Origin of the sequence: Paenibacillus sp. FSL R5-0345 (genome assembly GCF_000758585.1) — a bacterium.
Taxonomy (GTDB): Bacteria; Bacillota; Bacilli; order Paenibacillales; family Paenibacillaceae; genus Paenibacillus_AQ.
The window spans coordinates 1,322,570-2,245,315 of sequence record NZ_CP009281.1; the positions used below are offsets into that span (position 1 = coordinate 1,322,570).

Below are 922,746 nucleotides of genomic sequence, written 5' to 3' on the forward strand. Positions count from 1 at the left end.
TCATCCAGAGGTTATTGCAAAATCACATACCCTACAGGACAGCAAACAATCGCGTACATGTCTGATAACGGTGTAAATGAGATATTCGATACAGGTGTTAATGACGTTGAAACGTCCGGTACACGCCAATACAGCACTCGTAACCTCATGGATAATAAGATCGACTTCAATAAGTACCGTTTCACAGATGCAGAAAAGGCTGCTGCAGTTGCTTCTTTCGACTCCATAAACGGACGCTTACTAGTCGCTATAGACCGCGATACAACACACTACATGTTCGTGTATGAGACGCAAAATCAAGAGTGGTACATTTGGCGACTGCCGTGGTCTACGAAGTCTCTTACAGAGTTTGAAGGTAATGTGTACATGGGGAATACGACAGGGCTACTTCATACGTTCAACGAGGATCTAACCAGCGATTGGGATAACGTGGGTAAATCATCAGGTACAACGGTGAAAATGTACATTGCAACGGGGCTGTTGAGTGCAGAGTTCACCGGAGAAAGCTCATATTTCCACTATCTACAGGTGGAATCAGCTATGTGGACAGTTAAATCATCGCTTGATATCGTGCTTGTGTATGGTGCAGGAGCCTTAGCATTGGACAAGGCTATCTTCAACGAGATCGGTGTATATGATGTGTCAGCTTACGACGAAGCACAGTATGCCAACCTTAGATATACAGACAATGTGAACCAAACTAAACGCAAAAAGATTCACAAAAAAGCCAAATATGCACAGATAATATTTTCGAATGATCGAGATGAACCGATGACAATCCTCAGATACCGAATCGAGGGAACAGCATCGGGTATAGGGGGTTAATGAATGCCGAATGTACCTATGACAAACGTAAATGCGTACTATTCCAATACTTCTCCAGGTAACACCATACTATCAAATGTCATTGATGCAGCTATTCAAGACATTGTACAGGCAATTAACGATAACTGGGCGATATATGAATCGTTCGTTACTAATGTGACCTTGCCAATACCGGATCAATCTATTGTAGAAAGACATATTCGTAACTTAGCGATCACTAATCCTAAGCTGGCACCATCAGCAGTGACAAATGATAAGATTGCTGACAGTACAATTACGGCTGCTAAACTTGCTGATTTGTTAATTACAACTGCTAAATTAGCAGATTTGAGTGTTACCAATGGTAAGTTGGTAGCTTCAGCAGTAACAGGAGATAAGATAGCTAATTCGACGATCACGACTGATAAGTTACAGGACCTTTTGATTACGACTGCTAAACTTGCGGAACAATCGGTTACTGAGCCAAAACTTGGAACTAGTTCGGTAAGTTCCAGAGCTTTAGCACCACAATCGGTGCAAGCCAGACACATAGATCAATCGATTTTAAATCCAATTACTGATGCTGGTATACAGGTTAAGTTTGGGTTGATTGATGAACAGTTGGCGGATATAGAGTCACGACTTGCCATAGATATCCGGGCTTTTGACTTTGGAATTTTGCCTGGAGAGATTGTGGACGAAGAAAAGCTTGCAGCATTTTTTATGCATTGTAACGAGAACAACGGAAGAGCAGTGTTTGATTCGGGGACGTACTACTACACCGGGTGGAATTACCAGGTTCCTAAGTATGGGATACTGGGGCAGGGGAGAAGACAGACAGTGTTCAGTTTACCGGAACATGATGCTTCCGGGTTTGCGTTCACTTATGGAGAGTTTAACAATTGGTTCGGAGTACTAGGAGATGTAGAAGGAATTTACTTTTCATCCCCCGATAATTCGAGCGGAAATATCATGAAAATAACAACTCCCTCAAGAAATTTTAAGATATCAAGCTGCGGTTTTCGAGTAGGTAAAGGTGACGGGATTAGTTTGGAACAGACATACTATATGCACTTGTCTGATTGCGTGTTTGAGGGTCCATACAACGGAAACTTACCTACAAGTCTGAGCGACATGCTGGTTGGCACTGGCATACGATCTTTAGGGACTGCGGCTACGGCATTTAACAATGGAATCACTATAACTAAGTGTGATTTTAGATATTTAAGTCAAGTGTGGCGTTCAGCGTCCGACGGGTTTCATGGATCGAACGCAATGTTGATGGTAGGTTGCTTTTTTGAACAGATCGGCGATTGCGTATTTCACACACAGGGATTTAGATTTCATTTTGACTCTTGCTATGCAGAGGCACTTGATCGAAATCGGAATGTCACCGGTCGTCCAAATCAAAGTAACAATGTTTTCTGGTTTGGTGGAGGAGGGCCAAGTATCTTCACGAACTGTTTGATTGATTTATCTGGAGCTCGTAGCAATTCTTATATGCTAGAACACTACGTTGGTATTCTCACATTCAATGGGGGATCAGTAGGTAAACCAGAAAATTACGTAACCGTATCACCGATTACCTACAGTTCAAGAGGAACGGTAGTGGACAACGGGTGCGTTGGTTTAGGGCAGAATTTGCCGTATTGGGAACATCGCTACCAACAAAATATTAATAAGTATCCCTACTTTGCTGGAGAAGAACTTTACGCGAACATGGTTAGCGAAGCAAAGTATGCGAAAAACACTCTTCATCATCAGTCTTTGCCATTGGGGTCTGCTTTTGGATTTCAACCTGTACAACCAATTGTATCGGTTGAGGGCCTGAGTGACACCAGCACACACCTAGTCGAGATCGACGCCACGATCTATAGGTACATCGTTTCAAACGGGACGTTCGCCTGGAAGAACATAATTATTCGTTTCTTGATAGATCCTACAATGCCAGCAACAATAGTTCCAACAATCCAAGAAGTGAGCAGTGGAGGAAATCAAGGTGCAGGATTTAGTGATGCGAATTTTCTGACTAAGATCGAGGCCTTCCGGAGAACAGCGGCAAGGTCAGATATGAACAGCCCGTACTACTGGCATTACCAAGTAGCAATTATGAATGAGAACAACGGTGTAGAGAAGGTTTTGGGAAATAAGGTGAAAACAAATATCATATGGCTAGCCAAAGGAGCGCGAGACACCAAGCACCCTACTTATGGTATTTATCCTCAGTCCCACGTCTCTGGAGACTCTAAGCCATCATAGGACCATATTGTTCACTAACGTCCGATAAAGGTTTATTCCCTCCTCGCGTCGAATTATGGATTCGGGAGGGATAATATGACAATTATTTCAGGTAATCAGTTTGGGGAGTTTTCAATCCCGTTGGCATTTGGTAATCGATATTTCATTCTCGAACCAAGCGCAGCGGGATTACAGGTGAGCGTGTTTTTGGACCAAGGCGGTGCAATTCCAGTTTTCGAAATTCTGAAAAACGAGCCTATAGGAAATCCAAGTTCACATGTTATCAATTCTCTTCCAGGGATATTGGTAACGAACGACAATGCCAAAAAGCAAATTTATCATCTTCAAGTTGGGCATGAAGTAGTAGTGAAATTCAGACTGGAGAACGAGACTGACTTCATTGTCCATTTCTCGAAGGACAAGATTCAAGCAGGGGGAGTTACGTTGGGGAACAATTCGTTTCAGGGTGTCGTTGGGGTTGTGGTACATCCGAACGGTGCTGTTGGAATTGGAGGAGCGCTGCCGAAAAGCCTCCTACATTTGTTTGGCTAGATGTTAAAAACAGATATACTAGGGGATCTCCAATGGCGGTCTCTTTTTATATACAAATTTATCTAAAAAGGATGATGAAAAATGCAAAAAGTAATATTGGCAGAAGGGCAAGAATATGAGGTTGTCACTGCAACCAGTAAAATCATTGTTCGGGCGGATGGTAGTGTAGAGATAACGAGTAAAGAATAATAATAGTCAAGGACCATACTGCGCACTACCGCAAGCCCTCATTTGAGGGCTATTTGCATTTGAAAGGAGGCTTCACATGTCCACACTCGAAAAGCTACAAGCCGCCGCTAAAGCCAAACTATCCGCAGGACAGTCACTAGCGGCAACACCAGTAAGCAACGCGCCTACAGCCGCGGTAAAGACATCTCCACAGCCAACTTCAACAGCTACAGTGGCTACTAAAGCACCATCAGCGGTAGCACCAACTGTTAAAGCGCCAGTCGCAACCGCCGCCACGTCTCCACAGATACAACAGGAGATCCAACGTAAATCCGCAGCAGGTATAGCACTAACCAATCCAACAGCCGCGTCTTCATCAGCGTATAAGGCAGCTCAACCAGCGGCGGCACAAAGTCCAGCAGTGGCAGTGAAGACAGCTGTACAACCTACCTCAGCACCAACAACAGCTGCAGCAATGTCAAACACAAACTATATCGCTAACGGTGGATCAGCACTAAATGAGATCCTTTACAACAAAGGGATATACAATACCAGTAATAAAAACTATGTGGCTAACACGGTGAAACCATTGTATGACCAACTCGATCAGAAAACAGCGGCAATGGTGAAAGGCATGAACTACGATCAGTTAAGAGATTATATCAACGGGCTTGGAAGTCAAAATACAGCAACTACACAGAATGAAGGAATGGCGTTAAAAGTTGCTGAAGATCCTTACGCACTTGCACTAAAAGAGTATGAACAACAACTTGCAATGCTGGAGGCAGGAGCTCAGTCAACAGAAAAGGATATAAACCGCAGATACGATTATGCCAATAACGTTACACAAGATAATCGACAACTTGAAACAGCGTCATTTTATCGTAACAACGCACCTACGGCGTGGGACGGTTCTACGGGATATCAAGCAGCTATGACAGATCGAAACCGAAACATAGATGATCATTACACTCAAGAATCACTTAACGACAATGTAGCAGCAGCTTATTCCAATGTTAACGCATTCCGAAACAACGCCAATAACTTTATCTCAACAAAAGCGAATGAGCTTCAAACGCAAGCGCAACAACTTGCTATGCAAGAGGCTGGATTAACCGGTTCGTACAAAGGACAGCAAACCATGCAAGGCGCATCATCAGCGGCAAATACAGCTGGTCAACTAATTTCCAACCAAGGGCAACAGATTGCGAATCAAATCGCGCAGATTAACCTTGATAACTACCCAGCACAGGTGAAATTACAGCTGCAACAATTACAGCAACAGGTTAATTCTGGTGCTATAAGCAATCAAACAGCTCAGTATCAGTTGCAACAGTTGACGGATCCAAACAGCGCAACGAATCAAGCACAGGCGCTTGATCTTCAAATGAAGCAAATTGATGCAAGTAACTACTCTCAACAGCAAAAGTTACAGCTGGAACAGCTTAGAAAAACAGTTGCTGAGATCGGTAAAGTTCCATATCAATCCGATACGGATGCACGTTTAGACCAGTTGAAGGTACTGACAGCAGAGGCAGAGTTGCAGAAGCTGCAGGAAACAGCTGCTAAGCCGGCTAGTAAGACGTATGAGGATTACCAGTCGAACATCGAGAAACTTGCGGTGAGAGACAGTAAGAGTGGTGCATTGAAGAACCCTGAAGTGGTTGAGGAATACATTCTTAACGCTCCTTTATCGGAATATGAAATGTACCGCGCATACAGAGCCAACGGGTTGAAATGGGGCGGCGAGGTACCATCGCCGGGGGAGTGATTAGCCCTACGGCAACAGCTAGTGGGGCTAAATTAAATAGTAGTCTTGGCGGCGCTCTTAAGAATACCGGAGATATATTCTCTTCTATTGGATCGAAGTATGGCATAGATCCTGCACTATTGGCAGCAATTGCTGTACATGAGACAGGAAACGGAACGAGCAATGCTGTTAAAACGAAGAATAATGTTGGTGGAATGATGGGTAAGAACGGGTTAATGACATTCTCCAGCATTCAGGAAGGCATTGAAAAGATGGCATCTAACCTTAAGCGGAACTACATCGACAAAGGGTTGACTACCATCGAGGCTATTCAAAGGAAATACGCACCAAGTGGAGCTGCTAACGATCCTAACGGTCTTAATGATTACTGGGTAAACGGTGTTACAACGTACTACAAAAAGTTCTCAAAGTAGGGAGGTTTACAAATGGCAACAGAATCTTTTATAGAAAAACGTAAACGCGAACTACGCGAGAAGAATGGGGGGAGCACTGAGAGTGCTTCCTCTTTTGTTGAACGCCGCAAAAAGGAACTAAGCGGAGAGATAAAAACTCCTGAAGCGCAAATGTCCAGTAAGGTACTCCAGGACACTTTATCCAGCGTGTTGAAGCCTAACATTGCTGTCAGCCCTACAACTACCGCCGCAACCGTTCAACAGAAGCCACAAACTACGCAAAAGACCGTTGACTTCAAAACTGATCAAGCTGCACATAAAGCGAAACAAGCACAGGTAGTGTCACCACTACAAGGTAAACTCCCAGCAGCTGATTTGCTAACTGGAAAGCTGAATAACAGCGTACAGGAAACGTTAAAGGATAAAGTACCAGTTGCAACACTCATTAATCAAACAGGCGGTGGCCCTGCTAATGCCTCGCAGATTCCGGGTATATCGCAGTATGAGACTACGAGGAAAGAAATAGCAAACGAAAACGCGCCGGCAGCAGTTAAAGCTTACGCCAATGTTATGAACTATGCTACGCAAGGTAATCCGATTGGTCAGGCGATTACACGATCATTCCAAGGTAATTCAGGCGCGACAAGTCGTGACACTACAGGGAATAAGACAGTCGATAAGATCACGGATGTTATCAATGATGTTGTGACGCCGTTTATCACACCAACAGGTGCTCCAGTAGGTCAGGGTATCATTGGTAGCACATATGATGCAACAGGTAAGGCGTTGAGCGGTAAAGCTGGGCAAACCCTGTTAAAAGGTGCTGAGAAGATTATACCCGGATCACAGAACACTGTTCGAGTTGCTGCAACTGAAGGAATAGCAGGAGGCATGCAGGGCGTTGGGTTCGGATTGCAACAAGGACAGGATAGCGGTAATGAAATCAAACGTAATGCTCTATATGGAGCCGCGGCAGGCGGTGTGCTTGGTGGTGTTGGCGCTGCATTGGGCGAGGTTGGTTCTGCATTACTTCAACGTTTTTCAAAATCATTTCCTGAAACATCATCAAATATCGAAGTGTTACCTCCACAGAAACAAAATATTCTATCTTTACCAGAAGGAAGAGGCACGGTAAGACAAACACAAGCCGCACAACGTGCTAATTTAAATGCTAATACAGATCCAATAATTAACCCAACAGAATGGATGCCTGATCCATTAGGTCTTCCAGAGGCAAATATAGGAGCACCTACAACAGCACGAAGATCAACTGGTGATAGTCTAAATTCAATCCTTGAAAAAATGAAGCCAATCGTCAATGAACGGATGACCCCGCCATACGAAAATCCAAATGAACTAGCGAAGTGGATTCAGACACAGTTTAAACAAGCAGGTGATGAAATTTCATTGAATGAAGTTCGTAATCTAGGATATGAAGATATGCGTCAAGTGGCCGAGGAAATACGCAAACGGATTACGGTAGAAGCAACCGCACGTCAAGTAGCTAAGGAGCTAGGATATGATTACGATAAACTTCTTAGTCCGAAAAAGGTTGACCCTAATTTAGTATCAAAAGCAAAACAGACTCAGAATGTCCGTGAAACCTACGGTTTAAGAAACAAAGTGAAATCAACACAGGATAGATACCAAACATTTGTCGGGCAAGCAGCACAACCTGAAACGGTTATCGCTAAGCCCGGAGCAAAGCCAAGAGCAAGTCAGGGTAATGCACAGGCCACAGAACTCACGCGTGAGCAGCGAATCCAAGCGAAGGTAAACGCTGGAGAGTTCCTACCACAAGAAGATATCGACTACTTGCTGAGTGGTCAATATGACAAGTCAAAGGCTTTTCCAGATGAAACTCCAACTAAATCTACGTACGTTAAGCCAAAACCAAAAGCAGAGATTATAACAAAGGTAGAAGCGAAGCCAAAAACGGCATCAAAAATAAAGACGGATATCAAACCGAAGAAAGAAATAAAGACTATCTTAGTGAATAACGAAGTATCCGCAACAACTGAATTTATGGGAGTTAAAACAGTACCTAAGCAAGCAGTGGTGGGTGAACGCGGATTCGCTGAAACTCTTAATCGTTCGGATAAGACACCTGATGGCTTTACGGAAAAGTTGGATACTAAGTATGAGCCAACAACTAACCGTGGAGACTTGGCAAAGGCTGAAGATCGAATTAAAGATCGTGAAGGTGCGACTAGGTTTGTTTTGGAAGATAAAAAAGGCGGTATAACCTCCGAACAGTCCATAACAGCACAACGGTTGATCGACACGCATCTAAAGGAAGGTAACGTTAAAGCGGCTGAGGAAGTGGCTGATGCATTACTGAAAGAATCCACACGCAGCGCTCAGTTTCTTCAATCACTGTCCGCATACAACAAGCTTTCTCCTGAAGGTGTGTATATGGTTGCGAAGCGTATGGCTAACAAGGTAAATGAAACCTCTTCTAAGCTGGCTAGGAAGGCTGAGGTAACGCCACAAATGGCAGATGACATTGTTGGGTTGGCTACGCTTAATCAGAAAATGACAGGCGTAAAGGACCTATCTAATGACGTGGTGGATATTATCAAACGCGCTAAAGGCGGGGAAATGTTATCCGACGTAGAGACTTCTATGCTCACAAAGTTTGTGGATGAATCCAAACAGTTCATCAAGGAGACATCCAAGAAGCCTATTTTAGATCAGCCGAAGCTTCCAAAGGACAAAAAAGTAAGAGACAACGTATCTAAATTCCTTGATAAGCAAGAAGAAGCAGCAAAAGCGCGTTTAAGAGCCAAAGGGATGCGTGTTAGCTCAACGCCTATTGATATATGGGCTGATTATGCGGTGATCGGCGCCGCAAAAATGGGCAGAGGAATTGTTAAGTTTGCAGATTGGTCAGAGCAGATGGTTAAGGATCTTGGAGAAGATATCCGGCCATACCTAAATAATCTATATGAGAAGTCTACAGAAGCATTTAACTTATCTTCCAAAAAGGTTTCTGCAAAATCTGTTAGCGCTGCTGAAAAGTTGACTCAAAAAGTTATTAAAACCAAAGAACTGTCCGAACAAGAAGCAGATTCATTACTGAGATTAGTTACCCAAGTGGATAATCTATCCGGAGAAGCTAAACGCGTTGCTTCACAGGACTTACAAGTGATCCTACAGAGTTTGGATAACCCTTCTATAGGTAAGAAGATAAGTAGTATACAAACACAGGCACAGCTTTTGAACCCTAAAACTCAGGTCAGAAACGTTTTAGGTAATGAGCTATTCTACCGGTTGGAGAGAATCAGCAAATACGTCTCCACACCGATAGATATTGCACGTTCTAAGCTTACCGGATCGAAACGGGAAGTAACCTTTAGAACACATAATCAAGGCAAGTATTGGGAGAACTTCATCAATGGTGGTAACGCAGGCTGGCGCGGAGTAAATATCAACGGAATAGAGACGCAGTACGACCTTGCAAGCCCTGCATTCAAGAGTAAGTACAATCCACTACGCTACACAGAAAAAGCATTAGGAGCCGCATTGAGAAGCTTTGACAATGCTGCTTATTCCAGAGCTATGAACAAGACTTTGGGGGAACTCGGAACACTTGATGCAATCAATAATGGCGTAAAACCTTCGAAAGAGTATGTGCAAGACTTCATTCGTAACGCTGATGAAAACATAATGAAGATCGCTCAGGATTATGGTAAATACGTCACTTTCCAAGACAATAACTTGATATCTCAAGGATTCACTAAATTTAAGCGTGGATTAAACATCGGAAAAGACTTCGGTTTTGGAGATCTAGTATTAAAATATCCTAAAACTCCTGGCGCGCTATTAATGAGAGCACTTGAATATAGTCCTGCTGGTTTCCTTCGTAGCGCTAAAGTTTTATCAGACCCATTGCTTCGTAATGGTATTGAAAAGAATCCGCGCTTGGTTGTGGAGTCACTATCTAGAGCAATCATCGGGACTGGCGGACTTAGTATGTTAGGTTACTACCTGATGGACAAAGACATTTTAACCGGAGTAGCTAACACTGACAAAGATATTCGATCTCTTCAATCTGCGTCTGGAAAAGGTTCCTATCAAGTAAATCTTTCCGCGCTCTATCGCTTCGTAAAGTCAGGATTCAATGACAAAGAAGCGAAGATTAAAGAAAATGACCTAATGTATAACTACGACTGGATGCAACCTGTATCTGTAGCTATTTCCTTAGGTGCTAACGTTAAAGGTAACGAGGGGAAAGATAGTAGTAAAATAGCAACAGGTTTTGCGGGATCACTTTACAACAGTGTTTCAGGGGCGATTAATACGCTCAGTGAACAATCGTTGTTGAAAGGTGTTGAACAAGCGCTATCTGGTTATGCAGGCGGAACAACTACTGATAAGATTGTAAGCATCATATCGGACGTTCCAGCATCATTTATTCCGACACTTTCTAATCAAATCAAACAAACCGCAGATAACACAAAACGTGAAACAATGGGCACGGATATTGTGGAGCAAACAAAGAACAAAGTGAAAGCGAAAATTCCAGGTATCGCTGGAGATTTGCCAAAGAAATACGACACGTTAGGTGGAGAACAAACGCACTATCAAGATAACAATTTGTTCAACGTATACGCTAATCCGGGCTTTGCAACCCGTTACAAATTATCTCCAGAAGCAAGAAAAGTAGTTGAACTAATTAACGCGACTGGCGATGAATCACTTGCACCAAGAGTACCAAGCAAAACAGTGAACGGATATAAATTAACCGGAAAAGAATACTCTAGGTTCTCACAACTCCAAGGCGAAGAAACGAAAGCACTTATTGCTGAACTAGATGGAACTATGACCATTCAAGATCAGGCTTACGAGATGGAAAGAATTCTGACGGAAGCTAGAAATAACGCAAAAGAAAAACTTCTTGAAGAATATCCGAGATTGGAGAAAGCCGATGATTGAATATGATGAAAGCGAACTAAGACAATCAGCAGTATCGGACGAGCTATTATATCTGATACTGCTTTTTCATGGACCAGAAGTTAAGGATCTCTTCTTATACGGAGGTGAGGTTATTGTGGAGTGCGCTAGAGACGCTGTATGAAATTGCTTACTATCTATTAAAGAACATGGAGTCTCTCAAGTGGGAGGCTCTTTTGTTTTACCTATTTTACCTATTTGGGAAACGGTCAGGAATGAAGATGTTCAAAAGATTCCTGACTGGACACTTCCCATACTTGGCAGACGAAAATGAGGACTGGCGTAAATGGGCGACAAACCAAATCGAATTTTTAGGTGGGCGAAAATGGCAACCGACGAAGCAGTATGGTGCTATGAAACGATTAAAGCGAGTGGATCAGAAGAACTTAACTATATCGTCGACATCGTTACAGGAGGACACAGACCTGGGGAGGCAATTAAAGATGAAGAAAAAGGTAGTAATTAACGCAGGTCATGGTGGTAAAGATGGTGGCGCTATTGGATATTCAAAGAAGCTTGAAAAGGATTTCAACCTATCCGTAGCACTTAAAGTAGAAGAAAAACTTATTAATAATCCTGAAATCGAGGTTAATCTAACTCGCCGTACAGACATATTCGTGGAACTTCTCGACATTTCCAAACATGCCAACGACTTTGGCGCAGATTGTTTCGTATCTATTCACGCTAATAGTGGTGCATTGTCCATGACTAGCGGTACAGAGACACTTTACACTAATCCGATAAGCAAATCTTTTGCAGAGCTTATGCACCCGTTAATCCTTGCGGTAACCGGTGGTAAGGATCGCAAAGTAAAGTACCAAAACCTTTCGGTATGTCGGAATACTAAAATGCCAGCTATCTTATTGGAACCGGAATTTATCAGCAATCCCAAAGCTGAAGCAATGTTATTCGATCCTTCGTTCCAAGATAAGTTCGCTGACGCTATCGCGCGTGGAATCTGCTTATTCTTAGGTGTCGAATACTCAACTACAGCACCAACGAATCCTGTGGTCCCACCAATTACAACTCCTTCAGGTACGTATCCAGTTGAAATATTAATAGGTGAAGTCAAAATACCAGGACTAATCATAGACAGTCGCGCATGGGTCCCAGCTAAAGAGTTGTTCAGTAGAATTAGATCAACGTGGTCATTCGTAGGTAAATCCATTCAGATCAACGGCGTTCCAGTAGAGACGAAAATAATTAACAACATAGGCTACATAAAGACAATTGACGTTCAAAACGTTGGGCTTGGTAAAGTATTCCTTGATCCTGACGCTGTTAATACCAAACGAGTCTATATCTATCCTACGGAGGTGGCACAATGAACGACGTATGGGAAGCCGTGCAGCCGCAAGTAACTACGGTTATTATCTCAATTGTTGGGATACTAGCGACTGTCGTTCTTGGAATGCTGGCTTTGTTACAGACCAGAGTTAAACTGTGGCTGGACTCTAAAACGTCCGTGGCACAGAGAGAGATGATTCACAAGATAGCAGCTGAAGCTTATGCATACGCAGAAAAAGAGTACAAGAATCAAAACAGCGCAAGTAACCTTAAACTAAACGCTGCTTTCTCTTATACGTCAGACAGGCTCGGCAAGGCGGGTATCAAGGTAACACCGGAGGAAATCAAGGGAGCCATTGAAAAAGCAGTACAAGACTATAAGATAAAGCAGGTGAGTTAATGAAGAAAATATTTATTATCATCATTTCCACGTTGCTATTCTCTTCTCCGGTTTATGCCTACAATTACAATGAACCGCATAATGAAGTGTTACAAGCTCAACTCGAAACGGCTCGTAGTAAGACCTTGCACGTGGTAGCACTAACTGAAAAGATATTCCAAGGAACCACAATAGTGTTTGGAACTGGAGCACTGTTGGATGGAGGATATATCCTTACAAACGAACACGTCATTGCAGGAAGTACCAGCATTGTAGTGAACACATATGACAAACAAAGATATGATGCTGAGTTGATCGCATCGGATTACATTAAAGATTTAGCATTACTAAAAATAAATACTGACACTAAGGGATTTGTCCTCGCGGATGAATCCCTTTTGTATGTCGGAATGCCTATTATGAGCATCGGAAACCCACAAGGATTAGCTATGTGGTCTTACAGTGAAGGAACGTTACTTAATCTAATCCAGCGTTGCAAATGGGTAACAGGTGAATCGTACAATCTAATGGGTGATAATCAGGTATTAGGTGGCAATAGCGGAGGGCCATTATTAAACAGCAAAGGTGAACTTATTGGAATTGTCCGTGGAACTGCTCCAGATCGGTCATTTTCTATTACACTGAAGGATATCAAAGAATTCATGACTAAGAGCCTTCCTTAACTGGGAGGCTCATTTTTCTATGCTGTGGATAACTTATGAATACCACAATAACTAAGATAGGAGCTTGTCCTCAGGACATAGTAACAGCGCGCACGATATGGTCAGTCGACTGGAGACGATGGTGCTAAGTGCTGCGGATCTGCCGGTAACGGTTGTACGTCAGCAGATCGCATCGGCGATTGATATTTTCGTACATTTGTCCAGGCTCCGTGATCGCACTAGGCGAGTGATGGAGATTAGTGAGGTTGGGGGCCTAAAAGATGGAGAAGTGGTCTTGAACCCTCTATATGAATTTCAAGAGTCCGGTGAGCGAGAGGGACGGGTACAAGGGGGGCTAGTTTCTAGTGGAAACCCGCTTATACATACAGCAAAGCTTAGAATGGCTGGTGTAACCTCCTACCCGTTATCACAGTATGGATTCTGAATTCTAAAAGGGGGAAGAGGCAGTGCTTAAGATTAAGTTTGCTGCTGAAAAGTCTAAGGAAGCTGATTCCGGAGGCCATTCATTATTGCCGGATTATACGGTTTACGAGTTGACTTTGGTACAGAAAATTCTGGCAATCGCAGTAGGCAGTTTGCTGCTGTTTGTAGTGGGATATCTTTTTTATCATCATTGGATACTGTCTTTACTACTTATGCCAGGTGGGGTGTATGCACCTCGTATACTGCGTAATTATTTGCTGAAAAGACGCCGGAGTATGCTTAATTTACAGTTTAAACAGACGTTATTTTCATTGTCTTCCTCGCTCTCAGCAGGGCGCTCGGTCGAGAATGCTTTCCGGGAAGCAGTGCAGGATTTACGTATGCTCGACCCGGAGGGAGGCGGCGATATGATCTCGGAGCTAAATATTATCTGTACGCGCATGGAATACGGTCAGCCAGTGGAAGAAGCACTACGGGATTTCAGTGAAAGAGCTGGAATGGAAGATATCGAGCGATTTGCTGACGTGTTCTCTGTATGTAAACGTACTGGTGGTGATCTTGTAGAAGTAGTACGGCGTACATCCACGATTATCGGAGAGAAGCTAGATATTCAGCAGGATATTGCTGTAAGCATTGCACAGAAGAAGTTCGAGGCTAAAGCACTGCTGATATCCCCACTGATCATGGTGATCTTTATGAGTTTAACTGCAGGAGACTATATGGAGCCTATGTATACGGGAGCGGGTATAGCCATATCGACACTAGCGCTTATTGCGTTGTTCTTATGTTATCTCTGGACTACTAAAATAATGGACATTCCGCTGTGAAGGGGATGAAATCATGCGATGGCTATGTGCAGTATTCACTATATTTTTACTTGTTGTCTGGGCTCTGTTACGAATTAAATGCGGAAAAAGATATGCCGGGTTAAGGAGGCTTCCCATGGACGGTTTACGACTTCGGAAGCTGGGTGAACCGCTGCTGCTGCTCATTGAGAAGAGTGGCACCGCCAGCCGTTTTCCATCGTTGATGTTCAGGATTCAACGTTCCCTGCAGCGAAGTTATGGGATGCGTTACAGTGCAGAACGGACCTTGCTGTTCATGGGTGAGATGCTTAGCTACAGTTGGTTGTTGCTTGTGGGTGGAAGCTTGATCACAGGGTTTAGCGGCGATCAGACAGGTCTGATTCTAGGCTTTTTCTTGGCGGTAGCTCTACCGGCTGTTATGGTCAGTGATTTACATAAAAAGGTGAGGGTGCGGGAGCAAAATATTATGCTCGAGCTACCAGAGCTTCTGAACAGTATTGTATTGCTGGTAGGAGCAGGTGAGACTGTGCAGCGGGCGATTATCCGCTGTGTAGAGAGCCACCGAGGTGATGTTAATCATCCACTGTATAAGGAGCTTAGGATTATGACCAGTGAATGGGAAGGAGGGTATTCTTTTCAGCAGGCATTCGAGAATTTTAGCAAGAGATGCGCAGTGCAGGAGGTATCCTTGTTCACGACGACGGTTCTTCTGAATTACCGCAGGGGTGGAGCGGATTTTGTGTTATCGCTACGCGACCTATCGCGAATGCTGTGGGATAAACGGAAAGCTATCAGTCGAACGCGAGGGGAGCAGGCTTCCTCTAAGCTAGTCTTTCCGATGGTAGTTATCTTTTTAATAGTAATTGTACTGGTGGGAACACCAGCATTCATGATGTTAAAAATGTAGGAGGATGAAACGAATGATGACGACAATGGTGAGTACTGCAAAGAGCTTTTGGAAGGACGAGGAAGGTCTGGGGACGCTGGAGATGATTCTGATCATTGCTGTGTTGATTGCGGTTGTTTTGGTATTTCGTGAGGAGATTGTAAAAGTAGTTAAAGATCTGATTAGCACTGCGGGTGAAAAGAGCCAGGACGTATTCGAGTGAGCAAGCTTAAGGAAGATCGAGGCAGCTTTACTATTGAAGCCTCACTTCTGCTGCCATTGGTCATGTGTATTACGATGCTTCTATTGTTCTTCTGCTTGTATAGCTATCAGAAATCCATGCTGATACAAGTGGCCTCAGGAGCCACAGAGCGTGCGGCTTACAATTGGGGTAACAGTCATAAAGAGGTTTCTGGATCCTACGCTATTGGTGAATATGACTCCCTCTATTGGAGGATTGGTGACGACGCGTTGCTATCTTCATTATTCGGCGGAGAAGCTGGAAGTGGCGGTGTAACCATAGAGTTACCTGGTGAAGTGTCAGATGAAAGTGATTTGCCCGTACTTAAACTCAGGCATTCCTCCACTATGGTTCCGTATAATATGCCGGGAAATATGAACTATGTATACAGCCTTACCGGACGGAAAGTAAGTGCTGAGTTAAATCGCCTACTAAACCTACCCGTACTTGATGAGATTCTTTCTGATGAGGCAAAACCAAATGTGAAAGCTCAATCTATCATCGCTGAACCTGTTGAGTTTATTCGTACAGTCGACTTGATGCGATACTTCGGGGCAAAGTTCAAGGGAGGCTCAGAGGGGAGTGGTGGATCTGGAGTCCATATGGAGAAGAAGGATGCATCTACAATGATGACCAAGCTTCAGGATAAGTGATATTTCTTTGCCCGTGGATCTAATATTCATTGAAAGCAGGGATAAGGAGGGAGGTTTTGATGAGGAGTATTTTTACTAGTTGCCTCGCTAGCGGAAAGAATCGAAAGAGAAAGATGCAGGGGCAGCACGAGGGAAAAACAGAAGGCTCGGTCTCGATTTTCCTAATCATGGTATTGGCTTTCGTCTTTTTATTTACAGCAGTGCTGATTGATTATGCGCGCATTGCTGCATTCAATGTTCAAGAGGAACGTCTAGCGAGGGCTAGCGTCCGCTCTGTAATGTCATCCTACGATGTTGAGCTGCGAGAGAAGTATGGTTTGTTCGCATTCGGAGAGAGTGACGGGGATATTCTGCTCTCTAAAGTACTCAATGATAATCTGCATAAAAGTGGTCGGAGTGATGCTTTCAATCTAATCCCCTTTGCGCTGGAATCCTCATCCTTGGAATGGAGCCGACCATTGGGTAGCTATGAAGTTGCTCGTCGACAAATACTGGAAGAAATGAAATATAAGGCCCCGATAGATTTCGCGTTAGAGCTGGCAGGTAAATTTAAACCAATGTCAGGAGTAATGGAAGAGGCTTCACGCGCTACTACTTTGCTCAGTAAGCTGCAGCCGTTATATGACGAGCGAGAAGAGGCTTTGGATCTTATGTTAGGGCGGAGAAGCCAGGCTGCGGAGAGTGGAAGAAGGCTACTTCAATGGATTATGAATCCGCCGGGAGAGTCCATTTCAGCCAGTTCGCTCGGAAGTATGCAATCGGCCGCGGATATTTCAGCACAGTATAGCGACTACCTTGGGAAGTACTACGATGATCTTTATCGTGATAGTAAAAAGCCTGCAAAGTACACTTATCAATTGTCACTCTATCAGAGTCGAACTACTGAGATGTTATCGCGGCTTCCTGCCTTATTAACAGCTTTTCGTGAAGATCATGAAAGATCAATGGAGGGAGCGAAAGAAGCGTTAAAGAAGGCGCAGCAATTGAATGACGAGATGAGAAATGTATTGGAACAGTCGCGAATGGAGGGTGGGGATCTATCAAATGATCCTGCTAATAATTGGGATATTCCGGCGAGCTCAGGAGAGATAAGCTCAGACCCGCTTAAAAAGCTGCGTGAACAGGAAGATGCACTGATTCTCACCTCAACTGATTTAAGTCAGATGGAGAATAATATATCCACGCAGCAAAGTGCTTTCGAGACCATTGAACCAATCGTAACAGGAATGTCAGGTGTGCTGTATGAAGCTTTGAGTGACAATGGGGACTCCTACCGAATGATATCTTCTGTTCTTGAAGCTACACGTGTGGTGAAAAACTATGTACAGTATTACGGCGAGAAGGGGAATGTTATCGCTAATGATGTGGCTTTAATTGAACAGCACCGTAGCTCAGATAAAGAGCGTAAACAATTGGAGAGAGAAGCTAAATCGAAGCTGGGTGAAGCGAAAGCGTTGCTCGATAAGATTCGAATGATGGGTAACGGAGTGACAGATTCTCTGAAAGACTATCAAACACTTCGCCAATATTATGAAGAGAATATTGCTTTTAATGAGGAAATAGTATCGGATCCACTGGTTAAATCAGAAGTTAGCTCAAACATTTATGCTGCTGGGAGTTCGGCGATGGAGGATATGGACGGGATCTATGCAGCGATGGGTGGCATTATGGCAGGAGCTAGAGATAAACTTTTCCAAACGGAGTATTCTGCCCTCTATTTTCAGCATTTTGACGTTTCCAAGTTAGCTACATTGGCACAAGGTTCTGTAGAGGATACAGATAAGCTTAAAGAACAGCTTAATCCTCAAGCACAAGAGCTGGAATACATTCTATATGGATTTTATAATCCTGCAGGCAATGTAGCCGCGGCTTATGCTGAAATATTCGCTATGCGGTTGTCTATTCGAACGATGGAAGGTTTTATTGAGAAGGCAAGCTTAGGAAATCCATTGGCTGTTCTCGCTGCGGCGCTGTTGTATGGAATCCAGCAAGCTATTCAAGATATGTTACTACTTTGTGAGAAAGATTCCATTCCTCTATCCAAATACTTACCAGCCCAGCTGACTTATCGCGATCATTTGCGTCTGTTTATGATGATGCATGGAGGCGGGAATGTTCAGTTATCTCGGATGCTGGCTCTAATTCGTCTCAACACAGGAATAAATACAGAGGAAAGAAGCACTTATGTATCCTCGAATATTAAGCTCAAAATGCGGTTATGGTTTCTGCCAGGTGTAGTGAAGCTTTTGGATTATAGCGCTGGGTATTCAGGAAAAGTTCAAGGAAGAACATATATGAGAGAAGTAAAGATTGATTTTTCATATTAGCAGGAGGTTGGCAAGGATATGAGGGACGAGTACCGGATTAGGGGGAGGACTAAGGAAGAAGGTAGCATGGTAGTAGAGGCGGCGATGGTACTTCCGTTTTTCTTACTGTTTGTTCTGTTCCTAATTTCTATCGTACAGATGACTTTGTATTCGACAGCCTTACAAAGTACAGCATCCGATACTGTGAAATCTATTTCAACGCATATGTACCCTGCGGCTTTGGCGGTGCAGAAATGGGGGGCAACAAGCGAAGCGGACGCTGATGCAGTGAAGGGGGGCACGGATCTATCCGCTGGCAATCCAGCTGAATCGAATTGGACAATACCTCGCTTGTCTCTTACAGATTGGGGCAGCAGTTACGCAATGGCATTACCCAAGCCGCTGAATGAGTGGGTCATGTCGGCTTTAGAGAAGGGTGAGGGACCGCTGCAGAAGCTACAGGCGGAGACCTCTGAGAGTGTACTGGACCTGGCGATTAAACCCTTATTGAAGCCGTATCTGTCATCAGACTTACTGGATTATGATCGAATTCATGTATCTAACATTATCGTGCCTGAATTAAAGAGGAGTACTCGACCTTACTTTGGATTGGTGGTTAGCTATGAGCTGCCAATGAAAGTACCCTTTCTAAACCAAAGCATTGTACTAGAGGCAAGTGCTGTTGAACGTCTTTGGATCGGAGATACAGGTGAAGGTATAAATAAGGGCGATGACGGCACTAGTAAACCAGAGGATTTCATTGCGATTTTGGAAAAACCGAATCCAGCTGTAGCTAATAAGCAAGGCAAAGTTCGTGCCAAAATTCCGCCAAATGCTTCCGCTAGCTTATCCGTCTTTTATAAAAGCGGAGGAAGCACTGCCAAGTATTTAGGCTGGAAACAAGCGGACGCGGATGGATATATCGAGTGGGAGTGGAAAATTGGTGTGAATACTACTCCGGGTACTTGGCCATTTGTAATACAGCTTGATGACGGAAGATCTATTGAGGTTATGTTCACAGTAGTGAAATGAATGAAGAGGAAAGGAAAGGAGTGTAATCCATGGCGGAGTGGGCGTTTTGGGGGTGTTTTCCGTTTCTGGCAGCTGCATTTATTACAGATATTAAGTCGATGAGAATACCGAACTGGATTACAGTGTCAGGTTTGCTTGCCGGTCTGCTTGCTCAAGTGCTGATGAACGGCTGGGATGGACTCCTGAAGGCTGGTGTGGGTGCTGTAGCAGGATTTTCAGTGCTTCTGATCATGCATTTGATAGGGGCGGTTGGCGCGGGGGATGTTAAGCTTTTTGCCGGGATCGGCGCTTGGACAGGAATGCTGTTTACATTGCAGGTCGTGGTGTACTCCGTATTATTTGGAGCTTTAATAGGCTGGATAATTGTCTTAATGAGACGGGAAACAGGGAGGCGTACGCGTAAGATCATTAACACAATTTCAGGATTTATATTATTGAAAAGTTCATTCCTATTTAAAAATAAAGATAGTGAGCTGTTGAGATTTCCTTTCATGCTGGCTGTAGTCCCTGGTACCATATGCGCTTATCTTTATTTTTAAAATAGGAGGTGGTGATGCTTGTTGTACGGATTAACCCGTGACTTTATACAGCAGGACGGTATATATATGATGCTTGGAGAACCAGAAGGAATGCCGGTGAGTAAGCTTAATATGGTTCAGGCTCGTATGCTGATGAACACCGACATTCCTCATCATTTAAGGTTATTACTTAGGGAAATCGATTTGAAGGTTACTATGGAATACGCTGTTCTGCGTAAAAAAATGCTCAGTCATTTGCTCAAAAGTGAGAAGCTAAGCATGACCTCATTTTTTGGTTTACTACTGCAAATTGCACAAGGGATGGAGGATGGCAGGTTATATATGCTGCGAGCGGAACAATATGCTTTGCATGGAGATTATATTTTTATTGAAGGCTCGTTGCATAGTGGTAAGGTATACCTAACCTATATTCCTATTCAGGGAAATGAGCCTAGTTCTAGGCTGGGAGAATCGCTCAAGTCGCTGATCATGGTGCTAATGGCTTCTATTACAGAGCTTACTGGCAGTGGTGTTCAAAGAGTATTGCATTACTGTGGGGAAGAAGAATTTACACCAGCAGGCCTCAAGGGTCTTCTCTCAGAGCTTTTGACAGAGGGGGATTCTAGAAGTAGAGAAATCAGCAATAACGAAATAATGGCATCTATTCCTCCAAAGATGACAGAAGCAAGTCTGATAGAACCAGAAAGACGAATGCAAGAGAGAGTAAGGGAACTGTTTGTGAATGAGGTAACTGCTCCTCAGAAAAAAATAAGTGAGCGGAATGAGGAAAAGATTCTGAATACGCAACAGAACGCCGCTCCTTGGTTGAATAGCTATTCCAGTTCCAGTCTTAGGTTGAAAGAAGAGGAGAAGTCGCTTCGATCTCTAGAGGATGATAATTTGATAAATTCACAAACCTCAAGCTCAAGAACTTATTTAATTCTAGGGTGCCTATTAGGAGATGCTTTATTATGGAAATTCCTATATCTAAATAGTCCAAAGCCGTTGTGGCTAGCCGTTTGTGGGATTGCAACGATCGCATTGTTTGTATTGAGTTGGATGGTATGGAGCGGAAGGATAAGGTTTGGAAGTAATGAACAAAAGGATCATACGAATGAGGACCCTGAAGATACAAACTGGAGTTCGAGTCGAAGAGAATTGGAGTGGAATTTCGGTAGAAATCCTGTGACAACTACGCGTCCCGCAGCAAAGATTCCAAAGGTAGATCAGTATACATCGGATCCTCTATCAAGCGTTCCAACTGCACGAGCTGAATCCAGGATAGAGGAACATAGTTTTGTAACACCACCAGAGCCAATAGCTCCAACTGCTTTATTATCACGAGAGGAGACACCTGAGCAGGGCAAACGAAATCACAAGCCAGCTCGAAATGTTCCTTATCTCAAAAGAAATGATGAGGATGAGGCAGAGGCGGAGACCATTGTGTTAAACCGAACTAGCTTTATTATCGGCCGCTCGGCAGAAGTAGCTCAGTACGTGGAGAGATCCGAAGGAGCTTCAAGAGTGCATGCTGAAATATCTAGGAGCCCAGGCGGATACGTGCTAAAGGATCTCGACTCCAGAAATGGAACACTCTTTCAAGGCGAAGCCATGATCCCTTATAAAGAGTACCCGCTGTCAGAGGGGACCGTATTTAAGATTGTAAAAGGAAGTTACACATTCCACATGGATGAAGCTTAGGATTACAAGTGAATGATGATTCTGCTATTTTTGGCTTTTCAGATCTTCTAAAGCAGCTTGAAGAGTGGGGAATGTAAAGCTAAAACCCTGTTCTAATGCCGCCGCTGGAAGGACGCGTTGCCCTTTGAGCAAGATCTCGGACAATTCACCAACTGCTGTTTTTAATAAGAAGGCAGGTAGTGGAAACCAATGTGGCCGTTTATACACTTTCCCGATCGTTCTCCCAAACTCTTCGTTTGTAACTGGATGTGGAGCAGTCGCATTAACGGGTCCGGAAATGGCGGGATTCTGAATACAATAATCGATCAGACGAACGATATCTGTCAGGTGAATCCAGGGGACCCACTGGCTTCCTGTGCCAATGTTACCGCCAAAGCCCAGTAAGTAGGGTAGCTTCATTTTTGGGAAGGCACCACTTTCATTGCCAAGTACAACACCGGTACGTAACTTGATTAGACGGATATCTTGGTATGCTTTATCAGAAGCTTCTTCCCAGGTATGAACCACTTCAGAGGGGAAGTCCATAACATGGGCTGGTGATGATTCACTAAAGGTATCTTGTAAAGAAGTTCCGTAAATAGCTACAGCGGACGCCTGAATGACTACAGACGGTTTGTGCTTCAAACTGTCGAGTAGCTTAGCAGCAGCGGAAACGGTTGCAAGACGAGATTGCATAATTGCTTTTTTGCCGCTTGGGCTCCAACGCTGGCTAAGAGAAGCTCCAGCAAGATTAGCCAAGGCATCTGCATTCTCTAGGGGGGCATGATCAGCTTTAAGGGTGTCCCATGTGTGGTAACTCAGTTTAGGATGATATGGCGCAGCTTTAGGTAGATTGCGACCGACGATGGCGACTTCATTTCCTGCTTGCAGCCAGTATTTTGTTAGTTCACTGCCAATAAAACCGGTGCCGCCACATATTACATATTTCATAAGGTTGGCCTCCGTTCTGAACACGACATTCGATAAACAATCACTTAAATAAATGCTGGTAAGCAGAGTAATCGATTTTGTTCTTTTCGAGAAAATTGACGAGGAAACGATTGTCACGCCGCGGTGTGGCGACTATGTAACCTTTAATGCAGTGATCACGAGTAACCTCTTTCGCATTGCTTTCCACTGCGATTTTTCCGATCTCAGCAGCAATAGAATGTTTGGCGATATCGCGAAACGGACTAGGCACAGGTTGAACAAGCTGGTCTAAAAAAGCTTTGGATTCATCACTCCAGAGTGATCGGCTGCGTTCTACCCAGTAATTTTGCCAGTCCAGCTTAGATTTTCCATCGGCTTTCGGCAATACCTTTAGGAATTTTCGGAACATAAAAAAACCGCCGATACACATGGAACCCAGCAGCATAAATGTCCAGAAAGCGATAGAGTTCATGAACCAATTGCTCGGTGTTGCGGATAATAAACCAAGTCCTGATTGGATAGACATGCATACACCACCTTTTGGCAATGAGTATTCTCACATAATTTAATCTCATATTAAAGTATAGCTTATTTCCAAAGTTTTGCGAAGCAGAACCCAGCATATTGACCTTATCTAGATTTATTTTTCTGATCACGGTAGAATAGGGGGTAATTCGTGAAGGAAAGAGGGAAGAAGTATGCTGAAAATAGGTTCACATGTGTCTTGCTCGGACAAGGGTCTTTTGACCGCAGCAAATGAAGCAAATGAGTATGGTTCCAGCTCATTTATGATATATACAGGAGCGCCGCAGAACACGCGCCGCAAGCCGATTGATGCCATGTATCCCGTTGAAGGGAAGCAAGCAATGAAAGAAAATGGTGTGGAGGAGATTGTCGTCCACGCACCTTACATTATTAATCTCGCTTCCTATAAAGAGAATACGTATCAGTTGGCCGTTGATTTCTTACAAGAAGAAATTCGCCGTACGCATGCGCTTGAGGTCAAGCATATCGTATTACATCCAGGTGCTTTCACTGATAAGGACGCTGAATATGGTATCCAGCGGATTGCAGACGGCCTTAATGAGGTTCTTGGGGGAACCAATGAAACGGAAGTTCATATCGCCCTAGAAACTATGGCTGGCAAGGGAACAGAGATCGGACGCAGCTTTGAGGAGATTGCTTCGATCATTGCTAAGGTTGAACATAACGAGCGTTTGTCCGTATGTCTTGATACTTGTCACATTCATGATGCTGGCTATGACATCGTTAATGATTTGGATGGCGTTCTTAACCAGTTTGATGAGATTATCGGCTTGAATCGTCTTGGGGTCATCCACATCAATGACAGCAAAAATCCATGTGGAGCAGGTAAAGACCGTCATACTCCAATTGGATCGGGTTGGATCGGTTTTGATACGATTAACAAAATTGTCCATCATGAGAAATTGGCAGGGCTGTCTTTCATTTTGGAAACACCATGGGTGGGTAAGGATGCTAAGAAACAGCGTCCGATGTATGAGGTAGAGATCGCTTTGCTCCGTGGTAACGTAGCTGAACGATTTGGACCGGAGTTTATAGAAGATGTTGAAACACTCCGCGAGTTTTTTGCTAAGAAGGAGATCGATTCCCGTCAGTATGTGCTTAATGTCTGGGAGTTGCTGAAGAACGATGCCAAGGCTAAAAAAGCTGATCCGCGTGAACCGCTGGAGCGTCTATATGACGAAGTCATCGCTGCCGAGCTGTTCCCTGCGCTGAGCGAGGAAGCAATTAATCATCGCTTGATTGCATGGTTAGCAGGCAAGTAAGTGCTCGTTCATGCATAAGCTAGACTTCAGATTGCACATGTAGATGAGAGGATGGGATGGGATCATGGAATTACACGTAAAAAGAAACAATTCGTCAGGTGCCGAATCATATTCCAACCGGGCGCGTATGCTCATTTCCTGTCCTGATGGACCGGGAATCGTGGCGGCAGTATCACACTTTCTGTATCAGCATGGTGCGAATATTGTGCAATCGGATCAGTACACAATGGATCCAGATGGCGGAATGTTCTTTATGAGAGTTGAGTTTGACCTTCCTGAATTAGGAGATCGTCTGGAAGAGATACGATCTTTGTTCGGCGGAGTGGCTGAACGTTTCAAGATGAACTGGAAAATATTCAATGTTCGTCATAAGAAAAGATTAGCCATATTTGTCTCTAAAGAAGACCATTGTCTTGTGGAACTTCTCTGGCAGTGGCAAGCTGGCGATCTAGAAGCCGACATCGCTCTCGTTGTTAGTAACCATTTGGATATGAAATCGTATGTCGAGTCCTTCGGCATACCTTTCCACCATATTCCAGTTACAGCGGATACTAAGGCTGAGGCGGAAAAACGTCAGCTTGAAGTCATCGGAGACGACATTGATGTTATAATCCTGGCTCGTTACATGCAGATTATCTCACCGTCGTTTATTGAGCACTATCGTCACCAGATTATTAATATTCATCACTCCTTCCTGCCAGCCTTTATTGGTGGTAATCCTTACGCCCAAGCGTATCAACGCGGGGTGAAGATTATCGGAGCAACTGCTCACTATGTTACAGAAGAGCTTGATGGTGGCCCGATTATTGAACAGGATGTACAGCGGGTTAGCCACAGTGATGATGTCATCGAGCTGAAGCGGATTGGACGCACCATTGAACGGGTTGTTCTGGCTCGTGCAGTGAAGTGGCATATCGAAGACCGGATCCTCGTCCATCAAAATAAGACTGTAGTGTTTAAATAGAAAGGTTATTTTCTGGTGAAAGCCTATGGTGTGAACCTGAGCGCTTTTTACCGGAACCCTATAATCTAATAGTTCTCTAAATCTCTACAGGTAAAAAAGCATTTTACCAGCAGCTTGGCTATTTACGCCAAGTTGCTTTTTGTCGTTCTCAAAATCGTGTTTTTAAGGAGGTGGAAGGTTTGGCTTTACAGCGTGGGCAACTGCTAAAACGCAACTATTTCTTCGCAAGCCTCATTTTGATTACTGGAGTCGGCGGACTGCTGGGGTATGATCTTTATTTCAAGCCCTACGTGCTCTCCCGAACCGTGGTCAAAATAAAGGTGGAAGGCGGGGAGTTTCTTCCCAAAAACTATGAGCTGAAAGCAAGTGATGTGTATCTGGACTCTGTTCAGACCAAAGATATACCTTCCGGCGTAATAACTGAAATCGAACAGGTAGAGCACAAGATTACGAACGTAAATCTGACTAACGGAAGTATTTTGACAGCGTCGCTAGTGGATGTTAGTGATTTAGAGCCGCTGGAGGATGAAGGGATTTTTCCTATACCAAAGGAGGCTATCTATGCCATTAATGGTTCTTTGCGAAGCCGGGATAAGGTAGATATTTATCTAGTTGAAGGTGACAAAGAGAAGCAGAGTGAATCGGTTAGTCCGAATGTCAACAAGGACGGGGAAGAGCCGATTGGGCAAATTCCACTTAGTGAACCCGTCAAGGAGGTGTTTTTATCTGGAGTCACCGTGAACTATGTGCGAACTGAAGATAATAACGATGTGCTAGATTCAGAAAAGGGCAACAACAATAATCGATTCACTTCGACTGGCAAGGTGGCCACACCGGAACTGAAGCTGAAGAAAAGCGATGGACAACGGCTAGGACATTTTTTGGAGCAGGGGAAAAAGCTGTGGATCGTACGGGTCGAGTAGGAGGGAAGAGTCTTGAAAATTTTTAGTCTAGGCATAGATCAGTTAACGATTAATGATATCAAAAATGCGGGATTTATAGTAATCACACAAAGTGTACTTCCTGATCCATCTCATGTAGAGAACCATATGCTAATGGTTACTAGTGACCAGATTAAAGCTCAGTCACTTAGCGAACTGCGCCGGAATTATCCAAGTTCAACGATCCTATATGTATATTTGCAAAAGGGAATAAGTGGTTACCAAGCTGTACATATGCTCTGTGAAAGCTTAGGTATCTATTTCATCCCTCCTCGTTCTACCTCGTCAGTGGTGATAGAGAAAATTCGTTTTATTTTAGACGAGGATGGGGAGGAGCGGGGCAATCTGGTTGGATTTTTTGGCTCAGGTCCGGGAATTGGTTGTACAAGTGTAGCCAAACTATTCGCAAGGCGGATTGCTGCGTCAGGTCTCCGTGTTATTGTCCTTGGGCTTGATTTATATGATCCCGGACATGATCGTAAAGCGACCATCAGTCTTGATAGGCTTCGGTCAAGGCTTACAGGGAAAATGATACATGATGAGGATTTTGAACAATTCATTAAGCAAGATGGTTATATGTATCTTCCAGGCAATTACGATTACTTGAGCGCACAAGACTATCAGGAGGATGAGATTGAATATTTTTTGGCTAGGGCTGGAGCGAATGCGGATGTGGTTATTGCTGACTTTGGCTCAATTCCGGAAAGCGCTGCATGGTATGTTGGAATGCACAAATCGGCACTACGCATGATCGTCACTCATCCGAAGCATGAATACAGACTTGAACCTCTACTAGAGCTTGCGGGGCATATGGATCTACGTCCACATGATTTTCAACTGATTATTAACCGCAGCAATGTAGAAGAAATATCTTCACCTAAAAATCTTGCGCTTCGCTTTGGGACTGAAATCTTACTGGAGCTACCGTATTACCAGCCCTTGCAGGAGAGCTTGCCGTTAGGGAAAAAGGAACTGCAGTATGTAGATGATAAGGTACATTCTCTGCTAGTGTCGATGGGGCTAGCACCAGAAGCTAAAAAGAAAGGTATATTCCTATGAACGGAAATCAAACGAAGCGTCCGTTGTTCTCTCTGAAACAAAGCATTCTGCGCTTGAGTAAACCGGGTAAGGAAGACTTTTATACATTTTTGCAAAAAATGAAAAATGATATGAACCAAGGGCTGGAGCGTGAGGATGATGCCTACTTCGAGCTAAATGCGAAGGCACTAATTGGCGATCCGCAGGCAGTTAGCTTTTTTATGAATGGGATAGAAAAGTATTTACGGAAGACTCCATTTACGGGCAAGGTTCCAGAAGCATACCGGACGGTGGCAGAAGCGCTCTATCATGAGTGGAAGGGCTTTGGACCGGCATATCGTTGGTTTACTGATCGTGCATACAGTGAGTCAACGGGGCTCCAGATGATTGGAAAGCAAATTTTTTATAATCATAAAGGTGAGTTTGTAGCTTATCCGTACGAGATGCCTTCTCTAGATCGGGTGGAGCAGTTAAAGCGTTCTTTATTAAAAAGTGATCCCAACAAAAAGCTGAACAAGGACAACCCTTCGGTGGAGTTCAAAATGGATGATCCGCTCTGGCCCGGTCGATTTATCCGACTTGCCATTTGGGTATCCCCGAGAGTATGGGATGGATTCACCACCATATCACTGCGGCGGCAGGTTGTAGAGTTCCTGAGTCTAGAAGATCAAGCAGGTACGGAATGTATTCCAGCGGAAGCGGTTGAAATGATTCGGGCGTTATCATCCACTTTTCGCAATACCATAATTGCGGGTGCTGTTGGATCAGGAAAAACAACCTTTGCAAATACGATCGTCGGCGAGCAACTGCTTGGATCCTCGTCTTGTATGGGTGTGGTGATGATAGAGAAGCATCCGGAGTCGATTTTACCTTATCAGATTAAAGGGCATCGAATTATTCCGATACAAGCTGCAAACGAGGAATTAATGGAGGTGGGGGTAGAGTCACTGCGGCATGACCCAAACATTTTGTATATGACAGAAATGCGGTATAACGAATGGGAATTTTACCTGTGGAGTGGGGAGAAGGGATATGACGGTATCACCGGAACCTTCCACACCGTGGATTCGGAGGACATTCCTTATCAAGGCGCTTTTGCCGTGTCGACAAGAATTGGCGGGAGTCTTAAGGGACATTTAATCTCTGCACTGAAATCATGCGAGCTAGTTTTTATTTTGGAGAGTGTTCCAAATGGGAAGAAGCGGCTGACGCGAATATCGGAAGTCTTTTATGAAGAGGAAAAGAACTCTGTATTTGCGAATGATCTGATGCGCTGGGAGCCTCAGAATATGAGTTGGTCTTATAATGACAAGCTGACGAAGAGCTTGATTCTGAAGATGTCTAAGAAAAATGAGCAGGCGACACAGTTGCTTCAGAAAGAGCTAGGACGACTTGCAACCGCAAAGTCAATGGATCAGCCAATTAAGGAAAGCTTGAAATCTAAGATCATTCTTAACGAGTAAGGGGGTGAAACTGTGGATCTATTATTGTATATTTTTCGTTTTATCCTCCATTTATTGATTGTGTGGGGAATGTGGCTGCTCATTAAACCACTAATTGAACGGCATTTATGGCAGGTGAGTCAGAAAGTAGATTTTCGGATCAAATATAAGATGAGTATTTTTGGTAAAAGGGTTAGCTCAGTAAAAAAAAGGCTGTGGCTTTACCGTCATCTAGATAATTCTCTGTATTTTGTACATCAAAACTATGAGCCGGGTGTAAGTGTTATGCGTTTTGTCGGGCGTACAGTAATAGTATTTATTGCGGTTTTTCTATCAGGACTACTGACGATCAGTGAGCTTCCTGGGCGACTTAGTTTTAACAATCCGTTTTTGGATGGAATCACCTTTAATGAAGGACAGTCGATCCAAGAGGCTTGGAGATTTCCGTTTTTTATGGCTGTGATTTCTGCGATGATTCCTTATTTTCGTATGAGATACATCTACGCACAGAGGAAGGTGCACGGAAGCTACGATCTACTTGATGTAGTCAAGATCTCTACCAAATTCACTCATTTGTCGGTAGATTCCATTCTTGATCGGACAGCTGATTTTCTTACGGATAAGAATGTGCTGAAAGGTCCATTGAAGCTGCTAGGGGCTGCATTTTCTAATTACAGTAATGAGAAGGAGCTTGCCCAGGAAGCCGGAAGGTTTTCCGGTGCGATTGGCACTACTTTCGCTTTGGAGTTTATATCGGATCTGCTCTATGCCGAGAAGGAAGGAAGCCGTTATTTAAAAAGCTCGCTGATGCTATTAAACCGTTCTATGGAGCAACAGAGGGATACGATTTTGACTGTAAAAGCGGGCAGTAGAGATGCGATCAGCCTTGGCTTATACGGGAATCTATTGGTGCTAGTATCTACGGTTGGAACCTTTATGTATATGCTGAAGCCTGATGTCTATTTCCAATTGCAGTTTGAGACTACAGTAGGGCTTTCCTTTTTAATGGTGATCATTTCCGGTCTTTTTATTTCTTTTGTGATCAGTACTATTCTCGCCAGACCTAAACTGGACTACCACTAAGGTGATGAGCTATGGACAGATTGTTACTATTAGTTACTGTAATCGGGATTGTATATGTCGCATTACTTGTCTTTGTAAGCAGCAGTAGTAAACAGGAGAGATATCTTGTTCGATTAGGACTACGGTGGAATAAGCTTGGGGAACGGGTGCAGGGGGATAGACTTCAGCAATTATTGAATGACTCTGGTCTATCGATTTCAGCTCGTAAAATTACGCTTTTCCGTTATTCAGCAGCGCTGATTTATTTAATAACTCAAGTCATCAGCGATTTTATACGCTCCGACACCTTTTCGATCTATGATCCTCTAATTGCTCTACTTATTCTCGTAATCAGCAGTCCGATGCGCTATCTTCCGTTTGGCTGGGTACTTGCATGGCTTCATCAAAAGACGGTTATTAAAAAAGACGGTGAGCTCATCTCTTTCATTCGTCTATACGAGAATAATCGGCTACGCAAGCGTGGATATGCACAATTTGGCACTTTTTGCGGGAGTACGGCTGGACATTTTCAATATATACGTCAGGACTTGTACGAGTTGTCAGAACGAGCAGTAGATGAGGGTGTGGAGGGGGCGATTGAATGGTTTTGTGCCAAGTTTCCGGATGACCATAGTTTTATTAATGACATTCGTTCCATTCTGCTGGCTACTGAGGGGATGGACGACGACACAGAAGCTGCTAATTATTTACGTGAGCAAGGGAAGATCATCTCCAAAATCTCCAGTGATCAGTATTTAAAAAAATGGTCTTTTATCGGTGATTTATCGACGATTATTAACGTTATCCCATCGATTGCTACTTTTTTGATGATCGTCGCGATGGCGATGCAGTACATTTTGCTGATCAAAGGGAATTTTAATGGGGTCGGCATGTTCCAGTGAAAAATTGTATATTCAATATTATTTAAAAAATATAAAATAAAAGGGAGATTTTAACAATTAAAAAAGATGCTATTTCTACTGGTTTGTTTATCGCTATCGGATTTTTGTGCGTGGCCATCGTAATCGCGATTTTAGTTCCTTTGGTGCAAGATGTAATTAATGATACGGATGATAATAGACCGGATATCCCGGGTGTAACCTTAATTCAGCCGTTGGATTCCAGCCAAACTGCAGTTGCTTGGGTCTTAACCCACACTTCGGTTTAACTCAATTATGAAAAAAGACTCGATCTCCATAGCAATGTTTCTAGCCATTGGTTTTGTCATCGCAGGGATGTTCATTACGGTAGCCACGCATATCATTGGCAGCAGTCAGGACGATATTATCACACATACTAAGCAAGTAGAGCAATATTAGGAGGAGGCGTTTCTATTGAAGGAGACCGTCCTCCGGGCATTATTCATGTGGCTTGTCCTGTTTATTATCCTGCAGCCCATTTTCACCTATATTGATTATCTGCTAGATTTGCAGGTCAAAGCTAATACGTCCTACATCACACAAAAAGCAGCAACGGAGGGGATGGTCACAGCATCTATGCGGAATGAAGTGATTTCAAATCTTAAGGCGATTGGGTTCTCGGAGGGTTCCATAGAAATCACAAGCAGCACGGACACTGTTCAGGAACGAAAAAAACGACTAGATGTTTTTGTAACGGCACCGCGAATAAATCTGTTTCCGTATAACTTTTCCACGGTTTCGCAGCCTACCCGATATTATGGGCATGGGTCAATTATGAGTGAATATCTCGATTGATTAAGGGATGAGCCTAATTTATGGATTACATTATTAAGCTGGCATTTGTCCTACTGATCTTTATCTACTCCTGGTTCTTTCAGATTCAGAATCAGGAGTGGGACATGCTGCGCAGCATGCTAAAAGATGCAAACAATATCGCTGTTCACGATGCCGCGCAGGAGTTAGATGAGATTGAACTCACGCAAGGCCGTCTAATTATCGATCCCACGCTTGCATACGATACTTTTCAGCATGCCTTACAGGCGAATCTTGGACTTGATAACGGTCTTTCTCCCAAAATGGGCAGCCGTTTTAAGAATCAAGTAAAGATCGTGAAGTTCGATATTGTTGATGATGCTGCTGGAGTGACTTTTCCGCTTTTATACGAGGATAGTGAATATGGCATTACCAAATACATAGAGGGTCCCTCGGTTATTGCCGTCATTGAGACGGAACATCCGCTGCTGATCTCCAGAGCCAAAACACAAGAGCCAATCAGAGTACCAGCAGTTCAGGAGTATAAGTTCAATAAGTAGGGAAAATCCAATTGAGACTAGGGAGAGATTTGGGGATGAAGAAGAAAATTGTAGAGGCGACTATGGCAGCAACAATGTTATTGGGTGCAGTATTGGGGCAGGGAGTGGTTGCAAATGCGGAAGCGGTTACACCAGTAGCTACTGCTAAGCCAACAGCGGCGGTAAAACCTACAGCAAGCGTGAAACCAACAGCAACGCCGATGCCTATTATGAGGGATAATCTGAGTAAATTTGGTCTGAAGAAAGAAGTGGAGCTGCCTGTGACGGTAACGGTGGGTGGGTTGAGTTATACGTTAGAGAAGATAATGATCTATGATATTAATTCCAAAGATGCACAGGGGTTAATTAAGAAATACGACTACCAAGGTACAGGAAAATATTTTATTTGGACAAAGATTACGGTTGAGAATAAGAGTAGGGACATGATTCGGCAGAATGTAACGGACTTAAGCGAAAAGTGGAGATTACTTTTTGGTGATGAACCGACGGCTCCTACAATGCCTAAAGCCAGTTATTACAAACCAAATAGTAATGAAGCTGTATGGGATTGGAGTCTAGCACCTGGGCAAAAGTTAAGTACGTATCAAGCTTATCTTTATAGTGGGAATTTCAACTGGTTCTACATTAAAGCAAAATATAAAGGTGCTTCTGAGTCGAAATACATCGTTAATCGTCCAGTAGAGTAGGTAAATACAATGAAAAATATCTATTCTTTTGCTCTTTGCTTGTTCTTAATTTTCCCTTTCTTTATTTATCCTGCAGAGGCAGCCGACACGAAATCTATAACGTTGAGCGTACCAATTACAACGGGCTTGACGGGATCGATCAATAGCGCGAAGACATTTTATTTAGACCTTCCTAGTGGGGTATCAAGCGCCTCGATCAAGACAGGTACGCTTAAATATAACGGCAATAACAGTACTATCGGTGCAATTACACTTGAAAATGGTAAGGTGAAAGTTACTTTGAAGGGGAATGAAAAGTCTGAAACATTTTCGGTAGAAGGATACGATGGAGATTATAAAGAACAATTCATCACCCAACCTGGTAATTCCATCTGGCGTTATGCGGATGGTAGAAGGTGGCAGATCAATAACTACAAACCTGAACTGGGAAAGAACGATAGTTATAACGTCAACGCTGCAGATTCGCTCATGCCATCAGGTGAACCGCCCAAAAGGGACGTAGTTACAAAATCAGATATTTCTAATAGGGGATTAGTATGGTTTGGTAAGGGAGGAACAGAAATAATATCTGCTAGTAGTGTCATTCAGTCTAGTATCAGAGTTGAAAGATCAAATCTTATTGGAGCGACTGGTACAAGCGAAATCAAGGATGGCAATAAGTTTATTATTACCTATACAGTGCCTTCGGCGAATGTCCGGCCAGAACAAGTTTCAGATGGTTTTGATAAGGGACAATGGGTAGAAGGACGCTTGTATTTTGTATTGCTTCCTTATTATTTCACAGCCAGTGCCAAAGTAACTTCTTACAGCTACGCTGGCACTGTGAACTTCGACTACACTCTCCCTACAGAACCAACTCTTACCGGTACGGTAACTCTAAACAAACCTAATCCCAATCCTACGAAATTGGGAGATAAAGATGAACCTGTTCAAATTTCACTAATGGGGCAGCTGCAAGGATACAATGATGCTTCAAACATTGATGAGTGGGTGTTCTATGCTAAAGAGAAAGATAGGAATAATACACTCAAAACGAAAAAGGAGTCTGCAAAGACATTTAACGTGAGTACTTTATTTGATTTTGAGATTAAAAAATCGAGTGTTACGGGCGAACATTTTACTCAGGAATATGCTTTAACCGTTCTCGTCCGCTTTAAAAAGCCGATCGTTACAAAGAATGGAACCATCACCTCTCTGGAACAACCTCTACAGATTTCGGCAGGTGTTTATAAAAACAATCCCACAGTTACGTTTCCTCCACCACCAACGAATCCAACAACTCCGGAAGGAAAGCCACCTATAGCAAGAATTTCAGCGCCGAGATATGTCAAAGCAGGAGATGATACGTTAATTAGCGGTGCAGCATCCTATGATCCAGATGGATATATTAATATCTACGTGTGGGAAAATTCGGGTGCGCAAGGAGAGATCGGTAATGCTTCAAAAGGTTATGTGTGGTACACACCTGAACAAGTTGGTCAAACATTCCCTATCGCGCTCACAGTTGTAGACAATGAAAATCAAACGGGGAGTACGAGTAGAGAAATTACCGTCACTGAGCCGAAACCATCAGCAGGGTTAGCCATAGAAGGAACACTTAAACAAAATCGTAAAACGACATTATTCAATAGAAGCCAGAGTCCAACACGGTTTCCCTTAGTATCGAGTAAAACGCGAGTTACGATTACTGCTGTTTCTGGTGGGACGAATGCAGATATAAAGTACAGTGGCACACTATCTGATTTTGAAAACAAAGACGTCTTATTTAAGAAACCCGGTAAATATAAAGCTACGATTTATGTAGAAAACACACTTGGTTACTCAGATAGTAGTGAGATTACTTTTGATATCGTTCCAGATGAAGTACCGTATAATTACTTTACTCTACCAGGAGTAGTCTATCGAAGTCCCGACTTTGGGAACAAAGCGGTTGTTTCATTAGATGATATTTCATATTCTTCTGACAAAGATGTAATCGGCCGCAGATTATGGGAGTATCGTTATGATTCTAATAATGATGGCAGCTTTGAAGGAGAAAAATGGGTGATTTTTAGTAATGAAAATGCGGATCGTTTGAATTTAGAGCTGAGTGAGGTAGGGAAATATGAAGTCCGACTTACTGTCTTTGAAGAATTTGGTCAACCAACCATTGATGAGTTTGTGACAGAAGCTGATCGGAAATCTACAAATTCAGATGGCCAAAAGCTAAGCTCAAGAGTAGTAGAAGTGAAAAATCGAGCGCCAGAAGTGGATTGGTCCTGGTAGAAAGGTGCTTAAATGAAAAAAATAAAAGAAATGTTCTCTCTAGTCCTTATAATCACTTTATTATTCGGATTAATGCCTAGTCAGAGCATATATATTCAAACCGTAGAAGCTGCGACTGGTGATCCGAATATCGTCAATTATAAGGATGTTAACATTCCTGCTTACTCCGAGTACCATGATGCAGGATGGAACTACGGAGATTCAAATATAACTATAAATAATCAAAAGCTTACTAACATTAAATACAATAAAACAACCAAACAATTAACATTTGATATTAGTCCAGATGCATTATTTACTTCAAAAGCAACTATCGCTCGTCATAAAGAAAGTGGTTCGTCGAGTATAGTCCAAGGTACAACTATGTGTGTTGGCGCAATAAGTGAGGGGGCAATGTCTCAAAATCTTCCGACTTACGCGTATGGTTGTCCAGCTGGAGAATATGGTCAATATGTCATGTTTAAACCACTTGAAAAACTGTTTTTCAAAGGATACGATACCGAACCAAATGTCGTTGATACTAAAATTAATTTAGCAACAGATACACCTTATTCAAATTGGATTGGTTCAAATGTTTTTGATGGTATACCCAAAGGGATATCTATAGAATACTCGCTACGGATAGGCTATCAACATAACTCGGGCGGTTTGTCACCAGAAAATGGTTATGCTTTAATATCTTTTGGTCATACCATTCGATTTGTATACCCCTTAATACCGAACAGTCCACCTACCATTTCGTTAAATACACCTAATAATCAAGTCCTGCAGAACGAGCCTGGACGCAATACACTTAACATCGAGGGATATGTCCACGATCCAGATAATGATGATCTTATCGTAAGTGCGGAGATACCCAATGTATTTTATAGGAAGACGGTAGTATCTCAAACGAAAGGATATCAGTATTTCTCTATTCCTGTAGATGCTATAGGTGACTCTATTCCTCCAGGGGATTATACGATGACTGTAAAAGTAGCTGATCCTGCGAATTTGTCGGAATCTGTGAATATGACTTTTAAAGTTACCAATAGACTTAAGCGAAACGCTTTTGTCCTCGTGAATAGTCCTATCGAGAATAGCGGTACCACCTATGAAGACTATGAGGGAGATGCTAAATACGCTGATCGAGTGAGATATGATCATGATCCCAATTACTTTGATAACTCAATGGGTATTTTAGGGGATTCGGGATTATGGAGGACAAGCCTTTACACTTCATTTCCATATACCGGACAATATGTCGTGAGTTATCAAGCTAAGGATATACCGAAAAGGGATGCTCTCTTTGCTGAATATCAGATGTGGAGTAGAGATGCCGCATCTACGATGAGTTTTAAAGTTCACCGTAAGCCAATAGCGCTTTTTTCAGCAAGACTTATCAATGGAAATGTTCAATTAATAGACTTTTCCTATGATTTAGACCATATTACAAGTTCGGATAAAGGGATTATGCAGTGGCAATGGCAATATAAAAAGTCCTTTGATGAGATGTGGATCGACGGGCAGCCACCTGGGGGAGTTTTTGAGAAAGACAGTTACGACATTCGTTTAAGAGTCCGTGATGTGGATGGAGATAATGGAATCGGTGTATGGAGTGATTGGTGTCAACGTATTGTGGGGAATGCGTCTGTTAATCTACCACCCGTTGCATTATTTACCGTTGATCCGAATATCGTTTCTTATCGTAAATCTACGACCATTATTGATAAGTCTTTCGATCCAGATAATGATCCATTAGATGTATATTACTGGACTGTAATCAAAGACGGATGGAATAAAGTATGGGAACATTGGGGTGGAGCAACAACACCGCCGAATATCGCATCATTCGGTGAAGGGAATTATCAACTCAATCTACAAGTACATGATAATCGTGGCTTGTGGTCAGATTGGTACACTCAAAATGTAAAGGTAGTCAATCATCCACCGGCTGCAGCATTTACAATGCCTAACGAAATATACCGCGATACGATTATCACAATGGATAACTTAACACCAGATCCCGATGAAGATGGAGATGTTCTATCTTATGCCTGGAATACAAAATTTAATGACTCTCCCAACTACTGGGCAGGAAACAACCGTTATCAATCAATGACCATTCGTGATCTTATTAATCGTAACGGTATATCACATAAAAAAGCCATTTCTGACGGTTGGGAAATGCAGCTCACAGCTTCTGATGGAAGGTTAAGCTCTTATGCGACGCGCACATTTATGGTTAAGAATCATGTTCCTGTTGCTAAGATTAACGGACCTTCATCCGTAAATCAGTATGATACAAAACAATTTACGTCAGGCGATACCGATGAAGATACATCAGATCAAGGCTCATTAGAATACTACTGGAAAGTAACGAACAGTACGGGTGAAGTGAAATCGTATCTTACTCGCGATATTACGCTTACCTTCTCAGATCCGGGGATATATACGCTAGAACATTGGGCAATCGATCAGATAGGAGATAAGTCGAATATCGCTGGATTGCAAGTCCAAGTGAAAGAGAATTTGGCACCTTCTATGACTTTAACTAGTCCTCTAGGTACAGCAACAAACCCATCTGTGATAGACTCGGACCAAGGCGATCCATTAATCAAGTGGACTTACGCGGATCCGGAAAATGATTCACAGGAGAAATACAGGTTAGAGTTCTTTGCGAAGGATGGTCTATTAGTCTCCACTATAGAAAATCCGGATCCTTCAGGATTGCTCAGACAATATCAAATCCCAAATAATACATTTGAACGGTTTGAATACTTTACAGTGCAAGGTCGAGCATACTCCAAATTTTCATGGTCAGATGTATCAAATGAAAAAACATTCATCATCGATAATGCTCCTAAGCCGGGATTCACGCTAATCACAGATACGGGAAGAGATGCTACAAAGGAACCGATCTACCGTACAGATGTTTTGAATATTAAAAGTACGGCTACGGACAAGGATGAGCCTAAAGGAGATAGCATTAGCCTTAAGTATTATCTGAAAACATCAAATGGTTCAGAAGCTCTCGCAAGTGTAAAAAATGACTTTACCAAGCAATTTAGCAGCAATGGTACCTTTACGTTTAGACAACGTGTAACAGATTCTCTAGGGCTATATCGAGATCTTTCCCAGAATGTTACCATAGTCAACCGTATACCTACAGTTTCGATAACGTACCCAACCAGTATGGACTCGTCAAATCCCACAATCGCAAGTACACTCACACCAATCATTAAATGGGATTATCAAGATGAGGATGGAGATCTGCAGCAACGCTGTAAGGTGCGGATTATTAACTTGGCCACCGGTGCAATCAAGGTCCAATCCGGTGAACAAGTATCAAGCGCTAAGCAATGGCAGATTCCAGCTGGTTCACTAATCGAGAACGAGAAGTATGCCGTCGAGGTTGAAGTTTTTGACGGATTCAGCTGGAGCAATGTTTCTGCACGTAAATACTTTATGGTGAATCTATTAAGTATAAAAGGTGTAGTGAAGCACACCGAAGAGTGGAACAACAACCGTAAAGGTTATAACTTGAAAAAGAGCGGAAATGAGGAGAGTCCAAGAGGCTACAACGTATTTTGGGCAGGAGAGCGTTTTATTCTGCAAGGTACAGCAACAGGTCTCCCGGATACTGTGCAAGTGACCATGAACGGAGAGTTCACTACGCAGCTCAGCCCAACTAACGATGATAAAATCTTCTGGACAGGTGAATTGTACGATAGTTCATTTGAAAAGCTACCAGATGGTCCGGTTACTTTTACCTTTACGGCTCAGAATGTGTACAACACCAAAACGGATACCGTTACAGTTGTTATATCATCGGATTGGTCGGAGTATTTCCAGAGTCATCGGATTAAGTAGAGTAGGACCCTATATCATCTATCCCATCTCTTTTTTTTGCTGACTTCTTGGTATCATGTTAATGTTGAAGCAATGTATTAAACATTGATAGGGGTAGGTAAATGATTCGAGAATTAATACCAGCGGAAATGAAATCAATCTTGAGTTCGATTAATAGAGAACAGCATTTTTTATACTATTCATACCTTACAGCTCGTAAGCATAATTCGGTACACTATGGACAGTTTACAGACCAGGGGGAGCTGCTCGGCGTACTGGCCTTTTTAAGGGGGCTCCCGTTCCATGCTTTTTCCGTATTCCCTGTGGAGAAGTCATTTTGTCTCCGGTCCGTGCTTTCATTTATGAAAGACCAACTGAATTTACCTGACAATGCTGTCGGTAGTGTAATCGTTAATGAAGAAGTTATGGCTCTACTTGCTTCACAGCTTGAGCTTGTTAAGTCTCCCAAGAAATTGCTTCTAATGAAGCATATCCATCAAGAAGCGTTACCACCGGTGGATACAAGTGTTGTACATTTGGGCCCCTCTAATTTTGAGCTTATTGAGTCTAAAATGGCCGATTTAGATACAATGGCTTTTTCAAAAGAAGAACTACAGTATCCGTTCTATGGTGTGATGGAACAACGTGAGCTGATTGCGGTAGGGGGATACCATATTTATAGCGAGGATTACGTTGAATTGGGCAACATCGGAACGGATGTAAGATGGAGAAGGCAAGGCTACGGAAAAAAGATATGCACAGAGCTCACCCGATCGGGAAGAAGGGTTACCTCCAATGTGTATTTAAATGTCCTTGAAGAGAATATCGGTGCAATTACACTATATCAATCGTTGGGCTATGCCCTCATGTGCAAACAGTACATGGTTGAGTTTGTTATTTGAGGGTTAATTAAAAAGGACGAAGTGGAATTACGTTCCACTTCGTCCTTTTTCACAAGCCTAAAACCTTTTATACGACCCCTTCAGTCCGGTCTTCATTCATCCGCATCATTCGTGCGGCGACCGAAGTAGTATGTAATGGTAAAGAGGATGGGCGCGCAGATGCTCTCTGAGCTCTACGTAAATAATAGGATAGCTTGCCAGTAAAAATCTTATGTGCACAGAGTGAAAGAGCGAAATCTTCCGGTGTAACGAAGCAGGAAGGCTTATTCACAGGCTGAACTGCAGTTTCTTCAAATAAAGAGGCAACGAAATGGGAACAAAAATAAGCATTTTCTCTATCGATTTTAATATTCAGAAGCACACCGATTAATCCTAAAAGATGGTATTTATAACGTTCTTGATTTTGCATCATCCCTTGGACATGATTGTACATCGTATCGTATTCCTCAGCGCTAACACGCAACTGATAAATAGAACAATTCGCACTGCTATAGAAAGGGTCAATAAAGTTCTCCTGAATTAGACCTGCCACGAATGGATTGTGCATTTTTTTTCTTCCGAAGCTGTATACCTCCCGCAGTTCACAGTCAAAGGCGATCGAAGCATGATTCAGATCGGCTTTTGTAAACCACTTTATAAAACCACTAAAGGCCGTACCTGTACCGGTAAGCACGATAAAGATGTCCTTATTCGAACTCATGTTCAAAGTTCCTTTCCACTAGGAAATGTTGGATAATGCATGAAAATTATGCTTAACTAACTCCATCTTACTGCATATTTGAGCATTGTAAAACAATCTTTAGTCGTAATTAAAAACTAGACCATAGACTAGTGCAATTTTGGCTTGTCTCATAGTTCTTGTGTGTATATAAATACGTCGATATTGCAAAACATAAGCTGTTGAAATAAAGAGTTTTTAAAAACAATTGGAATTGCTTCCACACTAATGATACAATAAGAGTCAAAATGACATTCTTGAGATTTCAGAGGAGGAACTATTAAATGAGTGAACAAGAACAAGCGATTCAAAAGGAAGAAAACTCAACTGTAGATAACCTGTCCATTACAACGATTCGTACTTTGGCGATTGACGCCATTGAAAAAGCAAACTCCGGTCACCCAGGTATGCCAATGGGTTCTGCACCAATGGGTTACCAATTGTTCGCAAAAACAATGAAACACAACCCTGATCATCCGACATGGGTAAACCGTGACCGTTTTGTATTGTCCGCAGGACATGGTTCTATGCTTCTTTACAGCTTGTTGCACCTTAGTGGTTATGATCTTCCTATGGAAGAATTGAAAAATTTCCGTCAATGGGGCAGCTTGACTCCGGGTCACCCAGAAGTAGGTCACACCGCTGGTGTTGATGCTACTACAGGTCCACTTGGACAAGGTATTGGTATGGCTGTTGGTATGGCTATGGCTGAAGCGCAATTGAGCGCTACCTACAACAAAGATGAACATAAAGTGATTGACCACTATACTTACGCTATTTGTGGTGACGGTGACCTAATGGAAGGGATCTCTTCTGAGTCCGCTTCACTCGCTGGTCATTTGAAGCTGGGCAAATTGGTTGTATTGTATGATTCAAATGATATTTCCCTTGATGGTAAATTGAACCTTTCCTTCTCCGAGAACGTAGCTCAACGTTTTGATGCTTACGGTTGGCAAGTACTGCGCGTTGAAGACGGAAATGATCTTCCTGCGATTGCCAAAGCGATTGCTGAAGCACAAGCTGAGACTAGCAAACCGACTTTGATCGAAGTGAAAACTGTAATTGGTTATGGTAGCCCTAACAAACAAGGTAAAGGCGGCCATGGCGGTACTCACGGTTCCCCGCTTGGAGCAGAAGAAGCTAAGCTGACTAAAGATTTCTACAAGTGGGTATACGAAGAAGATTTCTATGTACCTGATGAAGTTCGTGCTCATTTTGCAGAAGTGAAGAAAAACGGAATCGCAGCTAACAAAGCATGGGACGAAAAATTTGCAGCTTACAAAAAAGCATATCCAGAGCTTGCTGCACAATTCGAAACCGTAATCAACGGCGATCTTCCAGAAGGCTGGGATGCTAACCTTCCAACTTACACTACTGAAGATAAAGCCGTATCGACTCGTGTCGCTTCCGGTAGTGCACTTAACGGTCTGACTGCTGGCGTTCCTCAGCTTGTGGGCGGTTCCGCTGACTTGGAAAGCTCCACTATGACGCATTTGAATGGTTTAACATCGTTCACTTCAGAATCTTATGATGGCCGCAATATTTATTTCGGCGTACGTGAGTTTGGTATGGCAGCTGCGATGAACGGTATTGCACTGCACACGGGTCTTAAAGTATTCGGAGGAACATTCTTCGTATTCACAGACTACCTGCGTCCAGCTATTCGCTTGGCTTCGATCATGAAATTGCCAGTAACCTATGTACTGACACATGACAGTATTGCAGTCGGTGAAGATGGTCCTACGCATGAACCAATCGAACAATTGGCTTCCCTGCGTATCATCCCAGGTCTGACAGTTATTCGTCCGGCTGATGCTAACGAAACTTCTGCAGCATGGGCTTATGCTATGGAAAACAAAGAGAATCCGGTTGCTTTGGTTCTGACTCGTCAAAACTTGCCGATTCTTGCAGGAACCGTTGATGGCGTTCGTGAAAACATCAAACGTGGTGGTTATGTTGTCTCTGATTCCAAGAATGGCACTCCACAAGCACAACTGATCGCAACTGGTTCTGAAGTACAACTGGCTGTTAAAGCACAAGCTGCTTTGGCTGAAGAAGGTATTGATGTTCGTGTAATCAGCTTACCAAGCTGGGATCTGTTCGAAAAACAAGATAAGGAATACCGTGATTCCGTAATTCTTCCAGGAGTTAAGGCTCGTCTTGCTATCGAAATGGCACAAACCTTCGGCTGGGAACGTTACACTGGTGACCAAGGCGATATCCTCGGCATCACTACTTTCGGAGCTTCCGCACCTGGCGACAGAGTAATGAAAGAATACGGCTTTACTGTTGAGAATGTAGTTAGCCGTGTGAAAGCACTTCTGTAATTAACTGAATAATCATTAGGGGGAGAACAAGTAATGAGTCAGTTTAACAACGCAACGATTGAAAAAGCAGCCAATGTATATTATGGCGGACAAGTAACCAGCCGTACGGTAATTTTACAGGATGGAACTAAGGTGACACTTGGCATCATGTTGCCTGGTGTATATGAATTTGGTACGGATGGTCCTGAAATTATGGAGATTCTGTCCGGTGATCTTAAAGTGCTGCTACCCGGCAGCGAAGTATGGCAGGAGATTAAGGGAGCGGAGACGTTCAATGTTCCTGGAAACTCAAAATTTGCGTTGGAAGTATTCGGTGTAACTGATTATTGCTGTTCTTACCCAGTATTGTAATTCAAAGTATAGAAATGAAGAAGTATCCCGGTTGCCTCGGCAGCCGGGATACTTCTTTTTGTGTACCCAGGATAGAGCAAAAAATCAAAAGAAAATATGCAATTATTTAAAAAAGATTAATATAATTAATTTATTGACTAAAATATGACATTCTCATATACTTCCAATATCAATTTAGTAGACTGATATTTTTATCAGTAGACAGATATAGGAGATGACAACATGAGAAAGACAGATTTTCGCAAGGGAATACATAAGATTACACTATTGTTGCTCAGTTGTGTGCTGCTGGTAACTGTATTCGTAACAGCAGCGCCGGTTCAGGCAGCAACGAATATAGTGAATCCCAATCAAGTCTATTCTTATAACTTAATGAAAAGGGATATTGAGAGGTTAGTGCAGGAATACCCTGATCTGGTAATGTCCGAATCTTTAGGGCAGTCTCCTTATGGACGGGATTTGTGGGCGGTGAAGTTAGGCAGAGGAGAATCAGTGCTATTTCTTAACGGTTCGCATCATGCTAGAGAGTGGATGACAACTAGTTTATTGATGAAAATGCTCGATACGTATGCCCAGGCTTATAAAACTAATGGGAAAATAGGAGGCTATAACGTACGCAGTTTGCTTGATCAAGTCAGCATTTGGATCGTTCCGATGGTTAATCCGGATGGCGTTACTTTATCCCAACAGGGCACTGAAGGGCTTCCAGCCAATGTGGCCAAAACGCTGTTAAAATATAATGGGAACAGCACAAACTTTACTCGCTGGAAAGCAAATATGCAGGGAATTGACCTTAACCGTCAATATCCGGCTAACTGGAACACCATAAAGAATACGGCTTCAACTCCTTGGTATCAGAATTATAAAGGGAAGAAGCCAGCTGAAACCTCTGAAGTGCAGATGATGATGGAATTGACGGAAAGAATTGATCCGGAAGTAACAATTTCATATCACAGCTCTGGTGAAATCATATTTTGGAATTTTAATTCTCTCAGCAGCAATCTTAACCGCGACAAAACAATAGCTCGGACGCTTGGTAATCTGACAGGCTATTCTCTGGTAGCTCCGGAGAAGAATCCTTCCGGGGGTGGTTATAAAGATTGGTTCATTCAGAAGTATGGCCGTCCCGGGTTCACAATTGAAATTGCAAGTTATGTGGGGGAGACCAATGTTCCCTTAAAACAGTTTGATAAGATCTGGTCAGAGAATAAAGAGGTTGGGCTTTACTCTGCGCTACAATCCTATTCCTTATGGCTGAATAAGCAGAAGCCTCAATATCCTCAGCGATCCATGAGTTTGCTGTCGGGAACGGAACTTTATACTAAAATTGGAGCTTCAACAGGAGGTATCAATCTGCAGCCGCAAATGCTTCAAGTGATTGCGAAGAAGGGCGATTGGTATCAGGTTCAAGCAGCGGAAGGACTGGGATGGATTCATCCTTCTCCGGGAAAGCTTGTTATCGTCGAGGAAATATTTGCGAATGCTGAATTCCAGCAAAGTATACCTGCTTATAAGTACCCAGATACTTACGCTCCTAAAGTGGTCTCTCTCAATCCGCAGTCCGTCCAGGTCAAGGGAAGATGGGGCACCTGGTTATTAGCCACTACCCCGAGCGGGAGCTGGTGGATTGATGGACGTGAGGCAAAGCTCGTTTGGCCGATAGAAGAGACTGTGCAGGAACCGGCAATTGACACCGGAATAACCGGCGAAGAACAACCTGATTTTATAACTACTCCATAGTAGTACATACATATTTGCAGTAACAGTAAAGGGGTCTCCAGCCAAGTTCATTCTTGGCTGGAGACCCCTTCTAGAAATATAAGGATAAAATATAAGTTTCACACTATACTTTATCCTTATATTTCTCGCATAAACGCTTACCGTCCTGATAAGGACGTCGAAGCCGTTCATGCTTGATAATCCTTTTTTTCGATATGAATCTTGTATCTATTACTGGTTTGCTTTACCGCCGATTTTCTGCCCGATCCATTCTTCATAGGATTTGACCACTGCGGACAGATCCTCATCAGCGAAGCCGTGGTTGAATCCTGCCTGAAACATGCTCTTAGCTACACCGAGCATAGGGGTAGGCACGCCAGTGGAGTCGCTTAGCGAGGAAGCCAGCTTAAGATCTTTCAGCATAAGACCAAGAGAGAACTGATTGCTGAAATCATTATCGATAATTTTCTGACCCTTTAGCTCGGCTTGCTTGCTGCCCGCAGAGCCATTCTTAACAAGCTCCAGGAATTTATCGGCAGGCACACCGGATTTGACAGCGATGGAGAAGCCTTCAGCTAGAGCGACATTGTGAATGCCAACCATTGCATTATGTGCCAGCTTCGCTGCAGCGCCGCTACCGTTGTCGCCCATATGCAGGAGTAGCCGGCCCATAGTATCGAAGATATCGCGATGCTGTTCTATAACTTCAGCACTGCCGCCAACCATGAACACCAAGGTTCCGTCAATAGCTGCCGGTTTGCTACCAGTTACTGGTGCGTCTAGAAAATGTCCGCCGCGAGCTTCTACAGCAGTGGCGATTTCGTGAACTAGTCCCGGAGAAATGGTACTGGAATCAATAATCAAGCCGCCTGGCTTAAGTGCATCGAGAATACCATCCTGACCATAAAACACTTCACGAACCGAATCATCATTACTGATCATGGTAATAATAACATCCTTACCTTCAGCGGCAGCACGTGGTGTAAGAGCAGTCTGAGCACCTTCTGCTTCAAGAGGTTTAGATTTAGCTGCCGTACGGTTGTACACCGTCACCTGAAAGCCGCCGCGAAGCAAGTTGGAAGCCATTGGCGCTCCCATTGTTCCAAGTCCGATAAAACCGATTTGTTTCATTTGTATAGCCACCTTCCGTTTTCTTCATTCTATCACGGCACTTAGGCTAGCACCACAGCTCGGCCATGCCTATTGACGCGGGAAACGCTTCCATGAAACTTTCGAAAACTTGGTTCTAAAGCCCGGGATGTGCCCTAAGACCTTGCCAGTCAAGGCAAATTAAAGTATCCTAATTATAAAGTTGTAACAAGCGGTTTCAAATTTAAAGAGATAAACAGGAGGTTTCCATTACCGATGTCTAAGAAGATTAATTTTGACTACACCAAAGCCCTTTCTTTCTTCAACCAACAAGAAATTGACAACCTTGCCGCTCCAGTTAAGTTAGCACACGAACAGTTGCATAATAAGACTGGTGTAGGTTCCGACTATCTTGGATGGATTGATCTTCCATCAGCTTATGATAAGGAAGAATTCGCACGCATTCAGCAAGCTGCCAAGAAGATCCAGAGCGATTCCGAAGTACTGATTGTAATTGGTATTGGTGGTTCTTATCTGGGAGCACGCGCAGCGATTGAAGCGCTCTCGCATTCTTTTTACAATAACCTTTCTAAAGATAAGCGCAAAACTCCAGAAGTTTATTTCGCGGGTAACAACATCAGTTCTACATACATCACGCATTTGCTTGATCTAGTAGAAGGCAAAGACTTCTCCGTGAACGTAATCTCCAAATCCGGAACTACAACTGAGCCAGCTATTGCTTTCCGCATTTTCCGCGCAGCTCTGGAGAAGAAATATGGCAAGGAAGAAGCTCGCAAACGTATTTACGCTACTACAGACAAGGAAAAAGGTGCCCTTAAGAAATTGGCTACTGAAGAAGGTTATGAATCCTTCATCATTCCAGACGATGTAGGCGGACGTTACTCCGTATTGACACCTGTAGGCTTGCTTCCAATCGCTGTAGCAGGTATTAACATTGAAGAGATGATGCAAGGTGCTGCTGCCGCTGCGGATGAGTTCAATAATCCGGATGTAGCTACTAACCAAGCTTATCAATATGCTGCAGTTCGTAATGCTCTGTATCGTAAAGGTAAGACAACTGAAATTCTCGTTAACTATGAGCCTTCCCTACACTTTGTATCCGAGTGGTGGAAACAATTGTTTGGCGAGAGCGAAGGTAAGGATTTCAAAGGTATTTATCCTTCTTCCGTTGATTTCTCTACGGATCTACACTCCATGGGTCAATTTATCCAAGAAGGTAACCGTAATATCTTTGAAACGGTGATCCAAGTTGATCAAGTGGCTCATCATGTGACCATTGAGAACGATCCAGATGATCTGGATGGCTTGAACTTCTTAACAGGAAAGACTATGGATTTCGTAAATAAGAAGGCTTTCCAAGGTACAATGCTTGCGCATACAGATGGTCAAGTACCTAACCTTATCGTTACTATTCCTGATCAAACACCATACACATTTGGTTATTTGGTTTACTTCTTTGAAAAAGCTTGCGGCATCAGCGGTTACCTGCTCGGTGTTAATCCATTCGACCAACCAGGCGTGGAAGCATATAAGAAGAATATGTTCGCGCTGCTTGGCAAACCGGGTTACGAAAAAGAAAAGGCAGAGCTGGAAGCAAGACTTACAGAATAGTATTGCAGCAGTATTTTAGAGACCATTCATACTAGTGTAAGTCACCAGGAGCAGTCCATAGGTAATCCAATACCGGGGACTGCTCCTGACATTATATGAAGACATCATATGTATATAAGGACTGGAATAATTATGTTAGAACAATATCGGACGGTGCGCTCTTCCGCCTCCAAGGAAGTCGTAATCCGCAAATCTCGCTTCATTGGTCATGTTATGCCGGTTGAGAATGAAGAAGAAGCAATGTTGTTTATCGAAGACATTAAGAAGAAACATCGGGACGCAACGCATAACTGTTCTGCTTATGTGATTGGGGAGAGAGACGAAATCCAGAGGCAATCGGACGACGGGGAGCCGAGTGGAACAGCAGGCAAACCGATTTTGGAAGTAATTCGCAACCAGGGAGTTAAAAATGTCGCAATTGTTGTTACCCGTTATTTCGGAGGCATTATGCTGGGTGCCGGAGGGCTGATTAGAGCTTATACGGATGGAGCAGTGCTTGCGCTTGAAGCAGGAGAAGTGATCACCCGTGTGCTAAGACGAGAGGTATTCGTAGAAATTGAGTACACTTGGCTAGGCAAGGTTGAGAACGAACTTCGGGGAAGAGGTATTCAAACCGGCGAGACTTTGTTCACCGATAAAGTAACGTTGTTATGTTTACCGCGAAATGATGAGGGAGACGCATTTATGGCATGGATAACAGATCTAACCCAAGGGCAAGCCTTGGTAACGGAAGGGCGGCGGATTTACTACAGCGAAGGGGATTAGGTATATGGCAAGGAGAGCAGTGGAGCAGGAGTTGTCGAGGGAAAGAATATTAGAGGCCGCTAGGCATCTGTTTATTACCAAAGGGTATCGAGCGATTTCAATGCGAAGCATCGGTCAGCATTTGGGGTACAGCCACGGCTCTCTCTATTATCATTTCAAAGAGAAGGCGGAGTTGTTCTACGCCATTGTTGTCGAAGATTTTAATCATGTGGCTGCTTTACTGAGCCAAGTAATGAATAAGCCACCTGAAGAAGGCATGACTCGAGTAGAGCAGCTGATTATGGAGTTTATACGGTTTGGAATAGATCATCCTTATCAATATGAGATAATGTTCATGATTCGTGATGAAGAGCTACTGGCTTATTGTAGGGCAGAGCAGGGACGATGTTTTGATTTATTCTCAAGTATTGTACGCCGTCATATGAAGGAAGAGGGATATGTGTCCGAGGATTGGCAGAACGTGCCGCTAACCTTGTTCTTATCCGCTCACGGATTTATTTCTTATTATATCCAAGATAAAGTATCATTTGAGGATGTAAAAGAGGCAGCATCAGCTCATATCAAGGTTTTATGTCGCAGCCTTTAACATGCTGTTTTTTTTATAAGTTTATACTTTAAAGCTGTGCATTGGTATAACACTGCTTCTCTGCTTGGTCAAAGTAATATTTAATTCTAGTTATATTTTAATGGCCGCTCCGGGGCATAACGGAGCGGCCATTTGTATATTGTTTATCCCTCAATAATTTTTAAGAAACATTGTCTTCGTCTTGGTCCATCGAACTCACAAAAATAAATACCCTGCCAACGTCCGAGTAATACTTCACCATCATAGATAATTATACTTTGGGAAGGTCCTGTGGTAATAGATTTAAGGTGTGAAGCAGTATTGCCTTCAGCATGCCGATACTTCGGATGCTCCCAAGGGTAGACTTCATCCAAACGCATCAGAACATCATGCCTCACGTCAGGATCTGCATTCTCATTGATTGCAATTCCTGCGGTGGTATGTGGACAATAAACTACGATCACACCGCTTTGCACTCCGCTTTTTTTCACAAAAGAAATGACTTCACGAGTAATATCCCGTAATTCATCCCGTTTCGTTGTAGTAATCTCCAGTGTATGCAGCATAATCATTCCCCTTCCTGTGATGTGCCACTTTTTCCTATACTTTATTATATATATTTTACCCCAAATTCACTTGAAAGTAATTGACGGCAGCGAGAAGGATTTGGTAAAGTAGTAATATTATAAAACCAAGTATATAAATAGGAATAATTAATGAAGTTGTTGGTTAGTATACCGACCGGTTAGCCGGAGGTGGGAGGGCAAAATCATTGAATTCGCTGCTTAGACACAAAGGTTGGACTTGGGGTTTCCGAACGACAATTTTGCTCTATTTTGTAGTATTGATCGTGCTGCCTATACTTGGGGTCTATTACAACTCTTTTTCACTGGGTTTCGGTAATTTTGTGGAAAGCATAAGCGACCCGATTGCCTGGAAGTCGGTGCTGTTAACCTTAAAGCTGGCGATCATCGCTACTTTAATTAATGTCTTTTTAGGAACAATGATTGCTTGGGTTCTTATTCGTTATCATTTCATGGGTAAAGCATTGCTTAACAGTCTTGTGGATTTGCCATTTGCGCTGCCGACAGCAGTTGGTGGTTTGATGATTTTGCTCTTGCTCGGGCCTGGTAGTCTTATCGGCAAGGCTGCAGAAGCGCTTGGTTTTGAAATTGTTTTTCATCAGCCGGCAATTGTAATTGCTATGGTCTTCGTAACCTTTCCTTTCGTGATTCGAGCGGTTCAGCCCTTACTGGAGGAACTTGATCCTTCCGAGGAGGAAGCGGCTTATACAATGGGTGCCAAGGGAACTAGAGTCTTCTGGCATGTTATTCTCCCCTCTATGGCTCCTGGGATGATCAGCGGTGGAATGCTTGCCTTCTCGCGGGCACTTGCTGAATTCGGTGCTGTAGTCCTCGTAGCAGGCAATATTCCAGGTCGTACTCTCGTATCTTCTGTTTTTATTTTTGGTGAAGTTGAAAGTGATAATCCGGTTTCCGCAGCAGCGGTTTCTGTCATTCTCTTGACCTTATCTTTTCTCATTCTTTGGCTCATTAATATGCTGCAGATGAGGGGGAGACGCTCATGAGAAAATTGTGGATCGGACTCACTTACTTGGTGTTTTTCTTGCTAATAGCTGCACCCCTAGGAAAAATGGCTATAGGTGCTTTTAGTGAAGGATTCGGTGGTTTCTGGAATGCTCTGACTAGGCCTGAAGCGCTGCATGCGCTTATGATGACTGGGCTTGTTGTGATAGTAGTAACGTTATTAAATACTTTGTTCGGAATTATGATGGCTCTGTATCTTGTTCGGGCGAACTGGATAAATAGACGTCTAAAGGGCTTGCTTAACAGTATTGTTGATTTACCTTATGCTGTGTCCCCAGTTATTGGCGGGCTGATGATTGTCCTGTTGCTGGGTCCAGATAGTGCATTGGGTGCGATTTTTGAAGGGATTGGGCTGAAGATCGTCTATGCGATTCCCGGAATGATCATTGCCACCTTGTTCGTAACCTTTCCTTTAATGGTGCGTGAGGTGATGCCGGTGCTACAGGAGATTGGATCACAGCAGGAGGAGGCTGCTTCTACATTGGGCGCTCGTGGCTGGACTATTTTCTGGAAGGTGACTTGGCCTTCGATTCGTTGGGCGGTTGTGTATGGGGTCATCCTTACGGTGGCGCGTTCACTAGGAGAGTTCGGCGCGGTGCTCGTGGTCTCGGGTAACATTATGAACAAAACCCAGACGGCAACGACGCTAGTCTATCAGGATGTTGAGAATTTTAATGTAACGGCTGCTGGAGGAATAGCGCTAGTTCTGGCTGCATTTTCCGCAGGTCTACTGTTGTTGATGGAATGGACCAAGAGAAGAAAGGAAGTGCAGTAATATGCATGTTGAAGTGCGGGGATTAAATAAGCATTTTGGAGATTTTCATGCGGTCAAGGACGTCAATTTCACCATTACAAAAGGTCATCTGATCGGACTGCTTGGCCCGAGTGGTGGCGGTAAAACCTCAATTCTGCGTATGCTTGCCGGGCTGGAAACACCGGATAATGGCGAGATTATTTTTCATGGTCAGACAGTTAACAATCTTCCTCCTCAGGAGCGCGGGATCGGCTTCGTCTTTCAGAACTATGCATTATTTAAGCACATGACTGTTTTTGATAATATTGCGTTTGGATTAAAAGTTAAAAAAGCCAGCAAAACTGCGATTCGTGACCGTGTTATGGAACTGGTGGAGCTTACGGGGTTAAAAGGCTTCGAGAAGCGTTATCCGCATCAGCTATCTGGTGGACAACGTCAGCGTGTGGCTTTTGCTCGTGCGCTCGCACCTGAGCCACAGCTACTGCTCTTAGATGAGCCGTTCGCAGCTATCGATGCGAAGATCCGTCAGGAGCTGCGTGCTTGGCTACGTGAGCTGATTGAGCGTGTAGGTATCACCTCGATCTTTGTAACGCATGACCAAGACGAAGCGATAGAAGTAGCAGATGAGATTATGATCATCAACCAAGGACAGTTGGAACAAAAGGGTACACCTTGGGATATTTATAAGGAGCCTAAAACACCATTTGTGGCAACTTTTATCGGGGAGTCGACACTGATTGAAGATGCTTCTGAGGTGAAGGGCTTTAAAGGCGCTGGAGACGGTAAACCTACCAAAGCACTTATTCGTCCTGAGTATATTGAAGTGGGTAACCTGCATGAGTTCAAGATGGCTTCAGCTACGGAAAAAGGGGTCGTAAAGCATTTGCATTTCCGTGGAAGTGAATGGCTTGTTGAGGTTGAAGTTAATGGTCATAAACTGGTCACTTACCGTTCCTTGGAGAAAGAAACATTACAGCCGGGGCAGGACATCTCAGTCCTAGTGCATCGGGCTTACCTGTTTAATGATGAGCGAAGCTGGATCCAGGAGAACAATCTGAAAGAAGATCCGATGCCGATATTTATTTAATATAAAAATAAATAAAATGATTTTCAATTTTTTTGAAAGTAGCGAATGTGATGAGCTAGGTTTAGAGGAACTGAAGTATTGGTATAGAGTAATGGAGTGGAAGTCCAAACATTCCGCGTAATTACGGCAAATACCGAACGTTGGTTACTTGAATTTTAAGTTCAGCTAAAGAGCTACTTTCAAGGAAATATTAAAATCATTATCTCGAAGGATGTGGGCCGCAATGAATTTCATAAGGAGCAGACAACTGCACGGATGTTTTGCTGCCCTAATGCTGGCCATACTCACGCTGGCGGCAGTCGGTTGCGGGAATGAGAAGGCGGTTACGACGATGGCAGATCCCTCTAAACCAGGGGATGTCACGTTGGTCGTTGGCGCATACAGTGTGGCTAAGGATGCGATGAAGGATATTTTACCGTTATTTGCAGCACAGTGGAAAGCGGATACTGGTCAGGAGATTAGTTTTCAGCAGTCTTATGAAGCTTCCGGAACACAGGCACGTGCAATTGTGGGTGGATTCGAAGCGGATGTTACACTGCTAGCCATGGAAGGTGATGTCGAGAAGCTGGTTAAGGCTGGACTCGTAGCGCCAACGTGGAAAGAGCAGGGTGAACAAGGCATGGTGACGCGTTCGGTAGTCGCACTTGGTACCCGTGAGGGAAACCCCAAAGGAATTCACGATTTTGCGGACTTAGCCAAGCCAGGGGTTAAAGTGTTATACCCAAATCCCAAAACATCCGGTGGTGCGCAGTGGGATATCAACGCGATCTATGGGGCTGGTCTGAAGCTGTCAGAGGAGCAAGAGGGGGTTAAGGATCCGGCAGCAGCCAAAGCTTTTTTGGAAAGTGTACATGCCAATGTGGAATCTCTGGATAAGAGCGGACGTGCGTCCATGGCTGCCTTCGAGTATGGAGTGGGTGATGTCATTGTCACCTATGAGAATGAACTGCTGGCCCGGATTGCTCAGGGAGTTAAATATGAAGTCATTATTCCTAAAAATACAATTCTGATTGAGAACCCGGCGGCTGTCGTTGAGAAGTATGCGGATGAGCATGGGACTCGCGCGGCGGCAGAAGCATTAGTTGATTTCTTGATAACCCCACAGGCACAAGAAATCTTCGCAAAATATGGTTTTCGCCCCGTAGATACACAGGTCTATGCAGAGAACAAAAGCCGTTACCCCGATCCAGCGGGCCTCTTTGATATTAATTATTTAGGCGGCTGGGATGAGGTGCGAAGCACGCTTTATTCCAAGCGGGGAATTTGGTATCAGGTACTTGCAGGAATATAGGTAGAGGTGTAAAAATAGAGTCATCCTAGCAGGGCTACTGCTTAAGGGATGACTTTTTTGACGAAAGTATATATTTGGGGCCCCCGCAAAGTACCTGGGTACGCATCGAAGCAAAGCTTCACTTTGTGGGGATATTTTGGTGAGCATCTTTAAGATAGACATATAATAATTTAAGACTACCTTGATGGGAACTGAAGGAGAGATGGGCTATGGATACGTTGGTGTTTTTGGGTACTGGGGATGCCATGGGTGTTCCTCGGGTATATTGCAGCTGCGAGACCTGCACAGAAGCAAGGGAACAGGGAAGCAATATAAGGCTGCGTTCCTCTGTACTTATAGATAATGGCAGTGACTTTCTAGTGATTGATTGCGGGCCAGACTGGCGACGTCAGATGGAGGCGCAGGGAGTACGGAATATGCGAAGGCTGCTGGTGACTCACGCTCATTTTGATCATATTGGCGGGCTGCCGGAATGGGCCGATGCTTGTCGATGGACGGGCATTAAGGGTGAACTTTATACTCCGGCAGAAGTCATTCCCATTATCGAGCGGCAATACCCTTGGCTGCGAAATCACATCGAGATGATTCCCTGTGACGAAGGTATAGAGCTGGACGGCTGGAAGATAGATACCTGGAAAGTAAACCATGGGAAGAATGGATACTCGTACGCTTTTCGGCTAGAGAAGGAGGACTACACATGGGTGTATTGTCCTGATTCCATATCTCTTGGGGCTGAGGAGACACGCCTGATGCATGGGGCCGACCTGCTGGTCCTTGGTACAAGCTTCTATTACGAAGCGGCAGAGCTATCCACTCGTTCTGTGTACGATATGACGGAGGCGGCGGAGCTGCTGCAAATCGTTAAGCCTACAAAGGCAGTATATACTCATATGTCGCATGATGTGGATATGAGACAGTCATATATTTTGCCGGAGAATGTTACACTGGCACAGACAGGTACGAGAATTCCACTACACAAAAAGCCCTTCTCTTCACATTAGAAGAGAAGGGCTTACAGGACAAAGATAGAGCCAATAAACAGGTTAAACGGTTAATTTATCTGATTCATGTACAGGTTGACGTCCGCTTACCGCAAGCATGATTAAGGCAATAGTGATGAGAACAAAACAGAGTACGAATGAATACCGGTAACCTACAAGAGTGGCTAATCCCCCGCCAACAAGACTGCCAATCAATCTGCCGATCGTGGATGAATTAGAGTACAGTGTAGATGCATACCCAGGCATGCTTGGAAGCAGATCCTGGATGTAGCTAATGCCAATCGCTGAAATAACAGCAACGAAAACGGCGAGCAGAACTTGGGCTGCAAGCATCTGCCACATCGCGCCAGAGAGAATGACAACGAGATAATAAGCGCCGCCTAGAATCGCCCCACACATCATCAAGGATCGATTACTGTACTTTGCACTGAGTAGACCTAGCATTATCATAAATGGAATTTCCAGCGCAGCACATATACTGCTGACTAGACCGACATCGCTTGTCGTTCCCCCTAGATTGTTTGTAATAAAGAGGGCTGTATTAATGCTACTCGTCCAGTGCGCTACATACATGAGTATCAGAATCAGAAAAGGCAGCAGAATATTACGGTTCTGAACGAGCCGGAAGCTTTTTACTTTTACTTCAGCCTTGTTGCTGCTCAGCTCTGTATTTGATTTGAGAAATAAGAAAACGAGTAAGGCAACAAGCAGGAAAACTCCGATTGTACCCGAGAAAATCCCCTTAAACCCAACAGCAGCGATTAGCAGGGTGCCGATTAAAGGGCCTGTAATAAAGCCGAGAGAGAAAGCAGAGCGCAAGGTAGAATTCGCAAACGCTGTATCCGTAAAATCACTCTTATTCACTGCTTCTCTAGCAATGGCGAACAGTTGAGGCATCCCTGGTGCACCGAGAGCGGTGAACACAATCATGTAGATGAACAAGATCGTAAAATCCTGAATGAGCAGGTACCCGCCAAAAGCCAGAGCATTACAGAGCGTGGCAACAAGGTAAATATGCTTTCGATTCAAGCCGAGATCAGAGCGTCTCCCGATAAGCGTACTAATCCATATGCCGGCAACTAATGTGGTAGCTAGAAAAATACCAAACATCCCGACAGATACGCCAAGCTGTTCCGTGAAATAAATGGACAAGAAGGGTGTGCTGAGTGAAATCCCCATTCCCTGTAGTAGCATACACAAAAAGAGTAAGGCATAAGAGGGAATTGAAAATAGTGCAGTAAGTCTTTTGATCATGTTGTGAAGTTACTCCTCTATTGTTGTTAAGATAGTCAAACTGGTTATAGTATACATGAAAAAGACAACAACAATATATATGCGATTTAACTAGAAACCTCAATGATTTGGTTTAAGCTGTGACTTTTCTATGATACAAGGGGGACATCATTCGGGCAAATTCAGCCGTTTGCTGTCCCTTTTGTGATATCAGTTGCATTCAGTATTCAGAAGCATGTTTATACTTTATAATCAGAAAGTATTACCGTCTTATATTTACAGATATAGAATAATTATCAACAATGGAAAGGGGAGTACCAAATGGCTAATCCTATGGATCCGATTCTGATTGAATTTCCTGAGAGCTTTGAGACCGAGCGTCTGCTCATTCGTGCCCCTTTGTGGGGGGATGGCGTTAGTATGAATGTGGCTATAGGTGAAAGTTTAGAGGAATTGAAACCTTGGATGCCTTTTGCTCAAACGAGTCCGACTTTGGATGAATCGGAGAGATTCACACGTGAGGCTAGGTTGGATTTTTTAAAACGTAATCAGCTGCATATGCGCGTTTTCAATAAGACTACGGGTAGTTTTATCGGTTGCAGTGGCCTGCATCGTATAAACTGGGAACTGCGAAATTTTGAAATTGGTTATTGGATTCGAAGCTCCTGTGCGGGCAAAGGTTATATGACCGAAGCGGTGAATGGAATCACCGATTTTGCTATCAGGGAATTAGAAGCTAATCGCATCGAGATTCGGTGTAGTGCACGAAATATCAAAAGTGCTGCAGTTGCTGAGCGTGCAGGGTATACACTGGAGGGTATTTTACGGAGAGAGCGACTTGGGCTAGATGGGGAAATACATGACAGCAAGCTATTTTCGAAGGTTAGAGGTGTGGAATTTTAGGGGGAGAGGGCTGATTTTTTGAAGCAAAAGGGTGTTTTTTCAAGATTAAGTACATACATGTTAAGGCATAAGCTCTTATATACGGTTTTATTATTTACGACTTTATTTGGGATTGTTCTGGATCTAACGATTGCTTGGCTGCTCTCAGTGATTACAGATGCTGCGGTTAGACTCGATGTGAAAGCTTTTAAAGGGCTGGTTATATTCGGTTTAATTTACTTATTAGTGAGTGCAATTAACGGTTTCATCGATCGGTATCTCAAAAATAAAATCTCTGCCAAGATCAGAAATGAGCTGCGGCTGGATATGATGCGGCATACCTTAGCACTTCCTCAGTCTTATTTTGACCGTAATCATTCCGGGGATTTATTGTCCCGCTTTACTAATGATAATCAATCTGTGGGTAATGCTACCGGCGAGGTAATGATTGATCTGATCCGTAACCCTTTGCTTGCTCTCGCGGCTTTTGGTTATTTGCTCTATATTAACTGGCTACTGGCACTGATCTGTTTTGCAATGGGACCCTTGATGTTCCTTACGGGAAAAATCTTCGGTTCAGCGATGCGTGAGAACAGTGTTAGGATTCAGAATCATATGAGCAAGATTACTTCCTTTTTGCATGACATTCTAGGTAGTAGTATGGTGTTTAAATCTTTTTCCATCGAGCGCAGACTAATGAAGCAGTATCAGGAACATAGTGAAAATATTACTTCCGAAGAATTGAAGCGGGGAAGAATTGAGGGAGCTACCGGCTCATTCTCGTCGTTTTTAGGAAACTTCACGTTTCTTCTTGCGCTGGTCGTGGCTGGTTATTTTGTGGCCAAAGGATCCCTTGAGGTCGGTGCGATGATTGCTTTCATACAGCTCATGAATTATCTAGTCATGCCGTTCTCGGCATTACCAGGACTGATCAATTCGATGCAGCAATCACTTGGGGCGGCGGGACGAATCTTTGAAGTGTTGGATAGCCCTGTAGAAGTGAAGGCTCTACCTGAAGCAGTGACGAAGCAGCCTGAATTTGAGTGTATGGTCATGTCCTCGGTATCCTTCTCTTATCCGGGAGCAGAGAAACACAGCTTGAACAAGATCAGCTTAGAGCTTCACAAAGGGGCTCAAATGGCGATTGTGGGACCGAGTGGTGGAGGGAAATCTACGCTTTTTAAAGTATTGCTTGGGTTGTATGAACCTGATCAGGGTGAAGTACTTATAAATAATGAGAAGATAAGTGAAATGAGTCTTGCTAAGCTTAGGAGTCACTTTGCTTATGTGCCGCAAGAGTCCGGGCTGTATACGGGAAGTATCCGTGATAATATTCGGAATGGAAATCCGGATGCAGGTGAGCAAGAAATTCTGGAAGCTTTGCGACAAGCAAACGCTTATGATTTTGTGATGGAGTTGCCGGAGGGCCTTGATACAGATATCGGTGAGGAAGGTTCACGCCTGTCCGGTGGACAACGTCAGCGGCTATCGATTGCAAGAGCGATTCTTAGGAACTCTCCAATTTTGCTACTAGATGAAGCTACTGCAGCGCTTGATAATGAATCTGAGAAGCTGGTGCAGCAGGCGATTCGTAAACTAATGGGAGACAAAACCACACTTGTTATCGCCCATCGTCTATCTACGATTCAGAATGCCGATATCATTCTAGTGATGGAGAATGGTGAAATTGTAGAGAGCGGTACCCACGAAGAATTGCTTACGGCGGAAGGAAGATATCATGGCTTGTACTATTCACAGCTGGAAGAGGAAGAAGCTGGCGAGAGCGGGCATGAGGTAATGGAGTTTGCATCTACAGGAGTTCCAAGCTTACTGAAATAACAAAAGGGTGCTGCAACGTCATATATCATGACGTTACAGCACCCTTTTGTTAAGGAAGTGAGTTTATATAGATTGAACTTTAACTCTATATAAGTTGAACTTTAAAACATTCTAAAAAGGGTAAAGTGACGGAGGGGAAGTTTGGAACTGTAGGAGCGATAGCGACCGCCTGAAAGCTTTCCAAAGGAAAGCTCGCATCGGAAGCATAAGCTGTCACCGGATTTCAACCGTGAAACACGGTATATAATCAAAGAAATCTGGTGACAACAGCGGCCGGAAGTCCAAAAATTCCCCGCAGTCACGCACTTACCTTAATAGAAAAATCTTAAGTTTAACGTATATAAAACTATTAAGTTCAGGCGATTTAGTTCACTTTATTGAGAATGAATTTATCAATCGCGTATTTTACGCCATCTTCATTGTTGCTTAAGGTCACGAAATCAGCAATTTCCTTTAGCGCAGGAATAGCGTTAGCCATAGCAACGCCAAGACCGGCAGCTTCCAGCATCTCATGATCGTTCCAAGAGTCACCCATAGCCATAGTCTCGGAGAGATCACAACCAAAATGATTGGCTAGGAATTCAAGCGCAATTCCCTTGGTTCCTTCATGATGCATGATTTCTAGGAATTGTGGTTTGGATTTGGTAATATGCACGGAATCGCCGAGCAATTCACGTAGAATTGGAGCCAGCTCATCCAAGAATGCAGGATCATCAATAATCAGCATTTTTGGTGTTTTTTGCGGGACAAGCTTCTCCCAATCTGGTTCAATATAATATGGTGTTTTGTTCAGGTCCGTATAGTCTTTGATCTTCTGGTTGTCTTCACGTGCATACAGCTTGTCGTCAATGTAAGTTTGCAAATGCAGATTATGCTCCACGCAGTAAGTGAACAGCTTGTGTACCGCATCTTGTGGCACGTAACGCTCATATAGTACCTTTTCATCGAGCAAGTTCTTAACGAGAGCACCTTGGTAAGTGATGATTGGCACGTTAAGTCCAGTTTGACGGGCAATGGCTTGTGCAGAAGCATAAGCTCGGCCTGTAGCAAGGGTTACAACAACGCCAGCGGCTACAGCCTCTTCAAGCGCAGTCTGTGTAGCGGGTGTTACTTCCTTGTCATCGTTAATTAGAGTGTCATCAATATCAATCGCGATCAATTTGTACATTTGTCTCTCTCCTTATCTCTTTCTAAATAAATGTAATTTGGAAAAATAATTCTTCTTATGTTGATTCTGACCCGGTTCCGGACTCAGCTCTGCCATAAGCATAGCTCCCAGAATACAACCACAACCGAGCAGAGCGGACATACCAAGCGTTTCTCCGCCAAAGGCTAAGCCTGTCAGCACAGCGAATACAGGTTCTGTGGCATAAATAATGGCTACCCTTGAAGGCGTAGTGTATTTCTGGCAGGCGGTTTGAATCCAGAAAGCAAAAGCGCTGGTAGGACCGATAGAGATTAAAAGTGCCCAGAGAACGTCCGGGTCCTTGATAAGCTCTGCGCTGTGTGCCAGCGGTGCAGCTCCTTCAAAGATAAGCGAAGCGACAATGCTTAGCAGTCCAACGAAGGCGAGCTGCAGGGTTGCCAGCGGCAACGCCGGATAATGAGGTGCATAAACGCCAGTATATGCGACTTGCAGCGCAAAAGCTATGGCGCATAGCAGGATAAGAGCATCACCTTTATTCAGGGACAGAGATGAGCCTGTGAAGGTCAGCAGGTAAAGACCTACTGCGGCAAGCGCCGCGCTGAACCAAGTGTAACGTGAAATGGCATGCTTTAGTAGCGCCAGAGAGAGAAACGGAACCAATACGACCGATAGACCGGTAATAAACCCGGTATTGGAGGTGGTCGTATATAGAAGTCCCATGGTCTGGAAGCCATAGCCCATAAACAAAAAAAGGCCTAGCAGCAGAGAATCGCGTACCATGCGGAAGCTTAACTGCTTCCACTCCTTGCGGTAAAAAATAAAAGTGATTAGAGCCAGCAACAGGGCAGCACCTGTAAAGCGGATGCTGTTAAACGCGAGTGGAGGGAGCACTTTGACAGCATTTTGAACAATCAGAAAGGTGCATCCCCACATCATCGCCACAAGTAGCAGGCTGAAATCGGCCATACGGGAACGCTTCACTTCTAAGGTCATCCTCTCTTCGGCAAATGCCGTCCTTGTAAGAACGACAAGGTCAAGTTGTCCAAATTGTATCGTATATTCATGGGGAGGACAAGATAGGAATCGCTCAAAGGCTTATATTTAAAGGGATTTAAGGGATTAGGCTAGACAAAAAAACAGGGTCTTGATATACTTCGATAACCGCACATTTGTTCTTGTTTTTCGCATCTTAGAAAGGAGCGGTTTCACCATGATGGGCAGATCCCATTTAATAATCAGCACTGGGGTTACCCTATCTGTAATGAGTTTGATGTCACACGAGATTACGATTCCAGTTATTGCGGTCGCAGCGTTAAGCTCTTTGCTGCCTGATATCGATGAACCGAATTCGCTGCTCGTGCGCAAGGCGATTCCAGAGTTTCTATTGAGAGCGCTGCAAATTGCTTTGATAGGCGCGGCAATTTATCTCTATTTTGCCGGAATCGTGGAACGCCCTTGGAATATTGTGCTGGCATTGCTTGTAGGTAGTGTATCATTCCTTCCAAGCCGAAAGCTGCGCCATTTGGTCATGATTTTAATCGCCATAGCACTCTTTGCCTTCGGGGAAGCCTATGATCCATGGAACTACATTGCAGCATGCGTGCTCGTCGTTTCGTCGATTGTCCCACACCGTGGCCTGACACATACCTTGTATGGTGTTGCGGGCTGGAGCGCCTTATTGTATTTCGCCTCAGCCGGTATAAATGACGGTGGCAGTCTATGGATAGCTGGCGGTATGTCGTATGCACTTCATCTACTGGCAGACTCCCTTACTCAAAGAGGAATTACACCATTGCCGCCAATCCCCTTTAAGCTGCGTCTCAAGCTAATGAGTACAGGCACGAAAAAAGGTGGAGCCGTAGAGAACATCTGCATCATGCTGACTCTAGCGTTCGTTGTCTATGTATTTATACTTTCTCCTTGAACTAAAATGAATATGAAAGAGGGGCTTGTCTATTCTTTACGCAAATTGCGCAGAGGATAAGCAGGCCCCTTTATTTTTGTATTATAACTATTCCTCTAAGAAAACCAGTCCGATAAAGTCCTCCGGTTCAATACGTCCGAAATAATGCTTCAGATCTAGATGAGCTAATGCTTCTCTAACTTCAGCCTCGTCATAACGTTTGCCACGAAGGGCATTTTCAACATCGACTACGTCACCAACCCCAAAGAAGTCACCGTAGATTTTGATGTCCTTAATGAGGGAATCTTCAATATCCATACGAATATCAATAATTCCAGCAGGGAATTTGCGTGTGTGTTTGACGTTACTTTTTGGCGACAGACCGTAGTTCCAATCCCAGTTCTGATAGTGCTCTTTGGAAATTTCGTGGATTTTGACCCAGTCTGCTTCTTGAAGTTTGTACTGAGGAACCTCGGATGGCTCCATGCCAAAGATCGAACGCAGCAAGCCGGAGCGGAACTCTTCAATGGTCATATCTGTACCCAGCAGTTCCTTGATGTTCGCTACGCGACTGCGTACGGATTTGGTGCTTTTGGATTTGAATTTCTCTGGATTTACTTTCAGTGAGGCTTGTACATTATCCAAATTGAGATCGAACATCAATGTGCCATGGCTGAACATGCGTCCACGTGTGGAGAATTGAGCGTTTCCGGAAATTTTTTGTTCGCCGACTTGAAGGTCATTCCGGCCACTAAGCTCAGCGTTTACACCCATACTTTGCAAGTAGTCGATCACCGGCTGGGTGAATTTCAGAAAGTTATGGAAGGATTGGCCGTCGTCCTTGGTAATGAAGCTGAAGTTAAGATTTCCGAGATCGTGATAGACAGCTCCACCGCCGGACAAACGCCGCACAACCTTAATATCATTCTCTTTAACATATTCCTGATTGATTTCTTCAATCGTATTTTGATGTTTACCGATGATGATAGATGGGCTGTTAATATAAAAAAGCAGGTAACTCTCGTCCATCGGCAAGTGTTTCAGCGCATATTCCTCAATCGCCAAATTGATGGAAGCGTCAGTAATCCCTGTGTTATCAATAAAAATCATAGTGAATTCCTCCGTTGCAGCAAAATTGATTACAGTTCTCATTTTAAACCAAAAGCGGTTTTTTAACAAAAGAGATAGCTTCGTAGTTCTGAAAGAGGGTTTGAGTAGATGGGCTATTCAGACGATTCCTCCGGGGAAGCATTGACGTATTTCCGGCAAAGAGGCAATAATGGTGGCAAAGACATACATATTGAGCAGGAGATAGTTGATAGAGGGAGTGTAAATATGCTTGAAAAATACGGCCATGGTGGTGATTTGCTAACGGCTTCGGAACTATATGAGGAAGCTGGCGGCACATTTCTAGATTTTAGTGCCAACATCAATCCTCTCGGGCCTCCACCGGCGGTCTTGGAGCTGCTTAAAACAGCATTGTCTACGGTGGTTGCTTACCCGGACCCTGGACACCGACGCTTCAAAAGCCTGCTAGCAGAGGATCTCGGCATAGATAGTAGCTGGTTGACCGTAGGTAACGGAGCAGCAGAATCTATGGCATTGTTGCTCCTTGCGATCGTCCCGAAAAGGGTGGGCATCGTAGAACCTTGTTTCTCTGAGTATAGACAGCTTTCTGTGCAATTCGGTGCAGAAGTATTATCTGTTCAGGGGACAAGGGAACAGCAGTTTCGAGCTGGAGTGGACGAGATTGCCGGGCTGCTGGAGAAGGTTGAGCTGCTGTTCCTTGGACAGCCGAACAATCCTAATGGCGTTCAGTATGCGGTGGATGAACTACGCTGGCTAGCGCAGAAGGCAGAGAGCTGCGGAGCTTATTTAGCTGTGGATGAAGCTTTTATTGATTTTATTCCAGAGGCTGAACGGAATACGCTGCTGCCGGAGCTGGAGCAGTTTCCGCATACGATACTGGTACGGTCGATGACGAAATTTTACGCGATTCCTGGACTGCGTCTTGGGTTTGCAATTTCGCATCCAGAGCTTGCAAAGGCGATGACCGCAAAGCAGGTCACTTGGAGCGTGAACGGCTTGGCGCTGCTAGCCGGTGAAGCTTGCCTTGAGTGTGGGCACGAGTATGAACGTCGCACGCGCGAGCTGATAAAGGCGGAGCGTGAGCTGCTGCGGCAAGGCCTTATGCAGCTGGGCTGCGATGTGCCGCCAGGAGAAGCCAACTTTCTGCTCTGTGGTCTGCCTTCGTCATGGAGCGCGGCGGAGATGCAGACCCGTCTTGGGCGCACCGGTATACTGGTGCGCAGCTGCGCTATGTACCCAGGTCTAGGAGAAAGGCATATCAGGGTTGCCGTTAAGGGACATGAGGATAATGTCCGACTGCTGAATCAGATGGGGAAGATTCTGGCGGGGAAGTGACTGGTGCAGCGCAGGGTGCTGATGGGGTACCATTTACATGATTGGTGCAGTGGAGATGGTTGGGAGTCAGCTGCCTGAGTGATTCATGTTGCGCAGAAGGCTGAGAGTAAACTGCTAAGTGGTCTATATAGCGCAAAAGAATAGGGTTTGAGGCCGGATTGGATGCTTCAGCTCGCATGCCCAAGGTTGTGACAGATTTTGATTAGGTGTTTTTTGATGGATACCCTCGAAGGTGAATTCTGTTGTATTTTGTACAACAGAATACGCCTAGGATGAGTAGAAATTCGATTCTATAGCACTCTGTACAATAGAATTTTGAAAATTGGCGCGAAACAGACCCTTACGTGACATTCTATTGCACGAAATACAACAGAATGGATTTTGCCAGTGTATCTAGCTAAATCTGTTGTACAAAGTGCAATAAATGGGTTGAGGGACAGGTGCTAAGGTGGATATAGAATATTTGCTGAATTAGAGGAATAGGCGATTTATGAGTGAGAGGGCTGGGAAGAGAAAGAGCGGCCGTGGAGCTGGTTAAAGAAACGGATGAGCGTTGAAAGGAGCTGGATCGGGAAATGGTGCAAGTGAAGATTCCATTTAACCTCGCTGGAGGCGTAAAGGAGTACCACTCGGCCATCTGGCCGGGGCTTGCTTTACAGTGGAAGGGAAACCATCTGCTACTAGAGCTGCCTGCTGAAGCAGATGGTTTATCGAGTGCGTTCTATGGTGGAGGAATGAATCGACTAGAGAGGGCTGTCAATTTATATGTTGACCGCAATTATGAATGTAGTGATCCAGTTCAGGATATGGAGAATAAGCTGCGCAATTGGGGTTATTCATTATCTGGCTGTGCGGGTCTGATGACGGCTGTACCGCTTGAGCATACAGCGGTAGCTGAAGAAGACACTGGCTCCGCGGGGATTTTTGTTTGCGTTACTGCTGCCGCAGGAAATGCTGCGCGCGCTGGTGTGGAACGCAATGTGCTGGCTGTTTATCGACCGGGTACGATTAACATAATGCTAGGTATTGATGGCCGCCTGACACCGGCGGCCATGGTCAATGCTGTGCAGACAGCTGTCGAAGCCAAAGCTGCTGCTCTGGCTGATCTCGGGATTACCGATCCCGAGAATGGCTTGATCGCAACCGGAACAACTACGGATGCGATCGTACTGGCTGTGAGCCAAAGCGGGCGATACAATGCAGAGCATGTCTACGCCGGAACAGCTACCGATCTGGGGGGCGCTATCGGCCGCCTTGTGTATAGCGCTGTGACAGGAAGTTTGCTGTCGGTGCAGGCAAGGAAGGACAGCTAATGAGAATGAATCGCTGGAATCGCTGGAGATGTTGGAAATTGTTCAGAGGTGATCGCCTGTGACAATCGCATTGGTACTGCTTGCGGCTTATGTGATTGACCGGATTGTAGGTGACCCGCGCAGCTTGCCCCATCCCGTAATTGGAATGGGCAAAGCGATCACGGCTCTGGAGCGGGTGATCCGCCTTCTATGGTCCCGTCCGCAAAGCCTGCGAAGAGCGGGGGTATTACTTCCGCTGTGTGTGGCGGGCGGCGCTTGGGCACTGACTGCCATTCTTCTATGGCTGTTGTCGTTTATCTCACCTTGGCTCGTCTGGATAGCCGAGGCATGGCTGATTTCAACCACGATTGCCTCCAAGGGGCTAAAGGATGCAGGGATGGCGGTGTACGTGGAACTCCGTAAAGGTGATATTCCTGCAGCTCGCAAGGCTCTGGGGATGATCGTGGGACGTGATACGACCACACTAGATCCCCCGGAAATTGTGCGCGGCACGGTGGAGACTGTAGCAGAGAATATCGTCGATGCGATTATTTCTCCATTGTTCTACGCGCTCATCGGTGGCGCGCCGCTTGCTATGGCTTATCGGGCAGTCAACACGCTCGATTCCATGGTGGGATATAAGAATGATAAATACCGTGATCTCGGCTGGGCATCCGCTCGGTTAGATGATGTCGCCAACTTTATTCCAGCGCGGATAACGGCACTGCTCTTGGCTCTGTGTGCATGGGTGCTTCATCTGGATTGGCGGAGATGCCTGCAGATGGTGAAGCGGGATGCACGACTCCATCCAAGCCCGAATAGCGGCTATCCAGAATCTGCTGTTGCAGGCGCCCTCGGTATCCGGCTCGGTGGCGAGAACGTGTACCATGGTGTGGCTTCTTTCCGGGCATACATGGGTGACCCGGTACGATCTATGGAGCCGGATGATATTATTCAGACCTCGCGGATGATGATGCTCTGTTCTTCAATATTTGTTGCTGTCTGCGCAGCTATAGCGTGGATCTGGATCGGGGGCTGATGCTAGACATGGCGTTTCCTCTTATAGAGCTAGAACTAGTACTCGTTCGCCACGGGCAAACTCAGTGGAATGCTGAACATCGTTACTTAGGACATACGGATCTCCCACTGCTTTCAAGTGCAGTGGAGCAGCTATCTCAGCTAAAACAGCCGCTTGGTTGGTTGACCGAACAGGGGCTTGAAGCATCAAATGGCTTTTGGCGTGTATATTGCAGCGATTTGCTTAGATGTCGGGAAACACTAGCTTACATATCACCTTTACTAGAGAAGGTAGCTATCTACGATCAGCGGTTGCGTGAAATGAATTTTGGAGCTTTCGAAGGTTGTACTTATGAGGAATTGAAGGATAATTCACTGTATAGAAGCTGGATTGATAATCCTTCCACGGTTACACCACCAGATGGAGAAACATGGGCGCAGTTTGACGAACGGGTGCGCAGCTTTCTATTAGATTTGGGTCGAGCGGCTGAGGATTCATTTGTGCAGGCATCAATTAAAGAAAACAAGGATAAGGTAGTAACAAACAGGGTATTGGTAGTCACACATGGTGGTGTTATCCGGAATTTCCTTGCACAGGTAGTTCCGGGAGTCACATTCTACAGCGCTGTTGCACCTTCTCCTGGAACAGCAATGGTACTCAGATTATTCTGGCAGAACGGGAAATGGTCGGCAGATCTTTCGGGAGATTTATGAGAAAATCAAATAAAAAAGGGTTCTACATATTAGACATATCTAATATGTAGAACCCTTTATGTTTAACTATCGTTCGAACGTCAGCGGAATAACGTGGTTAATTGTTGGGCAACCATTCCTCACAGGTATCTGCACGTAATTGTAATTCATTATACAGCATGCTCGCATGGTAACCGTCGCACACGGCATGGTGGAATTGCCCCGATATTGGTAATAGTATTTTTTTGTCTTGATGAAAATATTTTCCTATAGTAAAGATGGGAAGTAGGAAAGTTCCCTCGTTATACACGTTCAGGTTAAAGCTCGTGAAGCTGACCCACGGAATACTAGAAATAGGGAAGGTGTTCGGTGGTTCGTTTGCTTTAGCGATAAATTGTTTTACACTTCCGTACATTTTCATATCATCCAGATAACGGTTATAGAAATCATTAAACTTTTCACCGTACGAAGTCCAGATGCTTGAGAAAGTCTTATCATCATCATGGAAAATTGTAAAACTAGGTGACAAGCTATCCCAATAACCTAATCTACCTTGAGAATCAAAGCATGTGCGGAATTCACTATGACGGTTCACCACCGTAGTTATCATGTGGATTAGTGCTGGGTATAGTTTAATTCCCTTATGCTTAAGCTCTGACAGTAGAAGGGTGATGTCAATATTTACGGTCATGCTATAGGTACATCTGACATTGTTTAAATAATGCTCAAAATAGGGTTTTCTGCTCCAGTTATCCATGACAATCGGGTTAAAAATCATTTATTATGACCTCCTAAAATTAATTCATTTTTCATTTTAGGAGGTCAACTGGACTGATTTCACCATATCCTTATCACAATCCCTTGAGAAAGTATTTTGTAACGAGTAGTATACCATCATCATAGCCGTAATTAATAATAAATCTAATGAAAAATGATACAGTACACTGAGATAGTAGAACATTAGTTAAAGTGGAAGGGAGATCCTTTATAATGCTGTATGAAAAGAGGGTCATCGAAAATTTACTCCAGCAAAAGCGTACGAGCGCGATTCCCATCGTTGTGATGATGTGCGGTGTGGCAGGGTCGGGTAAAACGACCTTTGCTCAAAAGTTGGAGAAAGAAGGATTCGTTCGTCTCTCGATTGATGAGGACATCTGGGCCACTTACGGTCGTTTTGGAGTCGATTATCCAGAGCAGAATTATGATACCTATTTAAAAGAATCAGAATTAAAGCTGCGTGGGGAGCTAGTAAATCTGATTCAGGCTAAACAGCATGTGGTTGTCGATTTCAGCTTTTGGCAACGGAATAGACGGAACGATTATAAGCAATTAATTGAAGAGCATGGCGGTGTCTGGGAGCTGATTTACTTAAAGGTTCAGCCGGATGAATTGCGGCGGCGACTGCTCATCCGGAGTGAACGTTTTGACGCCAATGCGGCGTTTACGATCACAGAGGACACGCTAACTCGGTTTCTAAGTGGTTTTGAAACCCCTGCTGGTGAAGGAGAAGCAGTAATCGAAGCGGAGGTCATCCTTCCTTAACCATTTCCCAAGCGTAGAATGAAAATTATCAAATTTGTCAGCTTATTCGCTCATAGAACCACAGCCAGATTAAAATCCTATGGCTGTGGTTCTTTTTTTACGCGCTTGATTATGCCATGATAGCTATGGAGGCGACCCGAGAGATGTTTAAGGACTTTAAGCTTATAGCCGGACGGCCGGTGTATATACAAATTAAAGACTATATGAAGCACTTAATTATAAAAGGCGGTCTACAAGGCAACCAAAAGCTGCCCTCCACAAGAGAGCTCAGCACACTGCTTAAGGTTAGCCGCAACTCTGTAATCTCTGCGTATGCAGAGCTTGAGGATGATGGGTTTGCCTATACAGTTCAGGGGCAAGGAAGTTATGTGGCGCCTTCACCTCCCGGCAGTGAAACGATTGTCTCTTGGACGATGGACTGGAAGTCACGTCTTAACGATCATGCGCGACTCGCAGAGGAAATGGACATCATGAAGCGCGGTTTACGAGCGGAGAAGGGTACGATCTCCTTTACGAGCATCGCACCCGATGAAAGCCTTTTTGATCTGGATAATGTGAAGCGCTCCTTTATGGATCGTATGTCGGTGGAAGGTAACGTCTTACTGAATTATGGATATGCCAAAGGGTATAAGCCTTTAATAGACTATTTGAAGCAATATATGGAGCACAAGGGCGCCCAAATGAAGGGCAAGGATATATTGATCACCAATGGCTTTACAGAGGGATTCGATATTGTATTGTCGGCACTTAGCAAGAAGAATAGATCGGTCATTTGTGAGAATCCGACGCATCATACGGCGATCAAAAATCTGAAGCTGAACGGCTTTGAGATCACCGGAATTCCTATGGAGCGTGATGGGATTGATCTGGTAGAGCTGGAGAAGGCATTGCAGCAGCAAGCTTTTGACTGTGCCTACTTCGTCCCTTCTTATCATAATCCGACCGGTATTGTAATGTCCCCCGAGAAAAGACAGGGGCTAATGAAGCTGATGAATCGGTATCAAATACCGGTGATCGAGGATGGTTTTAACGAGGAATTACGATATTCGGGCTCACATGTGGCTCCACTAATCGCAGCAGCAGGTAGCGGCAACAGCGTGATCTATCTAGGTAGCTTCTCAAAAGTATTATTTCCGGGACTACGCGTAGGCTGGGTGCTGGCAGATCAGGAGTTAATCTATTCTCTCGAAAGCGTCAAGCGCGCACGTACTATTCATACCTCGACGCTGGATCAATCCATTTTGTATCAATACTTATTGGGCGGACATTTAGAGAAGTATTTGAAAAAAGCCAGAGCAGAATACAAACGGAAATATGAACTAACCCTGCAATGCTGTAAGGAGTTTATTCCGTATAAGTCGTTATCAGGGGACGGAGGATTGCATCTTTTTGTAACCTTCGCGGAGGGCTTTAATACTAGGACGCTGCTGGCAGCCTGTCATGAGCAAGGGGTTATTTTTACAGCAGGAGATATATTCTTCACAGACGGTAAGGGTCAAAATACAATACGGATCGGTTTCTCCAGAGTGACGGATGAGGATATCCGCAAGGGGATCGAGATTATTGGTAGAACAGCACGACAACTAATGGGATAAAGAGGTGCTTGAGATGAAGATGAAAGTAGGCGTAATTATGGGCGGGGTGTCCTCAGAGTTTGAGGTATCCATGAATAGCGGGAGAGAGATTTTGAAGAATCTGGATCCAAATAAATATGAAGTTACTCCAATAGTGATCACCAAACGTGAAGAGCTGATTGAGCAGGCAAAAGGAATCGATATCGCGCTGCTTGCGCTCCACGGGGCTTACGGTGAGGACGGTACGGTTCAGGGGACGCTGGAGACAATGGGGATTCCTTATACAGGCAGTGGGGTTTTGTCTAGCAGCATTTGCATGGATAAAGATCTTTCTAAAAAGCTTATGCGCTGCTCAGGCGTCAATACGGCAGATTGGCTGTGCTGGGATAGTATGAAGGATTATTCTCAAGAAGCGGTAGATCGGATCGGATATCCTGTTATGGTGAAGCCGTGTTCAGGCGGTTCGAGTATTGGAATGGAAAAGGTCAGCAGTAGCGAAGAATTATTGAGCGCAGTACAGAAGGCTTTTGCCTGTGATCAATCGATTCTGATCGAGAGCTACATTCAAGGCCAGGAAATCACCTGCTCCATTCTAAATGGAGAGATGTTGCCCGTTTTAGGGATCACCTCCGCACATGCGGAGTGGTTCGATTACAGTGCTAAGTATGAAGATGGCGGGGCAGACGAACGGGTCATCGAACTACCGGCCGAGGTGTATGAGCGAGTGCGTGATGCAGCCTTAACTTGCTATAAAGCATTAAAATGCAGTGTGTATGCACGAGTGGATATGCTCATCAAGGATGGTATTCCGTATGTGCTGGAGGTGAACACGTTACCGGGCATGACGAAGGCCAGTCTTTTACCAAAAAGCGCGCAAGCGGCAGGCTACTCCTTCAGCGGACTGCTGGACGCAATTATTTCTCTTTCCCTGGCGGAAAAGAGTCCAAAAGAAGAGGTGTACAGCCATGCATAATGAATGGGTTGCTCCACGTGTGCGAGAGATTGCTCCCTCGGGAATTCGGGCTTTTTTTGACCTAAGTACGGGAAATCAGGATATTATATCGCTTGGTGTAGGCGAACCGGATTTTGTAACACCGGAGCATGTAAGAGCTGCCTGCATTCGTGCTTTAAATGATGGGGAAACGAGGTATACACCAAATTCCGGCTTATTGGAGCTTAGAGAAGAGATCGCCTCTTATCTGCACACAAGCTTCAATCTCCGTTATGAGCCAACTAATGAGATTATGGTTACGGTGGGAAGTAGTGAAGCTGTAGATTTGGCTCTGCGGGCCTTTATCACACCCGGGGATGAGATTATCGTCCCTTCTCCAAGCTACATCGCGTATTCGCCGATTACCCATTTGAACGGGGGGGTTACGGTAGAGGTTGAATCTTCAGCCGAGCAGGGCTTTAAGCTTACTGCTGAAGCGTTGCAGAGGGTAATTACCCCGCGTTCCAAGATTCTTATGGTAAATTTTCCGAGTAATCCTACAGGAACAGTAATGTCTTACGAAGACTGGTTGCCGATTGCTCAGATTGTAAAAGAGAATAACCTACTTGTCATTTCAGATGAGATTTATGCCGAGCTTACCTATGACAGTCAACATGTCAGCATTGCCTCTCTTCCAGGGATGATGGAACGAACCATTGTCATTAGCGGCTTCTCCAAAGCTTTTGCGATGACTGGCTGGCGAGTAGGTTATGCCTGTGGTGATCAGGAATTAATCGCTGCGATGCTTAAAATCCATCAGTACACAGCAATGTGTGCACCGGTACTAGGTCAAATCGCTGCCATAGAATCACTGCGTAATGGTATGGAACATAAGGACCACATGAAACGATGCTTCGATGAGCGAAGAAAGCTGCTGGTTAGTGGATTTCGATCCATTGGATTACCTTGCCATGAGCCGGAGGGTGCATTTTATGCCTTTCCTTCCATCGCTAATACCGGATTGAGATCAGAGGATTTCGCTTTGCAGCTGCTCAAGGAGGTTGGTGTTGCTGCGGTTCCGGGGCATGTGTTTGGAGCCGGTGGAGAGGGGTATATTCGCTGCTCTTATGCAGCATCTCTACAAAAATTGACAGAAGCTTTGGAGAGAATTGAAGGATTTATGAAAGTGAAGTTGTAATTCTAGCGGTCCCCATCTATCATAGATGGGGGCTTTTCTGTGTAGATAAGATAGAATAGGTGATACGGATATCTTTAATTGGAGGTTAAAATATGATTTCAACGATTCAAGAAGTAATTAAACGAATCACACCAGCTGATGAACAGTCTTTCCTAAAGGCGGAGCACCGCCTGAATATTCTAACTAAACCGCCGGGCAGTTTGGGACAATTGGAGACTCTGGCTGTTAAGCTCGCTGGAATTTCGGGTACGGAGCAGCCTAGCTTCACCAAACGGACGGTTGTTGTGATGGCTGCCGATCACGGTGTATGCTGCGAGGGAGTTAGCGCCTTTCCGCAGGAAGTCACAATGCAAATGGCCTATAATTTTCTTAGCGGAGGAGCGGCTGTGAATGTACTGGCACGCCAAGCCGGGGCAGAGGTAAAGTTCGTAGATATCGGTGTTAACGGCGATCTTAGTCATGAGGATCTGATTGATCGTAAGGTACGCCGGGGAACGGATAATATGGCTGCGGGACCTGCGATGAGTCGTGAGGAAGCGATGAGTGCTGTGCTTGTAGGCATAAAAATCGCACAAGAAGCGATTGATAACGGGACGGAGATTTTTATTACGGGTGAAATGGGCATAGGAAATACAACGGCTAGTGCAGCTATTCTGTGTGCTCTAAAAGGAATAGCGCCTGAAGTAGCCGTCGGAAGAGGAACGGGAATTGATGATGAACGTTTACTACATAAAATTGCAGTTGTGGAACGTGCTCTAAAGGTGAATCAGCCGAATCCGGCAGATCCGCTGGATGTTTTGTCCAAAGTAGGGGGACTGGAAATCGCCGGTTTGACCGGTCTGATTCTTGGCGCAGCCGCTGCTAGGATCCCTGTGATTCTGGACGGTTTTATTTCGGGTGCGGCAGCTCTCGTCGCGAAGGCCCTTGCGCCAGAATCCATTGCCTATATGATAGGTTCCCATGTATCAGGTGAGCAGGGACATAAGCTGATGCTGGAGCAGCTTGGGCTTGAACCGTTGTTTAACCTTGGCCTTCGTTTGGGTGAAGGAACTGGAGGCGTATTGTCTCTTCATTTAATAGAGGCGATATGCCGTATTTTGAGCGAGATGGCCACCTTTGAAAGTGCAGGCATCTCTGGAGCTGGGAAACAATGAGTATTCTTGTAACGGGTGGCGCACGTAGCGGGAAGAGTGGTTTCGCAGAAAAACTGATGTCGTCACTGACAGATCAGGCCTCCTATGTAGCAACCGGACAAGCGTTTGATGATGAAATGAAGGAACGGATTGCACTGCATCAGCATCAGCGCTCGCAAAGCGGGTATGCTTGGGAGACGTTAGAGGAGCCCTATGATTTGCCAGATCTTCTTAAGCGTTTATCTGGTGAGAAGGCGGTCCTTGTAGATTGTCTAACGTTGTGGTTATCGAATGTACTGCTTGCCATGGAAGGATTTACGGATAGACAAGAACTGATTGAGAGCGAGATTACAAGACTTGAAGACAGTGTACGTACATTTAAAGGAAATCTCATTTTGGTCACTAATGAAGTAGGGGACGGTATTGTTCCAGAGTATGCGCTTGGTCGATTGTACCGTGATTTGGCAGGACGCATGAACGCGTTACTCGCTAGGCAATGTGAGCAGGTCTTTCTAGTGACTGCTGGCATTCCAATTGAACTTAAGAGCAGGGAGTATCGCTTATGAGGGAGCGCAGGGATGCTGCCGCGGCTGCCTTTCAGTTTTTGTCTCGGTTTCCTGTAAAGAGTGATCCCGGATTTTCTCCTGAGCTGCTGCGCCGAAGTGTGCTGTTCTATCCCGTGGTGGGTGCAGCTATAGGACTGTGCGTAGCTGCTGGAGCAGCTTTGACGGGCTGGATGTTACCGGCTTGGCCAGCCGCTGTTATTACCCTCATTTTATGGGTAGGACTTACTGGCGGCTTGCATCTCGATGGTTGGATGGACAGTGCGGATGGTCTGCTTAGCTACCGACCGAGGGAACGAATACTGGAGATTATGAAGGACAGCCGTGTGGGGGCGATGGGTGTGCTCGCCTGCGTGCTGCTCTTGCTGTTAAAAGCCTCTTTAGTGGCAGCATTAATCGAAGGCTACGCCTATTACGAGCTGCCACTGCTCTTGCTGCCAGCGATCTGGAGCCGCTGGTACATGGTGCGGGCAATGGTGCATTATCCCATTGCCCGCGGGAACGAGGGGCTGGCCGCGAGCTTCGCCGGCCTTGCTCCCTCGCAGGAGCGGCGCGCGCTGGCGATAGCCGCGCTGCTCTCGCTAGCCGCAGCCGCTGCGCCCCTGGCGCTCGGCGCGGGCTTAGGCGCGTGGCCGCTGCATCTGGCGGCAGCGTTACTGCTGCCGGCTGCAGCCTGGGCAAGCGGCACTGTGGCTGCGCGGCGGATCAGCAGCCGGCTCGGCGGGCTCACCGGCGATGTGTACGGCGCGCTGAATGAGCTGCTAGAGGTTGTGCTGCTACTAGTATTAGTGCTGCTCCAGCACAACTTTATGTAAGTGGCTCCAGCAGGTGATGCTGTAGTAGTCAGCTTGCTCAATCTATTTTCATCATCTTCTGCTGATTCATTTAGATTTTTATGAGTTCGATAAGAAAGAGGGATGACATGGTTGCTGCCATTCTGCTATTTGTAATTGCCGGCCTTGCTGAGATTGGAGGCGGATACTTGGTATGGTTATGGCTGAGAGAATCACGACCTCTCTGGTACGGTTTGGTAGGTTCTTTGATTCTGATTGGCTATGGCATTATCCCTACATTGCAGAAGTTTCCGTCCTTCGGAAGAGTGTATGCAGCTTACGGTGGGGTATTTATCGTACTAGCTGTGTTATGGGGCTGGCTTGTAGACAAGAAAACACCCGATGTATATGACTGGGTCGGTGCTGTTATTTGTGTGATCGGCGTATCGGTCATTCTTTGGGCGCCGAGACATTAGTATTATTAAGATCTCCTATGCGGTGAATGGTGACTCGTTAGGCGAGCAAGGTTAGTTAGTGGGTTGAAGACTTTGAGGTTTACTCTGCTCTACAGACTGAGTATAGTGCTAAAACAAAACAGCCCGTTCAACACTTTCGTGTGAACGGGCTGTTTTTATTTGAGCCTGAGCTTTAGATCTTAAATTGTTGTACAGCTTCCTGAAGCTTCTTAGCCTGCTCATAGAGATGTTGGACGGTTACTGCATGTCCTTCAAGCTCTATACGCTGGCGCTCTGAGTTCTCGGATAATGTATCCGCACTTTCTTGGGATCTTGAAGTAATTTGTGCGGTTTCCTCGACGGAAGCACTGACTTCTTCCGTACTTGCTGAGATTTGCTGCGTAGCCGCAGATACGGATTGAATATTCTGATTGATGCTCTGGATCAGAATCAGGAGGTGATTGAAGGCATCGCCCGCTTCTGTCACCTTGCCTACCCCAGAGGCTACCTCAGAATTCACCTGGTTCATCTCAGTAACGGAGCGATTCATATCTTCCTGAAGTCCGAGTAGGAAATCACGGATCTGCTCATTCGCATTACGGGATTGTTCGGAAAGCTTGCGTACTTCTCCGGCAACAACGGCAAAGCCGCGACCATGTTCGCCTGCACGCGCTGCTTCGATCGAAGCATTGAGTGACAGCATTTGGATTTGCTTCGTAATTTCAGTAATACTATGAACGACTTCTCCGATCATTACTGAACGTTCGTTCATAATTTGTAATTGCTCCAGTGACTGCAAAGAAGCACGTTCAACCTGGCGCATTTGCAGAACAGCACTTTGAGCAATCTCATTACCACCACTCGCCTCAGCGGAAGCTTCACTGATCTGCTCTGTGACTTCGGTAGCTGCTGAAGCAATATGCTGAATGCCGAAATTGATTTCTTCCATAGCTTTTGAATTATCTAGAGCACTGCTCGCGATGGTCGTACTACCTTTGCCGATTTCTACTACGGAAGAGCTAGAGTGGTCCGCCATTTCATTTAAGACGTCTACACGCTCTCTTAAGGAATTGGAATCGGTGACTACTGTGTTTGAGGTAACGAGTACATGTCCAATCATTTCTTTTAGGCGTAGGGTCATCGCTTGGAAGCTTCTGGATAGCTGAGCGACCTCATCAGTGCCATTAACCGTTAATTCCTCTGTGAAATCTCCCTCTGCGAGACGGGCGCTGTAAGCTGCAAGCTTAGAGATGGGACGAGTTATCCGCATGCTCATAAACCAGGCACCGGTTGAACCTATGATTAGCGTTAGCAGAGTGATCCCGGCACTGGTCCACAGAATGCTGTTTGTTTTTTCTTGAATAAAGCTTACATCACTGCTGATTCCGATAACCATCGTACTTCCGGGAATTCCGATATAAGCTGACTTATGTACACCATGGGCGTCTCTGTATGTATCGCTTAGTCCGCTCTTTCCTTTAAGAGCTTGCTGCATTGCAGAAGATACCTTAACAATTTCATCCCGCTTTAATTTTCCATCATGATCTACGGTCAGAACCTCGGCTTCCTTGCCTTTAAGATTGACTAGAAAAATAGTCTCAACCCCATGCTGCTTCTTCTTATCCTGAAAATAGAATTCAAGATTGGTGGCTGCTTGTTCGTTCTTCTTTAGTGCTTGCTGAGCATGCATGGTGTTTATATTCTTATATACGTCCTGAGCAGCTGCAGTTAGAATTTGATTGATTTGTGGCATGACATAGCTGTTGAAAATACTGGTGGATATAAAGTAGAAGCTGGTACTTAACAAAAGAGACGTGAGTAATAGAACTACAAACAATAAACGCGTGAATCGGCGACTGATCGACTGCTTGAAACGAAACATATTGTTCTCCCCTTTTTATGGACAGCGAAGCTCCATTTCTTATTGGAATACATCCTATCTCCCTACCGAGTGCTAGTGTCTGGCAACCTGCAATATATTCCATAGTTATGTAATATATCAACTAAATGGATCGGGAATGAAGTGTTTGATACTATTCTATAGAATTAACCTCTGGATGAATAGTGAAAATTTTAGTTTATAGAGCATATTTTTCTGAAAAAGATGAATTATTACTGACACTTTTATTTTTATTTAATAAAAATGGGTATAAATACCCAATTCATTATTTGTTTATTTTTATGGATTGTTTGATGACAGTGTGATAGAGTATTAATGTTTTGTTCCAAACATAAGGTAAGCCGCGGTTCGTAACCATCCCGCGTAAACAAAACTAGGAGGAATTTAAGTAATATGTTCAATTTGTTGTGGGGAGTTTTATTTGTTATTGTCAATTTTGCCTTTTTTCTACTCTGTTACCGCCTGTTCGGCAAAAATGGAATGTATGCCTGGGTAGGTATCGCTACTGTAATTGCTAACATTCAGGTAGCTAAGACGATTGCTATGCCATTTGATATTGTGATGACACTCGGAAATACGATGTATGTCACTTTGTATATGACCAGCGATTTGCTTAATGAGAAGTATGGAAGAGCGGAAGCACGCAAAGCAGTTTGGTTTGGTTTCTTCACTTTGCTTATGACGACAGTCATTATGCAGATGGTACTAGTATTTAAGCCGCAAGAGACCGATATCGCTCAGTCTTCTTTAGAGACGATCTTTGGGCTGATGCCTCGACTAGCTCTGGGTAGTCTTACTGCTTACTTCATTAGTCAGTTCCTAGATGTTCGGTTATACGCCTGGATTCGCAAATATTACAGCACCTCAAGTCAGCTGTGGATTCGTTCCAACGGCAGCACGATGGTCAGTTCTTTTGTGGATACACTAATCTTCTGCACCATTGCATTTGCTGGGTTGTATAACTGGAGTGTATGGCTTGAAATTTTGCTTACAACGTATCTAGCGAAATTCTTACTAACCGCAGTAAGCACACCTATCTTATATATCGCCCGAACTTTTACTTTTGCTGAAGATGGAATACCTTCATCTGTTCAAAAGAAGGAATAAACAACACTACAGCCAGCGCGTACCGATTATAATCGATGCGCGCTGTTTGATTTTTCCGGTCATTAGAAGGCTTAATCGTTACATGAAAAATGTGTACATAAAATTAATATAAAGCTAAAATAAGCTATCGTAGCAATTCTAATAGTGTGCCTTGCAATTCGGAGGTTGAAGCTGCCGTTATTGCTCTTCAATTTAAGTGCTATCAGTCCGATCGAAGAGAGTGTACATATTCGGTAGTCATAGAAATTACGAACAGGTGTGATTAAGGATGAATCTAGTAGTGCCTATACTGCGCCATGCAGCACAGCAGCCCGACAGCATTGCCTTAACCCAGGCCCAAGCGACGCATACCTATGCAACATTAGTACAAGCGATGCAGAGAATTGCGAATGGTCTACAGCAAAAGGGCTTGAAGCATGACAAAATTGCTATTTTATCTACGAATCGTATTGAATTTGTTGAAGTTTTCTTAGGGGCTATTTATGCGGGCTGTGTTCCGATTCCTTTAGATCCCAAGTGGAGCGCAAATGAGCTGCAGATGATTATAGAGCAGTGCCAGCCGTCGATGATTTTTGCTGAGCCGGAAGCTGCAAAGCATCTGGTATTTATGAACGAAGCCATCCCAACGCTGACTTTTTCAAATGAACGAACAGGTTCCTATGATCAGTGGCTGGATGCGCTGAAACCAGAGGCTGAGTTGGATGAGACGAACGAGTTATTATTTATCGGTTTTACTTCAGGCACAACTGGGCTACCCAAAGGATATATGCGTACCCATTTATCGTGGTTAAAGAGCTTTGAGGTATCGAGTGCTGCCTTTGAATTGGACTCTATGAAGGATGTTTTAGCACCGGGTCCGTTTGTGCATTCGCTGTCCTTGTTCGCTGTAATGCAGAGTCTGTATGGTGGAGCAAACTTTCATATTATGCAAAAATTTAGCGCCACACAGGTGTTAGAGCTGTGCAAGCAGATTCCGGGTGTGGTGTTGTTTGTTGTACCGACAATGCTTGAATCCATGATGCAGCAGGCTGTTCCTGGGCAGACGCAGATTGATGCGATTATTAGCTCAGGTGCAAAGTGGTCGGAGTTGTCCAAAAAAAAGAGTATAGAAGTGTTCGCTGGAACGCGTCTCTATGAATCCTATGGTTCCTCAGAAGCGAGTTATATTAGTTATTTGGATGTTCTGGAAGAGCATAATCCGAACTCTGTAGGCAAGCCCTATCCCGGAGTGCAAATTTCCATTCGTGATGAAGAGTTCCGTGAAGTCCCTACGGGGGAGATTGGGCAGTTATATGTGCGAAGTGATATGATATTTCTAGGCTACCATCAATTGCCGAAGGAGACCGCAGCAGCTTTTCGAGAGGGATGGCTTGTGTTGGAGGATTATGTTTATCAGGATGAAGCTGGTTATTTATATCTGGCGGGTCGCTTGAAAAATAGAATCATCTCGGGTGGGCTGAACGTTTATCCAGAGGAAATAGAGCGAGTACTGGAGCATCTTCCGGAAATACAAGAAGTAATGGTGCTTGGCGTCCCTGACGATTATTGGGGAGAACAGCTGGCAGTCCTCGTGAAATGGAATGGTGCAAAGCATTTATCTATAGACGAAATAAAGAATTATTGTCGCCAGTATTTAGCAAGTTACAAAGCGCCGAAGAAGCTGCTGACAGTTGATGAGTTTATCTATATAAGCAGTGGCAAAATTGCCCGGCAAGCGATGAAAGACTATGTGAAAAGAGCGATGGTATGATAGAAGCAGTGATTGTCATGGCAAAACGCACACCGATTGGCAGGATGGGCGGCTTATTAAGTACATTGGAGCCGGAAGCATTACTGGCGCCGCTTATTCAGCATATTGTGGCAGAGACAAACCTGCCTGTAGATATAATCGATGATGTCATTATTGGAAATGTGGTCGGTCCGGGTGGGAATATTGCCCGGGTAGCAGCGCTCGAAGCGGGATTGCCTGTTTCGGTTCCGGGTGTCACTGTGGATCGGCAGTGCGGTTCTGGGCTAGAGGCGATTAATATTGCAGCTAGGCTTATTCAAAGCGGTGCTGGTGAGATTTATTTCGCAGGCGGCGTTGAAAGCACGAGCCGTGCTCCCTGGAAGATGGCTAAGCCACAGACCTTGATGGGTATTCCACAGCTATATACCCGTGCTCATTTTACACCTAGCGCTTACGGTGATCCGGATATGGGGATTGCTGCGGAAAATGTAGCGCGGAAGTACGGGATTTCGCGCGAAGAGCAGGATCAATATGCCTTAAAAAGCCATCAGAAGGCCGTTCATGCTCAGCAAAGTGGCCAGTTTCAGCAGGAGATTGTACCTCTTCTGGTTGAGGGAGAGTGGGTGCATACCGACGAATGTCCTAGGGTCAATACGAGCTTGGATAAGCTGCGAAAGCTACCGCCAATTTTTGAAGAAAAGGGTACTGTCACTGCTGGAAATGCTTGTCCTATTAATGATGGTGCGGCGCTCTTATTAATGATGTCCCGTGAGAAATGTCGGCAACTCAAGCTTAAGCCTATCCTGCGTGTAGTGGATGCGCAAGCGGCAGGTGTAGATCCGAACTACTTAGGTATGGGGCCAGTTCCAGCTGTACACAAGGTGTTACATCGTCAACAGCTGACCATAACCGATTTAGATATTGTAGAGTTTAATGAAGCCTTTGCTTCGCAAGTTCTAGCCTCACTGAACGAGCTTCAGATTCCACAGGAAAAGGTCAATCTTGGAGGAGGCGCATTAGCTATCGGTCATCCATACGGGGCGTCCGGAGCCATTTTAATGACGAGGTTATTTGCTGAAATGCAGCGTACTCCTTATAAAAGGGGACTTGCCACTTTGGGCATCGGCGGTGGGATGGGGCTGGCAACGCTTGTGGAGGCGGTAGAATGAACTGCATTCATCATCAGATTCATGTGTCAGCTGAGTGGATTTCGGACTATGCGCAGAGTATTGAGGCACCCGTGCAGACGACTAACGGTCATCTGATTGCTCCTTCTACGATGCCTATTATTTTTTGGCAGGCCTTCGATATTCCTTGGCTTAATAAGGGAGAACCTTTGCTTCACGGCACTCAGAAATTTTCATATCAAGCTCCGATTACAGCGGGAATGATGTTAGATTGTGAATTAGCATTAACGAGCAAGGTGCAAAAGGAAGGCCGGCAGGGCAAGCTGACCTTTTACAACCATACACTGGTTTGTAAATGTGAAGGTGAGCTTATAGTTACTGCAGAAACGGTGTTAATTCGGGTAGGTGATAATCATGATGAAAAAATTCATAACTGCTGAAGCCATCCGGCAATATGCAGCTGCTTCCCAAGATCTGGCCGCTATTCATCTAGATGAAGATGCTGCAGCTGAAGTTGGATTTAAGCGGCCCATTGCACATGGAATGTATCTTATGGGATTAGCTCAATCCTTATATCTCGCTGAGCATCGGGCACAGTGGATCACTCGGTATGAGCTGAAATTTCATCAACCTATAGAAGTAGATAATGTCGTTATTTTTGATTTTGTGGAGGATGACTGCGCTGTGAAAGTGATCCTTACAACAGAAGCTGGCGATGTTATTGCTTCAGGAGCTTTTTCAGTGAAAGAGGTGTAATCATGAACAAAGTAGCCTTAATTACTGGAGCGACAAGAGGGATCGGGCGCAGTATCGCCGTGCAGCTCGGCAAGTCCGGTTATAAAGTGGCTGTAAATGGCACAAAACAAGTCTTAATCGATGAGGTTGTGCGCGAGATTCGTCAGGCAGGCGGTGAAGCATCGGGATACTCTGCGAATGTAGCAGATCCAGTTACGGTCTCTGTAATGGTTGATGAGGTTATTGCTAAATACGGCCATATTGAGGTGTTGATAGCGAACGCTGGCAATTTGCAGGATCAGAAGTGTCTACGGATGACAGATGAAGAATGGAAGGCCGTGCTGGATGTACATTTAAATGGCACCTATTACAGCATTCAACGCGTACTACCGCATATGCGTCAGACAGGCGGCGATATTCTGTTGATGACCTCCACCGCTGGGTTAACAGGCTCCGTGGGTCAGGTAAATTATAGTGCAGCCAAGGCTGGAATTCTCGGAATGATGTGGACACTCGCAGCGGAGTTGAAGCGTGACAAGATTAGGGTAAATGCGATTTCACCAGCCGCTTTAACAGATATGACCAGACCTGTCATTGATCATTTGAAAGAGAAACATGCCAGTCGTAATGAACCGTTCCCGGAGTTTTGGCGAATAGGCGCTCCAGAGGATATTGCTACCTTCGTAAATGCAGTATTGAGCGAGACCGATGCGGATTTAACCGGTGAAATCTTTGCTGTGAATGGATCAAAGGTGACGAAATGGGAGAAGCCTGCGCCTGCCTTTTCCGAGAACAGCATTGAGGCATTTTTCGCTGCTTGGCACCGTCAAAAGGGGAGTGAATAAATGCTTACCTTCGATCAAGTTCATTTTTATTATAAAAAGGGTCAGCCCGTCTTAGAGGATATCAGCTTTACAATAGAAGCGGGGGAATTTGTGGCGATTGTTGGCGCTAATGGCTCTGGCAAATCAACCATTGCCAAGCTAATGGACGGTTTGCTGCTGCCGCGAAAAGGGGCGATACAATTTAAGGGCCTAGACACCTCAAAGCCAGCTGATCTTACAGAAATTCATCAGCAAATCGGCTTTGTTTTTCAGAATCCAGAGGATCAATTTATCACCACAACCGTTATGGATGAGGTGCTTTTTGGTTTGGAGAATATTCGTGTGCCAAGGGAGGAAATGCGCAGCCGATTGGAGGATGCCTTGCAGGCTGTTCATATGGAGGATTATCTGGATGCTATGCCACATCAGCTTTCTGGAGGTCAAAAGCAGCGTGTTGCTATTGCCGCTATACTGGCGATGCGCCCGCAAGTCATTATTTTTGACGAGGCCACCTCTATGCTTGATCCTCAGGGAAGACAGCAGGTGCTTTCCATCATGCAAGAGCTGCATCGACAAGGTCTGACCATTATTCAGATCACTCACCATATGGAGGAAGTGCTTTCAGCAGAGCGATTATTACTCCTGCATCAAGGGCGGCTTGAGTTTGACGGCGATCCACTGGCTTTTTTTGAAACGATGCCTGTTGCGGACTATCAATTACAACTGCCCTTTGCAGTGCGTGTACAAGCATTACTCCATTCAGCAGCGCCGCCAACACCCGATTGGAAGGGGAGAGTCCGATCACAATGGTCTACCAATTAAATCATTTAAGTGTGAACTATGCTGATCATGTGGCTTTGCACGATGTAAACTGTACCCTTTCTGCGGGCAAATGGATTTCGATTATCGGTCCAACGGGCGCAGGAAAGTCTACCTTTGTCAAAGTGCTGAAGGGTTTGATTCCCACCGTAAAAGGCGACTATTGGATTGATCAGCAGCCTGCTCCCAGAGATGCCAAAGGACAATTAAAGGTCGTCCCTGAGCTGGGCTTCGTCTTTCAATATCCGGAGCATCAGCTATTCGAAACCACGGTGTATAAGGAGCTTGCTTTTGCTCTAAATCTGCAGGGGGCTTCAAGTCAGCAAATTACAGAGGCGATTGAAAGGATTTTGCCGCAAGTAGGTCTGTCAGAGGAGATTCTCCTTTTAAATCCATTCCAATTAAGCGGTGGAGAAAAGCGCCGTGTGGCTATTGCCTCTGTGCTGATGACGAATCCGAAGCTGCTAATTTTGGATGAACCAACAGCGGGGCTCGATCCAGCCAGCCAAGTATCTTTGTTGAAGCTGCTGAAATCATGGCAACAACAAGACCAGCGCACGCTTCTCTTCGTTTCACACCAGATGGATGATGTTGCCGAGTACTCGGATGAGGTGATGGTTTTTCACAAAGGTCAGCTAAAAGGGCATTATAACCCCAGAACATTATTTCTGGAAAAGGAAGAATTATTAATAGAATTAGGTTTGTCCATGCCTGAACCCGTACAGCTATTGAAGCTAGTAGAGGAACTATCCGGTCAAAAAATAGAGGTTTCTAGCTGTAAAGAGCAGGATATCTTCGATGCTGTTCTGCCGATTTGGCACTCGAGGGGGCATGAACATGGCTGATTCCGTATTAGTGGGTCAATATGTGGAGACGCATTCGATTTTCCATCGTTTAGATCCTCGTACAAAGCTTATTGGTATCGTGATTCTCATGCTGAGCTTTCTAACGCTTGGAACAGGTCTTAGCTATGTTATTGCAACCTTTTTTGTGTTCGGAATTTTACTTTTTTCAAAGGTTCCTTTTCATTTTTTCTGGCGAGGGCTGCGCCCGCTATTATTTATTTTGCTGTTTACCTTTGTGTATAACGCCGTGTTTACCAAAGGAACGATCCTCTGGTCATGGTCATTTATTGAGGTGACTGAAGAAGGACTGCGAATGGGATTACGTTTTGTATGGCGTATAATATTGCTCATCTTATTAGCCTCAATATTAACATTAACTACTAAACCGCTAGATTTAGCGTATGGTCTTGAAAAGCTGTTAGCTCCTCTGTCCAAATTGGGGGTACCTGTAGAACAACTCTCATTAATGATAGTGATTGCGATTCGGTTTATTCCTACCATCAAGGAGGAGCTGGATCGTATTCTTCTCGCACAAAAGGCAAGAGGTTATGATCTTACAGCATTATCGCCGCCTAGACGGATATTTGCTTACATCCCGATCATTATTCCTTTGCTCTTCACGACGATTCAACGTGCTGAACAGCTGAGTTATGCGATTGATGCGCGTGCTTATGGAAATGGTAAAGGGAGAACTTCTTATAGGGTATTGCAATTGCAGCAAATGGATTATCTAGCGGTGGGAGTTGCCTTGTTGTTCGCTATGATTCTGCTTGGGTTAAAGATAGGAAAGGTGTAGATGAAAATGAAATGGAACACCCGTATTACGGAGTTATTGCACATAGAGTACCCTATTATTCAAGGTGGACTTGCTTATTTAGGTTATGCAGACCTCGCGGCTGCAGTTTCGAATGCTGGTGGATTGGGTCAGGTCACAGCGATGAGTCTTCCGAGTGCAGAGGCTTTACGTTCAGAAATAGAACGGGTACGTACTTTGACGGACAAGCCATTTGGTGTTAATTTTGCCATCGGTATGCATGGTATTGGTTATGAAGATCGGGTGCAGATCGCCATCGACGAGAAGGTTCCCGTCGTGAGCCTCACCGGAGGAAACCCAGCCCCCATGCTGGAAATGTTTCGGTCTACGAATATTAAAACGCTGGTGCTCGTCTCCTCACGTAGACAAGCCCAAAAAGCTGAACAATTAGGCGCTTCTGCGGTTATTGTTGTTGGCCAAGAGGGAGGAGGACACTTGGGACGTGATGATGTTGGGACTATGGTGCTCGTGCCCCAAGTAGTGGATGCGGTTGAAATTCCTGTGATTGCTTCAGGCGGGATCGGGGATGGCCGCGGATGGATGGCTGCCCATGCACTGGGGGCTGAGGGAATTGAAATGGGGACACGTTTCGTTGCTACAGAGGAATGTGTTCATGCGGCTGCTTCTTATAAAAAAGCCTTAGTAGAAAGTTCTGAGTCAGATACAGTCGTAATCAAACGATCTATCGGAGCACCTGCGCGAGTATTACGCAATGAATACAGCGACATAATTCTTGAAGTCGAGCGTGTAACACCGACGTATGAGGCCTTAAAAGAATACATCAGCGGCGCAGCCAACAAGCGCTGGGTTTATGATGACATCAAAGAAGAGGGCATCGGCTGGGCTGGTCAAGTAACAGGAATGATCCATGATATCCCTACAGTCTCAGAGCTAGTCGGCAGGATGGTTAAAGAGGCAGAGTCGATTCGTGGGATGTGGGGAATGCAGGTGTGAGGAGCCAGCAGAGCAGTTGCCAGAAGATGAATTAGTGAACTGAAGGATAAGGTATTAGATTGGCGAGGCGTTATGCAAAAGAAGATAATAGTTGGTTGAATCTATCACGCTCCTCCAAAAAAGGGCAATGGCTGCTGTATTGGAATGGAACTAATTGCGAATTTTTAATCAGCTTATTTGTTTCCTGAGCTTGGGTAAACGGAACGACTTTATCATGAATTCCATGAATAATTAATGTGGGTACATCGATCTGTCCAAGATCGTTGTAAACATTCTCGTCTCTTAGCGTGACCATAATGGCGGAAGTCGACCAATTCGCAGCTTGTAAACCCATTAGAAAGAACCATTCGGATTTCGGTTCAGAAATGTACTGAAAGAAAAAAAGCTCCGTTTGGTTTTGCAGCATTTTTGGACGGTCATTGTTTGTATCTTCGATAATTTTATTCGTAAATTCTTTTGGAACGCTTGATGGAGACGCAGCGTCGATTAGGACGAGTTTAGATACCCCGTACCCTTTATAACGAGCCATATAACGAATTGAGATCGCGCCTCCGGTAGAGTGTCCTGCCAGTGTTATGTTTTTTAGCTGTAACGCCTCGATGACCATACGAAGATCATCTGCTAATCTATCGAAACCGTAACCATCGAATGGTTTATCCGAATTGCCGTATCCTCTCCAGTCCATTCCGATACAACGATATCCGAGCTTAGGAAGGAAATTGAACTGATATTCGAACTGGTTATGGTTTAGCGGCCAGCCATGAATAAAAAGTATCGTTTTATTTCCCTTCGGATTGATGTCCTCTATAAATACTTTTACGCCCGGTTCCACAGTAACGAAGTATCCCAAGAGTATCACCTCATTTTTAAAATGTACTTTCCCGTTAAGATATTCGCCCTAGGCAAGGTTAATGCCTAATTTCGGCGTCAAATTGGGGTTAGATAGTACGTAGAGATTTCTGCGGAATAGCAGTTCCTTTGGCAGTTGTTGTTTGAGTTATTGACAGAATTTTGCAAATATCTTATATTGAGCTTAATTAATAATTACCAAATACGATGAAGAGGACAAGTAGATACGGAAATGCCGTTCAGGGAACTGCCGGTTGGTGCGAGGCAGCGGGTATCCGAATCGAAAAATCACCTCAGAGCTGGCCCCCGAATTATAGTAGATGGGCCCGGGATTCTACCGTTACAAAGAAGCATCGTTGTTGGACGATGGCTAAGTGGGCGTTTATTATAAACGTCAATCAGGGTGGTAACGCGGAGCAGCTCCGTCCCAAATGGGATGGGGTTTTTTTGCGTCTTCATAAATTAATTATTAAATTGGAGGGTTATCGAATGAGTAAATTGATGGTTACAGAACGTTTGACATTACGGCAAGTTAAAATTGATCATGCTGAAGCTTTGGGTAAGGAGTGGTGCAGTTCAACAGGCAGGGTTAAAGCGCAGGAGTGCTTTTGATAAATTAGCAAACCGTAAGAAAGAACGATTAGTTTCGAAAAATCCGGAAAAACGTTGAGCAGGTGAAAGGGGGATATTGTAATGCAATTCAAGTTGTATACGGATGTGCATGAGTTTTACATTGATACCTATGATGTGCTGATGCGTCATGAAGCGCAAAATTTGATTCCTCTTGGCAATATCATAATTGGGCATGAAGGAAAAGACAAAACAGACTGGCGTGACCCTGTAAATTGGCTTATGGCAACGATTTCGGATGCTAAGGGTACACAACTTACCGCCATAATGACACCGCCACACAATATTACGCTTTATGCAACGGACAACAAAATTAACCCAGAAGCTATAAACTGTCTGATAGATGGGTTGAAAGATCGTGAAATTCCAGGTGTAACAACCGAAAAAACCTTGGCAGAGTATTTTGCCAAAGAATATACCTTGCGCAAGGGATTAACTTTTGAAACAACCATGAGCCAACGTATATATGAACTTACGGCAGTAAATCCAGACATTCAAAAGGCTGGTATCGTTCGATTGCTGGATGAAAAGGATATTCACTTTTTCCCATACTGGGCTGAAGCATTTTATGCAGCGGCGAGTTATGGCAAAACAGAAATGTCCATCCCGCAAGATGCAGACCCTTACCTCTACCGAATAGCATCGAAAAAACTCTATATTTTAGAGGACAACGGGATACCCGTTTCTATGGCAGGATATACAAGGGTAATGCAGACGGCTATTGGCGTGGCATTTGTATATACCCCTCCATATGAGCGCAGTAAGGGTTATGCTACTTCAATTGTGGCGCAAATAAGCCAACTTGCATTGGATAAAGGATTTACTAAGTGCGTCTTATATACGGATTTAGCAAATCCCACATCTAATAGCATCTATCAAAAGATTGGCTATATGCCAATTTGTGATTCTCTCCAGTTAAAATTTGAATAGTAGAATGATGCGGACAGGCAAAGTCAACTAATGGAGATAACCAATATGCGGAAATGGCAGATGAAATGTTGAAAGGGATTATGGATTTGAAAGGGTCTGAATAAGTCGAGTATGGTGCGGGAAAAAGAGAAAGCCCATCACAGTAAGTTGAAAGTGATTCTTTTCCAACTTATTAGGGATGGGCTATCTTTGATTCTAATATTTTTCGGATACTCTTGGTATCAATATTGGGCTCATATGAACTACGGCTATATTTTCTTTTCTACAAATGAAGAATAGTCAGTTCCTTAGGGAAGCTTGTTAAGGTCTCCGCACCTTCAGCTGTAATAATCAGATCATCTTCGATACGCACACCTGCTAGTCCGGGTACATAAATCCCTGGCTCAACGGTGAACACGTTGCCGATTTCGATAATGTCATCGTTCTGTCCATGGAGTGATGGATATTCATGTACATCCATACCCAGTCCGTGTCCGACACGGTGCAAGAAATATTCTCCGAATCCGGCTTCTTCAATCACGTCACGTGCAGCTTTGTCGACAGAACCGAAAGGAGCTCCAGGATTGGAAGCAGCGATCCCAGCTTCGTTAGCAGCGAGCACGGTGTTGTAGATCGTGACAAGCTTGTCATCCACGGATTCAATAGCAAAGGTACGTGTAATATCGGAAGCATAACCATCAGCGTATACCCCGATATCAAACATCAGGAAGTCACCTGGCTGAATGACCCGGTTGCCTGGAACACCGTGAGGCAGGGCGGTTTTCGGACCAGAAAGCACCATGGTGTCAAAGGAAGGGCCAGAAGCGCCAACCTTTTTCATTAGATATTCTAGCTCAGCTACTAGATCGTTTTCTGTAACACCTGATTTTACATGGGTAAGCACGCGGCGCAAAGCTTCCTCAACTAGCTCAGCGGCATGCTTCATGCGCTTAACTTCATCCGGGGTCTTTTTGGAACGCATGCTGCGCAGCAATGGACCAATATCACTAAATCGTTCCGCTGGAACGGCAGCGGTTAAATGTTCAAAACGGGCTACTGAGAAATGTTCCTTCTCTATGCCAAGAGTACCTATCTTACTGCTGCCGAAACAATCCTTAAGCAGGATATAGGGATTATCAGTGTCACTGTGGGTTAGGAGTTTGGTGACTGAAGAAGCGGCTTGAGCTGCTTCCGCATCTAGTGCGGGTAGAATCAGCATAGGCTCCTCTCCACGTATCAACAGCAGACCCAGGAAGCGTTCATGCGGATCGCTGGCGAATCCGGTTAAGTAGTAGACATGTTTGGGATCTGTTACGAGGAGGGCATCAAGTCCTTCACTCGCCATTTGCTGCTCTAGGCTTGTCAGAGCGTTATTCATAGTTGGTATTCCCCTTTCAACTTCACGATTAGAACCGCAATATTCTTATTATAGATCAAAAATAGACTAGACGCACATGATGAACTACACCTATCGTTGGCTAATCACGACATCCCTATTCTAGAACTTAACCTTAAGCAGTAACGCATATTTGTTCATCTATACCATTAATCGTGAGATGTAGCTTTTCTTGAGACTACTAGTTGGTGTAACATAATCTTTAAATATACTTCTCGTAAGGTTAGGTGGAAGCTTATTGGGGTACGGTTGTTGAGAGAGGAGTGATTCTTGGGATGAAGGGTAAAATTGTACTTGTAACTGGAGCAAATTCCGGAATGGGGCTAGCGACGACAGTTGAACTGGCTCGCAAGGGAGCCAAAGTAATAATGGTATGCCGCAATCGCCAGCGAGGAGAAGAAGCGCTTGCTGCCGCTAAACAAAAGAGCCACTCCGAGGATATCGAGCTGATGTTGTGTGATCTGGCCTCGCTGGAGAGCATTCGTAGTTTTGCGGAGGAATTCACCCGGAAATATCCGATTCTAGATATACTCATCAATAACGCTGGGGTAGTCACGATTAAGCGTCAGCTTACGAAGGACGGCTTTGAGATGGATCTTGGTGTAAACCATTTGGGGCATTATCTGCTTACGAATCTGTTACTGGAGCCTTTAAAGGTGGCAGAGCAAGGCCGTATCGTTGTCGTTGCTTCCGGTGCTTACAAAATAGGTGCACTTCACTATGAAGATCCAACCCTCGCACGCCGTTTCAATCCCGCCAAAGCCTACGCTCGGTCCAAGCTAGCTAATATTTTGTTCACAAGGGAGCTGGCTTTGCGTCTTCATGGTACAAAGGTGACTGTGAATTGCGTACATCCAGGAGCAGTAGGCACGAATATCGGTGTGAACCGAGAGACGGGCTTCGGCAAGTCGATCCTTAAGCTGCTGTCATACTTCTTCTTAACACCCGAGCAAGGAGCCGATACAGCGATTTATTTGGCAACGGCACTTGAGCTTCGAGAAGTAACAGGACAATATTATTATCGACGAAAGATTAAGCAGCTGTCTCCCAGAGCGCAGAATAGACAAGAGGCGCAGCGGCTGTGGCTATGGAGCCAGGAGCAGGTCGGCCTAAGTAATTAACACATTTGGGGGAATCAAGGGATGAAATGGGAGAATAGCAGGATTGAAGATGCAACACCTGCAGACTTAGCAGCTATTGTGGAGATTTACAACTCAACGATTGCTGGACGGATGGTCACTGCGGATCTGGAACCAATTACTGTTGCAGACAGAGAAAAATGGTTCCTTGAACATAACAGCCATCATCGCCCTTTGTGGGTACTTAAGCAGGGGGATGAAATTGCGGCATGGTTCAGCTTTCAATCGTTCTACGGTCGTCCAGCGTATAATGCAACAGCAGAAATTAGTGTATACGTGAGTGAAAAGTTCCGTGGTGATGGAGCTGGTAGAATTCTTTTGAAAGAGGCCATTGATAAAGCACCTAGTCTCGGCATTAAGAATCTAGTTGGTTTTGTGTTCGGACATAATGATCCAAGCCTTGGTTTGCTAGAAAAATTCGGTTTTAAGCAGTGGGGATTACTACCCGGTGTAGCTGAACTGGATGGTATAGAACGTGATTTGGTGATCATAGGACTTAAAATCTAATAGCCATAATTGAAACGCTTACATTTCAAGTGTTGAGCCTACGTTATTTGTGTCACAATCAATCCATATTTTTGACCAACGCTGCAAATCTCGGATGACTGTTTCTAGGGCAAGTCCTTTATCCGTTAAGGAATATTGGATTCGCACAGGTGTCTCAGGGAATACTTCTCGAAGAACGATTCCTTCCAGTTCCAGCTCTTTAAGCCGTTCGGAGAGTAACCTTCCGCTGATGGGCAAAGCTGCTTCAATCACATTGAAACGTTGTGGTCCTTGGAGGAGCTGGTAGATGATCAAACCTGTCCAACGCCTGCCGATAATATCCATACTTTTTTGTAGTTGGGGACATAAATCAGTGGACTTCATATGGCTCACCTCTTAGTGAACATTATAAACGAAAAGACCAATAATTTAAACGAATTCCAAATTAATTCATTACTAGAAGGGATGATTGACAGTGGCTAAAAAAAAGAAAATGCCTACCACTCCGCGTCCTGCTGCGACCGATGCACCAGCTACGCTAAAAGACCTGCTGAGCAGTGATGTTCTAGGAAAGCTGAAGGCGCAATCTGATGCGTTGAAAGCGGAAGAGAATGACCGCAAGGAAGCTGCTCGTAAAGCGGTTGAAGATCAGCGAAAAGCTGAGCAAAAGCGGCTTGAGAATGATTTTGCACATCTGTTGGAGAACAGTAGTCAGGATTGGCACAAGTATAAATAACTGCTATAGCTAGCGGAAATAGATCATGTGATAAAGAGATGCCTATTAGGGTGTCTCTTTTTTAATGTGATTTATAAAATTCAATTGTTTTAAATTTTACTATACGAAAGGGTTGACCCTCAAAGTGGGCTTAGGTATAATCGAACATAGTGCAAATGAAAATCATTATCAATACCGATAATATCATCTATTTCTCAAACTATTTAACTATTAAACAGATAAGGAACAACTCATGAAACTAAAATATTTGTCCCTACTTCTAATAGTATTCTCATTTATATCTTTGTTTATAGGCGTAAAAGATATTTCACCTTTGGATCTTTTTTCGCTTACGGAATCTCAGATGCAGACTCTGCTAGTCAGCCGGATTCCACGCTTAGCTGCACTGATTATAGCTGGTGTAAGCATGAGTATTGCCGGATTAATTATGCAGCAATTATCACGAAATAAATTCGTTTCTCCCACTACAGCGGGCACGATGGATTCCGCGAAATTCGGTATTCTCGTGTCCCTGATGCTGTTCACAGGGGCGACGCCGATGCAGAAGCTGCTCGTTGCTTTTGTTTTTGCCCTATTGGGAACATTTATATTTATGAGAATCTTGGATCGGATCAAGTTCAAGGATAGTATTTTCATCCCGCTGGTCGGACTCATGTTCGGGAACATTGTAGGCTCGATTACTACATTTTTTGCTTACAAAAATGATTTGGTTCAGAATATCTCGTCTTGGATGCTTGGCGATTTCTCAACGATTATTAAGGGTCAATACGAATTAATCTATATCAGTATTCCGCTTGTTATTCTCGCGTATGTTTTCGCCAATAAGTTCACCGTTGCCGGTATGGGGGAGGATTTCTCCGTTAATCTCGGTATGAACTACAAAGCGGTTGTGAACGTAGGATTGGTGATTGTAGCGTTAATCTCTTCAGTAGTTATTTTAACCGTAGGTACAATTCCTTTCCTAGGTCTTGTTGTACCTAACATAGTAACGCTATACATAGGCGATAACTTGAAAAAAAATCTGGCGCATACTGCCATTCTCGGCGCGGTGTTCCTCCTGTTCTGTGATATTCTGGGCAGGCTCATTATATATCCATACGAAATATCAATCAGTCTCACGGTAGGCGTCATCGGAAGTGGTCTGTTTATCTACTTGCTGATGAGAAGAAAGGCGAATTAGTGATGAAGACGAAACTAACTATATTATCCTTAAGCGCTGTTGCTCTCATCGTCTTGTTTATGACCTATCATGTTATGGGCAATTGGGATTATGTTCTACCCAGTCGAGGGAGAAAGCTGGCGGCCATTTTAATTACCGGAGCGGTGATAGCTGTCTCTACCGTAGTTTTTCAGAGCATTACGAACAATCGGATTTTGACACCTAGTATTCTGGGGCTAGACTCTTTGTACATGTTGATCCAGACGTTCGGTGTATACGCCCTAGGCTCATCAAATATGACGTTTATGAATAAAAATGTGAATTTCTTGTTCTCAGCTTGCATCATGGTTCTGTTCTCAGGTGTGCTGTATAAGCTAATGTTCCGAAGAGAGGGTCAAAACATATACTTCCTGCTGCTCGTAGGACTTATTATGGGGACGATGTTCCAGAGTGCATCTTCTTTTATGGAAGTGCTCATTGATCCGAATGAATTCCTGATTCTGCAAGGAAAAATGTTCGCCAGCTTCAACAACGTCAGCAGTGATCTACTGATATTGTCTACAGTTGTTCTAGCGTTAACTACGCTGTATTTCATGCGATTTGTGAAGTATTTAGATGTTATTTCTTTAGGGAAAGATGAAGCCATTAACTTAGGAATCAATTATGACTATGTAGTCAAAAGGCTGTTAGTAATTGTATCCATCTACGTTTCAATATCAACGGCTTTAGTGGGGCCGATCACTTTCTTGGGTTTACTAGTAGCCAATGTGGGGCATCAGTTGTTCCGTACGTATAAGCATTCCTATCTGATTCCCGGCACGATTTTGCTAAGCATTATTGCTCTTGTCGGGGGACAGTTTCTAGTTGAACGTGTGTTTGGATTCACTACTACGGTTAGTGTAATCATTAATTTTGCAGGTGGCGTCTACTTTGTCTATCTGCTGTTAAAGGAGAATAAGTCGTGGTAGAAGTTAAGCATGTAAGCAAGCGTTATGGCGGAGTAACCGTTGTTGATGATGTGTCTTTAACCATTAAAAAGGGTGCAATCACCTCGTTTATCGGCCCTAACGGAGCTGGTAAAAGCACGTTGCTCTCCATGATCAGTAGACTTATCTCTAAAGACGCAGGAGAAGTACTGATTGAAGGGAAGGAAATTGGCAGCTGTAAGAGTAATGAACTTGCTCGTAAAATATCGGTGCTAAAGCAGTCCAATCATATCAGCGTACGCCTCACCGTGAAGGAACTTGTTTCTTTCGGAAGGTTCCCTTATTCACAAGGGAAGCTCACACCTGAGGATCGAGCGTTCGTTGACGAAGCGATTGCTTACATGGACCTTCAAGAGATGCAGGATAAATATATTGATCAGCTTAGTGGTGGACAACGTCAGAGAGCGTATATTGCGATGGTTATGGCTCAGGACACTGAGTATATTTTGCTCGATGAACCACTCAACAATCTGGATATGAAGCATTCTGTACAAATTATGAAGGTGTTACGCCGATTGGTAGAAGAGAAGGGCAAGACGATTGTGCTCGTCATTCATGATATTAATTTCGCTTCTTGTTACTCTGACTACATTGTAGCGCTCAAGAATGGGCGGGTAGCTTCATCGGGTACGGTGGATGAAATTATTGATACTGTAGTGCTTAGGGATGTATATGACATGGATATCCCTATAGAAACAATAGGTGGTCGTAAAATTGGTGTCTATTTTTAAACAAGACGCCGTTTATATTCGGAAATTATTATGACGTAACGCTAGAAGTGATAGGCGCCAGCTTCTTGACGAATACGCGAATAATTCAAATAGCTTGACTATAAATTATAGGGGTGAATATTTTGAAGAAGAACGTATCTTTACTAATCATGACAGTGTTTCTTGCCGTAATCTTGGCGGCCTGTGGCTCCAATAATGCAGCAACTTCAGATAATAATACAGCAGCGGCAGGCAATACAGAGGCTACTACTGCACCGAATACAGAATCCAAAGAGCTTACTATTAAGCATGAACTTGGAGAAATTACGATTAAGAGTAACCCGCAGAAAGTCGTTGTATTTGACTTCGGTACACTCGATACTTTGGATAAACTGGGCGTAGAGGTGACTGGAGTGCCTCAAAGCAATGTACCCTCTTATCTCTCTAAATATAGCGATGCCAAATATGAGAATGTCGGTGGTTTGAAAGAGCCTGACTTCGAAAAAATAAATAGTCTTTCTCCTGATCTGATCATCATTTCCGGCAGACAGCAAGATTCTTATGATGAATTCAGCAAAATTGCACCTACATTGTACGTTGCTGTAGATAATGCGAATTACATGGAATCCTTCACGAAAAATGTGAAGACGCTGGGCCAAATTTTTGGCAAGGAAGCTGAAGTAGAAGCTGAGCTTGCGACTATTACTGACTCCGTTAAAGCTCTGAATGAGAAAGCTAAAGCCGATGGTAAAAAATCTCTTATTATTCTTGCCAATGAAGGAAAAATCAGTGCTTATGGTTCAGGTTCACGTTTTGGTATTATCCATGATGTATTCGGATTTGCTCAAGCGGATGATAAAATCGAAGTATCCACTCATGGTCAAAGCGTATCGTACGAATATGTAGCCGACAAGAATCCGGATTATCTGTTCGTAGTAGATAGAGATGCAGCTGTGAAGAGTGATGGCAGCAAATCCGGTTCAGCGAAGGATGCAGTTGAGAACGATCTCGTGAAGAACACAAATGCTTTTAAAAACGGTAAAATCATTTACCTTGATCCTAACTACTGGTACTTGTCCGGTGGCGGTTTAATCTCTGTTAGTGAAATGCTCAAAGAAGTTGAGGTTGTTCTGTAAGCAGAGTAACCTGGAGAATTGAACGATCAATAAATATTCCGATGATTATTAAAAAGCCTGTTGGCAGGAGTGGTCAAGCCCCCATTTTATAGACACTGAAAAAAGACCCTAGGCAATAAGCTGTTTCCGGTACTCTACCGGAGGCAGCTTATTTAACCTTCGTTGTGGCCGATGTTGGTTATAAAATCGAATGTAATCTTCAATTTTCCTTTGTGCCTCATCCATATTTCGGATATCATAAGGATAGAGTCCTTCCGTTTTGAGATGCGAGAAGAAGCTCTCCATAGAGGCGTTGTCATAACAATTGCCTCGGCGAGACATGCTGATTCGGGCCCCAACCTTTGGCAGCATGTCGTGGTATGCATGAGACGTGTATTGGAATCCCTGATCGCTGTGAACGATCAGTCCAGTCACGTCTTTTTGCTGACTCCACGCCTGCTCAAAGGTCCGGAGAACCAGTTCGTTGTCGTTCCTAGCGCTCATTTGATAAGCGATAATTTCGTTATTGAATAAATCTTTAATCGCAGAAAGATAGAGCCACTTTTCGCCTACACGATATTGCGTAATGTCTGTCACCCATTTTTGGTTGGGAGCATCCGCTTTGAAATCCCGTTTCAAAATATTTTTCGCCACACGGTCTCCTTCAGAAGTAGCATAATTACAACGATGTTTTCGGCGGATCCTCGAACGAATGCCTAAATCCTGCATAATTCTGAGTACCTTCTTATGATTCATCCAAACCCCGTGGTCTTGTAGCAAGAACAATTGAATTTGGCGATAACCGTAGACTCCTTCATACCTTTCATAGACCTTCTGAATGAGCGCCTTTGCTTCCTGATCCCGATCTGTTCCTTTGCGCTTCAGGAAAGCGTAGTATCCACTTCTAGAGACCCTAAAGAGTTTACACAGGTTGCTAACGGCATACTCTTTTGCAGCGTTCTCAATGACTCTATATTTGTGCGTTTCACCTCCTGCATCCAGATTTCCAAACACTTTTTTAGCATTTCATTTTCCCGTTTGAGCTTTTGAACATACCTATCTTGATCGATATATTCAATACGACGCCCCCGTTGATCTAGTAGCCCAAATTCCCCTAGCTCTCGGTATTTCTTCATCCATCTCTTTACCCGTCCTTGATCTTGTATCTCAAAATGCTCCGTAATTTTCCGATAAGTCCATCTTTCCTCCACATGTAAACGAATGGCCTCTTTTTTAATCTCATCTGAGTAATTTTTAAACTTCTGTCCTTTAATCGCCATAAAAATGCACCCCCTAGAATTTCATCGGATAAACCAGGGGTTTTTTCCAATGTCTATTCTAAGGGGTGCACTTCAGGAGTAAACCTCCTTGTCAGCAGGCTTTTTTTGCTTTTTTCCATAGAATTACTGGTATATTCATACTAGTTGTTGAATTTAACTGTAACTTTTTATGTTGGCATACGTGGTTAGGTTAAGGGGGGAGTGCATGAAGCGAAATTCACTGGATGAAATATATCAGATGTATGTGATGGATATTTACCGCTATTTGCGCTCCCTTTGCGGTGATCATCACGCGGCCGAAGATTTAATGCAGGAGACCTTTTACCGTGCTTATTTATATTTGGAGGATTGTAAGGACGAGAAGATTAAGCCATGGTTGTTCCGTGTCGCGTACAACGCCTTCGTAGATTATAAGCGGAAGGAAGGACGTAGTACTGTTCAGAGTGAGGAGTTTTTTAAACAGCTCGCCCATCCAGATACCACGGAAAGTACGCTGCTTCGGCAGGAACGTTGGGAAGAGATGAGGATTGCGATAGGTGAGCTACCGGACAATCAGAGGCATGCACTGCTACTACATGATTTTCATGGTCTTAGTTATCTGGAAGCATCGGACATTATGAACGTGGGCCTGTCCCAATATAAGATATTGATCTTTCGAGCCAGACAGAAGCTGCGTGAAGCGGAACGGAGGAGGAATGAGCATGAGTGAGGAATTCAAGGAGAAATTAAAAAGGTATGGGGAAGGTACTCTTCCTGACGAGGATAGAGATGAAGTGGAGCGGGAGTTAGAGAAGATGGAAGCTTATCAGGCTTATCTGGATGAACTGATGGGTGAAGAAGAGCGGGCTTCAAGTGAGGTTAAGAACATAAAATTCGGCAAGGGTAAAAGAAACAGACCTGGCAAGGAAAAAAAGATCATCCGTTGGGGTAAATGGAGAGCTCGGATATCGAATACTTTAACGGTAATTTCTGCGTTTTTAATTTTCTTGATTATCAGCAGTGTCATCACTGCGATATTTTATAGCACTGGAGAAAGAGGAGAGACTTATAGTGATGTTGTTTCTTCCGCTATTGCTGTCTCACAGCCGAATACGATTGTACATTTGAGTAGTGGTACCGGTCCATTTTTTAGCATGAATCTGACAAGTAAGATAGAGAAACAAGTGGGAGATGAACAAATTACTGTCGGGGATTATTCAATGAAGCTCCTATTTGGGTGGGCTAGGCTCTACAACTATTCATGGACGGATGATAGTAGAAGTGTAGGTTATTATTTTGTGTATCCACAGGAGAATCAATCTGCGACAAACAGTATGGATAACAGCAATGAGTGGGAGAGATTGGAGAAGCTGCCGGAAGGAACAGTAGCGGAAGCGTACTTATCTTTTGATCAATTTTTTACGACAGATGAGCTGTTGAAGAAGTTTGAGCCTAAGAATCTTCAGCCTTTGTGGTTTGCAGCAGATACAGGTCCACGGACACGACAGCCAGTCGTAAATGATCCATTAGGTTTTCCGTATATGCCTATTTGGCATGATGATGATATGAAAGTGATCCAGGAATCAAAGGAGAAGCGAGGATGGTTCGGAGGGGTGACTAGCCGTTCGAGTGTTTCACCATCTGTTGAGTCATATGGTGATGGTGAACTGCGTAATGCAAACTTCCTCAAGACGCTGCACTTGATGCAAGAGCATAAATCAATCGCGGACAGGGTAATTCCGTTTATTGATTTGGATGATTCCATTAGTTATTTGGAGAAGAACGGAGTTAGGCTATATGGAGCTGTAGTAACCGGTCCGGTGAAAGAATTGCTTAAGCTGAAGGAAGAAACATGGGTCAGCGATTTGCATGTGGGGGAAGTAAGACTATGGAATTGGCAGGATCGAGAGTCCTAATGGTGCTGGAACTAAATTTAATTGATGAACATATCAAACGAGCCCCTGCATAGGTTGCAGGGGCTCGTCCAATTATTGATTTAATTAATGGTCTACCCCATGGCTCATAGGGGCAATGCCGCCGCTTGGAATCTTGGCTGTAGCGGTGAAGTCTCCGTCGGCGCTAACTATCGCACCATTAACACTTAGCAAAGCAACCAGAATCAAGGCTAGCATAGATACTTTTTTCTTCATTTTAAAATCCTCCCTAGACTAGTATTTGTTCCATCAACCCAAGGTACTTGTCCAACTGCTCTGGGGTTGTCTGATTCCGGAGTTTCTCAAAGAGAGCCGCTGACTTGCGGAACCCCGTATCATCTTTAAACTTAACGGATGATGCCATAGCATATGAAAGTATATTTATAGCGTCATATATGTTCCCATTTAAGGAATAATATTTTGCCTTCAAGTAAATGAAATCTAAGTAATAACGAATATTCCTTTTTGTTTCGTAGTATTCCTCCATCGACTCGATCTGCTCTTTGAACTCGATCAGCACCTCATCGACGTTGTACTCATGCTTGATCGCGGACTCCAGAATATGTGTCATACCTGGAAGGAGCTCTTCGTAGTTATGCCGCAGGAAAACCAGATAATCCGGTAGAACTTCTGTGTTCCCCTCGTTCAGATCAATCACATATCGGTTAGCTCGGGCAATTTCACTATAATATTCAACCTCTGCCCAGCCGCCTGCGTCCATATCATTAATCCATCCCAATTCCTCATACTTCGAGATGCACTCTCTAGCCTCTTCATACCGGCCCATCTTCTCAAGCGCAATCCCTTTCAAACACATAGAAAATCCGAAGTAATAGACGATGCTGCGTTTTAACCCGAAGTCGCTCTCCTTCTGCCCGTCGGTGCTCTCCCGCTGATTTATGCTGTAGAAGTGATTAATCTCGCTGTATAGTTTATCGGCGATTTGGAGGATACCGTCCCAGTTTTCAAGGGTAAATGATGCCTTAAGCATCTGAACCAGTGAATCAGCATTGATCCCGTTAAGATCCAACTCCAAAATGATCCATCCTTCCGTCAAAAGTGACAAACTGTTTCCGTAATATTCAACAATAAACAAATTATGGGTTTGTTTACAAGATCATTGTTCCTCATTTCGTCATTGGAAGTATATGAACTATATCACAAATTGTGGGAAGTTGATGTTAGGAATTAATGATTGTAAAAGAGAGGCAGTCAGACAATTTTCAAATCGGGAATAGAACTTTCTTCTTGTTCACTTACTCCAGCAAGGGAGCGGAAGAAGTCACAGAACTTGCTTCTCGCTTAAGCAAATCGTACAATTATTTGAATATTAGATTTATGGATATGTGAGATAACAAAAGTTGAGTATGATAGATTAGGAGATGAGATTAATGAAAGTAGGAGTCGTATCTGATACACATATGTCAAGAATGGCTAAGTCTCTGCCAAAGGCGCTGATTGCAGAGTTTCAAAATGTGGATTTAATTCTACATCTCGGTGATTGGGTGAGTATGGGGATCTATGATTTACTGACGAAATTAGCACCGGTAGAGGGTATTGCCGGAAATAATGATGGCGATGAGATCATTGAACGTTTCGGAGAACGCAAGATCATTACTCTTGAGGGAATCCGAATCGGAATGGTTCATGGACATACACCGCATTCTCGCAAAGGAACGGATGGAAATGCCCTGCTTGCTTTTGCGAATGATGAGGTGGATTGTATTCTCTTTGGTCATTCACATCAGCCCTTGCTAAGAGAGGAGAATGGTATCCTGCTATTTAATCCAGGTTCTCCTACAGATAAGCGGCGTGAGAAATTGTATTCTTTCGGAATTTTAGATATCGAAGCGGGTAAAGTTAGTGCCCGGCATGTGTTCTACGATTCAAAGGAATAAGGCTCAATTGTCCAAATCATTCGGCGTTCTCTCCATGGTGAACGGCTCGGTAACCATTTACAATGAGGTTAAAACGGGCGAAGCCGGAAAGTGAGCGCTGAGGATGAATAACTATCGTATACAACGAGTGGTTCTGGATGATTTAGAACGGCTCATCCCATTATTTGATGAGTATCGAGTATTTTATGGAGCAGCCTCAGATCGGGAAGGTGCACGCGCCTTCTTAGCTGACAGGATAAAGCTGAATGAATCTGTGATCCTTATGGTGGTTGAGGGGGAAGGCGATGAGAAACGCGCGCGGGGCTTCACACAGCTCTATCCTTCTTTTTCATCGGTTACGATGGAGCGCCTCTGGATACTGAATGATTTGTTCGTTACTGAGGGACTGCGAGGGCATGGCCTAGGTTCCAAACTGCTGGACAGTGCTAGAGACCATGCCCTCTCTACGAATACGAAGGGCTTGTCCTTGACAACGATGACAGAGAATGTGGGTGCGCAGCGGTTGTATGAAGCGCATGGATACCTTCGAGATGATGAATTTTATACCTATAACCTTTTTTTCTGAAGATAGCTAGAGAGAAAGATGAGTAAGGGGCGTTAAAGTGGAAACAAGTCATAAGTTGGCAATCTTTTTTGATCTTGATGATACGTTATATGATCATCTGGTTCCTTTTAAAGAAGCAGTGCGTGAAGTGCTCCGCCCAGATGAGAATTGTCTGGACTTTGCGGAATTATTTTATAAAGTGAGACATCATAGCGATGTATTATGGCCGATGTATTTGCGCGGTGAGATTCCGCTTGAAGAGACAAGAGTGCGGCGGTTGGAGCTTGCTTTTGCAGAGTATGGGTTACAGATTGATCGTGACCAAGCCTCGGCGGTACAAGCGGCATATATTGGACGACAATACACTATTCAAATGATTGATGGCGTGCGTGAGCACCTTGAACGGTTCATTGCGGACGGGCATAAGGTAGGCATTATTACGAATGGACCGAAGGATCATCAGATGAATAAGATTGTGGGATTAGGGTTAGATCAGATTATTCCCGAGGATATGATCTTTATCTCTGATGCTGTAGGTCTTGCTAAACCGGATCCGGAAATATTCGTACACGTAAACCAAAAGACAGGCACTTTGGCGGAGAACTCGCTTTATATAGGGGATACTTGGGCTAATGATGTAGTTGGAGCGCTTGCGGCTGGATGGAAGGTTTGTTGGTACAATCCGAGAGGCAGACAACCGGCTACGGATCATAAACCTAGTTATATTTTTACTAACTATAAGGAATTTGGCGAGCTTCCTCTTGTGTAAGAGGAGTTACAAAACATAAGCCATGCGAGAGAAATTGGCGCATGGCTTTCATTATTTTATGTATTAATAATTTTGAAAACTAATTTCTTGGTAGTTGGATGCCTTGCCAGCTGTGTACATCGCATTGACCCTGTTCATTATTACCCACAGCAACCACCGTGCCGTCCGATTTAAGCCCGATGGTATGAGCATTACCCGTATGAGCATTACCCGCCGCAACCGCCATAATATCGCGCCAGCCGCTATGGAAGGTAGGGGTCTCACAAGGTTCATGAATTTCGCTCCTTTGTTGATGTAGATGTTTCCGAGGTTTAACTGTATTAAACCATAGTTCTTTCTTGTTCGTATGTTTAACTGAGAGAGAGGCGTCCTTCTCGCTGCTCCTAGTCAGATCTATAAAAAAAGCCTGCTCCCTAGAAAGCCGGCTTCGGCTTTATGGGGCAAGCTTTTTTCATTTAGTCTGCGAAGCTGTACGTTGGATCCGTCAGATTCATTCTTTCTTTAATACCTGCGGTGGCATAGATTTTGTTGTCGTCGGTAATAAAGAAAGCTTCCACATCTTCAGGTAAAGATTCAAGATATTTCATACCCTCTTCAATTCCCATCAAGAATACCCCCGTTGATAAGGCATCTGCGTCTGTTGCATTCGGGCTCATAATGGTAAGGCTTTTGAGACCGTTCTGAGAAGGATATCCTGTACGTGGATCAAGGATATGATGGTAACGAACATTGTCCTGCATAAAATACCGTTCGTAAACACCAGAAGCATCGATGACCTCATCTGAGATTTTAATGGTTCCTAGCTGTGTGCCGCGGCTTTGATCCGGATCCTGCAATCCGATATTCCATTCCGTTCCGTTTGGCTTCTTACCGAGAGCAATAATACTGCTGCCTCCGAGGTTAATCATAGCGCTATTCAGACCTTGCTCTTTCAAATAATCAGCGATACGGTCAGCAGCATAACCTTTACCAATGCCGCCCAGATCTAGCACCATATTTTCCTTCATCAGCTTTACAGTTTTCGCAGCTTCATCAATTTCAACGTCCTTGTAATTGGTTAGGCTCTTCGCTTTATCAATTTCAGCTTGGGGAGGGACTTTATCTCCACCGCTACCGATATTCCAAAGATCGATTAACGGACCGATTGTAGGATCAAATAGCCCGTCCATTTCCTTTGCGTATTGTATGGATTGTTTAATTACATCCAGGGTCTCGTCAGAAACAACAACCGCTTCTTTTCCTGCTGCCTGATTGATTGCGTAAGTCTCTCCACCTTCTTTGGTGCGGCTAAGCTCCATATCCATTCGCTCCAGCATCTGCTGGATATCATCCATATTTTTCTGTTCTACTGTAGCACCGAACACTTTGATATTCACAACAGTGTCATAAATATAAAAAGTTTGTGAGAGAGACTTTTCCTCTCCTTTTCCGGATGTTGTTGCGCTACCCGTAGTTCCCGCTGTTTTATCGTCTTTATCCTTAGTAATTAGCCAAGCACCGACAGCTATGACGACGATGACAATTACAACGAGGATCAGCGTCGTTTTTTTGTTCTTGAACATATTCCACCATCCATAAAGTTAGTTTCTAAACCACATCATTACTTATAATACCCTAGATATCAGGTTGATGGAAATTAATTTCATGACAGATTAAGGGATAAATCGGTCACCATAGCAAAAAAAGCCCCGTATCCTGATTCGGAGCAACGCAGAAGATTTAGAATAAAACAATGCTAATTAATCAAGCATATATTCACTGTATTTATTCTTACGAGGATTTAATACGAAGAGGATGCCCTTGGCATATCCGCTAACGGCTTTGAAATTCCGCTTTAAGGTTGCTTTAGCCGTCAGACATGACAGTGTCCAGATCAAGGCAGCATAATTCATAAACGGAGCTTTACGCAAGTTGAGCAGATAGTAGTGATTAACGGCTGTAGCTTGTGCTACAATACCCGCCTTATCGCGAGAGCCTGGCGACTCATGATGGATGATTTTCATGGCGGGGTTAATCACAAGCTTGCCATAGCGGCTGGCCAAATGAGACAAATAAATATCTTCGGCTATGGAATAGCTTGTCATCCATGGATAGGGTTTAATATCAAGCAGTGCCGAGCGCTTGAAGGACATATTGCAGCCGTGAAAAAAATCCGTTTCAAATACATGCTTCTTCTCTCCCCAAAGGAATTGCGAGCCTGCAAACATACTTGCCGATAATCTGCCCGGTGATCCGGACATTTGTCCGGTTAGCATACCGAATATCCTGCTTGGCATGCTACTATGTATGCCTTTGGCTACACCACCGACACCAACAATGGAATCATCGGCAGCATAAGTATCTAGCAGTCGTCGAATATATAAGGGGTCATCTAATTCTGCATCGTCATCTAAGTGGAGTACAATTTCTGCATGAATAAGTCCTAGCGCTTCGTAACGGGAAAGCCAGAGGCCAGGCTTAGTTTTACGATGATAATGCAGTTCAGCCTGCGGTAATTCAGTTAGTTTTTCACGATAATAGGCTAATCTGTCCTCAGGGATCTCACCGTCGTCCACAATCCATAGCTCGATGGAGATATCCTCAAGATTTGTCTGCTTGCCAATGGACTCTATACACACCGTAAGATCATTAATTCGGTTACGGGTAGGAATCACTATAGATAGATCATACATATCTTAAATCCCCCTTCAGGACTTCTTTCGTCCGCTACTCTGAATGCAGTCTTCCGGCGAAATGGTTACTTTCATTCTATCGGTCCTGAAGAAGAGCGTATATACCACTTTTGTATACTTTTAGTTGGGGTTCAGGTCTAATAAGAGTTCTTTAATAAAAGTTAAGTTTGTATTTTTCGGTTTTTAACTATATAATAGTAAGCGACGAATATTTAGTTATCAATCTAATTAAGCAGCTACAAATGAATAATATTAGGGGGTTTTTTCATGAGAATAGATATTTGGTCCGATTATGCGTGTCCATTTTGTTATATTGGTAAAAGACGTTTGGAGAATGCGCTGAGTCAATTTCCGAACCGTGATCAAGTAGAGGTGGTATTCCGTAGCTTTCAACTAGATCCACACGCAAAAGTGAATGAGACAAAGAGTATTCATGAGATGCTTGCTTCCAAATACGGTATGACGATTGAAAAAGCAAAAGCAATGAACGCACAGCTAGCTGAGCAAGCGCAAGATGTAGGATTGAATTTTCAATTCGATACGATGAAGCATACGAATACTTTCGATAGTCACCGCCTGAGTCACTTTGCAAGCTCAAAAGGAAAAGGTGCAGAAATGTCCGAACGTCTGCTACGCGCCTACTTTACGGATTCATTAAATCTTGGTGATCGTAGTGTACTTGCTACACTTGCTGCTGAGGTAGGGCTGGATCAGGCAGAAGTAACGGCAATGTTGGAGACAGATGCATACACAGCTGAAGTGAACGGCGATATCGAAGAAGGAAGCCGTCTTAATATTACCGGTGTACCATTCTTCGTGTTCAACAATAAATATGCGTTATCTGGTGCACAGCCAGGGCCTGTGTTTACAGAGGTGTTGGATACCGTGTGGGCGGAGGAGCAAGCAGGACCAACGCTGCAGGTGGTTGGCAATGGAAAATCCGAAGTATCCACGGATGATGGCTGCGCTGACGGATCTTGCAATATATAAAGTTTGTATAGTGTAGAGAAGAAGAGATGGAGAAGTTTCCATTTCTTCTTTTTTTAATTCCGAAACTCTGCTCTTGTTAATTCATAATCAATAGAAGATTGCCATTCTCCAAGTTGATTTCTCCACGAATTCAAATGAAGGGCAACTTTACGAAAGCCAATGTTCTCATATACATGCTGAGCTCTTGAATTCTTGGCGTTGGTATCGAGAACGATTGTGCGATATCCCATATCTTCAAATAAAAAGTTAATCAACATGGTTAAAAATACAGTTCCAAAGCCTTTATCCTGTTCGTTAGAATCACAGATTTTGATGCCAATTTCTGCAGTGCCGTCGGCAATGGTTCTATAGTTCATTTCTCCTGATGGGACACCTTCGATGTCCAGTATCAAGCGACGATTAAGTTCGGTGTCGGTCAAAAGCTTCTCCAATATATCCTGCTCTGTGCAGCCGATGCCATTTGGAAAACCGGCATGTGCCATAATCTTTCCATCGTTCCACCAACTGCATAACCGGGGGACATCATTTGCTGTTGCATTACGAATGACTAAATTTCCATTTTCGATGTACATATTCCCTCATCCATTCTATTGAAATTCATGTTGAGCTTAACATACACACGATTTCGCCTGGAATGGAGAGTTCTTATTAAATCATGTTTTACACACTACAAAGACAAGCGCCCCTGAATCTATCCAGAAGCGCTTGTTTCTTTATGATGTGTTTATCTAAAAGAAGTGATAAAGCTTGTGAACAAGGTGCGGACATCGTACTGATGTTGATTGATAGGCTCGATAGGCCGGTTAATGCCGAGCAATGTGTATACTGCAGTTCTTGCTGCTCGGATAGAGTATTCTTCCGTGAATACAACATCATCTGGAATTTCGCAATATTGGCCAACGAAGGCAAGGTTAGTGGAGCCTTCAGGCACTACTTTAGGTCGGTCGCTATTTAATCTAGGCATGAATTGTGAAGTGATATAAGGCATCATACATGGAATACAATTAGCAGTTGCCATGATCTCGTCCTTATGTTCTTCGAAATGAAGATGACCGATTAATTCTTCCATAATTTCTTCACCGGTACATTCGCTCATTTTCTTCTTCACGAAGTCTCCTACGTTGTCAGGGTACAAACCGTAACCCCAGAATACTTTTACGTGCTCTGGTTGATTGCGGAAATGCGGTTGGAAAGCTAAGACAACGGACATTAACCAGCTCGAATCTTTAAAGGTAACCAATGCGCCAGTACCTGCACGATTACGAGTGAATTTCTCCATAAGATCGAAGAATTTGGAATCTTGGAAGGTCACGGTAAAGGACTCCCATTTCGAACCATCGATATGATCATCGAAGGATGATGGATTGCCGAGACCTGGTTTTTTGGCAGCGATGTTCTCCCATAACTTCCATGAGCTACCCTTTCCATTGAGACGTGGGGCAGAGGTCATGGATCCAAGGCTTGATCCTTCAGTCATGGAGCCGTTCGTGACGATTACGATATCTTCTTCGCTTATGTTAATAACGTCTGGGACACCTTGGCGCAGGACGTTCATTTGGGTTACGGTAATGCCATCTCCATCTTTGAACTGCAGGTCAGTTACTGTACATTTCAGTGTAAAGTCAACGCCGAAGCCTTCGAGATATTTGTGCATAGGTAAGATGATAGAATCGTACTGGTTATATGGAGTGCGGGTTACGCCTTCCAGGGTTTGAATTCTTGGGAACTCATGAACGAAGCGAATCATATATCGTTTAAGCTCTACAGCGCTATGCCAAGGCTGGAATGCGAAAGTAGTAGCCCACATATACCAGAAGTTCGTGGTGAAAAAGTGTGGACCAAACCAGTCGTTAATCCGAGCTTTTCCCATTTTTTCTTCCGGTGTAATAATCAATTTACCCATCGCAAGCCGGTCAGCCATATCGAAGCCCATGGACAATACATCTTCCACCTCACCGTTGCGGTTAACGAGTCTAGCGTTAGCATGTGTTGGATTGGCGGTATCGAATTCTATAATCTCTTCTCTAACGGATTTCTCAGGATGGTCGAGGGAGGGAATCGACATGAGTAAATCCCATGTATTCTCATAGGTCTCATCGTTAAGCATCCGGCCACCGCGAATGACATAACCGTGCTCAGCGTCACCTGCGCCGTCGTTACTGCCACCGAGAATCTTCATCTCTTCAATAATGTGAATGTTCTGTCCCGGAAAGTCACAGTCTCTGACCAGGTAAGCCGCGCCCGCTAAGGATGCAATTCCGCCACCGACAAAATAAACCTGTTTATTACCGTACTCTTTTTTCACAATGGTCGCCTCCAAGTTGTTGTTGAAATAATCACACTCTTAATGTAAACCAACTCCAATTTTGAAGGTATAATCAAACCTTTTAGAGTGTATGGATTTTGGTCATTATGGTTCATGTGTCTAGTTTTTAGACAAAAAAACCGTTGAACCCAAAGGTTACAACGGCTTGTTCTCATATTTGTGCAAAGCTTTTAGAAAATTTCCCTCAATGAGTACACTTAGCTTCTCGATAATGTGATCCGGATGCTCTTTCATCCCGTCTCTCATCCATTGAATGACGAGACCTGTGAAGGCCAGTGTATAGAAATTAGCAATGAAATGTTTATCTTCATGGCTAACCTCCATCCCGGCGGACAGTTCGTTTATGACACCCATAATAAGATCATTTGTCACTTCGTATAGATAGGCATCCAGATGATTTCTGCCCAGTGAGTTCAAGGTGTTGCAGCAAAAGGTTTTATTTCGTTCGATATAGCAGAAGATTCTATAGAAGCCGTCCGTCCATGTACTATAGCTACGATACTGGGCGATGCTTTCTACAGCTTCGGTCTTATAGATCCAGCCCAGTAAATCAAATATATCTTGAAAATGATAATAGAAGGTTTGTCGATTAAGTCCGCAATGGTCCACGAGCTGTTTGACTGTGATTTTATTGAGCGACGTATGTTCCATTAGTTCTTTTAAGGAATGGGACAATGCATTTTTGGTGAGAAAAGAATTGGACAACGATCTATCAACTCCTCCATTCAAGCTTTCGGCCAATGCTTAACCAGCAGACGAATACTCTCTGCCAACAAACCGAGTGCAAATCCTCCACAGGTAAAAAAGAAAAAAGCTAGGAATCCCGCGAGATCCTCCCAACCGGACATCTCTCTATAGGTGTAGCTTAGCATAATCACCGAACCGATAATAATTCCTGTTGTAGTGATTAACCAGAGCAGACGAGCTCCAAACCATCCTAAGACGTTAACGATACCAGATACGATAATGGAAAAAAGTGCGAAGCGCAGTAAGAGTGTGATATCCAATGAATGGGCCATCATAACGAATCTGTGCAGAATGAAAAGCAGCCACAGAAAAACACCATAAACGGCCATCCAGAGAAACCAACGGTTACTTTTGGCAGCAGGTAGGAATTTCATTTCTTGCTCACCTCTTTTTCCAAAGTACGAACGGTGTGCAGCAGGAATTATACGGAGAAAGATTCCAATTCTTCTACACTTTGCAGAAGATGATTTAGCAGGTTCGGAATGTCCTCCATCTGCTCCTCAGTGATTTGTCTTTTGAATTGCAGCTCAATGCAGTTATTGTAGGTTTCGCCTTCTTGCCCATAAATGAAGCTTAAAGACTGTACGGGCTGAAATTCAGGTCCCCATATCGCTTTAAGAATACTCTCAATCGCTTGACATTCAGCAGGGATATCTTCGATTTCCATATAAAAACGTAATGAAAGATTGCAGCCGGGATCTGTGTTAGGCACCTCCAATATTTCATCACTGAGATCTTTCACAGAAGAAGTGAGGAAGACTTCGGCGGTTACACTCCTGCCGGCAGTTAATTGGAAGGAAAGGCTGAATTCTCTGGACATCAATGCCATATTCAGAAGGTCGGAACGATCCGTAACTACCAGAATTCCGTCCAGATTATCGTAATCGTAGATTTGGTTCTCAAAAGCAATTTTAATATTATCGAAGACAGTAGGATGGAACAATAATGGCACCTTCTTTTGTTTATTAATATTGTAACATGATCTAAATAGAAGTGAAAAAGATGCCCAAGGACCATATGGACCGGGCATCTTTCCAGTGTTACTCCATGACCTTGAACATGCCCGTCATACCGGGAGCATGATTCTGAAAGCCATATTTTTCATAAAAGGTATCCTTGCCATGTGATGCGAACAGACCGACGAACGCGCCAGAATAACAATGAGACCGAATATAGTGTAGTAGCTGCTCAATAATGGCATTACCAATGCCTTGGCCCTGAAATTCGGGAAGCACGGCTACGTCCTGAATATAGAAATACATATGACCATCGCCGACGATCCGCCCCATACCGATAACCTTGTCTTCCTGTACAAAGACCATGCCATACACCGAATGAGCCAGAGAGGCTGCAGTCATTTCCGTATTCACGTTCCCCCAACCGACAGCTTCCCATAAGGAGGCATGCTCCTCAGTCGTGGGTAAACGTTCAATACATTCATAATGATGTGCTGTTGTCATAGCTAATCACCCATTCTTTGTTAAGTTATTGTAGCGATTGTAGTGTAGTAAGCTCCACTGTAATCAGCCCCCTTAGGATGAATGGGTATTCACTGTGATCTTGTCAGTTCGTAGGTGCAGGTGCGGTATATTTCAGGAATGTCTTCGGAATTGGGCTTTCGAAGGTCATTAACTCTCCTGTTGTAGGATGAATAAAAGAAAGTACACGAGCATGCAGACCGAGACGACCTACCGTTTTGGTCTCTGCACCATACTTCTTGTCTCCTGCAATCGGATGGCCTATATCTGCCATATGAACACGAATCTGATTTTTGCGCCCAGTTTCAAGTTTTACCTCAAGCAACGAGAAGTGGCGGTTCGCCTGAATGAGCTTATAATGTGTAATCGCATGTAGACCATCGCCTTCATGAGGACTGGAGTACATTTTCAGGGTAGAGGTTTCTTTTAGCCAAGAGCTCACTGTACCTTCAGGTCTTTTAACGGCGCCTTCGACTAGAGCTACGTAAGAACGTTCTTTCACGGTATCCTTCCACGTAGTTTGCAGTGCCTGCTGGATCCGTTCGCTTTTGGCAAACATCATTACCCCAGATGTATCGCGGTCCAAGCGGTGTACGACAAAAATTCGGTTCTTAGGATTGCTGACGCGAACATGCTCCATAAGCTGGCGGTAAGCGGTCAATTCATTTTCTTCCGCAGTGGCAATCGATAGCAGTCCGGCATCCTTCTGAATAATGATTAGATCATCATCTTCATGGACGATGGTGAGTCCGATCATTTCTGCTACTTGTACAGGCTTCTCTTGATCAATCGTCACAGTTTGCCTCGGATGCAATTGAAAATTATGCTGTGTGACTACCTTGCCATTCACTGCTACTTGTCCACGCGAGAGGATAGATTTAATAGCATTTCGTCCCCGGCCTGTGATGTGGCTGAGTAAGAAGGCTAGCAGCTCCGAAGGTTCATTTACTGTAAAAGACTTGGGTGCCGCGGGTGCTTTAGCTTTATGATTAAGCTTGCCAGTTGGCTTGCTGTGGGAACGAGTACCTCTTTTGGCTGTTTCTTTAGGATTTCTTCTTGTGTTCATGACTGCATTCTCCGTCCTTTAATATTGTACTCCTCAATATACCATGGGCTGTTAAGAAATACTATGTGAAGGGCAGTGGTACTCATAGAAATATTAGTTGGACTACAACAACAAGAAGAAACAAGATGATTTGTACCCAGCCTAATAGATGAGAAATCTTCTTTTCTCGGGGCATAGCACTTACGGCATAAATCTTAGTATCCACAGTAAGCAGCAGGATGCCAGAGATCAGAAGTGCTGCAGCTATGTAGGTTAGCTGATGATAGATCATATTTAAATACCACCTATTCTTCTTTAAGTCCAACTCTGTTTATATTTGAATTGACTTTTATATCTACAGTGAGATGGGAATACTGTTCTTCCCAATCCTTTTTGTTATGGACGTTAGCTTTCCAATAGGAAGGCATATAAGCGCGTACGTATTCTCCCATACCAAAGATATCCGAATGGGCTTGTTGAGTCTCTTTAATTAGCTGATCTAATATTTGTATAACGCCTTTCTGGAAGTTGACTTCAAGTTCTTTCAGAGCTTGGCTTGAAGAAATATTGGCTTCACTGCTTATGTGTTCATCCAGAGCGGCATCTAGAAAAATATTATAAGTTATATGGGGTTTCCCATTTTTGATTTGAGCCTTAATTCTTGTGAAACGGTCGTTAGTTTTGAGGATCACCGGACCAAACTTATCTGAATTGAATAGCACGGAATAACCTCCGGGATTAATACCCTTCATAGACATATATGCTCCGATTTCAATAGGGGTCGTTGATCCCACCATCACACCACCACTAAAGTAAGCTAGACCTTTAATCAACATATTCTCTTTTTGATGTAAAGAAACGTAAGGTAAATAACCGCTTTCGCCCCATTTGGATTCAGCAGACCAGAATACCCCCATATAGTTAGCAGGGAACTTGCCAGAGGTTACTGCTTTCTCCATGGTGGACAGGATATACAGGGTCGGTACTCGTTGAAGTGGAGGATTTATATTCATGAATTCGGATGCCGCTCCTTCCGACACCAGCAGCCAAGTACGCCGGCGTACCTCGGGATTGCGACGTAAATAGTCATTTAAATCATGCAGATTGCTCCTCGCAATATCTTCACTAATGATAATGACCCGAAGATGGATGAGATAACGTGGATCTGAGATTTGCTGTTGCAAATTATTCATGGCGTCATCCAGAGAGTATCCGTATACTTGTATAACCCATACCGGATTTTGATTTCCTCCTCCGCTACCCTCACCCCCGCTACTTGGTCCTAACGGGACTCTTCCTGGAACCGCAATTTGAGCGGTCACGCGAATCTTATTCAGGTTAATGTTCGCGCTACTAAGATGTGTCGTTTTATCATCTTCGGTTTCGCTATTTGCCGGAACGGAGTCTATGGACAATCCGAGCACAAGGGCACGATCTTCTATTTCGAGCTGGTCCCAGCAACCCGCGAGAAATCCTGATGCTATGGAGAGTACTACTAAGAGAAAGATACGTTTGTAAATTCCATTATTCATGAGCAGGCTCTCCTTTATGACGAATAAGAGCCATTAACCATAACAATAGAGGGTAGAAGGTCAATAAAATCAGACCGATAACCCCAGTAATAGAGGCGATCGTGTGGACTTGATAAATATCTCTGGGTATAAGTGAAAAACTGAAGATTAATGGAAGTGAAAAACTGGATAATAAGCGGTGATCTTTTATCCGCATAACCTGCTGAACTGAATATGTCGCTACGTAGTAATTCGTGAAAATTGTAGTGAATATTGACACTACCCAGACTATTATAAATAGAGCATCAAATCGTTCTAATAACCCCCCGCCAATAGAAATGGAACGGGCAGTCTCTAGAGTGGGATAGGTGAGCAGTTTGGTTTCTTGAGCTCCGAACATCCCAACAGTGATGATAATGATCATTACATAAACAAAGCCAATAATAAGAAGTGCAGCAGCACCTGCTTTAAGTACCTGATGGGGATTTTTCATTATGGGAACCATTAGCGTTAGAACAAAAGTTCCCTGATACAAGGCAGCAGAAGTAAGCATTCCCTTTGAAAAGCTTGAAAAGGTTAGGTGATTACCTGTGATGGGCAATAAGTTTAAGGCATCTACGCTTTTTAACGAAACTAAAACAATGCCGATAACGGATACTAAGATGAAAGGTAAATAAAAAACATGAACATATGTAAATTTAATAGTATTTCTGCGTATGGATAAGGCAGCCAGGATGAGCATCAATAGAATTACCGCTTCGATAGGTGTTTTTTTAAACACAACTGTGATGCATACCTCCCCGAATTGACGCATGGTAATCCCGGCAGAGAATGCAAAAAACAATGAAATAAGAACTGAGAACATATCTGCGAGTCCTGTGCCGAGTAGCCGGCGGCTGAATATGAACAAAGTTTCGTTCGGGAATTTGCGGCAGACAGCGGCCGTGAACCAACAGCCGAGAAAAGCTAATGGAATTCCAGAAGCTGACACCAAAGGTGCGCCGCTTCCACCAGTTTCAGACATATTACGAGGAATGCTTAATATGCCTATCCCAATAATCGTACTAACGATTACTATCACTACTTGGATTGTTGTTATCGGGCGGTTGTTGTTCATCAGGTTCACCTGTCTCCTTAAAAATCTGATCTAAATACGTTGTTGGCAAATCATGAGCGAGTCGAGTAGGGTCTGGACTGTTCAAAAAGCTCGGGCGTCGTCTCATCCACCATAAGGGGACACGAATCAGACTGTCCTTCAGATCTCTCCATTTAGTAGGCACATATGGTGTCATGTAAGGAACCCCAAAGGATTCCAGAAATAATAAGTGATTCACAATTACTATGGTGCCTAACATGACGCCGTACAGACCAAAGCAGCCCGCCAGAATAATTAATGGGAATCTTAGCATTCTGGATGAGATCGCCGCATTGTACGAAGGGGTGGCAAAAGACCCTATAGTTGTTATGGCGACAATAACCACGGTTGTCGGACTCGCCAGACCTGCTGATACGGCTGCCTGTCCGATAACAAGGACACCTACGATAGAGAGGGCACCTCCAATCATTTGTGGTAAACGAATGGTCGCCTCACGAAGTACTTCCATGAAGACCTCCATGATCAGTACTTCTAAAACTGCTGGAAAAGGAACCCCGGCTCTCCCCCCTGAGATCGCAACAGCAAACTCCGTTGGCAAGAGCTCTGGGTTAAAGGAAATTACAGATACATACAGAGCAGGGAAGAAAAGTGAGAATATCAAGGCAATCAGCCGGATTATTCGAATAAGGCTACCGACAATAAAACGTTCCGTATAATCATCCATCGTCTGGAAGAATTGACTGAATAGGGCTGGAGCGATTAGAGAGAAGGGAGAGCCGTCTACCAGAATGACGACTCTTCCCTCTAATAATGCTGCTGCAGATCTATCTGGTCGTTCCGTTGGTTGAACTTGTGGAAAGGGGGATAACGGATTATCCTCTATGAATTGCTCGATGTACCCTGAATCTAGGATGCTGTCTGTGTTGATCATAGATAATCTCTTCATCACTTTTTTAACTAATGCGGGATCTACTATCCCTTCTATGTAGCACACAGCAACCTGGGAACGGGTACGTGCACCAAGCGGGGCGGTCGTAACTCGAAAATCTGGAGTTTGCAGCCGATAACGAAGCAGGGATAGATTGGCTTCCAAATTCTCAATAAATCCTTCTCGCGAACCGCGTATAATCTGCTCCGTCTGCGGCTGTTCAATACTGCGATGTTCAATTTTACGCAGATTAAAATAAAGTGCCTGGTCCATGCCTTCTACAAGCAGAACTACGCTACCTTCTAATAGAAAGGCAGGCAAGGCGTTTAAGTCCGGTGTTCGGTTCCCTTGAGTCACTTGAACGGTTGTATTCCAGATGAAATCGGGCAGATCCTTGCGTTGCTCTGGAATTGCCGAGAGTTCGGAGGGAGCACTCATTAACGGCTTCAGGACATGCTCATGAACTTGCTCCTGATCCACTAAAGACGAAAATAACAGGATCGCTGCGTGATACATGCCATACATTCGAAAGTTACGCACAATGAGATCAGCATCTTCACCAAAGACATTACGTATGGCATTAATGTTTTTATCTAGGTCAGAAGCCAGAGGATTCTGCGAACGCTCATTAGGGGAAGTGGGTTCTTCGTGTGCTTTTTTATGTGTAAAAGAACTAAGATTTTGTTTCCAATTTTGCACGGTTGTTCCTCTTTCCTATAGAATGGCGATTCTTTAAGCTTGGCTCAAAAGAAGAGCTTTTATGTAAATTTTCCAAAACATGAAGTGGCAGGATGATTTCACGAGTGTTGCTCAATACACCATTGACCGCTAAACTAAAGATAGAAACGCTTAAGGGGTTATGAGAGATATGAAGATGCAAGCACCTACTATTGAACAGGCGCAGGCTGAGCTGCAGAAATATTACGGTTATCCAGATTTTCGGGATGGTCAGAAGAAGATTGTTCAGAACTTGCTGGAAGGTCGCGACACGCTGGGGATCCTCCCTACTGGAGGCGGAAAATCGATCTGTTATCAAGTTCCTGCATTGCTGCTGCCCGGACTGACATTGGTGATATCGCCATTGATCTCGCTGATGAAAGATCAGGTGGATGCTTTGACCACGGCAGGTATTCCGGCAGCCTTTATTAATAGCACGTTAAGCGGAAAAGAAGTAAATGAGCGGATTCGTGCTGCCCGTCGCGGCGATTTGAAGCTGCTTTATGTCGCGCCCGAAAGGTTAGAGCTGGACTGGTTCCGACTGGAGATGGCTGAGCTGGCGATTTCCTGTGTGGCTGTAGATGAGGCACACTGTGTATCACAGTGGGGACATGATTTCCGCACAAGTTATTTGTCGGTATCGCCATTTGTGGACGAGTTGCCAGAACGACCTATCTTGGCTGCATTTACAGCGACGGCGACGCCAGAGGTTATGGAGGACATGGTTCGGCTGCTTCGTCTGCGCGAGCCAGGTATTTTCATGACTGGACTCGGAAGAGATAATCTAGCCATGTCTGTGCTACGTGGAGAGAATAAGCGGGAATTCGTCATGGACTACACAGCGACGCATTCCCACCAACCGGGCATTGTATATGCGGCTACACGCAAAGAAGTAGATGATCTATATCAAAGGCTGCAGGCTTCAGGAATAGCAGCAGGCCGCTATCACGCAGGGATGAATGATCAGGAGCGGGCAGATAGTCAGGAAGGCTTCCTCTATGATGATATCCGGGTTATGGTGGCCACGAATGCCTTTGGGATGGGGATTGATAAATCCAATGTCCGTTACGTAATTCATTACAATATGCCGAAAAATATGGAAGCTTATGTTCAAGAGGCTGGTCGTGCTGGCCGTGACGGTGAACCTAGTGAGTGTATCCTGCTCTTTAGTGCGCAGGATATTATGACACAAAAGTTCCTAATTGAGCAGAATCCGCAGGATACGGACCGCAAAGCTAACGAATATCGCAAACTTCAGCAAATGATTGATTATTGCTATACTACCCGTTGTTTGCGGAGTGCTCAGCTGGATTATTTTGGTGAGGCACATGGAGACAAGCCATGCGGGATTTGCAGCTCATGTACAGATGAACGAGAGCTTGTAGATATGACTGTAGATGCACAGAAGATATTCTCTTGCATCCACCGTATGCGAGAGCGTTATGGAGTAGCGTTGGTGGCTTCTGTGCTTAAAGGTTCTCGCAATCAGAAGGTGATGCAGTATGGTTTTGATAAGCTGCCGACCCATGGTGCGATGTCGAGCCGGACGGAGAAGGAGATCTCGGAGAGTATCAATGTACTTATCTCTGAAGGATATCTGGCATTGTCTGAAGGACAATATCCGGTAGTACGGCTCCAGCCTTTGGCTGCTGAGGTACTGCGAGGACAGCGTGAAGTGATGCAGCGAGTAGCGCGGCCATCACGAGCAGGTGCGGCATCCGGTACGCGAGTTCGTAGTCGCGGACATGATTTGTCACCTTCGGCGGTCAATGAGACCGTCTTCGAGCAACTTCGTCTGATTCGGCGGGAACTGGCAGGCCGAGAGCATGTGCCATCTTATATTATTTTCAATGATGCAACGCTGCGTGAGATGAGTGTGGTTTGCCCGCAGACCGAAGCGGAAATGCTGAGGGTAAAGGGTGTCGGGGAAGTGAAATACCGGAAGTATGGTAAGGCATTCCTAGAGTTTTTTCAAAATGAAATGTAGAAAAGGTCGTGTAGCATTGAAAATCGTTCTGACCACGCTAAACGCAAAATATATCCATACCTCACTGGCGATCCGTTTGCTTAAAGCTTACAGTGAGCATGAATTTAAAGATATTCATTTGGTGGAGTACACCATTAAAGATCCCGTAATGAATATCGTGTCCGACTTGTTTCAGAAACAGCCAGATGTGATTGGCTTCTCCTGTTATATCTGGAATATCGAAGAGACGCTTAAGCTGATCGGAATTCTTAAGCAAGTGATGCCTGAGGTTACGATTGTTCTGGGAGGGCCGGAAGTCTCTTATGAGCCGCTGCATTGGATGAAGAGAGAAGCTGGCATTGATTTCATCGTCAATGGAGATGGAGAAGAGACGTTCCATCATCTGCTGCAGGAGCTGAGAGACGACCGGAAATTTCATTTTGTGTACGGAGCTGCTTATCGTAAGGGAGAGGAGATCATTGTAAATCCACCTCGTCCCAAAAGCGATCTAAATACGCTGCCTACACCGCATCGTTTTCCAGAGGATATTCCAGATCTGAGCAAACGTATTGTTTATTTTGAGACGAGCCGTGGGTGCCCGTTTAACTGTCAATTTTGTTTATCCAGTATTGAGGTAGGCGTACGTTACTATGATATTGAACGAGTGAAGTCTGATCTCCTCTACTTAATTGAGAATGGTGCCAAAATCATTAAGTTCTTGGACCGCACCTTCAATATCAATCGTAACTATGCGATGGAAATGTTTCAATTCCTGATCGACAATCATCAAGGCTGTGTATTCCAGTTTGAAATTACAGCAGATATCATGCGGCCAGAAGTTCTGGATTTCCTGTCCAAGAATGCGCCTCCGGGCATCTTCAGATTTGAGATTGGTGTACAGTCTACGAATGATGAGACGAACGAGCTCGTTAAACGTCGCCAGAATTTCAAGAAGCTGTCCCGTACCGTGATGAAGATTAAGGAAAGTCGCAATATCGATCAGCATCTGGATTTGATCGCGGGGCTTCCAATGGAGGATTACACCACCTTCCGCAAAACCTTTAATGATGTATTCGTTATGGAGCCAGAAGAGCTGCAGCTTGGATTCCTCAAAATGCTTCGGGGGACAGGCCTGCGCGCCCAAGCGGCAAAATATGAGTATACGTATATGGAACATGCCCCTTACGAAATTCTTAGCAGTCATATGATGTCCTTCTCGGATATTATCCGGTTGAAGCGGCTTGAGGATGTGCTGGAGAAATACTGGAACAGCCATCGGATGGACCATACGGCCAAATACTTGATCCGTCACGTGTTTGATTCCCCATTCGATTTCTTCCAGGAGTTCGGTGACTATTGGGAGGAGAGAGGCTGGCAAAAGATTGGGCATCAACTGGAAGATCTCTTTATCCGTTTGCAGTCCTTCTTGATAGATCGTGGGACTCCGTCTATGGATATTATTATTGGGCTAATGAAGCTTGATTATTTCCTAGGACACAAGTATAAGCCTCGCAAAATCTGGTGGGATTTCGTGCTGGATAAGTCGGATTGGTCGAGTTACTTGAGGGATATCGCTGCTAATCCGGGTCAAATCTCTGCGCAGTTGGCAGAAGCCGGACTCAGTGAAAGAGAGCTGCAAAAATATACGGTGCTTGAAGTGCTACCGTTCTCGCTTGAAGCGGTGCTGGAATCCATCAGCGGTCTAAGGGCAGATGGGGGTTCAGAGGAAGAGGAAGCGGACAATGTTGTCGACGGGGTTGTACCTTCTTCAGAGTCGCTAATACAAGGAGGCACAGAGAGTGGTTTAGAAGAGTCTGTCCAAACCACAAGCTCGGCTGTAGCCGTAGCTGAACCTTCTTCCGTTCGAGAAGGTCGCACGCTCCTGATCGTGATGTACCAGCAGAACGAGAGCCAACGTGCTCAGTACTATACGCTGCCATTGTAATAAGGCGGTTCAGTTTGATGGATAGACCGTTCCTTTGGGGCGGTCTATTTTTGCGTCATTCGCAATCGTCATCTGAGTCCGAAAGCAGTGGGGGAAAGTAAGGTAGTAAGGGGTAAAGTAAGCTGCACACAACCCAAAACGAAAAGCAGCGATCCCCCAATAACGGGAGGACCGCTGCTCTACATAAAATCCACTAGCCTCAAAACTTCGGCTTTTTCTTAACTTGTAGCCGTAACCTCAGAAGGGAGATGCTGGTCTAGCCAGTTAATTACATCAGCTGTAACTTGATCCCGGTTTACCTCATTTAGCATCTCGTGTCTGCCACCTGGATATAGTCGATACTCAACGTCTGCCACTCCTCGTTTCTTATACAACTCAGCTAGACGGGGAATACCTTGGCCGGTCATCCCTACAGGATCTTTATCTCCACCAAATATATAAATGGGCTTGCTTGTACATAATGTGCTAAGTGATTCTTCGGAATGAATCTCCCTTAGGAGGTGGAAGAAGTCACGGAAAAAACGTGTCGTACAAATGGCTCCGCAGAATGGATCGGAAATGTACTTATCAACTTCTGCAGCATCGCTGCTCAGCCAGTCATAAGCTGTTCTTACGGGAGAAAAGGCACGGTTGTAACTGCCGAATACTAAGCTATTCATCAATACACTGCGGTGATGTTCTCCCTTTAGCTTAAGCTGTGCACTAGCCAGAGATTCGCCAAGGCGCAGCATACTGCGGGGACCATTTGTACCGCTTAGGATAAACCCTGTATAGATTTCGTTACCTTCTTCACACATCAGCTTTTGGGCCAGAAAGGAGCCCATGCTATGAGAGAAAAGAAAGATGGGCTTTCCTTCATGTTTGGAAAGTGCTTTGGCGGCTACCTGAAGCAGGTTGCGCCGCATCCAATAGAATCCGTCCTCTCCGACATCGCCGAGGAGATTGACTTGACCAGCGGTTTTACCATGTCCCCGGTGGTCATTTACATATACTGCATAACCTATTCCGGTTAATGCTTCCGCAAACCGAGCGTAACGGACAGCCGTTTCGCACATTCCGTGAGAAATTTGCACGATACCCTTAACTGGAACATCGGATTCAGGTAACCATTCATAGACATGGATATTTACACCTATGGGATCCGTTAGGGTAAAACTGTTTTCCTTCATGGTCCATTCCTCCTAAAGGTTCTCGACTTATGGTAAATAAGAACGAAGCACAGTAGAATGACCTTCGATAGCGTAACGGCCGAGGTTGGAAGGAATCAGATAGCATTCTCCTGCAGCATAAGGCTGAGAGCCGCCATCCCAAGTAAGATGTCCACTGCCTTCACAGATCACTAGAATAGTGAAGCTGTCTTCTGTAGTGGTGAGGTCCCATGAACCATTTACGATTCCCTTTTCTACGATAAAATATGGTGAAGCAGCAAGCTGCAACCACTCTCCAGGGACTGCGTTATCTGTCTTCATTGAAGTAGCCCCGGCGCCTTCATAGGCTGTCACATTAAGTGAATCTTCAATATGCAGCTCGCGTGGCTTTCCGTCCAGGCCTGGACGGTCATAGTCATAAATGCGGTATGTAGTGTCGGAATTTTGCTGAATCTCTGCTACAACGACACCAGCGCATAGCGCATGAACGGTTCCGGCTGGAATATAGAAGGAGTCTCCTGCGGAGACAGATACTTCTTGAAGGCTATCCATAACGGTTCCTTTCTCCAGTGCTTCGCGCAATGTTTCACGGTCAACACCATCTTTAAGACCATAAATGATCTTGGCACCTGGCTTAGCGTCTAACACGTACCACATCTCTGTTTTGCCCAGTTCACCTTGAGGTAATCCCTCATAATCATCTGTAGGGTGGACTTGAACGGAAAGATTGTCGTTGCAATCCAGCAATTTGATTAGTAGAGGGAATCTACCGCCCGCCTCTGAAATCCCTTTGCTTCCGAACCATTCATGGCCGAACTGCTCACGAATTTGATCCAAGCCTTGGCCGGCTAACGCTCCATTTACTACCGAAGACGTACCATTCGCGTGATCGGCGATCATCCAGCCTTCACCAATATGTCCCTCAGGCAGATCTAGTCCGAATTTCTCTAGCGCACGGCCTCCCCAGACACGTTCTTTAAACTCAGGTTGAAATTTCAAAGGATATGGTTGTGTCATTATTACATCTTCCTTCCAAATATAAGATGGTTAATTACTTACAGATTAAGAGGGGATTCCTTTTTTCTTCTCGAGCGCAATTACATAAGGTGAATCCTTGCGCTGCAGCTGGCGGTAAACGATGCTCTGCGCTACAAGTGGGGAGACTGCCGTTGCCCATGATTCAACAGAGGCGGCTTCGAGATCTCCACCTGCATGGCCGGGATAAAGAACTGCCGTAATGATTCCCCCTGGACGCAGTAACTGGAGTGAAGCCTCCAAGGCTGCAATAGAACTGTCAGGCTGAGTAATGATATTCTTGTCGGCATCGCCCGCAGGCAAGTAGCCAAGATTAAACATCACAGCCCCAACGGTGCCATGCCAGATTGCAGGAACGGCTTCGGCCATTTCGGCGTGGCTGCGTTCCAGCAAGGTGACGTCAGCGAGCGAAGGCGCATCCTCCCTTGCAAGCCGCAGTCGATCTTCAGCCAACCTCAATGCTGCAGCTTGGATGTCGAAACCATAGACTTCCCCGCGAATGCCGGTTGTTTTGGCCAGAAAAAGCGTATCTGCACCTGTCCCCACAGTAGCATCGATAGCTCGGTCACCTAAGGTCAGTCGCTCAGAGATTAATTTATGGGCAAAGCTTAGAACGGACATAAAGCCCATCAGCTCTTCCTCCAATACTTACCCTGCCAAGTATCGCGGGCAACAAGTTCAGCGTCAATGGCATTTAGCACTTCCCATTTCTTGAGACTCCACATCGGTCCGACTAAGAGATCTCGAGGCGCGTCGCCAGTTAGACGGTGCACAATCATCTCAGGAGGCAGAATTTCGAGTGAATCGGCAATTAGCTTCACATACTCGTCCTGTTCCATGAATCGAAGCAATCCGGCTTCGTATTGCTTCACCATTGGTGTTTTACGCATGAGATGCAGAAGGTGAATCTTAATTCCTTGCACATCCATGCGAGCCACAGCAGATACCGTTTCAAGCATCATTTCATGCGTCTCTTGTGGAAGACCGTGAATGATATGGGTGCAGACACGAATGCCGTGACGCCGCAGCTTCTCAACAGCATCTACATAACACTGGCTATCGTGAGCCCGATTAATTAGCTCTGAAGTAGAGTCGTGTATAGTCTGAAGACCCATCTCTACCCACAGATACGTGCGTTCGTTTAGCTCTGCTAAATATTCGACAACATCATCTGGCAAACAGTCAGGCCGTGTAGCAATAGATAGTCCTACGACACCTGGCTGCTGCAAAATCACTTCGAAATATTCTCTAAGCTCTTCGACCGGAGCGTACGTATTGGTATAGGCCTGAAAGTATCCGATGTATTTAGCGTTTGGCCATTTTAGATGCTGTTTGTCACGGATATTATTAAATTGGGTGACGAGATCATCTCGGCGACTTCCCGCAAAATCACCAGAACCTCTGGCACTGCAAAAAGTACAACCACCTTTAGCGATGGAGCCATCACGGTTGGGACAGGTAAAGCCTGCATCGAGCATAACTTTGAACACCTTGGTATTCATTTGCTCACGCATTTCATAATTCCAAGTATGGAAACGTTTATCCCCCCACAGGAGCGGAGGAGTAGTGTATTGAAGATTAGACACAAAGAGCTCCTTTCTGAAAATATAATCATGGATAAGAATCCTGATTCTTATATTTTTCTGAGACGGATGGCATCTTTATAAAAGAGAACACACAGCCGTTTCTTTATAATCCAATACATTGTATCAAAAAACAGAGCTCGGCGTAACATTCACTCCCGGGACTGGCATTAAAAATAGGCTGCAAGTAAGGCGCTTTCAACTTGAAAATGCTTACATAGTATGTTATATTCAGAGTGTGAAAAGCTGCTGTGGCATAAAGAAATTCAACCAGGAGTTCATAATTTCGTGTCGTCCGATCCATAATAATAACCGTGAGGTGATAGCAATGAATTCTCAAACGGTATATGCTGAGGGTAAAGATTCGATTGAAGTCCACTTAACGCCAGATGAAGCCCTTGCACTAACAGGCGTGGAATTTAACGGAAACCCTAAGATCAAGACAGATGCACAGCGTAAAATTCGTAGTGCATTCGAAAAAAAGACATTTGCCACAAGCTCAAACACAAAGTAGATCCTAATCTACCGGACAAGAATGAGCCTTAAATCCAAATATACACAACGAAGGAATTCCTCTGGATAGCTCATTTAAGAGCTGAACCAGAGAATTCCTTTTTCTTTTTTACCCCAATCCCTTTACTTTTCGGGACAATTTCGGCACAATATTGCAAGTGACAGTTATCGTATAAGAGATAATCGGAGGAATACCTATGCGTTTACGCGGAAGAAAAGGAATACGTGAAAGTTTGGAAGAACAGACCGATCTAGTCATTCTTGACCCTCGTAGTTATAAAGGTGAGTGGTCCAAGCTGTTCGGAAATGATCATCCGATCCATGTGGAGTTCGGAATGGGCAAGGGGCAGTTTATCAGCCAAATGAGCTTCAAATATCCCGATATTAATTTTATCGGCGTTGATATGTATGATGAACTGATCCGTCGTGCTGGAGATAAGGCTAGAGCAGTTTGGGAGCCAGCAGGTCATGAGACGCCACCTAATCTGAAATTGGCGCTTGCCAATATTGATTACGCAGAGGAAGTATTTGCTCCTGGAGAGCTGGAACGAATTTATCTTAACTTCAGTGATCCGTGGCCTAAGAGTAAGCATGCTCGACGTCGTTTGACACATCCGCGTTTTCTTGACAAATATCGCGGCCTGCTAAGCGACCTAGGTGAAATTCATCTGAAAACAGATTCCCGAAGCCTATTTGAATTTTCATTGAATGCATTTGCAGACTTTGGTTTACAGATGAAAAATATTTCTTTGGACCTACATGCAGACGGCATCATAAATGAGGATCATATTATGACGGAATACGAGACGAAATTTGTGGGACGTGGCGTGAATATCCATCGTTGTGAGGCAATTGTAGGCGCAGAAGCACTCAAACAGTATCAGGCTACTCGATTAGATAAATATCGGCTGTAGTTAACAATAAAGCGGCAAGTCTCCAGAGATATGGAGGCTTGCCGCTTTATTTGCTATTCCAGTAATTCGATAATGCTTTGAGCGCTTTGTAAGGGGTGGTATCGAGCGATTTCCTCTAGATGGAGCTTCCGCTTATTCTGCACGTCTTCATAGTTGTTTAAGAGGCGTTCCATCCACATTACGACTACGTCTAAAGATTCTATCGGCTCTCCGAAGCCTGATGCAGTAAAATAGCGGCAATTCTCCTCCTCCTGCCCGGGCAGAGGGTGATAGAAAAGCATCGGAATTCCTTTAGCGAGTCCTTCACTGCAGGTCATTCCACCCGGCTTTGTGACTAGCAGATCGGATACCTCCATAAGTTTATCGATCTCACGCGTAAAGCCGATTAGAGAAATATTGGGATGATTATAACGAGGATCTTCTTTCATTTCACGCAGCAGCTTATCGTTATTTCCGAGACAAAAGACAATCTGAATCTTGTCCCGCCAGTCTGCAAGACAGGCATTTACTACCTGATCATTCATGATCCCCCAGCCGCCGCCCATGACTAGTACTGTGGGGATATCCTTTAGATTGAATTGCTCTCGTATCTCCTGCTTTCCAGGATGCTCCCAAAAGTTAGGATGTACGGGTATCCCGGTGACCCGAATTTTTGCAGCAGGAATGTTCCGCATGCGCAATTTGGACCTAACCTCAGGTGTTGAAACCAGATAACGGTCTACCTCTGGACTGATCCAGCTGGCATGTGCGTCATAATCCGTTATAACAGTTACGAGCGGTACCTGTAAGGTAGGATCCACTCTCTTTAGCCGAGATACTACAGCACCCGGAATAAAGTGTGTACAGACAATAACGTCAGGCTTCAGCTGCATAACAACATTTTTGGTATGCGTATAAAATATACGATGCAGGGCAAGTGTGGTAAGACGATTAAATGATTTCTGATGGCGGTAGACGTAGCCCATCAGCTTTGGTTGAGTCGTTACCGTCTTGCGATAAGCGGACAGAATAATAGGTGCCATTTTGGGATTTAGAAAATTCCCTAGTTCCAGCACCTTTGTTTGTAAATTAGGTGACAGTTGGCGCAGACTGCTCGACAGTGCATAAGCAGCTTGAGTATGTCCCGCGCCAAAGCCTTCTGAGAGTATTAAGATTCTTTTTTTTTGCAATTTTGATTCACCTATTCTCAAAGGTTTTCCCGGTTTAACCTATATACTTCAGATCCATAAGGCTATGGTACCTGCTGCGACACTGGTTCCGATCACTAAGCCTGCAAATACATCTGATGGATAATGTAATCCCAGATAAATGCGTGAAAACCCGACAATACAGGCCAGGGGCAGCAGAATAACGGTTAAGGCAGGAAATGCTACCATATATGGGACCGTTGAAGCAAAGATAGCTGTAGTATGACCAGACGGAAAAGAATGATCCTTTAATGGATTACGAAATGTGTTCGTATCCGGTAACGCCAGATAAGGCCGCATGCGTGGATACAGTTTTTTGGCGACAGCAACGGGCAAATGGCTAACTGCTAGAGCTGTCATTGCTTGCAGGCTGGCAGTTCTCCATGCCTGAGGAGCAAATGCCCAGATCAGTATGTTGATAACAATTGTGCTTGTAGCTCCACCCAAATGAGTGAGATAGAAGAGCCAAAAGTTCAGAAAGCGATTATGCATTCGTCCGTTGATCCACTTAAAAAGGCGCTGCTCCCAGAGATGTAGCTTCATGAATAAATGTCTCATATCTTGTCCCTCCGCCAGTTGGCTACCGATAACAGGTGCTTATGAGCAGTCCGTTCTTTAGCATAGATCTGTCTTAATCATACTTTTTAAAGGTAGTCCATTTCAAGGAAAAGCTCAGTTTTGCTAGAAATTTGCTAGTTTTGACTTAGAGCCGCTAACGCCGTACAATGATTCAAGCGGACTAAACATGTTTAAAAGGGTAAGAGATAAATAAGGATCCTAAATCATGGATTCCATACAATTCTTTTAAACAACATATATAAAAATTGTGAAGTCTGCCGAGAATAAGAATACTCTTGGTCTATTGTAAAGGGATGCAACAAAAGGGTCAGAAGGAACGTTAAGCAATCTAGAGAGAAAAAAAGAACACCGAGAGTGAAAAAAGGGGGCATCAAAAGGTCATGACAGACGCACTGTTTGTTACGCTCCAAGTGATCTTGGCAGCAATCGCAGTTTATCAGTTTACCTTTTCGTTATTTGGTCTACACAGGAAAAAGACAAAAACAAAGTATAAGCCAGAAAAAACATTTGCAGTACTAGTTGCTGCACATAACGAGGAAGAAGTCGTCGGCGCGTTAATGGAGAACCTGAAGCAGCTTAACTATCCTTCAGAACTGTTTGACGTATTTGTAATTTGTGACAATTGTACAGATGGTACAGCTCGCATCGTTAGAGAGCACGGAATGAACGCTTGCGTCCGCACTAACCCGAATCTGCGTGGTAAAGGTTATGCAATTGAATGGATGCTCAAGGAGCTTTGGGGCATGCAGCGTCAATATGATGCAGTCGTAATGTTTGATGCCGATAATCTGGCACATACAGAGTTCCTAATGGAGATGAACAATGATCTTTGTTCAGGAGCACGTGTTATTCAAGGTTATATTGATACTAAGAATCCAGAAGATTCATGGATCACTGCAGCGTATGGTGTGTCGTATTGGTATATTAACCGTTTGTGGCAACTTTCACGCCATAATTTGAATATGGCGAACTTCCTTGGCGGAACAGGAATGTGTTTCGAGACCACTCTTCTTAAAGAGATGGGCTGGGGAGCTACAAGCTTGGTTGAAGATCTGGAGTTCACGATGCGCAGTGCATCTCATGGTGTATATCCAAAGTTCAATTATGACGCAAAGGTTTTTGATGAGAAGCCTCTAACTTTCAAGGCTTCATCAAGACAGCGTCTGCGCTGGATGCAGGGACACTTTACTGTAGCACGTCGTTATTTTTTTCCATTACTTTGGCAAAGTATTAAAGAACGCAGCTTAACAAAGTTTGACCTCGCGCTTTACGGAGCGAATGTATATATTGTTTTGCTTACCTTTTTAATGACGGCGGTAATGTGGGTGGATATGGCCCTCTTTAACGGACCAAACATCGCTAATATTTACGGCAGCTTGCCAGTCTGGCTCGGCTTCCTTGCTATCGGCTTGAATCTGGTGACCTTTGGGGTTGCGATGGCTTTGGAGAAGGTTAAATTTAAGAAGGTGTACGCTTATCTGTTGTTCTTCCCAATTTACCTGATCTCTTGGTATCCTATTACGTTCTATGCGTTCTTCACGCAGAACAACAAGCAATGGAGCCATACCAAGCATACGCGTGTCGTAAGACTTGAAGAAGTGCAAAGCAAACAGGTTTAACATATTTAAAGATGTTGTATAAAAAGATTTGACACTCCGTTTGGAGTGGTGTATAGTATTCAAGTACGCAAATCATAGGGATTGCAAGAAGAAGCACCTGCTTCTCACCTGACTGGCATTTTCGCCGGCTGGTTTTGATCTCAATGCTTTATGAATGTTAATGTTCATGAACGTTGATCAAACACGGGGTGTCGGGTGTTACCGGCATCCCTTTTTTATGGAGTAGGATAGTATAGTTGCTAAAAAGATCCGGAGGTGGAGAGTTATCAGTAAGGAACATATGATCAATGATGAAATTCGGGCCAAAGAAGTTCGGTTGGTTGGTGCGGAAGGTGAACAAATCGGAATTAAACCGATCCGCGAAGCGTTGCAAATGGCGATCGATCTTAATCTAGATTTAGTCAATGTAGCACCGCAGGCTAAGCCGCCGGTATGCCGCATCATGGATTACGGCAAGTTCCGTTATGAAACGCAGAAGAAAGAGAAGGAAGCGCGTAAGAACCAGAAGATCGTTGATATCAAGGAAGTCTGGTTCCGTGCTAACATTGAGGAACATGATTATCAAACCAAGTTCCGCAATGTGATCAAGTTCTTGGGTGAAGGCGATAAAGTGAAGTGCTCCGTACGTTTCCGCGGACGTGAGATTACACATGCGAATATCGGCCAGAAAATCCTCGAGAGAGTTAAGAACGAAGTGGCTGATATATCTGTTGTTGAGCGCCAGCCTAAGCTGGAAGGTCGCAGCATGATTATGATTTTGGCTCCTAAAGCCCAATAAATCTGGAGTCACTTGCTTACCTGCAATTTGGCGCCGCATAATATTCAAGGAGGAAACACCATGCCTAAGATGAAAACACATAGCAGCCTGAAAGGTCGCTTCAAAATTACCGGAACTGGTAAAGTAACACGTTACAAAGCTCACAAAAACCACTTGCTGTCCCACAAATCTAAACGCGCTAAGCGCGTTCTGAACGGTAATCCAGTAATGGCCCCTGGGGATGTAAGACGTTTGAAACAAGGATTGGCTAACTTGAAATAGTTTATCACACATTTTTGGGAGGTTTATTAATATGGCAAGAGTTAAGGGCGGATTTGTAGTTCGTCGTAGACATAAAAAAGTGTTGAAATTGGCAAAAGGTTATTTCGGTTCTAAACACCGCATTTTTAAAACAGCTAAAGAACAAGTAATGAAATCGATGGTTTACGCTTACCGCGACCGTCGTCAAACTAAACGTAACTTCCGCAGACTGTGGATCGTTCGTATTAATGCAGCAGCTCGTTTGAATGGTCTTTCTTACAGCAAGCTTGTATACGGCCTGAAATTGGCTGGTGTAGAAGTTAACCGTAAGATGTTGGCTGATCTGGCTGTAAATGATCTTAACGCATTCAACTCATTGGCTGGTATTGCCAAAGAGAAAATCAACGCGTAAGTGTTGTGATATAATCGAAAAGCACCGTCTGCGTGTTGCCCATGCAGCGGTGCTTTTTTGTGCGGTATACAGTGTATAGAATGAAAGCTTGTTTAAGGAATGAGGAAAAAACTCTGCTTGATGCAGAGTTATTCCCAGTACTTCACAGTATTGAGTTCGGCAGCGAGTTTTTTGCTGATGGTTCTTCTCACTTTGCGCAGCTCAGAACGTTCATTAGCGGATTCATTGATCAGTTTCTCTTCATCGGTTTCCGGGATAATAGCAGGAACCGGAGTGGGAGTGCCATCCTCGCCGACTGCAACAAAGGTAAGAAATGAAGTGGCGGCTACGGCGCGCTCACCCGTATATAGATTTTCTGAAATGATCTTTACAAATACCTCTATGCTTGTGCGTCCTGTCCAAGAAACGAAGGATTCGAAGCATACAGAGTCTGTAGGTCGGATAGGTCTCAAAAAGTCAACGGAGTCTGTAGAGGCTGTGACGACGTTAGCGCGGCAATGGCGCATAGCTGAAATGGAGGCTACTTCATCAATGCCACTCATAAGCTTGCCGCCAAACAATGTTTTGTGATTGTTGACATCATTAGGGAAAACGCGTCCTGTTTTGAAAACGCGTGATTCACGGCAATACTTAAAAGCCGGCATCGTTTGTGGATTTTTTTCATCGGTCATATCTGATAACTTCCTTTCAGTGCAAATACTAAGCAATCATGATAATAGAAAACGCATAAGTGTGCAATAATATTTGTAATGTGTTGGAATACTATACAGAAGAAATTAAGGTTTTCTAACATCACCCAAACATGATGATTACATGCCGTGTCATGGAAAGCGGTTACTTGCGAAAAAGTACAAATTATTATTGACCTGAGGTCATTTATGGACTGGATTTTAGATTTTATTGCAGTTATAATTTGATCTATGGAATGTCCAAGCAGAACACAGAAGACATCCAATATTTTAAGGGGGATCACATTCAATGAAAAAAGTTTTCAAACTATCTCTTGTAATGTTGCTGGCATTTACAGTAGTATTGGCGGGTTGCGGAAACAACAACGCTAAGAATGCTGCAAATGGCGAGACTAACGCAGGAACAAATGGTGGAACAAACGCTGGAAAAGATTTCAAATTTGGTATGGTTACTGACATCGGTGGTGTTAACGATAAGTCGTTTAACCAATCCGCATGGGAAGCATTACAGGCTCTTGAAAAAGAAACTGGCACTTCCGTTAAATATTTGCAAAGTAAATCCAATGCTGACTATGAGCCAAACCTTAACCAATTCGTTAAAGATGGCTACAACTTGACTTGGGGTATCGGTTTTGATCTTGGCGACGCAATTAAAAAGGTTGCTGGTGAGAACCCAAATGCTAACTTGGCAATTATCGATAGCGTTGTAGATGCTCCTAACGTTGCATCCGTTACTTTCTCTGAGAACGAAGGTTCTTTCTTGGTTGGTGTGGTTGCTGGTTTGACTACAAAAACTAACAAAGTAGCTTTCATTGGTGGTATGGAAAGCCCAGTAATCAAACGTTTTGAAGTAGGATTTAAAGCTGGTGTAGCGGCAGTTAACCCTGAAGCTAAAGTTACAATTACTTATGCAGGTGCATATGACAAACCGGATACTGGTAAATCCCTTGCAGCTACATTGTACAACGATGGTAATGACATCATCTTCCCTGCTGCTGGTGCAACAGGAAATGGCGTATTTAACGAAGCTAAATCCCGTAACAAAGCCGGCGGTGCTAAAGTATGGGTTATCGGTGTAGACAAAGACCAATCCATTGAATTTGGTACAGACGTAACTTTGACTTCCATGATCAAACGCGTTGACGAAGCTGTGAAGAAGGTTTCCAAAGAAGTAATCGACGGTACTTTCAAAGGCGGTACTACAACTGTTCTTGGTTTGAAAGACAATGGTGTAGGTATCTCTGATACATCTAAAGTTAACGTTTCTGAAGAGATCTTGGCTAAAGTTGAAGATTTCAAAAAACAAATCATTGATGGAACCATTACAGTTCCTGCAGAGTAATATCTCCCTTTAATTTATCGGATATCAATAAGCAACAAGGAATAAGGCCGGTTATGCGCTGGCCTTATTCCTTGTTAAAGCACTGGTTATAATAAGTTAGACACAGTTATACCGCCTTGAAAAGGGCGGTACATCCGTGTCTACATGGTAGTTATATATTTCTGTGATGAGGGTGATTCCATGAGTGCTGCGGCTCCAGTCGTAGAGTTGAAGCAAATCACAAAACGATTTCCCGGTATTGTTGCTAACGATTCCATTAGCTTGACATTAAAGAAGGGTGAAATCCTTGCATTGCTAGGTGAGAATGGTGCAGGCAAATCTACTCTAATGAATATCGTATTTGGATTGTACCAACCGGATGAAGGTAGTATTGAAATCGACGGGAAACCGGTTATTATTGATAATCCCAATAAAGCGATTGAGCTTGGTATTGGTATGGTGCATCAGCATTTCAAGCTTGTGGAACCTTTTACGGTGACTGAGAATATCGTTCTTGGGATGGAGCCGAAGAAAGGTCTTAAAATTGACTATAAATCCGCTGCGGAACAGGTTCGGAAGCTATCGGAGCAATATGGCCTGCAAGTGAATCCAAATGCCGTTATTCATGACATTTCTGTAGGTATGCAGCAAAGGGTAGAAATTATGAAGACCCTGTACCGCGGAGCGGATATTCTCATATTTGATGAGCCGACTGCAGTACTTACGCCTCAAGAAATTACGGAATTGATGGCGATTATGAAGCGGCTTGTTGCAGAGGGAAAATCTATTATCCTGATTACGCATAAGCTTAAAGAAATTATGCAAATATCTGATCGGGTCACCATTATTAGACGCGGAAAAGTAATCGATACCGTAAATACCGCAGAGACTAATCCGAATGAACTAGCTGAGAAGATGGTTGGACGTGGCGTAACCTTCAAGGTAGATAAGAAGGCTCCTGAGGTTGGCAAAACTGTACTCGAGCTGAAGGATGTGAACAGCAAGAGTAAAGATGGTGTCTCAGTGCTGGACGGCCTTAGCTTTGATGTGAAAGCCGGAGAAATTCTCGGAATAGCTGGTGTAGATGGCAATGGACAGAGTGAACTGATTCAGGCTATTACAGGTCTGCGTAAAATTGATTCTGGTTCTATTCAGGTGTCTGGGAACGAGATAGCTAATTTATCCCCGCGTAAGATTACGGAGATGAATGTGTCTCATATTCCAGAGGACCGTCATAAGCATGGTTTGGTGCTTGATTTCTCAGTAAGTGAGAACATGGTTTTGGAAACTTACTATAAGAGTCCATATAACAAAAATGGCTTTATGCAAAATGATGTCATTGATAAATATGCTGAAGGTCTTGTGGAGCAATTTGATGTGCGTACACCTTCAATTCAGACCAAAGCACGTTCTCTATCCGGCGGAAATCAACAGAAAGCGATTATTGCTCGGGAAATAGATAAAGATCCGACATTACTTATTGCAGCACAACCAACACGCGGTCTAGATGTTGGGGCTATCGAGTTTGTTCAAAAGCAGCTTATCGCACAGCGTGACCAAGGAAAAGCTGTATTGCTCATTTCGTTTGAATTGGACGAGATTATGAATGTATCAGACAGAATTGCTGTTATCTATGAAGGCAAAATTGTCGGTGAAGTGTTCCCGCAGGATACGAATGACCAGGAACTGGGTCTTATGATGGCAGGCAGCTTGAAGCGGGGAGGTAAGGCAGTTGAATAAGTTCAAAAAAATCTTCACAACTGACAGCTATATCGTTCCTCTTGTCGCCATCGTACTTGGTTTTCTTGTGGGAGCAATAGTTATGCTTATGGGTGGTTATGATCCGATAACTGCTTACTCCGCACTGTTCTCACGTGTATTTGGTAACTTGTACAACTTTGGTGAAGCCGTGCGCGAAATGACGCCATTAATGCTCACTGGTTTAGCCGTAGCCTTTGCATTCCGTTCAGGGATGTTTAATATCGGGGCAGACGGACAAGTGATGATTGGTATGACAGCTGCAACCGTGGTGGGCATTAAATTTGCAGCCTTGCCAGGATTCATATTGGTTCCGCTTGCTGTTATTATAGCAGGGTTATGTGGAGGTCTGTGGGCTGGTATCGCTGGCTACTTGAAGGCCAAACGTGGGATTAATGAAGTTATTACCACGATCATGTTAAACTGGGTTGCTCTGTACTTGTCGAATTATATTGTAAGAGCATTTCTGTTACTCCCGGGACAGAATCGTTCCGAGGATATTCCAGCTTCACTTTCTATGACGTTCTTGAATTCGTTATTTGACAATGCACGTCTGCACTGGGGAACAGCTATTGCCCTTGCCGCAGCAGTATTCTTCTATGTCTACTTATGGAAGACTAAGCAAGGATATGAAATGCGTGCTGTTGGTTACAATCCTCATGCTGCCGAGTACGCAGGTATGAATGTTGGCCGTAACGTTGTAAAAGCAATGTTCATAAGTGGAGTATTTGCAGGGTTGGCCGGAGCAGGGGAGGTACTGGGTGTATTCCATTATCAATCTGTGTTCGCGGCATCACCAGGATATGGTTTTGATGGTATCGCAGTGGCTCTACTTGGTTTAACACATCCACTTGGTGTTGTTCTTGCTGCGATTCTCTATGGTACGTTGACTTATGGTTCTGCAGGAATGAGTTTTGCTGCAGATGTTCCTCCAGAGCTTATTCGTATCGTTATAGGTTCAATCATATTCTTTATTGCGGCACAAGGGATTGTGCGCTGGGTGCTTAAGCCCTTTTACTTCAAGCGCAAGAAAGAGAAGGTGTTATAGATGGATCTGCAGACGTTAGGTCAACTGCTTAATACAACGCTTGTTTTTTCCACAGCGCTTATTTTTGCCTCACTTGGCGGCATCTTCTCTGAACGCTCCGGTGTCGTAAATATTGGACTTGAAGGTTTGATGATGTTTGGTGCTTTTGCCGCAGCAGTGGGCGGTTATTATGCTCAAGATGCTGGGATGGGTGAATGGGCTCCTTGGATTGGCGTACTATGTGCTATGGCCGTCGGGGTAATTGGTTCACTAATTCATGCAGTTGCAGCTATTACCTTTAAATCGGATCAGACGATCAGTGGTACGGTTATTAACTTTTTAGCCGCAGGCAGTACGCTCTACATGGTAAAGCTGCTGTTTGATGGATCTGCTGAAACTCCACTAATCGATGGGTTTAACAAGGTTTCAATTCCTGGACTCTCCAAAATCCCAGTGATCGGTGAAGGGATATTTAATTCCTATCCGACCACTTATCTGGCCATTGTGCTGGTTATTGTTATTTATTTCGTTTTGTTTAAAACGCCATTTGGACTGCGTTTACGCGCAGTAGGTGAACATCCTAGTGCTGCAGACACCTTAGGGGTCAAGGTGAAGCGGATGAGATATATCGGCGTAATGCTGAGTGGATTGCTGGCTGGTATCGGTGGTGCTACAATCACTCTAACTACAACCGGAACCTTTGGACATAATACGATTTCAGGTCAAGGTTTTATCGCTATTGCAGCGATGATCTTTGGTAAGTGGAATCCGCTTGGTGCCTTTGGCGCTGCTGTATTCTTCGGATTCTCTCAAGCGATCCGTAACTACGTACAATTGTTTGAATGGTCAAAGGACATTCCACAAGAGTTTATCTTTATGATTCCTTACGTATTAACGATCATTGTATTGGTGGGTGCTGTAGGTCGTTCCGCTGCTCCTAAGGCATTAGGTCAGCCTTACGATCCTGGTAAACGCTAGATCTTTTCGATTTTTTGCTTATATCATTATCAAGCCGTATTTCCGGACTTTTCCGGAGATACGGCTTTTTTTGTTAGGATCGATATGGATAAACATTAAGAGGTAAGGGCAAGTGTACAGGCGAAGGTACTTTTGTGCGAATAAACTGTTTTGAAGATGGCGGGAATCAGAGGCATGCAAAACTTTTTGGAGGGGATATTATGACTAAGCCAGTTACGAAAAAGCAGGTTATGAGGCTCATAGGTAAACAGATCATCGCTGTGAAAAAAGATGGCACACAGGTTACAGGAAAGTTGCTTCGTGTATCAGGAAATCGTCTTATTTTGCAACGTGTAAGTGGTAAAAAAGTACAAACTAAAGCAATCATTCCATTAGTGTTGTTTGATTTGCTCGCCATTGGTACTGCCCCTTATGCTTATGGTGGAGGTTATGGCGGTGGCTATGGAGGAGGCTATGGTGGAGCTACACCTTATGGTGGCGGTTACGGATATGGAACTCCTTATGGAGGTTATGGGTACGGAGGCACACCATATTCACCTTTTGGATTCTTTTGAGTTCCGATAAGTGCTGCTTTGGCTAGGAGAATCGTTTCTCAAGCTCGTAACAAAAACTTAGCGATTGATAACGGGCTACGCTGTAGCCCAATTTTCGATAAAAGGCTAGCGCTGCTGCATTCCCTAGATCGACAGATACCTTAGAACGATGACAACCGCGAGAAAGTGCAAATCTTTCTGCCCGATCCATAAGCATATTTCCCAAGTGTTTTCGCCGAGCATCTGGTGCAATGGCTAGCATATCGATGTAGAGTAAATCACCATGCAGCAAGAAATGGACAAACCCGTTTGGATCGCTTTCATAGTCGGGACAGGTGACAAGTGTGATTCCGTGTCCTAGACGACGGGGTAAATCCTTTTTGATTTTAGTGATTTCAGTTTGCGGCAGATGAGATAATGGAACGAGCTGTCGCTCGATTAAATCAAAAATAACAACGTCATCCTGCTTCGGTCGACGATAACGAATCATAGAGCGTCCCCTTTCCACGCATTGTCGTACATCATATGTTGGGAGAGGGGCAGGCGTTCCGAGAGGGTAGAAGCAGGAGTTGTGACGATTTTAAAAATAAGGGTATTGACTATCCGTGATAGGAATCATATAATGTGTCTAAACATTTTAACGAACATACATGTATCGGCAATGATGAGGACGAAGTTTTAAGGGCTCTTTTGCTCAGAGAGTGTGAGGATTTGCTGCAACCTCCACCGAAATCCCTTATATACGAGCTCACCTCGGAGCTGTTTCCCTGAAAGGTCCACTGGCTAGAGTGGTGGAATTATTAGGGGGAATCGTTTAGTCCGCGTTACGGACTTCAGGTTACAGAGATTAGGGCCCTTGCCTACATCGATGGATTTTTGTATACCTGATAAGGCGTTGCATCGCGAGATGTAATGCAAACATGGGTGGTACCACGGAAGATCAACCTTTCGTCCCTCACGCGCTAATACTGTGCGTGGGAGGCGGAAGGTTTTTTTGTTTTATAAATAACTATTTGCTGATGTATAGAGGACGGTCCGTCATTTGCATAATGAATGTTAAATATCGGAGGAGGAATACTGATGAGCGCGCAAATACCGGAATTACGGTCTACAGAGCAGCTAAAAGAAAAATGGATGGAGCCGGAAGTTATTACCGGTTCGGAAATACTACTCCGCAGCCTTGTATTGGAGGGTGTAGACACAGTATTCGGATATCCAGGTGGAGCTGTATTGTACATTTATGATGCATTGTACGGTTTTACGGATTTCAATCACGTGTTAACACGTCATGAGCAAGGAGCGATTCATGCAGCTGACGGTTACGCTAGAGCAAGTGGCAAACCAGGGGTGTGTATCGCAACCTCGGGTCCTGGCGCAACAAACCTTGTAACAGGTATTGCTACAGCATATATGGACTCCACTCCATTGGTCGTAATCACAGGTAACGTTTTCTCAAGCCTGATCGGTACAGATGCTTTCCAGGAAGCAGACATTACTGGAATCACGATGCCAATCACTAAACACAGCTACTTTGTAAGAGATGTTGAGGATCTCCCTCGCGTAATACATGAAGCTTTCCATGTGGCGAATACCGGTCGTAAAGGTCCAGTATTGATCGATATACCGAAAGATGTGTCGGCAGCAAAGACGTTGTTCACACCAGTGAAGACCGTAAATCTTCGTGGCTACAACCCTTGTACAGTTCCAAACAAACTGCAGCTTGATAAACTGGTTCGTGCGATTGAGGTTGCTGAACGTCCGATTATCATTGCAGGTGGTGGAGTTATCTATTCCGGAGCACATGAGGCTATGTTCGAATTCGTGAAACGGACAGAGATTCCAATAACTACAACCTTGCTGGGACTTGGAGCCTTCCCAAGTGCTGAAGAGCTTTGGATGGGAATGCCAGGTATGCATGGCACATATACCGCAAACAATGCGATTCAGCAATGCGATCTGCTCATTAATATCGGTGCCCGCTTCGATGACCGTGTTACGGGTAGGCTGGACGGCTTCGCGCCAAAAGCCAAGATCGTGCATATCGATATCGATCCTGCAGAAATCGGAAAAAATGTATCGCCTGATATTCCGATCGTTGGAGATGTAAAAACTGTACTGGAAATGCTGATTCCTGAGGTTGGCCGTGCATCTAAGGCTGATGCTTGGAGAACGCATATCGCGCAGTCGAAGCTTGATCAGCCACTTCGGTATAAAGATTCGGAGACAGAGCTTAAACCACAATGGGTTATTGAAATGATTAATGACACCACTAATGGTGAAGCGATTGTTACTACGGACGTTGGCCAGCATCAAATGTGGGCAGCACAATATTACAAGTTCAATCATCCGCGTTCATGGATTACTTCAGGTGGTCTTGGAACGATGGGCTTCGGATTCCCATCAGCTATCGGTGCGCAAATGGCACATCCTGAACGGTTGGTAGTATCGATTAACGGGGATGGCGGTATGCAAATGTGTTCCCAAGAGCTGGCGATTTGTGCGATTAACAATATACCTGTCAAAATCGTTGTTATTAATAATCAAGTGCTTGGAATGGTTCGCCAATGGCAGAATCTTATCTATGACAAACGTTATAGCTATACAGACCTTGCAGGTAGTCCGGATTTCGTTAAGCTGGCTGAGGCCTATGGTGTAAAAGGTCTACGGGCGACGAATAAGGAAGAAGCACGTGATGCATGGCAGAAAGCTCTGGAAACACCGGGTCCAGTATTGGTAGAATTCGTTGTTCCAAAAGACGAGAATGTCTACCCGATGGTAACTCAAGGTTCAACCATCGATCATATGCTGATGGGGGATGAATAACAGTGACAAGACATACGATTTCAGTACTCGTAAATGACCAGCCAGGTGTGCTTCAGCGGGTGTCAGGCTTGTTCGGTCGCCGTGGATTTAATATTGAGAGTATTACAGTCGGCCAGTCCGAAGAGGTTGGATTATCCCGGATGGTTATCGTTACTCTTGGCGACCAGCATACCCTTGAACAAATCGAGAAGCAGCTCTATAAGCTAATTGATGTTATCAAAGTTGTTGATCTTGGAGCTAAGCCTATGGTTGCACGCGAGCTGGCTCTGATTAAAGTGAATGCTGATCCAAGTGAGCGTCCGGAAATTTTGGGTGTAGTTGAGACTTTCCGTGCTTCAGTTGTCGATATCGGCAGCACCACTATACTGGTGCAGGTAGTTGGGGAGACACAGAAGATTGACGCGATGATCGAGCTATTGAAGCCTTATGGAATCAGAGAGCTGTCTCGCACAGGTGTTACGGCTATGGTACGTGGCAACTCTTAAATAGTTTATTTTGCGACTTTAACGGATTACTGCTTGATTGCATTAATCTGATATGATATGAATGACATTCCCGCTAAAGAGCGGGAGCTTGAGGAGCAGCTTGATCTAATCGACGAATCCAGTTCTCTTGAAGCACCCGCTCTTTATGATGGGTCTCAAATTAAAGGAGGATATTGACAATGGCAGTTACAACGTACTATGAACAGGATGCAGAACTTAGTGTATTAAAAGGAAAGACAATTGCGGTAATCGGGTACGGTAGCCAAGGACATGCCCAAGCACAAAACCTACGTGACAGTGGTCTTCAAGTTGTCATCGGTCTTCGTGAAGGTAAATCTTTTGAAACTGCGAAAAATGACGGTTTTGAAGTATTGCCAGTAGCTGAAGCAGTATCCCGTGCAGATGTTGTGCAAATCTTAATGCCAGATGAAACTCAAGCATCCGTATATAAAAATGAAGTGGAACCAAACCTCAAAAAAGGCGCAGCTTTGATGTTCTCCCACGGCTTTAACGTACACTTTGGACAAATCGTTGCTCCTAAAGATGCGGACGTGCTACTCGTAGCACCAAAATCTCCAGGTCACATGGTTCGTCGTACTTATGTTGAAGGCTTCGGCGTTCCTGGCTTGATTGCTATCGAACAAGATGCAACAGGTAAAGCGAAAGAAATCGGTCTTGCTTATGCAAAAGGTATTGGTTGTACACGTGCAGGAGTTATCGAAACTTCTTTCCGCGAAGAAACCGAAACCGACTTGTTCGGCGAACAAGCAGTACTTTGTGGTGGTGTATCCGCACTGATCAAAGCTGGATTCGAAACTTTGACAGAAGCAGGCTATGCTCCTGAAATGGCTTACTTCGAATGTCTGCACGAATTGAAACTGATCGTTGACATGGTATACGAAGGCGGATTGTCCAGCATGCGCGATTCCATCAGTAACACTGCGGAATATGGTGACTATGTAACTGGACCACGCATTGTAACTGAAGATACTAAAAAAGCAATGAAAGCTGTTCTGACAGATATTCAAGAAGGTAAATTCGCTCGTGACTTTATCCTTGAGAACCAATCCGGACGTGCTTTCCTTACCGCTACTCGCCGCAACGAAGCTGCTCACCCAGTAGAAGTTGTAGGTAGCCAATTGCGTGAAATGATGCACTGGATTAAGAAATAATCATATTCATACTTATGATTAAATAGTGTTACCTTCAAATGCGGCCGTGACTTTGCGAGCCGCATTTGAGAGTTTCAGCACAATCTTTGGGAGGTGCTTAGCATGCGGAAAATTTATGTGTTCGATACGACACTGCGAGATGGAGAGCAGTCACCAGGTGTGAACCTCAACACGCGTGAGAAAGTGGAGATCGCTTACCAGTTAGAGAAGCTGGGAATTGATCGCATGGAAGCGGGTTTTCCTGCAGCTTCTCCAGGTGATCTAGCTTCTGTTAATGCGGTGGCAAGAGCTGTGAAGAACGTCACGGTAATCGGCCTTTCTCGTTCTAGAGAGACAGATATTGATGCTGTAAAAGAAGCACTACAGGGAGCGCAGGACCCTTGTATTCATATTTTTCTAGCTACATCTCCTATTCACCGGCAGCATAAGCTGCGGATGGATAAGGCTCAGGTGTTGGAAACTGCACAGTCTGCTATCCGATACGCTAAGAAATATTTCCCTAAGCTCGAGTTTTCATTAGAAGACGCGGGCCGTACGGAGTATGATTTCATGGCTGAAATGGTCGGCATGGCTATCCGGGAAGGGGCTAATGTTGTTAATATCCCGGATACTGTAGGTTACTTGAATCCTTCGGAGTACGGAGCTATCTTTAAATATCTAAAAGAGAATGTGCCTGATATTGAACGCGTACAGCTTAGTGCTCATTGTCATAACGATCTTGGCATGGCTACAGCAAATACGCTGGCTGCGATTCAGAATGGTGCAGATCAGATCGAAGGAACGATCAACGGTATCGGTGAACGTGCCGGGAACACAGCGATTGAAGAAGTGGCATTGGCGCTGGAGACACGCGCTGAATTCTTTGGCGCTAAAACTTCGTTAACGTTGTCCGAGATTTCTCGCACAAGTCGCTTGGTCAGCAAGTTGACAGGTATGGTAGTCCCAGGGAATAAGGCGATTGTAGGAGCTAATGCATTTGCTCATGAATCGGGTATTCACCAGGACGGAATGCTGAAAGAGAAAACCACTTATGAGATCATGACACCGGAGACCATTGGACTTAAAGAGAGCAAACTGGTACTTGGTAAGCACTCTGGACGCCATGCTTTCCGCGATAAGCTAAGTGATCTAGGGTATGATTTATCTGAAGAAGAGCTTAATACAGCTTTTTCAAGGTTTAAAGACTTGGCGGATAAGAAAAAAGAAGTGTCGGATGAAGATATTTTGGCATTAATTGAAGAGAAACTAATTGATACGCCAGAAGTATTCAGACTTCAGACGATTTACGTTACTTACGGTAATAAAGCTGTTCCAACTGCTAAGGTGATTATCGATGGTCCGGAAGCGGAGCCTATTGTAGCAGAGGCAGAAGGCAATGGTTCTGTAGATGCCATCTACAATGCTATTGATAAAGCCACGGGTGAGGAAGTTACCCTTGGGGACTATTCCATTAAATCCGTTTCCCGTGGTAAAGATGCACAGGGCGAGGTTCATGTAGTACTGTCGCAGGGTGAAGTTGCTGCACAGGGCCGTGGACTTAGTACTGATATTCTGGAAGCGAGTGCCCGTGCTTATATTGATGCGCTTAACAAGCTTCTAGAGAAGCGTAAAACTTACACCAAACGTGACCACGCAAGTATATAAGTGAAATTATATTGTGCAGAAATTTACTAATACTTAGAGGAAGCCCTGACAGTGAACTCACTGTCAGGGCTTTTTTGTTATTCAAAAAATTTGCTAATTGAGCCAATTCTGGCGAAATTTCAGATCTGTTCAGAAATTGTTCATGTCGGCAAATTACAATCGAAGGGAGATTATTGAAGTATTTGGAGAACAAACAACTTAGAAATAGTCGAGTAAGTACTTTTATAGGAAGAAGGAGGACTTTCGTTTTATGTGGAAAAAGAAAATTGGTTTATGGATGGTAGTAATACTTCTTAGTACGCAGTTTTTCAATGCTTTTGGCTTCGATTCTCAGGTCAAAGCAAAGGCGATTGAGAACAGTGCTAATATCATTACAAGTGTGACGATGTCTGTATATGAGAATGGGGTACAGGTCACAGATTCTGTTTACAAGCTGAGCTCCACCGTGAAGTTGAACTATAACTGGGCGGTTCCAGATGGAAGTGATTATGTTGCAGGTGATACTTTTACATTTGAACTACCAGAAGGGTTTGTGCTCGAGAAAGACTTTTTGAATAAAAAGATTATGATTGAAGGGCAAGAACTGGGGCATTACGACATTATAAAAGGGAGTCCTAACAAAGTTACCTTAACATTCACCGGTGAAGTCGGAGAATATTTCGATGTCAAAGGTGCAATTGAAGTGGAGACTCGTTTTGACACAACAAAGTTTACGGATACTATACCCTATACGATTAAGTTTCCGATAAATGGTGGTGCAGAGCAGGAGTTTACAGTCCAATTTAAACCTGAGGTTAGTTCTACTATTGACAAAGATGGAGTTGCGGTAGGCACTAATCAAGGAAATTATAATGCCAAACAGATTAAATGGACTGTTGATGTGAACAAAGTTATGGATAGTGTATATGGAGCTGCTGTAACTGATGTAATCCCTACGGGTTTAGCTTTAACTGATATAAGTGATATCAAGGTCAGTAAGCTTAATGTAGCGTTAAACGGTACTGTATCTCCGGGTGCTCCTTTAAACAATAGTCAATATTCTGCAACTCTAGTGGGGAACACCCTAGAGGTAAAGTTTATTACCCCTGATATTAATACACCTATTACGGAAGCATACCGTATTGAATACGTTACGGATGTTATTGATGATACTAAAACCACTTTTGTAAACACGGCAACTTTCAAGGGGAATAATACAGGACCTTTTTCAGATAATGCAAGTGTATCTCTTAATCATGGAGCATTATTGAAGAAATCTTTTCTCAGTTATAATTCCGTGACACAGGACACTTATTGGGCGATTGAGTACAATTATGGTGAAAAATCGATCTCTAAAGCAGATGCCAAATTGTTCGATTATTATACGGACTCTCAACAGTTTGTACCTAGCTCTCTGAAGGTATATAAATTAGATTTCACTAAGTCTAAAGATAATCCTGATAAAGTTTTAGTAACTGACTACACAGTATCTGAGAATACTTTAGCTCCGAAAGCAGGGCTGAAAAATTTCGAATTATCATTTAATAATAATATTTCGAATGCTTACAAGATCGAGTATCAGACCCGGGCGAAAGATCGCATCGAAGAAGCAACAAAGGTTTCAAATACTGTTACTACTATAGTTAATGGTGTTACTAATGACAAGCCTGCGAGCGGGACACTTAATCAAGATATTATCTCCAAGAAGGTTGGACAGGCTAATTACGCTGATAAAACTATAAGCTGGACAATAAAAATTAATAGTGATAAAAAAGTAATGAATAATGTAGTGATTACGGATACCTTCCCTAACAGAGGTTTGAAATTTACTGATGTTGGGTTTGTTATCAAAGATGATAGCGGTAAACTAGTGGACTCTTCTATGTATACTCTTGGTGATTCAAAACCTACAGAAGGTTTTACCGTGAAATTCAACTCATCAATAGATAAGACTTATACAATTACTTACAAAACGTATTTCAATAATGATTGGTTGAAGAATAGTAATGGGACTGTATATGATTGGGTTAAGAACGAAGTGAAATTTTTGAATAGAGCTTCTGTTGTATGGAATGACCCGTCCAAACCTACAGAAACGAAAACCATCACGGTTGAGGATACATTCTATCCTGATTCAAAAGCAAAGAATAATGGCTACAAAAACGGTTCCTATGACGCTCAAACCAAAGAGATTTCTTGGGAAATAGGGATTAACTACAATAGCAAAGAGCTTGATAAAGCTGTGCTTGTTGATACGTTAGAAGATAAACAGCAGTTGATAGAGGGATCTATAAAGGTTTATGAACTTTCGATAGAAAGCAGTGGTAACCCTAAAGTAGGAAAAGAAGTCACTGTTACTGCCAGCTCTAATCCCAAACTATATTCTGTAGATTACAATAAAACGACTAAATTGTTGAAAATAAGCTTTAATGAAAAAATTGCTAAGCCTTATTTGATTAAATTCAGCACCAGCTTAAAGGATCAAGTGGTCGAGAATGGAACGATTTACAATACAGCTAAGCTGTCTGACAATGGTGTGCCTGTATCAAAAGATTTGAAAAGTGAAGTTAGCATTCCAAACGGTGGTAAAAATGATCAATATGTTACCAAGTCAGGAGTACAGGACCCTAAAAATGAGACAAAACTAAATTGGACTTTAAAGATCAACTATAACCAATCTCTTGTAGAAGATGCACAAATCATTGATAATCCGGACGCTAATCAAATGTTCTTGCCGGAGTCATTCCGGTTGCTGCCGACAACAATTTTAAAGGATGGCACAGTCAATGAATCTGGTCCAGCACTCATTCAAGGAGCGGACAAGGATTATATGCTTGAATTTACAAAGGATGACAAGACAGGTGCAGAGCAATTTAAATTGAAGTTCAATAAAACGATTGAGAAACCTTTTATTTTGAAGTATGACTCTATAATTTTAGAGGCGAAAAATGGTGGGAAAATTAGTAACTCTGTTAAATTTAGTGGTAATGGATCCCAAACGGAAACCCAATCCAAAGAATCAAGTGTAACTGTAGTATTTTCGGATTCTAGTGGAATTGGACAAGGGACTAGAAAAGAATTAGCTGTCAAGAAAGTAGATGCAGCAGATAATAGTAAAGTTCTTGAAGGAGCTATCTTCAATTTATATCGCGTGTCTGGATCGGAAGAGGTTTTATTTAGCACATCTATTCAGACAGATAAAGACGGTAAAACAGTATTTAAAGATCTCCGGCCTGGTAAATACTTCTTGCAAGAAAAAACGGCACCTATTGGATATATCAAGGATGCAAATAAATATGAGGTGAAATTTAGTTCAACAACAGTTACAGATATGACTGTAACGAATCAAAAGATAGTGACGCCAACAACAGCACCAACAACAGCGCCAACAACAGCACCAACAATAGCGCCAACAACAGCACCAACAACAGCACCAACACCAGCACCAACAACAGCGCCAACAACAGCACCAACAACAGCACCAACAACAGCGCCAACAACAGCGCCAACAACAGCACCAACACCAGCACCAACAACAGCGCCAACAACAGCACCAACAACAACACCGACGGCAACGCCGACAGCAACACCGACGGAAACACCTGTGTCGACAGTAACACCTACGTCAACGCCAGACAATCCAATTTTCCCTGTGTCGACTCCGACGTCAATACCGGGAGTAATCGTTACTGCTACTCCATCCCCAACACCAGTGGTGGTAACGCCAACTGTGACACCAACAGTAACAGCAACACCGGTTATCACGGCGGTGCCAACTAGCACTCCTGTTGTTCCGAAAGTGACGCCACCTGTAGAGAAACTGACTACAGATGAGGAAGTTCCTCTTGAAGGTGAAATCCCACTTGGGGGCGTGCCGAGTGTCGGTGAAAAGCCAGATCATGGTAAGGTGACAATTACTAAAGATGGCAAGTGGATTTATACACCAGATCCAGGCTTCATTGGCAAAGACAAGTTCACGATCATTGTGACAGATGAGAATGGAAATGAAGAAGAGATTGAGATCGAGATTGATGTCGAGGAAGTACCGACAGGTACTGTGAAAGAACCAGGGGATAACAGCAATAAACCAACAGAGCTTCCGAAAACGGGAGAAGACAGTGCACTTCCTATTTACTTAGTAGGTGGAGGTCTAGTTCTTGTGGGATTTGTGTTAGCTCGAAGATTTAAACGAAGTAATTAATATATCGTAATGATAAGGGTGCTGTCCCGGCACTCAACACCCATAGGATAAAAGTCAACGGAGCAAGGCTCCTCCTGTTATTGGAGGAGCCTTGCTTTTTTTTGGTCTATGGCTACTCGTTTCATAACCTTCTTCACTTACTACCCAACTCCCAACGAAGTGAACCTTGACGAAAATGGGATTTTCACTCATTATTCGTAATGTAGCGCCAGCGACACTATTTAGCATATATCTTTTTTTTACTAATTAGTAAGCGCTATCATAAAATGCGCTGGGAGATGATACCATGGAATTTATGTATTTAGGAACTGGAGCAAGCGAGGGTTATCCAGCTTTATTTTGTCAATGTGAACGTTGCTCTATGGCGATGGAGCTTGGTGGCAAGAATATTCGCGCTCGTACAGGAGCGCTTATTAACTCTGATTTGCTGCTGGATTTCTCACCTGATATGTATATGAATAAGCTTCGTTACAAATTGGATTTGGGGAAAGTTAATCATTTGATTGTTACGCATTCGCATACTGATCATTTTGCAGCAGCAGAGCTCATGATGAGGCATGAACATTGGTATTGTCAGCTGCAGGAGAGTGGAAAAAAACTGCATATTTACGGAAATGAAACGGTAGAAGAAACGATGAAATCAGCTCTTCGCTATGATTATGGAACCGATACGATTGAAGATCCTTTTTACGAGTTTCATATCATACAGCCTTTCATGCCCTTCACTCTTGGAGAAGTGACAGTAACCGCATTGCCAGCCCATCACAAGCCGGATGAACATAGCTTTATCTATCTACTTGAGCAGAATAACACAAGATTCTTATACGGCAATGATAGTGGTATATTCAGTGATGAAACCTTCAATTATCTACGTGATAAGCACCTGGACGTTGTTAGTCTGGATTGTAATTATGGGCTAGAGGATAGATATGATTATCATATGGGGATCTCCGGTTGTCGGATAGTAAGAGAACGTTTGCTTGACCAAAATAGTTGTGATACTAGTACATCATTTATTCTGACTCATTTCTCTCACTACAGCGCAGAGTTGCATGATACTTTAGTTAAGAATACAGCAGAGGAGAATTTCATCATTTCCTATGATGGGATGAAAGTCTTCTTAGCATGACGTGATGATAGTCTATCTATAATTAAAAGAATAGTCATTACCCGTAAAATCCTCCCTTGAGGAAAGGACTACTTTACGGGTCTTTTTTATAGCTTTAAGGGCTCAAAATGAGTAGATACGGAGGTAGAGAATGAAGCTGCTGGCTACGGGAAAAGTAAAATGGTTCGTCTATCAGAAAGTTGTCATCGTATTTATCGTCTTTTTGATTCCGCTCATATCGATGAATATTTGGGTGAATTATAAGGGGATGTCATTCACCAAAAATACGATTTTGGACTCATCTCTGGCTGGGGCGTCATTCTATTCCAAGCAACTGGATAAAGAGATATATTTCATCCGCAATCAACAATTACAATTTCAAGAAGATAAAAACATACAGAAGCTTAGTTTCCGAGGCAAAAGTTTAGAAAAGTATGAAGAGGTAGAATTAATCGGTAATGCTGAAGATCTATTGAATCGGATCATTGCCTCAAGCGAATATGTGGTTAACGCCGGGGTATATATTAAGTCTCTGGGAAAAACGATCTCTGGTAAGACCGGGATCACGTCTATTCCTAATATGGAGTACGAAAAAATTTCCTCGTTACTTAACGTTAAGCAGAAGCCTTCATTCTATCGGAGCGGTGATGCGATTTTCCTTATAGAAACAGGAGATAATGCGGAGCTTTGGTCGTATATTGAAATCTCAAAAGGTAAGCTATTGGAGGCACTAAATCAAATCGCAACCTTATATCAAGAATCGGAGGTATTTCTGGGAAGTAATGAGCTGGGCAATATTCTATCTACTACAGACGATCAGTTAGTATCTACTGAGGTCCTTAGGCTCATCACCAAACAGGATCAGTTTAATTCCGATATCCCAGAAATAAACAAGGTGAACGGTAAAAGTTACTTTATTGCCCATAACTTTATCAGTTCTTTGAATCTATCCTTGATTATGTACGTGAATCAGAATGAAATCACAAGGCCCTTAAGCCAATTTAATACACTACTATATGCCTCTTTCGTCATCGCTATTGTGGTAATGATACTTTATTCTTATTCGGTAAATCTAATGATTCATAGGCCCTTATCGAAATTGGTTAAGACATTCCGTATGGTAGAAACGGATAATCTTGATTTAGTCATCGAGTCAAAGACCAAAGATGAGTTTTACTATATATTTAATAGTTTTAATCGCATGGCTTCTAGACTTAAGCGTTCTATTGAGGAAAATTATGAACAGAAGATTGCCCTGCAGCATTCGCAGTTGAAGCAATTGCAGTCACAGATTAACCCGCATTTTCTCTATAACAGCTTCTTTAATATTTACATGATGTGTAAAGTAGGAGATTCCGATAGTGCGGCTGAGCTCTCACAAAAGCTAGGGAGCTACTACCAATACATCACAAGAAGTGGAGCGGACGAGGTGGCATTCTTTAAGGAGTATCAGCATGCGCTTGATTATTGTGAAATTCAGTGTATTCGCTTCTCGAATCGTATTTCTTTCGAATATGAAGAAATACCCGTTTTGGCGAATGCGATTTTAGTACCGAGGCTGATTATTCAGCCGATTGTTGAGAATGTGTTCGAGCATGCTTTCGAAGACGACTCCCGACAAGGGGTTGTCTATATTGGTGCCGAATGCGAAGAGGGAAAAGTAATTATCACGATTGAAGATAACGGCAATCTTTTAAAAGATGAGGAAATAGAGTACTTGCAGAAGAAACTTGCGATGGGTCTGAAACAAGTTGAGAAGACGGGATTAATCAACGTTAATAATAGACTCCAATTGAAGTACGGACCAGATAGTGGCTTATTTGTCTCACGCAGCAAATACGGAGGATTGAGAGTAGAACTGATAGTTAAATATGAGAGTAAGGAAGTGTGATTATGTATAGATTACTAATCGTAGATGACGAGCCTGTGATTGTGAATGGATTAGTCCAACTGTTTCAGGATAACTCAGAATTTGAACTGGATATACGAAAAGCTTTCTCCTCAAGCGAAGCTCTTGAAATTGCTAAGAAAACGAAATTGGATATTTTGGTTAGCGATATTCGTATGCCTCAGAAGAATGGTCTCCAGCTCGTGGACGAAATCGTCTATTATTGGCCGTTATGCCGAGTGATTTTCCTTACAGGATACAGTGAATTTGATTATGTATACGAAGCGATTCGTAAGAATGTGGACAATTACATTCTGAAAACGGAAGGAATTGAACCTATTTTCCAAGCTGTGAAGGCAGCAATCGACAAGCTAGACGAGGAGAACCGTCGTAGACTTCAATTGGAGAAGGCACAAATGCACTATCAAATCGCTAGTTCCTTCCTAAAGAAAGAGCTGATGGAGCGGGTGCTTAGCGGGGAGTCTATTACTTCTATACTCAATAATGTACGTTACAAGGATGTAGAGTTCGGCATTGCATTAGATCGTCCTTCGTTCTTTCTTGTTGGTATCTTGGATCGACTAGATGATCCTAAATTTAAAATGCCTCCGTCTGTTCAGCGTATTTTCCATGATCACCTGCCTGCATCTATTGCATGTGAAGAAGTGATTTATGATGATCGTGTATTCATATGGCTGCTTCAACCAGATGAAGGATTGCTGAATCGCTTTCGTAGTGGCTATCCAGATCAAGGGGTGAATTGGCCTGGAATCGTTGCTTATATGAGAGGGATATTAGAGCCTGTACAGAATGAGTGTGATGAGCTGCTAAGTGTCTGCGTTTCATTCGGAATATCGGGGGATTTACTTAACCATTGGGAATCAATCCATCTTCAAGTTGAAGCAGTGCGCTCTATGATTCTTAAGAGAGCTTTATTAGGTCAGCACATGCTTATCTTAGACCTTGAGAAACTAAGTCAACTTGAGGATACGATGCACAAAGCTGGAGGAATCGAGCAGGAAGATTTCAAGACGCTAATCATCGAACAAATTCACCAATTTGTGCAGGAGAACCTATCTGGAGATCTATCGCTTACCTCAATTGCTGCAGAGGTGCATCTTAATCCGTCCTATTTATCTCGTTATTATAAACAGACGACAGGTCAAAATTTATTAGAGTATATCCAGTCGACGAAGCTGCATGTTGCTCTGCAACTGATGAAGAATACAACTCTGAAATTAAATGAAATCGCCATCCGGGTCGGTTTTGAATCACCATCCTACTTTACAACATTCTTCAAACGCAAAATGGGTTTATCTCCACAGGATTATCGAAATTCAAAATAAGTAAATAAAGTGAAAGTGATGTAAAAAAAGTGAAATTGAAAGCGGTTTCCTCTGTGACTAAAATAATAACTAGGAACACTGATTAACAACAAGAATTGCAGCAAACAAAGGGGGGAAGCGTTCAGATGAAAAAAATGAGACCATGGAAAATGATTTTGTCAGTAACGATGATTCTTTCATTATTGTCAGCATGTGGAAGTCAAGGGAATGGAAATGCGAATGCACCATCTACGCCTAAGGAAGAGACTACGAATAGTGCGACAGACAGCGCCACAGCACCTGATCCACTAGGGAAATACCCGGAAACGGTCACTGTTACAGAAATACTAGGATATAATCCACCAGAAGATCCAAGAACTCCAAGCGGAATAACACCGGAACAAAATGCCTACCTGAAAGATCTCAAAGAGATGATGAATATTGAAGTGAAATACAAATGGACCGTTCCCTCTGCCCAGTTTGAGCAGAAGTTCTCGCTTGCCATGGCATCGGGGGATCTACCCGATGTGATAGAAGTTGATCAGAAGAACTATGAGAAACTTAAAAAGCAAGATATGCTTGCTGATCTGACAGATGCCTATGCACAATATGCGTCACCAGCTCTTAAGGCTTATATGGACTCAGATGGTGGATTCGCGATGAAAACGTTCAGTACGGATGGTAAGCAATTAGGTATTCCTGCATTTGAAGATCCCTTTTTATCCACGCAGCTACTATGGATTCGTCAAGATTGGCTTAATAATCTAGGTTTACAGGCACCGAAGACGATCGATGAGCTTGAGAAAGTTGCACAAGCATTCACACATAATGATCCAGATCAGAATGGTAAGAATGACACCTATGGTATCGCCATGCAAAAGAATCTCTTCTTTTGGGGATTTGATGTCAGAGGTTTCTTTAATGGATTCGGTGCTTATCCTTCCGTTGGTGATAAACAATCGGCTTGGATTAAAGGCGGCGATGACAAATTGTTACCGGGATTGATTCAGCCTGAAGTGAAGACTGCACTTGGTAAGCTACAAGCATGGTATAAAGATGGAATTATTGATAAAGAGTTTGCACTAAAGGATGAGAATAAGGCTGTAGAGGATCTGACTGCAGGTAAAGTGGGTATTTCCTACGGAGAGTGGTGGTATCCGAACTGGCCGCTTAACTCCAGCGTAGACAAAGATCCAAAGGCGGATTGGATTGCAATTCAACTTCCAGGGATTGATGGTCCAGCTAAATCACTCGTTCCAAAAATCCGCAGCAACAAAATTTTCGTTGTGAACAAAAAGATGAAGAACCCAGAAGCAGCGATTAAGATGCTCAATTTCTACATTGAAGTTGGTAATAAGAAATACAAGGATAAGAACAAAGCAGCGGATGGCTATGTATACAACTGGTTTAACCCACGGATTGCCAACCCTGTTGATATTGATACGATTTACAGGGAAGTAAACAAAGCGCTCGATGCTAATCAGACTGAAATTACAATAGACGATGCAAATTATAAGACCGTTGCGGATACTTTCAAAGCGACTAAGGACTTCCTGGCAGGCGACACATCTAACGCTACCAAAGGTGTAAACTGGGGTCAATATTATAGCCGGGCTGCAAAAGACGGCGGCTGGGGCTTAACACGACAAATTAAAGAAAATCAACAATTTGTATACAACGAGTTTTACGGTCTTCCTACACCAACAGTAGTGGAAAAGGGCGGTCAGCTGGATAAGTTGATGCAAGAGTCCTTTACCAAGATTATCATGGGCGGTTCTCTTGATGATTTCGATAAATTCGTGGATAGCTGGAAGGCACTTGGCGGTAATGAAATTATCGATGAGGTCAATGAATGGTATAGCACGGAAGCTACGAAATAAATCATAGGGACAAGAAAGCGGGTGAGGTGAGTCGGGTGAGCCGACTCACCTCCCGTTTTAAAATGAGTAAGTTGGTGAGGAGGGCATCTATGAAATCACTGAAGAAAGAATATCCGCTACATATCATGTTAATACCGGGTGTGATTGTTACACTGATTTATGCCTACGGACCGATGGCCGGCCTGGTTATGGCGTTTCAACAGTTTGAGCCGTTATCCGGTTTTTTTAAATCCGATTTTGTGGGATTAGATAACTTCCGTTATGTATTTAATTTACCGGATTTCAAGCAAGTACTTTGGAATACGCTAGTCATAGCTATCATCAAAATGGTATTGTCTCTGCTTGTCCCGCTCATTCTAGCTCTATTATTAAATGAGCTTACTAAGAAATGGTTCGCAGGTTTTATTCAATCCGCCATTTTCCTCCCGTTCTTCCTTTCATGGACCGTCCTTGGGGGTGTCATTATTGAATTATTCTCTCTGAATGGGCCTATTAATGGCTTAATTTCCGCTATGGGCTTAGAACCTATCATGTTCATGCTTGATAATGGTTGGTTCAGGGGGATTATCATTGGCTCGGATGTCTGGAAAGGCATGGGCTACAATATGATCATCATGCTTGCTGCCATCACAGGAATTAATGCGACGCTGTATGAAGCGGCAGAGGTAGATGGTGCAGGGAAATGGAAGCAAATGCTTAATATTACGCTTCCAGGTATAGCACCGATTATTATTTTACTTAGTGTATTAGGTCTCGGTGGTATTCTTAACGCAGGTTTTGAGCAGATATTGATTATGTATAACCCGACTGTATATGCAGGCGCAGATATAATAGATACATTTGTCTATCGATTGGGGATGTTCAGCCAACAATTTGGACCTGCGGCAGCAGTGGGTCTCTTTAAATCGATAATATCTTTATTTATGGTATCAACAACTTACTATGCAGCTTACAAATTTAACAATTACCGCATATTCTAGGAGGTGGAGATGGTGCTACATAAACAATCATTCAGCAGAAAGTTATTTATCGTGTTCAATACGCTGTTGTTAACTTTCATTACCATACTCGGCATTATCCCATTTGTACACTTACTCTCCATCTCACTAAGCTCGAATACAGCTGCGATGGCTGGAGAAGTGAAGCTTTGGCCCGTCGGTTTTTCCTGGGATGCTTATGTATATTTAGGAGAAAAGGTAGAGTTCTTTCGTTCCTTGGGAGTCTCCGTAAAACGAGTAGTGCTCGGTTCAGTAGTTAACTTGTTTCTAGTATTTATTACTGCTTTTCCGCTTTCCAAATCGAATGATCAGTTTAAATTTAGAACCGTATATGTATGGATATTCGCGATTACGATGTTTTTTGGAGGCGGCTTAATTCCGACGTATATCGTAGTGAAGAATACAGGCTTAATCGATTCCATTTGGGCACTTATCTTACCAGGTGCATTGAATGTATGGAATATGGTTCTGATGCTTAACTTCTTCAGATCTATTCCAAGAGAATTGGATGAAGCGGCTACGATTGATGGTGCCGGACATTGGAGAGTACTTTGGCAAATTTATTTACCGATATCCCTTCCATCCATCGCAACGATTGGGTTATTCACCATAGTTGGGCATTGGAACGCTTGGTTTGACGGTATCCTTTACCTGAATTCACCTGAGCATTATCCGCTACAGACCTATCTTTCTACCTTGATTATGTCTATCAATGCCCAGATGTCCTCGATGTCCATTGAGCAGCTCAAGGTGATGGAGAACCTGAGTGAGAAGACGATCCGAACGGCGCAAATATTCATGGGCGCATTGCCAATTATGGTAGTGTATCCATTCTTACAAAGGTATTTCGTAAAAGGAATGACGGTTGGTAGTGTTAAAGAATAAAGAAAATAGAGTACAGACATAGCATAAAGTCTCATATGAAGGAGCAGATTGCGATGAAGAAAGTTACTGTTGCTTTAATTGGAGCGGGCCTGCGAGGAATTAATTATTCAGAATATGCGATTCAGCACCCCAATGAGCTTCAAGTTGTAGCTGTTGCAGAGCCGAATGCGAAGCGGAGAAATAAATTTAAGGCAAGACATAAGCTGGCTGATGACGTGTGCTTTACCCATTGGGATGATTTTTTTGCCTCCCCGAAAGTAGCAGATGCGGTATTTATCTGTACCCAAGACAATCAGCATTATGTGCCAACAATGAAAGCACTGGAGGCAGGGTATCATGTACTATTAGAAAAACCGATGTCCCCTGATGCCAAGGAATGTGTACTTATGGGGGAAATGGCCTCTAAAGTGAATCGTGTCTTCTCGATATGTCATGTATTGAGATATACCAATTTCTTCTCTACGATCAAGGAACTGCTGGAAAGTGGTGCGATCGGACAATTGATGTCCATTCAACATAATGAGAACGTGGGTTACTGGCATCAAGCTCATAGCTTCGTAAGAGGGAATTGGCGCAAAAAGGATGAGTCCAGTCCGATGATTCTCGCTAAGTCCTGTCATGATCTGGACATTCTTTCCTGGTTGACAGATTCAGAATGTGTTCGAGTGTCTTCCTTTGGCTCACTGTCCCATTTCAAATCTAGTGAAGCACCGGAAGGAGCCCCGTTACGTTGCACAGATGGATGCCCAGCAGCAGATAAATGTCTCTATTATGCTCCTAATCAATATTTGACGGAGGATACGGATTGGCCTACATCGGCAATTAGCGATGATCCAAGCTATGAAGCCCGCCTGAATGCTCTTCAGGAAGGACCTTATGGACGATGTGTCTATCATTGTGATAATGATGTCGTCGACCATCAAGTGGTAAATCTAGAATTTGCTAATTCCGTAACTATAGCTTTTACAATGAGTGCGTTTACCAAAGATGTAAGTCGTACCCTCAAGCTGATGGGTACCACGGGGGAAATTCGCGGTGCGATGGAGAAGAATGAAATTGAAGTGATCCATTTTGGCAGCGGTAAGGTAGAGAGAATCTCGTTCGAGAATGCAGGTGGTCATGTTGGTCATGGCGGCGGCGATATGGGGTTAATCAAAGATTTTGTTAAGCTGGTTCGAGCGGAAGGGAAGATTCAAGGTCTTACATCAGCAAATCATTCCGTTCAAAGTCACCTTATGGCTTTTGCAGCAGAGCAATCTCGCATCGAGGGTAACAGTATTGTTCTGAAAGAATTTGCACAAAGTGTCTGTAATGATGAAGAGGTGAAGCAACGATGAATACCCCGCAGCCATTTCAGACGATGTTATTAAGTTCGTTGGTTAAGGTATTTGCTGATGAAGTGCCGAATCATGAATCCTATCACAGTGCAACCGCACTTGTCGGAGAAACATTTTCGTTCCAAGTCGCTTATACCTCAGATACACTTCTAAAGAATATTGCAGTAGAGATAAAGTCATCTCTTCCAGATCTAATATGTATAAGATCCGTTGGACTTGTTCCCTCAGAAATGCCTTGTTTCAAAAATCATGATGACGATGTGCTAAGAACTACGCCGGGATTATATCCAGATCCATTGTATACGCTGGATCAACAATCTATTTCATCGATCCCGGGACAATGGCGATCTTTATGGGTGACGATAACCTTGGATGAAACAATGAGTACGGGGCTTCGCTCTATTCAGGTCCTCTTCCAATCATCTGAAGGGCAGATGTTAGGTGAATCGGATGTATTCGAGTTAACCGTTATCCCTGCAACACTACCGCCGCAACAGTTAATTCATACGGAATGGTTCCATGTGGATTGTCTTGCTACAAAGTATGGTGTCGAAGTATTTAGTGAAGCGCATTGGGCCCTTATAGAACGTTATGCAGATACGATGGCTAAGCATGGCATGAACATGATCTTAACTCCGTTGTTTACACCGCCTTTGGATACAGCCATTGGTGGAGTACGTCCAACCGTTCAATTGATTTCCGTGACTAAAGCGGGAGATCGTTATGAATTCGGATTTGATCTGCTTACTCGTTGGGTATCGATGTGCCGCCGACTTGGCTTCAAATACTTTGAGTTCTCTCATTTATTTACTCAATGGGGTGCAAAATGTGCACCAAAAATAATGGTAACCATTCAAGGTGAAGATCAGCAACTATTCGGCTGGGATACGGACGCATCCTCGGCGGAATACCGTAGTTTCTTGGATCAATTTTTACCTTGCTTAGATCAATATTTGAAAGAGCAGGGAATAGACCAGCAAAGCTGGTTCCATATTTCAGATGAACCAGGAGAGGAACATTTGGAATCGTACCGAGCTGCAAGTGAGATCATTTATAAACATTTATCAAGTTATCCGATCATGGACGCTTTGTCCGAATTGGAGTTGTATGAACAGGGCCTGGTGAAAAGGCCGATTCCTGCGAATACGCATATTGAACCGTTCTTAGAACATCAGGTTCCAGACCTTTGGACGTACTATTGCTGCGCTCAAGGTGAACAAGTATCCAACCGGTTTTTCAACATGCCGTCTGCTAGAAATCGTATAATCGGGTTTCAATTGTATAAATTCGGATTACAGGGCTTCTTGCATTGGGGTTATAACTTCTGGTACTCGCAATATTCATTGAATCAGCAGCTGGACCCTTATCGTACGACTGACGCTGAGCATGCATTTCCCTCAGGAGATGCCTACTTGGTCTATCCAGGAGAAGAAGGCCCGATTGAATCCATTCGACTGGAAGTTCTATATGAAGGGTTGCAGGATTTGCGCGCACTAGAATTACTTGAGCAGAAAATTGGCAAGAAAGCAACGATAGCCATTATGGAAGAGGGTCTGAGTACATCGTTGACCTTCTCTGTATACCCGAGGGATCAGGGAACATGGCTCTTAGAGGCAAGAGAGCGGATCAATCAAGCGATAGCAAGTTATTCTACTTAAGTGATCATACCATTACGAGGTGTTGAGAATATGGCAACTTTTCATTATTCAGGATCTTCCTTTTATTATAACGATCAGGCGATACGGCTTATCTCAGGGGCCATCCATTATTTTCGGACTCTGCCGGAACATTGGGAAGACCGTCTTATCAAATTAAAAGCTTGCGGCTTCAATACGGTTGAAACCTATGTGGCATGGAATTTACACGAGCCGAAGAAAGGCCAACATAATTTTGAAGGTATGGCAGATGTAGTCCGGTTTATTGAATTGGCAGGAGATTTGGGTCTGCATGTCATCGTTCGTCCCGCACCTTATATTTGTGCAGAATGGGAATTTGGTGGACTGCCATCTTGGTTGCTAGCTGATTCGGATATGCGTCTTCGATGCTACCATAAGCCATTTCTAGATCATGTAGATGCGTATTATGATGTATTGCTCCCCAAATTACAACCACTGTTATGTACAAATGGTGGCCCGATCATTGCTATGCAGATTGAGAATGAGTACGGAAGTTACGGCAATGACAAGCGCTATTTGACTCATTTAAAAGACAGCATGATTTCCCGTGGGATAGATGTACTACTATTCACTTCCGATGGACCTGAAGACGCGATGTTACAGGGAGGTATGGTCCCAGGTGTGCTAGAGACGGTGAACTTTGGATCACGTCCAGTAGAAGCATTCAACAAGCTCCGTGAATACCAACCAGAGGCTCCAATCATGTGTATGGAATACTGGAACGGTTGGTTTGATCATTGGCGTGAGGAGCATCATACGCGTCCGGCTGAGGATGTAGCGAAGGTATTGGATGAGATACTTAGTTTAGGCGCATCCGTTAATTTCTATATGTTCCATGGCGGAACTAACTTTGGGTTCTACAACGGAGCGAATGGACATACGTTTGACAGCTATGAACCAACAATTACTAGTTATGACTATGATTCCTTACTGAGTGAATCCGGTGAGCCGACAGCTAAATATTATGCAGTTCGTGAAGTGATCTCCAAATATGTAGATCTCGGACCCATTGAGTTGCCAGCTCCTGTCGCTAAGAGAGCATATGGGAGAGTAGAGATGAAGGAGCAGACTTCACTTACCGCAAACTTGAATCGTATTTCTGCACCTATTCACTCTGCATACCCTGAACCGATGGAGAAATTGGGTCAGGATTATGGCTTTATTCATTATAGTACGTTCCTTACAGGACCTCGTCCCAAAGATGAGTTCTTCATCCAGGATTTACATGATCGTGCATTAGTCTTTCTGAATGGAGAGCTCACTGCAACCTTAGATCGTGTAGAGCCAGAGGTGAAATTAGAGTTCAAGGTTCCGGCCGAAGGGCTCCATGTTAGTATACTTGTGGAGAATTTAGGACGTGTCAACTATGGTCCTTTTATGAGAGATTGTAAAGGGATTACCGAAGGGGTACGTTATGGACGGCAGTTTCTGTCGGAATGGACGACTTATACGTTGCCATTAACGGATTTATCTGGTCTGCAGTTTGAAGGTTTATTCAGGCAAATGGAACCTAGCTTCTTCCGCAGCACCTTGGTTGTGGATGAACCTTGTGATACGTTCTTGAGCATGGAAGGATGGACTAAGGGCGTCGTGTTCATTAATGGGTTCAACCTTGGACGCTATTGGAATATCGGACCACAGAAAACAATGTATGTGCCAGGTCCTCTATTGAAACAAGGCGACAATGAGATTGTCATCTTTGAATTGCACAGCACTTCAGATACCGCTGTTACCTTCGTAGATCAACCGGTATTAGGATAATAGGGCATATAATATATCGTAATAACAAAGACACCCAGATAGTATCGGGTGTCTTTGTTATGTTCAGAAAGTATATTCTTGTTTATTGAACTCTGAGGTTATGGAGCTCCCATTGTTCGTACCACTCTTCAACACTGGCTGGGAGTCCGATACTGAGTTCACTTATTAATAGATCTTTGAGAATTTTGTATTGTTCTTCCACAGCGGAACGTTCCCCGATACTATCGTAGACCTTCATTAATCCTAAATGTCCTTGTTCAAAATAGGGCTGAAGCTGTACTACCTTTTGATACACAGTGACAGCTTCGGGAACTCTGTTGTTGTCGATATAGAACTGGGCCATTCCCATAGCATGGTGTAGCCAAATGGTGCGCAGACGTTGTTGTTCACCCTCCGCCCACAAATAATCGTAATCTCCAAAATAATCCCCTGAATAAAGCTCAAATAAGCTTTGATGTTCTGCACAATTGTCCTCTCCGATGGATTCGAGTGCAAGAATGTTGTGCTCCCACTGGGCTGCATCGATTAGAAGCGGCCCGGTCTCAAGCGTATACCCTTCCCCGCCACTGACGTTGCTGATATGCAGATCTACCTCACTCTGCTTTAAACATTGTCGTACTTGATAAATGGTTGTGTAGAGATGGGTAGAAGCCTTTTTAAGGTTGAAATCTGGCCATAGTAGGTCAATCAGGGTATCTTTACTGACAAATCGATTGCGATTATGAAGCAAGAAAGCAAACAATTCTTGTGCCTTAGAAGTTCTCCAACGGAGATTGTTTAAAGGTTGTCCTCCTCGTTCAAAACGCAGCGATTGAAAACAACGAATCGTTAGTTCATGTGCTACCTCTGTGCTTTTTGGTGCAAACCTCAATCTGTCCTCCAAGCGTTGTACTGTTTTGAATAAACGGTCATGTCGCACGGGCTTCAAAATATAATCAATCGCATTTAACTCAAAGGCTTCCACTGCATATTGGTTATACGCGGTCACGAAAACGATATTAGCGTTTGGACAGACCTCTTGCAGAATTGCGGCAGCTTGAAGTCCGCTCACTTCAGGCATTTCAATATCAATAAAAATAACGTCAGGCTCCAATGCTGGAGTTTCTTGTATGGCTTGGACAGGATCTGTATAGGATGCGACGATTTGAACAGCTTCCATTTCTTTTAACATGAATTCTAACTTTACGAGGGCAAGCCGTTCATCGTCCACCAACACTGCTTGAATCATTGTTATTTCACCACTCAACATAGTATTTTTAGCAAAAAACAATAAACTCTTACTTCTATTTCGGTTCATTCAAGTCTGTCTGTGAATAGGAATTTTTGCGAATCATATTTCTTTTTTCAAAAGGGATTATGAAACTTACTGAAGTTCCTTGCCCTTCCTTGCTTTTAATTTGCAAACCCGTCGCGTAGACACGTAACAACCGCTTATGTGTATTAAGAAATCCAATCCCTCTTGTTACATTAGACTGACTGCTCAGCAGTTGCTGAAGTTGCTCGGAAGTCATACCTTTACCATTATCAGCGATTGTAATCTCGATGTCATCAGCTAGTTCTTTGATGGATATTGAAAGCGTACCTCCTTTGGAGCGGCTTAATATACCATGCCTAACGGCATTTTCAACGAGTGGCTGAATGGTCAAGGGAGGTAACTGAAAATGTAGATTTTCTGTTAACTCCCAGTTGATGGTCATCCTGTCCTCAAAACGCTCTTTCTCTATGTACAGATAGGCACGGACAAGCTCAAGCTCGTGTTCAATCGGTATCATCGGCTCAGCGTTCAAGAAGTTAAAGCTTAAGCGTAAATAAGAGCTAAAGGCATCAATAAGGTGACCCATACGTTGTGTATCAAAAGATGCCAAAGCAGATATAGAATTTAATGTGTTGAATAAGAAATGTGGTTGTATTTGCGCTTGAAGATACGCTGCTTCCAGACGAAGCCGTTCATTTACGGACTGTTTTAAGTCTGTTAAGGAACGTACCCGTCCTCTTAGCTCCATAGCGTTCATGGGTTTCATTACATAGTCGTTCGCGCCCGAAACAAATCCGGTGTAGATATCTTCCGGCTGGCTACGTGCGGTCAGAAGTAGAATAGGAAGCTCAGCTATAGTAAAACGTTCACGAATTCTCTGTGTTAATTCATAGCCGGACATCTGGGGCATCATTACATCTGTAATGATTAAATCCCATTGATCAGTATCCAGTTTTATTAAAGCATCAATTCCACTGGTTACCGTAACCATTTCATAGTCTTTGATGGATAGTACGCTAGTAAGGATTTTCAGATTAACCGGGTCATCGTCGACAGCCAAAATCTTAGGTCTTCTTCCATCCGTTGAAGTAGCAGATGTAGTGTTAAATTCGGATAGCCTAATATGAGATAGTTTGTCCGTGTATTCAGTCACTGTTGAGAATTCTAAATTGAATTTTTGAATGTTTGAATCGGATAGAGGCATAGTAAAAGTAAAAGTAGAGCCTTTGCCAAGTGAAGATTTTACGCTAATCTTTCCACCGTGAAGTTCAACTAACTGTTTACAAATACTTAAGCCCAATCCAATTCCACCACTTATTGCTGTCAGGCTTGAATCACCCTGTTCATAGGGTTGGAAGGCTCTAAGCTGTGTTTCCTCGTTCATTCCAATGCCAGTATCCGTAATATGGATGCGCGCCACACCTTTATGAATATCCGCATGGACCCTAACTGAGCCTACACTCGTATATTTCACAGCATTTTGAAGCAGATTGAACAAAATCTGAATGAGTCTTTTCTCATCTGCCACAATAGAAGGAAACGAGTCGGGAATCTCCGAGATTAGTGTAATGTGCTTACCTTCCGTTAGGAACTTGAGCATATCGAGTACGCCAACAGCTACGGATTGAATGGGAACATTTCTTAACTGTAATTGAATGTTGCTTTCACGAAGCTGTGATTGATCTAGAAGATCGTTTATCAGTAAAGACATACGTCTTCCGACGGTAATTAGCAGTTCTAGATTACTTGCGTTCTCAAGCATTAAGGATTCTCTTTCACTGTCTAAGACGGTCTCAGCAATATTAATGATGCTATGTAGGGGGTTTTTCAGCTCGTGAGAGGTATTAGCTAGGAAATCATCCTTTTGCGTAACGGTTCTTTGCAGGCTTTTTGCCAGGTTTTCAGTCTGCTTAGCATTCCACAAATAGCGCTTAAACCCAAAAGTCGCAAAGCATAAAAAGGCAATAATCAGGTCAAAAGGATAATAGGTAACGTCAACCAGATCGAAATTTTTAAACAATCCCCAATGAGTGCTGTTAATTATGGCTAGGATAGATAGCAATAGAAAGATAGAGCCATCGTTGTTTTTAAGCGCAGATTTCAGAAAGAGAACTACAACTTCTAATGATAGAACGATTATATTGATGATAAAAATAGGTGTAAATAATTCGTAATAGCGGACAACGGGACCGAGCATTATGAAAAGGATATGTACCAAGGATAAGCTGGTCAGGATCCGAACACTTTTGATTTTTAAATTCTGGAACATTAGATGCTTGCTTGTCAGTAAGATGAATAAAAAAGCCATAATATTAGATATAATTAATAGTTTTAAGCTCCATTGGTAGTTTAAGGGAAGCATATGCAGCAAAAGCTTGTCATCATCAATGAGTACTGTAGTTATAGCGGAAATTACCAACAGAAAAAAATAGATCAACATCTTTTGCCGCGGACCAATGGTATATAATATTGCTGCATAGACTGCATGAAGTAGAAGTACTACACATAATAACAGTTGAAGGCCTATGGAAACGATCCGCTGATGTGCTAAGGTTTTTTCGTTACCAAATAAAATGGGTTTAAAAATACCGCCTGTATGAGATAAAGAGTAGTTGGCTACATGAATCACAATTTCAATTTCAGTCTTATCCGTTGTAAAAGATACGGAGTAAGGTAATACACGAGCAACATAGTCTTCTTTATTGGCAGATGGAGAACCTGAATTTCCTAGTAGTTCACCATTGATATATATTTCCGAAGAAGTCCGAACCCCGGATATGAGTATGCCATAAGACTTCTTTTCGTTTTTATCTACAAGAATCCGTAACCGATAGGAGCCGTAGCCAAAAGCAGACTTTTCGCTATTATGAATGGCATCGTTCCACTGATCCGGGACTTGTATATATTTTTTAGGGGGAGCTTTGTTTAGAGTTTCTTTATTGAAAGTGGGAAGCAGCGTATTAGGATAGAACTCCCATTGGCCTTTTAAGGTAAGGAGCTTGTCTTGATTTAAGACTTTATTCCGTAAATCGAGAACTCCTTTGACTAATTGTGGTTGTATGGCATGAGGCGATGCCCAAACCCATAGGAAGCGAAATCCAGTAAGTATAGTAAGAAATAGCACGATAATTAGAAAGAGTTTTCTTTTAGTCATAGTAATTAAACATTATTCGACAAAAAACAATATATTCCTTTCCCAAAAATATTTCAAAAATTAAAAAAAAGTTGCAGGGGATTAGAATTGGCAGGCGTCTAACGTTATGTAGGTGAAGGAGGGGAGAAAGCTGGAAGAGGCGGAATGGATTTCTGCTGTGCTGAACGGTGAGCATCAGGCCTTTGGGCATTTGGTGACACGTTATCAAGGCATGGTATACAGAGTGTGCGTCAAGATTACTGGAGAAGCTGAATCGGCCAAAGATATGGCCCAAGAGGTTTTTATAAAAGCATACAAAGCGCTCCCCTCCTTCAGAGGACAGTCTACCTTCTCGACATGGCTTTATCGGATAGCTTATCGAACCTGTCTGGACTGGAAACGGGCCAATGATAGGGAGTGGAGGCATCGGAGTGCAGCTGATTACACTGAGAATGATTGGGTAACGTCTCAAACACCAGAGCAAGAGGTGCTAGAGCAGGAACAATCAGCTGAGCTGGGTGAGAATGTGAACAGCCTTGCGGAACCGTACCGGTCGGTCGTACAGCTGTACTATTTTCAGCGAAATTCTTATCAAGAGATAGCGGAGCAAAAAGGTGTTTCCGTTAAGACTATCGAATCGCAGCTTTATCGTGCCAGACAGATGATGCGTAGACAAAGGGAGGAATTGCGATGAATTGTGCAATAGTGAAGGAATGGATGCCACATTACATTGACGGCCTACTGTCTCCAGATATGGAGCTGAGTATCCGGTTGCACATACAATCCTGTCCTGATTGCGCGCAGTGGCTGGAGGAAGCTAAGGAAATGTCCGCTCTTTGGTCAGAAATGGAAACGGACAGTGAATATCAGCATGAACAGATGGACTTTCCAGATCTCGCAGCAGGTGTTATGGCCCATATCGAGCAGCTCGAAACAGGACGCAGAGAGCGAGCGGTTAAAGCGACAAGCGTAAGACGTCGTTATGCTCCTAGAACATCTTGGATGCATTATGCGGTGGCTGCCTGCTTGAGCTTCTTATTGTTACAGTTTGGCGTTTTTGAGAATTTGGCTTATGGGATTACTGAAATTAATGGTCATGTGTCGAATTCGGTGACCCAATGGTTCGGTGGCTTTAGAAAATAGTCATTAAATAATAGATGGATTCAGGTAAACTGAAAAGTTATGCTATCCAAATTTTAGGAGGATGTATTATGATTAAGAAGAGACGTTGGCTCACTTTTATGCTAGCTATGATTCCTGGTGTAGGTCATTTGTACTTAGGTTTCAAAAAGCAGGGGCTGCAGTTTATGATCGGGGCTTCCTTATGTATTATGTTTATTCCGTCTGAGCCCATGATCTTCCCTTTTGCGCTAGCTGCACTATGGTTTTATCAATTGTTCGATGCCCTGCAGAAAGCGGCTTGGATGAAAGTAACTGCTGCCGAACACGAGCGTATGATGTTCCATCCTGACAGCTTCGGAGAACCTTGGACGATGGGGATATCCTCTATGCCCGGTTACCCACATGAAGATGTGAATCCGGCTTGGGTTGGTGTTGGATGTGTTGTTGCTGGGTTCCTTATGCTGGTGATCTCAGCATTTCCGACGCTTTGGAGAATGTTAATTGAGATTAACATTGGTACGATCTTGCTATCACTGGGTCTGATTGCGTACGGTCTGAAGATGCTAAGAAACAATACGAGAGCGTAAGAAACGGGGATTTGACTATGGGGAGATGGAAAATCGGGAGTTTTACTGCAGCTATAGGCTGCATTGCACTTGGTGTCATTATTGTGATGGCTCAGTATAATATGATCAGCTATGAAGTACTTGGTTATTTATGGCCAGCACTCTTGATCCTGTTCGGACTCGAGATGTTGCTAAGATTGTTTATCAAATCCGATGCCAAAAGTCGTGTGAGCGGTTGGGCAATCCTATTGATCATCCTGTTGGTTGGAGCAAGCAGTGCACAGAGCGTAATGGCCGGCGGCTCACTTAGCAGTTTAATCGGGAATACACATTTAACTCCACTAAGCGGCAATGTCGAAGTGAAAGACAATATTACGACGCTGAAAATCGTACTTCCAAGTGGAAAAGTAAAGGTCGAGGGAATAGATGGAAGCTCATTGGATTATGAGGGAAGCTTACTCCTACCTGGAAAATCACAAAGTGAAGCCGAAAGTGCGTTGGAAAAGAAATGGAAATTAAAAACTGAGGGAGATACACTGATTATGGAGCTCGATACAGATCATAATTGGTTCTCTAATATTCAGTTTGGATTTAATACTAAAAGTCCTTATTTAAATGTAAGTGTACCTAGCAGCCTTGCCGTTGAGGTAGATACTAGTGACGGGTCAATAGAAGCCTGGGATTTAAAGTCTGGCTTAGTGGTTGACACTAGTAATGGGGTTATAAATATTCATGATGTTGCTGGCGGAGTTGAGGCACACACCAGCAATGGATCACTGACTGTTCAGAACATCCAAGGTGGAGCGCAGCTCAAAAGCTCTAATGGTGCGATTATATTGGATAATATAGATGGAGCGTTGACCGCAAAGAGCAGCAACGGCAAGATCACTATTAATTCAGCAGTGACTGGAAAATGGAAATGTTCGTCTAGTAACGGAAAGATTACGGTGGGATTGCCAACTGTGTCCGATGCGAAGATTACAGCGGATACTAGCAATGGCTCACTGAAGGGGAATGTCCCTTGGGATCTAGACGGGGACAGCTTTGGCACTGCCATTCTTGGTAAAGGAACTTATACTGTGGACCTAAGTACGAGTAATGGAAGTGTAACCGTGGATACAGCTGAATAAGTACGAACAAGAAAGGGAGTTAAGGCTTCAGCGATTGGTTCTGCTGAAGCCTTAGCTCCCTTTTTCAAATTATAAGAAACCTACCAAGCGTAAGCTTTAGGAGCTTCTCCGCCCGGTCCTGGGAAGATCTCATCTAAACGTTTAAGGACAGATTCATCTAGCACAATCTCAAGACTGCGCAGTGCACTCTCGAATTGCTCTAGTGTGCGTGGTCCAATAATTGGTGCGGTTACAGCAGGATTGGCTAATAACCATGCTAGTGCTACATTATCTTGTGGTTCCCCAAGCTCCATACATAAGCTTGCAAAAGCCTCAAGCTGATCTTTGTATTGCTCTACGCGCTCAGCATTTCCTCCACTGCGGCTGCCTTCTATTTTCTTAAGTGCATTGCGTCCAAGAAGACCTCCATCCAGTGGGCTCCAAGGAATAACGCCTAATCCATGATGGAGAGAGGAGGGTAATACTTCAAGTTCAGGAAGGCGACAGGTGAGGCTGTATTTATGCTGCTCAGAAATCAAACCTAAAAAGCCACGTGCCTTCGCTTCTTGTTGGGCCACAGCGATATCCCATCCCGCAAAGTTACTGGAGCCGACATAACCAATCTTTCCTTGGTTTACAGCAAGCTCGAAAGCCCCCCACAGCTCGTCCCAAGAGACACTACGGTCAACATGATGCATCTGGTATAATTCAATATGATCGGTCTGGAGACGCTGCAGAGACCCCTCTAGATGGCGGCGTATAATATAAGATGATAGTCCACCCTCATCATTAGGGCCATCGAGCTTATCGCTCATTGCACCGTATACCTTGGTAGCTAACACGACCTTTTCACGTCGCCCACCACCTTGCTTAAACCAACGACCAATAATCGTTTCTGTTAAACCGGAATTCTCACCCCAACCATAAATGTTAGCGGTATCAAAAAAATTAACACCTGCGTCGAGTGCAGCGTCCATAATACGGAAGGCTTCTTGTTCATCTGTTTGTGGGCCGAAGTTCATTGTTCCGAGACATAGCCGACTGACCTTCATACCGGATTTACCAAGCTTAGCATATTGCACTTCGCATTCACTCCTTAGGTAGATGATTTCAACTTAATTGTAAACATCTTCAGAAATAAGAGCAAATAAGAGCAAATAAGAGCAAATATGAAGCGGCAATTTGGATAAGTTGTCTTATCTCATTGGATTATAGGCTATGCCTATCAACTCAATAGAATCTATATCTTTGTCCTTTACGACTGGGTATGATACAACAATATAAAGAAGAACTATGTCTGTTAGAGCAGACCACTTGAGGAGTGACTGAGATGAGTGAGGTTAAAAAAATCGCCGTAATCGCAGGGGACGGTATTGGACCTGAAGTAGTAGCTGAAGCAGAAAAAGTATTGAAAGCAACGGAAGAAGTATTTGGTTATGCTTTTGAAACGGAGCACGCTCTTTTTGGAGGCATTGCAATAGACGAAAGAGGCACACCGCTGCCGGAAGATACACTGGAAATCTGTCGCAGTGCTGACGCCGTATTACTGGGAGCTGTAGGCGGACCGAAGTGGGATAACAATTCTAAGGAGCTTCGTCCTGAAACCGGATTGCTTGGCATTCGCAAAGCGCTTGGATTGTTCTCAAACTTACGTCCAGCAGTCGTATTTGATTGCCTAAAGGACGCTTCGACATTGAAGCCAGAAGTGCTGGAAGGTACCGATCTTATGGTCGTTCGTGAGCTGACTGGTGGGATTTATTTCGGAGATAAACTGCGTCGTCAAGGTGAACATGGTGAAGAAGCAGTGGATACCTGTGTATATAACGTAATGGAAGTGGAACGAATTGTGCGTCAGGCTTTTGAGATTGCTGGCAAGCGTCGCAATAAGCTGGCAAGTGTTGATAAAGCGAATGTACTTGAAACTTCACGGTTATGGCGTGAGGTCGTAAATAAGATTGCTCCAGAATATCCTGAGGTAGAGGTTGAGCATGTACTCGTTGATAACTGTGCAATGCAGCTGCTGCGTCGTCCAGCTAGCTTTGATGTAATCGTTACCGAGAACATGTTTGGTGACATTCTGAGCGACGAGGCTGCGATGTTGACAGGCTCTATCGGTATGCTTGCTTCCGCTTCGATGGGCGATGGTAACTACGGTCTCTACGAGCCCGTTCACGGCTCCGCACCTGATATTGCCGGACAAGGACTTGCGAACCCGATTGCAACAATCTTGTCCTTAGCACTAATGTACCGTTTAACCTTTGGTTATGAGGATGCGGCTGCTGCGATAGAGGCTGCAGTAGCTGAAGTATTGGATGCAGGACACCGTACAAGTGATATCGCCGTAGATAAGAGCAAAGCGATCAGTACATCTGAAATGGGCGACCTGATTGTTGCAGCTATCCGCAAAGCATAATAATTTCTAATTTCTAATTACGATTATAGGGGAATTTGTCTAAGATTGACTTTGATTTTGTACGATGATACCATTTGATATGTAGACAAGATGTAAATTATTCCAGCATATCACGACAAGAAATGGTTGGTTTCTTACATAATCAAAGGAGGATTTTGGCAATGGCTGAGCGTTTAGTAGGTAGACCAGCTCCAGATTTTACTATGCAAACCGTATCAGGTGATGGTAAGGATTTTGGTAAAGTAAGTCTGTCCGACTATCGTGGCAAATGGCTGGTATTCTTCTTTTATCCTCTGGACTTCACTTTTGTATGTCCGACTGAAATCACAGCTCTCAGTGAAGCAGCTGCGCAGTTCGAAGCGCTTGATACAGAAATTCTCGGCGCAAGTGTAGATTCGATCCACAGCCACAAAGCATGGATCAATACACCTAAGGATTCGAATGGTCTTGGCCGTTTGAATTTCCCGCTTGCTGCTGATATTACTAAACAAGTTGCTAAAGACTACGGCATTCTGATTGAAGAAGAAGGTATTGCATTGCGTGGATTGTTCATCATTGATCCTGAAGGTGAATTGAAATATCAGGTTGTTAATCACAATGATGTAGGTCGCAGCGTAGAAGAAACACTTCGTGTCCTGCAAGCCCTGCAATCTGGTGGCTTATGCCCTATGAACTGGAAACCAGGTGACAGAAACCTTTAAATGTTGTTCTGCTATTATCTGATCTTTGATATTCTGATTTCGACCTCCTTGCAGAAGTTTTTCTGTATGGAGGTTTTTTGCACCAAAAAAGACTTAAATAAAAAATGGATTTGAAAATAGGCGTGAAAAGTTATATTATGTCCTCGAGTGGAGGAATCTCCATTGGGGTAATGTAATACAATAATAAAAACTCAGATGGGTTAGTTATTCTAAGGAGGGTGAACAAATATGAGCTTTTGCTGTGGAGCGAGTATGGTAGGAACAAAGGGAACCCTTAAACATTATCGCACGCAAGTCCATAATGTTCCCCTGCTTTTTTGTCCGGTATGTCATCGTGTAGAGGTTCACTATAAGGTCGAAAACGAGTATGAGATCTTGGCGGAATACGCACATGGAGACGGTGTTACTGATGTGGATTTTCAGGACTATGTCATGGAAGACGAAACTGCAATATTCGAGAATGTCATTAACATCGAGAGTGAAGAGCCTCTAGCTATTGTGCGGAGTCAGATCGATATGGCGCTTGACCTGCTTGCTGTAGCCAAACAGATTGAGGATACGAAGTGGGAACGGGAATTGAAGAAAAGATTAGCTGTGATGAGTCAAAGACGCCTTCGTCTGCAACAGAAAGCGTAAGATTGTTTACAATTTGGGTCTGACCCATTTCTTTATCAAGGCCTTCGCAACTGCGAGGGCTTTTAGCTTTTTCTAAATTTTTCTTAAAAGTGTTTAAATCAATTGAACGAATTAATAGTAATAAATATAATTAGATGTGATTTTTTATATGTCTTTGGAATCATTTTATGAATTTTTTTATCATTCGACAGTTTCTCTGATTGCGTTGTCTACTTCACTTGGATATGATTGGAATATAATTGAACCGGTTGGAAAAAGTGCAACGATTACCGAATGTTCTGGCGGCTTCGTCATATACTCAAATACATAGTAATTTGATGTCGCTTTAGCGTCTTCGTCAAATGCAGTAAAAGGGGGAACTTCGTATCGTGATTAGCCAATATCAAGAAAGTCTTCTATTACCGGGAAGAACCTATCAATCAGGACCTGTGGATACTACATACGAGGATGTACTAGAGAATATTGACAGCGGAATCATGCTTTTTGATGAAGAGGGAGTTATAAGTTTTGTAAATAAGCAAATGTACGGGATGCTTGAATTAACCCGTCACTCCCTTGTTGGCTGTACAATATCACACCTGTTATCTAACGTTCGACTGAGCCGCTTTAAGAAAAAGCAAGTACTGCAAAGCTATAGAGAGATGGTATACAAAGGAAAATCAAATTATGAGTTTTTAGACGAGTATGGCCGGTACTGGAAGGTTACACTATGCTGTGGAGAACAAATGAAGGGTTGTTATTTGTTTACAGTTAAAGAAATCTCCGATTATAAGTTGATTGAGCAAACGGCTTACCAGAACGATAGTTTGGCTATGCTAGGTAAATTATCTGCATCTATTGCCCATGAAATCCGGAATCCCTTAACCGCAATTCGTGGATTTATTCAATTGCTTCACCCGCATCTACAGCAGCTTGGGAAGCAGGAATACGGCAAGATAATCTTGGCAGAGATCGATCGTGCCAATGATATCATTCATGAATTCCTTACTTCCTCCAAGCCGTCAGTTCCTCAAGTGGGAATGATTCCTGTGTCAGCTTTACTCAAGGAAGTAGTGCTGCTTACAGAGAGCGAAGCCCTGATGAAAGGTTGCCAGATCAATCTACATCCTTTTCAGGAGGGAGATATGATGATTTCTGGAGATGTAAAACAAATGAAACAGGTAGTCCTCAACCTGATTAGAAACGCTATGGAGGCCGTTGCGGATAGAGCAGATGGTCTAATGGGTATAATAGAGGTTGGAGCCCACAGAGAGGGTTCTGAGGTCCGTATGTTCATTTCTGATAACGGTAAGGGCATGGATATCCGTACACTGGACAGGTTATTCAATCCATTTTTTACGACAAAAGAGAATGGGACAGGGCTAGGGCTTTCCGTGAGTGACCGAATCATCAAAAATCATGGCGGATGTATTTCTGTCAGTAGTAGAGTTAACGAAGGTACTCATTTTGTAATCTCATTGCCATTAATCCATTAGTACATTCGAATAGAATATATAGTGTTTAAGAGGCTGATCCCTGCGGATAATACAGATGCAGAGATCGGCCTTGCTTATGTTACAATGGGGGTTGGTTTTGGGAGACAAATGGAGGTAGACACAATGAATATAGAATTTAATAGTGGCAGTGCCATTAATGAAATACAGGGTGATGCCCTTATTCTTATCATCTCTGAGTCGGAAGCCCAACATGGCGGCCTCTCAGAGAGGTGGAATGACAGAATTCGATTATTAGGAAAGTCAGGTCTCTTTAGTGGGAAGCTGAATCAGACTTATGTACTGCCATTAGATTATCCATCTGGTTGTCCTGTAGCTATTTTAGTTGGAAAAGGGGACCAATTACTTAGTACTGAAGACCTACGTCAAATGGCGGTTCAGATAGCACGTGCAGCACTTCGATTGAAGGCAATACAGCTAGTGTTTCAGTTGCCTGAAGGTGTTCAGGAGCTAACAGAAGATAAGGATATCGTATCTATTGCCTATGCGTTGTCTGAGGGGTTGTCACTTGGTTCCTATCGTCGTCCCACCTATAAGCAGGAGCAATCTCAATATACAGGTCCAAACTCGGTTATTTTTACTATCGAGAAGAAGCCAGCGGATACTTTCGAGCGTGACTGGAATCTGGGCATGCAGAGAGGGCTGGCTTTTGGTGAGGCTACGAATCTGGCACGGAACTTGACGAATATGCCCGGCAATCTGCTGACTCCATCTGACCTTGCTGTGGCCGCTATAGAAGTTGCTGAACGTTATGGATTTCCTTCCGAAGTGCTGGATGAACGGGAAATTGAGCAAAAAGGAATGGGCGGATTGCTCGCAGTCGGAAAAGGAAGTGTAAACCCTCCGCGAATGATCGTCATCCGTTACCAGGGAACGGGGCATTGGGATAATGTAGTGGGGCTGGTCGGTAAAGGGATTACTTTTGATACGGGGGGAATTTCCTTAAAAAGAGCTCCAGGCATGGAAGAGTTAATCAGTGATATGGGAGGCGCAGCGGCTGTGCTTGGAGTCATGGAGGCATTAGGCCGATTACGTCCACGAATTAATGTCGTAATGGTCATTCCATCCGCTGAGAATATGCCATCTGCTAATGCCTTTAAACCCGGGGATATCATTACATCAATGAGCGGAAGAACCATAGAAGTATTGAATACCGATGCAGAAGGGAGACTTGTACTTGGGGATGCGCTGACCTATGCCCGGGAATGGGGAGCGAAACGAGTTATTGATGTCGCTACGCTGACAGGTGCAGTGTTGTCGACATTAGGAGATATAGCTACAGGTGCTGTTACTAACAACGAGGAATTTATGGAGCAGTTTCTGACAGCAGCTAATGTTTCGGGTGAGAAAATATGGCAGCTTCCGGCTTACCCGGAATTCCGTGAAATGCTAAAGAGTGAAGTTGCCGATATCCGTAACACCGCAGGAAGATTCGGGGGAGCCACTACCGCTGGGTTATTTGTAGGTGAGTTTGCGGAAGGTCTGCCGTGGATACACCTAGATATTGCTGGAACTGCATTTCTTTCTAAAGAACGTGGAGTTAATCCTAGAGGCGGTACAGGAGTCATGGTTCGCACATTGGTTCAGTGGTTGCTCGGCGAAAGCGAATGATTAGCTCTTCATAATCAACAAATAGAAACCTCGCCTTAGGGAGATGGTCTGTATGACCGACCATTCCCTAAGGCGAGGTTTCTTTGCTTTTGTAATAATGCTGAAGATTAAATATTGCCACTGGATTTTTTAGCCTTCGATTGAGAAGTAAAGGATTGAATACTGTTCATAATTTTATCGCGAGTTCCCTTATTCTTCAGTAAATAGGCTACGCCCAATGCGGCTGTTGTGAAAAATGTTTTTTTTGTGTTCATAGTGATTACCTCCTTGGTATAGTCTGTAATTGCTTATAACAAACATACCCGAAAGCTTTGAAAGCTAAACTATGAACCCTTACATATAACTGTTAGTGCAAGCCTAATTCTTCTTGTTAACAGGTGTTGAGCAGCAGGAGAGGGGAGAATCTAAAGACGCTGCTGAACAGCTCTTGCCCTTATCACAGCCAGCGCAAGCGCCTTGCTTGCCCTTTTGCACATGTCGATAGATGATCCAGCCTGAATAACCGAAGATCAGAGTGACGATTAGAACATTTATCATTACGGTGCCCCCACTTTCATTAAGAGAATCAACAAATTACAAGTTCTATGACCAGCCTAATAATCGCCCGCCTTGGAAAATAACAAAAGATACGATATACGCCAGGGCAAGAGAATAGCCAATGGAGAAGAAAGTCCATTTCCAAGAGGCTGTTTCCTTTTTGATAACCCCTACAGTGGCCAGACAAGGAATATATAGCAGGATAAAGGCCATAAAGCTGACTGCACTCAGCGGTGTAAAGACTTGTGAAATTTGATTCTCTAATCCAGCGGTATCCGGTGCGTGATAGATGATATTCATCGTAGACACAACAACCTCTTTCGCTAAAAATCCTGGAACCAAGGTAGAGCCAGCCTGCCACGTTCCGAAACCAAGCGGTTCCAGTAGTGGTGCAATCATGCCTCCGAATTTAGCCAGGAAGCTATGATCCATTTCTACATCAAATCCGCCGGGACCCGCATATGACATAGACCAAATAATCGCTGAGCCAGCTAGAATAATCGTTCCCGCTTTACGAAGGAACCCTTTGCCCTTCTCCCAAGTGCTGCGCGATAAGGTCTTAATCTGCGGCATACGGTAAGGAGGGAGTTCGATGATAAAGACAGAGGATTCATTTTTGAATAAGTATTTAGAGAATACCTTACAAAGAATTAGGGCAAATACAATACCCATAACATACATAGAGAGAACGGCAAACGCTTGTTGCTCAGGGAAGAATACAACTGCAAATAATGCATAAACAGGTAATCTTGCTGAACAAGACATCAGCGGCATTAATAGGGTTGTCAGCATGCGGTCCTTGGGCTGTTCGATGCTTCGAGCCGCCATTATGGCCGGTACATTGCAACCAAAACCAATGATGAATGGAATGAATGCTTTTCCGTTGAGTCCCATTCGTTCCATGGTACTGTCCATCAACAAGCAGACCCTTGCCATGTATCCGGAGTCCTCCAGAAAGGAAATGATCAGGAAGAGAATGAAGATCTGCGGAATAAAGACCAGTACACCGCCTACACCGCCGATGATACCATCCACGATCAAAGCATGTGTGAAGCCGGAAGCTCCTATGGTTTGAAGCAGTGAATTCGTTCCATCACTAATAGGGCCGGATATCAGACCATCTAAGATATCCGATAGGGGTCCGCCAACCCAGTCAAATGTAGTCTTAAAGAGAACATACATAAAGAAAATGAATAAGGGCAGTCCCAAAAAGCGATGAGTCAATACCGAATCTAATCGTTCAGTTAAGTTATGGGGCTTCTGAGCTGTCGTATCAAGGACTTCGACACAAATATTGCGAATATACTCCATACGGTTCGAGCGAATCCATTGCGGGAGTGTCAGGGCTAGTTTTTTGATTTGCAGCTCACTCTGACAAGACTCACAGATATTTAGCAGTCCCGTAACATCTATACGCGACTTCAGAAACTGAAGGATAACCGGATTCTGCTCCATTAGCTGTAGAGCGACCCAACGATGATTGGGCAGATCTTTTATAGAACGTAATTCCTTTTCTATAGAAGATATCGCTCGCTCGACGACCTCACCATAATTCAGCTTGAACTTTACAGCAGGAATAGCTGACGACTCTTCTAGGATGCTGAGCATCTGTACGCTGCCTTTACCGGTTCTTGCTATAAGTGGGAGGATGGTGACACCCAATCTTGATTGTAAAATGGTTTGATTGATACGAATACCACGCGCATTAGCGACATCAATCATATTAAGACCGAGTACAGTAGGCTTGCCATACTCAAGTAGTTGAAGGGTGAGCAGCAGATTACGTTCCAGCTGGGAGGCATCCACGATATTAATTAATGCTTCTGGGGATTCTTCTATTAGATATTGGGCTGCGACCCCTTCATCGCGGGAGAGTGGGTGAAGAGAATAGATGCCGGGTAAATCTATAAGCCTGCCTGCCCCGTTCTTCAGATTTCCGATCTTTTTCTCAACCGTAACCCCTGACCAGTTACCTACATATTCGTATGAAGTCGTTAATGTATTGAAGAGAGAGGTCTTACCTGTATTGGGATTGCCCACAAGAGCTATAGAACTCAAGATACGTTCACCTCAATCAGAGAAGCTTCTTTGCGGCGTATGGCGAACAGCTGGCCGTTACATTCTAGCGTAATCGGCCCCCAAAAAGGTCCCTTTCCTTTAAGACGGATGTTGACACCCTCTGACACTCCGAGATCCGCAAGACGACGGCGTAGAACGGGGTTCATTCCTTCTATTTTATGAATACAGCCGGCAGAACCAGGTTGTAGTTGTAGCAAGGTACAGCAGGTAGAAGTAGCTATTGTAATCCCTCCAAAAGAGACTGATAATCAATCTCAACTGTTTAGTTGTAATGTAGCATTTTTAAGTGTTTGTATACTGTGATATTTGTCGCAGACATAATGTGATAATAACATCTATGAGTTAAAGGTGAAATAACCTTTACAATTTATTCTTCATTAAAGTATGATTGAACGATATAAATTGCATAGTAAAGCTATGCTAGCGGTTATAATGATTGCAATAGCGGCTACGATGATTGCAGGAATTGAAGGGAGATAATTATGAAGACTAATCAATGTAAAATTGTTGACTGCACCATTCGCGATGGGGGGCTCGTTAACAACTGGGATTTCAGCGTGGAATTTGTGCAAAATTTGTATGCCGGCTTGAATGAGGCTGGTGTTGACTATATGGAAATCGGTTATAAAAACTCCCCTAAACTGCTCAAAGGAGCAGAAGGTGCTGGACCATGGCGTTTTCTGAACGATGACTTCTTACGTAAAGTTATCCCGCAAAAGGGACATACGAAGCTTTCCGCTTTGGTTGATATCGGTCGTGTGGATGAGAATGATATTTTACCTCGCAGCGAAAGTATGCTGGATCTGATTCGGGTAGCTTGTTATAGCAAAGATGTGGAGAAAGCCTTACAACTGGTACAAACCTTCCATGATCTAGGCTATGAGACAACGATCAATATTATGGCTTTGTCGAATGTAATGGAGAATGAATTATTAGAAGCTTTCGAAATGATTCGTGAGAGTGTAGTTGATGTGGTATACATTGTGGATTCATACGGTAGTCTAGATCATAATGATATCAACTATTTGGTTGAGAAGTTTAAAACTCATCTGCCTAACAAACGCCTGGGCGTACATACCCACAATAATCTTCAACTGGCGTTCTCTAATACGTTGATTGCTGCTGAGAAAGGTGTAGAGCTGCTGGACGCTTCCTGTTATGGAATGGGACGTGCTGCGGGGAACTGTCCTACAGAGCTGCTAGTGACTCATTTGAAGAATACACGCTACACATTGCGCCCTGTAATTGATATCATTGAACGCCTGATGATTCCTTTACGTGAAAAAGAAGAGTGGGGTTATATCATTCCTTACATGATCACTGGAACGCTTGATGAGCATCCACGTTCGGCTATGGCGCTTCGCGCATCGGCGGATAAGGATAAAGCGGTTGATTTCTATGATAAGCTTACGACACCAGAAGTTAACTTCGGAGATAAATAAACCTGTTGTTCAGAAGCACTGAACCCTTTCATAGGGGGAAGTGCTTTTTTTATTGAATAAAAATTCTATAAGTTCCTCTAATTAAATTGTTCTTATAATTTTTCTTTAAGATGCGGACCGTCCCTATAAGGAAGTTGGAGGCATTAATGCTTGCCTGCTAGAAGAAAATGGTTTATATTTATGCAAGATTTATGAATAATCGCTATGAAAATACTACCTCACAAAAGAAATGTAACTTTAAAGACCGATCTAGCCGATATTTATACATAGGACAAGACTATACATAGTTGCTTATTAATAGACATCATTTTCAGACGCGAGGGACTTATGAGACAAGAAGAGAAAAAGACAATTCAAGCGGCTATTATAGGAGCCTTACTGTTCCTACTCATTCAAATTTTCCATACATCGCTAAACCGATTGGACAATTGGGATATTATTTCTGCACTCTACCTCATTGTCGGCTGTTGTACTGTTGCTTTTGGGTTTGCGATATTTGCACAGGGCTGGTTGTTCTTCTCTAGCAGATTATCTAAAGGAAGATTATATGTCGCTGCTCTTTTTGGCGGAATATGTATTATTGATTTCTTGCATACACTCGGTTTTGTAGCATTTCCATTGATATCATCATTTATTACCCCTGAGGAGTCAAGGTGGCTACTTACCTTTTCACGGCTATCCAGCGGGCTAGGCATATTGTTCATTTTTAGTAGAGAAGATAAACCTGTGACCGTCACAGAAAAAAGAAATGTATTCAGAATCGCCTTCATGTTGATTGTGCTCTTTATCGCATTATTTATATTTATCCACTCGGCAGTGCCGGAGTTGTTTACTAAGCCTTGGATGAGTACGATTAAACAATTCGTTGATCTGGGGGTACTGTTTGTTTACTTGGCGAGTGTCGCTGTCATTGTATTTCCTGGCAATAATGAAAAGTCAGCCTCGATGCTTGTTATTATTCGGGCACTGATTTTTTTCTCTCTAGGCCAGGCGTTTTTTATGACTCCCATAAGTGGAGGGAATATTGATGATCTCTTTGGGATGTTATGTAACGGAGTTGCATATTACCAGTTGCTTACCGGTGTGTATCGACTGACGATTGAAGAGCCATTTTACGAGAAGCAGTTGGCTGAAGAACGGATCAATTACTTGGCTTATCATGATGATTTAACAGGACTTCCAAATAGACGTCGGCTGACACAGCGTGTTGAAGAAATGATTGATGCTGGAGAGCCAGACACTAGTGATCAATTCTCAGCTTTGGCCATTATGAATATTAATCATTTTAAGAATATAAATGACTCTCTAGGTCATTATGCCGGAGATCTATTATTAAAATTGGTGTCTGAGCGGCTTGGTAATGAGGCTAGACCCAGTGAAGAGCTGTATAGTATGGGGGCAGATGAGTTTGCTTTTCTGATGACAGATAGAGCAAGTCTTGGAGAATGTTTGGAAAGGGCTGCAGAGTTGCTTAGATTATTTGAAGCCCCCGTTAATATAGACTCTGGTGAGTATCATATCTCGCTCAGTTTAGGGATGAGTATATATCCTGGTGACGGGGAAACGGCTGAACATCTAATTCAAAATGCGGATACTGCGGTTCATAATGCGAAGGAACAGGGAGTAGAGATTCGTCGTTATATCCCAGCCATGCAGATGAAGGCAAAGGAACGATTGAAGCTTGAAAATGATCTTCGAAGAGCGCTTGAACGTGATGAGTTCTATCTCGTATATCAGCCAAAGGTGCAGTTGGAGACGGAAGAGATTGTAGGAATGGAAGCATTATTGCGTTGGAATCATCCAAAGCGTGGTATTGTCTCACCAAATGAGTTTATTCCATTGGCTGAGGATAGTGGGCTGATTGTTCCGATTGGGGAATGGGTACTTAAGACGGCTTGTCTTCAAAATAAACAGTGGCAGTTAGCTGGTTATCAACCGATATGCGTCTCGATCAACTTATCTATGCGTCAATTTCTTCAACCGAACCTTGCAGGCAAGATTCATTCCATTTTGACCGATATTGGATTAGATCCATGTTATGTCGATCTTGAAATTACAGAGAGTATGACTTTGGACAAAGAAACGGCTTTTGATCAGCTGAAGCGTTTGAAAGATCTTGGTGTATTTATTAGCATCGATGATTTTGGAACAGGCTATAGCTCATTGCATTATTTGAAGAATATGCCGATTGACAGGCTGAAGATAGACAGATCGTTTGTCTCCGAGGTTATGGAGGATAGTAATAATGCGGCTATAGTCTCTACGATTACTTCTATGGCGCATCATTTGAAGCTTAAGGTTACAGCAGAAGGGGTGGAGAACAAGGAGCAATTGCAGTTTTTGCGCGAGCAGCATTGCCATGAAGCTCAAGGCTTTTTGTTCAGTAAACCTATTCACGCTGCTGAATTTGAGACATCTTTTTTGAAAAAGGCTCCCCTCGGTGCTTCCTTGTAAAATATAAGAAAGTATAAGTTTCACACCATACTCTATGTCTTATATTTCGCACAAAAAAATGTTGATTTTTATTTATGGGGGTGATACAATATCTCTTGTACTCACTTTCCAATGCGGGTGTAGTTCAATGGTAGAACTTCAGCCTTCCAAGCTGATAGCGTGGGTTCGATTCCCATCACCCGCTCCATAATTTAAACTTCCAAATCCTTGCGATGCAAGGATTTTTTTATGTTTTGGCAGTTGGTTTTATTATGAATTGCGCTTAGATTATCAAAAAGCCAGGCTCCTCAACGAAGAGAAGCCTGGCTTTTTATATACACCTTTTCACTTAAACAGTTTTCAAGAACTCAACAATGGTGAGCAGTCCCTTATCAAAGTTCTCAAGGTTGAAATGCTCATCCGGTGCATGCAGGTTCTCATCATCAAGACCAAAGCCCATCAGGACCACGGGTGCTTCAAGTACACGGGCGAAGCTTTCCATGATCGGAATGGAGCCACCGTCTTTGGTGAAGAGGGCGCGGGTTCCGTATACTTTGCCGTAAGCGTCTGCTGCTGTTTGCAGAATAGGGTTCGATGGATCGATGTTAAAGGCACGAGCCTTCTCCATTTGCTTCACATGCACTTTCGCTCCGGTTTGAATATTAGCCTTCAGATGCGCCTCAACGGCATCAAGAATATGCTGTGGGTCCTGATCGCCAACGAGACGGCAGGTAATCTTCGCATGTGCTTCTTTTGGAATAACCGTCTTGCTACCTTCGCCTTGGAAACCGCCATAGACGCCGTTAAGCTCAAGTGTAGGGCGAGCACCAATACGTTCTACAAAGGAGTAACCTTCTTCGCCGTATAATGCATCGAGTCCAAGTCCTTCGCGGATTTTCTCTTCATTCACGCCTTGCTTCACAAATTCTTCACGTAGCATAGGTGAAAGTTCAGGTACACCATCATAGAAGCCTTTTACAGAAACACGACCTTTGTCGTCATGAAGAGAGCTGAGCAAGGACACGAGAGCATGTAGTGCATTCGGAACACCGCCGCCGTAAGATCCGGAGTGAAGGTCTGTAAGAGCTGTAGTCACGCTCACTTCAAGTGATCCTAGGCCGCGCAGTCCGGTGCAAATTGCAGGACGACCGCGTTCGAGCAGGGATGTATCGGAGACCAGCACCGCATCCGCAGCCAGCTTTTCTTTATTAGTTTCCAGGAATGGAGGCAGATTTACGCTGCCGATTTCTTCTTCACCTTCGATACAGAGCTTGATGTTAACAGGAAGAGTACCTTCCTGTTTCAGGATCGCTTCAATTGCTTTGAGGTGAATGAATACTTGTCCTTTGTCATCCGTTGCTCCGCGTGCATATAGCTTGCCCTCACGGATTTCTGGTTCAAACGGAGGTGTAGTCCACAGGTTTAGCGGATCTACTGGCTGCACATCGTAGTGGCCGTATACAAGAATGGTTGGCTTACCCGGAGCATGAAGATAGTCAGCATATATGACGGGATGTCCCGCTGTCGGATGAAGTTCAATGTTCTCAAGTCCGGCTTTCTTTAGTGTGTCTGTCAGCCAATGGGCTGCAGCTAGTACATCGTCCTTATGCTCAGACAAGGCAGAAATACTTGGAATCTTGAGCCATTGTTTTAGTTCTTCGAGATGTTCATCCCGGTGTGTTGAAAAATACGTTTCATATGACATAGTGTGTATGTACCTCCTTAAGTTTTGCTGCGCAAAACCGGCTATGAGCTTAATCGCCATGCGTGACCGTCTTGTTTAGCATTCTATAGGAATCATTATACTGGAGAACTCACTATGGATCAAAAGCGATTAGAAAGACGTCTTATCTGATCCTCGTGACCGGAGCTTTTTTTCGTAATTAATAGTTCCTTTCCGGTTGTTGATTACTAACAGTAACCATGATAAGCTGATTAAACTTAAGGACAAGAAGGCACTATTACATGCTTGAGTTCCTATGGAGGTAACCACTTTGGAACATTCAATGGACGAACCCATTCGGCTAATGCCGACGCTAGAGGATTGCTCCATCACCCGCCAAATTCTCGACAGGGTTGGGGACAAATGGAGTGTGCTCATCATTGTTAATTTGGGTGCAGAAGCATTGCGGTTTAAAGAACTGCAGCGGCGTTCTGGTGGGATATCACAACGGATGCTGACCCAAACCCTGCGTCATTTAGAACGAGATGGTATAGTTTGGCGTAAAGCTACGCCTACGGTACCTTTGACTGTTGAATATGGTCTGACAAGTTTAGGAGAGTCCTTGCTGGATCCTTTAACTTCCCTAGTGGAATGGGTCAATAGAAACAACGCTGAAATCGCCAAAGCGCGTATAGGGTATGACTGTCAGCACGAAATGTTGGATTAGCAAGCTAGGAGTACAATTTACTGGGATAGAGGATGGATTATTTTGCAAAAGAAAAGTGGAAAGAACACATTTATATATACGTATACCTGTTCAGAGGATGAGTTATCTCTATGTAAGATGGAGCTTCGTTGTCTTTTTGGAGAGGAAGTGCCTTCTTCAATCTTTAAGAGTGAGGTAGAGGTGGATGTCAGCCGTAGTCCCTTCATTAAAGAACGAATTGATGTTATGTACGAGGGAGATAGCTTGCCTGAGATTTATGATCAGTCGGAGCAGGTGGAGCTTGGCGGCAAGACATTTAAGGTTATTTTTGTGAAGACCAATGATCTGTCCCCTGCAGACAAAATAGAATATGATGAGCGAAGAGTGATCGAACGGGAAATTGGGCTGCGTATTGAAGGGGAAGCGGATGTAAACCACCCTCAGTTGGTATACGGTATTGTTACGCTGGGCGGTCGCTGGTACTTTGGATCTTATCATAAGAACAAGGCCACCTGGTTCCGCCAAATGAAAAAACCGCGCAGCTACTCTATCGCGCTTAGCACACGTGTAGCCCGAGCTGCGGTCAATATAGCCGTTCCGAATCCAGAGGGTGTACGTGCGATCGATCCTTGCTGCGGCATCGGAACAGTAATGGTAGAAGCCCTCTCGATGGGAATCAATATGGTCGGACGTGACATTAACCCTCAGATCGCGATCGGTGCCAGAACGAATATTGCCCATTTTGGATTTACAAGTGAGGTCACGCTTGGAGATATTGCTGACATCACAGAACATTACAACGTAGCTATTGTAGATATGCCTTATAATCTATATTCTAGTATTACACCTGAGGAACAGTTTGCGATTCTAGTGAATGCGCGCCGGATTGCAGATCGGGTAGTTATCGTTGCGATTGAACCGATGGATGAGATGATCACGGAGGCTGGATTTACGATTATAGACCGCTGTGAAGCTAAAAAAGGTTTGTTCTCCCGTCATTTAATGCTTTGCCAGTAATCCTAATCAAGTTATTTAAAGGGGTGCAGCAATGGAGCAGAAATGGTTAACCTGGGCTAAAGAAATACAGGCCATCGCACAGACTGGACTAACTTACGCTAAAGATGTCTATGATATAGAACGGTATCAAGCTTTGCGGGAGCTAAGTGTAGATATCCTCGCTAATTATACGTTCGAAAGCAAGGAGAGAATAAGACTCTCCTTTGCTAGTGAGGGTGGCTATTCTACGCCGAAAGTGGATATCCGCGGTGTTGTTTTTCAGGATGACAGAATCCTGCTTGTCCGCGAGAAATTGGATGGAAAGTGGGCGCTTCCCGGGGGCTGGGGAGACATCGGTCTGTCGCCGAGTGAAGTCGTTGTTAAGGAAATTCAAGAAGAATCAGGATTTGAGACAGAAGCAATTCGCTTGCTGGCTGTTTTAGATAAGAAATTTCATAACCATCCTCCGGAGCCGTATCACGTGTATAAGTTTTTTATTTTGTGCAGAATTGTAGGCGGCGAGGCGCTACAAGGGGTGGAGACGAGTGAAGTATCCTTTTTTGCTGAAGATGAACTGCCTGAGCTCTCATTAGAGAGGAATACAAGTGAGCAGATTGGAACGATGTTTGAATATTTACGAAATCCAGAAAAAGTAGTAATATTGGACTAAGAATTTGCATATTATGTATGACTTCCGTAAAGTGATGTTTTTAATGATGTAAATGATGGGTAATAACTATTATGTAAGCACTTACAATGTTGGCATTCTAAGCTTTTAGGTCGAGCGGTCTACATTTTTTCCTCTACTGTGACGATAAGAATTTTAGGAGGGGATCGCATGGAACAAGAAGAGTTGAGCATTCCATTGAAACAGGAAAATGTGGTGCGTCCTGCAGAGGGCAATATTGCCACTGGGCTGGTTTGGGGTATCTTAATCAGCATTCCGTTATGGATCTCTGTGATTGGCTGGATTCTGGGGTTTTGGCGCTGAGCCGTATTTTAATAATTATCTAACTCTATTAGTTGTATAGTATACATCAAAGGCGGTCTCTTCGTAACTGAAGAGGCCGCCTTTTTAGTTTCCTGAGTTTCTCAAGATTTCGAATATACCAGTCTAAAGTTCTCGCAAACTACCTTCATCTTTGGATCAAAAGGCTTCTTCAAGAACGCTAAGGATTCTCTGGAGAAGAACTTCTCATGCTCATGGCGCCACGACTCTAACGTTCTGTCATCCTCGCCTTCGCTATAGGCAAAGTCAGCGCCTACCTCATCAAAAGGTGTAATTTGCACATCTGTCGTAACGATCACTGCTTGCGGATTACCACGACCGTCCAGCAGGATACTATGTCGGCCGATTTCTGGTAAGGTCTCGTCACAGACTGCATAAATTTCATAGTTCGAAGCGGTTCCTGTCTTAATCCTGCGGATCACCAGATCTAGCAGTTCATCGGCCATTTGAGGACTGTCGCCAAAGGCCCAAGCCTCGTAGTTATCCGCTGCTTGTGGATGAAGCTGGGTGTATTCTTCCCAAAAAAGCTTAATCTTCGTTTCGTTGCTCATATCCGTATCTCCTCATTTAATAATCGTTAGTGTCCCGCAGTTTCCATCCAGCCCGCATAGAGCTCATCTAGTTGCTCTTGCACTGCATCGCGTTCTTTCTGTAGCTCGGCGAGCTCTGCCGCATTGCTACTGATCAGTGGGTCTAGCATTTTGGCATCGATTTCCCCAAGCTGATCCTCAACTTCGGCAATGGCCTTTTCCCAATCAAAGTGGATACTCTTCTTTCGGGAACTGGACGAGTTAGCCGTGGTGACATTAACATTCACGGAACGGTTAGATTGAGGCTTACCGGAGCGTGCAGTGGTTCCATCTGAAGAGAAAGGTTTAGGGTGATCAGGAATAGAGACTGGTGCTGCTAACGCCTGTTCAGCTTGCTTCTCCTTGTAATACTCATAGTTGCCGTTAAAAACTCCAAATCGTCCACTTTCAATGGACCAGAGCTTATGGAACAGACGATTAATGAAATAGCGGTCATGTGAAACGGCCAGCACTGTACCTGGGAATTCCTCTAATGCTTCCTCTAGCGCTTCCCGGGAGTCAATATCTAGATGGTTCGTTGGTTCATCCAGAATTAGCAGGTTTGGTTTACGATGCATCAACACAGCGAAACGCAGGCGGGTCCATTCCCCTCCAGATAGATTCGTGATGTCTTTGAATACATCGGCACCATAGAATAGGAAACGTGCGAGCTGCCCGCGCGCTTCACCTTCTTCTAGTCCAGCCTCTTCACGGAAGTAGCGGAGTACGGATTGTTTGTTATTGTCAGGGACAGCCTCTTGCGCGAGATAGCCAACAACGGTTCTTGAACCAAGCGTGCAGCTTCCGGTGTCTGGCGTCTCCTGACCTAATATAATTCTTAAAAGCGTACTTTTCCCTGCCCCGTTACCACCGATAAGTGCCGTAGTCTCTCCGTAGCGAAGAACTTCGTTTGCGTCTGTAAACAGGCTTCGCTCTCCATATGCCTTACCGATATCCTCTAGTATGACGACTTGATTCCCTGAGCGATCATTTTGCTGTAGCTGCAAATCCATCGATTTGCGCTCTAGAATAGGACGTTTAACCTTTACCATACGATCCAGTGCTTTTTGCATTGAAGCTGCTCGCCGGTAAAAGGCAGGGTTTGGGGGAGTTCCCCGATTCCCAAATTCGATGAGGCGTTTGATGCTCTCCTGCATTTGCTTTATTTTTTTCTGTTGTTCTTGATAATCAGCAAATTGTTGAAGTAGACGTGTTTCCTTCTCTATTTGATAGCCGCTGTAGTTGGTATGGAAGGTAAAAGCCTCGCCATCCTCAATCTCAATCACTTTTTTGACTACAGCGTCGAGGAAGTAACGATCATGGGAAATGGCTAGCACTGTACCGTCATAGCTCTGTAAGTACTGCTCTAACCACTCAATGGCGTTCATGTCTAGATGATTGGTTGGCTCATCGAGTAGAAGTACATCAGGTCTACGCAGCAGCAGTTCTGCGAGTCCGACTTTAGTTTTCTCGCCGCCAGAAAGAGAGGAGAAGAGTCGGTTATATTGCCCAGTTCCGATTCCTAGACCAATGGCAACTCGCTGAATGGTGGATTCAATTTCGTAGCCTCCTGCGGTCTCAAATTTATCCTGAAGGCTACCATATTCTTTCAGCAGCCGATTCCATAGCGTTTCGTCCGTTCCGGTATTGAAGGTGGACATTTCAAGCTCCAGCTCTCGCAGGCGTTGTTGCCATTGCAAAGGTTCAGCAAAGCTACGCTGTAGAACTTCATATACGGTTTCTTTTTCGTTAATCTCTTGAATTTGAGCCAGCATTCCTACTACACTACCTTTGCGAATTGAGATTTGCCCTTGATCGGGGCGCTCTTCGCCATTCAGTAAGTGGAAAAGTGTAGTTTTACCGCAGCCATTGCGGCCGATTAGACCGATTTTTTCTCCTTGGCGGATATCGAAGGTGATGCTATTTAGTACGAGCTGCGCACCGTGGTATTTTTGAACATTTTGGCATTGAATAATCATATATATTCTCCTTTAAGAATGCCCTTTGCACCGCCAGAACCCTAAATCGAAACTGGAATTCTGTAAAAAACCATAAAAAAAGACCGTAGGGAAAATTCCCCACGGCCTTATCATTCTCCGGTTAACTGATCCGTCCGGGTGATGGCAGGAAAGGCATTTCACAATTGTGTAGTGTTATTAAATTCATGGAAATGGACAGACTTCTCCCGTTATCGCCATTTACATGAGCAATGCCAGCTATCGCTTTAGGTAGCCGACTCATAACACTGTTGGTCCAATTGTGATCCATTCCTTCCACACCCCTTTCTTAACAAATTTAATGACAGTGTAAACAATAATCGGAAATTTAGCAAGTAAAAAGATGGCAGAGAGGGGGCTTACACTGCATAGAATATAAATCGTGGAATAATATGGTTCTATGTGGGGGAGATAATCCACTGAAATTTAACAGATGAAAAGGGGGAGCTAAATGGCGCTTTTTGACGGATTGATGGGGAATGCATCGCAAGTGAATCTGGCAGAAGTACAGCGGGAATACGCACAAATTCTTGCCCCTCAAGAGAAAATTGAACGAGCCTACAAGCTGATTAGAGATATGTTTATTTTTACGGACAAACGATTGATTCTAGTGGATAAACAGGGACTGACGGGCAAAAAGACGGATTATCATTCCATTCCTTACAAAAGCATCTCGCATTATTCCGTGGAGACGGCAGGACACTTTGATCTGGATGCGGAGTTATGTATCTATATATCCAGCAGCGCTGTGCCGCTCAAGAAGACCTTTAACAAATCCGTAAATATTTATGAGGTACAGGCGGTGTTGTCCCAGTATATTTTGAAATAGATTCGTTAGACAGTGTAGCGCAGTACCAGACCACCATAGGCAAAAGCGGCTAAGATGACTAACGCAGGATGCAGCTTAAGCCGCTTTATGGCAAAGAATGCGATTACGGCAATGAGCAGTGTTTGCCAGATTCCGATAGAGTCTGCAGGACCTTTCGCCATTGTCCAAGTGAGCACAGCCATCATAACAGCAATGACCGGTTGAACAAGCAATGTCATCCCTTTCACTACGGGGGATTGCTTGTATTTTTGCATGACCTCTAACAGGATAATAAGCGCTGCTGCGGAGGGGAGTACGGTCGCTAATAATGCCAGAATTAGCCCAATCCAGCCGTAGACATCATAGCCGACAAAAGCTGCGATTTTGGTAGCAATTGGGCCAGGTAAGGCGTTGCCTAGTGCAAGCATGTTGGAGAATTGTTCATCGGTTAGCCAGGCGTAATGGGGAACGATTTCTTGATACATCAGCGGAATAGAGGAAGGACCGCCGCCATATCCAAGCAGATTAGCCATGAAAAATCCGTATATGAGCTCTAACCAGTCCATCAGCTTGATCCTCCTTGTTGTTTCTTCGCAATGATCCGGTAATGAAATGCTCCGTAACCAAGGAAAAACACAATTACGATAGCTGGATGTATTTTAAATATTTGTAACAGGAGTAATGCGAGTAGGGTGAAGGCTATGCTGAGAAATTTCCCTAGTCCTTTATAGGCTTTTTGAGCAAACTCATATGCCATTATTCCTAACATGACCGCAATGACAGGGGATACCCCCGCGATCATTCCAGCGACTACCTTCGAGCCACTTAAATAATTTACAGCAGACAACAGAAAGATCATGGCCATGCAGCTAGGTAAAATATGTGCCAGTACCGAAAGAATAGCCCCTTTAACTCCTCGAAGTTTATACCCGAGATAGGCCGCCATTTTGGTGGCAATAGGTCCGGGTAGTGCGTTGGCAATCGCCAATGTCTCTCCGAATTCATCATCACTTAGCCAAGTGTAGCGAGTTACCGCATCATGCCGGATCAATGGAATCACGGAAGGTCCTCCTCCATAGCCAACAATTCCAGTTCTGAACATGGCGATAGCTAATTGTACATAGTCGTTATGGATGAATATCACATGAGACCTCCCCTTGTTTTTAGAGCTCATTTTATACAATTCATATGTGTGAAGCTACGAGGTTGACTAGCGATTAACTAATCTTTGTGCATGGGACACAAAAAGAGGATGGTTATTTTGCGGTTTGGCGTAATCGATTGACAAGGGTTTTTTATGTAATGTTAAATGACATTAATTAAGCGAGAAGTTTATAGGGAGATGGGGAACATGGCGGAGAAACCCGTAATAGGCACAAAAACGATGGTCGTCAGCCCCCATTATTTAGCTTCGGCTGCGGGTGCGCGCGTGTTGGAAAAAGGGGGGAATGCCTATGATGCGGCAGTGGCGATTAGTGCGACGTTGGCCGTAGTCTACCCACATATGACAGGGCTTGGCGGGGATTCGTTCTGGTTGACCTATAACAAGCAGGAGGCTTGTGTTCGGGCTTATAACGGAAGTGGACGGTCGGGTTACGGAGTTCGCAGAAGTTGCTTTACTGGCGAGAATGCCATTCCTAGGCGAGGGATTCGTAGTGCCATCACCGTGCCGGGGATGGTGGATAGCTGGGATGCTATGCTGAGTAAGTATGGCCGTTTAACGCTAGCGGAGGTGCTGGAGCCAGCCATCGGCTATGCTCAGGGCGGGTTTCCGATGTCGCCGGGTCAGCGGAATAATACTCTGCTTGCTGGAGCGGCATTGTCGGCAGAGGCATCTGCGATTTACATGCCGGGCGGAGGGGTTGTATCTGCTGGGTCGAGATTTCAGCAGACACAACTGGCTGTAACACTGCGGACGCTGGCTGCGGATGGACGGGATGCTTTTTATAAGGGAAAGATCGCTGAAGATATATGTGATTATATGCTGGCAGCTGGGGGTTATCTCACACGGGATGACTTTGCGGATCATCAGGGGGATTGGGTCGAGCCGATTCATACGGAATATCACGGGCATACGGTGTATCAAGTGCCGCCAAATTCACAAGGATTTACGGGATTGATGAGTCTTAATTTATTGGAGTATTTTAATTTCGGAGAAATCGAGCATGGCTCTTATGAATATTATCACCTGCTTGTTGAGGCGCTTAAGCTGAGTTTTCGCGATCGGGATAGAGTGCTTACAGATCCTGATTTCAGTGCTATTCCTTTGGTGCGGCTGCTGGATAAGAACTATGCAGGGCAACTGGCCTCTACGATCTCGATGCAAAAAGCGGCACAGCTGACAAGTCAGCCCATCGGGAGTGATACTGCATATGCTGCGGTTGTGGACGAGGAGGGGAATGCGGTCTCTTTTATACAAAGTCTGTATTTTGAGTTTGGCTCCGGTGTGGTAGCTGGGAATACCGGGATTCTGCTGCAGAATCGGGGTTCATTTTTCTCGCTTGATCCGAGTCATATCAATACACTTGAGCCGCATAAGCGCAGCTTCCACACCCTGATGCCAGCCATGGCCTGCCGAGAGGGCAAACCAGCGATTTTGTATGGTACACAAGGGGGCGAAGGTCAGCCTCAGACTCAAACGCTGCTCCTTACAAGAATGCTGCATTATGGAATGAATCCTCAGACGGCTATAAGTGAACCGCGTTTTGTGTGGGGGAGAACGTGGGGGGAGCTTACGCAGGAGCTGAAGGTGGAGGGACGGGTAGCAGATGACGTGCTGGCAGGTCTGGCCGGAGCCGGTCATATAGTCCGGAAACTGGACGCATATGACGGGATCGTGGGTCATGCCCACGCGATTTCGATAGATGACAATGGATATTGTAGTGGAGGGACGGACCCGCGCTGCGATGGCGCGGCGATTGGTTGGTAGGGTGGGATGAGAGTAGCTAGAGTTCGGGATGGAGGTAGGACATAGGCTGGAGAGTGAAAGGGATGGGAGAAAGCTTTGTGCGTTTGGATGTAGGTTCTCAGAGGGGGGAGTTAAAGGTATTTTTCTAAAGACTTGAACTGAAGATTTGAATTAAAGATTCAATTTAAAGATCCGTACTAAGCCTTCGACCTACGCCCTAGAGCCAAGTCTTAAGCTAGACGTTAAGCCAAACCTTACTTATCTCGTACGCCTAATTTCGTCCTCCTGTTATTTCGGAGAAAGGGTTTACTGAAAAGTTTCTTGGATAAGTAGCATAAGAGATCTTAATTTAGCGTCACGAAAAGTTTTTAGACTAAATGATTAAGATTTTAGAAGTGTTGATTAGAGAGGTATGAATGAGAGTTTAGGAGAGGTGACTAAGATCAGAGATGGGATGTTTAAGATTTTATAAGGAATGGTGACGGGAGGAGGATGGAGCTATGGTTCTGGATAATCGGTATGGTGCGTTTATAGATCCCGAACTAACAGTCGGGAATTTAGGAAACGGGATATTGGACGGACTTACCTTTGCGGTGAAGGATGTATATGCGGTGGCTGGACATTGTTCTAGCGCAGGCAACCCAGATTGGCTGCGGAGCCACAATCCGCCTTCAGAACATGCGGCAGTAGTGCGTCAGCTGCTTCAATCGGGATCGACGCTTCAAGGAGCAACTCATACGGATGAGCTAATGTACAGTCTGGGTGGTGAGAACCATCATTATGGAACGCCGATAAATCCAAGTGCTGCAGGTTGTATCCCAGGTGGTTCTTCCAGTGGGTCGGCAGTAGCGGTAGCCTCTGGCAGTGTTGATTTTGCACTTGGAACAGACACAGGTGGTTCTATTCGCGTCCCGTCTGCTTATTGCGGCGTATATGGCTTTCGACCGACGCATGGTGCTGTGGATATAGAAGGTGTGATTCCATTGTCGCCGCAATTTGATACGGTAGGTTGGATGGCTAACCGTATCGATGTACTCCAGAAGGTTGGGGAGGTTTTACTTGGTACTGGGAGCATGGTTGAAGAAGAAACGATAAGCATGGAGGAACAGGAAAATCTAGAGAAGAGTATAGACATGAGCTTAGAAACTAGGATAGAGAAAAATTTAGAGAGTATAGAGAATGGTGCGGAAAAAAAGGTGAAGAAGGGATTAGAAAGTAATTCACAGAAGGCTAAAGTGGAAAGTTTACAAGAAAAAATGAAAACTTTATTTGTTGCTACGGACTGTTGGGAGTTGGTCGCTCCAAAGGATGTGGATATTCTAACAGATGGACTGAACCACTTACGAAACGGTGCTTATCATACCCTCGATACTATAATAGCTCCCGAAGGTTTGAAGATCTGGATGGATATTTTTCGAGAGCTGCAAGGTAGTGAAATATGGGCAACGCATAGCGCCTGGATTGAGAAGGTAAAACCAGTCTTTGGGCCTGATATTGCAGCGCGGTTCTCTTGGGCTGCCAGTTTAGCGGGCAAGGACCATAGTATCGCTCAGAATAAGCGTAAGGAAATTTCTGCCCAATTACGCGATCTGATGGGAGAAGATAATTGTCTTGTGATTCCGACAGTACCTGGTCCAGCGCCACTGCGTGGAGGGGATTTGAGTCAATTGGAGGAGAATCGTAGTGGGGCGATGATGTTGAGCTGTATAGCTGGACTGGCAGGCCTGCCACAAGTGACATTACCCATGCGCTCAACAAATGGGGTGCCGTTGGGATTGTCCGTTATCGCAGGACATGGTCAGGATCTTCGGTTACTCTCATGGGTGAAGGAGATGTGGCGGCGGTCTTGAGATAATGGTTCTTAATGGTTCTTGATGGTTTTGAGATGATAGGTGAAATTGGTTTTGAAAACAAAAGATCTCAACGTGACGAAGTGGGTTCAATAACGGTGCGTTAGAGTAAAAAGAAAAATACAGCGCCCAAATGTTGGCATAAGACTAGCGGTTTAGTAAATACCTCCATGTGATGAAAAAGAACGGTATAAATTTCGTAGAATGCAGGAAATTGACTCATGTAGATAAACTGAACGGCCAAAATGCCTCAGGACTTCGGAATTCCGGCGATATCAGCGGAAAGAGGTGTAAAAATCCACCAGAATGCAGGAGTTCCGGCGCTATAGCCTGAAAGAGGTGTATAAATGCACCAGAATGCAGGAATTCTGGCGATATAGCCTGAAAGAGGTGTATAAATGCACCAGAATTCAGGAAATCCGGAGATATAGCCTGAAAGAGGTGTAAAAATACACCAGAATGCAGAAAATCCGGCGATATCACCGGAAAGAGGTGTATAAATGTACCAGAATGCAGGAATTCTGGCGATATAGCCTGAAAGAGGTGTATAAATGCACCAGAATTCAGGAAATCCGGAGATATAGCCTGAAAGAGGTGTATAAATGTACCAGAATGCAGGAATTCTGGCGATATAGTCTGAAAGAGGTGTATAAATGCCCCAGAATGCAGGAAGTCCGGAGATATAGCCCGAAATGAAAGCCATTAATGCCCTGAACCATAGAGATCAGCCGAAACACGCTCATATTTTATTCTGAAAACAAACAAAGCACCTTCCTTAAAGAAGGTGCCTCGTGCTCCATGCCCTCGTGCTCCATGCCCCGTACTCCATGCCTATGCCCCGTGCGAAATCTATTCTACGAATGCTTCGACTTCTATTTCTACTAGCAGTAGTGGATCAATGAGTGCCTTTACCTCAACCATGGTTGCTACAGGCTGAATGTCTTTGAAGAATTCGCCGTGTGCTTTGCCGACCTCTTCCCAGCGGGAAATGTCTGTCACGAACATTCTTGTTCTTATCACATGCGACAAATCAGCATCTAGCTGGTTTAGCGCTTTTTCGATGGTGTGTAGAATGAATTTCGTCTGGGCATAAGGATCTCCTACACCGACTACTCCCCCGTCTTGCATGGCGGTTGTTCCTGCGACTTCGATACGATTGCCGATTCGAATGGCGCGAGAATAACCAACGACCGACTCCCAGGGTGAACCTGTAAACACTTGCGTTTTACTCAAAAGATCTCCTCCGAATCCATCATGTATTTAGTCCGATCTAATTATACTACCTGCACAAGTGATGTGAACTAAAGACGAATAATTAATCATAGACGCAACCATATGTTAAGTTTATTTACATAATAAACATATAAATTTAATTTTTCTCTATTCAAGCAGGTTCATTTTAATTATAATGTTACATAAAATAACATTAAAAGATCAGGAATGGTTTGATTGATCCTAAAAAGGAGGGATGGCATGCATCTTACGGTTGAAGAAGCGTTGTCCATTTATCCTTTGTCCGAGGCGAAGCTTATTGCGGGGGCCAAGGGGAAGCATCGAATTGTGAAGTCGATAAATGTGATGGATGCACCCGATATTTCGGACTGGATCAAAGAAGGTGAAATGCTGCTAACGACAGCCTATTTAATTAAGGACAATCTGGAGGATGCCTCTGCTTTGCTGCAAACATTGAATCGCAGGGGATCTTCGGCTTTGGGTATTAAGTTGGGGCGATTTTGGGATGAGGTACCGGTGCAATTGATTGCTGAAGCGGAGAGTCTTAACTTCCCTTTAATCCAGTTACCGTTTCAGTTCACTTTTTCGGATCAGATGAATGGTCTGTTCCGCGCCGAGCTTAGCCGCAGTACTCATGTTCTGCAGAGCATTATGGAGAAGCAGAAAAAGCTGATGCAATTCGCTTTGCGATCCGTCCGTAGCCGTCAGTTGTTTGATTCAGTGTCTGAAGTGATTGGCCATTCACTTGTGGTGGTTAGCGCACGTGGGGATGTGATCTACAACAACTCAGAATATCAGCCCTCACAGCTTCTCGAAGGGTGGCCATGGCAGAAACGGAATCATCGCTTCCGTGTAGAAGATCAGACGGGTTATCGTACTCCACTAATTCAAGGAGAAAAGTGCTCCGGATATCTATTGTATTGTTCCATCGATCCTTTATTGCTTCCTGTGGAAGAGAGTTTATTTGTTCAGGGTGCTGAACTTATTTCATATCATATTCATTCAGGCTACGAGGATTATTTTGAACAGTCGGAACACAGGGAGTTTAGTAGATTACTTAGGCGTTGCTTGAGTGGGCATTTAACCTACACGGATCTAGCCCAGGCTGCGCTCAGCTTGGAAATTGAACTGCTTCTGTCGCCGTTTCGGCTGATATTAACCGATACTGCTGCAACCGGTGAGGAACGCCAGAGTGAGCTGCTTAAATTAAAAGAAGAGTACAACGAGCACCCTGTGCTGAGGGAATTAAAGGGAATTCATGTGATCGTTGATCAAGGATTATTGTCCATCTATCCGGGAGATCGTCAGAGTCCTGAACAATTTCAGGAGTTAGTCCAAGCTTGTTTTGACAACCTGAAGTTTGATAAGGGGTACTATCCTCGAGCTGCGATTAGTAGTTGTAAAACGAAGGCGGATGGGCTGAGGGAAGCTTTTGCAGAGGTAAAGGAATGCATGGGAATGCTTCAGCACGGGGGCGTACATGGAAGTGTTGTGCATTATCGGCAGCTTGAGCTTACCCTGCTTCTCGGGCAAATCCCGACAGAAGTTATGGAGAAATATTGCAACGGAACCCTTAGAGGACTGCTCAGCCGCGAGCCGGAGTATGTCAGAGAAATGCTGCGGACGCTGGAGGTTTATCTAGAGAACGACGGTCATGTCAATGAGACGGCTAAAAAGCTGTTTATTCACCGGAACACAGCCACCTACCGGATCGAGAAGCTTAGTGAGCTACTGGATGTCGATTTTAAAAAAATAAATGATCTAATGAGGCTTAAGCTAGTGTTCATGTTTCGGAGGATGCTTGGGCGGGACTAAGGTATGGGTTGAAATGCAAACACGGAGGAGGGAGCCTCGTGAATACACATGACATCGCAATGCATATTCAAACCCATAAAGCGCCTGCGGTGCTGGCAACGCTGATAGAAGTGGAGGGGCATTCGTATCGTAAACCCGGGGCAGTGATGCTGTTTTTTGAAGGCGGCACGATTGGAAGTATAAGTCCAGGGTGTCTGGAAAGCGATCTGCAGCTACGTACCTCTGAGATTTGGGAGCGAGGGCTGCCGGAGATTGTGGAATACAATATGTTGTCTCCAGATGATCTGTCATGGGGTGAGACTGTCGGCTGCGGTGGCAAAATCAAAGTGGTGCTTGAACCTGTGCAAGGAGAGTTGCAAGATCTGTTGGTGCTGGCGAGTGACAGGCTTTATGCCGGAGAGAGGCTGGTCTTGTTCCGTGAAGCAGTTGGGAGAGGTTTTGACTATAAGTTAGAGCTGGATACTGATATTTCACTATCGCAGAACAAGAAACATCCGAAATTATCCCCCTTGGCAAAAGAAAGCATGGCGACAGGTCGCTTTATGGCCGCTCAAGCTGAATTGACAGCATTTCATACATGCTTTGTGCCCAAACCGCGACTTGTAATTTTTGGTGGGGGACGTGATGTCGTTCCAATTGCTGAGCTTGCTAACAAAGTCGGCTTTCGGGTTGTGATAGCAGATTGGCGTGAAGGGAGTCTGCAAAATGAGTTTCCTCACGCTGAACGGATTATTTGTTCCCCAACGGAGGTTGTTCAACGCTTAGGTGTAGCTCAGGAGGATTATGTGCTGATTTGTAGTCACCAAATTGGGAGGGATAAACAGTTCCTGGAGAGTGTGATTCCGCAAGCTCCGCTATACATTGGAGTTATTGGTTCAAAGGCGCGGATCGCTCTTTTGCTGGAAGGGCTTGAGGTCCCTGCTTTTTTATATGCACCTGTAGGGTTGCCTATCGGTGGAGAAGGTCCCGAGGAGATTGCGGTCAGTATTATTGCAGAAATCATTCAAATTAGAAGGGCGGGCTTACGAGAGCTGCCTAAAGGAGCGGATAGATTTGAAAGTAGCGGGAATATATTTGGCAGCAGGGCAGAGCAGGCGGATGGGCGTGTCCAAGGTTTCACTGAAATTGTCACAGGAGGTCTCACTCGGGAGCGTCGCGCTTAGTGAATTGGATCGCTGTAATCTTGAGCCGCTTATCGTGGTAGTACGTGCGGATGACAACTTGGAATGGCTGCCACCAGCGATTGAGCCGCAAGGAACTAGACGTACCGAAACTTGTTTAACCGCACACTTAGGATTGTCTTTTTCTCTTCGATGCGGACTTAATGCTGTGCTGCCTTTGCAGCCGGATGCAGTAGTTGTGGCTCTAGCAGATCAGCCTTTTATTACTACGGCATTAGTGAATCGTCTAATACAAACGTTTGAACAATCTCCGGAGATGGATTATGTAGCTAGTGTCAGTGATGGGTCGGCTATGCCCCCTGCTTTGTTCTCAAAAGCGCTGTTTCCAGCGCTACAGGGATTGGATGGCGATCGTGGAGCGGCGGCGATTTTGCGATCACCTGATTATAAGGGGATTGTTCTGGAGTCTGACTCCGCCCACTATTTCATGGATGCTGATACTGAAGAGGATTTTGGTGAGATTCAGGAGCGATGGATACTGAGGAACGGAAAATAGAAAGTAATCGAAAAATTGATCGTAAAAGTGTTCCTTTCCCACATCGAGTCATATAATATGACATATAAAATCCTTATCCATAAACCTATTAGTGCATTACACACAAAAAAAGTGCTGATTCTTATCATCAAACACAAACGTATGTTATATAAATTTACGCAAGAGCCACCTCTAAGTATAGTAGAAGTACATTAATGGTTACAGCCATGATGAGAGATGATTTGGAGGAGGAGAATTATGAAAAAAAGGGGTCAGTTCATAACATCTTGTCTTGCATTAATGGTTCTGATGACAGTGGTTTTGGTGGGGTGTGGGAGCAATAATAATACTTCTTCAAATGCAAAAGCGACAGAGGCAGGAGCGACAACAACGGCGGCAACAGAGGCAACTGCAACTACAGAGCCGGCTGTTAAGAAACCGACGGTTGCTTTTGTGTATATCGGACCTCCAGGGGATGGCGGATACACCTACCAACATGATCAAGGACGGCAGTATATGGAGAAGGAGCTTGGAATTAAAGCCGACTTTGTAGAAAATGTCCCAGAAAGTGCCGATGCTGAACGAATCATCACAGAGCTTGCACAATCACACGACATCGTGTTTACAACGAGCTTCGGATATATGGATTTTACATTGAATGTAGCGGGCAAATTTCCTAATGTGAAGTTTCTGCATGCTTCTGGTTACAAAACCGCAGAGAACATGGGGACTTACTTCGGAAAGAATTATCAAGCCAGTTATTTGAGCGGTATTGCGGCAGGGAAAATGACCAAAAACAATCAGCTAGGTTATGTCGGTGCTTTTCCGATCAGCGAAGTGATTTATAACTTGAATGCTTTTACCCTTGGCGCACAAAGCGTCAATCCTGATGTGAAGGTGAACGTGGTTTGGACGAATACATGGTATGACCCCACGACCGAACGTCAAGCGGCAATCAGCTTGCTGGATAAAGGGGCAGATGTGCTTTTGGCCTATCAGGATTCACCTGCGACACTACAGGCTGCTGCTGAACGTGGAGCTTTTGCCGGGGGGAATGATTCGGATATGAGTAAATACGCTCCGGATAATTATTTAACGAATCCAGTATGGAATTGGGGTCCTTATTACGTAAAAGCAGTGCAAGCCGTGATGGACGGAACGTGGAAAAGCGAGCAATATTCCGGCGATATGGCTGACGGCATGGTTGAGCTGGCTCCTTTCGGGAACAAAATACCTGATGATGTGAAAAAGCTTGTCGAGGACGCTAAATCCAAGATCATCACTGGTGAGCTTGAGGTTTTCACAGGCCCGATCTCAGATAACCAAGGGAATGTGAAGGTTCAAGATGGCCAAAAGCTGACCTTGGAGGAAGTGCTGGGTATGAATTGGCTTGTAAAAGGTGTGGAAGGAACTATCCCGCAATAATTTGTAACCATACTAAAAAAATGTGCACGAACTATGGGTGGGGCGGATTCCATGAAGTGGGAACTTTCCCACCCGTACTACAACTTGAAGGAAGGAGGGGCACAGGCCATGCGGGAAACTTCAGTTGAAATGCGGGGAATTGTGAAGAAATTCGGCTCGGTAACCGCCAGTGATCAAGTCGACTTTTCGGCAAATGCGGGGGAGATTCATGCACTGCTTGGAGAGAATGGGGCAGGAAAAAGTACAGTGATGAGCATGCTGTCAGGGGTGTACAGAGCAGATGAAGGAGAAATCCTCATTCATGGAAAAGCTGCTCACATCCGTTCTCCTAAAGATGCAGCCCAGCTTGGTGTAGGTATGGTGTTTCAGAGCTTTAGGCTGGTGCAAAGTCTCACTGCTGCGGAAAATATCGTGCTTGGCGAAAAGTCGTCTTTCTGGCGTGGGCGTAAGTGGATGAAGAACAAACGCAAAGAAATAGAGGCATTAGCAGAACGGTTTGGATTGAATTTCCCGGTGGATCGTCCGATTTGGCAGCTGTCCGTTGGTGAACAGCAGCGTGTTGAAATCGTTAAGACGCTGTATCGAGGGGCTGACATTATTATTCTGGATGAGCCGACCTCTGTGCTAACCCCGGGGGAGGTGGAGCAGTTATTTGAAACGCTGCGGGTCATGAAGCAGGCTGGAAAGACGGTCATCATGACGACTCATAAAATGAAAGAGGTTATGGCTTCCTCCGATCGGATTTCCGTCATGCGCAAAGGAAAAATGATCGCTACGCTGACCACGGCGGATACGGATGAAATGGAGCTGGCTCGCCTAATGGTGGGTAAAGAAGTAACCATCACCCGGCAAGAACGGGAGGCCACTGAGGGAGACTCACTGTTAGAAGTGAAGGGCTTGGACGTATATGCCGATCATGGACGAAAAGCGTTAGATCTTTTCTCGCTGAATGTATGCAAAGGAGAGATTGTTGGCGTAGCTGGGGTAGCTGGCAATGGGCAAAAGGAACTGGCCGAAGTGTTAACAGGTCTCAGGGGCTGGAAAAGTGGTGAGATTACTTTTGATGGAAACACGGTGAAATCTGCTTCGGTAAGAGGGGCAATTGATTTGGGAATCTCTCATGTCCCGGAGAACCGGATGAAGAGCGGTTTAGCCGGTCGTCTCGGATCGGTAGATAATCTTTTATTCAAATCATATCGCTCAGTGGAGCACTCTAAATATGGTTTCCTGAAGTCTGCGAAGAACCGTTCGTGGTCAGAGGAGCTGGTCCAGCGCTTTAATGTCAAAACACCTGAGCTGGATACGCCAGTACAGCAATTGTCAGGCGGTAATCAGCAGAAGCTGCTGTTTGCACGTGAGATCAGCCATCGGCCGAAGCTGATGGTCGCCGTTCATCCGACACAAGGGCTGGATGTAGGCGCCACCGCTGGTGTTCACGACCTTCTTATGGAGCTGCGCGGTTCAGGTAGTGGCGTGCTGTTAATTTCGGAGGATTTAGATGAATTACTTCAATTGTCCGACCGGATTCTAGTGATCTACAACGGCTCAATTATTGGTGAGAGTACGCATGAGGAAGCGAATCGAGAAAGCATCGGACTGCTAATGGCTGGTATTCATAACAGAGAGGAGAGCGCCGTATGAGCCTGGAGAATGGAAGAAATACCGCAGCAGTTGTTCTTGAACCTATCCCAGCCTACTCCGGAAAACGATTCTCTCTGCGTTTGGAATACGATGCCAGCCGCATCCGTTCGCCTTGGTGGACCCCTATTGTATCTATAATTCTAGCGTTATTGCTGTGTGCCCTATTTATCGCAGCAAATGGTATGAATCCGGTAATGGTCTATGAAAAAATGTTCCGTGGCGCATTTGGCACAGCGTATGGGCTCACTGAAACGATGGTTAAAGCGATCCCGCTACTCCTATGTGGGCTTGGGATTGCTGTGGCTTACCGCATTTCTGTATGGAATATTGGAGCAGAAGGCCAGTTAACCGTTGGTGCTATGGCGGCTACCGCAGTCACGATTTATTTTCCTAATTTATCTTCATTCTGGTCTCTATCCTTAATGCTGCTGTTCGGCATTGCGGCAGGAGCGCTTTGGGGGCTACTGACTGCTATCCCCCGGACGCATTTTGGCGTGAATGAGCTGATTACTTCATTGATGCTGAATTATGTTGCTTTATTGGCACTCGATTATGTAGTATTCGGACCTTGGAAAGATCCTAAAGGGTTTAATTTCCCCGGATCGCCAATGTTTACTTCGGCTCAGTCCCTGCCTGTTCTCGGAAGTACGAGATTGCATATCGGATTGTTATTTGGACTTATCGCTGTTGTGATTTATTACTTGATGATTCGTTTCACCAAGTGGGGGTATGAGCTTCGTCTGATTGGGGCCAATCCTGTGGCTGCCAGATACGCCGGCATTCATATCAAGCGGCATATTATTATCGTCATGCTGATCAGTGGAGGGCTCGCTGGTATAGCGGGGATGGCTGAGGTCTCCGGTGTTACTCACAAGCTGATGCAAGGCATCTCTCCCGGTTATGGCTACACCGCCATTATTGTGGCTTGGTTAGCCAAATTAAACCCACTCGGCCTAATCGTTACTTCCGTTCTGTTCGGTGGCTTAATTGTCGGTGGATACAGTGTTCAGACCATTGGGCTACCCTCCTCAATTTCGGAAATGCTGCAAGGCTCTATCCTGTTTTTTCTGATTGCTGGCGATATGATTTATCGTTTCCGTATCCGCCATAGCAGGGTTCAGCTGAAAGGGGGGAGATAATCCATGGATTTTACTACACAGCTCCTAATTGCCGCAATATCCGCAGGGACCCCGCTGCTATTAGCTACTCTTGGAGGCATTTTAAACGAACGAGCCGGCATTATACAGCTTGGAGCTGAAGGGCTGATGCTGATGGGAGCAGTCACTACTTGTATCGTGTATATTCGCTCAGGAAACCTGCTGTTAGCTCTACTGGCCACTGTAACTATAACGGCTGTGCTTGGTTTACTTCATTCTTTTCTCTGCGTGACCTTAAGGGCAAACCAAACGATGTCCGGTCTTGCCATGACTCTGTTCGGCAGTGGACTGAGCGCTTATCTGGGCAAACCGATCAGTGGCATTCCTTTGCCGGGAACATCCCCTAAGCTGCATTTGGTGTGGCTGGAGAATGTTCCGGTCATCGGGAAAATATTCGGTAATATGGACTACCTGACCTGGTTCAGTCTGCTGCTAGTGCTCGCTCTGCATCTGCTAATTCACCGCACTTCTTGGGGGCTGCATTTGCGGGCAGTCGGAGACAGTCCGGCTACCGCTGACGTGATGGGGATTCGGGTACAGCTTATCCGGTATAGCTATGTGATCATCGGCGCTGCCCTCATCGGTCTGGCAGGAGCAGATATGGTTTTGGCTTACGCTCCAACCTGGAATGAAGGTCTAACTGCAGGTCGAGGATGGATTGCGGTGGGTCTTGTGATTTTCGCCAGATGGAATCCGCTGCGTGCCTTGTTCTGTGCATACTTTTTCGGGGCATTGGATTCGCTTGGCTTCCGCATTCAACTGCTGGGCAGTGCGGTTCCGCCTTATTTTCTCAAAATGATACCGTACCTTGTGACTATCCTAGTCCTGATGTACCTAGGGTATCGCAATCGCAATAAACCATCCGGCACACCGGAATCACTCGGAGTTCCTTATATTCGGGAACAAAGGTTTTAAGGCAAAGCGTAGGCGTAGAGAGACAGTAATCATGTGCTTAAAAGGAGGCGGAGTGTATGGGGGTTTTACGGGAAGAGGATGGAAGGCTATCTGATGTAATTCAGCCCCGCAGCCTGCACGAAGCTTGGGAGAGGAAAATGGAGCTCGGGGACAGTGCCCAATATGTCGCGGGAGGGACACTGCTGAGAACAGGGTGGGAAAGTGGAACAGCTCTTATACCTAAACAGCTGATTGATCTTCGGCAAATTTCAGGTCTTGCTGATATTACTCAAACTGAATTCTACTTGTCTCTGGGTGCTCTTGTTCCGCTCTCTCAGTGCCGCAGCAATGAGCATTTGCAGGCAGTGGCTCCAGCGCTGCAAGAAGCCGCACGTTGTATAGCTGCTCCGTCGGTGCGTAATCTAGCCACGCTTGGTGGCAATATCGCTTCTGGCTTCGGTGATATTCTACCCGCATTACTGGTATATGACGCTGAGTTGATCTCCTTTGACGGTAAATTTATGACGTCATTACCGTTGACAGAATGGCTAAACAATCACTGGAGTGGGATGAAACCTGCGGCAGATCTAGTGGCTGAGATTCGCATATCACCTGCTCGCCGAGAGAATCCATTAACAGATAGACTTGAAATTTTCCGTAAGGTTGGCCGAAGGGAGGCTTTCACCCCTTCACTTGTAACGGTAGCGATATCCGCATGGATCGATACTGAACACCGTTTTCGTGAGGTTCGTATCGCAGCAGGCGGGGGGACGGGGCGTCCGCAGCGGTTAAGTAGAGCTGAAGCTATGCTTGAAGATGAGGTGTATACAGACTCGCTGCTACCTGCTCTATATGAAGTGGTTGAGAACAGCTTCGAGACGTATGGTGATCCTTTTGCCACAGAGCTCTACAAGAAAAAAACAGCTGGAAACCTGCTTGTAGCTGAGCTTTGGAAGGTTATGAATAGGCGGAGCTAAGAGGTGAGACCCCCATGAAAGGAGCGAGGGAAAATGCTGCTGAATAAGGAATCCAGCGGAAGCCGCTGGCGTACACGGCCCGACGGAGAGGGCAAGGTATCCGGCAAGCTGCAGTATTTGACCGACATGAGAGCGGAAGAAATGTTAATCGGCCGCGTGCTCCGCAGTCAACAGGCACATGCCCGTATTTTGTCTGTGCGAATTGAGAAGGCCAGGGAGGTTCCGGGTGTACACGCTGTTATTACTCACGAGGATGTGCCCGGACTTAATGGATTTGGTATAGCTTTGCCGCATCAACCGGTGTTTTGCAGTGAACGTGTGCGTTACACCGGCGATGCGATTGCGGCAGTAGCGGCTGAGACGGATGAAATTGCGGAGTATGCCCTATCCCTTATTGAAGTGGATTATGAGCTTCTACCCTTGCTGGAGAATCCGGAAGAGGCGATGAAGTCGGACGCAGTCCTGCTGCATGCTGAGGGAAATGTACTTCATCATACGGAATACCGTAAGGGGGAACCGGAAGCTGAATTTAAGGATTGCTGCCACATAGTGGAGGAGACGTATTATACGCCTCGCCAAATGCACACCTATATGGAGACTGAAGGCGGATTGTTTATCCCCGAAGATAACGGACGGCTTACCGTGTATTCAGCTACACAACATGGGTTGATGGATCGGATGCAGCTATCCAGAATTCTGGCTATTCCTCAAGAAGATATCCGCGTCATCTCGAGTCCTATCGGCGGGTCCTTTGGAGGAAAAGACGAGCTGAATGTACAGCCATACGGAGCACTGCTTGCAATGCTAACACTCCGCCCGGTGCGACTTCATAATTCGAGAGCTGAATCGGTACGTGCAGGACTAAAACGCCATCCCATGAAAATTACCATGAAAACTGGCTGTGACCACGAAGGCATCATCAGGGCACATCAGGTCAGAATTATTTCGGATACGGGAGCTTACGCAACGCTTGGTGCGGAGGTGCTTAACTTCGCAACAGAACATGTAATGGGCCCTTATATCATCGATCATGTGGATGTGGAAGGCTTCGCTGTATACACCAATAACGGTGTGTCCGGTGAATTCCGAGGGTTTGGCGGCAATCAGGCGATTTTCGCTTTGGAAGGACAAATCGATCGTTTGGCAGAGCGATTACAGATTGATCCGTGGGAAATGCGCCGCCGCAATCTGCGTAAATACGGTGATCTCGGTCCATTAGGTCAGGAGATTGCCCAGACCGATGGAGCCTATCAGGTGTGGGAAGCGCTGGCTGATTCGCCTCTCATGACTGAGGGAGCGTATACAGACAAAGACTCAGGCTTCGTGGAACCATGGATCGTCACCGGAACGGGTGCTGCGATAGCTATGCATGGTGCAGGACTTGGCTATGGCATCCCCGATCCGGCGGGTGGTCGGTTGTCTCTGACTCTAGAGGGCAAGATTGAGGCGGTTTTTGGTTACGAGGAGTTTGGCCAGGGTTTAATTGCAACCATGGAACAAATGCTGATTGAACAGTTTGGCTTGGCAGCAGAGGACATAAGCATCGTCATTGGCGATACGGATGTTGTACCTGATAGCGGATCTAGTACGGCTTCACGATCAACTAGCATGATGTGGATGGCTCTCAAACGGCTACGTCCAGACTTTGCCTCTCGAGTATTGCAGGCAGCTGCGACAATAAAGCCAGAGCTGGAAGACTATGAAATGAAGCTCGGCCCTGGCGGCATTTGGAAAGAAGACGGTGGTCTGCTTCTGACATACAAGGATCTGGCAGAGAGGATTTCAGAACCCATTGTCTGTAATACGAAGTTCACTTATCCAACCACGCCTTTTAAAAGAGTAGGGGCGCATTTCCTGTACACCTATTCCGCCATTGCGGTCCGGGTGGAAGTTAATCTGCTTACAGGACGTGTTCGTGTACTGGACCAATATCATACGGTAGCGGCGGGGCCGGTGGCGAATCCACAAGGGTACCTCGGGCAGATCGAAGGTGGCAGCAGTATGGCGGTGGGCTTCACCTTGTCAGAGGATGCTGTAATGTCAGGCGGCAGCTATGTCACCAAAAATTTAGACACCTATTTGGTGCCGACCATTGCCGATATGAATGGCAGCATTCAAGTGCAGCCGATAGAGGATTTGCCGGATCATGATACGTACGGTCCTCGCGGTATCGGAGAGGTGGGTTCTGTCAATTTAGCTCCGGCTGTCGCATCAGCCATATTCCAGGCTGTAGGGAAACGGGTAACCAAGCTGCCCATTGATCCCGAATGGTTGCAGTCTACACCGTTTATTCCACAAAAGGCGGTGAATATCCATGCGGAACGCTAATCCGAATTCGAATCTAAATGAAGAGAATCTTGATCCAGCATCATTTGAAGAAGCTTTTACAGAAGAGAGGTTCACCTTCAGATGTCACCTTAATGGTAAAGCGATATCCACCGAGATTCCCCCTTCTCGCCGGCTTTTAGATGTTATTCGTGAAGATTTGGCGCTGACTGGAACGAAGCGCTCTTGTGAGATTGGCCGCTGCGGAGCCTGTATGGTGCTGGTGGATGGACGCCCTGTGAATTCATGTCTGGTGATGGCCTATCAATGCTCAGGTGCCGAAATTACAACGATTGAGGGTCTTAGTGAAGCGGGACTACATCCCGTTCAGCGTGCTTTTTTAGAAGAAGGCGGGTTCCAATGCGGTTATTGCACACCTGGGATGGTCATCTCGGTGGTTGCCCTGCTGGATGAGAACCCGCATCCTACTCAGATCGAAGTGGAAGAAGCTTTATCGGGTAACATTTGCCGCTGTACAGGATATGGAGGCATTTTGCGAGCGGTTAACAAAGCTATTGGGGGATGAGTGGATGGTCATTTCTGAATGCAAGTTTACACTGGATGAAGTAAATGCCATGAGCATAACGGAGTTTGTGAAGCATCTGGGAGGGGTTTTTGAACACTCGCCGTGGGTGGCAGTGGAAGCTTATAAGCAGATCCCGTTCCATTCAATAGAGCATCTCCATAGCACAATGATGCAAACCGTACTGAATGCTGATCGTAGCCGAATGGAGGGGCTATTAAAAGCTCACCCAGATCTGGCGACTAGGCTTCAAGTTACACCTTTGTCGGCATCGGAGCAACAGGGGGCTGGACTAGATCGGCTAACAATGGAAGAGTTCAATCTACTAAGCGATCTTAATAGAAAGTATACGGATAAATTTCAGTTCCCTTTTATTCTAGCCGTTCGTGGCAAAAACAAAGATGACATCATCAGTGCCATTGGAGCACGGGTAGAGCGTTCACCTCAGGAGGAATGGGTTCAAGCTTTTTCTGAGATTGGCCTTATTACAAAATTCCGCTTAAGTGATTTAATCATTCATTCATCATAATCGGGGAGGATGTCAGCCATGCTGGAACCAATTAACGGACGTACAATGTTTTATGGAAAAAGCGATGTTCTAACTTATCGTACCTATGCCAAACCGCTGGCCGTTACCCCTGTTCCCGAATCTTCCTTCACGGGCTGCGATAACATTATATTCGCGCATAATATTACATTTGCCGTTACGGGCGAAGCCTTTCTCCCTTCTTTTTCAGAAGGGGATAATTCTATGGTCGTTGCCACCGATTCCATGAAAAATTTCATCCTGCGCAATACCGCCGACTACACGGGCAGCACAACGGAAGGGTTGCTGCAGCTTCTCAGCAGCCGGTTTATGGATAGATACAGTCATGTCACTGCAGTTTCTGTGTCCGCAGATCGGTTGCCTTTTGAACAGGTAATGGTCCCCGGAGGCGAAGGGCTTAAGCAGAGTCAATTGGTGCTGCGGCACTCCAATAATGAATCCTATTCGGCTTCGCTGACAGTAAAACGTGGAGACAATGGGTCTGAGGTTGTCGCTCATGAATGCCGTTTGAAGGACTTACAGCTTATAAAAGTGAGCGGAAGCTCGTTTTATGGATTTGTCCGTGATGAGTATACAACTTTACCGGAGAGCTTTGACCGTCCGCTTTATATTTTTCTGAATATTAACTGGACCTATAATGATGTCGAGCATGCTTTGGATGGAGATCAAGGCCAATATGTAGCTGCGGAGCACATTCGTGACATCGCCCATAGTGCTTTTCATGAACTGAACAGTCCTTCGATCCAATCGTTGATTTATCAAATTGGTCTGCGTGTATTGTCCCGTTTTCCACAGCTGGCTACAGTCTCATTTGAGTCCAATAACCGGACTTGGGAAACGATTGTTGAACCTGAAGAAAGCAAAGGTGGAGTGTTCACCGAACCTCGTCCACCTTATGGTTTCCAGGGGTTTTCTGTCAGTCGTGCAGATTTGGCTGGAGAAACAGCGTAATGAGCGGGCGTCTTACCACCCATGTGCTGGATCTGTCGCGGGGGATTCCCGCTGCAGGCCTGACACTTCAGCTCTGGAAGCTAACGGAGGGGATGAGCAAGCTTCTGTGTGAAGGGATTACGAACAGTGACGGGAGGCTAAATGCTCCGCTGCTGGAAGGGAACGGGATGGAGGCAGGCTGCTATGAGCTGTTGTTTATGGTCGGCGATTACTATCGTAGTGCTGATGTGGAGAAGCCGGCAGTTGGTATAGGGAGTCCGGTAAGCTCGATGCCTTTTTTTCTAGAACAGATCCCTATTCGTTTTCACATTGGAAGCTCTACAGACCATTACCATATACCTTTGTTAGTTGCTCCTGGTGGATACAGTACGTATCGAGGAAGTTAGGGAAGGTTTGATGACCGGAGGAGGTAGCAGCTCATGAAGGAGCCCTATGAACTTGTGATTAAGAATGGGAATGTAGTCCTGCCTGATCAGGTGCTTAAGCTGGATATTGCTGTATCAGAAGGAAGGATCGTCGCATTGGGCGAGAGGCTTTCTACTGCTCCGCTGACCCAAGTTATTGATGCCGAAGGGCACTATGTTCTTCCAGGGATGATCGATATGCATGTGCACTTTAATGAGCCGGGGTTGGGACATTGGGAAGGCTTTCGCAGCGGTTCTGCGGCATTGGCAGCTGGCGGCTGCACAACCTATGCCGATATGCCGCTAAACGGCAATCCGCCTACGGTGAACGAGGCTGCACTCCATCATAAGGTGAAGGCTGCGGCTGGTAATTCCGCGGTTGATTATGTGCTGTGGGGAGGGCTCGTTCCTGGGAATCTGGATGATTTGGAAGCCTTGGCAGCTGCTGGTGTCACTGGATTTAAAGCCTTTCTCTCCAATCCCGGAGGGGAAGGCGAAGGAAGATTCCGCGAAGTGGATGAGGATACGCTTTATCAAGGGATGCAGCGAATTGCTGCTTTAGGCGGGATTCTCGCCCTTCATGCCGAAAGTGAGGCTATCACGGCAGTGTTGACTGCAGATGCAGTGCGAAACGGCAGAAGCAGTGCGCGTGATTTTGCGGCTTGCCGTCCTGCTGAGGCGGAGCTGGAGGCAGTGTCTAGGGCGTTGTTATATAGTGAACGGACGGGATGTCGGTTGCATTTTGTCCATATCAGTACTGCTGCCGCTATTGAGAAGATCCATGAGGCTAAGCTTCGAGGGCTGGACGTATCGGCTGAGACCTGTCCCCATTATCTGGTCCTTACAGAAACAGATATGGAGACTCTCGGACCTGTCGCCAAGTGTGCACCTCCGCTGCGAAGTGGGCTGGAGCAGGAGAAGTTATGGGAGATGCTGGCCCAAGGCAAAATCGATCTGATCGCTTCAGACCATTCTCCGTGTCCTACGGAGTTGAAGGTGCAAGCGGAGTTGTCTTTTTTTGAGGCTTGGGGCGGAATCTCAGGAGCGCAAAGCAGTCTTGAGCTTATGTTCCATGAAGGTGTGAATGTCCGGGGCTTGCCGGTTACATTAATCTCTCGCTTGCTTGCAGGGCAACCCGCAAAACGCTTTGGATTGGAGCATCTTAAAGGCACTATAGCGCTAGGACTGGATGCCGATTTCGTACTGCTGAATCCAAACACAACCTATACACTGGCTGCTGAAGATTTGTTCTATCGCCACAAGCACAGCCCATATATCGGAAGAACGCTATCCTGTAAGGTAGCTGCTACGATATGCCGTGGGCAGGTAGTCTATACTTCTGAAGAAGGAGTGATTGCCGAGGAAGGTGGACAGTGGCTGCGGATAAGGAAGGAGCAGTATAGTCTATGAACGATTCCAGAGTTCAAGCATCTACCCAGAAACTGCTGGAGCTGCTGGAGGAGCTGGGGGCATATACCGCGTCTGGGCCGGGAGTTACTAGATTACTATATACGAAGGAATGGAGACAGGCGCAGATTTTTTTGCAGCAAAAAATGGTTGGTTTCGGCTTAAAGGTTACTACAGATAAGGTTGGGAATGTATATGGTCGCCTGTGTGGACGCAGTCCAGAGGAAAAGGTTATTTTAACCGGATCACATATCGATACCGTGGTCAATGGCGGAAAATATGACGGAGCCTATGGGATCGCCGCTGCTATGGTTGCGCTGCAAGTTTTGCAGATGAACTATGGTCAGCCGAAGCGGACGCTTGAGGTTGTATCATTTTGTGAAGAAGAGGGTAGCCGATTTCCACTTGCTTATTGGGGTTCGGGTCATGTCACGGAAAGGTATGACGGAAGTGAAGCCGCAACCTGTAAGGATGCTGATGGAATATCATTACAGGCAGCAATGGAGGAATTTAGCTTTTTGCAAGGTGTAACGGAAGGGAATGGAGCCAGAAATGATATTGGGGCGTTTGTGGAGCTGCATATCGAGCAGGGAATTATTCTGGAGAAAACAGACACGCAGATAGGCGTAGTTCAGGGTATTGTTGGACAGAGACGTTACATGGTCAAGGTTAGTGGTGTGGCTAATCATGCCGGTACAACGCCGATGTTGATGCGGCAGGATGCACTGGCTAGTGCGGTAGAGATGCTGTATGTACTAGAAGGTGCTGCTAAATTGGCTGGTGAACCTCTTGTAGCAACATCAGGCAAGCTTGAGGTGCATCCAAATACACCAAATGTGATTCCGGGTGAGGTTTTATTTACACTAGATATCCGTCACATTGAAGAGGACGATTTGGAGTGTTTCTGTGCGAAGCTTTTTTCGCGATATTATGAAATCACCGCAGAACGTGGAGTAACCTTAGAAGTTACACCTGTGCTTCATACACTCCCTGCACCTATGGATACGAAGCTCTCTACAGCACTGGAAAATATCTGTCGGCAGCAGGGTAAAACCTACCGTACGATGGTAAGTGGAGCGGGTCATGATGCTCAGCTGTTTGCACCGCGTTGCCCCACTGCGATGATCTTTGTGCCAAGTCGATCCGGTATCAGCCATTCACCGGAAGAGTACACCTCCCCCAAGCAGCTTGCTGCTGGTCTTGAGCTGCTGACTGCGATGTTATATGAGTTAGCTTATTAGAGAGTTCATGGAACTTTTAAATATAAGGAAGTATATGTTTTACTCTATACTTTATCCTTATATTTCTCGCTGAAACGGAGCCCGTCCCTTAAAGGGCGGCATAGCCGGTTATACTTGAAGGGAGAGATCATCATGAAGCGTTACGAAGATTTGTCGCCTTCCCTGCGCTGCATTATGACTCCGGGTCCGGTGGAGGTTGATCCGCGTGTGCTGCGGGCGATGTCTTTTCCGGTACTGGGGCAGTTTGATCCAGAGTTCACCCATATGATGAATGAAACGATGGAGATGCTGCGGGAGCTGTTCGCTACCCGGAATGCTTGGGCTTACCCCATAGACGGGACCTCGCGCGCTGGTATTGAGGCGGTGATGGTCAGCTTGATCCTACCGGGAGAACGTGTGCTGATTCCGATCTTTGGCCGTTTTGGACATCTGCTTCATGAGATTGCCGAACGTTGTGGTGCTGAGGTATTCGTTCTGGAAAAACCATGGGGAAGCGTGTTTGAACCGGAGGAAGTAATAGCGGCTATGGAGACTTTTAAGCCAAATGTGGTGGCGATGGTGCATGGTGAGACTTCTACAGGACGGGTGCAGCCACTCGCGGAGATTGGCAGAGCCTGCCGCCGAATGGATGCTCTTTTCATAGTTGACGCAGTTGCAACTCTTGGGGGCATTCCTGTCGAAACGGATGCTTGGATGCTGGATGTGGTCGTAGGAGGTACACAGAAATGCCTGTCCGTCCCTTCCGGAATGGCACCGATAACGTATAATGATCGCGCTGAAGCTAAGCTCATGACCCGGAAGCGAGTGGAGCGTGGGATTAGAACCAGCGATGCCCAGCTTGGTGAGTTGTCTTTTGTCCGCAGCAATTATTTCGATCTAGGCATGCTTCAGGATTATTGGAGCCCGCAACGTCTCAATCATCATACAGAGATGACCTCTATGCTCTATGCACTGCGGGAAGGCCTGCGGATTGCGCTTGAGGAGGGACTGGAGGCCAGATTCGCCAGACATCTGCTCCATGAAAAAGCACTTGTAGCTGGATTAACAGCAATGGGGCTTGCGCTTTACGGTGATCCTTCCTGCAAACTTAGCGTTGTTACCTGTGTGCTGATCCCTGAGGGCATAGACGGGGAATCCGTACGCACGCTGCTGCTGGATCGGTTCGGCATTGAAATTGCCAGTTCCTTTGGAGCTCTGAAAGGAAAGATCTGGCGCATCGGCACGATGGGCTTTAGCTGCCGTACGAATAATGTGCTGCGTTTGCTTGGCGCTTTGGAAGCAGCTTTGCTACGACACGGATTTGGAGTTGCTTACGGGCTTGGTGTTCAAGCGGCACTTGACGTATATGAGGAAAACGTAAGATAATCGTTGGAATAGATGCTGGCGGGTGAGTTCATACCAGGGGGCATGTCCAGCATGTTGGACAATCTTTGGAATAAGAAAACGGCTATCATCTGCAGGGATGACGGAGCCGTTTTTTCGTACAATATCAGATATGCCAACCATGATATTAACACAGCCGGTGGTTAAGCAATCCTCTATGATTATGAATCTATTCACTACATCAAGAAAGCACTTGGATACTGACGGGGGAGAGATGAAGATGACAACTTTTACAAGAAAGCCTTTAGCAGATTGTGTACCTGAGCTTGTGGCTACGGCAAGAGGAGACAAACCGGCAACACTAGTAATTACAGGTGGAAAGCTGGTTAATGTATGCTCTGGTGAAATTTTAGACGGAATGTCTGTTGGTGTGCAAGGTGGACGCATCGCTTATGTTGGGAAAGATGTGACACATATGATTGGTGAAGGAACACAGGTTATTGAGGCGAACGGCAAGTATATAGCTCCGGGACTACTTGATGGCCATTGTCATATTGAGAGCACACAGCTGACCGTTACTGAATTCTCCCGTGCGGTTCTGCCGCTGGGCACAACAGGTGGTTTCTTTGATGCCCATGAAATTGCTAACGTATTCGGGCTGAAGGGGATTCAATTGATGCTCGAAGAGATGCGGGGGACGCCGTTAGCTGCTTATATGCAGGTGGCTTCTTGTGTGCCTGCGGCAGGTGCGGAATTCGAAACAACGGGAGCCTCTATAGGGCCGGAAGAAGTGGCAGAAGCTTTCACTTGGGGACCTGATGTGATTGCTCTAGGAGAAGTAATGAATTTCCCTGGCGTTGTTTACGGCGATGAAAAAATGCTTGGAGAAATTCAAGCTACGCTGCGAGCAGGTAGATTTGTAGACGGTCATTTCACATGGCCTTCCAGCGACTGGAGACTGCCAGTGTATGCGGCGGCGGGTGTGACTGGAGATCATGAATGTGTTACTGCAGATGATGTGATTGAGCGCGTTCGATTGGGGATGTATGCCAAAATGCGCCGTGGTTCAGCATGGCATGATGTGGCTAAGACAATTACGGCTCATACAGAACACGGAATTGATACACGCCGGATGATGCTGGTAACGGATGACCGCAGTTCAGAGTCTTTGCGAGATGAAGGTCATATGAATTTCGTTTTGCGTGATGCCATTGCTCAAGGTGTTAAGCCTATAACGGGTATCCAAATGGCTACTATTAATACTGCTGAACGCTTCGGTTTAGCGCGGGATATTGGTTCTATTACTCCGGGTTCTTTTGCAGATATCATTCTGCTGGACGGGAATTTGGCGGATATTAATGTAGTGCTGACGATTGCCGCAGGTGTAGTCGTTGCGGAGAACGGGGTAATGACAGCAGAGCTTGCTAAATTTACTTATCCGGAGGAAGTGTTGGCATCGGTCCATTTGCCACAGCGTCCTACTTCAGAAGACTTCATCATAACAGCTCCAATTCAAACAGGTGAACTTACTACAAGAGTTATTAAAGTAAGAGAAAATCACGTAGAGACCATTGAGCTTATGGTTCCGATACCTGTAGTGGCAGGTCAATTGAATGTAAATGCCGTAGAAGGTTTGTGCAAAATCGCTGTGCTCGAACGTCATAAAGGTACAGGGAATAAATCAGTGGCCGTTGTAGAAGGCATCGGATTTAAAGAGCCTGCTGCCATTGCGATGACAGTTGCGCATGATAGTCATAATGTACTTGTCATCGGCAATGATGATGAGCTAATGGCTAAAGCTGCCAATGCGGTGGCGGATGCTCAGGGTGGTGTCTGTATGATCACATCCAGTGGAGAAACATTATTTCCGTTGGCTATTGCAGGTCTAATGTCCACGGAACCGTTCGAAATAGCTGCCGCAAAATCAGCTGCGATCAGCAAAGCGCTATATGATGCAGGTTGTACTTTGAATTATGCGTTTATGACCTTATCGCTGCTTGCATTGGCGGTTATCCCGACGCTACGCATCACAGATAAGGGTCTCGTTCGGATCTCGCCTGAAGGCATACAGTTAGTGCCGCTTTTTGTTTAACTAAAGTGAACTGAATAATACTTAAGCAAAAGACTGTTTTGAGGTCGTTTATGACCATTCAGAACAGTTTTTTTGTTGGGTAAATAAGAAACTGCAAGGTTTTTAAAATATATATATTAAACAGATGAATTAAGATTGAAACATTTTTCTAGGGAATTAATGAAAAAATATTAATAAAGCGTAGTCAGCAGACGATAATAATGTTAAATTAGATAAAAATTAAAGCGAATGAATAGCGTTAATTTTACATTATTGGCATATAACGAAATTATAGATATCATCAGGTTTCAGGTAACCCAACTAAGAGGGACGAGGTGCATGAGAGATGATCAGATTAGAAACGCAAGATATTTTGAATATTAGCATGAAGCAAATGGCTGCTATTTTTAAAATGAAGCCGCTTGAGCTGAGATTTGTCACTGATTTTCAGGGTGAGAAATATCTCTTAACCAATGATAAGCTACACCTCAGCAACCAGCAGTATTGGGCAAAGGTTATGGAATGTGTCTTTGATGATCATGTTAGACCTGTGTTAATGTGTGAGGTGTTGTATTTCCTTCGTAACGAATTTCTGGATAGTGATATCAAGATATGCTTCTCATATGATTACGCAGAGAATGGGAATGGAGAAGCTACGGCGACGGCTGAAGTATCGTTTAATGATTCAGCTGATTTACAGCCGAGTGAGATTGCCGAGCTGATTGATTTTGCGTTGACCTTACAGGACAAGCAGTGGTTCCATGAACTTACTACTAAATATAAGCAACTTACAGCATAAGTATCCATGTTCTTAAATCTTATAAACTGACATAGTAAACCGTCTTATCTGCAGCAAAATATTTGCGGATAAGACGGTTTTTTGCATTACCAGCCCATGGCGTTTCGTTCAACATGCTGAGCCAGAAAATGAAGCCAGTCCTCATGATTATTCAAGCAGGGGACCGCAGTGAAGTCTTCAGCATGTCCTCCTCCAGCCTCATATTGTTCACGCCCTTCTATTGCTAGCTCATGCAGCGTTTCCAGACAATCGGTAACAAGGCCTGGAGAGAAAATCAAAGGTTTATGAATTCCGCGTTCCGCTAGCTTTCCCAAAACATCTGCTGTAGAGGGACCTACCCACTCTTCACGTCCGAAGCGCGATTGAAAAGTAACCTGCCAACGCCCGGGCTCCCAATTCATAGCAGATGCGAGAAGGCGTGCTGTTTCCATACATTGCTCTGGATAGGGATCACCTGTATCTGCATACCGTTTGGGGATCCCGTGGAAGGTCAGTACGAAATAATCAGGCTCCGAGCCCAGAAGTTCCATTTGATGCAATAAATGTGACTTCATGGCTGAAATATAGCCAGGTTCATTATAATAAGCATCCATAAATCTGAGAGCTGGAATAAGGCGCTTCGTTACCGGCCCAGTGGAGCTTTGGCGTCCTAGTGCAGCGAAGCTCGCCTGATCGAATACGGATGCCGTCGTAGTGGACGAATATTGAGGGAATAAAGGCACAATGATGATGCGTGTGACTCCGGTAGCTTCCAATTTATTCATTGCTTGTTCCATGCTTGGTTCGCTATACGCTAGGCCAAGCTCAACTTGATACCGTGGGCCTAGAAGCGCTTGCAAACCAGATTGCTGAGCTAATGAGTGGGAGAGCAGGGGTGATCCTTCTGTAGTCCATATTAGTCTGTACAGCTCAGCCGACCGGCGTGGACGTGTGCGCAGAATAACACCTCTCAGCAGAGGCTGCCAGAGCAGAGGTGAATAATCTATGATTCGGCGATCGGATAAAAAACGTTTCAGATAAGGGCGTACCGCCTTTGCAGTAGGTGCTGTAGGCGTGCCGATTTGGGCGAGTATAACTCCAATAGGCGGTTGTTTGTTCAAAGCTTTGAACTCCTTTCCCATGGTAGAGATCGTTCTAAAATAGCACATCTAATCTTGGATTCACAATAATCGAAATCACTTTATTTACATAGGGAAGAAGAAGTGGGATGTATTTGTTTGGAAAAAATAATCGAAAATCACATTTATGAGCAAATAGTGATGTTTCTTATAGGGTATGTGATTTTAGATACAGAGGAATGACGGAAAAGTTTGGTAGTATCAAACCAGAAATTGATTGAAAAAGCGTCTTCATTCTTTTCTAACATTATATGTGAATTATTTCACCTTTTTATGCGGCTTTTTGTTAAAAGGAAGAAATGAATAGATTTTAGACATTATTTTTTGGAAAGTGATGGATAGCGCAAAGGCATGAGAGGGGGGATGAATTCTTATGAAGAGAGAAGTAATGCTTCATAAGAAGAGAAGGGGCGCCGTAAAAGGTAAGTTTAGTTAAGAAAAGCTATATATCACTGGGGATTTGGTAAAGGAGAATTTTATTGAAAAAACTAATTTCTTTAACGGTTAGCGCGGCAATATTGTTAGCGCCATTTGCTTACACACTTAATGTGCCTGCTTTAAACTTGAAGGTGGATGCAGTATCAGCAGCTTCTGAAGAAGCGGAAGCACCAGCAGCCAAACCAACGGCAAAACCAGCAGCAACAGCAAAACCAGTAGCAACACCAAAAGCAACGGCAAAACCAGTAGCAACACCAAAAGCAACACCAAAAGCAACAGCAACACCAAAGGCAACTGCGGCTCCGGCAGCAACACCAAAAGCAACAGCTAAACCAGCTACAACGCCAAAAGCAACCGCTGCACCAGCAGCAACCACAGTACCTGCTGCTACAGTAGCACCTGCTGCGACTGCTAAGCCTGAGCCAACAACATTGCCGGTTACAGTTAAAGAAAATGTATATCAAGATGGAGTTTACGTAGCGTATGGCGATGCATACTCCAAAGGTACTGAAGGCGCTAAGATCGAAATTAAAGATGGAAAAATCACTAGCATTGATCTCCTGAGAACCAGCCCTAAGCTGATCGATAGAGATGCTCGTAACAACTATAGCGCTTTATGGCAAGCTTATGGATTGATGACGAATAAATTGTTAGGAAAAACAAGAGATGGAGCAGCAGCAGTAGACGCTGTTTCGGGAGCTACCCGCTCTAGTAATGGATGGAAATTGTCTGTAGACAGAGCGTTTGAAAGAGCTCTAACAGTGAAAGATACAGATGCAATTTACTTTGATGGTGTTCATATGGGCATAGATCCTACAGGTAAATATGCAGTATTTGCAACCTACGAATCCAATAAGCTCACAGCTGTTAAAGTGTACCCGCTGAACAGTGCCGGTGATTTCGTGGATGAGAAGGCCTACACAGCTGAGCAATCTGCAGCAGTTGCAGCTATAACGCCAGCGTTGCTGGCTAAAGGAACAGCTGCGCAGCCTGTCGCAGGACTAGAAGCCGACTTTAAAGCTGCGACTAATGCTTTCTGGGATGCTGAGCAGAATGCTAAGATTGACAATACTTCTGCTTATGTAGACGGTTTCTATTCTTCTTATGGAACTGCAAGAAGTGTTGGTGTTGAAAGAGCTGACATCGTGATCCGCAATGGTAAGCTAGTGGATGTGAAGCTGTTCAGACTTGGGAACAACCTAATTGACAGAGGTGCAACGGCTTATGCTGACGTTGTAAAAGCTAATGCTCCTATGACAGCTAAGCTGCTCGGAAACGGATCTTACTTCGCTAATTATGATGAGAAGGTTGATGGAATTTCCGGAGCTACAGAAAGCAGTCACGGTTGGAACCAGGCTGTAGAAAGAGCTTTTGAAAAAGCGCTGAAAGTTCCTGGTGAAGCTAATTATTTTGACGGCAAATTTGCAGGTGTAGATAACCAGTCTAAAGTGTTATTGCTTGTAGATGTTGCTTCAGATGCAGTCACAAACATTAAACTAAGCTTGTTTGGAACTGACGGCAAGCTGATTGCTGATGACAAATTAAGTGCAGAACAAAAATCGCTGGTAGGTACACTTACTTCAGGATTACTTGCTAAAGGTGTACAAATGTCCGATATCACAGGTCAAGAAGAGTTATCCGCAGCTGCTAAAGCTGCACTGACGGATGCTTTGACCAACGCATCCAAAGTTCAAGGTACTTATAAAGACGGAACCTTCACTGCATTTGGAGATGCCTATGATAAAGGAACAAACAGAGCAGACGTTACACTGCGTAACGGTAAGATCGTAAACGTTGCCTTATATCGTGTAGGAATGAATCTTGTAGATAGAGGTAAAGCAGCTTACCCAGAAGTGGTAAAAGCAATTCCGCAATTGACTACTAGCATCCTTGCAGCAGGTACTAGAGAAGCTGTTCAAGATGTGGATGCAGTTTCCGGTGCAACTAGCAGTAGTGTAGCTCTTAAGACTGCGGTGGATAGAGCATACGGGAAAGCTGAGATTGTTGAAGCTAATAAAGCGGCTTACTTCGATGGAATCTTCATTGGTGTAAGTGCTGATAAGCTTGTAAATGTTATGACGTATGTTGAACATGGCGTTCCTGTTAAAATGCTCGTTTACTATCTAGATAAAAACGGAAGCACCAGAGCAGTTAACCAGTTGACTGACGCTGAGCTGGCTGTGAAGAGCGAGATTGAGTCGACTTCAACAGGCTATAGCTTACACAAGTATGGATATCGCGCAGCAGCCTTCGGAAATAATGATGCCGAGAAAGAAGTATCTGCTAAAGTGGTAGAAGCTATTAAATCAGCGCTTGAATCCGCTGGTAAATAAGCAATTTTCAATCAATAGTTAATCTATAAAGGGGGTTATTCTAGAGCCATATTATGGCCTGTGGAGTAACCTCCTTTATCTACCTGTACATAAAAATGAAAATAGATCGTATAGTGATTTAAAGGGATTTTGGACGTGAGTGTCTAAAGTTTAATATAGAGAGCAGGTACAAAGCCTGTTATTAATAGGAGGCTTCAACATGACACAAATTAAACAGCTCGCTCCACAGGATGAATTTGTTGGCTTTTATCTCTTAAGAGAGCTAGCGATCAAACAAACGAACGGTACCCCTCCAAAGGATTATTTTGACCTAGTCTTGGGGGATTCCAGTGGACAATTGTCCGCGAAATATTGGGATGTCAGCACAACCGATAAAGAAACTTTTTTTCCTATGGCACTGGTGAAGGTTCGTGGGATTGCGCACACTTATCGTGAAAAATTGCAAATCAAAGTAACCAAAATCAGATTGGTGAACGATGAGGATGGCGTTGCGCTAACGGATTTTATTCGCTCCGCTCCTATTCGTCCAGTAGACCTTATTCATACGATTAAAGGGGTTATGGCAAGCATCACAGATCCGGAGATTGCCTCAATTGTCTCCTTTTGTGTAAGCAAAGTGGAAGAGAAATTGATGCATTATCCGGCTGCCAAGACGCATCACCATGCTTATTTTGCCGGACTTGCTTATCATATGGTTCGTATGCTCGAGATCGGGGATTTTCTGTGCAAGCAGCGTCCGTTCTTGAATCCAGATTTAATGAAGGCTGGAATTATTCTGCATGATATCGCGAAGCCGGAGGAGATGATCTCTCAGCTCGGAATTGTCTCGGAATATAGCGTACAGGGTAAGCTGATTGGTCATATCTCGATGGCATCTAATTGGATTACGGAGGCAGCTATCCGCTTAGATATTGATTTGAATTCGGAGAAGGTTCTGGCGTTACAGCATCTCGTATTGTCACACCATAATTTGGGAGAATGGGGCAGTCCTGTTCAGCCGCAGACGGCTGAAGCGGTCGCTCTGCATCATATCGACGCGATGGATGCGAAGCTGCAAATGGTGGAGGATGCTCTGGATACCACACCAGAAACCGAAGAATGGACGCCATTCATTAGAGGACTGGAGAATAAAGCAGTCTATCGGATGAAGATCTAGTGTGTTGTGTTGATCTTGGTTGGTGATCAGGATGAACCGATGGGATGTTCACTGATCGCTGATAGTTCTTCCCTGTAAATCCAAACACCCAACCGGCAGTGAGTCGGTTGGGTGTTTTTTTGCTGAATAACGAAACATTTTATTACAAATAGAAGTTGTTCGTTCTTTGTTTGTTCACAGGTCTCTTAGCCGGTTTACTCTTTCGAGCAGAAAAAGGAGTGTACCCACCAGCAAACATAGTTCCGCTATTATATCCTTGGCTGCTGGAGAGCGAAAGCGGATCACGGTGTGATTCTTGCTCCATAAGTCTTAACAGTACCGAGGCTGCAGCGCGCGCGTCATCGAGAGCGTCATGGTGCTTCAGCTGAATGCCGAAATGCTCGGAGACTACATTAAGCTTATGAGAGGGGAGCTCGGGCAGCATTTTTTTGCCTAATAAATATGTACATAAGTATTGAAAGCTAGGATAGCTTAAGGACATTCCATCGAGGCAATATCGCAGTACACTCATATCAAAAGCGGCATTATGTGCCACGACGATTTGCCCGTGCAACAAAGGTTCAACGGTAGGCCACAGTTCATCGAAGGTGGGTTGACCGATTACCATGGAGGGGGTGATGCCATGTATTGAAATGTTCATGCCGTCAAACCGCTGCTTGGGATCGATCAGCCAAGAATGTTCTGTTGTTATCTTTCCATCTTTTACTTCCACGAGTCCTAAAGCACAGGCGCTGGATCGACTGGAATTCGCCGTTTCAAAGTCAATTGCTATAAAGTCCATTCGTAAAGCTCCTTATCTATCATATATACATTCATATTAAAGTAGTAAAATGATAAATACAATCTAGTACAAGTACAAGAGAAAAGCCATGATATTCTACATAATAGAATTGTCATGGCTTTTAGGGCTGTGGTTATTAATTATAGTTAAACGCTATACTTCTCCCCCAGCAGCGATGTAAGCATCAAGTACCCGTTTGAGTGCTGCTTTTTGGCTTGCACTGATGGTTCTATCCTCTTTCCGTTGATCTCCTTCAAGACGCATAATGGTTTTCTCGGATTCAATGAGCTGAGTCAACATCTTGATTTGTGATTTGTTGAGTGTTTCATCATGATATTCCCAAACCCCCGGACTATTAATATCCGTGCTCATATCTCTTTCTGCTCCCATAAATCCAGGATTTATTTCAAATTTTTGACCATCTATATTAAAGATGTAATTCTTAATGAATATCCAGCTATCACCGGTGTATTGTATTTTTAACCGTAGCCCAGAAGTTATTTGTCCATCCTTGATTCCAAAATAAGCGTAAATGCCATTTTCATTGATGTACTTTGGCGCTTCTTTATCTTGATACCATGTAATGCCTTCAACTTCATCTACAGTTTTCACCATTTGTGCAAGAGCCGCATCTTGCTTGGCTTTGATAGCAGCAGCTTCTTTTTCTTTTTTCTCTGCATCAGCTTTAGCATCTGCATCTGCTTTTTTCTTTGCCTCCGCCTCTGCAGCAGCCTTTGCTTCTGCGTCAGCCTTAACCTGTTCAGCATCATTTTGGACTTCAGCACTTACAGTAGTTGAATTATCATTGCTGTTTGTCGAAGTTTTTCTAGACGTATCTGCTGTTTGAAGAGTTTTATCTGAGTCGGAATTTCCTCCAACCACTGTAAATACAATCATTAAAATGAACGATAGCAGGGATAAAAGAAATTTAATCTTTGCAGGTTTTTTACGTATTGCCGAGACAATCCCAATGATTCCAAGTGTAATAAAAGCGAGAAAACAAATTACGACTAAAAATGCCATTTTACAATTCCCCCTAAGATAAAAAAGTATTTTTGTGTAAAAAATCCACATGTTATGAATATTGGATAACTATTCTACGCATAGTTTAATATAAAGATGCAGTTTTATCACCATAATTTTCTTGTTTATAACAATATATTGAATTGACTTGATAGTCTCGTTATCTTGCTATCCTATTCAAGAATCCGTACACTGCAAAATAGATGTTGTATATTATTATTAAGCTCAGATACGGGAGGTAATATTTTGAGCGCTGTAACTACTAAATTTTTTGAATATGGGCAAGTTGAAATGGATTACCTAAGAAGTGTCGACCCAGTGCTAGGTGCGGCGATAGCGCGGATGGGGAAAGTGGAGCGTGTGATTATTCCGGATCTTTTCACTGCGCTTATTTATGCCATAGTGGGTCAGCTAATATCAGTCAAAGCCGTTCGGACCATCTGGACAAGAATGCAGTCTCAATTCGGAGAAATAACTCCGCAGCAGCTATCTATACACACAGCGGATGAGATACAGGGTTGCGGCATGACGATGAAAAAGGCATTATGCATTCATGATATTTCTAATCTGGTCGCGCAGGGTGATTTTAAGCTGGAGGAGTTATATGGATTTTCCGATCAAGAGGTTATTCAAAAACTCATGAAGCTAAAAGGCATTGGCAAGTGGACAGCAGAGATGATGTTAATTAATTGTATGGAGCGTCCAGATGTAGTTAGTTGGGGAGATATCGCTATCCGTCGTGGCATGATGAAGCTGTATGGGCTTGATACGCTTACCAAAGAGCAATTTGAACAATACCGTCTTCGGTACTCACCACTCGGTTCAGTAGCCTCCATATATTTGTGGGAGATTTCATTTCAATAATTAAAAAGCAGGGAGTACTTTCATGGACAAAACAATAAAGGAACAGCTCGTGGAGTTAGCTGACGCGGACTACCAGAAGTTTTCTGCGGCTTTACTTCCCACAATCGATAATGTGATAGGGGTCAGGCTACCGGAGCTGCGTAAGCTCGCCAAAACCATTGCAAAGGGAGACTGGAGAGCTTATTTGGAGCAAGCCGAGTCTGATTATTTTGAAGAAATAATGCTGCAAGGGATGGTGCTTGGTTATGTGAAGACAGATCTTGAAGAGATTCTGCATTATATGGCGGACTTTATTCCTAAAATCGATAACTGGTCGGTATGCGATAGCTTTTGCACTGGCCTGAAGTTTACGAGAAAGAATAAAGAGCAGATGTGGGACTTTATAGTGCCTTATCTTTCATCTGAAAAAGAATATGAGATTCGATTTGCAGTAGTAATGATGTTAAATTTTTTTATCGAAGAGGCATACATCCGACGGATTCTACAACTTCTCGATAAGGTCAGACATGAAGGATATTATGTAAAAATGGCGGTTTCTTGGGCGCTTTCAATGTGTTATGTAAAGTTGCCTGCGGCTACGATAGATTATTTGAGAACCAACAACTTAGATGATTTCACCTATAACAAGGCTTTGCAGAAAATCACAGAGTCTTATCGTGTAGATCCGGAAACGAAAAAAATGATACGAGGGATGAAGAGGAATAGAAAAAACAAGCCCCTTATGTAGCTCAGTAGCTGAGAAATAAGGGGCTTGTTAGTATATTTATTTTTTGTCAGTATTCATTTTCCGGTTGCGAATACGTTCAATTTCATCATCTACGGCACTACGAAGGTTGGGATCAATGGATGAAGCTACGCCTGCGCCTGAGTTGGATTTATACTTGGAGTTTTCCGCCAGAGCTTCCCATTCGAAAATTTTCTCTTCCATTCGTTCGAAGCCGCGTGAAGCGGTACCCACATTTGGTCCTTTTACACTGTTGCTATGAGGAGCCGAGCTTAGTGTTTCTGTAGCTTGCTGAGCGCGAGCGATAAGCTCGGTTCTTTTCGCTTTAAGATGTTCGCGTTCTTCTTTAGCTCTAGCGATATTGATCTCCAGCTCTGCCAGGGATTGCTGAGTTTGTGCCTGACTATTGATACTTTCATCTAGTTGTTCTGTATACCGCAGCTTGGCGATGAGTGCAAGACGTGCTCTTTCTTCATTTCCTTGCTCAAGCGCTTGAACGGCTTCAGCTTCGCTTTGCTCTATCAACTGAGTATATTCTTGCTTACGGCGTTCCAATACACTCGCTGTAACCTTTAAATCACGCTCATTGCGTTCTGCAGTAGCTATTTCGTTCTCAAGATCGCGCAGATACTGTCCTGTTAGCAGCACCGGATTTTCTAATTTATTAAGACCTTCGTGTAGGGCAGCTTTGGTAAGGGTGGAAATTCTTTTGAATAGACTCATGTTTTATCTCTCCTTAGTATGTTTGATTGTGAATGAATGACGGTCTGTTAGTAGAAATCAGGTCCATCTGAAAAGCTGCCAAAAGGTTCTTTAGGGACGATGATGCTGGCGATGATGTAAAAGATAAGGACTGTACCAAAGCTGAAAAGTGCTGCAGCAACGGTCACGAGACGGAGTACTGTGGCATCAATGCCTGACCAAAGAGCAAGTCCTCCACACAAACCACTAATTTTTTGATCACTTCTGGATCGATATAATTTTTTCATTTATTATTGTCATCCTCTCTTATGGGGGTGATTGTTATTGAATCTTGCTACCCGCTTGCTTATGTACTCATTGTAAAGTCTTTTCGAATGTGGCAAAACAGCCTGAAGACGGTTTTTGTTACCAGACCTGAGTCGAGGTTCGTTCCCGCAGGAAGGCGGGGGAAATAAGTTCATAATTGTGGATGAACTACAAATTGTGGTTGAAGTTAAGTACAATAAAGAAAGGAATACTTGTGAAGGTGTCGAAATATGCTTATATTATGACTACTACGGAATTGGGGGCTGAATATGAGCTTTTTTAACAAGGTAAAGGCAGGCGTAAGCGAGGCTGGGAATAAAGCAAAGACAGTGGTGGAGATCAATCGATTGAAATTACAGAACAACAGCAAGCAGAATGACATTGACCAGCAGTATCAGGTAATGGGTAAACTGTTGTTTGAAGCTGTAACCCAAGGTGCAGGACCACTGCCGAGTGAGCAGATCGAGAAGAATATTTCCCGTATCCTTGAACTGAAATCAGAGATTGAGGTTAATCTTGCGCAAATTGCTGGTTTGTCCGATGTGAAGCAATGTAAAGCATGCGGTGGCAATGTGGCAATTGAGGCGCGTTTTTGCCCGAGCTGTGGATCAACTTTTGAAGTAGCTCAAGAGCCAATTCGGGATGTAACACCATCGTCGATTACTTTGGATAAGAAGGAATAACATTACTGCGTGTAAGAAATTCATGAACAAAAGGACAGCCCAATAGCTGTCCTTTTTTTATTTTAGGGAGAGAGGTTATTTAAGCCTTGGCAGCATGACGTTTCTTGAAATGATACACAATAAGCAACATAAGCGGTAGAACAAATGCACAGGTGAAATCCCAATCTACCCAGTAGGTGGGGATTTCCTTTACATAGAAAATGATGTCTTTAGCAATCAGTTGTGACATTCCAAATAACAAAAATCCAGTGGGTATGATCAGAGGACGGTGACTTTTGAGTTTAAATAATTGGGCTGTACCTAAAGTTAAAGCATAGTAATAAATGGCAGTTTTGAAGTATGTGCTGATAATCCATGTTGTAGCCATAAGCGCCTCGATACGTTGCAGAGAATTTGCAATATTAATTTTTTGAGCAAGAATGTATGCGGCATAAAATTGATGTTCAGAAGCGTAAACACCAAGAACGGTAAGTGAAAAAAATAAGATGAGGTTAAGTCCCAGAGCTCCGATGATCAGGGCTATGAAAATATCCCGGCTTGTTTTGCTATTCTTCTGAGCATAAGGATATATCATAAGAAACACGCACAATTCGCCAAAAGGATAAAAAACACCATACATCAAAGTATGGAGCATATCCGGCACTGGTGTGTTCATGATTGGGTATAAACGCTCCATTCTGACATTGGGCGTCAGCAGAAGCAGAAGACCGATCAAAAAAACTGCAAATAAAGGGAAAAAAGCTGAGCTGCCCGCCCCAATGTTTCCAGACCAAGTCTTACGCCATATACCAGTAGGAAAATAGCCATGAAACGGATAACACCACCGGGTGTTTTCTCGTAAATCTGTGTACACATGAAATCTTCAATTTCTCTTATGTAAGTGGAAGCGGCAATCAGGAAGAACACTAGATAGAACAAGGCTACAGCAGTTCCAACCCACTTTCCTAAAATTTGTAGGCTAAGCTCGATAATATTCTTGTTGGGTTCAATATCTGCTAAGTAAATCAACAGTTTTATGCTCGCAAGACCCAAGGGAATACTAATCAAAGCAGCGATCCATGCATCTTGTTTCGCTCCTGCTACCATTAATGCCGGATACACAAGCGCCATATCCCCAATAAATGTGAATAGCCCGAGTATAATCATTTGATTGGTACTAATTCTATCTTTCTCCAAACTCATATACCCCCTCAAATTTATTGGACTAGTTTTAGTATGGTTGTAGATACCAGAATTATGCCAACCCGATTTTTATTCCGGAGGAATAATTATCATAATTAACATCAAACTATACTCATCTATCTATAGAGAAGTGGAGGCTGCATCATGAAGAGTTCGGAGACTGGCAGACTATCAAACCGATTGAAAACCAATATTGATCAGTTGTACGGATTGCTGGGCGAAAGTTCTGATGTAGTGATAAAAGAGTTACAGATAGAAGAAAATACTCATATTTCTTTGGTTTACATAGATGGTCTTGTGGATACTCAGGTTCTGCATAATTCAATTTTGTATTCTTTGCAGGAACATATTCCTTATGAACAGCTAGGGAAGCTTGAGCCCGAGCAGAAAATTGAGATCATTAAGAAACAAATATTAATAGCTGGTGATCTAACCGTCATCGTTGATTTCAGCCAATTTGTACACGAATTATTGTCCGGTAGTATAATGCTGCTGCTCGATGGGACATCCACCACTCTCCGGATCGGTTTACCTGGCTGGGAAGATCGTAATGTAGGGGAGCCTAGCTCACAAACGGTTGTTCGGGGACCCATGGAAGGATTCACTGAGAATTTGCGGACGAATACGGCACTGATTCGGCGGAAAATCAAAGATAGCCATTTATGGCTGGAAACCGTCCAGATCGGAAGGGTGACTCAAACCAGCGTATCTATTATGTATCTAAGCAACATCGCGAATAAGGATTTGGTGCAAGAAGTAAAACGCCGTCTGAATAAAATTGATACGGATAGTATCCTCGAGAGTGGATATATTGAAGAGTTTATTCAAGAGACGGCAGTGACACCTTTTCCTACCGTATACAACAGTGATCGTCCGGATACAATTGCAGCGGGTATCTTGGAAGGAAAAGTGGCTATTCTTGTCGATGGAACTCCTTTTGTGCTGCTGGTTCCCACATTTTTTGTAGCGTTTTTCCAGTCTGCCGAGGATTATTACCAAAGGGCTGATATTGGAACTTTGCTGAGATTAGTTCGTTTTATTTCATTTTTTATTACTTTGCTAGCTCCCTCATTATATGTTGCAATTACTACGTATCATCAGGAGATGATACCGACCAATCTTGTAATTAGTTTAGCTGCCCAGCGGGAGAGTGTTCCTTTTCCTGCTTTTGTCGAGGCGCTGATCATGGAAATGACATATGAGATTTTGCGGGAGGCTGGGGTTCGGATACCCAAAAACATTGGACAGGCGATATCCATTGTCGGAACGTTGGTGATTGGGCAAGCCGCAGTTGCAGCGGGTTTTATTTCTTCTGCAATGGTCATTATTGTATCGCTCACAGCGATTTCTAGTTTTGTTATTCCGGAGACAGGAATGTCTATAGCTGCCCGGATGATCCGTTTTGTGCTAATAGGTTTGGCCGGATTTATCGGATTATATGGGATTCTATTCGGTATTTTTATCATCGTGTTGCATTTATCGAGCTTGCGTTCTTTCGGAATGCCTTATATGAGTCCGCTTGGGCCTTATAATTCCAAAGACTTAAAGGATTCTATCTTTCGCTTTCCGTGGCCTTTACTAAAGACAAGACCCGTCGAAAACAAGACGCAGAACCTATTTCGTCAAAGTAGAACCAGTGATGAGGAATCAAAAAAATGAATAAAAAATTAGTTAGAGGCGTTCTCCAATTGATGATAGCTCTCCAATTTACGTTGGTGCTAAGTGGTTGTTGGGAAAGGAAGGAGCTGAATGAAGTAGCCTTTGTACTGGGGATAGGGATTGACAAGGCTGAAAAGGGTTATACAGTTTCGATGCAGGTCGTTATTCCGTCTGCGATTTCCTCACAATCGACTGGAGGAGGGGGAGGCACTGGAGTCCCTGTGGTTGTTTATAAATTCACGGTACCTACGTTTTATGATGCACAGCGTATGTTGAATCTGGATAGTTCCAGGACAAGTTATCTTGGTCATATCCGGGTGTTGGTTATTGGGGAGGAGCTTGCCCGCTCTGGAGTGGGCGAGATACTGGATGTATTTAAAAGAAGTCGGGAACCACGTATGGATTTCTACGTTTTGGTTGCCAGAGGTACTACTGCCAGTGATGTCTTGAATGTCCTTACACCTATGGATAAATTACCAGCGAACAAATTATTTAGTTCCCTAGATAATTCTTATAAAGATTCAGCAAAAACAGTCGCCGTCACACTAGATGATTTTATTGAAAATTTATTGTCTCAAGGTGAAAATCCTGTACTGACCGGAGTGGAAGTGATGGGAAATCCAAAAGATGGGGAAGAAAAAAGCAATGTAGAGCGAACGATGCCAAAGGCGAGATTGGAATACCATACTGTGGCTGTGTTCAGAAAAGACAAACTGATCGGTTGGCTAAACGAGGGTGAAACGATCGGTTACAATTATATCAACGATAAGGTAACCGCACATTCTGGCCCGATAGCAGGAGAAGACGGAAAGCCCATTGTTATCGAAGCGATCCAAGCTTCAACCAAGCGCAAAGTGAAAATTATTGATGGGGAGCCGCATATTTACCTTAATGTTAAGGCGCTTTGCAATATTGAAGAAGTGCATAGTACAGAGAATTTGGAATCGGAAAGCACCATAAGACGTTTGGAAAAGGAAACAGAGGAACGGATTGTAGAGCGGATGCAATACACTGTGGAGCAAGTAAATAATCGCTTCAACGTTGATATTATGGGATTTGGACAATCGATCTATCATGACAGCCCTAAAGCATGGGCCAAGCTACAGCACAAGAAGGGCGGAGATTACCTTAAATCCTTGCCCATCCATTATAGTGCCTCAGTAGTTATTAACCGCGTTGGTCTAACCGATAATTCTTTTCTTGAACAAATCAAGGAGTGAGAGAAATGGTATTACTGTTTTTTTTGGTGATTGCTATAGGTTGTATGGCACTTGATTTACCTAAGTTAATTCGAAAGCGCCGAGTACGTGATCTTAGCATATACTTTATAGTTTGGATTTTGGGTCTTGGCGCGACCTTCTGTTCGTTGTTGAAATTGAACATCCCCAGTCCGTTGTTTCTAATTATTTTTATCTATAAGCCAATAAATAATTTATTTGGAATATGGTTTCATTAACAACGACGGATTTACAAATTATCAAACCCCTTAGAATAAGCATTGGATAAAACTTCTGGTTTATCTGATGAATTCTAAGGGGTGTATTTTTTATGACGATTAAAAATAAATTCTCAATTGTTGTAAAAGTAGATTAAAATATTGATTGCTATATACAATTAAATACAATAAAGTTGTCATATAGAGGATAATTTTGTCGATTTTTCTGCAAAAATGTTCCAATTCATATTGAATCAGGCGATATTAGGGTCTATGAGGTTCGAATCCTCCTCCTGAAAAAGACATAAGAAAGTGGTGCACTTATGAGTATCAACAGATTTGAGAGCAAAGTAGTTATTATTACAGGTGCAGGTACCGGAATCGGAAAAGCTACAGCCTTAAGAGTAGCAAGAGAGGGCGGTACTGTAGTAGTTGCCAATCGATCAGATGCCGGCGCTAACACAGTTGAGGAAATTAAGGCTCTAGGTGGGGAAGCGATGTTTGTTCGGTCAGATGTTTCTCTCGAAGCAGACTGCAAAAATATCGTAGATCAAACATTAGCAGCTTATGGAAAAATTGATTGCCTATATAATAACTCAGCAATTACAGGAGACAATACGGATGTTATAGACTATGATCCGTTGTTGTTTCAAAAAGTGATTCAGACAAATCTCACTAGCCAATTCTACATGTTGCATTATACATTACCTCATATGAAATCTGGAGCTTCCGTTCTAAACTGCTCCTCTTTGCATGGTATTTTTATCGGGATGGCCAACGATGCAGCTTATTCAGCAAGTAAACATGCTATTGTGGGGATGACTAAATCGGTTGCCAAAGAAGTGGGTCACCGTAACATTAGAGTAAATGCTCTTTGCCCAGGACCTATCCCTACACCAACCATGAACAGATATGAAAAGCTGTTGTCTGATGATGTAGAGATGCTTCAATCTCTTATCGCATCTGGAACGGCTCTGGGTAGATACGGTACGCCTGAGGAAGTAGCTGCGTTTGCATGCTTCCTACTAAGTGATGAGGCTTCGTTTATTACAGGTACAGCACATGTGATTGACGGGGGCTATTCCGCAACAAAGTAATTCCGGATTGTTTACTTATATAACAACTAAAATATAGTATTAGAGGCTTTGCGGCGTATTCTGATTCCAAAAACCTGAAGGATGACTGGATTGGAATCGGAAGTCGCACGCAGAGCCTTTTTTAGTTGTCTAAAAAAACAGATTCTTCGTATGTTGGCAAATTGAATGGTTGCAAGAGACAGCAGATACACAAAAATGAATGAATTAAGGAAAATATGACCATGAATATGTTGGAATTTGTAGAAAATTGTATTTTAATATAAATAAAAAAAGAAATTTGTCGATAATAATATAGGTAATATGTATTAGTTAATATTCTAGAAAGGGTGTTGTTATAAAAACAATACAGGAAGTAGATGTCGTCGCCCTGAAAAAGCATGGGGCGGGTATTTTTTGTCTGTGAAGTTACATACATTTCATCTCTATTATTAAAAAAATAACGTTAAAACTTGGAGGAAAAATAATTATGCCATACACAATTAAGTACAACCAAAATGAGAACCATATCGATGTAGTATCTATCGATTTTTCAGCTGAAGATGTTCAAGGATACCTGAAAGATTTTGAAAATATCATGAAGCTTGTTAAACCTAAATTTACAGGAACAACTGATGTAACTGATTCTAAAAGTGTACTTACTCCTGAGGTTGCAGCTATGCTAGCCCCTACAGGTGCGATGGCGAGTGAAGCTGGTCAAGCAGGATGGGCCTATGTAACTAAAAACCCAATTTGGAAGATGCAATTGAAACGTATTTTTGGTAGAGATTTTGCAGATGCTTACGATACCTACGAAGAAGCTAGAACATACCTGAAAAGCTTGCAATAATCTAATATTACAGTTAGCAAAAAGTGCGGAGAATTTTCTCCGCACTTTTTTGCTTTATCTATATTTAAAATTGAAAATCTTCATCCTTTAGCGGCTCTACGTTAAGCGCCCGGACATATCCGTTGCCTTTTTTCGAGAAGAAGTCATGCTGCTTAGTGTGGGTACTGATACCATTCTGAACTATCGGGTTGATCTCTTCCTCGTCGAATAGCGGATCATGGCCCAGATTCATCATAGCTTTATTGGCATTGTATCTAAGGAAGGTCTTAACCTCTTCCACTAGTCCGATGGGAGCATAGATCTGCTCGGTATAACGTTCTTCATTCTCATGCAGCAGTCTAAGGAGGTCAACGAGCTGCTGGTGAAGCTCGCGTTGCTCGTCCTCTGGAAGCCCGTCAAAGATCTCCTGCGCCAGTACACCGACATATACCCCATGGATGCTCTCATCCCGAAGAATAAGGTCGATAATCTCACCGCTGCAAGTCATTTTGCCCTGGCCGGCCAGATAAAGCGGGTAGAAGAAGCCGCTATAGAACAAGTAGCTCTCGAGCAGCACGGAGGCTGCCATAGCAAGGTATAGGTCTTTGGGTGAGTCTATTTTTTTGTAATATTGCGATATCGTCTCCGCTTTGAACTGCAGGTATGGGTTCTCTTCTACCCAGCTGAATACACTGTCAATCTCCTCCGTGGAGGACAAAGTGGTGAAAATGCTGCTGTACGATTTGGCGTGGATCTGTTCCATCATGCCCATAAAGCCAAGCACAGCCTTGCGCTGAAGGCCTTCGACATGCTCCATAATCTGCGGCATACCTACTCCGCCTTGAATCGTATCCAGCAGTGTCAGGCCGCCGAGCACTTTCATATAGGAGTCCTTTTCTTGCTCACTAAGCGTGAGCCAGGACATTTTATCATCGGATAATGGAATTTCATCGTCCGTCCAGAATTGCATAATGTTCTGATTCCAGAACATCAATGAGAAATCGTCGTCGGGACGGTTCCAGTTTACGGCTTGGATAGCGGTCATAATATGGCAATCTCCTTTTCTGCGGCTATAGCCTTCCAGTTAGATCGAGCAGGTGAGGCATTCCTCGACGGACAGCTTTTTGGTCCGGGTGTAATACAGCGACTTCAGGCCTTTATGCGCCGCATACAGATAGGAGCGGGCCAGTTCTCTGGTTGATACATCGCTGTTCACATGCAGAACAGTCGAGATGCCCTGGTCGATATGGGGCTGAATTTCCGCGATCAGATCGATCACCTTGAACTGATCCATTTGGTAAGCCGATTTATAGAAAAATACATTATCTGGACGCAGGTACGGCATCGGATAGTAAGTCGTTGAATTGGCATATGTCCGTGTTTCAATCTGCTCTACAATAGGCATAACGCTTGAAGTGGCATTTTGAATATAGGAAATGCTGGCTGTTGGCGCAATCGCCAATCGGTAAGCATGGTACAGGCCATTTGCTTTTACTGCATCCCGCAGTTGTTCCCAGTCCGAAGGGGATGGGATGAAAATATCTCCGAACAGCTCTTGTACTCTTGGCGTTACAGGGCGGTAATCTGTTGTCAGATAACGCTCAAAATAAACTCCTGTAGCATAATCAGAGGCCTCAAATCCATGGAAAGAGTGGCCGCTTGCGGCAGCGATCTCCATGCTTTTCTCCAGGGAATGGTAGTTCATGGTCATGAAAAAGGTCCGGGCAAAATCGCGAGCCTGTTCGCTCTCATAAGCAATCTTGTTCTTGGTCAGATAGCCGTGAAGATTCATCACGCCAAGTCCGACCGAGTGCATCTCTTTATTGGCCTTGGCTACGCCTGGGGCATTGGAGATGCTGGTCATATCGCTGACAGCGGTCAGGGCGATCATACCTTCATGTACCGATTCACGGATTTTGCCATGCTCCATCACGTTGACAATGTTCAAAGAAGCCAGATTGCAGCTTACATCACGGCGGATGGTATCCTCCTGCCCGTAATCATTAATCTCTGAAGTCTCCTGCAGCTGGAAGATTTCCGTGCAGAGGTTGGACATTTTGATCTGTCCGACATTTTTCAGGGCATGGGCCGCATTGGCATTGCTCTTGTTCATAATATATGGATAGCCAGATTCCAGCTGGATCATGGCGATTTTGGTCAGCATATCCCGCGCGCTCATGGCTTTTCTCTTTTTGACACGAGGATCGGCTAAAAGCTTATCGTACATATCATCCAAATCCATGTCATCAAGATGCGTGCCGTAGGCCTTGTACACACTGTAAGGGGCAAATACATGCAGCGGTTCATTGTCCTTCGCCAGTTTATAGAAGCGATTTGGAATAATCAGGCCGATGGACAGGGTTTTGAGCCTTGTTTTTTCGTCGGCGTTGATCTTCTTGCTGTCGAGAAATTCAAGAACATCCCAGCCAAAAATGTTGTAGTAGGCGGCTCCAGAGCCTTTACGTTGACCCATCTGGTCAGCATAGGAGAAGCCGTCTTCCATCAGCTTGAGCACAGGTATAATGCCCTTAGCCGCATCTTCGACACCCTTGATGGTCTCTCCGCGGGAACGGAGCTTGGACAGGTTGACAGCCACGCCACCGCCGATCTTCGATAGCTGCATGCAGGTATTGAGCACATAGTTGATCGAATTAAGCGAGTCGTCCATTTCGATCAGGAAGCAGGAGACAAGCTCACCGCGCCGGCTCTTGCCGGCATTCAAGAAGGTAGGCGTCGCTGGCTGCAGGCGCTGCTCCATCATCGAACGGGCAAGCATGCCGGCAGTAGCGGCGTTCCCGCGTCCTAGGTGAAGGGCAACTGCCGCCACACGGTCCGGATAATGCTCCAGATATTGCTTGCGGTCATTGCTTTTTACAGCGTAATCCGTATAGAACTTCGAAGCTGCCATATAGGATGGAAAGCTGAAGTTGTAAGAATGGGTAATTTGGTAGACTTCTTCAATCTCAGCCAAGCTGTACTGTTCGTAAAAATTTTCGTAGAAATCCTGTTCAATCATATAATCAACCTTGGCTTTTGTATTCTCAAAAACCAAGCTCCGCCGTTCTACATCCCGCATAAATTCGGCTACTGCCTCAAGGTCTTTATCCAATTGAAAGAAACCAGTTTCGTCTCTCTTCATCAACATGTTGTTTAGTTCAATATGCCGCAACTCGGCTCACCTCCTGTTTAATTCGTTCTACATCGCCAAATGTGCCCGATAGCTCAAATTTACCGATAACCGGTACGTTGTACCGATCTGCAATCAAGTCTGCGCTATGTGCGAACAGCTCGCCCCAGTTCTTGTTGCCGCTGGCGGCGATGCCTTTCAAATTGGAATAATTGTTCTTCAAAAAAATAGACACCTTCTCTGGAATCTGTCCAAAGCCGGTGGTATATGTAATAAGCACGTAGGGCTCATCAATGGTCATATGCTCTTCAATCTGCACAGCTGGCAGCTTAAGCTTACCAATGAAGCGTTTGACGTTTCCCGTTTTCGAATCATATGCGACTAGCATGGAGTCTCTCCTCCTGTATATATTAAAACTACTTTAAATACTGTAAAGATTGAATAGATAAGCTAAAAATACTGAAAAATCATATTAATACTATATTTAGTGTGCGTTGTTTATTTTAATCACTATATGTTGAAAAGTCAACATGAAAAGTACAACATTAATAGCTGTTAGTTGGTCTGCAAAACGCTCTATTAATCTATTAAAATCCCGACAATACACCATTTATCAGCGGGATCAGATGCTTCATTGTCGAAGCAAATGAATCAAAAATATAGGAGTTGTACAATTTCCCCCGTACATGCACTTCTAGGCATCTACCCACATACAATAAGATGACCATGAACCCGTAAGGCTAACAGATCGGTTTCATTGTACAAGTGCGGGAGGTGTCGCCAAGTTGCCTGGATTCTTAAGTACGATCGCGTTGCTAATCAAAGAACTGACGTTGCTGGTATCCTACGTAAGGAACAACGCATTTCCACAGCCGCTCTCGGAGCAGGAGGAAAGCAAATACTTAGGCATGATGGCTGAAGGGGATGCTAAAGCCCGAAATTTGCTTATCGAGCACAATTTGAGACTTGTCGCCCATATAGTAAAGAAATTTGATAACACTGGGGAAGACATGGAGGATCTGATCTCCATCGGCACGATCGGCCTGATTAAAGCCATCGAGAGCTACCGTCCGAACAAAGGCACAAAGCTGGCCACTTTTGCTGCCCGTTGTATTGAAAACGAAATTCTGATGCACCTAAGATCCTTGAAGAAGACTCGTAAAGATGTATCTCTGCACGACCCAATTGGGACTGACAAAGAAGGTAATGAAATTACACTTATCGATATCCTTGGCTCTGAAGCTGATGATGTCATTAAAGAGGTCGATCTTAAGATTGAGAAGAGCAAGATTTATAGAAATCTCGATATATTGGATGACAGGGAAAAAGAAGTTGTCGTTGGTCGGTTTGGATTGGATACAGGTGGAGAAGAGCGGACGCAGAGGGAAATTGCCAAGGAGCTTGGGATTTCGCGGAGTTATGTTTCAAGGATAGAGAAAAGGGCACTGATGAAGCTTTATCATGAGTTTTATAAGGCGAAGCGCTAGGATTTTAGATAATAACTAAAGATTCACTATAGATTTTATTAAAAGCGACTTGCCAACAAGGGAGTTGCTTTTTTGTTCTGTTATGTGGTTCTAGATGAATAAAAACAAGTGGTTTTGGAATAACAGACGGACTTCAATTGAAGGCTTAGATGAAGAATATCGGGAACTTGGAGAGTTTGGACTTGTGACCAGCGAGGACTAAGAGAAAATATGTCGACAAAACAGGTAGAGCGAGCGGTGAAGTAGAAGAAAGAAGTGCTAAAAAGTGCTCGAAGATCTGGATGCAAGACATGAGACAGAATGGTATGAAAAGATTGAGAGATCAGAAATGAAGAACCTTGATGATAAGAGACTGATAAAGAAGGTCTACGAGCAATACAATAGGGTCAGTAAATATCTTATCTAGGTCCTTAATTTTCAAAAGTGTTGAATTGAAAGTTATAACTAAATATTAATTGACTTAGTTCAACTCCTTATAGTTAGTATGTTACAATCTGGAAAGGTATCGTTTCCAGTCTGTCATAATACACTAAATCTATTGCAGAGATATAAGTTACTTTTACATACATAGTATATTTCTCAGTGATAGAGCTTTTATACCAATCTACTAAGGGAATTGAAAACACTGATATCTCTTGACTACGATTCTATAGAAAACAAGGTGTTCCTGAGATGACTTTGAAGAAAAGGATTTTTTTCATTTATTTAATAAGTTCGTTGATTCCGTTTGTTTTTATCAGCTTGATCTCATATTATACGATCAATTCGATTCTAACCAATAAACTTGAAACAGGTATCCAAAGTAATCTTAAGCAAGTGACCTTATCCTTGGATAACTCGCTCAGTAGCCTTAATCACATCTCGCAACAGTTTGCTTACGAAGGCACCATCCTGAAAGAACTGGATGAGCTAATGCGGACGGAGGAACCGTTTCGTCGGATGAAATTGCAGCATCAGTTCAAAAGTAAATTGAATTTGATCACCTTCACTAATCCGGAGATCGGCCTTGCTATGTACTATTTTGATAAAGATCAAACCTATCATTTCACCAATTTCCCAGTAAAGTATAGTTTTTCTCCCAACAAACTGCCTCTTTTTGCCCAATCTTATGGCATTACTTACTACGGGCCGCACGAAAGTTTTAACCGGCTTGATAATGAATACGTATTGTCTGTACTTAGAAAAGTGAATTTTCCCGGACGGGATGATGTGTATGTCTATATTGAATCAGGATTTCAATTATTGAAAAACATGCTTGATAATGAGGAGGCACAAAACAACTCTTCACGCTTGATTCTTCTGGATGCGGAGGGGAGGATCATATACAGTGAAGTTCCACGTCTGTTCAAGAGTGGAACATTTTTCCCTGAATCTGACAAAGGAAAAAATTCCGGCCACAGCAACGATTATTACTGGTTCCAACAAAAGAGTAAGCAAGGTTGGAGCGCAATTTCAGTTTTTGCGGAAGCGGATTTCAACCGGGAAAAGAACAGGTGGTTCCTTCAAATTTCTCTATTCTCTTTAGTGTTCCTTAGCGTGGCATTAATCATGGCCTGGGTCTTGTGGAAAATGGTCTACAGGCCGCTTAATTTGTTCCATAACGAAATCAAGATGATGACGCACGCCGAGCATCAAGTGACTCTTAAGTCAACGAAGATCCCGGAATTCGACAGTTTACTGCGACAATTTCAAAATATGAAGAAAAACATTTGGGAATTGTTCGGCGAAGTTAAGGAAAAAGAAAAGCAACGCGTTGATCTGGAAGTGGAAAAGCTGCTCTACCAAATCAACCCCCATTTTTTGATGAATACCTTAGATACCGCACACTGGCTGGCGGTTATGAACGGTCAGCATGAAATTGACCGCCTCATCCAGGCTTTGAATAAATTATTATATTATAATCTGGGGAAATTAGGCCGTCCTTCTACCATCGAGGAAGAGATTAATGCTATTAAGCAGTATTTGACGCTGCAGCAAATTCGATATGATTTTCAATTCGATGTCCGTATCCAGGTGGACGAAGTCTTGCTAAAAAAAGAGGTACCCCGGTTTATCCTTCAACCGCTCGTTGAGAATTCTCTGTACCATGGGCTTGACGATGAAGGATACATCCTGGTTATTGTCAGGCTGAACCAAGGTATAGAGATTGCCGTACATGACAATGGAGTGGGAATGTCCGATGAACATATTCAAAAACTGTTGACCAACAAGACATCAGAGCAACAGAAGTCAGGGATGGGAATCGGAATGAATTACGTTAAACGGACGATTGAATCCCGTTATGGTCAGCTGGCCAAGCTGGAGATTAAAAGCGAACCAGGCAAAGGAACTAGTATTTTCCTAACGCTACCGCTAGAAGAGGAGAGAGTATAAACATGATTAAGGTACTTGTTGTGGATGATGACAAATTGGTCCGTAAAGGACTAATTTCAATGATGCCATGGCAGCAATTTGATATGAAGGTTGTTGGTGAGGCGAGCAATGGGGAAAAGGCCCTCCAGTTTTTAGAGTCTCATTCTGTTGATTTAGTATTGACTGACTTAGGCATGCCAGTCATGTCGGGCATTGAGTTAATGCGGGTTTTACGCAAACGTTATTCAGAACTTCACGTTGTCGTTCTTACGGTGCATCAGGATTTTGAATATGTGCAAGAGGCGCTTCGGCTTGGGGCTATAGATTATATTTCCAAGGTCGATCTAGATTTAGAGAAGGAGCAGCTTGAAGACATGCTCGGAAGAATTGCCGACAGAATACAAGGGCAAGCACGTCAAGGAATAGTCCACCAAGATGGGGCATTGGAGCAAGGATATTCCGTCGTGGTTCTTGATCACAAGGATTTAAAAGACTGGGCCGAGGAATTGAAATATATCCCTGATATCAAGGTGGTTGAAGTGGATCGAAACAACTGGTTAGTGCTTGCTTTAAATGGAAATGAGCGCGATCTATTTGATGAACTATCAAAACGTATCCGTTTGTTGCAGAACGTTGTGCTAATTCAATTGTCGGATCTGCAACAATTCACATTGACTCAAGTTCAGCGATGGGTTAGAAGCTTTACGGAAAGAGAGTTATTCTATGAATATAATCCCGACAACACGATTCTGTCGGTGTGCATTAATAAGAATTATGACGATCTGTATGAACAGAATCGGGGAGTAGGAGATCAACTGGAAGAACCGAAGGAACTGTTGTTGTCTGGGGAGTGGCTTTACGATGATGTATTGTTCCAGCGGCTTTTAATACAATTAAAGATGCTTCGTATACCGCAAACGCGACTGATCGGTTTATTATATTCTTTTGTTAACGAATGGAACAGAGCTTTTGCCGGAACGGTGTTTGGAAAGATCAAGCTTGATGAGACACTTCATTCCTGGTTTCAGATTGAGCGATGGCTGGAGGATACCCGCACAATGATTCGGTACACAGCGCTTCAAACTAATTACTCCCCGGAGATTGTCAACTGTGTGCTGAAAGCGGAGAAAAAGGTGCGGATGAGATTGGATCAACCGTTGACCTCTGCCGAGGTGGCGAAAGAAATGAATATGAGCCGGAGTTATTTTAGTCAGTGCTTTAAAGATATCATTGGACGTACTTTCAAGGATTACGTTCGTGAATTACGGATGGAAAAGGCGAAGCAGTATCTGGTGCATACGAACAATACGATTCAATGGATTGCCGAGCATACTGGATATACGGATGAAAAATATTTCAGCCGCACCTTTCGCGATTTAACCGGACTACTTCCGAGTGAATATCGGGTTCGTAAACGTATTCCCCAATAAATCGTTGTGTTTAAGGAGGACCGCATGCTGAAAAGAAGTTTAATGATTCTGTTACTCATATCGCTAATATTATCTGTATCCGCTTGCAGTCAGAACAAAACCGATATCATCAAGGAAAGGGGGGAGGATCCAGCGTTCGAGAAATACGAAGTACCGACTACGCTGAATATCGTAATGGGAGTTGATCCCAACTACAAGTCATATACAGGGGAAACCCCCGCTAATAATCCGTGGATTAAGACAATTAAAGCCAAGTTGAATGTGGATATCCATATCGACTGGTTTGCTACACATGAGAATATGGATCAAAGAATTGACTTGGCGATTTCCAGTAATGTGCTTCCTGATGCAATGGTGGTTTCTCCCTATCAATTTAATCAAATGGTTGAGGCGGATGAACTGGAGGATCTGACAAAAGCTTATGAGGAGTACGCCTCACCGATCATGAAACGCATTATTGAAGGCACTAACGCGGGACTAAAGGAAGACGTTATGATAAACGGAAAAATGCTTGCTTTACCTTCAGCTAATCCTGAAGATTTTAGCATGATGTGGATACGGAAAGATTGGCTGGACAGATTGGGATTGGCACCTCCATCCACAATGAAAGAATTGGAGAGTGTAGCGAAGGCGTTTGTTGAACAAGATCCTGATGGCAATGGGCAAAAGGACACAATCGGCATTGCCGCTGGAACTTCCCTTTATGACGAATACAATGCAGGGCCAGGAAGTTTTAACCTGAATCCAATATTCTCTGCCTATGATTCATACCCGGGTTTTTGGCTGAAAGGTAAGAACGGAATGCCAGTTTACGGATCGATTCAGCCGGAAACCCGAACTGCGCTGGCCGCACTTCGTGAGCTGTATGCCAAGGGGCTGATTGATCGTGAAATGGGAATCCGTGAGACGGAGGCGGAGGTCGTGATCGAGGGTAAGGCAGGCATATTCTTCGCTCCTTCCTTCGGGGGAGATTGGCCAATCCCGGAAGCGCTGAAGAATAATCCGCGGGCGAACTGGCAGGCTTACGCCTTGCCACTTGATACCGCAGGCAAATTTAATGTGAAGATATTCCGGCCGACGCAATCTTATATTGTTGTGCGCAAGGGCTATGAACATCCTGAGGCTATTATCAAAATTGCGAACTTGACATTGAGAGACAGGGAGAAATATGGGGATGTTTTTCAACCTTTACAGAATATGCTCGTACCACGGGATGAAATTGCCTTTTCGGTAAGAACTATTCAAGACGTGATGGCCGGAAGGCAGGAGGCGGGCAATTTTCAGGGGAAGGAAGAGTATCCGATGCTGGCAAGTGATCTGGAAACTATTTATAATGTCAAACGGCCTCCTTACGATAACACCGATATTCAATATTGGAATCTACGGGACGGTAATTTCAGACGTGCCTATTCCTTGCTGGTCGGAGGAAAGAACCTGTATGATCCGAATTTGAACAAGGTTTACAGCATCTACAATGAAGGCGGGAATTCTTTCGCGAAACAATGGAAGTATCTTGCGGATGAGGAGATGGATGTGTTTACACAAATCATTATGGGGGTGGTTCCGCTGGAAACGTTCGATCAGTGGGTCCAAAATTGGAAGCTCCAGGGAGGCGAGCAGATTACCGATGGGATAGCAAAGGCAATATCCCCTTAAGAGGATCTGAAGGTAGACATACGTCGCTCATCAGGAGGGGGAATGTCGTCTGGCACTAATCATTTATCCACCTTATCTCGGGACGGATTCCTATCTTAGGAATCCGTCCTTTCCTTGTATCCTTAATATATAGGAATCGAATTGAATTGAAAGCGATTGCAAAGCTGTTTTGCGGCTGCAGCAGTATTCCTTTATTAATATGAGAGGTGTTTAAATGGATGAAATTGCATCTGGCGAAAGTGAAACACTCCCGAATTTTGCTGGCCTGCTTCATGACGCTCGCAGTATCTGGATGCAGGCCGATCAGTGAAATTTCCGCTGTGCAAGTGGTAAGTCAAGGAGGGGTGAAGGCTTTAACAACAGATAAGGCCAACTATAAACCCGGTGAATCTGTGAGCTTCTCCCTCCAGTTGAGTTCGCCGGCGCCTAAGGCGGAGCTGATCATCCAGTACCGGCATTTAGGTGAGAAGATTGGCAGTCAAAAGGTGAAAACGGATGAAGGTCAGGCCTCCTGGAGCTGGACTCCACCCAAGGAAGACTATAAAGGATACATGGTGGAAGTTTTTGTGTCCCGAGATAACAAGATTACAGATCAGATGAATATTGCGGTTGACGTTTCCTCGGATTGGAGCAAATTTCCGCGTTATGGTTACTTGTCTGATTTCCCGAGTATGGGTCAGGGACAAGTGGAGAAAGTCATTGAACGCTTGAACAGATTCCATATTAATGGAATCCAATTCTACGATTGGCAATACAAGCATCATGACCCGATCAAAACCTTTGACGGCAAACCTGCGAAAGAATGGGAGGATATCGCGAGCAGGAAGATTTCCTTCAATACAGTGAAAAGCTATATCAATCTGGCCCACAGCCGAAATATGAAGGCCATGAATTATAATCTCATTTTTGGCGCTTATGAGGATGCGGCCAAAGACGGGGTCAGTAAGGAATGGGGGTTGTTTAAAGACCGCGACCTAACTGATCAGGATAAGCATCCACTTCCGGGCTGGATCAGTGATATTATGCTGTATGACCCGAGCAATCCTGAATGGCAGAGCTATCTGATTGCGAAAGAAAAGGGAGTGCTTGAGCACTTGCCGTTCGACGGATGGCATGTTGATCAATTGGGAGACCGGGGAACGCTCTATAATTCGGAGGGGCAGATCGTCAAGCTTCCGCAAGCTTACGTTTCATTTCTAAAAGCAGCTAAAAAAGAGCTGGACGTCGATTATATCATGAATGCGGTTGATCAGTACGGACAAGGATTACTGGCGGCATTGGCACCTGTTGATTTTCTCTATACAGAGGTCTGGTCCTATCCTGAATATGGGGATCTGAAAGAGGTTATTGACAGCAATAACCGCGCCGGCAGAAATAAATTAAATACGGTCCTAGCTGCTTATATGAACTATGAGCATTCCAAATCCGGACAGGGAATGTTCAATACACCGGGCGTGCTGCTGACGGATGCAGTGATATTTGCATCGGGCGGGTCTCATCTGGAGCTTGGGGAAAATATGCTGTCAAATGAATATTTCCCCAACAAAAATTTGTCTGTGCCGCCTGAGCTTGAAGCACAGCTGATTCGTTACTACGACTTCCTCACAGCTTACCAAAACATTTTACGGGACGGCCTGAAGAATTTGGAGCTTAAGGTCTCCGGGTCGGCAGACGTTGAAATTAAACCGCAACCTGAACAAGGGAGAATTTGGTCGTTCACAAAGCACAAGGCTGATACTGATATTATTCATTTCATCAATTTCATCGGTGCGACAACGATGGAGTGGAAGGACAATCAGGCGGAGCAAGCTGAACCGCCCGAGCTTGAAAAGGTAGACGTTGTCTTCCCTGCGAAACGGAAGGTAAGCAAAGTCATGTTTGCTTCCCCTGATTACTATCAGGGCTCCCCAATCATACTGAAATTTGAGCAGAAGGATGGAAACGTATTCCTGCAACTGCCGAAACTAAAATACTGGGATCTAATCACCGTCGAATACGAATGATGGAGCTTAAGCTTCAACGAAATCAATATGCAAATTATGGAGGGTCTTATGAAAAAGAGAATAACTGTTGTTTCTTCAATCATGTTAGTTTTCTCACTTCTGCTATCCGCTTGCTCCGGTAACGCTAACACGAACTCGGCAAATGTAAACAACTCGGAAGTCTATGGTGGAAATAATCAGAATACAGAAGGCCAGGAAGCCGAAACGAACTGGACAGACGAGGATGGAAACGGCGTAGCTGACTGGCAGGAAAAGCAAATTGAACTGGATTATGCCATGCGCTTCTACGGTGAAAATGATGATACGAACCCGATGTTCTTGAACATCCGCAAATTCATGGAGAAGTATCCGAACATCACGGTTGTCCGTGATTCCCAGTTCGCCATTGAGCAGTCAGATACGGATGAACTCGAAATTCTGACGGCGAGAGCGATGGAGGGAACGCTGCCCGATATTTTCTATTCGCCGCTGGCCGCCGAATCCTATGACCGTGAGCTTACGCTAGATTTAACATCCTATCTTGACAAAGACCCGGAGTCCAAATGGATTTCTGAAAATGCGAAAAGTTTTATGACCACGTATGACGGGAAGGGGATTTATGGGATTCCGTTCCAGTCTGTGTCCGAATTCCCTGCAGTAAACCTGAATCTGCTGAAGGAAAATAATATCGCTATACCGCCTTACAACTGGACCTATGCAGATTATGAACATCTGCGTTCGGAGGTCGCCAAACTTACTCCAAATAATCCGGTGTTCCCGGGAGGCATCGGTTTTATCGACCATGGCCCACACTATTTTGACGGTATTCCAAACGGCTGGAAAGGATTTAACTCCGAAACCAAGAGATTTGATTTCGCGAACAGCAAGAAATACGGTATGTGGCTAGACCAGTTCGCAAAGGAAGATAAACAAGGTTTATGGTTCTGGGATTTGCCGGAAGATGTCCGGAAGAAGAAGGTTGGCGAATCTACCAACCCTTGGGCAGACGGTTTGGAAGCGGTCGGAAACTTCTGGCTGTATTCACTGAGTACGGATGTGAATGAAATGATCAAAACCCGGAAAATGGATATCGATATTTACCCGATGCCGACTGCACCTGAGGGGGGCATCACGGATCTGCATGGATATTATGACACATTAAGCTTGTCCAGCGCACTGGATGAAGATCCGGTCAAAGCTGAAGCAGCCTATCAATTGCTTAAATGGCTGACCTACGGTGAAGAGGGGTTGAAATCCCGCTGGGCATTGATCGACGAGTATATGGGTCTTCCCGAAGATGCGCCAATACGGGCGGAGGATCAGCTGATGGACTTCATTCAGGGCTGGCCGGTTACGACCAATCCTGAAGTCTTGAAGAACCACCCCCTGGTTAAGGGCTTCCCGGAAGATAGTGAATTGGCCATCTTTAACTTCCAGGCATTCCAGAATGTCGACTTCCAGCAAATGCTGTCCAATCCGGTGCCTTACCCGAGACAGCTTCCGGGCGTCGTTAAAGCTTATGATACCTTGAACCCGTGGGAAATCAGAAATCAGATCAGAGACAAAGGCAAAAAGTACAGTGATGTCGCAGCGGAATGGGATTCAATGATGAACAAAACGCTTGATGATTACCTGGGCGAGTATAACGCTAAATAAAACAAACACTGCAATACCCATAACTACCGGTTAGGCGGAATCCGATCGGTAGTTATGGTCACTTTAGTAAAACTTGACGATGTAAGGTTGTGATCAAGTGCAAACCAAGGGAAAAATCGGGTATGTAATAGCCGGTTTTGGATTCATTGCAGTGGCTGCCGGAGTACTTGCCGTCAGCTTAACGGATAACGATGCCCGAACCGTGTTGTCGCAAGCCGAATCTCAACGGAGCATAGCGGCTGTCGAGGCCTATATGACCAACAAAAGCGGTGACAGTAACTACTACAATGTTCTCAAACAGTGGACCAAAGACCAGGTTGCTACTCCGATACTGCCTGAGAGCATTCCAATGAAGCTTGTCAAGGGCGGGCAAATCTATAGTTCTTCGCGAAGTGAAGGCTATGGCGGCGATGTCCTTTACGCTGCACCAAAGGATGTTCTGACTTATGAAGTAGAGGTCCAGGACGAGGGTCTGTATGAAATTTGGCTCGACGACTATATTTTAGAGCAGTCTACTTTAAACCCTGAGCTCCAGGTAGAGATCAACGGCAAGAAGCAGTATAACGAAATGAATGAGCTGAAGCTCGCAATAGATTGGAAAACACAGAATACGGAGCACAAGGTTGACCGTTACGGGGACGAACTGACTCCCAAGTCGGTGGTCTCTGCGTCCTGGCGGAATGAAGGACTTTCTGATCCTAACTTCTTTTATACGGAGCCCATGAAATTCCATTTGAACAAAGGCAAAAATCTCATTTCGTTCACGCTGAAGGAGGGATATGTGCTGATCGGGAAGGCGTGGTTGAACAATACGGCCAGTCCCGAGCTTTCTTATAAAGAATATGCGGCGGCACATGGGGCAGAGAAGCCGGTTTCAGAACCTGTTGTGACGATTGAAGCCGAAGATATCGCCGTGAAAAGCAGACAAAGCATTCGGGCCAAATATGTCCGTAATTCGAGCATTACTCCCTATTCATACAAACACCGGCTGTTGAATGTGCTGGATGGTTATTCGTTCGGAGAAAGCGGTGACAAGGTCTCTTATCCGCTTGAGGTTAAGGAAAGCGGCTTCTATCATCTGACCTTCAAGTATTCCCAAGATACCAATAACGGGATGCCGACACACCGGCGTATTGAAATTGACGGAGAAGTTCCCTTCAGTGAACTGAAGTCTTATTCATTTGACTATTCCAGCGGCTGGACGAATGCAACTCTTCAGGATGAACAAGGTGTTCCTTATGAAATATATCTGGAAAAAGGGAAACATATCCTGTCGCTGTCCATTGATAATACTCGGATAAGAGATATTTATCATGAACTGCTCAAAACGGCTGAGATGATTGATTCCACAAGCCAAAGCGTTAACCGCTTGACAGGAGGGCTTATCGATAAAGAGAGGAAATGGAATATACAAAAATATATTCCTGAAATCTCAACCTATCTGGAAGGAATTTCTGCAAAGCTTGAGGAGCAGAAGCTCGCCCTGATCGAAGAGACAGGTAATAGGGATTTACCTGCGCTGTCACAGCTTGAAGTAGCCAAGCAATTGGTGGAGGAATTTATTGGGGATTCGAATGAGCTGCCCCATTACATGGGCAAATTTATGGGCGACCAATCCTCCGCTTACGGACGGATTAAATCGGTCCTGCCTATGCTGGTGTATAATCCGATGCATCTGGACAAGATCTATGTTGGTAACAGCGAGGAATTGCCCAAGGCAGATTCCGGCTTGCTTACAAGCTCTGTCGAGAATATTAAAGCTTTCTTCTATTCCTTTGGCAATCCCCGGTATGCAAAGGCCGGAGAGATAGATGATGACACGGTTGAGATTTGGGTCAATCAGTCCAGATTGTATGTAGAAATTATGCAGCGGATGATCGATGAGGAGTTTACGCCTGCTACTGGAATCAAGATCAATCTGTCCATATTGCCGGACGAAAACAAGATCGTGCTCTCCAATGCGGCTAACAGCACCCCTGATGCAGCGATGGGTGTCAGCTTTGGCAAACCCTTTGAATTGGCCATTCGGGGAATTATTGAGGATTTAAGGGGTTACGACGGTTTTTACAAATTGGCTGAAGAGTTCCATCCTGGAGCGTTTATTCCTTTTATTTACGATGAAGGTGTTTATGCATTTCCGGAAACTCAGGATGTCAAGCTGTTATTCTACCGGAAGGATATCCTAAAATTTCTGGGTGAAGAGCCTCCGCAGACCTGGGAGGATGTAGCGGGCCTTGTCCCAATGCTGCAGAAATATGATATGAACTTCTATACTCCGCTGGGATCAAATAATTCCTTTAAGGGATTCGATACCACGACGCCATTTCTATACCAGTTTGGCGGGCAATTGTACGATGAAACCGGAAGTAAGACCGCCATCAACAAAGAAGGCGCCTACAAGGGTTTTGAATTCATGACAGACCTATTCACGGTCTATAACGTACCGATTACAACCTCAGAATTCTTCCAAAACTTCAGAAACGGGAAGGCACCAGTAGGAATTGGCGATGCTAATACCTACATTCAATTGAAGTATGCTGCACCGGATCTTGCAGGACAATGGGGAGTTCTTCCGATTCCGGGTGTCAGAAATGATGCGGGTGTAATTGAACGCTGGGATCCTACGTACGGCTCCTCCAGCATCATTTTTAAGAACAGTGACAAGAAAAAGTCGGCTTGGGAGTTTATCAGGTGGTGGGAAAGCGCAAATGTGCAAAGTGAGTTCTCTTACAATATCAAATCGACCCTGGGAGAGAAGTTCCTCTATATGACTGCGAATTTGAAGGGCTTTGCCGACAGTGCATGGCCTTCCGATTCGAAGGACGCGATCATGCAGCAGTGGGAATGGATTCAAGCGACCGGGAAGGTCCCGGGCGATTACGTGGTGGAACGTGAGATCAGCAATGCATGGAATGCGGTCGTCTTTAGTAAGCAAAATCCGCGAACGGCTCTGGATAATGCGGTCAAAACCATCAACCGGGAGCTTGAAAGGAAGCTGAAGGAATTTGGGTACATTGCTGACGGGAAATTGGTCAAACCCTATAAGGTTCCGACCATTGATAATGTAGAGAATTGGGTGAGAGAAAATGGAAAGTAGCACCCCGATTAACCGGAAATTGAAGCCTGGCCTGAGCGGAAAAACCGAAAGCCGCTTTAAACGCGTAGCAGATTCTCCTTATCTGTTCATCATGCCTTATGCCATATTGTTTTTGCTGTTGATTGTACTTCCGGTAGTCATTGCCGCGGCGATGTCATTTACGTACTTTAATACAGTTGAATTCCCTAGATTTGTCGGGTTCCGGAATTACATCGACTTGTTTACAGGTGATACGGTGTTTCTCCAGAATGCGGTGCCGAATACGCTGCTGTACGGCATTATCGTAGGGCCCTTCGGATACATGCTGGCTTTTATGCTGGCATGGATGCTGTCCCAGGTGACTCACAGAATGAGAACCCTGTATACCGTTATTATCTATTCTCCTTCCATAACAGGCCCTGTCATGATGGCAGTTGTATGGAAAGTGCTGTTCAGCGGAGATCAGGCCGGCTATCTAAACTACTGGCTGCTGAAGCTGAACATCGTCCAGGAGCCGGTGCAATGGTTGCAGTCTCCGGAGCTGCTGATGCCGATCATGATATTTATCGCGCTTTGGGGAAGCATGGGTGTAGGCTTTCTGGCGATGCTGGCTGGTCTGCTCAATATTGACAGGACAATGTACGAGGCTGCTTATATTGATGGCATCCGCAACCGTTGGCAGGAGATATTCTACATTACGATTCCGTCCATGAAGCCGCAAATGCTGTTCGGTGCAGTGATGGCTATTATTGGCACATTTAATGCAGCGGGGATGGCCGCTACACTTAGCGGAGGGACACCGCCCCCCCAATACGTTGGATGGCTGATCGTTGACCATGCCAACGATTTCGGTTTTGTCCGTTATGAGATGGGCTATGCCTCTGCGGTTACTGTAGCTTTGTTATGCATTGTTATTTTATTCAACAAGGTCAGCTACAAGCTGTTCGGAGAATAAATAAATAGTGTTTATCCTTTCGTTAGTGTGGTGAGAAGAATGGTCAAGTTCAATCCCGATAAACTGCATAAAGACCAGCTGGGCTTTCATATATTTTTGCTTGTGTTGTCCATATTTATGGTCCTTCCGATTGTGTTTATCATTAATAATTCATTCAAACCGTTTACGGAGTTGTTTGCGTATCCGCCTAGGTTTTTCGTAAGCCAGCCGACTTTTGAGAATTTCCGTCTACTGCTTCATTTTTCGGCGGAATCAGGACTTCCGTTATCCAGATACGTATTTAACAGTGTCCTCACGACAACGATTGTTATTCTGTCGACGTTAGCGATTAGTTCCATGGCGGCCTTCGGACTGTCGAAGCTGCATTTCAAAGGCAAGGAAACCTTTAACAAGATTAACACGCTGGCTCTGATGTTTGTGCCGGTCGCTGTAGCGATTCCGCGTTTTCTCATTATTGAGAAAATGGGTGTATTCAATACCTACTTCGCGCACATTATCCCGATGCTGGCGATGCCAATCGGTATTTTCTTGCTCAAGCAATTTATGGATCAGGTTCCGGATGATCTGATTGAAGCCTCCAAAATGGATGGAGGAGGAAACTGGCGAGTATATTGGAGCGTGATGCTGCCGATGGTGAAGCCGGCCCTCGTGACTGTCGCGATATTGACCTTCCAGGCCAGCTGGGGCAATGCTGAGAGCTCTGCCAATTTCATGAACGATGAATCTCTGCGCACACTGCCCTTCTACTTGAACACCTTGGTGGCGCAATCGGGGAACATCGTTGCTGGGGCGGGATTGTCGGCCGTAGCCGGACTAGTCATGTTCCTGCCGAATCTGATACTGTTTATAATTTTACAAAATAAGGTCATGGATTCCATGGCTCATACGGGGATTAAGTGATATGGGAAAGTGGACAATGCAAAGAACGCTGAAATTGGTGACGGTTGCGCTGATCATGGTGTTTCTCAGTACGTCACAGGCTTATGCGGCCTCGGATGCTCCCTACTTCACTTACACCAGTGACAGTGAAGGTTATACGATCCGGACGCAGGACGCCTATACGCCAGTCACGCAGATTGGAGAAATCAACGGGCAAAGACTGGATACGCCCGAGCATGTGTTTGTGGATGAGCAAGACTACGTATATATTACGGACAGCGCATTGAACAAGGTATTTGTTTTGGACGGGAAATTACGCTTCTACAAGGAACTCACAAGTGATAAGTTCTCCGCGGTCCAAAGCACATTTGTAACGAAGGATTCCATCTATGTGGTGGATGCCGGGGCAGGACAGATTTATATCTTTGACAAATCCTCTTTCGCATTCAAAAAGGAAATCAGCAAGCCGGATTCGCCGATTTTTACTGAAGGCTACGATTTTAGCCCGACCCATATCGCGGTTGATTTAAGAGGCAATATTTACGTAAGAAGCGCTGGCTCGGTCAACGGTCTGATCATGTTGAACAGGGATGGAGAATTTATCACTTTCTTTGGAGGGAATCCGTTAAAGGTTCCTTTTCTTGATCAATTGCGGTCCAGTCTTCTGACCAAGACTCAAAAAGACAAACTGGAGAAGGTTCTTCCTGACGTTCCCAGCAATTTAGCGATTGACAAGAAGGGCTTTATTTACACTGTTACATCTTCTGTGGAATCTAACCCGATCAAGAAGTTCAATGTCTCGGGAACGAATTATTATCCAGATGGTATCATCGGGACCTATTCCATGGAAAGTGTATGGGTTGGAGGTCATAACACTGTCTATTCCGTGAGCTCGGATGGCTGGATCTTTGAATATGATGCCAATGGCAATCTGCTCTTTATGTTCGGAGGGAAGGATTTCAACTCCAGCCGCCTCGGGCTTCTGAATCGGCCTGTAAGCATTGCCTCCAATTCGACGGATGAAGTGATCGTAGTCGATCAAGGGATGAAATTGCTCCAAATCTACCGTTCGTCCGAATTCTCAAGTGCGGTACATCAAGCAATGGACGCCTATCAGAACGGGGAGTACGCCAAGAGCCAGAAGCTTTGGGAATATACGTTGAAATACAATTCAACTTTTGACAAGGCGCGAATTGGTCTGGGTGAGGCTTACCTTCGGGATGGAGAGGCTGGTGAGGCCTATGAAGAATTCAAGGATGCCCAGTACAAGGCAGGCGTATCGGAAGCATTCTGGGAAATCCGCCAGTCCTGGCTGCAGAACCATCTGGATGTTATTTTCGCACTGTTACTTAGTTTATTGATTATTGGATATGCCCATAAATTTACGAACCGGAAATATCAATATTGGACCAAGATTAAGGATCGGCTGAAGGTTATCTACAAGGTCAAAGTCATTAGCGATCTGATGTTCATCTTCACCTTTCTGAGGCATCCGCTGGATGGATTCTACCAAATTAAATATCAGAACAGAGTATCCAGAAAATCGGCCACTCTGATCTACATGCTGATATTCGCCGTATTCATTCTGCATCATGATCACACCAGCGGTCTGTTTGTTGAAAAACAAGGGTACTTTCTTCATCAGTTATGGATCATTTTCGGGCTTGCGGTGTTATGGATGGTTTCCAATTATCTCATTTGCTCCATCAGCGATGGGGAAGGTAGATTCAGGGATGTCTATAATGCCACGGCATATGCGCTGAGTCCAATTCTGGTTGTTTTGCCTCCGCTTGTTTTGTTCAGCAACGGCTTGACGCTGGAACAATCGGTCTTCTATCACTTGCCGATTCAGGCCATGATGCTATGGATTGCCTTTCTGATGTTTTTTATGATCAAGGACATTCACAGCTATGAGGTTGGAGAGACGGTTAACGTCGTGTTCAAGAGTACGTTTACGATGCTTATCATCGGATTGTTCCTGTTTGTATTGTACTCGCTGGGCAGTCAATTACTTGATTTCGGGTATGACGTGATTACGGAGGCGAGCAAAAAATGGTAAAGAGATGGTTGAAATACGGAATAGTTCTTCTGATTGCAGCGGCACTCGGTATAAATTATTTAATTGGCGACAGCCAGAAGGTCGAATACGGCATAGCCGCTGCCCAGAATGATTATAAAGATATTATTGTGAACAATGCACAGCAGACTTGCTTCAATAGCGGCGCTGCCGCCGGCAGTGCCGCTCCAATTCCGGCTGCCTTCAGGATGGTGGCCGGCAACGAGAAGCTGGAGCTTTATCTGGAGGAAGAAACGGCAGCCATAGCGGTTAAGGACAAGTGCAACGGCAGCACGTGGTTCTCTTATGATGTCAGTGTGAATACGAAAGGTAACAAGTACAGCAATGAGGTTGCAGCCTATATTAAATCCGGGATTTCCATTGTCACGTATAACAAATTCACCTCCGGCCGAAGAACTATATTGGGAGATAATGCGAAGCTGACTTACCAGTACAGGGACGAGGGCTTTACAGCAACGATAGATTTCACCAAGGCTAAGATCAAGTTTGACCTTGTTGTTGCACTGCAAGAGGGAGATTTAATTATTCATGTCCCGCGCAGAAGTATCGAGGAATATAACCCCAAGCTTGGCAAGCCGGGAAACAACGACATCCGGCTAAGCGAGATTATTCCATATCCGTTTTTTGGCAGTGCTACTCATAAAGAGAACGGTTATATCGTCTTGCCTGATGGGGCCGGGGCTATTGTGAAGCTGAGAGAAATTCCGAAGTATGCGACTGGCTATTCGGCACCTGTCTATGGTCCGGATCCGGGATATGAAGATACTCCGGAGTTCACACCCAGGCGTACCGTTGTGAAGCCGCTTGAACGGATAACGCTGCCGATTTATGGCATTATTCATGAGGAAGGCCGCTCCGGCTTGCTTGTGATTGCCGAGGGCGGTGAGGGGTATGCGAATTATAATTATGTATCTCGTGATTTGCAGACGAATTTCTATCAGTCCTATTTTACTTATACCTATCGTACACAGTATGCGCAGGTGCAGAGTCGGACAAATCAGGAACAATCTGTTCTCAGCTTTCAGGAGGAGCCGAATCGGTTTGAGCTGGTGCAGCGCTATGTTTTTCTGGAGGGCGACCAATCGAACTATGTCGGGGTAGCCAAGGGCTTCCGCAGCTTCCTGATCCAGCAAGACGGGCTGCTGAAACAAGATAAGGGGAGGACACACGACCAGGTTCCGATGAAAATTGATTTCGTCAATAATGAATTGGCGATGGGAACACTGGGCGTGGAGAACGTGCCGGCAACAACCTATATACAGGCGCAGGAGCTCGTAAGGAAATTGAAGGAGAAGGGTTACTCAGAGCTGAGTGTTTCATTCAAGATGTTCGTCAAGGATGAGTGGGCTTATCGTTTCACCATGATGAATCAGCTTGGCGGAAGCAAGGCGTTTAAAGAAGCCGTGGATTATTTCTCCGTGAATGATATCAAGTTCAGCCATTATGTGGACTACGCGAGATCCTGGTACGAGAAGACGAAATATACGGCGAGCAAGTTAAACCGCAAGGATATGAGCGTGCTGAATGAAAACAAGGCACAGTATAATTATCTGAATAATCCTAAGTACTATTCCTTCCTCGCTGAACGGGATCTGGAGGCATTCAAGAAATATAAGATCGGCGAACTGGCCCTGGACGGATTCGGGAATAGTCCATTTACTCACTATGATCATGGAACAGTCGGTTATGCGAATGAGGGAATGGCGTACACTGAGAAGACTCTGAAGTATTTGAATGATAATGGAATTAAAACAGGCCTGTATATGCCTGATGCTTATCTGTTCAAATATGCCAGTGATTATTACGACACGTCGATCGTATCCTCCAATCTGATTTTCATTGATGCTACAGTTCCATTGGTGCCGTTAGTCCTGAGCGGTTATATGGATATGTATTCGCCTTACATGAACTTCTCATCCAATGATGCGGAGGCCATTCTTAAGCTGATTGAATTCGGGGTATTCCCTTCGTTTGTACTGACAGGTGAATCGACGTATGAGATCAAACGGACAGGTTCAAGTGATGTCTATGTCTCGCAGCTGAAGACTCTGGAGGACCGTATTGACAATTATTATTCGGTTGTTAGTGAAGCTCTAAATAATGTAATGGGTAGTGAAATGATCAACCATACGATCATTGACGACGGTGTTGTCCTTGTAGAGTACGACAACGGCCGCAAAATAGTGATTAATTACAAGGATACAGAGTATCGCTATCAAGACGTTAGAATTAAATCAAAAGGGTTCGTGATTCTATGAAATTGAGCATAAAAACCAAGCAAGGTTTAATGGGCGTTCTCTTTATAAGTCCCTGGATTCTCGGTTTTCTAGCCTTTGTCGCTTATCCGCTGTACAGAACGATCTATATGAGCTTCTACAAGGTATCCTTCGGATCGAAGTCCGGGTGGAGATACAATTGGGTGGGTATAGAGAACTACAAACGAATCCTGTTAGAGGAGCCAGACTTTGTCGTTGAAGCACAAAATTATTTTATCGGCACATTAGTGTATGTCCCGGTTATTATTGCTCTGTCCATTATTGTGTCGATGCTGCTTAACCAGAAAATAAGGGGAAAGGCAATCTACCGGTTGATGTTCTTCCTGCCAATTATTATTTTGAATGGGAAACTGATTGAGAATATGAGCATATATGGAGGCATGTCCATCACTGCCAATCACTTCATCCTTGAGACGCTGGGGACGATTATTCCATCTAAGGGAGCTTTGCTGCTGATTGTGAATCTGTTTGAGCTGATTCTGCAGTTGATGTGGTATAGTGCAGTGCCAATCCTGATTTTCCTCGCGGCGCTGCAAAAAATCAGCAAGGATATGTACGAAGCGGCATCCATCGACGGGGCATCGCCGTGGACTTCTTTCTGGAAGATTACCTTGCCCACCATTTATCCACTGGTAAGCATATGCGTAATTTATCTGGTGGTTTTCCTGGCAAATTTTGATTTGAATCCGATCAATACCATCATTATGGAGTCCAAATTCGACGGGTCCAGACGTGAAGGCTATGCTTCCGCGCTATCCCTGCTGTATTCCTTAATCCAAATCGCACTCATACTTATCCTATATTTTGCGACCCGCAGCAGAAATTCCAAAGAGGGGGTGGCCAAATGACTCAACAACCGGTCCAAATCAAGCCGTATAAGCAATTGAAGCAGCAAATCGGAAGACGCACGCCTCCGCTCAAAAAGTTTCTGTTCGGTATGCAGATCAGCGACGGATTCGTATATAAGGCGGCAACCTATACGATTCTGACCATCTTCGGATTTATATTCCTGTATCCGCTGCTTTATATGTTATCGGCCAGCTTCATGTCAAACGTGGACTTGGTCGACAGCACGGTGAAATGGCTGCCGAGCAGTATGTATACGTTCAACTATGAAATGACCTGGAAGGCATTGCAGCTGCCCGGCTCATTCCTGACAACGACTATGGTGGCGGGTGCTTCGACAATAAGTGTAATCATTTCTTCCGCTCTAGTGGGCTACGGACTAGCGCGTTTCCAGTTCAAAGGGAAAAATATCGTGTTGCTGCTGCTGTTGTTCACCTATATCGTCCCGAAGACTTTGTTTTTTATTCCGCGGTTTCAGATTTTTATGGAGCTCGGTCTGAAGGGGAATCTGGGTGCGCTTATTATACCGGCATTGACCGGACAGGGAGAGCAGGCGGCTTTGTTTATTTTGATCTTCTTCCAGTTCTTCAAAATGATTCCGAAGGCGTTGGAAGAGGCGGCATTTATCGATGGGGCAGGTGCATTTAGAACGTTCTGGAGAATCGCTATCCCTATGGCGGGGCCGGCCTTTATTATCGTAGGCGTCTATGCCTTCTCGCTCTATTGGAATGAGACCTTTCTGACTTCATTCTATCTGGACGGCAAAATTCGGACGGTTCCGATGCTGCTCGGAGATCTACAGAACACTTACGGCGCTGCGGTCAAAGCCAGTCAAAGCGGAGACTTCAACCAAAATCCGAATTTGAACTTTACGGAGGCGAAGGCCTTTGCGGGAACGTTATTATCCATTATTCCGCTCGTTACCTTATATCTGATTGTTCAAAGATGGTTTGTGGAGAGCATTGACAAGACAGGGATTACCGGGGAGTGACAACAGAAGGAAGAAGGAACAAATCTGTCGGGGTCACAATAGTGGCCCTTTCTTTTTGTTGTGGAACAAACAAACGGAAAGGACGAATTATGAAAAATAAGAAAAATTCGCTCGGTGTAAGGCTTATTCAACTGTTTGCTGCTATAACGATTCCGCTTCTTTCCGTTCTTTTTGCAGGGGGATACTATGCCAAGGAAAATGTATTGGCTCAGGTATCCAGATCCTATCAGAATTTGGTCAACTCCAATCTGAAAATGATGGAGAGAAGTCTCGAGGATATAACTATTAATCTGGTAGATATTGTTGATCATGACGAGAATTTCCTTCAATTCAACCGTCCAGGGCTGAAAGATTCCGATTATTATTTTGCCCGTATGGGAATTATGCAAAGAAATCAAGCCTATCAGGCCTATTATCATAGCGTGGATATGTTCTATCTGTACTCCGGCGTCAATGATATGTTGACATTATCCAATGTATTAGGGAACACGGAGGAATATATGGATGAAATCAGAGCCTGGATCACGGGCAAGGTTCACAATGAAGATAAAATGGAACCACTCCGGTACAAATGGACAATAGTTAATATAGCTGGGGATTACTATATAAACCGGACAGTCGGTAATAACCTGAGCAATCCCAGTTATATCGGCGCGCTCATCCGAATCGATTCTATGCGTTCACCGCTGGGCAATCTGAACCTGCAATCAGGCGGTGATGTGCTTATTGTGGATAATGAAGGAAATATCTTAACCAGTTCTTCGAAATCGATGGGCTACGACTTCAAGCTGCCACACGATAAGATGAATCAGAATTCTTCATTTTCTTATATGCATGATGGCCGGAAATGGTTAGTTGTGTCTAGCCAGTCATCCACCCTGGGGATCAATCTATCTGTGGTAATCCCCGATTCCGAGCTACTCCAGGGCTTGAATACATTCCAAATGATTATTAATGTACTGCCCTTCTTTATTTTGATCATTTTACTGGTTTACTTATATTATTTTCGCCGTATAGTCATTCGTCCGATTCTGAATTTGTTGGGCGGCATTCACCGCATCAGAAAAGGGTCTATGGAAGCCCAGCTTCCTTCTTCTAACTTGTTAGAGTTTCAAGCGCTGAATCAGGCCTTTAATACCATGGTTGTAGAAATACAAAATCTGAAAATTGACGTGTATGAGGAACGGCTAAATGCTCAAAAAGCGGAAATGAAGCATTTGCAAATGCAAATTAATCCTCACTTTTTTCTAAATACGCTCAATATCATTTTCCAACTCGCCGATCTGAAACGCTTTGAATTAGTAAAAAAGACAGTACGGCATCTGGTGCAGTATTTCCGATTCATGCTTCAGGTAAAGGATAACAGCATTACTTTGGAACAGGAGCTTGATCATCTCCGCAATTATCTTGAAATTCAAAAGATGCGATACCAGCAGTCTTTTGATTTTCAAATCACAATAGATGAAGACATTATCCTCGCTTCTATACCGTCCTTGATTGTACAGCCCTTTGTAGAAAATGCCATGCTTCATGGCATAAGTTTGAAAGCAGAAACATTCTATCTGGAAATTTGTGCAGTCAAGTCAGAAGAGAACACCGATACAATGATTATTGAAATCTCGGATAACGGAAGAGGTAGTACTCAACAAAAACTACAAGAGCTGAATTCACCTGATTATAGGCCAGAAACTGATGACGGCCACATTGGTATCTGGAATGTGAAACAAAGATTGGCTATGCGCTATCAGGGCAAAGCCAACATTCACTTCAGTGAAAATGAGCCGTCCGGATTCCGTGTGCGGCTTAGCCTGCCCATTGAATATATGGAAGGAGAATGATGAGAGATGCGTTTATTGATTGTAGATGATGAACAGTTCGCTGTGGAGGGGCTTCTCTACTGCTGCGAATGGAAAGCGTATGGGATTGAAGAGGTCTTGACGGCGAATAGAGCCGACAAGGCCAGGGAGATTATGAATGAACACAGAATAGAATTGCTGATTTGCGATATTGAAATGCCGGATGAAGATGGGCTTTCACTGGTTGGCTGGGTGAGGGAATATTCTCCCTGGACGGAATCGATATTTCTGACCTGTCATTCCGAATTTTCCTACGCCAAGAAAGCCGTTAACCTCGGGAGTTTTGATTATTTGCTGAAGCCTGTTGACACAGATGAGCTGTTGTCTGTCGTATCAGGTATGATAGCAGCCAACCGTGAGAAGGAAGAGTATGCGTCCTACAATCAAATGTATCATAAGTATCTAAATTTATGGCAAAAAGAAAAGCCGAAGCGTGTGGAACGTTTCTGGCAGGATTTGTTGTCCCGCAGTATCCTGTCTTTTGGGGATTTTGTTGACCGGGAGCTGGCGGAGGCTGGCGTGGGGTTAAATTCTGACGATCTGGTGCTTCCTATTCTGATCAGTATTGAGGAGTGGTCTAAACCGCTCAGTCCGCGGGATCAGGAAATCATGGAATATGCCGTGAAGAAAGCGGCGGAGGAATTTTTTACAGAAGAGCATCAAGGGGAGGCCGTCACAGACAAAAACGGGGTTTTGTTCATTCTGCTGTATGCCAAAGGCGCGATGGGAGAACAGGCGACTAGGAAGCTCAGAATTCAGCAGCTCACGGACATAGGTAAACGTTTTATCAAAGCTTGCCGGGAGCTGTTCTACAGCATCGTAACCTGCTATGTCGGCTCATTCAAACCCCTTCAAGAGCTGCCGGGAATGTGCGAAAGCTTAAAAATCATGGAGCGTGACAATATTTCTCGCACACAATCGGTGCTTTTATACATGCCACAGGACCAGATGTTATTATCACCTAATTCGGATGATATCCTGCTCAATGATTTGATCTCTTATATGCTGAATGGCAAGCGTGAGTCCGCTGTGCAGTTTATTCATAATCTGACAGAGAAACTGGAAGCCAATCCTTGCTTTCAGGGAAGAAATCTAGACGCCTTGCATCAGGATACCTTGCAGATTATATATCACTTCTTGCAGGTAAGAGGAATCAATGCGGGAAGCATAGTCCTGTTTACAGACTGGACAACCGCCCGCATACGGGGACTGCTTCAGTACAGGCATTGGGCAGAAGGGATTGTATCGGCGGTCATGGAGGCGGAATTCGAGCGGCAGGAAAAGGGCGGTGTAATTGAGCGGTCCATTCGCTACATCCAGCAGAATATAGAGGAAGAGATCTCCAGGGTCAGCGTCGCTGATTATGTGGGATTGAACCCGGCGTATCTCTCCAGACTGTTCAAAAAAGAGACCGGCCAGAACCTCATTGATTTCCTGATCTCAGTGAAGATGAACCGCACCCGCGAGCTTTTGGATACCACGGATATGTCGGTAAGCGCGATAGCGCAGCAGGTAGGATACAGTAATTTTTCACATTTCACCAAAATGTTCCGCAAGCAGTTCGACGTCAATCCTCAGGAATATCGCAAAGTCACAAAACGATTAGACTGAGGTTATAAAAACGGCAGAGCAGTTGTTGGCATCTCCTTATAATAAAGCCATAACCCAATAAGAAGGTGTGGAACTATGGCTTCGGAAAAAGCAACACTGACACAATCTGGCATCTCGCAGCGCAACTCAAAATGGAAAACCATATGGAAGTACAGAGCCTTGATCGTTCTGGCACTGCCAGGTGTGCTGTTGATGCTGATCAATAACTATCTGCCCATGTTCGGTATTTTCTTGGCTTTCAAGGACTTGAATTATACGGCAGGGATATGGGGAAGCAAATGGATCGGACTGGACAACTTTAAGTTTCTGTTTGCTTCAAACGATGCTTGGCTGATCATTAGGAATACATTGCTGTACAACATTAGCTTTTTGCTTATCAATACGATATTGGCAGTGATGCTGGCCCTTCTCCTCAACGAGGTCAAGAATAAATTTGCCTCCAAATTCTTTCAGAGCACAGTGATCCTGCCTAACTTTATTTCCATGGTCATTGTCGGCTACATCGTTTATGGATTTTTAAATCCGGAACTGGGGTTCATCAATAAATTTATTCTGGAGCCCTTCGGGATAGATCCTAGAAACTGGTATGCGGAAGCGCAGCATTGGCCTTATATTTTGACCATTGTCAACACCTGGAAGGGTGTGGGCTACTCGGCCGTAGTTTACCTCGCAGCCATTGTCGGGATAGACTCTGAATATTATGAAGCAGCCGTCATTGATGGAGCCAGCCGCTGGAAGCAAATGACGAAAATTACGATTCCGCTGATTGCTCCGATCATTATCATCATGACATTGCTGGCGATTGGCCGGATTTTCAACGCCGATTTCGGTCTGTTCTATCAGGCAACTATGGCATCCGGGATGATCAAAGAGACAACTGATGTTATCGATACCTATGTATACAGGGCGTTAATGGTTACCGGCGATACGGGACTCGCCTCCTCGGCAGGGCTGCTGCAGTCTGTTGTTGGTTTTACACTTGTCATTACCGTCAACCTGATTGTCCGTAAATTCAGCAAAGAAAATGCTTTGTTCTAAAAGGAGAAAACCATGGAAAAAAAACGAACTAATCCCTTTATCATTATTTTCCTGTCTTTGTTCAGCCTTGCCTGCTTGATCCCGTTTTGGCTTGTGTTCATGATCTCGGTTGCTGATGAAGACTGGGTAACTGTTAATGGATACAGCTTCTGGCCCGGCAAATTCAGTCTTGTCGCTTATCAGTATTTGTTTGAAGATGCCGAAAAAATATTGCGGGCTTATGGCGTTTCTGCCTCGGTAACGTTGATTGGTGTTGTCATCAGTTTGTTTGTGACTTCGGCAATGGCCTATGCGCTGTCGCGGAAAGAGTTTCCGCTCAGGGGGGCGCTGAGCTTCTACATCCTGATTACGATGTTGTTCTCGGGAGGCTTGCTGCCCTGGTATCTTATCTACACCCGGTTCTTGCATGTTCAGGATACGTTGATGGCCCTTATTATTCCGGGTTTGATCGGCGGCTTTAACGTTATCATCATGCGGACATTCTTCACGAACAGTATACCGCCTTCACTGATTGATTCTTCCCAGATAGATGGTGCAGGTGAATTCCGGACATACTTCAGCATTATTCTGCCGCTGTCCTTGCCTGTAATGGCTACAATTGGACTATTCACCACCGTATCCTACTGGAACGACTGGTTTACAAGCCTGGTCTTCATCCAGAATGAGAAACTGTTCTCTCTGCAATATCTATTGACCAAAACCTTAATGAACGCTTCGTTCCTGCAGACGATTGCGAATAAGGCTTATAGTTCCACCGCACAGGTCACAACACCGCTGGAATCCATTCGGATGGCGATGGCGATGATTGCAATCGGACCGTTGGTGCTGGTATTCCCTTTCCTGCAGAAGTATTTCGTAAAAGGTCTTACCGTAGGCGCTGTGAAAGGCTGATCCCAGCATAATGCTGGATTAGTATATGCAAGTAAAGGATTTAAAGAAAAACAGAAGTATTCCAGGGAGGTCTACTATTTATGAAGTGGTTGAAAAAGAGTTCTGTTGTACTGACATCGTTGGTGCTGACTTCAGTTGTGGCAACCGGCTGTGGCGGAAATAATGCTGCTAATTCTCCGGCGGGCACAGCTCAGCCGGAGGGGACGGCCAGCTCCGAATTGAAGCCTTACGAAGTCGTAATGGTATTCCCCGATGCGCCTCAGAATGACAATCAGCTGGTACAGGATGCAATGAATGATTATCTGAAAAAAACATATCCGGAAATGAACATGACGGTCAAACTGAATCCCATCGACTGGGGCGCATGGAGCGATAAAACAAACCTGATGATGGCCTCCGGAGATAAAATGGATCTGCTGTTTACAGCGGATTGGCTCGGATTCCAGCAACAGGTGACAAAGGGCGGCTTGCTGCCGCTTGATGATTTGCTCGCCAAATACGGCCCGGATATCGAAGCTGTTGAGAAGGATTATCATGATCCGGCTAAACGCGGCGGCAAGCTGTACGGTATCCATACCCACCAAGAGCTGGGCGGCACACAAGGAGTTTATTTGAACAAAGAGTTGGTGGACAAATACAACTTTGATCTCAGTGTTTTGAAGTCCGGAAAGGTCGAAGATCTGGAACCGATGCTGCAGACAATCAAGGAGAACGAACCGGGGATTACGCCTTTGGTAGCGCCAAGCTTTCCGCTTGAAGCTTACTATTCATCTACGAATCTAGATTCCATTGCAAGCATTGCGGTTATTAACACCGTGGGAACAGCAAAAGATGACTATACTGTAATCAACTCGTTCACTACTCCACGTTATATGGAGCTTGCCAAGCTGACCAACAAATGGTACAAGGCGGGGTATATTAACAAGGACGCACTGACACCAGGTCTGGATGCCTGGAAAAAAATTCAAGCAGGTAAAGGATTTGCATTTGTTACTGACATGGATATTATCGCTGATATGGAGATTGGCAAAGCTGCCGTTTCACCGAATGGTTCGATTAAAGCGGGCCGCGAGATGCTGCAGATTCCGCTCAATATTGACCGTCTGCAGACCGGAAAAATGACGGCAACCATGTATGCGATTTCAAAAAGCTCTGAAGATCCGGAACGCGCCATGATGCTGCTTAATCTTTTCTATAAGGACAAGGAGCTTCTGACCCTTTTCAACTTCGGTATTGAAGGAACACATTATGTGCTTAAAGACGGACAAATTGCGCTGCCGGAAGGCAAAACTACAGAAAATGTCGGCTACTACCATGATATTATGTGGCAAGTGGGCAATCAAATGCTTAACTATACACGTGTAGGCGAAGACCCGAATAAATACCAGAACTATGAGAAATTCAACGAACAGATTACCGCAAACCCTTCGCGGATTTTTGGATTTATCTTTGATCCGGAGCCGGTCAAAAATGAACTAATCTCGATCGACAACGCAAATAAAACCTTTGTTGACGGGTTGAAGTCCGGCCAACTCGATCCGGAAGAAGCTCTTCCTAAGATGCTGGAAAAACAAAAAGCAGCGGGATCAGACAAAGTAATTGCGGAAGCGCAAAAGCAGTTGGATGCTTGGCTGGCTGAAAACGGCAAGAAATAAGCAGAGTGTGATCAATAATTTCATTTGTTAAACGGATCTGACGGACAAAAGGGGCATAATGCGTTAGTTATGCCCCTTTTGATTGTAATGGATCATACAGCGAAGAGGAGTGGAGTATTCATATGGAATATTCGATGCTGACTTATATAGATATGTATCCCGATCAAGCCCAGTACAAATCCGGCCAAGCAGGCAGTATTATAGTCGAGCTGGAGACCCAAGAGGATAGGGATCTGGAACTGGTTGTTGAGTTCTACAAATTAGAAAAGCAGGTTGCTGAAGAAACATTTGAGATCAGCCTGGAAAAAGGATTGAGACAAATTGCGCGCATTCCCCTGTTCACTGAAGATACCGAGTGGGCTGGTTACGGGGTCAAGGCTACAGTTTTTTACGATAAATTTGCAGTGTCAACAGCTTATACTTCGTACGATATTGCCGATCATTGGAGTCGGGCGCCTCGGTATGGATTCTTAAGCGATTTTCGCAAGGAAGAATCCGAAGAATTACGTGACGTCGAAAGTATGAACAAATTCCATTTGAATGTTATACAGTTCTATGATTGGATGTACCGACATGATGATCTTGTACCGCATCAAGATGAATTTCTCGATCCGATGGGTCGAATGATGTCCTATAAAGTTGTTCGTGAAAAATTGGCAGCCTTGCACGATAAAGGGATGGCGGCCTTGGCCTATGGGGCTGTATACGCGAGCCTTAAGGACTTTTTACAAGCACGGCCGGAATGGGGGCTTTATAATCGCCAAGGTGAGCCGTTTCAATTAATAGACTTATTTTATATTATGGACATTACACCAGGGTCCCCTTGGACTGATCATATTGTTGAACAATTCCGTCAAGCAGTAAAGGTAGGATTTGATGGAATTCATATGGATCAATACGGTTTTCCAAAGAAAGGGATACGTAGGGTCGAAGGAAGGGAAGAATTGGTTGATCTGGCGGAATGTTATCCGGCGCTTATTGATCGAACCAGCGCGGCAGTGAAGGAAATAAAAGCAGAGGCTGGGGTCATATTCAATAATGTGGGTAATTACCCCATTAGCAAAACGGCATCTTCAGATCAGGAAGCACTTTATATTGAAGTATGGCCGCCAATAGTCCGATTGCGTGAGCTTAAAGGACTTATCGATAATGCAAGATCATTGGATAAAGACAAGCCGATTATCCTCTCCGCTTATCTTCCCTCTTTTTACCCGAAAGCTGGACATGACAAGGAATGGGCTGAGAACGGGGCGCTACTAACGATGGCATCTATATTTGCTAGTGGTGGATATCATCTCTTATTAGGTGAGGATAATGGAATGCTGACGATGCCTTACTATCCCGATTATGCAGTGATGCGGCCTGAATTTGTCGTTGAGGTGAGACGCTACTATGATTTCATAGTGCGGTTTGGTACTTTGATACACAATACGCAATTGGAAGATGTGTCTTACACCTATACAGCAGGGGTTAATACCGAAATCACCTTCGAAGGCAGAGTGCCATTTGCACCGAATGGAGATATTGGCTCCGTATGGACCATCATTAAACGGATGCAAGGTTATCACATCTTACAGCTAATTAACCTTGTTGGCCTTGAGGATGATTATTGGGAGCATGGCAAGAAAAAGCGTCCTGAAACTCAAGATGGAGTTGTCTGCACATTGCTGATTGAACAGCCGATTGAGTGCATCTTCACAGCCAGCCCTGATGATCATAACCAAGAAGTATGTTTTTTGGATTATGAAATTGTACCTCATGGACAAGGGCTAGCTGCCAGATTTACTCTACCGTCTCTGGAGGTTTGGTCCATGGTTGTAGTGAAATTAAGCGAATAGGAGTGCGTGATATGAATAATACAAGATGGTGGCAGACAGCTGTTATATATCAGATTTATCCTAGAAGTTTTCAAGACACGAACGGGGATGGAATCGGCGATCTCAGGGGAATTATCAACAGACTTGACTATCTCAAGCAACTCGGCATAACTGCAATATGGCTTAGTCCTGTATACAAATCACCCAATGACGATAACGGCTATGATATCAGCGACTACCAGGATATTATGACCGAATTCGGAACCATGGAGGATATGGATGATTTAATCGAAAGAGCCAAGCTACATAACATTCGAATTATTATGGATTTGGTTGTTAATCACACCTCCGATGAGCATCCCTGGTTCGTTGAAGCAAGTAAGGGAAAGGACAATCCCTATAGAGATTATTATATCTGGCGGGATCCTGTAGATGGCGGCGTTCCCAATTCCCTGCGTTCGACATTTAGCGGATCAGCTTGGGAATTCGACGAAGCGAGCGGTCAATATTATTTGCACTTGTTCAGCCGCAGACAGCCTGATTTGAACTGGGAGAACAGTAAAGTCCGGCAAGAGGTATGGGACATGATGAATTTCTGGCTGGATAAAGGCGTTGGCGGATTCCGCATGGATGTGATTGATCTGGTCGGGAAAATACCGGATCAGGAAATTACAGGAAATGGTCCGAAGCTTCATGAATATCTACAAGAAATGAACCGGGAGACATTCGGAAAGCATGATGTTCTGACTGTAGGAGAGACTTGGGGAGCGACTCCAGAAGTGGCGAAGCTATACTCCAATCCGGACCGTAACGAGCTGTCGATGGTATTCCAATTTGAACATATTGGTCTGGATCAGCAGGATTGGGGAGAAAAGTGGGATCTAAAGCCCTTGGCTGTAAGCGAATTAAAACGGGTACTGGCGAAATGGCAAACTGAATTGGGAAACGAGGGCTGGAACAGTCTGTTCTGGAACAATCATGATTTGCCGAGAATTGTGTCCCGTTGGGGAGACGACAATCAATATCGAGTAGAGAGCGCAAAGATGTTCGCGATTCTTCTACATTTGATGAAGGGTACACCTTACATTTATCAAGGTGAAGAGCTCGGGATGACCAATTATCCGATTCAGAATATCAGCGAAGCGCAAGATATTGAGACCATTAATATGTACCATGAACGGATTGCCCAAGGGTACAGCAAAGAAGATATTATTAATTCCATTAATGTGAAGGGAAGAGATAATGGTCGAACCCCGATTCAGTGGGATTGTAGTCCTAACGGAGGATTTACAACAGGAGTGCCATGGTTACATGTGAATCCAAATTATACGGAAATTAATATGGAAGCAAATCTGAAGAATCCAGATTCAGTTTTTCACTGCTACCGTAAATTGATTGAACTAAGGAAGAATAACCCAATCGTTGTATGGGGTGACTTTGAACTAGTGGCGGGCGTGCCGGATCAAGTATTTATGTATCTCCGCAGGTATGAAGAACAGACCTGGTTAATAGCAGCCAATTTTAGTGGAGAAATAACGAAGCTGGAATTACCAGAGCTGGGGCCGGTCAAAGAAATGATTATTTGCAATTATTCTAGAGATAACGTGGAATTTAAGCAACTACAATTACAGCCTTATGAGGCATTTGCTGTCAAACTCGCGTAGGTTAACTTGCCCGGTTTAGGTTTTTGGTATTGCTGCCTTCATAATTAAATTCTTCTATATATAGAAGAATTTCGTTAATAGCATGAAACAGAGGTGGAAGATTTTTTTGAGAAAGGATAGGGTGGTGAAATTGGCAAAGCTGAAAATTGGTGTAATTGGTTTAGGTGGAATAGCAGACATGCATATTTCCGGTCTGTTGGCGAATGAAGAGGCGATCCTATGGGCGATTTGTGATTGCAATGAAGAGGTACTAGCGAGAAGGGGAGAACAATTTAATATCCCGGAAGCACGAAGATATTTGAATTACAAAGAAATGTTATCGGACCCAGAACTTGAAGCAGTGACGATCGCTACGCCGAATTATAACCATTTTGAAATAGCCTGTGAGGCAATCAAGCATCGTAAGCCGTTTGCCCTAGAGAAGCCGGTGACTCTCGATGTACAGGAAGCTGCCGCGTTGCGTGATCTGCTGGCTGAGGCTCATCTACCGCATATGATTTGTTTCAGTTATCGGTACAAATCGGCAGTAAGATATGCGAAATGGTTAATCAATCAGGGCAAAATAGGAGAGATCAAGCATGTCTACGGTCAGTATTTACAAGGCTGGGGGCTTAACGAGCGGCTTCCGCTAGTCTGGAGATTCAGAAAGAAGCTGTCCGGTTCAGGCGCGCTTGGAGATTTAGGTTCGCATTTGCTCGACCTTCAACGTTTTCTTGTGGGCAATGTAGAACGGGTGATGGCAGATGCCGATACGATTATCAAGGATCGCACCCTACTTGAAGGCGATGGCATGGGCGAGGTGGATGTTGATGATTTCTGTCATGTGCTGGCTCGGCTTGAAGGGGGAGCCTCGTCCACGATGGCCATTTCGAGATTCGCATTCGGGCGGGGAAACTTTCAGCAAGTGGAAATTTTCGGCGATCGGGGAGCGATTCTTTATAACCTGGAAGAAGAGGATGTACTATATGTTAAGTCTTCTGAGGATGGCGGCGAGGTCTTCATAAAAGTAGATATTCCTGAAGAATTTCATGTGGATCAAATGACATCTTTTATTAATCTGGTTAATGGACAGGGCGACGGATGCGACGCCAATATGGAAGACGGATATATAAACCAACATGCCATTGATTCAATTATTGTCTCATTAACTGAACAACGGTGGATTTCAATATAACGGGGAGGGCATATCATGTCTAAAATCAAAATTACAGTATGGAACGAGTACCGCCATGAAAGACACAACGAAGAAGTTAAAGCTATATATCCAGATGGTATTCATATGGCACTTGCCAACTATTTGAACACACAAGAAGATATGGAAGCAAAAACAGCGGTTCTGGATGATCCCGAACACGGATTAACTGATGAGGTGCTAGAACAAACAGATGTATTGTTATGGTGGGGGCATTTAGCCCATGATGAGGTTAGTGACGAAATTGTGGAAAAGGTACGTCAAAAGGTGCTAAATGGCATGGGATTAATCGTTCTCCACTCTGGACATAACTCCAAAATATTCCAATCTTTAATGGGTACCAATACTGGTGCTCTGAAATGGCGTGATGAAGGTGAGAAGGAGCGAATCTGGGTCATTGAGCCGGGACACCCGATTGCCAAGGGCCTTGGAGAGTATATTGAAATTAACAAGGAAGAAATGTATGGTGAACGTTTTGAGATTCCGGCGCCGGATGAGCTTATTTTTATTTCCTGGTTCGAAGGCGGAGAGGTGTTCCGTAGCGGATGCTGCTACAAGCGAGGACAAGGCAATATCTTTTACTTCAGACCAGGGCATGAGACTTTCCCGGTATACCACCAGCCTGAGGTACTTCAAGTCATTAGTAACAGCATTCGTTGGGCGGCAAAAGATGAACTTCCTAAAGTTTCTTACGGACGTGTAGCCCCGTTGGAACTTATTCCTTAAAGCGTGAACAATGGTCACCATATCATGATTATTTTGTGTCAAGACTTTGCTCTCCCTTGATAAGGAGGGCGAGTCGTTTGTTATTGAGATTAAGGGCTCAGACTATGCAAACGTTTATTTTATAGTTAAATGCATTCGCAAGAAGGAGGAAAGTGTCATTACTCCAACAATTAAAGAAGTGGCTAAGGCAGCCAATGTTTCAGTATGTACAGTATCAAGGGTTATTCATAATCTAGAAGGTTACTCTCATAATACTAAGCTCAATGTACTTCAGGCTGTGGAAGAACTGGGTTATTATCCTAACGGAGTAGCTAGAGGACTCATTAATAAACAAACAAGAACTTTAGGAGTGCTTTTCCCCAGCGTAGCAAGTGATTTTTTTTGTGGTATTCTTCATGGGATTGAAAAGGCTGCCTATGATAAGGATTATATGGTCATTGTTTGCAATACTGGTGAGGATGGCAAAAGAACAAAAAACTGTCTGGAGATGCTCCAGGAAAAACAAGTGGACGGAGTAATATTTACAAGCGAAGTTTTGAAGGATGAATATTATCTTCAATTACGACAGAAGAAAACTCCCTTAGTGCTCGTCAATGCATATTCTTCAAAGTACACCATCCCTTTTGTAAAAGTAGATGATAAACTTGCTGCCTATCAAGCTACTTCCTATTTAATCAATAAAGGGCACTATAATATTGCTATGATTGCTGGAACGCCATCTGATATGATAGCGGGAATTCCTCGTGTGGAAGGTTACCGGCAAGCGCTCGAGGAACAAGGATTTATATTTAACGAGGCCAGAATAGCTTACGGAGATTTTCATATGGAAAGTGGCCGTGTGGCTATGGAAAAACTATTGAGTGAAGCCCCGCCGTTTACTGCAGTATTTGCAGCTAGTGATGAAATGGCAATTGGAGCCATGGGAAAGGCCTTTGAGAAAGGGTTGAAAATACCAGAGGATCTTTCTATGATTGGCTACGATGATTTGATGTTATCAAAAATTATATCTCCTCCTTTAACGACAGTACATCAATCGTTGGATCAAATGGGGCGATTGGCGGTGGAAAAGTTATTATCTCTGATAGAAAAACCTCTGGAATTACCAAACAGCACTCTCATGAATCATTATATTGTTGAGCGGGAAACAGTGCGTACAATAATTTGATTTTTATATTATTTATTGGGTAAACGTTTACATTCATTTCAGAGACATTCAGACGATGTGACATAAAGTTGTTTTCTAAATATAAATCTCGTCAAAATATAGTTTTTTATACTACGGTTGATCTAATTGCTGACGGAAAGACTCTTGCTTCATAAACAATATAGAAGTAGGACTGGGCAATGTGTCCTATTCTAAATAAATCACAAGATGGAGGAAATATAATGGTGAACAAGAAGAAGCCTTACATTGCATTACTCACACTTATCCTTTCGGCGCAGTTAGCACTCCCTCTGTCTGCGGGACCGCTGGGACCATCAACGGTGCATGCAGACAATGAGAGTGGGAGCACATTAAGCAATCAGTCAATTTTGAAAGCGATTACATACCTTGGGGTCAGTAAAGCTCGTTATTCCCCAGGTGAAGAGGCCGAACTTATCCTCAAATTGAAGGATGACGAACAGTGGCAGGGAAAGCTGAACGTTGAGATCTACAACCTGAATACGCTGATCGCCAAAGGGAGTAAACCGATTACCGTCTTGAAAGGACAAGGTGACTTGTCGGTTAAATGGAAGACCCCTGATGATGATTTTACCGGTTATCTGGTAAAAGCGTGGGTAAGCGGAGCAGCTGATCATGATTATGTTACGGCGGCTATAGATGTTTCAAGTGACTGGAAGAGATACCCGAGATACGGGTACACAAGTGAATTCAGCAGTGAGACTGCAGCGCAGAGTGATGCCAAACTAAAACAGTTGTCACAAGATTATTATCTTAATGGTTATCAATTTTATGACTGGATGTGGAGACACGATGTGTCCGTTTACTCCAAAACTGATGCAGATGGTAAACCGCTAAAGGACAGTGAAGGAAATTTTGTCGATGAGGAGATCAACGCTGATACTCATTATCTGGATCTGTTAAACCGGGAATTGTATCCGCTTACGATTAAACAGCAGGTAGAGGCTGCCCAGAAATACGGCTCAGCGGCAATGGCTTATGAGATGAACTATGCGGCTCGGGAAAATTATGAAGACTATGGCGTTAGTCCGGAGTGGGGGCTTTATGGCAGTGAAAATATTGATAAAACCAATCCGCAGCAGAGCCAAAACGGTTATCACTTCGATTTCAACGGTAAAGAAACAGCCCTCTATCTTCAGGATCCTGGGAATGTAGAGTGGCAGAATTATATTACCAAACAGTTTGACCGTGCTGTAAATGTCTTTGGATTTGACGGCATCCATCTGGACCAATGGGGAGCCAATGATAATAGTCATCTCTATGATTACAATGGAAATAAACGCTATTATTCCCTGGATTATGACAAGCTGATAAACTCGGTTAAAAAATCACTGGTAGAAAATAATCCGGCAAAAAGTGATGTCACATTCAACATGGTGGGAGGGAATTTAGATTACAGTGCTGTGCCAGATCCGGATACAAAGACGGACTTTGATTACAGCGAAATATGGCATGACCGTAATCAGTACAGTGATCTTCAGAAGGTAGTGGAGGATACACGGGCGAAAAACGGCGGCAAGGCAATGGTAATTGCGGGTTATATGAATATGAAAGAGGCTACAGGTGTGAAAACACGTGGAACGGAAGCCGAGGATGTTCCTGCTGCTGTAAATTATCAATCCCGGATCTCCAAAGTTCAGGACAGCTGGGTGGGGAATTTCGGTCGCAAGGATACGGATGCGGTTACATTTACGGTTAATGCGCCTGCCACCGGTATGTATAAGCTTCTTCTCCATTATGGACAGGGTAACGGCTCAGGTTACCCTGAAGGAAAGCTTACTGTTAACAATGAAATTGCGGCTGCTGCAATTCCATTCAGTGCTAACACCGGTTGGGGGAATCCTTCGGCGACAGCCGAAGTGACGGCAACGCTGAAGGAAGGTAACAATACGGTTAAGCTTACACTGAATACGAACAGTTTGTGGCTTAATCTGCATAGTCTCGAGGTGCAAGGACAAGACATTAAGCAATCTTACGATGCAGTGGATGCAAAACTCGATACCGTAAAGGTGGACCAGTACAGCCATGTTTACTATTTTGATACCAAAAATGATTATGTGACATTCCATGTACAGGTTCCTACTGAGGGTAACTACCCGCTCGGATTTAGTTACGCTTCCGATTGGCAGGAAGTCAGCCGTACACTCATGGTCAACAATGTATCCCAAGGCGAAGTTTCTTTCCTTGGACAGGGAGACTGGACAAAGTTTGCCCGCAAGGAGAATATGGCAAGCGTCTATCTGAATGCAGGCGACAACACGATTACACTGAAGGCTCCCAAAGATGACTTGGGTATTAAGTTACGCTATATGGCCCTTAATGGACAGCGATATGAAGCAGCTGAAGCTGAACTGCCGCAGACCAACAGCGTTACTTTCACGGAGAGCAAAACTGACAATTTCGGCCAAAGCGGCCAGACGGTAACATACTCGGTGTATGCCGAACAGCAGCTGAACACGTTGACGGTTATGTACCATGGAGGCAACAGTCCGGTTATGTCGGTGCTTGTTGATGGAGAGCCTGCTCCGGATGCCCAGAATATAACTTTTGCTAAGACGCCGGGAGAATGGGATGGTCCTATGCAAGCAAAAGAGTTGTTCGTAAACATTCCGCCCGGGAAGCACAAGATTACACTGAAGATGGAATCCTCCGGACAGTATATTAATGTTGGCGGGATTGTCGCCGGTGATTATGAATACAGTACAGGCGACGCAGAAATGAAGAATGGTGTAGTTGCGGTTGTCGGTTATGTCTCGGAGTTCAACAATGAGAATGACCGGATAGTATTCAATGTAAATGCGGTTGAAGCTGGACTGTATACACTCGGTTGGGTCTATCAGAATAATGGAGCAGCAACAGTCAGCCGCAGCGTGTATTCAGGCGATCCTGCAGGAACTTTGGCATCTTTTGCACCAACGTCAGGCAGCCAATGGGGGGAAACAGTCCAAACCGGAATTTCCCTGGTTCAAGGGTGGAATCAGATTGTGATTCAAATGACGGAAGGGACAGACAGTGGTATCAAAGTGGACAAACTGAAAGTAACCGGTGATGGGCCGGAAGCAATAACCAGAATGTACGAAGCGGAATCCACTCAGGAGAAAAATGATTCGGCCTTCTCCCTTTATAAGGATACGGTACTCAACTTCAGCGAGGTAGGGCAGCAGGTTACTTATCCGGTATCCATTCCTCAATCGGGAGAACAAAGCCTGATCTTTACGTACTCCAATGCCGGAGAGTATACAAACCGTTCCCTTTATATTGATGGCGTACGGGCGAAGGACAGCAATGGCAATGATCTTGATGTTGCATTTAACGGCACAGGCAGTCTGGACGATTATTCCGAAGAGGCCTATGTGATTGTACCGTATATGGAAGAAGGCAACCACAAGATCACGCTGAAAATGGAAGAGGATGACACTCCAGGCATGATCCAGCTCCGAGGTGTGACTACAGGCTATTTCAACGAGCCGTCCGTTCGGTTAATGGACGCTGCGCTCTCAGTTATGGGGGCAACTCATATTGAACTCGGGACGGCCGATCATATCGCTGAAGGGCCCAATATGCTTGCCAACGAGTATTATCCGAACCGCAGTAAAAAGATGAATCAGAGCACCAAGACAATAATGAAGGATTATTACAAATTCTTTGCCGCATATGAAAATCTCTTGTATGACAGCCAGGCAGTCAATGATAGAGAGATTGCTGTCAAAGATGCCGCCGGACAGCAGGTCGAGCTGAGCCGAGACGGTTCAGAAAATACGCTATGGTACACCGTTCGATCTGACAATAAGAACGAGCGTTATCAATCCTATGATGTAGTCCATCTGGTGAACCTGCTGAACAATGACTCTAACTGGAGAAACTCAGCCAATGAGCCGGATGTGCAGCACAATTTGCAAGTGACTTATCCGGTTCGACTGTCTGCTCAAGATGCTTCTGGACTCAAGGTTTTTGCGGCAACCCCTGATCAAAACGGGGGAACGATGCAGGAATTGGATTACACTTGGGATGGAGATCAGATTGTGTTGAATGTTCCAAGCGTCGAATACTGGACGATGCTTGTGGTGGATTATCAACCGCGGCAGTCAGAGGTTCAGAAGCTGTTCCCAGATACAGGGAACGAACCTTCACCATCTCCAGAACCTTCACCAACGCCAACAAATCCGGCAAAGCCAGGAACTTCTGCAGATGTAGCGCCGGTAGCGACTGCGGTGCAGATGGGTGAAACACGGATGATCACCGAGCAGGAGCTGAAATCCGCTCAAGGAGAAACTGTTAATATTGTGTTGAATGAGCAGGTCAAATCCATACTACTACCGCTAAATGCTGGAGAATTAATTGGCTCACGCAATTTGGTCATCCAAACAGATGGACTCTCAATGATTTGGAAGGCAGACAAGCTGAAGGAGATTGCCGCGGCAGATTCTAGCGGTAAGGGGGCTTATGTTGAGCTGAGAATAGGCAATGCGGGGGCTCCGTCTAACGGTGTTTTGAGCCCTTCTCAAGAGTATACTCTGAAAAGCAAGGTGTACACACTCGTGTTAGGAATCAAAGATAAAAACGGAAAAAGCTTAGCGACGCCGGGATTAAGTCTGCAAGCAACTGTGAAACTAGAGGTAACGAATGCTAAGCTTAAGGGGAAGTTGTTGGGGCTCTACATCAAAGAACAAGGAGATGGGCTATACCGTTACGCAGGGGGAGTATTTGATTCTTCTGCCGGCACCCTGCAGGCCCAACTGAACAATCAAGGTGAGTTCGCTGTTTATGAGAGGTTGAAGACATTCTCCGATGTGCCTAGTACCCATTGGGCTTACGAAGCAATATCTTCACTGGTGGCCAAACACGTCGTTACTGGCAGGACAGCGAATCATTATTCTCCATCCGTAAGCATTACACGGGCGGAAGTTACAGTTATGCTGGTGCGTGCGCTGGGTCTTCAGACTAGCGGAGACAAGGCTGTATTTGCAGACGTGCCTGACTCCTCGTGGTACGCGGCGGAGTTATCAGCCGCTTACAGCAACGGACTAATTCATGGTCGGACAGCGGAGAAATTCTCACCTGATGCACCTGTCACACGCCAGGAATTGGCGGTCTTGCTTTTACGGGCGTATCAATATGCCGGAGGACAGGCTGCAGGCAATATTACTGCTGAGTATTCTGATGCTTCAGATATTGCTGAATGGGCTCGGCTGGCGGTACGTCTCGCAACTTCATCTGGATTGTTTGTAGGAAATACAGACGGTCAGTTTTCTCCTCTGAACCCAAGCACCCGTGCAGAGATTGCACAAGCAATTGATCGGATACTGAATCTGATAAACCGATAGATTCTATTAATTTAAAGAAGCGGCAGAAATTGTTACCGCTTCTTTTTTACTAGCTGTTCTGTTTAAAGATTCATTTACTTGTGGTCGCTTTTTACTAGCCCTCAGGTCATACGGACAAGGTATGGAGTATCATAGTGCTGCTGACAATTCAGGTCTAGGAGGCCGCTTTGAGGAAAAGATGCTTGAATTGCAGGCACCTTTTCAGAAGATTAGGAATCGTTTACTCGCCGCGACGATAGATTTGGATTTATTTTTCGGAAAGCGAAGAATGTTGCCTAAAACTACTGGTAGGAGCTTCGGAGGGAAATTAGGGTGGTGAATACTGTTTTGTACGATCGAACACTCGAGTTACCTAATAAACTTGACATCATATCATGTCCATAACCTCAAAAAATTCGACAACACCGGAGAAGACATGGAGGATTTAATCTCCATCGGCACCATTGGCCTGATTAAAGCCATCGAGAGCTACCGCCCGAACAAAGGCACAAAGCTGGCCACTTTTGCTGCCCGTTGTATTGAAAACGAAATTCTGATGCACCTAAGATCCTTGAAGAAGACTCGTAAAGATGTATCTCTGCACGATCCAATTGGGACAGACAAGGAAGGTAATGAAATTACTCTCATCGATATCCTTGGCTCAGAAGCGGATGATGTCATTAAAGAAGTAGATCTGAAGATTGAGAAGAGCAAGATTTATCGCAATCTCGATATTTTGGATGATCGGGAAAAAGAGGTTGTCGTGGGGCGGTTTGGGCTGGATACAGGTGGAGAAGAGAGGACGCAGCGGGAGATTGCCAAGGAACTCGGGATATCGCGGAGTTATGTGTCTCGGATAGAGAAAAGGGCGTTGATGAAGTTGTATCATGAGTTTTATAAGGCGAAGCGGTGAGGGAATAGGAACTGTATCTCCAGCGTGTAGTCCAGAAATATCTACTAAATCGTCCTGCAAGCTTATACTTGCGAGGCGATTTTTTTTTACATAATTGGAACGTGAATTCTAGTATAACGTACGGTATATTAAGGTGAAAGTTGATGGAAACTCGATAGCGGATTGCTTATTAAAAGCTGAAATCAATGTATTTATAGGGGGGGATTCTTTTGTCAAATTATTTTAAATTCGTTGCTATCTTCGGTTTAATTTTTGTACTGGTTTCCTGTTCAGACAACAGTGTCAACAGCGTCAACAGTATTAATGATACGCTGCCGCAAGCGAATGAAATAGTCCACAAGGATGCCTTTGAAGAAAAGCTTGATCAGTATATGTCCAAGAACTATTCGGGATCTGTGCTTCTCGTCAAAGATAACAAGGTTATAATTTCCAAGGGATACAATATGGCGGACTATAATAATAACCTGCCTAATGGACGAGATACTATCCATCAAATCGGTTCGCTTACTAAAGCATTTACCGCTGCAGCTATCTTACAGCTTCAAGAGGCCGGTAAGCTGAGTGTCGACGACCCCGTAAATACATATATTAAGGATTACCCTAATGATAGAGTCACACTTTACCACTTGTTGACCCACACATCCGGGATCCCCAATTATACCAATTCTCCAGATTTTCTAAAATCAATAAACATTAAAATTAGCGTTGACGATTTAATTGCCAAATTCAAAGACAAGTCACTAGAGTTTGAACCGGGCAGCCGATTTTCTTACAGTAACTCCGGGTATGTGCTGCTAGGTGCTGTGATTGAGCAAGTTAGCGGACAGTCGTATGGCGACTATCTGAATGAGCATATTTTTACACCTCTCGATATGAAAAGATCAGGTTATTTAACAAAAGACAACAACCATACAGATATTGCTGTTGGGTATTCACTTATTAATCCCGACATCTCTGAGATAGCCCGGCCTATCGATATGACCGTCCCTTATTCAGCTGGCGGTATATATTCCACCGTACAAGATCTTTATAAATGGCTTCTAGGGCTCGAGAACGGGACAATCATTAGTGATGCATCATGGGAAGCGATGCGCAAACCGAATCTGGATGAATACGCATTGGGATGGGGGATACCCGATCCAATGGGGATGGTGTACGCACATAATGGGGCAATCAATGGTTTCTCTTCTGAGATTTGGAGAGATATGTCTCAGGGGACAGCGGTGATTCTGCTCAGCAATGCAGAGGGAATCAACCTTGGGGATATGAGAGATGTGCTGTTACGCATGCTTGATTCGGAGGAATAGGCCTTACAGTTTGATGATATAACGAGGAATAAGCAATTATTTTTGACATCATATCGTGTCCACAACCTCAAAAAATTCGATAACTCCGGAGGTTATATACAAATATTTACATTAGTGCTTATTTTCAGCAACTTGCCAATATGCAAGTTGCTTGTTTGGGTAAGGCAAGTAGATTGATATACAAGAAATATATGATTTCCAGATCCAACAAACTGTCGAAGCCTACTTTGAAAGCTAAGATGTGAAACCAGAGTGCTATATGGGATGCAATAATTGTTCTTCAGTACTTTTGTAGAAAAACCCCGAATAGGGTCCACTTTTTTTAAGTGTCAACTATTCGGGGTTCAGTTCACTTATGAGGGATAAAGATTAATTCTACATCATCCAGATTCGATAAAGAATCATTGCTGCTTCAGCGCGAGTCAATGAATCGGCTGGCGCAATTTTATCGTTCTTGCCATTGATGATTCCTCTTCCTACAAGGAAAGCTGCACTGTCCTTGGCGTAAGTGGAAATGCTTGCTGCATCGGAATAAGAAGCCAGATTTCCGCTTCCGGCAGATGGCTTACCAGCTGCTTTCAGGGCTCTTGCTGTAAGAACCATCATATCTTCACGGGTAATGCTGCTGCCCGGTTTGAATGTATTGTCCTCAAATCCTGATGCAATTCCGAGCTCCCGTGCAACTGCTACAGCTTGCGCATAGTAAGCTGTAGGCTGTACATCACTGAAGGTAGCCGCATTCGTGCCGGAACCTTTCAATTCAAGCGCTCTAACAAGCAGGGTGATAAAGTCCGCTCTCGTGATAGAAGCCGCAGGCGCGAAGGTATCTTCAGAGATTCCCATGATTACGCCACGTGCAGCCATGGCTTCAATCGCTTGTTTTGCCCACTGTATATTTTGCGTGTCGGTAAAGGAATGAGTTACGTAGGCTACAGCATAGGTGCTGAAATGAGTTGTCTTGAATACAACCGAACCGCTCTTCGTATCATAGCGTCCGCTTGGCACAGCTGTTGCCTGTCCTTGGCTGTCAATGTATAGGATCACGATTTGATCTGCATTGACAAGCTCCTGTGCCGTAGCTGTATATGGAATGGATACTGTTACAGTGGCTGCTGGGTTATTCCAAGCAATAACAGTGTCGCCAGCTTTTACACTAAGATCGATAATCGGACGGCTACCCACTTTTCCGCGAACTCCTGTATTCAAGCTATCCCCCGAGACTTTCTTAATCTGAATGGATACTTGATCCGCTTGCCCTGTCATATTAGACAGCATGTTCGACGGAATAAGAAGTTCAGCATTGTCTGTCTTAAGGATAAACTCAACATTGCTGTTGCTTTGCAGGCTTGAAACAGGCAATTGTACAACATAGGATTGCACATTTGCTTGCTTCGGTATCTCGATGGTAACCTGTTTCTTGCCATTCGCACCTGGAGAAGCCTGATCTATCGCTTTATTTAGGCTGGCACTTGAAACTGTTGCGGTGGCTGTTCCGTTCTCGACTTTTACAGCAGGCAGAATGGACACCACACCGTTGTTATTGTGGACCGTATCGGTGGATGGAGTACCGGATCCATTGCTGTTTCCCCCATTGCCATTGTCTTGAGAAGGTTTGCCAGTCAGCGTTAATTCTCCGAATACAGAAGGATCTTGGTATCCTTGACCGGATGGATCGTTCCATGCGTTCGCACTGATTCTGTTGCCGTCCTTAGCATCATTGATCTGCGCATCGAAGCCAATTTTGGCGTTGTTCGCAGGTTTAACCTTTTTGAAAGGAATCTTCATTTCAACCGTGTAGTTGGTACCGGAAACAGAGACTTTTGATTCGAAGCCTGCAGCAATTTCCTCAGGATTAAAAGAAGCCGCGTTCTCGAAATTCACTCTGTATTGCCCATCATCGTCTTGGAAAGCAGAAGTCTTGCCATTGTTCTCATCGACGAACACTTCCACGGAATCCTGCTCCCAAGCATTCGGGTTGGATTTGTCCAGCTTATCGTCTTTGACTTGGACCAACACATATAGATTGTTGTCATCCCAGAGTGTTTTTGCTGTTCCTGTAGCACCTGACCAGGCCATTTGCTTGGTCTCCAGTTTCATTTCAGGAGCGTTGCTCCATACGCTGTCTACGGATCCGTCGATTGCAGGTGTTCCATAATAAGCGCTGGATTTCTTGTATTCAAGCTCTTCAGGCGGATTTTCCGCTATGAACTTTTCAGGGTCAGTGACCGCGTAGAATGCCTCTTTTGCTTGGAAATTCTTGTCGAACAAGGTTGGATTCTGCTCGGCTCTCCAGCTGGTGCTGTCATTTAATCCCCAGAAGGTGACACGCGGAATATGCTTGCTGTTCTTCTTGTAGAGATCCATTAGTTGGGCATACAGATAGGCCTGCTGTTTCGCTTCTTTGGTAGTGATTGTAGAATTGGTGCCTGCCATGATATCCAATTCAGTAACAACAACTTCTACGCCCAAAGAAATGAAACGCTCGAGGGACGATTTGACATTTTCCAATCTGGTGCCCAAATTGTAGTGGGCCTGCATGCCAATTCCGTCAATGAGTTGTTCGCCGGGATGAGCTGCAGCGTACTTCTCATTGAGTTCTTTCACCATGCTGTAGATGGCTGTAGATTTATTTTGGTTGTCATCGTTGTAATCGTTATAGTAAAGCTTGATATCCCAGCCGTTTTCGTCAATGACTTCCTTTGCCGCAAGGAAGGATTCCTCGATGAAGTCAGGGCCAATGGCCTGTAACCAGCCGGAATTGCGGAGAGCATTTTTCCAGTCTGTCGGGTTAGCCGGGTTGTCATTCATGGCTTCGTTGACAACGTCCCAGGATTTCACTTTGTTACCGAAGTGCTTCACTACGGTCTGGATATGTGTTCTGAGATTCTTCAGAGCTTCTTCGCGGCTTAATGGTTTACCATCAGCAGCGGTATGCAGCCATGAAGGTGACTGTGCATGCCAGACGAGTACGTGACCGGCAATTTCCAGATTGGCATCCTGTACCTTTTTAACCAGAGCATCTTCTGCGGTGAAATCAAAGTTTCTGTTGGCATCATAGGCATAATCCGGCTTCATATCATTCTCAAACGTGACGATATTGTGGTGCTTCGTCAGAAGCTTGAGTCTGGTCTCGTCAAAGGTAGCCGGGTTAACGATGTTACCGATCAAGAATTCATCCTTATAAATGTCCTTGAGGTTAGGGAGATTTTCTTGAATTGGAGGTGCCGCAGCTACCGGGCCCAAATATCTCAGAACAAAGTCATCTAAGTAGAAGGTACGATTGCCGCCGTCGTCGTTTGCTGTCTCAATGTAAGCATTGAGTACCGTTGGAGTAGTGGTGAGCGTATATTTGCCTTTGAGCTCTACCCATTCTGAATCTGTAACGGTTGCATTTTGTGAAACGTTCGCAAAACCGCTGTCAGCATACTGAACACTAATACGAAGCGTTGTAGGCGCCTCACCAGGTGCCATTTTCACCCAAGCTGACAGTTCATACTCGTGATTCTTTGCCATTTTTCCGGCAGCATTAACTAAGGCTGCATCATATTGTGCAGTAGTAGTAACACTCAAGCTTTGTTTTCCGTTAGGCGTATGGTTAGCTTCTTGGGAAAGCTTCACCGTTTCTTTGCCATTCCGTGGCCCAAAGCCATCCAAGCCATTCTCAAAGTCTGCAGAGATACCTGTCTTATCTACAACCTCCGGTGGGGTTTGGCCAGGGGTCACATCGGTGATGATGACTTCATCAATGTAAATGTCTGAGGTCAAAGTATTGCCGGATGGTTCAACAAAGATAATGACTTCCTTGGTTTGAGATGGAATTTCAAAGCCTTTCGTTTCAAATAACGTCCAATCTGAAGCGCTTACTTTTTTGTTGCCGATGATCCAAGGATATTTGTTACTTGCTACCTCGGAATCAATCTTGGATCCCAGATGGAAATCGCCTTCACCTGATCCAAGTCTAACCTTAAGAGAAATGTCGTACTTACGGTCCGATTTCATAATGTCAGTAAGTACGAGAGCAGGAATTGCTTTTTCATCTGCCCGTTCGAAGAATTTTAGCGATTTCGTGCCATGTGAAGCTAGCTCGTCAACGACCGCTGTTTTACCATTGGATCCCCAACCCAGCTTACTCCAGCCTCCGGTATTTCCGTCTTCAAAACTCTGGTTAAGGACTACAGTAGGCTGAACAGGTGCTTGTGCCTGGGTGACGGTGATTTCTCCGATATAGAAGGGAACCTCCTGACCAGCATCATCAGACTTGATCCGCAGCACTGTATTCTCAACACTGGTAACGGAAAGAGCGGTGGCTAGTGTAACGCCTTGTCCCGCTTTGAAATCAGAGGAATAGATTTGAGTGTATCCCTCTTTATTATTAACGTCCGTTGATCCCTTATTGCTTACAATTTCCAAGACGGCTTTGCCGGCTACCGGCGGGTTAGCATTATCGTCAACATATACGGAAGCGGTTACAGTATACTCTTGGCCAACTACCAAGCCCATATCCGCGAAGGCGATATCTACGCCGTCCCAGCTTTTGGAGCGGGTGTTTACAGATAAAGCTGCTCCATCGGTATTTCCATCAAACGTCTTGCCATTGACAATTGCCAGTGTTGGATTACCAGATTGGGTTAATTTGGTGTCTTTTACCGATTGTACATCCTTAAAAGTTTCTTGATATACAGTTTTCGAATTAGCAACTGCCAGATCTGCTGCGTTGACTACCGGAGCCATCAAGCCGACTGGAAGAAGTAAGACCACTGCGAGTAACCCGGAAACAACCTGCCTAAACGATTTCTTCATTAATGCATCCCCTTCAGCGATTTTTTGGAATAACGTGAAGCGCTTACATAAATATTTGGAACTCACCTCCTAATAGCCCAGATTATAGCATTGGACTTTAAGGACTTAATACTCTCAAATTAAAGAAGAATCCTTGTTTTTTTTAGTTATTTACAAAAGAAAGAAAAATACATATCTATCTCGCCAAGACGCCGCGTTTATGATATTGAAGTCGCACCCATGTCCGCAACCTTAAGAAATTCGATAATACTGGGGAGGGAAGACATGGAGGATCTAATCTCCATCGGAACAATTGGCCTGATCAAAGCCATTGAGAGTTATCGTCCAAACAAAGGCACAAAGCTGACCACTTTTGCCGCCCGTTGTATCGAAAATGAAATCCTGATGTACCTAAAATCACTGAAAAAGACCCGGAAGGACGTATCGCTTCACGATCCGTTTGGACAGACAATTGTTTATTGTGAATAAGGATGCTAACAATCTGGTTACTGAAGCTTAAATGACTATTCAGTTACTCGGAGCTTGACGTATCCCAATCCGGCAGATTCCCGGGACTTCTCTGATCGCCATATTTACAGCAAGTCGGGCCGTCTGTATGTTGTACTAGGTGACTGGTCTCCGACGTTGTTGGTTTTTGATGAAGTAACTTTCTTGCCAAGTAGCGGCAATAAGGAGATTAATGGGATCGGGGAGATGGTATTCACCAGTGATAACAGTAAATTCTTTTACTGGAGTCAATATGGCTGGGATGCCGGATTTGCCGGTTCAGATGTCTACGCCTACTCCATTCATGGGGAAGGCAGTTTTGTCAAAGAGGACCAGTCCATTTTGGGATACCCGAATATGGATAGAGACCCGCTGGATACGCCGATTTTGTTAGTGGAAAGTCAGGGAATGATTATAGCGAAGAATAAAGCTTTTAATATGGGTAATCTGCAGGAAGTGATAGGGACGTTCCCGGAACTGATTTATGCAGTGGATGTAGTGAATCATACGGCATTGGGAAAAAAAGGTATCTATGATCTTAAATCATTCCAGAAGGTCCAAACTATTAATTTAGCCGGTGCGACCAACATATTCTATGATGATAAGGGAAACCTTTATTATTTCATTAATAACTTTTTGTTTATCAATGAACCTCATCATTTTTATTAAGTTTTTAGAATAAGGGCAAAAGACCGTCTTTGTCACAAAAGGCGGTCTTTTGTCTTTTCTAGATAGATCACTCAAGACAACTCGTAAAGCTTTAATTGAATTTCTGTTAATTAGAAGTTTTTAGTAAGTTGAACACAATTGCTGCAAACTCTGCTCTAGTAATATCTTTTTCAGGCTTAAATGTACTGTCTGCGTATCCTGTAATAATATTATTGGATGCGAGTGCATCAATGGAATCATAATACCATGCAGCTTTTTTAACATCTTTGAATGACGTGCTTCCAGTACCTGTTAGCTTAAAGGCACGAGTGATTAGTGCCGCTAATTCACCACGGCTAATCTTTTCATTTGGACGGAAGCTTCCGTCACTATATCCGTTCATCAAGCCGGATCCGGCAGCTGCACCAATAAACTTATTGGCCCAATGCGTTGAAGGTACATCTGAAAAGTTACTTACTTGTCCTTCAAGTCCCATGTATGTTGCAATTACCTTAATAGCTTCGGCACGAGTCAAGCCTGAATTTGGACGGAATGTTCCATCGGAATAACCCGTCAATAATCCCTTAGCAATTAGTGCGTCAATGCTTGCTTTTGCCCAATGATTCATTGTATCTACAAAACTAACAACTTTCGGCTTATCTGCTGGTGTTATTGTTTCTGCAGGTGCCGTTGTTTCTGTAGGCGTTGTTACTGCTGGAGGTATACCTCCTCCAGTATTTGGATTGGTTGGTCCATTATCTGTGTTTGGATCAGGATTAGTAGAGTTTGAAACGTATTGAAGTGCTGGAGCGAATGTTGTAAGTAGTCTAGCTTGACTTTGTTGCTCAAGAGCGTAGCCCATGCCTAAAACTTTTGCATCGTCCCATGCTCTACCAACTAGTTGCATAGAGATAGAATATCCGCTGTCATTCGTTCCTACAGGAACAACTACCGTAGGGAGACCTACATTTGAGGTTAATACGCCCGTGTTACGGTCAGAACTTAATTGAGAAGCTGATGCGTCATTGTTATATACGTCACTAATAAAACCTGCATAAACAACAGCATCAACACCATTCGTGTCCATCCAGTTTTTAATAACTTCCTTATAGTCGGTTCTATACTTAATGTAATCTTGTACAGCTTGTTCAGTCATACGAGTTGGAGTACTATATCCTCTTTGATTATAGATAAGCACCTTATCTGAAGCTAGTACACTTGCTCCATCAATGTAAGGGAAGTCCTTATGAAGCTCAATATAACGTGCCCAACCTTCAGTAGATCCATTAATACCTGAAGGACGACTAGGGCCTGATGGTACAGCTGACATTTCAACCATTGTCGCCCCCGCTGCTTGAAGCTCTGAGAACTTATCCATCACTGCCACTCCAGTATCATCATCAGCATAAGCAGATACAAAGGATGCAGGAATATATCCGATTTTCTTTCCTTTCAATGCATTAGCATCCAGAGATTCCTTCCAATCCACTGGACGCTTATGATCTGCATCAGCAGTGACTGTGAAAATATCTTGTGGGTCCGTACCCGTTGTAGTATTCAATATAATGGCTAGGTCAGTTACTGTTTTAGCAATGGGTCCTGCATAATCTTGTCCCCAAGTGAGTGGAAGTACTCCTGTAGTACTTGCCATACCGTCTGTACCCCGGAAGCTTTTTAAGCTAGCGCCTGTAGTTGGTGCATAGAGAGATACCCCTGTTTGCGATCCCATTGCTGCTGCTGCAAAATCAGCTGCAACAGATACAGCAGACCCGCCGCTTGAGCCAAAAGATGTTTTTGATGGATAGAGTGCATTCCATGTTTGCTGCCAGCCGCTCTCACTAAAGCTTCCGCTGTTAGCAAACTCAGAAGTATTTACTTTACCAATAATTACAGCTCCAGCTTCCCGCAGCTTTTTCACTTGGAATGCATCGGAATCAGGCTGCCAGCCTTCAAGAGCTTTACTGCCACCTGTAGTAGGCATATCCTTTGTGTCATAAATATCTTTTATCGCAATTGGAATACCTAATAAATCACCTTTTACACCTTGTGCACGGGCATCGTCAGCAGCTTTTGCTTGGTTAAGCGCAGTTTCAGATACATGCAGGAATGCATGGAATCCCAATTGTCCCTCATCGAATACCTTAATTCTATCTAAATAGGCTTGAGTAATTTGTACAGAAGTAGTTTTACCATTAATCATATCCTTCTGCATTTCTGCAATTGATTTATTCTTAACATCATACGGCGATGAAGTTATTAATTCTTTGGCTGCAGGAGCATTAGGAATATCCAGATGATCTCCAGTATCAAGTCCCTCTATAGCAGATATATCCCAGTTGCTAATTGAACGAATTTGTGCGTTTGTTAATCCTGATACATCCAGCAGACTATTAAGTCCATCTAGCATAGCAACCAGATTCTTCAACCCTTCTTCACCAGCTTCTCCAACTTGTACATAGTTTACTAGGGACTTCGATTCGCCCGGCCCAATATTTAGTGAATTAATGAACCCATAGAAATTCGCTTCATTACCATACTCAGCTAAGGGTACTGTGAATGGATCCTGTTGCTGATTCCCTAGACCTGTTAATCCATTATCAAACGGTTTTGGAGATCCCACTGCAACGCCTAGCGGCTTATTGTTTCTGGCACTGCTATCTACAACAATCCATGAATCATCTGTAGTTACCTTTAAATCGCCTGAGTAGGTTGCCTTAACTACTGAAGCATTTGTTGTTGTACCATATCCTAAAGAACCACCGAATGATACATCAACTTTTATAGCGGCATCATTTTTATTAGTGAATGTATCAAAGAATCTCGTTCGATTATGAATAGTATCCACATACACCTCACGTGTTACAGTTACATTTCCTAGATTTACAGATTGCGCCGAAGTAAACTTATTAACGCCATCGTATTTCAAGTCAAACCCACGCATCATTTGACCATTCATCAGTGGAGCTGAAGGCGAGGACACTTTAACAAAGATATTGCCGAAACCTTGTACTTGTGTAGCACCAACTGTACGTAAACTTCCTGTGTCTAAGCTAGGAGCAAAAACATCGTGAATCTCCCATACTGTGCCACTTTCTGAAGTAACTCGAGTTAAAGCGTCAGCTGTTTGGAACGGAATTACACTCGTAGCAATAACAGATAACACAATTGAAGTAGCTATAAATTGCTTTTTACTCCAATTTTTTTTTGCTGGTGAATATTCAGATCGGGTGGAACCAGAATGGTCTCTTTTAGTTTCACGTAGACGTTTGAACTTATTCATGTGCGTAATCTCCTTTTCCTTTATGTATGTTATTATTTAATGTTAGGTAATATAACACTACTAATTATATCAGTCAATAAATATTATTAATTTAATATATTTTGAGATTAAAAAAAGAAAAAAAGACTCTTTTTATTGTTTTTGTGTAATATTGATGTTAATTATTATATTAAATATATAACGTTAAATGATATGTTTTTGGAGGTGTTCATAGGACATAGAGCTTCATCATCCACTACATCATTAAAAAGCATGAATTTCACTAGATTTCTATGTGAATTTGACGAAATCAAATGATCAGTATTTATTTGGCAAGCCTACCGAACTCAAGAGCTGACAGATCTAGAGATGGATCCATCTACTCACAACCAACAAAACTTACGGAAGAACAGAGTCATTGGTTATCTGCGATGCAGGAGCAGCACGCCATCCTGCCCAAAATGAAATGCACTCCCGGTATAGAAAAAGAACAGCTAAAATTAACGGAGAATATAATTTTTTCATTTCATGAAAGTGGAAGATTTCTATGTAGGAACATGGCATAAAGTAGAATCACTGATGATTTCAGATGCAATAGTCCGCAAGATCAATAATAGGCATTTTGAAAAGAGTAAAGTATTTGCTGGGAAAGAAGCCATAAGAATAGCCAGGTAGTGTATCCGAAATAAGTGGGATGAAGAGCGTGCGCAGAGGGAGATTGCTAAGGAGTTGGGTATCTCACGGATAGAGAAGAGGGCGCTGATGAAGCTTTATCATTAGTTTTATAAGGCGAAGCGGTGAGATTTAGAGGATGATTTTGATATTAATAGAGATTCAGAATAGAGTGTTTTAAAAGCGACTTGCCAACAAGGGAGTTGCTTTTTTTGTTAAGTCAGTAAGTGGCACGATAGAGTGCTGGTAAAAAGGGACAAGACCGCAAGTACAGATTATTAGCTGTATAAGGGCACTGAGACGTGATGCAGATGGTTAATAAGTGTGGAACAACAGTAAATGAGTATAGCTATGATGAATGGGGGAACAACACTAGCCAGACGGAGGGGATAGAAGAGCCTGCTGGCTGCAATGCGCGAGGTAAAGAATGGAATCGGTCAAGCCGGCAGGGTGCTAATCGACTTGCGGGTACCAGAGCGCTAAACGGGCAAGGATACAAGCAAGTACACCAAGGCTGGTCATATCCCCGGTGCGATCCATTATTATTGGGAGGAGGGCTCTCCTAGCGGACCAAGAAATCATCGTTTATTGTGGTGCAGGTGTCACTGCTTGCCTCAATATATTGGCGCTAAAGGAAGCTGGTTTCAAGAACGTAAAGCAAGCTTTGGTTGGAATGGTGCGTAAACCGGCTCCTGCGAGTTAATTTTTACTACAGAATAATGATGTACCTCGACGGGGACTTTTGCCGAATTACAGCAAAAGCCCCTTCCGCCGTTTTGGCAGAAGGGGTCAGTTTAAAAAAATGCTGTCGCACCTGCGGGTTGAATTCCAGTTCAATGCTTCGCATGTCCTTCGCGATACTGAAATGAATTTGCTTGATGACGCTCTGGAAAAGAGCCTTTTGCGTCTCCGGGGAGAAGAGAGCAGCAGCGAGTGGGATTGGCCCAGCAACCGCTGCACCAGTTTCGACGGAATCGGGTCGGAAGTACATTCTATGAGCCTTTGCTCTAGATTGGTTTTACGCGCCTTGACAGAGTTTGAACTGCACACCCGACGTCCTCCGTAAGGCTTTAATGCGATGTATCGACCTTCTACCGTTGCATTTGTCCACCGACTTTGATGGTGATTTACGATGCCTATTGAATTCACTCCAAAGAACACCCTACAACCCATACCACCCATACAGTCTAAAGAATTACTTTCCCTAGCTTACACAAACTTCTTGACGCTACCTCACTTCAACGCTCCAATTTAAAGGATGTACTTTGATCTCGTAGTCAACATTAATTTTCATATTTTCCCAATATTTCAACCATTGCTCTTCCGTTATTTGTTTAGAAAACGGCTTAAGCGAATGGGTTCCGACCTCTAAGGGATCTACTTTCCACCGTTGCATTCTTTTTAATAAATCTGACGTCTGTTCCTCAAGGTAGACCTCAACCTCATGAATTAAATGTTCCAATTGTTCCTGACTTTGAATATTCATTTCTCCCTGGTATTCTTCTATTCTTGCGTTCAATCTTACATGTAAAGACAAGGATGAATAATCCCGCGATAGTTTCACGCCAACATTGGATCGAATACGTCCTAAACTGATAGATAACTTTGGAATGGCCAAGACTTTTAGGAAATGATCGTTATCCAGAAGTTGGAAAATATTATCGTCCACGTCCTGAATGACCATTACTTCTTTATCGTTTTGGAAGATGGCTGTTCCTACGTAATTGAAATTGTTCTTATCCGAATGAAAAACCGGCAGGATGGGATCCTTAAAAGGGGAATATACCTTCTTCATAAATGTATGAATATTGACGATGCTCATTTCACCTTGATTATGCTCCTCGTAATGCTTTAACATCCGATAAAGAAAATAATCTTGGTTTTCTTGCTTCGTCAATTGATTTTTTATGTATTCATCAAAATCGCCTCTGATAATCAACAAATAGACACGCATTGAAATATCGGGATCAACCAGTATCGTATTGATCAGCTTTTCAATACCTCCTTTTTTTGCCAGCTCTTCATTAATTAATAACATTCGCAGCTGCCCCTGTTTCAATTCCCGATAATAAATTAAATTAAACTTCTGGTCTCCCTGCTTTAACAGGTTGACTTCCTTGGAGAGAAGACGTTTTTTTTCTTGGATGAGCGGTGGTACTAAAGTGCTGATTTTTAACTTTCCTTCCGTCCCCTTGTCAACCGACCAGAAAACTACCGGAGCAATCTCTTCGATCTTATTGTTCTCGACATATGGAGAAGAACAGCCGGCCATCCACATAAGGCTTACAATCGCCAATAAACCATAGTGCTTATATGGTACCATGCCTACATACGCTCCTTTCGTTTAACTGCAGTGAAAAGGATCGTAGGAATAAGTAAATAAATGCATGAGCTGATCCAGATTTGAATGTTCAGTAACATATTTTGACCCGGAACCGTTTGCCATAACCATTGATCCATTAAGATGATGCTTATCAAAATGACGAGCCAGCTCGACCAAAATCCAATCCGAGTCGTGCGTTCTTTCATTTTTCTCATAAAGATTCTTCCGGCTCCATAAAAACATAACAGAAGAATTGATATGTCAAACACATAATTAAACATATGGAAAGAGATAAGGATGTAATCGATTCGTTCTAAACCGCTCGTTTGAATGTAGCTTCCCATATATCCTATCGGAAAATCGATCTTGCGTAAGTAATACGAACCGTAAAATAATACCGAAGCAACGAACAATAATAAATATTCCATGATCGATAGCATGTTTCCAATGACCAGATATTTCGATATTTTTTTATTGGAGCTTAACCATGGAACCATAAAAACCAAATATACCGGACCGGAAAATGCCGACCAAATAAACAACAAACCTTGCCATGATTGTCCTGACCATTCGGTGGGTATGAGAGGATACAAATCGTGGTAATTTGCATCCGGTTGAAAGAAAAAAGGAATAAACATGACTGAGATCCAAGCCCCGCAAAGAAAGGCGATGACGACAAAACGCAATGTATTCTCCATTCCATGTGAAGCCACATATAAGCTGATCAAAAGAATGATTAAGATCAGCCATCTTTTATCCATAGATGGAAAAATAAAATTATGAAGCATTTCAACGTATCCCAGTGTGATGATTGAAATTTTTAATAATATTAGCAAAAATCCAAGTATTGCGAAAACTTGAACCGTCCTTTTCCCGAAAAGCTGTAAAAATCCTTGATAGCCTTTCGCTGCATAACTGGAAGTAAACCATTTGGACATCATCATCAAATTAAGGTGGGACAGTAGCCCCATTGCGACAATTCCCCAAACCATATACGGATGAACTAAATAAACCGGCATGATTAAAATAAAATAATGCATTTGCATGCGATTGACTAAGAGAAGGAAATAGATACCGCCAAGGGTGGAAGTTCGATTATATAAGGATAAACTCTTCACTTCTTCATCTCCTGTCGCCATTTCCGTAGTGGTTTTAGATAGTTCGGACGCGTTTTCATCCAAATTAAAGGTCCGCGGATAAAGAGGTCATTCCAATCCTTTCCATAAAATGGAGCGATCGGTGCTAAATAAGGTTGACCTAATGACGTTAACGCATGGAGATGTGCAAGAATCCCGATTAGCCCGATCACGATTCCCGGCAACCCAAGAAACGATGCAAGGATAAGAAGAAGAATTTGTAACAGCACCATGGATTTTGTCACTTGATAATTGGGAACTAAAAAGAAAGCAATAGCGGATATACCCATCAACACTATCAATACTTTACTTGCAAAGCCTGCTTCTACAGCAGCTTGTCCTATGACGATACCACCGATAACCCCTAACGTTTGACTGGTTTTGGTCGGCATTCGCAAACTTGCTTCTTTGATGATTTCCAGCGTTACGATCATGAAAAGTCCTTCCGTAAACGGAGTAAAGGGCAATTTGCTTCTCGATTCCAATAATACGAAAAGAATCGGCAGCGGAATCATTTGGTAATGAAATGTCGTTAACGCAACATAAAAAGGAATCATCGTCAAAGAAACAATAAAACTTCCGTACCGGATTAAACGTAAAAAACTGGCTACCGGCCAAGGAAGGAAGTAGTCTTCCGGCGATTGGATTAGATGGAAAAAAGTAATGGGAGCAATTAAGGCGAACGGTGAATTGGAAACCAATAGCGTCAGCTTTCCCTCACCTAAGGCGTAGGCACAGGCATCCGGCCGATCCGTTTGTAGAAATTGCGGAAAGACCGTATGGTTATGATCTTCAATAAAAGCTGCAAGCTGAGAGGAGTCTAAAAATTGATCGAAATCCACACTTTCAATTTTCTTTCTTGCAAGGGAAACAAATTCTGGATTAGTTAATCCGTCTATGTACAGTAACACAACTTTTGTTTTACTCAGTGAACCGATAGTAAAGCTTTCCGTTTTTAATGTCGTTATAGGCAAACGTCTGCGCAACATTGTAATGTTTTTATCGATTTGTTCACTGAAGCTGTCTTTCGCTCCATATATAACCGTTTCCGTTTGAGAAGGTTCAACTGCCCGACCAAGAGGGTTTTCTAGTTGGACGCCTAACCACTGATCGTTGACTGAATCGTTTAGAAGAATAAATCCTTGCATTATTTTTTGCTCAGCATCTTCGAACGATAGAACTTCCGAAACTTTGGCATTGGTTATGCATGAAGAAAGCGAATTGCAAGCAGAACGATGAAGTGGTTGAATAATCGTCTCGTTTAAACGCTCTGGATCGATTAACGTTTTTATGTATAAAAGATGAACTGAGGCACTGGTACCTATTTTGTGCTCAATAATTTCGGCATCATCCATATGGTTTAATTTCTGTTTTAGTTCATCAAGCCATGTGGACATTTGATGAATTTTCATTTGGGGGTCGTATTGTTCCATTATAGTCTTCTTCTCCATCCTTAAAGTAATCAAAATATGTCGTATTATCTTGCTCAGCAATCGAAAAATTATACAACCGGCATGAACGAAAAACGCGACATGTTCATGAAAGCTGCGAGTACGTTTAAAGAGGTTCAATAATCCAACCATTTCTGCAGACTGAAGAAGACCCTGACACCACAGACGTGGAGTTCAGGGTCATTTTTATGCATCACTTGATTTTTGCTGTTAGAGTGATAAGGGGAACTTTATAATAAGTAGGGAGAAAACTTTTGGGTTTTACCACTTTTCGTTCTGTCGTCTATGCCACTGTTATGTCTACAGGTAATAGATGAACCTTGTGCAGATTAATTCCCATTCTGTGTATTCTTTTTGTTTATAATCAAAATTGCACTTGCGAATGTACCAATTAATAAGAAGATACCAATCAATAATGTTACATTTTGCATACCAGAATTAGGATATATTGCTACTTTATTTCATTATACTTATGGACATCTTCCGTACCACTATCCAAGGCGGTCTTGTAGTAGAAGCATTTATGTTCTATGACTTCCATCGTTTTTTTCAATTCTTCCATCTGTGCTTCTACGGAAGATTTCCGCTCCAGGAACATGTCATATCTTTGCTGTAAGGTGGAATCCCCCTCAGAGCACCACTCAATGAAATGTTTTATTTCTTTAATTGGCATCCCGGATGACTTCAGGCATTCAATTACTTTTAAAGCGTCCATATCGGATTGTTTAAATATACGTTTACCGCCGGAGGTTCTATCTATAGCAGGGAAAAGACCTTCCTTGTCATAGTAACGCAGGGTATGTGGTGTCATGTTAAAGGACTCTGCAACTTCACTTATAGAGTATGTCTTCATCATCTATCTCCAATCTCAAATATATTTTGTGCTTGACTTAGAGTTAACTTTAAGTAATAACATATGTTTTGTAAAGCTGACGTTATAGGTTTTAATATTATCTAGAAGAGAGGTTTCACTATGATAAAAGTTAATGCTCGCGCAACATTCAGTCAGGAAGGGCCATTCAAGCTAACCACAATCGAACGCCGAGATCTGCAGCCGCACGATGTTCTTATTGAGATTAAATACGCTGGCATCTGCCACTCGGACATTCATACTGCCCGCGGGGAGTGGGGACCGGTCAACTATCCACTCGTTCCGGGACATGAGATCGCCGGAATTGTCAGCCAGATTGGTTCTGAAGTCACAAAGTACTCAGTGGGCGATCGGGTAGGGGTAGGTTGTATGGTTGACTCTTGTGGAGAGTGCAGTAATTGCCATAAAGGTGAGGAACAATATTGCCTGAGTGGAAATACGGGCACCTATGGAGCTATCGACCGGTATGGGCAATATACGCAAGGCGGCTATTCCACCCATATCGTCGTAACCGAAGATTTTGTGGTTCGAATCCCTGACAGTATTCCGCTTGACGCCGCTGCACCGCTTTTGTGTGCAGGGATCACCACCTATTCACCTCTGCGTCATTGGGGAGCCGCTCCCGGCAAAAAAGTAGCTGTAGTGGGTCTTGGCGGACTTGGACATATGGCTGTGAAGATTGCTCATGCCATGGGAGCTGAGGTTACTGTTTTATCACAGTCACTAAAGAAGAAGGAAGATGGATTGCAATTAGGTGCAGACCATTATTATGCCACTAGCGATCCGGAGACATTTAAACAGCTTTCCGGTTCGTTCGATCTAATCGTAAATACTGTAAGCGCGCAGATTAATATCGACGCCTATCTTTCGCTCTTGGCGCTGGATGGTACATTAGTCAATGTCGGCGCGCCTGCTGACCCCTTGGCAGTTAACGTATTCTCGCTGATCGGCCACCGCCGCTCGTTTGCCGGATCGATGATTGGAGGAATCCGTGAAACGCAGGAAATGCTTAATTTCTGCGCTGAACATAATATTGCATCTGAAATCGAAGTCATTTCTGCTGACCGGATTGATGAAGCCTGGGAGCGTGTGCTTGCTTCAGATGTCCGTTACCGGTTTGTCATCGACATTAGCACAATGGGGACCGAATAAGAGACGACCTCTTTGTTTACATCACAACATGCATTGGCTTGATTAATGCCATAAAGAGCTATCGTCCCAATAAAGGGAGTAGACTGGTCTTATGAAGTCTACCCAAAATAAAGAACCCAAGCGATGGAATCTCAATCGCTTGGGTTCTTTGCTTCATTTTCATAGGTTGTCTTTTCATCTCGAAATTATGAATTCATCAACTGATATTAGGTGTAGATTCTCTTATGATGAGTTTGGTATAAATATGAGAAACCTGATAGGGTTGCTTCGGATCATTAATTCGGGAGAGCAGCATTTCGGCCGCTTTGACACCCATCTCATTACTATAAATATGAACTGTAGTGAGATGGGGTTCTACAATGCTTGATTCAGGACCGTTATCAAAACCACTAATGACGATGTCGTTAGGAACGGAGAGTATATTTTTAAGTGACTTCATAAAGGAAACCGCAATATAATCGTTAGCGCACACGAAAGCAGAAGGCAGCTCATTGATTTGACTTAGTCTAGTATCTGCCCACTCCGGACTTGAGAAAAATAGTCGATCGTCATCGAGAATGCATTGCGAGAGATCAAGCTGAATCCCGGATTCTATCATTGCGCGATTAAAGCCCACCCATCTTTCATTAAAACTCCTACAGTGATTATAATCCCCGATGAACCCCAGTGATGTGTAACCGCCATCAATTAACTTTTTTGTGAGTTGATAGGTACTATGTTCGTTCTCCATGAGAAGGACATCTGCTTGGAATTCAGGATAACAGACATGTGCAGAGCAGTCGATGAAAATAGTTGGAATACCTAGACTTGTAATTAGCTTAGTATATTCCGAATTGAATAGCTCAATGCAAATAATTCCGTCTACATTGGAGACATCAAAATTATTTGGTAGAGACAGGGACTCCTGATCAACGTCTCTTATAATGTGCATAGATAAATTATATCCTTCTGCACTGATTCTTTTTTCCATGCCACTGATCAGTTTCGATCCAAAATGGGAAGTGTTCGGTAAGTTTTCTGTTAATAAAGCAATGTTTCCAGAGTTTCTTGATAGAGTACTCTCAGTGTCCATAAAAGCAAACTGTTTATATTTTAACTCTATCGCTTTCTTTATTACTTTGTTTCTGGTTTCATCGGGTATACCGTTCGTTCCATTTAAAGCTTTGGAAGCTGTATTTCTGGAGATTCCTAAAGCGTCTGCGATGTCTTGTATAGTTACTTTTTTCCTGGCCATCTATGTAATTCACCTCTATATTCTTGTTCTTGATATCCGCCACAAATCGTGTACTATTTTCCATTATTCCAACTCTCTTTAATGTATATTAGTTTTCCTAAAATAGCAACATAATTTTTACAAATGCACAATTTAGTTTACATTTTATTTGATATAAAGTGTGCAAAAAGATAGTGTTATTTTCATTATATTGAGAATTTGGTGAGATTAAAGGATGTAATCCTATTTAAATTGGCTGTATTTGTAATTATGTAAAATAATTAACGCCATTTATGAACAAAATAATTTGTCATATGCACATAAATATTTTTACAAAATGTATTGACGAACGATTAAGTGTTTGGTAAATTGTAAAAGCAGCAGGACATAATTGAGATTGAAAGCCCTTACTGCATCAAGATGTAAACATTGATAAGAACGGAGGTAAAGGCATTGCATAACCCAATAGAAGCCGAACACGGAATAACGGTGACGCGACATAAGAGTTCCTTAATGGATTATCTAAAGAAGCACTACTTTCTTTATATTTTGCTCGCACCAGCTGTTATTCTGACCCTAATTTTTAAATACGGTCCTATGTATGGTGCGATTATCGCCTTTAAAGATTTCAGCCCAATCAAAGGTATTATGGGGAGTGAATGGGTAGGTTTGTACAACTTCGAGAAATTCCTTTCTTCCCCCAATTTCGAAGTGATCTTTATGAATACGCTTAAATTAAGTTTCTTCGGATTAATTCTGAGTTTTCCAATTCCGATTCTTCTTGCCTTGATGTTGAATCAAATTCGCCGTGCAGGCGTCAAAAAGAACATTCAATTGTTCTTGTATGCACCTAACTTTATTTCTGTTGTCGTTGTGGTCGGGATGTTGTTTATCTTCTTGTCCCCAACGGGACCGATTAACCAGTTTTTTACCTGGCTTACCGGTGAACCAATTATGTTTATGTCTCGTCCTGAGTACTTCCGTTCGATCTACATTTTATCCGATATTTGGACCGGAGCCGGTTGGGCATCCATTATTTATGTAGCAGCGCTTGCTAATGTCGATCCTGAGTTACATAATGCAGCCAATCTCGACGGCGCTAATCTTCTACAAAGAATACGCCATATCGATCTGCCAACCATTCGTCCAATTATGGCTATCGTATTTATCCTTGCAGCTGGTGGGATTATGTCAATTGGCTTCGAGAAAGCCTACCTCATGCAAACGGCGATGAACTTGCCAACCTCAGAAATCATTCCGACTTACGTTTATAAAATTGGTTTGCAGTCGGGCGATTATGCCTATTCAGCCGCAGTAGGATTGTTTAACTCTATCATCAACATCGTCTTGCTCCTCACAGTTAACTTCACCGTGAAGAAACTGAATGAGGGTGACGGTCTTTACTAAGAAAGGAGCAACAAGCTATGCCTATTAAACATTCCGGATTAGATCGCTTTATCGTCGTGCTGAACGCGATCTTCCTGACACTGGCTGTACTTATCATCGTACTTCCTTTGATTTATGTAGTGATTGCTTCTTTTATGGATCCATCTGTGCTGCTCAGTAAAGGATTATCATTCAATCTTTCGGACTGGTCATTAGAAGGGTATAAGAAAATTCTTTCTAATCCGGCCATGATCCGAGGTTTTGGAAACTCTGTTTTATACTCTGTTTCATTTGCTATGATTACCGTTCTCGTCTCAATCTGTGCCGGTTACGCACTGTCCGATGACAGGCTCAAAGGAAAAGGGTTTTTCATGACCTTGTTTATTATCACCATGTTCTTTGGGGGTGGACTCATACCTACATATCTACTCGTTAAGAACCTTGGTCTGCTTGATACAGTATGGGCGGTGATCATTCCAGGGGCGGTCAATGTTTGGAACATCATTCTCTCTAGAACTTTCTTCAAAGGAGTTCCGAATGAAATGAAGGAAGCCGCTAATGTAGACGGAGCTTCGGAGATGCGGATTTTCTTCAGTGTCGTATTACCGCTCTCCAAACCGATTGTTTTTGTGCTCGCTCTTTATGCCTTTGTTGGCCAGTGGAATTCCTACTTTGACGCTATGATCTATTTAGATAATCCGAATCTTCATCCACTGCAGCTCGTGTTGCGTTCCATCTTGATCCAGAATCAGGTAGATCCGGGCATGATCAGCGACCAACTCGCCATGGCGGAAATGAAGCGATTGTCTGAAATCATCAAGTATGCTGCCATTGTTGTTTCCAGTTTGCCACTCATTGTTATGTATCCGTTCTTCCAGAAGTACTTTGAAAAAGGTGTTATGGTCGGTTCCCTTAAGTAGGAAACAGGCTGCACATAGATAAAGATTAATTCATTCATATCTAATTTGGAGGTCATACCCTATGAAAAGAATTAAGAAATCAAGAGTTTCGACGAAAGCAGCTTCTGTAACTGTACTTGCTTCACTTATGTTCCTTAGTGCATGCGGTGGAGGAGGAGGGGGAAGTGCAGCTAGTAAAGAACAGGACGCCAGCGGTAAAGTAACTTTGAACTTTATTACGCAAAGCTCTCCACTTGCCCCAACTGATCCAAATGAAAAACTGATTAATAAACGTCTTGAAGAAAAGACGAATGTTCATATTAATTGGAAGAATTTTACTAAAGACGTATTTGTTGAAAAAAGAAACTTGGCTGTGGCAAGTGGTGATCTTCCTGATGCTATTTTTAATGCGGACTACAGTGACTATGAGCTGCTCAAGCTTGCTAAAGATGGTGCCATCGTCCCGCTGAATGATCTCATCGAGAATAATATGCCAAACTTCAAAAAGGTGCTGGAAGAAGCAACGGAATATAAGTCTATGATTACGGCACCAGATGGTAATATTTATGCGTTTCCATGGATTGAAGAGCTGGGTAGCGGTAAAGAAAGAATCCAGGCGGTAGATAGTATGCCTTGGATCAATGTGGAATGGCTTAAGAAGCTTGGCCTTGATATGCCTAAAACAACAGAAGAATTAAAGGAAGTATTAATTGCATTCAAGACAAAAGACCCAAATGGCAACGGTAAGGCTGACGAAATTCCATTGTCCTTTATTAACAAGCCGGGAGCAGAAGATCTGGCATTCCTATTTGCTTCGTTTGGATTGGGTGAGAACCCTGACCATGCGGTTGTGAGCAATGATGGGAAAGTGATATTTACGGCGGCACAAGAAGATTACAAGGAAGCAGTTTCTTTTATTAACGAGCTGTATAAAGAAGGACTCATTGATATTGAAGCCTACACGCAAGACTGGAGTACTTACCTTGCAAAAGGAAAGGATCAGAAATACGGACTTTACTTCTCATGGGATAAGGCAAACATCACCGGAGATAATGACAGCTACGAAGTTATGCCTCCACTTGCTGGACCTGATGGAGAAGTTAACGTAACAAGAACGAACGCGCTTGGTTTGGGAAGAGGGAAGATGGTTGTCACAAGCGCCAATAAGAACTTGGAAACGACAGCGAAGTGGGTTGATCAACTCTTCGATCCGATTCAATCTGTACAGAACAACTGGGGGACGTATGGAGATGATAAGCAGCAGAATATTTTCGAATTTGATAAAGAAAAAGGAATGCTGAAACATTTGCCATTGGAGGGTGCAGCTCCTGTAGAACTACGTGAGAAAACAAGTGTGGGTGGTCCCTTAGCTATCCTTGATTCCTATTATGGAAAATACACAACCATGCCGGATGATGCCAAAAGCAGAATGGACATTATCAAGAATATCATGGCGCCAAATATGAAAGCAGAAAACGTAATGCCAAGTGTATTCCACTCTATTCAAGAGCTTGATCGCCTTACGACAATTGAAACGGATCTTTTTGCCTACGTGCTTAGAATGCGCACGGAATGGTACCAAAACGGTAAAGTCGAAGCGCAATGGGATGAATACCTGAAAGAATTGGATCGTCTGGGCTTGCAAGAATGGCTTCAAATTAAACAAGGCGGATATGATAGAGCAACCCAATAACAAATGATTAATATTGTGGGGTGAAGGCCGTGTTCCATGCAGTTACACTGCTATACACGACCTTCATCTATATAAAGAGAGATGATCTTAGAGCTAAGATCTTATTACGGGAGTAAAGGAGAAAACAATAATGTCTACGATTGCGAAACAAAATTACCGAGGTGTGTATCATTTTTCCCCAAAGGAAAAGTGGATGAACGATCCAAACGGAATGGTTTATTTTGAGGGTGAATATCATTTGTTCTTTCAGCACCATCCGGGTGGAATGACCATGGGAGCTATGCACTGGGGCCATGCGGTTAGCAAGGATCTTGTTACATGGGAGGAACTGCCTATCGCTCTCGCTCCAGATGAATTAGGGATGATTTTTTCCGGCAGTGCTGTAGTTGATTGGAATAATACGACTGGATTTTTTGAAGGTAAACCAGGTTTAGTAGCGATTTTTACGCATCATTTGGATATGCCTGAAGGCAAGCCAGCCATTCAGCGTCAAAGCTTGGCCTACAGTAAAGATAAAGGAAGAACCTGGACGAAATATGAAGGAAACCCGGTACTTGAACATGATACATTCATTGATTTCCGTGACCCCAAAGTATTTTGGAATCAAGATACGAATCAATGGGTGATGATTGTAGCTTGTGGTCAAACGGTGTGTTTATATCATTCTCCTGATCTAATTAACTGGACATATGCCAGCGAATTTGGTAACGGAATCGGTTCTCATGACGGGGTATGGGAATGCCCAGACTTGTTCCCACTTGCTATTGATGGCGATCATTCGAACACGAAATGGGTGATGCTTGTGAGCATCGGTGCGGATCCTGCTTTTGTGGAAGGGTCAAGAACTCAGTATTTCACAGGGGATTTTGATGGAGAAGTGTTCACGCCAGATGAAGATTCGATAAAAGTTCGCTGGATTGATTATGGAAGAGATAATTATGCAGGTGTAAGCTGGTCTGATATACCGGCTGAAGATGGAAGACGACTATTTATCGGCTGGATGAGCAACTGGATGTATGCTAACAAGACGCCGGCAGAAGAATTCCGCGGCGCGATGACGATTGCAAGGGAGCTTCAACTCGAATTAAGACAAGGGGAGATCTTTCTTGTGCAGAAGCCGGTACAAGAGTTGGAATCTGCTCGTGTACAAGTCCTTTCTGTGAAAGAGGCAACGGTGCAAGAAATCAATACTCTTCTTAAGGAGATTCACTTGGAATCTTATGAGATTATAGCTGAGTTCACTCGAGGTAAATCTGTAGGCTTCAAAGTAAGAGTAGGTGCGGATAGTCAAACAATAATCGGTATTAACGGTGAGACAGAGGAGCTTTATGTAGATCGGATGGCTTCAGGTCAGCATGATTTCCACGAACATTTCGTAGGACATCATTCAGCCAAGCTCGAAGCGCTTGATGAGTCAAATGATCTCCGTATTTATGTGGATCGCTCTTCAGTTGAGGCGTTCAGTAATGGTGGTCAGGCAGTGATTACGGATCTTATATTCCCTGGACTAGAATCTAAAGGTATAGCTGTGTTTGCAGATAATGAGAATGACTTGCTGATTTCCCTGGATATCTATGAGCTTACTCCCTCTGCTGAGCAAGACAAGAATTAGTCATCGAGAGGAGTCGTGTATATGCGTATAGGAGCGATTGAAGCTGGCGGGACGAAGTTTATATGTGGCATTGGGAATGAAAATGGGGAAATTGAAGATCAGATTAGTTTCCCAACAGAACATCCTGAGGTGACGTTGCCCAAAGTTATTCAATATTTTCAAGGTAAGCAAGTAGAAGCTATCGGAATTGGATCGTTCGGTCCGATCGATATACGCCCAGACAGCCCAACGTATGGTTACGTTACTACAACACCAAAGCCAGGGTGGGGAAATTACGATATGCTGGGCACTTTGAAAAGAAACTTTTCGGTTCCTTTTGGATGGGACACGGATGTCAATGCAGCGGCATTTGGTGAAGCCAAATGGGGCGCTGCCCAAGGGTTATCCAGCTGTTTGTACTATACAGTTGGCACGGGTGTTGGTGTGGGAGTGTATTCAGAAGGTAAACTCATTCATGGTCTTGTGCATCCTGAAGGGGGTCATGTTCTTACGAGACGCCATCCTGACGATGTATTCCCAGGGGGATGTCCCTATCATGGGGACTGCCTAGAAGGGATGGCGGCAGGTCCTGCTATTGAAGCAAGGTGGGGGAAGAAGGGCCATGAACTTCCTATGGATCATCTTGCATGGGAAATGGAAGCATTTTATATTGCACAGTCGATTACGGGTGCTATATTGCTTAACTCTCCTCAGAAAATCATTCTGGGTGGTGGTGTTATGCAGCAGTCACAATTGTTTCCACTGATCCGTCAGGCTGTGCTTCAGAACCTGAACGGCTATGTCAGCTCAAGTACTATTTTGGAACACATAGATGAGTATATCGTTCCACCAGGGTTAGGCCAACAGGCGGGATTATGCGGTGCTCTGGCTCTTGGACTCACAGCACTGGAAAGTCAGATTTCTGCTCAATTGTAAAAGAATATATAGAGGAGGTCAGTGCAGTAATGAATTGGCCTCCTTCTTGTTTTTCAATATTAATGATAGAAAATGAGGGCAAAGAAGATGAAAAATAAAGGAAAATTCGCAATATGCTTTCTTATGGCAATAGGACTTGTAATGACTTCAGCAGGCATTTATGTAGCAAATCCAGGGACTGGATGGGCTGCGCTCGCTGAACAGGAGGTAAGCAAACGAGCTAAGGAGGGACTTTCTATTTTTGAAAGCGTAACCAATGCAAAAACGAATTTGACAGGTTGGCAAATAAAAGGAAAAGGTAACTTGGTGGATACTCCTGAAGGAATCTTACTGACTTCCGATCCAAAAGAAAATGTAATGGCAATCTCCGAAACGGTGTCAGAGGATTTTATCTATGAAGCTGACGTCATGATCATGGATATGAAAGCTGACGCGACCTTATTGTTCCGTTCTAATGAAGATGGCTGGGGTTCCTACATGCTCCAAATCGTACCGAATGCAGGTATGATTCGTTTACAAGACGCAAGTGGTAGTGAAGGGAAATTAAAAGTGGAGCGAAAAGTTACAGTCAAGGCAGGCGAAATCTATCATCTCAAGGTGAAAGCAGAGGGTTCATCGCTGAAAATATATTGGGACAATGCATATAAACCTGTGATTGAGGTTCAGGATAACGCGTATCGTACAGGTAGGCTAGGACTCAATGTATGGGATGGTTCTGTTTTGTTCCAAAACATAATCGTAAGTGATCTGAAAGGAAATCTTGGTGCTGTGGTTACAAATCAAGGACAATGGCAGCCTAATATCAGCGGCAAAAAAGGAATGGTAGCAAACCAGAGTAAGTCACTGCAAATATATAACAAACAAGCTGCTGATTTTGTATATGAAGGTAATATATCTCTTCGTCCTGATTCTGTTGCAGCGCTCGCCTTTCGTTCATCGGCTGATGGATCAAAGGGATATGAAGCTGTCCTTACGAAGGAAGGAAATCAGGTCCGTGTAAGCTTGACGAAAGCTAACGGAACAACCATTGCAAGTTCACAGCATACCTATCCAAGTCAGACGGGAGCAAAACATCATGTAGAGATAAAGGCAAATGGAAACAGAATTCAGGTCTTCCTAGACGGATACACCCCGGCTGCAATCTATCTAACAGATAAAACCTACACCGATGGATATGCAGGAATCGTCGTTAAACAAGGAACGGCTTACTTCCAGGATACCTATGTGACGGATGCTAGCAGTTATTATAATGAAAAATATCGTCCTCAATATCACTATACGCCAATTCATGGTTCTGCAAGTGATCCGAATGGACTGGTCTACTTCGAAGGAGAATATCATCTATTCCATCAGGACGGAGGCACATGGGCACATTCTGTCAGTAAAGATATGCTGAACTGGAAGCGGCTTCCGATTGCGCTGCCGTGGAATGATCATGGACATGTCTGGTCTGGATCGGCTGTGGCAGATTTGACGAATGCATCAGGCTTGTTCGGGGATTCAGGAGGTAAGGGGCTAATTGCCTACTACACTTCCTATAATCCCGATGGCCCGAATGGGAATCAGCGTATCGGTCTTGCATACAGCAAGGACCAAGGTCGTACTTGGGAATATTCCAAGGCGCGTCCAATGGTTATCGAGAATCCAGGCGATAATGGAGGGGAGCCCGGAGGTTGGGATTTCCGTGATCCGAAAGTGATTCGTGATAACGACAATAACAGGTGGGTCATGGTTGTATCCGGTGGAGATCATATTCGTTTCTTTACTTCAACGAATCTACTTGATTGGACCCTGACAGATAGTTGGGGATACGGGGATTATGTTCGCGGCGGTGTATGGGAATGTCCAGATTTGCTTCAACTTTCGGTAGACGGAACATCACAGAAGAAATGGGTTCTGATGATTAGTACAGGAGCGAATTCAAAAACAGGCGGATCAGATGCTGAATATTTTGTGGGTCATTTAACAGCGGAAGGTAAATTCGTTAATGATAATCCGGCAGGGAAAGTATTGCGAACTGATTTTGGAAAAGAATTCTACGCATCAATGTCTTTTTCTAACATGCCGGATCATCGCAGCGTAATGATGGCATGGATGACAAACTGGGATTATCCGTTTGCTTTCCCAACAACCAATTGGAAAGGGGTACTGTCAATCCCAAGAGAAGTCTCATTAGTAACGACTAAAGATGGGATTCAGCTGGCTCAAAGCCCAATCAAGGAGCTCCAATCGCTGCGTAGTCAGCTATATTATACTGCTAACAAAGAGGTAAGTCCTTCTTCTCAGAATCTACTGAAAGGTGTTACTTCTGGTGCATACGAGATTGAAGCTGAAGTGGAAATTCCTGCAGGTAGTCAGGTAAGTGAATTTGGCTTTAACGTTCGCGTAGGGGGAAGTCAGAAAACGGTTGTTGGATATAGTCCTAGTGAGAGTCAGATTTTCGTGGATCGGTCTGCATCTGGTTTGACGGATTTTTCGAGTCTATTTAGTACAAGACATGAAGCACCAATGCAAATGGAGAACAAGCGTGTTAAGCTGCGTATCCTTGTAGACGAATCTTCTGTTGAGGTTTTTGGTAACAACGGTAAAGTCGTTTTCTCTGATGTCATTTTTCCGGATCCAGCCAGCAGAGCTTTGAGCTTTTACACCAAAGGAGGCAACGTAAAAGTCGTATCTTTGACAGTTAATCAGTTAGGTTCTGTATGGAATCAGGAGTCCGGCTCAGCTACCAAGATAATGATGGATACAAGTGATCGTGAACTGAGCAAGGGGGAAAGCGACACACTTTTGGCAATGGTAGAGCATGGCACAGGTAATGGGGCACAGCCGCTTAAATGGAATTCCAGTAACAAGGATGTGGTTGAACTAAACGTGGTAGATAACTCACAGGCAACCATTCTAGGCAAAAAAGAAGGCGAGTCTATCATTACTGTTTCTACTCCAAATGGGAAGACATCAGCCAGCGTATTAGTTAAGGTATCTGGCGGTGAATTCCATACGAACTTAAGTGGGTGGATTAAAGATCTATCAGCAGCCTCCTGGGTCATTAGTGAAAATGGAATTCGTGGAAATTACTTTAGTGACGCGAATTATATCGCAGAGAAGCAGGTAGGGAACTTTACTTATGAAGCAGAGATGATGTTAGGAAAATCCGGGGGAGCAGGCTCTGTGTTGTTCCGTGCTAGCGAAGATGGACGCAGCGGATACTACTTAAATCTAGATCCGAATACGAAGTCCATTCGACTGTTTTATAAAATTGACGGCCGTTTTGAAGAGCGTCAAGTTCTGGCGAAAGTTCCGACGTTCATTCAGCCGGGTCGAACCTATAAAGTGAAAATCGAAGCAAATGGCCCACATATTGTGGTATATACGGACGGACAGAAAGTGATCGACCTGCAGGATGGCACATTTGCAGAAGGACGCTTTGGACTACATGTATTTGGCGGATCGGTTTCATATCAAAACGTTAACGTGAGCGGAGAAGCACCTGCCAATCTGACCACATCCAGTCTAGTAAATGCAGAACTACAGAAATCTCTCTATACAGCAAATCTTGTAAATGGTGAAGCTGTTGCTCTGAAGGATGCGAATGATTCTACGGATCAGAAGTGGGTATTCGTGCCGACGGGGGACGATTTAGGATCCTATTCCATTCGTACAACGGCCGGTCAGGCCCTTGATCTGGACACAGGGCAAAATAAAATTCAGTTGTACCATTATCTCGGATATAACAATCAGCGTTGGATTCTTCAAAAGAATGATGATGGTACCATAAGTATTATTTCTGCTCATCATAAAAAAGCGCTGGAAGTATCAGCGGATGGAACGAGACTGTCTCTAAGTGAGCTAGATCCTACCCTTGATCGACAAAAATGGGTAATTACGAATTAACATGAGTATGATAGAAGTAATGGAAGAGCTGTTAAGATTGGCGGCTCTTCTTTTTTATAGCCGAAGCAGCCCAGACAGATGTGAGTTCATGCAGCAGAAAGCCGATCTATTCCAGAGCCAAGAGGTTGTCTCCAGTATGAAACGTATAGATTTCAACCTAGAGAATCAGTGTGGTAAAAATTAACTACCTCAATGCTATTTCATACACGGGTATGATAGTATATTGGTGAATACAGAAGGAAGGAGTAAGCTCTAGCTGTTGAATTGTCGTTGTTGTGTGGAAAATAGATCTATAATATGAAAATAGGATGGACCATATGAAGTGGAATATTAATAAAGTAGATACAAAACGATTGATCATTATGGTTATGGGCAATGTATTTCTGGGCATGGGAATCAGTATTTTTAAGCTGTCAGGTATGGGAAACGATCCCTTCAGTGGGATGGTGATGGCACTTGCAGAGTCCAGCGGTATCGTATATGCAAATTTTCTAATCTTACTGAACCTGGTATTGTTTGTAATACAATTTATCACAGGACGAAAGCTTATCGGAGCCGGTACTTTCGTAAATGCAATTTTTCTGGGCTACATAGCTACATTCTTTCATAGTACCTGGCTACATCTGTTGGGCGAACCTCAGCTGTTTTGGCAGAGGGTAATCACTGTGGCCATTGGTGTAGTGGTATGTAGTTTTGGGGTATCCATGTATCAGAAATCGGATGTGGGAGTAGCTCCCTTTGACAGCTTGTCCCTGATAATGAAAACTAAATTACCGAAAATCTCATATTTTTGGCATCGGATGTTTACAGATGCTCTTTGTGCTTTGATTTGTTTCCTGTCAGGAGGCGTTATAGGTTTGGGAACTCTAGTCTCCATGTTAGGCCTAGGGCCCATCATTCATTTTTTTGATGTGCATTTTACGGAAAAGCTTCTGGCGAAAAAGGGTCCAAAAGCGAATAACGATTCAGTTTCGCTGACTTAATATAATGAAGTGTGGCAGGGTAACATCAGGATAGATGTATTTCATAAATTATAAGTGGAGACAGCACCTTCGCTTGGTGCTAGGCGGAGCAAGGGAATAAGCAGGGAATACTCTTACTGCAGGTTTTCTGCAAACGCATTCATGTCCCTAATCCTAGTAATGCTAACGTACTCGGAGAATCCGAAACCGGCTCTTACAAAATGAATCCTTTTTAGAATCGTTTTGTTATAGGTGGTGATGAGGAGTTATCGTTTTATGTGCAATCATCTGGGTAGGCGTGTATTTCAATCTAGCCGCATCGAAGGAATCGATGGATGTGAAGCCTATCCGTTCTATGGATGATCTGTTTGAATAATGAAAGAACAATGCTAAAAGCACTTGATCTATGATCAAATGCTTTTTTTTTTTGATAGCACATAGATTCTACTCTTAATTCTTAAATAGATGTCGACTCTTCCAGAAACATCATGCCATAAATTTGTTGTCCCATGTCTTGTTATCCAAAAAGGGAGCCGCCTGAGCGGTTCCCTTTTCTTAATGGGCGGAATGGTTTGGGGTGTCTTACATTTTTATAGAATATATATTTAAAATTTGAATTAAAATGATGATTAAGTGAGCCATAATGATTTACTGTGTTTTTGAAGCAGGAAAATATACATATGTATTGAATACAAAACAACAAAGAGGGAGGATGAAAATGTCATACAGTGAAAAGGATTTACGTTCGTCATTAACCCTAGCTGTTCCAATCATTTTAGACAGGCATTATCATTCTATAACTATGAAAAATATCGAATCCGCCTGGTTTGTAGAGACACAAAAGGAAATGTTAGATTCGACATTTAGTATGATATTAATGAGTATGGTAGAAGCACTGTTCTTGGATTCCTTTGATTATGGCCAGTACCTAAACCTACTAGAAAAAGAGGGGTTTGAGCAAGGCGTTTATACTGCAGAAATATTCGGTGATCATTTTGATATCCTACTTGAAATGAGCAAGGATTTAAACTTAACCGCTCAGGGTATTATGTTTAAAATCATTGAAGAAATGGAAGATGATTCTACGATTCGATTGGTTTTTTATAATCGTTTAATGGAATGTAACTGGATCCGGTTTACTGGCTTTGCACAGGGTTATCTGTCTAATAAAAATCAACAGATCGACAACTTACATGAACAAAAAATTGCTCTGATGGGACAAATGGCAGCAGGGATGGCACATGAAATACGGAATCCGCTTGCTTCAATTAAAGGTTTTGCTCAGCTTGTTAATAACAGGCTATATGAACCGGAGATCAAGACGGATGAATTGCGTGCGTATCTGGATATAACCATCAATGAGATTGATGCTCTGAATGGATTAGTAACGGACTTCCTAGTACTGGCTCGAAAAGGTGATAGTGCGAAGAATAACGTCGTGGTATTTAATATTATGGAGGTTATACATAGAGTTAATAACATCGTAAATCAACTCATACTTAGTGATGATATCATTCTTTCAGTGGATTATTCTCTTGAAAAAGTTCTAACGTATGGAAACGCCTCCCAACTTGAGCAGGTAATCCTGAATATTTTAAAAAATAGTATAGATTCATTCACAGCGTTTAGAGGCAGAATAGACATTACAGTTACGACCGATTCTGAGACTAACGAAATTATTCTTATTTTTAAAGACAATGGAGAAGGAATTCCACAGGATAAATTAAACCGAATATTTGACCCTTTCTTTACAACCAAGCAAAAAGGGACAGGAATTGGATTATCGATCTGCAAGCAATTAATAGAAATGTACGGGGGGCAAATTAAGGTGGATTCAGAGGTTCAGGTAGGTACCAGCGTGATGGTTATTTTGCCTTGGGTAAATGATTATCACATTTGAGATTACGAACAGAAACAAGCCTGGCACAGAAGCCCGTCAGGCTTATTCCTTATATTTATCGCTAATTCCAAAGCATACGCGTCCCTTGGAAAACGGTACAGGCGGTTCTACTTGTCACTAAGTTGTATCCCTTTTTCCTTTACAAACTTCTCTAGCACCCCAAAGTCCTCGGTAACTTTTTTAAATGGCAAAGATCCCAGTACCTTTTCCTGGTAATCCTTTTTGGCGGCAGTGGACAGACGGGAATCAAGTATGCTGAGTACTCCGAGGTCAGTTTCACTACGGATCAGACGCCCGGTTCCTTGTCTTAAGCGAAGCAGCATGTCCGGTACAAAAACATCTTTTAAGGGATTCTCTGCTAAAGATGCCTTATGTTCATAGACAGGATCGGAAGGAACCGGGAAGGGCAGTCGGAAAATAATTAACTGCGACAAATCGGAACCTTCGATATTCACGCCTTCCCAGAATACACCGGTACTTAGAAGGACGCCCTTACTTCCCCGGAATTCAGCGATCACCCCGTCCTGGGACGATCCTTCTCTTTGGACATGCACCGCCCATGCAAGCTTCTCGGAGCTTAACTTATTATGAATGTACTTCATATCCTCTTTAGCTGAAAAAAGGACCAATGTTCGCCCCTCCGTTAAATTACAGAGTCTTAGCATTTCCTTGTATGCCGCTTCAAGATAACTTTCCCGGTTCTGATGGTTATAGTATGGGATGTCCTTGGCAATATACATCATGGTGTGGTTGTCATAGTCAAAAGGTGAAGCCTGACGCTCCATATAATCTCCTTTGTAACCGAGGGATTGCGTCAGATATGCATATTGCTCCTCTAGTGTTTCGCCGGTCTGGCACATCGTTGCTGATGTTAAGATAACAGATGTCTTCCCGTTAAATAAGGTATATCTCAGAAACTTACTTATACCTTTAGGACAGATACTAATGGTAGCTTCCCGCTGGGTATTACTTGCCCAGATCAGGTAGTTATCCTCCACTCCGGCGAGGACGTCAAAGAGATCTATAAGTCCGTTTATGGCTTCAAAAATATTGTCGATCTCCCGCTCATGCTTGGAAGTTAAGACGGAAACGCTGAGATTAACCTCTTTTAGAACCTGCGCCGCTCGTCTTAAGGAAATTCCGGTTATCTCCGACACTTTTATGCGGTCATTGTCTTGCTTGGCTGTTTGCAGCAAATCCAACTCAACTTGTTTGAAAATATGACCAACACATCTTTTTAAAAATTTGAATTGTGACATTAGATCCGTATCTGCGGATTGCTTGAAGAGAATTTGTAAGGCGTCATCCAGCATGCGGCCGGTTCCCCGGAGTGTAAACTCAAGCGTTCTTGCATCTCTAACCTTTGCTTCCAGATTATGAGCTTCATCAATTACGATCAGAGCTGGCCGTTCAGTGATTAAACCCTTTGTTCCCTCTTTTTTCTTGATCAAATCACGGATGAGCAGGTCCTGGTTGACGATAATAAAATCCATGTCGCTGGCGTTAGCGTTAATCTTCGCTCTCATCTCATAGAACGAACATGTACTTTTATAATGGCAACGTTCAAATTTGCAATCATTCACACAAACGTTAGACCATACTGCATCCGTAACCCCGCCTTTAATATCTGCTCTCTCATCAATTTCGTAATTCAAAATACGCTGGGCAAGTGTAGATAGAGGGGAGCTTGAATCATCAGTCTTGAACAATTCTGCTGCTCTGTACCGGCAAGCATATTGCCCCATGCCTTTTCCGACTACGGAGCGAACCGAAGTAAATCCGAGCCGGCTTCCGATGAATCTCAGATCCTTATGTATCTGTTCTGAAAGCTGTATGGAGGATGTTGCAATAATGATCGGTTGCCTTGAGATTTGGTTAATAAGCAAGCTGGGAATGAGGTATGCAAAGGACTTACCGATGCCGACTCCAGCTTCAATCATCGCGTTTCGACCATGAATATAGGCATCAGCGATATCTAGAGACATATCCTGCTGGCCGATTCGCTCTTTAAGTCCAATCCTGGGAAATCTATCATACATTCGAAAGATGGCATTGACTAAAGAGGGCTCGATATCCTTTTTTAGCTCCTGCTTCTGTAATTTATAGAATTCACTTAACCAGCTAATGACGACCGCCCCTTTTCAAATCAATGATCTTCCTAATTATAGTTTTTTTGGTTTTTTGGTGAGGTTGTAATTATCGTAGATGAAGCGCTAACAGTCAAGTGTCAGAATATAAAATGATGCATGTATCCTTTGCTACGTAGGCAAGAGCCTGTTGAATATTCTATTCATAATAAATAGCATCATAAGGAAACTCTAGCTTCTTCATCCGATATTCCTTTGGTGTCATCGACATGTATTCCCGAAAGACTTTACCAAAATAACTTGGACTTTCAAAGCCGCAGCGTTGCCCAACCTCCTGCACAGGTAAATCTGTAGTCCGTAGCAATGCTATGGCAGCCTCCATCCGGCGATCTCTAAGATAAGCGAGAGGAGAGGTCTGCTCCGATTTTTGAAACAACCTGCATAAGTGATATTTGTTTACTCCGCAATAGTCGGAAAGCATATCCAAGGTTACAGGTAATGCATAATTCTCTTTCAGATAGGTTTTAGCCCGCTGAATCAGCGTGATGGAATTTGCGCTTATCTCCTTACGCATTTCCCCGCTCGTTTTTACTAATGTAAGCATCCAGTTATACACTTCGGCAGATAACAAAAACTTATCTGTTACTTTCTCTTCCGAAATTCTTCTCAACAGTTCCCATAAACCTTGTATTAGAGGGGAGTTAGAATCTCTTTGAAGGATGTGGCCTTCTTGTTCTATTACTAAATCCCAGATTCGATTAGTTTCTGCTCCGCGAATATTAAGCCATAGAATCTCCCAAGGCTCTGCCTGTTCTACATAGTAATATCGGTGCTTGCTTGGAATTTTGACTAGAAATCCCGAACCTTTGGGCAAAGGAATTGAGTGCTGTTCTAATTCAATATATCCCTGACCACTGAGTGTGTATTGAAAAATGACATGGCCGGAATCGGGGCGTGTATCACCTGAAAAACTGTAATCGGGGCTCCTGATCTTCTGCCATCCTATAGAATCTAGTGTCAAGATCGATGTATCGTCATTTCGAAATGCATAAGATAAAGGCTCAATCATTAGCGTTTCCTTCCTTATTAAAAAAGTCAATTTTGTTATATTGTAGCGCACAACATTTAGATTGTCTTGCGAATCCTTGAACGGTAAGATCAGGTTAGATAAAGGAGTGAATACATATGTCAAATCATAATCTCATACTCAATTTGCTTTTGGATGAGCACTGGTGGGGCGGACGGGTGGCAGACGGGACAAATATGCCATACGGTACGGCACTATTTAGTGCAGATCTGACTACCAGTCATAAAGCCAATCAAGCTTCTCCACTATTGATCTCTAACAAGGGAAGGTTCATTTGGAGTGAAGAGCCGTTTGCATTTCGATTTGAACAAGGAAGTCTTTTGGTGGAAGGGAAAGGAGAATTCATTACGGGGGAGGGTCATGGAGCCTTGAAAGAAGTATTCCAATATGTCTCCCGTACCTTCTTCCCGCCTGTACCTAGCATCCCGGAGAAATTGCTATTTACGGCTCCGCAGTACAATCTTTGGATTGAACTCCTCTACGAGCCTACACAGGACAAAGTATTACAATATGCCAAGGAGGTTATAAACCATGGTATGCCTCCGGGTGTGATCATGATCGATGATAACTGGCATGAGCCGTATGGTACCTGGACTTTTCATTCCGGTCGCTTTCCTGATCCAAAGGGGATGGTGGAGGAGCTTCATGCTATGGGCTTTAAAGTAATGCTATGGGTATGTCCCTTTATTAGTCCTGATTCTCTTACTTTCCGTGAACTTGAATTTACGGGCTACCTGTTGAAGGATCGCGAGGGGCAGAATGCCATTCGAAAATGGTGGAACGGGAACAGTGCGGTGCTCGACTGCACCAACCCCCAAGCCGTCATCTGGATACAAGATCAGTTGGATAATCTTCAGCACGAGTATGGAATTGATGGCTTCAAGCTGGATGCCGGTGATGTAGAGTTTTATGAATCGGATGATTGTTGTTATGTGCCGACAAGCCGCAGCGGTCAAAGTGAAGCATGGGCCAGGGTCGGATTAAAATACGAACTGAATGAATACCGCGCCTGCTGGAAGCTCGCAGGTCAGCCGCTTGTACAGAGGTTGAAGGATAAGATTCATGACTGGCAGGGGAACGGACTGGACACGTTAATTCCGGACGGCTTAGCGCAAGGGCTGCTAGGCTATGCCTATACTTGTCCTGATATGATCGGTGGAGGTGAATTCCTGAGCTTTACTTCGGCTGAATTAGATCAGGAGTTAGTGGTACGCTCAGCCCAATGCTCGGCATTATTCCCGATGATGCAGTTTTCTGCTGCGCCTTGGCGTATTTTGGATGAAGATCATTTACGATACTGCGTTGAGGCCGCACAACTTCATTCTCAGTTTGGTCAGGAGATTCTAGAGCTGGCCAGACAATCCTCCTTAACGGGTGAACCTATCGTACGCCATATGGCTTATGAATTCCCTGAAGCAAGCTTTGAGACTATACAGGATCAATTTATGCTCGGAAGCTTCATACTCGTCGCCCCTGTTATTACAAAAGGAATGAGAACGCGCGTTGTGGCGTTCCCGGCAGGCACTTGGGATGGTGATGACGGCAGCATTGTGGAAGGTCCTTCGACCAAGCAAATTGATGTGCCTCTCAGCAGACTGCCTTACTATAGAAAGCGTTAATATCGTTCCTTCAAAAGCCGCATTATTTGCGGCTTTTTTAATATATAGGCAACCTTTATTAAATGTTGTTATAATTTATTCGATTCAAAAATAAGTACTCAACTTACAGCAGTGGGGGCTAAAGAAGTGAAATTCTCCTTGCGCCAGCAGATGATCATTTCCTTTTCGGTTGTTTTTAGTGTTCTGATCGTCGTCTTTGGCAGTTTGATTCTAAGATACAACTTATCCAGTTATCAGAAGCAAAGCTATGATTCTATGAATAAAGTGGTCAAGGCAAATATTTTATTAATTGATAATTATTTAACACAGATTATTTCCGTGTCCAAAATTGTAGCCAGTGATCCGGATATTATTAAGGCTGTTACTTATCGCAACAGCATCGATGAAATAGATTACTCGGTTGAGCTCTATAATCAACGTAATGTCGACTCCAAAATCAAACAGCTCGATGTTCTTGGCACGATTACGAATGCCTTGGTGATTGGCGATGATTATGAATATTTGTATTACTATGGCAGCTCTCCGGTCAGGGGATATCGCTTCGACCAACAGGAATGGTTCGTCAAATCCGCATTAAATGTTGACAAACCCATTCATTTTACCAACTTTCATTCATCCGACTATCTGCTGGATCATGCAAACCATCAAACCGTATCGGTGATTATGCCAATCATTAACGGTAATCAATACAGTGCAACCCATACCTTTTTAATGACAGACTTTAATCATAATCCGATTATCTCTGATAAGAGCGGCGAAGATAATGTGGAAATCGCTATTTATGATGGGACTACACCTATTCAATTTGCTAACAACAGCAATCTTTCCACGCTTCAAAAGAATGAAGTTGCCAAGCATCTAGAAAAGAATGAAAAATCATTTATTATTTCTAAATCCGGCAGTGATTCCGTATCATACCTCATTATCAATGAGCCATCTCTTGTTTCGGGTTGGTCCATTCTTGGGATCATGCCGCTTACGGAAATGGAGGAAATGAAATCGAATACTTCCAAAGTGGTTATAACGATTATCGTAACCGCTTGCATAGGCGTCATTATTTTGTCTGTGATGATTTCGCGATCCATCCTAAACCCTATGCAGAGCTTGTTGCAACGATTTAATCAAATTGCATCGGGGCGCAGAGATATCACCTTTAAATATTCCAAGAGCAAAGAAGTGAATTTGATTGCTGAAACGGCTGACTATATGCTCAAAAGTATCAACCATTTAACGGATGAGATTGTAGAAGAGCAAACAAGATTAGCAGGTGAGCAGCTTAAAGCGCTTCAGCATCAGATCAATCCTCATTTCTTGAATAACGTGCTTCAGTCGATAAAAGCAATGGCAGTAACGGGCGATAATCATTCCATCTCTCGTGCAACGACGCTGCTCGGTAAAATCTTGTCGTATTCGGTTTATAACCCTTATGAAATGGTAGGGCTAAAACAGGAGTTTGAATACACCGAAAATTATATCGCCCTGCAAAATATACGCTTTAACGATCTGATTATTTTTGATGCACATTGTGATGAACAGCTGGAACATTTCTTGGTGCCAAAACTGATGATTCAGCCTCTGGTTGAAAATGCCATCGAGCATGGTTTTGAGAACCGGAAGGAAGGCTCCATTTTCGTATCGGCAGAAGATGATGGAGATGAAATTTATATATCCGTTACAAATAACGGCAATTCTATTGAGATTGCGGACATGGAGCGTATTAATGAGATGCTTTCCAGTCGGGATACCTATACACAAAGCAAAAGTATCGGACTATTAAATCTAAATCAAAGGCTGAAAAGCTGTTTTGGATCACAAGCAGAAGTGAAAATGTTATCGAAGGGCGGCATAAATACAACCATTGTTATTACGATACCCAAAGCAGGAAGAGGATGAATATGCTGACAGCAATTATTGTAGATGATGAGAATTTGTCCGTTAAAATGATGGAAAGTATTTTGGATTGGCATGGGCTTGGCATTAGCATCAGTGGAACAGCAGAGAACGGTATTGAAGCTTTGGAACTTTTTTACCGTGTGAATCCCAATATCATCATTACAGATATAAGAATGCCAGGATTGAATGGACTCGATTTTATTAAAAAAGCGAAGCTTATGAATCCTGAAGCTGAATTTATTTTAATCAGTGCTTTTGCTGATTTTGATTATGTTAAAAAAGCGATGGAACTCGGTTGTTGCAATTATATTTTAAAGCCGGTAGATGAATATGAGCTGGAGCAGACACTGAAAAAAATCGTTGCCAAAATAGAGGATAAAAAAGCAGCTGAAAAAGATGCGCTGAAAAAGCAAATGGAGCATCATAAATTGGCGATTTACCATTATATGAATTCGGGTGCTAATCCGCTAGCCGCAGGAAAAAGTGCTGGAAAGCTGGAGGTCAATTTCGAAAGTTACTGCTTATTTAACTTTATCCTTAAGGATCAATCTATTAATGATTATATTGAAGGCGGCATGCAATTGGACGCACAAATGCCTTTTATTATGGAACGGATGTCCTCGGTGATTAAAGAGTTTGGGCAATGTATGCTGTTCCCTTATAGCGACTATTCCTGGACAGCCATTCTCAGTGGGAACTGCTCGCAGGAGGATCTGCAGAAGTGCGCTTTGAAAATGATCACTTTATTTAAAAATGAAATTCACAGAGACATTAATGTCTGCTTTAGTCCGCAAGGAACCCGGTTTGATGAATTGCCACAGCTATATCGACACCTTACTTCTCTTATCCGTTACAGTGCCTACGTCAGGGATGAGCCAATCCTGGGTTACGGCTACAATATAATAGAAGAATATATACAGCAAACGGATTTTTTGGTCTATATTAAGCAGCTGACCGATGCCTTAAACAATAACGAATCGGAGGACGCGGCATGTATCGTTGAAGAAGTACTGATGTTATCATGCAAATCCAATCCGGAATATCTGCACTTGTTTATTGATTTCTACTATACGGTTTTCTGTGCGATACGAGAAAAATTAGTCGAAGAAAACAATCTATCTGAAGAGCATCATGAAATCCTCAACTTGAGTTATAAGGATATATCCGATATGTCCACTGCGAACGAAATAAGCTGCTTTTTGAATCGGATCATTCAGCTTCTCCAGGGAAATCATCTTCAACCAGCGAGATCTCAATACGGTCAATTGGTTGAAACAGCTATCCGCTATTTGAGTGAAAACTACAACCGCAATTTGTCTTTGGAAGAAATATGTACTGAACTGGCAGTTAGTAAAAACTACTTTAGTTATTTATTTAAACAAAAAACAGGGAAAAATTTATGGGCTTATTTGACGGATATTCGGGTTAGTAAATCCAAGGAACTATTGCGAACGACAGCGTATAAGAGCTACGAAATCGCGTATATGGTCGGGTATGATAACCCAAGCTATTTTTCTAAATTATTCAAGAAATCCACCGGTCAGACACCGAATGAATATCGTGCGGCAATTAAGTCATAAAGAGTCTGTCTGTTGAAATCTATAAAACATTGATAAAAGGCTTACCCTCCGGTAGTGCAGATGGGGGTAGGCTTTTGTGATTTAGGATGCCGATCTTAATAAATTACATAATTTATTTCTTTAATCGTAATATATTTGCAATCGTTTACAAGCAGGGGAGAAATTCGCTCAACTAAAAATCAAACTCCTTAATTTATTGCCATAAGTACGGAATACGCTTTCTTTTATGCGAAGAGAGAACGTTTTATCATAATCATGTAAACACTTTCAATCAAATTAAAGGGGGAAACACAATAATGAACAAGAAATGGATGCCTCTGCTGCTGGCTTTTGCAATGCCGATGGCTATGGTGGCAGGCTGCAGCAAAAGCAATCAAACAGAAAATGCGACTGCATCCTCAGACCAGGGAACTAAAACAGAGGGGCAAGTTTCGATCCGGATTATGGGCTACAACTCGGAAGCATCAAGAGCAACCTATTTGAAGATGCTGCAAGAAAAGCTTCCCAATATCAAAGTAGAATTTCAATTTGTCGCGCTCGATAATTTTAATAATGTTTTAAACACTCAACTGCAAGCAGGTGAAGGCCCAGATATTATTGAATTGGGCGGAGAAGCCCGATTGCTTGCCAAAGCAGGTTATTTGATGGATTTGACGAGCGAAAGCTTTGTGTCCAAATATGCAGATGCGGGTCTGACTCCTTATTCTGTTGAAGGTAAAGTTTATGCGACCCCGTTACAAAGCTGGTACGAAGGGATTTTCTACAATAAGAAAATATTTAACGATAACGGGATTCAAATTCCAAAAAACTTCGACCAGTTCATTGAAATTCAGAAGGATCTAGCGGCTAAGGGAATTAAGCCTCAAACTATGGGAGCTCAATCTTGGGAGCCAATGATGAAGCAAAGCATTGGTCTTGTAAATAATGATTATTATTCAAATCCGAGTAATAAGGGCTTCGACGAGAAATTTAATAAAGGGGAAGCGAGCCTTGCGGAGACATGGGAACCTTATGTAGAAAACTGGTCGCGTATGATCAAAGAAGGCATTCTTAAGCCGGATATGCTGGGACTGAGCTATGATCAGGCACTGGATGAGTTCGCTACAGGTAAAGCGGCTATGTGGGAAAGTGGTCCGTGGGCAGTGAGCACCATTCTGGAAAAAAGCCCGGATTTTGAACTTGGCATGTTCCCGATCCCTGGCTCTAATGAAGGTCCAGGCTGGTTAGTGGGTGGACCTGGATCAGCTTTTGCCATTAACGCGAACACGAAGCATAAAGCCGAAGCGCTTCAGATTCTGGAACTTACTGCAACACCAGAGGCGCAGCAAGCATTAATCAAAGATAATGCTGGGAGCTCTTTCCTTAAGGGAGTAGATGTGGATCTCGGAGAGATTTATGCGGACGCTAAAGAGGCTTTTAAGGCAGGAAACGTATACGCTCCTTGGACAGCGGCATGGGATTCAGGAAATCCGATTGTAGAAGCTTACGGGAAATCGCTACAAGAAGTACTTGCTGGGACCAAAACTGTGAAGCAAGCGCTTGAAGATGCGGATCAAGTGAATCAGACGATGCGTGATTCGTTGAAATAACAAGAGAAAGCTACAGGGGATAAAGCCGGCTGCTATATAGCTCACCGGCCTTTTCTCTAGGGTAGACATAGAAAGGAGAGACACCGCTTGAATATCAAACATAGAGATCGGGTTTTTCTTATGATGATCCTTCCTGCCTTTATTGGTTTTACAATACTTTTTATTGTTCCGACACTCATGAGCTTTGGGTATAGTGTAACGAATTGGTCGGTGTATAAGCCCAATTTCAGCTTTATTGGCCTAGATAATTATGTGAAATTATTTCATGATACCAAAAATATGACAGCGATCAAAAACTCTGTAAATTATGCGTTAGTGATCACGATCATCCAGAATACCCTGGCGATTCTATTCGCAACGCTGCTTAATAAAACAGGATTTGTCACCAATCTCGTCAAATCTATTTTCTTTTTTCCGGCAGTGTTAAGTGTATTGGTCGTAGGGTTTTTGTTCCAATACATAATGACCTCGGCAGATTACGGATTGTTAAACAATATTATTCAGTTTTTTGGAGGTCATCCTGTCAATTGGCTAGGAAACGGTAAAATTGCACTTTATTCTGTACTGTCGACTCAGGTATGGCAATGGACAGGTTGGAGTATGGTTATTTATATCGCCAATTTGAAAAGCATTGATTCTTCCCTTTATGAAGCGGCCAATATCGACGGCGCCAGCAAGCTTCAAACCTTTAGAACAATTACGCTTCCTCTGCTGTATCCTGCTGCCTCATTTAATATTTTGATGAGTCTGATCGGAGGAGTGAAGGTATTTGATGTTGTATTTGCTATGACTAAAGGGGGACCCGGTTCTGCTACGGAGACCATCATGACAACATTGATTCGGGAAGGGTTCAGTTCAGGACGAACTGCGTACGCTTCGGCATTTGCTGTTGTATTCTTTGTCATTGTATTTACCCTATCCAAACTGGTTACCTTCTTCTTGAATAAATGGGAGGAGAGAATTTCATGAAAATCAAGAATAGAAAATTACGATCTTCGTTTACTAATATAATGTATCTGTTGGCTGGAGCGGTTGTATTTCTTCCGATTTATTATTTGCTGATCACTACGTTTAAGACACCGGCAGAAGCCACAGCAAGCCCGTTTGGGCTTCCCAAGTCACTGAATTTTAGCAATTATAGTAAGGCATACAGCGCTATGGATTATCCGAGAGCAGTATCAAACAATCTGTTAATTACCGTGTGTTCTGTCATTATTATTATTTTAATCTCTTCTATGGCCGCTTATGTAATCGCTAGAAGTGACCGGAAAATTTTTAAATGGATGTTTTCGATATTTATGGTCGGGTTGATTATTCCTTTTCAAATTGCGATTATCCCTCTGTATAAAATCATTTCGGGAATGAATCTCATGAATACTTTTCCCGGCATCATACTAATTGATGTTTTCTGCATCAACTTGCCATTATCCATCTTTTTGTTCAGGGGTTTTATTTATACCGTACCGATAGAACTGGAGGAAGCAGCGGCTATTGATGGATATGGAACTTTCCGTACGTTCTGGAGCATTATATTTCCATTACTAAAACCCATCGTTTCTACTGTGGCAATTTTAGATGCCTTGGCAATCTGGAATGACTTTCTGACGCCGCTTCTGTTCCTCCAAGATCCGAACAAAGCGGTACTGCTGCAAGAGGTATATAAAAACGTCGGTCCGTTTTCTACGGATTGGACCTCCTTTTTCCCAATGCTAGTGTTGGCCACTCTGCCTTTGGTTATCTTCTTCCTGATTATGCAGAAGAGCATCATCGACGGTGTTGTCGCTGGTGCGGTGAAAGGATAAGTTATAAACAACAGAAGAACAGCGATCCTCCATCCTTGGAGAATCGCTGTTCTGTCTTTTCGGTCAATTGTGATTAAGAAGCTGATTTAGGAGTAAACGCTCTACGAATAACCTTCGTCAATTCCATTAGGATGACGGCGCCGAGTGCCAGACCACTTGCAATCAGCCAATCGGACATTCCGAACGAAGCTGGAATCGAGAAGATTTCTCTAACCCCAGGTAGAACCGCAATGCCATAAAAGGCAAAGCAGACCAGAACAGCTCCGATGACGTATTTGTTGCTGAAAAAGCCAGCTTCAATAGCGGTTTGACTGTTCGAGCGGGCGGCAAAGGTCTGAAGCGTACGAGACAGAATCAGGGTTGTGAACGCCATAGCCACGCCCATATCAGGGGAATGCTGGAGTCCGATATACAAGGATACAATTACGGCTATACCAATCAGTAGACCACGGGTAATAATAGCCTGCATCATTCCTCCAGCAAATATACCTTCCTTGAGTTCTCTTGGATTTCTATTCATCACATTAGGTTCAGGTTTCTCCATACCAAGCGCAATGGCTGGGAGAGAATCATTCGCCAGGTTGATAAATAGAAGCTGAATCGCCGTGAAGGGATTAATCCAGTCGAAAATCAGGGCAAAGAGTATGGCGATAATCGCACCCAGGTTACCTGAAAATAAATAGGCGATCGCTTTTTTGATATTGTCGAATACCGTTCTGCCCACAGATACAGCATTAACAATCGATACAAAATTATCATCGGTCAAAATCATGGCAGCCGCATCTTTAGCAACGTCGGTTCCACTGCCCATAGCAACACCGATATCTGCTTGCTTCAAGGCAGGTGCGTCATTTACGCCATCACCGGTCATGGCTGTAATTTTGCCTTTTCGCTGCCACGCACGGACAATTCTGATCTTGTTCTCCGGGGAGACTCGGGCGTATACACCAATCTGCTCAAGCTTATTATCCAGTTCTTCGTCAGACATGGCATCGAGCTCTTGACCGGTTACGGCAATTTCTTTTTCGGTCATCAGGCCGATATCGCGTCCAATCGCTTGTGCGGTTGTCTTATGATCACCAGTAATCATGATGGTCCGAATTCCAGCCTTCTTAGATTCTTCGATCGCACCATAGACAGCTTCCCGAGGGGGATCAATCATAGCTGTCAAACCTACGAGTACCAGGTTTTGCTCATCCTCCAGTCCGACTTCAGTGACCGTATTGGGTACAGTTTTGTAAGCATAGGCAAGTACACGTAGTGCTCTGCTGGAGAATTCCTCATTGGCTTCAATGAAACGATCAAGAACTTCCGGAGTCATCGGCACTTCTTGTCCACTTAGTAGTACATGCGTACAAAGACTAAAGAGTACATCCGGTCCGCCTTTGGTGATCATTGCTTTTTGTCCGTTAAAAGTGTGTAAGGTCGTCATCAGCTTGCGATCCGAGTCAAAAGGAAGTTCGGCTTCGCGAGGGAAATTGTCGCGTATTTCCTTGTAATCTTTGTTCATGCTGTTACTGAAGGCAATAAGTGCCACCTCAGTTGGATCGCCTAGTTCTTTACCATCCTCATTAATGTTAGAGTCGTTACAAAGCACGGCAATGTGTAGGAGGCGCCGGGCTTCCTCAGACCATTCTTCGGGCTCACGATTGAATTGATCACGGTCACCTTCCGGTAAAAAGTAATCTACAACCGTCATTTTATTCTGGGTCAGGGTGCCGGTTTTGTCCGTACAGATGACACTGGTTGACCCAAGTGCCTCGACGGCTGGAAGCTTACGGATAATCGCATGTTGCTTAGCCATCTTGTTCGTACCTACAGATAAGACAATCGTTACAATGGAGGATAGAGCTTCTGGAATAGCGGCGACCGCTACAGCGACTGCAAACATTAGGGCATTCAGAATGGCTTCCGTGGTATCCACTGTATCATTCGACAGCCAAACACGTCCGGCTTGGATGGCAAAGATCAAAACGGACAGCACGATAATCGCTACACCCAACTGCTTGCTAAAGGTTTCGAGCTTACGCTGTAGTGGCGTCTGCTTGGCTTCGGCGCTCTCAATGAGTTCAGCGATTTTGCCGATTTCGGTTGTCAGTGCAGTTCCTGTTACTACAAGAGTTCCACGGCCATATACAACCAAAGAACCGCTAAACGCCATATTACGGCGGTCCCCGAGTGGAGATTCTTTCGCGATGGTATCCGTATGCTTCTCTACAGCTTCGGATTCTCCGGTCAGCATGCCTTCATTGATCTTCAAGCTTCCCGATTCTATGATACGGCCGTCGGCAGGTACAAAATCTCCAGCCTCCAGTAATACGATATCACCGCGAACAAGCTCTCTGGCAGGGACGGTTTTTAAGGCTCCATCCCGCAACACTTTGGCCTCGGGTGCTGACATCTGCTGCAGGGCATCAAGTGAACTCTCCGCTTTACGTGTTTGGATGACACTTATAACTGCATTGAGAATCAACACGAGGAAAATGATAAGCGACTCCATAACTTGGCCCATAACAATCTGGACAATGGCCGCAATAAGCAGTACGACCACCATAGGGTCCTTGAAATTTTCAAGAAAAAGCTTCCAGAGGGGATCTTTTTTCTTTCCTTTTAATTCATTGTAACCATCACGTTCCAGTCGTTTGTCGACTTCTGCCGACTTAAGCCCGTTAGTTGTACTCTGCACTTCCTGTAAACTGTCTGTTACATTCTTGCGGTAATACTCCACTAATGATAGCTCCTCTCCGCTGTGCTGTGTCTTTGTTTAGGTCTCATAAGCTTCGATTTACTGCATAAGTGCACATAACTGCGTGTTCTACACAAGTATGGTATATCAGTTCGTCAAATCAGTAGACTTCAGGACCTATCTTCAAACTTACGATTTAACTTGGCGCAAGTTTCAAAATATGGAGCTTAGTATGCGCATATCTAAAAAAAGATCATTCGTAATCGTCTATATTGTGAAATCTTTTTAATGAATAGTATTGGATTACCTATGAAGAAGTCTTATTACATGGGAAGACATAAGGAATTCCTGGATCCTGCGTGTGTTTTCCTATGATTATGGGGTAACGCCTTTAGTATCAGTATAGTAGTGGATAGAATCGGAAGGTAAAATAATGTGAGTATATATGTAAGCGTTCACAGAATGGAGGCGATTAATACCAAGAAAAGATGTTTCTGCAATGAGTGTACAAATGGGTACAACATTATCCGACATTGCGAATTAGATTGGTGGACCTGCACCTGATACGACAGCACTTTATTCGTGATTTGTTTAAGATAATTATTGGCCTCAGCTAATTCTGCGGAAGCTTCCGCCTTTGTCATAGTCTTCCATACACCTTCGGCATGGTTAACCGTATGAACCATCCGTATGATTCGCCTCGTTGGTTACGGTCAGCGTTTCAGAGTAGGTCCAATGGCAGGTGCAAAAATAATAGCTAACCCTACCATTCCCATGGCAGCCCCTCTTTTTGCAGGAGGGAACAGAGTCAAGATGACATTCGTGAGCAGTGGCATGATAATTACGGCCCCGGCAGCCTGAATCATACGGCCGGTCAGCAGAATAGGGAAGTTTGTTGCGATTGCCGAGACGATCGTTCCGGCCAGAAATATAAACATAGAAGCTTGAAAAAGTTCTCGCGTCGTAAACCGTTGCATCAAATAAGCGGTAATTGGGATTAGAACCCCGTTCACCAGCATATAGCCTGTTGTTAGCCACTGAGCGGTTGCAGCCGAAATATTGAAATCATGCATAAATTCGGGAACGGCTACGCTCATTACCGTATGATTCAGTGTCGCAAGAAAGGCGCCCAATATCATGATGAATAAGATGGGTCCCTTTTTTACGGAACTGCTTGTTACTTCTGTCTTTGTACTCACTCCACTCCATCCTTTCAAATCGTCGATCATGGACTAAATTTACAGTGTGTTGTATAGTTTACAATGCATGAATTAGATTATAAATGAAATTTTCATGTAATCAAGCAACGATTTGCGATAAAATGTAAAATAGTTTACATTCAATTTAAATTTGTAGTGTTTTCTCATTAAAAAACAACAATTTTTTGTAAAATGTAGTTTACGATAAGTTAGTTAAAGATTGGAGAGAGTAAGATGAATAACACAACGCAACGTACAGATCCCCGGGTACTTCGTACACGTCAATTGCTTAGAGATGCTGTGATTTAATTGCTGGAGGAAATGGATATTGAGAAAATATCAGTAAACCGTATTGCAGAGCGGGCTAAAATCAATCGTGTTACTTTTTATCTGCATTATCGGGACCTCCCGGATATGTTGGAAAAGATGGCGGATGAGATGGTGGAGGACATTCTGCAAGTGGTGAACAACGATAACGACCATCACGAATCGGTTGAGGAAGAGAATTTAAGGATATTAGAGAGTCTGCTTGAGCATATTGCGGAAAATGCAAAATTCCACAAAGTTATACTCACATCGAAACGGAACCGATTTTTACAGATCGCCTGTTCAACTTGATGGCGGAGATCATTTCTGCTCACCAGGAGAAAAAGGAGGGCGCCGCTGATCATTCCAAGATGCCCATACAGAAGGACATTGCCGTTTGGTACGGTTCAGCCGCCCTAATTGGCACGGTTATTTCTTGGCTTCGAGATGACATGCCTTATACGCCGGTATATCTAGCCAGACAAATCAGTATACTGCGCGCTAACTAGCCAAATGAATATGCTCAAAAGAAAAAGCCGCGCAACGTTGCGCGGCTTTTGATGTGTACAGAGCGGGTAAATCACTGCACACTGAGATTATCCCAGTTGACTTGGAATTCCTTCAGCATGCCTTCTTTGGTCAGCTTGCCACCGAGATAGCCTTGAATGCTGCTGGATAATTCCTGCGGCATCCCGTTCGGCAGGCGGGTCCAGTTCCAGGTCAGCGCTTGATCATTATCGGTATAGGCCAGCACCTCAGCACCTAGTGCTCCAAGATCTTCTTCGGTTCCGTTAATGTTGTCGAGCGCAGGGATGAACTGGAATTCCTTGGTGATATATTTTTTCCCCGTCTCGGAGGTGACGAGCCAATTCAGGAAGACCTTGGCCTCTTCTTTGACGGGGGAGTTCTTATTGATCACCCAATTGCTTGGTACGCCTACATACAGCTTGTCGTTATCTTCGGGTGTGTCATCAATGGGCATCGGCAGGATGCCCAGATTAAGATTGGAATCAATGCCGTCGATCTGTCCTTGTGTCCAGTTGCCCTGCTGCATCATTGCGGCTTCGCCGCTCGCTACCATAGTGACTTGGGTATTATAGTCGGTCGAGAGCGGGTTCTTGTTGCCATATTCAACAGTAAGGTCGAGTAGATCGATCCACTTGGAGAAAATAGGATCTCCGGCAAAGGTCTTGGAGCCGTCTGTAAGTCCGGCGATAAACGCTTCGGGATCTGGTTGCTGAGCGAAAGCTACGTTCACATTATGATTGCCGAGCACGAACCATTCCTGGTACCCATTGGCAAAAGGTGTGATCCCTGCCGACTTTAACTTCTCGGAGGCTTCACGTAGTGCGGTTAGGGTCAATGGCTTCTCTGTGATGCCGGCCTTCTTAAACAGATCCTTATTATAGATGAAGCCGTAGCCTTCCAGATTCATCGGCATGCCATAGAGCTTTCCATCTATGGTCATTTGTTCTGCTGCAAGCGGCTTTACATCCTTAGCCCAAGCTTCACCGCTCAGATCCTCTAGATATTCCAGCCACATATCTCTTTCATTGTTGCCGCCGATGGTGAAGATATCCGGTTCATCTCCGGAAGAGAATTTGGCGCGTAGGGAAGCACCGTAATCGGTACCGCCACCCACGCTCTGAATCTCCAGTTTAATATCTGGGTGTTCCTTCTCGAATTCAGTCTTAAGCGAAGCCAGCGCTTCGGATATTTCAACCTTGAACTGGTAGATATGCACGGTTTTGACTCCATTTGCATTGTCGCTGCTGCGTCCGCAGCCGGCTGTCAGGGTAGCCAGCAGCAGGGAGCATGCGAGGAGAATTCCACGTTGTATTCTCATATTCATTCATTCATCCTCTCTGGCTGAAAGTAACTTGTAGTCGTTAGCCCTTTACGGAGCCTTGGGCAATGCCTTCAATAATATATTTTTGCATGACTAGGAAAAAGATGACCACGGGCGTAATCCCGAGCACGAGTCCCGGAAGTGCCAAATCCCACTGCTTCGTATATTGTCCGAAAAAGCTATAAGTGGCGATGGGAATGGTGCGAAGCCCCGGGTCCTGCAGAATAAGCGAAGGCATCAGGTAATCGTTCCAGATCCACAGGGTATTCAGAATGATGACGGTGATAATAATCGGCTGCATGAGCGGAAGTACAATTCGGAAAAAAGTGCCGTAAGGACTGCTGCCATCCACCCTTGAAGCCTCTTCAATATCAAGAGGTACCGATTTGACGAAGCCATGGAACAGAAAGACAGTCATCGGGGCGCCAAATCCAAGATAGGCTAAGATCAAACCAGCGGTTGAATCCATAACCCCGATTCCGCTGACGACCTGCACCAGCGGAATCATGATCGACTGAAACGGGATAACCATAGCGGCTACTAATGCAATATAAAGCATGCGGTTGTACAAGCTGTTATTGCGGACCATTTTATAGGCACACATAGAGCAGAGGAACGCTAGCAGAATATTACTAACCACCGTGATGATAAAAGAGTTCAGGAAGGCACGAGGGAAATTGGTAGCTTTCCAAGCTTCGGCGTAGTTGCTCCACTGGAACGCGGTAGGCAGCGCAGCAGAATCTGAAAGAATCTCACTATAGCTTTTTACTGAGTTCGCTAGCAAAAAGTAAAATGGCACCAGGAATAGAAGACCTAGCAGGATCACAATCACTTCGACGAGAAGCAGAGGCACGTTGAATTTTTTGGCAGTAGTCTCCATTACAGCTCCACCTCTCTTTTCTTGGTTGCTCTAACCTGCAGCAGGGAGATCACAGCTACGATGACGAAGAAAATCATTGCTTTGGCCGAGCCCATACCGAACCTGCTGATCGTGTAGGCCTCATTATAAATATTCAACGCTACAGATTCGGTAGCTTTGAAGGGGCCGCCCTTGGTCAGCGACAGGTTAAGGTCGAATAGCTTAAACGACCAGGAGATCGACAGGAACAGGCAGACGGTTACAGCTGGCATAACGAGCGGGATGGTGACATGGCGTAAAGCCTGAAAACGTCCAGCGCCATCCACCTTCGAGGCTTCAATCAGGCTTTTGGGAACGTTGTTGATTGCGGAGATGTAGATGACCATCAGGTACCCTGCATTTTGCCAGACAAATACGATCACAATCGCCCAGAAGGCCGTCCCTCCGGTGCCCAGCCATGGAAGATTGAAGAAGGACCAACCGGTAGCTTGTCCGATAGAAGAGAATCCTCTAACAAAAATAAACTGCCAAATGAACCCGAGCAAAAGTCCGCCGATGACATGAGGGACAAAAAATACCGTTCTTAGAACATTGCGCGTAAACAGCTTGCGGGTCAGCACATAAGCGAGTGCAAAGCCGAGCAGATTGGTCAGTACTAAACCAAAGAAAGTGAACTTCGCTGTGAACCAGAAAGAATTAAGAAAGGAAGGATCTTTAGTGAAGATATGTAGATAATTCCGGAGCCCGGTCCACTCCACATGACGCGAGATTCCGTTCCAGCTGGTAAATGAATAATAGAGTCCCAGAAAGAAAGGAATCAGCACAATAATAAAGAAAAACAGGGAAGTTGGCCCGACAAAAACAAACTGTTGTATCAGGCGTGATCTTTTTCTATGGTCCATCGTTCCTCACCCCTTTTTGTTAATGTAAACTTTTCATTCTATAACCGGATTGGTGATTAACCGAAACAAGCAGGCTAGAAATCCGCTCTGCTTCAGAATGATTTCTTCTCAGGCTTGACAGCCCTTTCAAAGAATCAGTATGGTGGACTTGTCAGACAAATAGGAGGTTGAACAGATGTCAGGATTGCTTAGCAATTTTGTTACGCAGATTGGAATCTTGGTGAATGATGTTGAGAAGGTAAGTACGGCATATGCGGAGTTTTTTGGACTGAAGAAGCCGGAAATTATCGTTACTGATACAGAAGATATTGCGCAGACCCGTCATAAGGGCTTGGCGACGCAGGCACGGGCAAAGCTGGCTTTTTTTGATATGGGGTCCTTGCAGTTGGAACTGATTGAGCCGGATCATGAGCCGAGCACATGGCGTGATTACTTGAATGAGCATGGGGAAGGGCCTCATCATATAGCTTTTGTGGTTGAAGGGATGAAGGAGAAGATTATGCTGCTCGAAGGCAAAGGCTTCCCGCTCCAGCAAAAGGGTGAGTATATCGGAGGGCGTTATGCTTATATGGATACGTTCAAGGAGTTAAAGGTAATCGTAGAGCTGCTAGAGAACGACAAGGATAAAGGAGAGGACTCATTATGAATATTATAATTACCGGCGCCGGACGTGGATTGGGGTATGAACTGACGGCTGAGGCATTAAAGCGTGGTCATGGAGTGATTGCTGGGGTTCGCCGTCCTGATCAGGATCAAACAGCGTTATCCCAGCTTACTGAAACCTACGGAGATAAGCTAACTGTCGCAGCGTTGGATGTGACGGATGAAGCGGGAATCGCAGCACTGGCTGCTAGTCTACAAAAACAAGGGCGGACGCTGGGTGCCATTATTAATAATGCGGCGGTGCTCAGTGCCCGGGATACATCGATTGAAACGTTGGATTTCCAAGATATGCTTACAACAATGGATATTAATCTGTATGGACCAATGCGAGTGGTTAAGCATTTCCTGCCGCTACTCACGGAATCTGAATGCTCGATCATCAATGTATCGTCGGAAGCAGGCAGCATGACTAATGCATATCCAAACGACTATCCATATGGCATTTCCAAAACAGCGCTCAATATGTTCTCTCAGCAGCTGCATGTTTATGTAAAAGAACGCGGAATTCAAGTGCTTAGCGTGCATCCCGGGTGGATGCATACAGATATGGGCGGGGCAGAGGCCCCGACAAATCCAAATCAAAGTGCCGAAGGGATCCTTGACCTGATCGAGAAGCGGACTACACCTGAAGGTCATTTCATGTTTGTGGATTATACGGGTAAGGATATGAAGATTTGAGTACATCAGTTGAAATTAAAATTTATTCTATTAAGGTAAGTACGTGACTGCGGTGAATGTTTGGACTTCCGGCCGCTGTTGTCACCAGATTTCTTGATTAGATACCGCTCTTCGCGGTGGAAATCCGGTGACAAAGGCGGTCGCTAGCGCTCCTACAGTTCCAAACTTCCCCTCCTTCACTTTTCCTTTTTAGAATGTTTTTAAGTTCAACTTATATAAATAGCAGTTGTAAGTAAAGAGAACCTCGGTAATGCCGAGGTTTTTTTGTCTAAACAAATGCTTATTTCTTAAGCAATAAATAAGCGAAATAAGGTACGCCGATTAGCGACACCATGATCCCTGCCGGGATACCGTCAGGATCGACGAGATTGCGGCCAACAGTATCTGCGATCAGAAGCAACCAGCCGCCAAGCAATACAGCGACGGGAATAAACATCTGATTGCGCGGGCCCACAAGCGATTTTGCAATATGCGGAGCCATCAGCCCGATAAAGGCGATCCCGCCTGTGACGGATACTGCTGAGGCGGAAGCTGCAACAGCCGTGAGAATCAGGACGATACGTTCACGTTCCAGATTCAGGCCGACACCAATGGCGGATACTTCACTAAGACTGAGCAGGTTGAGTCGCTGTGATTTGTACAGGGTAAAGGGAACTAGCAAGATCAACCAAGGCAGTAAAGCCCAGATGAACGGCCAATCTGTACCCCATATATTCCCTGCAATCCATTTTGCAATAAAATCTACCTTGGCACGATCCGCGGACGAAATGATCACGATCATAACGCCAGACAACGCTAGGGAGAACCCTACCCCAACTAGCACCAGCCGAACAGGATCAAGTCCCTTAGTTCGACTATATGAAAATAGATAGATTAACGCGGCCGTAAGTAATGCCCCTATAAAAGCAACCAGCGGCAAAGCAAAAATAAATGATCCGGCGCTGACCGGAAAAAATAGAAAGAACACAGCGACAGCTACACCTGCACCGGAATTGATACCAATAATACCGGGGTCGGCTAGATCGTTTCGTGTAACGCTTTGCAGAATGGAACCGGATAACGCCAAGGCCATACCTGCCAGCAGTGTAATCAGAATTCGCGGCAATCTTACAGAGAATAATACAAAATCCTCTTTAAAGGTTCCGTGCCCGAATAGAACCGGAAGCAGCCTGTCAAAAGATAGGGAAGAGTATCCGATTCCCATGCTGACGATTGCTGTTAGCAGAATCAATCCGGTGCATACACATAGGATAATCCGTTGTTTTCGTACGGGTGCAGAGGAAATCATGAGAGTGTTTTACCTCCTTTCCGAACAACAATCAAGAAGAAAGGCAGCCCAAGCATAGCTACGACGGCGACCACTGGCGTCTCATAAGGTGCATGAATTGTCCGTCCAATTGTATCCGCGAGAAGCATGAACGATGCACCCGTAAAGATCGAAATCGGCAAAATATACCGGTAATCGGTACCGACAATCTTACGGACAATATGCGGAATCATCAGCCCTACAAAAGCCATATCGCCAATCAGAGCGACCGATGCTCCGGTCAGCAGAATAATAAGAGTAAATAGAGTCCCTTTAACCAAAGCAAGGTTTTGTCCTAATCCGATGGCTACCTCGTCACTTAAGCTAAGAATTGTTAACTGGTTTGAAAATATTAATGCCACCACGATGCCGATGAGAATAACGGGTGCGATAGCCTGAAGCTGGCCCCAGGTTGTGCCGATCAATCCACCCGCTGTCCACATGGATACATCCTTGGATATTTTGAAGGCAATGCTCACGCCACTTGCGATAGCATACAGGAAGGCAGATACGGCAGCACCAGCAAGCACGATTCGAATCGGAGAGAAGCCGCCTTGACGCGCGGAGCCGAGAATAAGCACTAACAAGGCTCCTAGAGCAGCGCCGAAGAAACAAGCGATCATGGTACCAAAATAATTCAGTCCCGGCAGAAATACAAACGTAAGAGCCAGCGCCATATTAGCTCCCGAGGTCAGACCGAGCAGGCCGGGGTCGGCTAACGGATTACGTGTAACCCCCTGCATGATAGCACCGGATACGGCAAAGGCGGCACCGATTAGCATGGCGGCCAGTTCGCGAGGCAGCCGGATTTCACGCAGAATAAGAACATTGTCTGCTTTTGAATTTGAGGTGATGGCAAGCCATAGGTCATTGAAAGTGGTTTCTTTAGCCCCGAATAGCATAGCAATCACGAGGCATATCACCATTACCAGCACGCTACCAAGCAGCTTATATAAAAATGGAATGGAAGTTTGCTTCGTAGTCATGATCTTTATTTTCCAAGAAATTGTTGTTCAAAAAATTCCAACTGGTACTCTAGGCTGAGTGGATCGTTAAAGTAGAATGCTTTTGCATCAGCCTCGAAAACACGATTGTTTTTGACGGCAGGGATGCTCTTGTAGATTTCTGTATTCTGGAAGGAATTATCCTCATCCGCGTTCTTGCTGAAAATCACGTAATCACCCAGATAATCCTTCAGCACTTCCGTCGAAACTGCGAAGAATCCATCCGTTTTGGTGCTTTCTTTTACTGATTCTGGCATACCGAGTTTGAAGTCCCCATAAAGAAGCTCAGTTCCGCGGCCAAAGTTATATCCGTAAACATATAATTGCTTATTGAAGGTCTCAATAACAGAGACAGTTGCATTATCGCCGATCTTCGCTCTGATTTCTTCACCAGCTTTTTAGTGCGGGCACTAAAGTCATCGACCCAAGCTTGAGCTTCTTTTTCTTTGTTCACCAATTTGCCGACTTCCAGCTGTTGGGTTAAATAATCTACATTATTATAAGTATAAGTAACGGTTGGTGCGATTTGCTTGAATTTATCGATATTCTTAATATCGGAGAGCCCGATGATCAGATCCGGTTGCAGTTCAATGATTTTCTCCAGACTTTCATCGCTAACCGCATCAACGTCTTTCAGCTGTTCTTCAAAGCGTGGGTTGGTTTTGGACATTTCATCTACGCCTACAACAGGCACACCCAGCGCCATAACATTACCTGTTAAAAAACGGGTGAGTACAACGACACGCTGAGGATGTGTTGGAACCTCAACAGGCCCGTCTTCGGATTGATAAGTAAAAGTTGCACTTTCTGACTCTGCAGCAGGAGCAGAAGATGGGCTTTTTGTAGGACTAGCCTCATTTTTCGCCTGGTTTCCCCCACAAGCACTGAGTGCAAGCCCCATAATAAGTACAAACGGAATAAATATCTTTCTCATTAAATAAGTCTCCCCTTTTTTGTATGACAGTGTTTCTTGGAACAATTCCAGAAGTGTAAATCAATCTTCAGCTATACCTAAGAGTGATTATGAGAATCATTCGCATTTGTAATCATTATAGGGATCACTTATGTGCCTAGCCATGCCTTTTTGTTGGAAAAAAGGCTTGGACTATTATTTGCCTCCGAATAAAGCTACAGCACGTCCCAGTTGTAAACGAATCGAAGCCGGATTATAAGGTACCCAGTCATCTAGATCAAGCAGCTGTACTTTCTTCTGCTGCACTGCGGGAAGCTGGCTCCAATAAGGGGATTGGAAGATCGCTTCAGTATGTGCTGTAGAGCCTTTGGCATCAGGAAATACAATGACTAAAATTCGGTTTCCTGCATAATCTGCAAGATCAGAAACCTCGATTGAAATCGAATGGAACCGATCTCCCAGCCTTTTTATCTCATTGTCAATCAAGGTTGGAGCTCTAAGCCCAAGGGATTGGTACATCACATAACCAACATTCCGTGCTCCGTAAACGAGTAGTTCCTCAGGCTTGATCACGAGAATGGTGACAATAGCTTTAGCGACAGTGCTGTGCTGCACTACTTCGCGGGCTTCTAGCTCTTCTTGTTCAAAATCGTTCAGCCACTGCTCCGCCCGTTCACTCCGCTGAATGGCTCGGCCGATTAATCGCAGCTGATCTTTCCATCCGATTTCGTTCCAAGAGATTTCCATAATCGGTGCTACAGCTCGCAGCTGCCCGGCCTTCAATCCGTATTCCTCCAGATGTTCTTTCGCCGCAATAATCAGTTCGACGTTGGCCTCAAGTAACAGCGACCTGATCTGTTCAGCAGAGCTGTTTGTATTGATAAATTTCATCGACTGCGGTGGTTCCTGATCCGAAAGATTCAAATATTCACTGCTTTCAGAGATGGTAACCGCAGGTTCTAAGCCAAGTAACAGTAGATGACTGGCATAAGGGGTAAGCATTACGGCAACTCGCTGGAACGAGCTTCGGCTGTAACCTGATGGAGATGCACCTGTCTGCAGCTTAAAGCGACGACTGAGATAAAATTCATCCTTGTAGCCTACCTTCAGCGCAATTTCCCTAAGTGTGCCTGAACCGTTAAGCAAAAGCTCCTTGGCACTATGAACCCGTAGCCGTGACAGATATTCGCTTTGGCTGAAGCCTGTCACCTGCTTGAACAGCGTTGAATAATGCGAGCTGCTTACACCCGCAATGGCGGCCAAGTACTCACGTGTTATTTTTTCGCTAAAGTGATTCTCCAGGTAAGAAATGCTCCGTTCCATCGAAGGTTGCTCATTGACTGTATATCTGGCTTCCTGCTGTTCTAATAATTGCAGAATAATTTGATGAAAGAGCATTTGATTCTGTATATGGCGTGTTTCTCGATCTGGCAGTCGGTGGAGATACAACTCCCTGATACTCGATACAATCGCAGGCTCATAGGGAAACAACAGCATATTTGAACCCGAAGCAATCTCGCTTTTTCGGATCATTGCACCGCCAGGTATGGCCTGTGTCTGCTCCTGAATCCAGATGGTGAGCTTATACACATGAAGCGGCTGCTGAAGATTTGTAATTAAAGCGGCATGAGTATTAGCGGGGAGTAGAATTACGCTTCCTTCTGTAAGCTCATAAGTTAGATTATTGACCTCAAGGCTCCCTTTACCAGCGGCAACGGCCAGCAGCACGGTTAGATTCTCATGGATCTGAGCTCTTGGTAGATTTGAGGTCCCATACATCGATTGAATGCTGCCAGCGCTATATAAAGGAAAATGAGATTCGGCCCATTCCGGGATAACGTTATTCAAAATAAGGCCTCCGTTAGTTGAATATATTTTCAAACTATAAATCTATGGATTGAACAGTATTATTGACTTCTGTGGAACCAATTATAACATCTTCCCTTTTTAAAAGATTTGTCTGTCCAAGAGAAAGCATATTGGATCGAATATACATACTACCAGGTATTCTTTATCCATTTTAAAGAGGTGATTAAGATGAAAAAGCAGTTAGCCTCAGCCAAGAAGCGCAAGCTTTTCTCCAGACCTAAACCCAAATCTAATCTGAATCCTAAAGCAACAGCCCAGACCATTAACTTCGCGGTTATTGGGGACAGCCATGTCGGATATGGGAATAGCGCTAGCATTTTTAAGAATCTTTTGCCAAAGGCAGTAAGCAGCGGGAATAAGAGATTTGTTATTTTTGGAGGAGATAACACGCAAGCGGGAGCGAATCATGGAAATAATGCAAATGCTTACTACAAGGATTTTAAAGATACGGTAACAAGCACGCTGGGGAGCATCCCTTATAAAGCATCTATAGGGAATTGGGAGGCTAGTACACAGTCCTTGTTCACGCAATATTTAGGTGCAGTGGAAGGGCAAATGAATTTTCCGGGGACACAGGGTATGGTGAAGTACGTGTGGCTTAATTGTGCTATGGGGCAGTTCACTCCGGGCAGTATTAATATATTGAAAAATTTAGATGATCAGCATTTTTATATTATTGATTTTCATTGGCCTTTAAAGGTGAGCGGGATCACGGTTGATCCAAGCCATGTATTAAGCGCGGCGGAAACTGCTAAGTTTTTTGGGGCTATTCCTGCGAAGGTGAGAGATAAGATACTTGCCATTTTTACGCATCATGGGCACAAGTTTTACCGGAAGCTTACCAATATTTATCCTGGCTATACGAAAACTAAATTCTTCGTGTGCGGATGTTCTGGTGATTATAAATGTACGCCAAATGGGAATCGAGGCTATTATAATGCCACATTGACCATCAATGGATCGGTATTAAACGTCGACGCATTTAAAGTAGCAGTCACTTAGTGAAGAAAAAGAACGTTGTTGGAGCTGATTTTCGGGAAAAATCCGAGATCAGCTTTTTTTATTAATAATCGGCTAACAGGAAAATAGCAAGTAAGCAGGATTATTTAATATATTTGTATAATAGTTTATATATGTATTAAATAAAATTATTTAGGAGGGCTACCTATGAAAGGACTATCATTTAATGGGCTAGAACAGGCGGGGATGTCGGCTTACGGCGTGGAGCGCATACGTACAGCAGCTGCACAAATGGTTGAAGACAACATCACACCGGCACAAGTGATACTTGCTGCGAGAAAGGGGGGACTACTAGTCCATCAAGCGAACGGTAAATTCGGTCCAGAGCCAGGCGCAGCGGAATTAACTGTGGATGCTATATATCCACTATGCTCCATAACAAAGCTGTTTACGGCAACCGCTATTATGATGTTAATGGAACAAGGGAAAGTAGGTCTAAACAGACCTGTTTCCGATTACATCCCCGAATTTACAGGTGAAGGCAAAACTAAGGTATGCGTACATCACTTGTTAACACATACCTCTGGTCTGGAGGGTGAGGTCATTTGGCAGAATGGGCAAGCGAAACAGGAGCAAGGGGAGTACCCTCCGCACGAACCTAATCAAGACCCAGATCAACATAAGTACTTGTATGGCGGTTATGATGCACCGCTTAGTAATGAGCCTGGTACAGTCATGTCTTACTGTGGGTATGGTTATGAGCTGTTGGGTGAAATCATCCGGCGAGTGAGTGGACAAGCTTATGATGTATTCGTAAATGAAAACATCTTTATACCGCTTGGCATGGAAAATACATATTATCGTGTGCCGATGGAAGTACGGGACCAAGTAGTTAGACGTGCACCAGAAGCAGCGTGCGCGGAATGGGTAGACAGTGAGTACAATCTGAATTCTGTCTCTGCGGGGGGCGGCGCTTATTCAACGGCGATGGATTTGGCTGTCTTTGGTCAGATGTTTCTTAACGGTGGGATTTATAACGGAATACGATTCCTTAGTCCGGTAACAGTGAGAGAAATGACCCGTAATCAAATTCCAGGCGTATCCTCACAATATAGAGACGAGATTTTTCCTGAAGCCTATTGGGGTTACGGATGGGCGATTAACGGCACGAAGCGTGACGGTGGAGATTTGTTCTCTCCAGAAGCTTATTCACACTGGGGTGCGGCAGGTCCATTCCTCTGTGTGGATCCGGTTTATCAGACAGTTACAGTACATTTATCCGTAGAGCTAGATCACCAGAAGCCATTTAAAAATATGTATGTGGATTACTTCAATAATACTGTTCTGGCAGCCATCACTGATCTTTAATTATCCTTTTAGATTTTTAGTCGTGTCTCCTATGCCTATAGCGTACTTTCCCAGTTTTTTCTGAATTGTTTAGGGGTGGTTCCGGTATACTTCTTAAACACTTTGGTAAAATAGCTCTGGTCATTGAAATGTAGCCTCGTAGCGATATCCGATAAGCTAATGCCCGGTAATTCGATTAATCGTTTGGCTTCTACAATCCGCTCGAATTGAATAAAATCACTGACCGTGAATCCTGTTTCCTTCTTAAATAATTGGGAGAGATAGCTCCTGTTTAATCCTGCGACTTCAGCTAGCTTATCTAAAGAGAGTTCCTCATATAGGTGGTTGAAAATATAGTTTTGACAGAGGGCCACGGTGCGCGAGAATTTCGCCATTCGGCTCTCTTTGACATGGTCAGCGAAATCGCAAAGAGCATTAAGAATAGCATGATCTACGGCAGGAATATCCTTTAGTTCTTCGATATGCTGGATGTGAAAGTCACTTAGGGTATAAGAAATCTCCCAATACAGTCCTCCATCAATAGCGGCACGTGTAGCAAGCGTAATGCAGGAGATCGCCAGATTCTTTTTGTTGCGTAAATGGCTCTTCTTGGAGAGTACTCCGTAATTCTCTTCAGAGAAGGTTGCCTGGACACGAAGCAGCTCAGCCTTATTCCCATTTTTGATATGGTGAAATAATGCTTTTTCCAGCATGGGTTCGTGGTGCAGCCATGTATTCTCACGTCGGTAGGAAACGTCTAAGTCTAAACTGTCTGAGAGAGGCTGTTTATGTTCAAAAGTTCGAGTGTTCAATAACAGTTCGCTAAGGGATAGCGTCTTTCCAGTGACGAGCGAGTATAGCAGCATAGCGGTATGGTTGAGTCTCATTCTATTAAGCACAGCTAAACTGCGGTAGTATTTCATCCATTGCTCGTGCAGTCTGAGTGGAACCTCATGGTCACGCATCAGACTTGTCATATTATTCTCTGAAAGTTGAGTATACAGTGTAGGACCGATCACAATACTTCCCCCGTTACTGCTGCCAGAGGGCAGATGGAGAAGGATGTAATTCTCTAGGAAACTAGTAGTGCGAATGATCGGTATGGAGGCATTGGAGTGATCCAGAATAGAATTGTTCTCTCTTTTAGTAGAATCTGCAATTTCCGAAAGGAATTCATTAATGTCATAAACCCATGGGGCGCCTTCCGTTGAGGAAGGCAGCGCTAGCTCAATTCTCCGATTGGCGTCTAGCAGAAACACAGGAATATGCAGCGATTCATACAACACTTTACAGATATATTGCGCTCCTTCATGATCATCTAAATGATTCAATATTTTCAGCCTCCTCGCCCAACCAGAATACCAAAAATACAATAATAATGCCATAAATCTAATATGAAGTCGATTAAAATGGGGATAGATACATTCAGAGGAGGTATTTTTATGAAAACCAACATTCAAGAACTCATATCAAAAATGACCCTTGAGGAGAAAGCAGGACTCTGCTCAGGGCTTGATTTCTGGCATACGAAGGGCATTGAACGACTCGGAATCCCCTCTTTAATGGTAACGGACGGACCCCATGGTTTACGCAAGCAAAAAGAGAGCGCCGATCATCTCGGACTCCATAATAGTGTACCTGCGACTTGTTTTCCCTCAGCAGCAGGGATGGCTTCTTCTTGGGATCGGGATTTAATCGGGCGTGTGGGTAAAGCACTCGGGAAAGAGTGTCAAGCAGAGAACGTTGCTGTTCTGCTTGGACCGGGAACAAATATTAAGCGCTCTCCATTGAACGGCCGTAACTTTGAATATTTTTCGGAAGACCCATACCTTTCTTCGGAGATGGGCGGGAATCATATCAAAGGTGTGCAAAGTGAAGGAGTAGGAACCTCACTCAAGCATTTTGCCGCTAATAATCAGGAGCACCGGAGAATGTCTGTTGATGCCGTTGTTGATGAGCGGACGCTGCGGGAGATTTATCTGGCTAGCTTTGAAGGCGCAGTTAAGAATGGTCAGCCATGGAGCGTGATGTGCTCTTACAATCGAGTGAACGGTGAGTATGCTTCCGAGAGTGAATTTCTTCTGACTAAGATTCTTAGAGAAGAATGGGGCTACGAGGGATTCGTCGTCTCCGACTGGGGTGCGGTCAATGAACGGGTGAAGGCGCTGCAAGCAGGGCTGGAGCTGGAAATGCCTTCAACCGGAGGAATTGGTGATGCTAAGATTGTCGCAGCAGTACAAAGCGGCGAGCTGGCTGAAGAAACGTTGGATCTTGCAGTGGAACGGTTACTTGCCTTTGTTTTTAAGGCGGTGGAGAACCGTAAAGATAATGCATCATTTAATGCGGAAGAACATCACCAACTGGCTCGTGAAGTGGCACGGGAGAGCATGGTGCTCCTTAGAAATGAGGATCATATTTTACCGATAGCTAAACAAGGAACGATTGCGGTCATAGGTGAGTTTGCTAGAAATCCACGATATCAGGGCGGGGGCAGCTCACATGTGAATCCGACGAAATTAGATGACGCTTTTGAAGAGATGAAGGCTCTCGCAGGTTCTGCCGAACTGCTGTATGTACAAGGTTATGAACTGAATCATGACGGAATTAATGAAGCCTTGCTGCAAGAGGCGCGGGATACAGCGGCAAAAGGGGATATAGCCGTATTGTTCCTTGGACTTCCGGATAACTATGAATCAGAGGGGTATGATCGCAGTCACTTGTCACTTCCAGAGAGCCATAAAGCACTGATCGATGCAGTGGCTGAGGTGCAAACCAATATCGTTGTCGTGCTCAGCAATGGTTCACCCATAGAAATGTCTTGGATCCATAAAACGAAGGGGATTCTTGAAGGTTATCTAGGTGGGCAGGCTTTTGGCGGTGCAGTTGCAGATCTATTGTTTGGAGAGGTTAGTCCAAGCGGTAAACTGGCAGAGACCTTCCCGATGAAGCTGAGCGACAATCCATCCTTTCTTAATTTCCCGGGTGAAGGGGATACAGTGGAGTATAAAGAAGGTTTGTTTGTAGGCTATCGTTATTATGATAAAAAAGAGCTTGAACCGCTGTTTCCTTTCGGCTTTGGCCTAAGCTACACAGAATTTCAATACAGTAATTTAACAATTTCCAAGAGCAGTATAAAAGATAACGAGTCCGTAAAAGTTACGGCTACCGTCAAAAATACAGGTACTCATGCTGGAAAAGAAATCGTTCAGCTCTATGTTAGTGATGTGGAGAGCAGCGTAATCCGCCCAATTAAGGAGCTAAAGGGCTTTCAGAAGCTAGCGCTTCAGCCTGGGGAAGAGCAAGAGGTTGCTTTTGAACTGGATAAACGTTCCTTTGCTTATTACAACGTTAACATTGGGGATTGGCATGTGGAAAGTGGCATTTTTGACATTGCTATCGGTTCCTCTTCAAGGGATATTCGTCTGACTGCTTCTATTGAAGTGGAATCGACAGTTCCGCTTGCGTTACGATATCATCGCAACAGTACCGTTGGTGATTTGCTAGTCAATCCACGGACGGCAGATAAAGTGAAGAAATTCAGCAGTGTTTTTGGGTTAGGCGATGCGATGGGCGATAATCCAGAAATGTTCATGGCGATGATGAAATATATGCCGCTGCGGGCACTGATTGGATTCGGCCAAGGGAAATACACGGAAGAAGATTTAGCCAAGGATCTGCAAGAATTTAATGCTTTGGCTGCGGAGTAGGAGATAGAAAAGGCCAAGTCTGATCTTTAATAAAAATCTAATATAAGTAAGCCAGTAGTCCATATTAGTCATATTTGATATGCACCACTGGCTTACTTTTTTTTATTTCTTGTTCAGTTGCCGATATCAGTAAACTTGATGATTGTGGCATGATTTCTTAGGTGTGCCTCAACGCTTCCTTGAAGGAAATCCGTATTCTTTAGCTTGCCACGCTACTAGTAGCGCAAGAATTAATAGAATAAACAATGCCAACGGGAAGGAGCGGACACCAACTGTTTCAATAAGAATCCCACCCATCACGCCGCCACCGCCGATAGCTAGGTTCCATGCCATTACTAACATCGACTGGGCCATATCTGCACTTTCGCCAGCTGCTTCAGCAACTGCTGTTTGTAGCAAAGTAGCCGCTCCTCCGAACGTCAACCCCCATACAGCAACCACTAAATAGATCATTATTTGGCTGCTACTAATGCCCAGCACAATGGATGACAAGGCGAAAGCCACGAGGCTGATTAGAACCAATGGACGTAGTTTACGGTCGATCAAAATACCGATGATCCAGATGCCAACAAGTGCAGTTATGCCAAAAATAAGCAGTATCAAGTCAACGCGTTGGGTAAGCCCTGCCTGAGTAAGATAGGGTGCAATGTAGGTATACAGGATGTTATGTGCTAGCACCCATGCCAGAACGACAAACAGTACCGGCCGTACTCCCGGAATAACAAAAACCTTGTAGAGAGGGAGCCGCTTATCAGGAGCCTCCCCTGGATAGTCCGGTAGCTTCCAAACTACCCAGGCGACAAGCATCAGAGCCAGAAGCGACATGATCCCGAAGATGGAGCGCCAGCCCACAAGGGTGCCAAGAAGTGTTCCGGCAGGGACACCGAGTGCTAGAGCGAGAGGCGTGCCCACCATCGCCACCGCCATAGCTCGGCCCTTGCGTGATTCCGGGACCATACGCCGGGCATAACCTGCAATCATGCCCCATAAGACTCCAGCGGATACGCCTGCGAAGAACCGAGCTCCCAGCGTAAGTAAATAATTTGAAGAAAGAGTGGTGACGGTGTTGAATACGAGAAAACCAAGGATGCACATTAGCAGAAGGGGACGCCGCCGCCATCCGCGTGTCACGGTGGTTATAGGAATCGCGGCTAACAGCGAACCAAGGGCGTACAAAGTGACAAGTTGACCTGCAAGGGCCTCGGAGACGCCAAGCCCGTCCCCAATTTGGAGCAATAGCCCGGCTGGGATGGTTTCGGTAAGAATACAGATAAACCCCGTCATAGCAAGGGCAAGTAATCCAGCCCATGGGAAACGTTCAGTTGTCATATATAGCTTCACACAGGTCAACTGTAAACTGACCTGACATGCCTTCCAGTGCGGTATTGGTGAACGCGACAACACTGAGCCGCTGCTTGGGATCGACGAACCACGAATGACCATAGGTACCGCCCATTCGCCATGTCCCTGGGGATTCTGGAGTGTCTGCGGCTGCAGGGTCCTTGAGTACCGTAATGCCTAGGCCAAAGCCTCGGCCTGGCCAAAAGGCCATTGGCAGATCACCGATCTGGTTGGATGTCATATCCTGAACCAAAGATTCCGGCAGCAGAGGGGCTCCGCCTTTGCGTAATGTTTCTAGTAGTTGCAAAAAGTCTCCGGCGCTGCCGACCATACCAGCTCCCCCTGAAGGATAGGCAGTGTCGTCCAGTGCTCGGCCAGGTGCAAGCAAGAATCCTGCTGTACCCTCGACGAAGGAAATGCTGTCCGAATCAAGCAAAGGCCGTGGCTCTGGACTATCATTGGTATAGGAAGTGGCCAACCGTTCTAAATCGACTGCAATAAATCCGGTATCATTCATACCCAACGGTTTTGTAATGAGCGCATGTATGGCCTCGCTGAGTGGTGTCTCTGTGACCTTTGCAATTACTGCTCCAAGCACATCTGTTGCGATGGAATATCTCCACTCGGTACCTGGCGTATAGAGGAGGGGGACAGAGGCTAGCCGACGTAGGTTCTCTTCCAACGTAATACCGGGCTGATCCATGCCATCTGATACTCCCGCTTGTTGGTAGGAGCCATTCTCTTCTTGAAAGAAACGGTAAGACAGACCTGCGGTGTGTGTCATCAAATGACGGATCGTCATTGTGGCCACCTCACCGTTCTGCAAACGTGGCTGGAATTCTGGAAGCCAACGATCAACACGATCGTCCAACCGCAGGCGACCTTGCGCCACTAATACTAGAGCAGCAGTTGAAACGATAGGTTTAGTAACCGAAGCGAGCCGAAATAAGGCGTCTTCTTGCATAAGCAGGTTCTTTTCGCGGTCGGCAAGACCGGCAGCGCAGCTATAAACCAGTTCTCCATCTATCGCCACTTTAACAACAGCACCAACTAACCGCTTGTCGGCAAGTGTACGATCAATTACCTCACCGACACGACGGGGTAATCCCTCTGAATTAATTTTATGTGAATCCAATATCTCCAACAGTCTTCATCCCTTCCGAATAGTTAAAGTCATAAATGCTTTACTATTGTAGGGTTATTATATAAAATAAGGTACCTTGATTACATAAGGTAACTAAGTTAAATTACCTTTATAACGATTAATTACAAGTTAGTTTATAGGATTGACCTTAAATTTAAAGGAGGAGATTTCGATGGATCATATTGATAAGCAAATTCTTCTTCACCTTCAGAGTCAAGCGAGAATTTCTATGACAGAGCTGGGAAAATGTGTTGGTTTATCACAACCTGCAGTTACGGAAAGAGTTAGGCGCATGGAGGAAAAAGGCATCATCAGCGAGTATCGCACCATAATTTCCCCTGAAAAGATTGGCAAGCATGCTGCTGCCTACATGTTATTTCATTCAAGGGATTGTAATGCATTTCTTGATTTCTGCCGTTCGTCTCCCGATGTCGTTGAATGTTACCGTATAAGTGGGGAACACAACTACTTATTGAAAGTAGTAACCGACTCTACCCGAGCGCTTGAGGAGTTCGGAAATCAATGTGATAAATACGGTACCTACACCATTCTAATCGTGATGTCATCGCCAATCGATCATAAATTTCTTATACCATCGCTTGAAGAAGCGGGCATCAACTTGCTGAATAAGAATTGAACATTACTCTTCCAGCCCATAGCACCGCAAAAAGACTCTCCTATGTAAAAAAGAGGACGTTGGTCGTAATAACGGTTTAGATAATCCACTATCTCAAATATTTTTTATTGAAGACACAAACTTCTTCAGTAGGTACTTTAGATCAATATGAAGTGGAGTAAGATGGAGTAATCCCTAACGTTCGTAATCAATGATGTATTTAGAAAAAAGGCTGCCCTTAGAGGCGGCTTTTTTGGTTTTAAAGGATTGAGTTAATGAATCTAAATTATCCATTCATTCTCTTCTATATGACTTATATTACATTAAATACCATAATGTCATATGACAAAAGTGATGACAACGTACACTATTTTTATGCTCTTTTTTTATATATATTGTTGGAATGACTTGTACAAGATGCTAGTAGTGGTATGAAAAAAGATAAGATAATCGATAATTTTCTTGATGTACGGGTGAGTTTTAAATAGCAACTTTAGTTGTCTTGATTGAACCACGGATAGAATGGTAGGTTTAGGTGAATTGTCGAATGCTGGAGGAGATATGGGGCTTTAAGGAATTAATCGTATTTGGAAGCGATCTACAACTAAATAATAATGGATGGTACAAAGCGAATGAATATTAGCATTATATTGTTGGCTCAGCACTTTAACGTAACCGTACAATGTCTGGATCGAATTAAGCAATATACGTCTATGTCCTATGAACTTATTGTTGTCTCGGATAATGAATCTGCCGAAGTATCGAATTTCCTTGCTTATGAATACGGTGTTCATGTCATTCATAGCAGGAGTAAAGGGGTTGCAGCTTCATTTAATCTGGGCGCGCGGTCCGCTTCGGGTGATCGTCTTGTATTTATCCGCGATCAGATCATGGTAAATGAGGGGTGGCTTGAGCAGTTGTCGGGCTGTCTGGACCATCATCCGAATGCTGCGATCGTGGGTCCGAGGATGAATGACGTTAGCGGTGGCCAAAGGATTCCGATTGTTTATCAGAACATGGAGCAACTCTATCAGTCGGCGTCAATGCTTGCCATTGGGAAATCGATGTCTTGGACCCGGGTTCCTAGGCTTGTCAGTTTGCTAATGATGATACCGCGTCACTATTTTGAGCAGATGGGGTCCTTCGATGAGAGGTTTGAGGTTGAATCCTATGAGGACGATGATCTGTGTTATCGCGCATTATCTATGAATCTGGATATTTACATAGCGGAAGGATGCGTAGTCTTCCGGAAGGAACCTCCTTCAGTCAATCCCAATGATCCCGATTGGTACAATAACAGATTAATCTTGAATCGTGCTATGGCCATAAGTAAATGGGGATTCGATTTAACTTCGTCATTGCATTGCAGTACGCGAAAGGTCACGGTCAGCTTATGCATGATCGTGAAGAATGAAGAGCAAACCTTAGGACGTTGTTTATCCAGCGTGCGGGAGCTAGTCGATGAGATCATTATTGTGGATACGGGTTCGAGTGATGGAACCAAAGAGCTCGCGGCTTCTTATGGAGCTCGGGTTTATGATTTCGAATGGGTGAACGATTTCTCCAAAGCAAGAAATTATGCCTTCAGTCTCGCCACTCAAGAGTATCTGCTGTGGTTGGATGCGGATGATTATCTGCAGTCAGAGGATGCAGAGGCTCTAGAGTCCATTGTATCCGAATTGCCATGGGACATCGATGCCGTATCGATGCATTATTATCTCGATCGAGATAAGGACGGAAGCGTAACTTCGAGTTTAAGGCGGAATCGTCTGGTTAGACGAAGTTGTGGTTTTCGTTGGATTGGAATCGTTCATGAGTACCTGGAGGTCGAAGGCAAAGTACTCTATGCCGAGTTAGGCATAACGCATGATAGAAAGCATACGCAGTCTTCGCGTAATCTGCTTATCTATGAGGGGATGATAGAAGCGCAGGCGAGCTTCACTCCGCGGGATTTATTTTATTATGCTAACGAGCTGTATGATCACGGCCAATGGCAGCGAGCGATAGAGCAATATGATACCTTCATTGCAATGCCGGATGGCTGGATGGAGGACAAGCTGCTAGCGAGTCGGCGTGCCGCCGATGCATTGGCGCAATTAAGCCGCTTTCAAGAAGCTAAGCTTAAAGTACTTCAAGCCTTTGCATTGTCACCTCCCCGAGCAGAAGCTTGTTGCCAATTAGGGTCTTATGAGCTAGTTGAACAACGGTTCGAGAATGCTGTTTTTTGGTACAAGCTAGCCACAGAAGTTCCTAAGCCGACTGAGCCTAACGCTAGAATAGACAATTCGGTATGGACGTGGCTGCCACATCTGCAATTATGCGTTTGTTATGATCGATTAGGTCAACACGAAGAAGCTAACTATCACAATGAATTAGCTAGGGGTTATGTACCGAAGCATCCGAGCGTCATAGCAAATCGCGATTATTTAAAGCAATACGTAACTTTATATACTTGAGGGGGATATTGTTAATGGCAAGACTAAAGAGAGCGAAGGCAAGTGGCAAGAAGAATGGGAATCAATTAGCCTACAAGAGCTCAATGGCATTTATTTTAATGAGTCAGTTAATTGCACCATTGAGCCCTGCCTTTAGTGGTATTCTACCCCGGGCAAGCGCAGCGGCTTACAGCGATGTCAATACTTCTTCATGGGCGTACCAGTATATTACCAAAGCGTCCGCATTAGGGGTAATTGAAGGAGATGGTTCAGGCAACTTCAACCCGAACCGTCCAATCACGAATCAGGAAGCGGTAGTTATGGTGCTTAGGTTCATGGGATATGAGCAACCAAAAGAAAATGGAACGAGCCTGCCCTTCACTGTGGATTCATGGGCTACTGTATGGATACAGCAAGCCATTGATATCGGCCTAGTAATCCCAAGTGAGGAAGAGAGACCAAACACCGTCATCTGGGGAAAAGAGCAAGCGAGTCGCGAGTGGATAACACGTCTAGTTATTCGTGCGGCAGGCAAGGAATCTGAGGCGATAGAGTTTAAGGATAGTAGCATCGGTTTTTCGGATGCGTCAGATGCATCGGACTGGGCAACAGGCTACATTAAAGCTGCAGTAAACCGTAATGTCATTTCGGGTTTCCCTAATAATACTTTTAAACCTAAGCAGACGGCTACTCGTGCTGAGTTTGCTGCTATTTTATCTAAGACGGAAATATTTGCGAGCACGGTATCCGATCGAATTATCCATGGTTCTGTCGTCTCGATGTCGAAGAATTCTATCGAATTGTTAAGCAGCAGCGGCCAGACGTCGAAGTTCGAAATCAATACGCATTCAGTTCTGTTCGGAGACAATGGCAAGGGTGTGTTGCCTACAGGGGCATTGGTGACGCTCATCCATAATGGAGGAGTGGCTTCCTTCGTTGAAGTATTAGGAATGGTGGCAGTAGGCCAGACAGGTTCAAAAGGTGATAAGGGAGACACGGGCGCAACTGGCGCAGCAGGTCAAAACGGGTCCTCTGGCTCCAGTGGACCGCAAGGCGCTACGGGAGCAACTGGAGCAGTTGGAGCAACAGGCGCAACTGGAGCTGTAGGAGCAACCGGAGCGACCGGACCACAGGGAGTGCAAGGCATTCAAGGAGTAACCGGGGCGACTGGAGCTAACGGTGTAGCTGGGGCAGTCGGTGCGACTGGAGCAACCGGACCGCAGGGAGTCCAAGGCATTCAAGGAGTAACCGGAGCAACCGGGGCGACTGGAGCTAACGGTGTAACTGGAGCAGTTGGAGCGACTGGAGCAACCGGAGCAACCGGAGCGATCGGACCACAGGGAGTCCAAGGTATTCAAGGAGTAACCGGAGCAACCGGGGCGGCTGGAGCTAACGGTGTAACTGGAGCAGTTGGAGCGACTGGACCGACTGGAGCAATCGGAGCAACTGGACCACAGGGAGTCCAAGGTATTCAAGGAGCAACCGGAGCAACCGGAGCAACCGGGGCGACTGGAGCTAACGGTGTAACTGGAGCAGTCGGCGCGACTGGAGCAATCGGAGCAACTGGACCACAGGGAGTCCAAGGTATTCAAGGAGCAACCGGAGCACAGGGAGTGCAAGGCATTCAAGGAGTAACCGGAGCAACCGGGGCGGCTGGAGCTAACGGTGTAACTGGAGCAGTTGGAGCGACTGGACCGACTGGACCGACTGGAGCAATCGGAGCGACCGGACCACAGGGAGTCCAAGGCATTCAAGGAGTAACCGGAGCAACCGGGGCAGCTGGCGCATCAGGTGCATCAACAATAATTCCATTCTCTTCCGGAGCACCAATTACCGTAACGACAATCCCGGGGGGATTAACCGGCACAGGGGCAATGCTCGGATTTGGCAATTCGTACTCAGGAGCTAGCATAATAGGTAATACAATAGATTTGACTGGAAATTATGGTTCGAATCTTAACCTGGCGTTTGTCGTTCCGCGTAATGGTACGATTACTTCGATTTATGCTTTCTTCAGTACAACTACAGCAATGTCTTTAGTAGGCACAACCGTAAACATTCAAGCACAAATGTATAAAGCGGGTAGTAACAGCAATAGTTTTACTCCTATTAGTGGTGCAGCAGTATCCTTGGCGCCTAGTTTTACAGGAATAATATCTATCGGATCTATTAGTACCGGATCAGCAACAGGATTAAATGCTGCTGTTCAGGCTGGTGATCGCTTAATGCTAGTATTCACTTCTACAGCTGCCGGTCTAAGCTTGATAAATTCAGTAACAGGTTATGCGAGCGCTGGAATTGAAATTAAGTAATTCAAGATTTGGGGCTGGACCATCCATTTTATTTGATAGGAAGTGATTAAATTTGGCAAGAAAGCTAGTTTCGATAAAAAGATTGAGCTTACTGTTGGTGTTAGTTCTTATATTTCCATTCGTCATTCAATTTCCGTCTGCGGGGTATGCAAAAGGGCGTGCTTTTGAACAAGTAAAGCTGCTGGCTGCACCGGCGAATCTGGCAGTTAGCGGTACAACCTCCACAAGCATCGGCCTTACCTGGGATGCCGTAGTGGGAAGCTCTGACTCCGATGTGAGTTATAAGGTAAGCCTAGCGGAGCAGACCAATTCTAGCGTGACCGATGTGGTCTACACCTTTAATTCAGGTGGGTTAACGGAGTATACGGTGAAGGGATTAGCTTCTGACCGGAGCTATACATTCACGGTCCAAGCGGTAAAATTATCTGGACCTGTGTCAAAAATAAGTCTCCCTTTAATCGCAAGTACGCTTCCAGCAGAAGCACAATCTCCGACAACGAAGGAAGAGGAACTCCCACTGGCCGATCAAGAACCGCCGAGTAGCCCTAAGTTAAGTCTTATCGGTCGCACATCGGATAGTATTAGCATGGCATGGAGTTCATCCGATGATAATGTGGGAGTTGCGGAATATGTTCTATATCAGGACTCTAATCTGTTGGCAGAAGTAACGGTCAACACAACAGTCTACTCGGCCGTCAACTTGAAGGCTGGACAAGAGTACACCTTTTTAGTACAAGCTATAGACGAAGCGGGGAATAAATCAGCATTCAGTAACGAGTTGAAGGTTAGTACACTTGATGATGTAAGTGTGGTTGGTCCGGTTATGAGCATGGGCAACGGGAATTCCTTCCATACATTGACTATCCAGCCGGATGGTACCGTATGGGCTTGGGGCAATAATAGGAAAGGTCAGCTCGGTGATAGTACGACCATTACTCGTAATAAGCCTGTGCGAATTGTTGGTTTGCCGGAGATAAGTGCCGCATCCGTTGGACAAGACCATTCCATCGCACTTGCGACGGACGGAACGGTTTGGACATGGGGAGGCAATAATGTGGGCCAGCTGGGTAATGGTGCGGTGGAGTCCCAGCTTATGCCGCAGCAAGTGCCTGGATTGGCGCATGTCGTAGCGGTTCAAGCGGGTGAGCAGCATTCGTTAGCGTTATTGTCCGATGGAACGGTGTGGGCGTGGGGACTTAATGCTTATGGGCAGCTTGGAAATGGTACCAACGAGGATAGCACATTACCGGTGCAGGTTGTAGGTTTGGAGCCAATCGCATCAATCTCGGCCGGAGCCTTTCATAATCTAGCGGTTAGCCGCGAGGGTCAGGTTTATGGATGGGGGTTCAATGCGTATGGTCAACTCGGCGATGACACAAAGATTGACCGCTCGACTCCCGTGCAAGTTGCTGAATTAAACGGGGTTGCGTCCGTATCTGCCGGTTTCTACCACAGCATGGCAGTGAAAAAGGACGGAACCGTATGGAGCTGGGGAACGAACGCCAAGGGGATTTTGGGTGATGGGACAACCGAAGATCATTATACTCCCGTTCAAGCGGTGGATCTTGGCTCAGTGATCAGCGTATCCGCTGGCGCCTTGCACAGCATAGCGCTGAAGAGGGACGGAACCGTATGGCTATGGGGAGCGAACAACGAGGGTCAACTCGGTGGTGGAGCTGAGTCAGAGCGTTCTATCGCGTCAATGCTCAATATTGGCAGTCGTATCGTTACTATTAGTGCAGGTTATATGAGCGGCGGAGCGGTTAGCGAAGAGGGAGCCTTGCTGACTTGGGGTTACAATGGACTAGCCCAGCTTGGTGACGGCACTTATACTAATGTCATTGATCCGGTTACAATTTCACTTGTAGAAGAAACTAATTGAATTTGAAGAGTAGGGAATTCCATGCCTAAGTGGCAGGGAATTCCCTATTTTTGTATGTCGAAAGAGAAAACTCTCTGCTTTGTTATTTGAAAGCAAATGTCTTTGTGGCTAAAAAAAGAGACTCTTCTATATAAATAGAGGAGTCTCTTTAATGATAACAATTTAGATAAATAGATTATGATTAGATTGATCGGCTTGACCGAGGTAATACCCTACACCGCCGATTTTTACGCCGTCGATCAGTTCTTCACGGGTGATGCCCATAAGGTCCATAGACATTTGGCAGGCAACGATCTCGACACCTTGGTCGACAGCCATCTGAATCAACTCTTCCAAAGAAGAGACATTGTTGTTCTTCATTACAGAACGAATCATTTTGGAGCCCATGCCCATCATGTTCATATTGGAAAGGGTTAGCTTCCGGCTGCCGCGTGGCATCATCGCTCCGAACATTTTTCCGATGAAATTTTTGTTCACAGGTACTTTCTCATCCTTGCGGATAATGTTTAAGCCCCAGAAGGTAAAGAACATCGTTACTTTTTTGCCGCTGGAGGCTGCTCCATTAGCAATGATGAAGGAAGCAATCGCTTTATCCAAATCCCCGCTGAACACAACCATCGTACTTGCGTTACTAGTTTGGACGGGGTGTGCTCCTGCTAGTGCGGATTCTTCGCTCAATCCTTTGCACAGATAAGCTTCGATCATGCCCGTAGGCAGCTTCGTTAATTGTAAAAGCGTGTGCTTAGACATACGAGCCCATGCCTTAATATCTTCATAGAATCCCGGATCGGAAGCCGTTACCTTCAAGATTTGTCCGTCCAAGAGCGGGTCCATGCTCATCTTGACTTGAATCAGCGGCCCGGGACAGCATAGTCCGCAAGCATCTAGCACGGAATCAGGTGTTAGATCTAATTCTTGTTTGACTGGTGCGGATACGGGAATCCCATTTTCATTTCTCGTGGCCGTCGCCATCGCTGACCCAGACGCCGTGGCTGACCCAGATCCCGCTGCTGCAATCTCTTTGCTGGCTGCTGAAATCGTAGCGGTTGGCGCTGAGATATCTTTTTTCGTAGGAGTAAATTTGCTCAGTTGGTACGTCTTATAGCCGCCGGTCAGATTCTTCACACGGAAACCTTTTTGCTGCAAAATCCGGGAAGCCGTATAGCCTCTAAGTCCAACTTGGCAATACACCCAAATTTCTTTACTAGAGTCAAGCTCACTTAGACGACCACGCAAATCATCTACAGGGATATTAATGGAGCCTTCAATATGGCCGTTGGCATGTTCGATTTCCGAACGCACGTCAACTAAAATGGTGTTGTTCTTGTCGCGTCCTTCTAAATCCTTTGGAACGAATACCGTGGTCATGCCTTGCAAAATATTTTCAGCGGCAAAGCCAGCCATGTTCACCGGATCTTTAGCGGAAGAATAAGGAGGGGCGTAAGAAAGCTCCAATTCCGATAAATCAGTGACCGTACCTCTGAACCGAATAACTGTGGCGATATCGTCGATACGTTTATCTACTCCGCTGTAACCGACAGCTTGTGCTCCTAGCACCGTACCTTTTGGATCAAAAATCAGCTTCATAGATATCGGAGTTGCCCCCGGATAATAAGTTGCATGAGAGCTTGGATGTACGTAAATCACGTGATAAGGTAAGCCCAAACGCTGTAGTGTTTTTTCGTTATTGCCGGTAGAAGCACCTGTGATTCCAAATACTTTGATAATGGAAGTTCCTTGGGAACCTTTATAAGTAGTGTTTAGACCGCTAACGTTGTCTGCTGCAATCCGACCTTGTTTATTGGCAGGGCCTGCTAATGGAATGGCGGTTTTAGTTCCGTTCACGAAATCCACCACTTCGATCGCGTCACCGACAGCGTAAACCTGATCCAAATTTGTCTCCATACGCTCGTTGACCAAGATATGCCCGCGTGGACCGAACTCTAAGCCACTATCCTTCAGGAAAGAGGTATCCGGCGAAACGCCGATAGCCAGCAGAACCATATCACTTTGCAGCACCGTGCCACTTGCCAATTGAACTTCTATTTGTTCACCAACATCTGCAAACCCTTGAACCATATCCGAAAAAATAAGATTAACGCCATGCTCATCAAGCTCTTTTGCCAAAATAGAAGACATTTCAGGATCGAACGGAGCTAAGATTTGCGGACCCGCCTCGATCAAGGATACTTCCAGTCCAGCTTCTCTAAGGTTCTCAGCCATCTCAACACCGATAAATCCACCACCAATCACAACGGCTGAACGAGTGCCTTCGGCTGCGACTTTGGTTTTGATTTTGTCAGTGTCGGGAATGTTGCGCAGCATGTGAATTTTGGAACTCTCGATACCAGGTAGATTCGGACGAATTGGCTTAGCACCGGGTGATAAAATAAGCGCATCATAGCTCTCTTCATAGGAGCCTTTTTCTTTACTTTCTACTCGCACTTTCTTGTTCACAGGGTCGATAGACACCACTTCGCTTTGAATCCGAACATCGATGTTAAACCGTTTATGCATCGCCTCCGGTGTCTGCACCAGCAGCTTGGAACGGTCCTGAATGGAACCTCCGATATAATAAGGTAGTCCGCAATTGGCAAAAGAAATGTACGGATCACGCTCAAACATTACAATATGAGCCTCTTCATCTAATCTCCGAAGCCTGGCGGCGGCTGATGCGCCTCCTGCAACTCCTCCGACAATCAGTACTTTTTTACTCATGATGATTTAGTCCTCCCCTAAAAATAGCTGAATTAGATGTTTGATCTTCTCGTCTTTAACAGAATAGTTAATTTCCAGTCCATTACGTTCGGTTTCGACAATGCCTAGGGATCTAAGCTTCTGTAAATGCTGTGATACCGTAGATTGTGGAAGGTCAAGACAGTCTTGCATGAAGCTAACGTTGCAGCTGCCTTTTTCAAGCAGTCCTTTAATGATGCATAAGCGAACGGGATGAGCGATAGCCTTTAAGGTTTCGGCGGTTTGGTTATAGGCTTTAAAATTTTTGTCCATGGTTATGAACTCCTCGCTTTACAATATCCTTATATCGTAATATTATGATATAGTGATATAAAAATCAAGTTATTTTTACAAAAGAGAAGGAGAGATGCTCGATGGCTTTTAAAATTCCAAAGGAAATTACTCCTCAGCAAGTGGCGGAACGTCTGAAGAATGGAGAAGCTCCTACGCTGCTGGATGTACGCGAACCCGCCGAATGGGTGGAGGGACATGTGATCGGTGCTAAGCATATTCCGCTTGGACAGCTGTTAATGCGTATAGATGAACTAGATCCTAATGCAGAGACAATTGTGATGTGCTTAAGTGGTGGTCGAAGTGGACTGGCGTGTGAGCTGCTGAGCGAAAAGGGATACAATGTTGTGAACATGACGGGTGGATTAGGTGCTTGGACGGATGATTTTTTGGTGCGGGGGTAATAGCCATGACGGTTCGGATCATACTATTTGTTCTATTAGTAATAAGTCTTGTGCGGGTCCTACGTTACGCTTGGCCTGTCCGTTCACTCTCATTTGTGGAAGCACGCGACGTTCGCGAATTAGCAGATCAATCATTGGACATGAAAATGCTCGATGTGAGGGATGCCGTAGATTATGAGAAGAACAATATCCGTGGTTCGATAAATATATCGCTTGGGCGGCTAGCTTATGTATGGCAGCATTGTCTATCCCCGGGCGATTCGGTCCTAATTCTTGCAGATAGTTATTATAAAAGAAACAAAGCTGCGAGAATTCTTTATAAGCAGGGCTTTCGAAAGTTATATGCGGTAAACGGTGATTTTTTAGGGAACAAAAGAACGCTCTCCGACATTTCTGTGAAAGGTTGTTGTGAAGGATAATGGATTTAAGCTCATGGATGTCCCGTCTCGGATTTGGTAAAAGCGCAAGTGTTAGAACATTGAAGCCGGCAGAATTCCGCAATGAAATGGATAGATCTAAAACAAAGCTCGTGATCGATGTACGCGAACCGGATGAATACAAGAGTGGATTTATTCAGGGGGCGAAAAACATCCCATTATCCCAGCTGGAGCAGCGACTAGGGGAAATCCCGAAAGATCGGGATGTGCTACTCTACTGCCGCAGTGGTATGCGAAGCAAAAGTGCAGCACGGATTCTAAGTAAGCACGGATATACTCGACTTGCACATTTGCAGGGCGGGGTAAGTAGCTGGGATGGGAAGTTGGGTCGGAGGTAGGCTTAGTGGATTTCATTTTATATTGAGGATAGGCTCACTGAGGTTGCTTTAACGTTGATAGTAGAGTGTTATTGACAGTATCAGAAAGCGAATACTATACTTTTGATTAATAGGACGAAGCACGTCCCGTACCGATATTGGGTGCGGGATTTTTTTATGTCGAGGAGGAGGGTGACGTATGGGATTTGCGGAGGAACATCGTAAGTGGGTAGAGGAGCATATAAGTCGAAGGACGGGAGAAAGGCGGGGGAGATTGAAGCGGGGACATGGCCATGGTGAGCGGATGTTTTTGGAGAAGGTATGGTGGGCTATGATGGGTCATCTTAATGACCTCCATCCTGAATATGAAGTGTTGGATTGGCGCAGCAGGCTCTACTTTGTTGATTTTGTGTGGAAACCTGGGCAGGTGAAATTTGCGTTTGAAGTAAAAGGCTACGGCCCGCATGTGCAAAATACAGACAGGACGCGCTATCGGCAGGAGCTAAATCGAGAGACTTATCTGCAAATCGCGGGTTATCGGGTGGTGGCGATTCCTTATGATGACCTGGAAGTAAGTCCTGAACTTACGATTACTTTGCTTCGGCCGTTGCTGATGCCGTACCTCGCATTGAGGCTGGAAGAGAAGGAGGAGTTCAGCCGACTGGAGCGTGATATTTTGCGGATTGCTGTGCGTTCGAATGGTTGTATTCGACCGGTTGATTTGGTGAAGGTGCTTGGGATTGATAAGCGTACGGCTATAAAAGGTTTGAGTCTTCTCTGTAATAAAGGAAAGTTTAGTCCTATAGTTTTGGAGAAGAGTGGTAGAGTTTGCCGATATGAATATAAGCATTCCTTTAAGGATGATCAACTATGGTAAGCTTTCATAAAGAGGTACAAAAATCCCCTAGATATCGGCTGAAAGGCGTGAAATGGGCGAAAGAGGTACAAAAAGCATTCTGGGATATTACACGAGAGCAATATTGCATCGGAAATGGAGAATACGCGAAGAGGATATCATTCCTTCCCGTAATTTGTATAACAACACCAAAGTGTGTATTTTTGGACGAATGCAACGCAGGCGAAGCCTCCGTACATCCGGTAAAAAATGCGCTAGGATCGCTTTTAATGACATGACCTTAGATATAGGATGGAGTGTGCAATATGGAATGTTTGGGATGTCGGATTGCTAATGGAATTGAGCCTAACGTAAAAGTAGTATATGAAAATGAATTTATTACTTGTGTACTAGATATCGCTCCGTTTAACGAAGGGCATACTCTGATCCTTCCTAAAAAGCATTACTGGGATCTCGAAGAAATCGATTCAGAGACTGCGTATGCGATAATGGATGGGTCGAAGAAGTTATCAGTCGTTCTGAAAACATTGTTCAAACCGGATGGTATAAGCATATGCCAAAATGGCGGAAAGTTTAATGATTTGACCCATTACCATATGCACCTTATCCCTAGATACGAAGGCGATGGATTCGCTTGGAGTGAACCACTACACCCACACGGTGCTGAGAAGTTATTAAGTCACACGCAAGCAAAGATTCTTAACTTATTAAAAAAGCAATAAACATAAAAAGGCATTCCTGAAGCGATATCAGGATGCCCCTTTCTTTAAACAGAGCGCACTAATCACATCCGCCACCGCCGCCAGAATCTCCTCCACCGAAATCTCCCCCGCTACTGTGCCCGCTATCCCCACTCCAACTATGCCCGCTGTCATGTCCGGAATGATGATGGGAGTCGCCACCGTGATGGTGATGATGTTGGTGGTGATTAGAGTGATTAGAGTGATTCGGGTTATTTGGATCTAATAGATCTGGATGGCTGGCTGCCATAAAAGACATACTGGCCGCATCATCACGTCTATTCCTCTCAAATTTGTTGCTGTTCGAGCTGCTTGAACCATTGCGAACTACGGCCTGTATGATAATAAATACAACAACTCCAATAAACAGGATTCCAAACACCACTATTGATCGCCCTCCCAGTTGTTCATTATAAGCTGTACTTTTTAAAATTGTACCATAATATCGAATAGATGGATTTAAGGGAATGGAATCAGCGATTAGCTGTTTTGATCAGAAACTCAAGATTTCGATAAAAAATACTGCCAAACTTCCAGTGAAGGTACGGCTCAGGAATTTCTATATCATTCACGTCCATCAGAGCATTCTCCACAACCATTTGTTTACTAATGCTAATTAGATCATTTATATATTGTCTGATTTGTTGGATATAAGGGCTAGAAGCAGCAGGTCCATGTCCAGGGACTAACAGGTCTACATTTAAACTCTCGATAAAAGTAAGTGCCTCCAACCATGATATAGGGTCACCATCTACTAGGAGTGGATGATTATGAACGGCGACAATATCTCCAACAAAAGCGATGGAATCCGAAGGTGAATATAGAATTGTATCACAATCAGTATGTGCTGCACCCACCGATAAGAGTTCAACAGTTCTCGCTGATCCGTGTAGGGTTATTTTTCGATCATAGGTCAGCTGGGGCAGCGTCACTTTAAGTGTTAGAATGGACTCTTTGATTTCTAATAGATAGGAAAGCTCAGAGGACAGTTCTTTTTGTTTCGAAGTATGATGTTCGTGATCAATAGAAGCGTTTAGTTTAAGAATGTCTTCTTCTAGGTTAGGGAGAAGGTTCCTCATACGATTGAGCCATTCAGGTTGAGTCTTCATCATGAGCTCTCTTGTAGTACTAGAAGATACTATTAGTTCCTCCGAAAAGTGTTGGTTTCCTCTAACATGGTCTCCATGCCAATGACTGTTGATAATGTATTTTATGGGTTGATTAAAAAAATATAAAGCAGCCTCTCTAAGATCTTTACCTGCTTGTGGAGTATTGAACGTGTCGAAAATCAATGTGTGGTCGCCCATATCTATTAATCCTGCATTGCTCATGGCTCCGCCTTGCTCCTTGGCTTCAAGGACGTAAATTCCTTCGGCTAGCGGTACACAGTTAAAATGTCTGGAGTGAAACATGATCAACCTCTTTTCATAGGGAATCAAGCATCAATACTTTTGCTATTTTACAATTTTATGGAATGGATCGCTGTGAGATTGTTCTTTTTTTATTTAGAAAAGGTTGATTTTATCACCCCGATTTGCTACCATACGATGTAACTTAATAGTTATTGTTTTCTAGGGTTCCGCAGCTGGTGCACAGCTGGTCTGGTCCGAGGGAAAACGCACGAACAACATCGTTCGTGTCTACACGGAGGGATAAAAGCCCGGGAGGTATCGTTATAAATGACGATGACCTTCCGGGCTTATTTGTTTGTTTCGTGGGCAATTATAAAGTTAGTGAATTGAAGGAGGGCTTGGAATGAAGAACAATTCAGAGTGGTTAAAGGTAGTTGGTGCAGCTGTTTTCGAGGTCATGTGGGTCATCGGCTTGAAGCATGCCTCCACGATGTGGGAGTGGCTGATAACTGTGGTAGCTATAATAATAAGCTTCTATGTGATGATTTCAGCGAGTACCAAATTGCCGGTCGGCACGGTTTATTCCGTGTTTGTTGGTCTAGGAACTGCAGGTACAGTAGTTGCGGACATGGTTTTATTCGGAGAACCGTTCAAGTTGATGAAGCTGGTTCTAGTGGTTATTTTGCTGGCAGGCGTTATAGGATTGAAAATGGTGACCAAAGAAGCCGAAGTAAAGGGGGAGTCTTAAATGGCATGGGTATTTCTGGTTGTTGCTGGTTTATTTGAAATGTTTGGAGTAGCTATGATTAATAGGTTGAATAAACACCGGAATTTCCTGTCGTTCGCGCTGCTCTTTCTTGGTTTCGGAGCAAGCTTTCTGTTTCTGTCTTTAGCTATGAAGAGTCTGCCGATGGGAACAGCTTATGCGGTATGGACAGGAATCGGTGCATCCGGCGGAGCGATTCTGGGGATGATATTGTATGGAGAGGCCAAAGACTGGCGCCGGATCGTCTGTATTATTATGATTCTGGGGGCCGCTGTGGGACTAAAACTGATAGCTTAGTTTGGGATTCATTCGTAATTTTTCTCTACAAAAGAGAGATTAGTTAAAATTTAGACACGATTCAGATGTTTAGAAAGGTTCTTATAGGTCGTATAAAGTAAGTATACAATACTTCAATAAGGGGATTTTTAATATGACTAAGGATTCAATCGAACATTTGGCTGAAATCGCAAGAATGAACCAATCTAACCGCATGCTGCTTCCAGATGGAACGTCACTTTCCAGAATCGGGCAGGGAACTTGGAATATGGGCGATGACGCTTCCCGCAGGGAGGAAGAGATCGCTGCCCTGCGATTAGGCGTGGAACTAGGCATGAATTTAATAGATACGGCTGAGATGTATGGGGACGGGCGCTCGGAGCTTTTAGTGGGTGAGGCTATCAAGGGTATTCGGGATCAAGTTTTCTTGGTGTCAAAAGTCTATCCACATAATGCCGGGAATGAGCGCCTTATCCGCAGCTGTGAAGAAAGTCTGAAACGTTTGAATACGGATCATCTGGATCTTTATCTGCTGCATTGGCGGGGAGATATTCCACTAGAAGAGACTGTTGTAGGTATGGAGAAACTAGTCTCTCAAGGAAAAATAGCAAGATGGGGTGTATCCAATTTCGATGTCGACGATATGAAAGAACTGCTTGGTATTGCTGGAGGAACTCATTGTGCTACCAATCAGATTCTATATCATTTAGGGTCCAGAGGAATTGAAACTGAATTGCTGCCATGGCAACGAAGCCACAAGATCCCGGTAATGGCTTACTCACCGCTTGCTCAAGCAGGTTCACTCCGAAAAGGAGTGATCGAGAGTGAAGTCGTTCAGGAAATCGCCAGTGCGCATAATGCAACTCCGCTTCAGATTATGCTAGCTTGGACAATGCGTGAAGAGGATATTATTTCTATTCCAAAAGCTTCTTCTCGTGAACATGTCATTGAGAATGCTGCCGCAGGCTTGATTACCCTAAGTAAGGATGAAATTTGGAAGCTGGATGAAGCTTTCCCAATACCGTCTTGGAAAGTGCCGCTGGATATGATTTAAATAAGCGCTATTCACATAAAAGAAGCCCTCATTCACTGCGAAAGTGTTTGAGGGCTTCTTCTTTCATTTCTTATGCGATTAGCTGTTTTCAATAATTGTCTGTAACGTAGTCCGGTCAAGACCTTCTACCAGCTTGATCAGAAGCTCTTTAGCAGCATCGTAGTCATCGCTGTGAATCACTGATGAAGCGGTGTGTATGTAGCGTGAGCATATTCCGATTACAGCAGAAGGAACGCCGATTCCACTAACATGAACTTGCCCCGCATCTGTTCCACCTTGAGAAACAAAGTACTGATATTTGATCCGGTGGGTATCCGCTGTATCTTGTACATATTCAATCAGACCGCGATGTGTAACCATCGTAGGATCAAAGATGCGCAGGAGAGCTCCTTTACCCAGGTGGCCAAATGCTTGGCTGTCTCCTGTCATATCTGCAGCAGCGCTCGCGTCCAGACCGAAGAAGATGTCCGGTGACAGGAGATTAGCCGCAGTACGCGCGCCCCGCAAGCCTACTTCCTCTTGTACAGTTGCACCAGCAAAAACGGTATTCGGCAGCTTTTTACCGTGCAATGCTTTAACTAGTTCAATGGCGAGACCTACGCCGTAACGGTTGTCCCAAGCTTTCGCCAAGATTTTTTTGGGATTAGCAAGAGGGGTAAACGGACAAATAGGCAGAACTTGTTGGCCTGGTCTAACGCCAAAGCTTTCTGCTTCCTCACGGCTGTCTGCACCGATATCGATATACATTTTGCTAATCTCACCAGTCTTGCCGCGTTCTTCGTTGCTTAGCAAATGGATAGGCGTGCTGCCAACAACACCGGTCAGCGTTCCTTTAGGTGTAATGATATGTAGGCGCTGGGATGCAACAGCAGAGGCAAGCCAGCCGCCAAGGGGTTGAAAACGAATCATCCCGGTGTTAGTAATTCCAGTTACCATGAAACCTACCTCGTCAAAGTGCCCGGCGACCATAATCTTTGGTCCGTTCTCTTCGCCGCGCAGTACGCCGAACAAACTTCCGAGACGATCCTGTACGAACTCATCAGTATAAGGAGTCATAGCATCCTTGACGTAAGCGCGGAGTTCGCGCTCAAATCCTGGGGCTGAGGGAAATTCGGTAAGTGTTTTAAACATGTCCAATGTTTCTTGATTCATATGAATTCACTCCAATTCTTATATTTCTACGAGAAACGGATGTTATCCATAATGGATGGCATCGTTATTTCTTCCTTCAACCTAGTATGAACATTCTGAGCTCACTTGTCCATGATTAGAGACATTGAACACCGGGCACGAGCTCCACGAATACTATGCATTAGAGGCTTTGGTGGCAGGAGCCTTAGAAAGGATGCGAAGACGAATGAGGGTAGCGGGCAGCGTACCCAAAAGAAGGGTGCAGGGAGGATTCTCTAGTAAAAGCCTAAAAGTAAGCGGAATGCGCAGAAGATACTGGCGCCACAATCCAAGGGAAAGAGAAGCAGTACTTATTTTTGTGCTCTTCTTATTGCTGATTGTTGTGTTACTGTATTTTTCCTGAACTGGAGGGACATAACGAAGCGGAGGATGGCAAACAATAAGGAAAACTTCTAAGCGAAGAACAACTTGAGGGGCTTTAAAGTGAGTACAATGATGCTTGTCAGCCCCCTTCGCCTAACTTTCAGGAGGTGCCTCAATGCCGGCGAAAACTAAGAAATCGGGTGTCAAGCTGAAGCTTGACACCCTGACTCCACAAGATTACGAGAAATTGTCCAAGCCCTTTGTTCCTGCTAGGCCCGTATTTAAGAACTGCATACGAGCGTTTATTGCTGGCGGCATAATCTGTGTTATTGGACAAGGTATTCAGGAGGCTTTTATGGCCATATTCGATATGACCTCCAAGGAAGCCGCCAGTCCGACAGTAGCGGTGATGATACTGCTCTCTGTAATCCTGACCAGCTTTGGTGTGTACGACAAGATGGCTCAGTGGGCTGGTGCTGGAACTGCAGTTCCAGTTACGGGGTTCGCAAACAGTATGTGCTCTGCAGCTTTAGAACACCGCGCTGAGGGCCTTGTGCTTGGTGTAGGCGGCAATATGTTTAAGCTAGCGGGTTCAGTCATCGTATTTGGAGCTGTCGCTGCTTTCATCATTGGGATCGTGTATCTCATCTTGGGCACAGGTGGAGGTGCACATACATGAAACAGCTTGGTAGTCAAACTTGGGAGTTCACGAACCGTCCCGTTATTTTAGGTTCTTCCGCAGTAGTTGGCCCAGAGGAGGGAGAAGGTCCTTTAGCTTCAGATTTTGATTTTATATTTGATACGCTGGAAATGGACGAGAAGACATGGGAGAAGGCCGAGCGCGCTTTGTTCGAGAAGGCTTCCCATCTGGCTCTGATTAATGCGAATATCGATAAACAAAAGCTGGAGTTTTTTGTTGGCGGCGATTTGATGAACCAGATTATCAGCAGCTCTTTCGCGGCGAGAAAATTAGGTGTGCCTTATCTCGGAGTCTTTGGTGCTTGCTCTACTTCTATGGAGAGCCTTGCTATTGCCTCAATGATCGTTGATTCTGGAGGCAGTAAGTATGTGCTCGCGGGAACATCCAGCCATAACTGTACAGTGGAGAAGCAGTTTCGTTATCCAACGGAATATGGCTCGCAGAAACCCCCGACAGCACAATATACAGTTACAGGTTCGGGCTGTGCTGTAGTAGGTCAAAATGACGGCTCTGGTAACCATCCAGTCGTGGTTTCAGCCACACTTGGACGTATTATGGATCTTGGTTTGACAGATCCTTTTAATATGGGTACGGCTATGGCACCCGCGGCGGCGGATACCATTACTGCGCACTTTCGGGATACAGGCCTATCGCCCGGGCACTATGATTTAATTGTTACCGGAGACCTGGCATCTGTAGGCTTACCTATAGCCAAAACCCTGTTAGCTAAAGAGGGAATTCCTATGGAGCAAACTACTTTTGATGATTGCGGTCTGCTCATTTACGACCTTGAGAAACAGAAATATGTGATCGCTGGAGGAAGTGGCTGCGGGTGCTCAGCGGTTGTAACCTATGGCCATATTCTTAAACGTTTAAAAAAGGGTCAACTTAAACGGGTGCTAATAGTCGCAACGGGTGCACTTTTATCCCCTCTGTCTTATCAGCAAGGAGAGAGTATTCCGTGTGTGGCTCATGCTGTTGCGATAGAAAGTGGAGGTGAAGCATAATGATGATCTACTTATGGGCTTTTCTGATTGGAGGAGCCATTTGCGTTATAGGGCAGCTGATGTTCGATGTATTGAAGCTGACACCTGCACATACCATGAGTACATTAGTAGTTGCCGGGGCGATTGCGGATGCTTTTGGAATATACGATCCGCTAGTGAAGTTCGCAGGTGCTGGTGCAACTATTCCAATCACAAGCTTTGGGAATTCCTTGGTCCACGGTGCATTAACAGAGCTGGAACGAGATGGCTGGATTGGCGTAGTTACGGGGATTTTTGATATTACAAGTGCGGGTATTTCGTCAGCTATTGTGTTCTCCTTTTTGGCTGCTTTAGTAGTACGTCCTAAAGGTTAGCCAAGTATGATTCTATTTGAAACGGTTGTCGTCTGAAAAGACGGCAACCGTTTTTTGTTTAAAACTTGTAGGATGTTTCATCTTATGGTTTTTTTTGTATACTGACTTCGTGATCTTCAACAATGTACTTTGGGTCCCCTAATCATGTAAAATATAAATAATACTGCTTATTCTGGCTAGGAGGATCATATATGCCCGTACGTCAAGAATCGATGCACATCATGAATGCTGTACGCACTAATCTGGAATCCTGCATACTTGGAAAATCATTTGAAATACAATTACTGTTAACTGCACTGCTTGCTGGTGGTCATGTATTGATCGAGGATGTACCGGGAACAGGAAAAACTCAGCTAATACGAGCACTTTCAAGATCAATGTCCGGTGAATACCGCCGGATTCAATGTAATCCGGATATACTTCCAAGTGATATTACAGGTGTTTCTGTATATCATCCTAGGGATGAGATGTTTCATTTCCGGCCAGGTCCGGTGATGACGAATATTCTGCTAGCCGATGAAATTAACCGTGCTACAACGAAAACACAATCCGCACTTCTCGAAGTGATGGAGGAACGAAACGTAACTGTGGATGGCGAGACGTATCCACTTCCGCATCCTTTTATGTTGTGCGCTACCCAGAATCCGATAGATTTTGAGGGAACTTACACGCTTCCTGAAGCTCAATTGGATCGATTTATGCTAAGAATTAGCCTTGGATATCCTGATGCAGCGACTGAGAAAAATCTATTGTTGAGTCATCAGGAAGGCCAACCAGTGGACAGGCTTTCGCCAGTAACAAGCATGGAACAAATCGCAGGGATTCAGGAAGAGATTCGCGACATCTTCATGAGCGATCCTGTACTGAATTACTTGTTAGATATTGTACGGCAGACAAGAGAGCATCCACTAGTAATGCTAGGTGCAAGTCCACGTGCATCACTATCCTTTATGATGGCTTGTAAAGCTTATGCCTTTTTGCAGGGAAGAGACTATGTTCTGCCTGATGACGTGAAGATCCTTACTCCATTTGCCTTGGGTCATCGGATATTGCTGCGTCCAGAGTCGCGTCTTGATAATATTAGCGTAGAATCTTTGCTTCAAAAGCTTCTGCAGAGCATTCATGTGCCAGTTACGATGAGGCAATGATATGAGACGTTATTTGTCGTCGGTAGCAGCCATCATTCAGCCATCTAAGCTCGCAAGCATCCTTGTAATTTGGAGCATTACACTCTTATATGTACTTTTTCAGGGCGGGAAAACGGCATTTATGTTGTTTATCATGGTCTCTGTACTTATTGCATATTTGATTGCTGGAGGTTTAGGAGGCGTTCGGCGAGCTAAGGGCACTCGCAGTCTTTTTTCTGAACAGGACAAAGGGGATTTGCTCTCTGCAGGAGGGCATCTTCGTGTAAAACTTAAGGTTACAATACCCGGCATTTTGCCCTTGCCTTACGTAGTTGTAAGAGAGGTGCTTAAACGGCATAATGGAGAATCGTGGGTGTTTGAAGAGAGTGTGGTCCCAAGCCTCAGAGGCATTGGGGAATTGAAGTTTCAGACACCAGCCCTAGAGCGTGGTACCTACACGTTCGCTAATACGGATATTATCAGCCAAGATATATTTGGGCTAGTCGAGCATAAAGGGACATTTTTATCTGAAGGACAGTTTCAGGTGTTGCCTCGTGCGATCTACGTTCCGCGCTGGCAGTTATATGAGAGGAAGTCCCGGCTATCTGGGCCGCAGACCTCCGTTGTTCAATCTCGGCGTGAAACCACACAAATTAATGGCGTCCGTGACTATGTATACGGTGATCGCTTGACGCGAATTCACTGGAATGCCACTGCTAAGACCGGTTCTTGGAAATCCAAAGAGTTTGAACATGAGTCGATTCCCAAAACCATTCTAGTTCTTGACGGAAGCGCATCAGCTTATATGAATACGAATCAATTCGAATTAGCAGTTTCTGTGACGGCATCACTACTCGGATTTGGAATTCGAGAGAGAATTGGAATTGGCCTATGTTGTTTGGATAAAACCACGAAGGTATTTGCACCCGTTGAAGGTGCTGCTGAACGACAGAAGATGATTCAGTATTTAATCGATCTTAACGCGGAAGGGCGGGGTCCGCTTATCTCCCGATTGGAAAAAGGATACCGTATGTTTCCTAAGGGTTCTTACTTCGTGTTGATCAGCCCGCAGCGTGGACAGCCTGTACTTGATGCACTGCGTTGGGCTGACAGCAGAGGGATGACAGCTTCTCACATTCATGTGCGAAATTCGGCAGAGATGAACAAAGGTAACGATTGGATTGATGTCCTTAGATCACGTGGAATAAACGGTTATGGTATTAGCTCACTTCAAGAGCTTCCCTTAGTGTTAGGAGGGGAGGGCTGATATGAGAACCTGGTGGAATCAGATAAAATTCTCCTGGCACCGTTCCATTGGCCTAATTTGGCTATTGATTATTGCACAGCAGTGGATTTCTTATACGGAACCCATCTGGTTAAATCAAACCACTGCTTCTGTATGGGCTGCTTTAATAACAATTACAGTCATTGAAATTCTTATCCCTGTTAAAGTTAAGTTTAGACTGTTTATGGAAGCAGTAGCTATTATCTATATCGTTTATCGAACCATTACTAATTATGGAATTTATGTTCCTGACCCATGGGCATTAACCCTTGCAGATAGGCTCCAGGATATTAGTGTTCATATGGTGCCGTATATCTGGTTTGCTCTTGGTGCATCTGCTTTGCTGTTGCTTTCGTCTTGGTGGGTATCCTCGAAGAAGCGTATCTTATGGTTTATTGGAATGAACATTGTAGCGCTGGCGGCTCTTGATTCCTTTACGTCTATTGTATTGTGGCAAGAAGTGGCTTGGACGGTATTTGCGGGTATGGGATGGCTTGTCAGCCAGCACCTGAGAAGTTTTCAGCTACATTATCCGCGTGGATGGGTACATTTGATGGAATATCCCTCGAAAATAGTCATGAATATCGCAATCGTCTTCTCTCTGGTTATCCTAATCGGTGTGAATATGCCGGATGTAAGGCCTACTTTGACGGATCCATATACAGCATGGCAAGAATGGAATGGAAATGGAAAGTCTTCTGGTAAGAGCACAACTGGAACATCGAAATCCAATACGGGCTCAAGCTCCTCTATTAATAATACTTCGTCTGGCTACAGTCTGAATGATGATAATCTGGGCGGGGGCTTTAACTTCGATTATACTCCGGTGATGACAGTGGTTTCGGACTTGCGGATTTATATGCGTGGAGAGACACGCAGGATCTACTCCGGAAGCGGATGGACGGATAAGGATCGATTGAAGCGGGGACCTGTAGAAGAAGTGGAGACAGGTAAACTCTTGGAGCAAAATGTTGCCCCTAAGGTCACTACCCGAACATTGAAACAAACGGTTAGAGTGCTTAACAATAATGAATTTCCTGTGTTGTTCGGTGCGTATTCAGTTACTTCGGTGGATTCGTTAAATGATGAGGAAGCTGGAAAAGGTCTTTTTTGGAGAGATCGTGATAGCGAGCTTTTATGGGATATTAATGGGAAGAACCGCGATTATCCTTCGAGCTTTGAGGTGACTTCTGAAGTTCCTGTCATTCCTGTTCAGGAATTGACAGCGAAGACCTATGAGGAGCTATACAAAGGTAATGATCTGGAGGAAAGCTTCCTTCAGCTACCTGACGATTTCCCTCAAAGGGTTAAGGAACTGGCCGAGGAAATTACAGCACAAGCAACAACACCGTATGAAAAAACAGCGCTTTTGCAACAATACTTACAACAAACCTTTCCATATACCAACAAGCCGGATATATCACGCGTTTCAAGTAAGGATTTTGTGGATGGATTTTTGTTTGAGCTGAAGGAAGGCTACTGTGATTATTATTCTACGGCACTGGTTACTATGGCACGGTCCCTTAACATTCCTGCAAGATGGGTTAAGGGGTATGCACCTGGCGAACAGCCAGAAATGCCTATGAATCCGGCGCAGCAGCAGGCGGGTGCAGCGAACAATAACTATACGATTACCAATGCAGATGCCCATTCTTGGGCAGAGGTCTATTTTGGTGAGTATGGTTGGATTCCGGTTGAAGCTACTCCGGGATTTAATGTGCCTCTTCTGACTCAGAATGAGCAAATACCTGAAACAGATCCGGAAGATCAAGAAGATGCAGCAGAACCTACACCAGCACCTGTAACTAATGCACAAGGAGATCAAGGCTTACATGTAGGTTTATGGGTAGTTTTGGCTGCAGTGGTTGTACTGCTTTCCTGGACAATTTTTAAAACTTGGCATATGCGCTTTAAGCTTCGCTTCTTCATTCAACAGATGCGGATGGGTCGTCCATTAACACCTGATCAGAAAGTTGTGGCGGAAACTGAGCGCTGGGTAAGGTATTTGCATCGTAAGGGAATGATGAAAGAAGAACATGAAACATTGCGTGAAGCCGTAGTCCGCTGGAGTCAGGAACGACCCGCTGTGGCCAATCATCTTTCTTCACTGTTAACGATGTTTGAACAAGCGAAGTATAGCCCTGATGTTATTGAAGACAAAGACTGGCAGAGCGTGTATACTGAAGCTTTGCGGCTGCGGAGAACGATTAGATCCAAGAAATAGCGCGATTGCAGTAAATCATTGATATAGATTTATTTGCGTAGCGCATGGAGTATGTTATAGTTTTTTGTATGAAATCGAGGTGAACGTATTGTTTGAAATGTTAGTTCCCAAACTCCGGGTGAAGACGGTATTCGATATTTCTCTAGAAGAGCTGTATCGACAGGGATACCGTGGAATCATTACGGATCTGGATAACACACTGGTCGGTGCCAAAGCGCCTGTGGCTACTCCGGAGCTGTTGTTATGGTTTGAGAAGGTGAAGGAAGTGGGCTTTAAGCTCATCATCGTATCCAATAACAACATGGATCGGGTGTCACGCTTTGCTACACCGCTTAATATTGAATTTGTGCATCAGGCTCGTAAACCGAGTAATGCTCCTTTTCTCAAAGCGATGAAGCAGATGGAGTTGCGACCGGAGCAAACGATTGTGGTGGGAGACCAAATGCTTACAGATGTATACGGCGGCAATCGGCTTGGTCTGTATACCGTATTGGTGCTGCCAATCTCCGTTAAGGATGAAGGGTTCGGCACAAGATTTAATCGCCGGGTAGAGCGAGTTGCTCTGACACGGCTTCGTAAAAAAGGATTGTGGCACGAGGAGGATAAATAGTAATGAACGAACAAAGTGAAACACAGCGTCCTGAGAAGTGCAGCGGTTGTGGGATTAAGCTTCAGACGGAGCATAAGGATCAATCAGGATACCTTCCGGAAGTCGCACTAGATCGGGACCCTGTGATTTGCCAACGTTGTTTCCGGATTAAGAATTATAACGAGGCTTCATCTGTTTCTGTGAACCAGGATGAATTTCTTCGCTTGCTGAGTGGGGTAGGGGAGAAGAATGCACTTGTTATTCATATTGTTGACATTTTCGATTTTGAAGGCAGCTTGATTTCCGGCCTTCAGCGATTTGTCGGTAATAACCCAGTTATTCTTGCAGTCAATAAATGTGATCTGCTACCTAAGGTTACGAATTGGAATAAACTGCGTAACTGGATGCAGCAACGCTGTAAAGAAGAAGGATTGCGGACAGCTGAAATCGTACTTTGTAGTGCGAAACGTAACCAAGGCTTCGACCGTTTGCTGGAAGCTGTAACAGAACTGCGTGGTCAACGTGATGTTTATGTAGTGGGTGCTACGAATGTAGGGAAATCCACGCTTATCAACCGTTTGATTTCGGACTATAGTGATTTGGAGCAGGAGTTAACCACCTCGCGTTACCCTGGCACAACACTCGATACGGTTAAAATCCCACTGGATGATGGCCACTATATTATAGATACGCCAGGGATTGTGTATCCATGGCGTTATAGTGAACTAGTTGAACGTCAGGATTTGGATGCAGTTATGCCTGCCAATCCGTTGAAGCCTGCTGTCTATCAGTTGAATGAAGGACAGACGCTATTCTTTGGCGGACTGGGACGTTTTGATTTCGTGCAAGGTCAGCATCAATCGTTCACTTGCTTTATTAGCGGTACTTTAAAAATCCATCGTACGAAGCTGGAACGTGCAGATTCTCTTTATGCGGACCATCGAGGTGAAATGTTGTCCCCTCCAGGAAGTGATCGGATGGACAAGCTGCCACCATGGCAACGGCATGAGTTCCGAATTAATAAAGGCAGTCGGAGCGATCTCTATATTTCAGGTTTGGGATGGATTAAGGTCAACGGGACAGAAGGCGCAGTCGTGGCTATCCACGTTCCGCGTGGCGTGAAGGTGCTTACCCGCCCTTCGATGATCTAACGGGGAGGCTATTACAGTGTCTTTGATAACTGCAACCGAGGACTACAATACCGGGAATATCCTGCTGGGTGTAATGGGAGATCCTATTATACAATCAAAATCTCCTATTATGCATGAAGCAGCACTGAAAGCACTGGGAATTCCGGGTGCTTACGTGCCGCTTCATATCCTTCCGGAGAATCTGGAGAATGCGGTGCAGGCAATTCGCACGCTTGGGTTCCGTGGGGTAAATGTGACGATTCCGCATAAGGTTGCGGTGATGGCTCATATGGATCTATTAGATGAAAGTGCGGTAGCCGTTGGTGCAGTCAATACGATTGTTAATAATAACGGGATACTCACTGGATATAATACGGATGGAATCGGTTATGTACGTTCGCTTAAAGCGGAAGCCATTTCTGATTTGTCAGATACGAAGATTATGGTAATTGGAGCCGGTGGAGCAGCAAGAGGAATTGTTGCTGCGCTGCTTCAGGAGAAGCCTTCTTCTATCCTTATCGCTAATCGGAGTGCTGATAAGGCACGGGACTTGGCTGCAGATTGCCAAGGCAAAGGGAATGTCATCGGGATTAGCATGGACGAAGTGGCGGAAATGCTGGATGGTGTTGATGTACTGATCAATACTACCTCCGTAGGAATGTATCCTCATATGGATGAGACACCGATAGACCTTGGATTGCTTCGTGCAGGTATGGTCGTAAGTGATCTGATTTATAATCCGTTGCATACTCGGCTATTGTTAGAAGGACTTGAACGGGGCTGTACGATTCATGGAGGCCTCGGGATGTTTGTCTATCAGGGAGCTTATGCATTGGAGTATTGGACAGGGCAACCAGCTCCTACGGAAATCATGCGACAGACTATACTCCATTGTCTGGGTGGAAAAGAGTAAGAAATGGATTCATCAATTTAGGGTAATAATATATGTTAATTAAGGAGTTATTCATTTATGTTAACTGGTAAACAAACACGGTATCTTCGTTCATTGGCTCATCATCTCGATCCTATTTTTCAAGTGGGTAAGGGTGGAGTAAACGATCACCTCGTACGTCACATTGAAGAAGCTATTGAGAAGCGTGAGCTAATGAAGATTAGTATACTGAGCAATAATATTGAGAATCCCAAGGAAATCGGCGCGCTACTTGCCGAACAATCGGGTTCTGAGCTTGTACAAGTGATCGGCAAGACCATTGTACTGTACAAGGAATCACGTGATAACAAAACCATTGAGCTGCCACGCTAATACCTGAAAGCATACTACCGAGGAGGTCGTCCTCTTGAAAGTTGGAATTATGGGAGGTACCTTTGATCCTCTTCATATCGGTCATATGATGGCAGCGGAAGCAGCTAGAGAAACTTATGGACTTCAAGAAGTATGGTTTATGCCTTCTCATATTCCGCCTCATAAACATGAGGCAGGAGTATCTGGAGCTGATCGGCTGGCAATGGTGCAGGAAGCGATAAAGAATCATGAAGCTTTTCGCACATTAGACTGGGAAGTTGTCAGAGGTGGCGTTTCCTACACGTACGAGACCATAAGACGGCTGCAAGAGGCGTATCCGCATTTCGATCTTTATTTCATCATTGGAGCGGATATGGTCCAGTATTTACCGAAATGGAACGAGATTGAAGAGCTTGTGCAGCGGCTTACATTTATCGGCGTAGGTCGTCCGGGAACACCTCTTGATCTAGAAGCATTGCCAACATATATCGCAGAAAAAGTGCTGTTAGCAGATATGCCTCTGGTTGATATTTCGTCAACGATGTTAAGAGAACGGGCTGCAGCGGGCAAATCCATTCGTTATATGGTACCTGAGGCAGTGTTCGATTTTGTTCAAAGGAGTGGATTGTATGGCATACAGTCGCGAAGCTCTAATTGAGGCGGTTTCAACACAAATGCCTGCTAAACGCTGGAAGCATACACTGGGCGTCATGGAGTCATCCATTCAACTAGCGGAGCAATATGGCGCTGATCCTGAGCGTGCGGAGACAGCGGCAATTCTGCATGATGTGGCCAAGTATTGGCCTGTGGAGAGAATGAAGGAGATTATCGAGCAGAATCATCTGAACTTGAATCTTCTGAATCATGACAAGCAGTTGTGGCATTCGGAAGTAGGTGCCTTTGTAGCAGAGCATGATTATGGGATCACAGATCCAGATATTCTGAATGCGATCCGTTTTCACACCTCAGGTCGTGAAGACATGAGTTTACTTGAGAAAATTGTCTGTCTCGCCGACTATATCGAGCCTGGCCGCGATTTTCCAGGGGTTGATAAGATACGTAAGCTGGCAAAAGTAAGTTTGGAAGAAGGACTAGTTGCGGGATTTGATTCTACGATTAGTTTGTTACTGGAAAAACGCCGAGTAATCTTTCCGTTAACGGTACTGGCACGTAATGATTTAGTTAGAATATTGGAGGATAAAATATGAGTGTACAACCAAGCAAGCTGTTAGAACTGGCCCTTAAGGCTGTGGAAGATAAAAAAGCAATGAACGTAGTGGCATTAGATCTGCGTACTGTTTCACCGATTAGTGATTACTTCATCGTGTGTCATGGTAATTCGGATATCCAAGTACAGTCCATTGCTACCGAAGTCCGCAAAGTGGTCCATGAAGCAGGCGGCGTAATCAAGGGGATTGAAGGAATGGATTCAGCACGCTGGGTGCTGATGGATCTTGGTGATGTTATCGTTCATATTTTCCACCGCGATGAACGTGAATATTACAATATCGAGCGTCTGTGGTCGGATGCGAAGGTAGTGGAGACTGTATGAGCCTGATTGCAGGAACTACAGTTACACTTAATGTAGTAAGAGAGGTTTCCCCATACGGATTTTTCCTGAATGCAGGAGATCAGGATGTTATGCTGCATTATACAGAGCTTACCGAGAAGGTTAAGACAGGCGATAAAGTTGAAGTCTTTATCTTCTTTGATACCGAGGATCGTCTTGCGGCAACGATGAAGAAACCGTTTCTAACGTTGGGTGAGATGGCTTTATTGGAAGTAGCTGATATTCATCCGCGTCTAGGTTGCTTCTTGGAAATGGGCCTTGGACGGCAGCTTCTGCTGCCCATTCGTGAGCTTCCAGAGCTTCCAGAGCTGCGCCCTCAGATCGGTGACTATGTGTATGCGATTATGGAGCATGATAAACAGGGGCGTCTTCGTGCTAAATTAGCCGGAGAGCAGGAACTAGCTCCGCTAGCACTTCCTGCACCTGAATCCTGGATGGGACAGACTGTAACAGCCCGGGTGTACAAACCGCTGCAGATGGGGACTTTTGTTCTTGTAGATGCTGGGGTTTTAGGCTTTGGTATTATCGGAATGGTCCATTCCTCTGAACGGAGTCGTCTACTGCGTCTTGGAGAACAGTTCGAAGCACGTGTCTCCCATATTCGCGAAGATGGTCGTGTTAACCTTTCTATGGGTCTCCGTAAAGAGGTAGGCATGGATGTAGACTCTGCCAAGATTTTGGAGTTCTTACATGCCCGTCCGGGTGGAGCGATGCCTTATTCGGATGCAACACCACCCGACATTATCAAGCAGCGTTTCGGAATTAGCAAATCAGCGTTTAAGCGTGCGCTTGGAAAGCTGATGAAGGAAGGCCATATTACCCAAAAAGAGAATTGGACGTATCTTGCTCCTAAGGAGAAGGAAGGTTCAACCGAGGGAAATAAAGAAACCTCTGAATAACAGAATCATATTAAATGATGTAATAGAAAGCGGTGTACTAGTGTCTTCCTATGGGAAATTTGCTTATGTATACGATGAGCTCATGGCAGATATGCCGTATCCTGACTGGATCTCCTTTGCTGAAACCGCATGGAGCAAATACGGTAAGCCTGTAACCGTGGCTGAGCTTGGCTGCGGCACAGGGAGTATCACCATTCCTTTGGCAGGATCAGGGTATCATATGACCGGAATCGATCTATCTTCAGATATGCTCTCAGTGGCACAGCGCAAAATGGAGGAGCATCCCCATGGACGGCGCTTTTTGCGCGAAGGTAGTGTTCGATGGATTAGACAAAACATGAAGGAATGGGAGCTTCCAGAGCCTGTGGATTCTGTGATTTCTTTCTGTGACTGTCTGAATTATGTGCTGGAAGAAGACGATATCAGAGCTGTCTTTGCTAGTACCTTTGCAGGACTGAAGCAAGGCGGCACCTTTCTGTTCGATGTTCATCATCCAAACACACTAATCCGTTATGAAGAAGAGCAGCCCTTTGTTCTGGACGAACCGTCGGTGTCTTATATTTGGACTTGTGAAATGGATGTTCCACGCCGTGAGATAGAACATCATCTGTCCATTTTCGCGCGGGAAGAGGGACGGAGTGATGTATATCGCCGTTTCGAAGAAACACATATTCAGCGTGCCTACGATCCTCAGTGGATGAAGGATGAGCTGCTTAAGGCTGGATTTAGTGAAGTGAAGACTTACGCCGATTTCGAGTGGATCGAGGCGGATGATGATGCGGAACGATTATTTTATATTGCTATAAAATGAATATTCAGAAATACTAAGAAGGGCTGTCCCAAAAGCTATGAAAATAGCTGATGGGACAGCCCTTCTTTTTATGGGTTCGGTGTGGTTCGTCCGTATGCTCCATTGAATGTTCTCGCCAATATGTGAACATCAAAAAAACCGGGCAGTGTTTATGCCACCCGGCATCTTCCAATCCTTACCGATGCTCAAACAGATCAATGGCACCCAATACGACATGAGCCAGACCAAATCCAAGTACGCCTGTTGCTGCCATCTTATACTTGCTTCCAAGAAAAGCGGCGCTAGAAGCGGTTACGACGGTTCCAAGAACAGCGGGAATTAGACCTTCACGCATTCGAAACACTCCTTCTCGGTGGTTTGGGAGACAAGGTTATTATGGATCAAACTCAAAAAAATATACAAAGCTTAAAAAGACCTTAGACCAGTTATTACTGGTTCTAAGGTCTTTTTGTTTAGCAGTAATTTTACTCTGATAAGGTAACGGCAGTACGAGAAGCGCCAATTTCTACTTCATGTACATCATATAGGACACGCGCGAGTAAGTCCTGGCTGTAGTTGCCGAAGTGTTTACCGTAAATGGTGAGCCCGCGTTTGTTTACAGGCTTGTCCGTTACAGCTATCCGGAAAGTAAGCTCGCTCTTATAATCCAACTGAATGTCATCCAGAGTTACGTCAGAAATTCGGCAGCCGTCAATGAAGCTACCTTCATTATTAATACGGATCAGCTTGAGCATACCGTATTGATTTAAATGTGGCGGCCACCAGTCTGGATTAAACGTTCCTCGGGTGTCTCCGAAATCTCCCGGACTAGTCCAGTATCCGATTTCTATTCCATTTAAGTAGAAATAAAGGTCGGAGGGATAGTTATCGTTAGATCCAGGGGCTTCAGAGCCGATCTCCATCGAGAATTGGATTTCGCGGAACGTTTGATTAGCTTTAAGATAGTTCGGAATTCTATATTCGAGAAAGCCCTCTGCCATCCAAATGATCTCGGATTCAATCCGCTGAGGATCTGCGAAATAACGGGGCTCGTCGAAGTCACCGATAATACTGTCTTTAGTAGCGAGTCCGCAGGTCGGAACGGCCTGATAGTTGCTGTAATGTCCTACTTGGATTTCTACTTCATAGAGATTATCAACATCCTTGCTGCGAAGATCAACAATAAGCTTATCTTTATTCAAATAGCAGACCTTCTGAATACCATGTTTGCCTACGGATGTGTTTATTTCGATGAGACCGCTTTCTTCTAACTTTTTAATATGCATCGTAATTGCGCCATTGCTAAGGTTCAGTTTTTTGGCTATTTCATTCAGGTTTAGTGCTTGATTGGTAGCTAAAAGTTCGAGGATGAGGATTCTGATTTCAGAGCTTAGCGCTTTGAAAATTTCAAGACCACTCATTAAATCTTTAATATAGATCATTTTATCAATACCTTCTTCCAAATGGATCATAAATGAATACTGTTTTATGAAATTATAAACTAATATAGCATATAAATAAAGCATCCTTCCTTATTTTGTAGAAAAACAAAAAATACGGGTGTTTTATTTCCTGTTTTTGCATTTAATGCAGTTAAATTTAAATAATTGTAAACTAAATTCACGATTTAGGTTGATTTTTAACGGAAATTTCGTCACTTTTGTTATTAATTTTATAATAATATAAAAAGGTTTAATTAAATATATTTACAAGTCTTTTTGTCTATGCTATTTTTAAACTGAAATTGAATGCTTATTAATCCTTAAGAAGGCAAAATGGCCGATGCTGAATTTATGGTTTGTGATTAGAGATAAGAGTAGGAGCTAGGAGTGAGACTTAGAAAAGGACGTGGAAATCATTATGTTAGCTGCAACGCCACCGATGGGCTGGAATAGTTGGGATTGTTACGGAGCTAGTGTTAATGAAGAAGAGGTAAGAGGCAACGCCGAATATATGGCCACTCATTTGAAGGATTTTGGCTGGGAATATGTAGTTGTGGATATTCAGTGGTATGAGCCTGGAGCGAACTCCTCACAATATCGCAATTTTGTACCGCTGGTCATGGATGAGTATTCCAGACTTCAACCGGCAGAGAATCGTTTTCCTTCCGCAAAGGGTGGCAAAGGTTTTGCTCCACTGGCTGAATTTGTACATGGTCTAGGGTTGAAATTTGGCATACATATTATGCGCGGAATCCCACGTCAGGCTGTTCATTCGGCCAGTGCCATACTAGGATCTAAGCAAACTGCACGTGATATCGCTCATCCCAATTCTATTTGTCCGTGGAATACAGATATGTATGGAGTAGATGCTTCTAAAGAAGGCAGTCAGGCTTACTATGATTCTCTGTTCCAGCTGTATGCAAGTTGGGGTGTAGATTATGTGAAAGTGGATGATATTGCTGCTTCACGTATTTATGGGTATCACAAAGACGAAGTTGCTATGATCCGTAAGGCTATCGACCACAGCGGTCGCGAGATGGTGCTTAGTCTTTCCCCTGGACCTGCTCCAGTAGAAGAGGCTGAACACTTAGCTGAACATGCTAACCTGTGGAGAATGACCGACGATTATTGGGATCATTGGCATTTGCTGCGTGGAATGTTCGAGCGGTGTGAGAAGTGGGCTCCCTACGTTCAGCCAGGCCATTGGCCGGATTGTGATATGCTGCCGCTAGGTCATCTTGGGATTCGTTCCGTTGATGGCGGGGGAGACCGGTTTACACGGTTTACTCCTGAGGAACAGGTTACCATGATGACGCTCTGGACGATTTTCCGTTCCCCTTTAATGTTTGGGGGAGAGCTTAGAGACAATGATGAGTGGACATTATCTTTGTTAACCAATAAGGAAGTACTTCATCTGCATCGTTTTGGTAAGGGTGGCAGACAGATGGATCTGAATGAGAAGTATGCGATCTGGACTTCTGAGGATGAACAAGGAAACCATTATGTAGCATTGTTTAATCTCAGTGATGAAGAATCAACGCTTCAGGTACCGTTCCAACAGCTTAATGTTTCAATTCCAAGAACGATCCGTGATCTGTGGCAAAGCCGCGACCTGGAGGTTATTAATGAAGGGATTACGCAGGTTCTTCCACCGCATGGATCAGTATTGCTAAAGCTTATCTAGAGGAGAGAGAGTATGGATACGAGTAGAGAGTACAACAACCCATTGGTGGAGCAACGTGCTGATCCATGGGTATATAAACATACGGATGGTTATTACTACTTCACCGCTTCTGTTCCAGAATATGACCGGATCGAAGTTAGAAGATCGACAACGATCGAAGGATTGACTACAGCAGAACCAGTTGTAGTATGGCGCAAGTATGAGACGGGTCCGCTTAGTGCTAACATTTGGGCGCCGGAAATTCATTACATTGACGGAAAGTGGTACATTTACTTTGCCGCAGCCCGAACGACGGAGACGACAGATGGTTTGTTCGATCACCGGATGTTTGCGCTCGAGAATGCATCTGCAAATCCTTTAGAAGGAACATGGGAAGAAAAAGGCCAAGTGAAGACCGCTTGGGAATCGTTCGCGCTGGACGCAACTACGTTTCAGCATAAAGGAAAACTGTACTATGTATGGGCTCAGAAGGACCTGAATATTGAGGGGAATTCTAATCTGTATATTTCTGAAATGAGCAATCCGTGGACACTAACAGGTCCTCAGACTATGATTGCGACTCCTGAGCATGACTGGGAAATTATTGGGTACAAAGTAAACGAAGGGGCAGCAGTATTGAAACGCAACGGACGTATCTTTATCAGTTTCTCGGCGAGTGCTACCGACTTTAACTACTGTATGGGATTATTGGTAGCGGATGAAGACAGCGAGCTTCTTGATGCAGCTTCATGGACTAAACTACCGAATCCTGTCTTCCAAACGAATGAAGAAAATGGACAATTCGGTCCAGGCCATAATAGCTTTACGGTTAATGAAAATGGGGAAGATGTGCTCATTTACCACTGCCGCAATTATAAAGAAATTACTGGCGATCCTCTATATGATCCAAACCGTCATACTCGTGCACAAGTTTTCCATTGGAATGAAGATGGCACACCGAATTTTGGAGTTCCTGTTAAGGATGCCGCAAATAAATAATTCGTTATTAAAAAGAGGGTTACCTATAAGCCACGTAAATGGCCGCTAGGTAAACCCTCTTTTTATGAGATGCTGTTTAAGGTATATATTGTTGTACGATGGAAGTGATTACGCCGTCCTGAATCGTAAGGTGATAAGGGAACTGGCTTAAATCTAAGATATCCGTGTTATTAAATTGATCGATAAATTGCTGTAAGGTAATGGCTTCGTTCCATTGAATGTCTAGGTCGTCAATATTGCCAGTGTGATCATAGATCTGCATGGTGACTGTTGCGTTATCCGCTATCGGATAGGTTGTCAGTGTATCAACATCATTAACAACATAGTAGCCGTCTGGAGCTCCGCCAATTTCTGCTGCACCTTCTGGGTCTCTTTCAGCAAAGACTCGGTCAGCATCAGCACCCTGATACCAGTTTATTTCATCGGCTGTAATGGAAAGCTTGCCATTTTCGGATTGAATAGTATGGATATATACCGTCTGTTGCTGAGTCTTGTCACTATCTTGCGCATCCACTCGTGTTCCAACGGTACTAGCAGTAGTAATTAGGGAAAGAAACAATAGAACAACAACCGGTAACACATACGCTGACTTTTTCTTAAACATTAGAAATCTCCCCCTTGAGATATGTAAAAAGGTTGTATATATCTTATTACCCGCTACGTTTTTTCCTAAACGGGCTATCTACTTCTATTACGTTTGAGGAGCAGGTTTTGTTGCATTTTTTTAAAAATATTTCTGAAAAGTAATTGCGGTCATGAATCCACTAAAATGATAGTAAATGTTTGTCTCCTCGGGCATATTAAAATGTCAAAACATACAGATGAGGGGGAGCAACGAATGGGTGGAATATTGCGGATTTATAGGAACGACTGGCGCAACGTATTTAAGGTTCCTGTGGCCGTGTTCCTGATCGCTGCTTTGGTAGTATTACCTTCTGTATATGATTGGTTTAATGTTGCAGCAGTATGGGATCCCTACAGTAACACCTCTGGCATTAAAATTGCTGTAACCAGTCTGGATGAAGGAACCACTGTGAAGGATAAGAGCTTCAATATCGGCAATGATGTGATGGACAGTCTTCGGAATAATAAAAACTTAGGCTGGACCTTCGTAGATGCAGAAGCTGCGCATAACGGCGTGAAACGTGGAGACTATTATGCCAGTATTGTTATCCCTGCTGATTTCTCAAAGCGAATGACGGGAATCCTTGAAGGCAGGATCGTGAAACCAGAAATCGAATACACCGTCAATGAGAAGATAAATGCGATTGCTCCAAAAATCACGGATAAAGGCGCCTCTTCAATCACTACGCAAATCAGTGAGAATTTTACGGAAACGATTAGCGAAACGGTATTTACTGCTTTAAAGGAAATTGATGCAAAGTTCCAATCGGAACTGCCTATTATACGCAAGGTAGAAAAAGCTTTGTTTAAACTAGAGGCAAGTCTTCCTGAGATTGAAACGGCAGGCCAAAGTGTATTGAAGATTGAGGAGAATTGGCCACAAATTCATGCATCAGCAGAGCGTATCTCTAAATTGGAGAACAAACTGCCTGAGGTAGAGAAGGCGGGCTTGGCTTTAGAAAAAATAGCTGAACATTGGCCGCAAATTGCCGATGCTGCAGATCATTTAGATGCACTGCAGGATAAGCTGCCCAAAATTGAACAAGCCGCACAGCTAATCGTTCAACTCGATAATCATTTTGGCGAAGTTGAACAAATCATGGATAAGGCGGCTGAAGGTCTTGCTGGAGCTAACAAGATTGTTAATACTGCCCTAACTGCGTTACCTAAGGCCGACAAGATTACAGCCGCTGGAAATGATTTTGTTCTGGAGCTTCAGCAATTTTTAGAGAAGAGTAATGCTGCATTTGAAGCAGTACCTGCCGCCCTCAAACAAAATATATACCTCCTGCAAAAAACAGAGAATACAGTAGTTCAACTTGTTGAACAGTTGCAGGGAAAGGATATAGACCCGCAAGCGGTGAGCGAGCAACTTGAGTTAGTATCCGCTCACTTAGCATCGGGAAGTGGCGTAATTGATCATACGCTTTCTTTGTTATCGGCACTGAATACATTCTCCCCAGGAACAGTGTCTAATGCGGAGATCAGCATTTTAAAGGATGTAAACAATGTCTTGAGCAGACAGACTACATTGGTAAATTCCTTGGCAACGGATCTTCAAAAGGATGGTCAGCCTGATCCGAGTATTGTTGAGCAATTGGGCCTTAAATCTGATGAAGGGAACGCAGCCGTTGCTAAGCTTATTTCCAGATATGAAACGGCAACTCTTCCTGCTATAAAAAATACATTAGAGCAATTAACTACGGCTGCTGAGACTACAGCTACAGCACTGGAGCAGGTTCCAGATCGTCTATCTGCGCTGGGTACCCTACTTGAAGAAACCGTGTCGGCGATTGAATTCGGACAATCGAGCTTGGCTAGTCTACAGCAGGACTTACCAGCGATTGGTGAAGCGGTACATACAGCAGCCAGTGGTGTCGCAGATAAGACACAGAACTTTGGTGCTTTTATTCGCGATACACTTCCACTTATTCAGGGCAGCTTGCCTGCCGCAGGGGAAAAGATACAACAAGCCGCAAATTTCGTCCGTCAGGATCTGCCGACTGTAGAGGAACGCGTGCATCAGATTTCTGATCTGATTCGTACAGGCCTCCCCCGTGCGGATAAGGGGGTGGCGGTCGCAGCGGACTTGGTGCGAAATGATCTTCCAATCCTGGAAGATTCGATTCGTAAAGCAGCAGCTACCATCCGTCAGATCAAAGATGAAGTGGATCTGGGAGAAATTGCTGAGCTGCTTGGAGGGGATATTAAGAGCAAGAGTGATTTTTTGGCCAATCCGGTAGTGTTAAAAGAGAATAAGTTATATCCTATTCCGAACTATGGGTCGGCTATGACTCCTTTTTATGTTGTACTTTCTTTATGGGTGGGCGGTACACTTCTTATCTCACTTCTTCGTACGGGGGTGGATACGGAGGGGATTGTGTACAAGCGATATCAATTGTATTTTGGACGACTGCTGACGTTTCTTACGGTTGGGATTCTTCAAGCGCTGGTGGCTGTACTTGGCAATATTTTTATTCTGAAATGTTATGTGGTGGATAAGGTGTGGTTTGTCCTTTTTGCAGTATTGATTAGTATCGTATTCGTGACGATTGTATTTACGCTGGTCTCCGTATTCGGCAATGTAGGGAAGGGGATAGCGATCGTATTTATGGTACTACAATTCTCAAGCTCTGGCGGTACGTTTCCAATCAGTACAACAGGGCATTTCTTTCAGATGTTGAATCCGTTTATGCCTTTTACTTATGCGATTAGTCTAATGCGGGAAGCGGTAGGGGGGATTCTGCCGGAAGTGGCGATTCGCGATTGTCTTTATTTGATCTTATTCGGTGTAATAGCACTCTTACTGGCGCTAACACTCAAGAAACCGCTGGAGCGTTATATCGATAAGGCAGCTGAACAAGCCGAAAAATCCAAATTGATCTCTTAAGAAAAAAAGAGGTTGTACCTAAGCCAATTGCTATGACTTTTGGTACAACCCCTTTTGGATTATCTTGCTGGAGCGAAGTCGGCTACTGGCTTTAGAATCTCTTCAATTCTCTCCAAAGTATCTAGGGATAAAACGGCATCAACCGCTTTGGCGTTCTCTTCCACCTGCGCTGGCTTACTGGCTCCAATAATTGCAGAACTTACACCAGGTTGCCGCAGGGTCCAAGCTAACGCTAGTTGCGACAGCTTCAAATCAAGGCTGTTGGCTAGTTCATCCAGTTGTCCGACAACAGTCAGTACATCATCGCGGAAGTAGCTGCGAATGACCCCGTTTACCGAATCATCTGCTGCACGGGTTCCTTCTGGAGGCTGTTGACCAGGTTTGTATTTGCCGGTCAGAATTCCTTGAGCGAGTGGAGAAAAGACTACTTGACCAAGGCCCTCGCGCTGAGATACCTCAAGCACCTCATTTTCAATGTACCGCTCAAACATGTTGTAGATGGGCTGATTAGAAATAAGTGGACGCAGATTTAGTCTGCGTGAAATACCAGCGGCATCAGAAATCTGGGCTGCGCTCCATTCGCTTACTGCAGAATACAGAATTTTTCCTTGTGCAGTTAAGTCGTCAAGCGCGCGCAAGGTTTCCTCTACAGGCGTCTCTCTATCGAAGCGATGACAAAAATAAACATCAATATAGTCGGTTCCTAAGCGGCGAAGGCTAGCTTCACACTGCTCCATAATGTGCTTGCGAGATAAACCGCGATTATTTACATCGTCTCCCATGGGGAAGAACACCTTGGTACTAAGCACATAAGATGATCTTTCATAAGCGCGAAGAGCAGCACCCATTGCTTTTTCACCTTCACCTCGGTTATAGGCATTAGCTGTATCAAAGAAATTGATACCGCATTCAAAAGCTGTGCTGATGCAGGCGTCTGCAGCCTTTTGCTCTGCTGCTGTTCCATATGTAAGCCAGCTACCTAAGCCGATTTCACTGATTTTTAGTCCTGAATTGCCAAGTCTTCTGTATTTCATATTTCTCTTCCCTCCTTGAGTTGTATATGTTAACTTTACTTGTATCTTATGGAACATTCAACTTGAATGTTTCATGTAAAAGAAGATTTCAAGGAGATGAATCATAGTAATGACTAGTCCAACTTCTAAAGCAAAAAAAGTGATTTTATTTCAGGGTGATTCTATCACTGACGGGAACCGTGGTCGTGATGAAGATCCCAATCATATTCTGGGACATAGCTATGCATATATCATTGGTGGCAAGTTAGGTAATGAACAGGCTGAGCAGAATCTAGTATTCTATAACCGTGGGATAAGTGGGGATCGAATCTCCGATTTGTATGCACGCTGGAATGAGGATGCGATTTACCTTCAGCCGAATATCATTAGTATTTTGATTGGTGTTAATGATCTTTGGAGAACAATGAAAGGGGAACCAAGCGGTGTAACGGACCGTTTTGAACGTGCGTACCGTCACGTGCTTGAAGAAACTGGGGAAGTACTTCCGCAAACGAAGCTAGTCTTGTGTGAGCCTTTTATTCTAAATACCGGAGCTCCGGCAGAACAATGGGAAGAATGGGAAGCTAAAATTACGCATTACCAGAGCGTTGTTAAGCAGCTTGCAGAAGAATTTAATGCGGTGTTTGTTCCTTTACAGGAAGCATTCGATGCAGCTGCTCGTAGAACAGATGCAGCCTACTGGCTGTGGGACGGCGTTCACCCGACAGCGGCCGGGCATGATCTGATTGCCGGGGAGTGGCTGAAGATCGTAGGGAAAAGCGGTCTTTTAAACGACTAGTGGAATAAAGGTTTCCCCTTATCTTAATTTATGCACCTACTGATTACTCAGCGGGTGCATAGATAAGAGAGATATGATAGTTATTCAGAAACTCGATCCATTCCTCAGAAGGCTTCTCGTCTGTAACGATATAATCCACTCTATCGAAACTAAATAATTTAATGAACGCAGTCCTGTCGAACTTAGAGTGATCTGCGAGCAGAATTACTTTATTCGCCTGCTGTTGCATAAGAATCTTCAATTCACTTTCTTCTTCATTCGAATCGCTGAGCCCACCAGTCATAGACAACGCTTTACAGCTGAATATAGCTACGTCCACATTATATTTTTGAATAGTCTGCGAGGCGGTATGTCCAACGAAGGAGCTAGTCTCGGGGCCTAGTATTCCACCGGTGGAAATTAGCTTTTGCCCGGAGTGTTGAAATTCAGATAATACAACCAGTGAGTTCGTAATAATCGTAAGATTGTTTTTCTCCTCTATAATTCTCCGTAAGGCCTCAAAAACGGTTGAACTCGTATCCGTCACCAAGCTGTCCCCATCATTAATTAATTGGAGAACATGATCAGCTATCGTACGTTTAGCCTCTATATTTACCTGATGTCTACTAACATAGGGAGGGTCCTCATTCGTGTGGGCATTGAGGATCGCCCCGCCATAATTCTTCTTGGCAAGTCCTTCCTTGTCCAGTTTATCCAGATCCCGCCGAATGGTCTCTTCCGAGACATTGAATTTTTGCGCCAGCTGAGCAACATGGACTTTCTTTTGTCTATACAGCTCATTAATGATTAAATCTCGCCGTTCAAATGCTTTCATCCGTTCACTCACCTCTATCATCATCTACTTTCTAGTTTACTACATTGTTGTATAAATCAAAGAAATAACCTCATATTCACATAATACCACAGTATAATAATATTAATACCACATAAAACCACATAATTTATCTATAAATATGTTGTTTTATGTTGACTAAAGCGTTTCCATATTTTATGATGAAGGAGAAATAGGTCCATTACCGATGATACTATGATGATCTTGAGGAGGAACAGCAGTGATAGAAAACTATCCGAAAATTGGCATCCGCCCGACCATTGATGGCAGAAGAAGAGGTGTCCGCGAATCGCTAGAAGCTCAAACCATGGGTATGGCACAGCGGGTAGCTAAGTTTATTGAAGAGAACTTATTTTATCCGGATGGCCGCCCCGTGGAATGCATCATTGCCGATTCTACGATTGGTGGTGTTAAAGAAGCTGCTGCTGCGGCTCAGAAATTTGCCGGGGCTAATGTTGGCGTATCGATTACCGTGACTCCTTGCTGGTGTTATGGTTCTGAAACGATGGATATGGACGCCTCGATCCCGCATGCGGTTTGGGGCTTTAACGGAACGGAACGCCCTGGCGCGGTCTATCTAGCTGCTGTTCTCTCTGCTTATGCACAAAAAGGAATTCCGGCGTTTGGTATCTATGGTGAGGATGTTCAGGAGTCTAGCAGTGAGGAGATTCCAGCGGATGTGCAGACTAAATTGCTGCAGTTCGCCAAAGCTGGGTTGGCTGTCGCTCAAATGAGAGGGAAATCCTATTTATCAATGGGTTCTGTTTCGATGGGGATTGCTGGATCGATTGTGAATGAACAGTTCTTCCAAGAGTATCTGGGAATGCGTAATGAATATATAGATATGTCAGAATATGTGCGACGTTTTGAAGAGGAAATTTATGATAAAGAGGAATATAAGCGAGCACTCGCGTGGACCAAAGAAAACTGCCAAGTTGGTGCCGATAATAATCCACAGCATCTGCAAATAAGTGATGATGAGAAAGAGAAGCAGTGGGAGACTTGTGTCAAAATGACATTGATCGCCCGAGATCTGATGATCGGAAATCCTGTTCTCGCTGAGCTGGGCTTTGAGGAAGAGGCTAACGGCCATAATGCGATTGTGGGTGGGTTCCAAGGGCAGCGCCAATGGACAGATCATTTTCCTAACGGGGATTTCATGGAGACAATTCTGAATTCCTCCTTTGACTGGAATGGCAAACGTTCACCTTATATCGTAGCGACAGAGAATGATAGCCTGAACGGAGTAACGATGCTATTCAATTATTTGCTTACGAATACTGCACAAATATTTGCGGATGTTCGAACCTTTTGGAGTCCAGATGCAGTTAAGCGTGTAACGGGTCACCAATTAGAAGGTGAGGCAGCACACGGAATACTGCATTTGATCAACTCTGGTTCGGCTGCTCTTGATGGGACGGGTGAGCAGACGATCGACGGTAAACCTGCGATTAAACCTTTTTGGGAAATTTCGGAGGATGAGGTGGAAGCTTGTTTGAGCCATACCCAATTCCGCCCGGCTTCTCAAGAATATTTCCGTGGGGGCGGCTTCTCTACAGATTATTTAACTAAAGGCGGGATGCCGGTGACCATGGCTCGTCTGAACTTGGTTAAAGGGCTTGGACCTGTTCTTCAGCTTGTAGAAGGTCACACAGTTGAGCTGCCTGAAGATGTTCACCATACCTTGGATCAAAGAACAGACCCGACATGGCCAACGACCTGGTTTGCGCCTAAGTTAACCAATAGTGGTTCTTTCCAATCGGTGTATGATGTCATGAATAATTGGGGCGCAAATCATGGGGCGATCAGCTATGGGCATATTGGAGCGGATTTGATTACACTGGCGTCTATTCTGCGTATTCCAGTCAGTATGCATAACGTTGAGGAATCACGTATTTTTAGACCTCGGGTGTGGTCGCTATTTGGTACCGAAGATCTGGAGGGAGCAGATTATAGAGCATGTCAGAACTTTGGACCCCTCTACTAAAATCTTCCCCTGAAGCAGGTGTGATGAACAATGGTTGATATAATTAAGCTTCTAGCCATAGATCTCGGCGCCAGTTCCGGAAGAGTTATGCTGGGGATATATGATGGAGATAGACTGCAAATGGAAGAAATTCATCGGTTTGAGAATACGCCGGTACAGATCAATGGGCACTTATATTGGGATACTCTGAGGCTTTTCCACGAAATGAAGCAAGGCGTGCAAAAAGCCTTTAGGCAACACGGAGAATTGACGTCTTTAAGTGTGGATACATGGGGAGTTGACTACGGTTTTATCGACAAAAGAGGAATGATGCTCTATTCCCCACATCATTACAGGGATCGGAGGATGGAGGCTCACCGTCTCCAATTGGAAGCGCTACTCTCACCGGCAGAGCAATTCCGTATGACCGGTCTTCAGCCAAGCGTGATTAATACAGTCTATCAGCTGTTCTCTGATTTTCAGGATAATGATTCTCTTATGGAGACCGCGGATACGATTTTGATGATGCCGGATCTATTTCATTATCTGTTTTCTGGTATTAAAGCAGCAGAGAGTACCATCTGGAGCACAAGCGGCTTAGTGGGTGCTGTCTCTGGAGAACCCTCCTCTGAATTATTGAGCAGGCTTGGAATTCCGAGTAGTCTAGTTCCACATCAAGTCCAAGCGGGAACGGTTATTGGATCTATCCTACCGGTTATTCAAGAGGAGCTTAGTGTAGGACCTATAAAAGTGATCGCCGGCGCTTCACATGACACGGCTTCAGCCGTGGCTTCGATTCCTTATACTCGTAAGGATGAAGCAGCATTTTTAAGCTGTGGTACGTGGTCGTTGGTGGGTATGGAGACGCCTGAACCGGTCATTTCAGAGAGAAGCTATGAATATGGTTTCACAAATGAACGTTGCTTCGGTAATTCTAACCGTTTGCTAAAAAACACAACGGGACTATGGATTTTGCAGGAGCTCCAAAGGAATTGGGCGAAAGCAGGAGAGAATCTTAGTCAAAGTGAAATGGTTGAACTAGCCAAAACGATTAATAGGGCGCCAGCGATCATTGATCCGAATGACCCGCTCTTCAGTACACCAGGTGTGATGATACAGCGGATTAAGGAATATTGTGAGCGGACGGGGCAACAGCCCCCTAATACGAAAGCTGAAATTATACGCGTTATCCTTGAGAGCCTTGCGCAATCATACTGTAGAACGATTGAAGAAATGGAAGAGATCACCGGCAAGACAATCACTATCATTCATATGGTTGGCGGTGGGATTCAAAATGAGCTATTATGCCAGCTCACCGCTGATGCTACGGGTAGAGAAGTCGTTGCGGGACCTGTGGAGGCCAGTGGAATTGGCAATATCATTGTCCAACTGGCTGCGCTGGGAAAATTGGATGTTTCCGAGGGGAAAGAGTTCGTGGCACAATCCTTTACCTTTAAGACATACCAGCCTTCTGTGGGAAAGAACTCTAAAAAATAGGATACGAGGAGAGTACTTATGGATACTTTGGAACAAAAATTACGTTTGCAGATTTGTGATATCGGCAGAAATCTGTTTAATAAAGATTTCATCGCCGCCAATGATGGAAATATTTCAGCACGGTTATCAGAGAATGAAATTCTTACTACTCCCAGAGCGGTGAGCAAAGGATATTTAGAGCCTCATATGATTGTAAAAGTAAATCTGCAAGGTGAAGTGCTTGAAGCGGCAGAAGGGTACAGACCTTCAACAGAAACTAAAATGCATTTGAGAATTTATAATGAGCTACCTGAGATGAATGGTGTGGTTCATGCACATCCCCCGTATGCCACTGCTTTTGCCATTAAAGGTGAGGCACTCGATAAAATGATGATGCCGGAATCGGTTATCATGATCGGGGATATCCCATTAGCGGAATATGGTACCCCTTCGACAGAAGAAATTCCAGACTCACTGATGCCTTACCTTGGCAAAAAAACAGCAGTCCTGCTTGAAAATCACGGCGCACTTACTTGGGGAACAGATGTTATGGAAGCCTATTTGAACATGGAGAGACTCGAATATACGGCTAAAATTACATTCATTACCCGTATGATTGGCGGGGAGAGAGAACTGCCGCAGCATCGGATTGATGAGCTGGTTGCGTTGAGATCTTTTTATGGGAAGTAATGAGGTGCTTGGATGTTAAAAAAAATTCCTAAGCTGCTATCTCCGGAACTGGTGCGTGTAATGATGGAAATGGGTCATGGAGATGAGCTTGTCCTCGCGGATGCGAATTATCCAGGGCACTCCTTGCACTCAAAAGTATTAAGATATGATGGCATTGGGATACCTGCTTTACTGGACGCAATATTGGAGCTGATGCCACTTGATCATTATGTGGAACATCAGTTGGCGTTTATGGCTGTGGTTGAGGGAGATCCTACGGTGCCGGTGATCTGGTCGACATACGAATCGATTATCGTCAAACATGACGCTGAAGCGACGATTAAATATGAGGAGCGGTTTGATTTTTATAATCGTTCAAAGGAAAGCTACGCTATTGTTGTAACAGGTGAAGAAGCACTTTATGGAAATATTATTATAAAAAAAGGTGTAATTAAGGCCTGATAATCAGCGGTTCTGCTTGCGGTATTGCAGGGGTGAGCACTTGGCGATGTGCTTAAACACCCGCCCGAAGTGGGCGATGCTGTCAAAGCCTGTATTCTCAGCAATGGTAGTGACTTTAGTGTTAGTGCTCTGCAAGAGTCGTTGGGCTTCCTTGATCCGAATGTAGTTTAGATATTCAACAATGGTAAATCCAGTGGTTTGCTTGAATAAACGGCAAAGATAGGTGCTGCTGATGAAAAAGGTTTCGGATAGCTGCTCTAATGTAAGCTTTTCAGCATAATGTGCCTGTAAATAATCGATCATTTCGTAGACTTTAAGCTGCTTCTCACTGCTCTCAGGAGCGATGGGCTCGCGGCTTATTTCTTGTGCTCTGTTCATTTCAATGAATAACTGGATAAGCAGTGTCTGAAGATAAGGGATCTGCTGTGATCGATGTTCCTCTTGTTCTTTTAGCATAGCGAAGAGGATATATTCGATGGCTCCTTGTTCATGGACTCCGGGTCGCAGAAGCAAGCTTTGGGTAGATAAAAAAGGAAAGCTCAGATCATAGTTGGCCAACGTTTTTTGCAGAAAGCTCTCCTCAAAGTTAATCAATATTCGCTCATGCCGTGCTGAACCCTTAGAAGTGGTGCGGTGGAGTTCATTCTTGTTAATAAATATCAGATCACCTTTGCGCAAGGTATAAATTAGATTGTTAATATAATAGCTGCGCTCACCTGCGAGTAAATAATAAATTTCATATGTATCGTGATAATGGTCGGAATCCATGCTGAAGGGTCCGGCTCTTTTGATTTGTTCAATGATAAATGGAGGCTCTAGCTCCTGTTCCATTGTAGATTTGCTCCTTTCAGATAATGAAGCTAATATATGCAAAGTTTCCGTCATATTTGCTAATAATCGCTTAGATTTCGATGTATTTTATACTATAAACTATAGAAAGAAACGTCATCTAAATCAATAGCGATGGAGTGATTCTTGTGTCGAAGAAGAAATATGTATTCGTAGGTACCGGCGGCCGAGCGGAATTCTTTTATGGAGAGATTACTACAAATTATCGTGAAACTTCGGAAATCGTAGGCTTTTGCGATGTGAATGGGGTAAGAATGGCTTATGCGAACCGATTACTGGAAGGGAAGTATCAGTATCATGCGGTTCCTACTTATAAAGCTCATGAGTTCGATCGTATGATTGAAGAGACTAAGCCGGATGTGGTTATCGTTACGAGTATTGACCGCACACATCATCGTTACATTATCCGGGCGATGGAGCTTGGCTGTGATGTTATCTCAGAGAAACCGATGACGGTGGATGAAGAAAAATGCCGGGAGATTCTTGAGGCGATTGATCGAACAGGGAAAAAGCTGCGCGTTACATTCAATTACCGCTATGCCCCGCATAACACCAAAATCCGTGAATTGATCATGGATGGAGCCATTGGCGAAGTACTTTCTGTTAACTTTGAATGGCTGCTAAATACACTGCATGGAGCGGATTACTTCCGCAGATGGCATCGGGATAAGCATAATAGTGGAGGTCTATTGGTCCATAAATCAACACATCATTTCGATTTGATGAATTTCTGGTTGGGCTCACGTCCGGACACGGTCTATGCCATGGGGGATTTAAGGTTTTATGGCAGAGAAAACGCAGAGAAGCGCGGCGTGACCGAGTTTTATCAGCGTGCTCATGGTAGTGCAGCAGCCGAAAATGATCCCTTTGCCCTTCATCTTAAAGATAATGAACAGCTGAAGCAGATGTATTTGGATGCCGAGCATGAAGATGGGTACCTGCGTGATCAAAGCGTATTCGGTGATAATATCAGCATTGAGGATACGATGGCAGTCATGGTCAAATACAAAAACAAGACGATTATGAACTATTCACTTAATGCTTATTTGCCTTGGGAAGGCTTCACTGTAGTATTTAATGGAACAAAGGGACGGATGGAAGTGAAAGTAGTTGAACAGTCTTATGTAAATGCCGGAGGGAACAAAGAGGATGAAGGGGCCCTAAAGGACAAGCAGATCACTGTATTCCCACATTTTGCGCCTCCCTATGAAGTGGAGATTGAAGAAGGTGTTGGGGGACATGGCGGCGGAGATCCGGTCATGCTGCGGGATATTTTTGAACGACCTGTGGAGGATCGGTTTAATCGAGCAGCTTCCCATGTGGATGGGGCGTTGTCTATTATGACCGGGATTGCGGCTAATCGTTCGATAGCTACCGGACTTCCAGTGAAGGTGGATCAGTTAATCAAATGGTAGAAGGAAAAAGCTCAAAACCAAAATTAGTAGTAGCCTGTTTGTGAACAAACCGCTGCGGAGTGGAGGGTTCTTACGATCGCTGTTAAAGCCCAATTTCTGGATAGTAGAAAGATTAGCAGTTGAAATTGGTCTTTAAAGGCGAACACTGGCGTTTCTCCAGAATCCCTCCACCCCTCCGCTCTGTCTTCACGTCAATTTACTACTATTTTAGATTGAGCTAAAAAAGTAAAGATAAAAGGCTGCCTCCAAAGTCATTGTGATGACTAAGAGACAGCCTTATTTATTTTGTTATTAGCAATTATTGTTTGACGACGTTAAAGCCGTCTTTTTGTAATTGGGTTACGATGCCGTCATCACCCAGCATGTGTAGTGCGCCAACAACGACAAGGTAAGTCGCTTTTTTATTACTGTTCAAATACTCTTTAACGTGCTTCGCCATGTTAGCATTTCGATCCGAAACGAGACCTTTGTAGTATTCTGGCTCCTTAGCGACCGATTGTGTCATAGCTACGAGCGACTGCTCATCTCCCTGCATCCACATTTGGGATAATGCATCCAACGAAGCTGTTGCTGCAGCATTGTCTGTTTGTTTGAGGCTATCGAGTGTATCGAGGAGAAGCTTTTCTTGTAATCCATCTGAGAATTGATCAAACATGTTCAGCTGCAATTGCATATTTTCCAATTCAATGACCGGTTTATTCAATTTGGCTGCTTTCTGTGTGAAATATAGGTCGATTCCCGTATCAGGTGTATAATCTGTTGTTTGCATTTGCAGGCTTGAAATGCCTTGAGTAACGACCCATGGCTTATAGGAATCGAATGCATCTCCAGCAAGACCATTCGCTTTCAGAAGCGCAACAACTTTGTTATAGGTATCAGCAGATACGTGATCCTTGAGCTTGGATCCATCTGTATAGGAGCCTTTCTCCGTAAGGAACTTTTGAATCTCTGTTTGATCAACCTTGGTTAAGTCAACTTCGACCCCAAGATATTGAGAAGCCTCAAAGGCAGCTTCAATTTCCGGGCGCAGCGGGTACATTTTGTCGTTAGCCACATGGATAGAACCAAGCAGATAAACGGTGTTACCGTTGTGCTCCACCTTCCATAAGAAACCGGTGCTGCCTGCAGCCTGATTATTGGCTACAAAGGTGATGGTGCGCTGCGCCGGACTCCATTCTACCTTATAGCCGATCGTTTCTCCTATAAAGCGGACAGGTACATAGGTGACATTATTGATGGTTTTAGGAGCCACCTCTAGTTTTTTCTTCTCCCCGTTCACCGTTGCTGTGGTGCTGCCGATAGTCAGTGAGAGGGCCAGTCCATTTTTGGTCCCCGTTACGGTTTTCGTCTTTTTATTCCAATTCAAATTTACATTAAGCTTCTCTAGAAGTGGACGCATAGGAACCAAGGTAGTTCCTTTTTCTACAACAGGGTTAGCATTGCCTAACTTCACTTCGGTTCCGTCAATCCATACGCCGACAGGTTTTTCAGCCGCATGGGCAGTGGTAAAGACAGACATAACAATGAAAATGGATAAAAATAATGCACCTAGCTTTTTCATTAGTAGGACACTCCGTTTCTAAGATAATGTAAGCTGTAATTCACTCACTTCATGATTTTAACGTATTTTTCCATAAATAGTTATATATTTTGTTACTTCGTTCAAAAGTCAAAATAATGCACATCAAAGCAAAAATCACCCCTATTAGATCCTGTTCACTCTCCTTATCATGAGACGTAAGAACGAAGAGTCTGAAGGGAGCAAGAAACTTATGTGGAGCAGTGCGATTGAAGATGCGATAGAGAAGGTACGTAAGAACATAGATCGGTTCGGGGGCAGTTTCCCTCATGTCAGCAAGAATGGAGCTTACCAGCTCAATAACAACGACGACTGGACTAACGGATTCTGGAGTGGCATGTTGTGGTTGTGCTATGAATATACGCAGGATGACAGCTTCCGTATTGCGGCATCTCATACCGTAGAGGATTTCCGGCGCCGTTTCGCGGCAAAGACGGTGCTTGATCATCACGATATCGGATTCTTGTATTCGTTATCCTCCAAAGCCCAGTGGATGATAGAAAAAGACGAATCCGCACGTCAGTTGACATTGCAAGCGGCAGACTTACTACTGAAGCGCTGGCGCACAGACGGTGGATATATTCAGGCTTGGGGACCTATCGGAGATGCCCAAGAAGGCGGGCGCATCATTATTGATTGCCTGTTGAATCTACCTCTTCTGTACTGGGCGGAACAACAGACCGGGGATTCCATATACCGGCAAGTGGCGATCATGCAGGCGGATAAGACGAAACGTTATCTGGTGCGGGGAGATGACAGCTCCTACCATACGTTTTTCTTCGATCAGAAGACCGGAGAGCCGATTGGGGGCGCTACGCACCAAGGCTATACTAACGGATCGACTTGGACGCGCGGTCAGGCTTGGGGCGTCTACGGTTTTGCATTATCTTACCGTTATACTAAGGATCCATTGTATTTGGAAACGTCCAAGCGGATGGCCCGTTATTTCCTGGAGCATTTGCCACAGGATCATGTCGCTTATTGGGACTTCAATGCACCGGTATCCGCGGATACTTATCGGGATAGTTCGGCATCTGCAATTGTTGCGGCCGGACTTCAGGAGCTGCTAGAGCTAATGGATGAGGAAGATCCCGAACGAGCTTATTTTCAGCAGGGATTAATACAGTCGATGACTTCACTTGTGCAGAACTATTCCACGATCGGTGAAGACGCGGAGGGGCTGCTGAAGCATGGTTCTTACCATGTGCGCGGCGATCTTTCTCCGGATGATTTCATGATCTGGGGGGATTATTTTTATCTCGAAGCGTTGCTGCGGCTGCAAAAAGGCAGCAGGGGGTACTGGTATGAACGCTGATAACCAACAAACCTCTCCGTATGCCGTCTTTACGCTACTCGACCTTGCGTTACCTGCTCTAGCTCCGGTGAAGGATGCGCTCGACCAAGCGCGGCAGGACGATGCGCTGACTGCGTTGCATCGGTACTTGACCAGCCGGAGTACGCCGGGCTGGAGAACAGATAACCGGAAGCAGCAGCTTATCGACTATATACAGCACTATTGCACAGATGATCTGGAACTTGTAATAAAGACGGCGGACGAAGTCGTCGAGCAGACATTTCTCTTCCGCTTTCCCTGGGACATGGAACGAAGCCGCATTCCGGTTACCTTTGAGGAAAAAATTGACTGGCGTTATGTTCCAGACCAAGATGTAGAATGGGCTTATATGCTGAATCGCCACCGCTACTGGGTGGCATTAGGACAAGCGTATGCGATAACTGGTAATGAAAAATATGCGAGGGCATTTTGCTGTCAGCTTGAAGATTGGCTGGACCGTAATCCTGTTCCAGACATGCCTACGAATGATACGCTGACTTGGCGTACCATTGAAGCGGGCCTTCGCTGTGCTAACTGGATCAAAGCGTTATCCTATATACAGGAAAGTTCGCTGCTCACACCGACGCTTCTGGCAAAAGTGATGATATCTCTGCATGAACACGGTGAATATTTAGCTTCATCGTTTACGGGCTGGAAGAATATCAGCAACTGGGGGGTTCTGGAGACTTGTGGCTTGTTCCAAACCGCGCTCTACTTCCCTGAGTTCACAAGGGCCAGAAACTGGCAACGTCTCGGTGAGGAGAGATTGGGGGAGACAGCTCGAATCCAGATCATGGCGGACGGTATCCACTGGGAGCAATCCCCCACTTATCACCATGAAGTTCTGGTATGTTTTCTCGACTGCATCCGCTTGGCCCGTATGAACGGACTGGAGCTTGAGGATGAATTTTTGCAAAAGGTACGTCAAATGGCCGTAGCTTCATTATATTGGGCCAAGCCGAATCATCGGCAGCCGATGCTCGGCGATAGCGATGATAGCGATGTCCGTTCGATTTTGACTTATGCGGGTTGGTTGTTCCAGGATTCTGTGCTCCGCTTTGGCGGATACGATCAAATGGATTATGATAATGCCTGGTTGTTCGGGTTGACTGGCGTTGAGGGCTACGCGCGGCTGTTGGCAGAAGAACCGTCTTACTTGTCACATTCTTTTGTACATTCCGGTCATTATGTGATGCGGACGGGTTGGGACGAGCAGGCTTTGTACTTATATTTCCACTGCGGACCACTTGGGGGTGGACATGGGCACGCGGATCTGCTACATTTCGATCTGTATGCTTATGGGCGGGATATGCTTACCGATCTTGGCAGATACAACTATAGTGATCATACACCACTCAGAAAAGCGCTAAAAGAAAGCGCTGCCCATAATACGACCACTGTTGACGGAATTGGATTTACCGAAATCACGGATACATGGTCCTTCTCCCAAATTGCGAAGCCGACAGGCACCCAATGGATTAGCAAGCCGGAATTTGATTATGTAGAAGGCAGCCATGACGGTTATCGTCATTTGAATGATCCGGTATACCCGCTTAGGAGGATTATATTCATCAAGCCTTATTACTGGCTTCTGGTCGACAGCTTCAGCTGCCGGCAGGAGCATACGTTTTCCCAGCATTTACATTTTGCGCCCGGAGCGGTTCAGATGGAAGACGAAACATTTATTTGCCGTACTAAAAATGAGCGGGAAGCCAATCTTTGCATCATTCCTGTTAATGTTGAAGGACTTCAGGGCAAGGTTGATGACGGGGTAATCTCCCGCGAATACAATCTGCTGGAACCCAATCAGCATGCTGTGTACTCCCGAACGGGGAAAGGGAAGGTTTCGATCATGCAAGTGCTGTATCCGCAGCCTCCCGGCGAGCAGTTTTGTCCTCTGGTTGAACAGGTGACGATTTACCGTCATACGGGTGAAGCAGTGGATGCTGCACAGGCCGAGGCCTGCCGCATCAGCTTCCCTGAAAAGAGTGAGGAGCATATTATCGTGATCAGCCATGAGGTTCCATCCAGTCACTTGGATTCCTATGTAGTAGAAGGTATACAAATATTTGGTGAAGTGGTCCTTATTGTTTTCGCAAACGGTCAAAAGAAAGTCACGGTAATCAGATAATGCATGTATACTGGATAACGGGCTGATAGAATACAAGAAAAGAGCATGAGAGAGGCGCGGAGAAAACATGTTCAAATTCACTTACTATAGACGTATCCAGGCATCATTTCTTTTGCTGATTTTTATCCCGCTGATTGCAGTATCGATCATCTCCTTTGTGCTAATTCGGGATACGATGGTAGAAAAGCTACAGCTCAGCAACGATAACTTCCTGAACGTTATGATTGACGAACTAAACAAGACCATTGATGATGTGACATTTGCATCGCATTTTATTGTAAACGATACCAATTTTCGCGCCAATCTGAAGGTCTTTGCAGATACCGAGCGGCTGAACACCTATCAGGATTACGTACATTTTACGCAAATTCAGGATGTATTTTCGCTCATCAACTCTAAGCCGCTAAATAATAACATTCGCATGTATTTGGTTAACCGGAAGCACTTTGTGATCTCCTCTGGGACTGAGAATTTATCCGTGATTAATGCCAACATGGACAAACTGATGGGCCGTGTCAATATTCACGAACCGGAGACCTTGCAATGGCTAGGGATGGCTGACAGCGGTTCAGGCAAAAGCAGCAGCTACTATATTGCCAGAGTAATCTATGACAGCCGGGAGAAACGCCAGGTATCCGTGCTTCTCATCTCCATTCCCGAGGCCTATTTCAACAAGCTGCTTGGACCGGTTGAATTTGGAAAGGTTGCGTTGTTTGATTCCGGAGGCGGCCTGATTGCTGGGAACACAGAACTAGCTCCAGAAGGTAAGGAAGCGAGAGGAAGCGTACGAACGGCCAGAGCCATCGACAAATCTAATTGGCAGCTGGTCTATGAAGCTTCGGAAAAAGAATGGTCGGGCCAGATTTCGCGAACTTTTTATAGTGGTATTGGCTTGGTGCTTCTTTTGTTCATTGTCTTTTCGGCCACCTCTATGTTGATTGCCAAAAGATTGCATAGTCCGATCATGAAGCTGCAGCGCGTTGTTCGCCAGTTCGGGATGGGGAATCTTGATGTCAGGCTGGAGGTCAAGGGCAAGGATGAAATCGCTGAGCTTGGGCAGACGTTGAATACTATGCTGGACCAACTGCAAGGATTGATTCACGACATCGAGCTGGAGCAGGAACAGAAGCGAGTGATGGAGCTGGAAGCGCTGTTTATGCAGATTCGTCCCCACTTTTTGATCAACACCCTGAATTCAATCAAATGTAGCCTTATTTTGGCTAAAGATAAGCTCCACAGCGGAATCATTGATTCGCTAATGAGTCTGCTCCGGGCGTATCTAAAGGTCAATGAACCGGCTACCTTGCGGGAAGAATGTAAACTGCTCGGCCATTATATTGACATCATGAAGATCCGCAACGAAATCCCTCTTGAACTGGAGGTCGATCTGGAAGCGGATACAGAGAAGCTCATCGTCCCTAAGCTGATTCTGCAGCCACTCGTAGAGAATGCCATCGTTCACGGTCTAGTTGACCACCCGGCACCGCGTATTGTCGTTCGTTCACGAACGATCCCTGATGGGATTCTGATTGAAGTTGAAGATAATGGCTGCGGTGCGGGGGCAGAAGTTTTGGCGGGATTGAACCGCAGGTTAATGTACAAGGGCGATGAACAGGATGGAACTTATCAAAGGGTCGGTTTAATTAACGTGGTTCAAAGGCTGAGGCTGACCTATGGTCAGGATACCCGCTTGTCGCTGCATAATTTGCCGCAGGGTGGGGTGTCCGTTTCTCTGTATTTGCCGCAAGGCAATCATCAGGTTAATCTGTCGGAGAGAGAGGGATATTGATGTATAAAGTGATGCTCATAGATGATGATGTTCCTATGCTCAAGGTGCTTCAGCAGATGATTGACTGGGAAGCACATAGCTTGCAGATTGTCGGCAGCACCTATTCCAGTGCCAAGGCGTTATTAATGTTCGAGGAAGTACAGCCCGACATCGTGATCACGGATATTGGCTTGCCGCAAAAGAACGGGATTGAGCTGGCTGATTACTTTACCCGGATGAAGCCAGAGGTCAGAATTATTTTCCTGACCTGTCATGAGGATTTCCATTACGCTCAGCAAGCGGTAAAGCTGAAGGTGGATGACTATTTAATCAAGGACCAGCTAACGGATGAACAACTGGAGAAAAGCCTTGCCAAGTCCGTACGCTTGCTTAAATCGAAGATCGGGTTAATCAAACATGGGGAGACGGGTTACAACAGCCAGTTATTCCGGCAGAATCTGCTGCAAAGGGTGATTGGCGGCGCCCCGCCCGAAACCACGCTAGCATATGCGGCGCAAATCGGCATATCCTGGACGTACCCGTGGTTCATGCTGGGCACGGTCAGCATTCACTTTTCCAGTTTCGAGAAGCGGTACAAGCAGAGCGAGTATCCACTTATTTTATATGCCATCTACAATATAGCCCTAGAGCTGTCTGAAGCGTGTGAGGGGATTACGCCTTTTTTGGAACAGAAGAATATTGTAATTCTGTATAATTACCGTGTGAATCTGGCGCAGAATGCCAGTCTTTATTTTCATGATTATTTACAGCGATTGTGTTCCGAGTGCTCCCATCTCCTTAAGATTCAACCGGGCATCATCGCAGTCACTGAGAAAATAGAGCTGCAGGCGATTGGACAGATTCATCGGCAAATTGTCCAGGACAAGTGCGAGTTCTATGCGAGTGCGGAATACACAGTTCTGGATACTCTGCAAATCGCTACCCCTCGCTTCCAGCCTGCTCCTCAAGGATTTCTGGATAGTTATATCCCGCAGATGGAACGGGCCGTGATTAAAAATGATCTTGAAGCCATCCGTGGCACTCTTCAGGAAATCGCTAAGACTGCAAAAGTAATGGCTATCCATCCGGGCGATTTCGTCCGGGATTTATCCTTTATGCTCCGTGGTATCGAGCTGATGTTCACTAGCCTAACGTTCGATGAGGATCTGTTCGTCTATCTCGTGCAAACCCGCACACTGGAGGATACGATGGAACTGGTGGAAAGAAAGCTGGTGCAGATTACAGGCAGCAAGCAGCAGGTGGCAGGAGCTCCCCCGCAGGAGCCGAAGCTGCAGCTTATTCAGCAATTTATCGATCAGCATCTTGGCGATAATATCACTTCAATCGATATGGCACGTTATCTCTTTCTGGACCCGAGCTATTTCTCGCGTTATTTCAAGCGCATGACAGGTCTGACCTTTACGGACTATGTACATCAGCACAAGATGAAGGTTGCGACCAAAATGCTGAAAATATCCAGCCAGAACCTGGAATCGCTAGCCGTCGGTCTGGGATATTCGGACAGAACCTATTTTTCAAAAGTGTTTAAAAAATATGTGGGAACAACGCCGAGCGAGTATAAATCCAAACACTCGGTACGCTGAGAGCGTAATTTTTAACCTGCCGATTAGATCCCGCCCATCTAGGGCGGGTTTTTTTTGTTGAATTATAAGGATAATGTATAAGTTTCACGCTATACATTATCCTTATAATTCTTGCATAAATGCTTAGCGTCCTTAAAAGGACGCCGAAGGCACTTTAGCTTGCCTACGGACAAAGGTCAAAATCTTGCACATCTCGGGTCATAATCACTCCTTCATGCGGAAGGCGGATATATTACTATAATGACAAATCAAATTGTCGAGGTGATACAACGTGGAGGCTGCAAAACAACCTGTGCCAAAAATTCTGCAGGAGAAGCGGAAGTTCTGGACTCCGCAGCGGAAAGAGGCTTTGACCGGGTGGCTGTTTCTAGCTCCGGAAATTGTCGGAATGCTTTTTCTTAATGTATTTGCACTTGGATTCTCACTTTATTTAAGCTTCTCGAAATGGGATCTATTGTCGGGGGTTCAAGGGATCGAGTTTATCGGATTGGATAACTATATCAAAATGTTCCATGATCCGAGCATCATTCAAGCTTTGAAGAACAATGCCATTTATATGATTATGACCGTGCCGATACCGATTGCGATTGCTTTGGTGCTGGCGGCATTGATTCAAAACAGTGTATTTCTCAAAAATTATTTCAAAGTGGCCTTTTTTATCCCTTATATTTCTTCAATTATTGCGATTGCTGCTGTATGGAGCGCATTGTTCCATCCGTCCCTAGGACCGATCAATCAGTTCTTGATGGAGCTTGGAATTTCCAGTCCTCCGAAATGGCTGGTGGATCCAAAGACCTCGCTGTTATCGATTGCTATTATCAGTTCCTGGGCGAGTCTGGGCTATACCATTATTATCTATATGGCCGGTTTGACGAATATTTCAGATGAAATCTACGAAGCCGCCGAAATAGACGGAGCCAGCGCACTGAAAAAATTCTTTGCCATCACGGTTCCGATGTTGCGTCCAACCACGTTCTTCTTGCTTATCACTATGCTGATTGGCTCGTTTAAGGTGTTCGACATCATCGCCTTTTTGACCGAAGGTGGCCCGAATAATTCTTCTACCGTGCTTGTGTTCAGGATCTATGAGGAAGGGTTCAAATATTACAACATGGGTTACGCTTCTGCAATTTCCTGGCTGCTATTCGCCGTCATAGGCTTGATCACCGCAGCTACTTGGAAAATGAGAAATGAAGAATAAAGGGGGGAGATTAACATGCAATTGATTAGAAAAAATATGTCCAGAGTGATCACTACCGGTATCATGGGGGCTTTGTCCATTGTATTTCTTATTCCGCTAATCTGGATGATTTCCGCAGCCTTTAAATATGAGAAAGATGTAATGCGCTTCCCGATCCAATGGATTCCCGAGAAAATCAATGTAGCGTATAATTTCAAGATGGTTTGGATGGGACGAGTACCTTTTTCTCATTTTTATTTAAATTCCTTTAAAGTTGCGATTATAACAACCTTAATTACACTTATCATTTCATCTATGTCGGCGTACGCCTTGACCAAAATCAAGTTCAAAGGACGGAATATGGTGTTTCTGGCACTGCTGTCGTTCATGATTATTCCTGATCAGGCCACACTGATTCCGCGTTTTCTGCTGATTCGCTGGTTCGGCCTCTACGATACCCATGCGGCAATCATATTAATGAGTATGTTCTCCATCTACTTCACGTTCCTGCTGCGGCAATTTATGATAGGTGTCAGCGACGAATATATTGAAGCGGCACGAATTGACGGTGCAGGCCATTTGCGGATATTCTGGTCTATCATTATTCCGCTTTGTAAACCGGTGCTCGCTACGGTGGCAATCATCAAATTTATCTGGACCTGGAATGATTACCAGAATCCGTTGATCTTCTTACTAAATAAGAATTTGTACACTATCCCACTCGGTATGACACTGTTCCGGGACGATTATTCGAACAACTATGCGATTATGATGACGGCGGCTGTTTCGGCGATCATACCGCTCGTCATTGTGTTCATTGCCTTGCAGAAGCAAGTCATTAATGGAATCTCGCTTGGCGGAGTTAAGGGCTGACCTGCGGATGTGTGATAGATAGTAAAAGTCAAAAATGTGATCCTACAACAGCAAAATTGTGCACTTGGCCAGTAAAGCGGATGCCTATAATAAGAAATGAACAAGGCACTATACTTAAAATTCAGTGCGGGGGGAAGTAAAAATGAAAACAAAGAGCAAAAAGAGATTATCCGTTGTATTAGGCTCCATGCTGGCGGTTTCCTTAACGCTAAGCGCTTGTGGTAATTCCGGCAATACGGCGGAGAATGGCAGTGCTGACGCAAGTGCAAATGCAGGAAATGTTAAGGCGGACAAGCAGGTCGCCATCAAGTATTACAACTGGGACAATGAAGCTCAATCGGTAGGCACCGATGCCATGCTGCAGGAATTTATGGATCAGAACCCGGACATCAAGGTAGAGCATGTGACACTCGTTCCAGGGGATTCCGTAGAAATGTTGAAAAAACTCGACTTCCTGATTTCTTCCGGTGAAGCGATTGACGTTGTTCAGGTGCCTAGTCTTGGCGGCGTGCTTGAACGGGCAACCCGTGGAGCACTTGCCCCGCTGAATGAATTCTATGACAAGGATAACCTCGTTCCCGAGGATGAATATTATGTGAACGCTAAGGTCGATAGCAAATATTATGGGATGCAATACACGAAGAGCAGCAACTATGTGATGCTAAACAAGGACGCGCTGGATGAAGTTGGGTTGCCTGTTCCTACTTTTGGCTGGACATGGGATGACTACCGCGACTATGCTAAAAAACTGACCAAAGGTGAAGGCGTGGACAAACGTTACGGCACATACTTCCACACTTGGGAGCTGTACATGAACGCTCCGGCCCAAACGATGATGAAAGATCCGTTCGTGTATGATGACGGAACAACCATTTTCGCGGATCCAACCTACAAATATTTCTTCCAGCTGCGCAAAGATATGGAGTCTGCTGATAAATCCGCGAAATCCTATGCGGACGCTTTAGCTGCTAAGCTCAATTACCGCACGGAATTCTTCAATGAAGAAGCCGCTATGATCCTGGCTGGTAACTGGACGATTGCTGATCCGGGTAACACCGAGCAGTATCCGCATAAATTCAAGACAGCCTTTGCCCCAGTGCCGGTGCCTCCGGCAGGATCGGAACCGAAAGAATACGAAGGCAAATACTTCACAAGCGGCAACATGCTGGCGATGGGGGCAACTTCGAAGAACAAAGAAGCTTCCTTTAAACTGATGAGATTTATGTCAACGGCTGTTAGTGATAACAGACTGGAATTCTCCGGCTATAAAAAAGCTGACAATGAGGCTCTACTGACTAAATTGGTTGCTGGAAAAGAAGATATGTATGATATGGATTCACTCAAATATACACTCTTCGATAGCGAAATTCAGTTCCTCGACGGTGCACAGGTGATGACTACAGCAACTTCCGAGTTGACCAAAATTATCGATGACGGCTTCAGTAGATTTATGCTCGGCAATGAATCGATTGATAAAGTTCAGCAATGGATGGTTGATGAAGCAACGAAAATTATCAACGAAAAAGGCGTCATCAAATAAATAGGCAATAAGCGAGGTATCCCAAGTTGTGGACGGGGCTTTGGAAGGTCATCAACCGGCTTTCCAAAGCCCTTTTTTACAAGGGAGCCTACACAAACACACGGGAGAGTTCAGAAATGATGGAAAGCATATCTTCACAGAACAAGCCGGAAGAGCTGGCAGCGCTGCCTTCCAGAGAGCAGATGGCCTGGCAAGACCTGGAGCTGGGGATGTTCTGCCATTTTGGCATCAATACGTTTTGCGATCAGGAATGGGGAGAGGGCAGTGATTCACCTGCGGTTTTCAATCCGCTTCAACTAGATGCCCGCCAATGGGTTAGTACAGCTAAAGAAGCCGGTTTCCGTTATTTTATACTGACAGCTAAGCATCATGACGGATTCTGCCTGTGGCCGACTGCGACAAGCACCTATTCTGTGGCTTCCAGTCCGTGGAAAGAAGGACGCGGCGATGTCGTCAAAGAGTGCTCAGAAGCTTGCCGGGACCTTGGGGTCGGCTTTGGCATTTATTTGTCTCCATGGGACAGACATGAGCCGTGTTATGCGGATCCGCAAGCGTACGATGATTTCTATGCCCTGCAATTGCAGGAATTGCTTACGGGATATGGTCCGCTTACGGAGATTTGGTTTGACGGTGCAGGATCTGAAGGCCGGAATTATGATTGGCGGCGGATTATGGATCTGATTAAGCTCCATCAGCCAGGGGCTATGGTGTTTAATATGGGAGCGCCAACCATTCGCTGGGTTGGCAATGAGGATGGCCTTGCTCCTTATCCATGCTGGAACACTGCAAATTCCGCACGGGGGAGCATGTTCAGTGAAGCATCGCTAAATTGGCTTCCCGGAACGCCAAGCTGGGTGCCTGCGGAATGTGATGTGCCCATCCGTAAAGACCGCTGGTTCTGGCATCCTGAGGAAGAGCATTTGCTGCTGTCCCTAGAACAGCTAATGGACATTTATTATCGTTCGGTCGGACATGGGGCGACTTTGCTGCTCAATGTAGCCCCTGATAACCGCGGGCTGTTTCCGGAGGCCGATGTGCAGCGTCTGCTGGAATTCGGTAAGGAGATCCAGCGTAGATTCGGCGAGGCTCTGGCGGTAACAGCTGGCACTGGAGATCTTATTGAGCTGGAGCTGCCAACGGCTGCTGTGATTGACCACGCCGAGATTATGGAGGACATCGCTTACGGCGAGCGGGTGGGAGGATATGTGCTGGAAGCTTACAGCAGCGGGGAGTGGTTGGAGCTGAAGCGCGGCAGTGCGATTGGCCATAAGAAAATCGACGCTTTCCCTCCAGTATGTGCAGAGAAATTACGACTACGGGTGACAGAAGCTTCCGCAAATCCCGAGATCAGACGGATTGCCGTTTACCACTGTGGAGAAACGTTAGAATAAATGAATGTTAAAAAAGGAGGTTGTCGATTATGAGCCTGCTCACCTGGAACAACGGACAATATTTGCTGGACGGACAGCCTTACCGGATTGTATCGGGAGCGATTCATTACTTTCGGGTTGTGCCTGAATACTGGAAAGACCGGCTGCTGAAATTGAAAGCCTGCGGATTTAATACCGTAGAGACCTACATCGCCTGGAATATGCATGAACCTAAGGAAGGGGAGTTCGTATTTGATGGCATGGCCGATGTTGTCTCTTTTATCGAACTGGCTGGAGAGGTTGGGCTTCATGTGATTGTCAGACCGAGTCCATTCATTTGTGCGGAATGGGAGTTCGGAGGCCTGCCGGGCTGGCTGCTGGCTTACGGGGAAATTCTGCTTCGCTGCTGTGACCCTCTTTATTTAAGTAAAGTGGATCGGTATTACGATGAGCTAATTCCTCGGCTGGTTCCGCTGCTCTCCACATATGGTGGGCCGATTCTGGCCGTCCAGGTAGAGAATGAATATGGAAGTTATGGAAATGACAGTAACTACTTGAGATATATGCGTAATGGATTGGTCAGCAGAGGGGTAGATGTACTGCTCTTTACTTCTGACGGGCCAACGGATGAGATGTTGCTCGGCGGAACGTTGGAGGATGTGCATGCAACAGTCAATTTTGGTTCTAGTACAGAGGAGTCTTTCCGCAAATATAGGGAGTACCGCTCTGATGAACCTCTGATGGTGATGGAATATTGGAACGGCTGGTTCGATCACTGGATGGAGGATCATCATGTACGTGATGCCGAAGATGTAGCTGGCGTTCTGGATGATATCCTAACGCATGGCTCCTCACTAAATATGTACATGTTCCATGGCGGAACCAATTTTGGCTTCTATAATGGGGCGAATCATATCGTCGGCTACGAGCCGACGACTACAAGCTATGACTATGATGCTCCACTCACGGAATGGGGAGATACGACGGCAAAATTTGAAGCTGTCCGGTCGGTACTTGGCAAGCATGGATTTGCCCCGACTTGTTCACTCCCTGAGCCGATTCCGAAGATCTCCTATGGAAAAGTTGCCTTGACGGAAAGGGCGGAACTGTTCACAGCTTCCAATCTGGATAAGTTATCCGAACCGGTGAACAGTGTATATGTTCAGCCGATGGAGAAGCTCGGACAATCCTATGGCTTTATAGTGTACAGTACTTTTGTAAAGGGACCGCGGTCCAGGCAGAAGCTTCACATCGAAGGTGTGCGGGATCGGGCGCAGGTCTTCCTAGATGGGCAGCTGCTTGGGGTAATTGAACGCTGGAATCCGCAGCCACTGGAAATTTCTATTCCTGCAGGGGGAGCGAAGCTGGATATTCTCGTCGAGAATATGGGTCGGATCAACTATGGACCGCTCATTCGTGATCCGAAAGGAATTCTGGACGGGGTTCGAATCGATAATCAACTGCAATATAACTGGACGATCCGTACACTTCCGTTAGAACCGGGAACGCTGGCTTCACTTGAGTACAAGGAGCAGACGGTGGAGAAGCAAGAAGCTGCGGCACTTTCGGGTTTGCCCGGATTCTACCGGGGCTGCTTTGATGTGGAGGAAATTGGCGATACTTTTCTACGGTTCGATGGATGGAATAAAGGGGTTGCCTGGATCAACGGCTTTAATCTGGGCCGCTACTGGAACGCAGGACCACAAAGGGCCCTATATATTCCCGGTCCATTGCTGCGCAAAGGGCGTAATGAACTTGTTCTTTTGGAGCTGCACGGCTGTGCGGAGACTTGCGAAATTGAACTTGTGAATCTTCCGGATCTGGGAAAAACTTCAGCTGTCGACGATGCCGTGCTGAATTTTGTACAGGAAGATATATTGTAGATATTTTTAGCTTTAACCTATTCTAAGATTGGGGTGAACAAATGCGAAAACCAAGTCTGTTTTTAGTATTAGTTCTCATTGTTGATCTTTTTTCTTCCTGTGCGGGAGTTTTTTATCACTCGGACAGCAGGGCATCTGCGGCTGCATCAAATCTTATGCTTAACGGAAGTTTTGAGAATTCAACGACAACCCTGGACTCCACCTGGACAGGGGTTACAGACTCTGCTCCGGTGGGCTGGAGCTTATGGGTACCTACTGGTAGCGGAAAAGGAACGAATAAAACTGCAAATATCAAGATAGACGTTGGCACTGCGCATGAAGGAACCCGGTCCATGCTATTCGATGCCTTTGCGACAAGCAGGATTTCCATCAATCAGGGGGTAACTTCGGTTATCCCCGGTAAATCCTACAGACTTAAAGTCTGGCTGAAGACGGACAATGTCACTGGGCAGGGAGCTTACTTTAGAACACAATATTACAATACTGCCAAAGTGGGAGATGGGCCTTCCTCTCCTAAAATAACAGGCACACAGGACTGGAGTTTGCAGCAAGTACTTCTAACTATGCCGGCTAACGCGACGAAGCTTGTCATCGAGCCTTTTTTGGAGACTGGAAAAGGTGTCCGCTAAACATCTGATTCAAGGCGTTGGGCTTCGGAAATTCGATCCGAATCGGTCAGTGACCCGTGCGGAATTTACAGCCATGCTAACCTGTTTGCTGGGTCTTGAAGTAAAATCATCTACAGTATTTACGGATGTATCTGCGGATCAGTGGTATGCGGAGGAAGTGGCGCAGGCTGTAGAGGCGGGGATCGTCCATGGGGTGAGCGAGACTCGCTTCGCTCCAGAAGCTCTTATTTCCCGCCAAGAGATGGCGGTCATGGTGATGCGGGCCTACGAATATGTCAACGGGGAAAAGGTGGAATCAAAGCCTGTAATCCAATTCGGTGATTTGAGTACGGCTGCCTCATGGGCCCGTGAATCAATCATTACCGCCCAAGTCCTTGGACTCATCCAGGGCCGGAGTGACCGGAACTTCGATCCGGGAGGCTCAGCAACCCGAGCTGAAGGTGCAATGGTTCTGCATAATCTGCTTGAAATCAAGAATGAAAAGTAAGAGTTCGAAGCCAGGGCTTTGGGACGGTTCAGTAGAACCATTCCAGAGCCCTTTTGACGGTTATAGAAATCTCCGAAAGCCTACCGGTATGAATCTTTCTGTACAATGATTACTTCAATTGTAGTGATGTTTCATTTCTACTGCGTCTGTAAATAATGGGAAAGGAGAGGTAGGGGGTTGAGTGATGCAAGCACATCTGGATATTGTACTTCGTACAGTAGTAGCGATGATCATGCTGTTATTGATAGCTAAAATATTGGGTAAACAAACGATTTCTAATTTGACGTTTCATGATTTCGTAACAGGTATTATATTGGGATCGCTTGCGGCGAACTTGGCTTTTAATAAAGATCTACAATCATCATATATGATCGTGGCGCTTGTTGTTATTACAGCTACATCTTTTCTGCTATCAGTCATCGCTATAAAGAGTCGTAGAATGCGAAGCTGGATATCGGGTTCACCCACGGTACTTATCGAAAATGGGAAAATTCTTGAAAAAAATATGAAAAAGGTAAGGTATTCACTGGATTCCTTGGCACAGGCGCTGAGGGAAAAAGAAATTTTTAATTTAGAGGTAGTAGAGTACGCCGTATTAGAAGATAACGGAATGGTATCCGTCTTAAAGAAACAAGAGTATCAATATGTTACCCGAAAAGATTTGAAGCTTTCTTCGGTCTCTCAGAGCTTTCCCGTAGAGTTAATTATGGATGGCGTCCTCATTGAAGAAAATCTTGAGAATAATGGTCTGACCAAAGAATGGCTGGAGAATGAGTTAAGACGGAAGGGGAAACGGATCTCCGACGTATTTTACGGGGTAAGAGGTACGCAACAGCAGCTTGTATTTGATTATTATGAAGACAAGATAAACAAGCCTATTGATAAAGAATAGTGAATATTGATATTGGAGATTGACGGATCGCGGAGGACCGCTCTATAATGTTTGTATAATTATTAATTAGTTAATGAAAATATAAATGTTGAAGGGCGGTACTTATTTATGGCAGAGCGCGCAATACTTAACACAGACATTCGCAAAGGCACAATAAACAAAAATATTTATGGACATTTCTCTGAGCATCTAGGACGTTGTATTTATGAAGGTATTTGGGTTGGAGAAGATTCACCGATTCCTAACACTAATGGTATTCGTAATGATGTTGTGAAAGCGCTTAAAGAAATTCAGATTCCAGTGCTTCGCTGGCCGGGTGGATGTTTCGCGGATGAATATCATTGGAAAGATGGTATTGGTGATCGCGAAGCCCGTAAGCGGATGATCAATACGCATTGGGGCGGCACGGTTGAGAACAACCATTTTGGTACGCATGAATTCATGGAATTATGTGAGATGCTGGAATGTGAACCTTATATCAATGGTAATGTGGGAAGTGGTACGGTTCAAGAGATGTCCGAATGGGTGGAGTACTTAACCTTTGGCGGTGTTTCACCAATGTCTGAGCTTCGCCAGCAGAATGGACATCAAGAGCCTTGGAGTGTGACTTATTTTGGCGTTGGTAATGAGAACTGGGGCTGCGGCGGGAATATGCGTCCAGAATATTATGCAGATCTTTATCGCCAATATCAGACGTATGTACGTAATTACGGGGACAATCGTATTCACCGGATCGCTTGTGGTCCTAACGTGGATGATTATCACTGGATGGAAGTTTTAATGCGTGAAGCTACACGCTTTATGGACTCGATTACCCTTCATTATTATACGATTCCTGGTCCAGCATGGGAGAATAAAGGGGTAGCAACAGGCTTTGAAACTAGTGAATGGTTTAGCACCTTAGAAAAGGCACTTCGCATGGATGAGCTGATTACTAAGCATGGCGTTATTATGGATAAATATGACCCGGATAAACGAGTAGGCCTTATCGTTGACGAATGGGGAACTTGGTATGATGTTGAGCCGGGTACGAACCCAGGATTTCTATATCAGCAGAATTCGATTCGGGATGCCCTAGTAGCTGGTGTGACACTGAATATCTTCCATAAACACAGTGATCGGGTACGGATGGCAAATATTGCTCAGACCATTAACGTGCTTCAAGCGGTGATTTTAACCGAAGGAGAAAAAATGCTGCTAACGCCTACCTATCATGTATTCAATATGTTTAAAGTCCATCAGGATGCTGAGTTGTTGGATTTAGCAATCGATAGTGGAACTTACAGCTTTGAGGGCCGCGAGATTCCTGAAGTGTCTGCCTCAGCTTCTGTAACAGACGCTGGAATCATTCATGTCAGTCTTTGCAACTTGAATCACGCTGCCTCAGCTACTGTACCCCTAGAGCTACGAGGTCTTTCCGGGCAGAAGGTTGAAGTGACCGGCACTACGCTCGTTGGTGACAAGATAGATGCTCATAATACATTTAGTCAGCCAGATGCAGTCGTACCGGAGGCTTTTACAGCCTTTACACTTGAAGGTGATCTTCTTAATGTAGAGCTGGCTCCAATGTCAGTAACTGTGCTGGAGATTAAGCCAAAGGCATAAGGTGGTGTTATCATGTCAACAACATCTGCATGCAAGGGGTGTCGAGACGATTATAAGGTTACCGAAGCACAGATCGAGCGTATTTTGTCATCAAGCATGTTTAAGACAGAGCTTTGTGTTCCGGATGAAGTTTATGCTGAACGAGTTGCTCTTTGCAGGACTTGTCCTAAGCTGCATGAGGGCGTGACTTGCGTCGCTTGTGGCTGCATTATTCCCGTTGTAGCTAAGCTTAGGGAACGCAGCTGTCCACTGCCCGGTGGCGGATTATGGGGATCCTTCATTTAACATGATATAAGGTAAAATAATAGCCGCATTCGACTCTCCAAGGAGAGATGAATGCGGCTTTATTCGTGAAATATAAGAAATTCACGCTATCGTTAATGTCTTATATTATTCAAGAAACAGTTATCCTCTTTAAGAGACGATAACCGTTTCTTCTTAGGCATCTGTATAGAACAGCTCAACGATTAAATCGTCATTATAGTTGCCAAAGCCTTTGCCAAAAAGGGTAATGCCGCCAATATGCTCGGCATCCTCATCGACAGAAAGCTTGAAGGTCCACTGCTTGTTACGGATGTTCACTTGATCCAGTGTAACGTCAGAGAGTTTCAGACCATCCATAAATGTACCTTTAGGTGTTACGCGCAGTTGTTTAAGTAGGCCGTATTGGTTCGTGAGTGCTGGCCACCAAGCCGGTGTGTATTTGCCGCGTCTGTCTCCGTAATCACCGGGACTTGTCCAGAATCCGAGCTTCACTCCGTTCAGTGTGAAAGTGATATCGGAGGGCCAATTATTATTAATGGAGGGCGCTTCGGAAGCAATCTCCATCGTAATAATTAGTTCCTCTGGCTGTTGACTGGAGAGGAGAAAGTTAGGAATTTTATATTCGATATATCCTTTGCCGAACCAAAGAATACCAGCATTCATACGCTCGAGATCCCAGAAATAACGGGGGTCATCAAAGCTGCCAATCACTTGCTCCGTAGTTGCTAGACCGCAGGTAGGCTCAATCAGGAAGTCGGAATAATGTCCAACAGGAATTTCCTTGCGGTAGCTTTTGCGCTCATTGATTTGTCTGCCCGGAAAGGTGATTTCGGTACTTTCAGCAGCTAGTGTACAGATCTTTTGCAGACCACTTCGTCCAGGTGCCATATGTGTCTGGATTAGTCCTGCAGCTTCCAGCTTGCGGACATGCATAGTCATAATGGCGCTGCTCAAATTTACCGCTGCGGCCAATTCCTTGACATTCATAGGATTCTCGGCAAGCAAACGCAACAGATGTAGACGCACTGAGCTGGCTAAAGCTTCGTAGACGGGAAGAGATTCTTCCGACAGGTCAAGTTTCATAGATGGCCTCCTATTTTAAATTTATGGTTACGCGCTGATGATTAAGAAATTAAGTAGTTTATTAATAACAAAGGTCAAATTATCGTTTTTTTCAAGACGTATAGTTAATGATTATATTATTTAAATACTTGTTTTACAATACGAAAGGGAGAAAATTTCTGAAGGCTCTTTCATAATTGATAGCGTGATTCGAGAAAAAAGAACGGAGCCTGAGGCTCCGCTCTCTTTTCAGATGATGATTCTCTTAATTTACATTCGAGTTATACTCTGTCAGTATTTCGTCTGATTTGAGTGCTCTGCTGTAAATCTTCAGTTCATCAATCATTCCCTTATAGGGTACATCCCAATAGTTTACGCCAAGAGCGAATACACCATTCTTATTTCTAAATACATTAGGAAAATCCTCGCCGGAAAATTTCTCAACTCCGTTGATATAAACCTTAACTGTACCGTTTTTGACTGTAAACGCTACATGTGTCCATTGTTTTTCTGGGATAGTCATACCTGTAAGAGCATCGTACCAAGCCTGACCTGACCACAACAGTGTTATACCATCACTGTTCTGTGGTACAAAACTGATCCAGCTATTTATCGAAGCAGCACCGAAGAAGGTTGTTGTTGCTTTTGTGAGCTGCTCAGGGTTGAGCCACATAGATACTGTGTAAGTATCACTGTCAATTAATCCATCAGGCAACCGGATACCCGAAACACCGTCAAATAGCGCTGCTTGATTAGAGATACCGTTACCGTAAGTGATGTTACCTACAGTGGGAGCTTCGATTTTAATTCCCGTAACCTGCCCAGTACCAACCAATTGGAGGGAGTCATCAAGGTTTCCATCAAAAGCAAAATAGGCTACTCTACCATCCGTAACTTTTACCTTATAATCAGCAGTAACACCACTTCCATCAGTCGCGGTGGCCGTAATCACTGCTTCGCCACCGACCGTAAGCGCTGTTACCGTTCCGCTTAAAGCATCAACTGAAACTACGTTGGAGTCACTAGAACTCCAGGTTAGTTTCTTATTTCCGGCATGGGTAGGCAGTACTTTTACTTGAGGTGTAAAGCTATTTCCTAATTCCAGTGCTTTTTCAGGCTCCGTTATGGTTATCGTACTTATTTTAACATTACTGTCGGGCTGACCGTGTACTAGCAAGTCTACAGCTTCTGCGGAAAGTGCACTTTCGTAGATCCGCAGGCTATCGATCAAACCTTTGTATGGGATATCCCAATAGTTTACACCTAGGGAGAACACTGCATCCTCGCTATCAAAAACATCCGTAAATCCTTTTCCTGTGTACTTCAATTCTCCGTTAACATACAGTTTCACAGCTCCAGCATCGTAAGTGAAAGCTATGTGGGACCATTGGTTAACTGGAATTTGCATGCCTGCTTCTGCATCATGGAAGGTTTGGCTACCAAACCACATCCGAGTTGTAGCTCCGCCGTTTCCATAAGGCAAGAGGCTGATCCAATTGGTATCTGTTGTAGCACCAAAGAAAGCAGTGGTGAATTGCGTCAATTCTTGTGGGTTAAGCCACATGCCTATTGTATAGGTGTTGCCTTTAATCAAACCGTTCGGTAGACGAACACCGGAGTTACCGTCGAATTTGGCTGCAAGGCCTTCTTCACCCGTATCGTAGGTGATGTTACCACCCGTATTGTTAATCCGATTGCCGGTAATTGTACCCTTATCAGTACGATCTCCGTTCTCTGAAAGATCTCCTTCAAAATCATACGCGGCCACCAAACCGTCTTCCAGCATATTGCCGGTCAGTTCCATTACAACGATAGTAAAGGTCTTCGTTGCAGTAGATTCACCCAGTGTAATCGTAGCAGTAAGCTCAACCGTTGCATTTCCGAGTCCTTTTTCTGGACGAGTAACTGAACCATCGTTTTCTACTACGTCTGTATTGGAAGATGACCATGTAATAACTGTTCCTCTTACGGCCTCAGTTGGGAGTGTAAGATCCTTGTATACTTTACTTGTGTTGCCCAAGCTTAAACTATCTTTAATATTGGATACAATTTGTTCAGTGCTGAGCAGTTCAATTTGGCTGCCCCAGACAGTAACGCCCTTGTTGGACATTGCTGTGAAAGTCATAACATTGCTTTGGCGGGAGGAATCCCATTGCTTCACAAATACACCTTTGTAGAGATTTTGTACGGCAGCTCCGTTTTCAGTTTCATTGAGCAGTAGGTCAGCGTAATACTCTCCTTTTAGCTCCCAAGTACCTGTTACAGATCCTGTAATGGTGCCATCACTGCGCAGTTCGATATCTGTTGTAGATTTGATTTTAGCGGAAGTGTCTTTCCCGTGATTCACAAACTGATAGGCTCCAACAACATCTTCCTGCTTAACAGCTGTGATAGTTTCACCTGTGTAACGGTGAGCGGAAGTGACTGGCCAGCCGTCTTCATTCGTGAACATTTGATGCACACGAAGCTCATGTGTTTCACCGCGCTGCGGGAAACGAGTATGGAAGAAGTTAAAGATTTTACCGGTCTCTTCGTCGTAATTCACTGAATTATGACCTGATGCTACATAACCGTAGGTTTGGAAGTCAGGGTCGCTATTCAAATTTGTGAACATGAAGTTTCCGAGGACTTTGTTGCCGACCGCTGAATGGTCATTGCTCGTTGTGAGCACTGCACTTTGTCCGGCAGCATCCACATAAGGGCCGTCCGGATTCGTTGATCGGAACTGACGCATGTTGTAACCACCGTCGGATGCCAGTCCTCCATAAGTCACATACAAATAGTAATAACCGGTATTCTTATCATAAGCGATATAAGGTCCTTCACCTGATTTGGTCATCCCGCCGGAAATATGGGTTCCGAAATAGCGGTCAATTAAACGTCCATCAGCAGTTTTGCTATCTTTGCCTGGATATTTAGGCTCGCCGGTAGCTGGATCGATTTCCAGAATAAATATGCCGCCTGACCATGATCCATAAGTCATCCATAGCTTGCCATCTTTATCGTAGAACAAGGTAGGGTCAATCGCGTTTGTATATGTTTTATTCTTATAAGAGCCGCCTGCATCAAACCAATCGGGGTTGAAACCTTCTAATGTTCCGTTATCAATAAGCTTCTGAATATTAGTGTTTGTCCATTTTTTATTGATTTTGCTGTTAGTATCGTAATCCTCGTCCTTGGTGAAACCGGAATAGATTACGGTATTCCCATAGGTGTAAGGACCCTCGATATTTTGCGAAGTGGCAAAGCCAATCGCTGAGCGGATGTAAGTGGAAGAAGCACTGTAATACATCATATAAGCGCCAGTTGTTCCGTCTGCATTCTTATAATCCTCATTATAGAAAACGTCCGGAGCCCATATGGAGAACCCGTCTTTACTGTCAGAATCGTTTTCTCCAGCCCATTTAAAGGATTCTGCCAGATTCGCGGAAAGATCACCAAAGAGTACGTTGCCCGGTGTTGTATAGCCGTTTGTGAAATGAGTCCAGTTCATCAAATCGTTTGATTTGGCTGCATCGATGTGAGACCCGAACACATAATACGTACCTTTGTCTACGACTACGGAGGGATCATGTACTGAAACATTGGTGAGTGTTGGTGCCGTAGCTCCCGGAGTAGGTGTTGCTGTCGGAGATGGTGTAGTAACTGCGCCGCCGTCCGATCCGCCAGAACCTGATCCACCTGTACCTATGGTTGCCGTAGCTGTCGGAGTAGGCGTTTCAAATTTGATTAGGTGGCTGAATCTACTGTCAAAGCCAACTTTCCCGGTACCTTGGATAGTAATCATATCGTTTATGCCAAGGATGAGATTCTTGATTTCTGTACTTGCCTCTACACGCAGCTTAGCTAATTGCTTCAGTGTAACTTCAGCAATACTGCCTGCAGCTAGATGTAATGTAGGCACTCCCAACGCTTGTACCTCGGCGGAATCAAAGTTCCCTCTTAACGTGATGATTGAATCGTTCGGGAGCGTATTCTCGATAATAACCCGGCCGAAGCCTGCGCCCGTTAAAGTACTATCTTCCTCAAGCGTTACACCGGAATGTACACGTACACTCGGTATGACACTCGATCCTTTAGTAACGATGCGGAGTTTGCCGTTACGCTTATCTACGACCATGTCGGCAACATTAGAATTGTTGAATACAATACTATTCTCTCCGCCGCCGAACACGTATACTTTTCCTTTTACAGTGATGTTATTCAGCGTAATGTCGCCTTCTGCAATACCTTCGGTAAGGTACAGGTTTCCGGAGATAGTGGAGTTGTTCAATTCAACACCCGGGCTACTGATAACCATATTCTGAGTGGTAATCCCTGTATAGCTCCCGCTCTTTGAAGTGATTTCCCCGGCTAACTTTTCAATCATACGAAGAGCTTCTGCTCTTGTTACTGCCTTTGCGCCTTTAAAACTGCCGTCACTATAACCATTCAAATAACCTTCACCAAATAAAGATAATACAGCTTCTTGGCTCCAAGAAGGTAAATCTTCAACATCTTTCGGAGCAGAGGTATTCGCGGAAGCATTAAGCTGGAATAGTCTGTGCAGCATTACTGCGGCTTCTTGACGACTTACTACCTGTTGGGGTCGGAAGGAACCGTCGTCATATCCTGATACATATCCTGCAGCTACTGCTTTCTGGATATCCTTGTAATGTGAGCCCGCTTCCAACACATCCGTGAAGCTGATTTCGGATTTTTCCTGCAAATTAAAGACCCGGTTAATTAATGTGACCCATTCCGCACGGGTGATCTCCTGGTTCGGTTTGTATATTCCTTTGCCATAGCCTGAAATTAAACCCTTATCTACCCAGGATTGAAAATCCTTCTGTGCCCAGTGACCCATATAATCGACAGTCTGTTGTTGCGTGGATTGTACGGTGGCTTTTGAATCGCTTGCAGAAGCCGCTGAAATAAGTGGTGCAGGTACTAGCAGAGTGAGTGCAAGAAGTGAAGCGGTTAGTTTACGAGTTGTTTTCCTCAAATTCATGATCCTCCGATTCTAGTGATTAGAAATTGCGGTGGTGCAGAAAAAATGTGAAACGCTTACAATACAACTACTAAAAAAACGTTTCTCACAAATAGAAATGGATTTGTTTTAAGTTTATACAAACCATAGTGTGGAAAACGTTTCATATTGATCTCATTTTAAGCATGATATTAGCATATAGTCAAATAGAAATTTACGTAAAGATAAATCTTTTTATATTTTTATTAACGAAAGGTTGTCGAATATAGAGAGTAGATGTAGTACTTTAGAGGAGCGTTGGAGTTTTACAAATTGTGAATAAGAGGGGAAGGTGAATAAGAAATTGATAGGTGATAGGCTTGGTGAATATTGCATTGTAGGTAGGGGGGAGCTAATGAAGAATAATACAAATTAGTTGTTCGCCCCCATGAAAGAACCAACCTTGTTACGTGTATGCACTAGGAGATTTTAAAGATAATACAATTTGAACATGATGTCTTGATCATGATTTCCGAATTTTTTCCCGAAAATGGTTGCGCCTCCGACATGCTTGGCATCTTCCTTCACTTCGATCCGGAAGGTCCATCGGTCACAAGTTGTATCTAAATCCTCGATTGAAACGGAAGACAATGGGTCACCGTCAATGTAGGTTCCATTGTGATTGGTAATTCTGATCGTTTTTAGTAATCCATATTGGTTAATATTGTGCGGCCACCAATCTGGTGTGAATTTTCCTCTAGCATCCGCAAAATCCCCAGGGCTCGTCCAAGTTCCTAATTCCAAGCCATTCAAGGAAAAGGTGATGTCTGAAGGCCATACATCATTAGCAAACGGAAATTCGGAAGATAGCTCCAAGCTAATTTCAAATTGCTGCAAGGTTTCCTCTTTTTTTAGAAAGTTGGCAATATTGTATTGAACATAGCCTTGAGTAAACCATAGGATCTCAGCGTCAACTCTTTTGGAATCCATGAAATACTTAGGTTCGTCAACTCTGCCGATAAACTCTTTTTCTGTAGCAAGTCCGCATGTAGGTTTCAGATCATAATCCGTATAATGACCAATCGGCACGGATGTCTCGTAGGAGGCAAAGGAGTGGAAGATCTTCTTTGGGAAGTTAATCTCAATATGATCCACTCTTAGAATCGAGATTTTTTGCATCCCTGATTTACCAGGAACCTTTTCGGTTTTTATGAGTCCTGCGTCTTCTAGTTTTTTGATGTGTTTTGTTACGATAGGACTGCTTATTTTAAGTTCTTCTGCCAAATCTTTGATGTTCATCTTATTTTTGGAGAGCAACTGAATGATTTTTATGCGTACTTCACTTGCCAAGGCTTCGTAAACAACGAGAGAGGACTTGTCTATTTCCAATTGCATTTCATCCACTTCTTTCAAAGTTATTTCATATACTGTAAAGTTTATTAATCTATATATAAAGTAACACGAAAGATAACCGAAGTAAATAAAGTATCGCTTACATCTCGTAGTAATGAACTAAAAGGTTAATTAAGTTTTAAAAAAATCTATTAAGTTTATTTAAAAGTTATTGACTACGCTTTCAAGACGAATGTATACTAAGCTTAAGTTAATCGTTTCCAAAGAAAGTTAACGCAAATGATTATCTTAACAATACAGCTGCAGGGGGAGAGAGTATTGAAAAAGAAATTCGGTATATTATTGGCAACAGTTCTAACGTTAACGACAGTGTTGGCAGGATGTGGTGGTAAAGATGATAGTAAGACGATTACATTCTGGACACCGCTGACTGGTGATGATGGTGCTTATATGGATCAAATTGTTAAAGACTACAATGCTACAAACCCAGAAATTAAAGTAAAACACGTGATCACGGCTGATATGTACACAAAAATTTCTACTGTTTTAGCTTCCAACAAAGGTGTTCCTGATTTGGCGATTATCCACGCTGACCGTGTTCCTGGGTTTGTTAAGCAAGGTGTCTTAGAAGCCATGCAAGATACCGTATTGCCAGCACAACCTGAACTAAAAGCTGAAAATTACTTACCTCAAGCTTGGAACACTGGTAACATCGACGGAACGCAATACACAGTACCTCTTGATATCCACAGTAATGTAATGTACTACAATAAAGATTTGCTCAAGAAATATAATGCGGAGTCATTCTTAGATGATAATGTTGTTACGATTGATGAGATGCTCTCCTTACAAGGTAAATTGGATGAAGGCGACTATGTAGTTAACGATGCTTTGCTGGGCTGGGTTATCTTAGCTCAAATCCAAGATTTGGGCGGAGACATCCAAGTTGATGGTAAGCCGGCTGTTAACACCCCTGTATTTAAACAAGCCTTTGAAAATGTTAAGAAAATCGCTGATGCGGGTCTGATGACTCCATTTGGTGAAGACGGTTACTTGATGTTCCAATCCCAAAACGTACTATTCTCTACAGACGGAACTTGGAGCTCTACAGCACATGCTGGGGTTGAAGGCTTGAACTTTGGTGTAACAAATGTTTATTCTCCAACACCTGATAAGTTCACGAATAGATCTTCTTCTCACTTGTTCGCTATGCTGAAGAACGACAAGAGAACGGACGAAAAAGAAGCGGGTATTGCTAACTTCTTGGAATATGTTCGTACAAACTCGATGGAATGGGCAAAAGCTGGACAAAACGTAGCAAGTAACGTAGTTAACCAAAGCCCAGAGTACCAAAATTATATGCAATCTTTCTTTACTTCTAATGAAAAAGAAATTGAATCCCTTTACATTTACACATATGAATACTACCCATACATTGCGGAAGCAGTAGATACTTATTGTGCAGATATTGTTCGCGGCAACGTTGATCTTGATGAAACCCTAGCAACTATGCAGAAATTTGTAGAAGATAAGATCGCAGAAAGCAGCAGTGCAGCCAAATAAAGTGAAATAGAATAGATTGTACGAAGTAATGTGCCATATCGTTGGTGCATTACTTTGTGCAAAAGGAGAAATGAAATCCTATGAAAAAGAAAATAAATTGGGCACCTGCCTTCTTTGTAGGTCCGCATGTCATTTTGTTTGCTGTCTTCATTTTATTGCCAACGATTTATGGGATTTATGCTTCATTTACAAAGTGGAATTTAATGAGTGATCCGGTTTGGGTAGGTTTTGATAACTATAAGGCCATTCTTTTTGATGGCAAATCAACGTTTCATACGCAATTTTTCAGAGGTCTGAAAAATACGTTGATCTTTGTGGGTCTCTCTGTTCCATTATTAATTGTGATCCCATTAATGGTGGCTGTTGCACTGGAACATAAAAAAGTTAAAATGAAGAGCTTAATTCAATCTATTCTCTATATTCCAGGCTTGATTTCGATTTCTGCGGCAGCACTGATCTGGCTCTTGATCTTTAATAAACAACTGGGGATCACAGGAAATCTGTTCGGATCACAAGTTGCGTGGCCTGCAAACCAGCCTTATGCGTGGATTATCATCATTGTAATCACATTATGGGGTGGTATTGGAGGCAACATGATTATTTATCGTGCTTCCTTAAGTGGCGTTGCGCAAGAATTATATGAATCAGCCGAGCTCGATGGTGCGGGTTCAATTAAAAGATTCACTAGTATCACCTTGCCATCTATTCGTTTTCCATTAATCTATACCTTTGTTATGACAACCGCCGGAGCCTTTAATGTATTCGGCCAACCGTTAATGATGACCGATGGCGGGCCTCGACAAAGTACACACGTACTCATGATGTATATTCGTCAATTAGCTTTCGGTAACGGTGAGTCCATCGCAGGGATGGCATCCGCTATGGCAGTGTTATTGGGATTAGTGATCTTGGTCATTTCAGCACTTCAATATTATGTAATGAACCGAAATGCAACCTAGGGATCTCTGAGACTAATTGATTAACAAGGAAATGGAAAAGGTAGGTGTACTAAAATGTCAAATCAGGCGGTAAACGGACTGGAAAATCATCCAGTTATAAATAGAACAAGAAAAGAAAAAGGGTCCTCCAATATCAGTATTTCGAAATATGTATCCTACACATTTTTAATTATTCTCTGTGTAATTTGGATCATTCCTGTGATCTTCGGAATTTCTACGTCATTTAGATCACAAACGGAAGTGGTTTCCTCGGGTTTTAGACTATTTCCTGAAACATGGGTCTTTGAGAACTATGTCACGATTCTGAATAATACTTCTACAGCCCCGATTCTACGTTGGTTAGGCAATTCATTGTTTATCGCGACATCGCACACCATTCTGGTAGTTATTGTGATCTCGATTACCGGCTTTGGATATACCCGTATTAACTTTAAAGGAAGAGACACGTTGTTCTTCACTTTGCTAGGGATTTCCTTCTTCCCCGGTGTGGTTAACTTGATTCCTTCTTATAAAATTATCGATTCCTTTGGTTGGGTGAATACTTCCTGGGCAATGATCATTCCTGGTCTTGCGGGTATGGGGAATATCTTCTTGGTCAGACAGTTTATGAACGGTATCCCGAAAGAGCTGGATGAGTCTGCAAAAGTGGATGGTGCCAGTGATTTTAGAATTTTTGCACAAATTATATTGCCGTTGGTTAAGCCGATTCTGATTGTTTGCGGTTTGTTCTCCTTTACGGGATCTTGGAATGACTTCCTCTGGCCGGTTATCGTGTACACAGATGTAGATAAAATGCCGGTTACAGCTGGTTTGCTCTTACTTCAAGATATCTACGGAAACTATCGTATGATCGGGCAATTAATGGGCTCGGCGATCTTGGCGATTATTCCAACCTTGCTGCTATTTATATTTGCTCAAAAATACTTCGTTCAATCTATTAATTTGAATTCAGGTATTAAAGGGTAGATCGAATGAACAAAAACTTAAATACACCTTGCCTTCTTATGAGGAAGGGTGTGTTTTGGTGACCCGTAAAATAAAAATATAGAGAGATATAGGAGTTGTCATCATGAGAGAATTTAATGCAAAAAATCCGCTGATTGAGCAAAGAGCAGATCCTTGGATTTATAAACATACAGACGGATATTACTATTTCATAGCCTCTGTTCCAGAGTACGATAGAATCGAGCTTCGTCGTTCCGAATCCATTCAGGGATTAGCGGAGGCTGAGGGAAAGACGATTTGGGTTAAGCATGAAGCAGGTTTAATGAGTGCCAATATCTGGGCTCCAGAGATTCATTATATTGATGAAAAGTGGTACGTATATTACGCAGCAGCACATACGTCTGACACAAAAGACGGCTTGTTTGATCATCGCATGTTTGCCATAGAAAATTCATCCGCAAATCCTTTGGAGGGTGAATGGGTGGAGAAGGGTCAAATTAAAACGAAATGGGAATCCTTTGCCTTGGATGCAACCACTTTTGAGCACAAAGGCGTTAGATACTACGTTTGGGCACAAAAGGATCCTGATATCCCTGGTAATTCTAATATGTATATCTCTGAAATGGAGAATCCTTGGACATTAAAAGGAGAACAAGTGTGCATCACCACACCTGAATATGAATGGGAAAAAATCGGATTTTTGGTGAATGAGGGTGCGGCAGTTCTTAAGCGGAATGGACGTATTTTCATGACTTTCTCGGCAAGTGCAACAGATCATAACTACTGTATGGGGTTGTTAACTGCTGATGAGAACAGTGATTTAATGGATCCGAAATCTTGGGTCAAAACACCAGAACCTGTGTTTACGACTTCTGAAGAAAATGGTCAATATGGTCCGGGACATAATAGCTTTACAGTCTCAGAAGATGGCACACAGGATATCCTGGTGTTCCATGCCAGAAGCTATAAGGAAATTGTGGGAGACCCATTATATGATCCTAATCGTCACGCACGTGTGCAAGTGATCCAGTGGAATGAAGATGGAACGCCAAATTTTGGTGTCCCTAGACCGGATACGAAGTTAAATTTATAGCATAAGCCAATACATTCGCATATTTTAACATAATGCTTCTTTAGTGTGAGGAGCTTATAATATTCTTCTATTAATAAAGGGACGCTTCAGTAGCAATATGCTATTGGAGCGTCCCCTTTTCTTATAATGGAAGATCACGTCGTCTGAATTGCTCGATCCCTAAGGCAAAAGCGAGCACACCGATCAACAGTAACCAACTGGAAACCTGAATGACCTCCACGTTGCCTTGAACGATTTTGCCAGGCTGATAGAAGGAGAATAGGGTCAGGTAACGTAACCCTTCCAGCTTATCACTTATTTTACCCAGCAAGTCTAGAGTGAAGAATCCGAAGGTGATGGCGCCGGAAATTCCAAGTGCTTTTTTCTCATCATTACATATTGAGGAGACAAGAAATGCAAGGCCCCCCACGGCAAAAAATAATAAAAAAGCCACGCTGTTCAGCTGAGCAAATCGGCCGCTGTTAAATTCATATTCACTGCCGAGGAACCATGCTTTACCTAATAATCCGGCGAGTGTGGTTACACCCATAATCAGGAGCAAAGCTGTCGTGAGTACAAGCGCCTGTGTGGTCGCTACTTTTCTCCGTGTTGTTGGGGCTATAAGCAGATAAGCCATAGAACCGCGATCCACAAGCCGAGCCATGAGCTGCGTCGACATTTGTACACATACAATAGATAGAATCAGTACCAGAATAAGTCCGTAATATTCTCCAGAGATAAAAGCCTCAGCACTGGTAAATCCGCTGTTTAATCCAAAAGCTTTTCCCACACCTTCCGGCATAGCTTTTATGAGGTCATCAATGGCTTGTGTGCTTCCGGCGATCCCCGGATATAGCCAGATCATAAACAGAATATAGAAGGCAGAACCGAAGGCGTAATTCATAATTCCTTTCAGGTTCACTCTCATCATTTCTTTATAGAGCGGAAGATTCATTGCACGGCCCCCTCACGGTCATAATAGTCCATGAAAATGTCCTCTAGATTCTGCGTAAATACATCTATACTGCGGATATTGTATTTTCCGGTCTCCTGAATGAATCGATCGTAATTGCCCTGAACGGCAATGCGGACCATGTTCCCTTCACGAGCTTCCACTTGCAGGCCGGAGGCGGCAAATTGTTCTGCATCTTCGCGATTCGCGAACACAACCTCAAACAGCTTCCGCTGCATCGATTGCAGTTCATGGATATTTTTCACAGTGATGATACGTCCGTCTTTAATGATTGCAGCGCGGTCACAGGTACGCTCTATTTCTTGAAAGCTGTGAGAGGACATTAGAAAGGTGGTTCCGGCTGCTTTTTCCTCTAATACGAGATCTATAAATACCTTTTGCATAAGCGGGTCGAGTCCCGAGGTAGGTTCATCCAGAATAATAACTTCAGGATTGTGCATGAAAGCTGCGACAATACCGACTTTTTGCTTCATTCCCTTTGACATTTTGCGGATCGGAGTTGCGGCATCAAATTGCAGTCGTTCAATCAGGTGGTCACGTTTGGTAGTGTTCTTCATCCCTTGCATGCCAGACATGAACTTAAGGAAGGAAATACCCGTCATCCCGTCAAAAAAGTTGATTTCACCAGGCAGATAGCCGATATGCTTCTGGACCGTGCCCTGTGCTTTCCATACATCAAGTCCATGAATGCTCGCATAACCTTGATCAGGCATCATGAATCCCATGATATGTCTTATGGTTGTAGATTTACCCGCGCCATTTGGCCCCAGAAACCCAAACACCTCGCCTTTATTTACGGTAAACGTAACATCTTCGATTCCCTTGCCATTCGAAAATCGCTTAGTTAAGCCTTCAACTACAAGCATACTGCCACCTCCATTGCAAAATAATGAACTATTATTAATTAGATATTTCATATGTTATATTATTCCTAGTGAATAGTGAAGTCAATGGAATTATGAAATAATTGATAATGAATATTTCATTAAATTTAAATAAGCGCACTATATAATGAAGTTAAGGGTGGATAGCATGAATGGATTTGAGATAAGAGCCGCTCAAATAAAACTCAAAATTATGAAGACTACTATGGAGATGCTCAAGTGCTGTGAGCCCAAACGTCTCCGGATCGCAGACATTGCGAAAGAAGCAGGCGTCTCACAGGTGACGATTTATAATTATTTTGGCAGCAAGGAAGCACTGCTTGGTGAGACCTTTAAAGATTTTATAGAGAAGGCCATTCGTGAATTTGAAGATTACATTCATGGAGAGCATTCTCTAAAAGAGATTATTGAATACATTATGACGATGGAGAGAGAAACCTACAGTTCGTTGTCTCCTACGACTGTGAAGGAGCTTATGATTGAGGACCAGGAAATGTTTCATTATATTGAAGAACGTTACACGAATGACGTTTTACCATTGATGGTCAAGATGGTGGAGGATGGCAAAGCACGAGGAGAAATTTCAAATAAAGTATCCACTAAAGGGATACTTTCATTTATAGGAATGTATATGCGAAGTTCGGGAGAAATGCTAGATGAAGCCAGCAAACAAGAAGATATAGACGGCTTCCTGGAGGAAGCCATCCATCTCTTTTTCTATGGCATTTGCGGGCGGGAGCAGGAGTAGCGTAAGGTTTGCAACCTGTTTAATCTAATTCATCATGGGAAAAGCGGATTCCCTGTCATCCCTACCCAAAGCTCGGATTGTTCAAGATGGGCTGCAAGCTGAAGCAGTAAATCTTCCCGCCCTTTAGCAGCCATTACCTGTACCCCCATCGGCAGACCCGCTTGCGACATATGGACGGGAACGCTCATGGCGGGTTGGCCCGTCAAATTGGCAAGCTGGGTGAACGGTGTATAGGTTAGGCTTGGTTTAAACATAGCGTAAATCATTCGCTCTTGTTCCTCTTTCGGCAACTCATGTACATGCAGCAGTTTTTCGATTTCAGCAGAACTATGCGTTAACTCGCCAATCTTAGGAGCTGAATCCGCATTTGTTGGTGTGATATACAGATCGTAGCGGTTAAGCAGACCTGCCATTTGAGCGGCTGCAATATCCCATTCATCCAGACTATGCACAAATTCTGCCGCAGAGACTTTTCTTCCGGCTTCCCCAAGGACCCAAGTAACGATATCAACTTCACTGGAAGTAATGGAACGTCCCATCATTTTTTCCAGCGATACGAACATCGCTGCCACTTCCCCAGTATTCATCGTATAGTAATTCTCCATTAGCCTTACACCATTTACCGGGCTCAGCTTTTCTTCAACTTCATACCCCTCAGCTTCGAGCCATTTTACAGTCTTGAGCACAGCAATTACTGCTTCATTCGTTACAGGAGTGCCCACTGGGGATGCTGTTGTGAACGCTATGCGCAGTTTTCGCTGTGTTGGTTTGAAAAGATCGTCCAGATAGACGCCCGGATATAGCGGTGTTTGAAAAGCAGCCTCTGGCTGCACGACCTGCAGCAGATCCAGCATAGCAGCGCTATCACGTACGGACCGTGTCAACGCGAAGTCGATAGAAGCACCTTGCCATTGACGGCCTACACCTGGTCCTACTGGAGTGCGTCCACGGGTTGGCTTCAGCCCGAACAAGCCGGTGAACGAGGCAGGGATACGGATCGAGCCGCCGCCATCACTAGCTCCAGCTGCCGGAACAATACCAGAGGCTACCGCCGCTGCTGCACCGCCGCTAGAACCACCAGGGGAATATTCGAGATTCCACGGATTACGTGCCGGGCCGTGAAGGACGTTCTCGGTGATGTTTTTGAGGCCGAATTCCGGTGTATTCGTATGTCCAAGCGGAATAAAACCGCCGTTTCTGATTCGTGCTACGTAGTTCGAGTCGCGTCTAGCAATATTGTCTTTCATCAGTAAGGCACCTGAAGTAAGAGGTTCTCCAGCGATGGCTTGAGAGATGTCCTTCAGCAGAAAAGGAACGCCAGCAAACGGGCGAGAGTCATCGTGTACAGGCATTTCGTCAGCTTCCTTAAGAGCAGCTTCTCTACGGGTGCGTACGACCGCATTAAGGACTGGATTGACTTCATCGAGTCGATCGAAGGCGGCTTCAACCAGCTCCCTAGGGGAGACTTCACGTGCTTTGATAAGCGCTGCGAGTCCTAGGGCATCATATGTAGAATAAGAAAAGGACATAATAGGTACCTTCTTTCGAATAGGAATAAATAGCCTGTCTCTATTGTATTATACATCCCGCTAGTAATGATTTGAAAATGGATACCTGATATCTATCAATTCTTTTTTATACCCGATTAGGCTATACTAAATATTAAATGGATCTTATGGGGTGTACTGATGAACGAAGATAAATATCAGAATGTTGATGGACTAATGGAAGCTTTCCAGCAATTTGCCAGGATGAATTGGCGTAAAACTACGGTCTGGGGATTGAAGCCAAGTGAAGTTCGGATGTTGGTCTCTTTAAAGCTGGGGAATGAACGGGAAGGAAAGAGGGGCCAGACGGTTTCGGATATTAGCAAATTTCTAAAGGTTACTTCTCCTACGGTTACACAGATGGTCAATAGCCTGATTGCACAAGGATATGTAGTGCGTACTGCCGATACACAGGATCGCCGAATCAGTGAGATCACGCTTACGGAAAAAGGAGAGCATTTGGCCGAAATGGCTGTAACGAAATCCCGAAACACCTTTAAAGGTATGATTGATTATATGGGCAAAGAAAAGACAGATTCGTTAATGGGGCTGTTAAACGAGGTCTACGATTATTTTGAAGAATTGAATGATAATCAACCCACTGAATCCTAATCCTTCACATAAAAAAGAGATGTCGCACAGCCTAAGCTGTTAACGGACATCTCTAATGTATATTTATTTGTGATTAATGTGCAGCAGGTACAGACTTTTCAAGTTTTTTGCTTTCGCTTTTTCCCTCTGCAGTTACCTCAACTTTTTTCTCGCCACTTCGTAACGGAATCTCTTTAAGGAACAGGACAAGCAGTGCTGCAATTACTAACAGTGCAGTGCCGCTTAAGAATACAACCGTCAGGGAATCACTTAGTGCGTTCCGCAGCATCTCAATCAATTGATTAAAGAGCGGCTGGATTTGCTCTGGCAGTGTTGCGTGCAGTTCCTTCAGCTTAGGTTGATCCAGCAGCATTTGCGGGTTCATAAATGCGGATAGCTGTTTAGCGGATTCAGGATCAAGTTTGGTTAAATCCGGACCCTTGCCAGAGGACACTGCTGCCTCTAATTTTTTCGTTAATGTGGAGTTCATGATGGTACCCATGATAGCAATACCAATGGTTCCGCCTAAATTACGGAATAAAGTATTTGTAGCAGTAGCAACACCGAGCATGGAAGGAGCTACAGCATTTTGTACGGTTAAGGTAAACACAGGCATCGACAGCCCTAAACCAATACCGAAAATAATCATGCTGACTACGGCCATAGCGATATTGCTCATGAAGGCCATTATGATCATAGCCGCAACCATAAACGGCATTCCCATCAGAGCATAACGCTTGTATTTACCTGATTTGGAGATCCATCTTCCTACAAGTGTACTAAGTACAATCATTGCAAGTGACATCGGCATATTAATAAATCCGGAGTTGGTTGGGGAGACACCTTCTACACCTTGGACAAAGAACGGTAGATAGATCATTGCGCCCATCATACCAGCATTCATTAGGAAGCCTACAATCATAGAGATGGTTACAATGGAGTTTTTAAATAAGGATAATGGCAACACTGGGCTTTTAGCTTTTCGTTCAATCAGAATCAAAATGATAACTCCCAGAATTGACGCTCCGAACAGGCCGAGAATTTCTGGAGAACCCCAGTCATATTTTGTCCCCGCCCATGAAAAGCCGAGCAAGAGTGCAACAATGGTAAGGGAAAGGAATATAGAGCCTAAGTAGTCAATGGATTCTGAGGTGGAGCGTGCAGTTTTAGGGAACATTCTCCAAATCATAAAGAAAGCCACGATACCGAAAGGCAGGAAGATCCAGAAGATCCATTTCCAAGCCATGTGATCCACCATGAAGCCGCCAAGGGTAGGACCAATTACGCTGGAGAATCCAAAAATGGCCATCATAATTCCGGTCCACTTGGCTCTCTCTCTAGGAGCGAACAAATCACCTACAGCGGTTACGGTAGCCGACATTAGAATCCCGCCGCCAAGACCTTGAATCCCGCGATAAGTGATCATTTGGAAAATATTTGTCGACAATCCGGACATGAAAGCGCCTATAATAAAAATAACGATCCCCGCTAAGAGGAATGGCTTTCTTCCATAGATATCGGATAACTTACCGACAAGTACGGTGGCGATTGTTGAGGTGAGCATATAGATGGTGATTACCCAAGTATAATGTTCAATGCCTCCCAACATCGCAATAATTCGGGGCATTGCAGTACCCACAATGGTCTGGTTGATTGCTGCGAAAAACATGGCCGCCATTAATGCAATCATAATTGTAACTTTTTTCTTTTGCGTAAGGTGCTCCAGAGCAGTTCCTCTCCTTTAACTTCTATATATTGTAGTTTGGGAATTCATGTCTTAATAATTAGGTAGCCAAACTATCATTTATGTATAATACACAAATTCATCATTTAGCACAACTGTTTAATTATTTAATTTTAATCTAATGAGAATGTGATTTGGACTTGATTTTTTGGAAATAGGTAGGTAATCTAATTAGATTGAGTTAAATTGGAGGTGCCCTATGGATACTCAAAATAGTCAAGAGCAAAAGCTAATCATAGCCTTTGAGAACATTAAACGTTTGACCGCTCGTCCCTCTTTTAAGGAAAGTGTTTCGTATAGAGAATTTGTGATGATGTATGTCATTAACAATTTGATGAAACGAAAGAAGCCTTCAGACGGTGAAGAGCAACGGGGAGTAATGATTTCCAGATTAAGCGACCTGCTCCAAATCAGCAGACCTACTGCGACGCAAATGGTAAACAGCTTGGAGGAAAAAGGGTACGTGGTGCGAACAACGTCCGATACTGATCGGCGAGTTGTATATATTGCTCTAACGAATGAAGGAGAACAGATTTATGATTCGCAGATGGCTACTTATTCCGGTATTCTAAGCGAAGTTATGGAAAAGGTAGGCAAGAAAGAGATCGACCAGTTGATTTTTCTGTGTGATCGTTTTCAAGAAGCGGTGCATGAAGTCAGAAGCCGTCAGCTTTTTAATTCATCCGATGAAGATCCGCTCGTTTTGGATTCTGTATAGTGAACATAACCAAAAGATATTTCGGAGCCTTTAGCCGGAACGTCTTTTTTTAATTATAAGAAAGTATAAGTTTCACGATATACTTTATCCTTATAATTCTCGCATATACGCTCACCGTCCTTTAAAGGACGCCGAAGGCGTTTTAGCTTGAAGCATCCAGAGTAAGGAGGAATTACAATCAGAATATTAGCGATTAGTGACATTCACGGAAGCTATTCCGAATTCAACGCATTGTTAAAAAAGGTAAACTATCGTCCATCCGAGGACAAGCTCATCCTGATGGGGGATTATGTGGATAGAGGTCTCAATAGTAAAGGGATTGTGGATCAGGTCATGGCTCTGAAGCGGGAGTGTGGCGCTATTGTTCTAAAAGGCAATCATGATAAAATGGCCTATGATGCGCTCACCGGCGAAGATGATAAACTGGATACGCATTGGCTTAGCAACGGCGGTTTGTATACATTGATGAGCTACTGTGAGGCAGATTCGAACTTTTTTAAAGCGGATTTTGGCTGGGACGATTATATGTTGCTGAAAGAAGAACTTAGACAGAAATACAAACATCATTTAGATTTTCTAAGTTCATTGCCGCTATATCACGAGACCGAAGAGCATATTTTTGTGCATGCAGGCATTAACCCCTTAATAGAAGATTGGAAGCAGCAAGAGCCGTATGATTTTATCTGGATCAGAGAACCATTTTATACGAATCCGGTAGTTAGCACTAATAAAACGGTTATTTTTGGACATACCTCGACGATGGATCTACATGATTCGGAAGAAATCTGGTTTAGCCCGCCGGGCGATAAGATCGGTGTGGACGGTGGATGCGCATATGGTCAACGTCTGAACTGTTTGGAGATTTCTGGAGGGGAATATATCACACATTTTGTTCGGAATGGGGAGAAGCCTTGAGCTGTCTCTCTTTTTTAATATAGATCTTCTTACATAAGTCATGAAATGAACTTAAAGAAATATAGAATAGCACTGTATTAAACCTCAACTATGTATAAAATAAAGAGAGTAGGGGGTGTAATAGATGAATGCGAACAACAAATATCATATCCTCATGCAAGGGACGATCAGCAACAATGTGAGCGAAACCTGTAAGGCGTTTGGCATATCTCGGACGATCTATTATCAGTGGTGTAAAGCTTACCAACAACAGGGCATGGATGGACTGGCTGAGAAGGAACGAAAACCGGTAATGCCTAATAAAGTGGATAAGCGAACAGAGAGACTGATCTTAAAATACGTTGCCAAATTTCCTGAAGATGGACCCAAGCGAATCTTTTATGAACTGCAGGATGAGGGTGTGAACATAGGGGAGTCAGGTATTTACAATGTGCTGCGTCGTAATGGACTTAGTACGAGGATAGAACGTGAGGCTTATGCCAAAGAAGTCAAAGCAAAGAAGAGGGAAGGTGCACAAGCAGTTAACACCAAAGGGTGTAAAGAGAAACCGAAATCTCTCGACTATAAGATGAAAAATCCTGAAAATGCTCACCCCGGGTATATGTGCCAACAAAGTATTAGCTATATGGGCGTATTCCCAAGGGTAGGAAAGGTGTATCAATATGTGGTCTACGATGCCTATTCCAGATTAGGCTTAGTTAAGCTTTATAATAGGAAGTCTGCCATTCATTTTATCGATTTTATGGATCTGAAGGTTATCCCATTGATGAAGACCTTAGAATTCCAAATCGACAATTTGGTAACGAACAAAAGTCGTGAATTTACTACAAACTGGGATAGAGGGAAACATAAATACAGCGATTTTTTACATAAGAACAACATAAATCAAGTAGCTATAACTGCAGATCAGACAGAAGTATTTCAGCCATTACATCAATTCGTGGCGGTGTTAACGAAAGAATTTTACCAGCAGGCTTGGTTGGATGCTTCGATAGATTCCTTTGAGATTTTAGAAAAGCGCTTACATGAATACTTGAGGATCTATAACTTCAGCAGGGTGATCACAGACGGACCTAATCAAGGTAAAATACCATCAGATGTCGCACTTGAGTATACAGGCCAGCGTGAGACCTTGCCATTATGGTTATTTACAAGGAGATAACGGATGATGACTAAGATGAAGCATGAAGACAGGATAGGGATCATCGGTGCAGGGATTTCCGGGATTACTGCTGCTTACCAATTAGCGAAAAAAGGATATACCCATATTACTCTCCTTGAGAAGTCAGACCGAGTAGGCGGAAAGTGTCACTCTATAGAATACAAAGGGAAAACTTATGAAATGGGGACGCTAATCGGCTTGCCAACTTATAAACATACGATAGAACTTATGAAAGAGTTTGATCTTATGGATAAAGGACCGCTATTGGAACGGGGATTTTTTGATAATAACGGGCGGAAGACTTCTCAGATTCCTATGGACCAAATTCAGGCATTTACTCAAGAATTCAAAAGGTTGCCCGATATTTTGAAGCGTTATAAGTCACTGCAAGAACCTGGTTTTCTGAACTTACCCTCAGATTTATGCCAGCCATTCTCAGAGTGGTGTGCAGAGAACGATCTAACTGTTATTGGGCAGGTGTATATGCATTACTTCAATACTTTTGGTTTTGGAAGTATTCAAGATGTGCCGGCGGCTTATGTGTTGAAATTTCTTACTTATGATAATTTACTATCTTTTATTGAAATCACTCACATGATAACCTGGCCTAAGGGAGTCACAGAACTCATTAGAAGAATGGCCGACCAAGTAGAAGATCTGCGTCTGACTTGTGAAGTGCTACATATGGAGCAAGAGGTGAACGGTCAAGTTCGGGTGGAAACAAGCCAGGATATCTTTTATTTCGATAAGGTGATTTATACAGCTTCCTTAGAGCATCTGAGCGATAGGGTTCACTTATCTTCGGAAGACAGAGCATTATTCGAGCGCATTATCTATGAACGATTTCGGGTATATGCTTACAGAGTGAAGGGGCTACCGGAGCTATCAGGATATATCCCCCGCAATATGAACCCTGAACGTAAAGGACATATGATGGCGTGGTATTACAGGTGGGCAGATATGGGAACAACAGATTTAGTTACGGTTTATGTAGCGGAGAATGATGAAATGACAGATCTAGAAATGCGGGAAAAGGTAGAAAATAAACTTCGCGAGCTTGGCGGCGAGAATATCCGTCTGTATATGATGAAGCGCTGGAAGCAGTTCCCCCATGTGGATTCTAATGCGATCCGGGAAGGGTTTTATGAACGGCTTGATCAGATGCAGGGAAGAGATGAAATCTATTATGCTGGAGAGATCATGAACTTTCCTACACTGGAGAACTGTATTGTTTATTCGAAATACCTGGTTGAACGATTTTTTTAAATTGTTTTAGCAGTAGCCTTGTCCACAAAGAAATTTGTCGACAAGGTTTTTTTACATTGCAGAAAAAATATATTTGGGGCACCCCGCAAAGTATCTGGAGTAAGCATCAAAGCAAAACTCCGCTTTGCGGGGATATTTTACTTTCAAGTTAGGTTTACAGTGTGTAGTTCTATAGACATAGTTTCCAATTGAATTCCCTGCTTAGGATAGGTCCTCTGATAAATTCCAGTACTATTGATGTGTAAACTTAACTCGAAATGAGACTATGAAAACCTTGATAAATCAACGTTTTGAGTGGTTTGATCGTTCGAAGGAGGATGGGATATATTGGACTCAAGACATAGCTTATATACAAAATATGAAGGAGGAATTCATTATGTTTTTATTCGAATCGATTCCCTGGTACTCTGCTCTTATGTGGTTAGTAGTACTTGCAGGATTAATGATTTTCAACGAGATAGCTCGAAAGAGCAAGTGGTTCTCAATCATTCTATTTATAGCTGTACCAATTGTGCTTACCATAGCGGTTTGGCCGAATACGGCGGGTGAAGGCTCTAGTACTGGAACTTGGTTTCACTGGGTTAAGGTATATTCTGCTTTGGCAGGATGTTTAGGGTTCATGGCGATCCGCTATGTTAAAGGTTGGGACAAAAATAAATATATCTTAATGTTCCCGGCGATTATTCTTGCAGTTAACATCCTTGAAGCTGTTATCCGTGATTTCCAAGTGTACAGTTTGCAGGGTATGGTGGATGGCGTAATGATGGTAGGTGGTCCTTGGAACATAATGAACGGGATCGCAGGTATTCTGAACATTATTACGATTTCGGGTTGGATGGGTATTGTTATCAGTAAAGACAAGAGTAAGGATATGTTGTGGCCTGACCAGCTTTGGTTCTGGATTATCGCCTATGATATTTGGAACTTTGCTTATGTATATAACGCAGTTTCTGACCATGCCTTCTATGCAGGTGCAGCATTGTTGATCTCTTGTACCATTCCAGCTTTCTTCTTCAAAAAAGGAGCATGGCTGCAGCATCGCGCTCAAACCTTGGCGATTTGGATGATGTTTACGATGTCTTTCCCGGCGTTTGTTGGTGAGTCGAAGTTCGCTGTTCAATCCTCACATAGCGAAACCGCGCTTTGGGTAGTGAGCGCATTATCCTTGGCTGCTAACATTGCAGTATTTGTCTATCACTTCTATAAAATTATTAAACATAAACGGAATCCGCTTAAAGTGGAAGTGTATACAGATTTAGCGGCTTATAAGGCGATTGCGGAGAGTGTAAAATAATATAAGGCTTAATAGCTTTTTTAAGAATCCGCGCCTAGCGCGGGTTTTTTTATGGAATAGAAATTATAAAATTGCGAGATCGCGGAGAAATGTGAAACGAATTTATGGGATGGGCCTATATTCAACTAGTGGCCATGGTGAGCACTGTTTTTAATTAACCTCACGCCTCTTTGAGATGTATAACGGGCCGAGCGGACCTTATAGCCTTCGAAATGCATGTTTTAGTCGAGCATACGGACAAATGTATGCGGAAAACCAAATACAATGTGCTGAAGGTAATGTAAACGAGCCGAATGTATGCGAAAAACCAAATACAATGTGCCGACGGTAACGTAAGCGAGCCGAATGTATGCGAAAAACCGAATACAATGTGCCGACGGTAACGTAAGCGAGCCGAATGTATGCGAAAAACCGAATACAATGTGCCGACGGTAACGTAAGCGAGCCGAATGTATGCGAAAAACCAGATACAATATGCCGCCAGTAACGTAAACGAGCCAAATGTATGCGAAAAACTGAATACATTGTGCTGATGGTAATGTAAACGAGCCGAATGTATGCGAAAAACCAAATACAATGTGCTGCCAGTAACGTAAACGAGCCCAATGTATGCGAAAAATCGAATACAATGTGCTGATGGTAACGTAAACAAGCCTAATGTATGCGAAAAACTGAATACAATGTGCCGACGATAACGTAAACGAGCCAAGTGTATGCGAAAAATGGAATTACGGATGTACTCAGCTTGTAACTCTACCTCCAAGGAAGCCGTCAGGCGTTTTTCTTGCGTAAATGCAAAGATCGATCATAATCATCAAGCATAACGCAATCCGCTTAAAGACTTTTGCCAATACTTTTGAACGAATGATTCTATGGTTTGATGGTCTGAAGCTGCATAATTCTGATGAAGTTTATGTACTCCAAAGATGAAGTTTATGTTCTCCAAAGATGAAGATTATGTTCTTCAAATATGTGAAGGACAGTTGTTGTTTTTTGACTCCTGATTAAAGACTTAAAAGTGTATCTATAGTAAACTGAATGTAAAGTGCCCACGGTATAATGGGTATAATTTGTTGAAGAGCTCTTCGGATGAAGAGTTTTTTCCATTTTACAGAAAAGAATGTGATATGTTATGCAGCAGCTTCGGGCTAGTCTTCAGAAGAAAAGATTACTAGAGAAATATCTTTCTGGGGAGGGGATGGATTATCGGCAAATTATAGCTTTATTTATTCCAATTCTGATAGACCAGGCCTTCATTATTGGACTGAATCTGGTAAATACCGCAATGATCAGCTCGTCCGGAATGGCGGCGGTCAGTGCAGTGAATATGGTGGATTCGCTGAATATTTTTCTGATCAATGTGTTCGTGGCGGTTGCAACCGGGGGAACAGTGGTAGTCGCGCAGTATAAAGGGAGCGGAAACGACCGGATGGTGTCCCAGGCTACGGCGGCTTCGGTCGCCTCGGTGTCGCTGATCGCTTTGGGAATTGGTCTGTTGCTAATGGGATTACATACTCCAATATTGAACCTGTTGTTCGGAACCGCCTCACCCGAAGTGCTGGACAATGCCCGCATCTACATGATCGGCAGCAGCATCTCGTATCTGGGTATCGCGGTGGTTCAGGCGGTTTGCGGAGCTCTGCGAGGAGTGGGCAAGACACGAGCTTCTTTGATGCTGTCGCTCATCATGAACCTGCTGTATGTTATCCTGAACGTGGTCTTCATTAACCTGTTGCACATGGGTGTGCTGGGGATGACGCTTGCGATTAATATCGCGCGGTATGCAGGTATGGTTTGTGCCCTGGTGTATCTGTTCAAGGTGGATACGACCCTGCGGGTGCGTTTTCGTGACCTATTCCGAATCCCTCTGACCATGCTGAGGAGAATCATGTTCATCGGCGTGCCGTTCGCGGCGGAGCAGATGTTCTTCAATGGAGGTAAACTGCTCACTCAGGTGTTTATTGTCAGCCTAGGCACTTATGCCATTGCGACCAATGCCATTGCCGGCTCTCTGGCTCTGGTGTTTCAAATTCCAGCCAGCGCGCTGTCGCTAACTATTGTAACGGTGGTCGGCCAATGTATCGGGCGGGGGAATGTCTCTGAAGCCAGAAAGTTCATCAAGTCCTTTCTCTGGATAGGGTCCGGCTCTTTGGCGTTGATCGCCTTGATTCTGATGCCGCTATTCCACCCGCTGGTATCGATCTTTTCCCCACCTCCCGAGATCATTGACGATCTGTTTGTGGTGCTGCTGGTGAATTCCATTGCCCAAGTTCCACTGTGGGCCGTCAGCTTTATTTTGCCGTCCGCGCTGCGGGCAGCGGGAGATTCCCGCTTCACCTCAATTACCTCGATGCTGACGATGTGGCTGTTTCGGGTGATTTTTGGATACATCCTTGGGATCGTACTAGGTTACGGTGTCATGGGTGTCTGGTTGGCAATGAACTGCGAGTGGGCCGTTCGCGGGGGCATTTTTCTGTGGCGCTTCAAAGGCAAAAAGTGGTTTGCACACAAGCTGATTTAGAATTGTTGATAGGATACACTACCTACGCCTGCTGACGGAAACGTAGCTCTTTTATATTAAAAACGTAAAAATAAAGCACAGGGCAGCGATTCTCATATTTACTTGAGAGTCGCTGCCCTACGTTTTGTTATCGTCTGCTTCCGAAGTATGTGGGGAGGGATTTGCTAGTGAAGACTCAAATCCATCGATTTCTCCGCTCGGAATTTCTTTCTTCTGAAGCAAATTAAAAGACAAGCCAGTAACAATACACAGATTAAAGTTGCTGTATAAGTGAAACTGCTATCCCAAAACATAATCTGAACATTCATTAAGGAATGGACGCCAATCACGAAAAATAGATTCTTAGTTAGGACATAGAGTAATGAGAATATGATCCCTAGGATTACTAGAACGATAAAATCATAAACAAAATCAATTCCGACTAATCCTGAATAGATCCGATTTGGGATATGTATAGCGGCAAAGATCGATTGTGAGATAAGCATTGCATAAACAATGCGTGAAGTATTGGTTTTGACTTTTTTGACTTTATTTAATAAAAGATAAATTTGAACTAGCAGAAAGCCCCGAAACAAAACTTCTTCCAGTAAAGCATTTCCGAAAATCTGACCCAGAAATCCACCGAAGACGACGTTCGAATTCGTAAAGATATCATTATTGAATGTTAAACTTGAGTGAGTCAGTAATGTCATACCTAAATCAACAATGTTTATAGCAAGCCAAAATAGTAAAGTACCGATAAGTCCTGCTAATAATTTATTTTTTCTTAACCCAATATCACTAGGTGATAATTTAGCTATTATACATAAGAAAATAACCACTTCTAACACAAGGCCGAACAGATTTGCAGCTAACGTTTCGTTGATCCATCCGTTTGTGCTTTTGGCAATAACACTTAAAGTTCCATTTGCAAAAAGGACAAGGTTAACCGTTAGTGTGAAGAGAATATGAATAAAAATGAGACTGACGATATAGCGTATTGATGTAGGCTTAACTTTAACAATCGATAGCTCCTCAGTTACTTTATTGCGCAGCATGATTTGTAATCCTCCTTAGGTTTTACCCGAGCATTGCGTATTCTAGAACATCATATATAATACATAATTTCCCAAATGATATCTGAGATTTACTATATTCTTTAAGTGTTCGAGTTCACCATTACAAAAATCATATATTCTCACTTTAGCCTTAGCTACCCCCCGGATTGACAGATGCAGGGGCACTGGCTATACTTGAAATGTTAAAATGTAAATCGGATAAAACGTTGATGAAAATGAAGTACACCGGAGGATGGCTTGATCAGAGAACAGGTTCCTTTACGAAAGCGTTTCGTAATGGCTGTGAGAACCTTGAAGACAGGCCGGTGGAAAGCTAATTTCGGAGTGTGGGATCACAAATCTCACCGGGGGCACCCGTTATCAGCCGCGTCAAGGCGATCGTCTGCAATTTTCCCGTGAATCGGGTTAAGGCGATAACCAGGGTGGTACCGCGATATTAATCGTCCCTGAATTATTCAGGGGCGTTTTTTTGTTTTTATTTTTTAGAAAATTTGTGTAATCTGGCGCATACGCCGAATTAATGATGAGACGGGAGCTGTAAATAATGAAAGCAAGTGAAATTCGTTCCAAATGGCTTAAGTTTTTTGAAAGTAAAGGTCACAAGATTGAACCTAGTGCATCCCTCGTACCGCATAACGATCCATCGCTGCTGTGGATTAACGCAGGTATGGCACCGCTGAAAGCTTACTTTGATGGACGTGAGATTCCTGAGAATCCGCGCCTGACGAACTCACAGAAATGTATTCGTACCAATGATATCGAGAATGTAGGGAAGACACGTCGTCACCATACGTTCTTCGAAATGTTGGGTAACTTCTCTATCGGCGATTATTTCAAAGAAGAAGCTATTACATGGGCTTGGGAATTCTTAACTGGCAAGGAGTGGATCGGCTTCGATCCTGAACGCATCTCCGTAACTGTGTATGCTGAGGATGAAGAAGCATTCAAGCTATGGAATGAAAAAGTGGGCTTGCCAGCAGAACGCATCATTAAGCTGGGAGATGAAAACTTCTGGGATATCGGCGAAGGCCCTTGTGGTCCTTGTTCGGAAATCTTTTATGACCGCGGCGAAGCTTACGGCAGCGACATGAGCGATCCAGAAATGTATCCAGGCGGAGAAAACGAACGCTGGCTTGAAGTATGGAACCTAGTGTTCTCACAGTTCAACCATAACAAGGATGGCAGCTATACGCCGCTTCCGAACAAGAACATTGATACCGGTGCTGGATTAGAGCGTTTTGCTTCCATTTTGCAAGATGTAGATTCCAACTTCGATACCGATTTGTTCCAACCCATTATTCAAAAAACTGCTGAGCTTGCCGGTGTAACTTATAAAGATAATGTTGAGCAGGATATCGCGCTTAAAGTTATCGCTGACCATGTGCGTACGGTTACTTTTGCCGTAGGTGACGGAGTACTTCCTTCTAATGAAGGTCGTGGTTATATTATCCGTCGATTGCTACGCCGTGCCGTTCGTTACGGAAAAACCTTGGGTCTGGATCGTCCATTCCTGCATGAATTAACGGAAACTGTTGGCGAGATTATGGGTGTGTATTATCCATCCGTTGTCGAGAATCGTGAATATATCGCAAAGATTATCCGTACAGAAGAAGAACGTTTCCATGAGACATTGTCTGACGGATTGGCTATTTTGGGGGAGATCAGCACTAAAGCAAAAGCGGATGGCCTCAGCACCATTGCTGGAGCCGATGCATTCAAGCTTTATGACACTTACGGGTTCCCATTTGACTTGACTGAAGATTTCGCAGCAGAGCAAGGATTAACTGTAGACCGTGAAGGTTTCGATGCCGCTATGCAAGAACAGCGTGACCGTGCAAGAGCAGCACGTCATGACGGTGGCAGCATGAAGATTCAGGGTGGCGCATTGGCGGATCTGACGGTTAAAAGTGAATTTGTTGGATATAATGACTCGGTAACAGAGTCGAAGATTATGGCTATTGTTGTGGGTGACGAATTGGTGGACACTGCTGGCGAAGGCGCAGAGTGCCAAGTGATTCTTGAGGCAACACCGTTCTACGCTGAAAGTGGTGGACAGGTGAGTGACACGGGTGTGCTTACTGGCGGTTCGGTTACAGCTAAGGTAAAAGGATTGTTCAAAGCTCCACACGGTCAACATGTACATTTGGTAACTGTGGAAGCTGGAGAATTGAAAGTAGGCGAATCGGTTCGCGCTGAAGTAGATCGTGCACAGCGTGAAGATATCGTGAAGAACCATACAGCTACCCATCTACTGCATAAAGCGCTCAAAGAGGTTCTCGGCGGCCATGTTAACCAAGCAGGATCGTTAGTGGAAGGCGCACGTTTACGGTTTGACTTCTCCCATTTCGGAGCGATTACACCGGAAGAACTAAGCGACATCGAGCATCGCGTGAACGCACAAATCTGGCGTGGTCTTGATGTAGTCATTGAGAACAAGCCGATTGATGAAGCTAAGGCTATGGGTGCTATGGCACTATTTGGTGAAAAGTATGGTAATATCGTCCGTGTCGTTCAAGTCGGCGATTACAGCCTTGAGCTTTGTGGCGGATGCCATGTATCCAACACATCTCAAATTGGAATTTTCAAGCTGCTTAGCGAAAGTGGTATTGGTTCTGGAGTGCGCCGTATCGAAGCAGTGACTGGACGTTACGCTTATCAGTTCACTGAGAGTCAACTGGATCTGCTCAAGCAATCTGCAGGTCTACTGAAGTCTTCTTTGAATGATGTTCCAAAACGGATTGAAGCATTGCATAACCAAGTCCGTGAGCTTTCGCGTGAGAATGAATCCTTGCAATCTAAGCTGAGCGCAACATTTGCTGCTGAACTAACGAGCAGTGTGAAGACGGTTGGCACAGGTACGCAGCTTCTTGCTGTTGCCGTTCAAGCAGGAAATATGGATGCATTGCGTTCCACTGCAGATGAATTGAAATCCAAGCTTCCGGATGCTGTTCTTGTTCTGGGTGCTGCCATGGACGATAAGGTGAACTTTGTTGTAGCTGTACCACAGGATCTGGTGAAAAAGGGCTTCCACGCTGGTAAGATCGTTAAAGAAGTTGCAGCAGTATGCGGCGGCGGCGGCGGCGGACGTCCAGATATGGCACAAGCTGGCGGTAAAGACGCTTCCAAGCTTAGTGAGGCACTGGCTAAAGCTGAAGAATTAATAGCTTCCCTAGCATAAATTAAAATTACGAAACTATTTCTTAATTTAAACGTATTACGAAAAAACATAGCGGTACTGAGAGGTTGACATCAGTACCGCTACTCTTTATTAACAGGTGGTTAGATTTTCATGGAAAGTTGTGCTTGACAATAGCTTAAAAGCCAAAAATATCATTATTTTTGTAGAGGAAATACCAAAAAAAGCGTTATTCCACGCGTAGGATTTCCTCGTTGGGCTATGAATATGTTATGATAAAGGAAGCAAGTGAGCTGCACAGTAGCAACTTTGCGAAGCCGCCCTGATAGGGTGATTTTGCAGAAGGAAGGTGTCACAAATGGACTCCATGGACAAAACGGTCAAATTCAATGTGAAGGGCGACGAAAAGGAAGCTTCTCCCCAGGAAATATTGCTCGCTGTATACGATGCACTGGTGGAGAAAGAGTATCATCCGATCAATCAGATCGTAGGGTATCTACTTTCCGGAGACCCAGCTTACATTCCGCGTCATAACAATGCGAGAAGTTTGGTCCGGAGAAAAGAACGTGATGAGCTGATTGAAGAGCTGGTTAGATTCTACCTCGTCAATCACAAGGTGGATAATCCCAGATGAAGAAGAAGTTAGGACTGGATTACGGCGACCGTAGAATCGGTGTAGCCACAAGCGATGTTTTTGGATGGACGGCACAAGCTCTTGAAACGATTGAGCGCCGCGGTACTGGTAATGAGTTCGAACGTATTCGTGAACTTGTTACGGAGCACGAAATTGGAGAGATTGTAGTTGGTCTACCGAAGAATATGAACGGCTCAGTAGGACCCCGGGGCGAAATCTGCATAGAGTTCGCTGACAAGCTGCGGGAGCAATTTGCAATGCCCGTACACCTTTGGGATGAGCGTCTGACGACGGTATCCGCAGAGCGGGTGCTGATTGAAGGGGACGTCAGCCGGAAGAAACGCAAAGGGATTGTGGACAAAATGGCTGCAGCCCTGATTTTGCAAAATTTTTTGGATGCTAACAGTAAAAGGTGAGGGGTGCGAGGAAATGACAAACGAACAGATTGGCCAAGAGGAAGAACCGGAAATTATCTATATTCCCGATGAGGAAGGTAATGAAGAGGAATTCGAGGTCATTATGAAGTTTGAGGTTGATGGCTCGGACGCTAAGTACATGATGGTGGTTCCGCTTGATTCCGAGGACGAGGAAACCGATGAGGTTTATGCGTTCCGTTATGTGGAAGAAGGCGACGATCTTCAATTGTTCATGATCGATAATGACGAGGAGTGGGCGATTGTCGAAGAGACTTTCAACACACTGGTTGACGAGTTGGACGGAGGATCTGAGAATGACTGAACGATCCGCTGATCAAGCGGTATGGACTTCTCGACTTAAAGAAGCCTACGGAGAAACAGTAGAACTGGAAGATGAGCAGGGCAAGTCTTCCATTTACGATATTATTGCCGAATTTGAAGTCGGTGGTCGCGGCTATGCTGTGCTGCAAGGCGCTGGTAAAGACGTGGATTATGAAATCCTGCGTATCGTTGTCTCTCCTAACGGACTTCCGGAATTAGAGAACATCGTTGACGATGAAGAATGGGAAGATATCTCAGAACTATATGATGAGATGACTTTCCCAGTGGATGACGCAGAGTAAGTCTTAAACATGTACGTTACATTTATGACGAGTACGGAAGAGGGCGGAGAATTCCGCGCTCTTTTTGCTTGGTATATGTGATGTTCTTTTTGGAGAATTCAACTTATTAATTCCTGAGATTCAGGTACGATCATCAATCCCTCTTACTTATAGGGAATTCTCCTCATAAGTAAGAGGGATTGGTTGGTGTTTTGATATTATAAGGAATTACTCCCTATAATTTCAAGGAATAACCGGGATCATGCCTTGAGCTGATGAAATATAGGGAGTAATTCCCTGTAACTCTTACAGTGACTTCCTTATGTAGAGCATTTCTTGAGATATGTATTGAATTTTAAGTAATACACTTTTATACTTTATAGTCGGAAAGTGAGGAACCTGACTTGAAATCCGCAATCCGTACTGTGCTTATCGTTATTCTTTTGCTGGTAGCAGCAGGAGGCGGAGGCGCTTGGTACATTTGGAACGGGATGCAGCCGGTAAAGCCTGCAGGACCTGCCGTAACATTTACGATAGAGAAGGGCATGGGCAGTGCGGAAATAGCCGACCTGCTCGAACAAAATGGCATTATTCGCAACAGTCTTTTTTTTAAGGGATATTTGAAATGGACCAAAGAAGGTTCTAGCTTCAAGGCTGGTACTTATGTTGCTAGTCCAGGCGATACCTATGACGAGCTCATCGAGAGGTTAAATGCTGGTGATGTTGTTAAGGAAGAGACCATAACCTTTACAATTCCCGAAGGATATACTGCTGAGCAGATTGCTAAGAAGCTTGCTGAAGCGTGGAATCAGGAGGCTGCTATTTTTCTCGAAATAATGGATACCGGTGCGGGCTTAAAGGGAGTTGATCTTCTAGGTATCCCACAGGATAAGAATCTTCGCCATCGTCTTGAAGGATACTTGTTCCCAGAAACGTATGAACTAGCTAAGGACAGTACACCGCAGGAAGTTGTAGAAGCGTTATTGGATCAGTTCCAGAAGAAACTGGATACGATCCCGAACTGGAAGCAGAAGCTTGAAGCACGTGGAATGACGCTGCATGAACTGTTGACGGTGGCCTCGTTAGTTGAGCGTGAAGTCGTGGTAGATAGTGAACGACCGCTAGTCGCTGGCGTGATTTATAACCGCTTAAAGAAGGAGCAAAAGCTGGAGATTGATGCTACGGTTCAATATTTGCTCGACAAACAGAAGGAAAGACTGTTATATAAAGATTTGGAAGTTGACAGTCCTTATAATACGTATAGAAATATTGGGCTTCCTCCGGGACCTATTAGTAATCCAGGGCTGGCTTCCATTCAGGCGGCACTTGAACCTGAGGCATCTGAATACTACTTCTATGTGACTAAGAAAGATGGTACACAAGGCCATTTGTTTGCTAAGACCTACAAGGAACATTTAGCCAATATCGAAAAAAGTAAGCAAGAATCGAAATAAAATATTAAAATGAAGAGTGGTGCGGTTGAAACAACTGTACAAGTAGGAGGTACAACATGACTAACAAACCGGAATTGTTGGCGACAGCAGCATCCTTAGAGGAAGCTGCTGCTTTGCTGGATGCCGGAGCCGACGCGTTGCTCATCGGGGATGACCGTTTCGGCATGCGTCTTGCCGGACATTTTTCTCTGGAGGATTCAGCTGCTGTCGTAGAAATGGCACATGCGCGTGGCTGCAAGGTATATGCTGGACTAGGTGGGCTCATGTCCAACCTTCTTCTCGAAGAGCTTCCTGCCTATGTGAAGGCTATAGGTGAACTTGGTGTTGATGGTGTTGAATTTGGTGATCCTGCTGTGTTGACTACAGTGAAAAAGGAAGCGCCGGGGATGAATCTGCATTGGAATGCAGAAATGACCTCTACCAATTACGCAACCGCGAATTATTGGGGGCGTAAAGGGGCTAGTCGCGTTGTTCTTGCCCGTGAGCTGAATATGGATGAAATGACGGAAATGGTTCCGCTTTTAGAGGTAGAAGCACAGGTTCAGGTTCACGGCATGACCAATATATATCATTCCAAGCGTAAGCTTGTAGAAAGCTATATGTCACATCAAGGACGTCCAATTGAAGGGGGCAGTCTTGGCAAGGAACGTGGTCTATTCTTGATTGAGGCAGAACGAGATGACCAAAAGTTCCCGATCTATGAAGACGTGAACGGTACACATATTATGAGTTCGGATGATATTTGTATTTTGGAGGATCTTCATATCCTTATGGCTGCAGGCGTACAGAGTTTTAAGATTGAAGGATTGTTGAAATCAACAGCTTATAATGTGGCGGTTGTTAAGACATATCGTAAAGCTATTGATCTCTATGCAGCTGACCCAGAAGGATATTCTTTTCAAGAGGATTGGATGGAAGCAATCAGAACGTTGCAGGATCCAGAACGGGAGCTAAGCTTCGGATTTTTCTATAAAGAGCAAGTATATTAAGTTTAATTTAAGACAGTTTTTATTTCCCTGCAAAGACTTAAATGCTTGTAATCAAGTGTAGACATCACTTTGCGGGGCGATGGAGGGGAGAACAGGAATGGGAACCATGACAAAGCCGCAATTCAAGGGCAAACGTTACCGTCTGGACAAACCGGAGCTCCTAGCTCCGGCCGGTAATTTGGAAAAATTAAAATTCGCAGTACATTATGGTGCGGATGCTGTTTATATCGGAGGGCAGAAATACGGTTTGCGTTCAGGGGCAGACAATTTCAGCTTTGAGGAAATGCGTGAAGGTGTTGAATTCGCGAAGAAGTATGGCGCTAAGGTATTTGTTGCAACGAACATTTATGCTCACAATGAAGATGTCGCAGGGATTGAAGAATATCTGCGTAACCTATATGAAGTCGGTATTGCTGCCATTATCGTAGCTGACCCAGTCATTGTAGATACAGCGCGCCGTTTAGTACCTGGATTAGAGGTGCATTTGAGTACTCAACAATCTACACTGAACTGGCAAGCCGTATCCTTCTGGAAAGAAGAAGGTCTACCACGTGTAGTACTCGGGCGTGAGACAAGCCTGGAAGAGATCGCCGAGATTAAGAAGCATGTCGATATTGAAATTGAGAGCTTTATCCATGGTGCGATGTGCTCCTCATACTCAGGTCGCTGCGTATTATCCAATCACTTTACAGACCGTGACTCCAATCGCGGAGGCTGCTGCCAGTCTTGCCGCTGGAAATATGATCTGTTCGAGGATGCGCGTCCTGAAGGCACTTGGGTGTCTGAAGAAGATCAAGCTGAAGTGCAATCTCCGGCACCTTTACTTCCGGGTGTAACTCAGATTCCACTGCATCAGCAAGGGGATAATCCCTTTTCCATGGGATCTAAGGATTTGTGCATGTTGGAAAGTATCCCTGAACTCATTGAAGTCGGTATCGACAGCTTCAAGATCGAAGGACGGATGAAGTCGATTCACTATGTAGCTACTGTCGTTAATGCTTATCGTAAAGCCATTGATGCTTACATGGCTGATCCGGAAGGGTACGAGTTGAAGCAAGAGTGGCTGGACGAGCTGAACAAAGCGGCGAATCGCCCGCTTAACACAGGGTTCTTCTATGATACTCCGGATCATGAAGATCATATCTATGAGCCGGAAGAAAAAGCAGCTCCTTATGATTTTGCCGGACTTGTGCTAGAATACGATGCTGAGAGTGGAATGGCACTAATTCAGCAACGCAATCACTTCAAGCCTGGTCAGGAAGTTGAATTCTTCGGACCGAATGATACGTTCTTTAAGCAGACTGTAGCGGAAATATGGGATGAAGCAGGCAACCCGCTTGATGTAGCCCGTCATCCTCTGCAACGTGTTCGCATGAAGGTAGATCAACCAGTAGCATACTTTGATATGATGCGTAAGAGAAAATCTTAATAGGATACAGGGATGTTCTTTGTTAGAAGAGCATCCCTGTTTTTCTTTTGACAAAGCTAACAATAAGTTATATATATTAGTAACTAACAAATAAATCCAAGAAGGAGGGCAGAACGAACGAAGTTTTTTTGCCTCAAAATACATAGGTTAAAAGTTATAAAAAAAGTGTATTAAAGCTAAGAAAAAAGACCTAATATACCGATATATAATATAGTTAGCGCTTTCATATGTCCTCTAATATTAGCGGGTAGATGATCATGATGGGGATCCTGATCAAGATAGTATTAGTGAAAAGCATAAAGAGAGAAGGTTAGAGATGAAGAAAAATAATAAGAAATCCGTAAATGTACAGAGCAATGAAGCAAGCACAGGTAAGACATCAAAGCTAGATGCTAAGAATATGGTGTTGGGTTGGGGAAGCCAAATCAAGAGAGTGAATCCTATCAAATCCGTCGGAGTGAAGTTATTTCTAATCTTCCTTTGCTCCACTGTAATCGTAGTGATGTCACTTGGACTAATATCATATTCAAAGGCAAAAACAACGATAAAGAATAACGTATCCGAAGCTTATCGTCAGACTATTATTCAGACTGCTGAGAAGCTGGATATTACCTTGAAACAGTATGAGAACCTGGCATTGCAGCTTTATTTTGATGCACAAACGCAAACGGATCTTAGGGCTTTGGTGAATGCCAAAACGTCTTATGAAAAGTTTGAAGCTACAAGCTCCATTAGTAAGAAATTATCCAGTCAGACTACAACAGATTCTAATATTATCAGTGTCTCTTTGATTCCAGAGTCACCTGATCAAGATATTGTTACAAGTGGTAGTGGTGGCATTAATCTTGATGGATTAAGAGAGCAAGAATGGTATAAGACGGTTCTAGCCAGCACCAAAGAATATAATCCATATTATTCAGACGGTGACAAAGGCGGTGCCAAAAATATTTGGTTCTCCACTTCCGTTCAAGGAAATGAAGAAAAGGATATCGCTATGGTGAGATCTCTTAAAAATCTGGGATCAAATGATAGTTACATAATCATGATTGTAATGAAAAATGCACTGTTGGAAGAAGCTTTCGCAAGCGTGAAGCTTGGAGACGGCTCCCGTATTCAATTGGTGACTCCTGATGGAACAGTGGTGGCTTCTACCGATCAGAAGGATGAAGGAAAGCCGTCGGAGTTTACTTTTATCAAAGAGAGCAAGAAGAATAACACTAGTCTAGATGTCAAAGATTCTAACGGCAAACCAATTCTGGCGGTGTTTAATCCGATGATGCGTGCGGATTGGAAGCTCACCGGTGTAGTTCCTACAGACGAGCTTGTGAAGGAAGCACGTCCGATTCTGTTGACAACTTTTATTGCAGCTGCGGGTGCGGCTCTGCTGGCGATATTCATCGGAATTTGGATGGTTCGTATGATTGCTCGCCCACTGGCACGTTTGAAGAATCTTATGGTTCAAGGTGCAGGTGGAGACTTAAGTGTACGCACAGAATATGTGTCTAAGGATGAAATTGGTCAACTGTCAGCATCCTTTAACTTGATGATGGAGCGTATTACTGAGCTTGTATCGCAAACGACAGAAACCGCTCGAGATGTGCTGGAGACCGCTGGGGAGCTTGGAGAAGCATCGCGCAAGACAGCTATCTCAGCGAAGGAGATCGCAGCCGCGACGGAAGAAATCGCCGGAGGAGCAGGCAGTCTGGCACTTGAAGCCGAACGTGGGAATGAGCTTACAGATGTGATAGCTACACAAATGCAGACTGTGATCAGTGCCAACTCTGAGATGGACGAGGCTGCTCGTGGGGTAGGAGAAGCCAGTGCGCAAGGTGCTAAACAATTAACGGATTTATTGGATCAGACTAGCCGTACTGGGGAAAAGACAAGTGCGCTTGTAGAGCGTGTTAATCATTTGAAAGAAACGGTGTTTTCAGTAATTAAGGTGCTGGACGTGATGAAGAGTATCACACAGCAGACGAATATTTTGTCATTAAATGCGACGATAGAAGCTGCACGTGCAGGTGAAGCTGGTAAGGGCTTTATGGTGGTAGCAGGTGAAGTGCGACAGCTTGCCGACCAATCAAAGCAGTCTATCGCCCTAGTAGCCGGAATTACCGACAAGATCATAATGGAAATGAACGAAACGGAAGCTGTATTATCTGAAGTGGCCCCTCTCTTTAAAGAGCAAATAAGCTCAGTGAAGAGTACGAGTGATATCTTTGTATCCGTAAAGGGACAGATGGATGAGTTCATTACTAGTCTGGAATCGGTGACAACAGCGATCAGCAGCTTAAATCATTCACAGGTTGTGTTGTCAGAAGCGATGGGTAACGTCAGTGCTGTAGCTGAGCAATCTTCAGCGACTTCTGAAGAAGTGGCTTCACTCAGTAACGAACAGCAAAGTGTTAGTGATCAACTCGTTTCACTATCAGGCAAGCTGGAAAGTGCTTCAGGACAGTTGAAGGACAAGCTGTCATTATTCACTATAAAGTAATAGGATCCCTTATTAATCATTATATGGTCTTCCTAACAAAACCGCTTCTTCGCTATGAGGAAGCGGTTTTGTTATTGTATAAAGAAGAACTTCCCCGTATAATAATTTTGTTAGGTAATTAATAATAACAAGTTAGTAAAAAGGTTTAAGGAGAAGGACCCTATGAAAGGTAAACGCATCTTTGGCTGGTGGTCCGCTATCGGGGACATGAGCATGGAACGCAAGCTGCTCCTCGTCTTTTTAATCATTATTACGCTTCCGCTAACCTTCATTAGTGTGTTTACTTATAAGAGTTATTCAGCGTCTATTCAGGGCAACACTATTGCTTATTCTGAGAAGCTAATCGATCAAATGATGGATGGAGTAGATGATTATATCGAAGATATGAAGCGAATTTCATCTATGCCAGCCTATGTGAACGATATTAAACAAAATTTAATTCGTTCAAACCGGTACTATGAGCAGAAAGAGATCATGGGTGGGAAAGGAGGCAGTGCCTCATTGTCGCCTGGAGATTTTGATCTGTTGCTATCCATTCAGCGGGGAATAGAAGGTAATATTTCATTTATTAACAATATTAAGCGAGGCGCGAACACGGTTTATATTTTTGATGCTCATGGGAATGGCTATTATTCTGCCAAGGATGGTGGAGTGCGGCTTGACCTTGATCAAAGCTATACGTACTGGAGTCAGCAGACGAAGGATTCCAGCGGAGAAGCACTCTTGTTTGGCACCCAATCGTTTACGAGTAATTTGCAGAGTACTCGATATGCTTTTACTGTTGTTCGCAAAATCGTGGATGGATTGCTAAATCCGATTGGGCTGATCGCGGTAGAAGCGAATATTAGCAATCTGGAGAATCGAGTTAAAGAGTTGGATAAAGTAACACATGGCCAATCTCTGATTGTTGATGGAAATGGGATGGTCGTGTACGACAGCAATAAAAAGCTTCTTGCCACAGATGTATCTGATTCAGAGCGATTCAAAAGGGTCGATGGGATATCCGGAAGTTTCTATGATACAGTCAACGGAAAAGAATTTCTCAATATCTATTCAAGCTCTAACAAGAGCAATTGGAAGGCCATTATCTCCATTCCTGTGGATGTGCTGATGCGGGATGTGAAGGTGACTCGTAATGCAACACTCGCTGCTACATTAAGTATCATTGTGTTGGCGCTAATCATCTCCATTATTCTTTCCTTTGCGCTCACTAAATCGCTATCCCAAATGATTCATCTGATGAAAAAGGTTCAGGGCGGCGATCTGGATGTGATGTTTAGGGTTAGGCGGCGTGACGAGATTGGTCTGCTCGGACATCAGTTCAATCGAATGTTGGCTCGGATCAGGCAGTTAATTCAAGATATCTACCGAATCGAAGAACAGAAGAAGGAAGCGGAACTTCACGCTCTGCAGAGTCAAATTAATCCTCATTTTATTTATAATACGCTGGAGTCGATCCGGATGACCGCTGAGCTTAATGATGATATTGAAGCTGCGGATATGATCTCTATTTTAGGTAAACTGCTACGGTATAGTACAAGTGATTTGAGCGGTAAAACGACAATGCAGCAAGAGCTTGGATATGTACGCAATTATGTTGAGCTGCTGAACTGTCGCTACCCTAATCGTTTCGTACTCGACGTCGACGTGCCGAAGGAGCTAGATAATTACTCTATTATCAAGCTGGTCTTCCAGCCGATCATAGAGAATGCAGCCTATCATGGCTTAGATGATAACAAACCGCAAATGCATCTAAGCATTCGTTGCGAGATTACTGAGCAAATGCTGCTGTTTCATATTAAGGACGATGGCTGTGGAATGGATAAGCTCACTTTGGAGAGATTGAACGATGGGCTTCAGAAAGAAAGTCCTCCTAAGAAAAGCATCAATGGGGGGATTGGTATGAAAAATATACAGCAACGAGTGCGCCTTCATTATGGAGCGGCATATGGAATTGAGGTATACAGTGTGCTTGGACAAGGGACGGATGTTATTTTGTCGCTACCGCTGCTGGAACCGGAAATGATTTGATTACCTGACTGAAATCAGAGGGGGCTGTCCGTTGAAGGGGATGAGATTACACTGGTCTATGCGTACCGTACTGCTTCTTCTCTTTTTGATATCAATAAGTGGCTGTGAGGACAACACCAAGCAGACGGAATCACCAGCACCTCCAGTTGGAAACGAAGTGAAGTCTGACTTATCCGGCACTATAGTCATGATGACCAATCGAATAGATTTGATTGAGAACGGAACTTTTCAAGGATACGCAGATCAATTCAAGCTAAAATACCCCGGGGCGAATGTCGAATTTGAAGGTCTGTCCAACTATGCAACGGATATTCTGGTACGGCTGTCCACTAAGGATGCGGGTGATGTACTGCTGCTTCCGGTAAATCTCCCTGCAAAGGAGCTGGATTATTTTTTCGAGCCGCTGGATGAGGAAACAACTGCTGGTGAACGGTTCCCTTCTTTTTCTACTTATGAGGGCAAAAGATATGGGGTATCGACGGGAACTACCACGGTTGGGATCGTCTATAATAAGAGAGCTTTCGAAAAAGCAGGGATCACTTCTGTACCACGGACACTAGATGAATTCTATGAGGCTTGTGCTAAGTTGAAACAGGCTGGAGTTATCCCGCTATATATGAATTATGGGGCGGTTTGGCCACTGCGTGAATGGGGGAATACTCTAGTTAACTATATGGCAGGCGACCCTGAATATCTTAATAAAATGGTAAATGAAGATAGCCCGTGGCAGCTTGATAATGAATGGGGGAAATCGATTTCTATTGCCAGAACCCTAATATCTAAAGGTTATGTTGAAGATGAACTATTCTCGAACAATTGGGAAATATCGAAGACTAAGCTCGCCAAGGGTCAAGCAGGGATGTATTTAGTTGGAAATTGGACAATTAGACAAGTCCTTGATGTTGGAGCTTCGCCAGAAGATATTGGATTCTTCCCATTTCCATATGATAATAGTGACTCTCATTATGCGCCGATCAATTCAGACTGGTTCATGGGGGTAAGTAAATATAGCAAGAATAAAGAGCTTGCAATGGCTTGGCTGAACTTTTTTGTGAAGGAGACTTCCTATAAAGATGATTGGGGATTTCTCCCTGCTGACGGCAGCTTAAACCCTTTTATGCCGCAGTATCAAGAGTTTTTATCTTACAAACCGAAGCTGCTTGATCCCACAGTTCAGAGTGATGCATTCATTGATATCGCAAATCGTGCCAAGCTATCCTTTTGGTCCGGTGATTATATTCAGGAGTTACTTGCTGCACCTGATTTACAGAAGGCTTTTGATGAACTGAATGCCAAATGGAAGGAAGCGCGAGCGGAAACACAGGTGGCTTCACAGCCTTAAATATATAAGTACATAAATTTCAAGTAAATCTGGAGGGTTTAATATGGCTAAAAAGGTCACCATGCAAAAAATAGCCGATCATCTCGGTGTATCTAAATTTGTTGTCTCTAAGTCACTATCGGGTAAAGCTGGCGTTAATGAGATGACCAGAGAACGAGTTATTCAAGCGGCTTCGCAGTTAGGCTATTTTACGCAAAAGAACGCTTTTGTCCAAGGTATTAAACGAACGCCTCCGGTGGCGGGAAGTGATCGGAATAAGCAATCTGTGCTTGTATTAATGCCGAATATCCGCTCACAGACTCAGGATTCCTTGTATTGGGGAAAGATTGTGGACGGTATTGCTCTTGCTCTGGATCAAGAAGGACTAGGAATGGTGATCATCTCTGAGAACCGTGCAGATAATTTTGTTAATATCTTGAACCCAAGCGGAATTCTTGGTTTGGTAGGTGTGGGTGAAATCTCCACTTCTTTACTGCTTGAGGTACATCGCATCGGTCTGCCGATGGTGTTGATTGACCATGAAGATCCATTAATTCCAAGTGATACTGTATTCGCGAACAATGTGGATTCGATGGCTCGGCTGACTAATCATTTGATGGGGACAGGCCATACCCAAATGCATTTTATCGGGAATATTGGATTCTCACGCAGCTTCCGTGACCGGTGGATTGGCTTTCGGAGTGCGCTGGAGGAGAGTGGGATAAGACTGCCTTTGGAAGACGACTCAAATCTCTTTTTGGAAGGGGTGGAGGAAGATGTATTCCAAGAGGATTTTAAAAATTGGGTGATGAAGCGGAAAAAAGCGAAGACACTCCCAACCGCCTTGGTCTGCGCCAATGACAAAACAGCACTCTCGGTCAGTGATATCCTGAAGGCAGAAGGTGTTAATATTCCAGGGGATATCTCGGTTACGGGCTTTGATAATATTGAGGATGCCTCAAGAGGTGTTCCGCCGCTAACTACTGTACATGTCCCTAAAGAGGCGATGGGCCGGGCGGCAGTGGAGAAGCTGCTAAGCCGGATTGGGCATCCCTCTGCGCCACTGGAGAAGATCCTGATCGCAGCAGACATAGTGCATCGTGATTCTGTGGATAAACCGCGCGACTAGAAATTAGTTTTACAAATATATAATGGTGAAGGTAGTTTAGGGGGAAATGCTATGACTGAAGCAAATACAATGCCAAAGATAGATGGCGAGCATATTATTCTGCGTGCTGTAGAAGCGACCGATCTGGAGGCTTATTATAACTTTTTACTTGATGAGGAGATGGGACGTCTAACGGGGTCACAAGGAGAAATCTCTCGCAAGCAAACTGCGGACTGGATTCGAAAAATTAGTGTTCCAGCTGAGGATCGTGTGGATCTTATGATTATCGTCAAGGAAACGGATGAGCTTATCGGAGAAGTGGTGCTGAATGAAATAGATCCGGATAACCGCAGCGCAAACATTCGAATTGGGATTCGTAGCCATGAACATAGAGGGAAAGGTTACGGTACTGAGGCTATGACTCAAATGCTGCAATATGGCTTTGAAAGCTTGAAGCTGCATCGCATCCATCTTGGTGTGTATCCATTTAATCCAAGAGCCATTCATGTCTATGAGAAGCTCGGTTTCAAACGCGATGGTGTGGAGCGGGATGCTCTTTATGTTGATGGAGAATTTCATAACTTGATTTTGATGTCTATGCTGGAGGATGAATACCGGGCTTTGTATGAGACAAAGTGAGATCGAAGGTGATCGGGAATGACGAGAGAGGCTAGGCTAGAGGTCTATTTACGCGAGCTAGAAGAAAAATTATTAAAGCCAGAAATTCGTTCTTCTCCTGAAGAAATATCAAAGCTGCTCGCCGACGATTTTTTTGAAATTGGTAGTTCGGGTGGAACGTGGTATAAAAGTGATGGTATTCCTGAAGAAGGACTAGGAATTGTTCGAATGACACTGAGTCATTTTGAGCTACATCTGGAGAATGGAAGATGTATTTCCATCAAGGTACACCTGCCCGTGTCTAGTAAGAAGAAAAAAAGCGTTCTCAGTAGAAACTTTAACTGAGGACGCTTTTTTTTCTGTATAAGTTTAAAAGCCAAACCCTACAGTGCCAAATTACGATCAATGAGAGCGATACGTTGCTGTACACAAGCATATGAGCGAAGCGGATCCTCAGGAGTGTTCAGCACGTAATCTAACATTTGGTCAACGGTAGTTGTAGCTACATGGATGCGAGTATCGGAGGAAGCGTAGTAAATGTAGATCTCACCGTTATCACGTGCAATCACACCATTACAGAACACGACGTTAGAGACATCCCCGACACGTTCTTCACCGTCTGGTGCGATGAAATGACCGCCTGGTGAATGCGTGACTTTGTTTGGCTCCTCCAAATCAGATAAAAAGGCATAGAGCACGTATCTAAGCCCAGCAGCGGTATTGCGTACACCATGAGCAATATGCAGCCAGCCTTTTGCAGTTTTGATAGGTGCAGGACCTTGACCATTCTTTACTTCCTTGATGGTATGGTAGTGGCGTTCATCCATGATAGTCTCGCTCGTAATCTCGGCATCCTCAATGGTATCCGAGAGTCCCCAGCCAATACCGCCACCGGAGCCTGCATCAATAAAGCCATCCTGTGGGCGAGTGTAGAAGGCATATTTTCCATCTACGAATTCAGGGTGAAGCACCACATTACGCTGCTGAGCAGAACTCGTCTTAAGATCAGCCAGACGTTCCCAGGTCTTCAAATCCTTTGTGCGAACAATACCACATTGTGCTACTGCGCTGGAAAGATCGCCGTGTGGGGCGTTTGGATCTTTGCGTTCTGTACAAAAGAGACCGTAGATCCAGCCATCTTCATGGCTTACGAGGCGCATGTCGTAGACGTTGATATCCGGAACTTCTGTCTCAGGCAGCACGACTGGGTGATCCCAGAAGCGGAAGCCATCCACCCCATTGTCACTTTCAGCTACAGCAAAAAAAGATTTGCGATCATTACCTTCAACGCGGGCTACGAGATAGAACTTGCCGTTCAGTTCAATCGCACCAGGGTTGAATACACCGTTTACACCGATTCTTTCCGCGAAGAAAGGGTTGGTGTCTGGGTTGAAGTCGTAACGCCAGATTAGGGGAGCATGCTCAGCGGTAAGCAGTGGATAAGCATAGCGGTCATAAATACCGTTTCCATAAGGAAGCTTTTCATTTTTACGGGTGATCAGTGTTTCATAACGATCTGTTAATTGTTGTTTGCGTTCTTGAAATAATGACATTATACAGTCTCCTTTATAGTTGATTTCAGTCGTGCGATCATTTCGAAGCAGGCTCTGCTGTTATGATAAGGACATTTCCAGGCACTAACCTTTGGAGCATGAGCTAAAGGCTGGTAATTCTCATCTACACTCCAGTACCATTCGCCTAACTGGTGATCTACCATATATTTATCAATAAAAGTCCAGGAGGCTTGGGCAGCCTCGTTAAATTTGCTGTCACCGGTCAGCTGATAAGCATTATAGAATCCTACAACCGCCTCGGCTTGCGGCCACCAATCTTTCTCTTTGCTCAGTAATCCGTTCGTGTCTGCTTCATTCCATATTCCGCCGTCGTTATCTATGCCTTCCGCAAGAACGGCCTCTGCCATGGAGATGGCTACTGTATGTACACGATGCAGTAGTTCTTCATGTCCAAGCGTTTCTGCTGCTTCCACAAGTAACCAGCTACCTTCGATATCATGTCCGTAGGAGATAATATCTGATTTCACAGTCCATGCTTCATCTAAGAAAAGATGGAAATGCTTGCCTTCCTTATCAATGATATGATCCAGCATTGTTTCGATTAGCTCAGCCAGCTTGCTCTCTAGTTCCTTAGACTTCCATACTCGAAAAAGTCCGGTATAAGCCTCTAACACATGCAGATGCGTATTCATAGATTTTTTCTCATTCATATCCTTACTGCTAAGACTTAGGTTATCCGTGATTTGCCATTCCCGGGATAAAGCTTCAACATAACCTTTATATATAGAATCATAGCCGTATTTCTCTACAAGCTGGAACAATTGAATCGCTTCATCCAATACCTCAGATCGTTCGGTTGCATGGTAGAACTCAGCCAATGCGTAGATAGCAAAAGCTTGGCCGTAGATCTGTTTTTTCTCCTGAGCAGGTTTGCCTTCAGCATCGACCATCCAGTATAAACCGCCATACTCTTTATCGATGAAGTGATCCATCAGATAGGCATAGGCACGTTCTGCCATAGCCAGATATTCTGTCTTGCCGTAAATCCGGTAAGCGCTCGCAAAGGACCATAGAATACGGGCATTAAGCACAAGGCTTTTCTCCGCGTCAGGACTAGTGTTCAGCTGATTGTCAATCTCGCCAACAAATCCCCCATTAATTTTGTCCTTCGTTTGTTTCATCCAAAAACTGAGGATATTACCCTGCAGCTCATCTTCAAGCTGGGTAATCCATAATTCTGGTGAATTAATCATTGGTTATTAGTCACTCCTCACATTACTTATTGATTTTTGAGGTGAAATATTCGTTGATAATCCCTGCGGCTTGCTTGCCATACATACAATAATCATCATTCTGAGCAGCTTCATGAATGGGATAAAGATGAGTAGGCCAGTCCCAGAGCATAAAGCCCTGAACCCAATCTCTGCGCTCACAGCCTTGAAACATTGCCCGATAGAACTTGCTTTGTTCCTCTTGGCTCGGTTCACCCTTTAAGGTCCAGTCATTAGGAATAGCGGCGCTTCCGCTCCGGCTTGGGCAACCGGCTTCCATGAAAAAGAAAGGCTTATTCTGTGATCGCACTACATTCTCAATCCGGTCGAGCTGAGCTTCCCAATCGTTAGCTGGATAATACCCACTTGAAGAAATCACATCGAGCGCATCCCACCAGGTTACGTTGTCCTCCTGATACTTGTCGCAATTGTAAGTAAGAATTCCTGAGTAAACCTTCCGAACCTCAGCAATAAGTGTGCGCCATTCAGTTTCCCGCCTATCCGTTTGTACAAGCTCACAGCCGATACATAACATCTCACAGCCTGTTTCCTCAGCGATGGAGGCATAGTGCAGAATGAATTTGGTATATGAGCTGAACCACTCAGACCATTTAGGCTCGCAAGGAACATCCTTATCGAAAAAGTTAATGTGAGCACGCCAAGTTCCGTCAGCACAATTAACAATCGGCTTCAGGCATACCTTTAACTGTAATGATTTCGCTTTACTGATGGCCGATTTCACTTCTTCATCACTAACGGTTGGAGTTTCCCAATAGGGAATTTCCGTTGAATGAGCGGTAGCTTGAAGCGCACTAAGAGCAATAGCTGTCCAGTTCGCTCCAGTAACTGAAGACATGAGTTCCATCGAACGTTCCGCTTCTTCTGTTTTCCATGAACCACGAGTACCCGAGAAACCCCAGGTTACACCTGCAATGTATTCGTTGTTAAATCGCATTGGAAATCCCCACCTTACATTGAAAATAGAAAAGAGAAAAATTAGCAAATCTTAATTTTGTTATATAGTTATTATTAATTTGTTAGTTTATAATAACAACTTAATTTAGTTATATACTTTTTCGAAGATGATTTCAAGGACAATTTATAGTTGCGGCTGGGAAATTTGAATAACTTTCGTTATAGTAAATACAAGACTATAAATGAGCGCAATCCTACATTGACGTAATAGATGGGGAGAATACTATTCGTGATGATAGCGCAATCATAATAACTGGCCGATACAACTGGAGGGAAGTACTCAAATGATAAATATTATGATTGCGGACGACGAGGAAGTCATTCGCAGAGGGCTTGAAAAAATCACATCCAGGATGGAATTAGACGTACATGTAATTGGATCCTACGGAAACGGGTTGGAAGCTTGGGAGCATATTGAAAAGTTATCCCGAGAGGATATGGATCTGCTTATTACAGATATAAAAATGCCTAGAATGGATGGTTTTAAGCTAATTGAACAGGTTAGAGGACAGATGGAGGATATGCCTATTGCCGTTCTTAGTGGATTCAGTGAATTTGAATATGCCCGCCGAGCAATCCGTCATGGGGTGATGGATTATTTACTAAAACCGATTGATAAGACTCAGCTATATGAACTCCTCAAGAGAGTAGAGGGTGCGAAGAAAAAGAACGTCAAAGACCAGGAGGAGATGTTCTCTCAAGCGGCAGACGGTGGAGAGCATTACGTAGTTGAACAGACTAAGAGCATACTGGAGAGGGAGTATGATCAGAACTTCGAACTCGAGCGCTTGGCGGAGACCGTCGGTATGAATGCGAGCTACCTCAGCCGTTTGTTCAAAATAAAGACGGGCCTAACTATAACCGATTATCTAATTCGGATTCGTATTACTAAGGCGAAAGAATTGCTGATGGAGCATCCTGACCTGAAAAATTATGAAATTGCCGATAAAGTAGGTTATAGTGATCCTGTTTATTTTAATAAATTGTTCAAGAAAATGTGTGGTATGACACCAAAGGATTATAAAAGCGGCTGTAAAATATCGAAAATGGAACGAGAGTTTTAGACTTATATAGGAAGCTATTATTTAAGAGGGCGATAAGCTCTCTTTTTTTGTGGTTATTTTCGATAAATTATATAACAGAATATAAATAACAAAAACAAAAATAACAAATACAAGACCAGAAAAAGCAATTCAAACCATCGTTTTGCGTTAAAAATAGATTTATAATGAGTTTGTAAGCGATATCATCACTTGTTTTCATGAGTAATTCAATAATTGTGGAATTGATAAATACTCATTTCAACTATTTGTGATGATAAAAGTTATTATTTTGTTATCTACTAAAAATTAGATTTGAAACGAAGAGAGGGGTCGTAAAAGCATGAAAAAAGGCAAAACAATAGTGAGCTTAATGGCACTGACACTTGTTGCGGGATTGTTTAGCGGTTGTTCCTCAAACAACAACTCCAACAATGAGGGTGCAAAGAACACAGGGAATAAGGGGACATCCACAGAGGCTTCTTCAGCTCCAGCTGAGGATACGGCAGCCAAAGATATTAAAGGGGATATTACAGTAATTACTCAAAGAACGGATATTGTTGATACCGTATTCAAAGAGTATGCGGCTAAGTTCAATGAAAAATATCCTGATGTAAAAGTAAACTTTGAGGCGCTTGCAACTTACGAAGATCAAATTAAAATCCGGATGAGTACTAGTGACTACGGCGATGTTCTTTTGTTACCTACAAGTATAGCAATTAAAGATATTCCCGATTTCTTTGAACCACTGGGTAAACTCGAAGATATGAGCAAGCAGTATACAGGTGTGGAAGAGCGTGCAGTAGACGGCGTTGCCTACGGAATTCCAATGACAATCAACTTTAATGGTGTGATTTACAATAAACAGGTCTTCAAAGACGCTGGGATTACAGAGGTTCCAAGAACCCCTGAACAATTCTTGACGGCTCTTCAATCGATTAAAGATAAGACAAAAGCAGTGCCTTTGTACACAAACTACGCAGCGGGCTGGACATTAACGCAATGGGAAGCGGATCTGGCTACGGTTGCCGGCAATCGTGACTATGTCAATATCGGTCAAGTTGCTAGCGACGATAACTATGTTCCAGGTCAACCTCACTATGAGCTGTACAAAATTCTATATGATGCAGCACAAAAAGGTTTGATTGAAGAAGACCCAACGACTTCAGATTGGGAATCTTCCAAAGCAGATCTAGCAAACGGAAAAATCGGTACTATGGTTCTTGGATCTTGGGCGATTGGTCAAATTAAAGGCCTTGCTGCTAACCCAGATGACGTTGGCTTTATGCCATTCCCTACGAATGCAGAAAAAGTGCTTGTACCACTTGCAGGTGACTACAATCTGGGTGTTAGCATTCACAGTAAAAACAAAGAAGCGGCTAGAGCTTGGGTGGATTGGTTCATTAACGAATCTGGCTACCCTACCACCGAAGGTGGTGGTATGAGTCCGGCTATCGGTGCTGAGCTTCCCGAAATTTTGAAACAATATGAAGGCACTGAAGTAACATTTGACACACTTGCAGCTGCTAAAGCTGGTGAAGAAGGCTGGTCCGATGAAATCGACAAGCAAGCTGAAATTGGTGCTTGGCAGCCAGACTTCAAGAAACGCATTATTGAAGCAGCGATCGGTAACAGAAAAGAATCCTATGACGATATCATGAAGGATCTTAACGATAAGTGGAAAGCTGCCCGCGCAAAAGTCACAGCACAGTAAAAACTATAAGTATTCTAAATGCTATAGGCTGTAGTGAATGTCGGAGGGGATATGCTAATGGGCATTTCCCCCTTCACATTTAATTAAGTCTTTACTAAATGAGGAAGCTTTCTTCTGGAGGTGTATCGGGTGTTCAAGTTTTCAAATTTGAGTTATAGAAATCAACGGATCGCGATAATATTCTTGTTCTCCTTAGTACCGATCGTATTACTGCTCACCTTTGCTTATTATCCAGTTATAAATATGTTTCGGTATAGCTTCACAAGCTGGAATGGACTAAGCAAAAATATGGAGTATATCGGGTTTGAGAACTACAAGACCATTTTTACGAATCCCGAATATTTTTCTGTTTTTAAAGTCAGTTTGTATTATTTCTTTACCACCTTTATTCAGATGGGGCTTGCCTTATATTTCGCAACGATTCTAAGCTTTAGTGTTCGTATGAAAAATCTGTTCAAAGGGATTTTGTTCTTTCCAACCTTGCTAAACGGTGTGGCGATCGGATTTATCTTCCTTTTCTTTTTCAAACCGGAAGGAACTCTGGATACGATTCTAAGCTTGATCGGACTTAGCGGTTTACAGCAAAAATGGCTTCTCAATCCGAATTTGATAAACTTCTCGCTTGCCGGCGCATCACTTTGGAGATATATGGGGATGAACTTCCTGATCTTCCTAGGCGCTATTTCATCGATCGGTAAGGATGTTTATGAGGCCGCTGATATTGACGGTGCAAATAGGTGGCATCAATTTATTCATATTATTATGCCAAGTATCAAACGAATTCTGCAACTGAATCTAATCCTCGCTATTAGTGGTGCGATTGGTGTATTTGAAATTCCGTATGTCATGACAGGCGGCTCTAACGGAAGTAGCACATTTGTTATTCAGACGGTAGATGTGGCTTTCAAATACAGCAAAGTTGGATTAGCGTCAGCGATGGCCGTAGTATTGCTTGGAATTGTATTATTAGTTACTATTCTGCAGCGCGTTCTGATCAAGGAGGAGAAATAAACTATGCATTCAGCAAAATATACCACTGCTAGTATATTCAAATATCTCACCTTGATTTTGGGAGCACTTGCAGCGTTGATACCTATCGTTGTCGTATTTTTCGCTTCGTTAAAAACAGGAACAGAGTATTCTTCAACCGGGCCGCTAACTATGCCTGAAAATTGGTTGAACTTCTCCAACTACACAAAGGCTTTTGTAGACGGGAAAATGCTTCTAGGCTTTAAGAACACAGTCATTATCGTTGTGATTTCTATTGCGGGTGCAACGTTAACGGGTTCGATGATGGCTTACATTTTATCTCGTTTCAAATTTAAAGGCAGTAAAGTCCTCATCAGTATGTTTCTGATTGCTACCCTGATTCCGGGTGTTACTACGCAAGTGGCGACTTTCCAAATCATCAATCACTTGGGCTTGTTTAATACCAGATGGGCACCTATCGTAATGTACCTCGGTACGGATATTATCGCTGTATATATTTTTATGCAGTTCCTGGATTCGATCTCCGAATCACTGGATGAATCCGCGATGCTGGACGGAGCTTCTTATTGGACGATTTATTGGAGAATTATTTTGCCATTGCTGAAGCCGGCGATTGTGACAGTAATTATTGTGAAGGGCGTAAATATTTATAACGATTTTTACACGCCTTTCCTATATATGCCGAAAACAGATCTCCAAACGATCTCGACAGCACTCTTTAAGTTTAAAGGTCCATATGGATCACAGTGGGAAGTCATATGTGCGGCGATTATGATCGCAATTATTCCGACATTGGTTGTGTTTACCGCGTTGCAAAAGTATATCTACAATGGATTTTCGCAAGGTTCAGTAAAGTGAGTTAGTAGATTTAATAACTTTATTAGATAAAATAGCAACTCGATAGGTTGCATACATTTGGAGGGAATACTAATGAGTGAAGTGAAATTGGTAGGAGCTAGTGCAATTAACATCCCTAATATGCCTTGGCAGGATAAGCCTGCTGGCTACGAGAATCCGATTTGGAGACATAATGATAACCCGGTTATCAAGAGAAATCCTGCAAAAGGTGTGGCGCGTATTTTTAATAGTGCGGTTGCTGCGTATGAAGGTAGCTTTATCGGAGTATTTCGTGTAGAAGATAACACAACTCGCCCACATCTGCGTATGGGACATAGTGTTGACGGTCTGGATTGGAAGATTGATGATGAGCCGATCCAATTTATAGATGAAGAAGGTAAACCTTATCAGCCGCGTTATGCTTACGATCCACGTCTGGTTAAGGTCGAAGATACATTTTATATTATCTGGTGTACTGATTTCTACGGTGCAGCAATCGGTGTAGCTAAAACACAAGATTTCAAAACATTTATCAGCTTGGAAAACCCATTCCTACCCTTCAACCGGAACGGCGTATTGTTTCCAAGAAAAATCAACAATAACTTCGTGATGTTGTCCCGTCCAAGTGACAGTGGTCATACACCATTCGGTGATGTATTCCTTAGTGAGAGTCCTGACTTTGTATATTGGGGTAAACACCGCCATGTGATGAGTAAAGGTGGTCAAGGCTGGTGGCAAAGTGTCAAGATTGGCGGCGGACCTGCACCGATTGAAACTACAGAAGGCTGGTTGATGTTCTACCATGGCGTTACTGGAACCTGCAACGGTCTTGTATATAGCATGGGCGCGGTTATTTTGGATATTAATGAGCCTTCGAAGGTGAAATATCGCTCAAAGAACTTCGTATTAACACCGGAAGAATGGTACGAGGAAAGAGGTTTTGTTAATAACGTTCTTTTCCCATGTGCTACTCTGCATGATGCAGAAACCGGTCATATCGCTATCTATTATGGCGCTGCTGATACTTATGTAGGCGTTGCTTATACAACGGTTGATGAAATCGTCAACTATGTGATCGACACCCATGAAGAGGTTGGGGACGATGCGGGTTTAGGCAAAATCTAATAGGGTGAGCAATCTTTTTGGGAACAACTTTTTGTTAGAGTGAAATTGGGTAGATGCTTGGCGCTGTGTTTTGATGCTGGGTTCTGCACGTTACGCGCTCTATGTTCATTGATTTGGGCTTTTCATTGCATTCTTTGCAATAGAAACTTTCGATTTTGTCTGAAAAATAGAATCTATTGCACTCTCTGCAATGGATTTCCGCAAAAATAGATTTTATGCTCGTTTTCGCTCAAGTGATTGCACAGAGTGCAATAGAACACCGATTGACGCTCATATGGAGTGATTCTATTGCACAAAGTACACTTAAACTAACCTGTTTGGTGATGTTTAGTGTAAATAGCTGCATATTGTACACTTATCTCAGGCGATTTGCCTCGTAATCCCTGCTGTGAGCAAATTTAGTTGTATAGATTGCAATTAAATGAACAACACATATATTTTGCTGTAAATAGTTGCAGAAAGTGCAATTATCGAGCTCTTGTTATTAGTAAAACGAACGGAAAATCCGATTCAGAGGGTTTTCCGTTTCCATTATTTTTAAGAGGGAAAACCTAAAGGAGGATCTTAATATGGGAAGCGACATGACATTGTCACAATTGAAAAATTATAACGGAAGCAGCCCAAAGCCGGATGATTTCAATTCATTTTGGGAGCGGGCTTTGCGTGATCTAGACGCCCAGTCACTAGAGTATGAACTAGAGCCTGCGGAGTTTGTCAGCGAGCTGGCAGAATGTTTTCATCTCTATTTTACCGGCGTTGGCGGAGCAAGAATCCATTGTAAATATGTAAGACCGAAGAAAAGAGGGTCAGAAAAAGGTTCCGGTGTAGTGATGTTCCACGGATATTCCTGTGACAGTGGCGATTGGATGGAGAAGGTGACTTATGCGGCCCATGGGATTAGTGTCCTTGCGATGGATTGCCGGGGACAGGGCGGACTTTCCGAGGATAATCTAACTGTAAAAGGCACAACCATTCGTGGACATATTATTCGCGGCATTGACGATCCTAATCCGCACAACCTTTACTATCGTAATGTGTTTCTGGATACAGCGCAGACTGCTCGAATATTGATGTCTATGGAAGAAGTTGATCCAGCACGAGTAGGTGCTTTTGGTTTATCTCAAGGCGGAGCGCTTACTGTAGCTTGTGCAGCATTAGAGCCGCGTGTGAGCATGGCCGTTCCTGTGTATCCGTTTCTTTCAGATTATAGACGGGCTTGGGAGCTTGATATTACTACTTCAGCTTATGAGGAAATTAACTATTATTTCCGCTTTTTTGACCCCCATCATTTACGTGAAGACGAGATTTTTAATAGACTGGCTTACATCGATATTCAGAATCTCGCGGAGCGAATTCAAGCCAAAATGTTGTGGGTTACAGGGTTATCCGATGTGATTTGTCCACCTTCAACGCAGTTTGCCACATACAACAAAGTACTAGCGCCCAAAGAGCTTATGGTTTATTATGAGTACGGACATGAGTATTTGCCATATCTTTCCGATCGGGTGTTACAAATGTTCATGACCTTGTAAACGATAAGCCAGTAGGCATAACAGACGACAACGGTGGTGAATGATTAGATGAAAGTACAAGTGAAAAAAGAAAAAGGACGGTTCCAGCTGCATCCATCCAAATCCATTGGGGTGCGGCTTTTTCTCATCTTCTTTGTTTCGACGATGGTGCTCGTGCTCTCGCTTGGCTACACTTCCTATTCCGTAGCAGAGCATACGATCGAGACTAATGCGCTGTCAGCCAATCAACAGACAGTCGTTCAAACCGCTGAGAAGTTTGATGTGGAATTGTTACGTTATGAGGATGGTCTAGGAAGAATCTTGTACAACAATGAAATTCAAAATGCACTCAAACAAGGGAATAATCCCACTACAAGTAATGAGGAACGTAAGGTACTGTCTAATCAGGTTAGTGCGGAGCTAAATGATTGGCTCACTGCTTCAAACGGTGTGGAAGCCGTATACCTTATTCCGATGAATGAAGGTTTTCCAATTTCTTCGGCGGGTACAAAAGATAATGCTTTTATTGAGAGTTTCAAAGAATCCTCATGGTTTAAGCAGCTAGTGGAGAAGCCGCAGAGTGTATGGATTCCACGTGAGTTACAGGGCCAGGAAGGAAATACGTCAGGTGTTTTCCATTTGGCTAAATCGATTGCCGGTGATTCTAAAAGCTCGGGATACATAGTCATTAGTGATATCAGAATTAGCGAATTAGAAAATCAGCTTCGTAAAGTAGATCTTGGAGCAGGCTCCTACATGCAATTGCTGACGAATAAGGATGAATTGATTGCCTCTTCTCAGCAAGTGGGGACGGATACATATTTGAATCTGGGAGGAACGCTTCTGGGGGGGCTGCAGAATACAGCAGGGTCATTGCCAACAAAGGATGAGAAGGGGAAATCCATATTAGCTGTCTATGGAACACTAGAAACCTCGGGATGGCGATTACTTGGTGTTGTACCCGCTGAGAACTTGACGAAAGACGCGCTGCGTATTCTCAAGACTACCTATCTTATCGTAGCTGTAGCGGCAGTTATCGCGATTCTGATTGGGTACTGGATGGTAAGAATGGTATCTCGTCCGTTGACCAGACTTAAGAATCTGATGTCTGAGGGAGCCGAAGGGAATCTAGGAGTGCGTACGAATATCACCTCACGTGATGAAATCGGTCAGTTATCCAGCTCTTTTAACATGATGATGGAACGGATAACAGAGCTGGTTATTCATACGAATGAAACAGCTCAGAAGGTACTGGAAACCGCCGATGAGCTTAGCGGTGTATCACGTAAGACAGCTGATGCAGCCATGGATATTGCCGCGGCCACGGAAGAAATTGCGGGTGGTGCTGGAAGTCTAGCCTTGGAAGCTGATCGTGGCAATGAGTTGACGGGGCAAATTTCGGTACAGATGGATTTAGTCAATTCAGCTACTCACGAGATGGATCATACTGCACACAGCATCGGCGAACTCAGTGAGGAAGGTTTCAACAGATTGAAAGAATTACTTAATGAGACGAATAGGACGGGCCTGAAGACGAATCAGCTTGTGATGAAGGTTAACGAGCTGACAGAAACGGCATCTTCCGTTATGAAGGTTCTTAATGTGATGCAAAATATTACTCAGCAGACGAATGTCTTGTCTCTGAATGCCACCATTGAAGCAGCAAGAGCAGGCGAGGCTGGACGCGGATTCATGGTGGTAGCTGATGAAATACGCCAGCTTGCTGATCAATCGAAAGAGTCTATTGCTGTTGTGGCAGAAATAACAGATACCGTAATGAGAGATATGAACGAGACAGTTGTGGTTCTATCAGAAGTTGCACCGCTTTTTAATCAGCAAATGACCTCCGTGCAGAGCACTAGCGATATCTTCGTATCTGTACAGGATCAGATGCAGCATTTTATCGCACGTCTGAATGCTGTAACTGTGTCGATGGACAGCCTGAGCCAATCGCAAAAGGTTCTATCCGATTCGATGAGCAACGTAAGCTCAATAGCTGAGGAATCATCAGCTGCATCTCAAGAGGTTGCCTCACTCAGTGGAGAGCAACAAAGTGTAAGTGATCATTTGGTAGAGCTTTCTTTGAAGCTGGAGGATGCATCCTTGCAGTTAAAGGAGAAATTATCGAAGTTCAGCGTGTAGAGTAGTCTTAACAGAATACTAAATTAAAGAACCGCTTATTCCTTTAGGAGAAGCGGTTCTTTGTTTTGAGCGGCATGAAGCCAGTATAAAATAATCCAGATGCATCTGAAGATAGTCTAGATAAGCCCGAGAAACGACCCTACGAACCTACTGATCTGAAGGCAAACATTACGTTACATTGCAGATAGTACAATAGAAAACGCCATTTCCGCTCATAAAATAACATCTACTGCACTCTGTGCAATCAAACTACTGGAAATATGCTATTAAAGGGCATTTTTCATTTATTGGTTGTACAAAATACAAACGAATTACAATTCAGCACGATTTTTAAAATTCTGCTGCACAAAATACAACGACTCTACCAGAAAATAAACATTACACATCAATTACTTATGTGTAACGGACTCAGATGCAGCTATTTGTGCATTTTGCTGCTTATGGGGTGAGTTGCGGACTCGAGAGTCCGAACGCTTTACTGGTGAGGTGATAAATGAAACAGAAGGACAAACGCTTACCGTCCCTACAAGGACGACGTAGGCGTTTTTGTTTGGAAAAAAATTTTTGCTACTGATGTTGTGAAGGCAAATTTATGGCGATTCTAATGGATGTAGGTGGGACATAATAGTGTGGAGTCTGATCAGGAGGGAAGACATTGCGTAATAACAAACACCGGCGTGTATTCAGCGGTCTTCTTATTTTATCTGCGGCTGTAGCCGTGTTGATCCTTAGGCTGGCGTGGGTTCAACTAATTATGAAGGAACAGACGGTTCCTGGAACAAAATATACACTTGCGAAGATGGCGGAAATTCAAAGTGAACGGGAGACGGTACTGGACAGTGGTCGGGGACGTCTGTATGACCGCAAGAATGAACCCCTTGCCGGGGAAACTATTTGGACGGCGGCGTTTTTTCCACAGGAGGAGATGGCTAAGAAACCTGTGACGAAGGTTGTTTACGAAGAAGCGAAACCCATGCACCGACTGGCGGAGATTCTGGGTGTCAGCTATGAACAACTGCTGAATAAGCGTTCTTCGCTTAAAGAACCTTTACTTTGGCCATCTTCAGTGGGAAAAGAACCCCTCGCGTTGTCCCAGGCACAGGCAGAAGAAGTGAGTGCACTGGGGATTGACGGAGTAGGCGTGCTTCCTTTCGCACGCAGATATGATGGGAATTCTTCAGGTCGGCAATGGCTAGGCTATTTATCGGAAGCCACCATGCATGCTGGAGCTAAAGCCTCTCCTACGGGTCTTAGAGTTCCTATGACGGGAACGGACGGTTTAGAGAAGACATTAGAGCCTTTGCTTCAAGGGGTAGGACACACGGAAGCATATGTTCAAGTGGATGCGCGTGGGAATCGCCTTCCAGGCAGCCCCATCCAAGTTAAAGCACCGGGCAATCCTTATTTCCCTTTGTCTTTATATACAACGATTGATAAGAAGCTTCAGGAGGGGATTGAGGCGCTAGCGCTTAAATCCGGAATGAAGGAAGGAGCCATAGTGGTGTTAGACACCGGCACGGGAGATATTGAAGCCATGGTATCTTTACCCTTCTATAACCCAGAGAAGATATCTCCTCAAGGGGGGGAGTGGAATAACCGGGCGCTCCAGGCCGCCGTTCCTGGATCGATCTTCAAAATCGTTACAGCCGCCGCAGCGTTAGAAGCGGGTGTAACCTCCGCTGACGAGCTTTTTTATTGTTCAGGGCAATATGAGAAATATGGATTGTCTTGCCTGACAGGAAAGGGACACGGCCCCCTTACGCTGGCGCAAGGATTTGCCGTGTCCTGTAATACTGTATTTGCTGCTCTGGCAGAGCGATTGAGCGGTGTTCAGCTTCAATCAACAGCATTTGCGCTAGGACTTGGAAGAGATATTAGCTGGCAAGCCGAAAAGACGCTTGGGTTCCCACTTCTAAAACCACTAGCCGGCGAGCAAAAGGGGACCATCTTCACTACCTTACTTCCAGATGACAAGGGAGCCAGGGTACAGACTGCAATTGGACAGCGAGATGTGCAAGTCACACCTTTACAAGCAGCAAATCTAATCGTAACGCTACTGCATGGTGGGGAAGTAAGAGCGCCAAGAATCCTGCAGCGAGTCACATTTGCAAATGGACAGAAGCTGGAGGAGCTTCCGGGTCATCTGTCCCCATCCTCCGCAGGTAGGATCTCTAAGGCTACAGCCCGCCAGTTACTGTCCATGATGCGCAAAGTAGTGACGGAAGGCACCGGAACTCGTCTACAAAGCACACACTGGCCCCTTGCAGGTAAATCAGGGACGGCACAGACCCAAGTTAAGGGTATAGCACGCAACAATCAATGGTTTATCGGCTACGGTCCAGTGGATCACCCAAGATATGCTGTATCAGTTGCTGTAGAGAATGTCGCTCCGGACAGTCCGCATCTTGCCATTAAGCTGTTCGGTCAGATATTTGATTTGTTATCGGATTCGTCAGAAGCTTGAGTCTCCGGAGGAGCAGGAGTAGCCTTGCCCTTAGATGAAGGGCCGTTTGCGGCAAAGGGCGAAACGATAAACTCCTCTTGAGGCAAATAGATCCAGCTCTGAAGATATCCTTGTTGGATAAGCTCTTTGATTAGAATAAGCAGAATTGGCGACAGGATCAGACCGGCCATACCGAAAGCAGATGTGGACAGAATGACGAAGGACAGCATTAGAAAAGCTGACGAAACGCCAATCGAATTCCCGGTAATCTTAGGCTCAAGCAGTTGTCTTACAATCAGTACAATTGCGAGGAGTATGATTAGACCGATTGCTAAAGAGGTATTGCCAACAATGAACAGATAGATAATCCAAGGGACTAAAATCGTTGTTACACCTAGGAGCGGCAAGACATCAAATACAGCACAGATAAGCGCCATAGTGATTTCGTTACCGGTTCTTAGTATGAATAAGCCAACCAGTACGATAACAAAGGTAATGCTGATCAGAATAAGCTGAGCTTTTAAATAAGAGCCGATGGCTTTAAATACATTACCCTGCAAAAAGGCATAAGCGGTTTTAAATGTTTTTGGCATTTTGTCATGGGCGATTTTGCGCCAGTCTTTAATTTCCATACTAAGAAAAAATGCTAAAATAATGGCAATCCCAAAATTGGCCATGAAAGAGGAAAAGGATCCAAGAACACCGACCATGTATTTTAGAAAAGCAACAAGCCATCCAGTAAGGACATTCGTGGCATCTTTAAAGTATCCATTCACTTTGTCGGTAATATCAGGCGGCAGGCTATCGATTTTTTGCTGAAGGTAGGTTGTGAATTCCGCGAAATGTTGTTGTACCACATATGTATACTTAGGAAGATTATCTTGAAAGTGAAGCGCTTGGATCGTGACCAATAGCCCAGCACCAAATAACGTACCTAGAAGAACGATTAGAAACAGAAGCACTGAGATTGCCGAAGCGAATGGTTTGGCTAGCCCCCGTCGGTTCAAGAAACGGGCAAGTGGTTCAATAAGCAAAAATACAAAAAAAGATAGGAATACAGGTGCAGCTAACTGATACAATTTACTGAAGGCAAACATAACCAGATAGACCGTGAGGACAATTAATCCAATGTCGAAGAACGTGCGCCAATATTTTTTGTATAACGGCAGCATAGATATAAACAACTCCCTCTTTAAATTGTTGATAGGTCAGGTTGAATACATTGTACATGATTTTACTTAAAAAACGTCTATTTCTTTGATACATGTGTTAAAATAGGGGGTAACGTATTTTTTGTCTAATTTCACTTGGCCGTATCACAGGTTCTGCTTGCAGACGTAAGGCGAGCCAAAGTCAACTCTGGAAAAGCGAGGAATTCATATGCAGACTTTGCTGCTCTGGTTATTTTATATCTCATCTTTTTATGCTTTTATCCCGGGTATGATTAGCCGCATTTTTGGTTACCGTGTCTTTCGTAAAGGAACTGGGCTGAATGAGTTCGCGTTGACCTTTGACGATGGACCTGACCCTCGATTTACACCGTTACTCCTGGATTTATTGAAGAAGTATGATGCAAAAGCAACCTTTTTTGTAGTAGGATCTAACGCTGAACGTTATCCGGAGCTTATTAGGCGGATACATGCAGAGGGACATCTTATTGGAATTCATAATTATGTTCACAAGACGAACTGGCTCATGCGGCCCGCAACCGTTCGTCGGCAGATTCAGCGCACGAATGATATTATCTACAACATAATAGGCGAGCGTAGTACGTATTACCGTCCACCTTGGGGGATTGTCAATTTGTTCGATATTTCTAAGCGTCGCCAAGTTGAAATTGTTCTTTGGTCGGTAATGTTTGGCGATTGGCGTGAGAAGCTTGGTGCGCAGCGGCTCACCGAAAAAATGCTTGCCCGATTGAATCCCGGTGAAGTAATGCTGCTGCATGATAGCGGTACAACGCTGGGTGCCGATCCGGATGCACCCGAGAATATGCTTGTAGCCCTTGAACTGACGCTGCAGGAGGCCCAAAGAAGAGGACTGCGTAGCATTCGAGTGGATGACATGATCAAGATGGCGGAGAAATCACCGATTCGGCGTTTATCCTTTGGTAAACGAGTACTGGTAGGACTCTGGTTGGCTTGGGAGCAAGTATTTCAAGTATTGTTCCAGCTTAAGACGATTAACCCGGCGGATCCATTCATGCATTATCGAATGCGTAAATATCAGGGAGAGCCTGTTGAACTCGGTGATGGAACCCAGCTGAGAAAAGGCGATAAAATCATTGAGCTGCATATTGATAACAAGCAATTATTCGAATTAGGTATTCATTCCCGTTCTTCTGCTCAACTTGCGATTCGAATGATCCGCAGAATGGAGAAAGGGTTGCCAATGCTGGCGGAAGTCATTGCCAAGGATGTGGATCTTGCGCAAGCCAAAGCACTTTATGGGGTTAGTATGATAAACCGTGGGCCAGAGAAATTTGGCTTTAGTGTACATGATTTGCCGGATGGTTTATTCGCACGCTCCACCAAGTTTTACTTAAAGATCCTGTTAAGTGTGATTCATCCAGATGGTGGTGCTAGGCTCAAGGAGCGGAGTGAGGTCCTTGTACCGAAGCTAATCTTGATGCCTGTCTCAGAATTGCTCAAGAAGATGAATCAGCAACTGCCTCATGATGAAAGGTCAGTAAGAAAACGTAAACCACAGCAAGAGGAAGCCTTGTCGCTTAACGATTCACTTTCAGAAGTGGAATTACCAGGAGCAACAGTAACGAATTGATTCTTGATATTATTAGTCTTATATAATGAACGGCAATGTAGATGCCTCACAAACCAGAAATGGATTGTGGGGCATCTTTTCTTATGTCCAATAAAAAAGAGCAGTCCGACCATAGATTATCTAAGGTGAACTGCTCTTGTATGCTAGGAACAATTAGAACTAGGCGAATTAAATCTTCAGTACTGCACCGTTACTTGCGTTGGTAACCATTTTGGAATAGCGAGCCAGGTAACCAGTCTTAACTTTAGGCTCAAACTCTTTCCAGCCCGTACGGCGAACCGCCAATACTTCTTCGTCAACCAGCAGTTCAATCTTACGATTGTTGAGGTCGAGTTCAATGATGTCGCCATCCTCAACAAAAGCGATCGGGCCGCCTTCAGCAGCTTCTGGAGAAATATGACCGATACTGATTCCGCGGGAAGCCCCCGAGAAACGTCCGTCTGTAATCAGACCAACCTTAGCACCCAGACCCATGCCCACGATTTGTGAAGTAGGAGCTAGCATTTCCGGCATTCCCGGTCCACCCTTTGGACCTTCATAACGGATAACGACTACATGGCCTTCTTTAACCTTACCGTTAGCGATACCTTCGAGTGCGGATTCTTGGGAATCAAAGCAGATCGCAGGACCTTTGTGATATCCACCAACAGAAGCATCTACTGCACCTACTTTAATGATGGAACCTTCAGGAGCCAGGTTGCCGTATAGGACGGCGAGACCGCCTCTTTCGGAGTAAGGGTTATCGATCTTATGAATAACCGAAGTATCTTGGATCTCATGTCCGATTACGTTTTCGGCTAATGTTTTGCCGGTAACCGTCATGCAGTCTCCGTACAGAGCACCTGGTTTCTTCAGCAGTTCATTCAAGACGGCACTAACGCCGCCTGCGCGGTCCACATCTTCGATGAAAATATCGGATGCTGGAGCCAGCTTCGCCAAATAAGGAACACGGTTAGCCACTTCGTTAATACGTTCAAGCGGATAATCGATACCAGCTTCTTGAGCTAGCGCAAGGGTGTGCAGCACCGTATTGGTGGATCCGCCCATTGCCATATCCAGTGCAAAAGCGTTATCTAGGGATTCCTTAGTTACGATATCTCTTGGTTTAAGATCTAATTTAATCAATTCCATCAATTGAGTAGCAGATCTGCGTACAAATTCTCTACGCTCATCAGCTACAGCTAGGATGGTACCATTACCTGGCAATGCAAGTCCAAGTGCTTCTGCCAAGCAGTTCATGGAGTTGGCTGTGAACATTCCTGAACAAGATCCGCAGGTAGGACAACCGAATTGTTCTAATTCAAGCAGCTCAGCATCGTTGATTTTGCCGACTTGGTGAGCACCTACGCCCTCAAATACGGAGGTAAGGGAGAGTTTTTTACCTTTACTGTCTACGCCGGCTTTCATTGGTCCGCCGCTTACGAACATGGTTGGGATGTTGACACGCAGTGCGCCCATCATCATACCCGGTGTGATTTTATCGCAGTTAGGGATGCAGACCATGCCATCGAACCAATGCGCGGAAACTACAGTTTCCAAGGCGTCAGCGATGATCTCACGGCTTGGCAGTGAATAACGCATGCCGATATGTCCCATTGCGATACCGTCATCTACGCCGATCGTATTGAATTCGAAAGGAACGCCGCCAGCTTCACGAATCGCTTCCTTAACGATCTTACCGAACTCTTGCAGATGCACATGACCTGGAACAATATCAATATAGGAATTGCAGACCGCAATAAACGGCTTTCCGAAATCTTCTTCTTTTACTCCGGCTGCACGCAGGAGACTACGGTGTGGAGCACGGTCAAAGCCTTTTTTAATCATGTCTGAACGCATTTTCTTAGCTGCCATATTGACATTTCCCCCCTAAATAAATTGCAATGAAATATAGTGTCGCATTAACGCAATGAACTCCAAAGACCTGCGTATATACGGTTTATAGAATGAACGGGGACGAGCTTCCTAGAGAAGAAGGGCGAAGCCGATTCTATAAATAATGCCGCTGTTTTGGTATAAACGTTTCCCGCCTATAATGAACGGAGAAGTCATTGTTATTAGTGAGTCTATCACAAAGAGCACGTTTTTTCTACCGGACAATGTGAAGTTTCTCATGAGGAGACCGGCCTTAAATCGTATAAAAAAACCTATCCGCTAGGGGATAGGCCACTTATAATGAGCGCCTTAAGGCAACACGCTGCAGGGTGATCATCCAACCAACGGGAGGCTCAACAATAGGATGCATCAGTCGTTTTACACTTGGTTGGGCTAAGAGAATGGTTAGTAAGATTGCGGAGAACACTAATAAGACGGCGCCTATAGAATGGTTGATATAGGAGTACAGGCCAGAAACGGCGGCAAAACGAATGATAAATCCGTGAAGTAGAAAAACATACAATGTACGGGAACCCCAGTCAGTCATCCGGCTGAGCAAGTAAGGAATCCACCCCATAAATGCTAGTGCAGCAGTGATTTGCAGACCGTAAACAGCTAACCGATAAACTCCTGCGTACCATTCATGAAGTCCAAGCTGCATGTAAGTCATACTTCCGTAAAGCCAGCCTATCGGGAACTCTGAGCCCCCAGATGCAAACAGAAGGAATAGAAGGATGGAGACTGCGGCAGCAGTGACTTTAATCTTTTTTTGAAAAAAGCGTAAAAAGGTCTGGAACGGAAAATGATAACCTAATACGAAAAATGGCAGGTATACGAAAGTACGGCTAATGCTGAACCATATGCCATCAAGCTGTAGGTATCCAATGGCAATTCCAGCAACGATAGCAAAAATGAATTGCATGGCAGGCGTCCATTTACGCATCCCGATCATTAGCAAACGCCAGAAGGCATGACTTGCCAGGAACCATAAGAGCAAATAGGGGGCGAAAAAAGAATGATGGATACCCTGTACGTGATATATGGCGGCGTCTAGCACAGAGTAGAGGCTTTGAAAAATAATGTACTGCAGTCCGATTTGCATGATTATGCGACGGCCTTGCGTCCCTGTAAGGTGTTTATTGGCAAAAAAGCCTGTAACGAGCACGAAGAGGGGCATATGGAAGCTGAAGATCCACAAATATAAGCTATGCAAGCTGCTCATTGAGCCTATCAGTGGTTCTATGGCGTTTCCAACGATTACAGTGACAATGAGAACAAAACGTAAATTTAGAAAAAAGGTCTTTCCAGGTGTGTCTAGCGAGTTATCCCCTACCATGACTTCCCCCCAAAGATGCTTGATGCTTTAATTTTAAAATACAAAATTTTCTTCGATTGAATTGTGAATTAACTCACTAGTGAAAGCGTTATCATGAGTACCAAATGTGGCGATGTGTTGAAGGTTGTTAGAATAGTGGGTTTCCACTATAATTTTCTTATACACAGTAACATCCGGGAGTGGAGCATATTGAAGAGAAGAATAAATAAGCGTCGTATTGGTTTAACTGTACTAATTATTCTTGTTATAGCCGGATTGCTGTTATGGAAATATTTAACTCCGTATGCACCAGCCGAACAAGCAGAAACTGCCCTGATTTCCAGTGGTGGAGTTACCGTCGAGCAGAATGACAACTGGATCTCGTTCGAACCTTCCATTACTAAAGGTGCCTCGATCATATTTTACCCTGGAGCTCTGGTGAAACCAGAAGCTTATTCCCCGCTTGCGAAGGGCATTGCTGCTGCGGGACATCCTTTCTACATCGCCAAAATGCCGTTTAATTTAGCAGTAACAAAGGGCGATGCCGCAGAAGAGATTATTCGTGTACATCCGAAGCAATCTTTTGTTCTAGGTGGACATTCCCTTGGGGGCGTCATGGCGTCACGTTATGCAGTTGAGCATGCGGACCAGCTGGAAGGTGTATTTTTTCTAGCCTCTTATCCGGATGAAAAAGGTAGTCTACGAGAGACCACTTTGTCAGTATTGTCGCTGGTAGGGACTGAGGATCAAGTGATTGACAGAGACAGCTACAGTAAAGGGCGCTCTTATCTGCCGGATAATACGGTCTATAGTTCAATCGTCGGTGGTAATCACGCTCAGTTTGGAAGCTATGGACCTCAAAAGGGAGACGGGAATGCAACCATTTCTGAAGAAGAGCAGCAAAAAGAAACAGTGAGAGCTATGCTGGATTGGCTAGGGAATCTTAGGTAGTCTCCGGTTCGGTCTTTCCAACAAAGGGAGTGAGGATTATGCCATTATTACACATTAACGATGACTGCATTCCCTGTTCAGGAATATTGTTCGACAAAGATGGTACGCTATTGGATTTGTTAGCCACATGGGGGAATTGGGCCGAGCTTGTTCTTCGTGGAATAGAAAACCAGCTTACGGTTATGGGAACTGATTTTATTGTGGATCGAAGTAAAGTGCTTGGTACTCAGCATGATGCTGCAGGTAAGTTGATTGGTTATGATCCTGCAGGGCCGCTCACCATGGCTACAGAGGAAGAAAGTTATGGAGTGCTTGCCTGGCAGCTATATGCTGCGGGCGTGCCTTGGAATGAAGCGTTGACCCGTGTAAAGAGCATAGCGAAGGACGCAATGTATGAATTGCGCAGACGCCGCACGGCACAGCCGCTAGAAGGTCTTCATTCTTTTCTGGAACACTGCGCGGCTGCATCGCTGAAGCTAGGTGTGGTTACCTCAGATGGTGCAAAGACCACTCAGGAGCATCTGGATTGGCTTGGTATTGCGCATTATTTCGATTCGGTAGTTACAAGAGACAGAGTATTAAACGGAAAACCCGCACCTGAAATGGCTGAATTAGCCTGCCGGGAGCTGGGGCTGTCTCCTGAAGTGACGATTATTATTGGTGACAGTAATGCAGATATGCAATTGGGTAAGGGTGCAGGCTTGCGGTTCGCTGTTGGAATCGCCAACATGGGTGATGGAAATCACTTGATCGACGCAGATGTGATTATTTCTAGCTATAATGAGCTAAGGATCACCTACTGATCAGCATACTAATGGAAAGGATGTGCTACAACATATGGATCAATTGCAGACACTTGCTTCTTGGATTAAAGACTGTGACAATATCGTTTTTTTCGGAGGGGCAGGTACATCAACAGAGAGTGGAATCCCGGATTTCCGCTCGGCAGCGGGATTATACCAGACTCAGCACAATTCACCTTATCCGCCTGAAGTGATGCTGAGCCGAACTTTTTTTATGTCCTCACCGGACATTTTTTTTGATTTTTACCGTAGTAAAATGATTCATCCCGACGCTCGTCCGAATGGTGCTCATCAGCTGCTTGCAGAATTGGAACGTCAGGGCAAGCTTAAGGCTGTTATTACGCAAAATATTGATGGTTTGCACCAGCTGGCAGGCAGCCAAAAGGTACTTGAGCTGCATGGTTCCATTCATCGTAACCATTGCATGGACTGCTCACGTTATTACGGGTTGGAGCAGCTCCTAAGTTCCAATGAGATCGTCCCTCGCTGTCCTGAATGTGGTGGCATTATTAAGCCGGATGTTGTGTTATATGAAGAAGAATTAGATCACTCGGTGCTGGTGAATTCCGTTGAAGCGATAGCAGCTGCAGATATGCTTATGATTGGTGGCACCTCTCTTACGGTCCAGCCTGCGGCTAGTCTGGTTACTTATTTCAGGGGGAAACGTACGGTGCTGCTGAATGGCGACCCGACCCCCTATGATGATCGAGCTGATCTTCTGATTACAGATCGGATTGGGAAGGTACTCGGCAGTGTAAAGGATCTAATTGGTTAGAGAAGGAATAGTAATAGAGAAACAGCCCGGTTCCTTAAGCTAAGGAACCGGGCTGTTGTTGTAGAAGTGAATTTTTAAAAGTGAAAAGCCTCTTAAAGATCTGGCTTCTTTACATGTCTGGTCGTTGTGAGGCGGTAGGCAGTGGGTGACTGGGCGCAAAAGCGTTTAAATTGACGCGAGAAGTATAGGGCGTCAGTGAGTCCAACGGAAGCGGCAACCTGTTCGACAGACAGTTCTGGTCGCTCACGGAGCAGTTGTCTAGACTTCTCAATACGCAGCTTCAGCAAGTATGTTACCGGAGACAAACCGGTTTCTTGCTTGAACACACGGGAGAGATAGGCCCGGTTATAGCCAAGGGTATCACACATTTGTTCAATAGATACTGGATGAGCGTATTGGGAGGCCATGTAGTGGATCATTTGCTTCACAGTACGCTTAACCTGCGATTCAGCTCCGGGAAGACGGGAGAAAGAAGAGAGCAAATCTGCAGCTTCACCTACAATGAGATAAAGATATCCCAGAGAAGTTAGGTGGGCACTTTCTTTGTTTGCTTTGAAGGCTTGCATGATACTGGAAAGGGCACCTGGGATGACGCTGTCACCCGTTGTAGTCAACACAGGTTTTTGAGGTGTAAAGCCAGTCTGCAGCACAAGGTCGTCAGCCTCGCTCCCAGTAAAGGCTGCCCAGCGATAGCACCAGGGCTGTTCTTTATCCGAAACATAACTGACCAGCTGCCCTGGATGAATAAGGAAGCAGTCACCTTGTCCTAGTGTATATTGATGATGTTCAGTACGGAAAATACCTGAGCCTGACTCTATAAAGTGAAGTAAATAATAATCGTAAATCTTAGGGCCAGCTTGATGCATAGGAATCGTCTGACTTTGACCGGCAAACAATACATGGAGATTTTGTTTATCGTAATACACGGGATTGGATCCTACGGAATAAGTATGCTCCATATGGGACAGCCTTTCTTGTGTTATTGTCATTTTATGGCTTATAGTTTAGGGTGTATCATTTCTCTGTGTAATTATTATATTATGGGAAGTCACATTTATCCATACATTACACACATGATTGCATTATCAGAGGATCACTGATTACATTATAATGAATACATAAAGAACGCTTTACTAATTCCCACTGGCTGAAGCAGCGAAAGGATGGAGTGGCATTAATGAGCACACAGGAACTTAATAAGAAATTCATCGAAAAATACGGGGTAAGCGAGCAAGAGGCTCAAGTATTTTATGCACCAGGACGTGTCAATCTCATTGGAGAGCACTTGGATTACAACGGTGGATACGTGCTACCCGCAGCTTTGGAATTCGGTACAACTTTGATTGTTCGCCCACGCAGTGACAGCAAAGTGAATTTTGCATCTACTAATTTTCCTTATGAAGCATCTATTGATTATAGTGAAATTGGCAAGGCCAAAACGGGAGAATGGATCGACTATCCGGTTGGAGTAATGGTTGAATTGGAGAAGAAAAACACTCCAGTATCTAAAGGTTACGATCTGCTGTTCCATGGTGATATTCCGAATGGCGCAGGCTTGTCCTCATCGGCTTCTCTTGAAGTCGTGACTGCTTATGCTTTCCTGACGCTTGAAGGCGGCGACACGGATACCGTTGAGATTGCACTCTTGTCTCAGCGTGCTGAGAACCAGTACGTAGGTGTAAACTCCGGAATTATGGATCAGTTCGCAGTTGCTAATGGCAAACGAGATCATGCAATCCTGTTAATGTGCGATACGCTTGAATATAATCTGGTACCTTTCATCACAGGTGCTTACAAACTGGTTATCGGCAACACGAACAAACGCAGAGGACTTGTAGATTCCAAGTATAATGAGCGTCGTCAGCAGTGTGATGAGGCCTTGTCTATTTTGCAAAAAGAAGTGCCTTCACTAGCTTATCTGGCACAGCTCAACCGTGAACAATTCGAAGCACATCAAGATAAAATCACGGATGAAGTTGTTAGACGCCGCGCTCGCCATGTTGTGGAAGAGAATCAACGTGTACTAGATTCTGTTGAAGTATTAAAGAACAATGACCTGAAGCAGTTTGGTCAGTTCATGAATGACTCACATGCTTCCTTGCGCGACTTGTATGAAGTTAGCTGTGAAGAGCTAGATATTATGGTTGAAGAAGCACAGCGTATTCCGGGTACACTCGGTTCCCGTATGACTGGCGCAGGTTTCGGTGGTTGTACTGTATCCTTGGTACATGAAGATGATGTAGAACGTTTTATTCGTGAAGTAGGCGAGGCGTATACCACAAGATCTGGTTTGGTTGGTGAGTTCTACGTTTGCGGCATCGGTAATGGTGTCCAAGAATTGAAGGGAGTGTAATCAAATGGCGATTTTAGTAACAGGTGGAGCAGGTTATATCGGATCTCATACTGTAGCGGAGCTGTTGGATCGCGGCGAAGAAGTGGTAGTCATCGACAACTTGCTGACAGGGCATCGTGAGGCGCTATTGGGTGGCAAGCTGTACGAAGGCGATCTGCGTGATAAGGAGCTGCTGAGTAAGCTGTTTGCTGAGAACGAGATTGAGGCAGTCATTCATTTCGCGGCGAGCTCTTTGGTTGGTGAGAGCATGAAGGACCCCGTTAAGTATTATGACAACAACGTATACGGCACACAATGTCTTTTGGAAGCTATGCAAAAAGCTGGCGTGAACAAAATCGTATTCTCGTCCACAGCGGCAACCTATGGCGAACCGGAAAAAGTGCCGATTGAAGAAACTGACCGTACCGAGCCAGCTAACGTATACGGCGAAACGAAGCTGACCATGGAACGCATGATGGCTTGGTTTGATAAAGTACTGGGTATCAAATATGTAGCGCTTCGTTACTTTAATGCTGCAGGTGCACATGCTAGTGGCAAAATCGGTGAAGACCACCGTCCGGAAAGTCATTTGGTTCCGCTGGTATTGCAAACCGCTTTGAAGCAACGGGAGAGCATCGCCGTGTTCGGAGACGACTACCCTACAGAAGACGGTACTTGCGTGCGCGATTACATTCATGTGAGTGATCTGGCTGATGCCCATGTTCGTGCAGTAACCTATCTTCGCAGCGGAAGCAACAGTAATATTTTCAACTTGGGGAATGGACTTGGCTTCTCGGTGAAACAGGTTATTGAAACAGCGAAGAAGGTTACAGGACTGGAAATCCCTGTAGTTATTCAAGAACGACGTGCTGGAGATCCGGCAGTGCTGGTAGCCTCCTCCGACAAAGCGCGCTCTATCCTTGGATGGAACCCTCAGCATGCTGACTTGGAAAATATCATTCAAAGCGCCTGGAACTGGCATTCTGCCAATCCGCAAGGATACGGAGAATAAGGGATTTAGCTCGAATTGAGCTTACGATCCTACTTAAGGAGAATTAAAAATGCACAACGAGAATAAGGTTACGCCTGCTGGCCAGAAAGCATTATATGCGATTGAGCAACTTGTTCTGTTCGCACTCCGCGAGCAGCTCATTGCACCATCCGATGAAGATTTTAGCCGTAATGTGCTGCTAGATCAGTTCGGATTTAGTGAGCCGTTCGTTGGCGAGGTCGATCAAAGTCCACTTACAGGTCCACAGGTTCCACTGGATGCACTGATTGATTATGGTTTTGAAATCGGGTTGATTCCAGAGAATAGCGACACTTACCGTGACTTGCTGGATGCTAAGATTATGGGGCTCCTAATGGCCCGTCCATCAGACGTAAATGCGGAGTTCAATCGTTTAGCTGCTGAAAAAGGCATCTCCGCGGCTACAGATCGCTTTTATAAATTAAGCATAGATTCCAACTATATCCGGATGGACCGGATTTCCAAGAACGTCTACTGGCTGCAAGATTCGCCTTATGGTGACATCGAGATGACAATCAATTTGTCCAAGCCTGAGAAAAGTCCGAAGGAAATTGCTATGGCCCGACTGCTCCCGCCGCCGGTCTATCCAAAATGTCTGCTGTGCCGTGAGAATGTTGGGTATGCTGGACGGGTTAACCATCCGCCGCGCCAGAACCTGCGTGTCATTCCGCTTCAGCTGAATAATGAGAAATGGCTCTTTCAATACTCGCCTTATGTTTACTACAACGAGCACTGTATTGTATTCCATCATGATCATGTACCAATGAAACTTACCAAGGATACCTTGAAGCGTCTGCTCAGCTTCGTGGAATCTTTCCCGCACTATTTTATTGGCTCGAATGCAGACTTGCCGATTGTTGGTGGATCGATTCTGACGCATGACCACTTTCAGGGTGGACGTCACACCTTCCCTATTCAGAAAGCACCTAAGGAAGATACGTTCACGCATGCTTCTTATCCGGGTGTCAGCATTAATATAGTAAAATGGCCTATGTCCGTATTACGTTTGAATGGTGGCGATCCAGCGGTATTGCTGGAGTGTGGCAATGCACTTTATGAAGCTTGGAAGACGTATAGTGATCCTGAAGCAGAAGTGTTGGCGTTCACCGAAGTTGATGGTGAAGTGCAGCCTCATAATACCGTTACTCCTATCGTTCGTCGGGCAGAAGATGGCGGCTTCGAGATGGATCTCGTGCTGCGTAACAACCGGACTAACGAGCAATATCCTGAGGGGATTTTCCATCCCCATCGGGAGATGCACCACATCAAGAAAGAAAATATCGGCTTGATTGAGGTTATGGGACTCGCAATTCTGCCAGGTCGTCTGAAGGAAGAGCTCGATTCTATTGCGAGCATTCTTGCAGGAGATCAAGCACGATTAGAAGCGGTGAAGAACGATCCTAGTCATCCACTTGCGCAGCATGCTACTTGGGTTCAGGAGCTAGTAGAGCGTTTCGGAACGGCATTACAGCATGAAGAAGCCGTCAAGATTGTGCAGAACGAAGTCGGCATCAAGTTTACACATATTCTTGAACACGCGGGTGTCTATAAACGGACTCCGGAAGGGCAAGCTGCTTTCCGTCGTTTCGTGAAGAGCTTCGGCGCGATATAAAGTTTGGAAAGGGGATGTCCTTAAGCCTGTAGGCTTAAGGACATCCCTTTTTTGATGGTATTGAAGCTGCTCCATTTGAATGCGGCTATTCAGAGGTTTATAATACGAGTGAGCAAAACATTCTGAAATAACTAATGGAGGTTTACACATATGCGTAATTTTGATTTTTATAATCCTACCAAGCTGATTTTTGGACAGGGTACACTGGAAGCGTTGAAGACTGAGGTTCCTAAGTACGGCAAGAATGTATTGTTGATGTACGGTGGCGGTAGTATCAAACGTAGCGGTCTGTACGATAAGGTAATAGCTGAGCTGAGTGCAATTGATGCTGTTGTAACTGAACTCTCAGGCGTAGAGCCGAATCCACGCCTTTCCACCGTACATAAAGGTGTAGAGCTGTGTCACGAGCATAAGATCGACCTCATCCTCGCTGTAGGCGGCGGTAGCGTGTTGGACTGCGCTAAAGCAGTTGCTGTTGGGGCGAAATATGATGGTGACATGTGGGACTTTGTTGAACGTAAGGCAGCTGCTCAAGACGCTCTCCCACTCGGTACAGTGCTGACGATGGCAGCTACAGGATCAGAAATGAATAGCGGCTCTGTAATCACCAACGAAGTGACCAAGGAAAAAATGGGCTGGGGCAGTATTCATGCATTTCCAGCATTTTCGATTCTTGACCCAGAGAACACCTTCACTCTGCCACGTGATCAGACGGTCTACGGCATGGTAGATATCATGTCTCATGTTCTGGAGCACTATTTCCATACTGATGGCAACACACCGGTACAAGACGGCTTCTGTGAGACTTTGCTACGTACGGTGATCGAAACCGCACCGAAGCTAATTGAAGATTTGAATAATTACGAACTGCGTGAGACGATCATGTACTGCGGTACTATGGCGCTTAATGGTATGGTTAGCATGGGGTTTGCTGGAGATTGGGCGACTCACAACATCGAGCACGCAGTTTCAGCCGTATATGACATTCCACATGGTGGAGGATTGGCCATTCTGTTCCCACAATGGATGAAGTATAACCTGGATACGAATCCTGCTCGTTTCCGCAAGCTTGCTGTAAATGTGTTTGGTGTTGATCCAGCTGGCAAGACGGATAAGGAAATTGGGCTGGAGGGTATTGAAGCTCTGCGTAGCTTCTGGGATTCCATTGGTGCGCCGAAGACACTCGCTGATTACGATATTGATGACAGCGAGATCGGCAGTATGGCTGACAAAGCTGTTCGTTTCGGACCGTTTGGTAACTTCCGTAAGCTTGATCGTGAAGATGTAGTAGAAATTTATAAAATGGCTCTGTAAGTAATTTCTTCAACGAAAGAGATTATCTGTCTTTATTCTAGAAGACGTAATTGAAAATCAAGGAAGCGATTCTCCTGTAATGGATGAATCGCTTCTTTGCGTTTAGGGGTCTAATGTGACTAGCTTCTCATACTATACTTTATCTGGACCTCGTCCGTTAAATATCATGTGAGTTTCCAGCAAAAAGGACTGCTTCCGCAGCCATTTAATCGTCTTTTGGAACGTCTTCCTATGTAATAAAAAAGTGCATATGTGAGCAAGCTTATCCTCAGAATGGAACTTTTTTGGGATAATATCCAAAGTTTGTGAAACCAAGGACCTACTTTGTACGTTTAATGTAATATGACAGTCCTGATTGAAGACAGGAGGAAGTAAGTATGGAAACGCTGTATTTAGGCTGCTTGGCGCTAGGCGTCATATTTGCCATAGTCAGCGTCCTGGTGGGCGATGTGATCGGAGATGCCTTACATGGGGTCTTTGATTTCGTATCTGTTGATTTTCTGAATCCCACCGTGCTGGCAGGAGGAATTACCGTGTTCGGCGGAGCGGGCCTTCTTCTTTCCCGGTACAGTGCTCTGGAAACTGGGGCGATCATTGCTTTGTCTTTGTTAACCGCCGCTTTTTTGGGAGTACTAATGTATCTAGGGGTTGTTAAGCCTATGGAAAAAAGTGAGATGTCCAATGGGTTCTCTATGAGTGATCTGCCTGGCAAGATCGGGGAAATCACAGTTCCTGTTCCCGCCACGGGTTATGGTGAGATTATGGTAAAGTTTGGAGCCGGCAATAGCCTGCATACGGCAGCAAGCTTTGATCATGAGTTGCTTCCGGCAGGGATTAAAGTTGTTGTAGTGGAAGTTAGAGAAGGCGTTGCGTTGGTATCAGAATTCGAGAAGAGAAGAGGAGTGGATCTTTAATGTTCGGTATTCCTGAGTATTTGTTAATTCCTGCTGTTGTCGTCGCTGTTCTGTTTGTGCTAGGGATCGCATTCTGGGCACGTTACAAAACGGTAGGACCAGATGAAGGGATGATCGTAACCGGTTCGTTTTTAGGGAGCAATCATATTTCTGACGATGGGTCTGGACGTAAAATAAAGATTGTGCGCGGAGGCGGGGCGTTTATCCTCCCAGTCTTTCAAAAGGCTGAATTTATGTCACTTCTTTCTCATAAACTCGATGTGACGACCCCAGAAGTATACACCGAGCAAGGTGTACCGGTAATTGCTGACGGGGTTGCGATTATCAAGGTGGGCAGTTCCACTGAAGACGTGGCAACAGCCGCTGAGCAGTTCATGGGGAAACCGATTGAGGCGCTGAAGAGTGAAGCTCAAGAGGTACTTGAGGGGCATTTACGTGCAATACTCGGCTCCATGACTGTCGAGGAAGTATACCGTAACCGTGATCGTTTTGCGCAAGAGGTTCAAGGTGTGGCGGCACGCGATCTTAAGAAAATGGGTCTGCAAATTGTCTCCTTCACCATCAAAGATGTGCGAGACAAACATGGATACTTAGAAGCGTTAGGTAAGCCGCGGATTGCTGCGGTGAAGCGGGACGCAGAGATCGCTGAAGCAGAAGCTGTGCGTGATGCGAGAATTCAAAAGGCGAACGCTGAGGAGCAAGGGCAAAAAGCAGAGCTGCTGCGGGATACGAATATCGCTGAAGCCTCCAAGGATAACCAGCTTAAGGTGGCAGCGTTTAAGCGGGATCAGGATACTGCGAAGGCGGAAGCTGACCAGGCTTACCATATTCAAGAGGCACGTGCGAAGCAGACCGTTGTCGAAGAGCAGATGAAGGTTGAGCTGGTGCGTAAGGAACGTGAAATCGATCTGCAAGCGAAAGAAATTCAAGTTCGTGAGAAGCAGTACGACGCAGAAGTGAAGAAAAAAGCGGAAGCGGATCGTTACGCAGTAGAGCAAGCGGCAGAAGCTGATAAGGCGAAGAGAATGCGTGAAGCGGATGCGTTGCAATACAGTATTGAGACGCAGGCTAAAGCAACAGCGGAGCAAAAGCGCCTTGAAGGTCAAGCGATGGCGGATGCAGAGCTGGCAAAAGGTACTGCGGATGCCGAAGTTATCCGCTTGCGCGGTCTAGCGGAAGCAGAAGCAAAAGAGAAGCTGGCAGAAGCCTTCCAGAAATTCGGCGAAGCAGCCGTGCTCGATATTATCGTCAAAATGCTGCCAGATTTGGCTGGACAAATTGCGAAGCCGCTGGCATCCATTGATAAGCTTACTGTTGTAGATACCGGTAATGGTGAAGGTGCGGCACGTGTCAGTAACTATGTAACTCAGTTGATGTCTACGGCTCCTGAGATGCTGAAGAGCGTCTCTGGGATTGACGTAGAGGCCCTGATCAAAGGGCTGACGACAAGATCCTCAGGGGCAGCTGGAAGCAAGGCAGTTCCAGTCGCACCCGCGGCCTCTCTGCAACCTCCAGCAGCCTCGGAGGGAGCGAGCAAAGCTTCAACTTCTGTGGCGGAGCAACCTGAAGGCTAGTGTAAGCAATAATTATAGAATAATTTAACTTAAGGTAAGCTCGGTGATTGCTGCCGGGCTTACTCTATGTTTTTAGGTCTTTTAGTTATTGAATGGGAGAGGTGCGAGAACGTGCAGTTGATTTTAGATGATATTCAAAAGAGCTTTGATGGTAAACAGGTCATTAAAGGTGCTGATTTTACCTTTGAAAGAGGGAAGATATACGGGCTGCTCGGACGAAATGGAGCAGGCAAAACCACACTTTTCAATTGTCTGAGCGGTGAGGTTCAAATGGATAGCGGCGCTGCCTTTATCGGTGAGAAGGATAATGCCCGTCCGCTTCGTGACGAGGACATCGGATATGTATTTTCTCTCCCCATCTTACCTGAGTTTCTAACAGGTTATGAGTTCGTAAAGTTTTATATGGACATTAACCGTGAGAAGATCGATCCGAATAAAAGCATTGAAGATTATTTTTCCATTATTAAGTTTGAGGAAGAAGATCGCCACCGGCTGATTAAGGGCTATTCCCACGGAATGAAGAATAAAATTCAAATGCTCTGCTTTATCATTACTCGACCGCCTTTGATTTTACTAGATGAGCCTTTAACTTCTTTTGACGTTGTTGTCGCTCTTGAGATCAAGAAGTTGCTGCGCGAGATGAAGCAGGATCACATCATTATTTTTTCTATGCATATTTTGCAATTGGCCGCCGATTTATGTGACGAGTTGGTTATTCTAAATCATGGAACCCTTCAAGAAATTCCGCGTGAGACCCTACAAAGTCCAGAATTTGAGGAACAGATTATAGCTTTACTTCAGGATGGCAACAATGATTAGGACACTTCGCAGCATCCAGAGGATTCGAGGCTCGTCCGGAGCCAATCGGCTGATTTACTATTTTAGAAAGCTACCTGTTCTTGGTAAACTTTTAAAAGATGATATCTACTCCAATGTTGCCCTAAAAGAAGTCTTTGCTGGGATTGTAGCTGTACTGAAGGTACTGTGGGGATTTTTAAATAAGTTCGCTTATTTGGGAATTGTGATATATTTGCCAATCATTCTCACACACAAAGAAATGCCGCTCGCCGAACAGTATGCATTGTTCCTACATATTTTTATCATTCTAAGCTTTATAGTGGCTGGAGTTTCGAATGTATTTATATTAGAGCCCAAACGGGATAAATATATATGTGTGAAGCTAATGAGGATTCCGGCTAAACAGTATATGCATGCTACGCTATTACTTAAAGGCCTAACATTCTTTATTTATTTTGTGCCAGCTTTAACCGTTTTTGCGGGGATTTTTGGCGCACCGCTGTGGCATGGCATATGGCTTACAGTACTGTTAACGGCCTGGAGAATAGTCACCGAGGCTCTAAACCTTTGGTTTTTTGATAAAAAGGGAATTGTGTTAGTTAAAAAGATGAGTTGGGTATGGTCGGTGATTGGACTAGGTGGTTTACTTGCCTATGTGCCCCTTTATCTTGGAAATGCTTTTGTAAATGATACGGCAGGATTTAGTGTCCCATTGAGTCTTGTGATTGTTGTACTTGGAGGAATTGCAGCTGTGTATATTGGGAAATATCCTAACTATCGCAGTGCTGTAGATGTTGTCACCAAGATAGATGATCCACTGCTGGATATGAATCGGATGATGAGAGAGGCGAGGGTGGCGGAAGTCCAGACCAAGGAGAAGGACTTTTCGTCGGAAGAGCTTAAGGGTAAAGCTTTTCAAGGAAAAACAGGTTACGCCTATCTGAATGCTATTTTTTTCTCCAGGCATAAACGCTTGTTAATTCAACCCATCCAGAGACGTTTAACCATCATTGGTGTGCTCTTTTTAGTGGCTGTCCTAATGATGCTCATTTCGCCAGAGACTTCGTCTAAGTTTACGACCTATCTGCTAAGCGGACTTCCTTTTTTTGTATTTATAATGAACTATACCTCTATAGGTGAGCGTGTATGCAAAGCGATGTTTTACAATTGTGATCTAAGCTTATTAAGGTATGGTTTTTATCGTGAACAATCAGCAATTCTGGACAATTTCAAAATACGTCTTATTAAGTTGAGTGGACTTAATCTTATTCCTGCTTTCGCTATATGTTCTGCATGTACGCTGCTGTTTCTGCTCTCTGGTGCAGATTGGGGTTTGATGGATGCGGTGATCTTTTGGGTAACGATTCTTTGTCTTTCCTTGTTCTTCTCGGTGCACCACTTGTTCATGTATTATATTTTTCAACCGTACAGCACAGAGCTAAATATGAAGAATCCGTTCTTTGTTATCGTCAACAGCATTGTCATGGGACTAAGTGTGGCTTGTATCGGATTTCCAAAAGCATCGTCAATTTTTACACTAGTTGTTCTGACGGGAACGATAGCTTATATGGTTATTGCCGTGACATTGGTATACAAGTTCTCCAGCCGAACCTTTCGGGTAAAATAGAACGCAGAGTGTCCTTCTAATATCGGAATGTTGATGATATGATGGTAACAAGAGTTTTTTTAATCGTACCGTTTCATGTTGCGTTTGCTGCTTGGAAGTCAGGTGTTTAGAAATAAAAGAGGTGGCAAATATGAGTAGCATAACTGTAGCAAAGGTGTTAAATAACAACGTTATCATTGCGGACCATCCCCAATATTCCGAGGTTGTTGTGATTGGCAAAGGGATAGGGTTTAATCGAAAATTGCATGATCAGATTAATCTATCCTCTGTGGAGAAGATGTTTATTCTCCGTAGCCAGGAAGAGCAGGAACAATATAAACAGCTTCTTCCCCAAGTGGATGAGAAGTTGATTGAGATTGTACATGAAATTTTGTTATATATTATGAATTGCAGTAGTCAACCGCTTAATGAACATGTTCATATTGCACTCACCGATCATATCTCATTTGCTATACGGCGTTATGAACAAAATATCCCTATTCATAACCCATTTCTGTATGAGACTAAGGAAATTTATCCTGAAGAGTACAAGATGGCAGAGTATGCGATTGAGCGAATTAATGAAGGTATGGGTGTGGAATTACCCGTAGATGAGGTGGGCTTTGTGGCACTTCATATCGTTAGCGCGTTGAGTAATAGACAAATTTCTGAGGTTAGACAACATTCGCTTTTGATTGCGGATTTGATTGGAATCGTAGAGAATAACCTCGAATATCGAATTCCTCGTGATTCACTTGATTATTCGCGATTGGTGACTCATTTACGATTTGTTCTTGAAAGACTGCGCCGTGGAGAATCGGTAAGGGAGACTTCTACGCTGGATGGTCTAATGAAACGGGAATATCCCGAAATGTATACCTTGGCTTGGCAATTAACTAAGGTTATCGAGAACCGAGTGCGAATTCCTGTGTATCCAGCAGAGGTCAGCTATTTGACAGTTCACCTGCAACGTCTTGCTCAGAAGAAAGAGGATGAAATGGATATGGAGACGAAAGGTAAAGCTTGATAAGCATAAACGTCTTTGGCCTCCTCATAAGGCCGGAAAGCGTTTAAGCGAGAAAAATATGGATAATGTATAGTGTGAAATTTATACTTTCTAATATTAAAAAAAAGCTTGTCACTTCAAAAAAACGGTGCTACAATATCCGTGTCCTAATTAAAACAGAATACCAAGCGTGTAACTGATTCGATCAGGCATGAGTGATTTACAGTATTTTGGTTGCTAGTCCCCATCTTGGGGTAATCTAACCTTAGCGTTAGATAACAACCTTTATACTGTGTTGCTCATGCCTTTTTTGGCATCTGTTTTTACTGAAAATGTGAATAATGAAAGGAAGTGACCATGATGTTCAAAAAGCTTTTCGGCGTTTTACAAAGAGTCGGTAAAGCGCTAATGCTCCCGGTAGCCATACTGCCAGCAGCCGGTCTGCTCCTTGGAATAGGAAACATGCTGGTAAACCCCGATTTTCTACAATACGTTCCGGCTCTTGAGAACGATGTAGTTCAGGCAATAGCGAACGTATTGATGAACTCAGGGCAAATTGTATTTGATAATTTATCCTTACTATTTGCCGTGGGTGTTGCCATCGGTTTATCCGGTGGTGAGGGTGTTGCTGGTCTAGCCGCTATTATCGGTTTCCTCGTAATGAATGTTACGATGGGTACTGTAATTGGCGTCAATGATTATGTCCTGAGCCAAGGTGATTTTTCCTATGCTAGCGTCTTAGGAATTCCAACACTGCAAACGGGGGTATTTGGAGGTATACTCGTCGGTATATTGGCATCGTCCATGTACAAACGATTCTTCAAAATCGAACTTCCATCCTACCTGGGTTTCTTCGCAGGTAAACGTTTCGTTCCGATCATGACTGCGGTAACGTCTTTGCTTCTTGGTCTGGCATTGACCTTAGTTTGGCCGCCAATTCAACACGGTCTGAACTATGTATCCCAAAGTATGATTGATACGAATAAAACGCTCGCTGCGTTTATCTTCGGTACGATCGAACGCTCGCTCATTCCTTTTGGTCTGCATCACATCTTCTATTCTCCGTTCTGGTATGAATTTGGTACCTACGTTGATAAAGCAGGAGAATTGGTACGTGGTGACCAACGGATCTTCATGCAGCAGCTTCGTGATGGCGTAGAATTCACAGCAGGAACATTTACAACAGGTAAGTATCCATTCATGATGTTTGGTCTTCCAGCAGCTGCTCTGGCTATCTATCATGAAGCTAAACCTCATAACAAAAAACTTGTCGGTGGCTTGATGCTTTCCGCAGCATTAACTTCATTCCTGACAGGGATTACTGAGCCGCTTGAATTCTCGTTCTTGTTCGTGGCTCCACTGTTGTTCGCAGTACATGCTGTTTTTGCTGGTTTGTCCTTTATGACCATGCATATCCTTAATGTCAAGATTGGTATGACTTTCTCGGGTGGCTTTATCGATTACGTGCTATTTGGTATAATCCCGAACCGCACGGCTTGGTGGCTCGTAATTCCAGTAGGTCTTGCTCTTGCCGTAATTTACTACTTCGGATTCCGCTTTGTTATTCGGAAGTTCAACTTGATGACTCCGGGTCGTGAAGAGGATACGGGTGAAGTCGAAGATACAAACACAGAAGCAGTTTCTAAAACGGGTGATGATTTACCACGAAACATCTTGTCTGCGTTGGGTGGTAAAGAGAATATCGCTCATCTGGATGCTTGTATTACCCGCCTTCGTGTGGAGGTTAAAGATAAATCAGGCGTGGATAAGACTCGTCTGAAGAAGTTAGGTGCATCAGGTGTACTCGAGGTGGGTAATAACATTCAAGCGATCTTCGGTACACGTTCCGATACCATAAAATCGCAGATTCAAGATGTAATTAGCGGGAAGACACCTGCAGCAACACCAGCAGCGGCTAAGCCAGAGCCTGAGGAAGAACAGCAGGCAGGTGAAGCAGGTGAAGCGATTATCAAAGAAGATATCGTCTCTCCGGTAAATGGTGAACTGGTGGATATCACTGAGGTTCCAGATGCGGTATTCTCCCAAAAAATGACGGGTGATGGTTTTGCTTTCCTATCTGATGATGGAAAGATTGCTTCGCCAGTCTACGGTAAAGTGTTTAATGTGTTCCCGAGCAAGCATGCTATCGGCATTATGTCCGATGGAGGCAAGGAAGTGCTCGTTCATATAGGGGTTAATACAGTTAAGCTTAAAGGTCAAGGCTTTACAGTTCTAGTTGAAGAGGGCGACCTTGTAGCTGCTGGACAGCCGATCATGGAAGTGGATTTAGAATATGTAAAAGCACATGCGCCATCTGTAATGTCTCCTGTTATTTTCTCTAATTTGCCAGAGGGATCTTCCGTAACCTTGAAGAAGCCAGGCAAGGTGTCAATTGGTGATAAAGATATTATTACCATTCAGTAAAAGTGCAAGGGCTGACGCTTCCTTTAAATCTTAAAGGGAGCGAAGCTTTCACTATAAATTAAAATATTCTATTAAAAGAAAGCGAGTTGGATAATATTATGCAAACAACATTCAGAATTATTGATGAAGATGGAATTCACGCACGTCCGGCAACTGCCTTGGTAAATACAGCAACGAAATTCAAAGGTACAGAAGCTTATGCAGAAGCAAAAGGTAAAAAAGTTACATTGAAATCTATCCTTGGCGTATTGTCATTGGGTCTGGAAGCTGGAGACACTTTGTCTCTGATTACTGAAGGCAGCGAAGAAGCTGAAGCTCTGAGCGCACTTTCTGATGTAATGATCAAAGAAGGGCTAGGGGAAATCCATGAATAAAATTTCAGGAATCGCGGCTTCAGCAGGGATTGCAGTAGCCCGTGCTTTTATCCTGAAACATCCGGATTATACAATTACGAAGACTAGTGTCAGTGATCCTGAGGCAGAAGTCGCCAAGTTGAATGACGCACTTGCTAAATCGAGTGCTGAACTGCAAACCATTAAAGAGCGTACTTTAGCGGAATTAGGAGAGAAAAAAGCGGAGATCTTTGCATCCCATCTGCTGATTCTTGAGGATCCTGAGCTAATTAATCCTGTAATTGATAAAATTCGTCAGGAATCGGTTAACGCGGACTATGCACTAAACGAAGTAGCTACACAATTCATTGAAATGTTCGAGAACATGAAGAGTGCTTACTTACAGGAACGTGCTGCTGACATGCGTGATGTGACCAAACGCCTGCTGAACCACTTGCTGGGTATTCATTATGTTAGTCCTGCAGAAATCAGTGAAGAGGTAATTGTTATCGCTGAGGATTTGACGCCTTCTGACACAGCACAGCTAAATCGCAAGTATGTTAAAGGCTTCACAACAAACATTGGTGGACGTACGTCCCACTCAGCAATTATGGCACGTTCTTTAGAAATTCCAGCGGTGGTTGGAACTAAGAATGTCATGACTGAAGTGAATTCTGGGGATCTAGTGATTGTCGATGGTCTGAACGGAGACGTTCTAATTAATCCTAGTGAAGCAGAAGTGGCTGAATATGTTCGCAAGCAGGAAGCTTACGACTTGCAAATTGCAGAGTGGAAGAAACTTCGTGATAAACCAACGATTTCTGCAGACGGTAAGCACGTGGAGCTGGCGGCTAATATCGGTACACCAAACGATGTCAATGGTGTACTTGAGAATGGTGGCGAAGGTGTAGGCTTGTATCGTACTGAGTTCCTATACATGGGCCGTGATAAGCTGCCTTCCGAGGAAATCCAATACAACGCCTACCGTACTGTGCTTGAGAATATGAAAGGCAAACCGGTAGTTGTACGTACACTGGATATCGGTGGTGATAAAGAGCTTCCGTATCTGGATCTTCCAAAGGAAATGAACCCTTTCTTAGGATTCCGTGCGATTCGTCTTTGTCTGGATCGTCAAGATATTTTCCGTACGCAGCTGCGTGCTTTACTAAGAGCGAGTGTTCATGGGGATCTTCGCATTATGTTCCCTATGATCGCAACACTTGGTGAATTCCGTGCAGCCCGCGATCTTCTACTTGAAGAGAAAGCAAAGCTTCGTGAAGAAGGCAAGGAAGTATCTGACAACATTCAGCTCGGCATAATGGTTGAGATTCCTTCTACTGCTGTATTGGCAGACCAGTTTGCGAAGGAAGTTGATTTCTTCAGTATTGGTACGAATGATCTTATTCAATATACAATGGCTGCTGACCGTATGAATGAACGGGTGTCTTACCTGTATCAGCCATACAATCCTGCCATCCTGCGTTTGGTCAAGAATGTAATTGATGCAGCGCATGCAGAAGGTAAGTGGACAGGAATGTGCGGTGAAATGGCTGGGGACGCAACAGCGATTCCACTTCTACTAGGTCTTGGCCTTGATGAATTCAGTATGAGTGCAACGTCAATTCTGCCAGCACGTAGTCAAATTTCTAAATTGTCGGCTGCCGACATGAAGGAACTGGCTGCAAAAGCACTGCAACTTGGCACTGCTGAAGAAGTAGCTGCACTTGTTCAAAGCATCACTAATTAATTATTTCCATATGCATTACTCCGTTTAAGCGTTTTATAGCGCTCCAACTACTATTACCGACTTCCAATGTTTTGGAGGTCGGTTTTTTTGTGTTTAATTGCTATTTTTTTGGTATCAGCACACAAGGATTCGTGGTTTGATCTTAGTTCATGCGCTTACATTGGCTTCTGTTCATACATGAGCGTTATACTCAATTAAGAATAACTAAATTCGCTAATTATTTGCTTTATTGCACAGATGTCTATGCCGATAGTAATAGTGATGAGTATAAAGTCGGTAAGGAACCCAAACCTGTAAATATGTCTTACATATAATAGTATGGATCCATAGAAAGTTCATACTCCTTATTCGACTTGCAGAGCTGTGCAAGTATTATTATGATCACAATTGGAAATATTTGGACTTATAAGCATCCCTCAAGTTAGGTAGGGAGCCATAGGATGGTGTTAACTCATGAGTAAAAATGTTATAAATACAGAATTAATGTTAGAAGTCTATGAAGGCAGAGACCTGGGTTTAACGTACTCGGTGGAGTACAGTCTATTTAAAGTCTGGGCACCTACTGCTTTTGCTGTGTCTCTTGTGTTATACGAAACGGATGGAAATCAACTTAACATTGAATTTGATCTGAGCTCTACAGATAGTGGGCGGATTATATATATGCAGCGCCAGAACGGCGGAGTCTGGCAGACTAAGTTATCAGGTGATCTAAAAGGGAAATATTATATGTACCGTGCTGTATATGCTGATGGGAATGTGACGGAAGCAGTAGATCCTTATGCAACAGCCGTATCGGCAAATGGTTTAAGAACAGCAATCGTTGATTTACGGGAGACCAATCCTGAGCATTGGGAGCAGGACGTTGCTCCTCCGCTGCAACATCCTGCTGATGCGGTTATTTACGAGCTGCATGTGCGTGACTTCTCCTCACATGAGAGCTCTGGGATGTACTATAAGGGTAAATTCAAATCATTTACCGAATTTGGATTAAAGGATTTGGAAGGAAATGCAATAGGTATTGATCATCTGGTTGAATTGGGTATCACCCATGTACATCTGATGCCTGTGTTCGATTTCCAGACAGTGGATGAGTTAAGTGTAGTGAAGCGCGGTACGTCCATTGAACAGACTGACTACAATTGGGGTTATGATCCTCAGCATTATAACGTACCGGAAGGATCATATAGCACAGATCCTACCGATCCAGAGCTACGAATTCGCGAATTCAAAGAAATGGTTCAGGCTTTGCATAGCCGTGGAATTTCGGTGATTATGGATGTAGTTTACAATCATACGTACGCTGTGGAGAAGGGGCCCTTCGAGCCGCTTGTGCCAGATTATTTCTATCGCCGTGATTACTTGGGACGTTTATCTAATGGCTCGGGAGTTGGTAACGAGCTAGCGACAGAGCGCCCGATGGTACGCAAATATATTAAGGATTCGTTGTTTTACTGGGCTTCTGAGTATCATATTGATGGCTTCAGATTTGATCTTATGGGTCTGATGGATAGTGTGACCATGCGTGAAATAACGGAAGAGCTTCGACTTGAGGTGAATCCTAATTTGCTGTTATATGGAGAACCTTGGACAGGAGGAGATTCTCCGCTGGCAACAAAGACGCTCAAAGGTGTGCAGCGGGGGAAAGGATATGCCGTCTTCAACGATAACTTTCGTTCGGCAATCAAAGGAGATAGCGATGGATGGGGACGGGGCTTTATTACAGGAGAATACGGTAAAGAAGGGGCTATTGCATCAGGAATTAAAGGAGCTATCCACGAATTTACGGACTCCCCTGTGGAATCTGTGAACTATGTAACCGCCCATGACAATTTGAATTTGTGGGATAAAGTGCTTACCGTTCAAGGGGGATTTCAGGATGCCGTTTCACGGGCTAATCCTTACTCTAATGTAGATCTTGATAATATTCTTAGCAATGAAACCGTACGCCGTTCCCTGCTTGCTAACGGAATCATCCTGACATCACAAGGTATTCCATTTCTGCACGCTGGTGATGAGCTGTTGCGTAGTAAATTTGGAGATCATAATAGTTACCGCAGTGGTGATACGATTAACGCGATTCGCTGGAATATGAAAAGTGTGTTTAAGCCTGTATTTCAATATTATAAAGGCTTGATCGAACTGCGGCGTACACATCCGGCATTTCGTCTACATGGGCGGCAGGAAATTGAGCGTTCACTGGAATTTATGCGCTGTGATAATGGTATAGTGTCGTACCTGCTCAGTAATCATGCAGGAGGCGACCTCTGGAACAATATAGCAGTCATTTTTAATGCCAATAACGATCGAATAAGGCTGTCTCTTCCTGAAGCTACTAACGGCTGGAATGTGGTAGTAGATCATACCCAAGCGGGGACAGAAGCATTCCGAAAGATTGCAGGTAGCGAGGTAGAAATTGAGGGCTTATCGATGATGGTGCTCTATGATGAATGTGGTGAGCCTGCACCGCGGTCCAAAATCATCGAAGTACACTATGAACGACCAGATGGAGATTATAAGGGCTGGAATCTTTGGGTTTGGGATACAGGAATTCAGGATGGACAATGCGATTTTCGGTATATGGAGGACGGACGTGCAGTTGCACGAATTGAGGTATTGCCTGATACCAATTCTATCGGGTATATATTACGGCTTAATGACTGGGAAGAAAAAGATGGAGATGGCGACCGATTCATTGATTGTTCTGAGAATGGAGACCTTATCAAGGTCATGGTTATAGATCGTGAACAAGAGAATGATGGGATTTCAGATGATCATCTGCAGTTAACCAGTTAAAAGAAGAAAAGAGCTGCTCCGGGGTTAGTGTTACTCCGAAGCAGCTTTTTTTGTTGTTCTTATGGTTTTCCGATGGTCTGGTTAGATAAACCTACATCCAAAAGCTCGTAGTAGAGATTAGCTTCATTTCCTCCACGTTCTTTGGAAAGGTACATCGCTAGATCGGCGGCGCGCAGAAGTTCATTTATACTGCTTCCGTGTTCAGGAAATAGAGCTACACCAATACTAGCAGAGGTATGGAAGCTTGATCCATTATCAATAGACCAAGATTTGTTGAACAGCTTAAGCAAACGTTGTAGCATTTCATCTAACATTTCTGGAGAGGTAAATCGGTGCAGTACCACCGCAAATTCATCACCGCCAATCCGAAATGCCTGACCCACACCTTTGACGGTCTGCAGAAGCTCTCGAGAGAGCAGTTGGAGAAATTCGTCTCCAGCCAGATGTCCTAAGGTATCGTTTAGCTGCTTGAATCTGTCACAATCCAACAGTGCGAGTGCAATATTCTTTCTCCGTTCTTCCGGTTGGTTGATGAGATTCTCCATGTACATTTTAAAATGAGCCCGGTTGGGAATCGCGGTTAAATGATCATAGAAGGCTAGCTTATGTAATCGTTCTTCATATTGCTTCCGTTGTGTAATTTCACGGGAGACTAACATAAATTGTGCTGGGAAAGAATTACTTCCTCGAACAGGTGACACCTTCGTTTCCAACCATACCCATTGTCCTTCAGATCCACGCATTCGTAGCTCTGAGATACGGGGGGTTCCCTGAACGACACTCTTTAGTTTAGCCCAGGCGATCTCCGGTTCACGAATGTAGTTGGATAGTGGAGCACCCTTTTTAGGGACATAGCCGAGAATACTTGAGTGAGAAGGGGAGCTATACAGAATTAACCCGTTAGGATCGGTCAATATAATGAAATCAGACATCGTTTCGCCGATTAGCTGATAGAGTGTTTGTTCCTCCAGCATTTCATTCTTGAGCCAAATGATTTTGCGGCCCAGATAAATAATAACCAGAAGCAGTATGAAAAAGACGAGTGAATATAGCGCAAAGAGCGCGCTCTTTTTATCTTGGAACCCATTTGTTACTTGCAAGGCATAGGTGTTTATCAGGTCTTCTGATTGATCTAGATGACTTCTAACTTCATTTAACTGTACGTTCAGATTAACAGCATGATATGAAGCAGGATCCCATCCGATCTGCATCCGTTCAGCTATCAATTTACTCCCTGTACTCTTCCATAGGAGTAGGGATGTTTCGAAGGTATGGAGCTCTTTCTCTAATTCAGTGAGTATATTGGCCTGCTTCAAATCACTGTAGGGTTTGTTGATTGATTTAATGTCTGAACTTGCTAGACTTACCCGTTCCTCTGCTTGCTGATTATTGTCCTTAAATTCCTGAATAAACTGATCACGTTCAGCTTCAGTGAGGTTCGAGCTCATTGCGGAGTGGAGAGCGATTGCGGCCTGATACAGATCACGATCAGCGCTCAGGATGAGCTCAGAGTTCTCAAATACATCGTCATATAAAGAATCTGACATTCTGTTAATGGTCTGATTTAGATAGAGTAAAGAAGCCACACTAATCCCAACCAACAGAATGGAGATCGCAGCGAAAATAAAGATTAGCTTGCGTGTTACTTTGATATTGAAAAATCCGGCCACGGTCATCTTCTCCCTGCATAAGATGATTTAAAAAAATCTTATTGCTTCTAACGTATAACCTGCGTAACTATTATCTGTGGCAGGTGTATTTTTATTTTTAGGCAAAGATGTTGAGAGTAATTAATTGAAAAAGAGGTGTTCTAACATAGTGGGAAATGAGGCATGGGAAAGATAAATTGTGTGTGGATCGCAGTTTGTCGTACAACAAGTATATAGGACGTCCTACTTATAGAGCAATCGCTTCCTCAAATAAATATCAATAATAAAAATTTAAATGATTAGGGGATGGGCCTATTGCCTTATCTATATTCAAATCCATAAATCCTATTACCCAACTGCTCCGTAAATGATACCCGGCTTTGCTTCGATGCCTACTCAGGTCCTTTGCAGATGCCCAAAAAATATACGTTCTGTTAGTTAAAAAAGCTGCCACAATCATATTATGACTGGGGCAGCTGACTTTGAAGTAACTATTCGTTACGTAGTGCATGAATGGGACGAAGTCGAGCGGCTTTGTTCGCAGGCATCATTCCGAAAATCACGCCGATAAGCAAGGAGAAAACAAAGGATATCATTACCATATCCCATGCAATGGATACAGTAAGTGAAGTGTATTTTCCTAGTAACCAACTGCCTCCTTGCCCCACAGAAACGAGGATGACAACGGATGATACATCAATAATAATATCCAGCATCGTTAAAAAAGCTCTTACTTTACTGCTGTAAATACTTTTTAGAGCCAATTTCACCTCGCATTCCTCCGATCTTATACGAGGTTACCATTCTGAATTCGAATGATCCCCTTCGCTTGCTGTGCAATTTCTCTGCGTTCTCGATGTGAGAGACCACGGTAAATTAGCGGAAGCTCCACATTCTTGACAGCAGGGCAATGGAGAATACTAAGGGTTAATCGAAAAGAGAACATAGGATCTGCAGAAGTCTTGAGACACGACTAAACAACCGATTATTTGGCGGTTGTTTTTTTGCTTGTGCCAGTGAAGAGAATCGGTTCTGAAAAACGAAAAAAACCTCACTTTTCAAAAAAGATATTACATCGTGATTCTCACATAGCCAAGTTATAATGAACTCGAATTTGACTAAAGTAAAGCAATAATAATCAGAGGGGAGTGCAAGCGGATAAATGAGCTAAGATGGTTTGTTACAGAATATTAGAAAGCGCTTCATTTCTTGTATATATCTAATCAAAGGAGAATCGGCATAATGGGAAGAAAACTAATATCGTTATTAACAACTATTGCACTACTGCTGAATTTGGTACCGGCCGGATTCATTTATGCAGAGGAAGTCCCCAAAGAAACGGGAGCTGCCAGTAACCCTATTATTTGGGCCGATGTGCCGGATCCAGATGTCATTCGTGTGGGTGATGCCTATTACATGACCAGCACGACCATGCACATGAACCCTGGTGTTCCGATTATGAAATCTTATGATCTTGTGCATTGGAATATTGTTAATTATGTATATGATATTCTGGATGAGGGTGACAATCAAAGATTGAGTAACACAAATAACGAGTATGGAAAAGGCTCTTGGGCTAGCAGTATCAGGTATCATAATGGCAAATATTACGTTGTCTTTTCTTCGAACTCCACTGGAAGGACGTATATTTACCAAACAACCGATATTGAAAAAGGGCCCTGGACACACTCTTCCATCCCTTTCTATCATGATATGTCCCTTCTTTTCGATGACGACGGGCGAGTTTATCTTGTCTATGGAGGTGGCGATATCCGCATTGTCGAGCTCACTTCGGATGCCACTGCTGTGAAGGAGGGCGGAATGAACAAAGTCATCATAAAGGATTCGAGTCTTGTGGCAGGACCGAATGTCGGCCTTCTTGCTGAAGGTTCCCATATCCAGAAAATCAACGGGAAATATTATATCTCTCTGATTACCTGGCCGAATGGAGGGATGCGGACACAGCTGGTTTTTCGCTCCGACCAAATTGACGGCCCGTATGAAGGAAAAGTCGTACTGAAGGATGCTGGAATTGCTCAAGGCGGACTGATTGATACAGTTTCCGGAGATTGGTATGCCTTTCTGTTTGGAGACCGCGGTTCAGTCGGACGTATTCCTTATTTGGTTCCTGTGACATGGAAGGACGGGTGGCCGGTATTTGGTGTCAACGGCAAAGTTCCGGCCGAACTCTCAATTCCGGCGCTTGAAACAGAATCAAATATCGTATCCTCAGATGAGTTGAGTTCTATCAACGTCCGGACCGGATAGGTTCCTCGCACAACCTGCCAGACAGCACTTCAAGTTTATCTTCAGCCGTATCAGCAGTGAATATTTCTGCTGCAGCTGCAGGATCGGGGAAGGAGCTTCTGGTTAACGGCGGAATCGAAAGCAGTAACGAAGCTTGGACCGCTGTTGGTTCGGCCTCCGTGTCAGTTACAACAGATGTCTATAGCAGCGGAACATCCGCTTTGAAGACAACTGGACGTAAAGCAACCGGGGATGGACCAAAGCAGGTCATTACCGGTAAGGTCAATACCGGCGTTACTTATTCCTTCTCGGCCAGGGTCAGGTATGATACTGGACCCGATCAGAAGCAGTTTAACTTCAATATTCAGAACGGCCCGAGCTGGCAGGGGATAAAGGTGCTTGGTTCGGCTACTGTCAAAAAGGGGGAATGGGGAACAGTCACAGGCACCTATACACTCCCTGCGGACGCAGATTTATCCCATACTTTTATTTTCATTGAGACACCATGGTCCGGGACCCCTGATCCTGTTGCAGATCTGATGGACTTTTATGTTGATGATATTTCCTTTGCAGACACCTCAGTCTCAGAGCTTATCCTTAACAGTGATTTTGAAAGCGGTATCGAACCTTGGGCCGCTGTTGGTTCGGCCTCCGTGTCAGTTACCACAGATGTCTATAGCAGCGGATCATCCTCTCTGAAGGCGACAGGACGTAAAGCGACCGGGGACGGACCCAAGCAGATCATTACCGGAAAGGTCAATACCAGCGTTACTTATTCCTTCTCGGCCAGGGTCAGGTATGATACGGGACCCGATCAGAAGCAGTTTAACTTCAATATTCAGAACGGCCCGAGCTGGCAGGGGATAAAGGTGCTTGGTTCGGCTACTGTCAAAAAGGGGGAATGGGGAACGGTCAAAGGCACCTATACACTCCCTGCGGACGCAGATTTATCCCATACTTTTATTTTTATAGAGACACCATGGTCCGGAACCCCTGATCCTGTTGCAGATCTGATGGACTTTTATGTTGATGATATTTCCTTTTCGGCTTCAGCCGCTCCAATTCCTGATATTCAGAAACCGGGAGAGAGTGAATATAACGGCTCCAATCTGGCGCTGGCGTGGCAGTGGAACCATAACCCGGATAACAATAACTGGTCACTGACTCAACGTCCGGGCTACTTACGGCTTACAACCGGAAGAAAAAGCACCGGAATTCTGGATGCACGGAATACACTGACACAAAGAACTTTTGGACCGGAAAGTTCAGGCTATATTGCGATTGATACGGATCATATGAAGGACGGGGATGTAGCAGGTCTTGCAGCGTTCCAGAAAAACTATGGTTACGTCGCTGTAAAAAATTCGGGCACTTCTAAATCTATCGTAATGGTCAACGGCAGCGGCGAACAGCCAAAAGAAATGGCAAGTGTTCCACTGACTCAAAATAAAGTTTATCTGAAGATTGATATGGATTTCAAGGAAAGGGCAGACAGGGCATACTTCTATTACAGTCTTGACGGAGTAAGTTGGACAGCAATCGGAGAACGCCTGCAAATGTCTTATACCCTGCCTCATTTTATGGGTTACCGTTATGCTTTATTTAATTACGCTACCAAAATGACAGGAGGTTACACCGATTTTGATTATTTCAGAGTACACGATAAAATGACTGGTACTGGGCAATCCGCTCTTGCTCTTAGAGCAAAACTAGGAGATGCCCCAGAGGTTATAGGTGCTCCGAACATAGAATTTGAAATTCCGGTAAAGCTGGAAGCATTGCCGGATGGAGCGTACAGCAGTATTTCAGCTTCCTTCTATATTCCTGATTCCTTGTCGGTAACTGGCGTGTCATTTGCCACAGACAATATTAGTGGTACGCCATCCTATGCGTATTCCGGTCAAAGGCTGGAGCTGAAGGTATCAGGCAGCAAAGTGGGGTTCAGAAATGTTTCCTCTGATTTGTTTGCCACCATTAAACTTAAAGTTAAAGAGTTTATTCCGGAGGACCGGACGGATACCATCCGAACGGATTACATCAAAACCGGAGGCAATAATGTGGTTTACAACGTGAGCGAAGCAACAGCTGACATTAAAATAAAAGCCCTTAGCACTAATGCGCTTGCCAAGGTGCCCGGGTATGCGAATCCGCTGGTTAGTCATAAGTTCGGAGCTGATCCATATGCTCTCGTTTATAACGGTAGAGTGTATATATATATGACAAGCGATGCTTTTGAATATGACGCTAACGGAAACGTTAAAGATAATAGCTACTCCAAAATCAACACCATCAGTGTTATATCATCGAACGATATGGTCAACTGGACAGATCACGGCGAGATTCCGGTAGCGGGCCAGAATGGCGCCGCCAAATGGGCCAACAACTCTTGGGCTCCAGCTGTTGCCCATAAGGTGATCTCTGGAAAGGATAAATTTTTCCTGTACTTTGCCAATAACGCTTCCAGTATTGGTGTTCTTACTGCTGATAGTCCGATCGGGCCTTGGACCGATCCGCTGGGCAAATCTTTTATTAACAGCAGTGTCCCTGGAACGAACGGAGTGGTGTGGATGTTTGACCCGGCGGTGCTGGTGGATGATGATGGAACGGGTTATCTGTACTTTGGCGGGGGGATTCCCGGTGGTAGTAATCCAACAGAAGAGCAGGTTGCCCATCCAAAGAGTGGCAGAGTCATCCAATTGGGTGCGGACATGATCAGCACTGTGGGTTCTGCGACACTTATAGATGCCCCGTACCTTTTCGAGGATTCCGGCATTCACAAATATAACGGCAGGTACTATTACTCTTATTGCTCCAATTTCGCGGGCACTCATCCGGAAGGCTCACCGCCGAAGGGGGAGATAGCATACATGGTCAGTGATCATCCGATGGGGCCATTTACTTACGTGGGATCGATACTGCAAAATCCAAGCGTATTTTTCAGTGTAGGCGGAAACAACCATCATGCCATATTCGAATTTAAGGATCAGTGGTATGTAACCTATCATGCACAAACTCTTGGAAAAGCTATGAATAATACAAAAGGATATCGCTCCACACACCTTAATAAAGTGGATTTTTATGACAACGGGTTTATCAAACCAATTAAAGGAGATATGGAAGGCGTAGAACAGACAGCTAATCTTAACCCTTATCAGCGAAACGAGGCAGAAACGATCGCATGGCAAGCGGGAATTGTGACGGAGAAATCCTTACAGCCTGGAAGTATGGTGGATAGCATCAATTTGAATATAACGGATGCGGATAATGGAGATTGGTTTGCCGTTGCAAGTGCAGATTTCGGTATGAATGGGGCGAGCGTATTTGAAGCCAGCGTTGCATCGGCTACCGGAGGCACCATTGAAATTCGGCAGGACAGTCCAATCGGTACAGTAATCGGAACGCTGGAAGTGACGCCAACCGGAGGCGAGAATCAATGGAAAGTACTGAAGACTACCGTCGCGCCAATTACCGGAGTTCACAACATCTTCTTCACATTTACGGCAGAAGGCCAGGATTCTCTTAGCATGGATTACTGGCAGTTTACGCAGAACGTTATCGAACCGGAAGTCATTCCGCTGGAATCAGTCTCGATAACCGGCGGAGCTGCAACTGTCGAGTTGAACAGTTCGTTAACGTTTGGTTCTAAGTTAAGCCCGTTGAATGCGTCGGAGCCGGAATACCACTGGGAAGCATTTGGAAGTATTAAAATTACGGGTGACAGCGATAAAGACACGGTGAAAATACAGGGCACTGCGGCCGGGGAGGGCACCCTGATCTTAACGGTTACCGCTGGCGGAAAAGCGATGACTACTCATAGCACGGTTACAGTAAAGACTGAAGACGCTGGAAGCACCCCGCCTCCGGTAACCGGTCCAACGGCTGCTCCATCACCAGTTCCATCACCAGTTCCATCTGGATCTCCAACGGTTGTTTCTTCATTGACCCCATCAGCGGCACCGACAACATTACCTGGCGGTAAAGATGCTGAAATCAGGGTTGGTGGTAGTAGAGTAGATTTGGGTACGGCAGAAACGACGACTCAGCAAGGCCGTATAGTAACGACTATTATACTTGACCAGCAGAAGCTGAAAGCCTGGCTCACCTCAGCTGGTGAAGCTGAGGTAATCTCGATTACGGTTATGTCAAATCCGGACAGTGCAGTTGCTCAACTGAACACAGATATGCTGAAGGAGCTTCAGGATAAAAAGATCGTAATCGAATTGCGGACCAGCCAGGGAGATTATAAGGTTCCTGTCTCCAAAATCAAAATGAACACGTTGGGATCACAAGGAACTTTGGTTGATATGCAAAATATGAAGTTACAAATTGAAATCAGCGTACCGGAAACGATGATGACAAGGGCAGCTGAGAAATCGGCAGCAGCAAAAGGCTTTACACTGAGCTCAGCTTTACTCGATTTTAAGGTTTCCATTGTAAGCGGATCTATCGTTAAGGAAGTCCCTTCATTTAATGGATATGTGGAGCGTGTGATCAACCTTGCTGAGGGAATAACCGCTAACCAAATTACCACCGGTATCGTTATTGAAGCGAATGGTGAGGTTCGTCAGGTACCAACCCAAGTAGTTACAGAGAATGGAAGAGTATACGCGAAAATCCGCAGCCTAACCAATAGCACCTATGCAGTGGTCTCAAATTCGGTGAAATTTGCAGATGTGAATACGCACTGGGCGAAGGAGAGCGTAGATGACCTCGGTTCCCGAATGATTCTGGTCGGAACCGGAAGCGGTTTGTTTAATCCGGATGCAGAAATCACCCGGGCTGAATTCTCCACACTGCTGGTACGGGTACTTGGACTTCAACCGGATGGAGGAGAGCTGATGTTCAAAGACATTATGGCGTCGGATTGGTACGCCGATAATGTGAAGACCGCGCAAGCATTCGGTCTTATCACAGGTTATGCGGACGGCTCCTTCCGTCCTGACGAGAAGATTACGCGGGAACAAGCCATGGTCATTGCAGCCAGAGCGATGGAACTCACCGGACTGAAGAATAACCTGACAGGACGGACAGCGGAAGAGATGCTGGAAGGGTACGAAGATGCAGTTAGCGTCTCCGACTGGGCACAATCCGGAGTTGCAGATAGCCTGAGGGCGGGTATAGTCTCCGGAAGAAGTACTTCCGCCCTGGTGCCCAAAGGAAATATTACCCGCGCAGAAGCGGCCAAATTGACCCAAGAGCTGATGAAAAAGTCAGGATTATATTAGAATAAAGCAACATTTGCACAACAAATGGCATTCCCCGGAAGGGAATGCCATTTGTTTTGGTGTGAACCGGTTAGTTGCGTATTTCTGTAATTTCCGTATTAATAAACTCTGGCAATGTCTCATCCTGAGCCAGTTTACGTAAGTTATTGATGATCGCTTGGCCCCAATTTTGCTCATTTTGCGAGATGATGCGGGTAATTTGGCCATTCTCAATGGATTGGTTGACATAGGGGGTAAGACCCAGCGCGACATTATAGCGATTTAGTCCTTTAGCCTTCCAGACCAGCACAGAGCTGGAACTCGACACGAAATCCAAATTGATCAGCGCACTGAAATGCGGGTGATCCGTTATCATTTGTTCCAACTGCAGAATGGCGTTTGGTTCGCTGCCGTCGTTATGACGAACTTCTAGCATGTCTATCTCTGTATGCTGCGCCACATAATCCTGAAGTCCCTGTAGCCGTTGGGTCAACCCAAGCATATGAGGCATCCCGGATTGGACCAGAATCATACCCTTGCCGCCAAGCAGTGTGTCTACGGTCTGACCGATCACAATACCGGTCTTATAGTTATCAGCTCCGATAAACGCATTCCGCTGACTGGACGGGGAGTCGGACTCAAAGCATATAACCGGGATCCCGCTGGATACAGCTTTGTTGATGACATCTATCAGTGCCTCAGAGTCAACAGGATCGATGGCTATGCCGTCAACCTCCTGCTTGATCATCATCTCCATGATCCGAATCTGCTGCTCCAGGTTTGCCTCATCCGGAGCTTGAACTATAACTTTGATGTCATGGTCGGCGGCTGCAGCTTCGGCATTCTCCGTTACCATTTCGTACGTATCGTTTACCATAGGATAGATTATGCCGAAGGTTAGCCGGGGTCCGCCGCTTGCAGCGGTTGTAGGTACCTCGTCAATCGGTTCTCGGACATTCACCCCGCTCTTGGTCCCTATACACCCACTGAAAATAAAGGTGAACCCCAATAGCAGCGCCAGTGTCTTAAACGTTTGGTAGCGGACTGTCACATCCGTTTCCCTCCTTTGGCGCTGGTTTCTGCCAGTTTACTCGGATGTCCTTGTTTGCGGTACTCCATTGGTGTCATTCCGGTAACTTTCTTGAACAGGTTAGAGAAGTAATGCTGATCGTTGTAGCCTACCTGAAAAGCGATCTCAAAGGTTTTGTACCGGGTTGTTTTAAGCATTTCTTTCGCCTTGCCAATCCTAGTGGCAGTTAAGTACTCTGTCATTGTCTGCCCGGTTTCCTGGCTGAAAACTTTGCTGAGATGGCTGGAGCTGACTCCGATCTGTTTTGAAGTTTCATGAAGGGAGAGCTGGTCATTGTGATAATTTTCCCGGATGTAAAGTTTGACTTTCTCGATCAACTCTCCATATTTTCCAGAACCTTCAGACCGCCATTTCCAGAGCCGGTCGAATACTTCAAGGAAATAATCCTGACATTCTTCACCCCTGGAAATATTCTGGATTTTCTTCTGCAGCTCTTGCATCGTTTCTGTAGGATTACTGTCAGAACGGAAGGTTAGCTTTGCTGTCTGGACTAACTCTAAAGTGATGTCATTGATCAGGTAGTAGGCATACATGGAATTCCAGTTTATCTGATTAAGTCCGGAAGCAAACTGACGGATAAAGCCAGGGGCCTCCTGAGGAGTGCCCAGCTTTAAAAAATCAATTAGACGATTGCGGTCTAGCAGCACACTGTCAGGAGAATGATCGATCGAAGCCTCTATCATTGCCTCTTTGTTCTGTCTAGACAGCTTCTTGAACATTCTGTCGTCCTCAGCCTCCTGGAAGGAAAGATGTATCCCCTGAAGACGTTCATGGATATCTCCACAGCTTATAGACAGTTGCAAGTCTGCATGGAATTTTTTATGCTTCAATACTTGAATCAGAGTATCCATTCTGCCGGAAATTTGATCCGGCTGGCCGCCCTTCAGAATAACCACTGTTTCGTTACGGCTCCGCCTGAAAAAGCAGAGTTCAGGATACTCGATCAGTGTGTTTACAAGCAACTGCTCAGCAGCCTGAACCTGAGACTGGTCCATATCCGATTCATTAAGGGAAGATGGAATAAAGGACAGGATAACGGCTGCGTAATAAGGAGCCATAAGCATCAGGTCCAGTTGAGCTGCCGCCTCGATGGCGGCTCCAGTGCCGATTAGGCCTCCGCATAGATCAGCATACAGCTTGTCAGGGGTGTACGTATTTTTTTGTTTTAACCGATGCTCTTCGTCAATTCTGGCGCTGACAGCATGCAGCATATGAATAAGTTCCGCAGCGCTGACCGGTTTCAGGCAATAATCCTCAACGCCAAGCCGGAGCGCAGTCTGGGCATACTGAAAATCATCATGGCCGCTTAAAATGATAATTTTGATGTCGGGAAATCTTTGCCTGACCACGGATGTCAATTCAAGTCCGTTCATAAAAGGCATTTTAATATCAGTAATCAGAATGTCGGGTACTTGTTCTTCAATAAGCGGCAGTGCCAGCTCACCGTCGGGAGCGTCACCGGAATAGAAGAATCCTTCCTTCTTCCAATCTATAGAATCCCGGATACTCTCACGGATTAGAATTTCATCATCGACGAGCATGACCTTCTTCATGTCAAGTTCCCCCTGTTCTTAGGTATCCGCACAGAGATTGTCGTACCTGTACCTGCGATACTTTCCAGCAGGACTCCATATTCACTACCGAAATAAAGCCGTAAGCGCTGATGCACATTCTGCAGTCCAAAACCACCTTCGGTAGGCTCCTCCTCCTCAGACTGGAGAGGGTGCTCCAGCTGTTGCTTCAGCAATGCTAGACGCTCTGTGGATATGCCTATACCGTTGTCCTTAACGGTAAGAATCACCGCCGAATCTTCCATATAACCGCCAATGATAATCAAGCCTTTACCTCTTTTATTTTTAATACCGTGGTACAAAGCGTTTTCTATCAGGGGTTGGAGAGTCATATTTAGAATCGGATACTCCAGAATTTCAGGATCGACTTCAACTCGATATTCAAGGATATCCCGGTAACGCATCTGCTGAATTACCAGATAGCTCTGGGCATGAGCCAGCTCAGTGTGGATCATCACCCAGTCCCGTCCTTTGTTTAAACTAATCCGAAATAAGTCGGATAGCGCTTTCACGAGTTGGATAACGGCGTCGCTTTTGCCCGCTTCCGCCATCCAGATGATGGAATCAAGGGTGTTGTATAAGAAGTGGGGATTGATTTGGGCTTGCAGCGTACGCAGTTCCGCTTTCTGCAGTTGCTGCTGTTTACGTATACTTTGCTCCAAAAGCTCTTTTATTTTCTCCACCATGATGTTAAAGCTTTGTCCCAGATCGGCGATTTCATCCGTTCCGACCGGCTTGACTTTGGCCTCGAGATAACCGCTTGCGGTAAGCCTCATTTTGTGCTGAAGGAGCTGAATAGGGCGGGTAAGCCTTTTGGTCAACAGATAATGCAGAGTGATAGCAAATACAATGCTGAGTACCACGCTCACTATGATCAGCTGCCTGATGCTATTAGCTTCGGCAACAATTTCCTGCAAGGGAGCGATACCGATAATTGTCCAACCCGTGTAAAGAGAAGCGGTATGTACGATGAACCGGGGCATCTTGTCAGTCCTAAGCACAAATCCGTCAGGCTGATCGGAAAAAGGAAGTTTTGTCTTTCGAATGATATTCCAGTCAGCGTTGTCTATAGGAGGAACGTAGATTGGATTGCTATGCTGATCAAGAATATAAAAAAAACCTGTCTTACCTATCTTGACCTGGTCGCAGAACGTTTTGATAAACGAATCATCCAGATCCACGGTAATAAATCCGATGACCTCATGTGTAATTTGCTGTCTGACCGCTGCCATAATCGAAATGACTCCCTGATCTTCATAGGTAAAACCGTCAATTCGTTCATTGCTCGTAATCAGTGCCGGCGGAATTCTCAGCACAGAATCAGGATTCTGCGCGAGTGTCTGAAAATGCTGATCCCGCAGCGGATTCATATTGGACTGGAAAATCCCTCTGCGCTCGCTGATCCCTTTCCCATAACGGTTAATCAAGCTGATGTTGAGAACATTCTCATATTTGTAGGTGTCGCGGTATAGAGCAAAGGTCTGAAGAATGTCTTTGGCTTCCTCGTAAGTCTCCGATTGTGAGAAGAGGAAGTGAATAACCTTGGGGTTATTACTTAACTCTAGAAGCCTCTCGGTATCTTTAAACATATTATCGATATTTGTTCCAAGCATATCAGCCTGGAGCATGCTGGAGGCCTTACTGTGACTGGAAACTGAATTGTAGGATTTCTGATAAGAGATCACTCCCACAGTCATTAGCGGTATGGTGGTGAGTACAATAAACAAGGCCAGCAACTTTGCCCTCAGGCTGGACGAGATCCAGCGCTTGATCCTCATCAGTAGGTTCCTCTCATACGGAGTATGGTTCATGCAACTTATAGTTTATACCAACTATGACCTATTCGGAAGCAAAAAAGAAAGCGCAACCAATATTCACACTTTTTAATTAAAAAATTACACCAAAAGAGACCTGTTCTTAATAAAAACCAAAAAATATAAACAAATGCTAAAGACTGTCCGTATCAGGTTGATTTGTAAGCGATTTATAATCAGGCCAACACCAGGTAATGGTGATTGATAAGGGGGAGGACAACAGTTTATGAAGAGACTCGGAAAAATGGGTGCTGTGTTAGCGTTAAGCTTGTCCATGATGATCGTTGGAGCTTGCGGTAGTAACAGCGGCGGCGGAGATGCTGGAAATAACGGGAATACTGCCGGAGAGAATGCAGGGAGTTCCGGAGCGAAACCGTCTAAGAGTATCACGCTCGGCTTCTCACAAGTAGGAGCAGAAAGCGGCTGGCGCAGTGCGAACACCAAATCGATACAGGATTCGGCCAAAGATGCCGGTTATACGCTGAAGTTTTCGGATGCACAGCAAAAACAGGAGAACCAAATCAAGGCACTTCGCTCATTTATTCAGCAAAAGGTGGATGTTATCGCCTTCTCGCCGGTCGTGGAATCCGGATGGGACACTGTACTTAAAGAAGCCAAGGATGCAGGAATTCCGGTGGTTCTGACTGACCGTGCCGTCGACTCGAAGGACACTTCGCTATATGTGACATTCCTAGGTTCTGACTTTGTAGAAGAAGGACGGAAGGCTGGTCAATGGTTATCTGACCAATATAAGGATGCCGCAGAAGACATAAATATCGTTGAACTGCAGGGAACCACAGGCTCTGCTCCGGCTAATGACCGTATGCAGGGATTCAAGGAAGTGATCTCCAGCAATCCTAAGCTTAAGATTGTTGCTTCCCAGACAGGAGACTTTACACGGGCCAAGGGGAAAGAAGTTATGCAGGCGTTTCTGAAAGCCCATAAGGATATTGATGTTCTTTATGCGCATAACGATGATATGGCGCTGGGTGCAATCCAAGCGATTGAAGCTGCCGGACTGAAACCTGGAGAAGATATTAAAATCATTTCGGTCGATGCAGTTAAAGACGGAATGCAGGCTGCCAGCGATGGAAAAATCAACTTTATCGTCGAGTGTAACCCCTTGCTTGGACCTCAATTAATGAAAGTGGTTAAGGATGTTGTCGATGGAAAAACGGTTGAAGCCCGTATTGTGACCGAAGAAACGACATTTACTTCCGAGCAGGCCAAGGAAGCTCTGCCAAGCCGTCAATATTAATCCTGACCTATTTAACACCGCCGCTCCGTAGCTGGTGACCAGGTTCACGGAGTGGCTTCATTAAACCAAGGAGTGGATGATGATATGAGCATGGCAAGGCCCATACTGCAAATGATCAATATTCATAAACGGTTTCCGGGAGTCAAAGCACTTAGCGGTGTAAGTCTACGCCTTTTTCCCGGAGAAGTACATGCGCTTATGGGTGAAAACGGCGCAGGAAAATCAACGTTGATCAAAGTACTGACCGGCGTATATTCCATTGATGACGGAACTGTAGAAATGGAAGGCATTCCTATAACGGTGCACAATCCACTGGAATCACAGGCGGCCGGCATTAGCACAGTGTATCAGGAAGTCAATCTTTGCCCCAATCTGACAGTGGCAGAGAATATATTTATCGGGAGAGAGCCCCGAAAACTGGGCCGCATCATTTGGAAAGAAATGAACCGAAAGGCGGAAGTGCTGCTAAAGGACCGTTTGAATCTAGATATAGACGTGGCTCAACCTCTGCACATGTATTCCGTTGCTGTACAGCAGTTAATCGCTATTGCCAGGGCACTAAATATTTCCGCAAAGGTTCTGATTCTGGACGAACCCACCTCCAGTCTGGACAAAAATGAGGTCGAACAATTATTCCGTGTAGTGAGGAAGCTGAAAAGTGACGGGCTTGCGATTCTATTCGTTACTCATTTTTTGGATCAGATGTATGAAATCTCCGACCGGGTAACCATCCTGCGAAATGGGGAATTTGCCGGGGAGCATATGGCAAAAGATCTGACTAGGCTGGATCTTGTTCTGAAGATGATCGGCAAGGAACTGAATTTGCTGGAGGAACTTCCTGTTCTTTCAGGAACCAATAAGGATAAAGCGGGAGAGGAGCTACTCAAAGCTGAAGGACTGGGTCGGAAGGGAGCCATCGAACCGTTTGATCTGTCTATCTCTAAGGGAGAAGTTGTTGGCCTTGCCGGTCTTTTGGGTTCGGGCCGGACCGAAGCTGCACGGTTATTGTTCGGAGCCGATAAGCCCGATACCGGTAAGCTAACGTTTGCTATTGGAGGGGAAAACGTACGTTCGCCGCGTGAGGCTATTCATCGGAGGATTGCCTTCTGTTCAGAAAATAGAAAGACTGAAGGCATCATTGGAGATCTTACGATCCGGGAAAATATAATTCTTGCCCTGCAGGCCAAACTGGGCTGGTTCAAGACCATTTCCCGAAAGCGTCAGGACGAAGTTGCAGAGGAATATATCCGTATGCTTAATATCAACCCGCCCAATCCCGATCACCTGATCAAGAATTTAAGCGGTGGTAATCAACAAAAGGTGCTACTCGCCAGATGGCTGTTAACTGAGCCGGATTTATTTATTCTGGACGAACCGACCCGCGGGATAGATATTGGCGCAAAAGCGGAGATTCAGAAGCTGGTACTGTCACTTTCACGCCAAGGAATGTCCTTTGTGTTTATTTCTTCCGAACTGGAAGAAGTGATTCGCGTCAGCGACAAAATCGTTGTCCTACGGGACCGGCATAAAGTAACGGAAATTTCAGACAAGGATATGAGCCAGCATACAATCATGCAGGCAATAGCAGGGAGCTGAGATCATATGAAAACCATTTATAAACATCATTTATTCTGGCCGTTGTGCGTACTGGCTGCATTGATGCTATTTAATCTTTTTTATTCTCCTGATTTCTTCTCGATTACGCTGCAAGACGGGCATTTATACGGCAGTCTGATCGATATTCTCAACTTTGGCGCCCCTTTGGTACTCGTGGCGATCGGAATGACTCTGGTTGTGGCTACGAGCGGGATTGATTTGTCCGTCGGATCAATCGTGGCTATATCGGGAGCTATTGCCTGTCTTTCCATTAGCAAAGGCTCGGATCAGAATATGCTGTCCTTGATTCTGATATCGGTACTAATGGCAGTGGTGCTATCTCTCCTTCTGGGGGTATGGAATGGGCTGCTGGTGTCAGTCGCTGGCATTCAGCCGATTATTGCCACCTTAATTCTTATGGTGGCCGGGCGCGGAATAGCCCAACTCATTACTGGCGGACAGATTATCACAGTGACGAGCGATAAATACACTTATATCGGCTCCGGTTCATTGGCGACTTTGCCGTTCTCCATCTTTGTAGTAGCCGCCGTTCTTGTTACAGCCGTACTGCTCACAAGAAAGACAGCACTGGGGCTGTTTATTGAATCGGTTGGCTGTAACCCGATGGCAAGTCTGATGTCGGGTATTCGTGCCAAATGGGTGATGATGTCCGTATATATATTCTGCGGATTGTGTGCCGGTATAGCCGGATTGCTGTTGAGTTCAAATGTATCCAGCGCAGATGGAAATAACGCAGGGCTGTGGTATGAACTAGATGCCATCCTGGCAGTCGTTATCGGCGGAACATCACTAAACGGCGGACGCTTCTATTTACTTGGAACTGTTGTCGGAGCCCTGATCATCCAAACGCTGACCACCACAATCTATATGATCGGTGTTCCGCCGGAAATCACGCTGGTAGTCAAAGCGTTTGTAGTGCTGGCGGTCTGCTTGATCCAGTCATCTGCCTTCCGGGCAGCACTTGCCTTGCGGTGGAAAAAGCGGCATTATCCAGGAGAAAAGGAGATTGCACGCCATGTTTCTTAAACGCAAGTATATTCCGATTATTGTAACGATTGCACTGTTTCTGGCCATGTTTGCTGCAGGTTCTTTCCGATATACCGGTTTTTTCTCTCTGCAGGTACTGATGAACCTTTTCGTGGATAATGCCTTTCTGCTGATTACCGCCATCGGCATGTCCTTTGTCATTCTGTCCGGAGGTATTGATTTGTCCGTCGGCTCAATCATCGCTCTTACAACAATGGTGTCAGCGAGCCTGATTCAGCAGCAAGGATGGTCTCCAGCAGTCGTTATTCCGCTAGTACTTCTTATGGGAGCCGTTTTTGGATCGGGAATGGGAGCCATTATCCACTATTTTAAAATTCAGCCTTTTATCGTGACTTTAGCGGGAATGTTTTTGGCTCGTGGATTGTGCTATGTAATCAGCATTGATACGATAACGATAGATAACGCTTTCTATACGAATGTAGCGCAGACCAAGATCACGCTCCCGGGTGGCAGCTTTATTTCAATTAGTGCTATTGTTGCGTTGATTGTCACAGCCGCCGCTATCTTCATCGCGCATTATACGCGATTTGGCCGCAATGTGTACGCTCTTGGGGGAAACGAACAATCGGCGTTGCTGATGGGGCTTCCGGTTGCGCGAACCAAAGTGCTGGTATATGCGTTTAGCGGATTCTGTTCAGCTTTGGCTGGCGTCGTGTTCACATTCTACATGCTATCGGGATACGGGCTTCATGCAGTTGGTTTTGAGCTTGACACGATTGCTGCGGTTGTCATAGGTGGAACGTTACTAACTGGAGGCGTCGGTTATGTCCTTGGTACCTTCTTCGGTGTGCTAATTCAGGGCGTAATCCAAACCTTAATCAGTTTCGATGGTACACTCAGCTCCTGGTGGACCAAAATTGTTATCGGTCTGCTGCTCTTCACCTTTATCCTGTTTCAGAGAATTCTTAGTGCAAGACGTTCTATCCTAAGGCAGTAGCAGTTGCTCTTACTATAGAATTGTTGCTACAATTACCATCGGGCTCCGTTTTCTTGGGTTCCCGATAGTATTCGTTTATAAATGCAACCGTTACCAAAATGGGGGAGAGTTCAGTGAAAGCAGGGAAATGGATAGTCTGCTTAGTGTTTGTGTTCCTGACTGGCTGCTTCGGAGCAGGGGTCAGGAGTGCCGAACCTTCGCTCAGGCCTACGGAAATCCCCTTGAAGATCAATAATCCTCCGCAGGCAGATCTGCCTGCAGCCAAAACTATATTACTCGGATTCTCCCAGTTGGGCTCGGAGAGTACATGGAGAGCTGCAAATACGAATTCCATTAAGGAGGCAGCTCGGGAAGCGGGCATTTCACTAATTATGAAGAATGCTGAGCAATCTCAGCAAAAGCAGGTGGAAGCCATCCGTTCATTTATGAAGAGCAATGTAGATATCATTGCAATTGCCCCTGTTGTGCAGACCGGATGGGATGATATTTTAGAAGAAGTAAAGCAGGCAGGCATACCCGTCATCATTCTTGACCGTTCTATTAATGTGCAAGACCACTCACTTTATGTGACCTGCATAGGCTCTGACTTCTTTGAAGAAGGGGTGAAGGCCGCTAAATATATGCTGGACAAAATGCGGCATCATACCGGACAAATCAAAATTGCCGAACTTCAGGGTACTATCGGATCCACCCCTTCAATTGACCGCGGACGCGGGTTTCGGGAGACGATAAAGGGGCGAAATACCTTTGAAATTACACTTACCCGCCCTGCGGATTTTACTAAGGCAGGAGGGAGTAAGATCATGCAGGAATACCTGAGCCTGCCTCAAGATGAGTGGCCGCAGGTGCTGTTCTCCCATAATGATGACATGGCCGTTGGTGCAGTTGAAGCCATTGAGGAGGCCGGACTGAAGCCGGGTACTGATATTATAATAATTTCAGTTGACGGGACACGCCGTGCCTTTGAACAGATGATTGCCGGGAACATTAATGCTGTCGTTGAATGCAATCCGCTCTTGGGTCCTTTACTAATGCAAGCTACCCAAGAGATTATGTCGGGCCGGACCCTCCCCAAACGTATGGTTCCAGCAGAAGATATTTACCCTCAGGAACTGGCCGCAATGGAAGTAGATAACCGGACATATTAACCAGATGATAAAAAGCTTTCGCTTTGAGGTATTCCTTCCGGGGGTGCAGCTGGAGTCAGAACAATCCTTACGAGGATATAGAGGCCGTATTGAACATACGGCTTTGTATAAACAGAACAACTTGTCATTAGCAACAACACTCTAGATTTTATAAAACGGGATAGTTCAAATGATAAACCCTCAGAGACGCAATAAAGGCGTCCTGAGGGTTTTTGCGTAAATTTAAGGTTTCTGTAAGGTTGGGTTTAACACGGTGTAAGGTGCGGTCTTTACTATTGGATTTATATTCAGGAAGTACAGGATAGTGACCTGACCGCACAAGCAAATCAAAAGTGAGCCGAGCCGAGAAATAAATGCTTCATACGGTGAATCCGGATCTAGTCAATTAAACATATTATGAGGGAGAGACTCTATGTATCGAACAACCATCCAATCAGTATCCCAAAAAGTGCTGGCTTATTCGCTGGCTTTTACACTCGCGGCCTTCCCCGTTGTCACCACCACACAGGCCTTGGCCGCACCGGCGGCTTCATCCGCTACGTCTGCCCTGGATGCAGAGGCTCATGCTCCAGTCCAATACCGGATTGATGCCCGGCTTGACGAGAATAACATGCGCATCCATGGAAGCGAAGCCGTCACTTACAGGAACACTTCAAATGATACGCTGCGAGAGATCGTGTTCCATACGTTTGCCGACGCCAACCGGTCCAAAGCGACCCAAACATCAATGTTTGAGCGAAACAACGAGGAGATACGCAAGGAAAATCCGCAGAAGAAGCCGGAAGACTTTCTGGGCGGCATCGACATTCGGAGCGCGGCGGCCGATGGGCAATCCTTGGTTTTATCAAACAGCAATCAGGCATTAACCGTCGAACTGAAGCAGGAGCTAAAGCCTGGCGAAGCGGTGACGGTCGAAGTCGGCTTTGAGGTAAAAATCCCTTACGGCATGCAGCGCCTGTCCTACTACAAAGACATCATTAACGGTGCCCATTGGTTTCCGGTTATGTCCGTCTATGACGAGAACAAACATGAGTGGGATAAAACGCAGTACAGTAAAGCCTTCGAATCGGATTATTACGATTCATCAGATTTCGAAGTGCATTTTAATGTCCCGGAAGCCTATCAAATGCTGATGCCGGGGAACCTAACAACGCAGGTCGACCCGAAGGAGTCCGGCCGTAAAATCATAACCGCCGTAGCTGATAACACCCGGGAGCTCGTCTTTTTTGCCAGCCCGAATTATAAGGTTGAGAGCGTTAAGCGGGATGGCCTCACGGTTGAATATTATTACTCTGACAACATGCCTGACAAGAAAAAACTCGTCGACGGATACATCGACACCGCTTTTAAAGCTATTCAGTTTTTTAGCGAAAAATATGGGAAGTATCCTTACCCTGAGTTCCGCATCGCAGAGTCGTACGTAGAGGGTGTGGCAGTCGAGTTTGCCCGGGTTATTCAAATGGGGCAGATTAGGGCGAACAGCGATCCAGCGCATGATGACGTGTTCGTGCATGAAATCGCCCACCAATGGTTCCATGCCTTGATCGGCAACAACTCGGAGACAGAGTCGTTTCTGGATGAAGGGTTTGCCGACTTCTCGAGGGTGTATTTCGCTGAAATGCAGGGTGATGATATGAACGGGTTCAAGTCGATCCAAATCGATGATGTGTCTTGGATAGACAAGCCGATCGTCTCAACCAATACAGAGGTGGGAGACATGGAAAGTCCGACTTTTTACAATAAAGGACGCCAGGCCATCTACCAGTTGTATCGCATGGAGGGAGAGGACAAATTCGATTTCTTTATGCAGGAATATTTCAAGCGGTATAAGTATAAAAACGCCACGATCCAAGGGCTTATGCAGACGATCCAGGATACGCTCGGTGATGAGGCACGAAAAGAAATGGACAAGATACTGTATGATTCGGATTTTGTCCTGAAACCCGAATATCAATTGTCCGAGGCGGAAGTAGCCGCGTATTGGCATGAGCAGTTCAAAAACACATACCATTCGTCCCTGGCCCAAGTTACGGATCTTCCGTCGGAAACGATGAGCCGCATTGTGGATAAGGCGCTGCAAGGCGAACCGCTGACAATCGTGCTAAGTGATCAGGCAGGTACCATAGCGAAAAAGCAGCAGCAGACGATTTTAGCGCAGCTTGAAGGCACACTTGGGATTATGGGCATTCCATATGAGGTGATTTCTGATCGACAAACACTCAAGATAAAACTGAATAGGGAGCTCGGAACCAGCAACATTATCGCCATCGGCAGTGTCAAAACGAACGGATTCATACAGGCACTTAAACCCGGAATCATACAAAAATTGAAAGCCATCGGCTTCGACTGGAAAAGTAAGATGAACCAAAAAGCTTCTTCGGGCGCATACGTTATTAAGCATCCATATAATCAAGATCGCCTGCTGCTACATTTTTTCTGGAACGGCGACGCCTTAAGTAGCAATGCAGTCGAATTGTTTGCGAAGCAGATGCTGTATGCGGTCAGTTATAGTAGCGACTTTTATCAATATTACGTCTTGGACAAAGCAGGCAACATCGCAACAGGCACAAAGATCGCTAATCCGATGACGAAATTTTTTGCCGAAGAATAAGAATAAGGAAGTCTCTGTCCAATACGCTCGTTTCAATATATGGATATAGTAATGGCAGGGCGGGGAAGATGATTACTGAAGAGCGGCAGGTTTAAAGTTGCTGCTCTTTTTCCGAAACGAGGGGCATCTAAAGGACGTGTTTTACAATGTCAAGCTGACCGAGGAGCTGCGGGCAAGCGAATGGAAACGGAAAAGTCTGGACCGGATGAAAAAAGAGTGGATCGTGAACATTTCGCATGATATCAAAAATTTGATTTCCTCCCAATATGATAAGTTCTTAGTCTGCGAAGGAGCTCCTGAGAGGATGAGATATGCCTTCTTAATAATGGAAATTATCAAGCTCCGCTGAACGTTAGCTGAAAAAAAGTCCCCAAAACGGCTCTGAACCTTAAAGCCAGCTTAACGCCAGATAAAAATTGCCCTAATTATGCTTGAACTTGTCAAAACGACAGATTTTGCATATAATAAATAGACATATCTCTTACATTAAAGAGATACCTGACAATTAGATTGAATTGTGAAATGCATTGATGGAGAAGAGTACACAGTGCCTGACTTACAGGGAGGAGACGCCGGTGATTGAGAGCGTTTCTAGGAAACAGAGCTGTCGAAGTTCACTCCGGAGCAGTTCCTTGAATTCCTTAAGATTGCCTTGTAAGGAAGCGTAGGGGAAACCGGTCACAGACCGTTATTTCTGTATAAAGTGAGATAGGTATCTGTCCAGCCAAAAGAGGGAATGAAGCTCTTAAGGGGAACAGATCAGCTTGTCTAACAAGGGTGGTACCACGGTCTTTTCGTCCCTTACCGGGAGGAAAGGCCTTTTTTTGTTGAATTATAAGAAAGTATAAGCTTCACGCTATACCTTTTCCTTATAATTCTCGCAATAACGCATACCGTCCTTAAAGGACGCCGAAGGCGTTTTAGCTTGAACTAGACAATGATTGAAGGGGGCTGTACACGGCCATGAAAGAGAAGTTGGAAGCATTGAAGGTAGAAGCACTGGCTAAGTTGCAGGAGGTTATGGATCCACAGGTTCTGAATGACCTAAGAGTGAAGTATCTCGGTAAAAAAGGTGAGCTTACAGAAGTTCTACGTGGTATGGGAGGACTTAGTGCTGAGGAGCGTCCGGTTATCGGGCAAGTAGCGAATCAGGTGCGTAGTGCGATTGAGGAGATTATTGGAGCGAAGCAAGAGGCATTTCAACAACAGGAGACACAACAGCGTCTGCAGGCTGAAAAAGTCGACGTAACCCTGCCTGGCCGCCGCATGCAGCAAGGGGGCATTCACCCGCTTAGCAGAGTGGTTCAGGAAATTGAGGATATTTTCATTGGTATGGGCTACCGTGTGGCTGAAGGTCCTGAAGTGGAGACCGATTATTATAACTTCGAAGCCTTAAATCTGCCTAAGAACCACCCGGCTCGTGATATGCAGGATTCCTTCTATTTGACGGATGATCTGCTCATGCGTACTCAAACGTCTCCTGTACAGATTCGTACAATGCAGGCTATGAATGGTGAAGTTCCGGTTAAAATCATCTGCCCGGGTAAAGTATTCCGCCGTGATGATGACGATGCAACGCACTCCTTCCAGTTCCATCAAATCGAAGGTTTGGTTATCGGAAGCAACATTCGGATGAGTGACCTGAAAGGTACATTGCAGCAATTCGTGCAGGAGATGTTCGGCCCGAATACAGGCATTCGTCTTCGTCCGAGCTTCTTCCCGTTCACCGAGCCTAGCGTTGAAGTGGACGTAAGCTGCTTCAAATGTGGCGGCGATGGTTGCAGACTGTGCAAGCAAAGCGGATGGTTAGAAATTCTTGGCGCGGGTATGGTGCATCCAAATGTTCTGGAAATGGGTGGCTATGATCCTGCTAAGTATAGCGGCTTCGCATTCGGTATGGGTGTTGAGCGGATTGCTATGCTTAAATACGGCATCGATGACATTCGTCATTTCTATAACAACGATATGAGTTTTGTAAAGCAGTTCAAGGGCGTTTAGATTTTTGGTGGGCGAGCTGGCTGACGGGTTAGGAGGATGGATTTTGGAGCATTTGATTTCATGTTGTAAAAACCCTATTAAGCTAGGATCGGAAAGGAATTTTGGAACTGTAGGAGCGATAGCGACCGCCTGAAAGCTTTCCGTAGGAAAGCTAGCATCGTAAGCATAAGCTTTGTCCCCGGATTTCCACCGCGAAGAGCGGTTTAGATCAAGAAATCTGGGGACAACAGCGGCCGGAAGTCCAAAGATTCCTTGCAGGGACCGCTCTTAATAGTGTTTTGCAGTTGAAATTGAGAGCTCTTAATCAAGCCTCCGACTGGAAGCAGATCGAACGGCAAGTAGATAAATACATCTGAAACATAAAGGAAGTGAGCGGACATGAAAGTATCAACCGGTTGGTTGGCTGATTATACATCGATTGAAGGAGTAACCGCCGAAAAGCTAGCGGAGAAGATTACCGCTGCCGGCATTGAAATTGACGGAGTAGAGCGCCGCAATAAAGGGATTTCGGGCATCGTAACCGGCTATGTGAAATCGAAGGAAAAGCATCCTGATGCTGATAAGCTGAACATATGTATCGTGGATGCAGGTCAAGGTGAAGATCTGCAAATCGTCTGCGGCGCAAAAAATGTGGCTGAAGGACAAACCGTTCCTGTAGCTCTTGTAGGCGCTAAGCTGCCAGGGCTGGATATCAAAAAAGCAAAGCTGCGCGGAGTATTATCGCAAGGGATGATCTGCTCAGCTAAAGAATTAGGACTGAACGATAAATTGCTTCCTAAAGAGCAACAAGAAGGAATTCTTGTGCTTCCAGAGGGAACAGAGATCGGTCAAGATATTTCAAAGTTGCTGGGTTTAGATGATGAGATTCTGGAATTCGATCTGACTCCGAACCGTTCAGATTGTCTAAGCATGATTGGTGCTGCTTATGAAGTGAGCGCGATTCTTGGACGCGAGATCAAATTGCCTAATCCAGCAGGCGAAATCATTGAGATCAGCGGAGCAGCTGCTAAATCTATTTCCGTTAAGATTGAGAATGAAGAACTTTGCAGTCACTACGCTGTTCGTTATATCTCGGGTGTTAAACCTGCAGCATCACCGCTGTGGATTCAGAATCGTCTGATGGCGGCAGGGATTCGTCCAATTAACAACATCGTAGACATCACTAACTATGTGATGCTCGAATACGGACAGCCGCTGCATGCTTTTGATGCAGATAAAATCGAAGGCGGAGAACTCGGCGTTCGTCTTGCTCATGAAGGTGAAGTCCTGACTACACTTGATGGCCAAGAACGGAAGCTTGAGCCACATATGCTCGTTATCGCTGATGGAGCTAAAGCAGTAGCTCTGGCTGGAGTAATGGGAGGACAGGATACAGAAGTTACTGCTGAAACGGTAAATCTCGTTCTGGAATCCGCTAAGTTTGATGGAGGAACTGTTCGTAAAACCTCGCGTCAACTGGGGCTTCGCTCGGAAGCATCCCTTCGTTTCGAGAAAGAAGTGGACCCAAATGCAGTTATTCCTGCATTGAACCGCGCAGCAGTACTTATTGCACGTTATGCTGGCGGATCTGTGCATGAAGGAATTGTTCAAGCAGGAACAGTCGCAACTGAAGAGAAGGTACTGACTTTGTCCTTGGAGAAGCTGAACCGTTATCTCGGAACAGATCTGTCCTTGCTAGAAGTGAAGACATTGTTTGGACGTCTTCATTTCAAGTGTGGTGATACTGCACAAGGGCTGATCGAAGTTCAGGTGCCGACTAGACGTGGCGATATCAACTATGATGTTGACCTTATCGAAGAAATTGCTCGTCTGTACGGGTACGACAATATTCCAACGACTCTGATTGAAGGAGTTACAACGCCAGGTGCATTAACGCATAAGCAATCACTCCGCCGTGAACTGCGTCGCCTGTTGTCGCATGGCGGTTATCAGGAAGTGATGGGCTACTCCTTCATCCAGCCGGCACAAAGCAAAATGTTCCCTGAGTTATCAGAAGGCTCACAAGCGGTTAAATTGGCTATGCCAATGAGTGAAGAACGCAGTGTACTGCGTACTAGCCTTCTGCCACAACTTTTGGATATTGCTAGCTACAATACCAACCGTCGTCAAAGCGATCTAGCGTTGTTTGAAATCGGCAATGTCTTCTTCACGGATGAAGAACAGTTGACTCGCCAGCCGCGTGAGTTGCCAGTGCTGGGTTTGTTGCTTAGCGGTAGCCTAACCGTGAAGCAATGGAACGTTTCAGCACAGCCTGTCGATTTCTTTGATTTGAAGGGTGCGCTAGAATCGGTGTTTGCTTATTTGGGTCTTACAGACAGAATCATCTACGAGGGAGACAGTCCAGAAGGATATCATCCTGGACGTTCCGCGTCTGTGTACCTGCTCGGAGACGAGGGTCGTGTGAAGATCGGAACGATGGGTCAGCTCCATCCGGAACTGCAAAGAGAGCTTGATCTAGTGGATACCTATGTCGCTGAGATTTTATTGCAGCCGCTGTATGATAACACGCACAGCCGTCTGCAATATAATGAGCTTCCACGTTTCCCGGGAATGGAACGGGATATTGCTGTGGTTGTTGATTCAACTGTACCAGCGGGCGATCTGCTAGCTTCCATCCGTGCAAACGGAGGGACTTTGCTACAATCCGTTCAGGTATTCGACGTGTACACTGGCGGCAAATTAGAGAGTGGGAAGAAGAGCATTGCGATCTCACTTCTGTATCGTCACGGTGAACATACATTGACAGATGAAGAGGTTGGAGAAGTACACGATAAGCTATTATCGTCCCTTCAACAAACTTTTGGTGCAGAATTAAGAAAATAGCAGGAATTGTGTAAAGCCGCAGCGAATCCATTTAGAAACTGAGATTCGCTGCGGCTTTTTCTGGGTAGAGTGAAATGCGGAGGATGTCAGCGAGAATCTATTGAATTACAAGGGATTTTGCCAAATGCTTAAGAAAAAAGCTACAATAGAAACAGTAAGACTAGCTTAGAATCCGCACACATACAAAGGAGGGCACAACTGTGGCTATGGACCGGACTCGTGTCGCCGTGGAGATATACGGAACTTCCTATAAACTCGTCGGAAGCAGCACTGAATATATGAAACAAGTGGCCCGTTATGTTGACGAACATATGCGCACGATTTCTAAATCACACACCAGACTGGATACGCCGCGTATTGCGGTGCTTGCAGCAGTACATATGGCGGAGCAGGCTATTCAGGTTCAGGATTTTAAAAATGAACTCAACATGATGACAGGTGAACGCAGTGAACTGCGATTGGAAGTATCTCGCCTGCTGGAGGTTCAGCGGGAGCGACAAGAAGAATATGAACGCCTTGAAGCGGCGGCTAAGGAAGAAGCAGAGCGACTGATTGCTGCGATTGAAGAAGAACGCAAGCGTCATCTGGAGATCCAGGAGAACGAGCGCAAGGTACATGCGGACCAGCTTCAGGAGGCAAACCAAGCGGCTGAAGCTGCGCGAGAGAAGCTGGAAGAGGAGCTGCTTGCGCGTGAGCAGGAGCTTCAAGCACTGCGGGCAAGCTATGAGGCAGAACAGGCTGCTATTCGTGAGAATCATCGAGAGGAGCTAGCGATTGCAGAAGCCATCCGTCTGCAGCAATTGGAAGAGCAGAAGACGGCGCATCTGCTAGAGCTGGAGAACATCCGTGAGACGCTGATTAAGGAGAAGACAGATACTTTGTCTGCCCTGGAGCTTGAGTTAACCGAGACCAGGTCAACATTAGAGAAACAGCTTGAGGAAACCAAATCGACATTAGGTAAGGAACTCGAGGATACAACAACGAAGCTAGGCAAGGAACTGGCTGAAGAGCGGGAAGCTTTACAACGGGAGCTTGCTAAGAATAAGGAGCTTCGACAATCGCAAGGCACTCAGGAACACAGACATAAGCAAAGCATTCAAGAGCTTGAGAAACAGCTGGCTGAGCTCCGTGGTGGAACAGGACAACTTCAGTCTAGACTCCGTGCGGCTGAAGCCAGTCTTAAGAGTGAACGAGATGCTCGTCAAACGCTGCTCGGACAATATGAAGCGGTGGTTAAACGCGAAGAGCAGCTCAGTGAGGAACTGCGTACGGCTACTGAGTTAGGTGTGCTGTTGAATGAAGAGCTGGAAGAATTGCGTCAGCGTTATCAGCAGTCACAGAATGAAGCATCAGAGCTGCGGAAGTCATTACAAGAAACGAGTGATAATCTGCACCGTGTTCAGGAAGAACTCGCTGGATCTATGGCGGAGGCAGCGAATTGGCAAGAGCTTTCGGATAAACGGATGGATGATATTGGCGAACTGGAAATGAATCTGCTGGAGTCCGAGGAGAAATCACTGACACTTCAGAAGGAGATTGAGGTTCTTCGGGGTCAAGCGGATGGATTAGTACAACAATTAGATCATCAAGTTCAACTTCGTACAGATGCAGAAGAGGAAACTGCAGCACTCCGTGAACAAGGTGGACAGGTTCAGAAGGAACTGTCTGCGCTTCGTGAACGCTATGAGGAACTAATCTCTCAATATGACGAAGTACTGCAAGATGGCGAACGTCTGCAGGAAAGATATCAGCTGCTGCAGGAAGAAGGCGAAGAGACAGCACGACGTTTGGAAGAGTTGTCTGAAGCTAGCCGTGAAGCCGCTGCTACTGTTGCTGAGCAGCAGGGAGTGCTTAAGGAGGCCGAGGCGTACGGAGCTTCCTGGAAGCACAAGTACGAGGAGTTATTCGAGCGGCAGCAGCAGTGGAGTGATTTAGAAGCGAAGCTGCGCGAAGAGATAGATATTTGGCAGCAGGAGGCCGGTGAGGCTGAGGCGAAGCAGGAATCTATTGAACGTGAACGCAGTGAGGTGCTTCAGCAGCTTGGTGAAGTCGGCGAGAACTATGAGTTGGCTCAAGGACAACTGCGTCTGCTACAGGTCCAGTTTGAGATGCATCAGAATGAGCTACAGAAGATGACGGATGAGCATCGTAATCTTCAAGAGGAATATGCCAAGCTTCAGAATGAATATAATGAATGGATTCAACTGATCGAACAGGATAGTTGAATGTCGGATGCAAGAAAAGAGGGCTGTACCTGAGGTGTAGAGAGATCTATTTCAGGTTAGCCCTCTTTGTCTAAAATATAAGTTAGTATAAGCCTCACACTATCCTTTCTTATATTTCTCGCTTAAATGGTTAGTATTCTTATAGAGACGCCGAAGGCGTTTATGCTAGTGGCCACAGCGTAAATAAATAGCCGACCGTAGGGAAATTCCCTAGCGATCGGCTATTTTATTGAGTCATCTATTCTACGATGATTTTTGCATTCATACCGCTATGTCCGGAACCGCACATAATCGAACAGGTCATTTCGAATGTGCCGGCTTCTTCCGGAACAATTACCTTTGAGGATTTTTTGCTATTAAGCTGGAGTTCAAATTCAGGGATAAGGATGCCATGATTGCCGCTATCGTTTTTAAAAATAATTTTGACGGGTACACCTTTTTTTAAATGATATTCTTCCTGATCAAAGCTGTAATTTGTAGCCGTAATTATGAGTTCTGTTTCTGCTTCGATTTCTGGCTTAGATTCATTACCGCTATTACTTGCTGTATTATTGTTACTGTTGCTGCAGGCAGTGAGAGCTATTACAAACACAATGGAAAGCAGAATTGCAACTCTCTTCATAATCCTTATCCCCTCCCAGGAAGTACAATCTCAGAAATAATGTGACAATTATGTAAACATCATAACTTAAAATTTCTGTCATCACTTTGATGAATTGTGAATAATCCGTGAACGCAGGGATCGCTCAAACTTTGTCGAAAATTGCAAAAAATTGATGTGAATCTAATTTAGATTTATTATAATGAAAAAAGAATATATTAACGATTAAGTAGGGGATACAGATTATTAATAATAACGATGTGCTAAAAACAGAGATTTGGCACCGTAGAATTTTAAAAGGCTTCTGGATAATAGTCATTCTAATGATGGTTTCAGAGATCCTTTTTATGATAAATGTTGACCTTCCCCACACACAAACGCAATCACATTTGTTTCTAGCTTGCAATTTATTAATTGTGATCTTTATGATTGCAGCTGAGCTGTGGCTGCGGTATAGCAGACTTTCTCCTAAGCTCGGAGTGGTCAGTTGTGGATTTCTAGTATCCTATCTTATGTATTTTGTATTAGAGCCTTATGTTGATGGTGCGCAGATGACGTTAATGATGCCTATTATGGTTGCTCTAATTTACTTTGATAGTAAGCTTCTGTACATTATGGGGATATTCAGCGTAGTGTTTTATGCAGGGAATTATTTTGGATTAGAACGGATATTTCTGAATAAACCGTTGCTTGAATTCTTAATGGTAGAGTGTGTATTTATTATTTTCGTAGGGATGGCTCATGCGGTAATAATCCGAGCTCGGGAAGCGCGTGATAATCTAGAGAGATTAACGAAGGAAGGCCAAGATCTCATGGTGGAGAGGGCTGTTTCTGATAAGCTGCTCAAGACAGATGCGCTCACTGGGCTGTACAACCATAAAACATTTCATGAATACCTGGATACATTATTAGAGCAGTGTGAGAGCAACAACCTCAAATTACAGCTGGCTCTTTTCGATATCGATAATTTCAAGCAGGTTAATGATACATATGGGCACTGGGTAGGGGATCTTGTACTTAAGGCGGTTGCGGAAAAGGTTGGCGGCATGATCGAACTTAATGATTTTGCAGCCAGATACGGCGGTGAAGAGTTTGCAGTGATTTTTACGGACAAAAGTTATTCTGAGGCCTATAAAGCTATAGAGGAACTACGGATCAACATTGCTCGAATAGAGCATTTGCACGCTGGCAATAAGCCGATCACCGTAAGCATTGGAATATGTGAATATCAGCTAGGGGACGGGAAGGAGATTCTGTTCCGCAAAACGGATAATGCGCTATATGCAGCGAAGAAACGTGGCAAGAATACAGTCGTTAATGCTTTTGACAATGATGGAGCTGAAATTGCGACTTATGGATAAAAAAGACACAGAACCCTTATTGCCGGAAAAGAACCGGGAATAGGGGTTCTGTGTTGTGGATAGCTTTCGTTACTTTGCCGCTTCGAACGGGGTGGATACCGGTAAAAACAAGTCGACAATACCGATGACCAGTGCTGCCAGGATTGCTCCTAGAATGGATACGCTAACTCCACTCACTACGAATTGGGCGACCCAGATGACTAATGCACTGACGATAAAACCGACGATACCGCGGCCGAAGGGTGTTGCTTTCTTGCCGAAGATTCCTTCGACAACCCAGCCGAGTAACGCGATCACCAGTGCAAGGATAAGAGCGCTCCAAAAGCCTCCAATAGTGAACTGTGGAACAATCCAACCGACAACCATCAGAACAAGCGCTGCTACAACAAAACGACCCACATGACTTAAGAAATTCAATGTACTAACCTCCTTTGGCCCAAGCTAAGGATATGTGCAGTTCTTATTGTGACCTTAATACTTGTTTTTATGCTTAATCCTATACCAAATAGCGAAATTGACTTGAATTCTGTATAATGGAAACATCTATGAAGGGAGCTGTGACTGTAATTGGACGACAAAATTTTGCATACGCTTGAATATCGCAAGATTTTAAATAAATTAATGCAATATACGCAAACCTCAATGGGGCGATTGACTGCGGAGCAGCTAAGACCCTCCGGTGATTTTGAAGGCGTGAAAAAGCTACTTCAAGCCACGGATGAAGCGGCTAATGTAGATCGCCTGAAGGGTATTCCTTCATTTGGCGGGATAAGCGATATTCGAGCTGCACTAAAACGTGCCTCTATAGGCGGAATGCTGGGAACAACTGAACTGCTGGCAGTGGGAACTACCATTGGCGGAGCAAGAAGAGTCAAACGCTTCCTGGCAGCTATGCATGAGGAAGAGAAGATTGAATTCCTATTTTCACTCAGCGATGTTTTGTCAGAGCAAAAACATGTAGAAGATGCCATTCGTTTATGCATAGACGAGAACGCAGATGTTCTTGACACGGCTAGCTCTGAATTGGCTACGATTCGACGTGAATTACGCGGCGGAGAGACTCGAATTCGTGAGAAGCTGGATTCCATGATTCGTTCTTCTTCCGTATCTAAAATGCTGCAGGATCAGCTGGTAACGATTCGTGGGGATCGGTTTGTTATTCCTGTAAAAGCGGAGTATCGTGCGCATTTCGGTGGTATCGTACATGATCAGTCTGGATCAGGTGCGACTTTATTTATCGAACCTGAGTCTATTGTGGCGATGAATAACAAACTGCGTGAAACACGGCTGCGTGAAGAGCGGGAGATTGAGATCATTTTGCATAGGTTGACAGCGCTAGTAGCTGATATAGCCGAAGAAATGACTTATGATATCGATATTTTAGGTGAGCTTGATTTCATCTTCTCTAAGGCACGTCTTGCACGAGATATGAAGGCTACGCAGCCTCGCATGAATGATCGCGGGTATTTGAAGCTGCGCAAAGGACGACATCCGCTGATTCCTGCGGAGCATGTGGTTCCTCTGGATGTAGAGCTCGGCAACCAATATAGCTCGATAATTGTAACTGGGCCTAATACAGGTGGTAAAACCGTTACACTCAAGACCATTGGACTGTTGAGTCTTATGTCGATGTCTGGTTTGTTCATTCCAGCAGAGGAAGGCAGTCAAATGTGTGTCTTTGATGCCATTTATGCAGATATTGGCGATGAACAGAGCATTGAGCAAAGTCTGAGTACGTTCTCCAGCCATATGACGAATATTATATCCATTCTGCGCCGAATGACTCCGAAGAGTCTTATTCTGCTTGATGAAGTGGGTGCAGGAACGGATCCGGCAGAAGGCTCCGCGCTGGCAATTGCCATTCTGGAGCATATTCACCGGACTGAATGCCGTATGGTCGCTACTACGCATTATAGCGAACTGAAGGCATATGCTTATGAGCGTAAAGGGGTCATCAATGCCAGCATGGAATTTGATGTCCAAAGTCTTAGTCCTACCTATCGTTTGCTGATCGGTGTTCCTGGACGAAGCAACGCTTTTGCAATTGCAGAGCGATTAGGTCTGCCAGGCGCGATTCTGGAGCATGCACGTGGTGAAGTGAAGGAAGAAGACCTTCGTGTGGAGCATATGATTGCTTCTCTTGAAGAGAATCGACTTGGTGCAGAGCAGGAACATGAGAGAGCAGAGAGTATCCGCCGTGAAGTGGAAGAACTGCGCAGCAGACACCAGCAAGAGCTTGAAAAGCTGGAAAGCCAGCGGGACAAACGACTGGAGAAAGCGGAGAAAGATGCGAGTGCGATTTTGGAGAAAGCGCGTAAGGAAGCTGAAGAAATCATCAGCGATTTGCGCCGCTTAGCTATGGAAGAAGGCGCTTCAGTCAAAGAACATAAGCTGATTGAAGCACGGAGACGTCTAGATGAAGCGGAACCTTCACCGCGTAAGAAAGCCGCTACTCGGAAGCCAGCTAAGGCTCCGCGGACGATTGGGCCTGGTGATGAAGTGAAAGTAGATAGCTTAAATCAAAAAGGTTTTGTAGTGGAATTAAGCGGCACTAAAGAGGCTTTAGTACAGTTTGGGATCATGAAGATGAAGGTGAGCCTGGATGATCTTGAACTGCTCTCATCTAAGGCCGCCTCTGCACCGGTGCCTCTTCGGCAGGCGACAACCGTTAAACGTTCCCGTGACGAGAATATTCGTAGAGAACTGGATTTACGGGGGACGAACCTAGAGGAAGCAATCATGGAGACGGATCGTTTTATTGATGAAGCTTTCTTAGGCAACTTGGGCCAGATTTCAATTATTCATGGTAAGGGTACAGGTGTGCTCCGCACAGGGATTCAAGAATATTTGCGTAAGCACAGACATGTTAAGAGCTATAGGCTTGGAAATTATAATGAAGGCGGCGCAGGCGTAACCGTAGCTGAGCTGCAATAGCGGGATTGCCCGGCAGAAAGAAGGGAAGAGTGTGCAAGGAGATATTGATCTTTTGCTGGGTCATCCGCTAGGTGCCTTGCTTGGCTACTTTGCAGTGGCAATTCTAGGGCTCGTTGTATTTTTGTCTATTTTTGAAATGGTAACGAAATATAATTGCTGGGAAGAAATTCGCAAGGGAAACTTGGCAGTAGCCATGGCTACTGGCGGCAAAATCTTCGGAATTTGCAACGTGCTGCGCTTCAGTATTGAATCAGGTGTCTCGATTTATGAGACGATGAAGTGGTCGGTTGTTGGTTTTTTACTGCTGCTGCTTGCCTATTTTTTATTTGAATTTCTAACCCCGGTATTCTCTATTGATGAGGAGATCGCTGCGGATAACCGTGCTGTTGGGCTAATAGCAATGCTGATCTCGGTTTCGTTGTCTTATGTGATCGGTGCAGCTATATTTTAAATAAAATAGGCGGTTTTGCACCTCCCTACAAAGGATTCCAGATGGATCTGGACAAGCTTTGAAATGAGCAGCTCCACTTTGTGGGGGATTAGGAGGATATCATGAAGATTCTTACCCGAGTTCTGTTTGTGTCAGCCATTGCTTTTATAGCAGCCGGTATTATTTATTTAATGATGAACTAAATTTAAACGTGAAGTAAGAAGGAGATTATAAAGATGGAAACAACTGTGTGCCCTTGGTGTCATACTGAAATCGTATGGGACGAGGAATTCGGACCAGAGGAAAATTGTCCTCACTGTAACAATGAACTTAACGGATATCGTACTGTTACAGTAGGGATAGACGGCATCGAAGATGAGGAAGAGGAAGTTGTAGAAGAACCTAAACAAGAGGTTATTAATGATGAGGATCTTTGGGGCGACGTCGACAAAGACAGTGTAGTGCCTATCTACAACACGCTCAATCAATTCGGTGACGATTATGATTTGAATAAGTATGAAGAGCGTGTATCGGGTATCTTAGCGATTCAGGAAGAAGCACCCGAATGTACACAATGCCATGAATTAACTATCCTTGCTGGAAAGCAGCTTGTTAACAACTTCGAGCCTTCTGCACCGGCTACACTGGGTGGACCTGTATTAACATCTCCATTCTCGCTTAATGTCTATGTGTGCCCATCATGTTTCCATGTACAGCATAGTCTGGCGCAGGAAGACCGTATTCAGCTCGTACGTAATCTGAGTACCGATAAAGCATAAGTATCATCATAAAAAGCTTAGTCCTCTTATTGACTATAAGGGGACTAAGCTTTTTTTAATTCCATTTCTGTGTATTAACGTTCGTATTCTGAGAAGGAGAAGGTTTAACTGATCGTGTCAACGAGAATAGATCTAGCTCCGGCCGGTGTTTACCCGCAATCGTATCTGTTAATAACTCCGCAGCAATCATGCTGTACACCGTCCCATTGCCTCCATAACCCTCGATGAAATAGCAATGAGGGAACTTGGGATGTGGGCCGATATAAGGGAGCCCATCACGCGTGGAGCCGAATACAGCTCCCCAGGAGTATTCAATCTCGATGCCTTTGATTTCAGGAAACAGAGCTTCCAGCTCTTCCAGTAACCGTTGACTCTGAGAGATTACTCTGACATCACGACGCTCGGGATCCGTCAATGGCTCATCTTTGCCTCCTGCAATAATACGTCCCTCCGGTGTTGTCCGAAAATACAAATACGGTCGGGCGGTTTCCCAAAGAAGGCTGCGCTCATGCCATTTCGGAAATTCCTTCAGAGGCTTTGTCATCACAGCATACGTATTGATCAGCTCAGCGCCCCGGTCTTTTTTAAACTCCTGCGTTTCATAGCCCATTGCAAAGATAACCTTTTTCGCAATGATGCGTCCATGCTCTGTGTGGCAAATTACGCCATCTTCAGTAAATTCATAGCGTTTAGCCTCGGTTTGCTCATAAACATGTACACCATTCATTGCTGCCTTGGCGATCAGGCTGTGAACCGTCCGGAAAGGATTCGCCTCTGCATCACCGCGTGAATAAAGCGCAGCGGGTTTTGAAAAAGAATACACAGAAGCTATTTTTTCCTCTTCCCAGAAATCAGAATCGAATCCGTGAGCAACGAGATTCTCATATTCTTCTCGCAGAGCGGGTACATCCTCATGTGTACTGGCATATAAAAGGCTGCTGCGAGGAATGATTTGGGGATCGATATCGAGTTTGGCCGGCAGATCCAGAATATTTCTAACCCCTGCTTGGCATAGCTGATAAAAGAGCAAGCCGTTCTTTTCTCCAAAGGTGTTCATACATGAGGTTAACGATTTGTCGTTAGATATTTGCAGCAGACCAGTATTGGCATGTGAACTTCCGCTGCCAACTCGTTTTTTTTCGATCAGAACAGCCTCCGCTCCGCTTAACGACAAGCGATAGGATGCCATTGCTCCGCCCATTCCAGCGCCTACAACCAGGCAATCACAGCGTATGGTATCCTCTAGCGCGGGATAAGTTGGAGGGTCTTGTAAAGTGTTTCTCCAAGGGGGGGTGCCGCTATTTAGTCTCATGAAATTGATCGCTCCTTCATTCGTTCCATAATTAAGTATGGGCGGCATATTACCGTCTCATTCGCAGCATGTTCTTATTTTTGTCATATCTCTCTAATGCTCTCGGGCAAATAAATGGTGTGTGTTGGCGGTATACTAAAGCCTGTTTGGATCAACTACAAGGAGGGACTACAACACATGCAATCAAATCAAATGCAGGCATTAAGCGGAAAAGAACTGGAATATATTGCCGACTCCATTTCCAACGAGGATTTGCTCCTCAAGCAATGCGCGGCCACAGCTGCGACAACACAGAATGAGCAGGTTCGTCGAATTTGTATGGAGCACATGCAAAACCATACACAACACATGACTACACTTACTCAGTTAATCCAGCAACATCAGCAATATGCGCCTACAAGCCCACAATAAATGCATTATTAAATCTTAAGGAGGTTATTTTATGAACGCACAAAATTCAGCAGCATTTATGCCAGATGAGGATTTGATGAACACCATTTTGTGTGACTTGAAGCGGACGGTCCGTGAATATGCGACCGCCGCTACAGAATCAGCATGTCCAGCGGTTCGTCGGGTATTTAACGACATGACCATGAACACGCTTCGACTTCAGGGCGAGCTTTATACGCAGATGTCCCAACTGAATATGTATCCTGCACCTGCAAAAGCATTGCGCCAAGATGTAGACAAACAGCTCCAAACTGCACAGCAATTGCAGCAAAAAGCCGGACAATTTGTTCAGCAAAAAACCGGACAAGCTGGATCCTTTGCTCACAATGCGAACGCGCATCTTCATTCGAATGGGCAACATCAACCGTCTCATTTAATGTAACCAAGTTGGTTATCGGATGAAGCATCCTGTCTCATCGTTTTAAGAATGACGCCTGTTTATACCGGAGTGATCCAGTATAAACAGGCGTTTTTTGTATATAAATCCATTTAGCTGAGTAAACACAGTCTTCTATGCGGACATCATATGGGGTTATTTTGTTTGCAGAGATGCTCAATTCATGTCATATTAGTATTAAACTCTTTTCGCGGGGCGACGCATGAATAGCGCAACGTCATTTGCGAACTATCCGGAGGGAAGGCATGAAGGAAATGAACGAACTAAAGAGGAAAGTGCTGGAACTGCTTAAAGAGGACGCGAGAAGATCTACTGCACTCTTAGCTACGCTGCTTGGTGAGGAAGAAGAAGACGTGAAGACGGCGATTGGGCAATTAGAGAAAGACCATGTAATTGTTAAGTATGCCGCCGTTGTAAACTGGGATAAAGTGGATGATGAGAAGGTTACTGCGCTGATCGAGGTGCAGATTACACCCGAACGAGGCCGCGGATTCGAAGGTATTGCGGAGAGAATCTACCTGTATCCACAAGTGAAATCCGTTTACCTCATGTCAGGTGCTTACGATCTTCTAGTAGAAGTGGAAGGAAGAAACTTACGGGAAGTGGCCAACTTTGTTTCTGAGAAGCTGTCTCCAATCGATTCAGTACTCTCCACAAAAACGAACTTTACCCTTAAAAAATACAAACAGGATGGGATCATCTTCGAGGAGCATGAGGAAGACAACCGTCTGATGATCTCTCCATAAAGGAAGTAATCATATGATCACGAATAAAACACAGCTAACTGAAGAAGACAGCAAATCAATGAATTCTTATTTGGCCCCGCTAGTACAGCAGATTCAGCCTTCGGGTATTCGCAAGTTTTTTGATCTGGCAGCAGGCAGCAAGGATATCATATCACTTGGAGTCGGGGAGCCTGATTTTAAGACCCCTTGGCATGTCAGAGAAGCTTGTGTCTATTCGCTGGAAAGAGGGTTTACAGGTTATACATCCAATGCAGGTATGCCTGAACTGCGGGAGGGCATTGCGAATTATTTACACACCCGTTTTGCAGTGGAATATGATCCTGCGAATCAAATTATAGCAACGGTCGGCGGAAGTGAGGCCATTGATCTGGCTTTGCGCGCTTTGATCACGCCAGGTGATGAAATTCTTATACCAGAGCCTTGCTATATTTCCTATTCCCCGATAACGGCTATTGGCGGGGGAATTCCTGTAGGCATTGAAACGACTGGAGAGAATAACTTTAAGCTTACTGCGGAGAGTTTGGAAGCGAAGATTACTTCACGCTCTAAAGTTCTGATTCTGTGCTACCCGAGTAACCCAACGGGAAGTGTTATGACCCTAGAGGATTGGGAGCCGATCGCCAAGGTTGTTGAGAAGCATGATCTTATTGTAATTTCAGACGAGATTTATGCAGAATTGACTTATGGAATTAATCATGTCAGCTTTGCTTCATTGCCAGGTATGATGGACCGTACGATTCTGGTCAGCGGCTTCTCCAAGGCTTTTGCTATGACTGGATGGAGAATGGGTTATGCTTGTGGTCACCCTGATTTAATCTCCGCTATGCTTAAGATTCACCAGTATACTGTGATGTGTGCTCCTTCTATGGGTCAGGTAGCAGCACTTGAGGCACTGACGAATGGGATGGAAGAAAAAGACCGAATGGTTGATTCGTATAACCAACGGCGGAGGCTGATTGTTAAAGGTCTGCGTGATGCCGGACTGGAGTGCCATGAACCGCAGGGTGCATTTTATGCTTTTCCAAGCGTGCGCAAAACGGGACTGACTTCTGATCAATTTGCACAGCGTCTGTTGCTTGAATATAAGGTAGCAGCTGTACCTGGAAGTGTCTTTGGATTAGGTGGTGAAGGATACCTACGCTGCTCATATGCCACGTCAGTATCTCAACTGAATGAAGCGATAGAACGCATTGGTGCTTTTGTCACACAATTGGAACGAGAGAGAATGGAATAGAGAAAATTGGACTATAGCCTATCTCATAATCCTATGGTATTATTTTACTTTGAGAGTAATTAGCCCCTATAATAGAACTAACAAGGATGTATTTTACTCTGGAATTAAGCGTTGCTTTGAAGTTAATTTTTATACTTTGATGATATTTTGTGGCACGCGTTTAATAATACTTTTAGGCTTATGCTTCTAAAGCGAGTTTTGTACAAAGCTCTTACGAGAAGCAACGCTGTACAAACTTTTAGGAGGGATGATTGTGCTTAATGCCGATTATTACTTACCTTCCTATGGAGGGCAATGTTTTTCTGGAAGTGGGAAACTGTCCCCCAAGGGTGATGCATCTGCTCGCATACTCTCTCTGGAAGATGAAATTAGAATACTCCGTTCCAAGATGGAGCAACTTTTTTTGCAGGAAAAATCATTCACTTCAGATAATGTGATTGAAATTAGCAGTTTACTGGATCTCAAGATAAATGAATACATGAAGGGGCGTCCAGTTGGAAAATAACGTCGCAACATGCTGATGAAGAGGACCTTAGGGTCCTCTTTTTGTTGTTCCTTTTAAGCTCACACATCGCAATATTGCAGACGGAATTGGAGAGAATATGTTTTAAAGTAGATTCCTACGGCGGGTAAACGGGGTAATTCCCACTATAGTTCCTAGCTGAGAGGTATGAAGGAGGCTTTTTGTTATGATTGATTTGGATTTGTTGATTGTGAATGCAAATGTGTTGACCTTAGATGGGGAAAATAAGAATGCTGGATCTGTAGGTGTTACGAACGGAAGAATTACGGGGATTTGGTTAGAACAGAGGCCATCCTCAAGTGAAGTGAATATTACTGAAAGAACCCAGTGTATTGATCTACAGGGCGCGACCTTGCTTCCTGGATTTATAGATACTCATAATCACATGATCAGCGCTATTATGCTCAGACAATATCTGGATTGTAAAAGTCCGCCTAATCGTGATATTTCCGATATTCAGTTCCGTATCAAGCAAAAAGCTTTAAGTGTAGAGAAAGGAAACTGGATTGTGGGTTTTGGATATGACGATACTGCCTTATCAGAGATGAGACATCCTACCAAAAAAGAACTTGATGAAGCGGCGCCAGATCATCCAGTGATCATTTATCATATTTCCGGTCATTTGGGAGTTGCTAACTCTCTAGCTCTGGAACTGGCAGGTGTTGATGAGCAAGCCCTTGATCCCGAAGGTGGAAGCTTTGGTAGGGACGAGGAGGGTCATCTTAATGGAGTTCTCTACGAAGGGACGGCGCAAGCGGTTGGTGCTTATGCTCCAGAGCCTAGTGAGCAGGAGCTTCTTTCGTTAATAAGTGAAGAGTCGTTGTCTTATTTATCGCAGGGGATTACAACGAATACAGATGCGAAGATTGGAGTGACCAATGAGATAGATGATTTGGAATTGTGTTTCAAGGCCATTGAACAAGAGCGACTACCTATGCATATGAAATTGATGATCGCGAGTGATAGGCTTCGAGAAGGCAGCCAAATGGGTTCAATGACTGCGAATGAAGTGGATGCGTATATTCGCAAACGATCAGGTGGCCGTGCTTCATTAGATAGTGCTAAAATGTTCCAGGATGGTTCTATTCAAGGATTAACCGGAGCGCTTCGTGAGCCGTATTTCAATGATCCGGATGTGTCAGGTAATCTCATCCATGCTCAGGAAGAATTAGACGCTGAAGTGAAAGACTTGCATGATAGAGGCTTTCGTATTGCGATTCATGGGAATGGAGACCGCGCAATAGGTTCGATTTTGGATGCCTTTGAGCAGGCAATTCTAGAAAATCCGCGTCCCGATCATCGTCACCGGATTGAGCATGCCCAGACAGCAACTACTGAAGATCTGATCCGAATGCATGACTTAGGTGTCGCAGCCTCTTTTTTTATCAATCATGTGTATTACTGGGGTGACCGTCATGAAAAGATTTTTCTAGGACCGGAGCGGGGGCGAAGAGTCAATCCCTTGGCAGAAGCGGCAAAACATAACGTGTTATTTACGCTTCATTCAGATGATCCAGTAACCCCTATCTCCCCTTTGTTCTCAGTATGGGTTGCCGTAAATCGGTTAACTAGCGATGGCAAAATCCTCGGTCCGGAGCAGCGAATCGATGTAGTCACGGCTCTGCGGTCAATGACATCTTACGGGGCACAACTGATTTTTGAAGAAGATGAGGTAGGAACGATTGAGCTTGGCAAGCGAGCTGATTTTGCTATAGTAGCAGAAGATCCAACATCTGTTGATCCGCTTCACATTAAAGATATTTCTATTCTAGGTACGTTGATTGACGGGCGGATTGTCTATAATAATGGCCTTACGCTCTTTAAAAACAATTTGGTATAGATGTCGATTACTAACTATATTCTTCATTTGCCAATTTTATATAAGAAAGCTTAAACTAGCATTATGTGATTTGAAGAATGGATAGGAGGAACAAGCCTTGGTGATTTATACACGTACAGGTGATGCGGGTCAAACTTCAGTGATCGGCGGCCGGGTTGGTAAGGACGATGTCCGAGTTGAAGCCTACGGAACCATCGATGAACTGAATTGCTTTGTAGGGCAGGCGCGGAGCCTGATGGAGGACGATCAGTTTGACGATGTACGCGAGCAGCTGCTGGAAATCCAGCATGAACTATTCGATTGTGGAACCGATCTGGCTTTTATTAAGCTGGGTGAGGGTGGTCAATATATGGTAACAAGCGAGATGGCAAAACGGCTGGAGGGCTGGATTGATGATCTTCAAGCAGAGAATCCGCCGCTAGAAAAATTCATCCTCCCTGGGGGCAGTCCGCTAGCTTCGGTTCTACATGTGTGCCGCACGGTTTGCCGCCGGGCGGAGCGTCGGGCAGTTACACTTGGACGAAATGCGGACATTAACCCGGAAGCGGTTATTTATTTGAACCGGTTATCGGATTATTTCTTTGCGCTGGCTAGAACGGCTAATACACGGGCAGGAATTACTGATGTAGAATATATTCGCAGTAAAAAGGTGTTCCGGGACTAATATGACAAGCTATTATTCACCTATTACTTACATCATACCGCCTGAAGAGGATGACTGGCTGTTGAAGACGATCCTGCATAAACGGATGGATGTCTCACGCAAATTGTTGTCGCGCCTTAAGCAAACAGAACAAGGGATTACATTAAACGGAGAGCGTGTTTATATCAGCGTACGTGTTAAAGCAGGCGATATTGTACAGATTCGCATGGAAACAGAGACTTCGGATGATATTTTACCGCAACCGATTCCCTTTGAAATTCTATTTGAAGATGAGCATCTGCTTGTTGTAAACAAAGCTGCAGGTATTATTGTACATCCCACGCATGGACATTACACCGATACACTGGCTAACGGAGTAGTTCATTATTGGGCGCAAAAAAATGAACGGTTCCGCTTTCGACCTGTCCATCGTCTGGACCAGGAAACCTCCGGTGTGTTAGTCATCGCCAAGAATCCATATAGTCATCAGCATATTTCCGAGCAGATGATTGCCGGCACTGTGGACAAACGTTATGCTGCTTTTGTTCATGGCGTCCCTACCAAGCCTTTCGGTGATATTGACGGACCTATTGATCGTGATCCTGAGGAGCCGCATCGGCGTATCGTGACACCGGATGGATATCCTTCTCTGACTCGTTACGAAGTTAAGGCTGTATATACACAAGGATCAAAAGTTGAACTGAAGCTGGAGAGTGGTCGTACGCATCAGATTCGGGTCCATATGACCTCGATCGGCTGTCCTTTGATTGGTGACAGCATGTATCGTCATGAGCTGTATAATCTACCGGATTTGACTTCAACTCAAAGCGAACAGTTGGAGTCCGTTGCAGCACTAGATGCATCTATCCCTCGTCAAGCACTGCATGCGGTACGTCTAACGTTCAAGCACCCAGTGCTATTGCAGGAAATGATCTTTGAAGCTCCTTTGCCGCCTGATATGGCGGCCTTGGAGGAAATACTGGAGCAAGGACCGATAGCGAATTTGAGGTAAGATTAATACTCAGGCTATGAAGTAATGAAGGGGAAGTCCGAACATTCCCCGTAGTTACGAATTATTAGCCGACAATTAAAGGAGAACAACATGAGCAAACTAAAAGTATATCAATATCCTAAATGCAGCACCTGCCGCAGCGCGGTGAAATGGCTACAAGCTCAAGGTCATGAGCTGGAGCTTCAGCATATCGCAGAACAGCCACCTACAGTTGAAGAATTACGTGAATTGCTGGCCAATAGCGGTCTTGAACTGAAAAAGTTTTTTAATACAAGCGGTGAAGTCTATAAAGCATTAGGTCTTAAGGACAAAATGGCACAGCTTAGTGAGCAGGAGAAGCTAGAGCTGCTTGCTAGCCATGGTATGCTGAATAAACGTCCGATTGTCACCGATGGAGTTAAAGTTACAGTAGGATTTAAAGAAGATCAATATGCTGAAGCTTGGACCAATACCTCCAAGGCATAATCCCGTAAAGGGATGTCCCCATTCTCGACCGTATGCTCCCTATGGAATAATTGTCTTTAATTAAACAACAAAAGACCATGATTCTCATTTTGAGAGCCATGGTCTTTTATGTTATTTTAAGAGATATGAATAAGCTCCCATATGTGTAACTTTATGATCCCTTATCAGATCAGGCTTTTTCTGATAGAATACTCTTTGTGCAATAGCTTGGACAAATGCGTAATATGAATAGAACGATTAAAGGAGAGGTTTATACATGAGAGCAGAAACAAAGGGCCGTGTAATGCTTGTAGATGGAATGGCTCTGCTGTTCCGGGCCTTTTATGCGACCTCTTATGGAGGATATATTCGCAAGACAAAAGCTGGATTACCGACGAATGCAGTGTATGGTTTTTTACAGTATTTTTTCGATGCGGTAAGTACATTTGAGCCTTCTCATGTCGTATGCTGCTGGGATATGGGCAAAGGAACGTTCCGCACCGAGAAATACGATGGGTACAAATCGAATCGGATTGAAGCGCCGTTAGAGCTGATTCCGCAGTTTGATCTCGTAAAAGATGTAGTAGCTGAGCTAGGCGTTCCGAATATTGGTCTTGCAGGCTATGAGGCGGATGATTGCATTGGTACACTGGCTTCTTGTTACAGTGAAAATTCTGAGGTATATATTTTGACGGGTGACCATGATATGCTTCAGCTCATTGATGAGAACGTTAAGGTCGTAATTATGAAAAAGGGCCGCTCTAACTATAAAGTGTATGATCTTGCAGAGCTGCTGGAGGAAAAGGGTCTTACTCCTAGACAGGTGATTGACCTGAAGGGCTTCATGGGAGATACCAGTGACAACTATCCTGGAGTAAAAGGGATTGGTGAGAAGACTGCACTGAAGCTGCTGACCGAATACGGCACAGTTGAAGGTGTAATTGAGAATCTGCATCTGCTTCCTAAGGGTGTGCGTACCAAAATTGAAGCAGATTTGGATATGCTGCATTTATCGAGAGAGCTAGCTGAAATCCGTTGCGATGTACCGGTGGTCTGCGAGTTGACGGAAGCCTTGTGGCAGCTTCAACGGGAAACAGCCGCGCGCAAATTTCAGGAGCTAGAGTTCGGCAGCTTGATGCATTTGATTGCTGAGGTGCAGGACGAGCGGGGAATTGTCCAGATTGAGTTAGGCGATTTGGGTTAAGGAAAGAAGAGTTCTCTTCTGATAAAAATGTGAATAAACATAATGGCAGGTCAAGGTTATCATCCTTGGCCTGCTTTTTTTATAGGTGATTATTTATCATATATTGTAATAAAATGTCTTTGTTTATCGAAAATACATTTTAATGTTTCTTAATGAACATATTTGTTTAATTTTTCCTTATGTTAAATAGAAGAATGGAGAAATTATAGATCAAATATAGTAAATAAATTGGTTATTTATGCACTGTTGTAAAAATATTACTATGATAGCATAAAAGAATAAAATTGCAGTAGGTGATGAGATGAAGGTTCTTTTGGTCACGCACAAATTTCAAAAAATAGTAGTCAACTACTTTAAGCGGACCATAGATATCGTAAATGACACAGATTTAACACTAAGTGAGGTACTGCATTATTTGGAGGATACTAATCCAATTGTAGACAGCATATTGATAACAGATGAGGCTTTGTCAGTGAGAACTGAGCAAAACAAGAATGACTTAAACGATCTTGTAAATTGGCTGATAGCTAATCGAAGGTTAGATGTAAAGATTTTGGTTGTCACGAGGAACTTTAAACAAGAGGCGGAGCTAGAGAGTGCAATCAATAGATACTCGAATCTCCAAATTAAGATTTGCGAATACATACGAATACCACCCGCTGTTTTCCGTGAGGCTGTGGAGCATTTATCCGACAGTAAAAGCAGTGTAGAAACCGCTAGAAGCCTGGAGAATAAGGGGAATAAAAGTAGTACGGAGAAAAAAGGATCATTTCTGGATCGGTTTAAACCAAAACCCAAGTCCCTACCTGAATTTCAGGCTACGGATAATCTTACAAAAGAGCTGGATAAGGTCAGTCGAGGGATTAGCCGAATTGTTGCGATCACTGGCCACAGAGGTTGCGGAATAACGAGTACAACAATCAACGTGGCGAGTGAAGCTAGCAAACGGGGATTAAGTGTTTTGGTTCTAGATATGGATATCGAATATCGCAGCACCAACATGTACTTCAGCAGCTTTCACGAACGTTCTAAAAGGGATGAAGGGATTAACGCTTCATTAATTCGAACACTGGCTAGGCCGCAGGATTATATGACAACAGCTTTTCATGTGAAAGACAATCTTTGGATGGCAGGGCTTGGCTACAGCTTCACTGATCCGAGGCTGATAGAGCAATTTTATAATAGTTCGAAGCTAGTCGGTCTTGTATCCTTACTGAGAAATAAGTTCAATTTAATATTATTGGATATGCCACTTCATTTATTGGAAAAGTTTAGTGATGTAATGATTCATATTGATAGCTTTGGTATGTGCATCCCTAATAATCTCTACTCTGTTTTGAGTACGTTAAAGAACGTTGAAGGTACCCTTGATAAGGAGAAAGCGGCTTATTTGAACGCGAAATCAAAGGTAATCGTTACCAAATACAATGATAGATCACGGTTTCAAGGAGATATATTCACACCAGACAGAGTAAGCGAGATTATGGCATCGGGTTTACTAGAAAGTTTTACATATGAAATGAAAGTAGCAGGTTATGTCTCGTATAACAATGATTTTGATTCGCAAATCGAAAGTGACGTACCGCTTGTATACACGGGCACAGACCATGAAAGGACCTACGGAAACATACTTCTACGATTACTGGAGGGAGTAAGTTAAATGGATTTGAGCGGGATTAAGAGTAAGACTCCGAACAGACATATGTTCAAACGAGTCGCAGCATTGCTCTTTAGCATATTGATCATTGTAATCTCTTATATGGTTATGACAAAGGCTAGTAAGGATGCCAATGATGTCGTTGAAGTGTTGCGAGTGAAATCGAATGAGGGCATTCCTGCCTTCGTTATGATCTCAGACAATACGGTTGAGAAATACCAGATCATCAAAAAAGAATACACAGAAGATATGCTGTTATCTGAGGATTTGGATTCTGTAAAGGGAAAGCTTACCGCCTATTATATTCGAGGAAACAGCGTGCTTTATAAAGATCAATTAATCGATGAGAAACCTAAACAAAATGAATGGCTGTATCAGGTTAACGAAGAGAATGAGGTGTTGACACTCCCTTACAATTTCCTTGAGGTAGGGGGCGATATCCTAATGCCTGGTGACCGCGTTCGTATCCGGGTTTCTTATGAGGTTGACGAGAAAAGTGCAGTGGGTAGTAACCCTAACACTATTTATTCAGAGTCAACTAATACGATCAAAAAGACAGAAGTGTTGTTCGATAGCATTATTGTAAAGGATATGCTCAACTCTAGCAGTCATTCCATTTATGAGGTTTATAAAGAGGTTCAAAAGCTGAATTCACAGAAGAAACAGGATGTTATGAAAAGTAAAGATTTTTTGAAGAACATTCAACCTAAAGCTTTGCTTCTAGAAGGAACCAGCGAACAAATTAATAACTATGCCAAGTATAAAGGGTTAAACGGGAATTCATTTTTAATTACAATTCTGAGCAGAAAAGATAGTGATGTCATCATTGATCAATTACCCACGTTGGAGAATGAGGTGGAATCGTGGATAAGCGAAGAGGATTAGGGCTCGATAGTATTTTTCAGAAAATATCATCCAAAGATCTTGTCGGTGCAGAGCTTCAAGAGAACAACCTAATTTATAGTGTAGTTGGATTTATTCCCGCTTGCGATGGTGTTGATAATGCGATGCTTATCAGTAACTTAGCTTATCTTATTTCACAAAAGGGGTTGAATACCTGTGTAGTTGATTTGAAAGTATTCTATCCGAACTTATATCAATTTCTGGATGTGCCTACACAGAAGAAGGGGAATGGTCTAATCAAGGTTTTGAAAAGCGATAAGGTGGATTTCAGGGATGAATTACAGCAGACCAAATACGATAAACTGTTTCTTTTATCTCCGAGCCCGCAAGACTTAATGGAAGAATACTTTGATTTTGAGTTTGAGAATTTAGAGCGCGTCATTACTACACTTAAGCAAATGTTTGATATCGTACTGATCGATATTCCCAACAATCCACCGCACGAATTCTGTCTCGGAGCCATGAAATATTGCCATATCGGCTTTTTTACAGCAACAGAGCGAATGGAAGCCACAATCAATATGGTAAAGCTGCTGGACTACGCCAAATCAGTGGGAGTCAGTACAGCGAAATTCACTAGTGTAGTCCTTATGAATTTTCAGAATATTGAATTTGATTATAAGGTGATGAAGGATATGGGCTTTAATATCGTGACCGTATTACCGCTAGTGAAGGATGCGGTGGTTCGTGCACATGAGGGAAGGCTGTACATAAAGGATAACCCCCTAATCAACAAATATTTCAAAAAAGAGATTCAAAAACTGGCGGATCAGTTGGCGGATCAGTAAAGGGGAGAGTAAATTGCTGACACGCGGGAAAATAAGTGATATGCAGCAAAAAGTACTACATCAGGTGGGTCCCAAGGAAAGTATGGAGGAATTGACCAATAAGTATACGACGATCAGCTTTGAAGAGGCTTTGGAATTGTGCCAAAAGTATATTACCAAAATAACCACACATGCTTACAGGCGCGAGAATGACCCTGCCCGTAAACGTGAAATGACGAAAGCATATATCAATGAATTTGTAGACGCTCAGAAGCCATCTGTCGAAGGATATCATGATTTAACCCAGTTGAAGAACGCGCTTACGAATGAAATCACGCATTATGGTCCGATTACCAAAGCGATGGAGGATCCATCCATTGATGAGATTAGAGCGAATGGTCCAGATCAAATCTTTGTGGAAAGCGGCGGCAGAAGCATACAGTGGGATCAGCATTTCACAGATCGTGATCATATGGAAAGAATCATCTCCAAACTTATTGGCGTGTCTAAGGTACGCTTAATCCCTAAAATTCCCATGGTTAATGCCAGAACGATTGAAGGGTATCGGGTAAACGCAACGCATGCAGATATATCACCTTACGATCAGCCTGCTTTTGTAATTCGAAAGTTCAGTAAGAAAAGTATTGTTCCGAAAATGCTGATCGAGAATAAATCATTCTCTTCTAACATGTATAAATTGTTGTCATTGATCCCAAAGTCAGACTTATCGTGGATCACGGTGGGACCTACAGGAAGTGGGAAAACAACACTTAATGAAATTTTGGTTAAGGAGATCAATCCTCTTTCCAGAATTATAACGATCGAGAATCCTTCAGAGATGCGATTGATTCAACGAGAAGACGGTAGTGAACACGGTAGAGTATTGAATGACGTCCTTCAGTATGAATCTGTACCTGATGATGATGATTCAAGCCCGGCGACGATGGAGAATTTGCTTATTAACGCTATGAGGCAGTCACCACACTGGATAGGGCCAGGGGAACTTCGGACACCCGGTGAATTCGCTACGGCACTCCGAGCAGCCCAAACAGGTCATTATTTTTTCTCTACACTCCATGCTGAAGGAGACAAGGAAGCGATTTATCGGTTTTTAACCGCGTATCTTATGGCATCTAGCGAACCTGCGGAACTTGCACTTCGAAATATATGCAGTGCGGTAAAATTCGTGATTTTCCAAGAGAAGCTAGCGGATGGCACCCGTAAGGTTACCTCCATATCGGAAGTTCTGGGGTCGGAAGATCTGAATCCGCTGATTAATCAAATTTACAGGTTCGATTGTGATGATGTTATTGAAGAGATGGTGGATGGCAAGAAGGTCGTCAAGATTGTTGGAAGACATTTGCGGGTAGGGAAAATATCCGCGAAGGTGCAGCAGCTTATGCTGAAGGCCGGAATAAAGAAGAGCAGATTTGAATTTTTTACTAAGGATCCTACGGAGGATGAAACAGAGGTGTACGAATTCGATGAATACAACTTTAATCATTAGTCTTCTTTTGGGAACGGCAGGATTTGTGCTTATTAATGCTATTTTTGAAGTGAGATTCTTCCAAGGCTCATTAAGATATATTCTCGATGTCATTGATACCCTCGCAGAGTATTTAGGCAAATACAATACGAAGCGATATGTGGACCGTATCAAGAAAGAGAGAATCGTCAGGCAGAAGGAGAATATTTATGCGAAATACAATCGCTTAGTAGAAGGGCTAATTCTTGATTTTAATATGCCTTTTACATTAGAAAGCTTTACCTCTATGCTCTGCATTTGTTTCGCTATTATAGCGCTGCTTGTCGTTCTTGTTATGGAGAGTATTACGCTTTCGGTTGTAATCACCATTTCGATCTTTGTAGGATTGCTTACTTTTTTTGTGATGCAGTCTAGAGCCATACAGGCGGAACGACTTGAGAATATTATGGATGCCGAGGATATCATTTGCCCGTTAGCCCGGGAAGGGGTCCTTGTAGCCATCAAAAAAGTAATGGAGAACGATGAATATATCAGCGCTAATCTTAGGCCGTATTTCCAGCAGTTTATAGATAATTGTGATAATAACGGTTACTCCTTTCGGCAAGCAATTACGCTATTGAACAGACAGCTTGGACCTAAATTTGATAATTTCACCAAAAAAGCAGTCGTCTTTGAATACAACGAAAGAAGAGGAATGGCAGATATTTTTCTCGATATCGTGGATGAAAATGCGGTGCTTCGTGAAATCAACACCAAAAAGGAACGAATCTTCAGAAAGATGAATCGCGACTTTATGTTTAAAACTGGAATTATTGTGCTGTTTTTCTTATATGCATTGACGGTGAAGGATTTCAGACAATTCATGCTAATGAGCAATGCCGGGAAATTGATTAATACGCTGTTAATTAGTGTGATCTGCTTGAGTTTTGCACGAAGTCAGGTGCTTCAAGGGAGCGTGGGTACCGGAGGTAGGCGCAAATGATATTTCTGATGAAGCTCATCGCTATGTTGTCCATTCTTTACTTGATTAAAGTCCTCTTGTATCCCTTCTTTAAGCCTGTAAGCAGAAAACAGAAAAAACGTGCACGTCAATACATAAAACAGCGTAAAAATGCCATTTTCCAAGAAAAATTCAATCAATATAAACGAAGAATTGCTAGGAAATATGTCAAAGGCCTGCTGGGAAGTGCTGAAAGGCTAAGATTCAAAAAAATAATAGACAGATTAGATCTTCAAAAAACACCTGAGGAAATACGTACTGAGCAATATATGTTCACGCTGGGTGCGATCCTAGTTACTTTATTCTTTCTAAAGGTAAATATTCTGCTAGGCTGCGCTTCTGCCATCTTCATCATGCTGGGATGGTTGTATCCGGTCGTGGAGCTTGAAAAGGTCATTGAGAAGAAGAATAAAAATATCTCGTTGGATTTCCCGGCTTTTTACAGCATGGTTTATTACCAGTATGTAAAGTCGGTCAATATACATTTTGCCGATGTACTCAAGGATTATATCCCAAATGCGAATCCGGATATTGCGGAAGAGCTTGGCGTAATGCTGGACAACATCGATTATGGAGAAGAGTTTGCCTTCAAACAGTTGAAGAAACGTATCCCGATGCACTACATCATCAAATTCTGCGACATTATGGAAACCAGACTAAAGGGGTATGACAATGTGTCTCAGATGGCTTATCTCAAGAATGAATTGGATGGTTTCAGAATCAGGGCACTGGAAGAGGAACTTGAGAGCAGGGAGCGCAGCAGTGCAAGAATTCAGTTAGTACTTATTATTGTTCTGGCTATTTACATCGTTATCTATTATTTGTTTACCATTTTGAGTTCTATGAAGCTGTTTCAATAATTCGAAATTATTTCTAGGGAGAGATTAGGATGAAAGAGACTATTGAAAAAAAATTCAAGGGGTTTTGGGCTGATGAAAAAGGTGAAGTGGGCATTAAGCAAATTGCGATGACAGTCGGTGTTATTATTCTGATTGGAGTTGTAGTTACTTCTTTGAGCAGTGGGAGTACTCTAGCTGATTGGGTTGGAGATGTTTGGGATGCTGTTTTTGGTAAAATAAAGGATGTTTTTGATCTCCCAGAGTCATGAGATGCAAAGTATAGCAAAAGCAATCCTAATCACTATTGTCACAACGGCAATGATTCTGGTGTTTATGAATCTGGCGTTCTTCTTCCCATGGTACTTGACGCTAGTTGTTGAAACCTATAATGTCTCACAGATCGTAGCTGGTGATAATTATTTGAAGAATTCTGATTATGAGGATGCACTGGATAGATTGCAGAAACGTCCGATTTTCCGCGACAAGGCAGATGATATTAAAATTACAGTTCTGAATGAGGACAAAGAGGATGCCCGTGGGGGAGATGATGCAACCGATTATTATGAGATGCCGGAAGCGGATAAACCTTACCGACAGAGAGGGAAGTCTCTTCAAGTAGAGATCAAAGCGGTATATCCTTTTTCAATCACCCTGTGGGGGAAGCCAGTGGAGCGTGAGATGCCTGTCAGATTCTCCATGACGACCACGGGTCTGAAGCATTATAAAGATCTAGACTACTATTAGAATTGATAGGAATGACTGACGGTGAAGAATATTGCTATAGGAATAATGTTGGTTATTTTTCTTTCGGTTATTATTGAGCCTTTGGTAGAAATGGCCCTTGTGTTTAAAGAAAATGTGGTACTAAGCACAGCGATTAATAACGCATGTAGGGTGGCAAAGGATCGAAGTCTGGAGTATGAGTCGCTACGCGGATTAGATGCGGAAATAGATGAAGAGAAGTTCAAAGAATATTTCTCGGATGCCTTCGAGAGTGCCATGGACTTAACATTACTGACCAGTGACGGCGATACACTTGAATTTAAATCGAATGACAGCAAATACAACGATTTTCAGGTCACTTTAAATTTCTCCTCGGTTACCAATTACGAAACAGAACAACTGGTGACGAAAGTAGAAATCAAGGCCGAATCCACTTATAAATTTAAAACACAATATTTAAAGCTGGCCGAAGCAGCGGGGGAAGATGTCGATTATAAGCTGATCAGTGAAAGAACATACCTTCTCTCCGTCAAGAATTAATGAAAGGAACAATCGGAATGGACTATATCATGGTAACTTTGCAGACCGGTATTGCTCAAAGGATAGACCTGAAGGTTCCGATGTTTGTGACTATAGAGGAACTATTGGTTATGTTCGCTTCTTCACTTCACGTAAAGATGAACGGTAATGTTAGACTTCAGGCAGAACCGCTCGGGAGAATTCTGAATAATAGCAAGACTTTGGATCAAGAAGGTGTAGCCCATGGCGCACTGCTCACACTCATCTGAGAAGGAGCGATAAAATGAATGGCAACCTGTTAAGCGGTGGATTAGTCATGAAAGCTGGAGAATCACTGCTTATTACGGATATCAAGAACTATACAGGCACTTACTTCGTTGATTTGGATCATCCTCATGCAGCGCCAACTCACTATGAAGGGCTGTTCTGGTTCATGAACGAAGCCGGCAACTTCCTTTATTACAGTGATCAGTTAAAGGGAAATGCACTCTGTAAGCTGGATATCGAACAACAGAAGGAAGAACTATTACTTGATAAACCCTGTTATCAGCTGCTGCGTCACGAAGATTGCTTGTATTACATTCATGAGGAAGATCATCGATTGTACTGCTATACAACTAACAGCAAACGTAATACAAGCCTGATTGATGAGCATGTAGATAGCTTTCTTTTGTATGAAGGTTTACTTTATTGTGCAACGCCACGGGGAATCATCCGAAGTACTGAGTCCGGAGGGCAGAGAGAATCGATAAGCGGCATGGTAACGACTGGGCTGATTATGGTTGGAGACATTCTCGCATGTGCGGACAAGAAGAATAGACATTGCTTGACGCTACTCGATCTTAAAACTAACGACACAACAGTTATGAATGGTATAGATGTCGCTAGTATCAGCACAGATGGCAGATATATTTATTGTACTAACCGGCTAAACGGCAACAGTATTTATCGAATAGACCCAGTGCATGGGGGAAGTATTCGGATATGTGGAATGAGCGCTGATTATTTGCATGTTTTGGAGAATGATCTTTATTTTTGCAACGGTCGTGAATGGTATCGACTCTCTCTATTTGGGGGAGAAGCCCAGACAATAACCTACACAGGAAGGTACAGCCATGAGTGATGAATTCAGCCGTCAGCCCCGTTTCTTGCCGGATATGCCTAGGGGAGAAATTGATGTTCCTAATCCACCCATGATTAACGAGAAGCCAGAAATCTCTTGGTTTGGAATATTACTCCCACCTATCGTGATGTTGATTATTACCGTATTAATTGCAATGACTTCACAGTCCATCTATTTACTAATCTCAGTTGCGACTACCGTGATGACTCTAATCGGCTCTCTTACAGGGGCGACAACGCAGATCAGAAAATATAAACGGAAAAAGAAAGAACGAGAAGAGAAATACCTTCAGTTTATTACCGATGTGCGCAGTGAATTATCAATCGCTCGCGAACAGCAGGTAAAAGCCATGAATGAAATGAGCCCGGAGCCAGCGGAATGTGTGCAGAGAATTTTGCGTAGAGATAACAAGCTGTGGGAAAAAACACCGTCTCATAATGATTTTTTGGCTCTGCGAATCGGGGTAGGCGGTGCACCGCTCGAGCTGCAGATCAAATACACCAAACAGGCGATTATTCTTGAAACGGACCCGCTCTTGATGGAGCCGCAAAGATTGGCTATGGAATTCGAGAAGGTCTCGAACGTTCCCATAACGGTTAATCTAGTGAGCTCTGAAATATGCGGGATTGCCGGGGAGAGTAATAAGACAGCCGACCTTATAAAGCTAATGCTTCTACAGCTAGTGACTCATCATGGTTATGACGATGTCAGGATTATTGTTCTTGCCGCAGAGGATGAGCTGGATAAATGGGATTGGCTAAAATTTGTACCCCACCTATGGGATGACGGTTTTAATATCAGATTTCTTTTATGTGGTAAAGCCATTGCCCATCAGACTTTGTCCGAGATTTATGGCGCTTTGAAGGAGAGAGAGATGAGGCCTTTGGGTGGTGGGGTTTTGCCGCATTATCTCTTTATTGTTGAAGATGCTTCCTTGCTCGAGAGTGAGCTAATCAGTAAATATTTATATAACGGCAGTGCACAGCTTGGGGTATCAACCCTTTTTATCGCCAAGAATTCCGCTTATTTGCCCATGAACTGTAAAACCGTTATTCATTTAAATGGAAAAAGCGGTGAAATGGCCAATCGATTAACCGGAGAGAAGATTGTGTTTACACCGGACCAGGCAGACATTAAAGACTTGGATCTGGTGGCGAGAAAGCTTGCGCCGCTGCGGATTAAGAATGCAAACGCTAACTTCTCGTTACCGTCCTCCATCACACTGATGGAAATGCTGAAGAACGAAAAGGTATCTGAAGTAAATGTGATGTTGAACTGGACACGTAACAAAACTTATATGGGTATGAGCGTACCTATAGGGATAAGGGCTGGTGGAGAAGCTTTACATCTGGATATGCATGAGGCTGGGTTCGGACCCCATGGTCTAGTAGCCGGGACCACAGGCTCTGGAAAAAGTGAATTACTGCAAAGTATCATCGTATCCCAAGCGATTCATTACCACCCCCATGATATTGCTTTTGTACTTATCGATTACAAAGGGGGAGGCATGGCAGATGTATTCAAGGGAATGCCTCATCTAGTCGGTACCATTACGAATCTGGATGGGAATCAAACGACGAGAGCTCTGCTATCTATCAAAAGTGAGCTCATGCGGAGGCAACGTGTCTTCTCGGAATATGGCGTGAACAATATTGATAAATACCAAAAATTATTTTATAGCAAAAATGTAAAAGGTGACATGCCAGCCATCCCTCATCTAATTATGATTGCGGATGAGTTCGCGGAGCTGAAGCAGGATCAACCGGATTTCATGAAAGAGCTTGTAAGTACGGCCCGGGTAGGTCGAAGCCTTGGCGTTCATTTGATCCTTGCTACACAGAAGCCTGCCGGCGTAGTGGATGATCAGATTTGGAGTAACTCGAAATTTAAAATATGTCTTAAAGTGCAGGATGAAGCTGATAGTAGGGATGTTATTAAGCGTCCTGATGCGGCCATGATTAAGGAACCGGGACGGGCCTATATACAAGTAGGGAATGATGAGATCTTTGAGTTGTTCCAGTCTGCTTATTCCGGTGCTGATTATGATCCGAAAGGCGAACTGCAGAAACAGGAGAACAAGCCGAAACGAATCTATAAGATAGCCCTGAATGGTAGAAGCGAGCAGATCTTTCCGCTGGAGGAAGAGAAAATAGCCAAAAATGAGTCGGCCTCCCAGTTGCATGCCATGGTTGAATACATTACGGAGACTGCCAAGCAATATGGGATTTCTCCAATAAAAGGGCCTTGGCTACCGCCGCTGCCTGAAGTAGTTTACCTTGATTCCTTGCTTACGAATAGCTTTGCGGAGGGTAGATGGCCGCAGCAGCAGAAGCTGCTCAGTGTGCCCGTGGGGATCATGGATGATCCAAGAGGACAGAGACAGGAAGCGCTGGAGATAGATTTTGCATCTGAAGGCAATCTGTTTGTCTATGGAACGCCGGGTACGGGCAAAACCGTGTTCCTCAAAACGTTATGTATTTCCATGGCCCTGATGTATCCGCCGGATGAGGTCAATATCTATATTATGGATTTTGGGGGGAGCTCGCTTAAAGCTACGGAGAAACTCCCTCATGTCGGCGGTGTAATGACACTGGAGCAAGAAGATAAGATTGATCAATTTATACGTTTTGTGTTCAGGGTTATGGAGGAACGAAGAACGTTGTTTGAAAATACGGGCAGTGAAGGATTCAGCGATTACCGTAGAAGTGGTCGGAAATTGCCATCATTTGTAGTCATGGTCGACAACTACTTCGCTTTATCGGAGACCTACGAAGATTTTGATGCACAAATGGTGCTGCTGGCTCGTGAAGGCTTTAAATACGGTATTTATATGGTCGCCACAGCAACCAACAGTGCATTGGTCAGATATAAATTTTCGGTCAACTTCAAGATGGCGATTAGCTTCCAGATGACCGAGAAGAGTGAATATGACGGTATTGTGGGACGAACGGAAGGGTTGGAGCCAGCAAAGGTTCCAGGCAGAGGGCTAGTACGAGGCAAACCGCCTTTGGAATTTCAGACATCGCTTCCTGATTATCAACATACCGCTACTGAGCTTATCTTGGAGAGAATGGAGGCCTTGCATCTAAGTGGTGCCACTCCAATTCCAGTGATGCCTTCTACAATTGACCTATGGCAGCTCAATAATGATACAGAGCAACTGGCTATAGGCTTGGCTAACAATGATTTACTACCCGTCTTTATAGATCTTCTTGCTACGCCGGTACTGATGGTAGCTGGAGAAGCGATGTCAGGCAAAAGCACTTTGCTAGTCTCGTGGATGAAGCTGCTGAGTGATAAACAGGATCTTGAGGTGTATGCGTTGGATTCCTCCGCTATGGGAATTTACGAGCTGATGCAGCAGCCATACGTAACGGATCTATCGAATGTGGATGATCTGGATGATTTCATTGAAGGGATAAAGGAACAACTGGAAACCAGACGCAGTGAGCTTCTCTCTTGCAGAATGTCCGGTGGTGACGTTGGCGCATTGATGAAGCAGTGGAAGCAGATGATCTTCGTCATTGATCGTCTAAGTGAATTTACAAGCGGAGACATGTACATGCTGCAAGAGCTGATTGAGCGAGTTGTGAAGCAAGAACGCGGTATGAAGGTGGCTGTTCTAGCGGCAGATAACACAAGTGATCTTACCTCTAATTGGGATTCTTTGGGCAAGACGATAAGGGAAGAACAGGCCGGGATCTTGCTAGGTAGAATTAAAGAACAAAATCTGTTCAATGTGTCCTTACCTTATGGAACCCAGGAGAAGGATGGGGAGCAAGGCGATGGCTATCTCATTGTGAAGAATAAATACACCGGATTAAGATGCGCTGTATGGAGTAAGGAGAATCAAGTTGCTGCAGGCATAGGAGTCTAGGATGGAGGTGCAGCCAGTGTCAGTTAGTCCATCAGAAATCAGGGGAAACGCTTCACAGATCCATAGTTTAACTAATGAAGTGAACAGTGCTTCAAAAAAGCTGCAAAGTGATTATACACAATCAGCCAGCTATTGGACCGGTACAGCTTCTAAGGCATTTCAAAGTGAATACAACGAGTTGGATCATGAGATTAAGACCTTGCTCAGAACGCTGGATAGGCTCGAAAGTGGAGTCCAAAGAGTGGCTTCAGAAGTGACCCGTGCCGAACAAGAGAGAGAAGAAAAGCGAAGGTTGGCAGAGAAAGCGGCGCAAGAGGCGCTGAAGCAAAAGCAATTGGAAAAACAAAGGCAAAGCCAAAAGTAGTGACAGGGTGTTGAGGTAGAACTGCTTTGAAAGGAGGTGAATAATGTGGCGGGAAACAATCTTACATTTAATCCAGATCAGGCACTTGGTGTAGCTAAGTCAATCAAGACTAAAGCAAGCAATGCAGATACACTTATCAAACAATTGCAAACTGAAATCCATGCCGTTAGCGGTTGGTGGCAAGGAGAATCACAGACTGCTTTTGTACAACAATTCGACGGACTTATGCCTAGTTTTAAAGAGCTGGTTCTCTGTGTAGAGAATATCAGCAAGAACCTAACACAAATTGCTAACATCAAGCAACAAGCTGAGCAAGAAATGGCAAGTAAACTGCGCGGAAAATAATGCGGGTTGTACATAACAAGGCAGATCTTTGAATCATCTGCCTTGTTAGTATGATTTTAAGGAATGATGAAGTGATTTTTATTTGGGGGGATCTGAAAATGAAGCTGACCGAACAACAATACATAACGCTGGCAACCGTTCTAGAAGCAGCAGATGGTCTCGAACTAACAGATAAATTGGCTTTTGCAGGTGCAACAGCCTATGCCTATAAAGATGAGTATAACGATAGATTAATTATCTTTACATATAAAGGCGCGGATTGGCTAGCTGATCTTCAGTCTCTGCTAAGCGGCCAAAGTAGCATGCCGGAGGAAGCTTCAAGATTTGTACTGAAGAACAAAGGAGAGGGCAATTGCCAGGTTACAGGTTATTCCATGGGCGGAGCTTTAGCCCTTTATGCAGCATCGGTTAATGAGGGGGTCGGTGGTGTAGTATTCGATGCTCTGGGAATCGCAAACCTTTTGACCACGGAGCAAAGTGGGAAGGTTCAAGTTAAGAATATTGTGGCCTATAACAGTCTTGTATCTGCATTAGGTAAACATAACGAAGAGATTGTATTTGCTAGATCGGGTATAGAGGGAACGGATTTCTTAATTCCTGATTCTCTTTGGCAGCGGTATACCTTTGATTCCCAGGGGAATGTGATTACAGGTGAAAAAGGGAATGCCTATGCTATGTTGTCCAGGATTAATACCTTAACGGAAGACCATACGCCTGTTTTTGATGCTGTTATGAGTGGATTTGGGGATACCGTCGGACTAACCGAACGTGCATCAGATCATTTGGGGTATGTGATCTTTACCTTAATAGATCAACTGGATGTTGGAAAAGTACGAGGTGCACTGACTGAAATTGCTCACAAATATGAGCGAATGGTGGATGAAAAGTTCAGTGTGTGGAGAACCGAAATGAATAATATTCCGGAATCCTTTCTCTTTGACGATATTCATGCGAAGTTCGAGCAATTATCTGAGGCAGCCATGCTTGAGGCAGCGGAAGTGGCGGAGGAGTTAAATGAAATTACACAGGCTGTCTTATCCATTCTTCTGATTTGCAGTCCGATAGGGGATCAATTGATGGATCATATTGAAGAGTGGCTCGATAAATTGACGGACGCTATCATGGAATGTATGGAGAAGCTATCTAACCAAATGACAGGACACCTCGATAAGGTGGTTGAAACTTACATGAATCAAATGTTCAAATTCCCGGAATTGAAGCTGGATTTTGAATTCTAGCGTGAACTGGATCGTCATCACAAAGGAGTGAAGCTGCATGAACAAGATTTGTACAAGGAAGGTGTTGACTCTGATGTTGTTAGTATCAATGTTTAGCTTTATGGGTTGTGGATCTGAGTCCAAAGATGAGAAAGCGGCAAAGAAAATTTTGAGCTCCTTACATGAAAAGTATGGAGAGGAATTTGTCCTTGACGGTATAGGCGGCGGCTGGGGAACGATGAACAACAATACGTTGAAGGCGATGGTTTATCCAAAAAAAGATGAAACGCTAAGATTTCCTGTTGAAATTACGAAGGATCTGAAAAAGGTCTATGACAAGTACTTAAACCAAGTAGTTGCCAGAAATGAGGAACCACACATTCAAGAAATGGCTGCTAGTATTTGGCCTGACAGTAAGGTTATCGTCGCCAACGAAACAGGTCTAGTTTATCCCGAACATAGCGATACCAAGATATCCTATGAGCAATTTCTGAAGTTATATCCAACGAATACGCAGGTTGTAACAGTATATTTAAATTGTGATAACTATATGGATAATAAAGGAAACGAGGATCGTGATAAAGAAATTGAAGCCCAGTTAGCATTTGTGAAAAGGTTAGAGGAAAACAAATATGTCAGTAGTCTAATTACTATAGCTTACCTCACTCCTGATGCTCATAGTCGCTTGGATGACATCAAAAAGACAGAATCAGATGTGGATCTTTATTATAGTGATGAAACGAAGGAAACAGGAATAGTTAACATTGTAACGATGGTTGGTTACAGTTTAGGGGCAGATGGGGAGATTGAAGAATCCCGAGAAGAAATAGAAGAGTATTATGAAATATGGAAAGAGAAAAGAATAGAAAGCTTTGAACAAAGAGGGGGATTGTAATGGCTGATCCTGATATTCTTTCAGAGATTGAGTTAAAGCAAATCTCCCAGATTGTTTATTTAGATATATTAGATAATAAAGACCTTGGGAAAATATATACACGTAAGAACGACAAAATCACTCTCGGCGAAGTTCTCAGTTTCTACTCTACACCCGAAGGTCAGCGGCAATTAAAAGAGCGCTTTCCCAACGATCTTAACGGAGTTAAAGAATACGACCAGTGGATTGTTCTCATAGAGCAGATGAATAAACCTCCATATAAGAATTGGGAGATTTCCAATATCGTCTCTCATAATAAAAAAGAGGAATCAGGCTTTGTTGCATTTACAGTGGATACCCTTAACGGAGAAAAGGTAGCTGCGTTCCGGGGTAGTGAACCTATGGAAAACCCACTTTACCGCAATGACTGGAAAAATAACGGGACAACGGCGTACTCCATTGAAGCTATGCAGCAAACGGAAGCGAGAGAGTATATGAAAAGCTTTAAGACCGACGGCAGTTATGATTTATATTTGACCGGGCATTCGCTAGGAGGCAACCTGGCTTTATATTCTTCCTTTATTCTGTCGGAGGATCTGCGTAAACACCTCATTTCGGCTTCAACCTTTAATGCTCCGGGATTTAATGGAGATGTACTAGACAAGTTCAAATCGAATATTGATGAAATGAATGAAAAAGGGCAAATCAAAGAGTTCAGGAATAAATATGACATCGTACCGGCCTTATTCCTAAATCCCTCGGCAGGTATTTATATAGATACTGAATCTGAACGGGATGACGTACTGGCTCATCACTCCTTACTCTCACTGAAGACCAATGGAAACAACACCTTTCTACTTTCGGATTCCCAGACACGGGGTTTAGTTCCTAACCTCGTGCATAATATTACGGTTGGTTTGGAGGTCATCCCTGATTTTCTGAAGGAGAGTTTGGTTGAAGGGGTGTTCAAAGTACTGGATGGGGAAGTGGATTTACGGCCATTAGCGATTGCAGGAATAACGGTAGTTGGAGTATTACTGGCGACTGTTGGGCCTGTTGCAGTTGTTACTGCGGCGATTACTACAGCGTTAGCTGTACTCGTTGGTACTATAAAAGCATTGATTGCGCTTTATATAATCGGTTTTGTCATTGACAGTGTCATTCCCTGGATTAAGCAAAAGGTGGAAGACATCAAGGAGAGAGTGGTTTCCTTTTATAATCAAAGTGTTGAATTTGTAACGAATATGGTTACAGAAGCTGTCCGAGTCACTAATCTAATCGGTGAAAGAATTGCGGAGTTTTCACAAAAGGTAAAACAAGCAGTCTCTGATGTTATGACAAAAATGAAAGATGGCTTCAACCGGTTTGTGGATAACACTATTCAATATGTAAAAGCCCAGAAGGAATATTGGATCGGTGTAAAAGACAAAGCGATGAAGAAAATGGGAGATATATTCCAAAGTGTAAAAGCTAAAATCAAGAAAACCAAGGATGAATTTATCGCTGGCGCTCGTACGATTAAAGATTCAGCAATCAGCAAAGTTAAATCGACCATTACAAAAACTATAACGAAAATTGCAGTTGCATCCGCCAGTGTCATACAAGGAGCCAAGATTTTGGCGAATATGGATAAACTGGAGAGTCTGCAGAAAAGCCTGGTGCGTAAGGAGGAGAGCATTGCTGAAATCGTCGAAAGGATATTGTCTATAGCTTCTGGAGTAAGTTCTAATGTGGGCAGAGCTTATAGTGAATCTTATGTGCAAGCCCAATTAAGAGAGTTGCAGCGTATAAGCAATGAAGTTAGGACACAAAAAAATCTTGTAACAACAGCAATTCATAGCAAAACCGCAGGCCTAAAATACACGATAACAAAATATCGGGACATCGAATCCAAGATTGTTGCGGCTGCCCGTGCAAGTACTAATACAATGCGTCTGAACTAAGCAATAGCCAACTAAATTGAGAGGAGCAGTTATATGAAAAAAATAATGAGTTCGCTGGTTGTATTATTTATGGTTGTCCTGTTCTCTTCGAGTTTTACGGGGTTAGCCGCAAGTCTTCCATTGAGGGTAGTAGTTAATGGAGAAAAGGTGATTTTTCCAGATGCCCAGCCTTTTATTGATGCGCAGCAAAGAGTTCAGCTTCCAGTTCGTTTTATAAGTGAAGCTCTTGGAGCTGAGGTGTTATGGGACAGTAAGGCTAAAAAAGCGACAATTTCGCTTGAAGGCAAAACCATGGGTGTCTATATCGGGAAAAAGAGCTATGAGCTTAATGGAACGACGAAGCAAATGGATACGGCTGCACTGTTTAAGCAATCAAGAACGTTTGTCCCGCTTCGTTTTGTATATGAAGGGCTCGGTGTAAACGTGAAATGGGATGATGCCGTGAAGACGGTTTATATTACTACTCCGGGGAATGAGCCTCCTACGAGTACTCCAGAAACAGGGAATTCAAGTGAACCAAAAGTAGCAACGGTTGAAGGTTTTAAAATTCCATACACTGAGTTAGGACCAAATAGGGAACCTGTCTATATTTCAAATTCTAAACTCACAGTGTTTGGTAGTTCTGAGCCAGCAGAGGGTAAATACCTTTTCCAAATCACAGTTCAATATGAAGTTAAAGATGCTGATCCTGTGCAAGCAGCTAATGAGGCAGAAGAAATTCTAAAACAAAAGATTGAAAGTAATGTGGTGGATTCTATTATGGAGTATGTAAGATCTAAAAGAGAAAGAGTGGATGTATTACCAATAAAGGAATTCTCAGATAAAAACTTTAAAGTTATAGTGCAATCTAAGGAGTGGGGGAGTGTACATCTTTCCATATGGAGGAAATAGGATTTATGAATAGATATGAAAATATTATGAGATAGGTGAATATATGAAAAAATCTATGCGTATTTTTGCGATAATCGTATTATTATTTCAATCTATTAATACTTTTGTTTTCTCAGAGGAAGCGATAGACGATCCTTTGGAGAGCTTACCTAAAACACCAGAGGAAGTTATAAAATATATTAATAATGATATGGAAAATATATATGGCTGGCCTGATTATTACCCAGTTAAAGTAGGTAGCAGGGACCTAAGAAAAGATTTACTTCAAAAAAGTATTGATTCTAACCGTAATAATTATGAAATAGTTTACGGAGAGCCTCATTACTGGTTGGAACATAGTAAAATGCATGCCTTCTCTGGTTATTCAAAAGATGGCGAGGATGTCTCAGCGGAAGGCGCGCCCTGGTATGCAGGTTGGAGTGGAAAGCAGATACAAGATTTCAATATGGTTCATCGTCCATGGAAAAATGAAAAAGTTAAAGAGTTGTACAATATTACAGAGAATAATTTCGATGATTATAGCAATAAGAAAAGTGAATATCTAAAAGATTCTAATGGAACTTTTGAAAAATCCATTATCGATGGATTAAATAGAGATTACGCTGAAAAAACATACGCTGAATTCATCTATAACAATCAAAACAGTACACTTAAAGGCAGTCCTGTGTATACAAGGGATGCGACTCCGTCTAAGGGTGGTCATTGGATAGATTATGTACATGTCCTGCAACCGCCTACATATCTGTCATGGGGATCGGGTCGTATCTACATTGAGGGTTCTAACGGAAATATCACTTACTTAGGCATTCCTATCGCTCCTTTTATTTTGCAGGTAAATGACTTATCCCCTCATTTCGAAACGATGCCAACCGGCGCATTAGAGGGACAAGAGGTAACTGTTGGGATTAGACTCAGATCCAGTTTCGCTACCCAGAAAACAACAGATTTTGCTTGGAAGATTACGAGTAACGGGAAGGAAATTCCCGTAAAATACCACGGCCATGCGTCAACGTTGGCTGGTGAAATTAAGCTTGCAGCTAATGCGGCGGACAATATTCTTTACGCGACATTTACTATGCCAGATGGGGATGTGAACATACGATTTAATCTGAACAGTCAAAAGTCACCTAAGGAAGTTTTGTACGAAAATAATGAGCTTTATGGATGGATTCAGAAGGTCCCCGCGATGCCAACGACCAAAGGCTCTTTTGATCTGGATTACAATGTGTTATCAAAAAAAGTGAACTTCGGTTTAGCTGATGGCGCTGCTATAAAAGCTGTTTTACAGCCGCCCTATGCTAATTTCACTTGGAGTGGGAATGCTACAGGTGCTTTGGAAGTTACTAATAATACGGATGCGATCTATCGCTATTTTCGAGTGGAGAACAATCCCGCTGTGAATGATGCTGCCAGTACAATAGCGAGAAAACCTGACATCATTGCTAGCTTGCAGCGCCCTGATTTTGGTGATGATCCGGTTAATGGCAAATGGTATAGTAATCCAGCTCCGTACACACCTAATCAGAAGTCAGGAAATATAAGTTTCCAAGGTACTGTAAGCAGAAATTATACCCGTGATTATGAGGTTTGCAGCACCAGTAAGAACGCGGCAGGCCAAGACGTTGAATCTTGTAAAACATATACGACGAGCGGCAGCACCTCGGCTCCGTTTACACCCGGGCAAGACGTCAAAACCATTCGGACCTATATTTATAATGGGCTCGAACAAATCGCGCCGAAGTTATACAAGAATTCAATAGACAAAAATGAAGCAGATTCGTTAATCAGAAAGCTACTCTGGACAAGTGAACCTTACAACTATAATGTAATTCGCTGGATGGCTCATGAAGATGAGAATAAGATCTTGCAGGACTGGACGAAGGTTAAGGGTAAATTCGAACGTATCTTTACACAACAGGCAAGCGGAGATGTCGGCTGGAAGGTAGAGAATAGCATGGCTCAAGCTTATAAGAAGGCCAGAGATACCGCAAAAAAAATGCTTAACAACAAATCTGCTTACGACACTGCCGTGTTTGCAACTGATAAACAACTGCAAGGCTATGATTATCCAATTAAATCGGGGTATTATTTTAATCCAGTTGGAACCTATACCTTTACGCTGGAGACAGTGATGTTTAAGGACACGGATAAAGACACCGTGGATCATAAGGAGCTTGTTGAAGACCTTACGAATTCATTCCGCTATGAAACTGATCTTATGTATATTAATAAGGAGAAGGTTGCGGTTAATCTGCGGAATGAGCCGCTCAGCAAAAACGGTAATAACTTTGCGAGAAAGCCAGCAGCATTATCAGTAGAGAATGACACGGGTGTGAATAATGAGAAATTGCTGACGGTTGAGAAAGGCTTTACTAAAGAGGTAGAAGAAATTCCATATTCACAGGATAGAGAAAGTGATAAAGGCACCCATGAATTCTGGAAAAATATCCTGGAAGGTTACTCGCAGTCTAGCACACTGGGTAGCTTCAACAATTTCAAATACCGTGAATATGTAGGCTTGAATCAGCATATGTACAAGATCACGGAGAAGTCTACAGTAACAATTACGATTAACAAAGACAAACTCCCTGTCTATACTACAGCTGAAATGCCAGACGGTAAGTACTATGTCAAGGCTTGGCTGGCAGATGTGGAGCTGTCCAAGAGTACCAATGCCTACAAATCATTAGGCAAATTAAACGGCATTAAGCCGCTGGATCAGATTGAGGTTACGGTAAAAGGCTCCATGTTCGATGACTTGAATAACTAAAGGACAGACACCCCTCATGCAAAGTTGCATGGAGGGTGTTTTTATTAAATTGTAAGACAAATAAGTTTCACGCTATACATTATCCTTATATTTCTCGCTTAAACGCTTATCGTCCTTATAAGGATGCCGAAGGCGTTTATACTTGTTGTGATAGCGCTTCATTCGACGTATAATTAGGACTGGTGATTGCTTTTTTAAATGATATTATTCATTTTTGTATGGGTATTGTATTTACTTCTAACTAGAGAAAGGGAGATCATTGCTGTGAAGCTATTGGGAGCGATTGAAGCAGGAGGAACAAAGTTTGTATGTGGGATTGGTTATGAGGACGGTACCATTGTTGACCGAGTTAGCTTTCCGACAACTACACCGGAAGAAACGATGGGACTAGTAATAGATTATTTTAAAGAGAAGAATGTAGAAGCTTTCGGAATCGGATCTTTTGGACCCATTGATCCTGTGCTGGACAGCCCTACTTATGGTTACATAACAACGACACCAAAACCTCATTGGGGACAATATAATCTGGTAGGCACCATGGCTGAGCAATTTAACGTTCCGATCGGCTTTGACACGGATGTGAATGGTGCGGCGCTTGCAGAGAGTAAGTGGGGAGCAGCTAAAGGTCTGGACAGCTGTCTGTATATTACGGTTGGGACAGGCATTGGAGCAGGAGCGGTTGTTGGCGGCCAGATGGTCCATGGATTGTCTCACCCTGAGATGGGACATATTCTAGTTCGTAGACATCCAGAAGATACGTTTGAAGGTTACTGTCCATATCATGGCGATTGTCTTGAAGGATTAGCCGCAGGTCCGGGGATCGGCAAACGCTGGGGACAACCGGCAGGCGACCTTCCGGTGGATCATCCGGCATGGGAGATGGAAGCGCACTATCTTGCGCATGCACTCATGAATTATGTACTGATTCTGTCTCCGCAAAAAATCGTCATGGGCGGTGGTGTTATGAAGCAAAGCCACTTATTTCCGTTAATTCGTACCAAGCTGCAAGAGCTATTGAACGGTTATGTACAGCATCCATCGCTTAATGTCGACATTGATAATTATGTTGTGTCACCAGGTCTTGGAGATAATGCTGGGCTTGCTGGAGCGATTGGACTGGCTACATTAGCTCTAGCTAGAAGCTAGTATAAAAAGACATTGACTGTTCGGTAATATATGGTATTCTAGGATCTAACAGTATAGCATTTAATGAGGAAGCACCTCTTTCACGTTTATCGTGAGAGAGGTGCTTTTTTTGCGTTTCGGGGTCTACTTGAGAAAGGATTTGTTCGGTCCGAAGGAGGCTCTGCCCGGGTAGTTATTGTGCTTACTGTAAGTTGAGAAAGGTAGGGATGAATATGCAAATTGTATTTATGAACCGTTTATCCAGAATATCTGGAGTGGATCAAGAGATGTACGCCCAGCTGTGGATTGGAGAGGAAGAGGGGATCTGGAGTTTGGGCTGGCGCGATTTTTCAGGGGGGGAGAATTACATCGAGAATTTATGGTATGAAGGTGGTTCTTGGAATGAAATGCTCTGTGTATACAGGCATGAGCTAGCGGTGAAGATGGGAGATGGCTATCGACCCTTAATCGATGGGATATTCCACGAGGAGGATAGTCTTACTGGACGGAATCAGGAGCAACTGAAGCTTCAATATTACAGCGAACATCATGGGAATGAGGTTATTTATGAGGAATTATGTGCTTGGCGCCGTGGAAAAGCTTCGAGTGAACGCAAGGCGCCCTATATTCTCGCCAGTAATCGTCTGTTGCGCTTGTTAAGCACGTTTCTACCGCATACGCCAGAGGAGCTGTTACAAATTCCAGGTGTAGGAGAAGGTAAGGTAGCACAGTTTGGGACCGATTGGCTGGCTATAACGACTGTGGCGGCAAGGGAGCATTCCTTTCCTCTAAATTGGGTTCAAGAAGTAATTGAAGAGGAGTCTTTTGTAAATTGGCTTTATAAACAGAAAGAGGTCAAATATAAGAAGCAGCTTGAACGACTGCGCTTACGGCGGATTTTACTGCAGGGGATCGAGAATGGATTGGGTTTGGAACAGCTTAAGGTGAATAGTGGAGTGAACCGGCGTGAACTGATTGAAGTGGTAGAGGAACTAGAAAGAGAAGGTTATTCCGTTGAGAAGCTGATCCATGTAGAGCTTGGAAATATGCCACAGAATGAGCAAGAAGCGGTATGGAATGCATATGTGGAGCTCGGGGATCTCTTTCTAAAACCGGTGTTAAATAAAGTTTATGGAGAGGGGTTTTCTGCTGCTGATGGATTGGATATTTATTATGAGCGCCTGCGATTGATCCGCATCCGTTTCCGTCGAGAGCAAACGCATAAAGTGGGCATGGCGACCAGCTTTTAAATTTGCGCATACCAAAAAGACGAAGGCTTCCTTATACCTTACGGTTACAGGGCCTTCGTCTTGCTTATTCGTCCGGTTCGTTTCATAGCCATTCCTTCTTGCGGAAAACATACAGCATCCCACAGCCTAACGTTAACATAACGCCTATAACGCCATAATAGCCATATTTCGTATGAAGCTCGGGCATATGATCAAAGTTCATACCGTAGATTCCGGTAATTACGGTCAGAGGCATGAATATTGTTGTGATCGCAGTAAACACTCTCATAATTTCATTCGCGCGATTGGCGATACTGGATTGGTAGGCCTCTCGTAAGTTGCCCATGAGATCGCGATACGTCTCAAAGGTTTCAGATATTTTAACCGCATTTTCATAAATGTCGCTAAAATATTTCTGCAACTGATCATCAATCAGACGGAGGTCTTTTTTATTTAGGGTATTGATTACTTCTTTTTGTGGTCCCAGCATTTTCTTCAACCATAGAATTTCACTTCGCAGACCGATAATCTCACTTAGATGAGATTTCTTGGTATGCATTAGGATATCCTCTTCAAGCTTCTCAATTCGAGCTTCAATCCGGTCGCCGACGGAAAAATAGTTATCCACGACAAGGTCAATAAGTAAGTAAAGGAACATATCCGGTTCGCTTACCTCTTGCTCCCAGAGCATAGGCTTTAGGATTCGAAGTTCATTGATCTTTTGTTTCGTTACAGTGATGATGTAATGTCTTCCAAGGAATACATTGAGCGCCCGTAGGAAAATTTCTTCATCATCAAAGCGGATGCTATTTACAACTATAAAGTAGTGGCTTTCGTATATTTCGATCTTCGGACGCTGATCCTCTTCGCTAAGGCAATCCTCAACAGCAAGATCATGTAGGTTGAACAAAGGCTGAAGCAGCTCTAAATCCTCTACATCGGCGTCAATCCAATAGAACCCTTCCGTTGGGGGTGTCAGTGTTTCATCAATTTCATCAATAGGTGTAAAAACCCCTGCATTCACCAGCCGGATTTTCATCTGATTTCACTCCTCCTATCCCCAGGTCTTCACCAGGGACTGCTAAATTAAGCACAGAGAAAAAAATCAGCTTGGCCGGCGTTACATCAATACATAGGGCCAAATGACGTTTCGAGGGCATGAAGAAGAACTGCTCCCGCCGCCGGCAAGCTGATGATTATCCTGTGTGGTTGCTCATTCTGTACACTAATTTGCGAGCTCGGGTCGCCTTCCATTCTTCTTCTCACCTCTTCTTTTCGTTCAGGTATGAAATACTTGTCTAGTATAACAACGGAGTATGCCTCTTTCAAGCAAATTTATTGTGATTTTGAGGCTTCTTCAGCATTGTATGGACTTGACGAAAAGGAGGTTCATGATTTAAAGTGAATTTTAAAGTAATTTAATTGAATACAGCTAAATCTTATCAAGAGCAGGTGGAGGGACTAGCCCTATGAAACCCGGCAACCGGCGTGTAAACGCACGGTGCTAATTCTTGCGGAACTTCTGCAGACGTCTAATCGTCTTCAGGAACATTCTGGCAGATGAGAGAGGCGCATATGACTGTAGATATGACCTTTCTCGATTTCCGAGGAAGGTCTTTTTATTGTTCAGCAAGCCGCATTGCGGCAAAACAACTAAATTCAGCTAAGGAGTGGAAAGACAATGCCAATTAAAATTCCCGACAGTTTACCGGCGAAAGAAGTACTATCCGGAGAAAATATTTTTGTGATGGACGAAAGTCAGGCTTTCCATCAGGATATCCGTCCACTACGGATTGCTATTCTGAACCTCATGCCGACTAAAGAGACGACAGAGACTCAATTGCTGCGTTTAATTGGAAATTCGCCACTACAAGTTGATGTTACGCTATTGCATCCACGATCCCATATTTCCAAAAATACTTCTGCTGAACATTTGAAGAGCTTTTACAAAACCTTTGACGAGATCAGTCACCGCCGTTTGGATGGCCTAATCGTTACAGGTGCTCCTGTAGAGCAAATGGAGTTCGAGGAAGTATCGTATTGGGAAGAGCTGAAAGAGATTTTTGAATGGAGCAAGGATAATGTGACCTCAACCATGCATATTTGTTGGGCGGCACAGGCAGGCTTATATCATCATTTTGGTGTTCGTAAAGTGGCATTGCCTGAGAAATGCTTTGGCGTCTTCGCTCATACGATAAATCAAAATAACATTAAATTGTTGCGCGGCTTTGACGAGGTATTCCATGTACCACACTCCCGTCATACCGACGTCTCCCGTGAAGATATTGAGAATAATCCAGATCTGCAGATTCTGGCTGAATCCGAAGAAGCTGGTATGTATCTAGTGGCTACAAATGACGGTAAACAAATATTTGTGACCGGACATTCCGAATATGATCCTCTATCCTTGAAATGGGAATATGACCGTGATGTGACTAGAGGGATGGAGATGGCTTTGCCAAAACATTACTTCCCTAAAGATGATCCTGAACGTACACCTCCAGCAGTATGGCGTGCGCATGCCAATTTATTATTCTCTAACTGGCTCAATTACTATGTATATCAAGAAACGCCTTATGATATCGACCCGATTGTTTATTAATAACAGCGCTACAATATAAATTAGGAGGCATTAATCATGGATGACAAACTTAGGATTGAAAGTAGACTGGCTCAAATAGGTTCTCTAGAAGATCCAGCCACAGGAGCAATTAATTTTCCGATTTATAATGCAACGGCATTTCGTCATCCAAAACTCGGTCAGAGCACAGGGTTTGATTATAGCCGCACCAAGAGTCCGACCCGTTCGGTGCTTGAGAATGCAGCTGCGGAACTTGAATCTGGAGATGCAGGGTTTGCTTGTAGCTCAGGGATGGCAGCTATTCAAACGATTCTTACCTTGTTCGCTCAAGGCGACCATCTGATCGTTTCGCTGGATCTTTACGGCGGTACCTATCGTTTGTTGGAACGGATTATGTCCAAGTTCGGAATCACTGCTTCTTATGTAGACACGAATGATTTGGATGCACTGGAAGCTTCGCGTCGTCCCAACACGAAAGCTGTATTTATTGAAACGCCAACGAACCCACTGATGATGATCACGGATATTGAAGCCGTGTGTACTTGGGCACGTCACCATGGGCTGCTTAGCATTGTAGATAATACGCTGCTGACTCCGTTTTTCCAACGTCCTATAGAATTAGGTGCGGATATTGTAGTTCATAGCGCTACTAAGTATTTGGGTGGTCATAATGATGTGCTGGCAGGCTTAATTGTATCCAAGGGTGTAGAATTATCAGCTGAAATAGCAATTCTACATAACTCTATCGGTGCTGTTCTCGGACCAACAGACAGTTATCAGTTGATGAGAGGCTTGAAGACGTTGGCTCTGCGTATGGAGCGCCACGAGAGCAATGCACTAGCGATTGCCGACTACTTGTTAGAGCATCCAGCAATTGCGGAAGTGTTCCATCCAGGACTGCCAGATCATCCGGGGCATGAAATCCAGAATCGTCAATCTTCAGGAAATACCGGTATTTTTTCTTTCAAATTAAAAGATGCCAGATACGTAGAGCCTCTTCTTCGTCATATTCGTCTTATCGCATTCGCAGAGAGTCTGGGCGGCGTAGAGTCACTAATGACATATCCGGCTGTACAAACACATGCTGATATTCCTGTGGAGATTCGAAATGCTGTGGGTGTAGATGATCGTTTGCTGCGCTTCTCTGTCGGTATTGAGCATGCAGAGGATTTGATTGCTGATCTTGGCCACGCACTAGAGGCGGCACGGGCTGAAATTGAGTCGAAATAACTGGGATATACTTTTAATCAGGAGTTAGTGGAGAAATAGAGTATAAACTAGCAGTATCGCTTAGTGCGATGCTGCTTTTCTTCTGGATGGGATTTTACGAAGAATGTAAAAGCATTTTTCAAGCTGTTCAGATTGTGATACGATGAGGAAATGAACTGTTCATTTGTATGAGAAAGGGTTGTCATCTTGAAAGGAGACAACGTCTTTTCTTCCTGTTATTTTGTGATTCTACCAATACCCCTAAGGGTTTAAAAGGAGGATGCGAACGATGAGTGCGATAGATCTTATTTTGGACAAAGCCCTACGGGGTGAACGTCTCCAATTGGAAGATACCATCCGACTGTTCGAGAGCAACGAAATTGAGAAAATGGGTGCTGCTGCAAACACCATAATGGAACGCTGGCATCCGGACCCGATGGCCACGTTTGTAATTGGTCGTAATATTAACTATACGAATGTATGTGATGTTTACTGTCGCTTTTGCGCATTTTATCGTAGACCGGGCTCTGATGAGGGCTATGTACTGCCGGATGAGACGATTTACCAAAAAATCGCTGAGACCATCGCTGTAAATGGTACAGAAATACTAATGCAAGGTGGAACGAACCCTAATCTTCCTTTCAGCTATTATACAGATATCCTTCGCGGTATTAAGCAACGTTTCCCTGAGATTACAATGCATTCCTTCTCACCAGCAGAGATTATGAAGATGAAGGAAGTATCTGGATTATCGCTCGAGGAAGTAGTACGTGAAATTCATGCTGCTGGTCTGGATTCTTTACCAGGCGGGGGAGCAGAGATTCTCGATGACCGTACACGCCGCAAGATCAGTCGTCTTAAAGGCTCATGGCGCGAGTGGATGGACGTAATGCAGACAGCGCATAAGATCGGTATGAATACAACGGCTACAATGGTCATTGGACTTGGAGAGAGTATGGAAGAACGGGCACTGCACTTACTTCGTGTGCGTGAGGCTCAGGACGAGTGTATTGCTAATAAATATGATTCAGAGGGTTTCTTGGCCTTTATCTCTTGGACATTCCAACCGGACAATACCAACCTGAAGCTGGATAGACAAACGCCTGAGGAATATCTGAAGACGGTAGCGATTAGTCGCCTTGTTCTAGACAACATCAAGAACTTCCAGTCCTCTTGGGTAACTATGGGACCAGAGGTCGGCAAGCTTTCCCTTCAATACGGCTGCAATGATTTCGGCAGTACGATGATTGAAGAGAACGTAGTATCTTCTGCAGGTGCAACTTACAAGGTTAACATCGAGTCGATTACTCAATTGATCCGCGAAGCGGGCAAAATCCCGGCACAGCGGAATACTCGCTACGATATTCTGCGCGTGTTCGATGATGCTAATGCGAAGATTGATAATGATTTCATCATGCAGAACTAATACCAATTTCATACGGTTACATTTATCGCTTGTTTGTCGTTCATCTTCTTAATTGGATGAATGATAAACAAGCGTTTTTTGTTGTGGAGCTGATTCTAACCGCATTTACCTGTGAACATAAATTCATTATTTTATTACATTTCTGTATACACATTATTATCCAAAAGTGATATCATATTCATATCAAATGAATATCTTTTGGGGGTGCTTTTATGAAGGAGAAAATGCTTCGTCCTGTCAGCGGATTTTGGGTTATCGCATTGATTGCAGTTTGTTTAGCTGGTGGAATTTATGGTGCTGTTCAGGAGTATGTTGCAGTGCCAGTTATTCTGTTCGTTGTAGCTGGGGTTCTATGTACCAGTATTACGGTTGTACAGCCCAATAAGTCGGTCGTTGTTACCTTTTTCGGGCAATATGTAGGGACTATTGCAACGAGTGGATTGTTCGCAGTCATTCCGTTCAGCGTACGTAAGACGGTTTCCCTGCGCGTTCGTAACTTTAACAGTGTGAAGCTTAAGGTCAATGATGTTGAAGGTAATCCGATTGAAATTGCTGCAGTTATTGTCTTCAAGGTGATTAACTCTGCTAAAGCTCTTTTTGATGTAGATAAATACATGGCTTTCGTAGAGATTCAGAGCGAGACAGCACTGCGTCATGTAGCCAGCAAATACCCTTATGATAACTTCAATGAATCCGGCATGTCCTTGCGTGCCAATGCAGACGAAATTGCTAAAGAATTAGCGTCTGAGCTGCAAGAGCGCTTGTCTTTATCTGGTGTAGAAGTCATTGAAGCCCGGCTTACACACTTGGCTTATTCAACAGAAATTGCGAGCACAATGTTGCAGCGGCAACAAGCTTCTGCCATTCTGTCAGCTCGTCAAATTATCGTAGAAGGTGCAGTTGGCATGGTTGATATGGCGATTAAACAGCTTAAAGAGAGCGGTGTAGTCGAGCTTGACGAAGAACGTAAAGCAGCGATGATTAATAATCTGATGGTGGCGATCGTGTCGGAGCGCGGAGCGAGTCCGGTCATTAACACCGGCTCGTTGTATTAAGGCGGTGCATCATGGCGGCCAAGAAAAGCTTTCCATTGCGGATCGATCCGGATCTGCATGAGGCGTTGGAACGTTGGGCGGGAGAGGAATTTCGCAGTGTAAACGGACATATCGAATACTTGCTGCGTGAGTCTTTGAAACGTGCAGGCCGCTTACCTGAAAGGAAACGACGAGAAGAGTAACCTCTTAAGGACAGTTCTAGGAGGATCTCCAGGATGTAGAACTGTACGTGTCGGTAACTGGTGCCCGGGGTTTACAAAATTTTGCCCCCTCTACAGACTTGACTGTCAGAGAGGACAGATTTATAATTACTCCATAATTCACGTTAACAGCATTGACAAAGATATGAATCGATTGTTCTGGACCGTTCAGAGAGAGGGAACATAGGCTGTAATTTCCTCCGGTATCTACTATTGATTTACCCCTTTGTAGCTGCGGTTATGAATTCCCAGAGATGGGATAGTAAGAACCGCCGGTTCATGGTCGTTATTCCATGCTTACGAAGGATTCTGTCTCAACTCCGATTTAAGAGCGGATTGAGAGAATCGAATTTGGGTGGAACCACGGGTGCAATCGCTCGTCCCTTTGCGGGACGGGCGTTTTTTTGTGCGTGGATATTTCCGTTTCGCAAAATTAAAATTGTTGGTTGGCTTAAGGAAATGAAGGAGGAATTAAAATGGTAAGTATTAAACTTCCGGACGGCTCTGTTCGGGAATACGCAGAAGGTAGTAATATTGATGATGTAGCGGCTTCTATTAGTAGTGGACTTCGCAAGAACGCGGTGGCAGGGAAATTGAATGGTATTGTCGTGGATCTGTCCACTCCGCTTGAGGAAGGCGCATTGATTGAAATCGTAACTTTGGATTCACCTGAAGGATTGGAAGTTATGCGTCACAGTACTGCCCACTTGATGGCGCAAGCTGTAAGACGTTTGTACGGAACAAAGGAAGTTAAGCTAGGTGTAGGCCCGGTTATCGAAGATGGCTTCTACTACGATATGGATTTGGAACATCCACTTAATCCTGAGGATCTACTAAAGATTGAAAAGGAAATGGATCGTATTATCTCTGAAAATCTGCCAATCGTACGTAAGGAAGTTAGTCGCAAGGAAGCGCTCCAAATGTTCGGGGAGCTAGGTGATCCTTATAAGCTTGAACTGATCGAAGCGTTGCCTGAAGATAGTGTGATTTCGATCTATGAACAAGGTGAATTCTTCGACTTGTGTCGTGGACCACACGTTCCGTCTACTTCCAAAATCAAAGTCTTTAAATTGATGAATGTAGCTGGTGCTTACTGGCGCGGCGATAGCAAGAATAAAATGCTTCAACGCGTATACGGTACAGCTTGGATTAAAAAAGCACAGCTCGATGAGCATCTTCGTCTGCTTGAAGAAGCGAAGAAACGCGATCACCGTAAATTGGGTAAAGAGCTTGAAATCTTCACATTTAATCAATTGGTAGGCCAAGGCTTGCCGATCTGGCTGCCTAAGGGTGCTAAACTGCGCAGTATTCTAGAACGTTACATTGTGGATCTGGAAGCAAGTTTAGGATACCAGCATGTGTACACTCCGGTGCTCGGTAATGTTGAACTATATAAAACTTCCGGACACTGGGAGCACTATCAAGAGGACATGTTCCCTAAAATGACTATTGATAATGAAGAGTTTGTGCTTCGTCCAATGAACTGCCCGCATCACATGATGATTTATAAGAGCTCCATGCACAGCTACCGTGATTTGCCGATCCGTATTGCTGAGCTGGGTATCCAGCACCGTTATGAAATGTCTGGAGCATTGACTGGCTTGCACCGTGTGCGTTCAATGACTCTTAATGATTCCCATATTTTCTGCCGTCTGGATCAAATTAAAGGCGAGTTCATTCGTGTAATCGAGTTGATTAAACAGGTTTACAGTGACTTTGGTATTAATGACTACCGTTTCCGGTTGTCTTATCGTGATCCTAAGGATACTGAGAAATATTACGCAAATGACGAAATGTGGGAAACTGCACAGCGCATGCTGCGTGAGGTTGTAGAAGAAGCTGGTCTGCCGTTCTACGAAGCAGAAGGCGAAGCTGCCTTCTACGGTCCGAAGCTGGATGTACAGATCAAGACTGTACTAGGCAAAGAAGAAACTCTCTCCACTGTACAGATCGACTTCTTGCTGCCTGAACGCTTTGAATTGGAATACATCGGTGACGATGGTCAGAAACACCGCCCAGTCGTTCTACACCGCGGTATTTTAGGTACTATGGAGCGCTTTGTTGCTTTCTTGTTAGAGAACTTTGCCGGATCACTGCCGCTTTGGCTGTCTCCACAGCAGGTTAAAGTTATTCCTGTCTCCACTGCCTTCGACGATTATGCTAAGGAAGTTACGGACAAGCTGCGTCGCCGTGGTATCTCTGCTGAGGCAGATTTACGTAATGAGAAGCTTGGTTATAAGATCCGTGAAGCTCAGCTGGAGAAGCTGCCATACATGTTCGTAGTCGGCGAGAATGAAATGAATGCCGAGACAGTTTCCATCCGTAAGCGCGGGGAAGGCGATATTGGAGCTAAGCCACTTCAAGAAGTGATTGAGCTACTGGCTCAGGAAATTGCAGACCGTGTAATCTCCTAATTACATGAAATAATCTACACCAAAAGTATGTTTAATTACGACCTCTGTCATATGCCCATGAGGATCTAAAAAGGATCTTCATGTATAAAATTTTGTGAATCGGGAAACCTTCGCTAATAAGGGGGAGGTTTATCACATGAACAAAATGGGCATATTTCAGAGGTTTTGGTGTCTTTTCGTCACAATAGTTCTACTGTTAACTGCTGCAGGTATCATTCCTGAATCAAAGCATCAAGCAGTTGTGGCTAGTGGGACAGGAGACACGTTACAACACACAAGCATGAGCAAAACGCTTTCGAACGAGGTGCAACATACCCAAACTAACTCTGGTTCACTGAGAACCAAAGAACAACAAGTCGTTCTAACGACAGGCCGTGCCACGATATTGTTTAATGAGTCACATGCAAGCTCACCTGTATTACCTGCGACAACAATAAATAAACCAGTATCTACAAAGCCACCACAAAGCACTGTTGCTCCAACTACCAAGGCTCCAGCCACCAAAGCTCCGACTGCCAAAGGAAATGGAGGCACTGGCGCTTCGAAATCACCGAATTCTATTCCTGTAGCTGCACCAGCTCCTGACCAGATTATTACTTCAATGAAAGTGATGGCGACGGGTTATACTGCGGGTTATGAATCTACAGGTAAAACATCTAAACATCCCGAATACGGAATCACCTATTCAGGTGTGAAAGTACGTAGAGATAAGAATACAGTCTCGACTATTGCTGCTGACCCTAAGGTAATCCCGTTAGGGAGTATACTTTATATACCAGGTTATGGATACGGCATTGTTGCTGATACAGGATCTGCCATTAAAGGGCGGAAGATTGATTTGTATTTTGCTACTACGAAACAGGTGTATAAGGAATGGGGTAAAAAATCAGTTGTGGTTCAGCTCATTAAGCGTGGTAACGGAACATGTACGGAAGTCATGCTGAAGAAGCTTACCCAAGCGATTGAGACTTATAATGCTGTACCGCAATCTCTGCTGGAAGAATCCATCTAAATTTAGAATTGTATTTCAATGAATTTGGCGGATTGAACTTATTTTCACTTGGCCATGCATAATAGTGACATCACCTTGCCATAATACGGACTGGGGCAGAGCGTTAGCCTCATCCGAGATGTTCTCTTAGTAAGCATTATCTATGCTGCATAAGGGATAAGGGAGGTGAATTCCGTGGCTAATAATAAAAAATCTAAAGTTCAAGAAAATTACAAAACACCGAATGAAAAATACAATGCTGAGTTTGCTGTTGAGAATGACGGCACTACTAAGCAAAGTGGAAATACTTCTAAACCAGCTCAGAAACCGCAACAATAATGCGCTGCTGATGCAGAAGACTGCTGAATAAAGAGACCGTCCCAGATCAGTTTATAACTGAGGGGCGGTCTTTTTTTTATATATATAGTAGTATATAGAATAATATCCCAAACGTCTCCGTCTAGAGACTGAGTGGAAGTTCCTTCTCTCGCCGCTGTTTATGAGCGCTTTCTTCCTGTAGACTAAGGCTATAAGATTGAAGAAGAGAGCGTTCCACTAATTTAAAGGGGAAATGGAATATGAAAAGAAGGTTCACAAGTCAGATTTTTGGCGGCTTGATCCTGATAGGAATTGGAGCCATGTTTTTACTCAGACAATTGGGTTACACCGATTTCAGCTTAGGCTATGTGATCTCAAATTATTGGCCTGTTATCTTGATCCTAATGGGGATGAAACGGCTTCTGGGAACGGGAGACGAACATTCAAAAGGTGGATCTTCACCAATCGGCGGTTTTTTCTTTCTGGCGATCGGAGTGTTCTTCCTTGGACGGAATTTGGACTGGTTCGATATTTCAGCCGGGGATTTTTTCAAAATGTTCATTCCAATCATGCTGATTGGCGGCGGTCTTTATGTGATTTTTAAACCTAGAGGTTCAGTACCTCCAGTGCCGCCAGCTCCGCCGTCACCGCCAGATTACTTTCCTCCAGGAAAAAGCTCGCTGGATGTGGAGCCGCCAAAGCCGCTGGATTCCACGCTAGATGAGCAATTCGAGCAGAAATTTGGTAAACCTTCTGGTGGGCGAGACTGGAATATTAATCTTCAAAAAGATGAAGAAGAGGATGAGGATGGAGGAGCATTTAAATCCACCGCTGAATCACGTTGGCAAGAGAAGCAGGAGCGTCATGAGCGCAGACGTCAGGAGCGTCATGAGCGGCATGCTAGAAGACATGGGGAATGGCATGAGGAGTTCCATGAGACAGAGAGTAACAACAAGGAGTCAACCAATCGCTCTGCTTTTATCGGGGATGTTCATATGGGTCGCGAGCATTTTCAACTGAAGAACACGAATGTCTCACAGTTTATTGGTGATACTGTACTGGATCTGACGAACGCACAAATTGCTTATGGTGAGACAAAAATTAATATTTCCGCTTTTATTGGTGATATCAAGGTATATATTCCAAATGATATGGACCTTGGGATCTCAGTGAACAGCAGTTCTTTTATCGGCGATATGGAAGTTCTGGATCAGTCCCGCAGTGGATTCATGAGCAGTGTTCAATGCAAAACGCCTTATTATAAAGAAGCGGGCAAAAAAGTTCGTATTAACGTAAGTGCTTTTATAGGTGACATTAAAGTTAAAACGGTGGGTTAGATGGGGACAATATTCAGTAATACCAAATGGTTGTTGTTGTTTTACTTTCTACTCACTGGAGCCGTAAGTGCCGGGTTGATGTATGCAGGCACTTGCCTTGGTTATATCGAGGTTATGGATTATCGAATGTGGCTGTACTTATGTCTTGGGATCGTGTTGTTCACTGTTGTAATCGGTTATATGGCAGGTCAGCGGATTCAGCGCCGGATTGATCATCTGGATCTAAATATGCTGCAGGTAGCAAAAGGAAATCTGTCCGTACGTATGCCAGAGAGTGATGACCAGTCTTTTGCGAGAGTGTACCACGAATTTAATGTCATGATGGATACGGTTGAGAACAAGATGCAGCTTCTGCAGCGATTGGGTGAACAAGAGGTTATTGAGAAGGAACAGGCAGCGGAGAGTGCGGTGTTGGAGGAAAGAAGGCGTATGGCCCGGGATTTGCATGATACGGTGAGCCAACAGCTTTTTGCCATCCATATGTCGGCTTCTTCGCTGCCTAAAGTGCTGAAAGTTAATGAAGCTCAAGGTCAATTGGTAATGGATCAGTTAATTGCAATGTCACAAATGGCACAAAAGCAGATGAGAGCGCTCATTGCGCAGTTACGGCCGGTGGAGCTGGAAGGCAGGAATCTTTTCGAAGCATTGGAAAAATGGTTCCCTGATTATTGCCGCCAGAACGGCTTAAAAGGAATGAAGGAGCTTGAGCTGCAAGGAGAACTGTCTGAAGCAATTGAGCATCAGCTGTTCCTGATTATTCAGGAGGCGATGGCGAATATTGTGAAGCATGCTGAAGCTAGGCTAGTTAGTCTATCGCTGCGTGAAGGGTCAAGACAAGTTGTGCTAAGTATTAGCGATGACGGTCAAGGCTTTGAACATATACAGCAAAAACAGGGATCATACGGTCTTACCACCATGCGCGAACGTGCGGAGAAACTAGGTGGACAAGTGGAGATTATTAGCCGTAAGGGTGCAGGAACGACCATACGTGTACATATCCCTAAGTTTGTGCAAGGGAATTCTGAGTCAGAGGAAAAAAGAGTGCTAGGATCTGATATAGAGGACGAGGAGGAATAGAGCATGAGTGTCATAAGAGTGTTGCTCGTAGATGATCACGATATGGTGCGGATGGGCCTTAAAACATATCTGATGCTGGAGCCGACGTTTGAGGTTATAGGAGAGGCAGCCAATGGACAGGAAGCACTGGAGATGCTGCGTGCCGGTGGACATGAAGGCTTGCCTGATCTCGTGCTAATGGATCTGATGATGCCTGTGATGAATGGTGTGGAGACTACTCGTGCAGTGCTGTCAGAATTTCCTAATCTCAAAATCGTGATCTTGACCAGCTTCCTTGAAGATGATCTCGTCGTGGACGCTATAGAAGCTGGAGCAGTCAGCTATGTGCTAAAAACCGTGTCAGCAGAGGAGCTGATCTACGCTCTGCAAGGCGCATTCCGTGGTATGCCTGTCATGACTGGTGATGTATCGCAAGCGCTGACGCGTGGCATTCGCCAGCGTACTGTGCAAGGTGATTCCTCCGGCTTGACGGAGCGTGAGAAGGAGGTCCTGCTGCTTATTGCTGAGGGCAAGACCAACAAGGATATCGGCGAGGAGCTGCATATCAGCATCAAGACGGTGAAGACGCATGTCAGCAACCTGCTGATGAAATGCGAGCTGGACGACCGTACCCAGTTGGCTATTTATGCTCATCGGAAGGGTTGGGCTCAGGGTTAGGGATTGTTTTTCAAGATGATGTGGGGTAGTTTATGGGGGCTTAAAAGTAAGTTATAGGGAAAACCTCCCTTTAAACTTGAGTTTTACGCTTGTATACAGGATTATAGGGAAATCCTCCGTATAAATTCCTTGTTTTTCTCATAAACAGCTATATTGCTGAGAATTATAGGGAGGTATTCCCTTTAAATCTTGATTTCTTGTGATTTTTGGTTAATTATAGGGAGTTTTTCCCTATAATTGTTGTTTGTTCCTTGTTCTTGGACTTCGTTCATGGACGTCGTTCTAGGGTTTTGTTCTAGGTTGTATGTTGGAAGTTCGGGCCGCGTTGTTTTCCGCGCCCGAGCTTCTTTTTTACTTCCCTGCCTAGGGATTGGGTTCAGAGCGAAAAGTTTACGTCCGCCTTTGAAATCCTGTTCCACCTGCAGGGTCAATTCATAGGAACATGATTTCAACAGCGGTGTAGCCTGAAACCCAGTCCCGACCAACAGCGTGCGCCTTTTGGAACCTAGTCCCCTAATAGCTCCCTTCTGATGCCCAATCCCGTCTATTTGCCTATATCTTTTATCTCCGCTTAAATTGTTTTTAATGTGACCTTAAGGTTTAAAGTACAAAATAAGAAACAAGAAAACAAATTAATCCTTGTCAGGCGACAGGATGCAGGAGGTATATGAACATGGACGATAACAAAAACAACTTTAATCGTGACAATGGACCAGCACCAGATCGGGATTGGGACAATAATAATCATAATAGTAATAATAATCAGTCATCCGAATCCGGATCATCATACTACTATTCTTACGGACCTTTTAAATCTTTGAACAAAGATGAAAGTGATGCAGACGGAAGTGCTCAGCATTACAACCGGATGGAGCCGGAGCGGGTTGAGGTTACACCTCCACAGCCCGTAAAACCACTCCCATACAACAGTTCATTTCGCAGTACAGGCTTTGATGGTAATGGCGGCGGACGAGGTGGAAACGGCGGAGGCGGCTCTGAAGGTGGCGGTGGCTGGCAATATAATAAAAAGCCAAAAAGCTCAGTGAAAACAGTTTTGATTTCCTTCTTAGCAGGTATGGTCGTTCTCTCAGGTTCAATGTTTATGGCAGATCGAGGCAACTGGTTCACAGGGGATGCAGCTTCAACCGTTGCTAGTTCGGAATCGAATGGAACGGCGAAGACGACGAATGAGAGTGCTAGTACTACACCTAATACTACCACTACATCTTTGGTGAAAGGCTCCCGTGATGTGACTGGCGTAGTTGATGCGGTTGGACCAGCAGTCGTCAAGATTGAGACACTAGTAAAATCCAGTTCACGTAATGGAAGTTCATCCAGCCCGAATTTGAGTGATCCGTTTTCTCAATTCTTTTTCGGAGATCAATACGGTGGAAGTGGTTCTTCACAAAATGAGCAGGACTCGAAGTCGGATTCAAGCTCTTCATCGCAGCTCATCCCATATGGAATTGGAACAGGCTTCATTTATGAGAAATCCGGATATATTTTGACGAATCAGCACGTCATTGAGAATGCCGATGTCATCCAAGTTACAGTAGATGGCGTAACTAAACCATACGAAGCAAAATTGCTAGGCTCTAGCAAAGATCTGGATTTGGCAGTATTGAAGATTGAGGGAGATAGTGATTTCCCTACAGTTGCTCTGGGAGATTCAGATAGCTTGAAAGTAGGTTCAGAAGTAGTTGCTATCGGTAACCCACAAGGCTTCGATCATACAGTAACCTCTGGTGTTCTTAGTGCAAAAGGACGCAGCATCGACATTAACGAAGAAGATGGTAGTGGAACTCGCAACTACAAAAACTTGCTGCAAACTGACGCATCTATCAACCCTGGTAACTCCGGTGGTCCGCTGCTCAATATGAATGGACAGGTAATTGGTATGAACGTTGCTGTTAGCACAGATTCCCAAGGTATAGGTTTTGCTATCGCAGTGAATACGATTAAAGAAGTCGTAGATAAACTGGAAGCGAACCAAGCGATTCCTAAAGAACCAGTACCATTCATTGGTGCAACGCTTATGACGATTACAGATGAAGTAGCTAAACAAATGGGCACGGATATTAAAGAAGGCTCTGTAGTTGCAGATATTATCTTTAAATCGCCAGCGTATGCTGCAGACTTGCGCCCTTACGATATCATTACTGGTGCAAATGGAACGAAATATGCTACAAACCAAGATTTGATTGCTTTCATTCAAACGTTAAAAGTCGGTGACAAAGTAACGCTGAATGTTGTGCGCGATGGTAAAAACTTGGATCTTTCCGTCACAATCGGCAACAAAAATGATTTTGATACGACTACTGGGCAAAGTCAGCAGAAATAACACACCGGACGGTGAATAACGCGGAAGGGGCAACCCTTCCGTTTTTTGTCTAAACATGGTGCGACTGCTACAATATAAATAAAAAGAAATGAACAATGGGGGCTGCTTGATGCGACCGAATATTCTAATTATTGATGATGATGAAAAAATTATTTCCATGCTGCGCCGAGGGCTAGCCTTTGAAGGTTACGATGTAAAGACTGCGGTGAATGGAGCGGATGGATTACGAGCGATTCTGAGCAGTGATCCGGATGTGGTGATTCTGGATGTTATGATGCCTCAGGTAGACGGATTTGAAGTTTGCCGTCGTTTGCGAGAAGGGGGCAGTAATGTGCCTGTTCTAATGCTTACGGCGAAGGATGAAATTGAGCACCGTGTGAAGGGGCTTGATCTGGGTGCGGACGATTATTTAGTAAAACCATTTGCACTGGAAGAATTACTTGCCCGGGTACGTGCGCTACTTCGGCGTAAGAGTGAGCAAAGCGGAGGCAGTGAGCAAGCGGTTACTTATGAGGATATTACACTTGATGTAGATTCACGCGAGGTCACACGTGCAGGTAAGAGACTGGAGCTTACGGCGAAGGAATTCGAACTGTTGCATTTGTTTATGCAGAATCCGAAACGTGTGCTTTCGCGGGATCTGATCATGGATAAAATATGGGGTTATGATTACAGCGGTGAATCTAATGTACTTGAGGTATACATAGCTATGCTACGCCAAAAAACGGAGGAGCATGGCGGTAAACGCCTCATTCAAACGATCCGGGGTGCCGGTTACATTCTAAGAGGTGACAACTAACATGTCTATAAGATTGCGGCTGACTGCTTGGTATTCAGGGATTTTGGCCGTTATGCTGCTGGCCTTATCAGCCGCAATTTACGGCTTTGTCTATTTTAATACGTATGGTGACTTGAAGGATCGTCTAAGATTGCAAGCTGAGCAAACGAAACCTTTATTTAGTTACGATGTCTTCAACGGAGAGTTGAAGCTCGGTGGAGTGAGACGTCCTGAAAACTCCAACATGTATACACAGATTTATACTTATGGAAGCAAAAGCCTGTCGCAATCAACGAACATGATTAACTTTGGCTTACAGTTTGATTATCCTCCTCAAGATAAAGCTGTAAAGGGTTTTCGTAACGTAGTTGTAGACGGTAATCAGTTTTTGATTTACGAGATGCCTATCGAACTAGAGCATTATAATAATAATCCAGTGGCAGTATTACAAGTCGCTGCCTATGTGAGCGAGCAGAATAAGCTATTGGAGCGTTTGAAAAATATATTGCTTGTCGGGTCTTTTGCTACCTTGATTGCGGCATTTACCTTTGGATTATTCCTGGCCCGTAAAGCGATGAGTCCGATTGGAAAAGTTATTGAGGCTACAAACGGGATTCAGACGGGGAATGACCTAAGCTCCCGTATTGAATATGATGGACCTCCAGATGAAATAGGTCGCCTAATTGAGACCGTCAATAACATGCTTGGGCGTATGGAAGGATTCTACACTGAGTTAGAGGATTCGTATGCAGCACAGCGACGATTTGTTTCCGATGCATCACATGAGCTGCGGACGCCGCTGACAACCATTCGCGGGAATATTGATCTGCTGCAAAAAGTATGGGAGATGGAGCCGGGTGAAGGGAAGATGAGCGAGGCTGAAATTCGCCAGCTCTCGATGGAATCGGTGAAGGATATCGCGGACGAGTCTAAACGTATGAGCCGGCTGGTATCTGATATGCTCTCACTTGCGCGTGCTGATACAGGGCGAACCTTCGAGATAGAACCGGTGGCACTGGAACCAATGATGACGGAGATAGCGCGTCGGGCGTCATTTCTACCTCGTCAAGCGGAGTGGGTTACAGGGGATATGTCCGTCTTAAATGGTAAATATGTTGTGGGTAATAAAGATTATTTGCAACAAATGTTGTTTATTTTTATTGATAATGCTTTTAAATACACACCTTCCGGTGAGGTGAGTTTAGATACAATTTTCTATCAGAATCAGGTTGGTATTCGAATCACCGATACGGGGATAGGTATGGATAAAGATGAGGTTCCATATATTTTCGACCGTTTCTATCGTGCAGATGAATCACGTGGAATTACGGAAGGAATTGGGCTTGGCTTATCTATTGCTAAATGGATTATTGACGAACATGGTGGGTCTGTGGAAGTTGTTACGCGCCAAGGCGAAGGAACTACTTTTGTGATCTGGTTGCCGCTTCTCTTTGCTCCGCCGCTGGAATAGGGTATAATTTAAAGTGTGCCCTATTACAGAAGTCAACGAAAGCAGAAAGTTGGTGAAGTCATGGAAGTCATTAAAATTTCTCCCCGGGGATACTGTTACGGAGTAGTCGATGCTATGGTAATGGCACGGCAGGCTGCGCAAAATCTCGATCTTCCCCGGCCGATTTATATACTGGGCATGATTGTTCATAATAGTCATGTCACGAATTCGTTTGAGGACGACGGCATTATTACCTTGGACGGTCATAACCGTCTGGATATTCTCGATAAAGTAGATAGTGGAACCGTTATATTCACTGCTCACGGAGTTTCTCCTGAGGTACGCAAGATGGCTAGGGATAAAGGATTGACTACTGTTGATGCTACTTGTCCTGATGTGACCAAGACACATGATCTCATTCAGGAGAAGGTCGATGATGGCTATGAGGTTATTTATATCGGCAAGAAAGGCCATCCGGAACCGGAAGGTGCTGTTGGCATTGCGCCAGAACATGTGCATTTAATTGAAAAAGAAGATGAGATTGCAACTCTGTCCATCCCTTCTTCACGGATTGTAATTACGAATCAGACCACTATGAGCCAGTGGGACATTAAAAATATTATGAAAAAGCTTCTAGAGACCTTCCCAGGTGCCGAAGTGCATAATGAGATATGTATGGCTACTCAGGTGCGTCAAGAGGCTGTAGCCGAGCAGGCGGGCCAATGTGATCTAGTGATTGTCGTTGGCGATCCACGAAGCAACAACTCTAATCGTCTGGCACAGGTGTCGGAAGAGATCGCAGGTGTTCCGGCCCATCGGATTTCTGATATCTCTGAACTAAACACAGAGTGGCTAAAGGGTGTAAATATTGTTGGGGTTACTTCGGGCGCATCTACACCGACACCAATTACCAAAGAAGTTATTAATTATTTGGAGCAGTACGATTCCGAGAATCCCGAGACATGGGAGATCAAACGTACAGTGAATATGGCGAAGCTACTTCCTCCAGTTAAGAATAAGAGCGCAAGTACTACTTAATGCGTTAGCGAACTTATATATTTGTGCTTGAAGAAGCGCTTAATCTCGTCTATCGGGGTTGAGCGTTTTTCTTTATAGAAAAAACGGTTTCATCTTCTAAATCAGGAAATAGGATTGACGATAATGGATTTTTGGGGTAAAATCGCTTTATCGGTTAAAAGCATAAAAGCTTAAAAGCTTAAAAGCGAACACGCGTCGTAGTGCGAGTGTATTCAGCGGAATTATTATAAATTTTAAGTGCAGAGAGGAAGTTATAAAATGATCGTCATTACATCCAATCAAACGCCAGAAGAGCAGGTTAAAGATATTATCGCAGTGATCGAAAGAGAGGGCTTGCAGGTACATCTCTCCAAAGGTGCAGATCATACGGTTATCGGATTAGTAGGAAGTGTTACGCCTAAGCTTGCAGAGCATTTGCGGCAAATGAAGGGTGTGGAGAACGTCGTGAAGATCTCCAAGTCCTATAAGCTGGCTAGCCGTGATTTCCATCCAGAGGATACCATCATCGAAATCAAGGGTGTGAAGATTGGCGGAGAGAATCTGGTGATTATGGGCGGTCCTTGTGCCGTGGAGTCTCCAGAGCAGATTGATGAGATTGCCCGTCTAGTTAAAGCTTCAGGTGCGCAGGTACTGCGTGGAGGCGCGTTTAAGCCCCGTACAGGTCCATACAGCTTCCAGGGTGTTGGTGTAGAAGGTTTGACTATGATGGCTGAAGCAGGAAAGCGTCATGGCCTGTTGACCATTACAGAGGTAATGACACCAGAGTATGTGGATATTTGTGCAGAACACGCGGATATTCTCCAGGTGGGTACACGAAACATGCAGAACTTTGATTTGCTGCGTAAGCTTGGTACTTGTGGAAGACCTGTCCTTCTGAAACGCGGCTTCAGTGCAACCTATGATGAATTGCTCAATGCTGCAGAGTACATTTTGGCAGGTGGAAATAAGGATGTAATGCTCTGTGAGCGCGGTATTCGTACGTTTGAGACTTACACTCGCAATACACTGGATCTATCGGCTATACCGGTTCTACAAAGCTTGAGTCATCTTCCGGTAATTTCTGACCCGAGTCACGGCACTGGACGACGTGAATTAGTTGAGCCTATGGCTAAAGCTTCTGTTGCTGCGGGTGCAAATGGTCTAATTATCGAAATGCACACAGATCCGGACAATTCCATGACAGGTGATGGTGTTCAATCGTTATTCCCTGAACAGTTCGATAATCTACTTAAGGATCTGGAAAAGCTTGCTCCGATTGTTGGACGTAAGTTTTCAACTTCGCCAGAAACCGTTTCGGCACTATAATTTTTAATTATATTACTACCTTTGAAGTCCTACAAACCGCGGTATAGCGGGATAGTAGGGCTTCTTTGCTGTTGGATAAGTTAAAGATGGTATGAATTTAAGCAAAAATAACGGATTTCACGAAAGCGTCAGAATATCTTACATAGTTGCAAGAAATACCTGACATAAGCATTGACGATGTTAGGTATGAGATTTATAATGACGACAGCAAATAAAAATAAAACAAGAACATTTGCATACTGTGAGGGGCTTAATGTTCGGAACTTGGGGGAGGAAAAATTCATGTCGGTTGAAAAAGTGTTGCAAACAATTAAAGAAAACAATATCGAGTGGGTAGATTTTCGATTCGTAGATTTAGGTGGCCGTGCTCACCACATTTCTCTGCCTGCTTCTGAAGTGGAAGATGAAACTTTTGTAAATGGGGTAGCATTCGACGGTTCTTCCATCAAAGGATTCCGTGGTATTGAAGAATCAGACATGGTTATGATGCCTGATCCGAACAGTGTTTTCATTGATCCGTTTACAGCTCATCCAACGCTGAACGTAATGTGCGACATTTTCACTCCTGATGGCGAACGCTATGAGCGCGATCCTCGCGGTATTGCTGTGAAAGCAGAAGAATTCCTTCAAAAGAGCGGAGTTGGTACATCAGCATTCTTCGCACCTGAGTCTGAATTCTTTATCTTTGACGATGTTCGTTACGAGAGTGGTATGAACAGCTCTTCATTCTTCGTAGACTCTGAAGAAGCGGCTTGGAATACGGGTCGTAAAGAAGAGGGCGGCAACATGGCATTTAAAGTTGGCGTTAAAGGTGGATATGTACCTGTAGCACCTGTGGATTCCCAACAAGATATTCGCAGTGAAATGTGCCGTTTGCTTGCTGAAACTGGATTGCGCATTGAGCGTCATCACCATGAAGTGGCAACTGCAGGCCAAGCGGAAATTAACTTCCGTTTTGATACCTTGAAGAAAACTGCTGATAATCTCATGACTTATAAATATATTGTGCAAAATACTGCACGTCAGTACGGTAAGGTAGCGACTTTCATGCCAAAACCACTGTTTGGTGATAATGGTAGCGGAATGCACGTGCATCAATCGATCTTTGATGGAGATACTCCTTTGTTCTACGAAAAAGGCGCTTATGCTAACTTGAGCGAAATGGCTCTTCACTATATCGGTGGTATTTTGTACCATGCCCCAGCCTTAATCGCTTTGACTAACCCAAGCACCAACTCGTTTAAACGTTTGGTTCCTGGCTATGAAGCACCGGTTAACTTGGTATACTCCAAGGGAAATCGTTCTGCTGCAGTTCGTATCCCAGTAGCAGCTGTGACACCAAAAGGCTGTCGTATCGAGTTCCGTACACCGGATTCCACGGCTAACCCTTACTTGGCATTCTCGGCAATGCTGATGGCAGGTCTGGACGGAATCAAGAATAAGATCAACCCACAAGAACTGGGTTACGGTCCTTTGGATAAGAACATCTACGAATTGTCTGATGCAGACAAAGAAAAGATCCGCAGCGTTCCAGGTAGCCTGGGCGAAGCGCTTGATTCTTTGGAAGCTGATTATGAGTTCCTAACTGAAGGTGACGTATTTACTAAGGACTTCATTGATAACTATATTGCTCTGAAACGTTCCGAAGCTCAAGAGGTTGCAATTCGTGTTCATCCACATGAATATTCTCTGTACTTCGATCTATAAGATTTCTTAAGTAATAAAGCATCAACAAAAAGATGTTCCTGAGCCATTTACTTGGCTGTTGGAACATCTTTTTTTGTTGTTTCAGATATATAGGATTCCAAGTAAACGAGGACATTATTGGCCATTGACATGGCTTTAGATGTCCTCGTTTTTTTTGCCTGTATAGTCCAATATTTTGCCCCATATCTCTACTTTAGTTCAGTAAAGGTAACTCTAAGGAGGTTACGCTAAACCCCGCTCAGAAGCGCCACAGGATTCTCTTATGATGAGCTCTGGCTCCACGCTAAAGGAGCTCGTGCCAGATTGATTGTTTATCAGATCATACAGCATTAACGCGGCTAGGCGACCGATTTTATCTTTATTTTGTTTAATCGTAGTCAACAGTGGTGTTGTGTAATTACAAGCTTCGATATCGTCACAGCCAATAATTGCGACGGTACCAGGAACAGCGATAGAAGATTCCTTAAGGGCACGCATTGCCCCGATAGCTAGCTGATCAGACGCTGCGAAGATCGCTCTGGGTAAATTTCCGTTCGCGATCATTCTACGCATGGTTTCATAACCGCTGGCTTCAAAGAAATTGCTTCCGTTTAAGAACCAGTTTTCGTTGATCGGTAGTCCTAAATCTTCAAGCGCTTTGCGGAAACCACTTTCACGAATGTTGGAGATTTCTGATTCTGAGGAGCTGCCGATATAACCGAGTTCTCGATAGCCTAATAAGTAAAAGTGTTCGACTACCTTAGTGGACATCTTGAAATTATCAGACATGATATAACCCGAATTGTCGCCTGATAGCTTTAAATCTACGCCGATGCAAGGGATAGAGCTATTATCTAATTCGCTGATAGAGGTTTCTAGCTCTTGTCCGGAAATAAGAAGGCAGCCATCTACATTAAAATGCAGACAACGGGCAAGATAATCATTAGTGTCACCACTTTGAAATTTTTCGTTAGAGAAAAAGATAAGGTCATAACCTAGCAGTCCCATTTGTTTTTTGAAGGAGTTTAGGACTTCGATGAAAAAAGGATGGGTAAAGTCAACATTCAGCATTCCTGCAAATATAACACCAATTAGATTCGATGATTTTGTTGCTAATGTTTTTGCTGAATTGGAGGGAGTATATCCGGTTTCTTTTATGATTTGTTGTACCCTAGTCTTCGTATCTTCCGAAATATCGCTGTAATTATTAATGATTTTGGATACTGTCGAAACAGAAACCCCAGCGATTTTCGCGATTTCTTTGATGTTATAGGCCAAATTAAGTCCTCCTTATAATGAGAAATACTCCGTAATCTATGATAAAAGTGTAGTTGAGTCAGAATTTTCTATGGGTTTCAAATATGAGTTACGAAACGTTTTCGTAAATGATTTTATAATTATATAGGTATATAGTCAATGGGATATTTGGTGCGTAAATGGGAAGATCCTTGATATTAAAGGGTTTTTGAGTGTTTTTGTTAAAAATGGGTTCGAAAATAAAGAATAAAAAAAGACTTTACAAAGATATATAACGATGTAATAATAAAAACAACGAAACCGCTTTCTGTTATATTTTCGATTATATTACGAAAGTTTAGGAGCTAACACAAGGTTTCGTAAAAGGTCATAACAAATCATCTGGGGGGTAACAAAAATGGTAAAGAAGCTTTCTGCGGTATTGTTGAGCTCGGCGCTGGTGCTCTCATTAGCAGCATGTGGAAGCGGCAACAACACAAATGGTGAGGCTACTCCGGGCAACGGAACAAATAAGCCTGCATCTGGCGATAAGAAAGTGATTAAGATCTTGCATTGGAAACAAGAAAACATTAATAAAGCCATTACCGAAATTAATAAAAAGTTTGAAGAAAAGTATCCGGAATACAAAGTGGAGTACACGACCACGGGTCCGGATGATGAATTTAAACAAGCACAAAGAGCGAGAATTACAGCTGGTGACGTAGACGTCCTTGCCGATTTGTCCGGTATGAGATTGTCTCCGAAAGATTGGACACCGGGTGCGAAAGTGCCAGACTGGCAACAATGGATTGATTCCGGTTTGATTGCTGATCTGAGCAACGAAGCTTTCGTTAAAAACTACAATGCGAATGATATTGCTAAAGCGGGTACTTACAATGATAAAGTGTATGCGATCCCAACCGGTAAAGTAGCGATGTCAGGTTTCTTCTATAATAAAGAAATTTTTGAACAAAACGGGTTGACTGTTCCAACCACATGGACAGAATTCATCAGTGTTCTAGATACTTTGAAATCTAAGAACATCGTACCTATCGTAGTGGCTGGTAAAGATGTATGGCCTTTGAAACTGCCAGTGTTCGGCTTGCAAGCTAAGATTCTAGGCGGCGGCGACCAACAAAAATGGATTGAAGGCGTTTGGAAAGGCACTTCGGCGTTCAACGATGCTGGGGCTGTAGAAGTATTGGATAAAATGAAGACCCTTCAAGATAACTACATCATCGATGGTTTCTTGGGTATTGACTATGCAACAGCACCTTCGTACTTCGCAACAGGTAAAGCAGCTATGATTGCTGACGGAACTTGGGATGCACCTACGATCGCTGCGGCAAATCCTGATGTGAAATTTGGTTACTTCCCAATCCCAGCTACTGAAGATGCAGCTAAGAATGCTTCTCTTGTCGGTAAATACGATGTAACTTGGTATGCAGCAGAAAAAGGTCCGAACAAAGAAGGGGCTTTGAAATGGCTGGAATTCTTCTCTGAGCCAGAAAACTACACTGAATATGTTAAGGCTGCTGGGTTTGTACCAACACAAGATAACATTTCAACTGGCAGTGACTTCATTGATAACGAACTAGCACAATACATGGCAGAAGACTTTGAACTTGCCTATGAAATCATAATGATTAACCGCGACAATGTAGGCGAGCACATTGCTGCTGAAGGTGTACACACTGAATACCTAGCACCAGGTGGCGAATTCAAAACCGCTAAAGAACTTGCAGATGTACAACAAAAAGAATGGGAAGCAGCAGCTCCTAAATAAGCTGTTATCCCAATAAACAGACATCTACAACATACTGTGCAACATCATGTACTACAACTTCGGGGTCTGTTCGTACAGACCCCGATGATTTTATTGAATTAGGATTGGGTAGGTGAGAGAAATGTATCCGTTCGGAAAAGGTATAAAACGATATTTACCACTTCTGCTGCTTATGATTCCATTATCGTTGTATGTTGTTTTTTATTTTGGGCCCTCTATGATGACGGTCATCTATTCATTTACAGATATTACTAACGTTCCTGGAAGCAAGTTGAATTTCGTAGGCCTTGACAATTACTACAGCGTTTTTAACTCCGGAAATTCAGGCGAACGTTGGGATTCCATTATACGAACTGTTTATTTCATGATCATTGTTACAATCGTACAGAACGGTGTCGGTCTCCTTATGGCCGTAGTTATTAATCAGAAGCTGAAAGGCGATTATTTTTATCGCGCAGTTTTCTTTTTACCGGTTGTCCTCGGTGTATCGGTAGTTGCACTGGTATGGGGCTTGATGTTCGATCCGCTTAGTGGTCCTGTCAATCAACTGTATGATTCATTGTTCGGTTATAAAGATATGTTCTTTGGAAGCTTCACCCATGCGTTTGGTTATATTATATTTACGCAAATTTGGATGTACATGGGTTACTCCATGTTAATTTTCCTTGCAGGCCTTCAATCCGTACCGAAGGATCTGTATGAAGCTGGATATATTGATGGAACTACGAAGTGGCAATCTTTTAAGAACATTACGTTCCCACTTATTGCTCCATCGTTCACCATTAATATTATTTTGTCCATTATCGGTGCGATGTCCACCTTTGATATTATTCTCGCAACTACGGACGGTCGCTTTAACACAAGAACGATGGCTTATGACGTGTATAAAGAGACGTTCCGTGGTTCTCTTCAAATGGGACTTCCTTCCGCGCTTTCGGTGGTACAGTTCCTAATGATTCTGGTCTTCGTTGTATTTGCAGTTAAACAAATGCGTAAGAGAGAGGTGGAATATTAATGAAAGATTCCAAAACCGCCAAAACTCTCTCCTATATTCTGATTGCAGTATTGCTTGTTTTGTATATCATGCCGCTATTGTTTGTAATAAACATTTCATTCAAGTCTTTTTCAGATTACCTGCTAGACCCGATCGGACTTGTGAAAAGTATTCAATGGGATAACTACAAGGAAGCTTGGTTAAAAGGTAATTTCTCTAATTATTTCATTAACAGTTTGTTGTACACAGGCGTAGCGACAGTGCTAACACTAATCGTTTCGTTATTCGGAGCTTTCCCGGTAGCGAGAAATTATGTAAAGTGGAGCGGATTTATTTATTTGTTCTTCTTGATGTCACAATTCTTGCCTAATCCTATGGTTGCACAGTTCAAATTAATGCTTACCCTGAAACAAGAGCTTGGATTTGTGGGTTATGATACGAAGCTAGGTTATATCCTCCTAAAAACAGGGGGAACTGGTATCGTCTTCATGATGTTCGTAGGTTATATTAAAGGAATCAGCCGTGAGATGGATGAAGCTGCGGGCATGGATGGTGCTGGATATATGCGTTATCTGTTCCAGATCATTATGCCATTGATGAAACCTGTTATCGCAACAGGTGTTATCCTTACGGCGATTACGATTTGGAATGACTTTGTAGGTCCAATCATGTATTTGCCAAGTCCGGAACATTATCCAATTACCTTCGGGCTTAAAGAATTCCGCGGTCAATACGGGAATAACTGGCCTATGTTGGCGTGCGGGATCATGATCGTATCGGCACCACTTATCGTCCTGTACACCTTTATTCAAAAGTATATTGTTGACGGTGCATTGGCAGGTGCGGTTAAAGCTTAAGTAGTTGTGTAAATGAGAGGATGGGGACAATGGACCGTAAAAAAATTCATGGCTTTGAATTCACTGGAAAGGATGGGGAGTTCAAGCTTCAGCAACCGGATCACAGTAGTTTCTTATACTTCCCTCTAGTAAATGAGGGGGGGATGATGTCGACCGTTACTCCTAAACTTCATGGACAGGCGACGACAGGTCATAATACATTTTTAACACCGCCATTATCTGTTGAAGATTTGCATAATTCCCGTGCTTCACGTAATTTCTGGGTATACGTCGAAGGCAAGGGTGCTTGGTCTGCAGCAGGAAATTCGGCTAAGCAAAACGCAGCGTTCTACACTTCATCTGCTGATGAAGCAGTGCTTGAGGCTGGTTTTCTATGGCATCGGGTCACTCGCAGTAACTCTGAGATGGGTGTCACAGCTGAGATTACTAGCTTCGTACCTAGAGGTAACGACAAGGTAGAACTAATGAAAGTTACATTGACGAACATTGGAACAGAGAAGATTACTCTTACACCAACAGCTGTAGTTCCATTGTATGCCCGTTCCGCAGATGATCTGCGGGATCACAGACATGTAACATCCTTGCTGAACCGGATTTACACTTCAGCATATGGTGTTGAGGTTCAGCCTGCACTTTCTTTCGATGAACGTGGTCATCGCGTTAACCATACCTCTTACGGTGTATTTGGAGCGGAAGGTGACGGAAGTCAGCCTGTTGGTTTCTTCCCGATTCAAGAGGAATTCATCGGCGAAGGTGGAAGTCTTGACTGGCCAGAAGCGGTTATTCTGAATACTACGCCAGAGATCAGTAAAGGTGGAGGCGTGGATAGAGAGGGTTATGAAGCAGTCGGTGGCCTCCGGTTTGCCTCAATTACCTTGTCTCCTGGTGAAAAACATTCATATGTCGTAGTTATGGCAATTGATAATGATAGAATTAACGTTGAAGCGTTGATGAATAAATATGGAGCATCTGAAGCTTTTGATCAACTCCTAGAGGAGACTAAAGCGTTCTGGGCAGATAAAGTGAATATGGTTGAATTCCATACCGGTGATTCGGATGCGGATCAATGGATGAAATGGGTAACCATTCAACCGGTCCTTAGAAGACTCTATGGTAACTCCTTCTTACCATATCATGATTATGGAAGGGGCGGACGTGGCTGGCGAGATCTTTGGCAAGACTGTCTGGCACTGCTTATTATGGAACCTGCCGAAGTTCGCAGCCTACTCTTCAATAATTACGCTGGTGTGAGAATTGACGGCAGTAACGCAACTATTATCGGTCAACAACCAGGCGAATTTATTGCTGACCGTAACAATATTCCTCGAGTATGGATGGATCATGGGGCCTGGCCGTTCTTAACAACGATGCTCTATTTGGATCAGAGTGGTGATCTTGATTTCTTGTTGCAAGAACAGACTTATTTCCGGGATACTTTTATGAGTCGTTGTAAGGAACGTGATACTTCTTGGGATACCTCTGCAGGCAGTGATCTTAGAACAGCTTCTGGGGAAATCTACAAAGGTACAATTCTGGAACATATTTTGCTGCAAAACCTGGTTCCGTTCTTTAATGTAGGGGAACATAATAATATCCTGCTCGAAGGTGCGGACTGGAATGATGGTCTCGATATGGGTGCGGATCGCGGAGAGAGTGTGGCTTTTACATCTTTCTATGCTAGCAATCTATTAGATATTTCTCGGATGCTGCGTACCCTTAAGACTTCTAAAGGGCAGGAAAAGGTTGAGTTGGCAGAAGAGATGCAGCTGTTGCTGGATACGCTTAACGAGCGTGTGGATTACGGTTCTATATCAGGCAAGCATGAGAGATTGGATCGATATTATGCCGCGGCACCAAATAAGGTGAGTGGAGTTCGTGTATCTCTAGATATTGAAAAAGTGGCTGATGATCTGGAACAAAAAGCGGAATGGATATTTAATCATTTGCGCAACAACGAGTGGGTACAGAGTGAGAATGGCGATGGCTGGTTTAACGGTTATTATAATAACGATGGTGAACGGGTAGAGGGAGAATTTTCTGAAGGCGTTCGGATGACACTTACGGGTCAAGTATTCCCGCTTATGGGTCATGCAGCAGCTCCGGAGCAAATTCCACACATTATTGCTGCTGTAGATCGTAATCTACTAGATGACAAGATCGGATACAGGCTTAATTCCCGTTTCGGAGGGATTCAGCAGAATCTGGGTCGTGCTTTCGGCTTTGCATTTGGTCATAAAGAAAATGGGGCCATGTTCAGTCACATGACGATCATGTATGGAAATGCGTTGTATAAACGAGGTTATGTAAAAGAAGGTCATAAGGTTCTCGAATCTCTTTACAACTTGAGTACAGATTTCGCAAAAGCTCGTATCTATCCAGGGATTCCTGAATATATTAACGAGCAAGGCAGAGGAATGTACACATATCTAACAGGCTCGGCAAGCTGGCTCTTGCTAACCATGGTCACTGAAGTATTTGGTGTGAAGGGTAAACTGGGCGATTTATTGCTAGAACCTAAGCTAGTAAAAGAACAATTTGATTCCGAGGGGAAAGCATCCATTAAGACGATCTTTGCAGATCGTGAGTTTGAAGTGGTCTATAAAGCCACAGGAAGCTTTAATTACGGAGAGTACCAAATACACTCCGTTACCTTAAATGGCAGTGAGGTGACGCTGCAGCGCGGCTCAGGGAGTGCGATTATTCCGCGTGAAGATCTACTCGCTCTGCAGACAGAGAAGCGTCACGTGATTGAAGTGACTTTGGCGTAATCATAACTAGATTTTATTAAAAGCGTCTGCACCGTTAAGTATAGCGGCTGCAGACTTTTTTTGAAAAAATATAAAAACTAAGCTTCTTCATAGATGATATAATGGGGCTAATTTATTTGTTGAATGATTAAAGGGGCGTGTGAAGGATGGGCTGCAAGCTATCAAATGGCGTATTATCTGTAGATATCGCTGATATTGGAGAAGCATATAAAGGGACTCGTTTTGACTGGACGGGGTTTATCACACAAGTTACGTTAGAAAAAGGTAAGCATACTTTTTGTGTGCCAGAAAGCTTGAAGGAAGGCGAAGGTACTGGCGGAAGTGGACTGTGCAACGAGTTTGGCATTTCCCGGGCAATTGGGTATGATGAAGCACCGATTGGAGGCTGGTTTCCAAAGCCCGGAATCGGACTGTTACAAAAGCAGGACTCGCAGAGCTATAGCTTTCATAACGAGTATCCACTAACCCCCTTTACTGTTGATAGGGAGGTTAAGGATGATTCGGTTTCATATATTATCCAACCGATGGAAAGTAATGGATACGCGATGCTTTTGACCAAAACGATCTCTATAAAGGACGACCAATTAAAAATTGCATATGAATTGCATAACAAAGGGAATAAGCCAATCCAAACCGAGGAGTACATCCACAATTTTATTGGAATTGATGGTTTAAATATAGGTCCGGATTTTGAGTTGCGCCTCCCGAATGGGCTCAAAGTTGAGGAACCGGAATCTCAATACACGAACAATTTGCTAGAGGTATCTGGTAATACCCTTACTTGGTCAGAAGAGCCAGACCGGTCCTTTTATTGCAAGTTGAGTGGCTGGGGAGGACCGGAAGCCGAGTTCAATTGGGAGTTGGTTCATAAGCCTAGTGGAACAGGACTACGTGAAAGCGGAGATTTCCCAGTAGCACGAATGGCGCTATGGGGAGAACGTCATGTGGTCTCTCCTGAAGTTTTTGTGAACATTAGTCTTTTACCGCATGAAAGCAAGTCCTGGAGCCGAACTTATCATTTTTTCACATCTTAATAAGCAGTAATCCAAGCCTTTATGTGAATAATTATACTTGCTGGTGTGTAAGATTATTGCTATCATAAGCGATATCCATATTGATAGGAGAGAAAGGGTGGGGAGTAGTTTTGAATAAGAGAGCATACAATTTTAATGCCGGACCGGCAGCATTGCCGCTTACGGTACTGGAACGCGCACAAGCGGAGTTTGTTGATTTCCGAGAAAGTGGAATGTCTATCATGGAGATGTCGCACCGTGGAGCAATCTACGAATCCGTGCATAATGAAGCGCAGGAACGTCTGCTTTCGCTCCTCGGCAATCCGAAGGGCTATAAGGTATTGTTCGTACAAGGTGGAGCAAGTACACAGTTTGCTATGATTCCTATGAACTTGATCTCTGAGGGCCAAGTAGGTAGTTATGTAATGACAGGAAGTTGGGCTGATAAGGCTTTTAAAGAAGCTAAATTGGTCGGGGGCGCTCATGTAGCCGGTTCTTCAGAAGATAAGAAATTCGTAGCGATTCCAGAGTTAAGCTCGATCAAGGCTGCAGATAATGCGGCTTACCTTCATGTAACTTCCAATGAGACCATCGAAGGAACGCAGTATGCGGAATTCCCAGATGCTGGTTCGATCCCGCTAATTGCAGATATGTCTAGTGATATTCTATGTCGTCCAATCGATGTAAATCAATTTGGAATGATCTATGCTGGAGCTCAGAAGAATCTAGGTCCTTCCGGTGTGACTGTGGTTATCGCTAAAGAAGAATTGCTTGAAGAATCACCTTCTAACATTCCAACAATTATGCGTTACAGTACTCATTATAAAAATAACTCTCTTTACAACACACCTCCATCTTTCTCTGTATACATGGTTAACGAAGTGTTAAAATGGATTGAGGAGCAAGGCGGTCTAGCCGGCATCCAATCCAAGAATCTTGAAAAAGCGGGTCTCTTATACGATCATATCGATGGAAGTGACGGCTTCTACAGTGGTGTTGCTGAGAAGAGCAGCCGCTCCATTATGAATGTTACCTTCCGGATGCAATCGGAAGAACTCGAAAAACGGTTTGTTAAAGCTGCTGAGCTGGAAGGTTTTGTCGGCTTAAAAGGACATCGCAGTGTGGGTGGCTTGCGCGCTTCCATTTACAATGCAGTTCCTTACGAAAGTGTTAAGGCACTTTCTGATTTCATGAACCATTTCCGGCAAACTCAAGGTTAATGAACTCTATCGTAAACCTTCCGCCTATGGGTGGAAGGTTTTCAGTTTGTTTGGAGAAGCTATGGTTATGCACTAGAATAAAACATCTGGCTATCAAGCCTTTAGAGAGGAAGGAACCATATAATGGCACTCCATATCGTATTAGTTGAACCGGAAATCCCGGCCAATACTGGAAACATCGCGCGTACCTGCGCAGCAACAGGCACTCATCTTCACCTGGTTCGCCCACTCGGATTCCGTACAGATGATGCTACATTGAAAAGAGCAGGATTAGATTACTGGCATGCCGTTAACATTGAATATCACGATTCTTTTGCTGAAGTGCTCGAGAAGTATAGCGAGGGACGTTTCTTTTACGCAACAACGAAAGCTGAGAAGAGATATAGTGACTTTGATTTTCAAGATGGAGATTTCTTTGTCTTTGGTAAAGAAACGAAGGGGCTTTCTGCTGAAATTCTGGAAGCCGGAAAAGAAACAAAAATGCGCATGCCAATGAGTGATGCCGTGAGATCGCTAAATTTATCGAATTCTGCGGCTATTATTGTATATGAAGCCCTTCGACAGCTGGATTTTCCGAATCTTGTTTAGAAAAAAGACATTTTTTTTGTTTTTTTCAGCAGGATTCGACATTTTAATAACGAAATATAATGAATGAGCCGAAATAAATAGTAGCTACAAATTATTAGTTGAACAGGAGAGGTGTACGTTAGATATGAAACCTGCTGGTGTAGTTCGCAAAGTGGATCAGCTGGGTAGAATTGTTCTGCCTAAGTCCCTGCGTAAAAGGTATCAGATGAATGAAGGCGACCCGGTTGAAATTTTGGTACAGGGTGACCATATTATCCTGGAGCGCTATCGTCCAAAATGTGTTTTCTGCGGATCAATGGAAGGTGTAAGTGAATATAAAGATCGTTATATTTGCGCTGCATGCCTCTCAGAAATGACCCAATTGCCGAGACACGCCTAGGAAGTACATATTTACTCATTTAGAATTCGACGGCCTATAGTTTTCTAAATAAAGAAACTGCCCCATTCGTAGATATCGTCTACTTTATGCGGCAGTTTTTTTATACAAAAAATGCCTCAGAAGCCAAGAGCCTCTGAAGCATTAGTATAAATATAAGAATTTATATAGATTTCACACCGTAAATTAATCGTGCTGGTTTTCGCAGAAACGGGTACCGCCCCAAAAAGGACGGCAATACCGTTTCTTCTTGCTTATAAGCCTTTTGTTTTGTCGTCGTTGTAAGATGAGGTAAGGATGCCGACCATAAATAACACAAATACGAACGTTACGATCCAAAAGGTTAATGAGAACGACATACTGGCACCTCCATTAGCAAATGTATTCGTTATCAAGATTATAACCTGCAAATCAATAAAAATAAACGCAAATGTGATATGTTGCATAGACATTTTAATATAATCATTCAAAAAACAGGAAATTAGTCGGTACAGCTCTAAGATTTCCGTCCGAAGGTTTGTTGACTACTCTTCCGTTGAAGATAAGTGATGATGATCCTCCACCGTCCAGATTATAAGCATCCATCACGCCCATGTTATATAGCTTGTTCTGAATTTCCTCTAATTGTGCTCCAGAGCTACCTAGCTCATTATAGCCATCTGCTACAAAAATGAGAAGCTGATCATCCTTATAATTACCGATAACTGTACGTGGCGCCCGATTGGGGGAGGTTTTCCACTTTTCAGGGATGGGCACTTTGATGTTGTTCTTCAGTAGAACAGGCACAAAGGTTGCACCGAATACGGGTTCAAGTTGATCTAACTGTGCGCGACTGTAGAATTTTCCGCCGATTAACTGTCCGGACTTGTTCAGTCCTACGAAGCTGAGGTCCTTGAAGGTCGGCTCGAAACCATTGAGATACTTTCCATCAACCACAGTCGTGCTTAACGGGTAGCGTTTTCCGGATTGATCTGCAAAACCGCCTGCATTAATACCAGCAATGGCTCCATTACGCTGTACGGCATGCATAGTTGTTTCCGCACCGGAGGCTGTCTCCGCCAGGCTCATCTTCATAGCGGTCGGATCCTTCAGTTTGATTTTCAAAGCATAAGCTTTGTAGTTTCCTGGATTCAATCGATATAACTCAACTCTAATACGGTCGCTGCTAAGGATCTCAGAAGGGATTCCAAGCTTGGCAGAAATCCGGCGGTTATAGATAAGCTCAGGACGGCTAGCTTGCGTCTGCGCTGTTTCAACCAGCTTATTCATCATAGCAGTGGTTCCTTTATATAGCTTGGCGCTGGCGCTGATTGCATCTATGGTGTAGGATACAGTGCCTTCAGCTAGGGCTAAATCTTTTTTTAGTATGGCTGTTTCATTCAACGGCCCTGAGATAGGTGTGAATTGTCCTACATCAAGATCCAGCTCGATCGGTGGTCGATACCACCACATACATATCAGTAAACCTAGAAAAGGTGCGGTTAGAAGCAAAAAGAAACGGTTTACTCTTTTGACAGGCGTCATCATTTGATCAGATCCATTTGTTTCTTCAAAGCTTCTAACTGTTTGTTAACCTCGTTCAATTGCGTATATAGCTTATTACTATTATCTGTCTTGGCACTAGCATTATCTTTAGTGAAGGTTAATAGTTCGTTAAAACTTTGCACAGTATTCTGCAATTCCTTCACCTCTTCGGTCAGAACGGCAATTTTTGACTCATAGTCGGTCTTCAGAACGGTAAGTTGCTGCTGGCTCTGAGTGCTAAGTTCGCTCAGCACCTGCTGCTTCAAATGGTTCGTGTAGCTGTAAACAGCATATACACCAATTCCAATCATCACGATCCAGAACAGTAAAAACCATTTTACGGAAGGGCCGCTTCTCACAGCAGCACGGCGCGAGTGTACCGGGGACGTTTCCGCTAGCGGTTGCATTTGATCACCTCGGGTTGGTCTTTTTTTCAAGTCCCCATTCTATCAGACTTTGACTAGTTTCGCAAAAATGAAAGAGAGTGTGAAAACTAGAAAAAGTAATTGCATCCTATTAAACTACTGCGATACAATTTCTATAGATTGGAATTCTGATAGACGTACTCAAGGTAACCAGCTAGAGAATAAACGGACAAGTCATCATACTTCCTTGCTTGCGTTTAAACCGGAAACGCTGCGGCGCTTTCCTTTCTGGATTATTATATAAAGCAGGGGGTCTGGGCATTAATGATGAAGGTTTGGCAGGTGGTTATTGTGGGGTGTCATCCTACAAGTATGCTGGGGACGAAATTGATTTTGGAAGAGGGAGGAGAGCTTAAGGTTCTAGGAATGTATTCAACTTGGAACGAAGGCGCTTCCATCGTAAGGGAAAAGAATCCCGAGCTAGTGCTGGCAGATTATCATATGCCTGAAGGTAATATTGAGAGCGTGCTGTTAAATATGAAAAAAAGCTCACCAAACTCACATTTTGTCGTGATGACAGATGAAGACGGCAGGGATCTGCTTCAACCCCTCATAGAGCTGGGAGCGAGCGGGATATTCTCCAAAGGAGCTTCTCCTAATCAGCTTTTACAGCTGATCCTGGGTTTGCGAGTGGGTTTTCTTTCAATGCCGCTAGAATGGATAGAGAAAGGATCCTGGCCGATTTCGACATCTAAAGGACTGGATGATGTTCTTCAATTGACGCAGACAGAGATGTTTATTATGGAGCGAATCGTACAGGGGATTACCTATGATAAAATAGCGCTCGAAATTGCAGTAAGTCGTCGTTCGATTGACAATTACTTGCGCAAAATTTATGTGAAGCTTGATGTTTCGACGCGAGCGCAAGCCATTGAGAAATTTGCTCTCTTCTCAAGACAAAACAGGCAAATCTACGCATAACCCAAGCTATACGACATAATGACGGTAAAGGTGGAATATTCTTGAAATAGAAGAAAGCATATCATGTTGAATGGATAATTGTCCTTGGAAGAGGATCACCAAGCCATTTCTACTTGGTACTAGGGAAGGGGGATTTCGCATGCTTTACCAATTTTCTGCTCGCGCACACACACTGCTATCGTCACCGCTTCTAAGTATTCGCACCCAAACACGGAGAAGCTCCATGATATCGCTTGCTGAAGAATTACCAGCGGAAGAACTGTTCCCGTTATCGCTGCTTGCCGAAGCAGCCTCTACGGTGATATCTGCAGATGCAGGGGCACTTCAATATGGTGATCCTGCAGGGTATGGTCCACTTCGGGAGTGGCTTGCCGGGGATTGGCTCAGAGAAAAGGGGGTAACTGTTACTGAAGGTGGAGTTCTGCTAACAACGGGGAGCCAGCAAGCGATTGATTTGTTATCGCGGGTGTATATTGATCCGGGAGATCGCGTATTGGTAGAAAATCCGACATCTCCAGGATTCTTGCAAACTCTTCGGATGCAAGGCGCCATTATTATTCCCGTAGAGGGTGACTTGGACGGGCTTGATCCAGATCATTTGCGGAGGCAAATTGAACTGCATAAGCCAAAGATGCTGTTCGCAACACCAAGCTTTACGAATCCAAGCGGCATCCTATGGAGTTTAGAGAGACGGCGTGAGGTGCTGGATCTTTGTATCGCCTATAACATCCTGATTGTAGAAGATGACTCATATGGTGATTTACATTTTCAAAAGTATGGTGAACCTTGGGCCACAAGATTTCCATCTTTGTACGCACTGGAAAATATAAGTGACGGCGGACACGTATTATATATCGGTTCGTTCAGCAAGACCGTCGCGCCCGCGCTGCGGACGGGCTGGGCAGCAGGTAGCCGGGAAGTGATCGGGATGATGGCTGCGGCCAAGCAGATGGCAGACTGGCAATCGAGCGCATTAAATCAGCGGCTCTTGCATCATTTGTTGGATGTGACCGCTTTTGATCTTCGCGAGCATATTGCGCAGCTGAATCGAGAATATAACACACGGCTGAAGTTGATGGTGGAGCTGCTTAAACGTCCAGCTTGGAAGGGAAGCTCCTACGATCTGCCGTCAGGAGGCATGTTTCTTTGGGTATCTCCGCCGGAGGGGATGGATGTTATGGCACTGCTGAAATGTGCGCTGGGTAAGGGAGTGGCATTTTTACCGGGACCGCTATGTAGTGTGGATGGGAGCGGAAATCATATACGTCTTAACTTCAGCCATCCCGGCCGGGATGAGCTGCTGCTCGGCATGAATTTAATGAGCGAGGCGGTTAAGGAGTTCACGGCTCGGAGTTAGATTGATGTGGTTGTGAATGAACGGGATGGACTGACAGACGGAGAGACCGGTGAGACAGACGGGATGGGACTTACGGGCGGATATAAGGACAGACATTAGGATTGACGGTGACGGAACGTAGGACTGCTCGAAATGACCATGAATTTTACATCTGGCAGAAGTGAAGTATCGTATGAGACTATTTTTAGGGAGGATTTCCTTAATTATTGAAGATTTAATATTAGTGGTGTTGAATGTAACATCAGGTTTCAAAGGTGAAGGTTTCAGCATTAGCAGCATGTTAAAGTAATAATAGAGGAAATAGTAAATAAGGGTTGTGCTCGAAAGTGTAATAAGCTAATTAAAGTATAGCTTAGAAGAGCTGGACGAGGTACTTGCTTGTGATACTAATAAGAGATGAAGTTGGTACGAAATAATTATAAGTGTGATATGGATGTTATGTGTCACAGTTACGTATTGAGATACGAATACGAATTATGATAAAAATGCAATACGAACATGGCATGTATGACAACAAACGTGATATGAGTGGAATACGAACGTGGTATGAAATTAAATACTAATGTGGCAAGATTGGAATACCTAAAAAGCATCCCGTAGATGGGATGCTTTTTGCGTTATTTAGACATTGTTACGTGTGAATTAGAATAATACGTATAATGACCAAGTAAAAGATTAAATCAGAGTAAAGCTTAGAGCTGAGTAAAAGATTGAAATTCGTGTAAAAGATTTGAATTGAAAGAAGTTTTGCTAAGGATAGGCAAGAAAATTAATGTTAGTGATTGCTGTCATTGGAGGCGCCGCCAGTTATAGCGGCGTATTCCACTAGCGCGGCCTGACCGGCTGGGGTCAGGGTATAGCGCCCACGGCTGACACGGTGGAACCAGCCGTAGTAGTTGTGCTGCAGCATAGCGGCGGCGTTCGGTACGCCGCTATGCTTCCGCAGCTCGGCCGGAGTGATCCCGGCCGAGCGTGCGCTTGAGGCAGCGCTAGGGGCACCGCTTCGCGTGCCAGCCGCCGCTGCCTCCCGTGCTGCCGTGTCCCCGGCAGCACGCCCCTCCGGCGCTGAGCTCAGCGCCGGAGCCTGTGCAGCGGTGCTCGCCGCTGCACGTTTGCCCGCTGCGAGCGAAGCCTTCGCAGCGGCCTTCTCATCAGCGACGGCGGCTTCCGCCTCCGCTGCTTGCAGAGAAAGCGCGACACGCAGCGCTTTCTCGCGGTAGGCCGTCACGAGCTTAACGCGCGTGCTGCCGCCGGTGTTGTAGTCTCCGCTGCGCTCGCGGAACTCATAGAGCAGACGCTCGCGCCGCCGCTTGTTGCTGCGCTGGGCAGGCGGCGTCTCGTCCGGCTCAACGAGCACCTCGACCAGCGGTGCCTTGGTCTTATAAAAAACAACGGTGATCAGCCCGAGACCAAGACGGCGACAAAGTCCGCTAAGCTCGCCCCAGCGCTGGTTAACCGCCCCTTTTTTATCACGGACACGTTCCACTGCGAGATAGACCGTAGGGCTGAGCTTCAGCCGTTCCACCCCTTGCAGCAGCAAGGCCAGGTTGAACGATTTTTTCATCTCCACGATTAGAGGGTGCTCTAAATCCTCACGGATCCCCACCAAATCACAAGTCCGAACCTCACCCTTGATGCTGTATCCTTGCTTTTCAAAAAAAACCTTTAAAGGAGCATACAGCTCCGTTTCATGTCGTACCGCCATAGTGTCACTCCCGTAGCCCATTATTTTCGGGTTTCCATTAAGGTTTTACTGCGATTTCATGATTCTCTATTATAGCACAGCAAAAAAGAGGTCAACTATTCCGCGCTTGCCGCATAGGTATGTAATACACTTTTTAACGCTATAGGAGAGCAAGTAGGAGAGCAAGTAGGAGCGCAAGAGGAGGCAGCGAGCAATGGATATTTTTGAGCGAATAGCTTCGTATCGGGCTGAGAACGACCGTTTGGCGTGGAGCGGGACCTTCAAGCAGTATATAGAAATCTTGAAAAAAGACCCCTCTCCCGCTAAAACCGCTCACTCCCGCGTTTATGACATGATTAAGTCGCATGGCGTAGAGGACATAAACGGACGCAAACGTTATAAGTTTTTTGAACAGGAGATTTTTGGACTGGATCGTGCCGTCGAAAAGTTAGTCGAGGAATATTTTCATTCTGCAGCACGTAGACTCGATGTTCGTAAACGGATTTTATTATTGATGGGACCTGTCAGTGGGGGGAAATCGACCCTAGTCACGCTGCTTAAACGTGGTTTGGAACAGTACTCGCGGACAGATGCGGGTGCGGTATATGCAATAGAGGGCTGCCCGATGCATGAGGACCCGCTACATTTGATCCCCCTGGAGCTTCGTCCAGAGATTGAAAAGGAACTCGGTGTGCGTATTGAGGGCAACTTGTGCCCTTCCTGCCAGATGCGGCTGAGAAATGAATATGCAGGAGATATTGAGCAGGTTAAAGTGGCTCGGGTTATTTTGTCAGAAGAAGAGCGTGTAGGGATTGGTACCTTTAGTCCATCCGATCCAAAGTCGCAAGATATCGCCGATTTGACAGGAAGTATCGACTTTTCGACCATTACTGAATTTGGTTCGGAATCCGATCCACGCGCTTACCGTTTTGACGGAGAGTTGAACAAAGCTAACCGTGGGCTGATGGAATTTCAAGAAATGCTCAAATGCGACGAAAAGTTTCTATGGAACCTGCTGTCACTGACGCAAGAAGGCAATTTCAAGGCTGGCCGGTTCGCACTGATCAGTGCGGACGAAATGATCATTGCGCACACCAATGAAACCGAGTATAAGTCGTTTATTTCTAATAAAAAGAATGAAGCACTCCAGTCCCGTATGATTGTTATGCCTGTTCCGTATAACCTCAGGGTATCGGAAGAGGAAAAAATCTACGCGAAGCTGATCGCTCAGAGTGATATGAATCATGTGCATATTGCACCGCATGCGCTACGTGCCGCTGCGATTTTCTCGATCCTGACCCGTTTGAAAGAAAGCAAAAAACAAGGCATGGATCTGATCAAAAAGCTCCGCATGTATGATGGTGAAGAGGTAGAGGGCTACAAAGAAGCAGATCTCAAGGAAATGCAAACGGAGTATTTAGATGAAGGTATGTCCGGAATTGATCCGCGGTATGTTATCAACCGGATTTCCAGCGCTTTGATCAAAGGTGATCTGCAGTGCATGAACGCACTGGATGTGCTGCGGGCAATTAAAGACGGCCTGGATCAGCATCCATCGATTACTAAAGAGGAACGGGAGCGTTATTTGAACTTCATCTCCATTGCTCGTAAGGAATATGATATTTTGGCAAAAAGCGAAGTGCAAAAGGCCTTTGTCTACTCCTTTGAGGAATCTGCTAAGACATTATTTGAGAATTATCTCGATAATATCGAAGCCTTCTGCAATTGGTCCAAAATCCGTGATCCGCTTACGGATGAGGAAATGGAGCCGGATGAGCGGTTAATGCGTTCGATTGAAGAACAAATCGGTATCTCTGAGAATGCGAAAAAAGCGTTCCGTGAAGAGATCCTGATCCGGATTTCCGCTTATTCACGCAAAGGGAAGAAATTTGAGTACAACAACCACGACCGCCTGCGGGAAGCGATTGAGAAGAAGCTATTCACTGATCTCAAAGATATCGTCAAAATTACCACCTCGTCCAAAACGCCGGATGAAAGCCAGCTCAAACGGATCAACGAGGTATGCGCCAGACTTATTGACGGGCACCATTATTGCCCAATTTGCGCCAATGAGCTGCTGAAGTATGTGGGAAGCTTGCTGAATCGGTAAGCATCAGGATGAACATTGGGTAGTAAGAATAACAGATATACAATGAAAATGAGCTGTGCTCGAAGTCGATTATGACGGAGCAAGCTCATTTTTTTTGTTATATAGATATAATTATTAACCTATATATCTTTCGTACGAAGATTTTTATATTCCTTTGGAGTAACGCCGCTGTATTTTTTAAATACGGTTGAGAAGTATTGTGCACTAGAAAATTGGAGTTTTGAGGATATTTCTGTGATGGAGAGTTCTGTATTACATATGTAATTCATGGCTTTATCAATTTTTGTGATACAAAGATAATCGTTCACTGATATATTCACGTATTGTTTGAAAATTTTCGATAGGTATCGGGTAGTTATATTACAGTTGCTAGCGATATCGTCTAGTGTGATATTGTTTTCTACATTTTGTCTAATGAAATGGATAGCTCGAATTGCTATGGGATTATTTATTCTGAATACTTTACGAACACTTTTTTCAATCTCGCGAGATAATAGAAACAGTAATTCGTAGATATAAATATTTGCTAGCGACTTGTGGTACATATTTACTTCAGTATTTACTTCTTCGCAAATACGATCCACACATGAAAGAATCTGTTTCGTATATGGATGGAAGGTATAGGCTATATGTCTATCTGACATATAATGTAAAAATCTGATATATTCATTTACTTTGGGGTCTGCTGCAATAAAGTTTTCTGGAGAAAAGTGAACTTGTAGGAAGACGGCTTCTTGATCTGATTTTACATGAAAAGAGTGAATCATATGAGGGAAGATGACCATTATTTCACCTTTATGAACGGTAATCCTCTCACCATTAATAATGATGTCACATTCTCCTTCTTTCATTAAACAGATTTCCAGATTCTCATGGCAATGAGGTCCAAAAAAATAACCTGGTTTCAAGGTGCGCTCTAATGCATTATAGATTAATTCCTGATCAGACTCATGATATAAGAGATCAACAACTCGGTTCATAATAATCGCCCCTGATAGTATTCAGACATTTGTGTCAAAATTCACCACTTATTATCACTCAGTGTATCATTGAAACTATTAACATTCCAGAACTAATGTGGGGCGTATGGGTAGAATAATAATTGATTTTAGTTCTGTATTTCAAACGGATTTTTCAATATTGGTTATATTTTGAAAGTATAAATCGAATAAAATTGTTAAAATCAAAAATGTATTTGAAAGCGTTTTAATTTATATCCAATAGACTATTATAAGGGGGAAAGGTACGATGCGAAAAAAGGTTGCGAAAAAGATTTATCGATTCATGATTTGGATGATGATTTTTTTAATGGCTACAAGTCAATCAATCATATATCCAAGAAGTACGTCTTATGCTGCTGAAGGAGAAATTGGTGATTCGTTAAGTGCAGTTCACGAACAAGTAATTAAACGTATTTCTCCAACAAATGTTCAAACTTCCGTTGGTGAACCACCAGAACTCCCTTCGGTAGTACAAGCAGTTTACAACGATGATTCCATCGGCGAAGTAATGGTTAGCTGGGATGAAATCGATCCTTTAAGTTATGCGAAGGTGGGCACTTTTAACGTAGAGGGAAATGTTAAAGCCTCGGATGTCAAAGCAGAAGCGACTATTACGGTAACGGATACACAAGAGGGAACAATTGAAGAGGCGAACATAGAGGACTTCTTAAATGACATCAAATTAAATGTTCCTGAGGGTCAAGGGGCAGTATCGTATACAAATAATTATCAGTCAATGGAACCGGAACCAATGACGTTCGTTAAAGGAGCAGGAACAACTTCTGTAAATAATGGACTAACCATTGCGATAACTAAAGTGGATGGCGGTGGAGCCATTGCAACATGGGATAAAGCTCCATGGCTATCTGCCGGAATTATTGATACAACGATGCGCTATACAAGTTCAGTTTCAAGTAATGTTGGTTTTGTTATCGGATCAAATGATACGAATCAAGGGGTGTCTATCCGTTACGATGCCAATACAGATTGGGTAATTCAAAGTCCGGATGGTTCAGGCAATTGGGAAGTATTCGAGGGTCCTGAACTGAAGACAGATATAGATTATCGAATACAAATCGGCTTTCATGGTACGAAGCTCGTGGTTATAGTAGACGGAGTGACATACTACAATAAGGATACGGATTTATTGAATCAGTCGACAGGGATTGGTCAGGTAGGTCTATATAAACGTTTTGCAACAGGAAATGTCTCTATTAAAGAGTTACGTATTGCAGGTGTAGGTACAAAAGATAAACCTTCAAATGTCATTGATTATGTTCAAGACTATGAAGATCCTAATTATATACCTCATTGGTCAGGTTTAAATGCTCAAGTAGTGACCGATCTTACGGGTAATAAAGTTCTTTCTCTGAAAAAAGGCACAAAAGAACGGGGTGTAGATCTAGATTCCCCACAAATTCAAGAGGGTACACTCTCGTTAGATTTCAAGCTGATTAATCCAGCAAAACTAGGTAGCGGTCAAGGCTTTGCGTTTGGTTTTAGAATGAATGAAACGGCGAGCATATTCAACGAGATTGGGGTTGACCCTAGCATCTGGATACCAGAGTCTAACTCGGGTTGGGGAAGTAAATTAAATATTCCTTACCCGATCCAAGGCAGATGGAATAATCTCATGTTCAATTTTAAAGGGAAAACAATCACGGTATTTCTGAATAAAAAGGAGATCGGTGATATTACTTTTGCGCAATTCTCAGAAGTAGCTGGGTACTTTGGTCTTCGAATTCGAAGTACGGTAGAATTGCAGATTGATAATATACACTATACAAATCAGATCATAAAACCCAAACAAATTATTCAGTATAGTAATGATTTTCAAGACAGTATAACAGGTGACTGGAGTAACGGTGCAACGTCTACCATTATTACAGAAGGCAGCAACCGAATTCTAAAGTTATCTGGTCTGAATGGTGAAACATGGAATACTGATGCTCCGCTCCTACAGAGCGCGACTTATATGGCTAGTGTGAAACCTACGAATACCAATATCGGATTTGCTATTGGTAACAATGCTCTAATTACATTTGATGGTGCGAAATGGATTTTGAAAAAGGGTAACACCATCATTGATTTTGGTGCATCTGGTACTAGTACTAGTAGTTCAAATCCTAAACCTTTCGTCTGGAATAAAGTGGGTTTACAATATTCCGACTCCTCTGTAACCCTAAGCATTAACGGGGCTGAATTGTATGCAAGCTTACCGGCAGGACAGCAATTCGGAGAAGGACGTTTTGGGGTTGTTGCTCAGGATACCATATATATCGATAATATTCTTTTTACCGAAGAGTTTATGGATATGAATACTTCTACACAAACGGACAAAATGATTTACGAGGAATATTATGAAGGTAATTCTCAGCTTAATTGGGATGGATATCATGCGACACCGCAAGTTATAGATGGATATTTGACAGGTACTATTGATGCTGGAGCAACTGCTTTTAATAGAGATATAACAGCAGTATCTAATGGAATCTATCAAGTGAAAATGAAGAGTGATGGTCAAGTTGGTGTTAAACTGGGCAATATCACCATATATCAGGAGAGCGCGGGAAAATGGAAATATCAGTTAGAAGGTAGCGAAGCTGCTATTGGCAATGCTGATGCCATTGCAATAAGCAAAGATTATATTTTACGTGTGCAGGTCATTGAGAAGGAAATAAGCCTATATATAAATGGAGTATTGGTCGGTAATGTACCAGTATCTGCATATTCCCCAGGAGCATTTGGCTTATATAACACAACTGATGCTGCAATTAAGGTGAATGTAGATGCAATAACCGCAGAAGAAATCAGAGTATACCAACCAAATTATTCAGCACAGAATTGGGGCTCTCTGGATAGTAGTAATCCGGTGGTAGAGAGTAACGGAGATGGTCAAATTCAATTGAACATGCCAGGTGTAGCACTAGCCGTGGATAAGGATAGTCCTAAATTGATGGATCAGAAGGTTACTTTTGATTACAAAACAAATGTAGACGCTGGAGCAACTGGTGGGCGATATGGATTTATATTAAGAGGATCCACGGATAATGCATATGTATCGGTTAATCATGACATTAACGGTGTTTGGAAATTGTTTGCAAATGGAAACGAGGCTACTTTCTCAAACTCATATGAGATGCTAGCCGATACACTTTATCATATCGAACTTCGTTTAGTAGGAACAACCATAAGCTTCAAGATTACGGACCCCGATGGCGTGACAACGGATATGGGATCGGTATCTGAAGAAGAAATGACTATGCAGCCAGGTTGGCTTGGACTTCGATCTTGGTATGGAAGTAAAAAGATGACAGTGAGCAATGTAAAGATGGTAGAGCTAGAGTCACTACCTAAGCTTCAGGTTGCCTCAGAGACAGATACGATCACTAAAGATGGTTTAAACGTTACAGTATATAAAGATTTCCCGGGTATTGTTGAATATCAAGTTGATGAACGTAAACTACAGGCTAGCGAGGAGCAAACGAATAGTCTGAAGATCAACAATATGGATTATGTGCCTCGCACCATATCTAATAAAGAGAGCGATAGTAAGTATCAGTATACAATGATGATTGACGAGATTGGTGTTGTCATCGAAGCACATATTGAGGCGAAAGCGAATCATATCGTACGTTTTGAAATTGATAAAATAACTGAAAAACCGGATGGGTTTGTTGTCCGTTCGATTCAAATTAACAATTCTCTAATCCATGTGAATAGCGCTATGGAAAATGCAACGTATGCATGGAGTAAATCGGATGGAGCATGGCACGGATTAACAGAAGAACTGGTCGATAACATGAATCTTATGAAACAGAGTAGCGCTTCAGGCGTTACGATGGCTATGGTGAGCGGAAATGGCTTGGGAGCATCGATTGAAGACAATGTAATCAGCGGTGGCAATAAAATGATTGTGACCACGGAAAAGAAACCACTTGTCAATAAAGTGACAGTGAAGCCGGGTACTTGGACGTATCGCCATCTTCAAAGTAATGAAACGGAAGAACTGCCTTGGTATGAGGTAGTTGTGACAAATGATCGGAATAATGACGGTAAAACAGATTGGCAGGATGCAGCTGTTGCTTATCGGACGAATATTTTTAAGGAGCCATTTGGTGCTCGGGATATGCAGAACAATATGATGTACATCGCATTCAACTTTGCTAGCCAGGCAAATGATCCTTTCTTGAATTCGTTGGATACGGGTAAAATTCTGTACAATTATACTGATGGCTTTGGACAGATGATTCTTCATAAGGGATATCAGGCAGAGGGCCATGATGATGATATTCCATCCTATTCCAACATTGGTGTGAGGCAGGGTGGATTGGATGAATTAAACTATCTCATCAATGAGGGCGATAAGTATAATCTTAACGTGGGTGTTCATCTCAATGCAACAGAGTATCAACTTGATGCTAACGAACTGAATTATTCCAACTTAAATGGAGCATCATCAAAAGGGCCGACAGTAGATAGGCTTTCCGGAGGTTGGGATTGGATTGATACGTCTTATTATGTTGATCAGACGAAGGATGTCTTGAGTGGGAATCTAGAGTCACGGTTCAAAAACTTATTTAATCTGACGAAGGATTCTTTGAGCCCGAATGATCCTACATTAGACTTCTTCTATATTGATGTGTATACAGGCAATGATTACAATGCCTATAAATTGCTGCAATACGCTAATAATCTTGGACTAAAAGTAGGAACGGAATTTGCCGGCCCATTAGAGCCCGGTGTGGATTTTGTTCACTGGGGTCCAGATTTAGGATATCCGAATAAGGGGAATTCTAGCATTCTATCAAGAATAGTGAAGAATAATCTAGATATTTTCGTTGGAAATGCCTTATTCAAAGGACAAAAAATACCAGGTGTGACAACGTGGGGAGATTCCAAACCGGATGTACAGCAAGGTGTAACTGTATTCTTTAACGAAGTATTACCTACGAAGTTCATGCAACATTTTGGTGTTATGAAATATGAAGAGGATAAAATTACGTTTGATAACGAAGTGATCTCTAAGAGAAATAAATTAACGAATATGATTGAGTTATCTAAAAATGGCAAGCTTATATCTTCTTGGAAAGATACGGGGACGACAACAGACGAATCAGAGCGTCATACTGGTGAAGCGAATTCGTTAATTCCTTGGGTTTGGGATATGAAGACCAATAAGATCTTGGGTGTAAACGAAGGTGCAAGACTATATCACTGGAATACAACAGGCAACGCGACAACTTGGCAGTTGACGGATGAATTTAAAGATGTGAGCCAATTCAATATGTATGAGCTGACACAACAAGGCAAAGTGTTAGTCGATACAGTTGTTGCTCATGATGGATCTCTCACGATAAATAAGGCTAAGAAAAATACACCTTATGTGCTTTATCCTACATCAGCGGATGCTCTAGTATTGGTCCCTGCTGCAACAAATTGGGGTGAAGGCAGTCTTATTAAGGATTTCGCCTTTAATTCTGAGCAATTGAATGTTCCAGGTTCCTGGACAGCTGATGATCTAAGTAATATTACAATCAAGACAGTGCAAGGTGATCGCGAATACGATACCAGCAAAGAAATGAACAAATCGAATTGGAATAAATACGCTGAGGTTGGAAACAAAGCGGGTATCTTGTCTCAGGAAATTAATGGACTACAGCCTGGTGAGGATTATACTGTCGGGGTGTGGACTCAGACGGAGAAAGGAAGAAAATCTTCTCTGCAGGTTACAATTAACGGTAAAACCTATTCTAATCATGTGACAGGGCAGGACGGTATCCATAACTCATCCTTCAAGTATGTCGATACAACATGGCAGAGAATGAATGTTGAATTTAAGGTTCCTGAAGGTGTTACTACTGCAACAGTGAAGTTGCTAGCTGATTCAGGAGTTGGTACTGTACAATTTGATGATGTTCGTATTTGGAAGCATACGTCAGTGGAGAAGGATCCTACGAATAAAAATTATGTTGTGTATGAGGATTTCGAGAATGTGTATGAAGGTTGGGGTCCATTTGAGTATGGTGGTGGGTCTAGACAAATTCATATTGCAACTGACCAAAGTAATCCACACGATAACAATCCTATCGTTCAGGCAGCTGAGAACAAAGTTGGTCCTGTGATGACTTGGGTTCTGAATGGTGAAAACTCGCTAAAAATGAATGAAACAGATGTGGGTAAACTCATTAAAACAAACGAATCTAGCGTGAAATTGAAGCCAAATAAAGAATATGAGTTAGGATTTATCTATACTTCAGAAACGAATGTTGGTTATGAAGTGTCGGTACAATCACGTTCTTCAAAAGAGATTGTATTAAAGGAAACGCTAGGTAATTTAACCAATCCAGGCAATAAAGCTGGAGAAAATGGCGGTTATATCACATTCAAGCAAAGCTTTACAACCGGTAATCAGGATGATTATCAAGTAATTTTCAAAATGATTACCAAAGGTTCGGGAAAAGCTACATCTGATTTTGCTTTTATTCTAGATGATTTTTATATTAAGGGAAGTAATCTAGACATCTCTAAAGATCTTCTTCAACAAACGATTACCGATGCAGCAGCATTAAAGAGTTCAGATTATTCATCTGAAACCTGGGCAATCGTTGCGGCTGCTCTGGATAAAGCGGAGAAGATTCTGAAGGATCCTAGCGCTACGATTACTTCACTAGATGAAATGCGAGTAGAGCTTGAAAATGCGATAAAAAGTCTTGAATTCGCTCTTAGCATTGTAGCTATAGAGGATGTAAAGATTGAAACCGAAGTTGGCTCCGCGCCGAAACTGCCTGCGGAAGTAACTGTGACCCTGAGCAATCATACGATACAGAAAACGTTGGTTGTATGGGATGAGATTCATTCTTCGAGTTATGCACAAGCGGGGAGCTTCCATGTAAAAGGCACGGTTGCTGGGACTGATATGAAAGCAATAGCGATTGTAACGGTCAAAGCAAAGGAAAGTAATCAATCAGGGACAGATTCTGGCAATGTTTCTGACCCAAGTTCTAACCCAAGTTCTAATCCAAGTTCAGGTGCGAAACCGGAGACTACTCCAAATCCAGGAACCGGCTCAGATCAAGGATCTGGAATCAAACCTAAATCCTTTATCGATACCGTGGGTCACTGGGCAAATAAGGATATTCAGGCTTTGGTGAGTAAAGGTATCTTGAGGGGTGTCACAGATCAGAATTTTGCTCCGGACAAGACGATTAATCGTTCTGAAATCGCAGCGATCCTGGCACGAGCTCTAGGTCTTGAAGTAAAAGGGTCAACGTCATTTAAGGATGTGCCGCAAGATAAATGGTACAGCGATAGTGTTATTGCTACGGCAGATGCTGGGTTGATTAAAGGGTATGAAGGTAATTTGTTTGATCCGACGAAACCTCTAAGCCGTCAGGAAATGGCAGTTATTATGGCAAGAGTACTTGAATTGAAGGGGAAATCTCCTAAAATATCAGATGCTTCACAAGCTGTACTAGCTACGTATATAGATGCGGATCAGGCAGGGATATGGTCTAAGCAGGCATTGGCTACTTGCATCGAATTGGGTCTAATCCAAGGGACCCCTGATCATAAACTCAATCCGAAGAGTAATCTGACTCGTGCGGAAGCTGCAGTCATGATCAGCAGATTATTAACGTATTTAGGTTAGGAATATTCAATCGAATTGGTAAAAGTGAAAAAGGGATGTAGTGGCTTAATCAGGCTGCTTCATCCTTTTTTTGCGCTTATTAAAGAGAAAGAAAAGGGGTTGAACATAGCTCAGCAAAACAGGAACAACGATCCTCACATCCAGTTGATATAATGAAATCACCGTACGGGGGAAGGTTGGTGCTGCACTTGAATTACAGTAAAGATATAGAGAAATGTGTTGAATATATTGAAGCTCATATCAAAGAAAATATTTCAGTAGAAGAAATAGCCGCTGAGGTCGGATATTCGGTGTATCATTTTTGCCGAGTGTTTAGCCTATGCAAGGAAATGTCCGTGATGGAATATGTGCGGAGCCGGAAGTTATCTTTAGCGTCGCTTGAATTATTTGCCGGTAAAAGGATCATTGATATCGCGCTGGACTATGGTTTTGAGACGCAAAGCGGATTTACTAAGGCCTTTCGTAAGGCTTTTGGCTATAGCCCGACACAATATGCCGCACGGATGGACGGATTTACTAAAGGAACAACACTATTTGAAATCGGAGGTTTTATAATGAACCCTGTTATTGTTCGCAAGCCTGCTCTTAAGGTCGCTGGTTATGGGATTCAAACCAATGTTGCGGGAAGTATGTACACCAAGGATATTGCTTCTTTTTGGAGCCATTATGAAGGTGAGAATCTGGAGTCCAAAATGTATAAAATACTAACCCCGCCTAAACACGGAGAGGTCGGTTTGTGTATTCCTTCTTCGGATAATGGCAATGCCACCTATCTTCTAGGTGTTATTGTAGAGGACTACTCCAAGGTGGAAGAGGATATGCTGACGATGGATGTACCGGAAGCTGAGTATGCCGTGTTCACAACCCCGCCAGTGGATACTTCAACGGATACAGAGCAAATACAGTTTGCACAGGTTATAAAAAGCACTTGGAAGTATATCTTCGAAGAATGGTTTAAGGACAGCGGCTACGTCTATGATGACAGTAAGCTGGATTTCGAATTCTATGACGAACGCTGCCATTCGCGGCCGGATACGGTGATGGAGATTTATGTTCCTGTGAAAAAATCTACAGAATAATTTGAACGAAATAAAAAAGCAATGGGAAAGGCTCCTCGGTGACGACAGCAACTACGGGAATGTTTGGACTTTCGGTCGCTGTTGTCTCCAGATGTTCTTGATTTTTACCGCTTATGCGGATAACATCCGAAGACAAAGGCGAGCGCTACGCTCCTACAGTTCCAAACTTCCCCTACGTTACTTTCACCTCAGCAGCATTTGCTATGTTCTAATTATTCAGTCGATACGGGGTGTCGACATAAGAAGGTCCGCAGCGGGTTATACGCTGCGGGCTTTTTAACGTGCTAATAATAGAAGCATCTGGAGCGCATCTAATAGACAAGAAAACAACATATCATGATCGACAAAATAAGACACCTATGTAAAAAACAGTATGATATGATCGCTATGAATTCTCTAGAACTATTGAACTAATAGTTAAAGGATTAGAAGTATCTGTAGTTCATTTTATACATAAATAGGAGGAGTAAAGTGATTACTAAACAGGTTTTATTAAAGAAAACTATCGTATTCATGCTTATTGTTTGTCTTACCTCATTACCTTTCGGTACGATTTTTGCAAGTAAGGCTTCTGATATTCAAGGGACTTGGGCTGAAGCGCAAATTACGAAATGGATGGAGAAAGGACTCGTATCAGGCTATCCAGACGGGGATTTTAAACCGGATCATTCGATTACAAGAGCTGAATTGGTTGTGCTAATCAATAAGTCTTTTGGATTTGTTAAGACAGAGGAGCATTCTTTTAAAGATGTAAAAGCTTCAGATTGGTATTATTCAGGTCTTTTAGTGGCGAATGCGGCAGGATACATACAAGGTTATTCAGATGGTTCATTCGGACCTAATAAGAAGGTCACACGACAAGAATTTGCGGTGATTATTAGTAAATTACTTGCACTGTCCTCTTCAGATTCAGCTAATAAGTTTAGCGACACATCAGCTAGTCCTGTATGGAGTAAAGGGGCTATAGGGTCTGTATACGATAAAGGAATCATGTCGGGGTATTCGGATAATACCTTTCATCCAGAATCCTTTGCTACTCGTGCAGAGGCTATTGTAATCTTGGACAGATCCTTAACGATCAAGAATGAAGCTTCTATAGGAAGTCTCTCGTATGATACAGCGGGAACTTATGGTCCTTTAACAGGGAATGAGAAGGTAAGTCAAAACGTAGTCATTAACTCTCCTGATGTAACACTAAGAAACATGACGATCACGGGTAACTTATTACTCGCAGAAGGAATTGCCGAGGGAGATGTATTGTTAAAAGATGTCACGGTTAACGGTATTACTACGGTTAAAGGTGGGGGAGCACACAGTATTCATTTTGAGAATGCTAGACTAACCTCGGTGATTGTTGATAAGAAGACAGGGACGATTAGAATTGTTGCTATTGGTTCAACAGTTATTGAGAAGCTCCAGGTTCAATCAGCGGCAACCATTGAAGCTGCTAATGGAGTGAGTATTCAAACTTTGATTCTTAACGCGAGCACGAATGTTATAGGGACTGGGACGATTGTTCATGCAATAATAAATGCACTCGGAATTATTATGGAACAGGCACCACGTAATTTAGAGGTAGGAAAAGATGTACCCTCAAATGTGAACTTAACTATAAATGGTATACTTCGAGCAGCATCAACGGCTACACCAACTCCTGCAGGAGTAACATCTGGTTCTTCTGGATCGCCAGGCGGATCATCACCGGGGGGAACGGGGACGGTACCAACGGTAACGCCGGCACCGGTAACTACACCAATACCAACACCAACACCAACACCAACACCAACACCAACACCAACACTAACACCAACACCAACACCAACACCAACACCAACGCCTATTGTATCTCCATTGCCAACTCCAATGCCGACATTTACGCCTGAAGTGACACCACCAGCACCAACAAGCACGCCGGGACCAGTGAATAACGTATTTGGAACAGTTACACGTGCAGATGGTCAGAAATTATTTAAAGAGGGCATTCTTTCTTTGAAAAAGGTTGAAAATGATATGAGTATTGGTTACGGAACAATGGTGATTGACGGGAAATTTGATATTAATTTGCATGATGGAGATTATCTAATTACAGGGGTTTCTGATTTAAACTCATCGGAGCAGATTTCGTTATATTATACTTTCAAGGTATCTAATGGACAGCCTGACCCTAGTTCGCTTGATATTGTAATCCCAGAAGGACATCAAGGTAGTGTTAAGTTTCAAGATGGTACTTCAGTAAGAAACGGTTCGTTAACTATTTCAAGGATAGAGCCCAATGTATCTGCTATTTTCAATGCACAAATAGTAGAAGGTCGATTTACTTTGTACTTACCGGATGGAACATATCTAGTTAATCAGATTAATAATGAAACCCAAGAGCAAATCTCACTAAATTATAAACTCAAGATTGTTAATGGTCAGATTGACCCAAGTCAACTTACTATAATAATTCCTCCTAAGACTACTGGGACTATCGCTAGGGTAGATGGATCAGTAGTACCTTCAGGAACACTTTTGGTGCATGGAACAGATAGTCCAGAGGTTCCAGGTTATTTCGCACAGGTTCTAGAGGGCGAGTATAGCCTGTATTTGCCTGACGGTAACTACCAGGCAGATAATTTTTTCGTCAATAATATCGCTAATAGAATTTCAATAGATTATAGGTTCACGGTGATTAACGGTAAGACGATTCCAAGTCCGTTGGCAATTACGATACCTAAAGCATATGTTGGTAGTGTTCAAAATGCAGATGGAAGTGTTATAACAAATGGACTTATAACCGTATATAAGACTAATGTAGATGGTTCACAGTCCTTCTTCACTGCAGCTATTTACCAAGGGATATTTACCTTGTTTTTGCCTGAAGGTGCCTATCAATTAATTAATTTATCTAGCGGCATAGAGCAAATACAGCTAAATTATTCTTTTATAATAGCCAATGACCAACCTGAACCGAATCCACTGAATATTGTAGTGCCAAAGAAGTATACGGGGACTATTAGTTCTGAGGAGGATTCACAGGTAAATGGATGGCTAGGCCTTGTTAGCACTGGTTCTGAGAAGCCGGCTACTAAATACTTCTTCCAAGTAAAGAACGGAGAATTTAACCTTTTCTTACCAGAGGGCTCTTATGAGGCGAATACATTTACTGATTTGAATCAAAATCAAACACCGCTAAGCTTTCCTATTACAATAGGGAAGGAGCAGACTAGTCCGATTTCAATCCATATAGCATTACCTCAAAAAAATATTACAGGTACTTTAACCTATTCAGATGGATCGAACTTAGCGGACGGATTGTTTTTTGTGAATAGTACGGAGTCGGGGTCTACTTTTCAGTTAACAGTTTCAATTATTGATGGCAAATTTGATTTTTATTTACCTGATGGTAACTATAGAGTAATGTCCCATTTAAATTTAACGGACAAAATATCCACCTTTATCGGAACTAATTTCACGGTTATTGACGGGAAGTCTAACCCGGGTCCAGTCGTTATAGTAGTACCCTTGCCACATAACAACTAAAATGAAGAAGGCCCACAGAGCGCTGATGCTCTGTGGGCCTTCGTTAAGCTAACCCCTAAATAAACTTCCGCTGCACCTTCTTGCCATCATACGAAAACCTAGCCTTTTTGTCCTCCACGACGGTCTGTAAATGAACGGTCCGACCCCATAACGAATAGATATGCGGGAGCGTGCGCTCCAAATACTTCAGATCCAGCTCGATACTTTCGTAGCGGTGGGTTATAAATAATTCCCCATTCTTCTCAAAATCAGCATCCTCTATGACCAAGTAAGGAGAGCCGCCGTTGACGCGGGCAAGTACCAGTTGATCCCGTACATTTTCCCAAGCTTTGTCGGTGATTTTCCATTCCGGTCCTTTTTTCTCAAAAACATAAAGATCGAGGTCGTTCACCAGTTCCTTAGACAGATAACTGCGGATAAAAGAGGTATCGGATTCCAGCTCGCGTACCTCAAATATTTTCTCGCGGTCCCAGCGGCGTTCGATGTCTTCAAAGATTTTCAAACCCAGGTAGTATGGATTCAGGCTTTGCCTTGAGGGCTGCACGACGGAGGAATTCAGTTTAGCATATTCTACGGTTTCCTCAACGGTTAGATCCAGTTCGCGGACGATACGCTGATGCCAGTAGGAAGCCCAGCCTTCGTATTGCTAAGGTGCTCAATGAAAAATGGCTATGATGTTTTATTCTTATAGCCAATAAAATTACCTCTTTTTGCGCCAGCTGCTTGCCTTTCCAAATTTCCCAGGAACCAGTTCGATAAGATCTCTGTCTCTCAATCTTGCAAAAACTTGCTTCATGTTATCAGGTGAAGGAATGCCACACAGTTTTCGTGCCGTTCCATTGTTTATTTCCTGATGATCCTTTAAATATTGAAGAATTGTTTCTTCAGGAGAGGCAAGCGGATCATGAGGTAGTATTACGATTACTTTATTTTCTTCAAGTGAAATTCTAGGGTTTCTAAGCCGCATTTCTCTCATTTTTTGAAAAGCTGTGTTCAAACCTTCACCGATATCCTTATTAGGAGGATCAGGATATTTATTTAACATTCGAACAATATTTGAATTTCTGGCGAAACGTTCTTCGAGTATATTATCTATGGTAATATGTCCTGGAAGTCGACCAGGGTTTTTTACTTCAATGCGATTGTTAAATATGAGTATTTGCACGTCATCAGAGATGTTATAATCCCTATGAATTAATGCGTTTACAACAATCTCTTTAATTGCTTCAGTTGGGTATTTTGTGTTTTCAAGACCTTTATCTCCTAAGATACGAACATTTTCAATTACTTTTTGAATAATACTTAAAGATTCTGTAATCTGAGACATTAAATGTCCTTCGACTGTGAACTGTTCTTTTAAATGTTCTCTTCTTGGTTCAATCTCACTAGTATCGTATCGAACTATTTTTACAGCACATTTTTTAGGTAATATTGCTGATGGGTTATCTGCATACAACAGAGTTCCTGCAACTGTGGGTGAAAAATTCTCTTCATGTTTACGTATTAAACGTTGTTTTTTTAAAAAATCGTGGGAGCTAGTTATTGGTGAATAACTTTCAAGAAATGATAAGAGCGCTTCTGACTCGGACAATTCTTCGCCAGTATATCCTAAAATAATTTGGTCTTCAAAAGATAGTAAACCTTTGGATAATTTTAAATTAGTTATTTTTTCTGCATCTAATGGTAGTTTTTGAGCGCCTTTTCTTACAAATACTTTTGTATCAGAGGTATAATGAATTTCTGCACTTTTCGCTACATTTATCTTTAATACAAGTCCTTTTTCAGGCGCACCACTAATACGATAATACTCAAAGATTACGGGAATAGATGGTTTTATGTCGATTGAAATGGTTTGTATTAATTGGTTTGATTCTTCTTGGTTATTGAATCCTATCCATCTATCCAATGTATCTCCGTCATCTTCAATTCCTACGAACACTTCACCACCATCTGCATTGGCAAAAGCACAAACGATTTTCTGCAAGTCTTTGCCTGTAATTCTTTTGCTTTTAAAGTCCATGAAATGGCTTTCTTCTTCGTTAATTATTTCAATTGCCTCTGCTTCTGATAAAGTGCTAATATCCACAGATAGTCTCCTCTAAAAGTTGATTTTATTTAATAGGATATAGAGCGTAATTTTATCATTTGAACAAGATTTGTGTCAATATTTAGGTGGTTGAATCCAGTTTACAAGCACTTTCTGTGTGCTTTGTCTTGGTAGCCGGGTAGGCTACCGCTAGAAGCTAATGAAATGTCGGTAACGCGTTTATTTTCTGGTGGAAATAAACAGTTTATTGTCCCTGCATACCAAAGAAGATATCTATGGGGCAAAGATCAATGGATGGATTTATGGAATGATATTCAGAACATAGAAGTTGGGGAAGAGCACTTCCTTGGTTCTATAGCGGTTATTAATCCTCAGCTTAATATTGAAATTAACCAATTTGAAGTAGTTGACGGGCAACAACGCTTTACAACGCTTTCTTTGCTTATTGCTGTTTTTCGTGACAGTTTGATTCAGAGCGGATGCGAACAGGAAGCAGCGATTGGAGAGACTCTTCATAGTTCCCAAATAACTTGCCGAAGCTTATACTAGGCAAATTGGACAGGAACGATTTTGGAACAATTGTTGATCGGAAAATAAAAGACTTGACGAATTCGAATATGTATTCGCGTATCGATTTTTCAAAGGTCTTTTTTTCGAGCAAAATGATTTGATCGAATTAGTAAAGACGATAACTGGATCATTGAAGGTAGTATTAATCCAGGTGATGTCCCATAAGGATGTATTTAGATTATTTGAAACTCTGAATGATCGGGGATTATCTCTCTCGGCAGCAGACCTGACTAGAAATCACATTTTAAGTAAAGCTACTCGTACTTACGAAGATGAACTTGATGATATCGCTGAAAATTGGGATGAAATAGTTGAGCTTATTTGACAGCTGGATCACTTTCGGTTCTTTAGACAAGTGTTGTTGTCCAAAACGGATGGCGTATTTTCATTTAATAAATTATATGATCGATACAAATCCGTAGTTGATAAGTCAGATTCTATTGTAGATTTGGTAGATGAACTGAAAGAGTACGCTGTTTTATATAATCAAATATGTACAGCCACTTGTATCCGTACTTAAACCGTACTTAAACCGTACTTAATCTGATTCAGACGAGCTATTTGTAGTTGGTCGACGAACGACTTAGATCCAATATTTAATCATTTGGCGCTCAATACTCCAGTTGACACTAGTTGTGTAGAATACATAAAAGAGGTGCTGACCAGTGATGAATATATTCCATCGGACGCAGATTTCGTTGCTAATTTAAAAATGAAGAACTTCAGACAAGATGATCAATGCAAATACATACTGGAGCGAATTGAGAAATACCACATAAACTTCAGTAAAGCAAAAAGCATTGCAAACCGATCATTTCTTCATATCAAGCATATTATGCCAAAAACGATCAAGTCCAAGATTAGTAAAAAAGAATATGGAGATTGGGAGACCTATTTGGGGGCTGTCACGGCTTTGCATGATATCCATGTTAATAAAATTGGAAATCTGACTCTATTTTGTTCAAGTTTAAATATCGTTGCATCGAATAATCTCTTTGAAGAAAAGAAGAAAAATTATGAGCAATCATCGATAATAATGACTAAGCAGCTTAGCGATTGTCCGAAATGGGATATAGCGACGATTCAAGAACGGACAAATAAACTAGCTGGCATCGTTGCTGATATTTGGAGATTGTAATTAATTAGCGTTGGGGGGATATCAAAGATGAAGGAAGAGATCGTGTTATTAAAAATTCATAATGGTCTCAAAGATGGTAAAGATCATTACGAAGCTACTCGTAAGCACTGGAAAATAAGCAAAAAACTGATTGAATCTATATAGTATGCGGTAGGTATCAACCGAGGAAAAGTTGAATGTGCTTATCAGCCTGTTAGCTGGGGAGTTGTTGAGGAGGGAGAGGATAAAGGAAGATTATTTTTTGAAGGAAGCGAAGCAAACTTTGACATATTTCATAAACTACAATGTGCTCAAGATCTATTATTAAAGAAATATGGATCGGGGAACTCAGTGGTATATATTTCGATATCCGAATTTGAATAGAAAGAATGCTAAGTTGCTTATCAGTTGCTTAGCATTTTTTGTATGGCGAAAATAATGCTTGAATAATTGGAATCTTTTAGGAAAAAGGTTTGTGGTTGGGTTGTTTTCTGGAAGTTTTATTTTAGTTAGTAAAAAGAGCTGTCTGTAATTTATTGCAAGGGAAAATTTGTTAGTGTAAAATGAATTTAACTAACTTTTAAGGAGACAGAATTGTGGGAAGAAAAGACTATTATCATGAAAAGAACGCTCCAACCCCTAATTCAATAGTTGCTGCAGCATCAGCAATCGTTGTTAACGATGTAGGAGAAGTATTAATGCATAAAAGAACTGATAATTTATTGTGGTCATTACCTGGAGGGGCAATGGACTTTGGAGAGAATATCGAGCAGACAATAATAAGAGAAGTCAAAGAGGAAACAGGGTTTGATGTGATAGTAAATAAACTAATTGGAACTTACACGGATCCTGATCACATTATACAGTATACCAATGGTGAAGTTCGGCAGCAGTTTTCTTTATGTTTTGAATGCAAAATTATTGGAGGAAATTTAACGGTCAGTAGTGAATCGCATGAAGTTTCTTTTTTCAAAATAACAGATATTTTAAGTATAAACGCACATCCAGCTCAAATGGTACGAATTAATGATTATTTGCTTAATCAAGAAAAAGCACTTATTAGATAAGGACGGGAAATTATGCAACAAAAAGATTTTTCAAAGAAATTTGTTGAGATTTTATTGTATGTGATTTTAGCATTATTAGGTGGAATGTTAGTTTTTATTGGATTTTGGCTTAAAGGTACAATGGAAAGTGTAATGATTAGTATCGGAACCTCAATAATTGCATCAGTAATTTTGTATTTTATTCTTAACTCTGTACTAGGGGATCCTTTCTCTCCTGTTATGGAAAAACTACGAGGTTCTGTTGAAATTCTTGATAGGTCGAGCAAGACAGGATTGTCTGCAGTCTGGAAACATCGAGCTGAATTACACACAAACAGTTGGATTGATAAAATAAAATCGTCTCATGAAAGCATTGAGTTTCTAGGTTTTGCTATGGCGTTTTTACCGGAATTTCCAGAATTTTCAGATTTGTTAAAGAAGAAGGCAAATGAAGGTTGTAAAATAAGAATTTTACTAGGTGATCCTAATTCTGATGCAGTTAAGAATAGAAATATTGAAGAGTCTGATGAAGGTTTGATATCATCCCGTATTGAGACAAGTATTCGAAGGTTGAGATCTATCTGTGACCTAGATAATGTCGAAATAAGACTTCATCAAACTCCACTTTACTGTTCACTTTATAGATTTGATGATGAAATGAACGTAACACCCCATCTTTATGGTTTGCGGGGTAGCGCGGCGCCGTTATTCTGTTTTAACAAAATCCCGGATGGTCTATTTATGTCTTATGAAAAACATTTTCAAGATGTTTGGGAAATATCCGTACCCCTTAATATCTCTGATCAAGCCGTTTCCTAAGATATTTAAAAGAGATACTACGTGTTAATCACTACATATAATTTTACGTTAGTGTACTTATTATCTGAAAAATAACAGTAATAAAAGAGAAAACCCACGCCTCTGCGTGGGTTTATTTACAAGGATTTTCGACGTACTTTCTTCTTATTATATGTTTAAGCCATTTGATTGTCTTCAATAATGCCTCCAGATTAACTTTCGCCCCGTAACTGACATTCTTTTTGCAGTTTCCCTTTGATTACGCACAATCCTCAGGTTTAACCCGATAATAAAAGGTGCTGCACGCAAAAGAATAATTAATTGATTCTGAAAGTTTTCTCATAAGTTGTCCGCAATTTTTTACTCAGCGTCTATCTTATCGAATTTATAAACCTAGATCGTTCAATAAGTTTATAGTTATGTAATAATTGGAAAATGATGATGATTAGGAAATATTGTTGAAATGAACAAGTGAAAAAATTAGCAATGATCCGGTAACTTATATCAGAAGCAAGGCGTACAGGAATATTAGATTCTTGATCATGGGAATCAAACGGTTCATGTATATACTTTGGAGGATGCTAGTTATCAGGCATGTCATTTATATACGGAGCAAGAAACAATTCAATTCATTGTCTTTAAGGAATTTCAAATTCCAATGAACACATTATTTAGTCTGTTAGATCAAAGATAATCATCCGGCGAGATACATTTTCGAACGGTTATTTTGTTCTCTGAAATTAAGATTGGTTAATTGTTTAATAGCAAATATGACCTGGAGATAAAATTCAATTACCTTCACTACTAATATATTCGACTTCTCGAACAACTTCTAAGCTATATTTATAAGAGTTAAGGACTTTAGAATTAATACAAAGATACGAGAAGATAATGATACTATTTGATAGTTAATTACCCTTGTAGAGTTAGTTTCCGACAAAAGTAGGCAAGAAGAAGGTATATATAGAGCACATGTTTAATATGTAATAATCGAATGTTGGAAAATAAAGGTGAAGGAACGGTTATTATGCTAAATGCAGAAGATTTGCTCAAACATCTATATGAAAAAAATAGTCATCGAGATGCATCTGCATCATTTGATGGATATTTTTATCAAATGGAATTAACACTGTTACATATCTTAGAAGATGCTTCTGACAAGGATGCCTTTTTAGAGCCAAGACAAGAACCAAATGGGATTTTTCATGTTGAGCACTCAGAGGATTATGTAAAAGTGTATACATGTGATAAAGGTAAGGAACATATAAGGCTTGCTCAAATGAAGCATCATATGACGACTGCGGGACCAGTTAAGTATGAAGAAGCATTACTTTGGCTGTATTATAATTATTTGTTATTTTTACAAAGTGGAAATTCTGAGTTAACCTTCAAATCAACAATTTTCCATTATGATAAATCTACTAGTGCTAAAATTACGATAGATATTATCAATAATGTTATGAAAAAGAATTTGGAAAATGATGAGGATAAACAGCACTCTGCATACAAGTTAATTTGTGGCTTAGGACTAGATACAAACCAAAGAAGAATAGATTTTTCAGGTCTTTCCACATTCATAAAGACACCAAGTATGATGGACATTCAAGCATCAATTAAATCTACGCTAAAGCGTTTGTTTTCAGTATACCAAGCTTATGATGAAGAGTTATTTTATGCCGCAGCTATCTGTAAAATCAAAAATTTAGCTGGATCTGAAGTTAGTTTTGAAATTCTGAAGAGTTATTTTCAAAGTGGTAACTTATTCATTAATGATGAGTATTACACATCAAGAATATTGCAATTATTGGAACAAACATTGATGATCCAATTAAACCATATACGAAAGTTCCAATTACCTCCATTTATTCAGAATGAAGATGAACATGATGAAATAAGCAATGAAATGGTTATCAATTATGAGGTCTTATTAAAGAAAATAAGAATCTTTCTTCATGAAAATTTTCAAAATTCAGGATACAGAAAGTCCTTTTTAACATCTGTGTCTACTAATACTGTAACTAATTTGAATTTTATTTCAGGAACTAGAGATGAGTTTAATGCATTTATGCAATCTTCACCAAATTTCTCGAATTTCATAGCTAAGTTGGCAAAAATTATGTATTTTCATGAACAAAGATTTAAAGAGGAAATCATTTTGGAAAATTGGTTTATCATTACTAATGAGATATGGTTGTTCAAATATCCAGGAGAGAAAAGACAAAATGGTGTTGTTCTTGGTAATGTAACTGATGATCCAAGAGGAACATTACAAAATTTATTTGAAAGATTTAGTAAACTTTCAACTAGACCTAATGTTTGGTATTTGGGTAATTGTGGTGTTAAAGCTAACAAACCTAATCAATATAAGCTCGATATTACAAAGGTAGATAACACCCATACACCATGCTATGGGACTGACCCCCGTTTGTGAGACAGGGATCAAAACACCTTACAAGTTTAAGTAGCCAGTCGCCGGAAATCCATCGGTGACTGGTTATTTAGTTTCGCTTGAATTCGAATTGAGTTATAGTAAATGATGTAGTCTCGAATGGTCTTTACAACGATTGCAGTCGTTGTAGATGTGAGATCTTCGAGGTAGAACGTTTCAGACTTTAGAGTGGAATGAAACGATTCAATGGGGGCATTATCAGCGGGCGTTCCTTTACGGGACATGCTCATGGTAATGCCTTTTCCTTTTACAGCTTCCTGGTACGCAAAGGACGTATACACGCTGCCCTGGTCGCTATGCAACAACATCTTTTTCTGCTTTGGAAGTTGATTTAATGTATCCAACACCAAAGAGGTATCTTGTTTATCTGCTATACTGTAAGCCACAATCTCACCATTGTACAAGTCTAGAATGCTGGAGAAGTACAACATCTTCCCGCCAAATGGCAAATAGGTAATGTCCGTGACGAGTTTTTGCAGAGGTGCTTCTGCATGAAACTGTCGCTTGAGCAGATTTTCAAAGGAGTGTACAGATTGCCCAGTCACCTTTCGTTTTTTCATCCTCACGCGGCACTGAAGCCCCTCACACTGCATGATCCGCTGGACTCGCTTATGATTTATACTCTGCTCTATCCGAAGGAGCGCCGTGATTTTTCGGTACCCATAGCGGAATTTATGACGGATGCAAAGCTCCCGGATTTTCTCCACCAGTTTGTCTGTATGCTTTGTCCCCACAGCTGCTTTCCAGCGGTAGTAAGTCGTTCTTGCGATTCCGAGCCATCTACAAGCCTCAGACACCGTCACTTCGTTTCGAATGGATTCAATCCAGGCAATAACGGCCTCTGGTTCCACCTCCTCTCCAACTCCTCGTACTTTTTTAGCAGATCTAATTGTTGTTTTAAGAATCGGTTCTCTGCCTTTACTTTTTCGAGTTCCGAAGAGTCCTCCGGACCTTTGCCATAGCTGTACTGTTTACCCACCGGCTGCTCCAAACGATGTCGTTCACCATTTCGATTCCATCTCATCCATGTCTTTAGCTGTGTCTTATTCCGTATTCCGAGCTGCTCCATAACCTCTTTCACAGGTACTCCTGCTAATCTCATTTCTATAGCTTTCATCTTTATTTCCACGGGATAACTTACTCTGGTTGCCAATGCAAAAACACCTCCAAGATGATCTCCTTATCTTACGACAAGGTTCCATTCTCTTGAAGGTGTTTTGATTTGTCTCATGTTATGGGGTCAGTCCCCTATAAAGATGAAGGGGTCTTTTATATCCAATGTCTTAATTGTTTAGATGTAAGTTTGTATGATGAAACAGGGCGCATGTCAAACTTGTTTGAATTTGGATGTATAGAAGGAGGAAATTAATCTTGTTAGAGCAACTAATTTCCATGTTAGAGAACAATGGATATTATAGAATGTCATATATTCAAAGATTGCCTAAATACGATAAGGATAACAATAAATATGAGATGAAGTATTTGAATATATTAAATTTTGATTATGTGTTTTCGGACAAAGAAAATAAAGAAGTTTTTATTATTCAAGAGAAAAATAAGATTTATACTAAAGATGAGATTAAAAGGTACGAGGAAGAAGTTGCTTCTTTTATTAATTTTAATCCTCATAATTCACTTAAGTTTAATATTACAATGGTATTGCTTGCTCCTCTATACTTACAAATGAAAAAGTCTAAAAAGGTTTCATTTGAAGTTTTAGAATTATTAAGTTCTGAGAAGGACAAGTATTTCTGTAAAAAAATCGTATTGGATTCTAAAAACAGTAATTTTGAAGAAGAATTATCAATATTACCGTTGGTTCCAATTAACATTTCTGTGAAAGATAAATCAAATGGTTACAATGGAATTACTCTTAAACTAAAGGAATTTATAAATGAGTCTGTTTTCAATGAATTAATCAAAACTCAGTCAATACCTGATCTGCAAGCCATTGAAAAGAATCTATTGAGGTAGGTGAATAAATAATGAATAGAAAATTTCTTATGAGTAAACTATCCGTTAAAAACTTTAGAGGATATGAAAACCAAGTGTTTAATTTCTTTGAAAATAAAGAAAGTAAAAAAGGACTAATTTTACTTGGTGGTCCAAATGGTTATGGAAAAACAACAGTTCTAGATGCTTTTGAATGGTGTTTAACTGGTACAGTAAAAAGATTAGAAGAGGAATATGAAAGTAGAAGTAAAAAAGATAAATCTCAAACAATGCAACTAGGTCTACTTCGGAACGGTTCTTCAAAGGAAGAGGTTGTTGTGGAGATTGAGGGTACATATGGTGAAGATGCAATATATCTTAAAAGAGTTTTTAATGGTAAAAATGAGAAAGAAGGTCTTTCATTAGCGGGATCGCCATTCGAAGTAAGAATGGGTAATTCACTTAAAATTTTTTCGACTATTGATGATGTAGTGGAAAAGGAAGTTTCGAAATATTTCTATGAAAGACATATTTGTTCCTATGAAAAAAATATAAAGATATATCAAAAATCTAGGGAAGATATCTACAATATGTTTTCATATTTCTTTGGTGGGACAGATGAGATTGAAACCATTCTAAAAAATTTGGAAGGCTACGAAGATAAAAAGAACGGTGAGAAATTCATCTATGAGGGTGTTATAAAAACAGTAAGTAATGAATTGGAAATTATTAAGAAGAGTTCAGTAGAAAAGTTAAATCTCTACAATGAATTGAAATTGAAAATAGACGAGCACAGAAAACAAGGTGAAAACAAAGTAGATTTAGAATCATTATTTAATAAGTATCCAAAAGAAAAAATTTATCAAACTGAAAAAAATACAAAAGAATTATTTGATCTTATAGTTCAAAATGATATACATAAGAATCAACTTAATGACCAGAAGATTAATCTTAATAAAGTTTTTCAAATTGTTAGGAGACAACAAGTAATAGATCTAATAATTAATTATGTTGATTACTTAAAAGATAAAATGAAATTTGAAGAGTTCGAAAAGGAAATTTACTTGACTTACAAAGAAAATATACATTATTTTCAGAAAATATCTGGAAAAGACAAACTAGCAATTGAAAAACAGAATGTTGAATATAAGAACATACAAAGAATTATTAATAGCATTTCCTCATTCAGTGAACAGGCTGTAAATCAGATTCAAGAACAACTAGTAAATCCTTATTTTATTAATGAAGTAGAGTTACATCAGATGATTAAAGAACTAAAAAATCGAATAACCGAGTCATTAGCATTAGAAAGCAAACTGAGTGTATACAAAAATAATGATCCTGTAATCCAATCGCTAAGAGCTATTGTAGATCACTTGAATGGTTTTACGATGTTAAGTCACGAGGTTGATAATTGCCCTCTTTGTGGAAGCGATGAAAGATTTTCTAAAGAGAATATAGAGCTAGGAATCGAAGCGAAAAACAGATTAGGTAACTATGATGAGACTCGAGCTAAATTACAGGGGGATTATAATGCTTTAATTGAGCTAAATAGAAAGCAATTCGATAGATTAATGCTAGATTTCAAAAAGAAATTACTCGGAGAAATAGAAATATTTAACGACAACATGAATGCTTTTATTGTAACTGAACCTATTATAGTCGCCTCCAAAAGATTTGAAATCGATGTAAAAAACATAAATTTAGAAGAAGTAAATAAACTACGTGAACAACTCAAACCGAATTCAATTATTGAATTTGAATTTCTTCAAACTGAGTTGCAAATAATTCGACTTATTGACGATGGTGATGGAAACCTCAATGATATATTTAGTATTACAAATAAAGATAGATTCATTTCAAAATCTGAATTTGATAGCTCGAATACGAGAGATAAGTTGAATATGATGGAGAGTTATATCTCTAATTATGAATTGCTAACAACTGAGGTGAAAAATAAAATAGGAGAGATCGAAAAAGCGCCAATATCATTACCAGATGTTTTATTAAGGATGAAGTTATTAGAGCAGTTAGAAAATGAAGTAAACAATGATTTGATAATGAAAGAAACACAGGGGAAAATGAAAAAAGCAGAGACTGAATACAATGTTTCTAAAGATTACTTGCATGAAAAAGAAGAAAAATTGAAAGAATTAAAGAAGATACTAAGTAATACAAAACAATTAAGAAAAGAATTTGATGATGAGATAGTAAAGGATATTAGTGAGCCTCTCCAAAAAATTTATAAAAGGTTAAATAGACATACCAATATTCAAGCAATTGATCTCACAAGAGAAGGTAAAACAAACACCAAAGCCAAACTAAATGCAAATATGATGTCAAATGATAAAGTATATGTACCAAATGTATTGAGCACTGGACAAATATCTGTTGTTTCTCTTGCTATTTATCTAACTATTGCAATGGGTCAAAAAGAAAATCCATTTCGCTGTTATTTTATGGATGATCCAATACAAACTATGGATGATTTAAATATATTGTCTTTTGTTGATTTAATTAGAACTGAGTTAACTCATAATACTAATAACCCAGGTTTTCTAGATCAACTATTTATTACTACATGTGACGAAGATCTGGAGCAATTGATCGCATTTAAGATGAAACACTTTGGTGTTAACTACAGCCATTTACACTTTAATGGCTACGGAAAATATGAAGTTTTAGGATGAGCTACTTTTTTTGTAGCTCTTTTTTCTTATATTGAATTGCAGCAAGACATATGGCATCGGATAATGAGTTTGATGAGATAAATGATTTTGTATCTCCTTCATTCTCATAAAAACAACAGTGAAATACATTCTGAGATAACATATGTATGGTTACTTTTTTATTTTCTTCAGATAATTTTTGAAGTATCTTATTAGCATCTTGAATATTGCTTGTATAGTGCCATAGACCTAATTCATAATGCTGCTGATACCAATCAATACTTTCAGGTGAGTTGAAGTAATTTAAACCCATTACATTCATAGCAACTAACTTATCCTTTTCTGCTATATCTAATTTGAACCATTCAGACGATTCCATGATTAACCTCCACATAAGTGTGTTTTGTTGATACTATTACTATTATTTTCTTTATTTCCATTTCATGACTGATTGTAAACATTATTAAGCATTGTGATTTAAAAGGTTCTAACTTACCGAGATTTTTATTAGTGTATACCCAATAACCGAGAAACGTTTACCATCCTAAAATCCTGTCCATACTGATGAATATAGAAACCGGACAAACCCAGTGTACAAGCACTTTTTAGGCGCTTTGTCTCGGTAGCCGGGTAGGCTACCGATCGGGTGCCTATCTCGTTACCGAGATTTTGGCACCCGCGGAGGACAAGCTAACCCATTAACCGAGAACTTGTCTACATTCAGAGGAGATAACCAAGATAACTAAAAAACCGACCGTCTTAGTTAAGACAGTCGGTTAACTGATGGTCATTCTTACAAGGCTGCTTCTGGTTTGGATGGCTATATCTCCAAGAGTCACTACATTCTTGCTATCAATGGTTTTTGGGGTAAATGTAGCTTGCACAACCAGATAGGTAATCATTTTTCGGATATCGTTATTATTGTCCTTACTGGTCGTAATACTAATGGATTTGATATTTCGTGTGATTTCATCTTCATTTCCCTCAATCAGTTCAAGATACTGAGCGGTCTTGTCTAACTGATTGATTTCTATTTTCAGTTCTTTGATCCGGGTTAACAGGTGTTGTTTCTGTAGAGTAAGGATTTGAACCATCTTGGTGTTATCGTCGATGGTTTCAAGATCTTTCATCAATGAAGCGAGGTGTTTGGATTGATCTTCCGCCATTTGTAGTTGATGTTCTGCTCTATTTAACTCGATCTTGGTACTATTCAATCGATTAGTAATGAGCTGACGCTCCTTTAATAGCTCATCATACACAAGTAAGCCAACTGTTTTCAGATTTTGAGATTTTAAATCATTTAAAAGAGCATCAATGACGTTATGCATCCGATATGACTCGATCTTATATTTGCAAGTTGGGCAGAAATACCACTTTTTTCCGTAATGTTTGTTTCGCTTCACATCAAATGTGGTTTGATCTTTACCAATCAATATACTATTACAGACTGAACAATTCAGCAGATTGCTTAAAAAGAAGCTCGTTTTGTACATTTTCGGGTTGAGATTTCCGGTCTTTCTCTGCTCGAAGATCGCCCAGGTTTCTTTCCATTCATCCAAGCTCATAATCGGCTCGATTAAGTCACTTCTTATCATCAACCAGTTTTCGATTGGAGTTATTGAATTTCTTGAGTGTTCAGATTTGCGATGGTGAGACATATAACCAGCGTAAAAAGGGTTCGTTATAATCCAGCGTACAGTTGCCTTATTAATGGTTTTACCGAATTCATGGCTGATCAAACGGGAAATGGATTGGAAACCTTCTCGATTGCGGTATAACTTATACACACTCCTTACAATTGTTAACTCTTCTTCGCATTGAGAAAAGGTTTTGTTTATTTTGTCATAGCGGTAACCAAAAGGTGCTTTACCACCAGTCCATTTTCCTTTTAATAAAATACTCTTAGAGGTATCGCGGGTACGAATTCGAGTATTATCGACTTCCATTTTGGAAGTCCCATCCTTGATGAGATCAACGATAAAATCCCCAGAGTCATACAAACTCTCAGAGCTGCTAATAACAACTGGAATATTGTAACCGGCTAAAATCATTCGAATCATCTGATGTTCCATCGGATTTCGTGCAATACGGTCATGATGATTAATCAAGACAAAATCAAATTTGCGGTCAATCGCTTCTTTAAGAAGAAGGGAGATTCCATCTCGGTCATCTAACTTCTTTTTTCTAGCGGATACACCAGCATCTTCGTATTCGCATGTAATCGTGCATCCATATTTCTTGGCAAATTCATAAGCCATGGACCGCTGGGTTTCCATCGTTTGTTTATCCGTAGAATGGCGCCCATAGAATGCGCCCCTCATCCCAGGCTTTATGAGATCAGCTAACGCCAACATGTACAATCACAGCCTTTCCTTTAAAGGGGTCTCGGAATTGGATATAAAGTGAGGGATAGTCGATTTCGATTCGATAGACAATGTCCCGAATGAACTCTTCTCGTTCACTATTGTTATAGGAGAGAATCTCCTTTGTTAGATCAACTGATTGTTGCAGCTCCTTTATTAGATGGAACTGTTTCTGCAATTCGTTAAGCTTGATGGGGTAATAATGTTGTAGCTCCTCTTCCCGACGAATACAATTATGCAGGTATATTAACATAGCCTGTAAATCTGGTGTTGGGGATTGAAGCCATGTTGAGGTATCTTCATAAAGTCTCTGTTTAAATTTCTGAATCTCCTTTTTACTCTCAGCAATGGAGTCCTTGTAGAACTGAATCAGGTCCCCATGTGTTAGTTGGTACAGTTCAGGAAAGTAGGTTTGAAACTGCGCTGTGATGAATTTTGCACACTCCTCCAAAATCATTTCTTCCAGCAGATCAGGAACGAGCTGGATGTAATTATGCTTCTTGCAGGTGTAATATCTTCTTGTACTTACATCCGTTTTTTCTTTGCCAAACATGGCATTGCCACATTTGCCACAAATTATTAGATCGTCAAGAATCATTGAGACTTTACTAGTTTTTCGAGAGCGAGTTTGAATAAGATTATTCATCCGTTCCTGTGCTTTACTCCAAGTTAATTCGTCAACGATACGAAGCCTTTCATTCTCAATCTCAACATACTCACCAAATTCCTCGATTTTTCGAATGCCCTTATAAATGGTGTTTCCAATCAAACTTTGGATTCGATTGTAATCCCATTTGGCAGGAAAACAATTATGTTGCTGTATATCTCGAACAAAATCTGAGAATGTATTACATTTGGTCTTAATGATTGCATCATACAGTTTGTAGATCGTCTTAGCCTGATCCGGATGTTGATCATAGTTCTTGTCCTTATCAATCACATAACCATAAGCAACTCGACCTTGAGCATGTTTCCCTTGTTTCGTCATCGTATATTTTGTTTCTTTGATGCGTTGGTTGATTTGATTGGCTTCACGCTGATTGAAACCCGCGATGATCAGCTCGAAGAATTCTCCGGCTGGAGAGTATTGGATCGGTATTTCATTATCGGCGGTGAAAACAACCGTGATTTGCTTGGAACGGAACAGTTCAAATATCTCCATTGACTGTACAACAATTCTTGCTAAACGATCACGCTTATAAACGTAAACTGTTGAGACTAGACCACTTTCTATGTCCTGAATTAAACGACTTAACTCGGGTCGTTCGTGAATTTCGGTCTTTCTTGCCGATACAGCTTCATCCAGATATAGATCGTCGAATAAGAAGCCCTTCGCTTTGATTTTTTCAAGAGCAAGAGCCTTTTGCATATCAATGGAATGCTCCTGCGTTTTAATGGAGGATCGAGCGTACAATACCGTACTCATTGGCTATTCACTCCTCTCCAGGGTTTTGGTCAACATGGTTGGCGATAAGTTGCTTTTTCAATAGATTGATGTATAGTTCCATCCACTTACGAGCGGCAAGCGGGTCGTGGATATGAGTAATGGATGAAATTTGCAACTCAGTGGTACGTGTTCTTTTGCGGTTCAAGGTGTTATTCCTCCTAAGGTGGTGATGATGAAGATGGGCAATTTTGGACAACAGTTAAGACAGATTAGACAGCAGAAAGGGTTCGGACTGAATGAATTTGCCAAAGAGATAGGGGTGTCACCTGCGTACTTAAGCAATCTGGAAACGGGAAAAACACAGACCATTCAGTTGGAAATATTGAGTAAGTTGCAACAAGAACTAAATATGATTATTAACAATGATGTTTCCGAAAATGATCATACAGTGTGGCGTACAGAGCGCATAGGTGAATTACTGATGAACTTGCAACGTACCAATCCGACTGCGGCTAATTACTTGATGACGATGGTGGAACAAGGCGTTGAGCTATTCACAGTCGGATCGTGGGATATCCATTAAGCTGTCCCAAACATTGGAAAGATATTCATCATAATAAACAATTGTTTATGATAATGAATAAGGTGACAAAGAAGAGGAAAGCCTAACCCTTGAACAAGGAGTTAGGCTTTTGGCGTTTCATTCTTCATTTCTGAACTGGATCATTCTGCGCCATTGTTATTTGGTAGCTTGAATGGTTGTCTCTGCCGAGCTTCTCCTGTAACCAAATGTCTGCCGCTGCATGTTTTAGACGAATTTCGAAATCGTTGAGGCGACTCAATAAAAGCTTTGAGAATGAGTGCTCTTGCAGGTCAGTCAATGATGAAAAGCTGCTCTGTTCTTCATGATGCTCAATTGTAAAACGGACTTTGAGTTGTCCCATAACATCACCTCGATCTATTCTATGCGGCAAGTTTGAAGGGACAACCCCTTGATTTTACGTTTATACAATAGGACAAGGGTTAGTAGAACAGGAGGTGAGTCATGAGCGGAAACCAACGGAAAAACGAGGCATGTAATCTGCGTTTGCCTGTGTACTGCCGATACTCAAGGGATGAACAAGCACGAGAGTGTCTCACAGGATGAACTGCAGGAAAGTTTGAAATCTTTGTGTCGATCAATAGGATGGATGGATCAGGTTCAGCTTTTTATCGCTGATGGCTATTTGGCTAAAAAAATAGATCGTCTAGAGTTAAAACGATTACTACAATTGGATCATGAGGTGATTTAACATATATACAACAGGACAGGCATAGGTATGAACAAGGGGTGAAGTCATGAGCGGAAAACAACGGGAAGATGAGACATTTAACCTCCGATTCGTGGCTGTGTACTGCCGGGTCTCAACGGATGAACAAGCACGAGAGGGTGTTTCACTGGATGAACAGCAAGAAAGATTAACAGCATATTGTCGGGCAATGGGTTGGACAGACCAGGTTCAGCTTTTTATCGATGATGGTTATTCAGCTAAAAACTTGGATCGTCCAGAGTTAAAGCGATTACTAAATGCAGTGAAAAGTGGAAGCGTATCTCGTATCATGGTTACCAAGCTCGATCGGATGAGTAGAAGATTATTAGATTTACTTAATATAATCGACATGTTCCAAAATTTCGAAGTATCTTTTGTATCCATTAGCGAATCATTTGATACCAACACTCCATCTGGTCGTCTTACACTGCAAGTTCTAGGGGCTGTTGCGGAGTTTGAGAGGGAGCGAATTCGCGAACGCGTATTTGAAAATATGTTTCACGCCGCGACTACAGGGAAATGGTTAACGCAAAGCCCTTACGGGTATGACCTAGTGGACAAGTCCTTGGTGATTAATGAAAAGGAAGCGGAGATAGTAAGGAGGGTGTACGACTTGTATCTGAATGAGGGGCTCGGTTTTTATTCCATTGCGAAGAGATTAAATGAGGAGGGTATTCCATCCAGACAACGGAAAGAGTGGTCAATTCGAGCGATTAAGTTGATGTTAACGAATCCCGCTTATAAAGGTACATTGGTCTGGAATAGGATAGATTCGAGCAAATCAAAACGTAAAGACAAGGATGAATCGGAGTGGGTAAACGTGGAAGATTGTCTACCTGTCATTATAGAGAAACCGCTGTGGTATCGTGTACAGAAGCGAATGGGGCAGACCACTATGGCTCCAAGAGCACAAACAAGCCCTCATCTGCTGGGGGGCATGCTGAGATGTGGAAACTGCGGTTCGGGTATGAGCATCGGATTTTCGGGTTCTCTTGCCAGAAGATATCGGGTATATCGCTGTTCAGCTAATAAGAATAAAGGGACTTGCATGAGTAAACAATATCGGGCAGATTCAGTTGAGGAATGGTTTAAAGAAGGCTTACTAAAACTAGTTGAAGATAATTCCAGATTACTAATGGTTTTGGCGAAGGACTCGCTCGTGAAAGATGAGCGGGAGCAGCTAGAACATAAGGCAAACACCGCAAAAGCGCGCTATAAACGGAAGATCGAAGCCTATACCTCGGGATTAATTGAATTAGGCGATTTGAACGAAGAGAAGACTAAATTGGATGAAATATTATCCGATTTGGAGAGAATGTCTCATAGTGAAGTCAAGACAGTAAACATGGATCAGGTTCAGAAAGAGCTGAACGATAAAGTGAATAATATCATTAGCGCTATAGAATTGCTACCGGTCGAGCAAGCGAAAGGAATTATTCAAACATTGATACAATATGTGATCGTTCATGGGCATGAGGATATTGAAATTAAACTACAGCCGTTATAAAACTTAACAATATCTTTAAGAATGCCCCCGCCGGATACGGACGGGGGCTATGTTCATTCCTTTTACGTTTGAGGAGGTTCATCCCCGAGCATTTCAAACAAACCCTCAGCGTCATCAGGTAGATCGTATTCCTGATTCTGCTCATCTTCTACGTCATCATAAACATCAGTGAATAATTGTTGTTGCCCACTGACAGACAGTATAGATTCGTCTTTTCTTGGACGTCCTCTTTTACGAGGTGGATCATCAGGGTCTTCTTTGCGTTTACGCTGGGACAATAGGAGCAACTCGGCTTCTTTCCTGGCAAAACCCGTTTTTAATTGTTCTACTTCTAGTTTCTTCTCATATTCCATTCGCAATAGATCGATCTGATGCTGTTGCATCTGGCATTGTTGCTTAAGGGCTTGATTATCTGTCGTTAGGCTCTGGATTGTAGCAGGATAGTCGGAGGATACCCACTGAGCTCGTTCATGTTTTAAAGCATCTATTTCGGCTTCTCTATCGAGCAGGGAATTCTTTAATGTTTTGCAGAGATCGTCAAGTACGCCGCTTTGCTTCTGTAGATCCGTCAGATTATTCTTGTGCTGATTTGTCAACTCTTCTGTTTCAATTAGTTTTGATTCTAAACTTTTACACAACTGATCGCTTTGTCGAAGTTGCTCCTTTAGCTCATCAGATGTTCTTATTGATTCGGCTTCTTGATGTGCTGCATCATCGGCTGTCTTCTTCATCATTTGTACGATGGTTTCTTGGACGCGTGTTAGGTTCTGTACGATATAGTCCAAGTCGTTGGCATATCGTTTGCTACCGTCCTGGTTTCTTAACTGGTGTAAATCATAGATAGAGAGCATATGCTGGAACCATTCTTTTTGTGTACTGAAGTCTGAATCTTTGAAGAGTTGATCGATCTTTTCCTTCAGTTCTGGAGCAATCTTAACTCCGAATGTTGGATCTGCCATATCTTTTACACAGCTCCTTGGAATGGTTAACTAAGTAACCGTTGATATGATTGAGGTTAACCGGTTATTGAAGTTAACTTTATAGTCAATGTTCCTTGTTTTATGTATACGCTTGGAATTTTCAAATATGAAGGTTTTAAAGGCGGCGATGTCGAATGTTCCCTATTAATCTATTACCATTGAACTAGAGAGAGGTAATTATAATTGAAGAAAACCATAGAAGCTAATGAAATGTCGGTAATGCGTTTATTTTCGGTTGGAAATGAACAGTTTATTGTCCCTGTATACCAAAGAAGATATTTATGGGGCAAAGATCAATGGATGGATTTATGGAATGATATTCAGAACATAGAAGTTGGGGAAGATCACTTCCTTGGTTCTATAGTGGTTATTAATCCTCAGCATAATATTGAAATTAATCAATTTGAAGTAGTTGACGGGCAACAACGATTAACTACGCTTTCCTTGCTTATTGCTGCTTTGCGTGACAGTTTGATCCAGAGCGGAGGAGTACAGGAAGTATCGATCGGAGAGGCTCTTCATGGATATTTACATAGTTCTACCATGTTCAATAAAAACTTGCCGAAGCTTATACCAGGTAAATTAGACAGGGATGATTTTGCAACAATTGTTGATCGGAAAATAAAAGAGATGACGAATTCGAATATGTATTCGGCGTATCAATTTTTTAGAGGTCTTTTTTCCGAGCAAAATGATTTGGTCGAGTTAGCAAAGACGATAACTGGATCATTGAAGGTAGTTTTAATCCAGGTGATGTCTCATAAGGATGCATTTAGATTATTTGAAACTCTGAATGATCGGGGATTATCTCTCTCGGCAGCAGACCTGATTAAAAATTACATTTTAAGTAAAGCTGCTCGTACTTCCGAAGATGAACTTGATGATATCGTTGAGACTTGGGATGAAATAGTTGAACTTGTTGGACAGTTGGATCATCTCCGTTTCTTTAGACAAGTATTGTTGTCCAAAACTGAAGGCGTATTTTCGTTTAATAAATTATATGATCGATACAAAACCGTAGTTGATAAGTCAGATTCTATTGTAGATATGGTAGATGAACTGAAAGAGTACGCCGTTTTTTATAATCAAATATGTACAGCCACTACAAAGTATCCATCCGTTAATGAAAAATTACGAGCGATAAACGCAATTGGGGCAGCGACCAGCTATACACTCTTGTTGAAATTACTTAAAAACCAAGTGACTGAACTGCAACTTGTATCCATTCTTAACCAAATTGAGACATTTGCATTGAGACGAGCTATTTGTAGTTGGTCGACGAACAACTTAGATTCAATATTTAATCATTTGGCGCTCAATACTCCAGTTGACACTAGTTGTGTAGAATATATAAAAGGGGTACTGACTAGGGCTGATTATATTCCATCGGACGCAGATTTCGTTGCTAATTTTAAAACGAAGAACTTCAGGCAAGATGATCAATGTAAATACATATTGGAACGGATTGAGGATTACCATGTAAACTTCAGTAAAGAAAAAAGTATAGCAAACCGATCTCTTGTCCATATCGAGCATATAATGCCAAAATCGATTAAGTCTAACAGCAGCAAAAAAGAATATGGGGATTGGAAGACGTATTTGGGGAATGATGCAGATTTACATGATGTCTATGTTAATAAAATTGGGAATCTGACTCTACTTGGTTCAAGCTTAAACATCTCAGCATCCAATAATCCTTTTGAAGAAAAAAAGAAAAATTATGAGCAATCATTGATCGTAATGACTAAACAACTGATGAATTACTCGAAATGGGATATCGCAACAATTCAGGAACGGACAGAAAATCTAGCTGGCATCGCAGCAGGGATCTGGAAGCTGTAAGTAATAAACATAGGATGGAGATGTCATAGATGAAAGAAGAAATCGTATTATTTAAAATCCATAAAGGTCTTAAAGACCGAGATCATTATGAAGCTACACGAAAGCATTGGAGAATGAGCAAGAAGCGTATCAAATACATTAAGTATGCAGTAGGTATCAATCAGGGAAAGGTCGAATGTGTTTATCAACCTACTAGTTGGGTAGTTGTAGAAGAAGGAGAACTTAAAGGGAGACTGCAATTTGAAGGTAAGGTGGCAAGCTCTGACATTATTCAAAAATTACAACTTGCTCAAGATCAACTGCTAAAGAAATTTGGGGCGGGAAATCCTGTGGCATATATTTCACTATCTGAAGTAGAATAAGATCGAGCTAGGCTGCTTATCGGCAGCTTAGCTTTTTTTGGTATTTCGAAACAGTCCTTTTAATTTAAAATCTTAATAAAGCAAGACGAGTAAATGGGGCTAATGTCGAATAGACAAATATTATAGTCGAGGATACGTTCCCTCCATTGTGAAAAGATGGTACTATTTAACTATATATGATTACCTATTTTCAATAGACTAAAGAGATGAAAGGCAGGCGCGTATGGACGCAACTTTGTTTTCGGATGTGAAGGAAGCATCCTATTTGTCTACGAAAAAAACGCACCGTTATCGTCCAATCATAAGATATATGTACGAACAAAAACGTATTTTTAATACCGAAGTTTTACCAATCGAAATTTTTAATTATTTGATACAATACCCTCAGTTCGGTGATTACAACATAGAAGAGTTGTTCGCGGATTTAAACGCACTTGTGAAGAGTAACAATTTGACAGAGATTCCGGATAACACTGAAGTCGAAGGCATCGATGAGTTCAAAAGAAATCGAAGATTATTTATCTTGACGGACTTTACTTTTGAAATCGAAAAAATGCTGACGTCATTCGAAAAAAACTTTCATCGCATCGGTACCTCATTGGAGCCGACACTTCCAGAGAAGCTTTACAACGCACTGCATAGACTTCGTGATTTTAGCCGAAGGAAAACCGTGGATAAAGACGATTTAGTTTACCTAAATGAAGTTTGGGAAGATATGTTCGATAAATTTTTAAAATTAGATAACAATGCCTCGACGTATATGTCCCATATCAATGCAGAAAAATTAGAGGCGATTATGGCACAACCGGACGCTTTTATCGTCTTTAAAGACGAATTTGTAGCGTATTTAACCAACTTCATTATTGGACTAAAGAGAAATGCGCCTTACATCGAGCAGCTCCTGCGGGATATTGAAGGTCCGGGATTTGCTGTTTTGAAGAAATATTTGATTCAATTTCAACGCACAATTCCAAAGACCGAGGTTATTCCTGACAGTGAATTCGAAATGGCGTACGACGAAATTTGGCTAGGTGTCACGCACTGGTTCATCTCTAGAGAAGCAAAAGAAAGTAAAGTGCGGCAATTAGAAAGACGAACGAATAGTTCGATTGTGCGTGTTACGAAACTTGCGCAGCAAGCTGCTGAACGGCAATTTTATACGCGCAATCGCAAAACCGACTATTTGCACCTGGCTAAAATAGTGCACCAACAAAACAACCTGGAAGAGGCAGGTAAATTATTTAGTTTTCTTTTCGGGTTTGATAACATCAAACATTTCAAAACAAACGGAAAAGAAACAGACTCTACTAAGTATACGATCTGGGATTGTCAGCCAGAGGAAGTGGATATTAAATACCGTGCAAAGTCGCCTACGGATAAACAAACAAAGCGTAGCCTGAAAGTTCCGACGATGGACGAAGAAGCGTTGCAACGTAAACGAATGCTGGAGGCGCGACGGGATTATGAAGAAAAAGCAATAAAAAAGCTGCTGGATTGTAACTATTTGGCGCTTCGTGAATTAGGTACTGTTGAGCCATTCATTCGTAGCGCTATCTTGACCTGGATTAACAAAGGGATGTTGTCCAAGACGCAAGATTCGAACATTTGCGAAGGAAGAACGGAACATGGCGTTAAGTTTAAGCTCGCGCAAGTGAGTGAAGATATTATCGAATTGCATTCTCCTGATGGGATACTAAAATTGCCCGATTACGAATTTACCTTTAGCGAGGTGAAATAAACGATGAAGAAACTTACGGATGAATACTTGGAATGTATTCAGCGGCTGTTGGATGATTTTTGGGTTCTGCGTTTCGAAAACGAAGAGCTCTTTTTTTACATCAGACAATACGAACATGAGCTTCGAACCTACTTTAGAGATACATTCCGGTTTAAGCTCGTTGTAGGAAGCGACTTTGCGAAGCTAGAGAAATTTCAGCTTACGCCGCAACCGGATATGGGCATCGAAGATTTTAAAGAAAACAAAGACTATGTTTTCTATTTCTGCTTGCTCGCTTTCTTAGAAGGGAAAACGACACAGCAATTTACAATATCGGATGTTTGCGAAGCAATCGTTGCGTATTTTCCGGAACGAATCGGCTCAGACGGACTCCCTGAAACGACCCTCATCAGTTGGAAAGAAGCAGAAGGGTACTACAATCGTTTATCGGTAATCCGCGTTTTGAAAGAGGCGGAACGCAGACATCTAATTATTGTGGTCGACAGAGAACTGGACGGATTTCGAAATTCAGATTCCAACGACGCCCTTTTGAAGAGCACGGGGCTTGGTAAATATTTTATTCGTAATTTCGGCTTCGATATTACAAAGGCAAATACACTAGACGATATCATTTCGATGCAAACGGAGCAAGAGAAAGGACTTGGTATCGAAACCAAACACAAAATGTATCGGCGACTGTTTTTGGAGCCGGTAATGTATAAAGATGAAGCTCAAGGGATGGAGTTTGATTACTTGCGCACCTACGGTCACCATATTGGAGACCACGCGGATAAATTCTATGATATGAATTTTGAACTATATCTCAACACTGCAATGCTCACACGAAGAAGCAGTCGGCGAAACGAATTTACTTTTCCAGCCGACAATGCGGAATCCAACTTGGTCGTTCAATTTGCTAGCGAAGTTCGCAGCCTTTATATTGATGAATCTATTATTTCTACGGCAAATGGAAACATTTCACTATCTGTCGCGCACATAGAAGACATCGTTCGTACACTTATCGAACAAAAAAGCAGTAAATGGACAGCCACATTAAAATCCCAAAGCGTTCATGAATTAATTACGACCATTACGAAATTTCTGTATAAATGGAATTTGGCTCGCCCGCTAGATGATGGCGGACTCATGCTGTATGACGCTACGGTTCGCTTCGATGAAAAAATAACATCCTAAAAGGGGCTCAGTTCATGGTTACATTCAAAAAAGAAACTAACCGATGGAAACCTCACAGGCTTATACTGTGCAACTACTGGTACTATCCGTACAAAGTATATCAATTTAAAAATGGTTGCATTCTTTTTCGAGGACACAATGGTTCCGGAAAATCTATTACAATGCAATCACTCTTCACATTTTTACTCGACGGGAATAAATCCCCATCAAGACTAGACCCTTTTGGTTCCTCGGCGAGGAAACTCTATGAAATCCTGCTAGGCGAAGAATCGGTGAATCGCGATATTCAAGAGCGGATTGGTTATATCGCCATTGAGTACAAAAGAGAGAAGACCGAGGAATATATGACGACCGGTTTTGGTCTTCATTCAAAACGCAAAGACAACCGCCTAAAAAATGCGTGGGGCTTCGTGATTCACGACCCTTCCCGTAGAATTAACAAAGGAGAAAATCCCCTTCCCGTCTACAAACGCGAAAAGTTGGACGGAAAATGGGAACGGCTGCCTCTGACCCGCGAGGAGTTTGTTAAAGCCGTAGGTAACAGCGGCATAGTGGTTGACGAATCTCATTATGCCGCGCTCGTTAACAGCCATTTGTTCAAATTCCCTGATGTTTCGCATCTAGAGATGTTCACGGAGGTTTTGACGCAGCTAAAAAGCCCGAAGTTGTCGCGTGAAGCGGGTCCAAACAAACTCAAAGAAGTTCTACACAACTCACTTATGCCCATTTCGGACAAGGAAATATCTCCGCTTACCGTTACTGTTGAATCCATGGACAAAACTCAAGCAACCATCGAAAAACATGAGCAGGACTTGGCAGCGGTTAGAAGTTTGGCAACTGAATATGCCAAATATAAGCGATACGTATTTGCCGAGAAAGCAAAGTATTATCTCGACAATAAACGCATCCTAGAAAGTCACGTCAAGAAATTTATGGAAATGGAAAATGCGATTCACCTTAAATCGGCTGAGAAAGAAACGATGGAAGCCGAAAAGGAAAGTAAAAGCAATGAACTCGAAGTTTTAAACCGAGAGTATGATGAATATCGGGGCGGTGAGGTAGCTAAACTGCAAGGCAATCTAGATAAAGCTGAACGGGAACTGACGCAGATGTCAAAAGAAGCTCTTGCAAAAAAAGAGCGCTATAACACAAAAAACGACCTGGTTACGAAATCGATTGAAAAAATCAGGAAACTCGAAGATGCAATTTACACTGCAAAAAGAGAAATAGGTGCTTATTTAGTAGAACTCGAAGATATGATCGAAGATACCGGCTTTGATGACCTTCAGCACCTCACTCATTTTAAAAAATGTGCCGATGATACTACCTATGACTTTTCCATTTGGGAACAGGATTCGAAAAAATACCTTTCCGCACTTCAGACAACACGCTCCAAGATTAAAGAATATGAGTCTCATAAAGAAAAAACAAATGCGCTTAAATCCGAAATCGAACGTTTACATAGCCTGTACAATGAAGAACGCGAACTTCTCAAGGAACTTGCTGACACCTATGATTGGGAGAGAGAAGAGAGCGTGAAAGAGTTGTCGGTGTGGGTTGAGTCGCTTCGCACATTGACCGCAAGCAATGGGGCGATAAAAGAAACGCTCGATTTGCTTCCGGAGTACCTGATCTCTGTGTCGGACGAGCAATTGAAAGGTCCGCTTTTGATTGAGAAAGATGCTCAGGTTGAACATGCACAATTGGAGTCGATTAAACTTCAAAACCTGATGGATTCCTTGAAGTTGAGAAGAGGGGAGCTCGAAGCTACTCTTACTGACCTTGAAAATAACAAAGAAATTGAGCCATACATATCTGACGCTAAGACTGAGCAATTCAAAGGGCTAACTGAAATGGGTATTCCTTTTATCCCGTTTTGGGCGGCGGTTGAGTTTAAAGAAGGTTTGAGTGAGGAAACGAAAGCAAATATTGAGTCGGTCGCTATTGAGCTTGATTTGCTTAACGCAGTTATTGTTCCTGTTCATGCTTACGATAAAGCCAAAACAAACAGTGTTGTACTCTCACGCAACAACAAATGTGACTGTAATTTGACCGAATATTTGACCCCTGTTTCAAGTGACAACGTTTCTGATACCGATATACTTGCTATCTTAATGGGCATTTCGATTGACCATACAAGCCAAACTTTCGTCACAGCTACCGGCGAATTTAAAACCGGTATCGTAGAAGGAACATCTCCTTCTTTTGGCGACGCAAAGTTTATTGGTAAAACGGCTCGTGAATTGCTTCGTAAAAAAGAGATTGTCCGTATTCAAGGAGAAATTGCAACTATTGAGGAAGAACTCGAACAGCTTCATTCGCAAAAAGAGGCATGGATTGAAACGAAGCAACAGATTGCAAATGAGTTTTCTTCTTTCCCGTTCTTTAATGCGTTAAAAACAGCAAAGAATCAGTACGAAGAAAAAAAGAATTTTATTACGTATATCGTCAAATCCGAATTGGATAACAAGATGGAGCAACATAAAAAACTAGCCGCTGAACTAGAAGGGCTACTGTTGACTGTTAAAGCTATGGTTGCTTTCACAAAACTGCCACTTACAGAGAAAGCATTCTCGGAAGCCGTTGAACAAACGAGCGCGTATTTACTCCTTTTGACAAATATCAAAAGCGATTTCCGCTCTCTTGTTGATAAACGTCATTCCTTTCGCACGGAACAAGAGAACAAGGAAGATCATGAGAACGAACTCGAGGAATATAGGGGAGAATTGTTTACCATCCGTAACAAGATAGACCGAACATCGAAATATATACAGTCTCTTAATGACCAACTGAAACTAAGCGGTGCCGAAGAAGTACGTAAACACATCGCGAAGGTTATTGCGAAACTTCAATCTTTGCCGGCTGAAATAAGTCAACTCGCAACGGATGTAGGAGTTATTCGAAACAAAATTGAAACCATGGTTGAATCCCTGCCTTCACATACATCGACGATTCATTTTTACAACGAGCTTTGCTCGTCATGGGAAGTGATTTTTGTCCAAGATGTACGAGAAAATGTTTCGGAATATGAGCTTGATGAAACGTTGGATACCAAGATGATGGCGAAGCAAATTCACGACAAGTTTGGCGCTCTGCTCGACAAAAAGGAAAAGTCTCAAGTAAATACTGAATTGACAAAAAATTTTACAGCAAGCAGCATGAGCTTAATTGAATACGATGCGGAATTAAAAGCTGTTCCTTACACGGTTAACTTCACAAACATTCCAAAAGAGGAACAAGCAAACGTAGAACTGCTAAAATCGGTAGCGCAGTTCTCGAAAATTACGCTTCAACTTCAAATTGAAGGTGAACTTCGTACGCTTTCACCATCTGAATTACGCACGAAACTCGAAGGCTACGTTAATATGCAAAAGAAAACACTCACTGATAAAGACCGCGAACTCTTCGAAGATATTATGATTAATTCCATTGGAGAAACGATTCGCAACAAGATTCGTAGTGCTAATGATTGGGTGAATCGCATCAGTGCTTTTATGGAACTTGCGAAAAATTCAAGCGGCTTGAGGTTCCAAGTCCAATGGAAACCGATTACCAAGCAAGAGGAAGGCGAACTAAAAACCGAAGATTTGGTCAAACTGCTCGAACGCGACCCCAAATTACTAGCCGATCATGATCGACTCAGTATATCTCAGCATTTCCGTTCGAAGGTAAATGCGGCGAAGAAAATCATGGAGGCTGACGGTAAAGTGCAGTTCTTGGAGGTAATCAAATCCGTTCTGGACTATCGCAAATGGTATGAAATCATCATAAGGTATGAAAAACCAGGAGAAACCATGAAAGAAATGCAGACAAAGCATTTCAACTCGTTCAGTGGAGGCGAAAAGGCGCTCGCGATGTATACGCCGTTACTTGCTGCTGTCGATGCTAGACTTCAAAGCGCCGGCGAAGATGCCCCGCGTATTTTTGCACTCGACGAAGCTTTCGCAGGCGTTGACGATAACAACATAGAAGAAACCTTTAAGATTATCGAAATGTTTGATTTTGACTATACCTTGAATTCGCAAGCATTGTGGGGATGTTTTTCTGAAGTGAAACATCTTTCTATTTACGACTTGTCCCGTCCGCAAAACGCAAGCTACGTTATCACCACTCAATACGAGTGGGACGGCATTCAAAAAAACATAATCGCTGATAGTTTCGATGACATTATGCCGGAAGATACGATTGAAATAGTAAACGAACAAGCTGTTCTTTTCTAAATCATGTAAACGAGGAAGAAACCATGCCAACTATTGCAGAAGCCACACAATATTTCAAGGAGGAAAGAGGATTTGACCGCCTCTTTCCCCTTATATTGAAGCGATACAAAGGTCTTCAAGCGTTAAGCGGAACCGTGAAGTTGAAAGATATAGAGCCAAATGAAGTTAACGCCATTGAACGCTTTTTAGCCAAACCGCTTAAAATAGTTAATGGCGTAGCTACTATTTCTGTTGAAAAAATTGTTGAGGAATACAGCAAAACGCTGTACGGGAACATCCCTTTCCTTGACCTATTAGAATCTTATTTTGGCAAACCGATTTTAACTAACAAAAAGGAAAGAGAAATACGTAGCTCCGTTAAGTTTTCTTTTTTTGAAAACAGCTACCTGCCTTACAAGAGTGCTTTGGGCAATATTATTTACGACCGAATTCAATCAAGGTCTCTCGGAAGCGCTCAGGTGCATTTGTTATATGAGCGAGATAAATTGTTATTAGGTTCCATTTTGCCTTCTGTGTTTATTGCTATTTCCAAACTTCCTTTGGATGAACCGATCAGACTTCCGCTGTTCGCGTCTGAAATCAATGGAAATCCTCACTTTCTGGATCTCGATACAGAAGCGGGACGTATTTTTATTTCTTTTCTTCAAATTTTACTGGAAAATGATGATGTTAAAAGTTACGAATCGCAACCTAGAGCCGAAGAAATGACTGAGATATTAAATTTTTTTGGTATTTGGAGAGACGATGTTCTTAACCAAGTGTCGTGTTTCGGAATTCGTGGATATAAGAGTGATGACTCTTCATTTCTTATGCTGGATGCCGCTACTGAGGAAAAAACATTTATCAACTTACCCCTTCGCGATGTGCTTCGTTTAAAGCGAGTTGAAACTTATCAAAATACCGTTTTTATTGTAGAAAATTCCTCTTTGTTTTCTAGTCTTGTTGAATGTTTTATTCAAGAAGATAACTTTCCAAGTATCTTATGCACGCATGGTCAATTGAGTTTGGCTTCGCTTAAGATGCTCGATAAATTGTCTCAAACCGCTGATGTAATTTATTATTCCGGGGACCACGATGTGGACGGTCTTATTATTGCCGAGAACGTCAGTCGCAGGCTTGGACATAAATTAGTATTGTGGCGTTTTGATGCTGAGAGTTATACGAGTAGCCTTTCGGATGTGCCGCTAAGAAACGAATCTCGATTGCAATTTATAACCAATGAGCATTTACTGCCCTTAAAGCACCTTTTGCAAGAACGAAACTGCGCAGCGTATCAAGAGCGTTTGTTCCCTGAATACATTAAAGACATTAAAAACGCACTGAATGTTTAAATTGAAACTTTTTAAATATCGAAAAGTAAAAAAAGTAATCGGAACATAATCCGATTTAGGAAGTGCTGAAACACTAGAATTAGTTATCAATGACACCCCACAGCCTGTTTTTCTATGTAGGTCATTAAGATTTACATTTAGTCATAAATTATCATGAAGGGTGGTTGCGTATGGTAAGAAAATATCCAGAACGTGTTACAGCTTCAATGACTCGAGTGTTGCATGAAGAAGAGATTTTATTAATAAGGCACACTACAGAAATTCATTTTGGAGAATCCAATGAGTTGCTGGGTATGGTCGTTATGACTAATCCCGGTAAGTTTGAATTTAATAAAGTACCGGAATGGGAAGCATTTAAGAGCGGTAAAGGTTCGGTGGATACTTTTGAGGCTAGTGATTTTCCTGATCTTTCTATGCAGAACGTTATTGAAGTGATAAACAGCGCTTATGAAGCTATAGGACGCTCTAAACCGAATGGGATATTGCGAGTGTATAATCTTTCTAATGTTCGTCAGCCAGATGGTCAAAAGGCTGAGATATATCACAATCGAGCTAAAAAAGCTCTTTCATCTACCAATCTAACGTTGCTTGAAGATCCAATAACTCATAGTAGAGATATGTTTATGAATGAGTGTGACAAAGCTAATTTTGTAATTATGGGTTTTGTAAATGGTGCTTTTGATCAGGAGATGCAACAAGTTCGCACTTGGTCGGAGGGCATATCTCGTTTGGTATGTGCGGTTGATAATAAAGGACACTATTCACATCCACGTAGATGGAGGACGGACCTCGCGTTAAAAAATCAGGCAATTGCATCGCTAAAATCTGTATTACTGGGAAACAAAGCAGACCTAGTGATAGATTCATCCGTAAGTGAGAAATTAGGGAGACAATATTGAATTGAAAGTATAATATAAATAGAAATTGTAATAGGTTAAAAGGAGATCTCAATGGGAAAGAAACTTACAATATTTCTAATCGATGGGTTGGCAACAGGTCCAAGAACGATCGAGATAGGCAATTGGTCTGGGAAAGCAATCTACTCGCAGCGGTCTTCATTATCTAAAATATTAGACCGTGATGAATTCGAGCGCCCTGGTGTTTATATTCTCAAATCCATGCCTAACAGCGATAACTTTAATGAACGTGTCTATATTGGAGAGGCGGAAAATCTCAAGAAGAGATTAAAGCAGCATCTTGCCAATTCTGAGAAAGATTTTGTTGAACTGGTAGCGTTTGTAAGCAAAGATGAAATGTTAACGAAGTCACATATTAAGCATCTTGAATCCAAGCTTATTGGATTAGCTCGGGAAGCTAAAGCTGCTGAAATTGATAATAGTGTGAATCCTGAACTAGCCACGTTGCCGGAGGCTGACCGATCTGATATGGAATATTATTTGGAACAAATCAAATTAATTCTGCCTGTTGTTAATTTTATGTTCCTTGTTCCAGCTGTATATAAACCATCAAGCGATGTTCGAAGCGAGTTACAACAGTCTGAGTCTTCAAAGATGTACTATTTAAAAAGTAAGTTGGCAGAAGCAAGGCTGATTGAAACTGAAGAAGGATTCGTTGTATTAGAGAACTCGCAATGTTTGAAGCAGGTGCAAAATTCAATGCCTGAAGGTTATCTCAAGCTCAGAGAAAAGTTAGTTGCAACGAATGTCTTAGCAGATAATGATAACTTGTATGTATTTAAAGAAAATGCAATCTTCTCAAGTATTAGTGCCGCTGCTGCGGTAATATTAGGACGATCCGCAGCAGGACCGATGGAATGGCTAGATTCCGATGGTTTGACTTACAAACAAAACCAGGAAAGAAAGTACAGTAGCTAATAACTTTTTGGGAACTCGATCTTTAATGGATCAGATCAAAGCTAGGCGTTGCTCATCGCAGCCTAGCTTTATTTCATTTGCTAGGAACTTTCTGCCGTATAGTATTACTCATTAGTTAATCACTTAATTGCGTGTACAAGTCTAGTTTCTTGACTATACCGAATTCTCCATCCATATTTAGCAGTCGGTCGGGTGATCCCTATCCATCCGTTCATATGGTTGAAAGTTCAATGAAGTGGACAGGATGAGAGCTAGAGGGAGTGGTATAAATGACAATGTTATTTAGCATATTATTCATAGCAATGGCTTTTTTATTATATTTGTATTTCGATCAGAAGAAGTTGCTGGAGAGCTACCGAATGAATGCACTCGATACGTTCTCATCTCATGAAGATATGAAGGAAACGATTCGTATTGGTCTGTTTAATCGCTTTAAACGGGATTTGGAGCAGGATAAAGAGGAAGATCCTTTACTATTCGAGTATTTTGTAGCTGATATCATGAAGTCTGTGCGCGGTGGCACTACATTAGTTACAAGAAGCTCAGGTGATTTTGGGATTGACATTCTAGAACACACTGATGAGGGGCTATACCTGGGACAAGTAAAGTGCTACAACGATTTTAATCCGGTTGGTTTTGATCCCATCGCAATTATTCATTCACAGATGATTAAGCAGGATGCCGTGGGTGGATATGTGGTGACAACGGGTAAGTTTACACATAATGCATATACCTATGCAGAAGGATTAGGCATTGAACTCATTAATGGCAATCAGTTAGTGGAACTGTGGCTGAAGCATCTGGAAACAAAAAGCGAAAGTATTACTGGATTGAGTCCTGTTTCACAAATTTAAAGCCGCATTTTGCTAATGAGATACAACGAGGGATATGCTATAATTCGAGGATAAAGCTAATGCTTACGATGTTACTACGAAAACATCTGAGGAGGGTGAAGATGATAAATTTTAGTCTAAAAGCTCCTGACGGCACCGTTATCGAATCCTATCATAAAGACCGTAAAGAATTTATTCGTATCGCTGGTATGGAATATGAAGTATATAATCCCGTTGACGAACTGGATTCCGATCCCGAAATCAGACAAATGATCGAAGCTTCTGAAATGGATATAAATCAAGGGAAAATTTACTCAACAAATGATTTGATCGAAGCGGTAAAGCGTGGTGAACTGTAATTGATTGTTCAATGGACCGAAACGGCAGTGCACAGGCTCCATCAAATCAAGAGCGATCATTACACAGAACAAGAAACGATGGAATACAAGATCAATCTCATTCGACGCGTAGAAGATAAAGTTATCAGTATAGGGACGATCTTGCCATCACGTGAATATCCCAATACCTATTATTGTATCGTAGATCGTTATGTCGTGTCCTATAAAGTGCTGGACAACGGTGAACGATACGTGATTACTTCGTTCAAACACGGAGCAATGAAGCGCAATCTTAAATATTGATCAACAGCCGACTCATTCGGGAGTCGGTTTTTTGTGCCTGAAATCAAGGCTGCTTGCAGGTAATTTATTTTTCATGTCGAATAATGCAAGGTAATTTATCGATGGATATGATTGCTGTGAGGAGGCTAATCTCTATGATCCAGTTCTTGGGAAGTTCGTTCCATAAGTCAATAGTTGAACAAATAGCGAAAATTACCCGTTCTATTACCATTATTTCGCCTTATGTGACTTTGCCAGCTGTTAATGAATTAATTAGGAGTCTACCTACTAAAATCAAAAAGCGTTCTCTTGTCACGGTGCCGCCTGGGGTTGAATAAGTGAATGGAAGCGTGGATGTAGCAGCGCTTGAACTGCTTAGCCAACATGGATTTGAAATACGATGGTTACCGGATCTTCACGCAAAGATTTATTTTCTAGATGAAAAGTTCGCTTTTGTAGGATCGGCAAATCTTACAAAAAGCGGCTGTCAATTGGATAGAGAGGGAAATGTAGGAGACATGATAATGGTTGAAACAAGCAAGATCGACCGAGATCATATTAACCGCGATACATAGCTTCTTCTAATTTGCTTGACTTGAATGGAGATTGGATTAGGGATGTAAAAAAACAAAAACAGAAATATCAAGAAATGTGATGTATGGTGAAAATATACAAAAAATGAAGAGGAGTATAAGTCATGCTGAATGCAGGTTGTAAAAAGGAAGCATTAGCTGTGTTGGAGAGAGCAAATAAGGAATATCAAAGTACATATGAAAGAACAGTAAAGAATATTTCAGATTTGCACCAAAAGAGATTGGAAGCATTAATAACCTTGAAAGCAGTGGAAGGTTATATTCAAAACCTCGCTAATAAACCAAAGGAATACGATAAGATTGTTAGTGAGATTGTAGTAAGGAGAAATAAATTCGAGTCAGATTTAAAGATACTAGAACTGGAAAGTAAAAAGGCTGATAAAGTAAGCGGTGGTGTGGCAGGTGCAGGAGTTGTGGCAGGTGCAGGAGTAGCGGCATTTGCTCCAACTGCTGCGATGGCTATAGCCATGACTTTTGGCACGGCATCGACTGGAACTGCCATTGCGACATTATCAGGTGTGGCAGCAACAAATGCTGCTTTGGCATGGCTCGGTGGAGGAGCTTTGATTGCAGGTGGTGGTGGTATGGCGGGTGGCGGAGCATTTCTTGCACTCGCAGGTCCTGTGGGATGGGCTATAGGAGGAGCTGCATTAGTTGGTGGAGGGGTTCTTGCTAATAGTAAGAATAAGAAAATTGCAGAAAAAGCTGAAATAAGCACAAGGACTGTTAAAAATGAAACAGTACGCATAAAAAAAGTAGATATTAAAGTAGGAGAAATTCGAAAAACGACCATTTCATTAAATACAGAAATTAGTAAGTTAATTATTGTAATGTCACAGTTAGGTTTAAAGGATTACATACGTTTTACAGAAGATGATAAAAATAATCTAAGGAAGATGATGAATTCTTCTGAGGCATTGTCCCAAAAAATTGGAGAGATCGTTACATGATGGATGAAAGTTGGTATATTACACCGGCTGAAGTGAAAAAAGAAGAATGGGCTCGTGCAAAATGTGATAAGTATGACTATATGATAGCTGCATTTTGTGGTGCAGCAGCAGGGTTGATAGACGTTTTATTTGTTGGTGCGCCGGGAATGAGTAAATTAGGGAAAATTACAGACGAAGCAGCAGATGAACTTGTGAAAAAGGCAGCAAAACTTGCAGGTTGGAATCCAAGATCTGGAAATGAAAATAATATAGCCTCAGCAATTGGTTTTTTTGAAAGAAATTATGGTGTTAATTATGATCAAAAAAATACAAGCGAAGTTAATGATTTATTTAATATGGCGCCTAAGAATCACCACTACAAATCATTATCACATTCGCCGGATCCAATTGGCTTATTTTTTTCTATATTAGACCAATTTATGAACACATCTAGTTTCTTAAGCGATGGTAAGTTGATCCGGATTGATACAACTGATCTAAAATCACCGCTTAAAGGTGGGAATTTTATTGCAAAAATATTTTCTGGTTTCTGCAATTGGCTTGGACACATAATGTCAGATATGGCAGGTAGTTCAGGAAATAGGGGATTAGGTAGCTTAGGACGTGGTACAGGCGTATCAATCCCGTTCATGGAATTATTTCAATTGTGTGATTTTGGAGAATTTCAAGTTGGAAAAGATAGACAAACTCTTGCTGTAGTAATGACGCGAGTATTTCAAGAAGGTTATGACTTAAGATTTGGTGCTGCTATGGCAATACCCGTTCTAATTGAAGAATTAATGATTAGAGCAATATGGGTTATTCGTCAAAGATTCTATGAAAAAAAAGACTGGTCGGAATGCATTCCAACCAAACAACATGCAGATTTACGTATTATGCTAATTGTAGGGAACGGTGTTTTGTGTTTAATTGATGGTACAGACGCTGCTGTTCATGGATTAATTAAAGGTGGAAATGTGATGACATTTATTCTCCACCTTAATTATGTAGCATGGGCAAGATTAATAATGTTGGTGTTAAGAGAATTACGCATTCGACTTGGACCGGTTATTTCAGAACTACTTAGTAAATTTGAAGAAGCAATACTGTACCATGTTACACCGAGAGAAAGAAAAGTAATACAGCAGTTCTATGAACGGATACAGCAATTGGATGTTTCTCTCGAAATTCTGCTTCAAGAATTCACTTTACAGATCGAGAAAGAATATCAGTTAATTTCTCATGAAATCGTAGAAACTTTTTCGAGTGAGAATTCATCCATAATGCAAGCTGAACATTCAATTACACTTGCAAAGCTATGTGGGGTTAACGATTCTAAAATTATTAAAAGTAATAAAGACTTAGATGACTTTTTTATTTGAGGATTTTGAGTAATTACCTAAAATATAGACATTAGGCGATAGTCTGGTTTTAGATTTTTTCATCATTTAGTATACAAAACTAATGCTTTAATCATCTGTTGTGAGTTTCAAACCCCACCACGAAGCAGGATGCCGTGGGTGGATATGTGATGACAACGGGTAAGTTTACACATAATGCATATACCTATGCTGAAGGATTAGACATTGAACTCATCAATGGTAAGCAGTTGGTGGAACTGTGGCTGAAACATCTGGAAACGAAAAGCGAAAGTGTTATTCAGTTTAATCCTGTTTCACAAATTTGAAGCCGTATTCTGCTAATGAGATACAACATGGGATATGCTATGATTTCGAGGATAAAGCTAATGCTTACGATGTTACTATGAAAATATCTGAGGAGGGTGAAGGTGATGAATTTTAGTCTGAAAGCTCCTGACGGAACCGTTATCGCGGAGTATGAAATGTGTAATCCCGTTGACGAACAGGATTCTGATCCCGAAATCAGACAAATGATTGAAGACTCTGAAAAGGATATACACCAAGATGAAATTTACTCAACAAATGATTTGATCGAAGCGGTAAAGCGTGGTGAACTGTACGGAAAGTGCATAGGCTCCAAGAAACGATGGAATACAAGATCAATCTCTTTCGAAATCAACCACCAAAATAATCCATCTTCGCCTTATTAATAATTCTCAATGGCAGTTTATCCGCCAATTTAAAGGCAACCACTTCTTTCATATCAAGCACATTAACCATCAATTCCAATTTTTCCTCAGATGGTATTGTTCTATTGTCTTCAATATCTCTCATGTACTGTGGTGTAATACCAACTCGCCTTGCTAATTCTGATTTGCTTAACCCTTTCGCCGTGCGGCTAAATGTTATGTATTCGCCTAGCGACTTATAGTCAATCATACTCGCCATCTCCTTACACTTCTGTATAGGTGTACATACTTAGTGTATTCAATAAATTGAAGTTTATTAACTGTTACCTGAATACGTACGTCACTCCGTATATGCTCTGCAGGATGTAGCTACCAATTACGTCATTTATATACGGAGCAGGGAAACGATCCAATCCATCGTTTTTAAAGATTTACAAGTACCTATGAACACACTATTCAGTCTATAATAACAAACACAATCAGCCGGCGAGATACACTCTCGACCGGTTATTTTTTGTCCCTCGATACTTAAGCACCTTGGCGATACGAAGCCCAGCCTTCGTTCATGATCTTCGTCTCCATTTGCGGCCAGAAGTAGAGCATTTCATCATGGAGCATTGTCATAATGTCTCTTTGCCAATCCTCCAAGACCGTGGAATATTGCTGGATGAACCAGACGATATCTTTTTCCGGCTCTGGTGGGAACGCACGATTTCCAGAGGTTGCTTCTTGTGGTCCAGAATTACTCTTGTCTAGATTCCATAACTCGTCGTACGGATTAGATGATTTAGAGCCACCAGGAGGGGCGTCTTTGAGTTCTCTCATTTTGGCTTCCAGCAGATGGGTCTTACCTAGCTTGCGCGGCTGGATGAGGCTGGGGTCTATATGCTCTTGGATGGCTAGCACTGAATCAATGAAACTCTCCACAGCATCGGTACCATACGTTACTGAATAACCGGCGATCCGATCTGCTGTAGCTGACATGCTCTCGACCATATCCCGGTTGGACATGGAGAAACGCATATTATTTTTGAAAAAATCACAGTGTGCCAGCACGTGTGCGACGATCAACTTATTCTGAATCAGCGAGTTCCCGTCGAGCAGGAAGGCATAACAAGGGTTGGAGTTAATGACGAGCTCATATATTTTACTCAGCCCGAAATCGTATTGGGATTTCATTTTGTGAAACGTCTTTCCGAAGCTCCAGTGACCAAATCGAGTCGGCATTCCATAAGCACCGAATGTATAAATAATATCGGCAGGGCATATCTCATAGCGCATAGGATAAAAATCCAAGCCGAAGCCAGTAGCTATTTCCGTAATTTCAGCAATCGCCCGCTCCAGCGCATTAATTTCTTCGCTTGGCATGATTCTGTGCTCCCTCCTATAATTCTGTAGATCCAACCTGAATAAACCCTCACGAAATGGGGTTTGGCTTCAAATAGATGGGTCGATCAATGTAGTTCATATTATGTATATGGATAGGAGAAGGGCATTATGACGAACTCTTCCTCGCTGTCACTGTACGTGGAAATTCCATCTTTAAGTTGGAAGCTACTGTATTGCAAATTTAGTTTAATTAAATATGAATAAGTTTAAATGAACTACGTCTCGGTATTTACAATCGCCAATGCATGTGCTACTTTAGCCATGTAACCGTATTCATATATAGATTTGTTAAATGATTAATAGAAATGTAAATCTTGTTTGGACCAATCATTATTTAGCCTAAATTTAACAAGTGGGAGGGATAAGGGGGGGAGGAAATCTTTAGGAGAGCTGGAAGTGAACTCATTTGGCAGGGGAGTTGCTTCGTTCCATATAGTAAAGCTAAAGAGTGTTAGAACTCGGTAAGAGATTGAACACGCTTACTTATGAGCTTATGCAGCGTGGCTTGCAAGAGGAACATCGGATTTGACCAACTCGGTTGACGTTGTTGAGCTACAGGAATGAGTAGATGCACTGAGTATAGCTGTACATTGTAGTAGCTTCTACTCAGTGATTATGATTATGGAGGTAAGAATGCGTAAATTTAGAATAAATATTTTATGGAAATTTCTACTTTCATATATCATTGTCTTGTTGCTGCCGCTTTCTGTTATTATTTTTTATTACTATCCATATTCCAATTCGATTGTGAAGAATAAAATATTGGACTGGAATACACATATTACCGAGCAAGTAGCCAGCAGTATGGATCTGTTTATGCGTCCGATCTATTCTCTCCCTACATCGATTGTAGCTAATGCTGAGATCAAATTATCTTTATTAAAAAATGATGCATACCAGCGATACGTCGTGGCTAATGAGATGAAGAAATATAAAACAACGGATACCCTTTTGAATGATACTTTCTTATATATCAAACAAAGTGGGTATCTGTTCTCAAGTACAGGGTATATCTATGAACTGGAGCGCTTTATGAATTCCAAGAATGGATATGTATATAGTTCTTGGAGTCAAGAGCAGTTCAGCCAAGCGATCAATGTAATCAACTCGATTCAAGTTCGTCCGTCAGAGGATGTTACCATACTTGGGGAAGGCCGCGTTAAGATGATTACTTTGATGATTCCTCTTCCTCTAGGCGTCGATCAATCTGAAGGCTGCGTCATTTATATGATCAGGCATGATACGATCGAGCGAATGATGAAATCAGTGTCTAATAGCTATTCTGGAGATTTCATCATTCTTGATCAACATAACAACCCTATCTTCTCACTCAACCAACGTGATGATTTGCGTGATGCGAATTTCAAGCAGTTTATTCAGCAGCTGCAAACATCGCCATCAGGCGGTGAAATTGATTATGACGGAGAAGCTTATATGGCCTCCCAGACCGTTTCCAAGCAGAATGGCTGGAAATACATAAGCATGAATCCGCTGGAATCGGTACTTTTGGAGACGAAGGAAACGCAGCGCAACACAATTATTCTGGTTATATCAATCCTGCTCACAGAGATCATTATCATCTATTTATCCATCCGTAATAATTATGCCCCGATTAAGTCTCTTGTTCAATTCTCCAGGCATGCATTTAAAGGCAACGCGGAGAGTGGCGGCAATGAGTTTGATATTATACGCTCCACAATCCAGAATCTATTCCAGTCAAAAGAACAATTAGATCTGAATGTCCAAAGCATCGTTCCGAAGTTACGTGATAATATTCTATATGAAATCATAAGTGGCCAGTACTCATCACTTCAAGACATACTGCTAGAGGCAAAGTCTTATGGCATCACCTTTACGAATGCAAAATGCACGACTGTTGTCATCAATGTGATTGGGGATATCGATCAAGTATTTGAAATCGTGAAGAGCATTAAATTACAACCCGAAGATGCACTGGAAGGATATTTTATTCGGAGCATTCATAATGATGATATTCTATTTATTTCCACACATACAGCAGAGCAAGCATTACGGGAGATGTTCCTGAAGCTGCAGGCTGAGATTGAATTGGCTACTGGCGCTAAGCTTGTGATCGGAATAGGAAATACCGTTGACAATCCAGGGGAATTTCATGCTTCCTATATTAATGCGCTTAGAACAGTCGAACATTTGCGCATCAAGAATGAAGATTCCATCCTGTCCTTTCACGATTTGATGCTGCAGCGGAATGAGCCTGTACCTTATCCCGCAGAAACGATTCAATCGTTGGAGTTGTTCATCATGACGGGCGATGCTACTGAAGTGCAGAACACCGTTCATCGACTCATTGAATTTCTTCAACATGATCGAACGCCTCCTTATATGATTCGGGCTGTATTTGTAAATATCTCGACCATTATATTAAACAATCTGATCCGTTTGAAGCATCAGGGGAATATGGAGCAGCTTGGGATCACATCGTTTCATAATCGCATTACGGTAGCCCAGATCACTGAGATTTTAGAGAAAAGCGCGGACATATTATGTGAATTGATGGCTAGTACGCATACTTCCTCTAAGGCTGCTGCATTGGATGAAGTACTTCAATATATTCAAGAGAATCAGTTCGATATCAACTTCTCACTACAAGCTGTTGCTGATCACTTTGGAATGTCGGTATCGAATTTTAGCCACTATTTCAAGAAGAACGCCGGGCAGAACTTTAAAGACTTTATGGATGGGCGCCGAATCAATCATTCGAAGCAGCTGCTTATCCATTCCGATGAAACCATTGATTGGATTGCAGGTAAGGTAGGCTACACTAACCCTTCCAGCTTTATTCGCGCCTTCAAAAAACATGTAGGAGTCACACCTGGACAATTCAGATTGTTTAACAAGTGAATATTTTCTTGTCTATTGCTGATTAAGCTATGGGGGGATTCAATATGCGAGGATTGAGACCATGGGTTGTAGTTGTATGTATGCTACCGGTGATTACACTGCTTCATGGATGCAGTGCGAATAATGAGTCTGACCGTGCTTCAGAGAGCAATGTAGAGCCGCAAGACAGGGTACAGATTAGCGTGATGACACCTACACATCAGCTATCCAAGAATCTTCGGGATATTCCTTATTTGAATCACATTGCTTCTGATGCAAAAATTCATGTCAACTGGCTGCAGAAACGTAACGGATGGGAAGAAGCGAAAAGCGCTGCTCTGACAAGCGGAGAATTACCTGATGCTTTTTTGGCTGGATTGAACGATCAGGATATCATCACGAATAAGGATAAATTCGTAGACCTTAGCGAATATATCGATAAATATGCCCCGAATATTAAGAGAATGTTTGAGGAAGTTCCCGAAACCAAGCGGGTGAGTACATTTCCGAATGGGAAGATGTATTCTCTTCCCGGTGTAAGACCGATTAATACAGATAGTTATAATGTCTTAATGATTAATAAGAAATGGCTGGATAAGCTTGGACTGAAAGAACCGACTACGTTGGATGAACTGCGCGAGGTATTAACCGCCTTTCGCAATGGAGATCCCAATGGCAACGGGAAGCAGGATGAGATTGGAATGGACTGGTGGGCAGGTGCTGGAGGAAGTCTGGGGAGCAGAGGTTTATTTAGTGTGACTAGTTTACTTGGGGCTTATGGAGTGACAGATAATTTCACCGAAGAAATGATCGGAGTGACGAAAGGGCAGATTCGCTTTTTATTCGAGAGTGAGGAGTATAAGAGCTTAGTCTCTTACCTGGCAGAGCTCTGGAAGGAAAAGCTGATCAACCCTGACGTGTTCACGCAAGATTATTCCGGGATGAAAGCGAGTGCACAACAAGACGATGTGGCAACGGTTGGTGTGACCTTCGGCTGGTCATTAACAGATCGCGTTGGTAAATGGGCCGATGAATATGTGGCTTTGCCACCGCTGCGTAGCAGTAGTAAGGTGGAGCCATTATGGCCAACGAGTCCTTCTCGCGTTAGAATAACAACCAATCTGTTTAGCATGACAACAGCTAATCGGCATCCTGTCGAGACCATTCAATGGATTGATCAATTCTACACTGAGGAAAATTCGATCCAAGGCTATTACGGCTCCATGCCTGATTATGTGACTAAGGAGCCTGACGGCATGTATACCATAGTTCCCGCTCCAGAAGGTGATCAAGATACACAGCAATGGACGAATGCGCTCGTGGATAATGGTCCGCTATACTTTTCGCAATCATTGGAGAACAAAACGATTGTTCCTCCCGCGGTAACGATACGAAGAGAATTGGACAGCATCTATAAAGCTTATGAGCCTAAACCAGAGGACATTTATCCGATGATTAAATTTTCGTCAGAGGAGCTTAATGAAATGGCCTTGGCGAAATCAGATATTTTTAAACTGGTCGATGAGAAATTTGCGGAATGGATTATGAATTCAACTGTAGATAAAGAATGGGATCAGTATATTAATCAGCTGAAACAAATGGGACTGCCAGTACTGTACAGAATATACCAACACGGGTATGAGGATTATTATGCTCAACCAAATTTGAACGTCAACAATAATTGAAAACGCATTCAAATAAACACCCGAAAACGCCGTTTTGTTAACGCTTTCAAAAATTGCGAATGCTTAAATTCTTGTTCGTATACAGCCGCCTCGATCCCGGTTTAAAGTTGCGTTGTAGCCGTCATGTGAAATGTGGGCAGCAAGAAGCAATAAGGTGTAGTTCCGTTGCTTGCCTCGCACCATGACCCTACGCTTTAAACCAAAAAAAAGGGAGGTTCGTTGTATGAGGAAATCTTTGTCTAAGGTAATAACGCCCGTATTAGCACTTAGCCTATTTGGAACAATTCTTGCGGGGTGTGGTGGCGGGGGGAATAATGATGGTGCCTCTTCTTCTAATTCAGGTTCGTCAACGAATTCTACAACCGGTACAGTAAAACTAAAAGGGATCATGCTAAAACATCCACTTACGCAAGAGTTCTCCAAAATGGAATGGTTGACCAAGGTTGAGGAGCAAGTGGGTGTTGATATTGAGTGGCAAGAAATTTCAGCAGACTGGGATCAGAAAAAAGGCGCTTTGTTAGCCGGAGGAGATATTCCGGATATCCTTATAGGACCGAATGTGATCACGGATGCTGATTTTGCCCAGTTCACCGGCCTCTTTCAGGATTTAACCGAACTCATTTCAACAGGTGGCCCTAACATTCAACAGATGTTTACAGAGAAGCCGGAGACCCAATTAATCGCTACACAGCTAGATGGAAAAATATACGGTTTACCGAAATATCAACGATTCTGGCCGGATACGGTAAGTCGACAATATATCAATAAACAATGGCTAGACAATCTGGGTCTTAAGGAGCCGACCAATTGGGATGAATTATATAATGTGCTCCTGGCGTTCAAAGAGAAGGATGCCAATGGAGACGGTGATGTAAATGATGAAATTCCTATGGATTTCGCTCCGGTGGGGACGACGGGATTTGGTTATTTTCAGCCACAAATATTGCTTGGCAGCTTAGGTATTACATTAACGGATAGTAGTGGTCAAGGGTATTTCACCGAGGGTGGCCAGATTAAAAATTACTTTGTGGATGATCGATACAAACAGTTCGTGGAATTCATGAATAAGTGCTGGCAGGCTGGCTTAATTAACCCGGAAGCCTTCACGCAGGATTATTCCAAATTCCAATCGGTTGCGCGCGGCAGCGGGGACAAAGCGAAGGTCGGCTTCTCATGGGGTTGGGAAGTAACGGATCGCTTCGGCAACACCTTAGCTCCGCAATACGAGTCGATCGCTCCGCTAAAAGTGTCGGCTGATTCGAATATCAAGCTGTCCTATGACTATGACGGAAACTCACTGAATTTTGGCGGCAATATGGTCGTCATGTCTGCTAAGTCCAAGAATAAAGAAGCGGCAATGAAATTTATTAATGAGCTGTATAATCCTACAGTTAGTATGCAGGTACTATTCGGATCACTTGGTACGAACATCAAAGATAATGGAGATGGAAGCTACGCGGTCCTGCCGCCTGCTGACAGCCAAATGGACCCAGGCACATGGAAGTGGACATCAACCTGGGCGGATAATGGACCTACCTTTATCTCCGATTCATTGAAACTGACACTTGGTACTGATATGCAATCTGTTGGCAAACAGACAGAGCCGCTGCAGGCGGTCCTCAGTGCGATTGACAAGGATAACGATATTTTACCAAGCATGTTCATTAAATATAACCCGGAAGACAACAATGACATGGTGTTAGTGAATACGAATATGATTAATTTGGCGATGTCTAAGTTCTCACAGTGGGTTACCAAAGGGGGAGTTACCAAGGAATGGGACTCCTATGTGAGCAACATTAAGCAGATGGGGCTGGATAACAACTTGTCCACCATGCAGAAATACTATGATGGTTACAAAAGTAAGAAATAACATGACATGTAAATATTTATAGAACATCCGGAGACAGCTTTTCTTTACAGGATGAAGAGAAGCTGTCTCCTTATTAAGGAGGCTTATGATGTCCTCAATAACTCCCAACAAACATCGAAGAAATCTAATGGAGCTTAAACGCGATTATCAATTATGGATTATGATTATTCCGGCGATCGTTGTAGTTATCATCTTCAACTATATTCCAATGTATGGAATTCAGCTTGCCTTCAGGGATTATGATTTCTCGCGTGGATTGGCAGGCGGGGCTTGGCGTGGTCTGCATTATTTCGCGCAATTCATAAATAACTATCAGTTTTGGGATTTGATGAGAAATACTGTGATTATCAGCATCACAACAATCGTTCTGGGATTTCCGGCACCGATCATACTAGCGCTCATACTGAATCAGGTGAAATGGTTCCGCACTAAGAAGCTGCTGCAGACTATCGTATATATGCCTCATTTTATCTCAATTGTAGTTATGGTTGGATTGTTGAATGTTCTCCTGTCACCGAATACAGGAATTCTTGGTCAACTGATCTCCAAGCTTGGCGATACGGACATTAATTTGCTCGCCTCCACGAATTCTTTCGTCCCGGTGTTTGTGATTTCGGATATATGGCAGCATGCTGGATGGAACAGTATTATTTATCTGGCCGCATTATCAACAGTGAGTCCAAGTCTGTATGATGCTGCTAAGATTGACGGAGCGAACAAATGGAAGATGATTCTGCATATCGATATCCCTGCCTTGGTTCCGACAATCATCATATTATTTATTCTGAGTATGGGGAATGTACTGGGAACCGGATTCGAGAAGGTATTCTTGATGCAGAATTCATTGAACCTTCCCGTATCAGAGGTCATTTCCACCTATGTTTATAAAATCGGTATTCTTTCCAATCAATTCAGTTATTCGTCAGCCATCGGATTATTTAATACCGTCATCAATTTTTTCTTTCTGGTTACCATGAACTGGATTTCCAAACGCAACTCAGATATTAGCCTCTGGTAAATGGAGAGAACATCGAAAGGTGATGCTTATGCAGGCGACAACTATTCACAAGCGCAGTACGGGTGAGATTCTATTTGATATTTCAATAATTATCTTATGTGTTCTAATTTTCCTAATCGTTGCGTATCCCTTGTACTTTGTTATTATTGCTTCTGTCAGTGATCAGACCTTGGTCTCCACAGGAAAGGTTACTCTATTTCCCAGAGGAGTCAGTTTCTTTGGCTACGAGCAAATTTTTCAGGATATGCGTATTTGGATAGGCTACAAGAATACCGTTATTTATACAGTCTTGGGAACAATGTTTAATCTGCTTCTTACGATCCCAGCAGCGTATACACTATCCAGACAAGAGTTCCGTGCACGCCGGTTCCTGATGTTTTTCTTCGTTTTTACATTGTTTTTTAATGGTGGACTAATTCCAACGTATATCCTGATGAAGGATCTATCCCTGACCAATTCGATGTGGGTCTTTATTCTTCCCTTTGCAGTGAATGTGTTTAATCTTATTATTGCACGCACGTTCTTTGAAGCTTCACTGCCTAAAGAAATTTATGAATCCGCTGCATTGGATGGATGTACTCATTTTAAATTTTTCTTCTATATTGCGATCCCTTTATCTAAGTCCGTCATATCGGTCATTGCGCTGTATTATCTGGTAGCACATTGGAATGATTTTTTTACTGGGCTTATCTATATTCATTCGAATGACCTGCAGCCGTTACAAATCATTCTGCGTGATATTCTATTATCCAACCAGGTTTTCTCCCAAGGCGGAGGCTCGGGCGGCAGTGCAGGCGGATATGCGCAGCAATTTGCTGACCAGGTTAAGTATGGAGTTATTATTGTATCAACTTTACCGATCCTTATCGTGTATCCGTTTATTCAGAAATATTTTGAAAAAGGTGTAATGATCGGTTCGGTAAAGGGCTAGGAGGACACTTCTACTAGGAATGGATTCAATCCAACATCTTTAAAGATATACTACACAATAAACCGGCGAGATACATTCTCGACCGGTTATTTTTGTTCTCCAAAATTAAGCACTTCATCGCATGAGTCAGTCTTTGTTGAAAACTGTGTATATTACTTTCTGAAATTTCCATTGACGCAGATTTAGTTTTCAAGGTATATTAATCATTGTTTTAAACGCTGTTTAATTGTATGTCGAGATGAGGAGAGTTCTATGACGAAGGAGAAGATTTTAGACGCAACGCTGCATTTGATTAAGTCCGAAGGGATTGATAGTGTCACTATTCGGATGATTGCTAGTGAAGCTGGCACCAATGTGGCGCTAATTAATTATTATTTCGGGTCGAAAGACAAGCTTATGCATGAAGCGATGAAGACAGTCCTGGAAACATTCCGCTCGGCGTTTGACATATTTGATGTTGTGGAATATCCGCCTATCGAACGGCTGAAACAATTTATTTTGAAGTACGCCTCATTTCTTAATGATTATCCTGATTTGCTCAAGCGAATTCTTGGCCATGATCCACTGTTTGAATCGGTAGCCGAATATGTACATTTTATGAAACAACAAGGGTTCGAAAAATTAAGCGCAGTCATGACAGAAGTGACAGGTGTTACAGATCCAAAGACCGTATTGTTGATGACACAGCATATGTTTGCTGCCATTATGTCACCGTTCACCAAAGTGTCTGCTTCTAAATGTCAGCCGAACAATCACATTCAATCGTCGTTACTCGATATCCCTTTATCGATTGAGGAAAGTATTGACTTGTTTTTCGAGCATTATTTTCACAAATATTCAGTCAAAACTTAGAAAGAAGAGGTATCACAATGACATCAAATGCTTCAACAAAACCCCTTACGCAGGAAGGCGACACGTTCTCTCTGAAAGCTATTCTGCCTCCACTGCTTGCGATAATCGTCGGTATGATTATGGTTATTCTGGACAGTACAGTTGTTAACAATGCAGTTCCTAAATTAGTGGAATATTTCAATACTGATCTAAAGACAATTCAATGGGCGATAACGGGTTACACATTGGCACTATCCGCAGTAATCCCACTTGCCGGTTGGATGACCGATAAATTTGGATCAAAGCGTATTTTCCTTGTAACGATTGTGCTGTTTACATTAGGGTCTGTTCTGTGCGGCTTAGCCCAATCACCTGAACAACTGATTATTTTCCGTATTATTCAAGGTCTAGGCGGAGGTATGGTTGCACCGATCGGGATGGCAATGGTATTCAAATTAGCCCCGCCTGAACGTCGCGGCTCTATTATGGGTGTTCTTGGAATTCCAATGCTGATGGCGCCAGCTTTTGGTCCTGTAATATCTGGTTATCTTGTCGATTACGTGAGTTGGCACTGGATCTTCATTATCAATTTGCCAATTGGTATTGTGGCCTTCATTTTGGGTAAAAAATACTTACCGAAGACAGAACCTCAGAAGTCAACACATCTTGATATTCTCGGGATGTGTCTTGCTCCGATCGCATTCGCTATGCTTGCTTATGGTGTGAGTGAAGGGGGAGCAGATTGGTCTTCAACAGGTGCTATTACAGGCTTAACAATCGGTGGTATCGCATTAATATTGTTCATAGTGGTAGAGCTTAGACAGAAGTATCCTTTGCTTGAACTGAAGGTGTTTAAATCATCTGATTTCACACGTGGTATTATTCTTACTTGGATCGTACAGATGGCATTGTTTGGCGCTACGCTGATGATTCCGTTGTATTTACAGAATATTAAAGGATATACCGCACTTCATACCGGTTGGATCGTGATGCCGCAAGCGTTGTGCGCCGGTCTTATGATGCCGATTAGTGGCAGGTTGTTTGATAAAATTGGAGCTCGTCCACTAGCGTTCTGTGGGTTGAGTGTTATCGCCATCGCGATGTTTATACTATCGACGGTAAACGTGGATACACCGATTTGGATGGTTATCGTGTCGGTGTGTGTGATGGGGTTAGGGATGGGATCAACGATGATGCCACTTAATACACATGTATTAAACTCAGCTCCACGTCATTTGGTTAGCCGTGTGACACCATTGACTTCAGCAGCGCAACAGGTTGTCGTATCGTTCGCAGTAACAGGTCTTACAGCTTACCTGACATCTCATATCAATACTCACATGGCGACAATCGGAAAGACAGGTAATCCACAAACTGCCTTAGTAGCTGGCTTTGGAGATACATTTTTCCTGACCGCTTGTATCGTATGTGTTGGTATTGCTATGTCCCTTATCCTTCGCAAGCCGAAGATACAACAAGTCACAAAGAGTGGCGAAGAGGTAGATCCAGCTATGATGATGGGTCACTAGTTAATAAATGCCCCCCAAGAAGGTCACTTTATCTAAAGTGTCTCACTTGAGGGGCATTTCTTTACGGTGTCTTCCTATTCCCGCCAACGATCGAGCTGTTTCTGGATCACCATACGTACTTTATTAATCCCTGCTTCATACAGCTCATGGTTGAATTTCGGGAGAATGGTATCGACATCGACACTGCCTGTCATGAGGCTTGGATAATACTTGCGCCAGACAATCTCAATGTTATCAATTTGCTCGCTTATCTCTGACAGATCGGGCGTAAAGCCCAGTACTTTGGACTCCACAACCTTGGAGTTGTAGATGCGGAATTGTTCCCACTTGTTTAGTGGGTCAGGGTAGCTTCCACCTAATGTACTTAAGATAAACCAGTTTCCCTGAGTGTACTGTATGCCAGTGTAGCCACCGTTCGCCTTGGGAAGCGGATTTCCTTGACTGTCTTTTATCGAACTTAGGACAACCTGGCCATTCTGATCCAGTGTATAATGAACGCCTTCAATGCCATATTGAAATAAGTTACGCAGGTCAGGATCGGTATTCAATAGGTTTAGAAATTTGATGCTCTCCACAGGATGCTTCGTATTTGCCTTCACAACCATCATCCCTCCGCGTACAGCTTCTGTAGTTGCCACCTCGGGTGTTACTGGATTGGTTACAATTTTATACCCCAGATCGTTACTCCAGACGCTCTCAGAGAGTGGACCGCCACTACCAGATTCCCAAAATACCTTTACACCATGTTTCAAGCTTCCTGGCTCTCGCAAAGCGGCGTCTTGATTAATGAACCCTAATTGATAGTAACGTCTTAACGTATCCAATATATGTTTGGCTTCACGGGTTTCGAAGATATTGACTACAGGAGCAGCAGGATCCAGAGATTGGATCATTAATGGGAGTCTGTTGTCCCCTATATATTCGTAGCCGTACATCGCAAAGAAATTGTGTGAGTCTCGATCAAGCTCCATGGGCAAATAATCGGGTTCATTTTTTTGTATCATGCGAAGCAGCGGTTCGAGCGATTCCAGTGTGTTATATTGGTTAACTTTAATATTATATTTTTCTACCAGAGAATCAGGATACATCCAATTCTCGCGTACAGCCAATTCTTTGTTGGTGGGGACGCCGTAGATGAACCCGTCATCCATCTTAGCGCCTTTCCAAAATATGGGATCAATAGCAAGGTACATTTCTTTGGCTAGATTCATGAAATAGTCATCTAACTTCAGCCATACCCCACGTTTGGCATATTTAGCATAATCCGGAGCAAACGCAATATCAAAAGGGCTGTCAGAGGAGATCATTGTATTCATGCGATCAGCATATTCCTGCCAACCAATTTTATTATAGGTTATCGTTATTCCAATTTTTTTCATCAATATCTCGTTAATTTTGTCATTAACTAGAGCAAGATCCTTATCAGGATCACCGATGGTATAATAGATCAGATTTACAACGGGTTCTGCATTAAAGCTCGCAGCGTTCATATTCTGCTTGTTGCAGCCAGTTAACAGTGAAATGAACAGCAGAATAATACCACAGATGAAGCAGCTATATCTATTCATGACACGGCCCCCTAAATCACTTTGCAATATACATCCAGCCTTAACTTTTCATCCGTAAACTTGAGGGAGAGGTACCAAAATGATTTTGAAATTGTGTATAAAAATAGTTCAGGTTGTTATAACCAACTGAAAGGGCAATCCAGTGTATTTTCTCATTAGTCGTTTGGATGAGCTCTTGTGCACGATGCATGCGATAGCTCATTAGATACTCTGAGAACTTCATACTTGTTTCTTTAATGAAGATTTGTCCAAGATAGGTACTGTTCATTTGAAAGCGGTCTGCGACGGATTTTAACGAAATATTATGAGCAAATTCTGTTTTAATCATAATTAATATACGATTGACCAGCTTGGATAAGGCATCGTAACGAATCCCCAATACTGGATCAATACTCATAGAGTCCGCATTCACATCTCTAATCGTGCCATGTAAATCTTCGATAATTATTTTTTCAATAACTTCCTGCAGCTTGATTCGGTCCACAGGCTTTAACAGGTAATCCTTCACTCCGCAACGAATGGCTTGCTGGGCATATTGAAAGTCACTATAGCCGCTTATAATAATATATTTGGTTGGAAGGTTCACTTCATTTAGCTTTTGGATCGCATCATACCCTAGATTTTTGCCGATACACACATCAATAATAGCAATGTCAGGAATTAGATCTACGGCTTTAAATACAGCATCTTCAGTGGAGTCACTTGTTTCGATTTGTTTGAATCCGTAGTGCTCCCAATCCAGAATACGTTTCATACCTTCCAAAATCTGAGGTTCATCATCCACAATCAAAAGTTTGTACATATCTAATCACCTCTTTTAGAAATCTGTACAGAGATTTTGACACCAGCTTCATCATTGTTTTCAATGCTAATCGAGAAATCCTCTTGATAGAAAAATTGTAGTCGGGCATAGACATTATATAATCCAATGCTTTTGGTGGTTTGGTCATTATTACTCGAAAGGGTTCGCCTGATAGCAGTTAGCCGTTCTTCATCAATTCGTACTCCGTTGTCAATGAAATCCAGCCTATAGTAGTTCTCATCTTCCCAGCCTGACACGATAAATAAATTAAATTCTTTATTGATATTAAACCCATGGACAAAGAAATTTTCTGCCAAGGGCTGCATCCAGAACTTCACAGTAGGGAGAGCTAGAATAGAATCTTCAACATCCATTTGATAAAAAAAGTGCTCAGGATATTTAAACTCCATTATTTGCAGGTACTTCCGCAACAGTTCCAGTTCGCTACCAATTGAAATGATATTTTCTTTCTTAACAATTTCTCTATATAACGCTCCCAGCGTTGCAATCGCGTCTGCGGTAGGCTCATTCTGATGAACCAATGCAGTAGATCGAATGACTTCTAAGGTGTTATAAAGAAAATGAGGATTGATTTGATGTTGAAGCGCTTTCATTTCTGCTTCCTGCTGTTTTAGCTTAAGCAAGTATTCGTTCCGAATATATTTGTCTAATTGGTGTATCATATCGTCGACTTCGCGAGCAATCATACCATATTCATTCATACGATAACGTGCAGGCTTATTTGGGGTGAAGTCGGCAGTTTTCGCACGTTTGATTGATTGTATAATACGGTGAAGAAATCGTGAGTCATCACGAAGATTGTAGACTACGAGCAGCAGTACACAGATCATAGCGGTAAAGACGATCATAAAAATATTGAGCAAAACCGTGCTATGCTGACGTATAAGTGCAGCCAAGTCTATTGTACTAACCAATTGATAATTATATTTGGTGGATGAAAAGGTAACAAAGAAAATGGGAATATATCCTTTATTTACGATAAAGCCGTGATTTTTATTATTCGCAACCGCTTGTTGGGTGATTTCATTAGTCATGGATTCATTGTTACCAATAATGAATATCTCCCCGGTAGAGTTAATTACAGCCGCATTACCGAGTTGATAATTATTTACGATACTGAATATTCGCTTGCTGCTGATCTGAAAGCGAATTTCCCCTGCTTCCGTAGCACTTTGATTTAGTTTTTTGTGAGAGACGAAGCCCTTCTGTATACTTTCATCGAAAATTTCGTTTGTATTTGGAACGCCAAACTGGAAGCTAGGAATTCCAAAACTATTAAAATAAATAACATTTCCGTAATCCTTAGTATGAACGCTGATTTGAGTTATATCTCCCTGTGCCCAGCTGTAAAGATAAGTTTTAGTATCCTCAGGAAAAGAGAGTAGTGCTTGTGATGAATAAGGGCTATTCTCCAATCTTTTAGTCAGATACCCTTCAACGGAAGGGCTCATAAAATAACGGACGTCATTCATCAGATCATGATTGGAATACAATCTTTGCATGTAAGCTTCAATCCGATCGGCATCATTCTGAAAGTTGTTCTCAATACGGGAAAAGGCATTCGCAGCTTCAATCCGCGCGTTACCGATCCATTGATTAACAAGTATAGCGCTGGTCATAGTACCCAGTGTTACCCCGATGGTTACAATAAAAATCAGGTAAGCCCAGAATTTATTGCGATATATCTTAATATGAAAAAAAGAACTCCTCCAAAACCTCATTTGTAATGCCCCCTAAGGTCAGACACATAATATAGAGGAATAAGTCTCTCGTTGCTGTGGTTGAGAGAGCATATAATTCATTGTAAATATATATGAAGCGTACCTTTAGTTCAAATAAATTTTTTAGAGGAGTAAAGGAAAACACATGGTATATCAGCGCTGATATACCATGTGCGTTCGATAAGGGTTACTTAAAGTAATTGTTGATTTGTTCTTGAGCCACTTGCATAATTTTGTCCATTCCGGCATTTTTCAGCTCAGACAGCAATTTAGGGATTACCTTCTCAGGATCAGAAGCGCCTGTGAGCAATTCATATCTATATTTATCATATACAGCTTGGCAGTTCGCAACCTCAGTCTGCAGCTCGCCAATATCCAGTGCGAATCCCAATATGCTGGAAGATGCTGCTTGCTCGTTCAATTTTTTTACTTGTTCCCACTGGTCTAGAGGAGCCCCTTTCGTAACCGCAAGATTGAAGAAGGTGCCTTGGGAGTATGCTGCTAAAGGCCAGGTATCGCTGATACGCTCGATTGATTTCTCTCCGTCAATGCTCTTATAATCGACGCCTAATTCACCAAACGCAAGCATATTTCGTAATTTTGGATCTGTATTCACTAATTGCAAATATTTCATAGCTTCCACTTTGTATTTGGAATTTGCCGAGATTACATTCATCGAGCCTTGAATTGTACTAGTTGTATACAAAGGACCAAAAATTTGCGTCATGACGTATTTGTCAATCCCTGCGGTGATTTGCCAGCCAGCTTCTGCACCAGGGAAGGCTTGTGCGGAGAAGAACGCTCTGTATTTGTCGCCTTCAGTTTTAGTTGGTGCATCCGGGTTAACAATACCATCTTTATACCACTGATGCAGCAGCTTTAAGTTAGTCATCACTTCCGGTTGTTCAAACACGGACACGACTTTCCGGGAAGCATCCTCCACGTTAACTCCAATAGGATTGAAACCTAAAGTCATATCATCATAATTATTTAAAATGCCTGGGAAGCCTTCGCCTTGGATCAACTGCAACGGGTAGAAGCTCTTGCCTTCACCAGCTTTCATATCATGGAACGGTTTGTCTAAATCTTGCATCGTTTTAATGTTTTGGTAATCGATATTATATTTTTGTACAAGCTTGTCATCGAACACCCAATATTGAGTTAATGAAGAATCCTTATACGTCGGTACAGCGAAATATTTTCCACCAATTTTCACACCATCCCATACTTTGGTAGGGATAGACTTGTAAAGTTCAGGAGCTTCACTTTGTACAAGATCTGTAATGTCAGCGAACGCTCCCATAGCGACCTGTTTACTGTACTTTGTATTGTTGGTAAACATCATATCAAAGGGTTCACCCGTATTCACAATGGTGTTGATTTTTGTATCCCATTCGCCCCAGCTAGCCACCTTAATATCCACTTTGACACCGATTTTCTCAGCGGTGTATTCGTTCATCTGCTCAACTGCTTTACTAAAGTTCTCAGGAACCTGTCCGCCGATCAGCCACCATACCAATGTAGGAATTTCTTTGGTGGTTGGTGCATCAGTAGCCGTCGTACCACTCTCGCTTTCATTGGTTGCTGTGGATGCTGGCTTCGAATTCGAGTTCGAGTTGCCACATGCAGCAAGCAGGGACAGCATTAATGCGAGAATACATAATGTTGAGGCGAACTTGAGGGTGTTCTTCACTTTAACTCCTCCTAGTGTTGAATGATGAAATGTACCGTAGTAAAAGTACGGTTATCTATCATAAACCAAGCTGGGCTTGGCTTATTTCGGAACTAGCCTTTGACTGCGCCAATGGTAAGGCCGGTAATAAAGTATCTCTGGAAGAAGGGATATGCGCAGGCAACAGGCAACACGATGAGAATAGCAACTGCCATGCGGGCAGATTCCTTGGGCATTGTTGCGACAAGCTCAGCGAAGCTGATCCCCATACTTATGGAGTTTCTGGCGAGCGCATCAGCATTGGACATCAAGCTGTTAAGCAGCGCTTGGAGCGAATACAGATTCTGATTATCGATATACAGCATCGATTGAAACCAGTCGTTCCAGTAACCGAAGCAAAGGAACAGTCCAATCGTAGCTAGTACAGGCAATGAGATGGGGAGGATGATTGAGAAGAAGGTGCGAAACTGACTAGCCCCGTCAATTTCAGCAGATTCGGTTAAGCCATCAGGGATTGTGCTCCTAAAAAAGGTTTTACAAATAATAACGTTAAACGATGATACTGCGAGCGGCAGAATGAGTGCCCAAACACTGTTTTTGAGTCCCAAGAAATTTGTGTTGATAAAGTAACTGGATACAAGACCACCGTTAAATACCATCGGGATAAATACAACCCAGGTGAGGAAGTTCTTTAGCTTGTAACCAGGACGTGAAATGACGTATCCCATCGTTGTGGTGAGCAGCACGCCAAGTACAGTACCTACGACTGTTACAAGCAGGGATACACCTAGCGCACGCAGAATCATCGTTCCCTGTTTGGCGATATAAGCGTATGCGTCTGCGGAAAGTGCGGTTGGAAGAATGCTGTATCCCGTTTCACGAATATAGGACTCATCGGTAAGCGAGATGGATAACACGACGATCACAGGCACAACGCAGGCAATTGCCATCAGAATAAAAATTAGGGTGAACAAAGCATTGATGCCGTTACTTGTGCGGTTGAATTTCTCCAAGCCAGATTGATAGGTGGGTGTCTTTGCCATTGTCTCTCCTCCTAGATCATTGCACTGTCAGAATCGATTTTTTTAACGATCCAGTTAGCACTCAGGATTGTAATACAGCCCAGCATCGATTGGACGAAAGCGGCAGCGGATGCCATTCCTACAGTGGCGGTTTTTAGCTGTTTATAAACTAGGACATCAACTGTTGTGGCCACATTGTAGAGGGAGTTGGAGTCGCGTGTGACCTGATAGAACAGTCCGAAATCCGTGTAGAAAATACGACCTACTGACAGGATGAACATCATGACAATGACCAGCTTTAGCATGGGTAAGGTAATGAAGCGTGTCTGCTGCCAGATGGAAGCTCCATCAATAACTGCCGCCTCATAATAGGTGCTGTCGATTCCTGTAATGGTTGCCAGATAAATAATCATGCCATAACCTATGCTCTTCCAGATGTTTAAAAAGATAAGAATGTAGGGCCAATATTGCGGTTCCATATACCAATTCACAGCATCATGCCCAAGGCTGGCAAGAAATTGATTGAGGATGCCTTTATCAAAGCTGAAGAAGGCCCAACCTACAGCAGAGACGACTACCCATGACAGAAAGTAGGGCAGAAACATCATGGTCTGATAAACCTTGCTTGCTTTGCGGCTATGCAGCAGGCTGATCATAATGGCGAACATTACTGGTAACACGATGCCAAGAATAATGAAGATGATGTTATACCCTATCGTGTTGCGAAGAATGATCCAGGCATCATTGGATTTGAATAAGAATTCAAAGTTTTTGAAGCCGACCCAAGAACTATTTAGTACGTTGCTAATAAAGTTGCCGCTTATTTTGAAATTTTTAAAAGCGATAACCATACCGAACATCGGTAAGAAAGAAAATAAGATATACCAGATCAATGTCGGCAAGGCGAGCAGGGTTAACTCGGAATCTTGCTTTCGCCAGTGTATGCGCTTTCTAGATTTGCTCCGCTCAAGTTTAGTGCTCATATCATCCGCTCCTTCATGTGTTTCATACATGCTGCCTTTGTAAACGCTTTCCCTAAATTAATTTTATAGAAGTACGATGAGAGGCTTCCAGTTAAGAAACATGATACTTCAGTCAACAAACGTTAGATTCAGGATGAATTTCCTTTAAAAACGCAAAAAAAACATGTGCTATGGAGATTTATACACATTGCCTCTTTGAGCAGCTTTGGCATTGTAATGCAACGGAATTATGGGCGAAAAGCGCAAGAATGACACACTTCTAGAACATCAACATAGCGGTGAAACGTATATCATCCCGCAGTACAACACGAAATTCTTGATAAGCGAGAATGACATATTTACGATTTGCTCGATTCTATATAGTGTAAATGTAAGCGCTAGCATTAATGCGATTGATAACAATTCGATAGATAATGATGCTCACTCGATGATCTGAATGTTCTCATCATTACCTATAAGGAGGGGATGTCGCGATGCATGAAACAGGAAGCGTACATATGCGAACTGTGAATTCAGCACCGAAAGAAAAGCGTAAGGGCAGAAACGAGACATGGAAGAAGATTTGTCAGAATTGGGAGCTTTACATTTTTATCGCACCCGCATTCTTTTACTTCCTCATTTTCAGCTATGGACCGATGTATGGGATTCAGATTGCTTTTAAGAACTACATTCCGTCAAAGGTCTATTTTGGCAGTGAATGGGTAGGCTTTGATCATTTCATTCGATTTTTTAACTCGTACTATTTCTGGGATTTGCTGTGGAACACGCTCAGTATTAGCTTGTATGAATTAGCCATTGGATTCCCAATCCCAATTATTCTGGCGCTTGCGTTTAACGAAGTGAAGGATGGCTTCTTCAAGCGACTTGTTCAGACCGTTACGTATGCACCTCATTTCATTTCTGTCGTTGTTATGGCGGGGATGATTATTACCTTCTTGTCTCCATCGAACGGTATGATTATTCATGCCATTGAAGGTTTAGGCTTTAGTGCACCGCAGTTTCTGACAAGTCCTGGTTGGTTTAAGACGATGTATGTATTCTCAGGCGTGTGGCAGAGTGCGGGTTGGGGGACGATTATTTATTTGGCGGCTCTCTCGGGTGTAGACCCAGGCTTGCATGAAGCGGCAATCATTGACGGGGCCACTCGCTTTCAACGTGTTCGCCACATCAATATACCAGCGCTTATACCGACCATGACCATTCTATTAATTCTGAATATGGGAGGCTTGTTAAGTGTAGGTTTTGAGAAAATATTACTTCTGCAAAATTCGTTAAATATGTCAAGCTCTGATGTGATTTCAACCTTTGTCTATCGATCTGGTCTTGTCGATGCGCAATATAGCTTCTCAACAGCTGTTGGTTTATTTAACTCCATTGTCAATTGCATCCTGCTCATTACGGTGAATCAGATTGTCCGCCGTACGAGCGAGAACAGTCTATGGTAGAAGGAGGTTGGAATTTATGGTATCAGGTATAAAGCTATCTAAGCGAGACCGAATATTCCTAATTTGCATCTATACGTATGTGGCAATTGCATTGCTGTTAGTCGCATATCCCATCTTATATATTATTAGCGCATCCATCAGTGATCCGAAGATGGTTGCTTCCGGTGAAATGTGGCTCTTTCCAAAAGGAATTACCTTTAAGGGGTATGAGATTGTATTTCAGAACTCGAAGATTTGGACGGGGTATGGAAATACGATTTTGTATACATTGATAGGCACAACGATTAACTTGGTCGTTACGATGCCAGCGGCATATGCACTCAGTCGTAAGGACTTTGTAGGGCGTGGGTTTTTCATGGGGATGTTCATGGTAACGATGTTCATTGGAGGCGGTCTCGTCCCTACATACATGTTGGTAAAAGGGCTAGGCATGGTCAACACGATGTGGGCACTGGTAATTCCTGGCGCAGCGTCAATCTGGAATATTATCGTCTCTCGTACCTTCTTCGCGAACTCCATTCCAGCTGAGCTTCAAGATGCGGCTCAAATCGATGGCGCGACGAATATTCGATTATTCCTGCGGATTGTTCTCCCGTTATCGATGCCAATTATCGCAGTGATGGCCTTATTCTACGGGGTAGGGCATTGGAACAGCTATTTCGGCGCCATGATCTACCTGAATGATGATGCGAAATATCCGTTGCAGCTTGTGCTTCGTCAGATTCTCGTTCTTCAGGAAATGCAATCTCAAGTAGGTGGCATTATCGATGCGACAGCTGCAGCAGCCCAGAACAACAAGGCAGAAATTGCTTCACTTGTGAAGTATGGGGTCATTATCGTATCTACACTTCCGATTATTGCTGTCTATCCATTCTTGCAACGTTATTTCGTGCAAGGTGTCATGATTGGCTCTGTTAAGGGTTGATCTTAAGATACAAGTAAAAAAGGGGAGGTTTTTGTATGACGAATTATCGTAAAACTGGACTCATGTTGTTATGTCTTTCCATGTCAATTTCTATTTTTACTGCATGTGGATCGAGTAGCGATAAGGGGACGGCAAGCACAGAAAGCTCAGACACAGCCGCAGAGGTTCATAAGACGGGCTTTCCTATCGTGGATAATCCGATTGAGCTTTCTATTATGGCACCGGATGTAGGGCGTCAGGATTGGAACAAGATGCCTGTTATTCAGGAATACGAGAAGATGACGAATATTAAGTTAAAGATTCAAAACGCCCCACAAGATAGCTTTGAGACGAAAAAGAATTTGGTATTTGCAAGCGGTACACTTCCCGATATTTTCTATGCGGCGGATCTAAAAGGATCGGATCAAGTTACCTACGGAAGTCAAGGATTGTTGCTGCCTTTAGAAAAATACATTGATGAGGGCTACGCACCTAATTTAAAAAAAATTCTCGATGCAAATCCGGATATTCGCAAATCAATGACAACACCGGATGGACATATCTATGCACTACGCAATATTCAGCCATCTGCGGTATGGTATCGTGGACCGATGTGGTATAACGGGAAGTTCCTGAAGAAGTTCGGCATGGAAAACAAATTACCGCAGACAACAGAAGAGCTATACAACTATTTGAAGAAGGTTAAAGAGGAAGATGCGAACGGAAACGGTAAAGACGATGAGGTTCCTCTATCCTCTGTGAAATTAGATGATTTACGGATGTTCTTCCTCGGATTCTGGGGGATGTATAACGAGGATATCTACGTAGATAAGGAGAATAGAGTACACTTTCCACAAGCTGAACCAGCCTACAAAGAATATTTAACCTTCTTGAATCGCTTATGGAACGAGAATTTGCTGGATCATGAAACATTCTCTCAAACAGATGAGCAGAAGAAAGCAAAAGGAAAAAACAATCAAGTGGCTTTATTCTCCGATTATTTCCCATACTTCACGCTTGGTGGTGAACCGAGTGAAGATAACCCGATGATGCAGCCTGTATCTAGTGATATTGCTGGAACACCTGTATACGGCAAGCATCCTGGTATTAACACCATTGGCGGTTTCGCGATTTCAAACACTAACCCGAACCCGGAAGCAAGTATGCGCTGGATTGATTACCAATTTAGCGAAGAAGGGTATTCGTTCTGGGCGTATGGACCTGAAGGTACGTTATTTAAATACAAAGATAAAGCAACAGGCGAGAAAGAATGGCTGCCAGTTCCAGATGGTACGGATCGTGAAGAATACCGCGGTACAATCACGCCAAACTACGGGATTAATACACCAGGTTCCTATGAGAACAGCTATGTTTTAGGTCTTCGTACTAGCTTTGATGACTGGATTGACAAAGAAACAGCTACAAAGCTTACGCCTATTGCAAAGGCTCCCTTCCCATCGGTATTCCTGACGGTAGACCAACAGACGGAAATCAAAACACTCCGTTCCGATTTGGATAAATACGTGAAGGAAATGGAAGCGAAATTCGTTACAGGTGCAGAGCCATTATCCAATTGGGACAAATATATCGCTCAAATGAAAAAAATGGGGTATGAGAAGCTCGAATCAACGTATCAACAAGCATACGATACATGGGCTGCTAGCAAATAATTTGTGAAGCTTATACATTCTCATATTTTGAAAAACTTCCCGGTCATGCTAGGCATGACCGGGAAGTTATGATAATCCCTAAGCGAGGAAGGATTATACGGTATCGTTAGGCTCAGTATTGGGATGATTATTATTCATCTGTCGATACTGGCCCGGGGTATAACCGGTTTCCTTTTTGAATTTTCGAATAAAGTTTGGTGTGTCGAGGTAGCCGACGCGCTGGATAATATCTTTTAACGGATCACTTGTTATTACGAGCTGTTCCTTGACCTTATCTAATCGTTTTTGCCAAATATATTGGACGAAGTTGATGCCGACCTTATCCTTGAATGAACGACTGAGATGGGAAGGTGAAATCGTAAACGCAGCAGAAACAGATTCAAGGCTAAGTGAATGATCATCATAGTGCTGGTCGATAAAAGCAACGATATGATCCATGAGTGAATGTTCTTCTTTTTTATGCGTCTGCTCTACCTGTGTACAAATCTGAGTGGCTAAACGGTAGAAATTCTGCTCTATAAGATGGACGGGACCATTCATGAAATGGGGAGAAGCAGACTGCATCATGTTATCCATTTTTAGCTCAGCTGCAGTTTTGAGCATGGTATTCAACAGGTCGAACAGTACGCATCGCATCAGCAGGGTAGATCGTTGTTTATTATCAAGCCCATGGATGGCTGTGTGAATAATTTGTTTGGCGACTTCGTAGTTGCCCTGCTTCAAGCTTTGTGCAAGCTTTAATAGCTCGTTACTAGGGAGTAACACCGTTTGATCATGGGCACTGGATAGCTTTTCAAAATACACGGTGGTTCCATGCTCGGTCGATTTACGCAATTCGAAGGCGGAGCAAGCCTCAACAAAGGATTGATTAAGCTGCTGAGGGCTCTCATAACATTTGCCTACACCGATCATCGGGTGGATATCCATTATGCCTAACGTATATTTACGAATCGCATCCACGATGTGAACGATTTGTGCAGCGAGTGCCTCATCATCTTCGAGCTGTAAGCTCACAATGAGTGCGAGCTGATCCAATTGCGGGAGCTCTACACCGTATATTTGTGCAGCAAGCGCTGGAAATTCAATATACGCAAGCTTGCGATGTACTTCTTGTCGCGCCTGAAGATGCTGCTGTTCTAAGTCATCCCAGCCCATCATCATGACAAAATGATGACTTTGGTCGAAGTGCAGATGAAAGGTATCGAATATTCCATGCGTCATCATTTGTGCATGTCCATGCTTTAATAGCATGGAGAGAACATGGTTGCGTGCATAGGGCTCTTGGAGATCAACCTTGGAGCTATACTGCTGCAATGTTGTTCGTATATACTCGAGCTCATTTCCGGAGGCCAGTGTATCTGTTTTTTTGTTCGTGAAGCGAACGAGCTCAGCAATCGGAAGATATTGCATCCGAGCGAATAATAGAGCGATGGCCGTTCCTACAATAGCGATCACAATGAATAAAATAATGATGAAGCTCCGAACATTAAGTACGCTACTGAAAAATTGATTACTCGCCATTAAAGTCACATATGACCAGCCATTGACATCCGATGTGACGGAAATAACCGAATGATCTTCATTGTTTATCGATAGATTATGTATGCCGGGTGGAAGCTCTGATAACCGTTGGATATCCTGCTGGCGAGCTGTATCTCCATGGCCACTATAGGACAAAACACGTCCATGATTATCAAAAATATAAGTTAATCCTCGATAGTTACCGAGAACGGAATCGATCAGATATGCCAACTCTTTCTCTTTAATAAGGTACATGACAGAAGCATATGGATCTGAGGTGTTGGGAATGATCGGCAGGATATAGGTTAATACAGATTTCTCGAGTGGTGAATTTTGATTCAGCATGTTCGTAAGTCGAATGGATGGAAATTTGGACGTGTTTAAAGCAGTCACAAGTTCATCATTCATCCAGCTTCCAAACTGATAGGAGCTACGAAATACATCCAGGCTATACATGCCATGGTTGGAATAAATATTAGGGTCATGATGATAGTACAGAAATATATCCTCCACAATGGAATTGGAAGATTTGTAGCTATCTAGTGCCGCTATCGCGTCACGACTTTCATAAGGATCCAGTATGCGATAATGAGCGAGACGAGCGTCGTATGACATCCGTGACGCCATATCTCTTAAATCATTCATGCGTCCATCCACCACCGTTTTAATTTGGGTGAGCTGATTAAAGTGAGCATTTTCAATCTCTTTTTGTAAATTATCGGTAGCATTTCGGTAAATGAAAACGATTACAAATATAAGCGGAATAAGAAGGATAAGTAGATACGAACCGGTGAATTTCAGAAACAATTTCGATTTGAAATAGTTATAGTTCAAAGTGTTTTCCCCCTTTTTATGGCGTATACATGGAGATGTTCCTATCAAGCTATGAATACAGCAGGTATAGATCGGTGCTTGAATCCTTATTTATATTCCATAATAGGATGTTTATAGCGGATAGTTATTTTTATGTCAAATGTTTTTTTGAAAATATATCATACTAAATCAATAGAATCGCAGCCTCAGAAGAGCTGCAAGGAGGTCGTGCAAATGAGTGACGCTAATGTTGTCGAGGAGCAAATTATTGTTGAAGGAGTTCACAATTACAGCACAGAGGAGGAGTACGTTAAGCCGGAGGATTCGCAGCTATTAGATCAGCTGGAATGGTTCAAGGATCAGAAGCTGGGCTTGATGATGCACTGGGGACCTTATTCGCAGCTTGGACTTGTTGAATCGTGGGCGCTTAGTGATAAAGATGGAGATTGGTCACGGGACGATATTGATTGGGGGGTTGATTCGACGGAGCTGAAGCGGCAATACTTCGGGCTGAATAAAACCTTTAATCCGCTCCGTTTTGAGCCTGAGAAGTGGGCAGAGGTTGCTGCAGAAGGTGGCTTCAAATATTTAAATTTCACAACGAAGCATCACGATGGCTTCTGTATGTGGGATACGCAGACAACAGATTATCGCATCACGGGTAAGGATTGTCCTTTCCATGCACATAAGTACGCGGATATTTGTAAGAACGTATTTGATGCTTTTCGGGCCAAGGGACTTGGGATCTCTGCCTACTTCTCCAAAGCGGATTGGCACACACCAACATACTGGGCTCCAGGTATGGAGACGGGGACGTTCATGAATCGAGGTCCTTCGTATCCAACACAAGATTATCCTTGGCTATGGGAGCAATTCGTACAGTACACACATGATCAGATCATGGAATTGATGACGAAATATGGCCGGATTGAAATGCTCTGGTTGGATGCGGGGTGGGTGTGTCCACAGAATAAGAATAATCCACAGGATATTCGGTTGGGTGAAGTGGTGGAGAAGGCACGTCAGCATCAGCCATGGCTACTAAGTGCAGATCGTACCGTTGGCGGACCTTATGAGAATGTCGTTACACCAGAGCAAACGTTGCCCGCGCGTCCCCTGCATATCCCATGGGAAAGCTGTATTACGATGGGGACTGCGTTCTCTTATCGGTATGAGGATCATTACAAGACGACACGTCAATTAATTCATTTGCTCGTTGAAGTTGTAGCCAAAGGTGGTAACCTGGCACTTAATATCGCACCACAACCAGATGGCCGCTTGTCAAGAGCAGCGATGGATCGGATGAAAGGAATGGGCAGTTGGCTCAAAGTCCATGGTGAGGCGATTTATGGAACACGCATATGTGCGCCATACTCCATTGGAAATACACATTTCACAAAAAAAGACGATATCATCTATGCTATCCATCTGTACTCAAAAGAGCAGGAACTCGTGATCAATGAGATTTGTATTCCACTCGAGCAGGCTGTGACGCAAATAGATCTTGTTGGCGGACAAGAAAATCTAACATTCGAACGAACAACAACGGGATTGATCGTTCATATACCAGAGAGCGAGCTTACGGGAATTGCCCCAATTGCACATGTATTTCGCATAAAATAACGAGTTGAACTATGGGAGGAAGAGCCGATGCAACAATGGTTTACGGACGCAAAGCTAGGAATTTTCATTCACTACGGGATTTATGCGGTACAAGGCGTTGCAGAATCATGGTCTTTCTATAACGGGAGAATGTCTTATGAGGACTATATGAAGCAATTGAATGGTTTTACAGCCTCTAAATTTGATGCGAAGTATTGGGCAGATCTGATTGCGAAGTCAGGAGCCAAGTATTCTGTTCTAACGACGAAGCATCATGACGGGGTAGCATTATTTGATACGAAGTTCAGTGATTTGAGCATTATGAAGGCGACACCTGCCAAGAGAGATATTATTAAGGAGTGGTCTGAGGCGATTCGAGATCAGGGTCTTCGCGTAGGGATGTATTACTCCCTCATTGACTGGTCTCATCCTGATTATCCTTCAGTCTATGAGAATGGTGTCGTACCAGATGATTTGAGACATGTAAATCGTTATTCAAGTCCGATGGATGGTGTCCAAGATCCAGAGCGATGGGAGAAATTTTTGGCATTTAACCGTAATCAACTAGGAGAAGTGTTAACAGATTATGGTCAGGTTGATCTGTTATGGTTCGATGGAGATTGGGAACGAAGCGCAGAGCAGTGGGGATTGCCAGCATTCAAAGATTATTTAAAATCATTTAATCCTGACCTTATTATAAACTCACGCTTGCAAGGGTATGGGGATTATAAGACTCCCGAGCAAGGTCTTCCCATTACGCGCCCGGAAGGGCCGTGGGAATTCTGCACGACGATAAATACATCCTGGGGTTATGTGCATACAGACCACAATTATAAATCATTGAATCAAATGATCCGAATGTTCTGTGACTGTATCAGCATGGGCGGGAATATGCTGTTAGATATTGGGCCCATGGAGGATGGAACGATTGATCCTAGGCAGGAAGCGATCTTACTGGGATTAGGTGATTGGATACGTACACATGAAGAAGCCATCTTTGGAACACAAGAGGGTATTATGACACGCTACTATCTGGGTGGCAGTACATTGTCTCCAGATAAGAAGAACTTGTACCTCTTCGTTTACGATACGCCGAAGGAGAACATTTGCCTCAAAGGGCTGTGTAATCCCATTAGAAAGATTACGGTGCTTCACTCAGGCAAGGAGCTCACCCATGAAATTCACGGTGGTGTGCCATGGTTTCACATACCAGGTACAACTTGGATTCATATAACACCTGAAGATATGCATGAACAAGTGACGGTACTTAAATTGGAATTCGATGAAGAAATTGAGATGTACGGCGGTTCAGGTGCAGTTGTAACGCACAACTAAAGTACATTAACCGATAAAGGAGCATTCTTATGGTAAATCGAAGTGGAGTACCAGAGCCATACATTGTTTCATACGCCCCGAAACATTATCTGTGCAGACGAGCGACGGAGTCGCTTGTCTTGGATGGGAAGCTAGATAAGCCCTTTTGGCAGCATGCAGCATGGACAGAAAAGTTTGTTGATATTGAAGGGGATTTGCGTCCGATGCCAGGAAAGGATACGAGGGTAAAGATGCTATGGGATGATGAGTATTTTTACTTTGGTGCAGAGCTGATGGAAGATCAGATCTGGGGAACGCTGACAGAACGTGATTCCGTTATTTTTTACGATAATGATTTTGAGATTTTTATAGATCCAACAGGAGATTCCCATCAATATTACGAGTTTGAGATTAACGCCTTGAACACGGTATGGGACTTACTTCTTGTGAAACCTTATCGTGACGGAGGTCCTCCAATTAACGGTTGGGATATCAAAGGCTTGAAGACGGCTGTTCATATCGAAGGTGAGTTAAATAACCCGCACGCTGACAATCGGAAATGGACGGTTGAAGTTGCAATACCATGGAATAGTTTAAAAGAATGTGCCACGGATCGACGATCACCTTACGCTGGGGAATTTTGGCGTGTTAATTTTTCACGTGTTGAATGGCGGACTGAGGTTGTCGATGGCAAGTATCGTAAGCTTCTTAACCCCGACACAGGGAAACCTTATCCTGAGGATAATTGGGTGTGGTCACCACAAGGAATCATTAATATGCATTATCCAGAACTGTGGGGCTATGTTGTATTCGTGAATGAAGCGGGTCCATATCACTTCGACATCCCTCGGGATGAACATATCAAATGGGAATTACGGAAGCTCTATTATCGTGAGCGGAACTATTACGAAACACACGGCATGTTCACAGCCCATTTTAATGCATTGTGTAAAGAAGATACATGGACCATAGAACCAAACATTGAAACGACGACTAAAACTTTTATTATATCTGCACCAACATCAGATGAGACTTCCCGTCTTTACATTCGCGAGGATGGGTTTCTCTGGAAGGAGTAATCAGATATGGAACAGATTGAACGTAAGTTTCAGGAGAAGATGAGTTTGGCTCAGGCACGTGCAACGCAGTTATTTCAAATCTTTGAACAGGACTTGACAGAAGAAGAAATAATTGCACTTAAGTATCTCTATGCGTACATGCCAGTGAATGATTTGGCGGATTACAATGGTGAGCTTTTCTTGAATCATGTGAGAACGACACTAAAGATTCGCCGAGATATGCCATGGCAAGTCCCAGATCATATATTTTTACATTTCGTACTGCCCTACCGTGTTAATACCGAAAATATTGAAGAACACCGCCAAATTCTTCATGAACAATTAGCAGAACGAACTAGTAAGTTGTCCATGACGGAAGCCATTCTGGAGACAAATTACTGGTGTCATGAGGTGGCAACGTATATTGGGAGTGATTTGCGGACGATTTCACCATTATCGATGATTCGAAATGCACGCGGTCGTTGCGGTGAAGAATCCACACTAGCTGTGGCAGCCCTTCGCAGTATAGGTATACCTGCACGTCAAGTGTATACGCCACGTTGGGCACATTGTGATGATAACCACGCATGGGTGGAGGCATGGGCAGACGGTGAATGGTATTTTATTGGGGCTTGTGAGCCGGAAGCCCGTCCTAATCAAGGATGGTTTGGACCTCCAGCGCGTAGAGCAATGTTAATTAACACGCGTATTCTCGCTAATTATCAAGGTCCAGAAGATATTACGCTTGCAGATGAGTGGTTCACTGAAATTAATGTATTGGAAAATTACGCATCCACGCGGGCAATTACGATTCATGTGAAAGATGAATTCGGACAGTCTGTGCAGGATGCAGAAGTACAGTTCCAAGTGTATAACATGGCGGAATTTTTCCCAATTGCCATCCTTCCTACCAATGCTCAAGGAGAAGCAACTTTCAAAACAGGTCTCGGTGACCTCATGATTCGTGCGGCGAAGGGTGGTACTTGGGGGGAACTGAAAATTTCAGTGGCGGACAGTGAATGCGTTGAGCTTGTACTGAATCAAGAAAATCAGCCCGCTGCAGGAACGATTGCCGATTATGATATGGTTCCACCTCCAGCGTGTGAAGGTGAGGTAATAGAGGAACTGTCTGAAATTCGTATCCAGCGACATAATGAACGTTTGGAGGAAGGGATCTCAATCCGTGCGAAATATGAAGCGACTTTTGTGACAGAAGAAGCAGCGAGGAAGCTCGGGGAAACACTGGGTCTCCCGGAAGATCGTGTATGGGCAGTGCTTCAGAAGGCACGTGGTAACAGTGTAGAGATAGCCGCATTTCTGGAGGTAGCCACATCCGTGTATGGAGAATGGGCTTTACGGTTATTGGAATGTAGTAATGACAAGGATTTAATTGACACATTTATTCCTACTCTTACAGATCATGTGGCTGGTGCGCTTGCTGTACGTGGTGAGCTCACAGAGGAAGTGTTCGTTCCCTACATTCTGCGTCCTCGTGTTCACTACGAGATGATTACACCGTATCGTACATTTTTCCAACAAGCTTTCACTTCGGATGAAGTGGCATTGTTCCGTAAGGACCCAACGAAGCTGGTTCAATTCATAGATGAAACGTGGGATATATGGACAGACCTTCCGAATCTGAAAGGGAAGGGAACAGCAGTGGGTACCTTTGAATTGCGCGTAGGCGATCGCAGTTCCCTGGATATCATGTTCGTATCAATTTGTCGTAGTTTAGGAATCCCAGCGCGAATTCATCCCATTGAATCCAAGCCGCAATTTATGGTGAATCATATTTTCGTGGATGCTCAATTTACCAAAGGCGTTGTTGGAGGCGGGATAGAATTAGCGAATGGCACTCTCATACTTCAGCGTGATCAGGGTGCAGGGACAATCCAACCAACGGCTTCATACTATGAGAATTTCACATTAGCTCGGCTGGAGAACGGTTTTTATAAAACCTTATGTTACCCGCATGGCGCAAATGACCTATATGATACACCACTTGAGGTTGAGCAGGGAGCGTACCGTCTGACGACAGGCGTACGATTAAAAGATGGTACTGTGCTTATCAAGTTCACTTATTTTCATATTGCAGAAGGGGAAGAGACGAAGCTGGTCATGAAATATCGTCAATCTACATTGGAAATTCCAGTGTACGGCAAGGTGGAACGACTCAAGCAGCTGACCTCATGGGCAGGAGTAGAACAGACTTTCGCAGATCTTATTGGTGGAAAGGGCGCCTATGTCGCTTGGCTGGAGCCGGAACGAGAGCCTTCAAAGCATCTACTTCGTGAACTCTCTGAGCTGAAGCATGAGTTCAATGTGCTAGGTGCTCCCATCATTCTTATTATTGGTGATAAGCAATGGGCAGCTTCGTTTCATCCCGAGGACTATCCAGATCTTCCTGCAAATGCAGTGTTTGTACGTGATTCAACGTATAATCTATTGCCCGAATTATTTGCATCGTCCCAAGCGAGTGAAGCGGGCTTCCCGCATCTTATGATTGTGGACCGTGAAGATCAGATTCGTTACATGTCATCAGGATATAAGATTGCAGCGAGCAAGGAAGCGATTCAAATCTTAACAAGGGTGTGAAAGGATGGATCAACAGATGATTGTAGCAGGCTACGTGAGTGATTCCAAACTATCTGAGTTATCGGGTGACCACTTGATGAAGTTAACGCATCTCAACGTTGCATTTGGTTATGTGAAAGATGATCAGATTACAACAGCACATTTGAAATGCACGAACCAGCTACAAGAGATGAAAGCGATGTATCCGAATCTGACGCTGATGCTCTCCGTAGGCGGATGGGGGAATGGGGGCTTCTCTGAGGCTGCCTCTACCGAAGAAGGACGTCAGAAATTTGCAGCGTCGGCTGTGCAAGTGGTAACAGATTTCCCGTTCGATGGAATCGATTTGGATTGGGAATATCCTTGTTACAGTGAAGCGGATATTAAATCGTCGCCGGATGATAAATGCAATTTCACACTGCTATTAAAGGCGATTCGAGATGCACTGGATGTGAAAGGTACAGCGGATAGCAGACATTACTTGCTTACAATTGCGGCAGGTGCTGATCAGTATTATATTGATGGCACCGAGATGGATCAAGTACAGCAATATTTGGATTTTATACAGCTGATGACCTACGATATGCGTGGCGGTTTCCAGATTCTAACGGGACATCATACGAATTTATTTCATACGACAGGAGATTTGTATCGTATCAGTACAGAGGCATCGGTGAATATGTTCATTCAGGCAGGCGTTCCCCGAGAGAAAATCGTCATTGGCGTGGCGTTCTATTCCCGAATGTGGAAGCAGGTGCCGGATAAGAATCATGGATTTCTACAAATGGCGGGCACAACGGGTGGCTATGGCCCAGAATATACAGAGCTGTTTGCTAATTACATCAATCAGAATGGCTACACACGACATTGGGACGATGAGGCCAAAGCACCGTTTTTATTTAATGGAGACACGTTTATTTCCTACGATGACGTGGATTCGATTACACATAAATGTGAGTATGTCAAACGTGAAAAACTTGCGGGTGCCATGTTCTGGGAATATAGCTGTGATAAGACACACACGTTGCTTGATGCACTGTATGCAGGCTTATATGAGAGCGTGAAGTGAGCTACCTGTTCAATTAGTTAAGAAACATGATACTTCAGTCAACAAACGTTAGATTCAGGATAAATTCCCTTTTAATGCGCTTTATTATGATTTAAAGTAGGGGTGCAAGTAGGGTTAGATATCCTGAAAACGTTGTTGCAGATCACAATTGTATACATGGAAGGAGTTTATGAAATGAGCAAAATAATTGGTGAAGCACTATCAAATATTCCTTGGCAGGATAAGCCGAGTGGCTATAACGCTCCAGTGTGGCGGTATACCCATAATCCGATTATTCAGCGAGATGCACAGTTAAACTCGAACAGTATTTTTAATTCCGCGGTGATTCCTTTTGAAGAGGGATATGCAGGGGTATTCCGTTGTGACTCCAGATCTGTAAGTATGGACATATTCGCTGGCTTCAGTCAGGACGGGCTTCAATGGGAGATTAATGAGAATCCGATCCACTTCGAAGGCGACGAATATGTAACAAAGCGGGAGTATCGTTACGATCCACGCGTCTGCAAAATCGAGGATAAATATTATGTTTCTTGGTGCAATGGATACCATGGTCCTACAATTGGTCTCGCATATACGTATGATTTCAAAACCTTTCACCAATTAGAAAACGCTTTCCTGCCATACAACCGGAATGGTGTATTATTTCCACGCAAAATAAATGGCAAATATGCCATGTTAAGCCGCCCAAGTGATACGGGGCATACACCATTTGGAGATATTTTTTTTAGTGAGAGCCCTGACCTGACGTATTGGGGAAAGCATCGTTACGTGATGGGTACGATCAATTCGGACGCTTCTGCATGGCAATCGAAGAAAATTGGTCCAGGGCCGATCCCAATTGAAACAGATCGTGGATGGTTGTTGATCTATCATGGTGTAATAAATACGTGTAACGGGTTCGTATATCGGATGGGTGTTGCTTTATTAGATTTGTATGAGCCATGGAAGGTGTTAGCACGTTCACGAAATTATATTCTCGGACCTGAGACATTGTATGAGTGTGTAGGAGATGTGCCGAATGTCACCTTCCCTTGCGCAGCACTTTCGGATGGCGATACAGGCCGAATTGCAATTTACTATGGCTGTGCTGATACCGTAACAGGCGTAGCCTTCACAACTGTGGATGAGTTGTTCGACTATATGGATAAGTATCCGCTCCAGAATTAGTAGAGAAGGCGAAGCGTCGTGGCAAGTATAAATAACCATAGGGAGAGATCGCAATGTCCGCCAAAAGACCTTGGAAGATATACGCAATTCATCATTCTCATACAGATATCGGGTATACAGAGCGTCAAGAGAAAATTCAGCAATATCATGTCAATTTCATTCGCCAGGTCCTGCATATTTTACGGGAAAGCAAATCGGGACGTCATCCGGAATGGCAAGGCTTTAAGTGGGTCTGTGAGACATTTTGGCCGATTGAAACTTTCCTGAAGCAGGCGACAGAGCAAGAGAAGATAGAGTTCGCTGAAGGCGTGAGACAGGGAGCAATCGGGTTGTCGGGGACTTATCTAAATATGACAGAATTAATTGGTAAAGAGCTGTTCCAATCGATGATTGCGCGGGTGTGTGATTACGGACAGTCCATTCAAATTCCTGTAACATCGGCAATGACAGCAGATATTAACGGTTTTAGCTGGGGATATGGTCAGGTATTGCTGGATGCTGGGATTCAGAACCTGTCCACCTGTATTCATACGCATCATGGAATGTTTCCTTGCTGGAAGAAGCAGCAGCCGTTCTGGTGGGAGATGCCTTCAGGGGATCGCCTGTTGACGTGGAGCGGAGAGCATTATGTGTTCGGAAATGATCTGGGGCTGGTACCTGGCATGGGTGGAAAATATACAATTAAAGATGAATTCGATATGAGCAAGGGCGCGGATTTTGAAATAGCTGAACAACGGATCGGGCGTTATATCGATCGTCTGACAGAGGATGGCTATGCATTTGATTTCTTTCCGGCGATGTTCTCAGGCTTGCCTACGGATAATAACCCGCCAAATGCGGCGGCAATAGAGTTTATCCAACAATGGAACACCAAGCATGGGGACCGGATTTTAATTCAAATGGCAACGCTAGATGACTTCTTTGCAGAAGTCCGTGCCCATGCAGCACAGCGCCCGGAAGATATTCCTGTCTATCGCGGAGATTGGCCAGATTGGTGGACGGATGGGGTTGGCTCGACACCAAAGCATGTACAAGTATTCCGTGAGGCGCAGCGGGTGTACCAGAAGGTAAGAAGACTAGATCCTAATTATGACATCATTTCCCCGGAAGCTATTAAGGAAATGGAATATCAATTAACGATGTTCGCTGAGCACACATGGGGCTATCATTCTTCCATTTCGGAGCCTTGGAACCCGTTTGTTCAGGAGCTGGGCTTGCGTAAGGAGTCATTTGCTGCAAATGCGAGCACCGCTGCACATCGCGCATTGTACGAAATCCTTGAAGCCAAGGGAGATGCACTGCTTGCACCGGGTCGGCCGATGAAGTTCAAAATTTGCAATCCTTACAGCTATGTTCAGGAGGATCATGCTCATCTTATTCTTGAGGGTTGGTATTACGAGCAGATTAAAGAAGGGTTTGAGGTGCGTGATTTCAATACAGGTGAGGTGCTCTCATCTCAACTGCGTCTTGCGCATCGCGGGGTTATTGTAACCATTCCGGTCATGCTGGAGCCTCAGGAAGAAAAAGTGCTTCATATCGTAGCGGTTAAGCCAACAATCAAAACCGCATATATGAACGATTATGTGGCATCGGATCGTGTATTGGATTTGGATGTTACCCATGAAGTAAAGGACTTCCATGTGACATCCACATATGCTGAAACACCATTTGTACGTATTGAATGGAAGAAGGGTGAAGGAATCACCTCTTGGAAGGATAAGGAGACTGGACAGGAGCTGCTACGTGCAGACCGGAACCATCATGCATTCACACCGGTATATGATGTTACGCCAGCCACAAAGGTGGTCGAAATGACGGAGGTTCGTCGTCTTATGGGCCGTAATCGGAAAGGTCCGAATGCGATTGTATCTACAGGTGTGTTGACAAGTGCAGAAATTGTTGGACAGGGAGAGCTTTATAGCATGATTCAATTGACCTATGAAGTCTCCGGTTGTGAGCATTATTCCTTATTCTTAACCGTGTATGCGGATCGTCCTCGTGTCGACGTGTCGGTACGGATGCATAAGGAAAGTGTATGGAAGCCTGAGAATTTGTATATTTCACTTCCGTTTGGCGGCGCATTGACAACCTCTACGCAGGAGCTGTGGGTAGATAAGATGGATGCACTAACTCGTCTGCGCAAGGATCAATTACCAGGCAGCTTGGCCGATTATACGGCTGTTGGCGAAGGTGCTGCATACATTTCAAAGGAGCAAGGTATTGTGATTGCGATGCCAGACACTCCGTTGATTCAAGTGGGTGCTTTAGAGCATAAATATCGTCTACTTAATGGCGATGCAAGACTGGAACAGGACCCTGCGCACTTGTACGCCTGGGTGATGAATAACTATTGGGAAACCAACTTTGCAGCTACGCTTGGCGGCTTCTATGAATTCCGCTATTACATTACATGGGGGGAGAAGTTTAACAACCCTGAAGTATCGTTCGACATGTGTCGGGGGATGAATGCCGGAATCCTGGCGTGGAGACAATTCTAGTTCATGTGAACGGGAGGAATTGTAAGCTATGAGATATAAAGATTCATCCTTGCCGATTCATGAGCGTGCTATAGATTTATTGGCTCAAATGACGCTGGAGGAGAAGATCGGGCAGCTCCTCCAGCCCTTTGGCTGGAAGGCGTATGAGAAATCAGAAGGCAAGATTCAATTGACAGAAGTATTTAAGGAAGCAATTGCTAACGGTGGCGTGGGTTCTTTGTATGGTGTGCTGCGTGCAGATCCTTGGACAGAGGTAACATTGGAAACTGGGTTGTCACCTTTGGAAGGCGCAGAAGTAACGAATCTGATCCAGCAATATGCGATTGAGCATACACGTCTGGGTATTCCGATTCTGCTGGGCGAGGAATGCTCTCATGGTCACATGGCGATTGGCAACACCGTCTTTCCCGTACCGCTGGCTATCGGAAGTACATGGAATAGGGAATTATTCCGGCAGATCTGCCAAGCAGTGGCTGCGGAGACTCGCGCTCAAGGAGGGGCAGCAACCTACTCCCCAGTGTTAGATATTGTACGTGATCCGCGTTGGGGCCGAACAGAAGAATGCTTTGGAGAAGATCCATTTTTAAATAGTGAAATGGCAGTTGCTGCAGTGAGGGGCTTACAAGGTGATTCATTAAATACAGACCATACGATCCTGGCAACATTAAAGCATTTCGTCGCGTATGGCAGCTCGGATGGTGGTCGTAATGCTGACACCGTACGGATGGGAAAACGCGAGTTAATGGAGAAGGATTTACTGCCATTCCAGAAGGCAATTGAAGCTGGGGCTAAATCTGTTATGACCGCTTACAATGAGATTGACGGCGCTCCGTGTACTTCGAGTAAAGAGTTATTAACAGAGGTGCTTCGTGAGCAATGGGGCTTTGATGGCTTCGTCATTACGGATTGTGGTGCGATCAGCCAGCTTAAACACGGTCACCAGATTTGTGAGACCGAAGAAGAGGCGGCGAGTCTTGCACTTAAAGCTGGTGTGGATATGGAGATGTCAGGTGAAACCTTTGGCAGATGTCTGATAAGCGCATTGCGGCAACAGCTGATTAACATCACCGATATTGATCTCGCAGTTGAACGGATTCTGCATGTGAAGTTCGAATTAGGATTGTTTGAACGTCCATTTGTTGATCCGGCTACAGCACAGCGGGTCGTTGGACAACAATCGCATTTAGATATGGCGCGACAAGCTGCGCGTGAAGGTATCATTCTTTTGAAGAATCATGCACAGGCTCTACCGCTTTCTCCGTCACTTGGTAAAATTGCCGTTATTGGACCGAACGCCAACAATATATACAATCAATTGGGTGACTATACCTCACCACAGGAGCGTCATCACATCGTTACCGTGTTGGACGGGGTACGTGCTAAATGTGCAGGACATAGCGAAGTGCTGTATGCCCCGGGCTGCCGCGTGAAAGATCCATCGAAAGCAGGCTTTAAGTTGGCAATGGAGGTGGCGTCAGCAGCGGATACCATTATTGCAGTTGTCGGGGGATCAAGTGCACGTGATTTCGGTGAAGGCACGATTGATTTGAAGACAGGGGCTGCCGTCATTACGGATCAATTTAGTCTTAGTGATATGGAATGTGGAGAAGGTTTCGATCGTGCAGAGCTGAACTTATGCGGTGTACAGCTTGAGCTGCTGCAGGAGCTGCACAGCTTGAACAAAAAACTGATTGTTGTTTATATCAACGGTCGGCCCATTGTCGAGCCTTGGGTAGATGAGCATGCGGATGCTATTTTGGAGGCTTGGTATCCGGGACAGATGGGAGGGCATGCAATTGCTGATATTTTATTCGGAGATTATAACCCATCCGGTCGGCTTACGTTGTCCATTCCGAAGCATCTAGGGCAATTGCCAGTTTACTATAATAAGAAGCGCTCCCGAGGTCACCGCTATCTTGAGGTGGACTTTCATCCACAATATGTATTCGGTTATGGCCTTAGCTATACAAGTTATCAATACGATCATATTCGCTTGGATCAACCGCAAATAGAGTTGGATGATTGTTGCACTGTATCCGTGGAGGTAACGAATATTGGCGATGTAGCCGGTCATGAGGTGGTTCAACTATATATAAAAGATTGCACCAGCATGATTACACGCCCGGAGCGAGAGCTAAAAGGATTTCAGAAGATTTATATTGAGCCTGGTGAGAAGCGCAGGGTTCAATTTCATATTACTCCGCAGGAACTGCAGTTTGTCGGCCCTGATTTGCAATGGATGGTTGAGCCCGGCAAATTTGAGATCATGATAGGATCAAATGTAAGCGACACCATTTCAACAAGCTTGGAGGTTGTTCCTCGTAGCTTGAGTTAGTTATCACTGGAGGGTTGTCAATCATGAAAGAGCATCGTTTGCCTACTATTGAAATTAAGAAGTTTCCTCTGCCTCAGGCTGTTCAACAAGTAATGAAGGACACTAGTGAACGTCTGGCTGATCGTCCGAAGCTTCGTCAATTGTTCCAAAATTGTTTTCCGAATACGTTAGAAACAACTACTAAGCTACTGGATGACGGAACAACATTTGTGTTAACTGGAGATATTCCGGCGATGTGGCTGCGTGATTCCGTTGAGCAGGTAATTCACTATGTTCCTTTTGCTAAGGAAGATGCTGAGCTTAGGCGGATTCTAGAAGGCTTAATACGCCGTCATATGTTCTATATTCAGATCGATCCCTATGCGAATGCCTTTAACGAGTCTGCAAATGATTGGCACTGGAATGCAACGGATGTGACAGACAGTTCGCCTTGGGTATGGGAGCGTAAGTTTGAGCTGGATTCCATGTGCTTCTCCTTCCGCTTGGCATATCTCTATTGGAAGGAAACTGGGCGTACAGGGATCTTTGATGAAGCATTTCGAACATCACTACTGAAGATGCTGAATGTATGGCAGATTGAACAGGAGCACAAGGAGCAGTCAACCTACCGCTTTCAACGTCACAACGGCATCATGATAGATACTTTACGTAAGAACGGTTTGGGGATGCCGGTAAATAATGTTGGACTGATCTGGTCAGGCTTCCGCCCAAGCGACGATGCGTGTGACTTTCACTTCAATATTCCATCGAATATGTTCGCTGCTGTAACGCTTCGACAATTGCAGGAAATTGCTCAATATGTATATAGAGATTCAAATCTTGTAGCCCGAATGTCGGCCATGGAAGAAGAAATCCGGCATGCCATTGAGCTTTATGGAATTATTGACCATTCCAAATACGGCAAAATGTACGCGTTCGAAACGGATGGTTTCGGTAACCATTTACTGATGGACGATGCAGGTACTCCTAGTTTGATGTCAGCGCCTTATCTAGGTTACTGTGCGCCAGACGATCCGGTATATTTGAATACCCGCAAATTTACTTTGAGTGAGGATAATCCCTATTTTTTCAAAGGGGAGAAGCTGAGCGGCATTGGCAGTCCGCATACAAGCGCAGGATTCGTATGGCATCTTGCTTACACGATGCAGGGCTTAACGGCAGTTGATCCGCAAGAGATTCTTGAGATGATTGAAATCTGTGAATCGACAGATGCGGGTACTGGGTTTATGCATGAAGGCTTTGATGTTAATGATCCAACTAACTTTACGCGTGAATGGTTCGCTTGGTCGAACAGCCAGTTCGCACAGCTTGTGTGGAAGGCATTAGAATCAGGCATATTGCCCTAAGGTATAGTTACCATGAGCGGGTTAGAACGCATACAACTGTAGAGGAGTGACAACTATGTTCGAAAATAGACCTATAAATCCCATTCGGTTCATTCAACAAATGAAGCCAGATACAGTTAAGCCTTATGCAAAAGACAGGGAACAGCTAGGTTTTGAGGCAATATTGTCCCCTCTACTTCAACAAGCAGCGCTGAATTCCACTAGTGTTATTCATGTTGCTATTGACGGTACGCACGATGCCCAATATCAGCATGTTCTAGCCAGGCTGATAGATGTATTGGAACAAAAAGGGCATAAGACAGTTTTTATCGGCACCGATAGCTTTATGAAGACAAGCGAAGAGCTTCGTACGTACTTTAAAGAGAATATTACAGAGAACCGTGCATTGGGTTATTTTTCGGATGCCAAGATTGCAGATTATTTTGTTCCAGAAGCACAAGCCAAGATAGACAACTTCAAAGACCGCATTCAATTACCAGTTCACCAAACAACCTTCATCATCACGTTTGGACCAGGGTCCTATTGGCTCGGGAAAGGCAACTACGATATCACCTACTTCCTGGATTCTGCTGAAATACAATGACGTAATAATCGAGGCTCTTCGCCTCATTGTCATCCATTATGGGCATCCGATCATTCTCGGGAATCATTGTTAAATGAGAATATCAAATAACCAGTTACCGATCAATTTTCGGTGACTGGTTATTTTGTTAGGGGAGAATTGTTATTATTCTTTAACGATTTAGTAAATCTAAAATTCAGCTATGCTATGACCCTATTAATTCTTTACTTTGAGGGTGTCCAAATGATAGAATACTTAGATTATTTCATATACGGTTTAGAGATTATTATTATAAGGAGTGATTTTTTTGCTAACAAATATAAATCTTGCTGGTGAATGGAAGTTGCAATTGGATGGTAGAAAAGAAGGGTTATCTTTACCGTTTATTGATTCTATGGATTTACCTGGTACGACCTCACATGCTAGAAAAGGTCCTAAAAACGTAAGCGCTCTCGTAGAATCATTGACCGATGAATATTTATTTGAAGGATACGCTTGGTTTTCAAGAGAGATTGATATTCCTATGGAGCTAGTAGAGAAAAACTGTTTTCTTTATTTAGAGCGGACAAGAATGACGAGAGTGTGGATAAATGATGTGCAAATTGGATCAAGTCATAGTCTGAATGCTCCACATCTTTATGATCTGACAGGACATCTATCTTGTGGACCGCAGACCCTTACGATCTGTGTGAATAATACCGATTATCCGACGAAAGGTGGGCATATGACCTCTCCGGATACACAGACCAATTGGAACGGAATTACAGGGAGAATGGAGTTGCAGTTTTTTAGCGAATCTTATCTCAGTGGTATTCAAATTTACCCGAATATCTCGGCACGATCCATAGAAGTTATTGCCGATATGATGGGTGAGGTCAAAGGGAAATTATTCGTTTCCGCCTCAAGCCTGAACTCTGCCAATAAACATGATGTAGCTGAACAATTATATGACATGCTCGATTCAAAGGTTTCTATTACGTATGATATGGGTCCAGCCGCAATGCTGTGGAGTGAGGCGGAACCGAATCTTTATCAATTAATGGTTGTATTACAGGGGGAATCAGGTGAGGTTCTTGACCGACAAGAGATCACTTTCGGACTCCGGGAATTTAAAGCGGAAGGGGATAAATTCACTATTAATGGGGAGAAAACCTTTCTCCGTGGCAAGCACGATGGACTTATCTTTCCGCTTACAGGTTTTGCTCCAACCGATTTGGAGGACTGGATCAGCGTTCTTAGCATTGCTAAATCATATGGTATTAATCATTATCGTTTTCATACTTGCTGTCCTCCAGAAGCAGCTTTTACAGCAGCAGATATGCTTGGCATATACATGGAGCCAGAGCTGCCGTTCTGGGGGACGATCACAGAGGCGTCAGATGAAGGGCATAATCCTGCAGAACAGGAATATTTAATCCAAGAAGGATATGCTATTCTAAAAGCGTTTGGGAATCATCCATCTTTTGTCATGATGTCGCTAGGCAATGAGCTATGGGGAAGCAGGTCTACGATAGATGCTATATTGAAGGCTTATAAGTCATTCGATAATAGAAGATTGTACACGCAAGGTTCGAATAATCATCAATTTATTCCGGAAATATTGGAGCATGATGATTTCTTCTGCGGAGTTCGGTTCTCAAAGGAGAGGCTGATTCGGGGTTCCTATGCCATGTGCGATGCACCGCTGGGGAATGTTCAGACCTTAGTACCAAATACACTTTGGGATTATGATGAAATGATTAGCCCTGCGAATCTGGAGGTTAGCAACATCGAATCCAATGAGGCTGGCGATACCATTCAAATTCAGTATGGAACAGAAGCAAAAGATGTGAAGGTTGATGATATAAAGGAAGAATGGATTCCTGAGATACCTGTTATCTCTCATGAGATTGGACAATATGCGACCTTCCCTAATTTTGATGAAATTCAGAAATATACAGGATCGTTGAAGGCAAAAAACTTCGAGATTTTTCGAGAGCGGTTAGAAGAGAAAGGTATGGGACATTTGGCAGCTAAATTCTTTGAATGCTCTGGCCAGCTGGCGGTTGCTTGCTATAAAGAGGAGCTCGAAGCAGCATTTCGTTCGAAGAAACTCGCTGGATTCCAACTTTTAGATCTTCAAGATTTCAGTGGACAAGGAACAGCGTTGGTAGGCATGTTAGATGCATTTATGGATTCAAAAGGATTAATCGAACCTGACGAATGGCGTACCTTCTGTAACGATGCTGTCCTTATGGCTAGGTTCTCAAGCTATAATTGTGTAGCTGAAGAACAATTTCAAGCGCATGTTGAGCTGTCCTGGTTCCGCAATGATCCTCCTGAGCAGTTCGATTTAAAGTGGGAGCTGGCTTATGAGAGTGAAGTATGGTCAGACGGGTCAGTAACTGTGGCTGTTCCAAGCAAGTCAAATTATTTGGATTTATGTGATCTGAACATCAGTTTGCCACGCGTTAATAAGATGTGTAAGGTGAATTTGAATCTCAGCATCGTAGGGACGGATGTTCGTAAAACCTATCCACTTTGGATTTATCCGAAGCAAGTAGATGTGGATTTTTCAGATATTCATCATTTTGATTCGCTTACGAGTCAAGCGCTGTCCTTACTGGAGGCGGGTGAGAATGTATTATTGATGCCAAAGCCGGAGCATTTATCTAATGCAATTGAAGGTTATTATTGTACTGATTTTTGGTGTTACCCCATGTTTCGCTCCATATCTGAAAGCATGAACCGCCCGGTGCCAGTTGGAACAATGGGATTAGTGATTGCTAAGGATCATCCGGTGTTCGCAAATTTCCCATCCGATGAATTCTCCACGTATCCTTGGTGGAACATCGTATCGAATGCTAAGTCGATTATTATGGATGGTGTGAGTAAAGACTGGAGTCCAATCGTTCAATCGATCGATAATTTTGAACGAAATCATAAATTAGGTTTACTCTTCGAATGTCGTGTTGGCAAGGGGAAGCTACTTATAAGTGCGATAGATGCTGAGAAGGTTTGTGAGGTGCCAGAAGGAAGACAGTTTCTTTCCAGTATCATCACTTACATGAAATCGAATGACTTTAATCCTCAGTATGTGTCTGATCCAGCTGAGCTGTTACAGCTCATTCGATAACCCATTTTGGAGACGATCTGCAGAAGTTAATTTGAGTCTTACACTGGAGCACAGCTGATTGGTTTTCCAATCGGCTTTTTTGCTATCTAGTTTGAATTTCTATCAATCACTCAATCTTCTGATACCCCCTTAAGGGATACCCAGCCCCCGCAATTATTGGTATACTTTAACAAATGAATCTACTTATGGAGTGTTTAAGGAGGTTATGGTCGATGAGATCGAGCGGAATTCTTCTTCTTTTTATAGCACTTGTAATAACCGGTTGCTTTAATCAGCTATCTAATGGAGAAGACAAGTTTACTACAACCATTAATGAACAAGAAGATGTGATAAACAGCCATGGAATGATTGTTAAGAATCTTGAGAAGCTGGATGACTTTATCCAAAATAAAACGGGTACACAGCGTGTGGTTCATTACACAATTGAAGGTGATCCGATCTTTAATGACTTGAAATATACTGACCAAGGGATTGAAATGCGGCATGATAATTCTGAAGATACGTTTGGTAGTCCCCAAGTAACCACATACACTTGTCAGAACCTTGTTAGAAACGAAACGGATAAACTTCTATCGTATACCTTAACGGGCTGCGAGGGCGAACAAGCAAAGATCGAACTGCTCCAGATTTCTTTTGACGTAACGAAACAAGATAAGTTTGAGTTTGTTTTAAAGTATGGCGTGAACTTAAAGAATGAGATCAACACCATTGATATGAAGCTAGTGAAAGATCTCCAGAATGGGGAAGTTGCCAGTGTTAACGATTTTGTGCTTACTGAACAGGAACGTGGACAAATCTATAAAGAAATGGTTCTGGCGAATTATTTAGATGAAAAAGAAGTATCTACAGAGTGTAATCGAAAACCTGCTGTAAGTTACGATTTAACGGTTCAGATTAATAGTGGAGAGCGTCATTATCAGTGGACAGAATGCCAGAATACTGAGGATGATGGTCAAATGACTGAATTGGCTCAAGCGATCATTAAGATCGTACAGGCCGGAAGCATTTACAAACAACTGCCTGAAGTTAAGGGGCATTACGAATAATTACACTATATAAATTGAATTTTGAAACTTTGAAAAAGGGAACGGAGTGGCGGAGGGGAAGTTTGGAACTGCAGGAGCGATAGCGTTCGCCTGAAAGCTTTCCGTAGGAAAGCTCGCTTCGGAAGCATGGGCCGTCACCGGATTTCAACCGTGAAACACGGTATATAATCAAGAAATCTGGGGACAACAGCGACCGGAAGTCCAAACATTCACCGCAGTCACGTTTACCTTAAAGAAATACCTTAAGTTTTTAACTAATTTTTATTCTCAGATCATTGGAGGCAGCATTTATGCACCGAATATTGTTAATTGAAGATGACGAAGCAATTAGTGAAATGGTTAAGTCCTATTTAGTAAAAGAGGGCTATGAAGTGGAAACGGCGTTTGATGGTGAAGTAGCGGAAATGACATTCCGTATTAGTAATCCTTTTGATCTTGTATTATTAGATCTCATGCTGCCCAAGCGCAGCGGCACTGACATCCTCCAGACGATCCGTGCGACAAGTCTAGTTCCGGTGTTGATCATGTCAGCCAAGGACAGCGATGTGGATAAAGCACTTGGACTAGGCTTTGGAGCGGATGATTATATAACCAAGCCATTTTCGATGATCGAATTAGCTGCAAGAGTGAAGGCTGCGATACGAAGAGCGGGTTATGCTACACCCACCATCCAAGCGGAAGCTTCGATTCCGGTGAAGCAAAAGATTTCCATTGGTGGCCTGACCGTGGATTTGGATAATTTTTCTACACTAAAGAACGGGGAAGAAGTGAAGTTAACATCTAAGGAATTTCATATTCTTAAGCTGTTTGTCACGCATCCGGGTAGAGTCTTCACCAAAGCGCAGATTTATGCAAGCGTGTGGGCAGATGATTATTTCGGGGATGAGAACGTTATTAATGTACATATGAGAAGATTACGCGAAAAAATAGAAGATGATCCCTCCCATCCAGAGTACATCAAGACGTTATGGGGGATCGGGTATAAGCTGGGAGAGCAGCTATAATGAGCATGGCGCTTAGTGTGGTCATTGTACTCCTGCTCGTCGTCATTGGATGGCAATATCAGAATTCGCGTAAAGCTTCAAGTGATCTGAAATATATTCATGACAAGCTAAGCAGCATCATGGCTGAAGGTTCACATGAAAGACTGCTGTTATTCAGCAGTAATGCGGAGCTGCAAAGTGTGCTGATCGATCTAAACCGGCTGCTCGATGTTAACCATAAAGGAAGCATTGAGCGCGTGAAGCTGGAGAAGTCCATGCGTAATATGCTGTCGAATATTTCCCACGATCTTAAGACTCCGCTAACGGTAGTACTCGGTTATATTGAAACGATTCAGCAGGATGAGCATATGCCAGCCGAGGAACGGGAACGCATGATAGATACGATTCACCAAAAAGCGAATGAAGTGATCCGTCTGATGAACAAGTTCTTTGATTTGGCCAAGCTGGAGTCGGGGGATCGAGATATCAATCTTACACGTGTTGAGGCAGGCGAAGTATGCAGACGAAATATTCTTTCCTTCTATGATATCCTTAGCGCCAAGGGCAGTGAGGTGGAAATAGAGATCCCTGATGAGTTACTTTACTTCATGGGGAACGAAGAGGCGCTTGACCGGATCTTGTCTAATTTGTTATCGAATGCGATTGCTTATGGCGATGCCGGAGGTGTATTAGGCTTGAAACTCTATAGTGATAAGAACAAAGTATACATAGATGTTTGGGACCGGGGAAAAGGCATTAGCGAAGCACACCAGGATAAAGTATTCGAACGGCTATATACACTGGAGGATTCGAGAAATCGATCGTATCAAGGCAGCGGTCTGGGTCTGACCATCACCAAAAGATTAACGGAGCAGATGAATGGAACCATTACACTGGTTAGTCAACCGTTTGTGAGAACGGTATTTACCCTTTCTTTTCGCAGATTAAGCTTCTAAGGAATGAAATTATGCACAGCTTAAGATTTTCGTAAGAATCGAGTAATAAAAAAGAAAATTCTGCTGTGTACAATAAGAACTAAGGAAGACGAGACGAAAACAAAGGGGAGCGCGGAAATGACTACGATACTTCGAACAAGAAATTTAACAAAAAACTATCAAGGCAAAGAAGCCGTTAGCAATGTAAACATGAATATTAAACAAGGTGAAATCTATGGCTTTCTTGGACCGAACGGTGCCGGCAAAACAACGGTCATGAAAATGATCACGAACCTCGTTAAACCTACGAGTGGCGAGATTGAATTTTTTAATGAAAAAATGACAAATCATTCTTATGAAATGCTCAGACGGATGGGCTGCATCATTGAATATCCAGTGTTCTATGATAAGCTGACAGCCAAAGAAAATCTGATCCTGCATGGAGAATACATGGGCTATTATGATCCCCAAGCGATTGGTGAAGCACTGGAGCTGGTAAAGCTTACGGGTATCGATAAAAAGCCGGTGAAGCAATTTTCGCTTGGGATGAAGCAGCGGCTTGGTATTGCCAGAGCCTTCATGACGAAACCTGAGCTACTCATTCTGGATGAGCCGATTAATGGATTAGACCCCGTGGGAATCAAAGAGATGCGTGAAGTGTTCCGGATGCTTAGTCGTGAATATGGGATGACGTTACTCGTATCTAGCCACATTTTGGGAGAAATCGAACAGATTGCTGATACTATCGGTGTGATCCGGGAGGGTGCTCTGGTAGAAGAAGTGGCGATGGATTCCATTCGCGGTCAAAATACAGAATATATCGAAGTGGTTACGAATGAGATTAACAAAGCAGTGTACGTGTTGGAGCACAAGCTTGGCCTCAATAATTTCAAAGTGCTGGATCATATTACAGTAAGAATATATGACGGTGGAATCTCACAACGTGATCTGAATAAGGCGCTAGTGCTGGCAGATGTGGAAATTGAGAGCATCAGCAAGAAACAACATACGCTGGAAGATTATTTTTTACAATTGATCGGGGGTGAGGGCGTTGCTTAAATTAATATCCTTGGAGATTCGGAAGAATAAGCTAAAAACGCTTCTTACAGGCGCATCAATCGTCAATCTTGCTATTCTTGCTTTTATGATTATGGTGTTATTCGTTGATCGAAATGAGAGTGAACCGTCGTTCGCTTCTTATGCAGATATGTTTGAGGGTGTGTTCGTTTTTGTGAAGGCTGCTTATATTATTTTCGCTTCGGTTATTATTAGCAAGCTGGTGATTGATGAGTACAAGAACAACACCATCACTCTTCTCTTCATGTATCCTATCTCACGCAAAAAGCTAATGACTGCGAAAATATTGATAGTGTTCGCCTTCACTTTTGTTGCCATCATCGTGTCTGACATTGTGGTTGGCGCCATCCTAATAGGATTCAATTCTTTTGTAGGGCTTATTCCGGGTGAGTTAGACCTTTCAATGATCAGTTCAGAGTTGATCAAGTTAGGCGCAAACGCATTTTATGCAGCGGGTATCGCTCTAATTCCATTGTACTTTGGGATGAAGAAAAAATCAGTCCCTGCTACCATCGTGTCTGCTGTGTTGGTTACTTCCTTAATTTCTGGTGGATTTGATCAAGCTCGCTTAGGTAATTTAGCGGCGGTGTCGATCTCGCTTGGCTTGTTAGGAGCAGGTATTGCCTATATGGCGATTCGTAATATTGACCATAAAGATATAGCCTAAGACAGTTACAGAAATCCCTCTTAAGAATCTCAGTACGATGTGTAAATCATCGTGGCTGGTTTCTAAAGGGGGATTTGGTGTTTATCTGCGACTGAATAAAGTAAATTTGCTATAATGGTCATAATAGAAGAATTTAAAATTTAAGATAATTTCCGTTCATTTTAGGGTAATGATAATGGATGAGAGAGCCTGAGGTGAAATGAATTGTGGATAAAGACTGGACGTCCATTCTAAAACGATTGCTTTCCGAAGAGAGCGCTTATACATCGTTATACAACCATCATCCTAATGTGATATTTGTTTTGGATCGGCAAGGTCGCTGCGTAGGAACGAATCGTACATTCTATCTGGAATCCAGTGCAGATGCATCGGTCCAAGATATAGGTCTGACAGCACTTAAGAGAATATACCTTGTTGATATAGCTGATTTTGAGGCTGCACTCCAAGGAAGTTCCTCTAGCTTTGAGTTACAAGATGTGAATGACCCCAAAGCGGATGCCGTGAGGGGGAACTTTATTCCTATAACGATAGATGAGGGAATTGTCGGGGTATTTGCGATCATTCAAGTGGATAACGGCAACTATCATAATTATTCGGAAGGGTTACATGACTGGCTAAATGGATTGGCGGATTCTTTTAAAGCTAAATTATTTGGTAAGGCAGAACTGGAGACAACCTTCAAACCAACTTTTACTGCTGTAGTCGAGGAGAAGCGAGCGAACCTTATACTGAATTCCGTCTCAGCTGGGATATTCGTACTAGATAATATGGGGCGAACGCTCTTTATTAACCGTGAGGGAGCAGATATGCTGGGCTACCAGCCTATAGAATTGATTGGTATGAAGCTGATGGAATATATTCATCAAATCCAAGGTGATGGCTCACGTTATTCAACTCCTGACTGTCAGATTAGTCTTACGATTGCAGATGGTATTATCCGCAGAAAAGATGATGAGATTTTCTGGCGTAAGGATGGAACCAGCTTTTTTGTGAATTATCGGGTGTCTCCTCTTATGGATGGGGGGATGATTGCAGGTGCGGTTATTGCTTTTAGCGATATCACGAATGCGAAAGAAATCATTCGCGCTAAGGAATCTGCAGAGCAGGCGGCGCAAGCCAAATCTGATTTCTTAGCGATGATGAGTCATGAAATCCGGACACCGATGAATGGGATGATTGGCATGTCAGATCTTTTACTTGAAACGGATCTAGGAGAAGAACAGCGAGGGTATGTCGAGATTTTACGAAGCAGTAGTTACACGCTATTACAGATCTTGAATGACATTCTTGATTTCAGCAAGATGGAAGCGGGAAAAATGCCACTACAATCCGAATCATTTGAGCTCCGGGAGATGATGGCGGACATCATAGATTTATTTACGCCTAAAGCGGAAGAGAAGAAACTGGCATTACGGTGGTGGGCGGATACGAGTGTTCCCACAACATTACTAGCCGATCCGATCCGTTTGCGGCAGATTATTGTCAATCTGGTAGGCAACGCTCTGAAATTCACAGAATATGGAAGTGTCACACTATCGGTTAAGAACATTCCACTTTCGGATTCAAAAGAATATTTACTGGAATTCTCGGTACGCGATACAGGTGTAGGGATTGCCGATAATAAACTCAACTTATTGTTTCAATCCTTCTCTCAGCTGCACCCAACCATCAACCGTAAATATGGCGGTACAGGATTAGGACTCGCTATTTGTAAGCAGCTAGTTGAGTTGATGGGTGGGACAATCTTTGTTGAAAGTGAAGAGAATATAGGTTCAACGTTCCGGTTTATGCTACCCTTCATAAAAGAAGAGGCTGAGTTAAAACTAACTTCAAATCAAGAGGGGTAAACACAAATCTCCGGTCCATTGACTTACGAAGTAATGGCCGGAGATTTGTGTGTGATTATTAATCTTGAAGCATATACATAAGTCCTACAGTATGCGGCCCGCAATGGCTGCCAATTACACAGCCAGCATGGAGCGTAGCAATTTCGTTCACTTGAGTTTTTTCTCGTAGTGCTGTCTCCAGATAGCGAGCATCCTCTTCCGCCAAGGTATGGACAACGATGAGCAGCTCTTTATCCATTCGATCGACGTTAACCATGGCGTTCTGGAGCATTTGTTCCACGGCTTTTTCTTTTTTACCACGTATTTTACTAGTTGGTACGATGCTGCCGTCTACAAGTCTAAGAACAGGACGAATTTTGAGCAGGCTACCGATGAAATTCTGCATACCTGAACAGCGTCCACCCATATATAAGTAATCTAGCGTATCCACAACGAATTCAGTTTCTACAAGGCTGCGGCTGCGTTCCAGCATAGCTGCAATCTCAACGGCACTTAGACCTTTTTCAGCGGCTCTGACAGCTTTCATAACGAGAAGAGCAATGCCTCCACATAAAGTCTGTGAATCAATAACCTGTACACGCCCCTCAGGAAATTCCCCAGCAGCCAAAAGTGCATTCTGATATGTAGAGGATAGTGACGAGGAGAGGCTGATATATACAATATCATTTCCACTGCTAATTACGGGTTGAAATGCAGCAATGAAATCTGCTGGCGAAGGTGCTGCCGTTTTGGGCAATACACCACTAGCGGCTACACGGCGATACACTTCCTCGGGTGTAATATCTTCACCATCTTTGTAGGTTCCTTCTTCAAATACTACATAAAGCGGAACGATGCCGATGTTATAAGTATCCTTCCAGTTCTGAGGTAAATCGGAAGTGCTGTCTGAAAATATTTTTACATTAGACATGAATTTCTCCTTCACCGATAATCGGACGACAATCGTCATTATTGAATCACATAATCTATTTATTATACCAAGATTGAGCCGATTCTCAAAATGAAATCGTAGAAATTCTGAAAGAAAAAAAGACTATCCGCAATTCCGGATAGTCTAAGTAAGCATTAATTTTTTTTCATAACCGGTATCCAGATCTCACAGCGATAATCCTCTGCATCAGGTCTTCCCGGAAGGTATAACTCAAACTCAGGTCCACCTGTATGCTCGTAGCCTGTGGAAGGGAACCACTCTTGGAAAATACGTGCCCATACCTGCTGGATAGCATCCGGCATCGGCCCAACTGAGGTGAACACAGCCCAACTCGCAGCTGGTATCGTCGTAGAAGCAAATCCCTGAGCATCCGTCTCTGGAGAGGCTTCGACAGCAATCCAATAGGAGAAAGTTTCTTTTTCGTGATTAAAATCTTTACAAATACCAAGGATGTCCTTATCAACACCTATCTCAATCAGTTTATCCGACGTACCATTTGCGTTTGCTTCTATCCACAACTGGGGGATGCGGCGCAGATTCTCCCCATTTTTTGTTGTCATTTCCTCAACAAGTCCGATAACATTAAAGGCGTCTCTTGTCTCAATTCTGTAGTCCATTTCTTTATCTCCCTTCAGTGATAGATGGAAGGAGAGTCTTGGGAAAGCTTTGAGCTCTACCCCTGACTCCCGCGCAGCTGATGGTGTAATTCCATGTGCCTTGCGGAATGCTTTGGCAAACGATTCGGGAGAGTCATATCCGTATTTTAATGCTACATCTAGCACCCTAACTTTAGAAATAGCGAGTTCCTGTGCCGCCAGAGTTAATCTCCGTTTACGGATATAGTCTTTGACTGATACTCCGGTAAGCATGAAGAACATGCGCTGGAAGTGAAAGGGGGAGGAATAAGCTACCTTTGCTATATCTTCTGTATTAAAGGGTTCCTCCATCTTGCTCTCCATATAATCTAAAGCTTCTTTCATGCGGATAAGCCATTCCAAGTCTGCCATCTCCCTTTGAGTTCATACTATCATGCCACCATTTGCAAATCCTGTTATTCCTTGCTCTCTAATGACAGGTTGCTGGTGGAAGAATGATCTTAACAAAATCATCCTATATAGTATAACTCAGGAAGGTGAAGAGAGTCAGCTTTGTAATTTATACACTCTTGCTTCGTATGGACGTAGGATTTCTATTATTGATGATTCATCCGGGTAATTTCCAATGATTAAATCAGTAACGTTGCTCAGCTCAGCGGAGAGATCAACGGTTTGAGGAGCCTCGCTGAAGTTCAGCAGGATTAGCCATTGCTCATCATCTAAAGTTCTAGTGTAGGCATAGATATTTTCATGGTCAGGTAGGAGTAGCTTATACTCCCCATATACCATAATCGGATTCTCTTTGCGCAAAGCAATTAGCTTTTGGTAGTAGTAGAAGATTGAATCAGAATCCGCTAATGCTTGCTCTACGTTAATATCTTTGTAAATCGGATTCACTTTGAGCCATGGTTCTCCCTCTGAAAATCCAGCATTAGATGATGCATCCCATTGCATTGGAGTACGGGCGTTATCCCGGCCTTTGATATGGACAGCGTTCAGAATCGTATCATGATCTGCGCCACCCTCCGTAACTTTTTCACGGTACATATTCAGAATTTCGATGTCTTTGTAATCTTCCAGCGTTGTGAACTTTACATTCGTCATTCCAATCTCTTCGCCTTGGTAAATATAGGGGGTGCCTTTAAGTGTATGTAGTAAGGTAGCAAGCATTTTGGCAGATATTACGCGGTACTTCCCATCATCACCAAATCGTGAAACCATGCGCGGCTGGTCATGGTTGTTTAAATATAGACTATTCCAACCCTTGTCAGCCAGACCAACCTGCCATTTATGGAGTATGTCGCGCAGCTTGGTTAATGTCCATGGAGCTACGTCCCATTTGCCTCCAGGGCCGGAATCTACGTCCATATGCTCGAATTGGAATACCATCTGAAGCTCTTCACGATCTTCGTCGGTGTAAAGAACGGCATCCTCTACCGAAGCTCCTGGCGTTTCCCCGACGGTCATAATATCATAGCCCGAAAGAACCTTTTGGTTCATTTCGTGTAAAAACTCATGGACCCGGGGTCCATTCATAAAGTAATCGCCGCCCCAAGCCAGTTCCTCTGGCGCTTTGCCTTCGAGTTGAAAGGAAGGTAGACCTTCCGCTTTAGAAATCAAATTAATGACGTCCATCCGCAATCCATCCACACCCTTGTCGAGCCAGAAGGTGATCATCTTGTATAGTTCTTCACGCAGCTTTGGATTGTCCCAGTTGAGATCCGGTTGCTTGCGTGAGAACAGATGTAGATAGTATTCACCGGTAGTTTCATCTAGCTCCCAAGCGGGCCCGCTGAATATGGAGCTCCAATTGTTTGGGCGTTCGCCATTTGGTCCACCTGGACGCCAAATATAGTAATCACGGTACGGATTATCTTTTGACGAACGGGACTCTACGAACCATTGATGTTCATCTGAAGAGTGGTTGATTACAAGGTCCATCATTAGTTTAATGCCATGATCATGAAGTCCGGTCAGTAGTTCTTCCCAGTCTTTTAGCGTACCGAATTCATCCATAATGTCTTCATAATCGCTGATGTCATAACCATTATCATCATTTGGCGATTTATATACAGGTGATAACCAAACTACATCGACACCGAGCTTCTGCAAATAATCCAGACGTGAAATGATGCCTTGCAGATCACCAATACCGTCACCATTGCTGTCTTGAAAGCTGCGTGGATAGATTTGGTAGACCACCGCTTCTTTCCAAAAGGTTCTTTTCATTAATAATCACTCCTTAAATAAGGTATCCAATTAGGAAAAAAAAAGAGACCCTAAAAAGCAATTTGCTTCAAGGGTCTCTTGTGGTGTCGGTTTATACTGTGACGGAATTGCTGTCTGCAGTGATGCTGCTAAGTCCGTTCACGGTATATTCTTTGTCATAGATAGTAATAGAAGCTGGAATATCAGTTTCGTTCGTAACAGTAACCTGTGCGTCCGAAACGCTTACTTTTAGTCGGGAGCCACGGAACATGATTTTGAAAGAGTACGCTGTCCAGTGTCCTGGGTTCGATGGGCTAAGAGTCAGTCGGCCATCATGCACACGTAATCCGCCGAAGCCATGTACGATGGACATCCAAGTACCAGCCATACTAGTGCTGTGTAAGCCGTCTTCGGTATCATTGTTATAGTTATCAAGATCCAGTCTTGAAGTACGCAAGTACATTTCATAAGCCTTATCCTTATATCCTAGTTCGCAGGCTAGAATAGAGTGAATACAAGGGGACAGGGAGGACTCATGAACAGTGATCGGCTCATAAAAGTCGAAATTCCGCTTTTTGGTTTCAAGATCGTAACGGTCCCCTAGGAAATATAATCCCTGCAGAACGTCTGCTTGTTTAATGAAACAAGAACGCAGGATACGATCCCATGACCATTTTTGGTTTAGTGGCAGGTTCTCAGGTGCCAGGTCCTTGACTTGAATGATCTCTTTGTCTAGGAAACCATCTTGCTGCAAGAAGATACCCAGTTCTTCATCCGCAGGGTAATACATCTTGGCGATGATATCATTCCATTTTGCGGTTTCGCTCTCTTGGAGTCCTAGTTTGTCAACTAGTTCTGCATAGCGTGATGCTTCATTCTTTTTCAGATAATCCAGAGCTTCTAGGGTGTATTCCATCGTCCAGGAAGCCATTCGGTTCGTGTACCAGTTATTATTTACGTTGTTTTCATATTCATTAGGTCCGGTTACGCCAAGCATCACGTATTTGTCTTTACGGTGTGCATAATGAACACGTTCTTCCCAGAAGCGGGAGATTTCCACTAGAACTTCAAGGCCATATTGACCAAGATAAGCTTTGTCTCCAGTGTAGTTCACATAGTTGTAAATCGCATAAGCAATGGCACCGTTACGGTGAATTTCTTCAAATGTAATTTCCCACTCATTGTGGCATTCTTCACCGTTCATTGTAACCATTGGGTACAATGCGCCTTTTGCGAAACCAAGCTTACGAGCATTCTCCTTAGCCTTCTCCAAATGCTTGTAACGGTAAATCAACAGGTTGCGAGCAATAGAGGAGTCTGCTGTACTGAGATAGAAGGGAACGCAATACGCCTCTGTATCCCAATAAGTGCTGCCGCCGTATTTTTCACCTGTAAAGCCTTTAGGTCCGATGTTCAGACGGTCATCTTCACCATTGTAAGTTTGATTCAGCTGGAAAATATTGAAACGAATCGCTTGCTGTGCTGAAACGTCGCCTTCAATAATGATGTCGCTTTCTTTCCATTTGTCTCTCCATGCGTCTATTTGTTCTTTCAGAAGGGTTACAAAACCAGCTTCTTTAGCAGCTTGCAGAGCAGTTTGAGCGGCATCGACCAATTGTCCAAGACCGTGATTACGGGAGGTAACGTTGGCGACATATTTATAGATTACGATTTGATCACCAGATTGCACGGATACATTCATTTTACTGGCTACATATTTCTCTTGCTCAATCGCTTCAGCATTAGCATTGACCTTCTCACCGTTGACAAGGATATCAAAAGCCATAGCAGAGGTTACATGGAAATCGAGTTTTTTAGTCTTAAGGGTGAGGTGCCCACCTTCAGTACCAGCTTGCTTTTCAACTTCATTCCAGAACTTCTCGTCATAGTTGGAATCCTTGTTCTTCACGTCACCGTCGAGATAAGGAGTGATCGTAATTTTGCCTGAGAAATTAACAGGAATGATGGAGTAACGAATAGCACCGATTTCTTGACGAGTCATGCTGACAAACCGGATACTTTCAACTTTAACTTCCTTACCATCTTCAAGTGTGGCAGTGAAACTGCGGGAAAGCGTACCTTCCTTCATGTTAAGGACACGACGGAAATCGGAAACCGTACATTTTGCCAGGTCTAAAGGAGTTCCTTCAATGTCGATGTTAATACCGATCCAGTTCGTGCTGTTCAGTACTTTTGCAAAATATTCAGGATAGCCGTTTTTCCACCAGCCGACCCGTGTTTTGTCAGGATAGTATACGCCAGCCATGTAGCTGCCTTGCAGGCTACTTCCACTATATTGCTCTTCAAAATTAGCTCGACCACCCATAAATCCGTTGCCAAGGCTAAATACACTTTCAGAGATTTCTTGTGTCTGTGGATCAAAAGATTCTTCAATAATGGACCATTCATCAATTGTTAAATATTGTTTCACGATAACCGGCTCCTTTAAATATGTTGTGGGGATATATAATGAACTATATCTCTACTTTGGTGCTTGTGAGTCGCTCCGCTGGCGAAAGGTTGTTCCGATCGCTGTTGTCCCCAGATGTTTAAATTTGAAGAATTAAAGGTGAACATCTGGGGACAAAGGCGAACGCTAACGCTTCTACACAATCCTTTCGCCATCTCCACTTCAAGCGTACTCTAGATATACATATTTCATTTATAAGTGGAATGTAGCAGGGCGAATCACATTAACACTTTCAGTTGATTAATGTTCGTTAGAATTTAAGCAAAAGATTTTTTGAGTTGTGGCACACTCATATGAGCGAGTGAAGGAACGACGATGTTTGCAGCATTGAGTGTTTCTGGTGAACCAATTCCAACGCTGAACATTCCAGCACGCGACGCAGCTTCAATTCCTGCTTCTGCATCTTCGAAGACAACACAGTGTTTAGGATCAGCACCTAGTGCTTTGGCTCCTAAAAGAAAAACTTCCGGATCAGGTTTAGCAGCACTAGTGTGTGTGCCATCGATGATCGCATCAAAGTAAGGGGTCAATCCTGTATTATTCAATATCGTCATTGCGTTCTTACTAGCAGAACCGAGGGCAACTTTGATGCCATTCTCACGGCATTCTTTCAGAAAATCAAGCGCACCTGGCAAAATCTCTGAGCTATCCATCTTCGCAATATATTCGACATAACGATTATTCTTTTGTTCCGCAAGCTTAGCTTTCTCTTCTTCATCGATAGTTAGTCCGCCGATTTCCAGCAAAATATTTAATGAGGCAGTTCTGCTGACTCCTTTAAGGCGTTCGTTATCTTGTTCTGTGAAGAGAAACCCCAGTCCATCTGCAAGCTCTTTCCATGCGATATAATGGTATTTGGCAGTATCAACGATAACACCATCCAAATCGAACAAGCAGGCTTTAATTTCCGTCATTGTAGTACCTCCTAAAAAGTTGTGACAGTATCGTGATCCGTTGCTAATCGTATCTGAGTGTTATTTCGATCGTATAAGCTTAGCTTAAGATAGTTAAGTTTATCCTAACCTCACAATCGAATATTCACCCTGAAAAGAACTGGATCAAGAAGATTTAAATGATTTAGCGCAAACGTTTGTACACATTTTCAAAAAATAAATGAAGCGTTTAATCGCTTCACTTATTCATTCGGTTTTGTTCTTAGCATGAGAGTACATAGAAGACTCTCTCACGATCAGGCGATGTGGAATAACAAATCGGTTCGTATAACCAGCATCGTGATTCGAACTCTTGATATTCTGAATAAGTACCTGAGATGCAGTGTATCCAAGATGATAAATTCCGATATCAATACTACTGATCGGAGGGCTGGATAATTCAGATAATGGAATATTGTTAAAGCTTACAATAGCGAGATCGTCAGGAACTTTGTAGTTCAGTTCATTCAATCCGCGTAAAATTCCGAACGACACCATATCATCCACTGCAACAAGAGCAGTAGGCCGGTTAGGCAAATTCATGAAAAAAGACATCGCTCTATATCCGCTATCCTGTAGAAATTCACCTTCTACAATCCATTCATCACGCATTTCAAGACCGCTATTCAGCAATGCTTTACGGTATCCTGCGAGACGATCGCGAGAAACAATTAGATTCGGCGGTCCACTTACGAAGCCAATACGTTCATGACCCATTGAAATGAGGTGGTTTGTAGCATCATATGCTGCCATCACATTATCGTTATCGACAGATAAAATATTCTCATATCGATCACTTCGGCCTACCAGTACGAATGGGTAATCGTTACTCTCTAGAAAATCAATAACAGCATCATCTGTACGAGAGTAAAGCAGAATAACACCATCTACTCGACGACCCTTTAGAAGTCTTGAAACGGCTTCCAATTCTTCCTTCTCGTTTGCTCCGGAGCTAATTAACACATCGTAGCCGGAACGGCTAGCTTGTGTAACGATCCCCCGGATTAATTCCATAAAAAATAGATTTGAGAACAGCTCTTCAGCTGGTTTAGGAAGACTGAAGCATATGCTGTTTGTAGTTTTCGACACTAGACTCTTAGCCATCATGTTAGGTGTATAGCCCATATCTTCCATAATAGCTTTAACCTTGCGGGAAGTTTCCAGGCTGATTCTGGGGTGATTGGACAATACCCGGGATACCGTGGAGGGAGATACTCCCGCTTTCTTGGCCACATCCTTAATGGTAACTGTCATAGAAACCTCCTTATGGAACCGTTTGCTTTACAAAGTAATATTAATCCAAGAGTTCTAAATTGTAAATAGATAAAGTCATTTGGAAGGGCAATATTGCAACTTTTGGAAAGAGTATTAGAAATTTATGTGTAAAATTGTTTGTTTTCACCAAAAAAGAATGAATGATTTAGCAAGATTGATCTTAATATGAATAAAAGATATCCAATTTCTTCGAAAGGAGCAATTAGTAAATGCAAACGTGTGGCTTAAATTTTTTTTGTTATAATCGATGAAGCATATATTCAATTCAAATCGAGAAATGAAATGAGTGATATTTATATATCATCAGGTTATTCCCGATAGGATTATCTGGATATATTTTCTTTATTTTTACTTTTATAAGAATTCGAGTTTGTTCAGCACATAAAAATACTGGTTGACAATACCATAAATACAGGATTAGTATGTAAATCAAAATATAGCAAGCGTTTACATTGGGGTAATTTGGGTCGATATCAGTTGTGCTGAGAAATGAGTTTTATGTATTTAGGTTTGTGCACGACTAATTGCAAACGTTTGCACTATTTTTGTGTTAATGGAGATTTTTTTATTATGATAAGGGTGGTGATGCTGTTAATTTGGTCCGACGAGCCGCAACATAGACCTTCTCAAACTATAAGAAGGAACACACATGATTTCATTACATAAGAAAAATTGACTACTTCCGAGAAATCATGTATCCGCTTGCACAAAGGGAATTCATAATCATGGGAGGTTTTACAGAATGAAAATAACTTTATGGGGCAAGAGGGCGTTCGCGATCTTCATGATCTTTGCTCTTGTGTTCTCCAGTCTCGGGTTACACCCAGTTAAGGTTTCAGCAGAAACGACTAAGGTAGTTTTGGTCGGAGATTTACAGTCCAAGTTTACATCCACTGGGTCAGAAACTCCTGGAAATGATTGGGATGAGAAATCAGTAGTCACCCAAATGACATACTCGGAAAATGGTCTGTATACATTTACAGGCAATTTGCCAGCAGGGGAATATAACTACAAGGTTACCCTAAATGATAGCTGGACTGAGAACTATGGATTTTCAAAGTACACAAATCCTCAAGGGAAAAATGATGGGGAGAATATCCACATAAAGCTAGAAACAGATTCGACTGTAACCTTTTATTATAATGATATTACTCATAAAATAGCTGATTCTACGTACTATACGCCAATTGCTGCGGGTAAGCTGCCAAGATTGACAGGAAGCCTGCCAGCAGATGCATTATCCACATTATCAGATCCTGATTTTGATGGTGTGTACAGTACAGTTGTAACTTTGCCGCAAGGAGATTACACATATAAGGTTTCTGTTCCAGGAGCCACAGAAGCAGAGGATATGTCTTATCCAGAAAGCGATCTAACGTTGAACCTACCGCTAGATCTTAAGGTAACCTTCAAGTACAATACTGCAGATCATAATGTGAGCGCAGAATATAAAATTCCTACTGGACCAGTAGAGGTTACTCCAGTTCCAGCAGGACACATGCGTGTTCACTATAAGGCTAGCGATTACACCGATAAGGGATTGTGGCTGTGGGGTGATGTTGTAACTCCTTCTGTTGATTGGGCTATGGGTGCGACTCCTTTCCCTGATGGGCAAATTGATTCCTTTGGAGTTTACGTTGATGTGCCGATTAAGGATGGGGCTAAGAAAATCTCGTTCATCGCACTCAAACGTGCAAGTGGGGAGAAAGACGGAGGAGACAAGAACTTCTCGATTAATACTCCACAAACTAATGAAGTATGGATTACAGAAGGCTCTGATGTAGTTACGCCTTATGAACCGGTTAAGCTTCCGGAAAATACCGTTCGGATCCACTATATGAGATCTGATACTAATCATGATCAGTATGGATTATGGCTGTGGGATGATGTGTCCACACCTTCGGATACACTTGGTTCTTGGCCGACTCCTGCGACGCCTTTCCAAGTGGATCAAAAGGACAATTTCGGTGCTTATGTCGATGTTCCACTCATAGAGGGTGCCAAGAAAATTGGCTTTATTGTAATGAAGCCTTCGAACGGAGATAAAGACGGGGACAATAAAACCTTCAGCTTGTTAGATCGTTATAATCAGCTGTGGGTTAAAGAAGGAGACAACAATGTATATGTTTCACCGTTTGGTGAAACACCTATCGGTTTAGTTTCCGCAGAAGTGTTATCGACAAGCAAAATACTTCTTGGCTTCACGTTAACTGACGGTTTGGATGCAGCAGTATTAAAGAATGAGATTACCGTTAAAGATAAAGACGGTGCTTCTATTCCTGTGTCTGCTGTAACCATTACTAGCAAAACTTCAATAGAAGTGGATACAGAAGCTTTTGATCTGGATAATGTTCCGCTTAGTATTACTTACTCTGGTAAAACAGTTTCAGCCGTTAGTGGCTGGAGAATGCTTGATGAAATGTACAATTATACAGGAGACGATTTAGGGGCTACGTATAACGCTGACAAAACAGCCACATTAAAATTGTGGGCACCTAAAGCAAGTTCGGTCGTTGTTAATGTATACGATAAAAATGACTCCAACGTGCACGTGGGTAGTGTGGATTTAACGAGCGGAGAGAAGGGAGTATGGTCGGTCAATTTGAAGCCGACTGATTTGACTGGCACAAACACGAATGATGTAAGAGGATTCTTTTATCAATATGAAGTAACGAATGATGGTTTAACCAATAACGTGCTTGATCCTTATGCTAAGTCAATGGCGGTATTTACTGTGGATACCACTGGTGCTGCTGGTGCTGGCGGGGATACAGTTGGTAAAGCGGCTATCGTTGATTTAAGTCAGACGAATCCTGATACTTTTGGTTATGCTGACATAGAAGGTTACGAAAAACGCGAGGACGCTATCATTTACGAAGTTCATGTTCGAGACTTTACATCGGATGTGTCGATCGTGGATAGCTTGAGTGGCGAAAGATGGGGCTCTTATAGCGCCTTTGAAAAGAAGCTCGATTATATTAAGTCTCTCGGTGTAACTCATATTCAATTGCTTCCTGTAATGGCTTGGTATTATGGGGACGAAACGAAGATGGGGAATAGAGAAACAGATTATTCCGCTAAAAACAATGAATACAACTGGGGATATGATCCTCACAACTACTTCTCCCCAGATGGTGCTTATTCTCAGCATCCTGCTGATCCTGAAGCGCGAATCAAAGAATTAAAAGGTTTGATTGACGCTGTACATGAATCTGGAATGGGTGTCATTTTGGATGTAGTGTACACACACATGGCTAAAAAAGAATTTTTAAACGACATCGTACCTAATTATTACGCATTCCAAGATGCAAATGGCAACTTTATCGGAGGCTTCGGAAACAATCTGGCCACCAACCACAAAATGGCTGAGAAATTGATGGTAGATTCCGTGAAATACTGGTTTGAAGAGTACAAGATTGATGGAATGCGCTGGGATATGATGGGCGATGCGACAGCAGAGGCTGTGCAGCATGCTTATGATGCCGCGGCAGAAATTAATCCGAAGGCTCTTTTTATCGGTGAAGGGTGGAGAACATTTGGTGGCGCTGCAGCCGATCCTTCCCTTGCTGGGAAAGGTGCGGATCAGGACTGGATGGACAAAACGGATAGCGTCGGTGTTTTCTCTGATGAATTCCGTAATGAATTGAAATCTGGTTATGGCTCTGAAGGGCAACCTAGATTTATTACCGGCGGTGCGCGTCCAATTACGACAATCTTTAACAATATTAAAGCACAACCATCAAATACGCCCGCTGATGATCCAGGGGATATCGTTCCGTACATCGAAGCGCATGACAACTTGACGCTACATGATGTGATCGCACAAACGATCAAGAAGGATCCTACAATTACAGAGAATGAGCTTGAAATCCAGAAGCGGATTAGACTTGGCAACATGCTTGTTCTAACCTCTCAAGGAACGGCCTTTATTCATGCAGGCCAGGAATATGGTCGTACTAAGCAGTGGAAGGATACTGCGGTTCCTCAGGATAAATACACTGAAATGTTTGATAGCGAAGGTAAATCCTTTGGTTATTTCATTCACGATTCGTATGATTCTTCGGATGCGGTCAACATGTTTGACTGGACGAAAGCAACGGATGAATCACAGTTCCCTGTTCAGAATACGACAAGAAAATATACTTCAGGTCTAATGGAACTGAGAAAGTCTACCGACGCATTCCGATTGGGAGACAAGGATCTGGTAGATTCCAATGTTAACCTAATTCCTGCTCCAGAAATGAAGACAGATGATCTTGTTATTGGTTATTCAAACAAAGCTACAGATGGCACAGGTATCTATTATGTTTTCATGAATGGCGATAGCACAGCTAGAACACTGACCCTTTCAGAGGATTTGACGACTGGTCAGGTGCTTGTCGACAATGATGAAGCAGGTGTTGCTGCGATTCCGGTTGGTCAATGGAGTGGCTTCTCCTTAACAGCAAGTTCAATTACCCTAGATCCTTTGACTGCTGTGATTATTAAAAAGGAAGCTGCAGCCGCTGCACTTACTTCTTTGGAGACCGATAGCGCGAGCTACACACTGGCAGCAGGCAAGACGCACAATACCTCTGTTTTTGCGAGATATGATGACAATAGTAGAAGAAATGTTACGCAAGTGGCTACTTACACTTCCAATAAACCTGAAGTGGCTACAGTAAACAATAAAGGTCAAGTGAAAGCAATTGGTAAAGGAACGGCCAAAATTACAGTAACTTATGGTGGGATTTCTACAACTGTAACTGTTAACGTTACTGACAAGCGCTATGTCCAATTTACCTATACTCGTAGTGATAAGGACTATACGGGTTGGAATATCTGGGTTTGGAATACGGGAGTTAAAAATGACCAGATTGATTTTACTACCTTTAAGGATGGTAAAGCGAGTGTTCTAATTGAAGTTGCTGAGAATGCGACAAACATGGGATTCGTCATTCGTAAAGGTCAAGGTGATGATTGGTCACATAAGGATGACTATCCGGATGATCGTACAATTCCATTAACGCCAGGAGAAGGGTTCACTAAAGTGAACGTAACTAGTGGGGTTAAGGAGTTTGATATCAGCCCAAGTATTAGCGGCCCAATTCTAAAAGATGGAACAATCACTTTCTTATACCGCGATGATGCCTTGTTCCGTAATGATAATATGACTGCGATTACAGCTGCTAAAGTAAAAGTGAACGGTAAGTCGTATCCAATGGTTTACGATTCCGCTAAGGAGTGGTTCACTTACACGTTGACTGATTTAGTAGAAGGTACGTATAAGTATACGTTCTTGATCACGAAGAACGGTGTCACTACTGAATTAACGGATCCTAAGAATACGGTGAATGATGAATCTGTTGTTGTGTATCATATTCCTGACGTTTCAATTACGACATCCGTAAGTCCGGAAGCAGTTACATCAAATCAGAATGCGGTTGTAACGATCAATGCATCTTCTTTAGAAGATGTAACGTATTCGGAAGGATATATGGATTTAACTAACCTTGGAGGATCAAGCAAAGTTAAGCTGGATACGGAGCTGATGAAACAGACAGTTGCTGTGAAGGACACGGTGTCAGCGGGGATCAAAAATATTCCGATTACGCTCGTGGACCAGTACGGAAATGCACATAAAGAAAACGCTAAACTCGAGGTAAAAGCGAGAACCTACACAGGTGATAAGCTGGATTTTGATTGGGATGAGGCTCGTATATACTTCGCGCTTACAGACCGCTTCAAAGACGGAGATCCAACAAATAATGAGAATGTAGATAAAGATCAACTGGAAGCATACCACGGTGGTGATTTCCGAGGAATGATCGACAATCTCGATTATTTGCAAGAACTTGGTATTAACACGCTTTGGATTACGCCAATTGTAGATAATATTGATTTTAATAAAGGTGATGGCTTCAAACAATACGGATATCATGGATATTGGGCCAAGGACTTTACAAAGCTTGACGAGCATCTTGGTGATATGGAGACCTTCAAGGAATTGATCGAAAAGGCACATGACAAGGGCATCAAGATCATGGTCGACGTTGTACTCAATCATACGGGCTACGGTTTAAAGGCTGAGGATAAAGAGCCGACGATTACAGCTGAGGATAAAGCACGTTTTGAAGGAATGCTTCGTACGGATGGTGTATCCGCGGATACAGATCCAATCAAAGGCGAGCTTGCAGGATTGCCGGATTTCAAAACGGAAGATCCAGCCGTTCGTGAAAAAATTATTGCTTGGCAAACAGGATGGTTAGATAACGCTCGGACGGAACGTGGAGATACGATTGACTATTTCCGTGTGGATACAGTCAAACATGTAGAAGATACAACTTGGAAAGCATTTAAAAATGCACTGACTTCAATTGATCCAAACTTCAAAATGACCGGTGAATACTTTGGCGGAACCATTGATAGCAATGGTGGAATGCTCGAAACAGGCCAGATGGACGGACTGCTTGATTTTGGATTTAATGATGCTGCGAAAGACTTTACTGATGGTAAAGTTAACAGTGTTGATTCCTATTTGCAGGAACGAGAGTTAAAGATTGATAACACGAAGATGATGGCTCAATTCCTGAGTAGTCATGATGAGGATGGCTTCTTGTCTAATTACGTGGATGGAGATAAAGGCAAGCTGAAAATCGCAGCCGCTCTGCAAATCACAGCCAAGGGACAGCCAGTCATTTACTACGGAGAAGAACTGGGGAAATCGGGCAAAAAAGCAGGAGACATGTCTAAAGGTGAGTTCAACGAGAACCGTAAAGATATGCCATGGGATCAGTTGACTGCAGAGAAACCACTTCATGATCATTATCAGAAGCTGTTAAATATTCGTGCAAAATACTCCAAAGTGTATTCCAAAGGTACGCGCACGAAGCTGGCGGGTTCAGATGATTTAGGTTTTCTAGCTTTCAACAAATATTATGGCAATGAGAATGTTGTGACGGCTATCAACACCAACAACAGTGTAGTATCCGCAACGATTCCTGTACCGTTTGTTCCTAACTCATCTGTAACAGATGAATATAGCGGCAAAACCTACACAGTATCCGCTGATCAAAAAGTAATCATTGATCTACCGAGTAGAGATGATGGTGGAACGGTTATTCTATCTGGAGTATCTAAAGTGACACCAACACCTGGTGGAGCTGTTGTTAACCCTACAACTCCTGCTGATACTCAAGTTATCAGTGAAGACAGTTTGAAAAACGGTAAAGATGGTAAGGTACAAATTGAAATTGCCTCTGGTAAGACATCAATCCTCTTACCATTGCATGCTGCACAAACGTTGGGAACTAATGACTTAGTTCTTAAAGTGGGGGATCTATTAGTTACTATCCCTAACAAACTGTTAAGCACAATACCAAGTTTAGCTTCAGGTGTGGATGCGGATGGTGCTCAAATCCTGTTGGAGCTGAAACCATTGATCCAGTCTGCTACAAAAGCATTAATCGATGGTTTAAACAAAGAGATGGGGACCGTAACTTCGCTTTCCGATGTGTTTGAACTGAGACTTAGCATTCTGAAGAAAGATGGTACTCGGATAGTAGTTAAGAAGTTCGATGAGCCAATTACGATATCGTTTAAGATTAAAGGTCAATCGAATAAAGATCTATTGGGGATTTACTATTTAGGCGATAATGGCGAGCTTGAGTACGTAGGTGGACAGCTCAATGGAGACGTGATATCTACACAAGTCACGCACTTTAGTAAATATGCCGTACTTGAGATTGTTAAGTCGTTCAAGGATGTTCCATCTACTTATTGGGCATTCCACGCCATTCAGTCCCTTGCTGCAAAACAAATTGTTTCAGGGGTTACAACAACCGAGTATGATCCTAAGAGCAATGTTAGCCGTGCGGAATTTACCGCATTGCTAGTTCGCGCACTTGGTTTAAAGGCAGAAGGGCAGGTTCAATTTACGGATATCAAGTCAGATGCATGGTATTTATCATATGTAGCAACAGCTTCTAAGCTGGGTATTGTGAGTGGTCGCAGCAATGATACATTTGCGCCGAATGCTTCCATTACCCGTGAGGAAATGGCTGTCATGGTGATCCGTGCGCTTGAAGTGAAGTCTGTTAAGAAGATCGAACCTGTAGCGGGTTCTAAGGCGTTTGCAGATGCTTCTAGCATAAGCAAGTGGGCAGACAGCTATGTGAAGGCTGCAGCAGAGCTAGGATTGCTTCAGGGCAGAGGGAATAATCATTTTGCTCCTAAAGGATGGATGACCCGCGCCGAAAGCGCACAAATTATTTATACGCTACTGAGCAAGTAAAACTGGACTTCGGTGTGCTGATGTTAGTGCACCGAAGTATTAGTAGTTGCTAGTAATATGACAGTCATTCTTATTAAGCTCTAATAGAAAACAGGGTATCTCGCAGCTATCATAGCTAGTGAGATACCCTGTTTTTGTTATGTTTAATATGATCGGAGGTATTTGTAACTAAACGATTGCCTTAAGTATAGTGAAACCATAAGCAGGCATCTTCATGATTAGCTTGCCTCTTTCTGCACGCACTGTATCGCCAGTGAACAAGTTCTCCCAATTTTTCTCGTCTACGTCAATACGGAACGTCTGAGCAGTCTCTTCACTGTTAATCAGTACAACTATAGTCTCAAGATCTATTCGGCGCTCATAGGCTAGCTTACTGCCTTGTCGACCTGCCTCCAAGAAGGTAAATGTCCCCGTACGAAGTGCTGGTTGCTCATGGCGTATTTGAATGAGCTGGCGATAGAATTCGAATAGATTATGATCCTGCTGTTCAGGGTTCCATTCCATGCATTTACGACAACCTGGATCACCATCACCGTCCATTCCGAACTCGTCGCCATAATAGATACAAGGAGTACCCATAAAGGTGAATTGGAATAGTGAAGCTAATCGCATTTTATTTTTATCCCCTGCAGCCAGCGTAAGCAACCGCGGAGTATCATGACTATCTAACAGATTGAAGGCAACTTCACTTGCTTGCAGTGGGTAGCGCGATAACTGCCGGCCAATAGAGTTGGCGAATCCTTCAGCATCAAGGCTTCCATGAACAAAGAAGTCAAGGACGGCATCAGTAAAAGGATAATTCATAACGGCATCAAATTTATCACCTTCCAGCCACGGAGCAGATTCATGCCAGATTTCTCCAAGGATGTAGGCCTCAGGATTAGCGCGCTTTACCACTTTTCGGAATTCACGCCAGAAATCATGATCTACTTCATTGGCCACATCTAGGCGCCAACCATCGATTCCAACTTCTGTGATCCAAAATTCTGCGACCTTCAGCAAGTACTCTTTAACTTCAGGATGTTCTGTATTAAGCTTTGGCATATGTGCTTCAAACGCAAAAGTGTCATAAGTAGGAATGCCGTTTACAACCTGAAGTGGGAATTCACGAATATGGAACCAATCTTTGTAGATGGAGTCTTCTCCCTTTTCCTTAACATCCAAAAACGGAGCGAAAGTTCCACCGGAATGATTAAATACAGCGTCTAATAGCACACGAATACCACGTTTATGGCAGTTATCGACGAGTGTTTTTAACGTTGCAATATCCCCAAAATGCGGATCAACTTGCATATAATCTTCTGTATCGTATTTATGATTAGTAGTTGCTGTGAAGAGTGGTGTGAAATAAATAGCATTGATGCCAAGCTCGTTAAGATGATCCAGATGATCAATAACCCCTTGCAGGTCGCCGCCAAAAAAGTTGGTTGGTGTTGGCTCTGCTCCCCATGGCTGAGCATCTTTTGGATCAAGACTAGGGTCGCCATTTGCAAAGCGTTCAGGGAAGATCTGATAGAAAACAGCATCCTTTACCCAGGCAGGTGGAGTGAATACATCAACGGGGTTAATAAATGGGAACTCGAACAGCTTGTTTGGATTTTCTGGACGGTTCGTTTGAAAATCATTTTCGGTCATCCAAATTTTCTCATTATCCTTTTGCAGTAAGAATCCGTATTTCAATCTACGATAGATGGGAACAGAGGCACATTCCCAATAATCGAACATAGCATCAGAGGTGAAGAGGGTCATGGGAATTAGCTCTTTTGTGGTATCCCAAGTGTATTTATCTCCTGCAAAAGCAAATACTTCTGTTAAATCTCCTTTTTTAGCGCGGAGACGCAAATGAATCGTGCTCTCATTATAGGCGTAAGACCAATTTAACCGCGGGCGATGATAGACAGCTTCCAGTAACATGAATAAATCCTCCTAAAGTTTTGTAAGCGATACTTCCCTGACCAGCTTCGGCAAAACTACCTCGAAAGCATACGCTTAGTTTTGTAAGCGATACTTCCCTGATCAGCTTCGGCAAAACCACTTCGAAAGCATAGGCCTAGTTTTGTAAGCGATACTTCCCTGATCAGCTTCGGCAAAACTACTTCGAAAGCATACGCTTAGTTTTGTAAGCGATACTTCCCTGATCAGCTTCGGCAAAACTACCTCAAAAGCATACGCTTAGAGTGGTAAGCAATACTTCCTCGAACAATTCACCACAGCACGGGTGTTAGAATGTCGCTATTGTTATTGGTTGCACAGTTTTTTATGCAACATGCGCAAATGATGAAGCAAACTTGCACATAACAAAGAGGCACAACCGCCGCGAAGTAGCTTGTCCGAGGTTGTACCTTTCATAAGTAACATTGCCTTTTAATTATATAGAACAGGAGGCAGACAATAGATGCAATGATTCGTGTTGGATAGCCTCTTAACGATTTGGATTATAGCATGGAATAAAAGGGCTTTCAATACTCTTGTTCAAACCATTGCACAAATTTTCACTTGAGTATATGTGCATTTCTACTGCCTGAAAATTGTAAATCTATTGGAAAAGTGAATTTGTGGCATATCAGGGGCAAATAAAAAAGCAATTCCATTTTTAAACACATGAATAATCGATTAATTAAAAGATATCATGTGAAAAATGGAGATAAATGCCTATATAGTTTATAAATTAATGGAAAATGGTCAAATATGGTATGTGCAAACGTTTTTAAAAACAAACGATACTGTTGTATGATGTATTCATGAATGAAGCGCTTTCTTGCACTGCCAAATGCAGCTTTTGAAGGAGCGGGCTAAAAGAACAACTTTTTTTTTAGCTTTTCTGAAATCGTTTGCGCAAATTTCTAGCTCTACTATTTTACCATCTTATGCTTTTTTAAAATTGGGAGGGGTTAAAGTAATGAAGTTAAAAAAAGTGATGGTTATCACCGCTGCTGTTTCTATGGCACTGTCCGTTACAGCGTGTGGTTCGAACAACAATGGGAATACCGGGGGTAACAACGCAGCAAAAGCTACTAATGCTGCTAACAACACTACAGAGACTGCAGCGCCAGAGACCACAGATGCAGCAGCAACAGAAGAAATTGTGCCTGAAGATGGAGCGACACTAGTTGTATGGGAAAGTAAGGAAGAAAGACCATTCGCAGATGAAATTGCTAAGCAGTTCACAGCAAAATATAACGTTCCAGTCAAGATTGAAGAGTTGGCACCACCAGATCAAGTAACTAAACTTACGCAAGATGGTCCTTCAGGATTAGCAGCAGACGTTGTTCTTATCCCTCACGACAACTTAGGTAAAGCGGCAAGTGCGAGCTTGGTTCTTCCTAATGACGTCTTCGGTGAAGAAACAAAAGCTAGCAATACTGAAGCTTCAATTATCGGATCTTCGTACGATGGCGAATTGTATGGCTACCCAAGAGCAGCAGAAACTTATGCATTGTTCTACAATAAATCACTCGTTAAAGAAGCACCTAAGTCTTTCGACGATGTTCTTGCTTTCAGCAAAACATTCACAGATAAATCCAAGAACAGATACGGAATTATGTGGGAAGTAGGAAACCTGTACTTCAACTACATGTTTATCGCTTCTGATGGTGGATATCTGTTCGGTAAGGACGGTACTGATAAAGAAGATATCGGACTTGCTAACGATGGAGCGATTGCAGGCCTTAAAGAATTTGTGAAAATGAAAGAAGCATTGCCAATTAAGAGCGGAGATATCAATAGTGATATCAAACGCAGCTTGTTCAACTCAGGTGATGTAGCGATGGATATCACAGGTCCTTGGGAGCTTGGAGGATACAAAGCAGCTCTTGGAGATAACCTTGGTATCGCACCGATCCCTACAGTAAATGGCAAAACAGCTATTACATTCTCTGGTATCAAGATTTTCGCGGTTAACTCGTTTACTCAATATCCGAATGCTGCTAAATTGTACGCTCATTTTGCATCAAGCAAAGACGCTCAATTGTTACTGAACAAAACGATCGGTTCTGTTCCTACAAACAATGAAGCGCTTCTTGATCCACAAATCGTTGACGATCCATTCGTATCCGCTTTTGCAGCACAAGCTAAGAGTTCCCAACCAATGCCTTCTATCCCTGAAATGGGTAACGTTTGGAGCCCTGTAAATGCAGCGCTTCCAGAAATTTGGGATAAGAATGTAGATCCAAAAGCAGCAATGGACAAAGCCGTTCAACAAATCAAAGATTTGAACAACAGTTCATCGCAATAAGGATCATAAATCACAGTCTTAACAGCATACAGTGAATCAAGCTGCCCGTCGCATGTTTAGCGGAGGGCAGCTTCTTATTTTCACTCGGAGAGGAGAACGGAAGCGAAATGCAGCGACATCGCACGAGGGCCGCAGTACTGTCGACGATTTTCATGGGATTGGGACAAATATATAACCGCCAATTCATCAAAGGAATCATGTTTTTAGTTGTAGAAGCCGCCGCTGTTTATTATTTTATTCAGAATCTTGCTACTGCATTATGGGGTTTTGTTACACTAGGAGAAAACCCTAGCCGGTTGGTAAAAGTAAAAGGCATCGCTAAGATGGTAGCTGGGGATCACTCGATTTATATTTTGATTCAAAGCTTGATCACCATCCTAATGCTTATCATCATAATCCTCGCTTGGTATTTGAACATTAAAGATGCTTATAAGACTGGAGAGAAACGCGATAACGGTCTTCAGGCAAACACCTTTAAACAAAGTGTTCGCTATATACTGGATTATAAGTTCGCTCAGACGTTCTTGGTCTTGCCGGGTATTGGTGTTCTATTCTTTACGATCATGCCAATCATCTTCATGATCCTGCTAGCGTTTACGAACTATTCCGCACCTGATCATCTTCCACCCGCTAAATTGGTTGACTGGGTTGGATTTCAGACCTTCCGTAATTTATTGGTTCTCAAAACCTGGAGTCACACTTTTTATGGCGTATTAACATGGACGATTATATGGGCAGTTCTTTCAACGATTACTACATATTTCGGAGGACTATTGGTAGCCTTACTGGTGAGCCAAAAGGGTATTCGTTTCAAAGGAATGTGGAGAGTTATTCTGATTGTGCCTTACGCAGTACCGCAGTTAATCTCTTTGCTGCTCATGCGCAATCTATTTAACGGTCAATTCGGCCCTATCAACCAATACCTCGGGTATTTTGGAATGGGCGGATTGCCATGGCTGACAGATCCATTCTGGGCTAAGGTTACCGTAATTATTGTAAACATGTGGGTTGGTATTCCAGTCTCGATGTTACTTATTATGGGCGTACTGACTACAATTCCTCGGGATATGTATGAAGCAGCTGAAGTGGATGGAGCATCGGGTTATCAGAAGTTCCGTATTGTTACGCTACCGATGGTATTGTTCTCCACAGCGCCTACTCTAATTACGCAGTTCGCAGGTAACATTAACAACTTTAATGCGATCTTCCTATTAACAGGTGGTAGTCCTGTAAATGGTGATTATCAATATGCCGGTTCCACGGACTTGCTAGTAACCTGGCTATACAAATTAACACTTGATCAGAATAAAAACAACATGGCTTCGGCAATAGGGATTATTATCTTTATCATTGTTGCTTCATTCTCCCTGTACAATTACCGCCGGACGAAATCATTCAAAGAGGAGGATATGATCCAATGAGCAGAAAGATCGCGAACTTTATTCGCTTAAGTGGTAGTTACATCATCTTGATTGCTTTGTCGATAGCGGCACTCTATCCGGCCCTCTGGATTCTATTTGCTTCTTTCCGGCCTGGTAAATCATTGTACAGTAAATCATTTATCCCTGAGCAATTCACCTTCGATCACTACAGAGAATTGTTCACATCGCCGAGTTATATGTTTGGGACTTGGTATGCTAATACATTGAAAATAGCCGTGTTCTCCATGCTTATCGGTGTAGTACTTACCTTGTTAACTAGTTATGCTGTATCCAGATTCCGGTTTAAAGCGCGTAAAACAGCGTTATCCACCGTTCTGATTCTTGGTATGTTCCCTGGTTTTATGAGTATGATTGCTATTTATATGCTCCTTAAGGAGTTTAATTTGCTGGATACACATATTGCCTTGATTATCGTTTATGCAGCTGGGGCACCGCTTGGGGGAACCTTTATCGCCAAAGGCTTCCTCGACACGATTCCTCGTTCTTTGGATGAGGCAGCTCGAATTGACGGGGCGAGCAATTTCGGAATATTTATGCGAGTTATTCTTCCCTTGTCACGCCCTATGATCACTTACATGGCACTGACTCAATTTGTCGGTCCTTGGGTGGATTTCATTTTCGCCAGACTTATTTTGCGGACGAAGGAGAACTGGACCGTCGCAGTCGGAATGTGGGATATGGTTAACACGAACCAAAACACTAACTTTACCTTATTCTCTGCCGGTGCTGTTCTGATCTCTATCCCGATTATGATTTTGTTTGTATTCTTGCAACGTCTGCTTGTTGATGGATTGACTGCAGGAGCTAGTAAGGGGTAACAATTTCGCTTCATACTAAAGAATGAACTGGGTACAGCCTTTGTACAGAAATGGAAGGCTGTACCCTTTTTCCATCATAGGGAGTGAACTTAATGAAAAAGCTATGGACTCTACAGTTTAGATCAGTTGGGATAAAATTGTTCGTTATTCTTTTCAGCTCCATAGTGCTCTTATCCACTGTTCTAGGATTGACTTCATATTTTGCTGCCAAAGATATCATTACAGATGAGGTTGCCGCGGCCTCCTCACAGTCTGTAGTTCAAGCAGCGGACAAGCTGGATTTTGTTCTAACCGAATATGAAGCGCTTTCGAGGCAATTTGCACTCGACTCCGCATTAAAAGGTGACTTGGAAAAAATAAATAGTGGTGAACTTACAACGGTAGCTAAAGTTGCTGCAGAAGATCGGATTCGCAGAAAGCTAGACTTAGTTAAAGGTTCAGATGAGCGGATGTATGGCGTCAGACTGGTATCTAAGAGCTTGGAAGAAACAGAATCTTATAAATCTGCAGGTATTAGTGGTCTCCGTAGTGATGAAGGTATTGCTGAGAGACTGAAACAAATTGAGGATGCTAAAGGAGAGCCAGTATGGTTTCCGGTTCGTGAGAAGGGCTTCTTTGATGCTTATACTGAACCATCTTTAACTATGGGGAGATTGCTTCGCAATCTATTGCATCCTGAAGCGGAGTACTACATGCTCATCGAAGTTAAAGGGAAGGCCATGACTGAAATGTTATCTAATCTTCAGATTGGAATTACCGGTGAGATTCGAATTTTGAACACAGATGGTAACATTGTTTATGGTACGGATAATGCTAAACTGGGTCAACCCTCTTACATAAAAGTATCAGAAGAGCAAGATATAGAAAAGAATCATTCATTTACAGCAGCCGATGAGAAGGGAAGTCCTCAGCTTGTCGTTTATCAGCCTTTAACGACCGCTAAGTGGACACTCATGGGATATGCACCGGTTAGTGATTTTACGAAGTCGGCGGACAAGCTTCTTTATATTACGTTCTCTGTGGTGCTTGCAGCTGCCGTGATAGCCCTGTTAATTGGTTATGTTCTTGTTCGTTTGGTTGGGCGTCCACTAGGTAAACTGGCGACCTTAATGGAAGAAGGTGAGCGAGGAAACCTTCGTGTACGAACAAATTTTAAGGGTAAGGATGAGATTGGCCGGCTCGGGCATAGCTTTAACAAAATGATGGAGCAAATTTCTCTGCTTGCAAGCCAGAGTGAGATGTCAGCGGATGAAGTGCTTGGTACTTCGGAACAATTAGTCAAAGCATCAGGTACAACCTCACTTCATGCCAGAGAGGTTGCATCCGCTACAGGTGAGATTGCACTTGGAGCAGCTAGCCTTGCTGTCGAAGCAGAAAGAAGCCATGCTAATGTCGAAATCATTGGCAGCAAGATGAGTGAAGTAACCGAACTAAATACAGTAATGGACGCTTCGGCGGAACGAGTTATTGAGGTTAGTGATCAAGGGACAGAGCTGATGAAGCTGCTAGTAGAGCAGAGTGAGTCTACGGTGGAAATGTTCAATCGAATACAAGAGAACTCCAATAAGCTAAGAGAGAGTACTCATTTAATTCGCAGTATTCTTAGTCCTATGATTGCTGTGAATAAGCAGACCAATATTTTGGCGCTAAATGCCACTATAGAGGCGGTAAGAGCCGGTGCAGCAGGCAGAGGCTTTATAGTGATTGCTGATGAAATCAGACAGCTCGCAAATCAATCGAATGATTCGATCCAATCGGTCTCCAAGATTACGGAAGAGATTGGTCTACACATTGAGAACACGGTTAAAGATATCAATGAGACCGCTCCAAAGTTCCGTGAGCAGATTTCTTCCGTACGTGAGTCGTCGACGATCTTTGCAAGTGTCAAAGAGGAAATGGAACACTTCATGGGGCATCTTAGTGAATCCTCTGCTTCTATTCATGAACTGATAGCGTTTCAGCGTCAATTAGGTGAATCCATGGCGAGTGTCAGTTCCATTGTGCAGCAGACGACGGCTTCGACGCAGGAGGTAGCTTCTATGTCTTCACAGCAATTTACTGTAAGTGAGGAGCTAGTTTCCTTATCCCAAAAGCTAGAGAGCTTAGCAGCAGATCTTAAGCAATCTATGGTTTCTTTTCAAGTATGAGAATTACATCTTAATAATAAAAACAATAAAACGAGTAATTCTCCTGTATATTGGAGTTTTGCTCGTTTTTTCTAACTTAATGACTTCAAGGAGCTCTTCTTGTCTTAGAAGTGGTTTGGGAGATACACTTGGATTAACATTTTAATAGAAGAAAGGAGTGATCGAATGACGAATTTGCATCTAAGTCTTAGTGGGAGTCTTTTTCAGCAGGCATTAATTGAAGGGGATTATAGTCCTCGGTTTTTTGCTTACTATTATAAACAGTGGAACAATTACAGCATGTCTTACCATCAGCATAATTCAACCGAAATCATGTATTTGATCTCAGGAAGTTGTGTCGTGGATGTCTGTCCAAAAGCAGATGAAGAAGAGAGATTTAAGTTAAAGCGGGGAGAATTGATCATACTCGATGCAAATGTACCGCACAGACTGATTGTCGAGGATGGATCGCCTTGTCGAATGCTAAATGTGGAGTTTGGATTTATGGAATATACAGGGGTTGCTCCATCTATCGGCAAGCTTGCCCTGCAAGAAAAGGCCCTTGCTGAATGGTTGCAGGCCCCCTTTTCCAGTCTAGTCATGCCTGATCCGGAGGAAATCTATCATGTTCTAAAAGGACTTGTACTGGAGCTTGATCAAAGTGGCGGGAAAGGTGGAAGTATGGTCGACTTATTGTTCTGTGAGCTTATGCTTCGATTATCTAGCTTGCGACAGGATCAGCTTCATACCAGCCAACAGCCTTCACAGCTCTATGTTAGGCGGAGTATTGAATTCCTTCATCAGAATTATGACCAGAGTATTCAGGTTAAGGATATCGCTGCTGCAGTCAATCTGCATCCCGGATATCTGCATCGTATTTTTAAGTCGCATACAGGCCGGACAGTCAGTGATTATTTGAATATGCTGCGAATGGAGAAAGCAAAGATGCTGCTGGGGCAGAGTGATATTCCAATTGCTGAAATTGCCGATTATGTAGGAATTAGCAGCAGGCAATACTTTCATCTCCTCTTCAAAAAATACACAGACAACACGCCAGTAGAATATCGCAATTCCATTGAGCGTCATTCCTGGAGTTACGAAGAGATGGATCTTCAATAGATAGGTTAGGATTTTAGACACCTTCCTTCAAAAGAGGTCATGATATTGGTTACGCTTTCCTAAGCTCCCTTGCTACAATGGACAGGAACGATCAATTCATTACCGGAGGATGATAAGGATGTCATTTAAAGTGTCTTTTATAGGGGCTGGCAGTATTGGATTTACCCGTGGCTTGTTGCGAGACTTACTAACTGTATCGGAATTTAAAAATATTGAAGTCTCATTTATGGATATTAATAGTCACAACTTGGAGATGGTTACCGAACTGTGCCAACGTGATATTAAAGAGAATGGATTAAATATTCAAATCCAGGCGACTACGGATCGAAGAGAAGCTCTGAAGGATGCCAAGTACGTATTTTGTACTATTCGTATGGGTGGACTGGAAGCATTTGCAACAGACATAGATATTCCATTGAAATACGGAGTCGATCAGTGCGTAGGGGATACCCTTTGTGCTGGAGGCATCATGTATGGACAGCGTGGGATTGCGGAAATGTTGAATATTTGTCGCGATATTAGGGAGATGGCTGCACCGGATGTCCTCTTACTTAACTATTCGAACCCTATGGCTATGCTAACTTGGGCTTGCAATAAATACGGTGGTGTACGGACGATTGGTCTGTGTCATGGGGTGCAGCATGGGCATGGGCAAATTGCAGATGTGTATGGGCTGAAGAAATCAGAAGTCGATATTATTTGTGCGGGTATCAATCACCAGACCTGGTATATTTCGGCGAGTCATAAGGGTAAAGATTTGACCGGTGGTCTCCTAGAAGCCTTTGAGAATCACCCGGAATTCAGTCGCACGGAAAAAGTTCGGATTGACATGTTACGCCGCTTTGGATATTACAGTACAGAATCCAATGGCCACCTAAGTGAATATGTGCCATGGTACCGTAAACGCAGCGATGAAATTATGGATTGGATCGATCTCGGAAGCTGGATTAACGGTGAGACTGGTGGATATCTACGTGTCTGCACAGAAGGGCGGAATTGGTTCGAAACGGATTTTCCGAATTGGATGAAGGACTCGGCACTGGAGTATACGGTGGAGAATCGCGGAGAAGAGCATGGTTCTTTCATTATTGAAGGATTGGAAACGGGCAGAGTATACAGAGGTCACTTTAACACTGTGAATAATGGCGTAATTTCAAATCTGCCAGATGACGCGATTATTGAAGCACCGGGTTATGTGGATCGGAACGGAATATCGATGCCGATTGTGGGCGAATTGCCTTTAGGAGCAGCCGCAGTGTGCAATGTTAGTATCTCAGTGCAACGTTTAGCCGTCGAAGCTGCTGTGCATGGCGATGACAAGCTGCTGCGTCAAGCATTTATGATGGATCCGTTGGTAGGTGCGGTATGTAACCCGAAAGAAATCTGGCAGATGGTCGATGAGATGCTCGTCGCAGGGGAACAGTGGCTACCTCAATACAGCGAAGCTATTGCTAAGGCAAAGGAACGTTTAGCTTCAGAAGAGCTTATCCCAACGAACGCTAACAATGAGGGAGCTGCACGACTGAAGGTGAAGACGGTGGATGAGATGATGCAGGACCGGGAAGCAGCGAACAAAAATGCCGGTGAGTCTGACAAAGGTAAGGACAGAGAGAAGGTACATTAGGCTGTAATCTGACAGCTACTTTGTACGCGCCGTGAGTGATACTCGAATCAGACGAATTATGCTATTTTGTATAAAGAGAAGAAACGCCAAAAAATGCGGGTGTCCCAAAAGCCATGAAATGGCTGATAGGACATCCGTATTTTTGAGTGGAGGGATTATGAATGAACAGTGCCCTTTTGACTGAAGAAGGTCTTTAGCGCCTGATACACTTCTTTTTTGTCTTTAATGACATAATGCATGAATTGTTCGTGCTTTAGATGACGATAAGCGGACATTAACGTGCTGCTGCGATTATACTGATTCACTTCGCCGTAGCCGAACATATTGCTGCGTTTCAGTAGTTCTCCGATCAGTTTCACACAACGTTCGTTGTCGGAGGTGAGATTATCACCATCGGAGAAGTGAAATGGATAAATATTGTACTGCGCAGGCGGGTAGCGGCTGTCGATAATCTCAATTGCTTTTTGATAGGCTGAGGAGCAGATGGTTCCCCCACTCTCCCCGCGGGTGAAGAAATCATGCTCGCTGACCTCTTTAGCCTCTGTATGGTGGGCGAGAAAGACAATCTCTACCTTTTCATATTGGCGGCGTAGAAAGCGGGTCATCCAGAAGAAGAAGCTACGGGCGCAATATTTTTCAAAAGAACCCATCGAACCTGACGTATCCATCATCGCAATAATGACCGCATTGGAGTGTGGCGTTCTAATGTCATCCCATGTTTTGTAGCGTAGATCGTCAGGACTTATACTGTGAATTCCGGGATTGCCTCTGCTTGCATTACGCCGAAGATTCTCCAGAAGAGTACGTTTCTTATCGATGTTAGACATCATGCCTTTTTTACGGATATCATTGAAGATGATAGATTTAACTTCGATCTCTTCCTTATTCTTTGGCTTCAGATGTGGCAACTCCATATCCTGAAACAAGATGTCCTCCAGATCTTCTAGATTGACCTCAGCTTCTACAGTATCTTGACCGGGTTGATCGCCTGCTTTTTCCCCTTTGCCGGGCTGTGCCGACTGTGAATCGCGTCCAAGTACATCGCCGACCTGACTTTCCCCGTCTCCCTGTCCTACATGCTTTTGCTTGCGAAAATTATAAATAATTCGATACTCATCAAGACTCCGAATCGGAACCTTAACAATCTGCTTACCACCTGACAAAATGATATTTTCTTCGGTCACGAGATCCGGCAAATTATCCTTGATAGCTTCTCTGACCTTTTGCTGATGACGTTCCTGATCCTGATGACCTTTGCGATGAAGGGACCAGTCTTCTTTTGAGACAATAAAGGAAAAGGGACCAGATGATTGCGACAGGATGACCACCTCCCATGGAATATAAATGTTGATTGAAGGAACCTTATGCAAAGTATATATTTGGGGTCCCCGCAAAGTGCCTGTGTACGTATCGAAAGCAAAGACTCACTTTGTGGGGATGTTTTAAAAATATAAGAAAGTATAAGTTTCACCCTATACATTATTCTTATATTTCTACGAGAAACGGATATCGTCTTTAAAAGACGACAACGTCGTTTCTTCTTGGGTTGTAACTAAAGTATATTCATGGGGATGGGGGATATGTGATTTCTTATTCACTGATCTCTTCCACGGTCAATATATAACTGTTCGACTGGCTCTCGCCAGTGTATTCACGTCCATCAAGATTGAAGAAATATTGAGCGGTTACTAAGCCTTTAAGGAAACGACCCAGTACATGTTCACTTACCCGGACAAAATAATGGATGTTTACAGTAGCAGCAGCTTTGACTGTCCCTAGCGACAAAGTGCCATTAAATGATGATTGGGGATGTGGAATTCCATCAATCACAATGCTGCTAGGATCCAAAAGACATTCCTCTGGCGTTAGCCGATTAAGGGATACTTCAGCTGGCCAATTTCCACTATTCGTTAGGGAGATCCAGCACTGGACGTGTTCTCCTGCTTCCACAAGGGTAGGCTTTGCATGTGTTTCGAGAGAAATGACAGGTGTGACTATTAAGGTGGTAACAGTATTGGAGCGGGAGGTTTGTCTTACTGTTCGTCCGTCCGGGAGCACAAAGGTATATTGAACACTACCATGGTTTTGTACAGCTGCAATGGCATGGATATTTATAGCTGCAGGTATGCTCACTTGAAAGACCACGACCGTAGAGGTTCCACCTCTTAATGTACCAAGCTGAATGCCATCTGCTGGACGGGCTCCTTTTAGCATCACTCCGTTTAAAAGAACGCTATCCCATACAAAAAGAGTACCAGAAGGGATGGCATCCGTCAGAACTGCATTTACGGCCAAGGTCCCGCTGTTAGTTACCGTTAGTTCATATCTTAGGTTGTCACCTGGAGCGGCTGTAACATGTCTACTTTTTTGCTGATACTGACACCTGCCAGGACAAGGGAGACAACCACAGTGTTGCTCTCGATCGTATTTGGATCCTCATCGACGGAATAAGTGACCAATGCACGATTTGTCAGGTCCAAGGATGGAGGGATCTCTGTAACTCGGACGCGAAAGGTGATGTCAATGCTTAAGTCTTTATCCAGTTGACCGATTGCTATTCCTTGTGTTGGATCTGATTCTGGATAATAGATTCCACCTGCAATGACACTCCCTGGAATGAATACGGCTCCGTTTGGGATAGAAATCGTTGCGGTGATTTGGTTTAATAGACTGTTGCCTTCGTTCGTGAGCCGCAATGTATAGGTAACTACATCTCCTATAAAAGAAGTTGGAGTGCTTGAAGTCAACGAAGTAGAGAGCTGGTACGAACGTAAAGAAACTAGTACGGAATTAGAATATAAATCTCCATTAATGATTCTTCCCTCCGGTGTAGTAAAAGGAAAACGGCCTAGCGCTTTATTTTGCAGCATTAACGAAGAAGGTAATGAAATGATGACAACTTGAAAGGCGATGCTCACTTGACTCTGCGGAGCAATAGAACCTAGCGTTATGCCCGAAGACGGTGTAGCCCCTGGGAGAGGCACACCGTCTCTTAGCACACTGTTGGAAATAAAGGAAACACCCTCTGGAAGAATGTCATACACCGTTAGCACAGCTTCTGTGTTTCCATTATTAGAAGCTGTAATGGTATACACAAGGGTGTCACCTAATGAGGCATGAAGTTTATCTGTACTCTTCAGCAATGAAAGTACCGGGCCCACGACCGGGGTGTTAACGGTATTGGAATAGACAATGCCGTCAACACCCGCCGCCGAGTTGAAGAGTACCATAGATTGATTGGTTACGACAGGCTGGGTGCGTGAGCCGGGAATCATAACGCTACTACCTTAACCTGGAAGGTGATGGTTGAAGAAGCACCGGCAGCAATAGTGCCGATGGCTATACCGGAAGCCGGGCTGCCATTAGGTCGTGGGGTTCCGTCTACAGTGATGCTGCCGGTTACAAACTGGCTGCCTGCTGGGATAGGGTCAACCATGATGACGTTATTGACTGGTGAAATCCCTAAATTGGTAACAACAATCGTATAGGTGATGATATCGCCGACAACAGCATCAATAGAAGTAGTGCTCTTAACGACACTTACATCCGGAGAAGAGACAGGGATTATTAGGACATTTGAAAGAGAAGTTCCGGTGAGCAGACGACCATCTGGTGGTGTAAATGAGAAAGTTGCTGAAGCCTGATTGACTAACTGCTGCGGTGACGGGAGGGAGGCTACTGTAACCTGCAGGGTTATGGTCACTGTTACTGTGCTTCCCGGAGCAACTGCTCCAATATTTAATCCAGTAGACGGGTCGGAGCCTGGTTGTGGCACACCATTAACGAGCACGCTGTTTGGAACGAAGATAGCCCCGCTAGGAATCGTGTCAGTTATGACTACATTTGCTATGAGGTTACCAGTATTCGTCACATTCAAGGAGTAAGTAATCGTATCTCCGACAGTTGCGGCGGTTCTGTCTGCCCCTTTGACAACTACAATGATAGGCTGATATACCGGAATAACAATCGTATTAGAGAAGGAGGATCCCGAGAAGGCTCCAGATGTGAAGCTGACGGATGCTTGATCAGTTAGCGTTGCAGGATTAGGCAGTACATTGACGATAGTGCTAAACGAGATATTGACCGTAATGCCCGGTGCAATTGTGCCCAATGAGATACCATTCGCAGGGTTGGCATTAAGGTGTGGGATACCATCAACGAGCACACTGCCAGCGATAAACGAAGAGCCCGCCGGTATGGGATCACTGATGTTTACATTGCTGATATTGGCTATTCCACTATTGGTAACTGTCAGGTTGTAGATAATAGTATCGCCTACAACGGCATCTGTAGCTGGTGATGACTTAGTTACAATAACATTCGGTGAGGATACTGAAATAGTCGACGTGTTGGAATTGATCGAGCTGTTAAATGTCCGGCCATCAGGTAAGGTGTAAGCAAAGGCAACGGATGCTTGGTTAATTAGCTGCTGGCTTGCCGGCAGTGTTGTAATGAGTACTGAGAACATGACAGAAAGTGTTGCACCTGCGGATATCACGCCGAGTGGTATGCCAGCTGCAGGATCCGCTCCCGGAGCCGGGGCGCCTTGAATAAGTACGCTGTTAGGCACAAATGTCGTCCCAGAAGGAATAGTATCACTCAGCGTAGCCAAAGCCCCGTAATTACCTGTATTGGTTACGTTAATTGTGTAGGTAATGGTATCACCGACGGTCGCATGAACTGAATTTGAGCTTTTCGCTGCGGCTAGAATAGGTAAATAAATAGGTGTTGATACAATATTTGAAAAAGCTACATTAGAGAGTACCCCTGAGGTGAAGCTAACTGTTGATTGGTTATTTAGTAAGCCTGAAGGTGGCAATGAGACTGTGTTCACTGTGAAGGCTACAGTTACGGTTACACCGGGTGCTATACTGCCTAAGGTTACCCCTGTGGAAGGACTAACCCCCGTACGAGGCACTCCATCTACTAGCACGCTTCCTGATACAAATGTAGTACCTGCAGGAAGGGCATCCGTGAAAACGGCATTATTCACCGCTTCAATTCCGTTATTGGTAATCGTAACCGTATAGGTAATCGTGTCTCCCACTGTAGTTGATGTAGTTGGTGTGGATTTCACTACTGCCAAATTAGGAGAAGAGACGGGGATAGTAATCGTATTAGATAGGACAGAACCGCCAAGTGTACGCCCATCCGGAAGCGTGAAGCTATACGCTACCGTACCCTGATTGACCAGTTGTTGTGGGTTTGGCAATGAGGTGATATTTACTGTGAACACTACTGCTGTTGTACCACCTGGAGGAATAACTCCGGCAGGAATCCCCGTAGATGGATCTGCTTGTGCTAAGGGGAGTCCATTAATAAGCACACTGTTCGTAACGAAGGTAGTGCCAGCTGGTATGTTGTCAGTAACAATCAAACTTGCCGGGTAATTTCCCGTGTTACTAACGGTCAGGGTGTAACTGACAGCGTCACCTGTTGTAGCGTTATTTGTACTAGCTGTTTTGACAACAGAGATGTTCGGCTGGTACACAGGGATGGTAACGGTATTGGAAAAAGTGGAGCCGGAAAAAACACCTGATGTAAAGGTTACGGATGCTTTATTGATGAGTGTAGCTGTGGGAGGAATAGAAGTTACAGTAACACTGTATGCAACCAGCGCTGACGCTCCAGGTCCCAAGGTACCAATAGAAATTCCGGAAGAAGGGCTCAGGTTTGGAAAAGGCACTCCGTTCACGGATACGCTACCCGTTACAAAAGCAGCACCTGCTGGTGTTGGATCATTAAGTAATACGCTATTAACAGCTTCTAAACCGTTATTTGTAATATTTACGTTATAAGTGACCGTATCTCCGATCGCTACGGAAGTTGAGTTTGAGCTTTTGACAACGACGATATTAGGAGCTGAGACTTGCAGTGTGACTGTATTAGATACAGCAGTTCCGCTTAAAGGTCTACCGTCAGGAGGGGTAAAGGTAAAGCTCGCAGAAGCTTGATTACTGATTTGTTGTGGTGAAGGCAGGGAAACAATGTTAACTGAGAAGCTAACAGGGACACTGGTTCCCGGTGCGACACTTCCTACAGCGATGCCGGTATCGGGTGCTGCACCTGGTTGCGGCATACCCCCTACAATTACACTGTTAGGGTTAAAAACAGTCCCAGCTGGAATGTTATCAGTTAAGGTTACATTTGCAGCAAGATTACCTGTATTACTTACTACCACTGTGTAGATGACTGTATCGCCTACAACTAGCGCATCGAAATCACCGTCTCCATCTACGGCACTTTTGACTAAGGAGATTTGGGGTTGAATGACTGGAGTGCTAGTAATATTAGATGAAGAAGAACCGGAGAATACACCGGATGTAAAACTGACGGATGACTGATTATTAATCTGTGATGGTATCGGCATTGTTATCCTCACCTCGAATGTTACGGTAGCTGTCGCGCCTGGGCTCAGACTACCGATTGGAATGCCGGCGGACGGAACTGCAAACGGCTGAGCAATGCCGCCTACAATTACGGTTCCGGAAATAAAGGTTACATTCTCAGGTAAAGGATCACTGAGAATGATGTTACTTACTGAAGCAATACTGTTGTTCGTCAATACAGAGGTGAATGTCAAAACATCACCTGTAACGGCAGTAGAAGCGTTCACGCTTTTTACAACTTTGACGTTAGGCGCAGAAACAGGAACAGAGAGTGTATTCGACACTACATTTCCTCCGAGTTGACGCCCATCAGGAAGGGTGAAGCTATACGTTGCTGAAGCGGAGTTTAGCAACATCTGTGAAGGAGGTAACGCTGTTATCGTGACCAAAAAGCTCACCGATACGCTGTCACCTGGTGCCAGTGGTCCAACTGGAATGCCCGTTGCTGGATTATATCCGGGAAGAGGGGTTCCACCAATAATTACACTGTTCGTTTCGAATACAGCTTGGGGTGGAAGTGTATCAGTTAATAGTAATGTGGCTGCAATATTCCCGGTATTGCTGATGAGAATTGAATAAGATAAGGATCCCCCAACGAATGCCTGAGCTGTATTCGCGCTTTTGATCATACTGATAATAGGTTGATACACAGGTGTTAATACCGTATTCGAAAGTGAAGAACCGGTGAAGGCACCGGATGAGAAAGAGGCACTAGCTCTATTTGAAAACTGCGCTGGATTTGGTAAAGAAGATACGTTCACTCTAAAAGAGACGGTTGTAGAGCTGCCTGCCGGAATACTACCGATAGATATTCCTGTACCTGGATTAGCGGCTGGTACCGATGAACCGCCAACAATAACGCTGCCTGCTACAAAAGTGCCTCCAGTAGGAATAGGGTCAGAGACTACGACGTTATTCACAGCTACGCTACTTGTGTTGGACAATATGATTGTGTATGTCAGATTCTCTCCGACAGCGACAGCTGCAACGCTTGCGGTTTTACTTAACGTAACGTTTGGAGCAGAGACAGGGATGCTGACAGTGTTTGATTGGCTAGTTCCGGATAAGGATCTACCGCTTGGTAATTGGTAGGTGTAACTGCTGCTGGCTAGATTGTTCAGAACAGGTGGTGAAGGCAGAGATTGGACAGTGACCAGAAATGTTACCGGCACAACAGTTCCTAAGGCTACTGTACCTAGATTAATACCTGTAAGAGGAGAATCTGTAGGTCGTGCGACTCCGTTTACAGTTACACTACCCGATACAAAGGTAGCCCCTGAGGGAATATTGTCGGTTAAGGTTACAACAGCCCCGATATTTCCGGAGTTCTGAACATTTAATGTATAAAGAATATTGCCGCCTACTGTTGCGCTAGCGGTGTTCGAGCTTTTAACAATTTGAATGATGGGTTGATATACCGGAGTCGTAGTCGTGTTGGACAGCGAAATACCAGTAAAGGCTCCTGAACTGTAGGACGCTGTAGACTTGTTTAATAGCTGTGCTGGACTAGGTAACGAGATAACATTGACCTGAAAGGTGACGGTAACTGAACTTCCTGCAGCGATTGAACCAACAGTAATACCTGTACCTGGATTTGCAGAGGGTTGTGACGTCCCCGCAACTGTAACACTTCCTGAAACCAGTGAAGTCCCTGTGGGAATGGTATCAGTAAGGATAACGTTATTAACTGCTTCGATCCCGTTGTTGGTGATTACGGAAATATAAAGGAGTGTGTCGCCAACAGCGACATCAGCAAATCCTGCGCTTTTGACCACGGCAACATTGGGGAGTCTAACTGGAATAGACAATGTATTGGATGTGGCTGATCCAGCTATAATTCGCCCATCTGGAACTTGAAAGGTATAAGCGGCGCTCGCTTGATCGACCAGTTGCGGTGGAGAAGGAAGACTGTTCACCACTACGCGGAATTGGACGGTAGAGCTTCCGCCAGCAGCTATCGTTCCAATAGCAATACCTGTAGCAGGATTTCCAGCGACAGGTGCTCCATTGACGGTAAAGCTACCCGCAATATATGAGCTTCCTGAAGGAATATTGTCGGTAAGGGTTGTTACAGCACCGATATTTCCAGTGTTGGTGATTTGAAGAGTGTAGGTGATCTGATCGCCGACCGTCGCATTTGCAGTATTGGCAGTTTTTACAATGTTAAGAATGGGGGAATATACCGGTAAAGTTACTGTATTAGATGGAATGACCCCCGTCATGATAGGACCGCCAGCTACGCTTTGAAACGTAAAAGCAGCATTGGCGGTATTAGCTATATTTTGTGGACTTGGTAATGAAGTGACTTTGGCTTGATATGTAACCGTTATTGAAGTGCTCAAGGCTAATGACCCCAAAGAGATCCCTGCTGTAATATCAAAGGTGGGCTTCGATACGCCGGCCACTACAACACTTCCGGTGACAAAGGCTGATCCTGTAGGCAGCGCATCTGATAAGACGACGCTAGCTGCACTCGCTGTACCAGTGTTACTGACAGTTACTGTATAAGTTACTGTATCACCAACTATAGGTCCGGACACATTGGCACTTTTAGTAACGTTTATTTTGGGTGCATTGATATCGACTTGTATAGCATTTCCATTGAGTACATAAGCATCGCCAGAGGTAGTTAATTGTAAGATCGCTGAAGACTGGTTATTTACTAATCTGGCCGACACGTCAACATTGGTAATATCACAACCTTGTCGACCACCGATGATGTTAGTTCCTGGATTCCCATTCGTCTGATTGCGCGTTCCGAATGTTCCGGTTGTATTGAGATTACCTAGATCATTGTTAATCTGTGAAGCGAAGAAGTTGTTGGCAAAGTTATTGGGTCCTGATAGAGCTACGAGAGTAGCTGAGGTAGGACCGAACAATGCCTGGTCTCCCGAACGATTCGCATCACCTTCCTGCGCGCTAAATAGGGCCCTACCTCCAAGTGCGCCTGTAATTGGAGTTGCAAAGCCTGTTATTGTCGTAGAGACGGGTGCTGAAGTTGCCTGTACAAGTATTGCACCTGCCCGTAAGGACATATTACGGAAGGGCAAGGATGTATTTTGATAGATTACACCCAGTGTCCAGCCCGCATGGTTAGCTGTGGAATCACTAGGAATAACGATCGTGCCAACTACACCGCCAGTGGTGTAGGTTCCGGCGCCGCCTTGCGAAATAATACTGGTGACATTGGCAGAACGTACATATGCGGAAGCACCACCTCCCAAATCGACAGTATTACTTGTAGTTGCATCGGGAGTTATGCTGAATGTACTTCCGGCTGGAGTAATCAAAGAGACTGGGTTGTTTATAGCCGCACTGAGATTCACCGTTCCATTAATATAGGTACCGCCCCAAATGAGCTCTGCATATAGTACAGTGCTACCTGACGGTAGGACTAATATGGCTGATGAACTGTTGCTTGTATAAAGACTAGTAGTTCCATTAGGATAGGTGCCAAATACGGATGAAGTGTTAACAGTGGTAAAACCGCCGATGCTGTCCAGTGTCCCTGGCACTCCGACTGTATCAGAGCGACTAAGTCCTAGTGTGTTGCCCGTAAATGTGATAGCACCGGTCGCATTGATCGTTGCCCGTACGACTAGTGGAATGATTCTCACCTCCTTCGAGGTTAATTTGCTTTTAAAAAAGTGAACCGCCCCATAATCAGGACGGCACAGTTAATACCTGTATGTTAGCCTATGACACAAATCGGGTATAATTGTATGTCCCATCAATAAATTATAGGAAAGTTTGTCTATCGTGTGATTTTAGCCTGCGTTTCATAAGAACACGGGGTTCAGCGAAATGCCCTCTACTCATCAATTCCAGCTCATGGATGGAAATATCATCTTTGATTACGGTGAAATGGTACATGATTTCATGCACAACATTGGCTTGAAGCGTCTTTAATATTTCTAGTTCTTCTGTTTCGTAAAGAGGATCTTCATATGGATATTGATAGAATAGCTCCATTCGTAGCAACCGATAATCGAACGGCGGCACGGGTATGGGATAGTCTGGAATTGCTGGGCATACTGGACCGGATGGAGGCTGAAAAAAGACCCTGTAAAATAACGCGGAGTATATTCATCAAACTTTTGCTTGAAGGCAGGATTGGACATATGGGCAAAGCTGTGGGCATAAGGAGCCAGAATACAAACAATGGCTTTGTGGATGCTAATTCTGTGAATTTCCGACATAACCGCGTATAAATCCTCCATATAGGGTAATACACGACTAGCCATTACAAACTCGGCGGTATTGTCCGGCAAAGGGATGCCTTGGCTAATGTCACAGACAATATCCACATCGGGACCCGCGATACGATCGATCCCGAGATAACCTGTTTCTTTACTGGATCCGCAGCCGATATCGATTCTCAAGGCGACCACTCCTTAGGGATAAATCAGGCTCAACACTATTGTATTAACCCCGCTTCAGCCTGCATCCGGCGGATGCCTATTAAACAATGGAAGTTATTAATAATTAACGTATTATGAAACCTTAGCAGAGTTGATAACGTTTAAAGGAGTAGGCTTGTGGAAAATGACTTTGAAAACAACAGCTAAACATAGAGGAGGCAGTCAACATGAAAAAACAACGTACCTTACCCGCCATAGCTGCAATCGCAGCATTAACACTAGCCTTAACCGCTTGCGGTGCTACTAATAATTCAGCACAGCCATCTGCAGAACCAACTGCAACAGCTTCTCCAGTACCGACAGAGGAGAGCACAAGCACACCTGTACCTACAGAAAGTACGAGTACAACTGCACCAACAGAGAATCCAAGCACACCAGCACCAAAACCAACTGCAAATCCAGAAGCTAAAGTGCTTAAAGGAACAGGCGTTTACGTCGGACAAATAGATAGTCATTCTGTTGAGATTGAGACCAAAGAAGGTCCTACGGCTTTTGAGATTACAGCTGGAATGGAGAGCGTACTTGAGAAGCTGAATACGGATGATTCCGTAGTTTTTGAATATGTAGAAAAAGCAGTCGAAGGCGATGCAACAGTTAAACAACGTGTGCTTTCAAAGCTGTCACTTGCAAAATAAAAGAACTTATTTATGAATAACAAAAAGGCTGTTCCTGATTGATTTTGATATGCTCCCCATATAGTAGACAGGCGAAATAATAAAAACCTGCTGCTGTATGGGGAGTATTTTTATGGAACAAAAGAAGTATACGGCACTCGAAAAATTAACGGTTCTCCAAGAAATTGAACGGGGCGACATTGGTTTGAAAGCTGCGGCCCGAAAGTATGGATTATCCAAAAACTCTATAGTGAAGTGGCGGCAACGTTATCAATTGTATGGGTACGAAGGGCTGGAAGTTCGAAGCCACAACCGTACGTATTCCGCAGAACTTAAACTCCATGCCGTTAAGGATTATCTCGAGGGAGGATTGTCACAAAACCAAATCATCTGCAAGTATAAGATTGCAAGTTCAACCCAACTCGCCAACTGGATTAGGAAGTATAATGGTCATAGCAACAGCTTAACAGCTCATTCAGGAGGATCTAAAGCTATGACCAAAGGACGCGTAACCACTTGGCAGGAACGGATAGATATCGTGCTGTACTGCCTTTCGAACGGAGAAGACTACACGAAGGCGGCAAGCCATTTCCACGTGTCTTACCAACAAATATATAGCTGGGTAAAGAAGTACGAAGCAGGCGGTGAAGAGGCGTTACGTGACGGCAGAGGACGTACTAAAGCGCCCGAAGAACTTACGGAAGCAGCTCGCCACAAACTCGCGATGCAAAAGCTGGAGTACGAGAATGCACGCCTGCGTGCGGAGAATGCTTTTCTAAAAAAGTTAGAGGAACTCGAAAGGAGGAGACGTTAAGAACCATTCGCCAGGAGAACATCTACCTGGCCATTCAAGCCGTTCAACAGGAACAGTCTTGCTCCATTCGACTTATGTGTGACATCGTAGGGATTTCACGGTCAAGTTACTATAAATGGTTGAATCGCAAACCTAGTTCCCGAGAGACCGAAAACGAGAAACTGACAGAGGCTATGCTTCTCTTGTATGAGAAGGTGGAACGAACCTTTGGGTATCGTCAATTGACCCTGCATTTGCGCAGACAAATGAACAAATCTATTAACGCAAAACGAGTATACCGACTCATGAGACGCCAAGGTATCCAGTCTGTCATCCGCAGAAAGAGAAAGAAGTATGTAGGCTCCACGCCTCAGCAGGTCGCGGAGAATGTGCTAAACCGTAATTTTGAGGCGGAAGCTCCAAACCAAAAATGGGTAACGGATGTAACTGAATTCAAATACGGCAAGGGTAAGAAGGCGTATTTAAGTGCAATAAAAGATCTGTATGACAATTCCATTGTTGCTTACGTTCTGGGCCATTCCAATAATAATTCGCTAGTTTTTAACACGCTGGAATTAGCATTACAGGCAGCGCCGGAGAGCCGAACCTTACTCCATAGCGACCGCGGTTTCCAGTATACCTCTCTGCATTTTAAGAAGATGCTGGACGATTCACAACTGAAGCAAAGCATGTCCCGAGTAGGCTGTTGCATTGACAATGGGCCGATGGAATCCTTCTGGGGAACAATGAAATGTGAGAAGTACCACTTACATACCTACCAGACCTTTGAAGAACTCCAAACAGATATTGATACCTACATTCACTTTTACAATAACGAACGGTTACAGGCAAAATTAAACGGCCTCAGTCCCATTGAATTTAGGACTAAGGCCGCTTAAACTACTTTTATTTTTTGTACTGTCTACTTGACGGGGTGCAGTTCATTTCAGGAACAGCCTTTTTATCTTTGATTTTGAAATAAACGTTATAGCGTCCCAGCATTGACTAAGAAAATAGTAATAAGAAGCATAAAGAGTAGGATAATCATACCGTTGATGAGGGTGCCTATAACGCCAAACACCTTACGCCGTTTCCGGATAGAGAGTCCTATAATGCCGATGACAACACCAATTACATTTAGAGCTGAAAGAATAATAACAGTCATTCCGAGAAGCATGATGGACTGCGATGATTCGGCTAGTAGATTCGAGTTCTCGTTAACCATTGAAGAAGCCTTCATAATAATGAAGAGAAAGAGGGCTGCATAACCTAAAATGGTCACTAGGCTGATGATGAAAGAAGCAATACCCGGTCCAGAGTGTTGTAAGTCACGATCTACTTTTTGATACGAAGACTGAGAATCCACATCTGGTTGACTCGGATAAGGTTGGGGATTTCCTACCTCTGCTGTAGGCACATTAGATTTTGAGAGAGAATTAAGGTCCATGGGTTGCACTCCTTGAGAGATAAGAATGAAATGTTGTTAATATCCACTTTTTCATATAGATGCTAAAAAAGCAACCCCTGATTGTGGCTAATTCGTAAATGGCTGCTGGAAAAAGCAACCTGCAATCGTTTATGATAGAAGAAGTCTAATAGTAAGGAGTTGTATTGGTATGCAACGGAAATTGATGGCCTGGGGGGCTTTGCTAGCTATGCTGGCAGTAGGAATAGGTGCTTTCGGAGCTCATTTACTAAAGTCAAGGATCACTGAAGATTATATGAAGGTATATGAGACCGGTGTGCAATACCACATGATACATGCACTTGGTGTGATTCTAATTGCACTGATTGTAGGGCAATGGGGAGAAAGCACCCGGTTACGCTGGGCAGGACGTCTGTTAATAGCAGGAACTATTTTGTTCTCAGGTAGCTTGTATGTTCTGAGTATCTCAGGGATTAAAGTGCTTGGAGCGATTACACCTATTGGTGGCGTATGCTTTATTATGGGTTGGTTATTCCTAGCCCTAGAGGCATTCTCCCGTAAAACTACGCTCTAGACGTTAAGAATGACCAGCAGGATTTGGGCATTGCGTGAAAATGAAGGGATCGTAGTAAGTGCAAAGAGGTAGTAGCTCCGTTTTAGGGCTATTGCGACTTTGATAACAGCAAATAAGCACCCATTCTCTCTAAGAGAATGGGTGCTTATTTGCATAAAAGGCATGCGCTTACAGAAATTCGTCAATCTCATTTAGATTAAAGCGGTATACCTGTTTCTCATCCACGTGATAGACACTAATAGAGTTGGCTGCTTCATCAAAATTTAAAATCCGACAGGGCATGGACACTTGTTTCCCGTACCGATTCGCTCGTAAACGTACTAATTGGTTGTTCTGAATGTACTGTCGAATCTTCCCGTATGCATCAGCTGGCGTCTCAATAGCTGACTGCTGTGCAGGCAAATCTGCCTGTTTATCTATCGGTTTATCGAGCTGCTTCTTAGAGGTCTTTGGTGGCAGCTTTAATGAAGTGGGAGGAGCAGAGCTTTGATTCAAGGCTATTTTGGCAGAACGAAGCAAGCTGTCAATGGTTCTCCCCAATTCAAGACCGGAGTTAATGTTGAAATCTGTGATTTTGTCATTATTGTTCAACATTTCAAGCAGATATTGCAATGCAAGCGGGTTGGTACGGGCATTAATCAGGATGTCGACATTGAATAAATAGTTGCCGTCTGTGTGTTGTAGTTTCTCGTCCATAGATCCCCCAGCTTTTCGTTTGAACATTCCTTTACAATTATAAGAATGTAAATAAACTATAACATTAAACAAGTAATAATCATATACCTGACACTAGAGAAAATGGGACCAAGGTACTGTGTTTTTTACGAAAAGCCTAGGACTACCAACCGCACATCAGCAGGGCGTGGAGCATACATATACAACGTGGATCGTTAATAAAGGAGGTGCTGCTATTGGTTACCATGGAGCCTATTACCGTAGGTGAACATACGCTGATCGGAGTAGAGGTTAAGCTTCCGAAAACAACGCTGCTCTCAATCAGCACAAGCCGAGGTTATATAATGTGTGGTGCGCTGGATGTTGGCCTGCTCAATGAGAAGCTCAGTGATCGGCAAATTATCGCAGCCCGGGCAGTTGGTGTACGAACACTGTCACAGCTGTTAGCTGCCCCATTGGAGTCTGTAACCTTAGAAGCGGAGCGTTTAGGTATCGTACCAGGCATGACAGGTGCGGATGCATTGCTTCTTATGATCTGACTGAACAATCTTACGAAATCCAAAACACAAGAGGCCTTGGGCCTCTTGTGTTTTTTTTGCAAGGATTAGAATTTTAACGTAATCGGTAGTGTCTTTAGTGTTAATAATTTCAATCGAAGGTTTATGGAAGGGTTCTCCTTGTTTCGTCATACATGCTAAGGGGTAAATTAAGAATAGACAAGTTACTGCCGGACGAAAGATGAAGTGAACCGGTAAATATAAAGGATAAGGATGGGATCATATCATGGCTAAAGCATCTAATAAAGTAAACACAACTTCACTGGAACAAATTTTGAACCGTCAGGTTGCTAACTTAAATGTATTGTACGTTAAAATTCACAATTTTCATTGGTACGTAAAAGGAGAACAATTCTTCTCACTTCACGTGAAATTTGAGGATCTATATAATGAAGTGACCCTCCAAATGGATGAAGTTGCAGAACGTTTGCTGAGCATCAAAGGAAGTCCAGCTGCGACGATGAAAGAATATCTAGAATTGGCAACGATACAAGAAGCTACCGGTAAAGAGGATACGCGGGGAATGGTTCAGTCACTGATTGAAGACTTCGCTACCATTTCTGAAGAATTGACAGAAGGTATTGAGCTTGCCGAGGAAATTAAGGATCAGCCAACATCTGACATGTTTATAAAAATTCGTGGTGATCTTGAGAAACATCAATGGATGCTGCGTTCTTACCTTAGCTAAACGATAAAGCGGATGAAATAAGGCTTCCTGCGGGAGGTCTTATTTTTTGCGTTAGGCCGCTCAAAAATCTGTATGGGTGATTAGCGCTGAAAATAGCGGAATTATACGGTATATCATAGGGGAAATAAAAAGAGATATTTGTAAAAAAACAGGGTTTGTTATAAAATTGTTGAGAATCATTGATAATCACTGTGATTCAATTTATAATAATTATAATGTGATATAGAATCTAATTGTGCTGGGAATCAGGATCATCCTGTTTCAATACAACTTTTGATTTCGCAAATCGATCAATGGAGGGAATAATATTATGGCAGCAGATTTTGTCATTGAGGGACTTAAAGCGACGATTGAGGGAAAAGAGATTTTGAAGGGGATTAACCTTCAAATGAAAGGTGGCGAAATTCACGCCATTATGGGACCAAACGGTACAGGTAAAAGTACCTTGGCATCCGCACTTATGGGTCACCCTAAATATGAAGTAACTGAAGGAACGGCAACACTTGAAGGTGAAGACCTTCTGGAGATGGCGGTTGATGAACGCGCACGTGCAGGTCTATTCCTTGCTATGCAGTATCCGAGTGAAATTTCCGGGGTAACGAACTCCGATTTCTTGCGCTCTGCCATTAATGCCCGTCGTGAAGAGGGAAGCGAAATCTCTTTGATTCGTTTTATCCGTCTTATGGAAGCGAAGATGAAGGAACTGGACATGAATCCTGAGTTTCTACACCGTTACCTGAACGAAGGCTTCTCCGGTGGTGAGAAGAAACGTAACGAAATTCTTCAAATGATGATGCTAGATCCAAAAATCGTGATTCTGGACGAAATTGACTCTGGTCTTGATATTGATGCTTTGAAAATTGTAGCTGAAGGCGTAAACTCCATGCGGAGTGAAGATCGCGGCTTCCTAGTTATTACCCACTATCAACGTCTCTTGAACTACATCAAACCTGATTTTGTACATGTTATGATGCAGGGCAGAATTGTGAAATCCGGCGGTCCTGAGCTTGCACAACGTCTGGAAGCTGAAGGCTATGAGTGGATTAAAGAGGAACTTGGAATTGAAGACGAAACAGTAGGGCAAGAAGCGTAAGAAACGCCAGGAAGGAGGAGAACACTTATGACGACACAGACCATTCTTCCGGTGGATGCCGAGCGCTTGAGCGAATTATCGCATAGTAGCGGCGAACCGGGTTGGCTGAAAGAAAGCCGCTTGAAAGCACTTGAACTGGCAGCTACTCTGACACTGCCTAAATTAGAGAAGACACGGATTGATCGTTGGAACGTGAACAATTATGGTAGCTACAAAGCAAGCGAACCTATTGCTTCACTGAAGGATGCACCTGCTTCCATTTCCTCCTTGATCAAGGATCAGGAAGAAGGCAGTCTGATTATTCAACGTAACTCTGGTGCAGTATATACACGACTGGCTCCTGAGCTTGCAGCACAAGGTGTTATTTTTACCGATTTGCAAACGGCTGTTAAAGAGCACGGAGATTTGGTACAACGTTACTTGCATAAGGCAATTCAGCCTGACGAGCATTCTATCGCTGCGCTTCATGCAGCATTGTGGAACGGTGGAGTATTCCTCTATGTTCCTAAGAATGTAGTGGTTGAAACTCCACTTCAGGCGGTGCTCTTAACAGATGATGCGGAAGCTTCATTTGTTCCTCACATTCTGATTGTAGCGGATACTAACAGTTCCCTGACATACGTAGACAACTACGTGTCGGATAAAGAGGAAGCTGGATTGCACAATGGTGCTGTAGAAGTATTCGTGGGTGCAGGTGCTAAAGTTCGTTATGCTACAGTACATCAGCTGGGCGTGGATACAACAGATGTAACTTACCGCCGGGCTGTTGTTGAGAATGACGGAACCATCGAATGGATTGTTGGTGAGATGAACTATGGTGATACAGCAAGTGATACCAAGTCTGTGCTCAAAGGCAATGGCTCTAGCTCGGATGCTAAAGTAATTGCTGTAGGTACGGGATCACAGAAACTGAATTACACTACTCAAGCTCAGCATTTCGGCAAAAATACCCCAAGTGACATGATCACTCGTGCGGTTATGCGTGATAATGCTACTTCTATCATTAACGGGATTACCAAGATCGAGAAAGGTGCTACAAGAGCCGACGGTCAGCAAACGGAGAAAGTATTGATGCTGAGTCCAAAAGCCCGTGGTGACGCCAACCCGATCCTGCTGATTGATGAAGATGATGTTACAGCAGGCCATGCCGCTTCCGTAGGACAGGTCAATCACGAGCAAGTCTTTTACCTGATGTCCCGCGGAATTACACGGCATGATGCAGAAACTCTGATCATCTATGGCTTCTTGGCTCCTGTTGTGTCGCAAATTCCACTAGAGGGACTGCGCAATCAGCTCCAATCTCTTGTGGAAAGGAAGTTAGGTCAATGATTAGCAACGCCATCCGGGAGCAATTTCCCATACTGAACCAAAATGTGAACGGGCATCCACTAGTCTATCTAGACAGTGCCGCTACTTCACAGAAGCCTCGCCAAGTGATTGAGGCGGTCAAGTCGTATTATGAGTGGGATAACGCCAACGTTCACCGTGGCGTTCATACTCTAGGCAGCCGTGCAACAGATGCCTACGAGGGAGCCCGGGAGAAGCTAGCTAAGTTTATTAACGCCCGCAGCACTAAAGAAATTATCTTTACGCGCGGTACGACCACTGCTCTAAATCTTGTAGCCTCTTCTTACGGGCCATCTGCAGTGGGTGAAGGCGACGAAATTGTCATCACTCTGATGGAACATCATAGTAATTTGATTCCTTGGCAGCAGCTAGCTAAGAAGACAGGTGCTACATTAAAATATATACCGTTGCAGCCCGACGGAACGATTACACTTGAAGATGCTGAGAAGACGATTACGGATAAAACCAAGATCGTTGCTATCGCTTATGTATCTAACGTTATGGGAGTTACACATCCGATTAAAGAGCTTGCGGCTATTGCTCATCGTCACGGTGCGGTCATTGTCGTAGACGGTGCACAGAGCACGCCTCATATGAAGGTCGATATGCAAGATCTGGATTGTGATTTCTATGCACTTTCCGGACATAAAATGCTAGCACCGACTGGAATTGGAGCTTTGTACGGCAAAAGAGCACTACTCGAAGCCATGGAGCCTGTTGAGTTTGGTGGCGAAATGATTGATGATGTAGGTCTCTATGAATCGACATGGAAAGAACTCCCTTGGAAGTTTGAGGGAGGTACACCGATCATTGCTGGTGCTGTTGGATTAGGTGCAGCCGTAGATTTCTTACAGGAAATCGGTATGGATGAGATTCACAGCCATGAGAAGAAGCTTGCAGCATACGCAGAGCAGCGTCTATCTGAAATTGATGGCTTGACCATTTATGGTCCCATGAGTCGTGAAGTTGGCGTTGTTACTTTTAATCTGGGTGACGTTCACCCGCATGATGTCGCTACAGTGTTAGATGCGGAGGGCATTGCCATCCGTGCTGGCCATCACTGCTGTCAGCCGCTGATGCGCTGGCTGGAAGCTAGCTCTACAGCACGGGCGAGCTTTTACCTGTATAATACAGAGCAGGATGTAGATCGACTGGTGGACGCTTTAATCAAGACAAAGGAGTACTTCGGCTATGAACTTGGATGACTTGTACAGACGCGTAATTATGGATCATTATAAAAGTCCTCGGAATCGTGGTTCATTTGAAGATGATGCTCTGAAAATTGAACTGAATAACCCAACTTGTGGTGACCGTATTACACTTCAGCTTAAGGTAGAAGATGGAATTGTAAAAGATGCCCGTTATAACGGTGAAGGTTGTTCGATCAGTATGTCGTCGGCTTCGATGATGACTGAAGCGATCAAAGGACAGACGGTTGAACGTGCACTTGAACTAGCCGATAACTTCTCCTTACTGATGAAGGGTGAAGACGTGGATTTTGGAGATTATGAAGATATTGAAGCCCTATCGGGTGTGAATAAATTCCCTGCGCGGATCAAATGCGCTACACTGGCTTGGAACGCGCTTCGTAAAGGAATTGACGAAGAAGAGCAACATAAATAACAGTAGAACAAGGAGGCTGACACCATGGCTAAGAAAGCGCCTGATATGGAAGAATACCAGTACGGGTTCCGTGATGAGCATAAGTCGATATTCCAGTCTGGTAAAGGTTTGACGGCCGAAATTGTTAAAGAAATTTCAGCAATCAAAAATGAACCACAGTGGATGCTTGACTTCCGCTTAAAATCTCTAGAGCAATTTTACAAAATGCCGATGCCAAAATGGGGCGGCAACTTGGATGATCTCGATTTCGATGATATCCAGTATTATGTAAGACCTTCCGAGAAGCAAGGAAAGACTTGGGAAGAAGTACCTTCTGAAATTAAAGAAACCTTTGATAAACTGGGTATCCCAGAAGCGGAACAAAAATTCCTCGCTGGTGTCTCGGCACAATATGAATCTGAGGTTGTATACCACAGCATGCAGAAGAGCCTTGAAGATCAAGGGGTAATTTTTACAGATACCGACACTGCACTTCGTGAACATCCGGAATTGTTCAAGAAGTTCTTCGGAACGATCATTCCACCTGCTGACAACAAGTTTGCTGCACTTAACAGTGCCGTTTGGTCAGGCGGAAGCTTCATCTATGTTCCTAAGGGTGTAAAATGCGAGGTTCCTTTGCAGGCTTACTTCCGTATTAACTCCGAGAACATGGGACAATTTGAGCGTACTTTGATCTTAGCGGACGAAGACAGCTTTGTGCATTATGTAGAAGGATGTACAGCTCCAATCTACAGCACGAACTCCCTGCATAGTGCAGTTGTTGAAATCCTGTGTATGAAGAACGCTCGCGTTCGTTATACTACAATCCAGAACTGGGCTCCAAATATCTACAACCTCGTTACTAAACGTGCGGTTGCAGAAGAGAATGCTACGATGGAATGGGTCGATGGCAACATCGGTTCCAAGCTGACTATGAAATACCCTGCGGTGGTTCTTAAAGGCCGTGGCGCTAAAGGTTCAGTACTGTCCATTGCGGTAGCGGGTAAAAACCAGCATCAGGATGCAGGTGCCAAGATGATCCATCTGGCTCCAGACACAACATCCACTATTGTCTCGAAATCGATCAGTAAGCACGGCGGTAAAGTAACTTATCGTGGTCTTGCTTCCTTCGGCCGTCAGGCAGAAGGTGCGAAATCGAACATCAAATGTGATACGCTCATTTTGGATAACGAATCCACTTCGGATACTATTCCTTACAATGAAATTATGAACGATAACATCGTGCTTGAGCACGAAGCGACCGTGTCTAAAGTTTCTGAGGAGCAGCTGTTCTACTTGATGAGCCGCGGCCTCACAGAAGCTGAAGCGACTCAAATGATCGTTATGGGCTTCATCGAGCCGTTCACGAAAGAACTGCCGATGGAATATGCGGTCGAAATGAACCGTTTAATCAAATTCGAAATGGAAGGAAGTATCGGTTAACCTTATTTATCAAGGGGTATCGGCTTCACTCTAATAGTTAATATCAAATACGTATTCGCAGTGGTCTTGAGTCTTTTATGCTCAAGTCACTCGGATACGTATTTTTTTTGTGTCAAAATTTAGTCAATGAACAGTAAGCTTATGGAAGCAGCAAGAAATGTCCTGTCCTGGACGGAGGTTAAGATTATAATAAAATCAATCGTTGCAACGAGGAAGTGAAGAAGCTGGGTTATCTAGAATGTTTGCAGGAAACTATTGATTACATCGAAGAAAATCTAAAAGGTCCGATTTCCATTGAGGAATGTGCGCAGCGGTCAGGGTTCTCCAAATTTCATTTTCATCGGATCTTTGGTATCCACCTTGATGTCACTCTAATGGAATATGTTCGCAGGAGACGGTTGGGTTATGCGATGGTTGATGTCATTAATGGCAGAAGAATTCTGGACATTGCGCTGGACTACGGCTATAGCTCAGAGAGATCATTTAGTAGAGCCTTTCAGCAGGAGTTCGGTCAAGTACCCAGTAGTTGCAGAAATGTAAGATATGCCTTGCCACCAAAACCGCTGCTAAATGAACAAATAAACCAATTACGCGGAGGAATTAAAGTGGACTATTTAAGTGACGTTACGATAGGCAGCTTGGGCGCAATGAAGGTAGTGAGTGGGGTAAGGGTCAGTGATAATCCTGAAGATGAGGTCATTAACTTTGTCACTGAATGGGCTAAGAAGTCTGGAATTAAGACAGATGCAAGACAATTTGGTTTTGATATTCCTGTTAGTGATGAGGATCAAGAGGAAGGGCTACGGGGCTACGAATATTGGGTGGTTGTAGAAGAAAAGCCTTATCACCTTGAATCGGGGCTTAAATTTAAAGATGTTGAGGACTGTAAATATGCAATCCTGCGGATTACCGAGCCGATGATTGACCCTTTTGAGCGTATTCCGCTAGGATGGAAAAAGCTTGCCGGATGGGTAAACAGCAGAGGCTACAAAACCTCTTGTGATCAGGAACGCTTCTGGCTGGAAGAGAAACTGGAGATCAACGGTTCGGAATACATGGATCTTTATTTTCCAATAGAATAGTTACTGCAGGGGCGCCCAAATGTGACCTACAAGTTAAACACTTTGAAAAAGAGTGTCCTTCTTGTGGGTCATTTGTATTTAATCCAACAAGACCGATTCATTTGGGAATCGGAGGGAATTTTTCTATCGAAAGGATTTAATCCAAATTTTATGTAAAAAACCTGATAAAGGCTTTCTTTGAGGGACCTGATCTTGACAAGAATCATGATCTTTCTTAATTCAACAGCATTAAGGAGGAAACTCGAGTATTTTAAGACAATGATGGTCGTTTATCACCTATATATGGGGCTTTTTTCCGAAATAACAGGATAAACGATCAAATCTACCCTTTGCCGCTTTAAATTAGGGATGATACACTGCTTAAAGTCACTAAAATTGTAAGCGCTAAAAAACAGCTTTACTACGTAAAGCTCTAAGCCAATGCTTACGAAGCCGCTTTACTTCGTAAAGCTCTAAGGAGGAGAGATATGGATGTTCTCAGGCAACTGCGAGGCTATTACCGAGAGAAGCTGCACTATTTAATTCTTTCGATTGTATGCTTGGCCGCCGCAACTGCAGTGGGGCTAATTACCCCCAATTTGTTAAGAAGACTGATCGATGATGTAATTGTACCCCTAAAGTTTGATGAGGTACCCGTGTTAGCCCTTAGTGTGTTAGCGGTAGTAATTGTAAAAGCATGTCTGCAATTTGCACATGGTTTTTTTGGAGGACGGTTAGGTAATTTTCTAGCATACCGGCTACGTAACGCTTGTTATGAGAAATTGCAATTTCTATCTTTCCGTTATTATGATACCGCGAAAACAGGAGATCTGATGTCCCGGCTGACCGGGGATTTGGAAGCGATCCGGAACTTTATCGGTTTTGGTTTTGCTCAGCTGCTCAATGTGTTTTTTATGGTGTTTTTTGGTTCAATTATGATGTTCTCGCTTAATTGGCAGCTAACCTTAGTAACTCTGATTACGATGCCAATTCTGGCGTTTATAGCCCTAAAATTTGAATCGAAGATTCACCCAGCCTTTCAAGAGATGCGTCTTGCGCTCAGTTCTCTGACAACGGCTGTACAAGAGAATATTACCGGTGTGCGTACGGTTAAATCGTTTGCCAGAGAGGCTCACGAGGTAGAGAAATTCTCACACCGTAATGAACGTTATAAGAATAATCAGATTTTTGCGGCAGAGCTCTGGAGTAAGTTTTTCCCGGCGATGGAGTTTTTAGCTTCAATCAGTGCAGCTATTCTGCTTGGAGTTGGCGGGACGTTAGTTATCAAGGGGAAAATGTCACTAGGAGAACTGGTTGCCTTTTTCAGCTTGATTTGGTATATCATTGGACCGATGTGGGGTCTTGGATTCCATATTAATAACTATACACAGTCCAAGGCATCGGGAGAACGTGTATTAGAAGTACTTAACCAGAATATTGATGTGAAGGATAAAGAGAATGCTCGTGAACTGGTATCTTCAGAGGTTAAGGGGGATGTTGCCTTTAATCACGTGACATTTGCATATGGGAACAAATTGCCTGCGGTTACTGATATTCATTTTGAAGCTAAATCAGGTGAAATTATTGGATTTCTTGGAGGCACAGGTTCAGGTAAATCTACAATTACTCAACTGATGATGCGTGCTTATGATGTAAATGAAGGTAGTATTACGCTGGATGGCATTGATATTAGAGAATACAATGTGCGCAGCCTGCGGTCACAGATTGCCACTGTATTCCAGGAAACATTCCTGTTCTCCTCGTCCATCCGCAACAATATTTCTTATGGCTTGAAAAATGTAAGCATGGAAGAGATTATCCGTGCTGCGCAGTTGGCTAAGGCGCATGATTTCATTATGGAGATGGAAGACGGTTATGACACTGTAGTAGGCGAACGCGGAATGGGTCTCTCTGGTGGACAGAAGCAGCGGATTGCCATCGCAAGAGCATTGCTTAAGAATCCGCGTATTCTTATTCTCGATGATGCAACTAGTGCCGTCGATATGGAAACAGAGCATGAGATTCAAGCTGGTTTCCAAGAGGTCATGAATGGGCGTACAACACTTATTATCGCCCATCGGATATCCTCCTTGCGACATGCTGACCAAATCATTGTCATGAATGAAGGTCGTGTTCAGCAGCGTGGTACCCATCAAGAGCTAATTGAAGTTCCGGGTCCATACCAAGATGTATACCGGATACAATATGCTGACTATCTGGCCAGAGCTACCGGAAGAGGGGAGGAGTGAGGCATATGAAACTTGAAGCCAAACAGAACACCGCTACGGGAGCAAAGCGTAAAGCAGCCGAGCAGCAGACACTTGATGAACGTTTCGTGTACAAAGATGATGATGTTATCGACAAAGCGTTTGACTGGAAGCAGTTCACCAGATTATTCAGCTATATGAAGCCTTACGCCAAACAGATGCTTCCACTGGTTTCTATCATGATGATTCTGGGAACCATTACGAAGCTGACCGTTCCTTTCTTGACAAGTTTAGCTATCGACCGTGCCATAGCACCTAAGGTTGGGAATCCCAGCTTAACACTTCTTTATTCGCTAACGGCAGGTGTGATTGTCTTATATCTCATTCAATGGATTGCAGGTGTATACCGAATTAAGTACACGAACATCATTGGACAAAGAGTCATTTATGACTTGCGTTCTGACTTGTTCAAGCATATCCAGAAGCTCTCTTTTAACTTCTTCGATAAACGCCCAGCAGGCTCGGTATTAGTCCGTGTGACGAATGATATCAACTCACTGCAGGATTTGTTCACGAACGGGGTAGTCAATCTAATGATTGACTGTGTGCAGCTTCTTGGAATTACCATAATTCTGTTATTGATCAACTGGAAGCTTGGTCTTGTAGTAATGGTTACGGTTCCGATCATGTTCTTTATTTCTACTAAGCTGCGTCAGAAGATTCGGATCGCTTGGCAGGATGTGCGGATGAAGAACTCCAGAATTAATTCACACTTGAATGAATCGATTCAGGGGATCAGAGTCACACAGGCTTATACACAAGAACGTGAAAATATGAATTATTTCGATTTTATGAATACAGACAGCAAAAAGTCCTGGAATAAAGCATCTGCAATGAACCAAGCTTTCGGGCCGATGATCGAGATCACTGGTGGTTTTGGAACGATGATCCTCTTTTGGTTGGGAGCTTATCTGATCCAATCCGGTGAACTTACAGTCGGTATGCTGGTAGCATTCAGCTCTTACGTCAGCAACTTCTGGGACCCGATTAACCGTCTGGGCCAGATGTATAATCAGCTGCTTGTAGCGATGGCTTCCTCGGAACGGATCTTTGAATACTTGGATGAGCAGCCTTCGGTTCAAGATAATCCAGGGGCTAAGCCATTAGAAACGATTCGTGGAGATATTAACTTTAATAAGGTTGTCTTTGAATATGAAAAAGGTCGTGCGGCTTTAAAAGGCATCGATCTGGATGTAAAAGCGGGGCAATCAATCGCGCTTGTGGGTCATACTGGCTCAGGGAAAAGTACGATTATTAACCTGATTGGCCGGTTCTATGATATTAAGAGCGGACGAATTACGATTGACGGTGAAGATATCCGTGAAGTCACACTGGACAGTCTGAGAAGGCAGATCGGAATCGTGCTGCAGGATACCTTTATTTTCTCAGGAACGATTCGCGATAATATCCGGTTTGGTCGACTGGATGCTACCGATGAAGAAGTGGAAAATGCTGCAAAAGCAGTAGATGCCCATGACTTTATTATGAAGCTTCCAGGAGGATATGAGACAGAGGTTGAAGAACGCGGTAGCGCCTTGTCCATGGGACAGCGTCAGCTGCTCTCCTTTGCCCGCGCACTATTGGCGAATCCAAGGATTCTGATCCTTGATGAAGCTACAGCCAGTATCGATACAGAGACGGAGCTTAAGATTCAGGAGGCACTCAAAATCTTACTTCAGGGCCGGACCTCCTTTATCGTGGCCCATAGACTATCTACCATCCGCCATGCGGATAAAATCGTCGTTCTGGATCACGGTGAAATCAAAGAAGAAGGAACCCACCGAGAACTGACGTCACGTGATGGTGTGTATAACGGTTTGATAGAAGCGCAGTTCCGCTTCCTATAGCTCAGAACAACAGCCCGTTCCCCTTGCGAAAGCAAATGAGGAGTGGGCTGTTTTATATATCGTAGATTCAATTATTTCGGGCGTTTGGGCAACCTACCCGTTACACGTAGCTCAAACATTTGGGCACAAATATCCTGATGCCAATGTGTATCCGTTGTTTGTTCTGCTAACAGTATTTCATTCTGCAGTCGGGCCATCTCCCAACAGTAAGTGGCATTCACCTGAAGGCATTGCTGTTGTTCCGTTTCTTCGGAGGCTGTAAGCTGGCGTAGACGACTTAGAGTGAAGAGCTCGGCAAGACGTTCATGGACTGGAAGCATACTCTTTTACCTCCTGGAAATAGTTAAGCCATATATTAGTCTAGCCAAGTAAATTGTAATTCAATCATCATGAGAATAATGATAGGAAGGTTACAAATGATTAAGGATTTCGAGCAATGGGAGAAACTGTGGGATATTTAAAGGAAGGTTTGATAAAGGAAGGTACGGAATTAGCATTCTGGATTCGGAGCTTTCTGTTGCAGTATCTACAATAGAAAGCTCCTTTACCGCTCACAAAATAACATCTATTGCACTTTGTGCAACTGTTATTCAAAAATGTGCTATTAAAGGGCATTTTACTATTATTGATTACACAAAATACAACAGAAAAAATCCCCCCGAAAGAAAAGGGGGGATCATGAATCGAAGCGCCCTAGTCCATGTAAATTTCTACAATGGCAACGTTCCGTTCGCGGGAAAGATCCACAAACATTCCGTCAACTTGTACCAGTGGACGGAAAATATCGACCAGATTGTTCATAATAATTACGCCAATATCACCTGTGTTCAGCAACACACGCTTGCCGATGAAATTGGGCATTAAATGCTGGATAAAAGCTTGAACGGTTTTAGCGTTCAGTTTACCGAAACTTAGATTGTTTATTTCACGCAGGACGGAAATCAGCTCTTGCTTCGACTGATAGACTCGTTTAGAAGTCATCGCACTATAGATATCAGCTACAGCTGCAATTTGTGCATAAGGATGAATATCGGTTTTGGTTAGACCGCTCGGATAGCCAGAGCCGTCCTCACGCTCATGATGCTGGAGAGCAGCCAAAGCTGTGTAAGAATCGTCCATGGAATTACGTATGATTTCGTAGCCGTACTTAGTATGTAGTTTGATTTCCTCGAACTCATCTGGTGTTAGCTTGCCTGGTTTATTCAACAGGGAGGGTGAAATTCGGCATTTTCCAATATCAATCAAATATCCTGCACGACCAATTTCATAACATTCTTGTTTGGAATAACCAAGCCATATCGCAATATAATAAGAGAGCATCCCTACCTGAAGGGAGTGATTGTAGGTATAGTTATCTTCCCGATCCAGCAAAAGCAGGAGGGACACTACATCTTTATGCTTGTCCAAAGTTTGAAGTGAAGGCTGAAGAATGTCGTTTACCACGGATTGGTTGAAGCTTCCTTTTAATAACGCTTCCATATAAAGAGACTCGAAGCCGTCAATCATAGTATCAAAACTAGTGGTCACCGTCTGAATGATTGAAGGTCTGCTGAGGGGGGATACCTCTTCTTCTAACGTCTCGATATCAACATAATCAACTCCAAGCTGCATCAGCTTGGCGATATCATTTATTTGGAGCAGTGATCCCTTTGGTAATACATGTAAACCCCTAGAACTATACGCGTCCGCGTTAAGGTGATTACCAGGTTTTAGATCCGAGACGTGTACTCTCAATGCCTATGCCACCTTTTATCCGATTTTATCCAGAATATCAACAAAGTTCAGATTTTTCAATCAAAAAGGAGAAAAGATTATTTGTGGATTGTATCGTTAGCTTTTTGATCAGAGTTCACCCAATGTTGGCCCGATTCATTAATGTCTTTTTTCCAAACGGGAACCGTCTGTTTCAATCGTTCAATGGCAAAGCGACTGGCTTCGTAGCAGGTATCGCGATGGGGGGTGGAGACGGCAATGATAACACTTGCTTCCTTTAAACCTACAAGCCCAATGCGGTGAGATATGGCGCAGTTTGCGTCCCAGCGGTTCTTGACCTCTATGCCAATCTCCTCCAGCTTACTTAAGGCCATAGGGATATAGGCATCATAATGAAGTGCAGTTGTCCGTTGTTCTCCGGTCATTTCACGTGTCGTACCGATAAATAATAAGGATGCACCGTGATTGACGTCAAGAACGGCATCTAGAAGCTTCTCCGCATTTAAAGGCTGGTCCGTTATGATATAGAGACCATCAATAGTAGTTTCATATATAGTGCCGTTCTCACCCCCGGAAACTGGAGGAATAAGTGCGACTTCGGAAGACGCTGTGATGATAGAATCATCAGGAGCATATTCCCGGTCAATGGCAATTAAAGAAGCCTCAATTTGGGATGCTGCAGCCGGATAAGAGACGGATAGAAGCTCCTTTAGCTTGCCGGCTGTTAAGGGAATCTCAGTCGTTTGGAAGGACAGAGAAGAAGAGCCGATGGTCTCAGCCAGACCCGCGAATAGTCGGATAGTAATATGCATTTTTATTCTCCTCTGATGTATGTTCTGATGTCTTCAATATACCATAATGTGTCTGAAAATGTTATGCTAGGCTCTGTAAGATCACGCACCGACTGCTTCATTAAAGAGCAGCTCTAGGGTAGGGGGAATGTAGCTTATGGGGCATGTGCCGCAAAGACTGACCATACTTCATACCAATGATATACATAGCCATTTTGAGATGGTAAGTCCGGTGGCAGCGGAAATATTCGCACAAAGGGCTGCAGCGGGAGAAGAGCCTGTACTGCTGCTGGATATTGGTGATCATATGGATCGTGCAGCTGTCGAGACAGAAGGCACTATGGGTCAGGCTAACATCGACGTATTAAACTTAACAGGATATGATGCTGTAACCATTGGCAATAATGAGGGACTTACGTTCTCTCAGGAGATGTTGTCATCCATTTTTTCCGGGTTACAGTGTCCGGTAGTATGCTGTAATTTTGTGGAGTCTTCGACTGGGGAGCCACCAAGCTGGATGCAGCGTCATGCGATCTTGGAGAAGGATGGAATTAGAATAGGTGTGACCGGAGCAACAGCGGCATTTACTTCGTTCTATTCCCTTTTGGGCTGGGATGCTTTAGATCCTGAGACAGCGCTCCGGGAACAATGCCTACTTTTAGCACCACAGGTGGATATATTAATCGTTCTATCTCATCTTGGACTTCCTACGGATAAAATGTTGGCAGAGCGGCTAGAGGGCATTCATGCCATTCTTGGTGGACATACGCATCATCTGTTAGAGGAGCCTATTATGATTAATGGGACTGCTGTATGCGGTGCCGGGAAATTCGGTCGGTATCTCGGGCGTCTTCAATTTGAGCGACTAGATCCTCAGTCTGATTTCAGATTAGTGCTGGGTGAATGTATTCCTATTGACCCCCTTCTGAAGGAGGAGGTTATAGGTCCTGCAGTGGCTATTCATTTGAAGCATGGCCAAGAATCTCTTCAGACGACCGCTGCGATTACTGACCGTGAGCTTCCTTTGAGCTTGCAGGGAGAGTCTCCCTTTGGCAATCTTTTGGCACAAGCTGTACGTAGATTTACAGGAACTAGTCTGTCATTAGTCAACACGGGTCAGTTACTAGGACCATTGCCGGAAGGTGAGGTTACGACTGGGATGCTGCACGCACTATGTCCTTCTCCCATCAATACTTGCATCATTAAGCTGAAGGGTATAGATATTCGGACAGCTTTGGAACAGAGTCTTACAGAGGAGTTTTATAATAAGGTCATTTACGGGTACGGCTTCCGAGGGAATCATCTGGGCAGTTTGGCAGTAGATGGATTAAAAATCTTGTACGACCCACGGATGATACCGTATGATAAGAGTGTTGCAGTTTTTGTCGAAGGAAACCCGCTGGAGGATGAAAGAGAGTATAATGTTGGTACGCTAGACATGTTTACTTTCAGAGCCGGCTATGAGACGATCGCGAATGGGAAGGATGCGTTGTTTCTATTGCCTCATTTTTTGCGCGATCTCTTAAGGATGGAGTTACAGCGACCAAACAGTCTCGATGAATGCATGCTCACTCGCTGGGAGGCTAAGTCTGAATAAGGCCGACAGCTCATAATCTACACTTATAGACTCCATTTAACAGTGCTAGATTCCCAAAAATAGGAGGACGTTATGGACACGATTACAGCTATTATTTTAGCAATTGTCGAAGGGATCACAGAATTTATTCCTGTATCTTCGACCGGACACATGATCTTGACTACGAAGCTATTAGGTTTCGCTGAGCAAGATTCGATTATGAAGACTTATGAAATTGTAATTCAACTAGGGGCGATTTTGGCGATTGCACTTGTTTACCGCAAGCGAGTACTTAATTTACTAGGGATTGGACGTAGTAGTTCAGGCAGAGGAGGCGTTATGCCGGCAGCCCGTCTGAACTTAATTCATGTGATTCTTGGAATTGCCCCAGCACTTGCTGTGGCATTTTTTGCCCGCGATTTTATCAAAAGCCTCTTTGGAGCTTCGACGGTACTCTGGGCGCTTGTCGCCGGAGGGATTCTAATGATTGTTGCAGAATGGGTGAACAGACGAAAAATACGTATTACTGCCCACGAACTGGATGATTTGTCTTATGGACAGGCGCTTGCGATTGGATTGTATCAGATTATTTCGGTACTCTGGCCAGGCTTCTCCCGTTCCGGTTCTACGATTTCTGGGGGGATGTTAAGCGGGGTCAGTTACAAGGCTTCAGCGGATTTTTCCTTCCTCATAGCGATTCCTATTATGTGTGCGGCTTCCGGGTATGAACTGCTGGATTCGTATAAAAACTTCACAAGTGAGACGATTGGTTATTTTGTAATTGGATTTCTGATTTCCTTTGTAGTGGCATATTTAGTAGTCATTTTGTTTATGAAATGGATTCAAAAGATTCGATTAACGCATTTCGCGATTTATCGATTTATTCTTGCTGCTGTATTCTGGTTGTTTATTATGCGTTAATGCCCGTGGCATAGACCTGGACACATCTGATTTTCTTTAAGGTACACCTGTCTGAATTTCTAAAGAAACGGTATAGACAAAGCGTGTGACCCAAGGATTTCAATACAGAATAGCATTTTACCGTTAAAGGCAGGAGTGAGTTTAGTGCGTTTAGTATCCGTGAATCAACTTCAAGCAGGCATGAAATTAGGTAAAAAAATATATAATGATGAAGGTCTAACTCTACTCGCGGACGGGGTGGAGCTTACGGATGCATTGATCAAGCGTCTCGCTAGAATTGATATCGGCTATATCTACATAGAGGATTCTGTCACGGACGATATTGTGATTACTGGTATACTCCAGGATGAGACGCGCAATCAAGCCCTAAAGGTGATTCGTAATCAATTTCAGCAAATGTCTGGGGCTTCAGGAATTACTAAGGGTTTGTATCATCTGGACAAAAAATTTTCTAAGATCATGGACAACATTTTAGACGATATGTCTTTACAAGAAGATCCGATGATCATGCTGATGGATATGCACACTGCTGATAACTATTTATATGTCCATTCCCTGAATGTCTGCTTATACACTTTGGTGCTTGGCATTGCTCACGGGTATAGTAAAGAGGAGCTTCGAGTAATTGGGCTAGGTGCGCTGCTGCATGATATTGGAAAGACACAAATCCCGATAAAAATCGTACAGAAACCCGGCAGGCTCAGTGATGAAGAATTCCGCCACATGCAGGCTCATACTGAGATCGGGTTTCAGATTCTAAAGGAGGAGCCGAATATCCCGCTGCTCGCAGCACATTGTGCCTTGCAGCATCATGAACGCATTGACGGTTCCGGATATCCTCGCGGATTAACTGGACCCCAAATCCATGAATATGCGAAGTGGCTTGGTGTAGCGGACTCCTACGATGCCATGACTTCCAATAGAGTCTACAAAAAGGCTATGCTGCCACATCAAGCCGTTGAGGCCCTTTATGTTGGTTCCGGTACTTTGTATGAACAGAAGCATTTAGAGCTGTTCAGAGATCGTGTAGCTATCTACCCACTCGGTCTTACGGTAAAGCTCAGTACGGGGGAGAGCGGGGTTGTGGTCAAAATAGATCCAAGTACGCCTCACAGACCCACTGTACGTGTGCTTACGGGACCGGAAGGAGAGAAAGTCGTACCGTTTGAACGAGATCTTAGTAATGCCCTCTCCGTTGTTATCGTTGACGTCGCGGAACAAGGTGATTCCCTGGAAACACCAAATTGATTATTTATAGCAGCGTGGAGAGAAGATTAGGCTTGTCCGAAGATATGTCGGAGGCCTATTTTTCGTCTCGCTGCTTTTATTTTTTTGAAATGTGAAGCAAGTAAAGAGAGCCAGAAAGACATCAAAAGTGCAGTTTTTTTGACTATCGTGGTATGATATAGGGTAAGTCATCGTTCTTTCTTCATGATTTTGGGTTAATAATAGGAATAAGATTTAAAGGAGCTAGTACAAATGAATGTTTTAAGACCATTAACATCTTCACCGAGGGAGCTGTCGCCTAGTTACGATCCGTGGGATCCAATTACTTCTCTGCGTAAGCATGGCCGCCATGTGCTAACGAGTGTGGAATTCACTGTAACCAATTTATGCAACATGCGTTGTGAGCACTGTGCTGTAGGTGATAGTTTAACCTCCAAAGAAGGAGATATGCTGCCGCTTAAGAATATGCTGGACCGTTTAGAGGAGGTTGAGCATCTCGAGACCATTAGTATTACGGGCGGTGAGCCCATGTTCCGTGCCAGCACAGTGGATAATATCATTGTGCCACTGCTGAAATATGCCAAGGAGCGGGGAATCAGATCACAAATTAATTCTAATCTGACCATGCCGTATTCCCGTTATGAGAAGCTGCTTCCATATCTGGACGTTATGCATATTTCATTTAATTATGTGAATGGTGATGATTTTCATGAGGTCGGTTTTGCGAACAGTGGTCATGCGGTTGCCAAGGAAGCCGCCTACCGGCTGTATTATACAATGATTGAGAACTCTCGTAGGCTTAGTGAGGATGGGATGTTGATTTCTGCGGAAACTATGATCAATTACCGTACCCACACGAAGCTTCCTGAAATTCATAAGCTGATTCTTGACATGGGAGCACGCCGGCATGAGGTTCATCCGATGTACAATTCGAGCTTTGCTTCCGCTTTGCCGGTGTTATCCTTAAATGAAATGCGGACGGCGATCCATGCTTTACTCGACAAGCGTGATCCTGACGTTTGGATGCTATTCGGCACGCTTCCGTTTTTTGCCTGCAGCTTCCTGGAGGAAGACCAGAAGTTACTAAGCAGAATGCGTGCAGAGAAGAATGTTACGCTTCGTAATGATCCGGATGGTCGGAATCGTGTGAACGTAAATATGTTTACCGGAGATGTTTTTGTTACAGATTTCGCTGATATCGCAGCCTTTGGCAACATAGACAACCAAAAACTGGATGATATATTTATCGATTGGCAGACGAAGCATCCGCTGAACCAGACGGTGAACTGTCACTGCGATGCAGCAGGTTGTTGCGGACCTAATCTGTTAGTAGCAGATATGTATTATCCGGAAGTGGACTTCAAAACTAGAAAAGCGATCAATCTGTAGAAATGAGGCGTTGTTAAAGTGGCACATACGGAATTTGAAGTTGGGAGATTAATGCTTAATCTTTTGCTTGTTCTGGTGCTCGTGTTATTGAACGGGATTTTTGTAGCAGCGGAGTTCTCACTAGTGAAGGTCAGGCAGTCTCGTCTGACCCAGCTAGTTAGTGAAGGTAATAAAATGGCTGGATATGCGCTCAAGGTAAATAAGAGACTGGATTCGTACTTATCTGCTACCCAGTTTGGGATTACACTTGCGTCATTGGGATTAGGTTGGGTCGGTGAGCCAGCCATTTCGGAGCTGCTTGTCGAACCGTTAATGTATAAGATGGGAATTACCGATGGAACTCTGATTTCTACCGTTTCTGTCGTTATCGGATTTTCGATTATTACATTTTTACATATTGTACTTGGTGAGCTTGCACCGAAATCACTTGCCATTCAAAGAACAGAAGGGTCCGCTTTATTGCTCTCGGCTCCTCTGATGTTCTTCTATAATTTGTTCATGCCTTTTATCTGGGTACTGAATGCATCGGCGAACGCATTGCTTCGTTTAGTGGGTGTTGAGCCTGCAAATGAGAGTGAGGCCGCCCACTCTGAAGAGGAAATTCGCATCCTGATGAATCAGAGTGCTAAGAGTGGTGTCATTGATAAAGATGAGATGAAGCTGATGGATAACATCTTTGAGTTCTCAGATCTTCTCGCTCGTGAAGTCATGTTGCCTCGTACGGATATGGATGTGCTGTACAGCAATCTTTCGCTCGAAGAAAATATGAAGATTATTACCGAAACGAGACATTCACGTTATCCGGTTGCTTTTGAAGATAAGGACCGTATTATTGGTTTTATTCATATCACCGACCTATTGTTTGCTCCACCTGAGCAGCAGAATGATCTTACGACGCTGGTACGACCGATCCTTAACGTACCGGAATCGATGGAGATTAGCCATACTCTGCGATTTATGCAGAAGAACAAAGCTCAGCTAACGCTAGTTGTCGATGAATACGGAGGTACAGCTGGTCTACTGACAGCAGAAGAAATTCTGGAAGAAATCGTAGGCGATCTGCATGACGAATTCGAAGATGAGCGTCCTAGCGTGGAACGCAACGGAGAGTATATTTCTGTTGAAGGCCGGATGTTGATTGAAGATGTCAACGATCTTACAGGTGTAGTGATTGAGGATGATGAAGTGGATTCTATCGGAGGCTGGTTGTTTAAGGAGCTGGAAGGGAATCCAAGCAAGGGAAAACGAGTGAAGGTTGAGGATGTTGTTTTTGAAGTTGAGGAATCGACGAGACTGCGGATTACCAGAATTAATATTCATCATGAACCGCGTGCCGAGGATGAAGAGGACTCTTCAGAACAAGATGAGGATAAAGAATAACCTTTTGAAATTTGTAACGTATTGTTCCGGGTGATCAGGGATAAAATGAACTCCTCCTGCTAGAGCTGAAGGCTCATGACAGGGGGAGTTTTTTGTGGACACATAAAGGACATAGTGTTCGACTATGCTAATATTTATAAATGATTTGAAAGCGGGGTCTAGATTGAAAAAGAAGCTTCTTCTCGTTGAGGATGAAATTCGTATTCGTGAACTGGTGTCTGATTATTTCATACAGAATGATTGGGAAGTGCTCGAAGCGGATAATGGAAAAGATGCATTGATTTGGTTTGACTCACTGCTGCCGGATCTGCTGATTCTGGATATCATGATGCCTGCCATGAATGGCTTTGAAGTGTGCCGAGAAGTTCGTGAGAAATCAGCGATACCAATCATATTGTTAACTGCCAAGTCCACAGACGAAGACAAGATCTATGGATTTGAATTAGGTGCGGATGATTATGTTACAAAGCCATTTAGTCCAAAGGTGCTGGTAGCCCGGGCAAATGCACTTATGAAGCGTGTTGAAGGTACCCATCAGCCTGAATCCAGCATAATAAAATTTGGTTCTGCGATGTTTAACACCTTAGCTCATCGGTTAGAGGTAGAAGATGCAGAAGTGGAGCTTACCCCTAAGGAATACGATCTTTTATGGCTTTTAATACGAAATAAAGGGATTGTCATTTCAAGGGATACAATCCTTAGTCGGATCTGGGGAATTGAATTTGAAGGAGATTCCAGAGTTGTGGACAGTCATATCAAAAAGCTGCGAAGTAAATTGGGTTATGAATCTCGTTTTATTCGTACGGTGATTGGCACAGGGTACATGTTCGAGGAAGAGGCATGAGAAGACGTGGAATTACCTTTAAACTGTTTGTGATGACGGTTATCTTTTTTCTTTGCTTTTATGGGATGGTTATTCTAAGCCAAACGCTGTTGTTTGACAATTTCTATCAGAAGCAAAAAGAGAACCGCGTGGAGAAACATCTTAAGAGCTTTGCTGCAAGATATATAAGCGAGCCGTGGGGAAGCACTCGGACCTCCCAGGAGCTCGTTCGGTTTATGCTGCGGAATAAAACACAAATGGTTATTTTGAAGCTGGATGGAAAAATGAATTCGGAAGATCCATTTCATATAAAGTTAATTGATGATGATGGAAAGAGTATGGTTGTCTCTTTATCCCTATTCATGAATCAGTACGGGGATGCGCTTAGAGCAGCAAACATTAAAGTAGATGATCAATTGAGCGTTGAAGGTGAACTTCTGGATGAAGACAGTTCTTCACCCTTTATACTCTACCCCATTAGTATTACAAAAAAAGGGAGCGGAACAATAGGGGAGACGGAAGAGACCGGGATGATTCATGCATCTGGTACTGTTGCAGAAATTGTACTGCCTGATATGAAAATATGGAATCCACGTCAAGGAATACTGTTTGAGGCTCTAGAGGAATGGTTCCCTTTGACACCGGCGCAGATAGACGATTTCAAAAATCTGAAATTGCAGAAGCAAGACTGGATTGCTCCATGGAGTGGGAGTCGTAATTCTGTGATTATCATGCCCCTTAAGCAAAGTAACGGAGAAATTGAACTACTATTCACAGTCACCTCATTACAGGAAGTCAAGGATTTGAACGAGGCGTTGCGCTGGTTCTTTTTATATCTGGGAATAGGCGGTATTGTTCTGATTTTGGTTCTTTCTCTCTTTTTCTCAAAAATGGTAACGCGTCCGCTTATTAAGTTAAACAACATAGCCAAACGAATGGTTTCTTTGGACTTTACAGGGGACACATCGATTCGGCAGAAGGATGAGTTAGGCAGCCTGTCTAACAGCATGTTCACCTTATCGCTAAGTCTGGATTCTGCTTTACGAGAGTTAAGAGAGGCCAATCAGCAGCTAGTTGAGGATATGGAGCAGAAACAAAGAATGGAGATCATGCAGCAAGACTTTTTTGCCAACGCCTCGCATGAATTGAAGACACCGCTCAGTATTATTAAAGGTTTTGCCGAGGGATTGGAAGACGGCGTTAGTGCAGGCAAGCAGGATCACTATATTAAGGTGATTATTGAGGAAGCCGATAAAATGGAGTTTCTTGTTAAAAATATGCTAGATCTAGCGAGGTTGGAGTCGGGCACGATTAAACTTCGGAAAACTTCCTTTATGTTAAGTGAACTGACGGAAAAAGTGACGGACAAGCTGGTTCACTTGCTGAGTGAAAAACATTTGGAGGTCATCATTATTCCTGCAAACGAATTACCGATATATGCTGATGTGAACTGGATTGAACAAGTTCTGCTGAATTTTATGACTAATGCTATCAGACATGCGGAAGAAAGAAGTTCTATCACCGTCAATATTGAGAGTCATGCCCAGACTATTGTATTCACTATTCAAAATATAGGAGAATCAATCCCTGAAGATCAGCTGGAGCAGATCTGGGAACGGTTCTATCGGTCTGAGCCTTCCCGCAGTCGAATGACGGGCGGTACGGGTCTGGGGCTTTCTATTGCGAAGCGAATACTAGATATGCACGCTTGTATTTATACAGTGAAAAATACCGAGAAAGGTGTCAGCTTTACTGTGACCTTTGAAGGTTAAACGAATCAATAAAAAGATTATATTGAAAGGGGGGAAATCGTATGAAATTGAATTGGTTGCCTTCAATGTGCACACTTGCAAACTTAGGACTTGGATCCCTATCCTTGTATTTCACGATTCAGGAACGATATAGTCTAGCTTTATTGATGATATTACTCGCGGCAATATGTGATGTACTAGATGGATTACTGGCAAGAATACTGCATTGTACCAGCGAATTCGGTAAACAATTGGACTCATTGGCGGATATTATATCCTTTGGTTTAGCGCCAACCTTCCTTATCTTGTTGTATAAGTTAGAAGATGCTCACTGGATTGGACCAGCAGTTTCGGTTTTGTTTTTGATCTGTGGTGCACTTCGTTTGGCCAGATTTAATCTGTCGGCGCCTTCCAAAGGGTTCGTGGGGATGCCCATTACTGCTGCTGGAGTCATTCTGTCGATGATTTCTTTGCTAGATGAACGTATGAAACCGGGGCTGGTCATCGTGTTAATGGCATTACTATCCGTAATGATGGTCAGTCGTATCCCTTTTCCGTCCCTTAAAAAATCCTTCAACAGGAAGTGAAACACCCATGCCTTGGATTATTGAGATCATTTCGCAGTACGGATATTTAGCCATATTTGCTCTTATGGCACTTGGGATTATCGGACTTCCTGTACCCGATGAGGTATTAATGCTGTTTGTAGGTTATTTATCCTCCGTTATGGTTTTGGATTTTTCACTTTCGGTATTGGTTTGTTTCATGGGATCTATCACAGGGATGCTTATCAGCTATACTATTGGTTTAAGACTAGGGCAACCTGTGGTAGAAAAATTCGGCAAGTGGGTGGGGCTTACACCCAAGCGTTTTGCCAGTATGAAAAGATGGTTTTTGCGGTTCGGTAACTGGACCATTTTTATTGCCTATTTTATTCCCGGTCTGAGGCATGTATCAAGCTATATTTCTGGTATCAGTGCTATGTCTTTCAAAAAATATATACTCATAACGACTGCAGGAGCGCTAACCTGGTCACTTCTTTTTGTTTCCATCGGCTTTTTTGTGGGGGCTAGGTTTTCCTTTTTATAGTCATTGGATGATAGCATCATTAATCGCAATCGAATGGAGCAAGATCAATGAATGTATTCAAGCGATTCTACGCGAACATAACCACCAGACGCTTTTTAATTCTCGCACTTATCGGGCTGCTGCTGTACAGTGTTCGAGGGATGCTTAATCTGGTGTTGCTGACGTTTTTGATTGCTTTTGTCATGAACAGCTTTCAGACCTTGCTTAGTAAAGGAATTGGTAAATTTGTGAAGGTTAACAGTAAGGTGATTATTGTCATTTTATACCTCGCTTTAATCGCGGTGATTGTACTGGCCCTTGCTAAATATCTTCCAAAAGTATTGGAGCAGATTAAGCAATTAACCATCTTCCTTACCAATCTCAAATCAGACGACCTCCCGCAGAACAAGATTACATTGTATTTGTATGATATGTTCAAGGACCTAAACTATCAGATCTACATCAAAAGAGGCATCGATTATGTACTGAAGGTTAGCAACTGGGGCGCGACTTTCGTTGTATCAACCATTCTAAGCTTTGTGTTTATTCTTGAGAAGAACCGGATCGTCAGTTTTACTTCTAGGATGAGAGAGAGCCGGATTGCCTGGTTTTATATAGAGCTGGAGTATTTCAGCCGACAATTCATCGTTTCCTTTGGGAAAGTAATTGAAGCGCAAATTCTTATTGCCTTGTTCAATACCTGCCTTACTGTTATTGGCTTATGGTTGCTTAACTTCCCATATTTATTTGCCCTATCGATCTTGATTTTTCTGCTCAGTCTCATTCCGGTGGTTGGTTTTTTGATTTCGCTCATTCCGCTCTTAATCATCGGCTACAACATCGGCGGTCTGACAACAGTCACTTATGTGCTGGCGATCATTGCGGTGTTGCATTTTATCGAAGGCTATTTCTTGAATCCCAAGTTGATGTCCACAAAAATGAATTTGCCGATGTTCTACACCTTCAGCGTGTTATTGTTCTCTGAGCATTATATAGGTGTCTGGGGACTTATTCTTGGCATTCCCATCTTTGTATTTATGTTGGATATCCTTGAGATTAAGCACGAGGATTCTTTCAAAGGAGCTAACCCCTAAGCGTAATACTAAAAAAAGGTCCAATTGAAAAGCTGTTTCCGGTATATTTCCGGGGACAGCTTATTTGTCGTGCAAATTACACGAAAAGTTCAAGCCTAGGGGCTTTTTTTGTAAATAACGTTTTATATTGTGTTCTGCTGTCATAAGTTAGCTAAGGAAGCAATGTTCAGATTCTTCAAAGAAGGAACAGGAACAAAGGAGGTACGAAAAGATGGAATCACAGGTACGGAGGTACACCCCCTTTAGGGGCCCGTTTGATCCTTGCCCGCCGGTGCCGTTCAAGACTTATGTAGTTCCACCCAATCAGTTCGTTAATTTTCAGCCGCCAGATTTACCTCAGTTTAGTTTGCAGGAGGCGCTAAGGGTTGGCACGTTATGGCCAGCATTTTACAGCCCATATGAGTCCAAGTGCAAAGGAGGAGGGAAATAGATTATGGAGGCAAATCCTTGCGATCAACGTTATTATGAATTGCTTGAGCAACTGCAGACACTTGACTTTGCCTTAGTGGAGTTGAACTTATATCTAAATACTCATCCTGATGATTTGAGAAGTATTGAACAATTTAATCAGCTGACTCAGGAACGTACCAAGCTCGCGAATCAATTTCAGGAATTATACGGTCCGCTGCAGAATTTTGGCAGAGCCTATTCGAAATGTCCGTGGGAATGGAATCAGACGCCTTGGCCTTGGCAGGTGTAAGAAGAGTGCAACTGTAAGGAACTAAATTTCTAGAGGAGGGGAAGTTTCCGAATGTGGATCTACGAAAAAAAATTGCAATATCCGGTACGGGTCGGTAAATGTGATATCCGGATGGCGCGTTATTTAAGTGAGCAATATGGAGGAGCGGATGGCGAGCTCGCCGCAGCCCTGCGCTATATGAATCAAAGATACACGATCCCAGATAAAGTGATTGGCGTTTTGAACGATATTTCTACTGAGGAATTCGCCCATTTGGAAATGATAGCCACTATGATTTATAAGCTGACGAAGGACGCTTCGGTATGCGAGCTAGAGGAAGCTGGGCTAGGTCCACATTTTGCTCAGCATGATCACGCGTTGTTCTATTCGAACTCTGCCGGCGTACCTTTTACAGCAGCCTACATTCAAGCTAAGGGTGACCCGCTGGCTGATCTTTATGAGGACATTGCAGCGGAAGAAAAGGCCCGGGCTACATACCAGTGGCTGATTGACATGACAGATGATGTGGATCTGCAGGATAGCCTTAAGTTCCTTAGGGAGCGGGAGATTATCCATGCGATTCGGTTTAAGGAAGCGGTGCAGATTATTATTGATGATCGGAACCAGAAGCGGGTATTCTGAGGGAAGTTGTCGCATTACTATTATTCATATATCAATGAACTTTATGACCGCTCTCGATGGAGACGGTCTTTTCTTTGTGAAAAATGATCTTTTTCTCTTTGAGAGGGTGAACAAAATGATATAATTAAGAAACGTGGTTAATGGCAAAAATGATCAGATTGTTGATCAGCGAAGGAGAGAGACTGATTTGAAGAATACTATTATCGAATACTGTTTGAAAAAGAAAGGGGCGACTCAGGAGTATCCATTTGGACCCACTCCATTGGTCATCAAAGTGGCTGATAAAATGTTCGCACTTATTTTTGAGGAAACAGGGAAGGTTGTTCGCTTAAACTTAAAATGTGACCCGATTATTGCGGAGAACTTAAGAGAGCAGCATGATTGCGTACGACCAGGCTTTCATATGAACAAAAAGCACTGGAATTCAATCATGATTGATGGTTCCTTGCCAGAGTCGGATGTCTTTGACATGATTGACCACTCCTACGATATGGTTGTCAAAAAGCTTTCTAAAAGCCTCAGAGAATCTATTGGAAATGAACTAAATGAATAATCAAATGAAGGATCGTTTTGCCAACCAAAGTATTCCCAAGCTGATTTTCTTGTTGGCTATTCCTGCCGTTATAGCTCAGCTAATCAATGCCATGTACAGTGTAGTTGACCGGATGTTCCTTGGAAGAATGGAGGAGGGGGGAACGCTAGCCTTATCCGCTATAGGGATATCTTTTCCGATCATTATGTTGATTTCAGCATTTGCAGCTCTAATCGGAGCTGGTGGGGCACCCCTAGCTTCCATAAAGATGGGCGAAGGAGAACATAAAAAAGCAGAAGAATTACTGGGAAGTTGTTTTACTATGCTGCTAATGGCATCCGTAATACTTACAGCTTTGTTTCTTATTTTTAAGTCGCCGTTCTTAACGTTATTCGGAGCGAGTCACGATACATTGCCGCTGGCCAACGATTTTTTAAGCATTTACCTTATTGGAACTGTGGCGGTACTCATTTCTTTAGGGTTGAATCCATTCATTGCGGCACAAGGATATGCCAAAACTGCCATGCTCACGGTATGTATTGGTGCGGTTGTGAATATCGTCCTTGACGCCATTTTTATTTTTGAATTGAATATGGAATTAAGGGTGCGGCATTGGCTACTGTTATTGCACAATTTATTTCGGCCATTTGGGTATTGGGGTTCTTAATCTCTAAACGAGCGCATCTGCGCTTACGCCTATCCAATATGCGTATTAAACCAAAGGAAGCTGCAAGTGTACTTGCATTGGGACTTTCTCCATTTATTATGATGTCGACCGAAAGTTTAATTCAAATCGTATTTAACACGTCCTTAGCTAAATTTGGAGGCGATATGTACGTTGCTGCCATGGGGATTATGGGCACACTGATGCAAATCTTTGGGACGTTGTTATCTGGTTTTGCGCAAGGGGCACAACCTATTATTAGCTATAATTATGGAGCTCGCGATTTTGCTCGTGTAAAATCCACCATTTTATATTGCAGTGTTTTTTGCGCTGCTTTTGGATTGGCGATGTGGAGCATTGCCATTTTTGTTCCGCAGTTGCCCATTATCATATTTACTAATAACCCTGAGCTTGTGGCTCTGACGTCTAGATTAATGAAGATATTTTTCCTGGGTACCTGTATTTTTGGTATTCAATTGGCTTTTCAACAAGTATTTATTGCTTTGGGACAAGCCCGAGTTTCTATTTTTATCGCGATCTTGCGTAAGATTATCTTGCTTATTCCATTGGTACTTTTGCTCCCGACATTCATTACTCCGAAAACAGATGCAGTTATTATAGCTGAGCCTATTGCTGATTTTTGTGCAGCACTGACTTGCTGTGTTTTATTTGGACTCACGATAAAGAAGCTTTTTAAAGATAGATCTGATAAAGCTGGGATGGTCTGAAAAAGTCTATAATAAACGATCGGAAGCAGATGTTCTGAGGGATGTTTCGCTTTCCTATCATATTACAACAGCCTACATTCAAGCTAAAATTATATTTCGAACAAAAGCCGGCAAGCTTCCCTTAGAAGCTTGCCGGCTTAGTTCGTGATTTACATATATTGAGGCTGGGATGCATAATTATTTAGCTTACTCTATTCTTTGTAGCAACGAATTGCTGGTTTAGCTCGGAGTAGTTAAGTTCAGCAGTGTGGTTCAAGTTCATATCAGCGATGGACAAGTTCTCCTGTAAGGAGATATATACAGCGAACATACCGGCGGCTTTGATCGCTTCTACCCCGGCGACTGCATCTTCTACCCCGACGCAGAATTGCGGATCTACCCCAAGCGCGTCCGCGGCGGTCAAGAATACTTCCGGGTCTGGTTTGTTGCGGGCAAGCTTGGCTGCATCTACAATAACTTCGAAGTCTTTCTCCATACCTAGAAGACGGATAACTGTAAAGGCATTTTTGCTTGCGGAGGCAATGCCGGTCTTCACTCCGTGGGCCTTCAGCTCGGTGAGCAATTCAGAGATTCCAGGCAGCACATCGGCCGGGGTTACCTGCTGAATGAGCTGCTGATAGAACTCATTTTTGCGGGTCGCCATCTTCTCCATCTCTTCGGGAGAGTAAGTGTGCGGAATTGCTGCTTGTCCAAGCAGCAATTCCAGTGAAGCTATGCGTGATACACCTTTCAGGTTCTCATTGAACTCTCGGGTGAACGGAAGTCCCAGTTCTTTCGCGATCATACCCCAAGCCTGATAATGATATTCTGCGGTATCCGTAATAACGCCGTCTAGATCAAAGATTACGGCTTGAATTTGAGAGGCTGCATTCATTGTGTTGTGCTCCTTATGAATTAGGCTTGTAGTGCCTGAGTTAACGGTTTATCGTTGCCCAGAGTCACTGATTGGCCGTAGAGAATTAGATCAAGTGCTTCACCCTCTAACAATTCCAGCTCCACGCCTTCCTCGCGAATGGTTACAGCAATGAGACGCCCGCGGAAGGCGAGGCGGAAGTTGTATTTCTGCCAGCCAGTTGGTAGGGACGGAGCGAGCGATAGGCCGTTTTCCTTAAGACGTGTTCCGGCAAAACCGTACACAATGGCCATCCACGTTCCACCCATATTAGCGAGATGTAATCCGTCTTTGGTGTTGCCGTGTGTATTATCGAGATCCAGTCGTGCAGTCTCGATAAAGTAGTTATACGCCTTGTCCTTGTAACCGATTTTCGAGGCTATGATGCTAAATATGCAAGAGGACAGAGAAGAGTCATGGGTAGTGATTTGCTCATAATAATCATACGATTTGCGAATCGTTTCTTGCGACTGCTCGTCTTCCAGCAAGTAATGAGCCAGCACGGTATCCGCTTGCTTGCAGACCTGATAACGGTACAGGGTAAGCGGGTGGTAATGCAGCAGCAGCGGATGTTTCTCCGGTGGTGTATTCTCGAAATCCCAGACTGCTTTGCGTAAAAAAGTATCGTCCTGCGGGTTAATGCCTAGCTTCTCATCGTAAGGGAGGAACATGGCATTCGCCGCTTTCAGCCAGCTATCCGCTTCCTGTTCAGTAACATGCAGTCGGATACACAGCGCTTGGAAGGCAACCTTATCATACTCCTGAAGCCGAGCGAAACTGCGTGCGGCCCATTTTAAATTATGTTTGGCCATTACATTGGTGTAATAGTTATTGTTCACCAGACAAGTGTACTCATCTGGACCGGTTACTTCGTCAATGTGGAATTTACCTTCGTAAAAATGACCGATTTCCATCCACAGCCTCGCGGTTTCAAATAGCACCTCTGCGCCGTATTGGAGCAAAAAGGCGTCATCTTCTTCCGCCAGATGATATTGGATATAGCTATAGGCTACATCGGCACTGATATGATATTGGGCTGTGCCGGAAGGGAAGAAGGAGGAACATTCCGTACCTGAGATCGTCCGCCAAGGGAACAATGCCCCTTGGGCATGGCCCATTTCTTTAGCACGTTCCCGTGCTTCCCCCAGCTTGGAGTACCGGTATAATAGGAGCTGCCGGGCCAAATCAGGAGAAGTCATTAGGAACACGGGAAACATATAAATTTCCGTATCCCAGAAATAATGGCCTTCGTATCCTTCTCCGGATAAACCTTTGGCAGAGATGTTGCTATGCGCGTCGCGTCCGGCTGATTGCAGCAGTTGATAAAGGTTGAAACGTATACCCTCCTGAAGCGACAAGTCGTTCTCAATGACTACATCGGAACGCTTCCAGAAGTCAGCCAAATAATGCGCCTGCTGTTCCAGCATGTCTTCAAAGGAGAGGTGCTTCAATGATTCCTGTACCTGAATACCGGTATCCACAAGCATTTGTTCATGTCGTAGTGTATCGGTATAGACATTCCATTTGGTCAGCGATAGTGGCCCAGACAAGGAGGAGGTTGCAGTCACTGTAGCATCGGTTTCTCCTGCCTGAGTTTCAACTTGCCAGTCACCTACCCATTCATGACGGGTGACACAGGAGGTTCGCAGACCCGAAGCCATCGTCTCATTCTCCAAGCATACATATTCACCCCGAGCTTCGCACGCTACTACGCTCAGTCGTTTGGAATGTCCTGCAGCTACACGCGGGTCATTCGGGTTCGTATAGTTGCTAACATCGCCATTTACACGAGATACAACTTGGATTGGGCCATTGAAATTGACAGGCTCAACAGTCAGATGAATGGCAAAAAGTTCACGGGTAGTGAAAGAAACGAGTCTACGGAAATGCAGCTTGAGTTCTTTACCGGAGGGGGATTTCCAGTGGATTTTACGCTCCGAGTATCCCTTGTCCAGATGGAGGTTACGCTCATAGGCGAGGACACTCTCTGCTGTAAGTGCAAATGGCTCCATATCTTCGCCTATATAAATATTTAACCCTTGGGAATCTATAATATTAACCAGTTTTTGCTGGGTACCTGGAAAGGCGAATAGCTTCTCCCCATAGGGAATGTCAATCACATCGTGAAAGGCGTTCAAATATGTTCCGCGGATACTGCGGATTTCTTTATCGGAATACCCTTCTTCAAAATTGCCACGCACGCCCAAATATCCATTCCCCAGCGCAAAAATACTTTCTAAATTCAGCAGGGTATCTGCCGACAATCCCTGATTGGCAATGCTCCAGCTCATGCTTATGTTTCCTCCCTTGATGGTTATGAATTGAATTTTAAGTCTGAAAGGGCTAGAATTATACTAAATTATTTAGGATATTATCAAAATTTTTAGGTGAGGTTAACACGTATGGATCAACTTAAAGGACAACATAAACTGCCGGAATATTGGTCCACACGTTCTGTGGATCTTTCAGAGGGATTTGTCCATCCTCCGCTGGATTATGAACATGAGCTTTTGGAAGCTATTCGACTCGGTGACGAGAACCGGGCACTGGAAGCACTGCATAGAATTAACGCAATGGAAGCTGCTACGCTAGCCCGATATCCGCTGCGCTCCAAGAAAAACGCTATGATTGCATCCTGCACCTTGTTTACACGTGCGATTATCCGGGGTGGTGTTGACCCTGAGACAGCTTTTCAGCTGAGTGATACGTTCATTCGTGCGGTGGAGGCTACGACGGAGCTTGAGGCACTTCATCGATACGAATATGAAATGGTCCTGCAATTCATTACAGTGATGCGCCAGCAAAAAGAGAATCTTCACTATTCACATATTGTCAATCTATCCGTATATTTTATACGCGAGCATTTGTTTCAAGATTTGAACCTTAGCCTGATCTCTCGGCATGTCGGTGTGCATCCCAGTTATTTGTCAGACCGCTTCAAGCGTGAAACGGGTATGCCGCTCACGGAATTTATCAACCGGCGTAGAATTGAGGAGTCGCAGTCGATTCTTATTCACACGAATCAGTCTATTTCCGAAATCGCTTTGATGTTTAAATTTTGCAGCCAAAGTTACTATACACAGTTATTTAAAAAATACACGGGCTTGACCCCGAAGCAGTTTCGCCGGGATGGTGGAGCAATTACGAAATGAGAGAAGCTCAGCTTCAATAGCCAAACTCGCCTTTCTCCGCTCTAAATGAGATTATAAATCCACTAAATAAGTAAGAGAGATGATCAGATGGCCTATTCCCATCATGTCAATTTTCCCAATGTGCCTAGCATTTTGTCTGAACCCTAAAGTTTCACTGGCACAGTAGGGCAATTTTAATTGTAAAAAGTACAACTATATGAGGGGACGGCTACTATTTTCGATTAATAAGTGTAATTCGTACAACTAAAAATCCCGATCACACACAATTTTCTTCATTTTCTATTAAATAAGTGTACAATGTGCAACTAAATGGGTGTTGACGTCAGATAGAGATATTTTAATTGTATAAAGTGCAACTATGGGGCTGCCCATATGCATCATTGTCCTATGGTAGGGGGGAATGGCGCGTTTATTGCAAAGGATGGAGAGGTGATTTCGACCATACATTTTGACTCGCAGACTTCGGATAGGATATTGAAGTTAATTGAAGAATTTGAAGCGACTTGTTTGATTGACAGTCACTGGGACTATGCGTATTCGGGTTCCCATGACCATCCCATTCGTAGAAATGTAGATCCAGAGCAACGTGCCAAAAATGTTAGTCCGTCTGAGCTGGATGAGCTTGTGAAAGTAGTTTTTTTGAGTAGTCTGAACGGGGAACAGTTAATAGAGCAGCTACATAGAATGCCTGTTGTGATCTATAAACATGGACAAGAGGACATTATTGATATAAGCCCTAAAGGCGTAAACAAATGGACAGGACTACAAAGATTGGGCGTAGAACCGCAGCAATTTATTGCTTTTGGCAACGATGCTAATGACATAGAAATGTTTAGACAATCCGCACACTCGGTTTGTGTTGCCGAACATATAGCCTTGGGAGAAGTAGCAACGGAACGGGTGGGTAACGGAGAAGAGCAGATTGTTAGAAAAATAATGAAGCTGGCGGAAGGGCTGCGATCTACGTGACACTTAACTCAGCAGCTCAATAGCTCGGAGTCCATCAGCTGACCTAGCAAGGGTAGCGAGAACATAGTTCAATAAAAAAACCTGCCATTAAATCGGCAGGTTTTGGCATGTATAAGCTGAAATAAGTGCAACAACTATTAGGTTATATAAGTTCTTGGCGGCGATGTAAATAACGATAGAGCACACAGCCGGATATGGCGCATATCGCCGCACATAATCCGATAAATCCATAGCCAGCTTGAAGTCCGCGCAGCAAGCCTGTTTGCGTCTCCGCACCGTACAGCCGCTTCACACCTTCGATCACAGCACCTATAGCATAGTTGCCGATTACGCTACCCACTCCCATTAACGTAACTGTAAATGTGATGGCGGTGTCACTGCCGTGAGGGTACCTTTTCGCGATAAAAGCCATAACCGTGGGATAAATCATCGCAATCCCGATTCCTGCAGCGGCAAATAGAAATGCGAGCTTTTCTCCACCCAAAATTGCGGCAAACGTACACAGGGCAGAGAAGGCTGAAAAGATGATAAGCGATAGGTTAAATCCAATCTTATCAGTAACGGGTCCGAGTAGGAGTCTTGCTAACGAGAAGCAGAGAAAGAAGGTGGACAGCATTCCAGAAGCTGTAACCGTATCCCACTTGTATGCTTTTTCAAGAAAATTTACGAGCCATCCGCCTACGGCAAGCTCCGATACTACACCGAAGGACAGGATTAGAACCATTAGCCATAAAGCCGGATCACGGACCAGTGATTTTAGTGGAATTCGGTCCTCATGCGGAAGATCGTCACCCGGAAACGTACTCCGTAAGGCAAATAGAATAGGGAGTAAAGACAAGCTAAGCATTATTAGATACATTCCACGCCAATCAAGTGTATGACCGAATATACTTACCGTCATTAGCCCTGTAGCCAGAAGTGGAGCTAACGTGGAACTAAACCCGTAAAAGAAATGGGATAAGTTCATCATGGTCCCGGTATTTTTAACGAAGATACGTGCTCCCAGAATGGCAAGTCCAATCTCAAGCATTCCGTTTCCGATATACATCAGGAAGTAGGAAGCCGAGAAGAGGGGGTAGCTATGTGAGATGTAAATTAGAACGCCAGAGAATATCATGGATGCGAAAGCAATAATACTGACAGCCTTGATCCCCCACTTGCGAACCAATACAGCTGTAAAAGAACAGGCGATCAAATAACCTAGTGCGTTTAGGGATAGCAGGGTACCTAGCTGCTTTTCATCCAAATTAAAGTCAAACTGAATTCTTGGAATGGCTGGCCCTTTAATATTTTCGGATATCCCAAACACAATAAACCCTAAAAAGATCGTTGCCAATTGCATGGCATAAACCTTATTAAATCCGCCAAAGCGCTTTTTCAACGTGAGAACCTCCAGAATCGGGTATCTTTATTGCTCGGTGTCTCTATAGTACTCTTCTTTAAGTTTTTCCCAGTGTTGTTTATCGTCCTCCGTAATTTCTCTTAGCACTCTGCAAGGATTCCCCACGGCAATTACATTGTCAGGGATATCTTTAGTCACGACTGAACCTGCGCCGATGATTACATTGTTGCCGATATTTACTCCAGGATTGATTACGGCATTTCCGCCAACCCACACATTGTTTCCAATGGTAATCGGTGTACCGAATTCGAGCATACTAATACGAACGTCCGCATCAATGGGATGGCCGGCGGTATACACGCTTACTCTGGGTCCAAAGAGAACATTTTCACCAATCGTTACTTTTGCTACGTCCAGGATAATGCAGTCGAAATTAGCATAAAAGTTATTGCCAACTGTAATATTGCTGCCATAATCACAACGGAAAGGCGGCTCAATATGCAATGATTTGCCCGTAGACTCAAATAATTGCTTAAGTAACTCTACTCTATATTCGCCTTGTTCTTCCGTCGTATTGTTAAATAGACGGGTGAGCATTCTGGATCTTTTGCTATCTTTAGCTAATTCTTCTCCGCCCGCCATGTAAAGCTTTCCTGCAATCATATTCTCTTTGTTTGTTGCCATTCGTAATTCCTCCTGAAGTTCTTGTTAGTTTTAGCGGCGCTTTTCAACCAGTTGCAACGAATAGGTCAAGCTTTCCAGCGTGATCGCAATTAATCCGTTCATGTAATAATCATCAGGGTGATCCAGCACAATTAGATGAGGCATATGCTCGTCTGGAATGAATGCCAGACAATTTTGATAGATATGTGGTATATCCTCTTGTCTAACTTGTTCGCCTGTGAGCGCTATCGTCTCAGGGTTAATAACTGCCGTCAATGAGGCAATGGTGTGAGCTGCTAAGGGGATAAATGTTTCTGTCTGCCCTAAACGAATGAATTGCTCGTCACGCGAGATTCCAAAAGGTAAAAATGAGACTTCGCCCGCGAATCTAGTATTGCCTTTGTGGATATGCCCGTCGATCATCATCCCTGCACCTGGAAAGGCACCTTTGATAAAGGTCAACACGACGATGGTCTTATCCTCTTCGTAATCCTGCTGTTTATAGAATCCGTAAACGGTTAGATTCATGTCATTTTCAACTGTGACTTCAACCTCGTATTTCTCTCTGAGGAGTGACTCTAAGGGAGCGTGAATTAAAGTGTTGATATCACAAATATTGATGACGCCTCGGTGAACCAGTCCCGGGATTCCAATGCCAACGGCTTTGATGTTGTTATAGGCTTGAATTAGTGTGCCTACTAAGTGATCAATGGTTGTAGCGTCAATACTCTCAGCCTTGATATATCCATCATCTACACGTTCGCCAACGGAATTCGTTACTGCATAGGTTAAGGATTGTTGGCCATCTTCAATTTTGGCATAGATGCATGCGATGTAGGAGAAATCGGCATTATAGATGAATCTTCGGGCCGGCCGACCTCCATTCGAAGCCTCCAGCTCCGTCTCAATGACTTCACCTGTCTCCATAAGCTCATTCAGAATATTTCCGCAAGTGGCAATACTTAACCCGGTGGCGGTTGCAATCGTTGATTTGGTTCCTTCTTTCATCGATTTCAAGGCTTGCTTGATGAGCTCCTGATTTATCTTTTTAACACGAATAGAATTGTTTGCGATTTGGTTTATTTTAATCACCTCTAGACTTTTAAAAATAGTTATTAAAAGTGTTGTCAATACTATAACTTGGTGTTATATAAATGTCTATATTAGTTGAACTTTAAATTTTTCTATTAAGGTAATTGTGTGACTGCGGTGAACGCTTGGACTTCCGGCCGCTATTGTCCCCAGATTTCTTGATTATATACCGTTTTTCACGGTTGAAATCTGGTGACAGTCCACGCTTCCTTATTGAATGTTGCTAAGTTCAAAGTGTCTAGCCAATGATTTTATAATAGTAGATCGTCGCATGTAATTCACCGTTAGCTGATATTGCATAGTATGGTATACGTCCAGCTTGTATGTAGCCCATTGAAGTATAAAGGAGGTTGGAAGGGTCACCTTCTCTTGTATCCAGCACGATTAAAGACCTGTCTTCCTGCGTAGCTCTGTCCTCAGCTTTTTGCATTAGTGAACGAGCAATACCATTCCGGCGATAATTAGGGTGTGTCATCAGCTTTGCGATTTCGGCTCGATGTGTTCCGTTTGCTTTTGTACTTAAATGTAGTTGTACACTTCCTACGATAATCTCATTCATTGTTGCGACAAAAAGGATCACATCGGGAGCCAAAACATTGTGCCAGTATAAGACAGAGTCTGACGCATCTAAGGGTGGTAAAAAACCAATGGAGGCTCCATCCTCCACGACCTGTATAAGTAGCTCTGAAAGCTCATCTATAGATTCTTCAATCGAAAATAGTTGTTCAATGCTTACAATATTATTCATGTTTTTTCCTCCAGCACTTTTAAGTTTAAAAATATAGCGAAATCATAACTGAATACATATAATTTGTATAACGAATTTTATAGATCGCAATCATTAATATTTTGAATCATAGAGGGTGCAATACATGGACTTATCTCAATTAGAAGCTTTTTTGGCAGTATGCAGAATCCGAAATTTCACCAAGGCCGCAGAACATCTACATATCTCCCAGTCCGCCGTTACCGCAAGAATAAAAGCATTAGAAAACGCCGTGGGCAAAGTACTTCTTACACGTGATAATCGGAATGTTAGCTTAACGCAAGCAGGAATTTCCTTTGTTCCATATGCTGAGCGGATGCTTCGTTTGTTTGAAGAGAGCAAGGTGACTCTATCCGAAGAGCTGGAGAACTATATCATTTTAAGTGGGCCTGGGTCCGTATGGCATTATTATTACCTGGAGCATATTCTTTCATTTAGACGTGATCATCCGAAGGTGGCTATCAAATTCCTAAGTTATATTGATTCCAGTTATATGATTCGTGATCTTTTGTTGGATGGAATTGTACAAATTGCGATTAAATATGACCCGCCGGAACACCCCAAGGTAACCAAACACTTCTTGTTTGACGATGAGATTGTTCTGGTTTCCACGCAATTAAGAGAGACATCTGTACGCAAGGAGGATTTTTTTCAGCGTGAGTATTGTCATTTAGAGTGGGGAGGCCCATTTCCAGAATGGTTTTCCAGTATAGTTGGACCAGGCTATGTGCCTGCACTTCAGACCGATCACTCGATGATTATGCTGGACATGCTGCTACTAGGAGAAGGCTTTGGATTTCTACCCCGATCTATTGCACAACCGTATCTCGATCAACAGAGGCTATTTCAACTTCAATGTGAGTTAGACATGCCGATCACAAAGGCCTACGCGCTTTATTTAACAGAGAATACCGAAGATATTCGTGTACGGCTTGGGCTGGAGATGCTTGGGGTGGATAGGTAAGGCGTATTTGTATCGTATCTTATTTTTGGCTAATCAGAACCGTGTTCTGGGTGGCTTTTTTATATGGAAATTATGGATTCTAATATAAATAAGCGTATCGTAATTTTATCTGCTCATATCATATCCGACGTTGATCATATCGCCAAGTAGGTGCTTATGATGGGACGAGGGGAGTTACTACATCAAGGAACGATTAAGGAATTGACTAAGGATCTGGAAGGAGAGGTTTGGGAAGCCGTTGTGCCCGGACGGATGCTCGCTCAAATCGAAGAATGGCGATTGCAATTTTCTATTTTGTCAGCTTCTATCCATCCGGTACAAATAGTCTTAGATAGACGCTTATCTGAGTGCCGATTATACTGAGTAATGGTAACAATTTATGAGAGTGATTGGAAGCGACTAACAATCAGGAACTTGAGAGATTTTTGTGAGAGCAGTGGGGTAGGATAGTAGAATTACTCGCATAGAGAGGAGCCTGAAGGTTGAGGACGATGAAATATCGGGGAATAGTCGGGATGGGGCTGTTTTTTATCCTCGCGATTTCCCTATTAGTAAGTATTATTTCCCCAACAATTCAGGGTCAAGTAACCCCGGTGGCCAAGCAGGGCGTATTGGATTTGTCGAAGTGGGATTTTGAGGAACAAGGACTAGTTGATCTAGACGGAGAATGGGAGTTTTATGAGAATGAATTACTGAGTCCCTCTGAGATTCAGCAAAGCAGTAATAAGAAATCTACATATCTTTCTGTCCCAGGCACATGGAAAGGTAAGGGCTTAGAAGATGGGATGGACAGAAAGGGTGCTGGCACCTATCGACTTAAAGTGTTAGTCCAAGATTCGGATGAGATCCTTGGTCTAAAAATACGAAGTATACGCATGTCTCAAAAGTTATTTATCAATGGGAAGCAAGAGGGAGAGAACGGGGTTCCTTCAACACAAAGTGAGTCATTTAAGCCTGGGAATACTCCGTATACGGTATTTTTTCAATCTAATAACCGAGAGATAGAAATATTAATTCAAGTCTCTAATTTCAACTTTATCACTGGGGGGATCGTGAATTCAATCCCACTGGGCGCACAAGCCGATATTACAAAAGTGAACAGTATTCAGATCGGCACTGACATTGGAATTATTCTGATTCTGGGGATGTTTGGTGCTTACCATCTCAGCTTCTATTTTGTCGGGCGTAGAGAAAAAGCCTATTTGCTCAGCGGTTTATATTTGCTTATTCTTTCTATGAATAATTCTCTATATGGAGAGAAGATATTTCAACAGTTATTACCCCATTTCCCTTTTGAATCAACCTATAAGATGTTGGAAATAAGCCAGTTTGTTGGGTCAATCATCATTATTATGTTTTACTGCTCGGTGGAGTCTAGGTTGATGTCAAGTAAGAGGATGAGGATCGTGTTATCTCCATTTGTCTTTTACTTGTTTTCGGTTTTGGTACTGCCGTATGATGTGCACATTCGTATGAAATATGTATTTGTTACTTATCTTGGAGTCGTTATGATCACAATTATTGTGAGAATGATCTATTTATATGTTCGCAGTCAGAGCCAAACGACGGATCGAAAAGAATTGTTTTTGTTCATTGGCGGTGCGATTTCACTCCTGATTTTTTTCATTGATGTAAGTCTCTATTCTGAAAATGCTCTGCAGACCGATTTGTTGGGTAAGTGCGGAGTGATTGGTTTTATTGTTTTCTTCAATATTATGTTAGCTGTACGATTCTCCAACGCTTACGACAAGACGGAAACGCTGTCCCGTCAGCTGCTAGTCTCGAATCAGCTTAAAGATGAATTTCTGATGAACACATCTCATGAGATCAAAACCCCATTGCATGGCATTATGAATATGACATCCTTTTTATTAGAAGATGGCGAAGATAATCTGTATCCGATACAGAAACAGAATCTTTGGTTGATTAAGGACACTTCTACGAAGCTGTCTATGCTTATTCAGGATTTGATTGATGTTAGTCTTTTGAAGCATGGAGAATTACGATTACAGCAGACAGTGGTTGATCTAAGAGTGGCTTCCCAAATTGTATTTGATGTGTTGCAGTTTGAACTTGCGGGAAAATCGGTGAGATTAGATAATCAGGTGGAACCCGATGTTTGGGTGCTTGCAGATGATAGCCGACTAAGACAGGTAATGTACAATTTAGTTCACAATGCGATCAAGCATACGGATGAAGGATTAATTCAGATAAAAGCTTATGTAGAGGGAAATACGGTGACTGTCGCGGTGGAAGATACAGGAACTGGGATATCCCCCGATATGCATACGGCCATATTCGAATATTTTGAACAGGTCGATAAACCTCTTCCGCAAGATGGCTACACAGGAATGGGCGTTGGTTTGTACATTAGCCGGAAGCTCATCGAACGGATGGGTGGTGAGATTAGGGTAGATTGGTCTGAGATTGGCCAAGGCACTCGAATGATCTTCACATTGCCCAAAATAGAGCGGATTCCAGGCTACCTCGAAGCAGCAGCTACAGGGGCGGGACAGCACGCGCATTTTGAGCAGACCTCGCTTGATATTGTAGATCAAAGCGGATATACAATCCTAATTGTGGATGATGAAGCATCTAATATCCATATTCTGCTGAACATTTTAAGACGGCATCATTATAATGTAATTACTGCGTTTTCAGCGAATGAAGCAATAGACAAAATGGAGCAATACCCGAATGTGGATCTAGTCATATTAGATGTCATGATGCCGGGTATTTCAGGAATTGAGCTATGTAGAACATTACGGGTACGTTACTCCATTCTGGATTTACCTATTCTGTTTGCTACAGTTAAGGACGCACCAACGGATATAGCGCTTGGCTTCAGGGCTGGGGCGAATGATTATATCACTAAGCCATTTGATGGCGAGACACTGATGGCGAGAATTCAGACGCTGATTGCTATGAAAACATCGATACAGGAAGCGATACGAAATGAGTATGCTTTTCATCAAGCACAAATTAAGCCTCATTTTCTGTATAACGCACTGAGTAGTGTAATCTCTTTCTGTTATACAGATGGAGAGAAAGCCGCTTATTTGTTATCCATGCTAAGTCAATACATTCGTTATATTCTCGATATGGATCGGTCCACTTTAGTTGTTCCGTTACACCGGGAGTTAGAATTGATTCAAGCTTATGTGGAGATCGAAAAAGCTCGGTTTGGAGAGCGGTTCGATTTTATTTTTAAAATGGATGAGGGTCTACGTTCTGTTGAGATTCCTTCCTTATGTATTCAGCCGTTTGTCGAAAATGCGATCAGACATGGGTTGTTTGAAAAAGAGGGTCAGGGCAGAGTTTCGCTCACGGTTCAAGCAGGCGGTAACTATATGAAAGTTATCATCGAAGATGATGGTATAGGTATTCCAGATGATCTGCTATATCAATTAACCGGAGACGGGCAGCTAGATGGCAGCATCGGTATCCATAACATTCGAAAGCGTATAGGCGCTATCCCCGGAGCCACCCTTACCATTCATTCCGACCTTGGGTTCGGAACCAAAGTTACGATGTATTTACCAGCAAGCCTTGGGAGCATGGAGGGAGAAGCACGATGATTCGTGTAGTGATTGTTGAAGATGAGAAGCCGATTTTGAATTTGATGAAGGTACTGATCGGTCGTAATTCAGATTATACCATTAGCGGGGCCTTTTCTAATCCATTGGAGGCACTGGAGTGTATACCTGATTTACAACCGGACGTTGTGTTTATAGATGTTGAAATGCCAAGGATGAACGGGATTGAGCTGGCAAGCAGAATTCAGAAGCTGATGCATCAACCGGAAATTGTATTTACTACCGCCTACAAAAATTATGCACTGGAAGCGTTCGAAGTAAGTGCACTGGATTATATTCTTAAGCCGATCACACCCGAAGCAATCCATAGGGTCACTGAACGACTTGTCAAACGAATGAGACCGGCGGTGATACAAGAGCCTAAGAAAACGGAGCCAATGATCCGCTGTTTCGGTGGATTCGAAGTATGTGATTCAGAAGGGAAGCCTATTCATTTTCGAACACGTAGAGCAGAGGAATTATTCGCCTATTTCCTATGTAATGCTGGTCGTTATATCAGTAAGTGGAAGATAATGGATTTATTGTGGCCGGATATGCAGGATGAGAGAGGGGCATCCAATCTGTATAATACGATATACCTCTTGAAGAAAATGCTGAAGGAAAAGGACTTCGGTATGGAAATCCGCAAAATGAACGATGGTTATATGCTGGAGACCGGAAACGAAAGCTATGATGCGCTTGAGTATCAAAGATTTCATTTAGAAATAGCGGAAGGACAACAGAACACTACGCAAATGGAGCGGCTCAGTAACTTATATCAGGGGCCTCTGCTGGACGGAAAGCCTTATCTATGGAAGATATCGCTGGAGGAAGCGTATTGCAAGTTTTTCACAACATGCACTCGTTTGCTGGTAGACAATGATTGTGCTGCTCAGGACTGGCATAAAGCGGAGCAACGACTAGAAAAGTTCTTAAGCTTATATCCGCTGCATGAAGAAATGAACCAGCAAATGATTGATGTTTATGCCAAACTCGGAAATAAAGAAAAGATTGCACGACTTTATGAGAAATTCGAGGGGGCTTATCGTACTGAGCTGGGGCTGGTCCCTTCAGCAGAGTTTAAAGAGCGTGTAGCTGCATATCTAGTTTGAAATATTAATAAAAAAGGAAAGCAGAGGGAGAAATCTCACTGCTTTTTTTGTATTTTTCGGCATTACGCGACAATTTGTGAGATTTTGGTGAGTTAGGGTTGATATGATTTCCTAAACATGGGAGTAATAAAATACATAGGAAAGAAGTTGAGAGTGTGCTTCGATTAGTCAGGTCCAAGAAAGCTATAAGCATTCTATTATTTGTATTACTGGTCAACATATGCTCGTCACTATTTATTAGAGGGGGAGAGTTGGCTTATGCAGACACTGCTGATAAGGATACGACTTCGGTATTTCAAAAGGCGTATGTTACAAGTTTTTCGAGTGGTGTAGTGGATGTAGTAGATTTAACGAATTTAGCGGTGGAAAAGGCGAAGATCAAGGTGGGAAATGAGCCGAATAGCGCCGCCATTAATCCGAATAAGACCCAGGTCTTTGTAACTAACAGAGCGGATGGGACTGTTTCTGTTATAGATCCATCCACTGACACTGTGATTTCAACCATTGCAGTGGGCTCGTGGCCTCATGGCGTTGCATTTAATTCAGATGGCAGTAAAGCTTATGTGGCTAATTACTCCAGTAACTCCCTTTCGGTGATCGATACAGCTACTTTGAGCGTGATAAATTCGATATCTGTAAATTCTAACCCAGTCGCAATGGTCGTGATTGGAGAAAAGCTGTACTTATCCTACGATTCTGACAATGAAGTTTCTTTAATTGATATTAATAGTGATACTGTGATTTCTGGAATTTCATTAGCAAGTTCATCCTATGGCCTGTCAGTAAATTCCGAGGGTTCAAAGATCTACGTAGCAGGTAAAGGGAACAATACCATGGCTGTGATCGATACAGTAACGAATAAAGTGGAGGCTACCATTCCTGTTGGTGAAGCTCCTCACGCAACAGAAGTCAGTCCGGATGGGAGTAAGGTTTATGTAGCTAATGCTTTTAGTAATTCGGTTTCTGTTGTCAATGCAATAACGAATCAGGTGGAAGCTACAATTCCTGTTGGTTTTAATCCTTATGTAATTGGTCTCTCCAAAGATGGGAGTCAAGCATTTACGGTTAATTATGGTGCTTCAACTATGAGTGTAATAGACACAACAAAAAATACAGTAATACAAACTATAAATCTCAGCTCAGGACCTTTTATGGTAGGTACCTTCATGGTTCCTGTTGCTGTAGCTGTTAATACAGACCCTGGGAATAGTGGTGGTCCAGAGGATACAGAAGCGCCGATAGTTTCCACATATTCTCCTGAAAAAAACGAGCAGAATGTGAAGGTCAACTCAGACCTTACGTTGACCTTTAATGAAGGTGTAAAGGCCGTTGCGGGTAAAAATATATCGATTTGGAAACCACAAGTTACTTCTAACGCCAGTGGTTCCGAATATCCGGAGGTGCTTGCAAACTCAACCAAAATAGAGACGATCGCCGCTGATGATGCAAGTAAAGTGACGATTTCGAACAATGTAGTAAAGATTAACCCAGCTGCTGACCTAGATTATAAAACGAATTATTTCGTAAAGATCGACCCGGGTGCGTTTAAGGATTCAGCAGGAAATATCTATGAGGGATTGTATGGGGAGATAGAGATTCTTGATGGCCAAGTTCATGTGCCGGTTGGCTTCACGGGTGCTGAGATATGGGATTTCAAAACTGGCGCCAGTAGTGATACCACTGCACCTTTAGCAACAGAGTTCTCTCCTGCGAAGAAAGAATCGAATGTAGCAACAGATGCTAATTTGACTCTAACTTTTAGTGAAAATGTACATGCGGGCAGGGGGAAATTTATAAGGATTATGGTACCGGGAACAATGTTCTCGGATGGATCATCTAACAATTATACAGAGGCTGTCGAGTTCGAAAAGATTTCCACGAGTGATACTACAAAAGTGACGATTTCAGGCAATAAAGTTACGATCAATCCAGCAAAAAACATGGCAAACAATAAATATTATTATGTGACCATGGATAGTGGAGCTTTCCAAGATACCTTCAATAATGATTATGGTGGGATGGTCACTTCGGTACAGTATATTAATAATGTACTAATGGAGATTGGCACAGCTCCGTGGTATTTCAAAACCGGAGCTCCAGCGGATACACTCGCGCCAACGGTAGTGGGATTGACTCCTGCGAATGATGCTAAGGATGTTCCGGTGAATACCAACCTCGTATTGGCGTTCAGCGAAAATGTCAAGGTGACTGGTAAAACGATCAAGATTCTTAACAAGACAGATGATAGTGTTATAGAGACGATAACAGCAAGTGATCCTACGAAAGTTACCGTATCTGGAGACAAAATAACGGTTAAGCCTGCTACCGATTTCGCGTATGGTACTGGGTACTACGTGCAGATTGAAGCTGGAGCCGTTCAAGATCTCGCAGGTAATAGCTATGCGGGTATCACTGACAAGACGAAATGGAACTTCACAACAGTGGCGCCAGATGAAACTGCTCCAACAGTAACCTCTCTGGCACCTGCTATTAATGCAACAAAAGTACCTCTGAACACGGAACTCACTGTCACATTCAGCGAGAAAGTCAAGGCAGTAGCGGGGGAAGATAAATATATTAGGATCATGTCACCGGGTAGTGCTTCGTATTCTGAGAATTATTATGAATCTCAACCTCCTGAAGAGGTAGAATTGATTGCTATTGATGATACTAATAAAGTAACAATCACAGGGAACGTATTAACGATTAAACAGACCAAATTGGATTATGGTCGAGAATACTATGTAACCATTGATCAAGGTGCTTTGGTAGATTTAGCAGGAAACAGCTATGAAGGCCTATATGGTTTTGTGGAATATAGATATTTCTCAGGGTCACCTGCGGTAGGTAAGGAAGTAGCAGAAAATACATGGGTCTTTGAAATGGTAGCCAAACCGGACACCACACTACCAACTGTAACGACACTATCGCCTGCTGATGAGGCAACAAATGTTGGGGTGGACTCCAGTTTGAAGCTTACATTTAGTAAAGATGTACAAGGAGTAGCGGGCAAAAATGTAGTACTCAAAAAAGAGCTAGATAACAGCGTGATTTATACATTCGATATGGGCGATATAACCCGTGTTAGCGTCTCGGGCAAAACAGTGACGATCAATCCTTATTTGATGCTGTCAGATCATGACGGAAAATATATGGACTATAATACGAAATATTATGTACAGGTTGATACCGGAGCAATAAAGGATGCGAAAGGTAACGCTTTTGCAGGAATTACGGATAAGACCACTTGGAACTTCACGACAGGATTAGCTCCAGAAAAGACGGATCTTACAGCTACAGCTTATTCGCCAGTAAAAGGGGCTACGAATGTAGCAGCGGATACAAATTTGAAGCTGACATTCAGCTCAGCTGTTCAAGATGTGTGGGGTAAAAAAATTGAAATTCGCAAGAAATCTGACGATAGTGTTGTGTACAGCTTCGAAACAGGTGCTATGGGCGTCAACTTATCGGGTAACAGCGTAACCTTTAATCCAATGATTGTAACCCCTGGTAACGGTGTGAAAGTGGGTTATTTACAACCAAGTACAGAATATTATGTCCTTGTTGCGGCTGGAGCATTTAAGGATGCTGCGGGTAACAAGTACGCTGGAATTACGGATAAAGCAACTTGGACGTTTACGACTGAACCAGATACGGATGGGGACGGTATTCCAGATAGCTTAGATCCATTCCCAACCGACCCGACGAAGCCAGGTAACGGTGGCGAACTGGATACAGACGGAGATGGTATTCCAGATAGCCTAGATCCAGATGATGATAACGACGGTCTGACGGATGAGCAGGAAATCGTGCTCGGCACAGATCCGAAGAAGGCAGATACGGATGGCGACGGAATTAACGATAAGGATGATCCATTCCCGACAGATGCAGCGAAACCAGGAACAGTAAATGGTGAGCTGGATACAGATGGCGATGGCATTCCGGACAGTTTAGATCCAGATGATGATAACGATGGTCTGACGGATGAAGAGGAAATTGTGCTTGGAACGAATCCGAAGCATCCTGATACAGATCATGATGGAATCAACGATAAAGACGATCCGTTCCCATTGGATACGACGAAGCCAGGTAACGGTGGCGAACTGGATACAGACGGAGATGGTATTCCAGATAGCCTAGATCCAGATGATGATAACGATGGTCTGACGGATGAGCAGGAAATCGTGCTCGGCACAGATCCGAAGAAGGCAGATACGGACGGAGACGGAATCAACGATAAGGATGATCCATTCCCAACGGATGCTGCGAAGCCAGGAACAGTAAATGGTGAGTTAGATACAGACGGAGACGGAATTCCAGACAGTCTAGATCCAGATGATGATAACGATGGTCTGACGGATGAAGAGGAAATCGTGCTTGGAACGAATCCGAAGCATCCCGATAGCGATCATGATGGAATCAACGATAAAGACGATCCGTTCCCATTGGATGCGACAAAGCCGGGTAACGGAGGCGGCGAACTGGACACAGACGGCGATGGTATTCCAGATAGCCTAGATCCAGATGATGATAACGACGGTCTGACGGATGAGCAGGAAATCGTGCTCGGCACAGATCCGAAGAAGGCAGATACGGATGGCGACGGAATTAACGATAAGGATGATCCATTCCCGACAGATGCAGCGAAACCAGGAACAGTAAATGGTGAGCTGGATACAGATGGCGATGGCATTCCGGACAGTTTAGATCCAGATGATGATAACGATGGTCTGACGGATGAAGAGGAAATCGTGCTTGGAACGAATCCGAAGCATCCAGATACAGATCATGATGGAATCAACGATAAAGACGATCCGTTCCCATTGGATGCGACAAAGCCGGGTAACGGAGGCGGCGAACTGGACACAGACGGCGATGGTATTCCAGATAGCCTAGATCCAGATGATGATAACGATGGTCTGACGGATGAGCAGGAAATCGTGCTCGGCACAGATCCGAAGAAGGCAGATACGGACGGAGACGGAATCAACGATAAGGATGATCCATTCCCAACGGATGCCGCGAAGCCAGGAACAGTAAATGGTGAGTTAGATACGGACGGAGACGGAATTCCAGACAGTCTAGATCCAGATGATGATAACGATGGTCTGACGGATGAACAAGAAATCGTGCTTGGAACGAATCCGAAGCATCCTGATAGCGATCATGATGGAATCAACGATAAAGATGATCCGTTCCCATTGGATGCGACAAAGCCGGGTAACGGAGGCGGCGAACTGGACACAGACGGCGATGGTATTCCAGATAGCCTAGATCCAGATGATGATAACGATGGTCTGACGGATGAGCAGGAAATCGTGCTCGGCACAGATCCGAAGAAGGCAGATACGGACGGAGACGGAATCAACGATAAGGATGATCCATTCCCAACGGATGCTGCGAAGCCAGGAACAGTAAATGGTGAGTTAGATACGGATGGAGACGTAATTCCAGATAGCCTAGATCCAGATGATGATAACGATGGTCTGACGGATGAACAAGAAATCGTGCTTGGAACGAATCCAAAGCATCCTGATAGCGATCATGATGGAATCAACGATAAAGACGATCCGTTCCCAACGGATGCAGCGAAACCAGGAACAGTAAATGGTGAGCTGGATACAGACGGAGACGGAATTCCAGACAGTCTAGATCCAGATGATGATAACGATGGTCTGACGGATGAAGAGGAAATCGTGCTTGGAACGAATCCGAAGCATCCCGATAGCGATCACGATGGAATCAACGATAAAGATGATCCGTTCCCATTAGATGCCACGAAGCCATCCTTAAGTCACCTAATAAATGATTATAATAAGTTGGATATTATCTATGGTGCAGGGGATCATGCGAAGCATGTGACCAAAACGATATATTTGACTGAAAAAGGTGCTTCGGGAAATACATCAATCACTTGGGCATCAAGTAAACCTGATGTGGTTAGTACAACGGGTAAGGTAGTTCAGCCTGGACCTGATGAGGGTGATATCGAGGTCACTTTAACCGCAACAATTCTTGACAAAGAGACTGGCGAGAAGCGTACTAAGGTATTTATTATGACTGTTGTCAGAATGTCAGATGAGGATGCTGTTAGAGATGCTGCTAAAGCATTAGGGGTAGATAAGGCTTTTAAATTCTCGGATGGAGATACTTGGGAGTCAGTTACAAATGAATTCTTGTTGCTTGGTACAGGAAAACATGGAACGAAGATTACATGGACCTCGACCAATATCGATGTTCTTAAGCTATCCAGCAAAGATGGTGAGGAACAGGGTACCGTGAACAGACCTGAAGTGGGTGATAAGAATGTAATAGTTACCGCTACGATCTCTAAGGGTACCGCCAAAATCACTAAGAGTTTCCTTCTGGTAGTTACTAACAAGAACATAGTGAAGGAAAAAGAAAATACACGCCAAGAGAGCGGAAGAACGGCTGATGTAAAGGCAAACGCAAATGACATGATTCACACGGAGAGTCTGAACATTCTCAGAACAACGCTCAGCAATCAGGTTAAGATTGATACTGTTATCGTTGATCCGTCAAAAGTAGAAAGTCTGACGAATTCTTTTAATCCTCAGGATGGAGATATTAACAACCGTACGCTAACTGTTGAGATTAAGCAGCAAGCAGATGATAAGGCAGATGAGATTGCCGTAGAGATTCCGGCTGCAGCTGTTTCGGCACTGGCTGACAGAAATGCGGGTATGAATATCTTTACCGATGAAGGTTCTGTAAAGTTGAGTCAGGAAGCTTTAAAAGACGCTGCAGTTAAGGGTACAGATCTTTATTTCAGAATTGTACCGGTTAAGAATGCACAAGAGGATAGTGAGGCTAAAAAAGCAGCGAATACTGACCCTAAGGTTACGTTAGCAGCTGCTGGGAATCAGATAAACTTACTGGGTCTGCCAAGAAAGATCGAAACAAACTTTGGTGGTTTTAACACGAAGGTTGTTCTCCCATTAAGTGGAATTACTATTCCAACTGAGAATAGACAAGCTTTCCTAGACGCTTTGAAGGTGTTCATTGAACATACGGATGGTACGACAGAGCTGGTATCAGGAACTATACAATATGAGAACGGCGTAGCAACAGGGATCCAATTTGAGATTTCGAAGTTCAGTCGTTTTCAAATCGTGAGTTTCTCTCCTCAGTCGAATCATGAGAATATTCCGGGAGGAACGAACACGCCTGGTGGCACTACAATCAGTAATCCTACTAACAATAGTGGCACGGATAAGGAACAGCCTAACAATCCAAATGTAGTTCATGAATCACATAAAGGATATATTTTAGGCTATGCGGATGGCAGCTTCAACCCGGAACGAATGATTACCCGTGCGGAAATGGCAACGATTTTGGCAAGGCTATGGGGTAAGAATGAAGCACAGGCTACCTCAGCTTATAAAGATGTAAATACAACTTATTGGGCTTTGCAGTCTATTAGTGTAGTTACAGCACAAGGGTTAATGAAGGGGTATGAAGATGGCAGCTTTAAGCCGAATCAGCTAATTACTCGTGCAGAAATGGCTATCATTGTAGAGCGCTTGCTGGATAAGGCTCAAAGTGGGACCAGCAGCTTTAAAGACATTAGTAGTGGGCATTGGGCAAAAAATGCGATTGATGCGGCCAAAGCAGCTGGGATCATTAACGGATATTTGGATGGAACATTCCGTCCGAATCAGACATTAACTCGTGCAGAAGCTGTTGTGATTATTAACAGACTTTTGGGCAGAGGCCCATTGCTTGGAGCACAGCAGAAGTGGAAAGACGTCAGTGATAAACACTGGGCGTACGGACACATTCAGGAAGCTAGTATGAACCATTCCTTTGAGAAACAGCAAATGGGTGGAGAGCAATACATTCCTGAGGTAAAATAAATGAATCTTTTTTAAGTGAAGAAATATTTTTTACAAGAGAATCCCCTTACGCTATACGGTATCTATATACTGTTAGCGGTAAGGGGATTTTTTACGAAGCTTTTCTTTTATAAGTTTTTTCTCCTACCAGCTAACTTTCCGAGAACTTCACCGTTATACATACGAAGGGAGGTGCAGGATGAAGCCCGGGCAGCTACATCAGATACTTCAACCCAAAATGCTAGAAATCCAAAAATACTTGATTCGTCTCGGGGCACCTGCAGCCGACGCGGAAGATATCGTACAGGATACGGTGTATAAGGCTCTATTGTATATCGACTCTATTGATGAGAACAAATTCAGTGCATGGCTATATAAAGTAGCGATCAATCGCTACTATGATCTGTGCCGCCGCAGCAAACGTATAATCATTCCTATTGACTATGTCGATGTGCCGGATACGGAACTTCCGGAGGATCATTTGTTGCTAAAAGAAAAACGGGAAGACATTGACCGCGTGCTTGCAGAACTGCAACCGCTCCATAAACAACTCATTATTATGAAGTATGAACTGGAGTTGTCCTATCAGGAGATAGCAGAGCTCCTCGGAATCACGACAGATACAGTCAAGTCGGCATTGTTTCGTGCCCGCAAGCAATTCCAAAAAAAGTATAGAGGTGAAGCGGAATGACAGCACCATGGGAACAAAAGGATGATCAAAACCTTTCAAAAATAATTAAGAAAGCAAAACGAAAAACAATGATTCGTAATACGGTCATTTCTTTGGTCGTGACTGTTATAGTATTGTTCGGCGGCATGCTGGGTATCTCTCAACTGACTAGCTGGTTAGCGATGCGCGGGCTGGATGAGGAGAGGATCATGATGGAAATTAGCAGTCCTAATCTTCATGAGCTGAGAACTGACCTGGATCTAGGATTTTTATCGGGCAAAGTTGAACTTAGTACGTACAAGGTTGTTGAAGGTGTACCTGTCGTGTGGGATACTAAAAAGCTGGATTTTAGTATGAGCAGCCGCTTTTCTCTGCTTAATAGGGGATATTCTAGTATAAATGTTCCTGACCCAGTAATGACAAGCCAAAATTACGAATACTACCGAGGATATAACAGTCAGAATGGACAGCGGGAGATGATGTTCTATGTGCCAGGAGTAAACTATAACGGAAAGGTGCTGAACGACCTGCCTGCACTCGAACAAATGGATCCCGGTAAGCTGGTAGAGATGGCAGTTTCATTTGATAAAAGCTATACGCAGGCTGAAGTTGAAAAAATGCTGCCAACAGAACTGACGCAGACTTGGTATTGGGTAGATACGTATGACAATAAGAAGAAGCTTGAGTTTATTACGAATGACAGTAGCCCGGATAAGTATGCCTTACCGGAATCAGCGAGACAAGTATACGGTTACGGTGTCAAATGGGAAGGGTTATTTAAACCAAAACCAGAGGATTTTTTACAATCACTAGCATATGGGCTTCAGAAAGAGGGCAAGTATTACGGAGAATTTGAGCGAATCTCGAACTATTTGAAAAAGGATAAAGCGGCACCGGATGCCAGTGACGTACAGCTATTGGGAGTTGTTGTTACAGGAACTGCTAAGGAGCTGCAAAGCCTTAGAGGAAAACCGTATGTAAATACGGCAGTACTCGGCGCAGTTGTGGATAAATACTAGATCGTATAGTAAAAAAGAAGCCCCGGGAACAATGATCCCAGGGCTATTTTGATCATATCACAACCTACCATTTATGCTACGTCCATTTGGCCGACCATAGCTTCATTTCCTTCAAAATTTGATGTAAATCCTCACCTTTTGGAGTTAAAGAATATTCCACTGTTACCGGCACGGTAGGAAAAACATGGCGTTCTAGTACACCGTGTTCCTCTAAATGGCGAAGAGTACTAGTCAACGCGCGGGGGCTAACATTAGTGATTTTTCGCTGAAGCGCTCCAAAGCGTTGGGTGCCGTCGAATAACTCTCTTAATACGAGAAAAGCCCATTTTCCGCCCAACACTTCAAGGGTTTTTTCTACATTACATTCAATAGTAAGTGGGGTTTTAGGGATATAATTATTGGTAGATTTAGCTGTTGTCAAGGAATCTCCTCCTGTTTGGGTGCTACTATACTCTTGTATAGTAACTACTCTAGGGATCATATAGTAAACTAAATTTCACTTCTTCCTATTATATACAAACTATTCTAGAATGAATATGTTCGTTAGGCAACCTGCCGAAATCATAACACGGAACTATGGAAAGGAGCAGTTATTATGAAATATCGTAGACTAGGTGGCACAGGCCTAAAAGTTAGCGAGATTAGTTTGGGAAGCTGGCTGACATATGGAGGATACGTAGAAAGAGATAATGCTGTCAAAGCCATTGAAACCGCTTACGACCTAGGCGTGAATTTTTTTGATACGGCTAATGTTTACGAAAAGGGTGCTGCTGAGAAAGTGCTAGGCGAGACCTTGCGGAACTATCCGAGAGAATCCTATGTACTCGCCACTAAAGTATTTGGAGAAATGGGGACGGGGCCAAACGATCGTGGTTTATCCCGTAAACATATTACTGAGCAGTGTCACGCAAGTTTAAAGCGTCTCGGCGTAGAATACGTGGATATAATGTATTGCCACCGGTTTGATACTGAAACTCCAATTGAAGAGACCTTACGTGCGCTGGATGATCTGGTTCGTCAAGGCAAGGTATATTATGTCGGTGTAAGTGAGTGGACAGCGGCGCAAATGACGGATGCGTTAGCTGTAGCAGACCGCTATTTGCTGGATCATATCGTGGTTAACCAACCGATTTATAATATGTTCGAACGTTATATTGAAAAAGAAATCATTCCCCTCGGCGAGCGCCGCGGCATTGGACAGGTCGTATTTTCTCCATTGGCTCAAGGGCTGCTAACAGGAAAGTATAACGCGGATATCCCTGAAGATAGCCGTGCGGCTAAGCTGGATCGGTTGAAGAAGGCGATTACGGAAGAGAAGATTGAAAAGGTTCGCCAACTAAGCGGGGTAGCTGCGGAGCTGAATATTTCTGTGGGAAATCTGGCTTTGGCTTGGATTTTGCGTCAGCCTAATGTAGCAAGTGCGCTAGTGGGTGCAAGTCGCCCGGAGCAGGTCGAAGAGAATGCTAAGGCTTCGGGAATAGAGCTTTCTGAAGATATTCTGAAGAAAATTGAAGAGATTCTTAACTAGAGATAGTTTCATAAAAAAGGAGATATGATCATGGCGAAAGTAGTTGTTACTGGCGGAAGCGGGATGCTCGGCAGATGGGTCGTCCGACATTTTGTAGAACAAGGGTATGAGGTTGTGAATGTGGATACGCAAAAATCTACAGATTCCTTGTGCCAAACGATCATTGCTGATTTGAATAACTTAGGTGAAGTGTATGGCGTACTTGCAGGCGCTGATGCAGTTGTACATCTGGCTGCAATCCCAGCCGCAAATATAAAGACGAGTGAAGTCACCTTTCAAAATAATGTAGGTTCCACCTATAACATTCTGGAGGCTGCTGCTGGACTGGGCATTCGCAAAGCTGTTATTGCTTCCAGTGAATCCTCATATGGCATCTGTTTTGCGGTTAACCCATTGGGTCCGCAGTATGTGCCTATGGATGAGGAACATCCACAATTACCTGAGGATAGTTACGGTCTATCTAAAGTTGTGAATGAAAAGACAGCAGAGATGTTCCAGCGCAGAACGGGTATACAAGTCGTTTCCCTAAGAATCGGAAATGTCATTGACCCATCGACGTATGAACGTTTCCCTTCCTTCATTCATGATCCTGCGCAGCGCGATCGGATTCTGTGGAGCTATATTGATACACGGGATGTAGCGACAGCTTGCCAATTGGCGATTGAAACGGACGGATTGGGCGCAGTTGCTCTTAATATATGCGCAGATGAGACCAGCATGGCTGTTCCTAGCAGAGAGTTAATGGCTGCACGTTATCCAGAGGTGACGGATTTCCGCCAGCCGCTGGAAGGCCATGAGTCGTTACTCAGCAATGCGAAGGCGAAGAAGCTGTTGAATTGGCAGCCAAAGCACTTATGGCGTGATTACGTTAACGAATAAATAACGATTTCGCCTGAATTCAATCTTTTGATGTCGAGTACGCTTCTTGTGATCCTTCGTGATCAAAAGCGGACTTTTTGAACATCCTCTATAAGGAGCGTGTGAAATGAAGGTATTATTTATCGGAGGTACGGGACTGATTAGCCAGGCTGTATCCCCGCTCGCCGTAGAACAAGGAATAGAGCTGTATTTGTTCAACAGAGGACAAAGAGGCGAATTCGTTCCGGATGGGGCGAAGGTGATTCAAGGTGACATTCGTAATCCGGCGGAGGCTGCCGAAGTATTGCGAGATTATGAATTTGACGTAGTGGTAGACTGGATTGCTTTTACACCGGAACATGTGCAGACAGATATTAACCTGTTTACAGGTAAAACGAAGCAGTATATTTTTATCAGCTCGGCCTCGGCTTATCAGAAGCCACAGCGTAATTATATAATCACAGAAGAGACACTCCTGGAGAATCCTTATTGGGAATACTCGAGAAATAAAATTGCTTGCGAGCAGCTATTGATGGAAGCACACAAGAACAGCGGATTCCCGGTTACGATTGTTCGTCCTTCCCATACTTACGGAAATACAGCCATCCCTGCGGCACTCACGAGCGGACAGCATCCTTGGTCCTTGATTGATCGTATCCGTCGTGGCTTGCCTTTAGTCATCCATGGAGATGGAACATCTTTGTGGACACTGACGCATAACTCAGATTTTGCCAAAGGGTTCGTCGGATTGCTTGGGCATCCGGAAGCGATTGGGGAGGCCATTCATATTACTTCTGATGAGGTGTTGAACTGGAATCAGATCTATGCGGCCATTGGGCAAGCGGCAGGTGTGGAGCCGAAAGTGGTTCATATCTCTACAGACTTTATCACAGCCTTCTCCCCTCCAGGGACGGCGGATGGCTTGATCGGCGATCAAGCGGTCAGCAGTGTTTTTGACAATCGTAAAATCAAACGTCTCGTGCCTGACTTCCAGGCTGCCGTTCCTTTCTCTGAAGGGATAAAGCAGTCAATTGCTTGGTTCGAGGCTCATCCTGATCAATGCACAGTCGATGCGGAATGGTCTGCTTTACTAGATCATTTGATCGAGAAACATGGAGTTGAGGCCAAGCCTCTATCCTTTTACTCATAAGATTTGTACGGTTAATATTTAAAGACGGTCTGTTCCTAAGGGAGCAGTCGTTTTTTTTTGGTTTGTCTCGCTCAATGTAAGGTTATGGAATGAATCAGCAAATCATGAATATACTCTCACTACCTTAAATTCCGTTAAAAAGGAGTCCTGGCCATGCCAACACATCCCTTTGTCTCGCGTTTTTTTGTAAACTCAGATGCAAGCCGTGAGAAGTTAATTTATGATTTGCCAGAATCCTGGTGGAGCCGTCCCTTTGAATATGAGTGGTGTATTAACTTCATTTCTCCTCATGGGGTTGTGCTGGATGCAGCCTGCGGAATTCCTCATCCCTTGAAATTTTATTTAGCCGGGGTTTGTGCAGAAGTCTATGCTTGCGATATGGACAGCAGGGTGATTTACCGGGAGGACATCTTAGATACGATTACAAATGAGATCGGGGAAAAAGCGGCGAAGCAGGTTATAGCGAGAAGAACAAACAACTTGCATCTTGCTCAGGCCAATCTTGCAGATCTGCCTTATGAGGATGAGAGCTTTGATACTATTTTTTGTATCTCGGTCCTGGAGCATTTGACCTTAGAGGATACGGTGGGTACTTTACGGGAGTTTCACCGAACGTTGAACGAAGAAGGGCTATTGGTATTAACGTTTGATTACCCAACGGTAAACTTAAATCTAATGAATGATCTGCTGCTGCAAGCTGGATTTCAGTATTGGGGGGAGACCGACTTTGAGTTGCCTGCGGATGCTGTATATACAGATTTGTGGGGTGGGTTAAATTGCTTCCGAGCTGTTTTGAAAAAAACAAAGGGATAACAGGTCTTCTTACCCTTAAATTAGTAATCTATTTCCAGTATGCTAGATTAATAGCTAATTTAAATAACATGCTGAGGATAGGAGGCTGTATTTTTTGAGTTTAGGGTCGAATGTATTGCGCAGAATACTACTCACTACACTTTTGTTATCACTGATCCTCCCTTCGACAATTGCAGTTAGTGCAGCTTCGCCATCGTCAGAACCTATCAAGCTTGCTTTTGCTGGTGATATTCTCTTGGACGGTTTTGTAGGCGATCAGATCGCTAAATACGGAGTGAACTTTCCGTTTGCGAAAGTTGCACCTACCTTGCAAAAGGCTGATATTGCCTTCGCGAATCTGGAAACCCCAGTCTCTATTCGAGGAAAGGCAGCAGAGAAGACCTTTGTCTTTAGATCTAAACCGGCAGTGCTTAGCGGCTTATCCTATGCTGGGATTGATGGCGTATCTTTGGCTAATAATCATATTTTAGATTTCGGAAAAGACGCCATGCTCGACACGCTGGTGCATCTGGATCGAAACAAGATCGGCCATACAGGAGCAGGCAAAGATGTGGACGAAGCGTTCAAACCGTATACAAAGACGGTAAAGGGGAAGAAGATCGCTATTTTAGGTGTAAGCCGAGTGCTTTCAGGTCCTTCTTGGTATGCCGGTGACAATAAGCCTGGAGCAGCCTCAGCGTACACCTCGCAGCCTATGCTTACGGCTATTCAGAAGATGTCTAAGGAGAATGATTACACGATTGTGTATATTCACTGGAATGAAGAGTTTAAGGATTACCCTGAAAAGTATGCCCGAACACTAGCCAAACAGATGATTGATAGCGGTGCGGATATCATACTCGGCGCACACAGCCATTGCTTGATGGGTATCGAATACTATAAAAACAAACCCATTTATTATTCACTTGGGAATTTTGTATTTAATCGCTCTACACGTGGTGGAGAGAAGACACTTCACTCGATGCTGGTAAACTTTGAGATTAATGAGGGTAAGGTCACAAGTAAGATTACCCCAGTCAAAATTATTGGTGGACAGCCTAACTTTATGGACGATTCTTACAATAGGAAGACGATTAAATTAATGAATAACCTCTCTTATAATGCAGTGATCGATGCGAATGGTAGGGTTACGGAGAAGTAACTATAATGTTATAGCAGATCGACCAGAGAATACTGGTCGGTTTTTTTATAAATAAATTCAATTAATTGTGTTAAATTTATCCAATATTTGATCTTTCTATTAATTATATGTCATAATTATATTAAATCTGAACGAAGTAGTGTATTAGATTGTCGAAAAAAGTAGATGCATAAAGCATAAATAGTCTGTATTAACTTTACTAGATGTATCATCACTCTAATATACGCCGGAGTGTTTCCGGACTTGATGTATGGGGTAAATGAGGATATCAATAGGGTTACTTCGCAAGCTGATTTGTAATCGCAATGTTGGATATTTATTAATTTCAAGCCTAATAAATTGGATCACTTTACAGCATTTTGTCGAAAGCGTACATATTTTTGTCGAATATTTGTCGATAAATATCATATTTTGTAGAAATAAAATTGACAGGGAAAGAATAGCACTTTAATATTAGAGTATAGCGTAATCATTACTATCACATAGAAGCCTACATAAGCTTTTAGCAAAAATGATTATTAATGTAATTTCAAGGGAGGATGTACGATGATGAAAGCAACAGGCATAGTAAGAAAAGTAGATGAATTGGGACGTATCGTAATTCCTATTGAACTACGTAGAACGATGGGAATTGACATAAAAGACCCACTCGAAATTTTTGTAGATGGAGAAAAGATTATTCTTAGAAAATACGAGCCAACTTGTATCTTCTCCGGAAGCGCAGAGAACCTCATTAATTTCAAAGGTAAAATGGTAAGCAAAGATGTTCTCGATGAGCTGATTTCCAGCTTTGACAGAGTATAATCGATAGATTATACATTTTTGCTAAAAAAGAACCGGTACAGCAAACACGATTTGTGCATGCTGCCGGTTCTTTTTTATGATAGCACAACAAAAAAACAGCAAATCCCCTAGAATAATAGGAAACTTACTGCCCACACGATCCTTATTCAGACTCCAGCACACTTTGAATTTTTTGGATAAAGGCTTCATATTGCACAAGGCCCAATTCCATACACAGCTTTTGGTAAGGGGACAGTTTGCAATCTAGCTGCTTTAATTTCTGATCAAGATCATCGTACATGGCCTGCTTTTCTATCAATGCTTGTCGAAGTAGATTATCTATATTCTCTTTATCGGTCTTATCTCCGAAATACAGATGCATAAAAAAGTCTGAACGCAGAACTTCCTTTTCAGCCGGTGCTTGCAAGTAAGCATGGAACTGATCTAAGCCGGCACGGGTAATGGTAAATACATTTTTGTCAGGTTTGCCTTCCTGCCGTATGGATTCTTTGGTGATTAGGTCCAGCTTCTCCATCTTGCTCAGGGTTGGGTAGATGGTGCCGTAGCTGGCATCAAAGAAAAAAGAAAAGTATTCCTCGAAATGCCGTTTTATCTCATAACCCGAATGAGGTTTTTCACTTAATATCCCTAGAATGACATCTTGTATATTCATTAATCGTTGTCGCTCCTCTCTTTCACCTCCTACCATATCACAACTGCATTTCGCTCTCAATTTGAAAAGGCATAACCAAGGAGGCAAACTAAATAATTACGCATTTGCTGGTACGGGCTCTTGTTCTTGTGATAACAGAGTTTCCTTGCGAATGAAGGTTAGGATAATGCTTAATCCAGCTATTGCTGCACCAATGCAGAGTAGATAGAACATATCTTTCCATACACCATTGCCTCCGATAACTAGGTCGAGCATGCCATTTACCGCGTAGTAAGCAGGTGAAAAGGGACCGATCCAGCTATAAAAAGGAGAAAGCACATCGCGAGGAATCGTTGCTCCGGAAGCCAACATTTGTATGGAAAGAAGCGCGATATTTAGCCAGGCGCCAGCGTCGCCGAGTAACAGCAGACTGAACTGTGCAAGAATCATGCAGGAGAGAATCACAGTGAATTCGAACAGCCACATGAGGAGAAACCCATGGTTGGAGTGGATTCCGAGTGAGTTAACCATGATAGTCCCCACTAGAGATGTTAGTACAGCCGTTGCACCCATAATGGCGAACCGGGCTGCAAAGCGATCCCATTTACCAAATTGATCCGATAAGTTGGAAGAAGCTTTTTGTAGATTCATGGCGAGTAGCATAGCTCCGGTAAAGGAGGCAGTAACAATCATTAACGGAACCATAGTTTGTGCAAAATTAGTTGTGGGATTGATGACTTCAACGTTTGCAGAGATTCGGCTGCTTGCCGCACTTTTGATGATCTCTGCTTGTGCTTGCGGCAGCTTCATAGCTTCGAGGGTTTTGTTTAGTGCTGTATTACTGCTTTGAGTGTTCATGGCAGCCGTGACTTTAAGCGCTACAGTCTGCATAACATTGCTAACCATCTGCGGGTTAGATTCATTTACGAGGTAACGGAGTTCGGTCTTTCCGGATGGATTACTAATGGCTCCGGTGAACCCTTGTGGAATATTGATAATCATGCGGATTTCTCTATGCTCAAGGGCTTCCTTGGCAGCTTTTAGTGGAAGGTCCTGTCTGGTTACGAACTGAAGGGACTGGGTAATGCCATCGACTACAGGCTGAGCATTCGCACCATCCTCATTCACAATAGCAATTGGCAACCGATCTACCCGATCAGTTATATGGTCATACCCTGTAATCCAGATTAAGCTGAAAAAGACTTGGAACAACAGTGCAGTTATAATCCCGACGATGGTAGCAGGCTGCTTGAGGAAGTGCATGATTATTGGACGTGACATGGTTATCTCTCCTTTATATTTCAACATGTTATATTACAAGTTGTAATATAACATGTTGAAATATAAACTACAACAAGAAAAATGGAGAGCATGGACATTCCGAAGTGGTTTCATATATCATAGGGCTTGTACTGGAAATTTCGTGCAGATGAATGTGCTTACCTGAAGCAAAAGAGAATGGGGAGGAACAACAGATGAGTAATGAGGTACAAGGAACAGAGCTGAATGCAGTTCACTCGGTGTTGAACAAGCCGGAAGCGATTGTTTTTGATATGGATGGAACATTGTTCCAGACTGAAAGTCTTTTATTACCTGCATATCATAAGATGTTCGATATTTTGCGGGAAGAGGGACTATATGTAGGACCAACGCCACCGGAAGAGCGTATTCTAAGCAGTTTAGGGATGCTGCTGGCAGACATTTGGAAGAAGGTTATGCCTGATGCCGATGAGGCGGTGCACCGCCGGGCAGATGAGCTGCTATTGCAGCTTGAGGTCGAAGGACTTGAAGCAGGTGGGACGTTACTGTATCCTCAGGTGGTCGAAACACTGACTGCTCTAAAAGAGCGTGGAGTACGATTGTTTGTGGCTAGTAATGGGCTGGAGGAATACATTCACAGTATAGTTGTGGTGCATGAGCTTAAAGAGTTATTTGAAGGATTGTATAGTGCGGGTGGTCAAGGCACTGCTACGAAGACAGAATTGCTACGCATTTTGCTGGACAATCATGGAATCAAGAGTGCCTGGATGGTAGGCGATCGCTCGTCCGATGTGGAGGCAGGTAAGGGAAATGCTCAAACCGTCATCGGCTGTGCGTATGCAGGTTTTGGCCGTCAGGATGAGCTGAAGGGCTCCGATGTAATTATCACTTCCTTTGATGAGTTGATAGACTTTTACGACAACGCATTGGTTAGCGAATAGGAATATCGCGATTTATATTTGGTAAAAGAATAAAAGGCAAACCTCATCTAAGCAGAGGGTTGCCTTTTTTAATGTTAAGGTTCTAAATGCAGATGCAGAAATAGCTCAAAGCTAAAAAGATATACATAAACAAAGGGAATGATCCGATAGATCATGGAAAGGGGTTATTCCTATGTGATGATAAGGAATCGAGAAGCATGTTAAAGGAGTATAAAAAATGATAATGAGCTTCCTTTTTATTGCTTTAAGCGCTGCACTTGGAGTGGGCATGTGGTTTTTAGTAATAGGTATAGTCTTTTCTATTGGTGGCGGAGACTTATTTATAGTTACTCATTATGATTCCTTATTTTTTTATATTGCTGTTTTTTTGTTGTGTATAGTGAGCTATCTTTTGTTTATAAAACATCTATTAGAGAAGGACTTACAGCTCTTGCTCCATATTTGTGTGAGTACAACTACGCTCTTCTTTTTTCTAACGCCTTGGCTCAGCTAATCAAAATCTTCAATACAACGATTTTTTCTAATATAAGTTCCTCAGAACATCAGAAGTCATACAACAACCGCACTTTCTGCATATTGCAGAGAGGCGGTCGTTTTGTTGTTGAGTATCAATTTATTCCTCAGTAGTCTTAGCTGAGGCTGGAGCACCTTTATTATTATACAGCCATAACGCATATTCCAAAGGACGCACCAGTGCTTTACGATACGTGTTGCCGTCCCCTGAACGTGCGAACACTTCACGGGCAGGTTTTGGATTAACCTCCAGCACATAGATTTTTCCTTCTCGATCAATGGCGAGATCTAGTGCAAGCTCACATAAGGCTCCAAAGCTGTCTTCCAGGAAGGCTGCGGCATCAAGTCCTAATCGCTCTGCGGTTTTCATAACCTTATCGGTTTTATCCTGACTACCCAGCCATTCCTTTAGCAGCGTTTCAGCTCGAACGGCATGCCCACCCCCGTGAAGATTGGAGGTTACGCTTCGGGCTGCACCGACCCTAGCGGCCATACCAGTCAGTTCCCAGACCCCTTGCCCATTCTTTTGAACGAGCATACGATAATCATGGAAACGTCCGCCAGGCAGACGCAGCGGGATACCCTGCTGGACGAGGAATCGTCCACCGATACACCATTGTCGAACAATGGAATCCAATCTTGTGGAAGAGACCTTTCGGGGTGGAATAATCCGGCGATCTTGGCGACGGCCTTGAATATCAAAGACCCCTTTACTGTTCTTTACCCGCTCAATTCTAAGGATACCGCGTCCACCTGTACCGTTTGCTGGCTTGACATAGAGCACGGGATTCTGTTTTAACATCCGGTGTAGATCGGCAGAGGATTGATATAGCAAAGTTTCTGGCATATGCTGCCGGAACCTGCTTTTTTGTGAGAACGTTTGATGAATGGTCCATTTGTTGCGCAGTGGACGATTCAGAAACAGCAGATGTTTATAGCGTTCACGGAAACGAAGCAATTGTTCAAAGCGAGCGCTGCGCTGGATACGGCAACGATCATAAATCATGTTCGGGAAGGAACGCCATTTGCGAGACCATTTTCCGCTCTTGGGATCATAGACAAGGGCATGGATTTGCTCTTTGCTGGGATGGACATCCATGGGGGTAAACACAAAAACATCCAAACCGATTCGACTACCCTCAATGATCATTCTCCGGTACACGGCCTTTTCTTCAAGCTGCTTGGCTTCATTGATATACAAAGTGAGAATGCCTAAGACGGGCTCTGGCACAGGAGTTCACCTTCTTGTGGAGAAATGGTAGTACTGACGGTATTCTGCGGTGATCTGATCAATAAAGTTGGCTTGCCAGTAGGGCCACTAGTAAGCGCCACTGCGGCAAGGCCAACATTGAAGCACATTTTCAGACTGGCTGTATTATCGCTGGCAACACTGCATTCTAGACGGCCTAAGCGCTTTAACTGGGCGGTCATCAGGGCGGTGCCGGTATGCTTATTCCGGTATAAGGGATGCACGGTAACGAGACAGGCTTCTTCCCCGAAACCGGATACGAAGCTTACTCCTGCTATCTGGCGACCATTTTGACCGCGTACGGTAGCGACAAGCAGCGAGACACCTGGCTCTGACAACTGATCTGGAGTTAATTTGGCCAGTACCTTACAAGCTTGGTTTGTAATGCGCCGCTCTCCGTGTTCTCTTATAAACTCAAGCAGTCCGGTTAGCCGCGATTTCCACTTTTTAGCATCAGTGTCGTAGATGGAGGATATCTGCATGCTGTGTCACATCCTTTAATGAATTCTACTTGGCATGTCGTGCTAAGTGCTGGCCATAATGAAAGATTCGCTCCAATGAAAGCTTGCGAATCGCAGGCTCATCAAATTTCATCGGCCGTGAGTTTGCCTCAAAGAACCAGAGTCCTCCGTTCTCATCTACACCGAGATCCATGGACATCTCCCCGAGCATAGTGTCAGAGGCTCTCTCAATTTGTCTGGCGATTAACAGAGCAGTTGTAGGTACGCTTTTTAGAATGGAGGCGGCTCTTTCGGTTCCAAATGTGCTTTCCAGCATACTGGAGGGCTCCTCAATACTGCCGCCGCGTGGTACATGCGTGGTGATACTGCGGGCACCAGCTAGTCGCGCACCTATGCCGGTCATCGCCCAGCCTCCTCTGCTGTTTTTCTGCAGAAGTACACGCAGATCAAATGGTCGTCCTCGGTGAGTCGCCAGCTCAATGGCCTGCTGTACGATGTAACGCGAGGTACCCTTTTCCTTTCCGATTCGTGCCCAGAGGCGCTCTATAGAGGCGGCTTTGTATGTCACATTTTTTTTGCCGCTTTGAATTTGCAGCCGATAGGGCAAAGTGGTCTCAGCACGGTATTTTAAACGCATAATGCCTTTACCGGCTTTGCCGCTCTCCGGTTTTAGGTAGAGGCTGGTGTGATTATTTAGCATGGCAGTAAGTGTGTTTGCGCTGCGTAGACGTCTGGTTTTTGGAACATGCTTAGAGGTAGCATGTGAGCCTTTCAGCCATTCAAAGAGATTCCATTTATTGAAAAAATACGGATTATAAAGCTTAATGCCTGGATGCTCCAGGCATTGAGCTATTTTGCGTACGACAGCAGGTTTCTCCTCATCCTCACGGGTAGGAATTCGATTATAGATAATTTGTGGAAGAGGTACAGGAATGCTGTACCATATTTTTCCGTTGGATGATGGGACATATCCGTTCACCATCCGTTCCTCAAGCTTTAAGTCACGGACAGTGACGACGTAGACAAGAAATCCCATTTCCTTGCCTGTGCGAATGATGTCCCGGAAGTTATTGCGGTTGCCATTAAAATGTCTTATTTTGTCACTGGTTGTCAGTATGGCAATAACGGGTTTTGTTTCATCCGGAATATACGTGCTCACATCTCATCCCTCCTGCGGAATTTGCTGAGGTATAGACAATGCTCCAGAATGTGCTCGATGGAAGCTTTGCCCTCAGCGCGCAGGGAGGGATGACGGAAGATGGAACGTCCTGGTTTGGCGTTGGCCTCGAACATCCAGATGTCTTCATCCTGATCAATGCCGAGATCAAAGCCGATTTCACCGAGCAAATGACGATGCTGGATTTCTAAGGATTCTGCCAGTTTAATGGCTGTACTCTTCGCACGCTGCAAGACTTCATCTGCTCTGGCGCCGAATACACGCCCGAGCGCCTGCCCAGGTGTAAGCAAAGCCCCCCCATTTTTGAGGTGAGTGGTGACGCTGCCTCGGCCGGCTTTTTTAGCGCCTATGCCGACAACAATCCATTGATTACTCCCGTTTTTATGCATATGGAATCGGAAATCAATGGGGCAGCCATCAATTTCAATCAAACGTATTCCTTGTTGGACGATATAATTCTGCAGGCCTTGACCGTGTCGTGATCGAAGCATACGCATGAGGCTTTCAAAGGTAGTGAAGCGCAGAAGTACGTTTTTACCACCCTTGCGGTAGCGGGCAAAATACCCTTTTTTCGGCAGATAGGTGAGTCGGTAAATCCCGTGACCCAGGCTACCTGCGGAAGGTTTGTAATATACAAAATGGTGGTGATCCAGCATTTCTCTCATTTTTTCGGAAGAGGGATTGCTGTGTGTTTCAGGAACGTAACGGTTTGCAGCCCCGTCATTCTCTAGCAGCCGGTAGATATCGGATTTATTGAAAAAGCTCCAGTTGAAGTAAGGGATTTTCTTGCGCATAAAGCGTTCGCGAAGCTGGTTGATATATGGTGAGGTTTCAGCTCTCCGACTGGGCAGCCGATTGTAGACAACATCAGGTAGCGGAACCATTTTACGCTCGAATTTGCCGCCTGCGGTTAAGAAATAACCATAGACCTGCTCCTGCTGCCAGTTGATATCACGTGGCATAAAGGCAAATATATAACATTTGTTACTGCCTTCCCGCAGCAATTGCTTTATAAAGCCAGTGCGGGAACCGAAGGGTTGATTTGAAGATGCTGGCCCATCGGACAATACACCGACTAAAGGTCCAAGCTGTACCTCGTCGTTTTGCAGATTGCGTAAATAGATACCACCAGATTTCGGAACCTTGATAGCACTCTTTACACCAGTGGCGAGGAATAGATGATTTCCGGCGCGCTTGATGGGCTTGATCATGGTCGGGATGGCATCTTTACCGAGTCTAAGGCGAATGTTCTTTTTCCCGGTTAATTTCAAGCTTTTCATCAGTGCACCTGATACATATACAACTCTTTGGGGCTGCTTAGTGAAATGCACATTGCAAAAAGTGAGACTCATTTATGAATCCTCCTTAGGAACCATTGTTATCATTCTCCCGTTTATAACGGAGCTGTCCGTAGATAGGGATGGTATCCGTCGCTGTGTGAGTAGCAGATGGCGCGCATAAGACAGTGGATTCTCGGCGGCGAGCTTAGCAGCCCGGCGGTCGCCCGTCAGCCGGAATACCGTGCGCCCTGGCTTGGAATTTGCTTCTAGTAAATGAATCCGACCGCTCGAATCAATACCGAAATCTAGGCCGAGTTCTCCAAGCCTACCGCATGCGGCCTCCAGAAGAGGAGGCAAGTATGCAGCTTCTGTAGCAAGCTCCTGCATGATGTCTTTTCCGTCCTGACCATATTCTGCAATCAAAAAGGGCAAAGGAGGAACCGCAGTTCCACCGCCGTGCAGGTTCGAAGTCAGTGAACCATGATTACCCAGCCGAACGGCCATGCCAGTAAGATCCCAGCGGCCGAGGCCATTCTTTTGCATCAATACACGCACATCGAACGGTTGCCCCTTACGATTAGTTAGGTGCAGATAAGGCTGTATAATATAGCGGCGTGTGCCGATAAATTCATGAATCCAGTTCAGTCCTTCATCCTGCGAGCTGAATACATATTGAAAGGGTGTATTTGTCCCATCACGCCCTCGTACTCTTATGCCTCCTCCAGAGCGTCTGTTCTGCAGTATGGCATGCAATGTACGTTTGCCGTGAGAGCCTGCTTTGGGTTTTAGGAAGACCCCGTATTCTCTTTCGGCGAGCATATTGCTTAACTTGCGTGTACCGGTATAAAGAACAGTTTCCGGCAGTAAAATAGCTGCTCTTCGGTTGCGCTTCAAGATCTCGTATACGCCCCATTTATCAGGTAAACCTCTTGACCAAGGTAGTGATCGGTGAAGGAAAGAGAGTGCAGACGAAGCTTCTTTTCTTTCTTTCGGACTATTGTAAAAACAACGATTATAAATGATATCCGGTGGTGTAGAGGTCGTATTGTGCCAGCTTCCGTCTTTCCATGTATAACCGGTTATAGATGACCCGTCTGACGCTACTCCGTCCGGATGAAACACGAGGACTTTAAGATTATATCGCGGAGCTGCACGGCATAAATGACTGCAAAATTCTTGCTCGGAAATCGGAGGATTCCCGTGGCGACGGCCCGTCATAATGCCGAGGAACCCCATAGCTGTTTCAGTCATTGTGTCCTCCTTATAAACCGGCCAAATAGCGGCAATACAGAATCATTTGCTTGACGGACGGTCTGATTTTTTGATCGTTTAGCGGTGTGTTATCGTTCTTGGAAGGTTTGGAGTTAACCTCCAAGAGCCATATTCGTCCGGATTGATCCAGTGCCAGATCGATTCCGAGCTCTCCGAAATGAGCAGGGATAAAGGTTTCTACTCCTCTTGCAATGGCAAGTGCTGCTCTTGGAAGCTGAAGCTGTACGCTATCCTTGGTACCTAAAGGAAGGCTGCTCTTGCTAACGGCTTCACGGACAGTACTGAGACTGCCACCTCTTGCTAGATTGGAGACGAAATGATTGCTCCCAGCGGTACGAGCGACAATGGAGGTAACCCCCCATTTTCCGGTACCATTCTTTTGTACAAGTGCTCGAAAATCTACAGGACGCTTACCGAGCTCCATCAAAGGCAATCCTTGTTGAATCTGGTAGCGCGTTGTCTTCATCTTGGGAGCAATAGACTGGTACAGTTTAGCTAAAGTCGGGTAGCTTTGCTTGCGTGTACCTATAGAGGTAGTAGATAACAAACGGTATCCTCCGCCTTCATCTTTGGAGATTCGGAGAATGCCTTTGCCGAGACTGCCTCGTACAGGCTTTAGAAACACGCTTGGGTATTGGCTACACATCTTCTTTACAACAGCAAAACCGTTTAAAGCATGCGATTCCGGTAAATACCGCTTCAATGAAGGGTCTTGCGCTAAAGCTTCAAATACTTCTGTCTTGTCAAGAAATTTTTCGTTGAAGAAATGCGTTCCATACCGTGATTTTACATCCGCCAAAAAATGCTGTACGCTAGGTTTATTCTCCACCTTTCGCGTCGTTAGCCGATTGTTGATTACATCGGCGATGGGCAGACTCATTTTCCTCCAACCCTCGTTGTATACCCAGCCCTGAATGGAAGTGCTGCTTGTTTCGAGCGCTTCCGGGGTAAAGAAATATACATAGGCGCCTTGTACGTGGCAGGCATTTGTTAATTCTCGGCAGAACATGGTAATGGGTCCAAAAAGCCTGTCGAGATTATCTGGATGGTCACGACTGACGAGTACACCGATCAACGGTCCAAGCCGCAAGGTACGACTTACGGAGCTGTAAGAGGCGTTGAGGGTTTGCCGATGTTTCCATCCGGTCCGCCGCGCCAGTCCTTCGCTTACACGCAGGCTGTCGGATTTGGGAGCCGGGATAATGGTAACCTCCTGCCGGAAAGAGCCGAAAGCCAGCTGGAGCGTTCCGTGAGCCGGGATTTTGAGTCTTTTCATGGATCGTTCGCCAAGCATTATAGCGTTTTCCTGCAGGATGCCCGAGTGGACCGTATGGACCGGGATCTTGAATTGGGACATCGTGGATCTCCTTCCGGTAGGCAGCATGATGCCGGCAATTTGGTAGCTAAGGGTTACATATCATTCATCATATGGAGACAGATGACCCTTGGTGATTGACCTACTCTTTAAAAACCTTGCCACATCATTTAATAAGTCTGATCCAAGAAGCGAAACAAGCATGGGATGAATCAATATTTGGAAACTTAAGCGTAAGCTTCCGAGGCGAGTTTTGTACGAAGTAAGCCAGGAAGCGAATGCTAACAAAACTTTTAGGAGGAATTATAATGAGTATTCACGACAAAGCACATGAACTGGCGAAAGCCATTAAAGAAAGCACTGAGGTAGCAGATATCACCAATGCGATGAAACTGGTGGAAACAGATCCAGATGCCAAAGCAATGCTCGACAATTTCCGCAACGGCCAAATGGAGCTTCAACAACGGATGATGAGCGGAGATATGCCTCCACAGGAAGAAATGGAGAAAATGGAGAAATTATTCGAGGTGCTTAACATGAATCTTGGGATTCGCCGTCTGTTCGATGCAGAACGCCGTCTGAGCGTTGTAATCGAGGATGTAAACAAGATCATTACCGAGAGCTTGTCGCAATTGTATGGCGAATAAACGCTTTTATTAAGCGAGCACTCGCTTGAAAAGTTTCATCAGTTCAATCTAAAGAGGATGTTCCCGAAGCCATTTGGCATTGGAAACATCCTCTTTATTCTTGTGACTAGCGTAGGAGTAAACTAACTAATCTTGCTTACCTTCGATTGCGCAAAGAAGAATACCAGCAGCCAAACCTAGGCGGCGATCAAGCATTCCCTTGGGATCTTCGGAGAAGTCAGCCATGATTTTTGTAACGAATGGGTTGAAGTTCTGTTTGAAGGCCGGAATCGTTGTGTCATCCATCTCGATATTGTATTTCTGAGGGATAATAGAGATAAAGCGGCGGAGTAAAGCCATCGCGGTGCTATCTTCCTTGATTTTTCCGATTTCCTGATCATGACGATCGAGAATCATCCATTCATCTTTCAAAATAGATTTGAGTCCCTTACGGCGCAGTGCACCGATGTGCTCGCCAGTCTCCGTATCATGCACATCATAAGTTGCGCTAAAATCGACCACACTGCGGGCTTTGATTCGCAATAGCTCCTTATTCATGCTCTCGTCCGTATACAGCGCAATATCCTCTTTCAGCTTGAATGCTTTCATTTGTGAATAGAGTACAAGTTGCTCCGTATTATCATAAATATGAAGTTTCGCACCCATGATCGAAAATACCTTTTTTCGAATTATGTATTCGGTATGAGTATAAGTTGTATTCAAGACTAAATCGCCCCCTAAATGAAATTATCATCTCATATATAAGCTTTGCTAGCTACATAAATGCGTACTATTTTATATTTTTTTGAGTAAAAGTATATTTTTGTGGACTTGTCTCATATTAAGGACTTCAAGTTCATAGAGTAGAGATATAGATTCAATCGAATATCTTGTCTGCGAAGGAGTTGTTAGTAATGAGAAAAAGAAACAAGTTTAAACATGGTGTCTATCTGGTGCTGGCGTTGGCCATGCTTTTGTATGCTCTGCCGAAGTTATCGCTAGCGAATGGGCCTAGTTGGGTATTTGGTTTTGGAGTGATCTGGTCACTTTTCGCCTTTATGGTCATTGCGGCACATCTGCATTTCATAATTGGTGTTGATGAGGAGAAGACCAAGCGTTTAGAAGCTGTGCGAAAAGCAAAACTGGAACAATGGCAGTCCAAATGGAATGAAGAAACTAGAGTTACACAAAGATCATAGAAGTGGGGTTGCATCCATTAGTGACTAGATTTGAGTTTCAGGGGAAAAGCTCCAGGCTGGCAAAAAGAGATGCATAAATGCCTTAGATTCCCGGAAAAAGCGCTGAAATGGCGTAAAGAGGTGCATAAATCCCCTAGAATCCCAGAACAAGCGTCGAATTAGCGTAAAGAGGTGCATAAATGCCCTAGAATCCCGGAAAAAGCCCACTAGCTAAAGCCAGTGGGCTTTAAGAATCCCCCCGCGAACGCAGGGGGATTAAATTTATCGTGCACCTGTAAAAGGATTGATCTCATCTGAGAGATCTTTTCCAGCTTTCTTTTCTTCTGCAGATATTCGTTTACCAAGAGCCGCGTAGTACCACACCGCCGGAACGAGAACCGCGAGTATAAAAAGAAATTGCATAAAGTCATCCCCCTTCACTAATACAGTATAACATATTTTTCCTTTTTTTCTTAAGAGTCTATTCTCTATTTTCTACCCAGTTTGTCTAACAAACGGATTACTTTTTACTGACCGATGACGAGCACTCAACTTCAAATACATAACTGGCGCTCCCCTGAGGCCATCTTGCTTGGATTATATACAGATGTTTTCCGCTACCTGCTGCGAGTTGAAAACTGTTATTTTCTACGGAAAGAGCTTCGTCCGGACGTTCCTCACCAGGAAATGAAGCCATAACCTCTATTTCTTTGGGTGCAGATGAGAATTTGAGTCCTACCTGATCGCGGCTGATGGCCTTGGGATGTACCTTCTGTTTGGTAACCAATTGATCGTATGAAGCTACATCTACACACACGCCTTTACCATACTCGTTCCAGCAATAAGAGCCTTGAATGGCATCGAACTGCTCACCGCCAACAGTAACTTGAACATTAGGGGGCTGTGGGTTAATAGAGTCTGCTGGAGAGTTCTTATCTTCTTTAAGAGTCGATTGATACAAGTCCAACAGGTCCTTTTTGCTGGTATCTGACAGACGATAGTGGCCCATTTGTCCGGATTGAATGAGTAATCCACTGTTACTTTCGCCAATCCAAAAAGAGAATTCATAACTTATGCCATCCTTCATGTTCACAGTGGTTCTGTAATCGCCGGGAGCAATATCTAGTTGTCCTTTATCATATTCAGCAGTAGTTATAGCTTGAACGAATCGTTTGAAGGAGGATGCTTCAGAGATAGTCGCCACTGGATGATCTTTTTCTATTAAATTAATGGAAACTATTTTTTGTGCATCCAGCTCTATTCGATCTGTTTGTTTGACTTCGGTTCCCGTATTTCCACAGCCGACCAGTCCTATTAAAAACAAAATAATGGTAAAAAGTATTAAAGCAATCTTGTTCATATTCGCATTTCTCCTTTACGCATGTTCTAACTCTCAGACTATAAAAAAGAGGAAAAGGTTGCTAAATAAAGGAAACGGATATCACGTGAAGTTTATAGCGTCTGCAGAATTATCCCATTTGGCAAAGTAGGTGTTTCAAGCGATTATCAGATCTAATATATTGTAATAATTTCCTTGATTATAGATTGTGTGCGGGCAGTTAAATTCGAATCCGATGCTTATGAATCGGTTGTACTGTGCCATTCTCTCCGTGTATAATGAGTACAGTATAGTACAGATCGGAGTACGGGGGTGTAACAGTTGGAAGGTCAAGGCGATGCAATTACTAAACACGAGCAACTGCTGCAGCATATTGAAAGTCTTAAGGTAGGCTCCAAAATATCTGTTCGTAAGCTTGCAAAAGAAATGTTAGTCAGCGAGGGAACTGCATATCGTGCAGTGAAGGAAGCTGAGAATCTTGGAATTGTCATCACGAAGGAACGGATTGGTACAGTACGTGTAGAAAAAAAGCCTCGTAACATTTCTGAACAGCTGACGTTTGGGGACGTGGTTGATATTGTTGAGGGTCATGTTCTTGGCGGGGCTAGCGGACTGAGTAAGCATCTTCATAAATATGTAATCGGTGCGATGAAGGTCGACGCGATGATTCGTTATATAGACGCAGACAGCCTGCTCATTGTAGGTAACCGTGATGATGTTCACTCTTTGGCGCTAGAGCAAGGTGCGGCAGTTCTCGTTACAGGTGGCTTCGGGACAAGCCGTGAAGTTAAGGCGTTAGCGGACGAGCTGGACCTCCCTATCATTTCATCAAGACATGACACGTTTACTGTGGCATCAATGATTAACCGTGCCATTTTTGATAGATTGATTAAGAAAAAAATCATGCTTGTAGAGGATATTGTCGACAGCAAACCGCGTCTGAATACGTTGAAAATTTCAAGCACCGTCGGTGAGCTGCGGCAGATTTCAGAGGAGACTGGAGAGCAACGTTTTCCCGTTACGGATGAATGGAACCGAGTGATTGGCATTATCGGACGACGTGAAGTAGAGGACCTGACAGAAGGGCAAAGTATTGAAAAGGCTATGGTTCGGAGTCCGGTTACCGCTGCACTGCATACCTCACTAGCCTCAGCTGCGCAGATCATGATGTGGGAAGGCGTCGATTTCCTACCTATTGTAGACCGTAACCGCAAATTGGTGGGCTCCCTAACTCGTAAAGAAGTGCTGCAAAGTCTGCGAGATGTCCGTAACACTCCACAGCTTGGTGAGACCTTCGATCATCTCATCTGGAACGGCTTTGCGGATGAGCGGGATGAAGAGGGACGATTGTTTTTTCATGGCTTCATTACTCCTCAGATGGCGACTGACCTAGGAACCATTTCTGAAGGTGTCTTGTCTACGCTAATGACGCTCTCAGCGTTTAAGGCTGCTAAGGATATAACAGGAAATGACTATGTCTTAGATAATATGTCTACCTATTTTATCCGGCCAGTACAGATCGAACACGCGATTATTGTAATGCCGAGACTGCTCGAGATTAGTCGCCGTACTTGTAAGCTAGAAATAGAGATCAGCTATTCAGATACCCTGGTAGCGAAAGCTGTTCTAATGCTGCAATCCATTGACCACGGCTAAGACACGACGAGTGATAAACATGCTAAATAGACTGCCCTCGAGGATAATAATGAGGGTAGTCTATTTTATTCTTGCAATCCTATGAAGACTAAAGCCTAGGCTTTCGACTGATGCTGCTCTTGGCTGCGGCTGTAATAGCTATAGCTACGCAGTCCTGAGAAGATGTTGAACACACCGATCAGAAGAAAGGCAGCTTCAACAATAATATTAACGGTGGAGCCGCGAAACAGAAACATGGAAATTAGGGACAGCGTTACGAGCATTGCGCCCAGCATCACATTCATAACGGAGCGTTTTAGCCCCTTAACTCGGGGATTTAAGGCACGGCGAGAGGATAAGCTGTACACAGCGGCACCGATTACAAAGACCACCAGCAGGATAAACAATAAGTATTTGATAAATAAAACCATGGACAGCCAGCTCCTTTATCATGTCGTGCAAAAGCCTTGAAGTAATTTCCACTTTTGTCTGTCCATTATTGTATCATACGATTGTTGTTAGTTGCGCTTAAAAGGACTGATTTCCACCCAGATTTGCAAAACGCCTTCCATGACGAGCATCGTCCGGATTTTGACAGAGTATTCCTTCTCACGCACAATGTAAAGTTTACCATCCAGCAGCAGCCTAACCAGTTTACTGTCTGTGTCAATATCGAACATGCTGCGGCCGCGCATCGGTTCCAGATCTGATCGTATTTCGCTAAGTATTAATTTTAAAGTTACGGGGTCAACTGGGTTTGAGCCTTCTGATTGGGCTTTGCTTTCCTCCGATCGAATTTTGATTTCTCTGATTACCGTAGAGGTATTATTATATTTTTTGAGTGTTTTAATATCCTCTTGATATTGCTCGATCTGTACACGCAGGTCTGCATTATTCAGCCATAACACATTATATCCAACATGGTATATGGCGTTGTATATGACGGCTCCCACGACGATCCCTAGCATGAATATAGCGGAAATTTGAGTGAATCTACGAAAACGACTGAATGGTGGAACTCTCACTGTCGTTACCCCCTGCCGCACACCCATTTTACTAGCTCACTGCCCATATGGGCTCCGAGAAAAGCGAAGGCAATATACATGATTTGCTTGATGGCAGGGGAAAGGTTGCCCCCAATCATGTTGCTTTCAATGACCCGTAAAGGGTCCATAGTACCCCCTACAGCGGCGGCAAGTGCCCATATTTTAATCCGGTCTGCTACATCTAGCATCGTTTGCGTCGGTGGTTGCAGGGAGACAACGGCGCCGATTCCACCGACCATAGCTCCGCCAAGTACGATGCCGAAGGCGATAAAGAAATCGAGGATCGCTTTGCTCATAAAAATGCTCATAAAGGCCCCTTCCCGGACGAGGCATCTATAAACGTTGCCTGTCCATGTGCTCTTAATCCATTCTATGGGCGGGTCCCCCTTTAATATGATAAAATAGTTTCATCTTATAGTGCGAGTTCAAAAAGTACGGCTTTCAGCACCGGGAAGATTGAAAGAGGGTAGAAAATGAGGAGCGGTCGTAGCGGAAGCTACGTGAACACCGGAAATTTCGCCTGAATTCAATATTCGATGTTGAGTAAGCTTCTTGGGTTACTTCGTGATCAAAAGCGGACTTTTTGAACAACTATTTATGTTTGATTTTTGTAGTAGAAAGGAAGTGGGATGATGAGCCCTTTCGTGCATTTGCATGTGCACAGCGAATACAGTTTACTGGACGGGGCGGCGCGCATTACCGATCTCGTGCGCCGGGCCGGCGAATACGGCATGAAGTCGCTGGCGCTTACGGATCATGGAGTGATGTATGGGGCGATCCCCTTTTATAAAGCGTGTAAAGAGAATGGAATCAAGCCGATTATCGGCTGTGAAGCTTATTTAACCGCAGGCTCTCGCCGAGAGCGGGGCAGTCGCAAAGATCAACCGATTTATCACCTGATTCTGCTCGTCAAGAATGAAACCGGCTACAAGAATCTGATGAAGCTGATCTCTATCGGCCATCTGGAAGGCCATCACTATAAACCTCGTATTGATATGGAGGTTCTGGCCGCTCATTCGGAGGGGATCATATGCCTTAGTGCATGTCTAGGCGGCGAAGTGCCGCAGCATCTGTTGCATGGAAGAGATGATGAAGCGCGAAAGGCTGCGCTGCGATATAAGGAGATTTTTGGCGAAGACTTCTACCTGGAGCTTCAAGATCACGGAATTTCCGAGCAAAAGCGAGTAAATCCGAAGCTGATCGCACTTGCCAAGGCCTGTGATATCCCACTCGTAGCTACGAATGACGTTCATTATTTAGCTAAGGAAGATGCAGAGGTACAGGATGTTCTGATCTGTATTGGAACAGGTAAAACTGTGGATGATGAGGAACGGCTCAAGATCGGAACAGATCAGTTATTTTTAAAAAGCAGTGAACAGATGGCGGCGTTATTCCCGCATGTGCCTGATGCTATTAGTAACACGCTACTGATCGCAGAAAAATGTAATCTGGAGCTTACCTTCGGTCAACATATTCTGCCTGCTTATTCACCGATTCCGGAAGGTATGGACTCTGCTGCATATTTGCGTGAGTTATGCTTTAGGGGGCTTGAAGAACGATATATTGACACACCACTATGGGTATCGCCTGAGCAAAGAGAGACTGCTGAGAAGCGTCTTGCCTATGAGCTTGGTGTCATCGAGAGTATGGGATTTAGCGATTATTTTCTAATTGTGTGGGATTTTATCGCTTATTGTCATCGTCAGGGGATTGCTACAGGACCGGGCCGGGGTTCCTCCGCGGGGAGTCTTACCGCTTACTCCCTACGAATCACGGATGTTGATCCGCTTAAGTATAACTTGCTCTTTGAACGTTTCTTAAATCCAGAACGGATCACGATGCCGGATATTGATATCGATTTTAGTGATGAACGCCGTGATGAGGTTATCGCTTATGTGGTGGAGAAATACGGCAAAGAACATGTGGCACAGATTATTACATTTGGAACCATGGCTGCACGGGCTGCGGTTCGTGATGTGGGCAGGGTGCTGAATTTACCTTATAACGAGGTAGACAAAGCTGCCAAGCTCATCCCAGGACAACTAGGCATCAGCCTCGCTAGAGCACTAGAGACTACTCCAGATCTTAAAGCGCTATATGACAGTAATCCGAAGATCAAGGGCTTGCTGGATATGGCAATGAAAGTGGAAGGAATGCCTCGTCATGCTTCGACACATGCTGCCGGGGTTGTCATTTCCAAAGGTCCGCTAACTGATGCTGTACCCCTCCAGGAAGGTAACGAAAGCACAGCTTTAACTCAGTACTCTATGGAGCATTTGGAGAGTGTCGGGCTGTTGAAGATGGATTTTCTGGGCTTGCGTACTTTGTCGATTATCGAACGCTGTATGAATTCGATTAAAGAAATGAGTGGCAGTGTTCCGAATTTCAAAACGATACCAGATCATGATCCCCTTACGTATGAAATGCTAGGTGCAGGGGAGACGACTGGGGTCTTCCAACTGGAATCGGCGGGTGTAAGACGTGTGCTGAAGGATTTGAAGCCTAATGGTTTTGAAGATATCGTATCGGTTCTAGCGCTGTATCGTCCGGGTCCAATGGAATTTATCCCGAAATATATAGCAGGAAAGCACGGCCAGATTGAAGTAGAGTACCCACATTCTGATTTGAAATCTATATTAGCGGATACCTATGGGATTATTGTGTACCAGGAACAGATTATGCAGATTGCTTCGCTTATGGCCGGATTCTCGCTTGGTGAAGCGGATCTGCTCCGGCGAGCGGTCTCTAAGAAGAAACGTGAGACGCTGGATAAGGAACGCAGCCATTTTGTACAGGGGAGCTTGCAGCAAGGATATAACGAAGCGGATGCGAATGCCGTTTATGATATGATTGTAAGGTTTGCCGATTATGGTTTCCCTCGTGCGCATGCGGCGGCTTATGGTGTGCTGGCTTTCCAGACGGCATATCTCAAGGCGCATTATCCGGTACAGTTTATGGCATCTATGCTGACGGCTGTAATGGGCACCCACCGTAAGGTGGCGGAGTATGTACTGGACTGCCGCCGCACGGGCATCGGCGTGTTACCGCCGGATGTGAACGAGAGCGGCGTGTTGTTTACCCCGGTTCCAGGGGAAGAAACGGGAACAGGGCATATCCGCTTTGGGCTCGCGGCGATTAAGAATGTCGGAACGTTAGCAGTGGAGAATATTATGTCGGTCCGTAAGGAGCGGCCGTTCGACAGTCTGCTCGATTTCTGTCGACGAGTCGATCTGCGGGTCTGCAACAAGCGGGTAGTGGAGTCTTTGCTGCAGGCAGGAGCTTTTGACTGTCTGCCGGGTCATAGAGCCCAGCTGCTCGCTATGCTGGACGAGACCGTTGACGCCGCGCTGAAATGGCGCAAGGAGCGGGATGAGCTGCAAATCCAGTTGTTCGACGATTTGGTGGAAACGCCAAACTGGGAGATTCGCTATCCGGATATCCCTAAGTTCACAGTAGGACAGCAGCTGGAGATGGAACGTGAGCTGCTGGGGCTGTATCTATCAGGTCACCCGCTCGACGATAGCGCTGAGCTGCTTGAGGAGCCCGGTATACAGCGGCTGATGGACCTCGGTGAAGCCGCAGATGAGAGTCAGACGGTTACGGCCGGCATGGTCGTATCCGTGAAGGAAATTACGACGAAGCAAGGAAAATCGATGGCCTTCATCGAATGGGAAGATCAGATCGAACGCTGCGAAGTCGTGCTCTTCCCCGAGGTGTGGAAGCGAAGCCGCAGCTTGATTGCCAAGGGCGCGCTGTTAGCCTTGCGCGCCAAGGTGCAGCAGGAGGACGAAGGCTTCAAGCTGCTGGCCGAGGAAGTGGCGCTGCTCTCCGCGGAGACACTCCGCGGCCTGCTGCAGCGCCGTAGTGCCGCCGCGTCCCGCTCTTATAGCGCGGGACGCTCGGCCTCAGCAGGAGCACCGCCGCGCGGCGGCGCTCCTGCTTCGCGGGCTAGCGGGGCCGCCACTGGCCCCGCGGGCAGACCTGCAGGCGGCGCAGCTGCGCCTGCAACACCTGCACCGGCCGCTGCGCAAGCGCCGGTCTCAGGCCAGCGTGTCTTTATCAAGATCACGCCGGCCGCCGAGAATGCTGCGCAGCTGTCGCGCTTGAAGGAGCTGCTGCAGAATCATCCAGGCCCAGTAGCGACGATTCTGTTCTACGAACGGGATCAGAAGCTCCTGGCCCTTAGCGATAACTACCGGATCAAACCTACTCAGGAGCTGTTCGCGGCTATCGAGTCTATGCTGGGAGCAGGTACCGTAAGAATAAAATAAGAACAATTCTATCCTTTTCCGCATACATTAGGAAACCACAGGGCGAATCCCTGGGCGGAAAGGGGAATGACATCATGTCCTATCAAATGGCAGTCGATCTGTTGGAACGTAGAGGCGTATCACTTTCTTCTATTGCTGAGATCGTATATATTTTACAATCTGTTTATTATCCCGGTTTATCCAAGGAAGAATGCCTTTCCAGTGTGAAATCTGTTCTGGGAAAAAGAGAAGTGCAGTACACGTTAATGACGGGGATCGCACTTGATGAACTGGCAGAAAAAAGACTGCTTCCGCAGCCGCTCCAGGCAGTTATGGAGGCGGATGAATCACTTTATGGTGCGGACGAGACTCTAGCCCTTGGTATCACAGGGGTATATGGGATGATCGGACTTACAGGATTTGGGTACTTGGACAAAATAAAGCTTGGAATCATCGGTGAATTGAACGATGATAAGGGGAGTATTCATGTGTTCTTGGATGACCTTGTGGCGGGTATCGCTGCAGCTGCTTCTGCTAGAATTGCTCATCGGCATGAAGGAGCAAAAGTATATCCTATAGTCACGGACACGGAATAAATGACTCGATTTATTTCGTTTGAACGAGTTCCTCAGTCTTGCTTCCTTTGCCCTACGCCTGTTGCGGGAAAAAAGAAAACTGTGTTATCATAATTCCATTATACGGGATACGGCTGGGAATTAAGATTGGGGAGGCCTTGCAAGGCATGTGGACGGTAATATATATCGCGCCGACCGCCAAAGTGGCGGATATGATTAAGAGTAAGCTGACTGAAGAAGGTTTTTTAGTAAAATGCCGTCCAATCAATATGTCCAAGCAGCAGTTTGAGATATTGGTTCCTTCGGGTGAACTGGAGGAAGTACAGGAAGTCCTTAATCTTATTCTGCATCCCTGAATTTCTATCAAGAGAAAAGTCATGACAGCGGCAAGCTGCATAACGCAAATAAACGGCTGAAGAGGTGCGGGTGTGTTCAAAGATTTATTTCAGAAGAAACGGAAGTACGCGACTATTCCTTCAGAACGTCTGGAGCGAAGCGGCGAGCCTGCAGAAGGCGAACGCCCCAAACGGGAAATTCCAGAAGGATTAATGAGTAAATGTAATAAATGCGGAACGATCCAGTATAGCAAGGAATTGGAAAAGAATCTAAAAGTATGTCCTACTTGTGGTCATCATTTGCGCTTGAATGCTGTTGAGCGTATTGCTATGACGTTAGACCCAGAGGGCTTTATTGAGTTTGACAGTGAAATGTATTCCATAGATCCGCTGAAATTCCCGGGTTATGCTTCTAAACTGGAGCAGCAGCAACTAAAATCGGGACAAACTGATGCCGTGATTACGGGACAGGGATCTATTGGCGGACATTCAGTGATCGTAGCTGTGATGAATTTCGAATTTTTCTCCGGCAGTATGGGATCTGTGGTAGGTGAGAAGATTACCCGGGCGATTGAAGAAGCCACGGAGAAGCAGCTTCCACTCCTTATTTTCTCTACTTCAGGCGGAGCGAGAATGCAGGAGAGTATTTTAAGCCTTATGCAAATGGCGAAGACCAGTGCAGCCCTTGCTCGTTTTAATGAGGTGGGCGGCCTTTATATTTCTATAATTACAGATCCGACAACCGGCGGAGTCTCTGCAAGTTTTGCTAGTCTTGGCGATATTATTATTGCAGAGCCTGGAGCGGTATTCGGTTTCGCAGGACGTATAGTCATTGAACAGACGATTCGCCAGAAGCTTCCGGATGATTTCCAGACAGCTGAATTTAATCTGCAGCATGGCTTGATTGATATGGTTGTGCACCGTAAAGAAATGCGCGCTACACTGACCAAAATTTTGGAATTGCATGATGTGAAAGGGGGATTTTAGGTTGGCAGGAGAGTTGCCTTTTGAAATGCCTCTAGTTGAAATGCGCAAGAAAATTGCCGAGCTAAAGCAGTTTGGCGAAGAGAAGGGTATTGATTTTACGGATGAGGTAGCAAGGTTGGAAGAACGGTACCGTGTGCTTGAGGAGGAAGTGTATTCTAATATCTCTCCTTCTCAAAAAATGCATCTAGCCAGACATCAAGGTCGTCCGACTTCACTTGATCTTATGGGACAGATCTTCACAGATTTTATTGAGCTGCACGGAGATCGGATGTTTGGGGATGATCTAGCTATTGTAGGCGGTATCGCGAAGCTGAACGGCGTCCCGGTTACGGTCATTGGCCAGCAACGCGGTAAAGATACGAAAGAAAATATTTTACGCTTTTTCGGCAGCGCACACCCTGAAGGCTTCCGTAAAGCGCTACGTCTGATGCAGCAAGCGGACAAGTTCAAACGTCCCATTATTACCTTCGTGGATACGAAAGGCGCATATCCAGGCAATACAGCTGAGGAAAGAGGCCAGTCTGAAGCGATCGCGCGTAATTTGCGTGAAATGTCTCAGTTTGGTGTTCCTGTTATCTGTGTTGTCATCGGAGAAGGCGGAAGTGGCGGCGCACTAGCACTGGCAGTGGGTAACAGAGTGCTTATGCTGGAGCATGCCATCTATTCTGTAATATCTCCTAACGGGGCTGCTTCGATTCTATGGAAGGATGCTTCGAAGGCTGATCAAGCGGCGGAAGCCATGAAGATAACGGCATCTGATCTGCTTGAAATGGAAGTCGTTGAAGAGATTGTTCCTGAGCCAAAAGGTGGCGCACATCGTGATTACGAGGCTACAGCAGCTGCAATTAAGGATGCGTTATGGCGTCACTTGCAGGAGCTGATTTCTCTGAATAGTGCGGAGCTGAAAGAAGATCGTTACCGTAAATTCCGTAAAATCGGTGAGTTTGCTGAAGCCCAGCAGGAGCAGATTTTCCTTGAAGAAGAAGTGGAATCTGAAGTGTAAGAAGGGTGTTGCCATTTGCACTTTAAGACATATAACCATACTTAGTGGACCATATTGAATTAAGTGTAAATTATACATTTTATTGGAATTAAAATAATCTCGACGCAATGCCGGGATTATTTTAATTTTTTTTGTGCGTTCAGATAATTCGAGCTCAAATTACATCTAAAAGAGCCTACAACATTGATTTTGTGTCTAAGTTGCAGTAATATTCATAAGGGCGTAGTTAAAGGCACATGTGACAAAGTTCCTATTTAATTAGTTAGCCTTGTAGTAGATTTTGTAGTTGGAAAAAGTGAGACAGAGAGAACGAAAAAACGGAGGAAAACCTAATGCGGAAAAGTAAAATTGTATGTACGATCGGACCTGCGAGTGAATCGTTGGAGAATATCAAAAAATTGATTTTGGCTGGTATGAATGTGGCCCGTTTGAATTTCTCCCACGGCGATTTTGAAGAGCATGGTGCTCGGATTAAAACGATCCGTCAAGCATCTAAGGAACTGAACAAAACTGTTGCTATCCTGCTCGATACAAAAGGACCGGAGATTCGCACAGGCAAGTTGGAAGTAGAACCGATTGAACTAGTTCAGGACGAGTACCTGACACTAACTACGGAAGAAATCCTTGGCACCCAAGAACGTATTTCCATCACGTACAGCGAGCTTCCTAATGATGTTCAAGTAGGCTCCACTATCCTTATTGATGACGGTCTAATTGGTTTGACAGTTGTCGACATTCAAGGTACAGAAATCAAGACCCGTATTGTAAACGGTGGTACGATCAAGAGCAAAAAGGGCGTTAACGTACCAGGAGTAAACATCTCCTTGCCGGGTATTACGGAAAAAGACACCAACGATATTCTTTTCGGTATCGAACAGGACATCGATTTTATCGCCGCTTCCTTCGTTCGCAAAGCTAGCGACGTTCAGGAAATTCGTGAGCTGCTTGCGAAAAACAACGCTTCTCACATTCAAATCATTTCCAAAATCGAAAACCAACAAGGTGTTGACAACCTTGATGAAATTCTAGAAGCTTCCGACGGCCTGATGGTTGCTCGTGGTGACCTTGGTGTTGAAATCCCAGCTGAAGATGTACCTTTGGCTCAAAAATTGATGATTCAAAAATGTAACGTTGCTGGCAAACCAGTAATCACAGCTACACAAATGCTGGATTCTATGCAACGTAACCCACGTCCTACTCGCGCTGAAGCAAGTGACGTAGCAAACGCTATTTTCGACGGAACAGATGCAATCATGCTTTCCGGAGAAACTGCTGCTGGTAAATATCCAGTAGAATCCGTTCTTACAATGTCCCGTATTGCTGAGAAAGCGGAGTCCGCACTGGATCACCATGAAATTTTCTCGAAACAACAAACTGCACAAGAAACTACAGTTACAGAAGCGATCAGCCAATCCGTTGCAATTTCCGCTTTGGATCTGAACGCTAAGGCTATTCTTTCTTCGACGGTTACAGGTCATACTGCACGCGTTGTTTCCAAATACCGTCCTAAAGCACCAATCATTGCTGTTACGACACAAGAAAGAACTATGCGTCAATTGTCCCTCGTTTGGGGCGTAACACCAGTATTCGGTAAAGTAGCTACTTCCACAGATGAATTGCTTGAAACAGCAATCCAAGGTGGTAAGGATTCCGGTCTGGTTCATGCTGGCGACCTAGTTGTGATTACTGCAGGAATTCCACTTGGACGTTCCGGTTCCACTAACTTGGTAAAAGTAAGCACAATCGAGTAGTACTCGACTGGCTTTGCCTGATTCGTAGTATATATTTTAAAATATAAGAGCTGTCTCAGATGTAGTGAAAACCTACAAGTGAGGCAGCTTTTTTTTACTTGAATCCATTCAAACTGTTAGTTTATACGTTTGACGCTAAAAGAGTCCCCTCGATGGCTTGGACTGGAAGGAACCGCAACGGTGATGTTATTCTGGACCATGATCCCTCCGTTAGAAAGAGTTAACCTAGGCCGTTTTCCGTTAATTCGACAGCAATTGAAATAGGTTGTACAGACGCGGGCCAGCTTTGCGATGGAACCATCGACCTCGGGAGCCTCCATTATCCATTCGCCGGACGTTTGTGGACCGGTATACCGCTGGAGCGTTCGGAAGGCCCAATTTCGGCTTAAATTTCGGAGTGTGATAGACCATTTTGTGTGGCTTATTTTCGTGATAGTACCCTTCATATGATCTCCCGGGTATACTGGAAAAGAGATTACAGTCTCAGCGTCAGGCAGGATTTCCCACCAGGCGTAGTAACGGGCAATCCCATTTACGAATTCATGACCTGTTCCCGTCTGGATAAGGCTGCTGTTCTTGAATCCGTCGATGCCAATCCATGCAGAGGAATAGGTGGATTTGTAGGTTGGTTTAACGTATGGGACGATCCATTCACCGGAAATGCGGTTGAAAGCGCCTTTTCTGCCAGTAACAGTGTAGCCACTCCAGTTCTTAGATGACCAGCCGAAGGCTGAGCTCTGTTTATTGCTCGCATTAGACTTGTCTGTTAGACAGGGATGATTTACCATGAGAGGATTATGATTTATGCTCAACTTGTCCACCGCCTTTATAGTACTGCTATATTAAATGCGATGATTACATAGGAAGTACGGGTATTCTGTTAAAATATAAAAATATTAAGCTCCATACTTTATGAGCCTATAGTTATCGCTTAAACGTATACCGTCCTTATAAGTGGCCGAAGGCATTTATACTTAATTAAGAAGTTAGAGAGGACTTTTAGCACAAATGGAAAAACTATCGAAGCTGCGCGGCTTTTATCTATTCTTAGGATTGGCCGGAGGTTCATTTGGCTCCTATCTTTCGCTGCTCTTGGTCCACAATGGACTTAATAGCGGACAGATAGGTATACTAATGGCAACAGGTACGCTAATAGCGATCACCATTCAGCCGATGTGGGGGATTATCTCTGATCGGTATAATCAGACACGTTTAGTACTAATCCTAAGTGTGGCGGTTCCGGCTTTATTAGCCGTGTTTTATCGTTCGGAATATTTCATTGTGCTCCTTCTGGTGTATACGTGCTCAACGATCTTCTCTTCTACACAGGCTCCTATAGCCGATTCTTACGCGATCTCAGCGGCGAATAGAGCTGGGGCCACTTATGGTAGCATTCGGCTTATGATGAGCATTGGAGCGGCTCTGGGAGCTTATGCAGGGGGAGTGTATGTATCCACCTTCTCTGTATCCACGATATGGCTGCCTTTTCTCTTTTTTAATGTGATTGCGGTTCTTATTGCGTTTACATTGCCGAAGCAGGCGGAAGAGAATCATATGATGAGGCAATCGTTTACTCAGGGGGTAAGACAACTGCTGGGGAATCGGGTCTTCCTTGCTTTTTTGGGCGGCAGCTTTCTTGTGAATCAGACGATGACTGCCTTTGGTACATATTTTGTAATCGCTTTTCAATCGGTTGGAGGCTCCACTCGCTATGCAGGGATTGCTCTTTTTCTCGCATCGGTGACTAATGTACCCTCCATGCTGTTTGCTTCTAAGGTGATCAAGAAGCTAGGGCGTGAGCGTACCTTGCTCCTTGGGGCCCTTATTTATGTTTTGCGATGGGGTATTCAGGTTGCTTTTCCTTATCCATCAGTAATGATCGGTGTGCAGGTGCTGCACGGTCTTTCGTTTGGGTTCTTTTATATTGCTGCAGTCGAATATGTATCTCAGATCACTTCTAACGAGATGCAGGCCACTGGTCAAAGTGTATTTAATATGGTGTTCTCAGGTTTTGCTGGCATTGTCGGTAATTTACTGAATGGATTTTTGCTTAATCAAGGCGGGGTAGAAGTAATGAATCTGTCTTGTATGTTGAGCTCTATCGCAGGCGCAATGCTGCTGTTCTATGTTGCCAGAAGCTCTCGGCGCAAATTATCAACAACAACGTTACCTTCAGAAGGGGTTCAGGCTTAAATGCTCCCCTGCTGCTATGCCGAAAGGAGTATTTTTAGATGGAATTAGAGCGAGCTGGCTTACCCAGCCGATGGTATAAGTCGACCTTGCGTGTTCGATATCAGGAAAGTGATCAGATGGGCGTTGTGTATCATGCGAATTATTTGAACTGGTTTGAGTCCGGTCGTACAGAGATGTTCCGTCAGGTTGGTTTTACTTATCGTGAACTTGAGAAACAAGGTGTCTTACTTCCTGTCACTTCAGCAGATTTGCAATTTAAAAGTCCGGCGCGATATGATGATCTTATCACCGTGTATGCGCGAATGATTACTTTCTCAGCGTTAAGAGTCGTATTTGAGTATCAAGTGCGGAGACTTTCGGAAGAAGAAGGTAGAAATTCAGAAGATTTAGTAGCTACTTTAGGGGAGTTGCGGTCGATGGATCCACCTGGGGAGCTGTTAGTTACCGGCACGACAAGTCATGTTTGGGTGAACCGGGAATGGAGGCCTGCCAGGCTGGATAGAGCCCTTCCAGAGCTCTTTCACGCAATAAAAGAGGCGCTGCGGGAAGAAGGGAGTTCAGTATGATTAGAAGCAAATGGTTATGGGCTGGACTATTTATTATTCCTGCTGTGGAATTATTCGGTTTTATCTACGTAGCAGATCAACTTGGAGCATTCAAAACACTGCTGCTTATGCTGACCACTTCGGTAATCGGCCTGCTAATGATGCGTTTTGAAGGTAAGAAGGTGCTTCAGGATAGCAAAACACATATGCAGGAGGGCCGTGTTCCTGGTCGGACGATGCTGGACGGCTTATGTATTTTTTTTGGAGGATTGCTGCTGATATTGCCGGGCTTCGTAACCGATATTGTCGGGTTCACGCTAGTTTTTCCATTGACTCGGCCTTTGTACCGTATATTTTTGCTGAAGTGGATTGAGAAGAAGATGAAGAATGGCACCTTCACCTTTTACCGTCGTTAGAATCCTGTTCACAACAATAACAGAGCGGACCCCTGTCATTGACGAAGGGCCCGCTCTGTTTGCTATTTTGCGAATTGATAATTATGGGTTCCTATCTTAATCGGCCGCTAACAATGTAGCTGTGTAAAGCTCGGAATACGCCGGCACGGTTAAAGGCAACAAGGATAACAAGAACAACAGGTCCGATGATTAGCCCTAGCATACCGAATAATTGCAGGCCGGCGAACATGCCAATCAACATGGCAAGGGGATCAAGTCCAATGCTGCTCGCGAGCACTTTTGGCTCAAGCACCTGCCGGGTAATAAGGATAACGGCATAGAGTATGGAGAGTCCGATTCCCAGTGCCAGATTGTCCGTCATATAAGAGTACAGCGCCCAAGGCAGCATCACAATTCCCACACCGAGATAAGGCAGCAGATCCACAAAGCCAATCATTAAGCCGATAGCAAACGCGGACTTCACGCCCAGCAGCAACAGCCCGATCACAACAATGATCGCTGTGATAGAGATCAGGATAACCTGAGCGCGGAGATAACCGAAAAGCGCTCTGCGTAAATCTCTCCAGATATCAGATACAGGCTTTAGGAATGCTGTTGGCAGCCAGCTTGTGAATTTCTCATTATGACGCTCCCAACTTGTACTAATGAAAAAGGCAGCAAGAACAACCACGATAAGAATTGTACCCATACTAGGAAGTGCGGAGATCAGTTTCAATATTACATTAAAAAATCCTGTGACTACTTGAGTGACTGCGTATCCTACGGTTTCCGTTGTTCTGCTGATATTGCTGTCAATCGTAGCATGATAGTCAGGATTGTCGCGGTAGAATTGATTAATTTGGTTGATGATATTCTGTAAGCTTGCATTCTGGCTTAAGGACATCAGGAGATCTTTCCATTGGTCGGTGTGGAGATTAAAGGTCTGAAGCAGGACGATTAATTCTTTAACGAGTCTTGTAATCATCGCGGTCAGGACCAGTGCGATTCCACCTATGTAAAATAACAGAGCGAGCGATACCGCCAACCAGCCTGGTAATTTGAAGCCTTTCAGAATAAGCACTAATGGATGCATGATATAGGCGAGCAGCCAAGCGAGCAGCAGCGGGTATAACAGCGGAAGCAATAGATAGATTGCCAGCAGGAGGATGGAAGTAGCCAGAACGACCCATAGGCCGCGCAGCAGCCTTTTTAATACCAAACGATCCATACTGAGACCACACCTTCTTCATTCCTGCACATACAGGGGAATAAGAGCTCGTCTTCATATATATTCATAGAACCTATTTAAAGACTAGAATATAGGATAAATATTAGAATGGGCCGGAATCTCTAAACTGAAATGGCAATATTGAATCAGGGGTTTAGAAGTTTTTTTCTATCTCTCTGATAAAATCATTTGATGCGCTGCAAAGCTTCCACATTGTTCACATAACCGACAAAATCCAGTATGATGAATAAAGATACGAGTATGTTGGTCATTCAGCATTCCTGACAGAAATGTTTTTTAACGCACTTTTTAGATTTTATAATGCTTTAAATTGGAAATGTTTTCATTGAAGTGAAGATTGTTTTTATACCTTGTTGGCAAAGGAGAGATATGCTATGACAGCTACCAAAGGCTTGGAAGGTATCGTTGCAACAACTTCATCCATTAGCTCTATTGTGGATGGTGTACTCACTTACCGCGGTTATGATATTGATGAACTTGCAGAACATGCTACCTTCGAAGAAACAGCTTATTTGTTATGGTTCGGCAGTCTGCCGACGGCGCCAGAGCTGGAAGCACTCAAGCGGGATCTCAGTGCTTTTGCACAGATTCCTGAGCAGGTAATCGAGCAAATGAAGCTCTATCCAAAAGACGCCAACACCATGGCAGCGTTGCGGTCGGCTGTATCAAGCCTGGCTCTCTATGATGAAGCGGCTGACGATATGAGCAGAGAAGCGAACGAGATTAAGGCGGTAAAACTGCAGGCACAACTCCCAACAATTGTGGCGGCACTGTCGCGTATTCGCAAAGGGCTTGAACCAGTGGCTCCGAAAGAAGGCGTTTCTATTGCTGAGAACTTCCTCTATATGCTGTGGGGAAAAGAGCCGGACAGCGTATCTGTCAAAGCACTTGATACCGCACTTGTTCTTCATGCGGACCATGAGCTGAATGCTTCGACTTTTGCAGGCAGGGTTACGGTTGCGACATTATCGGATATTTATTCCGGGGTTACCTCCGCTATTGGTGCGCTCAAAGGCCCGCTTCACGGTGGGGCGAATGAAGCCGTTATGAAGATGCTAGAGGAGATCGGAAGTTTGGAAGCGGTTGAACCTTATATCCGTAAGAAGCTGGATAACCGTGAGAAGATCATGGGCTTCGGTCATCGAGTATATAAGAATGGTGATCCACGTGCAAAGCATTTGATGAAAATGTCTTTGGAACTTGGCACGATGAAGAATGATACTACGCTGTACGATATGTCCGTAAATATTGAGGAATTGATTACCGGGCAAAAGGGACTTAAACCGAATGTTGATTTCTATTCGGCGTCAGTTTATACACAGTTGGGTATTGAACGTGAGCTGTTCACTCCTATCTTTGCAATTAGCCGGACTTCAGGCTGGACTGCACATATTCTGGAGCAATATACAGATAACCGGATTATTCGGCCACGTGCAGAATACACAGGTATGATTGAACAGAAATACGTTCCAGTGGACGAAAGATAGAAGGGCAGCCTTGCAGGCTGCTCCTAATGTTTAGTAGAATGAACCCTAGCAATAGTGTTTTAAATTTTTGATTTAATGATGATGAGAGTTTTGTTCGATGCTTGTCAATGCTATTTAAATCCCACAAAACTTTAGGAGGAATACACTCAAATGTTGAAACTAGAAAAATTCGATCTACCTACAGAAGGCGAACAAATCACGATTAAAGAAGGAAAACTACAAGTTCCGAATAATCCAATCATTCCTTTTATCGAGGGTGACGGCACAGGCCGTGATATTTGGAAAGCTTCCAAGCGCGTACTTGATGCAGCAGTAACTAAAGCTTATGGTGGTACTAAGCAAATCGCTTGGTACGAAGTATTTGCTGGCGAAAAAGCTTTCAATACATATGGTGAATGGTTGCCAAATGATACGTTGGAAGCAATCCGCGAATATTTTGTGGCGATCAAGGGACCACTTACTACTCCAATCGGAGGCGGTATCCGTTCATTGAATGTAGCTTTGCGTCAAGAATTGGATTTGTACGTATGTCTGCGTCCAGTTCGTTATTTCCAAGGTGTTCCTTCTCCTGTTAAACGTCCTGAGCTGGTGGATATGGTTATTTTCCGTGAGAATACAGAGGATATCTATGCAGGGATTGAATATCAAGAAGGCTCTGCTGAAGTGAAGAAAGTCATCGAATTCCTGCAAAAAGAAATGGGAGTTAACAAAATCCGTTTCCCTGAAACTTCTGGTATTGGTATCAAACCGGTATCCTCCGAAGGTTCGAAGCGTTTGGTGCGCGCTGCAATTGAATATGCGATCAAGCATGGACGTAAGAGCGTAACGCTTGTTCACAAAGGAAACATCATGAAGTTCACTGAAGGTGCCTTCAAAAACTGGGGTTATGAAGTAGCTGAGCAAGAGTTCGGAGATAAGGTCTTCACTTGGAGTCAATATGATGTGATTAAGGAACGTGACGGTGAGGCTGCCGCTAATGCTGCTCAGAAGGATGCTGAAGCTGCTGGCAAAATCATTATCAAGGATGCAATTGCGGATATCGCGCTGCAACAAGTTCTGACTCGTCCAACTGATTTCGATGTTATTGCTACGTTGAACTTGAACGGGGATTACCTGTCCGACGCACTTGCTGCACAAATCGGCGGCATCGGCATCGCTCCTGGAGCGAACATTAACTATATTACTGGCCACGCTATTTTTGAAGCTACCCATGGTACAGCTCCTAAATATGCTGACAAAGACGTTGTGAATCCTGGTTCTGTTATTCTGTCCGGCGTAATGCTCTTGGAGCACTTGGGCTGGCAGGAAGCAGCGGACCTGATTTATAAAGGGATGGAAACGGCTATTAACAATAAGACCGTGACTTATGACTTTGCTCGTCTGATGGAAGGTGCAACTGAGCTGAAATGCTCCGCATTTGCAGACGAAATTATTAACCACCTATAAGTTAGATTTGCCAGATCATATTAGCCTTACCTTTATCATTTCTAGGAGGCGAATCTGTGGCAATCAAGCGTTATAAAATTACAGTGGTAGGCGCCGGTTTTACCGGCGCTACTACAGCTCTTATGTTAGCCCAGAAAGAACTTGGTGACGTTGTGCTGCTCGATATTCCGCAAATGGAGAACCCAACCAAGGGTAAGGCGCTGGACATGCAAGAAGCAGGTCCTGTGCAGAGATTCGACAGTCATATTACCGGGACCTCAAGTTATGAAGATGCTGTAGATTCTGATATTGTAATTATCACTGCAGGGATTGCCCGTAAACCTGGGATGAGCCGCGACGATCTTGTGAATATCAATGCAGGAATTGTTAGGTCGGTATGCGAGAACATAAGACATGTAGCGCCTGAATCTATCGTAATTATTTTGAGTAATCCGGTAGATGCAATGACTTATGCTGCATTTGAAGCGCTAGGTTTTCCGAAGAATCGCGTTATTGGACAATCCGGCGTGCTGGATACAGCCCGTTATTGCACTTTTATTGCACAAGAGTTGAACGTATCCGTTGAAGATGTACGAGGTTTCGTAATAGGCGGACACGGCAATGATATGGTACCGCTCGTACGTTATTCTAGTGTCGGAGGCATTCCAATCGATACATTGATTCCTGCGAATCGTATCGAGGAGATTGTGAAACGAACACGTGTGGGTGGCGGAGAAATCGTTGACCTTCTAGGAAACGGTAGTGCGTATTATGCGCCTGCAGCCTCTTTGGTTCAAATGACGGAAGCTATCTTGAAGGATAAGAAACGAATCATTCCGGTTATTGCCATGCTTGAAGGCGAATATGGTTATGACAATCTGTTTCTGGGTGTTCCAGCTCTTCTTGGTGCGAATGGGATTGAGAAGATTTTTGAACTGGAGCTTACGGCTGAGGAGAGAGCGGCTTTGGATAAGTCCGCTGAATCCGTACGCGAGGTAACAGCTTTATTATCTGTGTAAATTTGTGTAGAAGTAAGGGGAGGGTCCCAAAGGCCGTGAAACGGCTTAAGGACTCTCTCTTTTATTATCAACAACTTCAAAGAATGGTCACCTATGTTGCTTTTCTTATTCTATTATTATGGGTATAATAAGATGTAACTATTATCACAGTTAAATTGGAGGAGATATGATATGGATTGGAACGTTTTGTTTTTCTTACATATGATAGGGACGCTGGCACTAGGATTTTACCTTGTATTGCCTTTCATCATCGGTCGTGCTGAAAAATTGTCACCTGCAGCAAAAGAAGGTACGTTAAGTGCAGTTACTGGATTTAACCGCTTTGCACAGTACGGTTTAGTGATTCAACTACTTACAGGTGGTTACATGATGACCAAAGGTGATTATTCTGTAGCATGGATGATTATTATTGTTGTATTGCTACTAGCTATGTTTGCACTTGGCGGTATTATGAGCAAGCCACTGCGCCTTGCAGCTGCTGGAATTCGTGAGAACCGCGATGTTAAAGCAGAAACAGGCAAATTGCGTACGCTTAGTGCGCTGCTGTCAGTGTCATTGCTGCTCATGGTATTCTTTATGGTTTTTAACGACATCATTTAATCTGAATCACGATGAGCCCACTCCCGTAATGGAGAGTGGTTTTTTTTGTGTTTAAATGAACTTCAGATTGTTTGATTCTATCTGCAGCGTGGTAAGAACTTATCGAAAAGTGGTTTGAGAAATTGGGCAAGTACGTATAAACATTAATACTTGAGCCATCCTAAGACGATCAGTTAACTATCAATTGCTAACGAGAGGAGATAGGGATTATGTCAAACAATAAGCAAGCTACCAAAACCTTACCCCCGCAAGAGCAGCATCATCAGCCAGGAATTGAAAGCGAAATGAAGCCGTTGCCGAAATATGAGCCGGCTAATTATAAAGCAGCAGGTAAGCTGGAGGGTAAGGCGGCGCTTATCACTGGAGGAGACAGTGGAATCGGACGGGCTGTTGCTGTTCTTTTTGCTAAAGAAGGCGCTGATGTAGTGATTTCATATCTGAATGAGCACTCTGATGCAGAGGAAACGAAACGTCAGGTGGAGCAGGAAGGTCGCAAATGTATTCTAATTCCCGGAGATATTGGTGTGGAATCCTTCTGTAAGGATCTAATTAAACAGACGGTAGAGGGCCTCGGTAAACTGGATATTCTCATCAATAACGCGGCGGAGCAGCATCCGCAAGCTAAGATTGAAGATATTACTTCCGAGCAGCTAGAGCGTACATTCCGAACGAACATATTTGCGATGTTTTATTTGACCAAAGCGGCTATGCCTCATCTAAAAGCAGGATCTGCTATCATCAATACGACATCGATTACCGCTTATCGCGGTAGCCCACAATTGCTGGACTATTCTTCAACAAAAGGAGCGATTCTGAGCTTCACACGTTCCTTATCTACGAATCTGGCGGAGCAAGGCATTCGGGTAAATGGTGTTGCTCCGGGTCCAATTTGGACACCGCTTATCCCGTCTACCTTTGATGCGAAGCAGGTTAGCGAGTTCGGGGGTACACAGCCTATGAAGCGTCCGGGACAGCCAGAGGAGCTGGCTCCGGCATATGTATACCTAGCCTCCGATGATTCTAGCTATGTGACTGGACAGGTTATTCATGTAAATGGTGGCGAGGTTGTAAACGGGTAGAGGCTACAGCTTAACTAAGATCTATATATAAAAAGCTCTAATTCAGGATTAGGGACTGACCCCCGTTTGTGAGACAGGGATCAAAACACCTTACAAGTTTAAGTAGCCAGTCGCCGGAAATCCATCGGTGACTGGTTATTTAGTTTCGCTTGAATTCGAATTGAGTTATAGTAAATGATGTAGTCTCGAATGGTCTTTACAACGATTGCAGTCGTTGTAGATGTGAGATCTTCGAGGTAGAACGTTTCAGACTTTAGAGTGGAATGAAACGATTCAATGGGGGCATTATCAGCGGGCGTTCCTTTACGGGACATGCTCATGGTAATGCCTTTTCCTTTTACAGCTTCCTGGTACGCAAAGGACGTATACACGCTGCCCTGGTCGCTATGCAACAACATCTTTTTCTGCTTTGGAAGTTGATTTAATGTATCCAACACCAAAGAGGTATCTTGTTTATCTGCTATACTGTAAGCCACAATCTCACCATTGTACAAGTCTAGAATGCTGGAGAAGTACAACATCTTCCCGCCAAATGGCAAATAGGTAATGTCCGTGACGAGTTTTTGCAGAGGTGCTTCTGCATGAAACTGTCGCTTGAGCAGATTTTCAAAGGAGTGTACAGATTGCCCAGTCACCTTTCGTTTTTTCATCCTCACGCGGCACTGAAGCCCCTCACACTGCATGATCCGCTGGACTCGCTTATGATTTATACTCTGCTCTATCCGAAGGAGCGCCGTGATTTTTCGGTACCCATAGCGGAATTTATGACGGATGCAAAGCTCCCGGATTTTCTCCACCAGTTTGTCTGTATGCTTTGTCCCCACAGCTGCTTTCCAGCGGTAGTAAGTCGTTCTTGCGATTCCGAGCCATCTACAAGCCTCAGACACCGTCACTTCGTTTCGAATGGATTCAATCCAGGCAATAACGGCCTCTGGTTCCACCTCCTCTCCAACTCCTCGTACTTTTTTAGCAGATCTAATTGTTGTTTTAAGAATCGGTTCTCTGCCTTTACTTTTTCGAGTTCCGAAGAGTCCTCCGGACCTTTGCCATAGCTGTACTGTTTACCCACCGGCTGCTCCAAACGATGTCGTTCACCATTTCGATTCCATCTCATCCATGTCTTTAGCTGTGTCTTATTCCGTATTCCGAGCTGCTCCATAACCTCTTTCACAGGTACTCCTGCTAATCTCATTTCTATAGCTTTCATCTTTATTTCCACGGGATAACTTACTCTGGTTGCCAATGCAAAAACACCTCCAAGATGATCTCCTTATCTTACGACAAGGTTCCATTCTCTTGAAGGTGTTTTGATTTGTCTCATGTTATGGGGTCAGTCCCATTAGCTGAACTAGAGCTTTTTTTGTATTGATCTTGGGGTTTAGTTTCCGGCAGAGAGCTCATCCAGCGACATTTCAAAGCTCGGTGCCATATGAGTCAGGAAGTAATCTACTTCCTGTAGTCCGAGCCCGCGCAGCTTCGCGGCTGTTTGCTCTTTCGCCGCTGCAAATTCACGGTTGCCCGCAGCAACCTCCCACACACATTTCAAGTAGGCATCCAGCCGATCGGCTGCCTTAACGTAGCTATGCAGCAGGACGTCCTCCGAATCGGGAGTACTATCTTCTGGCTGCATCAGTTGCTTGTAAATGCCCTGAAGCTCGGAAGGAATCATACCGGTTAAGCGTTCCGAAGCAACTCTTTCCATTTCGCGGAAGCTAGTAAGTAGACGAGGGTTATTGTATTTCACTGGCGTGGCAATGTCACCAGTGAACACTTCGCTGGCATCATGAAACAGGGCCATAGTTGCTGCTCTTTCAGCATTTAATGAACGCCCATAATGAACATTACCAATGGAACAGAGCATATGTGTGAGCAGGGCAACATGAAAAGAATGCTCAGCAACGTTCTCCGGTGCGGTGCTTCGCATTAGGCTCCAACGCTGAATATATTGAAGCCGATATAAATAGGCGGAAAAATGGTAGTTCAATTTTAAAGTAACCCCTTTCATGCGGTGCTAGGTATGATATTATTATATTAATTGTATCAGACTTTAGATAATCTGGATCTGCTGAGAGGAGCTTGAATGAATATGCAGCATTTTGAAGACAGCGTTTATAATCTAATTGTAGAAACGTCCACGAACTTGCCGGGTGATGTACGCCGGGCGGTCGCCAAGGGACGCGCGCTAGAGGACAGAGCTACCCGGTCAGGTCTTGCTTTAACTACGATTGCTCAAAATATCGGAATGGCTGAGGCACAAGTGTCTCCGATCTGTCAGGATACGGGGATGCCTACATTTATCATTCACACACCTGTAGGAATCAATCAGATTGAGATGAAAAAAGATATTCATAACGCCATCGTACGGGCGACCAAGAACGGCAAGCTTCGTCCTAATTCCGTAGATTCACTAACAGGTGAGAACAGCGGAGATAATTTGGGGGCAGGAACACCAGTTATTCATTTCGAGCAGTGGGAAGAAGATAAAATAGACGTTAGACTTATTTTAAAAGGTGGAGGCTGTGAGAATAAGAATATCCAGTACAGCCTTCCGGCAGAATTAGAAGGATTGGGCAAAGCAGGTCGTGATCTGGACGGAATCCGCAAATGTATTCTCCATGCCGTTTATCAGGCACAAGGGCAAGGCTGTAGTGCTGGTTTTATTGGCGTTGGGATCGGCGGCGACCGCACGACAGGGTATGAGCTGGCTAAGAAGCAGTTGTTCCGTAAAGTGGAGGATGTTAATCCGATAGAGGATCTCAGTAAACTGGAAGATTACATCATGGAGAATGCCAATAAGCTGGGCATAGGAACAATGGGCTTTGGTGGGGAAGTATCGCTGCTTGGTTGTAAGGTCGGCGTTATGAATCGTCTCCCAGCCAGCTTTTTCGTATCTGTTGCGTATAACTGCTGGGCGTTCCGCCGCCAAGGTGTACTGGTTGATCCATCAACCGGCAATATTGAGGAGTGGCTATATGAGAGCGGAACAGGGATCTCGGTAGAGGATGGAAGGGATCAGGCATCCGAATCAGAAGTCCCAGGTGCAGGAGACAACAATGCAGCTACTGAATCTCGCGAAGTACGTCTGACCACACCGATTAGTGAAGAGGATATCCGGAGTTTACGAGTTGGGGATGTAGTCATTTTATCCGGTGAAATGCATACGGGCCGTGACGCACTTCATAAATATCTAATGGATCATGACGCTCCGGTGGATTTGGACGGTGCCGTGATCTATCACTGTGGTCCTGTAATGATGAAGGACGAGGAAGGCTGGCATGTTAAAGCAGCAGGTCCGACTACTAGTATCCGTGAAGAGCCTTATCAAGGCGATATTATCAAAAAATTTGGAATTCGTGCCGTCATCGGAAAAGGTGGAATGGGTCCAAAAACATTAAAAGCCCTTCAGGAGCATGGGGGCGTATATCTCAATGCAATTGGTGGCGCTGCACAGTATTATGCGGAATGCATCAAGAAAGTAAATGCGGTTGATTTCATGGAATTTGGTATTCCTGAGGCGATGTGGCATTTGGATGTGGAGGGCTTCGCTGCTATAGTAACGATGGATGCCCATGGCAACAGTCTGCACGCAGATGTAGAGAAAGATTCCGCAGCCAAGCTAACCCAGTTCAAAGAGCCTGTGTTTAAATAAGGTGATTTACAGCTCGGTAAATAAGGTATAAAGAGGATGACCTTATTTACCGAGCTTGTCTAAAGGAGGTAGATGAATGGTACCGCATTATATTAGAAATGGTCTTCTGAATGTTACCCCGTATTTTATCGTCGAAGGTGCAGATCGATTGATTGAGTTTGTTGTGAACTGCTTTGATGCTAGAATTAATGATATGCTGCGGAATGATGAAGGAAAGATTAGACATGCCGAGCTGCGAATTGGGGATTCAATCATAGAGGTTTCTGAAGCTAACGAGAAATATTCACCAGTACAGCTCGCGATTCATCTCTATGTAAGAAATGTGGATGAGACCTTTCGTAAGTGCTTGGACGCCGGGGCATCTATCATTGAAGAACCTCTGGACAAGTCTTATGGAGAAAGAGGAGCGGGGATTAGAGATATTCAGGGCAATCAGTGGTTTCTTGCAACCTGCATAGAATGAAAACACGATATTTTACAAAAGTAATACAAAGTAACAGTCCAGAGATGATCAAACTGGGCTGTTATTTTTATATAATCTATTATAGTGGGGATTTGTTTCACGAAAATAGTAGCACTGGTTTTTTGATGAAAATGAAGTTAGGATAAAAGATACAACGATAAAGGGAGAGGCACACTTTAGATGAAACCGTTTCGCGCGCGTCTTACGTTTATACTTATGGCCTTAATCGGCATTTCCATGATTGGCACTGGATTTACGATGGCTCATCTGTTTAAGAGCTCCCATATAGCTGCTCTCGAGGAGAACATGTCCCGGGAAATAAATCTACTCGCTGGTACATTGGAATTTGTAGATATGGACGGCTCTAATGCAATTTCGTATTATACGGAGCAGGCTGAGCATATCGCCAAGCTTCTAGATTCCCGGATTACTTTTATTGGTAAATCAGGTAAAGTTTTAGGGGATTCAGAGAAAAATCCGCTGGAGATGGACAATCACTCTGATCGTGAAGAGGAGATTGTTGCGGCTAAAGAGGGGACTGGGCGAGCCATTCGTTACAGCGAAACTTTGGATCGCGAGATGCTTTATGTAGCTGAGCGGGTAACCTCGGATCAGGGTTTTGACGGATACATTCGGGTCTCGATGGGACTTGATGCAGTAACGGAAGGGCTTAATCGTGCTTGGATGATAATGGCTGGGGGGCTAGTTGTTTTATTCCTGTTAGCAACTATTGTTAGCTATAAAGTGGCATCGAGCATGACTTCACCGCTTGAACAAATTACGAGAGTCGCACGGCGGATAACAGATCTTGATTATGATGCAAGAGTCCACTTGAAGCGCAAAGATGAGGTTGGGCAGCTGGCAACAGCGATTAATGCCATGGCTGACAGTCTTCAGGCTCAGCTTAAGACCATTCGTGATAATGAAGATCTGCTGCAAAGCGTACTGGACAATATGACTGGCGGCATCATAATGATCAATGCGGACGAAGAAATTGCCCTGCTAAACCGGGCTTCGGAGCATATGCTGGATGTTAGCAACAGTGAAATGGCGGGTCATTCGTACAAAGAGCTAAAACGTCATTATGAACTGACTCGTCTGCTTGAAGAAGGAGTATCGAGTAAAGAACCGCTCCATGAAGAACGGAGTATTTACAATCCTAGAGAACGAATTATACGTATGGACGCAGTACCAATGATCCAGGATGGGTCCTACAGAGGGATGCTCTTCCTTCTGCAAGAGGTAACAGAGATACGTCGACTTGAGCGGATGCGGAGTGAATTCGTCGCTAACGTATCCCATGAATTGAAGACGCCGGTTGCTGCTGTTAAAGGTTTTGCCGAGACCTTGCTGGGTGGTGGGGTTAAGGATGAGAAGACAGCCCGTTCCTTTTTGCAAATTATTTATGATGAGAACGAACGTTTAAATCGATTAATAGGAGATATTTTAGAATTATCTAAAATCGAATCAAAACGTGTGCAGCTCGATTGTTCACCTGTTCATATCATTGAATTCTTTGATTCTGTGCTAGGAACCATTAGCAAAGTGGCTGAGAAGAAGAATATTAGTCTTAATGTTGAGGTTCCTGAGGAGCTGTTCATTGAGGCAGACGAGGATAAACTGCGTCAAATTTTCATGAATTTGCTCTCCAATGCGATTAATTACACGCATGAAGGGGGTAGCGTAAAAGTCTATGTTAAGAATATACTGAAGCCAGATGGTTCTGAGAATGTTCAATTTACCGTTACCGATACAGGGATGGGCATTCCCAAAAAGGATCTGCCGCGTATTTTTGAAAGATTTTATCGGGTGGATAAGGCAAGATCTAGAAGCTCCGGCGGAACTGGACTGGGGCTGTCTATTGTGAAGCACTTGGTAGATATGCACCATGGTGTGATTTCGGTAAAAAGTGATTTGGGGATCGGAAGCTCATTTATTATTGAGTTGCCGCTCTTGCAGGAAGAAAAGGTGGATTAGATTTCTGTAAATTCACCTTTCGATTTTACACCAAGTTAACATTATGGTGATATGATTGTTTTGTTGTTGTTTTGTAAAAATCAAACTATATGGAAGACGGGGGAACCTATGGCTCAACGATTGCTTGTCATTGAAGACGAACCGACACTGGCCCGGCTGCTGTCCTATAACTTAACGCAGGAAGGTTACGAGGTGACAGTAGAGGATCATGGTACGGCAGGATATGATCGTGCGACGAGGGAACCTTTTGACTTGATCGTATTAGATCTGATGTTGCCAGGTATGAATGGCATTGACATCCTTGATAAATTGCGTGGACAAGGTATCCGAACACCTATTATTGTGTTGACCGCCAAAAATGCGGAAGAAGATGTAGTTAGAGGGTTGAAATCAGGTGCTGATGATTATATCACCAAACCATTCGGCGTCTCCGAACTACTTGCAAGAGTAAGTGCTGTACTTCGGCGGATTTCTGGACTTGCTGAAGAAGCACCGACAGAAACACCTATCTCTGCTTCTACCATTATTTTAGGTCAATTAGAGATATACCCTGAGAGATATGAAGTCTCCCTCGGTGGGCATAGTATTAACTTGCGGCCTAAAGAGTTCGAAGTACTGTTATATTTGGCGCGTAAGCCAGGAGTTGTGTTGACGAGAGATGATCTCATGAATGCTGTATGGGGCTTTGATTACATTGGTGGACAGCGTACAGTGGACGTACATGTGAGTTCACTCCGTAAAAAGCTTGAGCTAGATCCAGAATCGGTTCATATCGATTCGATTCGGGGCGTAGGCTATAAACTGGTTGTTAATAAAAAGAGAGCTCCGGTCATTTAGGATGACTGGAGTTCTATTTTTTCTATACATTTCATAAATAAGAATAGTTTGGAGTACTAGTTAGCTTCTGGGGAAATACTGTGATGTGAATCCATTCATCTCACTGATTTTACATTGCGTTAACATTTCTCTCCAACTGTATTTACACTAAAAGCTTATCATGGAGATCGAAGATGATGAGAAGGAGACGTAAACACTAATGAAATCCATCATTGACATAGAGAATCTTGATCTCTACTATGAGTCGTTCCACGCACTGAAGAATGTGAATCTGCAAATTCCGGAGAAACAGGTTACCGCTTTTATTGGACCTTCCGGTTGCGGGAAATCTACGTTGCTTCGCACATTGAATCGTATGAATGATATGATTCCTGGCACACGTATAGAAGGAACTGTAAACATCGGTGGCAAAAATATTTATAGTGATGAGGTAGAGGTGGAAAGCCTGCGTAAGCAGGTCGGTATGGTGTTTCAACAGCCGAACCCTTTTCCAAAATCGATTTATGACAACGTAGCTTACGGTCCCCGTCTACACGGTATCCGCTCCAAAAGTGAGCTGGATGAGATCGTAGAAAAAAGCTTGCGTCACTCCGCCCTATGGGAGGAAGTGAAAGATTTTCTGAAGAAATCTGCCCTTAGCTTGTCCGGTGGACAGCAGCAACGGCTGTGTATTGCTAGAGCGCTAGCGGTACAGCCTGATATTTTGCTAATGGATGAGGCAACCTCTGCACTCGACCCTGTATCCACACTCAAGATAGAAGAGCTTGTTCAGGAACTAAGAAATGAGTATACAATTGTTATGGTTACTCATAACATGCATCAGGCGGCACGTGTTTCCGGTCGAACTGTATTTTTCTTAAATGGTGTAATTGTAGAGGCGGCGGACACAGAGGTGCTTTTCTCGAACCCTAAAGATTCCCGCACAGAAGATTATATTTCCGGACGTTTCGGCTGATCAGTAGTAAAAGGGTGCTCGTCCCTGGAAATGGCAAGCTGACCATACGTTAATGAGGAGGATCGCTCTTATTATGATTCGCAGAAAAGAATTTGATAAAGACTTGGAAGAGCTGCGCAGTCTGCTGCAGCAGATGGGTGAGCATGTTAAAGATGCTCTTGAAGGTGCAATTAATGCATTACAAAATCTAGATACAACGCTCGCACAGGAAGTTGTTGAAGCGGATCTACAGTTGAATGCCATGGAAGATAAAATCATGGAAATTGGCTCACGCTTAATTATTACGCAGCAGCCCGTAGCTAAGGATTTGCGCCGCATTATCGTTGCCTTTAAGATTTCAAGCGATTTGGAACGCATGGGTGATCTGGCGCTTGATGTAGCTAAGGCGACCATGCGTCTACAAGGCCAGCAGTTGATTAAGCCGCTTGTAGACATCCCTCGTATGGCTGAAATCGTGACAATTATGATCGATGAGGCAATCCAGTCCTATCTGGATGAGAACACTGATCTGGCTTATAAAATGGCACAGGATGATGATCAGGTCGATCAATTGTATGGTGCGATGATTAATGAGTTGTATTCTTATATGGTAACAAAGCCGGAGACAGTATCCCAAGCTATGTTATTGACGCTGGTAGGCCGTTATATCGAACGGATTGGCGATCATGCTACTAACATTGGTGAAAGTGTAGTTTACTTGGTTACCGGTAGTCGTCCAGATTTGAATGAATAGCTTTGATTCAAAAGATGTTTGTTACTTGTCGTAACTGCGGAGAATGTTTGGACTTTCGGCCGCTGTTGTCTCCAAACCTCTCCTCCATTACTTGCACCATCATATCTTTTGTTAATTTTAGGTAAATTAAGTAGCCGTCCTTATATTAGGACGGCTACTTGTTGTATAGGCGTTTCTACTTAGACAGGCCATATGTTAATATGTAAGGAGTAAGCATGATAAAGGCGAGGTGCACTATGGACAAGTTGATACTTATAGATGGAAATAATATTATTTACCGCGCTTTCTTCGCGATGCCCCCGTTAACGAATACAGCAGGGCAACAGACGAACGCGGTGTACGGTTTCACAACGATGCTGCTCCGTTTAATTGAAGAACATAAGCCGACGCATATGATTGTTGCATTTGATGCAGGGAAAGTCACATTCCGGCATGAAGGTTATGAGGATTATAAAGGCGGTCGGCAAAAGACACCTCCGGAGCTCTCCGAGCAGTTCCCGCTATTGAAAGAATTGCTCACTAATCTAGGGGTACCGCAGTTTGAAATTAGCAATTATGAGGCCGATGATATTATTGGAACCATTTCTCGCCAAGCCGATGAAGCAGGCCGGCAGGTTATGATCGTGTCGGGGGATAAGGATATGCTTCAATTGGCTTCTGAACACACGACCGTTGCGCTAATCCGCAAAGGAGTTACTGAGGTTGAGCTTTATGGACCGGAACAAATTCGTGAGAAATATGACCTAACCCCAGAGCAGATCATAGACCTTAAAGGACTGATGGGCGATGCGAGTGATAACATTCCGGGAGTTCCCGGTGTGGGTGAAAAAACTGCACTCAAGCTGTTGCATCAATTCGGATCGGTTGAAGGTGTATTAGCGGGAACAGGTGAGCTTAAAGGCAAAATGAAAGAAAAGCTGGAAGCTCATGCAGAAGACGCTGTAATGAGTAAGAAACTGGCGACCATCTATCGTGAAGTGCCTCTGGAGCATTCATGGGATGATATGGTCTTTAACGGAATTTCTGCGGATACAGCTGGGCCTGCACTCGCTAAATTGGAGTTCAAATCACTTTTGGAGCGCTTAGATCTAAGTGCCTACACTCCTGTTAATGATGGTGAAGAAGGTGCTGCAGAAGTAGAAGCCGCGACCCTTGATATTACGATCGTGGGTGAAAATGAACTGGAGACGCTGAATGAAGCGCTGCCTAGTATTTCTGCATTACATGTGGAGTCCAATGGGGATAATCCGCATCGTGCTGAGGTAATCGGGGTAGGGTTATCTTCTCTGGAGCGGCATTATTATGTACCGTTTGAATTACTGCAGACACCAGCTGCTGCGAAGCTGCGCGATTGGTTAGGAAATGAAAAGGCTCCGAAGAGCGGCTATGATCTTCATCGTGCAGATTTGGCGCTCCATTGGCAAGGCATTGCTTTTGCAGGTGCGGCTCATGATGTACAGTTGGCGGCTTATTTGCTGGATCCGACGGAAGCAAATCAGAACTTAAATGATCTAGCTACTAAATACGGCTTACCACGCTTATCTCCAGATGAAGAGGTATTCGGAAAAGGCGCTAAATACAAGATTCCTGAGCTTGAAATCTTAGGAAATCACGTCGCACGTAAGAGTGCTGCGGTTCTCGGGATTGCTCAGAAGCAACAACAGGAGCTTGTCGAGACAGCGATGACCGGACTGTTCGAAGATTTGGAGATGCCTTTATCACGTATTCTCGCGGATATGGAGAAACAAGGAATCGCAGTCAACGAAGAGGATCTTAAAGAGCTAGGTAAAGAATTCGAAGCTCAAATTTCTAAGTTGGTCACTGAAATATACGAATTAAGTGGCACGGAGTTCAATTTGAATTCACCAAAGCAACTGGGTGAAATTTTATTCGTTAAGCTAGGTTTGCCTGTTGTTAAGAAGACGAAGACAGGCTATTCCACTGATGCTGAGGTGCTTGAGAAACTAGCGCCTTATCATGACGTGGTACGTTTGATTTTGCAATATCGCACGATTGCGAAGCTCCAGTCTACATACGTAGAAGGACTTCTTAAAGAAATATCTCCGAAAACAGGGAAGGTGCATACCTTCTATCGGCAGACGATTGCGGCTACCGGACGTCTCAGCAGTCAATATCCGAACCTGCAGAACATTCCTATCCGCCTAGAGGAAGGACGCAAAATCCGTAAGGTGTTCGTTCCGTCCGAACCGGGCTGGTCGATCTTGGCAGCGGACTATTCGCAGATCGAACTACGAGTATTGGCACATATCTCTGGTGATGAGCGGATGAAGGAAGCTTTTCTACATGATATGGATATCCATACGAAGACAGCGATGGATGTGTTTGGAGTTACGGCTGATCAGGTTGATAGCAATATGCGCCGTGCTGCTAAAGCCGTTAACTTTGGGATCGTGTATGGAATCAGTGATTATGGTCTGTCGCAGAACTTGAATATTCCCCGTAAAGAAGCCGCTCAATTTATTGAGCAGTATTTTGAGGTATATCAGGGCGTTCGGAGATATATGGACGATATCGTAGTAGAAGCACGGAAACATGGTTATGTAACCACATTACTGGAACGTCGTCGTTACTTGCCTGAGATTAATGCGAAGAACTTTAATCTACGTTCTTTTGCAGAACGTACGGCAATGAATACACCTATCCAAGGAACTGCCGCTGATATTATTAAGCTGGCGATGGTGCATATGGACAAGGCGCTTTATGAGCGCGGGCTAAAGAGCCGTATGCTGCTTCAGGTGCACGATGAGCTTGTATTCGAGGTACCAGAGGATGAAATGGAGCTCATGAAGACGCTTTTGCCGGAAGTGATGGGTGGAGCATTGCAGTTATCTGTACCGCTTAAAGCAGAGGTAAGTTTTGGTAGCAATTGGTACGAAGCGAAATAGGCTCCCTTTAAGGTGTGCATATCAGCTATAATGTAGTTGAGGTGAAGACATCATGCCGGAATTACCGGAAGTAGAGACAGTCAAGAGAACACTGAATGATTTAGTTAATGGAAAGCAGATAGATAGTGTAACCGTCCGGCTGGCTCGGATAATTCAGCGACCGGATGATATTCAGGCTTTTGCCAACCTGCTCGCAGGTCATAGCATTGTTAATGTTGAACGAAGAGGGAAATTTTTGCGCATCGTGCTAGACGGTCTGGTGCTGGTATCTCATTTACGGATGGAGGGCCGTTACGGACTTTTTTCGAAAGATGATCCACTGGACAAGCATACACATGTGATATTCCATTTTACCGACGGCACGGAACTGCGTTATACGGATGTTCGTCAGTTTGGTACGATGCATCTTTTTCAGATTGGTGAAGACCTTCAGCTTCCTCCTCTTAATAAGCTAGGGCAGGAACCGCTGGAGCCGTCCTTTACGCCGGAGAAGTTTAAGCAGATTGTATCAGGCAAAAGCACAAAAATTAAATCGCTGCTGCTGAATCAGGAATATATCGTCGGCATAGGTAATATTTATGTAGATGAGTCGTTACATCGTGCAGGGATTCATCCAGAAGTCAGCGCTAAGGATCTATCGGATGATCAACTCGATCAGCTACATCACGCTATTGTCAGCACGCTGACGGAAGCGGTAAACGCTGGGGGTTCATCTGTAAAATCATATGTGAATGGTCAAGGTGAGAGCGGCACTTATCAACAACAGCTGTTGATTTACGGTCGTAAAGATCAGCCGTGTAATAACTGTGGAACAATGATTGAGAAAACTGTTGTAGGTGGCCGTGGCACGCATTATTGTCCAAGCTGTCAGCGCAAGTCAGAAAACTGAAGATGTAATTAGGTTGGCACCCACTACTTGTCCCGCCCATATACTGTGTGAAGAATGCTTAATAGAGAACGGAAGCTGATTGAAGTGTATTGTTCAGTGTTCCGGTTCTTCACAGGAGGGATTGCGGGTGCTCAGCCCATTTTTTTCACTGCTATTACTAGCTTTTGCTTTGAGTTTGGATGGTTTTGGTGTTGGTATTACATATGGACTGCGTAAAATGAAAATACCATTGCTCTCCGTTCTGATTATCTCGCTTTGTTCGGGGGTAGTTATCTGTGTATCTATGCAAGTGGGTGTTCTGCTTGCTAAGGTAGTGTCTCCACATGCAGCTTCTGAGGTTGGCGCTGTTATACTCGTGCTAATGGGTTGTTGGTCGCTCATTCAGATGCTAATGCAGAAAGAGAAGGAACAGACTGGTGAACGTAAAGTAGATCGTGAAGAAAATGTGCTATCCACAGAAGCTGGGCCAGAGATAGCTGTTGATACTGAAGATGTCGCAGAACAGGCTGCCACAGCTCCTGAGCAAGTAAAGTCAGCTGTCTTTTCCCTTGAGCTACGGCGGTTGGGGATTGTTGTACAGATCTTGCGTACACCGTCATCTGCGGATATGGATGATTCCGGAAGTATTTCTTCGATGGAAGCGATGCTGCTCGGGATTGCCCTCTCACTAGATGCCTTTGGAGCCGGACTAGGCGCAGCACTACTCGGTTTCAATCCAATATGGACATCACTTACAATTGCTCTGTTTAGTGGTACATTTCTATTGCTGGGCATGAAGACTGGATTAAAATTCGCCGGGAACTACTGGATGAAGCATGCTGCTGCACTACCCGCGTTATTATTAATTACAATGGGAATACTGAAGCTATTATGAGGTGAGTACATGATTATTGGCTTAACCGGAGGCATTGCATCCGGAAAAAGCACGGTGTCCGCACTGCTTGTGAGCAAGGGAGCGAGGCTGGTTGACGCGGATGTGATCGCCAGAGAGGTTATGCTCCCCGGTCATGAGGTGCTGGCTGCGGCTGTGAAACAATTCGGAAGCGAGATCCTCTCTCCGGATGGCACACTGAATAGGGGCAAGCTGGGGGACATTGTATTTCAAGACCCAGCGGCCCTGCAAGCCCTGAACAATCTGACGCATCCCGCAATCCGGCGGGAGATTAAAGAACGTATGAACAGCATGGAGGAAGAAGATCCAAAGAAGTTAACAATTGTGGATATCCCTCTTCTTTTCGAATCAGGACTCGAGAACATGTTCCATGAAATACTGGTGGTCTACGTGCCTCGTGAAGTGCAAATCGCTCGATTAATGGAACGTAACGGACTTTCTTTAGAACAAGCAGAAGCACGCTTAAATGCACAGATGGATATTGAAGCGAAGCGTAACAAAGCGGACTATATCATTGACAACAGTGGCGAACTTGCGCACACTGAGCAACAGGTTGCTGTTCTTTGGGACAGGCTGGGCTTATTATGAAATGGTTACGTAAAAAAAGAGTCCTTCTTCTGTTATTCATTGGTTTTACTGCGATATTGTTTCTGAGTACGAACTGGATGTCCTGGTTTTATCCGATCCATTATAAAGATGAGATCCGTAAGCACAGCGTTACGTACGATATTGACCCATTTCTAGTGGCTTCAATTATCCGAGTGGAAACGAACTTCAAAACTGGACGAGAATCCAAAAAAGGTGCTATAGGTTTAATGCAGCTTATGCCGGATACCGCCAAATGGGCCCTGGAAAAGGCCAAGCTCCCTGATGTATCTATGGAGGAGCTAAAGCATGAACCATCAGCAAATATTGAACTAGGTACCTGGTATCTTTCAACATTATCCCGTCAATTCGAAGGTAAACCTACAGCAGTTATCGCTGCATATAATGCTGGACCGGGTAAAGTTCAAAAATGGCTGGATGAGGGGATCTGGGATGGAACGGATGCTACGATTAAGGATATTCCGTTTGGTGAAACCCGCCATTATGTACAGCGCGTCAACTATTACTATGATCAGTACACGGATATTTACAACGAATTCTAAAACCGTGTTATGTATAAAAAGAAGTACTAAACGATCTTGCGATCGTTTAATACTTCTTCAGTAAGCTTATGTGGACAGGTTATTTGTATTGACCTGCCAATTGTTGTTCTGCCAGGGTTACAAGACGTTTAGTGATGTAACCACCGATCGAACCATTTTCATAAGAAGTTTTATTGCCTTGGTAACCATCTGGGGAAAGCGTGATTCCGAGTTCTTGGGCAACTTCATATTTAAGTTGTTCCAAAGCACCGCGGGAATTTGGAGCTACAAGGTTATTGGAGCTGTTGTTTTGGCTCATTGCTGTTCACCTCCTCTGTTGGTAACTGTATTATGTGCCGGACTTGCCATAATCATTACAACAAATAAACGGTGATTTCTGGAAAAAATGAAATACCCTTTTAAAAGCCGGATGTTTAACATACCGGGACAAAAAACATTATGTAATAGGAAGTGATGAAGCTTATGAAATGCCCTTACTGCGATCACACAAATACTAAAGTACTCGACTCGCGACCAGCAAATGAGAATAAGTCCATCCGCCGCAGGCGTGAATGCGAGCGTTGCAGCAAACGGTTTACAACCTTTGAAATGATCGAGGAAACTCCGTTAATCGTGATCAAAAAAGACGGCAGCCGTGAGGAATTCAGCCGTGATAAAATACTTCGGGGCTTAATACGTGCCTGTGAGAAACGGCCTGTCTCTGTAGAACGTTTAGAGAAGATCGTCTCTGAGGTAGAGAAATCCCTGCGAGGTATCGCCGTAGCTGAAGTGGAGAGCCAACAGATCGGTGAACTGGTTATGGAACAGCTCTATCCAGTAGATGAAGTCGCATACGTTCGTTTTGCGTCTGTATACCGTCAGTTCAAGGATATTAACATGTTTATGAAGGAACTGAAGGGTCTGTTATCTAAGAGCACTGGGGATCTGGACAGATTGTAGGGTTGTGGCTAGTCTAATGACTAAAAAAAAGTGTTGACAGCGAAGGCGATTTTTTATATTATATAGGAGTCGCCTACGGCGCTTGAGTTTGTCAGAATGACTTAAATACACCGAACTTGATTCTAAAATGTGTGATTACATACATCTGAAAATTACGTTTGGGGCCATAGCTCAGCTGGGAGAGCGCATCGCTGGCAGCGATGAGGTCAGGGGTTCGATCCCCCTTGGCTCCACCAAACTTCATATGGACTCTTAGCTCAGTTGGTAGAGCAGTAGACTCTTAATCTATTTGTCCAGGGTTCGAGCCCCTGAGAGTCCATCACAGAAAGAACGGCAGAGATGCCGTTCTTTTTTTTGCTATAATTAAGGCATTTGTCTTGGCTTGCTGGGCTGTTTGCAAAAATGGCGGAAGTGGCTAGCGTTTCTCATATCCGTCAATCTTCCTTCCTGTTATGAGCTTGGAGAACTGTGGCCTTGCGTACAGCGGGTTTCTTTCGGTATCGAGCACGAGCTGCAAATCTTTGCGCCCTGATAATTCAATCCTTAATGATTCTCCGTTTAGATGCTTAAGCATCTAAACGGAGAATTGGACATCGCTTTTAAACCAACATTTCATAAACTAGAATGGGGGCGAACCATTCGTTCCATCAACGTGACTACCTGCTTGCGCGGAAGAAGTCGGCTTCCCTGGGATGCCCAATAATTTAGTTTTCCCGCGATAATGTAACTCCGTTTCTTTTCGATTCCCCGAAAGCCGGTCTTCACAACATCGATTGGAGAGGCGAGCTTTCTTCCTGAGGCAGCATCTGATCCAGTAACCTTAAAAAACTCCGTTTCAGTCGCACCAGGGCAAAGCGCCAAAATCCTAACGCCTCGATCGCGATTTTCTGCCCAGAGCGCCTCGGAGAAAGAGAGTACGAATGCTTTCGTTGCTGAATAAACGGCCATATAGGGTGCGGGCTGAAAGGCTGCAACAGAAGCGACATTAATAATAATACCGTCTTTGCGGCGTTGCATCTCCGGAAGAAACTGATGATTCATTGCGACTAAAGAAGCTATATTTAGGCGGATCTCTTCTTGCTCACGTTCTGGCGATATTTCCTCAAAGCGTCCAAAGGTTCCAAAGCCAGCATTATTGATCAAAATGTTTACTTGGAGTCCCAAAGTGCGAATCTGATCAGCCAGTTCTTCTACGGAGCCGGGCTTAGATAAATCCTGCGCTATGGAATAAGTGTGAATAGGGTATTTGGAAGCAAGCTCCAAAGCGAGGGAATCGAGTTTTTCTTTGGATCGGGCGACTAAAATGACATGGCATCCTTTTGCAGCTAATTCAGTTGCGAATACTTTACCGATCCCAGCAGATGCTCCAGTGATAAGCGCGACTTTATCGGTATAATGAATCATTAGAAGATCCCCCATTCCAAATTTTTAAGTATGTTAATTAGAATAAATATTCTAATTTATTATAGTGCTCAAAGGGGAATTAGGTCAATTTTTTTAATTCTCACGAAACATCTTGTTTTAAACAAGGTTTGTATTATGATGATGCGGATTTTGCGGAATAAATATTCCTAAGTTATAGTGTAGAGGATACATAATTACTCGTTAGTGGAATGAATTTTCTATAAGAAGGTGACAGGGTGGGTAAGCGGGAAGATATTTTAAAAGCGACATTATTTCTAATTAATAAAGACGGGCTTCAATCCGTTACATTTGCCAAAATATTTCAACAAGCCAATGTCGGCTCTAGCACGGTATATCATTATTTCAAGGATAAAGAGCAGCTTGTAAATGAATTGTTTAATATCGTTCGCATTCATCGGAGCGAAGAGGTATTGAAACAATACGACGCCGGTCAGACGATTTATGTAAGACTCAAAATGCTTTTATGGAATCAGGCGCATTATGCATTGAATTTCCCGGATGAATTAACGTTCTTGGAGAACTATAGCTATTCACCTTATATCGCCGAAGAAATTCGCAACGCACAGGATCCTTCGGTTATTGAGGCCTTTTCTGTAATCAGGGAAGGTCAACAGCAAGGGATGATTAAAGAAATGGACCCGATCATCCTGATCCAGCTCTTATATGGTATGATAACCTCTGTTATCAAAGGGTATCTAGCGGGGGAGTATAAACTGGAGCAACCTCAAATTCAACAAATTATTGAGCTTTGCTGGAAGACCATCAAGGTTTAGTATTAGAAACGGCAGAAATGCCGTTTTTTTTGCTGTTTGCAACGTGGGGAAGCTTTCAGGTATTACGGGCAGAAATAGACCGCATCTTTTGCGAGAGGGCGGTCTATTTTTTTTGTGTTGAGGCAAGATCCAGTTCTTTCTCCCAGACGGAGGTTATGATAATCTGCATCTCAAGAACAGGCAATGCTTCATCAACTCAACAATAGACTCTAGTCGGGACGTGCGACTTAGGTTATTATGGAAGCGCAAACATCTCTTCTGGGATGTAATGAAAGCTACAATTTAGCTACTGAGCATAAAGGCACTCTGAACGGAGGATTCGATGGAAAACTGGTTGGGTAAATCGTTAAAGCAGAAGCTGAGTTTGTTGTTTATTATTTCGGTATTGGTACCGGTGTTGTCTCTGGGACTGTTCTCCTATTATATTGCTGAAAGCTTAACGGAGGAGAAAGCGAAGAGCTCCGGCATGAATACGCTTCGGCAAATTGGGGCCTATTTAGAAAATATGGTAAGCGATGTTGAGAATCTATCCCTATTCCTTATCGGCCACCCTGATGTCCAAAGCTATTTGAAAACACCGGAACATGATTTGCTGAAGCAAACCTCGATCGTTAATTTACTTACAACATTATCGATTTCCAAACCATATATCGCCAATGTCATGATCGAATCGAATGAAGATAATAAGCCGTCTGTTTCCTTCAGATCCGTCCTCGAATCAGAATGGACCGATATTCAGAGCGAGTATCCCGGTTATTATGAGGAATATCCCAAGTGGTGGTCTCCGGTGCATCATTTCGTTACGTCGGACGGTAAAGAGGATGTCATTACGATGTCGCGGCCGATTCGCAGCACATCAAAATATTACAAAATCGGCATGCTTAAAATTAGCCTGACACAATCGGTTATCTCTAGCCATTTAAAGCAAGCTGGACTAGAGGGTGAAGGCGTCGCCCTGCTGTTGGACGGACAAAACCGGATATTGGCTGGACCGGAAGGGTACGCGACTAACAAGAGCTTGAACGATTATTTTCCCGGAATAGTTGATTTCAAGAGCAAGTCGGGGTCGTTCGATTACGGAGAAGCAGAGGAGCGGAGTACAGTACTGTACTACCAGATGCCGAATGTTAACTGGAGGCTTGTAGGGATCATTCCGGCAAAAGCTTACAGAGCGCAGAACCAGTATTTTTTAACGTTAACTGCAATTGCAGTCAGCATTTCTATGCTCTTTGTTATAGCGTTCGTCCTTGTACTTATTCAAAAGGTGACGAAGCCGTTGTCTGCATTAACGAAGTTTCTTAGGAATTCCAGCCCGGATGAGCCGCTGCCGACGCTGCCCGTCACATCGATCGATGAGGTTGGACAACTGATTATTAGCTATAATCGGATGAGCTCGCGAATTATTAATCTAACCGATGAGGTGAAGCTGAGCGAAGCGTTGAAGAAGGAAGCGGATATGTCGGCGCTTCAAGCGCAGATCAATCCGCATTTTCTATACAATACATTATCTTCAGTCCACTGGATGGCGCTAATGAAGGGAGAAGAAAAAATCGCAGATATGGTAGGTTCATTGAGTGATTTTCTTCGTTTCAGCTTAAATAAAGGACAGGAATATTGTGCAATCAGCCAAGAAATTTTGCATGTAGATCATTATGTGAAGATTCAGTCCATTCGATATCCAGATAAATTTGATTACGAGGCGGATATACCGACGGAGCTGCTGGATCTGAGAATGCTGAAGCTGCTGCTCCAGCCGCTAATTGAAAATGCGATGATTCATGGTATTTTGAAAAGAGAAGGTAAAGGGAGCATTGTCGTGAAAGCGATGTCAGCGGGAGAGCGTATAACGTTTATCGTTCAGGATGACGGTGTTGGCATGAGCAGGGAAAGATTGGAGTTGCTGAGAGAGAAGATAAATGCAAACTTGGGCATTGATCCGCTGAAGAATAATGACTCGGCAGGCAGCAGCTACGGATTGCGCAACGTGCATAATCGGCTACAGCTTCATTACGGGCATGAAGCCGGTTTACGGATCGAAAGCGTAGAAGGAAGCGGCACTAAAGTTAGTTTTACGATTATACCGCTCCAATCAGAAATCTAATAAGCTGCAATCTTTGTGGGAGAGAAGGAGAATCTGCACATGAAGCTTTTGATAGTAGATGACGAAGTCATTATTAGGACCGGTCTTAGCACGGTAATTAAATGGGAAGAGAATGGCATTGAGCTGCTCGCGCCGGCCGCTTCCGGGGAGGAAGCACTGATGCGCATTCCGTTAGAGTATCCTGACATCATTTTAACCGATATTCGGATGACGGGTATGACGGGATTGGAATTGTCTCGCGAGGTTAAGCGGGATTTTCCTTACATTGAAATTATTATATTGTCTGGATTCGATGATTTTGCATATGCACAGCAAGCGATGCGGGAAGGAATAAGTGATTATTTGCTTAAAAATAGCCGTCCTGGCGATATTATGACTGCGGTTATGCGCGTGAAGCAGCGTATCGTCAGCAGACGTGAGGCTGATCATCAAGGCGCCATCCATCAAACGGCATTCCGCTGGAAGCAGCTAGATCGCTTTCTTCGCGGGGACAATCTCCTGACGGAGCGTGAAAGTGAGGAACTGTTGATCTATTATCCTGAGCTAAGGCTCGGATCGGATATGGAGAAGCTAGAGCTATGGCTAGTTACATCTGCGTCTCCGCTGACCATGAAGGAGGAGAAGGAAGGGGAAATGAATGAGGCGGCTACGATGATTAGAGATTCACTTGGCTGCGTCATTCTGGATTGGGATTGTGGATGGCTGCTTATTTTCCGCAGGGGGCAGCCGGGTGCGAAGCGATTGGTTAAGGCGTCGATGGAGCGGGCGGAACGCGTTTATAGCCAGCCTTTTTTTGGCGCATGCGGTGTATGGGCCAGCAACGTGGTAGAACTGAGGGAGTCACTTCGCACCGCCGAACAAACCGCCTCGTACCGCTGGTTAGCAGAGGAAGCAAGAATGCTGGCCTATGAGGATATTAAAGACCGGAAAGGAATGCGGACCGTTTGTACGGAAGAAGTGGAGAGTAAGTTGACCGCCGTTCTGAGAAGTGGGAGCCGAGAAGTCGTACAGCAGTGGATAAAAGATGAACTGGCGAGCATTAGGCAGGATACGGAAGCGACGCCTAGTTCCGTTCAAGCGTATTTGCATTCGTTGATCGTTGGTGGGTACCGCTGGTTAGAGCGTGCAGCGGCATCCGTGGGTCAATCAATGCCGAAGCTTCCGCAGCTTGAAATGCTGGATATGAAGCTGCTTACTGCGAATCCAGAAGAAACATTGCAGCAGATGCTGCTTGCCATCCATGCACAGTATGAACGATTAAACGGCAGCAGGAATGAAGCCATTGACCGAACTGTAGCCTATATACGCGAGCATCTTGCTGACAGCTTGTCTTTGGCGCAGGTAGCGGCAAGCGTACATATGAATCCAAACTATTTTAGCAAGCTGTTTAAACAGGAAACAGGTAAAAACTATATTGAGTATGTAACGGAAGCGAGAATGGAATGGGCTAGCCGTTTGTTGAAGGAAACGCCGGCGAAGGTAAGCGAGATCGCTAGGCGGGTAGGTTACGAGGATATGAAGCATTTTAACCAGCTTTTTAAGCGGTACAGTGGCGAAACCCCTTCGCAATATCGATCAAGATGAATTGACGAAGGTGAAAATATCCCCCGTAAGCGCTTAATTATCCCCCCTACGACTTATCGTCTGTCTTATCTATACTAGGGTTATTACTAAAGGGGGAATATTTGAATGAAGAAGAGACTTGCGTTTGTAACGACAATTATCTTGATGATTGCCCTTTTGGCAACCGCTTGCAACAATAGCGGAAACAAAGAGCAGAGCAAAGAAGGGAACAAAGGCTCTGAAGAAAAGACGAAAATTTCAATATGGCATAACTTCGCGGGTGACGACCTTCGTGCCAAAGCGGTTAGAGACCTGATCGACAAGTATAAAGAGGAACATCCAGACGTTGAAGTAGACGCGCAAGCGATCCCGGTTGACGGTTATCGTCAACGCCTAAGCACAGTGGCTGCGGCAAATGAAATGCCAGACGTATTTTTCGTTTATGCGGGCAGCCAATCCCAAGAGTTCTATGATGCCGGCAAGCTTCAACCGATTACAGAGCTGATGGATAAATATCCAGAATGGAAGAACAGTTTCTTGGCAGGGGCATTCGACCGCTATGAGTTTGAAAAAGGACAAATTTTCACAGCGCCGCTCGGGATGTCAGCAACTTCCTTCATGTACTATAACAAAGATCTTTTCGAGAAGCACAGTGTAAAGGTGCCGACTACTTGGGAAGAGATGATGACTGCAATTAAAACGTTCAACGACAACGGCATTACGCCGATTGCCCTCGGCAATAAAGCGCCATGGGTTGCACAATCGACGATTATCGGTTCGTTGGCTGACCGCGTGACAGGCACGGAATGGTTCCTGAAAGCTGCAGCTCAAGATGGAGCGTCTTTTACAGATCCTGTGTTCATTGACGCTTTGGGCAAGTACAAAGAGCTCGTTGATAATAAAGCGTTTCAAGATGGCGCAAACAGCATCGACAACACACAAGCAGAGCAATACTTCATTCAAGGCAAGGCAGCTATGATGATTAACGGCGCATGGTCGCTTACGAATCTTGCAGCATCCGCAACTCCTGAGCAGTTGGCACCTATCGAAGTCACAACAATGCCTGGCATAGAAGGTGGAGCAGGCAAACCGAATACGATTTCCGGTGGCGCAGGCGCTGGCTTCGCGCTTAACAAAAATACAAAAGGCGCACAGAAGCAGGCAGCGCTTGATCTGATCTACGCAGTAAGCGGACCGGACGGCCAAAAGGCGATCGCAGAAAGCAACTCGATGGTTATGTACAAAGTAGAACTGGATAAGTCGAAAGTAAGTCCGCTTTACTTCAAAGCTTATGAATTGGCTGTGAATTCTGAAATTACGCCGGTATATGACGCCTATTTATCTGCTGAAGCAGGAGAGGTGATCAACAACGGTCTTCAAGAGCTTATGATGGGCGGTAAGCCGGAGGATGTAGCTAAAAAACTGCAGGATGCGCAAGCGCGTTCGACTAAAAAGTAATCAGACAAAAGTACGTAAAGGAGGCTGTCGCCATGCCTGCATCATTGCGCAGCAGAAGCTTCGTCATCATGGCGCTGCTTCCTGCACTACTCATCTTTATCGTCTTTGCGATCGTCCCGATTTTTTGGTCAGCTTACTACGGTTTCTTTGAGTGGAAGGGACTCGGTGCTGCTAAGCTTATCGGGTTGGATAATTATCGAATGATCCTAGAGGATCCGGTATTCTGGAGAGCGCTGAAAAACAACCTGATCCTTGTTGTTTCGGCAGTAATAGGTCAAGTATCGGTCGCTTTACTGCTGTCATTGCTCCTGCTCAAGAACACGATGTTCAATCGGCTGATGCGCTCCGCCGTATTTCTCCCGATGGTGCTGTCTACAGTCGTCGTCGGTCTCATCTGGGGCTATATTTATCACCCGCAAATCGGTTTGTTGAATCAATTATTGGAGACGCTGGGACTGGAATCTTGGAGTCGATCTTGGCTAGACGATCCTAAAATCAATATGTTTGCTGTATCGATTCCGATTAACTGGGCGAATATCGGCCCGTATCTTATCATTTTTATCGCAGCACTTCAAAATATTTCTTCAGAAATTGATGATGCTTCGAAGATCGACGGGGCGATTGGCTGGAGGAAGCTATTTTTTGTGACGCTCCCGATGATTTGGGGAACAGTTGTTGTAACTATCGTACTGTGCATATCTGGTAGTTTGAAGGCTTTCGACCATGTTATCGTTATGACGCGTGGCGGACCTGCACAATCTACAGAATTGCTCGCCACATATATGTACAATAACACCTTTACGGTATACCGATACGGCTACGGCTCTGCGGTATCCACAATGATTATTCTGATTAGCGCCGTGCTCATTGGCCTAAATCATATCATCACGAAGAGACGCGGGTAATGGGCGGTCGGCTAATGTTAGCCCGGCCGATGAAGGAGTGAATCACTATGCAAGCAATGATAAACGCTCGGTCGGAGAAGATGAGAGGCTCGCTTTGGCGTAAGCCGATTTCCGGAATTGCGAAAATCATCCTGTTATTTTATGCCATAATTACATTGTATCCGCTATACTGGTTAGGAATAAGTGCATTCAAGTCGAATCAGGAATTTTTCAATCGTCCCTATTCCTGGCCGCAGCATTGGCAGTTCGACAATATAACCCGGGCATGGGATCTCGGGAATATGGGCCGGGCGGTGCTCAACTCCACAATTGTTACTCTCTCAGCACTGCTGCTGACCATTGTACTCGGCATGCTTGCAGCTTATGTGCTTGCCCGGTTCCCATTCAAATTGAGCGGAGCTGTAAAAGGATTGTTCTTGCTCGGCATGCTCATTCCAATTCATAGCACACTCGTTCCATTGTTTATTTTCATGAACAAGCTCGGGATGCTGAATACTTACTGGTCACTCATCCTGCCTTATACGGCATTTGAATTACCAATTGCAATCTTCCTCGGAATGGCTTACATCGTATCTATTCCGAGAGAAGTAGAGGAAGCAGCGATGATCGACGGTAATGGTTGGTGGGGAATCTTCGGTCGTATCATTTTCCCATTGTCCCTACCGATCGTGGCTACGATTACAATTCTTGCATTTTTGAGGTTTTGGAATGATTTCTCCTTCGCGCTCGTCTTTATTAATTCTCAAGCGTTGAAGACGCTGCCCCTCAGCTTGTCGCTCTTCTCCGACGGATTCGGAACGGACTACAGCTTAACGATGGGCGCGATGTTTATTGCTGCAATACCAACCATCGTCATCTTTTTGATCTTCCAAGAGCAGATTATGAAAGGCATGGTTGCAGGCTCGGTCAAAGGTTAACACCCTTGATCGAGTTTTTAGTGTAATCTTATACATATTTCATTCTTGTGGAGGGATTGACAGTGAAGTTACATTTTATAGGAGAATTGAGCGAGCTTCAATCAGGGCTTCAGTTGCTGCTTGCCGAACTTAAGTCAGAATGGTCGGAGGACGGAATTCCTGTGTTGATAGAACCGTCTTCAGGAAAACTGGAAGTTGGCTATGATGGTAAAAGTGCTTATATTCGTTACAGCGCTAAACATCAATTTTTTCGCGGCTTGGGACTGTTGATTCAGAAGATTAGTGGCGGAGAGCAATTTCAAATTACAGAGCAACAACAATTCGATGCGATAGGTCCGATGTTTGATTTGTCGCGCAATGGAGTGCTAACCGTTGAAAGCTTCAAGTTTATGCTGCGCAAAATGGCGTTGATGGGCTTGAATAGCGTCATGCTCTATTTGGAAGACACTTACGAGATAGAAGGCGAGCCTTATTTCGGCTACATGCGTGGCCGTTACTCGGTGACGGAGTTGAAGGAAATCGACGATTACGCCGATCAATTCGGCATTGAAGCGTTCCCGAGCATTCAGACACTGGCTCATTTGGAGGAGTTTCTGAAATGGGAGCCGGTAAAGGAATATAAAGATACAAAAGGTGCGTTGCTGGTTGGAGCAGAGAAGACCGATCGTCTGGTCGAAAATATGATTGTCAGCATTAGCGCGCCGTTTCGCAGCCGGAAAATCCACATCGGTATGGATGAAGCGGAAGAGCTTGGACGCGGTAAATTTTTGGATCGCAATGGACATATGAGCCGTTTTGATATTATGACAGGCCATCTGGAGCGGGTGCTCGCGGTAACTCGACGCTTAGGGTTAAAACCGATGATGTGGAGCGATATGTTCCTGAAGCTGGCTTCAGCAAATGGTGAAGATTATTACGGCCATGAGACGCAAATCCCAGAGGACATGACGAGTCGTATTCCTAAGGACATAGATATGGTTTACTGGGACTATAACCACGTCGAAGAGAAGGACTACGAAACATTGATCGCCAAACACCGGCCGCTCGGCAATAATCTTATTTTTGCGGGTGCGGTATGGGTGTTCAATACGTTCGGTGTCAATTACGGGCTATCCTTGCCGGCGACGGATGCAGCGCTGACGGTATGCAAGAAGGAAGGCATCCGCGAAGTTTATGCGACGATGTGGGGGGACGACGGAATGGAGAGCAATCCATACATCGCTTTGCTCGGCTTGCAGTTTTATGCGGAACATGCCTATTCAACGTCCACGCCGACTGACGAGACGCTGGCCGAGCGCGTTAGGTTCTGCACCGGCATCGAAGCGGATGCTTACATGGGGCTGAAGTATTTAGACGAGACACCGGGAGCTGCACCGAATAATCAGAAGCAGAGCAATCCATCTAAGTTTCTGTTGTATCAGGATGTACTGCTGGGGCTGTTCGACAAACAGATTGATGGGTTAGATATGGCGGCTCATTATGAATGGGCGGAAGGCGAAATTGCTAGCCGTAGAAAAGCTGAGGCAGAGCTAGATTACTTGTTCGAGGTGCCGCAAAAGCTTTGTGCGGTACTGAAGCAGAAGAGCGAAATCGGACTTGAGCTGAAGAGGGCTTATGACAGTGGCGACAAGGCAATGCTTAGGCGGATTGCTGAGGACATTTTGCCTGAAATCTCACAGGCTGTGCAAAAGCTTAGGGTCGCACACCGGAAGCAATGGCTATCGATGTTCAAACCGTTCGGTTGGGAGGTGCTCGATATTCGTTACGGCGGCGTCATAAGCCGGTTGGATACAGCAAGCATGAGGCTGCTAGAATATGCGGACGGAAAGCTCGAGCGGATTGAGGAGCTGGAGCAGGAACGATTGCTGTATAGCACGACGAACCGCTTCACCGACAAAGGTGCAGGCTGGTGCAGTTATTATTACCGCATGGCGTCGCCTAACGTCTTTTTCCATGTGATCAATCCATTCTAGGTTAAAGAATTATCCTCAAGCAAATAGAAATCCATGGTACTGGGATAAGTTACGTGGTGAAGACTGTAAATGAGTAGATATAAAGAAGGCTGTCGAGACATTCTCGACAGCCTGAGCAGCTCGTGTCCTCATAGAGGGCGAGCTGTTTTCTTACTATTCGCTATTTGGATTTGTTCCTCAACTCAGTTTACCAATCCTTTAGCGGATTGTTTTTCTTTCCATACCATTGTAATAACAAGGCCAATAAACATTATGACAGCCGCAAAGAGATACGGATAGTTGATGTTTACATCAAATAATACTCCGCCTAATGCAGGTCCGATGATATTGCCGAGGCTAGTATAGGTTGAGTTCATTCCTGCGACAAAGCCTTGCTCTTTTTCAGCAGTTTTTGATAAATAGGTCGTTAATGCTGGACGGAGCAGGTCAAACGCGAGAAAGATGAAGCAGGTTACTAGTAGAACAGTTAAATAGTTATTGATCATGGTGGAGGCTACCGCTAAGGCTACGCCAGCAATTAAGCAGAGTTGAATGAGCTTTTTTTCACCGAGCTTATCTACCATTTTACCGAATAAAAAGACCTGCACAACCACCCCGAAGATTGAGCTTATTGTAATGATGGTTGCAATATCTCGTGGAGTGAAGCCAAATTTATGATCAGAAAATAGACTAAATACAGTTTCATATGCCGATAAGCCAAAGGCGAGGACAAACACTATAATAAACGCAATAATATATGCTGGATGAAACGAGCGTTTCAGATCACTGATAAAGTTGGTGTCTTTTTTAAGTTTACTGATTTCCAAAAGCTGCTCTTTGGACAGTGGCTCTTTCAGAATAAATATCGACGAAATACAAGTGATTAAGGCGAAGCCAGCAGCAAAATAGAATGGAGCACGTATACCTAGTTCAGTAATAAAGCCTCCGATTCCTGGGCCAATAATAAAACCGATACTAATGGCGGCAGAAACATAACCCATTGCCTTAGGTCTTTCCTCTACTGAGGTGATATCCGCAACATAGGCAGTGACGGCAGGCATAATGAATGCACCAGCAATCCCTCCAAGAATTCTGGCGATATAAAGAACGGAAACATGTGTGCCTAAACCAAAGATCAATTCCGATGCACTAAAGAGTACTAAGCCGATAACGATCATTTTTTTTCTGCCGTAAGTATCAATCCATCGCCCTGCTAGAGGAGACATGAGGAGTTGTGCGAACGCAAAAGCTGCTACAAGATACCCCATCGTCTTGCCTGACAAATGCATAATGTTCATAAAGGATGGCATAACAGGGACGATAAGCCCAACGCCTAGAAAAACAATGAATATATTACTTAGCAGAATGAGTAAGACTGTTTTTTGTTCTTTCAATGGTTTCTTCATGAAGTAATACCTCTCTTTGTAGAATCACAGCTGTGAAATACCTCTCCAAAATACAGTCCAAGAGGCATTTAGTTTTTCATTTAAACGGATTTCATTATTGCCATACACAAGCTCTAGCATGATCGAATCTACTACACCCAGGAAGGCAAGAGTAGGGATGGAGGCTGCATCTTCCACGATGACTTTGGCATCGATCCAAGCTTGGAATTTACTTTCTAATGCAGTTTGAATCCTTTTTTCCGTATCGATCACTTCTTCATCAATTGCTTTAGCAAGATGGGGAGGTGGGAAAAAAGTCATACGCAGCCAAAATTTTAACTGCTCGTTCTTTTGGAATAAGTCGATTACCAATTGCAGATATCCTAATAAATCTGTTTTAGGATTTTGGGTACCCACTTTACTCAAATATTGTAGTTTCGAGGAGATTTCTGTCTCTTTGGCATCTTGTAAAACTTGCAGGAAAAGATCATCCTTCCCTTTGAAATGAGCATAAAGAGATTGTTTTTTCATCCCGACCAACTCGGCAATTTGTGATAGAGAGGCTCCCTCATACCCATGAGTTGTGAAACATTTCAAAGCGATGTCTTTAATTTCTTTTCTTTTCAAAAAAATCACCTCGATATTAACGAACGTTCGTCAGTTATACTAACAAAATTAATTGTTTTATGCAAATGAAATTTAACTTCAGAGCACAGTAAGGCGGCTAAAATCCATTGAATTCCTTAAGCATTTGGGTAAAGGTTTCAAGCTGCTGATTATCCCATTGCGCTATGCGCTCATAAAATACGAACTCCTTATCCTGCAGCGCATGATAGGTTTTTTGTCGTCCAAGATCTGTGAGCGTAAGAAGGATAGCTCGACGATCCTTAGGAGAGTCTTCCCTTGTAACATACCCTAAATTCTCAAGCTGTTTGAGAAGACGACTGACCGAACTACGATCCATAGCTGTTGCTTCCGCCAAAGCAGAGGCGCTAGTCGGACCATAGGAATATAGCCAACGGACGATATGGAAAGCTGCAGGTTGTATAGAGGAATCGAAAGAGGCAGCAGTTCTGACATTAAGCGCATGCGCGGCGCTAATAAGGGCATTCATTTGTTCACCGAGACTTAGCTCCAGTTGTCCTCTTAACGTATCTTTGCGTTCGACATTCATTGTTTTAACCACCTAACCTAGATTTTTATGAAAAAGTTTCCTATTATTAATTAGTTGACATATATCAATCATCTGCATATAGTTGACATATATCAATTATATATTTTCGACAATTTGTTGTAAAGGAGAATGAAGATGATGACAGAGCCGATTATTGTAATTACTGGAGCTACAAGCGGGTTGGGACAACGCGTTGCCATTGAAATGGCAACGCGTGGGGCTCATCTTGTTCTCACGGCAAGGAGTAAAAGTCGCGCGGAAGCTACTGAGAAATTGATAAGGGAAAGCGTACCTGCTGCCGAAATAAATTTTTTCTACGGGGATTTATCCTTATTGAGGGATGTCAGCCGTTTAGGGCAAGAAATATCTGATGCATATCCGAAGATAGACGTGTTATTAAATAACGCAGGACTTCATGCTTTTGAACAGAGGATCACTTCTGAAGGTTTATCAGAAATGATGGCCGTGAATTATTTTGCCCCATGGATATTGACTCATACTTTACAGCATTCATTGAAGGCAGCGGGAAGTGCGAGAATTATAAATGTAGCTTCTGAAGCTTCACGCAATCATGGAGAACTTAAGCTTCCTGAGGATTTGATAAATACATCAGATTTTTCGGCTAGAGGTTCGTCAGAGATCTATGGAAAAACTAAGCTGCTTAATATCATGTTTACCGCTGAACTTGCTCGCCAATTCAAAGGGACCGGAGTTATTGTTCACGCATTAAATCCTGGTTTTAATGTAACAGGTTTGGGGCGTGAGTTATGGTTTGCACCTATGCTTGAACGGGTATTGAAATTTCTTCATATTGGGAATCCACGTAAGGGAGCTGATATCATTATTCGTTTAATGATCGATCCAAAATATCAGGAGACCACAGGGGGATATTTTAATGTTGGAACAGGCAATCCAATAATGCCCGTACATCCAGGTGGAGATAAGGAAATGGAGAATAAATTATGGAATGATACGCGATTAGTAATACATCAGATAACTCAATGACAAAAGGAGCCGATCCTAAAGTAGAGCTTTCTACAATAGTGTTGGCTCTTTTTTTTTTTGAATCAGCTCGTAAGCGATGTCGAAAGATGAAAATAAACTCGGATTTATTTCTGAAGTAATTTCGAATGTGTAACATTCTGGGTACTTTTGTCGCCATGCAGGAAGTAGAACAAATTTAAGGGAATATGTTCTTCAATATTGATGGTGAGGTGGAAGTGAGCGTTTATAAGTTATCTTTTAAAGGGGAGGGAACTTATGAGAAAAAATTGGCGGATGTCTAGCACATTAAGGCTTTTTTTTATACTTGTAGTCATTCTGCCGATCATCTTATTCTCCATCATTATTCTAAATATTTATAAGCGAGATATTCTTCAGCAGAATACATCAAGATCTCAGCAAACGGCTCAAGCAATCTCTTATTCCGTTAGTCAGGAAATTAGGAGGTTGACGGGTCTATTTGCTTCGATTGGTATGGACAAGGATGTGATGGCAAAGCTTTATGAAATCAATCAAAAGATCGGAGTCCAGAAACAGCAGGCTTATTATGAGCTAAAGGTCTTAATAGAGAAGTACACGGCATCCATCTCAGGACGTGTGCTGTCGGTGAACTTCCTGTTTAAAGATCATAATTCTTATTCGTACTTAAAGAACTTGAATTTGGATGATTCTTATTTTCGGCAGAAAACGTGGTATGAGCAGGTGCTGAATAATCCCGATAGCGTTCATTTTCTAGGGATGATGCCTAATATTTTATATGGTAACTATAATCCTTACAATATGGTTGCTGCCTTATCTCCCAGTGTAATCAATCCTTTATCCAAGCTAGAAATGATTCTTTTTACCTTTGAAAGCAGTGCTTTTGATCATATTTTGCAGTCACGAGATAATACGGAATCCAGCCTTTACATCATCACCGAGGAAGGTCAAATTATCTCATCCAATACCCTTGCCTCAAGAGGAGGGGAATTCCAAATGCACTGGTTCGAGAATCGTGGGCCAGAGGAAAAAGGGTACGTTGTGGATGTTAACGGTGAAGATAGAAATCTGATAACCTACGCCAAGATTGAGCAGACCGGATGGTGGCTTGTGCAGTCTATTCCATATGCTGATCTAACAGCCAATTACCTTAGTGTGAATTATATCGTCTGGGTCTTTGCATTGATGATCATCTTAGCATTTATACTTGTTTCATTTTACTTTGTATCGAATGTTACTAAACCGCTCAATGAGCTTCTTCGGCAAATGGATCTAGTTACTGAAGGGGATTTAAACGCTAAATTTATGAGAACCGGTAGCCTGGAGTTAATTAAGCTTGGGCATTCTTTTAATCACATGACGGAGCGTATTCAGGATCTGTTGCGTGATCACGAAAGACAAGAAATGGAGAAGAGAATGGCAGAGTTTGCAGCACTTCAGTCGCAGATTAATCCACACTTTTTAATCAATACGCTAAATTCAATCAAGTTTATGGCTTTAATCAGTAAAGCAGATAACATACGGAATATGACACATGCGCTAACTCGTCTTCTGGCTTCTTCTTTTAATCGAGGTGGAATACTGACTAGGATTGATGAGGAAATAGATCATTTAAAGCATTATTTGTATATCATGGAGATTCGTTTTGGTAGACCGATTCAAACGAGATGGGAAGTAGATGAGGATTTAGCGGGTTATTATCTATTGAAATTACTACTACAACCTATTTTAGAAAACAGTATTATTCATGGACTAAAAAATGTTGACTACCCTGGTATCATTCAGATCATAGTGAGCAAACAAGCGGAAGATCTTCTGATAATCATAGCCGATAATGGTGTAGGTATGTTGGATATGGATGCTCAGGAGTATGACAGTGAGGGGATACGTCATCAGCTTTCTTTCAGTGGTATGGGAAACAGTAATGTTAATAAGCGAATCCAGCTGCATTACGGGACGCGTTACGGTTTAAAGTACGAGAAGAATAAACCTCAGGGTACGATAGTGTCGATAAGACTGCCGTTAATTGACACCCCGGAGGAAGAGATACAGGATCAATGGTTAGGCGAAGGAGGATGAAGAAAAATGCTGCAGAGGATCATAAAAGATCATAGTCCAGAGGGAAAACATCATTCATGTGTGACTTCAGAGGAGGTATGATGGTATAAACTTTTTTTCGAAGGCTGTGATTAGTAAACGTGAAAATAATACTCCGTGTGTCCTTGATTGGGATCATTTCTCTTATTTTTATAGGCGGCTTCTTCTCTTTAAGTAAGTTCATGCCCAAAGGAGGGGCCATAGAACAGGAACAGGGAAAGGTGAATCAGGATCAACCGATTAAAATAAAATTCGGCATGTGGGAAACGAAGACGGATATCAAATTTTGGACGGAAAAGGTAAGAGATTACTCTAAAATTAAGCCCAATGTAACGGTTGAGGTTGAGACGATTCCCGATAATAGCGGTCAGTATTTAAAGGTTCGTTTAGCAGCAAATGATTTACCGGATATTTTTTATCTGAAGCCAGATGACCTGCTCACTTACAAAGCAGTACTTCTTCCGCTGGATGGATTAACCGCAGCAAAAAACAATAAATATCCCGCTAAACTAGATCATTCTATTCTTGGTTTACCTCTTGTATCATTCTCTGAATATGTATACTTCCATCCAAGTATATTTCAAGAGGTCGGTGTAGAGATTCCACAAACGATAGACGAATTTATGGACGTAATGATGAAGATTAAAGCGCATGGCAAATATATTCCGATTGCAATTGGCGGGAAAGATGATTGGACGTTCTATCCTTTCACGGAGTTCGGGCCGCCTCTCTTATCCAAGGATGCGAATTATTTATCCTCAATCGCACAGACGAATCGTCCTTTCGGAAAAGGTTCTCCATTCGAGAAGGCAGCAGAGATGATCAAGAAAATAGCAGAGAATGAACTTGCCGGACCCGATGCGCTTAGTATCGGTGTGGATCAGGCTACTCAGCTGTTTCAGAATAATAAAGCGGCCATGCTTGCACTGGGTCAGTGGTACCTTAGAGATCATTTGTCCAAAATGAAAGATGATAAAGATTTAGATGCATTCACAATGCCCTGGAGAGAGACAACTTCAGAGCGTTTGCAGGCAATCACTATGCCAGATCAATATATGGCCATTAATAAAAATTCAAACAATACGGAAGAAGTTAAAGCATTCTTGGAATGGGTATTTAGCCGGGATGTATACCAAGTGTATATTAATTATTCGCAAAATTCATCGACAGTGATCAATATCGAATCGTTCCTGCCTTTCTTCAACAATGTTAAAGAGAATCACCCCTTTGAGCCGTTTATGTACCTAGGGATCGATGAGAAGTTTGAAAAAGTGAAAAATGCTATCCAGTTCGATGAAAAGAAGGCTGCACAAGAAATATTCTCAGGTGCTGACGTGTCCGATATTCAAGAGAAACTTAATGATGATTGGGAGAGAGCGGTTCAGGCTTTGAAGTAGTCCTATAGATCAATTATGGAGGGATTTATAATGAAATTTAAAGCTCTCATTGTTGATGATGAACCATTAGCTAGGTTAGCCCTTCGGGAGTATATATCCATCGCTTCGAACGATTTTGAGATTGCAGGGGAAGCAGGAGATGGCAAGGAGGCATTAAGTATGCTGAAAAGCCATCCGGATGTGGATCTAGTTCTGGCGGATATTCAGATGCCTAATATGAATGGAGTAGAACTGCTTGAAGCACTAAATAACACTACCTTTTCGAATCAACCGCTAACCATCATGTTAAGTGCGTATGGAGATTATTCTTTTGTAAGGGATTCCTTTGTGCTCGGTGCCTTTGATTACATTGTTAAAGCGAAGTTAGATGAATCCTATATTGCACCGGTCCTGACTAAGACTGTGGATGAATTGAAACGGCGGCAGAGCTCCTCAAGATCAGAATCAATCTTAGAGGACGTAGAAACCTCGATCTGTTCAGTTCTGCACCGGCTCTGCTTAGCAGATTCCTTCGAATCAACGAATGATGAGGCAGTTTCTTCTTCGTTGGAGCTTGTGCGAAAGCATATGGGGGAGAAGAATCTGGAGGTTGCGCTTATTAGGTTATCGGATACCGTTCAGTTTGAAGATTCACACCGTATGATTATGCAGACGATTCGAACGGTAACGAACCGCAGTAGAAATGAAGGGATCTGCAAAGTGTGCAGATATGATGATAGGCATTATGTTTTGTTCTTCTCTTTTCCAGAGCAATGCAGCATCATTGCCATTCGTAGATTGACAGACATCATCTTGTCTGAAGTTAGCATGAGACTAAAGCAATTCATTAATTTGAAGCTGTCTATGGGCATTAGTGATATTGTGGATGGTCACCAGCAGTGGAACCGTTTATTCCGCCAAGCTGAACGATTAGCTGGTTTGAGTTTCTACCAAGGGTACAACCGATTATATTATCCGGAAGCTGAAAGGCGTTCATCTATTAAGGAAAATGATTGGAAGGAAGCATGGTATTTGGGTAGGACCGAAATGCTGAAGTCATTAAGTGATCCGGATTTAACGAAATGGCAGGTGGTATATGAACACTGCTGTAACCTGTTGATTCAGCGATACCCTTGTTCTCCTGAGCATATCAAATCAGATGTAGTCGATATGATCTGGGAGGCAAGCGCATTAATTTATCAAAAAGGCGTTTCTTGGGAAAAGCTTCATGATCAGCTGCCTTATCCCATTACGGATCATATTTATAAGCAGGAAACCTGGGAGAATACGGTGCATTGGTGCCGACTGTTCTTGGATCAACTGCATCAAAAGCTGCATCCGAAAGACCAACCGAAGGAATCATTCCTTAGCCCTGTTGTCGCTAAAACGAAAGAGCTATTAGAGAAAAACTTTAATGAAGATGTTCATTTGTCGAATATTAGTCAGATTGTCGGTGTAAGCGAGAGCTATTTAAGCAAACAGTTTTCCAAAGAAATTGGTGTTAATTTTATTCAGTTTCTGACGAATCTACGAATTGAGAAGGCTAAAAAGGGGCTGGAGAGCGGAATGAAAATATATGAGGTATCTGAGCAAGTGGGGTACGTTAATCCAGAACATTTCAGTCGTATTTTTAAAAAAATTACAGGAATTAGCCCCTTAGCTTATCGCAGAGAGAAAGAATAACAAAAATAATCAATGTTGAACAAAATAAATCATGTGTATCCGATTTCAAAATCCATATGATAGGGGGGAGTTAAAATTCACGGGTGAAGGGATGTTCTTATGAGACGCAAACGATATACATTCGCACTAATCTGTACGTTATGTTCTTCCTTGTGGTTGAGTACAGTCCATGCTGAAAAAGTCTCTGACTTCGAGATGCAGACATCAGCTACTGAATCTGCTAATTCTACGTTCACCGTTACATTAAAGGGTAAAGATATTCAGGACTTATATGCATACGAGGCTAAATTTAATTTTGACCCGAAAGTACTTGAGATTGTAAAAGCGGAAACGAAGATCAAAGGCTTTTCTGTATCACCAATCGTTAAAAATAACGAAATTACGATAGCCCATACCAAGATCGGAAATGTGAATGGCGAAAAGGGTAACCTGGACATTGCCACGATTACCTTTAAAGCTAAAAAGGCTGGTACAACTGCAGTAAAATGGACCGCATTTAAAGTTCTTGATCGTAATCTGAAAGATCAGGAATTCACCCCGAATCAATCCTCAGTATTCACCAAAATTTTCAGCGATATTGCTGGACATTGGGCGAAGCAAGATATTATGGAAATGGTCACTAAAGGAATTGTTGAAGGTATGGATGCCGACAGCTTTGCCCCGAATAACAACATCACTCGCGCTCAATTCGCAGCTCTTATAGCCAGAGCATTAGATCTTACAGAAGGTTCTGGAAGTAATCCGTTTACGGATGTGAAATCAGGAGTTTGGTATGAAGACACGGTGAAGAAAGCTTATGCAGCCGGAATTATTAGCGGTTTGTCCAAGACGAAGTTTGCTCCGGAAAAAAGCATTACCCGTGAAGAAATGACAACGATGCTGATGCGAGCGAAAGCTTATGCTTCCGGCGTAAAGGTCGATAGTATGGCCTCAGATTCTACTACTGCATTTAAAGATGATAATAAAATAAGCCCGTGGGCTAAAGCATCGGTGGGATTTGCCTTGAAATCGGGATTAATGAAAGGTAGAACTCAGACTACATTTGCACCAAAAGAATCTGCCACAAGAGCGGAATCAGCTGCTGTGATCAAGCGATTGTTAAATTCCAAGTAAAACAATAAAACATATAATGAGACACCTTCTTCTGGAAGGAGGGCTCATTATGGCCTTGTTATGTTAAAAATATACAATTAAAGGAAATATGTGAATTGATATTGTTCATTCTACTTATATTTTAGTGAAAAGAGGTCGTAGAGATGAGAAAACGTTACAAAGCGTTTAGCTTGCTATTGACGTTGTTGCTAGGGGTACAGATTGGTTTGCCGTCGGTAGCCGTATTCGCAGCACAAGAGTCGGACGTGTATTTCAAAGACTACAATGATGGTAACATCAGCGGATGGACACCAGCTAAGGGGACGACCACTTTTTCGGCAGATCAAGGTGCTGTTAAGGCGGTGACACAAGGTGCTGTTATTATTGCAGACCAAGAATCACCTCAGGTTGCCAATGCTGAATATGAGGTGAAGTTAAAATTTAATCAGGTTGCAACACGATTTGGATTGGTCTACCGATTCGTCGATAGTAATAATTACAATGTTATTCAGTATGATGCAGGCACCTGGGGCTGGGATGCAATGAAGGGTGGGGCGGAAACGTATGGCAATATTACGGCCCCTAGTTTTACCTTTGCTGCCGGTCAAGTGTATACTCTCAAATTGCGGTATGAGAAAGATAGCGTGAATTTATCAATTGATGGAAATAACGTGCTTACGACGAGTCTTCCCTCCATTTCAACTAGTGCAGGGAAGATTGGACTTCGCAGCTGGTACGATAACAAGACGATATGGATTGACGATGTGAAGGTAGCTCCAATTGTATCGACTGATCCTGTTCCTAAGCCGATTACGATTACAGAAGTCTTAAGATCGAATACCATGAAGGTTGAAATCGATAAGGAATTCCCGCGGGTTAAACAATATACATGGTTGGACAGCGGTGCTGAAATGTACGGACAGTTAAATGGATTTAATGAATTAAAAATCAACGAGAAATCTTATTTCCCTGTCGCTTCTGGTTTTAGTAAGAAAGCAGCAGATTCTACTCATGGTGAGACTGCAACCTACACGCTTCAGATCCCGGAAATAAAAGTGAACCTCAAAGTTGAAATGGAAGTCCAGGATAACATTCTACATTTCAAGGTGGCCAGCATCGAAGAGAATGGTACCGAAAAAGTGAAGACGATTGGATTCCCTAATCATGATCTTGTCTCTGTAATTGGAACCCAGCCTGCAGCGCAGGAAACGGCTGTTAAGATAACTGGTGGCTGGAACATTGTCCAGGATGAATTTACCGACCTTAAGACAGGGGCAGCAGACGTGAGTGGTGGCCGTACGTATGCATTCGTTAACTCCGACGTCTTAGCTGCGAGTGTAATCACCAATGTAGTAAACGGTTTTGATAAGGTTCGTGTTAAGGTAGGCGATGATACAGCGCTCCATACGAAGAAGGCAACATTATCAGGAGGCTCATGGGTTTATCGTGGGAGTACCGTGCTCGATCCGGAGCCTCTGCCTTGGGCTAAGGTTGTCCTGACTCCAGATGCGAATGGTGACCATGTTGTAGACTGGCAAGATGGAGCTATTGCATATCGTCAGAATACAGAGGCTCCAACGGGCAGTGAAATGATTCGTGACAATATTTCCTATATCAGCATGAACATTGGTTCAACTACAACTTCTCCGTTCTTGCGTGCTTTTGATAATGCGAAGAAAATCTCTAATCTCACGGATGGCTTTGGACAGCTGATTCTGTTCAAAGGATACCAAGCGGAAGGACATGATGACTCTCACCCAGATTACGGCGGTCATATTGGTATTCGTCAGGGTGGTGAGAAGGACTTCAATTATATTTTGAGCGAAGGGAAGAAATACAATATCCGCGGCGGTGTACACATTAACGCAACGGAATACGCACTGGATGCTTTCGGTACTAAAATGGAAAATATGAATCAGCCATTAAGCAAAGGCTGGGGCTGGCTCGATCAGACATTCTATGTAAACAAAACCAAGGACGTGGAATCCGGTGAATTAAAAAGACGTCTGGATATGCTGAAAAGCGATACAGGCGATAACCTTTCCTTTGTATATGTAGATGTATATGACGGTGCCGACTACAATGCGAAGAAACTAGCAGATTATATCAACGGTAACGGCTGGATGCTCGGTACAGAATTTGCTGGACCTCTGTTTGAGCAGGCCTCTTGGGTTCACTGGGGAACGGATCCGGGGTACCCTAATCAAGGCGACGATAGTAAGGTTACCCGTTTCCTACGGAATCAATCGCTGGACGGCTTCTTAACCACTCCTTTGCTGAAAGGGAATAAGCAGGTAGGCGTAGGGTACTGGCAGAACAGTGCTCCCTTCTACAGCTACCAATCAACAAGCGCGGCATTCTTTAACCACAATCTACCGACAAAATATATGCAGCATTTTCCGATCATTAAGATGACCGATAACCGCATCGACTTTGAGAAGAATGTTGTAGTTGAACGTAAGCAGGACGGTAAGATCCATTTAAGCAAGGATGGTCGTGAAATCGCCATCATGACAGATAGCAGTAACATTAGTGACAGTACGGTCTTTATTCCATGGAGCCCTGAGACAGAAGATAAAATCTATCACTGGAATCCCGCAGGTGGTCAAACGACTTGGAGTCTTCCAGAATCATGGAGCAACGTAACGACTGCACAGTTATACAAGCTGACAGATTTGGGACGTGAGCATGTTGGCAGTGTAGAAGTAATTGGAGGTAAAGTCACACTTACAGCGCAGCCGGGGATTGGTTATGCCCTGTATAAGACAACTGCTGCGGAAGAGCCGGAAATGGTATGGGGTGAAGGCAGTTCGGTTAAGGACCCGGGCTTTGACAGCCAAACATTCGGTAACTGGAAGAAATCCTCCACAGCTGCAAGCGATGATCACATTAAATTCGTGAAGAACAGTAACGCCGATGATCAGCTTCAGGTGAAGGGTCCCGGTGATGCAGTAATTCAGCAGGAGATTACCGGACTAACACCTGGCAAGACGTATTCTGCATCGGTCTGGGTGAAAGTGGATGGGAAACGCACCGTGGAAATCGGTGTGAAGCAAGGTGCAGACAAAGTTGTCAATACGCTGGATAACACGGAGCATGGCTTTTTAGCCCAGCAGCACAAATATGTGAGCACGAATTTCCAACGGATTAAGGTTACCTTTGATGCGGTTAGTGAGACAGCCAATTTCTATTTAAATGTAGAAGATGGAAGTTCGACTGTAACCTTTGATGATGTAAGAGTATGGGAAAATCCAACCAAAACTGACGCTGGTAATTCTGTATTGTACGAGGATTTCGAGAACGTGGATGAGGGCTGGGGCCCCTTCGTTTATTCCAAAATAGGTCCTGTCCGTACGCATTTAGTTGAAAAAGGCGACAATCAGATTATGACTTATGTTCTGGATGGTAATTGGTCGCTTAAAACAAATGAAGAAGCAACGGGAGAGTGGCTACGTACATTGCCTCACACGCTCCGAATGAAGGAGGATAATCGCTACCATCTGACCATGGACTACAATTCAGATGAGACGGATATGTACACCGTGGCAATTCGAGTGAAGGAGAATGGGGTAGTTCGTGATCTGGTTAGTGAGAATTTGATAGAAGGACGTAATACGCTGGATCTGTCTTTTGCAACCGAAGGGGTGAAAGATGCCTATCTGGCCATTATCAAAAACAAGCTGAACAATCAGAAGGAGTTAACCGGTACGCTGGTGGTCGATAACATTCGCGTTGATGATGAAGGTGCCATCGTTCCAGAGGAAGGTGTACTTGTATCGACTATTACTCTATCACCAAATAACATGGATCTGAACAAAGGACAGTCAAGCAGCGTTAGCGCTCAGGTTAAACCTGCAAATGCTTATGACCGGACACTGCTCTGGACTTCTGACCATCCGGAAATTGTATCCGTGGATCAAACTGGAAAAGTTACTGCACTTCAAGCCGGTACGGCGGTTATTACTGCTACTGCGAAGGATGCAAGTAAAAAAAGTGCAACAGCGACGATTCATGTGTATATGCCTAACACGCAAATTCCACAATCGCAAATGACTGCAACGGCGAGTAGCTTCCAGCCTGGAGGTGAAGCGAGTCTTGCACTCGATGGAGATATGTCTACAATCTGGCATACGAAATGGACCCCGGCACACTTACCGGAATCTATTACACTGGATCTCGGAGGCAAATATAACATCAATCAATTCAATTATTCACCTAGAGTATCTGGTACCAATGGAACGATTACAAGCTATAACCTGTACACGAGTATTGACGGAACGAATTTCACACCTATCGCGAATGGAGAATGGAAAAATGATCAGACCACAAAAATGGTTCGCTTTACAGCTGTAGAAGCCACACATTTGAGACTTGAGGCTATAGCAGGTGTGGGTAACTTTGCATCTGCTGCAGAACTTAATGTGTTCAAGACGGAGGACGAGGCAGAAGTAGTAAAAGTCACAGGCGTCACTATGGATAAAGAACGGCTAGAAATTAAAGCAGGCAGCACGGGCGAATTAAACGCTGTGATCCAACCTGAGAATGCCACAAACAAAAATGTGGTTTGGAGCAGCAGTGATGAAGCTGTAGCATCCATTGAACAGCAAGACGGTCATACCCTTATTAAGGGATTGAAGGCAGGCGAAACCGTAATTACGGCAACAACAGTAGACGGGGGTTTCTCTGCAACCAGCCGGGTTATCGTAACGGAAAAAGATGGCGAACTGAAATCGGCTTCCAATCTAACAGCGCCAAGTCAAGTTCAGCCAGGAGAAGTGTTCAAAGTGCAATATGGACTGCGGAATCTGTCTGACCAAATATTTGCGCAGGACATCGCCCTAGAGTATGCCGCGGATGTTATGGATTTCGTTGAGGCGCGATCGTTAATTAGTGGCGTAAGTGTTATTGATTCAATCAACAGCACACCAGGTAAACTTCGCTTTATTGTAGCAAGTGAAGGTGCGGCCCATGGAATTAGTAACAGTGCAGATGTCCTAGAACTAACCTTTAAAGCCAAAGAAGTGAACCAAACGGTCAATGGTGCAATTGCCGTTAAGAGCGCAATCATTTCTGATGATCAGGGCAAGGAAATTTCGGCTTCGATCTCTTCCGTAACTGTAGAGATTGGTAAGAAAGGAACGCAAGGCGACATTAACGGTGACGGCAAAATAACGATCGGTGATTTGGCAATGGTTGCAGCGCAGTATGGCAAAACTTCAGCAAGCCCGGATTGGGAGAAAGCGAAGAAAGCGGATATTAACGGTGACGGCAAAGTCGGATTGGAAGATTTGGTTATTGTAGCTCGCAAAATTGTAGAGTAAGCAAGGTCATAGGCCAGGTACATGTGTGAGTAACTAACATGATGTACCTGGTCTTTGTTAAATGTATTTGATTAGTAGGAGGATAAAAGATGAAAAAATGGATATACGCCTTTACAGTTTTTTGTCTAGTGCTTTACTCTGCTCCACTACAATTTGCAGCAGCAGCTGAAGCAGTGAACGCTAAACCAAAAGTGATACCTAGTTTACAAGAGTGGACTGGGGGAAGTGGCTCTTTCAAGCTGACAGCCAATTCCAGAATCGTAATCCCCACGAATGATTGTTTATGCCAATTGCCAGCTACTGCGGAGGTCTTTCAAGAGGATCTAAAAGAATTAACCGGATACGATTTGCCGATTGTCCAGAATAAGCCTGCTTCAAAAGGTGACTTCCTGCTTAGGCTCGATAAGTCAGCTGATGAATCAATTGGTAAAGAAGGCTACTACTTTGAAGTTGGCGATTATGTGGAAATTCATGCAAACACCGAGACCGGTGTGTTCTATGGAACAAGAACGGCACTGCAAATTTTGGAGCAAGATTCCGAGAAGTCCAGCATTGTAAAAGGGGTAGCGAAAGATTTCCCTAAGTATGGCGAACGCGGTTTTATGCTCGATGTAGGACGTAAATTTTTCACGATTGATTTCCTTAAGGATTACGCCAAATTTATGTCTTATTACAAAATGAATGATTTCCAGCTTCATCTGAATGATAACGAGATTTTTAAAGATAACAGCAGGGAGCATTGGAACAAATATACGGCTTTCCGTTTAGAAAGTACCAAGTACCCCGAATTAACGGCGAAGGATGGACATTACACCAAACAGGATATGCGTGAGCTGCAGGACATTGCCAAAATCCGTGGCCTTAACATTACGCCGGAAATTGATACTCCAAGTCATGCCCTTTCGTTCACAAAGGTCAGACCAGATCTGGTTAAGGATAATTTACCTGTCGACCATCTGGATATTACACGTAAGGAAACGGTCGATTTCATTAAGGATGTATGGGACGAATATTTAGATGGGGATTGGTTTGATTCGGAAACGGTTCATTTTGGAGGCGATGAATTCGCACCTAATGACCGGACTACTTTTGAGAAGTATCGCGAGTTTCTGAACACGATGAATGAACACATGAAGAGTAAGGGGAAGAAATCAAGAATGTGGGGCAGCTTGAGTGCATTCCCAGGTACAACGGTTGTTGATAAGGATATTGCCGTAAACGCCTGGAATAACGGATGGCAAGATCCAGTGGCATCGGTGAGAGATGGATTCAAAATTATTAATACGGTTGATTCCACGCTCTACATTGTACCGAAAGCTGGATATTACCATGATTATCTGGATTCACAATGGTTGTTTAATAACTGGGACCCTACGAACTTTGGTGGAAGCACGAAGCTGCAGGAGGGTGATCCGAACTTGCTCGGTGCGATGTTCGGGACTTGGAACGATATGATGGGCAAGAAAGTCAGTGAGGCGGATGTCCATGACCGTGTGAAGAAAGCGATGCCTGTCCTTGCAGAAAAGATGTGGAGAGGCCAATCCACGGACAGCACATTCACCGAGTTCCAGCAGTTATCAGTGAAGCTAGGCGAGGGTCCTGGAACGAATTTATTACATGAAGTGAATACGGTCGGTGATCTTGTTGTTCATTATCCATTTGAAGACGGGGCGCAGACGGTCTCTGATCAGTCCGGAAATTCTTATGATGCTACATTAGGAAATGGCGTTACTCGAGTGGCTGAAGGAAAGACAGGAAAAAGCGTGCGGTTTGCAGGGGCCACAGATCATATTCAAACACCACTTTCAATAAAGGGCTTCCCTTGGACGGTCTCCACATGGGTTAAGCTTGATGATCAGCAAGAAGCGGATGAGAAGATTCTGATGGAATCCGAATATGGTGCACTTAAGCTGAAGCAGAAAGGGACACCAAATGCCGGATTCACCCGAGAGGGCTATGATTACAGCTTTAATGCAGCGATTCCGGTTGGGCGGTGGGTACATGTTGCCTTCAGAGGAGACCTAAATGGAACCACCCTGTATATTGACGGGGATTTAAAAGGTTCTGTTGCTGTAACGACCATGCTACCTGCGGCTATGATCGGCAGTTCATCCAAAGCATTCACTGGACTATTGGATGAATTTAAGATTTTTAATCGGGTGCTGTCCGGTAAAGAAATTGCAGAGGATGCAGGATCACCTTCTTGGACAATCAATTTAGCTGCTCACAAAACAGCAGTGGCTTCTTCTGTCGAAGTGCCTCAATTCCCGGCTAGTCTTACTGTGGATGAGATTGATACGGGTGCTTCACGCTGGTCCTCTAAATATACCGACAACGAGTGGATCTATGTTGATTTAGGCCAAAGTACAGACATTAGCAAGGTTATTTTCAAGTGGGAAAGTGCTTATGCCAAAGGCTATAAAGTTCAAGTATCCGATAATGCGGAGAATTGGCGGGACGTTTATACGACTAACGCCGGAGTTGGCGGAGTAGAGATTGTCAAATTCCCAACTGAACAAGCGAGATATGTTCGAATGTTAGGTACGAAGCGAGCGGGAACCTACGGTTACTCCATGTATGAATTTGAAGTCTACGCTCCTAACCCAGATGATCCTGTAGAAGTTCTAGCACCTGTGAGATATTCAGCGAGCTTTGAGAATAACTCGCTCGAAGGTTGGGAGCATGTCATCGGTAAAGGTGTCGGACGTATGGAGCTTGTGGAAGCACCTGATCAAGCGGGTGAGCATGCCGTTAAGTTCACCTCGAATAGTGTAAATAATCTGTTTATCGATCAGCAATCTCCGATCATTGGAGATGGTGAGATCGAGTTTAAGATTACACCGCAGAGTGATGTTATCCGAACGGGTGTTATTTTACGCTATGTCAATAATGACGCTTGGGCTTCTATAGGCTTTGATCAAGGGGCTTGGTATTGGGTGAACGCTCAGGATTCCTATGGTTTATTAACCAATGCCCAGGACGCACAATTGAAAAAAGGTAAGACATCGACCGTAAAAGTGAAGTTTGAAGGGAAACATGTAACGCTGATTGTCAATGGAACGACCTATTTTGAGGCAGTAATTGCACAGATCCCAACAGATGCAGGGAAAATGGGAGCTAGAGTATTTGGTCCATCAGTTACCGTGTTTGATAATTTTATGTACAGCAATAACGTTCCTGAAGTTCCGGTAACCGGTATCAAGCTGGATAAAGCTGAGCTTTCGATGAAGATCGGAGAAACACAAACGTTAAGCGCGACACTTCAACCGGGAAATGCAACGAATAAACAGGTGACTTGGAGCAGCAGCGATGAAGCTGTTGCGACTGTTCAAGTTCAAGGCGGGAAAGCAGTCGTAACTGCGTTAAAGGCAGGAACTGCTGATATTACTGCAACTACCGTATCTGCAGGATATAAAGCGGTGAGTAAGATTACAGTGATTAAGGAGACTTCAGGTGAAGCAGCAACAAGCTTAGCTGCTCCTCACACCGTTCCATATGGTCAGAACTTTGACATCACGCTAGGCCTTCACAATGTTACAGAGGCGGTGTATGCCCAAGACATCACGATTGAATTCGACGCTTCACTAATGGATTATGTATCCGCTAATGCGTTGGTGGACGGTGTCGGTATCCTTGAGACGAAGAATACGGAAGGCATTGTGCGTCTAATTCTGGCTAGCCAAGGTTCCGGCAGTGCGATTAAAGGGGATGTAGATGTGGCTAAGATTACCTTTAAAGCTAAGGCTCTGACAGAATCCCAACCCGGCCGTATTGCTGTAAAGAGTGCAACGCTGGGTGATAGCTTGGGACAGGAAACGAACGCTCTTCTTTCCTCGGTTCAAGTGGACTTTACAACAGCAACGGATCCTGAACCTTCTAAGGATTTGAATGGTGATGGCAAGGTCAGCATCGGCGATCTGGCTATTGTCGCTGCTAACTACGGAAAGACTTCTGCAGACCCAGATTGGGATAAAGCGAAACGTGCAGACATCAATGGTGACGGCAAGATCGATCTGACGGACCTGGTGCTTATAGCTAAAGACATTGTTATTGAATAAAGGTTGTATTATCTCTCTAAATAAATGAAGTGGACGGTGAAAAATCATATGAAACTAAGGCGAGCTATGCTGTGCTTATTATTCATATCCATGATTTCCACGAGCTTTACCGGACTTCGAGCGAATGCGGCCGTCTCGGCAGAATATCCGGAATGGAATAACAATCCGGATGTCTTCCAGATCAACCGTGAACCCGCTCATGCTTCATTTATTCCATATGGTGACGTCAAATCCGCGCTGAAAGGCGCGGATTTGATATCGGCTATGCTGGAGAACCCTTCGCCGTATTATCAATCCTTGAATGGACAATGGAAATTTAACATGGCGAAGAATCCAGCTTCCAGGCCGATAGATTTTTACAAAGAAACTTATGATACAAGCGCATGGGAAGAAATTAAAGTTCCTGGGGATTGGCAGCTCCAGGGACATGATTTTCCTATTTATACGAACGTAACCTATCCTTTCTGGGGGAATGGCAATAGCACAAATGTTCAACCGCCGTATGCTCCAACGGAATATAACCCGGTAGGTTCATATCAGCGGACATTTAAAGTTCCTGATAACTGGGACGGCAGACAGGTATTCCTCTCCTTTCAGGGAGTGGAAAGTGCATTTTATGTCTGGGTAAATGGCCAAAAGGTCGGTTACAGCGAGGATAGCTTTACAGCCAAGGACTTTAACATTACCCCTTATTTGAAAGCAGGAGACAATAAACTGTCGGTTGAGGTGTATCGTTGGTCAGATGGAAGTTGGCTTGAAGATCAGGATTTCCTTCGTCTTAGCGGAATCATTCGGGATGTGTTCATGTATAGCACTCCATCCGTTCAGATCAGAGATTTTACGGTAGTGACTGATTTGGATGCACAGTATAAAGACGCCTCGCTGAATGTAAAGGTAGATGTTCGTAATTTAATTGATACAGCACCGGGTAGTCATACCATTGAAGCAATGCTATACGATGCGAACGAACAACCTGTGTTTCAAGAGCCAATCACTATGGACGCCAAAGTGAATGGAAAGTCTGAGATGGAGATTAGTGGATCGAAACAAGTGACGAATCCGCTGAAATGGTCAGCCGAGGCTCCGACGAATCTGTACACTCTTGTCTTTAGTCTGAAAGACTCAAGTGGACGTGTGATCGAAGCTGCTGGAACAAAAGTTGGGTTTAGAGAGTTTGAAATTGAGGTTGAGGAAGGCGGCAGCGGTAAGCAGCAGATGAAGCTGAACGGTAAGCCGATCTTGCTCAAAGGTGTGAATCGTCATGAAACTAGTCCAGACACGGGGCGGACGCTCGATCTGGATCTCATGATTAAAGACATCGAATTAATGAAGCAGTTTAATGTGAATAGTGTGCGGACGTCCCATTACCCGAACCATCCGTTTTGGTATGATCTTGCAAACCGTTATGGCATTTATATTTTGAACGAAGTGAACCTTGAAACGCATGGGGTCTGGAGTTCAGTTCCGACGAATAAACCGGAGTGGTTAGAGAATGTTAAGGATCGTTCTGCGAGTCTGGTCGAGCGCGATAAGAATCATCCATCTGTTCTGATCTGGTCACTTGGTAATGAATCTGGTTCGGGATCTAACTTTATCGCACAATCTGAATACATTCGCAGTCTGGATCCTACTCGGCCAATTCATTATGAGGGTTATAACGATCCGAGAGTTACCGATATGGTCAGCCAGATGTACTCTCCGGTTACGACGGTAGAGACGTATGCGAAAAGCAGTGACCCACGCCCATATATTTTGTGTGAATATGCTCACGCAATGGGGAACAGTGTTGGAAATCTGCAAGAATACTGGGATATTATACGCAAATATCCGAACTTGCAAGGTGGATATATTTGGGATTGGGTAGATCAAGCGGTTCGGGTAAGTACACCATCCGAGCGAACCTATCTAACAGATGCTACTCATTCGTACGAAGCTGATTATACCGGTGTGATCGCTTCTAATGACGGTGATGTGGTTGGTGTTTTAAAACCTGGTAAAAGTTCTGTGCCTTCTGTGACACTACCTAATGAGTCCAAGTTTAATCTTACAGGGCCGTTAACGGTGGAAGCGTGGGTTAAACCGCTTGCGAACATTGCGAACAGTCCGATTGTGGCAAAAGGAGATACACAGTTTGCATTAAAGATGAACGGGAATAACAAGCTTGAATTTTTTGTTTACCGACAAGGTGTATGGACAGCTGCTACTGCGGATTTGCCGACAAATTGGCTGAATAACTGGCATCATCTAGCTGGCACGTATAACGGAACAGATCTGAAGCTTTTTGTAGATGGAAAAGTTGTTGCTACAAAGGCATTTACAGGAAATATCGCAGCAAGCACCTATCCGCTTGCGATCGGTAAAGATACGGAAATGGGTAGGTCTTCTAATATGATGTTTGACAAGGTTCGTATCTACAACAGGGGATTAACCCTCGAAGAGCTGAATGATAATGGACGGACTGCGGATAGCAGCGCGGTTCTCTGGATGGATTTTAATTCGGAGGATGCTAAATCAGAGACACTTGAATCGACTGAGTATCTTGCCTACGGTGGAGACTTTGGAGATTCCCCGAATGACGGTAATTTCATGGCGAATGGTCTAATTACAGCTGACCGTGTTGTTCAGCCTGAGCTATGGGAAGTAAAGCAGGTCTATCAAGATATTTTGGTAAAAGCCATGGATTTGAGTGCTGGAACGATCGAGCTTAAAAATGAGTTCTTGTTCACAAATCTCAATGAGTACGAAGGAACCTGGGAAGTTAGAGCGGATAATCAGGTGATTGAAGAGGGAGTTATCGATGCGTCATCCCTGAATGTACCGGGCCTTTCCACGAAACAGGTGACCCTTCCGTATAAGCTGCCTTCCTCTAAACCTGGTGTGGAGTACTGGATAAATATTAGCTTTAAATTGAAGAAGGACACATTATGGGCGAAAAAAGGGCATGAAATTGCTAAACAGCAGTTTAAACTTCCAGTGGATTCAGACCATTCATCGGCACTTGATCTTTCAACAATGTCGGATTTAAATGTGGAGGAAACTACGGAACGTATTAGCGTATCTGCGGAAGATATGCAGATTGTATTTAACAAAACAACAGGCACGCTTGATTCATACCGCTACGATGGGACTGACCTGATTAAGAATGGACCTGTGCCGAATTTCTGGAGAGCCCCGATCGACAATGATAAAGGGAACGGCCATGCGGGCAGAACGGCAACGTGGAAAAATGCAGGGAAGAATAGAACCGTCACACGCGTTGATGTAACCAAAATCGGAGAGAAGGCTGTGAGGATCGATGTTGAAGAAACACTTCCGACATCGACCGTATCTACGTATAAGATCTCTTATACGATTTTTGGCAATGGAGATATCAAGGTAGCCAGCGAATTGAAGCCAGGTGCTGCAAGTCTGCCGGAGATTCCTGAAGTCGGTAATCTCATGACGATTCCGGGGCAGTTTGAGCAGATGTCGTGGTACGGACGCGGTCCACAAGAGAATTATCAGGACCGTAATTCAGGCTCGGATGTTGGTCAATATAGCGGTACAGTTAAAGATCAGTTCTTCCCTTATATTGAGCCTTCAGAAACAGGTAATAAAACGGATGTACGCTGGGTTGCATTGACCAATAACGATGGAGCAGGGCTCATGGCCATTGGAAGTCCTACCATTGAAGCCAATGCTTTGCATCATACACCAGAGGACCTTGACGGTCCAAAACATCCACATGAAGTGCCATATCGAGAAGATATTACACTTCGACTGAATTATAAGCAGATGGGACTCGGAGGAGACAACAGCTGGGGAGCTAAACCTCATGCTCCGTATATGCTTCTAGCTAATAAGACGTATAACTACAGCTATACGCTTAGACCTATTCCGTCTAACACAACCGATCTCATGAGCTTGAGTAAGGGGATCTCCACTGTCCATCTTGTTGGGGGGATTAAAATAGACGGGAAAGCTTTAGCGGGTTTTGATCCAGAAAAGACCAGTTATACCTACAATTTGCTACGTGGCACAACGAAGGTGCCTGTCGTTACGGCTGTAGCTGCAGGTGATAGCGTCGTGATTGATATCAAACCGGCTAAAGATCTAACCGGAACAACTGTAGTTACTGCGACCTCTGCCGACGGAAAGACTACTAAAACCTATGAAATTAAGTTTAATGTGGTAGATTACTATCTTAGCGATATGGATTGGAAAAGTGCAACGTCAGGATGGATGACGGTACAGAAGGATAAGAGCGTGGAAGGCCAGCCGATCCGCCTTAAGGGATCCTCTGGAGTCGAAACTTATGAAAAAGGGATGGGTACGCATGCGAACTCAGAAATCATTTATGATCTGAGCGGACAACATTTCAAAACCTTTGAGAGCATCGTCGGGGTTGACCAAGAAATCGGCAGCACGGCTGCTGGTAAGAATACGATCGTGTTCCAGGTGTTCCTTGACGGGAAAAAAGCCTATGACAGTGGATTAATGAGAGCCGCTACACCAGCCAAAGAAGTAAGATTAGACGTTAGTAGTGTCAAGGAATTAAAGCTTGTTGTCTTAGATAACGGTGACGGTAACGAGGAGGACCATGGTGACTGGGCGGACGCCAAGTTGATCAAAGAAGATGAACCAGAGCCAGAACCGGATTCTCATCTTACAGGCCCTGATGAAGTTATAGCTGGTAAGACCTTTGACTTGGTCTACAGCCTCGGCAGTACACCAAAGGAAGCATACGCCCAGGATTTGACTTTCACGTATGATCCAGCTCAGCTCGAGTATATATCTGCCGAAAAAGCGGATGAGAATACGATGATCGTCAATGAATTAAAAACTTCGGGTCAAGTTCGCATCATTCTTGCGAATCCAAAGGGTAGCGAAGCTAAGGGAGACACGTTAAAACTTCGATTTAGTGCGAATGCAGCAGAGAAAGAAGGATCTGCGACGATCAGTCTTGCTAAATTGCAGATTGCCAATGGTCTCGGCGAAGAGAAAGAGCTGCCTGGCGGTTCACATCTAGTAGTGATCAAGAAAGGTTCAACCGTTAATAAAGAAGCTCTTATTAGCCTTATTACCAATGCGCAAAATAAACTAGATGCGGCAGAAGAAGGTACCGAGGAAGGGCAGTATCCAGTTGGATCTAAGGAAGTGCTTCAAGATGCGATTCGTAAAGCTCAAGGCGTAGCTGATGATACCCGCGCTGAACAATCCGAAGTAGATCAGTCGATCCTTGACCTGACTACTGCACTGAGCACATTCTTGGAATCCGTTATTAAACCTTCTGGAGAGATCGGTGATCTTAACGGAGATGGTAAATTCTCGATCGGTGACTTGTCCATTGCTGCAGCTGCCTATGGAAAAACATCAGCTGATTCTGACTGGAGCGAGTTCAAGAAATCCGATGTGAACAAGGACGGTAAGGTAGACATTAGTGATCTAGCATTTATCGCCCAGAAAATACTGCAGTAATAAACTTAGCCCAATGGCAACATGAATCCAAGCGGCAAGACGAGGAATTCAAACTACAGTGAAGGCTGTATCCTGTCTTGCCGTTTCATTTGAATGGAGGGAATGGATTGAGGACCATTTATAATCGCTTTGGTATGTGGATGCTTGCACTCATGATCCTTGTGGTTACAGGACTCATGATTCGCCCGGAAACCGCCCACGGTGCTTCTGTTGGCAACATTTCTGACTTCGTAAAAAAAGATAATAACACGTTTGAGATCACGTCAGGCTCTGACAAGATTAAAGTGATTTTTCAGCGGGAGGATATGTTCCGGATTTGGCTTGGTGTGAATGGGCAGTTCAAGGAATTGACAGGAAAAAGCGCGGAAAAGCCGATCGAGCCAATCGTCATCAAGGATGATTTCGGACCCGTTAATGTTAAGTGGTCTGATGAAGGCACGTATTACAAGATGGAAACTGGAAAATTCGTGCTGAGAGCCTATAAAAATCCGTTAAAGTTCGCCATGTACAAAAGTGACAATCAAACAGTGGTGTGGGAAGAATCCGCTAGCTTGAACTATAACGGACAGTCGGCCTCACAACAGCTAATCCGGGGTGAGGATGAATATTTCTACGGCGGCGGTATGCAGAATGGATACTTCAATCATCGTGATCGCAAAATTACCATCGCTAACAACTATGGGGATTGGGGAAGCGGTACGGTTTCGAATCCTGCACCATTTTACTTGAGTACTGCAGGGTACGGAGTGCTCCGTAACACTTTTCAAAGCGGTACTTATGATTTTGATTCGACCGTCAAGCTGACGCATAACGAAAATCGGTTTGATGCTTATTATTTCTATGGTGAGACAATGAACGATATTTTGAACGCGTATACAGATCTTACTGGTAAACCGTCCTTGATTCCTCGTTGGGGTATGGGACTTGGTGATGCGGATTGTTACAACAGAGATCCAGAAAAGACCTCCGATGTTGTTAACCTTATTGCTAAAAAATATCGGGAAAATGATATGCCAGGAGCCTGGATTTTACCGAATGATGGATACGGTTGCGGTTATACAGATCTAGGCAACACCGTTGACGAACTACATAAGGAAGGTTTCTATACCGGATTATGGACTCAAAATGGTGTTGATAAAATCGCACAAGAAGTCGGCGTAGAGGGTACAAGACTCGCTAAACTCGACGTTGCCTGGGTGGGACCTGGATACGATTTCGCCCTGGGTGCCAGCAAACAGGCGTTTACAGGAATTGAAGATAACTCTGATGACAGAGGTTATGTCTGGTCCGTTGGTGGCTGGGCAGGTACCCAGCGATATTCTACCGTATGGTCCGGAGACCAGTCGGGCAACTGGGAATACATTCGATTCCATATCCCGTCGATGATCGGGGCGGGGCTATCTGGGATGCCGTACTCAACCGGTGATATTGATGGGATTTTCGGAGGAAGCGCTAAAACCTACGTAAGAGACTTGCAGTGGAAGATCTTCACTCCAATCCTGATGAACATGTCTGGTTGGGCAGCCAAAGATAAGCAGCCTTGGGTATGGGGGGAACCTTATACGAGCTATAACAGAGATGCATTGAAGCTAAGACAGCAATTGACACCATATTTGTATACCTATCTCAATGAGTCTTACGAGTCTGGAGCTCCGATCATGCGGGGAATGATCTATTCATATCCAAATGATCCGAACTCGAAGGGAACGTTAACACAGTATCAATTCATGTCCGGGGAATCATTCCTGGTTGCGCCAGTATATACCGACACGACAATGCGAAACGGAATATACCTTCCGAAAGGAAAATGGATCGATTACTGGACAGGAGAGGAACATTACGGGTCAAAAATGCTAGACGAATACAATGCTCCACTGAATCGTTTGCCGCTTCTAGTAAAGGGTGGGGCAATCATCCCGATGTATCCTGAATCGTTATACGACGGTCAGGTTCCTCCTGATCCAATTACTTATGATATTTATCCTTATAAATCGTCAAGCTTTACGATGTATGAAGATGATGGTACATCGAAGGAGCATCGTACAGGCAAATTTGCAAAAACATTAATAACCTCCACCGCTCCTGAGCAAGGGCGTGGAGATTTGATTATCAAGGTTGGAGAAAGCGTAGGTGACTATAAAGGCAAGTTGGAGACACGTAAGAATCAGTTTTCGATCCACATGCCAGATCATCCAGAGGCTATTTCTGTAGATGGAACATCCTATCTTGAATTGCAATCCAAAGCAGCATGGGATGGAGCAACAAGTGGCTGGTACTATGCTAAGCAAGATAAAGGCGGTATCCTGTACATTAAAACGCCATCCATATCAACGGAAAAGGAATTTGTCGTGAAAGTCGCAGGCTTTACAGCAGATACGACTCCACTTGTAGATGCTGTCAAAATTGAGCTGCCTCAGGTGGACACAGACCCAGGTCGTATTCCGCAGGAAGATATGATTGCAACTGCAACGAATGCGGCTTCGGATACGCCAGCAGCTAATGTACTGGATGGCAGCTATGAATCGATATGGCTTTCTTCAGCAAATGCTGGAAGTAAGCAGAGCATCACTTTAGACCTGGGGATTAAACAGTATGTGAATAAAGTGAAATACTTGCCAAGACAGTACGGTGGCAAAGACGGCACAATTACAGGTTACAAGCTGTATACGAGTATGGATGGAACTAACTATACGCTCGTAAGCAGTGGACAATGGAATGATGACAAGCTTGAGAAGACGGTGAATTTTGATACAGTAGAAGCTGTTTTTGTGAAACTTGAAGCGATAGAAGCTGTTGGGGGTGTCGTATCTGCTGCAGAGATCAATCTGTATCGTGATCTATCACAGCCTTCACCGACAGCGATACCTAAAAATGAGATGACAGCCTTAGCGAAAAGCTTCCAGCCGGGTGCGGAAGCAGCTAAAGCGATTGATGGGGACCGGAATTCAGTATGGCATACGAAATGGGATGGATCTGATAGGCTCCCGCAATCCATCATTCTCGATTTAGGTAAGGTTCGCAATGTTAGCCAATTCCGGTATGCACCGCGACTGGATGCTGGGAACGGGACGATTACTTCATACAACCTTTACGTCAGCACGGATGGAGAAACATATACGAAGGTATCCAGTGGTACATGGCTCAGAAACAACTTGAAGAAATATATCCTTTTCGATAGTGTTTCCACCCGCTATGTGAAGCTTGAAGCAGCTGTTGCACTTGGAGGGTTCGCTTCGGCTTCGGAGGTCGATGTCTATGAGGCACCGAAGGCAGCACCTGAAGTTCGATTAATTTCAGAAGGTAAATCTGCTACAGCGGACAGTGCGGATCAAGCGCATTCGGCTGGCCTTGCTAATGATGGGAATATGGACACATTCTGGTCAGCAGCGGATACGAACAATGGTCATAATTGGACAGTTGATCTCGGAATGATGCATTCTATTAAATCCTCTGAGGTTTCTTTTGAGCAGAGTAACAAGGCTTATCAGTACAAAATTGAAGTTCGGGAGACCGCGAGCTCCAATTGGATTACGGTTACGAATCGAACTGATAATCAGGAAATTGGCACGATTCAGGATACATTTGGAAGCCAAGGTAGATACGCTAGAATTACGATCACCGGACTGCCTGATGATCAATCAAAGGCTGCTATTCGCGAATTCAAGCTGTTCGGCATCCCGCTGGAAGACGGACAGAAGGTTACTGGTATAAAGCTTGATCGTGAGACACTCTCCCTCAAGGTGCTGGATGCACCGGTTCAATTGAAAGCGATCATTGAGCCTGAGAATGCCGGTAATAAGACTGTTAAGTGGGTAAGCAGTGATCCTGGTGTTGCCAGTGTGGACAGTAAGGGAATGGTCACACCAAAAGGGCAGGGTACGACATCAATTACTGCGACGACGGAAGAAGGCAGTTTTACAGCAACAAGTGTGGTGACGGTTATTGGACAGAGTAATCTAACCGAAATTCCGCAAAGTCAAATGAGTGCAGAAGCTACGAGCTCTGAAGCAGGCACAAACGATCCGAATTTGGCATTGGACGGAGATCCGGATACACATTGGCATACGAAGTGGTTTAACGTTGATCCACTTCCACAGTCTATTACGGTGAATCTGGGTGGAGAGTACACCATCAGCATGCTAGGATATTTACCTCGGCCGGATGCAGGTAATGGCACAATTACTGCTTACAACGTGTATACAAGCACCGATGGTGTGAGTTACACGCTCATAACAAGCGGGAACTGGCTGCGAAACAAACAGCTCAAAGAAGTGAATTTCGCTCCGGTGAAAGCGGCTCACATTAAGCTGGAAGCTGTAAAAGGTGTTGGTGAATTCGCATCCGCAGCTGAGATTACGGTGTATCAAGTGCAGCAGGAAACGGATCAAGTGCAAGCCGTATTGAGTGCTGATTCATCCGTTACTTCCGGCAAGCCTTTTGTTGTCCGGTATGATGTGAACAATATCTCCGGGAAGGTATTTGCTCAGGACATCACCATTCAGTATGATGCTGACCGCATGGATTATGTGTCCGCTAAATCACTGATCCAAGGTGTTTCGATTGTTGAAGAGTCAACCAAAACGCCTGGAAAGCTTCGTTTGATTATGGCGAGTGAAGGTACGGAACACGGATTAAGCGGAAATCAACAAATTGCCGAGCTGACATTCCAGGCAAAAGGAGTATCGGAGACGGTATCCGTTAATATCAGTGTGTCAGATATACTGCTGGGTGAAGAAGACGGAACAGAGACCACAGCCGCACCTGCTACAATCGCTGTAAAAGTGAAACCAGAGCAAACAGGAGTATCAGGTGATCTTAACGGCGACGGAAAAATCAGCATTGGTGACCTGGCTATCGTTGCTGCACACTACGGCAAAGATTCATCAAGTCCTGATTGGCAGCAAGCGAAGCGTGCGGATGTGAATGGTGACGGTAAGATCGATATTACAGATCTTGCTCAATTAGCGAGACAGATCGTAAGTCAATAACACACGCTAACATCCTGAACAAAAATTTATAAGCTGAGGTGAGAAGAATTTGAACAGTAGTCGATGGTACAAAAAGGCGGTAATGATGACCATTATCGCCGTGATTTTAAGCTGTGTATCTTTTACGAACCCTGTAGTGAACGCAGATGCATCTGATCCCACGCCTTCAGCTACTTTAGTAGGGAGTAAGAAGGTTGTTGCGCCAGGGGAGTCTTTTACCGTGAAGTATGGGATCATCAGTGTCTCCAATGATGTGTATGCACAGGACATTACCTTTGAATTTGATCCGGTTGTCATGGAATACATTCCAGATTCCATCCGTTCTCTGCAGGAAGGCGTAATTATTATCAATGAACCATCTACAAGTACCCCCGGTAAGCTACGGGTTCTCTTGGCAAGTCTGGGTAGTCAGTATCCGATTACTAGCGATGCTGAAATTTTTGAACTTGGTTTCAAAGCAGCAGATGTAATACAAGACACAGAGGGAGTTATCCGGCTTACTCAAGCGATAATAAGTGACAGTCAAGGGCAAGAATCCGTGCTCCAACCGGCATCCTTAACCATTCAGATCACAGTGAATACGGAATTATCTAATGACGTGAATGGTGATGGTAAAGTGAGTATTGGTGACTTAGCAATTATCGCAGCAAAGTATGGCATAGATTCGAGCAGTTCAGAGTGGGATGCTGTGAAACGTCTTGACCTCGATAGAAGCGGTAAGATTGATGTTGCTGATTTGGCAATAGTTGCGAAGAAAATAGTTGAACAAGAGTAGTCAAGGCGAGTAGATACATGGTTATCCAAACCAAAGGAGGACTAATATTTTGAAGAAATTCGCAATCATTATTCTTTCGATCCTGATGGTGGCCGTTATGTTTCCATTCACTGCGCTAGCCAATCCAGCAGCACAAGACAAACAGACCGATCCAAGACTTGTGCTTAGAGTAGAGAATAAACAAATTCACAATGCTAATTTTACGAATCTGGATGATAAGGTAGATGCGCTTAAAGCCTTAGATGAAGGGACTATCATTGTCCGGTTCCGCTATACGGGTTCTACGATTATGTCCTTATTCTCTTTAAGTAACAATACGTTGCCGAATGGTCATTTTCATCTATATATCACACCTTCTGCCATCGGTAGTGAGAACCGATATGAAGAGCCTGGGAAGACAGCGTCTAATACCCATGTTAAAGCTGATATTACGGTGAAAGAGAATGAAGTGCATACTGTAGCCATGGTTGTAGATAAAGATAAAGGTTACAAGTATTTCCTTGATGGGAAACTCGTCAAACAAGACACAACTACAGCCAAAAAGTTTCTGAATAATATTTATGCACCAAACCGTGCCGAGTTAGGTAGAACAGAGAGAAAATCCGGTTCTAATAACTATCCGTTTAATGGAGAGATTGACTTTGCAGAAGTGTATAACGAACCGCTGGCGGATCAAGATCTGATTGCTGTAACGAGTGTAACAAGTAAGACTCCGGTTCAAAATCCGTTGCCTGAGCAGGCGTTAATCACTGAGCCGTATAGCGTTTATTATCCAGGACTGTACGGATCGAATGCATACCGCATTCCGTCACTTCTGTACACCGAGGATGGAACACTGATCGCAGGAATTGATAAGCGGATCAATCATGGAGGAGATTCACCAGCTAATATTGACATGATGGTAAGACGAAGTTTGGATAACGGAAAGACTTGGGAGAGTAATGGAATTCTAATCAACAACTATCCCGGCAACGCCTCAAATATAGACCAGTCCTTACTGCAGGATAAGGAAACGAAGCGGATTTTCTCTTTAGTTCTTGGATTTCCCGAGGGTGGAGGATTTCCTACCTCGCAAAGAGGTACCGGATACAAAACGATCGATGGTGAGAAATACTTACTTCTGAAGAATTCGAGCAATCAGGAATTTACCGTTCGGGAGAATGGAGAAGTCTATAACAGTTCAAATGTAAAAACTGCCTACAGAGTGGACGCCTTGAGAAATTTATATGAGAACAATACAAATATCGGAAACATTTTCCTCAGTAATTCGCCGCTTAAACCGCTTGTTACTTCTTATCTTGAGCTGTGGCACAGTGATGACGAAGGAGCGACTTGGGAGGGTCCAGTAACTTTAAACCCTTCGGTGAAAGAAGAATGGATGGTATTTCTAGGGGCAGGTCCGGGCACCGGCATTCAATTAACGAAAGGTCCTCATGCTGGAAGACTGGTGTTTCCCGTGTACTTTACGAATGAGAATAACAGGCAAGCAAGTGCAACCATCTACAGTGATGATCATGGTGAAACATGGCATCGCGGAGAGTCTCCGAATCATGGGCGGGTTGTAGACGGGGTTACCCTTGATGAGAGAACCTTTAATGGCTCTAATAATGAGCTTACAGAAGCGCAAGTAGTGGAGTTGCCAGATGGACAGCTAAAGATGTTCATGCGGAATTATTCAGGGTTTGCCCAAATCGCGACCAGCTTTGATGGTGGAGAGACTTGGGACGCTGAGGTTGTAACAGAACGTGATCTGATTGCTGCCTACTGCCAAATGACGGTGATTCGTTACGAGGGTCAGATAGATGGGCAGGAAGCAGTTATCTTCGCAAGCCCTGCTAACTCGACCAGTAGAATTAACGGTACGGTGAAGGTAGGGTTAATTAAGGAAGACGGAACCTACGCAAACGGCAGAACGAAATATAAGTTTGATTGGAAGTATTCCCAGCTGGTCAAAGAAGGCTATTATGCCTATTCAAGTTTATCTAATCTGGGTAATGGTGAAATTGGCCTTTTCTATGAAGGAACGGGTAGTGAAGCCATGAGCTTTATTAAATTCAATACGGAATATCTCAAATGGCAGCGTCAAGGAGAAATTCCAGATCCTAAGTTGAAATCTATCAAGCTTGAATCAGCACAACCGGAAGGATATGCCGCTAAGGATAAAGTCCAGATTAAAGCTGTCTTTAATCACTATGTCATGCTTAATGGTGATCGGACTTTGAAAGGCAAGATTGGGGATAGAGATGTTGTATTTGAATTGAAGAGTTCAAATGCAGCGGGCACAGAATATGTCTTTGAAGCGGAGTTCCCGGAGCTTACTTCAGGCGAATATCCACTGGCAGCGGGCTTCGGTACGAATCTGGACATTAGAAATGCTTATGGAATAGCACTAGACACGCAGTCCAGTGAGAATAAGCTAAATTCGGCTATAAAGTCCAAAGCTTCTGGAGATCTAGGTACTTCAGCAATTCTGACAGGTCCAAAACAAGTGAGCGCTGGTGAAGAATTTAAAGTTCAACTGAGCTTAAAACAGATCAAGGATCCTGTATACGCACAAGATATTACAGTTCAATTTATTACAGATATTGTCGATTTCATATCTGGAACGTCATTGGTGGATGGTGTGCAAGTTGTGGAAACCGTAACTACAGTTCCTGGACAGAGCCGTTTTCTCCTCGCCAGCGAGGGTGCAGACCATGGGGTATTAGGTAATAATCAGCTAATGGAGCTAAACTTCAAAGCGAAGCCATTACTCGAAGCTAAGTCCGGTGAAGTTCGGATATCTGATGTAACGATAGGTGATGTAAACGGTATAGAGACGAAGGTTACGGGCTCAGCTTTGACTGTTGAAGTTGCCCCTGAGGATACTGGTCTCACAGGAGATCTTAACGGCGATGGTAAAGTGAGTATCGGTGACTTGGCGATTGCAGCTTCGCACTATGGTAAAGATCAAAACAGTGCAGATTGGCAGACAGCTAAACGTGCAGATCTTAATAATGACGGAAAGATCGATATTATGGATTTAGCAGCAATCGCTCAAAAAATACTGAATTGAGAGAAGGACATCTGAGTTTTTACTCAGGTGTCCTTTTTTTTTGTAAAAATATAAGAATATATAAGTTTCACGCTATACATTATCCTTATATTTCTCGCATTAACGCTTACCATCCTTATAAGGACGTAGAAGGCATTAATGCTTGATAAAAAAGGTTCTATAGGACAAAAAGTATCAACTCCACATCAAAAGAGATCATGTGGTTACGTTTTTATAGCCTATATAATGGAAAAGTGTTAATGGAATTACAGTCAGAATTGTAAAATCAAGTGCTTACAGAAGTCGAGCAAGTTTATTCGAGGGGGATAGCCAATGAAAAGCAAGGGTAAAAAGAAAGCGGCATTAAGTCTAGTTATGATGTCCATTATATTGTCTCTGGCAGGATGTGGCGGGGGGACAAATGGGGCTGAAGCTCCAGCTCCTGAGAAAACAACAGCTGCGACGCAGACTGAGCCAGTTAAGACAGACGAACCCAAGCCCGAAGAGCCAAAAGTAGCGGGAGACCTCGAAATTCAATACTTTGTCGGCGGTTATGGAGACGGTTGGTGGAAAGAAGTCATTGGTGAATTCAAGAAGAAGTACCCAGATGTGAACATTAAAGAATCCGCAGGTTCTCAGATCAACGAGCAAATGAAGCCGCGCTGGATCCAAGGTAATCCACCAGATGTCGTATACATCGATGGAGCAGGTTCGAATGAAACACAAATGGTGCTTGATGACCAATTAATGGATATTACAGATTGGGTTAAAGATGCGAAAAATGTGGATGGCGAAGCGCTTACGAGCAATTTGATCGCACCTCCACAAGACTATAGTGGTAAAAACTATACGATTCCACTCGTATTCGGATCATGGGGAACTTTCTATGATGAAACCCTGTTTACTGAAAAGGGCTGGGATGTTCCAAAAGATTGGGATAGCTTCCTTGCCACTAGTGAAAAAATCAAAGCAGATGGCGTATATCCTTACATCCATACCGGCAAATACCCTTACTACATCGTAGGAGGGCTCTTAAATACAGGCTTTGTATCTGAGAATGGAGACGACCCGCAAATCTTAAAGGATCAAGAAGCAGCTAAAGAGGGTTCTTTTAAAAATGATGCTGTAGCGAATACTTTGAAAAAGATCGTTGATATGAGAGACAAAGGTTACTTCGATAACGCGTCGTTCGGGATGAGCCATACAGACTCCCAAATGCTCTTCCTGCAGCATAAAGATGCAATGATTCCTAACGGCTTGTGGCTCGAAAATGAAATGAAAAAAGATGTACCAGAAGGCTTCAAATTTGGATTCATTCCTTCCGTTATGCAGAAGCCAGGCGGTAAATTTGTAGCGATTCCTTACACTAGTAATATTGCCATTGCAAAGAAGGCTAAAAATCCAGATGCAGCAAAAGCATTTATTGAATTTATTTTTACAAAGCAAGCCGCAGTTCGTTGGGCTGAGCTTACAGGCGCTTTGATGAACGTTAAGGCAGACCTGGAATCTTCAGGTGCAAGTGATGTTGTTAAAACGGCAATGAAGTACTTCAACGGAAGTGACACAATCGTTGCTCCTGTATTTAAATTGGCTGCGGACATTGAGCAGGCAGAGAATGATGCAACCATTGCATTGCTTCAAGGTTCCATTACACCAGATGAATGGATGGACCGTATGGAGAAGGCGGCAGCCAAAATCCGGAAGTAAGTTAGGACTCTTCTTTCTAAGCAATCAGAGGACATAAGTGCCTCTGATTGTTCTTTCAAATTTAAGGGGAGGATGGCTTACGCCCATGAAGAACAATAAATTGTGGAAACGAAATTTGTTTATTGCGAGTTTCTTGCTGCCTACGTTTGCTATCTTTTGTTTATTCACTATTTATCCGCTGTTTCGAGGCTTATACCTGAGCTTCTTTGATTGGTCAGGCGGTTCCGAATCGATGAATTTTTTCGGTATTGATAATTATAGACAATTATTCTCGGATGAGATCATACCAAAAGCCATTTCGAATGATTATTTCTTGATTTTTTGGAAGGTCATCTTAATTATGTTGTTTGCAACGTTTTTCGCTGTATCATTGACCCGTCTAAAATTGAAAGAATACGGATTTTACCGAGTGGTGTTTTTCTTTCCGAATATCATTTCCGTAGCCGTTATCGGTGTATTGTGGAGTTTTATATACAATCCCCGTCTTGGATTTCTGAATGCGTTTATCTCGTTATTTACAGGAAAACCTGTGGAAACGAACTGGTTAGGGGACTCAAATCTCGCAATGTGGTCACTTCTACCTCCTAGTGTATGGGCCGGTATCGGATTCTATATGCTGCTCATCATCGCTTCTATCCTAGGTATTCCTTCCTCGCTATATGAAGCAGCCAGTATCGATGGTGCTGGACAATGGCAACAGTTTGCTCGAATTACTTTACCGCTGATCTGGGAACAATTCAAAACCTCTATCATTCACATTGTTATTACAACACTGAACGGCTCCTTTATTATCGTTAAGCTGATGACGGATGGTGGCCCGGATAATCAGACACAAGTGCTCGGTTATTATTTGTATCAGATGGGCTTCAAGCAGTTCCATTTAAGCTATGGGGCAACCATCGGGGTACTGATATTACTGTTATCTTTAATCACCACTTTAATTTTGCAACGCATTCTTCACCGGGAGTCCATTGAAATGTAAGGAGGAAAATACTTTGAACGATAGTCCCGCCAAAAAACCACTTCAGCTGATATCAAAAATTGCAGTTCGATTTTTCCTCATCTTGTGGAGCTTGGTTGTTTTATATCCGGTTCTTTGGACATTCCTGACTTCCTTAAAGGATAATCAGCAGGTTATGCTTGGGAAACCGTGGGATTTTCCATCTATTTTTCGTTTTGAAAACTATACAAATGTGTGGAGCAGAGCAAACTTTGGCGATTACTTTTTAAACTCCATTATAGTAACTGTAGCAAGTACACTGTTGTCGCTTATTATGGCTGCTACAACAGCGTATATATTAGCTCGTTTTACATTTAAATCTAGAGGCCTGTTTTATTTCGTATACGTTGCTTCGATGATGATTCCAACAACACTCGGATTGATACCGTTGTTCTTTCTTCTCGGAGATATGAATTTGTCGAACTCCTTGGTAGGGCTTACGCTTGTTTATTCCGTCGGAACGATTGGTATCCTACCGTTCGGTATCTTCTTTCTGGTTGGATTCTACAAGACACTTCCCCGTGAGCTTGAAGAAGCCGCAACAATTGATGGATCTTCACTATACGGCGTTTTCTTCAAGATCATGTTGCCATTATCGAAGCCCGGTTTAATCACGGTAGGAATCATGAATGCTTTAACGGTGTGGAATGAATACATTATGGCCACGGTATTGATCAACGATCCAGCGAAATACACTATTCCTGTAGGAATAGCCATTATGCAAGGTGAAATGCAGTACAGAACGGAATGGGGACCCTTGTTTGCGGGCCTTTCCATTTCTATGATTCCCGTCATTGTGATGTACGTGTTGTATCAACGTCAAATTACGGGTGGGTTAACAGCAGGTGCGTTGAAGGGTTAATTGCTGTTTTTAAACGCTTACCGTCCTTAATGGACGCCGAAGGCATTTTAGCTTGTTATAGGGGGTTAAGGAAATGCCGAAGAAGATTCTCAGTATCTTCATTACACTTATGATGGTGGCCGGCTTGTTCTCCAGTTTTGCAGCTGCAGCGGATGTAGCCTCTGATCTTCCGCAAAAAGATGCAAAACTAACGAAATCCTATGAAATCTATCCATTACCGCAGCAACAAACAGAAGAAGAGACAATCGTAACCATGACACAAAATGTAAACGTTGTTATTGAAGATTCGATTGACCAGCCGACAAGAAAGCTGCTTCAACAGATACTGGATTCCAAGTCACTTCAGGTTACTGAGTCAGGAGCTGCAGTAGCAGGGAAAACAAATATCTTTTTGGGAACTAGAAATTCATCAGGTTATGTAGACAATTACTTCACTCAGAATATTCCTTATAAAGCGGATAACTTCAATGAGCTGGACGCTTATGTTCTTAACGTTAGCACGAAGCAACAGAATAAAGGTGTTATTGCGATACTGGGTAAAAATACGGATGCAGCTTATTATGGCCTGGCAACGCTGAAGATGATTTTTGATCAAATTCCTGATCTGCAGGTTCGTAATCTCACTATCGAAGATTTCTCTGATACTCGCTCGCGGGGATTTATCGAAGGCTTTTATGGCACACCTTGGTCACATGAAGATCGAATGAGCTTGATGCGTTTCGGTGGAGAGCTGAAGATGAACACTTATATTTTTGCACCTAAAGATGACAAGTACCATAACGCGCAATGGAGAACGCCTTATCCTGCAGCTGAGCTTGCCAAGATCAAAGAACTGGTTGATGTCGGTCATGAATCCAAGACTCAGTTTGTATGGGCGATTCATCCAGGGTTCAATATGATCAATTGGAACAATTATGATGCTGAACTCCAAACCTTACTTGCGAAGCTTGAACAATTGTACAGTGTAGGCGTACGTCAATTTGGACTATTTATGGATGATATCAGTACATCACAATCATTAGTAGATAAAGAAAAACATGTGAAGTTAATTACAGATGTTGCGAATTGGGTTACGTCCAAGAAAGACGTCAAATCATTAATTTACTGTCCTCCATTCTACAATAAAAGCTGGACCGGAACGTCTGGCAGACCTTATCTTGAAGCCTTGAGAAATGTACCTGCGAATGTAGATATTATGTGGACCGGAAACGGCGTTGTTGCCTCTGTTAATGCAGCAGATATGCAGTGGCCGAAAGATGCACATGGAAGAGATCCGTATATGTGGTTAAATTGGCCAGTGAATGACTATAAGGATGCAAGACTGCTGCTCGGTAAAGCAGAAGTGCTCATTCCAGGTACACATAATATTTCAGGTGTAGTGTCTAATCCAATGAAGCATGCGGAATTATCTAAGATCGGTATCTTTGCGGTAGCGGATTACACTTGGAATGTAGATGATTTTGATCAAGAGGAGAGCTGGCTTGATTCATTTAAGCATATAGCCCCTGAAGTTGCCTCTGAGCTTAATACGATTGCCTATCATTTGAGTGACCCATCGCCTAGCGGTCATGGGCTTGTAGTAGGTGAATCGGAAAATATCAAAGCTGAGCTAGCGCAATTCTTAAGTCAATACTCAAGTGGTCAGCCGATAGAAACGATGGGGAATACATTGATTCAAGAATTTGATCTAGTATTGGACGCCATCGAGTCGTTTAGAGTAAATAACACGAATGAAAATATGGAAGAGGAAATTGATCCATGGCTAAATAGCTTACAAAATGTCGTTCTTGCCGACAAATCGGCAGTTCTCTCTGCGATAGCGATCCAGAAAGAGAAGGTTGATCAGGCTTGGGAAGAACTTGCTAAGGCCACAAGCGCATTAAGCTTATCCAAAACATTCAAAATTGAGAAGCTTAATTCTCCAGATGTGACGGTTGAGGCAGGAGCAAAGCGGCTAGTTCCTTTTGCTGAGCAGCTCATCAATAAACTGGATGCTCAGATTTACACTTTGGTGGACCCGGAATATGTTAAACCTCTAGCTGTCAGCTCTTATGGTTCTCCTTCAGGATTAAACCTGATGGTAGACGGGGATTTAGCAACGAACGTCTATATTCAGACCCTTCAACAGAATGGGGACTGGTATGGCGTTGATTTTGGCAAAACCATTAAAGTGGAAGAAATTGCGATCACACAAGGTAGAAATGACGCGGATTTTGATATTTTCCAAAAGGGGATTCTCGAGTATTCCATGAACGGTCAAGAATGGACCGCAATCGGAGAAGAGCGTTCCGGGTATAAAATTTCTGCTTCCGGGCTCAGTGTGAATGCAAGGATGATTCGATATCGATTGACTCATGCAGGAATACCTGGAGGTAAGCCTGATTTATGGACGGCAGTTCGTGAGTTTTCCGTCAATGCAAGTAAAGATAAGGTGTCTATCTTCACTGATGTGCCAGAGTTGAAGGATACACCTATTACGGTAGCTGACAATGCTGTGCAATTAACGAACCTGAACGGAATCACACTAAAGCCATCCTAATATGTAGGGATTAATTTGAAATCCATTGAAGAGATTACGCAAGTGGCGTTAGAAGCTTCTAACGGAGAAGTCCGGTTAGAATCCTCCAAGAACGGTGTGGAATGGGAACAGGTTAATGAGGGGAATGGGGCGTTTGCTAGTGCTGCCTATTTCCGGATCATGAATAAGGGAACTGAGAATATCACTGTAGATCTGACAAGGCTCATGATCCAGCTGAACAAATTCTCTCCACCTATGATTACTCATAATTACGGAAGCATTTATGAAGGCTCTATCAACAACGTGTACAATGCTTCTTTAGAGAACAAGGTTTGGTTCGGTTCGATTCAATCGAAAGGGAAGTATATTCAGATTGACATGGGCGGTGTGGTGAATGTCCAGAATGTAGCTGTTGTGATTGGAGACGGTGAAGGAGATTTCTTCCGTAAGGGAGATTTACAGCTGTCACTAGACGGACAGACATGGGATACGATCCATACGTTTACTAATCCAAATGATCGGAGTTTGAATTTCCCTGAGCATGAGGTGCCTTACCGTTATAAGCGTGTTCAAGTTGACGGCGGCAAGCAAGCCCGATATGTAAGATTGATTTCAACTGAAACCTATGATGCATGGCTCGCGCTTAATGAAATTTTGGTTAATGAAGGGATTGAAAGACCGGGAACTTCCAATCCGGCTATCCAGGCTGAACCTGCTGGAAATATAGGAAATGAAGCCTTGCTGTCTGTTGACAAAAAGCTCTCCACCTTCTATATGCCAGGTGCTGGGAATACGGGTTCCTTAAATTACAAATTGTCGAAGGATACTAAGGTAAAAGAAGTGATTGTTTTGCAAAATCCATCGGATAATTCAAACGCTGCGGTGTCCGTGCGAGATGCGAGTGGATGGCATAAGGTAGGTAACCTGTCCTCATCTTATAATACATTTGATACCTCCAAGTATAGTAATGTGTTTGAAGTGAAGATTCAGTGGGAGGGTTCGACTAAACCTAAAATCCACGAGATCATTACAGTTAAAAAAGACGGAAATGGTGAGGTTGATCCATCAGGTAAGATGACTTCTGTTCTGTCTGGGGTAGACACTGTAGCTGGCGGAAGAGATTTTCAACTGGCGTTTGGAGTGAAGAGTGTAACAGATGCTGTGTATGCAATGGATGTAACTATGAATTACGATCCTAAGCTGTTGGAATTCAAATCTGCTACTTCCTTGCGGAGTGGAATTCAGGTGCTTGAAACTGCTAATCACACGCCTGGAAAACTGCGGCTGCTGGTGGTGAGTGAAGGGGCGGACAACGCGATAATAGGCAATCTTCAGCTGTTATCTTTGGATTTTGGGACTAAGACAGTAGCGGAAGCTACAGAGAGTACTATTCAGATTGAAAAAGTGATCGTAGCAGATGCGGAAGGTAAGGAGAGCGAAACCGTTACATCGAGTCATAAGCTCAAGATCACTGCAGAGGAGCCGGAGCCTGGTATTTCTGGTGACATTAATAAAGATGGAAAAGTGTCCATCGGCGACTTGGCGATAGTCGCTGCTAATTATGGCAAGGATACCAGCAGCCCAGATTGGGCTGAGGCTAAACGTGCCGATATCAATAAAGATGGCGTGATTGATTTGAAAGACTTGGCGCTCGTAGCCCGTAAGATAACAGAATGATGTAACAAGGATAAGAAATCCATGCAAGCTATTGCTTGCATGGATTTTTTTGATTGCTTAGTACTGGACAAGCGCTAGTCTAGCTATGCTCCGCTAATTGCACCTCAAAACCGTCCGGGTCCAGTATATAAAAGAATCGTAAATGTGGATTGGGTGCGATCGGTCCGCGTGCGACGGGAATGCCGTGGCTTTTCAAATGCGCTATGGCGTTGTCGAGCGATTCCACTTCGAAACCAACGGAAACGCCGCATTCTGGCTTTAGAGCCGGGTCGCTGCCCTGAATAAGCTCGATTTTCGGCTGCTCTGCAGTACCTAACATAACAATCTGTTTTCCTCTACTCTCAAATCTGCGATCCATGGGAAGTCCTAGAATACGGTTATAAAAATCAAGGGAAGCCTCCAGATCGCGCACTCTGAGTGTTATCCAATTCATACTCAACTTCATGATTGTAATGTCCTCCTCAATCTATTTCTACGACAAAGCCGTTTCTTCAAATTATACGCTATCTTATTCGCTAAAAGTTCGTAATATTGAACCTAATTCGCGAAGGAATACATAATTGTTAAACGATTAGTTGAATTTTAAAATGATGATATTGGAATTATATTACTTTTTTTGAATCCAAAATCATTCTGGGAGGTGGTCATAATGAAGCGTAGACTTATTTACGTTCTTACGATCCTAGTAATCGTTCTAAGTTCCTGGTTGTTACTGAATAACCAAGAGAGTAAGAGCGCTTTAGAAAAGGAGGGGAAAGAGGTGGCTAAAGTGAATGCTAATGACAGTAGCACAACAGCGGTTAAAGTTACTGTGAATAACGGACAAATTCCGGTTCAGTACCTGACTCCCGCTTATAAGGTTACAGTGAAAGGAGATATTTTGTATGCGAGTAAGAAGAATGAGACGGATGCTGTTGAACCGCTCAAACTCGATCTGTACGAGCCGTCAGGTGATGATAACAAGAAGAGACCTGTATTTATTTTCATTCACGGTGGGGGTTATACAGGAGGGGATAAGTACGATGCAGCGGACTTTTCTACGGGATTGGCAGAGCGAGGATATGCTGTATTGTCCATCGATTATAGGCTGAAAAAAGATCCGTTTGCTAACTTCACCCACACGCTTAATGACGCTTATGAGGATATAAGCGATGTGATTAAATGGATCAACGATAACGCAGAGCTTTACGGAATGGATGCAAGCCGTATTGTGATCGGGGGTGATTCGGCGGGAGGGCATCTAGCCATAAACTTTGTCAATCAATATGTATCAAAGGATCCATCGATCATTAAATCTATATTTTCGATTGTAGATATTTATGGGGGGGATCTGACGACAAGTGCGAACAGCAAGCTGCCGCCAGTCCTCATCATTCATGGAACAATAGACAAACTAGTGCCGTACCAGCAAAGTGTTGAATTGGCTGAACAATTGAAAGAGATAGGAGTGTATCATAATCTACTAACTATGGAAGGTGTCGGACATGATTACAAGAATGAAAAATACATCGATGAGATTATGGAGACGACAACACATTTTCTATGGAATGTCATGAACAGTCCAGCACTTGCAAAGCTGCCGGAGATTTCCGGTATTTCTATTGCTGCTGGAGATGCCTTTGATATTAAGCTACCTGAGGCCTATCGCAGTCCCTCGAAGGAGCCGATGAACATCGATTTACCGGAGGGTTGGATACTTCGTGATGAGAAGGAAGAAGACAGACTTTGGATTCAGGTGCCGGAAGGCTTGGTGAGAGGAAACGATTCGCTATTCGTCTCGCGCGGCGAAGATCCTAAAACAGCAATGAGCTTCGCTATCAATGTCAACGTAATCGATCCGCTTACGGTGAAATATGAGACATTTTATGATGAATCTGCCAAAGAGATAAGGACTCATATGGATGTTACGAATCAGTCTACGAATATTTTCAGCGGTTCAGTGGAAGCAGATTATGAGACAGGACGTTCTACTCAGGGGACCTATAGCGCCTCTGTCGAGAATCTAGAACCGGGAAAAAGCGTGCGGCTAGAGATTCCTGAGCTTGCATGGGGACAACGGACACTTAAATCTTTTAATGATATAGGTAATCTATTGCAAACGACTTTAGATTCCTTCAACGCGCTGTTGTTGCCAAAACTCAGTAAGCCCGTTGAAATCAATGGTAACCTATCTGATTGGAGTGATCAGGCTCGCTTTAATGTGAAGGATATCAAGATCAATGGTTGGCGAGGGGAGCAGGATATCAGCGCGACCGGTTCCTTAGCGTGGGATACGGATAACCTTTATTTAGGGGTAGAAGTTATAGATGACAAGCATGAACAGTCAGCATCGGGTGATGCTATTTGGAGTGGGGACAGCATCCAGATTGGCATTGGCATTGCAAACACAGATGGAACAGTGCCCTCAGAGTACCATGAACTGGGTGTGGCTAGGGGAAATGCAGGGAATTTACTCAAGTGGCGCTGGCTAACTCCAAGGGGTTTCAATATAAATGATGCCATAGAGCTAAAGTATGCGATAGAACGTTCTGGTTCAACAACCAGCTATGAATTAGCCATCCCGTGGCATGAACTGAGCTACGACATTACACAGGTGAAGCAAGGAATGAAGCTTAAATTTTCGCTGCTGGTTAATGATAATGACGGCGAGGGGCGTAGGGGCTGGTTAGAATACAACAGTGGTATAGGGACTTCAAAGGATGTTAATGCCTTCGGGGATCTGTTTTTGACGGATTGATAGAATCTTTAATAAACGGCAGAGATGCCGTTTTTTTATTTTATTGTCGTTCAATGAACGAAAAGCTAACGAATAAGATTTGCGTTGACATATCCAACTTTTGACATTATGATATGAATGAAAAAATAATTATTCATTCATGGAGATGCGGAAAGTGGAAGATAAAAAAACAAAGATTTATGATTGTGGGAAAGAGCTGTTTAGCAATAAAGGCTTTAAGGATACAAATATCTCGGACATTACAAAAAAAGCTGGAATAGCCATAGGAACCTTTTACAACTATTATCCTTCTAAAGAAAAACTATTTATGGACATCTTTCTTGAAGAAAATGCGAAGCTTAAAAAAAACTGTATGCAAACCCTCGACAGAACCCAAAGCCCACTGAGTGTAATTCGGCAGATGATGGCACTCAATACGGAAGGTATAATCGCCAACCCTATTCTAAAGGAATGGTATAACAAAAGTGTTTTTGGGAAAATTGAACAGCTTTATCGAGAAGAAACCGGCATTCAGGTGAACGATTTCTTATATGACAGCTTCCATGAAATGGTGCAGCAATGGCAAACCGAAGGCAAGATGCGAAGCGATATGGACAGCAAAATGATTATGATGGTTTTCGCCGCGATGATCAATGTGGAGACCCACAAGGAAGAAATAGGACTGGAGTTCTTTCCACAACTGCTGGACCATATGATGGAACTAATCATGAAGGGTCTTACAGACTGCCCCAAATAGAACTGATGAGGCAGTCTTTTTATCTCTTAAAATGAATGAATATAAAAATATTCATTCAATAACTAAGGAGAGGGGCATGCGAATGATCATTGGTGTAAGAAGTAAAAGGAAGATTCCAAAGTGGATGATTATACTGAGCTTCTTAGGTGTGATTGCAGTTCTAGTATGGGGAGGGATTCTATTCAGTGCTCCAGGAAGACGTGAAGTTCAGAGGCTTACTATAAATGTCATTGATTTCGATAAGCTACGAGATGGAATCTATGTGGGAGAATATATCGGCACAAAGGATCATTCCAGAGATACCAAGGTTCAGGCATCCATATCTATGGGTTCAATTTCAGGGATTAAAATACTCAAAGGCGCTATAGATAAAAACGGAGAGCCACTTAAACTGAAGGGCGGAATAAGCATTGGTGATTTGTTTAGACATGTGATTGAATCACAATCCCTTCAGGTAGACGTTATTAGTGGTGCAACGCTTACCTCTAAAGCACATCTTAAGGCACTAGAAAATGCACTGGTGCAGGCAAAGACGAAATAATTCGTTTCAGGAGGGCTAAGATGAACATTGCAGTCATATCGTATTCATTCTCAGGCAACAATGATGCATTAGCTGGCAGTGTGGCTAAAGAACTGTCGTCTGATTATTTTCAGATTTCTGAAGCCAAGCCGCGGACATTGAGTTCCATTACAATGGATATGATTTTTAGCAGGATACCGTTGGTACAGCCATCACCTAACTTATTAATGAAGTATGATTTGATTCTCTTTTTTGGACCGATCTGGATGGGGCAAGTGGCGACACCAATCCGACCATATTTAAGGCATTTTAAAAAAAATCCGAACAAGTATGGTTTCATCTCAATCAGTGGTGGAGCGGACGGACCCAACACAAAGGTACCAGGCGAGCTCAGGAAAAGAGCTGGGGCTGATCCGGTTGTATTTATAGATCTGTATATCGCTGATTTAATATCGACAAATCCTAAACCGACACGGAAGGCTACCTCAGCTTACAAGTTAGATCCTAGCGATATCAAACAATTAACCTGCACAATCGTAAAGAGATTAAAGGATGTTACTTAACTGAGAGTTCACCCATAAATAAACGGCAGAGATGCCGTTTATTTATTTTCTCCCCAACTGGTAGGAATTTGTCTATTTTTAAAGTGTCAGATCAATTCGCTAGATGGTATGATAGGATCGGGAGGGAATTTAAAATGACTAATGAGATAACCAATGAGAACGAGGAACCAACAAACGAGAACGAGGAAATAACCAGTGATCCAGAAATGTCTGAGGAGGATATGAATAAGCTAGTGATGGCTGTTCATCATAACGGCCTCGTAGCTTTGAGAGTACACTTTCAAGACGTTGAAGGACAAGTGTTAAATATGGAGGCCTACGGCCCGGTTTTTGTTTTTCACGTAAAGTCTGAGTTAGATCATGTCTATTCTTGCGGATTTTTTCTGCGTGAATTGATTGCAAGATTCCAATCGGGTAAGGATCCTGCAGCATGGATGGCTTCATTCTTTGTTGATCTGATGAAGATTGAGGGAGGCAAAACGCTTCCAAAACCGCCTTCAAGTGAAGAAGAAGCTAAAGCGATTATAGACAATGTATTGGTTCCGCAATGTATTAAAGAAATCACCGAAGAATTTGCGCCGGAGGATGTACATGTCGGCCTAGCTTGGAATGAGAAACTCGGTCCGGTGTTCGAGGCTGGATTTCCAGCAATAACCGATGGGAATAACGTATGCGCGTTCCCACTGCATTTATTGTTAACCCACTTGCAATTGAATCGGGATCCTTCCGAACTGCTTGTTCAAGGTATGTATAACATCCGTAAAGAACATGGATTGGAGTAAAACAGGCTCTGAGCCCTGGCCATCCATAACCCAAAGAAACGGCAGAAATGCCGTTTCTTTGTTGTATAAAGCAGTAATTTAACTAAAAAGGTTTGAATCAGAAGCACTTTTGAATTCGCTAGGCGTTAATCCTGTAATAAGTTTAAATACTTTACTGAAATAATATTGATTGTTATAACCAACCATATCTGCGATCTCTTTAAACTTGAGATTGGAGGATGTATCCTTAATCAACAGTTTTGCTTTTTCAATTCTAAGCTGTGTTAGATATTCGATGGGAGCTGAGCCCTTATGTTTCTTAAATTCTCTGCTTAAAAAGGACACATTGAGATTAACCATATCAGCAATATCTGCGATCGCGATTTCATCAGATAAATGATCATTGAAGTAGGTTGCTACCGTCTCTACAATCCATTTGGCGGAACTGGAAGCAGGCTCAGACCCTTGCGCAGAGTAGAAGAATTTATTAAACAGGAACGTAATATTTTTAAGCAAGGCTGGGTAATCTTTGGAGTTTGAGATGACTTCATCAAGTTCCAGATTTAGATCACTATTCACGATATGCTTTTGTAAAGTGGCGTTACAGGCATTATACAAGATTTGAGATAAGCATAACTCAACGTCACTTTGGGTATAATTTTGCTCGCTCCAGGAAGCGAAGTTTGTCTCTAATTCGCAATAAAAGGCTTCTCTTTTTTGATTTTTGATGAAAGAAATGATCTTCTTTGTGTCAAAAGCCTTATCTAGATCGATGGTGGAGTGAGAGTTTAGAGAGAAATCTTTAACGAACAGAAGGCTAGATTTGGCGAAAATAGCGTTTTTGCCTAAAATCATTCGACTTAGCTGATATTCTAACCTTAGCTTCGATAGATTCTCGACGCTATTGCTTACGGCAAAAGTAAAAAGCTGCTCGTGTGCTTCATACTTTGATAGGAATAAGTTATAAATCTCTGTGAAATCGATTGTAAGCCCTTGTTTATAGCTGAAGACCACAACCATTTCATTCATAGACTCGCCATCAAACACCCAAGAATTATCATATGCTGTATTCATAGGAATAGAAAGAAAGCTTGCCAAATCATTTTTCAGCCAAAAGTCATTGGACGGATTAGATAAGTCTATAGGAAATCTTGAGATGGAACCCGCACAAATGACAAGAATGGAGAAGCATTTATGATTCATTTGCTCATATTTATCGAACGACAGGACAGCTCTTCCTCGAAGTAAATCCGATAATAGCTGTTGTTCCTTAGTGACATTATGGGTGTGAGCTAATTGAGTGACATTTTCTAATACCTCGTTCAAAGCGGCTTGGGTAACAGGTTTTAAGAGGAATTCCCGTACGCCAAGACGCAAAGCCTCTCTAGCATATTCAAAATCGTTATAGCCGCTAATAATAATAAAGAGCGTATCCGGATGTACTTTCTTTATTTCCGTGATCAATTCCAGACCATCCATTCCAGGCATGCGAATATCTGTGAACACGATCTGAGGCTTTAAGCGAAGACACATCTCTAGTGCGGTTATCCCATCCGTGGCTTCACCAATTACCTGTAAACGAGGGCTAAAGCTTCCGATTTTCTTAACTAGATTTCTTAAAATAGGATGTTTATCTTCCACAACCATGATGGATATCATCATCACTTTACCTCCTCGTCGGACCTCTCCTTGACACCGAAGCAAATCCGGGCACCGTGTTCTCCAACATTAGATACCTTGAAATAGAAATTTTCTCCGAAATGAATGACTAATCGTATAAAGGTGTTCAGCATGCCCATTCCCGAGATTTGAAGATTCTTCAACAGCTTGCCTTCGATAAAATTGGAGCGGTATGCTGTTAGCTTTTGATTCAGATCCTGGAGTACCGTCTGCTCAAATCCTGAACCATTGTCCTGAATTACTAGCTCCCAATCGTCTACGGTATTAAATCGTCCATTAATTGTAATTTTCCAGGGAGGAAAGCTTTTATCGAACCCGTGATTTATCGCATTTTCCACAAAGGGCTGCAAGGATAATTTCGGGAAATAAAGGATGTTCATAGTGTCAGGAATATCTATTTCATAAAATAAGCTGTTCTCATAATGAAGCTTCATGAGTTCCAGATAATAGATAGAATACTTAATCTCTTCTGCTAACAGCACATCTGTACCTGAAGAAGAACCGCTGTATCTCATCATCTCTGCAAGTCTTAGACACATATCTTCTGCAATGATAGAACCTGACTCTTCGCAGTGGACGGCAATAACGTTCAGTGTGTTGTATAGAAAATGTGGGTTAATCTGTGCCTGAAGGGCAGAATAGTTGGCCTCAATTTCCCGGATGCGTGACTCATATTCCGTATTAATCGCCTGTTTAAGCTTTTCTATCATCTTCTCAAAAGAGCGGTTCAGCATAATCAGTTCGTTATATTCAAAGTGCTCATTGGGAGTAGGATTCTGGTTGAAGGAGAGGTTGTTCAAGCTCACTGCCCGGACTGTTTTTGTCAGTGCTTTTAACGGCTTCATTAGTTTTCGTATAGCAAAATAGTAGATGATCAGCACAGCAAGTAGGGTTAGAAACCCTATCGTAATGAGAATTGTGCGATAACGTTGAAGATTAGCCTGTAATGAAATCCCATCATCGGCTACGACAGTGGTCCAGCCCAAATAGCCCGAGTTATAGGTGCTTAGCAGCGTTAATTGGTCCTCTTGTTTGAATTTTCCGGAGATAGGAATATGCTCTTGCAATTGTTTAGAAAGCGTTGTCAGCAAGGCTTGATGATGATTGTCTATTGAAGGATTGTAAGGAAATACAAGCATCCCATTGTCATCAAAAATATAAACCTGTTTCCCCGACTGCTGATTTTCGATTCTAGTAATGAGCTCCAGGCTCTTATAAGGCAATTGAATTTCTAACATTCCAAAATCTGTAGAATAAGGTGTGCTGAATTTTCTTACAACGGAAATGACGGTTTCTGGCTCAGTTGACCAAACATCTGGATGCGGAGGGAGTGCAGCAAATAGCTTATCTTTGATGAAGAGCTCATTAAGGGAAGATGGCTTGGAATAGGGCATTGGGATGTTCTTGAACAGATGCTCTGTTCTGAAATAAGGAAAGAAAATATCTTTATCTGGCACGAAAACAATGACCTTGTGAAGATCGCTAACCACGTTATAAATCGCATTTAAATTGTGGGCCAGCTTGTTTTGAGAGACTAGATTACTCATGGAATCCGAGGGTGCATCGCTGTTTAACTCCACCATGACGTCCAAATTATCTTGGTTATTCGTAAATCCTAACGCTGCATAATCTAGCTGCTTGTACAACGTATCCACTTGGTCTGAGATCTTCTGTGTTGTAGGAATGAGCCCTGCCAGTTCAGTCTGAATTAGCATTGATTTCATGTAAGTATACAAGTAAACCATGGACAGAAGCAGGATTAGAAAGAAGATACCCATAATGGTAACAATGACTTTATTCTGAAATCCAAGTTTACTAAACATACATTATCTCCTCTAAAGGTTAAAATCAAGTGCATCATAACACAAACATTGTAATCAAAAAAGTATAAATCAGATAGTCAGATTTTTATATTTCTTAAATGATCGAATGCGATTACA

The 922,746-nt window shown here is 43.7% G+C and carries 739 protein-coding genes, 3 tRNA genes, 12 pseudogenes, 3 riboswitches and 2 other annotated features (1 of these 759 running past the window's edge); of the genes and pseudogenes, 556 read left to right on the forward strand and 198 right to left on the reverse strand.

Annotation, left to right across the window (positions count from 1 at the left end):
* From R50345_RS05920 to R50345_RS06005, 20 genes and pseudogenes are all read left to right on the forward strand, one after another.
* Positions 1-825 carry the 3' portion of a hypothetical protein gene (locus R50345_RS05920; protein ID WP_042124878.1) on the forward strand. The gene continues 801 nt to the left of window position 1, outside the view, so only the last 825 of its 1,626 coding nucleotides appear in the window; its start codon lies beyond the left edge, outside the window; the stop codon is at positions 823-825.
* A 3-nt stretch (positions 826-828) separates the two neighbouring features.
* Positions 829-3,063, forward strand: a complete 2,235-nt coding sequence (locus tag R50345_RS05925) for a hypothetical protein (protein WP_042124880.1) — start codon at positions 829-831, stop codon at positions 3,061-3,063.
* A 75-nt stretch (positions 3,064-3,138) separates the two neighbouring features.
* Positions 3,139-3,594: a hypothetical protein gene (locus tag R50345_RS05930; RefSeq protein WP_042124882.1), complete on the forward strand. Its 456-nt coding sequence runs from the start codon at positions 3,139-3,141 to the stop codon at positions 3,592-3,594.
* Between the two features lie 265 nt (positions 3,595-3,859).
* Positions 3,860-5,533 (forward strand): hypothetical protein, encoded by a 1,674-nt coding sequence (locus R50345_RS05935; protein ID WP_042124884.1) that lies wholly within the window; start codon positions 3,860-3,862, stop codon positions 5,531-5,533.
* Positions 5,500-5,946 (forward strand): glucosaminidase domain-containing protein, encoded by a 447-nt coding sequence (locus R50345_RS32175; RefSeq protein WP_081954015.1) that lies wholly within the window; start codon positions 5,500-5,502, stop codon positions 5,944-5,946. Before R50345_RS05935 ends, R50345_RS32175 begins: the two co-directional genes overlap by 34 nt.
* Before the next feature lie 12 nt (positions 5,947-5,958).
* Positions 5,959-10,863: a hypothetical protein gene (locus tag R50345_RS05945; RefSeq protein ID WP_042124886.1), complete on the forward strand. Its 4,905-nt coding sequence runs from the start codon at positions 5,959-5,961 to the stop codon at positions 10,861-10,863.
* Positions 10,856-11,005, forward strand: a complete 150-nt coding sequence (locus tag R50345_RS31590) for a hypothetical protein (protein WP_197069752.1) — start codon at positions 10,856-10,858, stop codon at positions 11,003-11,005. The genes R50345_RS05945 and R50345_RS31590 overlap by 8 nt, the downstream gene beginning before the upstream one ends.
* Before the next feature lie 201 nt (positions 11,006-11,206).
* Entirely contained in the window at positions 11,207-11,347 is a 141-nt protein-coding gene (locus R50345_RS31595; protein WP_197069753.1) for a hypothetical protein, read from the forward strand.
* Positions 11,325-12,209 (forward strand): N-acetylmuramoyl-L-alanine amidase family protein, encoded by an 885-nt coding sequence (locus tag R50345_RS30155; protein WP_197069754.1) that lies wholly within the window; start codon positions 11,325-11,327, stop codon positions 12,207-12,209. The genes R50345_RS31595 and R50345_RS30155 overlap by 23 nt, the downstream gene beginning before the upstream one ends.
* Positions 12,206-12,568, forward strand: a complete 363-nt coding sequence (locus R50345_RS05955; protein ID WP_042131913.1) for a phage holin — start codon at positions 12,206-12,208, stop codon at positions 12,566-12,568. The genes R50345_RS30155 and R50345_RS05955 overlap by 4 nt, the downstream gene beginning before the upstream one ends.
* Complete coding sequence (locus R50345_RS30160) at positions 12,568-13,230, forward strand: S1C family serine protease (protein WP_052414491.1); 663 nt, start codon at positions 12,568-12,570, stop codon at positions 13,228-13,230. The genes R50345_RS05955 and R50345_RS30160 overlap by 1 nt, the downstream gene beginning before the upstream one ends.
* Before the next feature lie 55 nt (positions 13,231-13,285).
* Positions 13,286-13,654: pseudogene (locus tag R50345_RS05965) on the forward strand (CpaF family protein); the annotation flags it as partial.
* Between the two features lie 31 nt (positions 13,655-13,685).
* Positions 13,686-14,480, forward strand: coding sequence for a type II secretion system F family protein (locus tag R50345_RS05970; RefSeq protein ID WP_197069796.1), 795 nt, complete (start codon positions 13,686-13,688; stop codon positions 14,478-14,480).
* A 10-nt stretch (positions 14,481-14,490) separates the two neighbouring features.
* Positions 14,491-15,366, forward strand: a complete 876-nt coding sequence (locus R50345_RS05975; protein ID WP_042124891.1) for a type II secretion system F family protein — start codon at positions 14,491-14,493, stop codon at positions 15,364-15,366.
* A gap of 13 nt (positions 15,367-15,379) precedes the next feature.
* Positions 15,380-15,568: a Flp1 family type IVb pilin gene (locus R50345_RS05980; protein ID WP_042124893.1), complete on the forward strand. Its 189-nt coding sequence runs from the start codon at positions 15,380-15,382 to the stop codon at positions 15,566-15,568.
* Positions 15,565-16,239: a TadE family protein gene (locus tag R50345_RS05985; RefSeq protein WP_052414492.1), complete on the forward strand. Its 675-nt coding sequence runs from the start codon at positions 15,565-15,567 to the stop codon at positions 16,237-16,239. Before R50345_RS05980 ends, R50345_RS05985 begins: the two co-directional genes overlap by 4 nt.
* 59 nt (positions 16,240-16,298) lie before the next feature.
* Positions 16,299-18,566 (forward strand): hypothetical protein, encoded by a 2,268-nt coding sequence (locus R50345_RS05990; RefSeq protein WP_052414493.1) that lies wholly within the window; start codon positions 16,299-16,301, stop codon positions 18,564-18,566.
* 18 nt (positions 18,567-18,584) lie between these two features.
* On the forward strand, positions 18,585-19,577 hold the full coding sequence (locus tag R50345_RS05995; protein WP_042124898.1) for a TadE/TadG family type IV pilus assembly protein: 993 nt from the start codon (positions 18,585-18,587) through the stop codon (positions 19,575-19,577).
* A gap of 29 nt (positions 19,578-19,606) precedes the next feature.
* Positions 19,607-20,116: an A24 family peptidase gene (locus R50345_RS06000; protein WP_042124900.1), complete on the forward strand. Its 510-nt coding sequence runs from the start codon at positions 19,607-19,609 to the stop codon at positions 20,114-20,116.
* An 18-nt stretch (positions 20,117-20,134) separates the two neighbouring features.
* On the forward strand, positions 20,135-21,796 hold the full coding sequence (locus tag R50345_RS06005) for a DUF6382 and FHA domain-containing protein (protein WP_042124901.1): 1,662 nt from the start codon (positions 20,135-20,137) through the stop codon (positions 21,794-21,796).
* Positions 21,797-21,820: 24 nt separating this feature from the next.
* Here the strand turns inward: R50345_RS06005 and R50345_RS06010 are convergent, their stop codons facing one another.
* Positions 21,821-22,726 carry a TIGR01777 family oxidoreductase gene (locus R50345_RS06010; RefSeq protein ID WP_042124902.1) on the reverse strand — a complete coding sequence of 302 codons (906 nt, stop codon included), beginning with the start codon at positions 22,724-22,726 and terminating at the stop codon, positions 21,821-21,823.
* Positions 22,727-22,766: 40 nt separating this feature from the next.
* The gene (locus tag R50345_RS06015; RefSeq protein WP_042124904.1) at positions 22,767-23,231 is read right to left on the reverse strand and encodes a DUF2621 domain-containing protein; all 465 of its coding nucleotides are present in this window, start codon (positions 23,229-23,231) and stop codon (positions 22,767-22,769) included.
* Positions 23,232-23,403: 172 nt separating this feature from the next.
* On the opposite strand from R50345_RS06015, the gene R50345_RS06020 reads away from it, so the two are divergent.
* From R50345_RS06020 to R50345_RS06080, 15 genes are all read left to right on the forward strand, one after another.
* On the forward strand, positions 23,404-24,513 hold the full coding sequence (locus tag R50345_RS06020) for a deoxyribonuclease IV (protein ID WP_042124905.1): 1,110 nt from the start codon (positions 23,404-23,406) through the stop codon (positions 24,511-24,513).
* 64 nt (positions 24,514-24,577) lie between these two features.
* Positions 24,578-25,477, forward strand: coding sequence for a formyltetrahydrofolate deformylase (purU, locus tag R50345_RS06025; RefSeq protein ID WP_042124906.1), 900 nt, complete (start codon positions 24,578-24,580; stop codon positions 25,475-25,477).
* Between the two features lie 179 nt (positions 25,478-25,656).
* Positions 25,657-26,400 (forward strand): SAF domain-containing protein, encoded by a 744-nt coding sequence (locus R50345_RS06030; RefSeq protein WP_042124907.1) that lies wholly within the window; start codon positions 25,657-25,659, stop codon positions 26,398-26,400.
* A 12-nt stretch (positions 26,401-26,412) separates the two neighbouring features.
* Positions 26,413-27,477, forward strand: a complete 1,065-nt coding sequence (locus R50345_RS06035) for a CpaE/TadZ family protein (RefSeq protein WP_042124908.1) — start codon at positions 26,413-26,415, stop codon at positions 27,475-27,477.
* Complete coding sequence (locus R50345_RS06040; protein ID WP_042124909.1) at positions 27,474-28,919, forward strand: P-loop NTPase family protein; 1,446 nt, start codon at positions 27,474-27,476, stop codon at positions 28,917-28,919. The genes R50345_RS06035 and R50345_RS06040 overlap by 4 nt, the downstream gene beginning before the upstream one ends.
* A 12-nt stretch (positions 28,920-28,931) precedes the next feature.
* Positions 28,932-29,981: a hypothetical protein gene (locus tag R50345_RS06045; RefSeq protein ID WP_042124910.1), complete on the forward strand. Its 1,050-nt coding sequence runs from the start codon at positions 28,932-28,934 to the stop codon at positions 29,979-29,981.
* Positions 29,982-29,992: 11 nt separating this feature from the next.
* Complete coding sequence (locus R50345_RS06050; protein WP_042124912.1) at positions 29,993-30,862, forward strand: hypothetical protein; 870 nt, start codon at positions 29,993-29,995, stop codon at positions 30,860-30,862.
* Positions 30,863-30,972: 110 nt separating this feature from the next.
* Positions 30,973-31,128 (forward strand): hypothetical protein, encoded by a 156-nt coding sequence (locus R50345_RS31160; protein WP_156114735.1) that lies wholly within the window; start codon positions 30,973-30,975, stop codon positions 31,126-31,128.
* Positions 31,129-31,135: 7 nt separating this feature from the next.
* Positions 31,136-31,279 carry a hypothetical protein gene (locus R50345_RS31165; protein WP_156113062.1) on the forward strand — a complete coding sequence of 48 codons (144 nt, stop codon included), beginning with the start codon at positions 31,136-31,138 and terminating at the stop codon, positions 31,277-31,279.
* A 15-nt stretch (positions 31,280-31,294) separates the two neighbouring features.
* Positions 31,295-31,675 (forward strand): hypothetical protein, encoded by a 381-nt coding sequence (locus R50345_RS06055; protein WP_042124914.1) that lies wholly within the window; start codon positions 31,295-31,297, stop codon positions 31,673-31,675.
* A 20-nt stretch (positions 31,676-31,695) separates the two neighbouring features.
* Entirely contained in the window at positions 31,696-32,193 is a 498-nt protein-coding gene (locus R50345_RS30165; protein ID WP_052414494.1) for a hypothetical protein, read from the forward strand.
* A gap of 35 nt (positions 32,194-32,228) precedes the next feature.
* Positions 32,229-32,879 (forward strand): hypothetical protein, encoded by a 651-nt coding sequence (locus tag R50345_RS06065; RefSeq protein WP_042124915.1) that lies wholly within the window; start codon positions 32,229-32,231, stop codon positions 32,877-32,879.
* Positions 32,880-32,981: 102 nt separating this feature from the next.
* On the forward strand, positions 32,982-35,144 hold the full coding sequence (locus R50345_RS06070) for a hypothetical protein (protein WP_156114736.1): 2,163 nt from the start codon (positions 32,982-32,984) through the stop codon (positions 35,142-35,144).
* Between the two features lie 12 nt (positions 35,145-35,156).
* On the forward strand, positions 35,157-38,996 hold the full coding sequence (locus tag R50345_RS06075) for a hypothetical protein (protein ID WP_042124919.1): 3,840 nt from the start codon (positions 35,157-35,159) through the stop codon (positions 38,994-38,996).
* A gap of 341 nt (positions 38,997-39,337) precedes the next feature.
* A complete protein-coding gene (locus R50345_RS06080; RefSeq protein ID WP_231574060.1) occupies positions 39,338-39,877 on the forward strand; it encodes a GNAT family N-acetyltransferase in 540 nt (179 codons plus the stop codon).
* A gap of 67 nt (positions 39,878-39,944) precedes the next feature.
* Here R50345_RS06080 and R50345_RS06085 read toward each other — a convergent pair whose 3' ends face one another.
* Positions 39,945-40,577 carry a hypothetical protein gene (locus tag R50345_RS06085; protein WP_042124922.1) on the reverse strand — a complete coding sequence of 211 codons (633 nt, stop codon included), beginning with the start codon at positions 40,575-40,577 and terminating at the stop codon, positions 39,945-39,947.
* A gap of 302 nt (positions 40,578-40,879) precedes the next feature.
* Here R50345_RS06085 and tkt point away from each other — a divergent pair, with 302 nt between their 5' ends.
* From tkt to R50345_RS06100, 3 genes are all read left to right on the forward strand, one after another.
* Positions 40,880-42,922, forward strand: a complete 2,043-nt coding sequence (gene tkt / locus R50345_RS06090) for a transketolase (RefSeq protein WP_042124923.1) — start codon at positions 40,880-40,882, stop codon at positions 42,920-42,922.
* A 33-nt stretch (positions 42,923-42,955) separates the two neighbouring features.
* Positions 42,956-43,273, forward strand: a complete 318-nt coding sequence (gene ppnP / locus R50345_RS06095; protein ID WP_042124925.1) for a pyrimidine/purine nucleoside phosphorylase — start codon at positions 42,956-42,958, stop codon at positions 43,271-43,273.
* Between the two features lie 222 nt (positions 43,274-43,495).
* Positions 43,496-45,013 (forward strand): M14 family metallopeptidase, encoded by a 1,518-nt coding sequence (locus R50345_RS06100; RefSeq protein WP_052414495.1) that lies wholly within the window; start codon positions 43,496-43,498, stop codon positions 45,011-45,013.
* Between the two features lie 210 nt (positions 45,014-45,223).
* On the opposite strand, the gene R50345_RS06105 is transcribed toward R50345_RS06100, so the two are convergent.
* Positions 45,224-46,123 carry an NAD(P)-dependent oxidoreductase gene (locus R50345_RS06105; protein WP_042124928.1) on the reverse strand — a complete coding sequence of 300 codons (900 nt, stop codon included), beginning with the start codon at positions 46,121-46,123 and terminating at the stop codon, positions 45,224-45,226.
* 234 nt (positions 46,124-46,357) lie between these two features.
* On the opposite strand from R50345_RS06105, the gene R50345_RS06110 reads away from it, so the two are divergent.
* The 3 genes from R50345_RS06110 (at position 46,358) to R50345_RS06120 (ending at position 49,064) form a co-directional block, all read left to right on the forward strand.
* Positions 46,358-47,713, forward strand: coding sequence for a glucose-6-phosphate isomerase (locus R50345_RS06110; protein ID WP_042124930.1), 1,356 nt, complete (start codon positions 46,358-46,360; stop codon positions 47,711-47,713).
* Between the two features lie 132 nt (positions 47,714-47,845).
* Entirely contained in the window at positions 47,846-48,478 is a 633-nt protein-coding gene (locus R50345_RS06115) for a YigZ family protein (protein WP_042131918.1), read from the forward strand.
* Between the two features lie 4 nt (positions 48,479-48,482).
* Positions 48,483-49,064 (forward strand): TetR/AcrR family transcriptional regulator, encoded by a 582-nt coding sequence (locus tag R50345_RS06120; protein WP_042124932.1) that lies wholly within the window; start codon positions 48,483-48,485, stop codon positions 49,062-49,064.
* 143 nt (positions 49,065-49,207) lie between these two features.
* On the opposite strand, the gene R50345_RS06125 is transcribed toward R50345_RS06120, so the two are convergent.
* Positions 49,208-49,609, reverse strand: a complete 402-nt coding sequence (locus R50345_RS06125) for a secondary thiamine-phosphate synthase enzyme YjbQ (protein WP_042124934.1) — start codon at positions 49,607-49,609, stop codon at positions 49,208-49,210.
* Between the two features lie 206 nt (positions 49,610-49,815).
* Between R50345_RS06125 and cysT the strand changes: the two genes are divergently transcribed.
* The 5 genes from cysT (at position 49,816) to R50345_RS06150 (ending at position 54,783) form a co-directional block, all read left to right on the forward strand.
* Positions 49,816-50,631, forward strand: a complete 816-nt coding sequence (cysT, locus tag R50345_RS06130) for a sulfate ABC transporter permease subunit CysT (protein ID WP_042124936.1) — start codon at positions 49,816-49,818, stop codon at positions 50,629-50,631.
* Positions 50,628-51,425 (forward strand): sulfate ABC transporter permease subunit, encoded by a 798-nt coding sequence (locus R50345_RS06135; protein WP_042124938.1) that lies wholly within the window; start codon positions 50,628-50,630, stop codon positions 51,423-51,425. The genes cysT and R50345_RS06135 overlap by 4 nt, the downstream gene beginning before the upstream one ends.
* Before the next feature lies 1 nt (position 51,426).
* Positions 51,427-52,491: a sulfate/molybdate ABC transporter ATP-binding protein gene (locus R50345_RS06140; RefSeq protein ID WP_042124940.1), complete on the forward strand. Its 1,065-nt coding sequence runs from the start codon at positions 51,427-51,429 to the stop codon at positions 52,489-52,491.
* A 223-nt stretch (positions 52,492-52,714) separates the two neighbouring features.
* Positions 52,715-53,782: a sulfate ABC transporter substrate-binding protein gene (locus R50345_RS06145; protein WP_042124942.1), complete on the forward strand. Its 1,068-nt coding sequence runs from the start codon at positions 52,715-52,717 to the stop codon at positions 53,780-53,782.
* 209 nt (positions 53,783-53,991) lie between these two features.
* A complete protein-coding gene (locus R50345_RS06150; protein WP_042124943.1) occupies positions 53,992-54,783 on the forward strand; it encodes an MBL fold metallo-hydrolase in 792 nt (263 codons plus the stop codon).
* 42 nt (positions 54,784-54,825) lie between these two features.
* On the opposite strand, the gene R50345_RS06155 is transcribed toward R50345_RS06150, so the two are convergent.
* A complete protein-coding gene (locus R50345_RS06155) occupies positions 54,826-56,037 on the reverse strand; it encodes a sugar efflux transporter (RefSeq protein ID WP_042124945.1) in 1,212 nt (403 codons plus the stop codon).
* A 300-nt stretch (positions 56,038-56,337) separates the two neighbouring features.
* Between R50345_RS06155 and R50345_RS06160 the strand changes: the two genes are divergently transcribed.
* Complete coding sequence (locus R50345_RS06160; protein ID WP_231574061.1) at positions 56,338-56,919, forward strand: GNAT family N-acetyltransferase; 582 nt, start codon at positions 56,338-56,340, stop codon at positions 56,917-56,919.
* Between the two features lie 57 nt (positions 56,920-56,976).
* Positions 56,977-58,737, forward strand: coding sequence for an ABC transporter ATP-binding protein (locus R50345_RS06165; RefSeq protein ID WP_156114737.1), 1,761 nt, complete (start codon positions 56,977-56,979; stop codon positions 58,735-58,737).
* Between the two features lie 364 nt (positions 58,738-59,101).
* Here R50345_RS06165 and R50345_RS06170 read toward each other — a convergent pair whose 3' ends face one another.
* Together R50345_RS06170 and R50345_RS06175 are read right to left on the reverse strand one after the other, a co-directional pair.
* Positions 59,102-59,905 (reverse strand): Cof-type HAD-IIB family hydrolase, encoded by an 804-nt coding sequence (locus tag R50345_RS06170; RefSeq protein WP_042124947.1) that lies wholly within the window; start codon positions 59,903-59,905, stop codon positions 59,102-59,104.
* Positions 59,906-59,917: 12 nt separating this feature from the next.
* Positions 59,918-60,865, reverse strand: a complete 948-nt coding sequence (locus tag R50345_RS06175) for a DMT family transporter (RefSeq protein ID WP_042131921.1) — start codon at positions 60,863-60,865, stop codon at positions 59,918-59,920.
* A 229-nt stretch (positions 60,866-61,094) separates the two neighbouring features.
* On the opposite strand from R50345_RS06175, the gene R50345_RS06180 reads away from it, so the two are divergent.
* Positions 61,095-61,808: a metal-dependent hydrolase gene (locus R50345_RS06180; RefSeq protein ID WP_042124949.1), complete on the forward strand. Its 714-nt coding sequence runs from the start codon at positions 61,095-61,097 to the stop codon at positions 61,806-61,808.
* An 87-nt stretch (positions 61,809-61,895) separates the two neighbouring features.
* On the opposite strand, the gene R50345_RS06185 is transcribed toward R50345_RS06180, so the two are convergent.
* Positions 61,896-62,897 carry a lipoate--protein ligase gene (locus tag R50345_RS06185; protein WP_042124951.1) on the reverse strand — a complete coding sequence of 334 codons (1,002 nt, stop codon included), beginning with the start codon at positions 62,895-62,897 and terminating at the stop codon, positions 61,896-61,898.
* A gap of 225 nt (positions 62,898-63,122) precedes the next feature.
* Between R50345_RS06185 and cobD the strand changes: the two genes are divergently transcribed.
* The 4 genes from cobD (at position 63,123) to R50345_RS06205 (ending at position 67,234) form a co-directional block, all read left to right on the forward strand.
* A complete protein-coding gene (gene cobD, locus R50345_RS06190) occupies positions 63,123-64,211 on the forward strand; it encodes a threonine-phosphate decarboxylase CobD (RefSeq protein WP_042131922.1) in 1,089 nt (362 codons plus the stop codon).
* Positions 64,212-64,786: 575 nt separating this feature from the next.
* Positions 64,787-65,524 (forward strand): adenosylcobinamide amidohydrolase, encoded by a 738-nt coding sequence (locus R50345_RS06195; protein WP_042124953.1) that lies wholly within the window; start codon positions 64,787-64,789, stop codon positions 65,522-65,524.
* Between the two features lie 58 nt (positions 65,525-65,582).
* On the forward strand, positions 65,583-66,542 hold the full coding sequence (cbiB, locus tag R50345_RS06200) for an adenosylcobinamide-phosphate synthase CbiB (RefSeq protein ID WP_042124956.1): 960 nt from the start codon (positions 65,583-65,585) through the stop codon (positions 66,540-66,542).
* Between the two features lie 8 nt (positions 66,543-66,550).
* Positions 66,551-67,234: a histidine phosphatase family protein gene (locus R50345_RS06205; protein ID WP_052414497.1), complete on the forward strand. Its 684-nt coding sequence runs from the start codon at positions 66,551-66,553 to the stop codon at positions 67,232-67,234.
* Positions 67,235-67,331: 97 nt separating this feature from the next.
* Here R50345_RS06205 and catA read toward each other — a convergent pair whose 3' ends face one another.
* Positions 67,332-67,991, reverse strand: a complete 660-nt coding sequence (gene catA, locus R50345_RS06210) for a type A chloramphenicol O-acetyltransferase (protein ID WP_042124960.1) — start codon at positions 67,989-67,991, stop codon at positions 67,332-67,334.
* A 212-nt stretch (positions 67,992-68,203) separates the two neighbouring features.
* Here catA and R50345_RS06215 point away from each other — a divergent pair, with 212 nt between their 5' ends.
* The 8 genes from R50345_RS06215 (at position 68,204) to R50345_RS06250 (ending at position 75,403) form a co-directional block, all read left to right on the forward strand.
* Positions 68,204-68,755, forward strand: a complete 552-nt coding sequence (locus tag R50345_RS06215) for a P-loop nucleotide/nucleoside kinase family protein (protein WP_156114738.1) — start codon at positions 68,204-68,206, stop codon at positions 68,753-68,755.
* 143 nt (positions 68,756-68,898) lie between these two features.
* Positions 68,899-70,350: a MocR-like pyridoxine biosynthesis transcription factor PdxR gene (gene pdxR, locus R50345_RS06220; protein ID WP_042124962.1), complete on the forward strand. Its 1,452-nt coding sequence runs from the start codon at positions 68,899-68,901 to the stop codon at positions 70,348-70,350.
* 19 nt (positions 70,351-70,369) lie between these two features.
* Complete coding sequence (locus R50345_RS06225; protein ID WP_042131925.1) at positions 70,370-71,302, forward strand: D-alanine--D-alanine ligase; 933 nt, start codon at positions 70,370-70,372, stop codon at positions 71,300-71,302.
* Positions 71,295-72,458: an aminotransferase class I/II-fold pyridoxal phosphate-dependent enzyme gene (locus R50345_RS06230; protein ID WP_042124964.1), complete on the forward strand. Its 1,164-nt coding sequence runs from the start codon at positions 71,295-71,297 to the stop codon at positions 72,456-72,458. The genes R50345_RS06225 and R50345_RS06230 overlap by 8 nt, the downstream gene beginning before the upstream one ends.
* A gap of 92 nt (positions 72,459-72,550) precedes the next feature.
* Positions 72,551-73,612, forward strand: coding sequence for a nicotinate-nucleotide--dimethylbenzimidazole phosphoribosyltransferase (cobT, locus tag R50345_RS06235; RefSeq protein WP_042124965.1), 1,062 nt, complete (start codon positions 72,551-72,553; stop codon positions 73,610-73,612).
* Positions 73,609-74,157, forward strand: coding sequence for a bifunctional adenosylcobinamide kinase/adenosylcobinamide-phosphate guanylyltransferase (cobU, locus tag R50345_RS06240; protein WP_042124967.1), 549 nt, complete (start codon positions 73,609-73,611; stop codon positions 74,155-74,157). The genes cobT and cobU overlap by 4 nt, the downstream gene beginning before the upstream one ends.
* The gene (gene cobS / locus R50345_RS06245; RefSeq protein WP_042124969.1) at positions 74,154-74,969 is read left to right on the forward strand and encodes an adenosylcobinamide-GDP ribazoletransferase; all 816 of its coding nucleotides are present in this window, start codon (positions 74,154-74,156) and stop codon (positions 74,967-74,969) included. Before cobU ends, cobS begins: the two co-directional genes overlap by 4 nt.
* 107 nt (positions 74,970-75,076) lie before the next feature.
* Complete coding sequence (locus R50345_RS06250; protein WP_042124971.1) at positions 75,077-75,403, forward strand: YnfA family protein; 327 nt, start codon at positions 75,077-75,079, stop codon at positions 75,401-75,403.
* A gap of 172 nt (positions 75,404-75,575) precedes the next feature.
* On the opposite strand, the gene R50345_RS06255 is transcribed toward R50345_RS06250, so the two are convergent.
* Positions 75,576-77,264, reverse strand: coding sequence for a methyl-accepting chemotaxis protein (locus tag R50345_RS06255; RefSeq protein WP_042124973.1), 1,689 nt, complete (start codon positions 77,262-77,264; stop codon positions 75,576-75,578).
* 355 nt (positions 77,265-77,619) lie between these two features.
* Positions 77,620-77,665, forward strand: a riboswitch (PreQ1 riboswitch).
* A 10-nt stretch (positions 77,666-77,675) separates the two neighbouring features.
* Between R50345_RS06255 and R50345_RS06260 the strand changes: the two genes are divergently transcribed.
* From R50345_RS06260 to R50345_RS06305, 10 genes are all read left to right on the forward strand, one after another.
* Entirely contained in the window at positions 77,676-78,389 is a 714-nt protein-coding gene (locus R50345_RS06260; protein ID WP_042124975.1) for a queuosine precursor transporter, read from the forward strand.
* A gap of 268 nt (positions 78,390-78,657) precedes the next feature.
* Complete coding sequence (locus tag R50345_RS06265; RefSeq protein ID WP_042124977.1) at positions 78,658-80,139, forward strand: AMP-binding protein; 1,482 nt, start codon at positions 78,658-78,660, stop codon at positions 80,137-80,139.
* On the forward strand, positions 80,136-81,287 hold the full coding sequence (locus R50345_RS06270) for a thiolase family protein (protein WP_042124979.1): 1,152 nt from the start codon (positions 80,136-80,138) through the stop codon (positions 81,285-81,287). Before R50345_RS06265 ends, R50345_RS06270 begins: the two co-directional genes overlap by 4 nt.
* Positions 81,284-81,685, forward strand: a complete 402-nt coding sequence (locus R50345_RS06275; RefSeq protein WP_042124981.1) for an FAS1-like dehydratase domain-containing protein — start codon at positions 81,284-81,286, stop codon at positions 81,683-81,685. Before R50345_RS06270 ends, R50345_RS06275 begins: the two co-directional genes overlap by 4 nt.
* Entirely contained in the window at positions 81,663-82,001 is a 339-nt protein-coding gene (locus tag R50345_RS06280; protein ID WP_081954017.1) for a MaoC family dehydratase, read from the forward strand. The genes R50345_RS06275 and R50345_RS06280 overlap by 23 nt, the downstream gene beginning before the upstream one ends.
* Before the next feature lie 2 nt (positions 82,002-82,003).
* Entirely contained in the window at positions 82,004-82,825 is an 822-nt protein-coding gene (locus R50345_RS06285) for an SDR family oxidoreductase (protein ID WP_042124986.1), read from the forward strand.
* Positions 82,826-83,626, forward strand: coding sequence for an energy-coupling factor transporter ATPase (locus tag R50345_RS06290; RefSeq protein ID WP_042124988.1), 801 nt, complete (start codon positions 82,826-82,828; stop codon positions 83,624-83,626).
* The gene (locus R50345_RS06295; RefSeq protein WP_042124990.1) at positions 83,611-84,468 is read left to right on the forward strand and encodes an ATP-binding cassette domain-containing protein; all 858 of its coding nucleotides are present in this window, start codon (positions 83,611-83,613) and stop codon (positions 84,466-84,468) included. The genes R50345_RS06290 and R50345_RS06295 overlap by 16 nt, the downstream gene beginning before the upstream one ends.
* Positions 84,461-85,264, forward strand: coding sequence for an energy-coupling factor transporter transmembrane component T family protein (locus R50345_RS06300; protein ID WP_042124992.1), 804 nt, complete (start codon positions 84,461-84,463; stop codon positions 85,262-85,264). Before R50345_RS06295 ends, R50345_RS06300 begins: the two co-directional genes overlap by 8 nt.
* A gap of 6 nt (positions 85,265-85,270) precedes the next feature.
* On the forward strand, positions 85,271-86,236 hold the full coding sequence (locus R50345_RS06305) for an NAD(P)H-dependent flavin oxidoreductase (protein ID WP_042131926.1): 966 nt from the start codon (positions 85,271-85,273) through the stop codon (positions 86,234-86,236).
* Between the two features lie 70 nt (positions 86,237-86,306).
* Here the strand turns inward: R50345_RS06305 and R50345_RS06310 are convergent, their stop codons facing one another.
* Positions 86,307-87,086: an alpha/beta fold hydrolase gene (locus tag R50345_RS06310; RefSeq protein WP_042124994.1), complete on the reverse strand. Its 780-nt coding sequence runs from the start codon at positions 87,084-87,086 to the stop codon at positions 86,307-86,309.
* Positions 87,087-87,283: 197 nt separating this feature from the next.
* Positions 87,284-87,518: a binding site (T-box leader), on the forward strand.
* 56 nt (positions 87,519-87,574) lie between these two features.
* Between R50345_RS06310 and R50345_RS32180 the strand changes: the two genes are divergently transcribed.
* A complete protein-coding gene (locus tag R50345_RS32180) occupies positions 87,575-87,697 on the forward strand; it encodes a hypothetical protein (RefSeq protein WP_269321981.1) in 123 nt (40 codons plus the stop codon).
* An 81-nt stretch (positions 87,698-87,778) separates the two neighbouring features.
* Positions 87,779-88,645 (forward strand): GNAT family N-acetyltransferase, encoded by an 867-nt coding sequence (locus R50345_RS06320; protein ID WP_042124998.1) that lies wholly within the window; start codon positions 87,779-87,781, stop codon positions 88,643-88,645.
* Between the two features lie 262 nt (positions 88,646-88,907).
* Here the strand turns inward: R50345_RS06320 and R50345_RS06325 are convergent, their stop codons facing one another.
* Positions 88,908-90,002: a M24 family metallopeptidase gene (locus R50345_RS06325; protein WP_042125000.1), complete on the reverse strand. Its 1,095-nt coding sequence runs from the start codon at positions 90,000-90,002 to the stop codon at positions 88,908-88,910.
* 293 nt (positions 90,003-90,295) lie between these two features.
* On the opposite strand from R50345_RS06325, the gene R50345_RS06330 reads away from it, so the two are divergent.
* Complete coding sequence (locus tag R50345_RS06330; protein ID WP_042125002.1) at positions 90,296-91,141, forward strand: SDR family oxidoreductase; 846 nt, start codon at positions 90,296-90,298, stop codon at positions 91,139-91,141.
* 21 nt (positions 91,142-91,162) lie between these two features.
* Positions 91,163-91,666, forward strand: a complete 504-nt coding sequence (locus R50345_RS06335; protein ID WP_042125004.1) for a GNAT family N-acetyltransferase — start codon at positions 91,163-91,165, stop codon at positions 91,664-91,666.
* Between the two features lie 18 nt (positions 91,667-91,684).
* On the opposite strand, the gene R50345_RS06340 is transcribed toward R50345_RS06335, so the two are convergent.
* Positions 91,685-92,029, reverse strand: a complete 345-nt coding sequence (locus R50345_RS06340; RefSeq protein WP_042125006.1) for a winged helix-turn-helix transcriptional regulator — start codon at positions 92,027-92,029, stop codon at positions 91,685-91,687.
* Positions 92,030-92,120: 91 nt separating this feature from the next.
* On the opposite strand from R50345_RS06340, the gene R50345_RS06345 reads away from it, so the two are divergent.
* The 5 genes from R50345_RS06345 (at position 92,121) to R50345_RS06365 (ending at position 96,372) form a co-directional block, all read left to right on the forward strand.
* Positions 92,121-92,381: a YqkE family protein gene (locus R50345_RS06345; RefSeq protein ID WP_042125008.1), complete on the forward strand. Its 261-nt coding sequence runs from the start codon at positions 92,121-92,123 to the stop codon at positions 92,379-92,381.
* Between the two features lie 232 nt (positions 92,382-92,613).
* The gene (locus R50345_RS06350) at positions 92,614-93,561 is read left to right on the forward strand and encodes an ABC transporter permease (protein ID WP_042125010.1); all 948 of its coding nucleotides are present in this window, start codon (positions 92,614-92,616) and stop codon (positions 93,559-93,561) included.
* 2 nt (positions 93,562-93,563) lie between these two features.
* On the forward strand, positions 93,564-94,508 hold the full coding sequence (locus tag R50345_RS06355) for an iron chelate uptake ABC transporter family permease subunit (RefSeq protein ID WP_042125012.1): 945 nt from the start codon (positions 93,564-93,566) through the stop codon (positions 94,506-94,508).
* On the forward strand, positions 94,502-95,257 hold the full coding sequence (locus tag R50345_RS06360) for an iron ABC transporter ATP-binding protein (protein ID WP_042125014.1): 756 nt from the start codon (positions 94,502-94,504) through the stop codon (positions 95,255-95,257). The genes R50345_RS06355 and R50345_RS06360 overlap by 7 nt, the downstream gene beginning before the upstream one ends.
* A 122-nt stretch (positions 95,258-95,379) precedes the next feature.
* A complete protein-coding gene (locus R50345_RS06365) occupies positions 95,380-96,372 on the forward strand; it encodes a siderophore ABC transporter substrate-binding protein (RefSeq protein ID WP_269321982.1) in 993 nt (330 codons plus the stop codon).
* Positions 96,373-96,480: 108 nt separating this feature from the next.
* Here R50345_RS06365 and R50345_RS06370 read toward each other — a convergent pair whose 3' ends face one another.
* Both R50345_RS06370 and R50345_RS31830 read right to left on the reverse strand, forming a co-directional pair.
* Positions 96,481-97,317: an IS3 family transposase gene (locus R50345_RS06370; protein WP_231574241.1), complete on the reverse strand. Its 837-nt coding sequence runs from the start codon at positions 97,315-97,317 to the stop codon at positions 96,481-96,483.
* Positions 97,233-97,631 (reverse strand): helix-turn-helix domain-containing protein, encoded by a 399-nt coding sequence (locus R50345_RS31830; RefSeq protein WP_042123336.1) that lies wholly within the window; start codon positions 97,629-97,631, stop codon positions 97,233-97,235. Before R50345_RS31830 ends, R50345_RS06370 begins: the two co-directional genes overlap by 85 nt.
* 205 nt (positions 97,632-97,836) lie before the next feature.
* Here R50345_RS31830 and R50345_RS06380 point away from each other — a divergent pair, with 205 nt between their 5' ends.
* Positions 97,837-98,340 carry a sigma-70 family RNA polymerase sigma factor gene (locus R50345_RS06380; RefSeq protein ID WP_042125017.1) on the forward strand — a complete coding sequence of 168 codons (504 nt, stop codon included), beginning with the start codon at positions 97,837-97,839 and terminating at the stop codon, positions 98,338-98,340.
* Entirely contained in the window at positions 98,333-99,526 is a 1,194-nt protein-coding gene (locus R50345_RS06385) for an anti-sigma factor (RefSeq protein ID WP_042125018.1), read from the forward strand. The genes R50345_RS06380 and R50345_RS06385 overlap by 8 nt, the downstream gene beginning before the upstream one ends.
* Positions 99,527-99,610: 84 nt before the next feature.
* On the opposite strand, the gene R50345_RS31175 is transcribed toward R50345_RS06385, so the two are convergent.
* Together R50345_RS31175 and R50345_RS06390 are read right to left on the reverse strand one after the other, a co-directional pair.
* Positions 99,611-99,760 carry a hypothetical protein gene (locus R50345_RS31175; protein ID WP_156114739.1) on the reverse strand — a complete coding sequence of 50 codons (150 nt, stop codon included), beginning with the start codon at positions 99,758-99,760 and terminating at the stop codon, positions 99,611-99,613.
* 13 nt (positions 99,761-99,773) lie between these two features.
* A complete protein-coding gene (locus R50345_RS06390) occupies positions 99,774-100,601 on the reverse strand; it encodes a DNA-binding protein (protein ID WP_139328648.1) in 828 nt (275 codons plus the stop codon).
* 334 nt (positions 100,602-100,935) lie between these two features.
* On the opposite strand from R50345_RS06390, the gene R50345_RS06395 reads away from it, so the two are divergent.
* The 3 genes from R50345_RS06395 to R50345_RS06405 all read left to right on the forward strand — a co-directional run bounded on the left by R50345_RS06395 (position 100,936) and on the right by R50345_RS06405 (position 102,755).
* A complete protein-coding gene (locus R50345_RS06395; protein ID WP_042125020.1) occupies positions 100,936-101,442 on the forward strand; it encodes a metallophosphoesterase family protein in 507 nt (168 codons plus the stop codon).
* Positions 101,443-101,545: 103 nt separating this feature from the next.
* Positions 101,546-102,007, forward strand: a complete 462-nt coding sequence (locus R50345_RS06400) for a GNAT family N-acetyltransferase (protein WP_042125022.1) — start codon at positions 101,546-101,548, stop codon at positions 102,005-102,007.
* A 37-nt stretch (positions 102,008-102,044) separates the two neighbouring features.
* A complete protein-coding gene (locus R50345_RS06405; RefSeq protein WP_042125024.1) occupies positions 102,045-102,755 on the forward strand; it encodes an HAD family hydrolase in 711 nt (236 codons plus the stop codon).
* 79 nt (positions 102,756-102,834) lie between these two features.
* On the opposite strand, the pseudogene R50345_RS31180 reads toward R50345_RS06405, so the two are convergent.
* The 3 genes and pseudogenes from R50345_RS31180 to R50345_RS06420 all read right to left on the reverse strand — a co-directional run.
* Positions 102,835-102,999, reverse strand: a pseudogene (locus R50345_RS31180) (RCC1-like domain-containing protein); the annotation flags it as partial.
* 211 nt (positions 103,000-103,210) lie between these two features.
* Positions 103,211-104,317 (reverse strand): FAD:protein FMN transferase, encoded by a 1,107-nt coding sequence (locus R50345_RS06415; RefSeq protein ID WP_042125028.1) that lies wholly within the window; start codon positions 104,315-104,317, stop codon positions 103,211-103,213.
* Positions 104,318-104,494: 177 nt separating this feature from the next.
* Positions 104,495-105,427: a glycosyltransferase family 2 protein gene (locus R50345_RS06420; RefSeq protein ID WP_042125029.1), complete on the reverse strand. Its 933-nt coding sequence runs from the start codon at positions 105,425-105,427 to the stop codon at positions 104,495-104,497.
* A gap of 267 nt (positions 105,428-105,694) precedes the next feature.
* On the opposite strand from R50345_RS06420, the gene R50345_RS06425 reads away from it, so the two are divergent.
* On the forward strand, positions 105,695-106,417 hold the full coding sequence (locus R50345_RS06425) for a DsbA family oxidoreductase (RefSeq protein ID WP_042125031.1): 723 nt from the start codon (positions 105,695-105,697) through the stop codon (positions 106,415-106,417).
* 53 nt (positions 106,418-106,470) lie between these two features.
* On the opposite strand, the gene R50345_RS06430 is transcribed toward R50345_RS06425, so the two are convergent.
* The 11 genes from R50345_RS06430 to R50345_RS06480 form a co-directional block, all read right to left on the reverse strand.
* A complete protein-coding gene (locus tag R50345_RS06430; protein ID WP_042125033.1) occupies positions 106,471-106,989 on the reverse strand; it encodes a GNAT family N-acetyltransferase in 519 nt (172 codons plus the stop codon).
* 152 nt (positions 106,990-107,141) lie between these two features.
* Positions 107,142-108,722 (reverse strand): oleate hydratase, encoded by a 1,581-nt coding sequence (locus R50345_RS06435; protein ID WP_042125034.1) that lies wholly within the window; start codon positions 108,720-108,722, stop codon positions 107,142-107,144.
* Between the two features lie 156 nt (positions 108,723-108,878).
* Entirely contained in the window at positions 108,879-109,448 is a 570-nt protein-coding gene (locus R50345_RS06440; protein ID WP_042125036.1) for a TetR-like C-terminal domain-containing protein, read from the reverse strand.
* Between the two features lie 20 nt (positions 109,449-109,468).
* Positions 109,469-109,864: a hypothetical protein gene (locus tag R50345_RS06445; RefSeq protein WP_042125038.1), complete on the reverse strand. Its 396-nt coding sequence runs from the start codon at positions 109,862-109,864 to the stop codon at positions 109,469-109,471.
* Positions 109,865-109,911: 47 nt separating this feature from the next.
* A complete protein-coding gene (locus R50345_RS06450) occupies positions 109,912-110,433 on the reverse strand; it encodes a hypothetical protein (protein ID WP_042125040.1) in 522 nt (173 codons plus the stop codon).
* A gap of 97 nt (positions 110,434-110,530) precedes the next feature.
* Positions 110,531-110,950, reverse strand: coding sequence for a GNAT family N-acetyltransferase (locus R50345_RS06455; RefSeq protein ID WP_042125042.1), 420 nt, complete (start codon positions 110,948-110,950; stop codon positions 110,531-110,533).
* 103 nt (positions 110,951-111,053) lie between these two features.
* The gene (locus R50345_RS06460) at positions 111,054-112,034 is read right to left on the reverse strand and encodes an RluA family pseudouridine synthase (protein ID WP_042125044.1); all 981 of its coding nucleotides are present in this window, start codon (positions 112,032-112,034) and stop codon (positions 111,054-111,056) included.
* Between the two features lie 82 nt (positions 112,035-112,116).
* Positions 112,117-112,305 (reverse strand): CLC_0170 family protein, encoded by a 189-nt coding sequence (locus R50345_RS06465; RefSeq protein ID WP_042125046.1) that lies wholly within the window; start codon positions 112,303-112,305, stop codon positions 112,117-112,119.
* A gap of 13 nt (positions 112,306-112,318) precedes the next feature.
* Positions 112,319-113,545 (reverse strand): Ger(x)C family spore germination protein, encoded by a 1,227-nt coding sequence (locus tag R50345_RS06470; protein ID WP_042125048.1) that lies wholly within the window; start codon positions 113,543-113,545, stop codon positions 112,319-112,321.
* Positions 113,538-114,641 carry a GerAB/ArcD/ProY family transporter gene (locus tag R50345_RS06475; RefSeq protein WP_042125050.1) on the reverse strand — a complete coding sequence of 368 codons (1,104 nt, stop codon included), beginning with the start codon at positions 114,639-114,641 and terminating at the stop codon, positions 113,538-113,540. Before R50345_RS06475 ends, R50345_RS06470 begins: the two co-directional genes overlap by 8 nt.
* Positions 114,589-116,247, reverse strand: coding sequence for a spore germination protein (locus tag R50345_RS06480; protein WP_081954018.1), 1,659 nt, complete (start codon positions 116,245-116,247; stop codon positions 114,589-114,591). The genes R50345_RS06475 and R50345_RS06480 overlap by 53 nt, the downstream gene beginning before the upstream one ends.
* 169 nt (positions 116,248-116,416) lie before the next feature.
* Between R50345_RS06480 and recQ the strand changes: the two genes are divergently transcribed.
* On the forward strand, positions 116,417-118,252 hold the full coding sequence (gene recQ / locus R50345_RS06485; protein WP_042125051.1) for a DNA helicase RecQ: 1,836 nt from the start codon (positions 116,417-116,419) through the stop codon (positions 118,250-118,252).
* A gap of 16 nt (positions 118,253-118,268) precedes the next feature.
* The gene (locus tag R50345_RS06490; protein WP_042131930.1) at positions 118,269-120,176 is read left to right on the forward strand and encodes a B12-binding domain-containing radical SAM protein; all 1,908 of its coding nucleotides are present in this window, start codon (positions 118,269-118,271) and stop codon (positions 120,174-120,176) included.
* A 218-nt stretch (positions 120,177-120,394) separates the two neighbouring features.
* Here the strand turns inward: R50345_RS06490 and R50345_RS06495 are convergent, their stop codons facing one another.
* Genes R50345_RS06495 through R50345_RS06510 form a run of 4 tightly spaced genes read right to left on the reverse strand, consistent with a single transcriptional unit; the run spans position 120,395 to position 123,945 of the window.
* Positions 120,395-121,345, reverse strand: coding sequence for an alpha/beta fold hydrolase (locus R50345_RS06495; RefSeq protein ID WP_042125053.1), 951 nt, complete (start codon positions 121,343-121,345; stop codon positions 120,395-120,397).
* A gap of 27 nt (positions 121,346-121,372) precedes the next feature.
* On the reverse strand, positions 121,373-122,341 hold the full coding sequence (locus R50345_RS06500; RefSeq protein WP_042125055.1) for a type I phosphomannose isomerase catalytic subunit: 969 nt from the start codon (positions 122,339-122,341) through the stop codon (positions 121,373-121,375).
* A 45-nt stretch (positions 122,342-122,386) separates the two neighbouring features.
* Positions 122,387-122,989: a tRNA 5-(aminomethyl)-2-thiouridylate-methyltransferase MnmM gene (locus R50345_RS06505; protein WP_042125057.1), complete on the reverse strand. Its 603-nt coding sequence runs from the start codon at positions 122,987-122,989 to the stop codon at positions 122,387-122,389.
* Positions 122,989-123,945: a tRNA modification radical SAM protein MnmL/YtqA gene (locus R50345_RS06510; RefSeq protein ID WP_042125059.1), complete on the reverse strand. Its 957-nt coding sequence runs from the start codon at positions 123,943-123,945 to the stop codon at positions 122,989-122,991. Before R50345_RS06510 ends, R50345_RS06505 begins: the two co-directional genes overlap by 1 nt.
* Positions 123,946-124,270: 325 nt before the next feature.
* On the opposite strand from R50345_RS06510, the gene R50345_RS06515 reads away from it, so the two are divergent.
* Together R50345_RS06515 and trmB are read left to right on the forward strand one after the other, a co-directional pair.
* Positions 124,271-124,456: a hypothetical protein gene (locus R50345_RS06515; RefSeq protein ID WP_042125061.1), complete on the forward strand. Its 186-nt coding sequence runs from the start codon at positions 124,271-124,273 to the stop codon at positions 124,454-124,456.
* A 196-nt stretch (positions 124,457-124,652) separates the two neighbouring features.
* A complete protein-coding gene (gene trmB / locus R50345_RS06520) occupies positions 124,653-125,369 on the forward strand; it encodes a tRNA (guanosine(46)-N7)-methyltransferase TrmB (RefSeq protein ID WP_036679523.1) in 717 nt (238 codons plus the stop codon).
* A gap of 53 nt (positions 125,370-125,422) precedes the next feature.
* On the opposite strand, the gene R50345_RS06525 is transcribed toward trmB, so the two are convergent.
* Together R50345_RS06525 and R50345_RS06530 are read right to left on the reverse strand one after the other, a co-directional pair.
* Complete coding sequence (locus R50345_RS06525) at positions 125,423-126,538, reverse strand: UDP-N-acetylglucosamine--LPS N-acetylglucosamine transferase (protein ID WP_042125065.1); 1,116 nt, start codon at positions 126,536-126,538, stop codon at positions 125,423-125,425.
* A gap of 48 nt (positions 126,539-126,586) precedes the next feature.
* Positions 126,587-127,114: a phosphatase PAP2 family protein gene (locus R50345_RS06530; protein ID WP_042125066.1), complete on the reverse strand. Its 528-nt coding sequence runs from the start codon at positions 127,112-127,114 to the stop codon at positions 126,587-126,589.
* Between the two features lie 401 nt (positions 127,115-127,515).
* Here R50345_RS06530 and R50345_RS06535 point away from each other — a divergent pair, with 401 nt between their 5' ends.
* From R50345_RS06535 to rplT, 4 genes are all read left to right on the forward strand, one after another.
* A complete protein-coding gene (locus tag R50345_RS06535) occupies positions 127,516-128,754 on the forward strand; it encodes a glycosyltransferase family 2 protein (protein WP_042125070.1) in 1,239 nt (412 codons plus the stop codon).
* 280 nt (positions 128,755-129,034) lie between these two features.
* The gene (infC, locus tag R50345_RS06540; protein WP_042125071.1) at positions 129,035-129,532 is read left to right on the forward strand and encodes a translation initiation factor IF-3; all 498 of its coding nucleotides are present in this window, start codon (positions 129,035-129,037) and stop codon (positions 129,530-129,532) included.
* Between the two features lie 60 nt (positions 129,533-129,592).
* On the forward strand, positions 129,593-129,793 hold the full coding sequence (rpmI, locus tag R50345_RS06545; RefSeq protein ID WP_036679507.1) for a 50S ribosomal protein L35: 201 nt from the start codon (positions 129,593-129,595) through the stop codon (positions 129,791-129,793).
* A gap of 31 nt (positions 129,794-129,824) precedes the next feature.
* Positions 129,825-130,184: a 50S ribosomal protein L20 gene (gene rplT / locus R50345_RS06550; RefSeq protein WP_042125073.1), complete on the forward strand. Its 360-nt coding sequence runs from the start codon at positions 129,825-129,827 to the stop codon at positions 130,182-130,184.
* A gap of 128 nt (positions 130,185-130,312) precedes the next feature.
* On the opposite strand, the gene R50345_RS06555 is transcribed toward rplT, so the two are convergent.
* On the reverse strand, positions 130,313-130,855 hold the full coding sequence (locus R50345_RS06555) for an acyl-CoA thioesterase (protein WP_042125076.1): 543 nt from the start codon (positions 130,853-130,855) through the stop codon (positions 130,313-130,315).
* A gap of 307 nt (positions 130,856-131,162) precedes the next feature.
* On the opposite strand from R50345_RS06555, the gene R50345_RS06560 reads away from it, so the two are divergent.
* The 5 genes from R50345_RS06560 (at position 131,163) to R50345_RS06580 (ending at position 136,511) form a co-directional block, all read left to right on the forward strand.
* Entirely contained in the window at positions 131,163-132,215 is a 1,053-nt protein-coding gene (locus R50345_RS06560) for a BMP family lipoprotein (protein ID WP_042125078.1), read from the forward strand.
* Positions 132,216-132,395: 180 nt separating this feature from the next.
* Positions 132,396-133,934 (forward strand): ABC transporter ATP-binding protein, encoded by a 1,539-nt coding sequence (locus tag R50345_RS06565; protein ID WP_042125080.1) that lies wholly within the window; start codon positions 132,396-132,398, stop codon positions 133,932-133,934.
* Positions 133,927-135,000, forward strand: coding sequence for an ABC transporter permease (locus R50345_RS06570; protein ID WP_042125082.1), 1,074 nt, complete (start codon positions 133,927-133,929; stop codon positions 134,998-135,000). Before R50345_RS06565 ends, R50345_RS06570 begins: the two co-directional genes overlap by 8 nt.
* The gene (locus R50345_RS06575) at positions 135,001-135,957 is read left to right on the forward strand and encodes an ABC transporter permease (RefSeq protein ID WP_042125085.1); all 957 of its coding nucleotides are present in this window, start codon (positions 135,001-135,003) and stop codon (positions 135,955-135,957) included.
* A gap of 200 nt (positions 135,958-136,157) precedes the next feature.
* Positions 136,158-136,511, forward strand: a complete 354-nt coding sequence (locus R50345_RS06580) for a hypothetical protein (protein ID WP_042125087.1) — start codon at positions 136,158-136,160, stop codon at positions 136,509-136,511.
* 22 nt (positions 136,512-136,533) lie between these two features.
* On the opposite strand, the gene R50345_RS06585 is transcribed toward R50345_RS06580, so the two are convergent.
* Entirely contained in the window at positions 136,534-136,980 is a 447-nt protein-coding gene (locus R50345_RS06585; RefSeq protein ID WP_042125089.1) for a GNAT family N-acetyltransferase, read from the reverse strand.
* Positions 136,981-137,570: 590 nt separating this feature from the next.
* Here R50345_RS06585 and ilvB point away from each other — a divergent pair.
* The 14 genes from ilvB to R50345_RS06655 all read left to right on the forward strand — a co-directional run bounded on the left by ilvB (position 137,571) and on the right by R50345_RS06655 (position 159,652).
* Positions 137,571-139,313, forward strand: coding sequence for a biosynthetic-type acetolactate synthase large subunit (gene ilvB / locus R50345_RS06590; protein WP_042125091.1), 1,743 nt, complete (start codon positions 137,571-137,573; stop codon positions 139,311-139,313).
* Positions 139,310-139,798, forward strand: a complete 489-nt coding sequence (gene ilvN / locus R50345_RS06595) for an acetolactate synthase small subunit (RefSeq protein WP_170880323.1) — start codon at positions 139,310-139,312, stop codon at positions 139,796-139,798. Before ilvB ends, ilvN begins: the two co-directional genes overlap by 4 nt.
* A gap of 179 nt (positions 139,799-139,977) precedes the next feature.
* Positions 139,978-140,970: a ketol-acid reductoisomerase gene (gene ilvC / locus R50345_RS06600; RefSeq protein WP_036679485.1), complete on the forward strand. Its 993-nt coding sequence runs from the start codon at positions 139,978-139,980 to the stop codon at positions 140,968-140,970.
* A 102-nt stretch (positions 140,971-141,072) separates the two neighbouring features.
* Positions 141,073-142,614 (forward strand): 2-isopropylmalate synthase, encoded by a 1,542-nt coding sequence (locus R50345_RS06605; protein ID WP_042125095.1) that lies wholly within the window; start codon positions 141,073-141,075, stop codon positions 142,612-142,614.
* 250 nt (positions 142,615-142,864) lie between these two features.
* Positions 142,865-146,794 (forward strand): collagen binding domain-containing protein, encoded by a 3,930-nt coding sequence (locus R50345_RS06610; protein WP_042125097.1) that lies wholly within the window; start codon positions 142,865-142,867, stop codon positions 146,792-146,794.
* A 286-nt stretch (positions 146,795-147,080) separates the two neighbouring features.
* Positions 147,081-147,923 (forward strand): MBL fold metallo-hydrolase, encoded by an 843-nt coding sequence (locus R50345_RS06615; protein ID WP_042125099.1) that lies wholly within the window; start codon positions 147,081-147,083, stop codon positions 147,921-147,923.
* A 130-nt stretch (positions 147,924-148,053) separates the two neighbouring features.
* On the forward strand, positions 148,054-149,793 hold the full coding sequence (locus R50345_RS06620) for a sensor histidine kinase (protein ID WP_042125102.1): 1,740 nt from the start codon (positions 148,054-148,056) through the stop codon (positions 149,791-149,793).
* A gap of 2 nt (positions 149,794-149,795) precedes the next feature.
* Positions 149,796-151,136 carry a response regulator transcription factor gene (locus R50345_RS06625; RefSeq protein ID WP_042125104.1) on the forward strand — a complete coding sequence of 447 codons (1,341 nt, stop codon included), beginning with the start codon at positions 149,796-149,798 and terminating at the stop codon, positions 151,134-151,136.
* 125 nt (positions 151,137-151,261) lie between these two features.
* Positions 151,262-152,995, forward strand: a complete 1,734-nt coding sequence (locus R50345_RS06630) for an extracellular solute-binding protein (protein WP_042125106.1) — start codon at positions 151,262-151,264, stop codon at positions 152,993-152,995.
* An 89-nt stretch (positions 152,996-153,084) separates the two neighbouring features.
* On the forward strand, positions 153,085-153,975 hold the full coding sequence (locus R50345_RS06635; RefSeq protein WP_042125108.1) for an ABC transporter permease: 891 nt from the start codon (positions 153,085-153,087) through the stop codon (positions 153,973-153,975).
* Between the two features lie 9 nt (positions 153,976-153,984).
* Positions 153,985-154,878 (forward strand): carbohydrate ABC transporter permease, encoded by an 894-nt coding sequence (locus R50345_RS06640; protein WP_042125110.1) that lies wholly within the window; start codon positions 153,985-153,987, stop codon positions 154,876-154,878.
* A 53-nt stretch (positions 154,879-154,931) separates the two neighbouring features.
* A complete protein-coding gene (locus R50345_RS06645; RefSeq protein WP_042125112.1) occupies positions 154,932-156,215 on the forward strand; it encodes a Gfo/Idh/MocA family protein in 1,284 nt (427 codons plus the stop codon).
* Entirely contained in the window at positions 156,212-157,873 is a 1,662-nt protein-coding gene (locus R50345_RS06650; protein WP_042125114.1) for a DUF4091 domain-containing protein, read from the forward strand. The genes R50345_RS06645 and R50345_RS06650 overlap by 4 nt, the downstream gene beginning before the upstream one ends.
* A gap of 30 nt (positions 157,874-157,903) precedes the next feature.
* Positions 157,904-159,652, forward strand: coding sequence for a glycoside hydrolase family 35 protein (locus R50345_RS06655; RefSeq protein ID WP_042125116.1), 1,749 nt, complete (start codon positions 157,904-157,906; stop codon positions 159,650-159,652).
* Positions 159,653-159,734: 82 nt separating this feature from the next.
* Here R50345_RS06655 and R50345_RS06660 read toward each other — a convergent pair whose 3' ends face one another.
* Together R50345_RS06660 and R50345_RS06665 are read right to left on the reverse strand one after the other, a co-directional pair.
* Positions 159,735-160,880: a response regulator gene (locus R50345_RS06660; protein WP_052414499.1), complete on the reverse strand. Its 1,146-nt coding sequence runs from the start codon at positions 160,878-160,880 to the stop codon at positions 159,735-159,737.
* 55 nt (positions 160,881-160,935) lie between these two features.
* The gene (locus tag R50345_RS06665; RefSeq protein WP_042125118.1) at positions 160,936-164,061 is read right to left on the reverse strand and encodes a hybrid sensor histidine kinase/response regulator; all 3,126 of its coding nucleotides are present in this window, start codon (positions 164,059-164,061) and stop codon (positions 160,936-160,938) included.
* A 112-nt stretch (positions 164,062-164,173) separates the two neighbouring features.
* Between R50345_RS06665 and R50345_RS06670 the strand changes: the two genes are divergently transcribed.
* The 4 genes from R50345_RS06670 (at position 164,174) to R50345_RS06685 (ending at position 166,858) form a co-directional block, all read left to right on the forward strand.
* Complete coding sequence (locus tag R50345_RS06670) at positions 164,174-164,734, forward strand: RNA polymerase sigma factor (RefSeq protein ID WP_042125119.1); 561 nt, start codon at positions 164,174-164,176, stop codon at positions 164,732-164,734.
* Positions 164,731-165,183 (forward strand): anti-sigma factor family protein, encoded by a 453-nt coding sequence (locus R50345_RS06675; protein WP_042125121.1) that lies wholly within the window; start codon positions 164,731-164,733, stop codon positions 165,181-165,183. Before R50345_RS06670 ends, R50345_RS06675 begins: the two co-directional genes overlap by 4 nt.
* 68 nt (positions 165,184-165,251) lie before the next feature.
* A complete protein-coding gene (locus R50345_RS06680; RefSeq protein WP_042125123.1) occupies positions 165,252-165,749 on the forward strand; it encodes a hypothetical protein in 498 nt (165 codons plus the stop codon).
* Between the two features lie 17 nt (positions 165,750-165,766).
* Positions 165,767-166,858, forward strand: coding sequence for a LiaI-LiaF-like domain-containing protein (locus R50345_RS06685; protein ID WP_042125124.1), 1,092 nt, complete (start codon positions 165,767-165,769; stop codon positions 166,856-166,858).
* Positions 166,859-166,938: 80 nt separating this feature from the next.
* On the opposite strand, the gene R50345_RS06690 is transcribed toward R50345_RS06685, so the two are convergent.
* A complete protein-coding gene (locus tag R50345_RS06690; RefSeq protein ID WP_042125126.1) occupies positions 166,939-167,919 on the reverse strand; it encodes an aldo/keto reductase in 981 nt (326 codons plus the stop codon).
* Between the two features lie 248 nt (positions 167,920-168,167).
* On the opposite strand from R50345_RS06690, the gene leuB reads away from it, so the two are divergent.
* The 5 genes from leuB to R50345_RS06715 all read left to right on the forward strand — a co-directional run bounded on the left by leuB (position 168,168) and on the right by R50345_RS06715 (position 173,691).
* Positions 168,168-169,250 (forward strand): 3-isopropylmalate dehydrogenase, encoded by a 1,083-nt coding sequence (gene leuB, locus R50345_RS06695; protein WP_042125128.1) that lies wholly within the window; start codon positions 168,168-168,170, stop codon positions 169,248-169,250.
* A gap of 161 nt (positions 169,251-169,411) precedes the next feature.
* Complete coding sequence (locus R50345_RS06700; protein ID WP_042125130.1) at positions 169,412-169,951, forward strand: peroxiredoxin; 540 nt, start codon at positions 169,412-169,414, stop codon at positions 169,949-169,951.
* A 228-nt stretch (positions 169,952-170,179) separates the two neighbouring features.
* A complete protein-coding gene (locus R50345_RS06705; RefSeq protein ID WP_042125131.1) occupies positions 170,180-170,587 on the forward strand; it encodes a hypothetical protein in 408 nt (135 codons plus the stop codon).
* Positions 170,588-170,955: 368 nt separating this feature from the next.
* Positions 170,956-172,062 carry an ATP-binding protein gene (locus tag R50345_RS06710; protein WP_042125133.1) on the forward strand — a complete coding sequence of 369 codons (1,107 nt, stop codon included), beginning with the start codon at positions 170,956-170,958 and terminating at the stop codon, positions 172,060-172,062.
* A gap of 123 nt (positions 172,063-172,185) precedes the next feature.
* Positions 172,186-173,691, forward strand: coding sequence for a leucyl aminopeptidase (locus tag R50345_RS06715; protein WP_156114740.1), 1,506 nt, complete (start codon positions 172,186-172,188; stop codon positions 173,689-173,691).
* A gap of 107 nt (positions 173,692-173,798) precedes the next feature.
* Here R50345_RS06715 and R50345_RS31600 read toward each other — a convergent pair whose 3' ends face one another.
* From R50345_RS31600 to R50345_RS06725, 4 genes are all read right to left on the reverse strand, one after another.
* Positions 173,799-173,945 (reverse strand): hypothetical protein, encoded by a 147-nt coding sequence (locus R50345_RS31600; RefSeq protein ID WP_179085847.1) that lies wholly within the window; start codon positions 173,943-173,945, stop codon positions 173,799-173,801.
* Between the two features lie 103 nt (positions 173,946-174,048).
* Complete coding sequence (locus R50345_RS30680) at positions 174,049-174,228, reverse strand: FeoB-associated Cys-rich membrane protein (protein WP_081954019.1); 180 nt, start codon at positions 174,226-174,228, stop codon at positions 174,049-174,051.
* Between the two features lie 45 nt (positions 174,229-174,273).
* Positions 174,274-176,286: a ferrous iron transport protein B gene (gene feoB, locus R50345_RS06720; protein WP_042125135.1), complete on the reverse strand. Its 2,013-nt coding sequence runs from the start codon at positions 176,284-176,286 to the stop codon at positions 174,274-174,276.
* On the reverse strand, positions 176,283-176,504 hold the full coding sequence (locus tag R50345_RS06725) for a FeoA family protein (protein ID WP_042125136.1): 222 nt from the start codon (positions 176,502-176,504) through the stop codon (positions 176,283-176,285). Before R50345_RS06725 ends, feoB begins: the two co-directional genes overlap by 4 nt.
* A gap of 285 nt (positions 176,505-176,789) precedes the next feature.
* Here R50345_RS06725 and R50345_RS06730 point away from each other — a divergent pair, with 285 nt between their 5' ends.
* The 3 genes from R50345_RS06730 to R50345_RS06740 all read left to right on the forward strand — a co-directional run bounded on the left by R50345_RS06730 (position 176,790) and on the right by R50345_RS06740 (position 180,390).
* A complete protein-coding gene (locus R50345_RS06730; RefSeq protein ID WP_170880320.1) occupies positions 176,790-177,749 on the forward strand; it encodes an aldolase catalytic domain-containing protein in 960 nt (319 codons plus the stop codon).
* A gap of 327 nt (positions 177,750-178,076) precedes the next feature.
* Positions 178,077-180,203 carry a putative bifunctional diguanylate cyclase/phosphodiesterase gene (locus R50345_RS06735; protein ID WP_042125140.1) on the forward strand — a complete coding sequence of 709 codons (2,127 nt, stop codon included), beginning with the start codon at positions 178,077-178,079 and terminating at the stop codon, positions 180,201-180,203.
* Positions 180,204-180,316: 113 nt separating this feature from the next.
* Positions 180,317-180,390 (forward strand) — tRNA-Gly (locus R50345_RS06740).
* Between the two features lie 141 nt (positions 180,391-180,531).
* Here R50345_RS06740 and R50345_RS06745 read toward each other — a convergent pair.
* A complete protein-coding gene (locus tag R50345_RS06745; protein ID WP_042125142.1) occupies positions 180,532-181,887 on the reverse strand; it encodes a dipeptidase in 1,356 nt (451 codons plus the stop codon).
* A gap of 289 nt (positions 181,888-182,176) precedes the next feature.
* Between R50345_RS06745 and R50345_RS06750 the strand changes: the two genes are divergently transcribed.
* The 4 genes from R50345_RS06750 (at position 182,177) to R50345_RS31185 (ending at position 184,538) form a co-directional block, all read left to right on the forward strand.
* Positions 182,177-182,572, forward strand: coding sequence for a winged helix-turn-helix transcriptional regulator (locus R50345_RS06750; RefSeq protein WP_231573394.1), 396 nt, complete (start codon positions 182,177-182,179; stop codon positions 182,570-182,572).
* A gap of 42 nt (positions 182,573-182,614) precedes the next feature.
* The gene (locus R50345_RS06755; protein WP_042125145.1) at positions 182,615-183,568 is read left to right on the forward strand and encodes a TRM11 family SAM-dependent methyltransferase; all 954 of its coding nucleotides are present in this window, start codon (positions 182,615-182,617) and stop codon (positions 183,566-183,568) included.
* 31 nt (positions 183,569-183,599) lie between these two features.
* Positions 183,600-184,217, forward strand: a complete 618-nt coding sequence (locus R50345_RS06760; protein WP_042125147.1) for an NUDIX hydrolase — start codon at positions 183,600-183,602, stop codon at positions 184,215-184,217.
* A 168-nt stretch (positions 184,218-184,385) separates the two neighbouring features.
* Positions 184,386-184,538, forward strand: a complete 153-nt coding sequence (locus R50345_RS31185) for a hypothetical protein (protein WP_156113065.1) — start codon at positions 184,386-184,388, stop codon at positions 184,536-184,538.
* Positions 184,539-184,639: 101 nt separating this feature from the next.
* Here the strand turns inward: R50345_RS31185 and R50345_RS06765 are convergent, their stop codons facing one another.
* From R50345_RS06765 to R50345_RS31190, 3 genes are all read right to left on the reverse strand, one after another.
* A complete protein-coding gene (locus R50345_RS06765; RefSeq protein ID WP_042125149.1) occupies positions 184,640-185,107 on the reverse strand; it encodes an ASCH domain-containing protein in 468 nt (155 codons plus the stop codon).
* 26 nt (positions 185,108-185,133) lie between these two features.
* Entirely contained in the window at positions 185,134-187,104 is a 1,971-nt protein-coding gene (locus R50345_RS06770) for an ABC-F family ATP-binding cassette domain-containing protein (protein WP_042125151.1), read from the reverse strand.
* Positions 187,105-187,225: 121 nt separating this feature from the next.
* Positions 187,226-187,393, reverse strand: coding sequence for a hypothetical protein (locus R50345_RS31190; RefSeq protein WP_156114741.1), 168 nt, complete (start codon positions 187,391-187,393; stop codon positions 187,226-187,228).
* A 180-nt stretch (positions 187,394-187,573) separates the two neighbouring features.
* On the opposite strand from R50345_RS31190, the gene R50345_RS06775 reads away from it, so the two are divergent.
* Positions 187,574-187,951: a PH domain-containing protein gene (locus R50345_RS06775; protein ID WP_042125154.1), complete on the forward strand. Its 378-nt coding sequence runs from the start codon at positions 187,574-187,576 to the stop codon at positions 187,949-187,951.
* A 5-nt stretch (positions 187,952-187,956) separates the two neighbouring features.
* On the opposite strand, the gene R50345_RS06780 is transcribed toward R50345_RS06775, so the two are convergent.
* Both R50345_RS06780 and R50345_RS06785 read right to left on the reverse strand, forming a co-directional pair.
* Positions 187,957-188,496 carry a chromate efflux transporter ChrA gene (locus R50345_RS06780; RefSeq protein ID WP_042125156.1) on the reverse strand — a complete coding sequence of 180 codons (540 nt, stop codon included), beginning with the start codon at positions 188,494-188,496 and terminating at the stop codon, positions 187,957-187,959.
* Positions 188,496-189,074, reverse strand: a complete 579-nt coding sequence (locus R50345_RS06785; protein WP_269321983.1) for a chromate efflux transporter ChrB — start codon at positions 189,072-189,074, stop codon at positions 188,496-188,498. Before R50345_RS06785 ends, R50345_RS06780 begins: the two co-directional genes overlap by 1 nt.
* Before the next feature lie 207 nt (positions 189,075-189,281).
* On the opposite strand from R50345_RS06785, the gene ggt reads away from it, so the two are divergent.
* Together ggt and R50345_RS31835 are read left to right on the forward strand one after the other, a co-directional pair.
* Complete coding sequence (gene ggt, locus R50345_RS06790) at positions 189,282-190,859, forward strand: gamma-glutamyltransferase (protein WP_042125161.1); 1,578 nt, start codon at positions 189,282-189,284, stop codon at positions 190,857-190,859.
* A 485-nt stretch (positions 190,860-191,344) separates the two neighbouring features.
* Complete coding sequence (locus R50345_RS31835) at positions 191,345-192,688, forward strand: amidase family protein (protein WP_042131934.1); 1,344 nt, start codon at positions 191,345-191,347, stop codon at positions 192,686-192,688.
* A gap of 250 nt (positions 192,689-192,938) precedes the next feature.
* Here R50345_RS31835 and R50345_RS06800 read toward each other — a convergent pair whose 3' ends face one another.
* Both R50345_RS06800 and R50345_RS06805 read right to left on the reverse strand, forming a co-directional pair.
* Positions 192,939-193,391, reverse strand: a complete 453-nt coding sequence (locus R50345_RS06800; protein WP_042125163.1) for a hypothetical protein — start codon at positions 193,389-193,391, stop codon at positions 192,939-192,941.
* 146 nt (positions 193,392-193,537) lie between these two features.
* The gene (locus tag R50345_RS06805; RefSeq protein ID WP_042125165.1) at positions 193,538-193,921 is read right to left on the reverse strand and encodes a RidA family protein; all 384 of its coding nucleotides are present in this window, start codon (positions 193,919-193,921) and stop codon (positions 193,538-193,540) included.
* A 240-nt stretch (positions 193,922-194,161) separates the two neighbouring features.
* On the opposite strand from R50345_RS06805, the gene R50345_RS06810 reads away from it, so the two are divergent.
* The 18 genes from R50345_RS06810 (at position 194,162) to R50345_RS06895 (ending at position 215,077) form a co-directional block, all read left to right on the forward strand.
* Positions 194,162-195,736, forward strand: a complete 1,575-nt coding sequence (locus tag R50345_RS06810; RefSeq protein WP_042125168.1) for a PucR family transcriptional regulator — start codon at positions 194,162-194,164, stop codon at positions 195,734-195,736.
* Positions 195,737-195,774: 38 nt separating this feature from the next.
* Positions 195,775-196,899 (forward strand): XdhC family protein, encoded by a 1,125-nt coding sequence (locus R50345_RS06815; protein WP_052414502.1) that lies wholly within the window; start codon positions 195,775-195,777, stop codon positions 196,897-196,899.
* Positions 196,841-197,413 carry an NTP transferase domain-containing protein gene (locus R50345_RS06820; RefSeq protein WP_170880318.1) on the forward strand — a complete coding sequence of 191 codons (573 nt, stop codon included), beginning with the start codon at positions 196,841-196,843 and terminating at the stop codon, positions 197,411-197,413. Before R50345_RS06815 ends, R50345_RS06820 begins: the two co-directional genes overlap by 59 nt.
* A gap of 237 nt (positions 197,414-197,650) precedes the next feature.
* Positions 197,651-198,817 carry a BMP family ABC transporter substrate-binding protein gene (locus R50345_RS06825; RefSeq protein ID WP_042125171.1) on the forward strand — a complete coding sequence of 389 codons (1,167 nt, stop codon included), beginning with the start codon at positions 197,651-197,653 and terminating at the stop codon, positions 198,815-198,817.
* A gap of 108 nt (positions 198,818-198,925) precedes the next feature.
* A complete protein-coding gene (locus R50345_RS06830) occupies positions 198,926-200,458 on the forward strand; it encodes an ABC transporter ATP-binding protein (RefSeq protein WP_042125174.1) in 1,533 nt (510 codons plus the stop codon).
* Entirely contained in the window at positions 200,455-201,597 is a 1,143-nt protein-coding gene (locus tag R50345_RS06835) for an ABC transporter permease (RefSeq protein ID WP_042125176.1), read from the forward strand. The genes R50345_RS06830 and R50345_RS06835 overlap by 4 nt, the downstream gene beginning before the upstream one ends.
* A 3-nt stretch (positions 201,598-201,600) precedes the next feature.
* Positions 201,601-202,530, forward strand: coding sequence for an ABC transporter permease (locus tag R50345_RS06840; protein ID WP_042125178.1), 930 nt, complete (start codon positions 201,601-201,603; stop codon positions 202,528-202,530).
* 56 nt (positions 202,531-202,586) lie between these two features.
* The gene (locus R50345_RS06845) at positions 202,587-203,486 is read left to right on the forward strand and encodes an FAD binding domain-containing protein (protein WP_042125179.1); all 900 of its coding nucleotides are present in this window, start codon (positions 202,587-202,589) and stop codon (positions 203,484-203,486) included.
* A 33-nt stretch (positions 203,487-203,519) separates the two neighbouring features.
* Positions 203,520-205,814, forward strand: a complete 2,295-nt coding sequence (pucD, locus tag R50345_RS06850) for a xanthine dehydrogenase subunit D (protein WP_042125181.1) — start codon at positions 203,520-203,522, stop codon at positions 205,812-205,814.
* Positions 205,801-206,337, forward strand: a complete 537-nt coding sequence (locus R50345_RS06855) for a (2Fe-2S)-binding protein (protein WP_081954020.1) — start codon at positions 205,801-205,803, stop codon at positions 206,335-206,337. Before pucD ends, R50345_RS06855 begins: the two co-directional genes overlap by 14 nt.
* Before the next feature lie 4 nt (positions 206,338-206,341).
* Positions 206,342-206,863 carry a 2-oxo-4-hydroxy-4-carboxy-5-ureidoimidazoline decarboxylase gene (gene uraD / locus R50345_RS06860; protein ID WP_042125184.1) on the forward strand — a complete coding sequence of 174 codons (522 nt, stop codon included), beginning with the start codon at positions 206,342-206,344 and terminating at the stop codon, positions 206,861-206,863.
* An 18-nt stretch (positions 206,864-206,881) separates the two neighbouring features.
* Positions 206,882-207,832, forward strand: a complete 951-nt coding sequence (gene pucL, locus R50345_RS06865; protein WP_042125186.1) for a factor-independent urate hydroxylase — start codon at positions 206,882-206,884, stop codon at positions 207,830-207,832.
* A complete protein-coding gene (gene uraH / locus R50345_RS06870) occupies positions 207,832-208,218 on the forward strand; it encodes a hydroxyisourate hydrolase (protein ID WP_042125188.1) in 387 nt (128 codons plus the stop codon). Before pucL ends, uraH begins: the two co-directional genes overlap by 1 nt.
* Positions 208,219-208,251: 33 nt before the next feature.
* Complete coding sequence (locus R50345_RS06875) at positions 208,252-209,646, forward strand: allantoinase (protein WP_042125190.1); 1,395 nt, start codon at positions 208,252-208,254, stop codon at positions 209,644-209,646.
* Positions 209,643-210,884, forward strand: a complete 1,242-nt coding sequence (locus R50345_RS06880; protein WP_042125192.1) for a Zn-dependent hydrolase — start codon at positions 209,643-209,645, stop codon at positions 210,882-210,884. Before R50345_RS06875 ends, R50345_RS06880 begins: the two co-directional genes overlap by 4 nt.
* Before the next feature lie 132 nt (positions 210,885-211,016).
* The gene (locus tag R50345_RS06885; protein ID WP_042125194.1) at positions 211,017-212,249 is read left to right on the forward strand and encodes a pyridoxal-phosphate-dependent aminotransferase family protein; all 1,233 of its coding nucleotides are present in this window, start codon (positions 211,017-211,019) and stop codon (positions 212,247-212,249) included.
* 232 nt (positions 212,250-212,481) lie between these two features.
* Positions 212,482-214,299 carry an adenine deaminase gene (locus R50345_RS06890; RefSeq protein ID WP_042131937.1) on the forward strand — a complete coding sequence of 606 codons (1,818 nt, stop codon included), beginning with the start codon at positions 212,482-212,484 and terminating at the stop codon, positions 214,297-214,299.
* A gap of 325 nt (positions 214,300-214,624) precedes the next feature.
* Entirely contained in the window at positions 214,625-215,077 is a 453-nt protein-coding gene (locus tag R50345_RS06895) for an IDEAL domain-containing protein (RefSeq protein ID WP_042125196.1), read from the forward strand.
* A gap of 86 nt (positions 215,078-215,163) precedes the next feature.
* Here R50345_RS06895 and hemH read toward each other — a convergent pair whose 3' ends face one another.
* On the reverse strand, positions 215,164-216,177 hold the full coding sequence (gene hemH / locus R50345_RS06900; RefSeq protein WP_052414503.1) for a ferrochelatase: 1,014 nt from the start codon (positions 216,175-216,177) through the stop codon (positions 215,164-215,166).
* A gap of 497 nt (positions 216,178-216,674) precedes the next feature.
* On the opposite strand from hemH, the gene R50345_RS06905 reads away from it, so the two are divergent.
* Together R50345_RS06905 and R50345_RS06910 are read left to right on the forward strand one after the other, a co-directional pair.
* On the forward strand, positions 216,675-218,966 hold the full coding sequence (locus R50345_RS06905) for an FMN-binding protein (protein ID WP_042125200.1): 2,292 nt from the start codon (positions 216,675-216,677) through the stop codon (positions 218,964-218,966).
* A gap of 199 nt (positions 218,967-219,165) precedes the next feature.
* Positions 219,166-220,122, forward strand: a complete 957-nt coding sequence (locus tag R50345_RS06910) for a 3'-5' exoribonuclease YhaM family protein (RefSeq protein ID WP_042125202.1) — start codon at positions 219,166-219,168, stop codon at positions 220,120-220,122.
* Between the two features lie 142 nt (positions 220,123-220,264).
* On the opposite strand, the gene R50345_RS06915 is transcribed toward R50345_RS06910, so the two are convergent.
* Positions 220,265-220,903 carry a 3'-5' exonuclease gene (locus R50345_RS06915; protein WP_042125204.1) on the reverse strand — a complete coding sequence of 213 codons (639 nt, stop codon included), beginning with the start codon at positions 220,901-220,903 and terminating at the stop codon, positions 220,265-220,267.
* Between the two features lie 153 nt (positions 220,904-221,056).
* The gene (locus tag R50345_RS06920) at positions 221,057-221,926 is read right to left on the reverse strand and encodes a hypothetical protein (RefSeq protein ID WP_042125206.1); all 870 of its coding nucleotides are present in this window, start codon (positions 221,924-221,926) and stop codon (positions 221,057-221,059) included.
* Positions 221,927-222,172: 246 nt separating this feature from the next.
* Here R50345_RS06920 and R50345_RS06925 point away from each other — a divergent pair, with 246 nt between their 5' ends.
* Together R50345_RS06925 and R50345_RS06930 are read left to right on the forward strand one after the other, a co-directional pair.
* On the forward strand, positions 222,173-222,790 hold the full coding sequence (locus R50345_RS06925) for a DNA-3-methyladenine glycosylase family protein (RefSeq protein ID WP_156114742.1): 618 nt from the start codon (positions 222,173-222,175) through the stop codon (positions 222,788-222,790).
* 22 nt (positions 222,791-222,812) lie between these two features.
* Positions 222,813-223,517, forward strand: coding sequence for a DNA alkylation repair protein (locus tag R50345_RS06930; protein ID WP_042125207.1), 705 nt, complete (start codon positions 222,813-222,815; stop codon positions 223,515-223,517).
* Between the two features lie 36 nt (positions 223,518-223,553).
* Here R50345_RS06930 and R50345_RS06935 read toward each other — a convergent pair whose 3' ends face one another.
* A complete protein-coding gene (locus R50345_RS06935; RefSeq protein ID WP_042125208.1) occupies positions 223,554-224,237 on the reverse strand; it encodes a PspA/IM30 family protein in 684 nt (227 codons plus the stop codon).
* A gap of 47 nt (positions 224,238-224,284) precedes the next feature.
* The gene (locus R50345_RS06940; protein ID WP_042125209.1) at positions 224,285-224,503 is read right to left on the reverse strand and encodes a PspC domain-containing protein; all 219 of its coding nucleotides are present in this window, start codon (positions 224,501-224,503) and stop codon (positions 224,285-224,287) included.
* Between the two features lie 288 nt (positions 224,504-224,791).
* Between R50345_RS06940 and R50345_RS06945 the strand changes: the two genes are divergently transcribed.
* On the forward strand, positions 224,792-225,205 hold the full coding sequence (locus R50345_RS06945; protein ID WP_042125211.1) for a zinc ribbon domain-containing protein: 414 nt from the start codon (positions 224,792-224,794) through the stop codon (positions 225,203-225,205).
* Between the two features lie 79 nt (positions 225,206-225,284).
* Here the strand turns inward: R50345_RS06945 and R50345_RS32410 are convergent.
* Positions 225,285-226,387: pseudogene (locus tag R50345_RS32410) on the reverse strand (GerAB/ArcD/ProY family transporter).
* A gap of 144 nt (positions 226,388-226,531) precedes the next feature.
* On the opposite strand from R50345_RS32410, the gene R50345_RS06955 reads away from it, so the two are divergent.
* The 4 genes from R50345_RS06955 to R50345_RS06975 all read left to right on the forward strand — a co-directional run bounded on the left by R50345_RS06955 (position 226,532) and on the right by R50345_RS06975 (position 231,404).
* On the forward strand, positions 226,532-228,046 hold the full coding sequence (locus R50345_RS06955) for a spore germination protein (protein WP_042125213.1): 1,515 nt from the start codon (positions 226,532-226,534) through the stop codon (positions 228,044-228,046).
* On the forward strand, positions 228,043-229,266 hold the full coding sequence (locus R50345_RS06960; protein WP_042125215.1) for a Ger(x)C family spore germination protein: 1,224 nt from the start codon (positions 228,043-228,045) through the stop codon (positions 229,264-229,266). The genes R50345_RS06955 and R50345_RS06960 overlap by 4 nt, the downstream gene beginning before the upstream one ends.
* A 538-nt stretch (positions 229,267-229,804) precedes the next feature.
* Positions 229,805-230,578 (forward strand): SDR family NAD(P)-dependent oxidoreductase, encoded by a 774-nt coding sequence (locus tag R50345_RS06970; RefSeq protein ID WP_042125219.1) that lies wholly within the window; start codon positions 229,805-229,807, stop codon positions 230,576-230,578.
* A 466-nt stretch (positions 230,579-231,044) separates the two neighbouring features.
* Positions 231,045-231,404: a hypothetical protein gene (locus tag R50345_RS06975; protein ID WP_042125220.1), complete on the forward strand. Its 360-nt coding sequence runs from the start codon at positions 231,045-231,047 to the stop codon at positions 231,402-231,404.
* A 64-nt stretch (positions 231,405-231,468) separates the two neighbouring features.
* Here the strand turns inward: R50345_RS06975 and nrdF are convergent, their stop codons facing one another.
* From nrdF to nrdI, 3 genes are read right to left on the reverse strand one after another with little or no spacing between them, the layout of a single operon-like run.
* Positions 231,469-232,428, reverse strand: a complete 960-nt coding sequence (gene nrdF / locus R50345_RS06980) for a class 1b ribonucleoside-diphosphate reductase subunit beta (protein ID WP_042125222.1) — start codon at positions 232,426-232,428, stop codon at positions 231,469-231,471.
* Between the two features lie 39 nt (positions 232,429-232,467).
* On the reverse strand, positions 232,468-234,552 hold the full coding sequence (gene nrdE / locus R50345_RS06985; RefSeq protein WP_042125224.1) for a class 1b ribonucleoside-diphosphate reductase subunit alpha: 2,085 nt from the start codon (positions 234,550-234,552) through the stop codon (positions 232,468-232,470).
* Positions 234,539-234,898 (reverse strand): class Ib ribonucleoside-diphosphate reductase assembly flavoprotein NrdI, encoded by a 360-nt coding sequence (gene nrdI, locus R50345_RS06990; protein WP_042125226.1) that lies wholly within the window; start codon positions 234,896-234,898, stop codon positions 234,539-234,541. Before nrdI ends, nrdE begins: the two co-directional genes overlap by 14 nt.
* A 397-nt stretch (positions 234,899-235,295) precedes the next feature.
* Here nrdI and sigK (R50345_RS06995) point away from each other — a divergent pair, with 397 nt between their 5' ends.
* The 26 genes from sigK (R50345_RS06995) (at position 235,296) to R50345_RS07120 (ending at position 277,329) form a co-directional block, all read left to right on the forward strand.
* Positions 235,296-235,997, forward strand: coding sequence for an RNA polymerase sporulation sigma factor SigK (gene sigK, locus R50345_RS06995; RefSeq protein ID WP_042125228.1), 702 nt, complete (start codon positions 235,296-235,298; stop codon positions 235,995-235,997).
* A gap of 741 nt (positions 235,998-236,738) precedes the next feature.
* Positions 236,739-238,370 (forward strand): sensor histidine kinase, encoded by a 1,632-nt coding sequence (locus R50345_RS07000; protein ID WP_331281358.1) that lies wholly within the window; start codon positions 236,739-236,741, stop codon positions 238,368-238,370.
* Between the two features lie 2 nt (positions 238,371-238,372).
* Positions 238,373-239,779, forward strand: coding sequence for a response regulator transcription factor (locus tag R50345_RS07005; protein WP_042125230.1), 1,407 nt, complete (start codon positions 238,373-238,375; stop codon positions 239,777-239,779).
* A gap of 24 nt (positions 239,780-239,803) precedes the next feature.
* Positions 239,804-241,435, forward strand: a complete 1,632-nt coding sequence (locus R50345_RS07010) for an extracellular solute-binding protein (protein WP_042125232.1) — start codon at positions 239,804-239,806, stop codon at positions 241,433-241,435.
* Between the two features lie 218 nt (positions 241,436-241,653).
* Positions 241,654-243,438: a glycoside hydrolase family 66 protein gene (locus tag R50345_RS07015; RefSeq protein WP_052414504.1), complete on the forward strand. Its 1,785-nt coding sequence runs from the start codon at positions 241,654-241,656 to the stop codon at positions 243,436-243,438.
* A 48-nt stretch (positions 243,439-243,486) separates the two neighbouring features.
* A complete protein-coding gene (locus R50345_RS07020) occupies positions 243,487-245,073 on the forward strand; it encodes an ABC transporter substrate-binding protein (RefSeq protein ID WP_042125234.1) in 1,587 nt (528 codons plus the stop codon).
* Positions 245,074-245,170: 97 nt separating this feature from the next.
* Entirely contained in the window at positions 245,171-248,170 is a 3,000-nt protein-coding gene (locus R50345_RS07025; RefSeq protein ID WP_052414505.1) for an extracellular solute-binding protein, read from the forward strand.
* The gene (locus R50345_RS07030) at positions 248,160-249,104 is read left to right on the forward strand and encodes a carbohydrate ABC transporter permease (RefSeq protein WP_042125235.1); all 945 of its coding nucleotides are present in this window, start codon (positions 248,160-248,162) and stop codon (positions 249,102-249,104) included. The genes R50345_RS07025 and R50345_RS07030 overlap by 11 nt, the downstream gene beginning before the upstream one ends.
* Positions 249,105-249,143: 39 nt before the next feature.
* On the forward strand, positions 249,144-250,004 hold the full coding sequence (locus R50345_RS07035; protein WP_042125239.1) for a carbohydrate ABC transporter permease: 861 nt from the start codon (positions 249,144-249,146) through the stop codon (positions 250,002-250,004).
* Position 250,005: 1 nt separating this feature from the next.
* On the forward strand, positions 250,006-252,042 hold the full coding sequence (locus R50345_RS07040) for a YIP1 family protein (protein WP_042125241.1): 2,037 nt from the start codon (positions 250,006-250,008) through the stop codon (positions 252,040-252,042).
* Complete coding sequence (locus R50345_RS07045) at positions 252,036-254,318, forward strand: DUF5696 domain-containing protein (protein ID WP_042125243.1); 2,283 nt, start codon at positions 252,036-252,038, stop codon at positions 254,316-254,318. Before R50345_RS07040 ends, R50345_RS07045 begins: the two co-directional genes overlap by 7 nt.
* Positions 254,315-255,184 (forward strand): carbohydrate ABC transporter permease, encoded by an 870-nt coding sequence (locus R50345_RS07050; RefSeq protein ID WP_042125245.1) that lies wholly within the window; start codon positions 254,315-254,317, stop codon positions 255,182-255,184. Before R50345_RS07045 ends, R50345_RS07050 begins: the two co-directional genes overlap by 4 nt.
* A complete protein-coding gene (locus tag R50345_RS07055; RefSeq protein ID WP_042125247.1) occupies positions 255,181-256,173 on the forward strand; it encodes a carbohydrate ABC transporter permease in 993 nt (330 codons plus the stop codon). The genes R50345_RS07050 and R50345_RS07055 overlap by 4 nt, the downstream gene beginning before the upstream one ends.
* Before the next feature lie 89 nt (positions 256,174-256,262).
* Positions 256,263-258,011: a sensor histidine kinase gene (locus tag R50345_RS07060; RefSeq protein ID WP_042125250.1), complete on the forward strand. Its 1,749-nt coding sequence runs from the start codon at positions 256,263-256,265 to the stop codon at positions 258,009-258,011.
* A 6-nt stretch (positions 258,012-258,017) separates the two neighbouring features.
* The gene (locus R50345_RS07065) at positions 258,018-259,640 is read left to right on the forward strand and encodes a response regulator transcription factor (protein WP_042125252.1); all 1,623 of its coding nucleotides are present in this window, start codon (positions 258,018-258,020) and stop codon (positions 259,638-259,640) included.
* A 75-nt stretch (positions 259,641-259,715) separates the two neighbouring features.
* Positions 259,716-260,678 (forward strand): ABC transporter permease, encoded by a 963-nt coding sequence (locus R50345_RS07070; RefSeq protein ID WP_081382504.1) that lies wholly within the window; start codon positions 259,716-259,718, stop codon positions 260,676-260,678.
* A gap of 12 nt (positions 260,679-260,690) precedes the next feature.
* Positions 260,691-261,569: a carbohydrate ABC transporter permease gene (locus tag R50345_RS07075; protein WP_042125254.1), complete on the forward strand. Its 879-nt coding sequence runs from the start codon at positions 260,691-260,693 to the stop codon at positions 261,567-261,569.
* An 80-nt stretch (positions 261,570-261,649) separates the two neighbouring features.
* Complete coding sequence (locus tag R50345_RS07080) at positions 261,650-263,224, forward strand: ABC transporter substrate-binding protein (RefSeq protein WP_042125256.1); 1,575 nt, start codon at positions 261,650-261,652, stop codon at positions 263,222-263,224.
* Between the two features lie 122 nt (positions 263,225-263,346).
* Complete coding sequence (locus R50345_RS07085; protein WP_052414506.1) at positions 263,347-265,062, forward strand: glycoside hydrolase family 66 protein; 1,716 nt, start codon at positions 263,347-263,349, stop codon at positions 265,060-265,062.
* Between the two features lie 11 nt (positions 265,063-265,073).
* Entirely contained in the window at positions 265,074-266,705 is a 1,632-nt protein-coding gene (locus R50345_RS07090; RefSeq protein ID WP_042125257.1) for a glycoside hydrolase family 13 protein, read from the forward strand.
* A 106-nt stretch (positions 266,706-266,811) separates the two neighbouring features.
* Entirely contained in the window at positions 266,812-267,879 is a 1,068-nt protein-coding gene (locus tag R50345_RS07095) for a Gfo/Idh/MocA family protein (RefSeq protein WP_231574064.1), read from the forward strand.
* Positions 267,880-267,894: 15 nt separating this feature from the next.
* The gene (locus R50345_RS07100; protein ID WP_042125259.1) at positions 267,895-268,623 is read left to right on the forward strand and encodes a ThuA domain-containing protein; all 729 of its coding nucleotides are present in this window, start codon (positions 267,895-267,897) and stop codon (positions 268,621-268,623) included.
* A gap of 46 nt (positions 268,624-268,669) precedes the next feature.
* Complete coding sequence (locus R50345_RS07105) at positions 268,670-269,788, forward strand: LacI family DNA-binding transcriptional regulator (RefSeq protein WP_231574065.1); 1,119 nt, start codon at positions 268,670-268,672, stop codon at positions 269,786-269,788.
* Positions 269,789-270,009: 221 nt separating this feature from the next.
* Positions 270,010-275,130 carry a glycoside hydrolase family 66 protein gene (locus tag R50345_RS07110; RefSeq protein ID WP_052414508.1) on the forward strand — a complete coding sequence of 1,707 codons (5,121 nt, stop codon included), beginning with the start codon at positions 270,010-270,012 and terminating at the stop codon, positions 275,128-275,130.
* A 319-nt stretch (positions 275,131-275,449) separates the two neighbouring features.
* Positions 275,450-276,022 (forward strand): RNA polymerase sporulation sigma factor SigK, encoded by a 573-nt coding sequence (sigK, locus tag R50345_RS07115; protein WP_434059719.1) that lies wholly within the window; start codon positions 275,450-275,452, stop codon positions 276,020-276,022.
* Positions 276,023-276,231: 209 nt separating this feature from the next.
* The gene (locus tag R50345_RS07120) at positions 276,232-277,329 is read left to right on the forward strand and encodes a serine hydrolase domain-containing protein (protein ID WP_052414509.1); all 1,098 of its coding nucleotides are present in this window, start codon (positions 276,232-276,234) and stop codon (positions 277,327-277,329) included.
* Positions 277,330-277,704: 375 nt separating this feature from the next.
* Here the strand turns inward: R50345_RS07120 and R50345_RS07125 are convergent, their stop codons facing one another.
* A complete protein-coding gene (locus tag R50345_RS07125; RefSeq protein WP_042125263.1) occupies positions 277,705-282,129 on the reverse strand; it encodes an endo-1,4-beta-xylanase in 4,425 nt (1,474 codons plus the stop codon).
* 230 nt (positions 282,130-282,359) lie between these two features.
* Here R50345_RS07125 and R50345_RS07130 point away from each other — a divergent pair.
* Positions 282,360-282,573, forward strand: a pseudogene (locus R50345_RS07130) (sigma factor); the annotation flags it as partial.
* A gap of 78 nt (positions 282,574-282,651) precedes the next feature.
* Entirely contained in the window at positions 282,652-283,284 is a 633-nt protein-coding gene (locus tag R50345_RS07135) for a hypothetical protein (RefSeq protein WP_156114743.1), read from the forward strand.
* Positions 283,285-283,390: 106 nt separating this feature from the next.
* On the opposite strand, the gene R50345_RS07140 is transcribed toward R50345_RS07135, so the two are convergent.
* Positions 283,391-286,543, reverse strand: a complete 3,153-nt coding sequence (locus tag R50345_RS07140) for an amidase family protein (RefSeq protein ID WP_081954022.1) — start codon at positions 286,541-286,543, stop codon at positions 283,391-283,393.
* 675 nt (positions 286,544-287,218) lie between these two features.
* Between R50345_RS07140 and R50345_RS31850 the strand changes: the two are divergent.
* Together R50345_RS31850 and R50345_RS07145 are read left to right on the forward strand one after the other, a co-directional pair.
* A pseudogene (locus R50345_RS31850) lies at positions 287,219-287,302 on the forward strand (RNA polymerase subunit sigma-70); the annotation flags it as partial.
* A gap of 197 nt (positions 287,303-287,499) precedes the next feature.
* Complete coding sequence (locus tag R50345_RS07145; RefSeq protein WP_042125269.1) at positions 287,500-287,760, forward strand: hypothetical protein; 261 nt, start codon at positions 287,500-287,502, stop codon at positions 287,758-287,760.
* Positions 287,761-287,903: 143 nt separating this feature from the next.
* Here the strand turns inward: R50345_RS07145 and R50345_RS07150 are convergent, their stop codons facing one another.
* The 5 genes from R50345_RS07150 to R50345_RS07170 all read right to left on the reverse strand — a co-directional run bounded on the left by R50345_RS07150 (position 287,904) and on the right by R50345_RS07170 (position 292,957).
* Positions 287,904-288,185 carry a hypothetical protein gene (locus tag R50345_RS07150; protein WP_042125271.1) on the reverse strand — a complete coding sequence of 94 codons (282 nt, stop codon included), beginning with the start codon at positions 288,183-288,185 and terminating at the stop codon, positions 287,904-287,906.
* Positions 288,186-288,422: 237 nt separating this feature from the next.
* Positions 288,423-289,517: a Ger(x)C family spore germination protein gene (locus tag R50345_RS07155; protein WP_042125273.1), complete on the reverse strand. Its 1,095-nt coding sequence runs from the start codon at positions 289,515-289,517 to the stop codon at positions 288,423-288,425.
* Positions 289,518-289,519: 2 nt separating this feature from the next.
* A complete protein-coding gene (locus R50345_RS07160) occupies positions 289,520-290,656 on the reverse strand; it encodes a GerAB/ArcD/ProY family transporter (RefSeq protein WP_231574066.1) in 1,137 nt (378 codons plus the stop codon).
* Positions 290,632-292,086 carry a spore germination protein gene (locus tag R50345_RS07165; protein ID WP_231574067.1) on the reverse strand — a complete coding sequence of 485 codons (1,455 nt, stop codon included), beginning with the start codon at positions 292,084-292,086 and terminating at the stop codon, positions 290,632-290,634. The genes R50345_RS07160 and R50345_RS07165 overlap by 25 nt, the downstream gene beginning before the upstream one ends.
* Positions 292,087-292,555: 469 nt before the next feature.
* Complete coding sequence (locus R50345_RS07170) at positions 292,556-292,957, reverse strand: MerR family transcriptional regulator (RefSeq protein WP_042125279.1); 402 nt, start codon at positions 292,955-292,957, stop codon at positions 292,556-292,558.
* Between the two features lie 120 nt (positions 292,958-293,077).
* On the opposite strand from R50345_RS07170, the gene R50345_RS07175 reads away from it, so the two are divergent.
* Entirely contained in the window at positions 293,078-294,127 is a 1,050-nt protein-coding gene (locus tag R50345_RS07175; RefSeq protein WP_042125281.1) for an NAD(P)-dependent alcohol dehydrogenase, read from the forward strand.
* A gap of 196 nt (positions 294,128-294,323) precedes the next feature.
* Here R50345_RS07175 and R50345_RS07180 read toward each other — a convergent pair whose 3' ends face one another.
* Positions 294,324-295,361 (reverse strand): LacI family DNA-binding transcriptional regulator, encoded by a 1,038-nt coding sequence (locus tag R50345_RS07180; protein WP_042125283.1) that lies wholly within the window; start codon positions 295,359-295,361, stop codon positions 294,324-294,326.
* 492 nt (positions 295,362-295,853) lie between these two features.
* Between R50345_RS07180 and R50345_RS07185 the strand changes: the two genes are divergently transcribed.
* The 9 genes from R50345_RS07185 (at position 295,854) to R50345_RS30170 (ending at position 308,598) form a co-directional block, all read left to right on the forward strand.
* Entirely contained in the window at positions 295,854-296,747 is an 894-nt protein-coding gene (locus tag R50345_RS07185; RefSeq protein WP_081389848.1) for an ABC transporter permease, read from the forward strand.
* A 17-nt stretch (positions 296,748-296,764) separates the two neighbouring features.
* Positions 296,765-297,646 carry a carbohydrate ABC transporter permease gene (locus R50345_RS07190; RefSeq protein ID WP_042125286.1) on the forward strand — a complete coding sequence of 294 codons (882 nt, stop codon included), beginning with the start codon at positions 296,765-296,767 and terminating at the stop codon, positions 297,644-297,646.
* A 61-nt stretch (positions 297,647-297,707) separates the two neighbouring features.
* A complete protein-coding gene (locus R50345_RS07195) occupies positions 297,708-299,318 on the forward strand; it encodes an ABC transporter substrate-binding protein (protein ID WP_042125289.1) in 1,611 nt (536 codons plus the stop codon).
* A gap of 130 nt (positions 299,319-299,448) precedes the next feature.
* A complete protein-coding gene (locus tag R50345_RS07200; protein ID WP_042125291.1) occupies positions 299,449-300,930 on the forward strand; it encodes a glycoside hydrolase family 32 protein in 1,482 nt (493 codons plus the stop codon).
* Between the two features lie 21 nt (positions 300,931-300,951).
* Positions 300,952-301,845 (forward strand): ROK family protein, encoded by an 894-nt coding sequence (locus R50345_RS07205; protein ID WP_042125294.1) that lies wholly within the window; start codon positions 300,952-300,954, stop codon positions 301,843-301,845.
* Positions 301,846-301,932: 87 nt separating this feature from the next.
* Positions 301,933-305,736: a GH32 C-terminal domain-containing protein gene (locus tag R50345_RS07210; RefSeq protein WP_052414510.1), complete on the forward strand. Its 3,804-nt coding sequence runs from the start codon at positions 301,933-301,935 to the stop codon at positions 305,734-305,736.
* A gap of 7 nt (positions 305,737-305,743) precedes the next feature.
* Positions 305,744-305,920 carry a hypothetical protein gene (locus tag R50345_RS07215; protein WP_156114745.1) on the forward strand — a complete coding sequence of 59 codons (177 nt, stop codon included), beginning with the start codon at positions 305,744-305,746 and terminating at the stop codon, positions 305,918-305,920.
* A gap of 133 nt (positions 305,921-306,053) precedes the next feature.
* Positions 306,054-306,719 (forward strand): YczE/YyaS/YitT family protein, encoded by a 666-nt coding sequence (locus R50345_RS07220; protein WP_042125297.1) that lies wholly within the window; start codon positions 306,054-306,056, stop codon positions 306,717-306,719.
* 697 nt (positions 306,720-307,416) lie between these two features.
* Positions 307,417-308,598, forward strand: coding sequence for a sensor histidine kinase (locus R50345_RS30170; RefSeq protein WP_052414511.1), 1,182 nt, complete (start codon positions 307,417-307,419; stop codon positions 308,596-308,598).
* Positions 308,599-308,705: 107 nt separating this feature from the next.
* On the opposite strand, the gene R50345_RS07230 is transcribed toward R50345_RS30170, so the two are convergent.
* Both R50345_RS07230 and R50345_RS07235 read right to left on the reverse strand, forming a co-directional pair.
* Positions 308,706-310,637, reverse strand: coding sequence for an ATP-dependent DNA helicase (locus tag R50345_RS07230; RefSeq protein WP_231574068.1), 1,932 nt, complete (start codon positions 310,635-310,637; stop codon positions 308,706-308,708).
* A 247-nt stretch (positions 310,638-310,884) separates the two neighbouring features.
* A complete protein-coding gene (locus R50345_RS07235) occupies positions 310,885-311,754 on the reverse strand; it encodes an AraC family transcriptional regulator (protein WP_042125302.1) in 870 nt (289 codons plus the stop codon).
* A 116-nt stretch (positions 311,755-311,870) separates the two neighbouring features.
* Here R50345_RS07235 and R50345_RS07240 point away from each other — a divergent pair, with 116 nt between their 5' ends.
* The 6 genes from R50345_RS07240 (at position 311,871) to R50345_RS07265 (ending at position 320,255) form a co-directional block, all read left to right on the forward strand.
* Entirely contained in the window at positions 311,871-313,391 is a 1,521-nt protein-coding gene (locus tag R50345_RS07240; RefSeq protein ID WP_042125304.1) for a glycoside hydrolase family 31 protein, read from the forward strand.
* A 126-nt stretch (positions 313,392-313,517) separates the two neighbouring features.
* Positions 313,518-315,284: a sensor histidine kinase gene (locus tag R50345_RS07245; RefSeq protein ID WP_042125306.1), complete on the forward strand. Its 1,767-nt coding sequence runs from the start codon at positions 313,518-313,520 to the stop codon at positions 315,282-315,284.
* Between the two features lie 2 nt (positions 315,285-315,286).
* Entirely contained in the window at positions 315,287-316,864 is a 1,578-nt protein-coding gene (locus R50345_RS07250) for a response regulator transcription factor (protein ID WP_042125307.1), read from the forward strand.
* Between the two features lie 296 nt (positions 316,865-317,160).
* Positions 317,161-318,453: an ABC transporter substrate-binding protein gene (locus R50345_RS07255; protein ID WP_042125309.1), complete on the forward strand. Its 1,293-nt coding sequence runs from the start codon at positions 317,161-317,163 to the stop codon at positions 318,451-318,453.
* Between the two features lie 87 nt (positions 318,454-318,540).
* Positions 318,541-319,422: a carbohydrate ABC transporter permease gene (locus R50345_RS07260; protein ID WP_052414512.1), complete on the forward strand. Its 882-nt coding sequence runs from the start codon at positions 318,541-318,543 to the stop codon at positions 319,420-319,422.
* Complete coding sequence (locus tag R50345_RS07265; protein ID WP_042125311.1) at positions 319,419-320,255, forward strand: carbohydrate ABC transporter permease; 837 nt, start codon at positions 319,419-319,421, stop codon at positions 320,253-320,255. Before R50345_RS07260 ends, R50345_RS07265 begins: the two co-directional genes overlap by 4 nt.
* Positions 320,256-320,328: 73 nt before the next feature.
* On the opposite strand, the gene R50345_RS07270 is transcribed toward R50345_RS07265, so the two are convergent.
* From R50345_RS07270 to R50345_RS07280, 3 genes and pseudogenes are all read right to left on the reverse strand, one after another.
* Positions 320,329-322,983 carry a cation-translocating P-type ATPase gene (locus R50345_RS07270; RefSeq protein WP_042125313.1) on the reverse strand — a complete coding sequence of 885 codons (2,655 nt, stop codon included), beginning with the start codon at positions 322,981-322,983 and terminating at the stop codon, positions 320,329-320,331.
* Between the two features lie 413 nt (positions 322,984-323,396).
* Positions 323,397-323,627: a hypothetical protein gene (locus tag R50345_RS07275; protein WP_042125315.1), complete on the reverse strand. Its 231-nt coding sequence runs from the start codon at positions 323,625-323,627 to the stop codon at positions 323,397-323,399.
* Positions 323,628-323,663: 36 nt separating this feature from the next.
* Positions 323,664-324,170 (reverse strand): annotated as a pseudogene (locus R50345_RS07280) (MFS transporter); the annotation flags it as partial.
* Positions 324,171-324,374: 204 nt separating this feature from the next.
* On the opposite strand from R50345_RS07280, the pseudogene R50345_RS32415 reads away from it, so the two are divergent.
* Positions 324,375-324,955: pseudogene (locus R50345_RS32415) on the forward strand (TetR/AcrR family transcriptional regulator).
* Positions 324,956-325,026: 71 nt separating this feature from the next.
* Here R50345_RS32415 and R50345_RS07290 read toward each other — a convergent pair.
* The 3 genes from R50345_RS07290 to R50345_RS07300 are packed head-to-tail and all read right to left on the reverse strand — an operon-like array spanning position 325,027 to position 328,056.
* Entirely contained in the window at positions 325,027-326,292 is a 1,266-nt protein-coding gene (locus R50345_RS07290) for an ABC transporter substrate-binding protein (protein ID WP_042131956.1), read from the reverse strand.
* A gap of 43 nt (positions 326,293-326,335) precedes the next feature.
* Positions 326,336-327,175: a carbohydrate ABC transporter permease gene (locus R50345_RS07295; protein ID WP_042125319.1), complete on the reverse strand. Its 840-nt coding sequence runs from the start codon at positions 327,173-327,175 to the stop codon at positions 326,336-326,338.
* Entirely contained in the window at positions 327,175-328,056 is an 882-nt protein-coding gene (locus R50345_RS07300) for a carbohydrate ABC transporter permease (protein WP_042125321.1), read from the reverse strand. The genes R50345_RS07295 and R50345_RS07300 overlap by 1 nt, the downstream gene beginning before the upstream one ends.
* Before the next feature lie 175 nt (positions 328,057-328,231).
* Here R50345_RS07300 and R50345_RS07305 point away from each other — a divergent pair, with 175 nt between their 5' ends.
* Positions 328,232-328,702 carry a VOC family protein gene (locus R50345_RS07305; protein ID WP_042125323.1) on the forward strand — a complete coding sequence of 157 codons (471 nt, stop codon included), beginning with the start codon at positions 328,232-328,234 and terminating at the stop codon, positions 328,700-328,702.
* Positions 328,699-329,397: an SDR family oxidoreductase gene (locus R50345_RS07310; RefSeq protein ID WP_042125325.1), complete on the forward strand. Its 699-nt coding sequence runs from the start codon at positions 328,699-328,701 to the stop codon at positions 329,395-329,397. The genes R50345_RS07305 and R50345_RS07310 overlap by 4 nt, the downstream gene beginning before the upstream one ends.
* A 280-nt stretch (positions 329,398-329,677) precedes the next feature.
* On the opposite strand, the gene R50345_RS07315 is transcribed toward R50345_RS07310, so the two are convergent.
* From R50345_RS07315 to R50345_RS07330, 4 genes and pseudogenes are all read right to left on the reverse strand, one after another.
* Complete coding sequence (locus tag R50345_RS07315; RefSeq protein ID WP_042125327.1) at positions 329,678-330,685, reverse strand: FecCD family ABC transporter permease; 1,008 nt, start codon at positions 330,683-330,685, stop codon at positions 329,678-329,680.
* Complete coding sequence (locus R50345_RS07320; RefSeq protein ID WP_042125329.1) at positions 330,682-331,689, reverse strand: FecCD family ABC transporter permease; 1,008 nt, start codon at positions 331,687-331,689, stop codon at positions 330,682-330,684. Before R50345_RS07320 ends, R50345_RS07315 begins: the two co-directional genes overlap by 4 nt.
* Before the next feature lie 5 nt (positions 331,690-331,694).
* Positions 331,695-332,641 (reverse strand): annotated as a pseudogene (locus tag R50345_RS07325) (iron-hydroxamate ABC transporter substrate-binding protein).
* A gap of 174 nt (positions 332,642-332,815) precedes the next feature.
* On the reverse strand, positions 332,816-334,468 hold the full coding sequence (locus tag R50345_RS07330; RefSeq protein WP_042125331.1) for a helix-turn-helix domain-containing protein: 1,653 nt from the start codon (positions 334,466-334,468) through the stop codon (positions 332,816-332,818).
* 189 nt (positions 334,469-334,657) lie between these two features.
* Here R50345_RS07330 and R50345_RS07335 point away from each other — a divergent pair, with 189 nt between their 5' ends.
* Together R50345_RS07335 and R50345_RS30175 are read left to right on the forward strand one after the other, a co-directional pair.
* Complete coding sequence (locus R50345_RS07335) at positions 334,658-335,491, forward strand: metallophosphoesterase (protein ID WP_042125333.1); 834 nt, start codon at positions 334,658-334,660, stop codon at positions 335,489-335,491.
* A 165-nt stretch (positions 335,492-335,656) separates the two neighbouring features.
* Positions 335,657-336,817, forward strand: a complete 1,161-nt coding sequence (locus R50345_RS30175) for a serine hydrolase domain-containing protein (RefSeq protein ID WP_052414513.1) — start codon at positions 335,657-335,659, stop codon at positions 336,815-336,817.
* 35 nt (positions 336,818-336,852) lie between these two features.
* Here the strand turns inward: R50345_RS30175 and R50345_RS07345 are convergent, their stop codons facing one another.
* Complete coding sequence (locus tag R50345_RS07345) at positions 336,853-338,127, reverse strand: helix-turn-helix transcriptional regulator (protein ID WP_042125335.1); 1,275 nt, start codon at positions 338,125-338,127, stop codon at positions 336,853-336,855.
* 111 nt (positions 338,128-338,238) lie between these two features.
* Between R50345_RS07345 and R50345_RS07350 the strand changes: the two genes are divergently transcribed.
* Positions 338,239-340,503, forward strand: coding sequence for a beta-glucosidase family protein (locus tag R50345_RS07350; protein ID WP_042125337.1), 2,265 nt, complete (start codon positions 338,239-338,241; stop codon positions 340,501-340,503).
* Between the two features lie 168 nt (positions 340,504-340,671).
* Here the strand turns inward: R50345_RS07350 and R50345_RS07355 are convergent, their stop codons facing one another.
* Entirely contained in the window at positions 340,672-341,832 is a 1,161-nt protein-coding gene (locus tag R50345_RS07355; RefSeq protein ID WP_042125339.1) for an MFS transporter, read from the reverse strand.
* The gene (locus R50345_RS07360; RefSeq protein WP_442950201.1) at positions 341,822-342,988 is read right to left on the reverse strand and encodes a serine hydrolase domain-containing protein; all 1,167 of its coding nucleotides are present in this window, start codon (positions 342,986-342,988) and stop codon (positions 341,822-341,824) included. The genes R50345_RS07355 and R50345_RS07360 overlap by 11 nt, the downstream gene beginning before the upstream one ends.
* A gap of 172 nt (positions 342,989-343,160) precedes the next feature.
* On the opposite strand from R50345_RS07360, the gene R50345_RS07365 reads away from it, so the two are divergent.
* The 4 genes from R50345_RS07365 to R50345_RS30180 all read left to right on the forward strand — a co-directional run bounded on the left by R50345_RS07365 (position 343,161) and on the right by R50345_RS30180 (position 350,233).
* The gene (locus R50345_RS07365) at positions 343,161-343,625 is read left to right on the forward strand and encodes an Lrp/AsnC family transcriptional regulator (RefSeq protein ID WP_042125340.1); all 465 of its coding nucleotides are present in this window, start codon (positions 343,161-343,163) and stop codon (positions 343,623-343,625) included.
* Between the two features lie 611 nt (positions 343,626-344,236).
* Positions 344,237-346,060, forward strand: a complete 1,824-nt coding sequence (locus R50345_RS30690; RefSeq protein WP_197069755.1) for a glycosyltransferase — start codon at positions 344,237-344,239, stop codon at positions 346,058-346,060.
* 14 nt (positions 346,061-346,074) lie between these two features.
* Positions 346,075-348,351 (forward strand): exosporium glycoprotein BclB-related protein, encoded by a 2,277-nt coding sequence (locus R50345_RS32185; protein ID WP_081954027.1) that lies wholly within the window; start codon positions 346,075-346,077, stop codon positions 348,349-348,351.
* A gap of 52 nt (positions 348,352-348,403) precedes the next feature.
* Positions 348,404-350,233 (forward strand): RCC1 domain-containing protein, encoded by a 1,830-nt coding sequence (locus tag R50345_RS30180; RefSeq protein ID WP_052414514.1) that lies wholly within the window; start codon positions 348,404-348,406, stop codon positions 350,231-350,233.
* Between the two features lie 162 nt (positions 350,234-350,395).
* Here R50345_RS30180 and R50345_RS07385 read toward each other — a convergent pair whose 3' ends face one another.
* Positions 350,396-352,951, reverse strand: a complete 2,556-nt coding sequence (locus tag R50345_RS07385; protein WP_042125342.1) for an FAD-dependent oxidoreductase — start codon at positions 352,949-352,951, stop codon at positions 350,396-350,398.
* A gap of 6 nt (positions 352,952-352,957) precedes the next feature.
* Complete coding sequence (locus tag R50345_RS07390; protein ID WP_042125344.1) at positions 352,958-353,242, reverse strand: ArsR/SmtB family transcription factor; 285 nt, start codon at positions 353,240-353,242, stop codon at positions 352,958-352,960.
* 101 nt (positions 353,243-353,343) lie between these two features.
* Here R50345_RS07390 and R50345_RS07395 point away from each other — a divergent pair, with 101 nt between their 5' ends.
* The 5 genes from R50345_RS07395 to R50345_RS07420 all read left to right on the forward strand — a co-directional run bounded on the left by R50345_RS07395 (position 353,344) and on the right by R50345_RS07420 (position 355,996).
* On the forward strand, positions 353,344-353,664 hold the full coding sequence (locus tag R50345_RS07395; RefSeq protein WP_042125346.1) for a rhodanese-like domain-containing protein: 321 nt from the start codon (positions 353,344-353,346) through the stop codon (positions 353,662-353,664).
* 5 nt (positions 353,665-353,669) lie between these two features.
* Positions 353,670-354,083 carry a rhodanese-like domain-containing protein gene (locus tag R50345_RS07400; RefSeq protein WP_052414515.1) on the forward strand — a complete coding sequence of 138 codons (414 nt, stop codon included), beginning with the start codon at positions 353,670-353,672 and terminating at the stop codon, positions 354,081-354,083.
* A gap of 17 nt (positions 354,084-354,100) precedes the next feature.
* Complete coding sequence (locus R50345_RS07405) at positions 354,101-354,439, forward strand: rhodanese-like domain-containing protein (protein WP_231574070.1); 339 nt, start codon at positions 354,101-354,103, stop codon at positions 354,437-354,439.
* 178 nt (positions 354,440-354,617) lie between these two features.
* Entirely contained in the window at positions 354,618-355,295 is a 678-nt protein-coding gene (locus tag R50345_RS07410; protein WP_042125350.1) for a hypothetical protein, read from the forward strand.
* Positions 355,296-355,579: 284 nt separating this feature from the next.
* Positions 355,580-355,996: an HIT family protein gene (locus R50345_RS07420; RefSeq protein ID WP_042125353.1), complete on the forward strand. Its 417-nt coding sequence runs from the start codon at positions 355,580-355,582 to the stop codon at positions 355,994-355,996.
* A gap of 58 nt (positions 355,997-356,054) precedes the next feature.
* Here R50345_RS07420 and R50345_RS30185 read toward each other — a convergent pair whose 3' ends face one another.
* Positions 356,055-356,399, reverse strand: a complete 345-nt coding sequence (locus tag R50345_RS30185; RefSeq protein WP_052414516.1) for a hypothetical protein — start codon at positions 356,397-356,399, stop codon at positions 356,055-356,057.
* An 88-nt stretch (positions 356,400-356,487) separates the two neighbouring features.
* Positions 356,488-357,426, reverse strand: coding sequence for an MBL fold metallo-hydrolase (locus R50345_RS07430; protein ID WP_042125355.1), 939 nt, complete (start codon positions 357,424-357,426; stop codon positions 356,488-356,490).
* Positions 357,427-357,574: 148 nt separating this feature from the next.
* Positions 357,575-357,683, forward strand: a riboswitch (guanidine-I (ykkC/yxkD leader).
* Between the two features lie 86 nt (positions 357,684-357,769).
* Here R50345_RS07430 and R50345_RS07435 point away from each other — a divergent pair.
* From R50345_RS07435 to R50345_RS07445, 3 genes are all read left to right on the forward strand, one after another.
* A complete protein-coding gene (locus R50345_RS07435) occupies positions 357,770-358,114 on the forward strand; it encodes a DMT family transporter (protein ID WP_042125357.1) in 345 nt (114 codons plus the stop codon).
* Positions 358,115-358,429: a DMT family transporter gene (locus tag R50345_RS07440; RefSeq protein WP_042125359.1), complete on the forward strand. Its 315-nt coding sequence runs from the start codon at positions 358,115-358,117 to the stop codon at positions 358,427-358,429.
* A gap of 133 nt (positions 358,430-358,562) precedes the next feature.
* Positions 358,563-359,462 carry an aldo/keto reductase gene (locus tag R50345_RS07445; RefSeq protein WP_042125361.1) on the forward strand — a complete coding sequence of 300 codons (900 nt, stop codon included), beginning with the start codon at positions 358,563-358,565 and terminating at the stop codon, positions 359,460-359,462.
* Between the two features lie 78 nt (positions 359,463-359,540).
* Here the strand turns inward: R50345_RS07445 and R50345_RS07450 are convergent, their stop codons facing one another.
* Entirely contained in the window at positions 359,541-360,614 is a 1,074-nt protein-coding gene (locus tag R50345_RS07450; RefSeq protein WP_042125363.1) for a M42 family metallopeptidase, read from the reverse strand.
* Positions 360,615-361,131: 517 nt separating this feature from the next.
* Between R50345_RS07450 and spoVAC the strand changes: the two genes are divergently transcribed.
* The 15 genes from spoVAC to R50345_RS07525 all read left to right on the forward strand — a co-directional run bounded on the left by spoVAC (position 361,132) and on the right by R50345_RS07525 (position 373,894).
* On the forward strand, positions 361,132-361,635 hold the full coding sequence (gene spoVAC / locus R50345_RS07455; protein WP_042125365.1) for a stage V sporulation protein AC: 504 nt from the start codon (positions 361,132-361,134) through the stop codon (positions 361,633-361,635).
* Positions 361,632-362,663 (forward strand): stage V sporulation protein AD, encoded by a 1,032-nt coding sequence (gene spoVAD, locus R50345_RS07460; RefSeq protein WP_042125367.1) that lies wholly within the window; start codon positions 361,632-361,634, stop codon positions 362,661-362,663. The genes spoVAC and spoVAD overlap by 4 nt, the downstream gene beginning before the upstream one ends.
* Before the next feature lie 2 nt (positions 362,664-362,665).
* Positions 362,666-363,016, forward strand: a complete 351-nt coding sequence (gene spoVAE / locus R50345_RS07465) for a stage V sporulation protein AE (RefSeq protein ID WP_036675923.1) — start codon at positions 362,666-362,668, stop codon at positions 363,014-363,016.
* Positions 363,017-363,207: 191 nt separating this feature from the next.
* The gene (locus R50345_RS07470) at positions 363,208-364,164 is read left to right on the forward strand and encodes an AAA family ATPase (RefSeq protein ID WP_042125369.1); all 957 of its coding nucleotides are present in this window, start codon (positions 363,208-363,210) and stop codon (positions 364,162-364,164) included.
* 1 nt (position 364,165) lies between these two features.
* Entirely contained in the window at positions 364,166-365,410 is a 1,245-nt protein-coding gene (locus R50345_RS07475; protein ID WP_042125371.1) for a DUF58 domain-containing protein, read from the forward strand.
* A 1-nt stretch (position 365,411) separates the two neighbouring features.
* On the forward strand, positions 365,412-367,652 hold the full coding sequence (locus R50345_RS07480) for a DUF4129 domain-containing transglutaminase family protein (RefSeq protein WP_042125373.1): 2,241 nt from the start codon (positions 365,412-365,414) through the stop codon (positions 367,650-367,652).
* Positions 367,653-367,740: 88 nt separating this feature from the next.
* Positions 367,741-368,262: a YqeG family HAD IIIA-type phosphatase gene (locus R50345_RS07485; RefSeq protein ID WP_042131964.1), complete on the forward strand. Its 522-nt coding sequence runs from the start codon at positions 367,741-367,743 to the stop codon at positions 368,260-368,262.
* Positions 368,263-368,264: 2 nt separating this feature from the next.
* Positions 368,265-369,392 carry a ribosome biogenesis GTPase YqeH gene (gene yqeH / locus R50345_RS07490; RefSeq protein WP_042125375.1) on the forward strand — a complete coding sequence of 376 codons (1,128 nt, stop codon included), beginning with the start codon at positions 368,265-368,267 and terminating at the stop codon, positions 369,390-369,392.
* Between the two features lie 16 nt (positions 369,393-369,408).
* Positions 369,409-370,284: a shikimate dehydrogenase gene (gene aroE, locus R50345_RS07495; RefSeq protein ID WP_269321984.1), complete on the forward strand. Its 876-nt coding sequence runs from the start codon at positions 369,409-369,411 to the stop codon at positions 370,282-370,284.
* Positions 370,285-370,341: 57 nt separating this feature from the next.
* On the forward strand, positions 370,342-370,635 hold the full coding sequence (yhbY, locus tag R50345_RS07500; RefSeq protein WP_042125377.1) for a ribosome assembly RNA-binding protein YhbY: 294 nt from the start codon (positions 370,342-370,344) through the stop codon (positions 370,633-370,635).
* A gap of 34 nt (positions 370,636-370,669) precedes the next feature.
* The gene (locus R50345_RS07505; protein WP_042125379.1) at positions 370,670-371,272 is read left to right on the forward strand and encodes a nicotinate-nucleotide adenylyltransferase; all 603 of its coding nucleotides are present in this window, start codon (positions 370,670-370,672) and stop codon (positions 371,270-371,272) included.
* The gene (gene yqeK, locus R50345_RS07510; RefSeq protein WP_042125381.1) at positions 371,244-371,822 is read left to right on the forward strand and encodes a bis(5'-nucleosyl)-tetraphosphatase (symmetrical) YqeK; all 579 of its coding nucleotides are present in this window, start codon (positions 371,244-371,246) and stop codon (positions 371,820-371,822) included. Before R50345_RS07505 ends, yqeK begins: the two co-directional genes overlap by 29 nt.
* On the forward strand, positions 371,819-372,166 hold the full coding sequence (gene rsfS, locus R50345_RS07515; RefSeq protein WP_042125383.1) for a ribosome silencing factor: 348 nt from the start codon (positions 371,819-371,821) through the stop codon (positions 372,164-372,166). The genes yqeK and rsfS overlap by 4 nt, the downstream gene beginning before the upstream one ends.
* Positions 372,163-373,083, forward strand: a complete 921-nt coding sequence (locus R50345_RS07520; RefSeq protein WP_042125384.1) for a CvfB family protein — start codon at positions 372,163-372,165, stop codon at positions 373,081-373,083. The genes rsfS and R50345_RS07520 overlap by 4 nt, the downstream gene beginning before the upstream one ends.
* 40 nt (positions 373,084-373,123) lie before the next feature.
* Complete coding sequence (locus tag R50345_RS07525; protein ID WP_042125386.1) at positions 373,124-373,894, forward strand: class I SAM-dependent DNA methyltransferase; 771 nt, start codon at positions 373,124-373,126, stop codon at positions 373,892-373,894.
* 175 nt (positions 373,895-374,069) lie between these two features.
* Here the strand turns inward: R50345_RS07525 and R50345_RS07530 are convergent, their stop codons facing one another.
* Both R50345_RS07530 and R50345_RS07535 read right to left on the reverse strand, forming a co-directional pair.
* Entirely contained in the window at positions 374,070-374,228 is a 159-nt protein-coding gene (locus R50345_RS07530) for a hypothetical protein (protein WP_036675694.1), read from the reverse strand.
* 130 nt (positions 374,229-374,358) lie between these two features.
* A complete protein-coding gene (locus R50345_RS07535; protein WP_042131966.1) occupies positions 374,359-375,315 on the reverse strand; it encodes an ArsR/SmtB family transcription factor in 957 nt (318 codons plus the stop codon).
* Between the two features lie 418 nt (positions 375,316-375,733).
* Here R50345_RS07535 and R50345_RS07540 point away from each other — a divergent pair, with 418 nt between their 5' ends.
* Positions 375,734-376,999 carry a glycoside hydrolase family 27 protein gene (locus tag R50345_RS07540; RefSeq protein ID WP_442950206.1) on the forward strand — a complete coding sequence of 422 codons (1,266 nt, stop codon included), beginning with the start codon at positions 375,734-375,736 and terminating at the stop codon, positions 376,997-376,999.
* A gap of 12 nt (positions 377,000-377,011) precedes the next feature.
* Positions 377,012-377,977, forward strand: a complete 966-nt coding sequence (locus R50345_RS07545; protein WP_042125391.1) for a glycoside hydrolase family 43 protein — start codon at positions 377,012-377,014, stop codon at positions 377,975-377,977.
* Between the two features lie 76 nt (positions 377,978-378,053).
* Here R50345_RS07545 and R50345_RS07550 read toward each other — a convergent pair whose 3' ends face one another.
* Complete coding sequence (locus R50345_RS07550; protein ID WP_042125392.1) at positions 378,054-378,581, reverse strand: hypothetical protein; 528 nt, start codon at positions 378,579-378,581, stop codon at positions 378,054-378,056.
* Between the two features lie 234 nt (positions 378,582-378,815).
* Here R50345_RS07550 and R50345_RS07555 point away from each other — a divergent pair, with 234 nt between their 5' ends.
* Complete coding sequence (locus R50345_RS07555) at positions 378,816-381,491, forward strand: YhgE/Pip domain-containing protein (protein ID WP_042125394.1); 2,676 nt, start codon at positions 378,816-378,818, stop codon at positions 381,489-381,491.
* A gap of 59 nt (positions 381,492-381,550) precedes the next feature.
* Here R50345_RS07555 and R50345_RS07560 read toward each other — a convergent pair whose 3' ends face one another.
* Entirely contained in the window at positions 381,551-382,525 is a 975-nt protein-coding gene (locus tag R50345_RS07560) for an aldo/keto reductase family protein (protein ID WP_042125396.1), read from the reverse strand.
* Between the two features lie 109 nt (positions 382,526-382,634).
* Here R50345_RS07560 and R50345_RS07565 point away from each other — a divergent pair, with 109 nt between their 5' ends.
* Positions 382,635-383,303 carry an SGNH/GDSL hydrolase family protein gene (locus R50345_RS07565; protein ID WP_042125397.1) on the forward strand — a complete coding sequence of 223 codons (669 nt, stop codon included), beginning with the start codon at positions 382,635-382,637 and terminating at the stop codon, positions 383,301-383,303.
* Between the two features lie 43 nt (positions 383,304-383,346).
* Here R50345_RS07565 and R50345_RS07570 read toward each other — a convergent pair whose 3' ends face one another.
* Positions 383,347-384,117 (reverse strand): DeoR/GlpR family DNA-binding transcription regulator, encoded by a 771-nt coding sequence (locus R50345_RS07570; RefSeq protein ID WP_042125399.1) that lies wholly within the window; start codon positions 384,115-384,117, stop codon positions 383,347-383,349.
* Positions 384,118-384,355: 238 nt separating this feature from the next.
* On the opposite strand from R50345_RS07570, the gene R50345_RS07575 reads away from it, so the two are divergent.
* The 4 genes from R50345_RS07575 to R50345_RS07590 are packed head-to-tail and all read left to right on the forward strand — an operon-like array spanning position 384,356 to position 388,708.
* Complete coding sequence (locus R50345_RS07575) at positions 384,356-386,122, forward strand: L-fucose isomerase (RefSeq protein ID WP_042125401.1); 1,767 nt, start codon at positions 384,356-384,358, stop codon at positions 386,120-386,122.
* A gap of 30 nt (positions 386,123-386,152) precedes the next feature.
* Entirely contained in the window at positions 386,153-387,598 is a 1,446-nt protein-coding gene (locus tag R50345_RS07580; RefSeq protein ID WP_042125402.1) for a rhamnulokinase, read from the forward strand.
* An 18-nt stretch (positions 387,599-387,616) separates the two neighbouring features.
* On the forward strand, positions 387,617-388,267 hold the full coding sequence (locus tag R50345_RS07585) for a class II aldolase/adducin family protein (protein ID WP_042125403.1): 651 nt from the start codon (positions 387,617-387,619) through the stop codon (positions 388,265-388,267).
* Positions 388,268-388,279: 12 nt separating this feature from the next.
* The gene (locus tag R50345_RS07590; protein ID WP_042125404.1) at positions 388,280-388,708 is read left to right on the forward strand and encodes an RbsD/FucU family protein; all 429 of its coding nucleotides are present in this window, start codon (positions 388,280-388,282) and stop codon (positions 388,706-388,708) included.
* 3 nt (positions 388,709-388,711) lie between these two features.
* On the opposite strand, the gene R50345_RS07595 is transcribed toward R50345_RS07590, so the two are convergent.
* Positions 388,712-389,539: an AraC family transcriptional regulator gene (locus tag R50345_RS07595; protein ID WP_042125405.1), complete on the reverse strand. Its 828-nt coding sequence runs from the start codon at positions 389,537-389,539 to the stop codon at positions 388,712-388,714.
* 146 nt (positions 389,540-389,685) lie between these two features.
* Here R50345_RS07595 and R50345_RS07600 point away from each other — a divergent pair, with 146 nt between their 5' ends.
* The gene (locus R50345_RS07600) at positions 389,686-390,972 is read left to right on the forward strand and encodes a Gfo/Idh/MocA family protein (RefSeq protein WP_042125407.1); all 1,287 of its coding nucleotides are present in this window, start codon (positions 389,686-389,688) and stop codon (positions 390,970-390,972) included.
* 298 nt (positions 390,973-391,270) lie between these two features.
* Here the strand turns inward: R50345_RS07600 and R50345_RS07605 are convergent, their stop codons facing one another.
* Entirely contained in the window at positions 391,271-392,533 is a 1,263-nt protein-coding gene (locus tag R50345_RS07605; RefSeq protein WP_042125409.1) for a TraB/GumN family protein, read from the reverse strand.
* 211 nt (positions 392,534-392,744) lie between these two features.
* On the opposite strand from R50345_RS07605, the gene R50345_RS07610 reads away from it, so the two are divergent.
* The 14 genes from R50345_RS07610 (at position 392,745) to R50345_RS30700 (ending at position 410,131) form a co-directional block, all read left to right on the forward strand.
* The gene (locus R50345_RS07610) at positions 392,745-393,866 is read left to right on the forward strand and encodes a glycoside hydrolase family 88 protein (protein ID WP_042125411.1); all 1,122 of its coding nucleotides are present in this window, start codon (positions 392,745-392,747) and stop codon (positions 393,864-393,866) included.
* Positions 393,856-396,015 carry an alginate lyase family protein gene (locus R50345_RS07615; protein ID WP_042125413.1) on the forward strand — a complete coding sequence of 720 codons (2,160 nt, stop codon included), beginning with the start codon at positions 393,856-393,858 and terminating at the stop codon, positions 396,013-396,015. The genes R50345_RS07610 and R50345_RS07615 overlap by 11 nt, the downstream gene beginning before the upstream one ends.
* Before the next feature lie 67 nt (positions 396,016-396,082).
* Positions 396,083-397,804, forward strand: a complete 1,722-nt coding sequence (locus R50345_RS07620) for a sensor histidine kinase (protein ID WP_042125415.1) — start codon at positions 396,083-396,085, stop codon at positions 397,802-397,804.
* A complete protein-coding gene (locus R50345_RS07625; protein ID WP_042125417.1) occupies positions 397,804-399,387 on the forward strand; it encodes a response regulator transcription factor in 1,584 nt (527 codons plus the stop codon). Before R50345_RS07620 ends, R50345_RS07625 begins: the two co-directional genes overlap by 1 nt.
* Positions 399,388-399,658: 271 nt before the next feature.
* The gene (locus R50345_RS07630) at positions 399,659-400,588 is read left to right on the forward strand and encodes a carbohydrate ABC transporter permease (protein ID WP_042125419.1); all 930 of its coding nucleotides are present in this window, start codon (positions 399,659-399,661) and stop codon (positions 400,586-400,588) included.
* Between the two features lie 15 nt (positions 400,589-400,603).
* The gene (locus tag R50345_RS07635; RefSeq protein ID WP_042125421.1) at positions 400,604-401,440 is read left to right on the forward strand and encodes a carbohydrate ABC transporter permease; all 837 of its coding nucleotides are present in this window, start codon (positions 400,604-400,606) and stop codon (positions 401,438-401,440) included.
* Positions 401,441-401,582: 142 nt separating this feature from the next.
* Entirely contained in the window at positions 401,583-402,980 is a 1,398-nt protein-coding gene (locus R50345_RS07640) for an ABC transporter substrate-binding protein (protein ID WP_042125423.1), read from the forward strand.
* A 116-nt stretch (positions 402,981-403,096) separates the two neighbouring features.
* The gene (locus tag R50345_RS07645) at positions 403,097-404,371 is read left to right on the forward strand and encodes an alpha-L-fucosidase (protein WP_231574071.1); all 1,275 of its coding nucleotides are present in this window, start codon (positions 403,097-403,099) and stop codon (positions 404,369-404,371) included.
* Between the two features lie 29 nt (positions 404,372-404,400).
* Positions 404,401-406,233: a glycoside hydrolase family 35 protein gene (locus R50345_RS07650; protein WP_042125425.1), complete on the forward strand. Its 1,833-nt coding sequence runs from the start codon at positions 404,401-404,403 to the stop codon at positions 406,231-406,233.
* Between the two features lie 41 nt (positions 406,234-406,274).
* Positions 406,275-406,862, forward strand: coding sequence for a carbohydrate binding domain-containing protein (locus R50345_RS07655; protein ID WP_042125427.1), 588 nt, complete (start codon positions 406,275-406,277; stop codon positions 406,860-406,862).
* Positions 406,852-407,349: an S-layer homology domain-containing protein gene (locus R50345_RS07660; RefSeq protein ID WP_042125429.1), complete on the forward strand. Its 498-nt coding sequence runs from the start codon at positions 406,852-406,854 to the stop codon at positions 407,347-407,349. The genes R50345_RS07655 and R50345_RS07660 overlap by 11 nt, the downstream gene beginning before the upstream one ends.
* A 184-nt stretch (positions 407,350-407,533) precedes the next feature.
* Complete coding sequence (locus R50345_RS07665; RefSeq protein ID WP_042125430.1) at positions 407,534-408,241, forward strand: DUF421 domain-containing protein; 708 nt, start codon at positions 407,534-407,536, stop codon at positions 408,239-408,241.
* 108 nt (positions 408,242-408,349) lie between these two features.
* On the forward strand, positions 408,350-409,846 hold the full coding sequence (locus R50345_RS07670) for an alpha-N-arabinofuranosidase (protein ID WP_042125432.1): 1,497 nt from the start codon (positions 408,350-408,352) through the stop codon (positions 409,844-409,846).
* Positions 409,847-409,858: 12 nt separating this feature from the next.
* Complete coding sequence (locus tag R50345_RS30700) at positions 409,859-410,131, forward strand: DUF6171 family protein (RefSeq protein WP_042125434.1); 273 nt, start codon at positions 409,859-409,861, stop codon at positions 410,129-410,131.
* A 153-nt stretch (positions 410,132-410,284) separates the two neighbouring features.
* Here the strand turns inward: R50345_RS30700 and R50345_RS07680 are convergent, their stop codons facing one another.
* The 3 genes from R50345_RS07680 to R50345_RS07690 form a co-directional block, all read right to left on the reverse strand.
* Positions 410,285-411,193 carry an ArsR/SmtB family transcription factor gene (locus R50345_RS07680; protein WP_042125436.1) on the reverse strand — a complete coding sequence of 303 codons (909 nt, stop codon included), beginning with the start codon at positions 411,191-411,193 and terminating at the stop codon, positions 410,285-410,287.
* Between the two features lie 244 nt (positions 411,194-411,437).
* Positions 411,438-416,156, reverse strand: coding sequence for a LamG-like jellyroll fold domain-containing protein (locus R50345_RS30705; RefSeq protein ID WP_197069757.1), 4,719 nt, complete (start codon positions 416,154-416,156; stop codon positions 411,438-411,440).
* Positions 416,157-416,609: 453 nt separating this feature from the next.
* The gene (locus R50345_RS07690; RefSeq protein WP_042125437.1) at positions 416,610-417,515 is read right to left on the reverse strand and encodes an ArsR/SmtB family transcription factor; all 906 of its coding nucleotides are present in this window, start codon (positions 417,513-417,515) and stop codon (positions 416,610-416,612) included.
* 276 nt (positions 417,516-417,791) lie between these two features.
* On the opposite strand from R50345_RS07690, the gene R50345_RS07695 reads away from it, so the two are divergent.
* From R50345_RS07695 to R50345_RS07710, 4 genes are all read left to right on the forward strand, one after another.
* Positions 417,792-419,036 (forward strand): extracellular solute-binding protein, encoded by a 1,245-nt coding sequence (locus tag R50345_RS07695; protein ID WP_231574072.1) that lies wholly within the window; start codon positions 417,792-417,794, stop codon positions 419,034-419,036.
* A gap of 80 nt (positions 419,037-419,116) precedes the next feature.
* Positions 419,117-419,995 (forward strand): carbohydrate ABC transporter permease, encoded by an 879-nt coding sequence (locus tag R50345_RS07700; RefSeq protein ID WP_042125440.1) that lies wholly within the window; start codon positions 419,117-419,119, stop codon positions 419,993-419,995.
* A gap of 54 nt (positions 419,996-420,049) precedes the next feature.
* On the forward strand, positions 420,050-420,961 hold the full coding sequence (locus R50345_RS07705; protein ID WP_042125442.1) for a carbohydrate ABC transporter permease: 912 nt from the start codon (positions 420,050-420,052) through the stop codon (positions 420,959-420,961).
* Positions 420,962-421,064: 103 nt separating this feature from the next.
* On the forward strand, positions 421,065-422,033 hold the full coding sequence (locus tag R50345_RS07710) for a glycoside hydrolase family 43 protein (RefSeq protein WP_042125444.1): 969 nt from the start codon (positions 421,065-421,067) through the stop codon (positions 422,031-422,033).
* Positions 422,034-422,154: 121 nt separating this feature from the next.
* On the opposite strand, the gene R50345_RS07715 is transcribed toward R50345_RS07710, so the two are convergent.
* On the reverse strand, positions 422,155-422,967 hold the full coding sequence (locus tag R50345_RS07715) for an ABC transporter permease subunit (RefSeq protein ID WP_042125446.1): 813 nt from the start codon (positions 422,965-422,967) through the stop codon (positions 422,155-422,157).
* A complete protein-coding gene (locus R50345_RS07720) occupies positions 422,964-423,851 on the reverse strand; it encodes an ABC transporter ATP-binding protein (RefSeq protein WP_042125449.1) in 888 nt (295 codons plus the stop codon). Before R50345_RS07720 ends, R50345_RS07715 begins: the two co-directional genes overlap by 4 nt.
* A gap of 166 nt (positions 423,852-424,017) precedes the next feature.
* Between R50345_RS07720 and R50345_RS07725 the strand changes: the two genes are divergently transcribed.
* Positions 424,018-424,617 carry a TetR/AcrR family transcriptional regulator gene (locus R50345_RS07725; RefSeq protein ID WP_042125451.1) on the forward strand — a complete coding sequence of 200 codons (600 nt, stop codon included), beginning with the start codon at positions 424,018-424,020 and terminating at the stop codon, positions 424,615-424,617.
* A gap of 32 nt (positions 424,618-424,649) precedes the next feature.
* Here R50345_RS07725 and R50345_RS07730 read toward each other — a convergent pair whose 3' ends face one another.
* Entirely contained in the window at positions 424,650-426,146 is a 1,497-nt protein-coding gene (locus R50345_RS07730; RefSeq protein ID WP_042125453.1) for an amidase, read from the reverse strand.
* 159 nt (positions 426,147-426,305) lie between these two features.
* Between R50345_RS07730 and R50345_RS07735 the strand changes: the two genes are divergently transcribed.
* Positions 426,306-426,776 (forward strand): MarR family winged helix-turn-helix transcriptional regulator, encoded by a 471-nt coding sequence (locus R50345_RS07735; RefSeq protein ID WP_042125455.1) that lies wholly within the window; start codon positions 426,306-426,308, stop codon positions 426,774-426,776.
* Positions 426,777-426,849: 73 nt separating this feature from the next.
* Here R50345_RS07735 and R50345_RS07740 read toward each other — a convergent pair whose 3' ends face one another.
* Positions 426,850-428,481, reverse strand: coding sequence for an MDR family MFS transporter (locus tag R50345_RS07740; protein WP_042125457.1), 1,632 nt, complete (start codon positions 428,479-428,481; stop codon positions 426,850-426,852).
* 217 nt (positions 428,482-428,698) lie between these two features.
* Between R50345_RS07740 and R50345_RS07745 the strand changes: the two genes are divergently transcribed.
* The 6 genes from R50345_RS07745 to R50345_RS07770 all read left to right on the forward strand — a co-directional run bounded on the left by R50345_RS07745 (position 428,699) and on the right by R50345_RS07770 (position 436,375).
* Positions 428,699-429,217 (forward strand): MarR family winged helix-turn-helix transcriptional regulator, encoded by a 519-nt coding sequence (locus R50345_RS07745; RefSeq protein ID WP_042125459.1) that lies wholly within the window; start codon positions 428,699-428,701, stop codon positions 429,215-429,217.
* Between the two features lie 183 nt (positions 429,218-429,400).
* The gene (locus R50345_RS07750; protein WP_331281373.1) at positions 429,401-430,132 is read left to right on the forward strand and encodes a metallophosphoesterase family protein; all 732 of its coding nucleotides are present in this window, start codon (positions 429,401-429,403) and stop codon (positions 430,130-430,132) included.
* 124 nt (positions 430,133-430,256) lie between these two features.
* Positions 430,257-431,294: a helix-turn-helix domain-containing protein gene (locus R50345_RS07755; RefSeq protein WP_042125462.1), complete on the forward strand. Its 1,038-nt coding sequence runs from the start codon at positions 430,257-430,259 to the stop codon at positions 431,292-431,294.
* Between the two features lie 3 nt (positions 431,295-431,297).
* Positions 431,298-432,560 carry an FAD-dependent oxidoreductase gene (locus tag R50345_RS07760; protein WP_081954029.1) on the forward strand — a complete coding sequence of 421 codons (1,263 nt, stop codon included), beginning with the start codon at positions 431,298-431,300 and terminating at the stop codon, positions 432,558-432,560.
* Between the two features lie 376 nt (positions 432,561-432,936).
* Positions 432,937-433,854, forward strand: coding sequence for a DUF5692 family protein (locus tag R50345_RS07765; protein WP_042125466.1), 918 nt, complete (start codon positions 432,937-432,939; stop codon positions 433,852-433,854).
* 1,132 nt (positions 433,855-434,986) lie between these two features.
* Positions 434,987-436,375 (forward strand): MATE family efflux transporter, encoded by a 1,389-nt coding sequence (locus R50345_RS07770; protein WP_042125468.1) that lies wholly within the window; start codon positions 434,987-434,989, stop codon positions 436,373-436,375.
* A gap of 164 nt (positions 436,376-436,539) precedes the next feature.
* On the opposite strand, the gene R50345_RS07775 is transcribed toward R50345_RS07770, so the two are convergent.
* Positions 436,540-437,412, reverse strand: coding sequence for a CPBP family intramembrane glutamic endopeptidase (locus tag R50345_RS07775; protein ID WP_042125470.1), 873 nt, complete (start codon positions 437,410-437,412; stop codon positions 436,540-436,542).
* 565 nt (positions 437,413-437,977) lie between these two features.
* On the opposite strand from R50345_RS07775, the gene alaS reads away from it, so the two are divergent.
* The 14 genes from alaS to R50345_RS07845 all read left to right on the forward strand — a co-directional run bounded on the left by alaS (position 437,978) and on the right by R50345_RS07845 (position 454,010).
* A complete protein-coding gene (alaS, locus tag R50345_RS07780) occupies positions 437,978-440,611 on the forward strand; it encodes an alanine--tRNA ligase (protein ID WP_042125471.1) in 2,634 nt (877 codons plus the stop codon).
* Between the two features lie 316 nt (positions 440,612-440,927).
* Entirely contained in the window at positions 440,928-441,203 is a 276-nt protein-coding gene (locus tag R50345_RS07785; RefSeq protein WP_042125473.1) for an IreB family regulatory phosphoprotein, read from the forward strand.
* Positions 441,200-441,619 (forward strand): Holliday junction resolvase RuvX, encoded by a 420-nt coding sequence (gene ruvX, locus R50345_RS07790; protein WP_042125475.1) that lies wholly within the window; start codon positions 441,200-441,202, stop codon positions 441,617-441,619. The genes R50345_RS07785 and ruvX overlap by 4 nt, the downstream gene beginning before the upstream one ends.
* 13 nt (positions 441,620-441,632) lie before the next feature.
* On the forward strand, positions 441,633-441,941 hold the full coding sequence (locus R50345_RS07795) for a DUF1292 domain-containing protein (RefSeq protein ID WP_038569507.1): 309 nt from the start codon (positions 441,633-441,635) through the stop codon (positions 441,939-441,941).
* Positions 441,934-442,242 (forward strand): DUF1292 domain-containing protein, encoded by a 309-nt coding sequence (locus tag R50345_RS07800; protein WP_042125478.1) that lies wholly within the window; start codon positions 441,934-441,936, stop codon positions 442,240-442,242. Before R50345_RS07795 ends, R50345_RS07800 begins: the two co-directional genes overlap by 8 nt.
* A gap of 383 nt (positions 442,243-442,625) precedes the next feature.
* Positions 442,626-443,675, forward strand: coding sequence for an endolytic transglycosylase MltG (gene mltG, locus R50345_RS07805; protein WP_231574078.1), 1,050 nt, complete (start codon positions 442,626-442,628; stop codon positions 443,673-443,675).
* 56 nt (positions 443,676-443,731) lie between these two features.
* Positions 443,732-444,664 (forward strand): peptidase U32 family protein, encoded by a 933-nt coding sequence (locus R50345_RS07810; protein WP_042125480.1) that lies wholly within the window; start codon positions 443,732-443,734, stop codon positions 444,662-444,664.
* 97 nt (positions 444,665-444,761) lie between these two features.
* Positions 444,762-446,093: a peptidase U32 family protein gene (locus R50345_RS07815; protein ID WP_042125482.1), complete on the forward strand. Its 1,332-nt coding sequence runs from the start codon at positions 444,762-444,764 to the stop codon at positions 446,091-446,093.
* Between the two features lie 316 nt (positions 446,094-446,409).
* Positions 446,410-448,587: a methyl-accepting chemotaxis protein gene (locus tag R50345_RS07820; protein ID WP_156114748.1), complete on the forward strand. Its 2,178-nt coding sequence runs from the start codon at positions 446,410-446,412 to the stop codon at positions 448,585-448,587.
* A gap of 162 nt (positions 448,588-448,749) precedes the next feature.
* Positions 448,750-450,618: a cache domain-containing sensor histidine kinase gene (locus R50345_RS07825; protein WP_042125486.1), complete on the forward strand. Its 1,869-nt coding sequence runs from the start codon at positions 448,750-448,752 to the stop codon at positions 450,616-450,618.
* Positions 450,619-450,658: 40 nt separating this feature from the next.
* Positions 450,659-451,960, forward strand: a complete 1,302-nt coding sequence (locus tag R50345_RS07830) for an ABC transporter substrate-binding protein (RefSeq protein WP_042131970.1) — start codon at positions 450,659-450,661, stop codon at positions 451,958-451,960.
* 43 nt (positions 451,961-452,003) lie between these two features.
* Complete coding sequence (locus R50345_RS07835) at positions 452,004-453,068, forward strand: LacI family DNA-binding transcriptional regulator (protein WP_042125488.1); 1,065 nt, start codon at positions 452,004-452,006, stop codon at positions 453,066-453,068.
* Positions 453,069-453,119: 51 nt separating this feature from the next.
* Positions 453,120-453,686 (forward strand): GNAT family N-acetyltransferase, encoded by a 567-nt coding sequence (locus tag R50345_RS07840; RefSeq protein ID WP_042125490.1) that lies wholly within the window; start codon positions 453,120-453,122, stop codon positions 453,684-453,686.
* Between the two features lie 18 nt (positions 453,687-453,704).
* Positions 453,705-454,010: a nuclear transport factor 2 family protein gene (locus R50345_RS07845; RefSeq protein ID WP_052414518.1), complete on the forward strand. Its 306-nt coding sequence runs from the start codon at positions 453,705-453,707 to the stop codon at positions 454,008-454,010.
* Positions 454,011-454,048: 38 nt separating this feature from the next.
* Here R50345_RS07845 and R50345_RS07850 read toward each other — a convergent pair whose 3' ends face one another.
* From R50345_RS07850 to R50345_RS07860, 3 genes are read right to left on the reverse strand one after another with little or no spacing between them, the layout of a single operon-like run.
* Positions 454,049-455,218 carry a glycoside hydrolase family 130 protein gene (locus R50345_RS07850; protein ID WP_197069758.1) on the reverse strand — a complete coding sequence of 390 codons (1,170 nt, stop codon included), beginning with the start codon at positions 455,216-455,218 and terminating at the stop codon, positions 454,049-454,051.
* Complete coding sequence (locus tag R50345_RS07855) at positions 455,218-456,432, reverse strand: AGE family epimerase/isomerase (protein ID WP_042125495.1); 1,215 nt, start codon at positions 456,430-456,432, stop codon at positions 455,218-455,220. The genes R50345_RS07850 and R50345_RS07855 overlap by 1 nt, the downstream gene beginning before the upstream one ends.
* Before the next feature lie 22 nt (positions 456,433-456,454).
* Positions 456,455-457,405 carry a glycoside hydrolase family 113 gene (locus tag R50345_RS07860; RefSeq protein ID WP_042125496.1) on the reverse strand — a complete coding sequence of 317 codons (951 nt, stop codon included), beginning with the start codon at positions 457,403-457,405 and terminating at the stop codon, positions 456,455-456,457.
* Positions 457,406-457,709: 304 nt separating this feature from the next.
* Here R50345_RS07860 and R50345_RS07865 point away from each other — a divergent pair, with 304 nt between their 5' ends.
* The 8 genes from R50345_RS07865 (at position 457,710) to R50345_RS07900 (ending at position 469,248) form a co-directional block, all read left to right on the forward strand.
* Positions 457,710-458,489 (forward strand): response regulator transcription factor, encoded by a 780-nt coding sequence (locus R50345_RS07865; RefSeq protein WP_042125498.1) that lies wholly within the window; start codon positions 457,710-457,712, stop codon positions 458,487-458,489.
* Between the two features lie 319 nt (positions 458,490-458,808).
* The gene (locus R50345_RS07870; RefSeq protein WP_042125500.1) at positions 458,809-460,179 is read left to right on the forward strand and encodes an ABC transporter substrate-binding protein; all 1,371 of its coding nucleotides are present in this window, start codon (positions 458,809-458,811) and stop codon (positions 460,177-460,179) included.
* 129 nt (positions 460,180-460,308) lie between these two features.
* Positions 460,309-461,190, forward strand: a complete 882-nt coding sequence (locus tag R50345_RS07875; protein ID WP_042125503.1) for a carbohydrate ABC transporter permease — start codon at positions 460,309-460,311, stop codon at positions 461,188-461,190.
* A 3-nt stretch (positions 461,191-461,193) separates the two neighbouring features.
* A complete protein-coding gene (locus R50345_RS07880) occupies positions 461,194-462,027 on the forward strand; it encodes a carbohydrate ABC transporter permease (RefSeq protein WP_042125504.1) in 834 nt (277 codons plus the stop codon).
* Between the two features lie 72 nt (positions 462,028-462,099).
* The gene (locus R50345_RS07885) at positions 462,100-463,131 is read left to right on the forward strand and encodes a glycoside hydrolase family 130 protein (protein WP_042125506.1); all 1,032 of its coding nucleotides are present in this window, start codon (positions 462,100-462,102) and stop codon (positions 463,129-463,131) included.
* A gap of 569 nt (positions 463,132-463,700) precedes the next feature.
* Positions 463,701-464,663, forward strand: a complete 963-nt coding sequence (locus R50345_RS07890) for an acetylxylan esterase (RefSeq protein WP_042125507.1) — start codon at positions 463,701-463,703, stop codon at positions 464,661-464,663.
* 60 nt (positions 464,664-464,723) lie between these two features.
* A complete protein-coding gene (locus tag R50345_RS07895) occupies positions 464,724-466,784 on the forward strand; it encodes a methyl-accepting chemotaxis protein (protein WP_231574080.1) in 2,061 nt (686 codons plus the stop codon).
* A gap of 655 nt (positions 466,785-467,439) precedes the next feature.
* The gene (locus R50345_RS07900; protein WP_042125509.1) at positions 467,440-469,248 is read left to right on the forward strand and encodes a peptidoglycan D,D-transpeptidase FtsI family protein; all 1,809 of its coding nucleotides are present in this window, start codon (positions 467,440-467,442) and stop codon (positions 469,246-469,248) included.
* Here the strand turns inward: R50345_RS07900 and R50345_RS07905 are convergent.
* Positions 469,209-470,399, reverse strand: a complete 1,191-nt coding sequence (locus R50345_RS07905; RefSeq protein ID WP_042125511.1) for an AI-2E family transporter — start codon at positions 470,397-470,399, stop codon at positions 469,209-469,211. The genes R50345_RS07900 and R50345_RS07905 overlap by 40 nt on opposite strands.
* A gap of 208 nt (positions 470,400-470,607) precedes the next feature.
* Between R50345_RS07905 and R50345_RS07910 the strand changes: the two genes are divergently transcribed.
* The gene (locus R50345_RS07910; RefSeq protein ID WP_042125514.1) at positions 470,608-472,008 is read left to right on the forward strand and encodes a polysaccharide deacetylase family protein; all 1,401 of its coding nucleotides are present in this window, start codon (positions 470,608-470,610) and stop codon (positions 472,006-472,008) included.
* Between the two features lie 168 nt (positions 472,009-472,176).
* Here R50345_RS07910 and ilvD read toward each other — a convergent pair whose 3' ends face one another.
* Positions 472,177-473,862: a dihydroxy-acid dehydratase gene (ilvD, locus tag R50345_RS07915; RefSeq protein ID WP_042125516.1), complete on the reverse strand. Its 1,686-nt coding sequence runs from the start codon at positions 473,860-473,862 to the stop codon at positions 472,177-472,179.
* 316 nt (positions 473,863-474,178) lie between these two features.
* A complete protein-coding gene (locus tag R50345_RS07920) occupies positions 474,179-475,219 on the reverse strand; it encodes an acyltransferase family protein (protein WP_042125518.1) in 1,041 nt (346 codons plus the stop codon).
* 189 nt (positions 475,220-475,408) lie between these two features.
* Here R50345_RS07920 and R50345_RS07925 point away from each other — a divergent pair, with 189 nt between their 5' ends.
* The 3 genes from R50345_RS07925 to R50345_RS07935 are packed head-to-tail and all read left to right on the forward strand — an operon-like array spanning position 475,409 to position 477,727.
* Complete coding sequence (locus tag R50345_RS07925) at positions 475,409-476,149, forward strand: alpha/beta hydrolase (protein ID WP_042125521.1); 741 nt, start codon at positions 475,409-475,411, stop codon at positions 476,147-476,149.
* A gap of 38 nt (positions 476,150-476,187) precedes the next feature.
* Positions 476,188-476,952, forward strand: a complete 765-nt coding sequence (locus R50345_RS07930) for an HAD family hydrolase (RefSeq protein WP_042125522.1) — start codon at positions 476,188-476,190, stop codon at positions 476,950-476,952.
* Between the two features lie 34 nt (positions 476,953-476,986).
* Positions 476,987-477,727, forward strand: coding sequence for an NAD-dependent protein deacylase (locus R50345_RS07935; RefSeq protein WP_042125524.1), 741 nt, complete (start codon positions 476,987-476,989; stop codon positions 477,725-477,727).
* Between the two features lie 92 nt (positions 477,728-477,819).
* Here R50345_RS07935 and R50345_RS07940 read toward each other — a convergent pair whose 3' ends face one another.
* On the reverse strand, positions 477,820-478,716 hold the full coding sequence (locus R50345_RS07940; protein ID WP_231574082.1) for an AraC family transcriptional regulator: 897 nt from the start codon (positions 478,714-478,716) through the stop codon (positions 477,820-477,822).
* Positions 478,717-478,904: 188 nt separating this feature from the next.
* Between R50345_RS07940 and R50345_RS07945 the strand changes: the two genes are divergently transcribed.
* From R50345_RS07945 to pulA, 13 genes are all read left to right on the forward strand, one after another.
* Positions 478,905-480,080, forward strand: coding sequence for a galactokinase (locus tag R50345_RS07945; RefSeq protein ID WP_042125528.1), 1,176 nt, complete (start codon positions 478,905-478,907; stop codon positions 480,078-480,080).
* Positions 480,081-480,084: 4 nt separating this feature from the next.
* On the forward strand, positions 480,085-481,071 hold the full coding sequence (galE, locus tag R50345_RS07950) for a UDP-glucose 4-epimerase GalE (protein ID WP_042125530.1): 987 nt from the start codon (positions 480,085-480,087) through the stop codon (positions 481,069-481,071).
* Positions 481,072-481,120: 49 nt separating this feature from the next.
* Positions 481,121-482,701: a UDP-glucose--hexose-1-phosphate uridylyltransferase gene (locus tag R50345_RS07955; protein ID WP_042125532.1), complete on the forward strand. Its 1,581-nt coding sequence runs from the start codon at positions 481,121-481,123 to the stop codon at positions 482,699-482,701.
* A 150-nt stretch (positions 482,702-482,851) separates the two neighbouring features.
* Positions 482,852-484,015 (forward strand): iron-containing alcohol dehydrogenase, encoded by a 1,164-nt coding sequence (locus R50345_RS07960; protein ID WP_042125534.1) that lies wholly within the window; start codon positions 482,852-482,854, stop codon positions 484,013-484,015.
* A 377-nt stretch (positions 484,016-484,392) separates the two neighbouring features.
* Positions 484,393-484,929 carry an NfeD family membrane protein gene (locus R50345_RS07965; RefSeq protein ID WP_042125536.1) on the forward strand — a complete coding sequence of 179 codons (537 nt, stop codon included), beginning with the start codon at positions 484,393-484,395 and terminating at the stop codon, positions 484,927-484,929.
* Complete coding sequence (locus tag R50345_RS07970) at positions 484,929-486,503, forward strand: flotillin lipid rafts scaffold protein FloT (protein ID WP_375105284.1); 1,575 nt, start codon at positions 484,929-484,931, stop codon at positions 486,501-486,503. Before R50345_RS07965 ends, R50345_RS07970 begins: the two co-directional genes overlap by 1 nt.
* Positions 486,504-486,614: 111 nt before the next feature.
* The gene (locus tag R50345_RS07975; RefSeq protein ID WP_042125538.1) at positions 486,615-487,322 is read left to right on the forward strand and encodes an ABC transporter ATP-binding protein; all 708 of its coding nucleotides are present in this window, start codon (positions 486,615-486,617) and stop codon (positions 487,320-487,322) included.
* On the forward strand, positions 487,315-488,928 hold the full coding sequence (locus tag R50345_RS07980) for a hypothetical protein (RefSeq protein WP_042125540.1): 1,614 nt from the start codon (positions 487,315-487,317) through the stop codon (positions 488,926-488,928). The genes R50345_RS07975 and R50345_RS07980 overlap by 8 nt, the downstream gene beginning before the upstream one ends.
* A 130-nt stretch (positions 488,929-489,058) precedes the next feature.
* The gene (gene glcT, locus R50345_RS07985; protein WP_042125542.1) at positions 489,059-489,934 is read left to right on the forward strand and encodes a glucose PTS transporter transcription antiterminator GlcT; all 876 of its coding nucleotides are present in this window, start codon (positions 489,059-489,061) and stop codon (positions 489,932-489,934) included.
* 339 nt (positions 489,935-490,273) lie between these two features.
* Entirely contained in the window at positions 490,274-492,337 is a 2,064-nt protein-coding gene (gene ptsG / locus R50345_RS07990; RefSeq protein WP_042125544.1) for a glucose-specific PTS transporter subunit IIBC, read from the forward strand.
* A 98-nt stretch (positions 492,338-492,435) separates the two neighbouring features.
* On the forward strand, positions 492,436-492,711 hold the full coding sequence (locus tag R50345_RS07995) for an HPr family phosphocarrier protein (protein ID WP_042131974.1): 276 nt from the start codon (positions 492,436-492,438) through the stop codon (positions 492,709-492,711).
* Positions 492,704-494,416, forward strand: a complete 1,713-nt coding sequence (gene ptsP, locus R50345_RS08000) for a phosphoenolpyruvate--protein phosphotransferase (RefSeq protein ID WP_042125545.1) — start codon at positions 492,704-492,706, stop codon at positions 494,414-494,416. Before R50345_RS07995 ends, ptsP begins: the two co-directional genes overlap by 8 nt.
* Before the next feature lie 453 nt (positions 494,417-494,869).
* A complete protein-coding gene (pulA, locus tag R50345_RS08005) occupies positions 494,870-497,209 on the forward strand; it encodes a type I pullulanase (protein WP_042125547.1) in 2,340 nt (779 codons plus the stop codon).
* 59 nt (positions 497,210-497,268) lie between these two features.
* On the opposite strand, the gene R50345_RS30190 is transcribed toward pulA, so the two are convergent.
* The 3 genes and pseudogenes from R50345_RS30190 to R50345_RS31870 all read right to left on the reverse strand — a co-directional run bounded on the left by R50345_RS30190 (position 497,269) and on the right by R50345_RS31870 (position 499,804).
* The gene (locus R50345_RS30190; protein ID WP_052414520.1) at positions 497,269-498,879 is read right to left on the reverse strand and encodes a diguanylate cyclase domain-containing protein; all 1,611 of its coding nucleotides are present in this window, start codon (positions 498,877-498,879) and stop codon (positions 497,269-497,271) included.
* A gap of 470 nt (positions 498,880-499,349) precedes the next feature.
* Positions 499,350-499,451: pseudogene (locus R50345_RS32420) on the reverse strand (hypothetical protein); the annotation flags it as partial.
* A gap of 194 nt (positions 499,452-499,645) precedes the next feature.
* The gene (locus R50345_RS31870; RefSeq protein ID WP_231574084.1) at positions 499,646-499,804 is read right to left on the reverse strand and encodes a hypothetical protein; all 159 of its coding nucleotides are present in this window, start codon (positions 499,802-499,804) and stop codon (positions 499,646-499,648) included.
* A gap of 296 nt (positions 499,805-500,100) precedes the next feature.
* Here R50345_RS31870 and R50345_RS08020 point away from each other — a divergent pair, with 296 nt between their 5' ends.
* Positions 500,101-501,126, forward strand: a complete 1,026-nt coding sequence (locus tag R50345_RS08020) for a glycoside hydrolase 43 family protein (RefSeq protein ID WP_052414521.1) — start codon at positions 500,101-500,103, stop codon at positions 501,124-501,126.
* Positions 501,127-501,182: 56 nt separating this feature from the next.
* Positions 501,183-506,330, forward strand: a complete 5,148-nt coding sequence (locus R50345_RS32195) for a carbohydrate binding domain-containing protein (protein ID WP_081954032.1) — start codon at positions 501,183-501,185, stop codon at positions 506,328-506,330.
* 70 nt (positions 506,331-506,400) lie between these two features.
* Here the strand turns inward: R50345_RS32195 and R50345_RS08030 are convergent, their stop codons facing one another.
* The 3 genes from R50345_RS08030 to R50345_RS08040 are packed head-to-tail and all read right to left on the reverse strand — an operon-like array spanning position 506,401 to position 510,748.
* On the reverse strand, positions 506,401-507,360 hold the full coding sequence (locus R50345_RS08030; RefSeq protein WP_042125552.1) for a sugar ABC transporter substrate-binding protein: 960 nt from the start codon (positions 507,358-507,360) through the stop codon (positions 506,401-506,403).
* The gene (locus tag R50345_RS08035) at positions 507,357-508,952 is read right to left on the reverse strand and encodes a response regulator (protein WP_042125554.1); all 1,596 of its coding nucleotides are present in this window, start codon (positions 508,950-508,952) and stop codon (positions 507,357-507,359) included. The genes R50345_RS08030 and R50345_RS08035 overlap by 4 nt, the downstream gene beginning before the upstream one ends.
* Positions 508,949-510,748 (reverse strand): cache domain-containing sensor histidine kinase, encoded by a 1,800-nt coding sequence (locus tag R50345_RS08040; protein ID WP_042125556.1) that lies wholly within the window; start codon positions 510,746-510,748, stop codon positions 508,949-508,951. Before R50345_RS08040 ends, R50345_RS08035 begins: the two co-directional genes overlap by 4 nt.
* 262 nt (positions 510,749-511,010) lie before the next feature.
* Here R50345_RS08040 and R50345_RS08045 point away from each other — a divergent pair, with 262 nt between their 5' ends.
* From R50345_RS08045 to zapA, 9 genes are all read left to right on the forward strand, one after another.
* On the forward strand, positions 511,011-512,042 hold the full coding sequence (locus R50345_RS08045) for an ABC transporter substrate-binding protein (RefSeq protein ID WP_042125558.1): 1,032 nt from the start codon (positions 511,011-511,013) through the stop codon (positions 512,040-512,042).
* Positions 512,043-512,126: 84 nt separating this feature from the next.
* Positions 512,127-513,638, forward strand: coding sequence for a sugar ABC transporter ATP-binding protein (locus tag R50345_RS08050; RefSeq protein WP_042125560.1), 1,512 nt, complete (start codon positions 512,127-512,129; stop codon positions 513,636-513,638).
* A gap of 6 nt (positions 513,639-513,644) precedes the next feature.
* Positions 513,645-514,685: an ABC transporter permease gene (locus R50345_RS08055; protein WP_042125563.1), complete on the forward strand. Its 1,041-nt coding sequence runs from the start codon at positions 513,645-513,647 to the stop codon at positions 514,683-514,685.
* Complete coding sequence (yjfF, locus tag R50345_RS08060) at positions 514,675-515,643, forward strand: galactofuranose ABC transporter, permease protein YjfF (protein WP_042125565.1); 969 nt, start codon at positions 514,675-514,677, stop codon at positions 515,641-515,643. Before R50345_RS08055 ends, yjfF begins: the two co-directional genes overlap by 11 nt.
* A 113-nt stretch (positions 515,644-515,756) precedes the next feature.
* Entirely contained in the window at positions 515,757-516,791 is a 1,035-nt protein-coding gene (locus R50345_RS08065; RefSeq protein WP_231574086.1) for an ABC transporter substrate-binding protein, read from the forward strand.
* Positions 516,792-517,203: 412 nt separating this feature from the next.
* The gene (locus R50345_RS08070) at positions 517,204-519,402 is read left to right on the forward strand and encodes a M1 family metallopeptidase (RefSeq protein ID WP_042125567.1); all 2,199 of its coding nucleotides are present in this window, start codon (positions 517,204-517,206) and stop codon (positions 519,400-519,402) included.
* A 518-nt stretch (positions 519,403-519,920) separates the two neighbouring features.
* Positions 519,921-520,207, forward strand: a binding site (T-box leader).
* A 158-nt stretch (positions 520,208-520,365) separates the two neighbouring features.
* On the forward strand, positions 520,366-521,400 hold the full coding sequence (gene pheS, locus R50345_RS08080; protein ID WP_042125570.1) for a phenylalanine--tRNA ligase subunit alpha: 1,035 nt from the start codon (positions 520,366-520,368) through the stop codon (positions 521,398-521,400).
* 378 nt (positions 521,401-521,778) lie between these two features.
* On the forward strand, positions 521,779-524,223 hold the full coding sequence (gene pheT, locus R50345_RS08085; RefSeq protein ID WP_042125572.1) for a phenylalanine--tRNA ligase subunit beta: 2,445 nt from the start codon (positions 521,779-521,781) through the stop codon (positions 524,221-524,223).
* Between the two features lie 206 nt (positions 524,224-524,429).
* Positions 524,430-526,448, forward strand: a complete 2,019-nt coding sequence (gene zapA / locus R50345_RS08090; protein WP_331281374.1) for a cell division protein ZapA — start codon at positions 524,430-524,432, stop codon at positions 526,446-526,448.
* Between the two features lie 238 nt (positions 526,449-526,686).
* On the opposite strand, the gene R50345_RS08095 is transcribed toward zapA, so the two are convergent.
* Entirely contained in the window at positions 526,687-527,070 is a 384-nt protein-coding gene (locus tag R50345_RS08095; protein ID WP_331281360.1) for a cupredoxin domain-containing protein, read from the reverse strand.
* 404 nt (positions 527,071-527,474) lie between these two features.
* On the opposite strand from R50345_RS08095, the gene R50345_RS30195 reads away from it, so the two are divergent.
* The gene (locus R50345_RS30195; RefSeq protein WP_231574249.1) at positions 527,475-528,410 is read left to right on the forward strand and encodes a GGDEF domain-containing protein; all 936 of its coding nucleotides are present in this window, start codon (positions 527,475-527,477) and stop codon (positions 528,408-528,410) included.
* A gap of 69 nt (positions 528,411-528,479) precedes the next feature.
* On the opposite strand, the gene R50345_RS08105 is transcribed toward R50345_RS30195, so the two are convergent.
* Positions 528,480-528,827 (reverse strand): phage holin family protein, encoded by a 348-nt coding sequence (locus R50345_RS08105; protein WP_042125577.1) that lies wholly within the window; start codon positions 528,825-528,827, stop codon positions 528,480-528,482.
* A 150-nt stretch (positions 528,828-528,977) separates the two neighbouring features.
* Between R50345_RS08105 and R50345_RS08110 the strand changes: the two genes are divergently transcribed.
* From R50345_RS08110 to R50345_RS08120, 3 genes are all read left to right on the forward strand, one after another.
* Positions 528,978-531,344 (forward strand): endonuclease MutS2, encoded by a 2,367-nt coding sequence (locus R50345_RS08110; RefSeq protein WP_042125579.1) that lies wholly within the window; start codon positions 528,978-528,980, stop codon positions 531,342-531,344.
* 31 nt (positions 531,345-531,375) lie between these two features.
* Positions 531,376-531,795 (forward strand): DUF350 domain-containing protein, encoded by a 420-nt coding sequence (locus R50345_RS08115; protein ID WP_042125581.1) that lies wholly within the window; start codon positions 531,376-531,378, stop codon positions 531,793-531,795.
* 215 nt (positions 531,796-532,010) lie between these two features.
* On the forward strand, positions 532,011-532,553 hold the full coding sequence (locus R50345_RS08120) for a hypothetical protein (protein ID WP_042125583.1): 543 nt from the start codon (positions 532,011-532,013) through the stop codon (positions 532,551-532,553).
* A gap of 55 nt (positions 532,554-532,608) precedes the next feature.
* Here the strand turns inward: R50345_RS08120 and R50345_RS08125 are convergent, their stop codons facing one another.
* On the reverse strand, positions 532,609-533,865 hold the full coding sequence (locus tag R50345_RS08125) for an NAD(P)/FAD-dependent oxidoreductase (RefSeq protein ID WP_042131980.1): 1,257 nt from the start codon (positions 533,863-533,865) through the stop codon (positions 532,609-532,611).
* 177 nt (positions 533,866-534,042) lie between these two features.
* On the opposite strand from R50345_RS08125, the gene R50345_RS08130 reads away from it, so the two are divergent.
* From R50345_RS08130 to R50345_RS08280, 31 genes are all read left to right on the forward strand, one after another.
* Positions 534,043-534,276 carry a hypothetical protein gene (locus tag R50345_RS08130; RefSeq protein WP_042125585.1) on the forward strand — a complete coding sequence of 78 codons (234 nt, stop codon included), beginning with the start codon at positions 534,043-534,045 and terminating at the stop codon, positions 534,274-534,276.
* A 31-nt stretch (positions 534,277-534,307) separates the two neighbouring features.
* Complete coding sequence (locus tag R50345_RS08135) at positions 534,308-534,697, forward strand: spore coat protein (protein ID WP_042125587.1); 390 nt, start codon at positions 534,308-534,310, stop codon at positions 534,695-534,697.
* A 260-nt stretch (positions 534,698-534,957) separates the two neighbouring features.
* Positions 534,958-535,458 carry an Lrp/AsnC family transcriptional regulator gene (locus R50345_RS08140; RefSeq protein WP_042125589.1) on the forward strand — a complete coding sequence of 167 codons (501 nt, stop codon included), beginning with the start codon at positions 534,958-534,960 and terminating at the stop codon, positions 535,456-535,458.
* 13 nt (positions 535,459-535,471) lie between these two features.
* Complete coding sequence (locus R50345_RS08145; RefSeq protein ID WP_042125591.1) at positions 535,472-536,692, forward strand: aminotransferase class I/II-fold pyridoxal phosphate-dependent enzyme; 1,221 nt, start codon at positions 535,472-535,474, stop codon at positions 536,690-536,692.
* A 316-nt stretch (positions 536,693-537,008) separates the two neighbouring features.
* Complete coding sequence (locus R50345_RS08150; RefSeq protein WP_052404481.1) at positions 537,009-537,197, forward strand: aspartyl-phosphate phosphatase Spo0E family protein; 189 nt, start codon at positions 537,009-537,011, stop codon at positions 537,195-537,197.
* Between the two features lie 184 nt (positions 537,198-537,381).
* A complete protein-coding gene (locus R50345_RS08155) occupies positions 537,382-539,055 on the forward strand; it encodes an amidohydrolase (RefSeq protein ID WP_042125595.1) in 1,674 nt (557 codons plus the stop codon).
* Positions 539,056-539,152: 97 nt separating this feature from the next.
* Positions 539,153-539,719 (forward strand): cob(I)yrinic acid a,c-diamide adenosyltransferase, encoded by a 567-nt coding sequence (locus R50345_RS08160; protein WP_042125597.1) that lies wholly within the window; start codon positions 539,153-539,155, stop codon positions 539,717-539,719.
* Between the two features lies 1 nt (position 539,720).
* Positions 539,721-540,710 (forward strand): RluA family pseudouridine synthase, encoded by a 990-nt coding sequence (locus tag R50345_RS08165; RefSeq protein WP_042125599.1) that lies wholly within the window; start codon positions 539,721-539,723, stop codon positions 540,708-540,710.
* Positions 540,711-540,800: 90 nt separating this feature from the next.
* Positions 540,801-541,175, forward strand: a complete 375-nt coding sequence (locus tag R50345_RS08170; protein WP_042125601.1) for an arsenate reductase family protein — start codon at positions 540,801-540,803, stop codon at positions 541,173-541,175.
* A 256-nt stretch (positions 541,176-541,431) separates the two neighbouring features.
* Positions 541,432-542,358 (forward strand): 5'-3' exonuclease, encoded by a 927-nt coding sequence (locus tag R50345_RS08175; RefSeq protein ID WP_042125603.1) that lies wholly within the window; start codon positions 541,432-541,434, stop codon positions 542,356-542,358.
* A gap of 301 nt (positions 542,359-542,659) precedes the next feature.
* Positions 542,660-544,018 (forward strand): CpaE/TadZ family protein, encoded by a 1,359-nt coding sequence (locus R50345_RS08180; RefSeq protein ID WP_042125605.1) that lies wholly within the window; start codon positions 542,660-542,662, stop codon positions 544,016-544,018.
* Complete coding sequence (locus R50345_RS08185) at positions 544,019-544,900, forward strand: hypothetical protein (protein WP_042125607.1); 882 nt, start codon at positions 544,019-544,021, stop codon at positions 544,898-544,900.
* Positions 544,879-545,706: a CpaE/TadZ family protein gene (locus R50345_RS08190; RefSeq protein ID WP_042125609.1), complete on the forward strand. Its 828-nt coding sequence runs from the start codon at positions 544,879-544,881 to the stop codon at positions 545,704-545,706. The genes R50345_RS08185 and R50345_RS08190 overlap by 22 nt, the downstream gene beginning before the upstream one ends.
* 13 nt (positions 545,707-545,719) lie before the next feature.
* Entirely contained in the window at positions 545,720-547,192 is a 1,473-nt protein-coding gene (locus tag R50345_RS08195; RefSeq protein ID WP_042125611.1) for a TadA family conjugal transfer-associated ATPase, read from the forward strand.
* Entirely contained in the window at positions 547,170-548,153 is a 984-nt protein-coding gene (locus R50345_RS08200) for a hypothetical protein (protein ID WP_042125613.1), read from the forward strand. Before R50345_RS08195 ends, R50345_RS08200 begins: the two co-directional genes overlap by 23 nt.
* Positions 548,150-549,031, forward strand: a complete 882-nt coding sequence (locus tag R50345_RS08205) for a hypothetical protein (protein ID WP_042125615.1) — start codon at positions 548,150-548,152, stop codon at positions 549,029-549,031. Before R50345_RS08200 ends, R50345_RS08205 begins: the two co-directional genes overlap by 4 nt.
* Before the next feature lie 29 nt (positions 549,032-549,060).
* Positions 549,061-549,279: a hypothetical protein gene (locus R50345_RS08210; protein ID WP_042125617.1), complete on the forward strand. Its 219-nt coding sequence runs from the start codon at positions 549,061-549,063 to the stop codon at positions 549,277-549,279.
* A 1-nt stretch (position 549,280) separates the two neighbouring features.
* Complete coding sequence (locus tag R50345_RS08215) at positions 549,281-549,754, forward strand: hypothetical protein (RefSeq protein WP_042125619.1); 474 nt, start codon at positions 549,281-549,283, stop codon at positions 549,752-549,754.
* 45 nt (positions 549,755-549,799) lie between these two features.
* On the forward strand, positions 549,800-550,273 hold the full coding sequence (locus tag R50345_RS08220; protein ID WP_156114749.1) for a hypothetical protein: 474 nt from the start codon (positions 549,800-549,802) through the stop codon (positions 550,271-550,273).
* Entirely contained in the window at positions 550,273-550,521 is a 249-nt protein-coding gene (locus R50345_RS08225; protein ID WP_156114750.1) for an EsaB/YukD family protein, read from the forward strand. The genes R50345_RS08220 and R50345_RS08225 overlap by 1 nt, the downstream gene beginning before the upstream one ends.
* Positions 550,522-550,535: 14 nt before the next feature.
* Complete coding sequence (locus tag R50345_RS08230) at positions 550,536-551,375, forward strand: DUF5050 domain-containing protein (RefSeq protein WP_042125624.1); 840 nt, start codon at positions 550,536-550,538, stop codon at positions 551,373-551,375.
* Complete coding sequence (essC, locus tag R50345_RS08235) at positions 551,368-555,252, forward strand: type VII secretion protein EssC (RefSeq protein ID WP_052414523.1); 3,885 nt, start codon at positions 551,368-551,370, stop codon at positions 555,250-555,252. Before R50345_RS08230 ends, essC begins: the two co-directional genes overlap by 8 nt.
* Positions 555,253-555,268: 16 nt before the next feature.
* Positions 555,269-555,616 (forward strand): WXG100 family type VII secretion target, encoded by a 348-nt coding sequence (locus R50345_RS08240; protein ID WP_197069760.1) that lies wholly within the window; start codon positions 555,269-555,271, stop codon positions 555,614-555,616.
* Positions 555,617-555,661: 45 nt separating this feature from the next.
* Positions 555,662-555,961 (forward strand): WXG100 family type VII secretion target, encoded by a 300-nt coding sequence (locus R50345_RS08245; protein WP_042125627.1) that lies wholly within the window; start codon positions 555,662-555,664, stop codon positions 555,959-555,961.
* A 98-nt stretch (positions 555,962-556,059) separates the two neighbouring features.
* A complete protein-coding gene (locus R50345_RS08250; protein ID WP_042125629.1) occupies positions 556,060-557,199 on the forward strand; it encodes an alpha/beta hydrolase family protein in 1,140 nt (379 codons plus the stop codon).
* A gap of 88 nt (positions 557,200-557,287) precedes the next feature.
* Positions 557,288-558,073, forward strand: a complete 786-nt coding sequence (locus R50345_RS08255; protein ID WP_156114752.1) for a hypothetical protein — start codon at positions 557,288-557,290, stop codon at positions 558,071-558,073.
* Positions 558,073-559,995, forward strand: a complete 1,923-nt coding sequence (locus R50345_RS08260; protein WP_042125634.1) for an Mbeg1-like protein — start codon at positions 558,073-558,075, stop codon at positions 559,993-559,995. The genes R50345_RS08255 and R50345_RS08260 overlap by 1 nt, the downstream gene beginning before the upstream one ends.
* A gap of 33 nt (positions 559,996-560,028) precedes the next feature.
* A complete protein-coding gene (locus R50345_RS08265; protein WP_052414524.1) occupies positions 560,029-560,886 on the forward strand; it encodes a copper amine oxidase N-terminal domain-containing protein in 858 nt (285 codons plus the stop codon).
* A gap of 43 nt (positions 560,887-560,929) precedes the next feature.
* Complete coding sequence (locus R50345_RS08270; RefSeq protein WP_052414525.1) at positions 560,930-563,656, forward strand: hypothetical protein; 2,727 nt, start codon at positions 560,930-560,932, stop codon at positions 563,654-563,656.
* Between the two features lie 264 nt (positions 563,657-563,920).
* Positions 563,921-564,802: an ROK family protein gene (locus tag R50345_RS08275; protein ID WP_042125636.1), complete on the forward strand. Its 882-nt coding sequence runs from the start codon at positions 563,921-563,923 to the stop codon at positions 564,800-564,802.
* Positions 564,803-565,014: 212 nt separating this feature from the next.
* Positions 565,015-566,031: an HRDC domain-containing protein gene (locus tag R50345_RS08280; protein WP_042131984.1), complete on the forward strand. Its 1,017-nt coding sequence runs from the start codon at positions 565,015-565,017 to the stop codon at positions 566,029-566,031.
* 82 nt (positions 566,032-566,113) lie between these two features.
* On the opposite strand, the gene corA is transcribed toward R50345_RS08280, so the two are convergent.
* Positions 566,114-567,049: a magnesium/cobalt transporter CorA gene (corA, locus tag R50345_RS08285; protein WP_042125638.1), complete on the reverse strand. Its 936-nt coding sequence runs from the start codon at positions 567,047-567,049 to the stop codon at positions 566,114-566,116.
* 397 nt (positions 567,050-567,446) lie between these two features.
* A riboswitch (SAM riboswitch) is annotated at positions 567,447-567,577 on the forward strand.
* A 114-nt stretch (positions 567,578-567,691) separates the two neighbouring features.
* Between corA and metA the strand changes: the two genes are divergently transcribed.
* The 17 genes from metA (at position 567,692) to glnA (ending at position 587,894) form a co-directional block, all read left to right on the forward strand.
* Positions 567,692-568,612, forward strand: a complete 921-nt coding sequence (gene metA, locus R50345_RS08290) for a homoserine O-acetyltransferase MetA (RefSeq protein WP_042125640.1) — start codon at positions 567,692-567,694, stop codon at positions 568,610-568,612.
* 36 nt (positions 568,613-568,648) lie between these two features.
* The gene (locus R50345_RS08295) at positions 568,649-569,821 is read left to right on the forward strand and encodes an aminotransferase class I/II-fold pyridoxal phosphate-dependent enzyme (protein WP_042125642.1); all 1,173 of its coding nucleotides are present in this window, start codon (positions 568,649-568,651) and stop codon (positions 569,819-569,821) included.
* A gap of 268 nt (positions 569,822-570,089) precedes the next feature.
* On the forward strand, positions 570,090-571,226 hold the full coding sequence (gene mqnC / locus R50345_RS08300; RefSeq protein WP_042125644.1) for a cyclic dehypoxanthinyl futalosine synthase: 1,137 nt from the start codon (positions 570,090-570,092) through the stop codon (positions 571,224-571,226).
* 212 nt (positions 571,227-571,438) lie between these two features.
* Entirely contained in the window at positions 571,439-572,281 is an 843-nt protein-coding gene (locus tag R50345_RS08305) for an SPFH domain-containing protein (RefSeq protein WP_042125646.1), read from the forward strand.
* A gap of 11 nt (positions 572,282-572,292) precedes the next feature.
* Positions 572,293-572,463: a type II toxin-antitoxin system antitoxin gene (locus R50345_RS30715; protein ID WP_042125648.1), complete on the forward strand. Its 171-nt coding sequence runs from the start codon at positions 572,293-572,295 to the stop codon at positions 572,461-572,463.
* 494 nt (positions 572,464-572,957) lie between these two features.
* Positions 572,958-574,895 carry a threonine--tRNA ligase gene (gene thrS / locus R50345_RS08315; protein WP_042125650.1) on the forward strand — a complete coding sequence of 646 codons (1,938 nt, stop codon included), beginning with the start codon at positions 572,958-572,960 and terminating at the stop codon, positions 574,893-574,895.
* Between the two features lie 304 nt (positions 574,896-575,199).
* On the forward strand, positions 575,200-575,907 hold the full coding sequence (locus R50345_RS30720; RefSeq protein ID WP_375105372.1) for a 3D domain-containing protein: 708 nt from the start codon (positions 575,200-575,202) through the stop codon (positions 575,905-575,907).
* Between the two features lie 174 nt (positions 575,908-576,081).
* Complete coding sequence (locus R50345_RS31205) at positions 576,082-576,225, forward strand: hypothetical protein (RefSeq protein WP_156114753.1); 144 nt, start codon at positions 576,082-576,084, stop codon at positions 576,223-576,225.
* A 239-nt stretch (positions 576,226-576,464) separates the two neighbouring features.
* A complete protein-coding gene (liaF, locus tag R50345_RS08325; RefSeq protein ID WP_042125652.1) occupies positions 576,465-577,541 on the forward strand; it encodes a cell wall-active antibiotics response protein LiaF in 1,077 nt (358 codons plus the stop codon).
* Entirely contained in the window at positions 577,542-578,618 is a 1,077-nt protein-coding gene (locus R50345_RS08330; protein ID WP_042125653.1) for a HAMP domain-containing sensor histidine kinase, read from the forward strand.
* Between the two features lie 3 nt (positions 578,619-578,621).
* Positions 578,622-579,275: a response regulator gene (locus R50345_RS08335; protein WP_042125654.1), complete on the forward strand. Its 654-nt coding sequence runs from the start codon at positions 578,622-578,624 to the stop codon at positions 579,273-579,275.
* A 673-nt stretch (positions 579,276-579,948) separates the two neighbouring features.
* Positions 579,949-581,616 (forward strand): S1C family serine protease, encoded by a 1,668-nt coding sequence (locus R50345_RS08345; protein ID WP_042125656.1) that lies wholly within the window; start codon positions 579,949-579,951, stop codon positions 581,614-581,616.
* Between the two features lie 109 nt (positions 581,617-581,725).
* Entirely contained in the window at positions 581,726-582,415 is a 690-nt protein-coding gene (locus tag R50345_RS08350; RefSeq protein WP_042125657.1) for a response regulator transcription factor, read from the forward strand.
* A gap of 1 nt (position 582,416) precedes the next feature.
* Positions 582,417-583,865: a sensor histidine kinase gene (locus R50345_RS08355; protein WP_042125658.1), complete on the forward strand. Its 1,449-nt coding sequence runs from the start codon at positions 582,417-582,419 to the stop codon at positions 583,863-583,865.
* Between the two features lie 60 nt (positions 583,866-583,925).
* Positions 583,926-584,882 carry a 4-hydroxy-3-methylbut-2-enyl diphosphate reductase gene (locus R50345_RS08360; RefSeq protein ID WP_042125660.1) on the forward strand — a complete coding sequence of 319 codons (957 nt, stop codon included), beginning with the start codon at positions 583,926-583,928 and terminating at the stop codon, positions 584,880-584,882.
* Between the two features lie 258 nt (positions 584,883-585,140).
* Positions 585,141-586,187, forward strand: coding sequence for a 3-deoxy-7-phosphoheptulonate synthase (gene aroF, locus R50345_RS08365; RefSeq protein WP_042125662.1), 1,047 nt, complete (start codon positions 585,141-585,143; stop codon positions 586,185-586,187).
* Positions 586,188-586,469: 282 nt separating this feature from the next.
* Positions 586,470-587,894: a type I glutamate--ammonia ligase gene (gene glnA / locus R50345_RS08370; protein WP_042125664.1), complete on the forward strand. Its 1,425-nt coding sequence runs from the start codon at positions 586,470-586,472 to the stop codon at positions 587,892-587,894.
* Positions 587,895-588,116: 222 nt separating this feature from the next.
* On the opposite strand, the gene R50345_RS08375 is transcribed toward glnA, so the two are convergent.
* A complete protein-coding gene (locus R50345_RS08375; RefSeq protein ID WP_042125666.1) occupies positions 588,117-589,151 on the reverse strand; it encodes a LacI family DNA-binding transcriptional regulator in 1,035 nt (344 codons plus the stop codon).
* 376 nt (positions 589,152-589,527) lie between these two features.
* Between R50345_RS08375 and R50345_RS08380 the strand changes: the two genes are divergently transcribed.
* The 8 genes from R50345_RS08380 to R50345_RS08415 all read left to right on the forward strand — a co-directional run bounded on the left by R50345_RS08380 (position 589,528) and on the right by R50345_RS08415 (position 598,714).
* Entirely contained in the window at positions 589,528-590,895 is a 1,368-nt protein-coding gene (locus R50345_RS08380; RefSeq protein WP_042125668.1) for an ABC transporter substrate-binding protein, read from the forward strand.
* Positions 590,896-591,016: 121 nt separating this feature from the next.
* Positions 591,017-591,910 carry a carbohydrate ABC transporter permease gene (locus R50345_RS08385; protein ID WP_042125669.1) on the forward strand — a complete coding sequence of 298 codons (894 nt, stop codon included), beginning with the start codon at positions 591,017-591,019 and terminating at the stop codon, positions 591,908-591,910.
* Positions 591,910-592,746: a carbohydrate ABC transporter permease gene (locus R50345_RS08390; protein ID WP_042125671.1), complete on the forward strand. Its 837-nt coding sequence runs from the start codon at positions 591,910-591,912 to the stop codon at positions 592,744-592,746. Before R50345_RS08385 ends, R50345_RS08390 begins: the two co-directional genes overlap by 1 nt.
* Positions 592,747-592,775: 29 nt before the next feature.
* Positions 592,776-595,514, forward strand: coding sequence for a GH36-type glycosyl hydrolase domain-containing protein (locus R50345_RS08395; RefSeq protein ID WP_042125672.1), 2,739 nt, complete (start codon positions 592,776-592,778; stop codon positions 595,512-595,514).
* A gap of 146 nt (positions 595,515-595,660) precedes the next feature.
* Positions 595,661-596,548 (forward strand): hypothetical protein, encoded by an 888-nt coding sequence (locus tag R50345_RS08400; RefSeq protein WP_042125674.1) that lies wholly within the window; start codon positions 595,661-595,663, stop codon positions 596,546-596,548.
* A 110-nt stretch (positions 596,549-596,658) separates the two neighbouring features.
* Positions 596,659-597,747, forward strand: a complete 1,089-nt coding sequence (gene serC, locus R50345_RS08405) for a 3-phosphoserine/phosphohydroxythreonine transaminase (RefSeq protein ID WP_042125677.1) — start codon at positions 596,659-596,661, stop codon at positions 597,745-597,747.
* Positions 597,748-597,870: 123 nt separating this feature from the next.
* Positions 597,871-598,335, forward strand: coding sequence for a tRNA (uridine(34)/cytosine(34)/5-carboxymethylaminomethyluridine(34)-2'-O)-methyltransferase TrmL (trmL, locus tag R50345_RS08410; protein ID WP_042125678.1), 465 nt, complete (start codon positions 597,871-597,873; stop codon positions 598,333-598,335).
* 124 nt (positions 598,336-598,459) lie between these two features.
* Positions 598,460-598,714, forward strand: a complete 255-nt coding sequence (locus R50345_RS08415; protein ID WP_039871533.1) for an AbrB/MazE/SpoVT family DNA-binding domain-containing protein — start codon at positions 598,460-598,462, stop codon at positions 598,712-598,714.
* Positions 598,715-599,173: 459 nt separating this feature from the next.
* Here R50345_RS08415 and R50345_RS08420 read toward each other — a convergent pair whose 3' ends face one another.
* Positions 599,174-600,238, reverse strand: coding sequence for a phosphodiester glycosidase family protein (locus R50345_RS08420; RefSeq protein ID WP_156114754.1), 1,065 nt, complete (start codon positions 600,236-600,238; stop codon positions 599,174-599,176).
* Positions 600,235-600,642 (reverse strand): hypothetical protein, encoded by a 408-nt coding sequence (locus tag R50345_RS08425; protein ID WP_042125682.1) that lies wholly within the window; start codon positions 600,640-600,642, stop codon positions 600,235-600,237. The genes R50345_RS08420 and R50345_RS08425 overlap by 4 nt, the downstream gene beginning before the upstream one ends.
* A gap of 282 nt (positions 600,643-600,924) precedes the next feature.
* On the opposite strand from R50345_RS08425, the gene R50345_RS08430 reads away from it, so the two are divergent.
* Entirely contained in the window at positions 600,925-601,581 is a 657-nt protein-coding gene (locus tag R50345_RS08430; protein WP_042125683.1) for a response regulator transcription factor, read from the forward strand.
* 139 nt (positions 601,582-601,720) lie between these two features.
* The gene (locus R50345_RS08435; protein WP_042125685.1) at positions 601,721-602,938 is read left to right on the forward strand and encodes an aminotransferase-like domain-containing protein; all 1,218 of its coding nucleotides are present in this window, start codon (positions 601,721-601,723) and stop codon (positions 602,936-602,938) included.
* A gap of 775 nt (positions 602,939-603,713) precedes the next feature.
* Here the strand turns inward: R50345_RS08435 and R50345_RS31875 are convergent.
* Positions 603,714-604,643 (reverse strand): DUF2161 family putative PD-(D/E)XK-type phosphodiesterase, encoded by a 930-nt coding sequence (locus tag R50345_RS31875; protein ID WP_042125687.1) that lies wholly within the window; start codon positions 604,641-604,643, stop codon positions 603,714-603,716.
* Positions 604,644-604,836: 193 nt separating this feature from the next.
* Here R50345_RS31875 and R50345_RS08445 point away from each other — a divergent pair, with 193 nt between their 5' ends.
* Positions 604,837-606,732, forward strand: a complete 1,896-nt coding sequence (locus R50345_RS08445) for a PrkA family serine protein kinase (RefSeq protein ID WP_042125690.1) — start codon at positions 604,837-604,839, stop codon at positions 606,730-606,732.
* Positions 606,733-606,851: 119 nt separating this feature from the next.
* Here R50345_RS08445 and R50345_RS08450 read toward each other — a convergent pair whose 3' ends face one another.
* On the reverse strand, positions 606,852-607,712 hold the full coding sequence (locus R50345_RS08450) for a helix-turn-helix transcriptional regulator (RefSeq protein WP_042125692.1): 861 nt from the start codon (positions 607,710-607,712) through the stop codon (positions 606,852-606,854).
* 268 nt (positions 607,713-607,980) lie between these two features.
* On the opposite strand from R50345_RS08450, the gene R50345_RS08455 reads away from it, so the two are divergent.
* The 3 genes from R50345_RS08455 to R50345_RS31630 all read left to right on the forward strand — a co-directional run bounded on the left by R50345_RS08455 (position 607,981) and on the right by R50345_RS31630 (position 619,985).
* Entirely contained in the window at positions 607,981-615,384 is a 7,404-nt protein-coding gene (locus tag R50345_RS08455; RefSeq protein WP_042125693.1) for an endo-alpha-N-acetylgalactosaminidase family protein, read from the forward strand.
* A gap of 152 nt (positions 615,385-615,536) precedes the next feature.
* Positions 615,537-616,463, forward strand: a complete 927-nt coding sequence (locus tag R50345_RS08460) for an AraC family transcriptional regulator (RefSeq protein WP_231574090.1) — start codon at positions 615,537-615,539, stop codon at positions 616,461-616,463.
* Positions 616,464-616,934: 471 nt separating this feature from the next.
* Positions 616,935-619,985, forward strand: a complete 3,051-nt coding sequence (locus tag R50345_RS31630) for an S-layer homology domain-containing protein (RefSeq protein WP_052414526.1) — start codon at positions 616,935-616,937, stop codon at positions 619,983-619,985.
* A gap of 55 nt (positions 619,986-620,040) precedes the next feature.
* Here the strand turns inward: R50345_RS31630 and R50345_RS08470 are convergent.
* A pseudogene (locus R50345_RS08470) lies at positions 620,041-620,625 on the reverse strand (SpoVR family protein); the annotation flags it as partial.
* Between the two features lie 60 nt (positions 620,626-620,685).
* Positions 620,686-622,071 (reverse strand): RNA/DNA-binding domain-containing protein, encoded by a 1,386-nt coding sequence (locus R50345_RS08475; protein WP_042125695.1) that lies wholly within the window; start codon positions 622,069-622,071, stop codon positions 620,686-620,688.
* Positions 622,072-622,236: 165 nt separating this feature from the next.
* On the opposite strand from R50345_RS08475, the gene R50345_RS08480 reads away from it, so the two are divergent.
* From R50345_RS08480 to R50345_RS08510, 6 genes and pseudogenes are all read left to right on the forward strand, one after another.
* Complete coding sequence (locus R50345_RS08480) at positions 622,237-622,581, forward strand: DUF262 domain-containing protein (RefSeq protein WP_042125697.1); 345 nt, start codon at positions 622,237-622,239, stop codon at positions 622,579-622,581.
* Positions 622,582-622,693: 112 nt separating this feature from the next.
* A pseudogene (locus R50345_RS08485) lies at positions 622,694-622,927 on the forward strand (hypothetical protein); the annotation flags it as partial.
* A 330-nt stretch (positions 622,928-623,257) separates the two neighbouring features.
* Positions 623,258-623,740, forward strand: coding sequence for an HNH endonuclease family protein (locus tag R50345_RS08490; protein WP_042125700.1), 483 nt, complete (start codon positions 623,258-623,260; stop codon positions 623,738-623,740).
* 575 nt (positions 623,741-624,315) lie between these two features.
* The gene (locus tag R50345_RS08500) at positions 624,316-624,786 is read left to right on the forward strand and encodes an NUDIX domain-containing protein (RefSeq protein WP_042125702.1); all 471 of its coding nucleotides are present in this window, start codon (positions 624,316-624,318) and stop codon (positions 624,784-624,786) included.
* Between the two features lie 12 nt (positions 624,787-624,798).
* Positions 624,799-625,584: a DUF5919 domain-containing protein gene (locus R50345_RS08505; protein WP_042125704.1), complete on the forward strand. Its 786-nt coding sequence runs from the start codon at positions 624,799-624,801 to the stop codon at positions 625,582-625,584.
* 973 nt (positions 625,585-626,557) lie between these two features.
* Complete coding sequence (locus tag R50345_RS08510; RefSeq protein ID WP_042125707.1) at positions 626,558-627,994, forward strand: hypothetical protein; 1,437 nt, start codon at positions 626,558-626,560, stop codon at positions 627,992-627,994.
* A 26-nt stretch (positions 627,995-628,020) separates the two neighbouring features.
* Here the strand turns inward: R50345_RS08510 and R50345_RS08515 are convergent.
* A protein-coding gene (locus R50345_RS08515) for an IS3 family transposase (protein WP_156114702.1) occupies positions 628,021-629,165 on the reverse strand; the annotation gives its coding sequence in 2 pieces (ribosomal slippage) (positions 628,021-628,877 and positions 628,877-629,165; 1,146 coding nt in all).
* A gap of 218 nt (positions 629,166-629,383) precedes the next feature.
* On the opposite strand from R50345_RS08515, the gene R50345_RS08525 reads away from it, so the two are divergent.
* Positions 629,384-629,986 carry a hypothetical protein gene (locus tag R50345_RS08525; RefSeq protein ID WP_042125709.1) on the forward strand — a complete coding sequence of 201 codons (603 nt, stop codon included), beginning with the start codon at positions 629,384-629,386 and terminating at the stop codon, positions 629,984-629,986.
* Between the two features lie 11 nt (positions 629,987-629,997).
* Entirely contained in the window at positions 629,998-632,634 is a 2,637-nt protein-coding gene (locus R50345_RS08530; RefSeq protein WP_042125712.1) for an AAA family ATPase, read from the forward strand.
* Position 632,635: 1 nt separating this feature from the next.
* Here the strand turns inward: R50345_RS08530 and R50345_RS08535 are convergent, their stop codons facing one another.
* The 4 genes from R50345_RS08535 to R50345_RS31635 form a co-directional block, all read right to left on the reverse strand.
* Entirely contained in the window at positions 632,636-632,992 is a 357-nt protein-coding gene (locus R50345_RS08535) for a BC1872 family protein (RefSeq protein ID WP_042125714.1), read from the reverse strand.
* A 397-nt stretch (positions 632,993-633,389) separates the two neighbouring features.
* Positions 633,390-634,967, reverse strand: a complete 1,578-nt coding sequence (locus R50345_RS08540; protein ID WP_156114757.1) for a recombinase family protein — start codon at positions 634,965-634,967, stop codon at positions 633,390-633,392.
* Complete coding sequence (locus R50345_RS08545) at positions 634,951-636,402, reverse strand: recombinase family protein (RefSeq protein ID WP_042125718.1); 1,452 nt, start codon at positions 636,400-636,402, stop codon at positions 634,951-634,953. The genes R50345_RS08540 and R50345_RS08545 overlap by 17 nt, the downstream gene beginning before the upstream one ends.
* Positions 636,403-636,409: 7 nt before the next feature.
* On the reverse strand, positions 636,410-636,568 hold the full coding sequence (locus R50345_RS31635; protein ID WP_197069762.1) for a hypothetical protein: 159 nt from the start codon (positions 636,566-636,568) through the stop codon (positions 636,410-636,412).
* A gap of 27 nt (positions 636,569-636,595) precedes the next feature.
* Between R50345_RS31635 and R50345_RS08550 the strand changes: the two genes are divergently transcribed.
* Positions 636,596-636,946 (forward strand): helix-turn-helix domain-containing protein, encoded by a 351-nt coding sequence (locus tag R50345_RS08550; protein WP_231574092.1) that lies wholly within the window; start codon positions 636,596-636,598, stop codon positions 636,944-636,946.
* Positions 636,947-637,070: 124 nt separating this feature from the next.
* Here R50345_RS08550 and R50345_RS08555 read toward each other — a convergent pair whose 3' ends face one another.
* A complete protein-coding gene (locus R50345_RS08555; RefSeq protein ID WP_042125720.1) occupies positions 637,071-637,307 on the reverse strand; it encodes a hypothetical protein in 237 nt (78 codons plus the stop codon).
* Between the two features lie 171 nt (positions 637,308-637,478).
* Here R50345_RS08555 and R50345_RS31230 point away from each other — a divergent pair, with 171 nt between their 5' ends.
* Positions 637,479-637,655, forward strand: coding sequence for a hypothetical protein (locus R50345_RS31230; protein ID WP_156114758.1), 177 nt, complete (start codon positions 637,479-637,481; stop codon positions 637,653-637,655).
* 46 nt (positions 637,656-637,701) lie between these two features.
* A complete protein-coding gene (locus tag R50345_RS08560) occupies positions 637,702-639,180 on the forward strand; it encodes a recombinase family protein (protein WP_042125722.1) in 1,479 nt (492 codons plus the stop codon).
* 62 nt (positions 639,181-639,242) lie between these two features.
* Here the strand turns inward: R50345_RS08560 and R50345_RS08565 are convergent, their stop codons facing one another.
* A complete protein-coding gene (locus R50345_RS08565) occupies positions 639,243-640,139 on the reverse strand; it encodes a hypothetical protein (protein WP_042125724.1) in 897 nt (298 codons plus the stop codon).
* A 204-nt stretch (positions 640,140-640,343) separates the two neighbouring features.
* Here R50345_RS08565 and R50345_RS08570 point away from each other — a divergent pair, with 204 nt between their 5' ends.
* The 17 genes from R50345_RS08570 (at position 640,344) to R50345_RS08650 (ending at position 657,707) form a co-directional block, all read left to right on the forward strand.
* A complete protein-coding gene (locus tag R50345_RS08570; RefSeq protein ID WP_042125726.1) occupies positions 640,344-642,002 on the forward strand; it encodes a DUF262 domain-containing protein in 1,659 nt (552 codons plus the stop codon).
* A 29-nt stretch (positions 642,003-642,031) separates the two neighbouring features.
* Positions 642,032-642,364 carry a hypothetical protein gene (locus tag R50345_RS08575; protein WP_042125728.1) on the forward strand — a complete coding sequence of 111 codons (333 nt, stop codon included), beginning with the start codon at positions 642,032-642,034 and terminating at the stop codon, positions 642,362-642,364.
* A 265-nt stretch (positions 642,365-642,629) separates the two neighbouring features.
* Positions 642,630-644,102 carry a TIGR02677 family protein gene (locus R50345_RS08580; RefSeq protein ID WP_231574095.1) on the forward strand — a complete coding sequence of 491 codons (1,473 nt, stop codon included), beginning with the start codon at positions 642,630-642,632 and terminating at the stop codon, positions 644,100-644,102.
* A gap of 3 nt (positions 644,103-644,105) precedes the next feature.
* On the forward strand, positions 644,106-645,275 hold the full coding sequence (locus R50345_RS08585) for a TIGR02678 family protein (RefSeq protein WP_042125731.1): 1,170 nt from the start codon (positions 644,106-644,108) through the stop codon (positions 645,273-645,275).
* Between the two features lie 14 nt (positions 645,276-645,289).
* A complete protein-coding gene (locus R50345_RS08590; protein WP_042125733.1) occupies positions 645,290-649,495 on the forward strand; it encodes a TIGR02680 family protein in 4,206 nt (1,401 codons plus the stop codon).
* A 23-nt stretch (positions 649,496-649,518) separates the two neighbouring features.
* Positions 649,519-650,826 carry a DUF2399 domain-containing protein gene (locus R50345_RS08595; protein WP_042125735.1) on the forward strand — a complete coding sequence of 436 codons (1,308 nt, stop codon included), beginning with the start codon at positions 649,519-649,521 and terminating at the stop codon, positions 650,824-650,826.
* A gap of 170 nt (positions 650,827-650,996) precedes the next feature.
* Positions 650,997-651,725, forward strand: a complete 729-nt coding sequence (locus R50345_RS08600; RefSeq protein ID WP_042125736.1) for a hypothetical protein — start codon at positions 650,997-650,999, stop codon at positions 651,723-651,725.
* A 51-nt stretch (positions 651,726-651,776) separates the two neighbouring features.
* Positions 651,777-652,661 (forward strand): GIY-YIG nuclease family protein, encoded by an 885-nt coding sequence (locus R50345_RS08605; protein ID WP_042125739.1) that lies wholly within the window; start codon positions 651,777-651,779, stop codon positions 652,659-652,661.
* Positions 652,662-652,930: 269 nt separating this feature from the next.
* Positions 652,931-653,515 (forward strand): restriction endonuclease, encoded by a 585-nt coding sequence (locus R50345_RS08610; RefSeq protein ID WP_081954037.1) that lies wholly within the window; start codon positions 652,931-652,933, stop codon positions 653,513-653,515.
* Positions 653,516-653,616: 101 nt separating this feature from the next.
* Positions 653,617-653,853 (forward strand): hypothetical protein, encoded by a 237-nt coding sequence (locus tag R50345_RS08615; protein ID WP_231574097.1) that lies wholly within the window; start codon positions 653,617-653,619, stop codon positions 653,851-653,853.
* The gene (locus R50345_RS08620) at positions 653,854-654,135 is read left to right on the forward strand and encodes a type II toxin-antitoxin system RelE/ParE family toxin (protein ID WP_042125741.1); all 282 of its coding nucleotides are present in this window, start codon (positions 653,854-653,856) and stop codon (positions 654,133-654,135) included.
* A gap of 134 nt (positions 654,136-654,269) precedes the next feature.
* Positions 654,270-654,452 (forward strand): hypothetical protein, encoded by a 183-nt coding sequence (locus R50345_RS08625; RefSeq protein ID WP_042125743.1) that lies wholly within the window; start codon positions 654,270-654,272, stop codon positions 654,450-654,452.
* Entirely contained in the window at positions 654,453-654,689 is a 237-nt protein-coding gene (locus R50345_RS08630) for a phospholipase D-like domain-containing protein (RefSeq protein ID WP_042125745.1), read from the forward strand. It begins immediately after the preceding gene.
* A gap of 122 nt (positions 654,690-654,811) precedes the next feature.
* Entirely contained in the window at positions 654,812-655,657 is an 846-nt protein-coding gene (locus tag R50345_RS31880) for a hypothetical protein (RefSeq protein WP_042125747.1), read from the forward strand.
* Positions 655,654-657,018: a hypothetical protein gene (locus R50345_RS08640; RefSeq protein ID WP_052414527.1), complete on the forward strand. Its 1,365-nt coding sequence runs from the start codon at positions 655,654-655,656 to the stop codon at positions 657,016-657,018. Before R50345_RS31880 ends, R50345_RS08640 begins: the two co-directional genes overlap by 4 nt.
* 149 nt (positions 657,019-657,167) lie before the next feature.
* Positions 657,168-657,323 (forward strand): restriction endonuclease, encoded by a 156-nt coding sequence (locus R50345_RS30725; RefSeq protein WP_081954038.1) that lies wholly within the window; start codon positions 657,168-657,170, stop codon positions 657,321-657,323.
* A gap of 105 nt (positions 657,324-657,428) precedes the next feature.
* The gene (locus R50345_RS08650; protein ID WP_231574099.1) at positions 657,429-657,707 is read left to right on the forward strand and encodes a hypothetical protein; all 279 of its coding nucleotides are present in this window, start codon (positions 657,429-657,431) and stop codon (positions 657,705-657,707) included.
* On the opposite strand, the gene R50345_RS08655 is transcribed toward R50345_RS08650, so the two are convergent.
* Together R50345_RS08655 and R50345_RS08660 are read right to left on the reverse strand one after the other, a co-directional pair.
* Positions 657,673-657,936 (reverse strand): helix-turn-helix domain-containing protein, encoded by a 264-nt coding sequence (locus tag R50345_RS08655; RefSeq protein ID WP_042125749.1) that lies wholly within the window; start codon positions 657,934-657,936, stop codon positions 657,673-657,675. The two genes, R50345_RS08650 and R50345_RS08655, sit on opposite strands and share 35 nt — an antisense overlap.
* Positions 657,937-658,229: 293 nt before the next feature.
* Positions 658,230-659,054: pseudogene (locus tag R50345_RS08660) on the reverse strand (SpoVR family protein); the annotation flags it as partial.
* 654 nt (positions 659,055-659,708) lie between these two features.
* On the opposite strand from R50345_RS08660, the gene R50345_RS08665 reads away from it, so the two are divergent.
* From R50345_RS08665 to R50345_RS08695, 7 genes are all read left to right on the forward strand, one after another.
* The gene (locus tag R50345_RS08665) at positions 659,709-661,955 is read left to right on the forward strand and encodes a helix-turn-helix domain-containing protein (protein WP_042125751.1); all 2,247 of its coding nucleotides are present in this window, start codon (positions 659,709-659,711) and stop codon (positions 661,953-661,955) included.
* A 44-nt stretch (positions 661,956-661,999) separates the two neighbouring features.
* Positions 662,000-663,619, forward strand: coding sequence for an extracellular solute-binding protein (locus R50345_RS08670; RefSeq protein ID WP_042125753.1), 1,620 nt, complete (start codon positions 662,000-662,002; stop codon positions 663,617-663,619).
* Between the two features lie 223 nt (positions 663,620-663,842).
* Positions 663,843-665,492: an extracellular solute-binding protein gene (locus R50345_RS08675; RefSeq protein WP_042125755.1), complete on the forward strand. Its 1,650-nt coding sequence runs from the start codon at positions 663,843-663,845 to the stop codon at positions 665,490-665,492.
* Positions 665,493-665,580: 88 nt separating this feature from the next.
* Complete coding sequence (locus R50345_RS08680; protein WP_042125757.1) at positions 665,581-666,510, forward strand: ABC transporter permease; 930 nt, start codon at positions 665,581-665,583, stop codon at positions 666,508-666,510.
* A 28-nt stretch (positions 666,511-666,538) separates the two neighbouring features.
* Positions 666,539-667,441, forward strand: a complete 903-nt coding sequence (locus R50345_RS08685; RefSeq protein WP_081954242.1) for a carbohydrate ABC transporter permease — start codon at positions 666,539-666,541, stop codon at positions 667,439-667,441.
* 252 nt (positions 667,442-667,693) lie between these two features.
* On the forward strand, positions 667,694-668,293 hold the full coding sequence (locus tag R50345_RS08690) for a TetR/AcrR family transcriptional regulator (protein WP_042125759.1): 600 nt from the start codon (positions 667,694-667,696) through the stop codon (positions 668,291-668,293).
* 17 nt (positions 668,294-668,310) lie between these two features.
* Complete coding sequence (locus R50345_RS08695) at positions 668,311-669,801, forward strand: DHA2 family efflux MFS transporter permease subunit (RefSeq protein ID WP_042125761.1); 1,491 nt, start codon at positions 668,311-668,313, stop codon at positions 669,799-669,801.
* A 74-nt stretch (positions 669,802-669,875) separates the two neighbouring features.
* On the opposite strand, the gene R50345_RS08700 is transcribed toward R50345_RS08695, so the two are convergent.
* The 6 genes from R50345_RS08700 to R50345_RS08725 all read right to left on the reverse strand — a co-directional run bounded on the left by R50345_RS08700 (position 669,876) and on the right by R50345_RS08725 (position 677,590).
* Positions 669,876-671,369: an ABC transporter substrate-binding protein gene (locus R50345_RS08700; protein WP_042125763.1), complete on the reverse strand. Its 1,494-nt coding sequence runs from the start codon at positions 671,367-671,369 to the stop codon at positions 669,876-669,878.
* Positions 671,370-671,409: 40 nt separating this feature from the next.
* Entirely contained in the window at positions 671,410-672,171 is a 762-nt protein-coding gene (locus R50345_RS08705; RefSeq protein WP_042125765.1) for a response regulator transcription factor, read from the reverse strand.
* 2 nt (positions 672,172-672,173) lie between these two features.
* Positions 672,174-673,913 (reverse strand): sensor histidine kinase, encoded by a 1,740-nt coding sequence (locus R50345_RS08710; protein ID WP_156114760.1) that lies wholly within the window; start codon positions 673,911-673,913, stop codon positions 672,174-672,176.
* A gap of 187 nt (positions 673,914-674,100) precedes the next feature.
* The gene (locus R50345_RS08715; protein ID WP_042125767.1) at positions 674,101-675,606 is read right to left on the reverse strand and encodes an ABC transporter substrate-binding protein; all 1,506 of its coding nucleotides are present in this window, start codon (positions 675,604-675,606) and stop codon (positions 674,101-674,103) included.
* 92 nt (positions 675,607-675,698) lie between these two features.
* Complete coding sequence (locus R50345_RS08720) at positions 675,699-676,628, reverse strand: carbohydrate ABC transporter permease (protein ID WP_042125769.1); 930 nt, start codon at positions 676,626-676,628, stop codon at positions 675,699-675,701.
* Between the two features lie 11 nt (positions 676,629-676,639).
* Positions 676,640-677,590 carry an ABC transporter permease gene (locus R50345_RS08725; protein ID WP_042125771.1) on the reverse strand — a complete coding sequence of 317 codons (951 nt, stop codon included), beginning with the start codon at positions 677,588-677,590 and terminating at the stop codon, positions 676,640-676,642.
* A 229-nt stretch (positions 677,591-677,819) separates the two neighbouring features.
* Between R50345_RS08725 and R50345_RS31235 the strand changes: the two genes are divergently transcribed.
* The 4 genes from R50345_RS31235 to R50345_RS08740 all read left to right on the forward strand — a co-directional run bounded on the left by R50345_RS31235 (position 677,820) and on the right by R50345_RS08740 (position 681,609).
* Entirely contained in the window at positions 677,820-678,026 is a 207-nt protein-coding gene (locus tag R50345_RS31235; protein ID WP_156114761.1) for a hypothetical protein, read from the forward strand.
* Positions 678,027-678,087: 61 nt separating this feature from the next.
* Positions 678,088-679,035, forward strand: coding sequence for an ABC transporter permease (locus tag R50345_RS08730; RefSeq protein WP_156114913.1), 948 nt, complete (start codon positions 678,088-678,090; stop codon positions 679,033-679,035).
* A 16-nt stretch (positions 679,036-679,051) separates the two neighbouring features.
* Positions 679,052-679,960: a carbohydrate ABC transporter permease gene (locus R50345_RS08735; RefSeq protein WP_042125774.1), complete on the forward strand. Its 909-nt coding sequence runs from the start codon at positions 679,052-679,054 to the stop codon at positions 679,958-679,960.
* 35 nt (positions 679,961-679,995) lie between these two features.
* Positions 679,996-681,609 carry an extracellular solute-binding protein gene (locus R50345_RS08740; protein ID WP_042125776.1) on the forward strand — a complete coding sequence of 538 codons (1,614 nt, stop codon included), beginning with the start codon at positions 679,996-679,998 and terminating at the stop codon, positions 681,607-681,609.
* A 93-nt stretch (positions 681,610-681,702) separates the two neighbouring features.
* On the opposite strand, the gene R50345_RS08745 is transcribed toward R50345_RS08740, so the two are convergent.
* The gene (locus R50345_RS08745) at positions 681,703-683,964 is read right to left on the reverse strand and encodes a helix-turn-helix domain-containing protein (protein WP_042125778.1); all 2,262 of its coding nucleotides are present in this window, start codon (positions 683,962-683,964) and stop codon (positions 681,703-681,705) included.
* 213 nt (positions 683,965-684,177) lie between these two features.
* On the opposite strand from R50345_RS08745, the gene R50345_RS08750 reads away from it, so the two are divergent.
* The 17 genes from R50345_RS08750 to R50345_RS08830 all read left to right on the forward strand — a co-directional run bounded on the left by R50345_RS08750 (position 684,178) and on the right by R50345_RS08830 (position 709,138).
* Complete coding sequence (locus R50345_RS08750; protein ID WP_042125780.1) at positions 684,178-685,566, forward strand: alpha-L-fucosidase; 1,389 nt, start codon at positions 684,178-684,180, stop codon at positions 685,564-685,566.
* A gap of 27 nt (positions 685,567-685,593) precedes the next feature.
* Positions 685,594-686,880: an alpha-L-fucosidase gene (locus R50345_RS08755; RefSeq protein WP_042125782.1), complete on the forward strand. Its 1,287-nt coding sequence runs from the start codon at positions 685,594-685,596 to the stop codon at positions 686,878-686,880.
* Positions 686,881-686,909: 29 nt separating this feature from the next.
* A complete protein-coding gene (locus tag R50345_RS08760) occupies positions 686,910-687,938 on the forward strand; it encodes a carbohydrate-binding family 9-like protein (RefSeq protein ID WP_042125784.1) in 1,029 nt (342 codons plus the stop codon).
* 6 nt (positions 687,939-687,944) lie between these two features.
* Positions 687,945-690,512: a transglutaminase domain-containing protein gene (locus tag R50345_RS08765; RefSeq protein ID WP_042125786.1), complete on the forward strand. Its 2,568-nt coding sequence runs from the start codon at positions 687,945-687,947 to the stop codon at positions 690,510-690,512.
* Positions 690,513-690,516: 4 nt separating this feature from the next.
* On the forward strand, positions 690,517-691,560 hold the full coding sequence (locus tag R50345_RS08770) for a glycoside hydrolase family 18 protein (RefSeq protein WP_042125788.1): 1,044 nt from the start codon (positions 690,517-690,519) through the stop codon (positions 691,558-691,560).
* Positions 691,561-691,734: 174 nt separating this feature from the next.
* Entirely contained in the window at positions 691,735-692,727 is a 993-nt protein-coding gene (locus tag R50345_RS08775) for a glycoside hydrolase family 130 protein (protein WP_042125790.1), read from the forward strand.
* A gap of 53 nt (positions 692,728-692,780) precedes the next feature.
* On the forward strand, positions 692,781-695,225 hold the full coding sequence (locus R50345_RS08780) for a glycoside hydrolase family 38 N-terminal domain-containing protein (protein WP_042125793.1): 2,445 nt from the start codon (positions 692,781-692,783) through the stop codon (positions 695,223-695,225).
* 28 nt (positions 695,226-695,253) lie between these two features.
* On the forward strand, positions 695,254-697,560 hold the full coding sequence (locus R50345_RS08785) for a glycoside hydrolase family 3 N-terminal domain-containing protein (protein WP_042125795.1): 2,307 nt from the start codon (positions 695,254-695,256) through the stop codon (positions 697,558-697,560).
* Positions 697,561-697,583: 23 nt separating this feature from the next.
* Entirely contained in the window at positions 697,584-698,906 is a 1,323-nt protein-coding gene (locus R50345_RS08790; RefSeq protein WP_042125797.1) for a glycoside hydrolase family 125 protein, read from the forward strand.
* Between the two features lie 55 nt (positions 698,907-698,961).
* Positions 698,962-699,489, forward strand: a complete 528-nt coding sequence (locus tag R50345_RS08795) for a DUF8485 domain-containing protein (protein WP_042125799.1) — start codon at positions 698,962-698,964, stop codon at positions 699,487-699,489.
* 277 nt (positions 699,490-699,766) lie between these two features.
* Complete coding sequence (locus R50345_RS08800; RefSeq protein ID WP_442950202.1) at positions 699,767-702,583, forward strand: DUF8487 domain-containing protein; 2,817 nt, start codon at positions 699,767-699,769, stop codon at positions 702,581-702,583.
* Positions 702,584-702,795: 212 nt separating this feature from the next.
* Positions 702,796-703,629: a DUF4362 domain-containing protein gene (locus tag R50345_RS08805; RefSeq protein WP_042125803.1), complete on the forward strand. Its 834-nt coding sequence runs from the start codon at positions 702,796-702,798 to the stop codon at positions 703,627-703,629.
* A 290-nt stretch (positions 703,630-703,919) separates the two neighbouring features.
* Positions 703,920-704,633 (forward strand): response regulator transcription factor, encoded by a 714-nt coding sequence (locus R50345_RS08810; RefSeq protein ID WP_042125805.1) that lies wholly within the window; start codon positions 703,920-703,922, stop codon positions 704,631-704,633.
* Positions 704,633-705,568: a sensor histidine kinase gene (locus R50345_RS08815; protein WP_042125807.1), complete on the forward strand. Its 936-nt coding sequence runs from the start codon at positions 704,633-704,635 to the stop codon at positions 705,566-705,568. Before R50345_RS08810 ends, R50345_RS08815 begins: the two co-directional genes overlap by 1 nt.
* A 117-nt stretch (positions 705,569-705,685) precedes the next feature.
* Complete coding sequence (locus tag R50345_RS08820; RefSeq protein ID WP_042125810.1) at positions 705,686-706,606, forward strand: ABC transporter ATP-binding protein; 921 nt, start codon at positions 705,686-705,688, stop codon at positions 706,604-706,606.
* Positions 706,590-707,291 (forward strand): ABC transporter permease, encoded by a 702-nt coding sequence (locus tag R50345_RS08825; protein WP_231574101.1) that lies wholly within the window; start codon positions 706,590-706,592, stop codon positions 707,289-707,291. The genes R50345_RS08820 and R50345_RS08825 overlap by 17 nt, the downstream gene beginning before the upstream one ends.
* Positions 707,292-707,497: 206 nt before the next feature.
* Entirely contained in the window at positions 707,498-709,138 is a 1,641-nt protein-coding gene (locus tag R50345_RS08830) for an ATP-binding protein (RefSeq protein WP_052414528.1), read from the forward strand.
* Positions 709,139-709,196: 58 nt separating this feature from the next.
* On the opposite strand, the gene R50345_RS08835 is transcribed toward R50345_RS08830, so the two are convergent.
* The 6 genes from R50345_RS08835 to R50345_RS08860 form a co-directional block, all read right to left on the reverse strand.
* Positions 709,197-710,048 (reverse strand): DegV family protein, encoded by an 852-nt coding sequence (locus R50345_RS08835; RefSeq protein ID WP_042125815.1) that lies wholly within the window; start codon positions 710,046-710,048, stop codon positions 709,197-709,199.
* Positions 710,049-710,203: 155 nt separating this feature from the next.
* Positions 710,204-711,067 (reverse strand): AraC family transcriptional regulator, encoded by an 864-nt coding sequence (locus tag R50345_RS08840; protein ID WP_197069763.1) that lies wholly within the window; start codon positions 711,065-711,067, stop codon positions 710,204-710,206.
* A gap of 144 nt (positions 711,068-711,211) precedes the next feature.
* A complete protein-coding gene (locus R50345_RS08845) occupies positions 711,212-712,894 on the reverse strand; it encodes a glycoside hydrolase family 13 protein (RefSeq protein WP_042125819.1) in 1,683 nt (560 codons plus the stop codon).
* Positions 712,895-712,985: 91 nt separating this feature from the next.
* Entirely contained in the window at positions 712,986-715,304 is a 2,319-nt protein-coding gene (locus R50345_RS08850) for a glycoside hydrolase family 65 protein (RefSeq protein ID WP_042125821.1), read from the reverse strand.
* Between the two features lie 296 nt (positions 715,305-715,600).
* Positions 715,601-716,257 (reverse strand): beta-phosphoglucomutase, encoded by a 657-nt coding sequence (pgmB, locus tag R50345_RS08855; RefSeq protein ID WP_042125822.1) that lies wholly within the window; start codon positions 716,255-716,257, stop codon positions 715,601-715,603.
* A gap of 225 nt (positions 716,258-716,482) precedes the next feature.
* The gene (locus R50345_RS08860; RefSeq protein ID WP_042125824.1) at positions 716,483-717,529 is read right to left on the reverse strand and encodes a LacI family DNA-binding transcriptional regulator; all 1,047 of its coding nucleotides are present in this window, start codon (positions 717,527-717,529) and stop codon (positions 716,483-716,485) included.
* A gap of 763 nt (positions 717,530-718,292) precedes the next feature.
* Between R50345_RS08860 and R50345_RS08865 the strand changes: the two genes are divergently transcribed.
* Complete coding sequence (locus R50345_RS08865; protein ID WP_042125826.1) at positions 718,293-725,822, forward strand: pullulanase; 7,530 nt, start codon at positions 718,293-718,295, stop codon at positions 725,820-725,822.
* 168 nt (positions 725,823-725,990) lie between these two features.
* Here the strand turns inward: R50345_RS08865 and R50345_RS08870 are convergent, their stop codons facing one another.
* Entirely contained in the window at positions 725,991-727,736 is a 1,746-nt protein-coding gene (locus tag R50345_RS08870) for an alpha-glycosidase (RefSeq protein WP_042125828.1), read from the reverse strand.
* A 985-nt stretch (positions 727,737-728,721) separates the two neighbouring features.
* Here R50345_RS08870 and R50345_RS08875 point away from each other — a divergent pair.
* The 6 genes from R50345_RS08875 (at position 728,722) to R50345_RS08900 (ending at position 737,185) form a co-directional block, all read left to right on the forward strand.
* Positions 728,722-730,056, forward strand: a complete 1,335-nt coding sequence (locus R50345_RS08875; protein ID WP_042125829.1) for a sugar ABC transporter substrate-binding protein — start codon at positions 728,722-728,724, stop codon at positions 730,054-730,056.
* 107 nt (positions 730,057-730,163) lie between these two features.
* Complete coding sequence (locus R50345_RS08880) at positions 730,164-731,477, forward strand: sugar ABC transporter permease (protein ID WP_042125830.1); 1,314 nt, start codon at positions 730,164-730,166, stop codon at positions 731,475-731,477.
* Entirely contained in the window at positions 731,474-732,316 is an 843-nt protein-coding gene (locus R50345_RS08885; RefSeq protein WP_042125831.1) for a sugar ABC transporter permease, read from the forward strand. Before R50345_RS08880 ends, R50345_RS08885 begins: the two co-directional genes overlap by 4 nt.
* Positions 732,317-732,408: 92 nt before the next feature.
* Entirely contained in the window at positions 732,409-734,463 is a 2,055-nt protein-coding gene (locus R50345_RS08890) for a methyl-accepting chemotaxis protein (protein ID WP_052414529.1), read from the forward strand.
* Between the two features lie 165 nt (positions 734,464-734,628).
* On the forward strand, positions 734,629-735,561 hold the full coding sequence (locus R50345_RS08895; RefSeq protein ID WP_042125834.1) for an AraC family transcriptional regulator: 933 nt from the start codon (positions 734,629-734,631) through the stop codon (positions 735,559-735,561).
* A gap of 118 nt (positions 735,562-735,679) precedes the next feature.
* Positions 735,680-737,185 (forward strand): alpha-glucosidase/alpha-galactosidase, encoded by a 1,506-nt coding sequence (locus tag R50345_RS08900; RefSeq protein WP_042125837.1) that lies wholly within the window; start codon positions 735,680-735,682, stop codon positions 737,183-737,185.
* 155 nt (positions 737,186-737,340) lie between these two features.
* Here R50345_RS08900 and yhbH read toward each other — a convergent pair whose 3' ends face one another.
* The 5 genes from yhbH to R50345_RS08925 all read right to left on the reverse strand — a co-directional run bounded on the left by yhbH (position 737,341) and on the right by R50345_RS08925 (position 747,956).
* Positions 737,341-738,504, reverse strand: a complete 1,164-nt coding sequence (gene yhbH / locus R50345_RS08905) for a sporulation protein YhbH (protein WP_042131999.1) — start codon at positions 738,502-738,504, stop codon at positions 737,341-737,343.
* A 271-nt stretch (positions 738,505-738,775) separates the two neighbouring features.
* Complete coding sequence (locus R50345_RS08910) at positions 738,776-739,480, reverse strand: hypothetical protein (RefSeq protein ID WP_042125838.1); 705 nt, start codon at positions 739,478-739,480, stop codon at positions 738,776-738,778.
* Between the two features lie 32 nt (positions 739,481-739,512).
* Positions 739,513-740,460, reverse strand: a complete 948-nt coding sequence (locus R50345_RS08915; protein ID WP_042125841.1) for a DUF11 domain-containing protein — start codon at positions 740,458-740,460, stop codon at positions 739,513-739,515.
* On the reverse strand, positions 740,457-747,191 hold the full coding sequence (locus tag R50345_RS08920; RefSeq protein WP_156114762.1) for a DUF7507 domain-containing protein: 6,735 nt from the start codon (positions 747,189-747,191) through the stop codon (positions 740,457-740,459). The genes R50345_RS08915 and R50345_RS08920 overlap by 4 nt, the downstream gene beginning before the upstream one ends.
* A gap of 297 nt (positions 747,192-747,488) precedes the next feature.
* Positions 747,489-747,956 carry a methyltransferase domain-containing protein gene (locus R50345_RS08925; protein ID WP_197069764.1) on the reverse strand — a complete coding sequence of 156 codons (468 nt, stop codon included), beginning with the start codon at positions 747,954-747,956 and terminating at the stop codon, positions 747,489-747,491.
* Between the two features lie 206 nt (positions 747,957-748,162).
* Between R50345_RS08925 and R50345_RS08930 the strand changes: the two genes are divergently transcribed.
* Positions 748,163-748,630 carry a hypothetical protein gene (locus R50345_RS08930; protein WP_042132001.1) on the forward strand — a complete coding sequence of 156 codons (468 nt, stop codon included), beginning with the start codon at positions 748,163-748,165 and terminating at the stop codon, positions 748,628-748,630.
* A 112-nt stretch (positions 748,631-748,742) separates the two neighbouring features.
* A protein-coding gene (locus R50345_RS30730; protein WP_139328618.1) for an IS3 family transposase occupies positions 748,743-750,301 on the forward strand; the annotation gives its coding sequence in 2 pieces (ribosomal slippage) (positions 748,743-749,376 and positions 749,376-750,301; 1,560 coding nt in all).
* Positions 750,302-750,387: 86 nt separating this feature from the next.
* Here the strand turns inward: R50345_RS30730 and R50345_RS08945 are convergent.
* On the reverse strand, positions 750,388-750,849 hold the full coding sequence (locus R50345_RS08945; protein WP_052414530.1) for a hypothetical protein: 462 nt from the start codon (positions 750,847-750,849) through the stop codon (positions 750,388-750,390).
* A 169-nt stretch (positions 750,850-751,018) separates the two neighbouring features.
* Between R50345_RS08945 and R50345_RS08950 the strand changes: the two genes are divergently transcribed.
* Complete coding sequence (locus R50345_RS08950) at positions 751,019-751,402, forward strand: DUF423 domain-containing protein (protein ID WP_042125846.1); 384 nt, start codon at positions 751,019-751,021, stop codon at positions 751,400-751,402.
* Positions 751,403-751,570: 168 nt separating this feature from the next.
* Here R50345_RS08950 and R50345_RS08955 read toward each other — a convergent pair whose 3' ends face one another.
* Complete coding sequence (locus R50345_RS08955; protein WP_042125848.1) at positions 751,571-752,098, reverse strand: hypothetical protein; 528 nt, start codon at positions 752,096-752,098, stop codon at positions 751,571-751,573.
* Positions 752,099-752,313: 215 nt separating this feature from the next.
* On the opposite strand from R50345_RS08955, the gene R50345_RS08960 reads away from it, so the two are divergent.
* The 10 genes from R50345_RS08960 to R50345_RS09005 all read left to right on the forward strand — a co-directional run bounded on the left by R50345_RS08960 (position 752,314) and on the right by R50345_RS09005 (position 763,982).
* Complete coding sequence (locus R50345_RS08960) at positions 752,314-752,616, forward strand: YunC family protein (RefSeq protein WP_042125850.1); 303 nt, start codon at positions 752,314-752,316, stop codon at positions 752,614-752,616.
* Positions 752,617-752,860: 244 nt separating this feature from the next.
* A complete protein-coding gene (locus R50345_RS08965; RefSeq protein WP_042125852.1) occupies positions 752,861-753,322 on the forward strand; it encodes a Dps family protein in 462 nt (153 codons plus the stop codon).
* A 310-nt stretch (positions 753,323-753,632) separates the two neighbouring features.
* Positions 753,633-754,415, forward strand: coding sequence for a Fe-S cluster assembly ATPase SufC (gene sufC / locus R50345_RS08970; protein ID WP_042125854.1), 783 nt, complete (start codon positions 753,633-753,635; stop codon positions 754,413-754,415).
* 27 nt (positions 754,416-754,442) lie between these two features.
* Entirely contained in the window at positions 754,443-755,744 is a 1,302-nt protein-coding gene (gene sufD, locus R50345_RS08975; protein WP_042125856.1) for a Fe-S cluster assembly protein SufD, read from the forward strand.
* Positions 755,741-756,967, forward strand: a complete 1,227-nt coding sequence (locus R50345_RS08980) for a cysteine desulfurase (protein WP_042125858.1) — start codon at positions 755,741-755,743, stop codon at positions 756,965-756,967. Before sufD ends, R50345_RS08980 begins: the two co-directional genes overlap by 4 nt.
* Positions 756,954-757,385, forward strand: a complete 432-nt coding sequence (gene sufU, locus R50345_RS08985) for a Fe-S cluster assembly sulfur transfer protein SufU (protein ID WP_036684339.1) — start codon at positions 756,954-756,956, stop codon at positions 757,383-757,385. The genes R50345_RS08980 and sufU overlap by 14 nt, the downstream gene beginning before the upstream one ends.
* Before the next feature lie 24 nt (positions 757,386-757,409).
* A complete protein-coding gene (sufB, locus tag R50345_RS08990) occupies positions 757,410-758,807 on the forward strand; it encodes a Fe-S cluster assembly protein SufB (RefSeq protein WP_042125862.1) in 1,398 nt (465 codons plus the stop codon).
* A 215-nt stretch (positions 758,808-759,022) separates the two neighbouring features.
* The gene (locus tag R50345_RS30205; protein ID WP_231574103.1) at positions 759,023-759,889 is read left to right on the forward strand and encodes a helix-turn-helix domain-containing protein; all 867 of its coding nucleotides are present in this window, start codon (positions 759,023-759,025) and stop codon (positions 759,887-759,889) included.
* Between the two features lie 467 nt (positions 759,890-760,356).
* Entirely contained in the window at positions 760,357-762,117 is a 1,761-nt protein-coding gene (locus R50345_RS09000; RefSeq protein ID WP_042125863.1) for an ABC transporter ATP-binding protein, read from the forward strand.
* 5 nt (positions 762,118-762,122) lie between these two features.
* On the forward strand, positions 762,123-763,982 hold the full coding sequence (locus R50345_RS09005) for an ABC transporter ATP-binding protein (RefSeq protein ID WP_042125865.1): 1,860 nt from the start codon (positions 762,123-762,125) through the stop codon (positions 763,980-763,982).
* Positions 763,983-764,053: 71 nt separating this feature from the next.
* Here R50345_RS09005 and R50345_RS09010 read toward each other — a convergent pair whose 3' ends face one another.
* From R50345_RS09010 to R50345_RS09020, 3 genes are all read right to left on the reverse strand, one after another.
* A complete protein-coding gene (locus R50345_RS09010) occupies positions 764,054-764,302 on the reverse strand; it encodes a DUF7667 family protein (RefSeq protein WP_042125867.1) in 249 nt (82 codons plus the stop codon).
* A 373-nt stretch (positions 764,303-764,675) separates the two neighbouring features.
* Complete coding sequence (locus R50345_RS09015; protein WP_042125869.1) at positions 764,676-765,716, reverse strand: HD-GYP domain-containing protein; 1,041 nt, start codon at positions 765,714-765,716, stop codon at positions 764,676-764,678.
* Between the two features lie 77 nt (positions 765,717-765,793).
* Entirely contained in the window at positions 765,794-766,507 is a 714-nt protein-coding gene (locus R50345_RS09020) for a molybdenum cofactor biosynthesis protein (RefSeq protein WP_042125871.1), read from the reverse strand.
* 136 nt (positions 766,508-766,643) lie between these two features.
* Here R50345_RS09020 and R50345_RS09025 point away from each other — a divergent pair, with 136 nt between their 5' ends.
* The 16 genes from R50345_RS09025 (at position 766,644) to R50345_RS31650 (ending at position 780,960) form a co-directional block, all read left to right on the forward strand.
* The gene (locus tag R50345_RS09025) at positions 766,644-768,083 is read left to right on the forward strand and encodes a bifunctional metallophosphatase/5'-nucleotidase (protein ID WP_042125873.1); all 1,440 of its coding nucleotides are present in this window, start codon (positions 766,644-766,646) and stop codon (positions 768,081-768,083) included.
* 72 nt (positions 768,084-768,155) lie between these two features.
* Complete coding sequence (locus R50345_RS09030) at positions 768,156-768,983, forward strand: undecaprenyl-diphosphate phosphatase (protein ID WP_042125875.1); 828 nt, start codon at positions 768,156-768,158, stop codon at positions 768,981-768,983.
* Positions 768,984-769,127: 144 nt separating this feature from the next.
* Positions 769,128-770,231, forward strand: coding sequence for an HD-GYP domain-containing protein (locus tag R50345_RS09035; protein WP_042125877.1), 1,104 nt, complete (start codon positions 769,128-769,130; stop codon positions 770,229-770,231).
* Between the two features lie 231 nt (positions 770,232-770,462).
* The gene (yfkAB, locus tag R50345_RS09040; protein WP_042125879.1) at positions 770,463-771,599 is read left to right on the forward strand and encodes a radical SAM/CxCxxxxC motif protein YfkAB; all 1,137 of its coding nucleotides are present in this window, start codon (positions 770,463-770,465) and stop codon (positions 771,597-771,599) included.
* A 51-nt stretch (positions 771,600-771,650) separates the two neighbouring features.
* On the forward strand, positions 771,651-772,979 hold the full coding sequence (locus R50345_RS09045) for a hemolysin family protein (RefSeq protein WP_042132005.1): 1,329 nt from the start codon (positions 771,651-771,653) through the stop codon (positions 772,977-772,979).
* 163 nt (positions 772,980-773,142) lie between these two features.
* Positions 773,143-773,823 carry a response regulator transcription factor gene (locus R50345_RS09050; protein WP_042125880.1) on the forward strand — a complete coding sequence of 227 codons (681 nt, stop codon included), beginning with the start codon at positions 773,143-773,145 and terminating at the stop codon, positions 773,821-773,823.
* Complete coding sequence (locus R50345_RS09055; protein ID WP_042125882.1) at positions 773,820-775,574, forward strand: sensor histidine kinase; 1,755 nt, start codon at positions 773,820-773,822, stop codon at positions 775,572-775,574. Before R50345_RS09050 ends, R50345_RS09055 begins: the two co-directional genes overlap by 4 nt.
* Positions 775,575-775,615: 41 nt before the next feature.
* On the forward strand, positions 775,616-776,140 hold the full coding sequence (pssA, locus tag R50345_RS09060; protein WP_042125884.1) for a CDP-diacylglycerol--serine O-phosphatidyltransferase: 525 nt from the start codon (positions 775,616-775,618) through the stop codon (positions 776,138-776,140).
* Positions 776,141-776,147: 7 nt separating this feature from the next.
* A complete protein-coding gene (locus tag R50345_RS09065; RefSeq protein WP_042125886.1) occupies positions 776,148-776,642 on the forward strand; it encodes a DedA family protein in 495 nt (164 codons plus the stop codon).
* Between the two features lie 47 nt (positions 776,643-776,689).
* Positions 776,690-777,715 (forward strand): AI-2E family transporter, encoded by a 1,026-nt coding sequence (locus R50345_RS09070; RefSeq protein ID WP_042125888.1) that lies wholly within the window; start codon positions 776,690-776,692, stop codon positions 777,713-777,715.
* A gap of 211 nt (positions 777,716-777,926) precedes the next feature.
* Positions 777,927-778,145, forward strand: coding sequence for a spore coat associated protein CotJA (locus tag R50345_RS09075; RefSeq protein ID WP_042125890.1), 219 nt, complete (start codon positions 777,927-777,929; stop codon positions 778,143-778,145).
* A gap of 3 nt (positions 778,146-778,148) precedes the next feature.
* On the forward strand, positions 778,149-778,415 hold the full coding sequence (locus R50345_RS09080) for a spore coat protein CotJB (RefSeq protein ID WP_094870385.1): 267 nt from the start codon (positions 778,149-778,151) through the stop codon (positions 778,413-778,415).
* A gap of 51 nt (positions 778,416-778,466) precedes the next feature.
* Positions 778,467-779,036 carry a manganese catalase family protein gene (locus R50345_RS09085; RefSeq protein ID WP_042125896.1) on the forward strand — a complete coding sequence of 190 codons (570 nt, stop codon included), beginning with the start codon at positions 778,467-778,469 and terminating at the stop codon, positions 779,034-779,036.
* A 187-nt stretch (positions 779,037-779,223) separates the two neighbouring features.
* The gene (locus R50345_RS09090) at positions 779,224-779,589 is read left to right on the forward strand and encodes an MmcQ/YjbR family DNA-binding protein (protein ID WP_042125898.1); all 366 of its coding nucleotides are present in this window, start codon (positions 779,224-779,226) and stop codon (positions 779,587-779,589) included.
* Positions 779,582-780,235, forward strand: a complete 654-nt coding sequence (locus R50345_RS31645; RefSeq protein WP_197069765.1) for an MATE family efflux transporter — start codon at positions 779,582-779,584, stop codon at positions 780,233-780,235. Before R50345_RS09090 ends, R50345_RS31645 begins: the two co-directional genes overlap by 8 nt.
* On the forward strand, positions 780,181-780,960 hold the full coding sequence (locus tag R50345_RS31650) for an MATE family efflux transporter (protein WP_197069766.1): 780 nt from the start codon (positions 780,181-780,183) through the stop codon (positions 780,958-780,960). Before R50345_RS31645 ends, R50345_RS31650 begins: the two co-directional genes overlap by 55 nt.
* 181 nt (positions 780,961-781,141) lie before the next feature.
* Here R50345_RS31650 and pgmB (R50345_RS09100) read toward each other — a convergent pair whose 3' ends face one another.
* Together pgmB (R50345_RS09100) and R50345_RS09105 are read right to left on the reverse strand one after the other, a co-directional pair.
* Positions 781,142-781,834, reverse strand: a complete 693-nt coding sequence (pgmB, locus tag R50345_RS09100) for a beta-phosphoglucomutase (RefSeq protein ID WP_042125900.1) — start codon at positions 781,832-781,834, stop codon at positions 781,142-781,144.
* 20 nt (positions 781,835-781,854) lie between these two features.
* Entirely contained in the window at positions 781,855-784,143 is a 2,289-nt protein-coding gene (locus R50345_RS09105) for a glycoside hydrolase family 65 protein (RefSeq protein ID WP_042125902.1), read from the reverse strand.
* 111 nt (positions 784,144-784,254) lie between these two features.
* Between R50345_RS09105 and R50345_RS09110 the strand changes: the two genes are divergently transcribed.
* A complete protein-coding gene (locus R50345_RS09110) occupies positions 784,255-785,004 on the forward strand; it encodes an AraC family transcriptional regulator (protein WP_042125904.1) in 750 nt (249 codons plus the stop codon).
* Positions 785,005-785,391: 387 nt separating this feature from the next.
* The gene (locus tag R50345_RS09115; RefSeq protein WP_231574105.1) at positions 785,392-785,973 is read left to right on the forward strand and encodes an HAD hydrolase family protein; all 582 of its coding nucleotides are present in this window, start codon (positions 785,392-785,394) and stop codon (positions 785,971-785,973) included.
* A gap of 142 nt (positions 785,974-786,115) precedes the next feature.
* Here the strand turns inward: R50345_RS09115 and R50345_RS09120 are convergent, their stop codons facing one another.
* From R50345_RS09120 to R50345_RS09135, 4 genes are all read right to left on the reverse strand, one after another.
* The gene (locus R50345_RS09120) at positions 786,116-787,315 is read right to left on the reverse strand and encodes an MFS transporter (RefSeq protein ID WP_042132007.1); all 1,200 of its coding nucleotides are present in this window, start codon (positions 787,313-787,315) and stop codon (positions 786,116-786,118) included.
* Between the two features lie 66 nt (positions 787,316-787,381).
* Positions 787,382-787,999 (reverse strand): sugar O-acetyltransferase, encoded by a 618-nt coding sequence (locus R50345_RS09125; protein ID WP_042125906.1) that lies wholly within the window; start codon positions 787,997-787,999, stop codon positions 787,382-787,384.
* A gap of 30 nt (positions 788,000-788,029) precedes the next feature.
* Positions 788,030-788,986 (reverse strand): ROK family protein, encoded by a 957-nt coding sequence (locus R50345_RS09130; protein ID WP_081954245.1) that lies wholly within the window; start codon positions 788,984-788,986, stop codon positions 788,030-788,032.
* Between the two features lie 322 nt (positions 788,987-789,308).
* On the reverse strand, positions 789,309-789,818 hold the full coding sequence (locus R50345_RS09135) for a GNAT family N-acetyltransferase (protein WP_042125908.1): 510 nt from the start codon (positions 789,816-789,818) through the stop codon (positions 789,309-789,311).
* A 124-nt stretch (positions 789,819-789,942) separates the two neighbouring features.
* On the opposite strand from R50345_RS09135, the gene R50345_RS09140 reads away from it, so the two are divergent.
* The 7 genes from R50345_RS09140 to R50345_RS09165 all read left to right on the forward strand — a co-directional run bounded on the left by R50345_RS09140 (position 789,943) and on the right by R50345_RS09165 (position 805,032).
* Positions 789,943-790,800, forward strand: a complete 858-nt coding sequence (locus R50345_RS09140) for a LysR family transcriptional regulator (protein WP_042125910.1) — start codon at positions 789,943-789,945, stop codon at positions 790,798-790,800.
* A 156-nt stretch (positions 790,801-790,956) separates the two neighbouring features.
* Complete coding sequence (locus R50345_RS31240; protein ID WP_156114764.1) at positions 790,957-791,163, forward strand: hypothetical protein; 207 nt, start codon at positions 790,957-790,959, stop codon at positions 791,161-791,163.
* A gap of 128 nt (positions 791,164-791,291) precedes the next feature.
* Positions 791,292-794,378 carry a hybrid sensor histidine kinase/response regulator gene (locus R50345_RS09145; RefSeq protein WP_042125912.1) on the forward strand — a complete coding sequence of 1,029 codons (3,087 nt, stop codon included), beginning with the start codon at positions 791,292-791,294 and terminating at the stop codon, positions 794,376-794,378.
* Positions 794,375-795,487 (forward strand): response regulator, encoded by a 1,113-nt coding sequence (locus R50345_RS09150; RefSeq protein WP_042125914.1) that lies wholly within the window; start codon positions 794,375-794,377, stop codon positions 795,485-795,487. Before R50345_RS09145 ends, R50345_RS09150 begins: the two co-directional genes overlap by 4 nt.
* A gap of 251 nt (positions 795,488-795,738) precedes the next feature.
* Complete coding sequence (locus tag R50345_RS30210; RefSeq protein ID WP_052414533.1) at positions 795,739-803,364, forward strand: Ig-like domain-containing protein; 7,626 nt, start codon at positions 795,739-795,741, stop codon at positions 803,362-803,364.
* A gap of 178 nt (positions 803,365-803,542) precedes the next feature.
* The gene (locus tag R50345_RS09160) at positions 803,543-804,034 is read left to right on the forward strand and encodes an RNA polymerase sigma factor (RefSeq protein WP_042125916.1); all 492 of its coding nucleotides are present in this window, start codon (positions 803,543-803,545) and stop codon (positions 804,032-804,034) included.
* Entirely contained in the window at positions 804,031-805,032 is a 1,002-nt protein-coding gene (locus R50345_RS09165) for an anti-sigma factor (RefSeq protein WP_042125918.1), read from the forward strand. Before R50345_RS09160 ends, R50345_RS09165 begins: the two co-directional genes overlap by 4 nt.
* A gap of 76 nt (positions 805,033-805,108) precedes the next feature.
* Here the strand turns inward: R50345_RS09165 and R50345_RS09170 are convergent, their stop codons facing one another.
* A complete protein-coding gene (locus tag R50345_RS09170) occupies positions 805,109-805,453 on the reverse strand; it encodes a winged helix-turn-helix transcriptional regulator (RefSeq protein ID WP_042125921.1) in 345 nt (114 codons plus the stop codon).
* 174 nt (positions 805,454-805,627) lie between these two features.
* Between R50345_RS09170 and R50345_RS09175 the strand changes: the two genes are divergently transcribed.
* The 6 genes from R50345_RS09175 (at position 805,628) to R50345_RS09200 (ending at position 811,326) form a co-directional block, all read left to right on the forward strand.
* Positions 805,628-806,560 carry an aldo/keto reductase family protein gene (locus tag R50345_RS09175; RefSeq protein ID WP_042125923.1) on the forward strand — a complete coding sequence of 311 codons (933 nt, stop codon included), beginning with the start codon at positions 805,628-805,630 and terminating at the stop codon, positions 806,558-806,560.
* A gap of 30 nt (positions 806,561-806,590) precedes the next feature.
* Positions 806,591-807,439, forward strand: a complete 849-nt coding sequence (locus R50345_RS09180; protein WP_042125925.1) for an NAD-dependent epimerase/dehydratase family protein — start codon at positions 806,591-806,593, stop codon at positions 807,437-807,439.
* Positions 807,440-807,545: 106 nt separating this feature from the next.
* Entirely contained in the window at positions 807,546-808,568 is a 1,023-nt protein-coding gene (locus tag R50345_RS09185; RefSeq protein ID WP_042125927.1) for an SDR family oxidoreductase, read from the forward strand.
* 153 nt (positions 808,569-808,721) lie between these two features.
* Entirely contained in the window at positions 808,722-809,381 is a 660-nt protein-coding gene (locus tag R50345_RS09190) for a class I SAM-dependent methyltransferase (protein ID WP_042125929.1), read from the forward strand.
* 142 nt (positions 809,382-809,523) lie between these two features.
* The gene (locus R50345_RS09195; protein WP_442950207.1) at positions 809,524-810,522 is read left to right on the forward strand and encodes a CapA family protein; all 999 of its coding nucleotides are present in this window, start codon (positions 809,524-809,526) and stop codon (positions 810,520-810,522) included.
* A 546-nt stretch (positions 810,523-811,068) separates the two neighbouring features.
* A complete protein-coding gene (locus tag R50345_RS09200) occupies positions 811,069-811,326 on the forward strand; it encodes an AbrB/MazE/SpoVT family DNA-binding domain-containing protein (RefSeq protein WP_042125931.1) in 258 nt (85 codons plus the stop codon).
* Between the two features lie 142 nt (positions 811,327-811,468).
* Here R50345_RS09200 and R50345_RS09205 read toward each other — a convergent pair whose 3' ends face one another.
* Together R50345_RS09205 and R50345_RS09210 are read right to left on the reverse strand one after the other, a co-directional pair.
* Complete coding sequence (locus R50345_RS09205) at positions 811,469-811,978, reverse strand: PadR family transcriptional regulator (RefSeq protein WP_042125933.1); 510 nt, start codon at positions 811,976-811,978, stop codon at positions 811,469-811,471.
* A gap of 96 nt (positions 811,979-812,074) precedes the next feature.
* Positions 812,075-813,238, reverse strand: a complete 1,164-nt coding sequence (locus R50345_RS09210) for a YhgE/Pip domain-containing protein (protein ID WP_052414534.1) — start codon at positions 813,236-813,238, stop codon at positions 812,075-812,077.
* A gap of 194 nt (positions 813,239-813,432) precedes the next feature.
* Here R50345_RS09210 and R50345_RS09215 point away from each other — a divergent pair, with 194 nt between their 5' ends.
* Positions 813,433-814,158 carry an HAD family hydrolase gene (locus R50345_RS09215; protein ID WP_042125935.1) on the forward strand — a complete coding sequence of 242 codons (726 nt, stop codon included), beginning with the start codon at positions 813,433-813,435 and terminating at the stop codon, positions 814,156-814,158.
* Between the two features lie 613 nt (positions 814,159-814,771).
* Here R50345_RS09215 and R50345_RS09225 read toward each other — a convergent pair.
* The 6 genes from R50345_RS09225 to R50345_RS09250 are packed head-to-tail and all read right to left on the reverse strand — an operon-like array spanning position 814,772 to position 821,467.
* A complete protein-coding gene (locus R50345_RS09225) occupies positions 814,772-815,902 on the reverse strand; it encodes a YheC/YheD family endospore coat-associated protein (RefSeq protein WP_042125939.1) in 1,131 nt (376 codons plus the stop codon).
* Positions 815,884-816,402 carry a GNAT family N-acetyltransferase gene (locus R50345_RS09230; RefSeq protein ID WP_042125941.1) on the reverse strand — a complete coding sequence of 173 codons (519 nt, stop codon included), beginning with the start codon at positions 816,400-816,402 and terminating at the stop codon, positions 815,884-815,886. Before R50345_RS09230 ends, R50345_RS09225 begins: the two co-directional genes overlap by 19 nt.
* A 25-nt stretch (positions 816,403-816,427) precedes the next feature.
* Complete coding sequence (locus R50345_RS09235; protein WP_042125943.1) at positions 816,428-817,540, reverse strand: YheC/YheD family endospore coat-associated protein; 1,113 nt, start codon at positions 817,538-817,540, stop codon at positions 816,428-816,430.
* Positions 817,537-818,910: a YheC/YheD family endospore coat-associated protein gene (locus R50345_RS09240; protein WP_042125945.1), complete on the reverse strand. Its 1,374-nt coding sequence runs from the start codon at positions 818,908-818,910 to the stop codon at positions 817,537-817,539. The genes R50345_RS09235 and R50345_RS09240 overlap by 4 nt, the downstream gene beginning before the upstream one ends.
* Positions 818,911-820,089 carry a YheC/YheD family endospore coat-associated protein gene (locus R50345_RS09245; protein ID WP_052414535.1) on the reverse strand — a complete coding sequence of 393 codons (1,179 nt, stop codon included), beginning with the start codon at positions 820,087-820,089 and terminating at the stop codon, positions 818,911-818,913. It abuts the gene before it with no gap.
* Positions 820,090-820,099: 10 nt separating this feature from the next.
* Positions 820,100-821,467, reverse strand: coding sequence for a YheC/YheD family endospore coat-associated protein (locus R50345_RS09250; protein ID WP_042125948.1), 1,368 nt, complete (start codon positions 821,465-821,467; stop codon positions 820,100-820,102).
* Between the two features lie 266 nt (positions 821,468-821,733).
* On the opposite strand from R50345_RS09250, the gene R50345_RS09255 reads away from it, so the two are divergent.
* Entirely contained in the window at positions 821,734-822,072 is a 339-nt protein-coding gene (locus R50345_RS09255; protein ID WP_042125949.1) for a YlbF/YmcA family competence regulator, read from the forward strand.
* A gap of 126 nt (positions 822,073-822,198) precedes the next feature.
* On the opposite strand, the gene R50345_RS09260 is transcribed toward R50345_RS09255, so the two are convergent.
* Entirely contained in the window at positions 822,199-822,774 is a 576-nt protein-coding gene (locus tag R50345_RS09260) for an LURP-one-related family protein (protein WP_042125952.1), read from the reverse strand.
* A 191-nt stretch (positions 822,775-822,965) separates the two neighbouring features.
* Here R50345_RS09260 and R50345_RS09265 point away from each other — a divergent pair, with 191 nt between their 5' ends.
* Positions 822,966-823,250: a hypothetical protein gene (locus tag R50345_RS09265; protein ID WP_042125953.1), complete on the forward strand. Its 285-nt coding sequence runs from the start codon at positions 822,966-822,968 to the stop codon at positions 823,248-823,250.
* 261 nt (positions 823,251-823,511) lie between these two features.
* Here R50345_RS09265 and R50345_RS31655 read toward each other — a convergent pair whose 3' ends face one another.
* Both R50345_RS31655 and R50345_RS09270 read right to left on the reverse strand, forming a co-directional pair.
* A complete protein-coding gene (locus R50345_RS31655; RefSeq protein WP_167348493.1) occupies positions 823,512-823,652 on the reverse strand; it encodes a hypothetical protein in 141 nt (46 codons plus the stop codon).
* A gap of 97 nt (positions 823,653-823,749) precedes the next feature.
* A complete protein-coding gene (locus R50345_RS09270) occupies positions 823,750-824,589 on the reverse strand; it encodes a YhfM domain-containing protein (protein WP_042125954.1) in 840 nt (279 codons plus the stop codon).
* A gap of 300 nt (positions 824,590-824,889) precedes the next feature.
* Here R50345_RS09270 and R50345_RS09275 point away from each other — a divergent pair, with 300 nt between their 5' ends.
* A complete protein-coding gene (locus tag R50345_RS09275) occupies positions 824,890-826,224 on the forward strand; it encodes a DRTGG domain-containing protein (RefSeq protein WP_042125955.1) in 1,335 nt (444 codons plus the stop codon).
* Between the two features lie 95 nt (positions 826,225-826,319).
* On the opposite strand, the gene R50345_RS09280 is transcribed toward R50345_RS09275, so the two are convergent.
* From R50345_RS09280 to R50345_RS09290, 3 genes are all read right to left on the reverse strand, one after another.
* Positions 826,320-826,634: a YtpI family protein gene (locus tag R50345_RS09280; protein WP_042125957.1), complete on the reverse strand. Its 315-nt coding sequence runs from the start codon at positions 826,632-826,634 to the stop codon at positions 826,320-826,322.
* 87 nt (positions 826,635-826,721) lie between these two features.
* Complete coding sequence (locus R50345_RS09285; RefSeq protein WP_042125959.1) at positions 826,722-827,228, reverse strand: sporulation membrane protein YtrI; 507 nt, start codon at positions 827,226-827,228, stop codon at positions 826,722-826,724.
* A 5-nt stretch (positions 827,229-827,233) separates the two neighbouring features.
* A complete protein-coding gene (locus R50345_RS09290) occupies positions 827,234-827,557 on the reverse strand; it encodes a YtrH family sporulation protein (protein WP_042125960.1) in 324 nt (107 codons plus the stop codon).
* A 324-nt stretch (positions 827,558-827,881) separates the two neighbouring features.
* Between R50345_RS09290 and R50345_RS09295 the strand changes: the two genes are divergently transcribed.
* The 6 genes from R50345_RS09295 to pyk all read left to right on the forward strand — a co-directional run bounded on the left by R50345_RS09295 (position 827,882) and on the right by pyk (position 836,150).
* Positions 827,882-831,520, forward strand: a complete 3,639-nt coding sequence (locus tag R50345_RS09295; protein WP_042125962.1) for a DNA polymerase III subunit alpha — start codon at positions 827,882-827,884, stop codon at positions 831,518-831,520.
* Between the two features lie 74 nt (positions 831,521-831,594).
* On the forward strand, positions 831,595-832,095 hold the full coding sequence (locus R50345_RS09300) for a phosphatidylglycerophosphatase A family protein (protein ID WP_042125964.1): 501 nt from the start codon (positions 831,595-831,597) through the stop codon (positions 832,093-832,095).
* Positions 832,096-832,241: 146 nt separating this feature from the next.
* On the forward strand, positions 832,242-832,430 hold the full coding sequence (locus tag R50345_RS09305) for a hypothetical protein (protein ID WP_042125966.1): 189 nt from the start codon (positions 832,242-832,244) through the stop codon (positions 832,428-832,430).
* A gap of 72 nt (positions 832,431-832,502) precedes the next feature.
* A complete protein-coding gene (gene accD, locus R50345_RS09310) occupies positions 832,503-833,396 on the forward strand; it encodes an acetyl-CoA carboxylase, carboxyltransferase subunit beta (protein ID WP_042125968.1) in 894 nt (297 codons plus the stop codon).
* A 1-nt stretch (position 833,397) separates the two neighbouring features.
* Complete coding sequence (locus R50345_RS09315; RefSeq protein ID WP_042125970.1) at positions 833,398-834,399, forward strand: acetyl-CoA carboxylase carboxyltransferase subunit alpha; 1,002 nt, start codon at positions 833,398-833,400, stop codon at positions 834,397-834,399.
* A gap of 332 nt (positions 834,400-834,731) precedes the next feature.
* Positions 834,732-836,150: a pyruvate kinase gene (pyk, locus tag R50345_RS09320; protein WP_042125972.1), complete on the forward strand. Its 1,419-nt coding sequence runs from the start codon at positions 834,732-834,734 to the stop codon at positions 836,148-836,150.
* A 116-nt stretch (positions 836,151-836,266) separates the two neighbouring features.
* Here the strand turns inward: pyk and R50345_RS09325 are convergent, their stop codons facing one another.
* Positions 836,267-836,938, reverse strand: a complete 672-nt coding sequence (locus tag R50345_RS09325) for a G1 family glutamic endopeptidase (RefSeq protein ID WP_052414795.1) — start codon at positions 836,936-836,938, stop codon at positions 836,267-836,269.
* Between the two features lie 220 nt (positions 836,939-837,158).
* On the opposite strand from R50345_RS09325, the gene R50345_RS09330 reads away from it, so the two are divergent.
* The 3 genes from R50345_RS09330 to R50345_RS09340 are packed head-to-tail and all read left to right on the forward strand — an operon-like array spanning position 837,159 to position 839,304.
* On the forward strand, positions 837,159-838,343 hold the full coding sequence (locus tag R50345_RS09330) for an MFS transporter (RefSeq protein WP_042125976.1): 1,185 nt from the start codon (positions 837,159-837,161) through the stop codon (positions 838,341-838,343).
* 38 nt (positions 838,344-838,381) lie between these two features.
* Positions 838,382-838,909: an acyl-CoA thioesterase gene (locus tag R50345_RS09335; protein ID WP_042125978.1), complete on the forward strand. Its 528-nt coding sequence runs from the start codon at positions 838,382-838,384 to the stop codon at positions 838,907-838,909.
* Entirely contained in the window at positions 838,906-839,304 is a 399-nt protein-coding gene (locus R50345_RS09340) for an FxsA family protein (RefSeq protein WP_042125981.1), read from the forward strand. Before R50345_RS09335 ends, R50345_RS09340 begins: the two co-directional genes overlap by 4 nt.
* 91 nt (positions 839,305-839,395) lie before the next feature.
* On the opposite strand, the gene ytvI is transcribed toward R50345_RS09340, so the two are convergent.
* Positions 839,396-840,511, reverse strand: a complete 1,116-nt coding sequence (gene ytvI / locus R50345_RS09345; RefSeq protein ID WP_042125983.1) for a sporulation integral membrane protein YtvI — start codon at positions 840,509-840,511, stop codon at positions 839,396-839,398.
* Positions 840,512-840,906: 395 nt separating this feature from the next.
* Here ytvI and citZ point away from each other — a divergent pair, with 395 nt between their 5' ends.
* From citZ to R50345_RS09370, 5 genes are all read left to right on the forward strand, one after another.
* On the forward strand, positions 840,907-842,019 hold the full coding sequence (citZ, locus tag R50345_RS09350) for a citrate synthase (RefSeq protein WP_042125985.1): 1,113 nt from the start codon (positions 840,907-840,909) through the stop codon (positions 842,017-842,019).
* A gap of 150 nt (positions 842,020-842,169) precedes the next feature.
* Positions 842,170-843,465, forward strand: a complete 1,296-nt coding sequence (gene icd / locus R50345_RS09355; RefSeq protein ID WP_042125986.1) for an NADP-dependent isocitrate dehydrogenase — start codon at positions 842,170-842,172, stop codon at positions 843,463-843,465.
* A gap of 56 nt (positions 843,466-843,521) precedes the next feature.
* Positions 843,522-844,463, forward strand: a complete 942-nt coding sequence (gene mdh / locus R50345_RS09360) for a malate dehydrogenase (RefSeq protein WP_042125987.1) — start codon at positions 843,522-843,524, stop codon at positions 844,461-844,463.
* A gap of 171 nt (positions 844,464-844,634) precedes the next feature.
* Positions 844,635-845,063: a hypothetical protein gene (locus R50345_RS09365; protein ID WP_042125989.1), complete on the forward strand. Its 429-nt coding sequence runs from the start codon at positions 844,635-844,637 to the stop codon at positions 845,061-845,063.
* Positions 845,064-845,272: 209 nt separating this feature from the next.
* Complete coding sequence (locus R50345_RS09370) at positions 845,273-846,142, forward strand: SDR family oxidoreductase (protein ID WP_042125991.1); 870 nt, start codon at positions 845,273-845,275, stop codon at positions 846,140-846,142.
* A gap of 98 nt (positions 846,143-846,240) precedes the next feature.
* Here R50345_RS09370 and R50345_RS09375 read toward each other — a convergent pair.
* Positions 846,241-847,385, reverse strand: a protein-coding gene (locus tag R50345_RS09375) for an IS3 family transposase (protein ID WP_156114702.1) whose coding sequence is annotated in 2 segments (ribosomal slippage) — positions 846,241-847,097 and positions 847,097-847,385 — 1,146 coding nt in all. Because the reading frame shifts where the segments join, the coding sequence is not laid out codon by codon here.
* A 135-nt stretch (positions 847,386-847,520) separates the two neighbouring features.
* A complete protein-coding gene (gene yfbR, locus R50345_RS09385) occupies positions 847,521-848,126 on the reverse strand; it encodes a 5'-deoxynucleotidase (RefSeq protein WP_156114765.1) in 606 nt (201 codons plus the stop codon).
* A gap of 102 nt (positions 848,127-848,228) precedes the next feature.
* Between yfbR and R50345_RS09390 the strand changes: the two genes are divergently transcribed.
* From R50345_RS09390 to R50345_RS09440, 11 genes are all read left to right on the forward strand, one after another.
* On the forward strand, positions 848,229-849,791 hold the full coding sequence (locus R50345_RS09390) for a fumarate hydratase (RefSeq protein WP_042132013.1): 1,563 nt from the start codon (positions 848,229-848,231) through the stop codon (positions 849,789-849,791).
* A 76-nt stretch (positions 849,792-849,867) separates the two neighbouring features.
* Positions 849,868-850,254, forward strand: a complete 387-nt coding sequence (locus R50345_RS09395) for a VOC family protein (protein ID WP_042125994.1) — start codon at positions 849,868-849,870, stop codon at positions 850,252-850,254.
* Positions 850,255-850,434: 180 nt separating this feature from the next.
* On the forward strand, positions 850,435-852,231 hold the full coding sequence (gene pnpS / locus R50345_RS09400; RefSeq protein WP_042125996.1) for a two-component system histidine kinase PnpS: 1,797 nt from the start codon (positions 850,435-850,437) through the stop codon (positions 852,229-852,231).
* Positions 852,232-852,339: 108 nt separating this feature from the next.
* Positions 852,340-853,068: a response regulator transcription factor gene (locus tag R50345_RS09405; RefSeq protein WP_042125998.1), complete on the forward strand. Its 729-nt coding sequence runs from the start codon at positions 852,340-852,342 to the stop codon at positions 853,066-853,068.
* A gap of 199 nt (positions 853,069-853,267) precedes the next feature.
* Positions 853,268-854,023, forward strand: a complete 756-nt coding sequence (gene pstB / locus R50345_RS09410; RefSeq protein WP_042126000.1) for a phosphate ABC transporter ATP-binding protein PstB — start codon at positions 853,268-853,270, stop codon at positions 854,021-854,023.
* A 73-nt stretch (positions 854,024-854,096) separates the two neighbouring features.
* On the forward strand, positions 854,097-854,756 hold the full coding sequence (gene phoU, locus R50345_RS09415; RefSeq protein ID WP_042126002.1) for a phosphate signaling complex protein PhoU: 660 nt from the start codon (positions 854,097-854,099) through the stop codon (positions 854,754-854,756).
* A 236-nt stretch (positions 854,757-854,992) separates the two neighbouring features.
* On the forward strand, positions 854,993-857,662 hold the full coding sequence (polA, locus tag R50345_RS09420) for a DNA polymerase I (protein ID WP_042126004.1): 2,670 nt from the start codon (positions 854,993-854,995) through the stop codon (positions 857,660-857,662).
* 52 nt (positions 857,663-857,714) lie between these two features.
* Complete coding sequence (gene mutM, locus R50345_RS09425) at positions 857,715-858,551, forward strand: DNA-formamidopyrimidine glycosylase (protein ID WP_042126006.1); 837 nt, start codon at positions 857,715-857,717, stop codon at positions 858,549-858,551.
* A gap of 127 nt (positions 858,552-858,678) precedes the next feature.
* Positions 858,679-859,425 (forward strand): manganese efflux pump, encoded by a 747-nt coding sequence (locus tag R50345_RS09430; protein ID WP_042126007.1) that lies wholly within the window; start codon positions 858,679-858,681, stop codon positions 859,423-859,425.
* Between the two features lie 9 nt (positions 859,426-859,434).
* Complete coding sequence (gene coaE / locus R50345_RS09435; RefSeq protein ID WP_042126008.1) at positions 859,435-860,031, forward strand: dephospho-CoA kinase; 597 nt, start codon at positions 859,435-859,437, stop codon at positions 860,029-860,031.
* Positions 860,028-860,591, forward strand: a complete 564-nt coding sequence (locus tag R50345_RS09440) for a lytic transglycosylase domain-containing protein (protein ID WP_042126010.1) — start codon at positions 860,028-860,030, stop codon at positions 860,589-860,591. Before coaE ends, R50345_RS09440 begins: the two co-directional genes overlap by 4 nt.
* Before the next feature lie 79 nt (positions 860,592-860,670).
* On the opposite strand, the gene R50345_RS09445 is transcribed toward R50345_RS09440, so the two are convergent.
* A complete protein-coding gene (locus tag R50345_RS09445) occupies positions 860,671-860,889 on the reverse strand; it encodes an alpha/beta-type small acid-soluble spore protein (protein WP_042126012.1) in 219 nt (72 codons plus the stop codon).
* Between the two features lie 164 nt (positions 860,890-861,053).
* Between R50345_RS09445 and nrdR the strand changes: the two genes are divergently transcribed.
* The 3 genes from nrdR (at position 861,054) to R50345_RS09460 (ending at position 861,849) form a co-directional block, all read left to right on the forward strand.
* On the forward strand, positions 861,054-861,530 hold the full coding sequence (nrdR, locus tag R50345_RS09450) for a transcriptional regulator NrdR (protein ID WP_042126015.1): 477 nt from the start codon (positions 861,054-861,056) through the stop codon (positions 861,528-861,530).
* Between the two features lie 160 nt (positions 861,531-861,690).
* Positions 861,691-861,766: transfer RNA gene (locus R50345_RS09455), tRNA-Ala, on the forward strand.
* Between the two features lie 10 nt (positions 861,767-861,776).
* A tRNA-Lys gene (locus tag R50345_RS09460) sits at positions 861,777-861,849 on the forward strand.
* Positions 861,850-861,945: 96 nt separating this feature from the next.
* Here R50345_RS09460 and R50345_RS31245 read toward each other — a convergent pair.
* Together R50345_RS31245 and R50345_RS09465 are read right to left on the reverse strand one after the other, a co-directional pair.
* Entirely contained in the window at positions 861,946-862,104 is a 159-nt protein-coding gene (locus tag R50345_RS31245; RefSeq protein ID WP_156114766.1) for a hypothetical protein, read from the reverse strand.
* A 38-nt stretch (positions 862,105-862,142) separates the two neighbouring features.
* The gene (locus R50345_RS09465) at positions 862,143-862,934 is read right to left on the reverse strand and encodes an SDR family NAD(P)-dependent oxidoreductase (RefSeq protein WP_042126017.1); all 792 of its coding nucleotides are present in this window, start codon (positions 862,932-862,934) and stop codon (positions 862,143-862,145) included.
* Between the two features lie 236 nt (positions 862,935-863,170).
* Here R50345_RS09465 and R50345_RS09470 point away from each other — a divergent pair, with 236 nt between their 5' ends.
* From R50345_RS09470 to R50345_RS09500, 7 genes are all read left to right on the forward strand, one after another.
* Positions 863,171-863,728, forward strand: coding sequence for a TetR/AcrR family transcriptional regulator (locus R50345_RS09470; RefSeq protein ID WP_042126019.1), 558 nt, complete (start codon positions 863,171-863,173; stop codon positions 863,726-863,728).
* 322 nt (positions 863,729-864,050) lie between these two features.
* Positions 864,051-865,829 (forward strand): sensor histidine kinase, encoded by a 1,779-nt coding sequence (locus R50345_RS09475; protein ID WP_042126021.1) that lies wholly within the window; start codon positions 864,051-864,053, stop codon positions 865,827-865,829.
* A 39-nt stretch (positions 865,830-865,868) separates the two neighbouring features.
* Positions 865,869-867,413: a response regulator transcription factor gene (locus R50345_RS09480; RefSeq protein WP_042126023.1), complete on the forward strand. Its 1,545-nt coding sequence runs from the start codon at positions 865,869-865,871 to the stop codon at positions 867,411-867,413.
* A 105-nt stretch (positions 867,414-867,518) separates the two neighbouring features.
* Positions 867,519-868,850: an extracellular solute-binding protein gene (locus tag R50345_RS09485; protein ID WP_042126025.1), complete on the forward strand. Its 1,332-nt coding sequence runs from the start codon at positions 867,519-867,521 to the stop codon at positions 868,848-868,850.
* 32 nt (positions 868,851-868,882) lie between these two features.
* A complete protein-coding gene (locus R50345_RS09490) occupies positions 868,883-869,755 on the forward strand; it encodes a carbohydrate ABC transporter permease (RefSeq protein WP_042126026.1) in 873 nt (290 codons plus the stop codon).
* Between the two features lie 56 nt (positions 869,756-869,811).
* On the forward strand, positions 869,812-870,672 hold the full coding sequence (locus R50345_RS09495) for a carbohydrate ABC transporter permease (RefSeq protein WP_375105376.1): 861 nt from the start codon (positions 869,812-869,814) through the stop codon (positions 870,670-870,672).
* Positions 870,673-870,734: 62 nt separating this feature from the next.
* A complete protein-coding gene (locus R50345_RS09500) occupies positions 870,735-872,645 on the forward strand; it encodes a beta-N-acetylhexosaminidase (protein WP_042126030.1) in 1,911 nt (636 codons plus the stop codon).
* A gap of 182 nt (positions 872,646-872,827) precedes the next feature.
* Here the strand turns inward: R50345_RS09500 and R50345_RS09505 are convergent, their stop codons facing one another.
* The 3 genes from R50345_RS09505 to R50345_RS09515 form a co-directional block, all read right to left on the reverse strand.
* Positions 872,828-874,030 carry an MFS transporter gene (locus tag R50345_RS09505; protein ID WP_042126032.1) on the reverse strand — a complete coding sequence of 401 codons (1,203 nt, stop codon included), beginning with the start codon at positions 874,028-874,030 and terminating at the stop codon, positions 872,828-872,830.
* 24 nt (positions 874,031-874,054) lie between these two features.
* On the reverse strand, positions 874,055-874,636 hold the full coding sequence (locus R50345_RS09510; RefSeq protein ID WP_042126034.1) for a TetR/AcrR family transcriptional regulator: 582 nt from the start codon (positions 874,634-874,636) through the stop codon (positions 874,055-874,057).
* A 97-nt stretch (positions 874,637-874,733) separates the two neighbouring features.
* Positions 874,734-875,183, reverse strand: coding sequence for a MarR family winged helix-turn-helix transcriptional regulator (locus R50345_RS09515; RefSeq protein WP_042126035.1), 450 nt, complete (start codon positions 875,181-875,183; stop codon positions 874,734-874,736).
* 135 nt (positions 875,184-875,318) lie between these two features.
* On the opposite strand from R50345_RS09515, the gene R50345_RS09520 reads away from it, so the two are divergent.
* The 16 genes from R50345_RS09520 to R50345_RS09600 all read left to right on the forward strand — a co-directional run bounded on the left by R50345_RS09520 (position 875,319) and on the right by R50345_RS09600 (position 913,809).
* On the forward strand, positions 875,319-876,188 hold the full coding sequence (locus tag R50345_RS09520) for an SDR family NAD(P)-dependent oxidoreductase (protein WP_042126036.1): 870 nt from the start codon (positions 875,319-875,321) through the stop codon (positions 876,186-876,188).
* A gap of 255 nt (positions 876,189-876,443) precedes the next feature.
* Positions 876,444-878,243: a cache domain-containing sensor histidine kinase gene (locus tag R50345_RS09525; protein ID WP_081954046.1), complete on the forward strand. Its 1,800-nt coding sequence runs from the start codon at positions 876,444-876,446 to the stop codon at positions 878,241-878,243.
* 200 nt (positions 878,244-878,443) lie between these two features.
* Entirely contained in the window at positions 878,444-879,658 is a 1,215-nt protein-coding gene (locus R50345_RS09530) for an ABC transporter substrate-binding protein (RefSeq protein WP_042126040.1), read from the forward strand.
* A 30-nt stretch (positions 879,659-879,688) separates the two neighbouring features.
* Positions 879,689-881,320, forward strand: a complete 1,632-nt coding sequence (locus R50345_RS09535) for a response regulator transcription factor (RefSeq protein WP_042126042.1) — start codon at positions 879,689-879,691, stop codon at positions 881,318-881,320.
* A 99-nt stretch (positions 881,321-881,419) separates the two neighbouring features.
* Positions 881,420-882,433 (forward strand): S-layer homology domain-containing protein, encoded by a 1,014-nt coding sequence (locus R50345_RS30215; protein WP_052414536.1) that lies wholly within the window; start codon positions 881,420-881,422, stop codon positions 882,431-882,433.
* 143 nt (positions 882,434-882,576) lie between these two features.
* Positions 882,577-887,733, forward strand: coding sequence for an endo-alpha-N-acetylgalactosaminidase family protein (locus R50345_RS30220; RefSeq protein WP_052414537.1), 5,157 nt, complete (start codon positions 882,577-882,579; stop codon positions 887,731-887,733).
* A gap of 89 nt (positions 887,734-887,822) precedes the next feature.
* Positions 887,823-891,791: a family 20 glycosylhydrolase gene (locus tag R50345_RS30225; protein ID WP_052414538.1), complete on the forward strand. Its 3,969-nt coding sequence runs from the start codon at positions 887,823-887,825 to the stop codon at positions 891,789-891,791.
* A gap of 48 nt (positions 891,792-891,839) precedes the next feature.
* The gene (locus tag R50345_RS09560) at positions 891,840-897,248 is read left to right on the forward strand and encodes a glycoside hydrolase family 2 TIM barrel-domain containing protein (RefSeq protein WP_052414539.1); all 5,409 of its coding nucleotides are present in this window, start codon (positions 891,840-891,842) and stop codon (positions 897,246-897,248) included.
* 107 nt (positions 897,249-897,355) lie between these two features.
* A complete protein-coding gene (locus tag R50345_RS30230; protein ID WP_052414540.1) occupies positions 897,356-902,236 on the forward strand; it encodes a discoidin domain-containing protein in 4,881 nt (1,626 codons plus the stop codon).
* A gap of 49 nt (positions 902,237-902,285) precedes the next feature.
* Positions 902,286-903,011, forward strand: a complete 726-nt coding sequence (locus R50345_RS09570; RefSeq protein WP_156114768.1) for a cohesin domain-containing protein — start codon at positions 902,286-902,288, stop codon at positions 903,009-903,011.
* Between the two features lie 49 nt (positions 903,012-903,060).
* Positions 903,061-906,066: a sialidase domain-containing protein gene (locus R50345_RS30235; protein ID WP_052414541.1), complete on the forward strand. Its 3,006-nt coding sequence runs from the start codon at positions 903,061-903,063 to the stop codon at positions 906,064-906,066.
* 312 nt (positions 906,067-906,378) lie between these two features.
* On the forward strand, positions 906,379-907,752 hold the full coding sequence (locus R50345_RS09580) for an extracellular solute-binding protein (protein WP_042126047.1): 1,374 nt from the start codon (positions 906,379-906,381) through the stop codon (positions 907,750-907,752).
* A gap of 85 nt (positions 907,753-907,837) precedes the next feature.
* Positions 907,838-908,734 carry a carbohydrate ABC transporter permease gene (locus tag R50345_RS09585; RefSeq protein ID WP_042126049.1) on the forward strand — a complete coding sequence of 299 codons (897 nt, stop codon included), beginning with the start codon at positions 907,838-907,840 and terminating at the stop codon, positions 908,732-908,734.
* 13 nt (positions 908,735-908,747) lie between these two features.
* Positions 908,748-909,614, forward strand: a complete 867-nt coding sequence (locus R50345_RS09590) for a carbohydrate ABC transporter permease (RefSeq protein ID WP_042126051.1) — start codon at positions 908,748-908,750, stop codon at positions 909,612-909,614.
* A gap of 73 nt (positions 909,615-909,687) precedes the next feature.
* Positions 909,688-912,153, forward strand: a complete 2,466-nt coding sequence (locus tag R50345_RS09595) for a glycoside hydrolase family 84 protein (RefSeq protein WP_042126053.1) — start codon at positions 909,688-909,690, stop codon at positions 912,151-912,153.
* A gap of 15 nt (positions 912,154-912,168) precedes the next feature.
* Positions 912,169-913,809 (forward strand): discoidin domain-containing protein, encoded by a 1,641-nt coding sequence (locus R50345_RS09600; RefSeq protein WP_156114769.1) that lies wholly within the window; start codon positions 912,169-912,171, stop codon positions 913,807-913,809.
* Positions 913,810-913,888: 79 nt separating this feature from the next.
* Here R50345_RS09600 and R50345_RS09605 read toward each other — a convergent pair whose 3' ends face one another.
* Positions 913,889-914,254, reverse strand: a complete 366-nt coding sequence (locus R50345_RS09605) for a VOC family protein (protein ID WP_052414542.1) — start codon at positions 914,252-914,254, stop codon at positions 913,889-913,891.
* Positions 914,255-914,458: 204 nt separating this feature from the next.
* Between R50345_RS09605 and R50345_RS09610 the strand changes: the two genes are divergently transcribed.
* The 5 genes from R50345_RS09610 to R50345_RS09630 all read left to right on the forward strand — a co-directional run bounded on the left by R50345_RS09610 (position 914,459) and on the right by R50345_RS09630 (position 919,147).
* Complete coding sequence (locus tag R50345_RS09610) at positions 914,459-916,546, forward strand: alpha/beta hydrolase fold domain-containing protein (protein WP_042126057.1); 2,088 nt, start codon at positions 914,459-914,461, stop codon at positions 916,544-916,546.
* Positions 916,547-916,700: 154 nt separating this feature from the next.
* Positions 916,701-917,282 (forward strand): TetR/AcrR family transcriptional regulator, encoded by a 582-nt coding sequence (locus R50345_RS09615; protein WP_042126059.1) that lies wholly within the window; start codon positions 916,701-916,703, stop codon positions 917,280-917,282.
* A gap of 76 nt (positions 917,283-917,358) precedes the next feature.
* Positions 917,359-917,823 carry an FMN-binding protein gene (locus R50345_RS09620; RefSeq protein WP_042126061.1) on the forward strand — a complete coding sequence of 155 codons (465 nt, stop codon included), beginning with the start codon at positions 917,359-917,361 and terminating at the stop codon, positions 917,821-917,823.
* 20 nt (positions 917,824-917,843) lie between these two features.
* Entirely contained in the window at positions 917,844-918,365 is a 522-nt protein-coding gene (locus R50345_RS09625) for a flavodoxin family protein (protein ID WP_042126064.1), read from the forward strand.
* Between the two features lie 134 nt (positions 918,366-918,499).
* The gene (locus R50345_RS09630; protein ID WP_042126066.1) at positions 918,500-919,147 is read left to right on the forward strand and encodes a hypothetical protein; all 648 of its coding nucleotides are present in this window, start codon (positions 918,500-918,502) and stop codon (positions 919,145-919,147) included.
* A 78-nt stretch (positions 919,148-919,225) separates the two neighbouring features.
* On the opposite strand, the gene R50345_RS09635 is transcribed toward R50345_RS09630, so the two are convergent.
* Positions 919,226-920,788: a response regulator transcription factor gene (locus R50345_RS09635; RefSeq protein WP_042126068.1), complete on the reverse strand. Its 1,563-nt coding sequence runs from the start codon at positions 920,786-920,788 to the stop codon at positions 919,226-919,228.
* A complete protein-coding gene (locus tag R50345_RS09640; RefSeq protein WP_042126070.1) occupies positions 920,788-922,629 on the reverse strand; it encodes a sensor histidine kinase in 1,842 nt (613 codons plus the stop codon). Before R50345_RS09640 ends, R50345_RS09635 begins: the two co-directional genes overlap by 1 nt.
* Positions 922,630-922,746: the final 117 nt, after the last annotated feature.

Coding starts and splice junctions, on each gene's coding strand:
- R50345_RS05925 (WP_042124880.1), top strand. CDS start 829: ATGCCGAATGTACCTATGACAAACGTAAATGCGTACTATTCCAATACT.
- R50345_RS05930 (WP_042124882.1), top strand. CDS start 3,139: ATGACAATTATTTCAGGTAATCAGTTTGGGGAGTTTTCAATCCCGTTG.
- R50345_RS05935 (WP_042124884.1), top strand. CDS start 3,860: ATGTCCACACTCGAAAAGCTACAAGCCGCCGCTAAAGCCAAACTATCC.
- R50345_RS32175 (WP_081954015.1), top strand. CDS start 5,500: ATGGGGCGGCGAGGTACCATCGCCGGGGGAGTGATTAGCCCTACGGCA.
- R50345_RS05945 (WP_042124886.1), top strand. CDS start 5,959: ATGGCAACAGAATCTTTTATAGAAAAACGTAAACGCGAACTACGCGAG.
- R50345_RS31590 (WP_197069752.1), top strand. CDS start 10,856: ATGATTGAATATGATGAAAGCGAACTAAGACAATCAGCAGTATCGGAC.
- R50345_RS31595 (WP_197069753.1), top strand. CDS start 11,207: ATGGCAACCGACGAAGCAGTATGGTGCTATGAAACGATTAAAGCGAGT.
- R50345_RS30155 (WP_197069754.1), top strand. CDS start 11,325: ATGAAGAAAAAGGTAGTAATTAACGCAGGTCATGGTGGTAAAGATGGT.
- R50345_RS05955 (WP_042131913.1), top strand. CDS start 12,206: ATGAACGACGTATGGGAAGCCGTGCAGCCGCAAGTAACTACGGTTATT.
- R50345_RS30160 (WP_052414491.1), top strand. CDS start 12,568: ATGAAGAAAATATTTATTATCATCATTTCCACGTTGCTATTCTCTTCT.
- R50345_RS05980 (WP_042124893.1), top strand. CDS start 15,380: ATGATGACGACAATGGTGAGTACTGCAAAGAGCTTTTGGAAGGACGAG.
- R50345_RS05990 (WP_052414493.1), top strand. CDS start 16,299: ATGAGGAGTATTTTTACTAGTTGCCTCGCTAGCGGAAAGAATCGAAAG.
- R50345_RS05995 (WP_042124898.1), top strand. CDS start 18,585: ATGAGGGACGAGTACCGGATTAGGGGGAGGACTAAGGAAGAAGGTAGC.
- R50345_RS06000 (WP_042124900.1), top strand. CDS start 19,607: ATGGCGGAGTGGGCGTTTTGGGGGTGTTTTCCGTTTCTGGCAGCTGCA.
- R50345_RS06010 (WP_042124902.1), bottom strand. CDS start 22,726: ATGAAATATGTAATATGTGGCGGCACCGGTTTTATTGGCAGTGAACTA.
- R50345_RS06015 (WP_042124904.1), bottom strand. CDS start 23,231: ATGTCTATCCAATCAGGACTTGGTTTATTATCCGCAACACCGAGCAAT.
- R50345_RS06020 (WP_042124905.1), top strand. CDS start 23,404: ATGCTGAAAATAGGTTCACATGTGTCTTGCTCGGACAAGGGTCTTTTG.
- purU (WP_042124906.1), top strand. CDS start 24,578: ATGGAATTACACGTAAAAAGAAACAATTCGTCAGGTGCCGAATCATAT.
- R50345_RS06040 (WP_042124909.1), top strand. CDS start 27,474: ATGAACGGAAATCAAACGAAGCGTCCGTTGTTCTCTCTGAAACAAAGC.
- R50345_RS06050 (WP_042124912.1), top strand. CDS start 29,993: ATGGACAGATTGTTACTATTAGTTACTGTAATCGGGATTGTATATGTC.
- R50345_RS31165 (WP_156113062.1), top strand. CDS start 31,136: ATGAAAAAAGACTCGATCTCCATAGCAATGTTTCTAGCCATTGGTTTT.
- R50345_RS30165 (WP_052414494.1), top strand. CDS start 31,696: ATGGATTACATTATTAAGCTGGCATTTGTCCTACTGATCTTTATCTAC.
- R50345_RS06065 (WP_042124915.1), top strand. CDS start 32,229: ATGAAGAAGAAAATTGTAGAGGCGACTATGGCAGCAACAATGTTATTG.
- R50345_RS06075 (WP_042124919.1), top strand. CDS start 35,157: ATGAAAAAAATAAAAGAAATGTTCTCTCTAGTCCTTATAATCACTTTA.
- R50345_RS06080 (WP_231574060.1), top strand. CDS start 39,338: ATGAAAGACCAACTGAATTTACCTGACAATGCTGTCGGTAGTGTAATC.
- R50345_RS06085 (WP_042124922.1), bottom strand. CDS start 40,577: ATGAGTTCGAATAAGGACATCTTTATCGTGCTTACCGGTACAGGTACG.
- tkt (WP_042124923.1), top strand. CDS start 40,880: ATGAGTGAACAAGAACAAGCGATTCAAAAGGAAGAAAACTCAACTGTA.
- ppnP (WP_042124925.1), top strand. CDS start 42,956: ATGAGTCAGTTTAACAACGCAACGATTGAAAAAGCAGCCAATGTATAT.
- R50345_RS06100 (WP_052414495.1), top strand. CDS start 43,496: ATGAGAAAGACAGATTTTCGCAAGGGAATACATAAGATTACACTATTG.
- R50345_RS06105 (WP_042124928.1), bottom strand. CDS start 46,123: ATGAAACAAATCGGTTTTATCGGACTTGGAACAATGGGAGCGCCAATG.
- R50345_RS06110 (WP_042124930.1), top strand. CDS start 46,358: ATGTCTAAGAAGATTAATTTTGACTACACCAAAGCCCTTTCTTTCTTC.
- R50345_RS06115 (WP_042131918.1), top strand. CDS start 47,846: ATGTTAGAACAATATCGGACGGTGCGCTCTTCCGCCTCCAAGGAAGTC.
- R50345_RS06120 (WP_042124932.1), top strand. CDS start 48,483: ATGGCAAGGAGAGCAGTGGAGCAGGAGTTGTCGAGGGAAAGAATATTA.
- R50345_RS06125 (WP_042124934.1), bottom strand. CDS start 49,609: ATGCTGCATACACTGGAGATTACTACAACGAAACGGGATGAATTACGG.
- R50345_RS06135 (WP_042124938.1), top strand. CDS start 50,628: ATGAGAAAATTGTGGATCGGACTCACTTACTTGGTGTTTTTCTTGCTA.
- R50345_RS06140 (WP_042124940.1), top strand. CDS start 51,427: ATGCATGTTGAAGTGCGGGGATTAAATAAGCATTTTGGAGATTTTCAT.
- R50345_RS06145 (WP_042124942.1), top strand. CDS start 52,715: ATGAATTTCATAAGGAGCAGACAACTGCACGGATGTTTTGCTGCCCTA.
- R50345_RS06150 (WP_042124943.1), top strand. CDS start 53,992: ATGGATACGTTGGTGTTTTTGGGTACTGGGGATGCCATGGGTGTTCCT.
- R50345_RS06155 (WP_042124945.1), bottom strand. CDS start 56,037: ATGATCAAAAGACTTACTGCACTATTTTCAATTCCCTCTTATGCCTTA.
- R50345_RS06160 (WP_231574061.1), top strand. CDS start 56,338: ATGGCTAATCCTATGGATCCGATTCTGATTGAATTTCCTGAGAGCTTT.
- R50345_RS06165 (WP_156114737.1), top strand. CDS start 56,977: ATGTTAAGGCATAAGCTCTTATATACGGTTTTATTATTTACGACTTTA.
- R50345_RS06170 (WP_042124947.1), bottom strand. CDS start 59,905: ATGTACAAATTGATCGCGATTGATATTGATGACACTCTAATTAACGAT.
- R50345_RS06180 (WP_042124949.1), top strand. CDS start 61,095: ATGATGGGCAGATCCCATTTAATAATCAGCACTGGGGTTACCCTATCT.
- R50345_RS06185 (WP_042124951.1), bottom strand. CDS start 62,897: ATGATTTTTATTGATAACACAGGGATTACTGACGCTTCCATCAATTTG.
- cobD (WP_042131922.1), top strand. CDS start 63,123: ATGCTTGAAAAATACGGCCATGGTGGTGATTTGCTAACGGCTTCGGAA.
- R50345_RS06195 (WP_042124953.1), top strand. CDS start 64,787: ATGGTGCAAGTGAAGATTCCATTTAACCTCGCTGGAGGCGTAAAGGAG.
- R50345_RS06205 (WP_052414497.1), top strand. CDS start 66,551: ATGGCGTTTCCTCTTATAGAGCTAGAACTAGTACTCGTTCGCCACGGG.
- catA (WP_042124960.1), bottom strand. CDS start 67,991: ATGATTTTTAACCCGATTGTCATGGATAACTGGAGCAGAAAACCCTAT.
- R50345_RS06215 (WP_156114738.1), top strand. CDS start 68,204: ATGCTGTATGAAAAGAGGGTCATCGAAAATTTACTCCAGCAAAAGCGT.
- pdxR (WP_042124962.1), top strand. CDS start 68,899: ATGTTTAAGGACTTTAAGCTTATAGCCGGACGGCCGGTGTATATACAA.
- R50345_RS06225 (WP_042131925.1), top strand. CDS start 70,370: ATGAAAGTAGGCGTAATTATGGGCGGGGTGTCCTCAGAGTTTGAGGTA.
- R50345_RS06230 (WP_042124964.1), top strand. CDS start 71,295: ATGCATAATGAATGGGTTGCTCCACGTGTGCGAGAGATTGCTCCCTCG.
- cobT (WP_042124965.1), top strand. CDS start 72,551: ATGATTTCAACGATTCAAGAAGTAATTAAACGAATCACACCAGCTGAT.
- cobU (WP_042124967.1), top strand. CDS start 73,609: ATGAGTATTCTTGTAACGGGTGGCGCACGTAGCGGGAAGAGTGGTTTC.
- cobS (WP_042124969.1), top strand. CDS start 74,154: ATGAGGGAGCGCAGGGATGCTGCCGCGGCTGCCTTTCAGTTTTTGTCT.
- R50345_RS06250 (WP_042124971.1), top strand. CDS start 75,077: ATGGTTGCTGCCATTCTGCTATTTGTAATTGCCGGCCTTGCTGAGATT.
- R50345_RS06255 (WP_042124973.1), bottom strand. CDS start 77,264: ATGTTTCGTTTCAAGCAGTCGATCAGTCGCCGATTCACGCGTTTATTG.
- R50345_RS06260 (WP_042124975.1), top strand. CDS start 77,676: ATGTTCAATTTGTTGTGGGGAGTTTTATTTGTTATTGTCAATTTTGCC.
- R50345_RS06265 (WP_042124977.1), top strand. CDS start 78,658: ATGAATCTAGTAGTGCCTATACTGCGCCATGCAGCACAGCAGCCCGAC.
- R50345_RS06270 (WP_042124979.1), top strand. CDS start 80,136: ATGATAGAAGCAGTGATTGTCATGGCAAAACGCACACCGATTGGCAGG.
- R50345_RS06275 (WP_042124981.1), top strand. CDS start 81,284: ATGAACTGCATTCATCATCAGATTCATGTGTCAGCTGAGTGGATTTCG.
- R50345_RS06280 (WP_081954017.1), top strand. CDS start 81,663: ATGAAAAAATTCATAACTGCTGAAGCCATCCGGCAATATGCAGCTGCT.
- R50345_RS06285 (WP_042124986.1), top strand. CDS start 82,004: ATGAACAAAGTAGCCTTAATTACTGGAGCGACAAGAGGGATCGGGCGC.
- R50345_RS06290 (WP_042124988.1), top strand. CDS start 82,826: ATGCTTACCTTCGATCAAGTTCATTTTTATTATAAAAAGGGTCAGCCC.
- R50345_RS06295 (WP_042124990.1), top strand. CDS start 83,611: ATGGTCTACCAATTAAATCATTTAAGTGTGAACTATGCTGATCATGTG.
- R50345_RS06300 (WP_042124992.1), top strand. CDS start 84,461: ATGGCTGATTCCGTATTAGTGGGTCAATATGTGGAGACGCATTCGATT.
- R50345_RS06305 (WP_042131926.1), top strand. CDS start 85,271: ATGAAATGGAACACCCGTATTACGGAGTTATTGCACATAGAGTACCCT.
- R50345_RS32180 (WP_269321981.1), top strand. CDS start 87,575: ATGAGTAAATTGATGGTTACAGAACGTTTGACATTACGGCAAGTTAAA.
- R50345_RS06320 (WP_042124998.1), top strand. CDS start 87,779: ATGCAATTCAAGTTGTATACGGATGTGCATGAGTTTTACATTGATACC.
- R50345_RS06325 (WP_042125000.1), bottom strand. CDS start 90,002: ATGAATAACGCTCTGACAAGCCTAGAGCAGCAAATGGCGAGTGAAGGA.
- R50345_RS06330 (WP_042125002.1), top strand. CDS start 90,296: ATGAAGGGTAAAATTGTACTTGTAACTGGAGCAAATTCCGGAATGGGG.
- R50345_RS06335 (WP_042125004.1), top strand. CDS start 91,163: ATGAAATGGGAGAATAGCAGGATTGAAGATGCAACACCTGCAGACTTA.
- R50345_RS06340 (WP_042125006.1), bottom strand. CDS start 92,029: ATGAAGTCCACTGATTTATGTCCCCAACTACAAAAAAGTATGGATATT.
- R50345_RS06350 (WP_042125010.1), top strand. CDS start 92,614: ATGAAACTAAAATATTTGTCCCTACTTCTAATAGTATTCTCATTTATA.
- R50345_RS06355 (WP_042125012.1), top strand. CDS start 93,564: ATGAAGACGAAACTAACTATATTATCCTTAAGCGCTGTTGCTCTCATC.
- R50345_RS31830 (WP_042123336.1), bottom strand. CDS start 97,631: ATGGCGATTAAAGGACAGAAGTTTAAAAATTACTCAGATGAGATTAAA.
- R50345_RS06380 (WP_042125017.1), top strand. CDS start 97,837: ATGAAGCGAAATTCACTGGATGAAATATATCAGATGTATGTGATGGAT.
- R50345_RS06385 (WP_042125018.1), top strand. CDS start 98,333: ATGAGTGAGGAATTCAAGGAGAAATTAAAAAGGTATGGGGAAGGTACT.
- R50345_RS31175 (WP_156114739.1), bottom strand. CDS start 99,760: ATGAAGAAAAAAGTATCTATGCTAGCCTTGATTCTGGTTGCTTTGCTA.
- R50345_RS06395 (WP_042125020.1), top strand. CDS start 100,936: ATGAAAGTAGGAGTCGTATCTGATACACATATGTCAAGAATGGCTAAG.
- R50345_RS06400 (WP_042125022.1), top strand. CDS start 101,546: ATGAATAACTATCGTATACAACGAGTGGTTCTGGATGATTTAGAACGG.
- R50345_RS06415 (WP_042125028.1), bottom strand. CDS start 104,317: ATGTTCAAGAACAAAAAAACGACGCTGATCCTCGTTGTAATTGTCATC.
- R50345_RS06420 (WP_042125029.1), bottom strand. CDS start 105,427: ATGTATGATCTATCTATAGTGATTCCTACCCGTAACCGAATTAATGAT.
- R50345_RS06425 (WP_042125031.1), top strand. CDS start 105,695: ATGAGAATAGATATTTGGTCCGATTATGCGTGTCCATTTTGTTATATT.
- R50345_RS06430 (WP_042125033.1), bottom strand. CDS start 106,989: ATGTACATCGAAAATGGAAATTTAGTCATTCGTAATGCAACAGCAAAT.
- R50345_RS06445 (WP_042125038.1), bottom strand. CDS start 109,864: ATGAAATTCCTACCTGCTGCCAAAAGTAACCGTTGGTTTCTCTGGATG.
- R50345_RS06455 (WP_042125042.1), bottom strand. CDS start 110,950: ATGACAACAGCACATCATTATGAATGTATTGAACGTTTACCCACGACT.
- R50345_RS06460 (WP_042125044.1), bottom strand. CDS start 112,034: ATGAACACAAGAAGAAATCCTAAAGAAACAGCCAAAAGAGGTACTCGT.
- R50345_RS06465 (WP_042125046.1), bottom strand. CDS start 112,305: ATGATCTATCATCAGCTAACCTACATAGCTGCAGCACTTCTGATCTCT.
- R50345_RS06470 (WP_042125048.1), bottom strand. CDS start 113,545: ATGAATAATGGAATTTACAAACGTATCTTTCTCTTAGTAGTACTCTCC.
- R50345_RS06475 (WP_042125050.1), bottom strand. CDS start 114,641: ATGAACAACAACCGCCCGATAACAACAATCCAAGTAGTGATAGTAATC.
- recQ (WP_042125051.1), top strand. CDS start 116,417: ATGAAGATGCAAGCACCTACTATTGAACAGGCGCAGGCTGAGCTGCAG.
- R50345_RS06495 (WP_042125053.1), bottom strand. CDS start 121,345: ATGAAGGAAAACAGTTTTACCCTAACGGATCCCATAGGTGTAAATATC.
- R50345_RS06500 (WP_042125055.1), bottom strand. CDS start 122,341: ATGACACAACCATATCCTTTGAAATTTCAACCTGAGTTTAAAGAACGT.
- R50345_RS06505 (WP_042125057.1), bottom strand. CDS start 122,989: ATGGGCTTTATGTCCGTTCTAAGCTTTGCCCATAAATTAATCTCTGAG.
- R50345_RS06515 (WP_042125061.1), top strand. CDS start 124,271: ATGAATTCTCAAACGGTATATGCTGAGGGTAAAGATTCGATTGAAGTC.
- trmB (WP_036679523.1), top strand. CDS start 124,653: ATGCGTTTACGCGGAAGAAAAGGAATACGTGAAAGTTTGGAAGAACAG.
- R50345_RS06530 (WP_042125066.1), bottom strand. CDS start 127,114: ATGAGACATTTATTCATGAAGCTACATCTCTGGGAGCAGCGCCTTTTT.
- R50345_RS06535 (WP_042125070.1), top strand. CDS start 127,516: ATGACAGACGCACTGTTTGTTACGCTCCAAGTGATCTTGGCAGCAATC.
- infC (WP_042125071.1), top strand. CDS start 129,035: ATGATCAATGATGAAATTCGGGCCAAAGAAGTTCGGTTGGTTGGTGCG.
- rpmI (WP_036679507.1), top strand. CDS start 129,593: ATGCCTAAGATGAAAACACATAGCAGCCTGAAAGGTCGCTTCAAAATT.
- rplT (WP_042125073.1), top strand. CDS start 129,825: ATGGCAAGAGTTAAGGGCGGATTTGTAGTTCGTCGTAGACATAAAAAA.
- R50345_RS06555 (WP_042125076.1), bottom strand. CDS start 130,855: ATGACCGATGAAAAAAATCCACAAACGATGCCGGCTTTTAAGTATTGC.
- R50345_RS06560 (WP_042125078.1), top strand. CDS start 131,163: ATGAAAAAAGTTTTCAAACTATCTCTTGTAATGTTGCTGGCATTTACA.
- R50345_RS06565 (WP_042125080.1), top strand. CDS start 132,396: ATGAGTGCTGCGGCTCCAGTCGTAGAGTTGAAGCAAATCACAAAACGA.
- R50345_RS06575 (WP_042125085.1), top strand. CDS start 135,001: ATGGATCTGCAGACGTTAGGTCAACTGCTTAATACAACGCTTGTTTTT.
- R50345_RS06580 (WP_042125087.1), top strand. CDS start 136,158: ATGACTAAGCCAGTTACGAAAAAGCAGGTTATGAGGCTCATAGGTAAA.
- R50345_RS06585 (WP_042125089.1), bottom strand. CDS start 136,980: ATGATTCGTTATCGTCGACCGAAGCAGGATGACGTTGTTATTTTTGAT.
- ilvB (WP_042125091.1), top strand. CDS start 137,571: ATGAGCGCGCAAATACCGGAATTACGGTCTACAGAGCAGCTAAAAGAA.
- ilvC (WP_036679485.1), top strand. CDS start 139,978: ATGGCAGTTACAACGTACTATGAACAGGATGCAGAACTTAGTGTATTA.
- R50345_RS06605 (WP_042125095.1), top strand. CDS start 141,073: ATGCGGAAAATTTATGTGTTCGATACGACACTGCGAGATGGAGAGCAG.
- R50345_RS06610 (WP_042125097.1), top strand. CDS start 142,865: ATGTGGAAAAAGAAAATTGGTTTATGGATGGTAGTAATACTTCTTAGT.
- R50345_RS06615 (WP_042125099.1), top strand. CDS start 147,081: ATGGAATTTATGTATTTAGGAACTGGAGCAAGCGAGGGTTATCCAGCT.
- R50345_RS06620 (WP_042125102.1), top strand. CDS start 148,054: ATGAAGCTGCTGGCTACGGGAAAAGTAAAATGGTTCGTCTATCAGAAA.
- R50345_RS06625 (WP_042125104.1), top strand. CDS start 149,796: ATGTATAGATTACTAATCGTAGATGACGAGCCTGTGATTGTGAATGGA.
- R50345_RS06630 (WP_042125106.1), top strand. CDS start 151,262: ATGAAAAAAATGAGACCATGGAAAATGATTTTGTCAGTAACGATGATT.
- R50345_RS06635 (WP_042125108.1), top strand. CDS start 153,085: ATGAAATCACTGAAGAAAGAATATCCGCTACATATCATGTTAATACCG.
- R50345_RS06640 (WP_042125110.1), top strand. CDS start 153,985: ATGGTGCTACATAAACAATCATTCAGCAGAAAGTTATTTATCGTGTTC.
- R50345_RS06645 (WP_042125112.1), top strand. CDS start 154,932: ATGAAGAAAGTTACTGTTGCTTTAATTGGAGCGGGCCTGCGAGGAATT.
- R50345_RS06650 (WP_042125114.1), top strand. CDS start 156,212: ATGAATACCCCGCAGCCATTTCAGACGATGTTATTAAGTTCGTTGGTT.
- R50345_RS06655 (WP_042125116.1), top strand. CDS start 157,904: ATGGCAACTTTTCATTATTCAGGATCTTCCTTTTATTATAACGATCAG.
- R50345_RS06660 (WP_052414499.1), bottom strand. CDS start 160,880: ATGATTCAAGCAGTGTTGGTGGACGATGAACGGCTTGCCCTCGTAAAG.
- R50345_RS06665 (WP_042125118.1), bottom strand. CDS start 164,061: ATGACTAAAAGAAAACTCTTTCTAATTATCGTGCTATTTCTTACTATA.
- R50345_RS06675 (WP_042125121.1), top strand. CDS start 164,731: ATGAATTGTGCAATAGTGAAGGAATGGATGCCACATTACATTGACGGC.
- R50345_RS06680 (WP_042125123.1), top strand. CDS start 165,252: ATGATTAAGAAGAGACGTTGGCTCACTTTTATGCTAGCTATGATTCCT.
- R50345_RS06685 (WP_042125124.1), top strand. CDS start 165,767: ATGGGGAGATGGAAAATCGGGAGTTTTACTGCAGCTATAGGCTGCATT.
- leuB (WP_042125128.1), top strand. CDS start 168,168: ATGAGTGAGGTTAAAAAAATCGCCGTAATCGCAGGGGACGGTATTGGA.
- R50345_RS06700 (WP_042125130.1), top strand. CDS start 169,412: ATGGCTGAGCGTTTAGTAGGTAGACCAGCTCCAGATTTTACTATGCAA.
- R50345_RS06705 (WP_042125131.1), top strand. CDS start 170,180: ATGAGCTTTTGCTGTGGAGCGAGTATGGTAGGAACAAAGGGAACCCTT.
- R50345_RS06715 (WP_156114740.1), top strand. CDS start 172,186: ATGAATATAGAATTTAATAGTGGCAGTGCCATTAATGAAATACAGGGT.
- R50345_RS31600 (WP_179085847.1), bottom strand. CDS start 173,945: ATGAACACAAAAAAAACATTTTTCACAACAGCCGCATTGGGCGTAGCC.
- R50345_RS30680 (WP_081954019.1), bottom strand. CDS start 174,228: ATGATAAATGTTCTAATCGTCACTCTGATCTTCGGTTATTCAGGCTGG.
- R50345_RS06730 (WP_170880320.1), top strand. CDS start 176,790: ATGAAGACTAATCAATGTAAAATTGTTGACTGCACCATTCGCGATGGG.
- R50345_RS06735 (WP_042125140.1), top strand. CDS start 178,077: ATGAGACAAGAAGAGAAAAAGACAATTCAAGCGGCTATTATAGGAGCC.
- R50345_RS06745 (WP_042125142.1), bottom strand. CDS start 181,887: ATGTCATATGAAACGTATTTTTCAACACACCGGGATGAACATCTCGAA.
- R50345_RS06760 (WP_042125147.1), top strand. CDS start 183,600: ATGGAGCAGAAATGGTTAACCTGGGCTAAAGAAATACAGGCCATCGCA.
- R50345_RS31185 (WP_156113065.1), top strand. CDS start 184,386: ATGGAACAAGAAGAGTTGAGCATTCCATTGAAACAGGAAAATGTGGTG.
- R50345_RS06765 (WP_042125149.1), bottom strand. CDS start 185,107: ATGAGCAACGAAACGAAGATTAAGCTTTTTTGGGAAGAATACACCCAG.
- R50345_RS06770 (WP_042125151.1), bottom strand. CDS start 187,104: ATGATTATTCAATGCCAAAATGTTCAAAAATACCACGGTGCGCAGCTC.
- R50345_RS31190 (WP_156114741.1), bottom strand. CDS start 187,393: ATGGATCACAATTGGACCAACAGTGTTATGAGTCGGCTACCTAAAGCG.
- R50345_RS06775 (WP_042125154.1), top strand. CDS start 187,574: ATGGCGCTTTTTGACGGATTGATGGGGAATGCATCGCAAGTGAATCTG.
- R50345_RS06780 (WP_042125156.1), bottom strand. CDS start 188,496: ATGGACTGGTTAGAGCTCATATACGGATTTTTCATGGCTAATCTGCTT.
- ggt (WP_042125161.1), top strand. CDS start 189,282: ATGGCGGAGAAACCCGTAATAGGCACAAAAACGATGGTCGTCAGCCCC.
- R50345_RS06800 (WP_042125163.1), bottom strand. CDS start 193,391: ATGGCTTTCATTTCGGGCTATATCTCCGGACTTCCTGCATTCTGGGGC.
- R50345_RS06810 (WP_042125168.1), top strand. CDS start 194,162: ATGCATCTTACGGTTGAAGAAGCGTTGTCCATTTATCCTTTGTCCGAG.
- R50345_RS06825 (WP_042125171.1), top strand. CDS start 197,651: ATGAAAAAAAGGGGTCAGTTCATAACATCTTGTCTTGCATTAATGGTT.
- R50345_RS06830 (WP_042125174.1), top strand. CDS start 198,926: ATGCGGGAAACTTCAGTTGAAATGCGGGGAATTGTGAAGAAATTCGGC.
- R50345_RS06835 (WP_042125176.1), top strand. CDS start 200,455: ATGAGCCTGGAGAATGGAAGAAATACCGCAGCAGTTGTTCTTGAACCT.
- R50345_RS06840 (WP_042125178.1), top strand. CDS start 201,601: ATGGATTTTACTACACAGCTCCTAATTGCCGCAATATCCGCAGGGACC.
- R50345_RS06845 (WP_042125179.1), top strand. CDS start 202,587: ATGGGGGTTTTACGGGAAGAGGATGGAAGGCTATCTGATGTAATTCAG.
- pucD (WP_042125181.1), top strand. CDS start 203,520: ATGCTGCTGAATAAGGAATCCAGCGGAAGCCGCTGGCGTACACGGCCC.
- R50345_RS06855 (WP_081954020.1), top strand. CDS start 205,801: ATGCGGAACGCTAATCCGAATTCGAATCTAAATGAAGAGAATCTTGAT.
- uraD (WP_042125184.1), top strand. CDS start 206,342: ATGGTCATTTCTGAATGCAAGTTTACACTGGATGAAGTAAATGCCATG.
- pucL (WP_042125186.1), top strand. CDS start 206,882: ATGCTGGAACCAATTAACGGACGTACAATGTTTTATGGAAAAAGCGAT.
- uraH (WP_042125188.1), top strand. CDS start 207,832: ATGAGCGGGCGTCTTACCACCCATGTGCTGGATCTGTCGCGGGGGATT.
- R50345_RS06875 (WP_042125190.1), top strand. CDS start 208,252: ATGAAGGAGCCCTATGAACTTGTGATTAAGAATGGGAATGTAGTCCTG.
- R50345_RS06880 (WP_042125192.1), top strand. CDS start 209,643: ATGAACGATTCCAGAGTTCAAGCATCTACCCAGAAACTGCTGGAGCTG.
- R50345_RS06885 (WP_042125194.1), top strand. CDS start 211,017: ATGAAGCGTTACGAAGATTTGTCGCCTTCCCTGCGCTGCATTATGACT.
- R50345_RS06890 (WP_042131937.1), top strand. CDS start 212,482: ATGAAGATGACAACTTTTACAAGAAAGCCTTTAGCAGATTGTGTACCT.
- R50345_RS06895 (WP_042125196.1), top strand. CDS start 214,625: ATGATCAGATTAGAAACGCAAGATATTTTGAATATTAGCATGAAGCAA.
- R50345_RS06910 (WP_042125202.1), top strand. CDS start 219,166: ATGACACAAATTAAACAGCTCGCTCCACAGGATGAATTTGTTGGCTTT.
- R50345_RS06915 (WP_042125204.1), bottom strand. CDS start 220,903: ATGGACTTTATAGCAATTGACTTTGAAACGGCGAATTCCAGTCGATCC.
- R50345_RS06920 (WP_042125206.1), bottom strand. CDS start 221,926: ATGGCATTTTTAGTCGTAATTTGTTTTCTCGCTTTTATTACACTTGGA.
- R50345_RS06930 (WP_042125207.1), top strand. CDS start 222,813: ATGGACAAAACAATAAAGGAACAGCTCGTGGAGTTAGCTGACGCGGAC.
- R50345_RS06935 (WP_042125208.1), bottom strand. CDS start 224,237: ATGAGTCTATTCAAAAGAATTTCCACCCTTACCAAAGCTGCCCTACAC.
- R50345_RS06940 (WP_042125209.1), bottom strand. CDS start 224,503: ATGAAAAAATTATATCGATCCAGAAGTGATCAAAAAATTAGTGGTTTG.
- R50345_RS06945 (WP_042125211.1), top strand. CDS start 224,792: ATGAGCTTTTTTAACAAGGTAAAGGCAGGCGTAAGCGAGGCTGGGAAT.
- R50345_RS06955 (WP_042125213.1), top strand. CDS start 226,532: ATGAAGAGTTCGGAGACTGGCAGACTATCAAACCGATTGAAAACCAAT.
- R50345_RS06960 (WP_042125215.1), top strand. CDS start 228,043: ATGAATAAAAAATTAGTTAGAGGCGTTCTCCAATTGATGATAGCTCTC.
- R50345_RS06970 (WP_042125219.1), top strand. CDS start 229,805: ATGAGTATCAACAGATTTGAGAGCAAAGTAGTTATTATTACAGGTGCA.
- R50345_RS06975 (WP_042125220.1), top strand. CDS start 231,045: ATGCCATACACAATTAAGTACAACCAAAATGAGAACCATATCGATGTA.
- nrdF (WP_042125222.1), bottom strand. CDS start 232,428: ATGACCGCTATCCAAGCCGTAAACTGGAACCGTCCCGACGACGATTTC.
- nrdI (WP_042125226.1), bottom strand. CDS start 234,898: ATGCTAGTCGCATATGATTCGAAAACGGGAAACGTCAAACGCTTCATT.
- R50345_RS07005 (WP_042125230.1), top strand. CDS start 238,373: ATGATTAAGGTACTTGTTGTGGATGATGACAAATTGGTCCGTAAAGGA.
- R50345_RS07010 (WP_042125232.1), top strand. CDS start 239,804: ATGCTGAAAAGAAGTTTAATGATTCTGTTACTCATATCGCTAATATTA.
- R50345_RS07015 (WP_052414504.1), top strand. CDS start 241,654: ATGAAATTGCATCTGGCGAAAGTGAAACACTCCCGAATTTTGCTGGCC.
- R50345_RS07020 (WP_042125234.1), top strand. CDS start 243,487: ATGAAAAAGAGAATAACTGTTGTTTCTTCAATCATGTTAGTTTTCTCA.
- R50345_RS07030 (WP_042125235.1), top strand. CDS start 248,160: ATGGAAAGTAGCACCCCGATTAACCGGAAATTGAAGCCTGGCCTGAGC.
- R50345_RS07035 (WP_042125239.1), top strand. CDS start 249,144: ATGGTCAAGTTCAATCCCGATAAACTGCATAAAGACCAGCTGGGCTTT.
- R50345_RS07040 (WP_042125241.1), top strand. CDS start 250,006: ATGGGAAAGTGGACAATGCAAAGAACGCTGAAATTGGTGACGGTTGCG.
- R50345_RS07045 (WP_042125243.1), top strand. CDS start 252,036: ATGGTAAAGAGATGGTTGAAATACGGAATAGTTCTTCTGATTGCAGCG.
- R50345_RS07050 (WP_042125245.1), top strand. CDS start 254,315: ATGAAATTGAGCATAAAAACCAAGCAAGGTTTAATGGGCGTTCTCTTT.
- R50345_RS07055 (WP_042125247.1), top strand. CDS start 255,181: ATGACTCAACAACCGGTCCAAATCAAGCCGTATAAGCAATTGAAGCAG.
- R50345_RS07060 (WP_042125250.1), top strand. CDS start 256,263: ATGAAAAATAAGAAAAATTCGCTCGGTGTAAGGCTTATTCAACTGTTT.
- R50345_RS07065 (WP_042125252.1), top strand. CDS start 258,018: ATGCGTTTATTGATTGTAGATGATGAACAGTTCGCTGTGGAGGGGCTT.
- R50345_RS07070 (WP_081382504.1), top strand. CDS start 259,716: ATGGCTTCGGAAAAAGCAACACTGACACAATCTGGCATCTCGCAGCGC.
- R50345_RS07075 (WP_042125254.1), top strand. CDS start 260,691: ATGGAAAAAAAACGAACTAATCCCTTTATCATTATTTTCCTGTCTTTG.
- R50345_RS07080 (WP_042125256.1), top strand. CDS start 261,650: ATGAAGTGGTTGAAAAAGAGTTCTGTTGTACTGACATCGTTGGTGCTG.
- R50345_RS07085 (WP_052414506.1), top strand. CDS start 263,347: ATGGAATATTCGATGCTGACTTATATAGATATGTATCCCGATCAAGCC.
- R50345_RS07090 (WP_042125257.1), top strand. CDS start 265,074: ATGAATAATACAAGATGGTGGCAGACAGCTGTTATATATCAGATTTAT.
- R50345_RS07100 (WP_042125259.1), top strand. CDS start 267,895: ATGTCTAAAATCAAAATTACAGTATGGAACGAGTACCGCCATGAAAGA.
- R50345_RS07110 (WP_052414508.1), top strand. CDS start 270,010: ATGGTGAACAAGAAGAAGCCTTACATTGCATTACTCACACTTATCCTT.
- R50345_RS07125 (WP_042125263.1), bottom strand. CDS start 282,129: ATGAAGAAATCGTTTAGGCAGGTTGTTTCCGGGTTACTCGCAGTGGTC.
- R50345_RS07140 (WP_081954022.1), bottom strand. CDS start 286,543: ATGAATAAGTTCAAACGTCTACGTGAAACTAAAAGAGACCATTCTGGT.
- R50345_RS07145 (WP_042125269.1), top strand. CDS start 287,500: ATGCAGATGGTTAATAAGTGTGGAACAACAGTAAATGAGTATAGCTAT.
- R50345_RS07150 (WP_042125271.1), bottom strand. CDS start 288,185: ATGTACTTCCGACCCGATTCCGTCGAAACTGGTGCAGCGGTTGCTGGG.
- R50345_RS07155 (WP_042125273.1), bottom strand. CDS start 289,517: ATGGTACCATATAAGCACTATGGTTTATTGGCGATTGTAAGCCTTATG.
- R50345_RS07160 (WP_231574066.1), bottom strand. CDS start 290,656: ATGGCGACAGGAGATGAAGAAGTGAAGAGTTTATCCTTATATAATCGA.
- R50345_RS07165 (WP_231574067.1), bottom strand. CDS start 292,086: ATGGAACAATACGACCCCCAAATGAAAATTCATCAAATGTCCACATGG.
- R50345_RS07170 (WP_042125279.1), bottom strand. CDS start 292,957: ATGAAGACATACTCTATAAGTGAAGTTGCAGAGTCCTTTAACATGACA.
- R50345_RS07175 (WP_042125281.1), top strand. CDS start 293,078: ATGATAAAAGTTAATGCTCGCGCAACATTCAGTCAGGAAGGGCCATTC.
- R50345_RS07180 (WP_042125283.1), bottom strand. CDS start 295,361: ATGGCCAGGAAAAAAGTAACTATACAAGACATCGCAGACGCTTTAGGA.
- R50345_RS07185 (WP_081389848.1), top strand. CDS start 295,854: ATGGATTATCTAAAGAAGCACTACTTTCTTTATATTTTGCTCGCACCA.
- R50345_RS07190 (WP_042125286.1), top strand. CDS start 296,765: ATGCCTATTAAACATTCCGGATTAGATCGCTTTATCGTCGTGCTGAAC.
- R50345_RS07195 (WP_042125289.1), top strand. CDS start 297,708: ATGAAAAGAATTAAGAAATCAAGAGTTTCGACGAAAGCAGCTTCTGTA.
- R50345_RS07200 (WP_042125291.1), top strand. CDS start 299,449: ATGTCTACGATTGCGAAACAAAATTACCGAGGTGTGTATCATTTTTCC.
- R50345_RS07205 (WP_042125294.1), top strand. CDS start 300,952: ATGCGTATAGGAGCGATTGAAGCTGGCGGGACGAAGTTTATATGTGGC.
- R50345_RS07210 (WP_052414510.1), top strand. CDS start 301,933: ATGAAAAATAAAGGAAAATTCGCAATATGCTTTCTTATGGCAATAGGA.
- R50345_RS07215 (WP_156114745.1), top strand. CDS start 305,744: ATGATAGAAGTAATGGAAGAGCTGTTAAGATTGGCGGCTCTTCTTTTT.
- R50345_RS07220 (WP_042125297.1), top strand. CDS start 306,054: ATGAAGTGGAATATTAATAAAGTAGATACAAAACGATTGATCATTATG.
- R50345_RS30170 (WP_052414511.1), top strand. CDS start 307,417: ATGTCATACAGTGAAAAGGATTTACGTTCGTCATTAACCCTAGCTGTT.
- R50345_RS07230 (WP_231574068.1), bottom strand. CDS start 310,637: ATGTATGATAGATTTCCCAGGATTGGACTTAAAGAGCGAATCGGCCAG.
- R50345_RS07235 (WP_042125302.1), bottom strand. CDS start 311,754: ATGATTGAGCCTTTATCTTATGCATTTCGAAATGACGATACATCGATC.
- R50345_RS07240 (WP_042125304.1), top strand. CDS start 311,871: ATGTCAAATCATAATCTCATACTCAATTTGCTTTTGGATGAGCACTGG.
- R50345_RS07250 (WP_042125307.1), top strand. CDS start 315,287: ATGCTGACAGCAATTATTGTAGATGATGAGAATTTGTCCGTTAAAATG.
- R50345_RS07255 (WP_042125309.1), top strand. CDS start 317,161: ATGAACAAGAAATGGATGCCTCTGCTGCTGGCTTTTGCAATGCCGATG.
- R50345_RS07265 (WP_042125311.1), top strand. CDS start 319,419: ATGAAAATCAAGAATAGAAAATTACGATCTTCGTTTACTAATATAATG.
- R50345_RS07275 (WP_042125315.1), bottom strand. CDS start 323,627: ATGGTTCATACGGTTAACCATGCCGAAGGTGTATGGAAGACTATGACA.
- R50345_RS07290 (WP_042131956.1), bottom strand. CDS start 326,292: ATGAGAATACAACGTGGAATTCTCCTCGCATGCTCCCTGCTGCTGGCT.
- R50345_RS07295 (WP_042125319.1), bottom strand. CDS start 327,175: ATGGAGACTACTGCCAAAAAATTCAACGTGCCTCTGCTTCTCGTCGAA.
- R50345_RS07300 (WP_042125321.1), bottom strand. CDS start 328,056: ATGGACCATAGAAAAAGATCACGCCTGATACAACAGTTTGTTTTTGTC.
- R50345_RS07305 (WP_042125323.1), top strand. CDS start 328,232: ATGTCAGGATTGCTTAGCAATTTTGTTACGCAGATTGGAATCTTGGTG.
- R50345_RS07310 (WP_042125325.1), top strand. CDS start 328,699: ATGAATATTATAATTACCGGCGCCGGACGTGGATTGGGGTATGAACTG.
- R50345_RS07315 (WP_042125327.1), bottom strand. CDS start 330,685: ATGATTTCCTCTGCACCCGTACGAAAACAACGGATTATCCTATGTGTA.
- R50345_RS07320 (WP_042125329.1), bottom strand. CDS start 331,689: ATGACTACGAAGCAAACTTCCATTCCATTTTTATATAAGCTGCTTGGT.
- R50345_RS07335 (WP_042125333.1), top strand. CDS start 334,658: ATGAAAAAGCAGTTAGCCTCAGCCAAGAAGCGCAAGCTTTTCTCCAGA.
- R50345_RS30175 (WP_052414513.1), top strand. CDS start 335,657: ATGAAAGGACTATCATTTAATGGGCTAGAACAGGCGGGGATGTCGGCT.
- R50345_RS07350 (WP_042125337.1), top strand. CDS start 338,239: ATGAAAACCAACATTCAAGAACTCATATCAAAAATGACCCTTGAGGAG.
- R50345_RS07355 (WP_042125339.1), bottom strand. CDS start 341,832: ATGACAACTGAACGTTTCCCATGGGCTGGATTACTTGCCCTTGCTATG.
- R50345_RS07365 (WP_042125340.1), top strand. CDS start 343,161: ATGGATCATATTGATAAGCAAATTCTTCTTCACCTTCAGAGTCAAGCG.
- R50345_RS30690 (WP_197069755.1), top strand. CDS start 344,237: ATGAATATTAGCATTATATTGTTGGCTCAGCACTTTAACGTAACCGTA.
- R50345_RS32185 (WP_081954027.1), top strand. CDS start 346,075: ATGGCAAGACTAAAGAGAGCGAAGGCAAGTGGCAAGAAGAATGGGAAT.
- R50345_RS07385 (WP_042125342.1), bottom strand. CDS start 352,951: ATGAGTAAAAAAGTACTGATTGTCGGAGGAGTTGCAGGAGGCGCATCA.
- R50345_RS07390 (WP_042125344.1), bottom strand. CDS start 353,242: ATGGACAAAAATTTTAAAGCCTATAACCAAACCGCCGAAACCTTAAAG.
- R50345_RS07395 (WP_042125346.1), top strand. CDS start 353,344: ATGGCTTTTAAAATTCCAAAGGAAATTACTCCTCAGCAAGTGGCGGAA.
- R50345_RS07400 (WP_052414515.1), top strand. CDS start 353,670: ATGACGGTTCGGATCATACTATTTGTTCTATTAGTAATAAGTCTTGTG.
- R50345_RS07405 (WP_231574070.1), top strand. CDS start 354,101: ATGTCCCGTCTCGGATTTGGTAAAAGCGCAAGTGTTAGAACATTGAAG.
- R50345_RS07410 (WP_042125350.1), top strand. CDS start 354,618: ATGGGATTTGCGGAGGAACATCGTAAGTGGGTAGAGGAGCATATAAGT.
- R50345_RS07420 (WP_042125353.1), top strand. CDS start 355,580: ATGGAATGTTTGGGATGTCGGATTGCTAATGGAATTGAGCCTAACGTA.
- R50345_RS07430 (WP_042125355.1), bottom strand. CDS start 357,426: ATGTTTCACTCCAGACATTTTAACTGTGTACCGCTAGCCGAAGGAATT.
- R50345_RS07435 (WP_042125357.1), top strand. CDS start 357,770: ATGAAGAACAATTCAGAGTGGTTAAAGGTAGTTGGTGCAGCTGTTTTC.
- R50345_RS07440 (WP_042125359.1), top strand. CDS start 358,115: ATGGCATGGGTATTTCTGGTTGTTGCTGGTTTATTTGAAATGTTTGGA.
- R50345_RS07445 (WP_042125361.1), top strand. CDS start 358,563: ATGACTAAGGATTCAATCGAACATTTGGCTGAAATCGCAAGAATGAAC.
- R50345_RS07450 (WP_042125363.1), bottom strand. CDS start 360,614: ATGAATCAAGAAACATTGGACATGTTTAAAACACTTACCGAATTTCCC.
- spoVAC (WP_042125365.1), top strand. CDS start 361,132: ATGCCGGCGAAAACTAAGAAATCGGGTGTCAAGCTGAAGCTTGACACC.
- spoVAD (WP_042125367.1), top strand. CDS start 361,632: ATGAAACAGCTTGGTAGTCAAACTTGGGAGTTCACGAACCGTCCCGTT.
- spoVAE (WP_036675923.1), top strand. CDS start 362,666: ATGATCTACTTATGGGCTTTTCTGATTGGAGGAGCCATTTGCGTTATA.
- R50345_RS07470 (WP_042125369.1), top strand. CDS start 363,208: ATGCCCGTACGTCAAGAATCGATGCACATCATGAATGCTGTACGCACT.
- R50345_RS07475 (WP_042125371.1), top strand. CDS start 364,166: ATGAGACGTTATTTGTCGTCGGTAGCAGCCATCATTCAGCCATCTAAG.
- R50345_RS07480 (WP_042125373.1), top strand. CDS start 365,412: ATGAGAACCTGGTGGAATCAGATAAAATTCTCCTGGCACCGTTCCATT.
- yqeH (WP_042125375.1), top strand. CDS start 368,265: ATGAACGAACAAAGTGAAACACAGCGTCCTGAGAAGTGCAGCGGTTGT.
- yhbY (WP_042125377.1), top strand. CDS start 370,342: ATGTTAACTGGTAAACAAACACGGTATCTTCGTTCATTGGCTCATCAT.
- yqeK (WP_042125381.1), top strand. CDS start 371,244: ATGGCATACAGTCGCGAAGCTCTAATTGAGGCGGTTTCAACACAAATG.
- rsfS (WP_042125383.1), top strand. CDS start 371,819: ATGAGTGTACAACCAAGCAAGCTGTTAGAACTGGCCCTTAAGGCTGTG.
- R50345_RS07520 (WP_042125384.1), top strand. CDS start 372,163: ATGAGCCTGATTGCAGGAACTACAGTTACACTTAATGTAGTAAGAGAG.
- R50345_RS07530 (WP_036675694.1), bottom strand. CDS start 374,228: ATGCGTGAAGGTCTAATTCCCGCTGTTCTTGGAACCGTCGTAACCGCT.
- R50345_RS07535 (WP_042131966.1), bottom strand. CDS start 375,315: ATGATCTATATTAAAGATTTAATGAGTGGTCTTGAAATTTTCAAAGCG.
- R50345_RS07540 (WP_442950206.1), top strand. CDS start 375,734: ATGTTAGCTGCAACGCCACCGATGGGCTGGAATAGTTGGGATTGTTAC.
- R50345_RS07545 (WP_042125391.1), top strand. CDS start 377,012: ATGGATACGAGTAGAGAGTACAACAACCCATTGGTGGAGCAACGTGCT.
- R50345_RS07550 (WP_042125392.1), bottom strand. CDS start 378,581: ATGTTTAAGAAAAAGTCAGCGTATGTGTTACCGGTTGTTGTTCTATTG.
- R50345_RS07555 (WP_042125394.1), top strand. CDS start 378,816: ATGGGTGGAATATTGCGGATTTATAGGAACGACTGGCGCAACGTATTT.
- R50345_RS07560 (WP_042125396.1), bottom strand. CDS start 382,525: ATGAAATACAGAAGACTTGGCAATTCAGGACTAAAAATCAGTGAAATC.
- R50345_RS07565 (WP_042125397.1), top strand. CDS start 382,635: ATGACTAGTCCAACTTCTAAAGCAAAAAAAGTGATTTTATTTCAGGGT.
- R50345_RS07570 (WP_042125399.1), bottom strand. CDS start 384,117: ATGAAAGCATTTGAACGGCGAGATTTAATCATTAATGAGCTGTATAGA.
- R50345_RS07580 (WP_042125402.1), top strand. CDS start 386,153: ATGGTTGATATAATTAAGCTTCTAGCCATAGATCTCGGCGCCAGTTCC.
- R50345_RS07585 (WP_042125403.1), top strand. CDS start 387,617: ATGGATACTTTGGAACAAAAATTACGTTTGCAGATTTGTGATATCGGC.
- R50345_RS07590 (WP_042125404.1), top strand. CDS start 388,280: ATGTTAAAAAAAATTCCTAAGCTGCTATCTCCGGAACTGGTGCGTGTA.
- R50345_RS07595 (WP_042125405.1), bottom strand. CDS start 389,539: ATGGAACAGGAGCTAGAGCCTCCATTTATCATTGAACAAATCAAAAGA.
- R50345_RS07605 (WP_042125409.1), bottom strand. CDS start 392,533: ATGAAAAAGCTAGGTGCATTATTTTTATCCATTTTCATTGTTATGTCT.
- R50345_RS07610 (WP_042125411.1), top strand. CDS start 392,745: ATGTGGAGCAGTGCGATTGAAGATGCGATAGAGAAGGTACGTAAGAAC.
- R50345_RS07615 (WP_042125413.1), top strand. CDS start 393,856: ATGAACGCTGATAACCAACAAACCTCTCCGTATGCCGTCTTTACGCTA.
- R50345_RS07620 (WP_042125415.1), top strand. CDS start 396,083: ATGTTCAAATTCACTTACTATAGACGTATCCAGGCATCATTTCTTTTG.
- R50345_RS07625 (WP_042125417.1), top strand. CDS start 397,804: ATGTATAAAGTGATGCTCATAGATGATGATGTTCCTATGCTCAAGGTG.
- R50345_RS07635 (WP_042125421.1), top strand. CDS start 400,604: ATGCAATTGATTAGAAAAAATATGTCCAGAGTGATCACTACCGGTATC.
- R50345_RS07640 (WP_042125423.1), top strand. CDS start 401,583: ATGAAAACAAAGAGCAAAAAGAGATTATCCGTTGTATTAGGCTCCATG.
- R50345_RS07645 (WP_231574071.1), top strand. CDS start 403,097: ATGATGGAAAGCATATCTTCACAGAACAAGCCGGAAGAGCTGGCAGCG.
- R50345_RS07650 (WP_042125425.1), top strand. CDS start 404,401: ATGAGCCTGCTCACCTGGAACAACGGACAATATTTGCTGGACGGACAG.
- R50345_RS07655 (WP_042125427.1), top strand. CDS start 406,275: ATGCGAAAACCAAGTCTGTTTTTAGTATTAGTTCTCATTGTTGATCTT.
- R50345_RS07665 (WP_042125430.1), top strand. CDS start 407,534: ATGCAAGCACATCTGGATATTGTACTTCGTACAGTAGTAGCGATGATC.
- R50345_RS07670 (WP_042125432.1), top strand. CDS start 408,350: ATGGCAGAGCGCGCAATACTTAACACAGACATTCGCAAAGGCACAATA.
- R50345_RS30700 (WP_042125434.1), top strand. CDS start 409,859: ATGTCAACAACATCTGCATGCAAGGGGTGTCGAGACGATTATAAGGTT.
- R50345_RS07680 (WP_042125436.1), bottom strand. CDS start 411,193: ATGAAACTTGACCTGTCGGAAGAATCTCTTCCCGTCTACGAAGCTTTA.
- R50345_RS07690 (WP_042125437.1), bottom strand. CDS start 417,515: ATGCAATTGGAAATAGACAAGTCCTCTCTCGTTGTTTACGAAGCCTTG.
- R50345_RS07700 (WP_042125440.1), top strand. CDS start 419,117: ATGAAAAAGAAAATAAATTGGGCACCTGCCTTCTTTGTAGGTCCGCAT.
- R50345_RS07705 (WP_042125442.1), top strand. CDS start 420,050: ATGTCAAATCAGGCGGTAAACGGACTGGAAAATCATCCAGTTATAAAT.
- R50345_RS07710 (WP_042125444.1), top strand. CDS start 421,065: ATGAGAGAATTTAATGCAAAAAATCCGCTGATTGAGCAAAGAGCAGAT.
- R50345_RS07715 (WP_042125446.1), bottom strand. CDS start 422,967: ATGAATCTTCCGCTCTATAAAGAAATGATGAGAGTGAACCTGAAAGGA.
- R50345_RS07720 (WP_042125449.1), bottom strand. CDS start 423,851: ATGCTTGTAGTTGAAGGCTTAACTAAGCGATTTTCGAATGGCAAGGGA.
- R50345_RS07725 (WP_042125451.1), top strand. CDS start 424,018: ATGAATGGATTTGAGATAAGAGCCGCTCAAATAAAACTCAAAATTATG.
- R50345_RS07730 (WP_042125453.1), bottom strand. CDS start 426,146: ATGTCCTTTTCTTATTCTACATATGATGCCCTAGGACTCGCAGCGCTT.
- R50345_RS07735 (WP_042125455.1), top strand. CDS start 426,306: ATGAACGAAGATAAATATCAGAATGTTGATGGACTAATGGAAGCTTTC.
- R50345_RS07745 (WP_042125459.1), top strand. CDS start 428,699: ATGGATACTCAAAATAGTCAAGAGCAAAAGCTAATCATAGCCTTTGAG.
- R50345_RS07755 (WP_042125462.1), top strand. CDS start 430,257: ATGAATGCGAACAACAAATATCATATCCTCATGCAAGGGACGATCAGC.
- R50345_RS07760 (WP_081954029.1), top strand. CDS start 431,298: ATGATGACTAAGATGAAGCATGAAGACAGGATAGGGATCATCGGTGCA.
- R50345_RS07765 (WP_042125466.1), top strand. CDS start 432,937: ATGTTTTTATTCGAATCGATTCCCTGGTACTCTGCTCTTATGTGGTTA.
- R50345_RS07770 (WP_042125468.1), top strand. CDS start 434,987: ATGCAGCAGCTTCGGGCTAGTCTTCAGAAGAAAAGATTACTAGAGAAA.
- R50345_RS07775 (WP_042125470.1), bottom strand. CDS start 437,412: ATGCTGCGCAATAAAGTAACTGAGGAGCTATCGATTGTTAAAGTTAAG.
- alaS (WP_042125471.1), top strand. CDS start 437,978: ATGAAAGCAAGTGAAATTCGTTCCAAATGGCTTAAGTTTTTTGAAAGT.
- R50345_RS07785 (WP_042125473.1), top strand. CDS start 440,928: ATGGACTCCATGGACAAAACGGTCAAATTCAATGTGAAGGGCGACGAA.
- ruvX (WP_042125475.1), top strand. CDS start 441,200: ATGAAGAAGAAGTTAGGACTGGATTACGGCGACCGTAGAATCGGTGTA.
- R50345_RS07795 (WP_038569507.1), top strand. CDS start 441,633: ATGACAAACGAACAGATTGGCCAAGAGGAAGAACCGGAAATTATCTAT.
- R50345_RS07800 (WP_042125478.1), top strand. CDS start 441,934: ATGACTGAACGATCCGCTGATCAAGCGGTATGGACTTCTCGACTTAAA.
- R50345_RS07810 (WP_042125480.1), top strand. CDS start 443,732: ATGACTAACAAACCGGAATTGTTGGCGACAGCAGCATCCTTAGAGGAA.
- R50345_RS07815 (WP_042125482.1), top strand. CDS start 444,762: ATGGGAACCATGACAAAGCCGCAATTCAAGGGCAAACGTTACCGTCTG.
- R50345_RS07820 (WP_156114748.1), top strand. CDS start 446,410: ATGAAGAAAAATAATAAGAAATCCGTAAATGTACAGAGCAATGAAGCA.
- R50345_RS07825 (WP_042125486.1), top strand. CDS start 448,750: ATGAAAGGTAAACGCATCTTTGGCTGGTGGTCCGCTATCGGGGACATG.
- R50345_RS07830 (WP_042131970.1), top strand. CDS start 450,659: ATGAGATTACACTGGTCTATGCGTACCGTACTGCTTCTTCTCTTTTTG.
- R50345_RS07835 (WP_042125488.1), top strand. CDS start 452,004: ATGGCTAAAAAGGTCACCATGCAAAAAATAGCCGATCATCTCGGTGTA.
- R50345_RS07840 (WP_042125490.1), top strand. CDS start 453,120: ATGACTGAAGCAAATACAATGCCAAAGATAGATGGCGAGCATATTATT.
- R50345_RS07845 (WP_052414518.1), top strand. CDS start 453,705: ATGACGAGAGAGGCTAGGCTAGAGGTCTATTTACGCGAGCTAGAAGAA.
- R50345_RS07850 (WP_197069758.1), bottom strand. CDS start 455,218: ATGTCATTATTTCAAGAACGCAAACAACAATTAACAGATCGTTATGAA.
- R50345_RS07855 (WP_042125495.1), bottom strand. CDS start 456,432: ATGATTAATTCACCAGAATTATGGATTACCCAGCTTGAAGATGAGCTG.
- R50345_RS07860 (WP_042125496.1), bottom strand. CDS start 457,405: ATGCGATTTAACAACGAATACATTGCAGGTGTAACCTGGGGTTTCTCG.
- R50345_RS07865 (WP_042125498.1), top strand. CDS start 457,710: ATGATAAATATTATGATTGCGGACGACGAGGAAGTCATTCGCAGAGGG.
- R50345_RS07870 (WP_042125500.1), top strand. CDS start 458,809: ATGAAAAAAGGCAAAACAATAGTGAGCTTAATGGCACTGACACTTGTT.
- R50345_RS07880 (WP_042125504.1), top strand. CDS start 461,194: ATGCATTCAGCAAAATATACCACTGCTAGTATATTCAAATATCTCACC.
- R50345_RS07885 (WP_042125506.1), top strand. CDS start 462,100: ATGAGTGAAGTGAAATTGGTAGGAGCTAGTGCAATTAACATCCCTAAT.
- R50345_RS07890 (WP_042125507.1), top strand. CDS start 463,701: ATGGGAAGCGACATGACATTGTCACAATTGAAAAATTATAACGGAAGC.
- R50345_RS07905 (WP_042125511.1), bottom strand. CDS start 470,399: ATGCTGCCGTTATACAAAAAATATTGGCGCACGTTCTTCGACATTGGA.
- R50345_RS07910 (WP_042125514.1), top strand. CDS start 470,608: ATGCAGACTTTGCTGCTCTGGTTATTTTATATCTCATCTTTTTATGCT.
- ilvD (WP_042125516.1), bottom strand. CDS start 473,862: ATGGCAGCTAAGAAAATGCGTTCAGACATGATTAAAAAAGGCTTTGAC.
- R50345_RS07920 (WP_042125518.1), bottom strand. CDS start 475,219: ATGGTAGGGGATAACTCGCTAGACACACCTGGAAAGACCTTTTTTCTA.
- R50345_RS07930 (WP_042125522.1), top strand. CDS start 476,188: ATGCCATTATTACACATTAACGATGACTGCATTCCCTGTTCAGGAATA.
- R50345_RS07935 (WP_042125524.1), top strand. CDS start 476,987: ATGGATCAATTGCAGACACTTGCTTCTTGGATTAAAGACTGTGACAAT.
- R50345_RS07940 (WP_231574082.1), bottom strand. CDS start 478,716: ATGACAATAACACAAGAAAGGCTGTCCCATATGGAGCATACTTATTCC.
- R50345_RS07945 (WP_042125528.1), top strand. CDS start 478,905: ATGAGCACACAGGAACTTAATAAGAAATTCATCGAAAAATACGGGGTA.
- galE (WP_042125530.1), top strand. CDS start 480,085: ATGGCGATTTTAGTAACAGGTGGAGCAGGTTATATCGGATCTCATACT.
- R50345_RS07955 (WP_042125532.1), top strand. CDS start 481,121: ATGCACAACGAGAATAAGGTTACGCCTGCTGGCCAGAAAGCATTATAT.
- R50345_RS07960 (WP_042125534.1), top strand. CDS start 482,852: ATGCGTAATTTTGATTTTTATAATCCTACCAAGCTGATTTTTGGACAG.
- R50345_RS07965 (WP_042125536.1), top strand. CDS start 484,393: ATGGAAACGCTGTATTTAGGCTGCTTGGCGCTAGGCGTCATATTTGCC.
- R50345_RS07970 (WP_375105284.1), top strand. CDS start 484,929: ATGTTCGGTATTCCTGAGTATTTGTTAATTCCTGCTGTTGTCGTCGCT.
- R50345_RS07980 (WP_042125540.1), top strand. CDS start 487,315: ATGATTAGGACACTTCGCAGCATCCAGAGGATTCGAGGCTCGTCCGGA.
- glcT (WP_042125542.1), top strand. CDS start 489,059: ATGAGTAGCATAACTGTAGCAAAGGTGTTAAATAACAACGTTATCATT.
- ptsG (WP_042125544.1), top strand. CDS start 490,274: ATGTTCAAAAAGCTTTTCGGCGTTTTACAAAGAGTCGGTAAAGCGCTA.
- R50345_RS07995 (WP_042131974.1), top strand. CDS start 492,436: ATGCAAACAACATTCAGAATTATTGATGAAGATGGAATTCACGCACGT.
- ptsP (WP_042125545.1), top strand. CDS start 492,704: ATGAATAAAATTTCAGGAATCGCGGCTTCAGCAGGGATTGCAGTAGCC.
- pulA (WP_042125547.1), top strand. CDS start 494,870: ATGAGTAAAAATGTTATAAATACAGAATTAATGTTAGAAGTCTATGAA.
- R50345_RS31870 (WP_231574084.1), bottom strand. CDS start 499,804: ATGTTCTCTTTTCGATTAACCCTTAGTATTCTCCATTGCCCTGCTGTC.
- R50345_RS08020 (WP_052414521.1), top strand. CDS start 500,101: ATGGGAAGAAAACTAATATCGTTATTAACAACTATTGCACTACTGCTG.
- R50345_RS08035 (WP_042125554.1), bottom strand. CDS start 508,952: ATGAAGAAGGTCATGCTCGTCGATGATGAAATTCTAATCCGTGAGAGT.
- R50345_RS08040 (WP_042125556.1), bottom strand. CDS start 510,748: ATGAGGATCAAGCGCTGGATCTCGTCCAGCCTGAGGGCAAAGTTGCTG.
- R50345_RS08045 (WP_042125558.1), top strand. CDS start 511,011: ATGAAGAGACTCGGAAAAATGGGTGCTGTGTTAGCGTTAAGCTTGTCC.
- R50345_RS08050 (WP_042125560.1), top strand. CDS start 512,127: ATGAGCATGGCAAGGCCCATACTGCAAATGATCAATATTCATAAACGG.
- R50345_RS08055 (WP_042125563.1), top strand. CDS start 513,645: ATGAAAACCATTTATAAACATCATTTATTCTGGCCGTTGTGCGTACTG.
- yjfF (WP_042125565.1), top strand. CDS start 514,675: ATGTTTCTTAAACGCAAGTATATTCCGATTATTGTAACGATTGCACTG.
- R50345_RS08070 (WP_042125567.1), top strand. CDS start 517,204: ATGTATCGAACAACCATCCAATCAGTATCCCAAAAAGTGCTGGCTTAT.
- pheS (WP_042125570.1), top strand. CDS start 520,366: ATGAAAGAGAAGTTGGAAGCATTGAAGGTAGAAGCACTGGCTAAGTTG.
- pheT (WP_042125572.1), top strand. CDS start 521,779: ATGAAAGTATCAACCGGTTGGTTGGCTGATTATACATCGATTGAAGGA.
- zapA (WP_331281374.1), top strand. CDS start 524,430: ATGGACCGGACTCGTGTCGCCGTGGAGATATACGGAACTTCCTATAAA.
- R50345_RS08095 (WP_331281360.1), bottom strand. CDS start 527,070: ATGAAGAGAGTTGCAATTCTGCTTTCCATTGTGTTTGTAATAGCTCTC.
- R50345_RS30195 (WP_231574249.1), top strand. CDS start 527,475: ATGATTGCAGCTGAGCTGTGGCTGCGGTATAGCAGACTTTCTCCTAAG.
- R50345_RS08120 (WP_042125583.1), top strand. CDS start 532,011: ATGGAAACAACTGTGTGCCCTTGGTGTCATACTGAAATCGTATGGGAC.
- R50345_RS08125 (WP_042131980.1), bottom strand. CDS start 533,865: ATGAGACTAAATAGCGGCACCCCCCCTTGGAGAAACACTTTACAAGAC.
- R50345_RS08130 (WP_042125585.1), top strand. CDS start 534,043: ATGCAATCAAATCAAATGCAGGCATTAAGCGGAAAAGAACTGGAATAT.
- R50345_RS08135 (WP_042125587.1), top strand. CDS start 534,308: ATGAACGCACAAAATTCAGCAGCATTTATGCCAGATGAGGATTTGATG.
- R50345_RS08140 (WP_042125589.1), top strand. CDS start 534,958: ATGAAGGAAATGAACGAACTAAAGAGGAAAGTGCTGGAACTGCTTAAA.
- R50345_RS08145 (WP_042125591.1), top strand. CDS start 535,472: ATGATCACGAATAAAACACAGCTAACTGAAGAAGACAGCAAATCAATG.
- R50345_RS08155 (WP_042125595.1), top strand. CDS start 537,382: ATGATTGATTTGGATTTGTTGATTGTGAATGCAAATGTGTTGACCTTA.
- R50345_RS08165 (WP_042125599.1), top strand. CDS start 539,721: ATGACAAGCTATTATTCACCTATTACTTACATCATACCGCCTGAAGAG.
- R50345_RS08170 (WP_042125601.1), top strand. CDS start 540,801: ATGAGCAAACTAAAAGTATATCAATATCCTAAATGCAGCACCTGCCGC.
- R50345_RS08175 (WP_042125603.1), top strand. CDS start 541,432: ATGAGAGCAGAAACAAAGGGCCGTGTAATGCTTGTAGATGGAATGGCT.
- R50345_RS08180 (WP_042125605.1), top strand. CDS start 542,660: ATGAAGGTTCTTTTGGTCACGCACAAATTTCAAAAAATAGTAGTCAAC.
- R50345_RS08185 (WP_042125607.1), top strand. CDS start 544,019: ATGGATTTGAGCGGGATTAAGAGTAAGACTCCGAACAGACATATGTTC.
- R50345_RS08200 (WP_042125613.1), top strand. CDS start 547,170: ATGAATACAACTTTAATCATTAGTCTTCTTTTGGGAACGGCAGGATTT.
- R50345_RS08205 (WP_042125615.1), top strand. CDS start 548,150: ATGATATTTCTGATGAAGCTCATCGCTATGTTGTCCATTCTTTACTTG.
- R50345_RS08210 (WP_042125617.1), top strand. CDS start 549,061: ATGAAAGAGACTATTGAAAAAAAATTCAAGGGGTTTTGGGCTGATGAA.
- R50345_RS08215 (WP_042125619.1), top strand. CDS start 549,281: ATGCAAAGTATAGCAAAAGCAATCCTAATCACTATTGTCACAACGGCA.
- R50345_RS08220 (WP_156114749.1), top strand. CDS start 549,800: ATGTTGGTTATTTTTCTTTCGGTTATTATTGAGCCTTTGGTAGAAATG.
- R50345_RS08225 (WP_156114750.1), top strand. CDS start 550,273: ATGAAAGGAACAATCGGAATGGACTATATCATGGTAACTTTGCAGACC.
- R50345_RS08230 (WP_042125624.1), top strand. CDS start 550,536: ATGAATGGCAACCTGTTAAGCGGTGGATTAGTCATGAAAGCTGGAGAA.
- essC (WP_052414523.1), top strand. CDS start 551,368: ATGAGTGATGAATTCAGCCGTCAGCCCCGTTTCTTGCCGGATATGCCT.
- R50345_RS08250 (WP_042125629.1), top strand. CDS start 556,060: ATGAAGCTGACCGAACAACAATACATAACGCTGGCAACCGTTCTAGAA.
- R50345_RS08255 (WP_156114752.1), top strand. CDS start 557,288: ATGTTTAGCTTTATGGGTTGTGGATCTGAGTCCAAAGATGAGAAAGCG.
- R50345_RS08260 (WP_042125634.1), top strand. CDS start 558,073: ATGGCTGATCCTGATATTCTTTCAGAGATTGAGTTAAAGCAAATCTCC.
- R50345_RS08265 (WP_052414524.1), top strand. CDS start 560,029: ATGAAAAAAATAATGAGTTCGCTGGTTGTATTATTTATGGTTGTCCTG.
- R50345_RS08270 (WP_052414525.1), top strand. CDS start 560,930: ATGAAAAAATCTATGCGTATTTTTGCGATAATCGTATTATTATTTCAA.
- R50345_RS08280 (WP_042131984.1), top strand. CDS start 565,015: ATGCAAATTGTATTTATGAACCGTTTATCCAGAATATCTGGAGTGGAT.
- corA (WP_042125638.1), bottom strand. CDS start 567,049: ATGAAAATCCGGCTGGTGAATGCAGGGGTTTTTACACCTATTGATGAA.
- metA (WP_042125640.1), top strand. CDS start 567,692: ATGCCAATTAAAATTCCCGACAGTTTACCGGCGAAAGAAGTACTATCC.
- R50345_RS08295 (WP_042125642.1), top strand. CDS start 568,649: ATGGATGACAAACTTAGGATTGAAAGTAGACTGGCTCAAATAGGTTCT.
- mqnC (WP_042125644.1), top strand. CDS start 570,090: ATGAGTGCGATAGATCTTATTTTGGACAAAGCCCTACGGGGTGAACGT.
- R50345_RS08305 (WP_042125646.1), top strand. CDS start 571,439: ATGAAGGAGAAAATGCTTCGTCCTGTCAGCGGATTTTGGGTTATCGCA.
- R50345_RS30715 (WP_042125648.1), top strand. CDS start 572,293: ATGGCGGCCAAGAAAAGCTTTCCATTGCGGATCGATCCGGATCTGCAT.
- thrS (WP_042125650.1), top strand. CDS start 572,958: ATGGTAAGTATTAAACTTCCGGACGGCTCTGTTCGGGAATACGCAGAA.
- liaF (WP_042125652.1), top strand. CDS start 576,465: ATGAAAAGAAGGTTCACAAGTCAGATTTTTGGCGGCTTGATCCTGATA.
- R50345_RS08330 (WP_042125653.1), top strand. CDS start 577,542: ATGGGGACAATATTCAGTAATACCAAATGGTTGTTGTTGTTTTACTTT.
- R50345_RS08335 (WP_042125654.1), top strand. CDS start 578,622: ATGAGTGTCATAAGAGTGTTGCTCGTAGATGATCACGATATGGTGCGG.
- R50345_RS08345 (WP_042125656.1), top strand. CDS start 579,949: ATGGACGATAACAAAAACAACTTTAATCGTGACAATGGACCAGCACCA.
- R50345_RS08350 (WP_042125657.1), top strand. CDS start 581,726: ATGCGACCGAATATTCTAATTATTGATGATGATGAAAAAATTATTTCC.
- R50345_RS08355 (WP_042125658.1), top strand. CDS start 582,417: ATGTCTATAAGATTGCGGCTGACTGCTTGGTATTCAGGGATTTTGGCC.
- R50345_RS08360 (WP_042125660.1), top strand. CDS start 583,926: ATGGAAGTCATTAAAATTTCTCCCCGGGGATACTGTTACGGAGTAGTC.
- aroF (WP_042125662.1), top strand. CDS start 585,141: ATGATCGTCATTACATCCAATCAAACGCCAGAAGAGCAGGTTAAAGAT.
- glnA (WP_042125664.1), top strand. CDS start 586,470: ATGTCGGTTGAAAAAGTGTTGCAAACAATTAAAGAAAACAATATCGAG.
- R50345_RS08380 (WP_042125668.1), top strand. CDS start 589,528: ATGGTAAAGAAGCTTTCTGCGGTATTGTTGAGCTCGGCGCTGGTGCTC.
- R50345_RS08385 (WP_042125669.1), top strand. CDS start 591,017: ATGTATCCGTTCGGAAAAGGTATAAAACGATATTTACCACTTCTGCTG.
- R50345_RS08390 (WP_042125671.1), top strand. CDS start 591,910: ATGAAAGATTCCAAAACCGCCAAAACTCTCTCCTATATTCTGATTGCA.
- R50345_RS08395 (WP_042125672.1), top strand. CDS start 592,776: ATGGACCGTAAAAAAATTCATGGCTTTGAATTCACTGGAAAGGATGGG.
- R50345_RS08400 (WP_042125674.1), top strand. CDS start 595,661: ATGGGCTGCAAGCTATCAAATGGCGTATTATCTGTAGATATCGCTGAT.
- trmL (WP_042125678.1), top strand. CDS start 597,871: ATGGCACTCCATATCGTATTAGTTGAACCGGAAATCCCGGCCAATACT.
- R50345_RS08415 (WP_039871533.1), top strand. CDS start 598,460: ATGAAACCTGCTGGTGTAGTTCGCAAAGTGGATCAGCTGGGTAGAATT.
- R50345_RS08420 (WP_156114754.1), bottom strand. CDS start 600,238: ATGATGACGCCTGTCAAAAGAGTAAACCGTTTCTTTTTGCTTCTAACC.
- R50345_RS08425 (WP_042125682.1), bottom strand. CDS start 600,642: ATGCAACCGCTAGCGGAAACGTCCCCGGTACACTCGCGCCGTGCTGCT.
- R50345_RS08430 (WP_042125683.1), top strand. CDS start 600,925: ATGATGAAGGTTTGGCAGGTGGTTATTGTGGGGTGTCATCCTACAAGT.
- R50345_RS08435 (WP_042125685.1), top strand. CDS start 601,721: ATGCTTTACCAATTTTCTGCTCGCGCACACACACTGCTATCGTCACCG.
- R50345_RS31875 (WP_042125687.1), bottom strand. CDS start 604,643: ATGGCGGTACGACATGAAACGGAGCTGTATGCTCCTTTAAAGGTTTTT.
- R50345_RS08445 (WP_042125690.1), top strand. CDS start 604,837: ATGGATATTTTTGAGCGAATAGCTTCGTATCGGGCTGAGAACGACCGT.
- R50345_RS08450 (WP_042125692.1), bottom strand. CDS start 607,712: ATGAACCGAGTTGTTGATCTCTTATATCATGAGTCTGATCAGGAATTA.
- R50345_RS08455 (WP_042125693.1), top strand. CDS start 607,981: ATGCGAAAAAAGGTTGCGAAAAAGATTTATCGATTCATGATTTGGATG.
- R50345_RS08460 (WP_231574090.1), top strand. CDS start 615,537: ATGAAATCACCGTACGGGGGAAGGTTGGTGCTGCACTTGAATTACAGT.
- R50345_RS08480 (WP_042125697.1), top strand. CDS start 622,237: ATGTCGGTAACGCGTTTATTTTCTGGTGGAAATAAACAGTTTATTGTC.
- R50345_RS08505 (WP_042125704.1), top strand. CDS start 624,799: ATGCAACAAAAAGATTTTTCAAAGAAATTTGTTGAGATTTTATTGTAT.
- R50345_RS08510 (WP_042125707.1), top strand. CDS start 626,558: ATGTTGGAAAATAAAGGTGAAGGAACGGTTATTATGCTAAATGCAGAA.
- R50345_RS08530 (WP_042125712.1), top strand. CDS start 629,998: ATGAATAGAAAATTTCTTATGAGTAAACTATCCGTTAAAAACTTTAGA.
- R50345_RS08535 (WP_042125714.1), bottom strand. CDS start 632,992: ATGGAATCGTCTGAATGGTTCAAATTAGATATAGCAGAAAAGGATAAG.
- R50345_RS08540 (WP_156114757.1), bottom strand. CDS start 634,967: ATGTTGGCGTTAGCTGATCTCATAAAGCCTGGGATGAGGGGCGCATTC.
- R50345_RS08545 (WP_042125718.1), bottom strand. CDS start 636,402: ATGAGTACGGTATTGTACGCTCGATCCTCCATTAAAACGCAGGAGCAT.
- R50345_RS08550 (WP_231574092.1), top strand. CDS start 636,596: ATGAAGATGGGCAATTTTGGACAACAGTTAAGACAGATTAGACAGCAG.
- R50345_RS08555 (WP_042125720.1), bottom strand. CDS start 637,307: ATGGGACAACTCAAAGTCCGTTTTACAATTGAGCATCATGAAGAACAG.
- R50345_RS31230 (WP_156114758.1), top strand. CDS start 637,479: ATGAACAAGCACGAGAGTGTCTCACAGGATGAACTGCAGGAAAGTTTG.
- R50345_RS08560 (WP_042125722.1), top strand. CDS start 637,702: ATGAGCGGAAAACAACGGGAAGATGAGACATTTAACCTCCGATTCGTG.
- R50345_RS08565 (WP_042125724.1), bottom strand. CDS start 640,139: ATGGCAGATCCAACATTCGGAGTTAAGATTGCTCCAGAACTGAAGGAA.
- R50345_RS08575 (WP_042125728.1), top strand. CDS start 642,032: ATGAAAGAAGAAATCGTATTATTTAAAATCCATAAAGGTCTTAAAGAC.
- R50345_RS08585 (WP_042125731.1), top strand. CDS start 644,106: ATGAAGAAACTTACGGATGAATACTTGGAATGTATTCAGCGGCTGTTG.
- R50345_RS08590 (WP_042125733.1), top strand. CDS start 645,290: ATGGTTACATTCAAAAAAGAAACTAACCGATGGAAACCTCACAGGCTT.
- R50345_RS08595 (WP_042125735.1), top strand. CDS start 649,519: ATGCCAACTATTGCAGAAGCCACACAATATTTCAAGGAGGAAAGAGGA.
- R50345_RS08600 (WP_042125736.1), top strand. CDS start 650,997: ATGGTAAGAAAATATCCAGAACGTGTTACAGCTTCAATGACTCGAGTG.
- R50345_RS08605 (WP_042125739.1), top strand. CDS start 651,777: ATGGGAAAGAAACTTACAATATTTCTAATCGATGGGTTGGCAACAGGT.
- R50345_RS08610 (WP_081954037.1), top strand. CDS start 652,931: ATGACAATGTTATTTAGCATATTATTCATAGCAATGGCTTTTTTATTA.
- R50345_RS08615 (WP_231574097.1), top strand. CDS start 653,617: ATGATAAATTTTAGTCTAAAAGCTCCTGACGGCACCGTTATCGAATCC.
- R50345_RS08625 (WP_042125743.1), top strand. CDS start 654,270: ATGATCCAGTTCTTGGGAAGTTCGTTCCATAAGTCAATAGTTGAACAA.
- R50345_RS31880 (WP_042125747.1), top strand. CDS start 654,812: ATGCTGAATGCAGGTTGTAAAAAGGAAGCATTAGCTGTGTTGGAGAGA.
- R50345_RS08640 (WP_052414527.1), top strand. CDS start 655,654: ATGATGGATGAAAGTTGGTATATTACACCGGCTGAAGTGAAAAAAGAA.
- R50345_RS30725 (WP_081954038.1), top strand. CDS start 657,168: ATGACAACGGGTAAGTTTACACATAATGCATATACCTATGCTGAAGGA.
- R50345_RS08650 (WP_231574099.1), top strand. CDS start 657,429: ATGAATTTTAGTCTGAAAGCTCCTGACGGAACCGTTATCGCGGAGTAT.
- R50345_RS08655 (WP_042125749.1), bottom strand. CDS start 657,936: ATGATTGACTATAAGTCGCTAGGCGAATACATAACATTTAGCCGCACG.
- R50345_RS08665 (WP_042125751.1), top strand. CDS start 659,709: ATGCGTAAATTTAGAATAAATATTTTATGGAAATTTCTACTTTCATAT.
- R50345_RS08670 (WP_042125753.1), top strand. CDS start 662,000: ATGCGAGGATTGAGACCATGGGTTGTAGTTGTATGTATGCTACCGGTG.
- R50345_RS08675 (WP_042125755.1), top strand. CDS start 663,843: ATGAGGAAATCTTTGTCTAAGGTAATAACGCCCGTATTAGCACTTAGC.
- R50345_RS08680 (WP_042125757.1), top strand. CDS start 665,581: ATGTCCTCAATAACTCCCAACAAACATCGAAGAAATCTAATGGAGCTT.
- R50345_RS08685 (WP_081954242.1), top strand. CDS start 666,539: ATGCAGGCGACAACTATTCACAAGCGCAGTACGGGTGAGATTCTATTT.
- R50345_RS08690 (WP_042125759.1), top strand. CDS start 667,694: ATGACGAAGGAGAAGATTTTAGACGCAACGCTGCATTTGATTAAGTCC.
- R50345_RS08695 (WP_042125761.1), top strand. CDS start 668,311: ATGACATCAAATGCTTCAACAAAACCCCTTACGCAGGAAGGCGACACG.
- R50345_RS08700 (WP_042125763.1), bottom strand. CDS start 671,369: ATGAATAGATATAGCTGCTTCATCTGTGGTATTATTCTGCTGTTCATT.
- R50345_RS08705 (WP_042125765.1), bottom strand. CDS start 672,171: ATGTACAAACTTTTGATTGTGGATGATGAACCTCAGATTTTGGAAGGT.
- R50345_RS08710 (WP_156114760.1), bottom strand. CDS start 673,913: ATGAGGTTTTGGAGGAGTTCTTTTTTTCATATTAAGATATATCGCAAT.
- R50345_RS08720 (WP_042125769.1), bottom strand. CDS start 676,628: ATGGCAAAGACACCCACCTATCAATCTGGCTTGGAGAAATTCAACCGC.
- R50345_RS08725 (WP_042125771.1), bottom strand. CDS start 677,590: ATGAGCACTAAACTTGAGCGGAGCAAATCTAGAAAGCGCATACACTGG.
- R50345_RS31235 (WP_156114761.1), top strand. CDS start 677,820: ATGGGCGAAAAGCGCAAGAATGACACACTTCTAGAACATCAACATAGC.
- R50345_RS08730 (WP_156114913.1), top strand. CDS start 678,088: ATGCGAACTGTGAATTCAGCACCGAAAGAAAAGCGTAAGGGCAGAAAC.
- R50345_RS08735 (WP_042125774.1), top strand. CDS start 679,052: ATGGTATCAGGTATAAAGCTATCTAAGCGAGACCGAATATTCCTAATT.
- R50345_RS08740 (WP_042125776.1), top strand. CDS start 679,996: ATGACGAATTATCGTAAAACTGGACTCATGTTGTTATGTCTTTCCATG.
- R50345_RS08750 (WP_042125780.1), top strand. CDS start 684,178: ATGAGTGACGCTAATGTTGTCGAGGAGCAAATTATTGTTGAAGGAGTT.
- R50345_RS08755 (WP_042125782.1), top strand. CDS start 685,594: ATGCAACAATGGTTTACGGACGCAAAGCTAGGAATTTTCATTCACTAC.
- R50345_RS08760 (WP_042125784.1), top strand. CDS start 686,910: ATGGTAAATCGAAGTGGAGTACCAGAGCCATACATTGTTTCATACGCC.
- R50345_RS08765 (WP_042125786.1), top strand. CDS start 687,945: ATGGAACAGATTGAACGTAAGTTTCAGGAGAAGATGAGTTTGGCTCAG.
- R50345_RS08770 (WP_042125788.1), top strand. CDS start 690,517: ATGGATCAACAGATGATTGTAGCAGGCTACGTGAGTGATTCCAAACTA.
- R50345_RS08775 (WP_042125790.1), top strand. CDS start 691,735: ATGAGCAAAATAATTGGTGAAGCACTATCAAATATTCCTTGGCAGGAT.
- R50345_RS08780 (WP_042125793.1), top strand. CDS start 692,781: ATGTCCGCCAAAAGACCTTGGAAGATATACGCAATTCATCATTCTCAT.
- R50345_RS08785 (WP_042125795.1), top strand. CDS start 695,254: ATGAGATATAAAGATTCATCCTTGCCGATTCATGAGCGTGCTATAGAT.
- R50345_RS08790 (WP_042125797.1), top strand. CDS start 697,584: ATGAAAGAGCATCGTTTGCCTACTATTGAAATTAAGAAGTTTCCTCTG.
- R50345_RS08795 (WP_042125799.1), top strand. CDS start 698,962: ATGTTCGAAAATAGACCTATAAATCCCATTCGGTTCATTCAACAAATG.
- R50345_RS08805 (WP_042125803.1), top strand. CDS start 702,796: ATGAGATCGAGCGGAATTCTTCTTCTTTTTATAGCACTTGTAATAACC.
- R50345_RS08810 (WP_042125805.1), top strand. CDS start 703,920: ATGCACCGAATATTGTTAATTGAAGATGACGAAGCAATTAGTGAAATG.
- R50345_RS08815 (WP_042125807.1), top strand. CDS start 704,633: ATGAGCATGGCGCTTAGTGTGGTCATTGTACTCCTGCTCGTCGTCATT.
- R50345_RS08820 (WP_042125810.1), top strand. CDS start 705,686: ATGACTACGATACTTCGAACAAGAAATTTAACAAAAAACTATCAAGGC.
- R50345_RS08835 (WP_042125815.1), bottom strand. CDS start 710,048: ATGTCTAATGTAAAAATATTTTCAGACAGCACTTCCGATTTACCTCAG.
- R50345_RS08845 (WP_042125819.1), bottom strand. CDS start 712,894: ATGAAAAGAACCTTTTGGAAAGAAGCGGTGGTCTACCAAATCTATCCA.
- pgmB (WP_042125822.1), bottom strand. CDS start 716,257: ATGACGGAAATTAAAGCCTGCTTGTTCGATTTGGATGGTGTTATCGTT.
- R50345_RS08860 (WP_042125824.1), bottom strand. CDS start 717,529: ATGACAGTTACCATTAAGGATGTGGCCAAGAAAGCGGGAGTATCTCCC.
- R50345_RS08865 (WP_042125826.1), top strand. CDS start 718,293: ATGAAAATAACTTTATGGGGCAAGAGGGCGTTCGCGATCTTCATGATC.
- R50345_RS08870 (WP_042125828.1), bottom strand. CDS start 727,736: ATGTTACTGGAAGCTGTCTATCATCGCCCGCGGTTAAATTGGTCTTAC.
- R50345_RS08875 (WP_042125829.1), top strand. CDS start 728,722: ATGAAGTTAAAAAAAGTGATGGTTATCACCGCTGCTGTTTCTATGGCA.
- R50345_RS08880 (WP_042125830.1), top strand. CDS start 730,164: ATGCAGCGACATCGCACGAGGGCCGCAGTACTGTCGACGATTTTCATG.
- R50345_RS08885 (WP_042125831.1), top strand. CDS start 731,474: ATGAGCAGAAAGATCGCGAACTTTATTCGCTTAAGTGGTAGTTACATC.
- R50345_RS08890 (WP_052414529.1), top strand. CDS start 732,409: ATGAAAAAGCTATGGACTCTACAGTTTAGATCAGTTGGGATAAAATTG.
- R50345_RS08895 (WP_042125834.1), top strand. CDS start 734,629: ATGACGAATTTGCATCTAAGTCTTAGTGGGAGTCTTTTTCAGCAGGCA.
- R50345_RS08900 (WP_042125837.1), top strand. CDS start 735,680: ATGTCATTTAAAGTGTCTTTTATAGGGGCTGGCAGTATTGGATTTACC.
- R50345_RS08915 (WP_042125841.1), bottom strand. CDS start 740,460: ATGATTCCCGGCTCACGCACCCAGCCTGTCGTAACCAATCAATCTATG.
- R50345_RS08930 (WP_042132001.1), top strand. CDS start 748,163: ATGAAAAAACAACGTACCTTACCCGCCATAGCTGCAATCGCAGCATTA.
- R50345_RS08945 (WP_052414530.1), bottom strand. CDS start 750,849: ATGGACCTTAATTCTCTCTCAAAATCTAATGTGCCTACAGCAGAGGTA.
- R50345_RS08950 (WP_042125846.1), top strand. CDS start 751,019: ATGCAACGGAAATTGATGGCCTGGGGGGCTTTGCTAGCTATGCTGGCA.
- R50345_RS08955 (WP_042125848.1), bottom strand. CDS start 752,098: ATGGACGAGAAACTACAACACACAGACGGCAACTATTTATTCAATGTC.
- R50345_RS08965 (WP_042125852.1), top strand. CDS start 752,861: ATGGCTAAAGCATCTAATAAAGTAAACACAACTTCACTGGAACAAATT.
- sufC (WP_042125854.1), top strand. CDS start 753,633: ATGGCAGCAGATTTTGTCATTGAGGGACTTAAAGCGACGATTGAGGGA.
- sufD (WP_042125856.1), top strand. CDS start 754,443: ATGACGACACAGACCATTCTTCCGGTGGATGCCGAGCGCTTGAGCGAA.
- R50345_RS08980 (WP_042125858.1), top strand. CDS start 755,741: ATGATTAGCAACGCCATCCGGGAGCAATTTCCCATACTGAACCAAAAT.
- sufU (WP_036684339.1), top strand. CDS start 756,954: ATGAACTTGGATGACTTGTACAGACGCGTAATTATGGATCATTATAAA.
- sufB (WP_042125862.1), top strand. CDS start 757,410: ATGGCTAAGAAAGCGCCTGATATGGAAGAATACCAGTACGGGTTCCGT.
- R50345_RS09000 (WP_042125863.1), top strand. CDS start 760,357: ATGGATGTTCTCAGGCAACTGCGAGGCTATTACCGAGAGAAGCTGCAC.
- R50345_RS09005 (WP_042125865.1), top strand. CDS start 762,123: ATGAAACTTGAAGCCAAACAGAACACCGCTACGGGAGCAAAGCGTAAA.
- R50345_RS09010 (WP_042125867.1), bottom strand. CDS start 764,302: ATGCTTCCAGTCCATGAACGTCTTGCCGAGCTCTTCACTCTAAGTCGT.
- R50345_RS09020 (WP_042125871.1), bottom strand. CDS start 766,507: ATGCATATTACTATCCGACTATTCGCGGGTCTGGCTGAGACCATCGGC.
- R50345_RS09025 (WP_042125873.1), top strand. CDS start 766,644: ATGGGGCATGTGCCGCAAAGACTGACCATACTTCATACCAATGATATA.
- R50345_RS09030 (WP_042125875.1), top strand. CDS start 768,156: ATGGACACGATTACAGCTATTATTTTAGCAATTGTCGAAGGGATCACA.
- yfkAB (WP_042125879.1), top strand. CDS start 770,463: ATGAATGTTTTAAGACCATTAACATCTTCACCGAGGGAGCTGTCGCCT.
- R50345_RS09045 (WP_042132005.1), top strand. CDS start 771,651: ATGCTTAATCTTTTGCTTGTTCTGGTGCTCGTGTTATTGAACGGGATT.
- R50345_RS09055 (WP_042125882.1), top strand. CDS start 773,820: ATGAGAAGACGTGGAATTACCTTTAAACTGTTTGTGATGACGGTTATC.
- pssA (WP_042125884.1), top strand. CDS start 775,616: ATGAAATTGAATTGGTTGCCTTCAATGTGCACACTTGCAAACTTAGGA.
- R50345_RS09065 (WP_042125886.1), top strand. CDS start 776,148: ATGCCTTGGATTATTGAGATCATTTCGCAGTACGGATATTTAGCCATA.
- R50345_RS09070 (WP_042125888.1), top strand. CDS start 776,690: ATGAATGTATTCAAGCGATTCTACGCGAACATAACCACCAGACGCTTT.
- R50345_RS09075 (WP_042125890.1), top strand. CDS start 777,927: ATGGAATCACAGGTACGGAGGTACACCCCCTTTAGGGGCCCGTTTGAT.
- R50345_RS09080 (WP_094870385.1), top strand. CDS start 778,149: ATGGAGGCAAATCCTTGCGATCAACGTTATTATGAATTGCTTGAGCAA.
- R50345_RS09085 (WP_042125896.1), top strand. CDS start 778,467: ATGTGGATCTACGAAAAAAAATTGCAATATCCGGTACGGGTCGGTAAA.
- R50345_RS31645 (WP_197069765.1), top strand. CDS start 779,582: ATGAATAATCAAATGAAGGATCGTTTTGCCAACCAAAGTATTCCCAAG.
- pgmB (WP_042125900.1), bottom strand. CDS start 781,834: ATGAATGCAGCCTCTCAAATTCAAGCCGTAATCTTTGATCTAGACGGC.
- R50345_RS09105 (WP_042125902.1), bottom strand. CDS start 784,143: ATGAGCTGGAGCATTGCCAATCAGGGATTGTCGGCAGATACCCTGCTG.
- R50345_RS09110 (WP_042125904.1), top strand. CDS start 784,255: ATGGATCAACTTAAAGGACAACATAAACTGCCGGAATATTGGTCCACA.
- R50345_RS09115 (WP_231574105.1), top strand. CDS start 785,392: ATGGTAGGGGGGAATGGCGCGTTTATTGCAAAGGATGGAGAGGTGATT.
- R50345_RS09120 (WP_042132007.1), bottom strand. CDS start 787,315: ATGCAATTGGCAACGATCTTTTTAGGGTTTATTGTGTTTGGGATATCC.
- R50345_RS09125 (WP_042125906.1), bottom strand. CDS start 787,999: ATGGCAACAAACAAAGAGAATATGATTGCAGGAAAGCTTTACATGGCG.
- R50345_RS09130 (WP_081954245.1), bottom strand. CDS start 788,986: ATGAAAGAAGGAACCAAATCAACGATTGCAACCGCCACCGGGTTAAGT.
- R50345_RS09135 (WP_042125908.1), bottom strand. CDS start 789,818: ATGAATAATATTGTAAGCATTGAACAACTATTTTCGATTGAAGAATCT.
- R50345_RS09140 (WP_042125910.1), top strand. CDS start 789,943: ATGGACTTATCTCAATTAGAAGCTTTTTTGGCAGTATGCAGAATCCGA.
- R50345_RS31240 (WP_156114764.1), top strand. CDS start 790,957: ATGATGGGACGAGGGGAGTTACTACATCAAGGAACGATTAAGGAATTG.
- R50345_RS09145 (WP_042125912.1), top strand. CDS start 791,292: ATGAAATATCGGGGAATAGTCGGGATGGGGCTGTTTTTTATCCTCGCG.
- R50345_RS09150 (WP_042125914.1), top strand. CDS start 794,375: ATGATTCGTGTAGTGATTGTTGAAGATGAGAAGCCGATTTTGAATTTG.
- R50345_RS09160 (WP_042125916.1), top strand. CDS start 803,543: ATGAAGCCCGGGCAGCTACATCAGATACTTCAACCCAAAATGCTAGAA.
- R50345_RS09165 (WP_042125918.1), top strand. CDS start 804,031: ATGACAGCACCATGGGAACAAAAGGATGATCAAAACCTTTCAAAAATA.
- R50345_RS09175 (WP_042125923.1), top strand. CDS start 805,628: ATGAAATATCGTAGACTAGGTGGCACAGGCCTAAAAGTTAGCGAGATT.
- R50345_RS09180 (WP_042125925.1), top strand. CDS start 806,591: ATGGCGAAAGTAGTTGTTACTGGCGGAAGCGGGATGCTCGGCAGATGG.
- R50345_RS09185 (WP_042125927.1), top strand. CDS start 807,546: ATGAAGGTATTATTTATCGGAGGTACGGGACTGATTAGCCAGGCTGTA.
- R50345_RS09190 (WP_042125929.1), top strand. CDS start 808,722: ATGCCAACACATCCCTTTGTCTCGCGTTTTTTTGTAAACTCAGATGCA.
- R50345_RS09200 (WP_042125931.1), top strand. CDS start 811,069: ATGATGAAAGCAACAGGCATAGTAAGAAAAGTAGATGAATTGGGACGT.
- R50345_RS09205 (WP_042125933.1), bottom strand. CDS start 811,978: ATGAATATACAAGATGTCATTCTAGGGATATTAAGTGAAAAACCTCAT.
- R50345_RS09210 (WP_052414534.1), bottom strand. CDS start 813,238: ATGTCACGTCCAATAATCATGCACTTCCTCAAGCAGCCTGCTACCATC.
- R50345_RS09215 (WP_042125935.1), top strand. CDS start 813,433: ATGAGTAATGAGGTACAAGGAACAGAGCTGAATGCAGTTCACTCGGTG.
- R50345_RS09230 (WP_042125941.1), bottom strand. CDS start 816,402: ATGCAGATATCCTCCATCTACGACACTGATGCTAAAAAGTGGAAATCG.
- R50345_RS09240 (WP_042125945.1), bottom strand. CDS start 818,910: ATGAGTCTCACTTTTTGCAATGTGCATTTCACTAAGCAGCCCCAAAGA.
- R50345_RS09245 (WP_052414535.1), bottom strand. CDS start 820,089: ATGACTGAAACAGCTATGGGGTTCCTCGGCATTATGACGGGCCGTCGC.
- R50345_RS09250 (WP_042125948.1), bottom strand. CDS start 821,467: ATGTCCCAATTCAAGATCCCGGTCCATACGGTCCACTCGGGCATCCTG.
- R50345_RS09255 (WP_042125949.1), top strand. CDS start 821,734: ATGAGTATTCACGACAAAGCACATGAACTGGCGAAAGCCATTAAAGAA.
- R50345_RS09265 (WP_042125953.1), top strand. CDS start 822,966: ATGAGAAAAAGAAACAAGTTTAAACATGGTGTCTATCTGGTGCTGGCG.
- R50345_RS31655 (WP_167348493.1), bottom strand. CDS start 823,652: ATGCAATTTCTTTTTATACTCGCGGTTCTCGTTCCGGCGGTGTGGTAC.
- R50345_RS09270 (WP_042125954.1), bottom strand. CDS start 824,589: ATGAACAAGATTGCTTTAATACTTTTTACCATTATTTTGTTTTTAATA.
- R50345_RS09280 (WP_042125957.1), bottom strand. CDS start 826,634: ATGGTTTTATTTATCAAATACTTATTGTTTATCCTGCTGGTGGTCTTT.
- R50345_RS09290 (WP_042125960.1), bottom strand. CDS start 827,557: ATGAGCATTTTTATGAGCAAAGCGATCCTCGATTTCTTTATCGCCTTC.
- R50345_RS09295 (WP_042125962.1), top strand. CDS start 827,882: ATGAGCCCTTTCGTGCATTTGCATGTGCACAGCGAATACAGTTTACTG.
- R50345_RS09300 (WP_042125964.1), top strand. CDS start 831,595: ATGTCCTATCAAATGGCAGTCGATCTGTTGGAACGTAGAGGCGTATCA.
- R50345_RS09305 (WP_042125966.1), top strand. CDS start 832,242: ATGTGGACGGTAATATATATCGCGCCGACCGCCAAAGTGGCGGATATG.
- pyk (WP_042125972.1), top strand. CDS start 834,732: ATGCGGAAAAGTAAAATTGTATGTACGATCGGACCTGCGAGTGAATCG.
- R50345_RS09325 (WP_052414795.1), bottom strand. CDS start 836,938: ATGGTAAATCATCCCTGTCTAACAGACAAGTCTAATGCGAGCAATAAA.
- R50345_RS09330 (WP_042125976.1), top strand. CDS start 837,159: ATGGAAAAACTATCGAAGCTGCGCGGCTTTTATCTATTCTTAGGATTG.
- R50345_RS09335 (WP_042125978.1), top strand. CDS start 838,382: ATGGAATTAGAGCGAGCTGGCTTACCCAGCCGATGGTATAAGTCGACC.
- R50345_RS09340 (WP_042125981.1), top strand. CDS start 838,906: ATGATTAGAAGCAAATGGTTATGGGCTGGACTATTTATTATTCCTGCT.
- ytvI (WP_042125983.1), bottom strand. CDS start 840,511: ATGGATCGTTTGGTATTAAAAAGGCTGCTGCGCGGCCTATGGGTCGTT.
- citZ (WP_042125985.1), top strand. CDS start 840,907: ATGACAGCTACCAAAGGCTTGGAAGGTATCGTTGCAACAACTTCATCC.
- icd (WP_042125986.1), top strand. CDS start 842,170: ATGTTGAAACTAGAAAAATTCGATCTACCTACAGAAGGCGAACAAATC.
- R50345_RS09365 (WP_042125989.1), top strand. CDS start 844,635: ATGGATTGGAACGTTTTGTTTTTCTTACATATGATAGGGACGCTGGCA.
- R50345_RS09370 (WP_042125991.1), top strand. CDS start 845,273: ATGTCAAACAATAAGCAAGCTACCAAAACCTTACCCCCGCAAGAGCAG.
- R50345_RS09390 (WP_042132013.1), top strand. CDS start 848,229: ATGCAGCATTTTGAAGACAGCGTTTATAATCTAATTGTAGAAACGTCC.
- R50345_RS09395 (WP_042125994.1), top strand. CDS start 849,868: ATGGTACCGCATTATATTAGAAATGGTCTTCTGAATGTTACCCCGTAT.
- pnpS (WP_042125996.1), top strand. CDS start 850,435: ATGAAACCGTTTCGCGCGCGTCTTACGTTTATACTTATGGCCTTAATC.
- R50345_RS09405 (WP_042125998.1), top strand. CDS start 852,340: ATGGCTCAACGATTGCTTGTCATTGAAGACGAACCGACACTGGCCCGG.
- pstB (WP_042126000.1), top strand. CDS start 853,268: ATGAAATCCATCATTGACATAGAGAATCTTGATCTCTACTATGAGTCG.
- phoU (WP_042126002.1), top strand. CDS start 854,097: ATGATTCGCAGAAAAGAATTTGATAAAGACTTGGAAGAGCTGCGCAGT.
- polA (WP_042126004.1), top strand. CDS start 854,993: ATGGACAAGTTGATACTTATAGATGGAAATAATATTATTTACCGCGCT.
- mutM (WP_042126006.1), top strand. CDS start 857,715: ATGCCGGAATTACCGGAAGTAGAGACAGTCAAGAGAACACTGAATGAT.
- coaE (WP_042126008.1), top strand. CDS start 859,435: ATGATTATTGGCTTAACCGGAGGCATTGCATCCGGAAAAAGCACGGTG.
- R50345_RS09440 (WP_042126010.1), top strand. CDS start 860,028: ATGAAATGGTTACGTAAAAAAAGAGTCCTTCTTCTGTTATTCATTGGT.
- R50345_RS09445 (WP_042126012.1), bottom strand. CDS start 860,889: ATGAGCCAAAACAACAGCTCCAATAACCTTGTAGCTCCAAATTCCCGC.
- nrdR (WP_042126015.1), top strand. CDS start 861,054: ATGAAATGCCCTTACTGCGATCACACAAATACTAAAGTACTCGACTCG.
- R50345_RS31245 (WP_156114766.1), bottom strand. CDS start 862,104: ATGCTTAAGCATCTAAACGGAGAATCATTAAGGATTGAATTATCAGGG.
- R50345_RS09465 (WP_042126017.1), bottom strand. CDS start 862,934: ATGATTCATTATACCGATAAAGTCGCGCTTATCACTGGAGCATCTGCT.
- R50345_RS09475 (WP_042126021.1), top strand. CDS start 864,051: ATGGAAAACTGGTTGGGTAAATCGTTAAAGCAGAAGCTGAGTTTGTTG.
- R50345_RS09480 (WP_042126023.1), top strand. CDS start 865,869: ATGAAGCTTTTGATAGTAGATGACGAAGTCATTATTAGGACCGGTCTT.
- R50345_RS09485 (WP_042126025.1), top strand. CDS start 867,519: ATGAAGAAGAGACTTGCGTTTGTAACGACAATTATCTTGATGATTGCC.
- R50345_RS09490 (WP_042126026.1), top strand. CDS start 868,883: ATGCCTGCATCATTGCGCAGCAGAAGCTTCGTCATCATGGCGCTGCTT.
- R50345_RS09495 (WP_375105376.1), top strand. CDS start 869,812: ATGATAAACGCTCGGTCGGAGAAGATGAGAGGCTCGCTTTGGCGTAAG.
- R50345_RS09505 (WP_042126032.1), bottom strand. CDS start 874,030: ATGAAGAAACCATTGAAAGAACAAAAAACAGTCTTACTCATTCTGCTA.
- R50345_RS09515 (WP_042126035.1), bottom strand. CDS start 875,183: ATGAATGTCGAACGCAAAGATACGTTAAGAGGACAACTGGAGCTAAGT.
- R50345_RS09520 (WP_042126036.1), top strand. CDS start 875,319: ATGATGACAGAGCCGATTATTGTAATTACTGGAGCTACAAGCGGGTTG.
- R50345_RS09525 (WP_081954046.1), top strand. CDS start 876,444: ATGAGAAAAAATTGGCGGATGTCTAGCACATTAAGGCTTTTTTTTATA.
- R50345_RS09530 (WP_042126040.1), top strand. CDS start 878,444: ATGCCCAAAGGAGGGGCCATAGAACAGGAACAGGGAAAGGTGAATCAG.
- R50345_RS09535 (WP_042126042.1), top strand. CDS start 879,689: ATGAAATTTAAAGCTCTCATTGTTGATGATGAACCATTAGCTAGGTTA.
- R50345_RS30215 (WP_052414536.1), top strand. CDS start 881,420: ATGAGACGCAAACGATATACATTCGCACTAATCTGTACGTTATGTTCT.
- R50345_RS30220 (WP_052414537.1), top strand. CDS start 882,577: ATGAGAAAACGTTACAAAGCGTTTAGCTTGCTATTGACGTTGTTGCTA.
- R50345_RS30225 (WP_052414538.1), top strand. CDS start 887,823: ATGAAAAAATGGATATACGCCTTTACAGTTTTTTGTCTAGTGCTTTAC.
- R50345_RS09560 (WP_052414539.1), top strand. CDS start 891,840: ATGAAACTAAGGCGAGCTATGCTGTGCTTATTATTCATATCCATGATT.
- R50345_RS09580 (WP_042126047.1), top strand. CDS start 906,379: ATGAAAAGCAAGGGTAAAAAGAAAGCGGCATTAAGTCTAGTTATGATG.
- R50345_RS09585 (WP_042126049.1), top strand. CDS start 907,838: ATGAAGAACAATAAATTGTGGAAACGAAATTTGTTTATTGCGAGTTTC.
- R50345_RS09595 (WP_042126053.1), top strand. CDS start 909,688: ATGCCGAAGAAGATTCTCAGTATCTTCATTACACTTATGATGGTGGCC.
- R50345_RS09605 (WP_052414542.1), bottom strand. CDS start 914,254: ATGAAGTTGAGTATGAATTGGATAACACTCAGAGTGCGCGATCTGGAG.
- R50345_RS09610 (WP_042126057.1), top strand. CDS start 914,459: ATGAAGCGTAGACTTATTTACGTTCTTACGATCCTAGTAATCGTTCTA.
- R50345_RS09620 (WP_042126061.1), top strand. CDS start 917,359: ATGCGAATGATCATTGGTGTAAGAAGTAAAAGGAAGATTCCAAAGTGG.
- R50345_RS09625 (WP_042126064.1), top strand. CDS start 917,844: ATGAACATTGCAGTCATATCGTATTCATTCTCAGGCAACAATGATGCA.
- R50345_RS09630 (WP_042126066.1), top strand. CDS start 918,500: ATGACTAATGAGATAACCAATGAGAACGAGGAACCAACAAACGAGAAC.
- R50345_RS09635 (WP_042126068.1), bottom strand. CDS start 920,788: ATGATGATATCCATCATGGTTGTGGAAGATAAACATCCTATTTTAAGA.
- R50345_RS09640 (WP_042126070.1), bottom strand. CDS start 922,629: ATGTTTAGTAAACTTGGATTTCAGAATAAAGTCATTGTTACCATTATG.